Source organism: Blautia marasmi (assembly GCF_900258535.1).
Lineage (GTDB): Bacteria > Bacillota > Clostridia > Lachnospirales > Lachnospiraceae > Blautia > Blautia hominis.
In genome coordinates, this window is the sequence record NZ_OIWX01000001.1 from 4757173 (window position 1) to 5679918 (window position 922746).

The window sequence follows — 922746 nt, forward strand, 5'->3', positions numbered from 1 at the left end:
AGGAGATGGTGGCGAAAGCCATCATCTGGTCCGGGGAGAAATTGTTTCAGAAAATTATGGATGTTCTCAGAAAAACAGAGAGCCTGAAAGAGCAGATCAAGGCAGTGCTTGATTTCATCGAGACAGAGATGAGCAGCAGCAGATGCAGCACACAGCTTATGCGCCTGCAGGGACAGGAATGTCAGATGAAAGAACACTTATACAGGGAATATGCAAAATTCGGCGGCCCTCAGAGTCAGGTGGAGAGTGTGCTCCGCATTCTGACGGAACAGGGGAAACGCGAGGGAACCATTCCGGCGGATATGCCGGAAACATTTGTGACTATGGTATTGATGGCAGGATTTATGAGCTATTTTGTATATCTGCTTCAGGGAATGGAGACAGAGGACGCCCCAAGAGATCAGACAAAAGAATTTCTACAGAGAAATATACTTCTGTCTTTTGGCAGCAGCCGGGAACAGAAGTAAAAAGGAGGGAATACCGCGTCAACGAGCGGTATTCCCTCCCTTTCTGAATAAAATGCCTTATTGTAACGATTCAGTACCCTCACAGTTACAGGCAAAAATCCATTCAGAATCGCGCCTTTGGCGATGGGATTTTTGCTTGGCCGTGGTACACTTTCTTACGGTCAGCGCAGTGAATGCGCAGACCTAAGGAATCGTTACGATTTATTTTCTATAGACAAACGCAGGCAGTCCGTCTGTACCCATGGGGATTTCAACGGTTCCCTGGATAAGCGGAAGCGCATAGATGACGAAATCATCACTGATATCCGAGCCGTCCCCGGTGATCCATTCCAAGGGAACGGTCTTTTCTTTGTTACAGATCTCGTTTACATCCTCCAGGCCAAGCGTGATCGCGTAGGGAAGGTTACAGGTCCTTTTGTAGGCTACCATTTTCCCTGTATATCCTCTGAGTGCTGCACGGACGCCGAATTCACCGGCCATGACAGCCTCTTTCTGGTCTGCAGCGGACATCATGGAGGCAGAACAGCGCTGGCTTACATTCAGCTCCACGGAGCGGGCCTTTACGCCCAGACGGTTTCTCACCAGGTTTTCCAGATATTTGCCGCATCCGGCCAGCATTTTGTGTCCAAAGGTATCTGTGCCTACATGGTTGTCGTATTCACAGATAAAAGTTCCCTTGTCATCGTGGATCCCCTCGGAAACGCACACTATGACATTGGGGTTTTTATCAAAGCATGCTTCCACTTTTTTGAGGAATGCCTCCTGGTCAAAGGCTGTCTCAGGCAGATAGATGAGCAGAGGGTTGTCCCCTTTATATTTTCTTGCCAGGGCGGAAGCGGCTGTGAGCCAGCCTGCATGCCGTCCCATGATTTCTATGATAGTAACTGATCTTTTCTCATATACATTGGCATCAATGACGATCTCACGCACAGTGGATGCCACATATCTGGCTGCGCTGCCAAAACCGGGGGTATGGTCAGTGAGGACCAGATCATTGTCCACGGTCTTGGGTTCTCCGATAAAGCGGATATCACTATTCACAGAGGCAGCATAGCGGGAGAGCTTGCTCACCGTGTCCATGGAGTCATTGCCTCCGATATAGAACACGTATCCGATCTGCAGTTCCTCAAACTTGGCAAACAGCTCCGGGTAGACCGGATCAGATAAATCCTCCGGCAGTTTATAGCGGCAGGAACCCAGGTAAGCACCCGGAGTCGTTTTCAGGCCTTCCAGTGTATTGCCCGGAAGCGCGTCTTCAAAGTCCAGAATCCTTCCTTCCAGAAATCCCTCAATCCCATTTACCATTCCGTAGACACGTCCGATAAATTCTTTTTGGCGTAAGCCCTCCGCTGCGACGCCGTACAGGCTGCTGTTGATGGCAGCGGTTGGGCCGCCGGATTGGCCGACGATCATATTTTTCATTTCCATAATCCTGTATTCACTGTATAATTGCAATCTTTGTTACGATTCAGCAGGTCTGCGCATTTAGCAGGCAAAACTCCCATTGCCGAAGGCAATCCTTCATGGGTTTTTGCAGGAATTTGTGAAGACACTGAACCGTTACCAATATTCCGGCAATTATACCCTCCTTTCCATATGAATCAGAAATTTTGCTACAAATATATCATACCATAGATATCCGGGAGTGAAAACAGAAATTTACAGGACAGAGATAAGTTTTTCTTGCTATTTTAGTAAAGCTGTGATAAAGTATGGCATGTATGGAAGACAGATAAAGGCGAAGATTTCCATGCAAATATTTCCGGCAATTTTATTGCCTTATTGATTGAGTTAGAAGCTCAAATTTTATAAGTTGGTTACTTTATAACTAGTGCGTATACAAAACGTCAAACTTGTGAAACGGTCAATAAGAGTATTAAAAGTATAAATATTTGCTATATAGACTCTAAACCATATCTGTTTTTGTGAAAAAGAATAAAAGCCATGTTTTACCCGGTGTGGGTCTTATTTGAGGGCCGGCGGAGACGGGGAACGGTGGATTTCTATAAGGATGAACAGAAGCAAGCAAAGGACTATGTATACGGTCCTGCTTGCTTTTTTTGTGTTGAGACAGAGCGCACCCGTATGCAGGCAGGAATCGGATAAGGAGGTCGAACATGTCAGAATTAAATCAGGAACGGGCGCCCATCTACGAGGCGCTGGAACGTTTCAGGAAAATGCGGGTCGTGCCCTTTGATGTTCCGGGACATAAGCACGGAAAAGGGAATCCGGAGCTGGTGGAGCTTCTGGGGGAGAAGTGTGTGGGGATTGATGTGAATTCCATGAAACCCCTGGATAATCTCTGCCATCCTGTTTCCGTCATCAAGGAGGCGGAGGAACTGGCGGCTGAGGCCTTCGGCGCAGCCCATGCGTTTCTCATGGTGGGAGGCACCACGTCCTCTGTACAGAGTATGGTCCTGTCCTGCTGCAAGCGGGGGGATAAGATCATCATGCCCAGGAATGTGCACAGAAGTGCCATCAATGCCCTGGTTCTCTGCGGGGCGCAGCCGGTATATGTGAATCCGGATGTGGACTGCAGGCTCGGAATTTCCCTGGGGATGCGGCTGGAACAGGTGGAGGCAGCCATTCGGAACAATCCCGACGCGGTGGCTGTGTTTGTCAATAACCCTACCTATTACGGAGTCTGTTCCGACTTGCGTTCCATAGTAAAACTGGCCCATGAACATGGGATGCTGGTGCTGGCCGACGAAGCACATGGGACACATTTTTATTTTGGAGACGGACTTCCCGTGTCCGCTATGGCAGCCGGAGCCGATATTGCGGCGGTGAGTATGCACAAGTCAGGGGGAAGCCTGACACAGAGTTCTTTTCTTCTGACAGGACCGGGGGTGAGTGAGGGGCACGTGCGGCAGATCATCAATCTGACCCAGACCACAAGCGGCTCCTATCTGCTTCTCTCCAGCCTTGATATTTCCAGAAGAAATCTGGCGCTGAGGGGAAAGCGGGAATTTGAGAAAGTGATTGGCCTTGCAGAATACGCCAGGGAGGAGATCAACAATATTGGGGGCTATTATGCTTTCTCCAAGGATTTGGTAAACGGGAACAGTATCTTTGCTTTTGACCGCACAAAGCTCTCTGTGCACACGCTGGAAATCGGACTGGCGGGGATTGAAGTCTATGATATTCTGCGGGATGAGTATGACATTCAGATTGAGTTCGGTGACATCGGCAATATTCTGGCCTATCTGTCCATCGGGGACCGCAGGCAGGAGGTGGAGCGGCTGGTGAGCGCCCTGGCGGAGGTGAAGCGGCGGTATAAAAAAGACCGGGCGGGAATGCTCTCCCAGGAATATATTGATCCCAAAGTGGTGGCAACGCCTCAGGAGGCTTTCTATGCGCCCAAGGAATCCCTGCCCCTGGAACAGACGGCGGGAAGAATCTGCAGTGAGTTTGTCATGTGTTATCCTCCGGGTATTCCGATCCTGGCGCCGGGGGAAGAGATCACAGAGGATATTTTGGATTACATAGTCTATGCAAAAGAAAAGGGATGTTCCATGACCGGACCTGAGGATGCGGGGATCAGACGGCTCAATGTACTGAAGGGAGGGACGGTATGATGGAAATGTGGTTTTCCGATGTGCACACACCAAATGTAAAATTATCCATCCGTGTGGATGAGCAGCTTTTTTCTGCCAACAGTGAACTGCAGCGTCTGGATGTGCTGAGTTCCAGGGAATTCGGGAAGATACTGGTTGTGGACGGGGATTTGGCCCTGACTGAGAAGGATGAATTTATTTATCACGAGATGATAAGCCATGTGCCCATGGCTGTCCATCCGAATGTGAAGCAGATCCTTGTTATCGGCGGCGGTGACGGCGGCGTTGTCCGGGAACTGGTAAAATACGAAGATGTGGAGCAGATTGATGTGGTGGAGGCAGACCCGCTTCTGGTGGAGGTGTGCCGGAAATATTTTCCCCAGATGGCCTGCAGCCTCAATGACAGAAGAGTCAGCATATACCATGAAGACGGACTGAAGTTTATCCGCAGCCGTTCCGATGCCTATGATCTGATCATCATTGACTCCCCCAATCCTTTCGGGGCAGCGGAAGGGCTGTTCACAAAAGAATTTTATGGGAACTGCTTCAACGCGCTTCATGAGGATGGGATCATGATCAATCAGCATGAGAGCCCTTTTTACGATGAGGAGGCCTTCTGGTGTCTGCGGATGCACAAGCGGATCGTGGAGTCTTTTCCCGTGAGCCGGATCTATCAGGCCCATATTCCTTCCTACCCTTCCGGGCACTGGCTCTTTGGCTTTGCATCAAAAAAATATCACCCGGTGGATGACCTGGACGGGGTCAGATGGAAGCTGCTTGGGATCCATACCAGATATTATCTGCCCAGGCTTCATGCTGGTGTCTTTGCGCTGCCGGCTTATGTGGAGGAGATGCTGAAAGATGTTGAGTAAAAATATTGTGAATTTTATTGGATGTGACGGGGAATATGAGGCGTCGCAGGTGGTTCTTTTCGGAGCACCTTTCGATTCCACCACCTCCTATCGTCCGGGGACCCGCTTTGGAAGCCAGGCCATCAGAAATGAATCCTACGGACTTGAGACTTACAGTCCTTACCAGAAAAAGGACCTGACGGACTATCCTATATTTGACAGCGGGGATTTAGAACTTCCCATTGGGGATACCGTGCGGGTGCTGGAGGAGATTGAAGGCCGGGCCGCAGTGATCTTAGAGGATGGGAAACTGCCTTTTATGATCGGAGGCGAACATCTGGTGACCCTGGGAAGCGTGCGGGCCGCGGTGAAGAAATATCCCGACCTCTGCCTGGTACATTTTGATGCCCATGCGGATCTGCGCAGGGATTATCTGGGGGTGAAGCTGTCCCATGCCTGTGTGTTGAGAAGATGCTGGGAGCTGGTGGGGGATGACCGTATCTTCCAGTTCGGTATCCGCTCCGGGGACCGGGAAGAATTTTTATGGGCAGAGGAGGGGCATGTGAATATGCACCCCTTTGATCTGGAGGGTGTTTCGGAAGTTGCTGCCGCACTTTCGGGTCGGCCGGTGTATTTTACACTGGACCTTGATGTGCTGGACCCGTCCGTGTTTCCCGGAACCGGGACCCCGGAGGCAGGAGGCGTATTTTTCCGGGAGCTGCTGCAGGCTGTTTTGTCGGTGTGCAGGGGGTGCAGGGTGATAGGCTGTGATGTGAATGAACTATGCCCGCCATTTGACCAGAGCGGCGTTTCCACTGCTGTGGCAGGGAAAATAGTGAGGGAAATGCTGCTTGCACTGCAGTATTAGAACATAAGAGGTAAGGATCAGCAGGTCTGCCCATTTACCGGGCGACCGCAAAAAAAGATACAGGAGGAAAATAATATGGGAAAAGTAATGGTGATCGGCTGCGGCGGCGTGGCAGGTGTGGCGATCCGTAAATGCTGTGCAAACAGCCAGGTATTTGAGGAGTTGTGTATAGCCAGCAGGACACTGTCAAAATGTGATGCCCTGAAGTCAGAGCTGGAGGGTACTACCGGGACAAAGATCACCACCGCACAGGTGGACGCAGGTAATGTGGAGGAACTGACTGCGCTGATCAAGAGGGAAAAACCTCAGGTGGTTTTAAATCTGGCCCTTCCATATCAGGATCTTGCAATTATGGAAGCCTGCCTGGCAGCGAAAACCCACTATGTGGACACTGCCAACTACGAGCCGGAGGATACCGCGAAATTTGAATACAAATGGCAGTGGGCCTACAGGGAAAAATTTGAAAAGGCAGGCATCACAGCACTGCTTGGCAGCGGATTTGATCCGGGTGTCACAGGTGTATATTCGGCGTATGCGCTGAAACACTATTTTGATGAGATCAATTACATTGATATTTTAGACTGCAACGGGGGAGACCATGGGTATCCCTTTGCTACGAATTTTAATCCGGAGATCAATATCCGGGAGGTTTCCGCAAAAGGCTCCTATTGGGAGGACGGACAATGGGTGGAGACAGAACCTATGGAGATCAAACGTGTATACAATTTCCCGGAAGTAGGGGAAAAGGATATGTATCTGCTCCACCACGAAGAGCTGGAATCCCTTGCCCTTAACATACCGGGGATCAAAAGGATCCGCTTTTTTATGACTTTCGGACAGAGCTATCTCACACATCTGAAATGTCTGGAGAATGTGGGGATGACATCCATTGAGCCTATCCTGTATGAGGGAAAGGAGATCGTGCCTGTGCAGTTTCTGAAGGCAGTGCTTCCCGACCCGGCATCTCTGGGGCCGAGAACGAAAGGCAAGACCAATATCGGCTGTATTTTTATTGGCAAAAAGGATGGGAAAGAGCAAAAATTGTATATTTATAATGTGTGTGACCATCAGGAGTGCTATAAGGAGACCGGTTCCCAAGCAGTATCTTATACAACCGGAGTGCCGGCCATGGTTGGCGCCATGATGCTTATGAACGGTACATGGAATAAGCCCGGTGTACATAATATCGAGGAGTTTGACCCGGATCCGTTTATGGATGCGCTGAACCAATGGGGACTTCCGTACCAAATTTCCCACGATCCATGTCTGGTGGAGTAGGCCTATGAGACGGAATGAACTGCCGACACCGTGCTATCTAATTTCCATACCGGCTTTGGAGAAAAACCTGCGCATCCTCAAAGGGGTTATGGACCGGACCGGATGCAGGATATTGCTGGCCCAGAAAGCGTTTTCCATGTATGCACTCTATCCGCTGCTGGGCAGATACTTAAGCGGAACTGCGGCCAGCGGGCTGTTTGAGGCGAAACTTGGGTGGCAGGAGATGGGGAAGGAAAACCATATCTATTCTCCTGCCTATAGGGAGGAAGAGTTTGATGAGATCCTCTCCTACTGCGGGCATATTGTTTTTAATTCTTTTGAACAGATAGAAAAGTACAGAGAGCGGGTGCTGGATGCGGGAAAAAGCATAGGGATACGGATCAATCCCCAGTGTTCCACCCAGGAGGGCCATGCGATCTATGATCCATGTGCTCCCGGCTCCCGTCTGGGCGTGACGAGAGAGCGGTTTGTGCCGGAACTTTTGGAGGGGGTGGAGGGGATACATTTCCATACTCTCTGTGAGCAGGATGCGGAGGATCTAAAAACAACGCTGGATGCAGTGGAGGACAAGTTCGGTGAGTTTTTGTACCGGATGAAATGGGTAAATTTCGGGGGCGGGCATCACATTACCAGGCCTGGATACAATATCCGGCTTTTGGAGGAGTGTATCTGTAAGATCCGGGAGAAATATCAGGTTACGGTTTATCTGGAACCGGGGGAAGCCGTGGCTTTAAATGCCGGTATACTTCTTACCAGGGTATTGGATACCTTTTCACAGGACGGCAATATTGCCATTCTCGATACTTCCGCTGCCTGTCACATGCCCGATGTACTGGAAATGCCCTACAGACCGCCTCTGGCCGGCAGCAAGGAGGAGGGGGAGTACCCGTACACATACCGCCTGGCAGGACCAACCTGTCTGGCAGGGGATGTGATCGGGACCTATTCCTTTGACCATCCCCTGGCTGCGGGAGAATACCTGGAGTTTGAAGATATGGCAATTTACACTATGGTAAAGAATAATACTTTCAACGGGATGTGTCTGCCTGCCATAGCAGTGGAGCGGGAAGATGGGTCTTGTGAAGTGATAAAAACCTTTGGGTATGAAGATTTCAGAATGCGTCTGTAGATGTAAAGCGGCGCTTCTGCCGCCTGCATTGGTAAATTTGCGTAAGAAAAGCTTGCCAGAAGGGGGAAATGTGTTATAATAATAACAAATCGTTCTTTCCTTATGAACAGGCCGTTGGTCTGTACAAGGATGGGAAAAGCGAGAATTTTCAATTAGTGGAGGTTAGATTTATGTTAGTATCAGCAGCAGAAATGCTTAAAAAAGCAAAAGCAGGACACTATGCAGTAGGACAGTTCAACATCAATAACCTGGAGTGGACAAAGGCAGCTCTGTTAACAGCAGAAGAGTGCAAATCCCCGATCATCCTGGGTGTATCTGAGGGCGCCGGAAAATATATGACCGGATTCAAAACCGTTGCAGACATGACAAAAGCTATGATAGAAGAGCTGAACATTACTGTTCCGGTAGCTCTGCATCTGGACCATGGTACTTATGACGGATGCTACAAATGCATCAAAGCAGGATTCTCATCTATCATGTTTGATGGTTCTCACTACCCGATCGAAGAGAACGTTGAGAAGACAAAAGAGTTAGCAGGTGTCTGCAAAGGCCTCGGCTTATCTCTGGAAGCTGAAGTCGGCTCCATCGGCGGCGAGGAAGACGGCGTTGTAGGAATGGGCGAATGCGCAGACCCGCAGGAATGCAAGATGATCGCTGACCTGGGTGTGGACATGCTGGCAGCAGGTATCGGAAATATCCATGGAAAATACCCGGAAAACTGGGCGGGCCTCCGCTTTGACGTTCTGGATGACATCCAGAAACTGACAGGTGAGATGCCCTTAGTTCTGCACGGCGGAACAGGTATCCCGGCTGATATGATTAAAAAAGCTATCGACCTGGGCGTATCCAAGATCAACGTAAACACAGAGTGCCAGCTGACTTTCGCTGCTGCTACACGTGAGTACATCGAAGCAGGAAAAGACAATCAGGGCAAAGGCTATGACCCGCGTAAATTATTAAAACCGGGCTTTGATGCTATCTGCGCTACCATCAAAGAGAAAATGGAACTGTTCGGTTCTGTTGGAAAAGCTTTCGAGTAATTCGTTACTGTACACTCTGTGTCCAGTAACACGCTTCGCGATGCACAGATATGGAGCATTCTGCCCCATATCGCGCTGGCTGCCTCGGGATTTTCATGCTTTCGGCATGAAAACGCCTCCCGGTACAGTGGCCTGTGTACAGTAACAGTAATTCCACTGTAAAACATATGCGATTCAAAAACTGCTCCGGGTGACCGGGGCAGTTTTTTTGCGGAATATCATTTGTGCAGAAATCATGCTGACAGGGCTTTCTTTTATCTCCGCAGATCTCAGGCTGTTCATAGTTTGGACAGCATCCACATATACTGCTATGAATATCTTTTTGGGCAGGTCTTTTTGTATGTCAGATCTATTGCATACGCTCCATGAGTTTGTCTGGAGCCCCGGAATGCTGTTTTTTTTCCTGGCTACCGGCATTCGTTTCACCATAAAATCACGGTTTTTTCAAATTACCCATGCAGGGGAATGGTTCCGCACCACACTGGGTTCCCTGCTGAAAAAAGAAGAAGTCAGAAAGACCAAGGAGGAGCATTCCATCTCCCAGTTTCAGTCCTTTTGTACTGCACTGGCAGCCACGCTGGGCACCGGAAATATAACAGGGGTGGCAACAGCGCTGATGGCCGGCGGGCCCGGGGCTATTTTCTGGATGTGGGTATCCGCCTTTTTTGGTATGATGACCAATTACGCGGAGAATTATCTGGGCATCCGTTACCGCTACAGAGATGAGAACGGAGCCTGGGTAGGCGGTGCCATGGTGTATATGGACAGGGGGCTTCACTGTAAATGGATGGCTGTAATATTTTCCATATGCTGTCTGGGGGCATCCTTTGGCATGGGAAATATGGTGCAGGGTAATTCCATGGCAAAAGGGCTGGAGGAGGCCTTTCATATACCGGCCTTTTTGACAGGCGTAGTGACTATGCTGGCAACGGCCTATGTGCTGAACGGAGGCCTGAAGCGGGTGGCTGCCTTCACGGAGAAACTGGTCCCTGTCATGGCAGCCGCCTATCTCCTTGGAGCCTTAGTAGTATTGTGGGTACATAGGGAAATGATACCGGATGCATTCGGTATTATATTCCGGGAAGCATTCCGGGTAAAAGCGGCGGTGGGCGGAGCGGCCGGATACGGAATCAGCAGGGCGCTGCAGATGGGGGTTGCCCGCGGCATATTTTCCAATGAGGCGGGCCTTGGCTCCTCTGTGATCGCACACGCTCAATCCGACGTCAAAGACCCAAAAACACAGGGGATGTGGGGAATTGCAGAGATCTTTATCGATACCATTCTGGTATGTACCGTCACAGCCCTTGTGATCTTAGTGAGCGGCGTCTACCAGCCGGAGATCTGTCTTCAGAATCTGGCAGCAGGAATTGAAAATATTGACGGCACCACCCTCACCGGAATGGCTTTTTCCACAGCCATACCCTATGGCAAACAATTTTTGGCAGCCGCCACGGTCCTCTTTGCCTTTGCAACCATTGTGGGATGGTCCTGCTTTGGTGAGCGCACAGCCGCTTATCTCTGTAAAGAGAAGGGGGCAGCCGCATACCGGTTCTGCTATATCCTGCTCACACTGCCGGGGTGTATGCTTTCTCCGGGCGTCATATGGGAGCTGTCCGATACCCTGAACGGTATGATGGCAATACCTAATCTTTTGGCGCTGTTCTTTTTGGGACGGGAAGTGAAATATATTACGGATAAAAGAAGAAATTAAACATTCTTGCTGGTGTGGAGAGAAGGTGATATACTAAAACAAAATCGTAACTGTTCAGTACCCTCACAGTTACAGGCAAAAATCCATGCAGAATCGCCTTTGGCGATGGGATTTTTGTTTGGCTGTGGTACACTTTCTTACGGTCAGCGCAGTGAATGCGCAGACCTACTGAATAGTTACACAAAATCTATTAAAACAGGGTATTTGACTGCAGGAGAAAAGAAACGGTGGTGTATTATGGCAAAAATAAGAGACCTGGATATGGAGAATGCGGATGCGCTCTGTGATGTGGGAAAGGCGTTGTCCTCACCTGTGCGCGTGGAGATATTGAAGCTTCTCTATTCTGACAATATGATCATAGGAGAGATCGCGAAGGCGCTGGACATTCCCCAGTCCAGTGCGGCTTTTCATCTGAAACTTCTGGAAAAAGCAGATTTGATCCGCATGGAGGAACAGCCCGGCAGCAGGGGGACCATGAAGGTTTGCAGCAGAAAATTTGATTTTGTAAATATGTGCCTGCTCAGGCGGAATCTGGATGTCAATGAGATCGTCAGTGTGGAAATGCCTATCGGCAGCTACACCGGCTGCAAAGTCCATCCCACCTGCGGCCTGTATTCCCCGGAGGGCGTTATCGGTATGGAGGATACGGAATACAGTTTTTATGATCCTGAGAAAATAAGGGCAGGGCTTTTCTGGACATCTGCCGGCTATGTGGAATACAAATTTGCAAATGCGGTTCCCAGGAACCGTCATGCCAAGAGTCTGAGCCTGTCCATGGAAATCTGTTCCGAGGCGCCGGGATACAGGGAAGACTGGAAATCAGATATTACGGTGTGGATAAACGGTGTGGACTGCGGGACCTGGACATGCCCCGGGGATTTTGGAAGCAGAAGAGGGAGACTGAACCCTTCCGTATGGCCGGACGGCTCCACCCAGTATGGAATGCTCATGACCTGGGAGGTGTTGGAAAACGGCTGCTTTATCAACGGAAGTGAGGCTGCCAAAGTAAGTTTGGAGGACCTTTGTTTAATGGAAAAACCCTATATTGATGTGCGCATAGGGAATAAGGAGGATGCCAGATACATTGGGGGATTTAATCTATTTGGAAAATCCTTTGGCAACTATGAGCAGGATATTGTAATGAGCGTTGAGTATTGAATACTTGTAAGCGGCCGGGAAGATCAAAACTGCCGTATGCCAAAAGCTGTCAGATTATTTACAGCTTTCCGCATACGGCAGTATTTTTATGAGAATAGAAAATCTGTGGGGCGCGGCTTCTGTTATGGCATGGCCCTTTGTGAAAGAGTTATAACAGAAATACTGAAAACAGTAGGTCAAATAGCAGTAAATACAACAGAGAAACTGTTATTAATAAATAAAAATACTGCTATAAATGGTCAAAACCACAAATTATAGCAAATTTATACTTGACATGCAGACAAAATGACGGTATTATGGATGCATAAAGAACAATAAAACTGTTCTAAAGAACAAGAGTACATAGCAATAACCAACAGTAATATTGTTTTTATGACCGGTCAAAAAGATAGGAAACCAATTTCAAGGAGGAAAAGAAAGTATGAAACGTAAAGCAATCGCATCAATCTTGGCACTTACATTAACTGCAACAGCAGCTCTTGCCGGCTGTGGAAGCGAAAGTTCAGAAAAAAGTGAGGGGGGGGGTAAAATCCTCTCAGGAAGAAGGAACCGCAGAACAGGGGGAGGAAGCCTCTGCAGATGTCAATGAAGACGGAACGGTAAACAACCCGGAGGCAGTAGCCATAGATAAGGACAAGCTGGTATTCTGGTCCCTGTTCAGCGGCGGTGACGGGGAATTCATGGACAAGATGATCAGTGAGTACAATGAAGGAGGCCCGGAGAAACAGGTACAGTCCATTATGCTGGTGTGGGCAGATTACTATACAAAGCTGCAGACAGCGGTGGCAGCAGGTAAAGGGCCTGACATTGGAGTCTCTCATGCATCTTCCCTGCCGGAGCTGGTGGAACAGGGTGTGGTGGCGCCCATTGATGATTATCTGGATGAGCTGGGAGTGGATCTGAGTACCATGTATTCCGAGACATCCCTGGAATCCGTAACCTTTGACGGTTCCGTCTATGCAGTCCCGCTTGACACCCATGCAGAGATCATGTATTTCAATAAGGATATCCTGGAACAGGCAGGTGTTGCTCTGAATGATAAAGGCCAGCTTGAGATTGCCAGCGCAGACGATTTCTACGGGATCTGCGATAAGATCAAAGCGGTTATCCCCGAGGGCGGCTCTGTCATTTCCCTGACAAATAACGGCGACGACCCGTACCGCGTGTGGTGGGCTACATACTTCCAGATGGGAGGAACACCTCTTGTCAATGAGGACGGCAGCGAAGTTACCATGGATAAGGATACGGCGGTGAAGGCAGCGGAATTTGTAAAGAGCCTCTACGAAAAAGGTTATGTAGCGGAAGGGATTGATGATCATCAGCAGTTCTTCCAGAGCGGAAAAGCCGGTATCTATATTGGCGGCACATGGGGGACCGGCGCCTTGGAGAAAACAGAGAATCTGAATTTCGGCGCTATGCCTTACCCGCAGATGTTTGATAAAAACGCATGCTGGGCAGATTCCCATACACTGATCCTTCCTACCAAAAAAGACAGAAGCGAAGAGGACAGCAAGGCAGCAGTAGAGTTCATGGTAAGTGCTTCCGAAAAAGGCGGTCTTACTTGGGCCGGTTCCGGTCAGATACCTGCCAGCAATGCTGTCCGGGAAAGCCAGGAATATCTGGATATGCCGTACAGGAGCAGCTACATGGAAGCTCTGGACACAGCAGTCCTTCCTTCCAAGGTTTCTACATTTAATGCTATGAAGACAGGCATGATCGACAGTCTGAACACTCTGTGGTCAGGAGATACAGACGCGGCAGAGGCCGTTGATATGCTTTACGATGAACTTGATACGAATCTTCCATAAAGGAGCAGGGCAGAGAAGGGGGAGCATACAAGCTCTCCTTTCCTTTGCAGACAGCAAAACTATTGTGAGCGTTAAGCTGTAAGGAGGAGATCAAGTGAGCAAAAAAAGAAAGCGCAAAAACCTGCTGGCAGGACTGGGATTTATACTTCCCTTTTTCATCCTGTATACAACATTTACGATCTGGCCGGTGATCCAGGGTGTCTATGTCAGCCTCCACAAATGGTCCCTTATGGGAAAAGTAAAATTCGTGGGACTTGACAATTACGTTAAATTCCTGGGAGATAAAAAGTTTCTGGATGCCCTTTGGCACACCACCTATTTCGTGCTGATCACCACACCCCTTCTGGTGGTCATGGCACTGATCCTGGCACTGTTTGCCAACAGGCCGAACAAATTAAAGAAGGGTCTGCGTATCTGTTATTACCTTCCCAGTGTACTGTCTGTATCGGTTGCGGCATTTGTTGCAAAATATATGTTTACACCGTACAGGGGATTCATCAACGGATTTCTGCATTTTATCAAAGTTCTGCCCCCGGACAGGGAGCTGCAGTGGCTGAATGAGAGCGGGCTTGCCTGGGCGGCCATTACATCCATGACCATCTGGTGGACTGTGGGCTTCTCCATGCTTCTGTATCTGTCAGCCCTGCAGGATATTTCGCCTCAGATATATGAGGCGGCATCCATAGACGGTGCCACCAAGAGACAACAGCTTTTTTCCATCGTGCTGCCTCTTCTGAAGCCAACCACATACCTGGTGATCCTTTTACAGGTCATTGCCTGCTTTAAGGTGTTCGGACAGATCTATATGATCACGGGAGGCGGGCCTGCAGGCTCCACAAGGCCGCTGATCCAGTACATATACGAGACGGCATTCAAGAAAAACAACATGGGCTATGCAGCGGCTATGTCGTATGTACTGTTTTTGATCCTTGTGGTGCTGACAATTGTGCAGAAGACGATTGAGAGAAAGGGGGCAGAGGCTGATGAATACTAAGGCAAAGAAAAAGCCGGGCAGTGTGGTGTTGTCTGTCATATCCGTGATCCTGGCGGTTATATTTATGACGCCCATTCTGTGGTCTCTTGCAGTTTCCTTCCAGAGAGAAGGTAAGCAGATCAACAGTATACTGGATTGGTTCACGCCGCCGTATACCTTCCAAAACTACCCGGACCTTATCCTGGGTTCGGATGTGACAAAATGGCTGTTCAACAGCGTATTCATTGCTGTGCTGACCACGGTCCTGACGGTCATCCTGTCCGCCATGGCAGCATACGCGCTGGCAAAAATTAAGTTTAAGGGAAGCAATGCGCTTTATTTTTACTTTCTTCTGGGCCTGATGGTACCGGGGGAAGCCACCATTGTGCCCCTTTTTATCACCGCAAACGGCCTGAATCTGATTGATTCCTATGCGGGCCTTATATTACCCACCATTGCAGGTTCCATGAATCTGATCATTATGGTAACATTCTTTAAAGGGCTTCCCAATGAGCTTTTGGAGGCAGTGCAGATTGACGGAGGAGGAGAATTGACCGCATTTTTCAAGGTGGTCCTGCCCCTGTCAAAAGCAGTTATCTCAACGGTCTGCATTTTCGCCTTTATAGGAAGCTGGAACAATTATTTATGGCCTCTGCTTTGTTCCATGAGCAGCAGCAAGTTCACCCTTCCCATTGGTATCCCCACCTTTGCGGGAACCTACACTGTGGACTATGTAAAACCAATGACAGCAAATATGATAGCAGCCGTGCCTGTGATTCTTATTTACATCCTGTTCGAGCGTCAGATCGTGGAAGGGATCACCATGTCAGGCGTCAAGGGATGACAAGAAAAGCAATTGACATTCACCTATAAGGAGGACAAACAGAAATGAAGTGCTACAAAAAAGACTATCCAAGACCCCAGTTTGTGAGGGACAACTGGATGAATCTGAACGGAACATGGGATTTTGGATTTGATGACGGCAACCGCGGGGAAAAAGAGGCGTGGTACAAGAATTTCGGTGGAAAGAAAGAGATTCAGGTTCCCTTTACTTATGAGACCAGCCTCAGCGGTATCGGTCAGGAGGAGATCCATGAAAATGTCTGGTACAGACGCAGCTTCACAGCGGAGGACGAGAAACTCAGCAATAAGAGACTCCTCCTGCATTTTGAGGGCAGCGATTTCCTGACAAAAGTGTGGGTCAACGGCAGTTTTGCAGGGAGTCACAGAGGCGGATATTCCCGTTTTTCCTTTGACGTGACAGACCTTGTGCAGGACGGGGAAAACCAGCTGGTGGTGAAAGTGGAGGATTCCACAGACATCCGCCAGCCCAGAGGAAAACAGCGCTGGATCAAAGAAAATTTTGCCTGCTGGTATGTGCAGACAACGGGGATCTGGAAAACAGTCTGGATGGAATATGTTCCGGAGATCAGGCTGGACAATGTGAAGATAACCCCGGTCCTAACAGACAACGCGGTGGAGCTGGAATATGAGATCACTGGGGATCTTGCCTGCCTGGGGGATGAACTTATGGTGGAGGCAGTGGTCAGCTTTGACGGCATGTTTGTGGCGAAAGGTGTGACTGCCATGGCTTCCTCCCATGCAAGGACAGTGCTGGATGTTTCAGGTACCGGGGAGAATGCCTTTGTCTGGGGCGTGAGGACCTGGTCTCCGGAAGAACCGGATCTGTATGATATTTCCTTCCGTGTACTGTATAAGGGGGAGGTATGCGATGAGGTTGGTTCTTATTTTGGCATGAGAGAGATTAGGATCGACGGGCCAAACATCCTGCTGAACGGCAGGCCTCTGTACCAGAGGCTGATCCTGGATCAGGGATACTGGAAAGATTCCCATCTGACTCCGCCCAGTGAGGAGGCGCTGATCGAGGATATTGACAAAATCCATGCCCTTGGCTACAATGGCCTGCGCAAGCACCAGAAGATTGAGGACGAGCGTTTCCTGTACTGGTGTGATGTGAAAGGTATGCTGGTCTGGAGTGAGGCTGCCGCTGCCTACGGATATTCTGACTATGCGGTGGAACTGTTCACAAAAGAGTGGATTGACATTGTGCGTCAGAATTATAACCATCCGTCCATCATCACCTGGACCCCGTTCAACGAATCCTGGGGCATCCAGAGGGTGGAAGTGGAGAGAAAACAGCAGCACTTCACAGAGGCAGTCTATCATCTCACAAAGAGCATGGACGGATACCGCCCTGTAGTGGTCAATGACGGATGGGAGCATACAGTTTCCGATATCATCACGCTTCATGACTATGAGGAGTGCGGCGATATTTTCTACAACCGGTATGCAGGGCATAAGGAAGAGATCCTGAGTACAGACATGTATCACAGCAGCAGCAAATCCGCTATGGCAAACGGATATGAATACAAAGGCCAGCCTATCCTGATCAGCGAGTATGGCGGAATTGCTTTCAACAATGATGACAGCGGCTGGGGATACGGGAATAAAGTAAACAGTAAGGAAGAATTTATCCGCCGTTTCGATGAGATCACGACGGCTGTGAAAAAGGTGCCTTATATCTGCGGCTTCTGCTACACACAGGTGTCGGATGTGCAGCAGGAGATCAACGGTCTCATGGATATAGAGAGAAACTTCAAGGTGGAACCGGAGATCATCAAAGAGATCAATGAAAGGCATGTGGGATACTGGAGATCTTATATGTAAGACAGACAGCTCTGCGGAGGAGAAAACCGCAGAGCTGTTTTTATCCTGCCGGCAATTCTTTTACAGGCAGATTTTTTCTGTATTCGGGAACAGAGTAGATTACAAGCAGGTCATTTTCCATGATGATGGTATCACCTTTTGGGACAACGGTTTCATCGCCCCGCAGTATCATTATGACCAGCTCACCCGGATAGGGGGAAAAGTCGGAAATCTTAATGCCGATCCAGGGGCTTTTGGCAGTTATTTTCATCTCTGTCAGTTCCAGATCCTCCTGTTCCTGATATCCCCGGGCGCTTAATACAGCCGTATCTCCTGGCCGGAAGATGGTCTCACCGCTGGGTATCACCGTCTCCTCCCCCCGCAGCAGCATGAGAAATAAAGTGTCAGGCGGAAGTGAGATGTCTTTGACAGCCTTGTGGCTCCAGGTGTGTTCCTCCGTGATGCGTATGCGGATAAACTGCAGATCTGCCTCCTCGGAATAGTCACTGAAGGTCTTCATGACGTCTGTTTCCGTATCGCTCATATTAAGCTTTTTGGCTGCCTGGGACAAAAAACTACCCTGGAACAAGATGGATAAAAGTACAATACAGAATACAATATGGTAGACATCAAAGCCGGTATAAGCTTCATCTACGGTTGCCATAATGGCAAAAACAATAGATGCGGCGCCTCTGAGACCTGCAAAGGAGACCAGTACCTGCTGGTTCAAGCGGCATTTAAAGGGTGCCAGTATGGCAGAAACAGCCAGAGGTCTTGCAGCCAGTGTCAAAAACAGGGCGATGGCCAGGGCGGGCAGGAAGATGCGGGGGAGCTGCGACGGTGTTGCCAGAAGGCCCAGGAGAAAGAAAATAAGCATCTGCATAAGTCCGGTGATCCCGTCAAAAAAGTTTACCAGCGATTTTTTATTCTTGATCTTGGTATTCCCAAGAATGATCCCCACCATGTATGCGCTCAGATATCCGTTTCCGCCGGCAATGGAGGGCAGTGTGTAGGAAAGAAGCGCCACCGCGATGACAAAAGCCATGTCAAATCCGGCGATATCAAAATTTATATGCCGCAGGATAAACCGGGCGGCAAAGGCTATGAGGCATCCGAAAAGAATGCCGAAGAACAACTGGGCAAATATCATATAGAAGATGGAGCCTGCGCTGGCAGTGCCGCTCATGGCGGATAAGACCACTGCAGTGAGCATATAGGAGCAGGGGTCATTGCTTCCGCTTTCCAGCTCCAGCATGGAGGCAGTCCCATATTTAAGTCCCATATTTTTGGAACGGAGTATGGAGAAGACGGAGGCCGCGTCCGTGGAGCTGACCACAGAACCGATGAGCATACTGTCCAGAAAACTGAATTTCAGGATAAAATAACAGAAGAAACCTGTGAGGGCGGCTGTTATCACAACGCCCAGAGTGGAGAGGAGCACAGATTTGACGGCAACGGGCCTGGCCTCATTCCAGCTGGTGCCAAAACCGCCGTAGAACATAATAAAGATCAGGGCAGTGGAGCAGACATTTTCTGCCAGTTCATAATTTTCAAAAGGGATCTTTACAATTCCGTCTGTGCCGAAAGCCATGCCGAGGACAATAAAGGCCAGCAGCATAGGCACACCGATTTTATCGGAAACCCGGTGCAGCAGAATACAGAGCAGAATCACAGATGAAATTAAAAGTAAGTTCCATGTCATTGTTTAAACCTCCTGGTGGTGTCCGCAGAGAAAGCAGAATGTTAAGAAGCCGGGCAGGCGTCAGGGATAGTAAAACCTAACTGCATTGTAACACAAAAACAGGTTTTTGTAAAAAAGAGACTCATGACCTTTTCTATTCTCTGTGTTTTGTTATAATAAACCTATGAGGCACGTAAATTACAGGAAAGGGATGAATGTATGATCAACTATTCGGAAGTAGAGGGAAAACAATACCACACACAGGTGGGAAGAGGGGATGTGGGGCGCTATGTCATCATGCCGGGCGACCCAAAGCGATGTGAAAAGATCGCAAAGTATTTTGATGATCCCAGGCTGATTGCGGACAGCAGAGAGTATGTGACCTATACGGGTACATTGGAGGGAGAGATGGTAAGCGTAACCTCCACGGGCATTGGCGGCCCCTCTGCATCTATTGCTATGGAAGAACTGGCTGTGTCAGGTGCGGATACTTTTATCCGGATCGGCACCTGCGGGGGGATGGACCTGGATGTGAAGAGCGGTGACATTGTCATTGCCAACGGAGCCATCCGTATGGAAGGGACCAGTAAGGAGTATGCCCCCATTGAGTTCCCGGCTGTGCCTGATTTCGGTGTGACAAATGCCCTTGTAAGTGCAGCGGAAACATTGAAAAAACCTTATCATGTGGGAGTGGTGCAGTGTAAAGATTCTTTTTTCGGCCAGCACTCTCCGGAGACAAAACCGGTGGGATATGAGCTTTTAAACAAGTGGGATGCATGGCTGAAGCTGGGCTGCAAAGCGTCAGAGATGGAATCCGCGGCCCTTTTCATTGTGGCCAGCTATCTGAGGGTCCGTGCGGGCAGTGTTTTTCTGGTGGTTGCCAACCAGGAACGGGCCAAAAAAGATCTGCCCAATCCGGTGGTACACGACACGGAAGGTGCGATACAGGTGGCAGTGGAGGCTGTCCGGGAATTGATACGAAAAGAAAAAGCAGGGAAGGGGGACAACAGGGCATGATTCCGGTGACAGAACTGATCCGGCAGGCTGTGAAAGCCATGGGCAAGGCTTATACCCCCTATTCCGGTTTTCAGGTAGGAGCAGCGCTTTGTACAAAAGAAGGGAAAATTTATCAGGGCTGCAATATTGAAAATGCCGCATATACACCCACCAACTGTGCGGAACGGACTGCATTTTTTAAGGCTGTAAGTCAGGGGGAACGGGAATTTTCGGCTATCTGTATTGTGGGCGGAAAGGACGGCGTGCTCACAGATTTTACAGCACCCTGCGGCGTTTGCAGACAGGTGATGATGGAATTCTGCGATCCTGAGACTTTTCAGATCATCCTGGCAAAGAATGAGGAAGACTACTGTATATATACCCTGAGAGAGATGCTGCCTATGGGGTTTGGGCCGGATAATCTGGCTTAGAATGTGTTTGGAAAGAGGTTATAAATGGAAAATAGAGAAAGATTCAGAAGAGTATTTGTGATCGTGATAGATTCCCTGGGTGTGGGCGGCGCTGCGGATGCGGCCCAGTTTGGGGATGCGGGGGCAGACACGCTGGGACATATTGCCTCACATGTAAAAGGATTTTCCCTGCCGAATCTGCAGAAGCTGGGAATCGCAAACCTTCACCCGCTGGAGGGGATCAAGCCTGCAAAACATCCCATGGGGTATTACACAAAGCTGAATGAGATCAGCAGGGGAAAGGACACCATGACAGGCCACTGGGAGATGATGGGGCTGAAGACAGAAAAGCCTTTTATCACCTTCACGGAAACCGGATTTCCGCCGGAATTGATCTCTGAGCTTGAAAAGCGGACCGGGCATAAGGTCATTGGAAATAAAAGTGCCAGCGGAACAGAGATTCTGGATGAGCTGGGGGAGGAAGAAATGGCAACCGGGCATATGATCGTGTATACCTCTGCCGACTCTGTGCTCCAGATCTGCGGCAATGAGGAAACTTTCGGACTTGAAGAACTGTACCGTTGCTGTGAGATCGCAAGGGAACTTACCATGAAAGATGAGTGGAAGGTGGGAAGAGTCATTGCAAGGCCCTATGTGGGCAGGAAAAAGGGCGAATTTAAGCGGACCAGCAACCGCCACGACTACGCGGTAAAGCCCTTTGGAAAAACAGTGCTGAATGCCCTGAAGGATGCAGGGCTGGATGTGATCTCCATTGGCAAGATCAATGATATTTTTGCCGGGGAGGGGATCACAAAAGCACTGAAGTCAAAAAGCTCTGTCCATGGCATGGAACAGACCATCCGGGAAGCAGAAGAGAATGATTTTCATGGGCTTTGTTTTGTGAATCTGGTGGATTTTGATGCCCTTTGGGGGCATAGGAGAGATCCGGAAGGCTATGCCCAAGAGCTCATGCGATTTGATGAGAAGCTGGGGATCCTGCTTCATACCATGAGGGAGGATGACATGCTCATCATCACGGCTGACCATGGAAATGACCCCACCTATACGGGGACAGACCACACAAGAGAACAGGTGCCGTTTCTTGCCTGGTCCCCCTCTTTTAAAGAGGGTAAAGAGCTTCCCGAAGCGGATTCCTTTGCTGCGGTGGGAGCCTGTGTGGCTGAGAATTTCGGCATACCTATGCCAAAAGGGACCATTTTTGTATCCCGTAACTATCTGGAGGAATGCAAATGAATACCATTGAGGAACTGAAAAAATATGACCTGCACTGCCATCTGGACGGGTCTCTTTCTGAGGCGGTCATCCGGAAGCTGGCGGCAGGAGCCGGGGTGGAGATCCCGGCAGGAGAAAAGCTTATGGACCTGCTTCAGGTGCAGCCGGACTGCAAAAGCCTGAAAGAGTATCTGGAGAAATTTGATCTGCCGTTGTCCTGTCTGGCGGACAGGGACAGTTTCCGTATTGCTGTGTCTGAGCTGCTGGGTGACGGGGCTAAGGAAAATGTGGTATATATGGAAATCCGGTTTGCGCCTCTTTTATCTGTGCGTGAGGGCCTTACCTGCAGGCAGATCATTGAGGGGGCGCTGGATGGCCTGCAGGAGGGAAAAGAGAAATATGGTGTGGAGGGGAACTTGATCCTCTGCGGTATGCGGCATATGCCGGTGGAACAAAATGTGGAGCTTGCAAAAACTGCCAGGGAATACCTGGGGCAGGGAGTAGCTGCTCTTGACCTGGCAGGAGATGAAGCGGCTTTTCCGGTAAAGCTTCACACCGAAATGTTTGAAACTGCCAGACAACTGGGGATTCCTTTTACCATCCACGCCGGGGAATGCGGCAGTCCGGGGAGTGTGTGGGATGCCATAGCGCTGGGGGCTGACAGGATCGGTCATGGAATCGCGGTCAGAAGGGATAAAGAACTGAAAGCCCTGTGTGCTGCAAAGCAGATTCCTTTTGAAATGTGCCCTGTCAGCAACCTGCAGACCAGGGCGGTAAACAGCATGGAAGAATATCCGTTCCTGGAATTTCTGGAGGCCGGTATTCCCGTAACCGTGAATACGGATAACCGGACGGTCAGCAAAACCACCATAACCGGGGAACTGGAACTGCTTCAGGCATATTATCACATCACTTACAGCGATATGGAACTTCTTATGAAAAATGCAGCTCAGGCGGCATTTATCCATAATTGACAAAACTAACACCGTTCGTATATAATATAGATTATACGAACGGTGTTAGTTTTTGGCTTTACCTCATAAATCTGCTTCGCGTGTGTGCATGTTACCGGGGGATACGGGGTGCATCCGCTATGCGCATGAGAAACATAGTATTGAAGCGTGCGTATTTTGGCAGGAAAAAAGGGTGAAGCTGCTATGCGCATGAAAAATATGGCCGGAAAGGACAGCGATCCGGCGTGAGGGACTTGCAGCAGAATTATGTGTTAGAGAATCAAGGAGGCATAATGGGAAGAAAAGGACTGAATACAGAGGTGATCGCGGAGGCGGCCATTGAACTGGTGGAGGAGAAGGGATACCGGAATTTCTCCATGCGTGAGCTGGCAGCCCGTCTGGGAGTCCAGCCGGCTTCTCTCTATAATCATGTGAATGGTATAGAGGCAGTTCATAAAGCAGTGGGGCTTCATGGTATCTCCATTCTGGAGAAGGCACTGGAGCAGGCATATGGGTATCAGGATTTTGTAGAAGCGCTTTTTATTATGGCGGATGCATATCGGAAGTTTGCCAAGGACAGCCCGGAACTGTACCAGGCTGTCATAGAGATGCGCACCTCGGAAAATGAGGAACTGCGGCAGAGTATACAGCGTATCATACATCCGTTTCTGGTTCTGATCGGCAGGGAAGTGAAGGACCCGGAGAAGGTGGTGCATTTCCAGCGGATGATGCGGAGCGCGCTTCACGGATTTGTTTCCCTGGAACGGGAAGGGTACCTTACTTATGAACTGACAGACAGCAGCGCCAGCTTTCGGTTTATGGTGGAAAATTTGGCAGGACTTATATTGAGAGAGGGGGAAAAAGAAAAATTATGACAGCAGCAGAAATCACAGCAGAGGAGCGGGAGCGGAGACAGTACGAGAAAATGACAGAGACACCGGTATCCAATCTGATCGTGCGTTTGGGGATTCCTACTATTATAAGTATGCTGATCACCAATATCTACAATACGGCAGATACCTATTTTGTCAGCCGTCTGGGAACCAGCGCCAGCGGTGCGGTGGGAGTGGTTTTCAGCCTGATGGCAATTTTGCAGGCTTTTGGATTTATGTTCGGACACGGGGCGGGAAGCATTATCTCCAGAAAGCTTGGGAAAAGGGACAGGGAGAGTGCCAGCAGGTTTGCATCCACCAGTTTTTTTCTTTCTATTTTGACAGGGATCGCGATAGGCGCAGTGGGAATTTCATTTTTAACCCCGTTTATGAAAGTGCTGGGAAGTACGGATACAATCCTTCCTTTCGCGAAGCAATACGGTTTTTTTATATTGCTGGCAGGCCCTTTTATGACCGGAAGCTGTGTTCTGAATAATATTCTCCGCTACGAGGGGATGGCGGCCTACGCCATGATCGGACTGACCACTGGAGGTATCCTGAATATGATAGGGGACCCGATTTTTATGTTTGGCTTGGATCTTGGGGTGGCAGGAGCCGGCTTGGCGACGGCTCTTTCTCAGATGATCAGTTTTTTTATCCTGCTCTATATGTTTGTGGCAAAGAAAACCCAGAGCAGGCTGTCTATCCGGCTTATGACACGGGACATCCATGAAGTGGGGCTGATCATTGCCACAGGATTTCCAAGTCTGATCCGGCAGGGGTTGGGAAGTGTGTCCACCATGCTCCTGAACCATCAGGCCGCAGTATACGGGGATGCGGCGGTGGCGGCTATGAGTATCGTAAATAGGATCTGTATGCTGGTGTTCTCTGTAGGCCTTGGGCTGGGACAGGGATTTCAGCCGGTGGCTGCCTTTAACTACGGCGCAGGGAAATATTCCCGTGTGAAGAAAGGGTTCTGGTTTACAGCAGGGGCCGGTGAGGTGATGCTTGGCAGCTTTGCCATTATCTGTCTTCTGGTTTCCTCAGGTATCATCGGCGTATTTCGGAATGACCCGGAGGTGATCGCCATCGGTGTCTTTGCGCTCCGCTGTCAGTGCATTGCCTTCTTCTTTCAACCCCTCTCTGTCTGTACCAACATGATGCTCCAGAGTGTGGGGGAGAGCAAAAAGGCATCCCTCCTCTCTGCGCTCAGAAGCGGGATCTGTTTTATTCCTTTGATTCTTATATTACCCATGGTGATGGGGCTTAGAGGAGTGCAGATCGCACAGACAGTGGCAGATGTTCTGACCTTTGCCATATCGCTTCCCCTGGTGGCGGCATTTTTAAAGAAACTGCCAAAGGATGAGGGAATGCCTGTTCTTCAGTTGGAAGAAGCGGATATGGATGTATGATGGTGGATATGAGTACGGCAGCCTATGCTGCCATGCGTTATAATTTTCATGCAAGACAGGCGCAGCGTATGGAGGATTATATTTATGACAATTATATGTAGAAAAGGAGTTTTATGATTCCCACGTATATTAAATCTTATTTTGGGGTAATTTTGGCTTTATTAGTTTTTGAGTACATTTTTCATAAAATATATATTATGATCCATCCAACGTATGCTTCCGGTAAAAAAATAGAGAGACCGCCTGCATATTGGGGGCCTTTTTCCAAAGGGGAGTTTGCAGCCTGGCTTGTCCGGAGTATAGGAGCTCCTACATGGATCTTCCTTGACGGTATTATTTTTCCGAATGCAGTCTCAAAGCTGCATAATAATATAGTGATTGGGGGATTTGTTGTATTTTTTATTATCATACCCATGATCCTAACCATAAAAATCGATAGGTAAAAAAATCGCAAGAAAGCCCCGTATTTCAGACGGAAAATCTGAAGTACGGGGCTTTCAGAACCTCTATTATTCCTGGATACCAGGTATTTTAGGCAGCCGTGCAAAGCTCTTTTCCAGCTCTGCATCTGTTGGGATATAATCTTTCATAGTTCCGTCCATATAGGACTGGTAAGCATACATATCAAAATAGCCGGTTCCCGTCAGGCCGAAGAGGATGGTCTTAGCCTCTCCGGATTCTTTGCATTTCAGCGCCTCCTGAACAGCGCCGTAGATGGCATGTGCAGATTCAGGTGCCGGAAGGATGGTCTCCTGTTTTGCGAACATGGTGGCTGTCTCGAACACTTTACTCTGTTCCACAGAGATTGCCTCCATAAAGCCATCATGATACAGCTTGGAGAGGATAGGAGACATGCCGTGATAACGCAGGCCGCCTGCATGGTTTGCGGACGGGATAAAGTCACAGCCCAGAGTGTACATTCTGGCCAGAGGCGTCACTTTTCCGGTATCGCAGAAATCATAAGCGTATTTACCTCGGGTCAGAGACGGACAGGAGGCAGGTTCCACTGCCACAATGCGGGGACTTGCTTTTCCTGTGAGTTTATCCTGCATAAACGGTGCGATTAGACCGCCCAGGTTGGAGCCGCCGCCTGCACATCCTACCACAACATCCGGGTATTCATCCAGCAGTTCCATGGCTGCTTTGGACTCCAGACCGATGATGGACTGGTGAAGCAGTACCTGGTTCAGCACGGAACCCAGCACGTATTTGTACCCGTCCGTGGAAACTGCTTTTTCCACAGCCTCGGAGATGGCACAGCCAAGGCTTCCTGAAGTACCTGGATTTTCAGCCAGGATCTTACGGCCGATCTCTGTGGTCTCACTGGGACTTGGAACGATCTCCGCATCAAATGTGTGGATCACGGATTTGCGGAAAGGCTTCTGCTCGTAGGAACATTTTACCATATAGACGATCAGGGGCAGATGGTAGAAAGAGCAAGCTTCTGCCAGGGCAGTTCCCCACTGGCCCGCACCGGTCTCTGTTGTCAGTCCTTTTAAGCCCTGTTCTTTTGCGTAATAGGCCTGAGCTACTGCGGAGTTTAATTTGTGGCTTCCTGAAGTGTTGTTGCCCTCAAATTTATAGTAAATTTTAGCCGGGGTGTCCAGGTATTTTTCCAGGTTATAGGCACGGATGAGAGGGGAGGGACGGTACATTTTATAAAATTCCTGTATCTCTTCCGGAATATCAATGTAACGGGTTGTATTATCCAGTTCCTGGTGTGCTAGCTTTTCACAGAATACGGGATAAAGTTCCTCCTCGGTGATGGGTCTGCCTGTGCCCGGATTTAAAAGGGGGTCGGGAAGATCTTTCATATCTGCCCTCAGGTTATACCACTGTTTTGGCATCTGCTCCTCGGTTAAATAGACTCTGTGCGGAATTTTTTTCATAATTATGTTCTCCTTTCTTATGGCGCGAATCCCGGAGATGGAGTTTAAGTATGTCTGAAAATGCATTCTGACACACTCAGGGGAGGACAGCAGCAATAAAAAAAGCCTCTGCCTCTGCAATTTCTGCAGGGACAAAAGCTTGTTATACAATCTTTTGCGGTACCACCCGGCTTGATGATTTGATCATCCACTCTGTTCATGTACTTCCATACATGGTTCCTTGATAACGGGTGAACATCCCGTCGGGCATTACTTGGAAAAAATCCTTTCTTCCCGACCTCATAAGTCCATTCAATATCCGTTCTATTATCTTAATCCCACCATTTTAAGACTCTCTGCCGGCAGTTTTACGTTGCCGTTATCAATAAAACCTGGATATTTACTACTCTTATTCTACGGTTTCGCTGTTACGATTATTTATTTTATGTTTATCACTATAGTAGGTGAAAGTGGATTTGTCAAGAGAAAAAGTGAAAAATTTCTCTTTTCGTCGAATGGGATGTCTGATAGAATAGACAAAAACGAAGGCATATTATGAGAAGAGGGATATAAAATGAATTACAGACTGGATATACAGTATGACGGAACACGCTATGAGGGCTGGCAGAGGCAGAAAACCACGGGCAATACCATTCAGGGGAAAATTGAGGAGGTCCTGTCCAGAATGCTGGAGACACCAATCCGGATAGATGGCGCAGGCAGAACAGACGCAGGCGTGCACGCCAAAGGACAGGTGGCGAATGTACACATGGAAACAGATAAAAGCCCTGAGGAGATATGCGCATACCTGAACCGCTATCTGCCGGAGGATATAGGGATTGAGAGAGTAAGCCGGGTTAACGAGCGTTTTCACAGCCGTCTTCTGGCTAAGAAAAAGATATATCAGTACAGGATCGCAGCAGGGCATCACAAGAATGTCTTTGAAAGAAAGTATCAGTGCCCTCTTCATGAGGAGCTTGATGTGGATGCCATGAAAAGGGCAGCTCAACGGCTGACGGGCACTCATGACTTTAAGAGCTTCTGCTCCAACAAAAAAATGAAAAAATCCACAGTGCGGACCATTTATGGCATTGATGTGGAATCACTGCCCGGGGAACTGAGGATTACATACACCGGGGATGGATTTCTCTACAATATGGTGCGGATTCTTACGGGAACCCTGGTGGAAGTGGGAAGAGGGGACAGAAAACCGGAAGAAATGACGGATATCCTGCTGGCCTGTGACAGAGGAATAGCGGGATTCACAGCGCCTGCCCAGGGATTGACACTGCTCCAAGTGGAATATTAGAGCACATCAAAACATTTGGGCGGGCCGAAAGCCCCTTTCAGGCTGCTGTACTGGTATATTTTGGAAGGAGAATAAAGGGTGAAACCTGCCGATTTTAGATTGCAAAAGAGACTCCGGGCATGTAAAATATAATATGCGAGATCATCATTTAACCCCGGGTTTATTTTGGGGTGGCAGAGGGGGCCGTTTATGTATGGAAAAGTATTGAGGACGATCTACAGAATAGAAAATAACAGTGTCATCTCCTCCATCCGAAAAGGATTTACACTATTGATCCCCGCTCTGCTGGTGGGGGCTTTTGCACTGCTCTTCAGGAGCTTTCCGGTGCCTGTGTTTCAGACATTTATAGAAAAGTGGGCAGGGGGTGTGCTGTATCAGATATTAAGTTTTCTCTTTGATTCCACTGTGGGATTTATGTCGGTCTACCTGGTAATGAGCATCAGTTATTACTATGCCGCAACCATGAAAAACAAAGACCAGTTTCTACAGGTCATGGCCATGGTGGTATCCGCCATCTGTTTTGCGGTGTCCTTCGGCGCGGCGAGCGGTTCCATGGAATTAAGTGATCTGGGTCCGGTGGGAGTATTTACAGCCATGTTTGCCGCGGTTGCCGGTACCAGGATCTTTTACTTTTTCTGTGAAAAGGTGTCTCCTGCGTTTAAGTTTCGCTCCGCCGGTTCGGATGTGGATTACCGGAATTCCCTTTCCACTATTTTCCCGCTTTTGTTTTGTGCACTTATTTTTGTGGCTATGAATCTGCTGATCCAGACAATTTTTAAAGCAGATAATCTGAATGACCTGATCACTGATTTTATTGTGGGTCTGTTTCACAACATCAATGACGGTCTGGGGGCAGGGGTCCTGTATGTACTTGTGCTGGATATGCTGTGGGCCTTTGGGATACACGGTGGAAATGCTTTAGAACAGGTGTCCCAGACATATCTGGTGCCAAACGATGCGGTTACAGGGACCGTCATATCGAAATCTTTTTTGGATAATTATGCTTTGATCGGCGGATGCGGTACGTCCATCTGTCTCGTGCTGGCACTGCTGCTGTTTACGGAAAGCAGGGATAACCGGCAGCTTGCACGTTCGGCAGCACCGGCAGTCTTTTTTAATATCAACGAGATCCTTGTATACGGACTTCCCATTGTATTGAATCCAATCATGATCATCCCTTTTATCCTGACGCCCCTATGTTCCCTGCTGCTTGCCTACGGTGCGGCGGTAAGCGGATTTCTTCCCGTTGTGAAGGAGACTGTCACGTGGACTACGCCTGTTTTTTTCAGCGGCTATCTGGCATCCGGCTCCTGGAGAGGGGTGGCAGTACAGGCGGTGATCGTGCTGGTGGGGACAGCCATCTATACACCTTTTGTGAAGCTCTCTGAGCGGGTGAGAAAACTACAGGCGGAGATGCTGCGGAAGGAGCTGACAGAATATCTGAAAGAACAGCAAAAGAACGGCACGGCGGTAAGTCTTCTTGACAGGCGGGACAGCATGGGAATACTGGCAAGAAATATGGCGGCCCAGCTTCGGATCGACGTGGAGGAGAAAAACCTGCCCATGGGTTATCAGCCCCAGTTTAACTGCGAAAGTAAAATGGCAGGTGCAGAGGCACTTTTGCGGTGGCGGTACATGGGGGAGGCAGTTTACCCGCCGCTGGCCGTGGCACTTGCCCAGGAGGATGGCTTTTTTGACAGGCTCACGGAATGTGTTATAGAGATTTCCATGAAAGCGTGCAGCAGGCTTTTGACCCTTGGAAGCCCGGTCACCATATCCGCCAATATATCGGGAGAGCAGCTGAATTCTCCACGGTTTGTGGAAAAAGTCATACGGATGGCAGAGTCGTACGGTGTGGCCGGATATTACTGTCTGGAGATCACAGAGGAATCGGCAGTGGACAGAATGGAGGAGATCCCTCAGCATATCAGCAGGCTGAAAGCAGCGGGGATTTTGGCGGCTGTAGATGATTTCAGTATGGGGAGGACCAGCCTGAAGTATCTGCAGCACAACAGTTTTTATGCTGTCAAGCTGGACGGCAGCCTTGTCAGGGGGATTGTGGGCAATAAAAGAAATCAGGAGATCGTATCCTCCATCATCGCTCTTGGCAGGAACCTAGATTTTGAGGTGATGGCCGAATACGTGGAGACAGAGGAAATCCGCAGCCTTCTGGAAAGCATGGGATGCTGCCAGTATCAGGGATACCTGTACAGCCCTGCAGTGCCTCTGCAGGATCTGGAAGAAATGCTGCTGGAACAGAAAGGAAATATATGACTATAGATGAAAAACAGATAAAAATGGAAACAGAGATTCAGCGTGATATAGAAAAAATGTACCCTGTGGACCCGGAACACCTCTACTGTAAAATGGGACTGGAATTTCATTCCTGCAGTGCCGCAGATCATTCCCTGACCCTGCGCTATCCCATACGGGAATGGGAGCTGAACCACATGTCAACTATGCACGGAGGGCTTATAGCGGCAGCAATAGATACCACCAGCGGAGCGCTTACACGCAGCCTGACCGGATGCGCAGTGACCCCCACCATTAACCTGAACATCAATTACCTGCTTCCCGGAACCAGGGAGGATGCACTGCTGGTGACAGCAAAAGCGGACAGAATAGGAAAACATCTTGCGAATATACATACAGAATGCCGTTCTGAGAATAGCGGAAAACTCCTGGCAACAGCCATGGTAAATTTTATGTTGAAAAGAGACTGAGAAAGAGGCCGTCACGGATATCCCACAGCGGAAATCCATGATGGCTTTTTCTTGTGCGGACAGTAATATTTTACCTGAGAGATCGTTGTGTCAGCGTATATTTTTACAGGAAAAACAGACTTTCCGACAGAAATACAAAAAAATTTGTGATGCCTAAAAAATTTTTAGAAAAACACTTGCTATTACTGCAATGTAATGATAAACTAGAGTTAATAAATATGGGAAATGCAAAATACTATCAAGTATGGAATGCGCAAGGAGGTATAAGCTATGTTAATGATTGGGAACGGAAGGCTTGTGACAAGAGATGACCAGGCGCCTTTTTTTGAACACGGCGCAGTAGTTCTGGATGGCAGCGTGGTGAAAAAGGCTGGGGAGGAAGCGGAACTTAGAAAAGAATTTCCGGATGCAGAGTATGTGGATGCAAAAGGAGGGGTGATCATGCCGGCATTTATCAATGCCCATGAGCATATTTACAGTGCCTTTGCAAGGGGCCTGTCCATAGACGGCTACGATCCCCACGGTTTTCTGGATATCCTGGACGGCATGTGGTGGACCATTGACAGACATCTGACACTGGAAGGCACAAAATACAGCGCCTACGCCACGTATCTGGACAGCATTAAAAACGGTGTGACCACCGTATTTGACCACCATGCCAGCTTCTGTCAGATACCGGACAGTCTGTTTACCATCAGTGAGGCAGCAAAAGACCTGGGGATCCGTACCTGTCTCTGCTATGAGATCTCCGACAGGGACGGGATGGAGAAGGCCCGTGAGTCTGTGCTGGAAAATGAAAGATTCGCACGCCATGCGCTGGCGGATGACAGCGATATGATAGCCGGTATGATGGGAATGCACGCATCCTTTACGATATCCGATGAGACAATGGAAATGGCGGCAGCGCACAAACCTGAGGGAGTCGGTTATCACATCCATGTGGCGGAGGGGATTGAAGATCTGCACCACTGCCTGAAGCACTATGGAAAACGGATCGTGGACCGTTTGATGGACTGCGGGATTTTGGGAGAGAAGACACTCCTGGGGCACTGCATTTACATCAATGAGCATGAGATGGATCTGCTGAAAGAGACAGATACTATGGTAGTACATAACCCGGAATCCAATATGGGAAATGCCTGCGGATGTCCTCCGACCATGAAAATCGTGGAGAAGGGGATCCTGACCGGACTTGGCACAGACGGATATACCCATGATATGCTGGAATCCTACAAGGTGGCAAATGTCCTTCACAAACACCATCTCTGTGACCCCAATGCGGCATGGGGAGAGGTTCCCAAGATGCTCTTTGAGGGCAATGCAGGGATCGCAGGCCGCTACTTTAAAAAGGAGCTGGGTGTGTTAAAAGAGGGTGCGGCAGCAGACGTGATCGTCATGGATTATAATCCGCTTACCCCTATGCACGCAGGAAATATCAACAGCCATGTACTGTTCGGCATGAGCGGAAGGCAGGTAAACACCACCATCTGTAACGGTAAGATCCTTATGAAAGACAGGGAAGTCCTGGTTGCGGATGAAGCGGAAGTTATGGCAAAATGCAGGGAAGAAGCAAAGAGATTAGCAGATTCTATTAATGGAAGATAAGGTATTTATGGGAGGTTTTTATTATGGGCGATAAGATGACATGTATGCCGTTTTCCCAGATCATGGACTGGATCCTGGAGGAAAACAAGGCCAGTAAAACGGTGTTCGGAACACATAAAAAGTACGTGGCAAAAGAGGCAAAAGCGGAGATCTTCGGAAGGGATCTGGAGACTCCCATAGGCCCCGCAGCCGGTCCGCATACACAGCTTGCTCAGAACATTATTGCAGCATATTATACAGGCAGTCGTTTCTTTGAGCTGAAGACCGTGCAGATCATGGACGGCGCGGAGTTGTCCGCCTGCGTGAACAAACCCTGTATCCTGGCTGAGGATGAGGGGTATAACTGTGAATGGTCCACAGAGCTTACGGTGCCGGATGCCATGAGCGAGTATATCAAAGCATGGTTTGCCCTGCATGTGATGGCAAAAGAGCTGGGTCTGGGGGCCCAGGACGGATTCCAGTTTAATATCAGCGTGGGTTATGACCTGGCAGGGATCAAATCAGAAAAAATAAATCATTTCATTGACACTATGATGCATGCAGGTCAGGATGCCACATTTGCAGAATGCAGAAAATGGCTGCTTGAAAATATCGGCAGATTTGAGAAATATACAAAAGAAGATGTGGAAGCAATCCCGGAGGATATCTGTAATTCCGCCACCATTTCCACCCTTCACGGATGCCCGCCTCATGAGATCGAGAGCATAGCTAACTACCTGCTCACAGAAAAGCATATCCATACCTTTGTGAAATGTAATCCCACACTTCTGGGATATGAATTTGCCAGAAAGACCATGGATGACATGGGATATGATTATATGATGTTCGGTGATTTCCACTTTAAGGATGATCTGCAGTATGCGGATGCGATTCCCATGTTCACAAGGCTTATGAAGCTTTCAGATGAACTGGGGCTGTCTTTCGGGGTGAAGATAACCAATACCTTCCCGGTGGATGTGACCAGAGAGGAACTGCCCAGTGAGGAGATGTATATGTCCGGCAAGGCATTGTTCCCGCTGTCTATCTCCCTGGCGGCAAAGCTTTCAAAAGAGTTTGACGGACGCCTGCGGATCGCCTATTCCGGCGGTGCGGATTATTTCAATATATCCAGGATCGTGGGAGCCGGTATCTGGCCGGTGACCGTGGCGACCACCCTTTTAAAACCGGGCGGATATAACCGCAGTGCGCAGATGGCTGAACTGCTGGCGCAGGATGGCCTGAAACCTTTTGCCGGTGTGGACGTGGATGCGGTCACAAAGCTTGCCGAGGATGCAAAACGTGATGTGCACCATGTAAAACCCATAAAACCCCTTCCAAACCGCAAGGTTCAGGACAATGTTCCGCTTATGGACTGTTTTATGGCTCCATGTGAGGCTGGATGCCCCATTCATCAGGATGTGAGCAATTATATGGAACTTGCCTCTGCAGGTAAATACGAGGAGGCATTGGAAGTGATCCTTGACAAGAATCCACTTCCGTTCATCACCGGAACGATCTGTGCCCATAATTGTATGAACAAATGTACCAGGAACTTCTATGAAGATCCTGTGCACATCCGGAATGTAAAGCTTGAAGCAGCCGAAAAAGCCTATGATGCGGTCATGGAAAAACTGGCGGTTCCTGAAAGGACAGCAGGCAAAAAAGCAGCAGTTATCGGCGGCGGCCCCACCGGAATGGCAGCAGCTTATTTCCTGGCAAGAGGCGGTGCAGATGTTACTGTTTTTGAAAAAGAAAATGCTCTGGGCGGAGTTGTGGCACACGTGATCCCTGACTTCAGGATCTCAAAGGAAGCCATAGAAAAAGACGCTGCCATCATCCGCAAAATGGGTGTAAAAGTGGAGCTTGGAAAAGAAGTATCTTCTGCCAAAGAGCTGAAAGACCAAGGTTTTGACGCTGTATTTTTCGCCGCAGGAGCCGGAAAACCGGGTGTATTAAAACTGGAAAAAGGGGAACCTGTGGACGCTGCAGAATTCCTGAAAGAGTTCAAGGCAAAAGACGGGGATGTGGATCTTGGAAAACATGTGGTTGTCATCGGCGGAGGCAACACAGCCATGGATACAGCCAGAGCAGCCAAACGCACAAAAGGTGTGGAGCATGTCTATCTGGTATACAGAAGAACCAGACGTTATATGCCTGCTGACGCGGAAGAACTGATACTGGTACAGGAGGAAGGCATTGAGTTTAAAGAGCTGTTGTCCCCGGTATCTATGGAAGATGGAAAACTGCTGTGCAGGAAGATGAAACTGGGAGAGATGGATGCTTCCGGAAGAGCTTCTGTGGAAGAGACCGGCGAGGAGGAAACCGTGCCTGCAGATACCGTGATCGCGGCTGTAGGAGAGCGTGTGGATACTGCGCTTTATCAAGCCAACGGACTTCCCCTTGACAACAGAGGAAAGGTTGTGGCAGACAGTGCCACACTGGAAGCCTGCACCGGCATCTATGTGATCGGTGACGGTCTGGGCGGTCCGGCCATCGTGGTGGAAGGAATCCGGGATGCGCAGAAAGCGGCGGCAGCATTCCTTCAGAAAGCAGTCGTTTCTGAACTGGAAAAAGAGGGCTGTGAGGAATCCTGTTACAGCAAAAAAGGCTTACTGGACAGTGAAAAGGAACCGGCCAAAGAAAGCGGCAGATGTCTGAACTGTGCATATGTCTGTGAGAACTGTACCGATGTATGTCCAAACAGAGCCAACATTGCCGTCAAAGTGCCCGGTATGGCTATGCGCCAGATCGTCCATGTGGATTATATGTGTAACGAGTGCGGTAACTGTAAGACCTTCTGCCCGTACTCCAGTGCTCCTTATAAAGACAAATTTACCTTGTTCGCGGATGAGGCTGACATGGAAGACAGTGAGAACAACGGTTTTGTGGTCCTTGACCGAAAAGAGAAACGGGTAAAGGTGCGCCTCTTCGGCGGGCCGGTGGAAATCCTTTTGGAGGATGAAGATCCCGCGGTTCCGGCAGGACTTCGGAAGATCATGGATGCAGTCATATCTGATTACGGGTACATGATTCCGTAATTGCGCTTATCCATGAAAGAACAGGGGCCGGCAGATTGGGCTTCCCCGGAAAAATAAGGCCGTTGTCAGGTTTTGGGCAGAAATTGCCTGAGAAAAAGCCTGACAACGGCCCTTTTAAATTTTTTCCTATAAAGCCTTTGAAAATTACCATTTTTATGGTAGTATATTTCTTAGACAAAAAATTACCATAAATATAGATGATGGAGGAACTGTAAGTGGAAAAGGAAACAGCAAAAGAAACCGTTTCTAAAAACTTTATTGAACAGATTATCGACAAGGATTTAGAGGAAGGAAAGTACGAGGAGATCTGTACCCGTTTTCCGCCGGAACCCAACGGATATCTGCATATCGGACATGCAAAATCCATCCTGCTCAACTACGGTCTGGCACAGAAGTATCACGGCAAATTCAACATGCGTTTTGATGATACCAACCCCACAAAAGAAAAAGTGGAGTTTGTGGAATCCATTAAAGCGGATATCAAATGGCTGGGAGCAGACTGGGAGGACCGTCTGTATTTTGCGTCCGATTATTTTGAACAGATGTATGAGGCAGCCGTTAAGCTGATCAAAAAAGGCAAGGCTTTTGTCTGTGACTTATCTGCAGAGGAGATCCGTGAATACAGGGGAACCCTCACGGAACCCGGCAAGGAAAGCCCATACAGGAACAGAAGCATGGAGGAGAACCTGGACCTGTTTGAGCGCATGAAAAACGGAGAGTTCGAGGACGGAAGCAAAGTGCTCCGCGCCAAGATTGATATGGCCTCCCCTAATATTAATATGAGAGATCCGGTCATCTACCGTGTGGCTCATATGACACATCACAATACCGGGGACAAATGGTGTATTTACCCCATGTACGATTTTGCCCATCCCATTGAGGATGCCATTGAGGGTGTGACCCACTCAATCTGTACTCTGGAATTTGAGGACCACCGTCCTCTTTACGACTGGGTTGTGAAGGAACTGGAATACCCGCATCCGCCCAAGCAGATCGAGTTCGCAAAACTGTACCTGACCAATGTGGTCACCGGAAAGCGTTATATCAAGAAACTGGTTGAGGACGGCATTGTGGACGGATGGGATGATCCCCGTCTGGTGTCTATTGCCGCTCTGCGAAGACGTGGATTTACACCGGAGTCCATCAAAATGTTTGTGGATCTCTGCGGCGTGTCAAAGGCCAACAGTTCCGTGGATTACGCTATGTTAGAATACTGCATCCGCGAGGACCTGAAGATGAAGAAACCTCGTATGATGGCAGTTTTGGACCCGCTGAAGCTGGTGATCGACAACTATCCGGAGGACCAGATCGAATATCTGGAAGTTGCCAACAACATGGAAAACCCGGAACTCGGCAGCAGAAAAGTACCTTTTGGAAGAGAACTGTATATTGAGCGTGAGGACTTCATGGAAGTACCGCCGAAAAAATACAAACGCCTCTATCCGGATAATGAAGTGCGCCTCATGAATGCTTACTTTGTAAAATGCACCGGATTTGAAAAGGACGAAAACGGCAATATAACTGTCGTTCACTGTACCTATGATCCGGAGTCAAAGGGAGGAAATTCCCCTGACGGCAGAAAAGTAAAAGGAACCATTCACTGGGTAGCCGGGAAAACCGCAGCAAAAGCGGAATGCCGCCTGTATGAAAATATTGTGGATGAGGAAAAGGGTGTCTATAACAAAGAGGACGGAAGCCTGAACTTAAATCCCAACTCCCTGGTGGTATTGAAAGACTGTTATGTGGAGCCGGCACTGGCCGAGGCCCAGGCGTATGACAGCTTCCAGTTTGTGAGAAACGGCTTTTTCTGTGCTGACTGTCATGATTCCAAACCGGGAGAGCCGGTCTTTAACAGGATTGTTTCTTTGAAAAGTTCCTTTAAATTATAGAAAATATGTGTGCATATTTTCTATCGCTCAATCATGGATCAGAGAAAAAAGAATGAACGATTTGATTATTTCATTGGATACCAAGGCGGGAGCGCCTTTGTACGAACAGATATGTGAATATTTTAAGCAGGAAATCCAGGAAGGACGGCTTGCCGCAGGAATGCGGCTGCCGTCCTCCCGCGCACTTGCGGGAAATCTGTCTGTGAGCAGGAGCACCGTGGATTTGGCCTACGACCAGCTGGTCTCAGAGGGATATATTGAGGCGGTCCCGTGCAAGGGATATTTTGTATGCGATATTGAAGGGCTTTATTACGGCACGGGCAGAAGAGAGAAAACGTGTGAGACAGGAAGAAAAGCATGGTCTGACAACCCTCAAAAAGGCGGCAGCGCGGGCATGGGGGAGGAACGAAAGGCAGAGACGGACAGGGCTAAATATGCGTACGATTTTGCCCTGAACGGAATTGCCCCCGGCAGTTTTCCCCACAATGCATGGCGGAAATTGTCGCGGCAGGTCTTGACAGATGCACAGGATGCGCTCTTCGCACTGGGGGATCCCTGCGGGGAATTGTCCCTTAGACAGGCTGTCTCTGCGTATCTCTATCAGGCCAGGGGTGTCCACTGCGAACCGGAGCAGATCCTTGTGGGGGCGGGGAATGATTATCTTTTGATGCTGCTCTGCACCATTCTCGGGAAAGACAGAAAAATTGCCATGGAGAACCCTACATACAGAAGTGCCTGGCATGACTTTGGGCATATGGGATTTGAGAGGTGCATCGTAAACCGGGACACACAGGGAATTGATGTACATGATCTGGAGCAGACCGGAGCGGATATGGTCTATGTCATGCCCTCCCACCAGTTTCCCATGGGGACGGTCATGCCCCTGAAACGCCGCCTGTCGCTTCTGAAATGGGCCGGGAGGGGAGACCGCTACATCATCGAAGATGACTATGACAGTGAATTCCGTTACAAAGGAAAGCCCATACCTGCCTTACAGGGATTTGATAAGGAAGAGCGGGTCATCTATCTTGGTACTTTCTCAAAGTCTATTGCACCCTCCATCCGGATCAGTTATATGGTACTGCCAAAGAAACTGATGCAGCGGTATCTGAGCGGGGAGAATCCCTTCTCCGTCACGGTTTCCAGGGCGGATCAGAGGATCCTTGAGCTTTTTTTGAGGGAAGGCTATTACGAGCGGCATTTAAACAGAATGCGCAGTCTCTATAAAGGAAAACATGATCTGCTCCTGCACTGGCTGAAAGAGGGCTTGGGAAACGTATGCACCTGTTCCGGTGAAAATGCGGGGGTCCATCTGTTGGTACATTTTAAAAACGGATCATCCGAACAGGAAGCAGTGGAAAGGGCAGCAAAAGCCGGTGTCAGAGTTTACGGATTGTCCGAATTCCTGGTCTGCGGTAAGGCACCTCAAATGCCGGCAACGGTTCTTCTGGGATATGCCACCATGTCGGAGGAAGACTTGGAGGAAGGCATGAAAAGGCTTGTGAAAGCCTGGAATGGAAGAGAAAAGAGTTACTGAGAACGGAGTGGTTACTGTACACGGAGTGAACAGTAACATTAAAAAGCCGGAGGATTGGCTTGACAATTATTTTACAATGAAGTACACTTGAGAAGACAACAGGGGAGCTGGAGAGAAGTCCGGCTGAGAGTAAAACCGTAATCGTTTTTCACCCTTAACCTGATCCGGGTAATGCCGGCGTAGGGAGCATAAGAGAGGCACTGCAGGCCAGTGCGCATTCGTTCTGATAACCAGCTCCTGTTCAGGTAAAACCTGCCGGGAGCTTTTATATTGTAAAAAACCCTGCAGACAAAAAGTGAAACTTATAAGGATTCTAAGGAGGAAAAGAAAAATGAATGCAAGTGTAGCAATCCAGACATTGCCGGAGGCAAAGAATGACGAGGAATTGATCCGTATTGTGGACGAGGTGATTGATTATATTAAGAGTACAGGGCTGAACTACTATGTAGGGCCTTTTGAGACAGCCATTGAGGGTGACTATGATGAACTGATGGATATTGTAAAAGAGTGCCAGCATATTGCAGTCCGTGCAGGTGCGCCTTCCGTTGCGGCCTATATCAAAGTGTCTTATAAGCCAGAAGGAGATGTGCTGACCATTGAGAAAAAAGTTACAAAGCATCACCAGTAAGCTGTGGGCAGCAACCGCCCTTTTTGCGATCCTGCTCATCTGGCAGATCGTCTCCATGGCAGGTCTGGTTCCCAACTTTATGCTTCCCTCGCCGCTGCAGGTACTGAAAGCTTTTGGCAGTGAGTTTCCATTGCTTATGGAAAATTCCGGGGTTACGCTTCTTGAGGCGGCAGCGGGACTGCTCTGCGGTGTGGCTTTTGGGTTTATCATGGCGGTCCTCATGGATCGTTTTGAAAAACTTTACAAAGCCTTTTATCCGCTGATCGTCATCACCCAGACTGTGCCCACAGTAGCCATAGCACCGCTTCTTGTGCTGTGGTTTGGGTATGAGATGCTGCCAAAGGTTATCCTGATCGTAATTGTGACCTTCTTCCCTATCACCATAGGGCTTCTGGAAGGCTTCCGTTCTGCGGATAAGGACATGATGAATCTTTTAAAAAGCATGGGGGCAGGCAATTTTCAAATATTCAGATATATTAAAATGCCCGGTGCCATGGGACGTTTTTTTGCCAGTCTCCGTATTTCCGCTTCCTATTCTGTTGTGGGTGCGGTTATCTCAGAGTGGCTGGGTGGGTTTTCCGGGCTTGGTGTGTATATGATCCGTGTGAAAAAGGCGTTTGCTTTTGATAAGATGTTTGCGGTTATTTTTCTGATATCCATTATCAGCCTTCTTCTTATGAAGCTGGTGGATATCCTGCAGAAAAAATGCATGCCCTGGGAAAAGGCAAAATAAGACAGAAAAGAGAGGACAATAGAGGATGAAAAAGAAGATCTTGGCGGCTTTCCTTGCCGTCTGCATGCTCACATCCATGACTGCCTGCGGCAGCAGTGAGGACAAAGGAAACAAGGATTCTGCCGCAGAAAATACAGGGGATAAAGACAGCGGTTCAGAGGAGCTGGAAAAGCTTACTTTCGTGCTGGACTGGACGCCTAATACGAACCATACCGGACTTTATGTGGCAAAAGAGAAAGGCTATTTTGAAAAAGAAGGTCTCGATGTGGAGATCGTACAGCCCCCGGAGGACGGCGCGGACGCTCTGGTGGCATCAGGAAAGGCACAGTTTGGTGTCTCTTTCCAGGACAGTATGGCTCCGGGTGTGGCAGGTGAAAATGCGCTGCCAAGCACAGCGGTAGCTGCACTGATCCAGCATAATACATCCGGTATCATATCCAGAAAAGGAGAGGGGCTGGATACCCCCAAAGGCCTGGAAGGAAAGAAATACGCAACCTGGGATGGACCGATCGAGAAAGCTATGGTGCAGAATGTGGTGGAAAAAGACGGCGGGGATTTCTCCAAGGTGGAGATGATCCCAAGCACGGTCACAGACGAAGTATCTGCCCTGAAATCAAAATCCGTGGATGCTATCTGGATCTTCTACGCATGGGCAGGTATTGCCACAGAGGTTGCAGACCTGGAGACGGATTATTTTGCATTTAAGGATATCAATCCGGTATTTGATTACTATACACCGGTTGTGATCGCCAACAATGATTTCCTGGAAAAAGAGCCGGATACGGCAAAGGCATTTTTAAGAGCATTGAAGCAGGGCTATGAGGAGGCCATTGAAGACCCGGACGGGGCAGCGGATATTCTTCTGGAAGCTTCCCCGGAACTGGATGAAAAACTGGTGAAGGCCAGCCAGGAATACTTAAAAGACCAGTATAAAGCGGAAGTCGGTCAGTGGGGTTATATAGACCCGGCCAGATGGAATGCCTTCTATAGCTGGCTGAATGAAAGCGGGTTGTCAGAGGCAGAGATTCCGGAAAACGCGGGATTTTCCAATGACTATCTGCCGGAATAAAACAAAGCTCCGGAGGTAAATATGGCAGAATTAAAGGTTTCAAATGTAAGTAAATCCTTTGACGGAGTAAAAATTCTGGAGGATATTACCATTGCCCTTCATGACCAGGAACTGGTATGCCTTTTAGGGGTCAGCGGCGGCGGAAAGACTACCCTTTTTAATGTGATCTCCGGGCTGGAAAAACCGGAAGAGGGGCATATATATCTGGATGGAAAGGAGATTACGGGCTGTCCCGGAAATGTAAGCTATATGCTGCAGAAGGACATGCTCCTCCCGTACCGCACCATTGAGGATAATGTGGCCCTTTCTCTTCTCATAAAAGGGGAGAAGAAAAAGGCCGCAAGGGAAAAAGTGCAGCCTTATTTTAAGGAATTCGGCCTGGAGGGAACACAGAAGAAATATCCGGGGCAGCTCTCAGGCGGTATGCGCCAGAGGGCAGCCCTTCTAAGGACCTACCTGTTTTCCCGAAAACTGGCCCTTCTGGATGAGCCGTTTTCGGCCCTTGATACCTTGACAAAGAGTGCCATGCATAAATGGTACCTTCAGGTGATGGAACAGATTCATCTGTCCACGATCTTTATCACTCATGATATTGATGAGGCCATATTATTGTCAGACAGGATCTATCTGCTCACCGGTAAACCGGGACGGATCACGCAGGAAATTCGTATCCGGGAACCACGTCCAAGGCCGGGTGATTTTAATCTGTCAGAGGAATTTCTGCACTACAAACGGCAGATATTGGAAAATCTTGATGCCGGTCAGGAGTAAAATAAAAGAAAGAGCCCCCGGGATTTGGCTTGTGCAAGTCACCGGGGGTTCTGTGTTATTCTGTTTTCTCTGTATTCTCAGAACTGCTGTTTTCCATGGCTTTTTTTGCGTTTTCCATTCTTGCTTTCAGGTCCTCAGATACCTGTTCCACGCTTTTTTCCACAGCGTCTTTTACGTCCTTGGCGGTTTCAGCAGCGCCGTCTTTGGCAGTTTCGGCAGCGTCTTTTAAGTCCTCTTTTACATCCTCTGCAACGTCTTTTACATCTTCTGCCAGATCATCCAGATCCATGTCATCATCCTCGAAGATGTCCTCATCGTCCAGGTCATCCAGGATGTCATCTGTATGTTCTTTTACTTTATTCACTGTCTCTTCTACGGTTTTTTCTACTTTTTCTTTCAGCTTGCTTGCTACATTTTTAGCAGATGCAGCGGTTTCCTTTACATTGTCCTGGAAATCGGCGAAATCTTCTTCCAGATCAGGATCTTCTTCTTTCTGTTTCTTTAAATAATAAAATGCCGCACCTGCAGCCGCACCGATTACACTAAATCCCAATAATTTTTTTCCAAAGCTACCCATATTAATCCCTTTCCTTTCAAATGACTATTTTTAGTATTACCATTATAATACTTTTTAACAGAATATTGGAAGACCTATTTTATAAATTTTACATGAACTTTTCGATGATTTCAGCCACTCCGCCCTGGTTATTGTCCAGTATGGTGATATGATCCGCATGGTCTTTGGCCTCCTGGGTGCCGTTTTTCATGCAGACCGCAAAGCCTGCAGCATCCAGCATGGACAGGTCATTTTCAGCGTCTCCTATACCGATGGTCTGTTCTATGGGCACATGCAGATACTGACAGAGCCAGCGGATGGCAGCGCCTTTCGATACACCCTCCATAACGTGTTCCAGGTAATACTCACTGGAGAAGAAAATGGAGACCTTTCCCTTTGCCCAGGGAAGCATAAAATCCCGGTATGCCTCGTGTTTTTTTCTGTCATCCAGACACGAAGTCAGCACTTTGACAGGCTCCTCTTTGAGGTGTTCCAGAAGGTTCGGATCAACCCGTACTTCCATCTGGGAGGACCAGTGATACTGGGCGGCCTCCGGCCTGTCTTTGGGGGTGACAACGTAATCTCCCTCGTAGGTCTGGCAGTAAAGGTCAAAACGTGCAGCCTGCTCAAAAATGTATTTCACGTAGGACATGGGCATGGTGTTTTGACAGAGGATATCACCGCTGCAGCAATCGTAGATCATGCCTCCGTTGTAGAGAATGGCATAGCACCCCTTCTGATTCAGCCCCAGTCTGTCCACAAATTTTTTTGCGGAAAAATAGGAGCGCCCGGTGCAGATCACCACAGCATTTCCTTTTGAAAGGGTTTGTTTTACGGCTGCGGAGTTGACTTCGGGAATCTGTTTTTCATCGTTGAGCAGTGTGCCGTCCAGGTCAGTAAAAAGTATTTTCATAAATAGCTCCTCTAATTCTGTGTTAAGCAATGGCAAGTGGCTTTCCTGGTGTCTATTATATCCTATATCTCCGGGTTTTTAAAGGGGAAATAAGTTTTGACAGGCACAGGGGAGTTTTTGCCTGTACCTTTTAAATAGTTTCTGGTAAAATAATATCAGATTTTGCAGAACCAAGGAGAAAAATTTGGCAAAAAATTATATTGCGTGGAAGAGGGAGAGACGCTATACTTAAAAAAGTATTGAGAGGAAGGAAGCAGGGAATAAATATGAAAAAAATAATATTAGCCAGTGCTTCTCCAAGACGCAGGGAACTGTTGGAGCAGATTGGGGCATCCTTTGATGTATGCCCTAGCAATGCGGAGGAGATCATAACATCCAGTCTGCCCCAGGAGGTGGTACAGGATTTATCCCGCTGTAAGGGCAGAGAGGTTTTTGAAAAGACATGCGGGGATGTGCTGGTGATCGGAGCAGATACCGTGGTGGCTTTTCAGGATTCCATTCTGGGAAAACCTGCGGATGAATGTATGGCCAGGGACATGCTCGGGCGACTACAGGGCAATACCCACCAGGTATACACGGGCGTGACCCTTCTTTTGCGGCAGAATGGTGCTGAGACAGAAAAGAGCTTTTTTGAAAAGACAGAGGTTGTTTTTTATCCCATGTCTGAGCAGGAAATTGACGCCTATGTGAGGACCGGGGAGCCAATGGACAAGGCAGGTGCCTATGGAATCCAGGGCAGATCCGCAGTCTTTGTGGAGAAGATAGACGGTGACTACAGCAATGTGGTGGGCCTTCCTCTGGCCAGGCTCTATCAGGAGTTAAAGCATATGGGAATAGACATAAAGGAGTGGCATTCATGATTCGGGCATGTATATTTGATTTGGACGGAACCATAGCGGACACGGTGGAATCCATCGGTGTAGTAGGAAACAGGCTTCTTTGTCATTATGGACTCCCCAAGCGGCAGATCCGGGAGTATAATTATTTTGCAGGGGATGGGGCCGATGAACTGGTGAAGCGGATCCTAAAAGCTTCCGGCGGTACGGAAACGGTGGATTATGAGGAGGCAAAAGCACTCTACAGGAAATGGTTTGAAGAGGACCCTTTTTACCATGTAAAACCATTTGACGGTATTGTGGAGCTGCTTGAAGCGCTGAAAGCGGAGGGGATATCTATTGCCGTATTTTCCAACAAGCCTCATCACGCAGCCGTGGATGTTGTGAAGCGGATCTTTGGTGAAGGGCTGTTCGATGAAGTACAGGGACAGACAAAAGAAGTTCCAAGAAAACCGTCCCCGGTTGGCGCGCTGGCTATTGCGGGCAGGCTTGGGGTCACACCCAAGGAATGTCTGTATCTGGGGGATACCAATACGGATATGGATACGGGGAAGGCCGCGGGAATGTTTACAATAGGCGTTACATGGGGATTCCGTCCCAGAAAAGAGCTGGAAGAGCATCAGGCTAAGAAAATAGTGGACAGACCGGAAGAGGTGCTGGCATTTGTGAAGGAGAGAAACCATGCTGAAACTCATTGCCAGTGATCTGGACGGAACGCTTCTGCAGGGCACAAGGGAAATTTCCCGGGAAGCGGTAGAGATGATCAAAAAACTATCCGGAATGGGTATCTTATTTGCCGCAGCCAGCGGAAGGCAGTATCCGAATCTGCGCAGGTTATTTGCGCCCGTGAAGGATGAGATCGCATATATTTGTGAAAATGGGGCACTTGTGGTCTATCAGGGCAGAGTCCTACATAAAGATGTGTTTGACAGGACATTAGGAGATGAGATACTGGAGAGCATTCTTAAGAAGGAAAGCGCGGAGGCTCTGGTCTCCGGTGAGAGCACATGTTATATCCAGCCAAAGCAAGCCTCTTTTTATGACCATATCGCTAATTTTGTAAAAAATGATGTGACTCTTATGGATGATATTTTCCGTATAGAGGAACCATACCTGAAGATATCGGTGTATGAGGAGGCCGGGGTGGAGGAGATCTATCCTTACTGGAAAGAAAAATTCGGGGAGAGAGCCACTGTTGTGACTTCCGGATTTGCCTGGCTGGATATGATGCCAAAAGGCGCGGATAAGGGAAACGCCATGCAGATACTGCAGCAGAGCCTGAATATCAGACCGGAGGAGTGCGCAGCCTTCGGTGACAATTATAATGATCTGGAGATGCTTTCCAGGGTAAAGTACAGCTATGCCGCAGGTGATGCAAAAGAGGCAGTGAAAAAGGCGTGCAGAGCAGAAACAAAACGGGTGGAAACCGTTTTAAATAAAATAATCATTAAAGGAGGATATGTAGAATGAACGAATTCAGTGATGAATGCTTACTCACATTTTTACAGAATCAGGGGCAGTTGTTTGCCGAGCCGGTGGCGGAGACTGTGGAGGAGGCTGAGGCCTTTCTGGAAGACTGCATGGCTGTTGTGGTTGATTCTATTGAGGAAGTCAGGGAGTATTTTGAGGAAAACGGGATGGATGTGGATGGAATGTCCCTGGACGAGATCGAGGAGGCAAGTGAGGTGTTTTCACTGCCTAACGGGCAGTATTTGATCGTGGAGGGATAAAGATGGAGTATTGCGAAACGGCAGTGGGAAGCTGCGGGATCGTGATGCTGGTGAGAATGGAATTCATGTAATGCAGAAAGCCGGAAAAGGGAGAAAAGTGTGCCTTTTTCGGCTTTTTTATTTTATTAGGATGAAGGCGGACGGAAGAGAGGGACGGTGAGCCGGGGAATGGACAGGAATGGACAGGGGTGCCTTGTTCTTTTTGGGGAAATGTATTACAATAGGGAAAAGCGCGGAAAAGAGGAATGTGTATGGAAATAGATGAACTGGTGCGGGGGCAGAGGAGGTTTTTTGAGAAGGGATGTACGAAATCTTTGGCGTTTCGGATGCAGGCTTTGGAACGTTTGGAGAGGACTGTGAAGAGGTATGAAGGGGAGATACGGCAGGCATTGTATCAGGATCTGCATAAATCTTCTTTTGAATCTTATATGACGGAGACAGGGTTGGTCTTGAGTGAGCTGGCTTTTGTGAAGAAGCATTTGAAGGGGTGGATGAGGGAGAAAACAGTGCATACACCTTTGGCGCAGTTTCCGGCCAGGAGCTTTGTAACGCATGAACCTTTCGGGGTGGTGCTGGTGATGGCGCCGTGGAATTATCCTTTTATGCTTTGTATGGACCCGCTGATCGGGGCGATCGCTGCCGGGAATTGCTGTATTCTGAAGCCGTCCGGATATGCGAAGCATGTGTCGGCAGTGATCGCTAAGATGATTCGTGAGACATTTCCGCCGGAATTTGCTGCAGTGGTGGAAGGGGGACGGGAGGAGAATCAGGAGCTTTTGGAACAGCGGTTTGATTATATATTTTTTACAGGCGGTGTGACAGTTGGCAGGCTGGTGATGGAAAAGGCGGCCAGGTATCTGACGCCGGTTACACTGGAACTTGGAGGGAAGAGTCCTTGTATTGTGGACCATACGGCTAATCTGAAAATGGCGGCAAAAAGACTGGTGTTCGGCAAATATCTAAACAGCGGGCAGACGTGTGTGGCGCCGGATTACCTGCTTGTGCAGGAGGATGTAAAAGAGGAATTTTTGGTTTATGTGAAGCATTTTATCAGACAGATGTTTGGGGAAGAGCCATTAAAAAATCCGGATTATCCGCGGATGATCAATGAAAAGCATTACCACAGGGTGATGGGACTGCTTAAGGATGAGAAAGCTGAGACGGGCGGTTATGGGGATGAGGAGCACAGGCAGATCGCGCCTACGGTATTGACCGGTATTGCGGAAGATTCTCCTGTGATGCAGGAGGAGATCTTTGGCCCAGTGCTTCCGGTACTCACCTTCGGAGAGATAGAAGAAGCGATAAAGTTTGTAAAAGAGAGGGAGAAGCCACTGGCTTTGTATCTTTTTACAAGGGATGCGAAGACGGAAAAAAGGGTTCTCAGGAATCTTTCTTTTGGCGGGGGCTGTATCAACGATACGATCATTCATCTGGCTACTCCTCATATGGGTTTCGGGGGAGTGGGCGGAAGTGGTATGGGAAGTTATCACGGGAAAGAAAGTTTTGACACCTTCAGCCACAAAAAGAGTGTGGTGAAGAAGTCGGATAGGATAGATTTGCCTATTCGTTATCAGCCTTATACAAAGGGGAAAGAATGGCTGCTCCGCAGATTTTTATAATGGTTTAAACAGCGGATGCAGTCCGCGGCAATGAAGGAAAGGGGAAACATGAGATGTCAAAAAAACCATCAGACAATGAATATTTCTGGAACAGGAGATCCAGAGTTTACGACGACCAGGTGTGGAAGGTATATAAAAAAGCCTATAAAAAGACAGTGAAGCGTACACTGCCGTACCTGAATGAGGAGGCAAAGGTCCTGGATTTCGGATGCGGGACAGGCAATACCACCATTCCAATCTCACAGAAGGTGAGGGAGATCGTGGCGATCGATACATCAGAGGAGATGATGGAGCAAGCCGTGCAGAAGGCAGCAAGGGAAGCGTGTCACAATATCACGTTCTGTCACACGGATATGATGAATTTCAGCGGGGAACCGGGCAGTTTTGACGTGGTAACCGCTTTTAATGTGCTTTTATATCTGCAGGACAGGGATGAAGTGCTGGAAAAGATATGGTCTCTTTTGAAGCCCGGCGGGGTGTTTATATCCGCTACAGACTGTCTGGGCAGGAACTTTTCAAAAGATTCCATTAAAAAGTTTGTGAAAAGCAAACTACACCTGATGCCCTATGTTGCTTTTGACACGCCCATTGGCCTAATGCGTAAAATTCAGAAAAAGGGATTTCTGGTGCTGGAGATCGTTAATCTTCACAAAAATCCGCCAAATATCTTTATCGTGGCGCAGAAAATTGAAAACGAGGATTAAGTGTGGCAGAGACAGCCGGTTCGTTTAAGGATGGACCGGCTGCAGCTGCCTCGTTTTTATATTTGCAGGAAATCATGTATCCTCCGGTACATATTATCCAACTCTCGTACCGTTTGGTACAGGCTTTTCGGGCATTGCAAGTACAGGGATAATTCCGTCCTCGTAACCGATATCCCATAACATACCGTGAGATTCTATGCCGAACATCTCCCGTGGTGCTAAATTGACCACAAACAATGCCTGCTTACCTTCTACTTCCTTGGGATTTTCCCGTTCCTTTTTCATACCAACAAGTATGGTTCTTTTAAATGCACCAAAATCGACAGTCATTTTAATGAGTCTGTCTGATGCAGGTACATCTTCAACCGTTTCTATGGTTCCTACTCTGATATCTATTTTATCTAAATCCTTTATCTTGATTTCTGCTTTGATTTCTTTCATGCGGATGACCTCCCATTTTCTCCTTAGATTTCTTAAAAGTATAACAGAGCAAATACGAAAAGGAAAGAGGTGTTTTCCCTGAGGGTATACTGCGTGATGCAGGATCTTGCATCTTCAACTTTGTTGAAGAGGATTGATTGAAAGCATGAAAAGGGGGAAGTCTATAGACCCAGAGAGGTAAAATAAGGTTGACAAATTCCTTAATATAACTTATAATTCCATAAAAAAGAATAATAAGGAATAAAAAGGAATGGAAAAGTATTATACAGTCGAACAAATAGCAGAGCTGCTTGCCCTGCACCCTAAAACAATTCAAAGATATATCCGTGAAGGAAGACTGAAGGCTCATAAGGTTGGAAAAAGTTGGCGTGTGACAGGCCATGACTTAAGTGTATTTACTGAAAATGTTGGTTTGACAGGCGCAGAAGCGGCTGATATCAGCAAAAACAGAGTTTCCATTTCCTGTGTTGCGGATATTACGGTCAGTGACAACGGGGAAGGGATGCAGCTTGTCAATCTACTTACAGCATCTTTGAACTGCAAACCGAAAGAGTATGGAAAATCCACAATGTATGCTCAATTTTTAGAACATGAAAATAAAGTTAGAGTTACACTATGGGGAAATCTTCGCTTTATACAGGAAATGTTAGAATTTATCTCTGTTGTAACAGGACAGACTGTGGAATGATCCCAGCGATCAGAGATAGTGAAATCCTGTTTTGACCGGGTCCCCTCCAATGATCAATGCCCCTTATGCGGGCATTATAATGATTTTCAGACACATAAAGGAGTTTATAATGAATATTACACGAAAAGGAACACACAAAAACATTGCAGTGGTCCAAAATGACAGTTTAATCATTACGGATTTACAATCCGCTTTAGATTTCGCAATGACAATCCGCTACGATACGGGGGCGTCTAATCTGGTGATCCCCAAAGAATGCGTAACCGAAGATTTTTTTGCTTTGTCAACAAAACTTGCAGGGGAAATTCTTCAGAAATATGTAAATTATGGTATAAAGCTTGCCATTATCGGTGATTTTTCCGGTTACACCAGTAAAGCTCTCCATGATTTTATTTATGAAAGCAATAAAGGGAAGGATTTCTTTTTTGTTCCCGATGTGGAAGAAGCGATTAAAAAAATGGAAAGCGGCATGGAATAGTACGAAGATAACCAGGTTTCTGTTCTATTATAGCTTAGTTTTTCTTGCTAATAGCAGTTAGTCTGTATGATGATACGCCATCTGTCAGGTGGTCAAGGGCGTATCAGCATTCAGACTAACTGTTTTCATTTTATGGAAAGACATAGCAAAAGTTCAAGTTTTTAAATTGTTGGTAAAGTATGACCGAACAGCTTCTACGGTCGCTTCCATTCATAAACAGATTTTGGAGACTATATCCGTTCTTGCATCAATTGCCATGGACTTATGTTATTGCCAGAGTGGGTTATGGAGAATGATCTTCATAAGGCATATATCATGGCCCATCTTTATACTTTTTAGTAATTCCACATCCGCAGTGCAGGCAAACGCTTTTTCAAAAAGGACTTTACTGTAACCGGTAGTGCACTGGCACCATGTATTTGTCTCTAATCTATCCACTTCTGCAAGCATAGGGCAGGGGCAGAAATCAAACCGCAGATAGAGTTCCCCGTCTTTGCAAAAAAGCCCGGCAGCCTCAGCTTTCTTTGAATTTGCAAATTCTTCTATGCTTGATGCACCGGACATCAGCTCTCTTACAAGCGCAAGCTTTTCCTCCATCCCGTAACCACATTGGCAGTTCATGCGTATTTTTTTTATCGTTTGACGGTCAAAACGGTTTTCCAATCGGTTCATTGCAGATTTTACCCAATCAGCATTACTTTCTCCATTTGCGGACCGCTCTTTGCCGTACACGACTTCATTGGCTGCATCTGCATTGCTTTCTGCCAGGACAGAATTGTAAATTACATTCTCTTGAATTTTCCTTATATCAAACATAGTTTTCTCCTTTTTCTTTCATTTGATGGATGAGACAGACTTCTATTATTTCTGATTATGAATATCATTTTCATCTGACGGCATAAAAAATGACTCTCTTTCTTTATAGAAGTATTTCTTGGTACTTCTGATTATAGAAAGAAAGTCACTTGTTGACTTCTGAATTCTTGCTTTTATGAAACGGGTATGCATAAATCCATGACAACCTGATGGCAGCCTCGGTCAATATGGCGATAAATATTTAAACCATACCGTTTTGCCATTTTATAACCGCTCCCCGGCAGCCAAACGTTGAAAACTCCTTGCAATGTCTCGAAAATGTCCTTGATCTCTCCTTGGAAATGATACACGATCCATTTGCCGCCATTTATCCACATGACATTATCAAGCGTGCAGTCCTGCCCAACTGTCATACAAATATCGCAGATACATTGAGAAGCGTTTGTAATAGCAGGATCATTAAAAAAACGTTCTGCCAGAATGGTCCTCTCATTCATAAACGCTTTATACTTATCTAAAAAGAGATACCAGTTTTTTTCAATGTCCACATAATTTCCGATAAAACGTTCATAGATCACAAAAAGGTCAGGGGACTCTTGGATTTCGATTTGGGCAGCATATTCCTCCGCAGTTTTAAAGTGAGCCGTTCGTGCAGGGGAAAAAGGAACAGGCATACTATGAGTTGGGATTGACTGCCGAAACATAGAAGGAGAAGTATCATGGTGTTTTCTGAATACAGAACTATAATTGGAAGAACTATATCCGTAATCTAATCCGATGTCAGTTACTGTTTTCATTGGATTTAGTTTCATATCAATTGCGCTTTGGTCAATTTTACAGCGTTTAATAAATGCATAGATGCTTTCACCGGTTTCTTCCTTAAATATCCGGCTAAAATGATATTTTGAGATATAAAACTGAGCAGATATGGAATCAAGTGATAAATCATCATCTAAATGCTGTATTATATGATCAATAATCTGATCAACAAGTTTTTTTCTGTCCATATATATTTTTACCTGTGTGTATTTCATACTTTACATTAGGCGGCTTATTACATTTTGATTGTAGGGTTTCTCCGGTATGGTGTCAACACAAAACGGTGTGGTATTGTTTCCCATAGAAATTTGCATTGCGCCCTTAAGGGGCGTATAATAAAAACTGAATCTGTTCTGTTCACCGGTCGAAAGCAAAGAACTTTTGTGCAGCGATATGGAAAATGCCAGGTCTGCTAAAAAGTGACGGTGGATAGAGATCAGGAAACGGAGAGATATGAATGGGAACAGGGATTATGATATGCGGCTTAAATGGTGCCGGAAAGAGTACACTGGGAAAAGCGTTGGCAGAGAAACTGGGTTTTCATTTTATTGATAATGAAGATTTGTTTTTTCCAAAAACAGACGCTCATTATATTTATGCATCGCCACGATCCCGTGAAGAAGTGGAAAAACTTCTGCTGCATGAGATCAGTACACACGAAAACTTTGTCTTTGTCGCTGTGAAAGGGGATTACGGGAAAGATATCCTACCGTTTTATCAATATGCAGTGGTCATTGACGTACCAAAAAATATTCGGCTGCAAAGGGTGAAAAATCGTTCTTTTCAAAAATTCGGCAGCAGAATGCTGTCCGGTGGAACTTTATATGAACAGGAACGTGCATTTTTTGATATGGTCAGATCCAGAACAGAGGATGAGGTTGAAGAATGGGTACAAGCCTTGCGCTGTCCTGTCATACATGTGGATGGGACCTTGCCCGTTGAAGAAAATATAAATAGCATCATAGAGCGGCTGCATAGCTGAATATACTTTTTAAAGCCGGAAAATAAGAGGTTAAGGAGTGCCTGAAATGAAAACGATCGGACTAATTGGCGGAATGAGCTGGGAGAGCACAGTTCCGTATTATCGAATCATAAACGAAGAAGTGAAAAATAGACTTGGAGGACTTCATTCTGCGAAAATCATTCTTTATAGCGTAGAATTTGATGAAATTGAAAAATGTCAGTCAAGCGGTGACTGGAAAAAGAGCGGAGATATACTTGGCAAAGCGGCGCAGGGGTTGGAAGCAGCCGGTGCTGACTTTATTTTGATCTGTACAAATACCATGCACAAAGTAGTTCCTCAGATATCATCAATGATACATATTCCTATCATACATATAGCCGATGCCACAGCAGAAGAACTTGAAAAATGTCATATTCAGAGAGTGGGTTTATTAGGAACCAAATACACTATGACACAAGAGTTTTATAAGCAAAAGCTGATAGACAGAGGCATAGATGTAATAATACCGGAGGAAGAGGATATTGATACGGTCAATGCGATCATCTTCCGTGAACTTTGCATAGGGGAGATCAGGAAGGAATCCCGCAAAAAATTCCAAAAGATCATTGATAGGCTGAAGGACAAGGGAGCGGACGGTGTCATCCTCGGATGTACTGAAATTGGACTCCTCATTCATCCGTCTGACTCTTCACTGCCTGTTTTTGATACAACTCTGATCCATGCAAAACGAGCAGTTGAGACAGCGTTAGAAAGTTAAAATTTAAATGGAGGATTCGGCAGTGAATATAACGATCGTACATGGACAGAGTCATAAAGGTTCAACTTATCATATTGCAAAAATACTTTCCGAAAAGTTGAAAGGTGAGGTTACGGAATTTTTTCTGCCGAGGGATTTTCGCTCTTTTTGCGTGGGGTGCACCAATTGTTTTGAGAAATCTGAAACGTTATGTCCTCATTACGAAAGTCTGAAGCCCATTACAGAAGCCCTGGATAACGCCGATGTGATCATTTTGGCCAGCCCTGTATATGTTTTTCACGCTACAGGCGCCATGAAGGTCTTTTTAGACCATTATGGCTATAGATGGCTGGTACATCGTCCAGAAGAAAAAATGTTTCACAAGCAGGCAGTCTGTATTTCAACAGCAGCAGGCGGAGGCATGAGGAGTACGAATAAGGATATGGCAGACAGTACATTCTTTTGGGGAATTGGAAAGACCTATAAATATGGGGAAGCGGTTAAGGAAGTCTCATGGAATCGGGTTGACGACAAGATAAAACACCGTATTGAAAAGAAAACTTCATCTCTGGCTCGAAAGATCAGAAAAAATTATGGCAATGTCAGACCCTCTTTAAAAACAAAGGCATTCTTTGGTGTTATGAGACATGTACAAAAAAACGGCTGGAATGAGGCAGACGCAGATTACTGGCGTGAAAAAGGATGGACGGGTAAAAAACGTCCGTGGAAAAAGTAAAAGAGAGGCAGCTCCCGCCGGAGTGTAAAATGTTTAAGGAAGAGGTGATATGAGATTACCAGAAGATTATGGCTTTTATGCGGATCGTTATTTTTTGCAATGGCTGTCCTTATGGGCTGTAATGATCATAAACAGCCAGACGCTGACAATACATGGATCCTGTTTCAAGACAGATGGGTCGAACGGGCGGCTCTTTCCGATGAAACCATAGAATGGCTTACGTGGTATAATGGACTTTCAGAAGAAGAGCAATTATCAATCAGTTATCTTCCGGCTGACCTTTTGGAAGAATGTGGACTTACTCAGACAGAAGACAGTGAGGCAGATACCTGCAGTGATTAAAATTGAGAGGGCGCGGGCAACAGCCTGCCAACCGGACAACCTTAAAAATTGAGTCTGTGTCGGATCAATCTATGTATGCAAAAAGAAAGGGAAGAACACAATGTTAGCACTCGCTTGAAACGAGTGCTAATTTTCTCTTGACTTTTTCACGAATGGGTATTAATATTGTTTTTAGCAGCAGAAACCGGAGTATGGTTTTCTGTAATAAATAACAAGAATACAGAGAAAAGGCAAAGGAGATGCATATCATGGCTAACAAGCGTGGTAATTTATCAATCAATAGCGACAATATTTTTCCGATCATTAAGAAATGGTTGTATTCCGACCATGACATTTTCTTCCGTGAGATGATTTCCAACGGATGTGATGCCATCACCAAACTGAAAAAATTAGAGGTTATGGGTGAGTACACATTCCCGGAAGGACATAAGAACAGAATTGAAGTGATCGTGAATCCGGAAGAAAAGACTCTGAAATTTATCGACACCGGACTTGGCATGACTGCTGATGAGGTGGAAGAATATATCACTCAGATCGCATTTTCAGGCGCAACAGAGTTTCTGGAGAAATACAAAGACAAGACAAACGAGGACCAGATCATCGGCCATTTCGGTCTGGGATTCTACTCCGCTTTTATGGTAGCTGACGAAGTGCACATTGATACACTTTCCTACAAAGAGGATTCCGTACCGGTACACTGGGAATGTGACGGCGGCACAGAGTATGAGATTGGTGAGGGCAGCCGTACAGAGGTTGGTACGGAGATCACCCTTTTCCTCAATGAAGATGCTCTGGAGTTTGCCAATGAATACCGTGCAAGAGAAATTATTGAGAAATACTGTTCCTTCATGCCGGTTGAGATCTTCCTGTCCAAAGCTAACGCAGAGCAGGAATATGAGACCATTGACGAGGCGGACCTGAAAGAGGATGATGTAATTGTAGAGCATATCCACGAGGAGGCCAAGACAGAGGAGAAGGAAAACGAGAACGGTGAAAAAGAAATCGTTGAGGTGTCACCGGCTCAGGACAAAGTAAAGATCAATAAACGCCCGGTATCTTTAAGCGATACCCATCCGCTGTGGACAAAACATCCCAATGACTGCACAGACGAGGAGTACAAAGAGTTCTACAGAAAAGTATTTATGGATTACAAGGAGCCTCTGTTCTGGATCCATCTGAACATGGATTATCCGTTCAACCTGAAAGGTATCCTGTATTTCCCGAAAATCAACATGGAATATGAATCCATTGAGGGAACCATCAAGCTGTACAACAACCAGGTGTTCATTGCGGACAATATTAAGGAAGTGATCCCTGAATTCTTAATGCTGTTAAAGGGTGTGATCGACTGCCCGGACCTGCCTCTGAACGTATCCAGAAGTGCGCTGCAGAACGACGGATTTGTAAAGAAAATCTCTGAGTATATCAGCAAAAAGGTAGCTGACAAGCTGTCCGGCATGTGCAAGACAGACAGGGAAAATTATGAAAAATACTGGGATGATATCAGCCCATTTATCAAATTTGGCTGCTTAAAGGATACAAAATTCTCAGAGAGAATGATGGATTATATCCTGTATAAGAATATCGACGGCAAGTATCTGACTCTGGAGGACTGCATCAAAGCCAATGAAAAACCGGAAGAGGTCAAAGAGGCTGAGGAAACTGTAGTTGAGGAAACAAAAGAGGAGACTGCAGAGGACGGCAAGAAAGACGAAGAAGAGAAAGAACCGGAGAAGACAAATATTTACTATGTGACAGATGAAGTACAGCAGAGCCAGTACATTAATATGTTCAGGGAAGAGGGCCAGGATGCTGTCATCATGAAGCACAATATTGACTCCCCGTTTATCTCCCATGTAGAGCAGATCAAAGAAAATGTGAGATTCCTTCGCATTGATGCGGATATCAATGACTCTGTAAAAGAAGATGACGCAGCAGCGCTTGAGGAGGAGACAAAGACACTTTCAGAACTGTTCAAGAAGGTGCTGAATAAAGAGAACCTGACCGTCAAAGTGGAAAAACTGAAAAATGAAAATGTTTCTTCCATGATGACAGTTTCAGAGGAAAGCCGCCGTATGCAGGAAATGATGAAAATGTATAATATGTACGGCATGGACCCGTCCATGTTCGGCGGACAGGAGACTCTGATACTGAATGCCAATAATAAGCTGGTACAGTATGTTCTGGACAACGGAGATACAGATAATACAAAAGTAATCTGTGAACAGCTCTATGATCTGGCTGTACTGAGCCACAGACAGCTTACACCTGAAGAAATGACAAAATTTGTGGCACGCAGCAATGACATTATGATGATGCTGGCAAAATAAGAAACAGAGTGTAGAACTAAGAGGAACGAGCATAGTGCAGTTGTAAAAATGATTTTTTACAGCTGCACTTTTTTGCGTTCACAGCAGCAGCTGTTTGCCAGTTACTGTACACAGGCCACTATACGGGAGGCGTTTTCATGCCGGAAGCATGAAAATCCCGAGGCAGCCAGCGCGATATGGAGCAGAATGCTCCATATTTGTGCATCGCGAAGCGTGTTACTGGACACGGAGTGTACAGTAACGTTTGCCAGTTACTGTACACAGGCCACTGTACCGGGAGGCGTTTTCATGCCGGAAGCATGAAAATCCCGAGGCAGCCAGCGCGATATGGAGCAGAATGCTCCATATTTGTGCATCACGAAGCGTGTTACTGGGCATGGGGTGTACAGTAACGTTTGCCAGATGTCTGCAAAGAAAACTTGGCAAAAAGTGTTGACAAGAAAACTTGGCATGTTATAATATAGATGACAAGAAAACTTGGCAAAGAGAGGATGGTGCTGTAATGGAGAAAAAGGAAGTTTTAGAGCGGGCCAGGAACAAAAAGAAAGGCTCCATGGATGAATGGGAAATGCAGGTCACGCAGAAAGGATTCAGCTTTGTGCTGATGGGGATCCTTTTGGTGACTTTGGCGCTGATGATCGTAAAAATTGTGGCGGGACAGCCCTGGAGTGATGTGTACTGCATATTTTTTGTGAGTATGGGGATTCATTATCTGTATAACGGTGTGAAGCTTCACAAGAGATTTGAGACAGGACTGGGAATTGTGTCAGCGCTGGCTGCCGTGCTGCTGTTTGTGGGTTATATCAGTGAGATCTTTTAGGTGGGCTGAAGATGGACGATGAATTGATTTTAAAAAACCGCCTGAAGGAAGCCAGAAGTGAGAAAAAACTGTCCCAGAACCAGTTGGCGGAGATGGTGGGAGTGTCCAGAAACACCATCAGCTCCATTGAGACGGGACAGTTTAATCCAACAGCAAAACTGGCACTGATCTTATGCATTGCACTGGACAAGAAATTCGAGGACTTATTTTATTTTTGAGGGAGATATATTATGCCGCATATTTTACTGCTGGAGGATGATGAGACAATTGCTTTTGGAATAGAGCGCGCAATGAAAAAAGAGGGCAGCACCACTGTCTGGTGCCGGACCTTAAAGGAGGCACAATCCTGCCTGGATGAAAAGACGGATCTTGTGCTCCTGGATTTGAATCTGCCGGATGGGAACGGCTTTTCCTTCTGCCGGCAGGTAAAGGCTTTTGATGAAACACTTCCTGTTATATTTCTCACTGTGCGGGATGATGAGAAGGATATTGTAAGAGGACTGGATATGGGAGCGGATGATTATATTGTGAAGCCGTTCCTCCTGTCTGTTCTTTCCTCCAGAATCCGTGCTGTTTTAAGAAGGAGCAGCAGGACGGCGGAAAAGGGAAGGCTCATCTGCGGTGATATTTCCATGGATACAGAGAAGCTGAAAGCATATATAGGAACCGCGGAGGTGGTTTTGACAGCCGGAGAACTGCGCCTGCTTAGGGTGCTTTTGGAAAATAAGAACCAGGCCATAACCAGGAACCGTCTTCTTGAGCTTCTGTGGGATGCGGATGGAAATTTTGTCAATGACAATACCTTGACAGTCACTATGAAACGTCTCAGGGAAAAGCTGGGGAACCCGAAGCAGATCCAGACACTCCGGGGGATCGGTTACCGTATGGAGGAGAACACTGAGAATGGATAAGAGAGCAAGGAGGATCACCATACTGGCAGCACTTGCGGCGGCACTTTTCCTGGGAACAGCTCTGGGTTTTTGCTTTTCCGTGATTTCCTCTCACACGCAGAGAAAGAATGCGGAGCATATGATCTCCTACACTATGGTGGAGGAACCGGAACTTACGGAAAAGGTGACGGAGATTCTGAGAGAAAGCCGGAGTGCATCTGTATCCCGGGAGGGAAAAGAGTGGCTGGACAGATATGGATATACGGCTGGATTTTACCGGGGCGGCCTCCTTCCTGTATATCTGGGGATTTCCTGTGTGGGATTTGCAGGGATATTCCTTATCTGGCTGTTTTGGTATACCAAGGGAGAGCGCATGAAAGCCCGCCGCGTTGGGGAACTGACCGCCTACCTGGAGGATGTGAATCAGGGCCGTGAGACTATGCTGGCCCGCAAGGAGGACTCTTTCTCCATACTGGAGGATGAAATATATAAGACAGTCCGGGAGCTTCGCAGGACAAAGGAGGATGCGTGCAGGGAACGGCAGAATCTGGCGGATAATCTGGCAGATATTGCACACCAGCTAAAGACGCCCATTACCTCTATGTCCCTGATGGTACAACTGATTCAGGAGGAGGGAGAGATCCGGGAAACAAAGGTTTATCTGGAACGTCTGGAAAGCCAGATCTCCCGGATGGAATATCTGGTCGCCGGACTTTTGACTCTGTCCAGACTGGACGCGGGAACACTGGAACTGGAACAGGAAAGTCTGGATGCTGCCTCTGTGATCATCCAGGCCTGTGAACCTCTGGAACCGCAGATAAAAAAGAGAGAGCAGGTCCTGGATGTACAGATGCAGCCGGAGGCTGTTTTCTGCGGTGACAGACACTGGACGGCTGAGGCCTTATCCAATCTGATAAAAAACTGCAGTGAACATGCAGGGGAGGGCGGAAGGATCGCAATAAAATACCACCAGAATCCCCTTTATACGGAGATCCTGGTGGCGGACAACGGCCCCGGGTTTGATCAGGATGACCTGCCGCATCTTTTTCAGCGGTTTTACCGGGGAAAAAATGCCTGTAAGGACAGTATCGGCATTGGTCTGGCCTTGTCAAAATCACTGATTGAGCGGCAGAACGGTACTCTGCGGGCAGAGAATAGAGAAAATGGGGGAGCATGTTTTACTGTAAGGTTTTATGAGGGAAAAAGATGATCCCCACGCCCCACTCTAAACCGTATCGTCTTTCAGTGCATCAATAATATTTTCTTTTCGTATTTTTCTGCTGCCGGAGGCATAGGTTGCCAGCATGACAGCCAGCAGCAGAGCCGTGTATGCAAGAATCTTCAAAAACGGCGCGTGTACTAGATAAGCGCCAAAGGGCAGTCCTGATGCGTTCAGGAAGAATGCTACGAACAACACCTGTACGGGAAGACTGATAAGGAATGGTGTCAGCCCGAACAGCAGGGCTTCCAGGGATAATATACGTGACAGTGCTCTTGGAGAGAGGCCTACGGAGCGCAGTGTGGAGAGTTCCCGTCTGCGGCTTTTCAGGGTCCCGGATATGGTTGCCCATACATTGGAGAGACCGATGACGGCCATCAGCCCGGAGATAAAGAAAATGATCGCACTGTACATTTTGCTGGTGTCTTTGTCCAGTTTTTCTTTTTCCAGGATATCGGAAATAATATAATCACCGGAGCCATAATATTTGTCACTGAATGTTTCCAGTTCATCTCTGATTTGGGGGATGTATTTTCTGTCGTCGGCTTTGAATAGGCCAATGGCATGGTAAGCGCCCAGACGTCGTTTTTCCCTGAAGGTTTCGGAAATAGAATCCAGGGTGCTCATAGGTACAAACTGAAGCAGTGTATACCCGGGAAATTCCACACCGGGGAGAGGAGATTGGTCTGTAATGTGTCCGGCCTTCACCTGAATGTTCGATTCCCCTTCCTCCTCATCCAGGATCTTATCGGTAAAGGTCAGGATGTCACCCTCCTGTATCTTGAGAAAGTCTATGATATCCGTCTCGGTGGACGTGGCATTCACTTTATCGGCAATGCTGTTGCAGACAACAGACTGAATATCTGCAGTATCAAAATAAGGCGCAGGGTCAATGCCCAGAGTGCTGCAGTATGCAGTGAAGGATTCGTCATCCAGTCCAATGAAATAGTTCTGCACCCGGTATTGCCCGTCTCTTTTAATGGGATAATATTTCCCTGTGTCGACCACAGCATCCATGCCCCCGGCATTTTCCAGCTCATCTGACACCATATCCGGTGTGACCCAGAGCGCAGACTTTAAATTAGAATAAAAGACCGCTTCCTTTACATGGGGAAAACGTTTCAGGTCCTTAAGGATTTCCGGTTCCGGTGCCTGGCCGTTATCCAGGTAATACTCAATATCCGCCTGGTTTTGCTCCTCCTTTGCGGAGAACTCTGCCTGGACCGCCCTGAAAGCGTTTAAGTGCCAGAAACAGGCCAGGACCAGAAAGGAAAGGGTCAGAGAGATGGTAGCTGTCCGATAGGATCGTTTTCTGGAAGAAAGTGCGCTGGAAGCTATTTCTCCCTCAATCCCGAAGAAGCGGGAGAGTATGTGCCGGGAGCGGGTCTTCTTTATATTTCCACTTCCACCCTGGCGGATCGCCTCAATGGGAGTCAGACGGGCTATTTTTCTGGCAGGGATCCTGGCTGAGAACCACACGGTAAAAAAGGTGAGCAGTATGGCAGGCAGGATACTGGGCAGTCCGTATGAAAAAGTGACCTTCGGTATATTGCCGCTTCTGGCTGCGTCATTGATGGAGTTCACATATTGTATCAGCAGATTATCCAGAAACCATCCAGTGGCAAGTCCTGCAGGCAGGGGAAGAAGCATAAGGAACAGGCCTTCCCAGATGACGGACTGCCGGATCTGGCTGGGAGAGGCGCCGATGCTTGCCAGAATGCCCAACTGCGTAATGCGTGAATTGGCGGACAGAGAGAAAGCATTGTGGATGATCAGGACAAAAAGCCCCACCACCAATACCCCCAGGAACAGAAACATAATAGGAAATGCAAGTGCTTCCAGTACATTGTCAATTTGGAACTGTCCTTTAGGAAAGACAAAATGCTGGGAGAGATAATCTGTATTGTATTTTAGATTATAATCACCGTATTCATCCTTTTCCCAGCCGATCAGAGCTGCTATTTGCGGTAAGTCCTTATAGGTGTCACGGATGGACCGGAACCGCAGATATACGGTTATGGATTCCTCCGGCCGGATTTCCTCATCCTCCATGTAGCCCATTGCATAATAGGAGGGGACAGAGGAGGGGGTGGCAGCGTCCAGGATCCCTACTATAGTAAAGGTGCGCTCCTCCTTTTTGGTAAATGTCTCCCCGCTGCGAAGCGGTTCCGTGGCCTGCAGGACAGTGCCGTCTTTTACCCGTTCCCCCATGGGAAGGGTTATGGTATCGCCGATTTTAAATTCCGGATGGTTTTCAAAATATTGTTTTGATATGACGATCTCATTGGGAGCTGCGGGAACGCGTCCGTCCGCCAGCTCATTTTTTTCCGGCATATGTTTCCAGTATGCGGCATTGGCACGGCGCAGGGATAGATATTCTCTTCTGGGGTCCTCAATATCAGCTGTGATAAAATCGCCTTTTATCAAGACGCTGTCCACAGTGGAATACCCTTTGATGAGGGGCAGATCCCTGCCAAAGGACTCACCGAACAATTCCCCGTGCCAGTCCCCGGATTTAAATACCGTGAGTGTGGTGGTATCCTTCCACATGGTATTGATAAACCCGCAGAGGGCGGAGAGGAAGGTGCTGGCCAGATAGAGGGCTATCATGATGGCACAGCTTGTGCGTTTGTTCCGCCGGATAAAATCCAGGGTGTATTCTCTCAGGATCTTCATGACCGGTTCACCTGGTCTTTGATGACCCTGCCGTCCTCCATGGTCAGGATACGGTCAGCCTCCAATGCCAGCTTTTCGTCATGGGTGATCAGAAGGACCGTCTGCCCGAACCGGCGGTGTGATAATTTCAGCAGATCCAGTGTCTCCTGGGAATTTTTCCGGTCCAAATTGCCGGTGGGTTCATCTGCCAGTAAGATGGCAGGGCGGCAGATCAGGCTTCTGGCAATGGCGGCCCGCTGCTGCTGGCCTCCTGACAGTTCTCCGGGGAGATGGTCCAGTCTGTCGGTCAGGCCCAAGGTTGTGACGATCTGGTCAAACCTTTTCTGGTCAGGTTTGCGTCCGTCCAGAAGAACAGGCAGCAAAATATTTTTCTTGATGGTGAGTGTGGGGATCAGATTGTAAAACTGATAGATAAGACCAACTTTCCGCCTTCGGAAGGCGGCAAGTGCCTCCTCGTCCAGGGTGGAAATATCGGTGTCTTCAATACGGATTTCACCTTCGCTGGGCCGGTCCACGCCTCCCAAAAGATGCAGAAGCGTGGATTTTCCGGAACCGGAAGCGCCCACAATGGCTACGAATTCTCCGCTTTCCACGGAGAGTGTGACATGGTCCAGGGCAGTGACCGCATTAGGGCCGGTGCCGTAAATTTTTGTTAGATCATTACATGAGAGTATTTCCATAATTGTGTATCCTCCTTATGGAAACACAGTATAGCAGGGCAAAATGACATTTCAGTGACATTTATAACGGTAATGGTAACTGTTCAGTACCCTCACAGTTACAGGCAAAGATCCATGCAGAATTGCCTTTGGCGATGGGATTTTTGCTTGGCTGCGGAATGCTTTCTTACGGTCAGCGCAGTGAATGCGCAGACCTGCTGAATAGTTACCGGTAATGCCATTTTATAGTTAGATTTTGTCATCAAGTCCGTTTTTGAAAAGTGTCATCATTTCTCGGGTAAGGCTGATTTCATATTCGTCCACAGGAATCTGGGAACGCTCCTTCCATACAGCCAGAGCCAGCTCTTCCTCATCCAGGCAGATGGTGTCATCCCCGTCCAGGTCACAGAAAAAGCCAAAGAGCAGGGTGTCTGTGAAAGACCAGGGCTGGCTTTTGTAAAAGCGGAGATTCTTTACCTTGAGTCCAACCTCCTCCATGACTTCGCGCCTAACAGTATCCTCAATGGGTTCTCCGATTTCCGCAAACCCTGCGATCAGGGCATAGTTTGTAAACTCACGGCCTGCATATTTTGACAGAAGCAGTTTTTCCCCGTTTCTCACAGCTACAATAACGGCTGGGGAGAGCTTTGGGTATTCCATAGTGTGGCAGTTGGGACAGTACATCATACGTTCTTTTTTGTCCGGTTTCATCTTTCTGCCGCAGCAGCCGCAGAATCTGCGGCCTTTATACCATTTATAGAGCTGATGTCCCGTGATCCCCGCAAAGATAAGATGACGGGGGCTTAATGTGCGCAAACTGTCCGTTTTTTCAAAAGCATAGTTTGGCATCTCCTCATAAGGAAGCTGGGATACCAGATAATAGGCAGTTTCATCTATGGTAAAAAGGTAAGTCCAGAGGTCTTTTACAGCCGGAAATACAGCTTCCGCTTCGGAATAGGTGGGAAAGGAGATTTCCCCGTCCGCAGCCTTCATAAAGATCTGGTCTTTTTTATAGCAGAGCAGCACACTGTTCTTTTGGGGTTCATGGGGCAGATATTCGTTGTGGTAAATATGTGGTGCAATATCCTGAATCATAATTTTTCTCCTGTCAGTTTTGTTTATATAACAGTTCAGACAGGTCTGCGCATTCACTGCGCTGACCGTATGAAAAAGCAGTGCCGGCAGGCATCCGGCCCATCGCGAAGCGATTTTTAATGGTTGGATGCGTAACAGTTCAGCTTGTCTGAACTGTTACTTGTTTATAAATAAAAATGCCGAAACCGAGGCCTGCCTGATGGCCTTCCATCAGCCAGGAGCGGTAAGCTCTCTGGAGTCCGGTATCTCCCGGCAGTTCTGCTGCCGGTTTTTCATAATCCTCATAAAAGATTCTCCACAGATCTCCGTTGTTATACTCCTCTTTATAGATATCATAATCCTGCATAAATCCCAGGATATTGGATGTTTTCGGAAGAAAAAGCTTGTGTTCGGGAAACAGCATCCAGGATTCGCACAGAAAGACGATAGGCCGGTCTGTAAAAGCATCCCGGAAAAAGTCTGCTGCCATGGCGTAGGATCTCATGTATTCCTCTCTCACAAGCCGTCCGCAGGAGGGGATGTGCACATTGATGACAAGGTCCCCCGGATGCAGAGTTACACCGTTTTTTTCATAAGTTTCCTCAAAGGGCACCAGTTCATACTGGAAGCGCCCCAGAGCAAAACGTTTGACCTCAAACCACCATATCTGCCAGTCAGCCACACTGGTGCCCCAAATACCGAACATTTTGCGGCATTCCAGCAGCTTCCAGTGCAGGTCCATCATGGATGCACGGAAGATTTCCGGTGCAATGCCCCGCTCCTCGTAAATTTTCCTGGTTTTTCGTGACAGGATAATGAAAAAGAGCATGTGCAGGGTATAAGTGTGGACACCGCAGCGGGGGGAGATATCCTTCAGCTCTTCCAGGACTTTTTTATAGTCCATATGGATGTTTTCGCTGTATGCGCGGTCAGCAGATATAAGTATATGGAGCACTTCCGGGCATTGGAATACCTGTTCCAGGGACTGCGTAAGAGATTCGGCAGCCTCCTGCGGATACTCCATCTCACCGGTGAACAGATGCAGGTTATCCATCCATTCCTGTTTTAAAACATTTGTTTCATGATTTTGCATATTTTTCCTTCTTTCACATAAACTATTTATAACGATTCCATGTAAATCAGACAGGCAGTACAGGAATCTGCTGCTGCCTGAAGAATTTTGTTACCATTTCATCCCACACCCGGTCCAGGGACTTGTCCATGGAGAAGGTTTTGAGGGACGTGCCTGTGGTGCAGGTCACATGACTGCCGTCGTACTGCAGGTTCAGATACAGGCCGAAGACATCTGCCGGTGTCCAGGAAAGTCCGCTTCCTGTCAGCAGTTTTTCTACATTCTGCCTGGAGAGCTGGAACACGATTTTAAAGTGCAGCGGGGTATGTTTTCCTTTCATGATGGAGAAGCAGAAGGGTTTGATCTCCTTCCACGTAGAGAAGGTGCGCTCAGTCTCATGGAGCATTTCCGCCTGTTCTGAATCAAAGAACTCCTTGTGGAGGGAACCGTCAATCTTGTAGGAGACAAATGTGGTCACATTGGCCTCACAAAGCCAGAAAGCATCAAAATCGGTTCCTATAAGCAGACGGGACATAAATTCTTTTACATCCTGTACCTGTAAAGCTATCATGATATTATTTCCTCTTCCTGTCATAGTCTAATGAATAGTATATACGAAAAACGGGAAAAATCAAAGTATTTTCATGAAAAAAGCCCTTTTCAACAGCATGGTTTTGTGTTATCATAAAACATAGTATTAAAAACTACATATAAGAGGTTGCAAGATGAGATATAAAATAGTAATAGACAGCTGCGGAGAATTAATAGAACGTTGGAAAGAAGACCCGGCCATTGAGCGGGCATCCCTGACTCTTACTGTCGATGAAGAAGATATAGTGGATGATGAGAGCTTTGATCAGGCATATTTCTTAAAAAGAGTGGCAGAATCCCCCAACTGTCCAAAATCCTCATGTCCCTCCCCGGAGAGATATATGGAAGCCTATGACTGTGAGGCTGACCATGTGTATGCAGTGACACTCTCCTCAGAACTGAGCGGCTCTTACAACAGCGCCGTTCTCGGCAGGAACCTTCTTCTGGAGAGCCAGCCTGAGAAAAAGATCCATATCTTCAATTCACGCTCCGCGTCTGTGGGCGAGACGTTGATCGCTCTGAAGATCGAAGAGTGCGAGAACAAGGATATGGAGTTCGAGGATATTGTCCGGGAGGTGGAGGCTTATATTGAAAGCCAGAACACTTATTTCGTACTGGAAAGCCTTGAGACCCTGCGCAAGAACGGACGCCTGAGCAATCTGAAGGCGTTTGTGGCAACAGCCCTGAAGATAAAGCCGGTCATGGGAGCTACCCCGGAAGGCACGATCATACAGCTTGACCAGGCAAGAGGCATTAACAAAGCGCTGATGAAGATGGTGGACTATATTGTGGAGCGTTCAGCAGACAGTGCGGACAGGATTCTGGGTATTTCACACTGTAACTGCCGGGAACGGGCAGAGATTGTGAGAGATGCCATATTGAAACGGATTCCGGTAAAAGATGTGGTCCTTTTAGATACAGCGGGTGTCAGCAGTATGTATGCTAACGACGGCGGGATCATTGTGGTGATTTAAAGATCAAGAGGTGGGAGCGGAACAGAGAAATCCGTTTTCACCTCTTTTTTTCTGCTTTTCTATACGCGCTTGAAAAAAACAACCTTCCCCGTAAAATACATTTTGACCGGACAGTCATTTTATAGTAGGATATATGTATATCATATTTAGCGGAGCTAAATAAGCGTATCATATTTAGCGGAGCTAAATAAGCGTATCATATTTAGCAGAGCTAAATAAGCATGAGAAAAATGTGACAGAAGAAGGTAAACGTATTATGGGAGGACAACTAAAGAAATTATTCGGCCCTGTGGACATGACAGAGGGCAAACCGTGGGAGAAGATCGTGGCTTTTACTGTGCCGCTGGTTATCGGCAATATCGCACAGCAGCTCTACAACACGGTGGACAGTATCATTGTAGGACGGTATGTGGGGGACAATGCCCTGGCAGCGGTGGGCAGCGCCGGCCCGATCCTCAATTTGCTGCTTGTTTTATTTATCGGTATTTCCGTGGGGAGCAGTGTAATGGTTTCCCAGTATTTTGGGGCAAAGGAGAGAGAAGAGCTTTCAGGTACCATAGGAAGCTGTGTTACCCTGACAGCCATTGCCTCCATCATTATCATGGCATTGGCACCCTTTGTCATTATGCCTATGCTGGAGCTTCTGCATACGCCGGACACTATCATTGACTGGTGTAATTCCTATCTGAGGATTTTATTTATCGGCATTGCAGGTGTGGCTTACTATAATATTCTGAGTGGTATTTTGAGAGGTCTCGGGGATTCCATATCAGCCCTTTTATATCTGCTTGTAGCAACCGTATTGAATATCATTCTGGACTTGTGGTTTGTAGCAGGTCTGGGACTGGGCGTGCCGGGTGTCGCCCTTGCCACAGCCATTGCGCAGGCAGTATCTGCAATTCTCTGTATGTGGAAGCTGACCCGTATGAAGGAAATCTTTGATTTCAAACCCCATTATCTGAAGATGAAAAAGAACCATGCGGTCAATATTATCCGTCTGGGACTTCCCTCAGGCCTTACTCAGGCTATTTTCTCCTTGGCTATGGTCATTGTACAGTCACTGACAAACAGCTTTGGGGAAATGTTCATAGCGGCCAATGTGATCGTCATGCGTGTGGACGGTTTTGCCATGATGCCCAACTTCTCTTTCGGGACCACCATGACCACCTACGCAGGCCAGAATGTAGGTGCAAACAGCTATGACCGGGTGGAAAAAGGAGCCAGGCAGGGAACTCTTATAGCAGCGGGAACCTCCGCGGTCATCACGGCCATGATCCTGCTGTTCGGCAAAAATCTTATGGGGATCTTTACCAGTACCTCTGAGCTTGTGGAGTTGAGTATGCGCCTGATGTGTATCCTGGCTGTGGGATATATTGCCATGGCAGTGACCCAGAGCCTTTCCGGTGTTATGAGAGGGGCGGGTGATACCATGACACCTATGTGGATATCCATTATTACCACTGTGCTGATCCGTGTGCCCCTTGCCTACGGAATATCCTGGGCTACCAGAACGCCTGAGCTTCCAAACGGCCGCAGTGAATGTATCTTCATCTCCCTGCTGGTCTCCTGGGTATTGGGAGCCATTGTCACCGGATTTTTCTACAGAAAAGGAAAGTGGAAAACAAAAGCCCTTGCATCATAAAAACAGAATCATAAAAGCCGGTTATGCCGGCTTTTATAATAAATAAAAAGGAAGAGGAGAATGATTATGGAATTTACGAAGGAAAAAGCAAGAATTGCCTACTACAATGAAGAAGGAAAAATGCTGGCAGAGATCACATTTCCGGCTGTGAACAAAAACACGGTGAACATAAACCATACCTTTGTAGATGAATCCCTGCGCGGGCAGGGGATTGCGGGAAAACTTATGCAGGCAGCGGCACAGTATTTGGATGAGAGCGGGAAAAAGGTACTTCCCACATGTTCTTATGCGGTTGGCTGGTTTGCAAAACATCCGGAATATAGTCATCTTCTGATTGACGGCAGTGAAGATCAATAGTAACTATTCAGCAGGTCTGCGCATTCACTGCGCTGACCGTAAGAAAGCATTCCGCAGCCAGGCAAAAATCCCATCGCCAAAGGCGATTCTGCATGGATTTTTGCCTGTAACTGTGAGGGTGCTGAACAGTTACGATCAATAGGTAAGAAGAGGAGAAGGCAGCTAAATGATAAAACAGAATCTGGATAAAAATTGGGAAATGCACACAGCAGGGTGGGATGACTGGCAGCAGGCAGAGGTGCCCGGAACGGTATACACGGATCTTTTGAGAAACGGCAACATGGAGGACCCTTTCTGGAAAGACAATGAAAATAAAGCCCTGGCGCTGATGGAAAATGATTTTGAATATGAGACCATATTTGCCTGTGAACCGGACCTTCTGGCCTGCGACAGCGTTCTGCTGCGCTTTGAAGGGCTGGATACCATTGCGGATATCTATGTGAATCATGAATATATAGGCAGGACCGAGAATATGCACCGTACCTGGGAATTTCCGGTGCGGCATCTGCTCCATGAAAAGGGAAACTCTCTGCGGGTTCTTTTTCATTCGCCGCTGGCTTATATCAGGGAGAAATTCGCGGAGGCACCCACCAGGGGATCTGAGGATGCTATGGATGGCTTTGTGCACATCAGAAAGGCACACTGTATGTTCGGCTGGGACTGGGGTGCGCATCTGCCGGATGCAGGAATCTTTCGGCCGGTATCTCTGCTTGGGATACAAAAGGCCTGTCTTGACAGTGTGTATCTGCTCCAGGAACACCGGGCCGGATGTGTCCGTCTGACTCCACAGGTGTATGTAAGGACAGCTAAGGACGGGGCGGCAAAAGAGCCTGTGAAGTTCAGCAGGGAGGTTTCCGGCTGTTCTTACCGGATAACCATAGAGGACCCTGCCAGGGAGAAACGTGTCTATGAAGGCTCTCCGGAGGAGATCCTGGTGGAAGATCCAAGACTCTGGTGGCCCAACGGTATCGGGGAACAGCCGCTCTACACAGTCAGGACAGAGCTTATTTGCTCCGGGACGGTGGTGGACGAGCATACGCAGCGTATGGGACTTTGCACCATGACCATGCATGTGGAGAAAGATGAATTCGGGGAGAGCTTTGCCCATGAAGTAAACGGGATACAGGTATTTGCCATGGGGGCCGACTATATTCCGGAGGATCATCTGCTGGGCAGGACAACTCCGGAAAAGACAAGAAAACTTCTGGAAGACTGTAAGGCTGCCAATTTTAATGCTGTGCGCGTGTGGGGCGGCGGCTATTACCCTGAGGACTGGTTCTATGATATCTGCGATGAGCTGGGACTTATGGTATGGCAGGACTTTATGTTTGCCTGTGCCGTCTATGATCTGACGCCGGCCTTTGAGGCGAATATCAGAGAGGAACTGGCGGACAATATAAAACGTATCCGTCATCACGCCTCCTTGGGACTCTGGTGCGGAAACAATGAGATGGAAATGTTTGTGAAGGAAGGCAACTGGGTATCCAAACCCTCGGAAGTAAAGGATTATCTGCTCATGTACGAGAGGGTGATACCGGAGGTGCTGAAAGAATATGACCCGCAGACCTTTTACTGGCCTGCAAGTCCTTCCTCAGGCGGTTCCTTTGACGAACCCAACGCCCCGGACAGAGGTGATGTACATTACTGGGATGTATGGCATGGCAGCAAGCCTTTTTCAGATTACAGAAATTATTTCTTCCGCTATGCGTCTGAATTCGGTTTTCAATCCTTCCCATGCCTGAATACCATCAAGACTTTTACAGATGATCCGGATGACTGGAATATCTTTTCCTATGTGATGGAAAAGCACCAGAGAAATGCAGGTGCAAACGGTAAGATTATGAATTACATGCAGCAGACGTTCCGCTACCCCTCATCTTTTGAAACCGTGCTCTATGCATCGCAGCTTCTTCAGGCAGAGGCGATCCGCTACGGGGTGGAGCATTTCAGGAGGAACAGGGGAAGGTGTATGGGTGCTATTTACTGGCAGCTGAACGACTGCTGGCCTGTGGCCTCCTGGTCTTCCATTGACTATACCGGCCGCTGGAAGGCACTGCACTACTATGCGAAGCGTTTCTTTTCCCCTCTTATGGTGTCCTGTGAGGAGGAGGGATGGCTGACCCAGAAGCCGGATATGAACCGGGAACACTTTGAATTTGAAAAGTCCATCCGTCTGAATGTGGCCAATGAGACCAGAATAGAACAGCAGGTTCTGGTCAGATGGGCAGTACGGAACAGGAGCGGGGAAATTTTTTCATCCCATGAAGAGCTGGTCTTTGTACCGGCTATGTCAAGCGTCTGGCTTGATAAGATGGAGTTCCCCCATATTCAGGTTTTTGACAGGTATGTGAGTTATGAACTGCTAAAAGACGAGGAAGTCATCTCAGAGGGAACGGTGATCTTTTCCCTTCCGAAATACTTTTCCTATGCAGACCCGAAGCTTACCTGCCGGGTGGAGGGAGATGAAATTATAGTTCAGGCGCAGGCTTACGCCAAGAGTGTTGAGATACGCAATGATACGGAAACGCTTCTTTTGTCCGATAATTATTTCGATATGAATGCCGGAGAGAAACGTGTCAGGATTTTGGGCGGAAAACCGGAGAACTTACAGCTTAGAAGTGTTTATGACATTCGGTAAATGGGAGGAAAAAAGATGGAACTCTGGGATATATGTGACAGCAAAGGGATTCCTACGGGGAGAACCATTGAAAAGGGCAGAGACTTTGGGGAAGGGGAGTATCATATTGCGGTGGAGGCTTGGATCATCAACCGGAAGGGAGAATTCCTGATCCAGAAGAGAAGCAGCAGATGCCAGCACTATCCAAATGTCTGGTCTTTGACTGCGGGAAGGATCCAGGCAGGCGAGGATGCCTGGGACGGCTGTATTCGAGAGGTCAAAGAAGAGATAGGCCTTGCACTTGAGAGGGAAGAACTGATACATCTGGCCCATGTGAACCGGGAAGACAACAGCCATATGATATGGGAGGTATTTCTTGCCCAGCGGGATATCTCTGCTTCCGGTCTTACCCTTGATCCGGATGAGGTGGCAGAGGTCAGATGGGTGACAAAAGAGAAGCTGGAGGATATGATACGGACGGAAGAAATATTTACCTATCCGGAGATGATGGATTTTTTCTGTTTGATCACAGAAAAATATCTGGATAAAACAACAGAGGGGAAAGGGTAATGTTTAACAAAAGGTTTTTAAACCAGATGACAGAGTTCATATTTGTGGAACAGGAGCCAAAGCCGGCGGACATTATTTTTGTCCCCGGCAGTGGATTTCCGCAGATCGCAGAAAAGGCAGCCCGGCTGTACAGAGAGGGCTTTTCCCCCTGTGTTCTGCCCTCCGGAAAGTACAGCATCCTGCAGGGGAAATTTGCAGGAGTCCAGGCAAAGGCGGAAGTGTATGAAGGAGAGTACCGGACAGAGTGGGAATTTTTAAAGACAGTCCTTGTAAAAAACGGTGTGAAAGAGTGTGATGTATGGCGGGAAGAAAAGGCGACCTACACATATGAAAATGCCATCCGCTCCAGAGAGGTGACAGACGCTGCAGGTCTCCATGTGGACCGTGGGATCATCTGCTGCAAACCGGCACATGCCAGACGGGCGCTTCTATATTACCAGCTTTTATATCCGGATACGGAACTTCTGGTCTGCCCTGCGGATGACTGTGATATCACCCGTTGGAACTGGTTTTTGAGTGAAAAGGGATGTGAGACCGTCCTGGGTGAGATCGCCCGCTGCGGGGAGCAGTTCCATGAGATCATGAAAAATATGAGAGATAAAGAAAAGAAGCCTTCCGCATAGTGCGGAACGGCTTCTTTTTAAGAGGATTTTATTTCTTTTCTTCGATCTGTTCAAGGGGTTCCTGTTTGTCCAAAAGTTCATCTTCTGGTACCGTGTAATCATCCGGATTGCCCTGTTCTTCTGTCTCTTCCTGAGGTTCGTATTTGGCAAATACCTTGCGGAAGATGTAGGAGTTACAGAAGGCAATAAAGGAAAGCCCGATCAGGAACCAGAATAAGCTTCCGTAAACCAGAGTAGTGGAGTTGAACATAGTGATAAACACCAGTCCCACCGGAATACACACAACCAAAATGGTCTGTGGCAGGTTCAGAATGCTGATAAGCAGTGCATTCTTGACCGTGTTTTTTACATTGTTCTCAAATCTTGCCACATAGGGGAAGACATAGGTCATCAGCAGGAGGTAGAAGGTTATCACAACACCCACAAGGATGCGGAAGATATTCTTCATATTATCAGGCAGGAACTGGGTTGCTTTATAATCCGCAAAGATCAGCAGACCCAGCAGTGCCAGGATCAGCCAGATTATGGTGGAGATTTTGAAGTTCTCCTTGAAAGCCTTGAAGAATCCTTTAAAGATATAAGATTCCTCTCCCCTTACCATTTTCAGGGTAACAGAGTAAAGCGCAGTGACCGATGCTCCTATGGTCACAATAGGAATGCAGCAGATCAGGCACATAAAATTTAAGATCATCAGGTCACATACGCGGGACAGAAACCGCATAACAGGGCTGTCCATGTTAAAAAAACCGCTCATAATTCGTTGTTGTCCTTTCCATTTGTGTTGTCAGCGGCAGGATTCCGGGATTTTCCGGCTGCCGGTCATTCTTCTTCTTCAGGCTGTTCCTGTATCTTAGGCAGGTATATATGTACAGCCTCAATTCTGTTCTTCTCTATCTTGTCCACAACCAGGCGGACATGATCCGGGGTGGTGATGCTTTCTCCAGGTTCCGGGAAACGGTCAAGCTGTTCGATGATGTATCCGCCGATCGAATCGTAGTCCTCAGATTCGATCTCTACAGGCAGCACCTCATTCAGATCATCCAGCCTTGCGGATCCAAGTGCCACATATTCCCGTCCGGGAATGATTTCCGTCAGGTCATCTTCCTCGGTATCGTCATATTCATCATGGATATCCCCCACGATTTCCTCCAGCAGATCCTCCAGGGTTATGATCCCTGCGGTAGCCCCGTATTCATCAAGTACAACAGCAAAGGATACGCTTTCTTCTTTCATTTCAACCAGAAGTTCAGAAGTCTTTTTGTACTCAAAGGTAAAATAAGGTTCCCGCATAATATCCCTGAGAGCGAAGCTTTCCCTGGACCCCATAAGCAGCAGGTCCTTTACATTTACAATACCTACCACATTGTCTGTGGTATCCTCGTAGACAGGAAACCGGGTGTGTTTCTCCTCCCTGAACATGGATACCAGGTCATCATAGGAGCTTCCGATATCTGCGAAAGCTACATCAATACGGGGCACCATAACATCTTTGGCCTGGGAATCCCCGAAATCAAACACATTGTATATCATCTGGCGTTCTTCACTTTCAATGACACCCTCCTCATGGCTGACATTGACGATGGTACGCAGTTCGTGCTCTGTGATCTTGCTGCCGTTTCCATTCTGATCCACGCGCAGAAGGGACAGCACGCCTGCGGAAAGCTTATTCACAATATAAATGACCGGCGTGAGGAGCACCATCAGTCCGTGAATAGGTCCTGCGTAAGACAGCGCAAGCCTTTCGGCGTTTAAGGTTGCCATGGTCTTGGGTGTGATCTCTCCAAAGATCAGAATGAGCAGTGTCAGAACACCGGTACAGATGCCCACTGCTGCATTGCCGAACATGCGGATCGCCATGGATGTAGCCAGGGAAGAGGCCCCGATATTCACTAGGTTGTTGCCTATCAAAATGGTGCTGAGCATCTTTCCGGAATTGCCTGTTACTTTCAGAAGGGTTTTGGCCTTCTTGTTCCCCTGTTCGGCCAGGGTCTGGATGCGTATTTTGTTTGCGGTTGTCATAGAAGTTTCTGCGGATGAAAAGAATGCCGACAGGCATATGAGAATAATCAAGACGAGAAACTGTATGGCGTCACTGGAATCCAATTAAATTTCAACTCCTTTGTAATATAAAATTATATTAAGAAATGATACATGATTTTGGGAAGGATTGCAAGTATAGCAGAAAAAATAAAAAAATTGAATTTTAGGGGTGTCGAAACAAACAGAAATATGCTATAATATCTCCGATAGAGGTATGATGATTATGCCTAAAGAAAGCGTATTAAAATTGTCTAATATGCACAATGTGCAAAATGGCAGTTTTTACATATATAAGATACTAGTACAGCATTGCGTAAGTTTCGGTGATAGAGTGCCTGATATTTTCGTCAGTGCAAGGCGCCGAAGCGACGGCGTAGCGGTTCCTACGACTAGCTTCGGCAACGCGGCACTGGCGTAAAGAGCGGGTACTATATCATTGGAACTTATGCAACGCTGTACTAGGGGTGTGTCTTGACATTTATAGCCGACACGCTCTGACAGACCACGGCGAGATAGATTTAAAAAAGGGGCAGATTATGAAGAAAAATTACAGCGGAAATAACAGTAGATCATATAAAAACAGAATCTGGAAAACAACACTGGGTATCACTCTGGCAGCAGTGCTGGTGGTACAGGGAACCGGCACCGGTATGCACATGGGATTATCCCAGGTGGCAGCAGCGGAGCAGCAGGCAGACAATACCGCCAAATTAAAGACTGTTTATTTAAGCGGCAGCGGTAAAAAGAGCGGAGACGGCACTTCCAAGGATACGGCAGTCTCCAGCTTTGAGAAGGCGAAGTCCCTGGCCGCTGACAACGCAACCATTCTGGTGTGCGGGACCATAACCGTTTCCGGTGAGACAAAGCTCACCATGCCTTCCGGCATTACTGTGAAGCGGGCGGACGGTTTCAGCGGCCCTATCATCAAAGTGGAGGGCAGCGGCAGACTTACACTGACTTACGGATGGCTGAGCGCTTCTGATGTGGATACAAAAAGTGCGAATCTGGGAGCGGATGCTTTTGTCATAGGAGAAAAGCCGAAAGAGGAGAACAAAGAGAATGCTTCCGGGGAGAGCAGCGGGAATAAAGAAGAAGTAAAAGAGGAACCAAAGGAAGAGGCAAAAGAGGAGCCAAAGGAAGAACCTAAGGAAGAGCCAAAAGAGGAACCAAAAGAGGAACCAAAAGAAGAGACACCGGTCAAAAAGCAGGAAGCTCCTGCAGTGACAGTTCCGGATACCATGACTATGAAAGAGCCTGCCACCCTGGAGTCCCTGTTTATGGGCGACGGTTTTAACGGTGACGGTACCTTCCGTTTCGCGGAACCGGAGAAAGTGCCCGATACATACGAGAGTACCCAACAGATAATTTTTACACCAAACGACACAGAGACATATGACTATTCCAATATCCCCGGCTGGAGCCAGGAGGGACAGCAGGTGACCCGCAGTGTGACCGTGTACGTGGAATCTTTAAAAGCACCGGAACCACCTAAGGAAGAAGAGAAAGAGGAGCCTAAGAAGGAAGAGGCAGGCACAGACGACCAGAAACAGGATGCAGGCAGCAGCGACACCGGCAAGGGTGAAGAAGCGGAAAAACCGGCAGACGATAAAAACACAGACCAAGATAAGACAGAAAAGCCTTCAGATGATAAAAAGGGAACAGAGGATAACATGGAGGATTCCCAAAAGGATGACTCCAAAAAGGATGACTCTGAGAAGGAGGGATCCGATAAGGAGGATTCTAAGAAAGACGACCAAAAGCAGGAGGAGTCTACCAAGAAAGATGATACCAAGTCAGAAGAGTCCAAGAAAGAGGAGTCTACCAAGAAGGCGGAGTCTGACAAAAAAGATCCGGTGGGAAGTCTCTGGGACAAAGCCACAGATGTTAAAATATCCGGTGATTTTATTCCGTCCTATGTGGAAATCAGGGTGTCACTGAACACAGATGTGGACCGTATGCCGGCGGCTAATATAGAGCAGATCCTGCAGGCGTACGAGATTGAACTGTGGGATTTAAAGGCAGATAAAAAGTACGAGATTCCCGAAGGCAAAAAAGTTACAGTGTCCATACCGGTGCCCAAGGACGCAAACCTCTATGAGAAGCTTGTGATAGGGCATTACATGGAAGAGACAGGCAATTATGAATACTTCACACTGGGAAGTAATATGAATGTTGTTGACGGATATCTGGTATTCGAGACCGGTTCTCTGAGTCCGTTTAATGTGGGCGGCAGTCAGCTGGTAGGGATTGGCACAACAAGTCCGAATCATAAACCTGCGGTGCCGTCGACCGGTACATCAGGCAGCAACAGCGGTTCCTCCATTAACCAGAATAACAACAGCGGCGGTTCCTCCACTGTGAAGAAGCCCACCAACACATCCGTAAAGAAAAACAACGGGACAGTGATCGTGAACCCCAGAACAGGTGACGAGACACCAATACTCACTTATGTACTGGTAGCTGCAGCGGCGGTTATCGTGGTAGTGGTTCTCTTAGTTCTGAGTAAAAAGAAAAAGAAATAATCGGGAATTACATAGTAATACATTAGAAAGCCCTTCCATATATATACATATGGGAGGGTTTCTTTATGGAGCAGACAGTTGCGAAACAATCAAAACCTTTACTGATGATGAAAGCGCTGCTGGCGGCTTATCTGGCAACAGGGATCATGCTGCTTCTTCTGGCGCTTCTTCTGTACAAGACGGGACTGGGAGAGAACCAGGTGAATCTGGGCATCCTGATTATTTACATAGTGTCCTGTTTTCTGGGAGGCTTCTATCTTGGAAAAAAGGTAGGAAACCAGAGATATCTTTGGGGAATGGCCCTGGGGATTGGATATGCAGTGCTGCTGACAGCCGTCACTTTTCTGACGGAACATCAGATTTCCGCTGATTTCAAGGAAATGGCAGTTACCTATTTCCTCTGTTTTCTGGGCGGTGCGCTGGGCGGTATGCTGTCGTAGCGGTGAAGGTGCGGGCCGGTTACTGTTCACAGGCCACTGTACCGGGAGGCGTTTTCTGCCGGAAGCATGAAAATCCCGAGGCAGCCAGCGCGATATGGGGCAGAATGCTCCATATCTGTGCATCGCGAAGCGTGTTGCTGGACACGGAGTGAACAGTAACGCGGGCCGGGATGGGGTCCTAAAAGACGAAAGAAATACTTGCCTTGCTGGTTATAGATATGCTATAATAGCCACAAGCGTGCAGACGCATAGAATTACATTTAAGCACAGGGAGGAATATGTTATGGAACATATCAAAACATTAAATACAAAAAACTTACAGAATACAGTTAAAAAAGGCGGATGTGGTGAATGCCAGACATCTTGTCAGTCAGCCTGTAAAACATCCTGTACAGTAGGGAATCAGAGCTGCGAGAATAAATAATGGAGATCACGCCCCGCGAGTTTTCTATTATCATGAATAATATGCTGTCATAGGAAGACATCAGAAGCAGCGGTATAAAAGCCGCTGCTTATTCATTGTCATACGGGAATGCTCCTGAGGCAGGATTCTTTTTTGTATTCAGCATAAGAAGAAAGGAAAAATACTGTGATTCATCGTTATAAAAATAATGGCTACAATATTGTACTGGATGTGAACAGCGGTTCCGTACATGTGGTGGATGAGATTGTCTACGATATGGTTGGACTGCTCGATGAAGGGAACAGTGAGGAGGAGATCCTGGCTGCCCTGAAAGACAAGTACCAGGAGGGGGATATCAGGACCGCTCTTGAGGAATGTGCAGAACTGAAAAAAGAACAGATGTTGTTCACAGAGGATGTGTACGAGAAAGCGATCGACAGCTTTAAGGACAGGCCCACTGTGGTGAAGGCCCTCTGCCTGCACATTGCCCACGACTGTAACCTGGCCTGCCGCTACTGTTTCGCGGAGGAAGGGGAGTATCATGGACGCAGAGCCATGATGACTTATGAAGTGGGGAAACAGGCGTTGGATTTCCTGATTGCCAATTCCGGCAACAGAAAGAATCTGGAAGTGGATTTCTTCGGCGGGGAACCGCTTATGAACTGGAAGGTAGTCAAAGACCTTGTGGCCTATGGACGTTCCCAGGAAAAAATACATAACAAGCGTTTCCGCTTTACATTGACCACAAACGGCGTCCTGCTCAATGATGAGATGATGGAATTTGCCAACAAAGAAATGGACAATGTGGTACTCAGCATTGACGGCCGCAGGGAAGTCCATGATTTTATGCGTCCTTTTAGGAAAGGGGCAGGCAGTTATGACCTGGTCGTGCCCAAATTTCAGAAATTTGCGGACAGCAGAGGCCAGAAAAAGTATTATGCCAGAGGAACCTTCACACGTCATAATCTGGATTTTTCCAAGGATGTGCTCCATTTGGCGGACCTGGGATTTGAGCAGATTTCCGTGGAGCCTGTAGTGGCGGACGAAAAGGAAGAGTACGCCCTGAAGTGGGAGGATGTTCCGAAGATCTGTGAGGAGTATGACAAGCTGGCAAAAGAGATCATCAAGAGGGAAAAAGAGGGAAGAGGCTTTCACTTTTTCCACTTTATGATAGACCTGACGGGGGGCCCCTGTGTATACAAAAGGCTTTCCGGCTGCGGTTCCGGAACGGAGTATCTGGCCGTGACACCCTGGGGAGATCTCTATCCCTGCCACCAGTTTGTAGGTGAGGATAAATTCCTTATGGGCAATGTTTGGGATGGTGTACAGAAACCGGAAATCCGTGATGAGTTCAAAGAGTGTAATGTATATGCAAAGGAAAAATGCCTGAAGTGTTTCGCCAGATTTTACTGCAGCGGCGGATGCGCGGCAAACGCCTATAATTTCCACGGCTCCATCAATGATGTCTACGACCTTGGCTGTGAACTGCAGCGTAAGAGAGTGGAATGTGCCATTATGATAAAGGCCGCTTTGGCAGACCAGTGAGTATAAACATCACACACATTAAGACTAAAAGTAAAGAAGGGAAAGAACAATGAAGAAAAGCAGAGGTATCCTCGTACTTGTGCTGACGGTTCTGATTACCGGTTTTCTGGTATTCACCTCCGCAGTGGGACTTGGTCCCACCGGAACAGGTGCCGCCAAACACATTAAGACCGGACTGGATCTGGCAGGCGGTGTCAGCATTACATACGAGGCATCAAAAGAGAATCCGACAGACGATGAGATGGCAGATACCATCTACAAATTACAGAAACGTGTGGAGCAGTACAGCTCTGAAGCCCAGGTATACAAAGAGGGCACAAACAGGATCAATGTGGAAATCCCGGGAGTGACAGATGCCAACAAGGTTCTGGAAGAGCTGGGAAAACCCGGTTCCCTGTATTTTATTGCCCATAAAGGTTCTGACGGTTCCGAGAACTACACGTTCAACGGCTCTGAGTATGTTCTGAATAAAACCATAGAAGAACTGCAGGAGGATGGTTCCATTGTCCTGACAGGTACCGAGGTAAAGACGGCGAAAGCCTCCATGATCGAAAATGATCTGAAGAACAAAGAGAATGTGGTGGATTTGACTCTGACAGAGGAAGGTACTACAAAATTCGCAGAGGCAACAAAAGCTGCATATGAGGACAACCATGACAGCATTGGTATTTACTATGACGGCAAGTTCGTCAGTGTCCCGAATGTAAACGCTGAGATCAAGGACGGCAACGCCCAGATTTCCGGTATGAAGGACTCCGCTGAGGCGGAAAACCTGGCTTCCACCATCCGTATCGGTGGTCTGAAGCTGGAACTGAGCGAACTGCGTTCCAACGTAGTTGCTGCCCAGTTAGGTGAGGAAGCCATCGCAAGCAGCTTAAAAGCAGCAGGGATCGGCCTTGCCCTGGTTATCCTTTTCATGATCTTTGTATACAGGATTCCGGGACTTGTATCCGGTATTGCGCTGATCATTTATACATGTCTGGATCTGATATTCCTGAATGCTTTTGACCTGACCCTGACATTGCCGGGTATTGCAGGTATTATCTTGTCTATCGGTATGGCTGTGGACGCAAACGTCATCATCTATGCCCGTATGCAGGAGGAGATCGCACTTGGCAGAAATGTTCGGACTGCTATCCAGAATGGTTTCCAGAAAGCATTCTCTGCCATCTTTGACGGCAATATTACAACATTGATCGCAGCGTTTGTACTGAACTGGCTGGGTTCCGGTACGGTAAAAGGCTTTGCCCAGACGCTGGCACTTGGTATTGTTCTGTCCATGTTCACCGCGTTAGTGGTTTCCCGTTTTATTGCCTACGCTATGTATGCAGTGGGAATCCGCGATGAAAAGTTTTATGGCAGAAAGAAAGAGAGACAGCCGATCCGTTTTCTGCAGAAGAAAAGGATCTTCTTCGCAGTTTCCATCATCCTGGTTCTCTGCGCCCCGATTGCTATGGGCGTGTTCAAAGCCAGCACAGGGGATGCACTGAAATACAGCCTGGAGTTTAAAGGCGGTACATCCACCAATGTGACCTTTAATGACAATATGGACATTAAGGAGATTGATGCCAAAGTGGTTCCCATCGTGGAAGAGGTTACAGGGGACAACAATGTACAGGCCACTAAAGTGGTGGGTACCAATCAGGTTATCATTAAGACCATTACTCTGGATGTACAGACAAGAGAGGAACTCAACCAGGCTCTGGTGGATGCGTTTGATGTGGATAAAGATCTGATCGCAACTGAGAGTATTTCCTCCACAGTCAGCAGCGAGATGCGCGCCGACGCGGTGAAGGCAGTGGTGATCGCTACAGTCCTCATGCTGCTTTACATCTGGTTCCGTTTCAAAGATATCCGGTTTGCCAGCAGCGCAGTTGTGGCTCTGCTGCACGATGTGCTGGTAGTTCTGGCTTTCTATGCAGTAGCCAGAGTATCTGTGGGTAACACATTTATTGCTTGTATGCTTACGATCGTGGGTTATTCCATCAATGCGACCATCGTTATCTTTGACCGTATCCGTGAGAACCTGGCAGTGGCCAAAAAGAAATCAGATTTGGAGGAGCTGGTCAACAACAGTATCACCCAGACTCTGACAAGAAGTATCTATACTTCACTGACCACCTTTATCATGGTATTCCTGCTGTTCGTGCTGGGAGTTTCCTCTGTAAGGGAATTTGCCCTGCCTCTGATGGTTGGTATTGTGTGCGGCGGATATTCCTCCGTGTGCATCACAGGTGCTCTGTGGTATGTTATGAAGACAAAAATCAAAAAGAAGATCGCGTAAAAACAGATGGGGGTGCTGCACAGCAGTACCCCTTTCTTTTTCAACATGAATAGGAGAGGACAAAAGATGGAAAAATGGGTGATCTCCGCTAAGAAAGCGGATTTTTATGAGATCAGCCGGAAATTCGGTGTGGATCCGGTTATTGCAAGGCTTATCAGAAACAGAGACCAGATCACGGACGAGGAGATTGACCGGTATCTCCACGGAAAGATGTCGGGCCTTCATTCCTGGAAGCTTTTAAAAGGAATGGATGCTGCCCTTGATATTCTTGAACAGAAAATCGGGGAAGGGAAAAAAATCAGGATCATCGGTGATTATGACATTGACGGTGTCTGCTCCACCTATATTCTGCTGGCAGGACTTCGCCATGCAGGTGCCTGCGTGGATGTTGATATACCGGACAGGATGAAAGACGGGTACGGGGTCAGCAAAGAGCTTATTGATCTGGCTTATGAAGCCGGAACAGATACCATTGTTACCTGTGACAACGGTATCAGCGCTATAGAACAGATCGCTTATGCCAAAACTCTTGGCATGACTGTAGTGGTCACAGACCATCACGAAATCCCATACGAGGAGCTGGAAGACGGAAGCCTGCGTACGTTTGTGCCTGATGCGGACGCCATTGTGAATCCGAAACAGCAGGATTGTCCCTACCCTTATAAAGGGATCTGCGGGGCTATGGTGGCCTATAAAGTCATCTGCGGCCTTTACGAGCGCATGGGCTTTCCTGCTTCTGATATGGAGGAGCTTATAGAATTTGCCGCCATCGCCACCGTGGGAGATGTGATGGATCTGCAGGATGAGAACAGGATCATAGTAAAAGAAGGGCTGAAAAGGATCATGCGCACACAGAATCCCGGATTAAAAGCCCTGATCCATGTAAACCACCTGGAGGACAAGCCTCTCACGGCATACCACATCGGATTTGTCATTGGTCCCTGCATGAATGCCAGCGGGCGTCTGAGCACTGCCAAGAGGGCGCTGAATCTGCTTTTATGCCGGGACCGGGAGGAAGCGGCAGCACTTGCGGAGGATTTGAAAGCACTGAATGACAGCAGAAAAGATATGACGGCAAAAGGTGTGGAGGAAGCGGTACAGATGGTGGAAAACACATCCCTTAAGGAGGACAGGGTACTGGTCGTCTATCTTGCGGACTGCCATGAAAGCCTGGCCGGGATCATTGCAGGCCGTATCCGGGAACGCTACAGCAAGCCGGTGTTTGTGCTCACAAGAGCGGAGGAGGGAGTCAAAGGCTCCGGCCGTTCCATTGAGAGTTACCATATGTTCCGGGAACTGACCAGGTGCAGGGAACTGCTGACCAAGTTCGGCGGTCATCCTATGGCTGCCGGGCTATCCCTGCCGGAGGAAAATGTGGATCCTTTCAGGCGGATGCTCAATGAGAACTGCACACTTACAGAGGAGGATATGGCTGAAAAGGTGCTGATTGATGTGCCTATGCCCATCTCCTATGTGAACATGCCCCTCATACGCCAGCTTTCCCTTTTAGAACCATTTGGAAAGGGAAATACCAAGCCTTTGTTTGCCCAGAAAAATGTCCGTGTTGAAAACTGCCGGGTCTTTGGAAAGAACCGCAACGTGGTGAAAATGAATCTCTTTGATGAAAACGGATGCCAAGCCCAGGGTGTCTGGTTTGGGGACGGGGATGCCTTCGCTGAAAAGATAAAGGAGAAGCAAAGGTGGTCCGTTGCGTATTATCCCTCCATAAACGCCTACAACGGCAGGGAGAGCATAGAAATCATCATACAGAATTTTATTTGACTGCCTCAGGCCGAAATGCGTTATTTTTGCTGTCTGTAATGATTGTATTACGCAGGATTATCATGTATGATGTATCTATGATCTGATACCTGTGCAGGGGGTGCAAACATGAAAGAGGGAGACGTAAAAAAACAAATTACCATATCCGTAATTCTGGTTTCTGTAGTAAGTCTTATTTTAGTGCTGATCTGTGGCGTCGTTTATTTGAGCATGAAAGATACACAGGAAAATGAAGCGCAAAAGTATATGAAAGAAATTGTGTCACAGTATAAAAACATTATTACAGCCCAGATTGACGGAGATTTCCGGACTCTGGATGCCATGTCTGCTTTTATCGGGCAGGGGGATACCATAGATTTGGAGGAAGCGCTCTCCTGTCTGGAAGAGGAAAGTAGCCGCAATGATTTTATCCGCATGGGTTTTGTCTCCGCAGATAAGACCGGATATTTTGTTGATACAAACGGTGAGAAATATTATGATGTTGATATCAGTGACGAGACGTTTATAGACAAGGCTTTCTTAGGAGAGGCTGTTGTTTCGGAAATTATGGATGACAGATTTTCAGAGGGCACGGTAGTCTGTTATGGAGTTCCGATCATCAATAACGGGAAGGTCACCGGAGCTGTCACAGCAACCCGTACAACTGCCGATTTTTCAGAGATCATAAGCCAGGATATATTTGACGGTGCTGCTTATATCCATATCATTGACCATGAGGGGAATTTTATTATCCGTTCTGACCATGCGGTCATCAGAAAACATCTGGACAATGTCTTTGACGGCGGGGATATCCCGGATGATATCCGGGCATCCATTCTTGCCGATATGGAGCATGGAGGGGACTCTTTCGCCACCTTCCGTTACGGGGGCAAGGCTTATTGGGTGACATTTATTCCTGTGGGGATCAATGACTGGCAGATATTCTGCCTGGTGCCGCAGACATTTCTGAACCATAATTTCAATACCATGTTTCTTGTCTTCTTATGTGTGATGGTCTGTGTCTTTTTCATGTTCGGCATTTTGTTTTTCTATATATATAATCTGCTGAAGAGAGAACATGAGGCCCTCAATATCTTTGCATATCAAGATATTTTGACAGGCGCTGACAACCGGAACCGCTTTGTCACGGATCTCCCGGCTTTGCTCAGGGAGCCTGCGGATTATGCCATGGTATTGATGAACATGAGCGGATTTAAGTTTGTGAACGAATTCTTTGGTTTTGAAAAAGGAAACCTTCTCCTGCAGCACATTGCCAGGGTCCTGGAGGAAAACCTTGCGCAAGGTGAACGGTATTACAGAGATAACGCAGATCATTTCGGAATGCTGCTTTACTATAAGAGCAGGGAAGAGATCATTTCCAGAATGAAAAAGATACATCAGGATATCAATGATCATGTCATAAGCCCGAATCAGGATTATCGTATTAACTGCAATTTCGGAATCAATATCATACAGGGAAATGAACCGAGAATGAAAAATATCCTCTCCCCTGATGCAGCGATCAATGGAGCTTTGCTGGCGCTTAACAGTGTGAACGGCAATACCTCCAACCCCATTGCTTTCTACGATGAAGAGATCCATGAAAAAGCACGTAAAAAGATTGAGATTGAAAGCCAGATGCATGCAGCACTTGCCAACGGGGAATTCCACATGTATCTTCAGCCGAAATATTATCTGGGAGACCAGACCCTGCACAGCGCCGAGGCTCTTGTCCGCTGGTGTTCGGAGGACGGTGTGATGCATTACCCGGATGAATTTATACCGGTATTTGAGGAGAACGGATTTATCACAGAACTTGATATGTATATGCTGGAGGAGGCGTGTAAAAAGGTTTCCTGCTGGATGAAGCAGGGGTACCAGGTAAGGCCCATTTCGGTAAACCAGTCCCGGGTGTTTTTTTATGATGATGAGTATCTTGACAAATTCCATGATATTGTGGACCGGTATCAGATAGAGCCGTCCCTGATCATTCTGGAGGTTACAGAGAGCGTGGCCATGAGTAATCTGGATCAAGTCAAGATGGTGATCAAAAAGCTCCATAAAATGGGCTTCACTATATCTATGGACGATTTCGGAAGCGGATATTCATCCCTTAATACCCTGAAGGACCTGGATATTGCGGAATTAAAGCTGGACAGGGAATTTTTGTCTGAGCAGTCCACATCCCCGAAGGGAAAAGTGGTGGTGGAAAGTATAATCCGCCTTGCCAGGGAACTTTCCATCACTACAGTTGCGGAAGGGATAGAGAATGAAAGACAGCTTGAATTCTTAAGATCCATTTCCTGCGATATTGGGCAGGGGTTCTATTTTGCAAGGCCCATGCCGGTGGATGCCTTTGAAAACAAAGTGCTTCACGGACCGCTGGCAGAACCAAAACCAGACGGGAATTGAATGAAATGGAAAAAGTTGGGGATATTGTATATATATATCCCTGTGTTTCCCGGCAATATACCAAGTATTACCTTTGCCGCGTGGGAGAAAATGTAGAAAAATGTATAAAATTGCAATTGGTATATAAAAACCATTAGGCAAATGTGTATGAATATAGATAGATAAAGTCTAATAGATAGCAATTGCATTTGATTCCGACAAAAAAAGATGATATACTAAAGACTACACCCAAAATTTGAGTATAATTGACATATCGTGAGATAACAAAAAGAAACTAAAGGCAGGAGAGAGTTATGAAGAAGATTGAGGAATATGTGCGCAGTATCCCGGATTTTCCTGAACCGGGAATCATTTTCAGAGATGTGACAAGCATATTACAGGATGCAGATGGATTTGCATTGGCTGTGGATTCCATGCAGGCCCTTTTGGACGGCGTGGAGGTAGATGTGATCGCCGGAGCAGAGTCCAGGGGCTTTATATTCGGGGCGCCTATTGCCTACAACTTACATAAGCCCTTTGTACTGATACGAAAGAAAGGGAAACTGCCCTGCGAGACCATAGAGAGCAGCTATGATTTGGAATACGGCAGTGCTACTATCGAGATGCACAAGGACGCTGTCACACCGGGCCAGAAGGTGGTACTGGTGGATGACCTGATCGCCACAGGCGGAACCATTGAAGCGACAGCCAGGATGGTGGAGGAGCTTGGAGGCAAAGTGGTGAAAATCATCACCCTTATGGAGCTGGCAGGTTTGAACGGCAGAAAACGTCTCAAAGATTATGATGTGGCTTCCGTTATATGTTATGAAGGTAAATAGAAATCAGGTGATGGCAGATGGAGAAAAGTAAAGAGGCAGCGCTTCAGGATGATGAAATAGCGAAAATTAAAAAGGCTGATGCAAGTGTGAAGACCATGGAAGATTTTACAAGCCCTTCTGTTCTGTATGAAGAGCTTATTTCCAGTGTGCGAAAGTACCATCCCTCCACCGATATATCTATGATTGAGAAGGCTTACCGGATTGCCAGAGATGCCCACGAAGGGCAGGTGCGCAAGTCCGGCGAGCCTTATATCATTCATCCCCTTTGTGTGGGCATTATCCTGGCGGATCTGGAGCTGGACAAGGAGACTATTGTGGCAGGCCTGCTGCACGATGTGGTGGAAGACACAGTCATGACTACAGAGGAGATCACCCGGGAATTCGGCGCGGAGGTGGCCCTGTTAGTGGACGGTGTCACAAAGCTGGGACAGTTGAATTATTCCGCAGATAAAGTGGAAGTACAGGCAGAGAATCTGAGAAAGATGTTCCTTGCCATGGCAAAGGATATCCGGGTGATCCTGATAAAACTGGCTGACCGGCTTCACAATATGAGAACGCTGAAATATATGCCGCCCCACAAACAGAAGGAAAAGGCCAGGGAGACCATGGATATCTATGCTCCCATTGCCCAGCGGCTTGGTATTTCCAAAGTAAAGATAGAACTGGACGATCTGTCCTTAAAATACCTGGAACCTGAAGTGTATTACGATCTGGTGGAAAAAATCAACCTGCGGAAAAGTGAGCGGGAGGCTTTTGTCAGCGGAATCGTGAACGGTGTCAGGGAACAGATTGAAAATGCGGGTATTCACGCACAGATTGACGGGCGTGTCAAACACTTTTTCAGTATTTACAAGAAGATGGTCAATCAGGAGAAGACCCTGGATCAGATCTACGACTTGTTTGCCGTCCGCATTATTGTGGATACAGTGAAGGACTGCTATGCGTCCCTGGGAATCATCCATGAGATGTATAAGCCCATACCGGGACGGTTCAAAGACTATATCGCCATGCCAAAACCCAATATGTACCAGTCTCTGCACACTACTTTGATCGGACCGAACGGACAGCCTTTTGAAATACAGATCCGTACGTTTGAGATGCACCGCACAGCGGAATACGGTATTGCTGCCCACTGGAAATACAAAGAGGCATCAGGCAGCAGCAAGGCCAGTGTGACCCAGCAGGAAGAGGAAAAAATGAGCTGGCTGCGCCAGATCCTGGAGTGGCAGCGGGATATGTCCGACAACAAGGAGTTCTTAAGTCTTTTAAAAAGCGATCTGGATCTGTTTTCCGAAAGTGTTTACTGCTTTACCCCGGCGGGTGATGTGAAGACACTTCCCAACGGCTCCACCCCCATTGATTTTGCCTATAATGTACATAGTGCGGTAGGCAACAAAATGGTGGGCGCCAGAGTGAACGGAAAGCTGGTTCCCATTGACTATGTGATTAAGAACGGGGACCGGATTGAGATCATTACCTCACAGAACTCCAAGGGACCAAGCCGTGACTGGCTGAAGGTGGTTAAGAGCACCCAGGCCAAGAACAAGATAAACCAGTGGTTTAAGCAGGAGTTAAAAGAAGACAACATTTTAAAGGGCAAAGATATGCTCGCCCAGTATGCAAAACTAAAAGGCATAGGACTGGGAAATCTGACAAAACCGAAATATCTGGAATCTGTTATGAAAAAATACGGTTTCCGGGACTGGGATTCTGTATTGGCAGCCGTGGGACACGGCGGTCTGAAAGAAGGCCAGGTCATCAATAAGCTCCTGGAGATCTATACCAAGGAGCACAAGGGCGAACTGACAGACGAGAAGGTGCTGGAGGCTGCGGAGGAGACAAAGGATAAGCTCCATATCCGCAAGAGCAAGAGCGGTATTGTGGTGAAGGGTATCCATGATGTATCCGTGCGGTTTTCCAGGTGCTGCAACCCCATCCCCGGAGACGAGATCGTGGGATATGTGACAAGGGGACGGGGGGTGACCATCCACCGTACCGACTGTATCAATATTATCAATATGTCCCTGGAAGACAGGGAGCGCCTGATCGATGCGGAGTGGCAGTCAGAAAGCGTGGGAGACGGGGAGCAGTACACAGCGGAGATCAATGTGTACGCCAATAACCGCACCGGGCTTCTGGTTGACATTTCCAAGATTTTCACGGAGAGGAAGATTGATATCACCTCCATGAATACAAGGACCAGCAAACAGGGGCGTGCCACCATAAATATTGCCTTTGACATTAAGAGCAAGGAAGAGCTGAGCAGCCTGGTGGAAAAAATCAGACAGGTAGAGAGCGTTCTGGATATCGGACGTACTACCGGCTAAGGAGTCGAGATATGAAGAATCTGAATCTGAGAGGAATTGTGGTTGGCCCGGTCATGACCAACTGCTATTTCCTGAAAAATACACAGAGCGGGGAAATTCTGGTGGTTGACCCCGCCGCTGAGGCGGACCGTATCTGCCGTACCATAGACAGGATAGAGGGAAAACCGGCAGGGATACTTCTGACACACGGGCATTATGATCATATTATGGCAGCAGGCGAGCTGCAGAAGAAGTGGCAGGTGCCCGTCTATGCGGCCAGAGCGGAGGAAGAGATGCTCACAGACCCGCAGTTGAACCTGTCAGCCTCCTGGGAGGGAGTCGGTTATACGGTGAAAGCCGACCGTTTCCTGGAAGACGGCGAGACCTTTTTACTTGCAGGCTTTCAGATCAAAATGTATCTGACTCCGGGGCATACGGAAGGTTCCTGCTGCTATTATCTGGAGGACGAGGGTGTGCTCATGAGCGGGGACACCATTTTCTGTGAGAACTGCGGCAGATGTGACCTGCCCGGAGGCAATTTTGCAAAAATGCAGGAGAGTCTGAAGAAGATCATCAACCATTTACCCGAGGATGTGAAGATTTATCCCGGACACGGGGAAGAGACCAGCATCCATCATGAGCGATCATATAATCCCTATCTATAAAAAATCAAAGAAAGAGGAACCTATATGATTGGCATTTCATTTAATAAAAGAGAGTTTGAATATGATGCCTACACTCTGGTCAAGGCCTTTTATCCCCAGGAAGAAGTGGAGAACTTCTATGCGGAAGAGACGCAGGAAGAGAAAGCTTATGACCTGCTGGTGAGAATCGCCTACGGGGAGGAAGAGACGCACCTCTCCCTGGAGAGGGATGGAGAAATTATATTCGGAGAAGCGGCCCGCTTTGAAAAAGGGCAGGACAGAAAAGAAAGAAAGAACATACTGAAACAGATTTTGTACAGAGGACTCACACAGGAGACAGGGATCACCCTTCCCTGGGGGAACCTGACCGGAATCCGGCCTACCAAGATCGCCATGGGGCTTATTGAGTCGGGAATGAGCAATGCGGAGGCTGCAGACTATATGCGCCGTACTTATTTTACCGGCAACACAAAGACGGCACTGGCAATAACCATTGCCAACCGGGAGCGGGATCTGTTAAAAGATATTGATTATCAGAACGGATACAGCCTGTACGTGGGAATCCCCTTCTGCCCAAGTATCTGTCTTTACTGTTCTTTCAGTTCATCCCCCATAGAGAGATGGCGGGATAAAGTGGATGAATACCTGGATGCGCTCTGCAGGGAGCTGACTTATATCGGAGAGACCATGAAAGTGCGCACCCTTGACACCATATATATTGGCGGTGGGACTCCCACCACTTTGGAACCGGAGCAGATGGAACGGCTGCTGTCACATATTGATGCCTGTTTTCCGGTGGAACAGGTGAAGGAATATACAGTGGAAGCAGGAAGGCCGGACAGCATCACCAGGGAGAAACTCATGGTGATCAAAAAACATCCGGTGACAAGAATTTCCGTAAATCCCCAGACTATGAACCAGAAGACACTGGATTTGATCGGACGCAGGCATACGGTGGAGGACACAAAGCACGCCTTTGTCCTTGCCAGAGAGTGCGGATTTGATAATATCAATATGGATCTGATCGTAGGCCTGCCCGGGGAGTGTGCGGAGGATGTAAGGCACACTCTGGAGGAAGTAAAGGCTCTGAACCCGGACAGTCTGACGGTACATTCCCTGGCTGTCAAGAGGGCCACCAGGCTTCATCTGTTCCGGGAACAGTATGAAGAGATGACCTTTGAAAACAATCAGGAGATCATGGATATGTGCATGGACTACGCACGGCAGTGCGGCATGGGCCCATATTATCTGTACAGGCAGAAGAATATGTCGGGCAATCTGGAGAATGTGGGATATGCCAAACCGGGCAAAGCGGGTATCTATAATATTCTGATCATGGAAGAGAAGCAGTCCATTCTGGCGGCGGGAGCGGGAGCTTCCACCAAGTTTGTTTTCCAAAACGGGGAGCGGATAGAACGGGCCGAAAACGTAAAAGATGTGACAAATTATATTACCAGGATCGAAGAGATGACAGACCGAAAACGGATTGGGCTGGAAACGTATCTGAATATAAAGAGCGGGGATGGCGGGAATGGCAAATACGCAGAAGCATCTGATTAGTTTCAATCTGGAGAAGGAAATTGAACATGGCATTCAGGTGAGCAACCTGGCTTTCCGTGTGGGAAAACAGATGGGACTTTCTGAGGAGGCCTGCCATGAGCTGGCAGTGGCCGGAGTGCTTCATGATATCGGAAAACTGAGACTTTATAACTACATTGCCGGGGAGGAAAATCCTATGGTGGTGGAGGAGATGAAGTATGTAAGGCGTCATCCGGAATTGGGATATGAGAGCCTGAAGGACAGGGGATATTCCCGGTTTGTGCTGGACAGCATTTACTACCATCATGAAAACTATGACGGCAGCGGATACCCGGAAAATCTGGCAGGGGAAAAGATTCCCATGGGTGCCAGGATCATTAGGATCTGTGATGTCTATGCAGCCCTCACATCCAAAAGGACATACCGTGACGCGTTTTCCAGCGAGACTGCCATGAAGATGGTGATCGACGAAGTTAAAAATTTTGATATGCAGGTTTTTCTTGCATTTCAGAGAGCAATACATGAAAATGATTAGAGATAGGAGAGAAGATTATGCAGTTAAAGAAAAAACCAGTTACAGGAATGAAAGATATTCTGCCAAGAGAGATGGAGATCCGTGATTATGTGATCGGACTGATCAAGGAAACGTATAAGGAGTTCGGATTTACCTCCATGGAGACTCCCTGCGTGGAACACATTGAAAACCTGACCAGCAAACAGGGCGGAGATAATGAAAAACTGATCTTCCGTATTCTGAAAAGAGGGGAAAAACTGAAGATCAATGAGGCGAAAGAGGAGAATGACCTGGTTGACAGCGGTCTGCGTTATGACCTGACTGTTCCGCTCTGCCGTTTCTATTCCAACAATGCCAATGATCTGCCCTCCCCTTTCAAGGCTCTGCAGATGGGAAACGTATTCCGTGCGGACAGACCGCAGAGAGGCCGTTTCCGCCAGTTTATGCAGTGTGATATTGATATCCTGGGAGATCCTACCAATCTGGCAGAGATTGATGTTATTCTGGCAACCTCCACACTGGTTGGCAAGCTGGATTTTGAGAGCTTTGCCATCCGCATCAATGACCGTCGTTTCTTAAAAGCCATGGCAGCTTACAGCGGATTCCCGGAAGAGTCTTATGACCAGGTATTCATCATCCTGGATAAAATGGATAAGATCGGCCTGGAAGGCGTGGCAGCAGAGCTGGAGGAAGCCGGATTTGCGAAAGAGGGTATTGAAAGATACATTGCACTGTTCGACGCCATCGGAGAAGGTCTTGACGGAGTAAAATACTGTAAGGACAAGCTGGAAGGATTCCTGGAGCCGGATGTGGCAGACAATATGTCCACCATTATCGAGAGTGTGACAGAGGCGAAAACAGCTAACTTCAGGATCATCTTTGATCCTACATTAGTGCGCGGTATGTCTTATTATACGGGACCGATCTTTGAAATCTGTATTGACGGTTTTTCCGGCAGTGTAGGCGGCGGCGGACGTTACGATGAGATGATCGGCAAATTCACAGGAACCCCCACACCGGCAACCGGATTTTCCATTGGTTTTGAGCGTATCGTTATGCTGCTCATGGAGAGAGGATTCCAGGTACCGGGCAGTGCGGACAAGAAAGCATATCTGCTGGATAAGAAGCTCAGCTCTGAAAAACTGGTGGAGGTTGTGAAAAAAGCCGGGGAAGAGAGAAAAGCAGGCAAGAGCGTTAATATTGTATATATGAAAAAGAATAAAAAATTCCAGAAGGAACAGCTTCAGTCTGAAGGCTATGAGACGATTGAAGAGATATATAACGACTGATATTTAAGGAGAACTGACACAATGGCAGAATCAATGTACGGGTTAAAGAGAACCCACAGATGTACGGAAGTGACGAAAGAAGAGATCGGCAGCACAGTAACCCTCATGGGATGGGTACAGAAAAGCCGCAACAAAGGCGGTATTGTTTTCGTGGATCTGCGTGACCGTTCCGGAATCATGCAGATAATCTTTGAAAACGGTGATATTGACGAGGAAGGCTTTGAGAAGGCCGGCAGATTAAGAAGTGAGTTTGTTATCGCTGTGACGGGACGCGTGGAGGCGCGTTCCGGCGCAGTGAATGAGAATCTGAAGACAGGTGAGATTGAAGTCCGGGCAAATGCCCTGCGCATCCTGTCCGAGTCAGAGACCCCTCCTTTCCCTGTTGAGGAGAACAGCAAGACCAGAGAGGAAGTGCGTTTAAAATACCGTTATCTGGATCTGAGAAGACCGGATCTGCAGAGAAATCTGATCATGCGTTCCCAGGTTGCTGTGCTGGTTCGCCAGTTCCTGGCAAATGAAGGATTTTTGGAGATCGAGACACCGATTCTGAATAAAAGTACACCGGAGGGAGCAAGGGATTACCTGGTTCCAAGCCGTGTGCATCCGGGCAGTTTTTATGCGCTGCCTCAGTCACCCCAGATCTTTAAGCAGCTTCTTATGTGCTCCGGATACGACAGGTATTTCCAGATCGCCAAATGTTTCCGCGATGAGGACCTGCGCGCTGACCGTCAGCCGGAATTCACACAGATCGACATGGAGCTTTCTTTTGTGGATGTGGATGATGTCATAGATGTAAATGAGCGTATGCTGGCGTTTCTGTTTCGTGAGGTGCTGGGTGTGGAAGTGCAGCTTCCCATTCAGAGAATGACCTGGATAGAAGCTATGAACCGTTTTGGCTCGGACAAACCGGACCTGCGTTTCGGCATGGAGCTTACGGATGTGTCAGAAGTGGTAAAAGGCTGTGAGTTTGCTGTATTTAAAAACGCTCTGGAGGCAGGCGGCAGTGTCCGCGGTATCAATGCCAAAGGACAGGGGGCTATGCCCAGAAAGAAGATCGACAAGTTAGTGGAATTCGCCAAAGGATACGGTGCCAAAGGTCTGGCGTATATTGCCATCCAGGAGGACGGCAGTGTGAAATCTTCCTTCGCAAAATTCATGCAGGAGGAGGAGATGAAGGCCCTTATTGAAGCTATGCAGGGTGAAGCAGGTGATCTGCTCCTCTTTGCTGCGGACAAGACCAAGCTTGTATGGGATGTTCTGGGGGCACTTCGTCTTGAACTGGCGCGCCAGATGGAGCTGTTCGATAAAGACGAGTACCGTTTTGTATGGATCACAGAGTTCCCGCTTCTGGAGTGGTCAGAGGAGGAGCAGCGTTTTACAGCCATGCATCATCCGTTTACCATGCCTTTTGAGGAGGATATCCCGCTTCTGGATACAGATCCGGGTGCAGTGCGGGCTAAAGCCTATGATATTGTGCTCAACGGCAATGAGATTGGCGGCGGCAGTGTGCGAATCCACCAGAACGATGTGCAGGAAAAAATGTTTGAGGCTCTTGGGTTTGAAAAGGCACAGGCATACAAGCAGTTCGGCTTCCTTCTGGATGCCTTCAAATACGGAGTTCCGCCTCACGCCGGGCTGGCTTACGGCCTGGACCGTATGGTCATGCTCATGGCAAAGGAGGAATCTATCCGTGAGGTGATCGCGTTCCCGAAGGTGAAGGATGCCTCCTGTTTGATGTCGGAGGCACCGAATACCGTGGATGTAAAACAGCTGGATGAACTGGGGATTGCACTGAAAGCACAGGAGAGTGAGCAGTAATGGAGCCAGGTATTGTCTCCTATCTGATCGTCTGTCCGCTGGTGTTTTTGGCCAGTTTTGTAGATGCCATAGCAGGCGGGGGTGGATTGATCTCCCTGCCTGCTTATCTTTTAGCCGGAGTTCCCATACACAATGCCATTGCCACCAACAAATTGTCCTCAGCTGCCGGCACGGTCATCTCCACAGCCCGTTACTGCAAAAACAGGTATGCGGATGTGCCGCTTGCGGTTCCCTCTTTTCTCGTGGCGCTTTTGGGGTCCTTCATGGGAGCAAATCTGGCTCTTATTACAAGTGATAAAGTGCTGAAGCTTATGCTCATTGCAGTGCTGCCGGTGGTGGCGTTCTATGTGCTGAAGAATAAAAGTATGGAGTCAAAGTTAAAAAGGCAGCTTACAAAAAGGCAGAAGTATGCCATTGTGATCACGGCTTCTTTTGTCATCGGTACATATGACGGCTTTTACGGGCCGGGAACAGGAACTTTTCTGCTGCTTGTCTACACAGGGCTTGCAGGGATGGATATCCGAACCGCTTCCGGAAACACAAAGATCGTGAATCTGGCTTCCAACCTGGCGGCTCTTGGGGCTTTCTTTTTCAGCGGCAAGATCGTAGTTACATTGGGCCTGGCGGCAGCCGTGTTCAGCATTGCGGGGCATTACATCGGCTCCGGCATGGTAATAAAGAACGGGACCAGGATAGTCCGTCCTATTGTGGTCACGGTTCTTGTTTTATTGTTTATTAAAATAGTATCAGGATTTTTTGTATAGAAAAATGCCCGGCTTTTGTCAGACCCAAGCCGGGCATTCATTTTGTCTGTCCATAACAGTTCCGTCATCGGAACGGCCATATCTATTCCACATCTTCCGACACATCTGCCAGGGCGCTGTCCACGCCTCCCAGTATGGCTTGTGCCACATTTTCATCCATCTGCATTTTCCAGCTTGTCCCGTCATTGATAAGAGAAATATCCACGTCGCGGGTGGTGGAATCCTGGTTCTTTTCTATGCTTTCCAGAAGGAGCTGCCGTTCTTTCTCGCGGCGTCCTTCAGCACCGCCTGCCATGGCCTGAGAAGTCTGAAGCCACTGGGAGAGCTGCTCCTGGTAGGAGGCCACAATGCTTTTGAAATCACTGCTGGTTATCCGGACTTTTACCAGAGCATTGCGCTCGTCGTTTTGAGTATCCAGGATTTTAAAATCAAAACAGGTCTGGATCTGTTCTGCCATAGCGTGGGCAATAGAACTGCTGTATGTGTCATCCGTGTCCAAAAGGCTGTCCAGAGACAGATAGATGTTGAGCTGTTCCGTATCGAATTCTTTTATCGTATTAAAATGGATCTTGACCACTTCCGGGGGCGGCAGCAGATCAGAATCTGCCATATAAGTGAGAAATCCGCCGGTGATCTGATTGTCCAGGTCCTCGCTGTGGACAATAGTCCAGGTTTCCCCGTCCTTTTTCAGTTTCAGGTCAAAGGTGGTATCCACCTGTTTATAATCATTCTTTTTCAGCGTCTCTCCAAGCAGCAGGTAAGAATCTTTCAGGGAAAATTCCACCTGACTGGGGTTGGCGTCGCAGGTGATCCGTTTTTTCAGCGCAGCGGCTGTGTAATCTTCGGCAAGCGCATGGGCATCCAGATTGGTTATGGTGACTGTGGCGCTGGCTTTTTTTTCTTCGGCTTTGACAGTATCCACGGTGTAAGAGAAGTTTTTAAAGTAGCGTGAGAAGATCTTAATGATCTCAGGGTCTGCGCTTTCTTTTTCGCTGTCGTTTTCGGCTGTGTCCTCTTCGGGGAACAGTTGATGGGCGGAAAGGTATGTTTCAATGGTCTTTTTATCCGGGCTTTTCAACTGGTCAAGTTCTGCTGAAACTGCCTGCTTTACCGCGCGCTCCTCCTTGCTGTCACATCCTGTAAGCAGCAGGGCAGATGTCAGGAAAACTGCGGCGTATAGCCATTTCTTATGTCGAATCTTCATGTGTCATCTCCTGTTTGCGGAAGTTACCGTATTTGTTTAGTTTAACAGAAATGACGGAAAAGTCAACTTTTTAATCGTTAAGGGGCGGACGGAAGAGACTGCGGAAAGGCCGGGGGCCCTTCCCGCAGCCCCTTCCTGGGGGGCGCTGGGCCGCAGGGATTTGAAAGTGGGGAGGGGAAAAGAAAAAAGCGGATTGAGGGGGCAGCGGTTGTGGGTTTGGGAATGGACGATTATTTTAGCAGGGTTGGTTCAAGTTTTTTAATATGGGTTTCCAGGGTGTTGTGGTCTATCAGGGCGGGGACCACGCCTTGTCTGGAGACGCAGAAGCCGGCTGCATAGGTGGCTATGCGGATGGATTTTTCCAGGGAGTAACCTTCGATCAGGAAGGAGGCCAGGGCGGAGATGAATGCATCTGCACCGCCGGTGGTGTCTATGGAAATAAAGTCGGCGGCAGGAAAGTATTTTGCGGTTTCCGCGGTTTTCAGGTAGCAGCCTTCGTGTCCAAGGGTTATGATGACAGTCTCGATCCCTTTTTGAAAAAAGTATTCGGCTTGTTTTTCTACAGTAGTGTGCTGGGGGCACAGGGCGGCAGCTTCTTTTCGGTTGGGGATGAAGATATCCGTATTCTGAAGAAGCTGCTCGGGGATGGATTTTAAGGCAGCCGGTTTGACGATATTTTTGGCACCGTATTTTCTGGCGATTTTGGCTGCTTCCAGGACCGTGTGGATGGGAATCTCCGTGGAGAGCAGGCAGAAACCGGCATTTTCAAAAAGATGTTGTCTTTTTTGGATATCTTCGGGGCTAAGATTGCCGTTGGCCCCGGACATGATGGTGATGGTCCCTTCACCGTCACGCTCGATGTAAATGTATGCTTTTCCGGTTTGGGCTTTCATGTCTCTGTGGACACCCTGGGTGGTCACCTGTTCTTTTTCCAGTATATCGAAGATGAACGTGGAATCCGTGTCGTTTCCGATTTCCCCAATGAGGGAAACCTCGCGTCCCAGTTTGGCGGCACCTACGGACTGGTTGGCCCCTTTTCCTCCGAGGGTGGTGGTGGAGCTTAGGATCGTGGTGGTCTTTCCTGCCTGGGGAAGCCAGTCTACATTGAAGGTTATGTCTGTGTTGATACTTCCTACGACCACGATTTTTTTTGCGCGGAAGAAGGAAGGGATGTCCAGGCTGTCCTCGTTGTCAAAGATACACTGGGATACAAAGGTATATTCCGGTTCTCCCTCGTCTTTTTTTTCGCATTTTTGAATCAGGTTTCTGCACACATAGTAGCCGAATTCCCGGTAAGGGATTTTGATGCTGGATATATGTGGGAAGGAGATGGCTTCCCGTACGTCATCTTTTAAGCTTACCAAAGATAAGTCGGAGGGTACATAGTAGTGCAGTTTATTCATCTGTTCATACAGAATCAGGGAGGAGGCAAAATGAGAACTGACAATGCCTGAAAAACCATGGCTCAGCACTTTGGAACAGCAGGCAGGGTCAGAGATAAAAAGCCTCATTTTGTCATGATAGGGAATCTGATTGTCAAATAAACATTTCTTGAATCCCTCAAATACCATTTTGGAGCGCCTGCTTTTTTCTTTCATCAGACAGGCAATTTTGCTGTGCTTGTACTCCAGAAGCTTCTGGGTCAGGACATAGCCCATTTTTTCAAAGTCGATGTTGTAGGCAGGCAGGGTGTCAGGGCCATTTATATAGCAGACAGAAATGTTCTGTTCTGCAAAGTAATGCTCATATTGGGAACTGTTCTCGTCCACTGGCTCCCAGATCACACCGTCCACATTGTTCTTGCACAGGGAGGTGATATGCTTTAGCTCGGTGTCTGTACTGTTCAGACTATCCAGAAGCAGCACATTATAACCCTGCTCCTGAGCTGCCTGCAGGATGCCGTTCAGCATCAGATTGGTCTGTGAGGCGGTGCGGAGCAGGACCCCCAGCAAAAAGGTCTTTGCACTGGATATATTTTTTACCATGCCGTAAGGTGTATAGTTGTATTCTTTTACAATTTTCAGTACCCGGCTGCGGGTCTCAGGATTGATATTCTGGTCTTTGTTATTTACGATTTTGGAAACCGTTGAGATAGAGACACCGGCCAGGCTGGCGATTTCTTTGATTGTCATATGAGGACCCTCGTCATAATTTTTTCTTTTATTATGAAGGATAAGGAAAGATTTGTCAACGGAAAAATAGCAATGCTATGTGAAATATGCACAAGAAAATGTTATCGTAAATAGTTTTAATTAACAAAAAATAAAAAAATAGTTGACAGGGAAGAGCAGAATAAGTACAATACATGCATAGAAAAATGCTTTACGAAAATGATTTCATAACGATTTGTTACTAATACGCCGTTCGGACAGAGATCATAGCCAATGCTGGTTATTTTGTCAGCCTGCAAGGCGGAGGAGGAAAGAAGAAAGGAAGGGATAGAGTTATGGAACGGATCATTATTGATACGGACCCGGGGATAGATGATGCGATGGCCATTCTGCTGGCGGTCAGTGCTCCGGACAAAATAAAGATTGAAGCTTTGACTACAGTTGATGGGAATACAGATATTGATCATGCCACGCAAAATGCATCCGCTATATTAAAGCTCTGTGGGAGGGAGGACATACCTGTTTATAGAGGAAGAGGGGAACCTCTCAGGGGAAAAGCGGAAATATGTGAAAGTTCTCATGGAGATAATGGACTGGGGGATGTGAAGATTGACAACGGCAGGATTCCTCTGCAGAGAGAATCCGCAGAAGAATATCTGGTACGCGCAGCACAGGAAAACAAAAATGTACTTACCCTAATGCCTATCGGTCCGCTGACAAATATAGCCGGAGCTGTGCAGAGAGATGAGAATTTCGTGAAAAATATTAAAAGAATTGTTTTGATGGGGGGAGCAGAACACTGCGGAAATATGTCACCAACGGCAGAATTTAATTTCTGGCATGACCCGGAAGCTGCAAAAGTTGTCTTTGAGGCCGGTTTTAAAGAAATTGTAATGGTAGGGCTTGATGTGACGAGAAAAGCATTCTTGACACCGGCAATGAGAGAACTGCTTTACCAGATAAATACGCCACTTTCCGGATTTATTCATCAAATCACCAGAGTTTACGTTGACAGTTATTGGGAAAAACTTAAAAATTTGGGATGTGAACTGTGCGATGTTTTGGCAGCGGCTTATCTCATTGATGATTCCGTTTTAAAATTAAAGGATGCATATGTAGAGATAGAGACGGCAGGTCTATGCAGGGGTACATCCGTGGTTTATCCTGTTGAAATATGGAAAGATAAGAAAAAAAACTGTAAAGTTGCATCTGATTTGGATGTAAAAAGGTTTTTCAGGCTCTTTTTTGAGAAGCAATTTCCGGATCATAAAGAAAGTGCAGCTGCATTGATTGAGCATGAATACAGAGATCAATAAAGAAGAAAAGCACTGCTAGTGTACAATATGCACAAGAAAAGCCTTTCGTAAATAGTTTTATTTAACAAAAAAACAAAAGAATGTTGACAGTAGAAAAAAAGCGATGTACAATACATGCATAGGAAAACACTTTAAGAAAAACTTTTCTTAAAGCATGATAACAGAGGAAAGTGGTATGAGAAAGGAGTAATATGGTAAAGAAAGAAGCACAGAAGGACTGGGATGAATTTACCAGCTCAAGAGTAGTGGAGAAAAGTAACATTGATAATGCAAAACTTGTTATGAGGCTGCAGAAGCCCAAAGGTAAAGTGGATGTGGTGATTGATACGGATACTTATAATGAGATTGATGACCAGTTTGCAGTTGCTTATTTGATTAAATCAGATGAAAAGCTTAATTTAAAAGCAATCTATGCAGCTCCGTTCCACAATGAAAAATCCACTGGTCCTGCAGATGGTATGGAAAAAAGCTATCAGGAAATTATGAATATCCTTACATTGCTGGAGAGAGACGATTTAAAGCCAAATGTTTACAGAGGCTCAACAGCATACATGCCTTCCGAGACAGAACCGGTAATCTCAGACGCAGCAAAGGATTTAGCTGAAAGAGCTATGGATTATTCAGAAGAGAATCCATTGTATGTGATCGCGATTGGTGCTATTACCAATGTATCCTCTGCTCTTTTAATGAATCCTGAGATCAAAAACAGGATTGTACTTATCTGGCTGGGAGGAAATGCCCTCCACTGGCCTCACAACAGGGAATTCAATCTGTTTCAGGATGTTGCCGGAGCAAGAATTGTATTTGGATGCGGTGTTCCTCTGGTTCAGCTTCCGTGTATGGGGGTTGTATCTGCCTTTACGACAAGCGGACCAGAACTGGAATATCATCTTCGCGGTAAGAATAAGCTCTGCGACTACCTTGTGGATGTGACAACAAAAGAAGCGCTGGAATGCTACGGGGGTTCTACCTGGACAAGACCTATCTGGGATGTTACTGCTGTTGCATGGCTTCTTGATGGTGACTTTGAGGAGGACTGCCTGATGCACAGTCCTATTCCGGAATATGATGACAGATATGCATTTGACAACAACCGGCACTTTATAAAATATGTGTATCACATTAAGAGAGATAATCTTTTTGCAGACTTGTTTGCAAAACTTGCAAAATAGAAGAGAGAAAAAAATAAGATGGACAAGATACAACTGATTATTGATTGTGATCCGGGTGTGGATGATGCACTTGCGATTATTCTTGCATTGAAGCATCCGGCAATTGAGGTGCTGGCCATATGTTCTGTTGCAGGAAACGGACATATTGAAACTACAACTCAAAATGGTTTGAAGATTTTATCGCTATGCGATAGAGAAGATATTCCCTTGTATCAGGGAGCAGATACAGCAGTGAGCGGCCAACGGCCGGATACGGTGGAGGCATTTGGTGACGATGGACTTGGTGGGTATGCCGGTTCTGTCAAGACGGATAAGAGGCCAGAGAAGGAACATGCGGTTGATTTTCTTGTGAGGATAGTAAAAGAAAATCCGAAAAAACTTACTATTGCAGCCATTGGGCCATGCACAAATATCGCATCTGCCATCAGAAAGGATCCTACTTTCGCCGGTAATGTGAAGGAGATCGTTTTGATGGGGGGAGCTAAGTATACCGGCAATGTAAGTCCGGTGGCTGAGTATAACTTCTGGGCAGACCCCATTGCAGCAAAAGAAGTTTTTAAAGCTGATTTCAGTAAGTGTGTAATGATCGGTCTTGATGTTACAAATAAAATAGCCCTTGACGCACAATGCAGAGAATTACTTCGCATTTTCGACACCAGATTATCACGGTTTATATACCATATAACGAAATCAGGTATGGATGAAAATTGGGAGATCAGGTATAAAATGTTATCTCCCATGCATGACATATTAACTATCGCATACCTGATCGATGAGAAGGTAGTTTCTTTAAAAGAGTCTAATATTGATATCGTAGAAGATGGAATTGCCAGAGGGCAGTCAGTTGTAGATATTGATGGGCACTGGCACGGAGAGAAGTGTAATGCGCTCTATGCAGTGGATGTGGACGTATTGAAATTTTACCGGTTGTTTTTAACTACAGTTTTTAAAGAACATAAAAAAGAGATAACTGCGTATCTGGAACAGATACCTGGAGAAAAGGAGAGATAAGAATATGAAAACAAGAAAAGTACTGGCATTGACAGTTAGTGCAGCGATGATAGCGTCTTTGGGTCTCGCAGGATGCGGGAAATCAGGGGATTCAGGAAAAAGTGACAGCAAGACGGAAGCTAAGGGCGATTCAGACAGCGTGACATTAAAATGGGTCTCTCAGGGACCCGGTGAGGACTCTTGGGAGGGTCTTACAAAACCCATACTGGAAGAATATGAAAAAGAAACGGGTGTACATATTGATGCTGAATTTTATTCTTTCAACGATTTATTTGAGGTTATCGAGACAAAAGCAGCAGCAGGAAATGCAGATTTTGATGTTATGAGCGTCGATGTTACCTATATCGCAAAATATGGTACCAGCGGCTATCTGGAACCACTGGATCAATACTTCACTGATGAAGATAAAGCAAAATGGGATGATGCTTCCTACCAGGCAGGAGTCTGGGAGGATACTATGTACGCAGCACCGGAAAACACATCCACACAGGAATTATATTACAATAAAACATTACTGGATAAGGCAGGCATCACGATCCCCGAAAATGATGAGAATAACCGTCTTACATATGAGCAGGTAGCGGACTTGGCGAAACAGGCCCTGGAAAAATTGGACCCGGATGGCACACAGGGATTGATAGGATTTGATTTCCAGCAGGTAAGCCGTGTCTATCAGATGAATATGCTTGCAAATGCCATGGGCGGTAAAAACATCAGCGATGACGGCTATTCCTTAGACGGTGTTGTGAATACAGAGCCTTGGATCAATGCAATGACATGGTATCAGGGCTTAGTAAATGATGGGATCGCATCCAAGGGATATGATGCCGACCAGTTGGGTGACCAGTTCTATGCAGGCAAAATGCTGTTTATGGTAGGCGGAACATGGACACCGTCAAGCATGAAGGCAGATGATGAGATCGGTTATACTTATGCACCATGTTTTGAGGGATACGAAGATAAAGCAGCTACATCTACAGGAAGCTGGTATTTTGGTATTAATTCCAATTCCAAAAATAAAGATGCGGCAGCAGATTTTATTAAATGGTTTACTTTGGAAAAAGGCAGTGACATGTGGCTGGAAACAAATGGAGATGTACCGAGCCGTCTGGACAAACAGGATGAGATCAAAAATGACCCGGAAGCTTCTATGGATATGAAGATTGCGGCATATGAAGCTGCAAATACTGCAGTTCCTCGTGCGGTAACACCTGTATTCGGTGAGTATTCCACAGTTTTAGACCAGGCTTGGGAAGATGTGCGCAACGGAGCGGACGTAAAAGAGACTTTAGACAATGCAATAGAACAGTTTGAATCTGCAGTAGCAGCTTATAAAAAGTAATTGACAGTTGATAAATGGCGGTATGCCTTACCCGGCATTCCGCCATCTATGCGAAAAGATCAGGAAAATGAATAGATAGTCATGACTTAGAAAGATAGGAGGATACTATGGGTGGTATCTATATTAAAAATAAATGGCTTCCGTACCTTTTAATATTGCCGACAATTGTTTTGATATGCGTTTTTAAGATTTATCCTATTATAGACAGTGTTATTCAGGGAGTTCTTTCCACGGAGGGCAGTTTTACACTGGATAATTACAAATTACTGTTCGCTGATAAAACATTTTGGAGTTCTTTGTGGGTCACTCTGAAATTTAATGTCATCATAATTCCACTTCAGATAATCATTGCATTTATCATGGCAATGATGGTTAATGTCAAAGTACGTGGAATTGAAATATTCAGGACTGTTTTTTATCTGCCGTTCTGTATCTCTTTGACCATAGCAACGGTTATTTGGCAGATGATGCTGAATGTCAACAATGGTGTGGTAAACAGTGTTCTCGGAATCTTGGGAATCAGTCCGATTGGTTTTCTTATTGATAAGAAGTGGGCACTTCTATCCATTGTTCTGATCGCATCCTGGAGAGGCTGTGCTTATTGGATGATGTTTATCCTTGCAGGGCTGAAAGGAATTGACACTGCTGTTTATGAGTCGGCCAAGATTGACGGTTCGGGATTTTTCAGTACATTATTCAGGATTACAATTCCACTGTTAAAGAATACTCTGCTATTTGTGTTCGTAGCCAATACCACAGCTAATTTCCTGCTTTTTGCACCTATTCAGATCGCTACAGAAGGCGGTCCTCAGGGAAGCACCAATGTCTTGATGTATGAGGCTTACAAATCTGCGTTTAAATATTCAAACCGTCCGAGACAGGCTTGTATTGTTACCATCCTTCTCGTGATCGTAATGCTGGTATGTTTTATTCAGAATAAATGTCTGACAGAAAAGGAGGCGTAAAGTTATGACACTGAGACAAAAAAGAATTACGAAAAAAGTTGTTATATACATAGTGTTAGTGATTATGACAATTGCGTCCTTATTTCCGATCTTCTTCTGTCTGTCAGCATCTCTGAGGACACAGGAAGACTTATTCCAGAACATGTTTCCATTTACGATCAGGTCCCTGATCCCAACAAATATTACCGGTGAGAATTACAGCATTATTTTTACCAAATATGAGTTCTGGCGTCCGATCATGAACACAATGATCGTTACAGTGGTTTCAATTATTTTTGGATGTCTGATCAACTCCATGGCAGGGTTTGCGTTTACCTGCTTTGAGTTTAAGGGCAAGAAGATTTTCTATCCGCTTGTTTTGATCTCCTTTATGGTTCCGTTTGAAGCAATTGCAATTCCGTTATATAATGTTGCCAACGGACTGGGTATGGTTGATACATATGCAGGTATGATCATACCTGCAATAGCAGATGGATTGGTAACATTTCTGTTTATCCAGTTCTTTAAAGATATTCCGCCAAGTCTGGTGGAGGCAGCGCGTGTGGACGGTGCGAAATGGCCAACGATATTTGTAAAAGTTATTATGCCGATCTCCATTCCGGTATTTGTAACAGCAGGTCTTATGATTTTTATGAATCAATGGAATTCTTATATGTGGCCTCTTTTAGTGGCACGTTCCAAGGAGATCAGAACGATTCAGATTGCCATCAGCCAGTTTAGCGGAGAGCGTTCCATTCAGTGGACTTATATTTATGCCGGCTCACTGATTTCAGCTATAATTCCAATTTGCCTGTTCCTTCCATTCCAGAAATACTTTGTTGAAGGTATCACAGCGGGAAGTGTAAAAGGATGATAGGAGAAAACAGTATGAAGAAAATTTTAGTCATTGGAAGTTTGAATTTGGATATGACAGTACAGGTCGACCACACGCCCGTTGTGGGGGAGACTATCCTCAGTAATAAGATGGAGATGAATGCAGGAGGAAAAGGGGCTAATCAGGCCTGCGCATTAGGGAAGCTGGGAGCTGATGTTATCATGCTGGGGGCCGTTGGCCGGGATATGTATGCAGATATCCAGATGGACAGCCTGAATAAAGCGGGAGTGGATACTGCCAGGGTGATCGTCAAGGATGATGTAAGCACCGGTATTGCGCTGATCACAGTCAACAGAGACGGGGATAATAGTATTATTGTAGTCTCAGGCGCAAATGCAACCTTGTCAAAACAGGATATAGATGACAATCTGGATGTGATCAAAGAAAGTGATATCGTCATTTTCCAATTGGAAGTGCCTTTGGAAACAGTATGTTATGCCGCTGAGATTGCAAAAAAAATGGGGAAGATGGTGATCTTGGACCCGGCTCCTGTGCCAAAAAATTTTCCGGATGAATTATACCGCCATGTAGATATCATTAAACCCAACGAAACAGAATTAGGAATGCTGACAGGGATTGATAACCCGGAAGAACATTTGGAAAAGGCAGCTGAGTGTCTGAGAAAAAAAGGAGTCAAAGATGTAATCGTGACTTTGGGAGAAAAAGGTGTATATCTGGATGATAAGATATCCGGAGCAGAAAGGATACCTGCCATGAAAGTACAGGCCGTGGATACAACGGCAGCAGGGGATTCCTTTACCGCAGCACTGGCGATCATGCTTGCTGAAGGAAAAAGTCTGAGGGAAGCGGCAATATTTGCAAATTATGTTTCCGCTATTGTGGTAACCAGAAAAGGTGCACAGTCCTCCATCCCTACTTTGGAGGAAGTGAAGCGTTATATTGAACAGAAAGAAATGGCTGTGTAAAATCATTGCATAGAAGAAGGGAGCACCGTACAGGTCTGCTCCCTTCTTCTGCTTATTTTTCCTAATCCTCTTCTTTATGATTTCTCACATAATATGCAAGCATGGATATAAATTCTCCGGTAGTTGGCTTGCGCTGCAGTTCATATCCGGCGATGTGGTTCAGCAGCCCGCGGTTTCCTTCATTCCAGCAGGTGGTGATGACCGTACGAAGCGACCGCTCGATTCTGGTGCTGGTGGAATGGAAATGTTTCGCCACATCCGGATATAATTCTTTGGTTATGTAGAGCAGATATTCTTCATTTTTGACTGCCAGTTCAACTGCGTAGATAAGGAAAGAATAGCCCCGATATATGGAGCAGATACCAAGACGGTGAACAAGACTTTCCACGTTCATAAAATACCCCCTTCATTTGTATTATTTTATTAATAATAAGAATAACTTAAAAAGTCATAAAAATATCTGATTAGATAAAAACAGATATTATTCGATATATAAAGCTATAATTCGACAGAATATGACAAAAATACGGTTGATATATTATATACGAAATTAGAACAGAAAAGATTACATAAAGATTTCAAAAGGTTATAAAAAGTTAAAAGACAGAATCTTTAAAATCTGTTATAATTTGTGTAAAGTTGCTTTCACGGGTCTTCTTAACAGACAATAGTTGTATTAAATCATAAACAGGGGGAAATGTATGAATAAAAAAAATAAGATATTGATCGGAGCAGGCGTTGTACTGCTGGCAGGTGTTATTGGTACGGGTCTTTACATGCAGAGGGGAAAGGGCGAGGAGAAGAGTACAGAACTGGCTTATGTGACCAGTGTCTCATCCATGGACCCGTCTTCCCAGGTCCAGAGGCTGGCCGGAGTCGTGGAGCCGCAGAAAACATGGGAAATACAAAAGAATGCAGAGCGGGAAGTAAAAGAAATCTTGGTTGAAGTGGGGAGCGAAGTGGATGTAGGAACGGCTCTTTTTGTCTATGATACAGAGACTCTGGAAGCGGATCTGCAGCAGGCTCAACTGGATCTGGAGCGTGCGGATACAGACATGGAAAACCTTCGCAGCCAGATCGCACAATTGGAAAAAGAAAAGAAATCCGCTTCTGAGGATGACCAGTTTTCCTATACAACCCAGATCCAGACAGCCCAGATGGATTTGAAGAAAAGTGAATATGAACGTAAGAGTAAAGAGGTGGAAATTTCTCAGATACACGAAAAAATTGCGAACTCCTCAGTCACAAGTGATCTGCAGGGCGTTGTGAAGAGCATTAATGAGGGCAACGAAATAGATCCTTACAGCGGCAATTCCCAGGCATTTATGACAATTCTCGCAACCGGTGTCTATAGAGTAAAAGGCAAAGTAAATGAGCAGAACATAGGGGCTGTGCAGGAAGGAGCAAGAGCGATCATCCGTTCCAGAGTCGATGAAACTAAGACATGGACAGGGACTTTTACCGCTGTTGACACGGAAAACAGAGAGGGAAATAATACCAATATGATGTACGGAGGCAGCAGCGACAGCGGTGAAATGATGTCCTCCTCCTATCCTTTTTATATAAATCTGGATACTTCCGACGGCCTTATGCTGGGCCAGCATGTGTATATAGAAAACGACACCGGAATGGAAGAAAAAGAAGGCATTTGGCTGGATGAAGGCTTTATCATGGAGGTGGACAAGCAGCCCTGTGTCTGGGTGGAAAACAAAGACGGGAAACTGGAAAAACGCGACGTGACACTTGGTGAGCATGATGAAAATCTGTTCCAGTATCAGATAAAAAGCGGCCTGAAAGTGAATGACTATATTGCTTTTCCGCAGGAATTCTTAAAAGAAGGAATGAAGACAACACACGAAGAAATTCCGGTGGGCAATGCAGAAACAATGCCCGCGGATGGTGAGATGCCTGAAGGAAGCCAGGATCTTCCGGAAGCAGTGGACGGAGCCGATGAAGGAAATTCAGTGCCATTAGACGGGGAGAACCAAGGCGGGGAGCTTGAAGGAAACTTCACAGAAGGCGAAGCGGGAACAGAAGGTTCAGACGGGGCAGCAACAGCCAGCCCGGAAGGTGAGGCACAGTAGAGGGGAGGATTCTATGAAGGCGAGAAATAAAAAAATCTTAATTGCCGTCATCTGTGTGGGTGCCGCAGCGCTGGCCGGCACAGGAATCTGGTATGGTGTAAAAAAGATGGACCAGACAAAAGTGGATGTCTACCCCGTGGCTGATCTAAAGCAGCAGATATGGGGAATGAGTACCAGTATTGACGGAACCATATCCTCCAGCGTAACACAGGAGGTCCATCTGCTGGATAAACAGATGGTGGATCAGATATATGTACAGGAAGGACAAGAAGTAGTGGAAGGTACTCCTCTTCTGTCATATGATATGACGCTGGTCAATATTGATTTGGAGATGGAGAAAATCAACAAAGAGCAGCTATTGGTAAAGAAGAAAGGTCTGGAAAAGGAACTGGAAAAACTTAAAAATGCCAACATCATTCCCGACAGCCAGAAATCAGAGAACGACGAGGATGAGGCCGGTTCCGACGGAAACATTGTGGGAGCGGGCAGTAAATCAGGAATCCTTCCGCTGGGACAAGAGGAGATAAATGACGGCCCAGACGGACGATGGGCGGAAGCGTTCAGCAGGATGGCAGCTGCTCAAAATGCGAGAGCGTCGGCGGATTCTGGAAATTCCGATCGAACAGATCCAAATAGCAGGAACCCGGATAATACAGATCAAAATAATTCCAATCCGGACAATTTGGACCAGGGTAATCCGGACAACCCGAATCCGGACAACCCGAATCCGGATGACCCAAATCCGGATGACCCAAATCCGGATAACCCGAATCCGGACAACCCAAATCCGGATGACCCAAATCCGGACAACCCGGACCCGGACAACCCGAATCCGGATGACCCAGACAAACCGCAAAAGCCGTCACCGACCATGGTCTACGACAAACTATACGGAGACATTACGCTGGAAACACTACCCGGCCAGAAAATAGAAAATGCGGTTCCATACAAGGGGACCGGCACCAAAGAAGATCCTTATTACTATCTCTGTAAAAAAGATGTTAAAATCCAGGGCGCTTTTCTCAACATGACAGCAGGCTATGGAACTTCCGATGCTAAAGAAAAAGAACCGGTATACTGTATCCTGGAAGTCAGGGACAAAGATGAAGAGGCAGGTTTTCTCATTGCCGCCCTCTGCATTGACGGCAGTAAAATAACCCAGAAGGTGGAACCTCAGACATGGTATCTCACCCATCTGGGAACCTACACAGAGGAAGAACCCCCGATCCCCGATGAAGAAAATCCGGACGGTGATATGGACGGAGAGGAATTTCCCGACGAGTGGGATTTCATGGAAGAAATACCCCAGGATGATATCATAGACGGCTATACAAAAGATGAGCTGGAGAAAGCGATCACGGGTAAGAAAAAAGAAATTAAAACAGCAGAACTGGATATCCGCGGCAGCGACTTGAAAATCAAAAATGTGGAGAAAAAACTGGAGGACCAGACGGTAGAGTCCATCCTGAATGGGGTGGTCAAGAAAGTGGGAGACCCAAGCAAAGGGGAAGTGGACGGGGAAGCATTCCTTGTTGTGGAGAGCTCAGAGGGCAGTTACGTGAAAGGACTGGCAGATGAGTATCAGCTCCAGCAGCTCCAGCCAGGCTCTGTTCTGACAGGATTCACATACGAATCAGGACTTCCCATAGAAGCGGAGATAAAAGAAATTTCCAATTTTCCATCCTCCGGCAACATGTACGGATACGGCAGAGAAGTATCGTATTATCCGTTTACCGCCTATATCAAAAACAGTGACGGCCTTAAAAATATGGAGGGTGTCAACCTGGAACTTCCCGCAGAGACGGAGAATCCCGCAGGTCTTTACATCAGCAAAGAATTTGTGCGGAATAAAGACGGCAAGGACTTTGTGTATGTGGAAAACAAGGCCCATCAATTGGAAAAACGGACGGTCCAGGTAGGCAAGAACTTTTACGGCAGTATGCTGGAGATTAAAAGCGGTCTCACAGAGGAGGACAACATTGCTTTTCCGTACGGCAAGAAAGTAAAAGAAGGCGTTAAAGTCAGACGCGCAGCCATAGAAGACCTTTACAACATGTACTAGAGGAGGGAGGATAAAACATGGTAGAAAATATTAGATTGTCCTTCCAGGGACTCTGGGCTCACAAGATGCGTTCTTTTCTCACAATGCTGGGTATAATCATTGGAATCGCATCGCTGATCTCCATTGTGTCCACGATCAAGGGAACCAGTGAGCAGATCAAAAAGAACCTGATCGGCGAAGGTGACAATGTGGTGGATATCACCCTGAACGAAGGCAGCAATATTTATCAGATGGAGTATCAGGGAATACCCCAGGGTGTACCGGTTGTCACAGAGGAGCAGAAACAGCAGATTTTGGATTTGGACAATGTGGAGAATGCGTCTCTTTACAGACTGCGTCAATATGCGGACAGTATTTATTATCAGAACCAAAGCATGGACGGCGGTAAAGTCCTGGGAGTGGATAAGGATTATCTGGACACCTGCGGATATCAGATCGTACGGGGCCGGGGATTTTCCGGAAAGGATTTTGATAATTTCCGAAAAGTGGTCCTGCTGGACGAGACGGCTTCCAACAATTTCTTTGAAAAAGGCAAGGAAATCGGCAAAACCATAGAGATAAAAGGGGAGCCGTTTACCGTTGTAGGCATTATCAAAAAGTCAGACGAGTATGAACCGGTCATTAACAGTATGGAGGATTATTACACATACTACAGCGATGACAGCGGAATGGTTCTGATGCCTGACGCCACATGGCCCATTGTCTATCAATATGACGAACCGCAGCAGGCAGTCATCCGTGCAGCCAGTCCGGAGGCTATGAGCAAAGCAGGCAAAAAGACCGCCGAAATATTGAATGCGTCCATAACATCCACATCAGACTCTATCAAATATAAGGCAGAGGATATTATGGAGAAGGCAAAGGGTCTTCAGCAGATCAGTGAGAATACCAACCGGCAGCTTATCTGGATTGCCAGTATCTCTCTTTTAGTTGGCGGTATTGGTGTTATGAATATTATGCTGGTGTCGGTTACAGAACGTACTGGTGAGATTGGCCTGAAAAAAGCGATCGGTGCCAACAAACGGCGGATCCTGGGCCAGTTTTTGACTGAGGCGGCAGTGCTTACCAGTGTGGGCGGTGTCCTGGGTGTGGCTGCAGGCTTTATATTGTCGAAAGTGATATCAAAGATATCGCAGACGCCAATGGTCATCAGTATCCCGGCCGCCGCCGCGGCCGTGATATTTTCCATGATCATCGGTCTGGTATTTGGATTGCTCCCATCTATAAAGGCAGCGAATTTAAGCCCAATAGAAGCACTCCGGAGAATGTAAAAAAGAATCCAGCAGCTTTCCTGTAAGCAGGGAGCTGTTGGATTCTTTTTGGTTTCAGAACCCGTAAGATTCGCCGATCAAAATAACGGTTATCCTGTCTTTTACACGTGAACGTCTTGTGATCACTGTCTGGCAGCAGATACAGTCAGGGCTTTGACAGTCTGCGCAGACACCGGTTTTGGAGCAGGGTGTGTGCGCACCTACCCGGATACTGTTTGGCGGTGCCGCCATATTGCGGGCCCGGCGGATTCCGTCTTCCTCTGTGACGGCGATCTTGTTCATGCCGGCAACCACAAGAACATGCTGAGGGCCTGTGATCAGACAGGCAACCCGGTTTCCCACGCCGTCCACATTGATCAGTTCCCCGTCCAGGGTGATGGCATTGGTGCCGGTGAGGAAATAGTCCGCAGTGACTATCTGTCCATAGAGTTTCCTGGATTCTTCAGGCGTTTTTGCTGCCTTCCGGTCAAGCAGTATGTAACCGCTCTCCTTCAAAGTCTCCATAATGCCTGTCTCCACAAGGGTTTCCGAACCGCCCCAGGTCACTGTGGCGTTGACAGGGATAAGGTTGTGGATGAGTTCTTGGGCCTCCCGGGCATTTTCACAGTAATACCCCAGCATGTTTCGTTTTTCCAGATTAGCAATGATCGTTTTTGCTGTGTGTGCGTAAGATTCTGTCTGAAATGACATGATATCCCTCCTTGTCAGTATTTTATCTGAAATCTATTATAGCATGCAGTGATTTTTTCGTCAAAATTTTCCCAGGGGAGACATTGTATTTAACTCCGGTCTATGATATTATTAAAAATAGTAACCCAAAATGGGGAAAAGGAGTCAAGGAATCAATGGAAAAAAAGAAGATTGCAATTGTGACGGACAGTAACAGCGGCATTACCCAGCAGCTTGCCGGGGAGCTGGGGATTACGGTTCTTCCAATGCCTTTTTATATTAATGAGCAGCTTTTCCTGGAGGGGATCACCCTTACCCAGGAGGATTTCTACCAGCGGCTGGCTCAGGATGCGGACATTTCCACATCTCAGCCTTCTCCTGCGGATGTACTGGAGACTTGGGAGCGGCTGCTGGAAGACCACGATGAAATTGTGCACATTCCCATGTCCAGCGGTCTGAGCAACTCCTGCCAGACGGCATTTGTGCTGGCCAGAGAATATAAGGGGCGTGTACAGGTTGTGGACAACCAGAGAATTTCTGTTACGCAGAGACAGTCTGTACTGGATGCGATTCACCTGGCAAGCTCCGGCAAAAATGCAGTGGAGATCAAAGAAATTCTGGAAGCCGAAAAAGGGGAGTCCAGTATCTATATCACTCTGGAAACTTTGAAATATCTGAAAAAGGGAGGCAGGATCACACCTGCTGCCGCTGCACTGGGCACGGTGCTGAATTTAAAGCCGGTTCTGCAGATCCAGGGGGAAAAGCTGGATGCCTTCTCGAAAGCCAGAGGCAAAAAGCAGGCAAAGCGTACTATGGTCAAAGCCATGGAAGATGACTTAAAAAACCGTTTCAAAGAATATAAGAAAAAAGGCCTTATGTGCCTGGAAGCAGCTTACACCGGCAATGAGGAGGAGGCCCTGGAATGGAAGGCAGAGCTTGAGAAGCATTTCGATATGGAAGTGCATATGGACCCTCTTTCCCTGAGCGTTGCCTGTCACATTGGACAGGGGGCCCTTGCGGTGGCGGTGGCTAAAAAAGTAGAAGTGGAGTAGTGAACAGTTATGAAGAAAATCATCGAATGCATGGAAGCAGTCATCAAAGACGCATTCACAGCTTCCGGATATGACGAAAAATTTGCCAGAGTGAATGTATCCAATCGCCCGGATCTGTGCGAATATCAGTGCAACGGGGCGATGGCAGCAGCCAAGACATACAAAAAAGCACCTATTATGATTGCAAACGATGTGGTCGGAAAAATAAAAGAAAGTAACATCTTTATCCAGGCAGAGGCTGTGAATCCCGGATTCATCAATCTGAAGCTGAATCCCGAATTTCTTACCTCTTATCTGAATGATATGCAGGCGGATGAGAACCTTTCCGTTGAAAAGGCGGAGTCTCCCAAGACGATCATTATTGATTACGGCGGACCCAATGTGGCAAAACCCCTTCATGTAGGCCATCTCCGTTCAGCCATCATTGGTGAGAGCCTAAAACGCATGGGGCGTTTTCTGGGACACCGGGTGATCGGTGATGTGCATCTGGGTGACTGGGGACTGCAGATGGGTCTGATCATCACAGAACTGAAAAAACGTTCCCCTGAACTGGTGTATTTTGATCAGACGTACGAAGGGGAATACCCCGCAGAAGCACCCTTTACAGTCAGCGAACTGGAGGAGATCTACCCCACAGCCAGCGGCAGATCAAAAGAAGATGAAGCATACAAAAACGAAGCTTTGGAGGCAACACTGGAGCTTCAGCAGGGCAGAAGAGGATACCGTGCCCTCTGGAAACACATCATGGAAGTTTCTGTTGCAGACCTGAAAAAGAATTATGAGAAACTGCATGTGGACTTTGACCTTTGGAAAGGCGAAGCGGATGCTGACCCATATATACCTGATATGGTGGCGTACCTGAAAGATAAAGGATATGCATATCTGGACCAGGGAGCACTTGTCGTGGATGTAAAAGAAGAGAGTGATGCAAAAGAAATTCCTCCTTGTATGATCCTCAAATCCGACGGTGCGTCTCTTTACAACACCACGGATTTAGCTACGATCGTACAGCGTATGGAGGATTATCATCCGGATGAGATGATTTACGTGGTGGACAAGCGCCAAGAACTGCATTTTATCCAGGTGTTCCGTTGTGCGAAAAAAGCCAAGCTCACGGAGGATGATACCCAGCTTGCGTTTGTTGGTTTTGGAACCATGAACGGCAAGGACGGCAAGCCGTTCAAGACCAGAGAAGGCGGCGTTATGCGTCTGGAACGCCTCATCAGCGAGATCAATGAGGAAATGTATAAGAAAATCGTTGAGAACCGCAGTGTAAAAGGAGATGACGCCAAAAAGACAGCCGAGATGGTGGGACTCTCTGCCATCAAATACGGAGATTTATCAAATCAGGCTTCCAAGGATTATGTGTTTGACGTTGAGCGTTTCACTTCCTTTGAAGGCAATACAGGGCCGTACATCCTGTACACCATTGTGCGGATCAAATCCATTCTGGAACGCTACCGTGAGGAAGGCAAAGATCCGGAGGCAGGCAAGATGCTCCCGGCCGCCAATGCCAGCGAGAAAGCTCTGATGCTGGAGCTGTCCAGATTTAATTCTGTGATCGCACCTGCTTTTGAAGAAAAAGCACCGCATAAGATATGTTCTTATATCTATGATCTTGCAAATGCTTTCAACAGCTTTTACCATGAAACAAAGATTCTCAGTTCAGAGGACGAAGTGCAGAAGACATCCTGGATCCGTCTGCTGGTCCTGGCAAGAGATGTATTGGAGACATGCATTGACTTATTGGGATTTGAAGCACCTGAGAGAATGTAATCTGACACAAAGGGAACCGGGCCGCTGCATGCGGCGGCCCATCCCAATTTATAAAACCTTCTGGCATATCTGCCAAATATTCCAATTAAAATTCAAATAATATTCAAATAATATTTAAGAGGTGATGCTGTTCGTGTATGAGAAAAAGCGTCTTCTCCAAGAGCGCTACCGCCTGGATAGAATGCTGGGAAAAGGCGGACAGGGACAGGTATTTCTGGCTTTTGATATGAAACTGAAAAAATACTGGGCCATCAAAAAGATTCCCGCAGACAGCAGCCGGGAAGCGGAGATCATGCGGCATCTGGAGCACCCGGCACTTCCCAGGATCGTTGATATTCTGGAGGAGGACGGATGCCGTTATCTGGTCATGGATTATCTGGAAGGGTTCACCCTTGAAGAGATTAAGAAAAGCGGTAAAAAGATACCCTGGGATAAGCGGATAAAATGGGCGCTACAGCTCTGCAGCCTTCTGGAATATCTACATGGCCCTGCAAAGGGGATCATCTATCAGGACATGAAACCTTCCAATCTGATGGTACATATCTCAGGTGATATACGGATTTTTGATTTTGGCATTGCGTCCTTGTCTGAACAGAACAGCAGTGCAGGGAAACACAGCAGCAAAAGCAGGTTCGGAACTCCCGGATTTGCGGCACCGGAGCAGTATTTGGGAAATGCGGAGGAACGGTCTGATATCTACGGATTTGGTGCCATACTTCGTTATATGGAACAAAAAGAGGAACGGGAGACGAGACTCTGTAAAAAGTGGAGACATATTGCGGACAAATGTATGGAACCTTCCCTGGGGAAAAGATACCGGAAAATCAGTACGGTCAAAAGGGAGCTTCAGAATCTGGAAGAGTGGATACAGGCCAGGAAACGTGCCTATGCCGGTTTTATTTTCCTGGCAGCCGGTTTTTTAATGCTTTTAGGCGCGCAGATAAAGAAACAGGAGCTGCTGATGGATGCAGGAAGGATTCTGGGGGGCCGGGAGGGCACAAGCCTGGCAGATACAGCAGATTATGAGGAAGCGCGCAGATATTTTCTGAGGGAGCAGGAGGGAACAAAAAAAGGAGAGCTGTACCGCAGAATTTTGGATGCCATAGAAGAAAAACATTCCAAGGCCGCCTGGGAGACTGCACAAAAAGCCATAAGAGACTTGGAGGACAGTGAGGGCACATCCTGGGAAAAGACTGGTGAATCCATATTTCTGGCAAATGTAATACAGGCGTACAAAACGGAACTGGGATATTCCGGCAGTGAGGGGGACGAGAAAGCCCGCAAGCTTCTCCAGCAGGCAGAAAAAAATCTGGAAGAAAACAAAAGAGAGACGTATGCGCCTATATACCGGATCGAAATATGGTATCAGCTGGCAAAGGTGTACGGAAAACAAAATAATCCGGTACAGAGCATAAAGTATTACAACCTACTTTTAGAAGAAAAGATACCTGTGAAGCTGGAACAGGAAGCCCGGCTCTCCGCAGCGGCCCTCTGTCGTCAGATGCAAAATTATGAGGAGGCGGAAAAACGCTATGAAAGTTATATCAAAGATTTCCCTGAGGACGCAGAAGCTTACTGCGCCTATGCTCTTATGGAGGCAATGGAGCGGCAGAATCCGGAGAAAGCAGAGCGTCTGCTTAACCTTATGGAAAAAAGAGGGGCAGAAAAATCGGGTTTTAACAGTGATAAAGTAAAAAGAAAGATTAATGGACTCACAGAGGAGGAAATACAATGAAAAGAAGATATATGTTTATGGCTGTAGCCGGCGTCTTTTTATATTTGGGTGCTGCAGTCTCAGTATCAGCTTCTGCAGCGGATAAGGAGGCGGATGAAACATTACCGGAGATCACACAGATTGTGGAATTACAGAAGGGAGAAGCGCTGTTTCTGCCCGATAACGGCATTGTGCAGATAGAAGATGAGCGCGTTGCGTGTGCAGGAAGGAATGGAAATATTGAGGCCTTAGAGGAGGGGGAAACAGAGGTGGTGGTCCGCTATAAAATAAGAGTGAAAAAGACTGCCGAAAAAGCAGATGTGGATACTAAGGATCCGGATGACACCGGGAGAGAAGATGGTGCTGCGGAAAAGCCGAAAGAAACGGAAAACAATCCGGATAAAGATACAGAGGGAGGCACAATAGACCCCGAAAAGGATATAGTGAACGATATGGGCCAGGCCGATGATATAAAAAACGGGCATAATACGGAAGAAGCAATAGATGCAGAACAAAAGTCCCAGACAAATATAAATGCAGATAACCGTATAGATGCAGATAACCGTATAGATGCAGATGCCAAAGTATCACCGGAGGAAAAAGCGAAAGTTCCGTCGCCTATGACGGAAATAAAAATTCCCGACTGCAGTTACCCTGTCATCACGCTTGCCAATTTAAAGAACCTTTCCTCAAACAACAGCCAGGTGTCTCCGTGTATCACCGTGCAGGATGAAAATCTGGACAAGAGCAGTGTAAAAATTCGGCTTACGGGGAAACGTACCGGTGAGAGAACGATTTCCATCCAAAGAGAAGATAAGGGAGGAAAGCTGTCCTTTACTCTGGACCCTGTGGCAGAAGATGATGAATATGTACTCCTGTGCGAGGCCTCCGACCAATACGGCAACCGGACAGTACAGCGCTTCCATTTTTCAGTCAACCAGTCAGGGACAAGCTTTGTATTTAACGGGGAAGAGATGGACCACAGTGCGGGATTTGCCCCGGAAATCACGCTTGAGAATGCGGATGCGGTCCGGATCGTCTCCTGTGCGGTGAACGGTGAGCCGGTGCTTTATGAATGGAAGGACGGAAAGCTAAAGATTCCAAGCGAATGCCTGAAAAGCGGAAATAACAGAATTACCCTTTCCGTTCAGGACGAGGCAGGCAATATAAATGATATGGAACCCTGGGATTTTACCATGCCGTTGAAGGAAGAATTGGAGGCAGACAGCGAACCCGGACCGGGAACAGTAAAAATGCAGAAGGAAAATCCGGCCGGAATTATTTTTTTACTGATTGGCAGTGTTCTTGTTTTCTGGGAGAGGAAAATGTGTTACAATGGCAACATGAATTAATCTATCAATATTGGGGGAGAACAAATGGAAAAATTGGAACAAAAGTATCTGGAACGCCTTTCCGAATTATATCCGACCATCGCCAAGGCGTCCACAGAGATCATTAACCTGCAGTCGATTCTCAACCTGCCCAAGGGAACCGAGCATTTTCTGACGGATATCCACGGAGAATATGAGGCTTTTTCCCATGTTTTGAAAAATGGTTCCGGTTCTGTGAGACGGAAGATCAATGAGGTATTCGGCCATACGCTCAATGAGCAGGACAAGCGTTTTCTTGCCACGCTGATTTATTATCCGAAAGAGAAAATGGAGCTGACGAAAAAGACAGAGGAAAATATGGAAGACTGGTATAAAATCACCTTATACCGTCTGATCGAGGTGTGTAAACGTGTTGCGTCCAAATACACCCGTTCCAAAGTCCGCAAAGCCCTGCCGCCTGATTTTGCCTATGTCATTGAAGAACTTATCACAGAGAAACCGGAGCTTAATGACAAGGAAGCCTACTATGAGCAGATTATTGAAACGATCATAGCCATTGGCAGGGCAGAGGTATTTATCATAGCCCTCTCAGAGCTGATTCAGCGTCTGGTTGTGGACCATCTGCATATTCTGGGGGATATTTACGACAGAGGGCCGGGACCGCACCATATTATGGACAAACTGGAGGAGTATCACTCCCTGGATATCCAGTGGGGCAATCACGATATTGTCTGGATGGGAGCTGCGGCAGGACAGCGTTCCTGTATCGCCAATGTTATCCGTATCTGCGCCCGCTATGCCAATCTGGACCTCCTGGAAGATGGCTATGGCATCAATCTGCTTCCTCTGGCTACCTTTGCCCTGACGTATTATCAGGATGACCCGTGTGAATGTTTTAAAATAAAAGGGGGCAATACTCTCAACCCTGCAGAGACTGTGCTTAATATGAAGATGCACAAAGCGATTTCTATTATCCAGTTCAAGCTGGAAGGCCAGCTTCTCATCCGGAGAAAAGAGTTTCATATGGCTGACAGAGCACTGCTGGATGATATCAATTATGAGGAGGGAACCATACGTTTATACGGAAAAGAATACAATCTCCTTGATCATTCGTTCCCTACTGTGGACCCGGAGAATCCCTACGAGCTGTCAAAGGAGGAGGAGGAGGTCATGGAGCGCCTTGTCTCTGCCTTTGCCAACTGTGAGAAGCTCCAGCGGCATATGCAGCTTTTGCTGAAAAAGGGAAGCCTGTATAAGGTATACAATAACAACCTGCTTTATCACGGCTGTGTTCCCCTTAATGAGGACGGCAGCTTTAAGGAAGTGGAAGTATACGGCAGGACCTATAAAGGGAGAGAGCTTTATGACGTGCTGGAAGCATATGTGAGGAAAGCTTTCTTTGCCCTGGATCAGGATGAAAAGCAGCGGGGAAGGGATATTTTGTGGTTTATCTGGAGCAGCCCGGCGTCTCCTTTATTCGGAAAAGATAAGATGGCTACTTTTGAGCGTTATTTTCTGGCGGAGAAAGAAACCCATGTGGAGAATAAGAACCCATACTACAGACTGCTGGAAGACGATACTGTGGTAAATAATATTTTTCGGGAATTCGGAATTGAGGGTGACTGCTGCCATATTATAAACGGCCATGTCCCGGTACATCACACCTCAGGGGAAAGCCCCATCAAGTGCGGCGGCAAAGTGCTGGTCATTGACGGCGGATTTTCAAAGGCATACCAGAAAGAGACGGGGATTGCCGGATATACCTTGATCTATAATTCATGGGGAATGATCCTGGCGGCCCACGAACCGTTTACTTCGGCAGAAGATGCCATTACAAGAGAGAGTGATATTCTTTCTGACAGTATTTTAGTAAAACGGACCTCTCTCAGAAAAACAGTGGGAGATACGGATAATGGGCACCACCTTCAAGAGAGCATTGATGAGCTGAAACAACTGCTGAAAGCTTACCGAAACGGCCAGATCATTGAAAAGGAATAAAAGGAGAGCAAGAGCATGATACATGAGAAGATTCCCATTCAAATGTCCGGGTCTTCAAAAGAGACACATTTGACAACTTATATTTTAGATGCTTATGAGGAGCTGCCAAAGGATTTGGTACGCCCTTTGATTTTGATCTGCCCAGGCGGCGCGTATCGTTTTACTGCTGACAGGGAAGCGGAGATGATCGCCCTGCAGTTTAACAGTATGGGATATCACGCAGCCGTTCTGCGTTACTCCTGTGCGCCCGCTGTTTTTCCTACAGCATTGTCCGAGGTGGCCTGCTCAGTGCAGGTGATACAGGAAAAGGCCGATATGTGGCATGTGGATACAGATAATCTCTTTGTTATGGGATTTTCAGCGGGAGGACATCTGGCAGCCAGTTTCGGTGTTTTCTGGAACAGAGATTTTCTGTCAGAGGCTGTGGGATGCAGCAAAGAGCGTTTAAAAGTGAAAGGATTGATCCTCAGTTATCCGGTTATCACATCCCGGGAGGATTACGGACATCTGGAAAGCATCCATAACCTGCTTGGCAGTGATTATGAGAAGAAGAAAGAGGAAATGGCACTGGAGACACAGGTAGGTGCCCATGTGCCTCCAGCCTTTATCTGGCATACCTTTGAGGACCAGAGTGTGCCTTTTCAGAATTCCCTTCTATTTGTAGAAGCTATGGGAAAGGCTGGTGTTCCGGTTGAATTTCACCTTTACCCCAAGGGCAGTCATGGACTTTCCTTAGCCAACGAGACACTGATGCGGGTGGACGGCACCGGAGTGCAGAAAGAGTGTCAGAGCTGGATGCCGCTTCTGCGTACCTGGCTTCAAAACGTTACTGCACAATCCGCCTCGGGGGACCGCAATGTGTGAACAGTACCTTAAGAATGTCCGTTACAGTAAAGAATTTGGACAAAAGTGGTATAAACCTTGTAAAAACAGGAAAAAATCTTAAAAACAGCTTGCAACCTATGTGTCAGCTATGCTATAATACCAACGTTGCAAAATAACCACGTCTATGAATACCAAAGGACGGTGCCTGCGGACAAGCATCCGACAGTGTCCCTGCGGAGAGGAAATAGACGGAAGAAAACAACCAAAAAGGAGAAAAAACATGAGCGTTATTTCAATGAAACAGTTACTGGAAGCAGGTGTTCATTTCGGACATCAGACCAGAAGATGGAACCCTAAAATGGCTCCCTACATCTACACAGAGAGAAATGGTATCTACATCATTGACCTGCAGAAATCTGTAGGAATGGTTGACGATGCTTACAAAGCAGTTGCAGACATGGCAGCTGACGGCGGCACAATCCTGTTCGTAGGAACTAAGAAACAGGCTCAGGACGCTATCAAAGTAGAAGCAGAGCGTTGCGGAATGTTCTATGTAAACGAGAGATGGTTAGGCGGAATGCTGACAAACTTCAAGACCATCCAGAGCAGAATCGCAAGACTGAAAGAAATCGAAGCTATGGAAGCTGACGGAACTTTCGACGTACTGCCGAAAAAAGAAGTTATCGAGCTGAAAAAAGAGCAGGCCAAATTAGAGAAGAACCTGGGCGGTATCAAAGAAATGAAGAAACTCCCAGATGCCATCTTCATCGTAGACCCGAAAAAAGAAAGAATCTGCGTTCAGGAAGCACATACATTAGGTATTCCGTTAATCGGTATCTGTGATACAAACTGTGATCCGGAAGAACTGGACTATGTAATCCCGGGCAATGACGATGCGATCAGAGCCGTAAAATTAATCGTTTCCAAAATGGCAGATGCCGTGATCGAAGCTAACCAGGGTGCTGCTGAAGACAGCGAAATCTTTGAGGAAGCAGCTGAAGAGGAAACAACAGAGGAATAATAAGAATTCAGGAGGAATATCACGATGGCTATTACAGCAGGAATGGTAAAAGAATTAAGAGAAATGACCGGCGCCGGCATGATGGACTGCAAGAAAGCTCTTACAGCTACAGAAGGCGATATGGATAAAGCAGTTGAATTCCTGAGAGAAAAGGGACTTGCAACTGCACAGAAAAAAGCAAGCCGTGTTGCAGCAGAAGGTCTGTGCAAAACTCTGGTATCTGCTGACGAGAAGAACGCAGTTGCCGTAGAGGTTAATGCAGAGACAGACTTCGTTGCAAAGAACGAAAAATTCCAGGAATATGTTGCTCAGGTTGCTGAGCAGGCTATGGAGACAGAAGCTGCGGATATCGAAGCTTTCTTAGCAGAGCCATGGAAATTCGATACAACAAAAACGGTTCAGGAAGCACTGGCAGGCCAGATTTCTGTTATCGGCGAGAACATGAACATCAGAAGATTCACAAAAGTGAATGAGCCTAACGGTTTCGTATCTTCTTATACACACATGGGTGGAAAGATCGGTGTTCTGGTTGACGTTGAGACAGATGTTGTCAATGATGCAGTAAAAGAGATGGCTAAAAACATCGCTATGCAGATTGCAGCCCTGAACCCAAAATACACAAACAGAAGCGAAGTAAGTGAGGAATTCATTGCACACGAAAAAGAAATCCTGCTTGCTCAGATTAAAAATGACCCGAAAGAATCTTCCAAACCGGAAAAAGTTATCGAGGGCATGGTAAATGGCCGTATCAACAAAGAAATGAAAGAAATCTGCCTCTTAGACCAGGTTTATGTAAAGGCAGAAGACGGCAAACAGGCTGTTGCAAAATACGTTGAAGAAGTTGCAAAAGCAAACAACGCAAAAATTGCAATCAAAGGCTTCGTTCGTTTCGAGACCGGTGAGGGTATTGAAAAGAAGGAAGAGAATTTTGCTGAGGAAGTTGCTAAACAGATCGGATAATAATTCGCAAAGCAGATAGGCAACTAGGATTTTACAAAAATCCCCGATAAAATGGTTAAAGCCAGCATATATGCGGGATGATACGCTTTTTGAAGCAAAGTAGAAAATGTACCACTATTTTTAGTGGTACATTTTTTTGTCTTATAATAGGATATTGCGGACTATCGGGGAATCCTTTATATAATACATATTCCTAATAACAATAGCCAGACAGCACTTAATGATGAAAAAATTCTATTAACAATAAATAATCTTTTAATTCCCAAAAAACCCCAAATTACCGATAAAAAGACCGCTTGCCGTGATTATTCCTAATATTCCAATCCGATTTGCTATATGATCTATAGCCAATAAACTAATTGAATTACAGAAAATCATTTCATCTGTTCAGACAACAATGAAAGGTCTTTGTATATCTTAATATTCCCATGAATAGAAGAACTCTGTAAATGATCCCATTGATATATGCAAAGTTTGACCGGATGAGTTCTCCTTTACTTTGTTCAAAAAGGCGTAATGCAATTGATGTCTGGACAACCATAAAACCACCAATTCCAAATAGATAAAACAGCAAAGAAATCATGGTAGAGCAAGACTATAACCGTATAATACCTGTTTATCTTTTAGAAACAGGTGTTTTCTGTTGCAAATTAAGGAGAAGTATTTTATAATAATTTGGATAAGGAACCAAGAAATGGTGGCGTTTTTATTCGTTTATTATAGCATGGAGTTCGAGAGAACGGTGAGCATTGCTATGCTGCCGTTTTTTTCGCCGGCTTGCTCCAAGATGGAATCAGAAGAAAGGTGACTATTATGTTGAAATACGATTGTTTAATGTATGAGAGAGTTTTCCATATACTCAAAAATAAGATTGAAATTGGATTGTTACCGGCAGGTTCAAGTCTTCCATCACGGATCAATCTGCAAAGAGAATTTAACACATCAGAGAAAACAATCCGGCATGCATTGGCAATGCTGGAGGAAGAGGGGCTGATTCAAACACACCAGAGAAAGCGGCCGGTGGTAAGTCCAAATCAAGATTGGAGACATCAAGTTACAAGGCTTGCAGTGAAGAAAATAAATGCAGAGATCACCAGTGACTTATTGAAAACAGGCGTGCTTTTGTCTTATCCGCTTATTAAGAGTGGGCTTAATCTGTGCAGGCAGGAGGATTTTTCAATACCGCGCAAAATTTTGGACAATATTAATGTGGAAGACGCAGATGAGTTTTGGAGACAAACCAAACGGTTTGTAAGATTTTTCATTGCACGGAATGAAAACCAATTATGTTTATGTGCAGTGGATAGCCTGGGGCTTGAGGAATTGAGGCCAGCGGTAGATACCATGGACATTAGGTCGGTGCTTTATGAACAGCTGGACGATTTTATGCGTATTCTTGAGTCCGGGCAGCCTCCCGAAAATGCTTATTTTGACGACCTCTCTGGTTTATACGGGTTTTCATATGGAAAAGAGTTTTTATTTGATGTTCCTTCTGACTCCACGCTGGTTCTTGGAAAAAAACAACTGGAAAAACTGTTAGAAGGAGCTGAAATGAGATATTCGGCTGTATATATGGATCTTCTTGGGCTTATTGCGATAGGCCGTTTCCGGCCGGGTGACAAACTCCCCTCACACAAAGAACTTCAGAAAATATACAATGTCAGTGTGGACACCACAAGCAAGGCCATAAAGATCATGCAGGAATGGGGCGTTGTTAAAGCAATCCGCGGGAATGGTATTTTCGTAGAGATGGATCTGTCTGAAATGAAGAAGATTCAGATTCCGCCCCACTTGATTGCGTATCATGTCCGCCGTTACCTTGATAGCATGGAATTACTTGCATTGACCATAGAAGGGGCGTCCGTCTGCGCGGCTTCACATATTATACCGGAAGAAATAGAGGCAGCAAAAGCCGAAACAGATTACCTATGGAATGTAAATTACCTGTATGGCCGTAGTCCTTCTATACTTTTAGGGATTATAACAGAGCATATAAAAATAGAAGGATTGAATACCATCTACTCACTTCTCCAAAGGAATCTTCGGATTGGACGTAGTATCCCTGCTATGGTTGATACGGTTAAAACCGCAGAGAGTATCCGAATCCACGGGCAATGTGTGGAAGCGCTAGACATTCTTTCCAAAGGAAACCATGAGGCATTTTCCAGGAAGGCTTCCGAGATTTTTCAATATATCTACCGCCTCGTTATTCAGGAATGTAAAAAACTGGGCTACTATGAACCGGCAATGAAGGTTTATGATGGCAGCACATTATGGAGATAAGCAGTGTTCCATAACCTGAAAAAATTAAAATAGATAAATATGGGGGAAAGATATATGACCGAGGAAGACAGAATCAAAGAGGTACTCTATAGATTTGAAGACGGGGGCCTCATCTCAAAAGATCAGGATAAAATTTTGTCCTGTCTTTCAGATACTATAATAGGGATTGGGATAGGTGAACAGGGATTCGTAACTTCCCAAAATGATATTATAGAAATATTTACAGCAGGCATTAAGGAGGAAAATGAAGTCTCCCATTTCCTTGATTTTGGGCGCACAGAGATTAGGCTGTTGAGAGAAGATATGGCTGTACTTTGTGCAGATGTGATCGTGACTGCAAAATGTCAGGAAACAGTGACTAAAAGCCGGTTTTCACAATCACTGACGCTTATGAAAGAGAAAAAACAATGGAAGATCTGCTGTCTGCATGCCTCAACCCCTATAGTCACAGAGGAGAATATCGAAGCGTACCCCTTGAAATTTGCAGAGAAAACACTTCAAAGCCTGAGAGAAAAAATCGGTGAAGAAGTATATGCTGTGGAGGAGCAGTACCGTATGGCGGTTCTATCAGATACCATAGCGTTCTATATCGTTAATTTCTCTAAAGACATTTATGAAAAATGCCAGCTTAACAGTAAAATGTGTGCCTACGTTGAAGATGAAACCCCTTATGAGCAGTATGTAAGGGAGCACATATCCGAATATGTAGCAGTAGAAGACAGAGAAGCATACCTCCAATGCTTTTCGTTAAAAAATATCAATAGAGCCTTTCAGAATAATGAGCAGGAAGTCAAATACGAATACCGGATGCTTGGCGGTAAAGAAGGCTCATTTATTTGGGTGATGACAGTTATCCGGCTGATCACTGACATTGTGACTGGTGAGAGAAAAGGAATCATGTATGTCAAAAATATTGACGATTCAAAGCGCCAGCAGATCGTTATGCAAAAGCGTGCGGAGTATGACACGATCCTAAGTATTTACAACAAAAATACATTCAATCTACGTGTGGAGAGTCTTTCAAAACAGGGCAGCGGTATTTTCATGATACTGGATATTGATGATTTCAAAACTATAAATGATACCTTCGGCCATCCCTTTGGTGATAAAGTATTGATCATAATAGCGGATATATTGAAGGCCACCTTTCCGGAAAATGCTGTGATCGGGAGATTGGGAGGAGATGAGTTTGGTATCTTCCTTCCGGAGGATTGCGGCCGGAAACAGATAGAGGTATATATAAAACTGTTATATGACAGTATATCAGGCTACTTATTCAAAGAAGATACAGGTGGTAAAGTCTCCTTCAGTGTCGGAATCGCATTATCAAAGGGGAAAAACTTTGCTGACTTTTATAAAGATGCAGATGCAGCACTATATATTTCAAAACATGGTGGAAAAAATGGTTTTTCTTTTTATGAAGATTAGTGCGTGAATGGAGGGATACCAAATGTATAAAAAGCTGGGGAAATTAAGAGAAGATGTCCTCGACATATTATGGAAAGCATCTGATTTTGAAGAGGCAGTCTATGAGGCGCTTGCCATGATTGGAAAACAGTTTGCTGCGAACAGCGTTTACTTAACGGAAATTTCCAACAATAAGGTGATGAATGTTTATTTTTGGAAACCAGAGGGAATAACTGGGGAGCAGACAGAACATACAAAACGTGTCACCCAGGATTTCTTTGACAAGACAAAGCAACTGATTGAGGACAAAGAAATCCTGTATTGGTGCCTGGATGACACACAGGGAAGTATCACGGAAGTGTTTAGGGAATGTGGTACCCGCACAGTCCTGCTGTGTCCTATCAGGCAGGGCAACAGCTGCGCGTATTTAGGTGTCTCGGATTCCGCCTCATGCAGGTTAGATTGGGAAAAAGACGAGGTCATACAGAACGGGCTTCTCACCCTTTCCAAAGTTATTGGTACTTTCCTATTGAAAACGCGTTACACAAAACGGAGTGAGCTGACCCAGCATAACCTTGAGGAATCCCTCCATGTTTCAAAACAGAGGACGGATACCGCCAATGCACTGCTGGACGGTATCTCTGCCGGTGTCATTATCGTAAACCTCTATCCCGATGGCCACGCAAATCCACAATACGGTAATCTGGGTTTGTACCGTATGCTGCGCATACCCCGCACCGCAAAAGATGCGGTTGTTCCGGATCCCAATGCTGCGCCCTTGGAAGGAGAGTATTTCGAGGATTTCTTTGCAAATATCCCGGAGCCGGATTACAGCAGGGTACGGAGAGAATATAAGGAAGGTTTTTCCAAAGATCACTTTACGGTAAAAAAATACTGCCTTCTCCGGGGAGATGGAACCTATGTCTGGGTGAACGCGGATTTAAACCTATGTGACACCACACCGGAGTATAGGACATATTACGCCACCTATACCGATATGTCTGAGGAGCAGAGCCTGCAGTCAGGTCTAAAGGAAATGCTGGCTAAGGAGAAAGAGATCACCGAGAAGCTGGAAAAAGCCAATCAAGCCAAAGCAGAGTTCCTTTCCCATATGAGCCATGATATCCGTACGCCCATGAATGCTATCATGGGAATGACAACACTTGCCAAATCATACATAGATAATCCGGCCAGAGTTTTAGACTATCTGGATAAAATAGCATCCTCCTCAAAATTACTGCTCAGCATTATCAATGAGGTGCTGGATATGTCAAAGATGGAGAGCGGACACATCATACTGGCAGAAGAAAATGTGGATTTAGCGGATCTGGTGCAGGGCGTTGTGACCATGATACAGCCGCTGGTCGCAGCAAAACATTTGATATTTAAGGCGCGGAACAATGATGTTGCCCATGAAAAGATCGTCAGTGACATGCAGCGTTTACAGCAGCTGCTCATCAATCTACTTTCCAATGCAGTCAAGTACACGCCCCAAGGGGGTGAGGTGCTGCTGGAGATCAATGAAACACCGTCGGACCGTGCGGGTTATGCCCGATATCATTTTATTGTAGCGGACACTGGAATTGGAATATCACCCGAGTTTTTCAGCCGGATATTTGAACCGTTTGAGCGGGTAGAGGACGGGCGCCTCATACCTGTCCAGGGCACTGGACTGGGTCTGGCCATCTGTAAAACGGTTACGGAGATGATGGGCGGACAGATTGAGGTAGCGTCAGAATGGGGAAAAGGGAGCCGGTTCACAGCCACACTTTATCTACGGATTGAGGAAGAGCCTATTGACGACTCTGAATTGACAGGGCTGTCGGTCCTGGTCGTGGATGATGACGAAATCGTCTGCAGCAATACCTGTAAGCGGCTGACTGGTCTGGGCATGAGGGCAGAGTGGGTCATGGATGGAAACACAGCTGTAGATAAGGTTTTACAAGCCCATCAGTCAGGCCAGGATTATTTTGCAGTTATTATGGATCTTAGGATGCCAGGGATGGACGGGATGCAGGCAACACGTCTGATACGTGAAAAGATGGGCTATGAACTGCCCGTTATCATCATCTCCGCCTACGATCTGTCTGCGCAGATGGACCACGCACAGGAGGTGGGGATCAATGGCTTTATCACCAAGCCGCTGTTCCGTTCACATCTTGTATATAAACTGAAGCAGTTTCTGCGGGGAGAAAAGCCCGGTTCGCCAACGATCAAAGTACAGCAGGAATGTCTCTATTGTGGACGGCGCCTATTACTGGCGGAGGATAATGAACTCAACCGAGAGATTGCGGTGGAGCTGCTGGCCGCAACCGGAGTGAAAGTAGAGACGGCTGAAAATGGAAAGATCGCTGTCGAAAAGGTACAATCTTCATCTCCGGGCTATTACCAGTTGATTTTTATGGATGTTCAGATGCCAGTTATGGATGGTTGTACGGCAGCAACAGCAATTCGGAATTTAGAACGCAATGATACAAAAACGTTACCCATTGTTGCTATGACAGCCAATGCTTTCGCGGATGACCGGCAGAGGACTAAAGAAGCCGGTATGAACGATCATCTTGAGAAACCTATTGACATAGAGCGTCTGCACCAGGTCCTGCATCGTTATCTCATCTAAAAATGAATTCTGTTTCTTCAGGAACTTTATTGATATACAAAAACTGTCTGCTGATGAACCACAACGATTCGGCAGGCTACAATTTCTGCTACCTGGATGATGAGGTATTTGGTAAGATGAACCGGGAGGCCGTCAGGCTGACAGCAACAGATAAGGATGCAGCGGAAGAACTGTATATTCAGATGTAGGAAAAAATCCTAGAGGAATGTTATATGATTTTTGCTTATAATACAATGCAGCATTATGTTATAAACAATACGATCAGCGGTGTTTATGAGAACCCGGCTTATCAAACCTGCATTTATTACTATGATATCATGACAAAGTGATAATAACTGTCAGAGATAGAAAAAACCGTCTTGGGGGAACGTAAATGAAATTGAAAATCAAAGAGAAAAAGAAGTCAGGTACAATACTGGCCGCATCTGCAGGAATCTTTGTAATTGCCCTGTCCATATCCAGTTTTTTTCTTATACAAATTATCAGCAGGATGAACCAAAGCGCAAATCAGACTCTTCTGAGCTCCAGCAGGATTATCAGTGAAGGACTGAACAGCAAGATAACACTTGACAGAGAGCTTGTGTTTACCTTGGCAGATCTTCTTGCATCTGAACAGGAGAATACCGTTGAGAATACCTTACAGAAGTATGCCGACTCAACTGATTTTTTCCGCTTCTCCTATGTAAGCATGGATGGAAAAGGAATTGACAGTCAGGGTGATACGGTTGATGTATCGGATATGCCGTTTGAGGAGACAGCTCTTTTCAAGGGAACAGACGGTCTGTCAGCGCCCTATCATGGGACCAGCGGACATCTTCAAATTACCTACCAGTCTCCTGTGATAGAAAATGATAAACAGATTGGCGCCATATATGCCGATCGGATTATCAATGACTACAATCTGCCAACTCTGTTTACTTTTCACAATGGAGAAGGGTCTGCCTATGTGGTGGACAGCACTGGCAATTTTATTATAAAGTCCCGTGGGACAGCAACAGAGACAAATATTTACAACTATCTGGCAAAGCAGGAAAATGAAAAGGAAGTGCAGGATACACTCCGCCAAGTCATCCATGATAAGAAAAGCGGGACACTTGCTATTATAAATGAAAAACAAAAATCTCTGCTTGGTTTTCTTCCGATAGATGCACCGGAGGGCTGTTATTTGATTACGGTCATTCCCCGTGCAGTCCTTCAGCAGGAGGCTACGCCGATTATTGTTATGATCTGTTGTATGTTCATCCTTCTACTCATTGGCGGACTCTCTACATCCGTATTGCTGGCAGGAAGACAGTCCATGAAAGCAGATGTAAGACAAAAGGAATACCGTGAGAAGCTGTTTCAAAATCTTTCTGCGAATATAGATTTTGCATTTCTTCTCTATACGCCATCCGGGCGGAAAGTAGAACTTGTTTCGGATAACCTGCCGGTTCTTCTTGGAATTACTACACAGCAGGTGATTGAAAATCCGGCACTGGTATTTGATGCCGGCAAAATGAAACTCGATGATTCTGTAAGAGAGAGTTTTCTGAATGGAACGATGAAAGAACAGATCACCGGAGAATCTATGATTGGAACTGGTCCAAATGAAGTGAAACGCTGGATCGCAGTTCATCTGATACCTGCAGATTACGGTCAATATCTGGCCGTGTTTCACGAAACAACGGATGATCATAACATGCGCGAACATCTGGCAGATGCTCTAACTCAGGCTGAGAACAGCAATCAGGCCAGAACAGCATTTTTTTCCTCTATGTCTCACGATATAAGAACGCCTATGAACGGCATATTAGGTATGACAAATATAGCATTAAAAAATTTGGATAACCGGACCAAGGTTGAATCATGTCTTCATAAGATCACAGCAGCTTCGGGGCATCTCTTGGAGCTGATCAATGAAGTGTTGGATATGTCGCGTATTGAAAGCGGAAGAATCAGTCTTAAAGAAGAAAATGTACATCTTCCCAGCCTGCTTGCCAATCTTATTTCCGTCATTCAACCCGATATGGATAAAAAAGGCCAGACGCTGCAAATGAAATCTCTGCTTCTGGAACATGATACGGTGATCAGCGATGCACTGCACCTGCAGAAAATCTTACTTAATCTTCTGTCAAACGCAGTAAAATATACGCAGGAAGGCGGCGAAATCATACTGCAGATTACAGAAACTTTGATGGATAATAATACTATCAGGCTGGGATTTATGGTAAAAGACAACGGTATTGGAATGAGTGCCGATTTCCTGAAACGGATATTTCAACCATTTGAGCGGGCTGAGGACAACCGTATGAGTCAAATTACAGGTACAGGACTGGGACTTGCAATTACAAAGAATATTGTGGATCTGATGGGCGGAAATATCCGTGTTGACAGCAGAGAGAATGAGGGATCTCGTTTCACGGTGGAAATCCCTCTTAATCTTCCGGCACAGCAGGTACCGGAAGGTTCATCTCTGTCAGGATACTCGACTCTTATCGTGGATGATGACCAGGATGCATGTGAGAGTATCAGTCTGATGCTTCAGGAGAACGGTATCCATGCGCAGTGGGTTTTAAATGGATCTGATGCGGTAGAACTGGCATGGAAAGCACATGTAATGAAAGCGGATTATCAGATCGTTATAATAGACTGGAGAATGCCTGGGATGGATGGAATAGAAACAGCAAGACAGATCAGGACTCGGCTGGGCAGCAAAGTTCCAATCCTTCTATTATCTGCTTACGATTGGGAAAATGTAAGGGATGAGGCTGTTGAGGCAGGCATTAATGGATTTCTGACAAAACCAATCTTCAAGTCCGAACTTTTGGAACAACTGAAGTATTATACCTTGGGTGAAAAAACGAAACCGGCAGAGGCAATGACTTTAGAGTCTGGAAATCTAAAGGGTGTCAGAATCCTGGCGGCGGAGGATAACGAATTAAACATGGAAATTATCGTAGAACTTCTCGAATGCTGCGGTGCTGTTGTAGACAGCGCCCGGAACGGAAAGGAAGCGTTGGACTGCTTCTTGAACAGCAGCCCCGGCTATTATCGCCTAATACTCATGGATGTCCATATGCCAGAAATGAATGGACTGGAAGCAACCAAAGCAATCAGAAATTCAGAGCGGACGGATGCCGCTTCCGTTCCGGTCATTGCCATGACGGCCGATGTATTCAAAGAAGATATTCGCAGATGTATGGATGCCGGAATGGATGCACATATCGGAAAACCTGTGGAACCAGAGAAATTATATGGTACGCTCCAACATTTATTAAATATCATACAAAGACCGGAGGAGAAATGATGAAAAAAGTATTGGTAAAAAAATGCCTGCTATGCTTTCTTATTACACTCATTCTGCTGCAATCCGGCTGCGGAAATAAAAAAAATGCTCCGGAGCTGTATCTGGATGAGAGTATTCCTGAAACGCCAATCACAATTTTTACACAAAATGAGGATGTTTCAAATGCAATAGAAGACTCTTGCAGACAAATACTGAACCAGGACAAAAATACCAACATAGTGGTTTATAGCGATTCTGCAAGTTTTTACGCAGAAGAGGGCCTGTCATACCGGGAATTGCTCTTGAAACGTCTATCCTCAGGAACGGCCGATGATTTATACCTGATTCCGGCCGAAGATGTATTGGAGTTTGACGAAAAAGGATATATTTATGATATGTCTAATCTGAAATGTACGGAGAATCTGTCACAGGACGCATTGATCCAGAGTACATACGGGGAAAAGATATTTTCCATTCCATTGTCTTACACTTGCTTTGGTTTCGTATGGAATGTAGATATGTTAAAAGAATATAACTTGAAAGTACCGAAAAATCTGGAGGAGTTTCTGAATGTCTGCGAAACACTGAAGGAAAACGGTATACTTCCTTATGGGGCGAATAAAGATTTTGCCTTGACAGTTCCTGTTATGTGTGCCGGACTATATGATGTTTATCAGAGCGACGATGCCAGCCAGAAACTGGCATCATTGTCAGACGGAACAACGAAGATCAGCAGCTATATCGAAAAAGGATTTTCTTTTCTCCAGATGATGATTGACAAGGGGTATTTAGATCCGGAAACTGCTCTTAACACACTGCCTTCCAGAGAAGAAGAAAAGAATTTTTTTGCAGAAGGGAATTGTGCTTTTATTTGTGCGCTTTATCGGGGGAAAGCTTTTGAGGGGTATCCATTTGAAATTGAGATGACACCTTTGCCGGTATTGGAAAATGGTTCAATCTGTGTTGTAGGAGCGGACCAGAGACTGGCAATCAATCCAAAGTCCGAACATCTCGATTCCGCTATCGCCATTGTAGAAACACTTGGAAAGACAAAGACACTGGATTCCTTTGCCAAAAACCTGGGGAAGATATCTTCTTCTAAAAATGCTACAGCTCCGGATATACCTCAGTCGGATTCAATTATCGAATGTGTAGCCGGAGGAGACCAGATCCCAAATCAGGATTTCCGCCTGCATTTTAATGTATGGGATACAGTGCGGGAATTAAGCCAGCAACTCTGCGAGGGACGCAGTGTTGAGGCGGTGACAAAAGACTACGATTCCAGACAAGCGGAAGAAATTGCTTTATATGGCAAATAAGTCAATCACATATTGAAGGAATCCGATTTTTAGCGTTACTTTATCAGAAGCGTTATATTTTCCGAAACGCTCTCTGCAAAAGAAGTGATAGGAATTATGATCGTCGTGATAGGAGTTTATCTGGTGAAGGCCCAGTATTCTAATCAATCACTAAAGCAATCTGCAGAACCTGCTTGATCCTCATTTTTTACTGAAATACTATTTTGGTAAAACGTAATTTTGTTGTCGAGATTACTTAAATGCTCAGCCTATTTACGCTGCTGAAAAAGGACATATTCCCTGTGTTTTTGAAGCATGGATAATCGTTCGGGCATGGTTTCGGCACCCTCATATCGGAGACGTGAATACGTTTCGATGTCTTTTAAGATCATTCCGGTATCTTTTAACTTTTTGATGAACTTGATCCATTCAACATCGCTCTCAGAATAGCAGCGCCTTCCGCTATTGTCACGGTTTACCCGTATTAACCCTTTTTTTTCATAGTAGCGCAAGGTGTATTCTAAGGAAATAAGTACTTAGAGTATTAAAAATACGGCATCTTGGTGCGGTGTATTGCCATCCCGCATGAAGATGCCGCATAGAAATATCAAAGTTTAAATTTTTCCGGAGGCGCCGGTTTTCCCACAAAATAACCCTGGATATAGTCACAACCGATTTCTTTTATAAAGTTGTACTGTTCTTCTGTCTCCACGCCCTCCGCACAACATTTAATTCCAATATCATGGCTCATTTGAACGATATGTTTCATTAAAGCTTTGCCCTTAACAGAAGTTTCATACCTTTGTACGACGCTTTTGTCTATCTTCAAAAGGTCAAAGTCAGCCATCATTAAAAACTCATATGAGGAATATGCAACACCAAAGTCATCAAGGACAATACGGAAACCACGGTTTTTAAGCTGTTCCAGCAGCAGAGCCATCTGCTTTTTATTGAGTGTCTCCTGCGCTTCGGTGATTTCTATTTCTATTTGTTCCGGCTTTAAATCATAACGCTTAAAAATCTCCCAAAACCGAGTAAAAAAATGGTCATCAAATAAAGTGATCCTTGAAAGATTCAGAGCAAGCCTAATTTCCGAGAACGGGGTATTTTTCCAGCTTGTCAGTAGTCTGCATACTTCTTCCAGAACAAAGAAATCAATGTTAGAGATAAGTCCTTCACTTTCCAGCATGGGAATAAACTTAAAGGGAGGAGAGATGGAGCCATCTTTTTCCCTGTAGCGCACAAGGGCTTCCGCACTGTCTATGCTGTCTGATCCCAAGTTTATTTTGGGCTGCAGATAAACCAGGTATTCCTTATTGAGGATCGCATTCGTCAAATCCTTCAGCAAAGGTATTTTTTCAGGTGCAATGTTTTGGGATGTCCGGTAATATTCCTGCTTTTTCAGATACATTAACCGGTCAGCTTTATTCAGAGATTCATTTAGGTCAGTGTAGATATCATTCCATGTCGTTCCTATAGATATGATACATAAATTGTTTTCAGATAAAGATTCTTCCAGACTGCTGACCTGCGTCATAAACGCCTCATATGTTAGGGCTTCGGATACGACAAGAAATTCATCTCCGCTGAGGCGGAATTTTCTGGCATCGGGGAAGAATTTCTTTATCATGTCGGAAACATGAGTGACGATCATATCTCCATATACATGGCCTTTGGCATCATTAAACCGTTTCAGGCCATTGATATCCATAAATATGATCCCTATGGGAGAGGGCATCCGTATGGAAAAGTCTTCACAGTAATTCAGAAAGCTGTTTCGGTTTTCAAGTCCTGTCATGAGATCCTGATAGCTCATCAGCTCCAGCTTTTTCTTTAAAGTATTTTTGGCAATTTCACTTTCAAGAAAATAGGAAAGCCCTTTCAGATAATGGAAATTCTTTTTGTTCTGCTTGGGATCGTCTACACCCAGAAAACCTTTTATCTCTCCTTTGTCAGAGAGGGGAATTGCCATGAGGCTTTTAATGCCCTGTTTTTTAAGAATGTCGTATTCCAGCCGGCGGTCTTCACCAAGTTCTTCGATATTATTTATCTTTATGTAGTCTCTGATTTCAAACTGTTCCATCCAGAAAGATATGGTTTCAAGAGGTACATTCTGCAGATGGTCAATCTGAGGGGATACCCCTTCGGCACAGATTTCGTAAGTATTGTTGGCAATATTGTTTTTTACATCCGCTTCAATAATATAAACCCTGTCGGACTGATAGTAGTTCTGTACGATTCGCAGGACATATTCAATGGCATCATCCAAATATTCCGAGGAAGTCAGCCACTGGAGGCAGTCGACCAGACTTTTTTCCGCCATGAAAGCAGAGCAGCTCTCATCATGGGGAACGATTCCCCCGGAATCTGTGCGAAAAGATAAAAGGTATGCGTCATTTCCAAGCCACTTCATGGAAGACGCCTGTAATTTAATGTGTATATTTTTTTCCGGAACATAGAGTTCTCCGGTTCCTCCGTTCAAAAGAGGGCAAAAATCACATATGCTGTCTTTTCCATAGAATGCTTTATAGCAGAACTCTCCTAATTGGACTTTGGGTTTTAATTCCTTGGTATTTTGGCTTAAGTAAAGCAGCTCAAAGGAGTCCTGCTGGATCACGTAGATACAGGAATCATTGGAATCCAATATAGTATGCAGCTGCAGTTTCATTTCACTGTTCCAGTCCATCACTCTGCGTTTCTGCAGGAAAATGGACATCATTTGGGAGATAAGGGAAAGGGTATCTACTTCCTCTTTCGTCCAGAGACGTAAGCCTGTACATTCATCGAAACCAATAAAACCGGCAAGATTTTCCCCTTTCCAGAAAGCACACTGAAGTGTGGAGCAAATGCCCTGTTCCTCCAATATTTCCCTTTGTTTTGGATGCAGTGTGTTGATATCTCTGCAGTAGAATATGGAGTTGTCCTGAAATAGGGTATGATAGTCTCCAAACTGATTGTAATTGAGATTCTGCAGCATAAGAATCTGGGGAGGGATGCCCTCATTACACCATTCGTAAGTATTGGAAGTATATTTACCGTCTTCTGTGGATTCAAATATGTAGGCCCTGCTCACATCAAACTTCTTGCCCACAGTTTCCAGTATAAGGTTAATGGCCTGGTCAGGATTCTCCATGCGATATAGGATCTTAAAAACATCAGCCAGCAAATCTCCCTGACTTTGGACGGTCCGGGATTCGGAGTCAATGTGTGCACCGATGGAAGAGTATCCAGTATCCTCAGCACAATATGCGCGTTTGTTATTATACATCACATATTTATTTTTACCATGGGTTTTTGCCTGATACAGAGCCTGATCGGCATGTTTGTATAAGGTTTTAAAATCAGCTCCGTCATCCGGGTAAGCGGCCACACCGATACTGCAGGTTATCTGGAGGGAAAATTTTTCGTTTTCAAAAAGATGACGGAAGACATCGGCCAGACGTTCTGCCTTTTTTCGGGCAGCATCTTTGGAGGGGATATCCTTCATGAAAATAGTAAATTCATCGCCGCCTATTCGTCCCACAATATCTGTTGTGCGCATGAGGGACTTCATGGCAGAGGCCATTTCGGTCAGGACCACATCCCCCATCATATGCCCTTTGGTATCATTTACCTGTTTAAAATTATCCGTATCTATCATAAACAAAGCACAGCATTTCTCCGGCTTTCTGTCCAGATATTCTTTAATCCGCAGTTCTGTTTCTTTGCGGTTATATAATCCGGTCAGAGAATCCTGCTCTGCCTGGGAGCGCAGCTTGTTCATAAACTGCATTTCACCATCAATATCAAAAAGGATTCCTATAACACTGTATGGTTTCTTAAACTCATCAAATTGTGTAAGAGCAAGTAACCGGTACCAGCGTGATACATTACTTTTGCCAGGAATACGGAATTCTGCGGCCGCACATATTTTACCCCGGGAAATATCCGTCTGAAGTGTGGTAAGTACAGAGATATCTTCCGGATGGACACACTCCATGAGATGATTCTGAAAACGCTTTTCCATATCCTCAGCAGAATATCCGGACAACTGAACAAAACCGCTGTTCATCTCCTCTATGGAAAGATACTTGTCAATTCTGCATTTAAGTATCCCAACCTGAAGGCTGTCTGTTGCCATTTGGAATTTAAAATTAGTCTGCTTTGTCACTTTGATCATGTTTATCCTTTCCAGCGCGGCGGCTAGCCTAAAATAGTATATAAAATACAGTATGAAACAGTTGTGGTGGAAAGTCAAGCGAACCTGAAATGAAGGGATAAATCCTTGTGTGTTGTGCTCCATGGGACTAGGGGCCTGCCACACTAAGTTGATATGTGTGACGGACCCTTTATGATTTCTTTCCAAGCCTCACACGGGCCTTTATATAAAATAGTGAATTGACTTTTTAAGATATCTATTGTATTATGAGAGAAATGAATGATTCATTCACTAGGGAGGTGCTGTTTTGAACGAGAGAATAAAGGCAATAGCTGACGCAGCTGCTAAGCTGTTCCTGCAGCAGGGATATTCTAAAACGCAGATCAGTCATATTGCAAAGGCGGTAGGCGTGTCTGTGGGCACGATATACCTGGATTTTGTGGGAAAAAAAGAGATTTTACATTTTGTTTTAAAGTGCACGATTGACCCAGACTTTATAAATCATGAGCTGCAAAGGCCAATAACAGATGATTTATTTACAGGGATTGAGCAGGATGTGGTAAAGCTGCTTGAAGAATCTGCAAATGAATTTGAGAAACATTTAAAGGATATAGAGGATTATAGTTTTGAAGAACTCATATCAGACACTTTTGACCTTATGGCCCGATATGCTGTTGGCTGTCTGTTTATTGAAAGGAATCAGTTTGATTTTAAATATTTAGGAGAACACTACACAGCTTATCGTAAAAGATTTTTTAAGGCTATGAGCAGATATATAAGTGAATTTCAAAAGCAGAAAATGATCCGGAATCTGGAGTATCCCGAACTTATCACAACGCTTATTATAGAAATTCTATCGTGGTGGGCAATGGATGTGCGATATACTTCTTTTGAGACGAAAGAAATTCCGATGGAATTGGCAAAAGCTGTCTGTATGGATAATATTATATCTGCTTACAAACTATAAATTAGCAGGGCATTGCAGCCCTCTAATTTTTTAACCATAGATGAATGAATGATTCATTTATGACATAGGGAGGTATTTAGATGAAAATAAAAAACAAGTATTGGTGTTTAGCTGTAAGTGTGTTCTTTATCATGGGTTTGACAGGATGTTCCCATTCTGCGCAGCCGGAAATGGCTAATGAATTGCGTTATTCCGTTGGTGATATTTCGGATTTGACAATTTCTTACGATGAAGAGAATATTACCTTTTACATGTCAGATAGTGACGAAATTGTGATTCGGGAATATATGACCGAAAAGAATAAGGCCTATTATGCCAAAGTCTCGGAAGATGGGGACAGTGTACATATCAGCGAGGGCAGGAAACCATTCTTCAAGGATGGATTTTTAAGGTACGTGGAGGTAGAGCTGCCGTCGTCTTACCAGAAGGGATTGACTGTGACCACAACGGATGGCAATATTGACTTTTCTGAGACCAAACTCATTTTGACGTCACTGCGAATTGACAGTACCGCTGGAAATGTCAATTTGAAGGATATGTCTGCCAAGAATATGTACTTGTCATCGACAAGCGGGATGCTGGATCTATATAGACTGCAGGCAGAGGATATTCGTTTCATGACGACCAGCGGCAAAGTATCCTGTGATGCATTAAACGGCTCTGTTATCTGCACTACAACAAGTGGAGACGTCAGCATAAAAAATGCTGTCGGTTCGGGGGAATATAAAAATAACAATTCCGGGCTTTTGCAAATTGATTACTCAGAGGTGGCAGGAGATTTACTGTTGTTTAATAAAAATGGTGATATCCGTCTAACGATTCCGGATGACTTGGAATTTGACTTTACGGCAGAAACAAAAAACGGGACCATAAGGACATCTTTTCAGGATGAGATTAAAACAAACGGGGAAAAAGCTGAGGGAAAGATTGGGAAAAATCCAGTGATAACGATTGAAACGGAAACACGGAATGGAAAGATTGAGGTGAATAAATGAAAAAAACAAATGTTTTCTTAAAAGTTTTCATATGCCTGCTTATTTGCATTGTCCTGTATATAGGCGGCAGCTATCCGGCCTATCTTTTGGCTTACATTTTTTGTTTTCTTATTCTTTTTTTAAAAACTGTTTTTTCAGATGCAGCTGTGAAGCAGAAGATAGGAGGGATCATGATTCTGACAGTCATCTTAGCGGCACAGATCATGATCGTTGTGCTGGTGATCCGCCAATTAATTGAAAATGCGCAAACCTCACAAATGGGGCGGTTAACAGGCGTGGGTTTGATCTTCATTCCATTTCTGTTTAGCAATACTTTACTTTGTAAGCAGCATACGGACAACCAACAATAACAGGGTGACAAGATGGGAATGAAGGAAGAAGCAGCGATAACAAAAAGTGAAAGTCTGGATTTTATAGAAGCCATACATAAAGAGCGCGTATATCCTCTGATGTATTGTCATATAGAAATTGAGGGAAAATTAGACATTTGCAGGCTGCGGAAAGCGGTTGCGCTGTCCTGCCAATATGTTCCGGAAGTTTTATATGTATTTGACTTTGAAAAATATTGTTTTGTAAAGAAGGATTATGCAGCAGAAGATACCATTATTTTGGAAGAACAGGAATCATATCAACCAATGATGTGGGACTTAGGAACAAACACACAGCTTAAAATATTTATCAGACAGAGAGAAAGGGGGTGGGTGCTGATTATTGGAATGAGCCATCTTCTGGCAGACGGAATTGGATTCTTACAATATCTTTATTTGTTATGCCATTTGTATAACGGAAGGAAATTACCGCACACGCTGAAAAACAGGCGGGATATAGCATATTTATTGAAGGAAGTTCATATTTCCGGACCAACAGAACAGACAAGAAACGGAAAAAAAGTCTCTCTGCGCCCTATACGTTCTTACAGTACGGAAAAGAATTATTATTGCTTAAAGGAAATCATCACTTCCGATGAGCTGAACATCATCCGAAAGATGGCTAAGCAATATGGAGCTACATTGAATGATGTTTTTATAAGTGCATATGCCCGCATACTCGCAAAACAGCAGAGGATAAATAAAGTGATAATTCCCTGCCCGGCAGATTTGCGGGGATTTAAGCCGTATTCTGATAAGCTTACAGTCGCTAATATGACAGGGATATATCATCGTATAACAATAGAAGTTTTGCCCGGTCATAGATTTACAGATACATTACAGCAAGTACACCTCGAAACCGAAATGCAAAAGGTACGCCGCCGCTGCTTTTGCGGGATATCACTGTTGGAAAATGTCTATGGTATCATTCCTGATTTCCTGCTAAGAGGGATAGTGAAAGCAGTCTATAGGCTCCCGCCTGTCTCTTATACGAATATAGGAGTGATCAATGACAGTCTGCTTACACTGCATGATTGCACAATCACAGACTGCTATTTGACGGGAACCTACAGAAGATTTCCGGATTTTCAGCTTACATGCAGTACCTTTAAAAATATATGTACGCTAAACTGTATGTTGATTGGAGACGTAAAGGATAAAGAGAGTTGCTTGAATATCATAAGGCTTGTAAAGCAAGAACTTACCACCTGGGGTATCGCACGGTAGAGGTTATGATTTACTATGACTTCGTAAGATAAGCATCCAATGATCCGGGAAACCCAAAAACGGATGGCCTACAAAATTCCCGGAAAGTCAGCATACGGGAATAGAATAGGTGCAGGATTGCCACGGATGGAGGTTTTTGATGTATTTCACTTTCCATTCTTTTTATAAAAAGAAGGAGAAGCAAAGGTCTTTCTCATATGCAAGAATGCTATTATATGGTAAAATCTCATGTAAAGAGCGAAAAGGGAAAGTCCGGAGTTGTGGATTGTTCGGGCGTTCACTTTGTTCTATCAGGATAATAATTGAGAGGAAATCAAAAAATGATTGTTTTAATAACAGGCGCATCTCATACCGGTAAGACAGCACTTGCACAAAAATTACTGGAAAAGTATAAATACCCGTACCTTTCCGTGGACCACTTAAAGATGGGACTTATCCGCAGCGGATATACAAAGCTTACACCTATGAGCGATGACAGTGCATTAACAGATTATCTATGGCCAATTGTATGTGGAATCATGAAAACAGCTATTGAGAATGAGCAGAATCTTATTGTAGAAGGGTGTTATATTCCTTTTGACTGGTCTAAGGACTTTGCAGCGGAGTATTTGACAAAAATTAAATTTTATTGCTTGGTCATGAGTGAAAAATATATTAACAATCATTTTCATGAGATTATGAAATATGCAGATGTTATTGAAAAACGTATAGAAGATGAAGGACTTACGATAGATACGGTACTTAGGGATAATGCGGAAATTTTGGAACTATGCCGCAGCCATAAATTGGAATATATACTTATTGACAATGAGTATCAAGTGGATCTTGAACTGTAATTGTTTTCATTAGTAGAAGAGTGATTGCTGACAAAATTACCGGATGAAAGTACATGCAGTAGATAGCTGATTGAAGGGCAGAGCACATATTATAAAATAGGACACCAGATTATCAGTTATTTGGTGTCCTATAGGTTTTAGAGCAAACGGGAATTTATCGGCCTTAACATTTCTGTCATTATGAAGCTAATTTACGCACAGCAGCCTCTGAACAGACAAGCCCTGTTCTATAAATTTGATATACACCAGACTGAATGCTGACAATTACGCAAACTCAGCTAGCACAATCTCGTTTCCGTCTAAATCATTTAATCGAACCTCGTAAGTTCCCCAATCATATCTAATGGCTTCAGACAGAGAAATCCCTTTTTCCTTTAAACATTCCATTGTTAAGTCAAGGTTATTTGTTTGAAATACAAAGGATTGATGTCCGGTGGGCGGTACGTTACATTTTTTACAATCCCATATACAAAGAGTGGGTGCGTTTTCAATAAAGCCAAGATAAACCCCATTTGAATTGTCATCGTCTGTTTTAATAAAGGGTATATCTAATATTTCCCTATAAAATGCAATCAGTTCTTTGGCTTGCTCAGAGAAAATATTTGTGCAGTAGTATCCTGTTATCATCTTTTTACCTCGTCAAATTGTAAGTTGAAGGCTGCTTTATGCTAAGACTGTGCAATAACAGTATGCTTATTACATGCGCTGGGCATATAAGTCAAAATTAATCTGCCATTCACCGTCATCCTTTACTATAATATCCTGCCAGTGAAAATTATCATCCTCAATTTTGGCAAAGACCCATTTTCTTCTTTCATCTTCTATGTTCGTAAGGACTATTCTATCGCCTTGTTTTCGCGCTTCAAACCGCATGATCTTTCCGGTATAACAATAGGCGATATCCCAAGCACATGTACCAGGATTATAGACGCGAAGCGTCGTTCCATATTCATAATCGGGCAGCATAATAACATCCTGAATTGCCATCCCATCAAGAATCCATGAAAAATGCCATTCGCCTTTCCTCGAGTAAAAATTGCTGTTATCAATATAGTCGATTTTCCAACTGCCGATAAGCTTTCCGAAATAATTAAATTCTTCGGGCAGCTCCTCATTTTTACAGTCGCTTGTCAACATTTTGAGAAAGTTTTGCATCGTTAATTCCTCCGTTATTATAAACAATATCTTCTGCAAGTTTAATGTTGCTTTATTATACAACATTTTAGAGAATAAGTATAGCAATGCGTATTTATTCTGATATATGTATTTCTATATTATCAAATAAACTTTGTCTTTAGTCTGATGTTGCCATTGAGAGAATGGCGGCGTTTTGTAGTACATGGGATAAAATACAGCGGATTCTAAATGGTCAAGACGGATTTCAAGCCTGCCAATGGCACAGAACTGTGCACCTCTTGCCGCTAATGTATCCCCCGGAAATGCGCTGAAAAAGACAGCTTATGCTATTCGTGTACTATTCGTGTTTTCTATGATATATGTACGGTGTTTAACGGAAAGGCCAAAATTGAGTGAATCTAATGTGAAGCAAAATATTTCATTATATTAAGATAACATGTTGACAATATACTTCCAATAAGGTAATATACTAATATAGTAATAAAAACGGAGGTGCAGCCATGCATAAAAAAAACAAAAAATTCAATTCAGCAATTCAAATGATTGCAAAACCCAAAGTTATTGTATCGTTACTTTTAGCTTTGGTATTCGTAATGGTATTGGTTAATATTGTGCTTAAGAAAGATTTTGTCTTTTTAACCCAAACTTTTAACTATACGCCGGAATACGCATATCAATTATTAGGTGATATTGGTGCGACAGGAAGAGATATCCATCAGTTGGTTTTCTTGCCTGATATTTTAATGGTCTTATTGTATACTGTTTTATTGATTGGTGCTAACTACGCAGTTTTCAGGAAGCTAATTAAAAACTGTTTCGTTATTTCAATCATAACTTTCTCTCCGCTCATATTGTCGATAACACAATTGGCAGAAATTATTATTCTAGCTATTGTGTTATTACAATACCCAAATCAGTTGTTTTCTTTGGTACAGGTTTCTAATATAATTACAATGACAAAAACAATATTAACAGTTATAATCTTCTTAATGCCATTAGCTGGCTTATGTGCTTTGGGCATAAATAAGATTGTAAAGAAGGTATACCATGGAGAGAGAAAAGCAAATTGAAAAGTTCCGTATTTTGTGGGAACAAATTATGGTTGGTAATAAACTGGAAGTGTGCACAGAAGAATTGAAAGGTGCCGGAATATTAGATGTCAATATTTTAAGATTGCTTTTTAATAATTCTGAAATCATACCGAAAGAAATTGCCGGTAAATTAAATATTCCAAATAGCACCTTAACAAATGCTCTCAATAGATTAGAAAAAAAGGGACTGGTGGAGAGAAGGCTTAATACAAATGATTTGAGAAGCCTGCAGCTTCTATTAACGGATAAGGGCAAACAGGCGATTTGCAGACATCATGACGCGGAACGGATTTTGATTGAGAATATCTTCGGTATTTTAAGTGAAACGGAGACTGATTCATTGATAAGTATATTTGAAAAAATAGTTGAGAAGTTATAGGATATTTGTGTTTAACGACAGAATATTAGCACTTTGGGAGAAATTCATGGTGTCCCCAAATGGAACGGATCATTTTTTGACGTGATCGGCAAATACGCCAGAGTCGGCGGGGTTAGCCTTTCCCTGTATTATGGTAACACCGTACTTCTGGTGTAAGGGATTAGGAATAAACGATATTTCATATTCTGTGTTATACTAGCTATAGCAGGGGACCCCCTTTGTTATGTTGTGTTGTGGTGACTAAAATAAAACACAAAGAGAGAAGCCTGCATTTTAATTAGTCGGCTGTAATACATGTATTGCAATCCTACAGCAATTCATTCAAAAAGTTTCATTTTAGACTAGACTTTTAATAGCTAGTCTCCCAATATGCACGGCATGTAATATTACTTATTTCATGACATACACATTATTGTCTTAAACCAAGAATAGGAACGGCTTCTGGTTATCCCTCGCATTGTAAACAACAATAAACTTTTGGCAGCAAGAAAAGTCTAACTGCCGAAGGCCTGTTTTTATGTGTTTTTGCAGGTGACAGAGAATATAAGAGATAGTTTTGCACTTTTATTTTAATGGGCAGAACGGTAGTAAAAAAATAATTGAATTTTCAAGATTAAAGATGTTAGATTGATATTAAAACGGTAGCATGAAAAAAGCATAAAGGGTTCAAGTGGGATATAGGAGGTTTTTATTTGGTGAAAAATGGTATATAATGTAATAAAATAAACAAAAAAGGCCAAGGAGGCTGTATGTTCGAGTTCATAAATATTTTAACATTACGAGCAACATATGAATGTCAGGAAGAAGGCAGACTTCCTTCTTATTTGGGTTCTACAATAAGAGGTATATTAGGACACTGCATCAGGGATTTTTGCTGTGACTATCCCGATAAGAGATGTTTTAAGTGTGTAAGAAAAGACACATGTCTCTATGTCAAGTGTTTCAGCAATACGGGTGGTGAAGCAGGCGCGGTGAATCCATATGTGTTATATGTACACGGGGAAGGCAGAGAGAGATGGAAAAAAGGGGATTTATGTGTTTTTGATCTTACATTGTTTGGGACAGGGGCAGAAAGAGCTGGAGTGTATTTGGATGCACTGCAGGCAGCAGAACAAAAAGGATGGGGTGCTGCAAGACTCACATTTCGCCTGAGACAGATAGTAGATGCAAATTCAGGCAAGGTGATTTTTGCCGGGGGGAAAAGCTGGATTCGTAATCTCTCACCTGGTCCACTGCAGATTAAAGAAAGAAATGTTTCTTATGCCAGCTTGTTTTTTGATACGCCTCTAAGGATTATTTCTGGAGAGAGATTATTTGACAGACTGCCCTTTGAAATGTTTATACAGTTTCTGATACGCAGAATATCACTGTTGACGAAAGCCCATATGGATTTTGAATTGGAGTGGAACAAGGAGGAGTTGCTGGAACAGGCCAGGGGAATTCAAACTTTAGATGAATATTGGAGGGAAATCCCTTTTTCCAGGTATTCCATGAATCAGAAAGATGGTAAACTGGAACTTACGTCCAAGACAGGATGGGTTCTATATGAAGGTGATTTATCGCAATTCGTGCCGATTCTGGAAGTGGGAAAATATCTGCGGGTTGGAAAAGGGGCAACAATTGGATTTGGACACTATGAAGTATTTTATGACAAATAGAGAAGAACATATATATGGCAAAGACAGTTGAGTCAGAAGCGATTAATATTAAGAGATAATAAAAAGGCTCACTGCTATTTCGTGGAAGTTGAGAGATTTATTGTTAATATAGTGTTAAAGGCTTCTGGTCCTTATCCGATGGGTACTATAGAGAAATCTTGTCAGGGTTGGGTGAACCGTGCTTGAGTGCGGTTGAGTTTTATACAGAGTTTCCGTATGATTAGAAGAAAATATATAGATAATTGTCAGGTGCGAATGTAGAGTGAACATGGATTATCAGGGGGATTCGCACCTGAAAAAAGGATGGAAATATAAAGATTGTATTATTTTAATGGAAATAACGTAAATCAGGATTGCAATTTGTGGAAAGAAGGGGTAGAATTTAGAAGAATGATACAATATATTTGGTTAAAATTGTATGATTTTGCTGTCACTTCCTACACGGAAGTGTGGATTGAAATAAACTATAAAAAACTTTTAAAGGACCACCAACTAAGTCACTTCCTACACGGAAGTGTGGATTGAAATCATCTGAGGATGAAATGGACGAATTGTTACGGCGGTCACTTCCTACACGGAAGTGTGGATTGAAATCATAAATCGTAAACTTCTCTAAATGTTATGTTATGTCACTTCCTACACGGAAGTGTGGATTGAAATATTACGTTCTGGCAGGTTCAGACGCTTTGTAAAAGTCACTTCCTACACGGAAGTGTGGATTGAAATCACTTTCTTGATGCTTATGGCCAGGAAACAATTAGTCACTTCCTACACGGAAGTGTGGATTGAAATATCATTGAGCGTGTAAAATAAAGGAGGAAATGAGTCACTTCCTACACGGAAGTGTGGATTGAAATTGCGAAAAACTGTATATCCATAGGCAGTAAACAAGTCACTTCCTACACGGAAGTGTGGATTGAAATCCTGAGGGCCTTGCTCCCCTTGTCTGCCCTGTTTAGTCACTTCCTACACGGAAGTGTGGATTGAAATCTGTTGGTTCGCAACTCCGGGTACACCACGAGAGTCACTTCCTACACGGAAGTGTGGATTGAAATTTATACGGTGTAACAGTACCCTGTATCTCGACTTGTCACTTCCTACACGGAAGTGTGGATTGAAATCGGAGGGGTGATAAAAGGACGCTTATCCTACTGGGTCACTTCCTACACGGAAGTGTGGATTGAAATACAGCGGACCTGTTTGGGGCAATGTGGAAGGCCAGTCACTTCCTACACGGAAGTGTGGATTGAAATTTATGTGAATCAGTCAGGCAGGTGTTATCCACTTGTCACTTCCTACACGGAAGTGTGGATTGAAATCACGAAATTCATCTACTGCCAACGGCGGGAACTGGTCACTTCCTACACGGAAGTGTGGATTGAAATTGTATTTTTATGTAATACTACCGGTCCCAGCCCCCGTCACTTCCTACACGGAAGTGTGGATTGAAATTGCTGATATCTTACTGCTGGAAGATATATTTGTGTCACTTCCTACACGGAAGTGTGGATTGAAATAAGCGTTTGCAACTTTGTTAAAATCTCAGACTTAGTCACTTCCTACACGGAAGTGTGGATTGAAATTTTCATGCCCACCTCTTTCTCCGGCGCTTAGCAAGTCACTTCCTACACGGAAGTGTGGATTGAAATTGCGATATAATGTGGATGAATCCTTACCGATAAGTCACTTCCTACACGGAAGTGTGGATTGAAATACTTTATCCAGTATGTTTGTGCACATGCTGGATACGTCACTTCCTACACGGAAGTGTGGATTGAAATCCTGGGCCGATACGCCTCCTCCTGCAGTCATGGGTCACTTCCTACACGGAAGTGTGGATTGAAATATCAACTGCCAGGGCGCGATTAAGATGATCGTTAATGTCACTTCCTACACGGAAGTGTGGATTGAAATGCTCCCTCATGCATCTGCATAAGATACGCTGTCAGGTCACTTCCTACACGGAAGTGTGGATTGAAATCCCGGTATCAAAATTAATATCATTCCATGTAAGGGCTATAGTCACTTCCTACACGGAAGTGTGGATTGAAATATTACAGTGAATTTCATTCAGAACTTCGATTATGGTCACTTCCTACACGGAAGTGTGGATTGAAATACCTCCTCCATCTCTGATTCTATCTGCCGTTTCCGTCACTTCCTACACGGAAGTGTGGATTGAAATCGGGATGATTTTGAGAAACGTATTTCAATGACAACAGCCAGGAATACTATACGAATATCACCGATTTTGGAGTAATTACTGTTGTTGCATTCAATAAGAATAGGTAACACCTATCCATAAAATATCTTGTCTATGTACATAACTTTCCCCTGTTTTAAGTGAAAACTGTAAGTGGATTTTAAAGTAAGACACTATAAAAGCTGTTTGAACCTCCAGATATGAGACAAACAAGCAAATCTTATATACCGGCATATATTAATTGTGTAATTATCTTCTTATTACAATCAAAAAGTAAGGAGGAATATTTCATGATTGATATAGAAGCATTAAGGGCGCTACGCCCTTTTATTATCTATACTGATAAAGATATCAGCGGTACCGCTGGTGGTAATCCAGGGGTGGAGAGTTATTGTGCGTTGGACTATACTTCCGCTTCACGATACCGTCTAAAAAGAGAGGATCACAACCAAATATTCCAATTCTTTGGAAATATTTTGGGTAGTACTAATAAACCGGTTTATTGTCTGGATAAATTCGCCGATGGACCTTATAATGATGTGCCTTATGAAAGTCGGCCGTTTGAAACATTGTTTCCGGCAGCTACAGAACGGCAGAAAGAGATGCTTGGTTGGATTTTGGCAAATACCTACCCTGCCATAAGTGCTGATGCCACATTTGAGTTGGCAGGGGTAGATGCTGCGGCCAGCCCGGTTCTTGACAAGAATGATGCTTATGCGGCAGTTCAGATTGCACTTTGGGTACTGCTTGGACAAATAGATCTTGATGAAGTGTATTTTTTGGATTGCACAAGCGGAGAGACGCATCCGAAATCTGACAGAATGCGTACTGCAGTTCTGGAAATTCTAAGACTTGCAGGAGAATATGTGGATTCAGAACCTGAACTACCGGTTTTATCACCTTTATCCAAACCTGGATGCTGCGGAGATAGGTCTGTGATGAACTGCTGCAATAGAAGCACGTTATCTGCAGAACGGGGAGCGCCCTACTTTGTATTTCAGGGATGTCCCGATGAAGTACGGACTGTATGCGGAAGACTTCTTATAGGTCCATTTCGTGTTTTGTCCAGTTTTTCAGGTCAGCCTAAGGTTACAGTTACACCATTCTGTAGTTGTGGAGAAGACTATTCTGTGACCTTTATGGATTTCTGCGGCAATCCAATTTCCAATCCTGTTATTGGACAGGAATTCTATCTTGCACTCCGCACATGCAGTAAATTTGTTTGTTTTACTGTGACAGCATCATTTTCAGGAACCATAACGCGTGTGGTTACAATGGAGGCACAAAGTACAGCACTAAATTATCAGCCTATAGGTACCTCATTTGATGATGTTCAGGTTAATTTGCAGGCTGAAGTCTGTGTATGTGTGGAATATCCAGTCCCGGACTGCTATACTTCGCAGGAAGAGCGGGGACTACAGGGACAGTTGGGAATCAATATCAATAACAACAATAACAACAATAACAACAACAATAATAACAACAACAATAATTTATCGAATATTTACAGTGGGGGAACAAATGGATATCCACTGTCATTTTCATGTATAATACCATGTTATCCGGGCTGGGGTCCTGGATTATATCCACCATATCCGCCGTGCCCATCGAAACCGTATCCACCATACCCACCATACCCGCCGTGTCAACCTGAATCATACCCCCCGGAGTTCCCATACCCACCATACCCGCCGAATCCATGCTCACCGAAGCCATGCCCGCCAGAGCCACCGTATCCGCCGTACCCGTGCTCATCGAAGCCATGCCCGCCAGAACCACCGTGTCCACCGGACCCATACCCACCATACCCATCATATCCGCCGTGTCCACCGGACCTATACCCACCGAAACCATACCCACCATACCCATACCCACCGAAACCATGCCCGCCAGAGCCGTCATGTCCGCCGAATCCGTGCCCACCGAAGCCATACCCACCATACCCGCCGTGTCCGCCGAATCCGTGCCCACCGAAACCATGCCCGCCAGAGCCGCCGTGTCCGCCGAACCCGTGCCCGCCAGAGCCGCCATGTCCACCGGAACCACCGTGCCCACCGAAACCATGCCCGCCAGAGCCGCCGTGTTCACCGGAACCACCGTGCTCGCCGAAGCCATGCCCACCAGAGCCACCGTGCCCGCCGAAGCCGTGTCCCCCATGCTCGTTATGTCCATCGAAGCCGTGTCTCCCATGCCCGCCGAAGTTATGTTCCACATGTCCTCCAAAACAGTCATGCCAGTCGGAACATTTCGGAAAACAAGAACACTACCGCCAGCCGTGCTCACCGAAAAATACACCTATGTGATAGAGGAATAGTGGAACAGCAGAAAATCACGTCCGGTAGTGCAGAATGAAATTTGTAATAGTAAATACAGAACGGTGGGATATAATTATGAAAAACCGAACAATCAAGAAGTGCATTTTTACAATCCCGTTCTGCGCCATCAGTAATATATCCTGGCATAAACGCGCTGGAGAAATTAGAATGAACCCCAGGGGATATTCCAAATAGTATTCAGTTAAGCCCCCACATCACTATAATGGTGGTGTAGGGGCTTTTAATAAAAGTAATAATTACAAATCGAAAGGAGTACAGAAAAGAAGCTGCCACAAAACCGTGATAGCTTCTTCCAAACCTCTTAACAAAATGCCATTCATTGGGAACATCCTTCTGGATTTTTTATAAACTGTAAAATAAGATAAATTGAGATTTTATTTATAAGGATTTTTATATTCAGGACATAGAAACCGTTCGCTCCATGTCATCATGGTCTGGAGTACAGGGATAAAACTTTCACCGAGTGCTGTCAATGCATACTCCACTTTTGGAGGAATTTCCTTATAGACTTCCCGGTGCAGAAAACCATCCTCTTCAAGTTCCCGGAGCTGTTTTGTGAGTGTAGACTGTGTGATGCCGTCAAGCCGGCGGCGCAGTTCACCAAAACGCTGTACTTTATAGAAGTATATATACCATAGAATCAGTATTTTCCATTTCCCTCCAATTACAGATTGCAGCTTACCCATAGGGATGCAGCGTGCAATGTTTTCTTCACTGCTGAATTTATTTTCAGACATCTGATCACCTCTTTTCTGAGAGTATATCCCAATTATCAGAGGAAATCAAGTAAGACTCTTTTTCATACATAGTATTAAAAAATGTACTATATACAAAAAAAGCCCGTACTTGTTTTTCTTAAGCGGTTTCAGTAAGTTAATAAAGAAAGATGCATTAAAACACAGAGAGGAGTCATTTATTATGCATTATACAGGAACCATCTGGAGGCCGCCTTATGAGGCACCTTCCCTTTTACTTGAAGTTACGGCAGGATGTACTCATCACAGGTGTAAGTTCTGTACACTATATGAAGAGCTTCCCTTCAAATTCCGCATGTCCTCTTTGGCAGATATAGAAGAGGATTTAATAGAATTGAAAGGGCAGTCAGAGTTATGGCCGGATTGCCATGGGAGGCGGGTCTTTTTGACTGGAGCCAATCCATTTGTTTTGAAATATGGCAGGCTGATGGAGATCGCTTCCCTGATTCACAGGTATCATCCCGCCATCGAAACGATAGGCTGTTTTGCCAGAGTTACAGATGTTACTGCAAAAACAGATAAAGAACTGTCAAATCTTCGGCTGGCAGGTTATGACGGGATTACCATTGGAATTGAAACCGGAGACGATGAGGCGCTTACTTTTATGGATAAAGGTTATTTAGCTTCTGATATTATTCGGCAGTGCAGCCGTCTGGATGAGGCAGGAATATCTTACAACTCCTTTTATCTTACCGGTATATCGGGAGCCGGGCGGGGGAACATTGGGGCAAAGGCGACTGCAGAGGTGTGCAATCAACTTCATCCGGTACGGATTGGAGCTAATATGCTGACCGTTTATTCCGAGTCCGGACTTTATCAGGAGATTCAGAAGGGTAATTGGAAAGAGGAGGGAGAGCTGGAAAAATACATGGAACTGCAGACGCTTGTAAAAAAACTCAAAATACCGGTCTATTTTGGTGCATTGGGGGCATCTAATGCATTTCAGTTACAGGGTATTTTGCCACGGGACAAAGAGAAACTGCTTTATAAATTGGATCGGATAACAGAGACGGTAAGTGAAGAAGAACTGCAGAGATACCGCAGAGATTTGCCGCATCTGTAAAGGGGGAAGAAAAGCATGCACTTTAGCGGAAGAACATGGCGGCCGCCGTATGAGCCGGACTACTGCATTATTGAACTGACGGCAGGATGTACTTATGGTAAATGCAGTTTTTGCAGCTTGTATCAGGATGAAGCGTTCCATTTGGCGAAGATGGATACATTTGAACAGGATCTGGAGGAATTAAAGTTATATCATCCGAATGCCAGAACTTTATTTCCGTAGACTCTTTCACAATATTTCCAGACGTAAGTCTGTATCATATGGCCGAATGCAGCCTTCTGTTTCTGCGGCAAGCCAGATAAAGTAAAAGAGAATCCACACAGAGCCCGTGGATCCTCTTTTTCAGATACAGTGAAAATGATATCAGATCTCGCATGTGAATAGGAAAAGTCCGGTCAAATGCCGATGACTCCATCCATAAATGCAATTATGCCGGCCTCGACTTCGTCCTTGATTTCACTATAATTATGTATCTCGTGGCGGTAGCCGGAGTAGACTTTGGTGGTCACATCATGCCCGGTTTCGCACAGCCAGTTTGAGACTTCATAGATGCCCTTTCCGTATTCCCCCACAGGGTCCTGATCACCGCCTATATTGTAAAATGGCAGGGCTACGGGAACCTTTTCAGCCCACTGTACGCCTTCAATTGCCATCATCATCTGAGTGAAATCATATAAAGAACGATTACTGGTAGGTCTGGTAAATGCGTCGAAAGGATCTTCCGCATGGTCACGCTGTACATATGGGTCGGAACAGATCCATTCATTTCCGATGGTAACATCATCACAGCGCTCACACATCCATCCCATCAGGGAACCTGTGAATTCCGGATCAGAATCATTTCCCATCCCATCGTCGATGGCTTTCTTTAAGAGCGCAGCAGCGTTGTCTGCTCCCCGAAAGATTCCTGTGGTACCGCAGATCGTAACACCTGCCAGGTCGTTTCCATAATTCGCCGCATAATCTCTGGCAATGAAAGAACCCATACTGTGACCGAAGATAAAATAGGGAAGGCCCGGATATTTACCGCAGACCAGTTCTCTGAGGGTGTGTTCATCTTCCATCATAGTGTGGAATCCTGTATCCCCCCAATCTCCCCATACATCGCTGACCATGGCTGTTTTTCCGTGCCCCACATGGTCATCAGCAGCTACAATGTAACCGGCATCCATGAATTTGACGATCATATGCAGATATCGTCTGGAATGCTCACCGAAACCATGGATAATCTGTACGATCCCTTTCGGTTTTGCGGCGGGGACATAAATCCACCCCTGTACCTGGTCGCGTTTGTTGTAAGATAAAAAACTTACTTCATGCAGCATAAATAACACCTCCGTTTTTGAAAAATATAGGACTCCATTTGGGGGGCGATTCCCCCGTTTTCCTGAATCTATAAGTTAATATTATAATTAAGTCAGACAATTTGCAAGCGAAAATAATTTGGCTATCCGCTGACACGTCCACAGAGGAGAGATATTGCGGAGCAGAAAAAGAATGCGGTTCCGGTTACCGCGTAAACAATCTTATTACCTATTTGTGCTAATTAATGATATACTGGATATGACAAAGATTGAGTGAAGAAAAATAGGACGGTACCAGGCTGCTTTTATACCACGGTGTAATTCCCGGATCAGATGTTTTAGTGGAAGGGGGACTGTTATGAGAGAAAAAAGTGACTTTCTAAAAGATATAGAGATCGCAGTACAAGGGCTGGAGAGACAAAAAAGAGAAAACCCTCAGGAGGAGGGGGAAAAGGTATACCGGAAATTCAAAGAGTCAGACAAGGAAGCCGTGCGCCTTGCTGCTGCGCTGCGTGGATTTTTCCTGAGGGAAGGTGTTTCGGAGACACAGAGAGAGGCTTTTGGCAATTATATCAAAGAGCAGATCCTGGCTGCATCGGAAGAACTGATCGAGGAGGAGGACGTAGAAAAGATCGCATACCTGGAAGGGTTGGGGTGGTTTGACAGAGAGCATCTCGATGCATTTATCCAGATAGCCAGAGCGCGTCAAAAGACAGCAGCCTTGGTTTGGCTTATGCATCTAAAAGATAAGAAATACGGGTATTCAGAAAAGAGTTTTCCTATATAAACTACGGAAAACGGATTGGTAAAGAAGAATGGAAGAGAATACAGAGGAATATAAAAAGGGCGAAGAGAACCGAAAAGCAAAACTGGGAGTTGAAATTTTGAAAAACTGCAGAAATGAACTCTACAGTTATTTTCCATATCTGGACGGCGCATTTGCCAGTGTTTCATATGAAAGCTGCAGGCACATCCGGGGAATCGGAACAGAAGGAAATATATTTTATTTTGAACCTGAATATCTGCTGCACAGCTATGGGCACAGCCCGGCAGCCATCCGCAGGGGGTATCTTCATATGATGCTTCACTGCCTTTATCTGCATTTGTTCCCAAAAGAAGAATACAGTAAGCATATCTGGGATCTTGCGTGTGATATGGCCGTGGAGCAGGTCATAGAGCGGGAAAATCTGCCGGGGCTGTGCCTGCCTGCCCAGCCGGTCAGAACACGATGTTTAAAAAAACTGGGAGACAGGAATCTGTCTGCAGAGAGGATCAGCCAAATGTTGATGCAGGGCATTTTTTCAGACAGCCTGGAAGAGATTCAGTCAGCCTTCTGCTTTGATGATCACAACCTGTGGGACAGGCGGAAGGAACCAGAGCGGATTGCCAGGACAAAGAGTAAGTGGGAAAAGATTCTGGCTTACACAGGACAGAAAAAACACGATAAAAAACAAAGAGCAGGAGAACAGGAAGGTGACGGCAGGGAGGAGACAGCGGAGGTGCACAGGAGTCGTTATGACTACAGAAGATTTCTGAAAAAATTCGCGGTCCCAAGGGAGGAAGTGGAACTGGATACAGAAAGTTTTGACTATATCATGTACCATTATGGGATGGAACATTATGGAGATATGCCTCTTATAGAACCGCTGGAATATAAAGAAGTAAATCGCCTGGAAGAACTGGTCATTGCCCTGGACACCTCAGGTTCCTGTTCCAGAGAAACCGTACAGCAGTTCCTTGCAGAGACATACAGCATTCTCAGTGAACGTGAAAATTTCTTTAAAAAGATGAAGGTTCATCTTGTCCAGTGTGACTGCAGCATACGGGAGAGTATTGTTATCCATTCAGAAGAGGAATGGAAAGCATACAGTAAAAATATTAAAATCCAGGGACGGGGCGGAACAGATTTTCGGCCTGTGTTTGCTTATGTGGCAGAACAGAAAGAAAAGAAAGAGATCAGAAATCTGAAAGCACTGATTTATTTTACAGACGGAGATGGAATTTATCCGAAATGCAGGCCGGATTACGAGACGGCATTTGTTTTTTTGAAAGGCGGAAACGGCATGGACAGGGTGCCGTGCTGGGCTATGAAGCTGGTAGTTTCCCATTGACAAAATATTCCCGGACATGATTCCATACCCTGCAAGGAGGAAAAAATGAACATCAAAGAGGCAAAGCTGGAAATCAGCAACACATTAAAATCCTACCATCAGAAAGACGACCGGGGCAATTACCTGTTTCCGCTGGTGAGACAGAGGCCCATACTGCTCATGGGGCCGCCGGGTATCGGTAAGACAGCCATTATGGAGCAGGTGGCAGAGGAGTGCAATGTGGGGCTGGTATCTTACACCATTACCCATCATACAAGGCAAAGCGCTGTGGGACTGCCGAATATAAAAAGTAAAACATATCAGGGACAGACCGTGAGCGTTACAGAATATACCCTCAGTGAGATTATAGCCTCAGTCTATGAGTGCATGGAGCGCACAGGGAAAAAGGAAGGGATTCTTTTCATTGATGAGATTAACTGTGTATCTGAAACCCTGGCACCCACTATGCTGCAGTTTCTGCAGAATAAAACTTTCGGAAGCCATAAAGTGCCGGAAGGGTGGCTGATCGCTGCTGCGGGCAATCCGCCGGAGTATAATAAATCTGTCCGGGAATTTGATATTGTCACACTGGACAGGGTGAGAAAAATAGATATTGATGTGGACTGCAGTGTCTGGATGGAATATGCCTGGTCACAGCAGATACACGCCGCTGTGCTCTCCTACCTGAATGTTAAAAAAGAGAATTTCTATCTCGTGGAAAATACTGTGGACGGCAAGTTTTTCGTGACGGCAAGAGGCTGGGAGGATTTGTCCGAGATCCTGAAAAGTTATGAACGGTTTCAGTTCCCGGTTACAGAGAAGCTGGTGGTCCAATATCTTCAAAAAGAGGAAATAGCCAGGGATTTTGCGGCTTACTATCAGCTTTACTGCAAATACGGAACAGATTATGCGGTTACGGAGATTGCAGCAGGCACATTGTCAAAAGCGGAATATGAGCGGCGGAGGGAAATGGCGCAGGTGGCTGGCTTTGAGGAAAGATTTACGGTAGTTGGTCTCCTTCTGGCTTATCTCAACCAGTCGTTCAGAACATATACGCATATTGACGGGAGGATCAGTACACTCTATGAAATATTAAAGTTATTCAAATGTTTTTTGGAAAATCAGGAAGATATTCAGTCGCTCACTGCCTTTACAGAGATAGAAAGAAGAGAACTGGAAACAGAAAAGACGGCAGAAAAGATAACCGTAGATCAGGCATCTGAACAGGAATGGGCTCTGGAACGCCTGGAATCTTACAGTCTTTCCCTGAAGGAGAACCATATTTTTGAGAAAACGGAAGGTATGGCCTGTGTCAGCGAATGGTTTCACCAGGATTTGGAGGAGAGACAAGATATCATAACAAAGATAAGTGCGGAGCTGGAACATACATTTCGGTTTGTAAAAGATTCTTTTGGTGAGGAACAGGAGATGGTGCTTTTTGTGACGGGATTGTCGAAAAACGAAAAGGCTATGGAATTTATCAGCAGTCATGGATGTGATACCTATTTTAAATACAGCGAGATCCTTCTCTACCGTGAAAAAGAGGATGAACTGAGAAGCGCCTGCCTTGAAATGACGGGGGAATCGGATCCACACCATGGCTCATGAATCCCAGCGCTGGCTGCCTCGGGATTTTCATGCTTTCAGCATGAAAATGCCTCCCGGTACAGTGGCCTGTGAACAGTAAACTTTTATTTCGCATTTTCTGTTTACACATGGGAAAGTCTGGTATATAATCAATTGTAACAGATGATGTTTACTGCATTTCTGATTTCAAAAAAAGAATATTGAAGTCTTTGTGGCAGGGTGTAAGTCCCTACCGATGGTATAGTCCATGACCCGCTTTGGCGGCTGAGCCGGTGACTCCTTTAGTATGATAAGGGGAATTCCGGCACCGACGGTATAGTCCGGATGAGAAAAGACATTTTCTGTGAAACTACGCCCGGAGCATATATATTGTTCCGGGCTCATTTTTTTTGAAGGAGGATACAAACTATGAACCAGACTCAAGAAACAACCAATGCAGCTTTTGGCAATGGAATGAAGGCCCAGGCAGGTGCGAAAATGCGGGTAAAGAAAATAGCCTTTGCAGGCCTGATGGGGGCAGTCAGTGCTGTTCTTATGCTTTTCAGGTTTCCGCTGCCTTTCATGCCGCCCTTTATGTCCTTTGACTTATCCGGTCTGATGGAGATGCTGGGAGGATTTATGTTCGGTCCCGGTGCGGCGCTTATGATCATTGTGGTCAAAATACTGCTACAGCTTGTCATGCAGGGCAGCTTCTCTCTGGGAACGGGGGAGATACAGAATTTTATTTTGAGCTGCTGTTATGTTATGCCTGCACTGCTGATCTACCACAGACACAAGACGAAGAAGACGGCGTTGGCAGGTATGGGGGTCAGCACGGTACTGGTTGGCATTGTGGCTGTTTTTACGAACCTGTATCTGATCATTCCCTTTTATGTGCGGTTGTTTGGCATGACTATGGATGAAATCATTTCAATGTGCAGCGCAGTAAACCCAGCTATGAAAAATGCCTTTTCTATGGCGGTCTTAGGAATCCTGCCGTTTAATCTGATCAAATACGGAGTGACGTCAGTCCTGACATTTCTGTTATATAAAAGACTGAGCAAAGTAATTAAAAGTATTGTAGAAAAATAAAGGAGGAAAACAAAAATGAAATTTTCACTGGACAAATCCATCAGCTATGAGGACGCTGTGGGACGTATGTTTGAGATGCTGGGGAACAGCAAGATCATGGCACTGGCATCCAGCCTCAATGACTATGTAATGGTCAGGAACGTAAGCTGTCTTTTTTATGATGACAAGATTTACTTTAAAACGGACAAAAACTTCAGAAAAACAAAACAGCTTTTGGAAAATCCCAAGGTAGCTATGTGCTGGAGCGGCGTGCAGGTAGAAGGAACTGCCCACAATAAAGGACTTGTTGTGGAGGAGCCGGGACACAGATTTGAGGAGGGATACAAAAAGTATCTGTGGGAGAGCTATAACAAATACAGCCATGAGGATACGGAAATCCTTATTGAGGTTTCACCAAAATATGTGGAGATCTGGGATACCAGTGAGGATGGGTATGCATACCAGCTGTTTATTGATTTTGACAAAAAATCAGTGGAAGTGATACCTTACGATAAAAAATGATAGAAGGCCCGCTCCGCCAAGGCTCTGCGGTTATGAAAAAATGTGGGTATCACAAAGTGTGAAGCTTTGTGATACCCACTTTTTTATCCCTTGAGATCAAAGGAAGGAGGACGGCAGATCTTTTGATATTCTGTAAAAGATTCTTTAGTCCAGGTATTTACTGATTTCACGTGACATAACCTCATGATCCAGAGGTTTTGCCATATGACCGTTCATGCCGGCAGATTTGGCATTTTGGATATCGCTTACGAAGGCGTCTGCTGTCATGGCAATAATGGGTACCTTTTGCGCATCTGAGCGGTTTAGGGAACGAATGGCACGGGCAGCATCGTAGCCGTTCATCAGAGGCATCTGGATATCCATTAAAATAAGGTCGTAGAAATAGAGCGGGCTTTGCCGGAACTGCAAAAGTGCTTCTTCACCATTGACGGCAATTTCCAATTTGGCTCCCATACTGCCGAGTAATTCCACGGCAATCTCCCGGTTAAGTTCATTATCCTCTGCAAGCAGGAAGGTTTTTCCGCTGAAATCATGGGATTCCACCTGGGGTTCTATGCGCCTGCCGCCGCCCAGATACTCCGAAAGGCAGTTTCTGAATGTGGAACGGAAAAAGGGTTTTTCTATAAAGCCGGTGTCCGGCCCTTTCCGGATGCCGTTTCTTTCAAAGGAGGAGAGAATCAGATGCAGATTGTCCCCACTGTTTTTCAGAAGTTGGATATCTTGTTCCAGGTCTTGAGCGTGGGACATTTCCTGGTCCAGTATAAGGATACGGTATCCACAGCCTTCCCGGTGCCGTTTTTGAACCATGGCCCTTGCTTTTTCAATATTTTCGGCACATTCAGCATGAATCCCCAGTGCACAAAGTTCCTGAGTGCCATACTGTAAAACGAACGGATCATGGTCTGCCAGCAGAACCGGAACATCAGGCAGAGGCGGACCGTCATTTTCCGGCACCGGGGTCATCGGCAGGGTAACCTGAAATACGGTACCTTTCCCGGGTTCGCTCTCCACCGTGATAGTTCCATCCAGCATATCCACCAGCCGTTTTGTTATGCACATACCAAGGCCGCTGCCTTCGATCCGGTCAGTCCGGCTGTCCTGTTCACGGGTAAAAGCCTCGAATAGATGTTCCATGAACGCCCGGCTCATTCCGGCGCCTGTGTCGGAAACTGTAAAACGTATCCTGGATCTTTCGTCCTGTGCCGCGGGCAATTGCTCTGTATCAAAAATAATATGCCCCCCATAAGGCGTAAATTTGCAGGCATTTGACAAAAGGTTCAGCAGGATTTGACGCAGGCGGAGGTCATCACTGCAAAATTTCTCGTTTTCCAAATGCATTATGTGAACATCAAAAACCTGGCCGTGTTCATGGATCCCGGCTAATGTGATCATGATCACCTCCCGCAGTACCTCAGGGAGGGAGATGGGTTCCATATTAATGTGAAAATTCCCGTTTTCAATTTGTGACATATCCAGGACATCATTGATCAAGCCCAAGAGATGATGGCTGGAAAGGCGGATTTTACGAAGACAGTCTTTCACACGTTCTTTGTCGTGCAGATGGCTGTCTGCAATATCTGTCATCCCTGCGATAACATTCATCGGGGTGCGGATATCATGGCTCATACGGGACAAGAAATCTGATTTTGCCATGTTTGCCTGTTTGGCGGTTTCCAAGGCATCGTTGAGCATTTCCGTGCGCTCTTCCAGTTTACTTTGCAGCTCCCTGAGCTCCGTGATGTCAGTGACGTCGATAAAAATTGTCATATATACCGGATCATCTGCCACAGAGTCAATGCAGGTACAGTGAATCTGAAACCAACGGTCACGGTCATGCTTATCCTTGACACGTATTGTCCCCTCAAAAGGTTTACCTTTTCTAAAATTAGGATGATTAGCTTTCATCTGCGCCCGGCTTTCCGGCTGCAGGATAGAATATGGATCTATGGTATGCAGATGCTCAAGGTCCAGATCAAAAATATCTTTGATCCGTTCACTTGCATCCAGTATCATGATGGAATCCGGCATGATACGGTGCTTGACAATAAAACCGGGAATATTATCATAAGCGATGGTCCTTTCCTGCTGTATCTGCATCATATCTGTGACGCTGACCATGGTGGTATAGGCAATCTGCTTTCCATCCAGGTATGTATCTGTAAAAAATCCCACCATTTTAACCCAGTTTGTGGAGCCGTCCGGGAGCCTCAGGGGTATGAAAATTTCATAGCTCTTTTGGGGGTCTGCAAACATCTGGTTGATTTTATTATGGATGGTATTCCAGCTTTCCGGATTATTGCGGAAATATTCATCGCAGTGGTTATGAAATAGTGCTTCGTACTCACTTTTGGAATAACCGATCAGCTGATAGTAAAAATCATTGGCCCAAACCACAGTAAAATGTTCGTCTACCAGATGCCGGCTGACGCTGACTTTCATGGCGCGCATAAGCATTTCCTGCTCATTTTTCATCTGCACCAGTTCCGTTACATCTGTCATAACCGTGTAGGAGGTACGGATACCGTTTATGTATTCATCCGTAAAATAGCTGAACAGTTTGACCCAATAACTGGAGCCGTCCTCATATTTCATCGGGACGATCATTTCATATTGGTCCTGCCCTTTTTCCAGAACGGATGCAACCTTTGCAGCCAGCAGTTCCCAGCCTTCCGGATTATTGCTGTAATATTCATCGGCATGGTTATGGAAAAGCGCTTCATACTTTTCTTTGGTATAACCGATCAGTCTATAGTAATATTTGTTCGCCCACACACAGGTAAAATGTTCATCGATCATATGTTTGCTGACACTTACATTCAGTGCACCCATGAGCATTTCCTGTTCCCGGGTCATTTTTTGATAGACGCGCTGTGTATATTCCCTGTCCCTGCGGGCCTGCATCATCTCCGTTACATCAGTCATAGCAGTGTAGGCTACACGGTATCCGTGAATATACTCATCTGTAAAGGCTGACTGCAGTTTGACCCAGAAAGTTTCTCCATCAGGATAAATCATTGGCAGATAGACGGTATATTGTGTCTCATTTTTTTCCAAGGTGGAATTTACTTTGTCCATGAGCAGTTTCCAGCCTTCCGGATTGTTGTAGAAATATTCGTCACAATGGTTGTGGAATCTGGCCTCATATTCCGGCTTTGGGTAGCGGATCAACTCATAATAGTAATCGTTTGCCCATACACAGGTAAAATGTTCGTCCAAAAGATGCCGGCTGACACTGGCACCCAGAACACTCATCAGCATACTGTATTCATGATTTAACTCTTCATAACTCAGATTAATTCCCATATGTTTTATCCTTATTCCCTGTTTCTTTTTTAATGCGCGCCCATCAATACTGATCTTGGCTGCGTGTCTCTATGCGGAACAGCACCTTGTTCATATTATTATGTTTTAATAATTATAAAACAAATGGCTGCAAAACTCAATATACATATTGAATTCCTAAACGCCAAATGACATTTTTGACATTTTTGCGCTGCAGAAAGAGTTCATAAAACAATCCGGGGTACAGGACATATAGCCCGGTGTATGGTAAATACTGGAAATTGCTCCATGGTGATTGCGTTATTTCTTTTAAAAGCTATAATAATGGAATAACACTATGTCTACAGGAGGTCTGCCTATGCAGAAAGAAAATACATTTACCATGAAGACAGAACTGATCGAGGGATTTTCTTATCATTTATACAGCCAGGAAAAGACAGGGGCAACCATCAGAAAATATTCCACGGACTTAAAGACCTTTTTAAAATATCTGGGGCCTGACAGACAAGTCAGCAGAATACGTCTTCTGGAGTACAAAGAATGGTTGAGGCAGAAGTATGCAGTGAGCAGTACCAATTCCATGCTGGCTGCAGTCAACTGCTTTTTAGATTACCTGGGATTTCCGGAGTTAAAAGTGAAGAGCTATAAAGTGCAGAAACGGATGTTTCTGGATTCAGAAAAGGAAATGACAAAGAAAGAGTACAGGAAACTGGTAGAGACGGCAAGAAAGAAGGAGAAGGACCAGCTTGCCCTCATACTGGAGGCCATCTGCGCCACGGGAGTCAGGGTCAGTGAACTGAAATATCTGACCGTAAAAAATCTTCAATACGGCCATCTGGAAGTCTGTAATAAGGGAAAAACACGAATTGTCCTGATCCCGGAGGGTCTGCGGAAAAAATTATTGTGCTATGCGGGAAAACAGGGGATCAAAACAGGTCCTGTCTTTGTCACCAGAAACGGAAGACCAAAGGACAGAAGTAACATATGGACAGAAATGAAAGTATTGGCAGAGCAGGCAGGAATTAAACCGAAAAAAGTTTTTCCGCACAATCTGCGTCATCTCTTTGCCCGCTCTTTTTATAAGGCAACAAACAATCTTGCCGCACTGGCAGACGTTCTGGGACACAGCAGTCTTGAAGTGACACGGATTTACACAGCAGATACGCTGAAGAAATTTCAGGGAATGATAGAACAACTGGATTTGATCGTTCCATAGAAAGAAGGACATTAATACCACATAATAAGAATTATGTAGTTGTTATAGGTGTCCATGCATCTGGTTTATAGAAATTTTAATACATATGGTAAAAAATGTCAATATAATATACCGGGTTTGTCTCTTTTGGGCAGCGAAGGAAGGAAATAGTCTGTTATTATCAATTCTTATGCATATCAAAAAGAAGCCTGCGGACAGATAAATGCAGGCTCGAAAGAAAAGACAGCATATTCCGCTGTGCCTCTCATAAGATTCCTTAAGAAGATAATCATTCTTTACCACATAATTCTTATTATGTAGTAAGAAAACAGCCGCAGGAAGGACAGTGAGCCGGAGGGAGCAGGATATGATTGAGACAGGTCGAAAAAGGTTCCTCAAAAAGAGTAAAGAAGTCAAAAAGAGAATGCCGAACCACGTGGAGGAGATGGGGCTTGGCAGAAAGCTGACAGATAAACTTATAAACCACAGGATCGAGTATGTCACGGACATCCTGTCATGCACAGAAACGGAGCTGCGGGAAACTGCAGTGCTGAGCGACAGGGAAATGACTCTTCTGAGGGAAAAGATGAGAGAATTCCAGCTTGATTTCTGGGATGAATTGTTTTAGAAGAAACAGTCAGCATCACTTATTTTTTCCAGATATATGGTTCCCCAGTCGCACAAAGATTCCAATACAGGAAGCAGGGTCTGTCCGAATTCGGTAAGGGCGTACTCTGTTTTGGGTGGGACAACCGGATATACCGTGCGGCTGATCAGACCGTCGCTCTCCAATTCCCTTAACTGCTGTGTCAGCATCTTGGTTGTAGCTTTGGGGACAAGCCGATGGAGTTCACTGAATCTAAGCACCTGATCTCTCAGATGCCAGAGGATGACCGCCTTATATTTTCCTCCGATCAGATGAATGGTAGCTTCCACAGGACAGGTATAAGAGCTGCTGCATGTCTTCATTTTTGTTTTTCCTTTCTTTTTCAATTTGAAGATTTTTCAAAGAGATCTACGGAACAGTTACTTTTTGGGTACTATATACCAAAAAAGTGCGTTCTTGCCAAAAGTAAAATCAGTGGTAAGATTATAGCATAGACCAAGAAAAATAGAAAGAGAAAGGAATGGATCATATGGAATTTTCAGAACTGGCAAAAAAGAGGTACTCTGTCCGCTCTTATAACGGAAAGAAGGTGGAGAAAGAAAAATTAGAAAAAATATTGGAAGCCGCCCACGTGGCTCCCACAGCTGCAAATCTTCAGCCTGTCCGCCTGTTGGTGATACAGCAGGAGGAAGGACTTGAAAAATTGTCAAAGGCAGCAAATATCTACCATGCGCCCCTTGCCATAGTAGTATGTGCGGATCATGATAAAGCATGGGTTCGGCCTTTTGATAAAAAGCAGACTTGTGATATTGATGCGTCCATCCTTACAGACCACATGATGCTTCAGGCGTCTGAGCTGGGACTTGGAAGTGTTTGGATCTGTTATTTTAAACCCGATATCTTACGGGAAGAATTCTGTATTCCAAAGAATCTGGAACCGGTTAATATACTTGCAGTGGGTTATAGTGAGGAAACGCCCCAGTCACCGGACCGGCATGAGGAAACACGCATAGCGGTTAAAAGCCTGGCCTCATTTGAACATTTTTAACCATAGGGGAGAATTATAATATGACAGAAAACTGTGTTTTTAATGAAAAGGTACATGCGTTTTTAATTGGGCTGTTTTATCAGGAGTTAAAAGCCGCAGAAGGTCCGGCAGGAGAGGAATGCTTTATAAAAGCTGTCCAGAGAACAGCGGAACAGCGGGGACATCGCATGGCTTTAAGGGCAATGCGCGACAAAAGGCCTTTAGACTATAATACATATATGGCATACGGGGAGATATATGCCACCATTCCAGGCAAAATGGAAATGGCCGGGGAATATCCCGATGCAGAGACACGGGTTTATACCTGCGCCTGGCATGACACTTTTAAAGAGATGGGACTTGAGGCGTGCGGTCTGGTATACTGCAGGGAGATAGACAAGGGGATTGTCAGAGGATTTAATCCGGACCTTCTGTTTGAACAGAAAAGTGTGCTTCACAATGCGCCATGCTGCCGGCTTGTATTCCGAAACGCTGCGCTTGACAACAGCGTGCCGGTCTCCAAAGAGGCGAAAAAGGACTGGGATTACCACTGCGGTCATTATTACAAAACCTTTGGGGAATACATACGGACCGTTTTTTTAGATGGGGAAAATATCATAAAGAGAGTAGACGAAAAATTTGCAGACAGATACGGGGCAGATTGTCTGGACACCCTGCACAGATATCTGGAAACAGATTTTAACCTTATCAAGGAGACTTGCAGCCGCTAGTCCACAGAGAATGAAACGATAGGAAATGCAGATCTTTGACACGGGATGCGGCAGAGAATGAAACGATAGGAAATGCAGACCTTTGACATGGGCTGCGGCAGAGAATGAAACGATGGAAAATGCAGACCTTTGACATGAGCTGCGGCAGAGAATGAAACGATAGGAAATGCAGACCTTTGACACGGGCTGCGGCAATGAAAATGCGGGTACATGGATATAAACACTTCCATGTACCCGTATACTTTTACATTAGGAAAAACTAAGCCTATGCGTCGTAAACGGCCCAGTTCTGTTCCCCGTCCTCCCGGATATGTATTTCCGGAAAACTCTGTATATACTGCTTGAACTGTGAGAAACCGTAATCCCGCACCTTAAAGTCTCCGAAACGGTTCCGGATTTTGTTGCTGAGAGTTCCCAGTGGTACACCTTGCCGGCCTGCGTTTCTGACAAGCTGGATCACATATTCTTCCAGCATCTCTTTTTTACTCTTGTCCTCGTATAGCGTGACAGACACCTGGGTCCCCTCCTGCCGCAGCTTTAATTTGGGGAAGGCTTCTAAAAATTTCGACAGAAGACTGTATCCGTAACGCCTAACATCAAAATCAGGATATAGCTTGACCAGACGGCTGCCAACTTCTCCCAGGCCTGTGATCTTATCATTATTCTGATTCTCGGTGATGATCTTCACCACAGCTTCCTCAATCTCCGTCTTGGAAACCACCTCGGCATTGTTTTGCTTCGTACATTTTTCCATTGCATGGATGGCAGGCTTTTCCTCTTTTTCTATGGCGTTATCCTCAAGCAGCAGTTCCAGTACCGTAAATATATCACAGGCCTTCCTGAAGGAGGAAGGTGTCTTGTCCTCCCCCATGCCGATGACATTTTTGCCGCTTTCCCGCAGTCGGCTGGCCAGTTTTGTAAAATCGCTGTCACTGGAAACAAGACAGAAACCCTCCAGCTCGCTTGTATACAGCATGTCCATGGCATCTATGATCATGGCAGAGTCCGTGGCATTTTTTCCGTGTGTATAGCTGAACTGCTGAATGGGTGTGATGGAATTTTCCAGCAGGACTTCCTTCCAACTGGAATTATAAGTGCTGGTCCAGTCACCGTATATTCTCTTGTATGTTACGTTTCCGTATTTGGAGAGTTCATCCAGAATAGGCTTGATGTATTTGGCTGAGACATTATCTGCGTCGATCAGCAGTGCGTATTTATCTTCCATATTTCCCTAACCTCTTATTCCGATGTTTTTTCACACATCATATAAAAAGTATAACATACAAAATTGCTTTTTGGTATAGGAAAAAAGAGCATATAATGTCGGAGGATTGCCCATACTAAAAGGAAAAAGAAAGAAGGGCATGGAACGTGGAGACACATACCAAGAAGCTTTTAGAGGAATGCAACTCCGGATGTAAAATGGGAATCAACAGCATGAAGCAGGTCAGCGATTACATCAAAGATGAGAAGCTGAAGGATCTGGTCAATGAATACATCCGCAAACATCAGGATTTGGAGAAGGAAACTTCCCGGCTGCTTCAGCAGTCCGGTGAGGAGGAAAAAGACCCGGGCCCTGTGGCTGCTGCCTTTTCCAAGGTTACGACAGAGGTGAAGCTCATGATAAAGGATGACAGCAGCCAGATCGCAAAGCTTCTGACAGACGGCAGTAATATGGGCATCCAGAGTATCAGCAAGGCTGTAAATCAATATTGCCATGCGTCCACAGACAGTATCGCATTGGCAAAACGCCTTGTGAAAGCAGAAGAAAGATTCATGAAAGATTTACAACCGTTTCTATAAAAGGATCAGGGCTGCTGCACAGGAGATTCTGTGTGGGAGCCTTTTTTGTGAGGGTTTGATATGCTGAAAATGAAAGCCGGAAAATATGTGGCAATTGCTCTGAAAACAGCCATAGGAAGCTGTGTTGCCATACTTGCAGCGGAGCAGTTTCACCTGGAATTTGCCAGCTCAGCGGGGATCATCGCGCTGCTGACATTGATCAATACAAGATGGGATACCCTCAGGCTGTCTGCTGTGAGGCTTCTCTCTTTTTTTGCTGCCGTGCTTCTGGCCTGGATGATCTTCAGCCATATGAGCAGGGAATGGATCACATACGGCGTGTTCGTATTTTTGCTGGTGGGCATCAGCCTGTTTGTGGGATGGCAGAATACCATGTCTGTCAATGCAGTCATAGGGACACATTTCTGGACAACCCAGGACTTTGGTGCTGCTGCTATCTGGAATGAGTTTTGTCTTGTCTTTATCGGTATAACAGTGGCGGTGGTGCTGAACTTGTTTCAGCGCAACCAGAGCAGGAAAAAACAGATCTTGCAGGATATGCGGTATGTGGAAGCCAGGCTGCAGGACATTCTGGAAATGCTGGCAGACTACCTGATGCAGAGAGAAAACCAGGCGGACGTATGGGAGGAGATCGCTCATCTGGAGGAGCACCTGTCCCATTCTATGGAGCGGGCCTATGAGTACGACAGAAATACATTTCTTCCCCACACGGAGTATTACAACCACTATATCGAAATGCGGACCAGGCAGTGCAGTATGCTGCAGAGCCTTCACTGGGAGATACAGAAGATCCGCACCATGCCCAGCCAGGCCCTGACCATTGCAGAGTACATGACTTATATGAAACGATTCGTGGAGGAAAAAAATGTGCCGAAGAAACAGATAGAACGACTCCGCCAGGTGGAGGATGAATTTCACAGGGCACCGCTTCCGGTGACCAGGGAGGAATTCGAGGGAAGAGCGGTTTTATATCATATTATGATGGATTTGGAGGAATTTCTGCTCTATAAGAAGCGGTTTGTGGAATCCCTGAGTGAAAAGCAGAAGAAAATTTACTGGGAAACTGAAAAAAAGGAATGAATTAGGGTCTTGCGCTGGAGTTAGGTCCATCACTTATGATAGAATAAAGATATGCATAAATATACGCAGAAAGGATGGACCGAATATGAAAAAAATAATATCTGTGGCCTTTTGTTTATTGATAGCATCACTGTCCCTATCCTCCTGCGGCAAAAAAGAATCGGAAGATGCTGCCGGGATGCAGGCAGAAAAGGAGAGTGTAAAAGTTCTGGTGGCCTTTTTCTCTTACGGCGGAAATACGCGGAAACTGGCGGAAACGGCTGCCCAGTATACAGGCGGGGGTCTGTTTCGGATAGAGACTGAAAAATCTTATTCGGAAGATTATGACAAGTGTCTGGAAGAGACAGCCCGTGAAATGGAGGAGAATGCCCGTCCGGTGCTTTCCTCCCATGTGGAAAATATGGAAGCGTATGATGTGGTGCTGCTGGGGTATCCCATCTGGTGGGGAAGTATGCCCATGGCTGTAAATACATTTTTGGAAGAATATGATTTTGAAGGTAAGATCATTGCGCCATTCTGTACTCATGGAGGAAGCGGACTGGGCAGCAGTGAGCAGGATTTGAAAAAGCTGTGCCCGGATGCAGAAACTTTTGAGGGGCTGGCAGTTTATGGCTCCCGCGCAGACCAGGCGGGGGAGGAGATGGCAGACTGGCTGGAAGGATTGGGTCTGTATGGGGAGGATCAGGACAGGGAAGAGGAAATACAGGATTAGGGGGATAAAATAATATGAAATCAAACAGAGAGGCTGTGTGGGAGGTACTTGCACAGATTAATCAAGTGATATTGGGAAAGGAGACTCTGACGGCGGAGGTACTGGCAGCGCTTCTGGCGGGAGGCCACGTGCTGCTGGAAGATCTGCCCGGTTCGGGGAAGACCACCCTGGCGCTGGCGTTATCTAAACTTTTGGGACTGGACTGGAAAAGGGTGCAGTTTACGCCGGATGTGCTGCCGTCTGACCTGACCGGGTTTTCCATATACAGAAAGGATCTGCAGAGGTTTGTCTATCAGCCGGGTGCTGTATTCTGTAATCTGCTTCTTGCGGATGAGATTAACCGTACTTCACCCAAAACACAGTCTGCGCTCCTGGAAGTAATGGAGGAGGAGCAGGTCACCGTGGAGGGAGTGACCAGAAAGGTGCCGGCTCCTTTTTTTGTCATTGCAACACAGAATCCTTCAGGTACGGCAGGCACACAGATGCTGCCGCCTGCCCAGATGGACCGTTTTATGATCTGCACTACCATGGGATATCCTGACTTTGCCAGTGAGGTGGAGATGGCTAAGGGGACAGGGATAGAGCGAAGGACTGACCATCTGACCTCCATGCTGAATGCCCAGGTGCTTCAGAATATTAGACAGGAGGTAGAACAGGTATTTGTCCACGACGCTGTCTATCATTATATCGTCAAACTCATTACCGCAACCAGGAGAAATCCCCATTTGGAAGCCGGTGCCAGCCCCAGGGGAACCATATCCCTGGTCCGTATGGCTAAGGTCACGGCCTGGATAGCAGGGAATGACTTTGTATCCCCTGCGGATGTGTCCGCCCAGTTCATTCCTGTGGTCAATCACAGAGTGAGGCTTGGAACCAGGGCGCGTATGGACGGTGTGGAAAAAGAGAATGTGCTGGCTGAGATACTGGAGCGTGAGGAGCGGCCGTTTTTTAAGGGGAGATGACAGATGAGAAAATTGCTGATAACATTGGTACTTCTTTTGTTTTTTTATCTGGCAGGCCTTTACCGCTCTTCTTCGGTTATGGTATTTATCCTGGCATTTCTGGTGTTTTTAGGGTGTATGGGCTTTTTAGCTAAATATCTGGCCCGCAGACTGGAGATCAGTCTGGAGCCGGAGCGGGGCACCGTGTCCAAGGAGAGTACGCTTACCGTGGTTTTGACTGCTGTGAACCCTTCCCTGGTACCTGTCATGAAATTTGAAACACGTATGAAAATATGGAATCAGGGAACATCCAAAGGAGCGGTAAAAAAAGTACAGGGCTATGTTCCGGCAAGGGGCACTGCAAGGATACCGGTTGAAGTTTCTCCAAGGCACTGTGGTGCCCTGGAGATCAGCGGAGTGAAGTCAAAAATCTGGGACCCGCTGTGTCTTTTTTGCGGGCAGAAAAAGGAGAAGGCCTCCTGTAATGCAGTGGTGTACCCCAAGGGATATGAGATGCAGTTTTCCATAGAAAGCCTTCCTTTTGGCATGGAAGTGGAGGTGGGGAACAGCAGGCTCGGCGTACAGCCTCCTGAAATATACCAGATACAGCCTTATCGTCCGGGGGACGGGATGAGGGATATACATTGGAAGCTGACTGCCAGAAGCGGGGAGCTCCTCAGCAAACAGTATTGTACAGAAGTGCAGGCACCGGTGTTCGTATTCTGGGATATCCGGGAAGAAAAGCCTTTAAGTCCGGGACAGATGGATGCCTTTTGGGAGCTTTGCTATGCGGTAAGTGCAGGGCTTTTGAAGGAAAAAGTCAGTCATCAGGTGGGATGTTATGACGGGCAGACCGGGCAGATTCAGGTGTATCCTGTGGCCTGCCATGAAGATATTATGAATGATCTATGTGAAATGATTCGCAGGGATGTGCTTTTTGTGGGAAGCAGTTACCCGGATGAATTGTATTTAGGGGAGATGTACCGGCGGCAGGAGGAGGGGGAGATAGTCCTCTCCATGGACACGTCCCTCAGGCTGCATTTGTACCACAAAATGCTGGTTCAGTTTTCAGAGGATAATTATGCGGAAGAGATCAAAAAAGAGACATTTTTACTCAGCTAATAAAAGAAGGAAAGCAGGGAGAGCCGGCGGACCGGTCAGCGGCCTGTTCTTTTTCGGCTGCTATTTTTGCGGGATTTTGGGTTATCTGTTGCTGTGTTCACTGATCTTCAGGCTGAACTATAGCTGGAGAGCCGTGGTCTTTGTACTTTCTCTGGCTTGTTTGTTATGCTGGGTCTTGCAGGATGTTTTGAAATGGAAGCCCTTCTTTATCATACTGACCGGAATTGCAGGGGCGGGAGGGATGTTTTTAATAAGGCAAAGCGCATAACTTACCAATATGAAAATGCTGTATGCTGCCGGAATGTGGAATATGAGGGCAATTCCCGTGATTGAAGTGACGGGGCTTTTGTGTATCTGTGTGATTTTGGGGCTGCTCCTAATGTATTTGACGGTAAGTCTGGCTAAGCAGGGGGGGATCTTTTATTTTATTACTTTTTCTCTTGTATTTGCCGCCATGATGCAGAAAGCAGAGATCAAGACTGGGACGCTCTGTCTTCTGGCTGTTTTTCATCTGGGAAACCGCATGGCAGGTGTTGCGGCTAAGACGAACCAGAAGCCGGGGCAGACCAGACGCAGCATTTATAAAAATGCGGGCAGGGTGATTCCTGTCCTTGCTGTGCTTCTTCTGCTGGCTATGGGAATCACCCAAAAAGGAGCGGCAGGACATATGGAAACGCTGTATGAGACTCCTTTAAAGACCGGTGACAGAGTTTGGCGCATGGCCGCAGGTATGTGGCTTCCCGAATCCCTCAAAGGCCAGATAAACAGGGGAGGTCTTTACCCAAGCGGAAGAGAACAGATGGAAGTGATCGTCTCCGGGAAGCCTGAGGAAGCTCTATATCTGAAAAACTTTGTGGGAGATGTGTATGAGAACGGTTCCTGGAAAGTGTCAGACAGAGAGGAATTTTATGAGAGTCTGGATGGACAGTATGCGGCCCAGGAGGGGGCAGACGCCAGGAAGTATTTTGAGAACAGACAGTTTTATATGATTCGTTATATTCTTGCCAATATGGGAGGCGTATACGGTGGGGAAAATATGCCGGGGGAAAAGAATGTGGAGCTTAAATCCCTGGCAGCAGAAAACAGGACCGCATCAATCCCTTATATTTACGGGGAGGAGTATGGGGATGATAAGGTGCATAGAGGAACCATGTACACAGAGCAGGATTTTAAAGAGGTGCTCGCCATGGCGGATGCAGATACCATAGCCCGGTTTGAGCAGGAGGAGAGCGCTTACAAAACGTTTGTGGAGCAGTCCTGTCTCACGGTTCCCGAGGAGGAGGTACCGCAGCTGGTCCGTCTTTGCGGTGAAAATGAAAAGTCAGGGGCAGAGGAGGTGAGCGGATTCATCCGTTCCTGGCTGCAGTCCAAGGCAGCCTATTCTCTGAACCCCGGCGTGGTGCCTATTGGAAAGGACCCTGCGGAATACTTTATATTTGAACAGGGGAAAGGATACTGCCAGCATTTTGCCACGGCAGCTGCCCTTATGTTTCGGTCTTACGGGATTCCGTCGCGTTATGCTGTGGGCTTTAGGGTAACGCCGGATTTATTTGAGCAGCAGGATGACGGCAGGTATAGAGCGGTTGTCACAGATGAGCAGGCTCATGCGTGGGCGGAGATTTATTCCGGAGGAGAGGGATGGATTCCGGTGGAAACAACTCCGGCAGCGGGAGAACTGCCCGCCGGAGCTGGCGCTGAGAGTGAAGAAAATATACCGAATGCAGAGACAGCAGCAGGAACCGCCGGGGAGGAAGAGGAAACCGGTCAGGAACCGGAGACGGAGCAGGAGGACCCGAATGTTCCAAATGAGATGACCGGTCAGGAACAGGCAGGAAATATGGAAGATGCAGATGAGACAGAAGCCGATCAGAAGGATGGGAGCAGCGGGAAGAGCGGCCAGAGCGGCCAGGGAAGCGTGCGTTCCTTTTTCCTGCGGATGGCGCCTGTGTTTGCTGTGATAGGTTTGATAGTATTTGTATGGGGGAGTATTTTGCTTCGCCGCTATCTGATCCTATGCAGACAGGAAAAGTATGGGACTGGTCAGATCATGGTCAGAATGCTGGAGGTTCTGGGATTGGCTGGAGAGATGAAAGAATGTGATGCCATGGGGGCAGATTTTCCCGAAAGTCTGTCAAATGCAGTACCGTCTGTCACTAAAAAAGAAGCCGGACAGATACAGAGGGCTGCCCTTCAGGAGAGTTTCGGTAAGGAGGAATTGTCCGGAATGCAGGGGAGAGATGCACGGCGTGTGTATAAAAAAGTCTGCGCTGCTGTTTATGAGAGACTGCCTTGGTATAAGAAGATTTACTTCCGGTATGGGAAAGTGTACAGATGAGGGAAAAGATGGATAAAAAAAGAGGCCGTGCATTTGGCTGCACGGCCTCTATTCATGCAATCAGGAATTATGCTGCACAAACATTAACTGCTTTCAGTTTTCTGCTGTCTTTCGGATCCTGCTCTGTATCAAATGTTACTCTCTGTCCTTCGTCAAGGCTTTTGAAACCATTGGAAACAATAGCGGAAAAATGTACGAATACATCCTCTCCTGTATTGGAATCAGTAATAAATCCGTATCCCTTCTGAGCGTTAAACCATTTCACTGTACCGTTATTCATAATCAGTACCTCCATATATAATATTTGGTCGTAATAAAATAGAAAAAAGCCAACACAGCAATGAATTAAATGGAATCATTGTCTGGTCGGCTCTAAATTCAAATTAATCACTTTTTGTATCATAGCATGAGGGGAGGGAAAAGTCAATAGGGGAAAAAAATATTTTTTTGGGGAGGGGACGGGAGAAGCGGAGGTGCCGGGAGGGGCGGCGGGTGTGTATCTGTGGCCGCTCGACGTTGCGGAACCTGTGAGCTAACCAATAACTGCGACTAAGACGCTCGCCAATGGGCTCTCGCCTAAGTCTCCGTAATTGGTGGATCTCACAGAACCCTCCACTTAACCTCGCTGCCACAGATACACACCCGCCGCCCCTCCCGGCACCTCCGCTTCTCCCTGGTTTTCTCAGGCGGGAATTGTTGGAAAAATATTGCGTGAGTTTGTGGGCGGAGTGTTAGGGGATGACCCGGATATGTTCCTTCGGAAGTGTTTTTAGGCGTAAGGGAAAATGACGATTTTGTGGTCGGAATGATTGATTTTCGTCATCCATTGTCGGATTTTCTTAAATATTTTGGAGGTAATATTGGATATAGTATTCGTTAATCAGAAAGACGTAAAGGGTATGCCTCAGAAATGCTAAGATTGATTTTGCCTATTTGTCGTGACTTTTGGGAAAGCCGGGTTTTATTAACTTGCGATAAAGAAAATATTGCTTCACAAAGAATGATTATTAAAAATGGCGGGGTGTTGGAGAATGAAATTTCTGATACAGCGGGTTTAAGTGAAAGTGGTATCATTCAAAGGTATTGGATTTCCATATAGCGTCTTTGGTTTATTATTAGCAGTCCGTTCCGGTTTGCCTTTCGCCCTTTGACAACTTTGGGATGAGTGATCTGAGGATTTTTTTGTGGGGCAACAAAGTCTGTTGTGAAGGACACTTATTTAAAAGGGGATTAAGGGGGGCAGAGAGAGGATGTTGTTAAGTTGCTTTAGTCAGGGAATAAAGTTATAATATTAGTAGTTGTGGAGCCGGAAGATGTCTGGCAGTGGTGAGAACTGTAAAATAAGTGATAAAATGAGAAGTGAAAAAACAAGAGAAGTGAAAAAACAAGAGAAGTGAAAAAACAAGAGATGGAGGAATGGATATGTTGGAAGTTGGAAGGAAGGCACCGGAATTTACTTTGCCAAATCAGGATGGGGAGGCGGTTTCGCTGGCTGACTACAGGGGAAAGAAAGTAGTTTTGTACTTTTATAGTAAGGATAATACGGCAGGATGTACGAAGCAGGCATGTGGTTTTGGGGAGCTTTATCCGCAGTTTACGGAGAAGGGGGCTGTGGTGCTGGGGATCAGCAAGGATACGGCTGCTTCCCATAAAAAGTTTGCGGAGAAATATCATCTGCCGTTTACACTGCTTTCTGATACGGAGCTGCAGGTGGTTCAGGAGTATGATGTGTGGAAAGAAAAAAATATGTATGGGAAGAAGGTTATGGGGGTGGTGCGGACCACATATCTGATTGATGAGAACGGGATAATAGAAAAGGCATTCGGAAAGGTTAAGGCAGCGGATAACCCGGCTCAGATGCTGGGAGAAATCTGAGAAAGCCTATGAGAAGGGGACAGGCTGTTTTAGGTGTGTTTTCATGTATGCATTTTCTTGTAGATGCTGCCTGCGCGTTTGCCATGTATGGGGTATTTCGGGAAAAGGATGCCTGGTACTGGTATCTGTTGTTGTATAATTTCTGCGCGTTTGCTTTGCAGATGCCGTTGGGGGTGGTACTTGACGGGCTATGCAGAGGGAAAGGTGCAGAGGAAAAGTATAGGTGTTCCGTAGGTTTTGCAGTTTTTGGGGGAGTGCTTACTTTTTTGGGCGGATTTACGCATGTGACGGTTTTGGGGCTGGGGAATGCGCTGTTTCATGTGGGAGGAGGCGTGGGGACTATCTGGACCAGTGAAAGGGAAGACAGAGTCTGCACACGGCTGGGAGTTTTTGTGGCGCCCGGAGCTTTGGGGCTGTTTTTGGGGAAAATGTGGAGTCAGTCTGTATCTGAGGTGGGGATCGTTTTGGCAGGGGCGCTTGTTCTGCTGAGTTTAGGGGGAGTGCTTTTGTGGCTGGGCAGGGGAAAGTATTTGGAAGAGCATGGCAGTAGAATATCCGGGAAAGGCAGGCCTGTTTATGGTAGAAGTATGATGGCAGTCTGCTGTTTTTTGGTGGTGCTGCTGAGGTCTTATGTTGGGATGTCGGCTGCTTTTCCGTGGAATAAGACCGTTCTTACGGGGGCGGTGTGTGCTGCGGCTGTGGCTGGAGGAAAAGTGGCGGGAGGTTTTTTGGCTGACCGGATTGGAATTTCCAGGACAGCGGTGATCTCCTTGATTCTGGCGGCGGGGATGTATGGGTTTGGTGGATTTTGGGGAACCGGGCTGCTGGCACTGCTGTTTTTTAATATGACCATGCCTTTGACACTGTATCTGATGTGGAAGGAGATGCGGGAACAGCCGGGGCTGGCTTTTGGTACATTGACGTTTGCTCTGTTTTTGGGATTTCTGCCGGTCTATTTTCAGACGGTGCCGCCTATGGATCACCGGCTGACAGGCAGTCTGGGAAGTTTGCTTTCGCTGTTGCTGTTTGCCGGGGTGATGAGGCGGAAAGGAGAGTCGGATGGTTCTGTATCTGGTTAAAATGTTTGGGGTTTCTCTGGGGCTTACGCTTGTGATCGAGGAAGCTGCTGCTCTTGTGTGGGGGATAAGAAAGAGAAAGGATTTGCTGCTGATCTGTCTGGTCAATATTATGACAAACCCTGCAGCAGTGTTTCTTGCGTGGATATGGAGGATGTATATGCCGCCCGGTGCGGGGAAAATTGTTTTTTATCTTTTGGTGGAGGCAGCAGTAGTCATAACAGAGGGACGAATTTACAGGGCTTATCTGCAGGGAAGCAGGCATCCTATGAAATATTCACTGGCGGCAAATGGATGTTCTTTCTTTTTGGGGTTGTTAATTGGATAGGGGGATACAGATGAAAAAAGGGATCGTTCTGTTTTTACTGATATGGATTTGTCTCGGAATACAGGCTTTGGACGTATCCGCAGATGTTATTTTTGAGCCGGAAAATATTTTTTACAAACGTCATGCAAAAGAATGTGAATATGCCAACCGTACCTTTACGGTTAATGGCTATGGAGGAGAAACGGAGCTTTACAAAAGTCCTTTGTCGGATAAAGTGCTGGCTGTGATGAAAAATAATGAGGAACATTATATTTCTTATATCTATACAGACGAAAAGGGGAACATGTGGGGACTGGTCGAGGATGTGGAAGGGGGAGAAGGCTGGGTACCCATGGCATATATGTACTCTTCTTATGGGGGAAGTTCCTTTCTGAAGGAATACCAATCTCAGATTAAAATAGAGATAGGAATCATAGATGTTGACAGCAGTGAAACAATATACAGTTGGGCATATCCCGGCTCAGGTGACCCTTCACCAGTGAGAATGGAGGGAAATCCATTAAGTTATGACCGGGTTTTTACAGATGAGCAGGGGCTTAAATGGGCACATGTGAATTATTATTATTATGGCTCTTATACCTATTGGGTATGTATGGATGACCCGTCAAATTTAAACCTGCCAATCCGGGAAGTGGACAATAGCATTCCCGACCCACCCAAAGCAATTGACCGTGTCAATGGTGGTTTTACGGTTTCGGTCTGGGTTGTGGCCGGGCTTACTGCGGTGCTTGTCATTGTAACAGGATGCCTTATTTGGGGAATATACGGGAAAGGAGGAGACCATGAATAGGAGGATACAAATAACGCTGCTGGTACTTCTGTGCATGATCATTCAAGCTTCCGTGGTGCGTGCGGACTTGATTTTTGAACCGCAGGACAGTTTTTACGAAAAGCATAAGGATGCATGTGAATATGTAAACCGCGTTTATGTTGTCAATGGCTATGGCGGGGAAACGGATGTCTATGATAGTCCCGGATCCGCCGAAAAAGTCATGACCATTCAGAATAGGGAAACCTATTATATTTCATTTGTCTATACAGATAAGAAGAATGTAAAATGGGGATTTGTAGAGGATTCTCAGGAGAATGGCGGCTGGGTACCCATGGATTATATGTATCCGGTCTATGACAGTCAGTCTTTTTATGAAGAATATAAGGAAAAGATTACATCAAAAGGCGGTGTTGTTCCAAATGTGACAAAGGGAGATGTCATATATGGGTGGAAATATCCGGGGTCTGAGACTAAATTTAAAATAAAGATTATGGAGGATTCCTTTGACTATGGTTCGGAGTTTACAGATGAAGAGGGGATGCATTGGGGAAATGTAGGATATTATATGGGAAACAAAGACTTCTGGGTTTGTATTGATGAACCGGAAAATCCTGATCTGCCGGTCAGGGAGATTAACAGGGATATAGCAGAAGCCCCGGAAACAATCCCGGGTGTGGCCGAAACATCTTCGGAAGCCCCGGAAAAAATCCCGGGTGTGCATGAAACATCCTCGGTTAGGTCAAAAGCAGGAAATATCCGGCTTGTGGCAGTGCTGGTTGGCCTGACAGCAGCGGTCACGGGATTTGCTGTATGGAAGTTTTACGGAAAGCCCCGGTAGGTTTGGGCAGTTCCAGCATAAGTTTATACAGAATCGTCTTTTGCCATGGGCGTTTTACCCGGAGGTATACCATTTAGGAAGTGATGTTTACCGTTTGGGAATTTACACACAGCAGACGTACAGAATGTGTTATTGTAAGCATATGGAAGAAATAAAACATACAGTATGATCGTAAAAACGTGATTTGATACGGTTTGACTGCCAAATAGGAGGTAACACATGTATAGAAAATCAATTGCACAGGAGTATTATGCTTTAGCGGTAAATGAAAAAGGAACCATGCCGGTCATGCACATGGACGAATCAAATGCCGGAATCGTGGTATCCAGTATCATGGATTTCATATTAAATGATGTGATCACAGTGGAAAAGAAAAAAATAACGGTGATCAAAGAGTTACCAAATGAACTTAGACACCTTGCCTCCCTGTATACATATCTAAAGGATAAACCACGGTCCACGGAAAAATTGATGAGTGATTACGCGGTATCAACAGGCAGCAGGATCAAACAACTACTGACAGAGATCGGTGAATCTTTGCTTGAAGATGGCGCGGCAGTGAAAAAAGCAGGCGGTCTGTTCGGTAATAAAGCCGTATATATTCCTGATAGAAGCTATAAGGATGCATTGGCCGGAAACATGAAGACGGAGGTGGCGAAAGACGAAATTTCCCCTCACGATATAGCACTTGTTTATATTTTAAACAAAACAAAGAATTTGAACCAATATTTATCGAAACATGAATTTGATGATTTGAAAGCTAAGCTGAAAGAAATGAAGAAGAACCCTCAAAATAAACAGCTGGGGGATATGTTAAACTATGTGGTTGACCTGACTACTATGTTGATGGCTTGTATTATTATTGTAACAAGTTTCAATTAAACGAACGAAAACAGGACAGCAAGCCAGTTTGGGACTGGGCACGGAAAACGGACTCCTATGAGCCCGTTTTTTCGTTCATGATAATAGAAATCATGCGGTGGGCGATTATTTACCAGTCCTTCATGACCTGAAGGATTTCCTCTTCATAATCACCGGTAATATCCTCATTGTATCCCCCGTGCTTCACATTCGTCTCCACGCCCCAGCCGTTTTCCTGGTATTCCCAGATATGATAAGGGACACCTCTGTAATCAAAGTCCAGGCTGCCGCAGCCGTCCACTTCATTATATTGAAACTCCAGGGATTTTTCTTTCAGAAGATTTTGTATTTTTTCCAGACGCATATGCATATCCTTCCTTTGTGATTATTTACATGTACTATTGTAACAAACAGAAAGAAAAATAGCCAGCGGCCACTCTGAAAATAAGAGAGAAAATTCATGCTGGATGGGGATATGGCGTAAAAAGAGACCATTTACCCCCTTAATTCATATAATATAAAAAACTAAATGGATATATAGATGAAAGATTATGCAGTAATATCATTGGAACTTCACTTGTTTTTTATTAGAATCATGAAGGAACATTCACTTTTTCTTGAGGCCGGATTTCAATTAAAGGATGCAGCCTGCATAAAAAAAGCAGGATGGTTCAGAGAACAGTTTGAGAAGATTTTAGGGGAAGTTGTGCAGTTAAGCGACGGCCTGGTGGGGTGCGGGGTGCTGGAATCACAGGAAGTGGTGACAGATTTTACAAGGCAGTCAGAGAAAAAGACATCACAGCTTACAGGGATACCGATTGATACATGTATTACGGTCAGGGAAGAAAAGCTCACAGCAGGAAACGGATGCAGCAGCAGGGAGACAAGGAACGAGGTAAGGATGCTCAACCAGAAAGTTCTGCATCTGCTAAACGGACTGATCGAGTTTAAAGAAGGGATCCTGGCAGATACGGAAGGATGCAGGTTGTTTACAGCCAATTATCCGCTGCTGATAAAACACATTATAAGGGAGGCAAAATTATATCGTTCATTTTTATTGGAACTGGAAAGACGTGGTACGATCAGTGCAAAAAGCATGCGTGAGACCGAAATGTTCTGGAATCAGATCATGATGGAACATGCCTTATTTATCCGTGGATTACTGGACCCGTCGGAGGAAGAGCTGATCGCAGCTGCTGATGAGTTTGCAGGAGACTATAAAAAACTTTTATGCGAAGCCAGGAATAAAAATAACAGAACTATGGGTGATCTGACGAAAAAAACATTACAGGAAACAGAAAAATATAGAGATTTCAAGACGGCAGGTACAAAAGGAATTAACGACTGTGAGATCTCGTCCATTATCCTGCCCCTGCTTGCAGACCATGTGCTGCGGGAAGCAAACCATTATCTTAGAATCTTAGAGAATACATGTGATAAAAATATATAAAGGTATTTGACACTGGTATAATGCCAAGTGACAATGGTTTCGTTCTTCCAATGTCGCCGTGTGTTCGCTTGTTTGCCGCATGAAGCGGAGTCGGTCCCTCCGATTCATGCGGCAGATGGCAAAACAGGCAGTGCCGGCGGTGTTGTTGGCGTAGATAGCGAGTGCTGTATCACAGGAATTTACGCAACACTGTACTAGCTGCGATTTGCCAATTTCGGTGCAATTTCCTCTAACAATATGCGGTCAAATTCTGCCTTGTTGCTAAGAAAGGGCATATGATCTGCATCCGGAATTGAAAAAATCTGTTTATCCGGTGCCGCTATTTCATCAAAAAAAGATTTTGCCAGAAGATAGGGGCTGTTATAATCATTTGCTCCCATTATGTAGTATACCGGAACTTGATAATCAGCTCCGTAGTTTCTTATGTCGGCTTTTTCCATTAAAAACGGCATCACGTCCCCTTGATCATGAAATACATGAAGCTGGTTGAATAGGAACGAATTTTTTAGTTCGTTAAATGAATAATACGGAGTTGCCAGTATGCGGATCACATCACCTAAACCCATATTTACGGAAAGTCCGTATTTGCTTTGATACGTTCTTACGGTCATCAGATCTGCCATATAGTTTGGACCGTAATCCGATGGCGGATATGGTGCAACAGCTTCCAGCGCCTTGATATCTTTTTGGTTTCCTGCCGCTTTCGCCACTTCCAGCGTCTTTTCATAGCCCACACGCTCATTGTCCGCCATCTTAACCACCTGCGAAATCCCGATATACGCGCTGTAATCCTCCGGATAGGTCTGCACAGCCATGGTTCCCAGCACCGTCCCCCAGCTATGGCCTGCGAGGATGATCTTTTTCTTGTTGAACTGCTGCTGTAGATACGCCGTCACTTCATGGACATCTTCCAGAACACGCTCCGCACGCATGGTCTGCAAAACTGCCGCCGGATCGTTCGCAAAGTATGTTTTGCCTACATTGCGCTGATCCCAGTTGACCACAGTAAAATCATTTTCCCACGCATACTGGTACAGATGTAAAAGTGGCATCATTGAATTACCGGGGCCTCCATGCACCCACAGGATGATGGGGTTGTCTGCGTTTTGTCCCCGGATATATAATGCCTGCTTTATGCCGCCGATCTCCACCATTTCCATGCGGTCTATGCCGGGAGCTTTGATTTTATGTCTTGTTCGTATGATCGCAGGGGCTATCAGCCGCAAACATGCAAACGCTAGAATAAAAACAGCGATCAGTGAGCAAAAAGTGATTAACAACATATTTGATACCTCCTTATGAGTATTCTTTTTTCAGTCACAATGGCAGCTCCTCCAACCGTTATTTGTATAATAAGAGCATCGGCTTCATCTGTCACACAGAGCTATTTTCGTAAAAATCACTAATAGAATTTATGATTTCATCTTCAAGTATATCAACACCTAATTGTCTCATAAGATGCTGCAAAAATCGAAATCGTTTTTGAAGTGTGGAAAAATCACCCTGAAAGATATCCGTATCACACCAAAAGTTTAAGAGCAGCAGAAGAACCTCCGCACATTCATTGGGAAACGCTGTAGAGATGCTTCTATCTTCTATGCCTTCTCGTATAACATCTGCTATGATTGGTGCAAGTTTTTTTACGTTATCCTGTGTAAAGGCCAGTATGATCTGTGGACTTTCTGCCGCACTTGAGATCATATTACCGGACTCTTTGATAATCTTTTCATCCATTAAATTCCGCCTAATCAAACCTCTCAGCTTTTCCTTTGCTGTAAGTCCGTGCATTTCATCAAGCCATTTTTTTACCGTTTCTGTTATCTGCTCAAACTGCCTTTCCATAACCGCATTAAAAATATCTTCTTTAGAACTGAAGTGATGAAAGATCCCACCCTTTGACATTCCCACAGCATCTGCGATATCCTGCATACTTGTTTTATCATATCCTTTTTCAGCAAATAACTTTGCAGAAATGGTAATGATATTTTCAATTGCTTGTTTTGGATTGTTCTTTCTGGTCATCCTATAACCCCTTTCCACTAAAAACCGACCGTTGGTTTTTATTATACAAGCTATTTCTGCTCCTGTCAAGCAGCACTGCGTTTATAGCAAAGCAATAAGGATTGGTGGTTAACGTATCTTTCTTTGCAAGAAAAACGCCGTCCATTGTCTCCAATGGCGGCGTTTTGATGCAGGTTGACACCTGTGTTTTCGTTTATTTCCGGTAATCATCTGATAGATTCAGCTGAAATACAAAATTTCCATATGCGGAAGTTTTCTGGCTAGCTCAGTCCGGAAAAAAAGTTCTCCTTCCTGTCTGGAAGGCTGATCATAACCGTATTTACCCCGGCCCCGGACCTGCATTTTTTCTTTGTCATAAAGATCCGGGGCATCCGGGAAGGCCTCCTCATTGATCTTTCGGTGGACAAAGCTATAGCTCATAAAAATGATTTCTATAAATGCGGTTTTCTTTACTTTTTCGGAAAGTTTTTCAGAAAGAACCGTGATCAATTGACTGTACATATCCTGCCATCCGGGGAGAAATATGACAGGTGCAATGAGGATTCCGCAGGGATATCCTGCCTCACACATTTGGTTGAGAGCTTCTATACGTTTGTTCAGAGGTGAAGTGCCCAGTTCAATCTGTCGGATGATCTTATCGGGATTTACGCTCATGCGGAAAATGACTTTTCCGCCGTGGTGCAGGGGAAGAAGGGGGGCCACACTGGCAAATTTAGTTGGGAAAGTCAGACGGCCTTTTCCACTTTCAGCAAAACGTTCTATGGTCCATTCCAGGTTGTGGGTGATGGTGTTTTCCAGGACCAAGTCACTGTTGCTGCCGATTTCAAAGGTCAGATTTTCGGATGAACGGTCTGCAGTTTTCATGATCTTGTCAAGCATCTCTTCCCGGTTTACAAAAAGACGGAGATAAGAGCATTTATTATAATTGCAGACCAGATAACAGTACAGACAGGCTGCAATACAGCCGGATGAGGTATAAGGTACAAGAAAATCCGAGACTTTGGCGTTGGGTACATGCCGGTGGGTTTTGCGGATGCCGATAATGAGATACTGCTTCATTTCTCTGAAATCAGAGTTGGGCCTTGTGCGCAGTTCGTCTATTTTATTATGGCTGTCAATGGGAATCCAGGTTCTGTCCTGGTATTTTTGTTTCAGGTATTTTCCTAGTTCATAGCCCATGGCTGCTTCTTCATAGTAGATTTTGTCTGGAAACATATATGCGGACCTCCATGATAGTATAAACTTAGGATGGCAGTTCCGGTGAAAAATATTCCCTGATCCCGCTTCGTATTCTCTGGGGTGTATCACCGTACAGCTTCTTAAAGGTGCGCATAAAAACTTTATAATTGCTGATTCCGTTTCTTTCCATCAGTACAGTGATACTTTCATCTGTATTTTTCAGATCATCATATAAATGCATGGTGCGGACAGAATTCAGATACTCCAGAAAGGTCTGTCCTGTGTACCTTTTAAACAGACGGCAGAAATATTCGCGGCTTACGGCAAGGCTTGCGGCGGCGTCATCTAGTGTCAGCGGTTTTTGAAAATGGACCCGGACCCAGTCCATAACCTGGGTAACCCGCTCTAAATCTCTGTTAGTTCTTACTTCCGGCGCAGCGGGGGAGAGGGAACAGTAATTCTTATACAAGTGGTACAAAAATTCATAGAGATTGGCAGCAAAAAAGAACTGATAGCCATTTTCCTGGTAAGTATAGGCATCCAGCATCTGCTCCAGGCACACACGGAGGTTTGAGAAGTCTTCTGTATGATCTCTCGGTGAGATCATTGTCTGAAAGTGCAGGTTTGTGCCGGAGGGCAGGAAACTTTGGAGCTGTTCAGCGGAAATCTGCAGCAGGATATAAGAAACTGAGCCATTGGCCCGGGTCATGTGGAGTTCTTTACTGTTGATTATCATCAGATCGCCGGGGGTGAGCAGATAGGAACCCGCCTGCACGACCGCGGTCAGTTCCCCCTCCATCATATATAAAACCTCCAGATAATCATGCCAATGGGCAGGAATGGTCAGGTCCGTACATTGGGACAGCATAAATTTTGCAGGCAGACCATTTGTCTCCCGGACTTTCTCATATTGGTACGGCATGTTTGCCTCCTTTTGATAACGTTGTTTTATCATCAATGCCAGTGCTCCATCCGGTCAGACACAAGACCGGGCGGAGCACTGGCGTGTGTTTGTCAATACTGACAGAGAACCTTCTGGTAATATTCTAGCAAACCGGGGGAAAAATATCAATATCAGCCTATAAATAGTTAAAAAGAACCGTAGAAATTTGGGAGGTTATTGGTCATAATAGTACATAAAGAAAGACAAGTTATCTGGGAGGAATACCATGCAGTTAAAAAAGAAAACATTTACGGGAACAACTTCAAATGAAGTGACAGTAAGAGAGACCGAAAACAGAAAAACGGCCCGCCAGGCAGCCGCAGAAGGATTTGTTCTTCTGAAAAACCAGGAGCATATCCTGCCTTTAAAAAAGGGAATAAAGCTTGGCCTGTACGGGGCAGGTGCTGTGAAGACCATAAAGGGCGGTACAGGCTCCGGTGACGTAAACGAGAGGGAATGCATCAACATCTGCCAGGGCTTAAAAAATGCCGGGTATGAGATCACCAGCGATGCCTGGCTGGATGCCTATGCATCGCTCTATGAGGAGACACGGCTTAAATGGCGGGATGAAATTTTAGGAAAACTGAAAGCATACCATGACAATTTCTTTGAAGCATACTCCACGACTCCCTTTTTCATGCCCTGCGGAGATCCGGTTGATATGGAGAAGGCTTCTGCAGATGGTGCGGATACGGCGATCTATGTGCTGAGCCGTATTGCAGGTGAAAATGCGGACCGCCATGATACGGAGGGGGATTATTTCATTTCCGCTGAGGAAAAAGCATTGATCGCCCAGTTATCAAAAGCATATCACTCCCTGGTGCTGGTCATCAACACAGGAGGCCTTGTGGATCTGGCCTTTGTGGAGGAATTTGACAATATCAAAGCTGTTCTCCAGTTTGTACAGGCAGGACAGGAGGGTGGAAACGCTTTCGCGGATGTGATATCCGGCAAAGTAACACCAAGCGGCAAACTGGCGGATACATGGGCTCTTACTTATAAAGATTATCCCAACAGTGACACGTTCAGCTTTAAAAACGGGGACGTGAATACAGAAAAATACCAGGAAGGCATTTATGTGGGATATCGTTACTTTGATACTTTTGACGTGCCCGTGCGCTATCCTTTCGGTTATGGACTGTCTTATACAGACTTTTCGATCAGCACAAGGGATATCAAAGTAATAAATACAGAAAACGGCAAACCGGAGATCGCGGTAACTGTGGAGGTGACCAACGCGGGAGATACATATTGTGGAAAGGAAGTTGTGCAGATTTACGTTTCCTGCCCCCAGGGGAAGCTGGAAAAAGAGTACCGCCGCCTTGCCGGATTTGCCAAGACAGAGGAATTAAAACCGGGAGAAACCTGCCGCATGACCATTACCTTCCCGGTTTATCAGCTGGCTTCCTTTTGTGAGGAAAATGCAGCTTGGATCCTGGAACACGGAACATATGGTATCTGGGTCGGAAATTCCATTCAGGACGCGGAGCTGGCCTGCAGTCTATGCCTGAACGAGGATGCTCTTTTGGTACAGTGTGAACATATCTGCCCTCTGAAAGAGGAATTGACGGAACTGGTACCGGACAGGGAGAAGATGAAAGCGAAGGAGGCTGCCTGGCTTGAGCTGGCAGCAGGACTTCCCTCTGTACAGATCTATGCCGAAAAAATCGTGAAAGAAACGGTGGTATATGCGGAACTGCCCAAACACTTTAATGGCAGGGCAGGCGAGATCGTGGAATCTCTTTCCGAGGAACAGCTTGTACAGATGGCTTGCGGAGACCCGGGGAAAGGACAGGACGCTGTTATTGGTTCTGCGGGATTCACAGTACCGGGAGCAGCGGCTGAGACTTCCTTGGCTGCATCCAAGGACCCCTGGAATCTGCCGTCCATGGCTCTGGCAGACGGCCCTGCGGGGCTGCGCCTGAACCAGAAATACCAGGTGGTAGACGGGGAGATTGTGCCCGAGAATTTCATGAAATCCATAGAGAAGGGCTTTTTTGCAGAGCCGTCCGAGGAGAAGGGAACGGCTTACTATCAGTATTGTACAGCAATTCCGGTGGGGACACTGCTTGCCCAGACCTGGAATGCGGAACTGGTAAAAGAAGTGGGCGAAATGATAGGAAAAGAGATGGAGCTTTTCCGGGTGACGTTATGGCTTGCTCCGGGTATGAATATCCACAGGAATCCGCTTTGCGGCAGGAATTTTGAATACTATTCCGAAGATCCGCTGTTGTCAGGTATGATGGCTTCTGCCATGACTCTTGGCGTGCAGAAGGTACCGGGATGCGGGACTACGATCAAACATTTTGCCTGCAACAATCAGGAGGATAACCGTATGGGGTCTGACTCCGTACTGTCCGAACGGGCTTTGCGGGAGATCTATCTGAAGGGATTTGAGATTGCAGTGAAAAATTCCCAGCCCATGTCCATTATGACATCTTATAATATGATCAACGGTGTACACGCTGCCAACTGCTATGATATCTGTACCAGAGCAGCCAGGGACGAATGGGGTTTTGCGGGGGCTGTCATGACAGACTGGACAACTACCTTTGCGTCTCCCAGAGGGGAGTGTACAGCCGCCGGCTGTATGCGCGCAGGCAATGATATGGTAATGCCGGGGATTCCAAAAGACCATGAGAATATCCGCCAGGAACTGCAGGCAGGGACACTGGATATCCGGGAATTGAAACGCTGTATCTGCAATACAGTGAAACTGATCCTTAAGTCTAACCAGTATGAGGACGCGGTCAGCTACCTGGAGCAGTTTGAAGGGCTGGATACTTACCTGAAAGTCCATGTGGAGTGCCGGAAATAAGGTGGATATACATAGGAAAACATGGTATAATAAAGCATCAGTATAGACAGGCCGTTTTATGTAATAGGACAAAAATCGAAAAGAATGGAGATTACTTATGGCTGAAATTAAACGTGTATACCGCCAAACAATGCCGGCAGTGAAGCTGGTGGGCAGATGCTACAGGGAAGAGGATAAAGAAAACGGTGTATTTGCAAACAAGTGGGGTGAGTGGTTTCAAAATGACCTGTTTGCACCGCTTCAACTGTCCGATGCGGGGGAGGAGCCATTTGAGGATTGCGATGCCTACATAGGCTTATGCCGCTGCAAAGAAGGGGAGCCGTTTCAGTATTGGATCGGTGTGTTCATGCCGCTGGATGCCCCAGTACCGGTTGGATATGACAGTGTTGTATTAGATGCGGGTGATATTGCTGTATGCTGGGTATACGGCAAGGAGCCGGATATCTATACCCATTGCTGCATGAGTCGGCTTGAAGAGGAAGGGTTTGCGTGGAAAGCAGATAAGGATGGAGTGATGTGGTGCTTTGAGCGATATAGCTGCCCACGTTTTACTACGCCTGACGAAGAGGGCAATGTAATACTTGATATGTGCTTTTATGTGAAATAAATAGGAGACAGAGCAGGGAGCAAGGGCAGAGGTGCCCCCGCTCCCTATTCTTTATTTCGTACGGGTCTGATGTACTTGAAATATTGTGCCGGATCATAATAAAAGTACATGATCCTGCCGGGTGAGGTATCCATGCAGTGATCCGTCTGAGAAAAATCAAAAGATGCCATTGCATGTTCAATTTTATCCTCTACACTGCGGTTTTCCTGCTCATAATCGAATGGTCCATGTTCAAAAACAATATATTCGGCTTCGGGAATATCAGCCACGTACATTTGCGGCGGTACTTCCCCTTCAAAATCAAAAGGAAGCCGTACCCCCCAACATTCGGAACGCAGAAAACCCCAGTCGCAGAGCCTGCCGTCCGGGTCGTTTATGTACGCCATGATCTGACCGCTTTTACAGTTGGGTTCGCTACCGCCATCATCATCCGGTTTACCCTTGATACTATCCAGCAATCCGCAGATTGTGTCATGATCCTGCCCAGGAATAAGACTTTGCTTTTGCCAGAAATCCCAATATCCGTTACTTTCACGGTTTCTAATGTACAAAAATTTGTGCCTGGGAATGGTTATGAAATAAATTTTAACGCCGTCTGTTGATCTTACCATACCAATCTCTCCTAAACCGAAAAAGTAGCGGTCAAACGCATTGATCTTTGTACGGAGAACAAGAGGTTTCGGATTTTTCCTATAGTCACTGGGCGCGATGCCGTATGTTCCTTTGAAAGCCCTGGTAAAGGCCTCATGAGAGGAAAAGCCATGATCAAAAGCAATATCCAAAAGACTTTTTGTACTGTCCCGCACCTCTTTCAGAGCAAAGGCTAATCTTCTGAGCCGCAGATAATCTCTAAACGGCATTCCCGATATTTCTTTAAATTTCCTGGTTGTGTAAAATTCGGAATATCCCAGCATATGGGAGAGATGATGAAGTGTCAAGGCTTCATTATCATAATTTTTGATACAGTTGTCAATTTCATCAACGATTCTTTGAATTTGTTTTTGCCATTGGTACATATGTTTGCCACCTCATGTGTGTCACTCTGCCTGCGCCTTTATCTTATAATGCTACATTATATCATATAGCAAGGAATGTGGCATGAAAAATAATGACAAGTCAGCGGTGAGGAATAAATTTTATTTATTTCTCAGACTTTACTGCATACTTTTCTTTTTACAAATTATCCACCTTTTTTCTAACATTGTTCTTTGTTATACACATCCTATTTCTATACGGATACCGTTTCCAAAATTTGTGGATAACTATTCTATTATTTCAGCTTTCTTTTAACCACCACCTGTGTTAAAATAATCTTGTTATTCCAGATACACCGTTGTGTATCTAAAAATATAGGATACATCTTCGTCCGTTACTGGCTGTCTTCTAAAACTTTCCAGTAACCCCGAAGATGTATTTTTTAGTGTCTGGTTCAGCTCTTTTATATATGGATTCCATGCTACATAGAGCTGCATCAGGATATCTGCTATCTGCGTCAACAGATAGTGGTTTTTCATCGCATTGCTGTTTTTACTGTTGAGGTGTTCTATACGGTACAGTCCCTTCTTCTGGTTGTTAAAACCTTCATTTTCTATTTTCCAGCGCCCTCTTCCGGCAAGTATCATTTCTTCCAGGTTCCGTTTCGTTACTTCCAGACTGGTCACCCATTCAAAACATAGGCTCTCTTTCTTTCCTTCCTTGTCTTTTCTTTCATATTCATACTCAAATACATTCATAACCTCTGTTTTTCCGGCAACTTCTTCCACATGGTTTGCATAGAATCCCCTTCCCTTCTCTTGGCATAATCCTGGCTGACGTTCGGCATCTTCACCAGATTTTATCCATTCAAAACCTTCATCCAGTTTTTTCTGCCTTGTCTCTTTTTGGGTAAAAAGATATTCCCAATGGCAGGTTTTCTTACATAGCTTCATGAATGGTTCTGTTGCGTATAATGCATCACCCTGGATACAGATGGGAAGCCTTGGATAAGCTTTTTTTATTTTTTGCAAAAGACGTTTTGCGGCAGTCAGCTCACAGTCCTGTTTGCTTACATCTTCTTTTTCGTTTTCTATGAATTCCGTTCCCAGACTGATAACGATCTTATCACTCAGTACTATCTTTGCTTCCAGAACTTTATGATGATACAGCTTTACCGTCTTTCCATCATCGGTCTTTCTTTTCGTGCACAGACAGTTGTCACAATGCCTTTCCTTAAAATAAAACAAACCTGTCCCATCCAGGATGATCCGCCAATATTTCCCCAACAGCCGGTTTCTATGAAACTGCCTGCCACGGATCAAACTTGTGACCATCTTTTTTCGTAGATCTGAAAGGCACTCCGGCGACAGCCTCTCCAGATAATAATTCAGAGTATCATAATGAGGCATTTCCTCCAGATGCCGGTTTCCTGACAGAAGACGAAGTGTATCAATACAGGTTTCTTTATTGAAGTTTTCCTCCATCTCTCTCATGGAAAACTGACCACATACATTTTTTAGGATTGCCATATATCCCAGATCTGCCTGTGTGTATGTGATATAACTCTGGTTTCTTGGGTCATCCATCTCCATGATCCATTCCTTTAAAGAATGGAAAAAATGATTTGTGACCATCATAAGATCAACGATCTCCCTATCCTGTTTCTTTCGTTCCCGCTTTTCCCGTTTTCTCATTTTTAAAACCTCCAGTGCGAAAAATTTATTACTTATATTTTACCGCACAGAAGGCTATCCTGCATAAAATCTGGTTATTTTATTGTGAAAAATATTTATTCCTCAAAGCTGATGACAAGTGAAATCAAGCGGTAAGTTACTTGTTCCTTTATAATAGGGATTGTCCCGATACTGTCATATTAAAATGTTTGGGAAATAAAAAGTTGGAGGTTAAGCATGAAAAAATGGTATAATGAGGAGTATGAATGGGAAATTGAGGTAATAGGGTTCCTTCGCGGTGACCATACAGAACGATATTGCCGAAACGGTGAGGAGATTGGGGATAAGTATACCTGTACTTACGGCTGTCCTGTAAATGCGGATGGACAGGGGATTTGTTCTAAGGTCATGATGATGATGTTTCCGGTCATGGAGGCTGTCAGGAGCGGCGGGGATTTAGAAAATATTGGCGGCAGCAGCAAATACTGCAAGGATATTGTATGTCCGGATGGCTGTGTTATGTTTCGGATGACGGCTGAGAAATTTGAGAATGAAAATTTTTTTAAGGGAAAGTTTTTTGATCAGTATAATTAGGATCCATCTATGATATTAAAATTTTTCATCTATTTTTGAAAGGATTTCTCCGTTTCAATCGTTTTATTAATATAACGAGGATTTTTCAGCCGGCCGATTTTTCGTCTGGCGTGGCGGAAAAAGTAATCGCAGAGAATAAAAGGTATGATAAAGAATCGGAGGAATGAATATGAAATTTAATAAGAGAAAAGTTCTGGGGGTAACTGCAGCAGGTGTGATCTTGGTGGGGACTATGAGTACAATTGTTATGGCTGGCGGGAAGGATGACTACAGCCGTCTGTGGTGCAGGGAAACTGTGTGCAGCCAGCATGGGACGGATTGTCAGAACCGGGAAGACTGTGTGTTCGGTTCCAACTGTCGGAATCAGGAAAATTGTGTAAACAGTTTCACCGGACAAAGACAGGGAAATGGAATAGGTAATACGGAAGACCTTTCAATAGTGGATGCTGTAAAGGGAGCTGCCAGCCAAAGTGATGCAGGAAGTGCAAGCAGCGCCGTCGGTCAAAGCAATGCAGGAAGTGCAAGCAACGCTGCCAGCCAAAGTGATGCAGGAAGTGCAAGCAGCGCTGCCAGCCAAAGTGATGCAGGAAGTGCAAGCAGCGCCGCCGGTCAAAGCAATGCAGGAAGTGTAAGCAACGCTGCCAGCCAAAGCAATGCAGGAAGTGCAAGCAGCGCCGCCAGCCAAAGTGATGCAGGAAGTGCAAGCAGCGCCGTCGGTCAAAGCAATGCAGGAAGTGCAAGCAACACTGCCGGTCAAAGCAATGCAGGAAGTGCAAGCAGCGCTGCCGGTCAGAATCAAACACAAGTTGTATACGGAACTGATTGCCCGAATCAGGAAAATTGCGTGAATGGGACCAACTGCGAAAACCGGGAGACCTGTATGGATACAGAAGGCTGTCAGAACCGGGAGGGATGTGCGAATTCTCAGTACAGCGGCTCAGCTTCCGGTACAGCAGGAGGCCATGGTGCGCGTCATGGCGGAAACCATGGAGGCCACCACGGAAAATAATGTGGATTGCTTCATCATATAAAGCTGAAAGGATTTTATTTACATGATGACAAAATGGGATATCAATCTAATAGTGGAAGAATACGCAGATACCATAACCCGTATCTGCTATTCTTATGGAAAAAATTATGATGATACCCAGGACATTATGCAGAATGTATTTTTAAAACTAATGCGTGCCAACCCGAAATTTGATTCAAAAGAGCATGAAAAGGCCTGGATCATCCGGGTTACCATTAATGAATGTAAAGATTTTTTGAAAAACATTTTCCGTAGGCATGCTTCTTTGGAGGAAATACAGGAAATACCCATAGAGGAGGAAGAGGATTTATCTTATATCCGAGAAGCAGTCCTAAAACTGCCGGACAAATACAAATCGGTCATCTATCTTTTTTATTATGAGGGCTACACGGCAGTGGAAATAGCGGGCATCCTCCATAAAAAAGAGAACACAATTTATACCTGGATGAACCGCGCCAGACAGATGCTGAAAGAAATGGTGGGAGGTGACGTGGAATGAGCAGAAAGATCAGAGATGCATTCGATTCTGTAAAAGCGGATGAACAGATGAAGGAAAAAACCAAAGAAAACCTGATGGCCCAACTGGAGCACTGTTCTAAACGCCGCTTTTATCAAAGACCTGTGTTTTATAGAACGCTGGTCGGAGCGTTGCTGCTGGTCCTGGTGTTTTCGGGGAGTATGAAGGCTTATGAGATAAAAGCTGAGGCAGCTTATATCACTATGGAAGGTCCGGTTGAGATTGGGCTTTCCGTAAACGGGAAGGATACCGTGATCTCAGCAGAAGGGCTGAATGCCGACGGAGAAAATATTGTCTCTCAGGTGGATGTCACAGGAATGCATTACCGGGAAGCCCTGCAGGCTATCATGGAAACAGATTCCTATCAGGAGTGCCAGGGAGGAAGGGCAAAGGTAAAAGTTTCCTGTCATGATGACAAGCAGGAAGCGGATATGCAGCAGAGTGCGGATGAGACGTGTCATTCCTATGGCCGGCAATACCGGGAACATCACGGTCAGGAACATGAGGAAGAGACAGAAGGCCACCGGGAAAAACACAGTGGGCAATATGGCAGAAAACATGGGGCTGCCGTTTGGGAGAATCAACCGGAAGGTCAGCAGGAGAATCAGCCTGAAGGTCAGCAGAAGAATCGGCCAGAAGGTCAGCAGGAGAATCAGCCGGAAGGTCAGCAGAAGAGTCAGCCGGAAGGTCAGCAGAAGGATCAACCAGGGGGGCAGCAGGAGAATCAACAAAGAATCCGGTCATCCGATGCTTCCGGAAATGATAATGGGGAGCATGGGCACAGAAACGGACATCATGAGTAATAAAGGCAGGGAGTTCAGGCATATAGCCTGGGCTCCTTTACCTTTTAGATTTATATTCTGCGGATACTGTATTTAATAAGGGCCAGGAGCACCCCTAATAAAATAATAACCGTAAGAAATAGAGTGACCAGTTTTTGAATTTCAAGGGTTCCGTTTACAATAGGGAACATATAGGCAATACTGCTCTCTTTTATAATTTCAAGCTGGCAGAAAGACCAATACGCTAAAGCTGATAAATACCCGATAATGACATTACTTCCAGCTTGTGAAAACACAAGTCCTAAAAGCCCTAAAAAAACGGCATAAAGTATGGTTACCGTGATATACCCCCAAAATGGAAATATACAGTTGTTACATAGCATGATCATGGCAAATGCAGTGATCACAACAGCAATCAACAGAAAACCGCATAAAAACCGGAAGCCAACACTTTTCATGTACGACCATGCTCTTGTATAAATGATTTCCTTTATTCCTGTTTCTAATTCCTGTTTCGTTATTGGTATAAGGATAATTGCCCCAATCAAAGCAGCCGATTGCCCTAACACTCCGGCAGAATGTATATTATCTAAATTTGAAATACCTCTTATCACAGGAATGAGCAATAAGTGAGCAATACTTAGCAGCAGACTATTTTTGAATGTAAGAACGAAATCTATTTTTAAAAAATCCAAAATGTTTTTGCAGGAAGTAAGCATAATTGAATCTTCCACCTCTTTTCTGGTCGTATACAATGATAGATAATACCATCAGCACCAGTGCTAAACACACAAACAATCCTCTGTTCAAGCAGATTAAAGTGAAATTTCGGTGTATAATTTCGGATCCATTTAACGTATTATGTCGTATCATCAGTGTAAAAAGGGTTGTATCGCCAGATAATCCGGTAACAGAGGTGTCAACAAACCACCATATAAACTGTACCAAGACCGCTAATGGAGTTGAGGTTAAAATTGTCAAAAACATTCCCAATGACGTCACGATCATAGCTGTAGGCAATAGCCACCACATAATATATTTGATAAAAGCAAACATATCTATTGCAATACCCGTATCTGCAGAATAGCTTATTAACGGTATGAAAGACTCCATACTCAAAAGTACAACGGGCAGCATGACAGCAGTGAGCATGGCAAAAAAGCGGATGACAATAAGCTTTGCCGTTCCCGTCTGCTTACTATCTATCAGTTCATGCATACGGTTTCGTCTGTCCTTTAACCAGAAAATAACTACTGCAAAAACAGGATACAGACCGATTGCTCTGCCGGTATAATCACAGAACAGCCTTGCAAAGGCGTTACTGACTTTATCGTCATAGATTGTCTTGTTATATTCTTCAATAGCTTCATCATAGGTCACTTCAGACAGACCATAATACTGCAATAGATTTTCCATAGAATAATTAGAACCTTTTCCGATTATACTTTCTGCCTCTGCCATTAGTTCCTTAAATCTTTTATAGGATACCTGAGGGATAAAAGTATGATTATCATGATCACCCATTTCAAAAGAAAAACTTCCGTTTTCATTCTGTTCTATGTCAGCTCCGAAATGTATGATGTTGCCATTTATATCTGGGAAATAATTGTCTGGAAGATTACGAATTTGCTTTTCATCCAGACCGGTTATCTCACTGATGATTTCCAATATTGCTTGCTGCTCTTTATCGCTTAAAACAATTTCTTTATAGTATGAGTAAGGATAAGTGGAATAGGAATTTTTTGAAAATTCGATTATAAGCATATCTGTACCGCCAGACATGATTTTCTCTGATACTTCTTTATTTTTCATTCCGTAACTATCTGCATTCTTTTCCGGCTTTTTTAAAAGGGAACCTCCTGTGAACTCTGAATAAACAGAACTCAAATTATCTTGAGAAGCAGAAATTTCCTGCTTTGTTACTCCATAGAAATTTTCATACCAGCTAAACAAAAGCAAGCCAATGAATAACACATACACAAAACTAAAACAGACTTTTTTTAATTCTTTTATGAACAGCATTTATTCCACCTCCATCTTATGATCTGACAGTAAATACATATAACTATCCTCAATGGTGGGATTACAGGAAACCCACTCTTTTCGGGGAGCTTCATTGGATAAAAAACGGCAGGATATATTAGCACCGTTTTGATAAATGCTGATTATATGGTAGTTCTGTTTAAATTCCTCCAGTTCCTTCTGCAGAAGAATAGTGGTATAGACTTTACCGTTCCCCAATTTTAATAGGCTGTCAATGTTTCCTTCAAAAATAACCATACCGGCACATAGGATTGCTGCTTTGGTGCAGGCTGCTTCAATATCGCCGGCTATATGCGTAGATAATAGAATGACCCTATCCATAGCTAACTCTGAAAGAAGATTATAGAAACGCAGTCTTTCTTCCGGGTCCAGCCCTGCGGTGGGTTCATCAATGATCAAGATCTTAGGGTGATTTAACAAGGCCTGTGCAATGCCAAACCGTCGTTTCATGCCACCGGATAAATTCTTAAATCGTTTATTTTTTTCAGGTTCAAGATTAACCTGCTTTAATAATTCGTTAATGCGTTCTTTCCGGATACTCTTTGGCAGTTCAGCTAAAATCCCCAGATAATCTAAAGCGGAAGATACACTCATATTTGGATATACCGAAAACTCCTGGGGAAGATATCCGATAATTTTACGGATTTCTTTTTTGTTTTTTATATCAATCCCATTAATTCTTATTGTTCCTGCCGATGGCTCTGACATGGCTGCCAATATACGCATTAAAGTTGTTTTACCGGCACCGTTTTCCCCCAGTAATCCATACATACCAACAGGTATATGTAGGGAAATATCTTGTAACACCTTTTGTTTTCCATAATTTTTATGCAGATGTTCAATTATAATTTCCATAAAAAACCTCCTTACGTTTGTCTGTAAGGAGATTATTTCATAGAAAAGTCAATTTTTAGAAAAGTTTCCGGTTATTTATGGATTTTTATTGTAACGGATGCTCCGTGCTCCGGTCTGTTTCTTAAATATAAAACGCCCCCCAGCTTCTCGCAAAGTATCTTACTGATAGAAAGTCCTATGCCAAAATTACCACCGTTTGTAGGAGATCCGTAAAAGAATGAGGCTGCAGAACTTAATTCTTCCGGCGTAAACCCTATACCGTCATCCTGGATAACGAAAGAAACACAATGTTTGGTTTCTTGTATGGTTAACCAGATCTTATCATTGGAAAACCGGAGTGCATTATCAAAAACATTCTCCAGCACTTTACAAAGGATATCCCTATCCGTTTGAACTTGCAGTGTTTTAGAAAGATCTTGTACTTCTAACTGTTTTTTATGTTGTTCTGCTAATAATGAAAATCCTTGTGTTATCTCTGATATAAATATCTTCAAATCATAAAAATCTTTTTTGATCTCAATGTCTTCAATTTTCTGAATATCATTGACACAATCCACATACCTATGCAGTCTGCCTGTCGCACCTGCCATATTTTGAAGCGTTGTCCGCAGAACATCATTTGTAAGGATACCTTTCTCCATTGATTTTTCTAAATAGTCAAGATAACCATTGATCACAGTGATCGGCGTTCTTAAATCATGCGAGATAGAAGCAGTCAATGCCTTTCGCTCCTGCAGCATATCCCACATTTTACGATTGCTCTTATAAACTTCATTTCTCATATGTTCAAAGGTATCACATAATTTTCCTAATTCATCCTCCGAACGGTATTTTATTTGAAAATCCAAGTTTTGCTCCGAAATATAATGCATTCCGTTTTTTAGATCCTCAAGCGGCGTCTGCAATTTCAACTTATAGTAGAATTTAGCAACGACTACAGAAGCAATTATAATATAGAAAACAGGAAAGACTACCATTAAAGCTGTTACCATCCAATAATAGATTTGCTTTTCATCCGACAGTTCGCCGTGTACATATTCTTTTGGAACAACCGTTAAACCATTTTCTGTATCAGTATTGTTTTCACTTGTATAGCCGGTAACAATAATGGGCCTTGTATCCAGTATACTTTGCTGTATATTAGAAAGTCTAAATATTGTAAGGAGTGAAAGTATGCTGACGATCCCTAAACAAAAAAACGCCAGTAACACCAGTGATTTTTTTAATGACATATTTTGAAGCAGCTTTTTTATTTTATCCATTTGTACCCCACTCCCCAAACAGTAGAAATATAGGCTTTCTCTGTATATTCAGAAAACTTTGAGCGGATTTTCCGTATATGCTCCTTGATGACTGCGCTGTCTCCGTTACTATCGAACCCCCAAATGATCTCATATATTTTTTCTCTGTCAAAGACCTGTCCTGCATTTGCAGATAATAGCTGAATGATTTCAAACTCCTTATTTGATAATTCAATCCGATTGTTTTTGATATAAAGGCTCCTGTCCGAATAATCAATGATAAGTTCTTCTGAAAATTTATTTTTCGTTTTCTTATGGCTTCTGTTTTCACGGCGTAAATGTGCAGAGAGCCTTGCCAGCAGTTCGCTCATGGAAAAAGGCTTTGTTATATAATCATCGCCACCTGCCATAAGCCCATTTATTTTATCCTGTTCGGATACTCTGGCTGTGAGAAAAAGAATAGGGCAGGATACAAAATCTCGAATAGACACACATAAATCAAGTCCGTTCATACCGGACATATTAATATCTAATAAAATAATATCGGGACAGTTTGATAATTTATCCAAAGCCTCTTTGGCATTGATTGCTGTATAGACAACATATCCTTCTGATTCCAGTTGCAGCTTCAGCATATCCAAAATGGATGGCTCATCATCCACGATTAAAATTTTATATGTTTCCTTCATAAATTTTCACTCCTTGTTTTAATAAATAAGGCTTATATGAAACTTATAACACCAAAATGTCAAAATTTAGTCAAATTAATGGTTGACTCTCACGCTCCGTGATAGTGTATGATAAAATCATCATAAAAAAGAAATATGATACAGAGCAGCAAAACATACAAACAGAAGGGAGTGGGATCATATAAAGACAGTAAAACAGGTTTCTGAGCTTACGGGAATCAGTGTCAGGACATTACAGTATTACGATGAGATAGGGCTTCTGGCGCCAACAAAGCTGACGGATTCCGGCTATCGGTTATATGATGAGGATGCGCTGGAGACATTACAGCAGATACTCTTTTTCAAAGAGCTGGATTTTTCCTTAAAAGAGATCAAAGGCATAATAGAAAATCCCTGCTATGACAAGATAGCAGCGTACAAGCAGCAGAAACGCCTATTGGAAACGAAACGAAAACGGCTGGACAAAATGATCTGTCTGCTGGGAAAATTAGAACAGGGGGAAACGTGTATGAGTTTTAAAGAATTTGATACAGAAGAATATTTTAAAATGTTGTCCGAATTCAGAAAAGAGCATGAAGATTCCGTCATAAAAAGTTTTGGCAGCGTAGAGGCCTTTGATGAGTGGGTAAGTAAATGGAAAGGAAAAGAATCCATACTTGCTGACTCGGCAAAGAAAAACTATGGAAGTATGGAAGAGTTTATAGATGCCATGAAAAAAAACCTGGAAAAAATGCCTGATCTGATGGAAAAAGGAAAGAAACTCGGGGAAGGCGGGGGACTGGAGCGTAACAAAGAACTGACCCAGGCTTTGATGTCTGATCTGACGAGAGACCCCGGTTGCGAGGAAGTACAGGAGATTATAAGGGAATGTGTGGAAATCACAGAAAAACTGTACGAAGGAATGGAGATGGGAAATAATTTCTGGGAAAACATGGTAGACAGTTATCTGCATGAAAAAGTCCTGATAGAAAGTCTGGATAAGATGTACGGTAAGGGAGCCTCCGAATTCACAGGCAAAGCCTACCAGTATTATTTTCAGAACAGAAAAGCATAAGATCAATACAACATAAAGAAAAATATTTTGGGGAAGTCTGTTTTATCAGACTTCCCCAAAATAGCATTCATGCTCATATAAATTTGCGGAGCAAGGTTTTTTTCTTTATTCCACTTCAGGCGTCTTTTGCACCGACATAATATTCCTCTTGAACTCAATATAAGTAGCAATAAAGTAAATCAGATACACGCCTCCAAACAGCAGCAGTGCAAGCCCGAAATAAGACCAGGAGGGCGCCTGAATGCCGGAGTATTTTACAAAGTTATGACTGATAAAGCCAACAATGCCTCCGCTTAGCAGAACGGCTCCTGCAAAGGGACAGATATAGTAGATGACAAGCTGCCGAAATATTACCTGGTTTAATTCTTTTGCGCGCATACCCAGTTTGCCCAGAAGCTGATAGCGGTACTTGTATTTTCCGGAATCGGAGAGCTGTTGTACAGCCAGCACGGTGAGTGCAACGCAGAGGAATACAAGCCCCACATAAAACAGCGGGAAGATCAAGGTGGAGAGCAGAAATTTCATTTCCTTTGTGTCATTGTCTTTTAGAAAGACTAACTTATCGGATATATAGATGGCATCGGATCCGGTTCCCCGGTCCAGGTTGTCTATATAGTTGTCAATTTCCTCGTAAGAATCATTATTCGTTTCAATCCCCCGCTGTGCTAGCACCTGATCATAGAGCGTATCAGGAAGACTGCCCTTTATCTCCGCAGCCATAAGAGAGTAATAGGGGGTCATAAAGACAGTTGAATCATCCGGAACAACCAGAAGATAATCGGCACCGTTGTGACCACTCTGTTCAAATGGCTCCGTATAGATCCCTGCACAGGTGTAATCCGCATTTTGAATCTTCAGAGGTTTTTCGGTAAAAGGAATCCATGTTTTTTTCAGCCGTTTTTTTGTCTGGATCAGATATTGGTTCCCGGTCAGGGATACCGGTTTCAGGCCCAGCATCTGCCGCAGGGAATTATAATCGCTCAAACGGATATAGGTGTCATATTGAAAATAGTAGGAGCTGTCTGTCTCCGGGAGCTGTTCCACCAGATATTGCCAGCACGTGCCGGTATTGTCCTGATAAATGTTATAGACCAGAGAGTTTGTGATCTGAGCGTATTTTTCAATCAGCTCTTTTTCATCCTTGAATTCATGATTGGTCTGTTCACTGTAAATACATACGTCAAAAGGATACTTTTCCTGTGCCTGGGTGTTTTGAAACTGATTCAGCATCAGGGCATCCGAAACCCCTACCAGAGCAACCATAAAAAGGATCGTGAGTGTACCCAGTGTAAACTGCATGGTTTTTACCTTGGAGGCAAGCTGCCTGAGCAGAAAAATATTGGCACCCGTGTACACACCTGCCTTTCCCTTTCGGATATAGCTGATAAGAAAAGCAGAAAGTCCCATATAGAGAAAATAAACAGAGGCCATAAGTGCCGCTATCATGGGATATACATTCCATTCGTTGAAATGTCCGAAATACAGCATCCATCCAAACAGCAGGATTATAAATAAAGAGACAAAAAACATCCACTGTTTCCCTGATCGGTTCCCGTTTTTCAGCTCCTCATTCTGGCGGTCCAGGTACATCATTTCCCGGATATTCATCTTTTTAAAACGCCGGCTGCTCCGAAACATTGCCAGGATATAAGAACCAAAGAAAATACCGGCTGTCATGAAAAAGGTACCCATATTCCATTGGATATGAATGGTATACTCAGCCTGTACGATGGCATAGATCAGTGTGGTGATCAACTGCTGCAGAAAGAGACCGGGGAGCAGGCCAATGATGAAGGCAGCCAGTCCGAGAAGCAGCATTTCCTTTAAAAATAACCTTGCGATCTGCTTTTTGTGAAAGCCCAGCAACAGGTAAGTGGCAAATTCCCTGCTTCGTTTCTCTGCCATGAATTTCATCATATAATGCACCAGCCATATGATGATCAATACAATAAAAAAGGTGGCAAGCCCCAGCATGGCGCCCATCATCCCAGCTTCGGAGCAGAGCTTATTTATATCATCTGAGAAGATCATGGAGTCAAAAGAGAACATCAGAGCAGCGGTAAATATCATAGTCATAAGATAGATGAGATAATCCCGAAAGGAGCGTTTGGCATTGCGAAGAGCCAGCTTATTCAGCATCTCCATCACCTCCTGTCAGGGAGAGCACATCCAGGATCTCATTCAGGAATTCCTTTCTGCTTTTGGATCCTTTCTGCAGTTCGTGAAAAATTTTTCCGTCCTTCAGAAAAAGGATACGCTTACAGTAACTTGCGGAAAAAGCGTCATGTGTGACCATCAGTATAGTTGCGTGCATCTGCTCATTCATGTGGGTAAAAGTTTCCAGAAGCATCCGGGCAGATTTGGAATCCAGAGCGCCTGTGGGTTCATCGGCAAAAACAATTTTCGGATGATTGATCAGTGCCCTTGCACAGGCGCAGCGCTGCTTTTGCCCGCCGGACACCTGATAGGGGAACTTATCACACAGGGGCAGAATGTCCAGGCGTTCCATGATCTTTTTAGTCCGTTCCTGGATTTCCTTTTTGCTTTTTTTCGTCAGGGACATGGCAAGGGAGATATTTTCCTGTATTGTCAAAGTATCCAGCAGATTGAAATCCTGAAACACAAATCCCAGGTTGTTCTTCCTGAAATCCGCCATTTTGTCCTCGCTAAATCCAGTAATATCTTCCTGGCCATAATAAATGTGTCCTGATGTCACCATATCCACGGTTGCAAGCAGGTTTAAGAGTGTCGTCTTGCCGCTTCCGCTGGCACCCATGATACCGGTGAACTCGCCTCTGTTTACAGCAAAAGAGATGCGGTCCACAGCTTTTGTGAGATTGTTTTTGCTTCCGTAGTATTTTTCAACATCCTCCACTCGGATTAATTCTTCCATCTTGTTATCCTTCCTTTCCGGTTTCAGTACAGGGGCTTTCCCTGTTCTGATTCTATGATACCGGAAAGCATGTGTGTTTCATATAAAACTAGTTTGCAGTAACCTTACAATTTTGAAAGATTGACTTACTATTCTTCATTTTGTCCGTGTCTGGAAAAATGGCTGCTGCCGTCAGGAAAAAGCAGCAGGATCCTTGTATATTCCCCTTCTATAGACTGGGCTTCTATGGAGATTCCCAGCTTCCGGCATAGTTTTCTGCACAGATACAGGCCGATGCCTGTGGACTGCCGATTGTGCCTGCCGTTGGTTCCGGTAAATCCTTTATCAAAAATGCGTCCGATCTCACTGTCCTGTATGCCAATACCGTTGTCTTCCAGGAACAGCGTAGTCCGGTTGTTTTCCCTGACGGTATGGATGGAGATGCGGCAGTCCTCCCCCTTTTTATATTTGACGGCATTGAGGAAGATCTGGTTCAGGATAAATTCCAGCCATTTATCATCGCAGTATACCGTTTCTTCGCATCCCTGCAGATCCACTTGCACATTATTTTTTATCAGGTAAGGGCGGATGCGCTGGATGGCAGTCATTACCGTATCTTTCAGTGTGATCTTGTGTATAAGATAATCCTGGTACACCGTATCAGATCTGGCATAGAAAAGTGCTTTCTCCACATCGTTCTCCAGTTCCGTGAGCTGGGCCTTGATTTTTCTTGTCTCTGCGGTCTTGTTGTTGTCACAGATCAGATTCATAGATGTGATGGGGAGTTTTACCTCGTGGATCCAGTTTTCGATAAAGTCTTTATACTCTGTGCGCTCAGATTCCAGATGGTGGACCGCGTCAATGACAGCTTTGTTGGAGCTTCTGAGGATCCTCTTATAGAGCCGGTCCTCCAGGCGGAAAGAATCCGGCATGATTTCCGAGATGAGATAAGGCTTATCCAGGGAGTCTAAAATGTGAAACAGCTCCCGGAAATATCTGTTTTTCCTGTACCAGTCAGCGATAAAATAAGCAGCCAAAAGAAAGAGCCAAAAGAGATAGAAAAGCAGAAGCTGATTCTTTCTGAGGCCGCAGGTGTATAAGTAGATAAAACTGCCGATCATGCACAGGATATGCAGCAGTATGGTCAGTGTCTTGTCCTTTAAATAATCCGCAAAATTCATATTCGGTAGCCCTGTCCTCTCTTTGTCTCAATCAGATCATCCACACCGATTTCACGCAGTTTGCTGCGGATGCGGGTGATATTGACACTCAGTGTATTGTCGTCAATGAAAATCTGATTATCCCACAAATCATCAATAATGTCCTCTCTGGGTACGATTTCACCGCACCGGGAAAACAAATTCCAGCAGATGCGCAGCTCATTTTTGGTAAGCTCCGCTGTTTTGCCGCTGCAGGTCAGTGTGCTGTTCAAAAGATTTAGCCTGCATCCCCTGCAGGTCAGGATACAGGAATCAGATGCCGCATTTTCCCGGCCCGAGCGCTTCAGGACCGCCGCGATCCTTGCCAGAAGTATGGGGGTTACATATGGTTTGGTGATATAATCGTCCCCGCCCATCATTATGCCGTTCAGTTCATCCATGGAGGAACTGCGGCTTGTCACAAAGATGACAGGCGTGTCCTTTGTTTTACGGATCTCCCTGCACAGGGACAGGCCGTCAAGCCCCGGCAGCTGGATATCCAGAAGAATCAGGTCAGGGGAAAGTGCCTGCACCTGGGCGGGAACATCGGTGAAATTTTCTATACTGTCTGCATGATACAGAGCGTTTTCCAGCATCAGTTTCAGTTCACTGCGGATGTCGGTATCGTCTTCAATGATCAATATATGGTACAAGTTCTGGCCTCCTGCCGTTTTATGTTTTTCTTTTGTAACTATTCAGTAGGTCTGCGCATTCACTGCGCTGACCGTAAGAAAGTGTACCACAACCAAGCAAAAATCCCATCGCCAAAGGCGATTTTGCATGGATTTTTGCCTGTAACTGTGAGGGTACTGAACAGTTACTTTCTTTTATTATAGTATTCCTTGCAAAGCTTTGCAATGAAAAGGAAAATTCATTGCGTGGATTGGGAAAAACAGGTATAATGCTTAGAAAAGAAAAACTATGGAAAGCGGGAGCATCGGGGCTCAGAAGTTCATGGATAAAAGAGGGATGGAGACAGTGAAATGACAGGAGTACAAAGGACAGAAAGCAGAAACTTACATATCAAGGTAAACAAAACATTTTATTACAGCTTTTTTTCTATTTACGCCGCATTGGTGCTGCAGAATGTTATCACGCTCAGCGTAAATCTGGCGGATAATATGATGCTGGGGGCTTACAGTGAGACTTCGCTGGCAGGTGTGGCAGCGGTGAATCAGATTCAGTTTGTATTTCAGCAGATCCTCATGGCACTCGGAGACGGACTGGTGATCTTCTGCAGCCAGTATTGGGGAAAAAAGCAGACCGGACCGATGAAAAAAATAGCTGCCACAGCCATGCATGCCGGACTTATGGTGGCAGTCCTGTTGTTTGTGGGAGTCAGCCTTTTTCCGTACCAGGCTGTGGGGATCTTTACCACAGACAGGCTTATTATTGAGGAAGGGGTACAATATCTGAATATCATCCGGTTTACTTATTTATTCTTTGCAGTCACCCAGCTTTTGCTGGCAGCCCTTAGAAGCGTGGAGGTGGTAAAGATTGCGTTCTGCCTCTCCATTATGACATTTTTTATCAACTGCGGAATCAATTATGTGCTGATATATGGAAATTTCGGTGCACCGGAAATGGGGACAGCAGGTGCCGCGGTGGGGACGCTGACTGCCAGGATCGTGGAGTGTGCGGTACTGATCGTATACATAATAAAGAAGGAAAAAAACCTGAATCTCAGGCTGAAGGATTATCTCCAGTTTGACAAGGTTTTCTGTAAGGATTATTTTAGGATCACAGCCCCTATGGTGGTGGTGCAGAGTCTTTGGGGAGTCAATACTGCACTGCAGACTGTAATTCTGGGCCATATGACATCAGCGGCGATCGCTGCCAACAGTGCTGCCTCCACTTTGTTTTTGATGGTGAAATCCACAGCCGTGGGGGCGGCCTCCACGGCGTCCATTATCATAGGTAAAACCATTGGAACAGGGGATATAGCGCTGACGAAAGTCTATGCAAAAGTAATGCAGAGAATGTTTCTGGTGATTGGGATCTTGTCGGGTATCATCCTGTTCTTTATCCGAATTCCCATTCTGAATCTTTATGATCTATCATCCGCCACCAAAGATATGGCAAATACATTTTTGATCATTCTCAGCGTAGTCTGCGTTGGAATGTCTTATCAGATGCCCACTAACAATGGAATCATAAGAGGCGGGGGCAATGCCATGTTTGTGGTGAAGATGGATTTGATCAGTATATGGCTCATCGTCATACCGTTATCTTTCTTTATGGCGTTTGTTATGAAGGCATCTCCGGCAGTGGTGGTATGCTGCCTGAATGCGGACCAGATATTTAAGTGCATTCCTGCATTTTTAGAATCGCACTATGGGAACTGGATACGAAAACTGACCAGGGATGAAAGTCCTGCTTCGTAAAATGGCATATGAAAACTGAATAAGTAGTATTTAGCGGATGCGCCGGAATATATGCCGGGGTATCCGTTTTTATGTATTCGGGATTGAAGAGAAAAGCCAAAGTATCTTTACTTTTTCTGGATTTGTATGGGAATTGTATGTATAATGATTGGTATATAGTAACGGTTCCGCAGTAATGTAGAATTCCTGCCGGCAAAGGTGGTTCCCCGTGGATCCTGCCTGGGGCTGTGGGGAGACGGAACCAAAATCTTGAAATGAGGGAGGAAAGAGAATGAAATTTCAACCAAACAGTGCATTTTTGTTTACCCTGGCAGGGCTGGTGATATTGTTTGTCATTGCACAGTCCATATTTTTTCTGGTACGTGCTTACAGACGGGGGAAAAGCCTGGGGATCGAGACGGCACAGATGAAGAAAACGATTGTGTCAACAGCCGTTTTTACTCTTGCGCCGGCGGTATCGATACTGCTGGGGGTTATCACTTTGTCAAAGTTTCTGGGACTGCCGCTGCCATGGCTGAGGCTTAGTGTGATTGGGGCTATTACTTATGAACTTCCTGCGGCTACTTCCACAGCAAATGCGCTGCATATTTCCCTGTCGGAAACCATAACAGACCCAAAGGTTTATACAGCCATCTGCTGGGTTATGACTCTTGGTATTTTTCCGGGGCTTATATGGGTACCGCTTTTCATTAAGAAAATTCAGGGCGGTCTTTTGAAGATAAAAAACAAGGACAGCAAATGGGGAGATATCTTTATGACTGCCATGTTCTTAGGCATGATATCCGCGTTTCTGGGAATGGTGTTCTCCGATATCCGTATTGGGCTGAAAGGGTGGATCCCTATTTTTGTCCTGCTGTTTTCCGCGCTTCTTATGGGGATCTGTGGAATTCTCATTAAGAAATGCGGCTGGAAATGGCTGGAGAATTATGCACTTCCCATCAGTATGCTGGGAGCTATGATATTCGCGGCGGTCATAACGCCCATGATAGGAGGCTGACAGAATGAAGAAAAACGGTAGAACGTATGAAGATATGACACATATTTACGGGCGCATCTGGATCCTCTGTGCTCTGGGCATGATCTTTGCCTATCCTATTGTCACCTGTATCTATTATCAGGCGTGGCCGGGCTGGAAGCCGGTGCTCAAAGGACTACTGGGTGTGGCCCCTATTTTCTGGACCGTGGGTTTGATCGAGGTGGTGACTTTTGTTCCCATGCTGGGGACCGCAGGGTCTTATCTGGCTTTTGTCACAGGGAATCTGACAAACCTGAAGGTCCCGGCAGCACTCACTGCCATGGAGAATGCCAGGGTAAAACCGGGAACAGAGAAGGGTGAGGTGATATCTACCATTGCGGTGGCCACTTCCTCTATTGTCACAACCATTGTGATCGCTCTCGGCGTGGCACTTCTCGTGCCGCTGACGCCCATCTTGAACAACCCTGCAGTGAAACCGGCATTTGACAATATACTTCCGTCCCTGTTCGGCGGCCTGGCGGTGGTGTATGTAAGCAAAAACTGGAAGATTTCCGTTGCGCCGCTGTTATTTATGGTCATTCTGTTTCTTCTGGTGCCGTCCCTTTCAGGGTCTGTGGGGGTGCTGGTTCCGGTCGGGGCAGTGATTGCCATTGGCTCTGCAAGATTTTTATATAAGAATGGGAAATTATAGTAACAGTTCAGACAGGTCTGCGCATTTACTGCGCTGACCGTATGAAAAAGTAGTGTCAGCTTTATCCGGCCCATCGCGAAGCGATTCTTAATGGCTGGATGCGTAACCGTTCAGCTTCTCTGAACTGTTACAAATTATAGGAGGGAATGGAAATGTTGGAGATCATATTATGGATTTTGCTGGCAGCCGTGGTGGCATTTTTGGCCGTTATATTTGTGCGGGCTGCTATGTTCAAACCAAAACCGGAGAGAAAGCCTTCCGGAAAACAGGTAATGGTAAATGAAGAAAAAATAGTACAGGATATGGCGGAAATGATACGTTGCAAAACCGTATCTTATAATGACGAAAGCCTGATTGACAAGGCGGAATTTAAGAAGTTCCGGGAACTGCTCCCTAAAATCTATCCGGAGATCCACAGCCGCTTGAGCCGCCAGTTTGTTGGGGTGAACGGTATGCTGTATCACTGGAAAGGAAAAAAGGAGGGGCGCCCGGTTGTGCTTATGTCCCATTATGACGTGGTGCCTGTGGAGGAATCGCAGTGGGAAAAACCTGCTTTTGAGGGGATCGTGGAAGATGGCGTTCTCTGGGGCAGAGGGACTTTGGACACGAAAGGGACCCTCTGCGGAATTATGGAGGCAGCGGAACAGCTTCTGAAAGAGGGGTATGTGCCGGAGCATGATATTTATTTTGCTTTTTCCGGTCAGGAGGAGATTAACGGACCAAGCTGCCCGTCTATTGTGGACTGGTTTGAGAAAAAAGGGATTTCACCGGCAATGGTAGTGGACGAGGGCGGTGCTGTGGTGGAGAACGTGTTTCCGGGTGTGGCACGGGAATGTGCGCTGATCGGCATAGCAGAGAAAGGACTTACTAACATTGAATTCCATGCAAAAAGCAATGGAGGTCATGCTTCTATGCCCCCGGTCCACACCATTGTGGGGGAATTGGCCCAGGCAGTGACAGAGGTGGAGAACCATCCGTTCCCGCGTCAGCTCACAAAACCTGTGAGGGAAATGCTGGACATCTTGGGCCGTCATTCCACCTTATTATACAAAGTGATCTTTGCAAATCTCTGGTGTTTTGAGGGCGTATTTGATAAAGTCTGCAAAAAGTCCGGCGGTGAGCTGAATGCCATGATGCGGACCACTTGTGCCATGACAAAAATGGAAGGGGGAAAGGCCTACAATGTGATTCCGCCGAAAGCTTCCGTGGGCATGAACCTCAGACTGATCGGAAGAGATACTGTGGAATCTGCAAGGGAATATCTGGCGCGCACCATACAGAACCCTAATATTGAAGTGTCTGTAGTGGAGGGAAGAAACCCCTCAGCGGAATCTGACACGTCCTGCAAAGAGTGGGAACTGTTATCCCAGGCAGTATGCGATACCTGGCCGGAAGCATTGGTTTCTCCCTATCTCATGATGGCCTGCAGTGATTCCTGGCACTACTGCAGAATTACCGACCGGGTGTACAAATTTTCTGCTATGAAGCTGTCCAAAGAGGAGAGAGGAATGATTCATGGAAATAATGAGAGAGTTCCCGTAAAAACCCTTGTAAAGACAGTAGAATTTTATATCAGGCTTATGAAAAGCTGCTGATAAGCAATTGTTCTGTTAAAGAATCACAGAGATTTTGCAGATGATTCCGAACAGGCGGTATAAATGCCATTGCCATTTTCCGAGGCAATGGCATTTTAAAGTTAAAAATATATGCCCAGCCTTGTCAGAAAACTTTGTTTCCGCCTCTCATCACTGAATCGGAAAATAGATATCAATTTCCGAATTCTCATTATCCGGGCCTGTAAATCGTTCCGTATAGCATTCAAAATCATCCCGCCGTGCAAGTTCAAATCCGCTTTTTGGAAACCAGACACCCCAAATGTAATGATATGTCTGAAGCAGGGTGTCCACAGTCCCTTTATGGATAAATCTAGCATATGTTCCCCCGGATAACTTTTTAACTTCAATATCTTTTATAACAGGATATCCTTCCGGGATCTCAACACCCACAAATGCAGTAGATGCGCTGTCAATATGAAAGATATGGGAGGCGCAGGTATCTCCGGATTCATAGACGCCGTACCGCTTATTTAAACGCAGTGCCGGGGGGATCTGCTTATTGAACTGCTGCCATACAGCAAAAGATTCACTGCCGCTGATCGTTGTGTAAAAGCGGATCCCCATAATATATATGGCAGGTATGGTGACAATGTTTGGACTTAAACCGGCATAAGTGACGATAGTATTATCAGGCATCTGTGCGGACTGCCTGTTTCCGATCAAAACGTCGATCCCGTGTTTTCTGTACTCTGTGGGTGTCATGGAATATCTGTCTTTAAAAGCCCTGGTGAAACTTTCAGCGGACTCAAAATACAGAGAAAGTCCAATATCAATAATCTTTTTTTCACTGTGGGTCAAATCCCATGCGGCCTGTGTTAATCGTCTGCTTCGGATATAACTTCCGATGGTTTCCCCCATGACTGCGCTGAAATAGCGGTGAAAGTGGTAATAAGAATAGGAAACCGCCTCTGCAACATCCCGCGCAGTGATCGTTTCATATAAATGATTCTCAATGAAGACAATAGCCTGCCCAATGATATGCCGGTCATTCAAAGACGGCTTCCTCCTTTCTGTTGATCAGTCGATCACAATATATTATAGAAATCCGGGTCTGCTTTTTCCTGGGGCAAAAGAGCCTGTATTTCCCCGGAGTTCAGCATACCAACTGAAAATGTCTGCCATTCATTGGCCTGTGGGGAACCGAATGTCATCTCAATGGTTTTGTCTGTCACATCAAATACCATAGAGCGCAGTGTGCCGAAAAATTCTTTGTAATAGTGACAGCAAAGCCCGTCCGGATAAGAGGCTGACAGTAGTTCCTTTATTTCCTTTTTTGAAATACGTTTGTCCTGTTCAAACAGTTCCACTATAGTATCATTGCGGATAACAGAATTTTCAATCACCGTTTTTTCGTATGGTCTGATATCCTCAAACAAGGTATGGTTTGTGGATGTGAGATATGCTTTGCCGTCTTTGCCATCCAGGATCTCATAAGCCTTATGTCCGTCGATGCATTGTAATAATGCTATTTTATCATAGCTGTCAGCTAACATCAAATTAATATTAAAACCGATAGGCGCATCCATGGCCCATTTCACTGCTTCATCCACTGTCCGGCAGTTTTCCAGTATGCTGCGGATAACGATCCAGAGCTGAAATCCTGTTACGCCTGCTTTTTGTGCACCCTCAAAATTGCCTACAGGAAGTCCGTTTCCGGCCTGGCACACAGCAAGGCCGTGTTCATTCATGCCGTCGCCTCTTCCGAACAGATGCAGAGTAGAGCCTATATAACGGTATTTTCCCTTGATAGCAGTATAGGCGAAGCACATTTCCTCCATTTCATCGTGGAAGTCATAGTTTCTGGCCATCATTGTATGATGATTGTCAGTCTTTGACGGCAGTGCCGCCATGAGACTGCATCCCCGCTCCAGGTAGGTCATTGCATAGAAAATGATCTGCTCTGCATTTACACCCACAGTGTCCGAAAACCCTCTGATCTCTTGGTTGATTCCTGGGCAATAGCTGTCCAGCAGGGCTGTGATCTGTTCAAATTTGTCATGTGGATAAGTATCCGGCGGAAGTAAAGCCCGCTGCAGCAAATCAGGAGCGGATAAGATCCAGTTTCCAATCTGCGTACCCACCTCATAACTTGTACCGGTAAAATTTTTTAGATATACATTTGTTTTTTCCATATTGATATCATTCCTTTCTTGGGTAAAATGATTGTAACTATTCAGTAGATCTGCGCATTCACTGCGCTGACCGTAAGAAAGTGTACCACGGTCAAGCAAAAATCCCATCGCCAAAGGCAATTTTGCATGGATCTTTGCCTGTAACTGTGAGGGTATTGAACAGTTACAAATGATTATAATAGGAACCAGGAATATAAACTTGATATTTTTTGCTGTTTACCGGACTTGGTTTTGGAAGACTGTCTGCGGGTGTACTTTGCGAAGACGGTGCTGTATCCTGGTAACTTAGCTGCCATATCCGGCAACTAAGCTTTCATGCTATTGCGTATCCCCACAGAGTCTGGTAAGGTTTAGGCAGATGGGAAAGGAGCTGGCAGTTTGAAGATAACAGTGCACACGGGCACAGAAGAGAAAGAGATAAAAATCAGCATAACCTGCCAAAGTATGACACCTGAAGTTGAACGGATCCTCTCCATGCTGCACATGCTGAACAAGCAACTGACCGGATATAAGGCAGGCGAGATGCATCTGATCGAAGCGGCTGATGTATTGTATATTGATACGGCAGATAAAAGGACATTTCTGTATACGAAAAATGAAATATATGAGACCACACTTAAACTTTATGAACTGGAGGAACAGTTGGAGGACGCTGATTTTTTCAGGGCAAACAAGTCCTGTATCATTAATTTCCGGCACATTGCCTCCCTGAAGTCTGAGCTGAACCGGCGGCTGTTAGTGACTATGACAAACGGAGAAAAACTGATTGTGTCCAGACAATATGCAGAGTATGTGAAAGAAAAACTGGAGGTTCGGTAGAGTATGGAAAAAGATAAAACGATATTTGATTTCTTGGGAAATGTTTTCTGCATGTATGGGATTACCACAGCATTGCTGATCTTGTTTGCTTTGCTGTTTGGGGAATCTGCAAAAGAAATTTCGGGAATGTTCTGGCTTGGAAATGAGGGGATCCCTTTGGAGGTTCTGGCAGAGTTCTTGCTGACTTCATTTTTGATCACAGGTATCCAGTATCTGTTTTTTTCGGAAAAAGTGTTCAGACATATGTCTGTAAATTGGCGTACAATCTGCATGCTGGGATCTATTTTGATCATAACCAGCTTGGCGATCTGGAGATTTGCGTGGTTTCCCATAAATATGTGGCAGCCATGGGTATATTTTTTGCTGAGTTTCCTCATCAGTGTAGCAATAAGTATAGGCGTCATGTACCTGAAAACAAAGGCTGAGGACCGCAGGCTGAAGGAAGGCCTGGAGCGGATGCAGAAAAAGTGGAAAGAGGAAGAGACAGGGGAGGAAGAATAAAGTGAATTATGACAGCAGTATTAAAATGATGGGTATCAGTCAAACTTTTGGCGATAAGACCGTGCTGAAGAATATTGATCTGACGTTGGGAAAAGGGGAAATCTTTGGTCTTCTGGGCCCTTCCGGGGCGGGAAAAACTACGCTGATCAAAATCCTAACAGGCCAGCTTGTGCAGACAGGAGGAAGCGCGGAAGTGCTGGGGACAGACACCAGAAAACTCACCAGCAGCATCTACACAAAAATGGGTATGGTACTGGACAACACCGGCCTTTATGAGCGTTTGAGCTGCCGAGACAATCTGGCATTGTTTGCTCAGATTTATAGGCTGCCAAAGGGGAAAATCCGAGAAATCTTAAAGGATGTGGGGCTTTTGGAAGCAGAAAAACGTCCGGTCAACAAGCTTTCAAAAGGAATGCGGCAGCGTCTTGTCATGGCAAGAGCCCTGATGCACGATCCGGAAATCTTATTTCTGGATGAGCCTGGCAGTGCCCTGGACCCTTCCACAGTAAATGAGATCCATGATCTGATCCGCAGGGAGCAGGCAAGAGGTGCTACCGTTTTTCTGACCACCCATAATATGGAGGAAGCTGCAAAATTGTGTGACCATGTGGCACTTCTTCACGAAGGGAAGATCGTGGAATACGGACATCCGGAAGAAATCTGCAGGAAATACAATCATCAGAACAGAATCAGGATCCTTCTGAAAAACGGCAGGGAAGTGACCCTCCAAAATGAGAGTGATGCTGCGGATAAAATACGGGAATTTTTTGCGTCAGAGCAGGTGGAGAGTATCCATTCCACAGAGCCAAATCTGGAAACGGTATTCCTGGAACTGACCGGAAGGAGGTTTGAATAGATATGGACAGCAGAAAGATTTATGCCATATGGAAAAAGCAGATAAAAGACACGTTGAAGAATAAAGAGATACTGATCCAGTTTATTTTGTTTCCGTTGCTGACTGCAGTGATGCAGCGCAGTATGAACATAGAGGGAATGCCTGAGAACTATTTTATTTCCCTTTTTGCTACCATGTACATCGGTATGGCGCCGCTCACAGCCATGGCTGCCATACTCTCAGAGGAGAAAGAGCGGGGTACACTGCGTGTACTGCTCATGTCCAATGTAAAAGCAGGGGAATACCTGATCGGAACCGGTGGTTATGTGCTTATGATATGCACATTGGGAGCTTTGTTTTTCGGTATCCTGGGCCATTACCGGGGAGCGGATCTGGCTGGTTTTGTGCTTGCTATGTGTGTTGGCATTTTGATCTCTCTGCTTCTGGGGGCGGCAATTGGAGTTAGGAGCAAAGGGCAGATGGCAGCCACGTCCATTGCGGTTCCGGTTATGATGGTACTTTCTTTCCTTCCTATGCTGGCATCCTTTAATGAAAAAATAGCAAAAGTATCAAAATTTCTTTTTTCCCAACAGTGCAGCAAGATTATGGAAGGGATTGGATCACATGCGGCTAAGGCGGAGAGTATGGTGATCATAGGCGTTAATTTCCTGGTGGTGATTCTGCTTTTTACATTCTGCTACAGAAGGTACGGGCTGGAATAGGAAGCAGGTATGCAGGTATCCGGGAAGGTTCATTTTGAGGAGGAAAAGGTATGAAGCTGAATATGACAATGATTTCCGATTATCTGGACAGTCCGAAGATAACAGAGGGGCAGATAAACCGCCCCTTTGATTTTTATCTGGAACGGGTGGAGGTCTGCACTGGGAAAGTATGGCAGGAATCCTGCCTTTATATAGCGGATGCAGAAAATCTTACAAGCGTACCGGTCATAGAAAACAGGATTTCCCTTATCTGTATCGGACAACTGCCGGATCGTTACAGACAGGTACTCTGTGAGTATCTGTGCGTGGAAGAGAAGACGGATATCGTCCTACTGTTTCAGAAGGCAGCTGAAATTTTCCGGCGTTTTCAGGACATAGAGGTAAGGATCTTAACGTGTCTCGTGGAGCACGCACCTATGAATGAAATAGGCAGAATCCTATTTGAGGTGCTGGAGAACCCGGTCTCCTTCGCAACGCCTGTATTCCGGATCATGATGTATGTGCCGGGGAAGAAAAAACATGATAAGAATTTTTCACTGGCTGAAAATACCTATCTGCCGGATGATGAATATATGGTTGTTGTCTCTGACCCGGAGTATAAAGAGACACTAAAGACAAAAGTCCCCGGCATTTTTTCAGAGAAAATGTACGGGTTTCGGAAGATATACTGTAATATTTTTCATCGGCAGGAATACTTGGGCAGACTGGTGGCAGATGAGGTCTACCGTCCCTGCAAAAACAGCGATCTATCATTTCTCATGCTCATATCTGAATACGTGAAAATGGCGTATCTTGACATCTGTCCTGTCAATTTGGGAGAGACGAAGGAGTTTGACCACATGGTGAAAGAACTCACACTCTTTGAACGGCCTTATCTGGATGCGTATGACTCCATACTCCAATCCTATGGATGGAAAAAGTCAGATACCTATCTCTATGTATATCTGTCCAGCTTTTCTGAAAATAACCGGCATTCCAGGCTGGCGGAGCATATGTTGTATCTCCACCGGATCTTGGACAGTAATTATGCCTTTGTTCATGAAAACCATATTCATCTCATTCTGCATTATCCAAAAGGAGAAAATAAAAAGATATATGAGATCCTGGAAAGCTTTGCCGGACGTCACGATTTTTATATTGGCTGCAGCAATTGGTTTCACGATTTTGAAAAAGCAGGCATGTATTTTCACCAGGCAGTGATCGCTTTTGAGACAGGCCATCAAACAGACCATACAAAAAGAGTTTACCTGTATGAAAAATATATCCTGGATTACATAGTAAAGACAGCCTGCCTGAAACATAACAAAGAGTTCTATCTCTCCCCTCCTCTGGCTTCTCTGACCGCGTATGATCAAAAACACGGAACAGAGCTGGTTTACACACTGAAAATATGCCTGGAAAACAGCGGCAGTGCAGCCGCTGCCCAGGAAATCCTGCATGTGCACCGGACCACATATCTTTACAGGATCAAGAGGATCGAGGAGATAACCGGCTGGCAGTTAAAGGAATACAGGACAAGATTATATCTCATGATCATGTTTGAGATGGCGGATATATAGGCATAAAATCTTTCCTACAAAATATAGCAAACAGCATCCCAAACTTTCGGTGTTATAAGCATATGATTTCGCACTTGCCAATGTTAAGATGTAAATATAAAAGAAGATCTTCTTTCAACCGAAACGAACAGAGAAAATGGAGAAAGGAAGGATTCATATGGTAAGTGTTTTAGGGATAGCGGCAGCCATTGCTTTGCTGGTGTTCCTGGCTTTTAAACAATGGAATATGCTTCTTGTCAGCCTGCTGTGTGCGGTTATTGTAGGGCTTACAAGTGGTATTGGCTTGTGGGCGGTTTTCAGTGATTACTATATGCCGGGTCTTGTGGGTTTTTTTGGTTCCTGGTTCTTGATCTTTACCATCGGCGCGGTATATTCGGAGTTCATGTCACGTTCCGGCTCGGTTTCAGCCATTGCTTATAAGCTGGTGGATGTCTTTGGAAAAGATAAGATACTGCTGGTCATGTTTATTGTGTGCTGTCTGCTGAATCTGGGCGGTGTAAATCCTTATGTGCAGATATTTATTGTATGGCCCATGGCAGTCGTATTGTCAAAAGAATTTAACATACACAGGGGAATCTGGCTTTCCGTTTTTTATCTGGGATTGTTTACTGCACAGCTTTTTCCGGGAAATCCCAGTATGGTAAATACCGTTGTATCACAAATACTGCAGGTGTCTGCAGGAACCGTTCCGCTGGTTTGTCTGGTGATGTTTCTTCTCTATGCAGCAGCGGGATATCTCATTATCAGAAGAACGGAAAAGCGGTGGGAGGCAAAGGGACGCAGATACGTGGAGACAGAATCTGACAGGCAGATGGTCAGACCTGAAAGAGACAATCTGCCGGGGCTGGTAGTGGCGTTGATCCCCATGATACTGGTAATCTTTTTGTATACCGGCCTGACATCGGGATGGTTTGCGTTTGTGGGAATAAAAAGGCTTGAGGCATCCAACAGCATACTGGCTTCCATGGGCATTGCTTGTATTGCGTGTTATCTTCTCAACCTGAAAACACTCAGAGGCAGTGAAAAGGATATTATTTTTAAAGGAATGGCCGGAGGTCTGAACCCGACGTTTGCGGCTGCTGTGATCGCTGGTTTTTTGGGAGTCATTACAGGCTCACAGGGATACCAGTTATTTACGGAGGCAGTGCAGAAGGTGGGAGGTAATCCGTATATGCAGTGTCTTATAGCTGGAAGTGTAACGGGATTTATAACCGGAGGCGGTGCGGTGACTGCACAGACTGTTTTGGGGACATTCGGACAGGGATGGTTGGCCAACCCCTCTGTAAACCCGGGGCTGCTGCGGCAGATAACCGTGGCAAATACGGCGGGAGGAATCACGTTATCCCCTCATTCGGGCGGCCTTCACGGGGTGATGGGTTTTGCGGGAACGGATTTGAAAGAGTCCTATCCTGTTTGTATAACCAGTGTGATACTTCCATCCGTTGTCATTAATATTATTTTTTCTGCGATTGCAGTATTTATGTAGAAGGAGGAGTGGAATATGGCAGAGAACATGGTGCTGGACTGGATGAAATTCAGCAGCTCGGTTGGCGGTGAGGCAGCGGAGAAAGAAAATTATCTAAAGGTGATCCGGGGAGAAGAGCCGGATTGGGTGCCCTTATATTTTGATGCCTGTGACTGGGTATTTACAGGGTTCATGCTTGACTATGTAAATAAAGAAAGGAAATTCGATATCTTTAATGTGGAGTGGGAAATCCATGAGTCAGGTAAGATGCCTAAGCCAAACAGAAAACTGTTGGAGGATGTGACAAAATGGCATGATTTTGTGAATTTTCCGGATACTTCAGAAATTAACTGGGAGCAGATGGCAGCGGAGGCTTTGAAACTCCATAATCCCAATAAAGCCATGGGATACCGGACAGATGGCTGCGGTGGAAACTTTTTTATTCCGCTGATGAATATGATGGGGTTTGAGGAGGGTCTATGCGCACTCCTTGAGGAACCGGAAGCAGTGGATGAACTGTTTGAAGCGGTCACGGTGCTGACAGAGGAGTCCATGAGGCATTTGATCCCTATTTATAAACCGGATGTGGTGATCATTGATGATGATATGGCTTCTGCAACCAACCTTTTTATCTCTCTTGACACGTTCAGGGCCAGGTTCCGTCCTTTTTATCAGAGGCTTATCAATGTGGCAAAGGAATTCGGACTGCCTGTTGAGCTTCACATGTGCGGATGCTGCGAAAAAGTGATACCTGATTTTGTGGAAATGGGAGTCAGTATCTGGCAGCCGGCACAGATTATGAATGATCTGAAAGGGATCAAGGCCAGGTATGGGAACCGCCTGGTTCTGAACGGGGGCTGGGATTCCCAGGGAAAAGCCGGAATGCCCGGGGCCTCCGAAGAAGTTGTGCGGCAGTCTGCGAGAACAGCTATTGACCAGTTCGCGGAAGGCGGAGGTTATGTGTTCTGGGATCTGAGCCCTGTGGGTCAGTCAGAGGATATGCAGAAAAAGATTGCGTGGGTGGAGGATGAGGCCAGAAAGTACGGAAGACAGTATTATAATAAAAAATAGCGTACTTTATGGCTGTACCGAAAAAGCGGAGTCTGCGATCTTTAAGAATTCCTCCATAGCTCTCGTCACATACCGGGAACGTTTGTGGTAAAAATAGATGTTTCTCTGGGAAATTGCCGGCTCCAGTTTATAAAAAACAATATTGGAATCAACAGGCACATGCCGGATCAAGGTATCCGTGACAAAGGCGATTCCCATACCGTAACAGGCCAGGTGGTATGCAGTGACCTGCTGGTCCAGCTTCAGGGGCACACTGGGCGTAAGACCTGCATTTTTCAGGAGCAGGTCAGAGCGCTCACGTGTGTCATTGCCTGCCCGCAGCAGCAGAAAAGGGGCAGATGCAAAATACTGTATGATAGAAGGGCAGACGGCACTGTCCTCATAAGAGCCGTCTTTTATGGAAGAAGCATCCAGGCAGAAGGCCTCCGGCTGCTTTCCATGGACGAGTGCAGCAGGAACTGCTAAGAGAAGCTGTTCCCTGCAGAAAAAATGGCGTTCATATATGCTGTCGGAAAAAGGATAGTTGTCAATGACCAAATCCAGGCTGCCGGAAAACAATTGTGTTTCCAAGTCATTGGTTGTGGATTCGGTCATTTTCACATCAACAGAAGGATACCTCCCCATAAATTCGGAGAGCAGAGGCGGCAGGACATAGGAGGCGAAAAGATTGCTCCCTCCCACGGACAGATGCCCTGTGCGCAGCGCTTCAAAGTCATTTAAGTAATTCTCAAATTCATTTTCCATATCCATAAGATGTTCTGCGTAATGTATGTATTTTTCTCCACATTCAGTAAGTTGTATGGGGCTGGTACTCCTGTCAAAAATAGGTGTCCCCAGCCGGGTCTCAATTTTCTTAATGGTAGCACTCAGGGAAGGCTGGGAGATATACAGATTCGATGCGGCTTTTGAAAAACTTCTTGTTTTGTAAACCTCATAAACATATTTTTTTCCTTCAAACATAGGTACACCTGCATTTCTATTTCTTATTTTCATTTATCTTATCATAAATTTTCCTGTATATAAATAGTTGTTTATAATAAATATATACATATATGTATTAGCTTCTAATGAAGGGCCATCTTATAATGTAGATAACAAAAAATGGCAGGTAAATGAAGATGCCGGAAATATACACGGACTAAGTAAAACAGAGAAGGTCCCGGGAAAAAGAGATAAAGAGGTAAGGAACGTATGGAAACGAAAATAAAGAATCCTAAGACAAGACAGGAACACGATTCGATCGGAACGAAAGAAGTGCCGGCAGAGGCTTATTACGGAGTTCAGACACTTCGTGCCGCAGAGAATTTTTACATAACAGGCATGAATATGCATCCGGAATTGATCAACAGTGTAGCGCAGATAAAAAAGGCTGCGGCTATCACTAATTTTGAAGTGGGGCGGCTGGATAAAAAGAGAACAGATGCGATCGTTCGGGCCTGTGATGAAATTATTTCCGGCAGGCTCCATGATCAGTTTATCGTAGACCCGATCCAGGGAGGAGCAGGGACATCCCTGAATATGAATGCCAATGAGGTGATCGCGAACAGGGCCATTGAAATTCTGGGGGGCCGGAAAGGGGATTATTCCATTGTCAACCCCAATGACCATGTGAATTATGGGCAGTCTACCAACGATGTTTTCCCCTCCTGTGGAAGGATCACAGCGCTGAAGCTTCTGTATCGGGCAAAAGAACAACTGGAACGGCTGTACAGAGCCCTTATGGAAAAAGCGGAGGAGTTTGACGATGTGATCAAAATGGGAAGGACACAGCTTCAAGATGCAGTGCCCATCCGTCTTGGGCAGGAGTTTCGGGCGTATGCAACGGCGGTCCGACGGGATATTACCAGATTTGAACATGCAAAGGAGGAGATGAGTTCCCTGAATCTGGGCGGAACGGCCATAGGTACGGGATTAAATGCAGATGTGCAGTATCTTCAGAAAGTGGTGAAGAATATAGCCCTGGTGTCCGGCCTGGACCTGGTTCAGTCCTATGATCTGATCGATGCCACACAGAATCTGGATGGATATACATCCGTATCCGGTGCAGTGAAGACCTGCGCAGTGAATCTCTCCAAAATGTCCAATGACCTTCGCCTGATATCATCCGGTCCGAGAGCCGGTCTGGGAGAAATCAATCTTCCCGCAAAACAGAATGGGTCTTCCATTATGCCGGGTAAAGTGAACCCTGTCATTCCGGAGGTGGTCAACCAGGTGGCTTTTAATATCATTGGAAACGATATGACCATTGCCATGGCTACAGAGGCGGGACAACTGGAACTGAATGCGTTTGAACCGATCATCTTCTATAATCTGTTCCAGTCCATTGAGACACTGACCTTTGCTGTGCACACATTGGTTGACAACTGCATCACAGGGATAACAGCAAACAGGGAACACTGCAGGGATATGGTGGAAAACAGTGTGGGTATCATCACCGCTATCTGTCCCCATGTGGGATATGAAAAAGCCGCTGTGATCGCAAAAGAAGCAATTTTGACAGGTGCTTCTGTGCGCAGTCTGATCATAAGAGACGGCCTTCTGGGGGAAGAGGAACTGAATGTGATATTAAATCCTTATTCCATGACTGAACCTGGAATTTCCGGGGAACAATTATTGGATAACGTTTGACAAATCTGATAAAAAGTGATATGTTTTTGTTATGGATTTAGTAAATATTACTATATTCCGGGTATTGCAGACAACATGACAATACTGGCAGCAGCAGTCTGGCTGTCAGAACCGTAAGACCGCGCAGCCAGCCGGTTTGCCTGCGTATGAGGAGAACAGATTTCACCGTATGCGGACATAGCATGGGTACTGACAAACGGCGAAAGGAGGAAGCATGAACACAGAACAGGTAAATCGAATGAGTACAGGCAGAGGATTTATTGCAGCATTGGATCAGAGCGGCGGCAGCACACCCAAAGCGCTGAAGCTTTATGGCATTTCCGAGGACAGCTATCACGGGGATGATGAGATGTTTGACTTGGTACATGCTATGCGGACAAGGATCATGATCAGTCCGGCATTTACTTCAGAGCACATCCTGGCAGCGATTTTGTTTGAGAAAACTATGGAGCGGGAAGTGGAAGGAAAGCTGACTGCAGATTATCTGTGGGAAGAGAAGCATATCCTGCCGATTTTGAAGGTAGATAAAGGACTTGCGCCGGCAGAGAGCGGTGTGCAGCTTATGAAACCAATTCCCGGACTGGATGAACTGCTGGAACGGGCAAAGGAACGTCATATATTCGGAACCAAGATGCGTTCTGTGATCAAGGAAGCCAATGACGCGGGAATCCGTGCTGTTGTAAAGCAACAGTTTGAACTGGGGGTTCAGATTGCAAAAGCCGGGCTGGTTCCTATCCTGGAACCGGAGATTGATATTTTCAGTGTAGATAAAGCGGAGTCAGAAAGGATCATGAAAGGATATCTGAAAGAGTATCTGGCAAAACTGGATGACAGTATCCGGATTATGTTCAAGCTTTCTATTCCGGATGTGGATGGGTTTTATTCCGATATTATGGAGGACGCCCATGTGGTGCGTGTGGTTGCTCTCTCCGGGGGATACAGCAGAGATGAGGCAAATGAGAGATTGGCCCGAAATCCCGGCCTGATCGCAAGCTTCTCCAGGGCACTTACCCAGGGGCTGAATGTGGACCAGACAGAGGAAGCGTTTAATAAAATGCTGAAGGAGTCCATTGATTCCATTTATAAGGCTTCCATTGCCTGAGGATAATTATGTGACAGTATTTCCTGCAATTGCAGGGTATATTCTATGATGGGGTGCTGCGTAGTTTGCAGCACCTTTTATATTGTGACGTATAGTAGGCTGGGGGCTGCTGCCTTTTGTCGGATTGCTGTGGGATACAATTCTGATTTGTCTATTATAAAACCATCAATTCTAATGGTAATAATTACCATTCAGTAAATACCGTATAATCTCTGTTATTATCTGCAATTTTTCATTATAATACTTCCAAAAGATATTAGGTTTCATAAGATGCAGGTTTTAAATTGTTATGAAACCTTTTGTTTGTGTTGCGATTATAGGAAAGGAGAAGCCGGAATTCGGAGAAAATGATTTCCGAATAGCATATTTAGTCGTCTGAAATATAACAAAAGTTACGAAAAGTTTCGAGTGCTGCGGAAATTGAAAGCGCAAAACAGGAAAACGAAACTGAAAATTGTAAGATATATCATAAAAAGAAAGATAAGAATAAACAATATGCCGATTATGTGTGAATTGTTCATGAATAGATTGACAATTTGGCACAGCTTTTGTAGAATTAACTTATGAAAGTTACGAGGAACTAAAGATTTGAATTTCAGATGAATCAGCCGGCATCCGGAAAAGATGGAAGGAACAACTGGAAAAAGAGAGGAAGCAATGTTACAGGAAGAGAGGAAGCAGTACATATTAAATTTACTCAATGCAAAATCATCGGTAACAGTTGCGGAACTTAGTAAGGCTTTTCAACTGTCCGAGGTTAGTGTCAGAAAGATGCTTATGAGGATGGAAGAACAAGGAGAAATAAAGAGGACGTGGGGCGGAGCAGTCAGCGTGGAAGGTTCTCTGCAGGAATACTCCCATTCCGAAAAGGTCCCTAAGTATCTGAAAGAAAAGCTTTCAATTGCAAAAGCCGCATATGAATGCATCAATGACGGGGATGCCATCATGCTGGACTCGGGAACTACCACATTACAGATCGCCAGGCTGATAAAAAAAGGCCCTAAAAGGAAAATAATGGTGACTACCAATGCGATCAATATTGCCATGGAACTTGCAGAGGCGGAGGATATTCCGGTTGTTTTGATCGGAGGTGAAGTCAGACACAGAATCCTCTGCTGTACAGGTAATTTTGCGGATGAGATGGTGCGGAGACTGTTTTTTGATAAAGGCTTTGTCAGCGGAAACCATATTTCTCTGGAGCACGGTTTTACTACGCCGAATATAGGGGAAGCGAACTTTAAAAGAGCGGTCATGAACTCATCCAAAGAGTCTTTTATAGTCCTGGACCATTCAAAATTTGGTGATGATTCTTTGTCTTTAATCTGTCCGATCAAAGAGATAGATACTGTACTTACAGACTGGGGCGCCCCGATCCAGTTTGTAGAACAGCTCAGGCTGAAGGGGGTACGGGTTATCTGCGGGAATGAACCTGTAAATTATTGGAAGGATACAGTGTTATGAATTGTATGGCTGATGAGGGCAGACTCCAAGTGCGCACGGTTTGTCTGAACAGTTTATATAAGAGAGGTAAAAGCAAAAGAACGGGAGGAGGATAAAACCGTATGAGAAACAAAAAGGTATGGAAGTTTTTAGGGATAATAATGTCTGTGAGTATGATATTTACACTAAACGGCTGCGGTTCGGAGAAGAAAGAGGAATCACAGGGGGAAAGCAGCAGCGAAAATGCGGAGTTTTCCTGGGATATGTGCTCAGGGGACACAATAACGGTACTGTTCAATGAACATCAGTATGTAACACCGATCATAGAAAAAATGGAGGATTTTGAGAAACTCACCGGTATAAAGGTGGAACATTCAACCATACCGGAATCCAATTATTTTGACAAGATAGGAACTCTTTTAAATGCAAAATCAGATAAGCTGGATATTTTTATGACAGGACCTTACCAGATCTGGGAATACGGAAGTGCCGGCTATATGGAAGATCTGCAGCCTTACATTGACAATGATAAGAAAACAAACCCAGAGTTTGATCCGGATGACTTTTTCCAGTCTATTCTGGACTCTGCACGCTGGGACGGCGTGGAAGGTCATGAAATGGGAGATGGTCCCCTTTTGGGACTGCCCATGGGTTTTGAATCCAATGTAATGATCTATAACAAGAAAATCCTGGAGGAGAACGGACTGCAGGTTCCCAAAACAACTTCTGAGCTTTTAGAGACTGCCAAAGCACTGCAGAAACATAATGGGGAGAATTCTTATGGCGTCGCACTCCGTGGGGAGTTAGGCTGGGGAACCATCATCACTGCCTATCAAAGTCTGTATAAGATGTGGGGTGCCACTGACTTTGAAGTGGAGGGGGATAAACTGGTTTCTAAAGTAAACAGCCCGGAAGCTGTGGAGATGACAGATTGGTATGTAAAGCTGATTCAAGAAGGGGGAAGTCCAACCTGGGCCAGTGCGACCTGGTCATCCTGCGGCGGTGAACTGGGAGCCGGAACAGCAGCCATAATGTTGGATGCCACCAACAATGCTTTTTCCCAGACCATCCCTGAAAATGCGGCAGAGGCAAAGAACCTGGTGATCGCTCCAATACCGCTTCCTGATGGAAAGACAGCCGCAGATACAAAATCTCAGCTCTGGACCTGGTCTCTGGCAATGAACAGTGCGTCTGCCCATAAGGATGCTGCATGGCTGTTTTTACAGTATTTCTCAGGTAAAGAATACCAGAATGAATCTTCTGTAAGCGCAAAGATCGTGAATACCCCCAGGCAGTCCAGCTATGACCAGGCAGAATACCAGGAACTGCTTAAAAATTCAGAGGGATTTGTAGAAACCTTTGATGCCACAGTAGATGATACTAAGATGTACTACACCCCAGAAACATATTTCTTTGAGGTGTCACAGACCTGGTGTCAGACACTGCAGGAACTGGTGGAAGGAAAATATTCATCCACGCAGGAGGGAATGGATAAACTGAAAGAGAAGCTGGATGAAATCGTATCACACATAGAGATTACGGAGTAAAAACCGGGCCCGCCTTGATTTGGTGTCTGGGCGGGCTTTTTTTGACCGTTTTTACGAAAATGAGGAGGTTGGGTCATGAATAAAAAACCCTTGAATCTGCGCCTGCGGCCGTGGCTGATCATACTGCCTACTTTGGTGGTGACACTTGGTATTTTATATCCGTTTTATCAGGCTGTTTTTTATTCTTTAACGGATTATTCACTGAAAAAACCAGTCTGGCATTTTGTGGGGATAAAAAACTGGCTGGAAATGTTCAAAGGAGTGAATTTTTGGCATTCTTTGTGGGTTACAGCAAAATATACCATAGCGGCTCTGGTGGTAGAGATGGGGCTGGGACTGGTGATTGCATTATCCCTGAATCGGAAAGATAATATTTTCACCAGAATACTGAAGGTGGTCCTGATTTTTCCGCTTATGGTATCCCCGGTCATTGCTACACTGCTTTTCAAATTGATGACCAACTCATCTGTTGGAGTTGTGGAGCGGTTTTTGAACCTACTGGGCGTATATGGATTTCCATGGACAGCTGATTCTTCCACCGCGTTGTTTTCTGTTATTTTGATTGATACCTGGGTATATACACCCTTTGTGCTGTTGTTGATCTTAGCAGGACTCCAGGGATTGCCAAAGTCCCCCTATGAGTCAGCTATGATAGACGGGGGGAGTGCCTGGTTTACTTTTAAGACCCTGACGCTGCCTCTTTTAAAGCCGGTTATTCTGATCACACTCATATTCAGGCTCTGTGCCGCAATACAGGAATTCTCTATTATTTATTCAACAACAAAGGGGGGACCGGGTGATACTTTAATGAATCTGTCACTCAGCGCCTACCGGGATGCATTCACTTACTCCAGCATCGGAAAAGCAGTTCCGCAGATATTGGTTTTGTGGGTGATCATAAACTTTATCAGCAGTAAATTAGTCAAAGCTTGGCTAAAAGCAAAGTCGACGAATAACGGGTAGAGGGGGGAGGACAAGCCATGTATCAGAACAAATCGAAATTTACTAAGCTGCTGGGGATTGGCAGTACAGTTTTTCTTGTGATATACACAATTTTTTCAGTTTTCCCGCTCATATGGATGGTTATCATATCTTTCAAAAGTGATGTGGATATGTTTAAGACACTTTTTATTTTCAAACCCACACTGGATAATTTCAGAAATGTCCTGACCACGGGAAACTATGTAAAGGCGTTTGGAGATAACTTTATTATCTGTGCCGGGGCAGTACTGGTGTCTGTGATCGTAGGCGTTCCGGCAGCATATGCTTTGGCAAGGTATAATTTTAAACGGAAAGAGACCGTAGCATTTACCATACTTTCCTTCAAATTTGCCCCCGAGATTTTGATCATAATCCCGCTATTTGCAATATTCCAAAAACTGCATTTATATGATACTTATTTCGGAATGATCTGGATTTATCAGTTTATAGGCCTTCCGCTGTTAATATGGGTGCTGCGCGGTTATTTTGAAGATATACCTGTAGAAATGGAGAGGGCGGCAGAGCTTGACGGATACAGCTGGTTTGAGGTGTTTTTTAAAATGTTGATTCCACTGATCCGGCCGGGGCTTGTGGCAGCAGCCCTGCTGACATTTATTTTCTGCTGGAATAATTTTACTTTTGGGCTGATGCTCTGTGGATTTAACATCCAGACAATTACAGTTTCCGCACTGACTTATATTGCTACGGATACCATACATTACGGACAGATGGCTGTAGCTTCTCTGATCGCCATTGCTCCTGAGATAATTTTGTGTCTGTGTATTCAGAAACATCTGGTCCGTGGACTTAGCTTCGGTGCTGTGAAAGGATAGGTGAGTGGTATGGCGAGAATCAGGCTGGAACACGTAACAAAAAAATATGGAAAAATCACAGCGCTGGAGGATGTATCTATCGATGTACAAGATAACGAATTCTATGTTATTTTCGGTCCGGCAGGTGCAGGCAAAACGTCTGTTTTGAATCTGATAGCAGGGATCGCAGACCCGGAGGAGGGGAACATCCGCTTTGATGATACGAATATGAATTACGTGGAGCCCAGAGAGAGGGATGTGGCAATGGTTTTTGAAAATTATGCCCTGTATCCCCACAAAACAGTGTACGAAAATATTGCGTCCAGTATGAGGACAAAAAAATACAGGCAGCCGGAAACGGTTGTTGACCGTGAAGTCAAAAGAGTGGCAAAGCTTATGAATATTTCTGAGCTTTTGGAACGAAGGCCTGCCCAGGCCAGTAACGGACAGAGGCAGAGGATTGCCCTGGGCCGTGCCCTGGTTAGAAATCCAAATGTATTTCTTATGGATGAACCGCTGGCCCATCTGGATGCAAAGCTTAGAAATTCCATGCGCAAAGAGTTGAAATCTATGCAGGAAGCATTTCACACAACCACAATTTATGTGACACATGATTACACAGAGGCTATGAGCCTTGGCGATAGAATTGCTGTTATAGATCAGGGGAAAATCTGTCAGGTGGGTACAGGCAACGAAGTTTATTATCTGCCGAAGTCAGAATTTGTGGCAAAACTTTTCGGGGATTGCGAGATTAATATCCTAAAGGGCCAGGTTGTGGAGGAGGAAGGAAAAATCAGTATTCGTCTTCCTTACGGGCAGGAAAGCTATCCGGTACCGGAAGACATCGGAGATAAGCTGAAAAGCGCGGACGTGAAGCAGGTGGATATCGGTTTTAGAGGATGGGCTATTGACTATAGCAGGAACCCGCAGGAAGGGTTTATCAAGGGCAGTATTTATACCCATGAACCACTTGGGAACAAAGTAGAGCTTACGGTAAGCCTTGGTGATGACATGATTCGTTTTATTGTACATGTGGACGAGAAATTTGAAATTGATGAGACAGTTTATCTTCGTTTTAACATGGATAAAGGTATTTTTTTTCACAGTGAGACAAAAGAATATCTGGTACGCCATAATGAGGAAATCATGAGAGGCGGTGGAAAAAATGGCTAATTTAAAGCTGCGGAATCTATATAAAATGTATGAACAGGGCAATGGGAAAAATAAGAAAAAAAGTATACAGCAAAATGATGAATACGCGGTAAACAATTTGAATTTGGAGATTGAAGACGGAACATTTCTCGGTATTCTCGGCCCTTCCGGATGTGGAAAATCCACGACTTTGCGTATGATTGCCGGATTGGAAGAGATTACAAAAGGTGAGATCGCTATCGGGGATACTGTTATCAACAATACCCATCCGAAAGAGAGAAAAATCGGCCTGGCGTTTGAAGATTATGCTTTATATCCGCCTCTGTCCGTGTACAATAATATTGCTTTTTGCCTGAAAGCAAACAAAGTGGATAAAAAAGAAATAGACCAAAGAGTAAGAAAAATCGCAAAAATCATGAAGGTGGATGACCTGCTGGATGAGAAAGTAGAGGGACTGAGCGGAGGACAGAAACAGAGAGTCAATATAGCCAGAGCCCTTGTAAGGAATCCGAAGATATTATTGCTGGATGAACCTTTGTCTCATTTGGACGGAAAGATGCGGCAGATATTAAGAGGTGAAATCAAAAGACTGCATAAGGAGATGAAATGTACCACTATTCTTGTGACACATGACCAGATGGAGGCACTGTCTTTGGCTGACCACATCGCGATCATGAAATTGGGAGTTCTGCAGCAGTATGGTACACCGGATGAGATTTACAATGACCCGGTCAATGTTTTTGTGGCGGATTTTATCGGTGAACCGCCTATGAATCTATTGCCTGTGGTGGTAAAAAAACTGAACGGCGGCTTCTGTTTTGTCCTGCAGGACGGGACGAAGATAAAAGCCCCTGCTAAATTCAATTCCGTTTTAGATGAGGGCCAGCAGTATACTATGGGGATCCGTCCTACCAGTATTACCATTGCAGATGAGATTGACTTTGACGCAGAATTTACTGTAGATGTATTTGAAAACCTGGGTGATGAGAGAATTGTCAGCATCCGTATCCTGGAGGATTTTCTGACAATAGTCATAGAAGATATGCTGGTTTTCCAGAAGGGAAATAAGATAAATGTAAAAATGAAGGAGGACTTGCTGTATCTTTTTGACAGAGAGACAGGAGAGCGGATAAGAGAATAAAAAGGAGGATGAATATGGGTAAAGTATATTCCAGAAGAGAACGTGTTGAGACTGCACTGAACCACCGGGAGCCGGACCGGGTTCCCTGTGATATGACAATTGCGCCCCCGGCGTATATGGAACTGTGTGAATATCTGCATGTGCCTTTTGAACCATATTGGTGGGATGACTGCAATCATGCTTTTGCATCCGTGGAAGTGTTGGAAAAACTGGATATTGATATCATGCATTTTTCTGCAAATGCCTTTGTACCAAAGGATTTTTCTATCGAACAGGATGAATTCCGGGACCAGTGGGGGGTACTCAGAAAAAAGATTTGGGATACAGATACAGACTTTATGTATATCAATGGAGATGCACCTTTGGCCGGAATCGAAGATGTAGCGGATGTTTACGCTTATCACTGGCCGAAACCGGAGGAGCTCTATGACCCGGATTTAGCGGTGCCGTTGGTGAGAAGCTTGTATAAGGAGACGGATTTTGCGCTTACCTGTCAGGTAGGAGGACATCTGTTTGAAATGGGGCAGTTTCTTTTGGGATTTGAAGATTATCTGGCATATCTATATACAGAACCGGAGATTGTGGAAGCTATCATGGATAAGACCAGGGAAATCCAGATGAAAGTGGAAACCATGGTGATGGAAACCATAGGGGAATACCTTACCTATGTCAGACTGAACGGGGAAGATGTGGGAACACAGAATGGCCCGTTGATCAATCCAATATATTACGAACAGGTAGTAAAACCACGTCACCAGATAGAATGGAACCATGTAAAAAAAGAGTTTAGAAAATACAATCCTCAGGGAAAACTTTCCATCCATACCTGCGGCGGCGTCTATCCTTTTATATCGCATTTTATAGAAGCCGGTGCAGACATTCTAAATCCGATCCAGCCGTCCGCGGCGGGGATGGACACAGCGCTTATCGGGCATGAGTTCGGCAGCCGTCTTTGTTTTCATGGCGGCATAGACAGCGTAAATGTACTGGCTCTTGGAAACGAGGAGGATGTAAGAAGAGAAGTGAAAAAGAGGATTCATGATCTGGGGCAGGGCGGAGGTTATCTGTGTGCTCCTTCTCATAATATACAGGGCGGTGTACCTATGGAAAATGTGATCGCCATGTATGAAGCTATCCATGAGTTTGGAAGATATCCGCTTACATAAGTGACAAAAGAGGTGATATATATGGATGATAAAATTCTGATGGGGTTTGATTTTGGCACCAATGGAGTGAAGGCTGTGGCATATAGTGTGAAACAGGAAAAAGTAGTGATGTCCGCCTATAAAAGTTATCCTGTGGTGACCCCTTATAAGAATCAGGCGGAGCATATACCGAAAGAATGGTGGAATGCATTTGTTTGGTGTATAGGCAAACTTTTGGCAGAGAACACTTTTCAAAAGGACCAGGTATCAGCCCTGTGTGTCAGCAGCCACACGCCGACACTTACACCCATAGGAGAGGACGGAGAACCTCTGATGAACGGTATGATATGGGCAGACGGTAGGGCCGTGTCCGAGAGCCTGGAACTGCGAAGAGATTATGGGGAGGAGATTGCTTTGGTGAATCCTGCCTTCATCAGACCATACCATATTATCTCGAAACTTTTCTGGCTGAAAAAGCATAAGAAGGATATTTATGACAGGGCAGTCATGTTTCTGGATTGCAGCAATTACATTACATACAGACTTACCTCACGTTTTACCATTGATCGTTCCATGGCGACAAACTATCATTTCTATAATATCTTTGAAAAAAAGTGGGACAGCGGATTGGCTGAAAAACTACAGATAGATTTGGAATGTTTTCCGGAGGTCTGCGACTGCAATGAGGTAATAGGGTGTATAACGGAAGAAGCAGCTCAGGAGCTGGGCCTGCCTAAACATATCCTGGTGGCGGCAGGTGCTTCAGATACTGCTATGGCTGCGTTGAGTGCGGGTATTTTCAATACAAATCAAATGGCCTATTCCTGCGGGACAGGAAGCAGTGTGGTCATGCTCCGGGAATGCACGGAGAGGGAGACGTATAAGACGGATGACCGGCTGATCACCATTGGGTATGCGGATAAAGATTATATGATGAATATTGGGGTCATGTCCAACACAGGTGGAGCCTTCAAGTGGATGAAGGAGGCGGTCTGTGATATGGAAACCCTGTGTGCAGTGACTTTGCATAAGGATGTGTTTACTGTTATGAGTGACTATGTGACGGAGGCGCCTATCGGAGCAAACGGAATTGTATTTCTTCCGTATCTTGCAGGGGAACTGTCTCCTATCTATAATCCCAACGCCAGGGGTGTATTCTTTGGATTGTCAGGGACATCAACGAAAAAAGAGATGCTCAGAGCGGTAATGGAAGGAACTTGTTATGCAGTCAGGCAGAATGTGGATATTGTGTTGGATGCCCAGGAGATGAAGCCGGATGCCGTCGAGGGAATAGTTGCCACAGGAGGCCCGTGTAAAAGCAGTGCCTGGATGCAGATGCTCAGTGATATCCTGGGCATTCCGGTGACCATACAGGAAAATACAGAGGGTGCAGCTATAGGGGATGTGGTGGTTGCAGGCTGCGCGGCCGGTATATTTTCCAACCTGAAAGAAGGGGCAGAAAAGATGAAGACCATTGGCCGGACATACCTGCCCGATCCTGAAAATCAAAGGCAGTATGAAATAAATTATAAAACGTATTGTGAACTGCAGAAATGTCTGCTTCCCTGCTTTGACTCGCATATGCTGAGACAGAAAAGCAGAGGGACATATCAATTGGAGGAGGAAACGTATGAAGATTGTGTGCATCGGTGACCTGCTCCTTCCACCGGAAATGATGGAAAGGGCTACGGAGAACTTTCAGCGTTATGATGAGAAAAGATATTTTTATTTTGGGCCGAAATCCCATGAGGAGATGCGGATTTACATAAAAAATATGGAGACTGCAGGTTCGCGCTGTGTTCCTGTGCCGGACGATATCATGAGAGAGATAGTGGATGCAGATGTGATTCAGACGCATCAGTGTCCTATTCCTTCGGAGGTGTTTGAAAAGGCAGGACATCTGAAACTGCTGCTGACAAACAGGGGAGGAATTGAAAATATTGATTTGGGAGCCGCCACAAGGGCGGAGGTTCCTGTGCTCGCCAATCCGGCACACAATGCCAATGCTGTAGCTGAGATGACAATAGGGCTGATGATCGCAGAGACAAGAAATATCGGCCGCTGTCATGCATCCATGCGGGTAAACCACCAATGGCTGGAACACTTTCCAAACTTTGGCAGAATCCATGAAATGAAAGGCAGGACAGTGGGACTGATCGGATTTGGAACGATTGGGCGGGCCGTCGCAGAGCTTTTAGCCGCGTTCAAGGTAAAGCTGCTGGTCTATGATCCCTATGTGAAGGAGCATGAGATACGGGAAGCAGGAGGGGAGGCAGTCGGCCTGGAGGAACTGTTAAGATGCAGCGATATTGTCTCCATGCATGCAAGGGTGTCTGAGACATCTAAGGGTATGATGGGCCGGGAACAGTTCCGGATGATGAAGAAAACAGCGGTCTTTATTAATACAGCCCGCTCCCCTCTGGTTGATATGGATGCTCTTTATGAGGCGCTTAAAGAACAGTGGATCACCGGGGCGGCCATTGATAACTATGAGGTGGAGCCAGTGCCAAAGGACAGTCCGCTTCTCAATCTGGATAATCTGACATTCAGCTGTCATAAAAGCGGGGATACGGTGGAAGCTTTTGCAGATAGTCCGGCCATGGTCCTGACGCAGGCAGAGCGGTATTTTGCTGGAGAGACACCCAGGTTTCTCATGAACCCGGAAGTGCTGAAAGGGTCAAGGTGATGGAATGCTTTTTTTGGGAATTGACCTGGGAACCCAGGGGGCCAGAGGGATTGTGTGTGATGAACGGGGGAAGGTATTTGCACAGGGGACGTGTAATTTTGGAAGTCTGAACACAAGCTGTAAGGAAGGACAATATGAGCAGGCGCCGATCATGTGGTGGAACGCGGTTAAACAGGTTATAACAGAGTGTATGGATAGCCTCCTGCAGACAGGCAGAAAACCTTCACAGATCCGGGCCATCACTGTAGACGGGACATCCGGTACAATTGTACTTTTAGACAAAGAGAAACGTCCTCTCAGGGATGCACTCCTTTATAACGATATGCGCGCAGCAGCCCAGGCGGAGAAGATACACAGGTATGCTGGTGAGCTGGAAAAAAAGATGGGATATCTCTTTAACGCTTCCTTTGCCCTGCCGAAAGTTCTTTGGATAAAAGAGGAGGAACCATATGTGTATGAAAAAGCAAGACATATGGTGCATCAATCAGATTACATAGTGGGAATGCTCACAGGCGAATATGGGGTGACAGACTATTCCAATGCGCTGAAAAGCGGGTTTGATCTGAAGGAAGAGGAGTGGCCAAAACTGCTGGATGTACTGGGGCTTGACCGGACAATCTTCCCGTCTGTGATCCCGCCGGGACAGGGCATAGGAACTATTACTAAAAGGGCTGCAGTGGAATTCGGATTGTCGACAGATACAGTGGTTGCTGCAGGGGCAACAGATGGTTATGTATCTGCCATTTCAACAGGGGCAGTCAGAAGAGGTGACTGGGCATCTGTCATAGGTACAACCATGGTTCTGAAAGGGGTAACAGAAAAGTTGCTCTGTGATGCAGGGGGAAGCAGCTATTCTCATAAACTGCCTTCCGGTGACTGGATGTTCGGGGGCGCTTCCAATATAGGAGGAAGGTGCCTGAACGATTCTTTTGACAAAGAACAGTTTGAGATGTGGAACCGTGGAGTGATGGATGTGATACCCACCAAGGTCATCAGTTATCCGCTCCATGGCCGGGGGGAACGTTTTCCTTTTCTGGACCCGGAAGCAAAAGCATTTGTTCTGGGAGATATCTCGGACCCTCAAATCCACTATGCCGCGTTGATGGAGGGAGTAGCTTATGCAGAGCGGTTTGCATTAGAACATATGCAGCACTGCGGTGCTGCTGTGGGGAATGAGATTTACACAACAGGGGGTGCCTGCAGTTCATCGGAGTGGCTGCAGATTCGGGCAAGTGTGCTGGACAGGGTGCTGAAAGTGCCGGAGCATACAGGGGCCGCCATTGGATGTGCGATTTTGGCGGCATCTGCTTCCTGTTATGGCAGCCTGACAGAGGCGGCCGGACACATGGTATCTTACAGAAAGATCATAGAGCCGGTGCATAGGCTTATTGCAGCATATGATCAGCTTTATCAAAGGGCGTTTCAGGCATATAAAGAAAGGTATCGTGTAACTGTTCGGTAGTGCTGCGCCTTTACTGCGCTGGCCGAAGAACGTATTCAGCCAGGCAATGATCCAACCATTTATATACAGAATAGTTACCAGCTGAAACAGGAATGAACGGCAAAGGAGTGTCACATGAGTATTTATAAAGACTGTGATATACGGGGGATCTACGGAGAAGAATTTGACAAGGAGGATGCGTATCTCATCGGAAAAGCAGTGGGAACTCTGCACAGAGGAAAAACCTTGGTGGTGGGCGGGGATGTTCGCCTTTCCACCCCTGTTTTGAAAAAATATCTTATTCAGGGACTGATGGAAACAGGGATACATGTGTTGGATATAGGATGCGTGACAACACCCATGTTTTACTTTGCTTTAGACGCAGAGTTTTTTCATGCGGCAGCGCCCCAGGGAGGGATCATGGTCACAGCGTCCCATAACCCGGCCAGGTATAACGGGTTTAAAATGATGTTCGGAAACGCCCCGGTGACAGCGGAAGAGATTAAAAAGGTGGAAGAGCTGGTGCATCTGAAAAACTTCTGCACAGGAATCGGGTCCTATGGAACAAGACGCATAGATGGGGAGTATGCGGTCTTTATAGAAAAACACTGCAGAAAAGGCAGACTAAAGATAGTCCTTGACTGCTGTGATGGTGCCGCCAGCAAAATAGTGCCGGACATCATGGAAAAAATGGGCTATGAAGTAATTCCGCTTTACTGCGGAAGTGATGGGAATTTTCCGAACAGGAATCCAAATCCCGCAGAATATGAATGCCTTGCAGACGTTTGTAAAAAAGTTTTGGAAACAGGCGCAGATTTAGGAGCAGCCTATGATGGAGATGGAGACCGAGTGGTTTTTATTGACAACCGGGGACGTTATCTGACCAGTGAGAAAAGTTTTGCTATTTTTATCCGGCATTATCTGAAGGCAGAGACAGGTTCTTTCGTGTATGATCAGAAAAGTGCTTCCCTGGTGAAAAACACAATACTGGCCTACGGCGGAACACCTATTGTGGAGCGGAGCGGATATGGTTTTATTAAACAACGCTTTTTAGAAGCTGAGTCTCTGGCGGCGGGGGAGATCAGCGGACATTTTTTCTTTCATGAAATCGGTAGAGATGACGGGCTCTACGCAACTCTGAAAATGTGCGAAATTATAGAATCGGATGGGAGGAGTCTGGCAGAGATGGCAGAAGAATTTCCGGATTCAGTCATTACGGCCGATTTGAGAGTTTTCTGTCCCTATGAGGATCAGGAGAGATGGCTGGAAAAGGCGGCAGAGATGGGAAAGTTTTATCCCATGAGCAGAATGGACGGTGTGCGTATCGAGTTTAGGGATGGCTGGTTCCTGCTCAGAAAATCTGTGACAGAACAGGCCATGACATTTCGGATAGAGGCGTCAGACAAAGAGGCGTTGGGGAGGATAAAAGAGGTCGTGGAGAAGGCAGTACCGGAAATAAAAGAGGCCCTGCCAGAATAGATTTCCGTAAGTTTTGCTGTTGATGGAATTCGTTTTCCGTGCTACAATATTCTAAAACATGTCAGAAAGCTGAAAATGACTGTATGAGGAGAGAGCATGACAAAAAAGAAAGCAGGAATTGTTGATATAGCAAAAGCCAGTGGCGTATCGGTTTCCACTGTTTCAAGAGTATTAGGCGGCAGTACCCATCCGGTCAGTGAAGATTTGAAGGAAAAAGTAATTGCCACAGCAAAGAAGATGGATTATGTTCCGAATTTGATGGGCAGACAGCTAAAAAAGCAGGGAAGCAGTGATATTGCAGTTATTGTACAGAATTTGGCGAATCCTTTTTATCCTGATGTATTAAGAGGGATAGAGGATTATCTGTGGGATGACAATAAGTATAGTGTGATGATTTACAATACCTATGGAAACACCCAGAGGGAAAAAAAATACCTGGAGGATTTAAGACAGAGGCAGATTAAAGGGCTGATCATCTCCACGTCAGCATATATAGATCAGGATGATACGATTATTGATTCCCTGAAACACATGATGGATATGGGAGTGAGCGTGGTGGTCTATGACCAGGAGATCAGTGGTTTGGAGACCAGCGGCGTGTTTTTTGATTCCAGACATGCGGCGAGGCTGGCGCTGAACCATCTCAGTGAACTTGGACACGAAAAAATCGCAATTGTCAATTCACCTTTGATAAGACCCAGCAGAATAAATCTGTATCATGATTTTAAAAGTGAACTGGCGGTAAGGGGATTAGACCTGCCGAAAGAATATGACATGGAGCCTTTGTCCGTGAAAGACAGGGAACCTCAGAGATATGAGTTTGAAAACGGAAGATATCAGGCCCAAAAACTGATGGAGCTTCCCTGTCCTCCTACGGCTGTTTTTGCAACCAATGATCTGACGGCCTATGGGGTTTTGCAGTATTTGTCTGAAACCGGCATAAAAGTGGGAGAGGAAGTTTCACTGATAGGATATAATAATTTGTTTTTTTCATCCATTACCTGGCCTGGCCTTACCACGATCGAGCAGCCGCTTGCCCAGATGGGAGAGGAGGCCGTGAAAATATTGTTGGAGGATATGGAAAATAAAACTCCGGTTATAAAGAATCTGTACCTGAGGCCAAGTCTGGTGATCAGACAGTCTACAGGTCCGAGAAAATAAGTTTTGTACTGCAGGAGAGACTCTTGCATTTTACAGTGAAAAATGTTATAGTATTAATGGAATACGTTTTCCCTACCAAAGTAAGCATCCACAGAAATATAACGTAATATTATCGGTGGTGATTCAGATGGAAAGAGGATATTATGGCAGCAACTGTAATAAAAAATGTCAGGGTCATACTGGAAGACCGTGTTATAAATGGCGGGGCAGCCGTGGAAAATGGGATTATTTCCAGAATCTTTGAAGGGAATCCTGATTTTTCGGCGGAGATTGTGATTGACGGGGGAGGATTATATCTTTCTCCCGGATTTATTGATACGCACTGTCATGGGGCGGGCGGATGTGATTATATGGACGGAACGGTTATGGCTATGGAAACAGCTGCCAGGACACAGCTTGCATTCGGAGCCACCTCCGTTGTACCGACAGCGCTTTCAGGTACAACAGAACAGATATTGAAATTTATAAAGAATTTTCAGGTACTGAAGTCTAATATGCGAAACGGTCCCCGTATGCCTGGTGTACATTTGGAAGGTCCTTATTTCAGTGCGGCCCAGTGCGGTGCTCAGGATCCTGAACTGATCAGAGCTCCAAGACCGGAGGAATACAAAAAAATCATAGATGAGGCCCATGGTGAGATTTGCCTGTGGTCCGCAGCGCCTGAACTGGAAGGGGCAATGGAGTTCGGCAGATATTGTGCCAGAAACCATATCATCTGTTCGGTCGGCCATAGTGATGCGCAGTGGAGCCATATGGAAACTGCCTGGATGAATGGGTTTAGCCGGGTTACACATTTGTATTCAGCATGTTCCACTGTCAGGCGGATAGGTGGATATCGATATTTGGGAGTGGTGGAAAGCGCTTTTCTCCTAAAAAATATGATTGTTGAAATCATTGCGGATGGCTGTCATATACCGCCCGAATTGATTCGTATGGTTTATGAAAATAAAGGGGCAGATCGTATTGTATTGGTAACTGATTCCATGAGAGCGGCAGGTACAGACGCCAAAACATCCGTTTTAGGAAGTTTGTCCGAAGGACAGGAAGTCATCATTGAAGACGGGGTGGCAAAAATGGCGGATAGAAAGGCGTTTGCAGGCAGTGTTGCTACTTGTGACAGGTTGGTGCGTACAGCCAGGAAATGTGGGATACCTCTTTGCGAGGCGGTAAAGATGGCAAGCCTTACACCTGCATATTCTATTGGGATCTCTTCGGCAACCGGCTCCATTGCTGTGGGAAAATATGCAGACCTGATTTTGTTTGATGATGAGATCCATGTGAAATGGTGCATGGTTGGCGGAAAGACGATCAGGCACTAGAGAATAAAAAAACGGGGATGCGGCCTTTTGGCTGTATCCCCATTTTATATAGATGGTCTGTTAATTGCCGGAACCCCAAAAGGCTTCTTTTTTGATCAGGTTTCCGCTGGGGTCAAAGGACATTTCTTCAGGTTCTCCAAGAATTTCAATACAGGGATTGGAAACTGCATCTTTCATCATACTTTCCGAGATATAGATTTCCCCGATGGCTAGCGTGTTGGGAATCCGCACCATCCGTATCCTGTCAAGATCCACTTCATTACAAGTCTTGATACAGGCGGCAATGGCATAGTAGTCATTTTTTAATATCATAGGCAGGTGAATGCCTGTGAATACTGTGCTGGTAATTGCGTTAATATAACTTTCTTCCAGTCTGGCCTGCTGAAAGACACGACTGGTACATACGTCTACACATCCGATGCCGACCATGATGCCGTGGGTTTCCGCTGAAAGGTCAAGGACACAGATTTTTTGTATCTGCACATCATTGGCCGCATAGGGAGTGATAAACCTGCCGGTAACATTGGGATCCTGCCCGTCGCCGCTGTAGTTCTTTCCGATTTCATCAATGGCCATGACAGCAATGTCATCAAAGAGGATTTTCCCCATTTTGCTGCGGGCGATCTCCAGCAGCTTAGGCTCTTCCTCCGGTATTTCCCGGCTGGTCAGGGCTTTCACCATAAAGGTACGGGCATATGCATTTTCAATGACAGACAGTCCAAAAAGTATATTGCACTGTTTCAGGATCACATTGCCAAATAAAGGCACCAGGCGGGCCATATTTTTAAAGCCTGCCTGATGGCAAATGCCGGCACCGTACTGTTTGCCAAGGCCGATAGTCATCATTTTCATCATGCCGCTTTCATATTTTCCCCGAAAGGCTGTGTGTGGTTTGATCTTTCCAATGAGGATAATACCGTCTGCCTCATAGGCATTTTTATCAATATGTACACTGTGCCCTTCGCTGGTTTCCCCTACTTTTACGGTCTTCATACAGGAAACAATAGGACATCCCACGAAGCTTTCCGTAATCTGTGCACTGGCCAGTATTTCGGCCTGTCCCTCTGCTGTGGCGCCTCCGTGGCTGCCCATGGCGGGAACGATAAAAGGGCAGGCTCCTTTTTCTCTCAGGACAGATACGACGGTTCTGATAATATCTTTATGGTGGCAGATGCCACGGCTGCCTGCTGCAATTGCAATGCGCATACCTGGCTTAAGTGTGCTGCAGATTTCTTTACGCATCAGTTCAGAGCGTACGGCCTTCTCGATATCTGTGATTTCTGCATCGTCGAATTTTTGCCGGACCCGTATCATACGGGGAATTGTAACATTTCCAATCACATCATATAGATTTTCAGTCATAAAATAGATCCTTTCTTTTTGATTATTCCGTAGGTCAGTGCAGGAGATGCACAGATCCATTGAATGGTTATATTTTTTGGGTTAAGAAAACGTTATCCATAAAAAGAGTATAAAACATAGGTGTGAAAAAGGCAAGAGCTAATCGTATCGTTTCTTGCTACATATGACTCTATTGGTATATTTTGCCAATAATGATATAAATTCCAAATAAAGACATTATTCGACGTAAAAGTTAGAAAATATAATTGACATACAGGAATCATTGTGATACGATGAACTCATATTACGGAAAACGTATTCCATGAACGAAATGAAAAATCTGACAGGAGGATGAAAGTGTATGAAAGTAGGTTTTATCGGACTTGGTATGATGGGCAGCGGAGCGTGTATGAATATTGTGGAGAGTGGGTTTGAAACCACGGTTTATGACATGAGTGAAAAAGCCATGGCTCCGTTTCAAGGAAAAGCCAGGCTGGCACAAAATGTTGAGGAAGTATTTGAGAGTTCTGACCTCACATTGATGTCACTTCCCAGTTCCACACAGGTGGAAACAGTGACAGATACCTTTTTATCCATGGGGGTTAAGGGAAAGACCGTGTTGGATATCAGCACCAGTTTCCCCCTTTCCAGCCGGGCTATATATGAGAAGTTCAAAAAAGCCGGCGGCGAATTCGCAGATGCTTCTCTCACAGGTACTCCGGCTCAGTCTGCTGCAGGGGAGCTTATTGTTACTTTTGGAGGAGATGAGACGACTTTTGAGAAGGTGGCTCCAGTGGTACGAACTTTTTCAAAGGCATTCCGGTATATTGGCAAAAGCGGCGCGGGAAACATTGCTAAGCTGATCAATAATTATTTGGCCATCATGTATGTGAATCTGTATGGTGAGATATTTCCGCTGGTAGAAAAGCTGGATATTGATGTGGAAAAATTGTTTGAGCTTATCGGTGAAAGCGGTGTGGGCTGCCCTATGTATCAAGGGGCCGGAAAAAAGATCGTATCAAAGAATTATGAACATGGTTTTGCATTGGAACTGGCTCTGAAGGATGCAGGATATGTAAAACAGCTTTTTGACAGCTATGGAAGTCCCTCCTTTATATTGGACGGCGGATTATCTGCAATGAAAATTGCAAAACAGCGGGGGCTGGGGAAAAAGGACATCAGTGAAGTGGCAAAAGTGCAGCGTGATTTACTGAATCTGGAAGACTGAGAAGGTGGATAAATGGACATAGCAGAGATTCAAGATGCAGAAAGATTTTATAGAAAGCATTTAAAGGAAGTGATCCTTCCATTTTGGATTCCGGACTGTATTGACCAGGATTTTGGAGGATATCTGAATTGCTATACAAATGCCGGAAAAGAATTGCTGTCCTATCATAAATTCACTTGGTCACAGGGACGCTTCCTTTGGCTTTTTTCAGAATTATCCATGTGTGAGGATTCTGTTTTCTCTGATGAGAAGAAGTCAAAATTTTTGGGCTTTGCAGAGAGTGGTGCAGACTTTCTGAGAAAACATGTATTCCTCAATGAGGACAAGGAATGCACCTACATGATGGACCGGGCAGGGAATCCCATGCCAGTGGAGCCGGACAGTGTATTATCTTCCAGTATATATGCGGATTTCTTTGTGGCAGCAGGGTTTGCGAAATATGCAGTTGCGGCAAAAGATCATAAAATGTTTGAACTTGCAGAGGAAATGTACAGAAATATTAAAAAGAGGATAGAACAGGGTAAATATTTAACCTTGCCGTATCCTATACCCAAAGGGCTGCGTATGCATGGAATACCCATGATATTTTTGAATTTATCTACAGAAATGTATGTCTCGGCAGCCGGACTGGGATTGGAAAACGAGACCTATGGCCAGGATATGCGATTGTTTTATACAGATATACTAACTAACTTTGTAGATGGGGACCATGTACTGCGGGAAATGATAACCACGGATAATAGTCTGGTGGATCATTACTTGGGAGAATACTGTAATCCCGGACACACCATGGAGGATATCTGGTTTATTTTAAAAGCGGCCGGCTGTTTGGGAGATCAATCGGTCCTTCCCCTATGTTCGGAGATACTGAAGAATGCTTACAGAATCGGATGGGATAAGGATTACGGCGGTTTCCGGCTGTTTGTGCACCATGAGGGGGGGATCCCAAGGGGGACGACAGCGGGGTTAGAGAAAGAACCCATGTTCAGACAGATAGAGGAGAACCATGATAATAAGCTTTGGTGGCCCCATTCTGAAGGACTTTACAGTTTTTTATACGCGTATTTTTTATCAGGAGATGAAGAACTGCTTACTATTTACAAGAAAATATTTGATTACACGTTTGCGGTATTTCCAAACCGGGATTCCCGCGTTGGAGAATGGATTCAGATTCGGCAGCGGGATGGCAGGCCGGATGATAAAATAGTTGCGCTGCCTGTGAAAGATCCTTACCATATCATCCGAAATCTGATTTTGCTGATCCAATTGTTAAGGGAACAGCAGGACAAAGCTGGTTTAAAAAGAGAGGAGGAGATTCCTTGCAGATAAGGTCATATGACAAAATAGAAGTGAAGATATACGAAACCAGGGAGGAGATGGGCTTCCATGCGGCAGCCGACGCGGCTTCCTGTATCAAAAGACTTTTGGAAGACAGGAAAGAAATCACCTGTATGTTTGCGGCGGCGCCGTCTCAGAACGAATTTCTGGAAGCCTTGGCAGAATATCCAGATATAGACTGGAGCCGCATCAATGCCTGCCATATGGACGAATACATAGGTTTTGAAATTGGAGATCCGCGTTCCTTCAATGGTTATCTGTCTGGTAAGATTTTTGGAAAAGTTCCTTTTAAAAGTGTAAATCTCATAAACGGCAAAAATGATCCGCAAAAAGAATGTATACGTTATGAGAAACTGCTGCGTGAGCACCAATTAGATATTATTTTTTTGGGAATTGGTGAAAACGGGCACATTGCGTTTAACGACCCGGACAATGCAGGGTTTCAGGATACCTGCTGGATGAAAGTGGTAGAACTGGATGCTGCATGCCGCAGACAGCAGGTAAACGATGGCTGTTTTCCGAGTTTTGATGAAGTGCCACAATACGCATTGACTGCCACCATTCCGTGCCTGATGGGAGGTTCTCACTTGTTTTGTATGGTTCCGGGCGAACGAAAAGCAGCCGCTGTCAGCCGCACGCTGACAGGACCGATTGACGAAAAATGTCCCGCAAGTATTATGAGAGGACACGAAAATGTTGTGCTGTATCTGGATGATAAGTCTGCGGAAGATTTATAGGAGGAAATTCGTATGAAAAAGAAAAAAATTAGTTTTTTACTGGCAGTTTCCATGATTGTTTCCTGTATTTTTACTGGCTGCGGAGAGAAAGAAAAGGTTGAGCAGACAGATGATGTGCAAAATACAAACGAAGATCAGACGAAAGCGGCAGATTCTGATAAACCATACAGCGGCACCACTATACGGGTCCTGACTGCCAATCAGACCTGTGTGGAAAAAGTCCTTTATCAAAGTCTTGATGAATTTGAGGAACTGACAGGGATAAAGGTAGAGATGGAAATTATGGGTACTGACGATTATTCCAATAAAGCAACTGTGGAACTGGCTGCAAAAAGCGATAATCTGGATGTCATTTTCCTCAGGCCCCTCAATGAATTGAAACAGTATACACAAAACGGTTGGCTCACAGACTTATCTTATCTGAAAGAGGATGCTGAATTCGGAATAGATGATTTCTTTGAGTCATCACTTCAGAGCTGTACCTATAATGATGTTTTGTATGGGGTTCCCATCTTGGCGGAAAGCCAGATCATGTATTACAGAAAAGACCTTCTGGAGGAAAAAGGGATCAAAGTACCGGAGACTCTGGAGGAGCTGGAATCTGCTGCCAGCACTCTGCATGATCCGGAAAATGACTTCTATGGCATTGCGCTCAGGGGAAAAGCAAATGCATGTATTACACAGTTCTCAACATTTTTATATGCTTTTGGAGGTAGATTCAATGATGAGACAAAGAGCCTGATGGGAACAGAGGAAGCTCTTCAGGCAGTACGCTATTACGGAGGCCTGTTAAATAAATACGGTCCCGCAGGTGCGGTCAATATGACGTGGACGGAATGCGCAGCCCTGTTTGCTCAGGGAAAAGTGGGATTCTTTATTGACTCTGATGCCATATACGGAAATATTACAGGGGACAGCAGTCTGGCAATTACGGAAGACCAGGTGGGATTTGCGAAAGTCCCGGCAGGTCCGGCAGGGAACACACCTTTTTATGCTACTATCGGAGCATGGGCAATCCCCTCCTTTTCCAAGAAGCAGGAGGCTGCTGCAGAATTTATCAAATGGTCCTTATCCAAAGAGATGGATCTGAGAATGGCAAAAGAGGTACAGAATGCAAGCTGCAGGGCAAGTACATGGGAGGTACCTGAGGTGGCTGATTCCTTTCAGCCGGAAATGCTCAAGGCAATGACGGAATCCAGGGAGGTTGCGGTTGCAGGCGACAGGCCAACCGTGATCGGTGTCTCCCAGGCACGTGATATCCTGAGTGTTCCTATTCAGGAAGCGATCATGGGAAATGATCCTGCAGATGCCTTGAAAGAGGCAGACAAGGAGTTTCAGGAGCTGATTGACAGTGAGCAGTCAGATTAATATACCGTCAGACAGATCAGATACCAGGGGTTTGAAGTCAGTTCAAACCCCTGAGTGATATAGCGAGGAATGATTTTATGAAAAGTAATCGAATGGAAAGACGGGCACATTATTTTATGGTAATGCCATTGATCATTTTTCTTGTTTCTATGGTAGCATTTCCTTTGATATATACCGTCTACTTGAGCTTTACGGACTGGACTATGGGAACCGCAGCACCGAAAATGGTTGGATTTGCGAATTATAAAGATATTTTAACAGATCGCAGATTTTGGGCTGCGACTAAAAATACATTGGTGATCGCTTTCGGGTCAGTCATGGTGGAGACTATTCTGGGAATTGCCCTGGCCCTGCTTCTCAACCGGAAATTCAAAGGAGAAAATCTGGTAAAGACACTCTTTCTTCTACCCATGGTTGCCACACCTATAGCCATCGGAATGGTATGGCAGCTAATATATGAACCCACTATTGGAATCGCAAATTATATGTTGAAATCCCTGGGATTATCTCCGGTAATGTGGTTGGTACAGAAGAACAGTGTAATCCCTTCTTTGATTCTGATCGAGGTCTGGGAATGGACGCCCATGATCATGCTCATCGTCCTGGCAGGCTTATCGGGCATATCGGATGATCTATTTGAAGCGGCAAAGATGGACGGTGCAAACCGTTTCCAGATTGTACAAAAAATCACGCTGCCGCTTATCAAACCTACAGTTGTAGTTGCCGCGCTGCTGCGTATCATTGATGCTCTCAAAACCTTTGATATTATTTATGCCACAACAAAAGGCGGACCGGTAAAGGCATCTGAGACGGTGAATCTGATGGCCTATGATTCTATCTTCAGTTATTTCAGGATGGGTTACGGAGCGTCTACTATCGTGATTTTTTTACTTGAGATTGGTGTCTGTATCGCTTTTATATTTTATCTTCGGATGAAAGCGAGGGTTGATGAATGATGAAAGAGACAGTGGATAAAACAACAAGGGCAAAAAGCAGGAAAAGATTGAAAACAGCAGGCGAAAGATTGGTTTTCTATGTAGCAGTCATGATCATAACCGCTATTGTTATCTTTCCATTTTTGTGGATGGTGCTTGCCTCCATCAAAACGAACGCCCAGGTGCTGGATCCCCAACAGTTTCTGATTTTTAAACCATACTGGGGGAACTATAAAGATGTTTTTGGAAGATATGATTTTGTCAAGCCGATTATAAACAGCGCGGTAGTGGGAGTGGGTTCAACCTTGATCGGTCTTTTGCTGGGACTTCCAGCATCCTATTCTATTGCAAGGACGAAAATGAATAAGTTAAGCACAATGGTTCTTATTGTACGTTTTTTTCCGGGAATTGCGTTTTTACTGCCATGGTATATGATCTTTGAAAAAATCGGAATTTCTGATACCCATTTGGCTTTGATCTTAAGCCATCTGCTGATTAATCTGCCATTTATTGTATGGGTCATGATTCCTACATTTGAAAGCCTTCCGGCTGATTTGGAAGAGGCGGCAAAGATAGACGGATGTTATACTTTTCAGGCGTTTCTACGCATTATGCTGCCTCTTGCAAAACCGGGTATTGTCACCGCCTCTCTGTTGTCTGTGATCTTTTCCTGGAACAATTTTATGTTCTCTCTTGTTTTGGCAGGAGGTAAGACAAAAACATTGCCGTTGGCGCTTTTAAGCTTTATCTCTTATGCCTCCATTGACTGGGGGGCATTGATGGCAGCCGCGGTGACGATCACACTTCCGATATTGATCGCATCGGTGGTTTTGCAAAAACATATTATCGCGGGATTAACAGCCGGTGCGGTGAAAGGTTAGGAACTACGGCCCGGAGCAGGGATTATGATTTAACTGCTCCGGGCTTTTGGCATCCTCACATTTTCGCAAGAACCCCAGCCCCCATCACAATTTCAGGGCGCCCATCCACCTCATTTTCAGGCATACATAAAAAGATACTTTTCCGTCCCAGAAAGGGCTGCAGATTTTCCCGGATCCTTTTCTCATCCAACATAACGGCGTCCTTACCCAGCAGGCAGATAACCAGTTTGGATCTGGCATGAAACCGTTTCAGGGTATCAGTCAGGGCATCTAAAGATTTTGTTTCGGGCAGGGTTTCATAACCTTCCAGTCCTCTGCCGAGCTGCAGCATAGAGAGGGGGATTGGTTGGTTTGTGAGTACGCTGTCTGTCTTCCAGTGCAGCAGGTTCAGCCGGACATTCTGGAAGACCTGGCTGTGGGAGCGGAGTAAAGCGGCTGTCTCTTTTGTCACAGATACGGCAGTTTCTTTTGGAAGCGCATAATCCACCACAAATGTCATCTCCAGAATACCACCCGTATAATTATGCGGAACATGAAGGACACGTTCCACGGCATTTTTTGTATTTTTTCGGAATATCAGATCCATTTTCAAGGAACCTCCCATGCAGTTTTCTGTTCTTTGGTCCGGCAGTTGGGAAATTATCCGGATACTCATCATTATACTACATTTTTCGCGGTCTTCAAGTGGCCTTTGACAGACATATGCTGGCAAGAATAAAAGGATTGCGGTTTTGCATCCCTTCCTTTATAATTAAAATGATCGTTACACAGAAAGGTATGATGGCTGTCATGAAGAGCTGGAGAGAAGAAGGGTACGAAATCTTCCTTTGGGGAGAGGAGACAAAAGAACCGGTTCCTGTGATCTGGTGTCATATTTTTTCCCGGGAGGAAGGAGAAAAGATATGGAGCCGGATCACAGAACCCTGCGTTTTTGCCTGTGTATCAGGAAGAGACTGGAACCGGGATTTTTCTCCCTGGAAGGCGGATAAGATCTATGGGAAGGACACGGATTTTTCAGGCGGTGCGGGGGAGTATCTGCAGTATTTTGAACATGTGATTCTTCCGGAAGCAGAACATGCCATTTCTTTTGAAGTAAAAGACAGAGGCATCGTGGGGTATTCCATGGCCGGCTTATTTGCCGTATATGCCATGTATCATTCGGAAAAGTTTGGAAGAATCGGAAGTATTTCCGGATCCCTCTGGTTTGACGGCTGGGCGGATCACGCATTGAGCCACACCATGAAAGCGGAAAAGCCGGTCATCTATGTATCTCTTGGAAGCCGGGAGCATAAGGTGCGTAATGCGCGTATGGCTTCTGTGAAAAAGAATACAGAACTTCTGGCTGCTCACTGGGAAAGATCATGTCCGGTCATCCTAGAGAGCAATCCGGGTGGGCATTTTGATGACCCGGAGGGGCGTGTGGCAAGAGGGGTCTCCCGGCTATTGACAGCTGATAAAGCCCCATACTAGGTAAAGCACCATACTAGTACAGCATTGCGCAAATACCAGTGAATTCAGCACCCGCTATCTACGCCAGGAGCACGCCTGCAAAGCTAGTCGTAGCGCCCACCACGCCGTCGCTTTGCAGACGCACACCTGACGCAGATATCAGGCACTGACTTCACTGGTATTTACGCAATGCTGTACTAGTCCCATAAGAGCACCTGGCAATGGAGGGCCCTAATACAGAAATACATAAGGTAGAAATGCATAAGACAGAAATACATAAGACAGAGAGGTTTTACACATGGAGAGAGAAGTTCTTGCAGAGGACTTAAAAAAATTATATAAGGCAGGAGATCTGGTAAAAGCTGACTGCGGAGGCTGTCAGGGCTGTTCCGCATGCTGTCAGGGCATGGGGGATTCCATTAAGCTGGACCCGCTTGATGTATACAGGCTGGAAACGAACCTGGGCCTTACCTTTGAGGAACTGATGAACAGCCATATGGAGCTGCATATAACAGAGGGAAGTATTCTGCCCAATCTGAGGATGCAGGGAACAAAAGAGCGCTGTACCTTTTTGAATGAGGAGGGGAGATGCGTTGTCCATGGGTTCCGCCCGGGGCTTTGCCGCCTTTTTCCTCTGGGAAGGTATTATGAGGAGGGCGGGTTTTCCTATTACCTGCAGAGTCAGGAATGTCCAAAGAAAAATAAGACCAAGATCAAGGTGGGCAAATGGCTGGATATGCCGGACTTGAAAAAATATGAGGAGTTTGCCGCAGCATGGCATTTTCTGCTGAAAGATATCCGGAATCTTCTGGAAGAAAACCAGGATGAGCAGCTTACAAAAGAGTTGAATATGTATGTCCTGAATCTTTTTTATACAAAACCGTATGAAAGCGGAGCGGATTTTTATGTACAGTTTGAGGAGCGTCTGGAGCAGATGAGAAAATTGTTGTCAGTGCTGCAGCAGAATGCATGAGACTTCCGGAGCCTGGCTGCTGCCGGGCTTTTTCCTTTCCGTGCAGGAATGGTCTAAGACAAGGAATGGTTTAAGACAAGGAATGGTTTAAGACAGGAGAAACCGCGCTGACTGATGTCGTAAGAATATCCGGGGAGGGATGGCAATATGAATGATGAACTGCAAAAGTGGATACCTACAGATGAGGTGGAAGGATTTCAGGTCTGTCCGGGCCTGTATGGCAACTATGGTGCCACGGTCTTCCAGACAGCCGTTAATTTTACAGTGCATTCCAAAGGGGCTGAATTCTGTGAGCTGCTTCTGTTTCACAGGACCCAGGAGGAGCCTTATGCGGTCCTCAGATTTCCGGAACACTTTAAAATCGGGGATGTTTACTCCATGATGGTATTTGGCCTGGATATCGGGGAGTTCGAGTATGCTTACCGGCTGGGGGGAGTCTGGGACAGGGGAAAAGGTCTGTTGTTTGATGAAAACCATATTCTTCTTGATCCCTATGCGAAGGCGGTGACCGGTCAGAGTGTATGGGGCAAAAAGGTCAATGAAAAGGGGTATCGCGCCAGAGTGGTGAGAAATGATTTTTTCTGGGGCAGAGAAAGACGTCCCCATGTGCCTATGGATGAACTGATCATCTATGAAATGCATGTCCGGGGTTTTACAAAAATGGCAGAAGATGTGGAACATCCCGGAACTTTTGCAGGGATCAAAGAGAAAATCCCCTATCTGAAAGATCTGGGCGTCAATGCGGTGGAGCTTATGCCCATCTTTGAGTTCGACGAACTGCGGGAGCGGAGAATGGTGGATGACAAGCAGGTTATCAATTACTGGGGGTATAATACAGTGGCATTCTTTGCGCCGAATACCAGTTATGCAGCCACGAAAGAATATAACAGGGAAGGGCTGGAGCTGAAGGAGCTGGTGCATGCGCTGCATGAAAACGGAATAGAAGTCATTTTAGATGTGGTGTTTAACCATACCGCAGAGGGAAATGAGAACGGTCCGTTTATTTCATTTAAAGGGTTTGACAATAACATTTACTATCTTCTGACCCCGGACGGCCACTATTACAATTTCAGCGGATGTGGCAACACCCTGAACTGCAACCATCCTGTTGTGAGAAGAATGATCCAGGAATGTCTCAGGTACTGGGTGGCGGAATACCATATTGATGGTTTCCGGTTTGATCTGGCATCTATTCTGGGCAGGAATGAGGATGGTTCTCCCATGGAAAAACCGCCTCTTGTGGAGGCGCTGGCTTATGATTCCCTTTTAAGCAGCACAAGGCTTATTGCGGAGGCGTGGGATGCCGGAGGATTGTACCAGGTGGGACAGTTCCCTGCCTTCTGCCGCTGGTCAGAGTGGAACGGAAAGTACAGGGATGACCTGAGGGAGTATTTAAAGGGAGGTCTGTGGGCAGCCCAGGCGGCAGCCATGCGTATAGCAGGCTCCACGGATATTTATAAGCCCCAGATACGCGGCAAAAATGCCTCCGTCAACTTTCTGACCTGTCATGACGGTTTTACCCTTTATGACCTGTACGCCTATAACTGGAAGCACAATGAGGCGAACGGATGGGAGAACCGGGACGGTTCAGATGACAACAGAAGCTGGAACTGCGGCGCAGAGGGGGAGACGGAGGACCCACAGGTCATTGCTCTGAGAATGCGCTTGATAAAAAATGCCTGCGCGGTACTCATGTGCAGCAGGGGTACCCCCATGTTTTATGCAGGGGATGAATTCTGTAATACCCAGTATGGAAACAATAATGCCTACTGCCAGGACAATGAGATATCCTGGATAGACTGGAGCAGGCTGGAAACACACAGGGATGTATATGAATTTTTCCGGTTTATGATCCGTTTTAGAAAAGAGCATAAGAGCATCAGCGGTAATCTGGGCAGTAACCGGTTCGGCCTTCCGGAGATCAGTTTCCACGGGGAACATCCGTGGGTGGAGGGCTTTGGAACGGAATCCAGGGTTACGGCTGTTATGTTTGCAGGTTATGATGAGAAAAAGGGGAAGGATGATATTGTCTATCTCCTGATCAATGCTTATTGGGAGTCGGTTTCGGTCAGCCTGCCTGAGCTTCCAAAGCCACTGTTCTGGCATGTATCCGTGAATACAGGGGAGGCAGGCGCAGAATGGAAAAAACAGCCGGTCCGTGTGGATGGCGGCAGTGTGCTTGCAGGCTCCAGGAGTGTACTGGTGCTGACTGGATGTGAGTTTTGTACCTTGTAAAGAGAAGGAGACACAAGATGAAATATATAAAACCCCACTACTATGATGCGTTTGTCTGTTTGGCAGGCAGTTGTCCGGCTACCTGCTGCGCGGGATGGCAGATCGTCATTGATGAGGAGTCCTTAGACAGATATGGGAATGTAAAGGGGGATTTTGGCAGCAGGCTGCGAAACTCCATTGACTGGATGGAGGGTACTTTCTGCCAGTATGACGGAAGATGTGCCTTTTTAAATGAGGAGGACCTCTGTGACCTGTACACAGAACTTGGGCCGGAGGGGCTGTGCAGCACCTGCCGGATGTACCCTAGGCATGTGGAGGAGTTTGAGGATTTGAGAGAGCTTTCTCTGACATTATCCTGCCCGGAGGCAGCCGGGATCATTCTGGGGTGCAGGGAGAAGGTGGAGTTCATCTCCTGGGAGACAGAGGAGGAGGATGACTTTGAAGACTTTGATTTCCTTCTTTTTACTAAACTGGAAGATGCCAGGGATGTGGCATTTGGGATTCTTACAGACAGGGAAAAAGATTTGCGGGTCAGGATGAGGACCGTACTTTTTCTTGCGGAGGAACTTCAGGCTTGTATTGACCGGGAAGAGTTTTTTGAGATGGATGCGGTGATTGAGAAGTACCGTCATTTTCCCAGTACAAAAACAGATCAGACGGGCCGGTATACCCGAAGAAAACAAGGATTTTCCGTGTTTGGAAAACTGGAACAGCTCAGGGCAGAGTGGGGGGAACTGCTGGCGGACGCCTGGGAAAGCTTCTACGGAACAGACGAGGATAAGTATTTGGAGCTGTGCAGGGAGTTTGACTGTGCCTATGGATATGAGAGCAGCAGACGCGGGGAGTGGGAGCGCATGGGAGAACAGTTGATGGTCTTCTTTGTATACACTTATTTCTGTGGAGCCGTATATGATGATGCGGTCTATTCCAAAATGGCGCTGGCTGTATTTTCCACGGAATGGATACAGGAGTTTGTCATGCTGAGATGGCTGAAAAAGGGGAAAAGGCTGGAATTTCAGGACGTGACGGAGATTGCTTATCGTTATGCCAGGGAAGTGGAGCATTCGGATTTGAATCTGGAAGTGCTGGAGAGATGGCTGGAGAAAAATAAAACTTGAATCTCCCCTGGGTTTACTTTATGATGAAGTAAGACCAAGAGGGAGACAGAACAAATTATGAAATTTTACCTTGCACCAATGGAGGGGATCACAGGGTACATTTACCGAAATGCCCTGTATGCCTGTTATGATAATATAGACAGATATTTTACACCGTTTATCATGCCAAACCAGAACCGCTGTTTTAATTCCAGGGAGTTAAATGATGTGCTTCCCGCCCATAACCGGGGAATGGATACGATACCCCAGATCCTCACCAACAATGCGGAAGATTTTGTGAAAACAGCGCTTGAACTTCAGAAAATGGGGTATAAAGAGGTCAACCTGAATCTGGGATGTCCGTCCCGGACGGTTGTGACGAAAATGAGGGGCGCGGGATTTTTGGCGGAACAGCAGCTCCTTAAAAAATTTCTCGATGAGATTTTTGACAGGCTGGATATGAAAATTTCCGTAAAGACCAGGATCGGTATGGAGGATGCGGAGGAGTTTTACGAACTGATAGAGATTTACAACAAATATCCTATGGAAGAACTGATCATCCATCCGAGACTGCAGACGGATTATTATAAAAACAAACCGAATCTGGATGTTTTTGCAGATGCCTTGTCCCTGAGCAGGAATAAGATCTGTTACAACGGAGACCTTTTTACCCGGAAGGACTATGAGGCTTTTACTGCCGGGTTTCCCCAGGTGGAGGCTGTGATGCTGGGCAGAGGGGTCCTGACAGACCCGGATCTTGTGGGACATATTACCGGGGGGACACTGCCGGATCAAGAGCGGTTTAAAGGATTTCATGATTTACTCTGTTCAGAGTATGAGAAAGTCATGTCAGGGGACAGAAATGTACTGTTCAAAATGAAAGAACTCTGGTTTTACATGATACATCTGTTTCCGGACAGTGAAAAATACGCAAAGAAAATAAAAAAAGCCCAGCATTTGAGGGATTACAGAGCAGCGGTTGATGCCCTGCTTCGTGACAGGACCATGCAGATGCCCGGCGGAAGTGAGGGATGACCATGAAACTGAGATTGCAGGAAGCGGTACAGGAAAACGAGTATTATTTCAGAGGGTTTGTCAGTATGGCGGATTTGGCGGTGCTGTTTGCGGAGTATCCTTTTGAGGAGGATACATTGGAAAAGGCAGCCATACACCGGCGCAGTATGGAGCGGGGCGTAACCCCGTTTTCCGTGACACTCCGGGCTATGCCGGATACCGGCTGGACGGCAGAGGGAGAAGACCTGGTCTTTAATGATACCCGTTGGGAGATCAGGGATGGAAAAAGCCGGGTGGCTGCTGTCAGCAAAATGGCAGAAGAAAACCTGGCTGATCATGAGGCAGAGGTCAAGATATTCCTGCTTACAAAGGAAAAAATGGAAAACATGGAGCAGAACCGCATCTGACAGAGGAAAAGACAAAAGAAAAATATGGAATACGCATAGTTATACAAGGAAATATGAGCGGAGGAAAGAGTATGGTACATGTATGACGAAGAAAAGAAAACATACACGGGCAGAGTTGACGCTGTGGGTGTTTGTGGTATTGACAGTTTTTCTTGCAGCGGCAGTCATTAATTATAATCAAAAGACAAACCGCCGGATCAGTGAAGAGATTCACGGGACGCTGGAAAGTTATGCACAGCAGCAGGCAGAGCATGTGGGAACCGTGCTTGCCGGCCAGTTCAATTCCCTGAATGCCTTTGCAAGCTATCTGGGACAGGCGGGAATGGAGAATACGGAAACTTTTCTGAGCGCAGCCAATGCCATCAGGAGGACCCAGGAATTTGACCGCATCACAATGGCTGATGTGAATGGAAATGGGATGACAAATGATGGGATACAAAGAAATATTCAAGACCTGACAGAGTTTCAGGAGGCTGTAAAAGGTGAGCAGACGATCTCAGAGCCATTTCTCTCCAGCGTGGAGGACGGGTATCTCTGTGTCCTTCTGGCGGTTCCCATAAACGATCCCCAGGGAGAGATCATAGGTGTACTCTGCGGGTCTTACACAGCAGAACAGTTCGGAACCTTGTTTCTGCATGATAATTTTAAACGCAATGATGCCTGTGTGCTTATCAATGGCCAGGGCGATGTCATAGTGGCGTCACAAGAGGAACGGATCGTTGTAGGGGATAAGAACCTGGAGAACATATTTGAGAAAACACAGGGAGAATCCTTTCTGGACGGCCACTCTGTGGAGGATATGCAGCAGGCGATTCAAAATGGAGAGAAACTGGTATCCCTCATACAGGATGGATCACAGGAATATTATGTGACGCAGACACCGTTTGGGTATAATGGATGGACACTTTTATCCGCCATAAGGCGGAGTGAGGTGGATTCCGCCTATGCTTTTGTCAGAAGCTATGCCGTAAAGCTTAATATTGCTTTTGCCGTATATTTTCTGTTTTGCTTTCTTCTGATGTTTTATCTTTTCCGGTCAGAGAGAAGTTCTTTGAGGGCGCAGACCCAAAAGCTTGTGGAAGAAAAGGAGAAGCTGGAGGTTTCGGAGGAGAGATTCCGGCTTTTGGCAAGGGACTCGGATGTGCTGGTATTTGAACTTAATTACATGGAACATACATTGGAATTCAATGAAAACTTTGAAAAGATACTGGGGATAAAACCGGACTTCCAGTCCTTTTTAGACGGAAAATGGGTGTATCCTGAGGATGTCAGTGCATTTTCCAGGATACTGCCCCAGTCCAGCAGCAGGAAAGGGGTCATGACCCGGAATATCCGTTTCTGCAACCGGGACGGTGTTTATATCTGGTTTTCCGTTCTCACCAGTATCTTTGCGGATGACAGGGGAAGAGTTGTCCGCATTCTGGGAAAAATGATGGATATTGACGAGAGTATGAGGGAAAAAGAGGCGCTCAGGCTGCGTGCCCAGACAGATTCCATGACAGGGCTCTATAATAAAATGGCCACTGAGGAACTTGTCACCCATGCACTCAGAAAATATAAGGGCAGTGTCTGCGCACTTCTCATTGTGGATATGGATAACTTAAAACGGATCAATGACACGCTGGGACATACCCAGGGGGACAGGGCAATCGTGGGATTTGCGGAGGCCCTGCACCGGACCTTCCGGTCTTCCGACATTGTGGGCAGGATTGGCGGGGATGAATTTATGGTGTTTCTTATCAATGTGCAGAGCAGTCAGCAGCTTACGCTTATTTTAGATGCCATTGTAAAGAAATGGGATCTCCTTTACACCGGGGAGAAAGATGACTACCCGGTACACGGCAGCATAGGTGCGGCCTTGACCAACAGCAGTGAGAATTTTCAGGAGCTGTACCGTAAGGCGGATATGGCCCTTTATAAGGCAAAGCGGGGAGGAAAGGGCGGGTATGCCGTCTATTCTCCTGAAATGGAAGACAGAGATTGAAATCTTATAAAGACCAGTGATTGATTTTATTGATGAGTATAGAGGTGTAAAAATTGGCAGATATGCCGAGATGGATAAGATAGTAAAAGACGGATTGACAGGTTTCTGCCTAGATCCGTCTTTTGTTATGTATGTCATCAGGAACGTGTTTCGATTAAATTATTTCCAGATAGTCCTTGTCAGGTAAGCGCGGGAATTTTACCTGTGGTAAAGTTTGGTACCAGTAAGCCACAGATGCGATATCGTCCTGCAGAGGGAGATATCTTCCACCTTCTCTCCAGCCAAGTGCCTGAATGGTAACCTTGAGTTTTTCGGTAAAACGGATTGGGTCTGTAAGATGCCAGCGGTACATTCCAAAACGGAATTGGCTTGCATAAAGCTTATCAGGTGTGATCACCTGATGTAGGCCGCTGTAAGGTGTGGTAAAAGGGCAATAGTGGTCATGCGTGAAAGGATCTTCAAAATTATAAGAGCCGCAGAAATAATCTTCTGTGCCGGTCCCGCAGATCGTGGGATATTCCTTGTCATCGTCAATGTAAAATTTGATTTCTCCTTCGCCCCACCATCCCCGGTTATTCACGCCCCAAGCCATATAGGTTCCCACATAATGCCCGGTGCCTTCCACGCCGTCTAAAATGGTGTAGACTTCCTTGTAGGGCAGTGGATTCACACGTCGGAACTGAGCATGGAAATAAGCACAATTTTCGGGTATTTCTTTCAGCTCGTAATCAATCTGGTAGTAGTAAGTGACTGGTTCTTCCGCCAGGTTTTCAATGGTGATACGGCATTCTTTTCTGAAAGGCATCTGCCAATAGCAGTTAAAAGCACTTCCGGGATTCACACAAACAGCTAATGAGGAGAGCTGGGCATATTCATTCCAGCCCGATGCAAAAAAATCACCTACGGGGCATTCCACGGATGGGTTTTCCTGACCATCCCAATAAAAACGGATAATAGCGTTCCTCCATTTTCCTGTGGGAGTCATCCAGATATGGTTGATCATTCCGGAATCTGTGATATGAGCTATTTCAAACGTTTCTTTTGGTTGGATAATAATATAAGGATTTACCTTCCAGCCGATTCCAAGGTCTCTGGCCGCTGCCTTAGCGGTACCTTCATTAAGCGGACACATGCCTCCCTTACCTGGCTCTCCTGAAAAATGTTCCGGACAAATAGAGCGTGTACGGGAATTGGAAAGCTGTGTCAAATCTGTAAGATTCATAACATTACCTCCTATGTACGCAAAACACAATTTAAGATATTAGTATGACATCGATATCACAAATTTAGCATGAGTGTTTCTATATGTCAAGTTGTTTTCGACAAAATAATGAAAAATAGCTTGAAAAAAATGAAAAATTTGTTAAAATCCATTATAGAGGTTTGTATTAATGACGAAATGAGATACAATCTGATTCTTTAAAATATGACACAAGAAAAGGAGATCACACATGAGTACGATTTATGATATTGGAAAAGAGACCGGACTGTCCCCTTCAACAGTGGCCAGGGCTTTGAGCGGCAGGGGCTATTGCAGTGAGGAGGCTAAAATCAAGGTGGAGAGGGCAGCAAAAAGACTGAATTATGTTCCAGTACAGGCAGCAAAAAGTCTGAAGAATAAGATAACCAAAAAAGTGATGTTCTGTATCCCTGATATTTATAATCCTTATTATTTCGATATGATGAGGGAAGTGAACAATGTGTTGGAAAAACAGGGGTATTACATGATCTTGGCTCATACAGGCCATAATGCGGAAAAAGAGATGGAGATTGTGGATTCCCTGAAGGAACGGTTCGTGGATGGAATGATAATCTTATCATTTAATTTTGATGATCGTCTTATGGAAAAAATACGGACTTCAGGGATGCCTGTGGTACTTACAAACCATTATGACAGCTTTAGCGATGAGGAGAATTTCGACTGTGCCTATGTGGATTATAGGAAAGCCGCCTACATAGCAACAGAATATTTGCTGAGGAAAGGCCATAAGAAAGTGGGATTGCTGGTGGGTGATATTGAAGAACAGATGGGGTATGAACGTTTAGAGGGATATCAGAAAGCGCTGGAGGATTCTCATATTTCTTACAATGAAAAACTGGTTGTACATTCTGATTTCACAAAAGAGGGAGGATATGAGAAATATTCCGAATATTTAGGACAGAAAGGCCTGACGATGACCGGACTTGTAGCTTGTAATGATCTGATGGGAATTGGATGTCTCCAGGCCTGCAGGGAGAAAAAAATCGTAGTTCCCGATCAGTTATCAATTGTGACTTTGGATAATACAGATTACTGCTCCTGTGCTTATCCGGAACTCACTTCTGTGGATATGAGACAGAAACAGGTGGGGCAGAATGCAGCCGAACTGCTGATGGAGAGAATACAGCAGGGACGGCGTTACACGAAGATGATTTCTTTAATGCCGAGACTGGTAGAACGAAATTCAGTGGTTGATATGTAAGGAGGGGATTGTGCCTTTACTGACATCGATGTCACTAAAGTATGGCAATAATAAATAAAAAGACTAGAGTCATATTGTGTAAAAAGACGAAAAAAGATGTAATTCGACAAATTATATTGACGTTTTACACCATGTATGTATATAATCAGGGCATAAGAACAAGATACGTTTAAGCTTTGTGTGACATCGATGTTACAAAGCAAAACTATGTATGGAGGGAAAATGTATGAAAGTAAAAAAACTGGTGTCATTATTTCTGGCAGCCACTATGGTTGCAGGGCTGACCGCATGCGGTGGCAGCGGCAAAGATGGGGAAAAGACAAAAGGAGCTGAGACAACAACAGACGGAAAGGCAAAATTAACTGCATTAGTTGTTACGTCTTCTCTGACAGAGGATGTGGCCACTCATCAATATCTTTCAGATATTGCAGATCAGGCAGGAGTCGAGATGACCTGGGAACAGGTGGCGGAGGTGTCGTGGACGGATAAGAAAAGTACACTGCTTGCAGGTGGGGAAATACCGGATTTAATTATCGGCACAGGGACTGTAGGGGATGCGGATTTTGCCACCTATCCGGGAATGTTTGAGGATATGACTTCTTTGATTGAGGAAAATGCTCCGAATATTAAAAAGATGTTTGAAGAGAAACCGGAAACAAAACAGATGGCTACTTCTTTGGATGGGGCAATCTATGGAATTCCCAAATATCAGAGATTTTGGCCGCTTACCGCGGACCATCAGATGATCAACAAACAATGGCTGGATAATTTAGGATTATCTATGCCTACAAATCTGGATGAACTGTATGATGTTCTGGTAGCTTTTAAAGAAAATGATCCTAACGGGAACGGAATTGCAGATGAAATTCCTATGGATTGGGCCCCAAGTCCCAATAACGGAAGTTTTACCGCGTTGGCAATGCTGGGCGGATACGGTATAACGGCCAATTATCTGAGCGGCGACGGTTATTACATAAAAGACGGTAAGGTCAATAACTATTATATGAATGAATCCTTTAAAGATTTATGTAATTTTCTGAATAAGTGCTGGAAAGCCGGTCTGATCAATCAGGAAGTCTTTACTCAGGATTATTCCAAATTCCAGTCTCTCTCCAGGGGAAGCGGAGATGATAAGGCAATTGTTGGTTTTACATTCGGCTTTGATGCCCTTGATCGTTTTGGTGCAGCATTGGCCGAGCAGTATGAGGGATGCCCTCCTTTGAAACCAACGGCTGATTATACCGGTGAAGTGTCATGGGATTATGAGTACAATGATGTTAATTATGTGCAGAACGCGATCATGATGTCTGCCAATTGTGCAGACAAAGAGGCTGCTATGAAGTATATTGATGCTTTCTATGCTCCTGAAAACAGCATCCAGGTGTTATTTGGTTCTCTGGGTAAATGTATTGAGAAAAATGATGATGGAAGTTACACCGTACTTCCTCCGGAAGACACCAGTAAAGACCCGGGAACATGGAAATGGATGAATGCCTTGGCGGACAGAGGTCCAATGTATATCTCTGATGATATGAATGTGACGCTTCCCACGGATCTACAGGCAGTTACAGAACTGGACGCTGTATTCACACCTGTGACATCTGAGATTGACACAGAAAATGATGTATATCCCAGAGCCTTTATGAAATTCAGTCAGGAAGATAATAGCAATATGTCCCTGATCAATACAGACGTAACCAGTGTAACCAGTACGAATTTTTCCAAATGGGTAACAGAAGGGGGAGCTGACAGTGATTGGGACAGTCACGTGGAGGCGCTTAAGAATGCCGGTATGGAACAGGTGATGGAAATTATCCAGAAGCAGTATGATGCATATAAAGATGCGAAATAGTATGACCGCTGCCCGAAATGCGTAATGCATTCCGGGCAGTATAAAAATAGAAAGGACGGCCCTATATGAAAGCGTTCTCTAAGAGCAAAAAGAATGAAATGGCAAAGCAGGAGCCATTTTTCAAAAATATGAAGAGAAGATATCAGCTCTGGCTGATGCTGATTCCGGCAATTCTCTCCATTGTTATTTTCAATTACGGCCCTATGTATGGAATTCAGCTTGCATTCCGTGAGTTTGATTTTACAAAAGGACTCACGGGCGGAGAATTTGTGGGGCTGACTTATTTTATTAAGTTCTTCAAATCCTTCCAGTTTACAGATATCCTGCGCAATACATTTGTCATCAGTTTTACCACATTGATACTGGGGTTTCCAATCCCCATTATATTGGCTTTGCTGATGAACCAGATAAAGAAAAAAAGAACAAAGAAGATACTTCAGACAACTTTTTATGCGCCGCATTTTATATCCATGGTAGTTATGGTAGGGCTTCTTAATGTTCTTCTGGCTCCGAATACAGGTATCATAAGTTCTCTGTTTGGAATGTTCGGTGCTGATATTAATCTGCTGGGGGACAAGATGGCATTTGTCCCGGTCTATGTATTGTCAGATATTTGGCAGCATGCAGGATGGAACAGCATTATCTTTCTGGCAGCCTTGTCCTCTGTGGATTCTCAGCTTTACGATGCCTGTAAGGTGGACGGTGCTAATAAGTGGCAGGTGATCCGGCATGTGGATATTCCGTGTCTGGTTCCAACCATGATCATTATGCTGATTCTGAATATGGGAAATATTTTAAATGTGGGATTTGAGAAAGTATTCCTGATGCAGAACAGCTCTAATATATCTGTAGCGGAAGTGATCTCTACTTACGTGTATAAAATAGGTATCCGCTCGAACCAGTACAGCTATTCCGCTGCGATTGGGCTGTTTAATACCCTTATTAATTTTATCATGCTGGTAGTGGTAAACAGGATATCGAAAAAGGTATCTGATACCAGTTTGTTCTAGGAGGTGCACACAGTGAATAAAAAAATAGCAAATTGGAGACAGAAATGTGTCAGTGACAGGGTATTTGACATAGTAGTGGCGGCGTTATTGGTTATCTTATTTATTGTTGTGGCATATCCTCTGTATTTTGTGATCCTGGCTTCTGTCAGTGACCCTCTGCTGGTATCCAAAGGAAAGGTGCTGCTGTGGCCTAAGGGGATGAGCTTGTTTGGCTTTCAGAAAGTATTTGAAGATACCCGTATCTGGACAGGGCTGAAAAACACACTTATTTATACTGTGTTTGGAACCGCGGTCAATATGTTCGCTACGCTTCCGGCAGCTTATGCGCTCTCCAGAAAAGATTTGCGGGGAAGAAAAACCATAATGATGATTTTTGTGTTCACTATGTTTTTTAATGGAGGACTTGTTCCTACATACCTGCTTATGCAGAATCTGCACCTTACAAACACCATCTGGGTGTTTATTATCCCTTTTGCAGTGAACGTATACAACCTGATCATTGCAAGAACATTTTTTGAAAATTCCATTCCGCAGGAACTCCATGAGGCGGCGTCCCTTGACGGATGCAGTGATTTTAAATTCTTTACATCAGTGGCCATACCGCTTTCCAAGGCAATCGTTTCCGTCATTATGCTTTACTACATGGTAGCCCATTGGAATGATTTCTTTACCGGTTTGATTTATATCAGAGATCAGTCACTGAATCCTCTGCAGCTTGTACTGCGTGAAATTCTTATTGTGAACAATGTATTTGGAACCGGCGGAACTGGCGGCGGTGGCCTTGGTTCTTATGACCAGGTTTATGCGGATACGGTAAAATATGCCATTATCATTATATCGTCGCTTCCTATGCTGATCGTATACCCGTTTATACAGAAACATTTTGAAAAGGGTGTTATGATTGGCGCCATCAAAGGCTGAAGATTGGAGAAAAAATTATGCTGCAGTCATTATATGAAAATGTAAAAGTGAAAGGTATCCTGGAGTGGAGGAGGGAGGAAGACAGAAAATATATGATGAGTCTGACCACAGAAAATCTGCTTCTCCCATACTACCATGAGGCCGGGATCATCAGGATCACCTATCTTCCCAAAACCATGCATGGAGGGTGGGATTCTCCTCTTTCCATGATTCGCGGTACCGTATGCGGCCATTGGCTGAGTACAGCAGCCCTGCTTTATTCCGAAACCGGTGATGAAGTGATCAAAGCACGTGCGGATAAAATAGTCAGGGAGATTGGAAGATGTCAGAGGGAAAATGGCGGGGAATGGTGTTTTTCAATTCCTGAAAAATATCTTCTGTGGCTGAAAGAAGGAAAACGGACATGGGCACCTCAGTATGTATGCCACAAAACGATGGCGGGGCTTCTGGACATGTACCGTCTGGCAGGAAACGAACAAGCGTTGGAAATCGTGAAAAGAGCCGCTGACTGGTTTCTACGTTATACGGAAAATATCAGGGATGAGCAGATGGCGCAGATGATGTGGGAGGAAACGGGAGGACTTATGGAACTGTTTGCAGATTTGTACGCAGTGACCAAGGAGCCGGATCATTTGGAGCTTATGCGAAGATATGAGAGAAAAGATTTATTTAGATTGTTGGAAACCGAAGAAAATCCCCTGGTCAATATGCACGCCAATTCTACGGTTCCTGAAATTATGGGGGCTGCCAGAGCATACGAAGTTACGGGAGAAGAACGTTACCGTAGGCTCGTGGAACGCTATTGGAAAATTGCAGTGGATAAGTCTGGTATGTATGTGACCGGAGGGCAGACGAGTGGTGAGGCCTGGACGCCGGAGCAGTCTCATGGATCCAGACTCAGCGATACGAATCAGGAACACTGCCTTGTTTATAATATGATGCGTCTGGCAGATTATCTGTTCCGATGGACAGGCAGAGCAGAATATGCAGACTATTGGGAAAGGAATCTTTATAACGGGATCTTTGCCCAGGGATTTTATAAAGAAGATAAGTTTGAACAGTTTGGTGGTGATACACTGGAACCTAAATATGGATACGTGGCTTACTATCTGCCCCTCCATGCAGGTGCGAAAAAGGTGTGGGGCTCCCGCATAAAAGATTTCTGGTGTTGTCACAACACGTTGATGCAGGCTAATGCTTCTTTTCATCAGGCATTATTTTTCCGGGAAGGGAATCAGATTTTTTCGCCCCAGTATCAGGAGGGAGATGCCGTATTTACAGTGGATGGGAGACAGGTGAAGCTTGAACAGAGGATTGACAGCTGTACAGGTGAAATTATCCGTATTGAGAAAGTGAACCGGGAGATTACAAACCGGCCAAATTTTATCAGGGTTAAGATTCATGTAAAATGTACAGAGGATGCGGTTTTTTCACTTTCTCTGCGGACACCCTGGTGGCTAAGCGGACCTATGAGTATTACCATAGATGGGGAGGAAGTTGTCTGCAGTAAAGATGAGAAGGGTTTTGTGACACTTAAGAGAACATGGAAAGAAAATGAGATTGTGGTTACATTGCCGAAAGCAGTCATGGTCTGGCCTTTGCCGGAACGACCCGATACGGTGGCATTTCTGGATGGGCCTGTGGCGCTTGCAGGTCTTATAGAGGAGGAGAGAACACTCTACTATAAGGAAAAACCCGAAGAAATACTGGTACCTTATGATGAGCGAAGATGGGCAGATTGGCTGACCGGATGGAAAACAATAAATCAGCCTGTAAACTTTGTATTCAAGCCGATTTATAAAATCGGATATGAGACATATACTACTTATTTTCCGGTAAGGAGGATAAACAATGACTGAGATGAATATGTGCAGGACGGTTTCCCTTTTTGAATATGTTGCAGAGGAAATGATCTCCCAGGAAAAATATTTCTGTGAATTAGATTCGGGACTGGGGGATGGGGATCATGGAGTGACGATCAGCCGGGGTTTTAGGGCAGCACAACAAATATTACAGCAGCCCCAGGAAACACTGGAAAAATTATTTCAGAATGTGGGCAGTGCCATGATGTCAAGTATGGGCGGAGCGATTGGACCGATTTATGCTTTGTTGTTTCAGGGATTTGCACAGGCTGTGGCAGGAAAAGAGAAAATTGACTTGTCTGCAGCGGCCGACATGTTTGAAAAAGGGGCATCTGAAGTGAGCATTGGGGCGGATGTACAGGAGGGACAGAAAACTATGTTTGATGCCCTTGCTCCGGCAGTTCGTGTTTTGAAGCAGTCAGCCAAAGAGGGAAAGAGCCTATCGGAAGGATTTCTGGCAGCACGCAAAGCAGCAGAGAGAGGGGCAGAAGACACCGTGGATATGATGGCGAAAAAAGGAAGGGCACGTTTTCTTAGAGAGAAATCGATAGGACATAAGGATGCCGGTGCAGCCTCAATGGCAGCGTTGTTTGTATCTGTCAGTGATTTCCTTGTCAGAGAAGAAGAGAGGTCAGAAAACAGAAATGAAGAAAATTAAGAATCAGACAGACCGATTGGTAGAAGAAACCCTGGAAGGATATACCATGATGCATTCCGATGTCATTAAACTGAATCCGGGGACTCACCAGGTGGTGAGAAAAGAGAGAAAAAATTCTGATAAAGTAAAATTTGTACTGGGAAACGGAGCCGGACATGAACCTGCTGTGATTGGCTGGGTAGGGCCGGGTATGTTTGATATGAATATTGTGGGAGATGTATTTACAGCCCCATCTGCAGATAAGATCGTGGAAGGATTGGAAGTTTTAAACGATGGGAGTCCTATTTTACTGGCCGTGCAGAATCATTCCGGGGATGTGTTGAATGCGAATATGGCGTTTTTGAAAGCAAGGGAAAAAGGAATCGATGTGAGGAAGGTGTTATTTTACGATGATGTGGCGTCTGCACCGAAAGGTTTTGAAGAGGAGCGGCGCGGCATGGGCGGCATGCTGTTTTATACAAAAATCGTGGGGGCTTTTTTGGAACAGGGCGGCGATATAGAAAATGCCATAGCACTATTTGAAAAAGTCAGAGATAACACCAGGACATTCAGTGTTGCGTTTACCCAGTGTACCCATCCGGTTACTGGTATGAAAATGGTGGATTTGCCGGAGGATGAGATTGAGATGGGAATGGGAGTTCATGGAGAGGGAGGCGGAGCGAACAGAATCCCCATGCCCTCTTCCGAAGAATTGGCCAAAAAAGTGGGAACTATTCTTCTGGAAGATGGCCCTTATGAGTCAGGAGATGATATTCTGGTGTTTATTAACGGACTTGGTTCTACCACTATGATGGAACAATCCATTCTTTATCGGGATTTGGTTCGTTTCCTGGAGGGAAAAGGTATGAATGTGGCAGGTAGTTATTGCGGAAACTGCTTGACTACACAGGAACTGGGTGGGGTGTCTGTTTCATTTTGTAAAGTGGATGATCAGACGCTGGAACTGTGGGATGCACCATGCAGCTGTGGTATTTTCCGGAAGTAACAGAATAGACAGGAGTAGAAACTATGAATAAACCGAAAATAGGGATTCGTCCCATTATAGATGGAAGACGCGCAGAGCGGGCCAACCTGGAAGAAAAAGTTATGAGTATGGCTATGGCAGCCAAAATATTAATAGAGGAAAACTTAAAGGACACAGACGGAGAATATGTACAATGTGTTATTGCTGACTCCACGATCAGCGGCAGCGCACAGGCCAGGGACTGTGCAGAAAAGTTTGCCAGAGAAAATGTGGTTGGCACATTAAGTGTGACATCCTGCTGGTGTTATGGCAGTGAAACAATGGATACGGATCCCATGACAGTGAAGGCGGTATGGGGGTTTAACGGAACGGAAAACCCTGGTGCAGTTTATCTGGCAGCGGTACTTTCCGCTCATGCACAGAAAGGATATCCGGCATTCAGTATTTACGGTAAGGATGTCCAGGATAAATCAGATACTTCCATTCCGGAAGATGTGCAGGAGAAGATCCTCCGGTTTGCCAGGTGTGCCATAGCAGTGGGAACGATCCGGGGAAAAAGTTATGTAAATATTGGGGCAGTTTCTATGGGAATCCAGGGATCTTACTGTGATGATAACTTCTTCCAGAAATATTTGGGAATCCGCCCGGAATTTGTAGATATGATTGAGATTAACCGGAGGATCAAAGAAGAGATATACGATAAAGAAGAATATGAGAGAGCATATAAGTGGACATTGGAACACTGTCAGGAGGGGATGGATAATAATCCGGATAAAATGCAGCATACTCGGAGCCAGAAAGATGAGGAATGGAAATTCATCGTTAAGATGACAATGATTATCCGTGATATTATGCTTGGCAATCCGAAACTGAGGGATCAGGGTTATTATGAGGAGAGTCTTGGAAGAAATGCGATCGCAGGTGGGTTTCAGGGACAGCGTATGTGGTCGGACTGGCAGCCGGTTGGAGATTTTTCCGAAGCATTTCTGAATTCGGGATTTGACTGGAATGGACCCAGGAAGCCTATTATTCTTGCTACCGAAAATGATACTTTAAATGCTGTTTCTATGTTATTTGGCCATCTGATGAGCAATGGTTCCAGTGTGTTTGCTGATGTACGCTGTTATTGGAGCCCTGAGGCGGTAAAACGGGTGACAGGATGGGAACCTGAGGGGAAAGCCGCCGGAGGATTTATCCATTTGATCAATTCCGGTGCGGCTGCGTTAGACGGAACAGGGCAGTCCAGGGATAAGGCCGGAAACCAAGTGATGAAACCCTGGTATGATATGACGGATGCAGATGTGGATGCGTGTTTAAGAGCTACAAAATGGTGCCCTGCAAGTGCCGGATATTTTAAAGGAGGGGGATTTTCATCCCAGTTTAGGACAGCAGCTGAGATGCCTGTCACCTTGGTCCGAGTGAATCTGATCGCAGGAGCAGGCCCAACACTGCAGATCGCAGAAGGATATACCATTACGCTGCCTGAGGAAGTTCATCAGATTATCGATAAAAGAACAGATCCTACCTGGCCGACTACCTGGTTCGCACCGAATCTCACGGGCAGAGGGGCATTTGGAAGTGTGTATTCTGTTATGGCAAAATGGGGTTCCAATCACGGGGCTTTTGTCTATGGACATATTGGAAAAGACTTGATCACACTGGCCTCTATGCTGAGAATTCCGGTATCCATGCATAATGTAGGATATGAAGATGTATTTCGTCCCCACTGTTGGGATGGGTTTGGCACTGACGGGCAGGAGAGTGCAGATTACCGTGCCTGCCATGCATACGGAGCAATGTATCGGTAATATAGAGCCGGCATTGAAAGAGAAGACCGCTTTTGTGGGCATGTTAATATACGAGCCCGAAAAGCGGTCTTATTTATCATATTTTTCTGCTGTCAAAGTAAATAAAATGGTCCACCGCATCCAGGATATCCCGGAAATCCGCCCTGGGAGCCAGATCAATATAGCGTTTCAGCAATTCCTGTTCCTCCGCTTTATAAGGCCCATAGAAAATGTCGAACAGATTGTGGCCCCGCATGTGTATTTTAAATTCTTCCATGTGGCTTTTAAGATCTTCCTCTGTCTGAATTTCAAATCCGAGTATCTCCGTGAGGTGACGCCCGCTCTTGATCTTATAGAGATAGGCCTTCCACTTTTCCAAAAGGATCCTGTAAAAATCCTCTTCTTTTTTAAGGACCCCGATCTGAACCATGACGGCGGGATTGAGAAAATAGTTTTCGAAAGAATAGTATTTTAGGATCAGCACATTTTTCGGCATGACTCTGGGAAGACGGTCCACGTCCTCTGAACTTCTGGCCTCATAATAACGGCAGAGCTGGGAGGCCAGTTCGGCCCTGTCTTTACCGTCCCCGTCCCGGATCATCAAAAACTGGTCGCGGAGGTAAATTTGGTTCATATATTTCAGATTGGCATAGGTCTTGATATTGGTGCAGCTGTTGGTGGTGATGATGGCAATTCTGGAAAGGCTGCCGTCCGAAGCAGTGATCTCTGAATAGTATTTCCGAAGAAGCAGGGGAAGACGGCTCTTATCCTGCTTGCCTTCCACAATGAAGACAAAGCTCACGTTCATAAGATCACTGGCGTTGAAGCCCAGATCATCTAAGATCCGGTTCATATCTGTCCGTTCCCGCAGTATGGTGTAGTATTGTTCATCCAGAACCACCTGCCGTATCTGGTGGCTGCTGAAGTTAAAGATCATATCCGGAGAATGGGTGGAGAACAGGATCTGATTCTTTTTGGACAGGCGGTACAGGATTTCCCCGGCCTTTTTCTGCAGCTCGGGATGGAGGAAGGTCTCAGGGTCTTTGACCAGGATCACACTGGGGATCCGGTTGCTGTCCTGGGTGTAGGCTTCCAGCAGGGAGAGCATGTAAATGCTGCGCATACCTTCCCCCATATGCTCCACCAAAGTGGCAGTGCTGCGTTTCGTGTTGTAGGCCTCAGCCGTGACGGAACACATTTCGTCAATGTTGCAGCGCATGGTATAGCGGATCTCGTCGAAGCCCCCGTTCCGGTGAAAGCAGGTGTTCACCCGCCTGGCAAAATCCGTCAGGTTCATCTGGCAGAGCTTATATTCCAAAAGCTTTGCGGTCTCAAAGGCAGTCAGATCCTCCGGGCGTTTCTGGTTGATCAGGCCGATGCACTGGAAACAACGGCTGCAGTGTTTGCCGCTCTCGAACAGACACACATCCAGACGCATCCTTTTTAACTGCTCATCCTCCTCAAAGGCCAGTAAATCCTTTTGGAGCGCTTCCAGGCGCCTGTCAGTTCCGATGTAATAAATCTGGGGAAGTACCTGCCGGATATATTTGTTATGCTTTTCATGACCGTCACTCAAACGCTCCTGCCCAAGTACATTGGTGGTGTAAGTGAAAGTCAGATTTCCGTTCTGGTAGGAGGGGAGCTTTCTGCAGAAATCCTCGTACCAGGCAGTATACCTGCGGTAAATACTCACATGCCCATGATGGTGGAGCATCTGCAGGTCTTCCCTGGAGATGGACAGAGACATGGAGATCTCCACTCTTTGTTTTTTCTCGTTGAAATCCCTTTCCCGGACTTGGTAAGAACCGTTCACTGCCCGTATGGCGTCCAGAACAGAGGTTTTTCCGGTATTGTTTTTCCCCACCAGGATCAGGGCATTTTCAATGTCCCGGATTTCCATATCCCGTATGTATTTAAAATTTTTGATATGAAGGCTGTTAATGTGCATAAAAAATCCCCTTTTTCAGGACGGCTTTCAGGTCCTGTATTGATATATTTTCATTCTATCACGGTAAGGAACGTTCTGAAAGTGGTTTTGAACAGTTACTTCAGAATTAGGGGGAAAACTGCGGGTATTTGTCTTTACGCGGTCCGGGCACTCTGCTAGAATGAAAAGAAGACAGCCGTAATAGGACGGTAAAAATGATACAGGGATGAGAAATATGGAAAAGATATGGAAAAAAAGAGCGGAAAGGGATGGGATACTATCGGACTTTCTGCTTCATGATATGGGACTTACCAGGCGGCAGGTAAAGCAGGCTAAATTCAGAGACGGCGGAATCTGCGTGAACGGTGCCAGGGTCAGGGTCACCCACAGGCTGGGCGCCGGAGACAGAGTGGAGGTAAAACTGGAGGAGGAACGGACAGCCTCCCTGCATCTTGTACCGAGGAAGGGCGAACTGGATATTTTGTATGAGGATGAGGACCTGCTTTTGGTGAATAAACCGGCAGGTCTTGTAGTGCATCCTTCCCACGGGCATTACACGGATTCCCTGTCCAATATGCTGGCTTTTTACTTTCAGGAGGCAGGAGCCCATGTGAAGATCAGAAGCGTGGGGCGGCTGGACAAGGACACCTCAGGTATTGTGGTATTTGCGAAGAACGGGACAGCAGCGGGAAGGCTGGCCAGACAGAAACAAGAGGGAAAGTTTAAAAAAGAATATCTGGCCCTTGTGGAGGGCATTCCTGAAAAAGAGGAGGGGATCATCACAGAAAAGATAGGAAAAAGGGAGGGTGAACTCATGCGGATGTGTGTGACCTCCCATGGAAAGGCGGCTTTTACCCAATATCAGGTCCGGGAGAAAATGCAGGACTATGCCTTGGTCAGCCTCGCACTTGCCACAGGGCGGACACATCAGATCCGGGTGCACATGGCATGGATGGGCCATCCCCTTTTGGGTGACAGTCTGTACGGAGGCCATTCAGAACACATAGAGAGGGCTGCCCTGCACGCTTCCTGCGTATCTCTTATCCAGCCGTTTACAGGAAAAGAGATACAGGTGCGGGCAGAACTTCCGGAGGATATGCAGAAGTGCCTTGGAGCAGGGAGGAGGGAGACAAGATGAGTGTTACGGTTGAGGATTTGCTGAAGCTGCCTTCTCTTTTGGGCGCCGGTGTGGCGGCGGGAAGATCGGGGCTGAAAAAGGTGGTCACCTCCATATCGGTCCTGGAATACGCCAATCCCGAGATGATGAATGATGCGTTGTTCCCCGGTGATTTTTATGGCGGAGAGATTGCTATTACAGGATTTATCAATGCGAGGGAGGATGTACCACTGCAGCTTGCCACGATACGGAGACTTTACGAAGGCGGGGAAGTGGGGCTGATTCTATATTATGTGGGAATCTTTTTGAAGGAAATTGCCCCTGAGGTCACAGCGCTTGCAGACGAGCTGGGGTTTGTCCTTATCTGTATGCCGAAAAACCGCATGGACCTGCGCTACAGTGAAGTGATCACAGAGGTTATGCATGCCATTATCAGCGAGCAGAAGCGCGATACCTACCTGGTGGGAGAGATGCTGGAACGGTTTGGTTATCTACCTGAAAGCCAGAGGACTGTGGAATCCGTGGTCAGGATGCTGCGCGACCGGCTGCGCTGTTCCCTCTTCCTGGTTGACGGGCGATTCCGCCCTGTGAATGTGGCGGTATGGCCCCAGGCAGGCGTTTCCTCTCTGGCGGAACTGGAGCAGTTTTATCATGGAGAGGCGCCGGGGCTGTCAAAGGAGATGGAGAGGCTTCCTTCCGGGCGCTGGGTGTTCTGCGCTCCGGTGAGGGATGCCGACAATGCCGGACTGTGTCTGTTTCTTGTCCGTGAGGACCAAAAACTACATGCCCAGCTCTGTCTGCAGGCTGCCGAGGCGGTGAGACTGTTCATCGGAGTTTGGAGCAGAGGGTATGGCAATGTGGGGATTGAGGAGCTGCTAAAAGCCATCTTAAATGATGAACCTGTGAAAATGCGCAGGCTTGCGGAGATATTCCGCGTTGATGTGAAATCCATTCACCATATGTTTCTTCTCATGCCGGAGAAAGGGAGCGGGAAAAAGGACAGAGATCTGGAAAGAGAGGTTAGGGATGCCAGCACATTTCTGGGGCAGTATTTTGAAATCTGTATATCCGGTACCCATCAGGGAATAGGCGTTGTTTTTACCGGACAGGAGTGCACCACAACAGAACCGGAACAGATCCTGGAAACTTTTTATGAGGAGGCAGACAAAGAGATACGTCTTGTGAGCTGTCCCGGCCTTCAGGATACAGCACAGGTGCGCAGCGCTTATCTCCTGTGTACAGAATATGCGGAGGATGCCGGATGCATATATCCCTGCCGCCATATCCTGACAGGAAGTGAGCTGGAGTTTGCAGGTGCCTGCAGGCAGACTCTGGATCAGGGGGAGAAGGCGATCCTAGAGAAGACAGCCTGTCTCAAAGGGCTGGAGGAACAGGATGCAGAGCTTTACAGAACACTGGAAACCTTTCTTCTGGATGCTGACAGCAATATTGCACGCACGGCAGAGCTTTTATACCTGCATAAAAATACGGTCAAATACCGGGTGGGAAAACTCCATGCGTTTTTTTGCTGCAGGATCCAGAAAATGCCGGAAGCCGGGCGTCTCTATGAAGCGGCTGCTGTTCTGCGCCTGCTAAGAGATTCGGCTTTGTCCAAAAGGACAAAGGAGGATGGGAAAGTTTAACCCATTCCATAATTACAGCGGCACAAAATGCGTTTATAATATAAAAAACGAATAGTGCAGCCCGGAATTTTTTGTGCTGCCGGATTGGAGATGGAATTTTGAGAAAAATAGGATCAAAAGAAATCGAGGATATTGCTCTGGGAGCAGCCCTTCTTGGTGCAGGCGGCGGCGGAGACCCCTATATAGGCAAGCTGGTGGCTATGGGGGCTGTCAGGGAATGCGGCCCGGTCACACTTTTAGACCCCGGGGAAGTGCCGGATGATGCGCTGATAGTGCCCATCGCCATGATGGGGGCCCCCACGATTCTGGGGGAAAAGGGAATCGGCGGAAAAGAGTATCAGGTGCTCTATGATATGGTCTCCAAGTTCTTTGGAAAAGAAGTCTATGCTTTTATGCCCATTGAGGCAGGCGGTGTGAACAGTATGCTCCCTATTGCCGCTTCCGCGAGAATGGGGCTTCCCATGGTGGACGCGGATGGCATGGGGCGGGCATTTCCCGAACTGCAGATGGTGACCTTTACCATGGGCGGTATGAGTGCCAGCCCTATGGCCCTCACGGATGAAAAAGGAAATTCTGCTATTTTCAACACAATAACCAACAAATGGACAGAGGAGCTGGCCCGGTCAGTGACCATGAGCTGCGGCGGTTCGGTTTCCGTTGCGCTGTACTGCATGAGCGGTGCAGAGATGAAAAAATATGCTGTGAAAAATATAGTCACCAGAAGCCAGAAACTGGGGGAGGCGATCCGCGGCGTAAAAGATATGGAGCAGGGAACACCGGAAGAAAATTTTCTGAACTGTTCAGAGGGATACAGGCTTTTTAAAGGGAAGATCGGGGATGTGCTCCGGGAGACAAGAGGGGCGTTCAATTTTGGAAAAGTATGTCTGGAAGGTATTGGGGAATACAGGGGGAAACAGGCCTATGTGGAATTCCAGAATGAGAACCTGACAGCCGTGGTGGACGGAGAGATCCTGGCTACTGTGCCGGACCTTATCTGCCTTGTAGATACGGAAACATTTGTCCCTGTCACTACGGATGCCCTTAAATACGGCAAGAGAGTTATGCTGGTTGGCCTCAAATGTTTTGAGATGTGGAGAAGCCAGGCCGGACTGGAGCTGGTGGGACCGCGGTACTTTGGCTGCGATACGGATTACATACCACTGGAAGAACGCTGCAAAGGAGGACGCACAGATGTATAAGCTGGGAATTGACGTAGGCGGGACCAATACGGATGCGGTTCTGATGGATGAGCATTTACAGATAAAAGCAGAGATAAAACACCCCACTTCAGAGGATATTTATGACGGCATCGTATGTGCGGTGCGTGAGGTCTTACAAGCTTCGGGTGTGAATAAGGAGGAGATTTCCATGGCTATGCTGGGGACTACCCAGTGTACCAATGCGATTGTGGAGCGCAGACAACTGGCTGACATCGGCGTTCTGCGTATCGGCGCACCAGCCACGCTGGGAATTCCGCCCATGGTGGACTGGGCGGAGGATATCCGGAGCATTGCAAAGGCGGTGGCTGTCATCGGCGGCGGATTTGAATATGACGGAAAAGAACTGGCTCCTCTTGATGAGGAGGCTGCAGCAGGATTTTTCCGGGAAATAAAAGGAAAGGTGGAGTCTGTAGCCATTTCCTGTGTGTTCTCCACGGTGCGGGGTGATCATGAACTGCGCGCCGCAGAGATCTGCAGGGAGATTATGGGGCCGGATGTCCGTATTTCCATATCTAGTGAGATTGGTTCTATGGGGCTTATTGAGAGGGAAAATGCCACTATTTTAAACGCGGCACTCTGCCGGGTTGCGGAGCGGTTTACAGATGGGTTTTCCAGAAGTCTGAAAGAGGAGGGCGTGACCAATGCGGCGCTTTATCTGTCCCAGAACGACGGTACGCTGATGACAATGGAATATGCGAAAAAGTATCCGATCCTCACAGTGGCCTGCGGGCCAACCAACTCTATCCGGGGTGCCAGCTATCTGAGCAAGATCCAGAATGCAGTGGTGATCGATGTGGGCGGCACCACAACAGACCTGGGTGTCATCCAGAACGGATTCCCGCGGGAATCCAGCGTTGCTGTGACCATTGGCGGTGTGCGCACCAATTTCCGTATGCCGGATGTGTTTTCCATCGGACTTGGAGGCGGTTCTGTGGTACATGAGAGAGAGGACGGTACAGTGACGGTGGGGCCTGACAGTGTGGGATACCGCATTACGGAGAAAGCCCTTGTGTTCGGCGGCGATGTGGTGACTGCCACGGACATTGCTGTCCGCCTGGGAATGGTGCAGATCGGAGACAGGGAGAAGGTGTCCCATATAGACCTGGATTTTGCAGAAAAAGCCATGGGCGTAATAAAAGCAATGGTGGAGGAAGGGATTGACGCCATGAAGGTTTCCAGCCAGGATGTGGAAGTTATCATGGTGGGCGGCGGTTCCATCATTCTTCCAAAAGAGCTGGAGGGTACCAGCCGCAGTGTGAACCCGGAACATGCCCGGACAGCCAATGCCATTGGCTCTGCGATCTCCAAAGTAAGCGGAACTTATGAAAAACTCATGGATTTTGATGTGGTTCCAAGGGAGGAGGCCCTGGCCGGGGCCAGAAAAGAGGCCATAGCTATGGCAGTGGAGGCTGGCGCCATAGAGGAGACGGTGGAGATCATTGATATGGAGGATGTTCCTCTTGCCTACTATCCGGGAAACACCAACCGGGTAAAAATAAAGGCAGCAGGTGATCTGGGCTGAATCGTTCTGTCATTTCAGTTGTTGTGAATAATCTTTTATGATTCGTATAAAGCTGCGCAGCACCGGATTGTTCTGGAGGGTTTTGTAATAAAGCCCAAAGGAGGCCGGTGCTGTGTTTTTTACGGGAATATAACACAGCTCATCACTGCGCATAAGGGGCATATCCGGTAAAATAGTAAAGCCAAGGCCGGCCTTTACAAAGGTCAGTGCGCATTCTATATTCTCACTAAAGAACATCCGGGAGGGAGGGCGGGTGCTGATGAGCCTTCCCTGCATTTCTGTGATCACGGGGGAGGATTTGTGGGGATCGCACAGAATCAGGCGGCCCTGGTGCAGTTCCTCCAAAGTGACAGCGCTTTTTTCTGCCAGAGCATGGCCGCGGGCAGCCACACAGACAACCGGTGCTCTGGCCAGCTCCACATAAGTACCTGTTTTTTTCTTTTCTTTTTCCTCACCGAATCCCAGCATCACATCCAGGGTTTCCTCCTGCAGAAGGTTTCTCAGGGCCTGGAAAGGGACCATCTTGATCTCAGGGTGCACCTGAGGATAGTCTTTTGCAAGCTGCCGCAGTACCTCCGGGAGCAGGGTCAGCTCAAAGGGGCTGTGGCATCCGATGACAAAAGGCTGTATCTGATCTTCAAAGTGCCCGGCAAGTCTGTTTTTTGCCTGGGCTGTCTTTGCCAGGATGTCCTTAGCATATCCCCAAAAGACCCAGCCTGGGGCGGTCAGTTCCACTGTTCGGGTGGTCCGTCTGAACAGTTTTACATCCAGCTCTGCTTCCAGGGAATTGATTTGATGGGTAACGGCAGGCTGTGTAATGTGAAGCTGTTCGGCAGCTCTGGCAAAATTCAAATTCTCGGCCACCGCCATATAACATTCCAATTGAACGGTATTCATAAATGCTCCTTTCCACACACGTTTTCTATATATAATAAAAATAGAATAAGGATATTGATTAATATTCTTTATTAATGATAACATTTTTCTAATTCACATTCAAGGAAAATGGGTGTAAAACTAGTTTGTAAGGAAACAGTCTGTAATCGAACTTGTGTAACGGTTCAGTACCCTCAGTTACAGGCAGAAACCATGCGGATCGCCTTGGACGATGGGCTTTCTGCCCGGCTTTGGAATACTTTCCATGGTAAGCCCGACGGATGTGCAGACCTGCTGAATAGTTACAAACTTGTTTCAGATAAGGAGAAAAAATATGCAGAAGGAAAAGGATGAAAATGTGATGCGTCTGCTGAAAAAGCTGAATCTGGCTATGGAGTCCATCGGCAATGCCATGATGGTAAAGCACGGGATGTCTGCTTCCCAGTGTAATGTTCTGGGATATCTGACAGACCATGAGGAACAGGATATCTGTGCCAGAGACCTTCATATATCCCTGGGCTTGTCAAAGGCAAATGTGTCATCTCTCCTGAAAAAACTGAAGAACGGAGGATACATAAGCTTTGCCTCTGATTCATTGGATGAGAGGCTGAAGCATATCCATCTGACAAAGAAGGCGGATGAGTTAAAGGGTGAGATAGAACAGGGATTCAGAGACCTGGAAGGCTGTATGTATCAGGGATTTACCGAGGGGGAAAAGCTTCTTCTCACAGAATTGCTGGGAAGGATGTTAAAAAATTTAAAGCAACAAGGAACAGGAGGCTTACAACATGATTAAGACATTACTCTCGCAGGTGAAGCAATATAAGAAGGCTTCCCTGCTGACACCGCTTTATGCCGCCCTGGAGGTGGTGATGGAGGTTTTGATCCCATTTATCACAGCGGCCATTATTGATGAGGGGATTGAGGCTGGCAATATAGGAAAGGTGTATCAGTACGGTACCGTTATGCTGGTATTTGCCATGCTCAGTCTGCTTTTCGGAGTTCTGGCAGGCCGTTATGCGGCAAGCGCATCCTCAGGTCTGGCCTGTAATCTGAGGGAAGCTATGTACGACAATATACAGACCTTTTCTTTTTCTAATATTGACAAATACAGTACCGCAGGTCTGGTAACCCGTATGACAACAGATGTTACCAATGTACAGAATGCGTATCAGATGATTTTAAGGATTGCGGTCCGCGCACCGTTTACCTTGATCTGCAGTATGTTCATGTGCTTTTTCATTAACGCCAGGCTGAGCCTGATCTTTGTGGCTGCCATTGTGGTCCTGGCCGTAGTTTTGATCTTTGTCATGAGCAGGACTACGAAGATCTTTGATGTTGTGTTCAAAAAATATGATGAGCTGAATGCCAGTGTCCAGGAAAATGTATCAGCCATCCGGGTAGTCAAAGCCTATGTGCGGGAAGATTACGAGAATGAGAAATTTACAAAAGCGGCAGGAAATCTGTACCGCCTCTTTGTAAAAGCGGAGAAGCTGCTCTCCCTGAATGGTCCTGTGATGATGTTTGTTATCTATTTCTGTGTCATTGCACTTTCCTGGTTCGGAGCAAAGTTTATTGTTGTGGGGGATTTGACAACAGGTGAGCTGACTTCCATGTTCAGCTATATTATGGGAATCCTCATGTCTCTGATGATGCTCTCCATGATATTTGTCATGGTTACCATGAGCGCGGCAAGCGGAAGACGTATAGCCGAGGTTCTGAATGAAGAGGCTGATCTGGTCAATCCCAAGAATCCGGATAAGATCATACCGGATGGCCGGATTGATTTTAACCATGTGGATTTTTCTTACAAACACGGCAGCGGGAAGGCGACCCTGACAGATATTGACCTGCATATCAGGGCAGGAGAGACAATAGGGATCATTGGGGGGACCGGGTGCGGAAAGTCAAGTCTTGTGAGCCTCATAAGCCGTCTGTATGATGTGACGGAAGGTTCTGTGGCCGTAGGCGGCAAAGATGTGAGAAGTTATGATATGGAGGAACTGAGAAATCAGGTTGCTGTGGTGCTGCAGAAAAATGTCCTCTTTTCAGGAACTATACTGGAGAACCTGAGATGGGGAAATGAGCAGGCTGCCAAAGAGGAGTGTGTGGAGGCATGCCGCCAGGCCTGCGCGGATGAATTTATCGAACAGTTCCCTGACAAATATGAGACCTATATTGAACAGGGAGGAACCAATGTGTCCGGAGGGCAGAAGCAGAGGCTGTGTATTGCAAGGGCGCTGCTGAAGAAACCTAAGGTGCTGATCTTGGATGATTCCACCAGTGCCGTGGATACTGCAACGGACGCGAAGATCAGAAGCGCCTTCACAAAGGCCATCCCGGGAACCACCAAGCTTATCATTGCGCAGAGGATTTCCAGTGTGCAGGATGCAGACAGGATCCTGGTCCTGGATGAGGGCAGGGTGAACGGTTTTGACACGCACGAAAACCTGCTTGCCACCAATAAGATCTACAAAGAAATTTATGACACCCAGATTAAGGGCGGCGGTGATTTTGACCAGACCGGAAATAAGACAGGAGGTGCAGCATAATGGCAGAAAATGTAAAAGCGGTAAAAGGCCCGGGCATGAATGCCCATGGACCCAGACCAAAAGTAGACAATGCGGGAAAGGTCCTGAAACGGACGCTGGGATACATGATGAAAAATTACAAAGGGCTTTTCGCTGTGGTGGTGGTCTGTATTGTGGCTACAGCGCTGGCTACCTTGTGCGGAACCCTGTTTATGCAGAAATTGATCGACGATTATATTATTCCTATGACGAAAATGTCGGATCCTGATTTCGGGCCTCTTAAAAAGGCACTGCTTACACTTGTTGGGATTTATGCAGTAGGTGTATTGTGCGCGTTTGCCTACAACAGGATCATGGTATACATCAGCCAGGGGACTCTCAGGTACCTGCGCGTGGATCTGTTTACACATATGGAATCCCTGCCGATCAAGTTTTTTGATACACACGCACACGGGGATATTATGTCTGTTTACACCAATGACGTGGATACACTCCGCCAGCTGATCAGCCAGAGTATTCCGCAGGTGGTAAATTCGGCAGTGACCATTGTGATCACATTTGTCAGCATGATCGTCCTGGATGTTCCGCTGACACTTATGACACTGGTGATGATAGGCATCATGATGGTGGTCACTAAGAAATTAAGTGCTAGGTCCGGCAGATATTTTGGAGAACAGCAGAAAAACCTGGGCCAGGTAAACGGTTATATAGAGGAGATGATGGAAGGACAGAAGGTAGTAAAAGTGTTCTGTCATGAAGAGAAGAGTGTGGAGGACTTCAGGAAACTGAATGAGAAGCTTCGCGACAGTGCCGATAAGGCCAACACTTTTGCCAATATCATGATGCCTGTGAACAGCAACCTGGGCAATATCAGCTACGTGCTCTGTGCTGTGCTGGGAGCGGTTCTGGCTTTGAAGGGATTGGGAGGTTTGACGCTCGGGACCCTGGTGTCTTTCCTGACACTGAATAAGAACTTTACCCAGCCTGTTACCCAGATCAGCCAGCAGATGAACAGTATTGTCATGGCTATGGCAGGTGCGAACCGTGTCTTCAAGCTTCTGGACGCGGAGCCTGAAGTGGACAATGGCTATGTAGAGCTGGTCAATGCAAAAGAACAGCCGGACGGAAGCCTTGGGGAAAGTAAAGACAGGACAGGAATGTGGGCTTGGAGACATCCCCATAAAGCGGATGGAACCGTCACGTATCAGAGGCTGGAGGGGGATGTTACCTTCCATGATGTGGACTTTGGATATAATGACGACAAGATCGTGCTCCATAATATAAAACTGTTTGCCACACCTGGACAGAAAATAGCGTTTGTGGGAAGTACCGGTGCGGGCAAGACCACGATCACAAACCTGATCAACCGTTTCTATGATATTCAGGACGGAAAGATCAGATATGACAATATCAATATCAATAAGATCAGAAAATCAGACCTGCGCCGTTCTCTGGGCATGGTGCTCCAGGATACGCATCTGTTCACCGGAACCGTTATGGAAAATATCCGTTACGGCCGGCTGAACGCTGACGATGAAGAGTGCAGGGCAGCCGCAAAGCTGGCAAATGCAGACGGATTCATCCGCCGTCTCCCGGACGGGTATGACACTATGCTTACCGGGGATGGTTCCAACTTAAGCCAGGGACAGAGGCAGCTTCTGGCTATTGCAAGAGCCGCGGTGGCTGATCCGCCGGTGCTGATCCTGGATGAGGCGACATCCTCCATTGATACCAGGACAGAAACCCTGGTGCAGCAGGGCATGGACAGACTGATGAAGGGAAGGACCACTTTTGTTATCGCCCACCGGCTTTCAACGGTGCGGAATTCTGACTGCATTATGGTTCTGGAGCAGGGAAGGATCATCGAAAGAGGAACCCATGACCAGCTCATGGAGGAGAAAGGTAAGTATTACCAGTTGTATACAGGAAACTTTGCCGAGGAAACGGCATAGCTTATGGACAGAAACGCCCTGTCTGTTGATATCCGCAGTGAGAGAGCACCGTGTGCATTCTCATTGCCGGATACCATCAGGCGGGGCGTAATTGCTTGTTGGCAGATGTGCGTTACTTAGTTTGCGGATCAGACGGGGATGATAGGTTAATTGAAGGTAAAGGTATTCGGAATGATCTGTGCTCTTTCCCAGGAAAAATCAAGTCTGCTGTATGCATCGTTCATCTCCTGTGTTTCTTCATGCGTAACACCCTGTGCGATATAAAAGTAGTAATACATTCCGTCAGGACCCTGCCCCAGATATTGAAAATCAGGATTATCATCAGGCTGTTCGCGTTTAAAGATTGTAAATATATTACCAAATCTTTCAGACTGTCCGCTCTGACGCAGTTCGTATTGTTCTTTTAAAACACCTGCGACTCCAACCTCGGTGGGTTCAAAGACAAGTTTATCCTGCCATTCTGCCGGATATTGGAACGAGTATCCGTCCCCCTGATAAACGGCCGGACCATCTTGGGCATTTTCCTGTGACAGCAGAAATTGTATGTTTTGTACTTCCGTGGTATTAAAAAGTGAGTCAGAAAACTGGTCTTGGGTGTACTGTGGTTTATACCAGGATTTGCTTTCAAAATAGCCTTTGATAGCAGGGTCAGTAAAAATATATCCGTGGCGGGCATAGATTTCATTTCTGGCATACATCAGTTCTTCCTCGGACAGGTTTGCTGTGTCCTGCTGGGTAAGCACTTTGGTGTTGCTGTCAAATATCACGAATTCGTCGGGGGTTGGTTCTGTTTTGATCTCTGCATTTTCGGGTTCTGTTTTTTTAGGTTCCTGATCTTGAGGGACTTCTGTCTTTAATGGTATCTTCACCGGCTCACTTTTTGTTTCGGAAAGGTTTTCCTTTTTTTCTGCGGGTTCGTCCCGGGATACCGTGCTGTCTTTTTTTGTACTGCCGTAGGAAGAATCAAAAGCATCCTCCTGCCGGGTCTGCTCCGTGGCAGATGAGGTTTGGGAAGACGTATCATCGGGTTTCAGGGAACAGCCAATAAAAAGCACGGAGCTTAAAAAAACCAGAATAAGAAACAGAGCGGGAATACGGCCTTTTTTTCGTCTGCCGGCTTCCATTACATTATGTACCCTTTCTTTGAAACCGGAAACACTGTCATTGAGCCCGGCGGTCAGACGGGAAAGGTTTTTGTCAGAGTGAGCAGCGGTCCTCAGAAGAAGTTCATTGTACCGAAGGCGGGAGGTCTGGGGGAATTCCCGGATCACATGCTCATCACAGGTGAATTCCAAATCTTTCTCTGCCTCTCTCTGCATAAAAGAGAGGGCGGGATTGAACCAGTACAGACTGCGCACCAGAAACAGCAGGCCTTTAAACCACAGGTCTCTGCGCCGGTAATGGCACAGTTCATGGCGGAAGATAAAGTCGAGTTCCTGCGGAGAATAATCCTCTTTGGGCAGGTACAGACAAGTGTCCGTAAAACCTGCCAGCAAAGGTGTGGACAAGCTGCTGTTTTCTAATAGGCGCGGCTTTTTGCTGATATCCAGCAGTCTGCACCTAGAACGGTAAAGGTCCAGTGTGATCTCATCCCGCATAGGTGAACTCCAGCGTTTCAGCTTTTTGAGAGCTGCAAAATAAGTGAACATGCGGAAGAGAAAGAGAAGCAGTGCTGTGGACAGCCATATAACAGTGATGATCTGAAAAATATCAGGAGTCCATGCGCTGCCGGAAACCGGTGACGCCAATTGCCCCGAACCTGTTGGTGACGTCAATTGCTGCGAACCTTCCGATGGGGTTAATTGCTGCGAACCTTCCGATGGCGTTAATTGCTGTGAACCTTCCGATGATGTCAATTGCTGTGAACCTTCCGATGACGTCAATTGCCCCGAATCTTCCGATGGCGTCAATTGCTGCGAACCCTCCGATGACGCCAGCTGCTGCGAATTTGCCGCTGCTCCCAGCTGCTGGGAATCTGCAGGAGGGTACAAGGACGGCTGGTCTGAAGATTGGACAGCCGCATTGTCTGCTGCGGAGGTCTTGTTCCCCCGGTCAAAAAGACCTGTGTTTTGTGGCTTGGGAAGGGGAACTTCCATCTGCACAAGTGCAGTCCTCCCTGTCAGATTTACAGGAAAGAGGAGGACAACAGACAGCAGGAGCCATATGGCGCATTTCCACCGGGCGGAATATCTTCGCCCTAAAAATCTGGCGATGACCACAGTGATAAAAATACATACCGCTGCAAAAATATTAATTCTAAGTATATTGATGATAAAATTCTGCATATACAAAACCCCCTTAAAAAAGCAGACAGGACCATAGTTCTCTGTAGTATAAATTCTTTCCGGCAATCGGTACAGACTGCCGAATGCGAGTGGCAAACACGCCCGGAAACAGGCGGATATGTATGGGTAGATATCTAAAATTCTACAAATGTAGTTGTTAATTGTATTCTACAATTATAGTAGATGAATGTCAAGGGGATTCTGAGATATTTTACCGATATTTTCAGAGTGGTTTCCAAGACCTGTTTTCGGTAATGACAGAGAACACACTTCGCGAACGTTTGATTGTCTTGAATAAAAAACAGACAACCATCAGGGGAGATGATTGTCTGTATCCTTCTCGTTAAAGGAGATGACTGCGCACCTTTTCAAGCTGGGCTGTCATGCGGCTGATATCCTCATCCTGCAGATGAAGTTCCAGCGCTCTGGCATTATCCAGAATCTGTTCCGGCCTCCTGGCGCCGCACAGGATGTTCAGATCGCTGATGGTGGAGGCAGTATAACAGATGACCAGACTGGCAAGGGAGCAGTGGTATTTTTCCGTGAGAGGTGTCCATTCTCTCAGCATATCCACAAGCTGTCTGCGGTTTTCCGTTTTCCAGAATCGGTTTTTGTTCCGCACATCCGTAGGGGAGAGCACAGTCTCCATGGTTACTTTTCCGGTCAGCAGTCCCTGCTCCAGCGGAGAATAGGCCTGAATGGATACCTGGTATTCTTCGCATACGGGAACCAGCTCTTGAGCAATCCGGGTGTCCGCAATGCTGTACTTTTCCTGGATGACATCAAGCTGTCCCAGGCGGCAGTATTGGCGGATGATGTCCGCATTTACATTGGAGGCTCCCACCGCACGGATCTTGCCTTCTTTTTTCAGATCCATCAGCACCCCCACGGTCTCTTCCAGAGGGTAGAGGGAAAAATCAGGTGACTGCCAATGTGTGTAGTAGATATCAATATAATCTGTCTGCAGACGGCGCAGGCTGTCCTCCAGATTCTTACGGATGCCTTTGGGGGATAAATCCCGGTACACATTGCGGCCTTCCATGACTTTGTGGAAGCAGGGCGTTTCGTAATCCCATTCCAGACCGCATTTGGTGGAGAGCAGAACTTTACTCCGCTTTCCTTTCAGGGCCTTGCCCACAATCTCTTCGCTGTGGCCTATGCCGTAGACAGGAGCTGTATCGAACCAGCAAATGCCATGGTCCATGGCCTCCTCGATCGTACGGACAGAGAGGGCGTCATCGTTCTCGCCCCACCAGGTACCGCCGCCGATGGCCCAGGTTCCCATGGCAATATACGGAGAATGCAAATCGGATTTACCTATGGAGAGTGTCTTCATTTTTCCTTCTTTCCCGCCGCGTTGTGCAGCGCTTTGTCATTACAAGTATTATAAAAATTTGCGGAGGGCCTGTCAATGGGTATGGTATTTCTTGTGAATGGATAGTATAATATGGGTTATTGTACACAGGCCACTGTACCGGGAGGCGTTTTCATGCTGAAAGCATGAAAATCCCGAGGCAGCCAGCGCGATATGGGGCAGAATGCTCCATATCTGTGCATCGCGAAGCGTGTTACTGGACACGGAGTGTACAGTAACTAATATGGCTGAAATGCCAGAGGAGACCGCGTTATGTGAGTGAAAAGGAGACGGTGTGTATGAATAATGATAAGGTATATCAGATGAGCTTTCCAAAGATTTACCAGCTTCTTGTGAACAAAGCATTAAAAAAAGGAAGAGAAAAAGCCGAAGTGGATGAAATCATCCGCTGGCTTACAGGTTACAGTCAAAGCGAGATTGAGACCATGGCTGAAAAGACTGTAACCTACGCCGGTTTTTTTGAAAACGCACCTCAAATGAATCCAAAGAGAAAGCTGATCAAAGGCACAATATGCGGTGTCAGAGTGGAGGACATCGAAGAACCGCTGATGCAGGATATCAGATATCTGGATAAACTGATAGACGAGCTTGCCAAAGGAAAGGCAATGGATAAAATACTGAGGAGCTGAGGAACCTTACGGAATCAGACTTGTTTATTCCATAAGTCCCGGCGGGACAGTCCATTATTTTTCACTGCCTGCCGCCAGCCCATCTCGCCTGCCAGCTTATATAAAATCCTGGGGAAATTAGGGGAAAAGCATATATTTTCTCCGGTTTCCTTATGGGAAATCCAATCCGACAGTGTATACAGTGCACTGGAAAGGTTCTTTTTAGGTCCCTGTCCGGCAGTTATACCGCTTATCATGGGAAGCATTCCTCCTGCACCGATCCCAAGGCCGCCGCCCCAGATAACACCGGCTCTGGCACACCAGGCTTTCACGATATCCAGGGCAAGTGTATTTTGATGTCCTTCGTAAAATCCACAGTTTGCCATGGCATAGACCGTACAGGTTTGAGAAAAGGCGGCGTTTTTCAGATATTCCTCCAACGAAATCAGGCATGATAACAGGTGTGAAGGAAGAGAATCTACATAGAGAGGAAATGCAAAGACCATCACATCGCAGTCCTGCAGAAGTTCCAAATCATTTTTGCATGGCTGTTTCTTTGTGAAATGCAGATTTACTATTTCATGCTCAGGGGAAAGCAGGGTCTGCAGCTCTTTTAATATCAGGCCGGATGCGCTGTCCTTCACCTTGGGACTTCCGTTGATCAGGGATATTTTCATAGTTTTAATGCCTCCATTTCTTGAATGGAATCCAGGAACGTGACGGACTCCACCGTAGAGTAAAAGTTGACTGCATTTGCCTTCACTAATTTTTCCGCGGTTTCTTTTTCTTTGGGCGTGATATCATTTCCGTAGAAAATGACCTTCAAGTCAAAGTCTCTTTTATACCGCTGCCGGTGATGCATTTCTCCGTTTTTGACAGTAAAATATGGATGAATATAGGGGATACTCCTGTCCAGAACATTTTTGACAAAGGGGCTGTAACTGCCGTAAACGCATTGGCTGATGATCAGCATCTCACTGCACATTGCAATGTTTTTTCCCATCTGCCCATAGGTGTCCTTGATGATACAGACGCCGGGTGTCTTCAGCCAGCATCCGAAACATCCGATACAGGGGTGTATGCTTTCGTTATCCGTTATCACCATATCCTCAGCAGGAATTTGCGGAAGGACCCTCCTAAGGGTATCTTCGGCCAAATCATGGATGATCAATTTCATTTCAGTTTTTCCTCCTTTATCTGATCAAGAAATGCATAGAATGCGGAGTTGACCAGTTCATGGATTTCCTCATCCGGAATATCCGCAGCCCCGGTAGCTATCATGGAAGCGATGCCGTGTGTGTACAGCATCATATGCAGATAAAGCCGCTTGGCGGCCGCTTCACTGACCGATAAGGTTTTCATGATATCCTTGGTGACATCCTGCCTTGCACATTGCCTGTAAATACCTTCCACGCTGCTGACATACATATATTTCGATAAGAACAGGAAGCAGAACAGATGTTTTTCATCTCTGGCCAATCTAATATGGCATCGTCCGATAGACGCAAAATAATAGCTTTTGTCCGCATTTTTTTCTATATATGCAGTCAAATATTGCTGTGTATACAGAAATAAATCCTGCATAAGCTCCGACATATTGGCATAGCAGCTATAGATAGGCTGTACGGAACAGCCGGCCTGGGTGGCAATGCTCCTGGCATTCACAGCTTCATGTCCCTGTGTGCGCAGAAGGGTAAAGGCAGCATCCAGGATCATTTTTTTTGTGATCTTTTGTTTTGGCATCTTTTTTCCTCTAATATTACGATTGTTATATAACTTATGTTATACAGTGCTATGGAAAATTTGTCAAGTGGTTAGGAAACAAAAAGATTGCCAACCAAACTGATGTTTGGTAAAATGATAAATAGAGTCATATAGGTTCGTGTACAGGTGGGAGGTACGGATATGGAACAGATGACATTGTTTGATGACAGGGGACAGAGCGCTCCTCTTGCCAGCCGGCTGCGGCCGGAGTGCCTGGAAGATTTTGCAGGGCAGGAACATCTCCTGGGGAAGGGGAAGATGCTGCGCCAGCTTATTGAGCGGGACCAGATCTCATCCATGATCTTCTGGGGACCTCCGGGCGTGGGAAAGACCACTTTGGCAAGTATCATTGCAGGCAGAACAAAAGCTGATTTTATTAATTTCAGTGCCGTGACCAGCGGGATCAAGGAGATCAAAGACGTCATGAGCCATGCGGAGACCGGCAGGCGGATGGGGATACGCACGGTTTTATTTGTGGACGAGATTCACCGTTTCAACAAAGCCCAGCAGGATGCGTTTCTTCCCTATGTGGAAAAGGGCAGTATCACACTCATTGGAGCTACCACGGAGAACCCTTCTTTTGAGATCAATGCGGCTCTGCTGTCAAGGTGCAAGGTTTTTGTGCTGAAGGCCTTGGAGGAAAAGGATTTGGTGAAGCTTTTAAAACATGCCCTGGAGAATCCGGCAGGGTTCGGCGGTCAGAACGTGGATATCTCAGAGGAACAGCTCACAGCGATTGCAGCTTTTGCCAACGGTGATGCCAGAACCGCTCTCAATACCCTGGAAATGGCAGTTTTGAACGGAGAGATCACCACAGAGGGCATTACAGTGACCAGGGAAGGGATGGAGCAGTGTATAAGCAGAAAGTCCCTGTTATACGATAAAACGGGGGAGGAGCATTACAACCTCATATCTGCCCTGCACAAATCCATGCGGAACAGTGACCCGGATGCAGCTATTTACTGGATGTGCCGGATGCTGGAGGGTGGGGAAAACCCCCTTTACATTGCCAGAAGGTTGATACGTTTTGCCAGTGAAGATATCGGAATGGCGGACAGCCATGCCCTGCAGGTGGCAGTGGCGGCTTATCAGGCATGTCATTTTCTGGGAATGCCGGAATGTGATGTGCATTTGACGCATGTGGTCACATATCTTGCCATGGCGCCCAAATCCAATGCCTTATATGCAGCTTGTGAGCAATGCAAGGAAGACGTGAAGAATAAGAGAGCGGAACCGGTACCCTTACAGCTTCGCAATGCGCCCACAAAGCTTATGAAGGAACTGGATTATGGGCAGGGCTATGTTTATGCCCATGATACGCAGGAAAAATTAAGTACCATGCAGTGTATGCCGGATTCGCTGAAGGACAGGCGTTATTATCATCCCACAGAACAGGGGGAGGAGAAGAACGTCAAGGAGCGTTTGGAGTCTGTGCTCCGGTGGAAGAAAGAACATTCGTAAGTGTTCAGCTCCTTTACCGTTACAAAGACTTATAAAAATAACGGAAAAACTAAAAAAACTGAAAAATAAAAAAGAAGCTTTGTAAAAATCAGGAAATTCGTTTATAATAAAGATATAAAAACCGGTGAATACAAGGAGGTATTGTGTATGAAACATTATGAACTGATTCATGAGATCTATAACCTGTGTGACGGACATCCGGATTCCCAGATCAAAGAAGTGGATGCCGATGACCTGGATGTTTACATGGAAGGTATGACCAGCAAAGTTTCTACCTGTGAAAAGACAGAGCGTGAGGATGGTTCCGTTGTGTATGAAGTTGTGACCAACGGCGTAAAGGAGAGATATACCTTTACAGAGGTGTGAGAACGGGGGAGATGCGAGTGATCGCATCTCCTTTTCGCACGGGAGATCAAGAGGAATGGAAATGGACAGGAGGGCCTTATGTGCGGCAGATACTATATTGATGAGGATACGATCAGAGAAATGGAAAAACTGGTGCGCCAGATTGATAAAAAACTGCTGGAAGATCATAGCCGGGATGTATTTCCCTCCCAGAGCGCACCGGTGGTTACAGGAAGGGCCGGGGAACTGTGCGGCGAGGAACTTGCCTGGGGATTCCCCGGGTTTGAGAAGAGCCGTGTGATCTTTAATGCAAGGCAGGAGACGGCACTGGAGAAGAGAACCTTTCGCGACAGTCTTCTTCTCCGCAGATGTGTGATCCCGGCCAAAAACTTCTATGAGTGGAATAAGAAGAAAGAAAAATATACCTTTACAAGACCTGACGGCAGAATATTATATTTGGCCGGCATTTACGATCAGTATGGGGAGGAGGAGCGGTTTGTGATCCTGACCACTGAGGCAAATGACTCTATGAGCCGGATTCACGACCGAATGCCTTTGATCCTGGAGGAACGGCAGATCCGGGACTGGATTTTCAGCAGACAGAAAGCAGAGGCTATCCTTGGACAGACGCCGGTTATGCTGGATAAAAGTACAGAATATGAACAACAGACACTGGACCTGCAGTAGCAGGTCCTTTTTCCATGAATCACCTATTTAAAAAAGAACATATGTTCTGATATAATTTATACAGGAATAGAATGTAATGAGGTGATAAAAATGGAGAAGATCATATTTCATGTGGATGTGAATTCTGCTTATCTGTCCTGGGAGGCAGTATACAGGAGAAAATACAGAGGTGAGACTCTGGATCTGCGGGATATCCCTTCCGCAGTGGGAGGGGATGTGAACCAGAGACAAGGGATTATCCTGGCAAAATCCATGCCCGCAAAAGCATATGGTATCCGTACCGGGGATTCTGTCTGGGAGGCTCGGCAAAAATACGGGCCTCTCACGATCGTGCCTCCGGACTACAGCCTGTATGACAGAAGTTCCCGGGCCCTTTTAAAGCTTTTAAGAGAATATTCTCCGGATGTGGAACAGTATTCCATTGATGAGGCTTATATGGATATGAGCGGAACAGAGAAACTTTTTGGCCCTCCGATACAGGCGGCAGATACCATCCGCCAGAGGATTGGGGAGGAACTGGGGTTTACAGTCAATATCGGCATATCAGAAAACAAGCTGCTGGCAAAGATGGCTTCGGATTTCAAAAAGCCGGACAGGACCCATACACTCTTTGTAAATGAAATTCCGCAAAAGCTGTGGCCCCTTCCGGTCAAGGAGCTGTTTTTTGTGGGGAGGGCTTCGGCGAAAAAACTTTATGATCTGGGTATTTACACAATCGGGGATTTGGCACAGACAGATGTGGAGATCCTGAGAAGGCATATGAAGAAACAAGGGGAGCTTATCTGGAATTTTGCCAATGGGAGAGATTTTTCCCTGGTGGAGGCTGTGCCGCCGCCGAACAAAGGATATGGAAATTCCACCACCATTCCCGTAGATGTGACCACATCCTCCCAGGCCTCTCTGGTGCTGCTGGCCCTGGCGGAAACAGTGGGAGCCAGGCTCAGAAAGGATGGGAAGAAGGCGGAAGTGCTTTCTGTGAGTGTCAAGGACTACCTTTTCAGGACGTCCTCCCATCAGTGCAGGCTTCCGGCTCCCACGAATATTACGGAGGAACTGCACCGCCATGCCTGCAGGCTTTTTCTGGAACTATGGGATGGATGTCCTGTCCGGCATCTGGGTATACACACAGGCAGGATCCGGGACTGGGATGCCATGCGGCAGATGGAACTTTTTGACACAAGGGATTACGGAAAACTGGAGCGGCTGGACCGGGCTGTGGACACCATACGCAGGCGGTATGGCATGGATGCGGTAAAGCGGGCCGCGTTCCTTGATTCGCCTATTGACCATATGAGCGGCGGGATATCCAGGGAGAAGCGTTACCGCTGCGACCACTGAAAGGAGAGGAGTTTATGGCATTTGGCACAGACATTCATATGGAGAAAGCCGATGCGGGAAGTATCCGGGGAGAACAGGAGAATATTGCTGTGGGCTGCTGGTTCACCAGCAGAGGGGATACCAGTCTGCAGCTTTTAAAATACCAGGATGAGGAGGGGCAGATCCACACCATCCGCCATATCCATGTCATGAGCAGAGAAGAAAAGCATTATAATGGCATCCCCACACTGGAGTATATTTGTAGGATAGAAGAAGGGGGATATGAGGCGGAAATAAAACTCCTCTTTTTTTTGGAGGAGCATCGCTGGGCTATGGTTAAGCAGACAGGGAAAGGGGCGGCCGGGGGGTGACGGCCAAAACAGAAGAATCCTCCGGCGGCCTTATAAAATCCGGCAGCCGGGGAATCTTTGACGTAGTCAGGAGATGCAGAGATGAAAATACTGTTCCAATATAGGCAGGAATTCTTCCTCTGTGATCTGTCGGACGGTTTTATTCCCATTTTCCGAGAGGGTGAAGGTATCCCCAATCAGAGAGACGCTTCCCTGAAGTGTCCGCAGATTCACCATGCGAAGACGTGGAAAGACGGAGTGTTCGTGGGTGGAGGCAAAGGCATTTAAAGCCACAAAATCAACAGGCTCACAGGGAACCGGGGAAAAACGCATAACAGTGGAAAAAGTATCTTTGGAGCGGTAGAGAAGATTCCACCAAAAAGCATCCACCTGCTCAAGCCGGAAGGTCTGTCCCTGTATACGCTCCTCCCAGCCGTCAAGGAGAGGCAGAGCGCCGGCCGGCATGGGGCCGCCGTATCCCACGTCGCAGAAATACTGCTGTCCGTCCATTTTGACAAGGTTGATGCGGTGGGAGATGGGAGGAACAAACTCGTCATCACATTCTCTCAAGATCCTGGACATACACGGTGTGACTTCATAACCGCAGGCAGTGAGCAGTGAGGCGAACAGGGCATTCAATTCATAGCAGTATCCGCCCCTTTTTCTCAGTATGACTTTTTCGTACAGGGAGGAGATGCTTAAGGAGGCGGTCCTTTTAAATTCACATACATCCAAATCCTCAAAGGGAATATGGAGCTGGTGCGAATAAATGAGAAGATCCAGATTTTTTTTGTCAGCCGCAGGCACCGCGGCAAGTCCCAGACGCTTTAGATAGGGCTCTTTCTGGGGAAGAGGTTCATACAATTCTTCGTACATAGCGATACGATCCTTTTCTCTTATTGTATTTGCATACCGCGGGCCTGAAGCTGCAGAGCCATCCGGTGACAACCGGGCCGGACTGCGGTTTATGCAGTCTGTACCCTGAAGGGCAGAACTGTGCATGCTTTTGCTGCTATGAAGCCGGAAGGCTGAATAGTAACTTTCCCGCGGAAGATCCATAAATCAAGTATAGCATATACGCAGGATATATGGTACTATTTTGATGACTGTAAACAGGAGAAAAAGGAGCTGGATCGGCAATGAGAGACAATGAAATTCTGATGATACATGGAAAAGATCACAAAGACATGACAAAGCGCCTCCTTACAGAGGCGGAGCTTGCTGCACGGATACCGGACAGGAGATGCCGTATTGGAATTAAGCCTAATCTGGTATCTCCCACGGAGGCTTCTTACGGAGCTACCACACATCCGGAGGTGGTGGCAGGGATCGTGGAATACCTGCAGGAGAGAAAATATGAAAATCTGGTGATCCTGGAGGGTTCCTGGGTGGGGGACCGGACCGCTGAGGCATTCCGGGTGTGCGGATATGATGTGCTGGCAGAGAGATACGGCGTGGAGCTTCTGGATACCCAGAAGGACAGTACCACCTCCTGTAACTGTGCAGGAATGGATCTGCAGATCTGTGACAGTGCCCTGGCTCTTGATTTTCTTATCAATGTGCCTGTGCTGAAAGGCCATTGTCAGACAAAGATCACCTGTGCGTTGAAGAATATGAAAGGCCTGATCCCCAATAAAGAGAAACGGCATTTTCATGCTATGGGACTGCACAAGCCTATCGCCCACCTGAACACCGTGCTGCACCAGGATTTTATTGTGGTGGACAACATATGCGGGGACCTGGATTTTGAGGACGGCGGCAACCCGGTGGTGATGGACAGGATCCTGGCAGCCGCTGACCCGGTGCTCTGTGATTCTTATGTATGCCATCTGCTCAATTATGAGACGGAGGAGGTTCCGTATATAAAAATGGCGGAAGGACTTGGTGTGGGGAGCGCGGACTTCCGAAAGGCGGTGTTCAGGACCTGCAACGAACAGGAGCATTCTGTCCATGTGCCTGCTAAGAGAAAAATCGTGGAGCTTCAGGATGCTGTGGAGGAGGTGGAATCCTGCAGTGCCTGTTATGGCTATCTGATTCCCGCGCTGGATCAACTGAAGGAGGAAGGGCTTTTCGGAAAACTGAAGACAAAAATCTGTATCGGGCAGGGGTTCCGGAAGAAATCAGGTGAATTGGGGATAGGCAGCTGTACCGGATGCTTCCGCCACTCCCTGAAGGGATGTCCGCCTACAGAGGACCAGATCTATGAGTTTATAAAAGCGTATATAGAGCAACAGGAATAAAAGGAGGGGCGCCCTTGCAGACAAAACTGCAGGGCGCCCGTTTTATGGGTATTGATCAAAAACTATCTTACTGTATTTATTGATCTCTTCGGTTACTGTCTCATAGACACCCGAGAAGGTGCTCATGGGGAGTCCCTGTGAAGTGTTGGGGATGAAATACAGCCTGCCGTTTTCATCACAGGCACGGCGTACCTCTCTTGCGATCACTTCTCTGGTCCAGCCTTCATAATCCACTTTGGCACTGTCTATGCCGCCCATAAAAGAGATTTTTCCTCCGTATTCTGCGATCAGATCCGGAATATGGTTGGAACACATGACTCCCTGCCATACGTCAACTCCCATCTCGATCATATAAGGCACCAGAGTGGCTGCATAGGAATCGGAATGGTGCACGATCACATCCACACCCATAGATCTGTACAGCCCATAAATCTTTTTATAGGATGGAAGATAGAACTCTTCAAACATTTCCGGTGATAGAAAAGTGGAAGTCTGGCTGCCCCAGTCGTCGTGATGGAACAGGGCATCCGGTTTTAAATGCGTACAGATCTCCTCCGCTAGGGACAGCTCAAATTCGGTCAGATAATCAATCAGCTCATGCATATATTCCGGTTCCTCATAAAAATTGATGAGGGTATTCTGAATCTCGCCCAGATGATGGCACTGTTCAAAAAGTCCGGGAGCAGCAAAGGGCGTGGCAAAGTATTCCTTACGGTCTACTTCCTCGGCCTGTTTGACAAAAGGCTCCCATTCCGCATCGGAATATTTCGTATTGGGAGCATGTACATCATCTCTCCAGTGCTTGATATCCTTGATGACGATCGTTTCCGGTTTATGGACCGGGAAAGGCCCCGGTGTTCCGGCAGGCCAGGAGTTTACCACACCCCAGTCGTTTACCACGTCCAAATCTCCGGGATTGGGCATTGGATTGTGCATCATAACAGGATTGTAAAGTATCCGGAAAGCTTCATACTGGTTGACAAAACGGTCAGGTCTGCCCCCGTGGATGGTTTCCAGGAAATTTTCTCTTTTGGTCAGCATACAAGTTCCTCCTGTGAAGGGGTGTCTTACTGTTCGGTCTGTTTCGGGAAGGGGTTGTAGATCAGGAATACAACGCCAAGAACCGCAATGATCACAGTTTCCACCAGCAGAGGAGAGTAAATATTTTCACCGCAGATGGTTTTCAGCAATGAAAGCCAGAAGCTGCTCAGGAAACCGCCCAGGTTCATCAATGCCATGATAATAGAGGTTCCGATAGCCACTGTGGAAGGCGGAGTGCGCATGCCAACCAGTGTGAAAGCAGCAGGCATAATGACTGAAAATGCAAATCCGATCAAAATAGTACCTGCGGACATAACTGCCATAGTTTTTCCTATGTAGATACAGTAAGCGCCGATGGCCCAAAGGAAGAAGGCAATAGGAAGGCAGAAACGTTTCATCATCTTAAATATAGTACCGAACAGGAAACCGGCCACACATCCGGCAACTGTATAGAGAGACAGGGCAGTTGCAGCCATGGTTGCACCGCCGGCACCCTTCATTTCAAACATCAGAGACATATTCAGCATTACAGGATAGTTCAGTACATTGAACAGCAGGAACAAAATGGCAATGGCATAAACAAATGGTGATATTTTGTCTTTTGCCGCCGGTTTTCCGTTGGTTTCAGGCTGAACTGGCGCTTTTGCCGGTTCAGGCAGGAAAATCAGACATACGATGGAGATAATTCCCAGAAGGTGTCCGAAAAAAGTGGTTTTCCAGCCCACATCAGCCAGTGCGCCGCCAAGCATCTGCAGCACAATTCCGCCGCCGTTCATGAGCAGTGTGCCGTATCCCAGGTAAGCCGCCTGTTTCTGGCCCTCATACAGGCCGATGATCAGAGCGTTTCCAAGAGGAGCCATAAGGCCGAGGCCGATGCCTACCAGTGCCCGTGTCACTAAGATAAAGGCAAAGGAGCCGCCCACGATGGCGGGAAGTGTACCGGAAACAGTGAAGATGATACAGCCGGTCAATGCCAGGGTGCGGTATTTTACCTTTTTTCCTGCCACAGTACCTGCCCATAAGGTGGCAAATACCACGAAGAGGGTAGGCAGGGTGGAAATCAGGGAGAAGTTATTGTCAGGAAACGCGGCTGCCAGTTTCGCCATGGCAGGCGTTACCACAGTGAATCCCATGGATATAAAATAAAGAGATAATATGGCTATGGTCTCTTTGAGGCCAACCTGGTTTTTAGAAGTGCTCATATGCAGATCCTCCTTTTTCTTTTCGCTCTCTTATTTTTGTGTTGTGGACAGTTGGTTTCGCATTTTTCCGGAAAGTACAGCAAAATCGTTTTTCTGCAGCTACTGTTTGAAAGTTGTGCAGAATTGCCGTGCAACTACTATACATAGATTATAAGAAAGTGGGAAAAGAAAAACTACGGTTGGAAAATACGAATTTTTATCAAAAAGAGGTAGATTATTCGTACTGTAAAAGAAAAATAGCAGATATGTATAAAAAACTTAAAAAATTGCAGGAGCCTGTATAGAAAAAGATACAGACTCCTGCAAAAATGCCGGCAGATATGCGGTGTGAAAATTTACCCAAAGAGTTTTAAGATACGGATGGAGAGCTTCATATAATCCCGGGTATAGCCTTCCTCCAGATTGCAGCTGAGTTCCTCCGTCATCTTTTTGATCCGGTATACCAGTGTATTCCTGTGGACAAACAATTCCTCTGAGGTGTGCAGAAGAGAACGCTCATTGTTCAGGTAAGCTTCCATGGTGCGCACCCGGTCCGTGGGCTGCTTCAGATCCAGACGGTGGAACCGGAGGATGTCCGGATGGCAGGCTGCCAGGAGAACATCAGGGGTACTGTTTTTGATAATATAATCAATGGCCCTGGGATAAAAATCATAATAATGTTTGTCAGGCTGCCTTTCTTCCAGGGCAAAGAGCGCCTGTTTGTAGTGAAACCGGAGATCTTTTAAAAAACAGGCCGGAAGACTGATGCCTGCGGCCATGTGGTTGTGGCGGACAAGCCGGCTCAGACGGTGCTTCAAGGTATCGCTAGTCTCTTTCTTTTCATTATAGAGAAGCACCACGCCGCCGTCCAGACAGAAGATCTCACAGTGGGGAAGCTGTTGGGATATCATATGGGCAGCCAGAAGAAGTACCTGTTCTTCCAGAACCCCGTTCTCCCCGTGAAAGACCCAGAGACCGTAGGTATCCTCTGTGGACCAGTCATTGACTTCCAATTGTCGGTCAAGTTCTCTGTTACCGACCGGTATTCCCTTGATCAAATCACGGAAAACACTGTAGTGGTCACTGTCCGGAGGGGCCGCGGGACCCGTTTTCCCCATGGAAACAGCCAGAAGCCGTGTGATGCGGTCCAGAAGCTGGCAGTCCCCGTGGTTCAGTCTCCGGTTCCGCTCCACCAAAGTGATGCGTCCGCACTGTGCATGGTCATAATAGATAAAGGAGGAGAGGCAGTCAGAGAGGGCCTTCCGGTCAAAATGGTATTTGGTGGCACCCTGGTTAAAGAAATTCTGGTCTGTGCAGTCACGCCGCATGAAACGGATGCTGTCAATGGAACTGCAGCCATATTCCATAAGATGCGCCCACTCCTCATCCACATAGACCTCCTTATACTGTCTGCTGTATGCCAGAACATTGCAGTTGGCATCAAGAAGGACCATAGGATTGTGAAAGCAGTGCCAGCTCTCATCCAGGATCTTCTGATAATCACACTGTTCGGCAGCGGCAGTTATAGAAGCATCCCAATCCTCATAGAAATCAAAAATACCCTGGATAATTTCAAATGCTTCGTCAAATTGTATGTCTTTTAGTTTGATGATGTCATTTTCCCATTGGCAGATCACATCATTTCCGCTTGGAAACACATAAACACAGTTGGTAGCATAGGCACGTCGGGCGCTTTTTAAAACAGCAGGCGTGTTGTCACTGATCTGAGATTCCGGATTCAGCGGCTTGAGCCTGTTGGCGATCATCCACATACTTAGTTTCATAATAAAAATCCCCCTGTTCTGCATAGGCCAGTCACACTCACCGCTTATATTAAGCGGGAGTTTTCCTGATGAGGTGAAAATGCAGCTTTGTATCAAAGTATAATACAATCTTAAAAGAATGTCGAGAGCTGTCGAAAGAGAAAAGAATAAAAAAGGCTGCTGTTCACTCCGTGTCCGGTAACACGCTTCGGGATGCACAGATATGGACATTCTGCCCCATATCGCGCTGCCTGCCTCGGGATTTTCATGCTTCCGGCATGAAAACGCCTCCCGGTACAGTGGTCTGTGAACCGTAACTAAAAAGGCCTGCCGGATTTTAATTTCTCCGGCAGGCGCAGCGTCAGGTGTAATGAGAGAGGAACCTTGTATGGGTTACATTTTCTATTCCGTCCAGAATGATCTCGTAAGCTGTCCGGGCCTCTTCTTTTGTGAGCTGTCTCGTGTCACACAAAGGATATTGAAGTCCCAGGTTATCGTATTTGACTTTTCCCATGGAATGATAGGGGAGCACTTCCACGGCTTTTAGATTTTTTAGGGAACCGAGAAAAATACCCAGGGAAAATAGAGAGTCCCGGTCAAAGGTAATACCCGGTACAGCTACATGGCGGACCCAGAGAGGAACCTGGTGGGTGTCCAGATACCTGGCAAAATCCAGAATGTTTTTGTTGGAATGTCCAGTCAGGCTTTTGTGCTCATCTTCCCGGATATGCTTAAGGTCCAGCATCACCAGATCGGTAGCTTTTAAAAGCCGCTCTGCCTTTTTTAGATAATCCGGACTGTCTGCCCGGAATGTGACGCCGGAGGTATCCAGACAGGTGTGGATACCCTGGGCTTTGGCCTTTTCAAACAGTTCTGTCAGGAAGGGAAGCTGTAAAAGAGGCTCCCCTCCGGTGGCGGTCAGTCCGCCTGTGGCATAAAAGGCACGGTTCCGGTCCATAGATGCGATGATCTCCTCCGTATCCATGAGGGTGCCTTCCCCCGGCTTCCAGGTATCGGGATTGTGGCAGTACAGGCAGCGCATGGGACAGCCCTGGAAAAATACAACATAGCGGACACCCGGTCCGTCCACGGTCCCGAAACTCTCCAGGGAGTGGATATATCCTTTCATGTGGACACCTGCCTTTTCCTATATATTCTGGTGGAAGGTTCTGGAGATCACTTCATCCTGCTGTTCTTTTGTCAGTTTGATAAAGTTTACGGCATAACCGGATACGCGGATCGTGAGCTGGGGATATTTTTCAGGATGTTTCTGTGCATCCAGAAGGGTATCCCTGTTAAACACATTTACATTCAGGTGATGTCCGCCCTTTGCTGCGTAGCCGTCCAGCAGTGCCACCAGGTTTTTTGCTGCATTTCCGTTTTTGCCAAGAGCATCCGGTACGATGGAGAAGGTGTTGGAGATGCCGTCCTGGGCATCCATAAAGGGCATCTTAGCCACAGTGGCCATGGAGGCAACCGCACCGTTGGTATCCCGCCCGTGCATGGGATTGGCTCCCGGTGCGAAGGCTTCTCCGGCTTTTCTTCCGTCCGGGGTGGACCCTGTGTTCTTACCGTAGGACACATTGGAAGTGATGGTCAGGATGGATGTGGTGGGAACACCTCCCCGGTAGGTGTGGTTTCCTTTGATGTACTGCATAAAGGTGTGGAGCACATCCTGGGCAATCCGGTCTGCGCGGTCATCGTCGTTTCCGTATTTCGGAAAATCCCCTTCAATCTCAAAATCAACAGCGATCCCCTGTTCATTGCGCACGGGTTTTACTTTGGCGTAACGGATGGCTGAGAGGGAGTCTGCCACAACGGAAAATCCGGCGATCCCGGTGGCGAACCAGAGGCGGACCTCCTTATCATGAAGGGCCATCTGCAGGCGTTCATAGCTGTATTTGTCGTGCATGTAATGGATGATGTTCAGGGCATTTACATAGACACCTGCCAGCCATTTCATCATATCCCTGTATTTTTCCATCACTTCATCATAATTAAGATATTCGGACGTAATGGGACGGAATTTCGGCCCCACCTGCTGGCCGGAAATCTCGTCCACGCCGCCGTTGATGGCATAGAGCAGACATTTGGCCAGGTTGGCACGAGCGCCGAAGAACTGCATCTCTTTGCCAATGCGCATGGAGGATACACAGCAGGCAATACCGTAGTCGTCTCCGTGTACCGGGCGCATCACGTCATCATTTTCATACTGGATAGCAGAGTGGCGGATGGAAATCTCGGCACAGTATTCCTTAAAGCTCTCAGGAAGTCTGGAGGACCATAAAACAGTCAGGTTCGGCTCCGGAGCAGCACCCAGATTGTCCAGGGTGTGAAGGTATCGAAAAGACATTTTTGTCACCAGGGGACGGCCGTCCAGCCCCATTCCGCCGATGGATTCCGTTACCCAGGTAGGGTCTCCCGCGAAGATCTGGTTGTAGTCAGGTGTGCGGGCAAAGCAGACAAGGCGGAGTTTCATAATAAACTGATCAATGATCTCCTGTATCTGGGACTCCGTATAGGTTCCTTCCTTTAAATCCCTCTCTGCATAGATATCCAGGAAGGTGGAAGTACGGCCAAGGCTCATGGCGGCTCCGTTCTGTTCCTTCACGGCTGCCAGGTAAGCAAAATACAGTGCCTGTGTGGCCTCAAGTATGTTCTCGGCAGGCCCGGAGATGTCACAGCCGTAAATGCGGGCCAGTTCCTTCAGCATTTTCAGTGCACGGATCTGCTCTGAAAGTTCCTCCCGTTCACGGATCACATCAGAATACATGATACTGCGGGTGGTGGCTTTTTCTTCCTCTTTCTCCTCGATCAGGCGGTCTACCCCGTAGAGGGCAGCCCTTCTGTAATCGCCGATGATGCGCCCTCTGCCATAGGCGTCCGGAAGTCCGGTTATAATGTGGTTGGAACGGCAGGCCCGCATTTCAGGGGTGTAGGCATCAAACACACCGGCATTGTGGGTCTTTCTGTGTGCGGTGAAATATTCCACTACTTCAGGATCCACATGGTAGCCGTTGTCCTCACAGGCTTTGACCGCCATTCGGATACCGCCGTATGGCTGCATGGAGCGCTTCAGCGGTTTGTCTGTCTGCAGTCCCACGATCTTTTCCTTGTCTTTATTCAGATAACCGGGGCCGTGGGATGTGATCGTGGATACGATCTTAGTGTCCATATCCAGAACTCCGCCCTTTTCCCGTTCTTCTTTTGTAAGGGCAAGAACCTGCTGCCACAGATCTTTTGTGTCCTCAGTGGCTGATTTGAGAAAGGTTCCGTCCCCCTCGTATGGTGTATAATTCTGCTGGATAAAATCCCGTACATTAATTTCTTTTTCCCAGGCACCGCCTGTAAAGGTTCTCCATTCTGTTCTCATAAAGTAATTACCTCCTGCTGTAATCATGAATCAAAGCTGGCAAAATTATGTGCAGCAGCCTTAAAGAAAAACAAGTTACCAAATATTTCCAAATTGTATATTGTATACAAAGCGTAACCTGTGCTATATAAATATCACAGTCGGAAGCCTCTTGTCAATCTGGATTAAAAAAGTATTGAATAAAATACAAAAGGAGGGGGCAAAGAAGGCTTTTTGTAGTTGAAAGCGGCAAAGTATAATGATAAACTAGAACCATGAAAAAGGGTAACCGTTCCGTGCCTTCACAGTTGCAAGGTGAATGGTTACAAAAAAGGAGGCATTACACATATGTTATTTATAGAGTATCCAAAATGCAGCACCTGCCAGAAAGCAAAGAAATGGCTTACAGAGAAGGGAATAGAGTTTGAGGACCGCCATATGATAGAGGAAAACCCTACGAAGGAGGAACTGGAGACATGGTACCGTGCAAGCGGTCTGCCGCTGAAACGTTTTTTTAACACCAGCGGCATGAAGTATAAAGAGCTGAACCTGAAAGAGAAGCTGCCGGACATGAGTGAGGAAGAGCAGCTTGCGCTGCTTGCCACGGACGGTATGCTGGTAAAACGTCCGGTACTGGTGGGAGAATCCTTTGTTGTCACAGGATTTAAGGAAAAGGAGTGGATGGAGAAACTCGGTCTGTAAAAATGAGGTGCAAAGATGGCGATTGAAAAAGTAAAGGAGTATTTTAGCGGTTTCGGCATGGAGGGACGTATACTGGAATTTTCTCAGTCTTCAGCCACCGTAGAGCTGGCAGCCCAGGCTGCAGGATGCGAACCGGCCCGCATTGCCAAAACCCTGTCTTTTCTGGTGGACGGCGGGACTGTGCTTGTGGTGATGGCAGGAGATGCCAGGGTGGACAATAAAAAATTCAAAGAGTATTTTCACACGAAAGCTAAAATGCTTTCTCCCGATGAAGTGGAAGCCAGGACAGGACATGCAGTGGGCGGAGTATGCCCATTCGGAATTCCGGAGGATGTCCGGGTGTTCCTGGATCTCTCCATGAAAAGATTTAAGACCGTATTTCCGGCCTGCGGAAGCGCCAACAGTGCCATAGAATTGTCACTGGAGGAGATGGAGCGATACGCAAAAAGCCAGGGATTTATAGATGTATGCCGGGGATGGCAGCCGGAACCCTCGTCTGTTTCGGAACCCTCGTCTGTTTCGGAGCCCTCGTCTGTTTCAGAGTCCTTGTCTGTTTCGGAGCCGCTGCCTGTTTCGGGATCCGCGCACGTTTCCCCGTTCCCGCCTGTTCCGGAGCAGCCGCAAAAGTATCTTGCCCGTATGCCGGGCGGCTTTTTTATCTATGAGGCTGAGGAAGGTGAGAAGATCACTTATGTCAATGACAACATATTAAAGCTTTACCGATGCGAAGATATGGAGGCTTTTGTAAAGCTCACCAACGGTTCTTTTAGAGGCATGGTGCATCCCAAGGACTTGGAGCGTGTGGAAAGCGAGATCAAAAGGCAGATCGCATCCGGTACATACGACTACGTGGAATATAGGATCTGCTGCCAGGATGGTACTGTATTGTGGGTTGAGGATTACGGGCGGCTGGTGGAGGATGAGAACGGCAGACATTATTTTTATGTTTTTCTTGTGGATGCCACGGAAAAGATCAGGCTGAGAAAGCTGGTGAACCGCAGGGATCACCTGCAGAGAATTCTCACCACACTGGCGAATGACGTAGATTTTGACATCCGCTGCAAAAACTGTACCGTTCATGTCTACGGCTGTTTTGAACAACGGTTCGGAAGACCGCCCCGGAAGAAAGACTTCGTACCTTTCATGTGTGAGAATTGTGAGAAAAAGGGAGAACTCAAGCTGATGGTCCACAATCATCCCATGGAGGAACCGCGTTTTGATAAGGAAGAGCAGGATGTGGTCGTGGTGGACGGGGAGGGCAATAATCTGTGGACCAGATGCCAGATCGCCCATTTCAAAGGGCAGGATGACGGTTTTGACAGAAAGATAGGCAGGATGCTGGACACCCATGAACAGACCATGAGGGAAATCTATTACCGCCAGGGAGCGGAAAAGGACTGCCTCACGGGTATCTACAACCGCAGATCAGGAGAGCGTCTTATCAAACGGCGTCTGAAAAATATGGAGCGTACTTCCTCCTGCATGATGATCATGCTGGATGTGGATGGGTTTAAAATGCTCAATGACACCTACGGGCATCCGTTTGGGGACAACATTCTTCTCCAAGTGGCATGTGCCCTCCAGTCTACCTTCCGGAAAAACGATATCTGTGCCCGTATCGGCGGAGATGAATTTATGGTGTTTTTGGAGGGGGTGAGGGACAAAGGCGTTTGTCTAAAAAGGCTGCAGCAGCTTGTTACCTATACGCTGCAGGATGAGAGTGTGGAACAGTATAACGTGACACTTTCCGCAGGGGTATCTTATCAGACAGGAAATAAGCTTTCCTATGAGGAGATGTACCGGCGTGCGGATGAGGCCCTGTATCAGGCAAAGCGTGCGGGAAAACGTTCCTTCAGGGTATATAGTGAAAATGATGCTTGACAGAAAGTATTGTGTCGTTTAGAATGATATCTGCAGAGTGTTCTGCAAGAGAATGTAAAGAAAAGAGGGATAGGATGATTCAGTAGTTTATGATTCGGAGCATAGAAGACAGAGAGTAACCTGCGCGTCAGGTCTGTTTTCGTTGCCGGAGAGTAGACTGACTGAAGAGTGGTATCATATCCTTTTGATGATATCTTTGCGGGTCCTGATATAGGTGCGCATATTTAAGAGTCTGTTTTTCCGGTGGAGAAACAGGCTCTTTTTATATCAGGAAAGAAGGGATGCATTATGATGCAGATCAAAAATCTGACGATTACACATAAAAAAGATATGAGGACCCTGGTGGAGAATTTTTCCTTTGTGCTGAATCCCGGTGACAGAGCTGTCATGATCGGGGAAGAGGGAAACGGCAAATCCACACTTTTGAAGCTGATCTGTGACCCGGCCCTTGTGGAATCCTATGCGGAGTTCACGGGAGAGATCATCAAAAACCGGCAAAAGACAGGGTATCTGCCCCAGGAGCTGGAGGAACAGAACCGGGAGAAAAGCGTCTGGGAATATTTTACCGGAAACACAGGTTTTTACAATATGACACCAAAAGAACTGTCAAATATAAGCCGGGAACTGGGAATATCGGCGGATATTTATTATTCCCAGCAAAAGATGGGAGCGCTTTCCGGTGGGGAGAAGATCAAGCTGCAGATGGCCGGGATCCTAATGGAAAATCCGGATATCCTTCTGTTGGACGAACCGTCCAATGACATTGATATCCGGACATTGGAGTGGATGGAGGATTTTATGAATCAATGCCAAATACCCATTCTCTACATTTCCCATGATGAGACCCTGATTGAGCGGACCGCCAATGTCATCATCCATCTGGAGCAGATTAACAGAAAGACAAAACCCAGGTACTCTGTTGCGAAGATGGATTACAGAACCTATATGGAAAACAGGGCAAGAGGACTTACCAATCAGGAGCGCATTGCGAGAAAAGAACGGGAGGATGCCAGAAAGCAGGAAGAGCGGTTCCGCAGAATCCAGCAGAAAGTGGAGCGTGACCAGAACAATATCACCCGGCAGAACCCCCACGGCGGGCAGTTGCTGAAAAAGAAGATGCACGCCGTAAAGGCCATGGAGCGCCGCTATTTAAGGGAAGCGGAGGACAGGACAGAGATACCGGAGACAGAGGATGCCATATTTATCCGGTTTCCAAAAGACACTTCCATTCCAAATGGCAAGACAGTGCTTGCATATTCTCTTGATAAGCTCTGTATCGGGGAACGGGTGCTCTCTCAGCAGATCGCCCTGTCTGTAAAGGGACCAAAAAAAGTCTGTATCACAGGAGCAAACGGCATTGGAAAAACCACACTTCTGCGGAAAATAGCGGAATCCATGCAGGAGAGAACAGACCTGCATGTGGCTTATATGCCTCAGAATTACGAAGAAAAAATGGATGGCAGCAAGACTCCGGCAGAATTTCTGCAAAAAAAGGGAGACAAAGAGGAAATCAGCAGGATCCGCACGTATCTGGGCAGTATGAAATACACGGCAGATGAGATGGACCACAGTATCTCCCAGCTTTCCGGCGGTCAGAAAGCAAAACTGTTTTTCCTGAAAATGAGCCTGGACGGCAGCAATGTGCTTCTTTTGGATGAACCCACCAGAAATTTTTCACCCCTGTCCGGGCCTGTGATCCGAAGACTTCTGGCAGATTTCAAAGGGGCAGTCATCAGTGTATCCCATGACAGAAAGTATATGGATGAGGTGTGTGATACCATCTATGAACTGATGGAAAATGGTCTGGAAAAGAGAAAAGGATAGATAAGACTTTGCGGAACCGTGATATCTTTCAGGGAACTGTTCACTTCGCGTCCAGTAACACGCTTCGCGATGCACAGATATGGAACATTCTGCCCCATATCGCGCTGGCTGCCTCGGGATCTTCATGCTTCCGGCATGAAAACGCCTTCCGGTACAGTGGCCTGTGAACAGCAACCTTTCAGGGGCCGCCACATAGAACAAAGCTGACAGAATTTGACAGGAACAGGTAAGTGTGGTATCCTGATAACCAGTTAAAGTAAAACATGGGCAACTATTCAGTAGGTCTGCGCATTCACTGCGCTGACCGTAAGAAAGTGTACCACGGCCAAGCAAAAATCCCATCGCCAAAGGCGATTTTGCATGGATTTTTGCCTGTAACTGTGAGGGTACTGAACAGTTACAAATATGGATAAGTTTCATCGGGGGAGCCTGTAGCGGCAGGCTGAGAGGAAGTCACCAACTTCGACCCTTTAACCTGATATGGGTAATGCCAGCGTAGGGAGAGATCAAGATTCCGGGAGACGTGTTGGCGTCTCCCTTTTTATGTTTCAGGATACAGAAAGGAGAAAAAATGCTGGGAGAAATACTGGAAAACGTTAGGAGTAAATCGCCTCTGATTCAGAACATCACCAATTATGTAACTGCAAATGACTGTGCCAATATTACGTTGGCCTGCGGTGCTTCCCCAACCATGTCGGACGGGGAGGAGGAAGCAGAGGAGATGGGACGCCTCTGCGACGGTCTGAACATCAATATGGGGACCCTGCATCCCCGTTCCGTGAAAGCCATGCTTTTGGCAGGAAAAAGTGCGGGAAGCTGCGGGCATCCCATTGTACTTGACCCTGTGGGGGCCGGGGCATCCACATACCGCAGGAAGACAGCGGAACAATTACTCAGGGAAATTGCTTTTACCGCCATCCGGGGAAATATTTCGGAAATTAAGACCATTGCCGGGGGCGGAAACAGTTCCAAGGGAGTGGATGCTGATGCGGCGGATGCTGTTACAGACGAAAATCTGGAAAAGACCATAACATTCGCAAAGGATCTTTCAAAAAAGACCGGGGCAGTGATCGCTATCAGCGGTGCAATCGATATTGTGACAGACAAAAACCATACCTACATAATCAGAAACGGGAACCCTGTCATGGCAAAGATCACAGGCTGCGGCTGTATGCTCAGCTCCCTTGCAGCAGCCTATCTGGCGGCCAATCCGGACAGAAGGCTGGAAGCTGTGGCTGCTGCTGTGATCTCCATGGGCCTGTGCGGGGAAAAGGCATTTGAGAAGATGGAAAGCGAGCGCAGGGGCAGCGCATCCTGCAGAAACTATCTGATAGATGAGGTGTATCATTTGACCGGCAGCGAGCTGGAGAGAGGAGCAAAATATGAACTGCGCTGAGAAAAGAGAAATGGTGAGACGTGCCCTGCTTCTGTATGCCGTTACGGACCGATCCTGGGTGGGAGAAAAGACACTTTATGAGCAGGTAAAAGCATCTCTGGATGGAGGCATTACGCTTTTGCAGCTCAGGGAAAAAGAGATGCCGTATGAGGATTTTCTGCGTGAGGCAAAGGATATGAAGGCTCTTGCCGCCAGTTACCGTGTCCCCCTGATGATCAACGATAATGTGGACCTTGCCCTGGCTGTGGATGCGGACGGCGTACATGTGGGGCAGAGCGATATGGAGGCGGGAAGCGTCAGGGAAAAACTGGGCCAGGATAAGGTCATCGGCGTCTCCGCCCGGACTGTTTTAGAGGCTCTGCGGGCAGAAAAGGCAGGGGCGGATTATCTGGGCGTGGGGGCAGTGTTTTCCACCTCCACCAAAGAAGATGCAGACGTAATCGCATGGGATACCCTGAAAGAGATCTGTCAGGCGGTATCCATCCCTGTTGTGGCGATCGGCGGAATTAAGAAAGATAACGTGATGCAGCTTGCCGGAAGCGGTGCGGCAGGAATTTCCGTTATTTCCGGCATTTATGGACAGACGGATATCAGAGCCGCCTGTGAGGAACTGCTGGCACTGGCTAAGGAGATGATAAAAAAATGAGAGGGATAAAGGGCGCCATATTCGACGCGGACGGCACGCTATTCGATTCTATGGGGCTGTGGGACCAGGCAGGAGAACGCTATCTGAAACGAAAGGGGATCAGGCCCCGGAAGGATATCCGCCAAAAACTGGAGACCATGACAATGGGAGAGTCTGCAGAATATTTCCGCACCAGCTATGGGATCTTGCTCCGGAACGACCAAATCATTGACGAGATTAACACCATGATATATGACTGTTACAAAGAGGAGATCCGGATCAAACCGGGACTGCTTTCCGTGTTGGATGATTTAAAGAGCCGCAGTATCAGAATGTGTATCGCCACATCCACAGACAGGCCTCTTATAGAAGCTGCGCTTAAAAATAACGGGATTGATTCTTATTTTACCGGTATTCTTACTTGTACGGAGGCAGGAGCCGGTAAAAGAAATCCACGGATATATGAGCAGGCGATGGGGATCATCGGTACAAAAAAAGAAGAGACATTAGTGCTGGAAGATGCATATTTTGCAGCAGAAACAGCGAAAAAAGCCGGATTTTTACTGGCAGTCATACGTGATCTTTATTCTGAAAAAGACAGAGAAAAATTGCTTAGACTGGCAGATATCTATCTTGAAAAATGGGAAGATTGGGGGCGGAAAATGTGAAAAAAGTATTGACGATTGCCGGATCAGACTGCAGCGGAGGAGCCGGAATCCAGGCGGATATTAAGACCATAACAGTCCATAAGATGTACGCCATGAGTGTGATCACGGCACTCACGGCGCAGAATACAACAGGTGTATATGGGATACAGGAGTGTGACGCGGAATTTGTGGGTAAACAGATGGACTGCATTTTCACAGATATCCGTCCGGATGCAGTGAAAATCGGTATGGTCTCCAACGAAAAGATCATACGGGAAATTGCCGGAAGGCTGAAAAAATACCGGGCACAGGATGTGGTATTAGACCCGGTCATGATATCCACAAGCGGCAGCAGACTCATATCGAAGGATGCCTCTGAAGCGCTGAAAGAGGAACTTTTCCCTCTGGCAGCAGTGGTGACACCAAATCTTATGGAAGCGGAAGCGCTCTGTGGTTTTTCTGTGGGCAGCCCCAAGGATATGGAACGGGCTGCAGAAAAAATAGCACAGTATGGCCCCGGTGCGGTTCTAATAAAAGGCGGCCATTTGAAAGATGGAGCGGATGATCTTTTATATGAGAAGGGCAGATGTACTTGGTTTTCGTCAAAGCGGATAGAAAATCCCAATACACACGGAACGGGATGCACCTTGTCTTCCGCCATTGCCTGTAGTCTTGCTGCAGGATACCCTCTGGAAAGAAGCGTAAAGAATGCCAAGAATTACCTAACCGGTGCGCTTGAGGACGGGCTTGATCTGGGAAAGGGCAGCGGACCATTGAACCATATGTACAGATTACCTCCTTTTGCAAATGGCTATCCGTTTCGGTAATCTGTAATATTTTTTATAATATGTTTACTAAAAAGAACATAAAAGATTCGTTCCTTTTATTGACAATTCTTAAAAAAATGCTTTATACTACAGATGTTATATGACTGGCGGAAGTGGAATGAACCACAGGGAGTATAACGTTGATTTAGCCGACCGTCTGGGCAGAAGTTGTCTGGATAGGACCGGCTTTTTTTAATATATCCGGTCCGGTCTAAAGGCAGCTTCTACGCAATTATTGTCTTAGAAGGAGGACTTGCAAAGATGAATAACTTCAAACAATGGGATGGATTTAAAGGTAGAATCTGGAAGGAAGAGGTCAATACACGTGACTTTATCCAGCACAACTACGAACCGTATGAAGGAAATCAGGAGTTCCTGGAAGGCCCCACCGAAGCAACGGAAAAACTCTGGTCTGCACTGTCAAAACTGCAGAAAGAGGAACGTGCAAAAGGCGGCGTTCTGGATATGGATACGGAGATCGTATCCTCACTGACTTCCCATGGGCCGGGCTACATCAGTGAAGAATTAAAAGACCTGGAAAAGGTAGTAGGGCTTCAGACCGACAAACCACTGAAACGGGCATTTATGCCTTATGGCGGTATTAAAATGGCAGAGGATTCTTGTACATCCAATGGCTATACACCGGCCCCGGAGCTTCATAAAATCTTTACAGAATATCATAAAACGCATAATCAGGGTGTCTTTGATGCGTACACACCGGAGATGAAAAAAGCCCGTCATAACAAGATCATCACAGGACTTCCGGACACGTATGGCCGTGGCCGTATTGTGGGTGACTACAGAAGAGTGGCGCTTTACGGTGTTGATTTCCTGATGGAAAAGAAAAAAGAAGATTACGATAACTGCGGCTGCGGTATCATGACAGATGAGATCATACGTCAGAGAGAAGAGATTTCCATGCAGTACCGTGCCCTTGCCGATATGAAAAAAATGGCTATGAGCTATGGATATGACATCTCAGAACCGGCACAGAACGCTAAAGAAGCAGTTCAGTGGCTGTATTTCGGGTATTTGGCTGCCATCAAGACACAGAACGGTGCAGCCATGAGTGTGGGCCGTGTGGGGACTTTCCTGGATATTTACATGCAGAGAGATCTGGAAAACGGTACACTGACAGAAAAAGAAGCACAGGAGCTGGTAGACCATTTTATCATGAAGCTGCGAATGGTCAAGTTTGCCCGTGTTCCTTCTTACAACCAGCTTTTCTCCGGAGACCCGGTATGGGCTACCGTGGAGGTGGCAGGCATGGGTCAGGACGGCCGTTCCATGGTCACAAAGACAGATTACAGAATCCTCCACACATTGGAGAACATGGGGCCTGCACCGGAACCGAATCTGACGGTTCTCTACTCATCAAGACTGCCTGTAAACTTTAAGAAATATGCTGCATTTATCTCTGTGGAGACCAGTTCTATCCAGTACGAAAATGACGATGTGATGCGGCCGGTATGGGGAGATGACTATTCCATCTGCTGCTGTGTATCAGCCACCCAGACAGGAAAAGAAATGCAGTTCTTCGGTGCCCGTGCAAACCTGGCAAAATGCCTCTTATATGCCATCAACGGCGGCATGGATGAGAAGTCAAGGGTTCAGGTGGGACCTGAATACAAACCGATCACATCTGATTACCTGGAATATGATGAGCTTGTCCGCAAATATGAAATTATGATGGACTGGCTGGCAGGGCTGTATGTAAATACCCTGAACCTGATCCAGTATATGCACGACAAATATTACTATGAAGCAGCAGAGATGGCACTGATCGATACAGATGTGCGCAGAACTTTTGCAACAGGGATCGCAGGTTTTTCCCATGTGGTGGATTCCCTGTCCGCTGTGAAATACGCCAAGGTAAAAGTTGTGCGGGATGAGGAAGGCGTGGCAGTGGACTTCCAGACAGAGGGTGATTTTCCCCGCTACGGTAATGACGATGACAGAGCAGATGATATTGCGGTATGGCTGCTGCACACGTTCCTGGAAAAGTTGAAAAAATATCCGACCTACCGGAATTCCGAGCCGACCACCTCCATCCTGACTATCACATCCAATGTGGTTTACGGAAAAGCAACAGGCGCGCTGCCGGATGGCAGAAAAGCGGGAGAACCGCTTTCACCCGGTGCAAACCCAAGCTACGGTGCAGAGAAAAACGGCCTTCTGGCTTCCCTGAACTCTGTTGCAAAGCTTCCATATGAGTGGGCACTGGACGGAATCTCCAACACACAGACCATCAATCCGGGTGCCATCGGACATTCGGAGGAGGAGAGGATCAACAATCTGATGCACATTCTGGACGGATACTTTGACCAGGGAGCACATCACTTAAATGTGAATGTGTTTGGTATCGAGAAACTGGTGGATGCCATGGAACATCCGGAAAAAGAGGAGTATGCCAACTTTACGATCCGTGTATCCGGTTATGCGGTTAAATTCATTGATCTGACACGCGAGCAGCAGCTTGACGTGATCGCCCGCTCCGCACATGAGCGCATTTAGTTCGAGAAAAGGCTCCATCCATTCGATCGAAAGCTTTGGTTCCGTGGACGGGCCGGGGGTCCGGTTTGTGATTTTTCTGCAGGGCTGCAGGATGCGCTGCCAGTTCTGCCACAATCCGGATACCTGGAGCACCAGCTCCATGGATATGATGTCAGCAGATGAGCTGCTAGGGCAGGCTCTGCGCTATAAAGCCTACTGGGGAGAGAAAGGCGGAATAACCGTCAGCGGCGGGGAACCGCTGCTCCAGATGGATTTTTTGCTGGAGCTTTTTACAAAGGCTAAGGAAGAAGGGGTGCATACGGTCCTGGATACTTCCGGAAATCCGTTTTCCAGGCACGACCCGTTTTTCCATAAATTCAGCCGCCTTATGGAAGTTACGGATTTACTTCTCCTTGACATCAAACAGATTGACAGCGCAAAGCATAAAATCCTGACAGGATGCAGCAACGAAAACATTCTTGATATGGCCGGATATCTGGCCGAGATCAACAAGCCGGTATGGATTCGCCATGTTCTCGTGCCGGAACGGAACGATTATGACGAAGATCTGATACGGCTGGACGCATTTGTAAAAGGCCTGGGCAATGTTCAGCGCTTTGAAGTGCTGCCATACCACACGCTGGGGGTCTTTAAATGGCAGGATATGCGTATCCCTTATCCCCTGCAGGGGATTGACCCTCCCACGAAAGAGCGGGTGGAGAATGCCAACCGGCTGCTTCATACAAGTGAATATACAGGCTATCTGAACGCATAGGAAGAGCGGCAGCGGAAATTGATATGATAGATTTCCGCTGTCGCTCTGCATTTTGGGAGTATCTGCTAAAAATAACAATCCGGCGTTGAGTTTGTCCTGCATTTATGCTATTATTAGAAACTGGAATGCGAATAAATATTCTGCTGCGGAAGGGAGCTGTGATATGATACTTGACGTGATTTTAGATGCTTTGCTGGATACAGCCAAGCTGATTCCTTTCCTGTTCCTGACTTATCTGGTCATGGAATATCTGGAACATAAAACAAAGAATAAGTCCAAGCAGATCATGCAGAAGTCAGGGCATTTTGGTCCTCTCATTGGCGGTGTGGCAGGTGCGTTTCCCCAGTGTGGGTTCTCAGCGGCCGCAGCCAGCCTTTACTCCGGAGGCGTCATATCAGCGGGAACTCTGCTGGCTATTTTTCTTTCCACTTCAGATGAAATGCTTCCTATCTTTATCTCCGAATCTGTGGCAGCAGGTACAATCCTGCGGATCCTGGGTCTGAAAATTGTTCTTGGAGCTGTATCCGGGTTTGCCATTGATGTATTATGGCGTTTTGGCGGCAAGAAGAGGAGAGAGCGGGAAGAACATAATCATATACACAGAGAACATCATGAGAAAGATATCCATGATCTGTGCGAATCCGAACACTGCCATTGTGAGAACGGCAGCATTATGAGATCGGCTTTTTTACACACGCTTCAGATTACGGTCTTCATCTTTCTCATATCCCTGGTGATCGGATTTTGCGTGGAATTGGTGGGAAGTGACAAGATTGGATACTTTATCAGCACAAAACCGGTTGTCGGTGTATTTTTGGCCGCACTGGTAGGATTGATTCCTAACTGTGCCTCCTCTGTGGTGATCACCCAACTCTACCTGACCGGCATTCTGGGCGCCGGACAGATGATGGCGGGACTACTGGTAGGTGCGGGCGTAGGTATTCTGGTGCTCTGCAGGACCAATAAGGGTGTGAAAGAAAACCTGGGTCTCATTGGGATCTTATACGGAACAGGCGTGTTCTGGGGAATCCTGATAGAGATGCTGGGGATTGTACTGTGATACCATAGCATTCTCTTTGCTGGATGTAATGGTGAAAAAAGCTGGCATTTTTGTATGAGATGCCAGCTTTTTTTCTTATATTACCTGTATCCGGAAGGCAGTGGTCTGTGGTGGGATACTGGCTGTCTGGAAGTTTGCGTGGGTGATCCTGACCATCTGTCCGGGACGGAGAAAGCGGAGATTTACCGGAATACCGGAACGATTTAAAATGACCGTGTCATCAGTTATGACAAATCTGGTCTGACTGTTTATATCGTTTGGATTACCTGTATAGAGGAATCGGTTTCTCAGATCAATAGAAGCGATCCTTCCCGTTGTGGTACTGGTCTGTGGGCGGGGCTGTCTCTTGACAAGGATCAGATAAGCATTTGCCTGTGGCGGAATACTTCTGGTCATACGTGAAGAGAACACAACATTTACCCACATGCCTTTTTGAATCTGGCATGAGTCAATACGCCTGCCGAATGTATCCAGGATGACCGTGTTCCTTCCCACGTTTAAACGCAGATTTTGTATCGAGACGGTCTGGTTTGCTTCGGGGACCGCGTAAGATACAAGGATATGTCCTATCTTGTTATCGTAACAAAACACATCCTCAACAAGAGCATTATCTATGCGCATAACATTACCTTGCTGGATGATCGTGCCTCGGGGATCATTGTTCATAATATGTGTACCTGAGCATTATTTGTTGCTTTTATTATATGCAGGTCTTGAAAAAATGTCAGTAGGATATATGAGATTGGGAAATAATGAGGGTGGGATTTTTTATAGAAATATATGTAAATTGAATGAGATTTTAGGTTGAGCCAGCAAGGAATAATGTATAAACCCCGCCGACTTAGCTGTAATATTAACCATAGCTCTGACTAGTTAACATACAGGGCATCAATGCCTGTCACTGCAGATCGTGTGCAGGCATTGATACGATAGTGAAATGATATTCCGGCTTAAGCGGCACAAACATTAACAGCCTGCATACCGCGGTTTCCCTGAGTTAAATCATAAGTTACGGCCTGGCCGTCTTCAAGAGATTTGTAACCATCGCAATTGATCCCTGAGAAATGTACGAATACATCAGATCCGTCTTCCCCTGTGATAAATCCGAAACCTTTTTCTGAGTTAAACCATTTTACTGTACCTTTATTCATGAAAGATACCTCCTAATTTTTATATGCATTTTACAAAACAAAAAACGCATACAGCAGTAAATCATTAATAAAAGAATGACTTACGGATATATGCGAAATCAAGGCTTTATCAAAACACTTTCTATAGATTACCATAGAAAATGCGCTATGTCAAGAAAAAAATAAAAATATTTTGTGCCGGCAAAGCACAAATGAGCTTGTAAAAGAATAAAAAAATAGGTATACTACATACTTGCAGGGAACCTGCAGTTTGAAGTGATACTGTAAGGCAGCACGTGTATCAGCAGTTATCACATGGTATGTGTGAGGATCTAATATAACAAAAGGAGTACGCAATTATGCCAGTATTTGATTTCAGCAATTCGGACAATAAAAAGAAGAGTGAGTTTCAATGTACATACACCGTGTTTCGTTCCAATGAGAATACAGCCTCCCCGGACAGGCCCATCCTGCTTCTGGACAACCATGAGCGGAAATGGAAGCACCATTCCTGCGGTGTCTTTGCCAATCAGAATCAGCAGACGGCATTTGAATTCAAGGAGGAAGACAAAACGGTCAGCGCAGATATTCTGCAGATAGATGCCCGCTTTGTCAGCCTGATCCACTGGCTGGGTGATAACCACATCAATGTGCGCCTGTCCGGCAAGAACAGGGAGGACGGCTATGCGGTTTACAAGATTCGGGAGATCGCTTTCGGTGGGGGAACCAAGCTTTCCGCTGAGGATGGTTTTCTGCAGTTTATGATAGAAAGACTATTGGCAGGCAGTGCGCCTGTGGAGGAGAATGAGGACGAAGACCAGGAGGAGACCGGTGACAGTATGAAACTCACCAGTCTGCAGAGCATTACGGACTTCATGACCTGTGCAGGCAAGACGATGCCGGATAATATCCGCCTTTGGGCAAGGAGAAATCTGGCTGTTGCCCGTTCCCATGAGGTATCCCCGGAGGAGAGGCGCCATGCCCAGCGCGCACTTTCCATCATGATGAATATCCAGTGGAAGAACAATTATTTTGAGGCTATTGATCCTCAGGAGGCACGCAGAATTCTGGATGAAGAGCTTTACGGTATGGAGCGGGTGAAACAGCGGATCATGGAGACAATCATACAGATCAACCGTACCCATACCCTGCCGGCATACGGTATTTTACTGGTGGGACCTGCCGGAACGGGAAAATCCCAGATCGCTTATGCGGTTGCACGTATATTAAAACTGCCTTGGACAACGCTGGATATGAGTTCTATCAACGACCCGGAACAGCTGACCGGAAGCTCCCGTATCTATGCAAATGCAAAGCCGGGAATTATTATGGAGGCTTTTTCTATGGCAGGTGAATCCAACCTTGTCTTTATAATCAACGAACTGGATAAGGCCTCTTCGGGAAAAGGCAATGGAAATCCGGCAGATGTCCTTCTGACCCTTCTTGATAACCTGGGCTTTACAGACAATTATATTGAATGTATGGTTCCCACTGTTGGCGTATATCCCATAGCCACAGCCAATGATAAGGAGCAGATCAGTGCACCGCTCATGTCGCGTTTTGCTGTCATTGATATTCCGGATTATACGGCGGAAGAAAAGAAGATCATTTTCTCCCGGTATGCCCTGCCGAAAGTCCTGGGACGTATGGGTCTGCAGGAAGATGAATGCGTTGTGACGGAAGAGGCTTATGACGCAGTTGTGGAAAAATATGCGGACACTACCGGTATCCGTGATCTGGAGCAGGCAGCAGAGCATATGGCAGCCAATGCGTTGTATCAGATTGAAGTGAATCATTTGTCAAAAGTGGTTTTTGATGCGGAGATGGTGCGGAGTCTGCTGGAATAAAGCGGAAGAGCCTTGCTCTATATGAGAGTTTTTACCGTTTCTGCAAACCTGCAGACATCATCAGGCGCATCAAAACTGTACAGCAAACCATAAGGGATACTATAATCCCAATTTACCGGAATAGATACAAGTCCCGGATGGACTTCCTGCCAGCATTCAATGGTGAGGAGAATGTTTCCTGTTTCTGCGCAGCGGTTAAACACCGATAAATCATAAAACGGAGGGGTGTCCTCTATTCTGATCTGAGGATGGTGTTTTTCTAAATCGCTGCGCAGAAAGTCATTGACGCCGGAATCTCCCCGCTCAACCATCATCAATGTTTCACCATATAAATCTTCTATATGGATCTGTTCTTTACCTGCCAATGGGTGTTCCCTGGATACGGCGATCATTTTTCGGTATCGCCCCAGAGGGAGGAAGTTGCAGCGGGAAAGCCATTCTTTGGAATCACACACACCGATCAGAAAATCGAATTTTTCTCCCAATTGTTCAATTTCAGTCAAAATCCCTTCATGATCATCTTCAAAAGGAACCAGATGCAGCTTATACGCAGGAAACTCCTTGTTCACCCGATACCATAGATCCATAAATGGCTTTGCCGGATTTAAAAGAGAGGTGCCGATGCAGAAAGTAGTATCATTTGCATGGAGGGCAGCTTTGGCGTTTGCAAGGGACTTTTGGGAATAGTCGATCATGAATTTGGCGTCCCGGTAAATAACAGTTCCTGCAGCCGTCAGACGGACGCCGGATGGGGTGCGCTCTACCAATTTTACATCCAAATGATTTTCCAGGGCGTTCATCTGCTTCATAACAGCGGTGGGAGAGATATACAAGTGGGCAGCCGCCTTGGTAAAACTGCCGCAGTCAGCAACCGCTAGAAAGGTATCCAGCATATGGTTATACATATTGAACCTCCTTTTGGCATTAACTTAAAGTTTATACAAGGATAACATATTGGAGAGTTAAAATCAAGGATGGGGGAAGCAAGGGCTAAGGTGTTGTGGATCCGCTGACTTTTTTGAGATGGACCGGTACTTTTCTTATAATAAAGGAGCTCGTGTCGAAAAGTTGGAGGGAAAACACTTGTAAAAATTGACTTTGCCAAGCTGACCGTCTATAATATGGTTAATCTCAGAAGATGATAACCGGATATGGTTTATGAGAGGATTTCTTAACAAACTGGTAGGATAGTATGTCAGACGGGACATGCGCATTCACTATATCGTATTATATTCTCAGATGATCTTACCGGCTGTTTTATATATTCCGTGACAACTGAGAAAAAACTAATGGCCTTCAGAGAGCGTTTCACAAGTCTGCTAGTACAGCATTGCGTAAGTTTCGGTGATAGAGTGCCTGATATTTTCGTCAGCGCAAGGCGCCGAAGCGACGGCGTAGCGGTTCCTACGACTAGCTTCGGCAACCCGGCACTGGCGTAAATAGCGGGTGCTATATCACTGGAACTTATGCAACGCTGTACTAATTATCATTATTTAAGGAGATTTGGTATAATAGCAAGTTTTGAAAAGCAGAGAGTAGATTTTCTGTTTTTTGTTTTGCCTAGGAGAAAACATTTTATTATCATGAATAAATTTACATATCAAGTTATTATTTTAGCAGCAGCCCTTTTTATGCTGGCAGGTACAGGACTGGCTGTTTTTTCTAATGTCCAGGTGGAAGGAAACCGTTATGGTTCCCATGTGGCTGATCATGAAGATAAACAAATGATTCAGCCAGATGGATCTGACATAGATGAGCAGACAGTACATAATTTTGTACCGTCTTTCAGAGTGCTCTTTCAACAGGTTTTAAAACAATTCAGGGGAAGACAGACGCCCTTTCATTGGCTTTCCAATCTTAATATGTCTCTGCACATTTTTTCCATTGTGCTCGGCGGAGGCATTTTTTTGTTGTTCCTGTTTTACGCTTCGCTGCCCAATCAGTTTTGTGTCAAACTGAATATCACCCATAAGTCGGACGGAAAAAAACGTCCTCTGTAAACTCACGTATCTTTCCGATACGCACAAGTTACAGAATAAGTAAAATGACAGAAATGGGAGAATAAAAATGGAAATAACTGATATTTTAAAATTACTTGGTGGTCTTGCGTTGTTTTTGTATGGCATGCAGATGATGAGCAATGGGTTAGAGACGGCTGCAGGAAACAAAATGAAACAGATTCTTGAAAAGCTGACTTCCAACCGGATCAAAGGAGTCTTTGCCGGAGCTGCCATAACGGCAGTAATTCAATCTTCCTCCGCTACCACTGTTATGGTGGTTGGTTTTGTAAATTCCGGCCTCATGACCCTGAACCAGGCGGTATGGGTCATCATGGGCGCCAATATCGGTACAACGATCACCGGGCAGCTCATCGCACTGGATATCGGTGCCATTGCTCCGTTGATCGCCTTTCTGGGGGTTGCGGCTATTCTATTCGTCAAAAATGAAAAAGTTAAGCATATCAGTGAGATCTTTGCGGGTCTGGGTGTGCTCTTTATTGGCATGGATATGATGGGTGCTGCCATGGTGCCGCTTCAGAATTCAGAAACTTTTATCCACTTTATGACTACATTCAGTAACCCGCTGGTAGGTATTTTGATCGGCGCTGCTTTTACCGCTGTCATACAGTCTTCATCAGCATCTGTGGGCATTTTACAGGCCCTGGCAGGCACAGGTATGATCCCTCTTTCCAGTGCGGTTTACATTTTGTTTGGACAAAATATCGGAACCTGTATTACAGCTGTTTTAGCGTCTATTGGTACAAAAGTGAATGCAAAGCGGACAACCGTGATCCATCTGATGTTCAATATAATCGGTACAATCATATTTACGGTAATCTGTCTCTTAACACCGTTTACTGTTCTCATGGAACATCTTACCCCGGGAAATCCGGTAGCCCAGATCGCCAATGTCCATACCGTATTTAATATTGTCACCACGCTGCTTTTGCTGCCGTTTGGTACCTATATGGCACGTCTTGCAGAACAGATTCTTCCGGATAAACAAAGTGAGCAGGAAGAAGTATTCCACTTGGAATATATACAGCCGTTTGAAAGGCATTACCCCATGGGGCAGGGAGCCGTGGTCCTGACACAGATCAATCTGGAAATAGAGCGGATGCGGAAAATTGTCTGTGAAACGGTTGCGGGAAGTTTTGATGCGGTTTTTCACGATACAGTACAAAGTAAAGAGGTGCTGGAACAGAAAGAGGAGTATATTGATTATCTGAATGCAGAAGTATCCCGCTATATCGTGTCAGTGATGCACCACGAGATGGCAGCGGAAGATTCTGTTAAGATCAGTGGATACTATAAGATTCTGGGAAACCTGGAACGGATCGGTGACCATGCTATGAATATTCTGGGATATGCAGCAAGCATGAAAAAAATGGGGGTTGTTTTTTCAGATAAGGCAAAACAGGAAATCGTGATCATGAAAGGTATGAGTCTTCAGATCCTGGAAGATGTTGCAGGAGATCAGATCTCAGATATAAAAACCATGCTGGAGAAAACTTCACGTGACGAGCAGAAAATAGATGATATCCGAAATGAAAATCTGAGGCAGCAGATGGAGCGAATTGGGAAAAACGAATGTGTGGCAGATGCCAGTATTTTCTTTTCTGAATTGCTGACAGACTTTGAACGCATTGGTGACCATGCATTGAACATTGCTGAGCAATATCATGAAATGCTGACAAGAATAGTTTGATCCATTGGGAGATGCATGTCTTGGAACGTATGGCTGAAAGGCCATGACAGGGTAAAGATAAGAGAGAAGAGTGGGCTTTAGAAAGCAGTGGCGTGTGTTTTGTAAGGCAGGCGATGGATTTTTGGTTGGCAGTGAGGGAGGAATAATGGAATATAGAGAAGACAAAAAAGGAAACAAAATCTCTGCCCTGGGTTTTGGATGTATGCGATTTACCAGAAAGGGCAGCAGTATTGATCTGGATAAGGCGGAAAAGGAAGTGATGGAGGCAATTGCCTCAGGAGTGAACTATCTGGACACAGCCTATATCTACCCTGGAAGTGAAGCAGCTTTGGGGGAAATACTGTACCGGAATCACTGCCGTTCCAAAGTAAATATTGCCACAAAACTGCCTCATTATATGATAAAATCCATAAACGGTGTGGAGAAGACGTTTCAGGAGGAGCTAAAGAGGCTTAAAACAGACTATGTGGATTATTATCTAATGCATATGCTGACAGATATTTCTACCTGGGATAAGCTGGTCAAGATGGGAATCCCGGACTGGATCAAAGAAAAATTGGCAGACGGTACCATTCGGAATATTGGTTTTTCTTATCACGGAAATACAGAGATGTTTAAACAACTGATCGATGTCTACAACTGGGATTTTTGTCAGATCCAGTATAATTATCTGGATGAAAATTCTCAGGCAGGCAGGGAGGGGTTACAGTATGCCCATGCCAAGGGAATGCCTGTTATTATAATGGAGCCCCTGCGGGGAGGACGTCTGGTAAATCTTTTGCCTGATTCTGCAAAGCAGCTTATCAGGCAGCAGGGGAAGGGAATCACCCCGGCCGGTCTGGCCTTCAAGTGGCTGTTTGATCAGCCGGAAGTGACCTGTGTTCTTTCGGGAATGAATTCCATTGAGATGGTGAAAGAAAATGTTCGGACAGCATCAGAAAGTCCTGCAGGCAGTTTGACATCAGAAGAAGAGGAATTGATAGAACAGGTAAAAGAAGAGATTAACAAAAGTGTAAAGGTGGGCTGCACAGGCTGCGGTTATTGTATGCCCTGTCCCAAAGGCGTGGATATTCCCGGAACATTTCTTTGCTATAATGCTGTTTACACAGAGGGGAAAAGCGCTGCCAGGATGGATTATTTGAGATGTACGGCATTTCGTAAGAATTTTTCCAGCGCTTCCCAGTGTGTTGCGTGTGGAAAATGCGAAAAACACTGTCCGCAGCAGATAGAGATAAGAAAAGAATTAAAAAATGCAGCAAGAGAGCTGGAAAATTTCACATATAAAGCTGCCAAAAGTGCGGTTAGGTTACTGCATTTGTATTAAGAAGGATGTAAATGGGGGGGGGGTAAAAACAAAATCAGGTATGGCTATCTAGCGGTCATGGTATTGGGGGTGAGCCTGATATTATGATCGCTTTTATATTTGCATAGGAGTGGTAGGGGATGGGAAAATTATTGCAGATGTTCTGTAGCAATCATTTGTCACTTGTGGTAAAATTTTGTCATTGGAATATGACAATTCCGTAGTACATCATGCCTGGGAGGAAACTCCTTATGATACATCCAGCTAATAAATGATTCCTATAAGACGGCAGCAGTATATTTCTTAATGCAATTGGACCGCATAGTTTTATCGAAAGTTTACAGCAGATGGATGGATCATATCACAAAATCAAGGGGAAGGAAAAGAAGAAAAATGCCGGAAATAGATTTGTCAAAGTTGTATGAGAACATGCAAAAAGAAATGATCCAGAAATTAAACACAGGTGCAGAAGCATTTGTACATCCTGGGACAAAAGGAGACGATACAGAATTAAACTGGATTGAGTGGTTTAGAGAATATCTTCCGCAGAGATATCAAGTTGATAAGGCTATTATCATAGATTCCACAGGAAAACAAAGTGATCAAATAGATTTGGTTATTTACGATGCACAGTATTCCTATCTGGTTTTTAAACATGGTGATGGAAAATTAATTCCAGCTGAAAGTGTTTACGCAGTGTTTGAAGTGAAACAGAATTTGAATAAAGACAGGATTGAATACGCGGGTAAAAAAGCCAAAAGTGTTCGAGCTTTGTCACGAACTTCTGCACCAATAAAGCATGCAGGAGGACAGTACCCGCCCAAGATCTTACATGAGATCCTTGCCGGAATTTTAACAACGAAAAGCGATTGGAGAGCACCAATTGAAGATAATGTTGTGAAGTACATTAATGAGAGAGAAAAAGAGGAACGGTTAGATTTTGTTTGTTCAATTTCCAATAATACTTTTGTAATTGACAACAACACTTTTGTTACTGAATACAAGGAATCTATCAAACCGAAGATTCATTACTGCGAAGCAGAGAAATCATTGGTCTATTTGCTTTTAAATCTATTGAAAAAATTGCAGGATATAGCAACTGTACCGGCCATTGATTTTTTAAAATATGCTGAAAAAATCGATAGTCTTCAGTTAGATACTGACGTTTATGATGGGAAACGGGAACCCTAAAGAGGTAAAATCTTTGCCGGAAGTAAAGCAGCAGCAGTAAAATGCAGGGAGCTTTTTTGATTCCGAAAGGACTTAGTGGGTTACGCCAAGAATGGTACCGGTAAGTTTTGCGTAGATTCTGGATTTACTGTGAAGGTGAACATAAGGGGATAATAGATTTTATTTAAAGCATAGGAATGCTAATCGTTATAGTGAAAATGTTTTTGAAAAACCGTTATATGGAAAGGCATGGTGCTTTTGTATCAGAGCCAGTATGATATATGGTAATACTGATAGCGCTGCAAAAGGTATTCCGGGAATCAGAAATGCAAAATAAGATTTTTAGGGGCATAATGATTAAGGGAAAGGGCTGCCAATGAAGATTGCAATTTAGAATTATTCGATTGTGTACAAGTGAACAAGATGTTAAAATACAAATAATGACTTGCTGGTCATACAAAAAATAGGGGGGACCAATCCCTGTAGATTACAATAAATTATGGAAAATACATGAAGAACGTAAAAAGTTGGTAATGGAGTTGATCATAACTGCAAAAATTCATACCAATGTGCTAGTGAATCATGGGAAGATGAAGATGTTCGCGTGGGAGTGTTGGGTAGGGTATGTGAGATTCCGGAATGTAAATCAGACGAGATCGCGGACATTGTTTGACTGTATAGAAAATTATTAAATATAGTGGTGGAATAGACGAGAAACCGGATAATTTAACCTTAGAAAAACGCAAATTAACATAATGGTTTACGAAAGACGTGTCGGACGGTATAAAGGTTGACCGTAAATCAAGAGACGATCAGAAAATGGATCATTATATGAAGGAAGATCAACATGTTTAAAATTACAGAAGGCGACTTTAAAAATCAGATATACGGAGAGGAAGTTTATCTGTCAAATTGGCCGATGCTCTATATACTGGACAATGGAAAGCAAGCCTATATTGGAGAGTCTAATCATGTAAAAAATCGTATGTCTCAGCACCATAATTCTTTAGATAAGAGAATTTTTGACAAGGTGCATTTTATTTATTCCTCAAAATTTAATCAGTCAGTTACATTTGATTATGAGTCAAAACTTATTCAGTATATCACAGCAGATGAACTTTATGAGGTTCGCAACAAAAATGCCGGAATGGCTGAAAAAGAATATTATGGAAAAAAAGAGTATGATGAAAAGTTTCAGGTCCTTTGGAGAAGATTACAGCGTGAAAAAATAGTAAAGCATTCTCTGGAAGAACTGGAGAATTCTGATCTGTTTAAATATTCACCATATAAGGAACTAAACGGTGATCAAAGAACCGCTGTAGAAGAGATAATCGGTTCCTTAAAGCAAGATGGGAAGCAGACTATTGTAGTAAACGGCTGGCCGGGAAGCGGAAAGACGATCGTTGCTATCTTTTTACTTAAATATTTACGGGACAGTGAAGAGTTTAAGGATAAAAAGATTGGCTTTGTTGTTCCGCAGACATCTCTCAGAAAGACACTGAAAGGGATTTTCAAGAGCATTTACGGTCTTAGATCATCAGATGTATTATCGCCATCGGATGTGACTAAACAGTTTTATGATATTTTGCTTGTAGATGAAGCGCACCGACTGCATCAGTATAAAAATATTTCATATATGGGCGCTTTCAAGAAAAACTGTGAAAAAATCGGATTGACAATTGAAAGTGATGAATTAGATTGGATCTTACATCAATGCAAATGCCCGGTACTTTTCTATGATGAAATGCAGGTAGTCGGCCCATCCGGAATCGATGTGAGAAGATTTCATAAGAAGATGGAAATCGAACAGGCGAAGCGTATGATATCCTACTATAATTTATTGACACAGATGCGGGTAAATGGCGGCAATGATTATATTGCATATGTAAAAAATATTTTATCAGGCAATGTCAGAGAAAAGAAAACATTTGATAAGTATGAATTTAAACTGATGACGGATTTTAAGGCATTTAATCAACTGATGTACCAAAAGGAGGAAGAAGTACAGCTTGTAAGAATGGCAGCAGGATATGCCTGGGAATGGATCAGCAAGAATGACAAAACAGTTTATGATATTGAAATTCAGGGTATAAAGAAACAATGGAACCATTGTACAGAGGGATGGGTTCATTCAAGCGAAGCGATTAACGAGGTGGGGTGTATTCACTCAACACAAGGTTATGATCTGAATTATGCCTTTATCATTTTTGGCGAAGAAATCGGCTATGATCCGGTTAGTAAAAGTATCATAATCCGGCCACAAAACTATTATGATCAAAATGGTAAAAAGACTGTAGAATATGAGGAGCTTAAGGAATACATACAGCACATATATTATGTTCTTATGACCAGAGGAATCCGAGGCTCTTATTTATATGTATGTGACCAGGAATTACGAAAATATATTTCACAGTATGTAGATACAGTATAATTTGAAAAGGGGTATGGCAAAATGACGCAGGATACGATAAACGAAGTGTTAAAATTCCGGGATGACAGAGATTGGAAGCAATTCCATAATCCTAAGGATCTGGCGATTTCGATCAGTCTGGAAGCTGCTGAATTATTGGAGGTGTTCCAGTGGAGTGCAGAAGATGTGGTGTGCGAAAATAAGCTTAATAAGATAAGAGAAGAACTTGCTGATGTAGTAAATTACTGTATTCTCATGGCAGATGCCTGCGGGCTGGATTTGGATGAGATTGTTCGTGAAAAAGTGAAATTGAATAATGAGAAATATCCAGTGGAAAAGGCGTTTGGAAGTAAGGAAAAGTATACGGAATTAAAAGTTAAATAATTTTGTGGAAGAAATTGGGTGTTTGGAGAAAGGTAGTTTCTCTTATGACAATATTCTGATGAATTTCATGTAAAATATAATCTGGATTCGATGAAGAATAGAATCCCCAAATATGCAAATGACAGATTGGATAGTTATTTCGCATTGTTGGGATAGAAAAATATAATAATGTATGGGATAAAAGCTTATAGGGTAAGTGAAATTTAAGCATAAGGATGGGTTAGATGGAACAAGAAAAATTATTAGAGTTACGTTCTGGTTTTGAAACAGCATTTGTAGATGGATTGTCTGCATCAAATCTGGTATATCGTCCAGAGTTTGTGTCAAATGACTCTAGACAAGGCAAACGAGTTATTTCATCTATTGAACAGGAACTTTTGAACTGTGAAGAGTTTTGTATCTGTGTTGCTTTTATTACTTTGGGTGGAATTACTCCTTTATTGCAGACGTTTCAAGCATTAGAGAGAAAAGGCATTAGAGGGAAAATTCTTACGACAGACTATTTGGTATTTAATGATCCAGCAGCGTTGGATAAACTAAACTCTCTGACAAATATAGAGCTGAAAATGTATTGTACCAATGAAGATAAAGATGGATTTCATACGAAGGGCTATATCTTCAAAAATGAAGAAATATATCGAATAATTGTTGGAAGTGCTAATATGACTGCTGGCGCTTTGAAGGTAAATCGTGAGTGGAATACAAAACTTGTCGGGTATAAATCTGGAGAGGTTGTCAGTGATATTTTAAGAGAATTTCAAGCCTTGTGGGATGATAAACATAGTTTGGTTTATGAGGATTTCATTGAAAATTATCGTGTAAGATATGAATTGATAAAGAAACAGAAAAAAATAGCAGGAGAAAGAGATCCGGTATCTTTTGAACAAAATAAACTGCAGCCAAATACTATGCAGGTTGCATTTGTAAAAAATGTAAAGGAATTAATTAAGAAGCAGGAGCAAAAGGCACTTTTGATTTCGGCTACGGGAACTGGTAAGACTTTTGCTTCGGCCTTTGCATTGCGTGAAATGAACCCGGAAAAGATTTTGTTTCTAGTACATAGAGAGCAGATTGCAAAACAGGCTTTAGTTAGTTATAAGAGGGTTTTTGGCAGTAAACGTGCAGATGGATCAATCTATAAATATGCACTTCTTTCTGGGAATACTTCCAAAGATATAGAGAATATAAAGGGAGCTGAACTAATATTTGCAACTATGCAAATGATGAGCAAAGATAATATTTTAAGAACGTTTGCTCCGGATACATTTTCTGTAATCTGTCTGGACGAGGCACATCACTCCGGTGCAGACAGTTATCAAAAGATTATGAATTATTTTCAACCGAATTTTTGGTTAGGAATGACAGCGAGTCCGGAAACGAATCGTTTTGATGTTTATGAAATATTTGATCATAATATAGCATATGAAATACGATTGCAGCAGGCATTGGAAGAAGACCTGCTTTGTCCATTTCATTATTTTGGCATCACTGATTTGAGCGTAGATGGAGAAATTATCGGAGATGATGATCAGGCAGAGGGACTTCGTAATTTTAATCGTCTGACAAGTGATGATAGAGTAAATTATGTAATTGAACAAGCAAAATATTATGGTTATAGTGGGGACCGTGTAAAAGGTCTGATTTTTTGCAGTAGAAAAGAAGAGGCAAGGAAGTTATCTCAAAAATTTAATGAGCGAGGATATCGGACAGTAGCGTTGACCGGAGAGGACAATGACACCAGAAGAGAAGAGGTTATTGAGCGCTTGGTAATGGATGTTCCAAAAGATAAAATGATGGAAATAGATTATCTGGACTACATTTTTACAGTTGATATTTTTTCTGAGGGTGTTGATATTCCGGAAGTGAATCAGGTTATTATGCTGCGGCCTACACAATCAGCCATTGTTTTTGTACAGCAATTAGGACGAGGGCTCAGAAAAGACGAAAATAAAAAATTTGTTGTTATCCTGGACTTTATCGGAAATTACAAAAAGAATTTCCTGATTCCTATTGCACTTTCGGGTGATCGAAGTTATAACAAAGATAATATTCGACGATATGTTATGGAAGGTGATCGTGTGATTCCGGGTATATCGACAATACATTTTGATGAGATTAGTCGTAATCGTATTTTCACGGCTATCGACGCTGCGAACTTCAGCGATATAAAGCTGATTAAAGAAAATTACACTAATTTAAAATTTAAACTGGGGAGAATCCCCAAACTAAAGGATTTTGATGAATATGGAGAGATGGATGTATGTCGTATTTTCGATAATAGCAGTCTTGGATCATATTACAAATTTCTTGTAAAATATGAAAAAGAATATACAGTCCGTTTGTCTGAGAAAGAAGAAAAGGTTGTTGAGTTTATTTCTAAGAAATTGGCTTCCGGTAAGCGAATCCATGAACTTGAAATGCTGAATCGTTTATTGACATATCAGCATGGAATTTTAAGTGTACTGAAAAAAAGTCTTCAAGAAAATTACGATATTGTGTTGAATGAAAATGCTCAAACAAATATCGTGAATGTTATGACCAATGAATTTCCATCTGGTTCTGGAAAGAAGACGTACGATTCTTGTATTTTAATTGAGCAAGAGGGAAATGAGTATGGGATTTCCAAAGGTTTTGATGAAATGCTGAAAAATCAGGAATTTTATGCAATTATAAAAGAACTGGTAGAATTTGGTATATCTAGATATAATGCAAATTTCAGCAAGAGATATCAGGATACGGATTTTGTTTTATATCAAAAATATACTTACGAGGATGCGTGTCGTCTTCTCAATTGGGAAACTAGTGAGGTGCCTTTGAATATCGGAGGATACAAATACGATAAAAAAACAAAAACTTTCCCGGTGTTTATTAATTATGACAAATCTGATAATATTAGTGATACGACAAAGTATGAGGATCATTTTGTGAATGCAAATACTTTAATTGCCATTTCAAAATCAGGAAGGTCACTAGAGTCAGAAGATGTTCAAAATTTTCTACATGCCAGGGAAAGAGGAATAGATGTTCAGTTATTTGTACGAAAGAACAAGGATGATAAAATTTCCAAGGAGTTTTATTATCTTGGACGAATGACTGCATCTGGAAAGGTAGAAGAATTTTGTATGCCTAATACGACAAAAACAGCCGTTGAAATTGAATGGGTGTTGGATACCCCTGTGCGGGAAGATATTTATCAATATATAATTTGCTAAAAGGTATATACCGAAAGGAAGAAAGCATGAAAACAGTAAAAGTAGTTGCGGCAATCATACGAAATAATAACAAAATATTTGCAACCCAGCGAGGCTACGGTGAATTTAAAGATGGCTGGGAGTTTCCAGGAGGCAAGGTAGAGGCTGGAGAAACTTCAGAGTGTGCGTTGATTAGAGAAATTCAGGAAGAACTTGATACAATGATTTCCGTTGGAGAGAAATTGGATTGTGTTGAATATGATTATCCAACTTTTCATCTATCAATGGAATGTTTTTGGGCTGAAATTATTTCCGGCGATTTGGTTTTAAAAGAGCATGAAGCTGCAAAATGGCTTTCAAAAGATGAATTGGATAGTGTGGAATGGTTGCCTGCAGATTTGGAGTTGATTGAAAAAATAAAAGTAGTAATGTAGCATATTGGCAAGTGAATAATTAAATATATGCAGAGTATGAAGCTGTGTATAAAATGTTGATTTCTGAATAAAGAAAAATTCTACAAAGCTGGAATTTGTTGTTTTTGCTCTTTGGTTTGGCAGTATCTTGCTCATGAGAACGAATAGACACGAGCAAGATTGGAGATGCTTGTTAAACAAATGCAAGAAGCAGAGTGTGTGACGGAGGAATTGAAAGCGAAAGATCAATGGAAATGGATAAGATAAATGAATGTTATCCATAATCGTGCGGAAGAAATTGTGCTAAAGGAAACCGTATGCAGATAAAATAAGAACCGGATTTCACTTGATTGTGGGGTTCGGTTTTTTGCTAAGGTTAATATAAAATTTCCGAAACCGGCAATAATAAATAAAAGTAAATTTAAAATGTAATAGATTTATTGCCGGTAACGTGATATAATAAATAATAGGTTAAGTGAAATTAGTGTTTGCAAATAGACGGAGGAAATTAGATGCGATATCTTTCAGTTACTGAGATAGCGAAGAAGTGGAATATCTCGGAGCGAAGTGTAAGAAATTATTGTGCTCAGGGACGTGTGAACGGAGCATTTCTTACCGGCAAGACTTGGAATATTCCTGAAAATGCAGGAAAACCAGAACGTTCTAATAAGAGAAAAGAACAGCCAACTCTGTTGGATATTTTGCAGGATCAGAAGGAAAGCAAATACTCCGGCGGCATTTACCATAAGACTCAGATTGATTTAACATATAACTCAAATCATATGGAAGGCAGCCGTCTGACTCATGACCAGACCAGATATATTTTTGAAACCAATACCATTGGTGTGGAAGGTGAAGTTCTCAATGTGGACGATGTGATTGAAACAGCAAATCATTTCCGTTGTATTGATATGATCATTGATCATGCAAAATCCGTGTTGACTGAAAAGTTTATTAAGGAACTGCATTTGATTCTGAAAAGTGGAACCAGCGATTCCAGAAAAGATTGGTTTGCAGTGGGAAATTATAAGAAACTGCCAAATGAAGTGGGCGGTATGGAAACTACACTTCCGGAAAAAGTTGCCGATAAAATGAAAATTTTGTTGACAGAGTACAATGCGAAAGAAGAAAAGACCTTTGAGGAGCTTCTAGATTTCCATGTAAAGTTTGAGAGAATTCATCCGTTTCAGGATGGTAACGGTCGTGTTGGGAGACTAATTATGTTTAAAGAATGTCTGAAATATAATATCGTTCCGTTCATTATCGAGGATAATCTGAAACTGTTTTATTATCGAGGACTGAAAGAATGGGGTAACGAGAAGGGATATCTGATAGATACCTGCCTGACAGCACAGGATAAATATAAGGCGTATCTGGATTATTTTAGGATTGAGTATTAAAATGATTATCAAAGTGCGAAAGATTCATTCTAAAGTGTTAATTTGACACTTTGGAACGAAAATTAGGGTGAAAACAGATGACGAATAAACAGTTAAAGAACTTAAAAGATAGATTTTGGACGACTGCTGACCAGCATCGTGCTAATCCAGTTTGAAGTTTACCGAATATGCCGAGCATCCCTTGATAATTATTGAAATTTATTTAAACCACAATATTTAGTGACAAGAATATGATGTTTGGGAGGAGCGTGTAATGGGAAGGAGTGGCTTGCGTGATAAAGAATATTTCAGATGAGTATGTTTACAAGAAAGAAGTAGACTGGTCACTCTTTAATTATGGTTTTGCAATTCCGATCGAATATCAGGTAATGTTTCGACAGGTCGCCGATCGTTTTATTCAGCGAGGTGAATCAAAAGATATTACGCTCTATCTTAATGGCAAGTCATATAAAGCTAAGTTAAATAACAATCGTATTGATAAGAAGTTTGGTCCGCATGCAGATATTGTGCAGATTCGGTATTCACAGAATAGTGAGCTGGCGCAGGCGCTTCGTGGCTATTTTCAGAGAAGTTATGCTTATATCAGCAAGATGAAGCAGCTGCAGGAGAAGGGATCCAAAAAGCATATTTCACTTCCGGAAGATTTTAAAGAGTATTTGGCTGTCTATACTACAGAGTATGATGATACCTATGTATTGGAGACGATTGGTTCTCAAGATATAGAAATATTGCGTAATATTATTGCAGGTCAATCGGAGCGAACGATGGAAGCTCAGTTTAATTTTGATATGAAAGATGATACCGCTGGTTGCAAGGAAAAAGAGCAGATTGTTAAGATACGGAAGTTAAACAAAAAAATTGGAGATAATCTAAAACGCTTGTATGGGTATCGTTGCCAGATTTGTGGAAGGCTTATCGGAGAAGAATATGGTTCTCATGTAGCTGAGGCACATCACATTGATTACTTTGTAAGAAGTTTAAATAATGATGCCAGCAATCAGATTATTTTGTGCCCGAATCATCATAGTATCATTCACGATGTAGATCCGGTGTTTGACAGAACGCGGCTTTTATATACATATGCCAATGGAGTGGAAGAGAAACTCGTATTAAATCGACATTTGTAGGAGGAAAATAAGTAGGTAATAACCGTAACATGACAAAACAAAGAAAAGATGGACGATATATATTTAAGTATAAAGATTTTAGTGGAAAGCAACGATATCTGTATATAATTCGCCTGGAAAAACCGGACAGAGTGCCACCTGGTACACAAGAGAATTATGGGACATTTGGATATAGGTGTAATCTTGAAGACTTACTTTGAGGATAATCCAAAAGAGATGAAAGCGGTGTGCAATCAGTAAGTTGTAAAATAAATTGTAAAACAGGTACAGCTTTACAACTTATTTTACAACTTTTGACTGTCAAAACATGAGAAGTCATAAAAAGATACATAAACAACTAGAAAACGAGAAGTTGTAGAAATGCCTTAAATACAAGGAAAAACGAAGATATAAGGAGATATAGCAACATGATAAAAATATTATTCATCTGCCACGGCAACATCTGCCGTTCCCCCATGGCCGAATTTGTCCTAAAAGACATCGTCCAAAAAGAAAACCCAAAAGACAATTTCCACATCGCATCCGCTGCCACCAGCACAGAAGAAATCGGCAACCCGGTACACCACGGAACCCGAAACAAACTGCGTGAAGTGGGTATTTCCACAGCTGGCAAATACGCGGTGCAGATGAAAAGATCAGATTACGCAAAATATGATTATCTCATAGGTATGGATGAATGGAATATCCGCAATATGAATCGAATTACAGGCGGAGATCCGGAACACAAAATCTGCCGTCTTCTGGACTTTTCTACGAATCCAAGAGACATTGCAGACCCATGGTACACAGGAAATTTCGAGGCAACTTATTCTGATATTGTAGAAGGCTGCCACGCATTCCTGGAGACATTGCGGCGGCAGAAAAAAATCAGATGAAATACCAAACGCGATCAAAATAATCTATTAAAAACACCCAGGAAGGCCTGAGACTATGCAGAAAAGCCAAGCGGAATACTCCACCTACTTACTGACACACTTGTCAGAACTCCAAAACATAGGGATATTCGCTATAAAGGATACTGAAATCGTTTCATATCAAAAGAATTCTGCCCATAACCCCTTACATCACTGTGCAGAATTGCAAGCATATTTAATAGAAAACGCAAAAAACCAGACAGTTCCGTACATCTGTAAAGATGATCACCAGGCCTACTTTGCCTGCATCCGTACATCGCAGAAATACTATCTGGCAGGCCCTATGTGCACAACTTTCTTCAATAAAACCCAGAGACATAAATTCTACCGAACATATGGAATACCGGAAGCTGTTGAAAAGAACCTCCGTCTGTTTACCGTCACAGAAATACTCCATCTGGTCTGTATCCTTGCAAAAATAGTAACTGACACAGAATATACCGACCGGCAGTTATTAAATGCCAATCATCTGATTTCAGTCACAAAAGAGCAGGAAGCCGAAGAGCAGATCCTCTTCAATTTAAAATCTGATGAAGAAGATTTTTACCGCCACTCCTACCAGGAAGAGAGGAAACTTCTGGATATGGTGCGAGAGGGAAATGTTGCGGAGGCAGTCCGCCTGTCCAAGGAAATGGATCCGGAAGTTGGAAAGTTGGGAGCCAGTGAATTAACCCACTGGCGGAATATGCTGGTTATCGGAGTGACCCTGTGCGCCCGCGCGGCTATAGAGGGTGGGCTGATGCCATATGCCGCTTATCGTCTCAGCGGATACTACATAAACAAAGGTTCAGAGTGCAAAGATATCATGCAGATTCTTGCCTACCGTAATCATGCCATAGAAGAACTTACAAAACGTGTCCAAGAGCTGAAAACCAGGCGCCATACTTCCAGTTATACGGAACAGTGCAAAGATTACGTCAAAAAGCATTTCAGGGAGAAAATCTATCTGGATGATATTGCAGGCAAGCTGGGAATCAGCAGCAGTTATTTGTCGCGTCTCTTTAAAAAAGAAGCAGGAATATGTATTCAAGACTATGTGAATGATGTGAGGATTGAACGTGCTGCCAATCTCTTGATCTATTCCGAAGAATCCATACCCAGAATCGCTGAGTATGTCAACTTCCCGTCGCAGAGCTATTTTGGTAAAATATTCAAAGCCAAAAAAAATATGACACCAAGACAGTATCGAGAATCCTATAAGCCCACAGAATTTCTGGAGGAAAAATAGAATCTCGCTCATTTATTGATTTCGTAGAGCAGCGGAATAATACCACCGGAATGCATATGTAACTTGGATCATACTCCCCCAAAGGATGTATGTTATCATTGGATTGACAAACAAAATGAGAGTAACAACCTATATGATTCGCCCCCCAAAAAAGATGAAGGGGGGGAGTAATTCAATACCTTTACAACTTAATATCACCGGCAAAATTCACAAGCCCTCTTTTGGATGCAGACCACAATGAAAACACTGTAGTCTTGATCCGAAAGGGGGCTTGCTGCCCGCTGCTACATTTCTACAATTTTATATCAGTGCAAAATAATTATAAAAACAACAAAATAACAGTATATAAACTTCTCGCCCCCTGCTATCATAAGTACATCAAAGCAAAACACAAAACCGACACATCATGATTAGGAGGAAGTGCATGAGATCAGAATATTTTTACGGAATCGGAGAACCGCTGATTCAGCGTGAGCAGGATACCTATGTATCTGCCGCAGAATATCTGGATCTAGTGAAAGCCTTAGGCTGTACAGCATACCGTTCCTGGATGCACCTGACGGAAATCCTTATGGACCCGGTAACGCCAAATGAGGGTGCTGTTTTGGCACATACAAAACTTTTAAACCGTGCAGAGGAATTACATCTGGAAGTTACTGGAATGAGCCACGAATGGTTTCTGCCAAAGGGATGTAGACAGCGCACCGGGCATGCTGTACCTAACAGAGATTTGACAGAAGGAAGTCTTTACCGCCAGACTTTGGATATGCTGGAGCAGTCCTGGTTTACCATGGTCTCCCTGTTTCCGCAGGTATCTCAGTGGGAGGTGGGAAATGAATGGAACATCAATGCATTTTTACAGCCTGACGGATTCCTTGACAGCGATATGTCACGGCCCTACAGCCCGGATGAAAAACTGGACATAGCTGTTGATCTTATGTACTTTGCCGCAAAAGGCATTAGAAGAGCAAACCCGGATGCCAAGGTGGTTTCCTTTTCGCCGGCTCTGAGTACACCTTGGCTTGGCGGGGATTTGCCGGATTACCTTCCGCCTATGTATGGGATCGCATGGACGCTTGATAAGATATACAGCCGTATTAAATCGGGGAAATTCTGGTCTGAAGACCCGGATGATTATTTTGACCTTGTAGCATGGCATCCGTATCAGATGAGCACCGACCAGATGGAGAGGGATGCAGATCTTTTTTTACATATTGAGGAGCCGGACTGTCTGTGGAAGGATTACAACGATGCTGCATACCGGGTCATGTGCAAATACGGCGATGCCAAGAAACAGGTCATTCTGACAGAGACAGGTTTTACAGACTGCGGGGACCCGGAATTGGAAATCAAGCAGGCAGAATACACAAGAAAATTGCTGCGGCTTGCAGCGGAACTTCCCTATGTGCGGACAATCTATAATTTTCGACTGCTGACGGAGACAGGAATGCTGAAAAAACAGGGGATTGAAAAAAATCAGATTGGCGGTCAGGCAGAAGTATACTTTGGATTTTTTAAGGAACCGGATGAAAACTGCAGGCCGAGATTGAAGGCACATGTTTTGCAGGAGGCAGCAGGCGGTCTGGAAGACCTGACTGCAGCAGGAAAAAAAGTGGCACTGTCTAAGCGGAAACTATGAGGAAAGCATAATGGAAAAATACGTGGTAAACACAACAAACGGAAAGATAAGAGGCCATCTGAGAAACAATCTGGTAGAATATCTTGGCATCCCTTTTGCAAAACCTCCGGTTGGAGATCTGCGTTTTAAAAGAGCACAGCCGGCAGCTCCCTGGGAAGGGATTTTTGATGCCGGAAAGTACGGAAAAGAAGCAGTCCAGTTAGAGGATGGAAGATTAAAAGGCAGCGAAGACTGCCTCACTCTGAATATCCGGCGCCCCATGGAGGGCGAAAATCTGCCGGTTTTTGTGTGGATACACGGCGGCGGATATAATACCGGCTCGGCATCAGTACCTCTTTACAATGGCGGTTCTTTCGCGGAGAAAGGCATCCTCTTTGTTTCTTTTCAGTACCGTTTGAATGTACTGGGATTTTATGATTTTACAACTTATCCCGGCTGTGAAGATTTTGAGAGCAACTGCGGCATCTCGGATCAGATCCTTGCTATGACCTGGATCCATGAAAACATAAAAGCATTCGGAGGAGACCCTGACCGCGTTACGATCGCAGGAGAATCCGCAGGCGGCACTTCTGTGATAAACATGCTGGCGATCCCGGCCGTAATAGGGATGTTCACGCAGGCAATCGCCCAGAGTCCACTGCCAAACTGCATAGCAACACATAAGACGGCCAGAGAGAACATTGATTTATTTTTAGAAGGCATGGGATGGCGTGTTGAGGATTTACAGAAGCTGCGCACAGCAGACCCATATGAATTACAAAAGGGCAATACCTATGTGGCGGAAAAACATCAATACAAAAACCCCGGTATTTTTCTGCCGGGACCCATTCAGGACGATTTGATTCCCGTACGGCCCATAGATGCTGTGAGAAATGGAAGCGCAGAGGGTATCAAGCTGATCATCGGCACCAATAAACATGAGGGAACCTTGTTCGTGCATTCGGAAAAGACCAGTTTTCCAAACAATTGGTCCATGATCGCTGAAATGTTTGAAAAAAACGGACATACCCAGGCGGTACCGGAAATCATGCACCATTACCAGCCGTCTGTGAAAGATCAGGAGTTAAAAGCCGTCTTAAACAGTGCGGAAGAGATTCCGGCAAACGAATTAGAACCATTTATAAATTTTGCCACAGACTATGCATTTCGTGTGCCGTCCCTGAAGGTGGCACAGGCTCAAAAAAAATACGGGGATGTATGGGTGTACCATTATGAGTTTGTGTCAAGATCTGGAAAGGCCACCGGAATGAAAGCTTCTCACGCTTACGAACTTCCCTGTATGTTTGCCGACAAAGATTTTGCGTTCAGCAGATTTATCTTTGAGCGGGAATCTGAGGAAATAATAGATGCACTCATAGAGGCCATGCACACTTCCTGGGTGCAGTTTATAAAAACAGGGGAACCGGATCAGAAGAACTGGCCAAAATATACAGGATATGATTCCAAAATCCGCATTTTTGACAGAGTGACCAGAACCGAAGCACGGGACTGCGGCACACTTATGAAAGTATGGAAGGACATGAGATTTTACGAAAACTGAGAGAAGGCGGACCTGGCACCACCTTGAAAAGGAGAGAGAAATGTTTAGTTATGCATCAAAACATAATGACCCAAAGGCAAAATTAAGCTGGAGTGAACGCATTGGATACGGCATAGGCAATTACGGTATGGCATGGGTAAACGGCATCATGTCAGCCTTCTTTATGATCTATCTGACGAATGTATCCTTTGTGGATGCAGGCGTAGCAGGTACTATCATAGCCCTGTCAAAGGTTTTTGACGGTATCAGTGACCTGATCATGGGAGGGATTGTAGACCGCACAAGATCCAGGCACGGCAAGGCCAGGATCTGGCTGGTGCGTATGTGTATCCCGCTGGCTGTTTCCACGCTTTTGCTGTTCTGTATTCCGGCATCTATGACCGGGTTGATAAAATATGTCTACATTTTTATTATGTATAATCTGGTAAATGCAGTATTTTATACCGCCATGTATGTGCCCTATACGTCCATGAATTACCTTATGACACAGAATGATTTCGACCGCGGCCTTCTGGGAAATATGAATATGATTTTTCAGACATTGGCCAATATCACCATGAACACCTTCTTCCTTACCTGGCTGAACAGATTTGGGCGAGGGGACATGTACAAACAGGGAGCATGGACAAAGGCCTTTGTCATAGTGGGGCTGATCGTGATCGCTGCAAGTATCTTATGCTTTTTCGGGACAAAAGAACGTGTGAAAAATATGGAAAAACAGGCAGAAGGGGATAGATCGGTGTCTGTAATGACAGCTGTAAAATCTCTGTTTAAAAACAAATATTGGGTTTTGATGACCGTCTGTATGTTTTTGATCTTCTTCGTTATTGTCATGTATGCAGTGGCTGCCGCCTACTATGCTCAGTATGTGCTTGGAGATATAGGGTACTATACACCCATCAACAATGCGTTATCCATTGCACAGCTTGCCATTATGTTCCTTACACCGGCGTTCATGAAGAAGTTTGGAAAACACAGAACATATCAGGTTGGGCTTATTGCCATGATCGCAGGCTTTGCAGGCACAGGCCTGTGCGGTACAAACCTTCCGCTGCTCATATTCTTTAACGCAGTGAAAGGTGTGGGCCTGGGGGCGGCAGGAGGTATGGCTTTTGGGATGGTGTCGGATACCATTGAATATGGTCAGTGGAAAACAGGTGTTGTTGCTGTGGGAATGGGCAATGCAGGCGTCAGCACAGCCCAGAAACTGGGACTCGGTCTTGGACAGGCGGTTATGGGATGGATCCTTGCAGCCGGCGGGTTTGACGCAGCCAAAGCTGTGCAGTCAGCGGGTGCTCAGAGTGCCATCAGTTTTTGCTATAACTGGATTCCGGTCATCTGTGTGGCTCTTTGTTTTGTGCTCATGCTTTTTTACCGCCTGGATAAAGAGATGCCAAAAATCCGCGAAGAAATGATAAAATGCAGACAGAACAGATAAAATGATTTCCGTACTGGAATAACTTCCCCGTATATGGTATATTGAAGAAAAAAGGGGAAGAGCTTAATACCCCAATTCCTTCAGTTTCTCATAAACGGTCCGGGCAATGGTCTCGGCACCTAATTCATTGGGATGGATCCCGTCCTGAAGGAAGAATTCCGGGTGTTCGGCTGTCACCTCATGAATATCAATAAAAGGCAGTCCCAGCTCCGCCCCGAGCTCACGGACTGCTTTTGCCGCTTCGCAGGCCACATGAGCCTGGATCTTATAGGGCTTTGCGGGACTGAAATTCTCCGGAAATACGTCTGCAGGTGACAGGAGGATGACCTTTGGCCGGGAGGGCAGTTCCTGATAGGAATAGATGAGCTGCATATAATCATCCTTGAAAGCTTCAGCGCTGATCCAGTTATAAGGCTTTGTATCATTGGTCCCCAGCATGATCAGCACAACGTCAGGTTTAAAGTCCAGGCTTTTCTGATAGCGTTTATGGCTCGTATAGGGTCTGTCACAGCTCTCCTGAAGTGTGTATCCGCTGGCACCGAAATTTTTGACGGTATAATTCTGTCCCAGCATTTTTCCAAGCCGGGCCGGATAACTGTCATGGCTTTTGTCTTTGATCGTAGCACCATAGGTGATACTGTCCCCCACACATGCTATCCGCAGCCGGGAGGAATGATCCAGCCAGAGGACAGAGAGTATCAATGCCAAAAGAACCGTAAAACGAAGCAGGTAAAAAGACAGTTTCTTTTGTCTCATAAAGGAATTTTCTCCTTTTTTCATATTTCACACGCATATCTTATTGTAAGGGCAAAAAAATGGAATTGCAAGGGAAGGATATAAAAATGGAAGATAGAATAAAAGAAGTTCTGGAACAGACCCCCTTCTGGGAGCATTTGACGAAAGAGCAGCAGGAGAACGTGTGCCGGGATTCCAGGGAAGTGCACTATCCGGCAGGAAGCCTGATCTATTCCCCCACCAGGGAATGTCTGGGCACCGTGTTTATCTTAAAGGGGGTTATCCGCGCTTACCTTTTGTCGGATGAGGGTAAAGAAGTGACCATATACCGGATTCGGGAAGGGGATACCTGTGTGCTGACAGCCTCCTGTGCCCTCTCTGCCATCACTTTTGATGTGGAGATCGAGGCGGAGACAGACTGCGAAGTTCTGTTGATACCGGCTCCCGTATTTTCTGTCCTTGCGGCGGACAATATCTATGTGGAGAACTATGCCTACAAAATCGCTACAGAGCGTTTTTCCAGTGTTGTGGAGGCCCTTCAGCAGATCATGTTCATGAGCCTGACCCAGAGGATCGCAGCGTTTCTTATTGATGAATCTGCCCAGAGGAAGAATGACAGCATCCACATGACCCACGAAGAGATTGCAAAAGCCATCGGCAGTGCCAGGGAGGCGGTCAGCAGAACCCTGAAGCAAATGGTAAAAAAAGGCGATATCTCTCTGTTCCGCGGGGGGATCAAGATAGAAAATAAGAGCAGCCTGTATGAATTGCTCCCTTAATGCCTGTCAAAAAACGCTTCTTGGATACAATACCACACTGGCTGCAAAGTGACGCTGCCCATTTACTGACAGATATAAAAGGGTGTGGCATCTGCCCTATACCGGGTCAGCTGCCTGTACTCCGGTTATACGGCAAAAAAGCAACACCCTTTTATAATTCCCGGCTGTTCCTGATTGTAACTATTCAGTAGGTCTGCGCATTCACTGCGCTGACCGTAAGAAAGTGTACCGCGGCCAAGCAAAAATCCCATCGCCAAAGGCGATTTTGCATGGATTTTTGCCTGTAACTGTGAGGTTACTGAACAGTTACTCCTGATTAAAATATCTGGCGGCACTGCTTTTATTTCAGCAGATTCACAAGCTGTCCTTTCGGAACAACACCCACAGATTTCTCCGCAACCTTTCCATTCTTGAATACCAGAACGGTAGGAATATTCATAACTCCGTAGGAGGAAGCCAGCCCCGGGTTTTCATCCACATTTACTTTGCCCACTTTATACGCGCCCTTAGACTCTCCCGCAATCTCCTCAATGACCGGTCCCAGCATACGGCAGGGCATACACCAGGTTGCCCAGAAATCTACCATTACGGGAACATCAGATTCCAGCACTTCGCTTTTAAAGTTTTTCTCATCAAATACCATTGCCATAATTATACTCTCCTTATTTTTTATCATGAATTATTGGTTTCTCATCTTTATGTGCCTATTCTATCAGACACAGGCCCGTTTTTCTGTGACCATGTCACACTGCGCCGGGTATCTTTTTTAAGTAGTTCACAGCTCTTGTTCCTGCAAGGGCACCTTCATAAACAGCCTTGGATACCTGGAGCAGACCCCCTGTGCAGTCCCCGGCTGCAAAAAGTCCGGGCAGCGCTGTGCTGGTGTCAGTCTCTACCATGATATGATTGTTTTCTATCATTAATCCCAGTTTTCTGGCAATATCTGTACTCCCGGCGGTTCCGAGGGCTACAAAGAGTCCGTCCAGCGGGAATTTTTCATGATCTTCCAGCTCCAGCCATTTTAAAGTGGGGTCTCCTCCGGCGGAAATGATTTTTCTAGTCTCAACCCGGATGGTACCCAGGGCATCCTTTTCAAAAGTGGGTTCCATGCCGTTGGTAAGGATCGTGACGTTGGCTGCCATAGGCTCCAGAACTTTTGCCTCATGGAGGGCATATTCCCCATTGCCGATCACTGCCACATCCTTCTGGCGGTAGAAAAAACCGTCGCAGATGGCACAATAGCTGATGCCGCTGCCTTCATATCTGCGGGCTTCCTTCAGGGCAAGGGTGTTCCGTTTGGTACCGGTTGCCAAGATCAAAGCTTTTGTCTGGTAGGTGGAGGAGATGGTATGGATCGTGTAATCACCGTCGTATTCCACGGACAGCATTTCATCCTCCACAACTGGAACCCCCAGGGATCTCATTTGCTTCAAGCCGTTTTCGTACAGCTCCTGTCCGGAGACCGGTTCAGGCAGTCCGTAATAATTTTCTATCTTAACGGCTTTTTCCAGGGCTCCAATCCCCTTGTGTATGATAAGCGGTGTGATACCGGAGCGGACCGCATACAGCGCGGCAGAGATTCCGGCAGGTCCTGCACCGGCGATGATAAGTTTTTCCATATATTCAGGCACTTCCTTTCTATCTGCTATTATCTTATCACAAATTTTACCAAAAGACACAGAATTTGTTGGTGACCTGGTTACATAAAGAAAAAAGCTTTATAAAAACAGAGAAAAATGGTAAAATATAAACATAAGAAACACCGGGAGGAGGAAAGATTTATGGATGAGGAAAAAAAGATTGAAAGGCTGAGAAAGATCATTGATGACAGCTCCTATACCGTCATTTTAAGTGGTTCCGGAATGATGGCAGAGTGCGGATACATGGGAATGAAGACGCCGGAAAAGGCATATGAGATTGAGAATAGGTATGGAGTGTCCCCGGAGGATATTTTTACCAGTGTCTATTATAATAACAGGCCTGCTGAGTTTTTTAAGTTTTACCGCAGCGAGGTGCTTCAGGGGGATGTGGATACCAGTGATACCTTCCGGGTGGCAGCCAGGATGGAAAAGATCGGAAAACTCAAGTGCATCATTACGGGTAATATATATGGATATCCGCAGAAGGCGGGGTGCAAAAATGTGATAGACCTGCACGGAAATATTCACAAGAATATCTGCCCCCACTGTGGAAGGAAATATCCGCTGGAGTATATAAAGACGGCAAAGAAGGTGCCCCTCTGTCAGGACTGCAGCCGGGTGATACGCCCTCAGGTGGCTCTCTTTGGAGAGATGATGGACAGCCAGCTCATGACAAGGGCAACCTGGGAGATTGAGAATGCGGATACCCTGATCCTTCTGGGGACAACTCTGGATTCGGAAGTCTTTTCCAAGTATATCAAATACTTTGAGGGGACGAATCTGGTGATCATTCATAAAGAGCATCACCACTCAGACAGCAGGGCAGACCTTGTAATCTGGGATGAACCGAGGAATGTTTTTACTAAACTAGGTTATTAATGTGTAAACCTAACAAAAAAATGCCCCATTTTTCGTGAATGGGGCATTTTTTATGTGTGGGTTCTGTGGAAACACTCACATATTTCACAAAAATTAATCATAAAAACGACTTGTATTTATGAAAAAAAGCAGTTGTATTTTTCTGTATACCGATTGGTACACGAAAACCTTCCAAAAACGGAGAGAAAACCATAAAAGAAATTGAAAAAATGTCTGAAAAATTGTATTGAAAATCACAAGAAAGCCACATCTAAAAAAATATAAAGAAAGATTGACAAATGAAAAAATTAGCTGTAATGTTTTCTGGAATCATAAATAAATAAGAAAGGAGAAGTTAAAAAATCATAAAATAGAAAGGGAGGATGTCCTACGGGAACTATAGCGGATAGGATTACGGAAGAGCTGAACTGCGAGACCGTATTTACCATCCCAATTTTTGGCGGGATACCAGTCACGGAGTCCGTGGTGGTGACCTGGATCATTATGGCAGCATTGACAATATTGTCGATCGTTCTTGTCAGAAATCTGAAGGTGGAAAATCCCGGTAAGAAACAGTTGGCTCTGGAATCAGCTATTGGATTTCTGAATGACTTTTTCGCAGATATTCTGGGCGAGAGAGGAAAACAGTATATTCCTTACTTGATTACCGCTGCCATCTACATTGGCGTGGCTAACTTAATTGGTCTTTTGGGCTTTAAACCGCCCACAAAGGACTTAAACGTGACAGCAGGGCTGGCGATCATAAGCATCTTCCTGATTGAATATTCAGGATGGAAGCAGAAAGGGTTCAAGCGGTTCATACATAGTTTTGCAGAACCCATGGCCATTGTTACACCGATCAACATTATGGAGATATTTATCCGCCCGGTATCGCTTTGTATGCGGTTGTTCGGCAATGTGATCGGATCATTTGTTGTAATGGAACTGATCAAAATGATCTTACCGGTCGTTTTACCCATTCCATTCAGCTTTTATTTTGACATTTTCGATGGTCTGATTCAGGCCTACGTATTTGTTTTTTTAACTTCGCTCTTTATCAAGGAACAGATAGAAGAGTAAGTCATCATTCAAAATATATTTGGAAAAGGAGAACAGAGATATGTTAACAGCAATTGGTGCAGGTATGGCAGTTTTAACAGGTTTAGGAGCAGGTTTAGGTATCGGTCTTGCAACATCAAAGGCAACAGAAGCGATCGCAAGGCAGCCGGAGGCAGAAGGTAAGATCAGTAAAGCACTGTTACTTGGATGTGCACTTGCAGAGGCAACTGCTATTTACGGTTTCGTTATCGCTTTATTACTCTTATTCGTAAAATAAGGAAGGCAGGTGAAGACAGGTGCTGAGTTTAGGCTGGGGCCTTATCTGGACCATAATTAACCTGATAGTTCTTTATCTCTTACTGAAAAAATTCCTGATCGGACCGATACTGGGAATCATGGAAAAAAGAAAGACACTCATCGCACAGCAGCTTGAAAATGCCAGAACTACAGAAGGAAAGGCGAATGAGCTGAAGGGCCAGTATGAAATGGCAATAAGCGGCGCAAAATCCGAGTCCGCACAGATCATCGAGGAAGCAAAAGCGGATGCGAGGACCCTGACAGAGCGTACCGTACGGGAAGCCAATGAGCAGGCTGCCAGAATCCTGGAAAATGCCAGAAAAACGGCAGAACAGGAAAAGGAAAATGCCCTGGCAGGAGCAAAAACCGAGATCGCAGGTCTTGCAGTGGAAGCAGCGAAGAAAATGCTTGCAGGCGGAAGCGAAGCGGGAAGCAGAATGCTCTACGACACATTTTTAGCAGAAGCAGGTGATGCAGATGACAGAGAGTCTGAATAATTACGGGAAAGTGCTGTATGAGTTGAATATTTCACCGGAATCTGCAGCCGGCGCAAGAGAACTTTTAGAGAAAGTTCCACAGGTGTCAGAAGTGCTTTCAAGCCCTGTTGTATCCCTGGCGGCGAAGCAGAGGGTTGTAGACCGGATTTTTCCGAAAGAGATACATAATTTTATGAAAATACTGTGCAGATACCACAAAGCGGGCGAGGCACAGGAGATTTTTAAGGCATATCAGGAGTATAACAACGAGCAAAATAATATTTTAAATGCAACTCTGTCTTATGTGGTACTTCCTACAGAGGAGCAGCTTGAAGGAATCAGGAGATTTCTCTGCAGGCAATACCATGTAAAGGATGTAGCATTTCAGTTACAGGAAGAAAAAGACCTGGTAGGCGGATTTACCCTCCGCGTAGGTGACCAGGAGATTGATTACAGCCTGAAAGGCAAGATCAATGCACTACAACAAAAATTGACCTGGAGGTGAACGCTTTGAGTTCAATCAATTCAGAGGAGATTATCTCCATTCTGAAAGAAGAAATAGAAAATTTCGATATGACAACGGGTGTCCGTGAAGTGGGAAACGTGATCTGGGTCGGTGACGGTATTGCGACTGTTTATGGAATTGACCATGCGATGTACGGAGAGATCGTGACATTTGAGAACGGTGTCAAGGGTATGGTGCAGGATATCAAGAGAAATGAGATCGGTGTCATCATATTCGGCAAGGACATGGGGATCAAAGAGGGCACAAAAGTTGTCCGTACGAAGAAAAGGGCAGGTATTCCGGTTGGCGAAGGCTATATCGGAAGGATCGTGGATGCCCTGGGCGCACCCATTGACGGAAAAGGGGAGATTGATGCTAAGGACTATCGACCCATCGAACAGGAAGCCCCCGGCATCATTGACCGTAAATCGGTTTCCGTTCCCATGGAAACCGGTATTCTGGCCATTGACTCCATGTTCCCCATTGGCCGCGGACAGCGTGAGCTGATCATCGGTGACCGTCAGACAGGTAAGACATCCATTGCTATTGACGCTATCTTAAATCAGAAGGGCAAGGATGTTATGTGTATCTATGTGGCAATCGGCCAGAAGGCCTCCACAGTTGCAAAACTCACCGGAACCCTGGAAAAATACGGCGCTATGGATTACACCACGGTCTTTGCGGCAACAGCCAGTGATTGTGCGCCCCTTCAGTATATTGTTCCTTATTCAGGAACTGCTCTGGCAGAGTATTTTATGTACCAGGGCAAGGATGTACTGATCGTCTATGATGACCTGTCGAAACATGCGGTGGCTTACCGTGCCCTTTCTCTGCTCCTGGAACGTTCTCCGGGACGTGAGGCTTATCCGGGTGACGTGTTCTATCTGCATTCCAGACTGCTGGAGCGTTCCAGCCGTTTGAGTCCGGAGGCAGGCGGCGGTTCTATCACAGCGCTGCCCATTATCGAGACTCAGGCAGGTGATGTTTCCGCCTATATTCCCACCAATGTGATTTCCATCACAGACGGACAGATCTTCCTGGAAAGTGACTTGTTCTTTGCCGGCAACCGTCCGGCTGTCAATGTAGGTCTTTCCGTATCCCGTGTAGGCGGTGCGGCACAGACAAAGGCCATGAAAAAGGCATCGGGAAGTATGCGTATTGACCTGGCGCAGTACAGGGAAATGGAAGTATTTACACAGTTTGCATCTGATCTGGATGATGCTACAAAAGAGCAGCTTTCCTATGGAAAGACGCTGATGGAGCTTTTAAAACAGCCGCTGTGCCATCCGTTGTCCAATCATGAGCAGGTTATTACCCTCTGGACTGCCACACATAAGGTGTTTTCCGATGTGGACATCAGGAATGTAAAAGCATTCCAGGCGGATATGCTGGCTTATTTTGAGAAGAACCACCCTGAGATTGGTCAGGAGATAGAGGAGAAAAAGGTCCTCTCTGACGAGCTGGGTGAGAAGATTTTAAAAGCGGCAGAGGAATTTAAGAATAAGAGCAGGTGATGAGATGGCAAGTGCAAAAGAGATACAAAGCCGTATAAACAGTATCCAGGACACAATGAAGATCACCAACGCCATGTACATGATTTCCTCCTCCAAGTTAAAGAGAGCCAGGAAAGTGCTGGCAGATACGGAGCCGTATTTTTACGCCCTGCAGTCTGCGATCGGCCGTGTTCTCCGCCATATGCCTCCCGATACAGAAGGGAACCGCTACTTTGATGAGCGGGCTTCTGTGCCGAAAGAGGAGCGCAGAACCGGATATATTGTAGTTTCCGCTGACAAGGGCCTTGCCGGTGCTTACAACCACAATGTGTTTAAGATAGCAGAGGAATGTATGGAAAAAGACGCCCATCCCCAGCTCTTTGTGCTGGGTGAAGTGGGAAGGCAGTATTTCTATAAAAAGAACGTGGATGTGGATACAAATTTCAGGTTCACAGTCCAGAAGCCGACCATGCACAGGGCCAGGGTGATCTCGGAAAAAATGATCGCCAGCTATGTGACAGGGGAATTGGATGAGGTGTATATCATCTACACCAGAATGGCGAATGCCGCCAATATGGTGGCAGAGATGCAGCAGCTCCTTCCCCTTAAAAAGGCAAGTTTCCATACACCGGCACAGGTGATGGTGGATATTCATCAGGAGGAGATCGAGATGGTTCCCTCCGCGGAAGAAGTCCTGAACAGCATTGTTCCCAATTACCTGCACGGTATCATTTACGGCTGTCTGGTGGAATCCTATGCCAGTGAGCATAATTCCAGAATGATGGCCATGGATGCAGCTACCAGCAGTGCGAAAGACATGCTGAAAGATTTATCAATTAAGTATAACCGTGTGCGTCAGGCTGCGATCACCCAGGAGATCACTGAGGTCATCAGCGGTGCCAAGGCACAGAAGAATAAAAACTAGCAAGCAGGAAGGAGGTTTCCTCACGACTGTGAGATGCAATCGTTATGGAAAAAGGAAAAATCGTACAGGTTATGGGACCTGTTGTAGACGTAGAATTTGAAGACCAGAACCTTCCGTATATCAAAGATGCCCTTACCGTAGAGAATAATGGAAAGAAGCTTGTAATGGAAGTGGCACAGCACATTGGAAATAATACGGTGCGCTGTATCATGCTGGCTTCCAGCGACGGCCTTAGTAAGGATATGGAGGTTGAAGCTACAGGAGCAGGTATTTCCGTGCCGGTAGGAAAAGAGACGCTGGGACGTCTGTTCAACGTGTTGGGCGAAACCATTGACAACGGAGAACAGCTTGAGAATGCGGAGCACTGGGTCATCCACAGAGATCCCCCGAGCTTCGAGGAGCAAAGCCCGGTAGTGGAGATCCTGGAGACGGGTATCAAGGTGATCGACCTTCTGGCACCTTATGCAAAAGGTGGTAAGATCGGTCTGTTCGGCGGCGCCGGTGTAGGAAAAACCGTTCTGATCCAGGAGCTGATCAGCAATATTGCCACAGAGCACGGCGGATATTCCATTTTCACCGGTGTTGGGGAACGTTCCCGTGAGGGAAATGACCTTTGGACAGAGATGAAGGAATCCGGTGTTCTGGAGAAAACAGCTCTGGTATTCGGACAGATGAATGAGCCGCCGGGCGCCCGTATGCGTGTGGCTGAGACCGGGCTTACCATGGCTGAATATTTCCGTGACCAGGAGCACCAGAACGTGCTGCTGTTCATTGATAATATCTTCCGCTTTACCCAGGCCGGTTCCGAGGTGTCAGCACTTCTTGGACGTATGCCCTCAGCCGTAGGCTACCAGCCTACGCTGGCTACGGAGATGGGTGAGCTTCAGGAGCGGATCGCTTCCACTAAGAACGGTTCTGTTACAAGTGTGCAGGCCGTCTATGTGCCTGCCGATGACCTGACAGACCCGGCTCCGGCTACCACATTTGCCCATCTGGACGCCACCACGGTCCTGTCCAGGAAGATTGTGGAGCAGGGTATCTACCCGGCTGTTGATCCGCTGGAATCCACTTCCCGTATTCTGGAAGCTGATGTGGTTGGAGAAGAACACTACGAAGTGGCCAGAAGGGTGCAGGAGTATCTGCAGAAGTACAAAGAGCTGCAGGATATCATTGCGATTCTAGGTATGGAAGAGCTTTCTGAGGACGACAAGAAAGTGGTTGCCCGTGCCAGAAAGATCCAGAAATTCCTGTCCCAGCCGTTCCATGTGGCTGAGGTATTTACCGGTATTGCCGGAAAATATGTACCTCTGAAAGAGACCATCCGCGGTTTCAAGATGATCGTGGACGGGGAGATGGACGAATATCCGGAAAATGCATTCTTTAATGTGGGCAGTATTGACGAGGTGGTGGAGAAGGCAAAAGCCGAGCAGTAATGCCGGGATGAAAAGGAGTGCATGTATATGAATACATTCGGACTGAATATCGTTTCCAGTGATAAAGATTTTTATCACGGCAGAGGAACCAGTATCATGCTTCCTGCAAAGGACGGACAGATTTCCATTCTGTCCCACCATGCGGATATGATGGTTGCCATTGTACCCGGTGAGATGCGTTTCAAACCCGCTGACAGTGAAGAGTGGAAGACAGCCATAGTGGGAAACGGGTTTGCGCAGATCATCAATAACCGTGTGACTGTTTTGGTTGACAGCTGTGAATATCCTGAGAATATTGACCTGAAGCGTGCGCAGGATGCCCTGGACCGCGCCGAAGAACAGCTCAGGCAGCAGCAGAGTCTGCAGGAATACTATGTATCCAAGGCATCCCTGGCAAGAGCCATGGCCCGTATGAAAGCAGCAAAGAAGCATGACGTATAAGACGTTTTATCAGGAGATGAGGAGAGATTCCTCGTCTCTTTTTTTTGTCACAGGGAAAGTGATAAAAACTGCCGTTTTGTAACAGAAAAGTAAAATTGTATGAAATCTTCAAAGAATTATCCCTTGCCAATTTTTTGGCCAAAATATATGATTAGTACAAGTTCAATAACTACCATATTTGGGAAAAACGGAGGATTCTTAATGAGACAAGTCATAAATTTTGATCATAACTGGTATTTTCAGAAAGAGAACACAGGCATGCCGGAAACACTGCCTGAGGATTGGGAAGTTGTGGACCTGCCCCACACCTGGAATGGGGTGGACGGGCAGGATGGAAGAGGGGATTATCACAGAGGAATATGCTGGTACGCGAAACGTTTTAGGGCGCCAAAACGCATGGAAGGCAGCCGCGTCTATGTGGAGATCCTTGCAGCTGCCCTGTCGGGCCGGGTCTATGTGAATGGGACAGAGGCGGTATACCATGAGGGCGGTTTCTCCTCCTTCCGTGCGGATATTACGGATCTGCTGAAAGAGAACGGGGAAAATCTCATGGCAATAGAGGTGGATAACAGCCAGAAGAGCAATATATATCCCCAGATGGCTGACTTTACCTTTTACGGCGGTCTGTACAGGGGAGTGAATCTGATCGTAGTGTCCGAGACTCATTTTGATCTGGATTTTTTTGGTGCACCGGGACTGAAGATCACCCCTAAAGTGACAGGGCAGGGAGCTATGCTTAGTCTGGAAGCCTGGGTCAGAAATGCGGATGAAGATTATACCGTCCGTTATGAAATAAAGAATGCACTTGGAGTGACAGAGGCAGAAGCATGGCGTCCGGCAGATGCGCCCAATGTACAGCAGTTTCTCCCGGAGGCTCATCTGTGGCAGGGGGTGGATGACCCATATCTGTACACTTGCACAGCTTCCCTGGTGAGGAGAAATGAAGTGGTGGATGAAGTGACACAGCGTTTTGGCATCCGTGAGTTTTCCGTTGACCCGGAGAAAGGATTTTTCCTAAACGGCAGGCCCATGAAGCTGCGCGGTGTATCCAGACACCAGGATATCCTTTACAGAGGAAATGCGCTTTCCAGGGAAGATCATTACCGGGATGCAGAGCTGATCCGGGAAGTAGGTGCCAATACTGTGCGCCTTGCGCATTATCAGCACAGCCAGGATTTTTATGATGCCTGTGATGAGTATGGCTTTATCGTGTGGGCGGAAATTCCGTACATCAGCACCCAGAGCGATGACCCTGCAGCCCATGAAAACTGCAGAAGCCAGATGCAAGATTTGATCTGCCAGAGTTATAATCACCCCTCCATCTGTTTCTGGGGAATCTCCAACGAAATTACCATCTGCGGTGAAAAGCCGGGAATGGCGGAGAACCACAGGGACTTAAATGCCCTTGTAAAAGAATTGGATGATACCCGATTGACCACCATAGCCCATGTAAGCGTCACACCGGAGGACAGCCCTCTGCATGATATAACAGATATTGAGAGCTATAACCACTATTTCGGCTGGTACGGCGGGGAATATACAAAAAATGAGGAATGGCTGGATCATTACCACAGCAAGTATCCAAAACGCTGTATCGGCCTCTCGGAATACGGTGCGGAGGGAATCATTACCTATCAGCCGGATGAACCGAAATGCCGTGACTATTCCGAGGCCTATCAGGCAGAATACCACGAGCATATGGCCAAGATCCTTATGGAACGGGAGTATATCTGGAGCAGCCATGTGTGGAATATGTTTGATTTCGGATGCGCTGCCAGAAATGAGGGCGGTGTGGCAGGCCGCAACAACAAAGGCCTTGTCACCCTTGACAGAAAGATCAAAAAAGAGGCATTCTATCTCTATAAGGCATACTGGAGCACGGAGCCGTTTGTCTACGTCTGCGGAAAACGTTATGCCAGGAGAGCGGACAACACCACTACCGTGAAAGTATATTCCAACCGGCCGTCAGTGAGTCTGTATGTGGGTGGCAGGCTTTTTGATACGAAAGAGGCGGATAAGATTTTTATATTTGAACATGTGCCCCTGGAAGAAGGGTTCACTGCAGTGACGGCAAAGGCTGATTCTTGTATGGACAGCCTTACGCTGGAGAAGGTGGCGGAAAAACCGAGGATCTATACGCTTCCCCAGGAAGAGGAGGAGGACGATAATGCCGGTGCGGCCAACTGGTTTGACCAGGCTGCTGCGGAGATGGCTAATGTGACCTCTCTGGAATTTCCGGAAGGGTACTATTCTATCAACGATACCGTGGATGATATTCTGAAGAACAAAGATGCGTCCAACATACTGTCCAATTCCATCAGTGCCATGACGGGCATGAAGATCAAAGGCAGTATGCTTAAAATGGTAGGCCAGAAGACACTCAAAGATATGGCAGATATGATGGGGGGAATGGGCCGGGATTTACCGGAAAATGCCATGCTGATCCTCAATGCCCAGTTAAATAAGATTAAAAAATAGCAGAGGAAATATGGGGATTCCAATGGTATATGGCCCTTGAGAGATAAACCGCATATACTCCGAAACAGCACAGATGTCTTGTTATCCAAAGACATCCGTGCTGTTTTTTTACGCATTCCTTATTTTCAGCCCGTATGATATTTAAAAATACATATTGACTTAGAGTTAACTTCAAGTTGTATATTTAATATTAGAAACATGATAGGAAATAAGATCAGCAACTTCAATTTATTATCAAGGAGGATTTTTATGAGTAAAACATTGGTTGCATTCTTTAGTGCGAGTGGGGTAACAAAAGGGCTGGCAGAAAAACTGGCAAATGAGATCGGAGCAGATTTATTTGAAATTCAGCCGGAGACAGCCTACACAAATGCGGACCTTGACTGGCAAAATAGTAAGAGCAGGAGTTCTATGGAAATGAATGACCCTAACTGCCGTCCGGCGATCCGCAGCCGGGTAACTGATATGGCACAATATGATGTGGTATTTGTTGGGTTCCCTAAACTATATCCCGCTATTTAGCCGTATATAGCGTGTATGATGTTGAAAAGAATGGCATATAAGTACGGTATACACAGATGATTTAGAGATTTGTGTATATCGTAGAAGATATAATTAAGTATCTGGCAGGGAGAAGAAAGGTCTCAATGCCAGTTTTTTATTGTCAGAAATGCACAGATAAATACCGGTTACATTGCTGGTAATGTATAGTGAGTTGGATGTGGAAGAAACTGATAAAGTAGATTATGTGGAGTATGCAGAAGTCAAACAAGCGTAGGAGATATGGGTGAGGGGCTTCAGCAGTAATCATCAGTTATTGTCATTAACCTCACATTATTATCCGATTGCGATGTATGGTAGGTAAGTCAAAGGGCCATCGAAAACGACGGCTCTTAAAAAACTCTTTATTATGTGTCATATTTAGTTAATTTTTGCGAATTGACCAAATTATATGCAAAATCATTAATTTAAAATGTGAATCCAAAATCATGATATTCGATTGCATTTTTTAATCGAAATATTGACACCCATATTTAAAAATGATATAATGATATCACCAAGACAAGTTCGGCCAAATTTTAAATAGGGGGTGGTTCTATTATGAGAAAAAAACAGAATATCCCGAAAATGTTTCTGGTCCGCCGGAACCTTTACAAGAGTCGAAAAAACAGTATATTACCCTAAAAGGAAAGTCTTCGCTTCCCTTAATGGGAGGGGGAATTGGACTAGTTTTTTCGGGATGCGTGTTGGAATCTGGGGCATTAGCGCTAGCTTTAGTAGTTTTAGCGCTTGTTGAATTCTTATACTATGGATCACCATTAGTTAAGATTTTGACGGATTATTTTTTAGAACGTAACCGGCAGAAAGATGAGTACAAAATAAAAATGAAACAACTGGAGTATGATCAGAGTATACCTAAAGAAAAGGCGAACCAACATGAGATGGATATGGAGCAGATGCGATTAAAACATGAATACGAGATGGGAAAGTTGGCTCAAGGTGTAATTGAACAATCAGATTCAACGATACCTCCTAATCCATCAGCAAGCGGAATTATCCCACCAACAAATACTCAAAATGAAGAGACTAAGTATCTAAACTGACAACATGCAAATAAGCTTCCTCTGTATTGCATGGCAAGAAGTAATAAATATAAGAAGCGAGGAGAGAATATGCTGAAAAGAATAACTAGATTAAAGTAGTAACAAATTATCGGTTGATTTGTTACTACTTTTTTTATAATATTAAAATATAAATAATTAAAGAAAGCTTCGAAAAGGTGATATAAATGGCAGAACGGATATTTGATATTAATAACGATAATAAGGACATTCTTAATATTATTAGATGTAAACCCGGGATTGAGAAGACAGTATTAGCTAAAGAGGCAAATATAGCATTTAAAACGTTAGCTAATAAATTAGATTTTCTTTTTGAAAATAATCTTGTTGATTTAGAGCCAAAGCTAAAAATAAATAGAAGTGGTTTCTACTCATTTGGTATTAGTATCGGTGGCTCTCATTGCAAAATTGCAATAATTGATGCAGAATATAGGGTACTTCCTAAGGAAGAGTTTAATGAGATATGTGACAGATATAATGTATTTAATAATGATTTTTTTTCAAATAGGGAAAATAATAGCAATTATGGATATAAGTATTTTGAAACACCAGATAATCGTACCACCTTGGAAATATATTTAAATGAAATTCTTAAAGATATCATTAAATTGTATGATATAGCAATAAATCAGAATAGTCTACCTCCCATTATCAGCATAGGAGTTGCATTAACAGGCTCGATAGATTCTAGTCGACAAGTAATTGTCAGATCTCATAATATAGGATATTTAAAAAATATATCAAAGGAGATGTTACTCAAGCCTGAAAACTTAAATGGTTTGAAGGAAAGAAGGATTGAGTTTGTTATAGATCATAATGCAAAGGCAATGGCTACCTGTGAAAAATTTTCATTATATCACGAAGACAATCTTAATTATGAGTACAATAAGAAAAAAAATGTTGTATGTTTCTATTTGGGGTCGGGTATAGGGTGCGGTATTATATTAAATAATAGATTAATACGAGGGTGCAGAAATTTTAGTGGGGAATTAGGACATATTCAAGTTCCTAGATATCCCGAGTTATTGGAAGACAGTCTTCCACAGGAACCGTGTACATGTGGAGCCAAGGGGTGTATCGAACATTTAATTATTCACGACGTTTTTGATATGGATAGGGAAAGTTTTCAGAAAGCTACTTCTGACGAATTAAGTAAAAGGATAGAGGAATGGAAAAATGCAGATGGTGCAGCTTATGAAAGAAAAATGAAAATTTTAGGATATTATATTGGATGGGCAGTAGATGCAATAACAAAATTATTAAATCCAGGATTAATAATTTTTTCGGGAAAAATGACGTGTTTTATAACCAAAGCTTGGTCTTATATTAAACCAACTGTTGGGGAGATGGACTATGCAATGCTTGATTGTCAGATGATTCTATCTAAATATGCGGCTTTAGCTCCATCAATAGGAGCAGCTATATTATCAACATTTCCAGCGGATGAATTAATTGAATGGATAATATAATAAAGGAACAGCAAAGAACTATAATATGAGGCTGATAGTTCTCTGCTGTTTTTTATTAGTAATTATAAGTTCTGATTTCAATCATGAGGATATTTCCCGATGAAGTGGCGGCATAATAGCGTTGATATATGACAAGGCAAAATCCTCCGACATAATCCAATCCTCTACCATAGTGTTTGTTAAGATAACAGGCATACGATTATGGACATCTGCAATGGAGTTATTGGCACCAGTTGTTAAAATGACAAATCTGTTTTCACTTTTAAACTCATTGAATATGCCAGCCATATAAAGGGTAGGGGTGTTTGGGAGGTTAAAACGATATTTTGTTTTTGGACCGTTTTGAGACCATTCAAAGAAACCGGTGCTGGGAACCACACACCTGCGGGTATGAAGGCTTTTGTGGAACATAGGACGGCTGTCAGCGGATTCAGAGCGGGCATTGATGATAACGCCTTTTGCCCCGAAGCGTGGAAATCCCCACATACTGAGTTTAGGGCTTATTTGATCCTGCTCCAGAGACAAAATAGGCGCTGTGTTGGTGGGGGAAATTTCACCCCGTTTCATATTATTTTGTGGATATTTATTGTCAAGGGATTTAACAATACGCAAGATTTCCTGATTTTCTTCTTCGGTAAATAAACTATATCTTCCACACATATGCATATCCTCCTAAATTGAATACCGCAAGGCAAAAATCAGCGATGACACGTTTGAATTCCTGATGTTTTATCTCTCAGAATATAGGGAAATCCTGCAGCATCAGAAATACTTATTTATAGTCATCGAAGGGACAACAAAGGGGTAGCCCTTGAATGTAGGAAGCGTATATTCCATGTTGAAACGCATGGAGAACAAGACAAAGTTAAAAATCACGCCCCATATGCTACGGAGATACTTTGCCAACATGAGGAAAGAAGCGGGCTGGCGGTTGGAAATGATCAGTCAGGCACTGGGACATAAGCATTTGGATACAACAGTCCGGTATCTGAACCTGATTGACGATGACTTAATAGAGGCAAGCAATGAATTTTATGAAAGGCGTTCTTCTATATACCGAGTGCAGGAGTTATTGTAGGGGAGGTGATAAGGTATGCCTACATACTTGTTACAGCGGGCAGTATCGGAAAGAGAACCACAATGGGATAGAAAACAGCAAAAAGAGATTCTTGGACAGATGAAAGCCGCACCAAAAGAGGCTCAGGCAGGAAAAAATAAGCTGATTGATTTTCTGATACAAGAGAAAATCGATAATATCACAGAGCTGGACTACTCCCTTCGTGAAAAGTATGAAGAATTCCTAAGGAGAAAGGTTACACCAAATGTCGTGCGGAAATATCTGCGGGCATATGACGGGCTAAAGCTCTACAGCATCAAGGAGCAGATGCAGACACTAGAGGGAAAACAGAAATACTGGTGGCAATACCGAAATGAGGTTGTTTATCTGTCTTATCATCCTGATGAAGATATAGCAGCGCAGTTTTGGGACTCACGGAATAGGCAAACTATGGTATGGGACTTTAAATGTGCTTATCCGGTGAATCTAAAGAGGCAGATATTTGATGTGTTGTCAGAATATATCCGGCGTTATCCGGAAGGACCAATGAGGAGGAGGAAATTTCTGGCACTACAGGCTTTTTACCAGTTTTGCGGCAGAGAGCAGATTGAGGACATCGAGGAACTGGAGCTGGAGGACATCCAAAAATTTCGGGAACAGATGGACAGGCAGCATGCACAGGCTATTATGGGCGAAAGCTATTTATATATCGTGGGAGACTGCCGAAAGCTACTTTTTAATACTGCCCTTGAGATACACTGGCATGCAGGAATCTGGTATATCGAGCGGTTCCATCTGCCGCCGGAGCGGCTCAACCAGAGTGCCTCGTTGGAAAGCATTTCCTTTTTGGAGATTGCAGACAAAGAGAATCGACAGCTTGCTAAAGAATACATGAAATATGAATTGGGCATTAATGGACAGGCGCTCAGTACCATCACCAGAAGATACCTCGTAATCCGCAATTTTTTATCTATGCTGGATGAAGAGAGGGTACCAGCAATATCATGCGGGAAAGAACAGATTGGAAAGTTTATAAGCCAGCTTGAAGAGCGGAAGTTGGATGCAAAAGGTTATAATGAGAGGATATCGGCTATTGTACATTTCTTTAAGTTCTTAGAAGTGCGGGGACGGGTAACTGGAATTCCCTTTCACCCGGAGTATTATTTTAAGAAGGTAATTCCGGTTCACCACGACAGGAGCGTAGATGAAAGGGTTTACATGGAAATTCTAAGTAAACTGCATCTATTTCCAGAACATCTGCGCTGTATGTTCCTACACCTGTGGGGGATAGGACTTAGAGCCAGCGAAGTATGTACTTTAAAGGGAAACGCATATTATATGAAAAACAATGATTACTGGATGCAGGTTTATCAAGTGAAGATGAAAAACTATAAGAGAATCCCAATCCCAGAAGGAATTTATAATGTTATGCAGGTTTACATCAGGAAATATGAGATTAAACCAGATGATTATATTTTTAAGAATACAAAAGGCGGAGCATTCATATATGGAACTTTCCGGGGACAGATGAAGCAATGGTGTGCAAAGCTGGATATCCTGAACGGGGAGTATGTTTTCAAATCTCATGATTACCGCCATACAATAGCAACCCTATTCTATGATAACAGTATGTCCTTGCAGGGGATAAGGGATTATCTGGGGCACAGTTATGATGAGATGACACAGCAGTATATCGACTACATGCCGAGAAAGATTGCAAAGGCAAATGAAGAATTTTTTGGACAGTCAGGACACAGTCTGGCATCCTGTTTGAAGAAGGGAGATACTTATGCAAAGCCGGGTAGAGTACAGGGAGCTGAAGTGCTACCACAACCGGAGTGAAAAGGAGAAAAATACACAGCATAAAAAACCATATTTTGATTTGGGACAGTTTCCAACAGAGCAGATACAGCAGGAATTCCGAAAATTTTTGCTGAAAGAAGGCGATACAAAACTGTTTAGGACTATGTATCATTATCATCCATATCTGGAACAGCTTGCAAAGTATTTGAGTATTAAAAGAAACGAAAGTGTGCAGAGCCTGTTAGAGCAGCCGATAGAAAAATGGATACTGTCATTGAAAAGATGGATGCTGGAAAATGGAATTCCAAGGACAAGGGTGCGGATAAGCTCCTATGGAAATGAGTTGATTGTTGATACAGAGTTAATAAAGTTTTTTAGAAGGATATTGAAATGGCTGCAGCCAGAGGATACCAGAGAAGAGACAGAAAAGGACATCTGGGAGCTGGAAAAGCTAGGGATTGAGTTGAGGGAAAATCCAATTTATCATGTAAAAACCATTAATTTTGAAAAGATTCTCCAGCCGGATTTGAGGGAAGAAGTGAAAAAAGCTATTTATTTTAACCTTACCAGAGAAGCCGTAGGGACTATCCAGAGAGAGCTATCCTCTCTTCGAGATTTCTCAGGATTTTTACAAAAAGAATTTACAGAGGTAAAATCCTGCCGGGACATTGACCGAAAGATATGGGAAGAATATCTGATACATAAGATGACGGAAGAAAAAGAGGGAAAAGGGAACAGTGACCTTGTACTGAAAATTCGGAATGTATTGGAAACGGTTGGAAAAATTTATGGCTATCATCATTTGGAAATGCTATTCCTTAATACAGATATTCCACCGGAACGGACACCAGAGTTTAAAGTTTACACTGACAAGGAGATGGAGACGTTAAATGCCCATATTATCCAGATGGACGAGCAGACAGTGAGATGCCTGATTATCCACCAAATGCTGGGAACAAGGATATCCGATACGCTGACATTGCGGATGGACTGCTTGTACCAGACTGGTGACCAATACATGATACAAATACATCAGGTAAAGACAAGAACCTACGAAAAACCAATCAGTTATGAACTTGCCATGCTTATAGAAAAGGCAGTGGAATATACCAAAGAAAAATATGGGAACACAAAATACATTTTTACCGATGAAAAGAAAACCAGTCGGCCATTGCGGTATATCACTTTAAAAGGCAAAGTTCTGGGAATGATACGGAGAGAGGACCTGCGGGATGATGATGGTAAACTATTCGGATTTGACACCCATATGTTCCGCCATTACTATGGAGTCCAGCTAACAGAGCTGCATCTGGATGACTGGACCATCGCCAGATTACTGGGGCATAAACGGTTAGGCAGTGTGCAGAGGTATCGGAAGATGAGCAACCAGCTTATTGCAGACGAGTCGAGAAAAATCAGGGCGATGCTGACAGACATCATATATGATAATTTAGACGGGTGGGGAGAAGAATATGAGCAAATACGACAAAATGCTGGAAGAAAATCAGAAGAGAAGTAAGGAAAAAGTGACAAGGGCGAAGCAGGCCATCCAGCAGTTGCTGATGGATCAGGAACGGGTCACTGTCCCCAAACTTATGAAAATGACTGGTTTATCCAGAGGATTCTTCTACAAGAATCCAACTATACGGGAAACTATGGACCGGGCAATCGAAAGACAGGGTGGGCTGGTCGATCCCCGAAAAGACATTCTGAATCAGGCTATGGACAGACAGCTGGAAATTTTGCGGCAGCAAATGGCAGTTCTGAAGAAAGAGAATGAGGAACTGAAACAGGAAAACAAGAGATTGGAGAAAATCCTGCGGCAGCGTGATATGCAGGATCTCAGGAATTTGTAAAGAAGAATATAATCTGACCAGACAGGACATGCGGTAGGCATGTCTGGTGGTCGTTGAGATAGATGGCAAATCAGAAAAATTATAGGTATTATTTCTATTGTGCTTTTCTTTAAAATTGAATATAATTAAAATGTGTTTAGAGGTGAATGTCAGGTATATTTAGAGAACGGAGGAAATTACATGAAAGAACATATTTTATTAGACAAAGCATATATCTATGAAAATATTGATAGAGATCTAAGTCCAAAAGATTGTTTTTATGATAGGATGTGCGGACTATGGAGAGTGAGCAGTACAGGAGAAGTTATGATGGTTAGTAGTTCAGTTCAAAGGGCAGAGACAAAAAAGAGTGATATTGAAACTGGCGAGGATCAAAAAGGTGAATAACATAGATTATCTAGTGGTTTCTTCAACAATTGACTTCTCAACAGATTTAGTCTGCTATAGATTACTAAAAGGTAACAAAAAATTTTATCGAATTAACAGAGATGAGTTTACTAAATACAAGATAATAGTTGATTTTCAATCTAAGCAATTGAAGATATCAATAGGAAGTGAAAGCTACATTGCGGATTTTGAAAAATTGAAAGGTATATATTATCGGGCACCAGTTTTTTTACGGACACAGTCAAAGAATACATTATCTGTTGAAGAGCAGCTTGAAAGAAGTCAATGGAGTTCCTTTCTTAGGAATCTAATTCTTTTTGAAAATGCGGTATGGATAAACAATCCGGTGGATACATATCGTGCAGAGAATAAAATGTATCAGCTTTTGATGGCTAAAAAATGCGGAATGAATATACCTGATACACATGTTACAAATTCATTGGATGTAATAAAAGAAGAGAATTTGTATATTGTAAAATCATTAGATACGGCTTTGTTTTATGATGTTGAGAAGCGAATAGAGTTATTCACTTATTCAAATGTAGTAAGTGGTAGAGAATTAAAGGATTATGATTTACATGCAGCACCAGTCTTTATTCAAGAATTCTTGAATCCGAAAGTTGATTGTAGAATTACATATATTATGGGAAAGATGTTTCCCTTCCAGATTCTGAAAAGGGGAGAAGGAGTTTATGGAGATTGGAGATTTGATAAAGAAAAATTAGAATATATTCCATTTATTTTGCCGGAGACAGAAAAGCAAAAAATTTTGAGTATGATGAGTGCACTCAATCTGAACTTCGGTGGAATTGATCTTGCGCTTGTAGATGGAAAATATTATTTTATTGAAGTAAATCCGACAGGGGAATGGGGATGGTTAGAAAATAGTACAGGTTGTGAAATTAGTAAAAGCATAGCAGACGCTTTGTGCTTGGAGGGCCAATAATGTTTGGAGAGATAATCCCAGTTCTTGATTCACAAAAAGCAAACAAAGTGATTAAGAAAAAAATCGAAGAAAAAGATTTTCCCATTCCAAAAAACTTATCCGCTATTGAACTAAACGATTTGAATAACGAGTATAAGAACATTATGGAAATGAAAAATCGTTTAGAAGATAAAGCTAAAACAATAGTGGCATCCTTAACTATTGCAATTACACTTATATTAAATTTATCTAAGATTATAGAAGGAATACTAGAAAAATACCCATTTAAATATATGGATGTTCTTATTTTTGCTCTAGCACTACTATCAATAATTTATATGTTAATGGCAGGTGTAATGTGTATTCAAGTGTTGATAAAGGAAAATATATTGCACCAAGTTCCACTGGATTTAAGAAACGATAAGAAATCTATTTATGAAAACACCCAACTAAATATTAAACAGAATCTAATAAGAAATAATATAATCTATACATCATATAAATCAATAAGAAACTCTGCGATATGCTTGGTTATTATTTTCGTTTTAGCAATATTACCGTACCATATTACTGAAAAGAATAATGGTATTGACATAAGCTATGCTGCAAACAAGACAATTGCTTATGAAACGTCTGCGATGAAATGGTTGCTAGAAAATAAGCAGAAAGATTTTTCAATTGGCGGGTTTATAGAAGCATATCATCTGAACGGAGAAAATGGAGTTAAAAATATTTATAGTAACGATGAAAAACTACTTGTCACTATAGAGCAGAAAGATGGGCGTTATATCATTTTAGACATTAAAGGAAATGTAGAAGAAATAACAAAATAGTATATCAAAAAGAGCAGTCTGATGAGGCTGCTCTTTTTGATAGGCATTGAAAATCAACTATTATGCTTTGAAGGCATAATGATTCATTTAATACAGGCATTAGACTTCAGTGACAGGAGCAATTATAATGAAAGCGTAAAGTTGGCGCATTACACAGAAGTATATAGCGATAAAGCCAGTAAAATCAGGGGATAGGGGAGACTGGGTACAGTTTACTACCCGATTTGGTGGTACAGAGAGCCGTCCATTATTGACAGCTTCCTGGAAGCCTATGATCTTAACGGAAAGACCCTGATCCCTTTTGCAACGTCCGGCGGCAGCGGTTTAGGAGATTCCGGCAGAAATATGGCGGCCCTTACACCGGGAGCTAAAGTGGCAGAAGGCAGACGCTTTACAGCAAGTGTAAATGGCAAAGAACTTTCAGAATGGGCTGCACAAAAAATGCCGGTTTGATCAACAGAGATTGATCTGATCAAAAATAAACAGGACATCAGATGATTTAAGGTCTGATGTCCTGTATTATTTTATACTCCATGAAGAAATATGGTTTGTTTACAGTTTGTAAGTAGTTTTTGTGATACTAAATAGATTTTTTATTAAATATCAGTACGGACAGCAGTATGTTCACCACAGAGAGGATAGCAGCGGCCAGCACCGCATAAGTGAAATCAGACACCTCAGCAGCCTGAGGCAGCAGACTGTATGAGGACATTAACTTTGTGGGAATATACTTTGTCAGATCAGGTATCATTGCCAGCAGGTAAAGAAGGAAAAAAACACCGCCCGTTCCTGCCAGCACCATGTAATTACTGCTGCACAGAGAGGACATCAGCATGATAAGTGTGATCAGCCATATGCCGGTCAGATAGAGACAAAATGCCCCGAAAAACACATGGGAAGCTTGGCTGTTATCCCAGAAATACATATTGTAAGCATATGTGATCCCAAAAGAAATCCAGTAACAGACCGTCCAGAGCAGGAAAACGGAGATGGATTTTGAAAGGATCAGTTTCCATCTGTGCATTCCTTTTGTAAGAATATTTACCAGAGTGCCTTTCTGATATTCTGTGGTCAGAATACCGCTTATGATCACAATAAATATAAGGAGCAGCATGGGGGTGTTCTTATAAAACTGCGTCCAGGATGTAAAGACATCCACCCGGATCCCGGTCAAGACCATACCGCTTTCTTCCAGGGAACCGGCGAAGGCTTCCATCATCCAGGGCATCAGCTTGGCAACAAGAGGGTTCATAATTCCAAATAAAACAGAGAGGATCACAAGAAGCGGCATTCTGCCGGTGCGTGTGGATTCCATAAATTCTTTTTTAGTAAAAGCTGTAAGCTGCCTCATATTCCCACCACCTCCATAAACAGGTTTTCCAGTGTGGCTTCCCGCATTTCTAACTTCTGGACACAGATTTCATTGTCTGCCAGGATCCTCATGGCATTTGTCATGTCCTTTTCACTTTTTTCCGGGAAGAACAGGCGGACAGCACCGGTCCTCTCGCTGCCGGACATGGAGGCTGCGAAGGCATCGGCATCCTGCGGATGATAAAATTCAATATCGAATCCGTTTCCCTTCCGTTTGCTTTTTATTTCTTCCAAAGAACCCTTAAGCGCGGTCCTGCCGTTGTGAAGAAGGGCGATCTCATCGCAGATTCGCTCCACATCTGAGAGGATATGCGTGGAAAAGATCACGGTTGTGTGGTTTTTTACAGCGAGGAGGATATCCAGGATCTCTTTTCTGCCCAGAGGATCCAGTGCGGATGTAGGTTCATCACAGATCAGCAGCCTGGGTTCGTTTAAAAGTGCCTGGGCGATTCCGAGCCTCTGCTTCATGCCTCGGGAAAAACCGTGAATCCGCTTGTTTTCTTTATCCAGTCCCACAAGCTGCAGCAGTTCATGGGATTTTCGTCGGATTTTCTTTGCAGGCATTCCTGTGATCTCACCGCACAGCTTGAGGTATTCAGACGGCGTCATATATCCGTAAAATTCAGGGACATCCGGCAGGTAGCCTATAAAACGGTTGGTTCGGTTCTGGCCATAGCGGACCGTTTCCCCGTTTACTGTGATCTTTCCGCCGTCCACAGGCAGAAGCCCCAGGATCATTTTCATGGTGGTGGTTTTTCCGGCTCCGTTTTGCCCGATAAATCCATAAATGGAGTGCTCCGGTACCGTGAAACTTAAGTCATCTATGATCTTTTTGCTCCCAAACGATTTTGATACATGGGAGAGGGTCAGCATATTCATTCAACTGTCCTCCCTTCCCAGGAGAAGGTACAGTACCGGACCGATAAATTCCATTCCGATAATGACAACCACCAGCCATAAGGCCCGTGAGCCCCTCTTATAATTTTTATGGGTGAGAACATGCCGCAGGGTGATAAAAAGCAGAAGAAATTGTACAATGACTAATGGAATGAGAAACGGTAAAAGGTCTGAAAATGTCATAAGGATTCTCCTTTCGCTTGAAACATCTTTTTCATTTTCTGTAAGTCTTCCTTGTCTTTCAGTATTTCAAATACAGGATTTTCTAAGGCCTGAACTACGCTGCCAAAGATGACTTTTTTATCACGGACTAAGTTCCCGCCCAAATCCATGTTCTCAAAATAATCATCAATGGAATTGAAATAACTGTCCCCTCCTAAATAGATCCTATCATGGCTCAGAAGGGAGTCTGTGATGGCTGCAAACTTTTTTAAACGTTCCATAGCCACCTCCGGTTTCTGATGTATGCAGTAAATGGCAGCAACCTGATAATGGTACTGAGCGGCTGTGTTCTCGTGCAGATGCTCCAGGTCATAAATTTCCATCACACGGTCAATACGGTTAATGGTTTCCCTGCAGGCATCCAAATCATCCGCATGAAGGGAAAGGTACTGTACAGCGCCGAATACAAGCGCAAGCAGATGGATGTACATACCGTACTGGCTGTACTTATTGGCCTTTTCCTTCTGACCGGACATGGCATAGGCCTGAACCAAAATGGATTCCCCCTGAAAAGAATAGTGGTATGGGTTCAGAAGTTCCTCCAGCGTGTCGATCACTGCCGGGACCTTATTGCACAGAAGGTCAATACTGGCTTTTAAGAGAATGGCATCATTACATAAACCGATATCTCTGCTGTCAGAGATGATGCGGGAACATAGGGCGGATGCTTCTTCCAGAATTTCCGTCTGTCTCTGGGGGTCAGGGGCAAGGGATACGTGGTTCAGCCAAAGTACGCAGATCTGGAAAAGGAAAGAATGGCAGGAGTAGTATTTTTTAACCATCCGCCGGCTCTTTTCCATCACTTCCCCGAAGGGCTGTTCCGCAAATTCTGTCATAAAGTCAAAATATATTTTTTGAATCTGCTCTTTACTCAGATTCGGTTCATATCCCAGAAGGTCATCCACGGTCACTTCAAAATAAGCGGCAAGCTGAGGCAGGAGCATAATGTCCGGCAAACTCTGCTTGGTTTCCCATTTCGATACAGAGGCTTTGGTGACACCGACGAAATCAGCCAGTTCCTCCTGGGTGATTCCTTTTTTATGGCGTAAATTTACAATGTTTTCGGAAAAATTTAGTATATTCATCCTGTAACCCTCCTTATATGGTTGATTATAAGCAGGTAACTGAAAATTATCAATAGATTGCGGCGATACTTTGAGATACAAAGTCAACTGCAAGGAAACTACCTGGTACGTTCTGTCCTTCAGGTTTAAAAAAGTGTATTCTGTGCAAATGGATTTCAATCTTTTTGCAATCTGTTATAATATTTTTAACGGATAAGAACAAAGCCGTCAGAAAGTTAGTTATTGGCAGGAAAATAGGATCTGTTTTTAGAAAAGGGGGATTTGTATGTTGATCATTTGGGGGATTGCAGTTTTAATGGGTGTGCTGAGTGTGGTTCTGCTGCTGGGGAAAGGGAGTTTTTTGATCGCCGGATATAATACTTCCGGCAAAGAAGAGAAAAAAGAATATAATGAAAAAAGGCTGTGCCGGGTCATGGGGGGAGGCATGGGTGTTATCACACTTATGCTGATCGGCTGGGGTGTTATGGGTGAAAAATTTCCTGTGTCTGTCTTTGTTATCGTCACCATAGTTACCGTGATCCTTATACAAGTATTGAGCAGTACCATCTGCCGGGCGCAGGTAAATGACGGAGGGGAGCAAAAGAAAGAAACATCAAGAGACCGGATATACAGGCGGGCTTCCTTTATATTCTCGGCAGTCATTCTGGCAGGAGTTACTTTTGTGCTCTTCACAGGTCATGTCACTCCGGTCCTGCATGAGGACTCTCTGGAGATCCAAGTGTCCTATTGGTCGGATAATGAAGTGGCCTACCGTTCCATCAGATCCGTTGCGTACATGGAGGATCTGCAGCGAGGCAGCCGAAAAGGAGGTATCGGAGGTCCAACCCTGCAGGCCGGTCATTTCAAGAATGCAGAGTTTGGGGATTATATGCTCTATTCCTATACCTCATGTGACAGTTTTGTGGTTTTGGACACAGAGCAGGGAACGGTGGTGCTGAATGGAAAAGATAAGGCGGCAACAAAAGAATTATATGAGGAACTGCTTGAAAAAGTGGGGGAGAGCTGATGCAGACAACAGTTGACAGAGTATTTTCTCTGCCTATACAATAGGAGTATCACGAGAGAAAAGGCAGGCATTTATATGAACACAAAAGATTTAAAATGTTTCGAGGCTGTGTATCAGGAGCAGAGTATCAGTAAAGCCGCCAGCCGTCTGTACATCACCCCGCAGGGACTGGGAAAAAACATCAGAACCCTGGAGGCGGAGCTGGAAACCATACTTTTTGAACGGACAAAGCAGGGCATGCGCCCCACAGAGAGCGCGGACTTTCTTTATGGAAGGACAAAGAAGATCATACAGGAGCTGGAGGAACTGGAGAACGGCGTCAGACAGCTGGAAAACAGGAAAATAGTCCTTCGCATCGGATACGCCTGTGGTGTCTTCAATGTCCTTCCTTTTCAGTTGATCTTAAACTTCATGAGAGATAACCCTAATATCCGGGTGGAGTGGAACGAATACTCCAACGAGGAGGTAAAAGCCCTGCTGGAGGATTCCATGCTGGAATATGGTTTTATCGTGGGGAGGCATGAGGGGGAAGAAATGATACAGCGCAAGCTGGATGGAAGAGAGGTTCTGCTGCTGGTCTATGAGGGCCATCCCCTCTATAAAAAAGAGCGGATAAATGCAGATATGCTGAGAGAAGAAAATATGATACTCATGAATGAACATTTCCACATGTTCCATGATTTTACAGCTATCTGCCGTGCAAAAGGATTCTCCCCCAATATCATCGCAAAAACATCAGACGGTGCGGTCCTGTATAAACTTTGCCGCCAGAAGATCGGACTTGCCGTCATACCGGAGTTTATGCTGGAGGATTTCCGCATGGATCATATGCGTGCCATCCCATTTGAAGAGAATCTGACTTGGGATGTGTTCGGCGTCTATAAGGAAGATACGAAAAACTATGAAACCATACAGCAGTTTGACTGCTTTCTAAACTGAAACAAAAAGTTTCCACCTGACAAAGAAAGGTTGCTGGCAGAAATGCGTTATCCTTTTGTATACTGTTTTTAAAGAGAAACAAAGGAGGACGCAATGAAATATAAAAATCTATTTACCCCTGTGCAGATAGGAAACGTTACCTTAAAAAACCGCTTTGCACTGGCGCCAATGGGGCCTCTGGGGCTGGCAGATGCCCAGGGCGGGTTTAACCAGAGAGGGATTGACTACTATACTGAGCGTGCAAAAGGCGGTACCGGCCTGATCATCACAGGCGTTACTTTCTCAGACTGCCAGGTGGAGACACAGAGTATGCCAAACTGTCCGAATTCCACCTATAATCCTGTGCATTTTATCCGTACAAGCAGAGAGATGACAGAGCGGGTCCATGCATACGGAAGTAAGATCTTTCTTATGATGTCCGGTGGTTTCGGACGTGTTACCATTCCAACCAACTTGGGAGAATTTCCGCCGGTAGCGCCTTCGGCCATTCCGCACAGGTGGCTTGATAAGACCTGCCGTCCCCTGACAAAAGAGGAGATCCGCAGCATCGTAAAATCTTTCGGTGACGGCGCTTACAATGCCAAACGCGGCGGATTTGACGGTATTGAGGTACATGCAGTCCATGAGGGATACCTGTTGGATCAGTTTGCCATCTCCATGTTCAATCAGAGAACCGATGAGTACGGCGGTTCCGTGGAGAACCGTCTCCGTTTTGCCAGAGAAGTGGTGGAAGAGATCAAATCCCGCTGCGGAGAAGATTTTCCGGTCGTCCTGCGCTACAGCGTAAAAAGCATGATAAAAGACTGGAGAGAGGGTGCCCTTCCCGGAGAGGATTTTGAGGAAAAAGGCCGTGATACCCAGGAAGGACTGGAAGCGGCAAAACTCCTTGTCAGCTATGGCTATGATGCCCTTGATACAGATGTGGGAACCTATGATGCCTGGTGGTGGAACCATCCCCCGATGTACCAGGAAAAGGGCTTGTTCCGCCCTTACTGCAAAATGGTGAAAGAAGTAGTGGATGTACCGGTACTCTGTGCAGGACGTATGGATAACCCGGATATGGCATCCGAGGCAGTGGAAGACGGGACCTGCGATATCGTAAGCCTTGGCCGCCCCCTTCTGGCTGACCCGGACTATGTGAACAAGCTCCGGGCAGGACGAAGGGAGGAAATCCGTCCCTGCATCTCCTGTCAGGAGGGCTGTATGGGACGCGTACAGGAATATTCCATGATCAACTGCGCGGTGAATCCCCAGGCTGCCCGGGAGAGGGTAACGGCCTATGAACCTGTTCGGAAAAGCAAAAAAGTATTGGTAGTGGGCGGCGGTGTGGCCGGATGTGAAGCGGCAAGAGTGCTTGCAGTCCGCGGCCACATGCCGGTGCTGTTTGAAAAGACAGGAAGCCTTGGCGGCAATCTGATCCCGGGTGGTGCCCCTGCTTTCAAGGAAGATGACCTGGAGCTGGCAAAATGGTATGAAACTGCACTGAAAAAACTGGATGTCCCGGTGCATCTCCATACGGAAGTCCGAAAAGAGGATGTGCTGAAAGCAGAGTATGATGCTGTGATAGTTGCCACAGGATCCAGCCCAAAAGTATTCCCTCTGGGTGATGATTCCCATGTTTATACTGCGGCACAGGTGCTCACAAAAGAGAAGGACTGCGGCAGCAGCACAGTTGTGGTGGGCGGCGGCCTGGTAGGCTGTGAGACCGCTCTTTGGCTGGCGCAGAATGGGAAACAAGTGACGATCGTGGAAGCACTGGACAGTCTGATGGCAGTCAACGGCCCGCTCTGTCATGCCAACAAAGATATGCTGGAGCGCCTGATCCCCTACAACGGCATTGATGTGGTGACGGGCGCCAAAGTGACAGGTTTTAAGAACGGTACATTATCATATCTGATCCGGGATGAGGAGGAGCAGATCTCCTGTGACAGTGTCATTTTATCTGTTGGCTACAGAGAGGAAAATATGCTCTATCAGGATCTGCAGTTTGATGTGCCGGAAATCTATCTTCTGGGTGATGCAAAGAAGGTTTCCAATATTATGTATGCAATCTGGGATGCTTTTGAAGTGGCAAACCATATTTAAGTTATGTATAACAAAAAACACAAATTTATATCCCCCCACGTGGCTTGTGGGGGGATTTTTTCTTTGTTATACTATGGTTAGTCAAAAAAATAACACACGTAACTGCAGCGGAACGGAACAGTTACGAAACTCATCAGATAAGAGGAAACTGCATTGAATACACCACAGAAGATTGAATTTTTACTGAAAAAGCTGGCACAGATCCTGCTGTCCATGCTGGTGCTGTCTATATTAGTGTTTTTTATTGCCCGTCTTTCCCCCGGGGACCCTTTAAAATCCTACTACGGGGAGAGTGTGGAGCGGATGAGTGAGAGCCAGAAGGATAAAGCCAGGGAGCGTCTTGGCCTCAATGAACCTATGACGGTACAATACATACGCTGGGTGGAAAATGCCCTGCACGGGGACTTCGGGATCTCCTATAAGTATAAACAGGATGTGGGGGCAGTCATAGAGAAAGTTTATGCCAATACCCTTATACTGGGAGGCTTATCCTATGTACTCACCTTCCTTTTTGCTGTACTTTTGGGTATCTTCTGTGCGATGCGGGAAAATACCCTGATCGACAGGTGCATCTGTAAAATCGGGACCGTGACGAACTGTATCCCATCCTTTTTTGTTGCACTTGTACTGATCCTCATCTTCGGTGTGAACCTGGCTGTGCTGCCCACCAGCGGTGCCTATGCCCTGGGAGGGGAACATTCCCTGGGAGACAGGCTCGTGCATCTGATCCTGCCGGTGACCGTTATGGTGTTATCCCATCTATGGTATTACACTTATATGGTAAGAAATAAACTTTTGGAGGAGATCCGTGAAGATTATGTACTTCTGTGCAAGGTAAAAGGCATGGGGAAATGCCGCATCATGTTCACCCACTGCCTGAGGAAGATCCTGCCTTCCCTGATCAGCATCATGGCAATTTCCGTTCCCCACATAATCGGGGGGACCTATATCGCGGAGAGTGTCTTTTCTTATCCGGGACTTGGGACTTTGAGTATGGAAAGTGCTCAATACCATGACTATAACATGCTGATGGTTTTAAGCCTTATAACAGGTTTTGCGGTCATTGCAGCCAATGTGGCAGGCCAGATCATCAGCGAATGGATCGATCCCAGAATGAAACAGGAAAGAGGGGAAAAGACAGCATGAAAAAGAAAAAATTCCCTATTTTCTCCTTAGTGATCTTGGGTCTTATCATCCTGGGATGCCTGTTTGGCAAAGTCCTGGCAACAGGAGATCCCTTCTATATGAACCTGACGGAAGTCAGTCTGCCACCCGGCAGTGCCCATTATTTCGGCACAGATACCATGGGGAGGGATATTTATTCCATGATATGGGAGGGCGGAAGAGTTTCCCTTTATATCGGACTCCTGGCAACTGTGATATCCTCTGTGACAGCCATTGTGTACGGCTGCATCAGCGGTCTTGTGCCGGACTGGCTGGACGATCTGCTCATGCGTTTCACAGAGATCATTTTAAGTATCCCTTCCATACTGCTTGTGATCTTTCTGCAGGCGCTTCTGGGGGAAGCTACAGCTACCAGCATAGCTGTAGTGATTGGACTGACAAGCTGGATGAACATTTCCAAGGTGGTCAGAAGTGAGGTACGGCAGATACGGAGCAGTGATTTCGTACTGGCATCCAGGCTGGCAGGAGGAAAGTTTTTTTACATACTGCGCAGGCATTTGTTTCCCAATTTTATCTCCTCCACCATGTTTATGATCGTCACCAATGTAAGTGCGGCGATCGGAACAGAGGCTACCCTCAGTTTTCTGGGGATCGGCCTTCCCATGGAGATCATTTCCTGGGGAAGTATGATGTCTCTTTCACAGAAAGCGCTGTTGTCCAATTCCTGGTGGATCATCCTGATCCCGGGAATCTTCCTGGTGACAACCCTTGTATGCATCACCAATGTGGGCGAGTACATCCGCCTTAGAAATAACAGAGAACACAGCAATCTATAAAACAGCCGCTGCCGGTCATCCGGCGGCTTGGCAATAAAAGCAAAGGAGAACAGACATGAAGAAAAAAATACTGACATTACTTTTGGCGGCGTCCATGACCGCCGCACTGCTGGCAGGCTGCGGAAGCGGAGACGGTAAGGAAAAAGGGGACACCAAGACAGAGGCATCAGATAAGGAACAGGATGGAAAGACTCTTGTTTACGGAAGCGGTGATTATACAAACATCAATCCTGCGCTCTATGAACATGGAGAGATCAACTCTCTGATCTTTGCAGGACTGACCGCTCATGATGCGGAGGACAAAGTAGTGCCTGCCCTTGCAGAGAGCTGGGAGTGGGATGAAGCTTCCAAGACCTATACCTTTTTTCTGAGAAAAGATGTAAAATTCCATGACGGCGAGACCTTTACATCTGCGGATGTGAAGTTTACGCTGGATACCATCATGGATCCTGACAATGCCTCTGAGATCGCATCCAATTATGAGGATATCACCAGCATTGAGACACCGGACGACAGCACGGTGAAAATCACCCTGACAGCACCTAATGTAGCCATGCTGGATTACCTTACCATCGGTATCCTGCCCAAACATCTTCTGGAGGGAAAAGACATTGTGACAGATGATTTCAACCGGAATCCGGTGGGCTGCGGTCCCTACAAACTGGTTTCCTGGGATGAAGGGCAGAGTATCACCCTTGAGAAATTCGACGACTTTTATCTGGGAGCGCCTAAGATTGACAAGGTAGTCTTCAAAATTGTGGAGGATACCCAGGCAAGAGCCCTTCAGTTAAAATCCGGAGAGCTGGATTTGGCACAGATAACCCCAAAAGACGCAGAGCAGTTTGAAAATGCGGACGGATTTGTTGTGGATATTATGAAAACGGCAGATTACAGAGGGATCCTTTATAATTTCGGAAGCGAATTCTTTGGAAAACACAGAGAGCTGCCCAATATCTTAAGCTATGCCATTGACCGTCAGTCTATTGTGGACAGCGTGCTTTTGGGTCATGGCGAGACGGCATACTCTCCGCTGCAGATGGGACCGTACAACAATCCTGACATTGAAAAATATGAGTACAACCCGGAAAAGGCAAAACAGCTTTTGGAAGAGAATGGCTGGACCATGGGCAGTGACGGCTATTATGAAAAAGACGGGGAGCAGCTTGCGTTTACCATCTCCAACGGGCAGGGAGACCAGGTTCGTATTGATATGTCAAATATCTGTGCCCAGAATTTCCAGGACATTGGTGTAAACTGCAAAGTGGAAGTGGTGGCAGAGACAGACTGGGCAAACCAGGATGCATACCTGATTGGATGGGGAAGCCCCTTTGACCCGGATGACCACACCTATAAAGTGTTCGGCACGGATAAAGGCGCCAACTACAGCAGTTATTCCAATGCGAAAGTGGATGAACTTCTGCAGCAGGCCAGAGAACTGGAGACACAGGAAGAGAGACTTCCGCTGTACAAGGAATTTCAGACGGAACTATCCAAAGATCTTCCTTATACCTTTATCGCATATATTGATGCCATGTATGTTTCCAAGGACAACATTACCGGACTGACAAAGGATACCGTTCTCGGACATCACGGCGTGGGCATCTTCTGGAACATTTACGACTGGGACATCACGGAATAAATATAAGAGAGAGATTATTATGGAGACATTATTGGAAATCCGCGGCCTGTCCGTTACCTTTCAGGACAAGGAGGGGACCCGGGCTGCAAGGCAGGTAAACCTCCGTCTTGATAAGGGCGAGATGGCAGCCCTTGTAGGGGAATCCGGTTCGGGAAAAACCGTACTGTGCAAAACCATATTACAACTGCTCGGGGAGAAGACCCGCGTGGAAAACGGTGAGATTTTGTACCGGGGCAGCAATATTTTAGAATATACGGAAAAGCAGATGCAGAAATTCCGCGGCAAGGAAATTTCCATGGTGTTCCAGGACCCTTACCTGTCCCTTAACCCCACGATTTCCATCGGAAAACAGATCATGGAGACCATTCTCCTTCATGAAAAGCTATCCAAAAAAGAGGCAAAAGCCAGAACGCTGGAACTTTTAGAACTCACCGGGTTTGACCATTGTGAAAAGCGCTTCTCCCAGTATCCCCACCAGTTTTCCGGCGGTATGCGGCAGAGGGCGGCCATTGCCATAGCCCTTGCCTGCAGACCGGGTCTTTTGCTGGCAGATGAGCCTACCACTGCATTGGATGTGGATACCCAGCAGCAGATCATGGAGCTTTTAGCAAAGATAAGAAAAGAGACAGGGGTTGCCATCCTGTTTATCACCCACGACCTGGGGCTGGTGGAAAATGTGGCGGACAGGGTTTATGTGATGTATCAGGGTGAGATCGTGGAGAGCGGCAGTGTCAGCGATATTTTTCAGCATGCACAGAATCCTTATACCATAAAACTGCTGGGATACCGGAATTACGGGAAAGGCATTGGGCATACCCATGGAAAGATACATTTCCACAACGGGACACCTCATACCCACGGGGGTACCCATGACCATATGCATCCCCGTCTGGAGGGGGATATTTCCCATCCGGTCACAAAAGTAGAGGAGAAGTCGGTCCGGGATGATCAGGTGGTGTTGGTTCAGGAGCCGGAACCGGAAAAACTTATGGAGATCCAGCACTTATCCAAGAATTTCCGGTTGGACAGACATACGGTATCCCGTGTTCTTGATGATTTTTCCCTGGATATATACAGAGGCGAGATCGTGGGGGTGGCAGGTCCTTCCGGCTGTGGAAAATCCACCCTTGCAAGATGTATTGTGGGCCTTTATGAGCCGGACGGGGGACAAATTCTCTATCATGGGGATACTGCCCGTATTTACCGAAGACAGATGATCTTCCAGGATAGTTCCTCTGCCTTTAATCCACATATGACGCTGGAGGAGATCATCGGGGAACCGCTTCGGATACAAAAACTGTGCAAAGGCAGACAGGAAATGCGCAGCCGGGTATACTCCTTAATGGAGCAAGTGGAGCTGGACCCTGCCCTTGCCGGGCGTCACCCTTACGACGTGTCAGGAGGACAGCGGCAGAGGGCAGCCATTGCCAGGGCATTGTCTGTGGAACCGGAGTTTATTGTGGCGGATGAGCCTATTTCATCCCTGGATATTTCCATTCAGGCACAGATCATGCATCTGTTCAAAAAGCTGCAGGAGAAACATCATCTGACCATTATGCTGATCGCCCATGACCTTCCTATGGTCATGCACGTCAGCGACAGGATCATTATGATGGAACAGGGAACATAACATATTGGGAAGCTGTTACAAAAATCAGGCGATTTTGTGACAGCTTTTTTAAATATAAAAAAGATGGGATATTCACCTTGAACTTTCAGTTTTTAACGTCTATAATTTATTAAACGACAGGAATCGGGGAATCTGTCGAATAGGGGAAAAAGGACATAGGAATTGAAGGGAAAAATGAAAAAAATCAAAGCGTACATATCTGAAACCCGTTTATGGGTTTTCTTGGCAGTGGTGCTGATGATCATCATTGCTGTTGTTGTTATCTTCAAAAAGGCGGAAAATGCCGAAGAAATTCCTTATGAAAAAAACAGAAAGACCGTAGCTGCGCTGGAAAAAGCAGATATCTCGGAGACGGAAAATGCTCTAAAAGATCTGGAAGGCCAGGATGAACAAAGCGGCAGCCGGAAAGAAGTGCGGGATACGGTAGAGTTAAAAAGAGCGTTTCAAAATGCGGTAATACTGGGGGATTCCTTTTCCGAATCCATAGTGGAATACGGGTTTCTGGATACCGATGTGGTTCTCTACAAAAGGGGGCTCAGTGTAGGCCAGGCAGATGACCTGGTGGATACTGCGGTCTTACTGCGCCCAACTGCAGTGTTCTTTGTTTTCGGAACCAATGATATGGAAATCTGTGAGGGGGACAGCCAAAAGTTCATTGAAGCATACAGGCGGCAGATCGCACGGCTGAAAGCAGGGCTTCCGGATGCGGCTGTCTACATCAACAGTATTCTACCGGCAACGAAAGAGGCAGTAAAAGAGACCCCCAGTTATGCGTACTGCGGGCAGTTTAATGAGGCGCTCCAGGCCATGTGCCAGGAGGACGGGTACACCTACGTGGACTGTTCGTTTCTGATAGAAGGCAAAGACGGAATATATGAGCCAGACGGCATCCATGTGATCAAGAGTTATTATCCGGCATGGCTGTCCTATCTGGCGGATACGGCAGGATTATAAAATGAAGATAAAATTGGTGAAAGCGGGAACCCTTGTGTTTTTGGCGCTTTACCTTGGCTTTTTATGCACAAGGGGCTGGGCAAAGGACATTCCCATAGATGAAATAGCAGCTAAGATGGAGCAGGACGAGACCATTACCACCATGGAGAAATGCGGAGCAAGGGAGCTTCGCAGGTTCTATGGACTGGAGGTAAAAAATCTGGAGGGATATTTCTTTTATAAGGCGGAATCTCCCATGTCTGTGGATGAGTTTCTGGTTGTAAAAGCAGACAGCCCTCAAGGAGCGGAAGAGGTACTGGACAGGGCAGAAGTACATCTGGAGGAGCAGAAGAAGAGTTTTGAGGGATATGGGGTGTCCCAGACGGCCCTTCTGTCAGAGGCTGCAGTGGAGACAAGGGGCAGTTATGTGCTGTATGCATCGGGGAAGTATGCGCAGCAGTGGAAAAAGGAATTTTTAGATTTGATCAGATAGTGGACAGGTCAAGACGGAGACTTTGGGCCGCGTGAAGAAATTTCCGGGCGGTGTCCGGATAGGGGAGAGTATATATGTTGCTGAACAGTTTGTTTTTTATATTTGCATTTTTGCCGGTAGTACTGCTGATATACTACCTGCTGCCTGCTGCAGGGAGAAACCTTTTCCTTGTGGCGGCCAGCCTGGTTTTTTATGCCTGGGGAGACCCGGTTTATCTTGTTCTGCTGATATTTTCAGCAGTTTTCCACTATATCATGGGACTGCAGATCCAAAACGCGGTACAGGACAAACGGCACCGGAAAATGGACCTTATATTTGCCGCAGCAGTGGATGTGTTTCTGCTCTGCTTTTTTAAATATTTCGGACCGGCAGCAGGGATGGTAAACAGCCTTCTGCATACACAGATCGCTGTCAGAGAGCTGGCGCTTCCCATTGGGCTGTCATTTTATACGTTTAAAAATATGTCTTACCTTTTTGATATCTATTACGGCAGATTGGAAGCGGAGAAAAAATTTACGGATTTTGCTGCCTATGCAGTGTTTTTCCCTGTCATGACCGCTGGTCCTATTGTGCGTTATAAGGATATGAAGGAACAGATGAAAAAAAGAAGGGTGAACGCCCTGCAGCTTGGTTATGGTGCCAGGAGATTTATTCTGGGGCTGGCAAAAAAAGTGCTGCTGGCTGACACACTGGCTTCTTTATATGGAGATATCAGTGCCCGGGCGGGAGATATCACTGTGCTCACTGCGTGGATTGGCATGTTTGCCTTTACTATGGAAATTTATTTTGATTTTTCCGGTTACTCTGATATGGCCATCGGAATCAGCAGGATGCTGGGATTTACCGTTAAGGAGAACTTTGACTATCCGTATACCTCAAAGAGTATCACAGAATTCTGGAGGAGGTGGCATGTTTCTCTGGGAAGCTGGTTCCGGGATTACATCTATATCCCTCTGGGCGGCAATCGGGTGGGAATGGGTAAGCATATCCGTAACATCCTCATTGTGTGGTGTCTCACAGGGATGTGGCATGGGGCGTCCATGAATTTCCCGGTATGGGGGCTTTACTATGGGGTTTTGCTGATTGCAGAAAAATATTTGCTGGGCAGCAGACTGGAAAAACTGCCCGCATGGATGTCCAGGATCTATACCATGCTCTTTGTTATGGTGGGCTGGATGCTGTTCTCGCACAACTCACTGGGGGAAGCAGGAATTTATCTGAAACGGCTGGTGGGAATGGGAGCTTCGGGATTTGCCGATGGGACTACATGGTATTATCTGAAGACGAATCTGCTGATCTTTCTTTTGTGTATACCGGCCTGCGGACCCGGACTATACCGCTTTGTGGAGAGCCGGTTTCAAAATTCGACAGTGGGTTCTGCGGTGCTTTATGGAGTATTATTCCTTTTGGGTACAGCCTGTCTTGTCTACAGCTCTTACCATCCGTTTTTATATCTGCGTTTTTAATGTAACGGTCTGCTTTGTGAGAACCGTGATCTTTCAGTGACAATTTGAGAAATTCCGCGTGTGTGATGCAGCGGAAGAACGGAGTAATACATGAATGAAAAAAATAAAACTTTACACAGGAGGGCTGCAATTATAACCGGCTGGGTTTTTACAGCAGTCATTGCCTTTTTCTTTCTGGGAAGCCTGATCGCAAAAGACAGGACTTTTTCTGAGAAAGAAAACCGAATGTTGGAAAAAGCACCCGTGATAAATGCAGGACAGATCGTATCCGGCAGATATGAGGAGAAATTTGAGACTTATTTCAGTGACCAGTTTCTGCTGCGGGATATGTGGATCGAGATAAAAGCCGGGGTTGACCGTCTGACCGGAAAAGTGGAGTCCAACGGAGTATTTCTGGGAAAGGACGGATATCTGATCGAAGGTTTCACAGAGCCGGATGAAAAAAATCTGAAGGAAACCTGTAAAGCTATGGGAGATTTCGCCGCTGAACATAAAGATATAAAACAGTATGCCATGGTAGTGCCAAATGCGGTGGAAATTCTCTCTGACAAGCTGCCTGCATTAGCCCCGGCTGCAGATCAGGGAAAGTATCTGGATGCCCTTGGAAAAAATTTGGAGGGGCAGGGAATCACATTTTTGGACATGCGCGGTGTCCTGGAAAAGAACAGAGAGAAAAAATTGTATTACAGAACAGACCACCACTGGACCACGGAAGCTGCGTACCTGGCGTTTTTGGAGGCCGGGGAGACGATGGACTATAAAGGGACAGAGGTAAAGTTTGAGGCACTGCCTGTTACGGGAGAGTTTCAGGGTACATTGTCCGCAAAGAGCGGCTTTCGTTCAGGGGAGAAGGAGGAACTGGAAGTATATCTTCCAAAAGACGGTACGGTTTCCTCTGTTGTCAATTATGTGGAGGAGCAGAAAAAGACAGCCAGTTTTTATGATACGGAAAAACTGGATACAAGAGACGGATATGCCTGCTTTCTGGGCGGCAACCATCCGCTCATCCGCATAGAGACACCGACACAGTCAGAAAAGAAGCTTTTAGTTCTGAAGGATTCCTATGCCAACTGTTATCTGCCCTTTCTGGCGTCCCAGTACAGGAAGATCGTAGTGGTGGACCCAAGGTATTATTACGGGGATCTGGAGGAGCTGATGCAGGTGGAGGAAATACAGGAAGTCTTATATCTGTACAATGCGAATACGTTCTTTTCCGACACTTCTTTACAGATGGTTCTCAAAGGCGGCTGAGAATCTTTTTCGTCTCTGTTTTCAGGCCACTGTACCGGGAAGCGTTTTCATGCCGGAAGCATGAAAATCCCGAGGCAGCCAGCGCGATATGGGGCAGAATGCTCCATATCTGTGCATCGCGAAGCGTGTTGCCGGAATGGAGTGAACAGTAACCTTTCTTCCCTTTCATGGACAGGAGATACGTTCAAATATAGGGTTTTAGCAGATATAGCTTTCAGTTATGATTTACATACTATTTAGTTATAACGCTTTAAATGCATTGACAAAAATTTGAATAGTTGATAGAATTACAAGAAAAGTTAAGCTGTTCCGTGAAAACGGGAGAGCATGGGAGAAGGTGCTGTATGAACAAAAGAATTTTATCTATTCTGGTTGAAAATACGGCCGGTGTTCTGAGCCGGGTCTCCGGCCTGTTCAGCCGACGCGGTTATAATATCGACAGTCTTTCCGTAGGCATTACAACGGATCCGAATTATTCCCGTATGACCGTCGTCTGCAGCGGGGATGAACTGATTCTGGAACAGATCACCAAGCAGGTGGAAAAGCTTGAAGATGTACTCACAGTAAAGGTATTGAAGGATGGACAGAGTGTCAACAGAGAACTGATTCTGGTGAAGGTCCGTGTGGAGCCGGAGCAGAGACCGGGTATTTCTTCTATAGTGGATATTTTCCGTGCCAATATTATTGATGTGGGCAAGGAATCCATGATTATCGAGCTTACCGGTACCAAGTCAAAACTGGAAGCGTTTATTGACCTGCTGGAAGGCTATGAGATTCTGGAGCTGGCAAGAACGGGTATCACCGGACTTTCCAGAGGTATTGATGATGTCTTCTACTTGGAGGAAGACGAAGAGTAATTTTACATACGTTAGCTAGAGAATGATTTTTTATTCCCTAAGATAAAACAATATGCTAGGAGGAAATTAAAATGGCAGTAAAGATTTATTATCAGGAAGATTGCAACATGGCACTTTTGGAAGGCAAGAAAGTTGCGATCATCGGTTACGGCAGCCAGGGACATGCACATGCTCTGAACTTAAAAGAATCAGGTGTGGATGTTATTGTCGGACTTTATGAAGGCAGCAAATCCTGGGCAAAAGCAGAGGCACAGGGATTAAAAGTTTATACAGCAGCAGAAGCTGCAAAACAGGCTGATGTCATCATGATTCTGATCAACGATGAGAAACAGGCAGCTATGTACAAAAATGACGTTGAGCCGAACTTGGAAGAGGGCAATATGCTCATGTTCGCACACGGCTTTGCTATCCATTTCGGACAGATCAAACCGCCGGCAAACATCGACGTTACCATGATCGCTCCGAAAGGACCGGGTCATACCGTAAGAAGTGAATATCAGGTAGGAAAAGGTGTTCCGTGTCTGGTAGCTGTACAGCAGGATTACACAGGAAAAGCAAAAGACAGAGCATTGGCTTACGCTGCAGCACTGGGCGGAGCAAGAGCAGGTGTTCTGGAGACTACTTTCAAAGTTGAGACTGAGACAGACCTGTTCGGTGAGCAGGCAGTTCTCTGCGGCGGTGTATGTGCACTGATGAAAGCCGGATTCGAGACATTAGTGGAAGCAGGCTATGCACCGGAGAATGCTTACTTTGAATGTATCCATGAGATGAAATTGATCGTTGACCTGATTTACGAAAGCGGATTCCAGGGCATGCGTTATTCTATCTCCAATACTGCTGAGTATGGCGACTACATCACCGGACCTAAGATCATCACAGATGAAACAAAGAAAGCCATGAAGAAAGTCCTGTCCGATATCCAGGATGGTACTTTTGCAAAAGACTGGATTTCCGAGAACCAGACAGGCTGCATGCACTTCGGCGCTATGAGAAGAAGAGAAACAGAGCATCAGTTAGAGGAAGTCGGAGCAGAGCTGCGTAAATTATACAGCTGGAACGATACAGGCAAACTGATCGAGAACTAAAAAAGGTCCGCCGGGAACAGGAGAATTCCTTTTCCCGGCGGTTTTGTATGAACAGGCTTTGACAGCCGTTTACGGCCGCTTACTGTTGTAAAAATCAATAAAATCTTTTACTGCTGTGGTCTGCTGCAGGTTATCCAGGAAAGCAAAGCCGATATTCCGCTTGTGGATGGGGAAAGGAAGAGGGATCTCAACCAGGGTTTTGGCGTTCAGCTCTTTTTCCACGAACTGGCGGATAACGCAGGCCACGCCCAACCCAATCTTGGCAAATTCGATCAACAGATCCATGGTGGATACTTCCAGCAGATTGTTTGTCTCAATGTGATGCATGGAGAGGTAGTCATCTATATACTGCCGGGTCATATTTTCCTTGTCCAGCAGCATTAAGGTGGCTGTGTGGAAGATATCGTCCTTGTGGTTGGTGCGCAGGGAGAGATTATCCAGATAGGAACTGGTGCTGACGAAAATATCCTCTATCTCTCCAAGGGAATCAAAATGGATATGGTGAAGCCGCTCCGGCTCCCCGATAAGACCCAGGTCGATCTTATTTTCCTTCAAAAGCTGCAGAGTGTGGTTGGTGGACTGACATTCAATGGTGATCTTTACGTGAGGGTGCAGTTTGATAAACTCCTGCAGATAAGGCAGCAGCATGTATTTGCAGAGTGTGGTGCTGACACCGATATGTAAATGTCCGATTCCTAGGTCATTTATTTTTTTAATGCGGGATTCCCCCATCTGCAGGGAATAGAACGCTTTCTGCACATAGTCGTAGAGGATCTCACCTTCTTCCGTGAGCTGGACACCTCTGGAGTTTCTGGAAAATAAAGTGACATCCAGGCTCTGCTCCAGCTTGCGGATAGATTTACTGATGGCCGGCTGGCTGATGTAGAGCTGCTCGGCGGCTTTGGAAATATTACCTGCGTTGGCTACTGTATAGAAAACGCGGTACAGGGATAAGTTTTGCTCCATTGTAAAACCTCATTTCTGTTTTGGCATTTGGCTCCAAATATTGTTTCGGTCTTCTCTGTGACCGGTAACTATATAAATTGGAGTTATGGTAGATATATTTAATATGTATTTCTATTATAACAAAAGATATGCTATGATAGCAATAGATGAAATCAAGGTAACTGTGAAACTACGGAACAGTTACAAATTAAGAGATCAAGGAGGAATACCCATGGGAATGACAATGACACAGAAAATTCTGGCTGCAGCAGCCGGTCTTGACAAAGTGGAAGCCGGACAGTTGATAGAGGCTGATCTTGATTTGGTACTGGGTAATGATATTACATCTCCTGTAGCAATTCACGAGATGGATAAAATGACTGTTAAGAACGTATTTGATAAAGATAAAATTGCGCTGGTTATGGACCACTTTATTCCGAATAAGGATATCAAATCAGCAGAACACTGCAAATGCGTGCGTGAATTTGCATGTAAGAATGAGATCACCAATTATTTTGATGTTGGTGAGATGGGCATAGAACATGCACTGCTTCCTGAAAAAGGTCTGACAGTGGCAGGGGATGTAGTGATCGGAGCAGACTCCCATACATGTACTTATGGCGCGCTGGGCGCTTTCTCCACAGGTGTGGGAAGTACAGATATGGCGGCAGGCATGGCTACAGGAAAAGCATGGTTTAAAGTGCCGTCAGCCATCCGTTTCCATATAGTGGGCAAACCTGCCAAATGGGTCAGCGGAAAAGATGTAATCTTACATATCATCGGCATGATCGGCGTGGATGGCGCTCTCTACAAATCCATGGAATTTGTGGGAGAAGGCATCAAAAACCTGAGCATGGATGACCGCTTCACCATCGCTAACATGGCGATTGAAGCAGGCGGAAAGAACGGAATCTTCCCGGTTGATGAGCTGACTGAGGAATATATGAAAGAACATTCCAAACGTCCGTATAAAGTTTATGAGGCAGATGTGGATGCGGTTTACGATGAAGAATATACCATTGATCTGAGCCAGCTGAAACCGACCATCGCGTTCCCGCATTTGCCGGAAAATACAAAGACAATGGATGAGATCGCAGAGGATGTTGTGATTGACCAGTCTGTGATCGGTTCCTGTACCAACGGCAGAATTGAAGACCTTCGCTGTGCAGCAGAGATTTTAAAAGGCCGAAAGGTGAAAAAAGGCGTGCGCTGCATCATCATTCCGGCAACGCAGAATATCTATCTGCAGGCAATGGAGGAAGGGCTTTTGAAGATCTTTATTGAAGCAGGTGCTGTTGTCAGCACGCCTACCTGCGGACCATGCCTGGGCGGATACATGGGCATTCTGGCAGAGGGAGAACGTTGCATCTCCACTACAAACAGAAACTTTGTGGGACGTATGGGACACGTGGATTCTGAAGTGTATCTGGCAAGCCCGGCTGTAGCTGCGGCAAGTGCGGTAACCGGTAAAATTTCCGTACCGGAAGAACTTGGATTATAGGAGGGAAGGAAGACATGAAAGCAAACGGAACAGTTTTTAAATACGGCGACAATGTAGATACGGATGTCATCATTCCGGCAAGATATCTGAATTCTTCTGATCCGGCAGAATTGGCACAGCATTGTATGGAAGACATTGACAAGGAATTTGTGAATAAAGTAAATAAAGGCGATATCATTGTGGCAAACAAGAACTTCGGCTGCGGTTCTTCCCGTGAACACGCACCCATCGCTATCAAGGCAGCAGGTGTAAGCTGTGTCATTGCTGAGACATTTGCCCGAATTTTCTACCGCAACTCCATCAATATCGGTCTGCCTATCATTGAATGTCCGGAAGCGGCACAGAACATCGAGGCAGGTGACGAAGTGGAAGTGGATTTCGACAGCGGGATCATCACCAATAAGACCAAGGGAACCAGCTTCCAAGGCCAGGCATTCCCTGAATTCATGCAGAAGATCATTAAGGCTGAAGGTCTGATCAACTATATTAACAGCCAGCAGTAAGAGGCTGGTTAAAGAACGGTTCATTTTGCGGAAAAAGAGCAGAATGGGCCGTTTTTTGCCCGCTGACATCCTGGCTTTTTGAATGACAGACGACAGACAAGGTTCGCGCTCAGGATACTGCGGGTTTTAGTTTGACGGAAATCAGGTGTCAGGTTGTTATATTAGTGGTAATTTGGTATTATTTTATATAGATTTATAGATTTATAGATTTATAGATTTATAGATTTATAGATTTATAGATTTATAGATTTATAGATTTATAGATTTATAGATTTATAGATTTATAGATTTATAGATTTATAGATTTATAGATTCATGGATTTATGGATTTCTAGCTTTCTAGCTTTTTAGATTTCTAGTTTTCTAGCTTTCTGCTGTTTGATTTCGGCAGTTCTGCATGTATCAGGTATGGGATCTTATGATTGAGACAAATCTCAGGAGTGCGTTTACGGGCAGCTGACAGACACATCCAAACGCTGCAGGGGAAAGGGATCACGAATATGAAAAAACAGACAAAATTTTATAATTCTCCGGATGCTCCAAAACCTAATCGGCCCATACATATGGGGGCAGTAGGTATTATAAGAAATAGCGAAAAGGTGCTTCTGGAACGCCGGGCAGATTCTGAAAGATGGGCTTTCATCGGCGGCGGATTGAAGATGGAAGAATCACTGGAAGAGTGTGTACAAAGAGAAGTCAGAGAAGAGACGGGCCTGATTGCGGAAGATTTAAAACTACTAGATATATTTTCTTATCCCTACAGAATAGCAGCTTACCCTGACGGAAATATTGTGCGTATTATCACAGCGGTATATGAGGTTTTCGTAAAGGATTTAAAGGAGTTGAAGTGCAGTGAAGAGTCCAGAGAACTTCGCTTTTTTGGAAAAAATGAGTTGTCTGATCTGACTATTGCAGAGACGCATCAGGATATTTTATTGTTTTATATCAAGCATTTTAATGACTGATTTGGTCTCGGAATGGAATTAGTTTAGCTTTTAAAGATAGGTATTTAATTTTATCCGGTATGTGGGATTGGTAATATCAATATATTGACTGTATATGAAAAAATATGTTTCATCCGTATAATAGATATTGACAAGACGATATAGAATGTGACATAATACCTCAAATACCAATCCCTCATAACCTTATATAAAAGTATCACAATATAATATCTCATATTATAAAACCTCACCTTAACTTAGAACTATAATTTAATAATATAGATGATTTTTGGCGCCCAAAAACTGAGCGCTTTTTTGTGATGTCATAAATTATAGAACAATAAAGCGAATACAACCGAATAAAATGATAATTTGTAGTATTTTGTAGAAATCATTACAAATCCTCATAAATGTTTTATGATAATGAATTATAACACGAAAGAGGAGGAGCTTTATGAACACAGAAATTGAGCTCATTAGAAAATTTAATATTACATCCCGATACAAGGGATATTATCTTTTGCCAGAGGCAATCCAGATTGCCAAAGAGAATTACGGATGTTGTCTTAAAATAACGAAAGACATCTATCCGGTACTTGCCCAGCGGCATGGTATCCCGTATAAGAGGGTGGAGAGAAACATACGGACTGTAATTGAAAAGTGCTGGGAAAATAACCGGGCGTTTATGGAAGAGATTGCCGGAAAAGAATTGGAGATTTGCCCGAGTAATGGTCAGTTTTTTGATTTTGTAGCTTATTGGATACTCAAGAACGATGCCACTGGGAAAGATAAATTTGTATAAACTGATTGCTCAGGTGTCAGTATAATGTGTTATTCCCCCGCTTCCATCAGTCAGAAATATAGACATTGGGCGGGGGATGCTTGTATCAGGAGATGAACTGCACCCGGATAAGGAATGGCCGTAATTATGAGGTTCTAGACAAACAGAGTATAGGGGCATGAGTATATATTTGTATAGAAGCAAAATAATAATATGCATAGTATTGCTGTTATATCGCTTGTTGTTGCGTAATGATTACCATAATTGCTATCTGTTATAAAGAAATTATAGCAATCGGATTAAGATGCAGGGGGCCTGATGTGGAAACAATTGAAATTCTAAGATAAAAAATCAGAATGAAGATAAAATGGAAATAGTCATGATGAATATGCATTTTACAATGTTTAATGAGCAGATAAGAAATTGCAAAAAATGTAAAATATTAACAAAAATACTTGAATAATATGGAATATAGTGTTAATATTATTACATAAAAAGTGAGCTATTACAAAAACGAAATAATTGTAATCTGTTATAATACGATCATTTTAAAAAATTGCGTTCAGATAACATACATGCTCAGCGAAAGGCAGGGGATAAAGGCACTAGCTACAGAATAGGGATCAGAGGTAAAAAGATAAGAGTATTATTTTATATAGTTTAAAATGGTTTTATTTAACATTAAGAGGGATAAAAAGACAGTGAAAGGAGAGTGATAGAAAGTAAGGAACGTATATTTTTCAATAATAATAGAGAGAGAGGGTGATTTGATGGGAAACAGTGACAACTTTAGAAAAGGTGTAATGGAGTTATTGCTTCTTAAAATCATATCTGAAGGAGATTGCTATGGTTACCAGATTTCCCAGACTATGAAGAAGTTATCTGATGGAGTGATAGTAGTGGCTGAAGGGTCTATGTATACTGCGCTTAATAAATTAGAAAAGAAAGGATGTGTATCCGACTATAGACGCAGGGTGGGAGACCGTCCGGAACGCATATATTATCATTTAGAGGATGCGGGTAAGGAAGAATTGAATAGATTGTTGATGGATTATGCTGAATTTGCAGAGGCAGTAAAAATAATTCTCAATTATACAGGAAATGAGAAAGCGCTGCAAAAGGATATTGTCTAATATGGGTTCAATACAGATGAAAAATAAATGTGTTAAAGAATACTATAAAAAGCTGAAAGAGCTATTCTTGAATATGAATTATACGGATGGGAAATATCTAAGAGATTTTAGACTTCATTTGATGGAATATGCTATAGTTCATCCGGACTGTACATACGATGAATTAGTCGAAGAATTTGGCACGCCTAAAGAAATATTCTGTGAATATGTAGGAGCGCAGGATCCAGATTATCTCATTTCTTGTATAAACAAAAAACATTTCAGAAAGTGGATGGGAACTGGAATAATAGCAGTTGGGATCTGCTGTGTTTTTATCTGGGCGTTGTTTTATTATAGTATTTATAAAGGAAGCAGGCATGATTCAATTAACAGAGAGGTAGTTATTATTAAAGACTTTGATTTGGAGGATAATGAAAATGAGAAAGAATAAGAAAATATTAGGGGTTTTATTAAGTGTATGTATGTTATGGTCACAAGTGCTATTAGTTTCAGCAACACCTGCGGATGTAACTGAACAAGTCGTAAATGTAGAAAGACAATATTTTGAAAATGGGGATTATATGGAGACTGTCGTTTCTGAATCTCCAATTTCTGTATACAGTAGTTCAAAATCCGGCTCAAAATCATCAACATATTATAATTCTGATAATGAAGCTCTATGGTATGTAGAAGTGGTCGGTCATTTTACTTATACTGGTAGCAGTGCAAAATGTACAGGTGCATCTGTGTCGGCAGATTCCTATAGTAGTTATTGGGGTGTTTCTAACCGTTCATCTAGCTATAGTGGAAATACAGCTACAGGTAAGGCAACAGGGAAGCACTACTTTGGCAATGCTGTAGTTGAAACAATAAATAAAACAGTTAATTTGTCATGCAGTGCTAATGGCACATTGTCATAAAATAGAAGAATAGGGTGGCTGAGAATTCTCTCAACCACTCTATTTTTATAGGCAGTTATTGGTGGGTTTTGAAAGCGCTTGTAATAGTTGATCCGAAGGAGTATGCAAACCGGAAAAGTTAGTAAGCCATTTGTCAGTAGTTAAAAGTTGACTGGAATATAAAATTCAGGTAATCCTGTAGAATAAGGCGCAATATCATACTGCTGATAATAAATGATCACCATTCCAGGCTGTATATAAAAACTGTTTGCATTGAAAGTATCTTGCAGAAGTGATCTATAATCTTCAAAATATATACCTGGGTTTGCTTTTAATCTTTCTTTGACTTGTTCTTCCATGGATTTTTGAAGCTGATATAAGGAGGCAGGGGTAAGTGGATAGATGTCTGAGAGACGTATTCTTTTCCCCGTGTTAAAATCCCAGGTATCGGAGGTGCGTATTGTTTGGCCGTGAGCACCGCCTGCATAGGTATAGGTATCTGTATATAAACTGGTGATGCATCCTGTATTATAGGTGATCTGATAAAGAACATCGAGCGTGTAAGTGGGAAATGGGCGGGGGCTTTTTGGGTATTTTGCGTCTGCTGCAGCCTGTGCATAAAGCACTTTCCTGCCGTATCCTTCGGTTTTTTGTGCCAGTTGAACATAATGATTGTTTATGGATTCACTGGCATCACCATTGCATGTGGTGGTAAAGGAAGGATAAGTGATTTTATATGTAAATACCGGTATCTCTTTATAGTACATGGTATCTTCTAAAGTATTTGTAGTGATTGTTTGCATCATGATTACCCCACTGATTTATTCATAATATATATCATAAAATTAAGATACGCCGCAAATAAGCACCAGATAAAATAAGGTATTTGTAAATAGGCTGCAGCAGGGCTGATTTTATAAAACTGATAAATCATAACAGCAATAAGAATGATTAACGCCAGCAACCATAAAAAGGCAAAGAAGTATTGCGATAAACCAAAGAAAATAATGCTCCAAAAGAAATTAAAAAGCAATTGTACTGCATACGTCCTAAGAGCATTGGATTTACGGGGGGACTCTGATTCATAAATAATATAGGAAGATATGCCCATTAAAATATAAAGTATTGTCCATACAATCGGAAAGATAAATGCTGGCGGACTAAGCGCGGGCTTATTTATGGAAAAATACATAGACCTGTTTCCACTGACCAGAGTGGACAAGGACCCAATAGCGAGTGGAATAAGAATGGAGATCACCAAAGCGCTTCTGTTATTTTTATTCATGTCCGTAATAGACTCCATACACCGGCAATTACTAAATACTATGCGGTTTTATTAATACTTATGAGAAGTGTTTGAACATTAATCGGTTTTCTTTATTTTATCATCACAACAGATTTCGTTGTGGACAAGGATAGTGTCCAAGGTATCGCCAAGTTGTGAAAAAACGGCAGCCATAACAGCTAGTTCGTCCTCCGTGCAGTTTTTGGAAAGGGTACAGGCTACGGAAGATACAAAAGCAACAAGTTCACATGAATTCATATATATCACCTCTGGTTTATTATTATGCAGTTACAAGGTAAGGTGTTATATTACAATATCTATTAGGCAGTCTTTCGAGCTGTATCATGCCTTATTTAAGCAGGTAGGAGAGCATCGGGTGAAGACGGATTTCCTCATTGTACAGGTCAATACCTGTCAATGCTTCGTAAGGTTTCGGCCTGTATAGAAGGGAGTTCCTGTGGATATACGGACGGGTCTCTTATCATCATAGGCAGTAGATAGTCTCAACTGTCTTGAAATATTCCTGCAGGCTTAATATATCTGCGAATTCTGGACTTGTGCCGCAGTAAGTTTTTGTCCGTATCAAAAAAATCTTTCAGTACAAGCAGATTATTCTAGTAAAATGAGGGATTCCCTGGCACCGGGTGGGTGCTATGTGATTTATCCCATTGGCGAGATATTTGAGATTTACGAAGAAATCAGGGGGCGGACGGCGGCTGCTCTTTCAAGAAAGGCATCTAAAGGCAATTTTAAAGAAACGGTTAAGAGAAACATAAAAAATGCCGGAGAACCGCATAACTGCGACCTCCAGCATTCACATTTTAATCGGGGCAACAGGATTTGAACCTGCGACCTCACGGCCCCCAGCCGTGCGCGCTACCAAGCTACGCCATACCCCGTAACGATTATTAATTATAACAGAATTTTTGGAAAATGCAAGAAAAAATAGAAAAAAAGTTTAATTTTTTTTATTCACATAGTATTTAAGGGAAAAACCGCACATTTTGCCCGGGCTTTCTGAGCCGTTACAGAACAGTTACCCCTGCAGTTTCCTGGACAAAGGACCGCAGATTCCCCATCTGCAGTCCTCCAATCTGGATAATACAAAAATACGGATAACCATCTTAGAAATGGATCACCCTTGGCTCATCCGTAAACGAGGCAAACGTAGCCACAGCGTCTTTCAGATAGAACACCTGCGTATTTCCGTCGCCTGGCTTATACATGGCTTGTAAGTCAGGGTAACCGTCCAGCATATGTTTTTGTGCTTCCACTCTGTCATCCGGTACCGCAGTAGCTGTGATGCGCAGCCAGTGTCCGCCGTCAAATGCGCAGATTTCAATTTGGGGATTTGCAAGCATTTGTTTGGAGACATCTTTTACTTTACCAGTCTGGATGTAAAGTCTGCCTTCAAATATGTCCACAGTTCCAAAAGGACGAACCCTTGGCTGGCCGCCCTCTGTGGTTGCCAGATAATACGTCCCGCATTTCTTTAGAAAATCATAAATTTCCTGCATAAAACAGACCTCCTTTGTAAGATTGACATTACTTTGCGCCTATACTAGTATTATAGCAAATGCATTTGAAAAAGAAAGCATTATTCATTATTTAAAGGATACAGCAGGAGGAGAAATTATTGAAGATAGAAGATTTGGACAGCAATTTTAAACAGGTGCAGTCAGAAGCATCATTAACCTACCTGAAGATAACAGATACCGAGGCAGAGATTGAGGGAGTGCTGCCGAATACCTGGCAGCGTCTTCCCGATTATGTGCTGGAAGAAATAAACAGGCCGGAGCTCACAGCACTTGCCTATCACACCAGCGGAGCGGTCCTGCGTTTTCAGACAGATACAAATATCTTGGGTTTGTGTATGGAATTACTGGAACCGGATTTTATGATGTCTCATATGCCCCTCACCGGAAGTGCGGGGATGGATGTGTTTGTAAACGGCAGCTACGCCGCCACCTTCAGGGTAGAACCGGGAGAGCATGCCGTAAAGGGAGAAATACCCCTTTCAGACGGAAAAGCGGAAATAGACGTATATCTGCCCCTCTATAACGGTGTGCGGGATTTTACTGTTGGAATCAAAGAGAACGCCTGTATTTGGAAACCATTGAAGCATGAAATAGACGAACCGGTTATCTTTTATGGTTCTTCTATTACACAGGGCGGCTGTGCCTCCAGAACTTCCAATGCCTATCCTGCTCTTGTGACCAGATGGATGGACGCTGAGATGTACTGCCTGGGATTTTCGGGCAATGCAAAAGGGGATTTGCCCATTGCCCGGTACATATCCGGACTGCCGGCAAAGTGTCTGATCTATGATTATGACTACAATGCCCCGGATGCTGCGTTTCTAAAAGCGACGCATGGACCGTTTCTGGAATGTATTCTTTCCCGCAATCCCAAACTTCCGGTGCTGGTTATCTCAAGGCCAAATCCGGAGTTCAGGTCTGATGAGAACCGGAGCAGAGAGCGCAGGCAGATCATACAGGAGACTGTTTTAAAGTGCAGAAAGAAAGGATATATAGTAAACTTCCTGGATGGCGCAGAGCTGTTTGGGGAGGAGTCAAGGGAATGCTGTACTGTGGATGGGATTCATCCCAATGACCTGGGATTTTACAGGATAGCAAGGAAAGTCATTGAAAAAATACATGTGTTTATCTCTTGACATTTTCTGCAAGGAATGGTATCGTAACTTTAACACAACAGCAACGAGCTGTTGCAATAAGAGAAATGCATAGATAAGGATTAGTACAGATTCATATCGGATTTCAGAGAGCCGCTGGCTGGTGTGAAGCGGCAGACGCAGAATCTGGAACTGCCCTTGGAGCAGCTGCCCGAACTTTCGTAATGAAACAGTAGACGCAGACGGAACCCCGCCGTTATCAGAAGGGAAAGATATAAGGTGTACATATCTGTATCTTATTAAGCGTATGAAGTATATTCATAAAGTAGAGTGGTACCGCGCAGGACAGTAGTCTTTCGTCTCTATTACAAGCATATTGTAATAAAGATGAGGGGCTTTTTTTATACCGTTTGGGCAGTTTTAGAAATCCCTGGAGGTCCGGGCATACCGCCTGTCATAAAAGCTTAGATATAGGTATCCATAACAAAGTCAGGAGGAAAAAAGAATGAAAAATTGCAGTAAGTACAAGAGACAGTATTTCATGCCGCCGGTAACATGCATGAAGTGGGCGGAAAAGGAGTATGTGGACAAAGCTCCCGTATGGTGCAGCGTTGACCTGCGTGACGGCAACCAGGCACTTGTTATCCCCATGAATCTGGAACAGAAAGTGGAGTTTTTCAAGCTTCTGGTAGATATTGGATTTAAAGAGATAGAAGTAGGATTTCCGGCAGCTTCTGAGACAGAGTATACGTTCCTCAGAAAGCTGATCGAGGAGGATCTGATCCCGGATGATGTGACGGTTCAAGTCCTGACACAGGCCAGAGAACATATCATCAAGAAAACATTCGATGCAGTAAAAGGTGCGAAGAATGTAATTGTCCATGTATATAATTCCACCTCCGTTGCACAGCGTGAGCAGGTGTTCAAGAAATCAAAGGAAGAAATCCTGCAGATTGCAGTGGAAGGTGCGAAACTTTTAAAACAGCTTACAGAGGAAGCAGGGGAAAACTACCGGTTTGAGTACAGCCCGGAAAGTTTTACAGGAACGGAACCGGAATATGCACTTGAAGTGTGCAACGCAGTGCTGGATATCTGGCAGCCCACCGCAGACAGGAAACCTATCATTAACCTTCCTGTGACAGTGGAACATTCCATGCCTCATGTATATGCAAGCCAGGTGGAATATATCTGTGAGAACCTGAAGTACAGAGAAAACGTTATTGTTTCCCTTCATCCCCATAATGACAGAGGATGCGGCGTGGCTGATTCGGAAATGGGACTTCTGGCCGGTGCAGACCGTATAGAGGGCACACTTTTTGGAAATGGTGAGAGGACCGGTAATGTGGATATCATTACTTTAGCGCTCAATATGTATTCCCAGGGTGTTGAGCCGAACCTGGACTTCACCGATATGAGCGCAATCTGTGAGAAATACGAGGAATTCACAGGTATGAAGATCAGTGAAAGAAGCCCATACTGCGGTGCGCTGGTGTTTGCAGCCTTCTCCGGTTCCCATCAGGATGCCATTGCAAAAGGCATGCACTGGCTGGATGAAAAGAAACCGGAACACTGGACCGTTCCGTATCTCCCCATTGATCCCAAAGATGTGGGAAGGAACTATGACGCAGATGTTATCCGCATAAACAGTCAGTCCGGAAAAGGCGGTGTAGGTTATATTCTGGAAACAAAATACGGACTGAATCTTCCGGCAAAGATGCGGGAAGCTATGGGATATACAGCAAAGGCTGTCTCAGACCATACGCAGAAAGAATTACTGCCTGATCAGATATTCGAGCTGTTCAAAAAGACATTTGAGAATGTTACATCTCCGCTGGAAATCTGCAGTGTTCACTTCCAGCAGAAGGACGGGGGGATTACCTCACAGGTGACATCCAGCTTTAACGGGCGTGAAGTGACAACAGAGGCAGCAGGAAACGGACGTCTCAATGCAGTCAGCAACGCACTGAAGAAGGAATACGGCTTCCAGTATGATCTGATAACTTATCAGGAACATGCTTTGGAGCAGAGTTCCAGTTCCAAGGCCATTGCCTATGTGGGTATCCGCAAACCGGACGGCAGCCTGGCCTGGGGAGCAGGTGTGGATTCTGACATAATCAGGGCATCCATTGACGCATTGGTGACAGCTATTAATAACCGATAATGTAACTAAAGAGTATTAACATATTATAAAAGTTATAAAAGAAAATACGCGGATTGAAAAACCGGGCGCCTGTCAGTTGATATGCGCCCGGTTTTGTTTTGCCCTCCCGTCCATATCTTTTTTCATCTAACTGGAGGATATAAAATAATAATTCCATAAAGAATACAAAGGAAAAGCATAGTGGAAGGCTTCTAAGGTATGTGATATTATTATATTGTAAATACATACAAAGGAGTTATTATATTGAAAAGCGGAAAAACAGTAATAAAATCGATTCTGGCTCTTACTATCGGGAGTACGATCGCAGGCAGTTCTGTAAATCCTGTATCCCCTAGGAAACAAATGCCTGAAGAAGAGATTAAGAAGGAAAGTACGCAGAAGCCGGATATAGAATTAACAAGCCGGCCATTGACATTTAAAACAGATATGGAAGAGCTGGCAGAAAAGAGCATACCGGATTATACATTAAGAAAAATTGATAAGTCTTACGAAGGAAATGAGGAGCTTGGAGGCCGGATCCAGAAAAGTGGGACGACAACCAGTATAATATACGGTGAGATTGGAGATAAAGCAGTCAGTATTGACGAAAAACAGGCTGCTGCAAAGGCAAATGAGTGGATTAGAACAGCATTTAAAGGGTTTGATGTAAGACAACTGGATGATAAGGAGCTTCTGGTGTCGTATATGTGTAAAACAATGTTGGGGGATGAACCGGAAGAATCCGTTATAGGGTATAGGTTTGAATATATAAACGAATACGATGGTGTAAGAATACAGTATGAAGGTATCAGTGTAATGCTGGATGATTCCGGCATACAGTATGGTACGATTGAATGGAATGAATTTGAAAAAACGGATGGAGCAGAACATAACCGATTGGTTCAAAAAGTGGATTTTGAACAATCAAAAATACTACTGGCAAACGCAATAACAAAAGAAAATGAGAAATTGGGATTTGATGAAACGGAAGAAGCAAGGATGGCCAATCATGTTGAATTAGTATTTGTAGGAATTGGAGAGGAAGAATACATACCTGCCTGGTACTACGAGATGGAAGATGGGAGAACATACTATGTGAATTGTATAGATGGTCAGGTCAGCATTCCCTAACTTTTTGGGATTGTGTCATTGATCTTTTATCTTTAGGGGGGAAGGAACTTGATGAAAATAAGAAAGGGCGCAATACTGATGCTTTGTTCCTTATGTCTTACAGGATGCAGCGGTGTAAGAAAATTAAAAATAAATACAGAGGAGATCACAAAAGATACGATCGTATCCTGTAATGATCAAGTGATTTACGAATATGATGCTTCTTACCCCGATATCGCGTCACTGGTCAAAGATAGTGATGTGATCGTCTACGGCAAAGCTGAAGGCATCCGTTATTACATTGACTGGTACGGCATGTGCCATACAAAAGCAGATATTACAGTTCTGCGGTCTTTCAAAGGAAACTATAAAGAAGGAAAACAAATTAAAATAGTAAAAGACCAGGGATATGTATCCGTAAAGGATTATATGGACCCACTCTGGTCCAAGGAGGAAAAGAAAAGCTATCGCCGGATATATGAACAGTACAGCGATGAAGAGTTAGAACATATCTATCTGCAGCAGACAGAGAAAGATGATATTATGCTGGAAACAAACCAGAGAAGTGTCTATTTTCTTCAAAAATCCGCAGATTACAATACGGACAGAACCTATACCAGAATAAACGGACCGGAAGGGGAGTATATGGAAATAGAAGACGATTGTTTTGTCAGGGTGAATACACTCTGGGATCACCACAACCGTGCAGAGGTGCAGGAAAACACGGATTTAGAAGAAGATGTGGATGACATGTTTACTTTGGAGGAGATTGCATCTCAGATACATGCAGCAGAATAAACGTCCTTCTAAACGAACCGATCAGATGTTAAGCCATTATTTTTGATATATGCAACAAAAGCAGAAGCCGCAAACACTTAATAGGGAAGGGTAACGATTGCTGTATATCAGAAAATGAGGTGAAACTTTATGAAAAAGACAAAGGGAAAAAAGAGCGGCCGTATTTTTATTTTGGTATCAGCATTATGTCTGGCATTGCTGATAGGTTGTGTACCCATAACAAGTGACGGGAATAAACGATCCGGAGCGGAAAGTAATGGGGCTTCAGAAGAGGAAAAGATACCTCAGGAGGAAGAGGGAACTTCACAGCAGGAAATTGAAATTACCGGAAAGGTGATCAGGGTAGACGAAAATTCGATTCTGTTTTTGCAGGATGGGGAAGAGAGTGGGGGACTGGCTGACTTTGACACAAGTGCCCCTCTTTTTTATGATAAGCACGGAAAGAAAATAGAGCGGGAGGCTCTGCGCCCCGGAATGCGGATCCGTCTCTCAGCTGCCGCAAATGGAACTTATATGGAACGTTATCCTCTGGGAATCACAGGCGTTCAGAAAGTCTGTGTTTTGGAACAGCAGAATGACATGATCGGCCTGTATCTGGACATCCTGAAGGAAATCTACGATACAGATGCGGCCTTGAACGATGATATCAGCACAGTGGCTCTTGATCTGACAGAGGCGGAGAATCTGACGGAACAGGAGAAGGAGAGCATTCGCTTCCTTTTGTGGTCACAGCTAACAAAGGAACAGACACATTTAGCGGACAGCGCCACAAAACCCTTAAATGTGATTTTATCTACCTGGGAGGAACTGACACAAGAGGGACTGATCGATGTGGAGAACCTGTATTTTCCGGAAGGGGTTTTGATAACCATGAAAGCGGGAGAGTCGAAAAATAACAGCTTCCGGTTTGATGTGGAAAAATGGCGTTCCGGTCTTGGGGCTATTGGGTATGAATCCTGCAAAGGAACATTTAAGGACGGAGCAGGAACTTACCGCCTGGGGGACGCATGGATATCCTGAGCAGATAGAATAAAAGTAAATACAGATAGTCACTGATTTTAGTGAAATAGAGGAAAAAAGCACGAAAAAGTGTATAAAATACTCGTTAGTAAATTAGATAATATTGTGAAGATTAGCTAAAAGACGCCCCGGCTTATTGACTTCCATTGCCTAAATATTTTATAATCCATATAATTCATGACATCAGTATCGGAACAAAGAGTTATGACTGGTGTCTATTCGACTAAGAAAAACAGGCAAAGGAAAAAGGTATGGACATTATTCGTACGATTGCGGCCGGGTTTTTATTTTTGATCCGGAAGATATCTAAAAAGAGCCGGAGAACCTGTGCATTGGTTGTGACCGGGGCGGTGGTTATCGCTGCCGTGGCATTTACCTTTCACGGGCTTCATGCAGGCGGAAAAAATAATGTATATGCATCTGTGAGTGATGACAAAGATCCGCCCAAAGACAAGGACGAACCGGAGGAAGAACAGCTGTACGGTCTGGACGCAATTATTTCAGGCGTACTGATAAGTCAGGATACCCAGAGCGAAGTACACCGGCTTGGCACCTCCTGTGAAGCTGTGCTGGTAGGGCAGAGAACAGGCAAAAAGGTGCAGGAATCACATTTTGATTTCAGCGAGGAGACAGCCACCAGCGTGGCTGAACTGGAGAATCACTCCATCGGTGCTTCTGAGGGGCTGCTCAGGATGACAGATCAGGATTACGAGACGCTTCTGAAGATAGTGGAGGCGGAGGCCGGAGGAGAGGATATCAAAGGCCGTATTATGGTGGCAAATGTGATTTTTAACCGGGTGAAAAGCCCGGATTTCCCAAACAGTATCCATGATGTGGTATGGGAGAATTCGGACGGAAGTCCCCAGTTTTCTCCTACAGTTGACGGCAGGATCAATACGGTTACCGTTTCAGAGGGAACCAGAGAGGCGGTCAACCGGGCGATTGATGGGGAGGATTACTCCCAAGGTGCGCTGTTCTTTATGGAAGAGGCTTACGCGGAGCAGCACAATATTAAATGGTTTAAAGAGGATTTAAAATTTTTATTCCAATATGGGGTACATGACTTTTTCACGTATCCGTAAAGAAGAAAGGACTTAAAGAGATGGAGATTTTGTACAAAAGCACTAGAGGAACAGGGGAATGCGTAAAGGCATCCGAAGCAATTTTAAAAGGACTTTCAAAGGACGGCGGTTTATTCGTGCCTACAGAGATTCCTAAGCTGGATGTTCCCATGGACAGACTGGCAGAGATGACATACCAGGAAATTGCTTATGAAGTTATGAGCCGTTTTCTTACGGATTTCACAGAGGAAGAGTTAAAGTCATGTATTGCCAGGGCTTATGATTCCAAATTCGATACAGAAGAGATAGCACCTTTAGTAAAAGCGGGAGGTGCATACTATCTGGAACTGTTCCACGGAGCGACCATTGCGTTCAAAGATATGGCACTTTCCATTCTGCCCCATCTTCTGACCACTTCTGCCAAGAAAAATCATGTGAAAAATGAGATTGTGATCCTCACTGCCACTTCAGGCGATACAGGAAAGGCAGCCATGGCCGGTTTTGCGGATGTGCCGGGTACAAGGATCATTGTTTTTTATCCCAAGAACGGTGTCAGCCCTATTCAGGAAAAACAGATGGTGACACAGAAGGGAAATAATACATATGTGGTGGGAATCACAGGCAATTTCGATGATGCCCAGACTGCAGTGAAAAAAATGTTCAATGACAAGGCAATGGAGGAGGAGCTTGACAAGGCCGGCTTCCAGTTTTCCTCTGCCAACTCCATCAATATCGGCCGCCTGGTCCCTCAGGTCGTGTACTACGTTTACGCATACGTGAACCTTTATAAGAACGGTGAGATAAAAGATGGTGAAAAAATTAACGTAACGGTGCCCACAGGTAACTTCGGAAATATCCTGGCCGCCTATTATGCGAAAAATATGGGGCTGCCTATAGACAAATTGATCTGTGCTTCCAATGAGAATAAAGTCCTTTTTGACTTCTTCTCCACCGGAAGTTATGACAGGAACCGTGATTTCATTCTGACTTCATCTCCGTCCATGGATATACTCATATCCAGCAACTTAGAAAGGCTTATTTACCGCATTGCAGGGGAAAACGCGGACAAAAACCGTGAGATGATGGAGCAGCTTTCCAAGGGCGGGACTTACCGGATCACAGAAAAGATGCGCAGCCAGCTTGCGGATTTCTATGGCAATTTTGCCACAGAGGAGGAAACGGCAGGAGCAATAAAGGCTCTTTACGGGGAAACAGGCTATGTGATCGACACCCATACAGCTGTGGCGTCCTGTGTTTACGGTAAATACGCGGCTGAGACCGGGGATAGTACCAAGACGGTCATTGCCTCCACAGCCAGCCCCTTTAAATTCACAAGGAGTGTCATGAATGCCATTGACAGCAAATATGATTCCATGGGTGATTTTGAGCTGGTGGATGAATTGTCCAAAATTGCAAATGTGAAGGTGCCCAATGCCATTGAGGAGATTCGTACAGCCCCTGTTCTCCATGATACGGTTGTGGATGTTCCGGAGATGCCGGCAGCAGTAAAAAATGTCCTTGGGATTTAAAATATAAAAATTCTATAAAATGTAAAAAAATCGTCAAGAAAATACATTGTTAAAGTATTGACTTTTAAAAACTTACATGAGATAATAAATTGACTTTGAGATAAGATTAAGGAGGAAACCATATGTCAACAAAAGCATATTACCCAATCAACGAGATTGGAGCAGGCAAAACTGGCTTCAGCAAAACTCGTTCCATTATTGAAGCAGCGTTCTATGGCAACAATGTTGTTAAGGTTAACACATTAAAAGAGGCATATGAATTAGCGAAGAACTCACCTGGAACAGTCGTTACAGACATGCCTGTTTATAGAGGCGAAGAGTTTGGTCTTGAGAGAGACGCTAAAGTTTTATTATTCAACGATGGTGCTATCACAGGACGTTATGCAGCCGCACGCCGCATCGCCGGAGAACCAGGTGTTGACTGCGCAGCTCTTGACAAAGTGGCTATGGATGCTATTTATGAAGCCCGCTGGAAAACCATGTACCATGCAGAGGTATATGTAGGTCTGGATCCTGAATTCATGGTAAAAGCTCACCTGCTGATTCCGGAAGGCGAAGAGAACATCATGTACTCCTGGATGCTGAACTTCCAGTATATGTCTGATGACTATGTTAAAATGTATAAAAATTCTCAGCCTGTAGGCGAAGGAAAAGAAGCAGATGTTTACATCTTCTCAGATCCTCAGTGGGCACCGGCAAGCACTCCGGGTGTTGACTACAGCTGCTTAAGCGATCCGCAGACTCTGTGCTACTTTAACACAGACCAGAACTGTGCTTGTATCCTTGGTATGAGATACTTTGGTGAGCACAAAAAAGGTACTCTGACTATGGCTTGGGCAATTGCCAACAGAAATGGTTATGCAGCATGCCACGGCGGACAGAAAGAGTACACACTTGCTGACGGTTCCAAATATGTTGCATCTGTATACGGTCTGTCAGGATCAGGTAAATCCACGATCACACATGCAAAACACAATGGCAAATACGAAATCAAAGTTCTGCACGATGATGCATTCATCATCAACACAGATACTTGTGCTTCCGTAGCATTAGAGCCTACATACTTCGATAAAACACAGGATTATCCGGCAGGATGTGATGACAACAAATTCCTTCTGACATCCATGAATAACTCTGCTACATTAGACGAGGATGGAAACATCCAGCTTGTAACAGAAGATATCAGAAATGGTAACGGACGTGCGATCAAATCCAAACTGTGGGCACCGAACCGCGTTGACAAGATCGACGAGCCGGTTAATGCAATCTTCTGGATCATGAAAGACCCGACCATTCCGCCAGTAGTTAAATTAAAAGGTGCTTCCCTGGCATCTGTAATGGGTGCTACTCTGGCTACAAAACGTTCTACAGCAGAGCGTCTGGCACCAGGTGTTGACCCGAATAAGCTGGTTGTTGTTCCTTACGCTAACCCGTTCAGAACATACCCGTTAGCTGATGACTACGAGAAATTCAAAAAACTGGTTGAAGAGAAAAATGTAGACTGCTACATCATCAACACAGGCGATTTCATGGGCAAGAAAGTTCAGCCGAAAGATACTTTAGGTATTCTGGAAGCAATCGTAGAGAAAAAAGCAGAGTTCAAACCTTGGGGACCATTCACCGATATCGAAATCTTCGATTGGGAAGGATTCGTTCCGGATATGAATGACACTAACTACGTTGAGCAGCTCAAAGCACGTATGAATGACCGTGTTAATGAGATCAAAGCATTCGAGACCAAAAAAGATGGATATGACAAACTTCCTGCTGATGCTTTAGAGGCTATCCAGAAAGTTGTTGATGAACTGAAATAATTCAGGTGATCAAAATAGAAAGAACGCTTTGCGGACTTACTATTGCTATGAATGCGGCGGACCGTCAGTGATGGCGGTCCGTTTTGTTGTTTCATACCCGGGGATACGTCCGCCGGGCAGCGGAGATGAAAATATGATTGATTTGGAATATGCAAAAGAAAGTTTCCGACAGTATCTCAGTCATTATGACAGAAACGATGATAAGATCATGCTGAAGGAGGTTCATACCTTCTGCGTTTTGGATGCAGCAGATTATATCTGCAGGGAAGAAAAGGTTTCCGGTGAAGACCATGAACTGGCGCTTCTCATTGCACTGCTCCATGACATCGGAAGGTTTGAACAGCTTAAAACCTTTAACAGTTACGATGACAATCTCTTTGACCATGCTGAGTTTGGCGTAAAAGTTCTCTTTGATGAAAATAGGATCAGAAATTTCATTGAGGATGACAGGTTTGACAGCATTATCAAAACAGCAATTGCCTGTCATTCTCTCTATGAGATTCCGGAGGAGATACAAGGAAGAGAACTCCTGCACTGCAGGATCATCAGGGACGCGGATAAGCTGGATAATTTCAGGGTCAAAGATACAGAGAATGCAGAAGCTATCTTTGGAATTTCAGCGGAGGAAGTGGGCCTGGAACCAATCTCCGGGAATATCCTTCAGGCTGTGGAAGCGCACAGATGCATCCGGCGGGGAGAGAGGACCACACATATGGATATGTGGATCTCTTATCTGGCGTTTATCTTTGACCTGAACTTCCGTTCCAGTTTCCTGTATATTAAAAACCAGGATTACATGAACCGGAACATTGACCGCATACCGTACGGGAACGGGAAGACAAAAGCGGATATGGAAAAAGTGCGTTCTATCTGTAATTTTTATATTGAAGAAAAAATTTATTAAGTGTGTGCATTTTTGTTGAAAAAGTTCATATACTAGAGTATAATAAAGATACGAAGTAATCCTGGGGTGTGCGATGCTCCTACAGTTTTTGAACCTACATTTCTTTAAACGGGATTCCTATATTTCTGTTTAGATGTCAGGCCGTCATTGCGCAGCGGAAGGCAGAAGAACAGTTGCGGTTGCCCACCTGGCTTAGGCTAGGAGTCAGAAAGTAGGAAACGGCATCCTGGGATTATAAATATAACGTAACTGTTCGGTACCCTCACAGTTATAGGCAAAAATCCATGCAGAATCGCCTTTGGTGATGGGATTTATGTTTAGCCGTGGTACATTTTCTTTCGGTCAGCGCAGTGAATGCGCAGACCTACTGAATAGTTACAATATAACAGCAAATTGGCTGGGTATATTATGAATAGTGGTAACTGTTTTGTGTTTTTACAGTTACGAATAACGAACATTTGCAGCAGGAACGCCGCATTTGATGCGAGAGTCTGAAGAATCAGACTCTTTTTGTTTATAACAACAGAAATGCAGATCAAATCATGAAAAACAGGAGATTAAGACATGGGAGTGACAAAAAGAAGCTTTGGAAAGAGTCCGGAAGGAAAAGAGGTATTCCTCTATGAACTGAAAAATGGAAACGGCATGACAGCAGCTGTAACAGATTTCGGTGCCATACTGGTCAGTGTGATGGTTCCGGATAAAGATAAGAATTTGACAGATGTGGTTCTTGGCTATGACACTGTGGAAGGATACTATGAGAATAAACCTCATTTCGGTTCCCCCATCGGCAGAAACGGAAACCGCATTGGCGGAGCAAAGTTTACTGTGAATGGCAAAGAGTATGTATTGGCTCAGAATGACAACAAGAATAATTTACATAGCGGCCCTGACTTTTACCGCACCCGTGTTTGGGATGTGGAAGAAGTGAAAGAGGAGGAGAACAGTATCACCTTCCGTATCTTCAGCCCGGACGGCGACCAGGGCTTCCCCGGAAACTTTACCGGATCTGTAACATATAAGCTCACGGATGAAAATGAGCTTGTTATGCATTACACAGGAAGCGCAGATGCCGATACCGTTGTGAATATGACCAACCATTCTTACTTTAACTTGGCAGGACACAATGCGGGAGCAGAGAGTATGCTGAATCATATGGTTCAGATCCATGCACCGGAATTCACGCCGGTTTCCGATTCCGAAGCCATTCCCACAGGTGAGATCCTGAAAGTAGAGGGCACACCCATGGACTTTACTTCCCCTAAAAGGATTGGACAGGATGTGGAAGCTGACTATGAGCAGCTCATCTTCGGCGGCGGCTATGACCATAACTATGCACTGTGCAGGGAAAAAGGCGGGATAAAAGAGGCCGCGGCGGCTCACAGCGATGAGACAGGCATCACCATGAAAGTATTCACGGACCTTCCGGGTATGCAGTTCTACATCGGCAATTTTATCAACAACGAAAATGGGAAGGGCGGCAGTGTCTATACAAAACGTGCCGGTTTCTGTATGGAGACACAGTACTATCCCAATGCCTGCAATGAGGCTGCTTTCCAGTCTTCCGTTCTGAAAGCCGGGGAGAAATACGATACTACCACAATATATCAGTTTGTTACAGAAGCGTGAGATAATACTGAACAATTTCGCAAAAAAAGAAGACGGGCTGCCGTAAGCAGGCACGCCGGCACCGGATAGAGGTGCGGACGGCTTGGGGCAGCCCGTTTTTGCGGCTGCAGTTATGGCAGGGTAATAATTGAGAGAGACAACAGGAGGCAAAACATGGAGTCCAGATTATTGAGAAACAAATATTTTTTGTATGTAACAGAGTTTTTTTCCGGTATGTCTGTTATGGCTGTAGAATTGGGGGCGAGCAGGCTGATGGCGCCTTATTTCAGTTCCTCCCAGATTGTATGGACCGTGATCATCGGAGTGATCATGATCGCCATGGCGATCGGAAATGTATGGGGCGGGCGTTCCGCGGACAAGCGCCATGATCCGGACAGGCTGTACCGTAGGCTTTTGATCGCTGCAATATGGATCGCGCTCATACCGTTTTTGGGCAGATATCTGATCGCAGGTATCTCTTTGCTGCTGGCGGTTTTTATAAAATCCAATTTTCTTGTCTGGGCAGCACTTTTTACCTGCCTGGCAATCTTTGCGTTCCCCTGTGTTCTGCTGGGAACCGTGACACCGTCTCTGGTAAAGTTTTCTGTGAGCAATCTGGATGACAATGGAAAGACCGTGGGAGAGCTGGGTGCCTTAAATACCATCGGCAGTATTATCGGTACCTTCCTCCCTACCTTTGTAACGATTCCGGCAGTGGGGACTGCAGCTACTTTCCTCATATTTTCAGCGGTTTTGGCCGCCATCGCTGTGCTCTACTTTGTGACGGTTAAGAGAAAAAGAGGACTATGTGTGGGAGCAGCGGCGGTTCTGCTTATTCTGGCACTGCTGACGCCTAAATTCAGCTTTGCTTTCTGGGAAAAAGATGTGACGCTGGAGGATGAGTCCATCTATAATTATCTGCAGGTAAAGGACGATGAGGAGCAGACCATCCTGTCCACCAATGTGCTTTTTGGCGTGCAGTCCATCAAGACGAAAAACCAGGAGCTGACAGGGATGTATTATGACTATGCCCTGGCCGCCCCTGTTATGGCGGGAGTCAATACAAAAAAGGACAATCATGTGATGATACTTGGGCTGGGCAGCGGCACATATGCAGATTACTGTGACCGCTATTTTCCGGGAACCAAAATCCAGGGCGCTGAGATTGACGAGAAGATCGCGGAGATCGCCACAGACTATTTCGGACTGCCGGACAGTGTGGAGGTAGCAGTGGAGGATGGAAGAGCCTATCTTACATCTTCTGAGGACTCCTATGATGTGATTATGGTGGATGCCTACCAGGATATCACCATTCCGTTTCAGATGTCCTCGGTTGAGTTTTTCAGCCAGGTTGAAACGCATCTGAAGGACAACGGGGTGATGGTGGTCAACATGAACATGAAATCCAGTTCGGAGGATTCTATCAATGATTATCTCTGTGATACCATAGCTTCGGTATTCAAGTATGTATACACCGTACCGGTGGAAGGCGGGACCAATATGGAAGTCTTTGCATCTAATCACATGATGCTTCCGCAAATGCTTGAAAAAAATGCTGAGAAGCTTCCAAAAGGAGAATTGCAGAACATGATGGCAGCCGTTTCAAAAGGGCTTGTCCGTTATGAAGGAAAGGACAGGATCCTCACAGATGACAAGGCTCCGGTGGAACTTTTGGGAATGAAGGTTTTAGATGAGATCATCGGGGAAGAGCTGGACTATTACAGGGAATTATATCTGGGATAGAGGCAGACATGCTGTGAATAAAGACCTTGGGGTATGAAATCTTTTCTTCTTTCATATATTAATATATGGACTGGAAGCAGAAATTAAAATGGAAGATGCTGATCATACTGCTTGCCGTGATCGGAATCCTGATTGTATGGCAGGCAAACAGAGCGGGAGTAAGAAGACAGGAAGATTACCGGATGCAGAGCCTGCAGGAGAATATGATCAAAGAAAATGAGCGGGCCAGTGCCGGTCTGACCCTGCCGGCTTCCTCCCGGAACAATGCGGATGCAGAGGAAAAGGGGCAGGAGAGTGCCGCAGATTCTGCGGACACAGATGCCCAGGCTGATCATACAGAACAGAACAGCGGCCAGGCTGCCCAGGAGCCAGAGAGTGAAGCGGCAGCAGCCGCAGTACAGGAACCCCGGATATCCGTATTGCTTATGACAGACGGATACAAAGGATATACGCACCAGAGTGTGAACTTACGGTTTCAGGGCAGTTATCATCTGAAAGGGAGCCAGGAGATGGACTATGCAGACGGTGAGACATTGGAGCTGACTGCAGACAGTCCTCTTTTCCAGGATGGAAAGCTGGAACTTCAGGCCGGTGGAGAGGAAAACAGGGCAACCCTGCTGTCAGTGGAAAGGCAGCAGGGAAATCCTGCCTACAGGGGGGATTTTACCGTTTACCAGGAACAGGGAGGCCTGCGCATTGTAAATACGCTGCCCCTGGAAGAGTATCTGTATGGTGTGGTACCCAGTGAAATGCCGGCCTCATATGACAAAGAAGCATTGAAGGCGCAGGCGGTCTGTGCCAGAACATATGCCTGTGTACAGATGCAGAAAAGTGCTTTAGCTGACCTGGGCGCCCAGGTGGATGACAGTGTGGCTTATCAGGTCTATCAAAACGGCGGTGAGGATGCCGGGGCGAGTGCAGCCGTGGATGAGACAAAGGGAGAAATTCTGGAGAGCGGCGGGCAGCCCATTACAGCCTATTACTTTTCCACCTCCAGCGGTAAAACCAGCACGGATGAGGTGTGGGAAGTATCTGCGCCCGCTTCCTATCTGAAAAGTGTGGACTGCAGCTACGATGCAGAGGAGCCGTGGCATCAGTGGAGTATCACATTTTCCGCCAAACGCCTGTTGTCTGCTGTACAGGCAAAATACGCGGGAGTAAAAGAAATCCGGGGGATAGATGTGGAGAAGACAGGTGAGGGCGGTGCTGTCATGAATCTGGCGGTCAATACGGACCAGGGTGTCTACAAGATCAGCAACGAGTACGACATACGTGCCCTGCTGTCACCGGACGGATTGTCTATTACAAGGCAGGACGGCTCTGTAGTGAAAGGCTCTAATCTGCTCCCAAGTGCATATTTTACACTGGAAGAACAGCGGGATGAAAATAATGTCCTTAAAGGATATGTGATAAACGGCGGCGGTTACGGCCATGGCGTAGGTCTGAGCCAGAACGGGGCAAAAGGGATGGCAGAGGCAGGGATGAGTTATCAGGACATTCTTGCATATTTTTACCAAAATGTGGAGCTGGCTGATATCAGCAGCGTTCTGTGAAACTTGTCATCCGAAGGGGCACATGCTATAATGGGAAAATAATGCGGAAATTACATGCGGGTGCAGATAAAATGAAGATAATAAAAAGTGTGGTGCGCACAGTCACCGGATTTATGGAGAATATGAATAAGAATCACGTGTCAGCCTACTCTGCACAGGCTGCCTATTTTATCATACTTTCCTTTATCCCGTTTATGCTCCTTCTCATGACCTCTGTCCGGTATACGCCTCTTGACAGGCAGGAGGTGATCAATGCGGTTATGCAGATCTGCCCCGAGAGTTTTGAGACCTTCATTCAGGGGATCGTCAATGAGGTGTATGAAAAGTCACTGACCGTGGTTCCCCTTTCCGGTGTCATCGCCCTGTGGTCTGCAGGGAAGGGGATCCAGTCTCTGACCAATGGATTTAACTGTATCTATCAGGTGAAGGAGACCAGGAATTATATTGTGACAAGAGTTCGCTCTGTATTTTACACACTTGTATTTGTCATTGCCATTATACTGACCCTGATCCTCCAGGTTTTTGGCAACAGCCTGCAGAGGGAACTGAGCAAACATCTGCCGTTCCTTGACAAACTGGTATCCATGATAATCAGTATGCGAGTGACCATCACGCTCCTGGCCCTGTGTGTGGTGTTCCTGTTTTTGTATAAGTTTGTACCAAACAGGAAGGCAACCTTCAGAAGTCAGATGCCGGGGGCTGTGTTCACAGCAGTGAGCTGGTCTGCATTTTCCTTTGGATTCTCTCTGTATTTTGATTATTATGAGGGAACATCGAATATGTATGGAAGCATGACCACCATCATATTGATTCTTTTATGGATGTACTTTTGTATGAATATCATGATGATAGGTGCCCAGATCAACTGCTATTTTGAAGAAAAATTCAAATGGGTGCATCAGGTGGCCACCGAGACCCTCAAGAGAGAATATCAGCAGCTTATCGGCAGGGATGATGAGGATGAGGAGGAGGAAACAGAGGATTTGGCAGAAAAAAAGGAAGAAAAAGAAACAAAAGCTGACAAACCTTCTTGACAGATTGCAAATTAGTGGCTAAAATGGGTTACAGACAATACATGAAAAAGGCTGTGAAGGTGTCAGTAGATGTTTATCTTCTGTCAGAGATGAGGAGTCACCGGCTGAAAGCTCCTCTCAGTTCAGATAACCGTTGAGATTCCCACCGGAGCCGCATTTCTGAAATAGCAGTAAGAAATGACGTCGCTGTGCGTTAAGCAGAAACGAGTGCCCGCTGTCTTTTTAGCAGATGGGAACAAGGGTGGTACCACGGACTTTACAGGCTTCGTCCCTTTTGGGGGTGGGGTCTTTTTTTATTGTCAGAAATAAGTAACTAAGGCACTGGTAACTGTTCAGTACCCTCACAGTTACAGGAATAAAACGTATAAGGAGATTGCTATGAAAGAAAAATTACAGCGTATTCAGGAAGAAGCTGCAAAGCGCATCCAGGAGTCGGATTCCCTGGAAAAATTAAATGATGTACGTGTTGCTTTTCTTGGAAAAAAAGGAGAGCTGACAGCAGTTTTAAAAGGTATGAAAGAGGTAGCTGCGGAGGACAGGCCAAAGGTTGGGCAGTGGGTAAATGAAACTCGTGCGCAGATTGAAAAACATCTGGAGGATACCAGAGTTAAACTGGAAGCAGCCGTTATGGAGGAAAGGCTGAAAGCGGAAGTCATCGACGTAACCCTCCCGGCCAAGAAAATGGAGATTGGCCATAGGCATCCAAACACCATAGCACTGGAGGAAGTGGAGCGTATCTTCATCGGTATGGGCTATGAAGTTGTGGAAGGTCCGGAAGTGGAGTACATGGATTACAACTTTACAAAACTGAATATCCCGGAGGGCCATCCTGCCAGAGATGAACAGGATACCTTTTTCATTGACGATAAAATCTGTCTGCGTTCCCAGACTTCCCCGGTACAGGCCCGTACCATGGAGAAGGGAGAACTGCCAATCCGTATGATCGCACCGGGACGTGTGTTCCGTTCTGATGAAGTGGATGCAACACATTCCCCTTCCTTCCATCAGATTGAAGGTCTTGTCATTGACAAGCACATTACATTTGCGGACTTAAAGGGTACTCTGGAGGAGTTTGCCAAAGAACTGTTCGGACCGGAGACTAAGACGAAATTCCGTCCCCACCACTTCCCGTTCACAGAGCCAAGCGCAGAGGTGGATGTTTCCTGCTTCAAGTGCGGAGGCAAAGGATGCCGTTTCTGTAAAGGATCCGGCTGGATCGAGATCCTGGGCTGCGGTATGGTACACCCCCATGTCCTTGAAATGTGCGGTATTGACCCGGAAGAATACACTGGTTTCGCATTTGGTGTGGGCTTGGAGCGTATTGCACTGCTGAAATATGAGATTGATGATATGAGACTTCTGTACGAAAACGACACCAGATTCCTGAAGCAGTTCTAATCGCAGAGAAGAGATATGTGGGAAATCCTGAGACAGAATAATAATTATAGAGGAGAACAACAATGAATACATCTTTATCATGGATTAAAATGTATGTGCCGGATCTTGACGTTACGGCACAGGAATATACAGATGCAATGACCTTATCCGGAACTAAAGTGGAAGGGTTTGAAGAACTGGATGCAGATTTGGAAAATATCGTTATCGGACAGATTGAGAAGATCGAACCGCATCCGGATGCAGACAAACTGATTATCTGTCAGGTCAATGTGGGAACCGAGACCGTTCAGATCGTGACCGGTGCGCCCAATGTAAAAGAAGGAGACAAGATCCCGGTAGTCCTGGACGGGGGCCGTGTGGCAGGCGGTCATGACGGCAAGAAGACACCGGGCGGTGTAAAGATTAAAAAAGGAAAACTGCGTGGGATAGAATCCTGCGGTATGATGTGCTCTATTGAAGAGCTGGGTTCCACAAGAGAATTTTATCCGGAAGCTCCCGAATACGGTATTTACATCTTCCCGGAGGATGCAGTGGTTGGCGAGAGTGCTATCCATGCGCTGGGACTGGATGACGTGGTATTTGAATATGAGATCACTTCAAACCGTGTGGACTGCTACAGTGTGATCGGTATCGCAAGAGAAGCTGCAGCTACATTTAATAAAAAATTCGTTCCTCCCACAGTGGAAGTGAAGGGAAATCAAGAGGATGCCCATGACTACATCAAAGTGAGTGTTGAGGACCCGGATCTGTGTCCCCGCTACTGTGCAAGGGTAGTAAAAAACGTAAAGATCGGACCCTCACCGAAATGGATGCAGCGCTGTCTGGCTGCAAATGGTATCCGTCCGATCAATAACCTGGTAGATATCACCAATTACGTGATGGAAGAATTCGGACAGCCTATGCATGCCTATGATATGGACACCATTGAAGGACAGGAAATCATCGTGCGCCGTGCCTCAAAAGATGAGAAATTCGTCACACTGGACGGCCAGGAGCGTGTTCTGGACGATTCCGTACTGATGATCTGCGACGGCAAAAAACCGGTTGGAATTGCCGGTATCATGGGCGGGGAAAATTCCATGATCACGGATACAGTAAGCACTGTATTATTTGAGGCAGCCTGCTTTGACGGGGTTAATATCCGTCTTTCCAGCAAAAAAGTGGGACTCAGGACAGATGCATCCGGCAAATTCGAGAAGGGTCTGGATCCAAACAACGCGGAGGCTGCCATCGACAGAGCCTGCCAGCTTATTGAAGAATTTGGCTGTGGTGAAGTGGTAGGCCAAATGGTTGATGTGTATTCTAAAGTGAAAGAACCGGTACGCGTTGCATTTGAGCCGGAGAAGATAAATGATTTACTGGGGACTCAGCTTTCCAAGGAGGAAATGCTTTCCTATCTCTCAAAAGTTGAGCTGGCATATGATGAGAATACAAATGAAATCGTAGCACCTACCTTCCGCGCTGACATTTTCCGCACTGCGGATATTGCGGAGGAAGTGGCACGTTTCTACGGCTATGACAATATCCCCACAACCCTTCCAAAAGGAGAGGCTACCACAGGAAAGCTGCCGTTTAAGCTGCGCATTGAGCAGGCTGCAAGAGATATGGCAGAATGCAATGGATTTTCACAGGGATACTGCTATTCCTTTGAAAGCCCTAAGGTATTTGACAAACTGCTGATCCCCGCTGATGATGAGCTACGCAAAGTGATCACCATTTCCAATCCTCTGGGTGAAGATTTCAGTATCATGAGGACAACACCGCTGAATGGTATGCTGCAGTCTCTCGGAACAAACTATAAGAGAAGAAATAAGGATGTGCGTCTCTATGAGCTGGGCAATATCTATCTGCCGAAGGAACTGCCTCTAAAGGGCCTGCCTGAAGAGAGGATGATGTTTACGCTGGGTATGTATGGCGCTGGTGATTTCTTTGCAATGAAAGGCGTTGTGGAAGAATTCCTGGATAAGATCGGCATGCACGAGAAAGAAGAATATGATCCCAGATCAGGCAAGCCGTTCCTCCATCCGGGACGTCAGGCAGACATTATCTACAGCGGAACTATGATCGGTTATATGGGAGAGGTACACCCGGCTGTAGCGGACACTTACGGCATCGGGGAGAGAGCTTATGTGGCTGTGCTGGATATCCCGGCTATTCTGGAGTTTGCAACTTTTGACAGAAAGTATGAAGGGATTGCAAAGTTCCCGGCAGTGAGTCGTGATATCAGTATGGTAGTGCCGAAACATGTGCTGGCAGGAGAGATTGAACATGTTCTTGTACAGCGCGGCGGCAAGATCCTGGAGAGTTATCATCTCTTTGATATCTACGAGGGAAGCCAGATCAAAGACGGATATAAATCCTTGGCGTACTCTGTTACCTTCCGTGCAAAAGATAAAACACTGGAGGAGGCTGAGATCACAGCAGCCATGAAGAAAATCTTAAACGGGCTGGAAGGCCTTGGAATAGAGCTGCGTAAATAAGAGAAAAGACGCGGCTTGCAGAAATTTTGGGAGAGCAGGCAATATGAAGCTTTATATTATCCGTCACGGGGAAACCTCCTGGAATGTCCAGAGAAGACTTCAGGGAGCCTCGGATACGGATTTAAATGAGAATGGCATTACTCTGGCAAAGCGGACGGGGGAAGCGTTAAAAGAGATTCCCTTTGACCTCTGCTTTACCAGCCCGTTAAAACGGGCTAAAATGACTGCAGAACTGATACTGGCTGGAAGAGATATTCCCATATACGACGATGAACGTCTCCGGGAGATCTCTTTCGGCGAATGGGAAGGGCGGGATTCCGCCCTTTTGCCCGTCCATATGCTGGACAATTTTTTCCATCATACAGAGGTTTATGAACCGCCAAAAGGCGGGGAGAGTATCAGGGAAATCTGCACAAGGACCAAAGATTTTTTCCAGGAGCTTATATATAGGGAAAAACTGCAGGATAAAACACTGCTGATCGCATCCCACGGATGTGCTGTGCGGGCACTTCTACAGAATGTTTATGCCGATGCGGAAATCAGGAATTTTTGGCATGGCTGTGTTCCGCCGAACTGTGGTGTCAATATTGTGGAGGTGGCAGACGGCAGGGCAGAACTCCTGGAAGAGGATATAGTGTTTGGCTGATCAGTGATGCGGCAGGCAGTGTCAGGAAAACGGATGTATCTGCCCGGCCTGCTGTTCACGGAAATAAAGGAGAAAACATGAAGACATCAGATTTTTATTATGATTTGCCGGAGGAACTGATCGCGCAGGACCCCCTTGCTGACCGTTCCGCTTCCAGGCTGCTGCATCTGGACCGGGAAACAGGTGAGATTGAGCATACAGATTTCAAACATATTACCAGATACTTAAAACCGGGTGACTGCCTTGTCATCAATGACACAAAGGTGATTCCTGCCCGCCTGTACGGAAACAAAGTGGGAACAGATGCAGGAATTGAGATACTGCTGCTGAAAAGAAAAGGCGACAATGTGTGGGAGACACTGGTAAAGCCGGGGAAAAAGGCAAGACCGGGAACGGTCATCAGCTTCGGGGACGGGCTTCTCACAGGGGAAGTCATAGATGTGGTGGAGGAAGGAAACCGTCTGATTCAATTCAGTTATGAGGGCATTTTTGAGGAAATCCTGGATAAACTGGGAGAGATGCCACTTCCGCCTTATATTACCCACAAGCTGGAGGATAAGAACAGGTATCAGACCGTCTATGCTAAAAATGAGGGAAGCGCCGCCGCCCCTACAGCAGGACTTCATTTTACAGAGGAACTGCTGGAGGAGATACGGGGGATGGGAATTGCCATTGCCCACGTTACGCTGCATGTTGGTCTTGGTACCTTCCGTCCGGTGAAAGTAGATGATGTGGAGAAGCATCATATGCATTCGGAGTTCTATGTGGTGGAGGAAGACCAGGCAAAATTGATCAACGATACCAGGAAAAACGGCGGCAGAATCATCTCTGTGGGTACGACAAGCTGCCGCACACTGGAATCTGCTGCGGATGAATTTGGAAATCTTCAGGCAAAAAGCGGATGGACAGAGATCTTTATCTATCCGGGGTATGAATTTAAGATCATTGACGGGTTGATCACCAACTTCCACCTTCCGGAATCTACGCTGCTCATGCTGGTGTCGGCTTTGGCTGGGAAAGAACATATTATGAAGGCGTATGAAGAGGCGGTGAGGGAAAGATATCGGTTCTTTTCGTTTGGGGATGCTATGTTTATTGGGTGAGTAAGAAATTTGAGATTAAGAGAACCCACAAAGGCGCAGTAATACTGGACTTTTGTGGGTTTTTGATGTTCAATTTCAAAAACAGCTTTTGGGTGTTTTTGTGGTATTACGACCATGCAGCAAATGACAGCATCATTTAACTATGGGAAGTGTATTCAGAACATTTCTGCTTTTGTTGATAATAAAATTGAGAACTGCTGCACATTGTAACATTGAATGATTGTCTCCACCACAAAAGAAACATTGGAACGCTATAAAGAACTCACAATTATCGAGGGAGACTGCTAAAACCATATTAGTTTCCTTTCTTAAAAGCAAGGTCTATAAAAAAGAAATCGCTGTCCTCATACGGATAATCATAATCTACGGGTAATTCTTCTTTTGTGATTTTCTTTAAACCTGCCTTTTCATAGAATTTATGAGCTCTGTCCGTATTCCTCGGGGTATCTAAAATCATTCTTTTTACCCCTCTTTCTTTTGCAAAATTCAAAAGCGTTTCATATAGATGCCGTCCTAACTGGCGTGGGTTACCCCGGTAGGATTCATACACAAAAAACTTTTTCAAAATAGCAAGTCCGTCGCCGCACATCATAAGTCCAATAGAACCGGCAACTTTTCCGTTCTCTTTTGCAACCCAAAAGTTTCCGCCATTGTCCAGATATTTCTCTTTGATATGCAACAACTCCGGTTGATCGTCTACTGAAACGATAGGGCGTGTACCGTCATTCTGGCAGTGTAAAACGAGTGTGATTATTTCTTCACGGTCTTCTTCGTTATATGGTTCAATTTTCATAATGATCCACCTTAAAGAAAATATTGATTTTCCTTTCTCTCACAGAGTTTTTTTGTAAACATATCTGCAAAATCCTGATATTCTTCGGTATCCATATTTTTTGCATGTGTCGGACAGTTCCGAATACAACGAAAACAGGCCAGACACATATCCGAAACCGTACTGCAATCTGCCTCGATTGCGTGAACCGGACAGTCCTTTACGCATATGCCGCATTTCGTACAATCGGAAGATGTAATCGGACGAAACTTTCCGCCCAGCCCTCCTTTTTTATACAGGGAAGTTCCCGGAATGGTAAACTCAGGTGCGCCCTTGGGTTTTGCAACAGCGGAGGCTGCAAATTCTCTGTCTTGTTTAAAATCCGCTTTGTCCGGTCGCATTACCTGTATTTCTCCGTAAGTATGCCGTCCGATCACTGCAGCGGCTCCCTTCACGATAAATCCGTGTGCCTTTGCAAAATCGGATAACTCAAGCAATGCGTCGTCATAATCACGGTTTCCATAGGTGACAACGACCAAACAAGGTGTATTTTTCCCCTTGATATTTTCAATGCGTTGTTTTGCGACAGCCGGTATTCTTCCTCCATAGACAGGCATACCCAAGATAACAAAATCATCTTTGTCGAACTGCCATTGTTGAACTATATCCAAACAGGTTAAATCAATCGAACTGATATTATCGCTGATTGCTTCGGCCATAGCCTCTAATGTTTTTCGTGTATTCCCTGTTGGGGAAAAATAAATAAGATTTATATTTTTAGTCATATAGACCCCTCCTTCCGGTTAAATCACCTTTTATTTGTTCCAAAATCCATTTTGCCATTTCTCTTACAGATTCCTCCTTATCATTACAAGCTTCCTCAATCACAGTACGATATTCTAAAGAATAGTTATTCAGCATAGCGTTAAGTGCGTTAATCTTAAATTTCCAACACTTTTCAACCGGTATATACCAGAGGGTGGGTTGTATGACTTTTTGTAAATATTCATAGTCCGCTTTTACAATTTGCACCAATGACAAGTGCTCGCTCAAATCGGATAACCCGGGAAAGTTCTGCACGTCTTTCCAAGAATTATGATTGTATGGGCAGCAATCTTGACAAGTATCGCAGCCATATACCCAGTGACCGAACTTATTTTGTAAAGGCTCTTCCCTTAAATCCCATCCACTTGAAGTGGTAAGACAAGAAACACAGGTGTTTCGACACATCATATAAGGCTCAGATAAGGAGTTGGTAGGGCAACCCTTTACACAGCGATTACATTTTTCAGGGCAAGGAGGAATCTGGCACTCATTGATATATTCTAAAGGTTGATCGATTAAGAACGCCTCTAAATATTGCCAAGAACCTTTTTCTGTATATAGAAAGTTATTTTTCCGCACAATGCCGATTCCGGCTTTCATTGCTGCCCAGCGCAGCGAAGTAATGCCGAACTTGCGATAAAAGGCAATTTGAAATCCTCGCTCCTTTAAATAATTTTCAAATGCAATACTTGTTTTATAACCGTCCGAATTTTCATTTACCCGTCCGTCTGTAAGATAATATTTTGCAAAGCGTCCTTGCAAGTTTAGGGGGATACGATATTTACCATACCAGTAAGAACAAACAATTACCGCTTTTGCCCAAGTGAACTTGTCCTGTGGTCTAGAAAAAGAACGAAACTTGCTTAAATTTTTCTCGGTTTCAGGGAATCTTTGAATTCGTTGCTCTAATTTATCGGCATATCCTGACATTTGGTTTACCGGAATAATACCACATTTATCATATCCAAGCTCTTTTGCTTTCTCTACGATTTGTAATGCTCTATCCACAAAACACTCTCCCTCCTAATCCCCATGTCTTTCTGATCCGCAGTGAACGAAAAATTGTGGGTTTTGTTTAATATGTAACTAAGTTGGCTAGCCATTTTTCCGCAAAACCTTATACCAAAGGGGCCACGCACTAAAATCAATGAAACAAACCCTAACAGTAAAATCCTGATTTTAATTCCCTGCATAATCTGAATTGATATCAATTCTCTTGACATTTCTCTGTTATTCATCTATAATAGCGCAAAACATTACTTCATTCAAATAGAAATATTAGAATTTTCAATTCGGTTTTTCTGAATTGTATTTTCAGAGGAGTGTATATGGAATTAAAATATCTAAAGACCTTTAAAGCCATATTGAAAACGGGGAGTTTTCAAAAGGCAGCAGAACACCTAAATTACGCACAATCTACGATTACCCTGCAAATGCAGCAATTAGAGCAGGATCTTTCTGTAAAGTTGTTTGAAAAGATAGGTCGTAAAATGGAACTCACACAAGCCGGTAAAGAACTGATTCCTTATATTGATAACATATTAAATGCCATTCAACAGATGGAAAACTACGGGAAATCAAATAAAGAATTGACCGGGACATTACGAGTTGCAATGCCGGAGACATTACTCTCGTATCAAATGGTACAGACATTAATGCAATTTCGACAAAACGCTCCAAATGTTAGGCTGTCCTTACAATCTTCAAATTGTTATGAAATCAGAACGCAGGTACTCAATGGAAGCGTCGATCTTGGCATACATTATGACATTGGGGGCTATGGTGATTCTGTTGTGACAGAACGATTGCGGCAATATGAATTTATATTGGTGGGCAGTCTACGGCTTGATGAAGATGAAGCCGACTTTATTACTCCAAATCAGCGAAAGACTCTGTGCCTTCTTGCAGACCAAAGCAGTTATTACTATAAAAAATTCAATGAATATCTTGAGGAATATGATATTGTCCTAGATAATGAAGTTGATCTTATCAGTACCGAAGCAATAAAACAGCTCGTGAAAGGAAATTTAGGCATTGCATATCTACCTCGTTTCACTATTGAGGAGGAATTAAATGCCGGAATTGTCCGAGAAATTCCTACAGTTATACGAAACAAGCAGATTGGGACGGTTTGTAATTACCATAAAAACAAATGGATAACACCGGCTATGGAGTTGTTTCTCCAGCTTCTTTGTACAGATAAAAGTAACTGAAGTAGAAGTGCTTGCCGTATTAGCTACCTTGGCCAAGAAAAGAAAGCAAGAATTGTGAAAACTCTTTCTGGCAATAAGGTAGAATAGGTATGGGAGGTTCAGAAACATGAGTACGAATATAGATATCATTCAGGAGGTCGTTTCATATATTGATGACCATTTAGAGGAACGGCTGGATTTGGACAGCCTTTGCAGGGTATCCGGTTACTCCAAATATCATCTAAGCAGGATTTTTTCAGATGTTGTGGGGCTGTCTATACACAGTTATATCAAAAGGCGGAGACTGACTGAGGCGGCCCGGTTATTGATATTTACGGATAAGAAGATCCTGGAGATTGCCCTGATTGCCGGTTATGAAACACAGCAATCCTTTACGGTTGGCTTCAAAACATTATTTCAATGCAGCCCACAGGCATTCAGGAAAAAAAGAGAATTCCATCCATTCCAGTTAAAATTTACAGTCGATGGTAAAAGAGTATTAAAGGGGGATAAGATCATGGAAATCAGGACGGTTGAAAGTGGTATGATCAGATTGGTGGGTTACAGAAAGAACACTCGTTTTGGCTTTTCTGTCATCGGCCAATGCTGGCATAAACTCCATGCAAAGAAGGATAAGATCTCAGGCAGAAAGAACACGGATTTCCTGATAGGATTAAACGATTATACGAAATGGGATTTTCATGCAGAGACACAGCCGGCCTTTGACTATTTTGCCGCATCGGAGGTTGAACAGGCTGAAGTAGTCCCTAGAGGGATGCAGGCAATGGAACTTCCGGCTGCAAAATATATTGTATTCAGCTTTAGGGCAAAAAATGAGGACAGTCTTCAGCCGGTGGCAGATTATATCTATAAAGAATGGCTTCCGCAGTCTACCTGCCGGTTAAACGAAAACGCCAGATATGATTTCGCCCGATATGGAGAAGAGATAGATGGGGAAGGGAAAAGTCTCATCGAGTACTGGGTGCCTATTTTGTAAAAGCACAGCATGGCAGGGGGCTCGTTGCAGGATGGAATAAAGCAGTCGGAAGGGGGAAAAGGAATCTAATGGGATAATTTAATAGTTTCCATTTAGATTTACCGGGCTAATCTAGGAATATTTTATTGGAAAGGCGACGTAGCTGGATAAGAAAAGAAGATGGTAGGTGAATAGGATGTTAGAACTAAGACTGTTAATCGATGATGATATATCGTTAGTTGAAAATTGGCTGAATAGGGAACATGTGAAAAGGTGGTATGAAATACCGCATCTGGGTGTTACAATTAGTGATTGGATATATGAACTGAAAGAGCGCAATGGAGAATTTCAATGGTTAACACATCTCATCGCACTGTCTCAAGGGTGCCCGATTGGGTTATGCCAATACTATAAATGTGAAGATAGCAAAGATGAGGATTTTGGGACAATGCCCATCTCGGGTTCATATGGAATTGACTATTTGATAGGAGAAGAGTCGTATCTTGGAAATGGTTTGGGTAAGGAAATGGTGACACTACTTGTACATAAAGTGTTTTCGTTTCCAAATGCAAGGAGAATTACTGCCGATATTGACAAAGAGAATAGGGCGTCATAAAAAACGCTATTATCATGCGGCTTTGCGTTATTAGACGCTGAAAGTAGCCGTTATATTCTGTATAACAAATAGGTTGATTAAAAAACTTAAAAAAGTGTATGCCATATTGGGTATAAGGAGTACATACAAACTGGATGTAATAGAAAGAGAACGAATAATATTCGGTAACAGCTGCTATGATCAGAAGAAAAAGCTATGATGACAGCCTGCACCGCCCGTTTTTTCCAGATGCATGCTGATTGTCTGACCCCTTATGTTATTCAAATTCAATTGTATAGTCTCAGTATGATAAAGACGGCTGCTCTTTCATTTGGAAGAGACAGCCGTTTTTTAGTTCAGTTCAGAAAAATCGTCCATGTTATTTTCCTTTTTTCTGCATGTCAGTCTTATTATTTTGTATTTCAGTTATTTCCCAATTGCCTTTTCCACAGCCAATGTATATACTCCTTATAAGCCGCGTGCTGTCCCCCGGATGTCCAAAAACAACGGATAATTAGGACGCAATATTCACAGGGCAGCACTCCGTGCTATGGAATCTAATACCCATAAATAATAGGAGGTACCACATTGTTACTCAAGCTGGAAGAAGTTACAGCTCAAAAAGAAATTGAGGTATCCATTAAATTTCCGGAAATGAACCGGGAAGTAATGAGGCTTATAGCGTTAGTCCGGTCAACGGATACACAGATTCGATGTGTCGCTGAAGGGAAGGAGATGTTACTGAATGCCTCAGATATCTACTATGTTGAGAGCGTGGATAAACGTACCTTTATCTACTGCGAAAACAAAGTTTACCGTACAGATCTGCGTCTTTATCAATTATTAGAAACGCTGTCCCCGGTTGGATTTGTTCAGATCAGTAAATCATGTATCCTCAATATCCATGTGCTGGATTTTGTGCGCCCTCTGTTAAACAGCCGTATGGAAGCAACATTAAAAAACGGGGAGCGGCTGAATGTCTCCAGAAAATATCTGGTGAATATTAAATGCAAATTGCAGGAGGGGATGGACAGATGAAAAAAGTTGTTATAAATATTATGGCATCCACGGGCATTATCCTGCTTGTGCTTTCAATCGTTGCAATGATGTATGGCGGGAAAGCCATCTGTATCAATACAATCTTTGAAGTTACAATGTTAAGTACCTTCATGCATTTAGGATTTCTTGTGCTCCATAGATTTGATATCCAAAATCCGGTTTTGGAAATTTTGATAGACATCAGTTATACCATGGCTATCACCCTTATGGCAGGTGCTTTTTTTCACTGGTTTCAAAGTACCCCCATATGGGTATTGATCCTTATGGTTTTTGCTATCTACTTAGTAGGCTATCTCATAGACCTCTATCGGACAAAAGAGGAGGTCAGGATCATCAATGAATTACTGCAAAACAGAAAGAAGGACATGAGCAATGAGTAGAGAGGAAGATATGCATATGGAAATTATTATGAAAACGGAGAATCTGACAAAAGACTTTGGAAAAGAACAGGTTTTAAAAGGAATTACACTTACGATCCATGAAAATACGTTTACTGCCATCCTCGGTCCCAGCGGTTCGGGAAAGAGCACTCTTCTAAATATACTTTCCGGGCTGATAAAGCCTGCCACCGGAAGAGTCTGGTGTGAAAATACCATCATAAGTGATTTGAGCGAAAAGCAGCTTGCAAGCTGGAAACGCATGGACGTAGGAAATGTATTTCAGAACTATTTATTATTGGATAATCTGACGGTACAGGAGAATATAAAGATTGGTATCTGCCCCCATAAACCCTCCCTGTCATTTGACCGTCTGGTGCGGATCCTTCAGTTGGAAGAACTGCTCAACAAGTTCCCGGCTGAATTGTCCGGGGGACAGCAGCAGAGGACCTCCATTGCACGTGCTGTGATCAAAAGTCCCCGGCTTCTGTTCTGCGATGAGGCAACCGGCTCTCTGGATGAGGAGAACAGTAAAAATGTGGTGGAACTTTTGCACAGTCTGCAGTCTGCGTTTGGCATGACCATTCTTTTCACAACACATAACCCGCAGATTGCTAAGACGGCTGACCGGATCATTACAATGAAAAATGGTATGATACAAAGTGATATTCAGAACGAACATCCGATCACAGCCGGAAATATGGTATGGGGGTAAGATATGGCTCTATTATATAAGCAATTAGCGAAACAGATCGGGCGGAATAAAGTATTTGTTCTCCTTCTATTTATCCTGACCTGCCTTACGTCTCTTTCTTTTTTCTTTGTAAAATTCTCCATTGACGGAAATATGGCGATGCTGGATTCCCTGTCTTCTTTAAATGAAAATCAGCAAAAGTACAAGGAGGCCCTGCTTTCCAACACTAGATTAGCTTTTGTTTTTCTTTTGGCTATGACGATGCTTACTGCGTTTGTTTTTATCATGTTTTTCTACCGCTTTTTCCGCTCATCTAAAAAGCAGATGGGCTGTCTGAAATCATTGGGTTTTACAGACCGTGTCTTATGTACATTTTTTGTCTTCTTTACTGCTTGTATAGCTTTGATAGGTGCCGGGGCCGGTATGTTTTGCGGATATTTTCTCTCTGATATCCTGATCCGGGCTAATGAGAAGACATGTTCCGTAAGCGGATTGATAAGAGCAGTCACTCCTATGACTACAACCATTGGCCTGGGAGGTACGATCATCTTTTGTCTTACAGCTTTTCTCAGTTATTTCTTTGTCCGCGGAAAAGAGCCCGGATCACTCATTGCCGGAAAAACAGCGAAGCAGAAGATATCAGGCGGATTGTCTGCCGCAGAACGGATTGTGAAAATAATTCCCGTGAGGGATAAGTTTCCGCTGCGTATTGCCCTCCGGAAACCTCTGGCAGTAATTCTGATCTTTGCCGCTGTAATGGTATGCAATGTCTGTTTTATTCTGGGACGGTCACTGAATATCAGCAGCCGGATGATTCTGGATTCGCAGACAAAAGGACATCACTATGAGTACAACACCGGTTATACGAAATACAAAGAGGAGAGGCTTCCGGCTGATGCACTGCCGTATCTGTTTTGTCATTCCGTGATAGAGACTGGAGAACGGGAGATAGAGCAAAGTGTTTATGGAGTGTACAGTCTGGGGAATATATTTGAATTAATGGATAAAACAGGCAAGACATTACCGGTACCGGAACCCGAGGAAATCTATATCAACCCTGCGCTTGCCGAGCTCTATGATGTCCATATGGGCGATGACCTTACCGTTACCATAGACAGTATCACAACAAGCTATACCGTCCGCGGGATCGCTGAAAACGCACAGCGGAATACAGTGTATGTAAATGCATCTGCGTTATCAAAAGATATCAAAGCTCCAATAGGAAGCTACAATGGTGTGTGGAGTATGAGTCCGGTGTCAGAGGACGGGACCACAGTCAGCAAAACCCAGATTAAACAAGGGCTGGAGCGGGATGCTACATCTAATAAAACAAGTGCCGTCATAAATCAGGTGATTGGCGCGGTCATTGGGTGCATATTGCTTTTTCTTGCCTTGTATCTCAATTTTCAGGATAACCAAAGGGATATATCCATACTGGATCTTTTAGGGTACAGTCAGAAGGAAATCCGCAAAATGCTGATCCACATTTACCGTCCTATGATGTGGACTGCGTTTATTCTTACACTTTTCCCCAGCATTTTGACTGCCAAAGCCATCCAGAAAACATTGTCTCTTGCGATTCATGACTATATGCCTTTTGGAATGGATCGTATGGTACTTCTCTTGCTATTTATTTTCCTGAATGTTCTCTATCAATTGGTAGAATGTGTATTCTCGATCGGCATATTACAGGTTTGTAAAAAGGGAAATCTGAACGAAATTTCTGCCCTATGATGACAAGACGGAAAATTCATAGCACTTTAGGTGATGATGCTTTTGTTGGTATAAAACCTAGCAAAATTATCCGGAGCAGCAGTTAATAGGGAAGGAAGTCTTGTATTCTTCCGGCAAAAGAAATATAATAAGTGCTATAAAATTTATGACCCTGTAGGCTAAAAAGGACTATAGCAGTCAAAGCAAAGGAAGGAACAAAGCATGAAGAAAGTTTTGATCATAGACGATGACAGAGAGCTATGCGCCCTAATGAAAAAATGCGCCGAGCAGGAAAATTTATCTGCTGTCACGGCTCCCGGCGGTGTGGCCGGGCTGCGGCTGGCTGATGAAAACCGGGACAGTCTTTCCCTTGTCATTCTGGATGTTATGATGCCTGACCTGGACGGTTTTCAGGTCCTTCAAAAGATCAGAGAGACAAGTAATGTCCCTGTACTGATGCTTACTGCCAGAAACGAAGAGGAGGATAAAGTTTCCGGGCTGCGGCTTGGTGCGGATGATTATTTGACGAAGCCTTTCAGTATCAATGAACTGATGGCACGTGTCAATTCTCTTATCCGCCGCTATACCACCTTGAACCCGACCATGGAGACAGACACGGAGTGTATGACGCTGAAAGGTATGGTCATTGACAAAACAAACCGTCTTGTCACTGTGCATGACAATATGGCGGAACTTACGGGAAAAGAATTTGACCTCCTTTTCTTTCTGGCGGCAAATAAAGGGCGGGTCTTTACCAAAAAACAGATTTATACCCAGGTTTGGGAGGAGGACTACGCTTTTGATGACAGTAATATCATGTCTTTTATCAGCAAACTCCGAAAGAAGATTGAACCGGACCAAGAGCATCCGTATTATATCCAGACCGTGCGGGGTGTGGGGTATCGTTTTAACAGGGAGGCATGAATATGGATATGAATGGTTATCTTCTTTTGGGATTTGGCCTAGCCCTGCTTTTGATCTTGTATCTTCTTTTGAAGCTGCGCCGCATCAGGGAACAACTCTCTTTGATCAAAGAGGCTTTGGAGGATTTGAAAAAAGGCAATCTCAACCGTCGTGTTCTGGCTTGGGAGAACGATATGACAAAACAGATCTGTTATGATATCAACGAGATTGCCGTCAGCAGCCAATCCAGGCTGATTCAGCAAAAACAGGCAGAGCAGGCATATAAGCGTTTAATGACAAGCCTTTCTCATGACGTGAAGACCCCGCTGGCCTCACTTGTAGGTTATCTGGAAGCTGTCGAAAACGGACTGGTGACCGGGCAGGAAAAAGAGGAGTATATCCATGTTGCCTGTGGTAATGCGTATCGGCTAAAAGATTTTGTCACAACCCTGTTTGAATGGGTAAAGCTGGATGCAGGGGAACAGATATTTCATTTTGAACGTATGGATATCAATGAATTGACCAGGAATATTATTGCTGAGTGGATTCCTGTTATGGAAAGTGCCGGTTTAAATTATGACATTGAGATACCTGAAACAGAGTATGAGATTTCGGCTGATCAAAACGCATTTACCCGTATCCTCAACAACCTGCTGCAAAACGTGATGATCCACAGCGAGGCGGATCATGTGATGCTGCGGATGACAGAGGATACCCGGCAGGCAGAGATTACGGTAACAGATAATGGAAAAGGGATCCCGGAGGATGACCTCCCTCATATCTTTGAACGGATGTATCAGTGCGACGGCTCCCGGTCCGCCAAAGGAAACGGCCTTGGGCTTTCTATTGCAAAAGAGCTTGTAAGTGCCCACAAAGGAACCATTACAGCAGCCAGCACAACTGGCGCAGGAACTACATTTACTATTTTACTGCCCAAAGCCCTGTGATACTACAGGGCTTTCCTGGTGGTCAAAACAAGGTTAAAACAAGATTCCGGCAAGGTTTTGGCAAGGTTCATGTTTTATACTTTTCCTTGTAATTGTTTCTGCTATTATAACGGGTATCACATTAGAAAAACAATTTTATGGAAAGTGAGGTATATCATATGAACGATTTTGTGATTGAAACAAAGCAGCTGACAAAAATTTATGGAAAGCAGACAGTAGTCAGCAATGTCAGTCTCCATGTAAAAAGAGGCCGCATTTACGGTCTTTTAGGGCGTAACGGAGCGGGGAAGACCACGATCATGAAAATGATCTTGGGTTTAACACCCATCACTTCCGGGCAGGTGGATGTATTCGGCAAAAATATCAAAGGGCAGGAAAAACGAGTGTTTCCCCGTATTGGTGCAATGATTGAAACACCGGGATTTTATCCCAATCTGACGGGAACGGAAAATCTGGAGATCTTTTCCAAACTGCGGGGGACAGCCGCTCCACATGCAGTTGAGAACGCACTGAAAGTAGTGGGATTGCCTTATAAAGACAAAAAACTGTTTGGCAAGTATTCTCTCGGAATGAAGCAGCGTCTTGGTATTGCCAACGCTATTCTGCATGAACCGGAGCTGTTGATCTTGGATGAACCAACCAACGGTCTTGACCCTATCGGAATTGCGGAAGTGAGAGAATTTATTAAGAATTTAAGCACGATGTGTGAAAAGACAATACTTATTTCCAGCCATATCCTTTCGGAAATCTCCTTATTGGCTGATGATATCGGCATCATTGACAAGGGCATTCTTTTGGAAGAAAGCAGTATGAGGGAACTGGAAAAGAAAAATCGCAGATATGTCCTGCTGCAGGTATCAGATATTCCGAAAGCGTCACTGATCTTAGAGCGTCAGTTCGGCTTAAAAGACTATTCTGTTCAGGATGACCATACGATACGGCTTTATGATACCTCTCTGGATATAGCGGCCATCAACAAGGCCCTTGTCGTACAGGACGTGGCAGTTATCGGCTCCGGTCTCTACAACGATTCTTTGGAGGACTATTTCAAAAAGATCACGGGAGGGGAAGGCATTGCTTAATCTGATCCAAACAGAATTTATGAAACTACGCCGCAGAAAACTCGTATGGCTGATGCTGCCTGCTGCTCTTATCATGCCTTTTTTCGCGCTGTTATATTTTAAATACCTGGGGAAAACCAATGTAGATCCCTTTCAGTTTTACAGATGGTCCGCCCTTAATTATACCCTTTTGGTCATTCTGCCTGTTATTTTGGGAATACTGTGCACCATGCTTATGTACGATGAAAATCAATATGATATGCTAAAACAACTGTGGATCGTACCAGTGGGTAAAATGCAATACTTTTTCAGTAAATTTTTTGTGGTATTGATTTATTCTGTATGTTTTATGCTGATCACAACCGCTGCCTCCGTCATCTCCAGCGCACTTTCCGGCTGTGTTGCATTTGAATGGGGGAGTGCTTTGCTTTTGCTGAAAATGTGTTTAGAGAATAGTGTGCTCACCGCTTTGGCAATGCTGCCGGTCCTGGCAGTTGCTGCGTCCCAGAAAGGATATATCCTTCCGGTTTGTGTAACCTTGGTTTACGTTTTTATCGGCTTTATTATAGTTCCGGTAAATATGTATGTGCACCCGTTATCCAGCATGACGGTTATCATCATGCGGAACGGCATTGTTCCGGGCATTTTATTTACACAGGCGATCAACATCCCGCTGGCGTTTCTATGCATCTTTGTATGGGATATCGGGGCTGTATTACTAGCAAATATATCGCTTCAAAGAAGGATGTGAGGGGTGGATCATGATAAAATTACTCTGGGCGGAACGTCAGAAGCTTCGCCGTTCCAATATTGTTTGGATCACAATTTTCGCAGCAGTCATGGCAGCAGTGATTGTCTTTGCAGGAGGGCTGGATGTGTATGAGGGGCCGGATGTGCAATATGGTTTAAAAGCTGTGCATGATGGAGTCCGGTTGATCGACAACCCGGCCTGGTATATGGATGAAGTTCAGCCATGGGCAACCTTTTTTGTTCTGCCGGCGGTCATTGCTCTTTTGGGCAGTTATATGATCTGCCGTGAAGAGCAGGAGGACACTATGAAATCCCTGCGGCTGATCCCCGTGGACGAAGCAAAATTAACCATAGCCAAAATGATGATCACATTTCTGTTCAGCATCCTTCTTTATTTACTGCTTTTTGCTATCACATTTTTGACAGAGGCGGTTCTGCATTTTTCTGATCTGTCGGCTGCTTTGGTTATGGGTTCTTTGAAAGAATATTTTCTGGACGGTGTAGGTGTATTCCTTGCGGTCTCCCCCATTATTGCGTTGGTGTCGCGCATGAAAAAAGGGTATTGGCTTGCATTAGTGTACACTGAAATTTATTCTTTTGCCGGATTATTGGCAGGTATGTCCAACATCCTGAAAAATTATTATCCCATAATGGCTGTCTTTAACCTGTCCGGCTACCATATAACCACTGTAGGAAACATATTGAAAAGTACAGTAGTCCTGCTGCTGTGCGGCTTTTTTTCTGTTTTTATACTGAGAGGGCTTCCGCATAGAGAGCATTGACATGCATTCCGGTAAACTGCCGCAATTCCATAAAATGTTGCGGATTTTATCTCTGTGAATTATAATAAAAAATAGTAGAATAATCTGCTCACCACACCGCAAAAAATGGATACCAGGAACTGGAAAAACCGCATAAACACTATGTTTTTGCGGCTTTGCCAGTTCCTGTGGCAGCGGTAAAAAAATCTGTTCTGCCGCCCGTTTGACGCACTAACTCGACGGGGAGAGATAAACCGCCATAGTCTGCATTTCGGACAATAAAGAGGAAAATTTTTCAGTTCTGTATCTGTCTGTATTTATAACCTTGTTTTATTTCCACAAACAGGGCAACGTATCCATTTTGTTTTCTGCATTAGAATATTACCTTTCTGCAATCAAATTTGATGTACATATTTTCATATGGTTATTTACCGTTAGAACGCCCCATGTTTTTTTATTAGCAGGTGAAGCAGGAGGTATAAAAACAGCTTCTGCAATTATATTGCTTTGAATTTTTCCTAAATTGGTAATACTATAACTGTTTTGTGAACCATATCCAAACATATTTCTTCCTACAAATGTTCCCGCTTTACTTGCAAAGTCTCCTAATGTAGATATTGCAACAGCGTCAATCAGTTCTGGCAGCATATGTATATAACAGGCAAGCACAAGCATTTCTTTCTGTGGGTGTTGGCACATATTTATAACTTGTGACGCTGCGCGCTTTGCAAGGGTAATAACATCTTCCCCGTTCTTTTTGACGGAAACGCTAAAAGCAGTAGAATAATTTCCCATTGCCCCTTGTTTGTAGCATTTTGTCTGATTACGAATATCGGCAGCAATCAGCACCTTATCTGTATTTTCTTCCAACATCATCTTTGCAATCAGCCAGTCATTTACAGTAATATTCTGTTGTTTGCATAAAACCAGTATTTCTTCTAACTCCCGATTGCAGACGGTGAGAATTTCCCGCTTTATTTTGTGTTTTTGAATATAGGCTCTTTCAAATGCGCTATATTCCTCATACATAACTTGCTGCCCCTCTTTTTTCCACCTCCTGTTTGCGTCGCCTATAATCAATTTGCTGATAAAAGGTAAATCGCTATTGGGGGGAAGGTCGTTTAAGCCTTGAATTACGTGTTCTGGGGCAAATTGCGGCATTACTCCGTTAGCATAATGTGCTGTAAATTCCTCCACCAGTTGTAAAAGCCCTCTGCCGTCACACAAAAGATGGTGGGCAATAAAAAGTATTTGAAATTCACTTCCTTTTGGATAAACCGCTACTTTTAGCAGACATTCTTTCTTGACATTCCACCCACGGACGGATATTTCTTCATAATCCGGTTGCCACAAAGCAACTTCTTCTTTTACCATTACAGGGATATTCAAGTAATCTTGTATCTGATAATAAATTCTACCAGTATCTGTTTCCTCTGCGATTAAACTTTGCAGAAAGGGGTGCGCTTTCTGCAAAGTGTCTATGCTTTGTATTAGCCGTTCTTCATCATAATTGCTTTCTATTTTTGCCATAATCCCAAAGTGCATATTAGGACACATAAAGTGTGCGCGTTCTGTAAATACATAATTTCTATCTGGTTTCATATTTTTTCTCCAATTCATTATTTTCTCGCATGGCAATATCATTCAACACATTATCTTGATGTGCTTCAATGGCTACTAAGATTAACAAAACGGCAAACATAATTCCTGATAAAAACCAAAAAATGATAGATAACCAGTGCCACTTTGCCACCCAAAATATAATGCCAAATACAAACAATGCGCCAATGATTTTCATCATAATAAGCCCCGGTTCAAGCATATTTAGTTTATATTTATAGCGGTTATCATAGCATATATTCTTATGCTTCATTTCCCTAACCTCCATTATTTTCGTTATGATATAACTTGAAACTTGCACATGCTTCTGTAAGTAGCTGCCTTATTTCTTCGGGTGCAATGTTCGTTGTGTTCGTAGAAACAATCGTTGCGATACCATGCGTAAATATCCATGTTTTTACAAACACTTCTGGTTCAATCGGAATAGGAACGTGCTTAGCCAAATCGTAAAGGCTTTCAAGTCTTGTCCCGCTATTTGACATACATAGAAGCTGAAACAGATTTTTTTCATTTTGAGCCAGTTCCACATACTTTAGTCCCATACTTAAAAAATAGGGAGTTTCTGTATCAGAGGGGTGTTGTAACATGGTTTCTTCAAATAGTTTTTGCGTTTTTTTGTAAACTTCTTCCTTTAGTTCTTCCATATTGCGAAAAGCATGAAACACTGGTTGAGTAGAGCATTTTAATTCACTGGCAAGCAAGCGCGCGGTTACTTTTTCAAAACCATATGCTTTTGTCAGTTCAAATGCTTTTTCAATAATAGCTTCTCTGGGTATCTTAACTTTTGGTGGCATAATTGTCCTCCCGTTAATAACTAAGTTATATATCAATGTTATCATACGCTTCGCAAGGATTTTTGTCAATTCCTACGGCTAAATATTCACCCAATATTCACCATTACGAAAGACGGTATAACGGTAATATAAATTATTTTGACTAACCATTTCTGCGAATGGCTGCGTGATTGCCCCGGCTACAAGGTTTATCTTATCCTTGCCGATTTCGCCGGACGGGAGTATAATACCCTTGTCTAAAAGCTCGTTTTTCATGTCGTCCTCCTGTTCATGCGCCTGAATTTTTGACGCTATTTTGCCGCCCTTGCTCCAAAAGCGGGCTTGTAAAGAGATACGGCGTGGTATAAACAGAGGCGGCAAAAGCCTTGAAGATCAAGGGTTTCTGCCGCTTCCTATAAAGACTTGTGAGAAGTAATAAGACGATTTCCGTCTATAAAATCAATAAAAAATAAATGCACCGCCTGGGCGGTGAAGTAAGGCGGGGAATAGAGACTAAATGGATACGCATTCTAAAAAAAATATATTGATTGTGGAAGATGACCGGAAACTGAATAATGGAATCCGTCTTGCCCTCAAAGGGCAGGAGTATCACTGTCTGCAGTGTGAATCTGTCACTGACGGAAAGGCAGCACTTGAGCAGGAAAAGGTAGATCTGATCTTGCTGGATATTAATCTGCCGGACGGAAATGGGATGGACTGGCTGGTGGAGATTCGGCAGCGCAGTGCCTTGCCGGTGATCCTCATCTCAGCGAATAATATGGAGATGGATATTGTGACAGGTCTGCAGCTGGGGGCAAACGACTATATCACAAAACCTTTCAGCCTGATGGTCCTTCGGGCAAGGATTGAAGTCCAGTTCAGGGAAACGGAGGCTGAAAGTCCGGAGATCTTCCAGACAGATAATTATTATTTTGATTTTCGGAAAATGGTTTTCCGGGTGGATGACAGCCCCGTGGAACTGAGCCGGACCGAACAGAGACTCCTGCGGAAATTGGTGGAAAACCCCGGCGCGGTTTTAACAAGAGAAATCCTGACGGATGAAATATGGTCCGGTGATTCGGATTTTGTGGAGGAACATGCACTTACTGTGGTGATAAAAAGGCTGCGGGGAAAGCTGCGGGAATCGGAGCATCCGGCGTCTTATATTAAAACGGTTTATGGCATTGGCTACGCATGGGAGCGGCAGGAAAAGGGTAAAAGGACATGAATACAACGGTTATCATAGGAATCTGCGTGTGTATTATCATCTGCCTTCTGGCAATGCTGGCCGCTGTCATAGCGGCCTGCAGACTGCGCGAGAAAAAACTGCTCAGGCGCCTGCAGGAAATGCTGGAGGATGCGGTTGCAGGTACTTTTTCAGAGGGAAAGCTTATGGATACGGGGATTTCGGAACTGGAGAGTGCCATGTGGCGGTTCTTGAATGACAGCCAGTTGTCCTCTGTTCAGCTGGCTGAACAAAAACAGCGGATCCAGTCTCTGATCTCTGATATTTCACATCAGACAGTCACGCCCATTGCAAATATTAAAATATATGCGGAACTGCTGGGAGAACAGCAGGAAAAATGGAAAGCAGGGGACAGCTCTGTAAAAGAGGATATCGCGGAGGAGATTGAAGCTGTCATTGACCAGGTGGACAAACTGGATTTTCTCATAGGATCACTGGTAAAGCTGTCACGGCTGGAAAACGGCATTCTGGAACTGGAACCAAAAAGATGCTGTATCCGGGAAGTCTTGTCTGCCATTAACAGACAGTTTCAACCCAAGGCGCAGCAAAAGGGGATCACCCTTGTAATAGATGACTCCGGGGAAGAGGCAGAGTTTGACCTAAGGTGGACCATAGAAGCCGTGGGAAATATTGTGGACAATGCGATAAAGTATACACCAGAAGGAGGAACCGTATCGCTGCATGTAGTCTTATATTCCATGTTTCTGCGTCTGGATGTGGCAGACACAGGAATCGGAATCGCAGAGCAGGAGCAGGCCTCTGTCTTTACACGTTTTTACCGTTCCAGGAAAGCTGCGGAGCAGCCGGGAGTGGGGATTGGCCTGTACTTTGCAAGAGAAGTGCTGCGCAGGGAGAGGGGATATATCAAGGTCTCATCAGAGCCGGATAAAGGCTCCGTCTTTTCCGTTTTTTTATACAGAGGATAATGTGTCAGTTCTGATATATTCCTGACACGGGTTGGAAATATTTTTATGGTATAGTCTGTATTGTAATAATACAGGCTATTTTGCGTGAAGGAGATAATCATGGTGATTTTACAGGCAAAAGATCTAAGGAAAGTATTCGGCAGCGGGGAATCGGAGGTGACGGCCCTTGACGGTGTGAACCTGACTGTTTTAAAAGGGGAGTTTGTGGCAATTGTTGGGACCTCGGGCAGCGGTAAATCCACCCTTCTTAATCTGCTGGGCGGCCTGGATGTTCCCACAAGCGGAAGCGTGATCATGGATATGAAACAGCTGGAACAGCTCAGTGACGATGAATTGACTATTTTCCGCAGAAGAAAGATAGGGTTTATTTTCCAGCAGTTTAATCTGATCCCCATGCTGAATGCGTGGGAAAATATCATTCTGCCGCTGAAGCTGGATAATAAAAGGGTGGATAAAAAGTATATCCAGGATATTATTGGGATACTGGGACTGGAAAAGAAATGCGACAGCCTGCCGGGGCAGCTTTCAGGCGGACAGCAGCAGAGGGTGGCGATTGCCAGGGCAATGGCAATTAAGCCATCCGTGATCCTGGCTGATGAGCCTACCGGAAATCTTGACTCTAAAACCAGCCAGGATGTACTCGGAATCCTGAAAGTGACCAGTGAGCAGTACCATCAGACAATCGTTATGATCACCCACAATGAAGAGATTGCGCAGATGGCTGACAGGATCGTCCGAATCGAGGATGGAAAAATAGTTTGATGATGGGGAGGAGACCAATGGAAAGACAGGAAGAGGCAGACAGCAGGTTATGTCTGCGGCATCGTTTTATGAGGAGCTATAAAAAGAATACCCTTGCCTTATTATCCTGCTTTGTACTCAGTGTAACGCTGATCACATCCTTATTGATCCTGGTCCACACGAATCATAAGATGGAAAATATTCAGGGTAAGATGCTTTTTACGGATTCTGACTGCAGCATAAATGAAATTGATGGCAGCAAGGTGGAAAAGCTGGCTTCTGACCCGGATTTGGAGTGGTATGCAGTGAAGCAGCTGGAGTATCCGGAATATCAGAAGGATTTTCAGGACAATCGCCTGGAGCGGGGGGACAGCCGCTTTATAACGCTGACCGCCATCGTAGAAAAGGGAAGACTGCCAAAGACGGAGCATGAAGTGGCAGCAGAGCGCTGGGCACTTTTAAATATGGGGATAGAACCCGTATGCGGGCAGGAAGTGGAGATATACAGCGAAAAGGAAAACCGTACAGAGACGTATAAAGTAGTCGGGATCCTGTCGGATGTGCCGAGCAATAAAAAATACGGGGTCAAAACGCTCTATGCACCTATAAAGTCCGGGGGAGAGGACAGCTTTTCTGTGTATGTCCGTTTCCGGGATGGAACGGATTACGATAAAGAAGTAAGCAAAGTCTGCAGGGATTTGGGCATAGAGAAAAAGCAGGTGAAGAAATGTCCCGGCAGGGAAGATATTCAGGGGTTATGGCTGACTGACTTTAAGTTTATCAGTGTACTGCTTCTGATCACTATGATCGTCTTTTATGGGATATTTCAGATCACTATGATGTCGCGGAGAAATCCATATGGGATCCTGAGGGCGGTGGGTATGCAGGCAGGCCAGCTTAGGAGGCTTATTTTGTCGGAAATGTATGAGATATATCTTCTCAGCATTCCGGTAGGAGGAATCCTGGGTATTGGCATTGCATTGCTTATTTCCGAATTATCAGGAGACAGCAGTCAGGAAATTTATCTGAATAATAAAAAAATTTCATTTGCACCTGTTATCCCCATTTGGCAGATCGCGGTCTGCATCGCAGTCATTGCACTTCTGATCGGACTTGTGGGATATTTTACAGGGAAAAAGATCGTACGTGAGCCGGTGCCGGATCTGATCGCCAACCATGGGAATAAAGTGAACCTGAGTGTCCTGTTCATGCGTCATTTTCACTGGAAAAGAAACGAGGACAGACACGGAAGGGCATATACATTGTTCTCACTTGGCAGCAAATATATTTTAAAGGAGAAAAAGACTTCAATTTTTGTTATACTTACCATATGTGCCGGGGTTACCTTGTTTACAGGTCTGGCCTATCAGACAAAGATAGCAGAACACTACCGGGAAGATACGGCAGAGATGTATTATTTAAACGGGCAGTACGAGATGGGGACACTGCATATAAACAGTACGGCAGATGGGGTATCCAGGGAGTGCGCAGAAGAGATATCCTCTTTGGAGGGGTTCCGCAGTATAAAGACCCAGGCCGGAATCCCGGTTCGTGTGATCGATGATAAAAAGATCAAGAGAAATGATGCCTATTATAAGGAGAGGAATGAAGCGTTCCTGAAATATCAGGGGTATCCCCTCGCCGGAAATGACGGGAAGGATCAGATTTTTAAATCGCTTATCTATGGGTACAATAAAAATGCATTGTCGGAATTAAAGAAATATGTGATAGACGGGAATTTTGATGAAAACGGATTAAAAGATGATGAGATCATTCTTTCCATCCTGCACATGGATGACACGAAGAATAATCCGTATCCCGGAAATTATAAGGAAGGTACCCCGCTGATGCAGTACCGGGCAGGGGACGAGATCCAGGTCAAGTACCGCAAAGATTTTGACACCGGGCAATTGCCGTATGAACAGTTGACCGATACAGAGGCCCAGTATTGTTACAAAACTTATAAAGTGGCAGCGGTCGTTTCCTTTGCCTACATGTATGACTGCAACATTACCGTGTACCCGCTTTTGATCACCAGCGATGATCAGGTACAGAAGCTGTGCCCGGACAGTCGTTTCCAGCGCATATACATGGACGGAGAGGAGGACCTGACAGAGAAAGACCGGGATAAATTGGAACGGAAGCTGATTCAGCTTGGCAATCAGTTTCAGGGGATATCCACCCGGAGTATGATTTCTGATATCCAAAAAAATGAGGTGCTTTTCCGGAAACAGATGGTATATGTGGCAGGGATCGCAGTGATTTCTTTTATCCTTGTATTGATAAACATAATCAATAACCTGAGTTACCGGATGCAGATAAGAACACAGGAGATCTGCATGTTCCGTGCCATAGGCATGAGTGTAAAAATGATCCGCCGCATGATGATATTTGAAAATACCATGCTTGGGCTTTGTGGCGCGGTACTGGCATATTTCTGCTCCATTCCTGTACTCCGGTATCTGTATAGGCAGTCCGATATGAGGGCCTTTGGCCACAAATACCAGTTTGACTATCCGGCCTTTTTCATGATTTCCGCTGTGGCGGTTTTACTGTGTATCCTGCTGGCCGGCCGCCTGTCAAAAGACTGGAAAACGAAAAAAATCATGGAGCAGATGAATAAGGTAGTTTAATAAAAATTAAGTTTCTGCAGAAGAATGCAGCCATGAAATTTATGATCGGGCATACGCTTTACAGCGGATGCCCGATCATTATCTTTGGTCTATTCTGCATCTGCCTGAAGGGAGGCAAGAATACTTTCTTTCAGCTCATTGAGCTTGTCCATAGAATCCCCTTTCAAAGCGGATCTGATGGTGACTGCAGGTTCCAGTATCTGCATCTGCTTCATTTCTTCCAGTAATGTTCTTATCTGTTTGGTACTGGTCGGTGCCCAGGTGCCGTTTTCTATGAGACCAATGGTCCGGTTCTGGAGATTCAGGGCCTTCATATCATGGAGCAGATTCAAAGTGGCCGGATAGATCCCGCCGTTGTAAGTAGGTGACGCGATCACAAGATGGCTGCAGCGGAATGCCTCTGCGATCAAAGTGGAGATATGGGTGTTTGAGATATCGTAGACAGCCAGATTTCTCACGCCTGCTTCTGCCAGTCCGGCGGCCAGTATGTTGGCAGCGTTTTCCGTATCTCCGTACATGGAAGCATAAAACAGTGCCACAGCCTGTTCTTCCGGCTGATAACTGCTCCAGTGGGCATATTTGTCCAGGAGGTACTCCAGGTTTTCTCTCCAGACAGGGCCGTGGAGAGGGCAGATCATACGGATATCCAGTCCGGACAGTTTTTTCAGCGCGGATGTGACCTGAACGCCGTATTTTCCCACAATATTGCTGTAATAGCGCCGTGCATCAGGCAGCCAGTCTTTGTCAAAATCCACCTCATCGCTGAACAAATGTCCGTTCAGTGCACCGAAGCTTCCGAAAGCATCTGCGGAGAAAAGGATTTTTTCGCTTTCCTCATAAGTAACCATGACTTCCGGCCAGTGTACCATAGGTGCGAAATAAAAACGCAGCGTATGCGCACCAAGGGAAATCGAATCATTTTCCTTTACGGTGATGGTCTTGCCATCCAGATCTGTGTCATAAAACTGTTTGGCAAATGCCAGAGTTTTGGCATTCCCCACAACTTTCAGATCAGGGAACCGCAGCAAAAGTTCTTCGATATTGGCACAGTGGTCCGGCTCCATGTGATTGATGATCAGATAGTCCAGAGGACGTCCGTCCAGGACATAGTAAATATTTTCCAGGAACTGATGGGTAATAGAGGCATCCACTGTGTCGATCAATGCTGTTTTTTCATCTGTGATCAGGTAGGAGTTGTAAGAAACACCCCGCGGTATGGGAAACAGGTTTTCAAAAAGTGCCAGTCTGCGGTCATTGCCGCCTACCCAGCTTATTGTGTCATTCAATTTTCGCGTGCAGTGCATAAATGATTGCTCCTTTCGTAGAGAAACTTTCATAAAAATATGTATTTTATTTATGTACGTTAGAATTTGCTAACTTATAAAAGGATATAACATTTTTCAGCAAAAATCAATAGAACCAAAGGAACATCTTATGGTTTTCTTAAAAAACAAAATTGTGGTATAATAAAACAAAAGATACCGGACGGGCAGGACAGCGCGCGGAGCCGGAAAACGATGAAAATAAAGGAACATCAAAAAACATAAGATGCATTCTGCTTTTAAACAGTGCAGAGAGAGAGGGAATAAGCATGGGACTGATCCGTTACGAAACATATCCGAAACAGATACTTATTGGAAATGTGCTGCTTATAGTCTGCTGTGTTTTTTACCTGGCGTGGTGGCTGCTGGCGTTTCGGCCTGAGAATCCTGTCAAAGGAATGAGATCAGGCTGGCTGCTCCTGCCTGCGGCGGTGTCGGGGCTTTTGTCGGTTATTGTGTTACTGAGAGGTATGGAGGCGGTACCCCGTTACAGAGAATTGTATTCCGGCGGCATTATATTGTGGGGCGGAATCGCAGTGTATTTTATTTTGCTGGCAGTTACCCTGTTTTGCTTTAAAAGGCCGGTGACCACAGAACTGTTATTGATCGTGGGGTGGGCGATGCTGGCTCTGGCTGAAATCAATGCTCTGTATTCCTGCCAATGTTTTTCCTGGGGCGCGGCTGTTGTATTTATAATTGTGATCGGTATAGCGGCGGTCATCAGTCTGGTCTGTTATGTGCGTTATTATCATCTGGACAGCGGTGCGCGCTATTATGACGGCATGGTACCCTTATGGATGGCTGCACTGGTGATGTTGGGGATCACGATTGTCATGGTGACCCGCAGAAAATGAAAAAATTTCCTAATATATCCACTTGCTTTTGAAAAGCAAGTGTGTTATATTAACAAATAGTTAGTAATAACTAACTGCTAACCACTAACCACTAGCTGTCAACCATACACAATCAAATCGCATACATGATTTCCGTCTTATTGGAGTCAGAAGTATTTCATAGACTGGCTGCACCCCGGAGGATGTGGAAGAAATGCCGGGAATGATTTGACACCATACAGACAATAATAAGACTAGTGCTCCATCCGGTCAGAAACATGACAGATGGAGCACTGGAAAACAGTACATCACTAACAATACATCACTAGGAGGTAATATATGTCATTAATAAACAAAGAAATCGGAGACTTTACTGTCCAGGCTTATGCGGACGGGGATTTTAAAACAATAACAAAGGCAGATGTGATTGGAAAATGGAGTGTATTCTTTTTCTATCCTGCTGACTTCACCTTTGTTTGCCCCACAGAGCTGGAAGACCTGGCAAATAAATATGAAGAGTTCAAAGGCATTGGATGTGAGATTTACAGTGTCTCCTGCGATTCCCATTTTGTGCATAAAGCATGGCATGACGCATCCAAAACCATTCAAAAGATCAAGTATCCTATGCTGGCAGACCCCACCGGTGCTCTGACAAGAGACTTTGAGGTGATGATCGAGAAGGATGGTATGGCAGAGCGGGGAAGCTTCATTGTGAACCCGGAAGGAAAGATCGTTGCATATGAAGTGATCGCCGGCAATGTCGGAAGGAATGCGGATGAACTGTTCCGCCGCGTGCAGGCATCTCAGTTCGTAGCTGAACACGGAGACCAGGTTTGCCCTGCAAAATGGCAGCCAGGTGCAGAAACTCTGAAACCGAGCCTCGACTTAGTTGGATTGATCTGAGCATTCTCAGAAAAACAGAACCCTCCCATCTCGTCCTGAGGTGCGGAGGGTTTTCAATAAGAAAGGAGATGCCATGCAGACAGAAAATGATCTATATGACCTGGCAATCGTCGGAGGCGGTCCGGCAGGTCTCTCTGCCGCTCTTTATATGGCCCGTGCCAAATACAGAGTTATCGTTCTGGAAAAAGCGGAGATTGGCGGACAGATCACCATAACCTCTGAGATCGTGAATTATCCGGGAGTGGAAAAAATAAGCGGAAAAGAGCTGACAGGGAACATGCGCCGTCAGGCAGAGAAGTTCGGCGCAGAATTTGCGGCTGCCCAGGTACTTGACATGGAGCTTGCAAAAGATATCAAGGTCCTGCACACCACCAAAGGGGAATATAAGGCTCTGGGCGTGATCCTGGCGACCGGTGCGAATCCCCGGAAGCTGGGATTTAAAGGAGAGCGGGAGTTTCAGGGCAGAGGTGTTGCCTACTGTGCCACTTGTGATGGTGAATTTTTCTCCGGCCTGGATGTTTTTGTCATCGGAGGCGGATTTGCTGCTGTGGAGGAAGGGATTTTCCTTACAAAATATGCGAAAAAGGTGACCTTAGTTGTGCGGAAGAAAGAATTTTCCTGTGCCGGGACGGTTTCTGACCAGCTGAAAAATTTTGGGAATATAGAGGTCCTTTTTGAGACAGAGCTATTGGAAGTGGGGGGCCGGGATATGGTCACTTATGCCAGATTCAGAAATAACCGAACACAAAAAGAGTGGGTCCACGAGGCAGGGGAGGATCCCGGATTCGGTGTTTTTGTATTTGCCGGATATGTACCCAATACAGACTGGATCGGTGCGGAGGTGGAAAAGGATCCCCATGGATATCTGCTTACAGACCACAGCCAGAAGACCAATCTGGACGGTGTTTACGCAGCGGGGGATGTATGTGTGAAAGCTCTGCGCCAGGTTGTGACTGCGGTATCGGACGGGGCCGCTGCTGCTACATCCCTGGAAAAAGAAGTATCCGAACTGCACAAGAAATTAGGGATTCCCGAGCTGGTTACAGAGAGAAACACACCGCAGCCTCAAAAAGCAGAGTCTGCTGCGGCCCATGAGGGGAGCGGGGAAGGATTTCTCAATGATGCCATAAGAGGACAGCTCCAAGAGGTATTTGGAAAGTTCAGGCAGCCTGTGGTGCTAAAAGCCTGGCTCAATGAGGAACCCTTGTCAGGTGAGATCCTTGGCTTTCTGCGGGAACTGGAAGGTGTCAGTGATAAACTGACCTGGAAAAAGGCAGGAAATGAGGAATCGGCAAAAGGCCGCATCCTGCCCTCCATAGAGGTGTGTTACCCAGACGGCAGAAGCAGCGGGATCTGGTTCCACGGAGTCCCGGGAGGCCATGAATTTAATTCCTTTATTATTGCCCTTTACAATGTGGCAGGACCGGGGCAGGCGATTGGACAGGAAATCAGAGAAAAACTGGAAAAGCTGGACAGTCCGGTCAATATAAAGGTCCTGGTATCCCTGTCCTGTACCATGTGCCCGGAGACGGTCATGTCCGCGCAGAAGGCCGCCGCTGTATCCGAATACGTGGAGGCCGAAATGTTTGACCTGGCACATTTTCCAAAACTGAAGGAAAAGTATAAAGTGATGAGTGTCCCCTGTATGATCCTCAACGATGAAAAAGTATACTTTGGAAAAAAGGGAATTGGTGACATTGCTGATATTTTGAATAAAAAATAATTTATCAAAAATATGATGCGGAGCAGAAAAAGGCTGAGGCTGTTTTCTGCTCTTTTCTTTACGCAAATAGGCATAATATTACAGAAAACCACCTGGTAAAGACAAATAAATTAAGTTATAATGTATTTATTAAGGTGCACAGGAGGTTGCCATGCCTAATTTAATTAAACAAACGGAATTTTCAGCCGGTGTATTTTTGGATCTGCTTTCCGAGACGACAGATGATTATCTTTATATGTGGGATATCCAGAACGGGACTTTTTACATATCGGAAAATGCATACGAAGATTTTAATGTAGACCGGGGCATAGAGGAGGATGTGGTTGCTGTCTGGGGAAGCGTGATGGTAGCGGAAGATTTGCGGCTATGGCTTGAGGACCTGCAGCTTATCCAGGATGGTGTCAAGGACTATCATGATATGGAATACAGGGTTTATCGAAAAACTGGACAGATCATATGGGTATCGTGCAGGGGAAAAGTGAAGACCGATGAACAGCACCGGCCCCTTTTTATGCTTGGCAGGATTTCCAACATTGGTAAGCAGAACAAATTCGACAATGTTACAGGACTGATGAACAGAAACCAGTTTGAACACGATATCTGCCAGGTCTTAAAATGCGGGAAACGTATGCAGGGAGTCATGGTGGTCCTGGATATAGACAATTTTAAAAATATCAATGAAAAATATAGTTATGCTTTTGGTGACAGGGCACTCAACATGATCTCCACACGCATATCAGAACTGCTTCCCCCGGGATGCCAGATGTACCGTTTGGACGGCGATGAGTTTGCCTTCTGGATGGAGGGTGGTACCAGGGAGAGCATCCAGGAGATCTATGATAATATTCAGTTGTTCGTTGCCAATCAATTTACTGTGGATGACCAGACACTGCTCATATCTGTTTCTGCCGGGGCCTGTGTGATACCTGGAGATGGACGGACCTATCAGAAATTATTCAGGCACGCGGAAAATGCAGTGGAGATCGCGAAGATGAACGGAAAGAACCAGCTTGTGTTCTTTTCCAGGGAAATGTACAACAGAAAGCGGAAGATCATGGAACTGCAGGAAAGTCTGCACACCTGTGTAAACAACGGATGCAGTGAATTTGAGCTGTTTTATCAGCCCCAGATCGATGCGGAAGATAAGAGAGTAGTGGGAGCGGAAGCCCTGCTGCGCTGGCATTCCCCTGACCACGGCGAGGTCTCGCCTATTGAATTCATTCCTCTTCTGGAAGAGAATCATCTGATCATCCAGGTGGGAAATGGGTATTGGAGGAGGGCGCAAAGCAGTGCCGGGAGTGGCAGAAATATAATCCTGATTTTACTATGAGCATCAATGTGTCTTACATCCAGTTGAAAGAAAATGCCCTGCTGGAATATCTGAAAAACGAACATGTGCCCAAGGTATCCGCAAAAAATCTGATCCTGGAGCTGACAGAGAGCTGCTGGGTGCCTAATCTGCATTTCCTGAACCAGGAATTTAAAGATATGCATGAGATGGGATACGGAATCGCCATTGATGATTTTGGGACAGGTTATTCTTCTCTGAGCCACCTCAAGGAACTGCCGGCCAATGTCATTAAGATAGACCGCAGCTTTATCAAGGGTCTCTGCAAAGACAGTTATGAGTATATTTTTCTGGAGTATATTGTCAAGCTGGCACATATCATTCATTTAAAGGTCTGTGTGGAGGGTGTGGAGACAAAAGAAGAGTTTGAGACAGTTATGCAGGCTTCACCGGATTATATACAGGGATTTTTATTCGGAAGGCCTGTGAGTGCCGGCGAATTTGAGAAACTTTATTTTTCGGAGGAGGGCGGCACTGTTTTATCACTGCCTCATAAGACAGCAGAATAGGGGTTACAGATTGATTGCACATTTTGCACTCTTATGTTAGAATGAAACATATATGAGCAGAGTCTGCGATGTTCGGGTGACTGTCATACATATACAGAACATAGAGGGACAAAGGAGTGCGGACTGGATGAGAAGAAGAGAGTGTGTACTGCTTTCGCTGGTGATATGGAGCAGCATTTTTACACTTGGCGGATGCGGTGAAAGAAATACCGTGACAAATTATCAGGAGTTGCCGGAGAATGTTACATCCATAACTTTTTTTGGGAATAAATATGAGCCTGAAAATGTAACGGTCATTGAGGAGATCATATCCGGATTCATGGATGAGAATCCGGATATTCGTGTGTCGTATGAAAGTCTGAAGGGGAATGAATATTTTGAGGCTTTGAATAAGAGAATGGATGCCCAAAAAGGTGATGATGTTTTTATGGTGAATCACGATGTGGTGCTGGAGCTGGAGCACGAGGGAAAACTTGCGGAGCTGTCAGGGCTGGATTCCATATCAAACTACACGGAGGCCATGAGGGGGCAGATGGAGGATGACGGAGGTATTTACTGGGTTCCCACTACAGTGTCTGCGTTTGGTCTGTACTGTAATCTGTCCCTCCTGAAAGAACATGAACAGGAGGTTCCGGAGAATCTTGAGGAGTGGGAACAGGTATGCAGTTATTTCGTAAAAGAGGGAATTACACCTGTGATCGCCAACAATGATATTTCTTTAAAAACACTGGCCATTGGAAAGGGATTCTATTCCGTATATCAGGACAACAGCCAGGCAGAGGTGTTTGAACAGCTCAATCAGGGCAAGGGAAAGCTCAGTGATTATCTGGCCCCCGGTTTTTCTCTGGCGGAGGATATGATCACCAAAGGATATATCAAAGCAGCAGCAGCTTTGGAGACGAATAAGACTTCCGATGATCTGGCGGAGTTTGTCAGGGGGAAATCCCCGTTTATGCTGACCGGAGCCTGGGCTGCCGGTCGGGTGAAGAGTATGGATCCGGAATTTGAGTTTGAGGTGGCGCCCTATCCGGTATTGGAGGATGGTTCCCTTCTGGTCATCAATGCGGATACCAGGCTGGGTGTGAATGCGGACAGTGAACACCTGGATGCTGCACTTCAGTTCGTTGAATATTTTACCAGGCCGGAAAATATACAGAAGTTTGCAGACCAGCAGTCTTCCTTCAGTCCCTTAAAGGGTGGTAGCCCCTCCTCTGTCCAGGAGATCCAGCCTCTGATCTCCTGTTATCAGTCTGGAAAAACGGTGATAGGAACTGACGGGCTTTTAGAACTTCCCATATGGGAATGGACAAAAGAGGTTTCTGTCAAACTGCTCTCCGGGGAGACTCTGGATGAGACGATGGAATGGATGGATGAACAAAATGCCGCAGAAAGGGGATCACAGTGATTCAAAACAAAGAAGCTTCAGGCATAAAGAAAAAGACGGCACTGGCTGCAGTGCTGGTGGGTAGTGTACTTTTCCTTCTTACTTTTCTTTTTGTGCAGGGGGTTAAAAAACAGCTCTGGGAACAGTCGATCAATACGATCATGGAGAGCACCCGGCAGGGATGCAGCACACTGAAGGTTCAGCTTGGGAAAAATTATGAGTCTATGGATACCATAGCCGGTTATGTGGAGCAATATACAAAGGAACAGGAACAAGAGCTGGCTGATGTGATGGAAGATTACAGTAATTTAGAAAGCGGTGTGCAGCTCTATCTCTCAGACGGCACCTGTATTCCTAAACAGTCCGAAAAGGATGAAGCGGTAGAGAAGGCCCTGCAGGATAAGAAGCAGGATTCCGGAATCCTGGACCCCCATATCAGCAGTGTTACGGGCGTCAATGTTTTTGAACTGTTTGTCCGGGTAAAACTGCAGGATGATACCACCGGATACCTGATAAAACAGTATGAGGTGGAGAGTATTGTGGACAGTTTCAGCCTGTCCTTTTACAATGATGCCGGATTTTCTTATGTTGTCAATACCCAGGGGGATGTGCTGATACGTTCGCCTCATCCGAACAGTAATAAAACGGTCCAGAATCTGTTCGATATGCTGCCGGCCGCCCAAAATGAGGAGGCTGGTATTACGGAATTCCGGCAGTCTCTGGAAGACCTCCGTACCGGGTGGGCTGTTTTTTACTATCAGGAGGAGGATACGGTTTTTTGCTATACGCCTCTGAAGCTGGATACGGACTGGTATCTCATATCTATCATACCTAAGCAGGTGGTGGATGCACAGACCAATGTTATCCTGCTGCGCTCTCTGGCACTTATTGCCAGTATACTGGTGGGGATTTTCTTGCTTTTTGCATTCTACCTGCACTATGTAAATAAAACCAATAAAAGGCTGAGAAGCCAGGCGAATTATATCGGACATTTATATAATGCCATTCCGGAGGGCGTTGCTCTCCTAACCGTGGATCAGCCCTATCATCTGCTTCAGCTGAACAGAGAGGGACTGCGCCTTTTGTCTTATCCGGACAGCGCCTCCAATGATGCGCCCAAAGGGGTCAGCCTTCAGGAAATCATCCATCCGGATGAATATCAACAGGTAATAAGACTTTCTAAAGTAAAAGCGGACAGGGATAATAAGCATATATTTGAAAACAGGGTCATGAAAAAAGACGGCACGTACTTCTGGGCTGCCGGGATCGTTGAGAAAACTCTGGACGAAAATGAAAATCCGGTTTTGATCGCGACCTTCCATGATGTGACGGAGGAAAAGTTAAGAGCAGAGGAAGCAGAGAGACAAAAGCTTCAGGAGCGTCTGACTTTGGTAGGGGCGATCTCCAATGCCTATCCGGTTATCATCAGTGTGAACCTTACAAGAGATTCGCTTGGATTTATCTATATCGACCCGGCACTGAAGCTGAATATAGGAAAACAGGAAACATACAGTGAACTTTTTGAAGACATGCTGCATACCATACATGAGGACAGCCTCAGTGATTATATCAGCCGGTTTGCCCTTAAAAATCTAAGAGAGGTGCTGGGGACAAAAAAAGAAGTGTTTATGGAAGCCAGGCAAATGTTCACAGACGATGTCTACCACTGGACCTCCACACAGATCATCCATGTGGATAACCCGTATTCTGAGGACAGGCTGGCAATCCTTATATCACGCCGTATAGATGAGCAGCGTTATGAGGAGGAACAGCAGCGTCAAGCGCTTCAGAGTGCCCTGGACAATGCCATGGCGGCCAGCAGGGCAAAGAGTCAGTTCTTGTCTAATATGAGCCATGATATCCGGACCCCCATGAATGCCATTGTGGGAATGGCAGCTATCGCGGCAGCCCATCTCAACGACAGGGACCGTGTGGCAGAGTGCTTGAAAAAAATCGGGCTTTCCAGCAAACATCTGCTCAGTCTGATCAATGATGTACTGGATATGTCAAAGATCGAGAGCGGAAAACTCTCCCTAAGATATGAACCGTTTAATTTCGGGGAGCTTATATCTGAACTCACGGAGCTTTTAAAACCCCAGGCAGACGCAAACAGGCTGAACCTGGAAGTGGAGCTTACCAAACTGCGGAATGAAAAGGTCATCGGAGATCCTCTGCGTGTCCGGCAGGTATGCATCAACATTCTGAGCAATGCTATTAAATATACGCCTGCAGGGGGAAACATCCATGTGACCGTGACGCAGAAAGCAGGGAACCGCAAGGGTTATCTGAATTATGTATTTTGCTGTGAAGATACCGGAATCGGCATGAGCGGAGAATTTATAGAACGGATCTTTCAGCCGTTTGAGCGCGCTCAGGATTCCACAAGCAGCAAAGTTACCGGTACCGGGCTTGGCATGGCTATCACAAAAAATGTAGTTGATCTGATGAACGGTGATATCCAGGTGGAGAGTACACCGGGGGCAGGCTCTGCATTTACGGTGACACTTCCTTTGAAGCTGCAGGAGAACGGGGAGGAGGAAGTGCCCCAGGAGTGGATCGGTGTGCGCTGTCTCATGGTGGATGACGACAGACTTATCTGTGAAAATGCGGCGGAACTGTTGGATGATATGGGACTCAGAGCTGAATTTGTCACAGACGGCAGCACTGCTGTCCATAAAGTCCTGCAGGCAGAGAAGAAGGCAGACCCCTATGGCCTGGTGATCGTGGACTGGAAGATGCCGGATATGGACGGAGTGGAAGTGACCCGCCGTATCCGAAAAGTTATAGGAGCCGGGATTCCCGTGATCGTACTGACTGCTTACGACTGGTCAGAGATAGAGCGGGAGGCTGTGGAAGCCGGGGTCACAGCATTTTTGGCAAAGCCGTTTTACCATGCAAAGTTGTGCGGCCTGCTGGAGGAGCTCAGCGGCGAAAAGTCACCAAAGGAAATGATGCGGCCTTCTGTCAGAAAAGATTACTCAGACAAAAGGATCCTGCTGGTGGAGGATAACGAGATCAACAGAGAGATTGCCCGGGAACTGATTGGGGAAACGGGAGCAAGGATAGAGGAAGCGTGTGACGGGGAGGAAGCCGTGAAGATGGTATCAGATTCCGGGGAAGGGTATTATGATATGATACTCATGGACATCCAGATGCCGCAGATGGACGGATATGAGGCTACCAAAATAATCCGCGGGATGGACCGGGAGGACGTGAAAAAAATGTCTATTATAGCCATGACTGCCAACGCATTTGCTGAAGATGCACATGCAGCTATCCGGGCAGGCATGAATGCCCATTTTCCAAAACCCATAGACATGGATGCCCTGGATAAACTTCTGTATCAATACCTGGCAGCGGAATAAGGAACGCCGGGGTACATTCTCTGAAGTTTAGCATATTGTGATAAGCACCCAAGAAAAAAAGGAGAGCCTGTTGTCCGTGAAACGGAAGGGGCTTCTCCTTTTTTTTGCGTTTTAGAAAATTAAGGTCTTTCCGGCATTTTAAAGCCATCCAATGCAGTATTCAGAAAACGGTTAAACGGCTGCATCTGCGTAAACACATCTGCTGCCAAGGCAAGGAAATCTTCAGGGGAACACAGAAGCTCATCACTTATGGGATATTCCAGATACCAGCTTTTATATTTCAGGTATTGGGCCTGAGGATGTGTCTTGTCGTATCCGGCAGGTACATTTTTCAGGGATGTGCCGCTGACAGTAAAATTTTTTGTGAATCCGGGGGCAGTGATGACCGTTTCCCACCGGTCCGGATGTTTTGCTATGTGATCCCTTATCATGGAGGTGGCATCCTTAAACATATCTGCAAATAATCCACCGCCTAAAAAGGACCTGCCGCCGGGTTTTATCATGAGGTAATATCCCACAGGCACGGGCAGCTTGCCCATGGGCGCAATATGGGCCCGGAAAGCGGGATTGTATGGGGATTTATCATGGCTGAAACGGGTATCTCTTGTAAGCCGGAACGTGAGATCCTTCGGTTCGTTGTGCAGAATACTGCTGTCGGTGACGCCGATGCGGAGTATCAATTCCTGTATCAGTGCCTCAAACTCTGCATTGGCTGCTTTGTATTCCTCCTTGTGCCCATGGTACCAGTCACGGCAGTTGTTCTGCTCCAGGTCGGTGAGATAATTTAGTATAAGTTCTGTGTTCATTTACGCGCCCTCCGTTTCGTTGTTTTTGACAATAGATATCTGGGTGGACTTTAGAAAATCCAGAATAAAGCGTTTGGCATGATCCGGTGATTTGTAAGCCTTGCAGAATTGAAAGCTGCCGGCAAGCCCGTCAATATCCTCCATGGCATTTTTGACATCCATAAGTGTCTCAGCCGGAATTTCCGTTGAGGAGGTATATTCTGTTTTGGATGGATGGAGCCGGTGATTTTGGATGGCATAGCTGACCCGGTCTTTACACCGGCACCTTCCGTGTCCGTACTCCCCGCAGTATTCTTCCAGGAAATCGGCCATTTTTTTTCGTACTCGTCTGAGACGCTGGCGGTATGCCTCCGGGCTGATGCCCAGAATATCGCCTGCGATACGGCTGTCCGCTTTGAACATGGTGCCAAGGATGAAAATGCAGCGGCTTTCTGTGTCAAGGCACTGCAGCATCACATTGGTGCATGACATCTTTAGTTCCTCCGCCAGCACCGCTTTTTCTATGTCCTGGGACAAATCGGGAATATCTTTGGCACTGCCGTTTTCAATGTCATTGCCGTAAAACTCAAAACTGAGAGGATGGCGGGCAAACATACTTTTCTTGTAGTTTTTCAGATGATTGGATGCTATGCTGAAGACCCATGTAGTAAAAGAACTCTCTTTTCTGAAAGAGGATAGATGGGTGATGACTTTCAGCAGTATTTCCTGGGTGGCGTCCTCCGCGTCGGGAAAACTTCCCAGCATCCTGAGTGACAGGTTAAACACCAGATCCTGTATACTCAGGATAACGGTTTCCAGGGATTTTTCGTCTCCGGCGGTTGCTTTTTCCAGCAATGTGGTCAGTTCCTCGTTATTTTTTATATTCATAATGATTACCTCCTATTGATTTAGACAGGAAAATGTATGGCTTGTGACAGAAAAAATAATTTTTTATTATAGGACCAGATACATGATAGAGGATGGGGCAGAAAAAAGCAATAATGGAATAGCAGGAAGAAAAAAACGCCGGGTCGTGACATATGCGCCTGCGCGCATGAAATGCACATGACAAGCGTACAGCCGTTTGATGACTGGCATCGTGACATATGTGCCTGCGCACATGAAATGCACAGTTTACAACAATTTCGATAAGTGTTAAGATAAAATGTAAAGGCAAAAGAGACAAGCAGCAGGAAAAATGCTGTAATGAGAGGAATGGATGAATGGGAAAGAAAAGAGATGCCAGGCTGGCTGTAGAAGAATTCTGTAATACCTGGTTTGCGCTGCGGGAGCCTGAGAAGGCGGCAGAATTTTTGGACAGTGATATTCGCTTTGAGGAAGCCGGAAAAAGGGAACATGCTCATGGAAAACAAGAGGTACTGGATTATATCCGCAGAGATATAGAAAATATAAAAGCTGTTTTTTATCCGGAAGTCTCTGTCATATATGAACAGTCTCTGGGCCATGGGATCTGCAGTCTTTCCTGCAGGCTGGATTTAAGAAATGAGACATATACCTGGCAGATGGAGGGACATTTCACACTGGCCCTGGATCAGGAAAAATGGCTGATAAAGAATATCTGTCTATGGGATACAGGGGGAATCCATGAAGATCTGCTGCGTATCTATAATAATATACCCGGTGCAGTATTCCGCTGCAGATTTGACGAGTTCTTTTCCGTCATTGAAGCCAATGACGGTCTTTTTGAATTTCTTGGCTATACCAGACAGGAGTTTGCCGGCATGGGCAGCCGCATGTCTTCTGTTATTTATCCCGAAGACCTGGCGGTCATGACAGACAAGCTGAAGACCCAGTTAAAGCACGGCAACACCATACATAATGAAAACCGCCTGATCTGCAAAGACGGTACTGTCAAATGGATCTCCATAAAGGCCCAGCTTTTTACCGAAAAAACAGGGGAACAGTATTTTTACTGTGTTTTTGTGGATATTACAGAGGAAAAACAGATTCAGGAGAAGTCCAGGGAATTGTTTGAAAAAGAGATGGCTTATTTTGCGGAGCTGTCCTCCTCAGAGAAAAATTTCCGGGGCCGGATCAATGTGACGAAAAACTGTGTGGAGAGCTATGTGTCCGCCTTTGATGATGCCATTACCCATGTGGGGGCCACATATGAGGAGACCGTGCAGAATATGGCACAGTCTGCTGTGGATTGGCAGTACGGGGAAAAGATCAGCAGCGCCCTTGACCGGGAGAAAGTGCTGGCGGACTATCATGCGGGAAAAGTGGATTACAGGTTTGAATTTTTAAGAAGGAGAAAGGACGGAAGCGTATTCTGGAGCAATACCAACTTCCGTTCCCACTTAAATCCCCAGAGCGGTGATATCATTACCTTTTTTTACACCTTTGATGTGACGGAACAAAAAATGCAGGAACAGCTCTTGAAAAAAATCACGGATCTTGGCTTTGAGCTGATCGCAGATATTGATATCCGCCGTGATACCTATCATCTCATTTCTTTTGATGAACGGGCATACGGAATTCTGCCAAGGAGCGGGCGTTTCCAAAGTGAGATCAAAAAAGTGGCAGAAGGCACCATGGAGGAACCAATCTGTACCTCCTATCTGAAGCACCTGGAATACAGCTATATGGAAGAACACCTGGAGGAATGTGAATCCTATTCCTTTATTGTGGAGATGAAGAATGAGACCGGGGATCTGCGGGTTAAGCGCTGTGAGGTTTTCTACATAGACAGGGAACTGGGACGGGCCTGTCTTGCGAGAACGGATGTGACTGACGTGGTGCGCCAGGAGCAGCGTCAGAAGGAAGAGATGGCGGCAGCCCTGGTTGCAGCGGAACAGGCCAACGCGGCAAAATCAGACTTTTTGTCACGCATGAGCCACGAAATCCGTACACCTATGAATGCCATCATCGGCATGAGCACCATAGCGGCCCAGTCGATCGGGGATGATGAGCAGGTGGCAGACTGTATTGCCAAGATAGGCATTTCCTCCCGTTTCCTGCTGTCCTTGATCAACGATATCCTGGATATGAGCCGGATCGAGAGCGGCAAGATGCTGCTGAAAAATGAGAAGATCCCCACAGAGGAATTCCTAAATGGGATCAACTCCATCTGCCATGCGCAGGCATCTGCAAAAGGTGTGGATTATGAGTGTATTGTGGATCCTGTGTTGGATGATTATTACATGGGAGACGCCATGAAACTGCAGCAGGTGCTCATCAATATCCTGTCAAATGCCATAAAATTTACCGGTGAGGGCGGTAAAGTGACCTTCTCGGCTGCCCAGATGCGCAGAACAAAGAATGATGCTGTCCTGCGGTTTGTCATCAACGATACAGGCGTAGGGATGAACGAGGAGTTTCTCCCCCATATATTTGAGCCCTTTTCCCAGGAAAGTACAGGGACTACCGCGCTTTACGGGGGAACAGGCCTTGGCCTTGCCATTTCTAAAAATATTGTGGATATGATGGACGGGCGTATCATTGTCCGCTCCATCAAGGGGATCGGTTCGGAATTCACTGTGGATGTAAAGCTGGGCATCACAGAGGAGGAGAAACTGCATCATAACCAGAAGAAACAAACCTATAATTTTGCCAATCTTAAAACACTGGTGGTGGATGATGACGTGGCAGTGTGCGAGAGTGCCATGGTTACCCTGAAAGAGATGGGAATATCCGCGGAGTGGGCGGACAGCGGGCTTAAAGCGGTGAACCGGGTCCGGGATTTGTGGAATGACGGAAAATATTTTGATATGATATTGATTGACTGGAAAATGCCGGAGATGGATGGTATCGAGACAGCCCGGCGTATCCGCGGCATTGTGGGACCTGAGGTGACGATCATCATAATGACGGCATATGACTGGAGTTCCATTGAGCATGAGGCGAAATTGGCAGGTGTTAATCTGCTGATCAGCAAACCTATGTTCAAATCCTCCCTTATATCTGCATTTTCCAAGGCACTGGGCAAAAAGGATGAGGAGAAGGCAGAGAAAAAAGAGGCAGAGATGGACTATGATTTTACAGGAAAACGTGTGCTTCTGGCTGAGGACCATCCCCTGAACACGGAGATTGCGGTCATGCTCCTGGAAGGGAAAGGATTTATTGTGGATACTGCGGAAAACGGTCTGCGTGCCCTGGAGCTGTTCAGCAAATCAGAGGAGAAATACTATGATGCAATTTTGATGGATATCCGGATGCCTCTCATGGATGGCCTGACAACAGCCACCAATATCCGTCATCTGAGTAATACCGATGCCAAGACCATTCCGATCATTGCCATGACGGCCAACGCCTTTGACGACGATATTGAGAAGAGCAAAGCTGCAGGAATGAATGCGCATCTGGCTAAGCCCATAGACCCGGCAAGACTATTCCAGACATTATATGATTTCATCTTCAGAAAAGAAGACTAAAGATATCAGCGAATCCATTGAGGTGAAGAATTATGCTGCTTGAAAGCGGAATTTACAGACTAGTTTATGAATATTATGAGACCAGGATCCTTTTTGGATATTATAGATACGGGGAGCATCTGCCCTCCATCAACAGAATCTGTGATATCTTCCAGATGGCTCCCGCAACGGTTAGAAACGCACTTTCTGTCCTTGAGAAAAAGGGACTGATCCGGGTGGATGCGAGAAAAACTGCAAAAGTCATTTATAAAAGCAGCCCCGCAGGCTTCAGGAGAAATGCGGTGAAATACTTTGCTCCCAGAGAAGCAGGCGTCCGGGAGCTGTGTGAATCGGGGAGACTTCTCCTGGAACCTCTCTGGGAGGAAGGAGTCCGCAGATGGGATGAAAAAAACTGGCAGTGGTTTACGAAAAAACTCATGGCTCCATCGGGCAATGCCGTATCCCTTCCGGTGGAATTTTACTATCTGGCGCTTCTGAGCCTGAATAATGGTCTGGCCCTGAATTTTTATTGGGAGGTCATCGGCTATATCCGGCTCCCGTATCTGGTGAACAAGGATGAAAACGAGATCACACCCTACACCGGCACAGACAGGTGCCGGGAAGACGTAGTCACATGGCTGCATGAGCAGTTCGCAGATTTTTACTGCGAAGCAGTGCAGGAGATCAAGACTTTTCTCCGAAAAAATGAGGAAGCAGTATTCCCCAAGGGTACGGAACAGTTACCTTTCCACTGGAATATCTACAGACAGAGACCTCAGCTTTGCTATACGATGGTATCCCTGATCATCAGGGAAATCAACCGGGGTATATATGCAGCAGGGAGCTATCTGCCGTCACTGCCCAAGATGGCAGAGATATATGGTGTGTCTGTCAGCACAGTGCGCCGTACCCTCAGTATTCTGAAAAGTCTGGGGCTGATAGAATCTTTTCATGGAAAGGGGACACAGATCTGTACAACGGTGCGTCCCATGGATTTCTCCAAAACAGAGATAAGGGAAGGGATGCGTCTGTATCTGGAAAGTATGGAGGTCCTGGCTCTGACCATACGCCGGATTTCTTTTTATACGCTGGAGCATATTTGCGAGGATGAGAGAAGACAGCTGGAGGAAGAATTTTTAAAGATGCTGAGAGAAGGAAAAAGCTATCGTTCTTTTGAAATCTGTCTCTTTTTTATAGAGGAAAAATGTCCGCTTTCCATTGTGCGGGAATGCTATGGACAATTAAGAGAGATGCTGGCCTGGGGATACTCGTTTACTCTGCACCGGCTCAAGGCACGTTCACTTCATGATGAATATAAAGAACGAATCCAAAAGGCTGCAGAGGATCTGCATCAAAGGGATTATAAGGCATTTGCAGAAAAGTGGGAATCCCTGTTAAAGCATGAAGAAAAAATGATGAGAAACGGATTGACAGGATTGTTGGAAACAGGAGAAAAAAAGTAAGGGGCAGGTGAGGGCGTTCACCTGCCCTTACTCTTTATAAAGAATGGAAATTTGCAGATTATCCTTCCGGCGGGCAAATCAGGATTTTCAGCAGCGTGCGGATATTTTGAAAGGAATCTTTTTTTACCTTTACGGAAATGGTAGATTCTTTGATCAACTTGCTTTTGGAAAGAAGCTCTTTTACTGCTGTCTCCGCTATTTGATCCAGGTCCGTGTCCTTTCCGGCAAAGATGAAGTCTGCGGTGTCATGCAGTTCCACGGGATTGTCAGCCACAGCTCCAACCAGGAGCCGTGCATCTCTGGTCTCGGGACAATAAGCGCCTGCAAAATTGACGGTGGGGAAATCAACAGAGCCACGGATACTTATTTTTTCAAAGGCGCTCCGGTATCCCTGTTGCGGGAAGGGAAGCAGAAACCCTTCAAGAAGGATATCTGATCTTTCTATGGTTCCGTTCTGTGTGATATGGTTTTGAATGAAAGTTTCTACGGGCAGCCTGCATTTTTCTCCATGTTTGTAGAACAGAGCCTGCGCGTGATAAAGCATCAGGGCGGGAGCCAGGTCAGAATAATACAGAGCGCGGCACACAGGAGAGTTGGGAATCTGGTGGCAGAGGTTTCCGCCTGTTTTAAAACATTTCGGTATACTGCTCCTCCAGTAAGAGGACTGGTTGAAATAAATGCAGCGCCTGTCCTGGAGGATATTTCCGCCGATCGTCCCCATATTTCTTATCTGCGGGGAAGCCGTAACACGCAGAGCCATCTCAAGAGCAGGATATGAGGTACAGAGGGCAGAATTGCAGGAAAGTCCGCTTAAAGTAACGGCAGCCCCCAAAAACCAGCCCTCTGTTGTCTTCTTGACTGCGCGGAGGTTTGGAATATGGGTGATATCCAGATAATTTCCCGAGGGCTTTAAATCGTTTTTTATTAAAGGCATAAGATCTGTCCCGCCGGCAAGGATGACGGGGGATTCGGAGGACAGGCAGGAAAGCGCGTCCTCCAGATTCTGCGGTTTATAATACATGGTCATCTCTCCTATTTTTTGTTTGGTTTTATGAAAAAGGACTCAGACAGCGGTATCCGGTTGATCTCTCTGCCCGATGCCTGTGATACGGCGTCTGCAATGGCAGGCGCTACGGGTACGGTAGTCAATTCCCCTACACTTTTTGCGCCCAGGGGACCGGTAGGCTCGAAACTTTCAATGTATTCTCCATGGATATCCGGCATATCCGAGATCAGCGGTACACGGTATGTCAGAAGGTCCGAGGAGATCACCTTGCCGGCGCGGCGGTTGTGCTCCAAAGTCTCTGTCAGAGCGTAGCCCACACCTTGCCCGATCCCGCCCTCAATCTGCCCTATGACGGTGAGGGGATTGATGGGGGTGCCCACGTCCACGACCTCGATCACGTGCCGCAGGATGATGCTGTTGGTCTTCTTTTCGTATTCTGCCTTCACCATGCAGACGGCAAAGGGGTTGGGACTTTCCTGGGCTTTATAGCTGGAATTTCCCATAATGACTGCTCCTTTCATACCGAAAAACACCTGCCCCGCAGCTTCCTGAAAAGTAAGATGCTGATTTTTTGACGGGATATGAAATTTTTTGTCTTCCCCAAATGTTATATCTGTACTGCCGTAACAGTCTGACAGGGCATGGACAAGCTTTTGTATGATATCCTGACAGGCAAGCACAACCGCGTTTCCGCTTACATAAGTCTGGGAACTGCCAAAGGTTCCGGTATCGTAAGGGGAGATTCCGGTATCGGCCGCAGTGATCTTAACAAGAGAGAAGGGAATTCCAAGGTATTCCGCCGCTATTTGGGAAAGCATGGTTTCACTGCCCTGTCCGATATCCGCGGAACCGGTCAGAAGGTGAATGCTGCCGTCATCGTTTGCCAGTATGACGGCAGAACTCATTCCTTCTTTGGAGGAAGGGCCTGATCCATGGCAGGCAAAAGAGACACCCCACGCCTGCCGGATCTCCTCATTATCAGCCAGCCCTTCCTTTTCGTCGATCTCCCGACGGATCTTTTGACAACGGCGGGCACATTTTTCAATGCCGCAGCTCGTAACCGCTGCTGTGGCGGCAGGGAACTTTTTCCCTGTCTGTACATGATTGCGCAGACGGAATTCCACGGGGTCAAGGTGGAGTTTTCTGGCAATCCGGCTCATCATAAGTTCCCGGCCGAAGGTGAGCTGTGCGTTGCCGTATCCCCGGAATGCGCCTGCGGTGGGACCGTTGGTTGCTATGCTGTATCCGTTAAAAAGATAATTGGGGACCTTGTACTGGAATTTTCTGCTGGCAGCAGCCACGATCGTGGGGGTGTGGGTAGTATAAGGACCTGCATTCAGATAGTATTCTGTCCGGAAAGCAGTTAAAATGCCCTCTTTTGTTACACCGAATTTTAAATGTGTCTGCATTTCATGGCGTACTACGGAAGCATACATCTCTTCTTCCCGAGTGTTGATAAGTTTAACGGGTCTTCTTATTTTTTTTGACAAAAGGGCAGCGGCAGGCTGGTTATGGAGCTGCTGCCTGGCACCGAAACCTCCGCCCATGACAGGCTTCACAACACGGATATCATTTTCGTTCATCCCAAACAGTTCCGCCATGATCCTTCGTTCCTGATAAGGTGTCTGGGAATTGCTCCAGATATTCAGTTTCCTGCCGTCAGAAAAATCGCAGATACAGGATGTGGGTTCCATAGCCACATGCTGCATGGCTGAAGTGTGGAAATCATCCTCAAAAATATAGTCTGCTTCTTCAAAGCCTTTTTCCGTATCACCGGCAGAGGCTTCCCTAGAGGCAAGAATATTGTTTTGGGACAGATGCGGTTGGATCGGAGCGGCATCAGCCTTTAATGCGTCCTTTATGGTATGTACGGAAGGCAGAAGCCTGTAGCTGACCTTTACGGCTTTGGCTGCCTTTAAAAGCGCCTGTGGGGTCCTGGCGGCAATGGCCAGGATGCGGTCTCCAACACAGAGAGGGTGGGCGGTGAGTATCTTCTCATCTTTCATGAGCAGCGGGGATGGTGGATTGCCGGAACAGTTGTAAAAGGTGTCGGGAACCTCCCAGGGAAGAAGTGCGCCTATGTAGCCTTCGGTCTTCTTTGCTTGGGAAAGGTCAATGTCTGTGACTTCTGCATGTGCATGAGGGCTTCGGATCATCATACCGTACACCATTTGAGGAAGGGAAAGATCCCCTGTGTAGAGAGCCTTTCCGGTGACTTTTGCGGCGGACTCATGTCTTGGGATTCCGTGTGCGGCAGTTTTATATGGATTCATGGGACACCTCCTCCAGTTTTTGGGCGGCAGTTTTAACGGCTGCCTCAATTTTTGTATAACCGGTACATCTGCAGATATTTCCGGAGAGCGCTTCCCGGATCTGGGAACTGTCAGGCTTGGGAATCCGGTCCAAAAGGGCTTTTGTAGACATAATCATACCCGGTGTGCAAAAACCGCACTGTACGGCACCCTCGTCTATATAAGCCTGTTGAATGGGATGCAGCTCATTTGGAGATTCCAGCCCCTCAATGGTTTCAATTTCCCCATTGTCCGCCTGCAGTGCCAGTACACAGCAGGAATTAACAGCTTTTCCGTTCAAAAGCACAGTGCAGGCTCCGCACTGCTCACAGCCGCATCCCTGTTTGGTGCCTGTAAGTCCTGCTTTTTCCCGGATCACGTCGAGAAGGGTATCTTCTTCCGTGACGGAAAAAATGAAGATTTCCCGGTTTATGGTAAGGGTAATGTTGTAATGGTTCATAGAACAGATTCCTCCTGTTTTCCCTTAGAGTTGTTTAAAAATTCATTCCTGGGAACTTTTGCCTCTATTATAAAACATAGCTGTTGAAGTTTTGTTGAAAAAGTGTTATTGACTAATTTCCCTGTGGTGCCTATGATAAATAGATAGAGTGTGCGGAACAGAAAAGGGAGAGGACAGCATGGATAAAATAGAAGTTTTTCTTTTAGGGACCCCCAGAGTTTATGTGAATAAAAAAAGATATCTGTTTCCCTATGGACGGGTAGAGGGAATGTTCTATTACCTCATTACCAAAGGGTATGAAAATAAGCAGGTACTGGAAGATATCTTCTGGGGAGATAAATATGATGAAGAAAAGGCAAACAGAAATTACAGAAATGCGCTCTATCATATCAGAAAGGCTTTCGGAAAGGATTTTTTGATCACAGACGGCAGGCAGCAGCTCAGGATCAACCCGGAAGCGGACTTGTGGATGGATCTGATTGAGATGAAAAGTGATCTTGAGATCCTTTCCGGTAAGGAGAATTTCTGGTATTTAGACCATTTTGAAGTAAAAGAAAGCAGTCAGTTTGAAAATTTTATACGTCAGAAAAGGATTGAGACCGCAGAGAAGATTTATTTCCTTACAGAGGATGAACTGTTCAAAGACAAGTGCAGACTGGATCTGTGTGAGGAGATATGTAAAAACCTCATCGCCATGGACGAGTTTTGTGAAAAATATTATCAGCTTCTTATGAAATTATATGAAAAAGCAGGGCAGAGGAACCGGGCAGATATGGTCTATCGGGAGCTGCAGTACATATTGGAACAGGAACTGGATGAGGTGCCCGGTGAGGAGATCACAAAGCTCTGGCAAAAGATCATCAGCCAAAAAGAGCGGGAGCGTGTGCAGGAGGAGAAAGCGCCTTTCTCCAATACGGGTGAAAGCCAGTCGGATATCTGCAAAAGCCTGCTGGAATGGATCTCTATGTTCTGCGACAGGGCGGAATACAGAAAATTAAAGTATTTTTCCGGCTTGGAGGATTCCCTGTTTGTGGAGGGGATCGAATCCCTTGTCCGAGGGGGGATGATACGAGAGGAAGAGGATGCCGGCAGGATCTATTATTCATTTCCGAATGAGGAGGAAAGGATAAGGGCTTATGAAAGCCTCAGCCTGACGAAAAGGAAAAGTCTTCACAGCCTCATGGCAAAACGATTTGAGAAGCAGTTTTTTATGGGAAAGAACGAGGATATCCTGCCTAAGATCAGCTATCATTACTTTAAGAGCCAGGACAGAAAAAAATCGGATTTTTACCTGAAAGAATATCTGCGCAGATATCTGGCCATCGCCCACGAATTTTTCCCGGTACTGCATGATTACGATGTGATGTATAACACGGAAACATATCTGAACAACAGAAAACAGATAGAATTTATTTATAAGCAGATGGAAGCCTATGTGGAGGCGTATAAAGAATCAGTCAATCCCGGGGGCTTTGAAAAAGAGCGGCTGGAGCTTTATCTTACTATGCTGGTCCAGTCCTATGTAAAGATCCCGGACTATGAAAGGTCCTGGGAATATATCGGTCTTTTGGAGGAGCTGCAGGGCACGGCAAAGGAAACTCTGAAGCAGAAAGCGTATCTTGCCATGGACATCTGTCAGGCGGATGCACTCATCCGTTACAGCCGGGAAGGGCTTTCGCAGGCTGCTGACACATCTGCAGAACAGGGCTTCTGGAAAAGGTTTCAGGGTATTGGCTATGTGCTCAAAGGGGAGATGGAAAAAGGCAGCCGGGAACTGCTTGAGGCAGCGGATATATTCCTGGATAAGGAGTGGAAAGAGGAATGGGGCGCCAATGCTGCTGTAGCTTACAGCTGGCTGGGGGAAATCGGCCGTCTGACAAAAGATTATGACCGTGCCATGGAATATTACAGAAAATCACTGGATATCCATGCAAATATCCATAATATCAGCGGCAAGACCCTGCTGTATCTCCATATGGGAAAAGGATTGTTTGATACAGGTAATGACTGTATGGCAGAGCGTTATATAAAAGCCGCGATCCAAAGCTTTGAACATCTCCATGTGGTGTATAAGAGAAGTACGGCCTATGCCTACGAAGCGGTCCTGTTATTCAGAAAAGGAGATTTTGAGGGAGGTGCCATGTATCTGAAAAAGGCCGGACAATACGCGCAGTACAGCAGGGACCCTGTGGAACGTTGTCTGTACAGCAGGATTTTCGGCCTGATCACCCAATCTGCAGCGTGTCCTTGTGAAAGCAGGGTCAAGATCGGGGAAGACAGGCAGATCTTTGATATAGGAGAGGAACGATCAAAAATCCCATCCATATGGGAAAAAAAATATCTCGACCAATTCTGCATTTTTTAAACAAAATTTTGATGGAAATATATTATATTTTCTGAAAAACAGTGCAGCGGTACTGAACAGAATGGGAGAGAACAGTTATGGAGAAAATTGTTTTAGACGGAAAGAATCTCACCTTGGATCAGATTTATGAAGTGGTATATCACGGAGCCATTGTGGAACTCTCGGAGGAAGCTATGAAAAGGGCCGAAAAGGCTAAGCAGGTATTATACAGGATGGTAGATTCGGAAATACCTGTTTATGGGACAAACAGGGGGGTTGGATGGAACAAAGACCGAAAGGTTTATACAGAATATTTTGACCAGTATAATAAAAACCTTCTGCGTTCCCATTCTCTTTGTGTACCTCCGTATTGTACAGAGGAGGAAGTCAGAGCCATTATGCTGATTCGTCTGAATACGGCTTTGTATGGCTGTGCAGGCCTTTCCCGGGATGTGCTGGAACGCTACAGGGATTTCTTAAATAAAAGGATCCATCCCCTGGTTCCGAGAAGAAGCTCTGTGGGGGAAGCGGATCTGGCGGTAAATGCCATGATCGGCATGTCCATGATCGGGGAGAATGATGTACTCTATCAGGGACAGCCCACAGACAGCTTGAAAGCCATGGAAGATGAGGGAATGAAGCCTCTGGTCCTGGGTCCGAAAGACGGCCTTGGCATTGTATCCTCCAACTCTCAGGCAGCTGCCATGGCGGCTCTGCTTCTGAGAGAAGTAAAAGAGCTGACCGCTAACTCCAATCTTATATACTGCATTGGCCTGGAGGGATTAAACGGACAGATCCAGCAGCTTGATAGGAGTGTAACAGAGGCAAAAGGATTTCCGGAACAGACAGAATGTGCGCAGGAATGCCTGCATATGTTAGAGAGCAGTTATCTCTTCGACGGTACAGAGGGCAAAGCGCTTCAGGACCCTTTAAGCTTCAGGGATTCCGCTTTTATAAACGGGGCTGTACTGGAATGCGTCAAGCTGCTTGAAATGAGTCTGAACCAGCATCTGAACCATTCGGATGACAATCCCTGTGTTCTTCCTGATGAGGAGAGGGTGTCTGTGAGCTGTAATTTTGAGCCTCTTAATCTGGCGTTAAAGGCGGAAATGCTGAATATTGCACTGAACCATATATCAAAAGGTGCATGTCACAGGATTCTCAAGCTGGCAGATCCATCCTTTACCGGGCTGCCCCGGTTTTTATCCCCGGACGGCGGCAAGACCGTGATCGGATATTCCACCATCCAGAAGACGTTTACATCTTTGGATACCGAGAACAGAGCTTTGGCGAATCCCTCTTCTATGGATTTCTTTGCATTGTCCGGGTATATTGAGGATCATGCCTCCAACGCTGTGCTCATATTGGAAAAATCCTTTAAAATTGTGGATAATCTCAGGTACATCCTGGGAATGGAATTGATGCACGCAGCCCAGGCCGTGGATCTGCGCGGAAACTATAAACTTGGGAAATGTACGGGAAAGGCATTTGAGGAATACAGAAAGATAGTTCCGTTTTTGGATAAGGACAGGAAGCTGTCTGTGGATATCCAAGCTTCCTATGAAGTGGTAAAAAGTAATAAGCTGTTAAAAGCAAGCGGGTGCTGTAACGAATGGCAATGATGAAGGGAGGCAGGTGACGGATCTCACCTGCCTCCCCCTTATCTTATATCACATTGTATTCTTTCAGCAGTTCTTCGATCACCGTGCCGGAAATCTTTCGCAGCGCTTTCTTCTCCACGAGCTTCATGATCCACGGCACCTTCATCTCGATGGCTTTCTTGCCGTCCAGCATTTTGGATGTGGCATCCAGAAGGGCGCGGATATCATAACAGGAACCATAGACTTCGGGTACGCCCCGGTCCACATCCAGGAGCGTGTAGACTGCCTCCATGGCTGTCCGCACGGAATACTCCGTGGTGAATACCGTGTCGCGGACGGTATCTGAAAATTGTCCGATAAATGCAAAATTCACACACCCGTCCGGCACGACCTTAGGTCTGTCGCCTGCTGTCCGCGGCATAAAGAACGCTGTGATATACGGCATCATGCAGGGGATGCAGCGGGCTGAATTGGCTGCCATATCCGGGATTTCTTCTACAGGGACGCCCAGATGGTACAGCCATTCCTCCGTGATCTCTCTTCCGGTACATTCACGCATAGGCTTTTTTACATAGTCCCCGGGAACATCTGTGAACAGACCGTAGACCCAGACCACGAGCTGATCTTTGGGTTGTTCCTTAAAGTGGGGCTGCCGGTTTAGGGTATAGCTCATAAGCCAGGAGGAATCCTTGCAGGTCACAATGCCTCCGGTTACCACTTTGCCGCTGAAGGGATCCCTTTTGCAGACTTTCTGGATATAGGGGGGGATCCTGTCATCCAGGGTGGTGACGGTTGCGGACTCCCAAGTGGTCTTATCTGTTTCACTGCAGAACTTGTCAGGATTTCCGAAGGAGAGGTCCTGAGCTGCAATGTTTTTCCACAGCTCCCAGCATCCGCCGGGGGTGTCATTGAATACCGGGGCGTGGTTATCATCCCCAAGGCTGGAATTCTCCGTACAGCTTCCGTTGGTGACAAAAACCAGGTCGTCATCCAGCAGATCAATGCACTCTTCCCGGCCGTTGTGGATCATCATGATCTTTCTGGCAGCCTTCTTTTCCGGTGTGATGTCGAAGACCACGTTGGTCACTCTGGTGTCATACTGGAACTGCACCCCGTGAGCCTCCAGGTATTTCACCATGGGCAGGATCAGGGATTCATACTGGTTATATTTTGTGAACTTCAGGGCAGACAAGTCCGGAAGTCCGCCGATATGGTGGATGAAACGCTGGATATACAGCTTCATCTCCAAAGCGCTGTGCCAGTCTTCAAATGCAAACATGGTCCTCCAGTAGAGCCAGAAATTGGATTTGAAGAATTCCTCCGTAAAAACATCATTTATTTTTTTGTCGTACAAATCCTCATCTTTTGTGAAGAAGAGCTGCATGATCTCCATGGCTGCCTTGTCGCTCAATGCGAATTTATTGTCTGTGTGGGCATCCTGCCCCCTGTTCTCGGTCACACGCATGAGAGAGTAGTTGGGGTCTTTTTTGTTCAGCCAGTAAAATTCATCCAGCACAGAGGCGTCCTCCACCTCAAGTGATGGAATGGAGCGGAAAAGATCCCAGAGACATTCAAAATGATCTTCCATCTCACGGCCGCCCCGGATGATAAAACCCTTCTGTGCGTCTTTGATGCCGTCACAGGCGCCTCCGGGCAGGGATAATTCCTCCAGAATATGGATATGCTCCCCTTTCATCTGTCCGTCTCTCACCAAAAAGCAGGCGGCTGCCAGGGAGGCCAGTCCGGAACCTACCAGATATGCGGATTTTTTGTCAACGCCTTGGGGCTTTACCGGGCGCGCGAATGCTTCGTAATTGCCATTGCTGTAATACATAGGAATACCTCCTTGTTCTTGGGGACTATGTTTTTTGTTTATCTGTCTTTACTATAAACGCTGAGAGAGAAGACTGCCATACACAGAAAATGCGCAGTGTCAAAAGTTTTGACACTGCGCATAAAGTGTATAAAAAATCAATGCCTCTTATCTGTCCGAAACCGTTCCAGTGCTCCGGTGATGGTACCGTGGACCAGAAGACTCAGGCGGTCGGTCATAGCCTGGGGATTTTCTTTCATGCCATCTTCGATCCACTCACAGATCAAACCCACAAAGGCATATTTATAAAAGTTGGCGATAAACTGTTTATCCGTGTCGCGGACAGCCATGCCTTCCGCTTTTTCTTCTATGACTCCCAGCAGGAGCCGGTACATCTGCCGGAAGAGGAAATGCTCCAGATATTCCCTGCTGACAGAGTGGTAGGTGTTTTTTACAAAAGTCCGGTTGCTCAAAATGTAGGAGAGGATTTGGAGAAAGCCCTCCTGCCAGGTATCGTATGTGGTCTTTTCCCCCAACCGCTTTTCTGCCTCATTGATATAGATCCATTCGATCAGATCATAGATATCCTGGAAATGGTAGTAAAAGGTCTGACGGTTCACGCCGCAGTCTTCTGAAATGTCCACCACAGTTATCTTCTCCAGGGGTTTTTGTTCCATGAGATGTTTCAGGGACTGGGCAAGGGCCCGCTTTGTAGTCTGCGACATATTGGCTCCTTTCAGCAGCAGGGTTTATTGGTTTAATAGATCCCTGTAGAATCCGGGGTAGGAAATATCTACACAGTCAGCCTGCAGGATCTCTGTCTCCCCCTCTGCGGCAATCCCCGCCACGGCAAAGGACATGGCGATCCGGTGGTCTAAATGGCTTTCCAGTACAGCACCGTGGAGAGGTCTGCCGCCTTGGATCATCATACCATCCTCTGTTCCCGTGATATCAGCACCCATTGCGCTTAAATGGTGCACCAGAATATCCAGTCTATTGGATTCCTTGACTTTAAGCTCCTGCGCGTCACGGATCATGGTACAGCCTTCCGCGAAGGCAGCCATCACTGCAAGTATGGGAAGTTCATCAATGAGTGTGGGGATCACCGCCCCTTCAATGACTGTTCCTTTGAGTGCACTGTGCTTTACCAGCAGATCCGCCACCGGCTCTTGGCCATGTTCCCTTTGGTTCAGGATCGTGATGTCAGCGCCCATCTGACGGCATACGCGCAGGATACCATCCCTGGTGGGATTGATGCCCACATTTTTGATCAGCAGTTCAGAGCCCGGCACTAAAAGGGCAGCAGCGATAAAATAAGCAGCGGAAGAGATATCTCCCGGCACGGCTACCTCCTGTCCGACCAGTTCCGGTTCCGGTTGAATGCTTACGGTGCAGCCCTCTGTCTGAAGGCAGGCTCCAAAGCCTGACAGCATACGCTCCGAATGGTCTCTGGAGACATAAGGTTCTGTGACGCTTGTTACGCTGTCCCCATACAGCCCGGCCAGAAGGATACAGGATTTTACCTGGGCTGAGGCCACGGGGGAATCGTAATGGATCCCTTTTATATGACTGCCCCGGATGCGCAGAGGAGCACAATCATTTCCTTGGAGGCTCTCAATATCTGCCCCCATCATAGACAGGGGGGTGATGATCCGTTTCATGGGGCGCTTCCGGATGGATGCGTCTCCTGTCAGTGTACTTTCAAAGGACTGACCGGCCAGAATGCCGGATATGAGCCTTGCGGTGGTTCCGCTGTTGCCCACGTCCAGGGTATCCGCCGGGGCTTTCAGTCCATGGAGGCCTTTTCCGTGCACCAGGATCTGATCCGGGGACTCCTTAATGTCAATCCCCATTTTTCGGAAACAGGCTATGGTGGAGAGGCAGTCCGCGCCCCTTAAAAAATTGGTGATACGGGTGGTGCCCTGTGAGATGGCTCCCAGCATGACCGCCCGGTGAGAGATGGATTTGTCTCCGGGTATGGTAACTTCGCCCTTCAGGGCATTTATTTTTGTGAATTTCATGTGCTGCTCCTAACGCTCATATATGATATAGTTCCGTTTTCCAAGCTGTTCTGCTGCCTCTTTCTGGGCGGCCTGGTCATAGAAGTCGATTTTCAGCACGCCCTCGTCAAATTCCCGGTTATGGATGATGCCGATATTTTTAATGCTGATATGGTTCATGGACAATATGGTGGCAATGGTGGCAATGGCACCCGTCTCGTCAATAATATCACAGTAGAGGGCATATTCCTTCTTGATAGGTCCGCTGGAGGTGTCACTGATGGAATCCCTGTACTCCCTGGAGTTCGAGAACATCTGAAAAAGTCCATCCCCGTCATGCTGGTCCACCAGATATTTTGCCTGTACGATCAGGCGGATAAACTCATCCAGGACCTGGGAGATGTTCTCCGGGTTTTCCATGCAGATCTGCTGCCACATATAAGGGGAAGAGGAGGCAATCCTGGTAATATCCTTAAAACCTCCGGCCGCAATGGCTTTCATATGTTCCGAGGGAGAATCCAGCTTTTGGACCAGATTCACAAGGGCGGCTGCCACCACATGGGGGAGATGGCTGACCGCTGCGGTAATATAGTCGTGTTCCTCAAAGGTCAATATCATGGGCAGGGCACCGATGGAGGTCACAAGCTCTGTGTAGACCCCTATCTTATCAAGGCCTACCTCCTCGGAAGGGGTCAGGATATAGTACGCATTTTCAATCAGATGGTCAGTGGAATGTTCATATCCGGTCTTTTCGCTTCCCGCCATGGGATGCCCGCCAATGAAATTCGGGGCCATGGAGAGGGCTGTGATCTCTTTATGTATCTCGCCCTTTACACTTCCCACATCTGTCAGAATGCAGCCGGGCCGTATGATCTGCTTCAGCCAGGGGAGACATTCTATATTATAGTCCACGGTGGCGCACAGGAAAATAATGTCACAGAGGGCAAACTTGGAATCCTGTTCATCACAGGCAATATCCACAATACCGTCGAAGACGGCGTCCTCTAAAGTGTCCCTGGTCCGGTTGTATGCAAGAATCTGGTATTCCGGATGAAATTTCCGGATGGCTTTGGCTATAGAGCCGCCGATCAAGCCGAGACCGATAAAGCCAATCGTAGTTGTTTCCATAAGATATATGCTCCTTTTTCGTAACTGTTCCATCAAATCTGCGCGTTGCCTGCGCTGACCGTGTATAAGCGTAGTTACCCTTCTTCTTTTTGTGACAGCAGAAAGCCTGTAACAGATGCATTTCTGCCGTAATAAACAGCGGATCTTATGTCCGCCAAACATTATTATTTTATGACAAGGAGCGTCAATTGTCAACGATTTTGCGCTTTAAAGTGATACACTGCAATTTTGACCAAACAGAAAGAAAAATTTCTTGTCTAATTTGAATAAAATACTTGAATTGTTGCTATCTTTTTAGTAAAATATATACATATCAAAAATTGGGAGGTATTACATATGGACGTTTTCAGAAGCGACAGAATTAGAAATGTGGTCCTGCTCGGTCATGGCGGTGCCGGAAAGACAAGTCTGGTGGAGGCAATGGCTTACTTGTCAGGTATTACGAACCGCTTGGGAAAGGTAACAGATGGTAACACGGTAAGTGATTATGATAAAGAGGAGATCAAAAGAAAATTCTCAATTTCGACATCTGTGGTTCCGATTCAATGGGGAAAAGTAAAGATCAATGTACTGGACACCCCGGGCTATTTCGACTTTGTAGGGGAAGTGGAGGAAGCAGTTGCGGCAGCCGATGCAGCGATCATTGTGGTTTCAGGAAAAGCAGGCGTACAGGTGGGAACCCAGAAAGCCTGGGAGATGTGTGAGAAATACAATCTGCCCCGCATGTTCTTTGTCACAGAAATGGATGTGGACAATGTAAGCTACAGAAAAGTAGTGGAAAGCCTGACTGAACTGTACGGAAAGAAAATTGCACCCATCCATATGCCGATCCGTGAAAATGAAGAATTCGTGGGCTATGTAAATATTGTAAAACAGGCCGGAAGAAGATACATTGACAGAGGCCAGAAAAAAGAATGCCCGGTTCCTGACTATCTGCAGGAATATCTGGAGCAGTATCATGACATCCTGATGGAATCCGTTGCTGAGATCAGTGAAGAGTTCATGGACCGTTATTTTGCAGGGGAAGAGTTCTCCGTGGCAGAGGTTTCCGCAGCTCTGAAGATGAATATCTCAGACGGCAGCATTATCCCCGTATGTATGGGCTCCACCGTGAACGTACAGGGCGTTGCCAACCTGCTGGATGATATATGCGGCTATTTCCCAAGCCCGGACCAGAAGACATGCGCAGGCATGAATGCAAAGACAAATGAAATTTACCAGGCGAACTATGATTTCGCCAAAGCAAAATCCGCATACGTGTTCAAGACCATCGTGGACCCGTTCCTGGGCAAATACTCACTGGTTAAGGTTTGCTCCGGTGTTATCAAAGGTGACGACACCTTATACAATGCGACCAAGGATTCGGAAGAAAAATTAAATAAACTGTATGTGCTGGAAGGTTCCAAACCCATCGAGGTACCGGAGCTCCATGCAGGCGATATCGGTGCCATTGCCAAATTAAACACCGTGGCTACCGGAGATACCCTTTCAACAAAGAGCACTCCTCTTGTGTTCGGCAAGACGGAGATTTCCGTTCCGTATACATACAAGAGATACAAAACTGTGAACAAGGGCGATGACGACAAAGTTTCCCAGGCGCTGTCCAAAATGATGCAGGAAGATTTGACGCTGCGTGTGGAGAATGATTCCGCCAACCGCCAGACCTTGATCTATGGTATCGGTGAACAGCATCTTGACATTGTGATGAGTAAAATGAAAGAACGCTATAAAGTGGATATTGAACTTTCCAAACCTAAAGTTCCGTTCCGCGAGACGATCCGTAAGAAAGCTGACGTGGAGGCGAAATATAAGAAACAGTCCGGCGGCCACGGCCAGTATGGCCACGTAAAGATGACCTTTGAGCCTTCCGGTGATCTGGAGAAGCCTTACGTGTTTGAACAGATCGTAGTCGGCGGCGCAGTTCCTAAGAACTACTTCCCGGCAGTGGAAAAGGGTGTTCAGGATTCCGTGGTGAAAGGACCGCTGGCATCTTATCCGGTAGTTGGTGTGAAGGCAGTGCTCTACGATGGTTCTTACCACCCGGTAGACTCCTCTGAGATGGCGTTCAAGACAGCTGCTGTCCAGGCATTTAAGAAGGGCTTTATGGAAGCGTCTCCGGTACTATTGGAGCCGATCGTATCCATGAAAGTTATGGTTCCGGACAGATACACCGGTGATGTTATGGGCGATTTGAATAAACGCCGCGGCCGTGTGCTGGGCATGAATCCGGATCCTGACCATAAGGGATGCACCGTGGTGGAAGCGGATGTACCGATGTTATCCATCTACGGATACTCCACAGACCTGCGTTCCATGACAGGCGGAAGCGGAAACTTCTCCTTTGAATTCTCACGTTATGAGCAGGCACCTTCTGATATCCAGGAGAAAGAAATTGCAGCCCGCGCAAGTGCAGAAGAGAACGAATAATCAGATTTTTTTACCCCGGAAACCGAAAGATTCGGTTTTCCGGGGTCTTTATATGAAAAAAACTTGTATCCGGCGTTCTCTCATGGTAAACTGTATGCTAAACAAATCGGGTAAGCACCCGGAAAGGATTTGGTAAAAGTATGAAGAAAAAAATTGCGGCGGGTCTTGCTGTGGTAATCCTGGCATTCCTCTATTACTATTTTACGCTGCCTGCCATCAACATTCATGAAAGCGGCTTCTGGTTCTTCCTGGCAGCCATCGTAGTGGTGATCCTGGTAGTGTACGGAATCAGGAAGCGCTTCCACAGTGTGGGGGACATAAAAAAGAATAAGGTGATGAAGGGCGGACTGCTGGTGATCGCAGCGATCATTGTAGTATATGCCATTGGAACCCTGTTGTCCTCCCCGATCATAAACGCCAACAAGTATCAGCAGCTTGCAACACCGGAAGAGAGGGATTTTACAGAAGATATTGAGGAGATCAGTTATAATCAGATCCCACTCCTTGACAAAGATTCCGCAGAACTTCTGGGCAACAGAAAAATGGGAAGTATGGTGGATATGGTCTCCCAGTTTGAGGTGAGCAATATTTATTCACAGATCAACTACCAGGGACAGCCATACAGAGTGACTCCTCTTGTGTACGCCAGCCCCATCAAATGGCTGACAAACCAGAAAGAGGGAATTCCTGCCTATATCCGCATCGATATGGCCACACAGAACACAGAGCTTGTGAAGCTGGAGGATGGGATCAAATATTCCGAATCCGAGTATTTCAACAGGAACATTTACAGGCATCTGCGGTTCAGCTATCCGACTTACATGTTTGACCAGTTGAGCTTTGAGATCAACGATGACGGAGTTCCTTACTGGATTTGTCCTGTTAAGAAATTCAACATAGGCCTTTTCGGCGGACAGACCATCGGCAAGGTGGTCCTCTGCAACGCCATCACAGGAGAGACCACAGAATATAAGATAGAGGACTGTCCCCAGTGGGTAGACCGTGCCTATCCGGCAGACCTTTTGATCCAGCTCTACAATTATCACGGAATGCTGAAAAACGGATTTTTCAACAGCATTCTTGGACAGAAGGGATGTCTCAAGACAACAGACGGGTATAATTACCTGGCGCTGGAGGATGATGTGTGGGTATACACCGGCATTACTTCAGTCAGCGGCGACCGTTCCAATGTGGGATTTGTGCTGATGAACCAGCGTACCATGGAGACCCGGTATTATTCCTGTGCCGGTGCGGAGGAGTATTCCGCCATGGAATCCGCGGAAGGGCAGGTACAGAACTTAAAATACACGGCAGCATTCCCCCTGCTTCTGAATATCTCCGGAGAGCCAACCTATTTTATGGCCTTAAAAGACGGCGCGGGCCTGGTAAAAAAATATGCTATGGTCAATATCCAGAAGTACCAGAATGTGGCCATCGGGGATACAGTGGCTGAATGTGAGAAGGCTTATGTGAAGCTATTGTCAGCCAACGGCCTCGCCTCCGACGGCGGAGAGCTTACGGCACAGAAAGTATCCGGCAAGATCAAGCGTGTGGCCCAGGCAGTCATTGACGGAAACTCCCATTTCTATGTGGTGCTGGAGAGCAAAGATCTGGTATTTGATCTGCCGGTGACCGAGTACCCGGAGATTGTGAAGTATGATGTGGGAGATTCCCTTACCATTGAGTATACGGAAGGGGAGCCTGTGTGTACGGTGCTTTCTTTGGAAGAATAAAAGTAACTGTTCCGCACCCTCACAGTTACAGGCAAAAATCCATGCAGAATCGCCTTTGGCGATGGGATTTTTGCTTGGCCATGGTACACGTTCTTACGGTCAGCGCAGTGAATGCGCAGACCTGCTATAGTTACGAATAAAAACTGTATTTCACAGTCATAAACAGGATTTTTTGGAAAGATACGCCATAGAGTCTTGACAAAATCTGACGATATCGGTAGAATAACAGATAGTTTATTGAATAGCCAATATGGAAGAGACTGTGATGAGGAGTAGTAGAGAGTATTCTTTATTCCAGAGAGCTGCCGGACGGTGCAAGGCAGTATAGAGAAGCTTTTGAACTGGCCTCGGAGTTCCCGTACTGATAGCCGACGAGCAGGTAAGTGCGGGCGGGAGTTCCCGTTACAGAACCGGAATGAGTGCATCCGGCATTACGGATGAATTAGAGTGGTACCACGGAAAAATAAGCCCTTTCGTCTCTAAGTATAGTGACTAAAGGGCTTTTTCTATGCTTCGGCATAAATGATAGCTGCCCGAACAGGCATGAAAAATGAAAATCAGGAGGAATAAAAATTATGGCAGTACCTTATAATCATAAGGCGATTGAACAGAAATGGAAAAAAAACTGGGAAGAGAAGCCGGTGAACACAGATGACGGCCAGAAGCCAAAATACTACTGTCTGGATATGTTCCCGTATCCGTCAGGAAACGGACTTCACGTAGGACACTGGAGAGGTTATGTTATCTCTGATGTGTGGAGCCGTTATAAAATGATGCAGGGTTATTATCTGATCCACCCAATGGGATGGGATGCGTTCGGCCTTCCGGCTGAGAATTACGCCATCAAGATGGGCGTTCATCCTGCAAAATCCACAGCGCAGAATGTGGCAAACATTAAAAAGCAGATCAATGATATTGCTGCTATTTATGACTGGGACAGGGAAGTCAACACCACAGACCCGGGCTTCTATAAATGGACCCAGTGGATTTTTGTAAAAATGTTCAAAGAAGGCCTTGCGTATGAGAAGGAATTCCCCATCAACTGGTGCCCTTCCTGTAAGACAGGCCTTGCCAATGAGGAGGTCGTTAACGGATGCTGTGAGCGCTGCGGTTCCACGGTGACGAAAAAGAACCTTCGCCAGTGGATGCTGCGTATCACAAAATACGCAGACCGTCTTTTAAGCGACCTGGACAAACTGGACTGGCCGGAAAAGGTGAAAAAGATGCAGTCCGACTGGATCGGAAAATCCTACGGTGCAGAGGTGGACTTCCCTGTAGAAGGAAGCGATGAGAAGATCACAGTATATACCACAAGACCGGATACGCTCCACGGCGCTACATTCATGGTATTAGCACCGGAGCACAAACTGGCTGCCTCTCTTGCAACACCGGAAACCAAGGAGGCTGTGGAAAAATACATCTATGATGCTTCTATGAAGTCCAATGTGGACCGTCTCCAGGATAAGGAGAAAACAGGTGTGTTCACAGGAACCTATGCAATCAATCCGTTAAACGGAGCAAAAGTTCCCATCTGGCTGTCAGATTATGTACTGGCGGACTATGGCACAGGCGCTATCATGTGTGTACCTGCCCATGATGACCGTGACTTTGAGTTTGCTACTAAATTTAATATTCCGATCATCCAGGTGATCGCCAAGGATGGCAAAGAGATTGAAAACATGACGGAAGCCTATACAGAGGCCAGCGGTACTATGATCAATTCCGGTGAGTGGAATGGCATGGAATCCTCAGTGCTGAAAAAAGAGGCGCCTGTCATGATAGAAAAAATGGGAATCGGCAAGAAGACCGTAAATTACAAACTGCGTGACTGGGTATTCTCCCGCCAGCGTTACTGGGGCGAGCCTATTCCCATTATCCACTGCCCGCACTGCGGAAATGTTCCGGTTCCGGAAGACCAGCTTCCGCTGACACTGCCGGAGGTGGAATCCTACGAGCCTACAGGCACTGGCGAGTCACCGCTGGCCGCTATTGATGAGTGGGTCAACACCACCTGTCCGGTCTGCGGTGCTGCTGCGAAACGTGAGACCAACACCATGCCTCAGTGGGCAGGGTCCTCCTGGTACTTCCTGCGTTATGTGGACAATAAAAATGATGAAGAACTGGTTTCCAAAGAAAAAGCAGATAAATATCTGCCGGTTGATATGTATATCGGCGGTGTGGAACATGCGGTCCTCCACCTTCTGTACTCCCGTTTTTATACCAAGTTCCTTTATGATATCGGAGCGATTGATTTTGATGAGCCTTTCCAGAAGCTGTTCAACCAGGGTATGATCACCGGCAAGAACGGCATTAAGATGAGCAAGTCAAAAGGAAATGTGGTTTCCCCGGACGACCTGGTAAGGGACTACGGATGCGATTCCCTGCGTCTCTATGAACTGTTTGTAGGACCGCCGGAACTGGACGCAGAGTGGGATGACAGAGGGATTGACGGTGTATACCGTTTCCTGAACCGTTTCTGGAAGCTGTCCATGGACAGTTTGGAAGCAGGCATTGCTGAGACAAAAGAGATGGTGAAGTTGCGCCATAAACTTGTCTTTGAGATCACACAGCGTTTGGAGAGCTTCAGCCTGAATACCGTTATCTCCGGATTTATGGAATACAACAACAAGCTGATCGAGCTTGCCAAGAAGACAGGCGGTATTGATAAGGAGACCATTGAGACCTTTATCAAGCTTCTGGCTCCTTTTGCACCACACCTGACAGAGGAGCTCTGGGAGGCATACGGACATGAAGATTCCGTATTCCACACAGAGTGGCCAAAGGCTGATGAGGAGGCTATGAAGGACGACGAGATCGAAGTGCCGGTACAGATCAACGGCAAGACAAGGGCTGTCATCAGTATAAGCGCAGAGGCATCCAAAGAGGAGGCCATTGCCGCAGGAAAAGAAGCCATTGCAGATAAGCTTACCGGGACCATAGTAAAAGAGATTTATGTTCCGAAAAAGATAATCAACATTGTGCAGAAATAATCTATGACCTTATTTGGCGCAGGCAATGAAAGCAAACCATTGCCTGCGCTGTTTTTATATTTATATTGTCTTTTCCGCGGCAATCAAGTATTATAGAAGTAGTAGAAATTCATTAGGAAAGGCGGCGTTGTAATGGGAGACCAGCAGCTGGAATATCTGGAATTTCTGGCAGATGAAGTGCATTATCTTCTTCCCCTGTCCTGGGTGGACAGGATCAGCGAGAGGACGAAGAAAAAAGGGAAAACTAACCTGATAGATCTTGCCGGACTTACCAGCCCCGGATATAAAGGAAAACCACAGGAATACCTGATCCTGGCGGATGAGGAGAATGCAGGGTTTCTGGCGGAAAAGGTATTGGGGATCCGGGTCCTTGACAAAAGAGCTTTCCTCTCTCTGACAGAACCGGCATGGAATGAGACGAACCGGTATCTGGAGGCAGCTGTACTGCTTCAGACAGGGCAGGAGGATGAAGTGCTGGCCTATGTGCTGAAGCCGGAGATATTGAAGGAGAGACAATGGAAGTTATAAAGGTGAGGACCGGGGAAAGGATTTTGTATATAGAGAAAGAGAAAACGGAAACCCTTTACCTGAATCCTAAAATATGGAAAGTTCCGGGAGCCGGGGACGAGATACTGGGAATCTCTGTCTATAAAGGCCGCCTTGCCGTATATTACTGCCTGGGCAGCGGAAGAGATGCAAAATGCGGTATCCTTATGAAGCCGCAAGGTGATCTGATCGTGGGGGTTGCTGCAGAGGAACTGACCGGGGAAGAGGAGATTGACCGGGAAGAATTGACAGAAGTGAAACCGGGAATATGGGAGAGAAAAAGTGATCAGGCTTAAAGAAGAAGAATTTGCTGAGATAGTGGAATATATGCGTCAGAATTACGGCATTAATCTGGAGAAAAAAAAGACGTTGATCGAATGCCGCATGTCCAAAGAACTGGAATCCCAGGGCATGACAACCTTTGGCAGATATATGGAGCTTTTAAAGAAAGATAAATCAGGATTGACGGCTTCCAATATGGTTAGCCGTCTGACTACCAATTATACATATTTTATGAGGGAACCGGCTCATTTTACAATCCTGCGTGACCATATCCTTCCGGAATTTTCCAAAAGCAGCAGCAGAGGGTTTCTGAATGTTTGGTGCGCAGGATGTTCCACCGGAGAAGAGTGCTATACCATTGCCATGATCCTGCAGGATTACAGGGACCGGACAGGAAACCTGTTAAATTACAGGATCCTGGCAACAGATATTTCCGGCCAGGTGCTGGAAAAGGCCGGGAAGGGGATCTACACGGCAAAAGAAATGGAAGGGCTTCAGGCGGAGTGGAAGAATAAATACTTCCGGTCAGCGGATGCAAAAACATTCTGTGTGGAAGAGCGGCTGAAGCAGAATATCCGGTTTCAGAATCAGAATCTGCTGTCACCTTATATGGGGACGGAGCAGTTTGATCTGATCTTCTGCAGAAATGTTATGATATATTTTGATAAAAAAGCCAAGGAGACCCTGGTGAGGAAACTGGAGGCCAGCCTGAAGCCGGGGGGCTATCTGGTGATCGGGCACGCTGAACTTTTAAACCGCGGTGAGATCAAACTGGAACCGGTATTTCCTGCTGTGTATAAAAAAAATAGAGAGAAGCAAAGGTGAGTATATGGAAAAGAAAATCTTGATTGTGGATGACGCCATGTTTATGAGAAAATCCATCCGGAAAATTTTGTCCGAAGGAGGATATGCCAATGTGGAGGAGGCCAGGGACGGCGATGAGGCAATTGCCATGTTCGGGGAATACAGCCCGGATCTGGTCCTTCTGGATATCACCATGCCGGGCAGATCCGGACTGGAAGTGCTGGAAGAGATTTTAAGGCAGGATGAGGACGCCGCAGTCGTAATGTGTTCAGCTATGGGTCAGGAAACTGTAATTCAGAAAGCCATTGTTATGGGGGCCAGAGATTTTATTGTAAAGCCGTTTAAGAAGGATGAGTTTTTAAGGATCGTGGACAGTTGTTTCCCCATAGATGAGTGAAAGGACAAAGTGTGATGAAAAACTACTTTTTGAATCTGAAAATAGGAACAAAACTGATCGCAGCTTTTGCGTCAATTATTGTTTTATACATATTTACTGTTTTCATCTCTCTGCATACCATCCAGAATATGTCCGGGAAAATGAATGATTTTTATAACCAGCCTTTCGCCAATGTGGAAGCGTCCATGAGTATGTTGTCCAACCTTCATCTGGTTGGAAAGAATCTGACCATTATGGCGGCAACGGATAATGTCATGGATGAAGATGAACTGATGATGGAGACCAAGTCAGCCAGCCAGGAAGTGGAAAAAAAGCTGGAGATCCTGCAGACCGGATACGGAAGTGATACAGAACTGGTGAAGAGTCTGGGCGAAGAATTCGCAGCTATGAAAATACCCAGGGACAGGATCATATCCCTGCTGGAGAGCGGTGATGCAGAACAGGCACTGGATATCTATGTAAATGAATACGCATCGAAAATGAAACGTGTAAGCGATACCCTCTCCCAGGTGACCGATGAATGTGTCATGGATGCGGAGAATACGCTGAATACTTCCCTGGCATCCAACGCGGAGGCCAGGCTCATGATCCTTATCCTGGCTTTTGTCAGTATCCTGATCACCTGCATCCTGTGGCTGACCATTACCAGAAGTATCCTAAGACCTGTAAATGAGATAAAAAAAGCAGCGCAGTCCGTGGCGGAGGGGAAATTACAGGCCAATCTGTCTTTTACCTCCCGAAATGAGCTGGGACAGCTTGCGGAAAGCATCCGTCAGACCACAATGGCCCTGAATGCCTATGTGTCGGAAATTAAGACAGGGATGACAGCCCTTGGCAAAGGAAAGCTGAACTACCGTACCAAAGTAAAATTCAAAGGAGACTTTGTAGCCCTGGGAGATGCCCTGGATGAAATCGGGGAGCTGCTGCGCAATGCGATCCAGCAGATCAACGGCAGTGCGGAGCAGGTGGCAGGCGGCGCGGAACAGGTATCTAACGCGGCACAGGCCCTGGCACAGGGAACATCCCAGCAGGCCAGCTCCATTGAGGAACTGGCTGTCAGCATCAGCGAGATCACAGAGAGCATCAACGGCAATGCGGAGAAAGCCGTAAGATCCAGCAAATTGGCAGATAACGTAGGACGCAGCCTGGAAAGCAATGACCAGCAGATGCACAGACTGCTGACGGCCATAAAAGAGATCAAGAACAATTCTCAGGAGATCACCGGGATCGTAAAAGAAATAGAGGATATTGCCTTCCAGACCAATATACTGGCACTGAACGCATCTGTGGAGGCAGCAAGGGCCGGGGAGGCCGGAAGAGGCTTCTCTGTGGTGGCCGGAGAGGTCCGCCGCCTGGCATCAAAGACAGCGGAAGCATCCAAACTGACGGCAGGACTGGTAGATAAGAATTCAGAGGCAGTCAATGCGGGGATGGATACTGTCCACACCACGGCTGATTCTTTAAAGGCCTCTGTGGAGAGAGCACAGGAAGTGAATCAGATGATGGATGAAATCTCAGAAGTATCGGTCCAGCAGGCGGAAGCGATCATGCAGGTGCGCAAAAGCATGGATTTGATCTCTGATATTGTACAGGGCAATTCGGCATCCTCGGAGGAGAGCGCGGCTGCCAGTGAGGAGCTGTCCGCACAGGCACAGATGTTAAAGGAACTGGTGGAACAATTTGAGATTTGACGGATAAAGGGGAAGAGAATGAATTGTGAAGTGGAATTGGAGGAACTTTCTAAGGATTTTATAAAGGAGCTGGGCAACATCGGGACCGGAAATGCGGTCAATGCCCTGTCTCAGCTTCTGAACTGTCCGCTGGAGATTGATACGCCCAATCTGAGAGTATTGCCTTTTCAGCGGATAACAGAGATCATTGCCGAAGCGGAAACACCGCTCACGGGAATTATGGTGGAAGTTTTCGGGGAGATAAACGGTATGTTTCTCTTCCTTCTGGATGAGACGTTTACCGGCCAGGTGGTGCACCTGGTACTGGGTGAGGAGATAACAGATTTCACCAGCCTGACAGAGATGGAGGAATCCCTGCTGCTGGAACTGGGGAACATTATGTGCGGCTCTTATATCCGGGCCTTGTCCCAGCTTCTGGATATGGAGATGGATGTTTCGGTTCCCCAGATCAGCGTTGATATGGGCGGCGCCATACTCACTGCCGCCATGTCACGTTTTCTAAGAACAAGTGAGGAACTTTTGATGATAGACAATGTGTTCTGTATGGATACAGGAACCTTTTCAGGCCGTATCCTGTTCCTTCCGGAAATGGAGACACTGCATGATCTGCTCCGGAAACTTGAGGAGTTGCAAAATGGATAAAATTACAGTAGGTATTGCGGAAGGGCGGATTGCCTTTGGGGGACAGATGCTGGTCACTTACGCACTGGGGTCCTGTGTGGGCATCTGCCTGTACGACAGCAAAATAAAAATAGCCGGACTGGCTCATATCGTGCTGCCGGATGAGAACAGCGCTACCGTAAAAAGTAATCCCTATAAGTTTGCAAAAAGCGGGATTCCCGCACTGGTCACGGAAATGCAGAAACACGGGGCTGACAAAAAAAGGATGACGGCTAAGATTGCCGGGGGAGCCAAAATGTTCCGTACAGGCAGCGCGGCATGGGATATCGGTGAAAAGAACACGGCGGCTGTCAGGCAGACATTGCGTATGGCAGGTATCCGCATCATTGCCGAGGATACAGGGGCCGATTATGGCAGGACCCTGGAATTTTGTGCAGATGACGGCACAGTCCAGGTAAAAACAGTAAGAAGAAAAACAGTAAATTTATAATAGAGTATGGGAGGCAGATATGGATTTTAATGGTAAGAATATCGTTTTGGCTGTTGATGACAGCCTGATGGTATGTAAACAGATTCAGACAGCACTGAAAGAAGAGCCTGTTTTTCTCTGTGAGGCACATAATGGGCAGGAGGCTGTGGATATGGCTATGCAGTATCAGCCGGATCTGATCCTTCTGGATGTGGTGCTGCCGGATATTGAGGGATATGAGCTGATCGGAAAACTGAAGGAAGTAGGCCAGAACGAAGCAGCAGTTCTGTTCCTCACCTCTAAAGACAGGGACGAGGATGTGGTAAAAGGATTTTCCATGGGGGCGTGTGATTACATTAAGAAGCCCTTCGCCACCGCGGAACTGCGGTCCAGGGTCCATGCGCATCTGGAAATGAAAAAGCAGAAGGATATCCTGAACCGGCAGAATAAAGAACTGCTCACCAATATGGAAAAGCTGAATTTTATGGCTTTCAGGGACGGCCTTACCGGCCTGTACAACAGGAGATATGTGGTTGGAAATCTGATGGAGGATATGAGAGACCACAATGCGGAGAAAGCCACGGAAGTTCTGATCATGGCAGATATTGATGACTTTAAGAAGATCAATGATACATACGGTCACGACGCCGGGGATGCAGCCCTTGTGTGCATTGCCAATATACTGGAAGAACAGTGCAGGGACCACAGGGTCATCCGCTGGGGCGGGGAAGAGTTCCTGATCGTCCTCTTCGCCGTGACGGAGGAGGAGGCTTTTGAGATCAGTGAGCGCATCCGCAGGGAAGTGGAGGCATTTCGGATCTATCATCCGGACGGAGAATTCTCCTGCACACTGACTATGGGACTACATACTTATAAGGAACCGGACAGGATAGAGGACAGCGTCAACTGTGCGGATAAGGCACTTTACTACGGGAAACGAAACGGAAAGAACTGCAGTGTCTGGTACAAGGACATACGGTGAGCGGTGAGCAGATATGGGATATTTCGATGCAGATGCAGAAGAAATGCTGGAGGTCTACCTTCTGGAGACACGACAGCTTATGGAACAGCTAAACGGAGTTTTGCTGGAAGCGGATAAAAATAAGACGTTTTCGGAGGATGATATCAATACGGTTTTCAGGATCATGCACACCATCAAAAGCTCTTCTGCCATGATGGGGCTTCACGCCCTGTCCGGCATGGCGCATAAACTGGAAGACCTTTTTTCCTATTACAGGGAGCAGAAGGGGGAGATCAGCCGGATAAAGCCGGAACTGTTTGACCTGCTGTTTAAAGTGTCTGATTTTGTGGAGAATGAACTGAAACAGATGCCGGAGGATCATTATTCTCCAAGGGATACAAACGAGATAGAGAAGAAAATAGAAGACTATCTGAAAAGTCTGGAGGAACCAAATGGCGTAAAAGATGGTCAGGATATGCAGAAGCCATCCGAAGTAGATCCGGTTACCGCCCAGACAGAAAATACAGAGAAAAAAGCGGGATTCATACCCGTGGGAATCCCGGAAATCTTTCAGAAAAAGCCAGGTGTTGTCATACGGATCCGGTTTGAAGAAGGCTGCCGTATGGAGAACATCCGTGCCTATATGATCATCAGAAAGATCGGAAGTCTCTGCAGCAGTGTGGAGAGCTATCCCCAGGATTTGGAAAAATCTCAGCAGGGAGCAGAGTATATCAACAAAAACGGGGTTTTCATCCGCTTTGAAAGTGATAAAAAGGAAGAAGTCCTGGATGCAGTCAGACGCGGACTTTTTGTAAAGGATCATGAAGTCCTAAGAGATGAAGAGAAGAAACCGGAAGCGCCGCCGGAAAAGAAAGCACAGAAAGCGGACAGTCCTTTGGAGACAAAAGAGGTGGAGTTTCTCAATGTACGGACAGACCGTTTGGACAGACTTCAAAACCTGTCGGGAGAACTGCTGATACTGATGCTGACCCTGGATGAGGAGCTGAAAAGCCGTGGTATGGATGATATAAGAGAAGGGACGGCCTATCAGGTCAACCGTCTGATCGAGGAGATGGAGCGCACCGTCATGGAGATCCGTATGGTCCCCGTGTCAAAGGTCATACCAAAGCTGAAGCGGATTCTGCGGGATATCTGCAGGGACCAGGGAAAAGAAGCGGAACTGATCGTAAACTGCGGCGATATTGAAGCGGATAAAAGTGTGGTGGACTATGTCTCAGAATCGCTGCTCCATATTATCAGAAACGCGGTGGACCATGGACTGGAGCTTCCGAAAGAGCGTGAGGCAGCAGGTAAGAATCCTAAAGGCAGCATTACTTTCAGTGCGGAAAATACCATAGGTGAGCTGATGATCTCCGTTACCGATGACGGAAGAGGCATAAACTTAGCAAAGATCCTGGAAAAAGCCAAGGAAAAACATCTCCTTACAAAACCGGAAGAAGAGTACGATGCCCAGGAGACGCTGGAACTGATCCTCTCCCCCGGGTTTACCACCAATCAGGAGGTGACAGAGTATTCGGGCCGGGGCGTTGGTCTGGATGTGGTGAAGAGTATTCTGGAGGAGGCAGGAGGCCATCTGTATATTCAGAGTGAGGAGGGGAAGGGAAGCACCTTCACGATCACGCTCCCCCTGTCCCTGGCCACGATTGAGTGTACCAGGTTCCGGGTGGGAGAATACCGTTTTTCTGTTCCATCCAGATATGTACAGCGCTTCTTCAGCTATGAGGAGAACAGGGATTTTATACACTGGAGAAATGACAAAAAGTATATCCTGTATGACAGCCGGATGCTTCCCCTGCTGGATTTGAGGGAAGCTTACCGGATAGAGGGGGCATATCCCGACACCTCCCTTTTGGTATATGTAAAAAGCGCCAAACGGGAGGGGGTTCTTATCATTGACTCTATGTATGAGCAGAAGAGGATCGTGGTAAAGCAGCTTCCGGCTCTGTTTGGCCCTGGCTTTAGGCGGCATACGGGCATCAGCGGATGCAGTATTATGGGGAACGGCAAAATATGTGCGGCCCTTGATATTGAAACCCTGATCGAAAAGTTTACGAAGGAGGCAGTCCATGAGCGAGAGTGAGATAACGGAAATCCTGTGTTTTCCCGGCAGCAGAAAAAATTATGCAGTGGACTTTTCCTGCGTGGTGGAGATCAGCTATGACTTTAAGATTTCAAAGATCCCGTGTATGCCACCGGATTTTGAGGGGGTGTGCAGCTACAAGGGAGCTATGATTCCTGTCATAAGGATAGAGGAGGCACAGGAAGCGGATGAGGGGAATCAGAGCCGGGTGATCGTGGTGATCGTAAAGCACCGGAAGTATTTTCTGGGAATCCGGCTTTCCAGAGAGCCGTACATCATCTCCTATACCGATGCGGAAAAGATAACAAATCCACTGGGTGTCGCTGCTTCAGAGAGATGGAAAGAGAAGGGCCTTTACCGGTTCAGGGACAAATTGTTTTCCGTCATTGATGTGGAAAAGACACTGGAAGGCATGGTCTTTTATCCCTGACCGTATCCCCCAGTTTAGGAAGTGTTGATGGTTACTGTTCACTCCGTGTCCAGTAACACGCTTCGCGATGCACAGATATGGAGCATTCTGCCCCATATCGCGCTGGCTGCCTCGGGATTTTCATGCTTCCGGCATGAAAACGCCTCCCGGTACAGTGGCTTGTGAACAGTAACCGTTGATGCACCAACAGAGAAAAAACAGGCTCTGTTGGTGTTTTTTTATGCTTTTTCTTATGCTATAATTAATAAAACAAAGCCGGGAAGGCATGAAGAGATAAACGGTTAGGACGGCAGCGGAGGGAGCAGCCTATGAGGAATCGGCAGAACGGAAAAATACCGGCAGCAGAGTTGAAGGAGAAGAGCAAAGAGAGATTGAGGGTGTTTGCGCTTTATCTCATACTGGCAATGGTCATAGTGCTCCTTATCTGGATGAATGGAGAGACTGCTGCAATTAATATTGGGTTTGACAATGAAAATGTATATACGCTCCGTGACGGATGGACAATGGAACGCAGTCAGGAGAAGTCATTGGTAACACTTCCGATGGACAGCACTGCGTCAAAAAAAGAGACGGTTTCCTACACAAAAACTTTGGAAGCACAGGATTCCTACTGCAATATGATCATGTTTCATTCCTCCCATCAGAGGATTAAAATTTATCTGGACGGAGAACTGCTCTATACCTTTGGGTATGGGCAGAGTATGCCTGTGCATTTTTCTGTGGGCAGCGCATGGCAGTTTACCAGGCTTCCTGCGGATTGGGAAGGAAAGGAACTGCGCATTGAGACAAAAGGGGTGTATGATTCCTATTCCGGCAAGCAGGAGCTTGTGTATATGGGCACGAAAACGTCGCTTGTATTTATGGTGGCAAAGCAGAAGATGGTCTCTCTTCTGGTGGATTTATTTTTGTTTATTATGGGAGTGCTTCTGATCATGAGTAGCTTCTTCTTCAGAGAAGCCCGGACCGTGAGCCGAATCCGGTATCTTGGCATCTTTGCTATTGTTACCTGTACCTGGATCCTGCTTAAATCAGGGGTGGGACAGATATTCAGCGGAAATATCTTGATGAGTATGAACGTACTTTATCTGCTGTTCGGCCTGATGCCTGTTCTTACCATCAGTTTTCTGCTGACTTTTGACAGCTTTTCAAAGAGCACTTATATAAAAGGGCTTTACTGGTTTTCCATTGTCTGCTATTTTGTCATGCAGTTTCTGCAGCTTGCAAACGTGATGGATTATACACAGACAGTATCCATGAACCACATAAACTTCCTGCTGATCGTGATAGGAATGGCAGGTATCTGTATCCGGAAAAAAATAAGGGGGGAAAAGATTGAGGACATTTCTGTCTTTGTGGCCTGCTTTGCTTTCGCGGGATTGGGAGCTGTGGACATTTACCGGTTTTATTTTGAGAAGACCATGCAGAGTCATGTGGGATTTACACAGGCGGGACTTATATGCTTTATCTGTTCCCTGGGCTATTCCGTGGTGAAACAGTCTTCAGAGGAACAGACCCGTATGATCGAAAATGAGGCGTTGAAAAAGATAGCCTATCTTGACATCCTTACCAATCTGCCAAACAGAACGGCATTTGAAAAGCAGATGGAGCAGTACAGGACAGAACATTCGGAGAAGAGGCCTGTGGTTATGATCGTGGATCTGAACGGCCTGAAAGAAATTAATGATACATACGGGCACAAAGCGGGGGATGCGGCGATCATCCGCATTGCGCAGCTTTTAGACAGGCATTTCGGACAGCCGCTGCATACATACCGGATCGGAGGAGATGAGTTCTGCGTTTTAGGGGAAGGGGAGACAGATGAGATATTTGATCAGCGGATCCGGGGATTCCTGGATGAGGTGGAGAAAGCGGACAGAGAATATGCGTTTTCTTTCTCCGCTGCCTACGGTTATGTGAAAAGCGGTGAGGAAGGCATAGATAAGGCATTTATTCACGCAGACAGAAAAATGTACAACTGTAAGATGCAGATGAAGCAGTTACAGGCGGCTGAGAAAAGACGGGAGACACCGGGAGGGACATATGGAGGTTAAACAGGCTTTTCAAATATTAGGAACAGAGCCTGTCAAGGATGAGTCATGCATCCGGCAGGCTTACAGAGCGCTTCTTTCGGATAATAACCCGGAGGATAACCCGGAGGGATTTAAGCGGCTGCGCCAGGCTTATGAGACTGCGCTGCAGTATGCCCGCACAGCGGAGGATGGACAGCGGCAGGAAGAGAAGACAGAGACCGATATTTGGATGGAGCAGGTGGAGGCGGTTTACCGCTCATTTTCCAGACGGATGAACCCTGTGTGCTGGCAGGACCTTCTCAGGGCAGATGTATGCCAAAGTCTGGCAGACGAGGAGGAGGTAAGGGCAAAGCTTTTTGGGTTCCTGGCTGGGCATTTCCGGCTTTTGCCGGATATCTGGAGGATACTGGATGAGCATTTTCTGATAGAGGAGGAAAAGGAAACGTTTGAGGAACATCTTCCGGCGGAATTTGTGCGGTATATGCTGAGCCAGATACATGGGGAGGTACATTTTCCTTATGAATATTTTGAAGGTCGGGATGACGCGGACTATGATGCCTGGACTGCCTCTTATTTTCAACTCTATGAGGCTGTGGAGGAAAAGAACATAGCCCGGGCGGAAGAATTGATCAAAAATATGGAGGGGATGGAAATCCGCCATCCTCTTGCTGAGATGGAAAGAGCCAGGATCATGATGCTGAAGGGGGAGAAGGAGGATGCATTTCAGACCGCATCCCTTCTCCTGGAAAAATATCCGGACGAGATAAGGATCCTGATCCTTGGCAGCGGTATCCTGTGGGAATGCGGGGAGACGGACCGCGCTGCGGCTAACTATGAAAAGATACACAGCCGTTATCCGGACCATTATGTGACGAACCTGCGGCTGGGGAACTATTACGCGGGGAGAGAAGAGTACAAAAAGGCAAAAGAGTTTATCAGCAGTGCCAGCCGCGTCAACTCCCGGGACCCGGATATGCTTCACTGTCTGAAAGAAATTAACAGACACCTGATAGAAGCATATCAGGAGAAGTTCAGACGTCAGACTGCAGATATGGAGGATTATATTGAATTCGGCTGGTGCTGCCTTCAGAATGAGGAAAATCAGGCAGGAATAGACTGCCTTTCCGGTGTGACGCCGGATGAGGCCAATGAGACCGGATATCACAGCGTGCTGGAGCGGCTTTATTTTGCTGCCGGGATACCTGAAAAAGCTGAGGAGGAAGGAAATGCCTGGATTCAAAGTATCCGCAGAGAGGAACCTTCTCTTCCGGAGGAGGAAAAACTGCGTGTGCCGGAGCGGATCGCGGCGGCTTACTATATTATGGGCAGGGCTTGGATGCAGGTGATGCAGCAGGAGGAACATGCGTTAAAGCTGCTGGAAACATCCATTGCCTTTTATGATAAGAATGCGGATGCCTATCTGCAGAAGGCGCTTCTGTTAAACAGGATGAAGCGGTTCCGGGAAGCAGGTGATGCCTGTGACCGGCTTCTGGAATTGGAGCCGGAGAACTTTTGGGGATATGTGAACCGGATGGAGGCATTTTTAGCTTTAAAAGAAGGGCAGGGCGTCATTGATGATTTTTACCGGGCAAAGAAAATCTTCGCGGCTTATCCGCCTCTGTATGAGATGACAGCAGAAGTCTTTGACGGCAGCGGGCAGTTTGAGGATGTACTGGATATTATAAAACAGGCGGAGCATGAAAATATCTCCACACCAAAGCTTTCCCTGTTCCGTCTGCGCGCACGCAGCAGGCAGGCAAAGACCAGAGGCGAAGCAGAAAAAATCCTGGATGACGCGGCTGCCCTCCTTGCCGGTATGGAGGAGTCCCGGGAAAATGCCAAGATCCGCGGAGAAATCTACGCTGAGGCTGCCAGAGTGCAGAACAATCTGGGGGACGGCAAAGCAGCCCTGGCCTATATCAACAGAGCCTTGGCACAGGATGACCGCCCTTTCTTCAAATGGATGAAAGGCAGCTTCTTGTTTGATCTGGAAAAATACCAGGAGGCACTTAAGATCCTGCAATCCTGTGAAAAGGATTTTCCGGAGGGGGATATGGTCATGTTCCGTATCGGAGAATGTTTCCACAGACTGGGCAAAATGGAACAGGCTGCCGCCTATTTGAATAAAACCCTGGAGATCGATCCGGAAAATGGGCGGGCCAACAGTAAATTGGCAGAAATCTACCGGGATCTGCTGGAGGAGAAAGAGGATTTGGCTTATTATGAAAAAGCCCTTGTCTTTGCGGACAGACAGTTAGAACTTCGGCCTGAGGCCTATTACTATGTGGAGCGGGGGCTGCTCCATATGGCCGCTGCACATTACTGTAGGGCAGTTAAGGATTTTGAGGAAGCACTGCGTCTGGAACCTGAAAATGTGTATGCACACAACAATATCTGCGTCTGCTGCAGAATGCTGGAAGAGTATGAGAAGGCCATTGAGGCAGGAAAAAAAGCGGAGCATGTGCTTGGAGAACAGGACAAAGTCCGTGTGTACGGCAATCTGGGGGATTGCTATATGGAGACTGGCTGCTTTCATCAGGCCGAGGAATACTACCTGAAGCATCAGAAGCAGTTTCCGGGCGGGCGTTCTCCAAAAGAATCCCTTATTGAAGTTTATATAAGGCTTGGGAATCTGAACGCAGCATTTTACTGGATCGGAAAGGCTTATGAAGAGGAACAGGAAGTTCTCTACAGGAAAGCCCAGGTATATTACAGGCTGGGGGAGGGAGAGAAAGCCGGTCTCTGTCTCCATGATATCCTGAAAAGCAGGGAAAATCCCGGCAGAACAAAGCTTTTGGCCTCCTATAATGCCTACTATCTGCTCCGTAAAGAGAGGGAAGCCCTGAAAATGGCTAAAAGTGTTCAGAAAGAGACGAAAGCAGGTACCGAAGCGTATTTCCACGCCGGTTTTCTAATGGCGGAAATTTATATGAGAAACGGGAAACAGGCAAAAGCCCAAAAGACAGCGCAGCGTCTCATGTCTGTGTGGCAGGCACAGTATGGGGAAGCGGAGCTGAAAAAATGGAAGTATCGCAGAAGACGCTTGTATGAGCTGGGAATCCTGTATCTTTTTACCGGACAAAGAGAGAAAGCATTAGAACAGGTACATCTTATATCGGACGCTGTGAAATGTGAAGATGTCTGCTGCGGCACGCATGGGGAAACCTGTGCAGAAGCCCTTCATCTCATGGCGCTTATCTGCGAATTTACAGGAAAGAGACAGGAGGCCCTTACATATTACACAAGACTGGAGCAGAGCGGTTTTTTGAATATCCAGGCAAATTACGGGCGCAGAAGAATGCAGTGACGGAAAGGAACGGAAAAATTGATCATTGGAATAGATTTAGGGACAACAAACAGTCTGGCAGCTTATTTTACAGAGGAGGGACCGAAGATCATCCCAAACCGCCTCGGCAGACATCTGACGCCGTCGGTGGTGAGCGTGGATGAAGAGAACCAGGTATATGTGGGGGAGACAGCCAGAGAGCGGGGATTTCTGTATCCCCACATGACTGCCTCTGTGTTTAAACGTGATATGGGGAGTGACAAGAAGTACCGGTTAGGCGGGAAAGAATTTACAGCACAGGATCTGTCCTCTTTTGTCCTTCGTACCCTGAAGGAGGATGCGGAGGTATATCTGGGGGAAACAGTGGAGGAAGCGGTCATCAGCGTACCTGCGTACTTTGACGACAAACGCCGGAAGGCCACAAAAAGAGCCGGGGAACTGGCCGGTCTGAAAGTGGAGAGGATCATCAGTGAACCTACAGCCGCTGCCATTGCATACGGTCTGTATGAGAAACAGAAAAATACAAAATTTCTGGTCTTTGATCTGGGAGGCGGAACCTTTGACGTCTCAATCCTGGAACTGTTTGAGAATATTTTGGAGGTCCGGGCAGTGGCCGGGGACAACTATCTGGGAGGCGAGGATTTTACAGGGCTGTTGGTACAGCATTATATGGAGCAGATGGATTTAAAACTCACGGAACTGACCCAGAAGACACTGGGACAGATATACAGCCAGGCGGAGGCCTGCAAACTGTCGTACAGCGGGACAGCCACAGGGGTTATGAGCTGCAGGATCGGCGGGGAGGAAAAATCTCTTAAGATCCCCCTGAGATCGTATGAAAAGATGTGTGAACCCCTGTTGGCAAAAATCAGAAAACCTGTGCAGAGAAGCCTGTCGGATGCCCATGTGAAATTGGCAGATATTGATGAGATCGTGCTGGTGGGAGGCGCCACCAGACTTCCTGTTGTAAGGGATTTTATTATCCGCATGTTCAAAAAGTTTCCCGATACCGCCATGAACCCCGACGAGGCGGTTGCGCTGGGTGCTGCCATCCAGGGCGCTATGAAAGAGCGGCAGGAGGCAGTAAGAGAGGTGATCCTAACCGATGTTTGCGCCTTTACCCTGGGAACAGAGACTGCCGTCAGGCTTAAGGACGGCAAAACAGATGAGGGACATTTCTGTCCGATCATAGAGAGGAACACCGTGATCCCGGCCAGCCGCACAGAGCGTTTTTACACACTGTATGATGATCAGGAGCGTGTCCGTATCTGTGTGCTCCAGGGCGAGAGCCGGTACGCCAAAAATAACCTGCTTCTGGGCGAACTGGATATTGAGATCCCAAAAAACAAAGCAGGTGAGGAGAGTGTTGACGTGACCTACACTTATGATATCAACTCGATCCTGGAAGTGGAAGTCTGTGTGACATCCAGCGGGCTTAGACAGCGCCGCATTATAAAAGGCCGTGAAAATGACATGACAGACCGGGAGATCGAGGAGCGTATGAGAGAGCTGTCCTATCTGAAAATCCATCCCAGGGAGCAGGAGGAAAACAAGCTGCTTCTTCTGAAAGGGGAGCGGCTATATGAAGAGACTGTAGGTGATAACAGACGGCGGATGGAATATGAGATACAGAAATTTGAAATGGTGTTAAATACAAGGGACCGGGGTAAAATAGAAGAAGCGGCAAAACATTTTGCACAGGTTATGGAAGAAGTAGAAGAAGATGATCTATAGACCCGGAGGTATGAATATGGGACAGAAACTATATGAAAATGGAACGATCCTGACGATGGAAAAGCAGATGTATGCGGAAGCGGTACTTGTCAGGGACAATAAAATCGCGGCGGTGGGAAGGAAAGAGGCTGTGGAGGCTTTTGCCTCCCCGGATGCAGAGCGGATAAACCTGGAAGGAAGGACTATGATGCCGGCCTTTTTGGATGCCCACAGTCATTTTATGGCCTGCGCCAACGGGGAACTGCAGATTTCACTGGATGGTGCGGGCAGTTTCAAGAGGATTGCGGACCGAATAAAGAATTATGTCAGCAGCAGGCAGATAGAAAAAGGGACATGGCTGGTGGGAAAAGGATATGACCACAATTTTCTGGAGGAGAGATCCCATCCTGACAGGCATCTTCTGGATGAGGCGGCACCTGACAATCCTCTGGTCATCCAGCACCAGTCCGGCCATATGGGGGTCTTTAACACAGAGGCCCTCAGGCAGTTAGGCATTCCCATGGACGGGACCGGAGACCTTTTGGAGATACCGGGGGGAAAGATTGCAGTGCAGGACCAAATCCCCACAGGGTACATGGAGGAAAATGCATTCCTTACCTTTCAGAAAAAGATCCCGCTTCCCTCATCCAAAGAATTTATGGAGGCTGTAAAAAAGGCACAGGAAAGATATGCCTCCCACGGGATCACCCTGGTTCAGGAGGGGCTTATGGTGGACGAGATGCTCCCTCTTTATCAGGGGATCATAAGTGCCGGAATTTTGAAGCTGGATATTGTGGGATATCTGGATATGAAAGGCACAGGGAAATTTCTGGATGCCATGAAACAACACAGAGAAGGATTTTTCCGCCACTTTAAGATCGGGGGATACAAAATCTTCCTGGACGGTTCGCCCCAGGGCAGGACAGCCTGGATGAGGACTCCTTATACACAGGGAGAGGAAGGCGCGGGATACCGGGGATATCCGGTACACACAGAGGAAGAGATTCTCGCTTTTGTGTGCCGGGCCATGGAAGAACACATGCAGATACTGGCCCACTGCAACGGAGATGCAGCCTGCGAACAGTATATCCGTGCTTTTGAAAAGGCTGTTTCCATGGATGGCAGTGTACTTCCCGCTGATATCCGCCCGGTTATGATACATGCGCAGCTTCTTGGAATTGATCAGATACCGAGTGTAAAGGCCATGGGTATGATCCCCTCCTTCTTTGCCGCACATGTGTACCACTGGGGAGATATCCATACAGCCAATTTCGGCATGGAGCGCGCTTCCCATATAAGTCCGGCAGCTTCCGCCCAAAAAGAGGGGGTTGTCTACACCTTCCACCAGGATTCTCCGGTCATTGAACCGGATATGCTGGAAACCGTGTGGTGCGCTGTGAACCGCTGCACAAAGGACGGAAAAGTGCTTGGAAGTAAGGAGCGCATCTCTGTGGAGGAGGCGCTGAAGGCTGTTACCCTGCATACGGCATACCAGTATTTTGAGGAGCGGGAGAGAGGCAGCATTGCGCCGGGAAAGAGGGCTGATTTTGTGATCCTGTCAGAAAACCCTCTGGAGAAAGAAAAGATGAAGATAAGAGAGATCAGGGTCCTGTCCACCATAAAAGACGGGGAGGTCATTTACCGCAGGGACCCTGTCTGCTTTTAGTCGTCCGCCTGCTTGATCCCGGTGATATCGGGTTCAATGAGCAGGGAATAATTGGTGTAATACACTACAAAGCCGGGTTTGGAGCCGTTTGGTTTTTTTACATGCTTTTTCTGGATATAGTCGATCTCTACCTTGGGCGCAGTGCGTCCGCTGGAGTAATACCCTGCAAGGCGGCCGGCCTCCTCGAAGGTGCGGTCAGGCAGGTCATCACTGCCGGATTTTACGATCACATGGGAACCGGCCATTTTTTTGGCATGGAACCACCAGTCATTGCCTGTGGCAAATTTGAAGGTTAGTTCCTCATTCTGGTAATTGTTTTTTCCCACATACATGTGATAACCGTCACTGGATATATAATGCAGAGGCTTTGATCTGACCTGCATTTTCTTTTTGCCGCCGGTATAGTGCTTTTTGATATACCCGTATTCTGTCAGCTCTTCTTTGATCTGAGACAGGTCATTTTCCTGCTGGGCAATATCAAGGGCAGCCTGTATGGATTCCAGGTGGCGGATCTCGCTTTCTGTATCCTCAAGCTGTTCTTTCAGAGCCTGGGCCGTACGTTTCAGCTTGTTGTACCTGTCAAAGTATTTCTTGGAATTTTCCTGGGGAGTCATGGTGGGGTCAAGAGGGATGGAAATCTCCTCATTGGTGTAATAGTTCAGGGCTTTGAAGGATCTGCATCCCTCCTCTAGGTTGTAGCCGTATGTGTTGATCAGTTCCCCGTAGACTTTATATTTATCCATTTTTTTTGTATCCTGCATCTGTTTTGTCTGCAGGTCAAATTTTTTCCAATTGCGGTCCAGGGCGGTCTGCACGATCTTGCGCAGGTCCGCTGATTTCTGGCGCATACGGGTAATGATATTTTTCTGGGCATAATACTGTTCCAGAACCTGGGAGATGGAATCATACTGCTTAACCGTATAATCGGTATACTGGGTTAAGGCGACCGCTCCGAATTCCACAGGCTCCCCGGAGGCACTGTATACGATATTGGGCGTAAAGCGCCCGGTCCGGACATCCTCCATAAAGCGTATGAATGCCAGGAAGAGTTGTTCTTTTTCCTTTGTTCCAAGCCCGTCTGCCGGGTCACTTCCGTGTACCTGTGCCCGGGTGCAGATTTCCTCCGCAGCCACGGGACTCAGCCCTGTGAGGGAGGTATAGATGGCCTTTGCAAGGTTGGAGGGTTTCCGGTATACGGTCTGATAAAATTCTTCCTCTGTGATGGTAAGGGGGTCCTTCTTGTCCTGAGTCTGCGGAATAAAATAATCTCTTCCCGGAAGAACTTCCCTGACAGAACTCATATTCAGGGATACATGCTTGATGCTGTCCAGGATCATCCGCTCCTCATTGAGGAAAATGATATTGCTGTGCTTGCCCATGATCTCCACCACCAGGGTCTTAAAACACAAGTCTCCAAGTTCATTTAAATGTTCTATTTTTATTTCTATGACACGTTCCAGTCCGGGCTGGGTCACAGCTGTGATCTTGCCGCTTCCCACATGTTTGCGCAGCAGCATACAGAAATTCGGGGCGGTGAGAGGACTCACTTTATTTTTTTCCGTAAAATAGATCAGGGGCAGGGATGCGCTGGCTGATATGAGCAGCCTGTACTGTGTCCTGTTATTTTTAATGGTCAGGATCAGTTCGTCCGCCTCAGGCTGGGCAATCTTGTTTATTTTGCCTCCCACGATGGTGTCATTTAATTCTTTCACTATATTTGCAATGGTAATTCCGTCAAATGCCATATAAATTCTCCTTCCGATTCCGCTATCACGATTATATACGAAATGGAAACACAAAGCAAATGAAAAAAAGATTTGACGGGCAATTGTGATTGCTTTATAATAACCATGTATGTTTATGTTACCATTCACAAAGCCGTCACAGACAGCTTTGCGAACAGTAACACGCTTCGCGATGCACACAGAATGCAATAAATTGTATTCCGGTGCTTGACTGACTCGGGATCTTGCTTTGCAAGACACCTCGCGGAACTGTCACTGTGAATAGTAACAGGTATATGCCATGTGCAAATAAAACAGCAGAAAAGAGAAAGACATGATAAAGAGCATGACAGGCTTTGGAAGAGCCGAGGTGATTGACGAAGAAAAAAAAGTTACGGTTGAAATGAAATCCGTAAATCACCGTTATCTGGATATCAATATGCGCATGCCCAAAAAGCTGAGCAGTTTTGAGGCTTCCATACGTGCCGTATTGAAGGAATATCTCCAGCGCGGCAAAGTAGACCTCTTCATCGCCTATGAGGACTACACCCAGTCCCGTGTTTCCGTAAAGTACAACAGGGAGATCGCAGGACAATATTTAGAATACTTACAACAGATGAGTGAAGAATTTCATCTGGAAAATGACATAAGAGCGTCCAGGCTTCTTAGCTGCCCGGAGGTGTTCACCATGGAAGAGCAGACTGTGGATGAGAAAGAACTGTGGACTTCCTTAGAGGAAGCTTTAAGGGAAGCTGCCCGGCAGTTTGTGGACACCAGGATCAAAGAGGGCGGACATTTAAAGAATGATATTCTTGAGAAGCTTGACGGCATGTACAGCAAAGTAGAGCAGGTGGAGGCCCGTTCCCCTGAGATCCTGCGGGAATACAGGGAAAAGCTGGAGACAAAAGTGGGAGAACTTCTGCAGGATACCCAGATAGAGGAGAGCCGCATTGCAGCGGAAGTGATCCTCTTTGCAGATAAAATCTGCACGGACGAGGAGACGGTTCGCCTGAAGAGCCATATTTCCCATATGAGGGATGTACTGGAAACCCAGGACGGCATCGGCAGAAAACTTGACTTCATTGCCCAGGAGATGAACCGGGAGGCTAACACCATTTTGTCAAAAGCCAATGATCTGGAAACCTCAAACCTTGCCATTGACTTGAAGACAGAGATAGAGAAGATCCGGGAACAGATTCAGAACATTGAATAAAGGCAGGAAAAATATGTCTAAATTGATCAATATCGGTTTCGGTAATGTGGTGAACACGGACAAAGTAGTGGCAGTTGTGAGTCCGGATGCGGCGCCCATCAAGCGTATGGTGCAGTCAGCAAAAGAAGCCGGCAGATCCATAGATGCCACACAGGGCCGCAAGACAAAAGCAGTGATCATCACAAACAGTGATATGCTGATCCTATCGGCACTGCAGCCGGAAACCATCGCAAAACGTTTCGGTACGTTTTATGAAAATGATGCAAAAGGGGAACAGGATGGATAACAGAGGAATTTTAACCGTGGTATCCGGTTTTTCCGGTGCGGGGAAAGGGACGCTCATGAAGCGTCTTTTGGAGAAATATGACAATTACTCCCTTTCTATTTCCGCCACCACCAGGGCACCACGGAATGGCGAGGAGCATGGAAGGGAATATTTTTTTCACACAAAAAAGGAGTTTGAGGAGCTGATTTCCCAGGATGCGCTGATTGAATATGCCCAGTATGTGGAAAACTATTACGGTACACCTAAGGCATATGTAGAAAAGCAGCTGGAAGCAGGCAGGGATGTGATCCTGGAAATTGAGATCCAGGGTGCACTGAAGGTAAAAGAAAAAATGCCGGATACCCTGCTGATGTTTGTCACTCCCCCCACAGCCCAGGAGCTGAAACGCCGCCTGACTGACAGAGGAACGGAAACACCGGAAGTGATAGGATCCAGACTTCGCAGAGCATCTGAGGAAGCAAAGGGAATGCCGCTCTATGACTATGTATTGATCAATGATGATCTGGAAGAATGCGTTGACAGGATGCACGGCATTATTCAAAGCCAGCACAACACTGTAAAAAACAGTGAGCCTTTTATAGAAAAAATAACAAGTGAAGTAGCAGTATTTGCGAAAGGAGAATGAGATATGATACATCCGTCTTACACAGAATTAATGGACGCAATCAATGAGGAGGGCAATATTGAGGACGAACCTTTAGTCACCAGCCGTTACTCTGTCGTACTGGCTACCAGCAAAAGAGCCAGACAGCTTATTGCGGGCCGTGAGGCTATGGTACACTCTTCAGGCAAGAAGCCGCTTTCCACAGCCGTGGAAGAGATCTATCAGGGCAAGGTGAGGATCATGCCGGAAGATCCGGAGGAAGAAGAAGGTAACGAAGAAAACTAAGATATGATAGAAAGTACGCTTGGCGGACTTTTTATGATTATGAGTGATACGGGGACTGCCGCCAGATGCGGGCAGTCCTTTCTACCATTACTGACAAGGAGTATGCATGAGGAAAGTTTTATTTATATCTCTTGGATGTGACAAGAACCTGGCGGATTCTGAGGAAATGCTGGGCATGCTTGTGGCGCATGGCTATACCATCGTAAATGATGAGACAGAGGCTGATGTGGCGGTTGTCAACACCTGCGCCTTCATCCATGATGCCAAAGAGGAGAGCATTTCCAACATTCTGGAAATGGCAAAGTATAAGGAGACAGGTTCTCTGAAAGTTCTGCTGGTGACAGGCTGTCTGGCGCAGCGGTACAAGGAGGAGATCATAAAGGAGATCCCTGAGGTGGATGCCGTTCTGGGGACCACAAGCTTTGATGATATCATTGAGGCACTTGATAAAGCTTTTGAGGGAGAAAAATACCTGGAATTCAAGGATATCTCCTATCTGCCGGATGTGGACACAAAGAGGATGATCACCACAGGGGGCTGCTACGAATACCTGAAGATCGCGGAGGGGTGTGACAAGCATTGTACCTACTGCATTATCCCGAAACTCAGGGGCAGATACCGCAGCGTGCCCATGGAAAAACTGGTAAAACAGGCTGAATATATGGCAGAGCAGGGCGTCAAGGAACTGGTCATAGTGGCGCAGGAGACAACCATATACGGCTGCGATCTGTACGGGGAGAAATCACTGCACAAGCTTTTAAAAGAGCTGTGCCGTATCCCGGGGATTGCCTGGATCCGTGTGCTCTACTGTTATCCCGAAGAAATCTATCCCGAACTGATCCAAGTGATGAAGGAGGAGCCGAAAATCTGCCATTATCTGGACCTGCCCATACAGCACTGCAATGACAGGATCTTAAAACGTATGGGAAGGCGCACCACCAGACAGGAGCTTGTGGATATGATCTCACTTCTCAGACGGGAGATTCCAGATATTATACTGCGCACCACACTGATCACCGGATTTCCGGGGGAGACGCAGCAGGAGCATGAGGAGCTGATGAACTTTATTGATGAGATAGAGTTTGACAGGCTCGGCGTCTTTACCTATTCGCCGGAGGAGGATACCCCTGCGGCTGTTATGCCGGATCAGATTGACGAGGAAGTGAAAAAGGACCGCCAGGCAGAGCTTATGGAGCTTCAGCAGGAGATTTCTCTGGATAAGGGCCAGGATAAGATCCACACGGAAGTTAAGGTCATGATTGAAGGCAAGGTGGCGGAGGAAAATGCTTATGTGGGCCGCACATACGGTGATGCACCGGGTGTGGACGGATATATTTTTGTCAATACGGATAAGGAGCTTATCTCAGGAGATTTGTGCATGGTGCATATAACCGGCGCTCTGGAATATGATTTGATAGGAGAGTTAAAAGATGAATACACCGAATAAACTGACGATCGCAAGAGTCGTTATGATTCCGTTCTTTGTGGCTTTTTTAATGTATGATATTGCAGGCAGTGCCGGAAAGTGGATCGCTCTGGCTATCTTTATTGTTGCCAGTCTCACAGATACCCTGGACGGATATCTGGCAAGGAGAGATAATCTGGTGACAAACTTCGGCAAGTTCATGGACCCGCTGGCAGACAAGCTGTTAGTCTGCTCCGCTCTGATCTGCTTTACCGGCCTGGGTGAACTGCCGGCTTGGATCACCATTGTTATCATAGCCCGTGAGTTCATCATCAGCGGTTTCCGTCTGGTGGCTGCGGACAACGGCATTGTGATCGCTGCCAGTTACTGGGGCAAATTTAAAACCGTTTCACAGATGATCATGATCATTCTCATGATCATGGATATCCAGAATCAGGCATTCCAGATCCTGATTCAGATTTTTGTGGTAATCGCAGTTGCGCTCACCCTGATTTCTCTTGTGGATTATATTATGAAGAACAAAAGTGTGTTAAGCATGCAGGACTAAAGAAAGAGAAACTTCGGCTATGCTGCCTGGGAAGGAGAGAGACTTATGACAGCGGAATTAATATGTGTGGGAACAGAGTTGCTGTTGGGCAATATTGTGAATACGAATGGGGCCTACCTGGCGAAAAAATGCGCCGCCCTTGGGCTTTCTATGTATCATCAGAGTATTGTGGGTGACAATGACAAACGTCTGGAGGAGACGATCCAGACCGCGGTAAAGCGTTCGGATGTGGTGATTCTCTGCGGCGGCCTCGGGCCAACCAAAGATGACATGACAAAAGAGGTGGCTGCAAAGGTTATGGGGAAAAAGCTGGCAGAGGATAAACACTCCAGAGAGCGCATCCAGGCCTATATGGAAAACTATGTGAGAAGCCATCCGGGCACCAAGATCACAGAAAACAACTGGAAGCAGGCACTTCTCCCGGAGGGGGCCATTGCAGTGGACAATGAAAACGGAACTGCACCGGGGATCATCATGGAGGAAAACAAAACCATTCTGATCCTGCTTCCCGGTCCGCCAAACGAACTGATCCCCATGTTTGAGGATAAGATCTATCCTTATCTCAGGAAAAAGCAGCCGGAAGTGATCGCCTCCGAGATGGTCAAGGTCTGCGGCATTGGTGAGAGCCAGGTGGAGACAGATATTGCAGATCTGATCGAGAAGCAGTCCAACCCGACGATAGCCACATACGCCAAGACAGGGGAGGTACACCTGCGTGTGACAGCCAAGGCGGAAAATGATAAAGCGGCAAGAAAGCTGATCAAACCGGTTGTGCGTGAACTGAAGGTGCGATTTGGTGCCAATATCTACACCACCGACGAGGATAAGTCCCTGGAGTGTGCTGTGGTGGACCTGCTCCGAAACCAGGATATTTCCCTGACCACCGTAGAATCCTGCACAGGCGGTGCCCTGTCAGCCAGGATCGTGGATGTACCGGGCGCTTCTGATGTACTGAAACAAGGATTCGTCACATACACCAACCGGGCTAAGAGAAAATACGTCATGGTAAAGAAAAGTACCCTGAAGGAATATGGGGCAGTCAGCGAAAAATGCGCAAAGGAAATGGCAAAAGGCGGATGCTTCATCACTGGCTCCGATGCCGCAGTCTCCATTACCGGATTTGCCGGGCCGGACGGCGGTACCGAGCAGGCTCCTGTGGGCACAGTATTTATCGGATGTTGTTTAAAAGGAAAGACTGTGGTGCGGGAATTCCACTTTGGCGGAGACCGCAGCAAGATCAGGGAGCAGGCAGCAACGTATGCACTGATCCTTTTAAGAGAGTGTATTTTGGAAAACTTTGAGCGCCGCAATGAAGAGAAAGCGTAACGGTTCGGCAGGTCTGCGCCGTTAAGACGCTGAACGTAAAAGAATAGCTGTTACAGACAGCCGTCCGGTATTGTATGCCGGACGGCTGTTTTTAACCAATGTGCAGATCTGCTGCACGGTTATATCAATGCATCATTTTAACAATCTGCATCATACGGTTGATGCGGGACACCTCTTCCGGTGATTTTCCCATTTTTAATACTTCTATTATGGTGTCCATCTCCTGACGCGAAAAATCAAGTCCCCCGGGTTGACTTTTGTTCTGTGAAACTGCTGACATGAGAAAGGGCATCAATTCATTCATTCCCTTCTGACTGCCCTGATTTGCTATATTGTTGAGCATTTTCAGCTTTTCCGGGTCCATGCCTTTCAGATTAGGATTGTTCATCCAGTTATCCTGTGAATTGCTCTGCTGCTGCGTATTTCCCTGCTGCTGCGCATTCTGCTGGTACTGCCCGTATGCCTGGGACCCGGATTGGTATGGGGGAATTCCCTGCTGCGGGCCGTTTTGATAAGGTGGTGTTCCCTGCTGCGGGCCGTTTTGATAAGGTGGTGTTCCCTGCTGCGGGCCGTTTTGATAAGGTGGTGTTCCCTGCTGTGGGCCGTTTTGATAAGGCGGTGTTCCCTGCTGCGGGCCGTTTGGATAAGGTGGTGTTCCCTGCTGTGGGCCGTTTTGATAAGGCGGTGTTCCCTGCTGCGAGCCGTTTGGGTAAGGTGGTGTTCCTTGCTGCGGGCCGTTTTGGTAAGGCGGTGTTCCCTGCTGCGAGCCGTTTGGATAAGGTGAGGCTCCCTGCTGAGGCCCATTTGGGTAGGGGGTATTTCCTTGTTGGGAGCCATTAGCATAGGAGGCATTTCCCTGCTGCGGACTATTTTGATTCGAGGCATTTCGCTGCTGCGGACCATTTTGATTCGATGTATTTCCCTGGTGGGAACTATTTGGGCGGGACGTCTTGCCCTGCTGAGGACTGTTCTGAAATGGCCGGGAACCAGACGGGGAATTGTTAGGATAAGCCGTGGATTCTGTCTGGGAACCGGGCTGCGGGCCGGCGTGATAGGGCTGCTGGTTTCCCTGGGGATAACCGGGACCATTTTGCCGGAAGCTGGTCTTGTTTAAACCGCCCTGGTGGTGATTGGCCTGCTTTGGCTCGTCTGCCCCGGGCTTTCCGGCAGGATTTTTGAAATTCTGCCTGTTATTCTGATTATTCATATTTACCTCCGTTTACTGTTTTGGCATATCCTGTGCCAGCTCGAAGAGCTGCAGCATAGCCATGGTATTGATGAGATTCTCTATTTTTTCTTTTGCCGGCCCGCTGCATACTTTACTGCAGGCTGAAAGCATTTCCAGTGGATCTGCATTGACCTGTTCCTGGGCATGCATCTGCATATCTACCTGCGGCCGTGAGAAAAGACGTATGGTATTGGATAACTCCAGAAATTTAGCATAGACGGATATAAGCCTCTGGCCCTGCGCCGGAAGATAAGGCATGGCCGCTTTTAGAATTTCTACCTGATCCTCCGATATCATTTCGTCCAGAATATTATGTTCTTCCATTCTCGCTCCTTCCAAAACTTCCGCTTTTTAAACCTTATGTTTCCACTATACAGGATATGACGAAAAACCAGTTCTGCCATAGTATAATAGGGAAAGGGGTGTTTAAACATGGAACAGCATGAAATCAGACTGGTGGAGGAAGACAACACCATTTATGAAATAGATATGGACTGTGTAAAAAGAAAGCAGCTGGCAGCCAAAAGAGCCATGGAGGCGGAAGAAAAAAGAAAATTGGATCTGGAAAACAGTAAAGCAAAAGAAATGTAAGCAAATTAAAAGCCGGGGCTCATCACCCCGGCTTTTCTAAGATGAGGCTGCTTGACAGCAGCCCCACACTGGTATTTTATACTCTGTTTGGATTAGCAGAATCCATTTCCGCCGCATCCGCACAGGAGCAGCAGGATGATGATGATACAGCTGCAGTCGCCGCCGAAGCCGCCGCCGCATCCACAGCCACAATCATTTCCACAGCCACCGCCGCAGCCGCCGTTTCCATTTCCACAGCAGCAAAGCAGAAGAAGAATCCAGATAATACAGCTGCAGTCGCCGCCGAATCCACGGGAAACTCCACATCCTCCTCCACAGTTATCTTCGCATCCGCAACCACAGTTTGTAGCAGCTAAATCACTCATTTTGTTTCCTCCAAAAATTTTTGATTACACTTACATGATATGTGTCGGGGAGGAATTGGTGCATCTTTGTGTGAAAAAAGTTTAAATATTCGTGAAGACCGAAAAAATCCGGTACACATCCAGAGCACCAAAACCCCATTCCCGGTTGGGATAAAGCTGTACCTGGCTTCTCCGGGCTCCCCGGATGAAAAGGGCTTTGAGTTCTGCGTTGTTAAAAATCTTAGGCGGATTTCTCTTTGCGCCCCATTCGATCACCAGGGCACAGGCACCTGCAGTGATGGCCGCCGCCGCGGAGGAGCCTGTCATGGTGGTAAAACGTCCGTTCGGAGCCGGACCGGGGACATTTACACCGGGAGCCGCTATATCGGGTTTGATGATCCCTGTGCGGGTGTATCCTCTGCTGGAATTGACGAACAGGCTGTTATTGTATCCATTATAAGTAGCGGTTGTGAGAGCCACCTGAGCGGCGGAGGGGGCTGTGATGGTGGTGTTGGGGTCCGGTCTTAAAAAAGTTACGTCCGGCTGCATAAAACCGGAGACCGGAAGCCAGATATGGAAGTTCCCCGCATTGTTGCTGCTGGAATAAACATTGATCTTCCAGGCGCCGGGCGTTGGATTTGAGAACCGGAAAAATATCAGCTGATCCCCGGATACCGTTTGGATCAGCTCTGAGGCAATGAAAATCTCTGTATCTTCCAATACAAATTGTATGGTATCTGTGTAATTGATCCTGGTAGGCAGCCTTTGGATGACTTCGCCCAGAGGAGATTCAAACCCCACGGAATAGATTTCGGGAGGCGCACCCCATAACTCTGCAGTAAATCCCCTGGTATTTTCCGGAACCAGTATCTCCACTGTCACGCTGGTATCGGGTGCAGGTGCGTCCGAGAAGAAATGATGTGCCTTCCCCGCTTCATTCCCTGCGGCTGCAACAGAGTAGACCCCCCAGTAATTGGCGGATAAGGTCAGGGAAATTGCCAGGGCAGATTGTCCTGAATGAGCGCCCTGGTTTGAACCCAGGCCAATGCAGATGACCAGCGGTGCCTGCAGTTCATTGGAGAGGAGCAGAAGATAACGGATTCCCATCATAATGTCTGATTCCTGGTAAACAGGGTTGTCGCTTGTATGGTAGAAGAGTTCTTTCAGATAATTTTTGGCTTCTTTTAGTTTTACCACTGCCAGCATACTGGACGGAGCCGCTCCGATAAAATCATTTTCAGGTATGCTGCTTCCTGCTGCAACGCCGGCCAGAAAGGTTCCGTGTCCAATGGTATCCTGGGAGGGGACAAGTTCCAGCGGATCTTCCGAAGCCAGCGCGTTATTCAGATCTTCATTTGTATACCCGCTTCCATACAGCATTTCATATGGCGGCGTGCCGCTCTGGATGGTCTGGTCCCACAGTCCGTATATACGGCTGCTTCCGTCCGAACGCCGGAAGGCCGGATGGGTGTAATCAATTCCCGTGTCAATAAAGCCGATGAGAATCCCCCGTCCTTTCAGATTGAGGGCCGGCTGGTTCTGGACCGTGGTGATCCCTGAGACCTCCAGATTGACGGTATCCAAAAGTGAATAGAGATTCGGGACTGTATTGTAAAAAAGCCCGTTTGCATAGTAGTCTCTGATATCAGAGGAGGGAAGAAGCCCATGGATCATCCCGTAATAGTTATTGAAGAGCTGGGCACCGTACTGCCGGTAATCATCCAGAAACTGCGGATATATGGGGAGGATATAATCTGCATAGTCCTCGGATAAAATCATTTCCTTTATTGTAGCCATAAAATTTCCATACTGTCTATTTTTAATAAGTCTATGAGGAAAGCCGGAAAAATATTGGCAGTAAAGCCGTTTTCTGAATACCATAAAGAAGAACTAATATACGGAGCTTTGAGAAATGATGCAGAAATGGCTTACTGGAAAAAATATAGGTGTCGCCATCCTGGACACCGGGATTTATCCTCATATAGATTTCGACTGCCGGATCCGTGCTTTTCTGGATATGGTACACGGGAGAACCTTCCCTTATGATGACAATGGGCATGGCACACACGTGGCCGGTATTCTGGCCGGAAACGGGGCTGCGCTGAACGGAAAATACAAAGGTGTGGCGCCCGGCTGCGATATCATTGCTGTGAAGGTGCTGGATGAAAGCGGCAATGGAAATAAAGAGCAGGTCATCGAAGCACTGAACTGGATCAAGGAAAACAGGATAAAGTACAATATCCGGATCATCAATATTTCCGTGGGCACCACACAAAAAGAATCTCACCGGGATTTGATCCATGCAGTGGAAGCAGCCTGGGACGATGGCTTCATTGTTGTGGCAGCAGCAGGCAATATGGGACCGGGGCAGGGGAGCATCACAGCTCCGGGAAGCAGCCGGAAGGTCATTACCGTAGGTTCTGCGGATATGCTGGTGCGCCATCAGGGCATATCCGGGAGAGGGCCTACATCTGACTGTATTATCAAGCCGGATATTGTGGCACCGGGCAATGCCATCGTCTCCTGTGCCAACAGAAGCGGCAGTATGCCCTATGCAGTGAAAAGCGGCACCTCCATGTCCACGCCCATGGTGTCGGGAGGGATTGCCCTGCTTCTTGAAAAAGATCCCGCCCTGACAAATCTGCAAGTCAAAAAAAGACTCATGCAGACAGCAAAGGATTTAGGTTATCCCCACAACCTGCAGGGTTGGGGGCTTTTTCAGTTAGAGCATTTTTTATATGACGAAAAGAATTGAAAATTTATATTGACAAATAATGTATCATTGTATACAATGATACAAGAAATTCATTAGGATAAAGTGATAGCATATTGAAAATGTGATGCCGGGATATCCCGGAAGTTAGGATGAGGAGTGACGAAAATGATAAACAGAGCTGTCAGAATGAATTACCATACAAATTTACTGGAACTGGAAGAGCATATGTATCCCCTGGTGGATGTACAGACGCCGAATGTATTTCACAATCTGTTTCCTTACACAGAGGTACCAAAGATTGCGTTTAACGACAGGATCGTGCCCCACCATATGCCGGATGACATTTGGATCACTGACACCACGTTCCGTGACGGGCAGCAGTCAAGAGCTCCTTACAGCACTGAGCAGATTGTGACCATCTTTGATTACCTGCACAAACTAGGCGGTCCAAACGGAAGGATCCGTCAGAGCGAGTTTTTCCTCTACAGCAAAAAGGACAGAGACGCCGTATATAAATGCCTGGAGCGGGGATACAAATTCCCGGAAGTCACAAGCTGGATACGCGCCAGCAAAAAAGATTTTGAACTGGTAAAGGACATCGGACTTAAGGAGACAGGTATCCTGGTAAGCTGTTCGGATTACCATATTTTCTATAAAATGAAAATGACCAGAAAAGAGGCCATGGAGCACTATTTGAGTGTGATCCGTGAATGCCTGGAGACAGGGATCAGCCCCAGATGTCATCTGGAGGATATTACAAGGGCCGATATCTACGGCTATGTGATCCCCTTCTGTTTGGAGCTGAACAAACTGATGGAGGAGTATTCCATACCGATCAAAGTGCGCTGCTGCGACACTATGGGATATGGCGTCAATTATCCCGGAGCTGTGATCCCCCGCTCCATACCGGGTATTATCTACGGTATTTTGACACATGCGGGAATCCCCTCTGAGCTGATAGAGTTCCACGGCCATAATGACTTTTACAAAGCGGTGAGCAACTCCACAACCGCATGGCTATACGGCGCAAGCGGTGTGAACTGTTCCCTGTTCGGTATTGGTGAGAGAACCGGCAATACTCCCCTGGAGGCCATGGTATTTGAGTATGCCCAGATCAAAGGCTCCCTGGATGGCATGGATACAAGGGTCATCACAGAGCTTGCAGAATATTATGAAAAAGAGATCGGATACAAGGTTCCTTCCACCACACCGTTTGTGGGAAGCGCATTCAATGTGACAAGGGCCGGTATCCATGCAGACGGTCTGCTGAAAAACGAGGAAATCTACAATATCTTTGATACGGATAAATTCCTGGGCCGTCCGCCTCAGGTGGCTGTTTCCAACACTTCAGGCCTGGCAGGTATTGCCCATTGGATCAACAATCACTACCGGCTTTCGGGTGAGAGCCAGGTACAGAAGAACAGCGAACTGGTGCAGATGATAAAGGCCTGGGTAGATGCCCAGTATGAGGAGGGGCGTGTCACAGTCCTGACAGACGAGGAGCTCATATCCGTCATTGAGGAGAGCTGCAGGAGACTGCATATAACCTTATAAGGCATAAGTGAGGAAGGAAGTAAAATGGCAGTTAGAGAGAAGTCCCTGCGGGGCCAGGTATTTGACAAGATTCGTTCTAATATTCTGAAAGGCCATTACCAGCAGGGAGATGAACTGGTGGAATGTACCATTGGAAAAGAACTGGGAGTCAGCAGAACTCCGGTGCGGGAGGCCATTCGGCAGCTTGAACTGGAGGGGCTGGTGCGCCTGGTACCAAACAAAGGAGCCTTTGTCAACGGAATATCCGCAAGGGATGTAACGGATATTTATTTGATCCGTTCCCGGCTGGAAGGGCTCTGTGCCCGGATGGCTGTGGAAAATATAACACCGGAACAGCTGGAAGCTATGGAGGAAGCCATCGTATTGTCAGACCACCACGCGAAAAAAGAACATTATAAGCAGGTCTGTGAGATGGACGGCAAATTCCACAAGCTTCTATATGAAGCCTCCGGCAGCCGGATGCTCTCCCACACACTGTCTGATTTCCATCAGTATGTACAGCGTGTGCGGCAGGTATCCATCATGAACCGTATGCGTCTGAACAAATCAGGCAACGAGCACATGGAAATATTGGAAGCCATAAAAAGCAAGGATGCAGATTTGGCGGAACAAGTGGCGGCGAGGCATATTTATAATACGGTTGAGAATCTGAAACATTATAATCTGGAAGAAATTCTGCGGGAAGAGTACGGAAAGGAGAATGACAACAATGGAAAGAATTAAGATGACAACACCTTTAGTGGAGATGGATGGAGACGAGATGACACGAATCCTCTGGAAAATGATCAAAGAGGATCTGCTGGAGCCATATGTGGAACTCAATACAGAATATTATGACTTGGGACTGGAATACAGAAATGAGACAAATGACCAGGTTACAGTGGATGCGGCCAATGCCACAAAGAAGTACAAAGTAGCCGTTAAATGCGCAACCATCACACCCAATGCGGCGCGTATGGATGAATACCACTTAAAAGAAATGTATAAAAGCCCCAATGGCACCATCCGTTCCATGCTGGACGGTACCGTCTTCCGTGCTCCTATTGTAGTAAAGGGGATTGAACCCTGTGTAAAAAACTGGAAGAAACCCATCACCCTGGCAAGACATGCCTATGGAGATGTCTATAAAAATACGGAGATGGTCATTCCGGGACCGGGAAAAGTGGAGCTGGTTTATACCTCTGCTGACGGCACGGAAACAAGAGAACTGGTGCACAATTTCACAGGTGCCGGTGTGGCACAGGGAATGCACAACTTAAATGGCTCGATTGAGAGCTTTGCGAGAAGCTGTTTTGAGTATGCGCTCTCTACAAAACAGGATGTATGGTTTTCCACCAAGGATACCATTTCCAAAAAGTATGACCATACCTTTAAGGATATTTTCCAGGACATTTACGATAAAGAATACAAAGAGGCTTTTGAGAAGGCCGGTATTACATATTTCTATACACTGATCGACGATGCTGTGGCACGTGTCATGAAAGCAGAGGGGGGCTTTATCTGGGCCTGCAAGAACTATGACGGGGATGTTATGAGTGATATGGTATCCTCTGCCTTCGGTTCTCTGGCCATGATGACTTCTGTTCTGGTATCCCCTCACGGATATTTTGAATATGAAGCAGCACACGGAACCGTGCAGCGCCACTATTACAAGCATCTGAAAGGTGAAGAAACTTCCACAAACTCCGTGGCAACTATTTTTGCCTGGACAGGCGCGCTTAGAAAACGGGGAGAATTAGACGCAAGCAGCAGCCTCTGCCAGTTTGCTGACCGTCTGGAAAAGGCCACACTTGCTACGATCGAAAAAGGTGAAATGACAAAAGACCTTGCGCTGATCACATCACTGGAGGATCCGACTGTGCTGAACAGCCGTGAATTTATCCTGGCTGTCAGAAAAAATCTGGATGCTTTATACGCATAAAAATTATGTTTTATTGATTTCATAAGTCCATGTAAGAGAGTATAAGTCCCTGCTTACATGGACTTGTTCTTTTTAGTTAAAAGTTTTCAGACAGGGGGTTGAAAATCTGAGTCAATTTCTTATAATGGGTATTAACCGAATCGGTAAAGTACAAAAAGGGGGCTCAATATGGAGGACAAACTTAGCAGTCTTTCGGAGGAAAAAAAGAAAGCGATCGTCAATGCGGCACTGGAGGTTTTCGGTACCTGTGAATATAAACGTGCATCTACAGATCTGATCGCCGCCAAAGCCGGAATCTCAAAGGGACTGCTGTTTTATTATTTTAAGAACAAAAAAGAGCTGTATATGTATCTGTTTGAGTATGTCTTTGAAAAGGTGGGTTCACGCCTTTTGGATTCGCATTTTTTTGAAATCACGGACTTCTTCGAGTTGTTGGCTTACACAACCGAAAAGAAAGCCCGTATTCTCTCTGAATTTCCCTATCTTATGGAATACAGCGTCCGGGCATTTTTTACGTCCAGAGAGGATGTATCGGAGGAAATGAATTCCTTTATGAAAAACCAGATTGCAACTATGTTTGAGGATTATTGCAAAAATGTAGATATGACAAAGTTCAGGGAGGATGCAGAACCCAGAGAGATACTGCATATGCTTATCTGGCTTACAGACGGATATATGCATCAGAGAATGTTCTATACCGATACGGTGGATGCGGATTTATTGATGCAGCAATTCAGAAAATGGTCAGAAATGCTGAAGCGGATCGCATACAAAGAGGAGTATCTGACAGAAATGGTTGGAAGGAGGCAGGAAATATGAACGTAATAGAAATCAGCCATATAACAAAAGACTATGGACAGAACCGCGGTGTTTTTGACGTGAGTTTTTCGGTGAAACAAGGAGAGGTGCTTGGATTTTTAGGCCCAAACGGAGCAGGGAAGACCACAACGATCCGTCAGATCATGGGCTTTATCAAGCCTGACAGCGGCAGCCTGTCTATCCTGGATATGGATTGTTTTAAGGAGGCGGATAAAATCCAGTCATCCCTTGGATATCTTCCCGGGGAGATTGCTTTTATTGACTCCATGACAGGAATGGAATTTATCCGTTTTGTGGCAAAGATGAAGAAAATGAGAGATTTGGGCCGGGCTCAGGAACTAATGAAAATGTTTGAACTGAATCCCTCCGGCAAGCTGAAGAAAATGTCAAAAGGCATGAAGCAGAAGATAGGAATCGTCTGTGCATTCATGAATCCGCTGGCAAGCATCCTGATCCTGGATGAACCCACCAGCGGACTGGACCCTTTGATGCAGAATCGGTTTGTAGAGCTGATCCTTTCGGAGAAGAAAAAAGGAAAAACCATACTTATGTCTTCCCATATGTTTGAGGAGATTGAACGAACCTGTGACCGTGCCGCGATCATCCGTGACGGGCGCCTGGTTGCAGTGGAGGAGATTGAAAGATTAAAAGAGGGAAGACAGAAAGTGATAGTGATCACTTTCCGGGAGCCAGCTATGGCGGAAGCGTTCGCTGCCGCATTTCCTGAGGCCTCTTATCAGGCCGGGGAAAAAGCAGTGACTGCCAAAGTGGGAAAAAATATTGATCTTTTCCTGAAAAAGGCCAGCGCGTATACGATCACAGATTTAGATGTGCGCACACAGAGTCTGGAAGAGTTTTTCATGCATTTTTACGGAGAGGAGGCAGCACGATCATGAATGCTACGTTATTTAAAAAAGAGATCAAATCAAACTGGCTGCTGCTCGTCATTTTTCTTGCGGTCCTCAGTGTCTATGGCAGTATGATCACTATGATGTTCAATCCTGAAATGGGAGACAGCCTGAAAATGATGGCTGACAGCATGCCGGATCTGTTCGCGGCATTTGGCATGGCTGATGTGGGCCAGACATTGCTGGAATTTGTATCGGGATACTTATATGGAATGCTGTATGTGGCTTTCCCGGCGGTATTCATCATAATTCTCTCAAACAGACTGGCAGCCAAATACGTGGACAACGGCTCCATGGCTTACCTTTTGGCGGTACCTGCCAAACGCTGGAAGATCATGATGACACAGTGCGTTTTCATGCTGGTGTCCCTGCTTGTCATTGTCATTTATGTGACTTGCCTGATCCTTGTTGTCAGTGAGGTACTTTTCCCCGGGGAAATGGAAACAGCAGCGTTTATCCGGATCAATGTGGGTCTGCTGGGAATGCTTGTATTCTTTGGCGGCGCATGTTTCTGTGCTTCTTGTTTCAGTAATGAATCAAAAACTTCCTCTGCAGTCAGTACAGCCATCGTAGTATATTCAGTCCTTGTGCAGATGATATCGCAGGTTGGAGATAAATTTGAGAAAGTAAAATATGCCACACCTGTGACCTTGTTTGACATAGACGGTCTGAGTGCAGGGGACGGAAAAGCTTGGATGATGTGCGGCATTTTGTATCTGGCGGGTTTTTTACTTATGGGGATTGGAATCATACGGTTCAGCAAGCGGGACCTGCCCTTATAACAGAAAAACGGGAAGAACAGGCATTATGCCAGTTCTTCCCATTTTTCATAGAGTTCTTCCAGTTTTTGCGCGATCTCAGCTTTTTCGTTGGCCAGCTTTACGCATTCGGCCACATTGACCGCCACATCCGGCTTCTCCATCTCGGCGTCAATTTCCTTGTCTCTGGCTTCCAGGCGTTCAATCTCTGCTTCGGTCTTTTTCAGATCATTTTCGCGTTTCCTCTGGCGTGCCTGTTCTTCTTTCTGTTGTTTCCAGTCCAGTTTTGTGGCAGACACAGATTCTGCAGTTTCTTCCTCCTCCTGGCCAGGTGCGTAGATACGGGTGAGTTCTTCTCTTTTTTCCATATAGTAATCATAATTGCCGATGTAATTCACCATACTTTTGTTGGTCAGCTCCAGGATCCTGGTGGCTGTCCTGTTGATAAAATACCGGTCATGAGACACATACAGCACAGTTCCAGTGTAATTGCACAGGGCATCCTCCAGAATCTCTTTTGACATGATATCCAGGTGGTTGGTAGGCTCATCCAGGATCAGAAAGTTGGCTTCTGACAGCATGAGTTTAGCCAGGGATACACGTCCCCGTTCTCCGCCGCTTAAGGAGGAGATCTTCTTAAATACATCATCTCCGGTGAAAAGGAAAGCAGCCAGCAGATTGCGGATCTCTGTGTTGGTGAGTTTTGGAAAATCATCAGAGATCTCCTCAAAGATGGTCTTTTCCATATGGAGTACATGGTGCTCCTGGTCATAGTATCCGATGTGCACTTTGCTTCCCAGATGGAAGACCCCGGCGTCGGCGGGAACCAGCTCGTTTAAGATTTTCAGTATGGTGGTCTTGCCAGTTCCGTTGTTACCGATGATCGCTACCCGTTCCCCCCGTTTGACAGAAAAATTTAGGTCCGAAAAGAGGGGGAGAGAGGGGAAGGATTTTGTGAGATGTTCCACGGTCAGTACATCCGATCCGCTTTCCATGCGGGGCTTTAAGTAAATACGCATGGAAGCGTTTACCTCTGTGGGCTTTTCTATGACTTCAATCTTATCCAGCAGTTTTTCACGGCTTTCTGCCCGCTTTATGGATTTCTCCCTGTTAAACTGCTTTAACTTGGCGATTACTTCCTCCTGATGTTTGATCTCCTGCTGCTGATTCAGATACGCCTGATAGGCATCCCTGCGAAGCTGGGTCTTTTTCTCACTGTAAGCAGAATAATTTCCGGTAAATGAACTTACCTTTCCGTTATCAATATCAATAACTTTGGTTACGATCCGGTCCAGAAAATACCGGTCATGGGATACGATCAGGACAGCTCCCGGATAGTTCAGCAGATAGGTCTCCAGCCAGGAGATGGAATCCATATCCAGATGGTTGGTAGGCTCATCCAGAAGGATGATGTCCGGTTTGGACAATAGGAGGCGTCCAAGGGCAACTCGCGTTTTCTGCCCTCCCGACAGGGTGGAGATCTCTTTTTCAAAGTCACTTTCAGGAAAGCCAAGTCCTTTCAGCACCCCCACAAGTTCGCTTTTGTATGCGTAGCCGTTTTCCATTTCAAATTCATGGGTCAGCCGAGAATACGTTTCCATCAGGTGTTCCAGTTCTTTCCCGGAAGCGTGCTTCATCTGCTTTTCCGTTTCCCGCATATGAAGCTCCATATCCAGAATATGCTGTTTGACTTGCAGCAGGGAATCGTAGATGGTGAGGGCGCTGTCCAGCTCCTGGTGCTGGGCCAGGTAGCCGATGGTCCTGCCTCTGGATAAGATGACCTCCCCGCTGTCCGCTGGGATCTCCTGCATGATAATACGCAGCAGTGTGGATTTGCCTGCTCCGTTGATGCCCACTAAGGCAGCTTTTTCGCGTTCCTCTATATGGAAGGAGGCGTCATGGATCAAATTCATGCCTCCAAATGATTTTTCAATATTCTGACATGCCAGTATCATTTTTTAGAATCTCCTTTATCTTTAGGTGTAACTGTTTTGTCTCTTCACAGTCATAGACAAAAATCCGCCGGGAATGGACTTTAGCCGCGGGATTTTTGTGTTACTGTACACAGGCCACTGTACTGGGAGGCGTTTTCATGCTGAAAGCATGAAAATCCCCAGGCAGCCAGCGCGATATGGGGCAGAATGCTCCATATCTGTGCATCGCGAAGCGTGTTGCTGGACACGGAGTGAACAGTAACATTTTTGCTTCACCCTTCCTATTATATCTGAAATTCAGAATTTGACAACAGATAAAAACAACAATAACTGGAATTGTATTTGACTTTATTTTAACAATTATATATAATATTCCTATATGAAACAGAAAACTAAGACATAAGGAGGGTAAAGTCGTGGACGAAAAATGCATATCAAAAGCAGTCATCAGAAGACTTCCCCGATATTACAGATATTTAGGAGAACTTTTGGAAGATGGTGTGGAGCGTATCTCCTCAAATGAGCTGAGTACCAAGATGCGCGTGACGGCATCCCAGATCCGCCAGGACCTGAATAATTTTGGAGGGTTCGGGCAGCAGGGATACGGATATAATGTGCAGTACCTGTACACGGAGATCGCTAAGATCCTGGGACTTGACCGGACCCATAACATGATCATTATAGGAGCGGGCAATCTGGGACAGGCACTGGCAAATTATGTGCAGTTTGAAAAGCGCGGGTTTAAGGTAGTCGGTATCTTTGATGTGAACCCGGTTCTGAAGGGCATTTCCATCCGTGGGAACGAAATCCTTATGATGGATGAACTTCCCCAGTATCTGAAGGATAATGATGTTCAGATAGCGGCGCTCACTCTGCCTAAGAACAATGCAGAAGAGACAGCTGATCTGCTGGTGGAAAACGGAATCAAGGCTATCTGGAATTTCGCACATCTGGATCTGGAGGTCCCGGAGGATGTCATTGTGGAAAATGTACACCTGTCCGAGAGTCTCATGAGATTGTCTTATAATCTGAATTGTTATGTGACGGAACATAAAAAGTAAGAAAAGGCTGCTGCGGAACTTTTGCGGCGGCCTTTTTTGGCTGATACCAGCAAAAGAGAGGAGTGTTGACATGAAACAAATCGTAACCGGCGGACAGATGAAACTTTTGGATGATTATACCATCCGCAAGATCGGGATCCCCTCCCTGGTCCTCATGGAGCGGGCAGCCCTGAGTGTGTACCGGGCCCTTGTGGAGGAAGATTTCCCTCTGGAAAAAGTCCTGGTCCTCTGCGGCACGGGAAATAACGGCGCGGACGGCGTGGCTGTGGCGCGTATGCTTCATGTGGCAGGGGTTTCGGTAGATATCTGTATACTTGGAAAAAAGGATCATTATACAGAAGAAATGAGAAAGCAAGTGAATATTGCAGAAAATTATCACATATCCTTTGTCAAGAATGCCGTACCTGCTGAATATACTACTATAGTAGATGCTGTCTTTGGTGTAGGCCTGTCCAGAGAAGTGGGCGGAATCTACAGAGACACCATCGAAGCCTCTAACCGGTCGGAAGCAAAGATCATGGCAGTGGATATCCCCTCCGGTATCAGTGCAGATACGGGAAAGGTGCTGGGCTGTGCAGTGAAAGCTGACGTGACTGTGACCTTTGCCTATGAGAAGGCAGGGCTGTTATTCTATCCAGGTGCTTCCTGCGCGGGAAAAGTCAGGACTGCGGATATCGGGATCTATAAAATGTCCCAGAATGATTTTGAGCTGTCTGTACTGCGTTGTGAGGAGAAGGATCTGTACCGGATCCCCAAGCGGAAGCCGGATGGAAACAAGGGGACTTATGGAAAAATATTTCTGGCAGCCGGAAGCCGTGATTTAAGCGGCGCAGCGTATCTCTCTGCCTGTGCGGCACTCAGGACAGGTGCAGGTATGATCAAGGTACATACCAGGGAGGAGAACAGGCAGGCATTGACCACAATGCTGCCGGAGGCTATGTACAGCTTCTATGACGATGAGGAGATCAAAAAAGAACAGATCCGGGAAGGACTGGCCTGGGCAGATGTGATAGGAGTAGGGCCTGGACTTGGCACAGGGCAGCAGGCAGAAGATATCCTCTATACCATACTGGCAGAGGGCAGTAAACCTTTGCTGATCGATGCGGACGGCCTGAATCTTCTGGCAGGCAGAATGGAAGTGCTCACGCAGTATCCGGCACCTATTCTGGTAACACCCCACTTGGGTGAGTTCTCCAGGATCGCAGGGGTATCCGTGGAGGAGTGGAAAGTAGCGCCCCTTTACCTGACAAAACGTTTTGCCCAGAAATATCATCTGACCGTAGTATGCAAAGATTCCCGTACCGTCATTTCTGACGGTGGTGAGGAGATATTTATCAACACTTCCGGCAACAGCGGAATGGCAACAGCCGGAAGCGGGGATGTACTCTCCGGTATCCTTATGGGCCTTTTAGCCCAGGGGCTTTCAGTAAAGGAAGCCGCGGCTTTGGGCGCTTATTTTCATGGGATGGCAGGTGATATGGCAGCTGCCCAAAAGGGGGAGTACAGTATGATCGCCGGAGATATGATCACACAGACAACGGAAATCTTGAAGAAAAGAGGAGCAGTTTTATGAAGACACCGAACAGGATTTACGTTTCCATAGATTTGGATGCGGTTTCCTATAATCTGGAAAGTATGAAGAACAATATCCGCGAGGACACAAAGATCATTGCCGTACTGAAGGCGGATGGCTATGGACATGGAGCACTTCCCATTGCCAGGCATATCGAACCCCTGCCTTATATTTGGGGCTTTGCTGTAGCCTGTGTGGAAGAGGGACTTGCACTCAGAGAGGGCGGCATTGAAAAGCCTGTTTTGATTCTTGGATATACCTTCCTGGAAGATTATGAGACCATCATAGAAAATGACTTCCGCCCCACCGTTTTTACCTGTAAGATGGCTGAAGATTTATCAGACACGGCAAAACGGCTGAACAAAGCAGTGAAGATACATATTAAGCTGGATACCGGTATGACACGTATCGGCTACCGCGATCTGCAGCACGATGTACCGGAGATCCTGAAAATTGCTGAAATGCCGGGGCTTGAAGTGGAAGGACTGTTCACCCATTTTGCCAGGGCAGATGAGACGGGCAGGGAACCGGCCTATGCACAGCTTGAGAGATACCTGGAATTTGTCCGGGCCTTGGAGGAGAAGGGGCTGCATGTGCCTTTGAAGCACTGTTCCAACAGTGCAGGTATTATCCGGATCCCGGAGGCGAATATGGATGCCGTGCGGGCCGGTATCATTCTGTACGGCCTCTATCCGTCCGGTCAGGTGGAAAAGGAGCCGGTGCCTTTAAAACCGGTAATGGCTCTCAAAAGCAGAGTTGTATACATAAAGACAGTGGAACCCGGCGTGGAGATCAGCTACGGCGGAACATTTGTCACAAAACGTCCTACCAGAGTTGCCACCATTCCTGTGGGATATGCGGACGGGTATGCCAGAAGTCTGTCAAACAAAGGCAGTGTACTGATCCGCGGCAGACGTGCGCCGATCATAGGACGAGTCTGTATGGATCAGTTCATGGTGGATGTGACAGATATCCCGGAAGCGGAAGAGTTGGACGAAGTGACATTAGTTGGACGGGACGGGGAAGAGAGCATCACGCTGGAGGAACTGGGAGAGATTTCAGGCCGCTTTAATTACGAGTTTGCCTGCTGTATCAATAAACGTGTCCCCCACCTTTTTATTCCCGCAGAACCGTAAGAACACATCCCGCAGCAAGCAAAGATCCCATCGCCCTAGGCGATTTGGCTTCAGAAAAGTAAAAAACAAGAAAAACCATGGAATACACACGAGAGAACTTGGGAAGAATTATATCTGAACAGAAAAAAATCGGAGTGTGAAATGTGTGGTTATCAAACGAGGTGATATTTTTTACGCGGATTTAAGGCCGGTAGTCGGCAGCGAACAGGGCGGAATCCGTCCGGTGCTGATCATTCAGAATGACATCGGTAATAAACACAGCCCCACAGTGATCTGTGCGGCCATAACATCAAAGATGAATAAGGCGAAGCTGCCCACCCATATAGAGATTGACGCATCCTCCTACGCGATCGTGAAGGATTCCGTAATCCTGCTGGAGCAGCTTCGCACCATTGATAAACGAAGATTAAAAGACAAGGTATGCCATCTGGATGCAGAAATACTGAAGAAAGTCAATCATGCCCTGTGCGTGAGCCTGGAACTTCCCACTACATAGTGAAAATTTCCTTTTCGCAGGCTTTCGCCTCCTGCATGGCGATGGGGAACCACCAGGTCTTTACCGGGACGAAGGCAGTTGTATAGATTCCGTTCTTTGCGCAGGATAAAACTTCTTCCCGGATACGGCTTCTGACTTCCTCCTCAGTCAGGCTGCCTGCCGCTGCTGCGGCTTCCAGATCCTGATATTTGGGTGTAATGTTATAGGACAGGCTATGGCCTGTCTTTTTCATTGCGCCAACAATGTCGTTGATCCCCTGTCCTTGGAAAGAATCAATGCCTATCTCCGGGAACTCGGCAATGATCTGATCCATTTTGCCGCAGGAGTGCATATCGAAAAACATACCCAGCGAGTGGCAATGCTCTGCAATCTTTTTGATCCGTGGCTTTATCAGGCTGCGCCAGATATCAGGGGAGAAGAACATATTCTTCTGGGTACCCCAGTCATCGTGAAAGCATACCGCTTCTGTGTGGTAATATTTCTGCAGGATATCCAGCTCTTTACATTTCAGTTCTGCCAGCCGGTCGAAAAATGCGCCCACCTCATCCGGGTCTGTGAGCATGGCACAGAGGGCGTTCTCAAACCCCATAAGTGTGTGAAGCCGCTCAAAGGGACCTTCCAGGAGCATGGTGTAATTAAATTTGTCCGGATCGTACTGATCTACCTTGTCTGCCTTGGCGCTTGCCTCCCAATCCACAGAATCCAGATCAGGAAATACCACTTTTTCCCTCCAGTCACAGATATCCTCCAGAATCGGCGGAATACTGGTGTCAGGAACGGCTGCGTTACCTACGGGGTCAAACACCCAAGTGCATCCGAAAAAGTCTTTTCCGGACTGATTGCGGGGTGCACGTTCATCCATTCCTGTTATGAACACGCCCAGGTTGGCATCTGTGAAAAAGCTGGGGAACCATTCGCCGCGTTCATGCTGAAAAAATTTTCTGAAATTTTCTTTTGGTGTCATATAAAAACCTCCCATCCAATCGTAGTTACTTTTATTATACACCAGAATTTTATAAAAACAATGATTTATTCAAAATTTGACGTTCCAAATTCGTATGTCCGGAATGTACGGGTTACTGTACACAGGCCACTGTACCGGGAGGCGTTTTCATGCTGAAAGCATGAAAATCCCGAGTCAGCCAGCGCGATATGGGGCAGAATGCCCCATATCTGTGCATCGCGAAGCGTGTTACTGGACACGGAGTGAACAGTAACATGTACGGTTTTGCAGCCCGGACGGGCATTCTTTTTTCTTGACTGCTGTGCATGAAAATGGTATCTTATTATAGGACAGCCCTGTAAAAAGGGCAAATATGAGGGAAGAAAGAAGGAATTTTTTAATCATATGGATGACGGGAGTAGTCCTTTATGGGCGGTAATGGTTTTTCTATTATTCATCATCATTAACGGGATTTTATATGGATTTGGCTCTGCCATACAGAAAGTAAGTGAAAGTGAAGTGGAGAAGCGGCAGCAGGAGGGTGATAAGAGGTCCCGTTGGCTGCTGGATGTGGTGAACAATCCGGTTATGGTTGTCAATACTATTCTCACTGTGGGCACACTTTTAAGCATACTGGCCGGGTATGTGGGGATCCGTGAGCTTGTTCCCTATATGTATACGGCACTGCATGGGATTTCCGCATTTTCCTACATACCGGACGCTGTTCTGCGCGGCATCTGCGTTGTGGTCGCGGTGCTTCTGGTATTGATTTTACTGGTGGCTGTAGGCGTAATTTCCGCCAAGAAGCTGTTTACCTGTAATCCGCACCAATGGGTTTACCGGACAGCAGGGCTGGTACGGCTGATCGTAAAGCTGTTTTATCCGATTACGTTTCTGATCATGAAACTGTCCAATGGGATGGTGCGCCTGCTGGGTGTGGATCCCCATCATAACGAAGAAGATGTGACGGAAGAAGAGATTATTTCAATGGTGGATGATGCCCATGAACAGGGTGTGATCGAAGAGAATGAAGCGGAAATGATTCAGAATATCATGGAGTTTTCCGACAAGGAAGCGCAGGATATCATGACTCACCGGAAAAATGTCAGCGCCATAGAGGTAAATACCCCTCTTGCTGAGGCCCTTTCCTATATGCTGAACGGAAGTAATTCCAGGTATCCGGTATACAGGGAAGATATGGATGATATTATCGGCATCCTGCATCTGAAAGATGCTATGAAACAGATGACCTTTGAGAATAAAGGAGATGTTCCTGTGGGCCAGATACCGGATCTGATCCGTGAAGCTTCCTATATTCCTGAGACCAGGAGCATCAACGATTTGTTCAAACGGATGCAGGCCAAGAAAATCCACATGGCTGTGGTAGTGGATGAATATGGACAGACTTCAGGCATTGTTACCATGGAGGACATACTGGAAGAGATTGTGGGCAATATTCTGGACGAATATGATGAAGATGACCATTTTATTGTGGAACAGCTTGATGACTCCTATCTGATGAAAGGTCTCACACCTCTGGAAGAGGTGGGGGAAGTGCTGGATATTGATTTTGAGGATGAGGATTATGAGACATTAAATGGATATCTGACCTCTTTGCTGGGCCATATCCCCAATATCCAGGAGGACAAGGAAGTCAGGACAAACGGATATTTATTTACCATCCTTGGGGTGGAAAATAATACAATACAAAAAGTAAGGGTAGAAAAACTGCTCAAAAAAGAAGGAGAAGAGAGATGTCAGGACATTCAAAATTCGCAAACATAAAACATAAAAAAGAGAAAAACGATGCTAAAAAAGGCAAAATCTTTACTGTGATCGGAAGAGAGATCGTGGTAGCCGTAAAAGAGGGCGGCCCGGACCCGGCCAACAACAGTAAACTGCGTGATGTGATCGCGAAGGCAAAAGCCAACAACATGCCAAACGACACCATTGACCGCGGGATCAAAAAAGCAGCGGGTGATGCCAATGCTGACAACTACGAATATATCACCTACGAAGGCTACGGCCCAAGCGGTGTGGCTGTCATTGTGGAGACCCTGACAGATAACAAGAACCGTACAGCCAGCAATGTGAGAAGTGCATTCACAAAAGGAAACGGCAATATTGGAACACCTGGCTGTGTATCTTTTATGTTCGATAAAAAAGGACAGATCATCATTGACAAGGAAGAGTGTGAGATGGACGCAGATGACCTGATGATGATCGCCCTGGATGCAGGCGCAGAAGATTTTTCTGAGGAGGAGGACAGCTTTGAGGTCCTCACCGCTCCGGATGATTTCAGCGCTGTGCGCGAAGCCCTGGAAAAGGAAGGAATCCCTATGGCAGAGGCTGATGTTGCCATGATCCCACAGACTTATGTGGAGCTTTCCGATGAGCAGGATGTGAAGAACCTGCAAAGAACACTGGATTTACTGGAAGATGACGACGACGTACAGTATGTATGGCATAACTGGGACGAGTAAATAAAATCCCCCCTTTGCGTTTTAACAGGCGCAGAGGGGGCTTTTTTCCAGCCAATGAGCCGCATCTGCACCGGAATGTGCATAATAATCACCAAACTACGCATCCTACCTCCAGGAATAAATTCTTGGAGGTAGTTTTATGTCTGAAGAAAAGAAAAAAGAACTGGAAAAAACAGAAAAACAAAATGAGCAGATAGAAGATATGGGGCAGTTAGATTTATCCGACAATGAAAAACAATATCATATCCACCTTTTGTCCATTATTGGCGAGGTGGAAGGCCATGAATCCCTGCCAAACAACAGCAAGACCACCAAATACGAGCATGTTCTTCCAAAGCTTGCTGTGATCGAGGACAGCAAAGATGTGGACGGCCTTCTCATCCTCCTCAACACTGTGGGCGGAGATGTGGAGGCAGGACTTGCAATCGCGGAGATGATCGCATCTCTTAGCAAGCCAACCGTTTCCCTGGTACTTGGCGGCGGCCATTCCATCGGTGTACCTATGGCAGTCTCCGCTGATTATTCTTTTATTGTGCCCTCTGCAACCATGGTGATACATCCGGTTCGGAGCAACGGTATGTTTATCGGCGTGATGCAGTCCTATAAAAATATAGAAAAAATACAGGACCGCATCACAGGTTTTGTCTCCTCCCATTCTAGGATGTCGCAGGAGCGTATCGAGGAACTGATGCTGGATCCCACACAGCTTGTAAAGGATGTGGGCACAATGCTGGAGGGGGAAGAAGCAGTGAAGGAAGGACTGATCGATGAGGTTGGCGGCATTTCCCAGTCTCTGGAAAAACTGTATGAACTCATTGAAAAAAACAGAAAAAATGAGGGATGATCGAAATTTCTTAAATTTTGTAAAGACTTTTAAGTTGTGTGAAATGCAATTTTATGATAGAATAAACATTTGATAAAGTTTATCACTCCATCTGTGCGATCTACACAAAAAACAGATGGAGAAAATACATATGAAGAGGTTGACCACATGTCATTACTACAGGCACTTCTGCTTGGGCTGGTGCAGGGAATCACAGAGTTCCTTCCGGTGAGCAGTTCCGGGCATCTGGCTATTATGCAGAATCTTTTAAACATCAACACGGACACAGGCGTGTTGTTCGATGTGATTTTACATTTGGGAACGCTGACAGCTATTTTTATTGCGTTCTGGAAGGACATTAAGAAACTGGTTCTGGATGGATGTGGGATGATTTATGACATTGTTCAGAATTTTAAAATATGGTCACACAACCGAAGAGAACACGATGCGAAGCGTTATAAAAAAATCGTGTCCACCAATTACCGAAAATTCATCCTGCTTATTATTGTTTCTACCATTCCTACCGCAGTTGTGGGACTGCTTCTAAAGAATGTGGTGGTGACAGCCGGCAATAATCTGCTGGCACCCGGGGTTGGACTCTTTATCACCGGAATCTTGCTTCTGGTGGTGGATTTCTTCCCGGCAGGAAATAAAATACCAAGAGATGTATCTTTCGGGATCGCACTGGCGATCGGCTTTTTTCAGGGAATTGCAGTATTTCCCGGAATCTCACGATCCGGTATGACCATAGCAGCCTGTCTGCTCTGCGGTCTCAACAGGAAATTTGCAGTAAAATATTCATTTATCATGTCCATTCCGGCTGTATTGGGGGCAGCTATCTTGGAATTAAAGGACATACCCGGCTCGGGAGCCACACTTCCCATGTTCGGGGAATATCTGGCAGCAGCAGTTTTAGCAGGAGCGGCGGGGTACTTCTGCATCAAGACAATGCTGCGGTTTGTACAGCGCAAAAAATTCCGGTATTTCAGTATTTATTGTTTTATCATCGGAATAGCCGCTGTAACGTGTAATTTTGTCCTGTAGGCACAGGCCGCAGGAACTTTAAGGGGAGTCAAGAAAAAATGGCAGCGACGAAAAAAAACAACACAAGAAAAAAGACGGGCACCCGCTCTGGAAGCAGAAATAAGAAAAAACAGGACGAGGGGATCGGCCTGTATACGGAGATTATTTTATGGATCACATTGGCAGGTTCTATCCTGCTTTTGCTTAGTAATTTTGGCATGGGAGGCCTGGTAGGAAAGACGGTCAGCGGCGTGTTTTTCGGGCTGTTTGGCCTGGTGGCTTACATATTTCCTATCTTTTTATTTTTGGCTGTATCCTTTGTCATATCGAATAACCAAAATCCGAAAGCTTACCGAAAAATGGCAGGCTTTCTTTTGCTGTTCATTTCTGCCTGCGCATTGATGCAGCTTTTAACGGACGGTTACTTCAGCGGAACTTCCATTATGGACTATTACAAAACTTCCTCCACATACCAGACCGGCGGAGGTATGTTGGGTGGCCTTCTCTGCAATATCTGCGGAAAAGCCTTCGGTACTGTGGGAACGTATGTGATCGATATCATTGCAATGATCATTGCTTTGATCCTGATCACCCAGAAATCTATGTTTGCACTTCTCAAAAAAGGCAGCACCCGTGTATATGGAAGTGCAAAAGCAGGCCATGCACGAAGAAAACAGTATGTATCAGAGAAAAAAGACAAGCCGGTCACAGGAAGAAGAGCAAAACACGGGGAAAAAACACAAGAATCAGAACCTTTAAAATTGAAAACAAGAAGAAACAAGAACGAAGACAATACTGGAGCCAATACGGCTGCTGAAAATATAGATAATATCCGGAAAGAGGCCGCTGCTGCAGAGGTGTTTGCGGCGGAATCTGTGGAGGAGATCCCGGAAGAGGATATCCTGTTAAAACCTGAGAATGCTTTCCCGATCCATCGTTCCGACGCAGCGCCGGCGGAGGTGGAAGAAATTGTGGAGGAGCTTCCTGCAGAACCGGTGCGGGAGGAAAAACCACAGAAAGCAGCATCTGCGAAAAAAACGCGTTCCTCCAAAGATGAGATTGCGGACGGAATTGAAAATATTAAGGATGAGATTGCAGACAAAGAGCAGGAGATAAAAAAGGAATATGAGATACCGCCTGTCTCACTGCTGAAAAAGGGAAGCGGGGTAAAAGGCGATTCTGATTCCCATCTGCGCAGTACAGCTAAAAAGCTGCAGGAAACGTTACACAACTTCGGCGTCAATGTGACGGTGACCAATGTAAGCTGCGGTCCGTCGGTCACGCGGTATGAACTGCAGCCGGAGCAGGGGGTTAAGGTCAGCAAGATTGTCAGCCTGACAGATGATATCAAATTGAATCTGGCGGCAACGGATATTCGTATAGAGGCACCCATTCCCGGTAAGGCAGCTGTTGGAATAGAGGTCCCCAATGCCACAAACAGTGCAGTTATGCTTCGTGAACTGATACAGTCCGAGGCTTTTTCCACATGCAGATCAAAACTGGCTTTCGCGGCAGGAAAAGATATCGCCGGACAGCCGGTCATAGCGGATATTGCCAGGATGCCCCATCTGCTCATAGCAGGTGCCACGGGTTCCGGTAAATCCGTATGTATCAACACCTTAATTATGAGTATCCTTTACAAAGCCTCCCCGGAAGAGGTACGGCTTATCATGATAGACCCCAAAGTTGTGGAGCTGAGTGTTTATAACGGCATCCCCCATCTGCTGATCCCCGTGGTCACAGACCCGAAGAAAGCAGCCGGCGCCCTGAATTGGGCGGTTGCGGAGATGACAGACCGTTATAACAAATTTGCAGAGTACAATGTCAGGGACTTAAAAGGATACAATGCAAAGGTTGACAAGATCAAAGATATTGAAGAGGAAGGAAAGCCGGAAAAGATGCCGCAGATCGTTATTATCGTGGACGAGCTGGCAGACCTTATGATGGTAGCTCCCGGTGAGGTGGAAGACGCGATCTGCCGCCTGGCACAGCTTGCCAGGGCAGCGGGGATCCATCTGATCATCGCAACGCAGCGGCCTTCCGTCAATGTCATTACCGGCCTGATCAAGGCAAACATGCCTTCCAGGATTGCCTTCTCCGTATCTTCCGGTGTGGATTCCCGGACGATCATTGATATGAATGGTGCGGAAAAGCTTCTGGGCAAAGGCGACATGTTGTTTTATCCCCAGGGTTACCAAAAGCCGGCCCGTGTACAGGGGGCTTTTGTCAGTGACCAGGAAGTGGGGGCTGTGGTTAAATTTTTATCAGAGCAGAACCCTGCCCATGTCTACAGCCAGGAGATCCAGGACAAGATAGAGGCGGCCAAAGATGCTTCCGGTAATCAGGCGGGAGCAGCATCCGGCGGCAATGACCGGGATGCCTATTTTACAGATGCAGGCAAGTTCATCATTGAGAAAGAAAAGGCCTCTATCGGTATGCTGCAGCGTGTCTTTAAGATTGGCTTTAACCGGGCGGCCAGAATCATGGACCAGCTCTGTGAGGCCGGCGTTGTGGGTGAGGAGGAAGGTACCAAACCCAGAAAAGTTCTTATGTCCATGGAAGAATTTGAACAGTATATAGAAGAATGTCTGTAACTTGTGAAGGGACAGAACAGGTAAAAGAATATTTGTAAAATGTTGATATAGATGAGAAATGAGGTATTTACATGAAATGTGCGAACTGCGGTACAGAATTTGAGGATGGCATATTGTTCTGCCCCGTATGCGGCAAAGAAGTTCAATGGGTGCCGGAATATAATACGCTGGAGACGATCATCCAGCAGCGTGAGATACAGGAAAAAGAAAAGAAGAAAAGGGAAGAGCATGCGCTTCGGGAAAAAAAGCGGCAGGAACAGGAGATGAAACGGCGAAAGAAAAAACGTATGGCTGTGGGCTTTACAGCCGTCGGTGTTTGCGTGCTGGCAGTGGGCGCAGGTGTCCTCTTTTACCAGAAACAATACAATTCTTTTGATTTCCAGATGGCCCAGGCAGAGTCCGAGTTCAGCAACAAAGATTATGACACTGCCCTGAAATACCTGGAGCGTGCGCTGAACCTGCAGCCGGACAGTACAGAAGCCAATATTCTGCAGGCTAAGATATATCTGAAAAACCAGGAGGAGGAGAAGGCTCTGGCAATCCTCATCTCTACGGTCGCCAATGCGCCCGACAGTGTCAGCGCCTATGGGGAGCTTCTGCGCCTGTATGAAAAACAGGGCGAAGTCAAAAAGATAAAAGAGCTTATGGACGACTGTGAGAGCACGGAGGTTAAGGAGCGCTATTCCGCCTATATCAGCACACTTCCCGTCATATCACTGGACGGCGGCACTTATGACAGCAAAGAGGAAGTGGATTTCAGTGCCATTGAGGATGGGACCAAGGTGTATTACACGCTGGACGGAAAGGACCCGGATACTACAAGTACATTATATGATTCTGCCAGCGGAATCCTGTTGGAGGAGGAAGGGGAGTATACCTTGAAATATGTGGCATATAATGCCAAGGGGATTCCAAGTGACATTGGACTTATGACCTATACCATAGAGTTCAAGGCACCGGATGCGCCAAGGATAACACCTGCCTCCGGACAGTATGAGGATTCCATGACGATCAAGGTATATGTGCCAAAGGGCTGTACTGCATATTATGAATTTAACGGAACGCCAACTACGGACAGCACGGAATATACAGGACCGGTTTCCATGCCGGTTGGAGAAAATATCTTCTCCGCTATCTTAGTGGATGAAAATGGAAAGATAAGTAGTCCGGCCAGTGCAACTTATGTCATTTATCAATGATTTATAAAGTAAATTGGAAATTTTTCTAAAATTCGGATTGAATTTTTGTTCATTTTGCTCTATACTAAAAAGAGCGACTATAGCAATAGAATTACCATATTTGGAGTTGTGAGGAGGACATTATGTACAAGATTCTGAAAGCAGAAAAGCTTAATGAGATAGTTTATCTCATGGTTGTTGACGCACCAAGGGTTGCAAAACACTGTGAGCCCGGACAGTTCGTCATCGTGAAAAAGGACGATGCAGGGGAGAGAATTCCGCTTACTATCTGTGATTATGACAGAGAGGCAGGAACTGTTACGATCGTATTCCAGCCGATAGGTGCTTCCACGGAAAAATTCGCTAAAATGCAGACAGGAGATTTCTTTGAAGATTTCGTAGGTCCGTTAGGATGTCCATCTGAATTTGTAAATGAAGATCTGGAAGAGTTAAAGAAAGAAAGACTTTTATTTGTAGCCGGCGGCGTAGGAACCGCACCGGTATATCCGCAGGTAAAATGGCTGCACGAGCACGGCATTGAGGCTGATGTCATTGTGGGTGCTAAGACAAAAGACCTGATCATCCTGGAAAAAGAAATGGAAGAAGTAGCAGGTAATTTATACATCACCACAGATGATGGTACATATGGACGTCACGGAATGGTAACAAAAGTGATCGAGGATCTGACTGCTGAAGGCAAGTCTTATACAAAATGTATTGCCATCGGACCAATGATCATGATGAAGTTCTGCTGCCTGACAACTAAAAAACTGAACCTGCCCACTATTGTTTCCATGAACCCGATCATGGTTGACGGAACCGGTATGTGCGGAGCCTGCCGTGTTATCGTCGGCGGCGAAGTGAAATTCGCCTGCGTGGACGGTCCTGAATTTGACGGTCATCTGATTGACTGGGATCTGGCAATGAAGAGACAGCAGATGTACAAGACAGAAGAAGGAAGAGCATTATTAAAACTTCGTGAGGGGGACACCCATCACGGCGGATGCGGAAACTGCGGAGGTGACGAATAATGGGTGATGTATTAAAGAAAGTTCCTGTAAGAGAGCAGGACCCAAAAGTGAGAGCAACAAACTTTGAAGAAGTTTGCTATGGATATAACAAAGAAGAGGCAATGGAAGAAGCAGCCCGCTGCCTGACCTGTAAAAATGCCAAATGTATCAAAGGATGTCCCGTAAATATTGATATTCCGGGATTCATCAAAGAAGTGAAAGAAGGTAACTTTGAAGAAGCGTTCAAAGTGATCGGACAGTCCAGTGCCCTTCCGGCAGTCTGCGGACGTGTCTGCCCTCAGGAAACACAGTGTGAAGGCCTGTGTATCCGCGGTATCAAAGGCGAGCCGGTTTCCATTGGTAAACTGGAACGTTTTGTTGCTGACTGGGCAAAAGAAAACGGAATCAAACCGGAACCTCCCAAGGAGAAAAACGGACATAAAGTGGCAGTGATCGGTGCCGGACCTGCAGGCCTTACCTGTGCAGGCGATCTGGCAAAGATGGGTTATGATGTGACTATCTTTGAAGCCCTTCATCAGCCGGGCGGTGTTTTGGTATACGGTATTCCCGAGTTCCGTCTTCCGAAAGACAAAGTCGTAAAAATGGAAGTTGAAAATGTAAAAGCCTTAGGCGTTAAGGTTGAGACAAACGTTATCATCGGAAAATCCACCACGATTGATGAACTTATGGAAAATGAAGGCTTTGAAGCGGTATTCATCGGTTCCGGCGCAGGACTTCCTATGTTCATGGGAATTCCAGGTGAGATCAGCAACGGTGTGTTCTCTGCCAATGAATATCTGACAAGAAGCAACCTGATGAAAGCGTTCCGCGATGACCATGATACCCCCATTAAAATGGGCAAAAAAGTGGCTGTTGTAGGCGGTGGAAATGTTGCAATGGATGCAGCAAGAACAGCACTTCGTCTGGGCGCTGAAGTACATATTGTATACAGAAGAAGTGAAGCAGAGCTTCCTGCAAGAGCAGAAGAAGTACATCATGCAAAAGAAGAAGGCATCATTTTTGACCTTCTGTGTAATCCGACAGAGATCCTGGCAGATGAAAACGGCTGGGTAAAAGGTATGAAGTGCGTCCGCATGGAACTGGGTGAGCCTGATGCATCCGGAAGAAGACGCCCGGTAGAGATTCCGGATTCCGAGTTCGAGATGGAACTGGATACTGTTATCATGTCTCTGGGAACTTCCCCGAACCCGCTGATCTCCTCCACCACCATCGGTCTTGATACAAACAAGAGAAAATGTATCATCGCTGATGAAGAAAACGGCAAGACGACCAAAGACGGTGTTTACGCCGGCGGTGACGCTGTAACAGGCGCTGCTACGGTTATCCTGGCTATGGGTGCAGGTAAAGCAGCAGCACAGGGAATTGATGAATTTATCAAAGGAAAAAATAATTAATTAAGCATATAGGGAGCCGTCACCGGACGTGGCGGCTCTTTTTGCAACTATATGGAAGCGATTTTGTAAAACACGAGGGAGATCATGATCGAGGCAATAAGAGAAGAACTGCGGCAGTCTGCTGATGCGAAATACAAAAATTTTCAAGAGTCCCTGGTTCCGGGCCTGACTACAATGATGGGGGTCCGAATGCCAAAGCTCCGGGAAATGGCAAAGAAGATTGCAAAAGAAGATATTACGGAATTTTTGGAAAAAGCGGATGATACCTGTTATGAGGAGCTGATGCTGAAAGGTATTGTAATTGGATATGCGAAAATGGATCGGGAAAAACAGACCCAGGCATTGAAGGATTTTGTTCCTAAAATCAATAACTGGGCAATTTGTGACTGCAGCTGTGTCACTTACAAGTTTATGAGAAAGGATACTTCCTACTGGTTTGCATTTCTGGAACGGTTTCTGGACTCGAAACATGAATATGAAATCCGTTTTGCCCTGGTGTCCATGCTGAACCATTTTGTGACAGAAGAGTACATAGACCGTCTCCTGGATAGATTGAACCATATAAACAGCGATGCCTATTATGTGCAGATGGCAGCTGCCTGGGCCGTGTCTGTGTGTTATATCAAGTTCCCGGAAAAAACGACACTGTTTCTGCAGACGGATACTATGGATACTTTTACACACAATAAATCCATCCAGAAGATCAGAGAGTCCTACCGGGTCTCTAAAGAGGAGAAAGACAAACTTTTGAAATGGAAGCGGGAGGAATCCGGCAAATGAAAATCACTGTGCTGACGGTTGGAAAAATCAAAGAGAAATTTTATCGAGACGCTATTGCGGAATACACAAAACGTCTGAGCAAATATTGTAAGCTTGAAATCCTGGAAGTGGCAGATGAGAAGACCCCGGATGCCGCCAGTGAAACACTGGAGGAGAATATCCGCCAAAAAGAGGGGGAGCGCATCCTGAAATGCATCCGGGAGGATTCCTATGTGATCACACTGGAGATCAATGGAAAGATGCTGGATTCTGTTGAACTCTCCCAAAAAATAGAGAGTCTGGGTATCCAGGGAAAAAGCCACATCACGTTCGTCATCGGCGGCTCCATTGGACTTTGCAAAGAGGTGCAGAAACGTTCTGATTTTGCCCTCAGTTTTTCCAAAATGACTTTTCCGCACCAGCTTATGCGTGTGGTACTGCTGGAACAGATTTACAGGAGTTACCGGATCATCAATGGGCATTCTTATCACAAATGACAGACCTAATTCTGCTGGATGCAGCGGTACATTTAGTATTTTTTACAAAGACTTTCAAAGATTTCAATATGCAGTTCTTCATCTAAAATAATGCGTTTCAAGCATTTTACTATATGGACATCTTTAATATGTTCACATTGCATGGTGTATTTTTGTACGGCTTTCTTTTCGCCTTCCAGTGCATTTATAAGCAGCGGCTTTAACTCCGTGGGATAGCGATTGCAGCAGGGTGACCAATACTGCATTTTGTTCCCTCTGTGCGTCCAAAGCCTTGGATTTTCTCCGTTTAGTCTGGCAAGCTGTCCGAATATTTCCAAATGATGCATTTCCACAATACTGATCTTATGGAAAACATAAGACAGATATTTGTCAAGATCCAACAGAAGATTGTTGTAAAGATAGAGGCTTACCGCAGACATTTCCGAATTGGCGCCCCCTATATTATCCAGCATCATACGTCCATATGTACAATTTCTCTCAGTTATACATACCGGTGGGTATGGCTTTTGAGAGGCAAAGATCTCTTCGCTTTCGGCTGTGTCTTTTTCTTTATTGTTACATTCATTTTTACTGCTGCCGCAATTATTCATATATGGCTGCTCCTTTAAAAGGAAGTTTGATAGAACAATCTATGAAAGGAGATGGCAGAATATGATAGAAATCCGAGGGCCTGTTGGGTATGACTCACAGAACAGTAAACGTAATTGTCCGGGCGATCGAGAGATTTAAAAATAGAATTGGGTGGAACACATAAGAAAGGATGAGCGAAAGAGCATGGAATTATTGATTGAACGTGGTACTTACAGTGATTTAGATGAAATGGAGCACTTATATAATGAGGTTAATGAAGCTTTGGAAATGGGCATTAATTATCCCGGATGGAAAAAGGGCGTGTACCCAATACGGGAAGATGCCATAGTGGGAATTGATAATAACGCTCTATTTATTGCCAAAATAGACAATAAAATTGTAGGTTCTATAATATTAAGCCATACGCCGGAGAAAGGCTATGACAGCGCTCAATGGCAATTTGATGGAGATTATAGCCTTGTATATGTGATACATACGTTTGTAGTGCATCCGAATTATACAAAGTCAGGAATCGGCACCCGATTGATGGATTTTGCCGAATGCCTTGGGATGCAGAATCATATGAAAGCGATCCGCTTAGATGTCTATGAAAACAATATACCTGCAATTAAATTATACGAACAATGCGGGTATCAATATATAGCAACGGTTGATCTAGGTCTTGGCAAGTACGGACTGGATTGGTTCAGATTATATGAGAAGGTTTTGTAGCGTGGACAGCCGGTAGGGATAGCCAGAATACGCCATCATTCAAGTGCATTTTTAGAAAAACAAGGTGTCGGAAATTTTGGGTATGGGATAGCAAAACAACACCGCGGGAAAGGGTATGGCAATATTTTGTTTGGCAAAATCATTGAGATATGTAAATCCCTTGGCTACACGGAGGTGAAGTCTTTTGTGCATGTGGATAACATGGCCTCCAATAAAATATTTAAAAATAATGGAGCTGTGTTAGCAGGGGTATTGAATAATACTAAAAATATCTATGTAACTAGAACAGATTTATAAGGAGAATGGTTGAAATGAAAAGTTTAAAAGTAGCATTACTACAGTTATTGCCGGAGAACACTCTGGAAGGAAACATGAAAAAGGGCATGGATTCCTGCAGGAAAGCTAAAGCTATGGGAGCGGATATTGCTTTGTTCCCGGAAATGTGGAGCAGCGGCTACCATATTCCGGAAGATACAGAGGAGTTAAGGGCGGCGGCCGTGTCTTCTGACAGTGAATTTGTCCGTACCTTCGGTGAACTTGCCAAAGAGCTGCACATGGCTGTGGGTATCACATTTCTTGAAACGTTTGAGCCACTGCCCCGCAACACGATCTGCCTGTTTGACCGTTTTGGCAGCTGCGTCTTAAAGTATGCCAAGGTACATACCTGCGATTTTGGGGATGAGTGCAGGCTGACGGCAGGAGATGGTTTTTATACTGCGGATTTGGATACGGAGCAGGGCAGGGTTAAGGTTGGAGCCATGATCTGTTATGACAGGGAGTTCCCGGAAAGCGCCAGGATCCTCATGCTGAAAGGAGCTGAAATTATTCTGGTTCCCAATGCTTGTCCCATGGAAATCAACCGCATTTCCCAGCTTCGGGCAAGAGCTTACGAAAATATGACGGGAATAGCCACCGTCAATTATCCTTATGGAAAACCTGACTGCAACGGGCATTCAACGGCTTTCGACGGCATTGCGTACAGGGAGGGGCAGCCCGGTTCAAGAGATACACTGATTTTGGAAGCAGGGGAACGGGAAGGGATTTATCTGGCTGATTTCCCGATAGAGGAAATCCGTGCCTACAGGAAACATGAAGTCCACGGCAATGCATTCCGCCATCCCCGAAAATATGGTCTGCTTATTTCTGAACTCATAGAGGAACCCTTCATCAGGGAATGTTACAGGAAATAGCCTTACAATACAAAAAACGGAGAATGATAATGTTTAAAGTGATCTTATGGGATGTAGACGGAACACTGCTTGATTTTGACAGATCAGAGAAATATGCATTGCGGAAGTGTTTTGCGAAATTTAATCTGAGTGACTGCACAGATGCCATGATCTCCAGATATGCGGAAATAAACAAAAGTTATTGGAAACGTCTGGAGACCGGAGAAATTACAAAAGAACAGGTATTACTCGACCGGTTCACAGAGTTTTTTCAAAAAGAACAGATTTGTTTTGAGGATGTCATAGGGTTTAATGCGGAGTATCAGATGCGTTTGGGTGACCAGGTGTTTTTTAACGATAACAGCAAGTGTCTGCTAGAGAGACTGAAAGGAAGCGTTAAGCAATATGCGGTTACAAATGGTACCTATGTGGCTCAGAAACGAAAACTTGAAAAGTCGGGTTTAGATGTTATTTTTGACGATGTTTTTATTTCCGACCAAATAGGCTTTGAAAAGCCGGATATCAGATTTTTTGATCATGTATGGAAACAGATAGGTCCTCATGAGAAGAAGGACGTCCTTATCGTGGGAGATTCCCTGACCAGTGATATGCAGGGGGGAAACAATGCGCAGATCCGCTGCTGCTGGTATAATCCCAAGGACAAAGAAAACAATACAAATTTGAAGATTGATTATCTGATACATGATTTGAATGAAATTGAATTTCTGTGAAATGTTTGGCCAAAAGGCTGTCATACAGGTAAAAGCGTCGTCACTTAACGGCGGCACTCATAAAACAGCATAGGAATGTTTTTCGGAAACGGCGTAGCTTTCGGGCTATGCCGTTTCTCCGTTTGACAGGTGGTAGAGAGCAAGGATGCGGGGAGTATTCCCACAAGGTCATAGGAAATGTCAATCTGTTGTTCCCTATGCCCGCTTGATTTGTCCGGTGCGTGAACATATACCGCCTTTACCATATCATTCAGAATGGCAGGCGTCAGCTCGTCCAAATCGAGATACTTTCGCACCTTGCCGATAAACCTGTCAATATTTTCTGTCTGTTCTACCCCTCTAAGCAGAGAGCAAATATCCGCTTGACTACCACGGCGGCTTCTTCGTCCACAATCCAATGCACTTTGTCCGTCATAACTGCCCGTAAAACGGTAGAGCGTCCTGCCCGACTTTATCACAACTTCACGCTTTGGCAATTCATAGGCAAGTGGATTTTTTACCACGATATGCCCGTTTTTTATAATTCGTTTCCGTTCCATTCCTTTCCGTCCTTTCCTTTGAAATCGGTGTTTACAGTTTCGTAGCAAGCATAGGGAACGGATAGCCGTTCCCGTAAAATGCCCGTCTGTCGCCGCTGCATTTTGCTTGTTGGGAAGTTTCCCAAACCCTCATTTTGTAAGCCCCTTGAATTGCAGGAGCAGCCGCCTTTCCAATGGCCAAACTTCTTCCATGAGCCGCTTTATCTCGTTCATGTCGTTGGTATAAATGCGCTCTGTTTCATTGATACGCTTTGCAATCTGATTGACATTTACGCCGATTTTCTGAAGCTGCGCCGTATGCGCTTTGACTTCCTGTAAATCAAGCAGAATGATGTACCCGTCAATGAGCATTTTACAGGAATAGGCGGATAGGTTTATCGTCGGTATTTACTTCATTTTTTCCCCAATCAACGCCCGTTCTTCCTCTGTTACCCGTACAATGATTTGTACGCTTTGTCTTCTGTTTTCCATTCGCATTTCTCCTTTCACTACATACAACACCGCAGGGGGCGATTTTGCCAAAGTTTCAGGGAAAATTTTTCAAAAAGTTTTCTCACTCCTTAATACGGGGAAAATCGAAAAATGCCAAATGAAAAGCAGATTTCGGGCAAAAAAATATTGCAGCACATAGCGGCTGCAATACATAAAGATTTTAATTTTTTATTTGCTTTTATATTTTATAGTGTAAAAGTATATTCTATCCTTATAACTCTTCTGCAAACAGGTGAGTAATCATAGCTGTTATTTGACAGCGCAACACATCTAAATCTATATTCCCATGATAACTAAAAGCGTGTTCTTGTCCTAATATATCTGACAAAGCATATAGAAGATACATCTTCTCGGTCAAGTTCTTTTTGGTGACATTTGGGTTATCAAAGGCTTTTACAAGTGCGGACAAAATCATATCCTCATACGCCGCAAAGTGCTGCATAATCTCCGGTTCTGACTCTTGCATAAGCCCCAACTCGTTTACGGTCTGCTTTGAATTGACATAAAGATTGATAAATAGATTAAGACAGTTATCAATAAGTACTTGCGTATCAACGGGTTTGGGGAGAGTTTCTAATTCCTCTAATAATGGTCTAAGGTAACTATCAAGGAAATATTCAAAAGAAGCAATGTAAATATCTGTTTTGTTTTTAAAATAGCTGTAAACTGTTCCCGTAGAAACTCCTGCCGCCTTTGCTATTTCAACCGTATTTGTTTTATAAAAGCCTTTTTCGCAGAATAAATCCAAACCAGCTTTTACTATTTTTGTTTTCTTTTCAATAGAGCGTTTTTGTATCGGTTCTCGAACAGGTAAATCGTTCAATCTAAACACCACCTTTCATAAGAACAAGTATATCGCATAATGCTCATTTGGTCAATGAACATGAAGTATTGTTCATATTGACTTTGCAAGACCCATCTGCTATAATAAGAATGTGAAATAATATTCATATTAGAGAGGAGGAAAAGATTTGGGAAAATTGTTGCTTCGTCAGCTTCGTAATGAGGATGTTGCACTGTTTGAAAAATGGCTATACACGCCCCATGTGGCTAAATGGTATCATGACCCGTTGGATTGGATTGATGAAGTCAAAAAGAGGAATGACGAATTTTCATTCTTACATCACTTCATGGTGGAGTTGGAGGGCAAGCCTATCGGTTTCTGCCAATATTACGAATACCGTCACAGCGGAGAAGATTGGCATGGCAATACGGATATAAACGGTACTTACAGTATTGACTATCTGATTGGTGATACTGAATATATCGGAAAGGGATTTGGGAAAAATATCATTCAACTACTGATTAAGGAAATTAAGCTACATAAATACGCAAAGCGTATCATTGTGCAGCCGGAACAGGAAAATAAGGCTTCTTGCAATACCTTGTTATCATGTGGCTTTTCCTTTGACACAGTTAATGAAATTTATATTATGGAGTTTTAATTTATTATCCCATAAGGGGGTGTACTATGGGCGCGGTAATGTGGTTGTTATGTCCTGTGTGCAATAATAAAACTCGGACAATGGTAAGGGAAGAAACCGTACTTGTAAACTTTCCCCTCTTTTGTCCAAAATGTAAGCAAGAAACACTAATCAACGTTCAACAAATGAATATGTCAGTTATCAAAGAGCCAGACGCAAAGACGCAGAGCCGATAACACGCAGATTATGAAATGCGGTTATCGGTTCTTTCTTTTTGACAACAACACTCTGCCTATGCGATTGCTTCGGTTCAAAACGACAAAATAGTGATTATAGTGACTTTTACAACGCTAATTGTTTCAATAGCAAGTGTCGCCATCACATTATTTTTAACTTAGTTTAACAATGCTATTTGCTCTGGTAGATAATTTATTATCGCTATTTATAAGGCAAATAAGACTTGTGACATGCATCTTTGCCGACGTGGAAATAGGATAGTAAAGATTTTATATTCCCCCCTTATAAAATAGCATTCTACTGCGTAACAAAACGGACGTACCACTATTTAAGCGATACGCCCGTTTTGCCTTGCACCCTATATGGCAGCTGCCCTATTTCAGTTTGTTGTTGATACTGTTTTATGAGTAACTACCTTATGCGGCCATGCTTTTTATGTGCAGCTTTGTTTATCCATATCATATCAGAAGGTCCGTACATTTACGGTATGGACTATAAGAACTCCCATTTAAATCTTCTGCAGCAAAGCAAATCCCAGCATAAGGGGTAATCCTGTATGGGTTTTGCCCTGTAACTGTAAAAGGACTGAATATATTTCTACCATACGGCGTTTACAAGATCAGATCATAATTTCAACCCCCAATAATCTTATCTGGCGGAAGGCTGCATATGCTTCCGCAAGAGCATAAAGATACGGTCTGTCAGGAATGGATTTCCACAGAGTTATGGTGAAATCCATGCCGTTCTTTTCCTTTTTGGCGTTCCAGATCCCGATGATCTCTCCGCGGTACAAAACAACACCGGGATTGGTTACCAACTTCCAGATTTGTTTATGCAGTGTTTTGTCAGGCTGAAGGACCTCCCTGTCGCGCTGGTCAAGAAAAGGATCGTGTCCGCCGAGAAGAAGCAGTTCTCTTTCCGTGGAATCCGGTTGAAGTAAACGTTCCCTGTCGGATGAAAGAATATAGGCCTTTTTACCAAGAGCGGAAACAGGTTCCATCTCCTCGGAAACCGTATTCCACATACGGCGCCCCTGTTTTCCGGAGCACCCAAGCCAGTTCACAAAATGATTGACGTTTGCCGGTCCATAACAGTGAAGGTATTTCCGTACCAACTCTTTACAGGCGTCTTTTTCCGGTATGAGAGACCTGCCTGTCCAATTTTTATAGGATGTAAACATCGGGCTGGTTCCCTGGCGCTCTCCGAAAACGACCAATCCTTTCCATGCACACGGCCGAAGCAAAAAGGAAACAACAGCGCCTCCCACAGTCTGCTTATCCGGACTCCCATACATGGAAGGATGTGACCATAAAACACGCTTATTTTCAGGAATGAGCGGCAGCATCCAATCTGCCAATGTCTGATCTAAAGAGGTTTTGCTCATGATCGTACAGTCATCAAGCTGTGGAATCACCTGCTGTAATATACGGAACAGATCATTAAAATCCATCTGCAGAAAGTCAAGCGCCAGTGAAATTCCGGAAGTATAAATCCAGGGTTCTTCCTCCTCCGCTATAAGGGCGGACAGAAAGATATGGCTCTGTGAAATAGGAAATACAACAGGGATACCCCGTAGACTCCAGGCCTGCAGAAGCGATTTCTCTGTATACAGCAAATCGTCCATTTCTGATAAACTGCAGCCGGGCACGCGATTGTAAAGGGCCGTTTCCCAGGCACCGGGCGGTGTATTCTGCATTCCACATGCGCCCACCAGCTTTTCTATATCCGTTTTAGCGAATATCCTGTCCAGATGATGGGTATACAGCCTGAAATTCCGTATTTGTTCTAAGCTTAATTCTATCATGTAGTAGATCCCTTCTGAAATGCTTCATATAATCAAAAAATGTTTCTTTCCGTTTCAAATTTATTATACTAAAAAAGAAGAGGTTTTGATAGATACTATATTTTTTTAACGTAATAGTAAGCGTAATACATCATAAACCAGTGCACAGGTTTGTTACATTTGGAGGTCGAAAATAAAGGTAACATTGGGAAAACGATTGCTGATACCCCCTTTCAGGTATCATAACATTCATTTTAGAGCCGGTATGGATCAGCCCCTTGTCTACTTGACAAGGGGCAATCATATCAAGCCGGCTCTAAAATATTTCGGAAGAGATACAAGTGCTTTTTCTGCAGACAATAAATGATCCAGTAAGCACTGCCTGAGTCCTCCTTTTCCTCCTTGATATCCACAGTATACACTTCTCCCTCAATCCTCACCAGCAAAGGATCCCCTGTGATCGGGCCGGAATAATATAGATCATGTTTGCGGCAAAATTCTTTGATCAGGGAATAAATCTCTTCTTTATTCTGCGGGTACTCATTTCTAAATAAGATATATGCGTCCTTCATATGAAATCCCTTCTTGTATTTCCTAAAGTGTCCAATGGTTCTAAGCCTGCACGGTTACAAGATCACACATTATATTTGAGAACCGAATCGGTGTTACCCGGCATCGGAGTGTGAGTGTTTGGATACTTTCGTCAGACTGTATTTTTCCAGCACAGTATACAACTTTTCTGCCATGGTATTGTCCATATTGCAGAGGGGCAGTCTGCAGGGACCCACATCATAACCCATGGCGCGCATTGCCAGTTTTACAGGAATAGGATTTACATCTAAAAACAGTGCTTCGATAAGCTCCAGATATTTTAGCTGTAAATGCGCACTCTCCTCATGGTTCCCCTCAAAATAAGAGGCACAGATAGCGTGGGTTTCATTTGGTATAAGATTGGAGAGAACAGAGATCACACCTTTTCCGCCAAGAGCCAGGGATGAGGTGATCTGGTCATCATTCCCGGAATAGATCGTTAAATCCTCTTTACATAGGCTTGCAGTCCTTGCTATCTGGGAAAAATTGCCGCTTGCCTCTTTCACAGCCACGATATTTTCTGTTTCGCTAAGGCGTTTATACGTGGCCGGACAGATATTGACTCCTGTACGTGACGGTACATTATATAAAATAATGGGCAGATTGGTTGACTTGGCACATTCCGTAAAATGCAGAAACAACCCCTGCTGGGACGTTTTATTGTAATAGGGGGTCACATGGAGAAGGGCATCCGCCCCTGCTTTTTCACATTCCTTTGACAGATAGACTGCATGGGCGGTATTGTTGCTTCCGGCTCCGGCAATGACCGGAATACGTCCTTTGACATGTCTGACTGCGTGCCGAATAAGTTCTATATGCTCTTCATCTGTGAGCGTGGCACTTTCTCCTGTTGTGCCCGCAACTACAATTGCATCCGCGCCGCCTGCGATCTGCATATCCAGTAAATCCTCAAACACAGAATAATGAATAGAAAAATCCTCTTTCATGGGTGTAACGATCGCTGTGCCCACGCCTTTAAATATTTGTTTTTTCAATTTCATATCCTCCTGAACCTTTGTATTTAGATTATGGAAATTATAGCAGTTTGGTCATTAAATAGGAGTGAAGTTCCGGACAGGGGTATTAAGTTTCGATTAAAGAAGAAAAGAACAACTAAAAGATAACGATTGTCATAATATTTAATATATTATATAATTAATTTGGAACTTTTTTATGTGCAGCGTGGTAAAGGTACAGACCTGCCGCGTATAACAGGAGGATATCATATGGCAAAATACGAAAAAGTAGTCCACGGAGATTTTGATGATATTATAAATAAACTGCACGATGCTGTAATGAAGGGAAGTATGTCCGCATCATACGAGGACGGCAGTAATTTCAGCAATGGGGATTTTCAGTGTGCCGTGAGGATCTATGAGCGTTACAGCGCGATGGGCAGTAACAGAGTCAGTTTGTCCATCACTTTAGTTGGAGGCAGAGGTGAATATTACTTGTCCGCGATCACATCCGGCGGGAGTCAGGGGATAGTCTTTAAGCTGAACACATATGGGGAAGAATCTTTTCTGGAGACCATTCGGGATGTGATGGACAGTTTGTAGATCAATACAGAATTTGCGCGGCGTTTCAAAGTCAAGCTGCTTTGCTGGCCGCTGCAAATAAGAAAGACAGGAGCATACAGCATGGATTTAAAAAAGAATATTTTTGACAATATCAAAGAGTGTGAAATAAAGATCGGTTACCGGGAAGAGGACATGAATCTGTATTATCCAAAGGAATCTTTGCAGGAACTGCTCTTGACAGCAGAGGAAAACCTTTCACAGGCCATCGCGGCATTTTGTGAATCTGCAGGACAAGAGCTGGGCGGGCTGACCATAAAGGAAACAGAGGAAAAGGGCCGTTATTGTGTCCATGTTCCTTCTGAAGGAGTAAGATATGTTCATGAAAATGTAAATGACAGCCCATTTTTAAAGGCCTTTTTAGAGGAAATATTTAACCCCGGGAATACTGTGGACGATATTGTAAATATTTTCAAAAGATTCTCTCAGGATGTAGCAGTTGAAAAAATTCATGAACATGAATGGGGCATTTCCTTTCGGAACCCGGAAATTGATCCTTATGTTTATTACCTGGAACAAGATGAGTTTGGCCTGCAGTATCACCGTTTTACAAAAAAGGCCTATGATGCTCTGAAAGACAGTCAAGGAACGGAATAAGAATAGATACGATCCCCCTGCTTTTCTATCGAAGCAGGGGGATTTCCCGTGTGAACCAAAATCCCTCCAGGCAGAATATACATTGCCGGCAAGGAGGTGATGATGAAATCAGCTCCTACTGATAAGGAAGATGAAATTTTTGTTTTGCTCTAATTTTAATGATATTTAAATATATTTTAATGATAATCATTAAATATATTGACGGTCAGTGCGGCGTATGGTATAAATGGATTATAAGAGGAACCAATAAGATCTCATGATGGAGGAGGGAACGATGCATGGGAGAAAATGATTTTTCAACAAACGTCAATAGGGGCAAAAAGAAGTTTTCAAAAAAGCTAAAATTTCTTTTGATGCTTGCTATTTTTTTAACAGGCATACTTGTTATGGTTGGATTCGCTGGTTTGTATGAAATGTTAGAGAAAGAGTTATGGAAAAGTGAGGACATAACCGGCACAGCGTATGAACTTATTACATATCTGATAAATTTCACGATTTTCATTTCCCTGATACGCATTTATGCCAGCAAACAATTTTTCATTCATTCACTGAGCAATTATTTTTTGATGATCGGATGGATCATTATTGGGACATCCTTTACCATCACACATTTTCCAACATACAGCTCAAACGGTTTTGTCATCATGCAGTTTGGAAGCTTTGTGTTGATTGACGGAAAGATGTTTGTCTTTGGTATCCTGTTCCTTGTCTTGGGCAGTCTGATCAAAGAAGGGACAGAAATGCAGAAAGAAATGGACGAAATCCTTTAGGAGCAAATAATATGGCGATTATATTAAGATTAGACCGGGTCATGGCTGACCGCAAAATTTCCCTGAATGAATTATCGGAAAAAGTCGGAATTTCAAATGTAAATCTGTCCAACCTGAAGACAGGCAAAGTGAAAGCTATTCGATTTTCCACTCTGGAAGCCATCTGTGATGTACTGGACTGTCAGCCGGGTGATATTATGGAATACCAAAGACCTCCCAAAACAGACAGTCCGGCAGACTGTGCTACAGATAATCACGCTGACATTCCAGACATTGGGCATCCTGGCTGCAGTGGAAGTTCAGAATAATGTCATCCACACGGGTGCACGTGGCTTTTTTATATGTTACAGTATGTATCGCATCACGGTGGTTCTTTGGACATTTTATGCTGCTGGCAGCCGTATAGGTATTTTCATTGTCATTCCCTTGTTTTTCCATAATATAATACACTCCTTACCGTTTGCAGAGAAGCTATCATAGACTCTTTTAAACTATTATATATAAAACAAGGCAGAAATGAAAGGATTGATTATTTTACGCTGCAAAAAACAGAAAAAAGAGAGGTAGAGAAATGAAATTTGTCATGTCATACAGCTGCGGCAAGGACAGTACCCTTGCGCTGCACAAGCTAATAAAAGGGGGACATGAGCCGGTGGGCCTGCTGGTCATGGTCAATCAGGACATGGACCGGTCCTGGTTTCACGGGGCAGACTATGAATTATTGGATAAATTTTCAGATGCATTGGAAATCCCCCTGATTCTCTGCCCGTCAAGCGGGGAGGCATATCATCTGGAATTTGAAAAAGGCCTCAAAAGAGCCATAGAACTGGGGGCAGAGATGGCGGGGTTTGGTGATATTGACATAGAAAACAACCGCAGATGGAGTGAAGACCGTTGTCACGCAGCAGGGATCAGGGCAGAATTTCCCCTGTGGCAGCAGGGACGTGAAAAGATAGTGCAGGAAATCCTTTCCAAAGACTATTGCTGTATCATTAAATCCATAAACAACCGGCTTCTGCCAAAAGAGATCCTGGGAAAACCCTTAGATGCAAAGATTGCGGAAAGAATGGCCTCCAGCGGTATTGACCTCTGCGGGGAAAACGGTGAATACCATACTATAGCAGTGGACGGACCGATTTTCAAACACAAACTGGATATACAGACCGGTGAAGTTCTGGATTTTGGGGACAGGTCTGTGATCGCTATAAGATAACGGAGACACCGCTCATCCTGAAAATTGCTAAATGTGTGCATTTATTGTTGACTAATTTACTCAGATATATTATACTGATATTGTTAAATGATTAACAATAGTACATAAAAGGAGATGCATACTATGAGCAGATTTACATTACCGAGAGACATTTATCATGGAAAAGGCTGCCTGGAAGAACTGAAAAATTTGAAGGGCAAAAAAGCATTTCTTGTAGTAGGCGGCGGAGCTATGAAACGCCAGGGCTTTTTGGAAAAAGCGGCTGGCTATCTGAGAGAAGCAGGTATGGAGGTACAGCCTTTTGAAGGCGTTGAGCCTGACCCGTCTGTAGAAACCGTTAGGAAAGGCGCCAGGGCCATGCAGGAATTTGAACCTGACTGGATCGTAGCCATGGGTGGAGGTTCCCCTATTGACGCGGCAAAGGCAATGTGGGCCTTTTACGAATATCCCGACACAACATTTGAAGCACTATGTATCCCGTTTAATTTTCCGGAACTCCGTCAGAAAGCAAAATTTGCAGCAATTCCGTCAACATCCGGCACTGCCACCGAAGTGACTGCATTTTCTGTGATCACGGACTATGAAAGCGGTGTAAAATATCCGCTGGCGGATTTCAATATCACCCCGGATGTGGCAATTGTAGACCCGGATCTGGTTGAAGCACTTCCCGTAAAGCAGGTGGCCTACACAGGAATGGACGCCTTGACCCACGCAATAGAAGCATATGTGTCCACTCTGCACAGTCCGTTTACAGACCCCCTTGCGCTTCAGGCTATTGAGATGGTACTGGATCATCTGCCCGCATCCTATAACTGTAACATGGAAGCAAGAGAGCAGATGCATTATGCCCAGTGTCTGGCAGGAATGGCCTTTTCCAATGCGCTGTTGGGAATTGTCCACTCCATGGCTCATAAGACAGGAGCTGCGTTTTCCACAGGACATATCACACATGGCTGTGCCAACGCAATGTATCTTCCATATGTGATCAAATACAATGCCAAAGATGCAGCCGCGGCAAAACGTTACGCGGAGATTGCCCGCAGAATGGGCCTGGCAGGTGCTTCCGAGAGATCACTGATCAACAGCCTCTGCAACAGAATTGATGAACTGAACAAACAGTTCTGTATTCCGAGGACATTAAAAGAATTCGGCATCATCGAGGCGGAATTTAAAGAGAAGATCAAGAAAATCGCAGAATTGGCAGTAGGTGATGCCTGCACCGGCTCCAATCCCCGTGGGATTGACCCGGAAACTATGGAAAGATTATTCAACTGTATTTACTACGGAACAGAAGTGGACTTCTGATCTATATCCATACAAACCGGAGGCGGGGATATGTATTCCCCGCCTCTCTGTATGTCCACATTCGCGCAGATCGTGACCGGATAACAGCAAAGTATTTTTACAAAAACCGTTGACATTTATCTACTACTAATGTAAAATGACAATAGGTACTACAATTGTAGAAAAATACTCTGTAACCTAACCTGAAAATACGGTATCTGCAGACAGTACAGGAGGTGATAACATGAAAAAGCGTATTCAAAAACTACCTGATTCAGAGCTGGATGTGATGCTGGCTTTATGGAACGGTCATCCGGACATGACACGTCTGGAGGTGGAGGCCTTTGTGAATCAAAAGAAAGAGCTGGCACCCACCACAATCCTCTCCATGCTCACCCGGCTTGAAAACAAGAATTTCGTCTCGGTAAAAAGAGAAGGAAAAACCAATCTCTACAGCCCTGTTGTGACGCAGAGTGAATACCAGCAGCAGGAAGGGAAAAGCGTGCTGGAGAAACTATATGGGAATTCATTGAAGAATTTTGTAGCGTCCCTTTACCAGGGAAAACAGATTGGCGGGGAAGAGATACAGGAACTGGAGGAGTTCCTGAAGGAGCTTGAGCGAGAGGGGGAATAGTATATGGCAGAGTTTATGCTGCACATAATTAAGGTGAATGTTTTATCGGCTGTCATCATTTTCATTGTGCTGGCAGTATCAAGACTGCTGGATAAAAAATATTCCTCCCGATGGAAATATCTCATATGGCTGTTCGTTTCTGTGTTTCTCCTCATTCCGGTGAGGCTGCCGTCAAATGCCAGAGGCCTGACCATTGAGGTACCAAAACAAATCACCAGAACGGAATACGCCGGTAGTACAAATGCGCTTGCTGCGGAAACGGCAAAGATTCCGACAGACAGCACAAAAAACAGCAGTAATGAACAAACAATGACCAATGATCAGGCAGACATGCAGGACAGCGCAGGAGAAAATGCAAAAGACAGTGTTTCTCCCAGGGAGAATATAAAAATAGATACCATCGCATGGTTTATGGCATATATCTGGGGAGCGGGTATTTGCGTAGCTGTGGTATACAAACTGTTTATGCTGAGAGCGGGAAGGCGTGAACTGCGCCGTTGGCGTATTCCTTTTACGAACAGTGAGAGGATTGCCGAATACAATAAACTGTGTAAAAAAATGCATATCAAAAAAGCGCCTAAGCTTGTGGCAAGCAGCAAGTTATCCGGTCCGCTTTTGGCAGGGATCAGAAACACATATCTCTATCTTCCCGAACGGGACTATTCCGGGGATGAATGTGAATTGATCTTCAGACATGAATTATGTCATTACCGCAACAGGGATTTGTGGTATAAGCTGCTGATGATATGGATCACAACTGTTTATTGGTTCAATCCTGCAGTTTACTTTATGAAAAAAGAGGCGGAGCGTGATATAGAGTTCATATGTGATGAGTCAGTCATGAAAGGCAGAAACCATGAGGATAAGCTCAGATATAACCAGCTGCTTTTGAAAACAGCGGCCTTGGGAAGACATCCTTACGAACTGTCCACCAGTCTGAATGACGGCCTCCTCACATTCAAGAGAAGGATGGTGAATATTATGAAAGCAGGAAAGATGAAAAAGGGCATTCTTCCCGTTATCTGTTTTACTATCCTGTTGGTTATGTCCAATGTATTTACAGGCTGCTCTTTAAAAGATTCCGGTGAAAAGCAGAAAAAAGCGGATACGGAAGCAGCAGCAGACAATGTTGATTCCAAGGAGGATGAAAAGCCATCCGGTAAAGAGGAAGAGGACAGCAAAGAGAAGGTCATCAACGGAAAAGCCGTTATTGATCCTGATACAAAAGCAAAAACGGAAACCCCCATCCAAGCGGAGCCGGAGGAAAAACCCACTGACCCGCCAAAAACAGAACCGACTCCGGCAAAGACAGAGCCCACAGAACTGAGTGGATTTATGAACAGAGATGCTCTGCCTTCCATGGTTCAGAACCTGGGGCTTCAGCAGGCGTCAGGCGTTGCCTTCGGTGACATGGGAATGAGATATGAAGGAAACGGGATTGATGTGGAATGGGATCCGGATACCAATGGGATTGCAGGACGTGCCCTGATCAGTATAAGCTGTGAGAACAACAGCAGTGTCAGCATGGAGGGAATCCGCTGCGGGGAGCAGTACAAAGAGGCGGAAACAAACCTTCTGCAGAGCGGATACCGGAATCTGGGTGACAGCGATCCGAGCCATAAAGAATTTATATCAGATTCGGAAAGCAAAATTATAAGCATTGACGTATCTGATGCGTCCATCAGCGCATGGTCATGGATGAACTGGCCACAGGGTGATTTTGCACCTATCACTACCCAATACATGCCTGTCGACGGTGATTACAAAAATGCTTCTGACGGCGAATATGCCACCATCCGAATCACAGGGATCAATGACAACAGCTTTTATTTTACTATTTATAAATATATAGAAGGCCAAGGGGAACAGCAGATCTTTATGGATAATATTGCGGTTTTTGAAGAGAGGGAATCCTCCACTGCAGTGTTCCGCGGCCAGCAGTACACACTGACCTTTGATTGTTCCGAATATGGCACAATAAAATTATCCGGATTTGATGACGCCATCACTCTTGGCGACACCTTCTGGAACTCACAGGCCTTGCATACAAGCTAAATAATTTTGAGATCGGAGAGTAAAAATGCAGCATAAAAAAAGGCCCTGGCCTCTATGGAAGAAACTATCATTAAGCCTGTTAACCGCAGTCCTGCTTCTGGTCCTTGGCTTTGCCTTGTATGTTTCAAATTATTACCATGCACAGGCATATGAACCAAAGGACACCGTCACAACCGAATCGGACGATTACTATACATATGGGGATAAAAACAGCGGCACAGGCTTTATCTTTTATCCGGGAGGCTTGGTTGAGGCCAAAAGCTATGCGCCGCTGCTTGAAAGGATTGCAGGGAAAAATGTTTTTTGCGTCCTGGTAAAAATGCCGTTTCATCTGGCTGTTTTTAACTCCAATGGGGCAGATACGGTGATCCGGGATTTTCCGGATGTAAAAAACTGGTATCTTGGCGGACATTCACTCGGTGGTGCTATGGCTTCCTCTTATGCGCAGAAACATGAAGACTCACTGGAAGGACTGGTTTTGCTTGCGGCGTATCCCACAGATACGCTCAGATCACTGCCGGTTCTGTCCATCTACGGCAGCAGGGACGGAGTTCTGAACCGGGAGAAATACAAAGAATCCATTAAAAACGCAAAAATCTGTAATGAAATAGTCATACAGGGAGCCAATCATGCAGGCTTTGGAAATTACGGGGAACAGAAAAAAGATAAAACAGCCGGTATTTTGGGCGAAGAGCAGTGGGACAGCACGGCTGAATATATACTGGAATTTATGGATGCATTGGCTGATTAACTACATTTAAGAGGAGAACTGTCAATGAAAACAAAAAAGACTATGTTTGCCTGCTGGATCATCCTTGGGCTTATATACAATCTGCTGCCGGCATTTATCAGGGATACCGGTTCCGGAATGTTTCTTCTCCTTCTGGTTCTCCCGGCAGCCACCCTGAGCATTTCCGTTTTTTACGGTTTAAGGCAGGACAGCATCCTTTTATTTCCATGTATATCAGGGTTTCTGTTTGTGCCTGCCGTGTTCCTGTATATGAATACATCCGCATTATTCTATGTCCTTTTGTATGGAGCGGTAAGCTTTGCCGGATATGGCATAGGAAAGTGCATGACCATACTGGCAGGAAAAAACAATAACTAAATCCGGTAACGGAAAAGAAAGATCAAGAAAAGCAGCGGCGTTTGAACCACAGATGCCCTGCTTTCTTTTTGTCCCAATATCTGCAAAATACGCCGCTGTTTACATGCTGCGATCTTGGAAGATGATCCGTTACCGTTCACAGGCCAATGTTTCGGGAGGTGTTTTCCCAAAGGGATGCTGCGCGATGCGCAGCAAAATCCCGAGTTAGCCAGCGCTAAAATGCAATTTATTGCATTTTGTACCCTAAAGGGCAGAACTGTGCATCGCAAAGCGCGTTGCTGTGCAAAGAGCTACGTTTTTAGTATACTGTGAACAGTAACGATGATCCATAAGAGCAGACAGGCCGGATGGTTTTTACTATTGGAAATCAACACACAATAGGGTATAATGAAACCGTAAATAGATAAAAGACCAGTTAAGGATCCTGGGACATTCTATAAATTGAAACGGAGATACCATGAAAATATCCACAAATGTAAAATTAAGCGCCCAGTGTATGAGCTGTCTGATCACCCGTCAGATGGAGAATCTGAAGGACATCACTTCCGAGGAATTAAAGTCAGCATATATGCGGGAAGTATTTCAGATCATCGGTGCAGCGCAGCCGGAAGACACAGCACCCGTGCTCATCGCCAAAATAAATGTGATCCATCAGAAGTATTTCGGGCGCGCATACAGTTTTGAACAGTTGAAAAAAGATTACAATCATAGGATGCTGGAGGCAGAGGATGCGGTACGCAGCCGGATCGTCCAGTCAGATGACCCTGTATACCGGGGGATCCTATACGCCCGGGCAGGCAATTATATTGATTTTGGAGCCATGGGCAGTGTGAGCGATGAAAAGCTCTGGGAGCTGATTGACACAGCTTCCGAGGAAACCCTGGATGCCTCCGAATACAGTAATTTCACGAAACAGATGGAGACAGCCGGGAACCTGGTCTACCTGACCGATAACTGCGGTGAGATCGTTCTTGATAAGCTTTTGATCGAACAGCTTATGAAAAGATATCCGCAGATTCATGTTACCGTTATTGTGCGCGGTGAACCGGTGATCAATGATGCCACAATTGAGGATGCCAATATGACAGGGCTTTCTGATCTGGTGCCTGTCATCGGCAATGGCACGAAAATTGCAGGCACAAGCCTGAAGCATATCTCCAAAGAGGCCAGGGACCTGATCGCTGCTGCGGACCTGATTCTCTCAAAAGGCCAGGGAAATTTTGAGACGCTGAACAACAGCGGGCTGAATGTCTACTACATGTTTCTCTGTAAATGTTCCTGGTTCGTGACCAGATTTGGGCTGGAGCAGTATAAAGGTGTGTTTGTAAATGACAGAAGTCTTGGGAGGGATGTATCATGAGAGAAGAACTGAGAAAACGCTGTGATCTGTTTATTGAAAACAGAGATATCATCAAATCCACCTTTGGGTGGGAGAGCCCCTATGTCTATCCAATGTGCGCGGGAATCCTGACGTCAAGAGGTTCTCTTGCAGAAGCGGACCGTCTGCTTAACTGCCGGGATATTTTAAAGGCCAATACCGGACCTTTTTCTAATTTCAGAGGTGTTTCAAAACTGGCTGTCATTACCATGCTCTCATTGACAGCAAACCCTGAAATGGTGATGGAGCAGATGCTGACGATTTACGGACGGCTAAAGGAATATTTCTGGGGTTCCGAATATCTGACAGTGGCGGCTGCCACTGTAGCGGAGATGGCAGACCCGTCCCGGTATGAGGAGATCATACGCAAAACAGGCAGCATTTACAGCCGTATGAAAAGTACCCATCCATTTCTCACATCCGGTGAGGACAGTGCATTTGCCGCGCTCCTTGCTATGTCTGAACTTAATGATTCCTGTATCGAACGGGAGATGGAGCAGTGCTATCATATTTTAAAGCCCTACTTCTTCTCCGGGAATTCGGTGCAGTCCCTCAGCCACATTCTGGCTCTCGGTGAGGATTTTGCGGAGCCGAAGTGCAGAAGAGCACTGGAATTATTCGATACCCTGAAATCCCGGGGACTGAAATACGGAACAGGCTATGAGCTTGCAACATTAGGTGTTCTGGCACTTCTGGATGTGGAAAAAGATATACTGGTACAGGACATCACAGAGGCAGATGCTTTTCTGAAATCCCAGAAAGGATTCGGGGCTTTTGGTGTGGGTGCCAGACAGAGGCTGATGTATGCCGGCATGATGGCTTCCTGTGATTATGTGCCTGACCTGCATTCCATGCAGACTGCGGCATTAAACGGCGTTGTGGCTCTGGTCATCGCCCAGCAGGCCGCAATCTGCGCCTCCGCAGCCGCCGCCAGTGCAGCCGCCGCTTCCTCCTCCTCCAATTCCTGATCATGCTGTACGATAAGGATATCCGGGAGCCCCTCTTTGATTTTTTAGAGGAGAGGTACGGTAAGATCAGGATCCTGGAGGAAAAGCAAATGGGTAAGTCACGTGCGGATATTGTGATGGTCCTGCCTAACACCATTGCCGGTATTGAAATAAAGAGCGATGCGGACACCTATGTGCGTCTGAAAAGACAGGTGAGGGATTACAACCGCTATTATGACAGCAACCTTGTTGTGGCAGGATCCACCCACGCTCTGCACATCAAAGAGTATGTTCCTAAATGGTGGGGAATCATCACGGCGGAAAAGATGGGAAATACCGTGGACTTTTATACCCTGCGGGAGCCAAAGCCCAATCCGAAAGTGGATATGAAGAGAAAGCTCAGTATCCTATGGCGCCCGGAACTGGCACATATCCAGGAATTGAATAAGATGCCAAAATACAGGGAAAAAAGCAAGGCCTTTGTGATTGAAAAGATACTGCTGAAGGTTCCACAGGAGACACTTGCTCTGCAGATCAGTGAAGAATTGTTTGAGCGGGATTACACCACAATTGAGGAAAGGATAATGGAGTATAAGAGGAAGAAAAAGCATGGTTTATAATTATGCTTGTCGATTCGGCGTTTTGCGTTTATAATTTGTAAGATATGAAGGGGAGAGATATCTTTACAAACCGAAAGGAGTAAGGGGTATATGACAAGATACGAGAAAATGAGCCAGCTTTTTAATGAGGATTACCGGGTGATTGATTTTCTTCCCGGAAGGGTTCCCGATGAAGCTGATACAATATTTGAAGAAGTAGAGCAGTATTTTATGCAGGACAAACAGCTTCAGGTTTTCTGCGATAAGGTGATCGCTATTGTGTTGAAGCTTTTATGCTATTATCCTTTTGAAATGTATGTGCAGGAGCATATTCCGCTCATCCGTCAGAGGGAAGGATGGCTGAAAGATAAACGCTGTGATACCATAGTCAAGATCATGAAAAAGACCATTCTGAAAAGGAAAGGACAGATTGACATTCTCCTGACCAGGGAAAACTCTATGCTGAGCATCAGCGGAGGGACACTGAGTATTGCTGTCTATAATGAAAGTGACTCCCTGCGGGAAATGCTGCAGTCCATGGTGCACACAGAAGGCCTCTATGACTGGAGGTTCAGAGCCTGAAAGCCGTTGCCGGATACTGACGGAAACTATAAGGCAGGCAGCAGGGCAGACTAGAGTGTGACGTGCAGATTGTCGGAATGAATTTTCAGACACACTCTGGGGACGTCCGTTCAAACAGAAGAGAAAGTGAGGAAGACGCAGCGCGATATGTTAAAATCATACATAGCTTTTGACATAGAAACTACCGGTCTAAGTCCAGAAGAAAATGAGATCATAGAGATAGGTGCATTAAAGGTACGGGACGGAAAAGTACAGGAACGTTTTATGGAATTTATCAAGCCAAAACTTTCTATTCCGGCCAATATCACAGGTATTACCGGAATTACCAATGAAATGGTGGAAAATGCCAGGTGCCGGGAAGAGGTGATTCCTGATTTCCTGCATTTTTGTGAGCAGGATATTTTGATCGGGCACAATGTGCTGTTTGACTACAGCTTTGTCAGGATCAGTGCCGAATCTCTGGGTCATACCTTTGAAAAAGACGGCATTGACACATTGAAAATTGCCAGAACCGTGCACAGGGACCTTCCGTCCAGAAGTCTGGGCGAGCTGTGTGAGCACTACCGGATCAACAATTCAGCTGCACACAGGGCCTATCATGACGCACTGGCAACAGCTAAACTGTACCAGACCATGGCACACTATTTTGAGGAGAAAGAGCCTCATCTGTTTGAGCCGTCTCCTCTGGTCTGCACAGTCAAAAAATCTCCGCCCGCTACAAAAAAGCAGATGGATTTTCTTATGCGTCTGATAAAGCAGAAGGGCTTGAAACAGACTTTTAACCCGGACACACTGACCAGAAACGAAGCCTCCCGGCTGATAGACAGTATTCTGTCCGGCCAGGCAGTATAGTCCGGCCGCAGAGAGGTGAGTATGACGAAAAGAGAAGAACTTATGAAGTTAAGACCCGACAACCATGATATGCGCCTGAAATACTATGAGCTGGTCCTAAAGAGCAGCAGCCTTGAAAACCTCCCCGGCTTCTCTCTGCCAAAGGGATACCGCTATGTCTATTACAGGGAGGGAGATAAGAAGGACTGGATCGCTATAGAAACATCTGCAAGAGAATTTGTTCTTCCGATGGAGGGGGAGGCTGCCTGGGAGAAATACTATGCCGGGAAAGAAAAAGAGCTGGAAGAGAGAATGTTTTTTGTGGAGACTTTGGACGGCGAAAAAGTTGCCACGGCCACAGCATTTTATGAACCGCGGGATTTATCCGGCGCGGGATGGCTGCACTGGGTGGCTGTAAAGAGAGAATACCAGGGACAGGGCATTGCAAAGGCGCTGATCTCCCATACCCTGCAGCGTTTAAAAGAGCTGGGCTATCCCTCCATTAAGATACCGACGCAGACAAATACCTGGGTGGCTGCCCGAATGTATCTGGATTTCGGGTTTCAGCCAATACCAGAAAATGCTGTAAACAGCAGGGAAGGGTACGGGATCCTCAGGACACTGACGGATCATCCGGCACTTGAAGCCTTTGACCCCGTACCTTATGAGGAGATTTGGGATTCCCGTATGGTTGAGATAGAGAAAAAACTGAGGGAACAATATGCAGATTTGGTCCATTTCAGGGTTTTGGAGGAGGACGGGCAGGAGAGAATCCTGTTCTGTACACAGACCGGGACCGGGGAATGGAAAGAAACATTTTAGAGACAGAGCAAAAGGACCGGAGACTTGTACTGCATATAAGCAGACAGCCGCCGGTCCTTTTACAGTCAGCTTGTTGTATAAGCAAGAAAAATCTGGTGGATGGCTTTATGAAGATATGGCAGGTATTTGTCCATGGTCACCGGCTGTTCAAATAAAATACAGTTGTAACAGGTGGACCCCACCAATTCAATAAAAGTAAATAGCATAAGCTCAGGTTCCTCACAGGTCACTGCGCTTTTTTTCATCATTTCAAGATAGTATTCATAAAATTTCTGTGATTCTTCCGGTACGGTGCGTTCAAAGGCATTTTTGAATATACCCCAGGAGAGATTCTTTGCAATGAACTGAAGAAGGGCATGTTCTTTCTGGAAACGTTCAATGATATAGTCCATCATCCACATCATCTGGTTCTCAAAACCTGTGATCTCCTTGGCTGCCAAGGCCTTATGGGCATCCGCAAATAATTGTCCGGCTTTGTAAGCGATCAATTTATCCCTCAAATCATATTTATCTTTGAAATAAAGGTAAAAAGTTCCTTTTGCAAGCCCGGCCTGATTGACGATGTCAGAGATCGTGGTTTTGGCAAAGCCTTTATTTGTAAACAGATCAAATGCGGTCTGGAAGAGAGCACTCTTTTTCTGCCGCTTGTTTATCTCCAGTTTTCCCATGGCTGTCTCACCTTTCATATGTGTTTTTATCACACCTGAATTTTGATTTTAATTTTATTATCTTACAGAAATGACTAAAAGTCAATACCTTAAAAATGACCAAAATTCATTTTGCTATTTCGTGGATTTCTGTGAGTTTTAAATATTGACTATTGGTCATTTTTGTTTATAATGGAGGTTGATATGAAATACGAGAGGTAACACTTCAGCAGGCCCGCACATTTTCTGCGTTGACCGTGAAAAAGCGTTCAGCATCAGGCAAAACCTCATCGCCAAAGGCGGTTTAGCATGGATTTTGCCTGTCACTTGTGAAGGCACTGAACCGTTACAAAGAAAGACAGAATAGGGGATGATTTCTATGGTCAAAGCGGGCAAATGGATCGCCAGGCACCGGGTTCTCATATTACTTATGGGAATCCTGATGCTGGTTCCATCCGTAATAGGTATGGCGAAAACAAAAATTAACTACGATCTGCTCAGTTATCTGCCGGAACACCTGGAAACCGTAAAGGGTCAGGATATCCTGGTGGATGAGTATGGGATGGGTGCATTTTCCATGGTTGTTGTGGAAAATATGGACCTAAAGGACGCACAGAAACTGGAAGATAAGTTCAGCGAAATACCTCATGTAAAGGATGTACTCTGGTATGACGATGTGGCAGATTTAAGCCTTCCGGTGGAGATGATCCCAAAGGATCTGCGGGAAGTCTTTTTCCGCGGCGATGCAACCATGATGCTGGCATTGTTTGACAATACCACTTCCTCCGATGAGGCAATGGAAGCAGTGACACAGATGAGAAAAGTAGCGGATAAGCAATGTTTTATCAGCGGCATGACGGGGATCGTCACGGATATCAAGAACATATCCCTGCAGGAACTGCCCATCTACGTGGTCATTGCCACATGCCTTGCTTTTCTGGTTCTGGAGCTTGCCACAGAGTCCTTCCTTGTACCAGTATTTTTCCTGCTCAGTATCGGATGTGCCATTTTATATAACATGGGGACCAACCTGTTTTTGGGGAAGATTTCTTACATTACGCAGGCTCTGACCGCTGTACTGCAGCTTGGTGTCACCATGGATTACTCTATATTCCTCCTGAACAGTTACGAGGAAAATAAACTTCGTTTCCCAGGCGACAAGAACAGGGCCATGGGGCATGCCATTTCCAACACGTTTAAATCCATTGTGGGCAGCTCCGTGACTACGATCGCCGGATTCGCCGCGCTTTGCTGTATGACGTTTTCTCTGGGCAGGGACTTGGGTGTTGTCATGGCAAAGGGAGTGGTGATCGGTGTTATATGCTGTGTCACCCTGCTTCCGTCCATGGTACTTATATTTGATAAGGCGATTGAAAAAACAAAGCACAGGCCCCTGATAAGGAATGTGGAGGGGCCGTCTAGGTTCATAACAAAGCACTATAAATTATGGCTGGCAGTTTTTCTGCTCCTGCTCCTGCCGGCAATATACGGAAATAATCATACGAAAGTGTACTATAATATTGCGCAGTCACTGCCCTCATCCCTTCCGGGTAATGTGGCCAATGAAAAGCTGCAGGATGATTTTGACATGAGCACCATGCATATGATACTTATGAAAAAAGATATGGACAGCAAAGAAAAGCGTGACATGATGGAGGCAGTTGACCAGGTAGACGGCATTAAATGGACCATTGGCATGAACTCCCTGTTCGGTCCGTCCATTCCTGATTCCATGATACCGAAGGATATCAAAAAGATGCTGCAAAGTGATAAGTACGAACTGGCCTTTGTGTGCTCGGAATATGAATCGGCCACGCCGACTGTGAACAAACAGATTGCAGCCATTGATAAGATCGTAAAATCATATGATAATTCTGCCATGGTAATCGGTGAAGCGCCTCTGATGAAAGACCTTCAGGATGTTACAGACGTGGACCTGCGCAATGTCAACATAATCTCCATTGCCGCCATTTTTATAATTATCATGCTGGTGTTTAAATCCTTGTCTCTCCCGGTCATCCTGGTGGCAGTCATAGAATTTGCCATTGCTGTGAATATGGCAGTACCTTTTTATCAGGGGACCAGCCTTCCCTTTGTGGCAAGCATAGTCATCGGTACCATTCAGCTGGGGGCAACGGTTGATTATGCCATTTTGATGACCAGCCGTTACCAGAAGGAAAGACAGAGAGGGCACAGCAAAAAAGAGGCCATATCCATTGCACATAAAGCAAGCATGCTGTCCATTATCACCAGCGGATGCAGCTTTTTCGCCGCAACCTTTGGAGTTGCCTGTTATTCTGAAGTGGATATGATAGGCTCTATCTGTACCCTGCTTTCAAGAGGAGCCCTAATCAGTATGGCCGTAGTTATCATGGTACTTCCGGCCATGTTTATGATATTTGATAAAGTGATCTGCAAGACATCCATAGGATTTCTGGGTAAGAAGACAAAAAGACAGTGCTCATCAGGAAAGGAAGGAATAGAATGAACAGAAACAGAAAGCTGAAAAATAAGATGATGACAGGACTTGCCGTGAGCATGGCCACTGTTGTGGGTGCCATGCCGGTTTATGCAGCAGGGGAAACGGAGAAAGAAGTATCCAAGGAAGAAACCGTCTATGTGAATGCCGACGCAGCCGGCAAAGAAAAGGATGTGACAGTGTCCAGCTGGCTTAAAAACGCTGGAGTGGAGAAGAAGCTGAAGGACCGGACTGATCTAAAAGATATAAAAAACGTTAAAGGCGAGGAGACATATACGGAAAAAGGGGATTCCGTTATCTGGAATACCGAGGGGCAGGACATTTATTATCAGGGAAAAACCGGCAAAGACCTGCCGGTCTCCGTAAACCTGGCCTACTATTTAGACGGAAAGAAAATGAGTCCCGAAGATCTGGCGGGAAAGAGCGGGCATCTGCAGATCAAGATCCATTATGAAAACCATGTCAAACAGACTGTAAAGGTGGACGGAAAAGAAGAAACCCTCTATAGTCCTTTTGTCATGATGACAGGACTGATCCTTCCGGAAGATATCTTTTCAAATGTTATGATCGATAACGGAAAGGTTATTTCAGACGGCAGCAGAAATATTGTGCTTGGTATTGCCATGCCCGGCCTGAAAGAAAGCCTGGGACTTGACAAAAATCTAAATAAAGATAATGACAGTGACGGTATCACGCTTCCGGAGAGCCTGGAGGTGTCCGCGGATGTGAAAAACTTTTCTATGGACCCTACTTTTACCATAGCGCTGACAGATATCATGAAGGAACTAAATACAGAAGACATCACGGATATGGATAAACTGAAGGATTCTCTGAATGATCTGGAGGACGCTGCCCTTAAACTGGTAGACGGCTCCGCGGAGCTGTCTAAAGGGGCTGATACCCTGGACAGCAAATATAAAGAATTCGACGATGGTGTGAACACATTAAAGAGCGGAATTGATGCGCTGAACAGCGGCGGAGCGCAGCTTGCAGACGGAATCGGCAGTTATACAGAGGGTGTGGATCAGTTGGATAACGGGATCCAGACTTATTTAGGAAGCAGCGGCGTTCTCACTGGAAAGGTTACAGAGTATGTGGACGGGGTCAATACCGTAGTGAATGGGGTAAAACAGTATACCGACGGTGCTTCTTTGCTGGCAGACGGCACAACGGCCTATATTGCCGGGGAGAAACAACTGGCTGCCGGAGCAGAAGGACTCAGGCCCCTTATAGCGGGTCTGACAGAAATAAAAGATGCTGTCGGACAGTTGAACAGTGCACTGGACGGAAAAGGCAGCACAACCGATGACATCCGCCTTGCTGCAGATACGCTGGCTGCCGGCACCCAGCAGTTAAAAGATACGCTGGACAGTACAGATATCCATGCAATGATGGCGCTGGTGGACCAGATGACAGGCACAGGCCGGGAACTGCTTAGGGAGACAGAGGACCTGTCCTCCATGATGCAGGAAAAGATTGCCGTTCCTGTCAGTGAAATGATCGCTGCAGGTGAGAGCCTGAAGGACAATCTTAGCTCGCTGCAGTCGTATCTCACCACTGTTCAGACAGAATCAGAAAACGCTATTGCCCAGGCAGAGCAGGCAATGACCAACGAGGTAAATAGTGAAATTGATATAAAAAACGCCCAGATCCAGAGCATGGCAAATACAGCGGCAGATACTGCAAAGAATGCCGCCAATGCAGAACTCCGGGCAGCAAGAGAGGCTTTGGATGCACAGATTAATGCTTCCGATGATGAGGCAGTGAAAAGTGCTCTGACAGCCGTCAAAGGTCAGCTCGGCGATGTGACAGTGGACGTGGAAAACATGGAAAAACTGGAACATATACAGGCTCCGGCAGTCCATGTAAATATCCCTGCTTTCGATGCTTCCGGGATCGTTAATGCTATAGAAAAAATGGCTGGCTCCTATCAGACGGTTGAAGCAGCCGTCAGTGAACTTGGCAGCAATGAACTTCCGTTGATCAAAAAGCAGCTGGAAGGGATCACCGCCATGAAAGATCAGCTCCCAACAGCACCTATGGAGGCTTTAAAAGAGAGTGTATCTGCCATCAACACAGGCATGCAGCAGCTAAAAGGCGGTATCGGCCAGCTTTCCGGCAGTGTCAGCCTGCTGGACCAGAGCACATCCACACTTCCAAAAGCCAGCAAAGGGATCCAGTCTCTTCTGGATGGATTTAAGAACCTGGGAAATGCTAATCAGAAGCTCTTAGACGGTGCAGGGGAATTAAAACAGAATGCGCCTATACTGGTACAGGGGGTAGGAACACTCCAGGGAGGCACTTCACAGTTAAGCCAGGGTTTGGATGAGTTGAGTACAGAGCTTTCTTCCGGTGCTGCCATGCTTTCCGCAAACAGCGGTACACTGCGGGAAGGGGCTGCCACACTGACCTCTGGCACCGGGGAACTGTTATCAGGCAGCAACACTCTGCAGGACGCAAGCGGCCAGGTACAGGATGGCATAACCCAGCTTAAGGACGGGGCAAAGACTTTGAAAGACGGCATGAAGGAATTCGATGAAAAGGGCACTAAAAAATTGAAGGACACCATTGAGGATGAAGTGGGCAATATACTGGACAGAGTGAATGCACTGAATTCCGAAAACTGCACGTATGACACCTTCAGCGGGAAAGCAGACAACATGAACGGCAATGTGAAATTTATTATTGAAACAGACGCTATAGAGGCAGAAGAGTAATACAGAAAAGAAAAAAGAGTTTATCAGGCGGTACAGCATACGGTTGCTGTACCGTTTTTTACGCTTTGCAAAAGACTTACTTTGTTATATTTTTTATATGAGCATACATCTATATTGACAGTATACAACTAATGCGATATAATACAGGAAAATCAAGTAGGAGGTAAGTTTATGCGCAGTGACAGAATCAAAAAAGGAGTGGATGCCGCTCCGCAAAGAGCGTTGCTCTATGCACTTGGCCTGACAGACTATGAGCTGGAGAAACCGCTGATTGGAATTGTAAGCTCACAAAATGAGATCGTCCCGGGACATATGAATCTTGACAAGGTGGTGGCGGCTGTCAAACAGGGCGTTTCCGAGGCAGGCGGCGTCCCGGTTGTATTTCCTGCCATTGCGGTGTGTGATGGGATCGCAATGGGCCATGAAGGGATGAGATACTCCCTGGTAACCAGAGAACTAATCGCAGATTCCACCGAAGCTATGGCCATGGCACACCCTTTTGACGGCCTTGTCATGGTGCCAAACTGTGACAAAAATGTCCCCGGCCTTCTCATGGCAGCGGCTCGTCTGAATATCCCTGCTGTTTTTGTGAGCGGAGGTCCCATGCTTGCCGGTATTTACGGGAAAGAGAGGATCAGCTATTCCACTGTATCGGAGGCTGTCAGTTCCTTCAAAACAGGCAGAACAGATACGGATACTCTCTGTGCTTACGAAAAAAAGGCCTGTCCCACCTGTGGTTCCTGTTCCGGTATGTTCACCGCCAACAGTATGAACTGTCTGACCGAAGTCCTGGGAATGGCTCTTCCGGGAAACGGCACCATTCCCGCTGTCTACAGTGCAAGGCTGCGTCTTGCGAAAGAGACCGGACGAAAGATCATGGAACTTGTAAGGAACGATGTAAAGCCCAGAGACATTATGGTGAGAGAGGCATTCGAGAATGCCCTGACCATTGATATGGCGCTGGGATGCAGTACAAACAGTATGCTTCATCTTCCGGCCATTGCCCATGAATGCGAGATCGAGATCGACCTTGATATGGCCAATGACATTTCTAAGAAGACACCCAATCTGTGCCACCTGGCCCCCGCCGGTAATCATTTTATAGAAGAGCTGGAGGAGGCAGGAGGGATTCCCGCTGTGATGAACGAGATCAGTAAGAAAAATCTCCTTCACACGGAGCTGCTCACATGTACGGGGAAAACCATAAAAGAAAATATCAGTGGATGTGAAATAAAGAATACGGACATTATCCGCACAGCCGGACATCCCTACAGTTTCCAGGGCGGTATTGCTGTCTTAAAAGGAAACCTGGCTCCTGAGGGATGTGTGGTAAAAAGATCTGCCGTTGACGAGAAAATGATGCAGCACACGGGAAAAGCCCGTGTTTTTGACGGGGAGGAGGCCGCCCTTTCTGCGATCAATACCGGAAAAATCCATGCAGGCGATGTCGTTATCATCCGCTATGAAGGTCCCAAAGGCGGCCCGGGAATGCGGGAAATGCTCAATCCCACCTCCGCCATAATGGGAAGCGGCCTTGGCGACAAAGTAGCACTGATCACGGACGGAAGGTTCTCCGGTGCCACCAGAGGCGCCGCCATCGGCCATGTATCCCCGGAAGCTGCAGACGGAGGAACTATCGGTCTGATCCAAGAGGGAGATATGATTGAAATTGACATCCCAAACTGTAAGATCAATGTCCTGCTTTCGGATGAGGAACTGGCTCTTAGAAAGGCCGGTTGGAAACCAAAAGAAAAGACATTAAAGGGATATCTGAAAAGATACGCGAAAAGTGTCTCCTCAGGCAGCAGAGGAGCAGTCCTAAACTAATCAACATACAAATTCTTTCCAAATTCAAAGGCTTCCTTTAAATATTTCGTGTTTTGTATCTGCGGTTTGCCGTTTGTGTCTCCGCAGCCGCCTGCCAGTAATGTGCCTTTGTCATGAAAACCGATATAATTTATCATGGTAAGATTATAATAGGAAACAGCCTGCCGGAAAGTCCAGAAATAGTCATCCGCTGAGGTCATAAGCAGTGCGCAGTCACGGACGGGATATTTTTCATAACGTCCCAATGGCGGGTCATCCTCCTGTTCGGCAATACAGTAAAACCTTTCAATAAATGCCTTTATTTTAGAAGAAATAGTCCAAAAGTACAGGGGCGAAGCAAATGTCCAGCTAAAAGAAATGGAGGCAGACGGTCTCATAATCCGCAAAGAGTATCCTCAAATACCGCCCAAAGTGGAATACAGTCTTTCGGATAAAGGGCGTTCCCTGCTTCCGATCATGGAAGCAATGTGCCAATGGGGAACTGAGAACAGCAGTACCTGAATCTTACTTGTCATGCAGCAGGGCTATGACGGCTGTCTCATTTTCCAGGCCGTCATAATCCCCGGTAAGCTTTCCATAATGATGATACTGCATCTTTGTCTGCATAACAGGCCAGCAGCCCGGCCGCATCCTCCTTCCTTACCAGCCTAAGCTTAAAAGACCTCGTCTCATAGACTGGACACGTTACAAATGGTGATTCTCTGTGCATGAGCCATCCCTTCTTTCTTTTATTCCTTTGTTTTCAGGCACAATATCTCCTGCATTTCATTATACCAGAAAATCAAAAGCCGCGTTGCCATTATACGACATTTCCTGTATAATAAAACACAAATGAATGAGGAAATAAGAGAGAAAGAAGAGGATTTACCAATGATATCACATGAAAGATTGGAAGCGTTCATCTGCCAGTATCCGGTTTATCAATATGCCTTTTTCAGCCCGGAAGAGATTGAGTTTTCCTACCGTGTCAGATGGATCTGTGAAAAAGAGTGTGAACGCTTCAACACGACCTGGGCCTGCCCGCCTGCTGTCGGGAGCGTAGAAGAGTGCAAACACCGCTGTCTAGCCTACAAAGAATGTTTCCTGTTCTCCACTATAGCGGAAGTTACTGATGTCATTAACTTTGACGAGACCCTGTCCACCCGCAAAGAACACGAAAATATTACAGCCGCCATCGAGCAGTTCATCAACTCCCAGGGTTGTGAATGCATGGCCCTTTCTACCGAATCCTGTGACATCTGTGAAGCCTGCACCTACCCATCCGCCCCCTGCCGTTTTCCGGGAAAGATGCATCCCTGCGTGGAAAGCCACGGCATCATCGTCAGTGAACTGGCTGAAAAATACCAACTTGACTTCACCTTGTCCCCTACCCAAATCCTCTGGTTCGGCATCATATTCATAAAATGACCCATATCCCCCACGCACCTGCGCCAGTCACTTGGTGAAGATCCCACTGTCGATATACTTAGAATGGCAGCAGGTTAGCTTCGGGACAGGCGAACGCTTCGCTCACCCAGTATCCGCGCCCCTGGACCTTCCGGCTTATTCCCCGTCCCCTTTGCTTTCCGGGTCATTCCCCGTCCTCGTTACCTTCATCATTCCCCCTCCCCCTTTGTCATCATTTCCCCCCTCTTCGCATACTCATAATAGTAAGACATCACCCCGGAGACCCCCATGCGCAAAAAATCCACCCCCATCACCGGCCGCATCGCCGACTCCCTCCAAATTCCCAAAGACCTGGCATACCGGGAAGCCATCTTCACCATGACCGGCTCCAGGGAGCTTTTTATAGAGAATTACAAATGCATCCGCCAATACGAGGACACCTGCATTGTCCTTCTCACCAAACACGATGCTATAAAAATAGAGGGAACCCACCTCACCATTGACTACTACACCAACGAGGAAATGAAGATCACGGGAAGCATCTGTTGTGTTTCCTTTCTATAAGAAAATGGGAGGTAACAAAGTTGAAGGCTTGGAATTATTACTGTAAAGGCTATGTCCGCATCCGGCTGCAGAGCGGCGGCCCGGAACGTTTCCTGAATATGTGTGCCCACCATAACATCCCCATCTGGGATTTGCAGAACCGCGGCGGTTTTTATGAGATGAATGTAAGCATTTCCGGATTCTACCAGATGAAGCCCATATGCCGAAAGACCGGTTCCCGTGTGAAGATCATAAAAAAATACGGACTGCCCTTCTTTTTTTACCGCAACAAAAAAAGAAAGGCATTTTTTATCGGCATTTTAGCGGGTTTTTGCCTGCTGATGGTATTATCCCAGCATATCTGGAATATTCATGTGGAGGGCAACCGCCACAACAGCACCCAGACCATACTCAATTATCTGGATGAGATCCAAATCCATCACGGCATATTAAAAAAGAATGTGGACTGCTCTTACATAGCGGAACAGATGCGTAAGGAATTTCCTGATATCACCTGGGTTTCCGCAAAAATATCCGGTACACGGCTCATTTTGGAAGTCAAAGAAAATGCCACGGCAAACAAGATGATCAAACAGACAGAAGAGAATCCCAGCAGTATAATTGCCGGAAAATCAGGCACCATTGTTTCCATGATCACCAGAAAGGGCACACCGTGCAAAAAGGTGGGGGAAACCTGCGAAAAGGGTGAGACACTGGTATCCGGAAGAGTGGATATCATGAATGACAGTAAAGAAGTGGTGGGGTATGAATATACGGAATCTGACGCAGATATTTACATTCAGTCACAGATGCAGTATTACCATGAATTTAATATGCACTTCCAAAAAAATGTCTATACCGGAGAAGCCAAAAAAGGCCCGGTTCTGCAGTTTGGAGATTACGTGATCAACCTAAAAGGAAAAAACCGCTTTGACCAGTTTGATACAGTGACAAAACTACATCAGGTGCGAGTGACCGAAAATTTCCGCCTTCCCATTTTTTATGGGAGCTGTATAGATTACGAGAGTGTCACAAAGCCCTACAAATATACAAAGGAAGGCGCGGAAAAGAAAGCGCAGGAACAGCTTGACCTCCTGCTGGAAACACTGCGTGAAAAAGAAGTCCGGATAGAAGCAAACAATGTAAAGATCCAGGTCCTGGACGATGTCTGTGTGGCAAAAGGACAATTGACCATCATAGAAAGATCCACAGAAAAACAACCTGTGGAGATACTGGAACAGCCCGCACAAACTACAGAGGAAACCGAAGAATGAATCTGCCCCCGACAGCCTGCCTCAGCTGCCGGGGACACTTCCGGGGTGTTTTTGCGTTTTCGGCTTTTCTGAAATAGGTTGACAGAACGGTGAGACAGAACATATACTTGTGTTAGATTTTTGTAACTGTGGCGGTACCAAACAGTTACGATTTTACTAACATAAGTTAATTTTCAGGAGGGGAATCTATGCTTAAGCAAATATCTATATTCGCAGAAAACAAAAAAGGAATGCTGCAGTCAGTCACCGGTATCCTTGCAAGAGAAAACATTAATATTATGGGGTCTGTCACCAACGACAGTGCCGAATACGGCATTATCCGCATGGTGGTCTCTGACCCGCAAAGGGCACTTGATGCACTTTCAAAAGAGGGCTTTATCTGCCGTGACACAGATGTTCTGGGTGTGGAGCTGGATGATAACCCCGGTGCTTTGGACAGGCTTTTGATATCATTACTGGACAGCAACATCAATGTGGACTATCTCTATCTTTCTTTCAACCGCAGTTCAGGAATGCCTATTATGATCCTTCATGTAGACTGCATCAGCGAAGTAAAAAACTGCCTGCAGGCCAAGGGACACTGTGTCCTGTAATTCTTTTTCTGCTCTGCTGCGTCCCCTTCTTACACAATACGAGGGGGCTGCCCCGCAGAGCGTCAGCGCATTTCTAGATCACACACAGGTATAAAACCATCGTCCGGTGCCTGATACTGTACACAGGCCACTGCACCAGGCGTTTTCATGCCGGAAGCATGAAGATCCCGAGGCAGCCAGCGCGGTATGGGGCAGAATGTTCCATATCTGTGCATCGCGAAGCATGTTACCGGACACGGGGCGGACAGTAACCGATGCCATAATCTCAAATGTATCCCTTATAATAATATAGATCAGATCAGAATGTCCGGGGCTTGAAAAAGCCTGTAAGTTGCAGTATAATTTAGTCTGGGTTTTTGTATGATACAGGAAAGTGAGGAGAATTTATTTGCAGGAGCAGGAACTAGAATTTACACTAGATCAGCAGATGGATGTTTTCGGTGTTCAAGACAGCAATGCCAAGCTCATTGAAAACGCCCTGTCTGTTTCAATAAACGCCAGAAACTCTCACGTTGAGATTCTCGGAGAAACGGAGTCTGCGGTACAGAGTGCAGTGCGCACACTCAAATCCCTTCGTGACATTCATGACAGGAAAGAAAAGATTGACGGGGATGTGGTTTACCGTGTGCTGGAATCCATTCAGGCAGGGGAGATTGAGGAGACCATGAAGGCCATGTCTGATGTCATTGTCCTTGCGCACAGAAACCGGCCCATCAAATGCAAGACCATCGGACAGAAGAACTATGCCAGGGCCTTGAAGGAAAACACAGTGAACATCTGTATCGGTCCTGCCGGTACCGGCAAGACATACCTGGCAGTTGCCCAGGCTGTTGCAGATTTAAAAAACGGAAATATTGAGCGCATAATCATGAGCCGTCCGGCAATTGAAGCCGGTGAGGAACGTCTGGGCTTTCTTCCCGGAGATTTATCCCAGAAGGTGGACCCCTATCTTCGTCCTCTCTATGATGCCCTCAACGACATCCTGGGAAATGAGCAGGTTCAGAAATATCTGGAGCGGGGAACCATAGAAATTGCACCTCTGGCCTACATGCGGGGAAGAACCCTCAACAGGGCCAGCATAATAATAGATGAAAGTCAAAATGCTTCCCTCTCAACGCTTAAAATGGCCCTGACCAGACTGGGCGAGGGTTCCAAAATGGTGCTGACCGGGGATGTGACACAGATCGATCTTCCAAAGATCACAGAATCGGGCCTGGAAAAATGTGCCGCAATTCTGGGTTCCATTGATGGAATCGGTATTGTGCGCCTGAACAACCGGGATGTGGTCAGAAACCGGCTTGTAAAGGATATTGTCAAGGCATTTGAAAAAGCAGAGGCTGATAAAAAACCGGGACAATCCGGCAGACCGCAGCATAGCCGCAGAAATAAATAAAGCAGAAATAATTACAAAAGCGAATAATGGGGAGGAAAATGTATGACACTGAATATTGACAAGGAGTATCCCGGGGATATGGAGTTTGATTATGAAACCATTGCCCGGCAGGTTGTGGAAGCTGCTCTGGATTCTGAGAACTGCCCTTATGAGGCGGAGGTGAGCCTGGTCCTCACTACAGATGAGGATATCCATAGAACGAACCGGGAATTCCGGGAGATAGACAGGGTAACGGATGTGTTGTCCTTCCCCATGCTGGATTATGATACACCGGGGGATTTCTCCTTTGCGGAGGAGTCCGGGGATGCGTTCCATCCTGAGACAGGGGAGCTGATTTTAGGGGATATTATGATCGCAGTGCCAAGGATGCTGGAACAGGCTGACCGGTACGGACATGGAGCTGTACGGGAGTTTGCGTTTCTGGTCGCCCATAGTATGCTGCATCTGATGGGCTATGACCATATGTCAGAACAAGAGGCTGCTGTCATGGAAGCAAAACAGGAATCCATCCTTGATGAACTGGGCATCCGCAGATAAGAATTTGGAGGAAGATTATGAGAACAAAAAAATATCTCACATGGCTGCTGGTTGGAGCCGTCTGTGCATCCACGCTGCTTGCAGGCTGTGGGAAAAAGAAAGAGGTTGAGAAAAAAGAGGTTCCGCAGGAGACAGTTGAGGAGCCGGAAGAAAAAGAAGAAGCCAAGGAAATTGTCCTGCAGCCAAAAGAGCCGGAGACAGAACAGATTCCGGAAGGTATGATGAAGAGCTACCTGACAGGGGAGTATGTAAGCCCTGCCATAGGCCAGAGAAGGCCTGTGGCTGTTATGCTGAACAACATCCAGGCAGCCGTTCCCCAGGCGGGGATCGCCAACGCCGGTGTGGTATATGAGGCACCTGTGGAGGGCGGCATCACCAGGCTTATGGGTATTTTTGAAGATTATGACAATCTGGAAAAAATTGGTTCCGTGAGAAGCTGCAGAGATTATTATATCTTCTACGCAATGGAGTTTGAAGCTCTCTATGCCCATTATGGACAGGCAGCTTACGCGCTTCCTTACCTGGAGATTCCGGAAGTCAATAATTTAAGCGGCCTTTCCGGTTATGGGGCAGAGGTTTATTACCGCACCACAGACCGGGTGGCACCCCACAATGCTTACACTAGTTTTGCGGGACTGCAGAAGGGAATAGAGATCAATGGCTACAGCCAGGAGTATTCTGCGGATTACAAAGGGCATTTCCAGTTCGCATGGGTGGGCAAAGAGGCTGCTCCGGCAGGAGGGACCCCGGCAACCACCATAAAACCCGGCTATTCTGTAAATGCCCCCTGGTTTGACTATAATGCGGAGGAAAAACTCTATTACCGTTTTCAGTATGGAGAACCGCAGATTGATGAGCTGACAAGCGGACAACTTGCCTACAAAAATGTGATCCTGCAGTATTGTCCCTGGGAAAATTATGAGGACAGCGCTTATCTGCACATTAATGTCATGTCCGGCGGCAGCGGTAAATATATCTCAGAAGGCCAGGCCATTGATATTACCTGGAAAAAGGATTCCGAATGGGCGCCAACCCACTACTACGACGCAAACGGCAATGAAATTACGCTGAACCCGGGAAAAACCTGGATCTGCATTATTCAGGATACCAATGCGGATCAGGTGGAGATCACAGGCCCGGAGCCGGCAGCACCGGAAGCGGCAGAAAATCCCGACCTGGCAGCAGACCAGGACGCGGTGCAGGGAGCAGAAAACTTGGCGGAGACACCGGAAGATACCGGTGCAGAGGCGGCTCCTGCCCAATAAGCGGGAAATCTTTTGAGAGCTTTTGAAAATGCAGGGAATAACTGAATAAAGTGGAAAAAAAGGCCGATACTAATATTCATAGAGAGTTTATATGAATAAAGGAGTGATTCTTTCATGAAAAGAATTTTTTATAGTATCGGCCTTGTCTTTGCCATTTTTTTCCTGAGCTGTGGGTTTTTCCTGAGTTATCAGCTCTCCTCTTTAAGAGACCGGATGAACCGCCTGGAGCAGGAGAGTGCCTTGATGGGAAAACAGGTTTCCGCCAACCCGTTTTCCAGAGACAGTGATTATGTTTTTGAATCTTTTAATTCCGAGACAGGCAAACTGGTGAAGGAACGCTATCGGGTATCCTCCTACGCAGACGATCAGGTGGTACTGAGACAGGAGCTGGGGGACGTATCCGCGTCCGATGAAGAGACCCGCTACTGTATCCGTATGGAAAACGGCAGCCTGGTGGTTTACCTGGAGGATGGAAAGGAAGTCTTTGAATACACAGATATTCCCCTTGAGGCCCTGCCAAGCCAAGAGCAGGCTGAAGTCCTGGGCGGCAAGGAGATTGTGGGGACAGATGAGCTTTACAGTTTTCTTGAGAATTATTCCAGCTAAAGAAAAAGCCCCTCTGGACGAACCCCAAAAAATGGTGTAATATAAGAGGACATGAAAACTATGGAGTGATCAACAATGAACTTAAGAGAAAAATTAAAAGATAAAAAAAGAGTAGTGGTAAAAATTGGCTCCTCCTCCCTGACACATGAGGAGACAGGCCGTTTGAACCTGACAAAAATGGAAATTCTGGTCAGGGAACTGGCAGATCTTCATAACCAGGGCAAGGATGTGATCGTAGTGTCTTCCGGTGCCATCGCTGTGGGAAGAAGTGCCATGGGCATTCGCAGACGTCCTGAGGAGCTGGCCGAAAAGCAGGCTTGTGCTGCTGTGGGGCAGGCCAGGCTTATGATGATCTATCAGAAGCTTTTTGCAGAATACAATCAGACAGCTGCCCAGGTGCTCATGACAAAATACACCATGATCAATGGAGCCACCAGAGACAATGCCATAAATACCTTCAATAAGCTGTTTGATATGGGGGCAATCCCTATTGTAAATGAGAACGACACCATCTCCACGGATGAAATTGAATTTGGTGACAATGATACCCTTTCCGCACTGGTAGCCGCTTTGGTGGACGCCGATATGCTGATCCTGCTGTCTGATATTGACGGGCTCTTTACCGATGACCCCAATCAGAACCCAGACGCCAAATTTATTGACGTGGTGGAGAAGATAGACAGCCATCTGGAGAAAATGGCAAAGGGCAGCACAGGAAGTTCTGTAGGTACCGGAGGCATGGCGACAAAACTGACAGCCGCCCACATAGCAACCAGCGCAGGCGCTGATATGGTGATCGCCAACGGAGAGGATTTCCATGTGATACATAAGATCATGCAGGGAAGAAACCATGGCACTTTATTTTTATCAGACAAAAAAGAAGAGTTCTATCTGGATGATATCATCCAAAAGCTCTGATGCCGCCCCTTGAAGAACAAGATAGGAGGAGATATTTACATGAACCAGGAACAAATAGACAGAATCAACGAACTTGCCAGAAAGTCTAAAGTTACAGAGCTGACACCGGAGGAGAAAGAGGAGCAGAAAAGGCTCCGTACAGAGTACATTGCCACTATCCGCATGAATATGCGTTCCCAGCTGGACAACATTGATATCCAGGAAAAAGACGGCACAGTCACGAACCTCGGTCAAAAATACGGACTCAAAACAAAACATTAATTTTATAAGAAAAGAACACAGGAAAAGGTTGGGTGTATGACAAGATTTGATACATTCCGACCTTTTTTCTATTCTGTTACGATATTATGTAAATTTTAATGATTGAAAATTAAAATCCGTTATAGTAAAATAGGTCTGAATGTTTTGATGATAAAATCGAGGTGACTATTCAGCAGCCAAGCAAGAATCCCATGGCCAAAGGCGATTCTGCATGGATTTTGCCTGTAACGTTGAGGGTGCTGAACAGTTGCAAATTGGAAAGGATATGGAATGAATCAGGAAAATTTGGAAGAAATTCTGGGAAATATAGATATAAGCGGTGAAGCGCCGGTCCTTGAACCGGACCGCCAATATTATTTCATGAAAAAAGCACGGACTCTTGTGAAGGAAAAAAGCGAAGCTCTGGGGAGGCCCCTGACTTTCTGTGTAAATACTTTCGGCTGTCAGATGAACGCCAGGGATTCCGAAAAACTGGTTGGCGTGCTGGAAAATATCGGATATGTGGAAAAACAGGATGAGGATGCAGACTTTGTCATTTTCAATACCTGTACAGTCCGGGAAAATGCCAACCACCGTGTATACGGCCGCCTTGGCCAGCTTCACGCAAAGAAAAAGAAAAATCCCCATATGATGATCGCCCTCTGCGGCTGCATGATGCAGGAGGCTCACGTGGTGGAGAAGCTGAAAAAAAGCTATTCTTTTGTCAATCTGATATTTGGCACACACAATATTTATAAGTTCTCAGAGCTGATCGTAAGTGCCCTCACTTCTGACCGTATGGTCATTGACATTTGGAAAGATACCGATAAGATTGTGGAGGATCTGCCTGCGGAGCGGAAGTATTCCTTCAAATCCGGTGTCAATATTATGTTCGGATGCAATAATTTCTGCAGCTACTGCATTGTACCCTATGTGCGCGGCCGGGAGAGAAGCCGAAGTCCAAAAGATATTGTAAGAGAGATTGAACAGCTTGTAGCTGACGGTGTGGTGGAGGTTATGCTTTTGGGCCAGAATGTAAATTCTTACGGCAAAAATCTGGAAGAACCTATGACGTTCGCCGGTCTTTTGCAGGAAATCGAAAAGATAGAAGGGCTTCGCCGCATCCGCTTCATGACATCCCATCCAAAAGATCTGTCGGATGAGCTGATCGAAGTCATGAAGAACAGCAAAAAAATCTGCAAGCATCTCCATCTGCCTCTTCAGTCAGGCAGCAGCCGAATCTTAAAACGAATGAACCGAAGATATGACAAGGAGCAGTATCTGGCCCTTGTGGAAAAGATCCGCGCCGCTGTGCCGGATATTTCCCTTACCACGGACATTATCGTAGGATTTCCCGGTGAGACGGAGGAGGATTTTCTGGAGACCATGGATGTGGTGGAAAAGGTCCGCTATGACAGCGCCTTTACCTTCATCTATTCCAAGAGGACCGGAACGCCTGCCGCTGTCATGGAAGACCAGATTTCCGAGGAAGACGTAAAAGACCGCTTTGACCGGCTGCTTAAAAGGGTACAGGTCATAGGCAGGGAGATGTCGTCCAGAGATACGGGGACCGTACAGGAGGTTCTTGTGGAAGAACAGAATGAACACGATAAATCTCTTATGACAGGAAGACTTTCCAACAACACACTGGTGCATTTTCCGGGCGATGCCTCTTTGGTCGGAAGCCTGGTTCAGGTGCATCTTGATGAATGCAGAGGATTTTATTACATGGGTACGAAAGTAGGATGACAATATATGGGACTTACATTTAAAGACGTGGATGTGACATCACTCTCACCAATGATGCAGCACTACGTGAAGACAAAAGAAGAAAATAAAGACTGTATCATATTTTACCGCCTGGGCGACTTTTACGAGATGTTTTTTGACGATGCTGTCACCACATCCCGTGAACTGGAACTGACCCTGACCGGTAAGGACTGCGGACTTACGGAGCGTGCGCCTATGTGCGGCGTTCCCTATCACGCGGCGGAAGTCTACATAAACCGTTTGGTCGCAAAGGGCTACAAAGTGGCTATCTGTGAACAGATGGAGGACCCCAAAGAAGCCAAGGGCATGGTCAGAAGAGAGGTTATCCGTGTGGTCACACCGGGAACCAACTTAAATACCCAGGCTCTTGACGAGACAAAAAACAACTATATTATGGCAGTGGTCTATCTGTCTAACCGTTTCGGCATTGCCATCGCTGATGTGACCACCGGTGATTTTATGGTGACAGAGGTGGATAAGATAAGAACGCTCCTGGACGAGGTATACAAATTCTCCCCGGCGGAAATCATCTGTAATGAGGCTTTCTGCATGAGTGGTGTGGATCTTGATGAGATCAAGAACCGTTTGAACATCTCTCTGTATCCGCTGGAGAGCTGGTACTTTGATGATGACCTATGCACAAGAACGCTGAAAGAACATTTTCATGTGGGTACCCTGGAGGGGCTGGGTCTGAAAGATTACGAGTGTGCCACTATCGGGGCAGGTGCTCTTTTAACCTACCTGCTGGAGACGCAGAAGAATTCCCTGGAGCATATGCGCGCCATCACGCCATACATTACGGACCGTTTTATGGTGATCGACAGTTCCTCCAGACGGAATCTGGAACTGACGGAAGCCCTTCGGGAGAAAGTAAAACGCGGCTCTCTTTTATGGGTGCTGGATAAGACAAAGACCGCCATGGGAGCCAGAATGCTGCGTTCCTTTATTGAGCAGCCTCTCATTGACGAAGATGCCATCAACCGGCGCCTGGACGCTCTGGAAGAGATCAATTCCAGGGAAATGGACCGGGAGGAGATCAGGGAATACTTAAATCCCATTTACGATATGGAGCGTCTCATTGGACGTGTCAGCTATCAGTCAGCCAATCCAAGGGATATGATCTCCTTCAAATCCTCCATCTCCATGATCCCCTATATCAAACAGCTTGTCAAAAGCTTTTCCACGGAAGAGATGCAGTGTATTTATGATGATATGGATGATCTGAGGGATCTGTATACGCTTCTGGAGTCTGCCATTGTGGAGGAACCGCCGCTTGCCATGAAAGAGGGCGGGATCATCAAAGACGGTTATAATGAAAATGTGGACCATTTCCGGGAGGCTAAGACAAAGGGGAAATCCTGGCTGGCCGAGCTGGAAGCCCAGGAGAGGGAAAAAACCGGTATCCGCAATCTGAAAATTAAATACAACAAGGTTTTCGGCTACTATCTTGAGGTCACAAATTCCTTCAAAGATATGGTGCCGGATTACTATACAAGAAAACAGACGCTTACCAATGCGGAGCGCTATATTACGCCCAGGCTGAAAGAACTGGAAGATATGATCCTGGGTGCAGAGGATAAACTCTACGCTTTGGAATACGAGCTTTTTGTAAACGTAAGAAATACTATTTCCAGAGAGGTGGAGCGTATCCAGCGGACCGCCAAGGCTGTAGCCAAGCTGGATACCTATATTTCCCTGGCTTTGGTGGCTTCCAGGAATAATTTTGTCCGTCCGAAGATCAACACCAAAGGAATCATCGACATCAAAAACGGACGCCATCCGGTGGTGGAAAAAATGATCCCCAATGATATGTTTATCCCAAACGACACGTATCTGGACAACAATAAGAACCGGGTATCCGTCATCACAGGACCAAACATGGCAGGTAAATCGACTTATATGCGGCAGACAGCCCTGATCGTCCTGATGGCACAGATTGGTTCTTTTGTTCCGGCGGAGAAAGCAAACATCGGCATTGCAGACCGGATCTTCACCCGCGTGGGAGCCTCCGACGATCTGGCAAGCGGCCAGAGTACCTTTATGGTGGAGATGACGGAGGTAGCTAATATCCTGCGCAATGCCACAGCCAGAAGCCTTTTGATCCTGGATGAGATTGGACGCGGTACCAGTACCTTTGACGGTCTCTCCATTGCATGGGCAGTCATTGAGTATATCAGTAACACAAAGATATTGGGTGCAAAGACACTTTTTGCCACCCATTATCATGAGCTGACTGAGCTGGAGGGAAAACTGGCCGGTGTGAACAATTACTGTATTGCCGTGAAAGAGCGGGGAGATGACATTGTCTTTCTGCGCAAAATCGTAAAAGGCGGAGCGGATAAGAGCTACGGCATTCAGGTGGCAAAACTGGCCGGTGTGCCGGATATTGTCATAGAGCGGGCAAAAGAACTGGTTGAGGAACTGGTCAGTGCTGACATCACGGCAGCAGTGAAGGATATTGCATCGGAAAACAAAAAGACCAAGACAAAACCTCAGGTACATTTGGACGAATTGGATTTGGAGCAGATTTCCCTGTTTGATACGGTAAAAGATGACGATGTGCTGGAGGAACTGAAAAATATTGATGTTTCTAATTTGACGCCAATTGACGCATTGAACACAATTTATAAACTTCAGAACAAGCTGAAGAACAGATGGTGACAGAATTGAGAAAAATTGCTGTTTTAGATCAGAATACCATAGATAAGATAGCGGCAGGTGAGGTGGTGGAACGCCCCGCCTCTGTGGTAAAGGAGCTGGTGGAAAATGCCATTGACGCCGGTTCCACAGCCATTACCGTGGAGATCAAAGAGGGCGGCATCTCCTTCATACGTGTGACCGACAACGGCGGCGGCATGATGAAGGAACAGGTGCCCTTGGCTTTTCTGCGCCATGCCACCAGTAAGATTGAGAAGGTGGAGGACCTGATGATGATCTCCTCTTTGGGATTTCGCGGGGAGGCGTTATCGAGCATTGCCGCCGTTGGGCAGGTAGAGCTAATAACAAAGACCCCGGAAGCCCTTACCGGGATACGTTATCTCATAGAAGGCGGAAAAGAAAAATCTCTGGAAGAAATCGGAGCACCCTGCGGTACTACCATTATTGTAAGAAATTTATTTTTCAACACACCGGTCCGGGCAAAATTTTTAAAGACAGCCATGACGGAGGCGGGATATGTGAGTACCTACATGGAACAGCTTGCCTTGTCCCACCAGGATATATCTTTTAAATACATGGTAAACGGACAGACAAAGCTCCACAGTTCCGGCAATGCCAGCCTGAAGGATGTCATCTATGGCATTTACGGAAGAGATATTGCCAGGGAACTGGCTGGGGTAACATATGAGAAAAACGGCATTTCCATAGAGGGATTCGCAGGAAAGCCTGTCATTGCCCGCGGAAACAGGACCTTTGAGAATTATTATATTAACGGCAGATATGTAAAAAGCAAGGTGATCATGAAAGCCATAGAGGACGCTTACAAACCTTATATGATGCAGCATAAATATCCGTTCGTCTGCCTGCAGTACAATATCCAGGGAGATGAAATAGATGTTAATGTGCACCCCACCAAAATGGAAGTGCGGTTTCAGAACCAGCAGGCTGTCTATCAGGCCACCTATGAAGCGCTTACCTCTGTACTGGCCCACAGGGAACTGATCCCTGATATTGAACTGGTCCGGGAGAAGGAGAAAGAAACTTCAGAAAAAAACGGCAGAAAAACTGCCGGCCCGGAACCCTTTGAGCAGAGACGCAGAGCAGGCCTGTTTCATACAAATCAGCAGAGTGCCGGGAACCTTCTCCCACAGCAGGCGCGCCCTCTCCATACTTCCCAGATACAGCGGGCAGAGCAGTTTGACGTACAGCAAGCACAACGGCCGGAGCAGATTAATGCACAGCAGAAGCAGCAGACAGAGCTTTATAACGCACAGCAAGCACAGCGGTCAGAACAGTATAACGCACAGCAAGTACAGCGGCCAGAACAGTATAACGCACAACAGGAGCAGCAGACAGAACAGTATAACGCACAGCAGACGCAGCAGATAGAGCAGTATAACGTACAGCAATCACAGCGGCCAGAGCAAATTAGCGCACAGCAGAAGCAACAGACAGAGCAGTATAACGTACAGCAACCACAGCGGTCAGAGCAGATTAACGCACCGCAGACGCAGCAGCCCGGGCATATTGCAGAGGAGAGCACCCCATATAAATATGACAGCGCTTCCGAAACATCCGCGTCAAAGTCTGGGATAGGGCCGAACTCTGAGATTCCGGAAAACGGAAATCCGATTGGTGTACACCCGGCAGTCATAAGACCTGTTTCCGGCGAAAAGATACAGCCGTCCAAGGACAATGCCGTGGCAGATACCAGCTCTTTTTCTGCTCCTAGCGTTCAGGCTGTCAAAAGCAGTCCTTTTCCCGCTCCGGACATTCAGCCTGCCAAATACAGTAATTCAGACGCCCCGGCCAATCCCGGTGAAGATACATCCCAGGATACCGTTATACTGAAGAACACCCAGCAGATGGAGCTTTTTGACGACAAGCTACTGTCAAAAAAAGCCAGACAGCACCACCGCATCATCGGACAGCTCTTTGACACATACTGGCTGGTGGAATACGATGAAAAGTTTTACATCATTGACCAGCACGCTGCCCATGAAAAAGTGCTCTATGAGCGCTTCATGAAAGAGTTTGAACAGCGGGAAATCATTTCCCAGATGGTAAGCCCGCCGGAGATCATTGCTCTTAGCCTTCAGGAGGCAGCTCTTTTGAAAGAACAGATGGAGATATTTGAACAGTTCGGTTTTGAAATATCCTCCTTCGGCGGAAAGGAATACAGTATCAGCGCGGTTCCGGCTAACCTGTACGGCGTCACGGTCCAGGAACTGTTCATTGAAATCCTGGACAGCCTGGAATCCGAGGGCAGAAATAAGACGCCTGAACTGATCACCCACAGAATTGCCACAGCTGCCTGTAAAGCCGCTGTAAAAGGCAATCAGATGCTCTCCGTTTTGGAAGCTGACAAACTGATCGACGAACTTCTGGGCCTTGAAAATCCCTATCACTGCCCACATGGGAGACCCACCATTGTCTCCATGACAAAATACGAACTGGAAAAGAAATTTAAACGGATTGTGTAGGTGAAAGACTTGAAACAACCTTTGATCATATTGACCGGGCCTACTGCGGTGGGCAAGACCCGCCTGTCCATATCACTGGCTCACGCAGTAGACGGGGAGATCATCTCGGCGGATTCCATGCAGGTATACCGCCATATGGACATCGGCTCTGCCAAGATCACGAAAGAGGAGATGGACGGTGTTCCGCATTATCTCATTGATGTGTTGGACCCTGAAGAAGAATTCCATGTGGTCAGATTCCAGCAGATGGCAAAAGAAGCTATGGCACAAATTTACGCAAAAGGAAAAATCCCCATCCTGACAGGCGGCACGGGTTTTTACATCCAGGCTGTGGCAAAAGACATTGATTTTTCCGAGGATACGGAAAAAAGCCCGGTAAGACAACGGCTGGAGCAGGAGGCACAGGAATATGGCCCCGCCCGGATGCACCGGCGCCTCCGGGAAACAGACCCGGTCTCAGCGGAAAAGATACACGAGAACAACATAAAACGAGTCATACGCGCTCTTGAATATTATGAACTGACAGGGGAGCCTATTTCCAAGCACAATGAGCGGGAGGCAGAAAAAGTTTCCCCCTACAACACCGCTTACTTTGTCTTGAACGATGACAGGGAAAAACTATATGCCCGCATTGACCGACGGGTGGATGAAATGCTGGACGCAGGCCTTATACCGGAAGTCCGGAGACTGAAAGACATGGGTTACAACAAAAATATGGTTTCCATGCAGGGCCTTGGCTACAAGGAAATCCTATCCTGGCTGGATGGAGAAATTTCCCTGGAGGAGGCAGTTTATATCCTAAAAAGAGACACACGCCATTTTGCCAAGCGGCAGCTCACCTGGTTCCGCAGGGAAAAGGACGTTATCTGGGTAAATAAACCGGAATTCTCCTATGACGAGGATGCCATTTTAAAATACATGCTGAAAATATGTAAGGAAAGAGGAATTTTGTGATGCAGGAAATGAATGCAATGTACCGCCAGCTTGGGATCAGCAGTGAGGTACTGGCATATGGAAATAAAATAGAAAAAGAACTGAAGGAGCGTTTTGCCGCCATCGACGAAAATGCAGAATACAACCAGATGAAAGTGATTCTGGCTATGCAGAAAAACAAAGTCAGTGAGGCGTGTCTCTATGCATCCAGCGGATACGGATACAATGATCTGGGAAGAGATACCCTGGAAGATGTATATGCTGACGCTTTTCACGCGGAAGCCGCACTGGTCCGGCCCCAGATAGCCTGCGGTACCCATGCACTAGCGGTAGCCCTGTCCGGCAATCTGCGGCCCGGCGATGAATTGTTTTCCCCCGTGGGCAAACCATATGACACTTTGGAGGAGGTGATCGGCATCCGTCCGTCCAGAGGTTCCCTGGCAGAATACGGGGTTACCTACAGACAGACCGATTTGCTTCCCGACGGCAGCTTTGACTATGATAACATAAAAAAAGCCATAAACGAAAAGACAAAACTGGTTACCATTCAGCGCTCCAAAGGCTATCAGACACGTCCCACACTGTCCGTAAAACGAATCGGAGAACTGATCGCTTTCGTGAAACATATCAAACCGGATGTCATCTGCATGGTTGACAACTGTTACGGAGAATTCGTTGAGACCGTGGAACCCACGGACGTGGGAGCGGATCTGATCGTAGGCTCCCTCATTAAAAATCCCGGCGGCGGCCTGGCTCCCATCGGCGGCTATATTGTGGGGAAAAAGGAATATGTGGAAAATGCCGCTTACCGCCTTACCTCCCCCGGCCTTGGAAAGGAAGTAGGTGCCACTTTGGGGGTGAACCAGTCCTTTTTCCAGGGGTTCTTTCTGGCCCCTACCGTAGTAGCAGGTGCGCTGAAAGGCGCCGTATTTGCAGCTAATATTTATGAGCGTCTTGGCTTCGGGGTGGTTCCAAACGGAACGGAAAGCCGTCATGATATCATCCAGGCAGTCACTTTCGGCGTGCCGGAAGGTGTCATTGAATTCTGTAAAGGCATTCAGGCCGCCGCACCGGTGGACAGCTATGTGGAGCCGGAACCGTGGGCCATGCCCGGTTATGACAGTGATGTGATCATGGCAGCAGGCGCCTTTGTGCAGGGTTCTTCCATTGAACTTTCTGCGGACGGTCCCATCAAGCCCCCCTACGCTGTATATTTCCAGGGCGGACTTACCTGGTATCACGCTAAACTGGGAATACTCATGTCCCTGCAAAAACTCATTGATAAAAAAATCGCAGTATTGCCAAAACAGGAGGCATAGATCCATGAACAAAAAAACTGTCTGTATCATTGGCGGAGGCGCTGCCGGACTGGTATCCGCTATCTTTGCCGCAAGAAACCATGCGTCCGTTATCCTGCTGGAACAAAATGAGAAACCCGGAAGAAAACTTCTGGCGACCGGAAACGGCAGATGTAATCTGACCAATACCTTCCAGCAGCCATCCTGCTACCATGGCCGGCACCCGGAATTTGCATGGAAAGTCATACAGCAGTTTCCTATGCAGAAGACAGTGGCATTTTTCTCAAAACTGGGGATCTATACAAAGAACCGGGAGGGGTATCTTTACCCTGCAAGCTTACAGGCCTCCAGTGTCCTGGAAGTTCTGGAAGCGGAAGCGCGCTATCTGAAAGTAAAGATCAAGTGCCGGGAGCAGGTGACGGACATCTGTGCGTGTCCGGACCGGAAACAGGGCAGATGGCAGGTCAAAACCGCAGCCTGGCAGTACAATGCAGACAGTGTGATCATTGCCTGCGGTTCTCCGGCTTCGGAGATTGCAGGTTCCTGCACATCCGGCTATGCCTTTGCCCGGAAACTGGGGCACACTCTGATAAAACCCCTTCCTGCCCTGGTCCCCCTGAACTGTAAAGGCAGTTTTTTCTCCAAATGGTCAGGTGTCCGTGCAGAGGCCTGTGTTTCTCTTGCGGTTGGATATGAGATCTTCCGGGAGGAGAGAGGGGAAGTGCAGCTCACGGAATACGGCGTTTCAGGGATTCCTGTCTTTCAGTTAAGCGGTCATGCGGTACGGCTTCTGGATGAGGGTGTGCCAGTAAGGCTGCTGCTGGATTTTATGCCGGATTTTACAGAGGAATCCCTGGAATCATTTTTAAGGACAAGGCTTGAAAACTGTCCTTATAAAACTTTAAAAGAAAGCCTGGTGGGGCTGTTTCCTAAAAAACTCATAGATGTATTGACCCAGGATAACCGGGATGATATCACGTCCCTGATACAAAAGATCAAATGCCTGGAACTGGATGTCAAAGGTCCCCGCTCATTCAAACAGGCACAGGTATGTTCAGGAGGCGTATCCACAGAGGAGTTATCTCCTGAGACAATGGAATCCTCCCTTCATCCAGGTATCTTCTTTGCCGGGGAAGTGGTGGACACAGACGGTATCTGCGGGGGATATAACCTGCAGTGGGCCTGGTCAAGCGCAGCAGCAGCAGGCACACACGCTGCCTGCTGACAGCACAAAGAAAGGTAGATTTATGCTTACCATACAACAATTAAAACTTCCCGTGTCGCACACAGAGGGCGAACTGGAAAAAAAGATCCTAAAAACATTGAAAATTAAAAAAGAAGAGCTTCTCTCCTGGACGATCCGCAAACAATCTCTGGATGCCAGGAAAAAGCCGGAACTTTTTTTTGTATATACGATTGATGCAGAAGTTAAAAAGGAAAACACGATCTTAAAAAGAGTTGACAATAAAATAGTTATGTCAACAAAGAGGACCTCTTACACGTATCTGCAGCCCGGGAACCTATCCGGGGTTCAGCGGCCCGTGGTGGTGGGCAGCGGTCCGGCAGGTCTTTTCTGCGCCTATTACCTGGCACGGGCAGGTTTATCCCCCCTTGTGATCGAGCGGGGCGATGATGTGGACAACCGAATGGAAAAAGTGCAGTCCTTCTGGGACGGCGGTGTGCTGGACACGGAATCCAATGTACAGTTCGGGGAGGGCGGTGCCGGTACTTTCTCAGACGGAAAACTGAACACCTTGGTCAAAGACCCTGCCGGAAGAAATCTGGAGGTACTCCGCCTATTCGTGGAATGTGGTGCCCCACAGGAAATCCTCTATGTGCAGAAACCTCACCTTGGCACAGATTTGCTGGTAACGATCGTAAAAAATCTCCGGGGCAGGATAGAGGCATTAGGCGGTGAGATCCGCTTCCGAAGTGCCCTGACCGGCATTCATACGGAAAAGGGACAAGTGACAGGCATCGAGATCGATCACAAAGAGCAGCTTTCTGTTTCCTGCCTTGTTCTTGCCATCGGACATAGCGCCAGAGACACTTTTTCTCTTTTAGAAAAAAGCGGATTTTCCATGCAGGCCAAATCCTTTGCAGTAGGTCTGCGCATAGAACATCCCCAGACCCTCATTAACCAGTACCAGTACGGTTTGAAAGAACATGATAAGCTTGGAGCTGCCGCCTATAAGCTGACACACAAGGCAGCGGGCGGACGGGGCGTATACAGCTTTTGTATGTGCCCGGGCGGTTATGTGGTCAATGCATCCTCAGAAAAAAACATGCTGGCAGTCAATGGTATGAGCTATCAGGACCGTGCCTCCCAAAATGCCAACAGTGCCATGATCGTCACCGTAACACCGGAGGATTATGGCAATACCGGCCCGCTCTCCGGCGTGGAATTCCAAAGAGGCCTGGAAAGGACCGCATACCGTCTCGGCGACGGAAATATCCCCCTTCAGCTTTTCGGGGATTTTAAAGAGGACCGCCCAAGTACCGGTCTGGGACTTGTATCGCCCTGCCTGAAAGGTGGATGGGCATTTGCAAATCTTAGAGAGCTTTTTCCTGCATTTATCAGCCATGCCCTGCAGGAGGGGATCACATATTTTGACCGTATAATCCCCGGATTTTCCAGGGACGACGTGCTGCTTACCGGCGTAGAAAGCCGGACCTCCTCCCCGGTGCGTATTGAGAGGAATCCAGAGATGGAGAGCAATATCCGTGGTGTTTATCCCTGCGGGGAAGGCGCCGGATATGCGGGTGGAATCACTTCCGCAGCCATGGATGGATTAAAGATTGGTGAGGCAATTGTGAAAAAAGTGATAAATTTTTGTTAAGCCATATACATCGTTTTTAATCTGTGCTACAATAAAGTCTGCTAAATTTTTTTTATGATGCCCATACCATGCTGAAGAGAGTATGTGGAAGATCATATGAATGACAATAGAAAAATCAAAGAAATACCAAATGAAAACCGGCCATACGAAAAGTGTCTGAAGCTTGGTGCCCAGGCACTTACCGATGAAGAACTGCTGGCAGTGCTTTTGCGCTCCGGCTCAAGCGGAAGCTCCTCACTGGAGCTTGCCGGGGAGGTACTGCACCTTTCCCGGGATAAAGAGGGCCTTCCCGGCCTCAACCAATTGAGTCTCCAGCAGTTAAAAAGTATACGGGGGATTGGAACAGTGAAAGCCGTACAGCTCAAATGCATCGGCGAACTTTCCAAGAGGATTGCGGTCTCTGTGGCAGAAAAGGGTGTTTCTTTTGATCATCCGGCATCCATTGCCAATTTCTACATGGAGCAGCTCCGCCATCAGGAACAGGAGCTGCTGCTTTGTATGATGCTGGACTGCAAAAATCATCGCCTGGGGGAAGAGATCGTTTTTAAGGGGACTGTCAATATGTCCCTGGTAAACCCGCGGGAGATTTTTCTTGCCGCTCTTTCCTATCATGCGGTGGGAATCCTACTGGTTCACAATCATCCAAGCGGAGATCCGTCCCCAAGTCAGGCGGATATTAAAATCACGAAAAGAGTTCAGAGTGCCGGCGCAATGCTCGGCATCCCGCTTCTGGATCACATCATTATCGGAGACTGCCGTTACATAAGCTTCCGGGAGCAGGGGTTATTAGAATAAAGAATAGAAAGAACGCACACACAGTGATTCTTTCCTGGTCATAAATAAAAGGGGAGCACAATATGCCATTTCATAAAACGTTTGGTGTAGATCTAGGCACCAGTATGGTGAAGATCTATTCCTGCCAGCAGGACACCATCTTAACGGAAAAGAACATGATTGCCATCCGGAACGGAAAACAGATTCTGGCTGCCGGCAATGATGCTTATGAGATTTTTGAAAAAAATCCCTCAAATGTCTCGGTCATCACTCCCATGACATTCGGCAAGATTGCAGATATCAACCACACAGAGATGGTTCTGCATTCGCTTTTGGAGAAAGCAGGGGCCGGTACGGTTTTGGGAAACACACTGTATCTTGCAGTTCCTGCAGATTTATCCGAGATAGAAAAGAGGGCCTACTATACGATAGGTAATTCCAGCAGAAAAAATAAAATATATATGGTAGACAAGACCATTGCCGACGCGGTAGCTCTCGGCATACCTATTAACAAAACAAAAGGCTCCATGGTCGTGAACATCGGGGCACAGAGCTGTGAGATCTCTGTCATTGAAAAGGGCCGGGTGGTTCTGAGTAAGATCGTGGAGATCGGCGGCAAGCAGCTCAATGAATCCATACAGAACATGGTGCGCCGCCGGTGTAATCTGAACATAGGCAGCCGTACGGCCAGGCGCCTGAAATTTTCCCTGGCTTATCTGAAGGAAGATAAAAAAGAGGCCCGGAAAGTGGTGGGTGTGGACAGTCTGACCGGACTGCCCCAGGAGGGAGTCGTGTCCTCCAGAATGGTCTATGAGGCCATATTGGAGCCCCTTGGCACCATCTGTGAGGAAATACGCTTTTTTCTGGAGCGTACACCGCCCCAGATCCGGCAGAATATTTCCAGGGAAGGCATCAATCTCACCGGAGGCACTACAAAGATCCCTGATATCGAATGGTTCATAAGCAGCCAAACAGGGCAGAAGGTCTGTCTGTCACGTTTCTATGACCTGTGTACCATATACGGACTCAAAGAGATCATAGGAAGCAAGTCTCTCAGAAAATGGGTAAAACAATAGAGAGCGGAAGGAAGCCAATGGACTTTCTGTTGTTATGAATAAAAAGCTGAGGTTTTATAGAATGAAAAAAAAGCATGATTGGAACATAAAAAGTAAACATATCCTGGTTATCATGATTCTGGTGTGCATCAGCCTGATGCTTCTCACCTTTGCAGAGAAATTTCCGGCAGCACCGGTCAGAAAAGCAGCCAGTTACGCAGTCGTACCTTTCCAGAACGGCATCAATAAAGTGGGGACCGCATTAAGTGAAATGACATCCGGTTTCCGCAATAAGAAAAAGCTGGTGGAGGAAAATGAAAAGCTTCAGAGCAAAGTGGACGAGCTTACAGCTGAAAACAGCCGTCTGACCCAGTCCATCAGCGAACTGGACCGTCTGAAAAAGCTCTATGATCTCGACAAGGAATACAGTGAATATGACAAGGTTGGCGCGGAAGTGATCAGCAAGAACTCCGGCAACTGGTTTTCCACCTTTACCATCAACAAAGGCAGTGATGACGGCATTCAGAAGGACTGCAATGTCATAGCAGGAAGCGGGCTGGTGGGCATCGTCACAGAGGTGGGAAAAAACTGGGCAACGGTCCGTTCCATCATAGATGACACCAGCAATGTAAGTGCCATGACCATGACCACCTCTGACACCTGCATTGTGTCAGGCGATCTGCGTCTGATCGATGAGGGTAAACTGCAGTTTATCCATCTCAAAGATGAGGATGACAAAATACAGGAAGGTGAAAAGATTGTCACATCCGCAACCAGCGACAGATTCCTGAAGGGGATCCTGATTGGATATGTCAGTGAGATAGAAGAAAATCCCAATAACCTTACAAAGACGGGAACGCTCACACCAGCAGTGGATTTTGAACATCTGCAGGAGGTACTTGTGATCAAAGAACTGAAACAGCAGAAGGGAGATTCATAAATGAGAATTCAAAGGAAAGTGGTAACCCTCCTTCTGATTCTGATCTCCGCTATCCTTCAGGGAACTCTTTTCAAAGCGCTTTCCATCGGCTCCATCACGCCAAACCTGCTGTTGATCCTGACAGTTTCCTTTGGTTTTATGCGGGGCAAGAAGAACGGCATCTGGATCGGATTTTTTTGCGGTATCTTAAAAGATCTGCTCTCAGACGGACTGCTTGGTTTTTACGCTTTGGTCTATCTGTGCATCGGCTATGCGGCAGGCTGCTGCTGTAAGCTGTTCTACGATGAGGAACTCCGTGTTCCCATCATACTTATGGCTGCAGGGGATTTGGTCTACGGCGGCCTGGTATATGGAATGCAGTATCTGATGCGGGGACGCATACAGTTTTACTACTATTTTGGAAGGATCATCATCCCGGAAATGATATATACGGTTCTTATGACTGTTCTTCTCTACAGGTTACTCTTTAACATTAACAAGCGGCTGACAGAACTGGAAATGAAGGAGAGAGATTCTATTTGGCTAAGAAAATAAAAAACTTTTTAAAAAAATTATGTATCAAACGAACTACCGTGCTGTTTCTGGTATTTATCCTTATGTTTTTTATCCTGATACAGCATCTTTTCAAACTTCAGATCATAGAAGGCGACGAGTACGCCGACAATTTTAATCTGAGCACCACAAAAACACGTACCATAAAAAGCACCCGCGGAAATATCCGGGACCGCAACGGCCAGCTTCTGGCCCACAACCAGTTGTCCTATTCCATTATACTGGAAGACAACGGAAGCTATGACTCCAACAGGGAGAAAAATCTGACCCTCAACTATGTGGCCTATTCCCTGATGAAGATCTTGGAAGCCAACGGCGAGACCCTGGACACCTCCTTTCATATTGTGGTGGATGAGAACGGGGAGTATGCTTTTGACGCAACAGATTTTACCCTGAACCGTTTCAAAGCCGATGTATACGGACAGGCGAAAATAGATTCCCTTAAAAAGGATCAGCTCAACGCTTCTCCTAAAAAGATCATGGATTATCTGTGCAGTGCCGAGCGTTTCGGACTGGTAAACAAAGATGACCCGTATACAGCGGAGGAGCTGAAGAAACATAACCTGCCGGAATCCTTTACTCCGGAGGAAACCCTGGCGATCGTCCGTATCCGTTATGCACTGTCTGCCAACAGCTTTAAAAAGTATGTGCCGGCAACCATTGCCACTAACGTCAGCGACAATACGGTTGCCATGGTCATGGAGAGCAAAGACAAACTTCAGGGTGTTGATATTATGGAAGATTCCATCCGTGTGTATGACGACGGCGTATATTTTGCACCCATTATCGGCTACACAGGAAAAGCTTCCGCAGAGGAGCTGGAGGAACTGCAGAAAGACAATCCGGATTATTCCACAGATGCTGTGATCGGTAAGACCGGAATTGAACAATATATGGAAACCACTCTTCAGGGAAAAGACGGGGAGGAGCAGGTGACTGTGGACAACTTAGGAAAGGTACTGCAGATCAACGAAGACTCCCGGATCAACCCGGTATCAGGGGATGATGTCTACCTGACTATTGACAAAGACCTCCAGGAAGTGGCGTACGAGGTTCTGGAACAGAAGATTGCAGGTATCCTTTCCGATAATATCATTATGGCAAAGGAATTCGACCAGGATTCCACCAACAACGATACCAGTAATATCCGTACACCGATCTATGATGTATATAATGCGCTCATAGGCAACAGCGTGATCGATACCAGCCATTTTAAAGCGGAGGACGCCTCTGAGACAGAGCAGACGATCTACGGACTTTTTACCCAGAAGCAGGCGGAAGTCTTTGAAGCCATCCGGCAGGAGCTTACCGCTGCTGCACCGGAAGCTTACAAAGATCTTCCAAAAGAAATGCAGGAGTACCAGAGTTATATTGTCAATGACTTCCTTATGAATAAAAAGGGAATCCTGTCCATGGATGCCATTGATGCCAGTGATCCCACTTATATTGCCTGGACAAAGGACAGCTCCATAAGCTTAAAAGAATTTTTAACATATGCGGCAAGCCAGAACTGGATCGACATTTCCCAGTTTTACGCAGAGGGGGATTATCTGGATTCCACGGAAGTTTATAATGCTCTTTCTGAGTATCTGACAGAGTCCCTGACAAACGATTCCGAGTTCTCCAAGATCATATATAAATATATGATACTGTCAGACACCATATCCGGAAACCAGCTCTGCCTGGTGCTCTTTGATCAGGGAGTCCTGGAGGCAGATGAGGAATCCTATAATGCGCTTGCATCCGGTCAGAAAAAGTCCTATGATTTCCTGAAGGATAAGATCAGTAACCTGGAGATCACCCCGGCCCAGCTGGCCCTTGATCCCTGTTCCGGATCTTTGGTCATGACGGATACAAACTCCGGAGAAGTTCTGGCCTGTGTCACCTATCCGGGGTATGACAATAACCGTCTGGCAAACCAGATGGATGTGGATTATTACGCTAAACTTTCCCTTGACCTTTCAAGACCCTTCTTTAATAAAGCTACACAGCAGAAGACCGCGCCCGGTTCCACTTTTAAGATCGTGACAGCCGTTGCGGGAATGGAAGAAGGAATTGTTGACGATAATTATGGTGTGACCTGTACCGGTGAATTTACCAAAGTCACGCCACCTATTAAGTGCTGGCTGCATACCGGACATGGATATCTGGGAATACAGGGTGCCATTAAAAACTCCTGTAATACTTTCTTTAACCAGGTTGTCTATGATATGGGAACCGACAATGACGGAAACTTTTCAGATTCACTGGGACTTGAAAAACTTCGGAAATATGCAGAGCTGTTCCAGTTAGACCAGAAATCAGGCATAGAGATCACAGAGGCCGAACCACAGATCACGGACGAAGCTGCCGTGGCATCTGCCATCGGACAGGGTACCAACAACTACACCACCTCACAACTGGCACGCTATGCCACCACAATCGCAAGCCGGGGAAACATTTATTCGTTGTCCCTTCTTGATAAAGTTACAGACTCCAAAGGAAACCTCATCGAAGACTACACACCGGAGTTAAAGGCTACTATGGACATTCCGAACAATGAGTGGGATATCATTCATGCCGGAATGCGGGAAGTGGTAGAGAACAATGAAGCCTTCCAGGACTTTGATTACCCGGTATCCGGTAAGACCGGTACCGCCCAGGAAGTAACAACCCGGCCCAGCCACGGACTTTTCATCGGATTTGCCCCATCGGACAATCCGGAGATCGCCATGGCAGTCCGCATTGCCAATGGATACAGTTCCACCAATGCGGCAGCAGTAGCAAAAGATGTAATCAGCTATAAGTACGATCTTGTGGAGAAAGATGCGATAGTTACCGGAACGGCATCCGCAGGCGGAAGTACACAGCAGACAGACTAAACCTTTTTTGAGTCTTGAAAATACGCACGAAAAGTAAAGGCGGTTAATGCCGCAGTTTCGTAACAGTTCAGCTTATCTGAGCTGTTGCGCAGCTTCAAAAAGGATTTAGGAGGATAGGATATGAGTGAAATTATTGTAGTGACTTCCGGAAAAGGCGGGGTCGGAAAAACCACCGTTACGGCAAATCTGGGGCTTGGACTTGCAAAGCTCAACAAAAAGGTTGTCGTAGTGGACACGGATATCGGGCTTAGGAACCTGGACGTGGTCCTTGGGCTTGAGAACAGGATTGTCTATAATCTCATTGATGTCATTGAGGGGAGCTGCCGCATGAAGCAGGCGCTCATCCGGGACAAGCAGTGTGACAATCTCTGCCTGCTTCCCTCTGCCCAGACCAGAGACAAGACAGCTATCACACCTGAACAGATGATTAAACTGACAGATGATCTGTCGGAAGAGTTTGACTATATTCTGCTGGACTGCCCGGCAGGCATTGAACAGGGCTTTAAAAATGCCATTGCGGGGGCTAACCGGGCCATTGTGGTCACTACGCCTGAGGTATCCGCCATCCGCGACGCAGACCGTATTATCGGGCTTTTACAGGCAAATGAAATGCCGAGAGTGCAGCTTATCATCAACCGTCTGCGTATGGATATGATAAGGCGCGGGGAAATGATGTCTGTGGAGGACGTGACGGAGATCCTGGCTGTGGAACTTTTAGGCGCGATCCCGGATGATGAGGCTGTGGTCATTGCCACCAATCAGGGAGAGCCTCTCTGCGGGCAGGACTCCATGTCAGGACAGGCATTTTTAAACATCTGCCGCAGGATAGCGGGGGAGGATGTACCTTTCCTGAATTTCCAGACAAAGCAGGGTGTGTTTAAAAGGCTGTCCGGTATCTTTAAAAAATAATAAGGTAAGGGAGGGCCTGCGTGTTGATTCATTTTCGGAATAAACGTTCCGGTCATGTAGCAAAGGACCGGCTGAAGCTTCTCCTCGTATCCGAGAGGCTGGATTGTTCTCCACAAATGATGACCATGCTTCAAAACGATATGGTCCGTGCCGTGAGTAAATATTTCACTGTACAGGAACAAAAAGTGGAGATCCGTTATTTGAAGGATACCACTACCGTTTTGGCAAAGATTCCTCTGAAAGCGGATATACAGGAATCCTATCCCGGTTTTTAGGAACAGGTAAAAAAGGACTTTAAGGATAAAACTAGGTGTTTTCATGATTAAACAATATAAACTACGTGACTATAATTTCAGACTGGTGCTGTTTCTGGTTGTACTCACCTTCATGGGGGTGCTGCTGGTTGGAAGTGCGGAACCGGATTTGCAGAGGAAGCAGTTCTTTGGTATGATGCTGGGGCTTATTGTCATGGCGGTCATATCCCTGATGGATTTCAGCTGGATCCTGAACTTCTACTGGATCATGTATGTGGGCAATATCCTCATGCTTCTTCTGGTACGGCTGATTGGTACAGAGTCCAAAGGCGCTGCCAGATGGCTGCGGATCGGAAGCTTCCAGTTCCAGCCTACAGAGCTGGCGAAGATCATTCTCATTCTGTTTCTCGCACGCTATCTGATGGAACACGAGGAAGATTTGAATACATTAAAGACAATATTGAAAACAGTCGTGCTGATGGCTATCCCTCTGCTTTTGATTTATAACCAGCCGGACTTGAAAAATACCATTACAGTTGCTATACTTTTCTGTATACTGCTGTATCTTGCAGGGCTGAGCTATAAAATTATAGGCGGGGCGCTGCTGATTGCCATACCCCTGGTGGTTGTATTTCTGTTTATTGTCATACAGCCGGACCAGAAGCTCATAAAAGAATATCAGAGAGACCGGATCATGACCTTTCTCTATCCGGAGGAAGAGGAATACTCAGACGATGTACTCCAGCAGCAAAATTCCATCATGGCGATCGGCTCAGGAAAATTGACAGGAAAAGGTTTGAACAACAATGAAGTGGCATCGGCAAACAAAGGCAACTTTGTATCAGAGAGCCAGACAGACTTTATCTTTTCCGTTGCAGGGGAGGAACTGGGATTTTTGGGCTGTACAGCCCTGCTCCTTCTTATTTTTCTGATCATATATGAGTGTATGAGGACGGGCAGGAGGGCAAAGGATTTATCCGGCAGCCTGATATGCTACGGTATGGCATCCGTTATAGCAGTACAGAGCTTTATCAACATCTGCGTGGCAACGGGACTTGGCCCCAACACAGGTACGCCGCTTCCCTTTGTCAGCTACGGGCTTTCTTCCATGGTAAGCCTTTATATCGGTATGGGGCTGGTATTAAATGTCAGTCTTCAGAAAAACAGAACCTACAGGGAGGTAGAAAAATCGTGAACATCGGATTAATTGCACACAACTCTAAGAAAAAATTAATGCAGAACTTCTGTGTTGCCTACAGGAGTATCCTTTCAAAAAATCAGCTATACGCCACAGGTACCACAGGCAGGCTCATTGAGGAGGCTTCCAATTTGAATGTACACAAGTTCCTGGCCGGCCATCTGGGCGGAGAACAGCAGATGGGAGCGCTGATCGAACAGAACCAGATGGATCTCATCATCTATCTGCGGGAACCACTGGCGCCTCAGAAACATGATCCGGATGTAAAGCGGATCTTTCATCTGTGTGACACACATAATATACCACTGGCAACCAATCTTGCCACAGCAGAAATGATGATCAGATCACTTGACAGAGGAGAGTTAGACTGGCGTGAAATGTACAAATAAACCAAAAAAAAGGCTTTCCAAAAAGGCACAGAGAAAGCGTAAGATCAAGCGTACCCTGTTTCTTGGCATGTTTTTCGTTATCCTGCTGTTAGCAGGTGTGCTGGGGATCTTCATGCTGAAAGGAAAACAGGCCGTGGATGCGCCTATGGCGTTCAGGCTGACTACGGAAGTGTTTGGTCAGACCATAGGCGAGGATTCCCTGGTAGCAAAAGGTGTGGCAGCAGATCTGTGCGTGGGTGCAGGTGATACACCTCTGGAAGGGATTGAGACCCAGGGAGAAGAAAGAGCAGCACTGTTTGATATTCAGGACAAAAAACTGCTTTTTTCAAAATCGCTGTATGAAAAGTCTTATCCGGCCAGTATCACTAAGATCATGACCGCACTGGTAGCACTCGGCAAAGCCAACATGGATGAGATTGTGACCATTCAGGCACAGGATGTCCAGCTGGAGGCGGATTCCCAGGTCTGCGGACTTGCGGAGGGAGACCAGATATCCATGGACCAGCTCTTCCATGCACTTCTTGTCTATTCAGCCAATGATGCGGCGATGGCTATTGCCAGGACCGTGGGCGGCAGCGTGGAAGGCTTTGTGGATATGATGAATGAGGAAGCCCAGCGCCTGGGCATGACAGGGACACATTTTGTGAATCCGCACGGACTTCACGATGAGGAGCACTATACAACAGTATATGACATCTATCTGATGCTCAATGAAGCCATGAAACATCAGGAGTTCACGGATATTACCCAGCTAAGCAACTATACCATCAACTATAAGTCTGCAGACGGTACCCAGATGCAGAAGTGGCTGGACGCCACAGACCAGTATCTGACAGGGGAGTCCAGCGCACCTAAAGGAGTTACTATTCTGGGCGGTAAGACCGGAACCACCGCCAAAGCAGGAAACTGTTTGGCTCTTATGGTTCAGAATAACTATGGCGAACCTTATGTTTCCATTGTTCTGAATGCGGAAAACAAACCCGTTTTGTATGAACGCATGAACCAGCTTCTTGAGAAAGTGAACCGTTCCTAAAGAAATAATGAAATTTCAAAAAATAGCAGAAATTTTTTATTTTACCATTGTATTTTTGAACGAAATGCACTATAATTAATTCCAAGATAACCACGTTTTTAGTAAATATACATATTACGTGCGGCTAAGGAGGAAAATGCGATGGTTCAGTTAATTGTAGGTGAAAAAGGTAAAGGAAAGACAAAAATTCTTCTAGACAAGGCTAATGCTGAGGTCAGGAACGCGAACGGCTCAGTTGTTTACTTAGATAAGAGTACAAAGCATATGTATGAGCTGAATAATAAAATCCGTCTGATAGATGTGATGGAATACGGTATTGAAAACAGTGATGAATTTGTTGGTTTTATCCGCGGTATTGTTTCCCAGGATCATGATCTTGAACAGATGTATCTGGATGGTTTCCTGAAGATCTCCAGACTGGAAAATTCCCCGGAGAACATTTCTAAGGTTATGGCCAGCCTTGAGAAGATTGCAGAGCGTTATAATGTTTCCTTTATTATCAGCCTTTCAAAAGACGAAAAGGATCTTCCTGAAGATGTGAGACATATGATCGTCACATCTTTATAAATAAACAAAAACGAATGAGTAAAAAAGCCGCTGCACACCCTGAAAAGACAGGCGTGCGGCGGCTTTTTTCTGCGCGTGCTCAGCGGTCACCCATAGATGTGATCCTTCCGAAGAGGCTCAGCAGATAGAGTCCGCAGATTCCTACAATGACATATACAACTCTTGAAAGCCATGTCATGTCTCCGAACAGGAATGTAACCAGATTGAAACGGAACAGTCCGATCAACCCCCAATTGAGGGCGCCGATAACGGTAATAACTAATGCGGTATAATCTAATCCATTTGATTTCATGATAATTCCTCCTTTATCTTTTTCTATTTTCTGCATTATTTATAATTTTTATACAATAAAATTGGCTATTGTACTTAAATGCCGAAAATGTTAAAATGGAAAACGATAATGAAAGGAGATTTTCATTCCAATTGAGAGAAAAAATATTGACATTTATAAAAAACTTGCTGAATATCATCAAAAAATTATTTACTTTTAATATTGCCACACTGCTTTTTGGCGCACTGTTTATTTACATGCTGATCACCGTTCTGCTTTACATCACCTCCACCCACGTCACCTCCTATCAGGTAACGGCAGGTCCTCTCTCCAGGAACCCTGTCTGTACAGCACTGGCGGTACGCGACGAGGAGGTTGTCTCTGCCGACAGCCCGGGCTATATACGTTACTATGCCAGGGAAGGCATGAAAGTACGAAAGGGCGGCAATGTCTATGCCCTGAGCGATACCAAAAACGTCAAGGCTGATATCACCCTGTCCAAAGACCAGCTGGAGCAAGTCCGCACCAGGATCGCTGATTTTTCCAATAACTTCAGCGGAACGGATTTTTACGATGCCTACAGTTTCAAATATGAAATGCAGGGCCTGATCTTTCAGCAGGCATCCTCCCAGGGGACGGCGCCGGCTGACGCAGTGGAGGACCAGGACGAGGTGGACAGTGATGTGACCGTCATCCGGGGTTCCATGACGTTCGGAAACCAAGTGGTACATACATCCCCCAGCGCAGGTCTTGTCATATACTCCACAGACGGATATGAAGGAAAAACCGTAGAGGACCTGACAGAGGAAGATTTTAATCAAAAAGCCTATGAAAAGAAGGACCTGCTCACAGACGGGCAGGCCAAAGCCGGAGATGCTGTGTACAAACTGGTCAAAGATGACAACTGGACGCTCATGGTGCCGCTATCCGACAAACTGGCTGCTAAACTTGCAGACCGCAAGAGTATCAAAGTGAAGTTTCTAAAAGACGGAGAGACACAGACCGGACAGCTCTCCATTATGAACGTGGGAAACCAGAAGGTGGCAAAGATCACACTGAAAAATGGTATGGTGCGCTATGCCTCTGACCGATTCCTCAAAATAGAATTGGTCATCAATACCCAGAGCGGGCTGAAGATCCCCATGAGTTCTATTGTGACCAAAGAATTTTATATCATTCCCTCCTCTTTCCTGACCAAAGGAGGAAATGAAAATTCTGCCGGATTCCTGCGTGAGACAGCCACGAAAGGCGGAGATAAGACAACAGAGTTTGTATCTGCCACTATTTATAAGAACACAGCAGAGGAGAACCTGGATGCCGAAGTATCCGAGGATACAGAGAATACGGCAGCCCAGGATGGGTACTGTTATGTGGATAAACAGACCTTCCAGGACGGGGATGTCCTGTATAAGCCGGAAACACAGGAAACCTTTGTGGTAGGTGAGATTGACTATCTGGAGGGTGTTTACAGTATGAACAAAGGATATGCGGTATTCAGACAAATTGATATCATTGATCAGAATGAAGAATACTGTATTGTAAGACCCAACACATCTTACGGTCTGGAAGCCTTTGACAGAATTGTGGAGGACGGAGAGAGCGTAAAAGAAGAAGATATACTGACTGGAAAGTAAGGAGAGATGAAACATGAGTGTATGTGAAAATTATCTTGCAGTGGAAGAAAAAGTAAAGGAAGCCTGCCGCCGGGCAGGAAGAAACCGGGATGAGGTTACCCTCATCGCTGTGAGCAAGACAAAACCCATGTCTATGATCGAGGAACTGCTGCCTCTGGGCGTAGTGGATTTCGGTGAGAACAAGGTACAAGAGCTGACAGCCAAGGAGGAGGCACTTCCCTCAGGGATTCACTGGCATATGATTGGACATTTACAGAGAAACAAAGTAAAATACATCGTGGACAAAGCCTGTCTGATCCATTCGGTGGATTCCCTCCGTCTGGCAGAGACGGTCAGCCAGGAAGCGAAAAAAAAAGGGGTAACTGCCAATATTCTCATCGAAGTCAATGTGGCCGGTGAGGACAGCAAATTTGGTGTAAGCCCGGATGAAACGGCGGCACTTGCGGAAGCCATATCAAAACTTCCAAATATTGCGGTGAAAGGGCTGATGACCATTGCCCCGTTTGTTGAAAATGCTGAAGAAAACAGGGAAGTTTTTAGAAATTTAAGAAAATTAAGTGTTGACATTGAAGAGAAAAAATTTAATAATGTTACTATGGCTGTGCTCAGCATGGGCATGACTGGTGATTATGAGGTTGCCATTGAAGAGGGTGCCACGATGGTCCGTGTAGGGACAGGCATTTTCGGAGAAAGAGATTATAGCAAATAAGATTGGAGATTTTATCATGGGTGTTTTAGATAAGTTTTTAGATGCGATCAAAGTGAACGACGATTACGACGACGACGAATTTCTGGATGATGAGTTCGATGACGAGTTCGATGATGAAAAACCCAAGAGACGTTTCTTCAAAAAATTAGAGGAAGATGATGATGACTTAGACGACTATGAACCGCGCAGCTACAAAAAGGCGGAAAAGCAGTCTGCTCCCAAGGCGTCCAAGCCTGTTAAGTCACAAAAGACTGCCAAGTCTGCATCTTCAGCTGCAGCTTCCTCCTCCAAGGTTACCCCGATGCGTCAGGTAAAAAGAACAGGCAGCGCAATGGAAGTTTGCGTGATCAAGCCCACCAATATGGAAGATACAAGAGAGATTGCAGATACACTGATTGCCAACTGCACCGTTATCCTGAACCTGGAAGGTCTGGATATGGAAGTTGCGCAGAGAATCATTGATTTTACTTCAGGTTCCTGCTATTCCATAGGCGGAAGCCTGCAGAAAGTGTCCAGTTACATATTTATTCTGACACCGGCCAGCGTGGACATTACCGGAGACTATCAGCAGATCTTAAACGGTGCTTTTGATATCCCGTCCATACGGACCGAATACTAATGAATTGCGGACAAACCATGGAAAAAGAAACTTTATTTGAAAAACGTATGAAAGAGTTAAGTAAGAATGCCTATTATCGCGGCGTTCTTACTTTCTCTGATTTTTTGGACTTAAATGAATTGCATATGTTGCAGAGCCTGCCAAAGAACGGATCAGGGGTCAAAGTGGAAACTTTCGGAGGCTATGCATTGGCAGAGCGTCAGATGGCAGCATTCATCCCTGATGCTCTTTTCTTTCAGCAGGATTATCCTATTTCCTGTATCCGTATCCGCCCTGCATCGGAAAAGTTTGCAGAAAGCCTGACCCACAGAGATTATCTGGGGGCCATATTAAACCTGGGTATAGAGAGAAACAAGATTGGTGATATTTTGGTGGAAGGGAAGACCGCCCATGTTTTCTGTCATGAGAATATGGCGCCGTTTCTTTTACAGGAGTTGTGCCGTGTCCGCCACACCAATGTAGTGCCGGAGCTTTTGAATGCCCTGGAGGAGCTGCCTTCCCTGAAGACAGAGAAGGTTTCGGGAACGGTGTCTTCCGTAAGACTGGACAGTGTCATCGCCCTGGCATTTTCCTCATCAAGGAGCAGTATGATTTCCCTCATAGAAGGGGGAAAAGTTTTTGTCAATGGAAAGAATATCCTCTCCAACGGATATAATCTGAAAGTGGGAGATATTGTCTCTGTGCGGGGCAAAGGAAAATTCCGTTTTGAGGAAGTAGGAGGCATCACCAAAAAGAACAGGTATCATATAAGCCTGGCCAGATATTGTTAAGACAGGAGTGAAAAGAATGACAGCAGACATATTACAGGTAAGAAGAGACGGGGATTTTTCCTATCCCATTATATTCCGTAAGGATTTTTCGGATTTATCAGCACAGCTAAAGCGGCTGGAACTGGCCAAGAGGAAATTCTGCATTGTTACAGACAGCACCGTTGCTCCGCTCTTTTTAAATACAGTAAAAAAAGAGCTGGAGAGATGCGCTTATTTTGTGACCACCTATGTGCTGCCTGCAGGGGAGGAGAACAAGACCCTGGAACAGATTCAGGGGATTTACCAGCATTTAATTGAAATGCATTTTGACCGGAAAGATTTTCTGGCAGCCCTTGGCGGCGGTGTGGTGGGCGATATGACCGGATTCGCGGCTGCTACTTATCTGAGGGGGATTGATTTTATCCAGATCCCCACCACGCTTCTGGCCCAGGTGGACAGCAGCATCGGCGGAAAGACGGGGGTTGATTTCTTAAAATATAAGAATATGGTAGGCGCCTTCCACCAGCCCCGTATGGTGTATATGAATGTGAGCACTCTGTGCACGCTGCCTCTGGAGCAGTTTTCCTGTGGTATGGGTGAGGTGGTAAAGCATGGCTTTATCCGTGACGCCTCTTACTCCCAATGGCTGTATGAGAACCGTGCCGGGATCTTGGCGCTTGATACAGACATTTTGTCGGAAATGATCTACAAAAGCTGTGTCATCAAAAAGACGGTGGTTGAACATGATCCTACAGAACAGGGGGAGCGTGCTGTGCTGAATATGGGGCACACCGTTGGACATGCTGTTGAAAAATTAAAGGATTTCCGTCTGCTTCACGGCCAGTGCGTGGCCGTAGGCACTGTGGCCTCAGCATATTTATCCATGAGACGCGGCATGATCACAGTGGAAGAGTATGAAGAGGTCAAGAAGCTTCTGGAGGCCTTTGGCCTGCCTGTCTCCACAGATGGTCTGCGTGCGGAGGAAGTGTTAAGCGTGACGAAATCAGACAAAAAGATGGAGCAGGGAAGGATCAAGTTTATTCTCATGAAAGAACCCGGATACGCGGTGGTGGATAAAACTGTGACAGATGAAGAACTGCTCACAGCCATCCGGGAAATACTGGAATAGCTGCAGGGAGACGAACATGAAGCAAAAAACAAAAAAAATCACTGTGCTGGTGCAGTTTCTCATCAGTGTGGCACTTTTAACAGGTCTTGACCAGTGGACAAAATACCTGGCTGTCCGCCATCTGAAGAATCAGCCGGATATCCCCCTGATTGACAATGTACTCTACCTGCATTATCTGGAAAACAGGGGAGCTGCTTTTGGCCTCTTTCAGAACCAGTTTCTTTTCTTTGGTATTATGACCGTCATCATTTTGTGTGCTGTGATCTATGTACTCTGGCATATGCCCTCAGATAAAAAATACCTGTTTCTCCGGATCATCTGTTTTGTCATCTGTGCAGGGGCGATTGGCAACTTTATTGACCGGGTCCGGCTGAATTATGTTGTGGATTTTATTTATTTCTCTCCCATAAATTTTCCTGTCTTTAATGTGGCGGATATCTATGTGGTAGTCTCCATGGCGTTGTTCCTGATCTCCTTTTTATTTATCTACAAAGAAGAGGATTTTGCATTTTTATCAGGGAAAGGAAAGAAGAAATGAAAAAGATCTGCCTGTTCGTTGACCCCTCCTTGGCAGGGGAACGTATCGACAAATATCTGGCATTGGAACTTGCGGACTATTCACGCTCTTTTCTTCAAAAGCAGCTTAAGGAGGGAAACGTCACTGTGGGAGACCGGCCGGTAAAATCCAGTTACCAGCTTTCAGAAGACGAGGAGATCTGTGTCTTTATACCTGACAGCCGGGAACCGGATATCCTGCCCGAGGACATCCCTTTGTCAGTCCTTTATGAAGATGAGCATCTTCTTGTGGTGGATAAACCAAAAGGAATGGTGGTGCATCCAAGCGCAGGCCATTACAGCGGCACATTGGTAAATGCTCTTTTATACCACTGCCGTGGAAATCTCTCCGGCATTAACGGAGTCCTTCGTCCCGGTATTGTACACCGTATTGATAAGGATACCACCGGTGCTCTTCTGGTATGCAAGACGGATCTGGCACACAGGAATCTGGCGCAGCAGCTCAAGGATCACAGCATAACCAGGCGCTACCGTGCCATTGTACATGGAAATCTGACAGAGGACGAGGGCGTTGTGGAAGGTCCCATCGGACGTCACCCCACAGAGCGGAAGAAAATGGCTGTCAATCAAAAGAACGGAAAACCTGCTGTCACCCATTATAAGGTTCTGGAACGTTTTGGAAACTACACCTATGTGGAATGCCGCCTGGAAACAGGCCGTACCCATCAGATACGTGTGCACATGAGCAGCATTGGGCATCCGCTTCTTGGGGATATGGTATATGGACCGAAAAAATGTCCCGTACCGGGTCTGGAAGGCCAGACACTTCACGCTATGATTTTAGGTTTTATCCATCCGGCCACAAAAGAGTATCTGGAGTTTTCTGCACCTCTTCCGGAATATTTTGAAAAACTTCTCATAAAATTCCGATAAAATAATATAAATTTTATATACAGATTGGATAAAATAGATTATAATAGTTATAGTAAGATAATAATTCCATATTTCTCTGTTGAATTGCTACAACAATCTCAGAGAGGGATTATCGAATAGAGAGGAGTGTTTGATTATGGCAGCAAATACGGTAATTACAATCGGAAGACAGTACGGAAGCGGCGGAAAAGAAGTTGGTCTGCGTCTGGCAGAGGAACTGGGTATTAAATGTTATGACAAGGAGCTTCTTGACAGGGCAGCCAAGGACAGCGGATTATGCCAGGAATTATTCGAGAATAATGACGAAAAGCCAACCAACAGTTTTTTGTATTCTCTGGTCATGGATACATATTCCTTTGGCTATTCCTCAGCGGCATTTACCGATATGCCCATCAACCACAAGGTGTTTCTGGCACAGTTTGACACAATTAAAAAACTGGCTTCTGAAGCTCCCTGCGTTATCGTTGGACGCTGTGCGGATTATGCGCTTTCTGATTACGAGGGTGCGATCAGTGTATTTATACATGCTGATCTGGATAAAAGGATCAAGAGAATCGCCAGGAAGCATGAACTGACCGACTCGGCAGCAAAAGACAGGATCCAGAAGACAGACAAGAGAAGGGCCAGTTACTATAATTACTACACCAGCAAAAAATGGGGCGATGCCACCAGCTATGACTTATGTCTGAACAGCGGCATACTGGGTATTGACGGCTGTGTGGAAATGATCAAAAAGGCCATTGAGATCAGAGATAATAAGAGAAATAAAAAAGGCTGACAGAAATACCAGTTTACGGGGATCGTAATGATCGTAATGAAGAAGCACCGCAGGATCTGCATTCTGCGGTGCTTCTTGTTACGGCATTTATTTCGGTGTTCTTTTATCCCATCCGTTTATACTGCTGTTTAAGATCGCAGTAAACATGCGTTCCTTGGTACCGGGATGTTCTTTTGTCAAATCCCGGAGCAGTTCCTTGGCATACTGTCTTTTGGTATATCCGTCTACCGGGCAGGGGCTTTTCTCCACAGGCAGGTCATATTTATTTTTAAACCCAATGACATCAGCCTCCTCCACATAGAGCAGAGGACGGATCACGGTCAAGTCCATACGGTCCAGATAGGTCTTGGGTGAAAAAGTATGAAATCTTCCTTCAAAAATAAGGGAGAGCAGCATAGTCTCCACCACATCATCCTTATGGTGGGCGTATGCCACCTTATTGCAGCCCAGTCTCTTTGCCTCCTCGTTGAGGGCTCCTTTGCGCATCTTGGCGCAGAGGGAACAGGGGTTGCTCTCTTTCCGCTCATCAAAGATGATCTGTGCGATATCTGTCTTCACCACTGTGAACGGCAGGGAGAGGGAATCACACAGCTCTTTTATTTTCTCCACATGGAACCCGGGATGACCAAGGTCCACGGTGATCACTTCTATGGAAAAAGGATGAGGGTAAAAACGCATCAGTCCGTGGAGGGCATAAAGCATAGACAGGCTGTCCTTTCCTCCCGAAACACCCACCGCGATCTTATCTCCGTCCTCTATAAGAGAGAACTCATCCACCGCTTTTCTGGTAAGACTCAATAACTTCTGTAATTTCATTTCAATATCCTCCGCAGCATAATTCTTTTCTTCTTTGTCCGCTACTGCTGTTACTTTTATTTTGGGTGATCTATCTCTCCGCCTGTAGAGGTGGGAGAATCCTCACTTATCTCGTTGAATATATCATATAAAATTAAAAAAATAAATAACTTTTTTACAGAATTATGACACAAATAATAAATTTCATGTTATAATGATTCCAGTTTATGCATAATCGGAGGCTTAATCATGAAGTTTCGTTGGGATAAAAAATATTTGTATTGGGGCGTTACAGCATTGACCGTCATTTGTGCCAGTATGCTCTTTTATTTTGGAATTTTTCATATGGATGTGCTCATACGGGGATTCCGGATTCTGAGCAGTGTTATGATGCCGGTAATATTCGGAGTGGTCATAGCCTATCTGCTGACCCCTGTGGTCAACTTTCTGGAGCAGAAATTTTTCTTTCCTCTGATGAAGAGAAGGAAAATAGAAATTAATAAAAAGAAGAAAAAAGCAGTCCGTTATATCTGCGTTTTTTTTGCGCTGATGTTCGCGCTGCTGATCATTTATTCCCTGATGGCTATGATCGTGCCGTCTATTGTGGAAAGTATCATCAGTATTATCAATGATATGCCCAGATATGTGCAGAATGTGGGCAACTGGCTGAATTCCATCCTGAAGGATAATCCGGAGCTTCGCTCCACTGCCATTGATTTCTTCAACAGCTATTCATCCAAAATGGAGACCTGGATGAATGTACAGCTCCTGCCCCAGTTAAAAGAGGTACTGCAGCAGTTTACCACAGGTGTGTTCGGCGCTCTGGTCTTCATCAAGAACTTCCTGATCGGTGCCATTATCTCTGTCTATCTGATGGCTGACAAAGAAGGATTTCTGACACAGGGTAAAATGTTCATCTACGCTGCCTTTGATGCGGAGAGGGCCAATGACATCATCAGAGGATGCCGTTTTGTGAATAAGACCTTCGGCGGTTTTGTAAACGGCAAGATCGTAGACTCCGCTATTATCGGTGTTTTGTGTTATATCCTGACCTCAGTCATAGGAACCCCCTATGCGATCCTGGTCAGTGTGATCGTTGGTGTGACCAATGTTATCCCATTTTTTGGTCCCTACCTCGGTGCTATACCCAGCGCCTTTATCATCCTGCTGGTCAATCCCATGCAGTGCCTGTATTTCCTGATCACCATTCTTCTGCTTCAGCAGTTCGACGGTAATATTCTTGGACCGAAGATCTTGGGCGGCTCCACGGGCCTGTCCAGTTTCATGGTCATTGTGGCTATCTTACTGTTCGGCGGCCTTTTAGGCATTCCGGGCATGATCATCGGTGTACCGGTATGGGCAGTGATCGTGGCAGGTCTCAAATACCTGCGCAATTCCTGGCTGAAAAAGAAAGACCTGCCCACTGAGGATAATCTGTATCAGGATGTGGATTATATTAATCCGGAAACCCTGGAACCGGTAAAACTGGTAACCGAGGAAAAAAAGGAAGAGAACGAAAAGAAAAAAAGGAGTTTTTTGCGTAAATGAAATTAGTCATTCAAAAAGTCACTGAGGCTTCTGTCCATGTGGAAGGGGAGTGCATAGGCAGTATCAACCGCGGGTTTCTGGTTTTCGTGGGAATCGGCAGAGAGGACACAAAAGAGATGGCTGACCAGTATATCAAGAAAATGGTCAACCTGCGGATCTTTGCAGATGCAGAGGGTAAGACAAACCTGTCTCTGGCAGATGTGGGCGGAGAGGTCCTTTTGATCTCCCAGTTCACACTGTACGCCAACTGCAAAAAAGGCAACCGTCCCAGCTTCTTCCATGCGGGAGAACCCCAGATGGCGGAATCACTTTATGAATATATGATAGAGAAAACAAGAGAACAAGTACCTGTAGTCAAAACCGGCAGATTCGGTGCGCTGATGCAGGTATCGCTTGTAAACGAGGGACCTTTTACCATTATATTGGATGAAAGTACATTTGCGTAAGGGGGAGAAGATGAGGAATAAAAAATTAATCAAGACAGCAGTCTGCGGTGCCATCCTGAGTGCATCCCTGATGGTAAGCCAGCAGAATATAAATGCGGCCCAGGAGGACAGTACCACAAATACCAAGGCCCAGCAAAGCGGTACATCCCAGAATATTTCCGGTTCAGATGAAGAACAGGATTCTGCATTGAATGAAGAACCGCTGCCAGATTCTGATCAGAATACAGATAATACAGAGAATCCGGATGAAAACAAGAACGATGCGGATGCTGACCCCAATGAACCTGAAGGTGATCCCGGTGATGAACCGGCCTCCGAACAGCCCGCGGGTGAGAATGATCAGGCGCTCCCTGTAAAAACAGGCTGGGTGGAGGAGGAAAACGGTACCCATTATTACAAGGAAGACGGTACCCTGGCTACCGGATGGCTTACCTTGGAGGAAGGCACTTATTACCTGGACGAGCAGGGGTTGAAAACCGTGGGATGGGGAACTGTTGACGGAAAGAAATATTATTTCCAGGATGACGGCCTTATGTATCAGAAAACCATCCTGAAAGTATCCGATAAGCTATACTATATCAATAAAGACGGCAGCTTATATACCAAAGCCGGATGGCTAAAAAGCGGAAAGACCTATTACTATGTGAATAAAGATCAAACTCTCTACAATAAAGGCTGGCTGAATTTAAACGGTGTCTGGTATTATCTGGCATCTGACGGAAAAATGAAAACAGGTCTTTTAAGTACAGATGGAAAAAAATATCTTTTAAATTCCAATGGCGCTATGCTCACCGGCAATGGCTGGGTAAGTTATAACAAGCATTGGTACTACATATATCCCAATGGATCTCTGCACACAAACAACTGGCTGAATTTAAACGGCTCCTGGTACTATCTGAATAAAGATGGAATCATGCTCACAGGCTGGCAGAAAATAGGCGGCAGCCGGTATTATCTGAATGGCAGCGGAGTTATGGAGGCAGGGGGATGGCGGCTGATCAACAACCGCTGGTATTATTTACAGGGAAACGGTGCTGCCGCCACCGGATGGCTGAATCTGGGCGGTACCTGGTATTATCTCAATCCTTCCGACGGAGTCATGAAAACAGGATGGTACATGGTGGGAAAAACCTGGTATTACTCTAATGGCAGCGGTGCCATGCAGACCGGATGGCTGAACTTAAACGGCACCTGGTATTATCTGAATGGCAGCGGCGCTATGGCAGCCGGGTGGCTGAACCTGGGCGGTACCTGGTATTACTTGAATCCGTCCAGCGGGGCCATGCAGACCGGATGGTACAAAGTGGGCAAGACCTGGTATTACTCCAACGGCAGCGGGGCCATGCAGACCGGGTGGATTATCATTGGAAATACCTGGTATTATCTGAATGGAAATGGTTCTATGGCCACCGGATGGCTGAACCTGGGTGGTACCTGGTATTATCTCAATCCCACAAGCGGGGCCATGCAGACCGGGTGGTATAAAGTAGGCAAGACCTGGTATTATTCCAATGGCAGCGGCGCCATGCAGACCGGGTGGCTCAGGGTTGGAAGTACCTGGTATTATCTCAATGGGAATGGTTCCATGGCCACCGGATGGCTGAATCTGGGTGGTACCTGGTACTATCTCAATCCTTCAGGCGGCGCTATGTGCACCGGCTGGTATCAGGTAGGAAAAACCTGGTATTATTCTAATGGCAGTGGTGTGATGCAGACCGGTTGGCTGAAACTTGGCAATACTTGGTATTATCTCAACGGCAGTGGTGCCATGCTTACCGGATGGCAGAAGATCGGCGGCTGTTCTTATTACTTTAATCCGTCAAATGGAGCTATGTCTTCCGGCTGGCTGACTATAAAAGATAAAAAATATTACCTTAACAGCAGCGGGATCACACTCACCGGATGGCAGCAGATCAGCGGAAAATGGTACTATTTCAATGGCAGCGGTGTGATGCAGACCGGTATGGTCACACTGGGAGGAAGCAAATATTATCTGGATAAAAACGGCGTCATGCTTACCGGATGGCAGAAAATAGAAGAGGATTATTACTATTTCAAATCAAACGGTGCTATGGCTGTCAATACCTACATGGACGGCTACTATCTGGACTCCAACGGAATCCGGACAGAGGTGGAAAATACCAACGGTCCGTGGTGCTTCCCCTGTCCAAGTATCACTTATGTATCCAGTGAATTCGGAAACCGTGACAGCCCGGGCGGGATCGGTTCTACCAATCATAAGGGTGTGGATTTGGCTGCACCGGCTAATTCCAGAGTTCTTGCCGCTGCAGGGGGCACTGTAGTCAATGCAGGATATGGCTGGGGAGGAGAGGGCAATTACGTGGAGATCGACCACGGGAACGGCCTTCATACCATCTATATGCACATGATCTCAAACCCTGCTGTCAAAAAAGGACAAACCGTCAAAGCCAGCCAGGTAATTGGCTATGTGGGTATGACAGGTGCCGCAACGGGATATCATCTGCACTTTGGCGTCAGCGTAAACGGCGTGTATAAAAATCCATGGGATTATATCCGCAGACCTGACGGCATGTAAGGGTTATTCTTCACCCATGTCAATACATAGCAATTCGGACTATGACTAAAAAGATAATTGCACAGCTTTGTGGACTATGACTGAAAAAAATAATTATGCAGCTCTGGACTATGACTGAAAATAATAATTGGCAGCTCTGTGGACTGTGACTGAATAAAACCCAAAAACACACATCGGTGTATCAAATTTCCGATGTGTGTTTTTTTATAGAAAAAATTTTCTATAATAGTATTGTTTTTCATTGAAAAGACAGTTTCACATAATATATAGTTTACATAATATTATTACAGTAAACTTTACTTCCCATTGAATTGCCTCAGCCGCCCGGGATCGTAAAATAAAAGACACACCCGCCGCCTTCCCTATCCTCTACCCAAATCTTTCCTTTATGAAGCCGTACGATCTCTCCCGCGATACTGAGTCCGAGTCCAAAGTGCTTTTTCTCTTTTCTGGAAATATCACCTCTGAAAAAGCGGTCAAATATCCGTTCTTTCCATTCATCCGGGATTCCCGGACCGTTGTCAGCTACCCAGAGTTTCCAACGTGCACCGTCCTTTTCATATCCCAGATAAATGATACCGCCCTTTGGTGTGTAGCTCACCGCATTGTCAAGTAAGATCCCCAGGACCTGTTCCAGGCGCTGCCCGTCGCAGAAGACCTCCGGCTCCTCCCCACTGTCGGGAAGTGTGATCTGCAGCTTCAGCCCCTTTCTTTTTGCCAGCATATGATACCTCTCATATACTTCAGGGATCATAGTATCCAGGGAAATCTTTTCAAAATGCATAGACCATGTCTGATTATCCGCACTGGCAAGTGACAGCATGTCATGGATCAGCCGCGACATTCTCAGACCCTCCGCCTTTATGATTTCATGAAATCCGGTCCTGTCCTCCTCATCGGCCACTGCCAGCGCATCCGCACTGGACAACATGACTGCCAGAGGAGAACGGAGTTCATGGGAGGCAGATGCCACAAACTGTATTTGTTTTGTCCGGTTTTTTTCAATAGGAGCCAGCATACGGCCTGTGTAAAACCAGGAAAATAAAAGCAAAAGCAGCAGCGCAGTCAGATCAATGACCGTAAAAACCACATATAAATACAGAATCTGCCGTTCCAATGTTTCTCTTGCGTAGGAAATCACAACACAAAAAGTTCCATAGGGATAGGGAACAGATGCGAAAGTTACCAGATGTTCTGTTTTCTTATGATCAAAGGAAAATTCCAATGGTTTAGTAATACCTTTTCCCAAGGGTGGATGATTGACATCAAATCCATAGTGCTCCATTGCCCTATGGATTATTTTATCCATCATTTCCTGCTTTTCCTCTTCAGGATCATAGGAGTATAGTACTCCGTTTTCATACAGATCTATGGTATAAAAACGCGGATTTGCCATTGTGGCAATCTGTCCATAATCTATGACCCTGCTTTTTTCCAGATAAGCCAGCACAGAATCAACCTCTTTGTCATGCACCGCCGCGTCATTGGCATCTAAAAGATTTTGAAAAGCCAGAAGCCCGGCAAGTGTCATTGCCAAAAGAATGACCCCGGTAACTGCTGTGCAGAAAAGCGTCATTTTCATTCGGAGTTTTTTGTACATTTATTCCTCCAGACTGTAGCCCACGCCGCGTATGGTCCGGATAGACAGACAGCTTCCAACGGATTTCAGCCTTCTTCTGAGGAAGTGAATGAAATTATCCAGGTTCCCATCCTCAATCTCCGTATCAATGCCCCACACCTTATTAACAAGGATCTTTCTTGCCAGTACCTGTCCCGGATTTTTCAAAAAAACCTCCATCAGGTTTCCCTCTGTCCGTGACAGCCTGCAGGACGTTTCCCCGCAGGAGAGTACCTTTGCGTTCACATCAAAAGATAAATCCCGGTAATGAAGTTTCTCCCCCCGGTCTATGAACCTGGGCCTTCGGCCAATACTCCGTATTCTTGCCATCAGTTCCTCAAAGGCAATGGGCTTGACCAGATAGTCATCTGCGCCGCAGTCCAGCCCCTGCACACGTTCCTTCACTTCTCCCAGTGCAGTGACCAGTATCACCGGTGTGCTGTTTCCTTCACTTCTAAGGCGCTTCAGCACCTCGGTCCCGGAAAGAGACGGAAGCATCCGGTCCAGCAGGATCAGCTCATGGACATTTTCCCTTGCAAGATTCAGTCCTTCCCTGCCATCATGGCAGTGATCCGCATGAATTCCTTCTTTTTTCAGCCGATAGGCAAGTGTCTGGCATAGCTGTATATCGTCCTCAATGATCAGAATCCTCATAAATATGTTTCCCCTTTCCTGTCAGGCAGCCCATCCATCCGGACTGCCGGTCCCTTATAAGACTATGGTTAGTATAGCATTTTCCCCTGTGATTAGACACTGTTTTTCAGGAATTAGATTGAAATTAGAGATTGAATAGATGATGTGTAGAGGTTTGCTGTGTTATACTGGCTTTTGTAAGAAGACCGGTCTTACAGGGAGTATTTAGGAAAGGATAGATTGATACATGAATAAAAAGTGGACAAAAATGATCTCAGCCGCACTTATCATAACACTGGCCGCATCCTTGGCTGCATGTGGTGAAAAAGAACAGCAGGCTGAAAAAAAAGGAGATACCAAAAGCAGCAGTGTACCAAAGGGCAGGTATGTGGAACAGGAGATAAAGTTTGACAACACGGACATTTTCCGAACTACAGGCAGCAGCAGCGAAGAGTGGATCGCACCGGATGATGTTATCCTGGAGATGAAGGGACTGGATAACGGAAACCTGAGGATTGCCGCAAGGACAGGCATCTTTGATTCCGCTGACAAAGGCGAAACCTGGACGCCCTGGCAGGAGATGCCCCAGGAGATGAAAGATGACCTGTCCGTAGAATACGGATTAGAGTTTCTTTCCATAGCCGGGGACGGAAGGATATTCTATGGAACAAGAGGAGAGCAGACCGTATACAAGCTGGTACAGACGGACGGAACGATCCAAACGGTAGATACGGAACTTCCCGCCGAAAATGCGGATGAATCCGGGCAGTCAGCCATGAGGCAGTCCATGGGGTTTGCTTACTTTACCGATTTTGGGGATTTTTTATGTGCAGACTTTGAAAATCTCTACCAGTTGGATGGGGAAACCTTTCAGCTTAAGCATACCTTTGAAAAAGAAGTGGTACAGGGAGAGGAGATCATGGGAGATACCTCATATGTCTGTGCAGGTGACAGCCTGTACACCATTTCAAGGGATATGGATATTACGGATGACGGCAATATTGAATATGATAACACAAAAGTCACAGTATATGACCTGGAAACGCAGGAGGAAAAAGGAGAGCAGGAAGCTCTGGGTGATTTTCTGCAGAATGAATTATCCGATATTGGCGTTTCCATGCCGGGTGCTGACGGGAAATCTCTGTATTTTATTAACCAATCCGGTATTTACCGTTTTATGACAGACGGGACTGCTGCGGAGAAAATTTTCACCGGTTCCATGGGACAGATGAACAGTCCTGTATCCTCTGTTGTAAACACTACTGTACTGACGGACGGAACTGTTGTCATCCATTATTATATAGACGGTCAGGAGCGGATGTTCCGTTACGTCTATGATGCCAACGCATCTGTGAAACCGGAGCACACCCTTACCGTATATTCTCTGTATGACACACCTTATGTCCGTCAGCTTATCACATCCTTTCAAAGCGGACATCCGGATGTGATGCTGGAATACGAAACCGGCATGACAGGAGACGATGCGGTGACAAGGACAGATGCGCTGAAGACTCTGAACACAAATATTATGGCCGGAGAAGGACCTGATATCCTGATGCTGGACGGTCTTCCCATCTCCTCCTATACGGAAAAGGGACTGCTAATGGATATTCAGGATATTTTGAAAGAAACAGACAAAGAAGAAGGCCTTTTTACCAATATCACGGATGCCTATAAATCAGACGGTGCTGTCTGTGCGGTGCCTACCAGTTTTGCGGTACCTCTTTTGATTGGAAAGCAGTCTTTACTGTCCAATATTAAAAATCTGGATGATCTTGCCCTGGCGGCAGAGCAGGAGAGGGCTGACCGCCCGGAGGTTTCCCACGTCCTGGGAACTATGACAAATACCACGCTTTTACTGGCGCTGCTCCCCTCCTCCTCCCCCTCCTGGATCGCAGAGGACGGCACCATGGACCAAGAGAAACTAACGGACTTCTTTGAAAATGCAAAAAAAATCGCGGACGCACAGAATGCACCCGATGAGTATGAGTCCCCGCTTATTTCCGATACACAGCTCCTGGATATAACGCCCTTTATGACTAGCGCCTCGCTTAATGCATTGGAAATGGGCCACACGGACTCCCATATTACCCTGGGAAACCTCATGAATGTGGAAGGCCTGGCTAACGTCCTGAACATGGCAAAATACCTTGGTGACGGCAGCTACAAAAGCGCACCGGGCCAGTCCGCAGATGTATTTATCCCGATTGCCCCTGTGGGCATCAGCTCCAAAACCGGCAGCGGAGAAATTGCCAAAGATTTCATCCGATATCTTTTAAAAGAAGGACAGCAAAGTTCCGCCTTATCCTCCTGGCCAGTAAACAAAACAGCTTTTGCCGACAAGCTGAAAATGCCTTCCAATTATCCGCTTGGAATGCGCCACGTAGAAAATGATGTGGATGGAAGCTCGTTTGATATGGAATTTATTTCACCCACAGAGGAGGAAATAAACGCCATGAAAGATGTGATGGACACGCTTACAACCCCCACCGTCACAGATGAAATGATAAACAGGACCGTTATCACAGAGGGCATCAAATGTCTTTCCGGTGAAGCGTCCGTTACCGATACGGTTGACGCGATCCTGAAAAAACTCAATCTCTATCTGGCGGAGTGATCCCTATGAAGAGAAAAAAATATGCCCTGACGGGAATCCTGTTCATCCTGCCCAGTTTTGCAGGTGTCTGCTTCTTTGTCCTTGTCCCCTTTCTGGACGTGACACTGCGCTCTTTCCAGAGCGCGGTCACAAGGGGATGGACGGGTTTGGAAAATTATAAAACGCTTTTCCAAACCCCGGCCTTTTGGCTGGCAGCAAAAAACACCCTGCGTTTCACCGGAATCTGTATCCCCCTCCTTGTGTGCTTATCCCTTTTTATCAGTGTATTTCTGCACAGGCAGGGAATACTGGGCAGTTTTCTGAAATCCGCTTTCCTGCTTCCCATGGCGGTTCCTGTGGCCTCTGTGGTCCTTTTATGGAGGGTGGCGTTCCACGCGGAAGGATATCTCAGCATCATGATAGAAAAAATGGGGCAGACTCCCGTGGACTGGATGAATTCCGAATACGCCTTCTGGATACTGGTATTCAGCTATATCTGGAAAAACCTGGGATACGACATTGTGCTATGGATGGCCGGATTGTCCGGCGTTCCCTACAGCCTGTACGAGGCAGCCAGGACAGACGGGGCAGGGGCGTGGATTTGTTTCTGGAAGATCACTCTTCCCAATTTGAAACCGGTCCTTTACACCATCACGGTTCTGTCTTTTTTAAACTCTTTTAAAGTATTCCGGGAGGGATATCTGGCCGCCGGGGATTATCCCGATGAAAGCATGTACCTTTTACAGCATCTGTTTAACAACTGGTTCCGGGAAATGGATTTTGACAAGCTGGCAGCAGCGGCGGTTCTGATGGTCCTTGTGATCATTGTCTTTGTCTTTTTGCTGCAGCGTGCCTGGAACTGTGAGGAGTAATGAAAATGAGTAAAAAAATAACCGGATTCCTGCTGCTTCTTCTGGGCATGGCTGTCTGTTACCCTATATTTTTTCTCTTCACCGGCTCGCTTATGGGGAGCGGTGAATTAAAATCTCATCTTGGTGCAGCCCTGGGGCTTGGTACGAAGCCAATGACCTGGAGCTTTCTGCCCCTTATGCCTACACTCAGGCATTATGTGCAGCTCCTTCTGGATTCCCCTGAATATTTCCATATGTTTTGGAATTCTGTGCTCCTTTCCGGGGGAATCCTGGCAGGGCAGTTATTGTGCGGGATCCCTGCTGCATGGGGATTTGCAAAATATGATTTTCCCTTAAAAAAACTGTTATTCTCCTTATACATATTGCTTATGATGATGCCATTCCAGGTGACCATGCTGTCCGGCTATCTGGTTCTCTCCAAGATAAAGCTCACGGACACACTCTGGGCAGTCATCCTTCCGGGGGCCTTCTCCACCTTTCCCGTCTTTATCATGTACCGTTTTTTCTGTGGTGTACCCCAGGCGCTCATGGATGCGGCGAGAATAGACGGAGCGGGAGAGAGGGCCATATTCTTTCATATAGGGCTGCCCCTTGGCTCATCCGGTATTGTCTCGGCTGTTGTTCTGAGTTTTCTGGAATCCTGGAATCTGATAGAACAGCCCATGACATTTCTGAAAAGTAAAAAGCTTTGGCCTCTTTCCCTGTATCTTCCTTTGATCACTCCGGAAAAAGCCGGAATTTCCTTTGCCGCTTCTGTAGTGACTTTACTTCCTGCCCTGTTGGTGTTCCTGTGCGGCCAGGATTATCTGGAACAGGGGATCGTGGCCGCCGCAGTAAAAGAGTAGAGAGGAATATAATCATGATCCAAAACGAAAAGCATCTGGCAAATATACAAAAAAAGGCCGGCCAGGCTCTTGTAGTATTTCTGACAGCCATGATCTTACTTACCGTATTGTCCCGGGCAGCCACCAATCTCATTACGCCTGTGGTCACATGTACAGCTCCTGAAAAGACCGCCCTGGAATATAAGGTGACTGCAGCAGGAACAGTAAAAGAGAAGCAGCAGCAGGCAGTCCATACGGTTCCCGGCATCCGTGTAAAAAAAGTTCTTGTCAGCGAGGGGGACCATGTTTCCCCACAGGACATACTGTTTGAGCTGGACACAGAGGATCTGGCAGAAAAAATACTGTTAAAAGACCGGGAGATTGAAAAATTAAAGCTTGCGCTAAAGGACAGCCGGGAAAAAAACAGTCTGGAACAGCAGGAAAAAAGTAGGGAGCAAAACAGAGCTGAGGAAGACTACAGCCAAACTGCAGATGCAGCGGACGCCCAGGTACAGCGGGCATGGGAGGCTTTGACAGAGGCGGAAGACCGACTGGATGCCTTTGACAGCCAGAGCACGGAAGGTTCGGAAGCCAGTCCCGACTCTGTGGAGGAAGAACTGCAAAGAGCCTGCGAAGAAAAAAGCCAGCTTCTGGAGCAGGCCCAGACAGATGCAGAGCAGAAAAAAGAACTTCTGGAACAGGCAAAAGCAGACCGGAAACCACAGGAATTCTTAAGTGAGCTGGAAAATGACGTGAAGGAGAGCGAAAACGCTTTCCAGTCCGCCCGGGAAGCCTGCACTGCCGCAGAACAAGCCCTGGAGGACTATCAGGCGTCCAGATCGGCCCTTGAAGGGCAGTCGAGAGAGGAAGAGCGGCAAATGCTTGAAGATGCTTATACGCAGGCGCAGAATGCCTATGAGGATGCCCTGCGGCAGCAGGAGGAGGGGCTTACCGTCGCACAGCGTAAAATAGAAGATACCCGGAAACCCACTGCCCCCGACAGTACGCCAAAAACCACGGAAATGGATCTGAAGACACTGCAGATGGAACAGGAGAAGTATACCGCAATTTTGGAGGCGGAAGGGCAGGTATGTTCCCCCGCGGAAGGGATTGTGAGAAAACTCGGCGTGGAAGCGGGAAGCACAACCGTGGAGGGAAGCTGCGTCACACTGGCAGACATCTCCTCCGGATGCAGATTTACGGCATCCTTGTCAAAAGAGGAGGCAGAGATCATTTCAAACGGTGACGGGATCACTTTAAGATCACCGGACGGAAAAAAAACAGCGGAAGGACTTACCATTCATTCGTTGAGTGAAAATAAAGAAAATCCTGAACTGACAGACATCACCGCAGACATTTCCAATGGAGAATTTGATGCGGATGAGAACGCAGTGCTTTATGCAGAAAAGAAGTCCGCTGTCTACTCCTGCGTGGTCCCTCTCGAAGCACTCCGAACAGAAGATAATAAATATTTTGTGCTCCTTGCAGAGGAGAGGGAAAATATACTGGGAACCGAACTTACGGCAGTCCGGGCCGAGGTGGAGGTTTTGGAAAAAAACAAGGACAAGGCAGCTTTAAAAAACGATGACTTAAGCGGAAACAGTAAAATCATCCTCTCCTCCCAAAAGAACATAAAAGCAGGCGACCGCATACGCCTGGAGGACGAATGAGGAGAATCGCAGGGTATATGACAACACTCCTGCTGGGAGCCGGATGTTTCATATGCCTTGCGCAGACTCTGCTGTACGGACAAACGGATACGGGGAAAGACACTTGTATCCTGCAGACAGAAGCGCTGCCGGATGAAACAGGAGAATCCGAATTTCTTTTCACCCTTTGGGGTGAGTCAAAAAATGTCCCTATTACCGTGCCGAACCTAAACAGAGCCGCGGACGCCAGTCTGATCACCGTTTCCGGCAATTCAGACCTGGTCATGTCCGGAAGCCGTATCCTTGATTCCGGTGATACCAAAAGCTGCTTGATCGACGAAAAAGTTTCCATGAAACTGTACGGAAGTACAGCGATATGTGGGGAGAAGCTTATGATCGGCAGCAGAGAATATGAGGTGGCGGGAATCCTGTACGGAGACAGCGGCACGGTACTGGTACAGGCAGATCAGGATACAAAAGCTGTTCTCGACCGTGCTTCTCTTAGAATCTCCGATGAAGAAAATGTGCAGGAGACCATCCGCCGTTTTTCAAGCAGTACAGGCCTACAGGGAATACGGATCCCACTGCATTTATACGGGATCCTGACAAGGGGTCTGCTTCGTATCCTGATCTCCCTTACACTGTTTCTGCTCCTTTTTAGGATATTTGTGAAAATCAGAGCTTATGGCAGCATAAAGTCCATATTTTTACTGCTTATCCTAGTTCTTTTGAGCGCCGTGGCCTGTATCTGGATCTTAGATCTAGACATCCGCATACCAAGAGAGATGCTGCCCTCCAAATGGTCTGATTTTGAATTCTGGTCTGATCTGCTGAAACAAAAAACGGAAGAGATATCTCTGCTTTGGACAACAGAAAAAAGCACCCCAGAGCTGCACTATTTTATGGATTTTCTGAAATCCGTATTATCCGGCCTGGGAGCCGCTCTGCTGGGAACTCTTTTTCTTATCAGGGTCAAGATAAAAAATCTGTGTGGTCTTGCAGCTATGACTGTATTTTTTCTCCTGCTTTCTTTTTCTTTTGCTGTTTTTTATGTACCTGATGGCAGCGCACTTGTACAGGAACGGGTTTTCTGGCTGTTTTTCCCGCTTTGTTTCTGGCTGAAATATTTGGATGCTACTGTTCACAGTATACTATAAAGGTAATTCTTTGCACAGTAACGCGTTTCGCGATGCACAGTTCTGCCCTTTAGGGTACAAAATGCAAGGAATTGCATCTTGGCGCTGGCCAACTCGGGATTTTGCTGCGCATCGCCCGGCATCCCTTTTGGAAAATACCTTCCGGGACATTGGTCTGTAAACAGTAACATCTGGATACGCTGCTGCCGTAAAGAGGGAATGCCGATTGACAAATTTACGGGAATTACACTATAATCAGACTATCAAAAGAAAAGAGGAGAATACTGTTGAAAAAGACCATATTGCTTCTGGAGGACGATGAAAATCTGAACCGGGGAATATCCATGCGCCTGGAAAAGGAGGGGTATCATGTACTTTCTGCCTTCGGTGCCTCCAAAGCGGAAGAACTTTTTGAGAATAATGAAATCCACCTGATCATCAGTGATATCAACTTAAAGGAGGGCAGCGGCCTGGATTTCTGCCGCAAAGTAAGAGAGAGGAGCAAGGTCTATATCCTTTTCCTGACTGCCCTGGACCAGGAGATTGATATTGTCACCGGCTATGATATAGGTGCTGACGATTACATTACAAAACCGTTTAGTCTGATGGTCCTGGTTTCCAAGGTCCATGCGTTTATGAAAAGAGTTGAGACTGCCAAAACCTCTGCCTTTATCTGTGGTAATATCCGTGTATCCCTGCAGGAAATGAAAGTCTGGAAAAGCGGGGAACTTTTGTCCCTCAGTAAAAAAGAACTGCAGCTGCTGATCTTTTTCCTGGAAAATCCCCAGCAGATTTTTTCTAAAGAACAGATTGCGGAAGCTGTGTGGGATATAGACGGCCAGTTTGTGGACGACAACACCATACCCGTCAATATCAGCCGTCTCAAGTCCAGGCTGGAATGTGACGCTATACAAAATGTGAGAGGAATGGGATACATATGGACAAAGGACGTAACAAAAGAATGATCATCTTTCTGGGATTACTGGCAGTTATCCTTTTGGGAACTCTACACACTGCATTTCGCTGGATAGATACCGTATATACAGAAAAACAGGAGCTTTTAGGCAGACTTATCCTTGCGGCCCCTGACACAACAGGCGAATATACCAGCATCGTAGAAGGTAAAACAGAGATTGACCCCCAAAAGGCCCTTGCCGCAGGCAGAGAAGCGGAAGCCAGACACGGTTACAGCGGCAGATTTACAGCCTTTCCCTCTTCCATCATTTCATTTTTGCCGGTACCGCTGCTGACTGCCGTCTTTTTTGCCCTTCTGCTTGCTTTTCTGATCTTATACCAGAATAAGCTCCAGAGCCGGGCAGAACTCAAAATCTTTGAGCTGAAAGATAAGACCACCCAATTGAAAGAGGAGAACAATCTGCTGCGGTCCCAGATAGAACGTGAGGCTGCAGAGACAAAAACACTGGTCACAGATATTTCCCATCAGTTAAAGACGCCCCTTGCCTCTCTGAAAATGTGCTATGAGATCGCGGACACCAGCAGCTTTACAAAAGAAGAACAGCAATCCTTTCTCATGCAAGGGAAAAATGAAGTGACGAAATTAGAAAATCTCACAAAATCCCTGGTTCAGCTCTCCCGCCTGGAGACCAATATGATCCGTCTGGAGCCTGTAAAAGCCAGCTTAAAAAAGACGATCCAGGGTGCTGTCAGCAGTGTATATATGAAAGCTTACCAGAAGCATATAACCTTATCTGTCAATGAATTCCGGGATGAGGAAATCATTCAGGACCCCCGCTGGACCCAGGAGGCACTAGTAAATGTTCTTGACAACGCTGTAAAATATTCGGCACCGGACAGTGCCATAGATATCCGTGTGGACCCCATGGTCAGCTATTTCCTCATCGAAATAGAAGATGAAGGGATTGGGATTCCGAGAGAGGAGAGAGGGCAGATATTCAAACGATTCTACCGCGGCAGGACGTCTTTTGTCCAGGAAGTTGACGGCTCAGGCGTAGGGCTTTATCTCACTCGGAAAATACTGGAAGAACAAGGCGGAAGTATCTGCGTAAAGAAAGGAAAAAAGGGGAGTATATTCCAGATTACCTTCCCGAAACCCCAGTACAAGACCTGCTGAATTTCACCGCAAACTGCCTATCATGCAGAAATACAAAAAGGCTGCTCATACAGGCAGCTTTTTTATATTTCTGCATAGATTTTTCTCGGCTGTGGAGTGCATTCTTACAAATCTGTTATCCTGTCTGAAATGCTTTTGTAAGAATGCCCGTGTAAAATAAAGATAAAATAAAGGTAACTGTTCAGTACCTTCACAGTTACAGGCAAAAATCCATGTAGTTACAAATAAAGCACAAAACAAGGAGAACCCCTATGAAATCAATGCTATTGGAAACAAAAGACTTATGCAAATATTACGGCAGCGGGGATAATCTGGTGAAAGCCATAGACCACACCACCATGACCATACAACGAGGGGAATTTACCGCCATTGTAGGCCGTTCCGGTTCCGGAAAAAGTACACTGCTGCATATGCTGGGTGCGCTGGACCGCCCGGACAGCGGCAAAGTCCTGATAGAAGGAAAGAGCGTATTTGATTTAAAAGACGAGGAGCTGGCTGTATTCCGGAGAAGAAAAATCGGATTTATTTTCCAGAACTATAATCTGATCCCCTCTCTCAATGTCTGGGAAAATATAGTGCTCCCCATGGGCTTAGACAAAAAGAAAGTGGACCATACATTTGTTAAAGACCTTACCGAGCGTATCGGCATCGCGGACAAACTGAAATCCCTGCCCAATACCCTCTCGGGAGGGCAGCAGCAGAGAGCTGCCATTGCCCGTGCCCTTGCTGCCAAACCAGCCATCATTCTGGCAGATGAGCCAACCGGAAACCTGGATTCCAGGACGGAACTGGAAGTCATCTCTCTTTTAAAGTCCTGTGTAAACGAATACGGGCAGACATTGGTGATGATCACCCATGACGAGACCATCGCGCAGATGGCTGACAGGGTCCTTGTCATTGAGGACGGTAAGGTGGTGAGCCAATGAACACAATAAACCAAACGGCACTCTCCAACTTCAAACAGAACAAAGGAAAGAATATCATGGCAGGCATTGCCATCTTCCTGACCACGATCCTTATCTTTGTGGTTCCAGCACTTGGGCTTGGCACTGTAGATTTGGAGATGGCAGCTGCCAACAAAATTTACCCCACATTTCATGTCATGTACCGAAATGTGGATATCAATACCGCGGAGGAACTTTCCCACAGAGCAGAAGTGGAAACCATGGGCCTCCGCCAGGACCCGGCGCAGATACCGGTACCGGATGGCACCGCTGTCATGGTCTACATGGATGAGACAGCCCGGAAGTTAGGCAAAATAAAGCTGGAGAAAGGTTCCTTTCCCGAAAACCGAAATGAGATCGTCGTATCCGACGCGCTTTTAAAGATATTAGGGATCACAGCAGATATCGGGGACACTATAGAACTGCCCTATCAGCCAGTGGAAGGGGATGGCATCGGATTTGAGAAGAAACAAAGTTTTGTTATCACCGGACTGCTCCCCTCACCAAAAGAGAACGATGATTCCAATATGTATTCCGCCATGGTCTCCAAAGATTTTATGGAGCAGGAACAGCCTGGGGATGTGCGCAAATACAGGGTGATGCTTCGGATCGCAGCCGAAGATTCCATGAACACCACGGATATCGAAGAAATATACGGTGATTTAGCAAAAGAGCTGGGTATTTCCGAAGCAGATGTAGTTGATAATTCCCTCTACCTTGCTGCCAACTATAAAGACCCTTCCCTGTATACAGGAATCGCAGGAATCCTTCTTATTGTCATCTTGGCAGGCATCATGACCATTTACAGCCTTTACTATATTTCCATGATATATAAAGTGCAGGAATTTGGCAAAATAAAGGCATTGGGTGCCACCAAAAAACAGATACGGCAGATCGTCTTTCGGGAAGGAATGCTGACGGCCTGTATCGCGGTACCGGCCGGATTAATTGCAGGAAGCATTTTTTCCACCGTGGGATACCGGTATCTGACTACTGTGTTCAGTCCCGATGACGCCATGGCTGCGGTAATTAAAGAACTGGTCAACAATCATGAGATTGTCCTGTTAAAACCATGGATGTATGTTATGGCTGTAGTTGTCACGTTACTCACCGTAGCGCTTGCCCTGCTTCGCCCCATGCAGATCGCGTCCAAGATCTCCCCAGTGGAAGCCATGCGGTATGACGGAAGTATAAAAACAAAGAAAAAAGTTCGTAAAGGCCACCTGGAAATGAACCTGATCCATCTGACAGGAGCCAATCTTTCAAGAAACAAAAAGCGCACGATCATGACCATCGTGACCCTGAGTCTGATAGGAATCCTTTTTATGGTAATTTCCACTATCCTGTCCTGTTTAGAACCAAAAGAGATTGCAAGAGATTCCATTTTTGATGACTTTATTTTATCGGTAGACAGCACTTCTGGAGATAAGATGCATCCGGAATTGGAATGGTCCGCCATCTGCCAGAATAATCCTCTGAACCCGGATTTTGAAAAGCAGGTGCTTGCCATACCAGGTGTAGAGAAGATCACAAAATCCAGTCGTTTAGATGTGGAGCTCCCGGATCATATGGATGGAGATGACATATGGAAGACAGGCATAATCGGAATACCGGAGGAATATGCAGACAGAATGGAAAAATCCATCGTGGAGGGTTCCTGTACTTATGAGGAGCTGCAGCAGGGGGATAAAATCCTCATAGACAAAAATATGCAGAGTTATATGCCCGGCACCGAAATAGGAGATACGGTCCGCATTTCCATCACTTCCGGAAATGATCCGGTTGAAAAAACATTTGAGATCGCGGCTATTGCTGATATGCCGTATGGACTGAACCATTTTGCTTTTCTTGCCCTGCCTGATTCCGTGATCAAAGAACTGGCCGGATTTGATATGGATTATTACTGGTCCATAGCTGCAAGCGGCAGGGAACTGAAAAATGCTGAAACACAGCTCCAGGCACTCATAAAAGAATCAGGGCTGCTTAACCTGAAAAGCTATGAGGATGAAGTAGCGTACAATGAGAAAAATACCCGTTTTACCTCCCAGCTCTGCTATGTATTCATGATCGTTCTGAGTGGTGTGGGTATTATGAACCTGATCAACACCATGGTCAACAGTATCTATGTGAGAAGAAGAGAACTGGGCATCATGCAGGCCATCGGCCTCTCTGAAAAACAGATGGTGCGCATGCTCCAGATGGAGGGTATCTTCTACACGGCGGGAACCCTTTTGTTCTCCCTGGGGATTGGAAATATCCTCGGCTATCTTACCTTTTTATATGCAAAAGAACACAGGATGTTCGGTATCGTCGCATACCATTATCCGGTCATGCAGACGGTGATTCTGGTGGCCGTTATCCTTGTCATCCAGATTCTTCTGACCTATCTGATCATGAAGAATTTCAGAAAGCAGAGTATGATTGAGCGTATCCGGTTCTCAGAATAAATTTTCTTCTCTCCCTTTGACAAACGAGAAAATTTCTGCTAAAATAACGGCTGACAACAAGAAAATGGCTGTGATCTTCATGTTCCCAACCGGTGCATGGTTTGCGGTATCAATAGAAATAAGTCTCCAAGGCGTAGTCTATGAGGTAACCTCTGTGATTACGCCTTTTTCTCATCAAAAAGAGGAGGACTTATTATTATGCCCAAAACAAAGTTTCAGGGAATTATTTTCGGGATCATCATGTCCATGACCATGGCCTACGGGATGGAAGTCTATAACATTGCCGTTAAAATGGGGTATAACACCATGGCGGGAGGCTTCAGTAACATGACAAACCAGGTGTTCCTGGACGCCTTGGCAGAAGCGTCTTATATGTGGATATTTGTATTCCTGTTTTCTAATTTATGGGGGAACAGAATCGGGCACAAACTGGCAGCGCGGATCATCCGTTCAGAGAAGGATAATCCGTTTTTCATCACTGTGGTAATATCCAGCTGTACTGTTTTCATTATGTGCCCCACTATGAGCCTGACTGCTGCCATACTTTTCAATCTGATACTGGCTCATGCACCGGTAAGCCAGCTTCCGGCCATATGGGCAGGTACTCTGATCAAAAACTTTCCCATGGCCCTGCTTTGGAATCTGTTTGCAGCAGGTCCCCTTACCAGACTGCTGTTTAGGGCAGTCTTTAAAAACCGGCCACAATCCCCAACAGAACTGTCAGAGGTCTGAGACCGCACTGCAGTCATATGTACCCGCCGCTGTTTTTTCTTTCCGTATATCCTCCGGTCTTTTTCCGGTATATAAGCGGACGCAGAACGCAAGTGCGATCAGCTCTGTTACCGGAAAGGTCAGCCATACATAAGAGAGCCCTTTAAAATGAAAGATCCATGCCAAGGGCACCAGAAGTATGATCTGCCGCAGTATAGTAATACGGATGCTTGCCTTTCCCATATTTACCCCCTGGAAATAGACAGTCAGCATGATCACAAAAGCTGCCGGAATAAAACTCAGGGAAATTATGCGGAGCGCGGTACAGCCAATCTCCAGGATTTCTTTTTTTCCGGAAAAGATGGAAAGCAGTTGGCCCGGCACTGCCATGAAAATTCCGCAGCCAAGTACCATCACGATGACAGAGGCTGCGACGGAATATTTGAGTGTATCTTTCACACGCCGATGTTCTCCGGCTCCATAGTTAAAGCTCATGACAGGCAGGATGACCTGCTGAAGCCCCATTAGGGGGATAAAGAAGAAAGTCTGTAGTTTATAGTAGAGGCCAAGCACAGTGACGGCATCCTCTGTAAACTGCTTCAGGATCAGGTTCAGGCCGACCATATACAGGGTATAGAGGGACTGCATGATAATGGCAGGCATCCCGGTCTTATAGATCAGGACACAGCTTTTTGCTCTTATCCTGCCCTTTAAGGGACCATGCCGCAGCACTGAGATCAGGACCACCGCCATGGCACTCCATTGACCGATCACAGTGGCAATGGCAGCTCCCCGGATCCCCATAACAGGAAAGCCAAACTTTCCGAAGATCAGAAGCGGATCCAGCACAATATTGAGCATTGCGCCCAAGATCTGTGCGCACATGGGAAGGACCATATTTCCCCTTGCCTGCAGTATTTTTGTACAATTGGCCTCCACAAACATGCCCAGGGAAAACAGAAAGATAATGGCACCGTACTGCATTCCCCCTGCCTGGACCATAGGCTGGTCAGAGGAAAAGCGGCAGTAGACATGCAATACCGGCAGTCCAATTGCGGCAAACACCGCAAAATTCACGATCCCCAGAAAGAATCCGCTTTTTATAATATCATTCTGGGAACCTTCTGCGTCAGCTCCATCCATGCGTGAAACCAGAATGTTGATGCCGGTTCCGGTCCCGGTTGCCACGGCAGTCATCAGAAGCTGAACGGGGAAAATAATTGACAGGGCAGTCAGGCCCTCCGCCGAGTATTTTGCCACAAAATAACTGTCCACTATGTTATACACAGACTGGATCAGCAGGGCAAGCATAACCGGAGGCGATAATTTGAGCAGTAATTTCCATATAGGTGTCTGTTTCATATTTAACCATCCTTTCTCAACGAAAAAAGAATAAAGGATGGAGTAACTACACAGTCAAGTGCTATTTTATTTTTTTATCAAATGAGCTTTTATTTCACAGTAATAATCATCTATGTAGTCAAAAAGCTGCAGTCCCAGTTCATCTGCATACACGGCATCTGTTGTATATCCGTGTTCTTCCATCCAGGTAAAAAGCGGTTCAAAATCCGCAGATTCCCGGATGATCCGGACAATACAGACTGCATACTCCCCTGTTGGTGTGACGTGCAGATTTTCGGGGCTGACGTGTGAATAGCTGCTGTCCGCGATTTTCAGATATTCCCTGCATTTATAGATGTTTCCCTTTTTCATTTCCTCCAGATCCAGTATATATCCGTACTTTCTCTGTATGGTGTCCGCAAACCGAAGTTCATCCTTGGCGGCAGCCTGCAGATTGGCGTGATAGGAGGTACCGTCCCCAGCCATTATGCCGGCGATCACAGTCTCCCCCTTCAGCCATTTCTTTTTTACCACATCGGAGTGGATCGCTTTTGAGACCCTTTTATTTTCCTCGTCATACCACAGGATATCCTCCGCCACCTGCTGATAATATCTGCTCAGCCGGAGGGCTTCATTTCTGTAATCCAGCAGAAGCTGTGTGATCTTGCTGTTGTCATGAAAATCCAGTATCTGTTTTACCTTGTCCAAAGGCACACTCAGCTTGCGGCATGTGGTTATAATATCCAATTGCCACAGATTCCAGCGGGAGTAGTAGCGGTATTGGTTCTTTTCCTCTATGTAATCCGGTACCAGAAGTCCGATCTTATTATAGAAATGCAGGGTATCTTTTGATATTCCCGTTATTTTACTGACTTCACCGATCAAATAATATCCTTCTTTCAAATCTGTTCTCCTTGCCATTTTCTCTTTACACAGGTAATTATATGTTATTGTTCACTCCGTGTCCAGTAACACGCTTCGCGATGCACAGATATGGAGCATTCTGCTTCATATCGCGCTGGCTGCCTCGGGATTTTCATGCTTTCAGCATGAAAACGCCTCCCGGTACAGTGGCCTGTGTACAGTAACGTAATTATAACAAAATAGGTGGAAAAAGCCAATGAAACCCTACACGAGACCATCTTTTTGGTGTACAATCGTAACAGAACATTTATCCGGCTTCTGCCGGCTGAAATACAGGTATGGAAAGGATGAATACATGAAAGAGATGACACAAGACAGCCTGGACCTATTTACACAGCCCACCGCCTCCTGGTTCCGGCAGGCTTTCGGACAGCCCACAAAAGTCCAGCAGGAAGCATGGCCTGCCATAAAAGCCGGCGGCCCTGTCCTCATCAGCGCGCCCACCGGAACCGGAAAAACATTATCCGCCTTTCTGGTATTTATAGACCGTCTGCAGGCACTGGCAAAAGAGGGGGGACTGAAGGAGGAGCTCTATCTGATCTATGTTTCCCCCCTGAAATCCCTGGCCGGAGATATCAGAGAAAATTTAAACAGGCCTCTGGATGGAATCGGAGCCATGGAGGGCGGAGAAGGTGCCGGGAAGATCCGTGTAGGCATACGGACTGGGGATACCCCACAGAAAGAGCGGCAGAGGATGGTAAAACATCCCCCTCACATACTTATCATCACACCGGAATCCCTGTATCTGATGCTGACCAGCCGGACCGGACGGACGGTCCTAAAAACAGCCGGGGCACTGGTGATCGACGAACTGCACGCGCTGATCGATACCAAGCGTGGTGCCCACCTGATGCTGTCCGCTGCCAGATTAGACAGCCTATGCGGGCATCCTCTCCAGAGGATTGGATTATCTGCCACCATAGAGCCTCTTCAGACCGCAGCCGGCTATCTTTCACCTGAGCCGGCACATATCGTTGCCCCCAAAATGCAGAAAGAGGTACAAATTGAGGTAAACGGCATAGCACAGGCGCCCGGAAGAAGAAAAGACCCGGTCTGGGAGGAGCTGGCGGAGAAAGTATACAGCAGGTGTCTGCAGTGCAGGAGCGTGATCGCATTTTCCGAAGGACGGCGATATGCGGAAAAACTTGCCTACTATGTCAATCAGCTTGGGGGCGAGGATTTCGCCCGTGTGCACCATGGCAGTCTGTCAAAGGAACAGCGGGCAGAAGTGGAGGACTCCCTGCGGAAAGGAAACCTGCGCCTGCTGTGTGCCACCTCCTCCATGGAGCTGGGAATTGACGTGGGTGACATTGACCAGGTGCTGCAGATTGGCTGTCCGCGCACCATTTCCAGCACCATGCAGCGTCTTGGCCGGGCAGGACATAATCCCGGCCGGGTCAGCGTTATGTATATGTACCCCCGGACTGCCTCCGAGACCTTATACTGCGGCATGACAGCCCAGGTGGCCAGACAGGGAGGGATAGAACAGGCCTGCCCGCCCGGTATGTGTCTGGATGTACTGGCACAGCATCTGGTGTCTATGGCTGCCACAGCCAAAAACCTGGAGACAGATAAAGGTTCCGGAGGTATTCCATGTACTGCCTACACGGTGGATGACGTAATGGAAATCCTTTCCCGCACGTACACCTTCCGTTCTGTCACCCGGCAGGATGTGAAAGATGTCCTGGCCATGCTGGCAGGCGATCATGAGCATAAACGGGAAATTCCCGTGCGCCCCCGCATTCTGTATGACAGACTGCACGAACAGGTCTTTGCCAACACTTACAGCCGGATGCTGGCTGTAGCAGCAGGAGGGACCATACCCGACAAAGGCATGTATACAGCCAAGACAGAAGAAGGTGTAAAAGTCGGGGAACTGGACGAGGAGTTTGTCTATGAATCACAGCTTGGGGACCGATTCCTGTTAGGCTCCTTTGCCTGGAAGATCGTGGGGCAGGATAAAGATACCGTGGTGGTTACACAGACCGGTGCGGAGGGTGCCAGGCTGCCTTTCTGGAAAGGCGAGATCAAGGGCCGGAGCCTTGGAACCAGTCTGGCATTCGGCAGGATCATGAGAACCTTATCTGAAGCTGAGCGAAGGGGCAGGCTTACGGAGGAGCTGGAGAATCTTGGACTTGACCAGGCTGCCCGGGAAAATACATCGGGATTTTTAGAGCGCCAGTTAAAGGCCACCGGCATTCTGCCTGATGACAGGACTATCGTGGCAGAACATTTCAAGGACTCCACAGGGAGCAGCCAGATCATGCTGCACGCGCTCTTTGGAAAAAGGATCAATACGCCCCTGTCCCTTCTTCTTCAGGATGCAGCACAGAAATTAACAGGAAATCCGGTGGGCTGCGTGGAGGAAGAGGACGGAATTCTTCTGTATCCCTATGGGGAAGAGGTTCTGCCTGAGGGCATTTTATTTTCCATAGATACGGAAAAGGCAAGGAAGATCCTGGAAGCTATGCTTCCGGCAGCCCCTGTCTTTAACATGACATTCCGTTACAATGCGGCCAGGGCTTTAATGATGGGTATGAAGCAAAACGGAAGGCAGCCCCTATGGATGCAGCGTCTTCGCAGCACGGAAATGCTGGAGTCCCTTGTTCAGGAAAAGAATCATCCCCTGATACGTGAGACGCAGAGGGAATGTCTGGAAGACCAGTGGGACATAGAGGGTATGCTTGGCATACTCCATGCAGTGCAGAGCGGTCAGATAGCTGTCAGGGAAGTTTATCTGGATACGCCCTCCCCCATGTCACTGCCCATGCAGTGGCGCGTGGAGGCAGCAGAGATGTACGAATATTCCCCGACTACACCGGGAATCCGACAGGCCGTATATGACGAACTGCGCTATATGGAAAAGCTGAAACCATCGGCAGAGTCACTCAAAAAGGTGCAGGAGCGCAGAAAACTTCCCGAGGATGCCGCAGGTCTGCACACGCTTCTGATGATGGAAGGCGATGTAACCGTAACGGAGCTGCAGGATATGTACGCGGGGACTTCCAAACTTTGCTGTATACCGGACTGGCTGGAGGAACTGGCCGCACAGGAACTGGCAGACTATATGGAGCCGGGACTTTGGATCGCCGCGGAACAGCGTGAAGAATATAAAAATGCACTCACTGATCTGGATAAGCAGGATGGTATGCACATCATACGGCGGATGCTGTATTACCGGGGTCCCCGGACTGCCAAGCAGATTCAGGAGCGCTATCTGCCGGGCATGGACTGCATAGTCCAATGGCTGGAAACCTTGTGCGCTCAAAAGGAACTGGTGGAGGACAGCGGCTTTTATTACCATGCCAAACTCTACGACAGGGCAAGAAACGCCACCATCCGGGGATTGCGCACGGAGGCTGTCACACAGCCGCCGGAACACTATGCCTCCCTGATGGCAGGCCGGGTCCTGGTCAACGCCTCACCGGAGGAGCAGTTAAAGCAGACCATCGAATCATTCTGCGGACAGGGATTCCCCGTAATATTCTGGGAAAATATCATCTTTGCCAGAAGAATCCGCAGATACAGTGAAGGTCTGCTTGACCGGATCCTGACAGAAGGGGATTATTTCTGGAAAATGCTGCCCGGAGACATGCTATGTTTTCTCCGGTATGAAGAGATTGACTGGGACGCGCCCCTTTCCGAAGATATGCAGGCCGAGGAATCAAAAGCAGCAGAGGAACAAATTCTCTACCGGGAACTTTGCAGGCGTGGGGCCAGTTTTCTGAAAGCCCTGACGCATCTTCCCCTAACCAAAGATGTGCGCAGTCTGCTCATGGAGCTGGCGGAAAAAGGAATGGTCAGTGCAGACAGCTTTGTTCCTGTAAGGCAGTGGCTGAACAGGGAAAAGATCAGAAGATCAGCGGCAAGACAGCGAGTCAATGCAAGGATCGCCGCCATGACTAAGGGACGGTGGGATGTAGTCCACCCTCAAAAAAAGCCGTCCATGGAGGAGCTTCTGGAAATCTTTTTCCGGGAAAATATCATCCTGTGCCGGGAAACCTTCCGGCGTTCCCTCTCTCTTCATACGGACCGTGAGCAGGGATCTTATCCTGACTGGAAGCAGGCCCTGGAAGTTCTTCGTATCTGGGAGTTCACAGGCCGCGTAAGGAGAGGTTATTTTGTACGCGGACTCTCCGGTGCGCAGTTTATACGAAAACAGGACTACAAGGGCATCGTACAGGCCCTGGCACATCCGGATCCTCAGATCATCTGGCTGAACGCAGCAGACCCCATGCAGCTTTGGGGAAAGGTGCTGGAACACTTAGAGGGCCGTTCTTTTCTGAATGTCCCCGGCACTGCCGTGGCGCTGCAGGGCGGCATTCCAGTCATGGTACTGGAGCGGCAGGGAAAAGTTCTGAGGGTGCTGGAAGACACGGATCCAAAGGCTGTTCTGAAAGAATTTGTTCTCGCATTCCGGGAAAAAGCACTTTTTCCGGATAAGAAGAGGCTCACCGTCAAAGAGTATCCTGCAGAGATGGGGGATGCCCTGAAGGAAGCCGGTTTTACCAGGGAAATGATGGATCATGTACTATACCGTTAAGTTTGAGGTGCCGGGCCGTGTGATTTCCTCTTGTGGACAAAGAAAAATTGTGATATGAATATATAGGAAACGTATAATCTTCACAAGGAGACTGAAATGATAAACAGAGAGGATATGCTGGAACTGACCAGACGCATGACACCGGCAAGGACTTCCATGACTAGAGTTGCAGGCAGTTATATGGATGCAGACGGTGAGATTGACGGCACTTTCAATACTAATTTTCTAAAGCTTTCATCGGGAGATAAAACAAAGAACCTTGCGATCGCAAAGGCGGTCCCCTTCTCCGCTACAAATGAAAATTTAAAAAGATACAAATTTTCCGGGGATTCCATAAAAGTGGGCAGTATGCGGCAGCTTCTGATGGGGATGAAATCCTGCGGCCTGAAAAATGATGTGATGATGGAGACATTCTATGATCTGATCGCCGAAACCTATCAATCCTATCATGACTACGCGGTCCTCGTCTTCCATGACCGCTACGATGTGCCTGTAAAGGCAGCAGACCATGAACGGTTATGGGAGTCGGAAGAGATGTTTGAATATCTTATTTGTGCCATCTGTCCGCTGGAGGGCGATTATGAACCGGGTAAACCGGAGTGCGGCTTTCTTTTTCCGGCTTTTTCGGACAGAAGCGCAGACATAAACCATGTGGATGTATTTCAGTCGGATACGGAACATCCCCACTTGGAAATATTGAAGATACTGGGATTATGATCTATACTTCCTAAGACAAAAGCAGCGCGGCATTAAAAAACTGCCGGGCTGCTTTTGTCTTAGTTAAACTTCGTCTGTTATCACAAGGCGTATGGATGGAGTCAGCCTCAGTTCTTCCGGCCGGATTCCGCATTGATGCAGATATTGCTGGGCAATAGGAAACTGCCGGGCTGCCATTTCCCTGAGTGTCTCGGCACAGGCATCAATGGCATTCTCTTTCAGTCTGCTTATCATTGTGACCGTAAAATCATACATTGCCCGGTCGGAATCCACATTTCTCCCATAGGACGTCTTCAGAGGATATCCCCAGAGAAACAGGCTGTAAATACGTCCGTAAATCTCACGTATTCCCTGCAGTGGACTGTATCTGGCGATAAGCAGCAGACAGTACCACAGAGAAAGCTCACAGCGCCCTGTGTCCAGATTCTCCTCCAGCTCTTTGATCAGCTCATTTCTTTCTTCCTGTGAAACGGCTGTCAAAAACTCCCGCATCACTGTCTCACAGGAAAATACAAACAGTTCAAAGGACTGGATAAAGTAAGCCAGATTCCGGCGGATCGCAAGTACTTCAAAATCCGTTGCATCACAAGGCTCCCCGATCCGAAAGATCCTGGTCCCTTTTCCGTTGATCGTACGGGCTGCCCCTAATTGGTTCAGCACCTTTATTGTCCGGCGTACCGTACTGACCGATACCCGGTATTCCTCCGCCATCCTCTCATAGGATGGAAGAAAATCCGTGTCACGATATCTGCCCATATATATATGATGCATGATATGGGAGGCCAGACTGTAGCATACCTGAGGACGCTCACGGTATATCCGCCATTCAAACGGGATCTGCTTTTCCCCCTTTGCCGGAGGGATCATCTGTGACAGGCTTTCCACTGCGTTCCCCACGGAATCCTTGCGGAAGACATGTAATTTTTTATGCAGGGAAGCCCAGTCCTTCCTGCCTGCCAGAAAGACACAGTCCCCCATTTCCTCATGCATGATCTTCAAATCACTCAGGTCCTTTTTTCCGCCCTGTTTCACAAAAAGCAGACCCCAGAAAAAGGACGTCTCCCAATATAAATTCATAGCCAGAGGATTCTCCATCTTCTGCAGAACAAAGCAGAAAAAATGGAGTATATCATCAGCGCTGCTTCCTTTTGCTAGACGGTCAAGAAACGCCAAGTCCTGCTCGTCCATCCTGCGAAAACTTTCCAGCAGCAGCGGCATGATGATCATTTCCGTAGTTTGATAGAGGTCTTTAAAACTTTCAATCCTCCGGGAAAAATATTGATTTGCGCACTGATAGGCTTCTGCCTGCGTCTGCTTGAAAATCACTTTTGTTGACCTTCCGTTGTGCATATCAATATATCCCTCCGCCCGCAGACGCTGCAGGCCTATTTTCACTGTCAGGGCCGAGACACTGAATTCACGGCAGAGTGTATCAATTGAGGGCAGAAGGTCTCCGCATTTGTAATATCGGAATTGAATTCTTTTCAGAAAATATTCATAGATAAGATTAGAAAATTGTTGTTCACTTCGCAACTGTCCTTTGCCTCCCTGTAATTATGATGTATTTGTAACTATTCAGTAGGTCTGCACATTCACTGCACTGACCGTAAGAAAGCAATCCGCAGCCAAGCAAAAATCCTATCGCCAAAGGCGATTTTGCATGGATTTTTGCCTGTAACTGTGAGGGTACTGAACAGTTACAGGTATTTTATTATTCTATCATCTTCGACACGGATTTACCAGAAGGGATGTTCCGGTTTAAGATCCTTGCGGCATTGATGCCATATGGGACAATCCGTATTTTGTCATCACCAAGGTATGCATCATTTTGGAAAACGGATGGAAAATACAGCACCGCCCTTGGGATGATTTTTTGCAGTGACCGTTCCGCCCTGCCGGGTAATGATCGTCTTGCAGAGTGCCAGGCCGATCCCGTAACCCGCAGTGTCTGTATTTTTTCCTCGGTAGAATCTGTCAAACAGGCAGGGCAGATCTTCTTTTTTGAAACCTGTCCCGCTGTCATGAAGGGTGATCTCAACAAACAGCGGGGTATCTTCACAGACAATTTCAATCTTTCCGTTATCACCGGCACTTTCGATACAATTTTTAATCACATTCTGGACTGCCTCCGAAAGCCAGCCTGCGTCCCCCCGGATCCTGGCTCCTTCTGCGATGTCTGTTTGCAGAACGATGTTGTGTAGTTCCATTGGGATCAGAAATGGGCGCAGTGCAGCGTTTATCACACTTTTTACTTCTATATTTCCCTCCTGAAAAACCACGATCCCTGCGTCTAGCCGGGATAATTTCAACAGGGAAGTAACCAGCCAGTCCATCTGTACAAATAATTCCTCTGTTTCCCGCAGCAGAGTCTTTCGTTCCTTAACATCTGAAGCATTCTCCAGCAAAGACAATATCAGGTTGGCAGAGGTGAGAGGAGTGCGGAGCTGATGGGCAATGTCAGCGAGAGAATCGGCAAGATGCTGCTTCTCCTTTTTTAAGGCTTCATTTTGCTCCCGAATACGCAGTGTCATTTTTGTGATCTCGCTTTGCAGGATAGAAAGTTCGCCCTCCTCAGATTCACTGATAAACAAATGATCCGCATTATGAAGGACAAGGTCAATCTGTTCGGAAATCTGTGACAGGTTCTTATAACGGGCTTTCGTAAATACAAAAAAAGCAGTGCCAAAAGCAGCAGCAGTAACCAGGGACAGTATCCCTGCTGCGGGTTGGATGACAAATCCGGCTGCCGCTGCAGCGAAGGCCAGGATAACAAATAAGACCAAAAACTGCCGGATCTCTCTATTCCGAAACATAACTGCCTCCCAGCCGATATCCCGTTCCGCGGACAGTAAGGATTATCTGCGGGTTTGCAGGATCATTCTCGATCTTCTCACGAAGCCGTTTGATGTAGACGGTCAGGGTATTGTTATTGACAAACTCACCTGCCGCGTCCCACAATTCATCCAGCAGTCTGTCCCTTGTCAGGATGATCTTGGGATTGTTGATAAACACCAGCAGCAGGCGGTACTCTAAAGCGGAGAGAAAAACCTCTTTGCCGTCCTTCTTCACCACGCTGCTGGAGGTATCCACATAAAGACCGCACATTTCAAAGGCAGACGGCGAACACCCGAATTTCCGCAGGGCAGTACCGATCCGGGCGATCAATTCGCGCGGGCGGAATGGTTTTGTTATATAGTCATCTGCCCCCATATTCAGACCGGTTACAACACTGGCTTCATCACCGGATGCTGTAAGGAAGATAACGGGTATCTTCTGTGTCTGTTTGATTTCCGTGCAGACTGTAAAGCCGTTGCCGTCCGGCAGGGATATGTCCACCAATGCCAAGTCGAATTTATTTTCCGCCAGCATGGAAACCGCATCTTGCTGGGTGGGTGCATGGGTAACCTGAAAACCCTCCGAACGAAGCAGAAGCGTAAGATTCTTGGCAATTTCCTTATCATCTTCAACCAGAAATATTTTTTTCACTTGTTATCACCATCCTTAACCGGTATCCTATTATCCTTTAACTACGTGTGGTCAGCATTCAGATGTTCCTTTAAGACTGCAATATATTTTTCTGCAGGTTTGGAGAATATCTGATATTTTTTCCATATAATACTCATTTCCGCCTCAAGCCCTGGGTCCAGCGGTCTGAAGCAAAGGCTGCTGTTTCCTGTTGTATTTATGATCTTGTCCAAACAAACGGCATAGCCCAGGCCTTCATCTACCATCAAAGAAGCATTAAAGATCAAATTGTACGTGGCCGCTATATTCAGATCCGATATTTGACATTTCAGCCATTGTGCTAAGGCACCGCCTTTCTCTTCCTGCTGGGATATGATCAAAGGCCGGTCCCATAAATCATCCGGCGATATTGTTTCTTTTAATGCAAGGGGTGAATCCTTTCTCATCAAAACACCCCAGACATCTCTGGCAGGTATTTTGAGCGCATTGTATTTCGTCAAGTCCACCGGACCAAATACAATGCCAAAATCCAGCAGGCCTTTATCCAGCCGTTCCATAACAAAAGTGGAATTCCCGCTGCAAATATGGTAATGAATGCCGGGGGCTGTGTTCTGCAGGCTTTTTGCGGCCTGCGCTAAAATACGGACCGCATCTGTCTCCCCGGTCCCGATATAAATATCCCCCATAACAATGTCATTGGTGAGCGTAACTTCCTTTTCTGTTTTTTTGACCAATTCAAGGATTTCTTCTGCCCGCTTTCGCAAAATCATTCCTTCATCGGTGAGAGTCACTTTTCGTGAACCTTTTGTACCGCGAATCAAGAGCTGCTTTCCCAGTTCTTCCTCCAGGTTTTTTATCTGGGTGGATAATGTCGGTTGAGAAAGATGCAGGGATTCCGCAGCGCGGATAATGCTCTGTTCCCTGGCAATGGCAAGAAAATACTGAAGAACCCGTAATTCCATCTGATGACCTCCTAAATGGGTATATGTACTAAACTTAGGCCTTCCTGTTATAGGGTAGTTTACACTGATTATAGCAATGTTCAAATATTCTGTCAATTTTGAAAGCCGAGCGCCATGTTTTCCGGCCCAAAGAGGAGAAGGCTGCAATGGAATGATCGTGGAGCAGGGCATTCATACTGGACGGATGGAAGAAAATGGTTTTTCTACCTCGAAATAATAAGTTATTGCATTTTGTAATGGTAATTGCTACAATAACGGAGAAGATCACTTGTAGAAAAAATAGCTTTTTGCATTTGGCAAAAGAGCGAAAGGATGTGATATAGTGGCAAAACTAACTTCTATGCGTAATATTGGAAATGAAATTGAAAAGAAACTAAAATCAGTTGGTATTTGTTCCGCAGAAGAATTGATACAGATTGGCAGTAAAGAAGCATTCATTCGCTTAAAAATGCACTTTCCCAATGTCTGCTTAGTTCATTTATACACGCTTCAAGGTGCAATTGATGATATTGAATACAATCAGTTGTCTGATAAAGTTAAGTGCGAACTGAAATGTTTTAGTGATACCTTTAAATGAATCGCTTTACAGAACATAACGCATACGGTAAATTTATTATAGATACGTTTCCCGGGCAGACATAATAAGTAAGTTTAAGTGGAATTCCCATGATTCTATGGTATACTGAGAACATATTAAGAACGGAGGTTGCAAACTATGGGAATTTGGATTACAAAACACTAACAGCAAGGTGTTGGTGTTTACAAGCCTTGCTAATCAGATCAGAAAACCAAAAACAGAGAAACGATTAGGAGGCAGACTATGTCATATTTCTATTATCAGTCAAAAAAAATTTATTACACAGAAACGGGAAAAGGAAAACCCGTGTTATTCCTGCACGGCAATACAGCATCTTCCAGAATGTTCGAGCCTTTGCTCCCTCTATATGAGGATACATACCATATCATTCTCATAGACTTTCTGGGCCACGGAAATTCAGACCGCCTGGAGGAATTCCCCCCGGAACTCTGGATGGAGGAAGCCGAACAGACCATTGCATTACTGGAACATCTAAAGCTTGGCCGGGTAAATCTTGTGGGAACCAGCGGTGGTGCGTGGGTCGCTATCAATGCTGCATTAAAACGCCCGGACCTGATCGGCAGGGTAGTAGCCGACAGTTTTGATGGCCGGACATTAGCAGACGATTTTTCTGCAAACCTGATAAAAGAGCGGACAAACGCTAAGAAGGATGCCATGGCAGTAGAATTTTACCGATGGTGTCAGGGCGAAGACTGGGAGCGTATCGTGGATATGGATACCAGGGCATTGACGCAGTGTGCCGAAAAGAAACTTCCATTATTCTCCAAATCCCTGACCAGCCTGCAGGTTCCGCTTCTGCTTATGGGCAGTGAAGGGGATGAAATGGCCAGAGAGGACTTACAGGCGGAATACCGTACAATAGCCAGTGAAACAGGAGCAGAGATCTGTGTTTTCCCAGAGGGCGGCCATCCGGCCATTCATTCCAATGCGGAACAGGCAGCCATAACCATCCGCAGGTTTCTGGGATAAGTAAAAACAAACATGACATACAGTTGGCGTATTTATTTTGGTAAAATAGTATTGCAGTAAGCTGCAAAGAAAAGAAGGCATGGACAAATATCAGAAATATATGTTCATGTCTTTTTAAATAAGGAGCGAATAAAAATGAAGATGCCGGAAAAAATAGAGCCTGCCATGTTTGCGCCCTGCGGAATGAATTGCATGGTTTGCTATAAACACTGTTATCACAAAAAACCCTGTGAAGGATGTATAAAAGGTGACCGGGGAAAACCCGAGCATTGCAGGAAATGCAGGATCAAAGATTGTATCAAAGAAAAAGGTCTGTCTTATTGCTTTGAATGTGCCTTATATCCATGTAAGCAGGTAAAAGCGCTGGAAAAAAGCTACAATACCCGTTATCACAGCAGTCTTATGGCAAACAGCATGGCAGTACAGGGACTGGGCCTTAACGTATTCCTGGAGCAGCAAAAAGCGGCATACACCTGTCCAAAATGCGGAGGTATCATTTCTATCCATGACGCGGAGTGCAGCGAGTGCCGGTACAAGATCAAGGAGGTATTGAGTATGGATAATCCACTTTACTTTAAAACACGTGATGAATTCAGAATATGGTTGTCCAAAAACAGCCGATCCAGTGAAGGTGTCTGGCTGCTTTTCGGAAAAACCAAGGAGATTAAAACCTTAAAAGCGCAAGAAGCCCTTGAAGAGGCTTTATGTTATGGTTGGATTGACGGAGTTATGAAACGTGTTGATGATAAATCATATGTGAAATATTTTTCTTTACGCCGTAAAAACAGCAAATGGTCCGAAAAAAATAAGGCACTGGTCAATAGTTTAGAGGAACGCGGCCTGATGACTGAATTCGGAAGAGAAAAAATAGAGGAGGCCATGAAAAACGGCCAGTGGGACAATGCCGGAAAACCTTCCGCAATAACAGAGGAGCAGATAGAAATGGTGGGAGAGTTATTAAAACAAAATGAAGCAGCTTATGCCAATTTTCAAGCAATGTCCCCTTCTGTAAAAAAGACTTATACACGGGCATATTTAGATGCTAAGACAGAAGATGGTAAACTTAAGCGATTGACATGGATGACTGCCCGATTAGAAAAAAACCTGAAGCCAATGTAATGAAAAATAACCGGGGCTGTCGGAAAATGAATCATCCATATTATATATCCCCAACCGACTTCATAGCCTGACGCGATATATAGTATGTGAATTTCATTTCCCGACAGCCCCATTCTGATTCTTTTTATCTGTTCCCGCTGTTATACGTTGTTGGCATCATTCAATTCAAACAGATTTCCCTCAGGGTCTCTAAAATAGGTACAGCGCATCCCCCACGCTTCAATGTATTGAGGTTCGCCCAGAAACATAACACCCGCCTCTTTAAGACGTAAATAGTCCGCGTCTAGATCAAGCGTGGGAATGACCGCCACGACCGTATCCGGCTGTGTGCTGCCATTTGGCTGTTCATACCCTTGGAACATAGGCATAGCATCTCCCGAAAAGATAGCAAAGCAAGGTTTTTCCTGGATACTTGTGGCAAAAGAAGTGTAAGGTCCGTTTCTGTCACCCCAAACTGCAGTCAAGCCGATCTTCTCTGTGTAAAAGTCAAAGCACGCTCCATAATCTTTTCGTACCAGAACACGGATTGTTGTTTCATTAAATTTCATTTCAAAATCCTCTCTTTCTGTTTTATCATTACAGAAATATTATAGACTTAGAATTTTGCTATTTCATTGTAAAAATCGGACATATTGGTTCTGTATTGCTGAGGTGTAATATTACATACCAACTTAAAATCTTTAACAAAGTGGGAGACATCATAATATCCCAGTTTCTCACATATAGAAGCCAATGAATTTGACTTTTCATTCAGAAGCTGAAAAGATTTATTTATCCTCACCAATCGGGAAAAAGATTTCATACTGATACCGAGATGTACATTGAATAATCGGTTTAAATGTCTTGGGCAGTAAAAAATCTTTTCTGAAATGTCAGCAGAAGCCATTGTCCCTTCCGTTTGGATGATGACTTTGATGGCATGCGCAAGCTCTTTCGGGTATTGAAAAAGAATACTTTGCAAAATTATTTTTTCAAATTTATAAAGCAACTCATCTACAGATAAAGAAGTTCTAAAAATCTTTTTCATTGCCGTATCCAGAGAAGTATCCATCATGGAAAAGGGTATGATCTTATCGGTCAGTTCATTTTGATTTATCTTTTTTAAAGGGTAAAATCCTGCCGGCTGAAATTCAACAATGAAGATACTGTCACATTTATTGGCAATATTACCTACCTTGACTGACTTTGTAGCCGGCCCAAACAAAAGGCTGTAAAGTTCAGTCTGATAATAGAAGAGTACAAGTGTAACGCTGCCATGAGGCATAATCGTATAATCATCTGAAATGATCGTTCTATTGGGAAAAGTAATTGTAAAATTCGATATGATATTTTTTAATTTATCACAGGGAAGCAGGTATGCAAAATTCTCTTCCCGGATCAGTATTTCCCTGTCTTTGGATATATGCAGCAAACTGCCTTTATTAATCATTACTCTGACACTCATTGTTCTTTTTCCCTTAACCTTACCGCACTTGCCGCAGCCCGCCTTCTGGAGTCTTTCAGTTTAGCGTAATGTTTCTGTGTTGTGGACACACTTTTATGTCCCAGAACGTCCGCCACGAGGTAGATATCCCCCGTCTCTTCGTAAAGGGCAGTACCGTAAGTAGAGCGTAGCTTATGGGGTGTGATTTTTTTATTTGTGATAATGGGCTGCGTGTATTTTTTTACCATCTTCTCCGTAGCCCTGACACTGAGACGGGTTCCCTGGAGGGAGAGGAAGAGTGCATTTTCATGACCCGGCTTTGTCTCCAGATTTTCTCTTTCCTCCAGATAATTCAGAAGGGCGATCTCTACTTCCTCACCAAAATAAACAATTTTCTCATTTCCGCCTTTTCGTATGACACGGAGACCGCTGTTTTTAAAATTGACATCCGAAATATCCAGCCCCACACACTCAGACACGCGCAGGCCGGTACCGAGAAAGAGGGTAATGATCGCAATATCACGCGTTTTTGTCTTTAAATAATAGCCCTTTTGGTGAGGCGTCAAATTGTCACTGAATTCCTCCATAGAATCTAAGATCATAGCAATTTCGTCAGGATCCAGTTGGATTATAGCTTTTTCGTGAACTTTTGGGACGTCCACAATGCGGGTTGGATTATTTTTAACCATTTCATGTTTATAGAGATAGTCAAACAAGCTCCTTAACGCAGAAATCTTTCTTGATATACCAATTTCACCGTTTGTCATTGCCTCGCCTGTATTTTGGCTTTCGTAAACTTTCAGATAATTCTGAAATTCTTCAATATCGGTGGGACGAAGATTTTCCAGTACAGCAAGGGATATACTGCGAAGATCCGAATTTTTCAAAACGGGATTTGCAGTTGTAAGGAATTGAAAAAATATCTTTAGATCATAACAATATGCAATTTGGGTCTGCATACTAAGCGTTGTCTGGCGGCCTCTGCAGAAATCCTGTACATACGGAGGAAGCTCCGCCAGAATATTTCTGAGACGGATATTGTTATCAATATATTTTTTCTCGTGATAGCTGATGTTTTTTTTCTCCATGAATTTACACCTCATTATGATTAAGTTCTTAGCAGCGAATTTACCTAATTATAGCCCATCCGGACAAAAAAGTCCACAACTATTCGTAAAATGGACATTTCGCGAATAGTTATGGAGCGCTCATTTTCTTTTCCAGGCAGCCTTTACAGACTGCCCGAAGCCTAAATGCCAATTTGCTGCATCCGTTTCATGATGATATCTTCCCGTTTGTCATAGTTTTCTGTTTTTTCGTTCTCAAATCTCAATTCACTGACGATCTTTCCGTCCTGCATAAAAAGTACACGCCTGGTTTTTGCCGCCACCTTTGCGTCATGGGTGACCACAAGGACCGCGGTGCCTTCCGCATTGATTTCTTTTAAAAGTGCCATTATTTCCTGTGCAGACTTGGAATTTAACGCACCTGTAGGCTCATCTCCGAAAATGATATCCGGTTCACTCATAAGTGCCCTGCATATACCAGCCCTCTGAAGCTGGCCCCCGGATACCTGGGTGATGTCTCTTTCTTCCAGTTCTTCTATACCCACCTTTTTCATGAGGTTCTTAGCTTTTAACGTCACGGCTCTGACATTTCTGCGATTATCCCGCATGGCAGGCAGGATAATATTATCTAAAAGGTTCAGATTCTTCAAAAAGGCCGGCTGCTGAAAGACAAATCCCATCTTGTTCCTGCGCAGATCAGATAAAGCATCCTCCTTCAGACCTGACAACCGGCAGCCGTCAAACACTACGGATCCACTGTAAGTGGGATCCATACCGCTCAGCGTGTAGAGAAGGGTGGATTTTCCCGACCCGGATGGACCCATGACCGAAACAAATTCACCTTTTTCGATTTCCAGAGACACACCATCCAGCACAATATGCTCTTCCCTGCCTTCCCCATAAGATTTTACGATTTCTTTTCCATATAATAAATGCTCCATTCACTACTCCTTTATTGATTGGGAAATACATACATTTCCCGCCTTAGCTGTACCTGTTATGGTTGCTGTTAACGCTGCAAAGATCAAAATTGCCGGTGATAATACAAATGCAGACAGAGGATTGACTGTAAATTGAAAGGCTGCTGCTCCCAGGGAGGAAATTGCGGCACCTGCCATTCTTTCCCCCAGTGTCCCGGCAAGTATGGTTCCCAGCAGGATCCCCAAAAGCATCACTGCCGCTGACCTCCAGACATATTGCATGGAGATATCCGAGTCCGTATATCCCATTGATTTTAATACTGCTATGGAATATCTGTCTTTGGATATCAAAAGCTTTATAAACAACAGGATAACCAAAAGGGTAACAGCCACAGCCACAAAAGCAGCTCCCACAGATGCTGTTTTTACCGAACGAAGCGTCTGCCCAAAGGTCTGTGATACATATGTTTCAATACCGGAAACTTTTGCATATGGGAACGTATCCCCATATTCCGAAATCTTTTCCGAAAGCAGATCCGGCTCTCTTAAATTCACACAGACGGTACTCCGGGCAGTTTCCTGGGTCCCCGGTGTAAAAGCCGCCTTTGCTGTTTTCCCTCCATTGGTAATGTCTGAATAAATGCCACAGACAGTCAGATGTTTTTCCCCTTCGTCTGTGAGAAGCGTTATCTCATCACCAACTTCTTTTCCCAGCTCCTTTGCATAGAGCACAGATAAGGCAAGCTCATCAGAAGAGGAAGGCATCTTACCCTGGGCGTATTGCAGAGGAAACACTCCATGGTTTCCAAGTTCTACCTTTATATGTTCTGTTGTTCCGTCTTTCTGTTCTAAACTGAAGATCTCGGTCACAAAGACCGCATAGGTCTCAACTGCCGTGTCCTGTTCCAGATACTCTCCTACATTCACGGCCTTTTCTTCTATCTTATCCGTCTGCTGTATATCCATACGAAGATTGCAGCGCCCCACCCCAAGATAAGTAATGAAACTGCTGTCTGAAATGGTATGATACAGATTCTGCGGTACCACCATAATAAAACATGACAGTATGATCACAAGCAGTATCGTGATATACAGCCGCTTTCTGGCTAATATATCTTTTACTCCCAAAAACAGGTTGGTGCTGAGCCATCTGTTTTTGGACAGTTTGCATTTCTTTGTGCCATACACCTTTTCCTGTTCCGCACCCTGGCGGATCGCCTGGACTGCTGATATTCTGTGGAATTTTTTCAGTATTCTGTTAATGCAGAAAAGGATGAAAAAGAATAGGAGCAAAATTCCAACTATTCCCGCCAACAAGGAAAATGTGTCTTTTCCGCTCTCTCCCAGATTTACGCGGATACTCTCCTGCAATGGCCCACTAAATACCAGAGACAAAAGGAACCCTGCCCCGCATCCCACTGCAGCAAGAACAGCATAGACAGACAGATAAATACTGCGGATATCCGACACACGGATACCGATCGCTTTCATTACTCCGATTTCCCGATAATCATCCTCAATTTTTGCCAGCAGTGTAAAACGTATACAGAGCAGAGATATGAAAATGACAAGCACACTGACCAGCAGAATGACCGCGATCATGATTCCGTCGGAAACTGCGCTGATCATCCGAAAAAGCGGCCAGGTGAGAGTCGGCCCGTTAGCCGGCAGTTCCGAAGCACTGTAGGCAGCCTCAAAATGGCTCAGATTAGACAAATCCTTCAGACGGAATTCAATCAGATATTCCACGCTGCCGGATGCCCTCATCCGTTCATAATCTCCTGCGCTCACAAGAAACCTTTTAGAGGAGGCAAGTGTAGAATTCATCTGGGAGTCCCGGACAAAACCGGCTACCACAAAGGTCTTTCCGTCCACTACCGCCTTGTCACCTACTTTTGCAGTTCCATCTCTGTTATAACTGACCGGAACAAACAGTTCCCCGTCTTTTGGCTGCACCGGCTTGTTTGTTTCATCCAGCAGAAAATCAAACCGGCTGCTCTGTACACTGAAACCGTTATCCTGCACACTGGCTGTCAGGGAATTCTCACCCAGCTTGATTTTTTCGTTGTTCACATTTAGAAATTCCAGGACTTGAAAATCCTCTACATCCCCATTGGCCTGTGCAAATCTCTCTAACTCCTCAAAAGCAATATCCCCTGCATGCATCTGCATAAAATGCGGGGTTTTCGCATCTTTCATAAGCGAATCAATAGACCCGAAAAGATGAATGACAAGAATCCCTGCCAGTGACAAAAGCATAGCCGCAGCGGCAATAAATAACACTGTGATGAAGGATATTATTTTATTTCCTGTAATATCTCTCCGGATAATTTTATGATTCATATACACCTCTGTTTTCCAGCAAATGATCGGACTTCATCCGCTTACTCTTATTCCCCGTCTGCAAACATTTTCATAATGTAAGCAAGCCGTCCTTTCTCTATACCGAGAAGCCGCTCCAAATGGAAAACAAACGCTGTTATGCGGTCCATGCGCTGTTCCTCAGTCAATTCTACCACGCCGTCATCCAGCATAGTATTCAGATATGCGACCACCATTTCCATACATTCCAATGGATAAGGGGTATCAAATAGCCCCTGTTCGATTCCGTCCGTCAGAACGATGGCCAGGATAGGGGGAACCTGGCCCATAATGACCTTTTTTGACTTCTGATGCATCAGTGCATTCTGAGGCCGGTGCAGATGTTCGATCATGCCTTTTCCTCCCGCCCCTTCCGTCTCTTCCAGACGCAGAGCCATGACAACCCGCAGCATACGCTCCTCAACAGGAATCCCCTTGTCTTCTGCGATCCTGCGGGCCTGTGACAGCATCCTTTCACTTTGTCTTTCTATAATAGCATCCATAATATCTTCTTTTGACTTAAAATGATGGTAAAGTGTCCCCCTGGCAATCCCTACTGCCTCCAGGATCTCGTTCGTACTGGTATTGTCAAACCCTTTCAGAGCGAACAGCGCTGCTGCTGCATCTAATATCTCATTTTTTCTTTCGCCGGCTTCTTTGACTACACGCATAATACTCTCCCTCTTTACAGACCGACTGTCTGTCTATTTGTTCTCATACTATCATCAACGACTGCTGCTGTCAAGAAATATTTGAAGCAATTGCCTTCACAATCTATATAGATAATGTTATCATGGAAATCAATGCAGAAACCTGCAGCGCCGACAATATCAGTCAGCGCTTATAGATTTTAAGAAATGGAACCTATGACACGGCTGCTGCACGCAGTGCAGTCCGTTAATAAGACCGGTATGTTACAATACCTTTAAAGCTATTTCAAGAACAAACGCAGTGATACAGATCATTAAGATAATAACCATGATCGTAACTGGCTGCAGCAGCATAAAATATTGAGCCGCCATAACAATTCCTACAAACAAGGCAGCTCCGCCTTCTATGCGGGAATGAAGGGGTATCTTTTCGACTCCATGATACCGGCTGATAAACGGTAGTTTCCCGCTTATAACAGCAGCTATCCCCCAGACTGCAATCATAACACCAATAATAACAATTCCAATCATCCCGGCACCTCCGTTTTTTCTCTGTCCTGTCACCTATAAGAGCCGCAAAACATCCGTGTTCTATATCTTTTATTATATCAGATAAGTGTAAGAAATTCAGCTTTTATCTCCATAAAATTTCGACAACTTCTGCCCTGACTAAAAAACCGCAAGAACGATTAAACATGCCACCTCAAAGCAAGATATAATATCTCTCTGAAAGGAGGTTCGCTATGCCGAATCAAACGATAGAAAATATTGTGACTGCCATCCATTATCTTGAAGCACACTTAACGGAGAAAAATGATTTGGATACTGTTGCAGATGCCCTTCATTATTCCAAATACCATCTGCACCGTATGTTCACAAATACCGTGGGAATGACCATACATGAATATGTTCTTCGCAGACGGCTGACCGAGGCAGCCAAGCTTCTGGTCTTCTCTGACAAGCCGGTTCTTGATATTGCACTGACTGCCGGATACGAAAGCCAGCAGGCCTTTACAAAAATATTTACTGCCATGTACAAGCAGCCTCCCAGCAAATACCGGGAGAATGAGAAATTCTATCCCCTGCAGTTAAAATTTGAATTAGAAGGGAGTTATCATATGCTGAACAGTTACGGAGACCCGGCATGGAACATCACATACGCGAAAGACGGTGACATCCCATGCTGGATGGAGCTGGTGCGGCTGGTCATAGATGGTTTTCCATATTTGGATGAAAAGGACTATATGCAGGTGCTGAGACGAAGCATTGCCGAAAGACAGGCCCTCATTCTAAAAGACGGAAGAACAGCCATCGGTATTCTGCTGTTTTCCCGGGAGAACGGAAGTATAGATTTTATGGGCACCCACCCGCTTTACAAGAAAAAAGGCATTCCAAAGGCTTTTCTGGACAAAGTGATGCACGAACTTTTAGATGGAAAAGAGATCAGCATCACCACTTACAGGGAGGGGGACCGGGCAGATACCGGACACCGCATGGAAATTAAGGATCTGGGCTTTGCCGAAGCAGAACTGCTGGTGGAATACGGTTATCCCACCCAGCGCTTTGTCCTGCCAAAGGAGGAACCACATGCATAAATTTCCGGATGAAACTGCCCATCTTGCCGCAGTTCTTCAAAAACTGGATACAGCGCTTCAGGAAGCCAGCTTAGATGTGGAAAAGATTGACATGGAATATAAAAACGCCAAACGTTATATGGCACAGTACCGGGGCGAACTGGATCCCCATGAAATGTTCCAAAATGAGCTTCTTCTAAAGCAGACAGACCACAAAGGCACCATTGCCGCTGCATCCAGAGATAAGCTTGTCAGACTGAAGGATTCCCCTTACTTTGCCCGCATTGACTTTAAACATGAAAATGGGGAATCTATGAACGTATATATTGGCCGCTTTACGTTCCGTTTTGGAGATGAGATGCTTATCTATGACTGGCGTGCCCCTGTCTCCGGTATGTTTTATGACTATGAAACAGGTCCTGCTGGCTATGAGGCCCCCACCGGAAGGATAGACGGGTATCTGACCAGAAAAAGACAATTTAAGATTAAAAACTGCATCATGGAATATGCCCTGGAGAGTTCTTCCAACATTCAGGATGACGTCCTTCAAAGAGAACTTTCCCACACCTCTGACGAGAAGATGAAATCCATCATCTCAACCATTCAGAAAGAGCAGAATAAGATCATTCGGAATGAGAATGCAGGTACACTCATCCTTCAGGGTGTAGCCGGTTCCGGAAAAACTTCCATTGCCCTCCACCGGATCGCTTTTTTACTCTACCGATTCAGAAACCGACTGACTGCCAAAAATGTAACTATCCTCTCACCCAACAAAGTGTTTGGGGACTACATTTCCAATGTCATTCCCGAGCTGGGGGAGGAGCCTATTTATGCGCTCAGTTTTTCCGATATCGCAGAAATCCAGCTGGAGGGTCTTATCTATTTTGATGAGGAACAGAATCCTTTGGAGAATCGGGAGGAAAAACGGTCACAGAGAGTTCGGTTTAAATCAACATTGGATTTCGTAAAGAGGATAGATACCTATACGGCTGATCTGGAAAACACGGTCTTTGCCCCGTCTGATTACACCTTCGGCCCTTTTACTGCCCATAAGGACTGGATCCGAAAGCGGTTTGCGGCTTATAAAAAATATCCGGTAAAACAGAGACTTCCTATGATTGCAGAGGATATATGCCACAAGTTTGAGGATGAAAATATTATGGAAAACGAGCTGCCCAGACCCCGCGCAGTTCTAAAATCTCTCACTTCCATGCTTACCTTCCGCAGCACCCTGGCCTTATATAAAGATTTTTACCGCAAAATGGGCATGTCCCAAATGTTTGTCCTGCCGTCAAAAAAGACTTTGGAATGGTCCGATGTATATCCGTTTCTTTACCTTCACGCTTCCTTTGAAGGTCTGAAGGTAAGCAGACTCACCAAGCATCTGGTTATAGACGAAATGCAGGACTACACGCCAATCCAGTACGCTGTGATCAATCTGCTTTTTCCATGTCCAAAGACTATCTTGGGTGATTTTGGGCAGATCCTAAATCCTGATCATACCCATACCCTGGCTGATCTGCGGACAATATATAAGAATGCGGAGTTTGCGGAGCTGAATACCAGCTACCGTTCTACCTGGGAAATCATGCATTTTGCCAAATCTATTCTGCATCACACAAAGATTCAGCCTGTGGAACGCCACGGAGAAGCTCCCGCTGTGATCTCCTGTAAAACCGATGAGGAGGAACTACAGCACATACTAGCAGCGATCCACCGTTTTCAGAAAAGCGGCTTTGCTACTTTGGGTATAATCCTAAAAACAGACCGGGCGGCAGAAACGCTTAATCAACTCCTGTGCTCCCAATATAAAACAGCGCTTATTTCCCCTAAGAGTACAAGCTTTCACAACGGCATATCCGTTACCTCTGTGCGGATGTCAAAGGGACTGGAATTTGATGAAGTTATCCTTCCTCATGCGGGATGCGAAACTTATGCTTCCGAATATGACAGAAGTCTTCTTTACATTGCCTGCACCAGAGCCATGCACAAGCTTACCCTTCTGTATACCAAAGATCCATGTCCTTTCCTACCATTACAGTGATCCCCTTCTACTGCTGTACAAAAAACGGGCGATTCCGCATAAAAGCGGTATCGCCCGTTTTCTTCCTATCTCAACAGCGGCAGACTGCCTGTGAGTTTATTGACCAGCTTTTTGGCTCCGCAGATTCCGATACCGAAGTAAGTCATTTCTTTTTCCTCCACCCCCGCTGCTTTTTTAATATACTCCTCATAGACATTACAGCTCTGTGCCACATCCGAAAAATCAACCACGATCAGATCAGCGAATTCCGGCTGGTAGAGCTGCTCCCGGATCGTCCTGATCTTTTCCCGGTCTGCTTTCAGGATGGGAACCGGCAATTCAATGATTCCCAGGTGTTCTTTTCCGCTCTTATCAAGGACATCCGGTCCCACCGTCTCAGGGATGTGTTTTCCCAAGGTGATTCCCATGATTCCCGCTGTGTTTGCCAGAATGCCCAGAGGCAGGTCCTGGTCCAGTACCATGACGCATTTATCATTTTGTGCCTGCATATACTTTATACTCCTTTGCTTTTGCTGTATGTTTCTCTGTTTTTCTGTCCTCGGATAAAAAGAGGCCGATCAAAGTCAGAACGATACCCAGAATAATTGTCATCGTCAATTTTTCATGCAAAATAAGCGCTGATGTGACCGCTGTTATGACAGGGACCATGTAGATATAAACACTAGTTTTCACAGAGCCCAAGATCTTCACGGCAAGGTTCCATGTCACAAAGCACAATGCAGAAGCCCCAAATCCCAAAAACAGAAGATTCAGAACGTTTTTAAGACTGGCAAACTGCATAAGTTCAATATGGAAATCCATCAGGAACAAAGCCGGAACCATAAAGATCAGCCCATAAAAAAACGTCCGCCTTGTAGTCTGAATGGTATTATATCCAAACCCACTGATCTTTTTTGTGATCGTTGAAAATGCGGCCCAGATCATTGCCGCTATTACAGCCAGCAAATCCCCCATAGGATTTAACTGCAGATCCTTATCCCCTCCGAAGCTGATCAGGAAGATACCTGTAAGTGCTATTAAAAAGCCCACAAAGAACCTTGTTTTTGGCCGTTTGTCATGCAGAAACAAGCAGGAGAATATAACCGTAAAAAATGGCGCGATAGAGATGATAACGCCCACATTGGAAGCCAGTGTATAAGTCAGCGCTATATTTTCAAACAGATAATACAGGGTCACGCCACAAAGCCCTGCGGCTGCAAAGTACCACTCTTGTTTCCTCTCACGGATGTTCAGCCTGCGCGGGCAGACACACCAAAGAGCCATGTATCCAATCATAAAACGGATAAATAAAATCTCCACCGGCTCAAAGCTTCTAAGAAGCACCTTGGTGGAAATAAAGGTGGTGCCCCAGATCAATATGGTAAGAAAGGCAGCAATATGCCCATGTATTGTCTTATTCATTTGTCCACTCCTTTGCCGGAGTGACAGGCAGCGGTTTATCCGTAAAGATTTTCTGATACTGTTTTGGTGTCAGTCCGATAAATTCTTTGAAAAAGTTGGTAAAATGGCTCTGGTCCGCAAACCCCGCCATATCTGCCGCATCAATAGGCGCCACGCCCTGTTCCAGGAACTTTTTTGCTTTTTCCAGGCGCACGGTCTGCAGATAACGGTAAGGTGAAACACCTACCTGCTTTGTAAAAGAACGCAGCAGATACGATTTGCCGAAACTTGTCATGGAAAGCAGGTCATCCAGCGTAATATTCTCGGAAAAATGTTTCTCCATATAATGACAGAGTGTCTTGATCTGCTGATTTGGCTCTGATATATCAATTTCATCAAAAGGAGCTGCATGTTCCTGCAGGATCTGCTCCAGAAGGAAGAAAAATGCCTCTTCTTTTTTCAGTTTAGGTGCATGGGTAAGGATGGCATCGTACAGATCACCGATGGATTGTGTAATGTCACTTTGATACACCACGTTGCTGGTAAAATGCAGGACAAAATCCCTCCCCGTAATTTCTTTGACTGCTCTCTCCATCACGTCCACATTAATATTCACAGCACGGTAATCTAATATTTCACCATTGATAGGTGCACAGTAGTGGTTATCTCTGGGATTAAACAGGATCAAATCCCCTGCAGTCAAATCGTACTCTTTGCCTTTGCACCAGAGATGCCTTTTACCTCCCTCCACAAACCCGATCACATAATAATCATGAAAATGGTTTGGAAACTTTTGGACAATACCGCTCAAATTATAAGCCTCTATCTCCAGGTCATGGTCATAATACACATGCCTTTGTTCTTGTTCTGCGTGCATCTTTTGTCCTCCTCCTTTCATTTTCACTATTGTAGCATCTTGGAAAAAAGAATTCTTGAATGATATGACACCTGAGGTCCCATATCCGCGTCAAACAGAACTCCGTATACATTTTGGTCCATTATAACATATACAAACTCTCCATTGACAAGGAACTTTTTTACATGCTATATTAATGGATAAGATACAAAGATGATCCGAATGAGGTGGCTATTATGAATTTCATTTTAACCGATAAATTGAGAAGACGAATCAGCTCCGTACAGATAACGTTTCCGGTGAGACATTGTACGGAGTTCAGATAGCGGCAGAACTGCTGCATTCACCGGGAAACAGCTGCACTTCGTATCAGATTTTCTGATGCGTTTATTTGTGTACCTGTTTTCCGTGGATACCACAGTTCTGGATCTGGCTGCGGCGATGTGTTCGCCACAGCCTTTTGTCTGTATATTGACTGGCAGAGGCTTATAATGTCCTCTGCCTTTTTGCTGCCCGGCAGAGACATTTCAATACCGTGTGAAGCATGAAAATCCCGAGGCAGCCAGCGCGATATGGTGAAGAATGCACCATATCTGTGTATCGCGAAGCGTGTTACTGGACACGGAGTGTACAGTAACTTTATTATTTCTTAGAAAGAGGTATTATTTTATGGATTTAAATACATGGAAAGGGAAAACCTTTCGCTTTTTAACAGCCCAGACGATCTCCCTGTTCGGTTCTTCCCTGGTGCAGTACGCCATTGTCTGGTATATTACACTGACAACATCTTCAGGAAAGATGCTGACCATCTCCACCCTCTGCGGATTCCTTCCCCAGATCATCATTTCACTTTTCGCCGGGGTATGGATTGACCGTTATGACAGGAAGTTCTTGATCATGCTCTCAGATGGTGCCATTGCGTGTTCCACGCTTTTGCTGGCCCTTGCCTTCCTGTCGGGACATAAAAACATCTGGTTTCTGTTTGCTGTACTGATCATCCGATCAGCTGGGACCGGGATCCAGACCCCTGCGGTGAACGCCATCTTTCCGCAGCTTGTTCCCAAAGAACATCTCATGAGGATGAACGGACTCAACAGTACCTTCTCCTCCTTCATGATGTTCTTATCACCTGCTGCCGGAGGTGCCATCCTCTCCGCAGCGCCTTTGGAAGCAGCGCTCTTTATTGATGTCATAACAGCTGTTATCGGCATCGGCCTTACTTCCACCATTAAAATACCGCCCTACACAAAATCATCCCCAGATAAGGAATCCGGTCTGCATAAAATAGCCGGTGGTCTTTCTTATCTCAGAGACCATGCTTTTATCAGAAAACTGCTGGTGTTTCAGATCATCATCCTGTTTCTCATAAGCCCCTCCGCCTTTCTGACGCCCCTTATGGTGAGCAGGACCTTTGGACCAGAAGTCTGGCGGCTCACTGTAAGTGAAATGACTTACAGCCTTGGCATGGTGCTGGGGGGAATCCTGATCGCTTCTTGGGGTGGGTTTAAAAATCATCTGCACACTACGCTCTTGGCCGGAGGTGTCTATGGGGCAATTATGATTGGCCTGGGAACAGCACCTGTATTTATTGTCTATCTGATCATGAATACCATGATAGGCGTTACCTCACCCTGTTACAACATGCCCATCAATGTGACCATCCAGGAAAAAGTGGAGCCGGATATGCACGGCAGGATCTTCAGTTTCATGCAGATCTCCACCTCCTGCGCGCTGCCTCTGGGTATGGCATTTTTCGGCCCTCTGGCTGATCATATTCCTGTACAGCACCTTCTCATAGGTGCAGGTGCTCTGGTCCTTACTATCTCTGTCTGCTTTAAACTCTTGAAATGTTTTAAAGAGTGATGATAACAAAGGGAGGCGGCTAAAAGCCGTCTCCCGATTGATTCTATCTGCTATTGCCGGACAGGCACGATTGTCCATCTTCCGTTTTGTTTCATCAAAAAACAGGGATGTCCCAGTTTATACCGGTAATATTTTTCCACAAGCTGCTGAGGGGCAGGAAAATCAAAACGGTCGAGAAAATAAGAAACTTTATAATTTACGGACATGGGCAGTGCCTCCTTCTTTCTGGATACTATATTCTATGCCCTGTCCCCGTCACTTATGACTCCTGTCAGTTGGGATCCGCAGCTTCTGTCCCGCTGTAGAGATATTTTCCCAACAGATACTGGTATTCCTTGCGCAGGCCATAATAGGTATCTAATATGGGCCTGCAGTTATCCTCCACTTCCTCCAAAACCGTATCAAAATTCTCTTTCAGAACCGCTACCACATCACTGTCTATTTTTCTTCCCCTAGCCTGCTCCTCTAAAATAGACAATGTCTTCTCTTTAGAAAAAGCCTCCTTATAGCTCCGTGTGCCAAGCAGTGCACTGACAATATCCGAAACAGCCACGATCCGTTCTTCTATGGTAAGCGCATCCCCGGTGAGTCCTCTGGGATATCCGCTTCCATCCAGCTTTTCATGATGCCTCAGCGCAATTCTTGTTATCTCCTCATCTATGGTGCCGCCCAAAATCTTTTCCGTCAAATCCACATGGGTACGCATGATCGCCATAGCCTGGCTGCTTAATTTTCCCGGATACTCCAATATCTCCACCGGAATTCCGATTTTCCCCAAATCGTGCAGGAGCGCACCGTAAAAAATATTATGTATCTGTGCATCGGACAATCCCATGTGGCTGGCAGCGCAGCAGCTGATGCGGGTCGTTGTGATGGTGTGGGTCACGGTGTGCTGGCTCCTGAAATCAATGGCAAAAATCATCATTCGCAGATACTCTTCACATTCCTTCCCTGACAACTGTACATTCGGAAGGATTTTATGAAAGTCCTTCTCCTCCTCCAGACAGGCCAGCAGGGTAAACTGTCTTTCCGCCTCATAAAACAGATCAAGGATATGGCTGTCGAATTTTGTATCTCTCACTTTTTCCAGGGATACAAACAAATTTTGTGGGTCTGTATTTTCCTGCAGGTATATGTCAATCCGGTCGGCAAGACTGATCATCTGGGCTGCTTCCCGTATCCGCTCTTCCAAGGTGTCCGGCAGATGGACGGCTGCCACGTGATGGAACATAACTGCCCTTGCCCATTCTTTCAGCGGGGAGAGATTCGCCAGAAACAGATACCCGTAGATGGAATGCTCCCAGATATCCTCTGATTCAAACTGGGTCATCCGGTTGATCTCCTCTGTCTTATAAGCGCCGATATCATGCAGCATAGCAAGGATACAGATATCCTGCATGTCTTTTGCAGAATACTTTTTCTGTGCTTCCAACATTCCATAGACAAGAGACGCCACTCTCTTTCCGTGGTCCACCAGCCTTGGGTCCACATAGTTCAGCGTCCGTTCGATCAGGCCGCTTATGTTATTACTGTTGACAACTGCTTTCGCCTCCATATCCATCCTCCGAAATAGTAATTCTCACCTCTTGCATTACAAAAAATCCTGGTATTATTATAATATACCAGGATTGTAATTACAATGTATATCTATTCTATTATTCCTTTGGAAACCATCCGAAATCCGCACATCTTCCAAAATCCCAACTGTCCCATCCGATCCAACCGGCCTCGTTTACCGTATCCACCAGAAGCTTATAGCTCCAGTAAAAATATCCGGAACCTTTTTTCCAGGCTTTCAGCTGCTCTTTGGCAAGTGCGCTGTAAATGCGTTGTTTCTCCTCAGGGCTGACTGTCTCTGCCGCAGGACCTTCCACTCCGTTTAAAACACTTTGGCCGCCTTTTGTGTCACATCCGCAGGCAAGAGAGTTAAACAGACACCATTCTCCACAGATAACGGGAAAATACTGCTGCATCTCTTCAATATCCTTTGCCAAAGTCTCCCGAATATAGGCGGTGTAAGACTCCACGGTCTGCTCACAGCCAAGAGCTTCCGCCACCATCAGATACTGGTGTGTATCCAGCACAACATTCTCATACTTTTCCCCGCGCATAAAGTCCTTCCAGGCCTTCAGCTCAAAGGCATCATGGAATACCACATATTTCTCAGCAGGCATATATGTTCTGATCCTGTCGTAAGCCTCCAGGTAAAAGGCCCGGATAAATTCCATGGTGTTCGGCCCGGACCCCTCTGCTTTTTTTTGATCTGCAGGTCTGTAGCGGTTTTCCACATCCATGGTCTTCCACATATTTTCCAGGATAGGCTCATTTAATATCTCGATTCCCCACAGTCCCCGTCTGGTACCGTATCGTTTTGCCAGGCGCTCCAGAACCCCAAGCTCGAACTTAACCTCATCCGGTTCCTGAGACCATTTGCACACGCCGGAGATGCCGCCGTTGTCAAATCCATTCTGGCTGCCCGGTGCTGTATGCAGGTCTATCAAAATCTGCAGCCCATATTTTTCGGCCCAGTTAAATGCCTTGTCCAATTCCTCCACACATCCGATAAAAGGCTCCCTGTCACCAAAGATAAAGTAAGGCACCGGGATTCTCACAGCATCCATGCCCATGGATCTGATCCTTGTAAAATCCCTCTCGCTTATGTACTCTGCACGGTGGATTTTAATCCTGGCTTCATATACCTCTTTGGAAAGCTGTGTGGGAAGATAATATTCATCCTCCGCTGTGGTTCCCTCAAAAAGTGCCGGACTCATCCATTTTTCCAGTACCAGCCAGTTACCCAGATTCACACCTTTTACATACATGATCCATTCTCCTTTTGGACTTTTCTTTTATTCGTCTTGATCTTATGATAAAAGCAGCGGTTTATATATCACTTTTTCCTGTTTTTTATCACTTTTTTCATATAATCTGTTATACTATTAGGAAGAAAATGATCAGGAGGTTCTTATGTATGAATATCTCTTATAGGAAGAAAATGATCAGGAGGTTCTTATGTATGAATATCTCTTATCTGATGCAGCATATTTCGTACAGCCTGCATACCATCGTACGGAATTATGGGGAAGACCAAAAGCTGCAGGAGAGCTTCTGCGGACGCCCCGATTTTACGGACAGCCGTTTTTTTGAAGCTTATCTGGAGCAAAGGCTGCTCTTTCGGCCTTCTGAGACACTGCCGCTTCTTCTGTCCGTCAGTGATAAACTGGTATATGCCGGGATCACGGTTCCCGGTCATCAGTTTATCATTGGCCCGGTGAAGTTCAAGACTCCCGTGCGTTTGATCCACTGTGCAGAACAGCCGGATATTGACCATGCTTTTTTAGATACGGTCCCCTTCTGTGATCTTAAAGATTTAGCGGGAAATGTCCTTCTGATCCATAACCTTTTCTGGGAACAGACGCTGCTTGAGCGGGACTTGATCTTGTTTAACTGCATTGAGACATCATTGGATACGGAAATCCAGAGACATTTTTCAGATCTGCTGTTTGAGAACCGGGAGGCATCCCGTGGGCACAATCCCTATGACCAGGAACTGCGGGAATTCTCCAGTATTGAAAACGGAGATATCGAACAGTTAGAACAAAGCTGGGCGGAAGACTACACCGGCAATATCGGCGTACTGGCAAAGGACAGGGTGAGAAGCTGGAAAAATATCGGGATCGTGGTGATCACACTGGCAAGCCGGGCCGCCATACGCGGAGGCATCCTTCCTGAAATCTCTTTTTCCCTCAGCGATATCTATATCAACCAAGTGGAGGAGGCGTCTGATCCGGCCTCCATCACACATCTGCTGCGGCAGGCAGAGTACCAGTATACGAATATGGTGAGGGAACAAAAAGAGCAGCAAAGCGGTATGGGGAACAAAGAAAAGAATCCCCATATCCGCCGCTGTAAAGATTATATCTTTGCCCATCTACACGACAGGCTCTCTGTACAGGAAATAGCAGACTATTTGGGAATGAATCCCGGCTATCTCTCTGAACTTTTCCATAAATGCGAGGGAATATCCATCAAAGATTTTATTCTCAGGGAGAAGATCAACCTGGCGAAAAATATGCTGATTTATTCCGGATATTCTCATATTGAAATTGCCGCATACCTTGGCTTTTCCTCCCAGAGCCATCTCGGAAAACAGTTTAAAAAGCTGACAGGTTTTACCCCCGGTGAATACCGCAATACTTACGGTGTAAGATCCACAAACTGAGGCCTATCCCCTCTTATTTTTCCTGCCGGATGAAATCATGCAGACGAAACTGTTTTGTGCCTTTCAGCACATTTCTCTGGTACTGCAGACAGGTAATGACCAGATAACATCCGTACACCGCCAGAAAGATCCCGGCAGCTCCGGCAAAGGAGGCGATCAGCATACTGCGCTGCACAGGAAATGCAAAACCGATCCCCGCCATATAAAGAAGCAGGAAAAACAGGGGAAGGATCATAGGCAGGAAGAAATACACGGCTGACTGTTTTACGGTAAGCTTTCGTATTTCACTGTCCATAGTTCCCATTCGTCTGAGTTGGTCATATTGGTATCTGTACTTTTTGCTGCTGCTGATAAGCTGAACCGCCAATATTGTGGCACAGATAAAGATGCAGATGAATGCGGCATAACAACAGATAAATGCGGTCATCATATAAATGGACTGCATTTCCTCCTTCTGCCCCTGATAAGTGTATGCAGAGATAAAGCTGGGGCCATCAAAACCTACCGTTTTTTCTATGGTTTTCTGAAGCGTGTCCTGATAATCCGTCTTTTCTCTGTCATCCACCATTGCTACATAACATCCTCTTGCCTGTTTCAGCGTTTCACAGGCCTGATCCGGCAAAACAAGAATTGTTTTTGAACCGTATCCGCTCTCGTTTATGTCATCCTGGGCAAAAGGACCTTCCAGGACCTGTTCCAGGCGGTATTCTCTGCCGCCTGTCTTCAGGGAAGTGGCCGCCTTCTCAATCTTATCCCTGTAATATCCTTCCTGTGTCTGAATGGCATATTCGTCCTCCTGCAGGCTGACAGGATCTTCTCCCAGGAAACTCCTAAGCTTATTATAATCCGATAGTCTGATGCAGCGGTCCATATTGGCCTCAGCAGCCCACTCCTCAAACCCCTCAACAGGATCCTGTTTCCGGTCAAGCATATCTGCGATCAGAGTGCTGTCCTCCAGATAATAGATGTCGTATGACAGATCCGCCGTAATTTTACTGTGCTCCTTTATAAAATCACGGCATGCTCCTGCATCCAGTTTTCCGTAATGCTGGGACACCTCCACGTCAAACGGGACTTTTTTTTGCAATGCATCTTCGTAGGCGTTTGCCATAAAGGAGGCGCCCCCCAGTCCCATAAAGGTAAGCAGCAGCAAAATAGAAATAACGCCCATTTGTCTTCCATTGGTGTTCAGGCGGGCGGTTAACTGCCGATAAAAGAATATGTTCAGATGATGCAGTCTTTTTCCGCTCCTTTTATACCGCTGCAAGATCACCTGGGCAAGCTGCCGGTAAAAGAGCATAAGACTTGCCCCCTGAAGTAAAACACCTGCTGCCATAAGGAACATATTCCCGAAACCTGCGAAGAGTTCTATCCTTACAGAAAATGCCACATACAGACAGAGCAGTCCAAGCACTCCCAAAAGCACTGCAGCGGTCATTTTTAACCTGATGTTTTTTCTGCCTGCTGCCGCCACATGCTCATTCTGCCTGCTGTAACTCATCAATTCTTTTATCCTTACCTTTTTCAGTATGCGTCTCTGCTTCAAAAGGCAGAATGCGAACATTACAAAAAAGCAGAGGATAGTCAGACCGATGGCCGGCAGCTGAAACGATAGATCCATGTAATAGGTCTTGTCAAACATTTTAAAGATTACCTGGCTGAGCGCCAGATAAAAAACATTTCCCAGAAGAATGCCTCCCACAAGCGTCACACTGCCAATGACAAGCTGCTCGATGAGGAAAAGACGGCTCATGGCCGGCCGCTCCATTCCCATGGTCATATAACAGGCAAATTCCCGGCTTCTCTGTTCAAAGATAAAATGTGTGATATAGGAGATCAGCCATCCGAGGATCAACACCACCATGACTGTGACACATATGAGAATAGACATCATAGGCCGCATCAGTTTACTGAAGGAATTGATAGCATCAGAAAACAGCAGGGAGTTGTAGGCAAATATCATGGTAATGCTCAGCACAAGAGTCAGCACATAGACCGTGTAATCGCCTATACTCCGTTTTACATTCCGTATAGCCAGTTTAGCGTACATGGGCAACATCACCGCCTAACATAGACATTACATCCAGTATTTCCTGGAAGAATGTTTTCCTGTCCTTGTTCCCCTTGCGCATCTCTGTAAAGATATGCCCATCCCGAAGGAAAAGTATCCTGCTGCAGTGGCTGGCAGTAAATGCGTCGTGGGTAACCATAAGAATCGTGATTCCCATATCGTGGTTCAGGTCATCCATAGTGTCCAAAAGCCTGGCGCTGGATGCGGAATCCAAGGCTCCGGTCGGTTCATCCGCCAGCAGCAGACGCGGCTCATTGACTAGGGCTCTGGCACAGGCACAGCGCTGCTTCTGGCCTCCTGACACTTCATAGGGAAATTTTTCAAGCTCTGAAAGAATTCCCAGTTTTCCCGCAATGGCCTCCACTTTCTTTCCAATCTCCTCCTTTGGCGCCCGGCGTATGGTCAGTGCCAGCTCAATATTTTCCCCTAAAGTCAGAGTATCCAGAAGATTATATTCCTGGAACACAAATCCCAGGTTTTTGCTCCTGAAACGTGCGATCTCCTTTTCCGTTAATTTTGTAATGTCCTTTTGGTCCAGCAGGATCCGTCCGCCGGTAGGCTCATCCAGAGTGGAAATACACTGCAGCATAGTAGTTTTCCCGGAGCCGCTGGCCCCCATTATGCCAACAAATTCGCCCGGTTCCACAGAAAAGCTCACATCATCCAATGCCTTTGTCACATTTGTGCTCTCTCCATAATATTTGGAGACATGTTCAATATTCAGTAATGGTTCCATATTTATCACCTCAGGTACAGGGTACCATATCTGTCTTCCTCAATGTATCATGCTTTCTTGCAGAAATCTTACTTTTCCGAAAGGATTGGAAGGCAGATGTTGATCTGGGTGTAAATACCCTTTTCGGAACTGGCAGATAAACCGATGCCAAGCCTGCCGCATATTTTTTTACAGAGATACAGCCCCATGCCTGTGGAACGGCGGTTTTCTCTGCCGTTTCTCCCTGTAAATCCCTTCTCAAAGATCCTTGGCAGATCTTCCGGCGAGATGCCGCATCCATTGTCACGGACCTGGAGCAGCAGTTTATCCCCCGGTGTTTCCCTGCCGTCCCATATACCGGATTCTTTTCCGTTCAAGACCAGCCAGGAGATGGTTATCCGGAGAACTTCACCCGGCTTTTGATAGGTGACCGCATTATAGATGATCTGATTTAAGACAAACAGAAGCGCCTTTTCGTCCGCATAGACTCCGGGTATTGTATCCGGAATATCCAGGGAGACCCTGTTTTGTATCAAAAGCTGCTTGTTTAAGGATAAGCATTCCCGGATAACGTCCCCGGTATTTACTTTCTGTATCATAAAATCCGAGTGGGCGCTTTCACTCCTGCCGAAATACAGGATCTGCTCCAGCAGATGATTCATCTTTTCAAGTTCCAAAAGTACAGCTCTGTTTTCCCGGTTTTTCTCTCTCCCGGCAATCAGGGAGACTACGGATATGGGCTGTTTCATATCATGTACATAAGTTTCCAGCCTCTCCCGGTATTCCATCTGTACCCTTCTGGCCTCCTCCGTCTCCTCCAGCATGGATTTTGTACATTCTTTTAAAAGGCAGTAATAACCTGCTTCCTCCCAAGAACCTGCACCCTTCCATACCTGGGGAAAAAGATACTTTTCATCCAGGCTTTCCATTAGGACTGCCATTTTATGAAAATAGTTTCTCTTTCTGTAAAAATGCAGCAGGTTCCAGAGGAGCAGACTGCCCATATAGGCCAGAACCAGGGGCAGAAGCTGTACCCAGGTAATGCCAAGAGCCCGCAGATATAAAGAGGCCGCACACAGGCAGATCACCTGCACAAGTACAGGAACTGCCTGCTGCCGCCAATACATCCGCCCGTTCATATGAGATACCCCTGTCCGTACCGGGTCTGAATAAGATCACCGGCATCCAATTCCTTTAATTTCCCCCTGAGGCGGGTCATATGGACACTCAGCGTATTGTCATCAATAAAAACCTGATCATCCCATAATTCTTCTATAAAATCCACCCTCTTGATCACTTCACCCGGACGGGCAAACAGACAGGCCAAGAGCAGGGTCTCCTGCCTGGTCAGCATGACTTCCCTGCCGCCCCGGCACAGTTTTCCCTTGGCCGGCAGAAGGCGGAAGTCCTGCCACAGGACTTCTCTCTCCGGTCCCGCATCGGGATAACTGCGTCTTAAAAGTGCTTCAATCCGGGCCAGCAGTATGGGCATTTTGTAAGGTTTTCGGACAAAGTCGTCCCCACCCATGGTCATGCCGTACAGCTCATCCATATCTGTATCCCTGCTGGTAAGGAATATAACAGGGATGTCGGAAAAGCGCCGGATGCTCCTGCAGATCTCATACCCGTCCCTGCCCGGAAGTGTGACATCTAAAAGCACAAGATGTACCTCCCCCTTTTGCACGATCTCCTCTGCAGTATCAAAGTTTTCGGGCATAACAACCTCATATCCATGGCTTTCCAAATCCCTGGAGAGTTCCCTGCCAAGTACCGCATCATCCTCAACTACCAGAAGTTTCATCCGCTGTATCTCCTTCCTGCTGCTCCCGGAACGTTTTCAGTATGGCCCGCGCCACACAGAGGCCGTTTGCGGACGCCTGCATCAGCCCTCTGGTGATGGATGCGCCGTCCCCCATGGAGCGCAGCCCTTTGATATTTGTCTCAAATTCCGTATCTACCAAAACCCTATTGGAATAAAATTTGACCTCCACACCATAGAGCAGGGTCTCATCACTTGCAATTCCCGGTGTCACCTTGTCCAGCGCTTCTATCATCTCCACCACTGCCACCATGATCCTGTGGGGGAATACCAGGGACAGATCCCCGGGAACCGCATCTTTCAGCGTGGGGATTATATTGTTCCGGGTAAGCCTCTCTGCCGTGGTCCTTCTGCCTCTCTTGAAATCGCCGTATCTCTGCAGCAGAATCTTCCCGTCACTCAGCATATTTCCAAGCTGCGCAATATGTTTGCCGTACTCAATGGGTGAGCGGAAAGGCTCTGTGAAATTTTTGGAGACAAGCAGGGCAAAATTGGTGTTGTGTGTCTTTTTGTCTTTGGACTTATAGGCATGGCCATTTACCACGGCAAGACCGTTCTCATAGTATTCCGCGGAAACTTCGCCGGATGGGTTTGTGCAGAACACCCGCACCTTGTCATCAAACGTAGGCGTGTAGTAAACCAGTTTTGCCTCATACAGTTTTTCATTGAGCGCTTTCATGATCTCATCCCGGACTTCAACACGGACCCCCACGTCCACGGTTCCGTTTCTTGTCTCAATATGATGCCCGCTGCAAACGCCTGCAAACCACTCCGATCCTTCCCGCCCTACGCCTGCGGCAATCTGGGGTGCGTAGAAGGTCTCCTGTTTATCTGTCACAACGCCTTTCACCCTGCCCTCTTCAATAAGGATATCCTTCACCATAGTCATGAACAGGATTTCCACCCCTTCAGCCAGCAGATGCTCCTGCAGGCGTGTATAGATCTTATACCCTTCCTCTGTGCCTAAATGGCGTATGGGGCACTCAATCAGCTTTAGATTGGCGCGGATCGCTTTTGTGCGGAGCTCAGAGATAGCTGCCCGGTCATCGGTTCCGTATACCTTCCGGTCGGCTCCAAACTTCAGATAGATGTCATCTGCCTCGTGAATCAGTTCCTCCGCCTTTTCATATCCCAGGATATCCGGAAGCGTGCCTCCCACATCCGGTGAAAGGGAGAGCTTTCCGTCTGAAAATGCTCCGGCCCCTGCAAATCCCGTAGTGATGGAACAGGGGACACAGCCTGCGCAGACATTGGTGGTACGCTTTGGACAGCGGCGTTTTTCTATGCATCTGCCTTTTTCTATCATCAGCACTTTTAGCTGCGGATCTTGGCGTTTCAGCTCATAGGCACAGAAGATTCCCGAAGGACCTGCGCCGATAATGATCACATCATATTTTTTATCCATATTCTGCCTTCCTTCTATTCAGCTGCCACAGTCGCCAGATGGGAACAGGCTCCCATTTGGCCCGTTTCTGTCATTATATCATACTAATGCAAAGTCCTACAATCCCTGTGCCGATCATTACTGCGATAGGATTTATCTTCCATTTTCTCAATACGAACAGAGAACACAAAAAAATTGCCGCTGCTGTCCAGTCTGCGGTTCTGATCTCGGATATCACAGAGGTACCTGTAAAAGACAAAAGAAGGATCGTCACGGCAGCAGATATGATCAGGCCAAGAGAGGCTGCCTTCAGGCCGCTCAGTAGTTCCATGATATACTCTGACTTCTGAAAGCGTTGAAACAGCTTGTACAAAAAAGCAGAAATACTGATGCCGGATATGACGCATCCGAATGTTGCCAGTACCGCTCCCGGTATCCCTGCAATCTGTATGCCGATAAAAGTGGAAGTATTCACAGCCAGAGGCCCGGGTGTCATCTGCGATATGGTGATAATATCCGTAAAGGTCTTCTGGGAAACCCATGAAAACCGCTCCACCACCTGTTCCTGGATCATAGGGATGATGGCATACCCTCCCCCGATACTGAACAGCCCTATCTGGAAAAAGGTCACTGCAAGCCGGATAAGCTTACCCATATATCTCACCTCTCTTTCTAAACCACACACGTCCGGCACAAAGGCCGCAGCACACCAAAAGAATCATGGCAATGTTGGTATCCGTCAGAAAACTTATGGAAAACACTGCAGCCGTCATGGTACTCAGAAAAAGGGAGCGCTCCCCCAGTACGGCACGGGTCATATCCACCACAAAATCCACGATCAGAGCCGCAACACCTGCCTGCATCCCTTTGAGCACAGCAGCTATCACGGTATTGGCGGCCACCGCGGCATACCAATTTGAAACAATTGCCAGAATGACCAGAGGCGGGATGACGGAACAGATGCCGCTGATAACAAGCCCGGCCATTCCCGCTGCCCGGTATCCTGCCAGGGATGCCATATTGACAGCAATGGCCCCTGGGGTAGACTGGGCAATGGCTGCCATGCGGATCAGTTCTTCCTCATCAAAGAGCTTTCTTTTCTGTACAAAATATTTCCGTATCATAGGTACCACCACATAGCCGCCGCCAAATGTAAAGGCACTGATAAACAGATTGATGTACGCCAGCCACAGGCAAAGCTTTATTTTTTCTCTCATTTCTATATCCTCCCTGAAAGAATAGTATAACGCTTGTATATCAATCTGTAAAACGATATAATATTGTAATAATCATTAATTTTATTCATGATAGATCAGGAGGAAACTACTATGATGACCCTGCGCCATCTCTATATATTCAAGGCGGTAACAGAGACTAAAAATTTCACAAAGGCTGCCCAGAGGTTATACATCACCCAGTCCGCGGTCTCCCATGCGGTAAGGGAACTGGAGGAATATGCCGGGACTCCGCTGTTTGACAGACTCTCCAAACGGGTCCAGCTCACCAGAAGCGGGGAACTTCTCCTGGATGAGATCCTGCCCGTGCTGGCTGCCTGTGAATCCCTTGACGGCCGCATAAAAAATCTGGAAGAACAGGCCCCTATCCATCTGGTATCCAGTATCACCATAGCGATCCACTGGCTTCCCAAAATACTGGCGGATTTCAAAAGGCAGTGGCCCAAAGTGACTGTTCAGGTGGAGGTCGTAAGCGCCGCCAATGCACTGGAGACGCTGCGAAAGGGAAAAGCCGATTTCGCCCTGTTGGAGGGTTCCGTTCCTCAGGGTCCCTTTTCCCATGCCTCCTTTGACAGATATTCTCTGCAGATGGTGTGCTCCCCCCAATATCCCTGCGCTTGTACATCTATGGATATGGAATCTTTCTGTTCGGAAAATCTGCTGCTGCGTGAAACGGGAAGTGCCATCCGCGATGTACTGGACAGCACGCTTCTTTTGTCAGGCCACAGCATACGCCCGCTGTGGGTCAGTGTCAATTCCCCTGCCCTGATCGAAGCGGCAAAAGCAGGACTGGGAATAGCCGTTCTTCCCCACATTCTGGTCAAAAATGATCTGGAGAAGGGTTCCCTTATCTCCCTGGATGTGAAAGGCCTTTCCCTGGAAAATGAACTTTTTGCTGTGTGGCATAAGGATAAATATCTGCCTGCGCCGCAAAAAGCCCTGCTGTCCTGTATCATACCCACTGATACGCACGAAGCTCTGGGGGAAGTTTCCCTTGACAGTTTGTAACCACGTGTCTATAATGTACTTATACAGTAAGTACACCATAAAACAGAAAGGACAGGATACATGGAAATCATTATCAGCAGCAACACAAGCAAACCCATCTATGAACAGATCACATCACAGATAAAGGCCCTGATAATGAGCGGTGAATTAAAGACCGGTGATCCGATTCCATCCATGCGGGCCCTGGCAAAATCTCTGCATGTGAGTGTCATTACGGTTCAGAAAGCTTATGAGGATTTACAGAGGGACGGTTTTATAGAGACAACCATAGGCCGCGGAAGTTTTGTGGCAGCGCAGAACAAAGATTTTTATCAGGAAGAGCAGCAGCGCCAGGCTGAGGAACACCTGCAGGCAGCTGCTGATATCGGACGCACAAGCGGGATCCCGCTCAGTAAGCTGATTGAGCTTTTATCTATTTTTTATCAGGAGGAAGAATAATATGGAACCTATTTTACAGGTGGAGAATCTCACGAAGCAGTATCCCGGGTTTACTCTGGATCATATTTCTTTCTCGGTTCCCAGGGGTACCATTGTGGGGTTGATCGGGGAAAATGGCGCAGGCAAAAGCACTACACTGAAAGCAATACTGGATTTGATCCGCAAAGATGACGGGACAGTCTGTCTTTTCGGCCAGGAACTGACAGAAGACAGAAAAGACATAAAAGAGGATATTGGGGTGGTATTTGACGGGATTCATTTTCACGAAACCCTTACACCCAAAAAAGTGGAAAAGATCTCCGAGGCAGCCTATAAGCAGTGGGATCCCCAGGTGTACCAATCCTATCTGAGGCAGTTTGCACTTCCTGCAGATAAAGAGATCAAAACCTTTTCAAAGGGTATGAAAATGAAGCTCAGCATTGCCGTGGCACTCTCACATGACCCCAAACTGCTCATACTGGATGAAGCCACAAGCGGACTTGACCCGGTTATGCGTGATGACATTTTAGATGTATTTATGGATTTTGTCCAGGACGAAAGCCATTCCATACTGATGTCTTCCCATATCACCACAGACCTGGAAAAAATAGCGGATTATATTACGTTTATACATAAGGGAAAGATCATTTTTGACAAAAGCAAAGACGAACTGATTTACGATTACGGTATTATCCGCTGCAATTCTTCCCAGTTTGAAAAGCTGGACAAAGAAGATATCCTTGCCTGCCGAAAGAGAGATTACCAGTGGGATGTCCTGGTAGCCAACAAGGAGAAAGCAGCGCGCAAATACAAAGATTATGTTATAGACCATGCAGCCATTGACGATATACTACTGTTATATGTGAAGGGGGATGTCTTATCATGAAAAGTTTGATCATTAAAGATGTATACAATATTTTACATAATATGAAATCCCTGTTTTTGATGCTTTTTGTTTTTCTCTTTCTCATACTCCCCAAAGGCGGTGCGGCGGCTTACGCCATCACCTGCTGTATCCTATGCGCCATGATGATCGTCACCACCTTCAGCTTTGATGAGAATGCAAAATGGGAAAAATATGCCATGGTCATGCCGGTTTCCAGAAAAGACCTTGTCTTGAGCAAGTTTGTCGTTCTTCTTTTTTTCTGCATCTTCGGCATGGTATTCGGCGGGATCCTGGGAATCGCAGGCAGCACGATCATGGGAAAATTCCATATCTTCTCCCTGACAGAATGGCTGGAGCTTTTATGCGTCTGCCTTGCAGGAATGGTTATCTCCTTCTTTTTAGGCAGTATGGTCATTCCTCTGCTTTTTCGATTCGGAGCCGAAAAAGCACGCGCTCTTATGCTGGCCGCCTTTTTGCTTCCTGTACTCCTGTGTTCCGGTCTGTATTTTTTGCTGAGAAGTCTGGGTGTGATACTGACAGATACCGTTATTCTTACCCTCATCTGTGCTTCCCCCCTTGTGCTGATCCTATGGACCGCAGTTATGTACCGGATAAGCCTACGCATTTTCAAAAACACTGAATTCTGATTCCTCTATCCCCCTGAAACAGCAGCGGCCTGCCGGTTTCAGGGGGATATTTTTACAGGTATTCCGCAGTAATGCCGGTGCCGGATGCTTTCAGCTTTTCCGGTGTCCCCTCAAATATGACAACGCCCCCCTTATCCCCTCCCTCGGGGCCAAGGTCGATGACCCAGTCACTGTTTCTGATCACCTGCTGGTTATGTTCAACCACAACCACGGTATTTCCCGCATCAGCCAGCCGGTCAAGCAGTGCCAGAAAATGCTCAATATCCTTTGGATGCAGGCCTGTGGTGGGTTCATCCATGAGATACAGACACTTTTTTTGACCGCGGTTCCCGATCAATTCCTTTGCAAGCTTCAGCCGTTGTCCTTCACCGCCGGATAAGGTGGTCAGAGGCTGGCCAAGCTGCAGATAGCCAAGTCCCACATCCTGTAACAGAGCCAAAATCCCCGTGATCTTTTTATGGCCTTCAAAGACTTCACAGGCCTCCTCCACGGACAGATCCAGAATATCTTTGATAGAATACTCCCTGTACGTCACAGCCAGCACTTCTCTGTTAAAACGGTTTCCGTTGCAGACCGGGCATATGACTTCTGTATCAGCAAAAAACAGCATATTATTCTCCACATACCCAAGCCCTTCACAGTTTTCACATCTGCCGCCGGATGTGTTGAAAGAAAAATATTTTGCCGAAAAGCCGGCGCTTTTTGCCTGCTCCGTCCTGGCAAATACTGTCCGGATCTCCGTATAGACTTCTGAAAATGTAGCCACGTTGGACCGTTTCATCCTGGCAGATGCTGACTGGTCTATCTCTGCAATCTGCTCAAATCTGTCAAGTCCCGAAACCCGGTTATGCGTCCCATCCGGCTTCCCCTTTGCCAGCACCTCAAAAATAAGCGTCGATTTTCCGGAACCTGAAGGTCCTGTGACCGAGACAATACAGCCTGTGGGGATATCCACGGATATATGCTTTAAATTATAGGTATCTGCATTTTCAATGTGTATTGCCCCGTCAGGAACTCTGTATTTCGACCTGCCCGGCTGAGGCGCCAGAAAGTATCTTCCTGTCACAGAGGCGCTCTGCCGCATAAGGTCAGCCATGGTTCCTGCTGCGATCACCTCACCGCCATATTTTCCCGCACCCGGACCCATATCAATGACGTAGTCCGCGCCTGACATGACATCCACATCGTGTTCAATGACAAGGACTGTATTTCCCATGTCACGGAGTCTTTCCAGAATATCCATCAGCCCTTTTGTATCTTTTGGGTGAAGTCCTGCTGTGGGCTCATCCAGGATATATATGATCCCGGAGAGTTCAGAATCCAGGGCCGCTGCCAGACGCAGCCGCTGCATCTCCCCTCCGGACAGAGTGATGATCTGGCGGTCCAGGGAGAGATATCCAAGTCCCGTCTTTATAAAACGGCTAAGTTTTGTCTCTATGTCCGTCAGATAATCCTCCACCAATTCTTTTTCCTGATTTGTAAGGGAATCCCCCAGCTCCTGTATCCATGTGTATAATTTTTCAAGGGAAAACCGGGATATCTCCGGGAGACGGATTCCATGCACGGTTACCTTCCGGCTCAATTCCCCCAGCCGCTCCCCTTTACAATCGGGACATTCCACCACATCAAAATAATCTCCAAGCTGCTTTGTATCCCCGTTTTTCTCTGCAAGACGCCTCCGCAATATGGGGTATACGCCTTCAAATTTGCCCAGAGAAACACTTTTGGGCGGCTCACGATCAGGGAAAAACGCTTGTACCGCACTGCTGTCTGCCCCTTCATAGAAAATCGCTTTCTGTTCTCTGCTAAACTGCTGTACCGGCAAAGTGATGTCCTGTTTTAGTCCATAGTGGGCAAATGCTTTTTGTAGTACGGATGACTGGTATTTTCCATATTGTTTTTCAAAGTAACGAACAGCCCCTTCCTCCGGGGACAACGTTTCATCCACTACCTGCTCTTTTTTTATGGTATGTACTCTGCCAAGCCCTTCACAGGCGGGACATGCGCCTTCCCTGGTATTAAAAGAAAAATAGGTGCGTGTGATCTTATCCATTCTCCTGCCGCACCGGCTGCAGTACATATAGACATAAAAATCGTTTCCTATTTTCTCTGTTTCCTCCTTACAGTCAGCGGAGGAGATCACCTGGCCGCAGTGGGGGCAGGTTCTCACACCCAGCTTTTCATATATCATCCGCAGGTCTGTGTAAACATCCGTCATGGTTCCCACTGTGGAGCGGGGATTGCGGTTCATGGCGGTTTGAAGGATCACTATGGCGGGGGATGCCCCCTGTATCCGCCCCACCTTCGGTTTACGGATCCCTTGTAAAGCCATGGCTTCCAGGTACTGCCTTTGGCACTCATGAAACAGAACGTCAATCAACAGTGTGGACTTCCCGGAACCCGATAGCCCTGTGAAGACTACCAGTTTATTTTTCGGTATTTCCAGTGAAATATTTTTCAGACATCCCTCATGAGCGTCTGTGATCTTAATGCAGTTCATATATGCTCCTTTCATAACTGTCCAGTACCCTCACAGTTACAGGCAAAAATCCATGCAGAATCGCCTTTGGCGATGGGATTTTTGCTTGGCCGTGGTACACTTTCTTACGGTCAGCGCAGTGCATGCGCAGACCTACTGAACAGTTACCTCCTTTCAAACAATAGAAAGCGCGCTGGGCAAACTTCTACTGTCATGAATAAAAATATAGATATTTTAAATGTTTTTCTGTATACTGATACCATAAGGAAACGATTCAAAGGCGGTGATAACATTGACAGAAAACCGTTTGGGAAAACAGCCTCTGAAGAGTCTGCTGCTCACCATGTGTACCCAGACCACATTTTCACTGATATTATACAGTATGTACGGCCTGACCGACGCCTTCTATGTATCCCGGGGTGTAGGGGGATACGCCAGCGCAGCCGTTGGGGTCTTCTCCCCTGTCACTGTCCTGATCGGGGGGATCACCACCACGGTCGGCACAGGGACCGGTTCTGTCCTTTCAAGAAAACTGGGAGCAAAAGAACAGGAAAAAGCTGCGGATGCCGTTGGCTGCATGTTCTTTCTCTGGATCGTCTGCGCCGGACTGATCACCTTTGTGGGTTTAAGCCTGTTTGAGCCGCTTATAAGACTTTTGGGGGCTGCCGGGCAGATACTCCCCTACATACGGGATTACGGCAAGATTTTGCTGGCGGGAACTCTGATCAGCACCGGATTCTCCGGCGTCATGCGGGCAAATGGAGATATCTCCTACTCCACCCTGCAGTGGTCCCTTCCCGTCTTGCTGAATATGGTGCTGGACCCTATCTTTATCTATGTTTTCCACATGGGGATTTCCGGAGCTGCTCTGGCAACCCTGGTTTCCCAGATGGTTTCCATGCTTACCAGCCTGTATTACTTTTTCATCAGGAAGAAGACACCGTGCCGTATTTCCATACGCCACATCCGTTTTCACAGAGCCCTTGCAGGGGAGATCATCTCAGTGGGCCTGCCTTCCTTTTTAAATAATCTGGGCAGCAGCCTGATCATCACGGTATTTAACCACATGCTGAGTGCAGCAGGCGGCGCTATGGCACTTGGAGCCTACGCTATTTTAAGCCGTATCACTTCTGTCCTCTTTACTCCGTTTACTGGCATCATGCAGGGGATACAGCCTATCATCGGCTACAATTACGGGGACAGAAACTATAAAAGAGTACGGGACACCGTCCGCTGTGCTTTTCTGGCAGACTTTGTCTATGGCCTTGCCATCACACTTTTTTCCCTTGCCGGGGCAGGCCTGGTCTTCCGTCTTTTTACCAGCCGGGAAGAAATCCGTATGATCGGAATGCAGGCCCTACGGATCCTAAGTCTTTCCTTCTGCGTAAAAGGCTTTGTCCAGACTGCTGCAGCATATTTCCAGTCCACCGGAAATGCACGGACGGCATTTCTGCTCTCCGTTGGAAGCATTTGTTTTATCCAGCTTCCCCTCCTGCTGGCTGCAGGCCTTCTGGGAAATATAACCTTTCTCTTTACTGCCTGTGTCGTAAGTGACCTTGTGGCCGCTGCCTGGGCAGTTAGGATATACAAAAAAATAAATTGTGAGGTAATAATATGATAAGTATGACGAAAAACACACAGTCCCGGGAAACCCTGCTGCAAATGGCACAGAAAGCCTTTCCCGGTGAGACCTGCACCAAGATCCGGGAACTGACCGAAGGCTATTTCAATGTGGCATCCCTTCTGCTTTTTGACAGCGGCCGGGAAAGTGTCCTAAAAATTCCCCCTCCAAAAGATGCCCGCATTATGTCTTATAAAAAAAACATTATGTATAGCGAGGTAACCGCCATGAGGCTTGCTGCCCAAAAGACGGATGTGCCTGTGGCAGAGATCCTCTTTTTTGATGACAGTCTTACCCTGTGCAGTTCCCCCTACTTCTTCATGGAAAAGCTGGAGGGAAGCAGCCTGTCCTCATTGGGAGACTCAGTACCGGACGCTGTTAAAAAGAAGATCCGTAGAGATACCGGAATGCTGAACCGGAAAATAAACAACATCACCGGAGAATCCTTTGGCTATATCGGCCAGCCTCTTATGCAGGACAAGAACTGGTATACCGTATTTGGCCGCATGATGGACATGGCATTCTCAGATGCAGAAGCCATGTCCGTAGATTTAAAGATCTCTGTGCCTCTGTTAAAGCGCTATCTTGAAAACAGCAGGACCGTGTTTGAACAGGTTACGGTTCCCTGCCTGGTGCACTGGGACTTATGGGACGGCAATATATTCGTAAAAAACAGCAGTATCACCGGCCTGATCGACTGGGAACGCAGCCTGTGGGCAGACCCTTTGATGGAAGTGGGGTTCCGCACCTACGGACAGGACCCTGATTTCTTCTCCGGTTACGGCAGGGAAACTTTATCTTCCCAGGAATATCTTCGGGCGCTCTGGTATGATATCTATCTAATGGTACTGGTTGCCCAGGAGTACACCTACAGACAATATGAAACCACTCAAATGTATGACTGGTCCACCGGAATACTTACTGATAAATTTGCAGAATTAAGTCAGTATTATACCCGGAACGCTAAATCGTAATGACCCGGGTGGCACAGCGGCTCCCAAAGTCCTTATCATGCTCCACCAGCAGCATGGTGGGCGCGTACTCCAGGATCAGATTCTCGATCTGCATTCTGGAGAATATATCAATATAGTTCATTGGCTCGTCCCAGATGTAGAGGTGGGCGGGTTTCAGAAGGCTGGATGCTATGAGAACTTTCTTTTTCTGGCCTTCTGAATACTCTTCCATATTCTTTTCAAACTGTGTCCTTTCAAGATCCAGCTTACGAAGCACAGCCCGGAACAGGCTGCCGTCTATGCATTCCCGCTCCATATACGCATTAAGGCTCCCCCTTAAGAAAGAGGTATCCTGGTTAATATAGGAGATTTCCAGTCCTGATGCCAGTTCATGCTGTCCCCGGATGCACAGGTTCTCCACACCCGGAACGCTGATTCCGGCATCCTGCAGAATCATTTTCAGGACACTGGATTTTCCGCATCCGTTTTTTCCCTGCAGCAAGATCCGCTCTCCGCGTTTCAGTTCCATGCTGAAATGATCCATTACCCGGTTGCTGCCATAAGAGACAGTTACCTCCTTTGCCCTGACATAGGTCTCCTTATGGTGGGTAAGGGGCGTAAGTCTGAGCTGTGCCGGCTGTTCCAGATTTTTTAAAAGCTGTTCCTTATCCCGGATCGCTGTCTGCTGCCTTCGTTCCAGGTTTTTTCTCCTCTGCTGCATACGTCTGGCTTTTTCTCCGATATAAGCCCTTGTGTCAAGAAACCTGTCATGCTCCACCAAAGGATTGAAGCCGATTTTCGAGCGCTCCGCCTTCTCTGCCCAGGCAGAGGCTTTTCTGGCAGATTCCTCCATCTTCTTGATCTCCTGTTTCAGTTTCTCATTTTCAGAGATCTCATACCGGTCCCGTTTCTGCTTATTCTCCCACCAGGAACTGAAATTTCCTTTTTCCACCTCAATCTGGTTCCTCTCCAGTGCCAGCACATGGTCAATACAGGAATCCAACAGCCACCTGTCATGGGATACCAGGATAAATCCCTTTTTCTTTTTCAGATAATCACACAAAAGCTCCCTTGTCTCCAGATCCAGGTGATTGGTGGGTTCATCAATGAGCAGGAAATAACTCTCCCTGGAAAAGAGCACAGCCAGCATGACCTTCGTGCGCTCCCCGTGGCTCAGGGTTTCATACGGGCGGTAGAGGATATCAGCCTCCACACGCAGCAGGTCCAGTTCCCGGCAGATTTTCCACAGCTCATAATCTGGCTGTATGCCTTCTATCACCTCTATGGTGTCATGTCCCATCTCCTCCTCCCTGATCTGAAAAGGAAAATAATCAAATAAGACCGAACTGCTGATACTGCCCCTGTAGGCATACTGTCCCATCAGCAGTCTGAGCAGTGTGGTCTTTCCTTTGCCGTTCCGTCCCATAAGCCCTAATTTCCAATTGGTATCCAAGATAAAGGAAGCCTCACAAAATATGTCATCATAACTTCCGTCATAGCTGAAGGTCAATCCTGATACGCTTATTTTTGCCATAATAAAATCACTCTCCCAGCGGGCGCAGAGACAATGTCTAAGTCTCTGCCGCCATTAAAAAATCGCCTGTTACCAGACGATTTTTATATCCGCGCAAAAATAAAGCCGCTCAGCACAGAAAAAAAGAGGGCTCCTGCGAATATAACCTATCTTCTGATAACATGACAAACATTCGATACGAAATCGTACCGTTCTTCCAGTTTCCACATGTTTTCAAAAAATAGATTATTTTCTCATCGGAGCACCTCTCTTTAAATTCTGAAAACAGCATATCACAGCTGGATACAAATTTCAAGCCTTTTGTAACTTTCATGCTGAATCGCCTTTTTGTATAAAAGCGTTCAGCTTTTACCGATCTGCTCATATACCTTCACTGCATCCTGCACATGATACTGCTTTGTCTCGTGGTTTCCATTGGCATGGGCAGTCACGAGAATATACTCTTTCCCGTCTATCACCGCCAGACTGGCGAGACAGAGTCCAGCATCCTTGGTATACCCTGTTTTTCCTCCCAGTATCTCGCCGCCGTTCACCTGGGCGCTGCTCATCTCCTGGAACATGGTGCTGACAAATATAAATCCCTCGGGATGACAGGCTGATGGACTTGTACTATGTCTGCTGCTGGTAAACACCTGACGGAACGTCTCATTTTCCAGCCCATACCGCAGCAATGTGGAGATATCCCTCACGGTAGAATAATGGTTCTCATCCTGAAGTCCTGTGGAATTGGTAAAATGGGTACCATCCATGCCAAGTTCACCCGCTTTTTCATTCATCATGCCCACAAAAGCCTCCTCCGAACCGGCAATGCGGCCCGCAAGTGTGAGACAGCATTCCGCGCCGGAGGGAAGCAGAACCCCATAAAGCAGATCCATACCTACAGCTTCCTCACCCGGACAAAAGCCGGCCAAAGAGGCCCCTTCCGCGTAAAGCCCCGGAAAAATCCCATCTGGAACCGTTATACTTTCCTGCAGATCCGGAATGTTCTCAACAGCCAAAACTGCTGTCATGATCTTTGTAAGAGATGCAGGATACACCTTTTCATCCGCACCTTTGTCCGCTAGGATCTCCCCTGCCTCCAGGTCCATAAGGACAGCATTTCGGCTGTTCAGTCCGTTCAGGTTTTCCACATCTTTTTGTTCTGTCCGGGAAACAGTCTCCCCTTTGCCCTGACCTAAAACAAAAAACGCGGTAAAACTTATTAAGATCACAGACAGCATAGCTGCCGCTAACATTCTCCTCCTTCTTCTCTGCCTTCTTCTCTGCCTTCCGGTCATCTTCCTGACTGTTGTCCTTCTCTTATCCATCTGTCCGCACATCCTCTCTGAATATATAAAGAACTCCCCTGTTCTTAAAGACATTATATCTTTTCGGGGAGTTCTTTCCTTTAATATTCAGTTGATATTTTCCTAAGATAATCCTAAGATATTATGTGTTTCCGCGTTTTGGAAGTGATACATAGAATACAGTCAGCTCCTCTTTACTCTCTGCCCTGAGTGTTCCCCCGTGCTGCTCTACAATCTCTTTTGCAATTGCCAGGCCCAGTCCAGCGCCTCCTGTATTACTGCCCCGGGCCTCATCCAGCCTGAAAAATTTCTCGAAAATAGATTTCAGCTTCTGGGCCGGAATGGTTTTTCCTTTGTTCCCTATGGAAATCTCTACACTTTCATCGGTCTCTTTGGCGCTGATCTCAATTACGGTATCCGGATAACTGTATGCCACTGCATTTTTCAGGATATTATTAAATACTCTTGCCAGTTTTTCCGGATCCCCATACAGTTTAAGATCCTCATCCGCGTGCAGGCTTGCCGTGTTCCCATGAGCCGAGAGGATCGGGTAGAATTCATCCATCATCTGTAACAGCATATAATACAAGTCAATGGTTTCCTTCTCAAGCGGTATCTCCTGGAGATTATAGCGGGTGATCTCAAAAAACTCATTTAAAAGACTTTCCAGCCGGCACGCCTTGTCAAAGGCAATCCCTACATACTTTTCCTTCTGTTCTTCCGGCATATCCGGCGCCTCATTCAAAAGGCTCAGATACCCCATCACAGAGGTAAGCGGTGTCTTCAGGTCATGGGCCAGATAGGTCAAAAGGTCACTTTTACGCCTGGACTCTTCTTTTAAAATCTGTTCATGACGCTCCATAACGGTTTTTACCCGCTCCATCTCTGTTCCAATCTCTCGGTACGGCTGTGAAAATATCACTTCTGCTTTTGCATTTTCTGTATCCATATACGTGTGGATCAGCTTCCCCGCTTCATTCGCTGCAGCCTTCACTTTTTTTCTTGTATAAAAATGAACGACAGAATAAATGACCGCGGCCATAAACAAAACTATGGCACAGAAACACTTCAGCAGAAAGTCTTTCAGCACAGACCAGGATATATCCTGGTTGAAATATGACATGCCGGAATCTGTATTCTCCAGAGTTGTGGTAACTAAAAATTTTCTGGCAAACCAATCCAGAAACAATCCGTTTCCCAGCGTATCCACCAGATAAAAGATGACGTAACATACTATAAGAATAACATAAAAACTAATGATCACTTTTAAGAGAAATAGCAGTCTATCCTTCAATTTTATAACCATACCCCCAGACTGTTTTAATATACCTTGGACTTTCAAAAGAATCATTCATCTTTTCCCTCAGGTGGCGGATGTGCACGGTTATGGTATTATTACTTTTGCTGAAATACTCATCTTTCCAAATCTCGTGAAACAGTTCCTCTGCACTCACCACTTTTCCCTTTTCCCTGCACAGTATCTGCAAAATGGAAAATTCTGTCGGTGTCAGGGAAAGAGGTTTTTCATCCAGCGTACATTCATGTGTCCTGATATTCAGCACAAGGCCGGAATGTTCCAGAATATCTTCATTGGCTTCATAACCCGAATTATATCTCTTATATCTGCGGAGCTGGGCTTTCACTCTTGCCACCAGCTCCAGGGGCCGAAAGGGTTTTGTGATATAATCGTCCGCCCCCAGGCTCAGCCCCGTGATCTTGTCCAGTTCCTCCCCTTTTGCCGTCAGCATGATCACGGGAAACGTGTACTTTTCTCTGATCCTTCTGCATATCTCCAGGCCGCTCATACCGGGAAGCATAATATCCAGTACAGCCAAATCTATCTTTTCCCTGTCAAAACAGGCCAGAGCCTCCTCGGCTGTATAATATTTAAAAACCTGATACGTTTCATTTTCCAGGTACAATGCAACCAGGTCGGCAATCTCCTTCTCGTCGTCTACTACCAGTATCTTTTCTGCCATGACATATTCCTCCTTCTGCATCTATCATACCAGGAAATCACTAAGAATTTGTTAACATTATCCTAAGTTTTTGCATTTCAGTGCATAAGTATCCGTCCATCCCTGAAATACGCGGCAATGGAAGTGATAAACTGCCCGTTGCTTGGACGTTTTTGTATGTAATAATTCGCAATTTCACGATACAGTTCCTGATTGCCCCGCTCCCACATCACTTCTATGGCATGGCGGATATTCCGTTCCACACTGGCGGGAGCTGTATTGCACTGAGAGGCCACCTGGGGGTAAAGACACTTCATCATGCCATTCAGGCTGCTGTTCCCCTCTACCTCCAGTGCAATTGCTTTTCTCAGATACAGATGCCCTTTCAGATTGGGAGTGATGCCCAGCCTGTTCAACAGGATACCTGTGCGCGCTCCCACATCCATTTCTATGAGTTCCTGACAATAACCGGTCATATCACCTGTATGTCTGTCCCTCTTTTCCAATATTTCTGCCTGCAGCAGATATTGCAGCGCCATCTCCAGTATCTTCCCCTCTGCCAGCAGTTCTTGAAAATTTTCACGATTCATGGTATATTTCCTCCCAAATAGAATATTTCTCAGTGGTTCTGTAAAACACGAATGTTTCTATTATAAGAAACCGGCCTGTACTTGTCAACGCAGCTCACTGCCATAATATTCCATATTTGGAAGGAATGGAACATGGATAATAAAAAATTAAAGGAAATCATGAAGGCGCAGGGCTATACGATCGAAATGCTGTCTCTTATCAGTAATATCCCTGTCGGAACACTTTCTAAAATCATAAGCGGAATCACATCGAATCCCGGATATGAAACTATGTCTGCCATAGCCAAAGCGCTTAATTGTTCTTTGGATGAATTTTCAGGGCGTCCTGTCTTGATTCCCTATTGCTATGAGGAATACCTCCGCCGCTTCAAGCTGCTGCCCACCTGCCAGAAAGAATATATCAAGTATGTGATCGACCTGGAATATGACCGCATGATCCATCTGCAGAACGATAAGAAAATAACCTTGAGGTGTTATGAATTCACCAACATTGTGGACGGCTGGGCCGAGCTTGACAGCGCCAAAACACACAATGTAACGGTAGATAAAAACTTTCTGACAGACTCCTGCACCTTTCTCGTCTGGCTCCGCACAGATTTACTGGAGCCAAAATTTTTCAAAAATTCCGTCCTGGGCTTTCAACGCAATGAGGGACAGCGGCCAAAAAACGGTGAAATATGGTTGGTACTCCATAATGGTCTGCTGTTTATCGGAAGGTTTTATAAAAGCCATGAGAGATTCATCCTGAAATCCTTAAACGGGACCATTGACGACATTCCGGCCACCGACTATTCTCAGTACCGCCGTTTAGGACTTTATGTCGGGTGTGTGGATGTTCCTGAACTTACAAAAGAAAAGACCGCTTTGGGGCAGGATTAACCTGCCATAAGCGGCCTCTTTTCCTATTTCTTTCTGTTTCTTATCCATAGGCCTGCTGCAGTCAGCACAATACCTGCTGTACCAAGCCATATCTTATTCTCCATCTTTCCCTCCATGAGAGAAAATAAATAAAATTTTCCCATGTACTTTTCCCCTGAACCATAACAGCAGATATAATAAAATATGGGTATCATATAAGCGATTGCCAGATTATCCGTTATACCGTAAGCCAGGATCCCAAGTCCTCCAAGGAAAACGCAGCTTGCCATGGCGCAAAAAAAGTAAGTTCCAAAGGGAAAGGTGCACTCCCCAAGCCTCATCCGAAATAAGACCAGCAGATTCAGTAGTGACAGTATGAGATATGCCTGCAGCAAACGTAAAAGCTGCACATTTCTTACCGGATATTCTTTGCTTGCCAGCAAATCCCTGATATCTTTGTTCTGCTCCGGCATAAAAAGCGGCGTCAGCAGCACGATGCCCAGCAGTGAAAAATACATATCCAATACCTGTCCGGCCTGAGACCGGTTCAGCGCTTCCATGCCCACGATCACCGGAGCGAAAAGGCAGAACAGCACACCTGCTGTGAAATGCCCGGCATAATGATTTTTAAAGTGTTCTTTTTCTATGGATAAAATTCTTTCCACGGCCTCCCAGCACTCCTTTCCGCTTCATGTGATAGATCACCATAGTACCTGCCATAAGCGCTAAGGCAAGCCCGGCATACAGCAGCCTGTTTTTGACCATCTGACCGTACACGGACAGCCATACGTCTGTGGACTGGTCATTATTAAACCGGGGGATCAGGTTCCAGCCCACTGAGCCAACCAGCTTTGTTCCTCCGGCGCTGATGCTTACGATCCAGATCACCACCTGTACTAAAATAGCAGCCGGCCCTCCCACGGATTCAGACAGGAAGAATCCCAACGCCAGAACAAACGCCGCCTCCGGTAAAATCCATCCCAGAATGTACTTTCCATAGGCCAGCAGATCCACTGACACGCCCAACTGGTGCCCGTAATACATACACTGAAGCGTAGGCATAACTGACAGCAATAGCAGTGGAACTATGATCAGGAATACAGCGGCAAAATAACGCGCTGCTATAATGGTCACAGAGGAAGCTTTTCTGGCATAAATCACTTCCCGGGCCATAGAGCGTTTGTCCCTGAGCGTTCTGGTGACCGCCAGAAATACAGGAAGGAGGCCCAGGATAATGCCTATATAGTCACAGAATATCCTGGCTTTTCCTCTGGATATGCGGTCCGTATACAGACTGGCATCATAGATCTTTTTTGCATCCTCGTAAGTGGCATAGGTCATGGCATTATTTTTAATCTTGTCAACAGCATAGCTGGTCCCTCCGCCGATGATCTTATCCGCTTTTTTCATGTACCGTAAAAACTTATCGTAGGACAGATCCTCTGCCGGGGCAAGGATTGGCGGATTGACACCTGTCATCTGGATGACTGCCCCATTTTCTATGGGTGTTTTCCCATCTGACTCCCGGATTGCTTCTGTATATCCATCCTCCATACCTGTACAGGCCGTTAAGATCTGATGGATCTCTTCCTGCTTCTCTTCTGTCAGGACCACATTTTTATAAAATCCCACCGGATATGCAGTATAGCTGTTCCCCTCATATCCTCTGGCAAGCATTGCCAGGGTTGCTCCCATGATCTCCTGCTTATCAGAGCTGGCTTTCAGCCCATAGCTCTGTTCCTGCCCCTTTAAAGGCTCCGAATATGGGGTAAAGCTCCCCACCTGACTTACATAGAAGAAAATAAGCGCAGCCAGAAACAAATAATAGATCAGGCTTTTCAGCATCTGCCCGCATTCCTTGGCAAACAGTTTAAAAAACATTATTTTCCCCTCCTCTCCTCCTGCATCAGATACATGTAAGCATCCTCCACATTTGCCTCACATACCTGCGCATCGGCGAAAGGTTTTTCATCTGCGATCAGACGGACACAGGCATGATTCCCCTGCATCATCATACTGGTGACCGTATAACTATCCCTGATGCTTTCCAGTTCCATCCTCGATACCTGGGCACTGTAGATCCTGCCGCTGGCCTCCTCCAAAAGTTCTGTCACAGTCCCCTGAAAAAGCACACAGCCCTTGTTCAGAACAGCAATGTCTTCGCAGGTCGCCTCAACATCCCCCACGATATGTGTGGACAGTATGACAACCCTGTCCTTTGCCGTCTCACTGAGCAGGTTACGAAAACGCACCCTCTCTTCCGGGTCAAGGCCCGCGGTCGGTTCATCCACGATCAGCACTTTGGGTTCGTGCAGCAATGCCTGTGCAATGCCAAGCCTTCTGCGCATTCCGCCTGACATGGCACGCACCTTGGTTTTTGCATCATCTGAGAGATTTACCTGTTCAAGCAGTGAGGGGATCCTCTCTTTTCTCTCCTGCCTGGAAAGGTCTGACAATACGCCCAGGTAATCCATGGCCTCATATACAGACATATTTCCGTACATGGAAAAGTCCTGCGGAAGATAACCGATGATCTTTCGGATTTCCCTGTCCTTGGCAATATCAATACCGCATACGCGTATGTCCCCTTCTGTTTTCTGCAGCAAAGTGGCAATGATTTTCATAAGCGTTGTCTTGCCGGCACCGTTTGGACCCAAAAGACCGAACATTCCCTGACGGATGGTGAGATCCACATTTTTCAGAGCCTGCTTTTTCCCGTAGCTTTTACTTAGATTTTTGATTTCTATCTTCGTATCCATTTTTGTCTTACTTCCTTTCTCCTTATCTGATTCTTATCTTAACAGGGAAATCTCTATACTTTCCCTACAGACAGGAAAATACTGCACAGACAATTGCACCTCCGCAAATACTGTTGGCAAGTTCCAGCTCTCCCCCGTGTTTTTTACAGAGCAGGGCACTGATGGACAATCCTATACCAAAATGGCTGTTGTCCCCCTTCTTTTCCCTGTAATATGGAGAGACTGCTTTCACCAGCTCCTCTTTTGAAAACCCTCTCCCGTCATCTTTTACATACAGACGGATAGGCCCCTCCTCACGCCCGGCTTCCAGAAGTACTTCAATCCTCTTATCTGCATAACGAAGGGCATTTGACAGAAGGTTTTCAGCCACTTCCAGAACAAAAAAATCATCTGCCAGCAGTTCCGTCTCCGGATTTCCCTTCATCCTCACTACAATTTCAGTACCGCTTGTCTCCTTAAGAGGTGCTGCTGTCTCACATATTTTTTCACAGAGGCAGGAAAGTCGGATACGTTTCCTCTTTGGCGTCCGTTCTTCCATACTGTGGATCTCTTTCATGGTCCCTCCAAAGTTTTCCAGCCTTCCCAGTTGTTCCTGCATGGTATGGAGGATCTCTATAACCTTTTCTTTTTGCAGCCGGTCATCCGGATAAAAGCGAAGCAGCAAGTCCACATACCCCTGCATCACGGTAAGCGGCGTGCGCAGATCATGGGCAAACGCCGCGTTCAGTGTCCTCTGGTCTTCTGCCTGTTTCCAGAGGTTCTCCTGATACGAAATGAGCTGCAGACGCATGTCATCCAGGCATCTGCAGAGCTGGCCCATTTCATCCGGACTATCATATCTGCAGGAATACCCCATGTCATTTTTAGAAATATGCTGTGCTGCATCTGTCATAATATCAATGGGCTTTTTCAGCTTATTCCTGTAATACAGCCTGGACACAAAGGCAATTGCCAGCACAGAATACAGCAGTACGCACCCATACTGCAGAAGATTAATGCCTTCCAGCAACAGGATATCCAGCTTGGTCAGCTCTTTTTCCGGTATTGAATACTCAAAGGTAAAGGCAGTATTCTTCTCCTTATCCAGTACCATCTGCGATGTCTTGTGCCCATACGGCTTCTCAATGATCCGTTTCCATCCATTGCAGGTCTGTATCGTCATGGCAGAGGCCAGACAGATTGCCAGTACCGCCACGAAAATATAAAGGCGCAGAGATTTCCTGAGATTCAGATTTCTGATCTTCTTTCCCAGATCCTCCAGGTATTCTTCTATCCAATCCATTGATATCCCACTCCCCAAACAGTTTCTATATAGTCATGGTTTGTATATTTTTTCAGTTTCAACCGGATCCTTCTGATATGCTCCATAATAATACTGCTGTCCCCATCCCCGTCATACCCGCGGACAGCTTCATAAATGCGTTCTTTGCTGAACACCTGTTTTTTATGCATGGATAAAAACTCTATAAGGTCAAATTCCATTTTGGTGAACGGTATCTGTTCCTTTTCATAAAACACTTTCCGCTGTGAGTAATTGATGACCAGCTTTCCCTGAAACCTAAGCTGTTCTCTGGATGCCATTCGTCTCTCCCGCCGCAGATGTGCCATAATTCTGGCATCCAGCTCATCCATACTGAACGGTTTCATAATATAATCATCACCTCCAACCATCAGTCCATTCACTCTGTCCCGCTCTTCCACCCTTGCAGTGAGAAAGAGGATGGGACAGCTCACATAATCCCTGATCCTTCTGCAGACCTCATATCCGTCCATATCAGGCATATTGATGTCGAGAAGGATCATATCAGGCTGTATCTTCATTTTTTCCAACGCTTCCTCCCCGTCAGCCGCTGTATAAATTTCATATCCCTGCAGCTCAAAATAATCTTTCAGCATACAGCGTATATCCTTCTCGTCATCCACGATCAAAATTTTTTCCGCCATTCTTCCTCCCATCCGGCTCTGCGCGAATACTACTTTTCCTGCCAAGAGCATTCCTATCCATTTTACAATGATGTAACTGTTCAGTCCCCTCACAGTTACAGGTAAAAATCCATACAAAATCGCCTTTGGCGATGGAATTTTTGCTTGGCCGTGGTACACTTTCTTACGGTCAGTGCAGGGAATGCGCAGACCTACTGAATCCTTACATCAGGATAACAAATAATTCTCTACAAAATCTCTACAAAAAAGCTGCCGAACATTTCTGCCCTGCAGCTTTTTAATCTTCTTTTTATAAGTTCCAAAGTCCCGTCCGCTTATCTGTGAAAAGTAAGGCAATAGCCCTTATGAAAAGTATCTCCTTTTTTCAGAGAAATAATATCCGGTTTTTCAGAAATATCTCCTGTGAAACCATAGTCATCACAGCGCCCCATCCATGGTTCCAGACAGATATAAGGTCCTCCCGGCATTGTCCAGATGCCGAAATTGGTAAACCCTTCGCACTCCATGGTCACATAAGGTCTTCCGTCGGGGTATCCGATTCCCACCCATTCAACCTGCGTATCATCAAAGATCAGGGCATCCCTGTCAAACATATGATCTGTAATGGGGCATCTGTAATATCCGTCCGCCTCTTCCAGATGCAGCGTGTATTCTTTGGAAGCATCTGCCGTACCGCTGTCCCCATACACCAGTTTGTATTTGAGCGCCGGCCCCTCTTTAAACAAAAGGTAATAATCGGTCTGTTTACTGCCCTGCAGAATGGGAACGTTGAAACCGGGATGTCCACCGATGGTGAAATACATGGTATCTCCACTGTTGTTCACCACATTCCATTCCACGGTAAGCTTCCTATCCTCCAGACGGTGTGTGATATGAAATTCAAAATCAAAGGGAAAATAGCTTCTGGTGTCCTCATCCGAAACCAGTTTATGGGTAAGGGCCGAATCTGTCCTGCTGATACAGGCAAACTCCCTGTCTCTGGCAAATCCATGCTGGCTGGTATGGAATTCCCGTCCCTGCAGACGGTATGTATCGTTGTGATGCTTTCCTACATTTGGAAAGAGAACAGGCGCGTGGCGGTTCCAATAAGGTGGTTTTGCCTGCCATAACTCTTCTCTCTCATTTTCCTTATCATACACACTGACTAATTCAGCACCGTGGTCCTCTATGGATACTCTCAGAAATTCGTTCTCCAAAATCTGTCTCATGACTCTAAGCTCCTTTTTTTATCATTGCTTCCAGTTTATCACAAACAGGAGGGGCAGTGCAATGTGATTTATGCCTTATATATTTCTTTGATCAGGTCATTACTGAATCCTTCCTGAAGCTCCAGGTCAAATAAAAGCTGCAGAAGCCCAAAACGGTTTCTCAAATCTTTCGCATAATATATGCTCCGTTTGAAAACATCTTTTGTCACCTTGATCTGCTCCGGATAATATGGCGCGTCCATTGACTTCAGAATGTCAATGATGGTCTCCGCCTTTGGCAGCTCATCGATCAGCGCCTGAATCTTATCCAAGTGCTGCAGATAAGCCGCTCTTCTTCTTGTTACTTCCTCATTTTTATTTTTTCCGATGGACTGCTCCAATTTCAGGACACCAGGCGCTGCCGGTCCGTAGGCTGTCTCAATCTCTTCGCTCCAGGTATTGTAGTCAAAATGCGGTGCGCTGCCTGGCACTGCATCTTTGCCAAGCTCCCGCAGTTTTTCATACATCTTGATAGCAGCCACAGTTCCGATTCCCACCTTTGTGCCGTGAAGGGGATCCGGCTGCCGGTCAAGCAGAAACATCATTTCCCAGTAATGAGACATGTGATGCTCACTTCCTGATGCAGGCCTGGAATTGCCGATATAGCTCATGACAATACCGCTGAGCACAAGACCTTCCATAATGGCTGCCACTGCCTCTTTCTCCCTTTTTGCTGCCCTCTCTGCATGATCTACTACCTTCTGGATAGATTCCCTCACCATTGCAGCCATCTCCGGACAGTAATATTCCCCATTAATAATATGAGCAAGCTGCCAGTCTGTCAGGCAGACATATTTCCCCAGAATATCCCCTGCGCCAGCAGCGATCATGGACAGCGGTGCCTGAGCCAGAATATCCAGATCTCCGATTATCACTTTTGCTGTATGGGCTTCATATGTAGTTTTCAGATGCTTGATTATAAGCGGTGAAACATTGGAGGCATAGCCGTCCATTGACGGTGCTGTACCCACAATATAATAATCCAGATTCATCTTAAAACTGATAAAACGGCATAAATCGTTGATAGTACCAGATCCCACGCCGATGATCAGATCACAGTCCCTGTCAATCTCTGTAAGAAAATATGTGACTGCCTCCTCATCCGGCACAAGCTCCTTATCCTGAAAAACAATTGTCTGATATGGAATTGCGGTCTTATCCAGCACTGCACATACTTTTTCCCCGGCCACCTCTTGTGTATTGATATCACTGACCACACAGAATTTTTTATAGTCATGCTTTCCCAAAATTTCAGGAAGACGCTCAATGGCATTCTCCTCAATGATAATATCCTCAATGCTGCACACATGCGTCTTTCCACAGGAACAGTGATATGGTTTCTCCAAATATTTTTTCCAGTTTGTCTTTTCCATTGTTTTGCTCCGGAGTGCGGCGAAACATTACTTTCATCTAGTACAGCATTGCGCCACACTCTAATCCTTTCTGTCAGATTCTATTTTGGGTATTGGTACTAAATTATCACCCTATGTTTTTACTATAGCAGAATCTTAAAGAATGTCAAACTACCATTCAAATTATTAACTGATAGTATTATTAATAATTTGAATTATAAATTCTTTTACCAAACTGCAGCCCTCATTGCAGTCATTGCAGTTTTAGGCCGGATATTATATTTCGCAGTTCTTCTGTCACATGCCGCAAATCCACTTTTGAAAAGTCTGTTGTGTCAATCTCCATAACTGGTCCCGGAAGCTGAAACTCTACCATCCCTCGCTCTGTAATTCCCCGGATAAACTCTTCCTGAGTGAGAACTGGCTGTATGTTTATTTCCGGGTTTGTTTTTGGGTTTGTTACTGGGTTGGCTTTTGTTTTTGTTTCTGGGTTGGCTTCTGGTTTTGTTTTTTGGTTTATTTCCGGGTTTGCTTTGGAGTTTGTTTCTGGGCTGGCTTCTGGTTTTGTTTTTAGGTTTGTTACTGGGTTGGCTTTTGCTTTTAGGTTTGTTTCTAGTTTTATTTCCGGCTTTTGATAATAATCATTAACAATATGGCCTTTGTGTCTGTCTGGTGAATTATTTCTTTCTATCATCCTATTGAATAGAACGTTATAGTCCCCGGTAAGACGAACCGTTACAGCCTGATAACCATATTTTTCAAGCAATGACTGAATTCCCGGTCTTGAGACGTTTTCAAAATTATTTTCCAGCAGGAACGGCTGTCCTGCCCTCATCATCTGGCCAGCAAAATAATACATAGCCTCCATTGCTCCTGTTCCAAGCGCAACTTTTTCTGTTCTGGAGCGAAAACCAATAGTATCAAATAAAATTTCTTTGATCTTGTCCTTTGAAACCACCGGAATATGCAGGGATGCTGACAAATACTCTGCCAGGACAGTCTTACCGGACGCGGGTATCCCGCTCACTAATATACAATACATTTTTCCTCCTAGCGCAGCAGACATTCGGACGAATCCTTTATACAACCGCAATGTCAACCTTTACTTTTAATCTTTCTGCCTGCATGACAAAGTCTTCAGACACCTGGTCATCGGTAATCAGAAGATCATATGCGGTGATTGGGCAAACTGAGTGAATTGAATTTTTCCCCAATTTTTCGGAAGGATACACGCCTATGTTCATAGAGCTGTTTTTCATGATCAGCCTTCCAAATTCCACTCCGGCACTGTTATGTATAGATGCTCCATTTTCAATTGACAAGGCTGTATGTGACAAAAAAGCTTTATCCAGACTTATATTTTTCATCATCTGCATTGTATAGAAATCATGGCAGTGCCCTCGGTGGGACATCTCCCCGCCAAGTAGTATGACAGACACATTCAAATGTTTCCGCAGTTCGTCTGCCACTGTCACGGAGTTGGTGACTACCGTAAAGGAAAAATCTGCTGGCAGATATTTTGCCATATAATAACCAACCACAGAGGTAGTCAGATATACTACGTCATTTTCCACAATGTATTCTACCGCTTTTTTTGCCGCTGCAAGGCAGAGTTCATTCATATCAGAAATTTCTTTGGGATTATACAGTTCCTCCGGATATTTCCCTTTTGGGCCAGTGCTGATCGCACCTCCATGTGTTCTTTTTATTAATCCTCTGCTTTCCAGAGAACGCAGGTCTCTTCTGACACAATCGGAGGATACATGAAATCGCTCCTGTATTTCATTAACTGAGATGTGACCGGATTTGTTTACCATCTCGACAATCATCTTTTGACGTTCTTCCATGAACATGGCTTCTGTCTCCTTTCCAGGCCCTGCCAGCGAGTAAAAAACAAACAATGTCTTTATTTCTATGTTGGACCGATACTGTTTGTTGCATCGTGCTTTTATAAATGTGGGAATAATTTAAATTGATTTTCAATTCTTATTTCTTATTTGTGCCCGCCTCTCACTTATTTCTTCTTATTTTGTCTTATATTGTTCTTACTTTGTGCTTATTTATTCTTATTTTTGCTGTTTCCCATCAATCAGTGGTGTTATATAGTATATAATACACTTTTTTACAATTGTTTTCAAGAATAAATAAGAATCTATAAATCTATTAATATTTATATTACTACTGCTCTGTTCATGAAGGGGTCGGAACCCCACCACATCTGTTACCTTTTTTCATCCGCACCTATAACGTCTATAAAAAAATAGATTGCTGCCATTTTTAACAAGTAAAACTAAAAAAGCAAAAGACATCTCTCAAACCGAATACATCTTTTTCTCATGCACAATTGCAGAATATGATGTATTCAATCTTCCAAATGCCTTTTGCCTATTTTTGATACAAGCTATTTTATGTATTTTTTGATCTCACATTTTAGATTTTGAATCTGAATGCTGATATTAGTGGTCCCCTAAGTTCGACTTGTAACCATCCAAGTATTTCAATCGCTCCTACTTTTTCGGACCATCTATTTTAATTTCGGATAAGAACTGCTGCCTCTTACTACAAGTCGTGGTTCATATTCAATATGATGAACCATATTTTCTCCACTGCTGTTATTTTTAGCCTTCTGTTCTCCCATCTCCTGTATAAGGATCTCACAGGCGTCCTCGCCTTTTTTTGAAACATAATGTTCCACGGTTGTAAGGTCAATTCCTCTGAGACCTGAAAAAAGAAGATTATCACATCCAATTACTGAAATATCTTCCGGTATCCTGTATTTCTCCTTCAACAATGCATCCCTGATACCCAGGGCAACCATATCGTTCGTTCCTGCGATCGCGGTAATCTGGGGCACCTGCTGGATCAGTTCCAATGTCAGTTCATATCCTGTCCTGTATTCCATGTCAATTTCCTGAAACATAATGTCCATTTCTTTCGGAAGGCTTCTTACATATACCCCATCGGAACAGCCAGCTTCCGCAAAAGTCTCGCAAAAGCCTTTGATTCTTGCTCTGCGGGCTGACTGCCGTTCTGTCAAGGGGGTTGAAATGAATCCAACTTTACGGTGCCCCAGTCCCAGTAAATACTCTGCAAGCATACGCCCCATTTTTTCACTGTTCAATTCCACGGTATCAATCCCTGACACCACATCCTTCTCACCGATCAGAACCACAGGGATTTTCTTCGACACATTCTGCAGGGATTCCGGAAAAGTAGGTGCAAAAGTATAGATAACCCCAGAAGGATTCAGTTTTTCTATCTTTTTTAAATACTTCTCTTCTGTCTGATAATCCCTTCTGGTATTGCATAGAAAAACATCAAATTTATTTTTCTGCGCTGTCTTTTCTATCCCTTGTATCAGCGAAAAATAATAGGGATTTGTAAAATTAGGACAGACAACAAATATGGTACCACGCATGCGTATTCTGGAGGCACGCGGTTTCTTCTCATTGGTATATCCTAACTCCTTTGCTGCCTGTTCAACTTTTTTGATGGTCTCTCTGGAAAAGGAGACATTGTACTTCTGATTCAGAACCATTGATACTGTGGCCTGGGATACCCCTGCCCTCTTGGCCACATCTGTTGATGTCACTTTCTTTCGATTCATAAATTTCCCTCTGCACGTATCCGCCCGTCTCTATTGTGATTTATCATCTGTGCTATATTGCCGTATAGTAACCGGATGCCACTGCTCACATACTGTAAAATCCCATCCCTTTGAACAGCATCCTTCCTATACTTGATTTTTATCTTATCACAAAAAAGCGGACATGACCATATGCATACAAACAATGTTTCATATGTCACTGTTCACAGTTTGATCAAATTACATTTTTTTCAGCAACACGCTTCGCAATGCACCGGTACGCCCATTATGGCCGTTCTGTCTTGCCGGGCAAGGAATACTACTAACTGCATTCCGGAGCCAGCCAACCTAGGATTTGGGGATTTTGCGTACATCGTGCAGCACCTGGGAAATACACCTGTTTAGCGCTGAGGTGCGTAAAGCCGGTCTTGAAGCATATCGTATGGCATCCCTATAGAAAACAGCACCCAAAACCGCGGTCTGCAGACAGAAGATTTATATTCCACGCACAGCTCCCCCTCACTTTTGTTCGGAAGAATAATAAGGAACACAAAGATAAGCACCCTCATAGATAATATCACTTTCCAAATGATTCATCTGCATTACTTCCTCTATATATTCCTGCTCAGAATTGTATTCTTCCGTCATATAATCACCAGCTATCTCCCACAGACTGGTACCTTTCTCTATCTGGATACTGGCATAATATTTGGTCCGGCTGCTGTCAGCAGTTCCCGCATTGGCTGTAGCGGCTGCCCGGATGGAAAAAATCAATGTTATCACCAAAGCCAAAAAACCGATCCCCAAAAGTTTTGCTCTGTTTGTTCTCCGTCTTCTTGCTCTTTTTCTGCTTTCCCTCATAGCTTTTCTCCTTCGTACATGCAAATATATGTTCGCGAACATGCGTTCTATTTTCTATAACCAATCATAATACAAGAACACACGTTTGTCAATAGTAATCGAACAAATATTCCGAATATCTGTTTGCATTTCATATCAAAATATGTTATTATATTTTTAAGTAATTGCATGGGCAGCAAACCATATCGCTCCAAAAACACACCCCAATCAGATCAGAACCGGAGGTATTACATATGTCATATGGAAAAATCAGCAAAAAACAATCCGAAATTTTAGAATATATGAAGAACGAAATCCTTAACCGCGGTTTTCCGCCGTCTGTACGTGAAATCTGTGAGGCAGTCAATTTAAAGTCCACCTCTTCTGTACACTCCCATCTGGAAACGCTGGAGAAAAATGGATATATAAGAAGAGACCCCACCAAGCCGCGGGCAATTGAAATTGTAGATGATAACTTCAATCTCGTCAGAAGAGAGACCATAAATGTACCGATCATCGGCAAGGTCGCAGCCGGAGAACCGCTGCTTGCCGTACAGAACGTAGAAGGCTATTTCCCAATCCCGTCTGAATATATGCCCAACAAACAGACATTTATGCTGGTCGTACAGGGGGACAGTATGGTCAATGCAGGTATATTCAGCGGAGACTATGTAGTCGTCGAGAAACAGGAGAATGCCGAGAACGGTGATAAGATTGTTGCTTTGGTTGATGACTCAGCAACGATCAAAACATTTTATAAAGAAAAAGACCATATCCGTCTCCAGCCGGAGAACGACTATATGGATCCTATTGTGATATATCCGGAGCAGCAGTTCCAGGTACTGGGAAAGGTAATTGGGGTTTTCCGATTCATGAAGTAATGTAAACCGCAAAATTCCCGTCATCAGAAACAAGGTACATACAACACAGTATAATATAAAAGCCGCCGTGCAGAAGTCTCCTTCTACACGGCAGCTCTTATAATTAACCATGATAATAGATAACCGGCAAGGCGTGGTTTCTATTTATCTATTTATCCAGTTCTTCTTTTTCAATCAGGGAACCATCTCTCCAGATTCTTTCCAAATCGTAGAAAAGGCGGTTTTCTTCATCAAAGATATGGATAACCACATCCCTGTAATCCATCAGAATCCAGTTTGCATTTTGATAGCCTTCAATCTGTTTTGGCTCAATCTGTGCTTTTCCAAGAATTTCTTCCACATTATCTGCCATAGCCTGTACCTGATTCCGGTTGCTTCCGCTGGCAATAATAAAATAATCTGCCAGAGTAGATACCTTTTCAATATTGATAATCTTTACTTCCAGCGCTTTTTTGTCTTCCAGTGCCTCACATGCCATCCGCGCAATTTCTTTGCTGTTCATATATTCGCCTCCTTCTGTATTTTACTGTTATGAATTTTCTCGTAATAAATAAATGCTTCTTTTGTAGCAGGATCCAGAGTCTTTGGATTGCTGCCAAGATAGTCCAGTGTATCCTTTAACACCTCATACATACACTCATCCAGATCCTCGAAAGCTAGTCTGCGTACTTTAAGCAGATTTGGTGCCTTATCTCTGCCAGGCTCTATATAGTCTGCCAGATATATGATTTGTTCAAGCTGTGACATCTCAGGCTTGCCTGTAGTGTGCCAGCGGACAGCAGACAGAATCTCTTTATCCTCTACATCATATTTTTTCCTGGCTATATAAACTCCAAGTTTTGCATGCAGAAGAAATGGTGCTTGTTTTTCTATCTCCGAAACTGGAATATTCTTTTTTTCACACAGCTTCAGCTTCTTATCGTTAGGTATACATTTTGCACAGTCATGAAGCAGCCCTGCTGTCTGGGCCTTTTCCAAATCACCGCCGTGGGCCATAGCCAAAGCCGCCGCTGTATACATAACCCCAAGAGTGTGTATATAACGCTCTTCATCGAGATGTTTCTTCAGCTTTTTTGAAAAGGCTTTCAAATCATAATTCATCTGTATTACATTCCTCGTAAATATGGTTCTCCCTGATATATGCGATCACATTGTCAGGCACATAATACTTTATTGTCCTCTGTCCCGCGATCCAGGAGCGGAGCATGGCTGACGATATATCAATATTCAGGGAATTCAGTTTGCGGAAAGTTCCGCTGTATTTCTCCTCCAGGAAACGGATCGCTTCATCCAGACGTTCCTGGCTGGTATGATTTCGCGTTGCCGCCACTACGGTACACGCCCTGCATATTCTTCCAGGCTCCCTCCATTTGTCAAAGTCAAAAAGAGAATCCGCGCCCAGTATAAAAAAATAATCTGTATCCGGGTGCTCTGCCTTCAAACGCTCCAGAGTTCTGTACGTGTATGTGAATCCATCTTCATTCATCTCCTCCAAAGAGAGGGAGAAGTGCGGATTTGAAGCAATTGCTCTTCTCACCATTTCGCTGCGCTGTTCATCCGTTGCCCTGTGAAGGCGCCTTCTCTTATGGGGAGGATTTCCTGCAGGCATAAAAAGTACCTGGTCTAAGTCAAACTGCTCATAGGCTGTCTCGCCCAAAATCAGATGTCCAATATGGATGGGATCAAATGTCCCTCCCATGATGCCCACTCGTTTTCTTTTCTCGCACATGACTGTTCCTCTTATCAGGATATCCTATTATGGAAGAAATATTTTCTTCTTTTCTTTTTTTCCTTCTTTATATAAAACTATTTTCTTGCCAATCACCTGTACCACCTGGGATTTTGTCCTCTCAGCCAGCACCTCTGCAATTTGCTTCGGATCGTCCATACAGTTCTGAAGTACATTTATCTTAATCAGTTCTCTGGCTTCCAGCGCTTCCGCTACAGACGCCGTATTCTCCGGTGTCAGGCTGGATTTTCCAATCTGCAGGATGGGATCCATGGTCATAGCAAGACTTTTTAAATAAGCCCTCTGTTTACTTGTCATGTTATCTCCTATTTGTAATAATCAAAATCAAAGCCATACATCCGTACAGTGTCGCCCTCTTCAATTCCGGCTGCTTCCAGGTCTGCCAGAATACCACTATCCTTTAAGAATCTCTGGAAGAAAGAAAATCCCTTTTCTGAATCCAGATTGGTATAACCCAGCATCTTCTCAATCTTTGGCCCTTCAATATAAAACAAGTGCTCGTCCTCTTCATCCTGTTTTACGGTGTATGGAAGATTTTCAGCGATCAGCATATCTTCCGGGAAAAATTCCTGTTCAAAAATAACCGGTTCCTTATCAATCTTATCCAGAAGGCTCTTCACGTGATAAAGAAGCTCCTTCAGGCCTTTTCCTGTTGCCGCAGAAATGGAGAACACTTTGATTCCCTGAGGCTCAAACTCCTGTCTGATGCGCTCAACCGGGTCTTCATCCTCACTGTAGATCATGTCCGTCTTGTTGGCTGCGATCACCTGGGGACGTTCCATGAGTTTAGGATCATAGGCTTCCAGTTCCTTGTTAATTTTATAAATATCATCAATGGGGTCTCTTCCCTCTGTGGATGCCGCATCCACCAGATGGATCAACACACGGGTTCTCTCAATATGGCGCAGAAACTGATGACCAAGTCCCACACCCTCTGAGGCCCCTTCGATCAAACCTGGAATATCTGCGATGACAAATCCGTCACAGCCTTCCAAATCCACCACTCCCAGATGAGGATTAATCGTTGTAAAGTGATAATTGGCAATCTGCGGTCTGGCATTGCTCACTCTTGTAAGCAGCGTTGATTTTCCCACATTGGGAAATCCAATCAGTCCCACATCCGCTATCACTTTCAGCTCCAGCATAACAGCCAGCTCCTGCGCCGGCTGTCCCGGCTGGGCATATTTGGGCACCTGCATGGTAGCTGTGGCATAGTTCATATTCCCTTTGCCGCCTCTTCCGCCTTTTAATACGATTTGTCTTTTGTTTTCTCCTGACATGTCAGCAATGACTTTGCCGGAATCTGCGTCCTTGATCACGGTTCCTTCCGGAACTTTCAGGATAATGTCCTTGCCGTCGGCGCCATGACATCTTTTCTTGCCGCCTTCCTGTCCGTTCTCTGCCGCATATTTGCGTTTATGCCGATAATCGGTCAGGGCATTCAGACCTTTATCCACTTCAAAGATAACATCTCCGCCTCTGCCGCCGTCTCCACCATCAGGACCGCCATTGGCAACATACAGTTCTCTTCGGAAACTCACATGGCCGTCTCCGCCTTTTCCGGAACGGATTGTGATTTTTGCTCTGTCTGCAAACATAAAAACCTCTGACTTTCTAAATCTGCCTTGGCAGATATATTGCTAAAAAAAGCGGCTTCAAACCAGAACGATTTGAAGCCTCCCTTAATTCACCACAACAGAAAATCCGCCAAGCGTAAATTCTATTGTTACTCTGCTGTTACCGGTACTACAGAAACCTGTTTTTTGTCTCTGCCTTTTCTTTCAAAACGAACAACACCATCTACTAATGCAAATAAAGTGTCGTCGCCACCGCGTCCTACATTCACACCCGGATGAATTTTTGTTCCGCGCTGTCTGTAAAGGATGTTTCCGGCTTTTACAAACTGTCCGTCTGCTCTTTTTGCACCCAGTCTTTTGGATTCGGAATCTCTACCGTTCTTGGTAGAACCTACACCTTTTTTATGAGCGAAAAATTGAAGGTCCATTCTTAACATGTCCTTACACCTCCTCGAATATGACATCAATATATTGTCTGTTTTCTTCTTCGTCTTCCATTCTCTGCAATCCGAGAATGAGGGAATTCAGCAACAACGCTGCTTCTTTGGAAGGTTTTGCCTCCAGCCTGAATACGATGCCGCCATTTTCTCTGTCCACATCCACTTTAAAAGCATCCTCTGTAAACTGTTCAATGGAATTCACCGCATTGATGACAAGAGCGGAAATTGCCGCACAGATGATATCCTCACCCTGCCTGGCATATCCGGCATGTCCACTGGTGTCAAAGCCTGTCACAACACCGTCACTGTCCTGATAAAACGTAATGTACGTCATAATTAAGCGTTGATTTTTTCAATCTTAACTTTGGTGTACTGCTGTCTGTGACCGTTTTTCTTGTGGTATCCGGTTTTCGGTTTATATTTGTAAACGATAACCTTTTTAGCTTTACCGTTTTCAACTACAGACGCGGTTACAGTAGCGCTTGCTACGTCTTCACCAACTTTTAACCCATCATTGTTTACGGCAAGGACCTGGTCAAATGTAACAGTTTCTCCAGCTTCTGCTCCAAGTTTTTCTACTCTGATAACATCGCCTTCGGCTACTTTGTACTGTTTACCACCTGTTGCAATAATTGCGTACATATGGCACCTCCTATTATCATTACTCGCCAAAATATGGTGGCTGACTCTTTCACAGCGCTTCTAACCTCTTTGTGCGGCATACTCGCTTATAATAGCACAAGAATACCTGTTCGTCAAGATGAACTTGAAAATTTTACAAGAAATTTGTTAGAAAAACAGAGAAATTTTCTATGGGACTCTGTCTTATCATCTGCCACAGGGAATCGTCAAAGAAAACCCCGTACAAAAACAATATTCCGCCTATCATAGCCGGTACTACAGAACATACCGTCAGAAATACGATCAAAAAAGTCTGATGTTCTTTAGGAAAATAAGGCACCTTTCTGCCTTTTTCCCTTCGTATCAGATAACCGGCAGTATAAAGAGCAAATGGCGCCGCGCAGCCTACAGCCACATAGATACCCAGGGCAGCCACCGAAATTCCCGCTTCCATCAAGTATTCTGCACTGGCTGCAGTATCGCTATTGGTCTGTCCAAAAGAGAGAAGTGTGGGCAGGAAATTATTTGCAAAATGGAACAGTGCCGGGTAGACCATATTTTCTGTTCTGAGCATCAGCCAGGATAAAGCACCGCCCAAAAGCGCAGTCGGAACAAGACGCCATACACTCCCGTGAAAAAGCCCAAAAAGGATTCCCATGATCAGCACGATCACCCACTCCCGTTTCAGACTTTTGAGACTGTGAAGAATCACCCCTCTGTGCATGGCTTCCTCACAGACGGCAGGCATGACAGCCGTAATAAAGACTGAAACCAGCAGCGGTACGCTTGCAATTATATCATTTAAGGCGCTGCTTGTGCCAAACATCTGCTCCGGAAACAGCCATGCGATCACCATGGTTGCCGGAAGGACCAAAGCATAGGCCCCGGCCCAAAGCAGAAGTGTCCCAAATATTTTACTCCATGACGGTTTTTTAACCGGAAAGACTTCCGCAAAATCCCCGCCGGCAAGAACTGTGATCCCCACAGACAGTAAGAGCAGATATAGCTCTGTCATGGCCAGTCCGTACATTCCGAATCTCATCTGCATCCAGGCAATAATTGTATAGTAGGAAACCATAACCAGAACAAAAAGAAGAATCCCATGTACCGGCTTCAGTTTTTTCTTATGAGGGTTCATAAAATCATTGTATCCGTTTTCCATCTAACACCGCCTCGCGTAATGTATCTCCCTGGTACATTAATTTCAGGGAAAAGAAAGGATGTTCCTCCTCTAAAAGCTTGAAGAATATCTTGTCCCCCTCCCAAAGGTTCAGATTCAGCACTTCTTTTTTCTGCACCCATTCCAGAATGCCTTCATTGCAGGCACAAAGAGTGCCTTCATATCCATCTGCTGTGTACAGACACATATATTCCGTGTCCGGTTCCCCTGTAAGGGGTTTGAAAATAAATGTGACAATACCTCTGAATTTGTATGAGGTGAGTGTCAGTCCGGTCTCCTCTTTCACTTCCCGCAAAAGACAGTCCTCCGGACTTTCGTCCTCCTCAAAATGTCCGCCTACACCTATCCATTTGTCCTTATTTACATCAGACTCCTTTTTAATGCGGTGCAGCATCAGATAGCTGTCTCCTTTTTCAATATAACACAGCGTTGTAAGCATGGATTTTACTTTCATAACTATGATTACCTTACACTTTCCTGATATTCTTCCCGAAGCTCTTCTGCCAGGGATTTCCTTATTTTTTTGCGGGTGACTTCCACAATATTTAGTTTTGTAATATCCACCACATTCCCCTTTACCGGATCCTGATTCAGGTATCTCTGTAAAGTGTACAGCAGTTCCTCTTTATCTTTCTGCTCTTTCAAATTGATAAAATCTATTAAGATCATACCGGACAGATTACGGAGACGCAGTTGTCTCGCGATCTCCTTTGCAGCCTCCAGATTGATCTTCCGAAATGTCTCCTGATAATCTTTTTTTCCGGTATATTTTCCGGTGTTCACATCAATGGACACAAACGCCTCTGTCTGCTGGATGACCAGAAATGCGCCGGACTTCAGCCAAACCTTTTCGGATAAAGCTTCTTTAAGAACCGTTTCCAGAGAATATAAGCGGGACAACGGCAAAAGTTTATCCTCATAAAGACGCAGCCTATTGTCCGTCATTCCATAATACTCCAGATAATGGGAGATCTGCGCGTAAAGCTCTTTGTTGTCAGTGACAATCTCCTCTAAATCCTGTTCATAAACATTTTGCAGAACCTGCAGATATTCCGGCAGATTTTCATGAATGAGAGAAAAGCAGGTTCTGGTTGCAGCCTTTTCCTTTACCTGCCTGAGGCATTCTAAAAGACGTTCCAATTCAGACTGTAAATCTTCTTCGGATGCATTTCTGCTGTTGGTGCGTACAATAACCCCGGCATCATCCGGCAAAATAGGCTGCAGAATCTCTTTGAGTCTTCTTTTCTCCTCTGCACTTAATTTCCCTGAAAACCCCAGCTTTGCCCAAACAGCCGTCACGACCAGATATCTTCCGGAAAAATTCAGATCACAGGTCACACAGGGAAGTTTTCCCCTGATCGGCTCCCTGCACACCTGTACCAAAAGTTCATCGCCCGGTTTCAGCTTTCCGCTTTTCTTTTTATTCATGTAAAGCGGAACTGCTTTCTCATCCATGGAATAATAACACATGATGCCATCTGCAATCTCTATGAAAGCAGCACGGATGTTTTCTGTGATATTTTTCACTTTACCCACATAAATATTACCCAGAATACTCTTATGTTCAAACCGGCATAAATTAAGCTGGCAGATTCGTCCATCCTTTACCAGGGCTGCTGTCAACCGTTTCCTGCCGGAAATATCCATAGGGGTTAGGATCAGTTTACTCAATTTCCTCACCCAAATCTTCCAGCGGTACAAGATTCCGCTCCTCTTCCGTGCCGGTATCGGCGTATAATTCACTTCTATGCACCATAAAATCCCATTGATCGTAAGGTACGCCTAAAAAACCACAGAAAGCTTCCATCACAAGCTCCGGTTTTGTGTTGTTGGAGCTTCCTGCCGCCAAAGTCAGACAAATGCTCCCATCTTTTTCTTCCATATCATATATAAACGGACGAATATCTACTTCCTTTTCACTTTTCTTTGTTTTTTTCACAATAAAAATGCATGGCTGGTCCATAAACCCGGTAATTCTTTGCTTCCAGTCCTCTGACGGTTCCTTTCCCTCCCGGAAAGTAATTACATAATCCGCAGCAGCCACAAGAGACATTGCCTTTCCGGCTTTTCCTTCCTCTACCTGGCGAACGCTTAAAATGCGCATACCCTCCACCATGGCATCGTTCAGCTTATTTACCATTTCTTTTGAAGAATACACACTTTTCAGCTCCAGATCAAAGTATTCACCTGTACTGGTTATCCCTACGCCCAGGGGGGAAGCGAATGACATGATCATATGAGGACTGTATCCCTCAGAAAAAGCAGCATCCAGCCCTGCGCGTTTTACCGCTTTCTGAAAATACCGCATAATATCCAGGTGGCCGATGAATTTCATAGCCCCTTCTTTTGCAAATTTTACTCTAACCTTCAATGCAGACACCTCCTTTATAAGAAGCTGCCCCGCAGCCGGAACATTTCACACGGCAGTTAGGTGTTACAACTCCCTCTTTTGCTCTCTCCCATTCCTTGCGCAGGAATTTCTTTGATACACCCGCATGGATAAAATCCCAGGGGAACAGTTCATCGGACGGACGCTCCCTGAGCGTATAGAATTCCGGGTCGATCCCCAGCTCTTCAAAAGCTTTCATCCAAATATCATAGCGGAAATATTCAGACCATGCATCAAAAATCGCGCCATTTTTATAAGCCTTTTCCAACACATCACAGATACGCCTGTCTCCTCTTGCCAAAATACCTTCCAGCACAGTGACGTCTGCCTCATGATAATTGTATTTAATACTCTTTTGATTTAACTGTGCACGAATTTCATCTTTTACTACTTTTGCTTTCGCCAGATACTCTTCTTTACGGCACATAGGAGCCCACTGGAAAGGTGTAAACGGTTTCGGTACGAAAAAGGATGTGCTGGCTACTATCTGACATCGGCCGCGGCGCTGTTCTTTCGGAATTTCATAGTATTTCTTTGCAACCTCCTCAGCCAGATGGGCAATGCCTTTCATGTCTTCCTCTGTCTCTGTTGGAAGTCCAAGCATAAAGTACAATTTCACTCTGGTCCAGCCCCCTGCAAACGCTTCTGCCGCACCATTCAAGATAACCTCCTCCGTAAGCCCTTTATTGATGACATCACGCATACGCTGTGTTCCCGCCTCCGGTGCAAAAGTAAGACTGCTCTTCTTAATGTCCTGCACTTTGCTCATAACGTCCAGGGAAAATGCATCAATACGCAGGGAGGGAAGTGAAATATTTACATTTCTCGCGGAACACTCCTCGATCAGGTAATCTATCAATTCCGGCAGTTTGGAATAATCACTGGAGCTTAAGGAACTTAAGGAAATTTCCTCATGTCCGGTACTTTCCAGCATGGACCTGGCGGTTTTTTTCAAAAACTCCGCATCACGCTCCCTGGTAGGCCGGTAGATCATTCCTGCCTGACAGAAACGACAGCCACGGATACATCCCCGCTGGATTTCCAGAGTGACACGATCCTGTGTGGCCTTAATAAATGGTACAATAGGCTTTTCCGGGTAGCAGACATCGGAAAGGTTCATCACAACCTGTTTTTCTATTTCCTGTTTTGCATGAGCGTTATTCGGTGCAAAGGATGCAAGTGTTCCATCTTCATGATAGGATGCATCGTAAAAGGCAGGAACGTAAATTCCCGGAATTTCTGCGGCGCGTTCTAAAAACTCTTTTTTACTTTTTCCTGCTTTTTTGTATTTCTTATAGGCATCCAGGAATTCATCAAAAACAGTTTCTCCTTCACCGATATAGAAGACATCAAAAAATTCCGCCAGCGGTTCCGGATTATAGGTACAGGGTCCTCCGCCAATGACAATAGGATATTCCTCTCCCCTGTCTTTGGCGCGAAGAGGCATCTGGCTTAAATCCAGGATCTGCAGTATGTTTGTGTAACACATTTCATACTGGATGGTTATGCCTAAAAAATCAAAATCTTTGATCGGGTCCTGGGACTCCAGCGCAAATAACGGAATCTGCTCTTTACGCATAACCGCATCCAAATCAGGCCAAGGAGAATAGACACGCTCACACCATACATCCTCTCTTTTATTGAACATATCATATAAAATCTGAATTCCAAGATGGGACATTCCGATTTCATAGACATCGGGGAAGCACATGGCAAACCGCACGTCCACCTTGCTTATGTCTTTATTTACCGAATTAACTTCATTGCCGATGTAGCGTGCCGGCTTCTCGATTTTTAATAATATTTCATCACTTAAAGCTAGTTTTCTCATATTTTTCCTTTCATTTTTGTTGCTAATCCACAAATTTGAAGTCGCCTTGCGAATGCCAAATTTCTCTCTTTTCACATGTATTTTATATCCTTATTTGCACTGTATAATTATAGATTTTGATGTATAACGGGTCAAAAACAGAGGTTGGGTCACAAATAGCACTTTTTTTCAAATCTGCACTACAATGCATAATTATACCACATTATGCGACACTGCCCGATACAGAAGGATGATTTTCTGCAAATCCTGCATTGGTGCAATCTTAGATATTATATACATTTTGAGGAAGAACTTCAAGTAGATATGTACGATCAACGTTAATATCCCGTACTGTTTTCTGTCCCGGCAGGACATCCATCGCAAAATCTGTAATCTCTACGGCAATAGCATATACTATTTTTCCAGCGTCTACATAAGTATCATTGGTAAATACCGGAGGATAATGTCACAGACAGACAGCTATGGCTTTGATGCTAATCTCATATTCAGCCAGGACTGTCGCATATGTGTTCCTTATAAAACGCCACTGCATATCCTCAAATCCGCTTAATTTAAGTAGCCGCTTAAAAGCCGGTTCTGCAAAGAACCTATGGTACGGAACCCCGTTTTCCCGGCAGCACAATATCCCAAATCATGAGGTTATAGGGGTTACACCAATAATTCCATGCACCTGTATGCACAGAATTGCACACAAAGACACCCCTATCCCATAACTTGTTTATAAGGGGAAAGATTCATTTTATCACATTTACCACATAATTTACCCCTCGAAATACTCCCAATATACGGCGGTTATGTGCATACTAAGAACATTATTAGGAAACTTGCCTGCAATACTTCTGCAGTTGTGTCCACACAGAAAAAAGGCAGCCATGTGTGCATATCCCGTAAAATAGTTATAGAACACTCTGGGATATAGCAGGCTGCACTTAAAAGAAGAGCCAGAAATAAATTTCCCCCTCGCATAAGTGAACATAAAGTTTCAAATTGCGTATTGAGTAAATCAAAAATTAACGGCCTTACATTTCCATTGAAACAAAGGGCGGAAAGGCATCAGAGCTGCCGCTGCGCTTCATCGTTTTTGTATCCACATCAAAACTCTTGCCATCATATTCATAACACAGCTTTCCGTCTTTATTATAAAAACGATGTTCTGATTGAAATGCCACCGGCTTGAAGCGCTCACCTTGAATGGGCTGGTCTCGGTACAATACCTGGTCTTCCGATAATTTAAGAACATCATTTTCGAGGCGCACATCATAAATACCGCTTACAATTGCCTCTGCCGCAACATTTTTTCCCGAAGCAGATATAAATCGAAAACATCCCGTAATACCATTTGTGCTTTTACGTTCTGCCAATTCAAAACGGAACAGGGAAACGCCGCTGAAGTCTTTCCGTAATTCTTCTCGCTGTTTATCCTTTCCCATAAGCCATATTTTCTCATTGGATACAATAAACATATCCAATTGGAATCCACTCCGGGAATATTTCAGATTAGAAAAAGATATTTGATCAGAATATACGCCCTGTAATGCCCCATTTTCCAACTCATAAACCAATTCCTTTGTAAACAGCGTTTTGCCATTCACATTTGACTCAATAAAGTCAATAATTTCTTTCATCACCGTACCCATCCTCTCAAATTGAAGTTCACTTATTTCGTTCAAGACGTAATGAAGTCCTCTTTCATACCCAGCCGATCCGTAACCCTATATAAGTTCCAGATCAAACAACGCCCTTATATATCTTATCCGGTAAGATATGCTCTCCCCAACAAGTTCTGATAACCAGTTTTATCGGAATGTTTCGATAGAAGCCGGCCAGTTAACAGCGCTGATGGGGTTCCGCATCGCTTGCGAATGTGCGGAAGCGTATGCACTGAATAAGGCATACTCAACATTATAGCCACCACCATATGGAATCTTCCCGCCCTTTTTCAACACAACCACAGCATTTACACAAAAGGTTCATTTTATAGCCGTAAGGTCTGCTCTTTCATAACGATTATGCCCTGGTAACTGCTTTTTGTATTTCCAGCATTGAATTGCCTGTTCCAACGATTTTCCTTGATTATCTGCAAAGAAATCACGGATATATGTATTGTACTCAAACTGTTTGTCAATTTTCGTTTTACCCTTTTTCTTATTTTCAAGAATCTGATCATAAGCTGCAATTGCTTCTTTGTATGTTTTCCCGCTATTGTTCTTTAGCCAATTCTGAAAAGCCACATTGAAAGAAAAGCCTCTTCCTATATGCTTCTTAAAAAAGGCTCTGTGCTTCTCTGAACAGATAATATCCGGTTCAATTTCTGTACTTTCCTCAATATCCGAAATTACAGTTACTTTTTTCTTTGTTTTTGGAACAGACAATATTTTACCCGTGTCAAGAAAATGGGCGATCCTGTCTGTAATCTCTATCTTTCCTCCTGAAACAGGCAGCGCATTCTTCCTGCAAAAGTCTATCAATTCCTCTTTTAAATAATAATGATCACGAAATGTTTTACTGTCTAAATTTCTATTCAATATCGGTCTTTCCGTCATGCTATCCCCCAAACAATCTTTTTAAATTTGTCGAAATACACTAAATAAGTTTCTTTTGATATTTACCCATCAGCACCGCCTTTTACAGAATAACTGGCGCATGTCTCTACGCCTGAATCATTCGTAACCGGTTCATGCAGCAGCTTTACCACTTCTCATAATGAATCTTCCCTACCTTCCAACAGGGACACATAGCTTTTATTTCATCCGGCCAACAACAGCCACTATGTCAGATATACCCGTACTGTTCCCATGCCGCCTTACAGATTTCCAATTCCCCTTTACATAATGAAAGAATAAAATCCCAAAATGAGCTTAGTTTTTTCTTCATAATACTCCTTGTTACACTATATCATCCCATTCAAATACTCCTCTGCAGAATATTAATTGGAAAGTTTCAATCATACCTGAAACAATAACGCCGGCAAGCAGCCCCTTCCACCAGCTTAGCCTGCGGTTAAATGTTACCGAAAGCAATGCTGTGCACCGACTTGGTTTAACTGGAAGTTGTGCAAGGAATTTTTGAAAATGCACAGAAAACTAACAACAAAGCTAGACTTTGTTGTCCCCAATCAAACATACCATTGATTATGGCATTGGCAGGTAAAATAGTTGCAGCCATAATTGAAAGCCCCATAAACAAAAGGGGATTTATTAGCACCCATCTTTTCTTTCCCCATGTTCCTTTTATTGCAGCATAAAACATAATAATTGATAAGATCATAAAACTTATTGCAGCCAAAAGCGCAACACAGATAAATGTTGCAAAAAAGCGTTCACTAATCTGTTTAGCTAATGTTATATTCTCTATTGCCAGTTGATTGTATAGCCATGCGGATATTGCAAATACGCAATGGTATAATGTTCCTACCGCAACAAATACAGCAGACGCTATTAAAAATGTTTTATCATATTTACTGGCTTTTTCTTTAAGCAAAACAAATATAGCATAAAACCCGCAAAACATTAAAAGAAGTGCAATCACACCCAATATCCCGCCTATAACAAATCTGCTAGGTGCAGCGTTTGACCATTCCTCTGAAAAAGCAGGAAAAAGATGAAACATCCCTACCTTTTTCACAGGGTAAAAGCAACCCAATAATAAATCTCCGCAAAAGCAAAGTACGCTCCCTGCGATAGCAATATAGAACAGCTTTTTTATTGTCATGTTTTACTATCTCCCCATATAAAATTCTAATTGATGGTAATATTAAATCAATTCCAAAGCTCTTTTATACAATGGGTAAACTTCTCCATATTAGATTTTAATCCTTCCTTCTTGTAACTCCTTTCAAATAAGAAAATTCCCGTTTGTTGAGTGCGCCTTTTACCAATAAGGCCCACTAATAGCTTTCACTCTTTGTTCTATACATTTTGAACAGTATACAGACACCATATATCCCAGCAATCAATAAAATAATATCTTCATAGGCGTTGAAAATCACTGATTTTATCCCAGTCAATCCCCAAATAGTCAATAAAGTTAGAAGAACCTTATTTTTTCTTTTATATCCTGCGTAGACAGCTATACTTAGACTGATTACAGGACAAGGCATAATGTATGTCACCATTTGCGGAAAAGAGTTACCCAAAAGTATGGAAACGGCAGGGTAAAGCAAATAAAGGAGCAACAATGTAATCTGAATTAAGTTTGGTCTTTTAATCATATCCTCTTTGTTGCGCCAACTTTCGTAAAAAAACAATCCCCCACAAAGCAGATATAATGGCAAAGCAAAAAACTTTTGAATAGGTTCTGTCCCATACCATGCAAAAAATGCAATGCCAATAAACAGATTTACAATTCCTAATGAAAATTTTGCCGCCCACTTTACCTTTTGCATATAAGATAACATAATCGCTAGCAACATAAATGTGAACAGTATAATTTGAATTATCCACGTCTGCTTATTATAATTACCAATAACATTCCAAAATGCTTGTGCATCCATTTTTTATCTCCACAACTTCTCATTTATCTACCTGCTTTGCAATTATCAGTTATTCCTGGCAGGATCCCAAATGGCTTTTAATCGTCATCTTAAACAGCGGATTCTGCATCAGCTGTGGCATATTCACTTTTTCACACACCTGCTGTACAATCTGTTCCAGATTTCCTCCCAGGATTTCTTTCCTTACGGTTGCTGTGGCAGTCTGCAACATACCGATTAAGTTTCTGGCCTCACTGATTTTTACCTGCATTTCTTCCCTGGTATATGCTTTATCCAAGGCCGGGTAAAACGTATGTACTGCTGATAATTCTTCTAATCTCCGTAAACTATCCAAAGTGTCGTCTTTATTTACATAGATGGGGATATCCCCGGTTACCGGAACTGAATCGCCAATAAATGCAGACCCGTCAATGATATAAGTAACCTCATCTGCCGAGTGCCCAGGCGTGCCGAGCACCTGTACTGTAAAATCTTCCTCTAATTCAATACGGTCCCCATCCGCCGCCACACAGTCTACCACAGAAGACTTTCCGGCAAGCTGATAAAAATTCGGTATCGGTCGTTCCCGGAACTGCAGATCTACATCTTCAATCCAGCGCCTTTCTCCTACGCTGGCATAAATCTTGCATTTTGCTTTATACTGAAAATATGCCGCTGTCCCAATATGATCCGGATGCGCATGTGTAAGAAAAATTGCTCTGATATCAGAGACACTTCTCCCTATGGAATGTAAGTAATCTTTAATGATTTCTTCGCTCCCATAAGTCCCTGAATCAATCAGATAGCAGCATTTCCTCCCCAATTCCCGGCACGATGATCGCCCTGCTGTCAACACTGTTCACCCGTTTCATCATAATTGCCTTGTATTCAGCAGAAGAAAAGCAACGTTCCAGTGCCGCCTTATCCGGAAACTCTATAACAATGCTTCTTTGCGGACATCTTCCATCGTTCAGGCTAACCACAGTATTGGTACGGACAAGATATTTCCCCCCGTACTGCTCTACAATAGGCCTAACCTGGACAATATAATCATCGTACTCTCCTCCGGAACCGTCTTCCGGTATATAAGTATCCACCATAAAATAATAAGACATCTTACCTTCCCCTCTTTCTTTTTTGCTATCGCCTGCAAAATAACAGATTATTCACTTGTTCGGTGATCCCTTACGGTTTTATTTTCCTCAACAACAACTTTCAATATCTGAAATCCAGGATTTAATAATATCGCCGTTTTCCAGCAGCTTCTCTTTATTTTTTTCAATGCCTTGCAGCAACTTATATGATGCTGCCAATATCCGGACAGAGCCTTTAATAAAGCATAATCGCCCGTGGACAAAACCCCTTTACCAGCCTCCATTGCTTTTATCCGGGTATAGGCTTCATCCGCTGAGCTGCCAACCGTTTTCCGGAAATCCCTTAATACCCACTGCCTTTCAAATATATTTCTATCCTTCCAGCCAAAATATTGCTCCTCATAGGTTTTCATGACCCTTTTCAGGGTTTCAAAATCGCAGTTCTCATAAGCATGTCTTTCCTGTTCTGTCCCATTGATTACCTGTATGGAACCAATCTCCTGTCCATTATACTGCTCTGCATACAGCACGGATAAATCAAAACCAAACGCAGCATCTTCCACTCCTATGATGTGCGCCTGGTTCATCTCATAAAATTCATCCAATTAAACTCTGTGCTGTACTCACCGCGAAAGGAATCCGGTTGTTTTATTTTATCACATAAACCTTTTACTGTCTTGTAAGAAATGACACAGCAAGGAGAATTAATGCAAGCCGTGCAGCGATAAATGGTTTATAAATGGCATGGATACCGCTGTTCTGGCCCCAACAGGTCTTAACAAACAGATTTTTTTTATCGAAGCTAATGGGGATTCCGTATCTATTCGCACAAAAGGCAAGAGTCCTATGTCCAAAATAGATACTGGCATTGTAAAATATCATTTTGAGATTGGTGCCGGAAAGGAAAATTTCAATTGGAAATGATTTGAAACATATATTTATGGGCTGTCACAAGGATTACCTATGTACAGGATCTTCTGTCTCCTACACCTCCTCCGATATAAGTAAGGCGGAGAAGCTTTTAAATACCTGCTATACCGGTATATATTTTTATGTGTCAATTTCTATATGTAACACGCTGATCTGCTCTTTCATTATAAAAATCTATGGAGTGCTCTGGTCTGGCCTCTGCCTGCACCGGCCAGTATCATAACCCACAGCAGTATGATCTTTACTCCTTGGAACCCGGTTGCGATACTTTCCCATATTTTTTCTGAAAGGTCATGATAAGCAGGATCACTAAAATCTGTATGGCATAGACGATAAGCGTTTTTGTATTTGGGAAATTATTAAGAGATGCCAATGTATACATTCCACCCAAAACCGTATTTCCCCATGCATGAATTAGTATTCCCGCCCAAATGCTGTCTGTCAATCGATATATAGCCGCTAGAGTAATACCTAATGTTACAGTATACAGGCTAAAAGCCAAAAAATTCATGCTTCCTTGGGATGCATTTGGCACAAACCATAACGGCAAATGCCATAAACTCCAAATGACTCCCTCAATAAGGGCTGCCATTATGAAAGAAAATCGCTTTTCAAGCAAAGGCTGAAAAACGCCGCGCCATCCAATTTCCTCCAGTCCCCCGCCAAAGATCATCAATGGGATATAGAGAATAAACAGATACCACGGATTCCCCAAATAGCTTTCTTGTACCACACATGCCACAAATTTAGAGCAGTTTCTTTTGCCGTTAAGTAATCCATTTCGCATCCCTCCTCTGCTTATTATATTTCGCATATCTGAAATATACAAGACATTCAAGCAGTTATTCTCTACTCGATCAATCCATTGATCTTGATGAAATTGTTCCTGTTCCCACACTGCTTATAAAAAAGTACAAAAAAAGACACCGCTAAGCGCCTTCACAAAAAACTTATAAACTGAATTTATTCACAAATATTCTGTACCCTTCCAACTGTTCCATCCTCCAGCATCACCTTGATTCCTCTTGAATGATTTGCCGAATTGGTCAAAAGTCTTTTTACAATACCATCTGTTAATTTCCCGCTTCTCTGATCCTGTTTCTGTACTATCTGTACTCTCATACCTGGTTTAATGTTGCTTCTTACTGTTCCGTCCATATATATTCCTCCTCAATTCTATATTATCAACACGATGCAGCACTGGAATTTCTCTATCTTTAATCTATACAGGAAATATTATATCACATCAGTCATCAATGTCTATTCTTTCGATTTTGAAAACAACTGGTCTGGTACCATCACTGCAACAGGCAATCATGATTTTATCATCATTCATCCATCCATGCATAATTGCTCCACCTTGAAGCCCGGAATAAATATATCTACTAATTGCGTCCCATGCTTCTGAGCAGAAGGGAACACCATCTGTCCCACAATGCATTGTTCCAGGAGAAAGTAATACACCTTCATCTGGTTTCCCACTTTTTATCAGTGTTCCTGCTCCCATATGCCAATAATCATCTCGTTCTTCATTTCGATAAAACATAAATTCATCGCCCACATTGTAGCAAGTGCATTTACCGCTGTTTGGTACAGCGCAATACTGCGCTTGTAATTCAGGAAATAACTTTTTTTCTAAAATTGTAACCTTTACTCTATGTTCCATAACATATCTCTCCTTATAAATTCAAAATTTTCTAATAAACTGGAGTTAAACACAACTAATTTTTATTTTTCTTTAATGGTTTGGTCCGTTCTTTTACTAATGTATTGTCAGAAGTAATGACTATTTTTGTATACTTAATTTGGGTACCGGTAAATCTTATAACATACTCTTTTTCTTTTTCAAGATTATCAAGTGATATAGAAAATACGGTATTATCAGTATCTCCGATCCAGACTTCGCTCCAAAAAACCTTATCTGTTTCATTATCTGCTATTTCTAAAATACCCTCCTGCCCCTCCATCTGAAATGAAATATTTAATTTTAGAATATCAATATCATCCGATACATAAACTGATTTTTCATTGACAAATGGGTCTGAGGTTTCATAGCTATCTGTTAATTCCATCTCAATTAATGACCTTGCTGTATTTTTGCTGCAGCCTGACAGTAAAAGCATAGCACAAAGGAATAACGTCAATATCTTATTCATTATATCTTCCTCCATGAATCTGATTTTCGCCCAATTCCCTGATAAGCCGGAATTTAAGCTTAATAATAATATAAGGCTGGAATTTTGATTTTCAAGTCAGTCTGAAAGATAATTTGACTATAAGCCATTCGATATACTGGGGTTCTATCTATTTATCCTTTGTGCTGCCGATTTCAAGCAGATTCCCCTCTGGGTCAGCTACATAAAAGTTGCGGATACCAAAAGGATAAGTGATGGGTTCTCCTGTTGGAAACTTCACACCTAAGCTTGAAAGACGCTCATATTCAGAATCCACATCAGCGAAGCTCTGCAGCCAAAGAGCGATTTCAAAAGTCTGGTTGATACCTTTTGGTGGTACATACTCCCCTGCAATTGCCTTAACGAATTCTTCTCTACTATACATAAACAGAGACAATTCACCGCCTGCTGTTTCAAAGTCTGCAAAAGGTCCACCATTCCATTGAGTTTGAAAACCCAATACATCTCGGTAAAAACGAACCATTTTTTCCATATTACCCACTAACAGGCTTACACCTATATGAACATCTTTTCCAATCATGTTTTATCTCCTCTATTTGCAAATTTAAATTTATAGCTTCAGTATACCATCCAAATTAGCGGGTTACAACATAAAAGAAGGCGCCGGAGCGCCTTCCATAATCAATTTTTCAGACAGATCTCGTGGCTGACTACGTTAAAAACCAGATGAGATATGGGACAAACTGGAAGAACTTTATAAACAAATGCCTTACTGGAACGGCTATATCGATGGATGCCCGCAGTGGTACGGTACAGATGACAGAGTTATTGAAGCATCTGCTGAGCCGAGCGGCCTGCAGCTGTATGCCAAACTATCCGATGAAGAATGGAACAGATGGTTTGAACTGTTCAAACAGAAAGCAACTGCCGCTCTCGGTTATCCTGTTGGGGAACCCGAAGATGGCTTTGAATTTCCTCTGGTACCCTAATCTATACATTTAAAAAGATGTCCGTCTTGGGCATCTTTTTTATCGGATCCTCTCCGAACTGATTCTTAATATTGCTGTAAAAACTAAACTGCTATTGAACGCTCAATGCCATGGCAGAATACTCCATGATGGAAGTTCAGTCGTGGCCTTCTTTATTATTCTTCATTTGTTGGATAGGCGCAAAAGGTGCCTACCCCTGCAACTTTTTCCTGCTATGCGGGCACTTTTGTTCTTTCAGATTTCAATGCCGGGTTATTTTTTCTTTTTGACGATTACTGCTACTGCTCCGACAATAACTGCAATAATTGCTGCAACAAAAACTTTTAATGTCATATGCTTGTTCCCCTTTCGTGTTCTGATGAATTGATTATCCCATTCAAGTGTTTATAGATTGTCAGTATATTGTTAAAGTAATATTAATCTGTATCTTTTGCTTAGTTTAACAGTTCATTTGCTTTTTGGCATATCTGGTAAATTTCATCGTACTTCTGCTCAATGAGCGGTGTTACCTGAATTGTTTTGTTCTTACGGATTGCACGGTAACTGAAATATGGGAGTATCCATCCGATAAAACCGGGGATTGCCAGGATAATACATAATGCTACCATGGGCGGCTGATGGGTAACTGCAAATACGGATCCTGCCATAAATGCGCTTCCGATAATGCCAAGGGAATAAGCTACAACAGATGCTTTGACTGATTTTGATGCTTCCAGACTGTTGATTTGCTCCACATTACTGTCAAACTGGCGCTCCATGCGTGTCAATTCTGCCTTATTGCCTATTTTTCGGTCCCGTTTAAACTTCATGCTGACAGTTCCGATTCCTGTTGCTGGGGAAGATGTGCCCTCCAGGCTCCACCCAAAATTTTCATACCCGTCTGCATAAACCGATTCCATTTCCTGTTTCACTGAGATATCCTTGTACTCATAACCAATAAAATTTTTTTCGCTCATTCTCTTTCTCCTCTTTTTCGTTGTTTGTCTTTGACAATACCAGAATAATGCTTCACTGTTTTCAAATTGCTTCAGAATTGTTTGAATTATATTAATTCTGTGTTTCTTATATAAAACCATACCCCTGTTCATTTAGCTGGTTGATCGCATCATAATGCTGCTCAATCATTGGATTCACCTTTCTGGTTTTTCTATTCCTTGCACCCTTGTAAATAAGCGCAGGCAAGACCCATTCAAGGATTCCGGGTACTGCAAAGATTACACAAGCTGGTACATTGCCTGCCAGATATGCAAAGGTGGCAAATTCCATCCAGACCGTGCCCGCCAGTCCAACCGTATATGCGATTGCCGTATAGCAGGCAGAATCTCATCCTACATAAATAAGTATCAGGGAAGCCTTCTTTTTATAGAATGCTTCCCTGATACTTCATGTATTTATATAAATTTTTCAACCAATTTCATGTTGTAGACTATGGTCAATCCGCTGACGAAAATCTTTCCGTACTTCTTTGGCTTACGAACTGATACGAAACATGTAGCATCACTACAGCAGGTCATTTCCTTTTTTACAGATTTCATAAATCTCATCATACTTGTCTTCCAGTAAAGGAGTCATTTTTTCTTTCTGCTTCTTTGCCAATGATTTATAGATAAAATATGGCAGAATCCAGCCTGTGAATCCGGGAATAGCAAACAGGATACATAAGCCTATTAATGACGGACTGGCAGTCACCGCGAACGTGGAGCATGCCATGCAAGCGGTTCCTGCCATCCCGATTCCCAGCGAAACCATAGTAGGAACCGAGGTTTGTGATCTCTTCAATGACTTGAGTTCATTCATGCTGGATTCAAAATGACGTTCCAGACGTGTGAGTTCCACTTTGTTTAAGATCACCCGGTCCCGTTTCAAACGAAGCGTTACATTGTGCCCTTTTTTGTTTATCTGGCGGTCCCCGTCTGCAATCCATCCAAAATTCATATATCCATCCAGATACATAGAAACCTCTGCTTCTTCTATCTCTACTTCTTTATAATCATAGCCGGTAAATTTTTTTCGCTCTCCTGTGGTATCTTTCATATGTTATACCGCCTCTTCCTGAATTGGGATCCGTACCGTGAAAGTACTCCCTTTCCCCACAACACTTTCAGCAGATATAGTAAATCCTGACAGCTGCAGCACCCGTAAAGCAATGGAAAGTCCCAATCCGTTTCCTTCTGTTGCATGGGAAGTATCCCCCTGGTAAAATTTATCAAAAATGTGATCCAGTGTTTTCTTACTCATGCCGCAGCCGCTGTCTTTTATCCGGACAAGGATTTCTTTTTCATCAGAAGTCTGATACAGTGTCACTGTTCCGCCCGGCTCCGTAAATTTCACTGCATTGCTTAACAAGTTATTCCAGACAAGCGCCATGAGTTCCTCGTCTGCTGCTATCATGACCCGCTCCTCAATATCCGCAATAAATTCAATTTCTTTCTTCTCCCATACATCTTCAAACTGCAGAGCACATTCGCAGAGCTGTCTGCAGACATCATAAGGCTCAGCCATCAGCGTGATGGCCTGCTTTTCCAGTTTGCTTAATTTCAGCATGTTGGTGATCAAACTAGAAAGCCGGTGGGTTGCGTAAAGAATTGTTTCCGTATATTCCTTACGCTTTTCCTCCGAAAGCTCGTCTGTGTACAACAGTTCTGCGTGACTCTGTATAATAGAAAGCGGGGTTTTGATTTCATGGGACACATTGGAAAAAAAATCTGTCTTCAATGTCTCAATACTCCCAAGCTCTTCCACCATCTTGTTGAAATCCATGATCATAAAATCCAGATAATCCTTCTTTTCTATGGTGTGAATAGGGGGGACATAAACAGAAAAATCTCCGTGTGCTACTTTATCTGTTGCTTCTGCAAGCTGCTTCATTGGAACATCATAGGTCTTTCTCACCTTCCGTCTGGTGAATAGTGTTAATCCGATGGCAACCGCAGACCAGTATAAAACGGGAACTACAGTCTGAATCAAATCATTCCATCCCAGTGTGTCCATCAGCACCAGAAGTCCGATATGCATTCCTGACATTAATAAAAGAACCCCCAGATATATGACGAAAAGGGATGGGGGAAATCTAGACTCTCTGATCGTATTTTTCATATTGCCTTTTGTCTGCTTCATGACAGCACCGCCTTATATCCAAGCCCCCGGACTGTTTTAATCTCAAATCCGTCGCAGGCAGATAATTTGTCACGGAGTTTCGTTATATATACATCCACTGCCCGCAAGCTGGTTTCGCTTTCCACACCCCAAAACTCATCCATGAGCTGTACCCTGGAAAAGGTTTTTTTGGGGTAGGACAGCAGCTTATAAATAATATTAAATTCCCTTGTAGTAAGATTGATCTCCTCTCCATCAATTTCTGCGCTCATGCCATCTGCATCCAGCTCCAGATTACCAATGACAATCTTTCTCTCCATTTCAATATTAGCGCGGCGCAAAAGGGCCCGTACCCGGAGGAGAAGTTCATCCAATTCGATTGGTTTTACCATATAATCATCAATACCAAGCTGAAATCCCTTCTGCTTTGAGGGCAGATCATCCTTTGCCGACATAAAAAGTATGGGGATATTTTTATTTACAGCCCGGACCGTCTCTGCAAATTCAAATCCGTCAATTTCCGGCATCATAATATCAGAAATAATCATTTCATAAAGGTGGTTGTACATTTCTTCATAAGCACTGTTCGCACCCAGACAACCTTTTGCATAAAAGCCACAGTCATTCAGATATTGGCACACAATTTTATTCAGGTTTGCATCATCTTCTATCACAAGTATGTTAATCATTGCTCATTCCTCCATCTCCCATTTCTTTTTTCTGCTTTAGTGCCCAATATATTCCGTAAATCCCCATGCCCAGAACCATCAGGCACATGAACGCCCCTGTACCTGCATTCATCAGCTCCACGACTCTATCCTCCAGATTCCCCTGTCCGAAAGAAGAAAGCATAGCAGTCTGTAAGGACAAGATGGCAACACAGGCATCTGCATATCCAATACTCTGGATAGTCATCAGAAGCGGGGACTTCATTTTACCAGCCTTTATCCTGCCTGCGATCGCAAGCGGAACTTTGATAAACGCATAGAGTGCAAAAGCATAAATGGTATATCCCGGATAATGCCTCCCCCCTTGGGAACGCAGGGTAAGGATCACCATTCCTCCAAGTGCGGCTGTCATAACAAGAAACAGAATACTGCAGTTTCTGTAAACTGCAAGCTCCAGAAGAATCAACTTCTTGTTCTGTTCTGCTTTGGATATACGCCTCTCATAATTCACCGCCCAATAACGCATGATACTTAGCAGGGTATAATAAACAGATAATGTGATATACCAGGCCGATTGACTCTTGATGCCAACCACACTGTTAAATACAGCAAATGCCAGATTCATCAGCAGCCCTGTTGTTGCAAATGTAACAGTACGATATCTTTAATTCGTTGCAAGTCGCTCCGTAAAATGGTTTTTAACGATTACAGGCATGGCGATTTCCTGTACTTTGCATTTGAACAGTTTGATGTCTGACACGATATAAAAGCAGGTAAACGTCAGACTGCAGGCAGCTATTACATAAATCAAGATTCCAATCGAAAATGGAAATACATTATTTCTGGTATTCAGCAGAGATAGTGCTGCAGTAAAAAGCAGGGTAATGTATAGGAAACCTCTGTATTTCCATTTTAATACAGGTATTTTCTTTTTTCCATCTCTCCTGATACAGCCCATATCTAGCTGCCTCCTCAAAGTATATTTTAACATAGATGACTATAATTTAACTCACTAATATATTTCAAAAAATATGCTGATAATTTTCTAAATTACCATTTGGCAGCGATTAATTTGTATTTTAGCTGATAGTGAAAATATAGAATATTTTTGTTTGCTTTATGTTAGACTTTTGTTTCAGAAATATTAAAATAATGGTGGTCTTCCCCTTCAAGCGTTCCCCTAAAGCCAGCTATATCTTATGTTCAATATCTCCATCGGTAAAACTTGTCGCTTCGACAAAAATAACGATCGGGGCATTTTTAAGGATTGCCCTCACAATGCAAATCCGCTGGCGTTCTCCGCCGGACATTTTAATACCGGTCTTTTCATTTAAATAGAACCTGTCTTTTCATTTGCAACAAAAGATGGTATAATAAATTCAAACTATAAATCCCAACTTAACAGTAAGAAAAAATGAAAATTTGGTGGTGTGAAAATGATTCGATTAAGACCTTATAAAGAGACAGATGCTCATACAATCCTCTCCTGGTGCAAAAATGAAGTTGATTTTTACAAATGGACGGCAGGGGTTTTGGGTAACTATCCTATTACGGAAAAGGAATTTAATACAGTTAAATCATTGATTGCATTTACAGCATTTGATGAATCCGGTATTGTAGGCTTTTTCACTTTAAGAAATCCCGGTGATTCTTTAGATGAACTGCGTTTTGGATTTGTGATCCTAGACCCAGGGAAACGTGGCAAAGGTTACGGAAAAGCAATGATACAGCAAGGATTGAAGTTTGTATTTCAAATATATGGAGCCAGAAAAGCATCGCTGGGAGTATTTGAGAACAATATTTCAGCCTATCATTGCTATAAAGCAGCAGGCTTTCAAGATAAAATCTCCGATCATGCAGAAACGTACCACGTGATGGATGAAGACTGGAAGTGCTTAGAGTTAACAATGGAAACCTCTTGGAACTAAGATGATTTATAGAACAGGAGTTTTTTAATGGAAGTATTATACCGAACGTTAGAATTGGATGAATGTGACAGAATAAGAGAAGTTGATGCTTCCCAATATATTGGACGGGCTTGGCGTAATGTTGATGGTTACAGACAGCTTGTTGAAATAAACTATCAAGATACAGATTTTCCAAATGGTTTTGAAGATCATCTTTCAAACCTAAAGAATACCATTCGTTCCGGTGGAATTGTGTTGGGGGCATTTTTCAAAGAACGTCTTTTAGGTTTTTGTAGTGTGAATAATACTGTTTTTGGAGATTATTACAAATACGTTCTTTTGGACCAACTTTTTATTTCAAATGAATTGCGTAATAAAGGTATCGGTAAAAAACTATTTTTCATGGCCGCAAAAATGGCGAAAAATAAAAGAGCTGTGAAATTTTATATTTGTGCCGGCTCATCGGAAGAAACCATAGCTTTTTATTTTGCAATCGGTTGTGAAGAAACAAAAGTAATAGATCAAGATCTATATCAAACGGATACTCGTGACTATCAGCTAGAATTTGATTTTATGAAACTATAGATTACGGAGTATGGATTATATTTGCAGATCCTTTCCGGACAATAGGAGGCTCTGCTGATCCTGATTCGGCAAAACAAAAATACCCACCGGAAATCTCTATACTGCGAAAGCATTGATTCCGGTGGGTATTTTTTTATTTGGGATTAAGATAATTTAAAATGGGTATTGATCCATAACCCTTACAGCATTAAAGTCCGGCCTGTTTCAGGAGATCCGGTACTTTGGATTCCCATCCCAATGCCATAATATGTATACCCTGGCAGTATGGCTTACATTCTTTGATAATGCGCGCAGCAATCTCAACACCTGTAATACCTGCTTTTGTTTTTTCTTTATCCGCCTTCAATTCGTCGATCATGGATTCCGGAACATGGATTCCGGCAACATTTGCATTCATGAATCTTGCCATTCCTACGGATTTCGGAATTATAATACCGAGCTGAACCGGTTTTCCGAACTGTTTGGCTTTTTCCATAAACGATATGAATTTTTCAGGCTCAAAAACTGCCTGTGTCTGGAAATAATCAGCACCGGCCATAACCTTCCGTTCCATTTTTGCAAGCTGTGCATCTACAGAATCACTACACGGTGATACTACTGCACCTTTTGCAAATTTTGGAGGTTCGCCTACCAGTTCGTTTCCGCCAAGGTCGCAGCCTGATTCCAGCTGCTTCACTGCATGGATCAAGGAAACGGAATCCAGGTCGAAAACAGGTTTTGCCTGAGGATGATCTCCCATTTTTGTATGGTCACCGGTTAAAAGCAGCAGGTTTTCAATTCCTAACATCGCTGCGCTCAAAAGGTCAGACTGCAGTGCAATACGGTTTCTGTCACGGCAGGTTAACTGATAAATCGGTGTCAGCCCTTCATCTTTCAGAACTTTACATGTGGCCAGAGAGCCAAGACGCATAACGGAAGACTGGTTATCTGTTACGTTAACTGCTGTAACGCCGCTCAGATAAGTCTTTGCCTCTTCTACAAGATGGTCAATATTGGTTCCTTTCGGCGGTCCTACTTCTGCAGAAACTACAAATTCACCACGTTGAAATAATTCGCTAATATTCATTCACCCTACTCCTAATCATTATGTATTTGTAACTATTCAGTCCCTTCCTAGTTACATGAATGTTAACAGTTCTCTGTTTGTTTAGACACTTCATCATCAGTTGCGTAATTGCGTATCTTAACCGGGCATTTCAGTTCATCCAGACGTCCAAGCTGTGCCAGCCGTCTGTAAATACGCTCCCAGCCACATTCCATTTCACTGTCCACTTCGCATTTTCCGTTTTTCGTACCACCGCAGGGGCCGTTGACCAGGCTCTTGGAGCATGCAGTGATCGGACAGATTCCTCCGGTGATGTTCAGGTAGCATTCACCGCACTGATCACAATCATATTCTAAGGGTGTCACACCCTGGAATCCCGGTAATGGGTATGTATCACATGCTGCACATACTTTTTTATCCTCCAGGTACTCGGCAATTGTCTGTACACCGACGCCGCAGGAGAATACCAGTACCACATCTGCCGCATCAATAGCACTTTTGTGTTTCTGAAGGCGCAGCTTCATATTTTCCGGATTACAAATATAATCCGTTGTAATGATTCCGGTCACATTTCCAACCTCAGCCAGTTCCTTCTGGAATCCTTCGGCTTCTTTTTCAGGGAAATGAACTTCTTTGCATCCCTGGCAGTTAATGACAAAGACTTTCTTTCCGTCCACCAGTGATACGATAGTTTCCTTTGATTTTAATTGGGTAATTAACATATCACTTCATCCCCCTTATGGCATTTTTTCCGGCTTTGATCTTGCTGACAATCGGAATCTTGGAAGAACATATGTAGTCACAGCATCTGCACTCAACACAATCCATGACGTTCCTGTCACGCATCCCTACCCAGTCCTGCTCATCTGCAAGCTTGGCAAAATACAGCGGAGAAAGCTCCATAGGACATACATCCATACAGCGTCCGCATTTGATACATGCCACTTCCTGTGTCTGATCCGTATCTATGGCAATGATTCCATTGGAACCTTTCATCATCGGCACATTCAAATCCGGAAGGGCAAATCCCATCATAGGTCCACCCATCTTGATCAAAACATCATCATCTGTCACGCCGCCGCAGTAGTCGATCAGCTCTTTTACATTGGTACCGATCTTCACGATATAATTGCCCGGATTTTTGATTTTTTCACCGGTTACGGACGCAACACGTTCAATCAGCGGCATACCCTTCTGAATTGCATCAGAAACAGCCTTTACGGTACTGATATTGCTCACTACAACACCTACATCTGCAGGCAGACCGCCTCGCGGAACCTGTCTTCCCATAACGCGCTTGATCAGCATTTTTTCAGCGCCCTGCGGATACTTTGTCTTAGCCACTACCACCTGAATGTTGTCGCAGTCAGCAGTTTTTTCTTCCATAAGCGCAACAGCATCCGGCTTATTATCCTCAATGACAATAATACCCTTCTGGGCATCTACCGTTTTCATCATTGCTTTCAGACCATAAAGAATATCATCTGTAAACTCCAGAAGCACTCTGTGGTCTGCTGTCAAAAACGGTTCACATTCACAGCCGTTCAGCAGGATAGCTTCAATTGGCTTATTGGGTTTTAATTTGACAGATGTGGGGAAACCTGCTCCTCCCATACCTACAATTCCAGCCTCGCGGACAATCTCAATAATCTCATCCGGGGTGAGGCTTTCAAAATCTTTATTTGGTTTTACTGATTCGTGCAGAGTATTTTTTCCATCTGATTCAATGACTACAGCCATCACCTCGCTGCCTCTTGTGGCATGCAGACGCGGTTCAACTGCAACAACAGTTCCGCTGACACTGGAGTGAACAGGAGCGCTGATAAAACCTGCCGCTTCCCCAATCTTCTGTCCCACTTTCACTGCATCCCCCACTTCTACAATGGGATTTGCCGGAGCTCCTAAATGCTGTGACATGGAAATGACAACAGTCTTCGGCTCCGGGAACCTTTTAAGCGTAATATGTTCACTGAATTCTTTACGCTCTGACGGATGAACACCGCCATAGTAGCCTGCGAATCTTTCCTCACGGATGGATTTCACATAGTCATTAATAACTTTAAAATTGGTTTTTGAATAATCGCGAACCTGAACCGGCTGATTCAAAAATTCTTCAAGACGTCCCTGCTTTTCCAGCTTCTTATTGATCTTTTCCCAGGCACAGTCTTTGTCGGGATCCACTTCGCATTTTCCATTCTTTGCGCCGCCGCACTGTCCGTTTACCAGACTCTTTGAGCAGTCAACGATTGGACAGACTCCCCCGGTGACATTCAGGTAACACTGGGCACATGCATCACAGCGCTTTTTGGTCAATGCCATGCCGTGATGTCCTGTATAGTTCAATGAATTGCTGGCCGCATATACAGGTACCTCTGCCATATCTGCAACTGTCTGAATACCCAGACCGCAGGATATTACAAAAACATGCTCCGTGCCTTCAGGAATCATATCCTGTAATTTGTTCCCAGTCTGGGTTTTGTTGCACAAAAAATCAACCTTTGCACTGCCAGTGACTGTTTTTCCATGTTCGGCAGCGATTTTTTCAAATTCACCGCAATCCGGTTCGTCAATGGTCTCAAATTCCTTGAAGCACTTGTTGCAGGCAATGACGAACAGCTTATCCTTGTCGGCCAGTAATGAAGCCAGTTCTTCATTCCCCTTCAGCTTATACTTGGTATAATTCTCCAATTGTTCACCTTCCTTATAAAATTGATTTACAGACAAAAATCTTATCTACTTTTGTTAATTTTTTCACTCTCTGCACTTTAATGAAAAAATTACAAGGGGCAAATAAGGCATGTCTGTAATTAATATCTATTGTACCACATATTGGTTCTATTTGCTATTCTAAACGTATTTTTTGTAGGTTTTTTTCACGAATGTTCCAAAGTTTTCTCTGTTTTCCTTTTCTAAAGGTATCAAAGGTTTTTTCCCCATCCCGGGGACGCGTTTCATGGTATCTGACCATCTATGTGTTTTATGACCGCCGTTCTGCTAAACCGATGGGAACACCATCTTCATAAATCCATTCAGACGCATTCTCGATCAATAGCTCAAAAAATACTTCATCTGATTTTATAAATTCATCTTCCTCACTGAAAGAATCCGGATATCGCAATATATAAGCTGATTTTATTTCCGTATTTCTGTCATCAAATACAGACCCCAGCGCCTTTGCTTTTCCTGTAAAATAAAAGTTCCCCACGCAGACTGCAATGTTGGGATTACTTAACATTTCTTTCGCTTTTCTGCTTGCTGCTGATGTTCTTACATATAAGCGCAGCCCTATATTTAAAGGACTTACAGGTCTTGAGGAAACCATGTCATTTTTGCTTGTTGATAAATAGATCACTTCTGCTTTACTCAATACACGTTCTAATTTTTTAAAATTTACTTCCATATACAACCTCCATTGGTGTCAATTGAATTTGTTACTGCGTCCAAAACGCTTTTTGCTATTTGGGTCATGCTTTTATCATTGTACCATCCTCGGTCACTTTTTTCTTGCATAATATGACACCGGGATCAAATGAATCAGCCTTATCCGTTCCCATCCTGTAGATTTTATCATTACTCTATGATAATATGAAGCCATAATACAGATTTATTTAAAAATAATGTAACTGTTCAGTCCCCTCACAGTTACAGGCAAAAATCCATGCAGGATCGCCTTTGGCGATGGAATTTTTGCTTGGCTGCGGAATGCTTTCTTACGGTCAGCGCAGTGAATGCGCCATAAAAGGTAGTTTCCGGATTTAGACAAATACATTTCTAAGACGAAAGGACGGTTTTAAGATGAAAATGCGCAGTGATTACACTTGTCCGCTGGAATTGACCCATGACATAATCAGGGGGAAATGGAAACCTCTTATTTTATGGCTGCTCAGCAAGAGCGGATATTCCCCCTCAGCATTAAAAAAATCCATCCCGGGAATCAGCCAAAAAATGCTGCTGCAGCATCTCAATGAACTTTTAGAGTGCGGGGTCATCCAAAAGACGACTTCTGAAGGATATCCATTAAAAACAGAATATTCCCTTACCCAACGGGGACAAAAGATTTTTGAAGCCGTCTCCATCATGCAGAGCGTAGGCATAGAGATGATGCTTGAGGATAACCGGGAAGATTTTTTAAGGGATAAGGGACTTTTATAGTTACAAAAAAGTGTGTAATTTACCATATTCCCCATTTCGGCTATAATAAGGTTAAAGACAGGAGGTGCAAAAGTGAAAGATGCAGTAAAGACAATTGGAAACTTAATTGACAAGCAGGGTGTTTCCTTTATAAGTTCCGTGGATGAAAATGGGTATCCCAACACAAAAGCCATGCTGCCCCCGCGGAAAAGGGAAGGGATTAAAGTGTTTTATTTTACTACGAATACATCTTCTATGCGCGTAAAACAGTACCGAAGTGATCCAAAGGCCTGTATTTATTTTTGCGACAGAAGATTTTTCCGGGGTGCTATGCTGACCGGCACTATGGAAGTTCTGGAGGACAGTTATCACAAAGAGATGATATGGCAGGAGGGAGACACCATGTATTACCCGGAAGGTGTTACTGACCCGGATTACTGTGTACTGCGGTTTACCGCCAAAGAAGGCAGATTTTATAGAAATTTCAGCTCTGAAAATTTTGAGGTCGAATAAAATATCTATCTGCAGCCGACCATGAAAAGACTTCGGAGGGACCCTTCCAAAGTCTTTTCATGGTCAGTTGCAGACAGATACAAAATCGCAGACCTGTGCAGTCTACCTCTTTTGCTGCTTATCTAATATCCGAACCTTTTTGTCCTCAACGAGTATTGCCTGGGTATCACGAATGATTTTCAAATCCAGACTATTGGAATATGTATGGATGATCTCCTCAGCAGCCTTCCCCATTTCCCAGTTTTTGTAATGTGGGACCACATAAAAATCAATCAAATTTAATCCCGAATACTCTCTTAAATCAGGGGCTTTTTCTGCACGATCCATTTTGGCAGAATAACCGATATCAGGAGCAGCAATAATGGCTCCTGCGGATTCCCCTATGTAGAGCTTCCCTTTTTCTATTTCCCGGATCAAGATCTTATCCGCCCCGGTCCGCCTTAACTCCTGCAGTAAATAAAAGGTATTGCCTCCTGTAACATAAATGATGTCGTTCTTTTCCAATTTACTGACAATCATTTCATAGGAGGCTTCGGAGACTTCTAACTCATCAACAGCCAGGCCTAATCTCTTTAACTTCCATTTGCTTATTTTTACAAAAAAGCCCAATGTTTCTACTTTGCTTGCCGTAGGAATGTACGTTACAGTCTTATTTTTCAAGTCCGGCTCAATGGTTTTCAATAGATTGGAAACCGTTTGAAACATGGAAACCAAAAACATTCTCTTCATCTTTTCACCCCCGATATCATGACTTTGACACTGCGTCTCCGGTATTTGTGAAACGACGCAAGCATCAGACTCTTTTTCTTTTATCTGTCAAACCCAATCCTGTCGTCATCTGTTATTTCTCTGATAACACGGCAGGGTGCGCCTACCGCAACGGTGTTAGGAGGAATATCTTTTGTCACAACGCTCCCTGCTCCGATCACGCAGTTATCTCCAATGGTGACACCACCCATTACAACCACATTTGAGGCAATCCATACATTGCTGCCTATTACAATTGGCTTCGCATACTCATACAAATGCCGCCTGCCATCCCCGTCTGTCCGGATATTGCGTTCCTCCGCCACCAATGGGTGCATGGGCGGAGCAATTGTAACGTTTGGTCCGATCAAAACGTGGCGGCCAATATGGACCGGCGCACAGTCAAGGACTGTGAAATTAAAATTGGCACTGAACTCATCGCCAATGTAAGTATTAAACCCATAATCAAACTGGGCATTGATAATAAAGACGTTTTCTCCGCAGCTGCCAAGCAGTACGGATAAGATTTCGGCACGCTCTTTATGATCTGCAATATCCAGTCCGTTCAGCCGGGCTGTCATCTGCCTGCAATGATTCCTTAAAGAATTCAGTTCTTCATCGTAGGCATCATAAATCTCGCCTGCAATCATTTTTTCTTTTTCTGTCATCTGTTATCTTCTCCTTTCAAAGGTATTTCTGTTTTCGTCAGCAATCTGCCATTTTTGCCGGGCTGCTATTGGACAGATCTTTCAATGTATCACCGGCAATCCGGTAAACCGTCCAGTCTTTCATTGGCTCTGCGCCCAGGGATAAGTAGAAATCAATACTTGGCCGGTTCCAGTCAAGACACCACCACTCCAAACGCCCACAGCCTCTCTCAACCGCAATCTGAGCAAGTTTCTGCAGTGTGGCTTTTCCATAACCTTTCCCGCGATATTCCGGCATAATATATAAATCCTCAAGATAAATTCCCGCACGCCCTAAAAAGGTAGAAAAGTTGTGGAAGAATAATGCAAAACCGATTTCTTTTTCATCCACCACTGCGAAAATGACCTCCGCTCTTTTCTTATCAAAAATCCACTCCTTCAAATCTGATTCTTGTGCCACAACTTCATGTTCCATTTTTTCATATTTTGCAAGTTCTTTTATAAATTTCAAAATAAGAGGGACATCTTCCCTTTCTGCAAAACGATATGTGATCTGTTCCTTTGGCATACTGCTGCTTCCTCCTTATTGTTTCTGCTGCTCGGTCATATAGGGTGTATTCCCGGCCCATTTTATCAGTTCACGCAGAGCCGGGATCAATTCTCTCCCTGCTTCTGACAGACAATATTCCACATGGGGCGGATTCTCTTCGTATTGGATCCGCTCCACTAATCCATGGGCCTCCAACTCCTGTAGAGAACGGGTCAGCATAATATTGGTGATCCCGCGGACCTGCCGCTTGAGTTCATTGTACCGGATACCGCCCTTGGACAGCTTCCACAAAATCGGCAGCTTCCAGCGTCCGCTGAGAAGGTTTAATGCGGTAACCACCTGGCAGGAGCCATCATATAAATTTCCTTCTAACATTTCTTCACCTCTTGCAGGGCACAAAAATGTGCGTACTTGTATTCTTCTGTTTAAAAGATATACTGATTATATCATCTTATTTTTAAATGTAAAGAAAGGGGATCATTGATGGAAATACTCGTGATAAACGGTAGTCCGAGAAAGGACCGAAATACAGCAGCACTTTTAAAATACGCCATGGATGGCGCAGCCGCGGCTGGGGCCGTGTCAAATCTAATCCATCTTTATGAGTTGGATTTCAAAGGATACTGCAGTTGTTTCTCCACTTTCTTGTTCGGACGAAAGCTAACTGCTCAACCTTGGTATGGGTAACGACGGGCGGCGACATGGAAATCATAAACAGCTTGACGGACGTACTCGTAACCGTGAACACCCCCGCCGACCGGGAAAAGCTGTTCAAAATAATCAAGCTGTCCCATTTTGCCAAAGCAGGGCAGCATTGACAGTAATAGCGCATATATGCTTAACGATTTGTAGACTATTCTGCACAGGCTTGACAATCTGGTTTCTTCAATGTAAACTTTTAGATATATTACTATTAGTAATACAAATGGAGGTTAACATGGACATTATCATTTTAGGACTTCTCATGATTCAGAATTGCACAATCTACGAGATGAAGAAGGTTGTCGAAAAAAACTTTGGCAATATCAGCAGCAGCAGTATAGGAAGTATGCAGGCGGCGGTAAAAAAACTACTGAGTAAAAATATGATTTGCTTTAATGAGTATGTTGAAAACAGCGTAAATAAAAAAGTGTATGAAATTACGCACGAGGGGAAGGAACACTTCCTCTCCACTATTTCAGAGCCTATGCTTTACAAGGAAAGAAATATGGAGTTGAGTAAATTTTTCTTTATGGGTTTTACCTCAAAGAGTGAACGATTGGCACTTATTGCAGCATATGTCTTTGAGTTGAAGAAAGAACTTATTCGCCTTGAACAGATAAAGTCGGCTGCCGAAATCCAACCCGATTTTGATGAGGATTATCTATCAATGCTCAAAGAGAAAGGTGCTGTCGAAATACAAAGCGTTGCAGATGTACAAGATATTGCTTTTTTCCAATTAGCAATGCTCAATTTTTCAATTGATAAAATCAAATTTGAAATTCAATGGTTTGAAAATTTCAAAGAGGATTTATTGTAAGAAAGGACAAAGCTTATGCAAAATAAAACAGAATATGAAATCAAAAAGCTCTCAGAATTGAATCACGCGCAAGTCGAACAGGCTGTTGCAGTTTTTATAGACGGGTTCTATTACATCTACGCTAAAGCCGTTTCAAAGGATAAAACTTTACTGAAAAAATTGTTTATTGACGCCTTTGATTATGATATGGTTTATGTCTGCCTTTATGAAGGACGAGTGGTTGGCTTTCTCGGCTTAGGCAATAGCCATAAACGCTGTATAGCTTTGAGCAGAGAAACCTGTAAGCGTTTACTCGGCAGCTTCAAAGGTGCAATGATATATATGCAAATGGGTGGAATTCTTCATGAAATAACCGTTCATGGGATAAACGAAGGATATATTGATTACATAACCACAGATGATAACTACCGAGGCCAAGGTATTGCAACACGACTCATAAAATATGCTTGCGACACACTTTCGTATGAAAGTTATACCCTTGATGTGCTGTCAAAAAACACAACAGCAAAAAAGCTGTATGAGCATCTAGGGTTTGTACAGACGAACATCAAGAAAAATCTATTAGTAAAGCTTGGAGGTTTTGGCAATCAAATTGTGATGAAACTTGAAGTTGACAAAGCAAAAAAGGAAAATTGAGTATGGATAAAAGGACGGGAAACCTTACTATGACAACGACCTTGTTGCAGCGAAGCCGGACGGTGCGCCGATTGCCGCGTCGTGGGTATCATTTGGAATTGCCGCATATCCGTGTAGGCGAAGTGTTGGGACACACGCTTGTGGGTATCGGCGTATCGCTTGGGCCGTCTATGAACTTTGAAGCCGTTACCGCCCGTTATGTGGACGTGCGGCTTGAATGAAAAAAAGGAAGTCCTGTATGCTTATCATAGGGCTGTCAAACAGGCTGACCCGGTAAAGGCAAAGGAAGCACCACCAGCACAGGCGATAAAAGAAACGTCGAGAACCCGAAAAGACATAGTATTTATACGGGTTTCCGACGTTTTCTAATCCCTCAACCGACCTAAAATCATCTTGTGCGAGGGAGAAAAATCCTACTTATTTTTTAAGATCCCATGCAGGACCCGATACAAATGCCGGACATCTACCGGTTTCGGGATAAACCCATTCATACCAGCGTTTTTTGCCGCCTCCATATCTTCCTTGAAAGAATTGGCTGTCATAGCCACTATCGGAATGGTCCCCGCGTCCGGATGTGCACCGGACCGTATTTCCATGGCAGCTTCCAGACCATTTTTAACGGGCATCTGAATATCCATTAAGATCAACTGATAATATCCGGCCATGCTCTCTTTAAAACAGTTTATAGCCTCCTGTCCGTTTTCCGCCGTTTCAACCACTGCTCCCTGTTCCGTTAAAAGCTCTGTGGCAATTTCTGCATTCAGCAGATTATCCTCTGCCAGCAGGATCCGGACACCTTTCAAATAGTAATCCTCTCCGCTGTTTTCCCTCCATGGGGACAGCGGCTCCTTCTCCCCGCACAAATCCATGTCCAGCTCAAAGGAAAATTCACACCCTTCTCCGGGCTTGCTTTTCAAATGGATGGCAGACCCCATCTGTTCTATGATGCTTTTGCTGATTGGCAGTCCAAGCCCGGTGCCTGCACTTTTTGCTGTAGATGTCCCTGCCTGTTCAAACACCTGGAAAATTCTCGCCTGTGCCTCCGGCGCGATCCCGATCCCATTGTCCTTTACACAGAAACGGAAGTGAGCCGATATTCCATCACTGGACATTTCATGCACGATCAGTTCCACCTGTCCGCCGCTGGATGTGAATTTCACTGCGTTTCCTGCAAGGTTTACCAAAACCTGTTTTAAACGGACTGCATCAGCGATAAGATTGTCATGGCGTACCTGCTTGTCAAGAATGCAGGTTATCTTCTTTACATCCGCCAGCGACTGTATCATGCTGTAAATATCATCCAGCAAACAATCCATATTGAATTTCTCAGGTGTTAGAATCATCTTTCCATTCTCAATCCTTGACATATCCAGGATATCATTCACCAGGGACAGCATGTAATCAGATGAAGCCTGTATCTTTGTAAGATAGTCCTTTATCTTTGGCGGAGTCTCCTCATGGCCGGCCGCCAGTTCAGACAGACCTACGATGGCATTCATAGGCGTACGGATCTCGTGGGACATTTTAGAAAGGAATATGGTTTTGGCTTCGTTTGCCGCCTCCGCTTTCTGCAGTTCTCCCGTGATCACCGCATTTCTTATTTTGTATCTCGCTATAAAGATGACGGAAATAATGATCAACCCCAAAATGACTGCCAAAATCATGATCACCTGCTCCGGTTTGGAGTACAAAAGCGATTCAAAGTTGATTTCACCGTTTGCCACGGATATCAGATTTTGATTTATGATCTCCTCCCGCTGTTGGGAGGATAAACTTCCAATGGCCTTATTTAAAACAGCCAGAAGGTCCGGGGATACCGGCCGCGAAAGGGCAAAGGAAACTTTGCTGTTCAGACCATTAAGGGTTAATACGGAAATATCTGCAAAATGCTGGCTTTGAATAGCCTGCTCCAGATACGTGGATAGACCGTACATGTAATCTGCTTTCCTCTTTCCCACCATCTGTATGCCTTCCTCCGGAGTGCTGCAGTAGATCACCTTTTCAGCACCAAGAGAATCCGGTAATTTTCTCCCCTTTAACGCAACCGCTGTAAGCCCCTTGGCAGGATAGGTCACAAACTTATTCTTTACTATAATGTTGGTAAATGTTGAATATGGTACGCTGAGCGCCAGTCCCTGCTCCAGCGCCTCTTCCTCTGTATCATAGAAACATCCGGCAAAATCAGCTTTTCCCTCCTTTACCAGCTCCAGCATCTCATCGTAGGTATCCGCATAGACGTAAGTAAAAGAAAGCCCGGTGGTCTTTCCCACCTCGTCCAGTATATTAGGGATGATCCCATCGTGAGAGTCCTCGTCATCAATGCAGAAAAAGGGATGGGAACCGGGGATGACTGCAACTTTAATGGGTTTGGATTCCCGGATATACTTCTGTTCCTCCTGTGTCAGCCATATTTGCGTGTTCTGCTGTCCATCCTCTGATGTATCGTAATGCTCTTCATAAAAGGTTGGAATATTGTCCGTTATCCTGGCAAGGGCATGATTCAGGCCGTCGAGTACCTCTTTATTTCCTTTTGTTGTAGCAAAATAGTATGGCTGAGCCTGGAATTTTGCTACAATTCTGTATGTACCGTCTGCCTCCAGTTCATTCCCCAGCAGAAGATCCACCTCTCCGCTTTCCAAAAAGGGATACAGCCCATCATCCAAAACTTCACTGGGTTCATAATACCGATACTTGCATTTGACATTATTAAAGTCCAGATACCGCTGCAGGCGTTCAATCTTATCCGTTGCATTGGCATATACACCGATGGTCTTTCCGTTCAGTGAGTCCAGATCCCATTCCCGCACACTTTTATTATCTTTTAATGCAAAGAGAACACCGTAATTGTATCCCATGTTGTATTCCGGATAGTCGTAAATACCTTCCAGACTTACTGAATAAAACATGCCTCCCATAAGATCTGCCTGGCCATTCTTCAGCATTTGAAGCAGTTCTCCACTGTCCCCTTCTATATACTCATACTTCCAATTCGTGTATTTTGAAACCTCATTCAGGTAGTCGACAACCAGGCCTGAACGCTTTCCATTCTGGTCTGTCTCACTAAAACCCTTCACTTCCGGAAATGCAACCCGTATGATCTTCTCTTCTGTCTCCTTGCTGTTCACCCAAGCTGTTTCTTCTGCATAAAGATCCAATGTCCCACATTGGAATACGAATAAGAACAGAAGACAGCCTGTTATTAATTTCATACCTGTTTTATACCATTGCATATTCCACATGATTCACACTCCAATAGCTATCGTATTCTTTTAAAGTAACCCTATTTTTTTAAACAGGCTGCCCTATCCATTTTTGAAGAACTTCCAGCAGCCGCTCAATCTCAACAGGTTTTGCAAGATGGTCATTCATTCCCGCGCTGCGGGCCTTCACTGCATCTGTAGTAAAAGCATTGGCAGTCAGCGCGATGATCGGAATAGTCCGGGCGTCCTCCCGGGGCAGTTTGCGGATCGCGGCAGCAGCGTCATACCCATTCATGACCGGCATTTGGATATCCATCAGGATAGCACAGTAATCCCCCGGTGCAGATGCCTCGAAAGCTTCCTTGACCATTTTGCCGTTCTCTGTGGAATCTACGATCATGTGATGCATTTGAAGCAGTTCTTCCACTATCTCCCTGTTAATATCATTGTCCTCTGCCAGCAGAACCTTCCTGCCAAAAAGCCCGTCTTTCTTTTTCTCCACTGCAGTCTCTGTTTCGGTCACTTTTGACAACCTGCTGCTCCGGGATTCCTCTTCTTCGCAAATATCCATGGGTATGGAGACAGTAAAGGTACTCCCCACGCCTTCCTCACTCTTGACATCAATGGTGCCGTTCATCATACGCACGATATTTTCTGTAATTGCCATTCCGAGACCTGTGCCTTGAATCCTGCTGATTCTGGAATCATCTGCCCGCGCAAAAGCGTCGAATATATATGGCAGAAATTCTTTTGATATACCGATCCCGTTGTCCGAACAGATAAATTCATACTGGCATTTATTGGGGACTAAGGAATTCCGCTCATTGATCTTAAGTGTGATCTCACCGCCTTTGTGGGTGTACTTTATGGCGTTGGAAAGCAGATTCATCAGTACTTGGCGCAGGCGGTCCCCATCTGTGATCACATTCTCATGGCACATTCTTCCAATTTTCATCTGAAATATCTGGTGTTTCTCATTTATCAGGGGGCGGCATACATCCATGACTTCCCGTATCAAATTTGAAAGGTTGACCTGGGCCGGCGCCAAAGAGACTTTCCCGCTCTCTATTTTTGACATATCCAGCACATCACTGATCAGACTGAGCAAATGCCTGCCTGAGGTGTTTATCTTATCCAGACAGTCCTCTATTTTTTCCGGTGAATCCAGATTGGCCTGCGCAATTGCAGCCATACCCATGATTGCATTCATGGGTGTCCGGATATCATGGGACATGGAGGAGAGAAAATTGGTCTTTGCCGCATTTGCCACTCTAGCCACCTGATAGGCCTCCTCCAGCGCGTTACGCTGCTGCTCCTGTACTTCCCGCTCTTTTGTAATGTCAATACCAACGCTGTAGAAAGATTCAATGCCGTCCCAACTGTTTTCAGCACTCACATAGCAAAATGTCATGGTCAGTACCTTCTGGGTGCCGTCACGGGTCAGGATACGCCCTTCTGCAGTAGTGGGCATTTGAGTCTCTTTTGAATGGTTCATCATTTCAGTGGCCCGGGGCAGGTCATCCGGATGAATATAGGTACACTGAAAATGCAGTTCCTTTTCAAACTGCTCTTTTGTGTAGCCGATCATATGGAGAAAATCTCCGCCGTACCAGATAACGGTCTTCCCATCCCGGGCATCTACCCTGGCAAAGCCTCCCGGAATAGTCCGCATTATGGCATCCCTCTCCCTGTCCATCTTCTCCAGCTTGTACTGGGGACTGAAATTGTCAAGTGAAAGCTCCAGACGGCATTCCCTGCCTTCCCACTCAATGATACGGTCCTTCAGCATATAAGAACGTTTCAAAAACGGGTTGTAATATTCCCATTCATAAAATCCATCCTTGTTCAGGCAGTGATTGGTACAGAACGGACAAGGTGCGTTCAGGTTCTGAATGACTTCATAGCACTTACGGCCTACCACCTTCTCAACCGGAAGCTGCAGCGTTTCGCTGGCGGCCCTGTTAATGTAACGCAGCTCATAGTTTTCCATATCTGCAATATACGCATTACCGGAATATTCATCCAGAACCCATTTAAAATACCCTGCAGCCTCCTTCAGATGATAGTTTTCCTTCAGTATATTCTGAAATTCACTGTCAATTGCTTTATAAAATGCACGGCACTCCATCCGCCCATCAGATCGCATGCCTGAAAATGTGGCAGTCATACGTCCCCATACTACCCGGTCCTCTTTCACAGGGATGGGTACCGTCAGTTCCACATCTGACAGCCTGCCTGCAGCAGCCTCCTCAAGATGACATTTTATGTATCGAAACTCCTTGGGATAGGCCATATAATACTGCCGCAGGCTTGAAAACTGCCTGCAAAACTCGTTCTCCGTATATCCTGTTTTCTGATAAAACCAATTGCTTGCCCATAAAATAGTGAGGTCATCATCAAGCCAAAAGCCCAATGCTTCTATTTTCATGGCGTCACATACCCCACGGTATCCCTCCAAAGGTACGGCCGCACCGGTCTTCCCTGCCAATGCATCCAATTGCCTCTTATCCATAGTTTTTCTCCTTATCACTCAAAATATCATGCAGGCTCTGAAACAGGCGCCCGGCATGAACCGGCCATGTTTTCCGCAAAATGATGGGCAGCGCCTCACTGCTTTCCATACAGGGCGATTTCCTCCTTCTGCCTGGAATCATATTCTGCTGTCACTTCATCCACACTCTGCCCCTGGCAAAGCTGCTGACTCAACTCTCTTACCGTATCCCAGACATTAAAATGCAGGCGGAAATCCTGGTTTGGTATTTGATCCCCCTCGGCTACACATGCTATTATGGAATCCGACTGAGGGATATCAGGTGCGGTGGCATTTTTGGATGTTGAAATCTTTCCAAGGCTTTTGGCAAAGGAATCAAGCTGCTCTGTCTGTCCTAATGTCTCCATGATGGTTATGGCCCCTTCCAGGTTTTTAGAACAGGGGTTAACTGCCACTCTCTGATCTGCTCCCACCACACAGATAGACCCATTCTCCAGTACCGGCAGCGGCGTCATCTCAATCTCAAACGGAAAATCCTCAAAGGTTCTGCCCGGTAGATCGCACAGATAAAGGCGCAGTTTCCTTCCGCGAAAAACTCGGATTCCTCCTCCCTGAAAGGCAGTGTGTCAAGTGCTTTTTCCGAATCCATATATCCCCTGTCAATCATCATCTGAAGGAATTCAAACCCTTTTCCTATATACTCACTGACTGGGGCAGTCCCATCCGACAACGCCTCCAGTTTTTCCTCCGAGCCTTCCCCCTGGTAAACATCATAAAGTCCCGCACACATAACCGGAACCGTCAATCCGAAATCTTTATTTGCTCCATAAGGGAGAATTCCGTTATCTTTTAGTTTTTCACATACATTTAAAAATTCATCCAGATTTTCCGGTACTTCCAGAGCATATTTCTTCAGCATTTCCACATTCCAAACAAAGCCAAAGCAGGTATAGGATAATGGCAGTGAAAATACCTTTCCGTCATACGTGCTCTGAATCAAAGCATCCTGTGACAGATTACGGATACAGTCTAAATCAGACAGATCATAAAGAAACCCTTTTTCATCAAACTCCAGCACATCCTCCGCGGGGATCAGATACAGATCATCTGCGGTTCCCGATGACAGGCGTTTCAAAAGAAGCTCCCGGTATGACAGTCCTTCATCCGCATAATATTCTGCAGAATCACTATAGACAACAATATTACTGCTCCCGTCCCGGTTCACTACCTTCTCACAGCACTCCTGGATCATATCTGATACCAGGTCATTCTGTGTAAAAACCGCCACGGGTGTTTCCGGAATGCTCTCATCCAGATATACTTCCGGCACATCCTGTTTCTTTTGACAGCCGGCCGCTGACAGGGCCAGGACAAGAAGTACCCCTGCCAATCCTACTGTTTTCTTCATTGTTTTTCCTCCGAATCCTGCGGGATATTTATAAATTCTTGAAGTGTACGGAAAAATACAGCATTCTCCAACGGTTTTCCAATATGCGCATTCATTCCCGCATTCCTGCATCTGCGAATATCCTCTTTAAATACGTCCGCTGTCATGGCGATCACCGGAATGGAAGCCGCATCGGGCCTTGCGGAAGCCCGGATAGCCCTTGCTGCTTCCAGCCCGTTCATTTCAGGCATATGGATATCCATAAGTATCATCCGGTAATATCCCGGACTGCTGCTCAAATAATATTCCAATGCTTCTCTTCCGTCCCGTGCACTGTCCACAACAGCACCGCAGCTTTCCAGAAGCTCTATGATGATCTCCCGGTTCAGTTCATTATCCTCAGCTGCCAGGATACGGACACCTTCCAGGTTGATCGTGTCTTCCGAAACTTCCTCAACCGTTTTACTTTTTCTTCCCCGGACGAAATACATGAACTGTTCCAAAAGATTCTTTTTAAAAATCGGTTTTGTCAGGAAACCGTTGATCCCTGCTGAGACAGCCTCATCCTTCACACTTTCCCAGTCACAAGCAGACAACAGAAGAATGGGCACACTGCTGCCTAACCGGTCTCTGATCTGCCTGGCCGTCTCTAATCCGTCCATCCCGGGCATTCTGAGATCAAGGATGACCATACCATAATCATTCCTCATCTTATGTGCTTTCCAGGCCTCTTCCACAGCGTCTGCCCCGTTCAATACCCAATGGGCACGGACACCGGCTTCTTCTAGTATCAGACAGATACTCTCACAGGCATCTTGGTCATCATCCACAAGCAAGACGGAATATCCCGTCAAATCCGGTTTGTCCTGTATCTGCTGTGCAGGCAGTTTCAGAGGGAGTTCCACTGTAAAGCGTGAGCCCTCGTGCTCCGTACTTTCAACACGGATCTCTCCGCCCATCATATCCACAATATTCTTTGTGATCGCAAGCCCCAGTCCTGTACCGGTGACCTGACTCATCCGGCTGTCCTCTGCCCGCTCAAAAGGCATAAATATACGCTCCAGAAATGCCGGACTCATACCAATCCCATTGTCTTCAACCACAAAACTCATCCGTATGGCCTCCGCCTCCACAGGGGATTCCGTGATCTGCAGACTGATCTCGCCGCCCTCCTGGGTATATTTCACTGCATTTGACAAGAGATTCAGCAGGATTTTCTGCAGATGCAGGGTGTCACTGATAACCGTGTCATGTTCCAGGATTGGCGCTCTCATATACAGTTTCTGTTTCTTTTTATCCATCTCCGGCCTGATAAAAGACACAAGGTTTGCGATCAAGTCAGGCAGATACAGGCTTTCTTCCTTAAGGCTGAGCCTTCCGCTCTCTATACGGGACATATCCAGCACCTCATTGATCAGCTCCAGCAGATGACCGGAAGCCGCCGTGATCTTATTGAGACATGATTCTACCTTTTCCCTGTCATCCAGGTTCTTTAATGCAATGTTTGTCATGCCTATGATGCCGTTCATAGGGGTCCTGATATCATGGGACATGGAAGAAAAGAACGCGGTCCTGGCCCGGTTGCTGTTTTGGGCCTGTGTCAGGGCATCTGCCAGTTGTTCCCGTATGTTGTGTTCCTCCGTGGTTTCATGGAACACCGCCAGATACTGACCGTAGTCCGCCGGAATCAGATGGACTGCGATCCACCGCCTGACATCGCTGGGTCCCATGCCAACCATGTTCTCCCTGGTAACCTGTTCTTCCAGTGTCCCATCCAGGAAACTGCTTCTGACACCATCCTCCTGCGTCACGCCAATGGCATCAAATACCTGCTCGGGCCTTTCCAATACCTGCTGTGCCGTAATGCCGAGAAGCCCGGGCAGATTATCTGACGCCAGCTCCACTTTCTGTCCGGAGGGCGTGTAAAGAAGGAATGCAAAATCTATATTTGCAGAGAGATTTTTAAACAACCTCTCCCGGTATTCCTTCTGTTGTACATTTGCCTTCATGGACTGCCTTCCCGCAAGCAGCACAGCTATGGCTAAACCGCCCAGCAGCAGCAGGCAGAACATACAGCAGAGCATAACGATGATGGGGGTCGCTTCCCTCTGGAGAACCGTACGGGGAATCACTGTGATCAGATAGCATCCCTCCGGTTCTCCTATGGGAAGAAAACCCAGAAGAGATTTCTGATCCTCATTCATCACCACAAGGGCTCCGCTTTTTTCTTCCCGGATCACCTGACGGAGCGTTTCCTGTACAGACTCACTGTTTCCCTGCTTTTCCAGATAACTGTACACATCCTCTTCCGCTGCTGTTCCTTTTGACTTGATAATGAAGTTCCCGCTGCTGTCCACCACATAGGCAGAGCCCTCCCCATTATGAAAAGAAAACAAGGTGGGAAGGTTATAATCATTTACAATACGGTCCGCGTAAATAACACCGGTCTGTTTTCCGTCCTTTCTGACAGGACACCGGTATGTAATCTGGATCCGCCCGCTGGAGCCATAATAGGGCGCTGACAATCCGCCCCTTCCCTCTGAAATCCCAGGTTCGTCAAACGGAAAATCCGATGCCTGGACAAAATTGCCCTGGCTGTCAATTCCTTCCCCTTCCGCATTTACATAAGAAAAGCGAAAAAAGTCAGTGGAACCTGCATACTCCCGCAGCGTCTCCTCCATTACATTTTCCGGTTCCATGGCAAGCAGATCTGTCAGGGTGACCACCAGCTCCCTGTCAACGGCAATCTTGTTATTCAGCCCTTCGCTGATCACCCGGCTGGAAGTCAGGAGATTCTGATCTGCACTGCGGTTCATCCTTCCGATGATCTGCACAAGAAAAAAACCGGACAGGGACTGCGCGATCAAAAAAATCACTGCGGACACTGCCAGTATTACAACTGATCTCTTTTTCCTCTTTACTCCTGCTTTCAATCTATGTACCTCCAGTTGATTTCTATCTTATGGTTCCATTTTCTTCTGCCGCGTCTTTGTTCACATACATAATAATAGTATCAGTATAACAAATCCCGCTAAGAATATCAATGATTAGCCATTTTGTCTGCCGAAATCAAGCTGCGAGCTGATCATAAAAAAGACCCACGCATGGCAGATATACCACGCGCAGGTCAGTAATACGAGACTATGTTTATAAAAAATCGCCATGGGGAAGGATTCGGCAAATTACACGCCGTATCATGGCCGCTTCACTTGTCAGAAGCACCGGAAAAAGCTATACTTATAGTAAGGAAACTATTGTTCAGCTTTGAAAAAAGGAGGAAACACGATGAAAGAAAAACAGTCCTGCGGTATTTGGAAACTCTTCGACAAAGTAGGTCAATTTGGCACTTTCCTCATCTGGTTTGCAGCGATTCTGGCGGTGTCCATGCTCGCCTCTTATTTTCCGTTATGGGTGAACCTTCCCGTCAACGTGATCCTGCCCATCATTGTATTGTGCAAGCTGAAAATGGTAATGTTTGAAAAATTGAAACTCAGCACGCTGGTAGTTATGCGCGTACTGATCCTCCTGCCCCTGTTCGGATTGATGAGAGGCAGGCTTTACGTCAACATTGTTCTGGTATTTCTCATCATCAATTGTATGGAGGCTACGATCACAGACCTGCTCAAGAACCACCAGCCCTTTAACTTTGTAACCGGCCTCTTTCTCAGCGCCTCCGTCTTCACACTGGCTGGTGAGTGGTTCCCGAACATCGCGGGACCATTCACCGCCATCTACACAGCCAACGCCGGTCCGCACACAGATACACTGTTTACCACCAGCCAGGTAATGGCCATCGGTACGGTGTGCTGGCTTGCTGCCTACACCATCTGGAACTGGCTTTTCGTTGTGGGAGAATTCAGCCCCGCTATCGGCTATCTGCATATCGGCATCCTGCTCAGTCCCATACTAAGCGTGCTGCTGACAGGAAATCCCGGCCTGTGGCTGGTATTTCGCGCCAACAGCCTGACTTGCGGCGGTGTATTTCAAATCGCTTGTAAAGAGCAGGTAGAACAGCGGCTGGAAAACGAAAAAATAACTGCTTTTGTTAAAAAAGTAAGATCAAGGCCCGTACAGATTGTGTGTATGATCATCAATTTAGTGCTCATCGCGGTGCCTGTGATCCTTTATTTCCGGTAAGCAGCAGCTTAAAACTGGTCCGAACTGCAGCTCAAAAGGCTTCGCGCTTAACAGGCATACGCGTCATCTGATAAAGCCAGCCGGGCATATCAAAGAAAGCTTGATATGCCCGGCTGGCTTTCCTTTTCCGGGGAGTCCGCCCTGCTTGGTTTTATCATCAGGAACTTATGCCGCAAATCTTTAGGAGGCCCCTCGTACAGAAAAGCCGGTTCCAGAACTTATACGGCATTTATTTTTCTTTCAGCAGATCCACATTATCAAAATAAATAGAAACCTCCCCACATCTGGGGCAGACGGCAACTTTAGGCTTTCCAAGCCTATTGGCAAATATCTTTTCACTGTCGGCCAAAATAATACCATACCCGGCTCCCTGAACCTTCAGATCACAGCCCTCAACCATTTCTGTGTGGCAGCGAATACATTCTCTCATTTGATCGCCTCCTTATGTGCATTTCATTTATAGCTTCTTTTCTATAGTATCAATAATTTGGCATTCCTATTTGTGGTTATGAACATTTGACACATAATAATTTTTGAATATCCTCAAATTGTTCCCTGCATGTGACACGGTATTGGATCCAGCCGCCGTCCCCGCAGGAATATCTGTTATCAATAAAGTCCTGGGTATATTTCCGCACCTGGCTATATACAGAATCAAACTGTTTATCAGATAATCTCATCATCACGGTAAATGCGTTATCTTCTGCAAAAATATTACACAGCAGTTTCTGCTTTTTTCTATGGGCGATTCCCCAGCCATAGTGATTGCCGTAGGGAAACGTGATCTTCTGTGCAGAACCATATGTTTGGGATAACCACTCATTCAGTAACGTAAACAGTTCTGCGTTTTCACCGCAGAACGCAGTCATTTGGGTTATGGTTGGCTCTTCCTGTTTATTCAGCATTCTTTCATACATACGCAATCCTCCAGGTCTCATGTCTATGCATCCCTTAACTCCTCTTCTATTTTGGGCCTTTTACAGGGCAGTCCCCTTTTGGGGCACAAAGAATTTATCCATGGAAACACCCTCATGTGTGAGCAGTGCTATCTTTTTATCAATGCCGCCTGCATACCCCGTCAAGCTGCCATTGGAACCGACCACCCGGTGGCAGGGGATGATGATGGAAATGGGGTTATGCCCCACCGCCCCGCCTACTGCCTGCGCTGACATTCTGTCAATGCCCTGCCTTGCGGCCACTTTTTCCGCTATCTCACCATATGTAGTGACCTCACCATATGGAATCTCCATGAGGATTTCCCATATCCTTTTCCGAAATTCACTGCCTTCAGGCGCAAGGGGTAATTCTTTGGTCTCCGGTTTTTCCCCGCCAAAATAGCGGTCCAGCCAGGTTTTTGCCCGGACAAGCACTGTCAGTTCATGACATGTTTTTGTTTCCTCTTTGATGGAGCCGAGAAAATATTTTTGATTTTCTATCCAGAGACCGATCAATGCTTCGTGTTTCGCAGCGATCAAAATCCTTCCGACCGGTGAGGCATAATCTGTTGTATATATCATAAGCATTAACTCCTCTCGTCTTTCATCCGCTCTCTCTGCAGATCCTTGTATATGTTCAGCCGCTTCTGTTCCTTGCTGTGGTAAAAATACCTGTTTTTTTCATATTATCAACCGTTCCTTTTTGCCTGCACCGGACTGATTTTCCTATGTTTTTATTATATAGCATAGACAGTTTTTGTCAACAAAACACATTTCCATTCCATAGAAGAATCCGAAAAACGGAGCGGATGAAAACCGCCCCGTTACGCTTACGCATGAAGTTTCAGTGTTTATTCCCATTTAAAAAAACGAAATGCTGTCACGGTACAAAATATGGCAATCACGGCCATAAGAATAATGGAAATCAGCACATGATCTACACTTTCTCCAAGAGAAGCTGCCTTCAGCAGTTTTATCCCCTGCGTCAAGGGCAGCACATTCGCCGCTTTCTGCATGGTATCAGGCATAACCTCATAGGGAAGCGTTGCACCGGAAAATATCAGCATAGGGAAATATAATATACTTGCGATCACACCTGCTATTTTTGTATTAGGCGCAATACCTCCCACCATCATGCCAATGCTGAACATGGATACCAGCACTAAAAGATAGCCCCCCAGAAACTGAAACACAGACCCGCGAAATTCATATCCGAAGAAAACTGCCGCCGTAAGATACAGTAATAAAAAGGAGATCACCGCATATAGGGTATAGATGACTACCTGCACAAATAAGATCATAGAAGGACTGACAGGTGTGACTTTATAACGCTTCAGTATATGTCTGCTGCGGTAATCAGATACAACCAATGGCAGTCCCATGACACCGCCGGCACAGATAGAGATCGTGGCGATGGCTCCAAAAGATTGTTCCAGAAAAGTAAATTCCGCACCCGGATAGGCAGGCTTATCCCCGTATAGAATCCCCAGAATAACCAATACCACGATTGGAACACAGATTGCAAAAATGAACATATCCATTCCCCGCAGCGACAAACTCAGTTCTGTTTTTAACATAGTTTTAAATGTTTTCATTGTTCTGTTCCTCCTCGTCTGTGTACCAAAGATAAGCATCCTCAAATTTCTCATATGGACTTTTTTCTATAGCCTCAGAAACCGTGCCGTAAAAAACGATTTTCCCTTCCCGCAGAATGCAGATGCAGTCACATAAAGCTTCCACCTCATCCATGAAATGTGAGGTCAAAAAAATAGTCAACCCTTTTTCCTTAAGGTCTGAAAGGATCTTCCAGACCTCCCGGCGCGCCTTTGCATCCAGTCCGGTAGTCAGTTCGTCCAAAAATACCACTTCCGGATTGGGTATCAGTGCCAGAACAATGAACAGACGCTGTTTCTGCCCGCCGGATAAATCCTTGACAAGACTTTTCCTTTTATCCGCGATCCCGAACCTTGCAAGCAGTTCAAAGGGATCCGCAGATTTTTTGTATAAAGAGGCCGTCACCTGACAAAGCTCCGCCACTGTGATCTGCTCCTGATAGCTGCTCTCCTGAAACTGAACTCCCACCTTCTCAAAAAGTTTTTTCCGGTCTTTTAATGGGTCTGTTCCTAAAATACGGACAATCCCCCGGTCGGCCTTTTTCGTACCCAGAATGCATTCAATTGTGGTGGATTTTCCCGCGCCATTGGCCCCGAGCAGTCCAAAAACCATCCCCCTGTCAACCGATAAACTTATGTTTTCCACTGCGGTCAGTTCACCGTAAGATTTTGTAAGCTGCCCGACTTTGATCACTTCCTGCATTTGATCTTCCTCCTAATTGTTTTATCAAGGTCAAGGATATCACGGAAAAAAACATTGGTGTTAAAGTGGAGGGTTGAAACTCAATCATCATAATTTAGGTACCGTTCGCAAAGGGGAATGTGATATCTAAAATTAAGGCGCAGTACGCCTTAGTCAAACGAAGCGTACTGCGCCTAATGCTTATTAGCCAAAATAACATTGGTGGTAAAAAAGAGTGGTTAAGAAAATCTGCTTTTCATATCTTTTAGTTTAAGGATCATTTTCTCCGCATTGCACATTGCAGCCATGAGGGACGTCACCAGTTTATCACATACCGCAATGATTTCAGTATCTTCTCTTGGTGTGTCCAGTGCTTTTTTTATATCTATCTCAGGATCTTGGGATAACTGAACAAGCATTGTCAAAATGGCCTCCAGTGAATAATTGGCACATCTCAGGGAACGGATGATCTTTAGCCGTTTTATATCTTCATCGGTATAAACACGATACCCGTTGCGCTTGCGCCGAACAGTCAGCAGGCCATTCATTTCCCAATTTCTCAAGGTATCCATAGAAATTTTCAGGTATTCGGATACTTCTTTCCTTTTCATTGCGTGGATGTTTTCTTCCGTCCGGCCGTCTAAAATCTGTTTTACAATCACAATAGCCTCCTCCGAATTGGCTATTTCCTCTCTGACCTGCATCAGATATTCCTGTGTGAGCTTCAATGCCGTATCATAGTCGCCTGCTGCGGATGTTTTTACCATATGCACGATTTTTCTTCGCAGTCCGTTTTGCAGCACCTCAATCTGAAACGCAAGGCGTGCAAGCCGGAATTGTTCTACATGAATATCTGTAAAAACTCTGTAACCATTTGGCTGCCTCTCCGGTTTTGGAATCAGCTCCAAATCTTCATACATACGGACCGTGTTGGGATGAATGCCGATGAGTTGTGCAATTTCTAAAGTTTTATATGTTTTCATTGATCAACACCTCCTTACAAAATTACAGTACCACCAACAAAAAGTCTGGTGTTATAATGGAGGGTTTTTTTCAGGACTTGTGAGAAATGATCACGGTATTTGGGCATTTACTTTTCTATATATGGATAGATCATCGTAACATACGATATCAGATTATAACCGCAGTGTGCAACGATGCAGCATAATATAGATTCTTTATACAGATAAAGACTCCCTAAGAAAATGGCACATATAAACGCTGAGAAAGTCTGCACCATATTGAAATGAAGGAGGGCAAAAAGAGCAGACGAAACCAGCAATGCCGCCGCACCTCCATAAGTTTTTTTCAGACCACCAAGAACAAACCCCCGCATGAATATTTCCTCAATGACAGGTGCAATGATACATACCTGCAGCAGACTTGTAACCGGTGCTGCGCGTAAACTCTGTATTGTCTCCTGATAATTTTGTTCACTTACAGGAAAGAGACTTTCAAATATAGGGTCCAGGAAATTATCCAGAAGCAGATAAAACAAAACAGAACATCCAACCGCAAGCAAAAGACCGGTTGGTGTTATATTTGCCAGCATATTGACCCGATATCCCTTTTTTCTCAATAACTCTATGAATCCGCATACACAAATGATCGTTGTTATCGTATTAAGCCAGCCAGCTGTCTCAGGAAATACATTCCGCCATACTGTTACATCTAAAAATGTATAAAACAGCATAACTCCCAAATATACAACAGTCCACCCAAAAGCTTTTCCGATTTTTAAATAGGATTCCCCCATAATTCTCCATCCTCAATTCATGCATTTCCTGTTTCATTTTTGGGCCGTAACAGGAATCTCCATAACCCTTTTTCTATCAGCCCTCCGGCCAGAACCCCCACGGTGTAGCACACAAGATCACTCCACAGAAAGCCAAACCCCAATACCAAGCCTCCCAAGGTTGTATGGCGCAGCACATTGATCCATTCTGCCTGATATAACTGTGAAAACTCAATCGTATAGGAAAATAACAGGGCAGCGATCGCCGCCTTCCCTGTGGATATTTTTGAAAACAAAAACCCGATTCCCCAGAATACCATGAGCGCCCAAAGCGTATCTCCGGCATAGTCCCGGAGCAATACCGGAAGATATGATCCAAACTTTCTGGATGAGATTCCAAGGATCATGGTTGTTATGATCAGGATCAAATATAGGATTCTATTTCGCTCCCACTTTTTTTCGCCGTTTCCCTGCATTTCTTCTCCCATGTACTATAAAATCCGTTCCTTTCGGTCCCCGTATGGGAGATGGAACGGCTATCTCTTTTCGCTGATCAAAAGATAAGACAGCGGAAATCCCTTGTCATCATAGGCCTCTGTCAATCCAACATCGTAATCAAACTCTTTCAATTTCACAACACGCATCTGTGCAGAACTGACTGCATTGATCAGGTCAGCCATTGTGTGGGAGAAGCTGGTAAATGTCTTTGAATCATAGGTCTCCGACATATATCCCATACCTTCGTTCTCTATCCATGGTTCTTTTCTGAAATAGGAATATTCTATTTTATTTAAATGCTGCTCGTCAAATGCCGGTTCACCGGGCAGTGGCAGCATATTCATGACCGGATGAAAGTCATGGATAAACAGCATTCCTCCCGGTTTTAAACAATCGGAAACTTTTCCCATAAGCAGCTTCAGGTCCTCAAACCATGTGAGGGCCCCGACAGTAAACAGGATAAAATCAAATTGACTTCTGTAAGTATCCGGAATCTCAAGTATATTACAGGAGACGAACTGACAGTTATCAATACCGGCTTTCGCTGCCGTTTCTTCTGCCTGTTTTATGATATTTTCCGCAATATCAAAACCAACCGCATTTTTAGCGCCCAACTGCATCAAAGACAGAAGTTCGCGCCCATTGTTGCAGCAAAACTGGGAAATGGTTTTCTCTTTGAACTCTATTGCTTCCAGTTCTTTTATGACATCCGGGCAGAAAAACGGAAGTCTCTCATGTATTAATTCTATATGATTTTCTTCTCCCCAGCCAGGATGCCTGTGTTCAAACGCTTCCTCCCATGCTGCTTTGTTCTCTTTTATATAATTCATTTCTTGCGCCCTCCGCGCTTTTCCCTGTGTGCTGTTATGATCGTCCAGCTATTGGCATTTACAGTTATCACACAGCCATCTATATCTACATACCAATTTTTTCCTTTTCTTGTGATACCGGCACGTGGTGATCGTATTTCTGTTTTGCACCATTCCACCACCAGATCCGTGTCCAGTGAAAGATTTCTCTTGATCCGTACAACACCTAATTCTGTTGTATGTAATTTGTCCAGATTTTCAAGCAGGGCATTCTTTATCTCTTTCTCCATTGTCACTTCCCTATGATAAATTTATTTTTTGTCTTTTGCGCTCAGATAAAAATTCAGAGCGACACAGATGACCATTACAATGGCTGCAAGGATCAATGGCATCTCTTCTTTTGAATACAGACTGATCAGCATAAGCACCAGGGACACCAATTGCAAAATGCGGGGAACCATATCTATTTTCATATCACTTCACATCCTTTCGTATTTGAAGACCGGACAATATCCTGCACACATATCAGTCAGGGGCCCCGAAAGGCCCCCTTCTTACTGCCGCTGTAATTACTGGTTGCTTTCACGAAGCTGTTCCACACAGCCGGATTGAATCGCTTCTATCTTCTGCGCGATCTTCTCTTTTGGCCAGTCCCACCACTTGAGTGCAAGCAGTGCCGAAATGGTTTCCTCTGAAAAGCGTTTTCTTATGGGCTTCGCAGGTATCCCTCCCACAATTGTATAGGGTAAAACATCCTTAGTCACAACCGCACGGGCTCCTATGACTGCCCCGTCGCCAATGGTGACACCTGCCATGACCACAGCCTCGTAACCGATCCACACATCATTGCCGATCACAATATCTCCTTTGTTGTCCCAGGAATCCGTCACATTCTTTTTATCCAGCCCCCACTCTTCAAAGAAAAGCGGAAACGGATATGTTGACAAAGAGCGGAACGTATGGTTGGCACTGTTAAACAAAAATTTCGCACCACAGGCAATCGAACAGAATTTCCCGATGATCAGTTTATCCTTGTTTATCGGATAATGATACAATACGTTATTCTTTTCAAACAGCACCGGGTCATGGACAAAATCGTTATACATTGTATATTCGCCCACGGTTATGCCAGGGTCTGTGATCACACTTTTTAAATAAATAGTCTGTTTATCTCCTGTGCGGGGATAAATCTCTTTCTCCGGAATAGTCATATAAAATCCTCCTAGAATCAATATTTGGTCTCTAAGCTATTCCGGCCACTGCAATACAACGTTTCACCTCATACCACCTCTACTTACAGAAATTCCGGTTCCCGGTCTGTATCCATTCTTATACATTGATTTCTTACAGTATAACATAGAGCGGTGTACAGAACAAGCGTTCTTTTCCAAAAAGGAGCTAATGCCCCATCATCTGGTGCATCAGCTCCTTTTTTGCCGTTACTGCTGTTCTACTCCTTTATACGAATGATCTTCACATCATATTTTGAAAGTGTATCTCCGCTCCGCACAGGCTCTCCCGTCAGAACATCCGTATTTCCCGCAAGACAGGACGGGATTTCCAAATCTTCCTCCTTAAAGTTGATGACAAAATAATACCTGTATCCGTCTTTCCTTCTGCAGGTGATCTCAAGCCCGGTCTCTTCCTCCACAACCGGTTTCACACATCCATCTTCTGCTGCCATGTCAAGAACCTTTGCAATTCCCGGGCAGTCCATTCCGGTGCCTATGTAATATACATGCCCGTCTCCAAACCGGTTTCTGGTAACTGCCGGACTTTCCGCATAAAAATCTTTTCCATATCTGCCAATACATTCCGCACCTTTAAGATGAATGATGTCACATACCAGCCTGCCCGGTACACTTTCCCCGTCATGAAAGATCACTGTGTTTTCCTGTTCCGGTGCCAGGGCATCTATTTCTTCCACCCACACGCCGGCCATATCGCTTAATACTCCCGGATATCCGCCCAGATACACATTATCCGACTGGTCAACAATTCCGCTCATATACGTGGTGACCAGGACTCCGCCTTTTCGTACAAAGTTCTCCAAGGCTTCCCGCATCCCTTCTTTTACCATGTAGAGCACAGGGGCCACAATGATTTTATACCTGTCAAGATCTCCTTCAAAAGGTATCATATTTACCGGAATATTGCGGTCGTAAAAATATTTGTAATACTGATGGATCTGATCCACATATGTCAAATCCACCGTAGGTCCGCTGGTATATTCCAGTGCCCAGTAATTATCCCAGTCAAATACGATTCCCACTTCTGCTTCATTCACGGAACCGAGTGTCATATCTCCCAGTTGTTCCAACTCCTGCCCCAGTTGACTTACTTCCCGGAAAACTCTCGTATCTTCGGTTCCCACATGTGCGATCACCGCCCCGTGGAATTTTTCACAGCCCCCCACGCTTCGGCGAAGCTGGAAGAACTGGATGGTATCCGCCCCATGGGCAATGGTCTGATAGCTCTGTGCCCGCATCTGTCCCGGCCTTTTCAGGGAGTTATACGGCTGCCAGTTCTGCTGGCTGGGTGTCTGCTCCATGAGCATGAACGGCTCATCCTTCAGTCCCCGCATCAGATCATGACACATAGCGGTCTGGCTCCAGGGAGTATTGTAACTGGGATAGTTATCCCAGGACACCACATCCATTTCTTTCGCCCATTTAAAATAGTCCAGGCCCTTGTATGTTCCCATCAGATTTGTGGTAACCGGGGTTTCCTTATCATAACAGCGTACCGCGTCTCTCTCCATAACAAAATTGCTGAGAAGGCTGTCTGAAATAAATCTGCGGTAATCTATGGAAATCCCCGCAAATGCAGTCTTATCATTATCCAGTCCTTCGCTCAGCGCATTCGGCAGCACAACCTCATCCCAGTCATAAATGGTATGTCCCCAAAACTCCAGATTCCATGCTTTATTCAGCGCTTCCAATGTTTTATATTTTTTCCTCAGCCAGACCCGGAATGCTTTTTCGCAATTCTCACAATAGCAGTCCCCGCCGTATTCATTGTTAATATGCCAGCAAGTGACATGCTTATTGCTCCCGTATCTTTTTGCCAATTCTCCTGCAAGTGCCCCGGCATACTTCTGATAAACCGGAGAATTTGGACAGGCATTATGCCGCTGTCCGAACTTGTGGTGTCTTCCCTCATAATCAGTCCTTGCCACCTCCGGGTACCGCTTTACCATCCAGGCCGGAAGCGCTGCTGTGGACGTTGCAAGCACAATGTCATACTTCTCCCTGCTAAGCATCTCTATGATCTCATCCAGCTCACTGAAATCATAGACTTCCTCTGAAGGCTGGATCTTTGCCCATGAAAAAACATTAACGGTCGCGCTGTTGATATGTGCGTCCTTAAAGATCCTCATATCTTCCTGCCAGATATCCTTTGGCCACTGGTTCGGATTATAGTCCCCGCCGTATAAAATTCTTTTAAAATTACCTTTCATGTCACTGTCTCCTTATTCTGCTTATAATCACCCAAAAGCTCCATGCCAATCTCTTTGTCATCGGCTAACTTGATTATATTATAGATGGACAGATTATTGTGTAATATGTTAAGCTAAATAATATAATATTTTGAAACAGGTGATACTTATGCCAATCCATTTTAGGAGCACACCGGTCAGCGAGCCTTTTACCTTTGATTCCATAGGAAACCACTGGGTACAGGAAAGTACCTCCCGCCCCAAAGGCTATCCGCTCTGTCATTACCTTCAGTCCGAAAAAGGCACCGGAAGAATAACCATTCAGGGAAAAAAGTACCTTCTGCCGGAAGGGGAAGGTGTATTCATCGCGCCGTTCATCCAACATTCTTATGGTAGAAAGACAGATGAATGGCTTACCATGTTTGCCACCTTTACGGGAACCATCGAGAGCAGCATCCCCAGGCTTCTGGGAAACAGGCCGTTCCTCTTTATAGATAAGGAGCAGGGAATACAGATCGCATCACTGATCTCCCATATAGTAAAAAAATATGAGAACCCTCCCATGGATGTAAAAGCCCTGTCCACGGACTGTTACCGGCTGCTGCTTTTTTTTGCGGACGGCATCTATACCCGTAACTTGATGGAAGATTCCCTGTATCAGAGATATGTTGCCCCTGCAATACAGGAAATCGAAACAAATTATAACACGGAGCTCACCGTGCAGGAATTAAGCCGGCAGGTCTTTATCTCGCCTCAGTATCTGTCACGGCTGTTCAACCGTTTTCTCGGATGCTCCGCTTATGAATATCTGACGATCTACAGAATCAACAAGGCAAAAGAATACCTGCTCATAAATCCCCGCATGGAGGTCCAGGATATTGCCCACAAGGTGGGATTTACGGATTCCAGTCATTTTATATCAGTTTTCAGAAAAATGACAGGCATAACGCCTCTGGGTTTCCGGAACCTCAATTAGGTTACCGAATCCCAAACTTGACTCTATTCTTTTGTTCTTGTATACTTTCAGCTTACAAAATATAAGGCTGCTTATCCGTAAAGCAGTCTATCTCGGAAGGAACAGGTGAAAATCATGGATGAAAAAATCCTATTGGTAGATGATGAAAGAGATATCGCTGATCTGATGGAAGAAGTATTGACACAAGACGGCTTTTGCCACATCCGGAAAGCTTATACCGGAGCGGAGGCACTGGCTGTCTGCCGGGAATTTGAGCCTCATGTAATCATTCTGGACATTATGCTCCCTGACTTGGATGGACTTGAAGTATGCAGAAAAATCCGTGAATTCTCCTACTGCTCCATTTTGTTTCTCTCCTCCAGAAATGACGATATTGATAAAATCCTGGGGCTTTCCTGCGGCGGGGATGATTACATTACCAAGCCTTTCAGTCCCCGTGAAGTGGTTTACCGTGTCAAGGCACAGCTCCGCAGACAGAAGTACTCGCTGGCAGCCTCCCCGGGAAACGTTCCTGTTTTAAAAGCAGGGCCTCTCTCCCTTGACAAAGAGAGCGGCCGGGCATATAGATCCGGACAAGAGATCCCGTTGACCGGACGGGAATTCCTTCTTCTAGCCTACCTCATGGAAAATACAGATAAGATCATCAGCAAGGAGCGGCTTTATGAACAGGTATGGGGAGAGTACAGCAGTATCTGTGACAATACTATCATGGTCCATATCCGCCATCTCCGGGAAAAGATTGAAGATACACCGTCTAAACCCAAACAGCTTATCACTGTGAAAGGCCTGGGATACAAACTCAGGAAAAGGACTGATTAGATGAAAAAATCCGGCTGCCGCACCATGCTCCATGTTTATCTCATTTTTTTCCTCTCTCTTCTGGGCACCCTCCTTGCTGCCGCAATACTCACCTTCTGGCTCATAACAGTCCAAAAACCTGACGGCACATACGCGCGGAGTGACTGGCCCGGTAAGATCTCAGAGAATTTTAAAGAACAGATCATTTTCATAGATGACAGCCCCAGAGTCAAGCAGACCGGCCTGGAGCTGCTTAAAAAGAACGAGATCGGGATACAGATTTTGGACGCCTCCGGTCTTGAGCTGTTTCATTATCAAAAACCGGTTCAGGCTGAAACATCCTACTCCGTTGCTGCTCTACTTACGCTTCACCGGACAGGCACCACAGAGAAAAGTGATACCTCTGCGTTCCTTGGGACACTTTCCCACGAGGGAAAAGAATACAGTTATATCCTTTACTTCCCTGTAAAGCTTTCCAAAATCACCATGTATTTAAACGGCGACCATTTTACCGGCGGAAAGTCCGTCATACTCCCCATAACTGCCGTGCTGTTCCTCATCATCTCCATATCAGGCATACTCTATGGTTTCCGGACTGCCAAAGCCGTAAAACAGCTTACCATCTCCATCCGGGAGATTGCTTCGCGCAGATACCTCCCCGTCCGTGGGAAGGGCATTTTTCCGGACCTTTATGAGAGCCTGGACACACTGTATGAGGAGATCAGGGAAAGCGACCGGCTGCAGGCGGAAACCGACAAAACCAGGGAAGAATGGATCGCCAACATCACCCATGATCTGAAGACACCCCTCTCTCCTGTCAAGGGTTACGCTGAAATACTGCTGGAATCTCAACATATAAATGAAGAACAATGCAGAAAATACGCTGGTATCATGCTGAAAAATGCGGCGTATATGGAAACACTGATCGACGATCTGAAGCTTACTTATCAATTGACAAATGGCATGGTCCCTATGAAACCAAAGGAACAAAATGTAGTACGCTTTCTAAAAGAGCTGGTGATCGATATTCTCAATACCCCGGAGTTTGCGCATCGCACCATCCACTTTGAAGCCTCTTTTGAAACAATCCCCTATACGTTTGACCAGACACTTTTTACAAGAGCCTTCCGGAACCTGATCCTCAATGCCTTTGCCCATGGGGAGCCTGACACAGAAGTCACCCTCTCGGCATGTGTTTCTGATCCTGTACTCCGGATCCTCATAAGTGACAACGGAAAGGGCATTTCTGCCCAAGAAGCAGAGCAGATTTTTAACCGGTATTACCGGGGAACGTCCACAGAACAGAAACCGGAGGGAACAGGCCTTGGCCTTGCCATTGCAAAAGACATTGTAGAACTTCACAGCGGAAAGATTTCCGTATCCGGTTCTCCCGGTGCAGGAACCACCTTTTATATTGATCTCCCTCTGCGTTAAGGTTAATTAAGGTTTACTGAAACTCATATTAAGGTTGACAGTTTATCATGTACTTGTGATAAATGTCAGCCTTTTTCTTTTCTGAGGAGGTGAACGAATGAAACGGAAAAAGGCAGATAAAAAACGCGCCGGAGAAGCCGGATGCTTCTTCAGGCAGAAAGCAGGTGAATCATGAAAATCATAACAAAATATGTTCTGACAAATGTGAAAGAGAAAAAAATGAGGACAGCCGTGATGCTGCTGTCCATACTTCTTTCCTCCTCACTGCTGTTTGTCTCCTTCTCCATTGGGGCTTCCTATGAAAGCGCCCAGCGAAAAATGGCACGGGGAATGGCTGGTAATGCCGCCGTTTCCGTGTCTGCAAAAGACGGTGCCGTCTATACAGATGACATTCCCGATCTGACTTCCATTGATGCGAAAGCCGGCATTCTGAAAGGAACTGCACTTTACCATGAGGACGGATATTACGAGACCGTCGACCTGGCCGCCGCTGACCTGACAGAACTTGAGCAGATCAATCCGCCGCGGCTTGCGGACGGCAGTGAGATCAAAGATTTCTTTGGCAGTCAGGTGATACTGCCGGACCGATTTACTTCAAAGTATAACATCAAGAAAGGGGATACCATATCCCTGCAGATAAACGGAAAGACCACAAAACTGCGCGTGGCGGAAATTGCAGCCTATGATACGGTTTTCCTGCGGCACACAAGAGGTGTTACTGCTCTTCTGCCATATTCCACTCTGGCCGATATCCTGGGATATACAGGCGGATACCGTGAGATCCTTATAAAACCGGCAGATGGGATTTCTGCGGCTGTATTGAAAAACGAACTGGAACAGGCAATACCGGATGAAACATACCGGATAACCGAAACCGTCAATGAAGCGCAGATAACAGCCGATGCAAGGCAGAAAACCATGCCCTTCTTCCTCATCAGTTTCTTCTCACTCACTATGAGTATCTTCATCATTTACAGCAGTTACAAGGTCATTACCCTGGACCGGCTTCCGGTTATCGGAACATTCCGAAGTATCGGAGCAGCACAGAAGACGGTCACCGGCATCCTCATGATAGAAAGCGGCCTCTACGGATGCATAGGCGGACTGCTGGGCATCCCGGTGGGGATCCTGGTTCTCAAATTCATACTGCAGGGTATGGGGGAATCCCTCTCTCAGGGAATTGAGATCCCGGTTGTCATCACACCGTTTTGCATCTTTTTCTCATTCGCCACAGCTGTTCTTGTCTCTCTTTTATCTGCATGGCTGCCCATTCACCGGGCGAGCCGCCTGCCTGTAAAAGAGGTTGTTCTGGGCATTGTGGAAGAAAAACAGGTTCCCGGATATTTGACGGCAGCAGCCGGTATGGTGCTGTTCCTTGCCTCTGCCCTCCTGCCGAGAGCGGCAGCAGGAAATATGCTCTATATTCTGGGCGGATTTTCCCTTTTGGGTATGATCGCAGCCACCATTCTTCTTGTGCCGCAGCTCACCCATGTGCTTTCTTTTATTCTGGAACACGTTTATGGAACCTTCCTAGGAAACGAAGGAAAGCTGGCCGCCCGCAATATGCGCGGCAATAAAAACATTACGCAAAATATCACCCTGCTCTTTATCAGCATATCCGCTGTTATCGCTATCACGGTTGTCGGAGATTTTGTTACCACTTATGTCAGTGACGTGTTCAACGGCGCTGAACTTCAGGGATTCGCCGATGGGCATATGGAACCGGAATTCGTAGAGCAGGTAAAAGAACTGGATGGCGTTGAAAAAGTGCTCCCTGTCCATGTCTTTGATAACCAGATCCAGGCAGGCGGCACCACGTTCAGCCGCCTGGAAGCAACCGATAACCTGGATCGGTACAACTCTATGTTCGCGCTCCATTACACGGACACAGAAGAAAGATCCCAGGCACTCTCCTCCTTCCGCAATGAAGAGCATGTTATCCTTCTCAGTGAAAACTATATGGAAGAAAACGGGATTTCCCCGGGAGATACACTTACTCTGTCAAACGGTACCGACCAGTCCCCATACCGGGTGGCCGGCAGTTTCAAATCCCGGGCCACAGACAACCAGGCAGTCATTCCCTCCGCCTGCGCGGTCTCTGATTTCGGTGCCCGGGCATATGGCTTTCTGGCCTATACCGCTTTAGACCCGGATGCTGTCATGGTGCAGATCCGCAGCATGTTCGGCGAAACTCCAAACTGGAGCCGCACGGTAGACGAATTCAACAAAGATGCCCTGTCCACTGTGGGCACTTTTTTACAGCCTATGCACAGCATGACGTATTTTATTTTACTGTTGGCAGCTGTGGGGATCATCAATAATCTGCTGATCAACTATATTCAAAAACGGCGCACCACCGCCATGTATAAATCCGTTGGGCTGAGTAACCGCCAAAATATAAAAATGACACTTGCGGAGGGGTTTACTTCCGGCCTGATCGGTTCTGTGACCGCTGTCCTTGTCTCATATATGGAAATACAGACCATCTTTTTAGTAGCCGGGCCCAAAATTTCCATGGCGCCGGAACTAACTGCAGAAACGTTCCTGCTCTCCGGGGCAATGGGCATTGTCATTACCCTGATCGGCTCAGTTGTTCCCATTTTCAAGAGCAGACGAATGAAACTGGTGGAAGAGATCAAATGCGAATAATACTTTAACAGGAGGATATGAAATGAAACAGATAACCAGCCACGCTGCCATTGAGGGCAGACACCTTATGAAAGATTTCTCCATGGGAGATACGGTCACAAGGGTACTGAACGATATCTCCCTGCGTGTAAACCGAGGGGAATTTGTATCCATTATGGGGCCGTCCGGCTCTGGAAAAAGCACACTGCTTTACATCCTTGGGGGACTGGACGCGCCTACCAGCGGCCATGTTTTTCTAAACGGAACGGACATCTCCGGTTTTGACGATGAAAAAATGAGCCGGATACGAAGACAAAAAATAGGGTTTGTCTTTCAGTTCTACAATCTCATCCCCAATCTGAACGTGGAAGAAAATATTATGCTGCCGCTGCTTCTGGACGGCAAAAAAACAAAAGATCACCGGGAACAGCTCAGCCGGATTCTGGAGGTCACCGGACTGTCAGACCGGCGCAGACATACCCCCAGGGAATTATCCGGCGGCCAGCAGCAGCGGGTAGCCATCGCCCGCGCACTGATCGGCAGTCCTGAAATCCTTTTTGCAGATGAACCTACGGGAAATCTGGACAGCAAAACAGGGACAGAGATCATGAACCTGCTCTGTGACATCAACCGCAGGAGCGGACAGACAATCATCATGGTGACCCATTCACCGGAGGCTGCCAAATGCAGTAGCCGCATGATCACCGTGCAGGATGGCGCCCTAATCTGACTGGACCGCTCTTGGCATAAAAGAGCAAAAAAAGTCAGGACATTTATTTTATATACTGTTATAATGGATGATATTTCGTAACCGTGAGGGCACGGAACAGTTACGATACTTCAAAAAGAAAGTGAGGAACATCATGTCTCATAAAGAAAAAATCATCATCCAGGGGCTGAAGCAGAATAACTTAAAAAATGTATCTTTAGAGATACCCAAAGAAAAAATCGTTGTCTTTACAGGTGTTTCGGGTTCCGGCAAGTCCAGTATTGTATTTGATACCATAGCAGCCGAAAGCCAGAGGCAGATGAATGAGACCTACACGGCATTTATCCGCGGCAGACTGCCCAAATACAAAAAACCGAGGGTGGATTTTATAGATAATCTCACCGCATCTGTCATTATAGACCAGTCGAGACTGGGCGGAAACGCCCGGTCCACAGTTGGGACTATCAGTGACATGTATTCGGCCCTGCGTCTGCTCTTTTCCCGGATCGGAGAACCTTACGTGGGGACAGCGTCCTACTTCTCCTTTAATGATCCCAACGGTATGTGTCCGGAATGCTCCGGTATCGGCAGAATCCTGGATTTGGATATGGATCAGGTTCTGGCTCCGGATAAAAGCTGGAATGAAAGTATGGTAGAACTTCCCGCATTCCATGCAGGGAATTGGTACTGGAAACAATATACCCAGAGCGGGCTGTTTGATCTGGATAAAAAATGGAAGGACTACTCTGAAAAAGAGAGAAATCTTCTGCTTTATGGCGCATATGAACGAGGCCAGGAACAGGTGAATAAAAAGATAGAGGGGATTTACAATCACCTGAACCGGCTTCTTATCAAACGGGATCTGTCAAACTCCAGTGACCGCTCCCTTCTCCGTCTGAAGAAACTGGTAAAAGAGCGGGAATGCCCTGTCTGCCGTGGAAAGCGGCTGAATAAAGCTGCACTCTCCTGCCGGGTGAACGGATACCGCATTGACGAAATGTGTGATATGGAATTCACAAAACTCTGCACTATCCTGCAGGAGATCACCAATCCCAGAGGGCAGACTATCGTCAACACCCTGACGTCTTCCCTAACCCGCATGATCGATATCGGACTGCCCTATCTCAGCATGAACCGGGAATCCACTACCCTGTCAGGAGGGGAGGCACAGCGTCTGAAACTGGTCCGCTATATGGGCAGCTCCCTCACAGGCATGACTTACATTTTTGATGAGCCGAGTACCGGAATGCATCCACGGGATGTCCACCGTATGACTAAACTGCTGCAGAGCCTGCGAAATAAAGGAAACACCGTCCTTGTGGTGGAGCATGACAAGGATGTTATCTCCATTGCGGATGAGGTGATCGATGTAGGTCCTCTGGCAGGCAGAAACGGCGGACAGATTTTGTATCAGGGCAGCTATGAAGGGCTGCTCCACTCTAAAACACTGACGGGGAACGCCATGCTGGAATATATCCCCATCAAGCCAAACCCCAGAAAAGCCAGCCAGTTCCTGCCGGTAAGAAACGCAGACATTCACAATCTGAAACAAGTCTCTGTTGATATCCCCACCAATGTGCTGACTGTTGTCACCGGTGTGGCCGGCTCCGGCAAGTCCAGCCTGATCCGCGATGTGTTTGCACAGCAGTATGCGGACCGGGTGGTCCTGGTGGACCAGTCTCCTATCACAGCCACCGGTCGTTCCACACCGGCAACGTTTTTGGGATTCTTTGACGATATCCGCAAACTGCTGGCAGCAGAAAACGCAGTGGACGCCTCCCTCTTTTCCTTTAACAGCAAAGGCGCCTGCCCTGCCTGCAAAGGAAAGGGGATTGTGGTAACAGAACTGGTCTTTATGGACCCTGTCACCACGGTGTGCGAAGTCTGTGAGGGCAGTCGGTACAGCGGAGAAGCATTGTCTTACCGGTTTAAAGGTAAAAATATTTTAGACATCCTGAACATGACTGCTGAGGAAGCTGCGGAATTCTTCCGGGAAAACAAAAAGATCCACAAACAACTTAGGGCCATGATTGAGGTGGGACTTTCCTATCTGACTCTCGGACAGCCTCTCTCCACACTCTCCGGAGGTGAACGCCAGAGGGTGAAACTGGCAAAATACCTGGACAAAAAAGGGAATATCTACCTTCTGGACGAGCCCACAACAGGACTGCACGCCTCAGATGTAAAAAATATCATGAGGCTTTTGGACGGATTTGTGAAGCGGGGCAGCACGGTCATTGTGATCGAACATAATCTGGATGTTATGAAACAGGCGGATCATATCATAGATGTGGGACCTGACGGCGGAACTGCCGGAGGCCGGGTGGTCTTTACCGGTACCCCTCAGGAAATGGCAGACAGCGCGGACACCATTACAGCCAGATACCTCCGAAAATCTTTGGAACATTGATCCTTTCATCTTTTCCTGAAAATGGTGATTGACCTTTCCCTTAGGGCAAGGTGTAAGATAAAGCAAGAAACACGAAAGGGAGGGCTGCCATTGTTAACTATCGGTGAATTTTCAAATATATGCAAGGTATCTGCTAAGACGCTCCGCTATTATGCGGAGATCGGGCTGATCCACCCTGAGCAGATCGATCCGGAAAACGGTTATCGCTATTATTCTATAGAGCAGCTGGAAACCATGCTGTTTATCAATCGTCTGAAATCCTATGATTTTTCTCTGGAGGAAATTAAAACCATACGAAACACAGAAGGATTACGGGACGAGGCACTTTGTCTGGCACTTATGAAAAAAGAAAAAGAAATCGAAAAACAGGTGCGGGAATACCAAAAGACACTGGAGCAGCTCAATCAGGATATCTCCAACTTAAAACAAGGAAACTCCATTATGTCTTATATGGAAAACATTAATATCCGGCTTACGGAAGTACCTGAAATGTATCTTTTATCTATTCGCAAAATGGTACACGAGTATGAATTTCCCGAAGAATATGGAAAGTGCTACGGACAATTATTTAAAAAGATAAAGGATAAAAGGCTGACGCCGACAGCTCCTCCCATGGTCCTCTTCCACAATAAAGAATTCAGCCCCTTTGGTCTGGATACGGAATTTGCTGTCCCGGTGAAGGAATACGCCACGGGAACCAGAGATTTCTGCCCCGGTCTGTGTATAAAGACCGTCCTGCACGGCTCCTACACAGAACTGCCCTCTGTATATGCCAAGCAGAGGGAATGGGCAGAAAAAGAGGGGTATGAAGGAAGCAGCCTTCTTTATGAAGTGTATATCACAGATCCCTCCCGGGCCGCATCGGAAAATGACCTGATCACCGAAATATATTATCCTGTCAAAAAGAAGACTTTATAAGTCCGGGGCAGAAAAACAAACCATTAAGGAGAACACCGAATGAATCAGGAAAAGATAACAGAACTGGAAAATGTCATAGACAAAGATTACAGCAATATTGCGGGCATGGTTGTCCTAAAAAACGGAGAAACTTTATATGAGAAGTATTTTAACGGATGCACGGCCGACTGCCGTATACATGTGTACTCCGTCACAAAAAGTATCCTTTCGGTCTTGATCGGAATTGCCATAGACCGGGGATATATCAAAAGTGTCAGTCAAAAAGTGCTGGATTTCTTCCCGGACTACACTGTGAAAAAAGGAGAAAAAACCATACAGGATATTACACTGGAACATCTGCTGACCATGACTGCGCCTTACAAATATAAGTCTGCGCCTTATATAAAATATTTTACCAGTGACAATTTCGTCAAATTCACGCTCGATCTGTTGGGAGGCCGGGGGCAGATCGGAGACTTTCGTTATACTCCCCTTATCGGACCCGATATCTTATCCGGCATCCTTGCCAATTCCACAGGCGGGTCTGTATTGGATCTCGCGTCAGAGAATTTATTTTCTCCCCTGGGAATTACCGTTGCGCGCAGTTTAACGTTTCAAAGTAAAGAGGAGCAGATGGCATTCAACACATCCACAGATTTAAGCGGCTGGGCCTCCGACCCGGCCGGGAACCATACAGGAGGCTGGGGACTTTCGCTCTCACCTGTGGATATGGCGAAAATAGGACAGTTATACTTAAATGGCGGAGTGTGGAACGGAAAACAGATCGTCTCAAAAAGCTGGATAGAGGAGAGCACAAAAGAACACAGCCGATGGGAAAAGTGCAATCTTCCCTATGGATATTTATGGTGGTTATCCGGGGATACGGAGCAGGGATTTTCTGCCATGGGAGATGGGGGAAATGTTATTTATGTGAATACGCACAGGGAGATGGTGGTTTCCATTGCTTCTCTTTTTGCGAAGAATGTTAAAGACCGGATCGCTTTTATCAAAGATTATGTGGAGCCTGCCTTTGACAAGGATCTCACTTGATCTTTATATGGATCATAAAAGGCTTTCTATGATGGATGTTATATCATAGAAAGCCTTATTTCGTGATCGGATTTTAGGTTCTGAGTAACACCCGCAGAGACCATTCCACATGGTCTGCCAGCGCTTTCTCCAATGCGTCTTCTTCCTTTTTCTCAAGGAGACGTAAAATCCTGAGATGCTGCGCCGTGCTTTCCTGCATATCATTCAGCGCGTAGAAAGATGATATCTGGAGCCTTTTAATATTTGCATTGATATTTGCCATAATATTTTTTACATACTGATTATCACATTTTTCAATGATCAGATCATGCAGCGCCCAGTCCATGTCTGTGAACATCTTTTTATCCACCCGCGCCCCTAATTCATCCAACACCCGGAGCTTTTGGAATATTTCTTCCATCTGCCCGAATTCCTCTTTTGTTATGTTATGTATAGCTGACTTGGATGCCAATATCTCAAGAGGTTTCCGGACGGCAAATAAATCCTTCGTCCCTTTCTCTGAAATCTCTGTCACATAGGCACCAATGCCGTTTTTTATCACTACCAAATCTTCGCTGGCAAGTATCCGAAGCGCTTCCCGGACAGGGGTCCGGCTCATATCCAGTTCTGCCGCGATTTGGGACTCACTGAGAATTTCTCCCGGCTTGATCGCACCACTGCATATGGAATCCTTTATCTTATCATAAGCTATCTCCGTACGATTTCTGGTACTTCCCTTCTTTACAAAATTACTGACTTCCATATTCCTCCACCTGCTTTTAGACTAGGATAAGTTTAGCATCATTTATGCTGCTCCGTCAAGCCGCATTCTTGACACACCATTTAATTTCCTCGTCATTATATGTGGAAATATGTCTGACTCCACTTTGCAATTTCATCCTGAACGATCTTATCCACTGCCGGATAAATGCTGCCGTCATCCCCACCGTAAGTGAGGCAGGGTATGAATCCTCCTTGGGGCACATATTCCTCACAGGCCCTTCTTACTTCCCGTCTTACAATATCCTCATTAAAGTCCGGCACATCGATCACCGCTGCATCCAGTCCGCCCATGAAAGCCATTTTCCCTTTGAGGTGCTCTTGCATCTTTGGGATATTATTCTCGGGAGTTACCCCCTGCCACACATCAATGCCAATCTCCGCCATATCTTCCGCTATGGTTTCACAGTAACAGTCTGCATGATGTACGACCAGTACCCCATTCTCTTTCAGATATCCGTAAATTTTTCTGTATCTCTCCTTAAAAAATTCTATCCATGTATCTCTGCTGACAAAAAGACTCTTCTTGGACCCCCAGTCATCATGAAAGAGGACTGCGTCCGGCTTACAGTTTTCCACCAGCATATGGCACCAGGTCAGTTTAAAGTCCATAATACAGTCAAGCAGTTCATGCATTGCCTCCGGTTCCTCCATCATGGCAATAAAAACATCCTCAAATCCCATTAAGGCATGGCACTGTTCAAACAGACCGGAAGCCATCATCGCCATTGTCAGCTTTCCCTCTTCCCGGATTCTCCGAGTATCTTCCCTGGCGCTGTTCCAGTCCATGGGAACCTTTCTAATGTCCGGTACTTTCACATATTCCTTCCATCTGCAGATGTCTTTGCATACTTTTGTTTCTTCATTGATCAAAGGCATAGAACCGGGTTCGTCCTCTCCCCAGTAAACTGTCACTCCCCATGGGTTTTTCTTTGTTTTTCCCCTTTCAGCCACAGACATGTATGCTGTAACAGGGTCCGATATAAAAGAAAACGCTTCCCATTCATTTATCAGCGCATCCGGCTTTCCATATCGGATCGTTTCCCAAAAATTTTCTCTGACCTTCATCTCGGCCTCCTCATATCATGATTTATTTTCCAGAATCAGGCAGGGGTTTTCTTCCACCTGCCCGAGCAGCGCGCGGGAAACCATTATCTCCTCCAGCTCGATCGTATTCTTGATCCTCACTATTTTGAGGTTATCTTTATTGGCATTTCTGAGAATTTTAACTGCTATCTTAACTGCTTCCTCCTCGTCTTTTGCTATAAGCGGAATTTTACAGTCATCCACACATTTTACTGCAATGGCATTCGCATACATGGCCTCATGATCCAACTGCGCAAAGACTTTTTTAGTGATAACATCAAATATCCCCAGCCCAATACCGTTCCCGTGGGAGGCAGGGGAAATATCCAGCAGGACCATTTTGTCTATCTTGGGGACCGGCAGGACAAACTCCTTGAGAATATAACTTTTCCCCAGAATATTAGGGTCAAAACCAGCTCCGGATATATCTTTGCCAATCTCCTCCACTATGAGGATATCAATCTCCGGGATCATCAAAACCGGCATCTTGTCCCTGGCCATTTTCACCAGTTCTTTTTCCCGTTCCACCAAAGTTTCCGCGGGAACAGCTTCGATCAGACAGGTTTCATCGTAAGCATTTTCTAAAACAGCGATTCCAAAAGCAACCGGTGCCTTTTCTAAAATCCATGCAGCAGCTTCCTTTATCACCTCTCCGAAAACGGAAAAATCAGCTTCATGGATCGCTGTGCACCCTCTGTGGTTCCCCAAACCGATGACAAGCATTTTACAGAGGCCGCTTTGTATATCAGACACGAAATCCGTATGTAATTTCACTCTGTTGACAGGTATGATCACATCCGCTTCCATAGCAGACTTATCAAAATACACCTTTCTCCCGCCTGATATCTCACCCAGGCACACAACATCCGTGGTGGTGATGATCGGAACATGCATGGCATCCTCTGTGATCCCATAGCCATACAAAACTTCCCTCTGTCCCTCTTCGGTTCCTCCCCCATGGCTGCCCATTGCCGAAACAATAAAGGGTATGGCTCCAAGTTTTTCCAGCTCTTCCAAAATCGTTTTTACGATCAGCGGAAGATTACGGATACCACGGCTCCCCACTGCCACAGCTGCCCGCATTCCTGGCTTTATTTTACCACTTATCTCTTCTCTTTGAAACTCTTTTCGTATTGCCGCCGCAATGTCCGGCAGAGTTTCTCTGCCGAACACCTGGCGGACTTTATAGAGAGGAGGGATCACTGTATTATAATCTTCAGGTAATAATAAAGGCATTTCCAACCTCGCTTTCTCTTGGGCTTCCTTAGCTCAGGAAGCCCAATGTAAACCATGGCACATAAGTGATCAGCATCAGCACCACCAGAAGCGATACCAAAAGACCACCTATCCGCTTCATCATGGCATCCATAGGCACCCCTGAGACGGCGGTTGCCATAAAGAGATTAATACCGTACGGCGGGGTGATAAATCCAATGGCCAGATTCATGGTCAGCATCACACCAAAGGTGATCGGGCTCATCCCAATCGCTTTTACTACCGGCAGCAAAATAGGTGCAAGGATAATGGTGGCCGGAATATTATCAATGACGCATCCCACGATCAAAAGCAGGATATTGATCATAAGCAGGATCACAAATTTATTGTGGCTGATCCCCAAAAATAATTCGGTCAGTCTGTTTGGGATTTGTTCTATGGTAAGAAAATAAGAAAATGCATTGGCAAATCCCATCATAAACAGTGTAATGCCGCAAAGATTCACAATCCCCAGAAATCCTTTATACAGGCCTTTCAGGTCCATCTCTTTGTATACAAACATACTGACAACGATACAGTAAACGACCGACACCACCGACGCTTCTGTCGGCGTAAAAATCCCTTTGTAAATTCCGCCCAATATGATGACCGGCATCAGCAGTGCCCAAAAGCCTTCTTTAAATGCCTTCCACACTTTTTTAAGTTCCGGACGCTTTGCATCACCTTTCCATCCATGTTTTCTGGAGGTGATGACGCACACGATGATCATGGCAATGCCCATCATGATCCCCGGCAATATGCCTGCTGTAAACAAGTCTTTTACGGACGCATTGACAGCCACACCGTAAATAACAAGAGGTACGGACGGCGGAATGATTACACCCACAGAGCCTGCGGCTGCCGCCAATGCCGCTGAAAAGTCTTTGTCATACCCCTTTTTCTCCATCTCCGGTATCATAAAAGACCCAATGGCAGAAGTTGTTGCCACAGCAGACCCTGAGACAGCTCCGAAAAACATACAGGCAATTGTTGTCACAATAGATAAGCCGCCTGTCAGCCATCCGAGAAGACTGTCCGCAAAATTCACAATCCTCTTTGCGATTCCCCCTGTAGCCATGAGATTTCCGGCGAGCATAAAAAACGGAACGGCCAAAAGAGTAAAGGAATCTGTCCCCGATAAGGAACTTTTAATAAATACCATGGGCGAATAATCCGTACAGATAAGAAAACTCAGTAAACCCGAAATTCCGATCGCATGTCCCACCGGAACACTTAAAAGCAGCAGGATAAAGAAACTGCCGAATAAAACTGCTATTTCCATCCTCTACTCCACCCCCTTTGCCTGTGATGTCTCCTGCACGGGAAGATGCCCGAAATGCATGATCTCATACACCACTCTGCAGGCAAGGCGGACAGCCACAGCCGCTGATCCGACCGGCAGAGAGATATATACGATCCACAAAGGGATCTGCAGACCGGTGGAAGTCATGCTTGTAGAGATCACGGTCTTCAGATACATGATCCCCTGCCAGATAAGAAATATGTAAAATACAAAGATCATGCCATTGATAAGTATTTCCAAAGCTTCTCTTGGTTTTTGCTTTAATTTGTTACTGAATATCTCAATCCTGATATGGTCATTATTTTTCGCCCCCACGCTGGCCCCCAGCCAAATCTGCCATATAAAAATATAGCGGACCAGCTCCTCGCTCCAGCTCAGGGAATTATTAAATATGTACCTCATAATAACCTGGATAAAAACCAGGATCACCATCAGGATCAGGGAATAAACAAGAAAATACTCCTCCATTTTATTCCATATCGTAACAAGAAATTTAGCCTTCTTCAAAAAACTTCCCCCTTTACTTCTGCCTGGGCTACTTGTTAAACTCCTGCGCCATATCAAAGATTTCAGTCCCCAGCTTTTCCTTGTATTCATCATACATGGGTTCTACCGCCTCTTTGAACTTCAAACGGTTCTCATCCGTAATTTTTGTAACCTCCATGCCTGCATCTTCAAGCTGTTTTAAATAAGATTCATACATTTCCAAACTCTTTTTTGTGACAAGTTCAGACTGCTGCTTGATCCCCTCGTCAATGATATTTTTGTATGCATCCGGCAGGCTGTTGTACCATTCCTCACTCATGGCAAGGCATCCGATGGATATGGTATGTTCCAGGTTGCTGTAATATTTCTGTACCTCATAATACTGAGAGGTATAGGTCAGGGACGGATCATTATCCTGTCCGTCTACTGTCTTGTTTTGGAGTGCTGTAAATAATTCTGAGAAGCTCATAGGTGTGGGATTTGCCCCCATAAGAGTAAATGCGGTAATATATACCGGACTTTCCATTACACGAATCTTCAGTCCCTTCATGTCATCCGGGGATTCTACCGAGCGCACACTGTTGCTGAGCCCTCTGTATCCGCCAAAATAATAGGTGCTGCCAATACGGATCCCTGTTCCCTCCAGCATTTTGTCGAACTCGTCGCCCAGTTTGCCTTCATTTACTGCCTTTAATTCCGATTCGTAATCATCAAACAAAAACGGCATATCCAGAATACCGAATTTTTCATCGTATGTAGTCAGCACAGAAATGGCCGGATTACAGACCTGGATCGTATTCATGGCACAGCCTTCCAGCATCTCGGTATCCCCTCCCAGCGCTCCGTTGGGATAATGGTCCACTTTGATCTTGCCTCCGGATGCCTCCTCCACATATTCAATAAATTTTGCCTCTCCGTCTGCCTGGGTAGTACCGCTCTCGGGTCCTATGCTGGCAAATTTTATAGTGATGGGATCCAGACCGTCAAGCTCTGCGTTTGCCTCCTGGCCTTCCTTTTGTGTACTGTCCTCTTTTTGTTCCTGTTTTGTATCCGATGTTCCTTCTTTTTTACCATCACTGCCGGAGCTTCCGCATCCATAGAGAGACGTGACACAAAGTGCACAAGCCAATAAAACCGCTAATTTTTTCATCTCTTATCCTCCTTGCGCATTCCGCGCAGAAACTTTAATCTAAGATTTCTATGATACCTGCATCGGCATTGATCCGAATGTGGTCCCCTGACTTTACTGTCTCATAGAACGCTTCCTCCACTTTATCCACCATTGGGATATCCATGATAATGGCACTGGAGACAAGAACCGTCTCCGGATAACGGATGATCATTCCTTTTGGCGCATTATCCTTTTTATTAAGCTGAAACAGTCCGTCCGCCTGCACCACGGAACTGCCTTTTCCGCTTGGGAAGATCAAAATCTTCTTCGCTATACTCTGTCCTTCCAGTGCATGGGCCGGCTCAATGACTTTTCCTGTATCCGGCTCAATCAGATAAAACATAATATTATCGCCTGATACTAATGCTTCCCCTTCCACAATCCCCTCTGAGATCTTATGACATCTGAATTTCTTTTCCATCAGACCACCTCCCCGTTCAGTGCTGCATCAATGCATGTGTCCAGATCACGTATGACAAAATTAATCCCTCTGCGCTTGGGATAATATGCACACTTGGGTGATTCCGTCACACCTGTTTTTCCCTGTAAATGTTTCCAGCAGGGCTGATCCGGACAGGAATCCGGCACAATATAGCCCCCTGCGGCCTCAATCACCTCCGTAATGCCCATTCTGTCAGCCAGTTCTTTTACATGATAAGAAGTGAGGATCCACATTTCTTTTTTCAATTTCCTGCCCTTTAATCTCCCGGCAATGTGCTGAGTCTGTTCCAAAGTAAAATGCGGACATCCAAACATTGCAAAATCAATTTCTCTGCTGCCTTTTGCCGAAATCTCCTCCAATATCTCCTCCAAATCTTCATTGGTGATAGTCACCTTACGCTCCGGTTCCTTTCCCCCAAAGGCCTGTTCCAAGGTCTGCGCTTCCGGTGTACAACCCACAATATGATACATCCCATACGCACCGGATGTATTGAGCTGTGCGCCCAGATTTGTCAGTGCTTCCTTCCCTATGTGCTTTGGAAGCCCGGTAAATACCGGAATCCCGCTTCCGATCTTCCGCCCGCAGTATCCGAGAAGATGATACTCAAAATCGGACTTCATATCCGCTTTTACTTCCACCAGAATATTTCCCTTTCTGTTCTCATCAAGAAGTAATCCGTACTCCGGTACATAGCCTGTGATCGCGGCACATAGTGCACTGTTTGCCCCCTCCCTGTTGCTTCTGGCCCCCCAGACAGAATTTACATACGGTGTTGCGCTGGATTCTGAAAAAGCCACAACTTCACCGAAATTAGGAACATTGGTGGCAACATAAGGCGTGCAGTTATAGGAAAGCGTCGCACCTAACCCCTTGTAGGCATTGTGTGTCCTCTGCATAAAGTCAGCATCCTCCTCTGACACCATATTCCGTTCCTTAAAGAATGAAATACAAAAACCGGGGTTTACCGTCGGCGAGACCCTGCAGTATGCTCCTGCATTCAGCAGCTTCTCCGCAAACCACAAATCTGCGTCCTGATTGGACAAAGCTACATGTGCCCTCGTTATGGGCACCATCCGAGGGGCATCAAAGGATTCCCCGATTGCCACCTGGATCTTCATTGCATATGCTGTACCCTCCCCATACTTTCCGTCCAGCATATTCTGTTGTTCCTGCGTTAACTCCATAATATTCCTCCTTCCGCATATCACCTGTATACAGTTATTATATTTCTTGTATTCAGTATTGTCAATGACATTTCTCATATTTTTCGACATTTTTTCGACGGCAGTATTATTGGCAGTAACTCTCAGAGATATAAATTTATGTTACTATTCACAGCCCTGCAAAAAAACGCAGTTCTGTAAACAGTAACACGCTTCGCGATGCACAGATATGGAGCATTCTGCCCCATATCGCGCTGGCTGCCTCGGGATTTTCATGCGCAAGCGCATAAAAACACCTCGCGGGATAACAGCCGTGAATAGTAACAAATTTATACAGGTACCTTAAAAAAAGTTCTTGACATTTTTCACAGGTACCTGTATAATACGATTATCAGGTACCTGTGAAATTCAAGAAAGGAGAACCCACTATGTCTGATATGATAAACAACAAAGAATTATTTAAAAAACTGGAACGCCTCCAATGGCTCCTCCATCGCCAGCACCAGCAGCTCCATGCAGCCCGCGGCCCTTTTGCAGACCCTACCAGGGGACAGGGGCGGGTACTGGCTATCCTGAAGATGCAGCCGGAAATCAGCACAAAAGATTTATCCTACCTGCTGGATATCCGCCAGCAGTCTCTGAGCGAACTGCTGAACAAACTGGAAAAAGCCGGCTATATTACCAGAACCCCAAAGGAAACAGACCGACGTGTTATGATCGTGAAGCTCACGGAAAAGGGAAGGGATGCCCGGCAGGAACCGCCGGATTCGCCGGATTTATTTGACTGTCTCTCAGAGGAGGAACAGGATGCATTCAGCAGCTATTTAAGCCGGATCATTGCCAGTTTGGAGACCATGCTTGGAACAGATGACAGAGAGGATATGGAGCAATGGATGGAACAGGCACGCTCCCGAATGGGCGAGGATGCATTTGAACATCTTATGGCCATGCGGAGCAGAAGTTTTTCAAGATCCCGAAGTGACCGGACCCGCAGTGAACGGGAAGAACGTCCTGGGCGCGGGCGCCGCCCCGGCAGATCGGATGAAACACGCAGATAGCTGTATTTGCTGCAGCAGCCCTCATTGCAAAGGAAGGAGGAAAACCAATGAAAGAAAAATCTTGTACAGTAAGCCGCGATGTTGTGGGAAAACGATCCGGAATCGCCGGATTGCTGGGAAATTTAATATTAGTCATAATAAAAGGGATCGCCGGACTCTTAAGCGGCAGCGTTGCGATCACTGCTGATGCCCTGAATAACCTTACAGACTGTGCGTCCTCTCTTCTAACGCTTCTGGGTTTCTCACTGGCAGCAAGGGATAAAGACACGAAACACCCCTATGGACATGGACGGATGGAATATATCTGCGGTTTCGTTATTTCTATTTTGATTCTGTTTACCGGTATTTCCGTAGGAATTGACGCCTGTAAGCAGCTGTTAAACCCCAGGCATGTGACCGTAACCGGCCTCACGCTGGCAGTTTTATGCATCAGTATCCTGGGCAAGATCTGTATGGCATGGTATGTGAGGCACCTGAATCAAAAGGTTTCCTCCCCCACCCTGAAGGCTGTTTGGGAAGATAATCTTTCTGATGCACTTGTCACTGCAGTTACCTTTATCGGAATCCTTGCGGTTCCTTATGTACAGATTTCTGCGGATGGTATTTTAGGTATCCTTGTATGTATTGTGATCCTAAAATCAGGATTTACTTCTTTTAGCGAAAATATGGTCCTGCTTTTGGGGGAAGGCGCTGACCCGGCTACCAAAGACGAGATCATGAGGATTGTGACCGCATACTTTCCTGCCAAATCAGTAAAAGAAATCTCGCTCCACGATTACGGCCCCGAAAATAAACTGGTCTTCATTCAGCTTGCTTCTCCCCCGGAGGACGAAACAGACCATTTATCCCGGAACTTCTCCTGTATCAAAACGGAAATCAAACAAAAACTGCAGATTGACGCCACGATCTACTGGGCACTCCCGGAAACTGTGAATTGAGGTAAGAATATGTGTAAAACAGTCTCTATTGACCATTATCTGAAAACAATTTATATCATCCAGCACGAAAAAGGGTTTGTGAGAAATATTGATATTGCCGCTGCACTTGGCTATACCAAACCAAGCGTAACAAGAGCGGTCACTGTTTTGAAGGAGATGGAATATATTACCGTAACCGGTCATGAAATCCGGCTGACCGCAAACGGTCAAAAAGAGGCTTTAAAACTCCTGGAAAAATACAAAACCATCTGCGATTTTCTGAAATCCCTCGGTGTATCAGATGCGTCAGCCTCCCATGATGCCTGTGAAATGGAGCACCACATCAGCGATGAAACTTACCGGCACCTAAAACAAATTTTTGCTGCAGACACCCTCTCTTCCACTTCTCTCACCAAATCTCCTATACAGCATTAAAAACTTCCAACTTGTAAGCAGAAAAATTGGCTGTATAAAATTAACTGCAATTGGTTGTTGATATACAGCCGATTTCCATCTATACTATTCATTGGACCGAACCAAATGGAGGAGCCAATGAGAATTCAAATAGACAAATCAATAAAGACACCCCTTTACAAACAGATTGCGGAACAGATACAGTCTCAGATCATATCCGGTGAGATTCCCGATGGTTTTCAATTCCCATCGGAACGCCAGTTAGCCGATACACTGGGTGTAAACCGCACAACTGTGCTGAACGCATATAAAGAATTAAAGGCCGACGGGCTGCTCACCTCCCACGTGGGAAGGGGAACCATTGCTGTCAAAGAGGCAGCACCTGCAGTCCGCAAAACAGATTCCCGTAAAGAACCCATGTGGGAGTATCTGTTCAGTGATTATCTGAAGAACCGTGATACCTTTGATGTGAATAAATATCTGGAAATGGCAAACCAAAAGGATGTCATATCCTTTGCGGCCGGAATCGCCTCCTTTGAAAATCCTCCGATCCAGGCATTCAAAGGAATGGAGCAGGACTTACTGTCCAATCCCAAAGGACTGCTTGTCTCTCCTGTGGCAGGTTTTTCCTCCCTGCGAAAGGTCATGGCGTCCTATATGCAAAAGCGCTCCTGCTTCTGCCACCCTTCCGAGATCATGATCGTTTCCGGTGCACAGGAGGGCATTGACCTGGCAGCCCGGGCTTTTGTCAATCCGGGGGATATTGTGCTGATCGAAGAGCCGTCCTTTTTCCCTGCAATACAGAGCTTCCGGGCTATGGGTGCCAGACTTATGGCAGTACCCATGGAAAATGATGGGATGGACATGAAAATACTGGAACAGCTTTTGATCCGGTATCACCCCAAATTAATCTACACCATGCCCACATACCATAATCCCTGCGGTGTATGCATGAGCACTGCCAAGAGGATCCGGCTTCTGGAATTGGCCGGCAAATATGCCATACCAATTCTGGAGGATGACCCATACAGTGAACTGAGTTTTGAGGGACAGACCACTGCTCCTTTGAAAACAATGGATAAGAACGGGAATGTCATCTATCTCAGTTCTTTTTCCAAAACCATCTATCCCGGTCTGCGCCTGGGCTGGATCTGCGCGGATAAAAAACTGATCCATCACTTTTCCAGTATCCGGCAGCTTGTAGATCTGCATTCCTGCTGTATATCACAGCAGATTGTGGAACGGTTTATTGTAAATGGCGAGATGGAAAAATATGTGGAGTTCATACGCAGGGAGTACCGGGAAAGAAGAGATATGATGGTGGATGCCCTGAAACAGTATGCTCCTTTTGGCTTGTCCTTTGCTATACCGGACGGCGGGTATTACCTGTGGTGCAGGCTCCCGGACGGCCTGTCAGCAGATCTGCTGGCTTCGCAGGCTGCCAAAAACGGAGTCGCCATTCTACCCGGAATGCCCGCATATCTGACAAAACAAAAAGGGGAGAGCTATATCCGCTTAAACTTTACCTTTCCTCCAAAGGATAAAATTGTTTATGGCATCAAAATTTTATGTGACGTGATAAAAAAACTGCTCATGGCTCATCAGGAGGACGAACCATGGAATGACAATGAAATAAACCCTATATTATAAATATGTAAAGGAGTTTTCTCATGGAATACAAATATGCGAAAAGAATGTCATCTGTTACCGCTTCCGAGATCAGGGAGCTTTTGAAACTCACAGAGCAGCCGGAAGTCATTTCCTTTGCTGGAGGGCTGCCGGCCCCTGAACTTTTCCCCATAGAGGAGATCAAGGCTGTCAATACTTATGTTCTGGACCATAACGGGGAACACGCGTTGCAATACGCCACAACGGAAGGTCATCAGCCTCTCAGGGAATGGATCGCCATGCGGATGAATGCGCGGCTCGGCACATCTTTCTGCGATGAAAATATTTTGATCACCCACGGCTCCCAGCAGGCCCTTGACCTATCCGGAAAAGTTTTCTTGGACGAAGGGGATGTGGTGTTGTGTGAAAGCCCCACTTATCTGGCTGCCCTCAGCGCTTTTAAAGCATATAGCTGTAAATTCGCAGAAATTCCTACAGATGAAAATGGCATGATCATGTCCGAACTGGAAAAAGCTTTGGAAAAATATCCGACAGCAAAGCTGATCTATGTGATCCCTGATTTCCAGAATCCCACAGGAAGAACCTGGAGCCTGGAACGCAGACAACAGCTTGCAGAGATTTCCGCTAGATATCATGTGGCGGTTTTAGAAGACAATCCCTATGGGGAGCTTAGATATGAGGGCGATTTCCTGCCGTCCGTAAAGTCCCTTGACCGGGCAGGCAATGTTCTCTGTACAGGGACCTTTTCAAAGATCTTCTGCCCCGGCTACCGGATTGGATGGATTGCCGGAGAAAAAGAAGTCATCCATAAATATGTTCTTGTAAAACAGGGTGTAGACCTGCAGTGTAATACCATAGCTCAGATGGTAATTTCCGCTTATCTGGAAAAATACGATATTGATGTCCATATTGATAAAATACGTGAGGTATACCGGAAACGGCGTGACACAGCTATTGAAGCCATCCGCAGCGCTTTTCCTTCGGACATTAAGTTTACAAAGCCTGAAGGAGGACTTTTTCTCTGGATTGAGCTGGATGAAAAAATTGACACTACCAGGCTGCTCGAAAAGTGTCTGGAACACAACGTTGCATTTGTTCCCGGAACATCCTTTTTTCCAAACACAAAGAAATGCAACACTCTCAGGATAAACTTTTCTAATATGCCGGAAGATAAAATATCGGAAGGTATTATGCGCATAGGCAGAGCCTTGAATGAATTCACAGAATAGATGAAAATCTGATTCCTGCTAAAAAGGAAAGCAGTCATAAACAGCCGCTTTCCTTCTTTTTCAATATGTAATCTCTCTTCTTATTCCCGATCAATAAGTGAGGCCGTCTTCCCTTCTTCTGTAAGCATGACCGCGCCTCTTTCCACAATTGGCCGGGTATCCGGGATTTCTTTGTATTTTGAAAGAAACGTCCGAAAAATATCACCCTGCTCCAGAGAACGATACATGTACAACCGCTTTTTTGACGAGAAGTCCGCTTTTAGCAATCCAAGCTGATACAGATAGTTTAAGTTCTCTTCCGACTCCTTTACTTCCTTCTCTGTCTCCGTTCCACTGCATACATAAAACATATTTTTATATACCTGTACATGGATATGACTTGTCTCATACAATACAATAAGACGATATACGGGCAGCCATCTTATTTTCTGAAGATAGGTCAGCAGCAATGCCTGCTCCTTTGAAAGAACGGCCTCTTTGTAGATGTAATTGCAATTCCAATAAGCAAAGTCATCAGATTTATAGCGGCAAATAAAATCATTATTTTTCAACATATTATTTTCATATTCTGCCATATTCAATTACACCCCTTTTCCTGAATACACGATGTATTTTAATTCATTTTTTCATCTCAATTATAACATTATATAATTTTTTATGTCCACTAAATTATTGCATAAACCATATTTTTTCTCACAAAGGCAGTATTTTTGTTTATTTTAATAAATATTCAATTTTAACTATACATCCTTTAGAAATACTTTAGCTTTATATCCTATTATTCTTTAGAAGATCAGCGTACATTTAATAAATGGGAGGTGTAAAGATTGAGAAGGTATTTTAAACTGTTTTGTTTTATATTTTGTTCTATATTATGTACAATACTTCTGACTTCCTGCACAGGAACACTTTTTGACGGCAGCAGGACCGGAAACGAAAATCAGCTCATTATGAGCTACCGAATCTTCAATACAACGGATTCACAACTGCTGGAACTGGAAAAAGGAGATGTGATAGATGCGGAGATCATATGCGATTCCGGCAGACTGTGGATCAAGATCCAAAAAGATCATGAGACACCTGTATATGCAGCGGAAAAAATCCTGACATCCAATTCCTTTCAGGTCCCTATTGAAGAAAGCGGTACATATAAAATCACTGTGACGGGGGAAAAGGCAAAAGGAAGTGTTAGCTTTAAGCGGATCGAGGGCTGATAAAACAGCCACACCATTTGATAACAAATAGGTGTGGCTATTCCGTTTTAGTGTACGCCTATTGCAGTATCATTGCACAAAAAATTCCGCGAAATAATACTGAAATCTCAATCATATGCGCAAATGCTTTTTCTGTTCTCTGTGACGCATATAAATAATTCCGGTAATATCTGCCAAGAACCAGCCAATCGGTATGGCCCACCAGATTCCGGCAACCCCTATGGCCTCTACCGGGGCTAAAATATAAGCAAGAATCACCCTGGTGCCCAGGGATATGATAGTTAAGACCAACGACATTTCAGGCAGATTGATTCCTCTATAATATCCATAAAGCAAAAACAAAATCCCAATTCCTATGTAAAATGTGCCCTCGATCCGCAGGTAACCCATTCCGATACTTATGATCTCCGTATCAGACGGTGAGACAAATAACAGCATAAGCTCCTTTGCAAGAAGAAACACAAGTACGGAGATCACTGCGCAGAACACTGCGGAAACTGCAAAAGCCTGCCTGGTACCTTTCCGGATCCTGTCTTCTTTCCCGGCGCCGTGATTCTGGGATATGAACAGGGAAAACGCATTCCCAAATTCCTGTGCAGGCATATAGGCAAAAGAATCTATCTTGACTGCCGCTGTAAAGGCAGCCATAACTGCAACGCCGAAACTGTTTACCAGCCCCTGTATCATCAGTATACCCAGATTCATTACCGACTGCTGGATAGATGCCGCGAATGAAAATCTTGTAATCTCCTTCATGGACTCCCTTGTCAGAGAGACACGATGTTTTCCAAACAGCCGAATCCTGAACGCCGGTTCCTTCACCCACACATATATGGAAATACCAATCCCGGATATGGCCTGTGATATTACAGTCGCCTGTGCTGCACCTCCGATCCCCCATTGAAAGGTCACCACAAATATGATATCAAGGACAACATTCAAAACCGAGGTTGTTCCCAAAAAAACAAGCGGAATGACAGAATTACCGATAGACCTCAGAAGATAAGCATAATAATTATAGAGAAACACGAAAAATATACCGGCAAAAATTATTATCACATACTCGTGAGACATGGCTAATATTTCTGTTGGTATCTGCAGTATCCGCAAAATTTGATCAATGAATACAAACACCAGCACATTGATAACTACTGTGACAACGCCTATCAGCAGAAATGACCCCTGTACACATACCTCCATCTTTACCTTGTCCTGTTTTCCGAAATAAAAGGATACCAGAGAGCCGCTGCCCATACATAATCCAATTAGTATGGAAGTCAAAAAAGTCATCAGCGTATAAGCCGCTCCCACAGAAGCCATGGCATCAGCCCCTACAAATCTGCCTACGATCAGTGTATCCGCTATGTTATAAAATTGCTGCAGAAGATTTCCGATGATCATAGGGCCTGCAAATATCAGCATAGTCTTAATAATATTTCCTGTTGTCAAATCCCTCTTCATTATTACTTCATATTCCTTTTCTCATTTATTCTTCGTCTTTATATCATAACGCATGAAGGAATATTTGTATACTTTATGTTTTTCTAATCCGGCAGCTCTTCATGATCCAGCCCATATTCTTTATACAGGACCTCTCTATATCCTGCATCCAGAGAAGCCTTCTGTAAATCTTCAATCCTGTTGTCATGGAACAAGAACTGCATAAGACTGGACAGTTTTTCTTCTCCCATTCTTTTGCCTTCCACTTCACCTTCCCTGCGCATTTGCTGAAATGCTGTGCACATATTCATCCCTCCCTCCTCTGTCCTAATGGCATCCGCGTTATCTTTTATCAGCGGAACATCCAAAAAATCTCCGATCAACTCACCTTTCTTCCAGTCCAGATTTCTGTAACGCTCCTGGTTTTCCCTGAGAAATTCCTCCATAGAATCTTTGTCCTTTGCTACCCGCAGCAGCTCGAACACTTCCCGCAGACCTGTCCGAAAGTTTTCAGGACAGACATTACCGCTGTATACCAAATTCAGCGGATAATTGGGTATATATGTTTTCCACGGTTCCAGTGCCTTTGGCAATTCCAACATATCATGGAGACACATAGGGCCATCCCATAACTGGTCTTCCCCATAGAACAATGCCAGGGTGATGATCGGGCGGAGCCTGTCTTCCCTTCGCATCCCGGAAAGGAATTCTGCACCGGAAGACAAATCCCTGCCTCTTCTGTGCTTTTTCTCCAGGTCCAGCATTTGTTTTGTGTAATCAACCGCATCATAAAGCATATGTCTCACCGGCATTCCATAATGGACTGTTCGCTGGCCCTCTGCTGCAAGCATGATGCCCAGAAGGCTCCCATCCAATCCACATGCTTTTTGCACGTCACGCAGTTTTTTGATCACCACAGGCTGACCGTCTCTCCCGGGAATCTTTAGTTGTTTTTTCTCGTTCATCTCTTCCAAATACTCAGGTTTTATTATCTCTTCCCCTTGAAAGACAACGCCATTAAACAAGTCTGCAAACACTTCATTATCAGACAGGCGCTCATATATTTCCCCATCCTTTGCATTCCATGATACTTCAGGTATTCTTTGTTTTTTCATCTGTCCTCCTCGGGAAAACAGACAGACTCCATGCAGGTACCATATAATATAGACAAAGATACGCACTGTTTTTCTTGTATTATACAATATATCAATTTGCATTTCAATTGTACTTTTTATCTGTTTTCCACATGCTTTTAAGCTGAAATTTCGGCTGACACGCCGTTGAAAATTAAATTTGCCATTTCAGAAATGTAGGTTCATTATATTCTTTCTATCCCGTAAATGCAATGACTTTATAAAAGTTTTATGTTTACAGGTAAATAATGATTACTGTTCACAGTCCAATGTCCCGGAGCAGGCCGGACAAAGGGTAAATCTTTGCCCGGCCTTTGGGAACCGGAAAAAATCAGCCAAATGACTGTTCTGTTCTGTCAATGATCTCGTCCTGCAGTGCTTTGCTCAGATTCCGGAAATGGTCACTGTATCCTGCTACACGCACGATCAGATCCTTATATTCATCCGGATGAGCCTGCGCCTCCAGAAGGGTTCTGCGGTCGATCACATTAAACTGTATGTGATGTCCATCCAGATTAAAATAAGTCCGTACCAGATTTGCCATCTGCATCAGTCCGTTATCACCGGACACCACCTGAGGCGTGAATTTCTGGTTCAGCAAAGTGCCCCCTGTGTTTAAGTGATCCATCTTGGAACAGGATTTCACTACTGCGGTAGGACCTTGCACATCCGCGCCCTTTTCCGGGGAAATTCCTTCGGATACGGGTTTATGCGCCATGCGGCCATTGGGACTTGCCATCATGACTTCCCCGAAATAAACATGACAGGTGGTCGGCAGCATATTGATGCGGTATTTTCCGCCTTTCATATTGGGCCGCCCTGTCACATTTTCATAGTAGAACTGAAACACGTCTTTCATAATATCGTCCGCATAATCATCATCATTGCCGTACTTAGGTGTTTTATTGCTGACAAGATTCCGGATTCGGCCATGTCCCTCATAATTGTCTTTCAGTGCCTGCATCAATTCCGACATGGTGAACTTTTTCTTGTCAAATACATTATATTTTATGGCTGCAAGGCTGTCGGTGATGGTCCCGATCCCTACTCCCTGCAGATAATTGGTGTTGTATCTGGCCCCTCCGGCATTATAATCTTTCCCCGCTGCAATGCAGTCATTCGTGATCACAGAGAGGAACGGCACAGGCATATAGCGGGCATAAATCCCTTCAATCACATGATTGCCCCGCATCTTAATATCCAGGAAATACAGAATCTGCTTTTTATAAGCCTCGAAAAGTTCCTCATAGGATTGAAATTCCTCCGCTTTGCCAAGGGGCAGGCCAAGCATTTCCCCTGCAACAGGATCATATCCATTGCAAAGGGTAATTTCCAGTATTTTAGGCAGATTGAAATAACCGGTCAGGATATATGCTTCATTTCCAAAAGCACCTGTCTCCACACACCCGCTGGTACCGCCTTTTCTGGCATCTGCAATGGATTTTCCCGCGTTTAGGAGCTCCTGGATGATACTCTCTGTATTATAAAAGGCCGGCTGTCCCCATCCCTTTCTGGAAATCTCACATGCTTTTAATAAAAACTCCTGAGGCGTCTTTTTACTGATCTGCACATTTGAACTGGGCTGCAGTAATTTCATTTCATCCATACACTCCAGGATCAGATAGCTCACTTCATTGACACCGTCTTGTCCCTCTGGTGTCACCCCGCCGGTATTGATATTGGCAAAGTCTGTGTAAGTACCGCTTTCTTTCAATGTAATCCCCACTTTTGGCGGCGCAGGCTGATTGTTGAATTTCACCCACAGGCATTCCAACAGCTCTTTTGCACGTTCCCGGTTCAGAACCCCCTCTTTAACATCCTTTCTGTAGAAGGGGATCAAGTGCTGGTCAAGCCGGCCGGGGCTGTATGCATCCCAGGGGTTCAGCTCACTTGTCACAGCCAGATGAACAAACCAATACATCTGAAGGGCCTGCCAGTATGTCTCCGGTCTGTGCGCCGGAACAACGCTGCAGTTTTGGGCAATCTGCAAAAGCTCCTCTCTGCGGACACTATCCTCCTCTTTTTCCGCCAGCTCCAGCGCATAGTCATGATACCGCCTGCCCAGAAGTATTACCGCGTCACAGGCAATTTCCATAGCATGAAGCTCATTTTCTTTGTCCAGGGCTTCCGGGTCCTGGCTGTAATCCAGATTCTTCCTTGCCTCTTGGATTTTTTCTTTATAATCCAGAAGCCCTCTCTTGTATATATTCTCAGAGCCCACAGTATGACCCGGGCCTCTCTGTTCCATAAATTCCGTGAAGATTCCGCATTTATATGCTTTCTTCCATTCCGGTGTCATTTTTTCCAGGATCCGGTGCCGGATGGAACGTCTTTCCCAAAAAGGGATCATCTCCTTTTCCTGAAACGTATAATCCTCCTCCCGCACCTTGAAGCTGATCAGCTCCCTGTCATTCATCACATGAAGGTCCTGCACGGTATGGCAGCAAAGCTCGGGAAACGTAGGGGCTGCCTGCGGCCCGTTTCCCTTCTCTCCCACCAACAATTCACCTTCTCCTATGTACAGTGTCTTTTCGGCAAAATAGTGTTTTAAAACCAATGCCCGAAGTTCCGGCACGGATACGGTGCCCTCGTATCTGCGGTACACCTCTGTCTCTATTTTTGCACGTTCCATATCAATATGTGCTTCTGTCTCCAGGCTCTCCCGGCGAAGCCTTCGGATCCTTTCGTTCATTCCCTGTTCCATCTATATTAACCTCCTATTCCTGCCTGATATCCCCGCGCCAGACACATATCCAGCAGCTCCTGCATACGTGATCCCTTGGGGGTGGTAAGATCCCTGCCCTGGTATTTTTGCCCCAGTCTTGGATACTTTCCGCTCCCTGTATTATGGTAAGGCAGCAGGTGAATCCATTTTGGTGAAATGGCGTGGGAACTGAGGAACTCCAGTGTTTCCTCCATATTCCTATCCGTATCATTTACACCGCCCACAACGGGAATACGGATCCAAATGGCTGCTTTACTTTTGGAAAGCCTTATGAGGTTTTCCAGGATCTCTTCATTCCCTACTCCGGTCATTTCCTGATGCAGCCGTGAATCCATGAGCTTTATATCATATAAAAAGGTATCCGTATAAGGAATTATCCGCTCTATATTCTTCCATGGTATGTATCCGCAGGTATCTACGTTTACCCGAATCCCCCGCTTAGTCAGCTCAAGCATCAGCCGCTCCACAAAATCCATGTCCCTGGCCAGTACCTCTCCGCCTGAGAGAGTAACTCCGCCGTGAGACTGTTCATAAAAGGGCTGGTCTTTTACTGCTTCCGCAGCCAGTTCCTCCACTGTATATTCTCTGCCTGCGAATTCTCTGGCATTTTGCAGACAGTATTCTTCACATGTATGGCAGATTCCACACTTATTTTCATCTGTCACCGGCCTGTGTCCATCCATGGAAACAGCTCCGCTGGGACAAGCTGCAGCACATTCCCCGCACCCCGCACATTTTTCCTGATTCCACATGAACTGCTGCCCATACTCCTGTGTCTCCGGATTATGGCACCAGATACAGGAAAGCGGACATCCCTTAAAAAATATAGTGGTGCGTATTCCTTCCCCATCGTGTATGGAATACTTCTGTATGTCCGTCACAAATTGCACTTCCATCTAAGCTGTACCTCTCTTTGTATGCTTTAGTCTGAAAATCAGTCTATAAACAGCATTATATTACCCCAAAACCTGAAAGTCAACGGATGCACGTTTGGTTTCCAAAGACATATATACCGATAAAAACGGATTCCATGCAGTTTCTCCTTTACAAATCCATTATATAGCGTTATTATATATCTATAAGATATATAAGGAGGAAAATAATGCTGGAATCCATTGCACTTGGTATGCTGCTGGAGCGTGATCTAACCGGTTACGATATTAAAAAATTGATAGAAAACGGTATTGGCGTTTTTTATAAGGCTAGTTTTGGGAGCCTGTATCCTGCCTTAAAAAGGTTAACCCAAAAGGGATATTTGACAACTTCTGAAAAGCCGCAGGGCGGCAGACAGAAAATATTTTATCACATGACTGAGAAAGGCAGAGAAGAATTTTTCGACTGGCTATCTTCACCTATGGATATATTTGAAGGTACAAATACCCACCTGGCTAAAGTCTATTTCTTTGACAATCTGGAACCGGAAATTCGAGAACAAAAGTTATTGGAATATGAGATCAACAACAAGAACTATCTGAACAAATTAAAAGATTTGGAAAAAAAGTTTGACGGAATGGAACATAAAGAGTGTTTTTATTATAAGCTGTCCACTCTTTATTACGGAATCTGCATTACGCAGAAAACCATTCAGTGGTGCCGGCATATCCGTATGCAGAAAACACTGCCGGATTTAATAGAAAGGGAAAGGTAAAAGGATGATAACAAAATCTCCCAGCGGGGCCTTAAGTCCCTATTACTATAAAGGCGGTTATTTTCACGGTATACATTATGGAAGCTATTTTGAAGATTCACAGGCTCTGCTTTCCATGATAAAGGATGAGGAACATTTTATTTTAAATTCTCCCCAAAAACGCCGCGTCTTGATCGACCTTTACGAAACCCGCCTGACAAAGGAATTGACCCTGCAGATTGTGGAACATATCGAAAGGATGAAACATAAAATCGTAAAGCTCGCCATAACCACGGATAAAAGAAGTCTGCACAGACTGCAGAAGGCCTTTCGTAAAAAACAATATTAGGAAATGGCCAGCTTTACTTCTGTACGGATATGGAGGAGGCAAAAACCTGGCTTGTATGTGATCACTGCTTCTGCAGTTTTTCTGCCTGTTCCAAAATATAATAAGAGACCATAATATAAACTTTCTCTTCACAGGAGTCTGGACGGATACCGGTGATCTGTTTTATCTTTTCCATTCTCTTTAAAACCGATGACCGCTGGATATATAGAATTTTTGCTGTGTGAGTTGCACTGCAGTTTTGTTCCAGATAAACTTTCAATGTGCTATAAAGGCTGGTCCTATGGGTATGGTCATAGTTTCTCAACATGATAAGTGCAGGAGATATCAATTCTTTTGCGGGATATCTCCCCGTGCATTCTCTCAGCATGATCGCAAAGGCATAATCCCGAAAATAATAATACCAAAAATGTGTATCTGTCTCCCTTCCAATCTCCATGGCATCATATGCCTGTTTTTCATATACCTCCCAATTATGAAATCCGGTAAACGTATTGCTGATCCCTGCCTTTGCAATATTTTCCCGCAAAAATAATGCCAGCTCCCCGTGCAGGTCTGTCTCTTTGCTCAGTGATAAATTACGGACGCAGATATAGTCTGTATCCTGAATGATGACACAACTGTCTTGAAGCAAGGTCTCTATTTTTTGTCTCAGATATTCTTTGCCTGTACTCACCGGATATTTTTCCGCAAACTGAAACAAGATCACCTGATATGTATGTGACTCATTCCATTTATACTGCCCAATCACATACCTGTGCGCAGGGGGATGCCCTTTCAGTAAATCCTGTATCTGTTCACAAAAATCCCAGCTCTTCACACCTGTACGGCTGGCAATCCCCTGTTCATTAAAATGAATCTGAAGCGCCTCTGCCGTCACCGTAAAATATTTCATGAAAACATCAAAATATTCCGTCTCTGATCGCGTGGCTATAAATCTGGCATAGTATTTCTTTTCATAAAGAATGTTATAACAGAGCATCCGCATTCCATCCGTCTTCATTTGGTACTCATATACATCCGTTCTGTTCTGACAAAGATAAAATGCTTCGTCCCACACCAGATTATCAATATCCTCGTCCGTAAACGAATCCTGCTGCATCACAGCCCGATACATTTCATTACGTGCAAGGTAATTATAACTATTGTTTATGACCGTCATTGCAGTGTGAAGTATGGGGCTCGTCACATCCAGTATGGTATCCGGCAGCAAAAGTTCCGCGTTACTCACCGCAAACTTCCACTTTTCGTATGACAGGAAGATTTCAGCTAAAAGATTACATACCCTGTTCTTGTGTGCATCCTCCAAAATAAGGGCACTGCAGGCATACTCTTCCGTCCATCTGCAGCCACCTGTAACTAAAACCACGCATCCTTTTAAATTCCCTGCATACTGCTTCAGTTCCTCCGCATCGATCACATACAGTATCCGGTTGTCTGCTAAGGTGCCATTCTCATATAAGCCAAACTTGTCAAATTCCTGTTTTTTCCGGTACTGCAGCTTACTTTTTTTCATTCCATAATACGATAATTGATACTGCAAATATTTTAAATCCATCTGCTCCTCCTTTGGGATACAAATCGCAGCCTTACTGTACTTTGTATTTCAACAATCCAAGTCTGTTTTTCCTGATATTATAAATGTTATTATAGTTCAAAAGACACGGATTGACTACAAAATGTAGTTTTGAAAGGAGGATTTTTATGTTTACAAAAGAAGATTATATGGCGGCTGTGGTGGAACATGAAAAACCGCAGCATCTGCCAAGTGCTATGAGCGGTTTGGTCGTAATGACCGGAGGAGCTTTGGAAACCTTTGAAAACGGGCCTTTCGGAGGCGGCCCTGATGGTTTCGGCGTTATTTGGGAGGCATCCCAGTCTGCCGGCGGACAAGCTGTACCTGCACCGGGACATGTTGTCCTGGAGGACATCACTGCCTGGGAGGATGTGGTGAAGTTTCCGGATCTGGATGCCTATGATTGGGACGGTCAGGCCAAATTGCAGTTAGCAGGTGCGGACCGGAACCGGCAGGTTATAGAATATGGTGCCTGGAACGCCCAATTTTTAAGGGTGACACATTTGATGGGATTTATGGATGGCCTTTGCGCCTTTGCGGAGGAGCCGGAAGCCTGCCGCGGCCTGATCGAGGCTATTACGGATTACAAGATACGGCTGGCAGAACGGGTGGCTCATTATTTTAAGCCTGACTTTTTTACCAGCTATGATGACGTGGCTACTCAGCAGAGTCTGTTTTTAAGCCCGCAGACTTACCGTGACCTCATAAAACCTTCTCACAAAAGGCTTAATGACGCGGTAAAGGCTTACGGTATGCTGCCTATCATGCATACCTGCGGCCACTGTGAACCCTTGATCCCCGATTTCATAGACGAGGGCGCTGTAGCCTGGTCCTCAGCGCAGCCCGTAAATGATATTGCCGGTATTTTACAGAAATACGGAAAACAGATCGCGGTAATTGGAGGATATGATTCCAACGGCCCAGCCGGAAGAGAAGATGCACCGGATACCGTGATCGAAGCGGAAGTGAAACGCTGCATTGAAGCCTACTCACCTTACGGAAGTTATGTATTCATGGGATTCCGTGTCATGAGCGGGACAGAACCGGATTTGTTTTTTAAAGGGCTGCTGCCCATTAACCAGGCATTTGATAAACTTACACAGGATACGTGAGAACTAAAATGGCGGCCGGTGTTATTTGGTTTTACCGTATCTCATTGGGCATACCGCCCTGCATGTATTACAGTCCACCGTCTCAAATCCCCTGGCCGTTTTACCGTATGTATTTGTGCGGCACAGCTTTTGATCCACGCTTCCGTTTTCAATCGCTTGAACAGGGCAGGCGCTGACACATTTTGTACAGCCGTCTATACAGATATTCTCACAAAGAGTATCTGACGGCAGATCCAGATCAGTAAGAAGTGCGCCGATCGTCAGTAAATTTCCAAAACGGGGATTTAAAAGCATGGAGTTTTTACCCAATGCGCCAATTCCCGACAATACAGCCGCATGCTTCATGGAAATCAACCCCCGGCCGCAGGACGCATCACTGTCCCAGTATTCGTATGGGCTGTCACTGGGCAGCGGTACAACGAAACAGCCGAATTCTTTTTCCATCCTCTTTGCGGTCTGAAAGGAGATCCGGTCAGCCTCTGTACAGCTGAATCCGTTATAATGTCCGTATACCAGCCGGGGTTCCACAAAGGTAAGTCCTTTTGGCAGTGCGATTCCAAAGGTGATCACTGCCTTGCACTGAGGGTAAATGTCAAGGGGTGAAAAACCCTCCGGGGCCTGGTCAAACCGGTCTATATTGGCAATGCCGCATACATCGGCACCGTTTTTAAGTATCAACTGTTTTATTTTTTCTTTCAATCTATCTGTTCCTTTCCTATACTGTATTTGTCTGTCAGAATTAATATAATGACAGCAGACGGTGAAAGCAGCCCGGATCGCAGGGTGAAGTATTCCCCCGCGATCTGCACATGCATCCCGTCTGCCGTTAGAGTGCGTTATTCTGTCTCAGCAGGGATAACCCAGATTTCCATATAATGGATACCATCCATATTTTTATAATATTTTTCAGCAGAGAAAGGCTTTGTTGCCAGTTTATGGTGGGGCAGCCAAGTGCCGAAAAGGTATTTTCCTGCTTGATCCAGCGCTGTTGTCACAAGCACTTCAAAACTTTCCGCCTCAATACTGCAGACAAGGTATTCCCCTGCGGGCAGTTCTTGTTTCGCCAGCGCTTCCGGCATGCCCGCCCCGCCTGCAAGACCTCCTGCAAAATAGGTGAATTCCCCTTTCTGTGGGTCCTGCATGTATGACATTCCCAATTCAACTTCCGGGTTCAGATGATCCGCAAACGCTTCCTTTTCTTTGTGGTATCTCTTCCATAACTGGCCGGGTATATCCACTCCTGTGCTTTCACCTGCCGGAATCTGTCCCTCTATTTTCACTTTTGCCTCAAATCCGAGATACACCTCCGGATAGTCCAGTGTTCTTCTATTGATCTCCAAAACCATATTACCCGCAAGCAGCGGAACCCCTTCATCAATCATGGTATAGACCATAGATATCTCAGGCTTTGTGAAGGTATTCAAAAGCGGACGTGTATCTCTGTATTCTTCCGGTGTTAACCCATAGGCAGTTTTAAATGCTCTGGTGAAATTTGCATGGCTGGAAAATCCGTATTCCAAGGCAATATCCAGAATTCTCATATCATCCTTATCCAATTCCTCTGTCACTAATGCCAGACGACGTAGTTTGATATATTCCTGGACCGTTTTATTTACCAGACGTTTAAAGAGCCTCTGAAAATAGAAGGGGGACAGTCCTGCTATGTCAGACAGGGTCTCCGCGTTGATATCCTCCTTGATATGTGCTTCCATGTGATCTAAAGTCTTTTGTATAGCTTCCCATGCGTGCATTGTGCGCACCTCCTTATTTGATATGACGTAACTGTTCATGCGCTGACCTGCCAAATAGTTACGATATGGTTATACTATCAGATAAAATCGGTGCCCGCTTTTCACCCAATGCTCATTTTTTCCGGTATTCCTCTTTATACACAAGTTTTTGAAACAGTTCCATCCACTCCTCAAACTGCCTCAGCATTTCATCCAGGCAAAATTCTGCACCTGACATCTGAATATCATGTATATAGCCGTCCCCCATCCAGCGCAGCATTTTATAAACCTTAAATGGTTCAATATCCTCTTTAAATTTATAAGTATCTATATGACCAAAACATATCTGAAACAATACGTCCTCTTGCATTGTATTTACATTTTTAAGTTCATCTGATACATCTTCCTTTTCAGAATAGAAGGCGCGCAGAGCAAAATCCAGTATAAAAGGATACTTATCCAACATTTTCACTTTATAAGTGCTTGCATACCGTAAGAGTTCAAAGAAATCTGTTATGGATCTAAATCTTTCATCAACGATCTGTTCCTGCATGGTTTCTATCAGGCAATTGTATATGTACAGATATAATTCTTTCTTGTTGCGAAAATAGTAAAATAATAACCCTTTTGAGATTCCCGCCTTTGCCGCGATCAGATCTGTGGAAGCCTTTTTATATTCATTTTTCCCAAATACCTCCATTGCGGCATTTATGACGGCCTGCTGTTTCTCTTGGGGAAGAGAAGAAAACTTTTCATTCATCTAAGCTATCCTCTCCGTTATCTTTATTATGAAGTGATAACCCGATCATAATAGTCGTAGACTGGCTGTTGTTCCAGACGGAGTGGGGAATGGTTCCTTTTACAAGAAAAGATTCATTTTCTCTAATGATCTTCTCCTCTTTGTCCAGAAATACCTTTGCCTCCCCCTGTACTACAATAAAGAGGTGGTCATGCATGTGCACATGGTTCTTAGTGGGGCCTCCGCCTCCGTTTTCCAGGTAGGCGATAGAACCGTCCTGTATTTCGCCCATTTTCCCGAATAATTTTTTCGCATTAAAATTTACATGTTTCGGAGGTGTCATAAATCCTTCCATATTTTTTCCTTTCCGGCTTGTCATAAGTCTCTTCCAGAATCATTTGCCTGTTCCCTGTCCTGAAACTGCTTGTATGCAGCAGCAGTTCATAACTTCCAAAGAAGACGAAAATCACAGATTTGGTTCATAAAAGCTGTCCGGCAGATGTAAAATGTCACTGCCTGCCAGTTTATTATACTGATTATAAAGGAGGACTGATACCATTGTCAATCTCGCCAAAAACAAAGGTATGATCAGACAGCAAAAATAAATTCATACGGTCTACCGCTAAAGTATATGGATCTGAATAAAATGTAAAGGAAGTTTCATATGTTAGAATGAAAGACCGCCCCGTGGGAAAATATGTCAGGAGGATGCATGATGAACAAAATTGCAGAAAAACTATTACGGATCATCTCGGATTATGCCGATGGTTTTAAGGGTGCTTTTAACATCCGGGAAGACGGCCAGTGTGTCGGCAGGCAGTCTACACCTAATATCCGCATTGACACTAAGAAGGATGCCCCCGGCCTGGTCGTCCATATAAGCCCCCATGCGCAGAAGGAAGTGGTTTACATCCCTGCCTGCGTAACTCACGGTGCTATCGACGACCTTGTGTATAATGATTTTTATGTGGGAGCAGGAGCCGATGTGACAATCATTGCCGGATGTGGTGTCCATACGGACAGCGGCGATATGGCAAGACATAACGGTATCCACCGTTTTTTTCTGGAAAAGGGTGCACATGTTTTGTACAAGGAAAAGCATATCGGCACAGGATCAGGAACCGGAGAAAAACGAATCGATCCCGTTACGAATGCGTTTCTGTCGGAAGGCTCCGTATTGGAGATGGACACCGTGCAGCTTAAAGGTGTGGACAATACGGTGAGAAAAACAACAGCCAGACTGGCGGCAAGGGCAAAACTGATCATTCATGAAAGTATCTTAACAGAAAAAGCTGAGACTGCAGAGACGGACTTTACTGTCTCCATGGACGGAGAAGACTCCGCCGTTGATCTGATCTCCCGCTCTGTGGCAAAAGGCAGCTCCCGGCAGACGTATCATTCCCGCATAATGGGAAACTGCCGCTGCAGCGGGCATTCTGAGTGTGACGCTATCCTGGCTGACCAGGGCACGGTAAATGCCTCCCCGGAGTTATACGCCGGCAGTATTGACGCTGTTTTGATCCATGAGGCTGCCATTGGAAAAATCGCCGGGGAACAGATTATCAAACTCCGTACCCTGGGTCTTACAGAGGAACAGGCAGAAGAAAAAATCATAGAAGGCTTTTTACGGGCATAATGCCTCCCCACACATTGCCCTAAATGCCTCTGCGGTCTGCGAAAAACAGGAAGCAGATGGGAGAGGACCAATGGCATCCCATGGCCTCTCCCATCCGCTTCCGTTCCCTATCTACTTATTCCAATCCGCAGGATACGTCACATAAATAAACCGCGCTCTCTCAGGAACCGAAAACTGTATCCGGGACCCTTTCGGGATCAAAATAATCTCTCCCGGCCCAGCCGTCACCCTCATCCTGTCCTTAACGATGGTAAGCTCCCCATCAATCACATAATCAATCTCATCATAATCCAAAGTCCAGTCAAATGTAGTTCTCTCCATCTCCATAATACCGCAACCAAGCCTGGGACTCTCAGCAAGAGAAAACAGATCATGGGTATATACCTTATCATTCCTATTTCCGGTATCCAGCCTGTCTGTTTCCGTCACATGGATCTTTGGTACTTCCATCTTAATGACACCGGCTATCTCCTGCCGATGCACATCATTTTTCGGACTGCCCAAACTCCCAATCTTCTCCTCCAGCACCTGTGCTATCATCTGTTCGATCACTTCTCTGCTAATCTCCATTACCTACACCCTACCTTCACACTTCTCTATGCATACCACATCGACACCTACACTTCTTTTGCCGCCCCTTTGCTCCGTACCAAAACCAAAGCAGCGATTACCGCTGTAATCCCACCCACCAGTTTTCCCACGATCATAGGAAAGATCATATCCTGATTAAATCCTGCAGTAAAACCAAGATGGTCTCCAAACACAAAAGCCGCTGAAACCGCAAAGGCCACATTCAGCACCTTTCCCCTGTCATCCATGTCTTTCATCATACCAAACATAGGAATGCTGTTCGCAAGGCTGGCGACCAGTCCTGCTGCAGCCATCTCATTCATACCCAGCACTTTTCCCAGACCCATGAGCGGCTTTTTAAACACTTTCGTGATCACATACACCAGAGGAAATGCGCCTGCCAGTACAATGGCAATATCCGCCACCACCTCAAATCCCTCACTGATAGGATTCATACCGGGGATCAGCACAATTCCTGTGAGCTGTTCTATGATACCCACCCCGAGACCCAAAGTGATCACTGCCACTACAAACTTACCGAAATACGTGAAGCCCTTTACCATGGCATTTTCAAACTTCCACAGCCCAAGAGCGATCAAAACGGCAAAAATAATGATAGGGATCAGATTCTTAAGCACCATAACAATGGAATATCCTGCCACCAGACCGCCAACAAACGAACCGATCGGAATGGTAATGACACCTGCAAGTACACCTGTTGCCAGGTATTTCCGGTCCTCCTCCCTGATGATCCCAAGGGCTACCGGAATGGTAAACACAATGGTAGGCCCCAACATAGCGCCAACGATCAGACCGCCGAAATTACCTGCATCTTCATTCAGAGCCAACGCCTGTGCCAGAGGTGCGCCGCCCATGTCATTTGCCAGAATAGAACCGGCAAACATAGCCGGGTCAGCGCCCAAAAGGCCGAATACCGGCACGATCACAGGCTTCAAAAGATTGGCGATGACAGGTGCCAAAGCGATGATCCCCACCATGGAGACAGACAGTGCACCAATTGCCATGATTCCTTCCTCAAACTTCTCTCCCAGTCCAAAACGGCTGCCGAATATCCTGTCCAATGCTCCCAGAGCCGCAAATATTACCATAATGTATATAATTATCTCATTGATGCTCAACGTCATACCTCCTCATGTATATCCAGAGTATCTATAATTCCCACAATGGCTGCATCCACCGGTGTTTTTCCGTTTCCCACAACCATCCTTGCGGAATTTCCCCGGCAGATCAGGACCATATCTCCCACACCGGCGCCGATCACGTCTGCGGCAACCAGCAGGGACTCTTTTTCCTGCCTGTACCGTTTCATCACATCAATCACCAGCAGCTTCTGTCCGCTGATCGCCTCGTCTTTTTTGGTGGCCCATACACTTCCGATTACTGTTCCGATTTCCATTCGTGTACCTCACTGCTGTCTTCTGACTGTCAGATTATGATTGGAAATATAGTCTTTGGCCAGGGGTGTTATAATAGTCTTTCTTCCGATCAAAACCGTCCGGTATCCGGTCCCGCGCAGTCTCCCAAGGTCTGCTTCTCCCAGCAGTTTAAGCCTTGTCAGATCAAAGGGCGCACTGTCATTTTCTGCTATTATGCAGGCATTTTTTTGTACCCGCATTTCAAGTTCTGCCGCCTCCTGTATACCGGTTACGATCTCACCGCCAAAACGTCTGATCTCTTCCTCATATTCCTGGTATTTCTGATATAAAGCCTTGTAGGAAGTCTCCCTGTATTTCCGGTATTCCAGACCTTTTTCCAGAAAATAGACTTTCTTCCCGCCAAGCAGGGCTTCAAGGATCCATTTTGCTTCCGGCTGCCCGGGTATTCCCAGTGCAGTAAAGGCCAGCAGGCCGGCGGAGACCTGTGCAGCCACAATAAAATCCCATTCTCCTGTTTCCGGGGAAGTACAGATATTGGCAAAGGACCGCAGCATATTTTCTTCTGCCTGATCCAGTTTCCCAAGTACCAGGACTTTTCCGGTGTGGGAAGCCCCACAGGACTCCTCCTGTATCTTACCAAGGCGGGCCTTTACTTCCTCTATGACATCCTCGATCAAACGGTCCGTTCCTTTTGTCTTCCATGTATCCATAAGCACATCCTCCTTTACACCCCTGAAAGACGCGGCAATTACCGGATGATACGGCAAAAGGTGCCTTTTTCAAACCCACAGGCATTTGCCTCGTCATAGTCAATATGAACATAGGTCTGAAACTCACTGCTGACCCTGGCAATGGTATCCTCAAAAATAACCGGACGGCTTCCGTAAACTTTGATCTTCAGGGCTTCTTTGTCTTTTACATGCAGTCTCCGGGCATCCTCAGGTGTGATATGCATATGACGCTTAGCTATGATCACTCCTTTATCCGTGACAATCTGCCTGTCCCCGTTTGAGATGGTAATTCCCGGTGTTCCCGCTATATCTCCGCTCAGTCTTACAGGCGGGCGGATGCCCAGGGCAAGGGTATCTGTCATGGACACCTCCGCCTGGGTCTCCCCTCTCTCAGGCCCCAGGATAACCACACCGTGAATCGTTCCTTTCGGTCCTGTAAGGGATACCCTCTCCTTGCAGACATACTGACCTGGCTGGGATAGATCCCTGACTTTTGTAAGCCTGTATCCTTTGCCGAATAACCGCTCCACATCTTCCCGTGACAAGTGCACATGTCTGCCGGAGGCCTCCACCTCCACCATCATCTTATCTTTCAGCTCCCTGACAACTGCCTCAACTACTGCCTCTACCTCAACGTTCATACGTTCCTCCATATTTTCCAGTCAAATACTTGAACATCATGATCCAGAACAAAGAGGACAGCCGGTTTAAAACGCGTATGATATCTTCCCGCTCCACATCGCCGGTATCTGTTTTAAAGGCTCGGTATGCAATGAGCTCCGTCTCTCTGGCCTTTGTTCTCAGCTTGTTTAAATATGCCACAATTTCATTATGACAGTAAGTGGGAAGGAAATGCTTCATACCATAATACTGGCTTGGATGATGGGAGTGGGCCCGCATGGCGTCTGTGTCCAGCCCCTGCATGGTGATCTCACCCACAGGCTCCCCGGATACCTCGCACCGCAGAAGCCAGCGGATAGTTTTGATAATCTCCTCCAGATCCTCCGTGAGCGTGTGCAGATCCTGCTTTTCCGTGATAGTCTGTAAAATGATGATCTCTGCCTCCAGGGAGTCAATAGCTCCCCGGAAGGCAATTCTTGGATGGTCCTTATATACCAGATGGTCTCCTCTTAAATGGGTCATGTGTTCGGGTTTTTCCGGTTTTTTATCCAGGGTTTCCCTGACCGCCTCCGCCACAATCCGGCGGATCTTTTCCTGTTCTTCCATTTTTCTGCTCCTAATAGCCGGACGTTTTTTTCTCAGACCGTATCAGTTCATCAAGCTGAACCGTTACTTCAGGCCTCTTCTGTAAAGGAAGTTCCTGTGCTCTTTTCAAGCTGATGAGGCAGGATCACATCCACTTCTGTGTGAGGACGGGGAATCACGTGTACGGACACCAGTTCTCCCACACGCTCTGCTGCTGACGCCCCTGCATCGGTGGCTGCCTTGACCGCGCCCACATCTCCGCGCACCATAACGGTGACTAATCCGGCACCAATGCTTTCCTTTCCCACTAACGCCACATTGGCAGCTTTAACCATGGCATCTGCTGCCTCAATGGCTCCCACAAGTCCTTTTGTTTCAATCATACCTAATGCGTTTGTATTTGCCATAATGATTTACCTCCAAATATTCTCCAATTTTCAACACTTTAACTATTTTGTACCCCTAGGAAAACGCCTGGCAGGATACGATACTTTCTCTGTTAGTATTCTACATTTATCTGAATTCATTCAGACGAATTCTTTTACAATTTTGTCCACAATGGCATTGATCAGTTCCTGGCTTACCTGGCTGCCGCCGGATATCCGTGAAGTATCCTGCGTGCTCTCGCTTTCCCTGCGGATCTCTTCCAGTTCTTTTGTACCAAATGCCACACGTTTGATGTTGATCAGATCAAGAGGCCCGATGTTGTTGGAGGAGGAACTTCCTCCCACTGCGCCGCAGCCCAGTGTCAGGGCCGGGAATAGACCTGTGGTTGCTCCGATACCGCCCAGCGCTCCCGGTGTATTGACCAGGAAACGGGATGCGGGGATCTGCAGTGCAAATTTTCTCACCAGCGCTTCATCCTCTGCGTGCATGGAAAAGGTGTGTCCCGCACCTTCCATATGAAGGATCTCAATGCTTCTCTCCAGCACCCTGTCAGTATTTTCTTCCACAAAAAGTCCCAGGATGGGAGCCAGTTTCTCCCTGGAATAGGGTGCATCTGCTCCCACTTTCGTCTCTCTTCCCACCAGTACTCTGGCTGAGGACGGAACGCCGCAGAGGCCCGCGTACTCTGCGATCTGAGCACATGTTTTTCCCACGATCATAGGATTCATGGTGCCGCCGGCCCGCAGAATGAACTTTCCAAGCTGCCTGGACTGTTCCTGGGTCAGCACAAAGGCGCCCTGGGATTTCAGCTCCTCCACTACTTTTTCCTCCATGCAGCGCTCCACAATAATGGACTGCTCAGAGGCACAGATGGTACCGTTATCAAAGGTCTTGGAGTCCAGGATCTGTTTTACTGCTCTTCTTACATCTGCGCTCTTGTCAATAAATGCCGGGCCGTTGCCTGCGCCCACGCCGATGGCAGGTGTTCCTGATGAATAGGCGGATTTAACCATGGCTCCGCCGCCGGTTGCCAGGATCAGAGCTGTGCGGTCATTCTTCATCAGTGCCTGTGTGGCCTCCATAGTAGGCACACTGATGGCTGATATTGCCCCTTTTGGGCAGCCAGCCTCACATGCGGCCCGGGAGATGATCCGCACGGTTTCCAGGATACATTTTTTAGCTCCCGGATGGGGAGAAAATACAATGGCATTGCCGCCCTTTAAGGCTATCATTGCTTTGTAAATAACCGTTGAGGTAGGGTTTGTGGAGGGAACGATCCCGGCTATCACCCCCACCGGCGTGCCGATATCCCACACCTTTCGCTCCTTGTCCTCATGGAGGATCCCCACTGTCTTTTCCTTCTTTACGGCATCGTAGACCACTCTGGCGGCAAACATATTCTTGATCACCTTATCCTGCCATTTTCCAAAACCGGTTTCCTGCTGGGCAGCTTTTGCAAGTTCTTCTGCATGGGCAGCTCCGGCGTCGCTGATCGCTTTTACAATACGGTCAATCTGGTCCTGGTCCATACGTGCCAATTCCCGCTGTGCTTTTTCCGCTTCCAGAAGCAGATTTCTTGTCTCCTGGACGGAAACTAAGTCTTTATCCTTTAATTCCATTGGTTCACTCTCCTTTTCCCTTAATCAAAATCTTTTGGCCCGTCTGCCACTGTCTGCACTGCCTGGGCGAACGCAGAGCAAGCCGCCTTGCACGCGGACTGGCTTCCGGTGAGAAGGCCGCCGCCAAAATTGGTCTCAGACGGAGGGCCGTAAAAAGCTACCATGGTCACATCCGCTGCCTTCATCGCAGCATCCAATCCGTAAACCGCCTCCAAAGGCGGTGCGATCAGATAGGCCAGTGCCTCCCCCTCGGGGATACCTGCTGTCTTTGACAGATAAGAACCCGTACGTGATACCGTGTGTGCGTAATAAACAATAGAGTCATCCTCATTAGCGCTGACAAAACAGGGACCATATTCCATAAAATTCCTGATGGAATTCAGTCCGCTGCGGATTTCCGCAGGGCTTGGCCCTCCAATGATGCCGATGACCTCACCTGCCAGCTTCGTGGACGCATTGGCAGCGCCTGCATACATGGATCTTGCATAGACCACCTCCACGTCTGCGTCTTTCGTAGCTTCATCAAGGGCCGTGTAGAGCACATCGTCTGTATCTGCTGTCACGATCCCCAGGCTTTTATGTCTGGGGCCCAGCTCCAGTGCTTTTGCCAGATCCTCGCTGACATTGGAAATCATACGGATTCCCAGAATCGCGGGACGCAGTTCATCATGTTTCATAATTTCCTCCAATATTTCCAGCTTATTTCAGATCTATTCCCGATGCCTTTTTCTCCAGCATCTTCACGATCAGTTCAGCCGCATGGGCGCCTGCCTCAACGGCCGTGGTGCCGCCCTTGTGGATATTGCTGATCACGGTACGTTTTGCCTCCGCAAGGCCATGCTTAGGTTTATATGCAATATAGGCAGACATGGATTCCGCGGTCACAAGGCCCGGCCGTTCTCCCACCAGCATACAGATCACATCCGCATCCGTCACTTCTCCCACCGCATCCATGGCCCCCACTCTGGCATATTTGATAAAAAGGACAGGGGGAAGGGTGATCTGATGCATCTGAAGGCCCTGGCGGATAGCAGGGATCATATCCTCCACATTGGCCTCAATGGCGGAGGAGGAAAGGCCGTCCCCCACGATCACAAGGACTTTTGGATGGCTGCCGCAGGTCTTTCGGATCACCTCAAGTTCATCTGCGGGAAAGCGTCTCCCAAGATCAGGCCGTGTCAAATATTCATCTTTGTCCTTGCAAAGGGTTTTTACAAAGACAAAACCGCATTTTTTAATAAACTCTTCAGATACATCGCTGAACACCGCATCCTGGGCCGCCGCATGGTCTGCGCGCACCCGCAGCATGGTGGCTGTCCGGTATCTGGCCCCTGCCTTCCCGATCCCCAGCCTGGCAGGTGTCCTTGCTTTCATATCCAGATACCCCTCTGCATCAACAGGGTCTTTTACAAGAAGCTGGCGGCGCAGGTCTGTTTTTGTAATATCCTCCAGACATTCCCCGGAATCAGCCGGTATCTCTTTCTTTTTCAGTGCTTCCGCAGTGGTCTGTATCACCTCAGAACGCTTAGGCTCAGGGGCTGCGGAAGTATTTAACATCTGATCCAGGATTTTTTCCACCATGGATCTAATTTCATCATCTCTCACTTGATAAGTCCTCCTTCTGGTAAGATAGTTACGATTAAACAAACAATGTGGATGCATCTCCTGCTCTGGCGGTCAGATGTCCCTTTTCGTCCACATATCCCATCTTCATCAGCCACTTGTGGAATGGTTTAATAGCGGTCAGGCCGAATATCTCACGAAGTGCCGCGGTCTCATGAAAACCGGTTGTCTGATAGTTGAGCATCACATCATCCCCGTGTGGGATTCCCATAAAATAATTACAGCCGGCAGCGGTCAGAAGTACTGACAGATCCTCTATGGTGTTCTGGTCTGCCTTCATGTGGTTGGTATAGCAGGCATCGCATCCCATGGGAATACCGGAGAGTTTCCCCATGAAATGGTCCTCCAGCCCGGCACGGTTCACCTGCCGTCCGTCATACAAATATTCCGGTCCGATGAACCCCACAACCGTATTGACCAGAAACGGTGAGAAATGGCGGGCAAATCCATAACATCTGGCCTCCATGGTCACCTGGTCTGTATCGTGGTGGGCTTCGGAGGACAGCTCTGAGCCCTGCCCGGTCTCAAAGTACATCACATTCGGCCCCTGGGCAGTTCCCTTTGTCAGCGCAAGATGGCGTGCCTCCTCAATGGTAGCTGCATTAAAGCCAAACGCTGTGTTTCCCATCTCTGAACCGGCAATAGACTGGAAGATCAAATCCGCAGGTGCCCCTTTCCTGATGGCCTCCATCTGAGTAGTCACATGCGCCAGCACACAGGTCTGGGTGGGAATCTGATGTTTTTGTTTTACTTCCTCAAAACGGTGCAGTACCCTGGCAACACTCTCGGCAGAGTCATCCACCGGATTCAGCCCCAAAAGGGCGTCCCCTGCGCCATAGGTAAGTCCCTCCAAAAGAGACGCCATAATACCGTCCGGGTCATCGGTAGGGTGATTCGGCTGAAGACGTGAGGACAAGGTCCCCTCCTCACCGATGGTGGTATTACAGTGTGCTGTGACACGGATCTTTCTAGCTCCGTATACCAAGTCCAGATTGGACATGATTTTCGCAACAGCAGCCACCATTTCCGATGTCAGCCCCCGGGATACCCGGCGGATCATTTCCCCTGTGGTCTCCTCATCCAGAATCCACTCACGGAGTTCTGAGACAGTCATTCTTTTGATCTCATTGTAAATAGGTTCGCTGATGTCATCTTGGATGATCCTGGTCACCTCATCTGTCTCATAAGGCACAGCCGGATTGTTCCGCAGATCTTCCAGTGTGATCTGGGATAACACGATTTTGGCTGCTACCCGTTCCTCCGCCGACTCCGCCGCAAGGCCTGCCAGCTTGTCTCCGGATTTTTCCTCGTTGGCTTTTGCCATTACTTCTTTTAATGACTGAAAAGCATAAACGTGTCCAAATAATTTCGTTTTTAAAATCATGGCTTCTTCCTTTCTTCTGTTTGCTACGGTTCACATGATTCCTGTTATTTTTTATTCATGACGATTGAAAGTGCGCGGAGCATACTTTCTATCATTTATGAAATACCAATGTCTTGACCACCACAGGGAGTACGCTTCCCTCCGCAATGGGTCTGCCAATGTCAATATACTCTCCCTCCGCCAGATGGATGCCGTCCAGACAAATGACTTCCTTCTTCCATTCCAGAAGGTGATACATGGTCTGCCCCAGGACCTTTGCCATATCATTTTCCACAACTACGATCAGAGGCAGATTGGCATGTAAAAGAGGTTCCATGCCTTCCAGAAGAGCCTTTGCATATTCCTGTATCCGGGAAAAACTGGGATTGTTTTCACCCGTAAATGCAATGGCTGCCTGTTGTATTCTGCCCTCCACCATAAACCACTCCAGCTTTTTTCTGATGGCATTTCCCATGGCTTTTGGACTGCTCTCCTCCTCGCTCAGTTTCAAAACGGGAAGGTTCTTCACCGGAAACAGCTCCTTTGTGTAAGTGATCGTACTGCCGCTTATGTCAGTTGTATGGCTTCCGGCCCCTACCACAGTGGCACGGATGGTCTCCGCGCTCTCAATGACCTGCAGATCCTGAAATAATTTTGACTCCCGGATAGCCCGCCCCAAAAGCACACCTATATCGCCGAACATAAAAGGTTCCCTGAATTTTTCCGGATGATAGACCGCATCCGCTACCCCGCCGGAAAAACTGATACACACAGTCTCTCCCGACAGATCAATCCCCTGGTTCGTGATCATCATTTCATAGTAAGGATTGTCTCTGCGCAGCCCCACACTCTGTTCCAGTATCTCTGTCATCTGTATTAAAAGCGGTTTCAGAAGATTTTCGCTGGCAATGGTCCCGATTCTCAATTCCCATCCTTCTGCATCAATGATCTTCTGTATTTTAGGTGCGATATATGTGATCCGTCCGGTATCTTTGTCAATCTTAACCAGCCTGCCTCCAATATCCAGACAGCCGGTATCTACTGTATCTCCCCGTTTAAATACCGCCAGGTTGCTGGTTCCGCCGCCGATATCTATATTTACTGCTGTCAGGTGGTGCTCCTTTGAATAGAGATCAGTACCCGCGCCTTTTCCGGAAATAACACTCTCCAAATCCGGTCCTGCCGTGGCAACCACAAAATCACCGGCAAATCCACTGAGCGCGTGGATCACCTCACTGGCATTTTCTTTTCGGGCTGTCTCTCCTGTGATGATCACAGCCCCGGTGTCAATCTCCTCTTTTCTTACGCCTGCTTTCTCATATTCTCTCTCTACGATCTCCCGGACTTTGCCAAAATCTATTCTGGTTTGGTCAAGCAGCGGTGTAAAATAAATATCACTTTTGTACTGAATCTCTTTCTTTGTTATCACCATCCGGGGAACCGTATAACTGGTTGCCATATTCTCCACTGTCAGCCTGGAAAAAATAAGCTGCGTGGTGCTGGTGCCCAAGTCAATACCCACACTTAATAGTTCTTCTTTCATTTTGCTCCCCTTTCCCGGTTCAGAAATTCTGACAGTTCTCCAATCCCTGTGCCGTCCGGTGTGTCCACCAAAAAGATCCGGCTTACCCCTGCCTCCTTTAACTGTCTTTCCGCTTTCTTGATCTGTTCCCCACCCGCCTGCTTTATTTTTGTGACAACTCCAATCACTTTTTTCCCAAAAATACCCGCAAATCCGGGAGGGATCGCCCGGTATTCTGATGTGGGGTCAGCTACCAAGGCGATGATACCCGCATCTACCGCAGTCATGATTAGAGCATTGTAAAAGTGACGGTTCTCCAGATATTCTCCCGGGGTATCTATGGATTCTCCATACTGTTCCACAGCCTGTGTCTTTTTATATCGGATCTCTTCCTCGTTCAGCTTCTGACACAGCGTCGTCTTGCCACAGCCGCTCTGCCCCATAAAAATGACTTTTTTCACTGCCTTGCTCCTCTTCTCACGTTCTGGTCACTGGGGCCTTTGCAAATCCAAGCTGTTCTTCCATGGTTTCCAGAATTTCCTTCACTGCTGCCTCCACAGAACTGATATCTCCGGTGAACACCAGTGCCCCGCTGAACCGGTCAATAAAGCCCAGTGTGATATCTGAGGCTTTTGTGGCTATATCCGCAGCAATGATCGCCCCCTCACTGGGTGTGATGGTCAGGATTCCGATGGCGTCCATCTGTTCCGGTTCCAGCCCCAGCTTCACATAGATGGCCGGGTCAGGACCGGCTATGACGTGGGCCAGGGTTATCTGTTTTCCCGGAACAAATTCCTGTATGATCCTCTGTTTTTCTTTCACTTCCATATCCGCAGCACTCCTTACTCCGGCTGTATCAGCGCATTCCCTGATATGCCCGTTTTAAAATCTCCAAGATATCTTCCCGGGAAACCTTTCTGGGATTTGTCCGGATACAGGCATCTGACAAAGCCCCCTGTGCTACAGCATCTTTCTGCTTCTGGTACTCCTCAGGTAAAACACCGCAGTCTTTCAGTCCTGCAGGCATTTTCAACTGTTCCTGCATTTTCCTGATCTCACGAATGAGATTCTTTACCCCGGCCCGCACATTGCCGCCTCCGAAACCTGCCAGTTGGGCGATCGCCGCATACTTTTCGGCTGCCGGAGTGTATTCCCTGGGATTGAACTCTGTCATATCCGCATTGAATTCCACCACATAGGGAAGTAGGACGGCATTTGTCCTGCCGTGAGGCACCTTAAATTTGCCTCCGATGTTATGGGCAATGGCATGGTTCACTCCCAAAGATGTTTTGTCAAAAGCCAGCCCTGCCATACAGGAGGCATTATGCATCTCCTCCCTTGCCCTTGCGTCCTCCGGATTCGTATAAGAGCGAACCAGATACCGCAGAACCGTCACCGCCGCCTTCTCCGCCAGCGCATCGGTAAACGCGTTGGCCTTTGTGGAGACGTAAGCCTCCAGCGCATGGGTCAGCACATCCATACCGGTGTCCGCCACCACGGATTTCGGAACACTTTTCACAAGACTGGCATCCAGAATGGCTGTGTCCGGCAATAGTGATGAATCTACCAAAGGATATTTGATCCCCTTCTCCCGGTCTGTGATCACGGCAAAGGATGTGACCTCCGAACCGGTTCCGCTGGTGGTTGGAACTGCAATAAACTCCATATCCGGCAGATTCCCGATCTGCCTGGAAAAATGCATGATAGCCTTTGCCTCATCAATGGCAGACCCTCCGCCCAGGGCGATCAAGGTGTCAGGCTTTTGCTTTATCACTTCTTTGACACCTTCGATCACCAGTTCAAGGGGCGGGTCGGGAACCACATTGCTGAAGATGGTATAACTGCCTGCTTTCAGGTACCTGGTGATATTCTCCACAAGCCCTGACTCCACCATAAAAGGGTCAGTGACAATGAATATCCCGGCACCCTGCAGTTTCTTTAAATATTCCAATGCATTTTTGCCAAAATGTATGGATGTTTTTATCCCGAACTCTTCCATAATCTTTCGTCCTTTCAATTTCATTCCTTATTTAGCTATCTTTTGTGAAATCTGCTCGGATTATGCAAAAAGCACATGAGATTCAAAAACATTTTTTGAAAATTTCGCCTATCTGGTCCGGTTTGACACCGGAAAACATCTTCCCGTCAATGAGAAGATTAGGGGATTTTCCACAGTTTCTCAGGCAGCCGCGTACATTCAGATATACATTCCCGTCCGCGGATATCCCTTCTTTTTTAATTCCCAGCTCGTTCCTCACAGCCTGTAAAACGGCTGCCCCGCCCTTGTCTCTGCATCTTTTCCCTGTACAGACCGTGACGGTGTGCTCATAGGGTGTTTCTTTTAAGCCAGAGTACATCCGCACCAGATACTGCACCACCGATCTCTTCACACCTGCCGCAGATGCTGCCCTCTCCTGGAGTGCCGGGCTGATCCCGCCACAGATTTCCTGCAGTTCCCTTAGCATTGCCACTATCATTTCCTGCTCTTTTTTGTCTTTTCTGCTGCTGTAATAAGCTAAAATTTCATTTATATTTTCTTCTCTGTCCATGAAACTCTCCGTTCCTTTTTTTGATCACTGCCACTGTTTGATACGGTTCTGTTAACATTTTTTGCAGATTTCCCGCTGCTATACACAACTGCTGCCCAAAAGGTGTTTTCTGTCCGGAACATGAAGCTAGTACAGCGTTGCGTAAATTCCTGTGAAGTCAGTGCCTGATATCTGCGTCAGGTGTGCGTCTGCAAAGCGACGGCGTAGTGGGCGCTACGACTAGCTTTGCAGGCGTGCTCCTGGCGTAGATAGCGGGTGCTGAATTCACTGGTATTTGCACAACACTGTACTAGTACAACGTTGCGTAAATTCCTGTGATATAGCACTCGCTATCTACGCAATGCTGTATTAGAGTGTGTTTGAAAATTCATTCCAATACACTCTTGACCTCTGTACGTTCCATACAAAAAAACCGTCCGGAAAAAGTCAAGACTTGTGTATCCCGGCTGTAGAAGCCTGCCAAGTACAATGGTATACTCTTCATATAAATAATAATGTCTGCTCCTCATGGGAAAGGAGGAAATACGAATGACAGATCATGAAAAACTTTATGAAGAAAGAAAAAAACGTGTAGAAACAGCCGTCTCAAACCGGGAACCGGATAAGGTGCCAAACACGCTTTTAGTGGGCACCTACCCTCTTCACAAGGCGGGGATCACAATGGCCGAGAGTATGGTTGACCATGAAAAGGCCTGCCGTGCCATGCTGGCCTTCTATGAAAAATACGCTTACACAGATACCGGGAGCATCAGCAATTTCACCCCTGCCGCAAAGGTCCTGGAAAATCTGGGTATGAAAAATGCCCGCTGGCCCGGCGACCCCAAAGGCCTGGACGAAAACAACACCTATCAATTTATAGAATTCCCCACCTTAAAGGACGGGGAATACGATGAATTTTTCAGGGACCCGGCAGGATTCTGGCTGACAAAGCACCTGCCCCGTACCATGGAGATCTTTGAACCGCTGGCTGACCTGGATTATTATGATCTGATCGTGGGAGGCGCCCAGCAGATGCTCACATCTCCCCAGGCTGTCCATGTTTATAAGCGTCTTTTAGCCGCCGCTGAAGAGGCGCAGAAAATGAATGCGGTTATTGGAACGTATGACAAAAAGCTCAGGGGACTTGGCTACTATTCCATCATGGGCGGAGGTTCTGCCACGGCTTTTGATATGCTTGGCGATACCTTGAGGGGAACTTTTGGCATGATGCCGGATTTGATCGAAGAACGGGACAATGTAAAACATGCACTTGATATTTTTGCAGATCTGCATATAAAGCAAAGCCTTGGATTCTGTCAGGCAACCGGCAGCAGATACGCATGGGTCATGCTACACAAAGGATTTGACAATTTTATCAGTGAGACGGATTACAAAGAACTGTACTGGCCTTACCTGCAGAAATGGATCCTTGCGCTGATCGACCACAATATCACACCTGTAGTCTATACAGAAGGCGCTTATAATACAAGGCTGACATACCTGAAAGAGGTGCCGAAGGACAAGGTGGTATACCATTTTGAGAACGTAGATTTAAGATTGGCAAAAAAAGAACTGGGGGATACAGCCTGTCTTATGGGCGGCTTCCCGGTATATACGGTAAGGTACGGCACACCGGAACGTATCAGAGAAGAAGTGAAAAAGCATCTGGAGATCATGGCCCCCGGCGGCGGCTACTTATTCACAACCGGCTACTCCCTGGAGGACTGTCCTGAAGAGAATATGGAAGCCCTCTTAGAAGCGGTTGACCGGTATGGAAAATACTAAAACATCTTCCTGTTTTTGGCTCTTCATGCCAAAATGCGGCACCCCATTTTTAACTAATGGGGCGCCGCATCTTTTTCTTCCTGTTTTTAATCCAACACTTTTTTCCTGAATGCATGGACGGATATAAAATAAATGATACTGAATATAAGCAAGATAGCGGCTGCGCTGTATACATTGATCCTAAACAGATCCTCTTTCATTACAGTACCCACCGCATGGATGGCAAAATAAGAAGTCAATACCATAAGGACAAAGGGACAGTAGTAAGTGAAACGAATCTCATTTTTCATGGATTTATAAAGGGTTCCCCGCTGGATCCCTATTTTCTGCAGCACTTTGTAGCGCTCCGCATCTTCCGCCGCCTCATTGTTCAGTTTGATAAAGATAATACTTCCGCAGGCCAGGATAAACGTCGCGAACATGAATACACAGAGGGAGTACATAACACGCACCCAGGCCCCTTCCTTGTCTTCTGTGCGGATCAGATTGACACCTACAAATCTCTCTTTGTCCGTCTTTGCCAGAGATTTAAGATAGGGCACCGAAGCTTCCAGATTGTCAGGATCCTGGAATTTAAAGCTGTATATATACATGACTTCTCCCAGGTGCTTCAGATTTTCATATTGGGCATCGCTCACCACATAGACACTCAGACCATTCTGCAGATCTCCCAGATATGGAACATCACTCTCCGCGATTTGTCTGAACTCCCGGTCACCGATGGTTACCGTTTCATTTTCTTCCGGCATGAAGCTCATGAGCATAATATGGGTCAGGTGAATACATTCATCGTCTTTCAGCTTTGCATATTCATAGGAAAGGCCGGATTCCTCGGCAGCTTTTTTTAAGGCAGATTCTGAAGTGATGCCGTAATTGGCACTCACATATTTTGAATGGAGTTTTTCCGGGTCAAGAGCCAGAATGGGGATACTGCTTCTGTACTTTACCTGATTCTCCTCCTCTATCCCTTTCTGTATCTCATCCACGTCCGCCTCTTTTGCAGCTACGATCTGGCAGGTGTACGTGGTCCTGAAATGTTCCGACCTTTCATACCTCTGTTTCAGAGCCATAGAACTTCCCAGGACTGTCACAGAACAGATCATAAGCACTGTCACGATGGCATAGGTTCTGTAATTTCGCTTCAGACGGAAAGCCAGGTTGTTCATCCACAGATTTCTCTGCTTTTGATAGAGATACTGCTTGTTTTTTGTAAGTCTTCTGACCAGCCAGGGGATCAGGCCTCCGTACAAGAAATAGGTGCCGGCAATGACCAGGATAACCGCAGCCAGGGCATAGCCGAGACTGTCAATATCACCAGTCTTAACCGCGCAGTAATACCCTGCCCCCAAAACACCCACACCCAGAATGATCTTAAAAGCTGTCAGAACAACCGGTTCCGGCTTCATCTCCTTTTGTTTCGCACCCGAAAGCATATCCAATACACTGCTTCTTACAAGGGATACATATCCTTTCAAGACCATAAGACCATAAATTGCCATGAAGACGCCGGACGTCACAAGCACAGGCTTCAGAGAAAAAGAGAATTTAATATCCACGCTGATATCTGAAATGCGCAGCAGCATCATCTGGAAGAACTTTGAAAATACAACACCGGCTCCCAGTCCCGCTGCCAGGGAAAACAGTCCGGAGAATAAAGCCTCCAGAGCATACATTTTTCCGATCCTCTTGTTGTCCAGCCCCATGAATATATAAATGCCGATCTCTTTTTTCCGCTGATTCAAAAATACATTGGTAGCATACCAGATAAAGAAAAATAAAAACACACCGAATATCACGGATAATGCTCTCACGATCAAGTCTATATACTCTTTATTATAGGTGTTCAGTACCGTCATGGAATCTGAATATAGGACACACTGGAAGTTAAAAAACACAAACACAGAGAATGCCAGCGCCAGGACCAGAGAAAGGTAATTTCTGAGATTCCGTTTAAAATTTGACACAGTCAGCCGAATCAGACTCATTCCCTCTCACCTCCCATAGACGCCAGAAGTTTCAGAATCTCATCATAGAAAAGCTTTCTGTCCTCCTTGTTGTTCAGCCTGCACTGAATCTGCCCGTCACTTAGAAAATATACCTGTTTTGCGTAGCTGGCTGTGTAGGCATCATGTGTTACCATAAGAATCGTGGCTTTCCCTGAGTCATTGGCAGCTTTCAGGCTGGAGAGCAGATCCCGGCTGGAATGGGAATCCAGCGCTCCTGTAGGCTCATCGGCAAAGAGTATCCGCGGCTCTGTGATCAATGCCCTGGCACTGGCACCGCGCTGTTTCTGGCCCCCGGAGAGCTGGTATGGGTATTTGTTCAGATGGGCGGACAGGCCGAACATATCTGCCATTCTGTCCACTTTCTCCAGAATATCTTTGCTCTTTTTCCCATTCAGAGACAGCGGAAGTGCGATGTTGTCCTGCAGTGTCATGTTGTCCAGAAGATTATACTCCTGAAAAATAAATCCAATCTTATCCCTGCGGATCTCAGAGAGCTGCCGGTTTCCAACCCTTGTCACATCGGCCCCGTCCAGGATGATCTGTCCTCTGGAAGGTTTGTCCAGAGTTGACAGCAGATTCAATAGGGTGGATTTTCCGGCACCACTTGGTCCCATGATCGCAATAAAATCATGTTCGTAGATATCCATGGTCACATCTTTCAGCACGATTGATTCATACCCTTTGCGGCCATAAGTCTTTGTTAAATTTTTTATTTCTACTATTTTTTTCATTTCCTCAGCTCCTTTGCTTTTCTGTAACGGTTCAGTACCCTCACAGTTGCAGGCAAAAATCCATGTAAAACCGCCTTTGGCGATGGGATTTTTACTTGGCCGTGGTACACTTTCTTACGGTCAGCGCAGGGAATGCGCAGACCTACTGAATCGTTACGTTTTTCTTTACATTCTGATTGTAGCAAAACAGGAGCGGGAAATCCTTGCATCTGTCTAACACCTTTCCTCTGTTTCTAACATTTCTGCAAGGTTTGCTCTGCTTCTTCCAGGAAAAAATGCTCCGCATCATTCTGAAAGGTAAAAGTGAACCTGGTATTGTTTTCCCATGAAGATGCCCTGATCCCTATCCCCAGCCTGTCTGCTGTCTGTTTTACAAAGTACAGTCCCATCCCTGTGGAGCGGTAGCTGCCATTCCTCTGGCTGCTTCCAATAAAGCCTTTGTCAAAAATATAGGGAAGTTCCTCACCGGATATGCCGCAGCCATTATCCTGGATCCAGAAATCCGTACATCCCGGCGAAGCAGTCTCAGCGCCGAAGGTGAGCGCAGGCGTTTCTCCCCGGTATTTGACCGCGTTGCCGATCATCTGGTCCAGCATATACACCAGCCATCTGCGGTCGGTGTAGACAGCAATATCCTTTAGATGCATCTCTATGGCAAAATTATGGCGTATCAGAAAGTAAGAATGATTTTTTACAGCCTCCGCAGCGGCTTCTTTGAGACTGACTTTTTCAAGCTTTATGTCATTCTCCGGCTTTTTCAGCTTACTGCTCATCAGCATGGTGTTGAGATACTGCTGTATCCGCTCCAGGGAATCCCGCATTTCCTCCTGCAAAACCCTGTCCTGATTTCTCTCATTCATCAGCCGCAGGGCAGAGAGGGGCAGCTTTACTTCATGTGCCCAAAGGGTAATGTAATCACTCAGTTCCAGTATTTCATTATAGAGACTTTGTATCTTTTCCTCATCTGCTTCCTTTCTCCGGCACCATATCTCATAAGGCTGGTGCCCCAACAGCTTTTTTATCTCTTCTTTCGGTATATCCTGCTCACAGGCAAGCGTTCTGCATAACCTTCTGTATTTTCTGTAGTCAGCCAGAAAAACGGTCACAGCAAGCACTGTCCCTATAACATCCAGATAAAGCAGATCACTTATGTTTACCCTGGTGGCACAGATAACACCGAAATACAGATTGACAAACAAAAACGCCACGAAAAAAAGCAGTATGGCAGGGATTCTGTCCTCCAGATACGTTTTCATAATATATAATATCCCCTTCCTTTTTTGGTACCAATGATCTCCTTTCCGCCTGATATATCCCGAAGCTTACTTCTAAGCCGTGAGACCAGAACGGTCAGAGACGCATCTGTGACAAACTCATCCGTGTTCCAGAGATGCTGCATCAGTTTTTCACGTTCCACTACTTTTCCCCTGCACTCCATCAGGGCACACATGATCTTATTTTCAGACTTTGTCAGCTCCACGGATCGATCTTCATAGGTAAAGACCCCTTCCCCGCTGTCATAGTACCCTCCGTCAGCCAGATACTCCCTGTCATTTTTCCGGTATTCATAGGCACGTCTTATCATGGAACGGATCTTGACAAGCAGCAGTTCCGGATCAAAGGGTTTTTCCATATAATCATCTCCGCCGGATGCCATGGCCATGATTTTATCGGCATTCATCTCCCGGCTGGAGAGAAACAGGACCGGCACATTGGAAATAGTTCTGATCTTTTCACACCAGTAAAATCCGTCGTGATAAGGCAGATTGATATCAAGGAGGATAAAATCCGGCTTGATGCGCATAAACTCTTCCTCCACATGTTCAAAAGCTCTGATATATTCTGTATCAAACTCCCACTTTCTGCAGAGAAGGCAAATTTCTCTGGCCAGGGATAAGTCATCTTCCACTATCATGATCTTCATATTGCTCTGCTCCTTCTCACTGTTTTCTGTCATAATTATAACTTATTTTTTCTCTTCCTCCCAGTGTTTCCAGGTATCTTGCAAAAATGTTAGATTCAACTTTTAATGCACCGTACAACTCCAGCCGGCCCGTCATTTTTGTTACCCCGAAATGTTCACAAGACTTTCCTGTATAACAAAAAAACGGATCACAGGACAAATCCCTGTAACCCGTTAATAATCTTTACAGCCCTAATTTTTCCACAATTTCTTTCAGCGCTGCCCGCACCGGTGAGTCCCCGGGAAGCTGTACCGTAGGCTTGCCGTCACAGTCAAATTGGTAAACCATATCATCATGGGGAACTACACCCAGAAGGTTTAAGTTCTGCTTTTCAATCTCTTCCATGGTTCCTGCGTCCAGTGTGCCTTCCGGCGCCCGATTTACGATCAGCCCCATTTTCTGAGGTTTTAAATTCAGTTCCTCGATCAGACGTGCGATCCTTCCCGCTGCCTGTACCCCTCGTCTGGAACAGTCGCTTACCAGAACTGCAGTCTGCATGGTGGGAAGGATGCCGCGGCTGATATGCTCCATCCCTGCCTCATTGTCCACAACAATATAGGGATAATGACTCTGGAGTCTCTGAAGCTGTGTCTGGACCAGTCCGTTTACAAAACAGTAACACCCCTGTCCCTGGCTGCGTCCCATTACCATTAGATCATAATCATCTTCCTCTGTGATCGCATCGGCCAGTCTCATTTCCAGATAGTCCTGTTTGGTCACACCTGCTGGGATCTGATACCGGCTGTCAACTCCCGCGCGCTCTATTTCCTCCCGCAGTTCCCCTAAAGTGATCTCTGTCTCAACTCCGAGAACTTCATTTAAATTTGAATTTGCGTCTGCATCCACTGCCAAAACCGGTTTCTTGCCGCTCTCACACAAATACTGTATCAGCAGACCACACAAAGTTGTCTTACCTACGCCGCCTTTTCCGGCTACTGCTATTACATGTCCCATATATTTTCCTCCAAATTTCTGAACAACCTGTTGATTTCTTTCTATAATTGATTATAATTGTAATTATGAAAATTACAATCATCAATAATAGGAATCTGTTCATATTATCAACAGATCTGGAAAATTGTTGATATCTGATAACAACGGAGGCACTCATGGAAACCAAAGAACGAAAAGAAGACCGGCGCACAAAATACACCCGGCAGGTCATCAAGGATACCTTTCTGAAACTGCTGGAGAAAAAAGCTTATCCTAAGATCACGGTCACGGAAATCTGCAAACTGGCAGAGATTAACAGAGGTACTTTTTACCTGCACTATTATGATATGGATGATGTGCTGGACGACATTCTGACGGAAATGCTGGAGGATACCAAGAGCGTGGAGGAACATCTCATGTGCCCCGGGCGTGCTGCTTCCAACTGCACATTTCCTTTTTGCCATAAGGTCCACAACACCCCCAGATACCAGGTGCTTTTTCTGGATGATATCATTTCCTCCAAAATCATTGAGAAGATAGCTAATGTTTATAAAGAAGGCTATGTGACCTGGCTGATGTCACACAGCCTGCTTACTTTTGAACAGGCGGAAGCTGTCTTTTATTTTCAGATGAACGGTTGTCTCACCATCAATAAACTGACCATCCGCAACCGGTGCGGCGATTGGCGAAAGATACAAAATACCATAGATTCCTTTATCAAAGCCGGATTGGAAAGTTTTCTTATTCATGATGGAAGGGATGAAACGCAGTGACTCACATGCAAAGTACATCAGGATGATTTCTGTGCTGCGTCTGCCGGTGCCATACGGTCCCCGTCATATTGTTTCATCCGCTCCTCCTTCAGCACTGCATACAGTTCCGCATTGACAGCCCCTATATAAGGGCCTGTGTAAAAAATCCCCAGCAATCCCAAGGATAGTATGGTCAGCACCCTCCATCCCAGAAAGGAGACATCCAGAAGAAACGCCTTCCACTTCTGTCCGCGCATCATATCCTCGCTGATCTGCAGCAGCTCCTCGAATTTGATATCCGGATCTTCTGCCAGAATATAGGGTGTCATACGAAACGCATACGTTTTTATAATGCCCGGAATAAAAAGCATCAGAAACCAGAAAAACAGTTCCAGCTGAACCATGAACATGCCTTTCCTGTATTTTTTATACCTGCCCTCAAAGAATCCGGAAAATACCAGGCCCGCTTTAGCCTGTTCCTCTCTGTTCCTGATGAAAAATACGGCTCCCCCCACTTCGATCACGGCAAAGATCAAGATATACAGGATGCCCCGGATCAAAAATCTTTCGATTCCTGTCCGCATCTCCCATGGAACCAATAAATCCGTCCACAGGATTGACACCCAGTTATATTTGTTACCGCGGATCAGGTAGGGGCCTCTGATATCCGTCAGCATGACTGCCAAAACCAGTGAAACCGCAACAGCCGGCCAGTAATTCTTCCGAAGTTTCTCTCTTCCCCGCCTTTTCAGTTCTGCTCTCTTCCACATATCATATACCCTCCCTTTTTGGGGTCAGATATCTCTGCTTCCAATATCTCTGCCTATATTTCCATAATAACAGGCAGGATCACAGGACTTCTCTTGATCTTCTTCCACAAATAATCATCAAGGCTGTCTCTTATTTCTGACTTTATCTGTCCCCACTCTCTGTGATTCTGCTTATCACATTTTTCAATAGCTTTTGATGCCACCTTCTTTAATTCCCGCATAAGCTCCTCGGACTCCCTCACATACACAAAACCTCTGGAAATAATATCCGGACCTGATAAAAGTTTGCCTGTTTTCCGCTCCAGGGTCAGTGATACAATGATAACTCCGTTTTCTGAAAGGCTCTGTCTGTCTCTGAGTACAATGTTTCCCACGTCCCCCACGCCAAGGCCATCCACATAGACACCTCTTGCGGTAACTTTTGATACCACTTTCCCCGTTTCTTCGGAAAGCTCCAGCACATCTCCTGCTTCCAGGATAAATACGTGGTCCTCCTCTGTTCCCAAGTCTTTTGCCAGATTGCCGCCGGCGATCAGATGGCGGTACTCTCCATGCACCGGAATGGCATACTTTGGCTTCAGCAGAGAATAGATCAGTTTGATTTCCTCCTGGCAGGCATGGCCTGACACATGGGTATCCTGGAAGATAACATCAGCCCCTTTCCTTGCCAGTTCATTGACAATTCTTGAGACGGCTTTCTCATTTCCCGGAATAGGGGTGGAGCTGAAAATGATCGCGTCATTAGGCTTAATCACAACTTTTTTATGGGTGGAATCCGCCATTCTTGACAGCGCAGCCATAGCCTCCCCCTGGCTTCCCGTGGTAATGAACACCAGTTTTTCATCCGGGTAGCGGTTCATTTCATTTACGGAAATAAGAGTCTTTTCCGGGATGGTCACATACCCCAGTTCCTCCGCTATTTTAATAACGGTTTCCATACTCCTTCCCTGCAGGATCACTTTTCTTCCATATTTATAAGCCGTATTCATGATCTGCTGGACACGGTCTACATTGGATGCGAAGGTAGCCACAATGATCCGGTTTGTCCTGTTTTCCGCAAAGAGCGTGTCAAACGTCTTTGCAACCTTTGTCTCAGAAGGCGTAAATCCCGGTCTGATGGCATTGGTGCTGTCACACATCACGGCCAGAACCCCTTTCTTTCCTAAAACACCCATCCGCTGCAAGTCAATGGCTTCCCCGAACAGGGGTGTATAATCCACTTTAAAGTCCCCTGTATGGAAAATGATACCCGCAGGTGTATAGATTGCCAGAGCGGAGGCGCCCGCTATACTGTGGTTCGTCTTTATAAATTCCACACGCATCTCTCCAAGATTAATCTGGCCGCCCTGTTTCACCACTCTGCGCTTTGTCTTTTTCATCAGTTTCGCTTCCTCCAGCTTATGTTCAATAAGCCCCATGGTAAGCCTTGTGGCATAGACCGGTACATTGATCTGCGGCAGGATATAAGGCAGTGCGCCGATGTGGTCTTCATGGCCGTGGGTGATCACAAACCCTTTCACCTTCTCTTTGTTTTCAATCAGATATGTCACATCAGGGATCACCTTGTCGATTCCCAGCATTTCATCGTCAGGAAAGGATATCCCGCAGTCGATCACAAGGATCGTGTCATTATACTCAATGGCTGTGATATTCATTCCGATTTTGTCGAGTCCTCCCAGGGGAATGATTTTCACCCGTCCGTTTTGTTTCTTAGCTGTTTTTTTCAATTTATACCTCTTTCTTCATGCTGTCCCTAAATCATTCAACCATAGAACACACACTGCCGTTCTATGGTCATGAATTAGAAAAACAGCCCAATCTGCCATTAAAGACGGATACGGCTGTTTTACCTGTATACTTCAATTTCTTTCTTCACGGACACATACTTTTAGTATAGTATACACTATTAAGTGAAAAAGCACAACTCTTTTATGTTTCTCTGCTGTCCAGGTCCCAGGCAACCCCTTCCAAAAAGGGCACCAGGAAATTTTTGTTTCTCTTTAAAAAGCAGTCGGGATTCAGTTCCTCGTACTTAAAATGTTTCCTTCCGCCCTCCTGCCCTCTCACCCAGAAGCGGTGCATTTCCCGATATGGCATATAGTAAAGCTCATCCCTGTGTGTAAAAAATAATATCAAAAACGCAATGCCCTGCTGCCGCTCAAAGTCACCCATAAATTCCACCTGATGGGCATGGATATTCTGCAGGGGAAAATTATCCGTATTACACTCTTTTGCATCAAAGCAGACGGGAATTCCCTGTACCACTCCGATGTAGTCCACTGTACTTTTTTTTTCAAAATACGCCAGGGTGATATGTCTGCTCTCCTTGTCTATACGGACAGGTGTAATGGGGGTGGGGACTTTCTGTATCAGGGCAAGATTCTTTTCCCTGTAGCGCTCGCATGTCTCATTGATGAAGTCCTCCAGCGCGGAACCGCGCAGGCCTCTGGAATTCCAGGTCGCCATCTCCCTTCCTCCTCACTTGGTATTTTGCTGCTTAAGTTTTTTCAGCCTTACCTTTATTTTATCAGCTTTGGTGACGGGAAGTAACGAAGAACAGCCTTACCCAGAATCTTTTCTTTCTTTACAAAGGTGTTGGTCCAAAAACGGGAATCCTTGGAACGGTTTCTGTTGTCACCCAGCATAAAATAACTGCCTTCCGGCACAACTTCCGGTCCCCAGTTGCCCTGGGGCGGCTCCGGTGTGAAACTGTCATCCAAAGGTGTTTCCGAACCGTCAATATACACCTTTCCATCCCTGATCTCCACAGTCTCCCCCGGCAGTCCGATGACACGCTTAATAAAAAGCTGGGTCTCATCATCCGGGTATTTGAAGATAACAATGTCAAAGCGCTGCGGGTCTTTATTTATGTATGCCAGACGGTTACCGAAGATACGGTCCCCAGTCATGATCGTGTCCTCCATGGATTCTGAAGGTATCTTAGCATTGATCAAAAGCACATTGTTGACTATGAAAACTACAACAACTACAAAAATTATCATTTTTATATATTCCCAGAGTTCTTCCAGAATGGAAGGCCCTATATACTGTTTGCTCATTTCAGTTTCTCCCCTTTGATGACTTTTTTAAATAATGCAGGCAGTTCCGCCGTCAGCTTAAGTCCGGACAGGTAATTAAGCTCTCCCTCAACAGACGGCATCTCAATCCTCCATGCGTGCAGAAGCTGGGAGGATACCTGATATTTTTTCCTGTATACTTCGTTGATCGCTCTGCTGCCGTATTTCATGTCCCCAATAACGGGATGCCCAATACTGGCCAGATGGCTTCTGATCTGATGAGTGCGCCCCGTTAAAAGTTCCACCTCCAAAAGGGTAGCCTTTCCCTCCGGCGAACAGGAGAGAGGACGCAGACGGGTCTCTATGGGAAGTGCGTCCTTTTTTGGTTCTCTTGTCACAGTCACCTTGTTGGTCCGCTCATTCTTCCACAGATACCCTTTTATATAGGATGGATGCTCCACTTTCCCTGATACCAGCGCAAGATAAAATTTATGCAGGCTTCTGTCTTGAAATGCCCGTGAAAGCGTCTGCAGGCCGGCTATGGTTTTACCTGCTGCCACAATGCCGCTTGTATTGCGGTCCAGACGGTTGCAGACAGCGGGATGAAAAGTCTGTAGATCTTCTCTGGTCAGGGCACCCTTTTCCAGAAGGTAGCCTGTCAGATACTCCACCAAAGAGATATCCTTCTTATCCGCCTTCTGGGAGAGCATTCCCACCGGCTTGTTGATGAACAGCACATGGGAATCCTCATAGATAACCTCCAGGCGGCAGGTGTGAATTTCCTCCTGGGTACCCATAAATTTTTCCAGTGTCTCCTCCGCCAAAAAAAGACGGATACGGTCCTCTGCCTGAAGCTTCTCACTGCCGTCAGCCTTCCTGCCGTTCAGTGTGATATTCTTCTTTCTGAGCATTTTATATAGGAAGCTTTTCGGTGCCTCCTTCAGATATTTTGCAAGATATTTATCCAGACGTTGTCCGCTCTCCCCTGCTTTAACTGTCAATTCTCTCATGTATTCCTCCTAGTACAGCATTGCGTAAGTTTCGGTGATAGAGTGCCTGATATTTTCGTCAGTGCAAGGCGCCGAAGCGACGGCGTAGCGGTTCCTACGACTAGCTTCGGCAACGCGGCACTGGCGTAAATAGCGGGTGCTATATCATTGGAACTTATGCAACGCTGTACTAGTGCTCTATCCAGCCAGAAACAAGACCGTCAGCACTGCCTATTTTGCCATCTGCCGCGTTATCGTCAGTCAGTGGAGGACCCACTCCGTTTCCCTCCTCCGCCTTACAGACTGACAAAAGATCCAGCACTGACAGTCCTGTTTCCGGCCGGATGAAGCACTAGAGGGAAATTGCATAAATGGTATGCAGGATCAGTTCATTTCTGGTCAAGTCCGGATATTTTTCATCCGGTGTAAAACGGATATCCTTTTCCAAGGATTCGTGGTGCTCCCACATGGATTCCAGCCGGTTCAGATAATCCGGCAGTTTCCGGAAAATCTTCACATTCACATAGTATCCATTTTGTCTAAGGATGGACTGGATATGCTTCTCCGTAAAAGGTATGTCGGACTTCTCACGGCTGGTATATCCAACCACAGTATTGCCGCATACTGCCATAGAATCCACAAAGGTCTGTTTTTCATATGCGGAAATGACCAGTTCATAACCCAGGGTCAGGCCATTTTTATGCTTTTCGATCTGCTGATAATCCTTCTCGGACATGGGTTTCTGTATATACATCATAATCATGCCCACCGCGAATTTGCAGGCCGGCAGACACGCCACAACAGCAACCACCGTAAAAACCGTATTACGGTTTCCCTTGATAATAAGGCCGGTAAAAAAAACTGAAAGCGGAGCGATAAAGGCCAGTATGGTGTACAGGGTTCTTTTTTTCTTCTGGGAAGTAATATAGCCGAAATCACCTTTTCTGATTTTCTTCTTTTTTTCCATTGAAAATCCGTCTCCTCATAAGTGTCATTTAGAAACAAGGTAATTATTCAGTCCCCGCATGATAACCGCTTCCTTGCGGGATCGTGGGCACCAAACAGTTACAAAACAAGTTCTACAATTTTTAATAATACCCTATGTGGAACAATTTTGCAAAGGATAAAAAAACATTTCATAGAAAATCCATAAATAGAGATTTCTTTTTTTCTGGCAGCATCTATAATAGCCTGGCTTACCACAGCTTCAGGACGGGCAATAAACCTGCGTTTGTAGGAGGGTATACGGCTTTTCCCCCCCATATTCTCCAGAAATTCCGTATCTACCGGCCCCGGGCAGACGATGGTCACTGCAATATACCCCCGCAGTTCCCTGGCAAGTGCCCGTGAAAAACTGAGTACATAAGCCTTTGTAGCAGCATAGACAGCGAATTCCGGCTGGGGAATAAAAGCAGCCGCGGATGCCGTCATGACGATATGGCTTTTCTGCCTCATATACGGCAGAATGATCCTGGTGATCTCCGTCAACGCCCTGCAGTTTAGATCCACCATTCTGGCACAGTCCTCTGTGGGTGTGACCTCCACACTTCTGTGCACCCCGCAGCCCGCGGCGTTTACCAGATATTTTACATAAGGTTTGTATTCCCTCAGCATTTCTTTTAACTTCTTGATACTTTTCTTATCCGTAATATCCATAGGTATGACACGGACTTTTATACAGATTTCCTTCTTCAGCTCCTCCAGAACTTCACCCCGTCTGGCAATGGCCCAGATTTCATCCAGCCAGCCGTAGTTGTATGCAAGCTGGCGCACAAACTCCTTCCCCATACCCGAGGAAGCACCGGTTATGACTGCTATTTTCAAACGATCACCTACTCTTCTTTTTGTGGATGTTTCTTATTGTTTTTTTCTTCTGGGTATTTCTGCGGTCTTTTGTTCCGGCCCCGCGCTCCGCTTCGTTTCTCTTTGTATCGGTTCCCCTTCCTGTACGGATCAGACATTTTCTGTCTGTTCCGATCAGGTCAGTCCTTCCCGCTTTTATGAGGGCCTCTTTTACAAGTTCCCGGTTGGCGGGGTTTTTATACTGGATCAGTGCACGCTGCATGGCTTTTTCGTGGGGATCTTTCGGTATATATACCGGCTCCATGGTCCTTGGGTCAAGTCCGGTGTAATACATACAGGTGGACATGGTGGACGGCGTCGGATAAAAATCCTGCACCTGCTCCGGCGTGAATCCCATATCCCGCACATATTCCGCCAGTTTCACTGCCTCTTTCATGGTGCATCCCGGATGGGAGGACATGAAGTAGGGCACTGCATACTGCTTTTTCCCTGTGCGTGCGTTTGCCTTTTCAAAATCCTTCAAAAATGTTTCATATACAGCATGTTCCGGTTTTCCCATATAGAAAAGCACCTTGTCGGACACGTGTTCCGGTGCCACCCGGAGCTGCCCGCTCACATGGTGTTGTGCCAGCACTTCCAAAAATTCCTTGTCCCGGTCTGCCTCCACATAATCAAAGCGGATTCCGGAGCGGATAAATACTTTTTTAATCCCCGAAATCTCACGCAGCTTTGCCAAAAGCTCCAGATAATCCCTGTGGTCCGCCTCCAGATTTTTGCAGGGTTTCGGAAACAGGCATTGCCGGTTTTTGCAGACCCCCTTAGTCATCTGCTTTTTACAGGCAGGATGACGGAAATCTGCGGTAGGGCCTCCCACATCGTGGATGTATCCCTTGAACGCCTTCTCCTCTGTGCACATGACAGCCTCGTCCAGAATGGATTCATGGCTTCTTGCCTGCACGATCCGCCCCTGATGAAAGGCAAGGGCGCAAAAATTGCAGCCTCCGAAGCATCCCCGGTTGCTGGTGAGACTGAATTTAATTTCTTCAATTGCCGGTATTTTCCCCATTTTTTCATACATGGGGTGGTACGTGCGGGTATAAGGCAGATGATAGACCTCATCCATCTCCTGTGTCGTGAGGGGCTTAGACGGCGGGTTCTGTACCAGATATCCCTGCTTCTCATAAGGTTCTGCCAAAACTTTCCCCGTAAAAGGGTCCATATTTTCATACTGGATACGAAAACTCTCGGCATAGGCCTTCTTGTCTTTGCACAGCTCCTCATAGGATGGCAGGAGCACACCGCCCGGCATTTCCTTTGTACGGTATACCGTACCCGGTATATGGTGTATATCACTGACCGGCGTCCCCTCATTGAGCGCTCTTGCTATGGCAAGGATACTTTTTTCTCCCATTCCGTAGGAGATCATATCCGCCCCGGAGTCCAGAAGCACAGAACGTTTCAGGGAATCAGACCAGTAATCATAATGGGCGAATCTTCTGAGGGAAGCCTCGATCCCGCCGATGATCACAGGGGTATGTTTATAGGTTCTGCGTATCAGATTGCCGTACACGATAACTGCCCGGTCAGGGCGAAGCCCCATTTTTCCGCCGGGGGAATAAGCATCCGTGCTGCGGTGCTTTTTTGAAACGGTATAATGGTTCACCATGGAATCCATATTGCCTGCTGACACCAGAAAGGCAAGGCGCGGTTCTCCAAACACGGAGATGCTGTTCTCATCCTTCCAGTCGGGCTGGGCAATGATCCCCACACTATAGCCGTAGGATTCCAGAAGCCTGGTAATGATAGCCGTGCCGAAAGAGGGATGGTCCACATAGGCATCACCGCTCACATAGACAAAATCCGGCCGGGTGATTCCTCTTTGTTCCATCTCTTTTCCGGTCACCGGCAAAAACTCTGTCATCATATGAGCACCTCATAGGTATGGTCCATCACCTGGAAATAATCCGCAATATAGTAATCTGCCAAATCTCTCTTCTTATCTGCCTGCTGTGCACTGAAGGCATCCTCCACGGCACAGACCTTCATGCCCGCATTCTTTCCTGCCAGTATCCCCATGGGGACATCCTCAAACACCAGGCATTCCTCTGGATTTTTATGTAATCCCGCTGCTGTTTTCAGGTACACATCCGGTGCCGGTTTACCGGCCGGCACATCACAGCAGGTAGTGATGCCGGAAAAATAACCTTCTATGGAATGGGCCTTCAGCACCATCAAGATCAGCTCCTTACTGTTGCTGGAACAGATGGCAGCGGGAATCTCCTTCTCTTTTAAATAATCTAAAAACTCCCGCACCCCTTTTTTCAGAGGAATCTCATGGCAGTATTTGTGTTCCGCCATGGTGACCCAGGTGCTTTTAATGGCTTCCAGAGAATCCGGAAGGGCAAAGCGTTCTTTAAAATATGCCGCAGTCTCTGTAAATCCCATTCCCTCCAGCTCCTGCTGGAACTCTTCCAGATCCTCCGGCATCTCCAGCCCTTTCATGGCCAGAAACTCCTCGTCCACTGCCTTCCACATCCACATGGAATCCACCAGGGTTCCATCCAAATCAAATAATACTGCATTGATATTTTCAAGCATTGTTCTTTAACCTTTCTATCTCTTCCGCCGAAAGTTTCCGGTACTGTCCGGGTTTCAGCCCTTCATCCAAAATAAGCGGGCCCATGGAGAGCCTTTTTAAGTATACCACTTCATTACCCACAGATGCAAACATACGCTTTACCTGGTGGAATTTTCCTTCCCTGATGGTAATGCAGCACTGCCTGTCTCCGGGCACAAACCCGGTGATATCTGCAGGCATGGTCAGATTTTCTTCGCCGATATCCACACCTTCACACAGCTTCCTGCTGTCCTCCTGTGACAGATTTTCTCTCAGGCGTACAAAATATGTCTTGTCCACATGTTTTTTCGGCGAGAGCAGCCTGTGGGCCAAAGCCCCGTCATTGGTGATGAGGAGCAGGCCTTCCGTGTCCTTATCCAAACGTCCTACGGGAAACAGGTCTTTCCTCTTTTTTAAAGCTATGCAGTCCAGAACCGTTTTCTCCCTGTTGTCCTCTGTGGCGGAGACTACGCCCTGGGGTTTATTCAGCATATAATATTCAAAATCTTCATATGTCACTTTCTCCCCGGAAGCCAAGATCTCATCGGTATCAGGGTCAACCTTAAACTCCGGTTTTGTGACGGTACCGCCGTTTACTGCCACCTGCCCGCCTTTCAAAAGCTTTTTCACTTCGCTTCTGGTGCCCAGCCCCATATCAGCCAGGTATTTGTCCAATCGCATCTTTCCCATTACTGCCATCTCCATCCGGCATAATATTTATTCTTCAGAACGCCTCCCGCCAGCTTGCCAAAGCCTAAAGGATAATCGTTCACACAGATGAGCTGCCACCCCTTCTCCTTTGTGACCGGCAGATCCGATACATCCAGGGTCTCCCCTTTCAGGTATTTGACCGCCCGCACATCCTCCGGTTCCAGCCGGATGCAGGAGACAAATGTCTCCGGCTTTAAGGCCATAGCCAGTGCCTGGGAAGGCTCAAATCTGTTCTTCTTCACGTCACCCAGATAGAGCCCTGTGCGGAGATAGCGGAGTTTCGGCATCTCCTCCCTAACGGGAAGCAGGTAAAGTCTGTCACGATCCAGTTTCAGCCTCTCTCTGTCTATGGGGCAGGATAAAAGTGACAGAAACTCCTCCACACAATCCGGCATCTTCTGCGGCTTTCTTTTTCCCGGACGCTGCCTGTCTCTGCTGCTGTCTTCCCCAGTCTTTTGGCTCTTTTCCAGCAAAGCCAGAAAATGCCCTTCACCGGGCATTCTGTGCGGGAAAATCCTGACACATTTTTCAAGTCCGGCGCCTTCTGCAAATCCTTCGTAGGGAAGGATCTCCTTCAGACGCATATCCGGCATATTCTGCAGCAGATATTCAATCACTTCCTCGTCCTCTTTCCTTGAAAATGTGCAGGTGGAATATAAAAGCATCCCTCCCCCGCGCAGCATACCGGCACCCTGAAGAATGAGTTTTTTCTGTATGGGGACATAAGCCTCAGGCCCTCTCTCCTTCCAGTATTCCATCATCCTGGGTTCCCGGTGGAACATTCCCTCTCCGGAACAAGGTGCATCAATAAGCACTTTATCAAAAAAACCCGAAAAATTTCTCTCAAGCACCTCCGGGTCCTCACTGGTCACGCAGATATTGGGAATACCGGCCATCTCCAGATTTTTCAATAAAGCCTTAGCCCTGCTGCTGCTGATGTCGTTTGCAAACAGCATCCCCTCTCCTCCGAGCCGGCTGCCCAGTTCCGTTGCCTTCCCGCCCGGAGCTGCACATAGATCCAGCACGTAATCCCCCGGTTCCACAGGAAGCCTGCTTGCCGGCGTCATAGCACTTGGCTCCTGAATGTAGTATAGTCCCGCGTAATAATAGGGATGCCTGGATGCACGCTCCTCATCCTTCAGAAAATACCCATTGGGTATCCAGGGCACTTTCTCCATGGAGAAAGGTGTGACAGCTTCAAATTCTTCACATGTGATCTTTGCTGTATTGACACGGAGTCCCTGCATGACCGGCAGGTCAAGGCTCTTTTTATAGGCCTCCAGCTCCGTGCCCAGCAGTTCTTTCATCTCTTGTTCATAAGCACTCGGCAGATTCATTTTTCTTTCTGTGTAACTGACTGTACCTTTCCAGTTACCTCTTCCTTTACATAATCTCTTCTGTAGCCACTGCCTGGGCCCGATAGCCCTCAGCGATAATATCCAGTTCCCGGTGGAACCTCTCCAGTCTGGACAGGTCCTTTGTCTCATAGATCCGGTAAAATTCGTCCTGTATTTTTGCCACTTCCCGCTTGTTGGAATAGTGGTATAGATTCTCGATATTATTCAGGATTCCGGACACCAGATTCGACTGGTGCAGCATGGAATTCTGTGCGTCCATAACCTCACTGCGTACCGATGACATTTCCTCATCCAAAAGCAGAATGGACTGGGCCGCATGGTTCAGCCGCGCCTTTAAATGAGGCGGCATATTTCCCTTGTACTTGTACTGCAGGGAATGTTCAATGGTTGCCCAGAAATTCATGGCAAGGGTCCGGATCTGGATCTCAGCCCTGATATCTTTTGGGCCGTCTAAAGTCTCCACATGATACAGAACGATCATATGGTAGCTTCTGTACCCGCTCTCTTTCATGTGTGTGAGATAATCCTTCTCCTCCACCACCTGCATATCCCGGCGCTTTCTGATTATCTCTGCTACTTTTTCAATATCTTCATAAAACTGGCAGATGACCCGGATGCCGGCGATATCTTCCACCTTCTCCTCCAGGTCTGCCCAGGATATATTTTTTCTCTGCATTTTCTCCAGAATACTGTTAATTGTTTTTACTCTTCCGCTTACTTGTTCGATGGGGGAGTACAGGTCCTTTTCTTTGTGCTCCTTCTTCAGATGGTTAAATTTGATAACCAGCTCTTTGACAGCAAGTTCATACGGAATCAGCAGTTCACGCCATAAATGTATCTCCATAAGACATTACTCCTTACCAGTGCGCCTGTTTTTCTGTCCCTGATCGCAGCCGCATCTTTTGCGGCACAATTTACGGGGTGCCCGAATGGGTATCCAGAGCCGCGCGCTTTGTTTTCCCTATAACGGCCTGGTTTTCGCGTAAGGTATATTAAGTATAGCATATTTCCATAGCTCTCACCATAGAAATTCAGTAACTTATCTCCTTTGTATGATTCTTCAGGTATACAAGCACAGGATACGGATTTAAGGCATATTCCTCCTCACTACCGTATCTCACGTATAATCCCATATGTAAATGGGGTGCAAACTTCCCGCGTGTCCCCTCTTCGCCATATCCGCTGTCACCCAGAAATCCCAGAAGCTCTCCTGCTTTCACAGCTTCCCCCTCCTGAAATTCTCTGCCGTAACCGCTCAGATGGGCATAATAAAAATAGCCTCCTCCCGGACTTCGGATTCCAATCCTCCAGCCTCCCAAGGGGAGCCATCCCACCTTCTCCACAGTTCCGTCTGTGACACTGATGACAGGGTAATACCCGGAAAGCATTGCTTTACCGAAAATATCGCAGCCTTCATGTTTCCGTTTTCCCCCATAATTCCGCTCCTCCATCCAGGTATCCGCAAAAGAAAACGGATCTTCCTTTTCCACAGGGCAAACGGCAAGAGGAAAATACTCCATATCCTGCCAAAAAGGCAGAAAAAGCCGCATCTCCTCAGGAGACATACCTGCTTTCTCCATCTCGTGAACAGGAATCCCGGCTTCCCGCAGGGTTTCCAGGGAAACATGTTCTTTCAGGGAACTGATGGCAAAAACATCCGCAAACACCAAAATCAGAAAAAACAGTATCCATTTCCGCACAAAAATTCCCCCATCTGACATAAAATTCGGCTGTGCCTGTACCAGAGCATAAAAAAGCCAGCTCTTACCCGTACATATCATTTTATGAACAGACAGGGGAAAATATTCCAATTATTTCAATTATTTATGACAATAAAAAGTTCGCGGAGCGTGCTTTCTATCATTTCAATCTTTTTAATACTTCCAGCAGATATTCATAGACTCTGGCTGTGGAGGAGATGGAAAGAGTCTCCTCAGAAGTATGGATATCCTTCATATCCGGTCCTATGGAAATACAGTCAAGTCCCGGAATCTTCTCGTAGAACAATCCGCATTCCAAACCCGCATGGATCACCTGGACAGCAGGCTCCTCCTTAAACATTTCTTTGTAAACCTGGACCATCAGCGGACGCAGAACGGAATCCTGACGATACTCCCAGGAAGGATAATCCCCTTCCACATGATACTCACCGCCTAAAAATTCCGTCAGATACTGTATTTTCTGACCCAGTGCTTTTTTCGCCGAACCTGCGGAGCTTCTCACACTGGCAGAGCAGGTCAAACACTCCTCCGTCAGTCTTGTAACACCCACATTACAGGATGTCTCCACAAGTCCCTCAATAAATCCGCACATCTTCTGAATGCCGTTTGGATAATTTACAAGGAAGAAGATCACTTTTTCCTGGCTTACAGGGTGAAGCACCTGCGCGCTCTTCTCGCCCTTACACACAGCCGTCACCGTGATTCCTTCATCTGTACCTGTATATTCTTTTCTGAGCATCTGCGTAAATTCTTCGGCATAGCTTACCAGCCTTTCCCCATCTTCTGCTTCCACCAGTACAGAAGCCTGTGCCTGACGGGGAATCGCATTATCCTTTTGTCCGCCATTTAGGGAAATAAGTCCAAACTCCCCATACTCTCTGAACTCATGGAGAAACCTTGCCATAAGCAGTGTGGCGTTTGCCCTTATTTTATCAATCTCTGCCCCGGAGTGGCCGCCCAGAAGTCCATCCACCTTAATATCATAGCAGATCCCTGTTCTCTCCTGATACTTTACAGGCAGCTCACTAATACTTGTCATACCGCCCGCACAGCCTGCCCAGAGAATCCCCTCCTCCTCAGAGTCCAGATTGATCAGATACTTCCCTTTCATGGAAGTCGTATCCAGAGCAGATGCTCCCAAAAGTCCGATCTCCTCATCCACAGTAAACACAGCCTCAATGGCCGGATGCTGCAGTTTATCATCCTCCAGAATGGCCAGCTCATAGGCTACAGCGATCCCGTTATCACCGCCCAGCGTAGTGCCGTCCGCATGTATCATATCCCCCTCAACAAAAAGTGTGAGCGGGTCTTTTGTAAAATCATGGGTACTGTTTGGAAGCTTCTCACAGACCATATCCACATGCCCCTGCAGGATCACCACCGGAGCATTCTCATATCCGCCGGCAGCCTCCTTAAATATAATCACATTCCCACTTTCATCCTGAATATAACGAAGTCCATGCTCCTTGGCAAAATCCGCAAGATAATCACTGATCCCCTGCGTATTCCCAGAACCATGGGGGATTTTTGTAATCTCCTCAAAATAATGAAAAACTCTTTCCGGTTTCAGATTCTCTAATACTGACATATCAATTCCTCCTGTAATTTTATTCCTCTGCTGTCTTCTATTTTGTCACATTCTCCCCTGATTGGCAAGGGATAGGATGGTGGTTTTTTTTACTTGTTTTTTTGGGGGTGTGGCTCACGGACGGAGAGGTGGGGGGAAGGGGGCTGTGTCCGCTCGACGTTCCGGAACCAGTGAGCTAACCGATAACTGCGACTAAGACGCTCACCAGCGGGTTCGCGCCAAGTCTCCGTAATCGGTGGATCTCACAGGCTCCTCCACTTAACCTCGCTGACACAGCCCCCTTCCCCCCACCTCTCCTGCTCTTCTCTCCGGAACTAGAAAACATGTAAAAATTTTTATTAGTAGTAAAAAACAATCTACGTTTTTATAAAAACAAAAACCCTAAGTACCTATTTATTACCGGCAATTACCTGGGCACATCCCTGACAGTAATATAAACTTCTACTTAAACGTAGTTAATCTTTCAATTCACTTCTTTAAACGCAGTCCACCTTTCAATACACTTCCTTAAACGCAGTCCACTTTCCAATACACTTCCTTAAACACAGTCCACCTTTCAATACACTTCCTTAAACGCAGTCCACCTTTCAATACACTTCCTTAAACGCAGTCCAACTTTCAATACACTTCCTCAAACGCAGTCCACCTTTCAATACACTTCCTTAAACGCAGTCCAACTTTCAATACACACCCCTGAGCCAGTGAAAACCAGGAAGCGTATGGGAGAAGGGCGGGGGAGAGGCGGTATGCGTGTGAGTGATGTTTAGTGGAGCGCCGCGGAGATCCACCTGCCCCAGTTCCTTAATGAAGAGGCCATTGCCGATGAATTTAGGAACTGGGAGCAGGTTAGCTCCGTGGCAGCGGAACGCTTCACTCACACGCATACCGCCTCTCCCCCGCCCTTCTCCCATACGCTTCCGTCCGCATTCACCCGCATCCACCCGCATTCATCCGCATTCCCTCGCATATACTTAAAAAAACCCAAAAGAGGCCCCTCATGAAACGCTCCCTCTCCCTGCTCCCCTTCCTTATTATGCTTGCATTCCTCCTCCTCTTCCCGGACACCTCATTCACCTGCGCAGCCTCCGGCCTGATGCTTTGGTTTGAAACCCTGCTGCCTTCCCTGCTGCCCTTTATGATCATCTCAAACCTGCTGATCAAGACTGACCTGCTGAAAAACTGGATCCGTATCCCCACCGGACTGTGGCACCGCTTTTTCGCCCTCTCCTGTGACGGTGCCTACGCTCTGATCCTTGGGCTCGTCTGCGGCTATCCCATGGGCGCCAAAGTGACTGCTGACCTCTACCTGGAAAAACGTATTTCCAAAAAAGAGGCAGAATACCTGCTCACCTTTGCCAACCACCCCGGTCCTTCGTTCCTATCTTCCTATGTCTGTCTGCAGGCCCTCGGCCAGAAGACACTGATCCTGCCCACCTACGGCATCATCTATCTTGCCAACTATCTGTGCTGCCTCCTTTTCCGAAGGAGAGCCGACCGCCAGGCCATTGCCGCTGATTCTGACGATCATGCAGAAAACAAAAGAAACGAAAAAGAGATATCCATCCAATCCCCTGTGGGAGAAATTCTGGATACCTCTATTATGAACGGATTTGAGTCCATCACAAAACTGGGAGGATATATCATCCTCTTTTCTGTCTTCCAGGGTGTCATTAAAAAGGTATTTGCACCTTTAGGGCCCGTTATGTATCTCATGTGCGGCATCACGGAAATGACCACCGGCATCACTGCCCTGGCAGGTACCGGCTGGAATCTTACGATCCTGTACCCCATGCTGCTGGGTATCACTGCCTTCGGCGGCATCTGTGTTGCAGCTCAGACAAAATCCATGCTTGCGGGAACAGACCTCTCCTTCGGACCTTACATATGGGCAAAACTCGTTAACTTTCTGCTCACAGGCCTTCTGTCATTTTTATTCATCGAAATCGTCTAGATCATCATCGTCCAAAGATACGCTCTCTGTCGGTGCAGTTTCCTGTACCGGCGCTGCTCCTCCAAGCTGGGGCTGCAGTTCGCTTCTGTTTCTGTTGATCACATCCAGAGAAGCCTGCAGGGAACGAACAAACTCGTTGTATTTTGCACCTGCATCCTCAAGAGTGTTAGCCATGATCTGGCCCATATTAGCCATCATTTCATCTGTATAGGAAATTGCGCTGAGACGCAGGTTATTGGCATCATTGGTTGCTGCGTCAATGATCTCCTGAGCCTGACGGTTAGCGGTATTCACTGTCTCATTGGCCTGTGCGTATGCCTGCTGCATCACCTCAGACTCCTTTACCATCTCCTGTACCTGAACTTTTGTCTCAGCAATAATGGTGTCTGCCTTAGCCTGGGCATCTGCCAGGATAGCATCCTTGTTACTGATGATCTTCTGGTATCTCTTGATCTCATCCGGAGTTTTCATACGCAGCTCACGAAGAAGTTCTTCTAATTCTTCCTTGTTCACTACGATTTTGGTGGTGGACAATGGCTGATATTTGCAGCTCTCTACATATTCTTCAATTTCTTCGATAATCTGTTCAATTCTGCTACTCATAATCATTCTCCTTATTGTATTCTTACTTTTTTTCCTTCTGTGCGAATTTTTCTCTCACTTTTTCAACGACGTACTCCGGAACGAACTTTGATATATCCGCGCCGAAATAGGCGGCTTCTTTTACAGTGGTGGAACTTAAGTAGGCATATTCCAGGCTGGTAGTCAGAAACATGGTATCCACATCCCTGGCAAGCACCCGGTTGGTCTGTGCCATCTGCAGTTCATATTCAAAATCAGTAATTGCCCGCAGACCGCGGATAATCACCTTGGCATCACAGCTTCTTGCGAAATTCACCGACAGCCCTGAAAATGATGTCACTTTCAGGTTCGGGATATCCGCCGTCACTTTCTTTAATATATTAACACGTTCTTCGACAGAAAACAACGGACTTTTTTCAGAATTCATCAAAACTCCAACAATTACCTCATCAAAAAGCTCCGCCGCCCTCTTTATCACGTCCAGATGTCCAAAAGTTGCCGGGTCAAAGCTGCCCGGATAAATTGCTCTCACCATCGCTCGTATCTCATGCCTTTCTCAGGAAAATGTGCCGGTTCGTTTTGTATCTCTTGTCTTTTACCATAGTGAAGCCGTACTCTTCCAGATAATCAAAGGGTGTCTCTAAGGAGGCCTCCACCACGATCAGGGTATCCTCATCCACATAGGATGCTTTGGAAAGCACCGAAAGCACCTGTTTTTCCAGTTCCCTGTTATAGGGAGGATCCATGAAAATACAGCCGAAGGGCTCACTGCCCTCCAGAACGCCCAGGGCAGAAAAAACGTCCTGGCAGTAAAGTTCTGCTTTGTCAGCAAGCCGGGTAAACTTCAGATTTTCCCGAATGCACTCTGCCGCTTTTTTATTTTTTTCTATAAAGACACACGAATATGCCCCTCTGCTCAATGCTTCAATTCCGATAGCACCACTGCCTGAAAAAGTATCCAGGAACCGGCATTCACATAGGTAAGGCTGCAGCATATTAAACAGCGTCTCCTTGATCCTGTCAGTGGTCGGCCGGGTGTCCGTACCGGGGATTGTCTTGAGGGGCATACTCTTTGCACTTCCTGCAATCACTCTCATCTTGTTGTAATTCCTTTTCTCTACTTACTCAGCCGCCAATCCAGATCACCATGGTCAAGTCCCAAAATCAGGGATTCTGCTGTAGCGATATTCGTAGCGATAGGGATATTGTACTGGTCACAGCACCGGGAAATCTGGTAGACATCCGGTTCTTTCTGATCGATCATAGCCGGGTTATAGAAAAAGATCACCATATCTATATCTCCCCGCTCTATCATTTCCGTAAACTGCTTATCTCCGCCCATGCTTCCCGGAAGGAACTTGTGGACATGCAGATTGGTCACTTCCTCAATCCTTCTGCCCGTTGTCCCGGTGGCATAGACCTGGTGTTTTGCCAGAATATTCTTATAAGCAATACAAAAATCTTCAATCAGAGGTTTTTTACTGTTGTGCGCTATAATACCAACATTCATATTCTATCATCCTCATTTTCTTTTATCAGAACAATTATAGCAAATATAACAACTAACTGCAATTATTATTTTAAATTTTATACATATTTTACAGATTTATACAAATCGCCCTGCGCAAATTAAATGTTTTATTCACTGAAACCTTATTGTAATACAATTCACAAAATTTGTCAAAACTTGAAAGAACTTCTATGTGTAAAAATATAAATAAATCACATACTACCATTGTAACAAAAAAACAAAACATTTAAGGAGGAAGAAAAAAATGTCTAACACAAATTCTTCTAACAGCGCAGCAGTACCCGAAGCAAAGAGTGCATTAAACCGTTTTAAATATGAGGTAGCCAATGAGTTAGGTGTACCGCTTACAGACGGTTACAACGGAAACCTGACTTCCAAACAGAACGGTTCCGTTGGTGGTTATATGGTTAAGAAAATGATCGAAGCACAGGAAAGACAGATGTCAAGCGGAGGATCTACTCCGATGTCTAACGGTTCTACTCAGCTTTAATCAGTAGCTTGATAGGTAAGCTCTGAACAGTAATCTGTTCAACAAAAACTGAATGAGCCTTCATTCAAAAAAGAGGGCGCTTCTTCCCAATGAAGGAGCTCCCTCTTTTCCTTTTACATAAAACCTTATGAAAGCACGTTCTTATAAATCCACTTTATTTCCGCCTTCTTTGTATTCCTTGTTGATCACATAGTAAGCGGCGTTCTCTTCCGGTTTGATGTAAATCTGCATTTCTTTGATGTCGCTCTCTTTTTTTCCGGTCTCGTCCATCCATGCTTTTTTTACACTGTTCTCAATATCTTCAACCTTGTATTCGCTGCCCATGCACTGAACATAAACACATTTCTTTGCTTCTGCAGCCTTTGCAGCAGGTTTTGCAGCAGCTTTTTTCTCAGCTACGGCTTTCTTTGCAGCGGCACGTTTTACAGGCTGTTTTTTCTCTGTGGTTTTGGCAGTTTTCACCGATTCTGCAGCGGTAACTGCTTCTGTCTTCTTCTCTTCGGTCGTTGTCTTCACAGCCTCTGTCGCAGCTGCTTTTGTCGTTGATTTCTTAATAGGCATAATAAATCTCCTCCTTTTACATACCCTTTGAAATTTCGATTTTCCCGTTAATCATATACCTTTTTCAAAAAAATTTCAAGTTTTTTACTCCACACTTTTCATGGACTCCACCATATCCACCTTTTTTAGGCGGAAATGCATGAAGAAATTTACCACTGCCGAAAAGAATAAAGTAATCAGGATACTGTAAACAAAACTGATAATCTCAATGTCTCTGCCGAACATCATAATATCCGTTTCCGCTGTGAGGATCACAAACCTATGCAGGATCTTTCCAAAGAAAATTCCCAGAAAACACCCAATAAGCGTCAGGCAGACATTCTCTCTGAGTACATATCTGGACACCTCCATATCATAAAACCCAAGGACCTTTAAAGTAGCCAGCTCCCGGATCCGCTCACTGATATTAATGTTATTCAGATTATATAATACAACAAACGCCAGCAGGCCTGCAGCGATGACCAGTACATAGATGACCGTATCAAGGCTTTTCAGCATATTGGCGATCCTGTCCGCTGTTTTGGTGATAAAAGACACTTCGGACACCTGGTCATATGCCATGTATTTTTCCTGCATACTATCTTCAAAAGAACTTTCCGTGGAGCTATTGATCGTGAGATAATCCACAAATTCCGGCGTTTCACCAAACACCTGACTGTACAGTTTTGGTGAAATGTAAATGTAATGAAGGAAATAATTCTCTGTAATGTGGGAAACCTTCACTTCAAAACGGTCCGTCTCTTCCTCTTTCAGGACCACTGTATCGCCTTCCTTCACATCCAGCAGCTTTGCAAGCTTTTCCGATATGATGATCCCGTCGTCTGACAGCTCATAATGTTCTTTTGTTGTGCGGCTGCGCAGGTCAGCATATTTTTTAAATTCTTTTGCGTCTTCCGGCACCATCACATAGGCGCTTTTCGTCACATCCTCTTTCTCATTTTCAATATCCATGGATGTCTTGTAAACTGCCATGAATGATTTGATGTCCTTATCCTTCTCCATGGCTTTCACCACTTCGTCCTTTTCCTCCTGCGTCACCTTATCCTCCAAAACCACCTCTGCATGATAGGACAGCAGGTCATTATACTGGATCGTGCCAATGGAACGGACAGAATCCTTGACACCGAATCCCACCAGCAGAAGCCCCATGCATCCGCCGATGCCCAGCACAGTCATGAAAAATCGCTTCTTATAACGGAACAGGTTGCGGACTGTGGATTTATTGGTAAAGCTTAAATGATTCCAGATGATCCCCACCCGTTCCAGCAGCACTCTTTTTCCTGACTTTGGAGCTGCAGGCCGCATCAGTGTTGCAGGTGTGGACATAAGCTCTTTATAACAGGCGATCCCGGCTGCGGCTGTAGTGCATGCGATAGCCAGAAGCGTGGATGACACGGAATACCCCACATGAAGAGGTGCCACTGCCTCAGGAAGGTTATTATAAAGAATGCCATAAGCGTTGATAATGACAGGCGGCAGTATCTTCTGCCCTGCCACCAGCCCCACAAGGCTGCCTATAAGAGACGCCAGGAGGGCGTAACACAAATATTTTGCCGCTATGGATAACTTACTATATCCCAGCGCTTTCAGGGTGCCGATCTGGGTTCTCTCTTCCTCCACCATGCGGGTCATGGTGGTCAGGCAAATGAGGGCTGCAACCAGGAAGAAGATTGCCGGAAATACATCCCCGATAGCCTTGATCCTGTCAGCATCCTGTTCGTACTCCACATAAGTCTGTATGTAATCACGGTTGAGAACATGCCATTTCGGCACTTCCAGTTCGTCCAGTTCCTTCTGCCCATCCGCAACTTTTTGCCGGGCATCCGCTATCTTCTCGTCAGCATCCGCTTTTTTATCTTCGTATTCTCTGCGCCCATCCGCAAGCTTCTGCCTGTTCTCCTCAATCTCAGACTCCCCGTCCGCGATCTCTTTTTCTCCGTCCGTAAGCTGGGCTTTTCCGTCATCCAGTTCTTTCTTAGACTGGATAAGCTGGTTTTTGGCGCTTGCTAGCTCAGTTTCTTTGGATTCCAGAAGTGCCCTGGCCTCATTCAGCTGATCTTCACCGTCCGCGAGCTGGGCTGCACCTTCCTCCACCTGAGATTTTCCGGTTTCCAGCTCCTGTTCCTTCTCCTTGAGGAGGTCCTCCGCCTGGGCCAGCTGGCTCTCCCCCGCCCCAAGCTCTGCCTCCTTGGATGCCAAGGTCTTTTCCTGCTCCTCCACCTGGGCTAACTGCTTTTGAAGGTCCTCCAGTGTGGCCGGCAGGGTCTTCTGCTGCTCTTTGAGTACCAGAAGGCCCTGATCCATCTGCTCCTTCTGTTCCTGAAGCTGCTGCAGCGTTGACTGAAGGCCCGTATGCTTCTCCTCGGCGGCTGTGATTCCTGCTGCAAGTTCTGCCTCCTGCTCTCTCGCCTGACCAAGCTGCTCTTCTAACTGCTGCCGGATATCCTCTGCCTCAGGGGGCAAACCGGCAAGCTGCTCTTCCAACTTGATAATCCCATCCTGGACAGCCTCCTGTTTTTGCTGCAGATCCGACAGTGCTGCTTCCACCTGGCTGATGCCATCCGTAACCTCTGCAATACCGTTTTGGACAGCAGGCAGACCTGCCTCTATCTCCTGGATTTTCTGCTCTACCTGGGCAATACCGTCTTTTGTCTGTGCGATCCCGTCATTCAGCTTTTGTTTGCCCTGGGCTATCTGGGCTTTCCCCTCCTCAAGCTGGCTTCGTCCATCCGCAAGCGCTGCCTTTTGTGTGGCAATCTCCTGCCAGCCCTCCGCGATCTGCTGCTCACCGTCCGCAGTCTGCGCCCGGGCATCTTCCAGCTCCTGCGTCTTTTCTTTCAGAGTGGACGCATTTTCATAATAGGAGTTCCATCCCTCTGCGATCTGGCTCTCACCGTCCGCCACCTGTGCCTGGCCGTCTGCAAGCTGGGCTTCCCCGTCAGTCAGTTTGTCCCTGGCGGTTTTTAATTTCTCCTTTGCATCCGCAAGTTTTTGTTCGGCTTCCGTGAGTTCTTTTTCTCCGTCATCCAGTTCTTTTTTTGCATCCGCAAGCTTCTGCCGGTTCTCCTCTATCTCCGCGGACGCATCATCCAGTTTTTCCTGTCCTTCCCGGTGGACCGACTCATAGCGGATCTCACAGCGGCCGTCTGCAATGGCTTCCAGCCGGTCTTCCACTTCTTTTACCGTATCCTCGTACTTCTCAGAACCTGACAGGAGTTCTCCGGCTCCTGCCACACGTATCACGGCCTCTGTATATACTTCCAGGGAAAAGCTTTCCGGAGGGATGACCAGGAAGCTGCTCAGCTCCCCGTTTCCTATCTTGCTGGTTCCCCTGTCCAGACTGAGATAATAGGCAGTGGTCCCGCTTCCCACAATTTTATACTCTGTGACCGCAAGTGTATCCCCGATATCGTCATCCGTACCGGATCTTACAGTGATCGTATCCCCAACCTTGTAGCCTGAAAGGCTTAAAAACCGTTCGTCCGCAAGGCATTCGTTTGGTTTTTTAGGCATACGGCCCTGCTTTACTGTTATCTTGTTGATATCCTCATAGACTGACATCATGCGGACTACTAGCTGTGCTTCCTCTGTACTGCAGAGCACGTCGGCACTGTAGCCGCCCCGCACATCCTCCACGCCCTTTATCTCCCGGATCGCCTCTATGTCTTTCTCTGTAAGCCCCAGATCACCCAGTACGCGGATATCCATGAAATTGCTCTTGTCATACAGAAGGTCCGCCGACTTATTCATATCCGGAGCCGCTGCCCTCACACCGGCAAAAAAAGCAACGCCCAGTGCTGCGATGAGCATAATGGACAGAAACCGGTTCCTGGTCTTTTTTATCTCCATAAAAAAATCTTTTGCTAATGCATTTTTCTTCATGCTGTCACACCTTTGTAACTGTTCAGTATCTTCACCGTTACGCACCTTTTCTCTATAGTCCCGGCAGCTCCAGCCGTTCCTTCGCATAATCCAGAAGACGTGCCTTAAGCCTTCTGTGTTGTTCCAGTGATAAATCCGGGTCCAGCTTCAGGATTGCTCCCCCCGCTTCGCTGGCCTCTTTCAGTACCTGGGCATCCTGGTATATATCAGCCAGAGCAAATTCCATGTCTCCGCTCTGACGGATTCCAAACAGATCCCCCGGACCCCGAAGCCGCAGATCCTCCCCTGCGATCTCAAAGCCGTCGTTGGATTTTACCAGGATCTCCAAACGCTCCTTTGTCTCCCGGGCGTCCTGCCCCTGCATGAATATGCAGTAAGACTGATGTTCCCCGCGCCCTACGCGTCCTCTGAGCTGGTGAAGCTGCGCCAGGCCGAATCGCTCCGCGTTCTCCACCATCATGACCGTGGCATTGGGAACATTCACACCTACCTCCACCACTGTTGTGGATACCAGAATCTGTATCTCACCGGAAGCGAAGGCACTCATGATCTTATTTTTGTCAGCGGGTTTCATTCTGCCGTGAAGAGACTCTATCTTTATATCCGGAGGCATGATGTTTCGCAGGCGCTCTGTGTAATCCAGTACATTTTCCGCTTCCAGACCTTCACTCTCCTCCACCATGGGACAGATGACGTAGACCTGTCTTCCGGCCTGAATCTCCCGCTCCATAAAAGCATATGCTTTTGGCCGGTAAGAAATATCCACCACACAGTTTTTTATGGGCAGTCTTCTTGCCGGAAGCTCGTCAATGACAGAAATATCTAAATCCCCGTACAGGATTATGGCCAGCGTCCTGGGTATGGGGGTTGCACTCATAACAAGGACATGGGGCTTCTCCCCCTTTTTAGACAAGTCATCCCTCTGGTTCACACCAAAGCGGTGCTGTTCATCCGTCACAACCAGAGCCAGGTTCTCATACTGTACCTTCTCCTGGATCAGAGCGTGGGTGCCCACCACCATTTTCGCCTGCCCGCAAGATATCTGCTCATAAATCAGCCGCTTTTCCTTTGCTGTACAGGAACCTGTCAGCAGCACCGGCTCAAAGGCCAGTCCCTGCTCCTTTAACAGTTTTTTCAGAGCTTCAAAGTGCTGGGCAGCCAAAACCTCTGTGGGAACCATCAGCGCAGACTGGTATCCATTGACAGCTGCCAGGATCATAGAAAGAAATGCGATAATGGTCTTTCCGCTTCCCACATCACCCTGTACCAGCCTGGACATAAGGGTATGCCCTGTCATATCCCTCTCGATCTCCCCCCAAACACGTCTCTGGGCATTGGTCAGAGGGTAGGGCAGGTTCTCTATGACATTCTCTGTCTCCCAAACGGGTTTCATGGTAAAAGGGCTGGCGGCATCCTGGGTCTTTTCTTTCATCATGCGTACAGCCAGTATAAAAAATAGAAATTCATCAAATACCAGCCTTCTTCTGCCCAGAAGCATATTCTTTTTATCTCTTGGAAAATGGATTTCAGAAACCGCAAAGTTATATTCCGCCAAGTGATAATGGAGGCGGAAATCCTCCGGCAGATATTCCTGCACGATCTCCTTCTCCTCCAGAGCCTGCTGTACCGTCTTGACCACCAGCTTATTCGTTAGTCCTTTGGTCAGGCCGTAAACCGGATGCAGCGTGTGCAGCATCTCCCCGTACTTTTCAGGCGTGAATACCTCCGGGTGCTCCATTGTCAGGCGCCCTTTCTTTTCCATGACCATTCCACGGAATATGTAGCAGCTTCCCGAGGAAATGGTATTTCTCAAAAAGGGCATGTTATACCAGGTAAGGGCCAGGCTTTTTCCCTCCTCTTTCAGAGCAGCCGTCACCACCGTGAGCCTTCCTGTACTGCGCACACCAACTTTTCCGGCTATCCTGCCGGCCACAGCAGCCTTTTTCCCGGGCTTCAGCATTGCAATGCTCTCCGGCTGCGCATATTCTTCGTAATCCCTGGGGTAGTATCTAAGCAGATCACCCACACTTCGTATCCCCAGTTTCGCAAATAATTTTTCCGTCTTCTCACCAATTCCCTTGATGGAACGGATTGCATCTGCTTCTCTCATATCTGTTACTCCATCCCTGTCTGACACTGCTGTCTCTCGTAACTCTTTGGCAGGTCCGGGTATTTACCGGACTGACCGTGTGAAACCTTCTTCTTGTGTAAAGAAGAGGTGTTTCCGCAGCAGGCTAAAGCCGCGTCCACACCTCTTATTCTGTAACTGTTCAGTACCTTCACGCAGGTTATTCCACGGATACCACATAATAATAAATCGGCTGACCGCCGTTATTTACTTCCACATCAAAATCCGGATAGCGCTCCTCCAGCTTCTCACCCAGACGCTGGGCGTCCTCCGTGCTCACATCGGAACCGTAATATACGCTGATGATCTCTGTATCTTCATCCACCATAGCGTCAATGGTCTCCATGGTAATCCCTTCCACGCCCTCGCCTACAGCTAAAATACCGTGGTCGCCGATTCCCATAATATCACCCTGCCGGATTTCCTTATCATCAATCCTGGTATCTCTCACCGCATAAGTGACCTGTCCGGTCTTTACATTGCCGATACACTGCAGCATCTCCTCCGTGTTCTGCTCCACTGTCTTCTCCGGCACATAATTAATCAGAGCCGTGATACCCTGAGGTATGGTCTTGGTTGGAATGACAATGATATTCTTATCCTCTGTCAGATCCCTTGCCTGGTTTGCTGCCAGAATAATATTTTTATTGTTTGGAAATACGAATATATTCTTTGCATGTACCTGTTCAATGGCTTTCAGCACATCCTCTGTGCTCGGATTCATGGTCTGACCGCCTTCAATAAGATGATCAGCGCCTAGATCACGGAAGATGTCTCCCATGCCGTCCCCTACTGATACAGAGATAAATCCTACTTCTTTCTCCGGCACAGATTCTCTCTGCTGTGCTGCCAGCTTTTCTGCCTCTTTGATCACCTTTTCATGGTGCTCCAGACGCATGTTGTCAATTTTCATATTGGAGAGCTGGCCGTAAGTCAGGGCTTTCTGGATTGCCATACCAGGGTCATTGGTATGTACATGCACCTTCACGATTTCATCATCTGCCACAACTACCAGGGAATCTCCTATAGACATAAGGTACTCTTTGAAAGCCTGTTCCTCTTTTTCCGGAAATGTCTTATCCAGCATAATGATGAATTCCGTACAGTAACCGAATTTGATATTGCTCTCCTCCCCGGATACCGGTTTGCTCATGCCTGAGGATTTGGGCTTCTCAAAATTCATGTCAATTTCTTTGCCCAGATAGCCGTCAAAAGCACCTTTGAGAACCTCTACAAGTCCCTGACCGCCGGAATCCACAACACCTGCCTCCTTGAGGACCGGAAGCATGTCCGGTGTTCTGGAAAGCACATGTTCTGCATGGGCAATGACATCCGTGAAGAAGCTTCCAAGATCACTGCAGTCCTCCGCGATCTCCAGGGCCTTGTCAGCCGCGCCTCTGGCAACTGTCAGGATGGTTCCTTCCTTTGGCTTCATAACAGCTTTATAGGCGGTTTCCACACCTTTTTCAAACGCTTTCGCAAATGCAGGAGCATCCACGGTATCGTAATGTTCAATGGTTTTTGTAAAACCTCTCAGAAGCTGAGAAAGGATAACGCCTGAGTTTCCTCTTGCCCCGCGCAGAGAACCGGAAGAGATGGCTTTTGCCAGTGTCTTCATGGTCGGATCCTCAAGTGCACTTACTTCGGAAGCGGCAGACAGAATTGTCAGCGTCATATTCGTTCCCGTATCACCATCCGGTACAGGGAACACATTCAGTTCATTAATCCATTCTTTCTTAGCTTCCAGATTTTTGGCACCAGCCAGAAACATCCTGCCAAGCATCTTAGCGTCAACGGTATTGGTATTCAAAACAAGTTTCCTCCTTAATCAATCGATTACTCTTACGCCCTCTACAAGGATATTGATCTTCTCTATAGTCAAACCGGTAAATTCCTCCACCCGGTATTTCACATTGCTGATGAGATTGTCGGACACGGCAGAGATACTCACGCCGTATGCTACGATCACGTGAAATTCCAGAGTGATCTTATTATCGGTGATGATGACATTGATTCCATGCTTCAGGCTGTCTTTCTTCAGGAGCTTAACAAGCCCGTCTTTCATACTGACCGCCGCCATGCCTACGATTCCAAAACATTCGACTGCCACGCTTCCCGCATAAGTAGCGATGACATCCGTATCAATCATTATTTTACCTAATCCTGTATCAACAAGTCCATCCATGCACGGACACCTCCATAGCTTTTTTCTTGGCCGCTGCTTCGCATATTCCCCGGGCAGCCGCTTTTTCATAGAACCATTCTAACATATCTTTCCCAAAAACGAAATATTAATTTAAAATTTTTATATTTTCGCTTGCAAATCCTCTTATCTTCTGTTAAAATAACTATTGTTGTGAGTTTGTATACACGGACTTATTCTATGTTAAGGAGGTGCTACCATGGCAAAGTGTGCAATTTGTGAAAAAGGTGCTCATTTCGGGAACAACGTGAGCCATTCCCATAGAAGATCAAACAAGATGTGGAAATCCAACATCAAATCTGTTAAAGTAAAAACAGCAAACGGTGCTGCAAAGAAAATGTATGTTTGTACTTCCTGCTTAAGAAGCGGCAAAGTGGAGAGAGCGTAAAGAATGAGGAAAGGCCTTGTCCGATGAGACAAGGTCTTTTTTTCTCCTCTTCTATCTTCTATTTCATTCAGCAGCAGAAAAGATTATACCCTACCAGCATACAGAGTGCCGCAAGTAATACCATAAGGAAGCTCTTTGGAAAGATCAAGGCAAGAAACAGCCCTACTCCAATCCAAAAAAGTAAAAATCCGATGAGTCTCTGCACAGTTCTCTGTTTCTCCTTTTGCCTGTTTACTTTAATATATGCACAAAGCCGCCATGAATGACTTCCCGGCGGCTTTTTTATGTGCGGTATCCTCTTTACTCTTCTGTTTTGTCTTCTTCTTTGGCTTCCTCTGCCTCTTTCTTCTCAGATCCTGCTTTCTTCACAGTCTCTTTTGCAGCAGCCACTTCCTCTTTTTTACCATCCGTGAATTTATTCACAAAATCAGGGACCATATCCAAAATCTTGGTAATGCCGTCCTGATTCTTTACATTGACCAGCTTTGTGCTGCCATTGGAGATCACCAGCACCGCACTTGGGGAAACCTTGCCGCCCATACCGCCGCCGCCGTTGTTCTTCTTGTCATCCGCAAATGCACCTGCAGCCACACCAAAAGATACATCGATCAGTGGAAGGATAATGGTATCTCCCACCGTGATCGCCTCCCCTACCACTGTTTTGGTGGTGATAAAGCTGTCCATCCCCTTGAAGAGGGAATCCACCGTTGTCTTGAAACTATTATCTGAAGCCATAGTTGTTTCCTCCTTATTGTTTATTTTCTTGTAACTGTTAAGAACCCTCACAGTTACAGGCAAAAATCCATGCAAAATCGCCTTTGGCGATGGGATTTTTGCTTGGCCGTGGTACACTTTCTTACGGTCAGCGCAGTGAATGCGCAGACCTACTGAAAGTTACATTTTCTTTCACATTCCGGGCATTTGGGCCCGGAAGGCGTTACTTGTCTTTCTTGAATTTTTTTCTCAATTCCTTTACATTGGAATCCCTAAACAGTCTCCAGACTGTACGGACAAATACCACGCCGTACATTCTTCCGTAGAGCTGTACCCTGCCCTCCAGAATAACTCTGTCAAAATACGGATGGAGGGAAAATCCCCTTCCGTAAAACGGATAGAAGATACTGGCCGCTGCAAGCACCTGCCCTGTAAGGGCGGGATCATCAAATCCAAAATAAAGATCACCTTTTATTTTTCTGGGCCGTACATGTCCCATAATGGTACCCAGTTCTCCAAATACCAGTGTCTTTACTCCTAAAAAAGATTCGGAAGCCAGTAATTCCTTTACCTCTTTTATTTTACCATAAATTTCTTTGGCTGTCCGCCTAAAATCTGCAAAAGCTGCCTTGATCTTTCCCGGCAGAGCAAGGATCTTTTTCAGAATCTCTGCAATTTTCACGAAAATCCTGCGAATCTTGTCTAGGGGATTCCGCTTTTGCTTTGGCCCTTTCTTTGGCTTTGGCTCTTCCTTTAGATTTACCGCTGCCGCTTTGGCATTTTGGCCGGCCTGCTCTTTTGTTTCCAACAGCGCCTGCTTAACGCTGCGCGGCTGTTCCGAAACTGCTTCCGCCTGCTCTGCAGTTTCCTTTTCCTTGTCCACAAGTGCTTTTTGTTCTTCTGTTCCTTCCTTCTCCGGTACAGCGGATCTTTTCTCCTCCGCTGCGGTAAGCTCAGGCTTTTTCTTTGGCTTTTTCTTCTGCCTCTTCTGTCTCCAGGCAGCAATTTTTTTCAATACCACATCCACGGGTATTCCCAGAAAACGAATGGAAAGCTGCATTCCCTCCGTCTCGGAACCGTATCTGCCTGTGACAAAGATCAAATGGAACAGCCAGGAGATCCTCACTTTTGCCTCATATTTTCCGTCCTCCCGGTAAGCACTTCCATAGTACCGCACAGGCACAAAGGCCAATGACAGCAGAAGGAGAAGAAGCAGACACAATATTACCAGCAGCAGAATTCCGATTATTTTTAGTATACCCAAAATTATATGTATCAGCATCATCTTCCCACCTGTCAGTCTCTTTTTTTCTCCCGGGCTGTCTTTTCAAGGAGCCAGCCGCGGATATCCATAGCGCCTGTATCCTCATAGACTTCTTTTGCAATCTGTTCCACCAGGTCCACAGCCTCATAATATCCCGAGCAGAGTCCCACGATCATGGGACAGTTTCTCCTGACTGGTTTCTGCAGCAAATAATTGGCAGAAATTATTTCCAGTGAATTAGCCGGGTTGACAGCAAGGGTCACAAGATAAACATCAATGACCCCCGCACCCTGATTGATCTTCCGTATCAGCTTTTTTTGTTTCTTTTTTGCATTATCGCCAACATACAGATTCTTATACCAGTTTAACATAAATTTCCATCCTTATTTGGATTCCTTCAGCCTTCTCTCAATTGCATTTACAACAGATTCCAGCACCTTGATGCGGGCATAATACTTGTCATTGCCCTCCACGATGATCCATGGCGCGTAGGAGGTTGAGGTCCGGATGACCATCTCATTGACTGCCTCCTCGTACTGGTCCCACTTTTCCCGGTTTCTCCAGTCTTCATCCGTAATCTTCCACTGTTTTTCCGGATTTTCCATGCGCTCTTTAAATCTGCGCTCCTGCTCGTCCTTATCAATGTGCATCCAGAACTTCAGTACAATAGCTCCTGAATGGGCCAGATGAGCTTCCATGTCATTGATCTCTTTATAGGCCCGCTGCCACTCTTCCTTTGTACAGAATCCCTCAATCCGTTCCACCATCACTCTTCCGTACCAGGTACGGTCAAATATGGCAACATGGCCCGCCTTTGGCATGTCCTTCCAGAACCGCCACAGGTAATGATGGTTTTTCTCCACCGCAGAGGGTGCTGCCGTAGGGTTCACCACATACCCCCTGGGGTCCATGGCCTCTGTAAGGCGTTTGATGGCACCGCCTTTGCCTCCCGCATCCCAGCCCTCAAATCCCAGTACCACAGGGATTCTGCGGCTGTACAGCTCGCTGTGGAGGATTGCCATGCGGTCCTGTAAGTCCTTTAATTTCTTCTTGTACTCTTCCTTTGTATAGGCCAGCGTCAGGTCCGCTTTGCTTAAAGTGGAGGATTCCAAAACCTTTTTGGGGAGAGGTTCATACTCTTTTGTCTCTGTATCAGTCCCAGCTTCCGCTTTCTTTGTCTCTTCTTTTGCCAGTTTTTCTGCCTTGACTTCCTCTATCTTCTCCGTCAGGCTGTCTATCACGGAGGAGAGGATCTTCACAGTGGCAAAACGGCGGTCCATGGCCTCAATGATGGTCCACGGGGCACACTCGGTCTCAGTCTTCTCCAGCATTTCCTCCAGCATGGCTTTGTAAGTGCCATATTCCTCGTTGCGGTTTAAATCTGCCTTGCTGACTCTCCAGGCTGTCTCCTTATTATCCAGAAGCTTGTCAAAACGCCTCTTCTGCTCCTTTCTGCTGATATGCATAAAGAATTTTATCAGTACCGCACCATCATCTGTCAGAGTTTTCTCAAATGTATTGATTTCCTGGTAGGCATACATAAGCTCTTCCGGTGAAAGCTTCTCCTCAAACCGGTCCACAGACACTCTTCTGTACCAGCTTGTATCAAAAATAGCGATTCTTCCCTTCTCCGGTGTCTTAGTCCAGAAGCGCCACAAAAACGGATACATGCGCTCCTCCTTGGACTCCTGCTTGATGGCAAAAACCTTAAATCCCCTTGGGTCCAGCGGATGGATCAGTTTATTGATCTGCACTCCTTTTCCGGCTGCTCCGAACCCTTCAAAAAGGATCATAACCGGAATCCCCAAATCTCTGCATTCTCTCTGCAGGCGGGAAAGGGTCCCTTCCAGGATCTCCATCTTTTCTTTGTACTCTTCTTTCCCCATCTCTTTTGTTAAATCAATCTGCTCTAACATATGGCTACCTCCTCCATTTTTTATGAAAGCTGTCATAGCGGGTTACCTGGTGCCAAAACCTGTAACGTAAAAGTACAAAAAGGGGCTGGAAAAACCAGTCCCTTTCGTCAGCTGAATAACTAAAAATACTTTTTGTTTCCCCAAAGATTTGATTTTTTCAAATCCAGGTATTCATTATAAGCCTTTTCCAGAATCTGCTTTTCGTTGGAAAACCGTAATAGATGGTAAGCTTCATGGAACTTGTAAAAACCGGAATCTACAAAATATTCATCTCTCTGTGGCCGGCTGTAATAGCTGCCTGCCGCCATGAGATACCAGTAAACGTCCTTTTCCACAGTATCTTCCGGCACACAAAAACTATACTGGCTTTTACCTACATATTTGATGATATTCGCAGCTACGCCTGCCTCCTCCTTCACTTCACGCAGCGCTGTATCCTTATAGTCTTCGCCTTCCTCAACTGTCCCTTTCGGCAAAACCCAGCCCTCATATTTGTGCTTATAGGATTTGTACAAGGTCAGTATCTTTCCCCGATATATTACCACCCCGCCACAGCTCGTTGCTTCAATCATAGTGCAAGTCCTCCTGTAAAACCCTTTTCCGGGTCAGCGTTGTGTTTCGTTGGTATTAGTATAACTCTTTTTGGATACCTGTGCAAGGGATAAAATGGAAACTGCACAGGGGGATGGGAGGTGGAATGCGGACGGAAGAGGAAGGGAGCGGGCGGGAGGCGGGATTGCCTGTGAGCGAAGCGTTCCGCTGCCACGGAGCTAACCTGCTCCCAGTCACTAAATTCATCGGCAGTGGCCTCTTCATTAAGTGTCTGGGGCAGGTGGATCTCCGCGGCGCTCCACTAAGACATCGCTCACAGGCAATCCCGCCTCCCGCCCGCTCCCTTCCTCTTCCTGGTTTTGACTGCCCCGCGTAGTTTCATAGGTGGGAAAAAGAGTTTCATGCGGTAGGTTTTGGAATGTGTGGTGCTGCATTTCTGGTCATGAAAATGCAGGGCAGCTAACATATAAAAGTAAAGGCCATTTATTGGGCTAGGTTATTTTTAATAATAGAATTCGTTGAAGACTTCGTGGGCTATGGGGACGGCTACGGAGCTGCCGGTTCCGGCGCCTTCGGCTATGACGGCTATGGCGATCTGGGAGTCTCCCATTGTGGAATATCCTACAAACCAGGAATGGGTCCTGATATCTCCGTCGGAGCCGTAGTATTCGGCTGAACCGGTTTTGCCGGCGGCGCTGTAGTTTTCTCCGCTTAAAGAGGATGCGGTCCCACGGTTTACTACCTCCTCCATGAGGCTTTGCATGGTGCGGGCCTCGCTGGTCTCTAAGAGCTGTTTGTATTCTGCAGGCTTGGTGGTTTTTACTATGTCTCCGTTTACATTTTCCACGTGGTCTACATAGTATGGCTTCATCAGTACGCCGTCATTGGCAATGGCACTGACGATCATAGCCATGTGCATGGGGGAAACCAAGGTGTTGCCCTGTCCGATGGAAGTCTGCATCAGGAGCGGATTGCCGGGGTGGTCACCTAAGTCAAATCTGCTTTTATTGTATTCGATGGGAATGGGTAGTTTGCTGTTAAACAAAAGGCTTTCCGCTGTCTGTGTCAGTTTTGATCTGCCCAGGTCCACACCGATGCTTGCGAACGCACTGTTGCAGGATTCGGCAAAGGCTGTGGTGAAATCCTCCTCCCCGTGTACTTCTCCGTCATAGCAGGTGATGGTGTGGTCATCCATGGTAATGCTGCCGCTGCAGTTGTAGGAAAATCCGTCTATGCTGCCGTGGGCTTTTAAGTATGCCAGGGCTGTCACGATCTTAAATGTGGAACCCGGCGGATACGCCCCCTGTGTGGCCCGGTTCAAGAGACTGCTGTTGGAGCTGTCACTGACCAGATAATCCCAGTCCTGCGCCACGGTGTTCGGGTTGAAGTCCGGCTTGCTTACTGATGCCAGAACGGCCCCGGTCTTTGGGTCCAGGACCACCACGGCGCCACGGTTGTCACCCAGGGCATTGTAGGCTGTCTGCTGCAGAGACGTGTCCAGTGTACTGACTACATTGTCACCCTGGTTTTTTTCGCTTTTCAGCTCGTTGGCTGCCTGGGAGAGATAGCCGTCATGGGAGGACATGAGCTGGAAATTCGCCAGGGATTCCAGACCGTTTTTGCCGTTGGCATCATATCCCACCACGTGGGCAAACACGTTGTTGTAAGGATATACCCTGGTTTCGGAACCGTCATCATTTACCTGGGTATAGGCCAGAGTCTGTCCGTCGGCTGACAGAATGCTGCCGCGGACCACCCGGTCCTCGAACTGGTCCTGCCTGGTATTGTAAGGGCTGCTGATCACACCCTCACGCTTCACCACCTGGAAATAAACCATATAGCCAATCAAAGAAATAAAGATGCAAACGAAAAAATAACTGACTATGGCATATTCCCGGTTTCGGGCTCTCTTAGCCTTTAATTCTTTTTTCTCTAACGCCTTCTCTTCCTTTAAGAGACGCTTCTCTTCTTTTTTCTTTTTGCTTTTCAAGTTCTTCATCCTCGTCTTCTCTCAAAATATATAACCCCTGGATAATCGCCAGCATAATAATGGTGCTTAATACAGAGCTTCCGCCGTAGCTGACAAGGGGAAGGGTAATTCCCGTCATGGGGATAAATTTTGTCACGCCGCCGATGGTGAGAAATACCTGAAACGCATACTCCGTTCCCAGTCCCAGCGCGATCAGCTTATAAAATGGTTTCTTTATCTGTAGGGAAATGTTGACTACCAGCAGGAACATGCTCATACAGATCAGGATCAGGCACATGGCAAAAAGCCCGCCCAGCTCCTCGCAGATCGCCGCAAACATATAATCCTGTTTTACAAAAGGGATCATATTGGGGGAACCCTGGCAAAGACCCATCCCAAAAAGCCCGCCTGTTCCAATGGCAAAAAGTCCCTGTACGATCTGGTAACCGGCCCCCTCATAAACAGAAAAGGGGTTCTTCCAGGCCACCACCCTCTGGCGCACATGGCCAAAGAGAAAGTAAGCACCCACAGCAGCCACACAGCCGGAGCCCAGTCCCGCCAATAGGTAAAGCGGCTTCTTGGTGGCCACATACAGCATGACCACATATGTGATAAAAAACACCAGGGCGCTTCCAAGGTCCCTAGATACCACCAGCACCAGCACATAAGCTGCGGCGATCGCGGTTGTGATCACGTGGTCTTGAAAGGTGGCTTTTTTCCTGTAAAGTCTGCAGGCTACAAAGAACACAAAAATTATCTTAACAAACTCTGAAGGCTGGAATGCAAATCCGCCCAGGGAAATATTGATCTTGGCTCCATTGACATTCTTGCCCAGAACCAGCACCACAAGGAGCAGCAGCATACCTGCTCCGGCATAAAACCAGGTCCATTTGTTCAAAAATGTCAGCTTTCTTATCATGACCGGAATTACCATGGCAATGACTGTGGCGATCACTACGATCCGGAACTGTCTTACCGCAGAATCCGTATCCAGCCTTGCCAGCATGATAAACCCCACAGAGAGCAGCATACACATATGGTTCAGCAAAAGCAATGACGCCTTTTTGTAAAAAATCCTGTAAAGTACCTGAACCGCTATAAAATACAGAAGCTGGGCTCCAAAGAAATAAATGACTTCCATCTTCTCTGTTTTCAGGAAGATAACAAGAAAAGCCACAAAGTCCATGAAGAAGATCACAATAAGCTGTTTTCTCAATATATACCGCTTATCATCCTCCGCTTTGTATTTGAATACACTGAAACTCTCCAGCGTATAGAGGGCTGCCAGTATCAGCAGCAGATATTTGGAAAGTTCTACAATTAAATTTATCAATTCTTCACCTACTCCACGCCCCGTTTAAAATGTCCCTTTGTAAAGTCAGGCACCTGGCCGGGCACGTCTTTATTTTTCTTGTAAACATCCAGAAACAAATCGAGCAGTCTTCCAGTTTCAGCTTTCCCTTCTATGGTAAAGTTCATACGGACTGCTGAGACAGATGCGGCTTTTACCTGGTCTGCCTCCCTTAAAAGTCCTGTGGGAACACTGTTGTAGATCACATTATAGCAGAAGCCGCATACACACTGGGTATGAAAATAATTCCCGTACCTGTCCTTCAGGCGGGTAAATCCGCTTTTTTTATCACAGGTGCTGCAGGTCTTTTTCAGACACTGGGCAGATATCATCATGGGGTAATACCCATAGATGATCCATTCACTGTTCTCATTGTCTCTGCGGCGTATCTCACCGCCGTTCAGCTCCAGAGGAACCGTGGTGCGAAGCGCTCCCTGATCCTCCAGAAAAGCCTTCGCTTCATCATTAAACGCATATAAGGCGTAATCGCAGACTGCTTTTTTTGCAAGCCCCAGACGGTTTAGGTATCCCAGCTCTTCCAGATTCCGGACCAGGAAACCATCCAGACACCCTGCCAGATTTTCAAGCTCCGCCTCTTTGCCCTCCAGGATCTTTTCTCTCTGGATATAGGGAAATGCCAGATAACACTCTTTGCCGAATTCTTTTATATATTCCATGGCATACCTGGTCTTTTCTTCAAAGCTGTCTCCCCAGAACATGGATATGCTGCAGTAAATGCCGTCCACTTCCCCACGTCTTAAAGCTTCCTCCATCTGCTCCCAGGTCTCCACAGATACATAGAAACGTTTGGAGTCGGCTGCTGCCTTCTCTATACGTTCCGGCTTTGCAGTCCGCACAGGCAAAGTTCTTCTGTACGGGGAAAGACACTCTTTTGTCAGTGCCTCCAGGCCTTTTCTGCGCAGTTCATTCAGACTCTGCATAGGCAGAAAACCCTGTTCGTCGGTCTGCACATCCAGACCTTCAAAGACAAATGGGGTATTTCCTGTCTTTTCCATCTGCTTTTTCACCCGCTCCGCGCTGAGGGGCTGCTTCTGTGCGGCCTGTACCATTTCCCCTTCCACCTGTATATGGTGGGTTCCATATTCCAAATCCAGTATAGCAGGGCTTCCGCAAAAGAGGATTACATTTCCATAAATTTTTTCTTGCAATTTCTTATCAACATATTGAACTTTCAATTGCGAAAATAATTCCTCATCCCGTTTCCCTGCCCCCTTTTCTCTGTTGTCCTGGGCTTTCAGATTCTGCACAGCGATCATATTCCTGCCGTTGTGCTGTTTATAATATCCCTCATGGAATCCGTCTCTTTGGTATAATTTTAAAAGCTCCTGCCTGTCACTTTCCAGAACACGGTACCCCTTTGGGTTCTTTTCATATAGATCAAGATACTTTCTGTAAATTCTCGTAACACCGGCCGCATATTCCGGCTTTTTCATCCGCCCTTCGATTTTCAGGGAATAGACCCCTGCTTTTAAAATCTCCGGAAGGATGTCAATGGTACACATATCCTTTGGGCTCAAAGGGTATTCCTCCCCTTTATTGCCCAGTTTTTTCTCCCCGTCATACACTTCATAGGGAAGTCTGCAGGGCTGGGCACATCTTCCTCTGTTGCCGCTCCTGCCTCCCAGCATACTGGAAAACAGGCACATACCGGAATAACAGTAGCACAGCGCTCCATGGATAAAACTCTCGATCTCCACACCTGTTTCCCGGTAGATCCTGTGGATCTCCTCCAGGGACAACTCACGGGCTGTCACGATCCTGGACGCCCCTGCCTCTTTTAAAAGTTTCGCGCCCCAGGGTCCGGTCACAGCCATCTGGGTGCTCACATGGATGGGAAGGCCGGGAAATTCCCTTTTAATAAAAGACAGGACACCATAGTCCTGTACGATCACACCGTCCACGCCCTGCTGGTAATAAGGAGCCAGATAGGTGTATAGCTGTTCCGTAAGCTCCCTGTTTTTAAGCAGGGTATTCACTGTCATATAAATTTTCCTGCCGTGCAGATGAGTATAATCTATAGCCTCAAGTAATTGGTCCGTGTCCGGGTTTTTGGCATATGCCCTGGCTCCGAACATCTGGCCGCCAATATAGACCGCATCCGCCCCCGCAGTGACAGCAGCCCGAAGCCCTTCATAAGAGCCGGCAGGTGCCAGCAGTTCTGCTCTCATAATCTGTCTCCTCCAAAATTCACGTTATCATAATTTTCTATATAAAATAATAAAAGGACGTGTTCCTTCTGTCCGGAGCGCGCCCTATCATTCTATGTTCCGGAAGTTTTACACGCAGCCATTATTCTTCACAATAAAAAATACGTCAGGCATACTTTCTATTATTTTAAAAGTTCTTCCAGTTCTTTTTCCAGTTCCTCTATTCTGTTCTGCAGCTTATCTATCTGTTCATTTTTTAGGGCAACATCTTTTCTGGCATTCTCAAGCTGCACCTGGCTGGTGATCAGATCATGTTTTAAATCATACATTTCCCTGTCCTTTGCCTCCAGATCCTCCTCGAAAATTTCCGCCTGCCGCTTTGCCTTAAAATAGTCATCAGCCACATTCAGGCTCAGAAGCGTGTGTTTTGTCTCCACGGACTGACGGCTGTAACCTGGGAGCTGTCCCAGTTCCGTCATTTTATTATTCATATAAGATGCAACCTTCTGCAGGTATTCTTCACTTTCATATCCGCTCAGGGTAATAATCTTGCCTCCGATTAAAACCTGTGTAGTATTCTTAACTGCCATTAAAGGGCTCCTCCCGATTTTCATTCATGATAACAGAAAGTACCAAAAGAGGCAACAGTTCAGCTGTCTGAACTGTTATCAAAAGAGCGCTTTCCATCATCTGCATTTTATTTCCGCGAACAACGAACCAAAGTCAAGCTCGCTTGACTGCCGCGAGGGTCAAATACTCTGTTGCTTGCAGCGGGGTATTTGACTTCCACTGTCTATTATAATCGAAATATGCAGAAAAACAACCTTTTTCTCATTCCCCTGTCTGATTCAGCCCCAAATGGTGGTATGCCAGCTCACTTGCCACCCTGCCTCTGGGAGTGCGCAGAAGAAATCCATTCTTAATAAGATAAGGTTCATAGACATCTTCAATGGTACCGGAATCCTCACCGATCGCTGCGGCAAGGGTATCCAGCCCCACCGGTCCCCCGGAAAAACGCTGAATGACTGTGGTGAGTAAAAGCCGGTCGGTCTGATCCAGTCCATATCGGTCCACTTCCAAAAGGTCCATAGCAAAATCCGCAACCTCTTTGGTGATCTTCCCGTCATACCGTACCTGGGCAAAGTCCCTGACTCTCTTTAAGAGCCTGTTCGCCAGCCTTGGCGTTCCCCGGGAACGCTTTGACATCTCCCAGGCTCCCTCCTCGTCAATCTCCACGCCCAAGACCTTTGCAGAATGCAGAATGATGGTTTTCAGTTCCTCCTCCGTATAAAATTCCAGGTGGTGCACCACCCCAAACCTGTCACGAAGAGGTGCTGTCAAAAGACCTGCCCTTGTTGTAGCACCCACCAGTGTGAATTTCGGAAGGTCCAGCCGGATAGAGCGGGCCGCAGTACCTTTTCCTATCATAATATCTATGGCATAGTCCTCCATGGCCGGGTAGAGCACCTCCTCCACCTGCCGGTTCAGCCTGTGAATCTCATCCACAAAGAGCACATCATGCTCCTGCAGATTGTTGAGGATAGCTGCCATCTCCCCCGGCTTTTCAATGGCCGGACCGCTGGTCACTTTCATATGTACCCCCAGCTCATTGGCTATGATGCCCGCAAGGGTGGTCTTCCCCAGTCCCGGAGGGCCGTAGAACAATACATGGTCCAATGCATCATTCCTCTGTTTTGCAGCCTCTATGTAAACTTTCAGGTTATTCTTTGCCTTTTCCTGGCCAATATAGTCATCCAGATACTGCGGGCGCAGATTTCCTTCTATTTTCAGGTCTTCTTCTATTACGTCTGTGGTAATCACTCTCTTTTTATCCATGCTCTCATCCCGCTAAAAATTCATTTTTTTAAGTGCCTGCTTCAATATCTCTTCCACATTCATGTCAGGAGACATATCCACCTGCTTCACAGCCCGCAAAGCCTCGCTGCCGGAATATCCAAGGGCAGTGAGCGCCTGCACAGCTTCCTTTCTGGCATCCGCAAGGTCCCCTGTCTCCGCCTGGGAAGCATCCTGCACATGCATGGTCTTGGTATCAAAGGCCTCCTGCAGATCCAGCTTGTCCTTCAGCTCCAGGATCATCTTCTGGGCTGTCTTTTTCCCCACACCGGGGGCTCTGGAGATGGTCTTCACATCATCAGACAGCACTGCAAACCGAAGTTCATCCGCAGACAGTCCGGAGAGGATTCCCAGTGCTGCCTTGGGCCCGATCCCACTGACCCCCAAAAGCATCCGGAACATCTTCAAATCATCCCGTGTGAGAAAACCATATAACTGCATGGCATCCTCCCTCACATGGAGATGTGTATGTATCTTTACTTCCTGTCCCGGACGGAGGGTGCCGTCCAGAGCCGATGCAGGCATAGAGATATTATACCCTATAGTTCCGCACTCCAGAATCAATTTATCCTCTTCTATTTCAACCACTTCGCCTTTTAAGTATGCAATCATGTCAAGTCCTTTCCAGGTATTCGTTTCATAATCTCACCGGATAATATGCCAATGAGCAGTCCGGTCAGAAGCCCGGCTATCAGAAGCACGGGAAGATAGTAAAAAAGGTTCACATTCTCCACCACACAGACTGCTATGAGGATTTGTCCAATATTATGTGTCACGCCGCCGGCAATGCTCACGCCTGCCACGGAAAACCCGCCGTTTTTTTTCAGCAGCACCATCACCAGAAGGCTCAAAGCCGCTCCGGCCAGACTGAATAATATGGAAAACAAATTTCCAAACATAAATCCAATCACCAGTATCCTTATAAAAGAGACTACTGCTGCCTCTCTCCATCCAAACAGGTAGAGCAAGATCACAGTGACCAGATTTGCCAATCCCAGCTTAATTCCAGGGATTCCCGCAAAAACCGGGAGCAGAGTTTCCACATATCCGAATATAATGGCAACCGCTGCAAACAGCCCCATGTATGCTGTCTTCTTCATATCCTTATCTCCCGTATCAATTATGACGCCACCACATCCGGGGTATCCAAAGACTCATCTCCTGTGATTTCCAGCACAACCCGGTTGGGCAGGCAGACAATAGTACCGCCTTCTTTTGAGATCCTCTTCTGCTTCATACAGAGATGATCCGGGCAGTCCGCCTCTGTCATGGTTACATAACCGTCTTTGATCACACACACATTCGTATCCCCTATGTGGATAACCTGGTCCTCCTCCAAGGAATAAACCCCATATTCTTCTCCGTCCACCGTGATGCGAAGCTGTGCTTCTTTGTATGTAAACTGACCGCGTATGTAGGGGATAAACCAGCATAAAAAAGCGATCAGCAAAACTATGCCAATCAGTCCTATATCTCTTTTTTTCATTTTCATTTTAACATTCTAACATAAGAGGAGAGAAAATGCAAATGTACGTTCGCAGTGGGGGATTTTGTGATGGAAAAAGGGACGGGAAAAGAGGGGGAGGGTGGGGATGTTTGTGGCCGCTCGACGTTGCAGAGCCAGTGAACTAACCACTAACTACGACTAAGACGCTCGCCAAAGGGCTCTCGCCTAAGTCTCCGTAAGTGGTGGATTTCACAGGCTCTTCCACTTAACCTCGCTGCCACAAACATCCCCACCCTCCCCCTCTTTTCCCTGGTTTTCTCACCGTAAAATCTTTAAAAAAATTTCTGCGGCAGGTGTTGGCTGAAATGCAATATAGTTTCTAAGCGCACTTTAATAAAAATCTGGTGCATAAAGTTTAACTGCTTTTTTCCTTTGACAAAAAAACGCCAATGCCCTGCGGATTGCCGAGAAACAGGAAAGGGCTGGCGGCGGGTTTGGGGGTGAGGGGGTATGTATCCTTTGGCTCGACGTTCCAGAACCTCCGAGCTAACTGCTAACTGCGACTAAGACGCTCACCAGCGGGTTCGCGCCAAGTCTTAGTAACCAGTGGATCTCGTAGAACCTTCCACTTAACCTCCCCAAAGGATACATACCCCCTCACCCCCAAACCCGCCGCCAGCCCTTTCCGTCCCCCATCCTTATTTCTTCAATTCCACCCCACCCGTAGTCTCCACCGTTCCATCCTTTTTCACAAACACAGCCTCCACCCCAGAAGTATCTTCGATCAGCTGCCTCCCTTTTTCATACCCTAGGATCAAACAACTGGTACTAAGCGCATCGCCTTCCAAAGATCCTTCCGAAAGAATGGTCACCTGTGCCAGGTCTGTCTCCACAGGATACCCTGTCTCAGGATCCAGCACATGGTAATACAGCTTTCCGTCCACTTCAAAATATCTTTCATAGATCCCTGAAGAGACAACTGAGCTCCCCACAGAGTCCACATACGCCACAATCTCATTTCTCTCGGCAAAGGGCTTCTGGATCCCAATCTCCCAGGGACTCCCGTCTTCTTTTTTCCCGATGGTCAGCACATTGCCTCCAAGATTAATGTAGCCCCCCTCTATCCCTTCGGATACCAGATACGCCTTCAGCTTGTCCGCGATATACCCTTTGGCAAGCGCTCCCAGATCCAGCATAGTATCCGGATCATCAAAGACTACTTTATGCTCCGGTTCCAGGTGTACCTGGGAATAATTTGTTTTTTCCAGTGTTTTTTTGATTTGCGCATCATCCGGGACTTTGGGGGTTTCACTTTTAAAATCCCACAGATCTGACAGCGGCGCCACAGAGATATCAAACCTTCCGTCTGTCTTCTCATAATACTCTTTTGCGCAGGAAAGCAGGGCATATAGATCCTCTGACACCGTAACCTCATTCCCTGATCTGTGATTCAAACGGTAAAGCTCGCTTTCTTCTTTTGTTCTGCTGAATATGTTTTCAAACTTGCTGCACATGGCAAATACTTCATCCAGCAGAGTCTCTCCCTGCTCCTGGCTGTCACAAAGGACAGAAACAGAAATCATGGTGTCAAAAAAGAATCCCTTTTTTGACACCATGTCTTTTTTCTTCTGACCGCAGCCGCCCGCAAGGAGGCAGACGGCTGTCAGACATATTAAAATATATATTTGTTTCTTATTCATCAGCAGATAATCTTTCTTGGGCAGGTTTCCTGACACTTGCCGCAGTTGGTGCATTTTTCTGGATCAATATGTGCCAGATTGTCCTCAATGGTGATGGCCTGTGCCGGGCACTCGCGCTCACATTTTTTACAGGCGATACAGCCTACCTTACAGGCATTCATAACCGCTTTTCCTTTTTCTCTGGAGCTGCAGGCCACTGCGTGCTGCTGATCATAAGGGATCAGCTCAATGAGGTGCCTTGGACAGGCTGCCACACATTTTCCGCAGGCTTTGCATTTTTCCTTATCAACAAGGGCAATGCCGTTTACAATATGGACTGCATCAAAAGGACAAACTTTTACACAAGTACCGGAACCCAGACATCCAAAGCTGCAGGATTTTGCTCCGCCGTTCTGCATCTGGGAAATCATTTTACAATCTGCTACACCGGTATAATCATACAACTCTGTGGTTTTTTCACAGTCACCGGCACATTTTACGAACGCGGTCATGCGGACCGTGTCTCCCACTTCCTCGCCCATAACAGCCCCAATCTTGGCTGCCACGGGTGCTCCGCCCACAGGACAGGCATTTACGGGAGCCTCTCCTTTTGCGATGGCAGCCGCAAGGCCGTCACAACCCGGATATCCACAGCCGCCGCAGTTGTTGCCCGGAAGCTCTTCCCTGACTAAAATTTCTTTTTCATCTACTTCTACGGCAAATTTCTTTCCTGCTACTCCCAGGAAGACTCCGATAAAGAGGCCTACGCCGCCTACCAAAACCGCCGCAATTACAATTCCTGTAACCATATTTCGCGCCTCCTTAGATTATGCCGGAAAAGCCAAAGAAAGCAATGGCCATCAGACCGGCTGTCAACAGTACCATGGGGAATCCCTGGAAATATTTTGGGATATCATTGTATTCCATTTTCTCACGCAGACCTGCCATAAGTACAATGGAGATGGTAAAGCCGACTGCTGTGGCAAAACCATTTACGGTACTCTGAAGCACGTTGTACTCTTTCTGCACATTGATGACAGCAACACCCAGAACGGCACAGTTTGTTGTGATCAAAGGCAGATATACACCCAGACTCTGATACAGAGCTGGCATGGATTTTTTCAGGAACATCTCCACGAACTGTACCAGAGCTGCAATGACCAGTATGAATACAATGGTCTGTAGAAACTGCATGTTCACGTGGGGATTTGCCAGCAGATACTTATAGATCAGGCTGGTGACCAGGGAGGACAGCGTGATAACAAAGACAACTGCCCCGCCCATACCGGCTGCCGTCTCAATTTTCTTGGAAACGCCGAAGAACGGACACAATCCCAGGAACTGGCTCAGCACAACGTTGTTTACTACCGCCGCGCCGACCGCAATAATCAATAATTCTTTCATGCTCCTATCCTCCTATTTCTTCTCCGTGTTGTCGTAAAATTTGCCGCTGCAGGATTTGTTGCCGCAGGTTGCACAGCCGCCTTCCATACAGTGCACCGGATGCTGCTCTTCCTTTGGTTTCTTATCCTGGATCCTGGCACGCAGAGCCGCCAGAAATGCCAGTACAAAAAAGGCTCCCGGTGCCAGGATGAAGATGGTTGCCGGCTCATAAGCGCCCGGCATGATCTGTACTCCAAACACGGTCCCTGCACCGATCAGCTCACGGAATGCCGCCAGAATGGTAATGGAGAGGGTAAATCCAAGCCCCATACCGATACCATCGAAAATAGAAGCAACAGGAGTATTCTTGGAAGCAAAGGATTCGGCTCTTCCCAGAATGATACAGTTAACTACAATAAGAGGAATATAGATTCCCAGTGAATCATAGAGCGAAGGGATAAATCCTTCCAGTAAAAGCTCTACCACGGTAACAAAGGATGCCACGATAACAATATACGCAGGCATACGCACCTTATCCGGTATGATATTCCGAAGAAGGGAAATAAACAGATTGGACATCATAAGTACCGCTGTTGTGGTAAGTCCCATGCCAATGCCGTTGATGGCTGCTGTTGTAACTGCCAGAGTCGGACACATACCCAGTACCAGAACAAAGGTAGGATTTTCCTTGATGATACCGTTATACAGACGCTCCGCAGGTGAATTTTCTCTCATCCTATTCAGCCTCCTCTACACAATACTGGAATGCACACAGACCGGCATTGACACCGCCTGTCATGGCCTTGGATGTGATAGTCGCACCGCTCAAGGCATCAATCTGGCTGTCTGTCTGTGACCCGGTCTTGGTCACTTCAAATTTGTCAACTTTTTTATCTTTAAACTGATCCTTGAATTCATCCTTCTGGGCATTCATGCCGAGGCCGGCGGTCTCGCTGATATCCAGAATTTCAATTCCGTTCAAGGTACCATCACTCTTTATTCCCATTGAAAATGTAATATCTCCGCCGTATCCCTCGGACGTGGTCATGTTGATGGCATATCCCAGCACTTCGCCCTGTGCGTCCACAGCTTTCATCACTTCATTGACGGTCTGCGCTGTGTAGCCATTCTCGGTAAGGTATGCAGACAAATCGGCATCCTCCGCCGGAATATAGGGTTCAAAAGAATCCGCATCTGAGAAAACAGCCATATAAGCTTCCTGTTTTTTCATCTCTTTCTGCTCAGCGATAGGATCCTTTGTGATCTGATATACCAGACCCAAAAGCAGGCCGGAGATCAAAGTGATCGCGGTAAGAATTAGCGTATCTTTTAAAATTGTGCTCTTTTTCATGCTTTCTTACCTCCTTTTCCGAATGCAACCGGCATGGTGACACGCTCAATGAGAGGTACCAGCAGATTACAGAAAATGATGGCATAGGAAACACCTTCCGCTGAACCGCCGAAAATACGGAAAAGCCCGGTAAACACACCGAGACAGACGCCGTAAACCAACTGTCCTTTTTTCGTGATCGGAGTGGTCACATAATCGGTTGCCATGAACCAGGCACCCAGCATCAGACCGCCGCCGAAGAGATGTGCTGCAAGATAGCTCATATCAAAACCATGTCCGCCGAACAGCAGCACAAATACAGCAAAGGTACCGATATAGGTAAGGGGGATTCTGCAGTCGATCACTTTTGTTCCAAGCAGAATGGCTGCACCGATCAAGATAGCCAGTGCAGAGGTCTCACCGATGGTTCCCTGTACATTGCCCAGAAACAGGCTCATAACATCAACGCTCTCCCCTGCTTTTAAGGCTGCCAGAGGGGTAGCACCTGATACCGTATCCACCACTTTGCCCCAGGCATTTTCAGGAACAGCAAAATTTGTCATCCTGCCGGTAAAAGAGATCATAAGAAAACATCTGGCTGCAAGGGCCGGGTTCATAAAGTTCTGTCCCAGTCCGCCAAAAAGCTGTTTTACCACCAGAACCGCAAACACACCACCGATGACCGGTATCCACCAGGGTGCGGACGGCGGCAGGTTCAGGGCCAGAAGAAGGCCGGTGACAGCTGCACTGTAGTCCTTGATCGTCAGCTTTTTGTGCATAAAATGTTCATAGACTGCCTCTGTTGCCACACATGTCGCCATAGAGATCAAGATCAGCAAAAGCGCGTGAGGCCCAAAATTATAGATACCAAATAAAGCTGCCGGCAGCAGTGCGAGCAGTACCGTGCCCATAATGCCGCTGGTACTCACCTTCGACCGCACATGAGGCGAAGATGAAATATGTAATAAGTCACTCATGTTATTCTCCTCCTACTTTGGCTTTTTCCTGTTGGCAAGAACCATTTTTCTCATGGAACGGACAGACTGGGTCAGAGGCCTTTTAGCCGGACAGACAAAGCTGCAGCAGCCGCACTCCACACACTCCATACCATTGAATTTCACAAACAGTTCTTCCTGTCCCTCTTCCGCATATGTTGCAAGACGGGAAGGAACCAGCCTTGCGGGACATCCGCTGACACAGCGTCCGCAGTTGATACAGGCCGACTTTTCATTTGCTGTCACCACGTCTTTTGTCAGACACAGGATGGCCGATGAAGTTTTAACAATGGGCACATGATAATCAAACATGGCAAAGCCCATCATAGGGCCGCCGGAGATCACTTTCTCCACAGAGCCTTTAAAGCCCCCGGCTGCCTCGATCAGTTCCGCGAAACTGGTGCCGGTCTTTACCCGGAAGTTCTGGGGATTGGCTATGCCGTCCCCTGTCACGGTGACTATTTTTTCAATTACAGGACGTCCCTCCAAGACAGCCCTGCAGATAGCGCATACCGTATCAACATTGTCCACAACACATCCCACATCCGCGGGAAGCATGGAGGAATTCAGTTCTCTGTCTGTAACGGCATTGATCAGACAGCGCTCTGCGCCCTGTGGGTATTTTGTCTTGAGGGTCTTCACCTCTATACGCGGCTCATCCTTCACAAACTCTGTCATCTTTGCAACACAGTCAGGTTTGTTGTCCTCAATACAGATACAACCCTTTGCATTATCAAAGAGTTTCAGCATGCATTTCAGCCCGCCTACTACCAGCTCAGGCTGCTCCATCATCCGTCGGTAATCAGATGTCAGATAAGGCTCACACTCGGCTCCGTTCACCAGGACATACTCAATTTTGTCCGGTTCCTTCGGAGACAGCTTCACATGGGTGGGGAAACCGGCTCCGCCCATACCGACAACACCGCCGTCCTGAATCTTTTTGATGATTTCCTCTTTGGAAAGAGAATCCAGAGAGTCCACCTTTTGCATTTCAATGCTCTCGTATTTCCCATCATTCTCCACGGTAATGGCATCCACCATATTTCCCATGTTATTCCGTACCTTGCCTACCGCAGTTACGGTACCGGAAACGGATGCGTGGATGGGTGAGGAAACAAAACCTCCCGTCTCAGCAATTTTCTGCCCGGCCAGTACATGGTCACCTTTCGCCACAATGGACTTTGCAGGTGCGCCTATGTGCTGTGATAACGGATAGACCAGCTCTTGTTTCGGCAGGTAATCCGTTATAGGCTTGTCTTTTGACAGTTCTTTTCCATCATAAGGGTGTACGCCGCCCTTAAAGGTTAAAAACGCCATGTGTAGTCCCTCCTTTAATTGAATATTATAAGAAGCCAGTTAATGCTTTTTGGCTTTTCTTTCTTTATGACGCCTGAATTCCGCGCGCAGTCCGGGATAAGCGTGGATCATACGCTTTCCGACAATGTTGGATTTTTTCCTTGCGGACAGATATTTATCTGAAAACTCATCCATACGTCTCTCCAGCTCCGCCTTCTTTTCCATATAATTCTCAGAAAGGGAAAAGCGCTCCTCAAGCAGTTGGGAGAACTCTGATTTCTTGGTGCCGATCTTTTCCGCAGCATCGGCCAGATTGAACGCTCTGATCTCCTCCAGTTTATCCCTGATCTCCTCTTTTGTCTCATATAGTTTTGTAGTCTGCAGGTATGCGGTCAAGTCTTCCAGCATATCCTCCACTCTGGCAAATCTCTTGCTGATGCCAAACGCAGCGACTGCGGAGGTAACAAAATCCGCACCGTACAAAACCGCAACAATACTTACGGCAATGGTTCCGATGGTAACAGGGTAAAGATTGGTCAGCCATTCCACAAAAGGCTGGAACACCTTAAACAGCAGAACGGTGAAGATACCCCAGGCAAGGGAAGAACCGAGACAGATGTACCCGTGAAGGTTGAACTTTTTTTGGCTGTAATCCCACCATCTGGTGTGGAAGATCGTCTCCATCAGCCATCCGGTTATAAATTCCAGCACAGTGGCAACCACCACGCCTCCTATGTAGAGCACCAGAAGATTCTGATCAAAATCCTTCAGGATCAGATAGACGCTGACAGCGCCAAACCCGTAAATGGTGCAGAACGGACCATTGATAAATCCTCTGTTCACAGGTTTTTTCGATTTGACGGAAACGTAACAGGATTCCCACACCCAGCCTAAAAAACTGTAGATAAAAAACCAGTTTATGATATAATACAGAGAGATTCCTGCAACTTTTAAATCCATAGATGCCTCCTTCTTATGTCTCTTCAGGGGCATATTTACTATGCGTGAATCAAAGGATGCCCCATTTGGTATTTATTACGTCTTTATATAATATAACATTATTTTCAAAAAACTGCTACAATGATTTGTCTATTTTTCGTATTATTTTTGATACAATTAGAAAGGTTATTGTTAAAATGCTAACAAACAAGATATTTAATTATCAATTTATGCCAGAATATGCTAAACACTTTCTTCCTGCAGACATCCGGGAAGATGACTTATTATTTTTTGATATTGAAACAACGGGGCTGAGTCATCATAACAGCCGGGTGTATCTGATCGGAGCCGCACTGTGTACAGATGGCAAATGGGAAATGATACAATTTCTCGCACAAAAGGAGAATGAGGAAGAAGAACTTGCCGTGCTGAAAGCCTTTCAGTCGCTGTGCGCCGGGAAAAGCTGTTTTCTGCACTTTAACGGCAGTACCTTTGATCTTCCTTACCTGCAGCACAAATATAGGGGCTATGGGCTCACAGCGCCCTTCACAGATGCCGTATCCGTGGACCTCTACCGCGCGCTTCAGCCTTTCCGCCCGCTTCTTCGGACCGAGAATTTCCGCCAGAGATCCCTGGAACCCCTGTCCGGATACAAAAGAAAGGATACCATGAGCGGAAAGGAACTGATAAAAGTCTACCGCACCTATGCCAAAACAGGCCAGGAACCACTTTTAGACCTTCTGTTTCTTCACAATCATGACGATGTGGAGGGCATGGGCCATCTTCTGGCTTTCGGTTCCCTCCTGGCTCTTTTCCGGGGAGATTTTCAGGTTCCTTCCGTTTGGGAAGTGACAGACAGGACCATGGACGGAAGCCTCCAAAAGGAGATCCTTTTCACATTGAAACTCCCCCTCTCCTTCCCTGTCCCGCTTTCTTTTTCTCTGCCCTGTGCTTACGTCACCGTGGAGAAGGACTGCGGCAAAATGAAAATGCCTCTTTTGGAAGGCACTTTAAAATACTATTATCCTGACTATAAGAATTATTACTATCTTCCTCTGGAGGATGAGGCCGTCCATAAAAGTGTGGGGGTGTATGTGGACCCTGCCTGCCGGGAAAAAGCAAAAGCTTCCAACTGCTGCAAAAAAGTAAGCGGTTATTTTCTCCGAGCCTTTGGCACACCCGGTCTTCCTATTTTTAAATCCTCCTATGGATCTGATGATTCCTATATCCAGTGGACGGACAGCTTTCTCCGAAACCGGGAGATGCAGAAGTCTTTTCTTTACGAATATCTGAAAAGCCAGGCACGTGTCTGACAAAAGGGAAAGAAGACCGGCAGCGAATCTGCTCCGCTGCCGGTCTTTTTATGTTTCAGGACAGAACTTGCACACAGCACTTCCGCCACTCTGAATCCATATCTCTTATTCTTCTGTATCATATGCAGCTTCTTCTCTGTCATCAGAAGCCGGCTCCAGAGCTTTCATGCTCAGGCTGATCTTTTTCTCTTCTCCGTTGAAGTCCACAACTTTAGCTGTAACTATCTGTCCTACGGACAATACGTCAGACGGTTTGTCCACGTGTGCTCTGGAAATCTGGGATACGTGCAGTAATGCATCTACGCCTGGCTCCAGCTCGATAAACGCACCGAAATCTGTCATACGTGCGATTCTGCCCTCTACCACATTGCCTGCCGCATATTTCTCTGCTGCATCCAACCATGGATTCTGATCCTCGAATTTCAGGCTCAGAGCAATCTTGTCGCCATTGATATCTTTGATCAGCACTCTGATCGGCTCACCGGCTTTGAATACCTTTTTCGGGTTTTCCACTCTGCCCCAGGACATCTCAGAGATGTGAAGCAGACCGTCAGCTCCGCCCAGATCAATGAACGCACCGAAATCTGTTACATTTTTGATCGTTCCTTCAACCACATCACCCGGATGGATTCTCTCGAACAGCTCTTTCTGCATTTCGGCTTTTTTAGCCATCAGAAGCTGTTTGCGGTCACCGATGATACGGCGTCTTCTCGGGTTGAACTCTGTGATCACAAATTCAATTTCCTGATCCTGATATTTTGTCAGGTCTTTTTCATAGGAATCGGATACCAGACTTGCTGGGATGAACACTCTTGCCTCATCTAAGACAACACTTAAACCGCCATCCAGAACCTGTGTTACTTTTGCTGTCAGGACTTCTTTATTTTCAAAAGCTTCCTCCAGTCTCTTGTTGCCTTTCTCAGCTGCCAGTCTCTTGTATGTCAAGAGAACCTGTCCTTCGCCGTCGTTGACTTTCAGAACTTTTGCCTCCATGGTGTCTCCTACGGAAACTACAGTAGTCAGGTCAAGATTAGAATCGTTGGAATATTCGTTTCTTGTGATGATACCATCTGCTTTATAGCCAATGTTCAGGATAATTTCATCTTCTTTAACACCGATGATAGTACCTTCGACTACCTCCCCATTTCTGATTGTCTTAAATGATTCGTCTAACATCTGTTCAAAACTTAATTCTGACATGTTTTGAAACCTCCTCAATTATTTTATTTGGGGTTGAAGCCCCTGCTGTAATACCTACACATTGAATGGATTGAAAACTATCAGAATCCAAGTCAGCAAGTGTCTGTATATAGTATGTGTTTTTACATACGCCTTTACATATCTCAAACAGCTTTTGGGTGTTTGAGCTATGTTTGCCTCCTATGACAATCATGGCGTCTACTGTCTTTGCAATCTCTGCCGCTTCTGCCTGTCGCTCATTGGTTGCATTGCAAATCGTATTTAAAACAAGTCTATCATACCTCTTTTTGGCTAAAATTTCAACTAGTTCTTGAAAATTCTTGTAATTAAATGTCGTCTGCGAGACAATACATACATTTTCGTGGCCTTCCCGCAGGAAATTTTCAGCCTCTTCCCTGGTTTTGATGACTGTCGAGGGACCTTCACACCAGCCCCGGATTCCCTCTACTTCCGGATGGTCTTTATTTCCTATAATGACAATATGGCGTCCCGCACGGCTTTCCCGTTCCACGATCCTGTGGATCTTCAGCACAAAGGGACAGGTTACATCCACATAGTCCAGCCCTTTTTCCTGAAGCAGCTCGTAAATCTTCCTCGGCACCCCGTGGGAACGGATGATGACAGTTCCTTCAGCAAGAGCCTTAAGCTCCTCCTCACTGTTCAGGACCGATACACCTTTCTTTTCCAAATCTCCCACCACTTCCTCATTGTGAATGATAGGCCCGTAGGTATATACACCGGCTTGTTTCTCTCCTGCAACCTCATATACTTTTTCCACTGCCCGCTTCACGCCGAAGCAGAAGCCGGCGCTTTTGGCTGTCTTTACTTCCATAGCAGCTCCTTCAGCTTTTTTTATTCTTACAGATCTCCATCATGGCATCCAGGACTTCCTCAATGGTCAGATCAGAGGAATCCAAAAGGACAGCGTCCGCCGCCCTCTTCAAAGGCGAAATTTCCCGGTTCATGTCCTGATGATCCCGCTTCTCAATATCCTCCTCTATCCTGGCCAAATCTGCCTCCATACCCTTTTCCAGATACTCCTTATAGCGTCTGACCGCCCTTGTGTGGACACTGGCTGTGAGATATATTTTAACATCTGCCTTCGGCAGCACGCAGGTACCAATATCCCTGCCGTCCATAACCACATCGGTCCTGGCTGCAAGCTGTCTCTGAAGCTCCACCAGCTTCTCCCTGACTTTGCCGTTCTGTGCGCTTGCGGAGGCCATATTGCCCACCTCCTCGCTCCGTATCAGGCTGCTTACATCCTCACCGTTTAAAAGTACCTTCTGGACACCGCCCTCATGTACAAGGGAGATATCCGCACGCTCACAGGCTTTTTCAATCCCGCTCACATCCTCCGCGGATATGCCCTCCCTCAGCAGATAAAGCGCCATCGCGCGGTACATGGCTCCCGTATCCACATAGATGTAGGAAAGCCTCTTTGCAAACGCTTTGGCTATGGTGCTTTTTCCGGCACCTGCCGGACCGTCAATCGCAATATTAAATGCCATCTTGTTTCTGTCTCCTTTGTACCATTATTCTTTGCTCTCATTTATGGACGAAGCCGCCGCGAAAGCCGTAGACCAGGCGATCTGCAGATTAAATCCACCGGTGACCGCATCCAAATCCAGAACTTCTCCGATAAAATAGAGGCCCCGGACTTTTTTAGACTCCATGGTACCGGGCTGGATCTCCCCGGTCTTCACACCGCCCTGGGTAATAATTGCCTCCTTAAAATCCCGGGTACCGGTGATCGTAAGGGGAAATTCCTTGATCAGGGAAACGAAATGCTGCCTCTCCTCCCTGGTTATCTCATTGACCTTCTTCTCCAAAGGAATTCCGGAGAGCTCCAGCATGACCGGCTCCATCTTCGCAGGGAACAGACCTCCCACAGAGTTCTTAAACTGCCGGTTCCTGTTCTCCTCAAAATCCCGCAGGATCCTGCCATCCAGCTGTTCCCCGGAAAGGGCTGCCTTCACATCAATATATCCCTGCAGTTCCTTTTTCTTTAACCTTTTTGCTATCTTTGAGCTGGCAGTCAGCACCAAAGGCCCTGATATACCAAAGTGTGTAAAAAGAAGCTCTCCGAACTCATCATAGAGCACCTTCTTCCCATCCTTCACAGTAAAGCGCACATTTTTAAGGGCCAGTCCCTGCATCCGGCTTACATACGCCTCCCTGACCTCCAGAGGCACCAGGGCCGGAAGAATCTCCGTCACCGTATGTCCCGCCTCTTTTGCCAAGCGGTAGCCGTCCCCGGTGGAACCTGTGGCCTGATAAGAAAATCCTCCGCAGGCCACGATCACCTTATCTCCGGATATCTCCACTCCATCTGCCAGCCGGATCCCCGCCGCACAGCCATCCTCCAGAAGCAGCTCCTTTACCTCCGTATGCAGATGTACCTTCACACCCGCTGTACGCATCCTTTGCTCCAATGCCCTGATCACATCAGAGGAGTGGTCAGATACCGGGAACACACGGTTTCCTCTCTCTGTTTTGAGCTTAACACCCATGGAGGAAAAAAACGCCATCACATCCTGGCTGGTACATCCGTAATAAGCGCTGTACAAAAATTTCGGATTGGAAACCACCGATTCAAAAAACGTCTCCGGATCACAGTCATTCGTCACATTACAGCGACCTTTTCCCGTGATAAAAAGCTTCTTGCCCAATTTTTCATTTTTTTCAAACACATGCACCTGATGTCCCTTCTCAGCCAGAAACACAGATGCGAACATGCCGGCAGCCCCGCCGCCGATAATGATTATTTTTGCCATTGCAGGCTCCTTTATTCGCGTAATCTAATCGCTGCTGTCCACTCCGTGTACAGCAGCACGCTTCGCCCGGGACAGTGGCGTGCGAACCGTAACCTCTAATCCTCCATGCCGACCGGATTTTTCAGTTCAATATCCTGTCCGTCCGCCATATTGATCTCGTCATTATTATAAACCTGATATTCATCCCAGATTTTCTCCAAATCCTCCAAAGTTGCTACCACTTCTTTCTGCTTGCGCATACACAGTGCCACCACCAGCGCATTGATCACGCTCAAAGGTGCCACCAGGGAATCCACAATAGAAGCCATGTCACTTCTGGCTATCAGATTACAGGAAGAATACAGATTCATAGGAGAATGTATACTGTCAGTCAGGGTGATCACCTTAGCACTTCTGTTATTGGCAAATTCCAGCGCCTTCAAAGTCCGCATGGAATATCTGGGAAAACTGATCCCGATAATAACATCATCCCCACTGATATGGATCATCTGCTCAAACAGCTCGCTGGAGCTGTTCGTATGCATCAGATGTACATGATCAAACAAAAGATTAAAATAAAAACCCAGAAAACTTGCCAGAGGAGCACAGCTTCGTATCCCAACAATATAGATACTCTTCGCCTTCAAAATAGTCTCCACAGCCAGTTCAAAGGCACCGTGGTCAATATGCTCCATGGTCAGTTTAATCTTATCAATATCTGAATGCAGCACCGTATCCAAAATCTCCGACTGAGGAACCCTGCCATAAGTCACTTCCATTCTCTGGATCGAATTCAGTTTATTCCTCACCAGTTCCTCCAAAGCCTTCTGAAACTCCGGATACCCTTTATACCCCAGATGGATAGCAAAACGCACCACCGTAGACTCACTGACCCCAACCGTCTCCCCCAGCTTAGCAGCCGTCAGAAAAGCGGCCTTATCATAATTATCATTAATATAAGTAGCCAGTTTCTTCTGCCCCTTGCTGAAACTCTGGTACTGCTTATTCATCTTACTGAGTAAATTCTCCGCATTACCCATGTCTGTCCTCTCTTCAAAACATACCCCAAGGTATTTGATCACCGTCATTCACAAGCCCCTAAACAAGCCCTCAAAAACAACAGCCTTCCGTAACATATAGACAAATTCTGCCCACACATGGGTTATAATACCACAAATCCAAAAATTTTTCACTAAAAAATTTCAACCGGCCCTTTCACCACAAGAGCACAAGTCACTGTACACTCCGTATCCAGTAACACGCTTCGCGATGCACATATATGGAGCATTCTGCCCCATATCGCGCTGGCCGCCTCGGGATTTTCATGCTTTCAGCATGAAAACGCCTCCCTGATTACCTGCCATAAAACACCAAAAGAACATATAGAAAACATACAATTCCATATATTATCTCTATCACTACCGCAGAACAGCCAAAAACAGGAAGCAAAGGAGGGCGAGCCGGGGGAGGCCATATGCCTGTGAACGATGTCTCAGAGGAGCGTCAGGGAGATCCACCTGCCCCAGTCACTTAATGAAGAGGCCTCTGCCGATGAATTTAGTGAATGGGAGCAGGTTAGCTCCCTGGCAGCGGAACGTTTCGTTCACAGGCATATGGCCTCCCCCGACTCGCCCTCCTTTGCTTCCGTCCCACTTGCCAAAAAAAGAAAAAGGCAAAGGCCCCGCTCATCACGACACCTTCGCCCTTCCATTTTCAAAACATCAAACAGGATAAGCCCCATTCTCCGTATCCGCAACCTTCGGGTCCACCTTCGTCTTCTGTGCTTCTCTATACTTGAAGAACTCGGTAGCCACCTGCGGGAATAATGCATAAGACAATACGTCCTCTTCCTGTTCGGACCACTGTGCCATTTCACTTCTTAAAGTATCCAGTTCGTCCGGGATCAAATCAGCCGGACGGCAGGTGATCGGCTCTGTATCACCGATACACTTCTTCTGTACTTCAGGATCGAACGGTTTAACCGTAGCACCGTATTTTCCGCTGAGAACGTCCTTTGTCTCTTTTGTGACCATTTTATAGCGCTCGCCCATGATCACGTTGAACACAGCCTGTGTACCAACGATCTGAGAGGACGGAGTAACCAGAGGCGGCTCGCCCAGGTCTTTACGCACTCTCGGCACCTCTTCCAGAACATCGTAGAATTTATCTTCTGCGTGCTGTTCCTTCAACTGGCTGGTCAGGTTGGAGAGCATGCCGCCCGGTACCTGATACAGCAGAGTTTTAATATTAACGCCCAGGTTCTTAGGATTCAGCAGGCCGCTTTCCAGTGCCTCGTCACGGATTGGACGGAAATAGTCAGCGATCTCTGCCAGAAGATTCTGGTCAAAGCCTGTGTCGTAAGGTGTTCCTTTAAAGGTTTCAACCATAACCTCGGTAGCCGGCTGGGATGTTCCCAGGGCAAAGGGAGACATAGCTGTATCAAGTACATCCACGCCTGCCTCTACAGCTTTTAAATAGGTCATGGAAGCCACGCCTGATGTGTAGTGTGTATGAAGCTGGATTGGAATATCAACAGCCTCTTTCAGCGCTGTCACCAGCTCTGTTGCTTTATAAGGCACAAGCAGACCAGCCATATCCTTGATACAGATAGAATTTGCACCCATATCCTCGACTTTTTTAGCCATGTCAACCCAATAATCCATTGTATAGGCATCTCCTAAGGTATAAGATAATGCAACCTGTGCATGTCCCTTTTCTTTGTTGGATGCTTTTACGGCTGTCTGCAGGTTTCTCAGGTCATTCAGACAGTCAAAGATACGGATGATGTCAATACCGTTTGCAATCGATTTCTGCACGAAATACTCTACCACATCATCTGCGTAAGGACGGTATCCCAGGATATTCTGTCCACGGAATAACATCTGCAGTTTTGTATTTTTAAAGCCGTCACGGAATTTACGCAGTCTGTCCCAGGGATCTTCTTTTAAGAAACGCAGGGATGCATCAAAGGTGGCACCACCCCAGCACTCTACGGAATGGTAACCGACTTTATCCAGTTTATCTACGATCGGCAGCATCTGCTCTGTGGTCATTCTGGTTGCAATCAGAGACTGATGCGCATCACGTAAGATCGTTTCAGTAATCTTAATAGGTTTTTTTACTACCTCTGCCATCTTGTTTTCCTCCTAAAATGTTATTTCAACCCATATAACTCATGACAATAGAAAGTCTGCTTTCTATATATTAAACACCGAAGATTGCCATGAAGGTACCAGCAGCTACCGCAGTACCGATAACACCTGCAACGTTCGGGCCCATTGCATGCATCAGCAGGAAGTTAGTCGGGTCTGCCTCAGCACCAACTTTCTGGGATACACGGGCTGCCATAGGAACAGCAGATACACCGGCAGAACCGATCAACGGGTTGATCTTGCCGCCGGACAGTTTGCACATTAACTTACCGAGAAGCACGCCGCCTGCAGTACCGACTGCGAATGCAACCAGACCTAAAACAACGATTTTCAGAGTATCCAGTTTCAGGAATGCCTCAGCGCTTGTGGAAGCACCTACGGAAGTTCCCAGTAAGATAACTACAATATACATAAGGGCATTGGAAGCTGTCTCGCTCAACTGTTTTACAACACCTGATTCACGGAACAGGTTACCAAGCATTAACATACCAACCAGCGGAGCTGTTGTAGGAAGGATCAGACAAACAACAACGGTGATGATAATCGGGAACAGGATCTTTTCCAGTTTGGAAACCGGACGGAGCTGTTCCATTTTGATCTTTCTTTCCTTCTCAGTTGTGAGAAGTTTCATGATCGGCGGCTGGATGATCGGAACCAGGGACATATAGGAATATGCCGCCACCGCAATGGGTCCCATCAGGACTGTCTGTCCAAGCTTACCTGCCAGGAAGATGGAAGTCGGGCCGTCAGCACCACCGATAATGGAGATAGCAGCTGCTGCCTTTCCGTTGAATCCCATAAAGATTGCCAGGAAGTATGCCATATAGATACCAAGCTGTGCTGCTGCACCCATAAGAAAGCTCTTGGGGTTTGCGATCAGCGGACCAAAGTCTGTCATGGCACCAACGCCCATGAAAATCAGGGACGGAAGAATACTCCATTCATCCATCAGATAAAAATAGTGAAGAAGTCCACCTGCATGCTCGATTCCTGCTGCATCCGTGTATGGCTGCGCCATAATATCAGGATAGATATTAACCAACAGCATACCGAAGGCAATCGGCACCAGAAGAAGCGGTTCAAATCCTTTTTTAATTGCCAGGAAAAGAAAAACAAAGGCAACTAAAATCATAAGGTAATTTCCCCATGTCAGATTGAAAAACGCTGTCTGGTGGAGCAGGTTAGACAGTGTATCTGTAACGTTAGACATTATATTACCTCCCATTGTTCGTATTCGTGACAATAGAAAGTTTTCGATTTGTGCTTTCTATTGTATCAGCAAGATTTATCTCTTAGCTGTCGGGAATTTACAAATGTTTGTAAATTCTAGTTCATGGATGCCAGTGTATCGCCGTTTTCTACGGAGTCACCAACTGCCACGTCAATACTTGCAATGGTACCGTCCTGCGGAGCAACAACCGGAATTTCCATTTTCATGGCTTCCAGGATGATGATGTTGTCACCGGCTTTTACTGCCTGTCCAACATTTGCTTCCACTTTGAATACTTTACCCGGAACAGATGCGGTAACTGCCACTGCGCCTGCTGCAGATGCTGCAGGTTTTGCTGCCGGAGCGGCTTTTGGTGCTGCCTTAGGAGCAGCCTTCGGAGCTGCCACAGGTGCTGCTGCGTTTCCTGCGCCCTCTTCTACTGTTACATCATATGCAACGCCATTAACTGTAATTGTATAAGATTTCATAACCATTTCCTCCTGTGATTAGGCTCTCTGCCAATTTCTTTTTGTTGATTTTCTGATGGAACGAACTACAAAACTGTCTGTAGATGTATTTTCAGATGCCGCGATGGCCGCTGCAATGACTGCGATCAGCTCACCGTCATCCACAACCTCTTCCTCCACTGCTTCCGGAATAACAGGAGCAGCCGGGGCAGCCGGAACGCGAACCTCTTCCGGAGCAGCTTTCTTCTTGCCAAAGGACTCCACAAAGCCCGGAATGTATTTCATTAAGGAAATAACAAAGCAAAGGAAAACCAGCATTACAAAAACAGTACCAACGCCCAGAAGCGTATTCTGTCCTGCCTGTGTCATCTTTTCACCCATTGAATATTGTGGGTCAATGGTCACACTGAGCGGATTGCCGTTTTTATCCAGAGTAAAGATACATACTGCGTCGCGGTTCTCAAATTTACATGACAGTGTCAGCATATAGCTGCCGTCTTTGATCTCCACCTCGCCTTTGTTCGTCTCAACATATGCTCCCAGATCTTCGCCGGCTCCCTCCCATGCACTGGCTGCAGAGGCGCTGAATGCATCATCGCCTTCCATCAGTCCTGCAATGGATTCCTCATCCAGATCCGCAATGTTGCCGACAACGCTGCCAAAGCTCTCCACCAGGGAGTCAACGGTTGCATCGTCCAGCTCTTTTAAACCGCCTGTGGAGTCTTTACTGCTTCCGCAGGCTGTCATAGCCAGCGCGCAGACTCCGATCAGGATCAAACCAATTAATTTTTTCCATTTCTGCTTCATATGCTTCACCTCGCCTAAACCGTGCCGTGTTTCTTACTGGGACGATCTTCTCTCTTTGTGAATAACATTTCAAAAGCACCAATCACATATTTTCTGGTATCTTCTGCCTCGATGATGGCATCCACATAACCTCTCTTGGCAGCAGCCATTGCGCTTGACTGTAAGTCGGCATACTCAGCAGCTTTTTCATTGATGGTGGCAGCATCGCTGTCCGCATACATGATCTTAGCGGCAAGACGCGCGTCCATCATACCGATCTGAGCGCCGGGCCATGCGTATACCATGTCAGCTCCCGTGGATTTGCTGTTCATTGCCAGATATGCACTTCCGAAGGCCTCACCGATCACGATGTTCACTTTCGGTACGGTTGCATTTGTAAATGCGTAAGTAAGCTGTGCGGCAGCTTTAGCGATATTTGCCTCTGCGCACTTTGTTGCTTTGTAGCCTTTTACATTTGTCAGGGACAGTACCGGAATTTCAAAAGCGTCGCAGAATTTAACGAAGTCTGCCGCTTTCTTACATCCTCTTACAGAGAGTACATTGTCAAAGGACTCTGTCTTCTCGCCTTCATCGTTGTAAACTTCGCTTCTGTTGGCAACGCAGCCCACCGAAGCACCGTTCAGACGGATAAAGCCTGTCACCATATCTTTTGCATAAGCGGCTTTCACTTCAAAGAACTCATTATTGTCCGCGATCTGGGAAAGTGCGATCGCAGTATCGCCTACACAATTTTCCAGTTCCGGGCATACACGGTTTAAGTCATCCGCGCAGTCTTCGTAAGAAGAGTTGTCTTCGTAGTTGGAAGGCAGCATGGATACCAGCAGTCTCATCTGTGCAAGGATTTCATCCTCACTTCCCAGTACATCCACCAGGCCAGCCTCTTCGCTCTGGTATTTTGCACTGGATGTATCACATTTGGAAATTTCATTTCCCTCTAAAGCGTTGGGGGAGTTTACAAACAGCTTACCGGACTTCTCTTCCATGAAGGTGAAATCGGTAAGAGCCGGAACGATTGCAAGACCGCCGCCGCAGGTTCCGAAGATACCTGTGATCTGGGGGATCACACCGGATGCCATAACCTGCTTGGTGTAAATTTCACCAAAAGCATGCAGAGCATCTGTAGCTTCCTGCAGTCTCAAACCTGCACAGTCCACAAGTCCGATAACCGGAGCGCCTGTCTTCATTGCCAGATCGTAAAGTCTGACAATCTTTTTGGCATGCATTTCACCGATGGTTCCGTTCAGAACGGAAGCGTCCTGGCTGTACACATACACCAGGCTGCCGTCGATGACACCATAACCGGTGATGACACCGTCTGCCGGTGTTTCCTTTTCAGATAAGTTGAAATCTGTGTTTCTTGCTGTGACACAGCCGCCGATCTCAACAAAACTGTTCTCATCAAGTAAAGAAGCAATTCTCTTACTTGCCAAGCTTTGTGCTGTATTACTCATTTATCAGCCCTCCATTTTTTATTATTTACCTGGATTCTGCACGAAAAATCTGCGTGATAATCCGGTTTTCATGCAGAAATCGCCTCCTGGTTTTACTTTGTTGAGTTAAAAGACAAAACCAATTTCTGCCGATTTTAATTGTACCTTGTTTCCGGGGATTTTTCAACAAAAATTTGTGAAATATTTAATTATTATGAATGTTTTTTATAACCGTTCAGACAGGTCTGCGCATTTACTGCGCTGACCGTATGAAAAAGCAGTGCCAGCTTTATCCGGCCCATGGTGAAGCGATTTTTTATAGCTGGATGTGTAACGGTTCAGCATGTCTGAACTGTTACTGTTTTTTGTCATACTTGCATAGTGCCCGGCAGCAATACTCTGCCATCCGAAATTTTCTGCACAAAAATGGAGGATGGAATTGCCCATCCTCCGCTGTATTCAGCCATTGGCCCGGTCCACGGCAGCCTTCATCTCTTTTACATACTCCGCTACATGCGGCACACAATCTTTTCCATATTTTGCCACAATTTTAACAATTGCAGACCCCACAATAGCTCCGTCCGAAACTTTTGCCATATCATATGCCTGCTGAGGAGTGGATATACCAAAACCCACAGCGCAGGGCACATCTGTTGCCTGCCGCACCAATTCCACCATGGAGCCGATATCTGTCTTGATCTCGCTCCTCACACCGGTAACGCCCAGGGAGGAGACGCAGTAGATATAGCCCTTTGCCTCCTTTGCGATCATGGTGATACGCGCATTTGATGTGGGTGCTATCAGAGGGATAATATCAATCCCAAATGCGTCACAGGCTGGTGCCAGCTCCTGTTTTTCCTCATAAGGCATATCCGGAACAATAATGCCGTCAACACCACACTCCACACATTTTTTCATAAAGCGTTCCTTGCCATAAGTAAAAATAGGATTCACATAAGTGAGAAATACAATGGGTACTGTGACTTTATTTCTTGCTCTTTTTATCATATCAAATAATTTATCTGTGGTACAGCCCGCTTTCAGTGCCCTCTCATTTGCCTCCTGGATTACGGGGCCTTCTGCTGTAGGGTCGGAAAAAGGTATGCCTATTTCGATCAGATCTGCCCCTGCCTCCTCCATAGCGTACAGAAGCTGTTCTGTCACCTCAAGTGTTGGGTCTCCGCCTGTGATAAATGGAATAAATGCCTTTTTGTTTTCAAACGCCTGATATATTTTACTCATAAATCTCCACTCCTCTGTACCGTGCAATGGCAGCCACGTCCTTATCGCCTCTGCCTGAAATATTTACCACAATGATCTTGTCCTTATCCATAGCCGGAGCCAGCTTTCTGGCATATGCCACTGCATGGGCACTTTCGATGGCCGGGATGATCCCCTCAGTTCTTGAAAGATATTCAAATGCCTCCACTGCCTCCATATCTGTAATGGGCACATAGTTTGCCCTGCCGGTTTCATTTAAGTTGGCATGTTCCGGTCCGATCCCCGGATAGTCAAGACCTGCCGAGATGGAGTACACCGGGGCGATCTGCCCGTACTCATCCTGGCAGAACAGGGATTTCATGCCATGGAAGACACCCTCTGTCCCTTTGGCTATGGTAGCTGCATGTTTCTCTGTATCCACACCGAGGCCTGCCGCTTCACATCCGATAAGCTGTACCTGCTCATCCGGGATAAATTCATAAAACGCGCCCATGGCATTGCTGCCGCCGCCCACACAGGCGATCACGGCATCCGGGAGTCTGCCCTCTTTTTCCTGCAGCTGCTCTTTGATCTCCTTACCGATGATCTTCTGGAAATCACGCACGATCATAGGGAAGGGATGGGGTCCCATAACAGAGCCGAGTACATACAGGGTGTCATCCATCCTTCTGGTCCACTCCCGCATGGTTTCATTGACGGCATCCTTAAGCGTGGCTGTTCCGCTGTCCACAGGATGTACTTTTGCCCCCAAAAGCTCCATGCGGTATACATTCAGCGCCTGGCGGTCCGTGTCCTCCCGTCCCATGAAGACCTCACATTCAAGTCCCATAAGCGCGGCTGCCGTGGCAGTGGCCACACCGTGCTGACCGGCGCCTGTCTCGGCAATGACTCTTGTTTTGCCCATTTTTTTTGCCAGAAGCACCTGGCCCAGAACATTGTTGATCTTGTGAGAGCCGGTATGGTTCAGATCCTCACGTTTCAGATATATTTTGGCTCCGCCCAGATCATTTGTCATTTTCTCCGCGTAATACAGCAGGGACGGACGGCCTGCGTAACTTTTCAGCAGATCGTCCAGCTCTCTGTTAAACTCCGGGTCCTTGCTGTATTTCTTATATGCTTCTTCCAGCTCCTGCACGGCACTCATCAGTGTCTCCGGAATATACTGTCCTCCATAATTTCCAAATCTTCCTTTACTCATGCTTTTCATCCTCTTCCTTAAAAATCCATTGGTTTTACCGCTTCTCTTCCCGCACTGCCTGAATAAAAGCCTTTACTTTATCTGTGTCTTTATATCCATCTGTCTCCACCGCACTGCTCACATCCGCAGCAAATGCACCGCTGATTTCCAGTGCTTGCCGTACATTTTCAGCATTCAGACCGCCGGCCAGAAAAAATGGCTTGGAAAGCCCGGGGATCAAAGACAGGTCAAAACGCTTTCCGCTTCCTCCGTACTGTCCTTTTGTATATGTATCAAGGAGCAGATGATCACAGGGTAGTTTTTCCGCCTGAAGGATCTGTTCCCGGCTCTGTACACGGACGGCTTTTATCACCGGTCTGCCAGTGAGTTTTTTCAGGCTGCAGATATATGCCTCATCCTCATCACCGTGGAGCTGGATCATATCAATGATCCCCTTCTCGGCAATGCGGGCTGCCTGTACAACGGGCGCATTTACAAAGACACCAACTGCTAAAATCCCATCTGCAAGCTCCGCTTTGAGGGCCTCTGCCTCTTCTTCCGTGACCTGACGGCTGCTTTCCGCAAAGACAAATCCCACATAATCCGGCTCATACAAATTGGCCATTTCTATATCCCGGGGCCGTCTGAGGCCGCAGATTTTCACTTTACTGCTCATAGGATGTTTCTTCTCCTTTTAAGTAAGCGAGCATTTTTTTCTTGTCCTTGCTCTTCATAAGTGTCTCGCCGATCAGCACGGCATTCACTTTATTTTCCTTTAAACGTGCAATGTCCTCAGGTCCTTTTATACCGCTCTCCGCCACGAACAAGACTTCTTTCGGTGCCAGAGCGCGAAGCCTTGTGCTGTTTCCCACATCAACACTGAAATCTCTCAGATTCCGATTATTGACTCCGATGACCCTGGCCCCTGCCCACACGGCATGGGAGATTTCTTTCTCATCATGGGTTTCCACCAGAGCGGAGATCCCCAGGGTGTCACACACCTGAATATAACGTTTCAGGAGTACCGGTTCGATGAGAGAACAGATAAGGAGCACAGCGCCGGCACCCAAAGTCTTTGCCTCATATATCTGGTATTCCTCCACAACAAAATCTTTTCTGAGGACTGGGATCTTAACATTTTTTGCGATCTCCTCCAGATAGCTGTCACAGCCCAGAAAGTATTTCGGTTCCGTCAGACAGGAGATGGCATCTGCTCCTGCTGCTTCGTATTCCTTCGCAATGTCCAGATACGGAAACTCCTGCGCAATGATCCCTTTTGAGGGGGATGCTTTTTTGACTTCACAGATAAAGGAAAGCCCGTCTTTCGCCAACGCTTTTTCAAATGGAAACCCTGTTTCCGTTTCCATCTTATACGCCGTTTTTTTCACTGTTTGGAGAGGGACTTTTTTCTTCTGCTGGGTTACACGAATCTCTGTATCTCTTGCTATCTGTTCCAGAATCATTTTGAATCTCCTCTCTTACTGTTCTCTTGTAGCCTTCACAAATTCATCAAATTTTGCCTGGGCTTTACCACTCTCTATCAATTCCCGCGCCATATCAATGCCCTCCTGAAGAGTAATGCCGTCAATCCCGAGATACAGGCTCATACCTGCATTTAGAAGGACCACATCACGTTTTGGCCCTGTCTCGCGTCCTGAAAGGATGTCTCTGGTTATCTGCGCATTATCAGCAGGGGAACCGCCCACCAGCTCGGCAAGTTCACACCGTTCCATTCCAAACTGTTCCGGCGAGATGGTGTAGCAGGTGGTCTCTCCGAAACGTATTTCGCAGACAGTGGTTTCTCCGGTCAGGGTGATCTCATCCAGACCGTCTTCACCGCACACAGCCACACCTCTGGTCACACCCAGGTTGCCCAGCACCTTCGCCAAAGGCTCCACCAGGTTTTTGTCGTATACGCCCAGAAGCTGCATGGTAGCTGCTGCCGGATTGGACAGGGGGCCTAAAATATTAAACACAGTGCGGACACCCATCTCTTTTCTGACCGGGGCAGCGTACTTCATGGAAGAATGATAAACAGGGGCAAACATAAAGCACATGCCTGTCTTGTTTAGAATGGTTTCATTTTGCTTTGCGTCCAGAGCCACATTGGCTCCCAGGTTTTCCAACACGTCAGCAGCACCACTCTTGCTGGATACGCTGCGGTTTCCGTGTTTCGCCACCGGCACGCCGCCTGCCGCAACCACAAAGGCGGCTGTGGTGGAAATATTAAAGGTTCCTGCCTCGTCTCCGCCTGTTCCCACAATATCTATGACTTCTCTCTCCGGTTTTATCTTAATTCCTTTTTCCCGCATCACCTCAGCAAATGCTGTGATCTCATCTATGCTCTCGCCCTGCATACGCAGTGCTGCTAAAAATGCTCCCATCTGAGCCTGTGTGGCAATGCCGTCCATCATTTCATGCATGACTGCCTTTGCCACTTCATAGCTTAAATCCTTACCGTCCATCAGTGTGTGAATTGCTTCTTTGATCATGATCTTGTCTCCTCTTTTAGCTTTTATATTCAAAAAATTTTCCAATATGCTTTTTCCCTGTGGTGTAAGAATGGATTCCGGATGAAACTGCAGTCCATACACCGGATATTCCCTGTGGCCCACGGCCATGATTTCACCGTTTTCCACGTCTGTTGACAATATCTGCAGACATTCGGGAATGGTGCCATCCTCCGCAATGAGGGAGTGGTATCTGGCTGCGTCTATTTCCTCCTCCATCCCCGCAAAGATGGGGCTTTCTGTCTGAATGTGCACCCTGCTTTTTTTGCCGTGCATCAGATGCCTGGCGTGGCTGATTTTTGCGCCGTACACCTCACAGACTGCCTGATGCCCCAGGCAGACACCCAGAATGGGGACTTTCCCCTGCAGTTTTTGAATCACTGCCTCGCACACGCCTGCATCTTTGGGATATCCCGGACCTGGTGAGAGGATGATGTGGGAAGGATGTAATCCTTCAATCTCCTCCGGTGTCATCTCATCATTTCGGATAACACGGATATCCGGATTGATGGTACCTATCATCTGCACTAAGTTGTATGTAAAACTGTCGTAATTATCAATCAGTAATATCATAACTCATCCACCTCCCCTGCATTTTTAATGGCCTGCATAACCGCAGCTGCTTTGTTTGCTGATTCTTCATACTCCAAATCCGGTACGCTGTCCGCAACGATCCCGCCGCCTGCCTGCACATAGACCTTTCCATCTTTTTTCACTGCCATGCGGATGGCAATGCAGGTATCCAGGTTACCGGCAAAATCCAGGTAACCGATAGCGCCGCCGTAGACGCCCCGCTCTGTACTCTCCAGCTCCTCAATGATTTCGCAGGCTCTGATCTTCGGTGCGCCGGAAAGGGTTCCCGCCGGGAGCACCGCCTCAACGGCATCAAGTGCGTCCTTATCCTGCCCGATGGAACCTTCCACCTGGGAGCAAATGTGCATGATTTTGGAATAACGGTGGATCATCATATATTTTGTCACTTCCACAGAACCAAACCTGCTGATACGGCCCAGGTCGTTTCTTCCCAGATCCACCAGCATATTATGTTCTGACAATTCCTTTTCATCCTGCAGAAGGTCATGTTCCAGAGCTTCATCTTCCTCCGCGTCTTTTCCTCTCGGTCTGGAACCGGCTACCGGAAACGTAGTCAGTCTGCCGTCCTGCAGGCGGACCAGTGTCTCCGGAGAGGTACTCATCAGTTCCTCCTCATCAAAATGGAGGTACACCATATACGGGGACGGGTTGGTTGTGCGCAGAACTCTGTAGGCATTTAAGAGGCTTCCTTTCATAGGGCTGGTAAACTGTCTGGAGATAACTGCCTGAAAAATATCCCCGTCTCTTATATATTCCTTTGTCTTCTCCACAATGCTGCAATATTCTTCTCTGCTCACGTTACAGGTGAAATGGATCTGTTCCGGCTCAGCATCGGCAGCAGGTACCGGTGCACTTTTGATCAGTCCAGCTATCCTGGCTATCTCCGCTGTGGCCTCCCCGTAATTCTCCATCACTTTATCAGTCCGCATATTCACAATGATGCATATTTTTTGTTTCAAATGGTCATAGGCAATAACTTTATCAAAAAGCATCACGTCATAATCCGGGAATGTTCCCTTTTTAATATTGAGTACCGGTTCTGCGTAGCCGATCATGGAATATGCAAAATATCCGACAAACCCGCCTGTAAACGGGGGCATACCGGAAAGTCTCGGCGATTTATAGTCCTTCATGATTTCCCTCAGCACGTTTAAAGGCTTTGCTGTTTCCACGGTCTCTGTATTTCCCTGCTTTTCTATATATACTTTGCCGGCCCTGCAGGTCACCCGCATGACCGGATCATATCCCAGGAAGGAATATCTTCCCCAGGTTTCTCCGCCCTCTATACTCTCCAGAAGATAATATCTTTTGGATAACCCTGTAAGCTTGCGAAGCAGGGTGATCGGTGTTGTAACATCCGCATAGATTTCCCTGCATACAGGTACAATGGAATATTTCTCTGCAAGTTTCAGGATTGTGTTGCAGTCTGGTGTGATCGTCATGTTTTTCCTCCTTTTCCAAAGAGCGGCTGCAATAGGAAACGCGCTTTGCGAACATTCTATTGCCATAAATAAAAAAGCTCTTGCCCCATCAGATTTCTCCAATGGGACAAGAGCTGTATCATTTCAACTCCTGCGGTACCACCCACATTGCCCATATACGCATTGTAATATGAGCCGCTCTTTCATGTACTATCATACACTGCTCCTTGATAACGGATAAGCTCCCCGTCAGCGTCTACTCCCTTCCCGGAAGGTTTCAAGCTGCCCTCACAAGTCCATTCAGCGAAAACTCTTACTGCCGTATTTCCACCAACAACGGCTCTCTGGGAATAAATATTTTCACTTACTCTTCTTGTTCATCGGTTTAAAGTGTTAATCAATTCAACTTTTTCTCAATTATAATGCTATGAATTTTATTTGTCAAGAGGGATTTAAAATTTTCTCTGAAGAGCAGAGACAACGGGCAGCATCTCATAGACAAATGACATACTGCCCGCTAAGACGTGTGAATTTATATTATGCCAAATGCTTGCTCCCGTCCGCCGCATGGCGGTCCAGGATTTCATGTACTCGTTCAACCTCACCTAAAATAGCGTCGTCCATATTCTTTAGTTCTTTGTATATGTAAGAAATACGGCGGTCTGCGCGTTTCTGAGCTGCTTTGATACTGGTAATATCTTCTTTTAAACCATTGACATCTTCTTTTAATCCAATGACATCTTCTTTTAAACCACTGACATCTTTCTTTAAACCACTGACATCTTCCTTTAAACCACTGACATCTTCCTTTAAACCACTGACATCTTTCTTTAAACCACTGACATCTTTCTTTAAACCACTGACATCTTCCTTTAAACCACTGACATCTTCCTTTAAACCAATAACATCTTCTTTTAAACCACTGACATCTTCTTTTAATATGGCGATTTCCTCTTTCATGAAATCAGTATTATTTTTTATTAAGGTTAATTCTTGAAATATTAGTTCTAATAGTTGATTTTCTCTCATATTTTTTCTGACCTTTCTTGTATTCAAAGTATATCATATTACGCTGATAAAATCCATTTATATTACAAAAAATAGTGCATATTTTTACATGTTATATTTTGTTAATTCTGCTAAAAATATTGCTTTCGCAATTTACAGTATTGCTTTTCAACGAATCATTTCGTAAAAGTCATTACCCGGCTTTTCCTGTGTTGTATTGACTTTCTCTGAGCTTTATCAATTCCTGTTTCTCGGACTGGTGCTGTTTTACTGTACGCAGTAACTGGTTCTCTTTACGCCGTACTGTTCGTTCTGCACATTCCAGTTTTTCTTCCAGCTCACTGGTTCTATGTTTTATAATACGGCAATGCTCATCCAGCTCTTTCAGCTGTTTTTCCATAGCCTCTTTTTCCTTTATCTGCTGGTCCATCCTCTGCTGCCATCTGGCCGGGTCCTCCTCCCGGATCTTATCCAGACATTTTTTTACATACCCGGACAGCAGAACAATATAGAGAGAGTAGACATACTTTTCTATACCGGAATTTTTCTCGAATTCCCCCAATTCCAGAAGAATCTGCCTTGACCTTTCATCCAAGATTTCCCCGCTGAGCACATTCCGGTCTATCCCGCCCAAATGAAAAAGATTTTGAAGATAGCAGTCAAATTCTTCATAACCTTCTACCTGAAAACCAAGTGCTGCCTGAAAAGGGTTCCGCACAGTCTCCGTCAGCATCCGGCAGAAACTGCTGTCTGCATATCCCGCACGCCCCCATACTTCGTATTCCAGAATCTCCTCTTTCTTACAATCCCAGATTGTATTTCTGTCAATCATGCATTCCAAGATCAGATAATAATTCACATTTTTCTTTATCTCCACACAGAATATCTCAGCCAGCAGATAAATAATGCATAACTGGCTCATTCCCATGGCCGGCTGTTCCGTATAGGGGCTGGCCCACTCCTGTATCCGCTCAAATTCCAGGGTTTCTTCCGTAAAGAGTTCGCGCCTGGCACTGCGCCAGCCTTTACGAATCAGCCCTATGAACTGCTGGTAGGCATTCTCCGGGTTATCACCGCATCCCTCCCGTATCTCCTCGAGCATACCAAAAAGCACCTGTGCAAAATAATGCGCCTCATAACCTAAACAGGACAAAAAATAATCACCGTGATAGCCATGGTCCAAAAATTTCTGCTGATAGCCCAGAATTTGGTCCGGTGCCAGCTTCTTGAGTTCCTCCTGGCAAACAGGATTTTGTGAAGCTGCAAAGACAAGAAAATAGGTCACATCCAGACAGATTTCTTCCCCATCCTCCTCCATAAGTTTTCCCAGAACACGCGACAGTTCCTTTTCACAACCAACTGTACTTTTGCCGGCAGGACCGGCTTCTCCTGCCTGGAGGTATCCGTTCTCCTCCCGGATACAATCCGCCAGACCATGCTCCTGATGCATTGCTTTTTTGATTTCATTGCGCACCTTCAGCCCTTCAAAAATCATTCCTTTTTTGTTCATATTTATAACCTCTCTGTTCCGGCAGGCGCTTCACAATCAGAAAAACAATAGGGAGATTCCTTTGATTCTAATTCATTGTAAATGGAAAAAATTTGGGAGTTCCATAGAATTTGGAAATGTTTCATTCAGTCTTATTTTAGAATTGTTTTCTGCGCGTTTTCGATTGTTCAGCGCTGACCTTTTAGTAAACTCAGATTAACACATCCCACGGCAAAATGCAATGGCATTAACAAAGAAAAACAATTTTGATGATTTTGCACAAAACGTAACGGATGCCGGGACTCTTAACAGAGTTTCCCGGCATCCAGAAAGATGAATTTTTATTGTTTTATTGTCACTTTCCGGAAATTTTTCTTGCCGCGTTTCAGGACGATCCCTTCACCGTCAAGCTTCTCTCCCGGAACCAGATATTTCACATCCGTGATCTTCTCACCGTCAATGGCAACACCGCCCTGTTCGATAGCTCTTCTTCCCTCGGAACGGCTTCCTGCCAGGCCGCTTTTATGCAGAAGGGTGATCAGATCGATATTCCCATCCTGCAGATCAGACTGCTCAATGACCGCTGAAGGCATATCTGCCGCATTTCCGCTGGTAAATAAAGCCCTTGCTGCCTCCTGTGATTTCCTGGCCTCTTCCTCTCCATGTACCAGGCTGGTCAATTCATAAGCTAAAATTTCTTTTGCTGTGTTGAGCTGGCTGCCTTCCCATTTGTCCATTTCGTCAATCTGCTCTAATGGCAGGAACGTAAGCATACGCAGGCATTTCAGCACATCCGCATCGCTGACATTTCTCCAATACTGGTAGAAATCAAAGGGGGATGTCTTGTTTGGATCCAGCCAGACAGCACCTGACTGGGTCTTGCCCATCTTCTTGCCTTCTGAGTTCAAAAGCAGGGTGATAGTCATGGCATAGGCATCCTCGCCGAGCTTGCGGCGGATCAGCTCTGTTCCGCCCAGCATGTTACTCCACTGGTCATCCCCGCCAAACTGCATGTTGCAGCCATAATTTTTGTACAGCATGTAAAAATCATAGCTCTGCATGATCATGTAGTTAAATTCAAAGAAACTCAGGCCCTTTTCCATACGCTGTTTGTAACACTCTGCACGCAGCATATTATTTACAGAGAAATGTGCTCCCACCTCTCTTAACATTTCCACATAGTTAAGATTTAAAAGCCAGTCCGCATTATTTACCATAAGGGCTTTTCCCTCTGAGAAATCAATAAAACGGCTCATCTGCTTTTTAAAACAATCGCAGTTATGCTGAATGGTATCTACTGTCATCATCTGGCGCATATCACTTCTCCCGGAAGGGTCGCCGATCATACCTGTACCGCCGCCCAGCAAGGCGATGGGCTTATTGCCAGCCATCTGGAGACGTTTCATCAGACACAGGGCCATAAAATGTCCCACATGCAGGCTGTCCGCTGTAGGGTCAAAACCAATGTAAAATGTAGCCTTTCCGTTGTTTACCAGCTCACGGATCTCTTCTTCATCCGTCACCTGCGCGATCAGGCCTCTGGCCGTCAGTTCTTCATAGATCTTCATACTGTTTTCTCCTTTACTTATCTGTAAATTTTAACCGGGCGAAAGCTAAACTTCCACGCCGAAGCGCGTCTGGCAGCGGTTATTTTCCGCTTGTACAGCACAAAAAAGCCCCCGCCCTCTTTGCAAAGGACGGGAGCTGTATCTGCTTCCGTGTTACCACCTTTTTTCACAGACGATTCACACCGTCTGCCTCAGTAAGTACGGCCTTTTATAAGGCGATACTCATCAGCACGATAACGTGCGCCACTCCGTCACAGCCTACTTAGCCTTCATGCCGCTGTCCGCCGCATATCCGCTGTTTGGTGTGATGCTCAGGGAGGTATTCATCGTCCGCTACTTTCTGCGCCTCTCATCAACCGGCAGCTTTCTGTAGAAGCCCGCGGGGATTACTTGTTCCCATCACAGCATTTCTGTATATGTCACCAAGTATACCCATAAGAACTTCTATTTGTCAAGCCCTTTTTATAAAAATCATCCGGCCTGGCCTGCAGTACGCCAGATATACTCTCCATTCTCCTTGATCCCGTAAAAATCTCCGAAATTCAAGTCAAAAATATCCTTTTCAATTCCCGAAATGGAAATTTCATTTTTTATGAGATACTGCCAGATACCTGCATGGGAAATGTCCCCCTGAAGAAGCACACCCACCACTTTTCCGCCGCGGATGATCACCCGTTTATAATTGGCGGCATCCTCCCTGGCGATCACCACGTCTGTTTCCTCCGGCACGATCACGCCTACGCAGAGTGATACCAGGCCAAAGAAATTTATGGTATTTTTTATTGCGTAACGGTCTGTATACTCCACTTCTCCGCCCATCATATTGAGAGCAGCCGTCTCCCCCTGCTTCTGGGCATTGGGCCATATACCGGAAAGTCCTGTCACATCCCCGGCTGCATACACATCTGCTGCGCCAGTCTGCAGGTGATCATTGACCTTCATTCCTCTGTCAACCACAATACCTTCACCTTCCAGACCTGCTGTGGCACTCCTCACACCTGCCGCTACGATCACCATCTGACAAGGCAGAGCTTCCCCATTATCAAGTATAACCTCTGTAATCCGGCCGGCCTCATTCATTTTTGTCTGCGCAGCCTTTCTTCCAAGATAGAAGGACGCTCCTGCTGCTTCAAAACGTTTCTGGTATTCCAAGGCTCCCGTTTTATCCAGCTGTATGGGCAGAATCTGCTCTGCCATCTCCACAATGGAAACCTTCTTTCCGGTCTCCATCAGGCCATAAGCCGCATCCAGCCCCACAAGGCCGGAACCGATGATGACAATCTGTTCTGCATTTTTCGCCATTTCATCAATGGCAACTGCATCCCGCAGATGACGCAGCCCGAATACATTGTCCGCTTCCCGCAGATTGCCTACAGGCGGAATAAAGCTTTCCGCCCCTGTGGCGATCAGCAGCTTTTCATAGGGAACTTCAGTACTGTCTTTCAGCTTGACCTTCTTCGCTGCAGTATCGAGACCCGTCACAGTTTTTCCTTTTATCCAGTCAATATGATTGTCCCTAAAAAATTCTTCCGGTACAAAACTAAGCTTTTCGGCTGTCCGCTCGTGGCTCAGATATTTGTGCAGCATACAGCGGGAATGTACCTGTTCATCTGTGGAAATCATGGTAATTTCCGTCTCTTTATCAGCTTTCCGGATGGTCTTGGCCGCTGTGATGCCGGCAGCACCCACACCTAAAATCACATATCCCATGCTACACCTCCTCTACCCAGATTGCCTCTTTTGGACAGGCTTTTACACAACTGGGTTCCTCGCCTTTGTCAATACAGAAATCACATTTAATAACCTTCAAATGAGTCTTATCATCCGGCTTTAAGACACCGTATGGACAGTTCATAACACACATAAAACAAGAACCGCATTTTTCCTCATTGTACAGCACATGGCCTGTCTTCTCATCCTTTGTGAGAGCCCCGCTCATGCAGGACATCACACATTCCGGCTGGTCGCAGTGACGGCAGAAAACAGGTGTATAGCCGCCCTGCGGATTTTTATAGATATAGTTTCTGGTTTCGTTGGAAATATCCGTCACGTCCAGGTCGTAAATTGTCCCCGGTGTTTCCCGGTGCGCCTGCATACAGGCCAGGGAGCAGCTTTTACAGCCATCACATTTGCTGGCATCCACCATAATTCTCTTCATAACCGCATCCCCCTGTATCAGATATTTAAGCCTGCACGTTTTTCCTCGATAATCTTATCCAGAATTTCAGCGCTCTCTTTTGCATCACCATTGATAATAACCTGTCCGCCGGTGAGGGATTTCATATCCTCCGTCAGAACTTTTGTCACCAGCTTACTTCCTGTCACAAACGGCGGAAGCCCCAGATGCAGAGGCAGTCCCAGAGCCAAACCGAAGCACCCGTCAGCTAAAGCCTGCTCCTCCAGCCATTGTGCCGCAGATAATACCAGCGGCAGCTGCGGTATATCCACACCGATTGTTTCCGCAAGCTCTGTCGCCACGATCTCCAGACGTCCGATCGCCAGACAGGGACCAAAATTCAGCACTGGCGGGATATTCAGTTTTTCACAGACAGCCCGCAGCTTGGGTCCTGCATATTTGGCAGCCTCCGGTGTCATCAGTCCGCAGTTCTCAATCCCTCCTGAAGAACATCCTGCGGTCAGCACCAGGATATCCTTGGCGATCAGTTCTTTTGTCATCTCCACCGTCAGCACATCATGTCCTCCTGCAGTCAGGTTAGAACATCCCACAACACCTGCAATACCTTTGATATCTCCTGATACGATCAGGTCCACAAGCGGCTGCCAGTTACCACCCAGAAATTCTTTTAAAGAATCTTCACTTACACCTGTAAGTGTATTATCATTACCATGTTCCGGCAGAAGGTTCATAGGTACATTTCCTCTTCTCTCCTTGTAAGCCGCAACAATTTCATCTATGATCTCTTCGCTCTGTTTTTCTCTGTCTTCAAATACATAGGGTTTCAGCTCTGCATTTGCCTTCTTTGCCACATCATCCAGACAAATCTGTTTAATCTTCAGTTCCTCGCAGATAGGCTCAATGCCGGGAAGCGTACAGTTAAACTCAGAAAGCACCGCATCAATACCACCGGTAGCCAGAACCGCCTCACTGCTGTAGTTGTTTCCCGCATGACCGTCAAACACTTCTGTATAATGTGCCCCGCGAAGCTGCAGATCCTGTCCCACACAGGTACATCCAACCAATTTAAATCCTTTTGCCCCTGCTGCTTTTGCTTTCTCCACAGCCTCCTTGGACGTGAGTCTTTCCTGCAGATCCACAAAAATGGTATGCTGATGTCCTGTGATCATAATATTTATGTAATCGGGATCGATAACCCTGAGTCCCACCGGCGCCAGACGAAGCTCAGGCTCACCCAGCAGCACATCATTCAGAAGGTTAGTCAGTGTCAGTCCGTAAATACCTGTGGAAATTCCCAGCTTCAAACAGTCCGTCAGCATATCCACCGGATCAGAATTCAGGTTTGTAGAACATTTCACAACACCATGGAAAACTTCACCCTTAGCACCGCCCGGCAAAATATCCAGCTCCTGCCACTTTTTAAACCTGGGAGCATAAGCCATCTTCTCAACCAGCTCCATCTTCTCATATTCCGGTTTATACAGATCATCCAGCACTTTCTGAGCAACCATCCGGGCAGTCTCCCATTTATCCTTCCCTTCCACACCGAAGATCTCAGCCAGTCTCTTCAGGGATTTCTCCCCTTTGATCTCACCTTTTGCCATAGCTGTCTTCTTCACATTCAGCGCCGTATTCTCCACAATATGAATATAACATCCGGAACCGCTGGCCACAGCCCTCAAGAAGTTACGAGCCACGATCACATCCGCCGTAGCCCCGCAAATCCCTCTGGGTGCCTTAGGTGTGATCCTACACGGCCCATTGGCACAAAGCCTGCAACAGACTCCCTGCAGTCCAAACCCACACTTTGTACTCTGCCCTTCCACCCTATGATGCGAAGTCTCCATCGGCAATTCCCGAATATACCCCTCCAGCTTCTTATCCGCACTCGCACATGTGTTACAACCAAAACACTGATTCATCTCAAACATCCTCCTAAAAATAAATTAATTTCCTAATCTTTTACCAAATTATTTCTTTGACTGTTAATATTATAACAATCTGGATTAAATTAGTCAAGTATAACATTAAAAAATTTTCCATTTTTTTCACCCCAATATCACACCCACAATCCCCCTCACCACATCATCACCATAATCCTTCCCAAATCTCTGCCTCCACTTATCCTTCCACCTTCACTTATCCTTCCGCCTTCACTTATCCTTCCGCCTTCACTTATCCTTCCGCCTTCACTCATCCTTCCGCCTTCACTTACCCTTCCGCCTTCACTTATCCTTCCGCCTTCACTCATCCTTCCGCCTTCACTTACCCTTCCGCCTTCACTTATCCTTCCGCCTTCACTTATCCTTCCGCCTTCACTTATCCTTCCGCCTTCACTTATCCTTCCGCCTTCACTCATCCTTCCGCCTTCACTTACCCTTCCGCCTTCACTTATCCTTCCGCCTTCACTCATCCTTCCGCCTTCACTTACCCTTCCGCCTTCACTTATCCTTCCGCCTTCACTTATCCTTCCGCCTTCACTTATCCTTCCGCCTTCACTTATCCTTCCGCCTTCACTCATCCTTCCGCCTTCACTTACCCTTCCGCCTTCACTTATCCTTCCGCCTTCACTCATCCTTCCGCCTTCACTTACCCTTCCGCCTTCACTTATCCTTCCGCCTCCACTTATCCTTCCGCCTCCACTTATCCTTCCGCCTCCACTTATCCTTCCGCCTCCACTTATCCTTCCGCCTCCACTTATCCTTCCGCCTCCACTGCCAGTTAAAACAGAACGGCGCCGGGCAGGGGCATCCCTCTGGAAATATATCCCGCAGGAGGCCTAGTCTTACTTAGTAAAAAACAGCGCCCCGGGCAAGGAGAAATTTCGGTTACCATCCGAAATTTCAGGGCAGTTGAGCTGTTCAGCCATAAAGGCTGGACAGCGGTTCTGCCCGGTGCCTTGTCCGGGGCGCTGTTTTTTACTTAGTAAGACTTGCCGACGAAGGTATATTTCCAGAGGGATGCCCCTGCCCGGCGCCGTTCTGTTTTAACGTCCGTGAGCCACCCCCTCACCAACACTCCGTATCCTCAATTCCCAATTCCTCAGCCCGAAACACCGGCTCCACCCCCCTCTTCTTCTGCTCCTCATAATCCCGAAGCACCTTAACCGCCGTCCCTCCAAGCACCAGGATCACAACAATATTAAGCACAGCCATCCCCCCCATAGTGATATCCGCCACATTCCAGATCACAGAGAAATCGGCCTGCGCCCCCAAGAACACTGCCAAGAGACAGCTCACCCGAAACACAAACAAAAGCCTCTTATCATCTTTAATAAACTTAATATTAGATTCCGCATAATAATAATTCCCCACCAGACTGGAAAACGCAAAAGTAAAAATAGAAAACGTGATAAAATGGATTCCCCAGGTGCCCACATTGGCAGAGATCGCCTGCTGCACATACGGAATCCCATCCAGAACCCCGGACTTTCCTTCCACACCGGAAAGCAGCAGCATCATGGCAGTCGCTGAACAGATCAGCAGCGTATCAATAAACACCGAGAGCACCTGCACCAGCCCCTGCTTTGCGGGATGGCTGACCGCCGCACTGGCAGAAGCATTGGGCGCGCTTCCCATACCGGCTTCATTGGAAAAAAGCCCCCTCTTTATCCCAATCACCACAGCACTCCCCGCAAATCCTCCGAAAATGGCCTGTCCGTCAAATGCCTCCCTAAAGATCAGGGCGAACACCTCCGGGATCCTGTTTGCGTTCATCACCATAGTGGCAAGCCCCATAAGCAGGTATCCCCCAGCCATCACCGGTACGATCACGGAGGTGATAAACCCAATCCTGTGTACCCCGCCGAAAATAACGAAAGCTGTGGCGATCGCAAGCACAGCGCCTATGACAGCAGGATAAATACTGTCCGCATACCCGGGAATATAATACTCCAGAGAGGATGACATATTAAATGACTGCAGTCCGTTAAACCCATAGGCAAAACAGACAATCAGCAGTACCGAAAAAATGATCCCCAGATATCTCTTCCCAAGGGCTTTCTCCATATAATAAGAAGGCCCGCCTCTGAAATCCTTCCCGTCTTTCACCTTATATACCTGCGCCAGAGTACTCTCAATAAAGGCGGATGCACTGCCAATCACGGCCATGACCCACATCCAGAACACAGCTCCGGGACCACCGGCAGCAATGGCAGTGGCAATTCCGGCAATATTACCGGTCCCCACTCTGGATGCTGTTGATATCATCAATGCCTGAAAAGAGGACACCTGCTTTTTACCGTCCTTCACCTCTGCCTTCTCAAGCAGCACGCGGAAAGCCTCCCCAAGCAGACGCCCCTGTACAAAGCGGGTTCTCACGGTAAAATATACGCCGGCCCCCACAAGCAGTATCAATAACGGGTAGGTGTACATAAAATCATTCACACTAGTCAAAATATTATTAAGCATATTGTTTCGTCCTTTCCAGTTCTTTGCCCGTCCGTCTTTACGGTTTCCTATCGTAACCTTTCAGAACCCTGAACTTTCACAAGCATCCGGTCAATAATCATCTCATTAAGATTGGCCGGATGCCTGTCATACAGCCAGTGCAGTGACTGCACAGACCTGTCTGAATTGTTACTTAGTATCTTCTTTTTTTGGTTATTTATGAAAATTTTTCTCCTGTCTGAAGGCAATCCGCCAACTGCCGGATCTCCTCCCTAAGCTCACGCTCCCTTTTTTCTGTCTGCAGGATCTCTCCTGCCTTTTGATATGCCCTGCAGCCGTTATCCATGATAAATTTCATCACGGTATCATCCCCGGAAATCTCCTCCGTAAATACAGCCATCTCCTGTCCGCCCGCAAACGCCTCCCCGGCAAATGCGAACGCCCGTTCCAGAAGGCGCTGCATATCCTCTCTGGACTTATCCAGATTTTCTTTTTCCCTTCCAAACGTTTCTTTCAGGAATGAGGATGCCGTACATTCCTCCCGGTTTTTCACCTTTTTCCACTCATAAAGGAATCTTCTCACCCAATCTGTCACATACCCTGCAAGAAAAGCTTCGTCCTCCCGATATAGTCCGGCCTCCTTTTTCACTTCCAAAGCATGCTGGCGTTTTTCAATTTCACGGCACAGCATTTCATCCGCTTCCTCCGGCCTCAAAATATCCAGACTGTTTTTCAGTCTGCGTACTTCCTCAAAAAGACTCCTTATCTCTCTTTCTTTAGCGGAATACTGTGCCAGCGCCGCATGTACAGCTCCCAGCAGAAGACTGACCACTGCAAGGCGCTCATCATAACCCGCTCTTTTCAGCCGTTCCTCTTTTGCTTTTACTGCCGCCTCCTCCATGGTTCCGTCCAGAAGCTCAAGAAATGCGTAATCTTCCTGATACTTTCTGCAGAGACTGTAAAATCCGGCAAAATCTTTTGCCACCTCCGGCTGCTGGATATACTGGAATACAAATTCGTCTGTGACAGAAAGTCCAAGCTCCTCATATACATACATCATCCGCGATAGATCCTCCCAGCCTCTGGCTGTGACAAAATAATGTCCCTCCGCATTGGCCTCCGTACGATAAAAATTCTCCCTCCGCACATCCAGATATGCAGGAATGGAAGGATGTATCTCGTGCTCCCTGGCATAGGATTTCCAAACAGCGTAATCCTCTGTCACTTCAATCCGCTTGATCCTGTCCAGGGTGACCATGTCAAATTCCCTCACGGATTTGTTATACTCCGGCGGATTTCCGGCAGCCACGATCACCCAGCCTTCCGGTATCTTATGACTTCCGAATGTCTTACACTGAAGGAACTGCAGCATGGTGGGCGCAAGCGTCTCTGAGACACAGTTGATCTCATCAATAAAAAGGATCCCCTCCCTGCACCCGGTTTGCTCCATGCACCGGTAAACCGATGCCACGATCTCACTCATGGTATATTCTGTCACAGTATATTCTTTTCCGTCAAACAGCCGCTTTTCAATGACCGGCAGTCCGATGGCGCTCTGCCTTGTATGGTGGGTAATAGTATAGGCCACAAGACCGATCTGCAGACTTCCTGCAATCTGTTCCATGATAGCCGTCTTACCGATTCCCGGCGGACCGATCAAAAGCACCGGTCTTTGATGGACCGCCGGTATGGCATAACTTCCGTCAGCCTTCTTTTTTGTGTATGCCCGCACTGTATTTTCAATTTCCTGTTTTGCCTGACCAATATTCATACTTATGACCCTGCCTTTCTCTCATCCAGATACAGCCGGATGGCCCACGAAGGAATTTTCACGTTTTCGGGAGGCTCCTTTATAAAGATAAATGCTGTCTCATAGTCCGGCTTCTTTGGGGGATAGATACCGTCCCCATCTGTAAAATACAGAAGCCCTTTTAAATTCCTGATTTTTTTCTTCTCGATCAGCCTGTCCACATAAGTAAAAACAGGACGGAAGTCCGTGCCGCCCCTTCCCTGGATACGGATCTGTTTCATGTATGCCCGCCAGTCTTCCTCACAGCTGAGGGTCACATCCTCCTGGATATAGCAGTCACACTGTATGATATGGACATTCATCTTTTTGAAAAAATTCTCCCTCTCACTTAACATGGAGTACGTTTCCTCCAAGAAACGCTGCACCGTCTGCCGGGAACAGGAGCTGGAGGTATCAATGGCTATGACGATCTCCTCCAGTTTGAACGCCTCCGTATACTCCAGAGGCTCCACCAGTGGCATGTTACCATACATGGACAGCCCAAGGCAATAGGAAATATAATCAAAACTTTCCATATCGAGCTGCACCTCTTCTCTCTGCACAGCAAAACGCCGCAGAAATTTCCGGTAATCATACCTTCTCTTTTGCTGCAGCTCATACCATTCCTGCATATTCCCTTTTTCACTTCCCGCTCTTTTGCCGGCACTGCCTGCATCCCGGCTTGTATAGGCTGCAGCCTTTTCCCATATTTCCCGTATGCCTGCAAGTTCCCCTCCGGAAATGTCTCTCCAGAGGCTGTGGCCATCCATAAAAAACAGACGGCTCCAGGCATCAGTACAGCCCTTCTCAAATTTTCCATCCAGCAGCATTCCATAAATCTCTGCTGCAGTCCTGGATTCTTTTTCATTCCAGAACATACGGTAAACCTCCTCTTTTTCCCTTCCCGGCTCTCCGAGAAGAAACGGAACACCAAGGCAGTCCACCGTATACTCTGCCACCATGTCACAGGCCAGATTCCACAATGTTTCCTCTCTCTTTTCCCGGTCAGCCGGGTGCAGATAGAGACAGTGGAACAGGCTGTGCAGATACATCCTGTTTATGTATTTCCTGCCCTTTTCCTGAAAATCAGACAGAACAGCCGCCGGGGAATAATGGATCACCCTGCCGTCTGTACAGGGACAGATGCATTTCTCATCCGCACCGGTTTTCAGATAACTGCTTGCCAACACAAAAAAAGGACAGGCGCAGGAAATTTCCTGAATGGCCAATGCCCAGATTTCCTGCGCAATTTCCTCTGCCTGTCTCATAATTCCATATCCTTTCCGCCAAATCCGAACTGATCCTCTTTCTTTGACAGAAGCCATAAAACACATTCCGTATTTCCATACTTCTGAGCCAATGCCAAAAGTTCATCCATCTGCACAGGCGTCACCTCCGCCAGGCCGAACAGAACCTTTACTTTCTCTGTTTCTCTGGTCAAGATCAGCTTTTCCATGGCAGGACGGAAGCGTTTTTTCAGATATTCCCTGTACCGGGCATATAAAACAGTGTCCTGGGGGCACAGTTCAAAAAAACGCTCCAGCGCAATCGCAAGGCGGATACTTTCCTGTCCGCTTGACAGAAATTTATCATCCGGCTCCCTGCTACTGTTCTTCATAATACTTTATCAGGGCCTGAGTACCCAGATCGCCCATTCCCTCTTCATCCAGTTTCTTATACATATCAAGCACTTCCATAAGGATGGGGAGTGTCAGCTTTCTGGCATCTGATTCCTCCAGCGCAATCTTCATATCTTTGATATAGTGTTTAATGAAAAATCCGGGGTCGTAATCCCCTTTTAACATGCGGGGCGCCATGTTATCCATCTGCCAGCTTCCCGCTGCACCCTGGCTGATGCTGTCCAGCATGGTCTGCACGTCAAGACCTGCCGCGCGGGCATAGGTGATGGCCTCGCACACGCCGGCGATCACTCCGCCCAGCGCGATCTGGTTGGCTGCCTTTGTATGCTGTCCGTTGCCGGCTTTTCCCTCGTAGATGATGGTCTTGCCCATGGATTTAAACAGCTCCAGACAGGCTTCAAAAGCCTCCTCATCGCCGCCGGCCATAATGGACAATGTACCGTGTCTTGCGCCCACATCTCCGCCGGATACCGGGGCATCCACTGCGTATATTCCGGCTTCCCTGGCTCTCTCGTAGATCTCCACAGAAAGCTTTGGACTGGTGGTGGTCATGTCAATGACATAGGTACCCGGCCTGGCATTTGCTATGATCCCGGCCCCGCCAAAATAGACCTCCCACACATCTTCAGGATAACCCACCATGGTGATGACAGCTTCCCTGTCTTTGACACAGTCTGCAATGGTGTCACACCATAAAGCACCCTCCTCAATAATATCCGCCACCTTCTCTTTTGTTCTGGTATAGACAGACAGTTCATACCCTGCTTTCATCAGATTGCGGACCATGGACTTTCCCATAACTCCCACACCGATAAAACCTATTTTTTTCATTTCTTTACACCTCTTCTCGGTTTTCACTTTTAACAGTTTACCATAATTCCGAAGATTTTACACCTGTTTTTTACAGACTGTACGGCAGCGCCTTTTTCTGCATGTATTCTATCACATCCCGCACCTGGGACAGTTTCCACACATCCCGCACGGGAATCTCCACCTGAAATCTGTCCTCAAAGGCACATACAAGATTTGCCACATCCAAAGAATTCAGTGCCAGATCCCTGATAAAATCTGTATCGGGGGTCAGTTCGCTGATTCCGGTCACCTGATAAACCAGTTCTTCAATCACAGACAGGAAATCTTCCCCGCGCATTAAAAACGCCCCCTTCTTATTTTTTGGATAGATGTCTTTTTAAATTCCGCTTCCGTCATGCGGATAAGCTGGATCCTTTTATGGAACGGCAGCTTTTTATTCAGCTCATAAATCTCCTCCTGAATCCGCTCCAGCACTTCATAAGAAGTCATCCCTTTTGTCTTTTGCGGATCCGCGTAAATGACAGCGGAGAGTTTCACATCATCCGCCGTCTGCCCGTTGCTGGCACCATATACCATCACTTCTCTGACAAGGGGAATCTGTGCGATAAGTTCCTCCAGTTCCTCCGGCACCACTTTCTTCCCGCTGCTGAATACCACCAGATTTTTCTTTCTCCCTGTGAGATAGAGAAACCCTTTCCTGTCCCTGTATCCCAAATCCCCGGTGCAGAACCAGCCCTCCGAAAAAGCTTTTTCTGTCTCCTCCTGGGCTTTATAATATCCCTTAAAAACAGAGGGGCCCTTTACCAGGATCTCCCCGTCCTGAATCTTAACACGTGTTCCCGGCAGCAAGTTCCCCACGGAATTTTCCCGGTACCTGCGGTTTCGGTTCACGCAGATCAGTGGTCCGCACTCCGTGACACCGTAACCCTGGAGCACATTGATCCCATAACACCTAAACTCCCGGGCCAGCCGCTCATTTAGCTGGGCGCCTCCGCAGATAATAAGAAAAAGAGAGTCTCCGAGAACCCGGGTCATAGCACGGTGTGTGAAAGGACTGCAGGACAAATGGTACCGTTTCCGGCTCTCGTATCTCTTCAGCGCCTTTTTTGCTTCCTCCCGCATACCGTCCCGGGTCTGCTCCAGCCGGATGCTCCGGATCAGGGATTCCATCATCATAGGTACCAAAAGTATCATCTCAGGAGAAAACAGGCGCAGATCCCGCATCCAGTTTTTCACTCTTCCATTCAGCCCCAGATGCTGTCCCTGTGTCAGTACATTCAGGGCGCCGCACACCAGGGAATAGGCATGGTAGAGGGGCAGGCAGGTATATGCCTTTGTTCCTGTCTCCACCAGCGCCTGGGCATGACAGGCATTATACATGATATTGCCATGGCTCAACATAACTGGTTTTGGGGCGCTTATAGTCCCGGATGTGTAAATAATGGCAGCCGTCTGCTCTTTTTGCACTTGATCCATCACCAGATCCAGCTCTTTTTCCCTGTCCTTAAGCGCTCTGTATCCATCCGAAAGCAGAGCCGGAAGGCTGCGCGCATCGTGGTTATCCCACAGATAGAGTACCGGGCAGCACCGGGTATTTTGGAACAGAAATTCATATTCCCTGGAAACAGCCGCCATGCAGGAGTCTCCAAAACGGATACACTGCCAAATCTTCTCATCCTGCTGCTCCACATCCACAGGTATGGCTGCCGCCCCGATGGCACTGCAGGCCAAAAACATCAAAAGCCACTCATAACTGTTTTCGCCCACAATAGCCAGATGTTTTCCTGCCATCCCCATATCCAGAAGGACAAGGGCAAGCGCCTTGGCATCCCTTACAAGCATCCGGTATGTATGGCAGTGCTCCTTTCCCTCCCCGTCATAGACGGAAACTGCCGGCCTGTCTCCAAACCGTGCCTCAGCCTCCTGCAGAAATTCCCCAACTGTGTCATATGTATATATGTTATTCAAAGGATAATCCAGTCTCATGTCTCCTCCAGTTCTCCCAGCTCCCCACGCTCTATCAGTCCCAGAAAAACATCTACCAGTCTTTCGTCAAACTGCGTGCCTCTCCCGGCCGCAAGCTCTTCCATTGCTTTTGAAAGAGAGAGACGTTTTCTGTAATGGCGGTCAGACATCATGGCATCAAACGCATCGGCAATGGAAATCATTCTTGCCTCCAGAGGGATCTGTTCCCCCAAGAGCCCGTCAGGATATCCCCCGCCATCCACCCGTTCATGATGTGCCCGCACAATCCCCCCAAGATTGTGGAACATATCAATACAGGAGAGGATCTTCTCCCCGATTTCAGGATGTCTCCGGATCACCGCAAATTCTTCCTCCGTCAGCTTGTCATCTTTGCAAAGAATGGCATCAGATACCCCCACCTTTCCAATATCATGCAGCAGTCCGGCACACCTGACACATTCTTTCTGTGATTCTTCCATTCCGGTCCTTTCTGCTATCTTTTCCGCATACATGGAAACCCGGTCCGAGTGTCCCCGTGTATAGTCGTCCTTGGCATCCACCAGCAGACGGAGGGCCTCCACAGTCTGCATATAACTTTCCTTCAGCCTGTCATATGTAAGACTCAGCTTTCTGTTGTTAATATGCAGCAGCATGTGGAGAATCGTATTGTGGAGCGCTGTGGTGACCTGTTCCCCATAGACCGCCAGCAGCCGCTGCTGCACATCGGGATAAGAGGAATCCCTGCCAATCCCCAGAATTCCGAGAAAAATATCCCGGTTCGCCTTGAGCGGCACCAGAAAAAGGCCGTCAAACTCCAGGATCTCGCCGTCACTGCCTGCCTTTTCCACCGTATTTTTCAAAAGAGGATAATCCTCACAGAGAAACTGCTCCAGCTCCTTATGGTACTTTCCGTTTCCCTGAAAGATATCATCCGGCAGTTTTTCCACGGGCATGGATGAGATCAGCGCTTTTGGCTTGATCCAGGCAAATCCGTGCTCATTGTCCCCCAGATTCAGCGCCTGTTCCAGGATCCTGCCAAGCACCACATCCAGGGACAAGAGCTGGTGTATACTGGGAATGGAACCTAAGATAGAACCCAGCCCATCCTGGTAACGGTAAACCGTGCGCATCTGCCTGATAGATTTGACACAGCTTTCCACCAATAGTTCCAACTGGTCAAAACGGTCGCTTTTCTCAAAATACCCCTGAATATCCAGTTCCCTGATCGTGTTCAGGGGCGGCGCCACTTCTCTGTGTCCGGTGAGCATGATCACAAAGATCCTGGTATCAAACGCTCTTAAACGGGCCACCACCTCATCTCCACAGATGGGGTACATAATAAAATCCAGTAAAAGAATATCATAAGATTTGTTTTTCATCTTCTCCAATGCGGCCAGCGGATCATTTTCCGTTTCCACAGTATAGCCGGAAGATTCAAAATAGGAATACAGCGCGTCCGTAATATTCTTGTCGTCATCCAGAACCAGCATGGTGAAGCCGTTTTTCTGCTGTCCTGCCTTGTTTTTTCGCATACCTTCACCTCAAATAATCTTTTTCTTTTAACTTTGCAGGGGGAGTTCCACGTAGAAGGCGGCTCCGCCCTCTGGCCGATTCTCAGCCCACATCCTGCCACTGAACTTACCCCGGATCAGGCCTGCGGAACTATATAGTCCCAGGCCGGTTCCCATTGCCCCTTTTGTGGTTACCATGGAGTGAAACAGCCGGTCCATAACCTCCGGCGCGATCCCCGGTCCGCTGTCCTTCACTGCAATCAGAATATTTCCGTTTTGTTTTTTGGCACAGAGGGTGATCTCCCCGCCCTCTCCCTTCACGGCATCCATGGCATTCTCCACCAGGTTATTGACCACCTGGACCAGATTGTTGATATCCCCCTTCAACACTGCATCCCCGGGCAGTTTGTTCTCCATAGACAGCACACACCGGTTCTTCGCCAGACTGTGTTTCATCAGCAGAAACACTCTTCGGAACACCTCATCCACTGAAAACTCCACAATGTTGTTGGTATTCATATTCGTAGCCAGTCCTTTCACTGTGGTGATAATATCAGACATATAGGCACAGCTCTCCCTGATCTTCCCCAGCCACTCTCTCATATCTTCTGCAATTTCTCTATGGTCTTCTACGGTCACTTCCTCATCCCCCAGACTGGCCGTATACTCATCCACCAGCCGCTCTAAAGATTCCGCACTGCCTGAGACAGACATGATGGGAGTTTTCAGATTGTGGGAGATCCCTCCGATCATCTGTCCCAGAGACGCCAGACGCTCCCGCTCCATCTCCTGGCTCAGTTTCTGCTGCTGCTGCTTTATCTCCTCCTTCACCCGCGTCACATCCTTGAAAAGAGCCACAACTCCCATCATTCTCCGCTTCCCGAACACAGGTGTCAGCTCCACGGAGTAATAGATCTTCCTTTCCTCTTTGATCACAGCCTGTTCATATGTGATCACACTCACGGTCTGCCTGCAGATATCAAAAAAGCTTAAAAGATTGTAGATTACATCTCTTTTCTGCTCATCCAGGATTTCCACCTGACTGTCCAGATACGCATTGTTTTTCATTCCGTAACTCTCACCAAAGGCCTCCCGAAAGGCGTCATTCATATTGATGATCTGACTTTCCGAAGATATGATCACATAACCGTCTGAAATATTGTCAATGATATTCTGAAGGGCGATCGGTTTAATATTAAGAAAATTAAGGTAGTAAATAGCGATCCCATGGCAGATAATGGTAAACATAAATGCAATAGGCGTAGCCGCAATAGACAGATCCACAATTTTCAAGGTTGCCAGAAGGTTGACTCCCACCGGCACGATCAACCCCCAGGCAAATAAAACAGACTGCCACACAGCACCTTTATTTCTCATTCTAATGCCATTCCTGAGAGCCAGCACAATAGACAGGATACAGTAAATATAATATTGGCTGCCTGACAGAATAAATAGAGGCCCGAATTTTACCTCCGAAGCGTAAATTGAAAACTGCCGGTAGAACAGATGATGCCATGGATTGGTAAACACAATGACAGATGTGGCCACCGGCAGAATATAAAGAAAATAAAACATCCTCGGGAGGCTCTCATAATTATAGATAAACGCCACCGTCAGAAGCAGTACTGTAACCACCATCAGCGCACAGGCTGAACAAGTGACGGCATCCAGTACAGTAAGTGCCCCGATACTGCCGTCAGCACCTCCCAGGATCCCGGCTATCGCCAGAAGCCAGATAAGCAGAAAAGCTGACGCCGCTACATAGAGGCGCTGCAGAAGCGGCAGCCGACCCTTTCTCAGACAACTGTAAAGAAAGAAAATCAGGATCGTGACTGCCACGTCCACCATATGTGTCATGATACGTTCCATAAAATCTCCCTGCTTTCCTCTCAGCTTTTAAAACAACGTACTGCCTGGTATAAATCTGTTTTCTCCCAATCAAACTGCATACGTTTTAATTCACATACAGTCCTTCTTGCATCCACATATATGGTGGTTCTCTGCAGCCTGCCGGAAAAATAAGCCTCTGCTGCCGCCTGGATATATGGGGAGCCGCCCAAAGCCGCCTGCGTCCTCAGACGGTCTTCAAAAACTTGTTCGGAGACGCATTCCACCCCTCCACATTCCTCAAAAAGAGCAGCCAATGACACCTGGTCCGGGTTTGCCATATGCCAGGAGCCTCCCGGCTGTCCCATGAGCCTTAGGATTGCCTGGGCACACTGGTCAACCGGTGTGATCTCCAGAAGTATCTGATGAAACGTTTCCGGCATCAGCTTCAGTTCCAGGACGCCTTTCACAAGGCGGTAAAATGCGTTCGTCTCCGGATTGATCTGGAACACACCGTCGCTTTTTCTGCCAACGAGACGTCCCACTCGGAAAATACCGGCTCTCAGTCCCCTGTCCATGGCCCGGCAGACACAAGCCTCCGCCAGGATCTTACTCCTAACATACGGATTTTCTTCCCAATTCTGCCCCATATCCAAATCCCGCTCAGAAAATACCGCGGAGAGTTCCGGCGCTTTCTTTAAAAATTCTCCCGCCACACTGACGGTTGAGATATGGATAAACAGCGCATCCGCCTTCTCTGCCAGAGAAAGCATATGCTCCGTCCCTTCCAGGTTCGTCAAAAGCAGTTCCTCCATGGGCGCATAATGACGGACATCCGCTGCCGCGTGAATCACCGTGTCTATGGTATCCTTCAGATCCTCATAGACTGCTCCTTTAAGGCCCAGATCCGGAAGGGTGATATCTCCCTCCAGTATCCTGGTCTGTCTTCTTATTCTGTCCGCGCAGTTCTTTCCAAAATAGAAAGCAAGTGCCTGATCCAGCCTGGCATCTCCGCCCTTTCTTAACAGACAATATATGGTTTTCTGCCCGTCCGCTGCCAGTTCCCGCAGAAGATGCGCACCAAGATAGCCGGTGGCCCCTGTCAGCAGCAGATTGCTGCCTGTCTCCGCCTTTATTGAAAGACTGCAGACATACCTCGGGAGACGATCTTCTGCTTCCCGCTGACATGCTCCCTCATTGCCGGCAGATATATAAGTTTCTTTTTTTCCGATCATCTGTATCTGTTCCCAAAGCGCAGGGTGCCGGTAAAAATCATTAAGTGAAAAATCCCAGTGCTGGCTGTAATAGTGACTCAGCACTACAATGGCAGTCAGCGAGGTTCCGCCCTGCACAAAAAAGCTCTTCTCCATATCCGGCTCTTTTCCCAGGACTTCACGCCAGATATCCTTAGGCGTAAGGTCTGCCCCGGACGGCTCTTGCCTTGATGGCCTTTCCTGCTCCTCCTTACCCGTTACAGGCGTCACGGCCGTCTGAAGCGCCTGCCGCTCCAACACTTTCCTGTCCACTTTTCCGCTGGATGTGCGGGGCATCTGCGCTATGGTCTTTACTTGAGCCGGTACCATATACTCAGGAAGTTTCTGCGCCAGGTATTTTCTCACATTCTCTTCCGAAAAATCCCCTTTCGGCACAGCAAAAGCACAGAGGGAGAGTACCGTATCCTCCCGTTTAACAGGTACTACCACCGCCTCTTTTGCAAGACCCGACTGCAGGATCTGGGCCTCTATCTCCTCCGGTTCCATTCTGTGCCCATTAAGTTTTAACTGGGCATCCACTCTCCCAAGGCACTGCCAGGTTCCGTCGGCCCGAAGCCGTCCCAAATCTCCTGTTTTGTACATCCGCTCTCCCGGAAAGAAAGGGTCCGGTAAAAATGCCTGTTCTGTAAGATCATCTCTGTTGATGTACCCCTTCGCAAGACATTCGCCCGCTATGTAGATCTCACCTATCCCTGTTGGCATTACCTGCCGCATCTCCTTATCCAGCAGATAATAACGGCAGTTGCCGATGGGTTTTCCTATATGGATGGCATTATCGTCTGTAATGTCTCCCTGGCAATTATAAACGGATGTCTCTGTAGGGCCGTATATATTAAAAATCCTGGCATTTGTCAGCGCCCTGATTCTCTCTTTTTGCGCCAAAGTCCACGGTTCCCCCATGAGGATCAGCACTTCCACCTGTCCGAGAACCTCTGCAAAGGAAGCATCATGCAGACACATCTGTATCCTGGAAGGTGTGAGCTGAAGCACTGACGCGCCGTCCCGCCTTATTCGCTCCGCCATTTTCCAGGGGAGCAGCATTTCCTCCTCGTCTGCAACACTGACACGCCTGCCCCGCGCAAGAGCCAGAAGAGTTTCAATTGTGAATACATCAAAAACACAGTTGGAAGCACAGAGCACACAGCTGTTCTCCTTTCCCAGGATCACATCTGCATGCGCAGCCAGGTTGGAGACTGCCTTGTGCACCATCATTACCCCTTTGGGCTGCCCGGTCGTCCCGGAAGTATAGATAACATTCAGTACATCCCCATTGTCTCGTCCCTTTACAGGAAGTTTTTCCTTATCCCCGTCAAAGACAGGGGACAATGCCGGACAGGGTATCTCCTCCGGCAGCCGGATCCCTTCACTGCACAGAAGCAGCTTTACCCCGGCATTCTCCAGCATATAGCAGATGCGTTGTGAAGGGAGTTCCGGGTCCAAAGGAAGATAAACCGCACCGGCTTTTAAGATTCCCAGCATAACTGCCGGCATATCTCCATCCCGCCGCAAAAGAAACGCCACCCGGTCTTTCGGCCGGATATCTCTGCTTATGAGAAAAGCCGCCAGTCCATCTGATCTCTCTTTTAATTCTCCGAATGTATAGGTCTTTCCCTCCCCCCAGCACACAGCCGTGCGGGATGGATAAAGGCGTGCCTGCCTGTCGATCATCTGGTCAATAAAGGTACCGTCATAAGGCATTCTCACATAATTCGGCTCCTCTAAAAGGCGGATCCTGTCCCCCGGCTCCAGCAGACTTAAATTTCCGATCTCCCGGTGGGGCAGTTCAAGAATCTGCCTTAAAATTTCCAAATAGCAGCGGCTGTAAAATTCAATGGTCTCACGGTCAAAAAGGGCCTTTGCATATTCAAAACAGAAACGGCTTTCCTCTTCACTTTGTACCACTTCAAGATGGAGGTCCATCTTCACGGATACCTCTTCCATCTGCACCATAGACAGCTTTGCATTTCCCAAAGGCAGATTTTTCGTCTGTGCCGCAGTCAGGGAAAAGAGTACCTGGTACAAGGGATTTTTGTCCCTGTTGTGCTCGGCATCCGACATGGCCACGATATCTTCAAGGGGTGTATCCTGATTGTCTAACATCTCCAGGACCCGCTCCCGCACCCGTTGCAGGTACTCCAGATAATTTTTCTTCCTCTCCGGCTCCAAAAAGACGGGAAGCGTATTCACAAACACACCTGTCACCCTGCTCAAGTCTCCGTGCCGCCTGCCGGAAACGGGTGTTCCCACCACAATTTTTTCCTGCCCGCACACACCAAAAAGCAGTATGCCGAATGCAGACAAAAGCAGCATGTAAGGTGTCACCTGCTGCTGGGCGCAGAATTTGCGTCCTGCTTCCTCCATCTCTTTTGGCATATGGAAATAATATCTGGCCCCCCGCCCGTCAAACACACCGGGGCGTGTCCTGTCTGTCGGAAGACAAAGTTCCTCCCTGTTCCCGGAAAGTTTTGTTCTCCAGTAATCTTCCTGCCGCTTCTGCAGTTTGGCCGGTCTATTCTCCACCCACCAGGCATAATCCCTGTATGTAGTATCCGGCATCTCTGTTTCCTCCTGCAGGCATGCTCTGTGCAGCCTCTCAAAAACAAGCTGACTGCTCATGCCATCGGATATAATATGGTGAATGTCCAAAAGCAGGTATTTGTTCTCCCCATCCGTAAAAAGTCCCGCCCGCATAAGCGGGGGCCTTTCTAACTGAAAAGGCCGGATAAATCTGCCTGCCGCTTCCTCTATATCACTGCCGGACACTTCCTCCAGTTCAAAATCCACCCGGCTGTGAACACGGGCCTGTACGCCGGAACCAATAATTTCAAATCCTGTGCGGAAAGTTTCATCTTCACGGATGATCTTGTGAAACGCGCGGATAAGTGTGTCTCTCTCCAAATTCCCCTTGACAAGAAAGATTCCGGGCATATGGTATCCTGTTTTTGTCTCATCCGTCTGTTCCAGCACGTAGAAGCTTCTCTGGGCGGCTGTCAGCGGATAAGTATCTCCATCAGGGGCCTTCGGTATCTCTGTGTGGAAAGCGGACGCATCCGCCTCTCTGCCCCGCAGCAGATTCGCAAATCGCCGCACCGTACGGCAGGCATACAGGCTGGTCAGCTCAGGAAGAACAGAAAATTCTCTCTCCACTTCTGTAAGCATAGCCACCGCATTCAGAGAATCTCCGCCATTTAAAAAATAGTCAGAGTGGATACTCAAATCCGGCTGCTGCAGAGACCTTCTCCATATACTCAGCAGCTTACGCTCCAGCTCATCAGCAGGCGCCTCCCTGACATCCGGTACAGACGGTTTGGGGAGCATTTTATGATCCACTTTTCCGTTGGCAGTGATCGGTATCTCCTCCAGCCGGACTGCCATGGCGGGCACCTGGTATCTTGGAAGGTAGATTGCCGCATAAGAAAGAAGTTCCTCACCGTCAAGCCCCTCTTTTGACGTATAATATGCCACCAGAAGATTATCAAAGGCTTTCACAGCAGCCATATCCACTTTTGGATGTGAAACCAGTTTTTCTTCTATCTCCGCAGGTTCCATTCTATGTCCCAGGATCTTCAACTGGCCGTCTTTTCTGCCTGTAAATATAATCTCTCCGTCCTGTGTCCAGTATCCCATATCCCCGGTCCGATACAGGCGCTCCCCCGGAATATAGGGATCTCCCACAAATTTCTTCCGCGTCAGCTCCTCATCCCCGTGATATCCCCGAGCCAGGCAGTCTCCCCCAATATAAAGTTCACCTGCTGCACCCACGGGAAGGGGGCGCATGGATTCATCCAGTATATATATCCGGCAGTTGCCGAGAGGCTTTCCAATGGAGATCATTTCATTTCCCGTGACCGCACTGTGGCTCACCGCCACAGCTGCTTCAGAGGGACCATACTGATTGTATAACTGCACGGAGGAACAGAACCGCAGAGCATGATAAAGCTCCGGCGGCATATTCTCCCCACCGCACACAATGCACTCTATATGGGACAAAGCCTTTCCAAACCCCGGATCCTTCAGATATTCCAGCAGCCTGGAGGGGGTCAGGGCCATAAATCCGGCATCATACCCATGGATCAGCTCCGCCAGCCTTGCCGGCACATTACATGCCGCCTCCTCAGCCATCACAACGGTCCTGCCATTCAGCAGTGCACTGATACTCTCCAGCAAAAAAGCGTCAAAGCCAACATTACAGATGGACAGCACTGCCCCCTTTGGATAGAGCGGCGCCATAATAGCTGCCAGATTCAGTACACTGTGCTGTTCCACCTCCACAGCTTTTGGATTTCCCGTACTTCCGGATGTATAGACGAGATAAGCCAGGTCATCCGGTCCCGCACAAACGCAAGCAGCACTCGGCCCCTTTAACAGCTCTTCCTCCGTGAAAACCGGTATAGCGGAACCGGCGTTCTCTGCTGTCCTGTCTGAGATCACAAGAGCTGCGTGGCTGCCCTCCAGCAGTTCACGGATGCGCGCTGCCGGCTGGCTGCAGTCTATGAGCAGCCAGGCATTTCCTGAAAATGCCACAGCAGCCATAACAACCAGAAGCCTGTCGCTGCGTTCCATCAGGACGGCTATATTTTTTCCGCCTTCAGAACAATAATGCGCTATGTTTCCTGCCAGTGCGTCTGCTTCTTTTACGAGTCTCTCATAAGTAAGCCTCTTATTTCGGAATATGACCGCTGCCCTCTTCGGGTTCATAACAGCCTGTTCCCGCAGGAGTTCTGCTATATTCTGCTTCTTTGGGTACCAGGTGTCTGTCTGGTTGAAATCAAAAATAAGACGTTCTTCTTCCTCCTCACTGATGACAGAGAGCTCTTTTATGGGGGTATCCGGATGCAGCAGCGCACTGTGCAGAATGTCCACCAGGTGCTGATGCAGAGTCATGATCTCACGTTCGGAAAAAAGCTGTGTCTGGTAATCGTAATCCACCTGAAACCGGTTATCCTCATCCCTGCTGCTCAGATGAATGCACAGAGGCTCCGCCTGGTAGCCGCTGTAGAGCCAGCGCCCTTCCAGAGTTACCTGTGCCCCCTGCAGATGATGGATCTGTCCATTCTGATAAGACAGCACAATCCCAAAGAGCTGGTCCGGTGCTGCCCCTTCATGATTTCCCGCTGCCAGTTTCTTTATCTCCTGGAACGGCATTCTCTGGTGATAGAGAAGCTGATACCAGTCTGTCTGCAGCTTTTCATTAAATTCCCGGAAGGATATGGACGCATCCAGCTCATTTACAAAAGGCAGGGTATTTACAAACATGCCGGCCATCTGTTTCTCCTTGAAATTCAGGCGGTTGATGGTGGGCACGCCGATACAGAATCTCTCCTGCCCTTTGATCCTGCGCAGATAAATAGCCAAAGCCATATAAAATACCGCAAAGGGAGACACTTTCTTTTCCCTGCAGAAACCTGCGATCATACGGTTCATACGATTGGAGACTGCAAAAGACCTTCGGATCCCCACAGGACTCACCTGTGCATAGGGGTGCTCTTTTGCTTCTGCCGGATGGATATCCTTTAACATAGCCTTCCAATATTCCTTGTCACGGGCAAAGCTTTTTGAGGCTAGATATCTGTTCTCCTGTTCAATATGCAGTGCATAGTCCGGCATAGGCTCTTTAAGCGGCGCCTCACCCCTTAACATGCGGAAATAGTTGTGGATGATCCTGTTGGTCACAACGGTCTGGGACCAGGCGTCCGCAATGATATGATGCACTTTCGTGAGGATTCCGCCGGTATTTTCCGCTCTCTTGAAAAGTATCATCTGACAAAGGGGGGAATCCAAAAGTGTAATGTGCTCCCGGGCTACGGACACATCCCAGATATCCGCACCTTTTTTATTCGTCCTGGAAAAATCCAGAAACGGAGCGTTCCCGGGAATATGCGGATCAATGTACTGGCAGGCCTTCCCCTCCCTCCGTGTGATCCTGGTACGCAGAACCGGATAGTCCTCATAGCAAAGCCGGATACATTCCTGCAGATACTCCACATGAAAATTACCGTCAATGCGCAGTACGGTACATATGGTATTGATTGGCGTACCCGGGTGGGCCATCTCCAGATTCCAGATATTTTGCTGGCTGTTTGACAATGGCAGAAATTCCCTGATGTCTTTTTTCTCTTGTGCTCTCTCTTCCATTCTTTCCCTTTTCCTCCGTATACATAATAAAACACCGGACCCGGACAGCCGGAATCCTTCTCCCCTTGGATACCCTTCCAATTTCTACAATTTTCGACATTTGCAATTTGGTTTTTATTATACAGTCATCCAATTCCCCATGTCAATCATTCTGATAAGAATTACTATTATTAGTAAAATTTACCAACACTTTAGCCATTACCTGTTGTAATCTTTTATTTGTCTGACTGTTTATGTGTAATTCCCTATTTTCACAGAAACCGCCTTCCGGTGGATTTTCACCGCAGATGTCTGCTCCGATACATTTCCTTGCGGCCGCGGCCTCCTCGATCCAGTCCGTGAGACAGTCCAGTTTCACCTCCCCCTGGTCCCAGTTCGTGGCTGCATCCTCACGGCAGAGAATGTCCTTGTCCACAGAAATGTATAAAGGCCAGGTTTCCTTCTCTAAAAACTCATAAAATTTCTCCATGCTTCCTTCCCCCAGCTCCTCCCCTGATATCCATGTTACCCGGTCTGCAGGGATATCCCTTTTAAGGTCCGCCTCTTTCGGACCTGCAATACACACACTTTTCAGCATAGGATTGGACAGCAGGGCCTCCCTCACCCAGCTCCCGCAGGACAAAAGCCCGAAAAACGCAGACTCCTGCATATCTGTATGATTATCAAAAAGAAGAAGGGAAAAGGGTGTGTCTATCATCTCCATCCAGAGTTTGCTCACATAGTGATAATTGCCGGAATCCAGAAAATGGATGCCATAAGGGCCGTACGTTTCCATTTTCCCCTTAATCTCCTGCTCTGCCTCACCGGTACAGTAGCAGTTCACACCTTCCGCCCTGGTAAGATCCATCATCTCATAAGATTCCTGTTTATAAAAATCCTCCTCCGGATACACGCCGGAAAAATTCATGATAACTGTTTTCATGTCTGGACATCTCCTGTTTTTTCTTTTACCATAGCACAGACGGGCAGAATTTGTAAACCGTACATGACTGTGAAGGCTCCCGGCTGTTACAACCGTGTTACTGTACACTCTGTGTCCAGTAACACGCTTCGCGATGCACAGATATGGAGCATTCTGCCCCATATCGCGCTGGCTGCCTCGGGATTTTCATGCTTCCGGCATGAAAACGCCTCCCGGTACAGTGGCCTGTGTACAGTAACACAACCGTACACCCAAAAGGACCGCCGCTTCCAAATGAAGCGGCGGCCCTTAAAGGAGGAGTAACAAAAAGCTTATCCTTCGATGGAGATATACTTGTTCTCTTCAACCTGTTTTCTGTCTTTCTTCGGTACGGTCAGGCGAAGGATCCCATCCTCAAATTTGGCGTTGATCTCATTCTGGGTGATACCCTCGCCCACATAGAAGCTCCTGGAACAGCTTCCCGCATAACGCTCTCTGCGGATATATTTTCCTTCCTTGTCCTCTTTGTCTTTGTCAAGAGATTTTGCTGCCTGTATGATAAGATATCCGTTCTCCAGTCTGGCAGATACGTTCTCTTTCTTGAAGCCCGGCAGGTCGATATCAACTTCGTAGGAATCTTCCGTCTCTTTTACATCGGTCTTCATAAGATTCTTCTCGTTCTTTCCATACAGAGGATTTTTTCTTCCGAAAAACTCTCTCTCAAAAGGAAAGTCCATCCATTCGTCAAACAAATCTTCTCCAAAAATACTGGGCATCATTCTCATAAGTCATTCTCCTTTCCATGTATATCAAGCAACGATTTGTTACATCTAACAGGGGATTCTTTCTTTTCCCTTGTTCTAATTGTAATATAGCACGTATTATTAGCAGTGTCAAGTATCGAGTGCTAATTTCACACTTTTTTCACATTTTCCTTTTGTTGTGCGACTTATCAAAAAAAGAACCCTCCGTTTCCATTTTCTGCACCTTATGCAGATCATGGAAACGAAAAGTTCCTTTTTCATTTCTAAGACCAGTCTTTTATTTTTTCTTCCTGCTCTTATTCACAGCACTGGACAGCAGTTTATCCAGATACACGGATTTGAACTGCTTGCTGGCCAAGGCCTGCTTCAACGGAGGAAGATTCAAAATGACACCAAACACGGCAGCCATAGCTCTGTGATTGGCAAAGGCCTGATTGTCAAAAATAAGATTCTGCAGGGTCCCTTTTTCAATGGCCTGCAGCACAAACCTGTGCGTACTGTTCACCGGGGTTATGACCTGTACCGGGCGCCGCTTTAGTTTCAGGGAACCGTTGGGGCATCTGGACGCGCACACCCCGCAGCCAAGGCAGATATCCGTATCCACCACAGGGCGTTTTTTCTTTTTCCCGCCCTCCCGGACTTCCTCCATGGAAATGGCAAAAATAGGACATGCTTTTTCGCATTTTCCGCATCCGATACAGGTCGTATCTTCCACCGACGGGATATAATTGGTCGTTGCAACAGGCTGCATGGGGGAAAATTTTCTGGCAGCCTGGAGGGCCTCGCAGCAGCATCCGCAGCAGTTGCAGATAAATGCCGGGTCCTCCCTGACATTCTCCCCGATCTGCACAAGTCCCGCGTCATAAGAACGCTCCAGAGCATCCATGGCTTCCTCCTTGGAGATGAGCCTGGCATGTCCGCCGTGCTCTGCCAGAGAGCGGGCCACATTGCCGAAAGTCAGGCATACATCCCAGGGAGCGTCAATCTCACAGGGATGTCCCGCGTGGAATGCCTTATGCCTGCAGTAGCAGGTGCCAAGGCCGATATACGCCGCCTCCTCCACAATGTGGCTGGCCCGCTCATGGTCCAGGATATGCAGCGTATTCTCCGTGGTGAGCACCGGTTCCTGAACGTAAACACGCCCAAGCTTCGTCTCTGTGGCATAGAAAAGGTCTTTGACAAAATCCTCCTCCACATTCATATACTGATAATATAGTTCACTTAAATATTTCTGGTCAATGTCACCCCTGGTCCGCATGAGCGCAAATTCAATGAATCCGGCCATGGGCGGCGGCATGACAAAACGGCGTACACCCCTGTATGTGGAGTCCACCAGCAGAGCCTTCTCACACAGATGGTCCAGCACTTTTTCCGCCTTTGCCTCCGTGGTCCCCCAGATACGTGCCGCTTTTTTCAGCGTAAAGGGACGTACCGGCAGGAGCGCCACCCACTTTGCCTCTTTCTCTGTGTAGAGTACCTGCAGGATCTTATAAAAAGTATCCGACGGCGGCGCTCCCTGGGTAAACCAATTGATTCTGTCTTCCAGATTTTTATATGCGTCTTTTGATGTGATATGTCCCATTCTTAATGTCCTATTCTACAAAATGTACCTCTCCTGTTTTTTTCACTTCCTTGTTCTCAGATGCCCCGGCATATCCAAGAGCAGCCATGCCGAATACCCTATGTGAACTTGGAATATCCCAGCTGCTTAATATCTCCCGCACTTCAGGCTCCTCGCAGAGATCGCGCATCTGGTTGATCCACACAGAACCAATGCCAAAGGAATGGGCTGCCAGAAATATATTTTCCAGGGCACAGGCATTATCCTCCATGGAATGCTGATTCTCCTTTTCATTGGACGGAATCACCAGAACCTGGGGGCTGTACATGTCATAGCCGTCTCTGCCAAGTTTCCTTCCGATCACCTCTGCCAGTTTCCGGATCTTATCTCTGTCCGTCACCACCGTAAATTTCCATGTCTGACGGTTCTGGCCGCTGGGTGCATAAAGACCTGCCTGCACAATCTGTTCCAGCTCTTCCTGAGGGATTTCCTTATTCTGAAATGCCCGGATACTTCTTCTCGTCAAAATATTTTCCATTACTGCATTCATGTTCTGATTCCTCCTTGTGTTTTTCTTTATTTTATCACAATATCAAAGATTGTAAAGTGTCCGCCTCTCAGCCTGCCGCACCGAAAGCCCATTTGTCCATGGTTTTTTCCAGACACCATGGAAAATCAATCTTTTTCACGGACTGCTTCACCTTCACAGGACAGGTGAGAAATGTCTGTCCTCCAACCCGGTAAGTGATGGTTCCCACCTGGGTTCCCGCTTTTACGGGCGCTTTCAGAGATTCTTTTCCCTCATACCCCACTTCTATTTCCTCATCCTGACGCATCAGCATCCCGAAATCCTTTGCCTTCTCCACCTCCAGATTGGTAAATGCCGTATTTCCCAGTGAAGCACTCTGCCCGTTTTTAACCGGTATGGCTGCCGGTATATGGGGCAGCTCTGCATCGGAAAAAGAGCGGTAGCTGTAATTCTCCAGACCGTAATTCATAAGTTTGGTAGTATCCTTCCACTTATAAGTTTTGTTATTAGGCCACCCACATGCAAGAAGGGCCACAATAAAGGTCTTGCCGTCCCTGGTAAGGGCTCCCACATAGCAGTATCCCGCATTTGCTGTAAACCCGGTCTTTCCGGTGAGCGCACCCTCCATCATATTCAGAAAAGCATTGTGGTTATTACAGGAAAAACTCCGCTTTCCGTCAACATCTGAAAAGCTGTAGGAGGCAGTTCTGGTCACATTGAGAAACTCTTCCCGACAGGGTGATTCCTTAATACAATACCGCATAATGCGTGCCAGGTCTGCCGCTGTGGTGGAGTGTACTTTCTGCTCCTCCCCCACAGTCACGGACGCGTCCAGCCCGTTGGGCGTAATGAAATAAGTGTCCTCACATCCAAGCTCCCCGGCCTTGGCGTTCATCATGTCTGCGAATCCCTCCACACTTCCTCCCAAATGCTCCGCGATCATCACCGCCGCATCGTTGTGGCTCTCCAGCATCAGGGAATAGAGAAGGTCCCCAAAGCGGAATGTCTCCCCTTCCGTCACCCCCAGATGCACCTTAGGCCTGGATGCCGCATAGGCGGATGCAGTCACAATATCCTCCGCATTCCCCTTCTCCAAAGCCAGAATACAGGTCATGATCTTGGTTGTACTGGCCATGGGCCTTTTCTCAAACCCGTTTTTTTCATACAGTATCCTGCCTGAGTCCGCATCCATAAGTACCGCTGAGGTGGCATACAGACTTCCAACATCCTGTCCATTTTCCCCTGCCCAGACGATATCTCTATGTCCCACGAAGCATCCTGTTATCACTGCGCATACCAAAATCCAGCTTATAATTTTTTTCATGCTTCCATCCCTGCACACAAAATTTCTTATACATTATATGCCTGTCCTCAGACAATTATAACAAAAAGTCCGGTTTAACGGGCTTCTGCATCAAAATAACAAGAAGCTGTAACAAAACAGTTTTTACCTGCTTTGTTACAGCTTCCTATCTTTTGTATCGCACACTGCACTCTATAGTCCGCCATGTGCTGATTGTCGGAATAGACTTTCAGGCCCGCCCCAACTTCTCTGTTTTTCCAAACAGGAAAAATCCGATGATAAACATCACTGCCAGCATTCCCACGCCTGTCCTTGAACTACCGCTTAACTGCGTGGAAATTCCCATCAGCATGGTTCCCATAAATGCCGCACCTTTGCCGAAGATATCATAGAATCCGAAATACTCGCTGGAATTTTCCTTTGGGATGATCCTGGCAAAGTAAGACCGGGACAGCGCCTGGATAGCCCCCTGGAATACAGCCACACAGACAGCCAGAAACCAGAATTCCCACGCCCGGTCAAGCTGAAGGGCAAACAGGGCGATGCCCAGATATCCCAAAATACAGACTTTGATCAGCTTCTCACTCTTAAACTTTGCCGAAAACTTTCCAAACAGCAAAGAGCAGGGGAACGCCACGATCTGGGTCAGCAAAAGTGCCAGAAGCAGATGGGTATCGTCAATCCCCACATCTTTTCCGTAGGAAGTCGCCAAATCAATGATCGTATAGACACCGTCAATATAGAAGAAAAAAGCAGCCAGAAAATAAAGAACCTTTTTGTCCTTGTTGATCTTAAAAAGAACATTTTTCAGTCTCACAAAGCTTTCCCTCACCGGGTTTTTCTTCACTTCCACCCAATGCTTCTGCTCATAGTTTTTCAGAAGCGGAATGGTTACTGCAAACCACCAGATGCCCGTGATCCCAAAAGAGATCATGGTGGCCGTGACAGCCGATATACCAAGCTTCTCAGCGAAAAGGATAAGAAGCAGGCAGGCGGTGAAAGGAATACAGCTTCCGATATATCCCCACGCATACCCGTGTGAGGATACCATGTCCATCCTCTCATCCGTTGTCACATCCGCAAGCATGGAGTCGTAAAAGATCAGGCTCATACTGTATGTGGTCTTGGCGATCACCAGGACTACCAGAAAAGCCAGCCACTCCTTTGGTATGGCAAGGGAAAGACATCCCAACACGCCGATCACAAAAAAGGAGGCAAACATAGGCTTCTTATACCCTTTTGTATCCGCCAGAGTTCCAAACACCGGCCCCATCAGTGCCACGAGAATCGTACAGACGGACAGGGCATAACTCAAATATGCGGTAGAATCCGCCAGGGAAATCCCTTCCGCTGTGGCAATATTTTTAAAATAGATCGGGATAATCGTGGTACACAGCATAACAAATGCTGAATTTCCCACATCATACAGCACCCACTGTTTTTCCAGTTTGCTTAATCCTCTCATATACCCCCCGTTTTCTCAGCCGAAATTCCTGCCGAAACGCTGTGACAGCCGCTCTTCCTTTACCATGCAGCTGTACAGATTGGTAAGTGCCTCCACAGCCTCATCTAATGCCTCGTCGTAGAGATGACGCAGCACATCTGTTGCCATGTCACATCTTCTGTCCGGTTTGGCCGGTATGATATGGCCGCCAAGTGTATCCCGGCATCCAAACAGCTTCATCATTCCCCAAAGCCCTTCTCTCTTCAGGCTGCAGTCACAGACAAGGGCGCCTGTATAGAATTTCATGCCCCTTAACGCTTTTGCCGCCTGTTTCACTGTAATCTTCCCAAAGGCCCTGCTTATGGTCCTGCAGCCTTCCAAAGTGGGACAGATATTTACTGCCGGCTTGTAGGTGAACGGGTCTTTTCCCTCACGCAGCATATAATAACGGTCAAGCTCAGATTCGATCTCTGCGTGTGAGGCACCTGTCTCCTTTTCAAACCGCCGCACATAGGGGTGGCAGGTACTGTCCAGAATGTAATGGCACCCAAACCCCAGCAGATAGGAAAGCATCTGCGCCGTGGGCTCCTCCTGGTACTTGACAACCGCCTGACAGAAAAACTCCGCCGCCTCTCTTTTGTGCACCTGATGTCCCAGTCCGCTCACCCGGTTCTTCACCAGGGGCTGATAATAAAACAAAATATCCGGACCGTGCAGGCCGGTTAAATACATACTTTTTGATTCCCTGATCGCCTCTTTTATCTCAGAAGGCAGCCTTTTATAAACTTCCTTGCCGAAAATGTCATGTGTGTAAGTTGTTGGCATGTCTCTTTCCCCCGTTTATACATCCAGCTTCAGCTGAATTTCTTCTTCTGCCTCTGCTTTGAAATCTTCGATCTGTACCGGATCCAGTTCCGGCAGTTCATCCAGCCCCTGCACCCCGAAGTTCCTTAAAAATTCCTCCGTAGTTCCAAAAAGAAGGGGCCTTCCCGGCGCGTCCAGACGTCCAACCTCCTGGACCAGATTATATTCCATCAGCTTGTTCACTGCATGGTCGGACTTGACACCGCGGATTTTCTCTATCTCAAGCTTCGTGACCGGCTGCTTATAGGCAATGATGGAGAGTGTTTCCAGCATAACATCTGTAAGCACCGCCTTTTTCGGCTGCAGTGCAAGCTTGACCAGATAGTCATAATACTCTTCCTTTGTACACATCTGATAAGCGTTCTCCAGCTCAATTATCTTGATCCCACGGTCTTTGGCATTATATTTCAGCATCATATTCCGAATGATCTTTCTGGTGGTTTCCGTATCATGTCCTATAGCCTTGGCAATGGCAGAAACTTCCACAGATTCTCCCATAGCAAACAAAAGCGCCTCAACAGCGCCCTCCAGATGTTCAATTTCCATACGGGTCCCCTTTCTTATCCTCCCTGCTCTCAATCTGAATATCATCGAAGATATGCTCCTGCCGGATAAAGATCTTTCCTGTCTTCATAAGCTCCAGAATAGCCAGAAATGTAACCACCACTTGGAATTTACTGGCCTGTTTTCCCAGAAGATCCCGGAAACTGAAACGACGGTGCCGTCTGGCATACTCCTCCACATCCGTCATTTTTTCCGGCAGGCTGACCTCCTCCTGCTCAATCTTGCCGAAAGTGCTTCGGATGGGGTCCTTCTTATCTTCCTGCCGCTTCAGCACATCCTGGAAAATTTTATGAAGACGGCCCAGTGTCAGTCCGCCAAGCAGCTCACTGGTATCCACCGGCTCCCTGTAATCCTCCACTTCCTTTGGAAGAGAGGGGAGCTTATAAATACTCTTTGCCGCTTCTGACATCCTGTCCCTGAGCTCATATGACATATACTTATACATCTTATACTCCAGAAGCTGGCGCACCAGTTCATCTCTGGGGTCCTCCTCCTCGCCGTCCTCATTGACTTCTTTCGGGAGGAGCATCCTGCACTTGATGGAGATAAGCGTTGCAGCCATAACCATAAATTCACTCATAATATTCAGGTCTTCCCGTTCCATCTGGTGAATGTATTCCATATACTGGTCTGTTATCTTCACAATGGGAATATCGTAAATATTCACTTTATTTTTCTCGATCAGGTGCAGAAGCAGATCCAAAGGTCCCTCAAACACCGGAAGCTTTACCGGAATTCCCATTTACTATCATCCTTTTCCTGCAGTTATTACACGGTCATACCGCTTACAGCATTTTACACTATTTTCAGGGAAAAGTCCAGAATATTCCTTGCCTGCCTTTACAGCCCCTTTCCCAGTTCCTTCATCCTCCCCCATTCTTCCTGCCTGCAGTCCTCTTTCCCGTACCTTGCCTTCTCATATATCCTATGAAACTCCTCAACCCCCTCCGCATTCGTAAGCCCTGCAGCTGCTTCTATCTGCTCCGGCGTAAACGCCTCCCTGATCTTCTGTTCCATGGAACTCTCTATCTTCCTTTTATAACACCTGCGGATCTTTTCCCCCAGTGAACGTGCAGAGAACAGCCCGCTTCTTCTCTTTTCCCTTTTCAGGGATTCTTTCTTATCACCTTTTACGGGAGAGAGGAACTCCACGCGGTCCCCGTCCGCAAAGGCAGTTTCGTGATATTTTTTATATAATCCGTAGAGGATCCGGCAGACCAAATATACAGCTGCTGCCAGAAACAGAAAAATGAACACCTTCTCCAGTATCTGAAAAAATGTCTGCCAGAAAGGGGAAGCCTCACGGAATTCCCCCGGAAAAAACGGCATCTGTTCCGCCATCTGCGGTTCGTCGGGTATCATTTCCTCTGCACCGCCGAGACCCGCCAGAAGCTTTCGGATCATGTTCAAAAACAGGTGTCCCAGCTTTTTCAGGACATTGTCAAAACCAGACATCGGCAGAAACACCATACCTGCAATGATAAGGGCACAGAACCCTCCAAGCGCGATCCTGTTTCCCTCCGCAATCCTGTTTCTGGGAAATCTGTGAAGTTTTTCATTCTGTTCGTAGAGTTTCAAAAGGGAACGGCGGTTCTCAGACAGGATGGTGAGCAGCCAGTAAACGCCTGTATTGATGCATAGGATCGTTCCCAGAGTACTTCTGTGATAGGCCAGTGTGTAGATATAGATTCCGGCAAAAACCAGAAGCCCCGCATAGGAAGGGCGCACGAGGATACTCTCCCCGCTGCCTGCCCGCTCGAAAAAGTACAGAAGTACCAGAAAGACTCCGCATACTGTAAATGCACCCCGCTCCCATATGGTTGAAGCTGAAAAATACAGCACTGCCAAACTTGCGGCGCCTGACACTGCAAATAGAAACAGGCTTTTGAAACGGCGCACGATCCAGTATAAAAGCAGTATCGGGACAAACAATAGGAGACTCTTTGTAAACTGAAGGGGCGTGATGTCCCCGCCGAAAGACAAAATCATCAAAGCCAGACTGTCCATCAGAAGAAATGTATGAAAAAAACGGTATATCACCAGCAAATCCGGTTTCATCTCGGCACCTCCCAGCGTATTATCTCCATATAGGGTGAGGACGGAAGTTTCCATTCCATATCCTTGTACAGGGTGGAAATCCACATGGCACTGCCTCCGGCTTTTGCAAGGCTTTCCATCCCGGCAAACAGGGACCTGCCCTGGTTTTTGGAGATGAGAAGGGGGATTCCCCGGCCTTCTGCTAAAAGACGGCTCTGTGCACTTAAAAGTTCAGGGAATTTTCCGGCAGGAAGGTCCAGATCCAGTCTGGCCAGGTTCTGGTACAGCTTTACAAGCTGCCCTCTTCCCGTGCCCGGCATCACTGCGATCGGCAGCTTTGTGAGGTGGTCTCTGCCGTTGGTGATAAGGCCTGTGGCAATGCCTCTTTTCAAAAGTTGTTCTGCCAGAGACACCGCCAGGGATATGCCTGCCTCATGAATTTCCTCGTATTTCCATATGGTTTCATCCTCCACATCCAGAAATATAAGGACCTGGGCGCTGGAGGTGGAATCTAACAGGTTCACCATCATATCCCCTTCTTTTGCGGAGGCTTTCCAGTTGATCTTGTTCATAGGGTCCCCGGGCCGGTATTCACGCAGGCCCCGGAATGAAAAGGGGTCCTCGTACATCCGCTGCCGCACCAAAACCTGTCCCATCAGCTTTTTAAAGGGGATCTCCATATTGGACACAGGGATGGTCCTGGGATACACATACAAATGGGTGGAAAGAGGCACGGTCAGATACAGTTCACGGTTCATGAGCAGTCCTCTTGTAAGTATTTCAGCCTGCCCAATCTCGTAATATCCCCTTTTCCTGGCCAGAAATGGGATTTCCCTTTGGATCTTTTGATAAAAAAGCACGGAAAATATATCTCTTTTATAGGTATAGTCAGAGATACTGGTATTTTCCTCCTCCTCAAAAAACAGATTTCTATGTACCCTAAACGCTGCCTGCAGCATGGGGAGAAGAAGCCACTTTCTGTTTTCAATGGTCTCTGTCAGATACGCACGCTCGCCCTCATGGACGGGATGATCCTGGAATTTAACATCCACTTCCAGATGCCTGTCCCAATGGTTCCGGTAGAACCATTCCGCCAAAAACTGCAGCAGGACAGCTCCCAGTAAAAGTAAAAAAATCGTCATGGTTTTCTCTTCCACTCCTCCGTGGGTACAGGGACCTGTTCCAGTATCCGTTTGATGGCCTGGCTGCCGCTCTCCTCCTGCCCGTATCCGGAGGTCATGACCATCCGGTGCGCGAGTATGGGAACTGCCACAGTTTTTATATCCTCAGGCACCACGTAATCCCTGTTCTGTACATAGGCATAGGCTTTTGCCCCATTAAATAATGCTAGGGTTCCTCTGGGACTGACACCTGCTATCACATCCCCGGCCGCTCTGGTAGCCTGCACCACCTCCACCAGATAGGATTTCAAATCCGGGTGTACATATACTTTCTTATACGCCTCCCTGGCATTTAACAGCTCCTCCCGTGTGCACACACAGGGAAGCTCCGAAAGTGGCTGCCTGTCCTCAAATCGCTCCAGAATTGCCAGCTCCTCCGCTTTGTCAGGAAGGCCCATGGAAAGGCGCATAAAAAAACGGTCCATCTGAGCTTCCGGAAGCGGAAATGTACCTGTGGTCTCCACCGGATTCTGGGTGGCGATCACGAAAAACGGTTCCTCCAATGTTCTGGTTTCCCCGTCAATGGTAATCTGATGCTCCTCCATACACTCCAGAAGGCTTGACTGGGTTCTGGGTGTAGCCCGGTTGATCTCATCCGCCAGAAGGATGTTGCAGAAGGCCGGACCTTCCTTGAAAAGGAATTCCCCTGCTTTCTGGTTATAATAATTCAGCCCCGTCACGTCTGAAGGCAGCAGATCCGGAGTGAACTGGATCCTGGAGAATTTTCCGTCCATGGAACGTGCCAGGGATTTTGCCATCATGGTCTTGCCTGTTCCCGGCACATCCTCCAACAGGACATGGCCTCCTGCTGTCAGAGCCGTCAGCAAAAGCTCCAGTACCTTATCTTTTCCCACAATGACCTGACTGATGTTCCCGCGTATTTTTGCCATACAGTTTTTCTCTTCCATCTCACACCTCTTTCGGCAGACATTCCAGCACGATCAGCTCTCTTGGATTGTTGATCCGAAGAGGCAGCGTATGCTCTCCAAGTCCTGCTCCTGTAATCATAATCTGTTCACTGCCTGTTATCGGCTGTCTTCTGCCCGCTTTTTTGGGCGGAGCACCGTCTCTTTTCCTGTATTCCCCATATCCGTAGCGGGGAAACAGCCGCAGATCAGGGCTGATAATACTTCCCAAAAAGGGCAGACGCACAATACCCCCGTGGTAGTGGCCTGACAGGATCAAATCCGCACCCCAGGCAAAATATACATCCCCATACCTGGGCGTATGCGCCAGCAGAATCTCATATACCTGTTTATCCGGCCTGCCTATCAGCCCTTCAAGCTCTGTTCTGTCCGGTCCCTTGACGGGACCCCTTTCATAATATTCATAAGGCAGATCCAGTCCGGTGACTGCCACGGTTTCACCGTTTATCTTCAGAACCATACGCTCATTTTCCAGATAGGTGACTCCCATCTGTTTTATTTTCTTCTCAAACGCGGAGAACCTGCCACCATAATCCTCTGTAAATAATTTCATCCGCTGCTCGTGATTACCCGGCCCGTACAATACGGGAGCCAGCTTCACAGCCTCATTCAAAAATGCAGCAGCCGGTTTCAGGGAAGCGTCGGATTTCCCAAGCACCAAATCCCCGGCTATCAATATGGCATCCGGGGCAAGAGACTTTATCCTGTCAAAGACAGGTTCATTCTTCTTTCCGAACACCACGTTGTGGAGGTCGCTTATCATCACGAATCTCAGCGGATGTCTTTTTATCTTATCTGTTGTAATCCTGTAAGTTGTGGTCACAAATTTCTTCACAAATACTCCCTGCTTTTCTCTCTGTTTTTTCTCTATTTTAACTCATAAAGAGAAAAAAGAAAAGGTAAGACTATCTGGTTTTTCCGAAAACTTTTTCTTGCTGCTTCATAACTACGCGGTACATGAAGAGCAGCAGTACACCTGCAAATACCCAGGCCACCGGGCTTGCCAGGCAGGCCAGAAGGTAACTCCTGTTTAATCCTGCGGCCAGAGCCACGATACCGCGGCCTAAAAGCTCCGCCACACCTGCCATCATAGGCAGGACGCCGTATCCCATCCCCTGTATGCCGTTCCGGTAGACATTTACAATATTCAGGGCAATGAAAAACAAGGATGCACATTTCAGGTAAATATCCACCTGCCCCATCAGTGTCTGCACATCGCTGGACACAAACAGATAAGTCAGGTATTTTCCAAAAAAGGCGGTCAGAAGGCCAAAGACCAAGGAATAAGCCACTCCGATCCAGGTCGTTGCCCGAAAGCCCCTGCGTATCCGGTCAAGCTTTCCTGCCCCCATATTCTGGGCACAGAAGGTTGCCATAGTAGTCCCGAGTGCCACATAGGCCTGGGTAGCGATCTGTTCCACCTTGCTGGCTGCGGTAAAGGCTGCCACCGCCATAGATCCCAGCATGTTCAGCGCAGACTGTACCATCATGGTTCCAATGGCTGTGATGGAATACTGAAGCGCCATAGGGATGCCGATTCCCACCTGCATTTTCACAATATGGGCGGACAGACGGAAATCCTCTTTCTCAAGGCGCAGTTCCGGCATTTTCTTTGCTATATACACCAGACAGAGAATCCCGGAAACGCCCTGGGATATGACCGTGGCGTAGGCTGCTCCGGCGGCTCCCCAGTGAAATACAATAATAAACAACAGATCCAGCACCACATTTAACAGTGCCGACAAAATCAGAAAATACAGCGGCACCTGGCTGTTACCCAGTGCTCTCAGCACACTGGCAAGCAGGTTATACAACACGGTGGCAAAAATGCCGCCGCAGATGATCATAATATATTGATATGCGTCGGCAAAAATGTCCTCGGGAGTGTGCATGAACTGTAAAAGCCCACGCATTCCCAGCATACTCACCAGTGTCATGACAAGGGTGACGATCAGGGACAGCACTGCCGCTGACCCCACAGTCCGCCTCATATTCTTCATGTCCCCTGCTCCGTACCTCTGGGCTGTCAGCACGGTGAATCCCGCTGTCAGGCCCAGCATAAAACCAATAATCAAAAAGTTAATAGTACCCACGCTCCCCACGGCTGCCAGTGCTTTGGTACCTACGAATTTTCCTACAATGATGGTGTCCACCATACTGTAAAACTGCTGAAAAATATTTCCGATGAATACCGGAATTGTAAATCCTACAATCGCTTTTGCCGGGCTGCCGGCTGTCATATCTTTCTGCATGCCTCTCCTCATTCTCTCTGTAAACAATGTGTCCGCCGGCAGACAAAAAAGCGTGGGCGCGGCTTTCCTCTGCCATCAAGTCATTTTTTCACGAAAAAGGAAGGTGCCAGCGGGCACCCTCCGTCTTTTTGTTACCGGGCTATTATAATGCAAACATTTCTATCCTGCAATACCCAAATTTTATTTTTTAGAAAAAAGTTTTGAATACCTTTTTCACATAATCCATGTAGCCGGCCTTCTCCACCGTCTCGTTAAATAGCAGGCTGACACTGCCTATTTTTTTTCCATTCAGATAATAATCCGCAGTCCCTGCCTTGCTGCCTTTCTTTACAGGGGCGTCTGTGCTTTTCTTCAGATTGATCTTCTTCTGTATATGGTCAAGAGCCTCCCCCTTTGTATCCAGATAGCGGAAATCTCCCTCGTAAGATACAGACGTCTTTTCCTGGATAGAACCCTTTACCGGAACCTTTGGCAGGCTGTCTTTATTTTCGTCCACATAAAGGCTGCAGGCACCAAAGCCCAGGTTCAGCATTGCCGCTGCGTCCTTAAACCGCACCTTATAGTCAGGCGCTGTCATGACCACGCTTATGAGTGTGATCCCGTTTCTCTGGGCCACCTCGGAGACACAGTATTTTGCCAGACTGGTACTCCCTGTTTTAAGACCTACACAGCCGTCATAACTGCGCAGAAGCTTATTTGTATTGGTAAGGCCGAACTCACTGCTTCCCTTTGCTGTGTTGTGGGTGATATTCTCCATCCAGATGGAGGAGTAATCCAGGATCTTGGGGTATTTTGTCACCAGCTCCCTGGACATGAGGGCCACATCATATGCCGTGGTATAGTGGTTGGTGGACTCCGTCAGACCGCAGCAGTCCTCGAAATGCGTGCCTGTCATGTTAAGCCCTGCGGCCCTCTCATTCATACGTTTGACAAACTCCGCTTCACTTCCCGCTATGTGTTCCGCCATGGCCACACTGGCATCGTTACCGGAGGCAATGACAATACATTTTATCATAGTCTCCACAGTCTGCTTCTCGCCCTCCTCCAGATAGACCTGGGAACCGCCCATGGATTTGGCGTAGGCACTTGTAGTCACTTCATCCTCCATATGTAGGGTGCCCTTGGCGATCTCATCAAATATCAGCACCAGAGTCATGATTTTTGTTATACTGGCCGGGTAGACCTTGGTGTCTTTGTCCTTCTCGTAGATTATGGTTCCTGTGGATGCCTCCATCAGAACCCCGTGAGGTGCTGCGATCAAATCTTCCCCCTCCGCGTGCACCGTGACCGGCAGGGCTATATTGACTATAAGGGAAAATAAGACCAGAAAAACAGATGCTTTCCGAAACATACCGCTCTCCCGTAGAAATGCTCTTATAGCATTGTATTACATCGGTATGAAAATTATTCGGTTGTTTCCCGTGGAAGAAGAAAACCAGAGTAACAGTTCAGCCTTCCACTGTCCCGCCAGGTGTTGCCTTGCAATTGTAAGACAATCCCGAGACAGCCACACGCCAGACTGCGGTTTATTCAGTCTGTGTGCATGCTTTTGTTGCTATGAAGCCGGAAGGCTGAATAGTGTTACTGTTCACTCCGTTCTCAGCAACACGCTTCGCGGTGCACAGATATGAAGCATCCTGCTTCATATCGCGCTGGCAGACCTCGGGATTTTCATGCATTCTGCCCCATATCGCACCGGCTGCCTCGGGATTTTCATTCGCAAGCGCATAAAAACACCTCGCGGGATAGCAGCCGTGAATAGTAACGAATAGTAACAAACCAGAAAAATGCCTTGATAATTTAATAGACTTCACACTTACACCTGTGATATACTTGTACATATTATAACCGCTGTGATGAGTACGCAAGGAGGTAACATATGTTAGATAACAATGACTTGCAGGCTATTGCCAAGCTAATACAAAGCGCGGCAGCTGATCTTAAGTTTGAACTCCATAATAACAATGAAAATATCTACAGTGAGATGGAACGCTTACATGATATCCAGTCCCGCAAAATGGACAGCATATCTCAAAAGATTGATTCTATCAGAGATAACAAAGAGATGACAGATTACTTATTACAGCAAGTCTCAGAACTTAAAAAGAGAGTTGACGAACTGGAAAATAAGATAGCATAACCCACTATATTGGCAAGAGGGACGCCCGCAGGCGCCCCTCTTTTTTTAAAATCTGCCGTAGATCAGGGAACGTATTCCCTCCCGCACCTCTCCGAAAGAGGATGGCAGACTGTCCTTTTTCTTTTCGTATAAAGTATGTAAAAAATCTGCTGTGAACAAGAACAGAATCAGGGACCCTGCCCGGTATCCAACGGAAAACGGATAGCTGTCCACAAAACGTTCGACCCCTTCATGCAGGAACAGAAACAGGCCTAAGGTATAAAATCCCCATGCTATGGTGCTTTCCAGACAAAGAATTCCTTTGTAATTAAAAGGCTTCTCCGAATAATCCCACCACACCTCTCCGAACATGGAAAGCATAAGCCTGGCTGTCAGATACTCAAGCAATGTGGGAAACACACAGCCCAGTATATATAACAGCAGAAGGTTATCGCAGAACGGTCTCAGCAGAAAAAACACAGATAACGCTCCCACTCCGTAAATGGGGCAGAACGGCCCTCTTACAAACCCCCTGTTGGTAATCCGCCTGTTGCAGATCGACATGTAGATAGATTCCACGATCCATCCCAGAATGCTGTAAACTAAAAACCACTGGGTGACATGGTAGAGATCTATCCCAAACATACTCTTTGTCCAAATCATAACTAATCTCCCCTTATATCATTGGCGCATCTCTTAACATGTGTCTTCATTGTAGGTTTTATGTAACAGTTCAGACAGGTCTGCGCATTCACTGCGCTGACCGTACATACCTGTGGCAGCAGTAAGCATCCAGACCCAGACCATCGCAAAGCGATATTTAACGGCCGGATGCCTGTAGCAGTTCAGCTGTCTGAACTGTTACGGTTTTATGTGCCCATTCTATCATGGGAGCCCCTGGCTTGTAAAGAAAAAAACTAAAGCATGGGGGCAAAAAGCCTGAGAATACTCTGTGTCATACGCACAACAATATTCCGGCTGCGGCAGAACTTCATGCAGATTTCCCTGCATTTTGGAAAAGTATCCTCCATATCATCTTTTACCTGCATAACAGCCCGGCTTTTGTACATCCAGACCGCACATTCAAAATGCAGATACAGGCTTCTGTAGTCCAGATTAATAGTTCCCACAGATGCAATCTCATCATCACAGACAAAAGACTTAGAATGGATAAATCCCGGCGTGTACTGAAAGATTCTCACACCTGCCTCCAGAAGCTGTTCATAGTAGGACTGGGTCAGGAGGAACACCATTTTCTTGTCAGGGATCCCCGGTGTCACGATCCGCACATCCACGCCCTTTTTGGAAGCCAGGCACAAAGCTGTCATCATCTCATTGTCAATGATCAGATACGGCGTACAGATATACACATACCGTTTTGCCTGGTTGATGATATTCAGGTAAACATTCTCCCCAACGATCTCGTTATCCAGAGGGCTGTCTCCGTAGGGCTGTACAAAACCGTCATTTTCAAATTCTTTCGGATGGTAAATATAAGGTCCGTAAGCCGGCAGATGACTTCTGGTATGGGTGATTACTGCCCACATCTGCAGAAACATCACGGTCAGGTTCCAGACACCTTCCCCATGCAGCATAACACCTGTATCTTTCCAGTGCCCAAACCGCACATCCTCATTGATATATTCATCCGCCAGATTGATGCCGCCTGTGAACCCTGTATGTCCGTCGATCACCAGGATCTTTCTGTGGTCCCGGTTGTTGAGGATAATATTCAGCACAGGCCGGACCGGATTAAACGCGGCACATTTAATCCCCTTTTTCTGCAGTTCTTTATAATATCTGTGGGGCAGGGTAGTCACACACCCCATATCGTCATAGATCAGGCGCACATCCACGCCTTCCCTGACCTTCTCCTCCAGTACCTGAAGGATTTCCCGCCACATTCTTCCGTCATGTATAATAAAATATTCCAGGAAAATAAAATGCTCTGCCTTTTTGATCTCCTCCAGCATGTCCACAAACATGGTATCCCCCACCGGGTAATACTTGGTGGTGGTATTCTTATGGAGGGGAAAACCGGCGTAGTCTCTGATATAGGCGGACTGAATAGATACGCCCCGGTCCATATCCTGAAGCTCTGACCTGGTTCTGGGATCTTCCTTGAAATAATTGCCGATTTCCGTGAGAACTGCCTCGGATTCCCTTGTCATTTTTTTAGCCACACGGGATTCACCGAACAGCAGGTACACAATTGCACCGAAGACAGGAATGACAAGGATCAAAATGGTCCAGGCAAGCTTGTAAGAAGGGTTGATTTTCTTATTGACCAGCCACAGCACCAGAAACAGGCTCAGGATGTTCATAACCCATCCCACCGTGGTGGAAATACTCCTCATTCCCCATGCCAGCGCCACCAGCCATACAAGCTGCAGCAACACAGCCAGGGCAAATACAAAGATCCGGCTGGAAACCAGGTCAATAATCTTTTTCATCTTCTCACCATCCTCTCTTTGCGTTTCTTTGTCCGCAGAGTCGTAAAAAAGCCTCTGGTATTGTCCAGAGGCTTTTACTGCACATTAATTATATTTACGTTTTCTAGCTGCTTCAGATTTTTTCTTACGACGAACACTTGGTTTCTCGTAATGCTCTCTTTTACGGATTTCCTGCTGAATGCCTGCTTTTGCACAGCTACGCTTGAAACGACGTAAAGCGCTATCCAAAGTTTCGTTTTCTTTTACGATTACATTTGACATAGTCTCACACCTAACCTCCCTCCAGTTGTAGATTGTGCATAATACAACTGTCTGGGTATTTTTACTGCACATCAAATATTATATCAGATTTTTGCCGTACGTCAACTATTTTGACTTATTTTCTTTAAAAAATTTTATACAAATTTTATTTCAACTGGCCTTCCAGCAATTCTGCCGCTTTTTCCAAGGCTTCCGGCACTTTTTCCGGATTTTTTCCACCGGCCTGAGCCATGTTCGGACGTCCGCCGCCGCCGCCGCCCACCACGGCTGCCATGCCCTTCACCAGATTTCCTGCATGTGCCCCGGCCTTCATAGCGCTGTCTGTCACCATAGCCAGCAGATTTACTTTGCCGCTGTTCACGCTGGCAAGAACTACCACACCTTCACCCAGTTTCTCTTTTAACTGGTCGCCTAAGTCACGAAGCCCGTTCATATCCACATCTGCCACGGATACAGCCAGAAGTTTTGTGCCTTTTACCTCTTTTACCTGGTTCATCACATCGCCCACTGCTTCCTGTGCCAGTTTGGCTTTCAGGGATTCATTCTCACTGTGAAGTTCTTTCACCTCTGCCTGCAGATGAGTGATCTTGTCTGCAGCCTCCGCCGGAGTGGTTTTCAAAAGGGATGAGATCTGAGCCAGCTTCTGTTCCATTTCTTTATAGTAACCAAATACGCCGTCACCGGTCAGTGCCTCAATACGGCGCACACCGGCTGCGATGCCTGCCTCAGATACGATCTTAAAGGTAGTGATCACACCTGTATTGGATACATGGGTACCGCCGCACAATTCTTTGGAGAATTCTCCCATGGAAACCACGCGCACGCTGTCCCCGTACTTTTCTCCAAAGAGCGCCATAGCTCCTGTCTTCTTGGCATCCTCAATGCTCATAACCTCTGTCACAACAGGAAGTGCTGCCTGGATCTCCTCATTGACCATTGCCTCCACACGGGTCAGTTCCTCCTGGGTCATAGCCTGGAAATGTGCAAAGTCAAAACGCAGCCTGTCCGGTGTTACCAGAGAGCCTTTCTGTTCCACGTGGGATCCCAGGACTGTCTTCAGGGCTTTCTGCAGCAGATGTGTGGCACTGTGGTTCTTACAGGTATCTGCACGGTCTTTTGCGCTGACTTTCAGTGTCACCACATCACCTGTCTTTAACATACCTTTTGTCAGTCTTCCCACATGGCCCACCTTGCCGCCGCGCAGCTTGATGGTGTCTTCTACAACAAACTGGGCATCCCCCAGAACAATAAGACCTTTGTCACCTTCCTGTCCGCCCATGGTGGCATAAAAAGGAGTCTCCTCCACGAATACGGTCCCCTTCTCATCCTCAGTCAGAGCCTCCACAATCTCTGTCTCGGTTGTGAGAACTGTGATTTTAGACTGATGGGACAGATTGTCATACCCCACAAATTCTGTGGTGACTTTAGGGTCTATTTCATCGTATACCGTAGCATCAGCCCCCATATAGTTGGTTACTTCGCGGGCTTTTCTGGCCTTCTCCCTCTGCTCTTCCATAGCAGACTTAAAACCGGCCTCATCAATAGAGATACCTTTTTCTTCCAGGATCTCTTTTGTCAGATCCAGAGGGAAGCCATAGGTATCGTATAATTTAAACGCATTCTCACCGGAAAGCTGTGTGCTTCCCGCCGCTTTCATCTCCGCTTCCATCTCTTCCAGAATATGAAGGCCCTGGTCAATGGTCTTGCTGAACTGTTCCTCTTCCTTTGTCAGTACATTGAAGATGAAATCTCTTTTCTCATCCAGCTCCGGATAGCCATCCTTGGAGCCTTCGATCACTGTGCTGCTGAGTTCTGCAAGGAAATTCCCTTTGACACCCAGCAGACGGCCATGACGGGCAGCACGGCGGATCAGGCGGCGCAGCACATATCCTCTTCCTTCGTTAGTAGGCATAATACCATCAGAGATCATAAACGTAGCGGAACGGATATGGTCCGTGATCAGACGGATAGATATATCCACGTTTTCGTCTTTTTTATACTCTGTGTGTGTCAGCTCACAGACTTTATTCCGCAGGGCACAGATCGTATCAATATCAAAGATGGAATCCACATCCTGCACGGCAACAGCCAGACGCTCCAGCCCCATGCCTGTGTCAATGTTCTTCTGCTGCAGTTCTTCGTAGTGTCCTTCCCCGTCATTTTCAAACTGGGTGAATACATTGTTCCACACTTCCATATAACGGTCGCACTCGCAGCCTACTGTACAGCCCGGTTCCTTGCATCCGTAGCTCTCGCCTCTGTCATAATATACCTCAGAACATGGTCCGCAGGGGCCTGCGCCGTGCTCCCAGAAGTTGTCCTCTTTTCCAAAACGGAAAATACGGTCAGCCGGAATACCGATTTCCTTATTCCAGATATCAAACGCCTCGTCATCGTCAAGATAGACGGAAGGATACAGACGGTCCGCGTCAAGTCCCACAACCTCGGTCAAAAATTCCCATGACCAGCGGATAGCCTCCTTCTTAAAATAATCTCCAAAAGAGAAGTTTCCCAGCATCTCAAAAAAGGTGCCGTGACGGGCAGTCTTGCCTACATTTTCAATATCACCGGTACGGATACACTTCTGACAGGTGGTCACCCTTTTTCTGGGCGGCACCTCAGCGCCTGTAAAATATGGCTTCAGCGGCGCCATACCGGAATTGATCAACAATAAACTCTTATCATTATGGGGAACAAGAGAAAAACTCTTCATAGCCAGATGGCCTTTTCCTTCAAAGAACTCCAAAAACATTTTCCGAAGTTCGTTCACTCCGTATTTTTGCACGGTTAATACCTCCTGATGGTTACTATCATAAATTACTGTTTTTAATAATAGCACAGGAATTGTCAGGTTTCAAGAAAGAAAAGCGGGAATTTTGCGGCCTTCCAGGAATGGTTCTGCCAAATTGGTGCGGAAATACTGGATTAGCGGACCCACTGTAAGGGCAATGATAACGGTTGCGATCCCGATTTCCCCACCTGTCAGGATTCCTGCGATCAGGCAGGTAAGGTCAATGGCGATCCTGCAGTATTTAAACTTTCCAATCTTTCTGTCAGCCATGATAAGAGCAATGGCATCATAGGTGGAAACCCCTAAGTCTGCGGTATAATACATAGCACCCGAAAATGCCAGAAGGAAAAGGGCGCCTGCCAGACATATGATCCTGACACCGAGAGCAGGAGTCTCGGAAACACTTTTCAGCGCTGCAAATACCCCATCTGCCACCACGCCGTATATGAGCAGATTTAAAAGTGTGGACACACCCACCAGACTTTTTTTCATCCTCCAGGCAAATACCAAAAGCAGGGCACACATCACATTGGCTGTGACGGTAAAGCTGGTATGGAACATCCGGGCCAGTCCTGTCAGCAGAACACAGTAAGGGTCAACCCCAAAATCCGCATAACGAAAAATCCCCACACTGACTGCAGTCATAATAATACCGATAAAAGCCATTATGATCTTTTTGTTTTTTCTTGCCATTTTCTGATCCTCCGTTTTATTTATTGGAATGTTGTCATTACTGTTCACAGACCAATGTCCCGGGTGGTATTTTCCCAAAGGGATGCTGTGCGATGCGAAGCAAGATCCCCAGTTGGCCAGGGCTAAACTGTGCGCCGCGAAGCGTGTTACTGTGAACAGTGATATGTACCGTTTGCCGGGACTTTTTTAATTTGGAATCCTATTGTACTTCTTTCCGGTCTCTAGTATAATGACAAAAAGTAGTATTTTCTATCAGGATTACGGCGGATTTTATAACAATATCGTAACTTTTCAGTACCCTCACAGTTACAGGCAAAAATCCATGCAAGATTGCCTTTGGCGATGGGATTTTTGCTTGGCTGCGGAATGATTTCTTACGGTCGGCGCAGTGAATGCGCAGACCTACTGAATAGTTACACAATATCATTATTTTCAATTCGGAGGCAGGATTCTATGAAATCATCGGTGGTGGCAGTGGATAAAAATTTAAAGGAGCAGATATCCCATGGGAATTATGCATTTCCTGTGGATGTGCACAGTGAGCTTTTCCAGGCAGAGGGAATCGGTGCCCCCTCTTACTTTGTCTGCCACTGGCATCCCGAAGCGGAGCTGATGATACTTCTGGACGGTTCCATGCGGTATCAGGTCAACGAGACCATCTATGATATGATGGAGGGAGAAGGTCTTTTTATCAATTCCAACTGTCTGCATATGGGCACAGCCGTAAGCGGCCAGGCCTCCACCTTATCTGTTATTTTCCATCCCCGCTTTCTGTACGGATATGAGGACAGCCTGATCCGTGAAAAATATATCTCCCCCTTACTGGAGTCCGCAGCTTTTTCCGCCTATCCCCTGAGAGCCGGCAATACGGACGAGAGCCGTGTCATACCTGAACTTCTGCTTCAATGCCTGCATCTTTACGAAGAAAAACCCCTTGCCTGGGAACTTCATATCAAAGCCTGTCTTTTGTCCTGCTGGGGCGCACTTTTTTCTGTATTCAAAGAAAAAGGTACCGTGCGGAAAATCTCTGCCCGGAGCAGAGAGGCTGAAGGGAAGGCAAAATCCATTCTGGAATTTATCCAAAATCACTATACCCGCAAAATTTCCCTGGCAGATATTGCAGATGCAGCAGCTTTGAGCACAGGTGAATGCGGGAGGATCTGTAAACGGCTCCTGCACCAGACACCCTTTGAGTATCTGAACGCTTACCGTGTGGAACAGAGTATCCCGGACCTGCTGAAAAAAGACTTGTCCATCACTGAGATTGCATTAAAGCATGGTTTTTCCGGTTCCAGCTACTATGCAGAAACATTTAAACGCGTAAAAGGCATCACACCTTCCGCTTTCCGCCGCAGTCTCATAAGCGGCAGTTAAACACAACCACAGAAAACATGATTCGTGGTTTACACTTGTACGAAGCTGCGCATAGACAATATTAAGCTCAATTCCCCGGATGAGCTGAAAACCATCATGGCTCATAGGGGAATGAAATTCCCCTGGCGGCCTGTTACCAGGATATTGGAAACGCTTCTGCTTTTCATCACAATCTCATTAGTAATGGATAAAACCGAAAAAGGGAACGTCCGTGCACTGAAATCCATTGCCCGGACGTTCCCATATTAATAAATATAATAACCATATATTTGTTTACCGCAGCCAGTTTCATATTTCCGTACCAGCTTACAAATCAAGTGGTAAATACATGGGAATACATTCAATATCCGAATCCTTTGCTGAAAATCCCATATCTTCTTCCAAATCCTCAAACCCATTTCTGCAATACAAACTATACCCCTCTTTTGTTGAACTTAATGTTACAAAAGAAAAGCCCACATATTCCTTGCGGATATACTCTATTTTAGCCAGACACTCATCCAACAAAACATCTGATAGATTTATTTTCATCCCATCATCTGTATACATCTGCAGGAGACCATGAAAATGTTCATCCAATGCAAAACAATTTATATGGATAGCCCCGCCTATTTTCTTTGTAATACTATTATCGTATTGCTCTATATAACCTAATCCTAGATTATAATAGCCTATAATACTTTGTTCTCCTTCTGACAAAAACACATATGTTTTGCCAAAACCATCATCCAATGAAACAAACTCCTTCAAAAATTTATCCAGATAATTATTTCCTGAATGGAAAGATGATGCCAGCTTTTGTAAACCGGCATCATACTTAACAACATTTAATGCTTTCCCCATATTATCTTTTGGTAACCTTTATCTCCGCTTTTTTTGTAGAAGGATCAACATTGACTTCAAAATCATGAGAACGAATAAAATCTCTCCGCGACTTTACTTCTGCTGACAAAGTCTTTTTCTCAGACAGATCTTTTTTTGTAGTAAATCGTTGCTTTGAAAAACAGGCATAGTTCATGGTAATCCTCCTTTCTTTAACTGCATTATAACATTTGTCAAAGATACTGTAAAGCCAAAAATGTTGTTATACTTATCTTTTGCAATACTAGAGTTAATATTCACAGTTTGCCATCCCGCAAGACATATTCTTAAAGGGACGCTTGCAATGTGTAAAAAAAATCATAACATATTACAGTTTTACACTCCCGGATCCACCAGCAGATCATTCCCATCCGCTGCGCTGGTTGCCAGATAGTCACACCGTTCATTCATCTCGTGTCCGTCATGCCCTTTCACCCAGATAAAAGTAACATGGTGAGGCTCTTTTGCCTTTAACATCCGCTTCCATAAGTCCACATTCTTTACCGGCTCATTCTTTCCCCGTTTCCAGCCCTTTTTCAGCCAGCCGTCAATCCAGTGCTGGTTAAAGGCATCCACCAGATATTTGGAATCTGAGTACAGTTCCACCTCACAGGGTTTTGTCAGTGCCTCCATGCCCACGATAGCTGCCATCAGCTCCATGCGGTTGTTGGTGGTGCGCACATATCCCTGGGAAAATTCACGCTCATGCAGCGTTCCTTTGGCATCGGTATAGTGGAGGACACAGCCATATCCTCCCGGTCCGTCCGGGTTGCCCCTGGCAGAACCGTCTGTATATATTTTTACAAGCATATTAATTTCCTACCTTTTTCCAGATTCCGGTGGCCTCAAAATCCGCCACCGCAGCTTCCGATTCTTTTACGATATCCCGGTCATATCCCACCATAGAGAGTAGGCGGATGGCATTTCTGGTGGTAACCCTGCCCTTTTTCAGCAGATAGTTAAATTCCACATCATCCTCCTTGACTTCCTCCTCAAAATGATAGTTGGTGTACGCCCCCTCCAGCATATAAGAAAGTTCAATATCATGTGTTGCCGCAAAAGGAAGCACATGAGGCTTTTTCAGGTGCGCCAAAATATTGGAAGAAGCCGCAATCCGCTCTATGGTGTTGGTCCCCCGCAGCACCTCGTCAATGATACACAGAAGGGGTGCCTCATCCCCGGATTCCTCCAGGATCCGCTTCAGAGACTTGATCTCCACAATGTAATAGCTCTCTTTGCTCTCCAGGTCATCCCGCAGTGCCATGGAGGTCTGTATCTTAAAAAACGGCGCAGCATATTCCGTGGCCGTACAAGTATATACGGTCTGGGCAAGAATTGCATTCAGTGCCACATTCTTCAAAAATGTGGATTTACCCGAGGCATTGGAACCGGTCACCAGAATGCCGCCGAACGCGTCAATACTGTTTGCCACAGGTTCATGGATCAGCGGATGATAAAGATTCTCCACCTTCATCCGCACATCGCTCCCCTTTTTATATGCCGTAAACTCCGGTACACAGTAATAAGGCATGGCCTCCCTGAACGATGCAATGGAAATGCAGGCATCCAGGAGTCCGAATATTTCCAGCATCTCCTCCGCTTCCGCCTTATGCTCCTTCATGGCCTTCATCATGGAGTTAAATTTGATCAGATCAATATGCGTCATCATCCTGATATAATCCAGGATGAAGGACTCCGGACCGCTGGCAAATCCGTCCCGGTCCAGAACCAGATTTGCTCCGTTTTTAAAGCTGGAAAACCCTTTTTCACAGGTATTCAGACGTTCTGTATAACCATGAAGTGCCTCTATCTTCAGCTTGTTCAGGTCACCTGCACTGTTTATGAGCTGCATCATACATTTAAACCCGGTCAGATAAACATGGATGACCTCTTTATCTTTCAGATACGTGCCCATATTGATACAGGTCACAAGCAGAAATACAAAGATGCCATACCTGGGAACCGCTATAAAAGCACCAATGGACAGCAGAAAAGCCAGACACATAAGAATCTGCTTCCACGGCTTCCCGGCATCATACTCTTTTGTCACGTGGATGGCCTGATAGACGGACGCTGTGGGCGGCTTTTTGATATGTGTGAGTATTTCCTGGACCTTCTGCCGTTCCTCTTCATGGTCCTGGAAGAATGTATACAGCCGCTCTCTCTCCACCAGCTTATCCTCACCAAATTCGGGAGTACGCAGAAGATAATACAGATAATCCTCACCCGGGGAGGATACGGTCTGGTTCATGA

At 46.0% G+C, this 922746-nt stretch carries 832 protein-coding genes, 1 tRNA gene, 1 other RNA gene, 16 pseudogenes, 1 CRISPR repeat array, 4 riboswitches and 4 other annotated features (2 of these 859 cut by a window edge); of the genes and pseudogenes, 487 read left to right on the forward strand and 363 right to left on the reverse strand.

Annotated elements, in window-relative coordinates:
- On the forward strand, positions 1–467 hold the 3' portion of the coding sequence (locus tag C6P39_RS20780; protein ID WP_095175249.1) for a TetR/AcrR family transcriptional regulator. It extends 157 nt beyond the left edge of the window; the window shows 467 of its 624 coding nt (coding positions 158–624); its start codon lies off the left edge, out of view; it ends in the stop codon at positions 465–467.
- 201 nt (positions 468–668) lie between these two features.
- Here C6P39_RS20780 and C6P39_RS20785 read toward each other — a convergent pair whose 3' ends face one another.
- Positions 669–1895: a 6-phosphofructokinase gene (locus C6P39_RS20785; protein WP_207657144.1), complete on the reverse strand. Its 1227-nt coding sequence runs from the start codon at positions 1893–1895 to the stop codon at positions 669–671.
- A gap of 689 nt (positions 1896–2584) precedes the next feature.
- On the opposite strand from C6P39_RS20785, the gene C6P39_RS20790 reads away from it, so the two are divergent.
- The 12 genes from C6P39_RS20790 to C6P39_RS20845 all read left to right on the forward strand — a co-directional run bounded on the left by C6P39_RS20790 (position 2585) and on the right by C6P39_RS20845 (position 17528).
- Positions 2585–4045: an aminotransferase class I/II-fold pyridoxal phosphate-dependent enzyme gene (locus tag C6P39_RS20790; RefSeq protein ID WP_104805053.1), complete on the forward strand. Its 1461-nt coding sequence runs from the start codon at positions 2585–2587 to the stop codon at positions 4043–4045.
- Positions 4045–4896 (forward strand): polyamine aminopropyltransferase, encoded by an 852-nt coding sequence (gene speE / locus C6P39_RS20795; protein WP_095175387.1) that lies wholly within the window; start codon positions 4045–4047, stop codon positions 4894–4896. Before C6P39_RS20790 ends, speE begins: the two co-directional genes overlap by 1 nt.
- Complete coding sequence (gene speB, locus C6P39_RS20800; RefSeq protein WP_104805054.1) at positions 4886–5743, forward strand: agmatinase; 858 nt, start codon at positions 4886–4888, stop codon at positions 5741–5743. The genes speE and speB overlap by 11 nt, the downstream gene beginning before the upstream one ends.
- Positions 5744–5818: 75 nt before the next feature.
- Complete coding sequence (locus C6P39_RS20805) at positions 5819–7021, forward strand: saccharopine dehydrogenase family protein (RefSeq protein ID WP_104805055.1); 1203 nt, start codon at positions 5819–5821, stop codon at positions 7019–7021.
- A gap of 4 nt (positions 7022–7025) precedes the next feature.
- Complete coding sequence (gene nspC / locus C6P39_RS20810; protein WP_095175254.1) at positions 7026–8150, forward strand: carboxynorspermidine decarboxylase; 1125 nt, start codon at positions 7026–7028, stop codon at positions 8148–8150.
- A 170-nt stretch (positions 8151–8320) separates the two neighbouring features.
- Entirely contained in the window at positions 8321–9190 is an 870-nt protein-coding gene (gene fba / locus C6P39_RS20815; RefSeq protein ID WP_095175255.1) for a class II fructose-1,6-bisphosphate aldolase, read from the forward strand.
- Positions 9191–9530: 340 nt separating this feature from the next.
- Positions 9531–10901 carry an alanine/glycine:cation symporter family protein gene (locus tag C6P39_RS20820; RefSeq protein WP_104806006.1) on the forward strand — a complete coding sequence of 457 codons (1371 nt, stop codon included), beginning with the start codon at positions 9531–9533 and terminating at the stop codon, positions 10899–10901.
- A gap of 237 nt (positions 10902–11138) precedes the next feature.
- Positions 11139–12059, forward strand: coding sequence for an ArsR/SmtB family transcription factor (locus C6P39_RS20825; RefSeq protein ID WP_095175256.1), 921 nt, complete (start codon positions 11139–11141; stop codon positions 12057–12059).
- Positions 12060–12547: 488 nt separating this feature from the next.
- Positions 12548–13867: an ABC transporter substrate-binding protein gene (locus C6P39_RS20830; RefSeq protein ID WP_242987095.1), complete on the forward strand. Its 1320-nt coding sequence runs from the start codon at positions 12548–12550 to the stop codon at positions 13865–13867.
- A 94-nt stretch (positions 13868–13961) separates the two neighbouring features.
- The gene (locus C6P39_RS20835) at positions 13962–14861 is read left to right on the forward strand and encodes a carbohydrate ABC transporter permease (RefSeq protein WP_095175258.1); all 900 of its coding nucleotides are present in this window, start codon (positions 13962–13964) and stop codon (positions 14859–14861) included.
- Positions 14851–15684, forward strand: coding sequence for a carbohydrate ABC transporter permease (locus C6P39_RS20840; protein WP_104805057.1), 834 nt, complete (start codon positions 14851–14853; stop codon positions 15682–15684). Before C6P39_RS20835 ends, C6P39_RS20840 begins: the two co-directional genes overlap by 11 nt.
- A 44-nt stretch (positions 15685–15728) precedes the next feature.
- Positions 15729–17528: a glycoside hydrolase family 2 protein gene (locus tag C6P39_RS20845; protein ID WP_104805058.1), complete on the forward strand. Its 1800-nt coding sequence runs from the start codon at positions 15729–15731 to the stop codon at positions 17526–17528.
- 40 nt (positions 17529–17568) lie between these two features.
- On the opposite strand, the gene C6P39_RS20850 is transcribed toward C6P39_RS20845, so the two are convergent.
- Positions 17569–19209, reverse strand: a complete 1641-nt coding sequence (locus C6P39_RS20850) for a potassium/proton antiporter (RefSeq protein WP_104805059.1) — start codon at positions 19207–19209, stop codon at positions 17569–17571.
- Positions 19210–19407: 198 nt separating this feature from the next.
- Between C6P39_RS20850 and udp the strand changes: the two genes are divergently transcribed.
- The 6 genes from udp (at position 19408) to C6P39_RS20880 (ending at position 25064) form a co-directional block, all read left to right on the forward strand.
- Positions 19408–20205 carry a uridine phosphorylase gene (gene udp, locus C6P39_RS20855; RefSeq protein ID WP_095175262.1) on the forward strand — a complete coding sequence of 266 codons (798 nt, stop codon included), beginning with the start codon at positions 19408–19410 and terminating at the stop codon, positions 20203–20205.
- The gene (locus C6P39_RS20860) at positions 20202–20615 is read left to right on the forward strand and encodes a cytidine deaminase (protein WP_104805060.1); all 414 of its coding nucleotides are present in this window, start codon (positions 20202–20204) and stop codon (positions 20613–20615) included. Before udp ends, C6P39_RS20860 begins: the two co-directional genes overlap by 4 nt.
- 24 nt (positions 20616–20639) lie before the next feature.
- A complete protein-coding gene (locus tag C6P39_RS20865; RefSeq protein ID WP_104805061.1) occupies positions 20640–21848 on the forward strand; it encodes a phosphopentomutase in 1209 nt (402 codons plus the stop codon).
- Entirely contained in the window at positions 21845–22801 is a 957-nt protein-coding gene (gene add, locus C6P39_RS20870) for an adenosine deaminase (RefSeq protein ID WP_104805062.1), read from the forward strand. Before C6P39_RS20865 ends, add begins: the two co-directional genes overlap by 4 nt.
- 272 nt (positions 22802–23073) lie before the next feature.
- Entirely contained in the window at positions 23074–23655 is a 582-nt protein-coding gene (locus tag C6P39_RS20875; RefSeq protein WP_095175266.1) for a TetR/AcrR family transcriptional regulator, read from the forward strand.
- Positions 23652–25064 (forward strand): MATE family efflux transporter, encoded by a 1413-nt coding sequence (locus C6P39_RS20880; RefSeq protein ID WP_104805063.1) that lies wholly within the window; start codon positions 23652–23654, stop codon positions 25062–25064. The genes C6P39_RS20875 and C6P39_RS20880 overlap by 4 nt, the downstream gene beginning before the upstream one ends.
- A 181-nt stretch (positions 25065–25245) precedes the next feature.
- Here C6P39_RS20880 and C6P39_RS27580 read toward each other — a convergent pair whose 3' ends face one another.
- Positions 25246–25473, reverse strand: coding sequence for a hypothetical protein (locus C6P39_RS27580; RefSeq protein WP_158661648.1), 228 nt, complete (start codon positions 25471–25473; stop codon positions 25246–25248).
- Between the two features lie 100 nt (positions 25474–25573).
- Positions 25574–26953, reverse strand: coding sequence for a TrpB-like pyridoxal phosphate-dependent enzyme (locus tag C6P39_RS20890; protein WP_095175389.1), 1380 nt, complete (start codon positions 26951–26953; stop codon positions 25574–25576).
- Positions 26954–27506: 553 nt separating this feature from the next.
- Between C6P39_RS20890 and truA the strand changes: the two genes are divergently transcribed.
- The 11 genes from truA (at position 27507) to C6P39_RS20945 (ending at position 42213) form a co-directional block, all read left to right on the forward strand.
- Complete coding sequence (gene truA / locus C6P39_RS20895; protein ID WP_104805065.1) at positions 27507–28241, forward strand: tRNA pseudouridine(38-40) synthase TruA; 735 nt, start codon at positions 27507–27509, stop codon at positions 28239–28241.
- A gap of 189 nt (positions 28242–28430) precedes the next feature.
- Positions 28431–30515, forward strand: coding sequence for a PTS sugar transporter subunit IIC/EAL domain-containing protein (locus C6P39_RS20900; protein WP_104805066.1), 2085 nt, complete (start codon positions 28431–28433; stop codon positions 30513–30515).
- Positions 30512–30964 (forward strand): PaaI family thioesterase, encoded by a 453-nt coding sequence (locus C6P39_RS20905; RefSeq protein ID WP_095175271.1) that lies wholly within the window; start codon positions 30512–30514, stop codon positions 30962–30964. Before C6P39_RS20900 ends, C6P39_RS20905 begins: the two co-directional genes overlap by 4 nt.
- Positions 30965–31234: 270 nt before the next feature.
- Positions 31235–32569 carry a putative aminohydrolase SsnA gene (gene ssnA, locus C6P39_RS20910; RefSeq protein ID WP_104805067.1) on the forward strand — a complete coding sequence of 445 codons (1335 nt, stop codon included), beginning with the start codon at positions 31235–31237 and terminating at the stop codon, positions 32567–32569.
- 23 nt (positions 32570–32592) lie between these two features.
- A complete protein-coding gene (gene ygfK / locus C6P39_RS20915; RefSeq protein ID WP_104805068.1) occupies positions 32593–35586 on the forward strand; it encodes a putative selenate reductase subunit YgfK in 2994 nt (997 codons plus the stop codon).
- A 215-nt stretch (positions 35587–35801) separates the two neighbouring features.
- Positions 35802–37475 carry a glutamine--tRNA ligase/YqeY domain fusion protein gene (locus C6P39_RS20920; RefSeq protein WP_095175274.1) on the forward strand — a complete coding sequence of 558 codons (1674 nt, stop codon included), beginning with the start codon at positions 35802–35804 and terminating at the stop codon, positions 37473–37475.
- A gap of 52 nt (positions 37476–37527) precedes the next feature.
- Positions 37528–39012 carry a MocR-like pyridoxine biosynthesis transcription factor PdxR gene (gene pdxR / locus C6P39_RS20925; RefSeq protein WP_104805069.1) on the forward strand — a complete coding sequence of 495 codons (1485 nt, stop codon included), beginning with the start codon at positions 37528–37530 and terminating at the stop codon, positions 39010–39012.
- Between the two features lie 90 nt (positions 39013–39102).
- Positions 39103–39215, forward strand: a riboswitch (TPP riboswitch).
- Between the two features lie 128 nt (positions 39216–39343).
- Entirely contained in the window at positions 39344–39640 is a 297-nt protein-coding gene (locus tag C6P39_RS20930) for a thiamine-binding protein (RefSeq protein ID WP_095175276.1), read from the forward strand.
- Positions 39609–40373 carry an ABC transporter permease gene (locus tag C6P39_RS20935; RefSeq protein WP_095175277.1) on the forward strand — a complete coding sequence of 255 codons (765 nt, stop codon included), beginning with the start codon at positions 39609–39611 and terminating at the stop codon, positions 40371–40373. The genes C6P39_RS20930 and C6P39_RS20935 overlap by 32 nt, the downstream gene beginning before the upstream one ends.
- Positions 40374–40398: 25 nt before the next feature.
- Positions 40399–41442 carry an ABC transporter substrate-binding protein gene (locus C6P39_RS20940; protein ID WP_095175278.1) on the forward strand — a complete coding sequence of 348 codons (1044 nt, stop codon included), beginning with the start codon at positions 40399–40401 and terminating at the stop codon, positions 41440–41442.
- A 21-nt stretch (positions 41443–41463) separates the two neighbouring features.
- Positions 41464–42213, forward strand: coding sequence for an ABC transporter ATP-binding protein (locus tag C6P39_RS20945; protein ID WP_104805070.1), 750 nt, complete (start codon positions 41464–41466; stop codon positions 42211–42213).
- 55 nt (positions 42214–42268) lie between these two features.
- On the opposite strand, the gene C6P39_RS20950 is transcribed toward C6P39_RS20945, so the two are convergent.
- Positions 42269–42790: a hypothetical protein gene (locus tag C6P39_RS20950; protein ID WP_095175280.1), complete on the reverse strand. Its 522-nt coding sequence runs from the start codon at positions 42788–42790 to the stop codon at positions 42269–42271.
- Positions 42791–42878: 88 nt separating this feature from the next.
- The gene (locus C6P39_RS20955) at positions 42879–43682 is read right to left on the reverse strand and encodes a Cof-type HAD-IIB family hydrolase (RefSeq protein ID WP_104805071.1); all 804 of its coding nucleotides are present in this window, start codon (positions 43680–43682) and stop codon (positions 42879–42881) included.
- A 266-nt stretch (positions 43683–43948) separates the two neighbouring features.
- Between C6P39_RS20955 and C6P39_RS20960 the strand changes: the two genes are divergently transcribed.
- From C6P39_RS20960 to C6P39_RS20985, 6 genes are all read left to right on the forward strand, one after another.
- Positions 43949–44542, forward strand: coding sequence for a Maf family protein (locus C6P39_RS20960; RefSeq protein WP_104805072.1), 594 nt, complete (start codon positions 43949–43951; stop codon positions 44540–44542).
- Entirely contained in the window at positions 44539–45222 is a 684-nt protein-coding gene (locus C6P39_RS20965; protein ID WP_095175283.1) for an HAD family hydrolase, read from the forward strand. The genes C6P39_RS20960 and C6P39_RS20965 overlap by 4 nt, the downstream gene beginning before the upstream one ends.
- Positions 45200–45988, forward strand: coding sequence for an HAD family hydrolase (locus C6P39_RS20970; protein WP_095175284.1), 789 nt, complete (start codon positions 45200–45202; stop codon positions 45986–45988). The genes C6P39_RS20965 and C6P39_RS20970 overlap by 23 nt, the downstream gene beginning before the upstream one ends.
- On the forward strand, positions 45985–46248 hold the full coding sequence (locus C6P39_RS20975) for a glyoxalase (protein WP_095175285.1): 264 nt from the start codon (positions 45985–45987) through the stop codon (positions 46246–46248). The genes C6P39_RS20970 and C6P39_RS20975 overlap by 4 nt, the downstream gene beginning before the upstream one ends.
- Positions 46249–46499: 251 nt before the next feature.
- Positions 46500–47867, forward strand: a complete 1368-nt coding sequence (locus C6P39_RS20980) for an aldehyde dehydrogenase (protein WP_104805073.1) — start codon at positions 46500–46502, stop codon at positions 47865–47867.
- 53 nt (positions 47868–47920) lie between these two features.
- The gene (locus C6P39_RS20985) at positions 47921–48571 is read left to right on the forward strand and encodes a class I SAM-dependent methyltransferase (RefSeq protein ID WP_095175287.1); all 651 of its coding nucleotides are present in this window, start codon (positions 47921–47923) and stop codon (positions 48569–48571) included.
- Positions 48572–48664: 93 nt separating this feature from the next.
- Here the strand turns inward: C6P39_RS20985 and C6P39_RS20990 are convergent, their stop codons facing one another.
- Positions 48665–49012: a tRNA-binding protein gene (locus C6P39_RS20990; RefSeq protein WP_095175288.1), complete on the reverse strand. Its 348-nt coding sequence runs from the start codon at positions 49010–49012 to the stop codon at positions 48665–48667.
- Between the two features lie 250 nt (positions 49013–49262).
- Between C6P39_RS20990 and C6P39_RS28340 the strand changes: the two genes are divergently transcribed.
- Both C6P39_RS28340 and C6P39_RS21000 read left to right on the forward strand, forming a co-directional pair.
- On the forward strand, positions 49263–49700 hold the full coding sequence (locus C6P39_RS28340; RefSeq protein ID WP_104805074.1) for a helix-turn-helix domain-containing protein: 438 nt from the start codon (positions 49263–49265) through the stop codon (positions 49698–49700).
- 109 nt (positions 49701–49809) lie between these two features.
- Positions 49810–50178 carry a DUF4180 domain-containing protein gene (locus C6P39_RS21000; protein ID WP_104805075.1) on the forward strand — a complete coding sequence of 123 codons (369 nt, stop codon included), beginning with the start codon at positions 49810–49812 and terminating at the stop codon, positions 50176–50178.
- 267 nt (positions 50179–50445) lie between these two features.
- On the opposite strand, the gene C6P39_RS21005 is transcribed toward C6P39_RS21000, so the two are convergent.
- The gene (locus C6P39_RS21005; protein WP_104805076.1) at positions 50446–50994 is read right to left on the reverse strand and encodes a DUF6144 family protein; all 549 of its coding nucleotides are present in this window, start codon (positions 50992–50994) and stop codon (positions 50446–50448) included.
- A gap of 173 nt (positions 50995–51167) precedes the next feature.
- The gene (locus C6P39_RS21010) at positions 51168–52001 is read right to left on the reverse strand and encodes an AraC family transcriptional regulator (RefSeq protein WP_095175298.1); all 834 of its coding nucleotides are present in this window, start codon (positions 51999–52001) and stop codon (positions 51168–51170) included.
- A 284-nt stretch (positions 52002–52285) separates the two neighbouring features.
- Between C6P39_RS21010 and C6P39_RS21015 the strand changes: the two genes are divergently transcribed.
- The 9 genes from C6P39_RS21015 (at position 52286) to C6P39_RS21060 (ending at position 59841) form a co-directional block, all read left to right on the forward strand.
- Positions 52286–52795 (forward strand): AAA family ATPase, encoded by a 510-nt coding sequence (locus C6P39_RS21015; RefSeq protein ID WP_278278006.1) that lies wholly within the window; start codon positions 52286–52288, stop codon positions 52793–52795.
- A gap of 46 nt (positions 52796–52841) precedes the next feature.
- Positions 52842–53534 (forward strand): aspartate/glutamate racemase family protein, encoded by a 693-nt coding sequence (locus C6P39_RS21020; protein WP_095175300.1) that lies wholly within the window; start codon positions 52842–52844, stop codon positions 53532–53534.
- A gap of 22 nt (positions 53535–53556) precedes the next feature.
- Entirely contained in the window at positions 53557–54249 is a 693-nt protein-coding gene (locus tag C6P39_RS21025) for a flavodoxin family protein (protein ID WP_167388475.1), read from the forward strand.
- A gap of 111 nt (positions 54250–54360) precedes the next feature.
- On the forward strand, positions 54361–54591 hold the full coding sequence (locus C6P39_RS21030; protein WP_158661649.1) for a hypothetical protein: 231 nt from the start codon (positions 54361–54363) through the stop codon (positions 54589–54591).
- Positions 54592–54839: 248 nt separating this feature from the next.
- Positions 54840–56921, forward strand: coding sequence for a molecular chaperone HtpG (gene htpG, locus C6P39_RS21035; RefSeq protein WP_104805079.1), 2082 nt, complete (start codon positions 54840–54842; stop codon positions 56919–56921).
- Between the two features lie 502 nt (positions 56922–57423).
- On the forward strand, positions 57424–57741 hold the full coding sequence (locus C6P39_RS21045; RefSeq protein ID WP_095175310.1) for a DUF6442 family protein: 318 nt from the start codon (positions 57424–57426) through the stop codon (positions 57739–57741).
- Positions 57742–57752: 11 nt separating this feature from the next.
- A complete protein-coding gene (locus C6P39_RS21050; protein ID WP_095175311.1) occupies positions 57753–57959 on the forward strand; it encodes a helix-turn-helix transcriptional regulator in 207 nt (68 codons plus the stop codon).
- A 12-nt stretch (positions 57960–57971) separates the two neighbouring features.
- Positions 57972–58652, forward strand: coding sequence for a response regulator transcription factor (locus C6P39_RS21055; protein ID WP_104805081.1), 681 nt, complete (start codon positions 57972–57974; stop codon positions 58650–58652).
- Complete coding sequence (locus tag C6P39_RS21060) at positions 58645–59841, forward strand: sensor histidine kinase (protein ID WP_104805082.1); 1197 nt, start codon at positions 58645–58647, stop codon at positions 59839–59841. The genes C6P39_RS21055 and C6P39_RS21060 overlap by 8 nt, the downstream gene beginning before the upstream one ends.
- A gap of 15 nt (positions 59842–59856) precedes the next feature.
- Here C6P39_RS21060 and C6P39_RS21065 read toward each other — a convergent pair whose 3' ends face one another.
- The 5 genes from C6P39_RS21065 to C6P39_RS21085 form a co-directional block, all read right to left on the reverse strand.
- Complete coding sequence (locus C6P39_RS21065; RefSeq protein WP_104805083.1) at positions 59857–62526, reverse strand: ABC transporter permease; 2670 nt, start codon at positions 62524–62526, stop codon at positions 59857–59859.
- Positions 62523–63206 carry an ABC transporter ATP-binding protein gene (locus C6P39_RS21070; protein WP_095175315.1) on the reverse strand — a complete coding sequence of 228 codons (684 nt, stop codon included), beginning with the start codon at positions 63204–63206 and terminating at the stop codon, positions 62523–62525. Before C6P39_RS21070 ends, C6P39_RS21065 begins: the two co-directional genes overlap by 4 nt.
- A 228-nt stretch (positions 63207–63434) precedes the next feature.
- Positions 63435–64280, reverse strand: coding sequence for an NAD(+) diphosphatase (gene nudC / locus C6P39_RS21075; RefSeq protein ID WP_104805084.1), 846 nt, complete (start codon positions 64278–64280; stop codon positions 63435–63437).
- A gap of 139 nt (positions 64281–64419) precedes the next feature.
- Entirely contained in the window at positions 64420–65352 is a 933-nt protein-coding gene (locus C6P39_RS21080; protein ID WP_104805085.1) for an acyltransferase domain-containing protein, read from the reverse strand.
- A 46-nt stretch (positions 65353–65398) separates the two neighbouring features.
- Positions 65399–65902 carry a DUF5721 family protein gene (locus C6P39_RS21085; protein ID WP_104805086.1) on the reverse strand — a complete coding sequence of 168 codons (504 nt, stop codon included), beginning with the start codon at positions 65900–65902 and terminating at the stop codon, positions 65399–65401.
- A gap of 154 nt (positions 65903–66056) precedes the next feature.
- On the opposite strand from C6P39_RS21085, the gene C6P39_RS21090 reads away from it, so the two are divergent.
- The 6 genes from C6P39_RS21090 (at position 66057) to C6P39_RS21115 (ending at position 72705) form a co-directional block, all read left to right on the forward strand.
- Positions 66057–66896, forward strand: a complete 840-nt coding sequence (locus C6P39_RS21090; RefSeq protein WP_095175319.1) for a DegV family protein — start codon at positions 66057–66059, stop codon at positions 66894–66896.
- A gap of 256 nt (positions 66897–67152) precedes the next feature.
- Positions 67153–68538 carry an MATE family efflux transporter gene (locus tag C6P39_RS21095; protein WP_095175320.1) on the forward strand — a complete coding sequence of 462 codons (1386 nt, stop codon included), beginning with the start codon at positions 67153–67155 and terminating at the stop codon, positions 68536–68538.
- A gap of 66 nt (positions 68539–68604) precedes the next feature.
- Entirely contained in the window at positions 68605–68895 is a 291-nt protein-coding gene (locus C6P39_RS21100) for a GNAT family N-acetyltransferase (protein ID WP_104805087.1), read from the forward strand.
- 166 nt (positions 68896–69061) lie between these two features.
- The gene (locus C6P39_RS21105; protein WP_104805088.1) at positions 69062–71533 is read left to right on the forward strand and encodes a beta-mannosidase; all 2472 of its coding nucleotides are present in this window, start codon (positions 69062–69064) and stop codon (positions 71531–71533) included.
- Between the two features lie 15 nt (positions 71534–71548).
- Entirely contained in the window at positions 71549–72082 is a 534-nt protein-coding gene (locus C6P39_RS21110) for an NUDIX hydrolase (protein ID WP_104805089.1), read from the forward strand.
- Positions 72082–72705: a YdcF family protein gene (locus tag C6P39_RS21115; RefSeq protein ID WP_104805090.1), complete on the forward strand. Its 624-nt coding sequence runs from the start codon at positions 72082–72084 to the stop codon at positions 72703–72705. The genes C6P39_RS21110 and C6P39_RS21115 overlap by 1 nt, the downstream gene beginning before the upstream one ends.
- A 28-nt stretch (positions 72706–72733) precedes the next feature.
- Here C6P39_RS21115 and C6P39_RS21120 read toward each other — a convergent pair whose 3' ends face one another.
- Both C6P39_RS21120 and C6P39_RS21125 read right to left on the reverse strand, forming a co-directional pair.
- Positions 72734–73459 (reverse strand): YesL family protein, encoded by a 726-nt coding sequence (locus tag C6P39_RS21120; RefSeq protein WP_095175325.1) that lies wholly within the window; start codon positions 73457–73459, stop codon positions 72734–72736.
- A gap of 65 nt (positions 73460–73524) precedes the next feature.
- On the reverse strand, positions 73525–74808 hold the full coding sequence (locus C6P39_RS21125) for an HlyC/CorC family transporter (protein WP_104805091.1): 1284 nt from the start codon (positions 74806–74808) through the stop codon (positions 73525–73527).
- A gap of 473 nt (positions 74809–75281) precedes the next feature.
- Here C6P39_RS21125 and C6P39_RS21135 point away from each other — a divergent pair, with 473 nt between their 5' ends.
- From C6P39_RS21135 to C6P39_RS21205, 15 genes are all read left to right on the forward strand, one after another.
- Positions 75282–77267 carry a hypothetical protein gene (locus C6P39_RS21135; RefSeq protein ID WP_158661650.1) on the forward strand — a complete coding sequence of 662 codons (1986 nt, stop codon included), beginning with the start codon at positions 75282–75284 and terminating at the stop codon, positions 77265–77267.
- Positions 77268–77332: 65 nt separating this feature from the next.
- A complete protein-coding gene (locus C6P39_RS21140) occupies positions 77333–77707 on the forward strand; it encodes a TIGR04086 family membrane protein (RefSeq protein ID WP_065542219.1) in 375 nt (124 codons plus the stop codon).
- A gap of 283 nt (positions 77708–77990) precedes the next feature.
- Entirely contained in the window at positions 77991–78131 is a 141-nt protein-coding gene (scfA, locus tag C6P39_RS21145; RefSeq protein ID WP_015541285.1) for a six-cysteine ranthipeptide SCIFF, read from the forward strand.
- Between the two features lie 165 nt (positions 78132–78296).
- Positions 78297–79655, forward strand: coding sequence for a thioether cross-link-forming SCIFF peptide maturase (gene scfB, locus C6P39_RS21150; RefSeq protein WP_104805093.1), 1359 nt, complete (start codon positions 78297–78299; stop codon positions 79653–79655).
- Between the two features lie 49 nt (positions 79656–79704).
- Positions 79705–81939, forward strand: coding sequence for a protein translocase subunit SecD (gene secD, locus C6P39_RS21155; RefSeq protein ID WP_104805094.1), 2235 nt, complete (start codon positions 79705–79707; stop codon positions 81937–81939).
- A gap of 66 nt (positions 81940–82005) precedes the next feature.
- Positions 82006–83721: a single-stranded-DNA-specific exonuclease RecJ gene (recJ, locus tag C6P39_RS21160; RefSeq protein ID WP_104805095.1), complete on the forward strand. Its 1716-nt coding sequence runs from the start codon at positions 82006–82008 to the stop codon at positions 83719–83721.
- A gap of 108 nt (positions 83722–83829) precedes the next feature.
- On the forward strand, positions 83830–86112 hold the full coding sequence (locus tag C6P39_RS21165) for a bifunctional diguanylate cyclase/phosphodiesterase (RefSeq protein ID WP_104805096.1): 2283 nt from the start codon (positions 83830–83832) through the stop codon (positions 86110–86112).
- Positions 86113–86405: 293 nt separating this feature from the next.
- Positions 86406–86930 (forward strand): adenine phosphoribosyltransferase, encoded by a 525-nt coding sequence (locus C6P39_RS21170; protein WP_095175332.1) that lies wholly within the window; start codon positions 86406–86408, stop codon positions 86928–86930.
- 17 nt (positions 86931–86947) lie between these two features.
- Entirely contained in the window at positions 86948–89257 is a 2310-nt protein-coding gene (locus tag C6P39_RS21175; RefSeq protein ID WP_104805097.1) for a RelA/SpoT family protein, read from the forward strand.
- A gap of 11 nt (positions 89258–89268) precedes the next feature.
- Entirely contained in the window at positions 89269–89901 is a 633-nt protein-coding gene (locus tag C6P39_RS21180; RefSeq protein ID WP_065542212.1) for an MBL fold metallo-hydrolase, read from the forward strand.
- A gap of 24 nt (positions 89902–89925) precedes the next feature.
- The gene (gene hemZ, locus C6P39_RS21185) at positions 89926–91440 is read left to right on the forward strand and encodes a coproporphyrinogen dehydrogenase HemZ (RefSeq protein ID WP_104805098.1); all 1515 of its coding nucleotides are present in this window, start codon (positions 89926–89928) and stop codon (positions 91438–91440) included.
- The gene (locus C6P39_RS21190; RefSeq protein ID WP_095175336.1) at positions 91412–91954 is read left to right on the forward strand and encodes an HD-GYP domain-containing protein; all 543 of its coding nucleotides are present in this window, start codon (positions 91412–91414) and stop codon (positions 91952–91954) included. Before hemZ ends, C6P39_RS21190 begins: the two co-directional genes overlap by 29 nt.
- 17 nt (positions 91955–91971) lie before the next feature.
- Positions 91972–93222: a histidine--tRNA ligase gene (gene hisS, locus C6P39_RS21195; RefSeq protein WP_095175337.1), complete on the forward strand. Its 1251-nt coding sequence runs from the start codon at positions 91972–91974 to the stop codon at positions 93220–93222.
- 21 nt (positions 93223–93243) lie between these two features.
- A complete protein-coding gene (gene aspS / locus C6P39_RS21200) occupies positions 93244–95040 on the forward strand; it encodes an aspartate--tRNA ligase (protein ID WP_095175338.1) in 1797 nt (598 codons plus the stop codon).
- Complete coding sequence (locus C6P39_RS21205) at positions 95040–95804, forward strand: sulfite exporter TauE/SafE family protein (protein WP_187144046.1); 765 nt, start codon at positions 95040–95042, stop codon at positions 95802–95804. Before aspS ends, C6P39_RS21205 begins: the two co-directional genes overlap by 1 nt.
- 82 nt (positions 95805–95886) lie before the next feature.
- Here C6P39_RS21205 and C6P39_RS21210 read toward each other — a convergent pair whose 3' ends face one another.
- Both C6P39_RS21210 and C6P39_RS21215 read right to left on the reverse strand, forming a co-directional pair.
- Complete coding sequence (locus tag C6P39_RS21210) at positions 95887–97008, reverse strand: hypothetical protein (RefSeq protein WP_104805099.1); 1122 nt, start codon at positions 97006–97008, stop codon at positions 95887–95889.
- A gap of 230 nt (positions 97009–97238) precedes the next feature.
- Positions 97239–99140, reverse strand: coding sequence for a PfkB family carbohydrate kinase (locus C6P39_RS21215; RefSeq protein ID WP_104805100.1), 1902 nt, complete (start codon positions 99138–99140; stop codon positions 97239–97241).
- Positions 99141–99454: 314 nt separating this feature from the next.
- Here C6P39_RS21215 and C6P39_RS21220 point away from each other — a divergent pair, with 314 nt between their 5' ends.
- From C6P39_RS21220 to rbsK, 7 genes are all read left to right on the forward strand, one after another.
- Positions 99455–100435 (forward strand): nucleoside hydrolase, encoded by a 981-nt coding sequence (locus C6P39_RS21220; protein WP_104805101.1) that lies wholly within the window; start codon positions 99455–99457, stop codon positions 100433–100435.
- A gap of 191 nt (positions 100436–100626) precedes the next feature.
- On the forward strand, positions 100627–101607 hold the full coding sequence (locus C6P39_RS21225; RefSeq protein WP_095175342.1) for a nucleoside hydrolase: 981 nt from the start codon (positions 100627–100629) through the stop codon (positions 101605–101607).
- Between the two features lie 18 nt (positions 101608–101625).
- On the forward strand, positions 101626–102618 hold the full coding sequence (locus C6P39_RS21230) for a nucleoside hydrolase (protein ID WP_095175343.1): 993 nt from the start codon (positions 101626–101628) through the stop codon (positions 102616–102618).
- Between the two features lie 4 nt (positions 102619–102622).
- Positions 102623–103960: a sugar ABC transporter substrate-binding protein gene (locus tag C6P39_RS21235; RefSeq protein WP_095175344.1), complete on the forward strand. Its 1338-nt coding sequence runs from the start codon at positions 102623–102625 to the stop codon at positions 103958–103960.
- A gap of 107 nt (positions 103961–104067) precedes the next feature.
- Positions 104068–104925: a carbohydrate ABC transporter permease gene (locus tag C6P39_RS21240; protein ID WP_095175345.1), complete on the forward strand. Its 858-nt coding sequence runs from the start codon at positions 104068–104070 to the stop codon at positions 104923–104925.
- 4 nt (positions 104926–104929) lie between these two features.
- Positions 104930–105778, forward strand: a complete 849-nt coding sequence (locus C6P39_RS21245) for a carbohydrate ABC transporter permease (RefSeq protein ID WP_065542201.1) — start codon at positions 104930–104932, stop codon at positions 105776–105778.
- Between the two features lie 14 nt (positions 105779–105792).
- Positions 105793–106725: a ribokinase gene (gene rbsK, locus C6P39_RS21250; RefSeq protein ID WP_095175346.1), complete on the forward strand. Its 933-nt coding sequence runs from the start codon at positions 105793–105795 to the stop codon at positions 106723–106725.
- 61 nt (positions 106726–106786) lie between these two features.
- On the opposite strand, the gene C6P39_RS21255 is transcribed toward rbsK, so the two are convergent.
- Entirely contained in the window at positions 106787–107119 is a 333-nt protein-coding gene (locus C6P39_RS21255) for a sporulation initiation factor Spo0A C-terminal domain-containing protein (protein WP_065542199.1), read from the reverse strand.
- A 307-nt stretch (positions 107120–107426) separates the two neighbouring features.
- On the opposite strand from C6P39_RS21255, the gene C6P39_RS21260 reads away from it, so the two are divergent.
- From C6P39_RS21260 to C6P39_RS21270, 3 genes are read left to right on the forward strand one after another with little or no spacing between them, the layout of a single operon-like run.
- Entirely contained in the window at positions 107427–108809 is a 1383-nt protein-coding gene (locus tag C6P39_RS21260) for an efflux RND transporter periplasmic adaptor subunit (protein WP_104805102.1), read from the forward strand.
- Positions 108810–108822: 13 nt separating this feature from the next.
- Positions 108823–110871, forward strand: a complete 2049-nt coding sequence (locus tag C6P39_RS21265; protein WP_104805103.1) for an efflux RND transporter periplasmic adaptor subunit — start codon at positions 108823–108825, stop codon at positions 110869–110871.
- Between the two features lie 17 nt (positions 110872–110888).
- Positions 110889–112142, forward strand: coding sequence for an ABC transporter permease (locus C6P39_RS21270; RefSeq protein ID WP_095175349.1), 1254 nt, complete (start codon positions 110889–110891; stop codon positions 112140–112142).
- Between the two features lie 54 nt (positions 112143–112196).
- Here the strand turns inward: C6P39_RS21270 and C6P39_RS21275 are convergent, their stop codons facing one another.
- Positions 112197–112832, reverse strand: a complete 636-nt coding sequence (locus C6P39_RS21275) for a lactate utilization protein (RefSeq protein ID WP_104805104.1) — start codon at positions 112830–112832, stop codon at positions 112197–112199.
- Positions 112833–112987: 155 nt separating this feature from the next.
- On the opposite strand from C6P39_RS21275, the gene C6P39_RS21280 reads away from it, so the two are divergent.
- The 14 genes from C6P39_RS21280 (at position 112988) to C6P39_RS21350 (ending at position 134382) form a co-directional block, all read left to right on the forward strand.
- Positions 112988–113863, forward strand: coding sequence for a DegV family protein (locus tag C6P39_RS21280; protein ID WP_095175351.1), 876 nt, complete (start codon positions 112988–112990; stop codon positions 113861–113863).
- Positions 113864–113872: 9 nt separating this feature from the next.
- Complete coding sequence (gene argS / locus C6P39_RS21285) at positions 113873–115639, forward strand: arginine--tRNA ligase (RefSeq protein ID WP_104805105.1); 1767 nt, start codon at positions 113873–113875, stop codon at positions 115637–115639.
- 133 nt (positions 115640–115772) lie between these two features.
- The gene (locus tag C6P39_RS21290) at positions 115773–117374 is read left to right on the forward strand and encodes a serine/threonine-protein kinase (RefSeq protein WP_158661651.1); all 1602 of its coding nucleotides are present in this window, start codon (positions 115773–115775) and stop codon (positions 117372–117374) included.
- Complete coding sequence (locus C6P39_RS21295; RefSeq protein ID WP_104805107.1) at positions 117371–118705, forward strand: hypothetical protein; 1335 nt, start codon at positions 117371–117373, stop codon at positions 118703–118705. The genes C6P39_RS21290 and C6P39_RS21295 overlap by 4 nt, the downstream gene beginning before the upstream one ends.
- Before the next feature lie 24 nt (positions 118706–118729).
- A complete protein-coding gene (locus tag C6P39_RS21300; RefSeq protein ID WP_095175355.1) occupies positions 118730–120682 on the forward strand; it encodes a fructose-1,6-bisphosphatase in 1953 nt (650 codons plus the stop codon).
- Positions 120683–120697: 15 nt separating this feature from the next.
- Positions 120698–121546, forward strand: coding sequence for an alpha/beta hydrolase (locus C6P39_RS21305; RefSeq protein WP_104805108.1), 849 nt, complete (start codon positions 120698–120700; stop codon positions 121544–121546).
- Positions 121547–121787: 241 nt separating this feature from the next.
- On the forward strand, positions 121788–122528 hold the full coding sequence (gene rpsB, locus C6P39_RS21310; protein WP_095175357.1) for a 30S ribosomal protein S2: 741 nt from the start codon (positions 121788–121790) through the stop codon (positions 122526–122528).
- Between the two features lie 24 nt (positions 122529–122552).
- Complete coding sequence (gene tsf / locus C6P39_RS21315; RefSeq protein WP_104805109.1) at positions 122553–123488, forward strand: translation elongation factor Ts; 936 nt, start codon at positions 122553–122555, stop codon at positions 123486–123488.
- An 813-nt stretch (positions 123489–124301) separates the two neighbouring features.
- Positions 124302–125771, forward strand: a complete 1470-nt coding sequence (locus C6P39_RS21325; protein WP_330407105.1) for a GntR family transcriptional regulator — start codon at positions 124302–124304, stop codon at positions 125769–125771.
- A gap of 54 nt (positions 125772–125825) precedes the next feature.
- Positions 125826–127199 carry a GGDEF domain-containing protein gene (locus C6P39_RS21330; RefSeq protein ID WP_158661652.1) on the forward strand — a complete coding sequence of 458 codons (1374 nt, stop codon included), beginning with the start codon at positions 125826–125828 and terminating at the stop codon, positions 127197–127199.
- 22 nt (positions 127200–127221) lie between these two features.
- Complete coding sequence (locus C6P39_RS21335) at positions 127222–129798, forward strand: hybrid sensor histidine kinase/response regulator (RefSeq protein WP_158661653.1); 2577 nt, start codon at positions 127222–127224, stop codon at positions 129796–129798.
- Positions 129799–129827: 29 nt separating this feature from the next.
- Positions 129828–129986 (forward strand): hypothetical protein, encoded by a 159-nt coding sequence (locus tag C6P39_RS27780; protein WP_207657145.1) that lies wholly within the window; start codon positions 129828–129830, stop codon positions 129984–129986.
- Positions 129987–130171: 185 nt separating this feature from the next.
- Complete coding sequence (locus C6P39_RS21345; RefSeq protein WP_242987097.1) at positions 130172–133084, forward strand: hybrid sensor histidine kinase/response regulator; 2913 nt, start codon at positions 130172–130174, stop codon at positions 133082–133084.
- Positions 133081–134382, forward strand: coding sequence for an ABC transporter substrate-binding protein (locus tag C6P39_RS21350; RefSeq protein WP_242987098.1), 1302 nt, complete (start codon positions 133081–133083; stop codon positions 134380–134382). Before C6P39_RS21345 ends, C6P39_RS21350 begins: the two co-directional genes overlap by 4 nt.
- Positions 134383–134630: 248 nt before the next feature.
- Here C6P39_RS21350 and C6P39_RS28545 read toward each other — a convergent pair whose 3' ends face one another.
- Together C6P39_RS28545 and C6P39_RS21365 are read right to left on the reverse strand one after the other, a co-directional pair.
- Positions 134631–134873 (reverse strand): MerR family transcriptional regulator, encoded by a 243-nt coding sequence (locus tag C6P39_RS28545; RefSeq protein ID WP_334293905.1) that lies wholly within the window; start codon positions 134871–134873, stop codon positions 134631–134633.
- 95 nt (positions 134874–134968) lie between these two features.
- Positions 134969–138520: a diguanylate cyclase domain-containing protein gene (locus C6P39_RS21365; RefSeq protein ID WP_104805114.1), complete on the reverse strand. Its 3552-nt coding sequence runs from the start codon at positions 138518–138520 to the stop codon at positions 134969–134971.
- A 286-nt stretch (positions 138521–138806) separates the two neighbouring features.
- Between C6P39_RS21365 and C6P39_RS21370 the strand changes: the two genes are divergently transcribed.
- The 5 genes from C6P39_RS21370 (at position 138807) to C6P39_RS21390 (ending at position 142892) form a co-directional block, all read left to right on the forward strand.
- Positions 138807–139466, forward strand: coding sequence for a helix-turn-helix domain-containing protein (locus C6P39_RS21370; protein ID WP_104805115.1), 660 nt, complete (start codon positions 138807–138809; stop codon positions 139464–139466).
- An 80-nt stretch (positions 139467–139546) separates the two neighbouring features.
- On the forward strand, positions 139547–140461 hold the full coding sequence (locus tag C6P39_RS21375) for a DUF4097 family beta strand repeat-containing protein (RefSeq protein ID WP_104805116.1): 915 nt from the start codon (positions 139547–139549) through the stop codon (positions 140459–140461).
- The gene (locus C6P39_RS21380; RefSeq protein ID WP_095175700.1) at positions 140458–140811 is read left to right on the forward strand and encodes a hypothetical protein; all 354 of its coding nucleotides are present in this window, start codon (positions 140458–140460) and stop codon (positions 140809–140811) included. The genes C6P39_RS21375 and C6P39_RS21380 overlap by 4 nt, the downstream gene beginning before the upstream one ends.
- A gap of 258 nt (positions 140812–141069) precedes the next feature.
- Positions 141070–142056, forward strand: coding sequence for a hypothetical protein (locus C6P39_RS21385; RefSeq protein ID WP_158661654.1), 987 nt, complete (start codon positions 141070–141072; stop codon positions 142054–142056).
- A 320-nt stretch (positions 142057–142376) separates the two neighbouring features.
- On the forward strand, positions 142377–142892 hold the full coding sequence (locus tag C6P39_RS21390; RefSeq protein WP_095175702.1) for an adenylate kinase family protein: 516 nt from the start codon (positions 142377–142379) through the stop codon (positions 142890–142892).
- A gap of 264 nt (positions 142893–143156) precedes the next feature.
- Here the strand turns inward: C6P39_RS21390 and C6P39_RS21395 are convergent, their stop codons facing one another.
- Together C6P39_RS21395 and C6P39_RS21400 are read right to left on the reverse strand one after the other, a co-directional pair.
- Positions 143157–143519, reverse strand: coding sequence for a VOC family protein (locus C6P39_RS21395; protein WP_095175703.1), 363 nt, complete (start codon positions 143517–143519; stop codon positions 143157–143159).
- Between the two features lie 69 nt (positions 143520–143588).
- Entirely contained in the window at positions 143589–144047 is a 459-nt protein-coding gene (locus C6P39_RS21400; protein WP_104805118.1) for a hypothetical protein, read from the reverse strand.
- A gap of 482 nt (positions 144048–144529) precedes the next feature.
- On the opposite strand from C6P39_RS21400, the gene C6P39_RS21405 reads away from it, so the two are divergent.
- The 4 genes and pseudogenes from C6P39_RS21405 to C6P39_RS28550 all read left to right on the forward strand — a co-directional run.
- Positions 144530–145099: a hypothetical protein gene (locus tag C6P39_RS21405; protein ID WP_104805119.1), complete on the forward strand. Its 570-nt coding sequence runs from the start codon at positions 144530–144532 to the stop codon at positions 145097–145099.
- Positions 145077–145499, forward strand: coding sequence for a MarR family winged helix-turn-helix transcriptional regulator (locus C6P39_RS21410; RefSeq protein ID WP_104805120.1), 423 nt, complete (start codon positions 145077–145079; stop codon positions 145497–145499). Before C6P39_RS21405 ends, C6P39_RS21410 begins: the two co-directional genes overlap by 23 nt.
- Positions 145500–146470: 971 nt before the next feature.
- A complete protein-coding gene (gene cas6 / locus C6P39_RS21415) occupies positions 146471–147157 on the forward strand; it encodes a CRISPR system precrRNA processing endoribonuclease RAMP protein Cas6 (protein ID WP_242987099.1) in 687 nt (228 codons plus the stop codon).
- Positions 147158–147586: 429 nt separating this feature from the next.
- Positions 147587–149342: direct repeats of the CRISPR family, unit length 32 nt; unit sequence GTCACTTCCTACACGGAAGTGTGGATTGAAAT.
- Positions 149343–149650: 308 nt separating this feature from the next.
- Positions 149651–150193, forward strand: a pseudogene (locus C6P39_RS28550) (thioester domain-containing protein); the annotation flags it as partial.
- 607 nt (positions 150194–150800) lie between these two features.
- On the opposite strand, the gene C6P39_RS28015 reads toward C6P39_RS28550, so the two are convergent.
- Both C6P39_RS28015 and C6P39_RS21425 read right to left on the reverse strand, forming a co-directional pair.
- Entirely contained in the window at positions 150801–151475 is a 675-nt protein-coding gene (locus C6P39_RS28015; RefSeq protein ID WP_242987230.1) for a hypothetical protein, read from the reverse strand.
- A gap of 595 nt (positions 151476–152070) precedes the next feature.
- Positions 152071–152433, reverse strand: a complete 363-nt coding sequence (locus C6P39_RS21425; RefSeq protein WP_095175706.1) for a winged helix-turn-helix transcriptional regulator — start codon at positions 152431–152433, stop codon at positions 152071–152073.
- A gap of 181 nt (positions 152434–152614) precedes the next feature.
- Here C6P39_RS21425 and C6P39_RS21430 point away from each other — a divergent pair, with 181 nt between their 5' ends.
- Both C6P39_RS21430 and C6P39_RS21435 read left to right on the forward strand, forming a co-directional pair.
- Positions 152615–153514, forward strand: a complete 900-nt coding sequence (locus tag C6P39_RS21430) for a radical SAM protein (RefSeq protein ID WP_104805122.1) — start codon at positions 152615–152617, stop codon at positions 153512–153514.
- 15 nt (positions 153515–153529) lie between these two features.
- Positions 153530–153736: a hypothetical protein gene (locus C6P39_RS21435; protein WP_104805123.1), complete on the forward strand. Its 207-nt coding sequence runs from the start codon at positions 153530–153532 to the stop codon at positions 153734–153736.
- A 173-nt stretch (positions 153737–153909) separates the two neighbouring features.
- Here the strand turns inward: C6P39_RS21435 and C6P39_RS21440 are convergent, their stop codons facing one another.
- Entirely contained in the window at positions 153910–154839 is a 930-nt protein-coding gene (locus C6P39_RS21440; protein WP_104805124.1) for an alpha/beta fold hydrolase, read from the reverse strand.
- A gap of 337 nt (positions 154840–155176) precedes the next feature.
- Here C6P39_RS21440 and C6P39_RS21445 point away from each other — a divergent pair, with 337 nt between their 5' ends.
- From C6P39_RS21445 to C6P39_RS21465, 5 genes are all read left to right on the forward strand, one after another.
- A complete protein-coding gene (locus tag C6P39_RS21445; protein ID WP_104805125.1) occupies positions 155177–155605 on the forward strand; it encodes a hypothetical protein in 429 nt (142 codons plus the stop codon).
- 28 nt (positions 155606–155633) lie between these two features.
- Positions 155634–156929: a vWA domain-containing protein gene (locus tag C6P39_RS21450; RefSeq protein WP_104805126.1), complete on the forward strand. Its 1296-nt coding sequence runs from the start codon at positions 155634–155636 to the stop codon at positions 156927–156929.
- A 45-nt stretch (positions 156930–156974) separates the two neighbouring features.
- Complete coding sequence (locus C6P39_RS21455; protein WP_104805127.1) at positions 156975–158516, forward strand: AAA family ATPase; 1542 nt, start codon at positions 156975–156977, stop codon at positions 158514–158516.
- 180 nt (positions 158517–158696) lie between these two features.
- Positions 158697–158835: riboswitch (FMN riboswitch) on the forward strand.
- A 68-nt stretch (positions 158836–158903) separates the two neighbouring features.
- Positions 158904–159566, forward strand: coding sequence for an ECF transporter S component (locus tag C6P39_RS21460; protein WP_104805128.1), 663 nt, complete (start codon positions 158904–158906; stop codon positions 159564–159566).
- Between the two features lie 15 nt (positions 159567–159581).
- Complete coding sequence (locus C6P39_RS21465; protein WP_095175714.1) at positions 159582–160067, forward strand: pyridoxamine 5'-phosphate oxidase family protein; 486 nt, start codon at positions 159582–159584, stop codon at positions 160065–160067.
- Between the two features lie 144 nt (positions 160068–160211).
- Here the strand turns inward: C6P39_RS21465 and C6P39_RS21470 are convergent, their stop codons facing one another.
- Positions 160212–163370, reverse strand: coding sequence for a PAS domain-containing hybrid sensor histidine kinase/response regulator (locus tag C6P39_RS21470; protein ID WP_104805129.1), 3159 nt, complete (start codon positions 163368–163370; stop codon positions 160212–160214).
- 337 nt (positions 163371–163707) lie between these two features.
- Here C6P39_RS21470 and C6P39_RS21475 point away from each other — a divergent pair, with 337 nt between their 5' ends.
- Both C6P39_RS21475 and C6P39_RS21480 read left to right on the forward strand, forming a co-directional pair.
- Positions 163708–164565, forward strand: coding sequence for a tyrosine-type recombinase/integrase (locus tag C6P39_RS21475; RefSeq protein ID WP_104805130.1), 858 nt, complete (start codon positions 163708–163710; stop codon positions 164563–164565).
- 346 nt (positions 164566–164911) lie between these two features.
- Positions 164912–165172, forward strand: a complete 261-nt coding sequence (locus tag C6P39_RS21480) for a hypothetical protein (protein WP_104805131.1) — start codon at positions 164912–164914, stop codon at positions 165170–165172.
- Here C6P39_RS21480 and C6P39_RS21485 read toward each other — a convergent pair.
- Positions 165169–165513, reverse strand: a complete 345-nt coding sequence (locus C6P39_RS21485) for a winged helix-turn-helix transcriptional regulator (protein WP_104805132.1) — start codon at positions 165511–165513, stop codon at positions 165169–165171. The genes C6P39_RS21480 and C6P39_RS21485 overlap by 4 nt on opposite strands.
- Before the next feature lie 167 nt (positions 165514–165680).
- Between C6P39_RS21485 and C6P39_RS21490 the strand changes: the two genes are divergently transcribed.
- Together C6P39_RS21490 and C6P39_RS21495 are read left to right on the forward strand one after the other, a co-directional pair.
- Positions 165681–166199: a nitroreductase family protein gene (locus C6P39_RS21490; protein ID WP_104806009.1), complete on the forward strand. Its 519-nt coding sequence runs from the start codon at positions 165681–165683 to the stop codon at positions 166197–166199.
- A gap of 20 nt (positions 166200–166219) precedes the next feature.
- Entirely contained in the window at positions 166220–166909 is a 690-nt protein-coding gene (locus tag C6P39_RS21495; RefSeq protein WP_104805133.1) for an L-2-amino-thiazoline-4-carboxylic acid hydrolase, read from the forward strand.
- A gap of 265 nt (positions 166910–167174) precedes the next feature.
- Here C6P39_RS21495 and C6P39_RS21500 read toward each other — a convergent pair whose 3' ends face one another.
- Entirely contained in the window at positions 167175–168134 is a 960-nt protein-coding gene (locus C6P39_RS21500) for an NYN domain-containing protein (RefSeq protein ID WP_095175720.1), read from the reverse strand.
- 146 nt (positions 168135–168280) lie between these two features.
- On the opposite strand from C6P39_RS21500, the gene C6P39_RS21505 reads away from it, so the two are divergent.
- The 6 genes from C6P39_RS21505 to C6P39_RS21535 all read left to right on the forward strand — a co-directional run bounded on the left by C6P39_RS21505 (position 168281) and on the right by C6P39_RS21535 (position 174902).
- The gene (locus C6P39_RS21505; protein ID WP_095175721.1) at positions 168281–168712 is read left to right on the forward strand and encodes a DUF2383 domain-containing protein; all 432 of its coding nucleotides are present in this window, start codon (positions 168281–168283) and stop codon (positions 168710–168712) included.
- 60 nt (positions 168713–168772) lie between these two features.
- Positions 168773–169792, forward strand: coding sequence for an aromatic acid exporter family protein (locus C6P39_RS21510; RefSeq protein WP_095175722.1), 1020 nt, complete (start codon positions 168773–168775; stop codon positions 169790–169792).
- An 85-nt stretch (positions 169793–169877) separates the two neighbouring features.
- The gene (locus tag C6P39_RS21515; RefSeq protein WP_242987100.1) at positions 169878–170504 is read left to right on the forward strand and encodes a flavodoxin; all 627 of its coding nucleotides are present in this window, start codon (positions 169878–169880) and stop codon (positions 170502–170504) included.
- 14 nt (positions 170505–170518) lie between these two features.
- Positions 170519–171466 (forward strand): AAA family ATPase, encoded by a 948-nt coding sequence (locus C6P39_RS21520; RefSeq protein WP_104805134.1) that lies wholly within the window; start codon positions 170519–170521, stop codon positions 171464–171466.
- Positions 171467–171469: 3 nt separating this feature from the next.
- A complete protein-coding gene (locus C6P39_RS21525; RefSeq protein WP_095175724.1) occupies positions 171470–172567 on the forward strand; it encodes a DUF58 domain-containing protein in 1098 nt (365 codons plus the stop codon).
- A 325-nt stretch (positions 172568–172892) separates the two neighbouring features.
- Positions 172893–174902, forward strand: a complete 2010-nt coding sequence (locus tag C6P39_RS21535; RefSeq protein ID WP_158661656.1) for a transglutaminase-like domain-containing protein — start codon at positions 172893–172895, stop codon at positions 174900–174902.
- Positions 174903–174969: 67 nt separating this feature from the next.
- Here the strand turns inward: C6P39_RS21535 and C6P39_RS21540 are convergent, their stop codons facing one another.
- Positions 174970–175182, reverse strand: coding sequence for a cold-shock protein (locus C6P39_RS21540; RefSeq protein WP_018594431.1), 213 nt, complete (start codon positions 175180–175182; stop codon positions 174970–174972).
- Between the two features lie 618 nt (positions 175183–175800).
- On the opposite strand from C6P39_RS21540, the pseudogene C6P39_RS28555 reads away from it, so the two are divergent.
- The 7 genes and pseudogenes from C6P39_RS28555 to C6P39_RS21575 form a co-directional block, all read left to right on the forward strand.
- Positions 175801–176001 (forward strand): annotated as a pseudogene (locus tag C6P39_RS28555) (GNAT family N-acetyltransferase); the annotation flags it as partial.
- A 323-nt stretch (positions 176002–176324) separates the two neighbouring features.
- On the forward strand, positions 176325–176777 hold the full coding sequence (gene bcp, locus C6P39_RS21550; protein ID WP_095175726.1) for a thioredoxin-dependent thiol peroxidase: 453 nt from the start codon (positions 176325–176327) through the stop codon (positions 176775–176777).
- A gap of 8 nt (positions 176778–176785) precedes the next feature.
- Positions 176786–177856 carry a hypothetical protein gene (locus C6P39_RS21555; protein ID WP_104805137.1) on the forward strand — a complete coding sequence of 357 codons (1071 nt, stop codon included), beginning with the start codon at positions 176786–176788 and terminating at the stop codon, positions 177854–177856.
- Positions 177837–178181, forward strand: coding sequence for a hypothetical protein (locus tag C6P39_RS21560; RefSeq protein ID WP_095175728.1), 345 nt, complete (start codon positions 177837–177839; stop codon positions 178179–178181). Before C6P39_RS21555 ends, C6P39_RS21560 begins: the two co-directional genes overlap by 20 nt.
- A gap of 10 nt (positions 178182–178191) precedes the next feature.
- A complete protein-coding gene (locus tag C6P39_RS21565) occupies positions 178192–178971 on the forward strand; it encodes a hypothetical protein (protein WP_104805138.1) in 780 nt (259 codons plus the stop codon).
- Complete coding sequence (locus tag C6P39_RS21570; RefSeq protein WP_104805139.1) at positions 178964–179791, forward strand: hypothetical protein; 828 nt, start codon at positions 178964–178966, stop codon at positions 179789–179791. The genes C6P39_RS21565 and C6P39_RS21570 overlap by 8 nt, the downstream gene beginning before the upstream one ends.
- A gap of 219 nt (positions 179792–180010) precedes the next feature.
- Positions 180011–180673, forward strand: a complete 663-nt coding sequence (locus tag C6P39_RS21575; protein ID WP_104805140.1) for a GPP34 family phosphoprotein — start codon at positions 180011–180013, stop codon at positions 180671–180673.
- 109 nt (positions 180674–180782) lie between these two features.
- On the opposite strand, the gene C6P39_RS21580 is transcribed toward C6P39_RS21575, so the two are convergent.
- Positions 180783–181016: a kinase gene (locus C6P39_RS21580; protein WP_095175733.1), complete on the reverse strand. Its 234-nt coding sequence runs from the start codon at positions 181014–181016 to the stop codon at positions 180783–180785.
- Between the two features lie 177 nt (positions 181017–181193).
- On the opposite strand from C6P39_RS21580, the gene C6P39_RS21585 reads away from it, so the two are divergent.
- Positions 181194–182102 carry a DUF2935 domain-containing protein gene (locus C6P39_RS21585; protein WP_095175734.1) on the forward strand — a complete coding sequence of 303 codons (909 nt, stop codon included), beginning with the start codon at positions 181194–181196 and terminating at the stop codon, positions 182100–182102.
- Between the two features lie 194 nt (positions 182103–182296).
- Here C6P39_RS21585 and C6P39_RS21590 read toward each other — a convergent pair whose 3' ends face one another.
- The 4 genes from C6P39_RS21590 to C6P39_RS21605 all read right to left on the reverse strand — a co-directional run bounded on the left by C6P39_RS21590 (position 182297) and on the right by C6P39_RS21605 (position 186225).
- On the reverse strand, positions 182297–183385 hold the full coding sequence (locus C6P39_RS21590; protein ID WP_167398049.1) for an alpha/beta fold hydrolase: 1089 nt from the start codon (positions 183383–183385) through the stop codon (positions 182297–182299).
- 91 nt (positions 183386–183476) lie between these two features.
- Positions 183477–184124, reverse strand: coding sequence for a TetR/AcrR family transcriptional regulator (locus tag C6P39_RS21595; protein WP_104805141.1), 648 nt, complete (start codon positions 184122–184124; stop codon positions 183477–183479).
- A 219-nt stretch (positions 184125–184343) separates the two neighbouring features.
- Positions 184344–185339 (reverse strand): SPL family radical SAM protein, encoded by a 996-nt coding sequence (locus C6P39_RS21600; RefSeq protein ID WP_104805142.1) that lies wholly within the window; start codon positions 185337–185339, stop codon positions 184344–184346.
- A 28-nt stretch (positions 185340–185367) separates the two neighbouring features.
- Positions 185368–186225 carry an AraC family transcriptional regulator gene (locus C6P39_RS21605; protein ID WP_095175737.1) on the reverse strand — a complete coding sequence of 286 codons (858 nt, stop codon included), beginning with the start codon at positions 186223–186225 and terminating at the stop codon, positions 185368–185370.
- 247 nt (positions 186226–186472) lie between these two features.
- Here C6P39_RS21605 and C6P39_RS21610 point away from each other — a divergent pair, with 247 nt between their 5' ends.
- Both C6P39_RS21610 and C6P39_RS21615 read left to right on the forward strand, forming a co-directional pair.
- Complete coding sequence (locus tag C6P39_RS21610) at positions 186473–189064, forward strand: beta-glucosidase (protein ID WP_104805143.1); 2592 nt, start codon at positions 186473–186475, stop codon at positions 189062–189064.
- A 97-nt stretch (positions 189065–189161) separates the two neighbouring features.
- Positions 189162–189671 (forward strand): GyrI-like domain-containing protein, encoded by a 510-nt coding sequence (locus C6P39_RS21615; RefSeq protein ID WP_104805144.1) that lies wholly within the window; start codon positions 189162–189164, stop codon positions 189669–189671.
- Positions 189672–189715: 44 nt separating this feature from the next.
- Here C6P39_RS21615 and C6P39_RS21620 read toward each other — a convergent pair whose 3' ends face one another.
- Positions 189716–190687, reverse strand: coding sequence for a helix-turn-helix transcriptional regulator (locus C6P39_RS21620; RefSeq protein WP_095175740.1), 972 nt, complete (start codon positions 190685–190687; stop codon positions 189716–189718).
- A 300-nt stretch (positions 190688–190987) separates the two neighbouring features.
- Positions 190988–192340, reverse strand: a complete 1353-nt coding sequence (locus C6P39_RS27590) for a transposase family protein (protein WP_158661622.1) — start codon at positions 192338–192340, stop codon at positions 190988–190990.
- A 216-nt stretch (positions 192341–192556) separates the two neighbouring features.
- Here C6P39_RS27590 and C6P39_RS21630 point away from each other — a divergent pair, with 216 nt between their 5' ends.
- From C6P39_RS21630 to C6P39_RS21645, 4 genes are all read left to right on the forward strand, one after another.
- On the forward strand, positions 192557–192913 hold the full coding sequence (locus C6P39_RS21630) for a TIGR04076 family protein (protein WP_095175741.1): 357 nt from the start codon (positions 192557–192559) through the stop codon (positions 192911–192913).
- Between the two features lie 169 nt (positions 192914–193082).
- Positions 193083–193922: a hypothetical protein gene (locus C6P39_RS21635; protein WP_104805145.1), complete on the forward strand. Its 840-nt coding sequence runs from the start codon at positions 193083–193085 to the stop codon at positions 193920–193922.
- Between the two features lie 43 nt (positions 193923–193965).
- A complete protein-coding gene (locus C6P39_RS21640; protein ID WP_104805146.1) occupies positions 193966–194442 on the forward strand; it encodes an RNA polymerase sigma factor in 477 nt (158 codons plus the stop codon).
- Positions 194439–195263 carry an anti-sigma-I factor RsgI family protein gene (locus C6P39_RS21645; protein ID WP_104805147.1) on the forward strand — a complete coding sequence of 275 codons (825 nt, stop codon included), beginning with the start codon at positions 194439–194441 and terminating at the stop codon, positions 195261–195263. Before C6P39_RS21640 ends, C6P39_RS21645 begins: the two co-directional genes overlap by 4 nt.
- Before the next feature lie 50 nt (positions 195264–195313).
- Here C6P39_RS21645 and C6P39_RS21650 read toward each other — a convergent pair whose 3' ends face one another.
- The 5 genes from C6P39_RS21650 to C6P39_RS21670 all read right to left on the reverse strand — a co-directional run bounded on the left by C6P39_RS21650 (position 195314) and on the right by C6P39_RS21670 (position 200070).
- A complete protein-coding gene (locus C6P39_RS21650; protein ID WP_242987101.1) occupies positions 195314–195937 on the reverse strand; it encodes a hypothetical protein in 624 nt (207 codons plus the stop codon).
- Positions 195894–197264, reverse strand: a complete 1371-nt coding sequence (locus tag C6P39_RS21655; RefSeq protein ID WP_104805149.1) for an ABC transporter permease — start codon at positions 197262–197264, stop codon at positions 195894–195896. The genes C6P39_RS21650 and C6P39_RS21655 overlap by 44 nt, the downstream gene beginning before the upstream one ends.
- Positions 197265–198140 carry an ABC transporter ATP-binding protein gene (locus C6P39_RS21660; RefSeq protein ID WP_104805150.1) on the reverse strand — a complete coding sequence of 292 codons (876 nt, stop codon included), beginning with the start codon at positions 198138–198140 and terminating at the stop codon, positions 197265–197267. It abuts the gene before it with no gap.
- 71 nt (positions 198141–198211) lie between these two features.
- Positions 198212–199402, reverse strand: a complete 1191-nt coding sequence (locus tag C6P39_RS21665; RefSeq protein WP_104805151.1) for a sensor histidine kinase — start codon at positions 199400–199402, stop codon at positions 198212–198214.
- Entirely contained in the window at positions 199390–200070 is a 681-nt protein-coding gene (locus C6P39_RS21670; protein ID WP_104805152.1) for a response regulator transcription factor, read from the reverse strand. The genes C6P39_RS21665 and C6P39_RS21670 overlap by 13 nt, the downstream gene beginning before the upstream one ends.
- Before the next feature lie 181 nt (positions 200071–200251).
- On the opposite strand from C6P39_RS21670, the pseudogene C6P39_RS28345 reads away from it, so the two are divergent.
- A pseudogene (locus C6P39_RS28345) lies at positions 200252–200446 on the forward strand (MerR family transcriptional regulator); the annotation flags it as partial.
- 60 nt (positions 200447–200506) lie between these two features.
- Positions 200507–201124, forward strand: coding sequence for a TipAS antibiotic-recognition domain-containing protein (locus tag C6P39_RS21675; RefSeq protein WP_330407108.1), 618 nt, complete (start codon positions 200507–200509; stop codon positions 201122–201124).
- 105 nt (positions 201125–201229) lie between these two features.
- On the opposite strand, the gene C6P39_RS21680 is transcribed toward C6P39_RS21675, so the two are convergent.
- From C6P39_RS21680 to C6P39_RS21695, 4 genes are all read right to left on the reverse strand, one after another.
- Positions 201230–203263 carry an ABC transporter permease gene (locus C6P39_RS21680; RefSeq protein ID WP_104805154.1) on the reverse strand — a complete coding sequence of 678 codons (2034 nt, stop codon included), beginning with the start codon at positions 203261–203263 and terminating at the stop codon, positions 201230–201232.
- Complete coding sequence (locus tag C6P39_RS21685) at positions 203253–204017, reverse strand: ABC transporter ATP-binding protein (RefSeq protein ID WP_095175752.1); 765 nt, start codon at positions 204015–204017, stop codon at positions 203253–203255. The genes C6P39_RS21680 and C6P39_RS21685 overlap by 11 nt, the downstream gene beginning before the upstream one ends.
- A gap of 128 nt (positions 204018–204145) precedes the next feature.
- Positions 204146–205177 (reverse strand): sensor histidine kinase, encoded by a 1032-nt coding sequence (locus C6P39_RS21690; protein WP_104805155.1) that lies wholly within the window; start codon positions 205175–205177, stop codon positions 204146–204148.
- Positions 205174–205848, reverse strand: coding sequence for a response regulator transcription factor (locus C6P39_RS21695; protein WP_104805156.1), 675 nt, complete (start codon positions 205846–205848; stop codon positions 205174–205176). The genes C6P39_RS21690 and C6P39_RS21695 overlap by 4 nt, the downstream gene beginning before the upstream one ends.
- Positions 205849–206178: 330 nt before the next feature.
- Here C6P39_RS21695 and C6P39_RS21700 point away from each other — a divergent pair, with 330 nt between their 5' ends.
- From C6P39_RS21700 to C6P39_RS21715, 4 genes are all read left to right on the forward strand, one after another.
- Positions 206179–207579: an MATE family efflux transporter gene (locus C6P39_RS21700; RefSeq protein ID WP_104805157.1), complete on the forward strand. Its 1401-nt coding sequence runs from the start codon at positions 206179–206181 to the stop codon at positions 207577–207579.
- A gap of 271 nt (positions 207580–207850) precedes the next feature.
- On the forward strand, positions 207851–208576 hold the full coding sequence (locus C6P39_RS21705; RefSeq protein ID WP_095175756.1) for a DUF5058 family protein: 726 nt from the start codon (positions 207851–207853) through the stop codon (positions 208574–208576).
- A 4-nt stretch (positions 208577–208580) separates the two neighbouring features.
- Positions 208581–209246, forward strand: coding sequence for a hypothetical protein (locus tag C6P39_RS21710; RefSeq protein ID WP_095175757.1), 666 nt, complete (start codon positions 208581–208583; stop codon positions 209244–209246).
- Positions 209247–209398: 152 nt separating this feature from the next.
- Positions 209399–210841, forward strand: a complete 1443-nt coding sequence (locus tag C6P39_RS21715) for a M20/M25/M40 family metallo-hydrolase (RefSeq protein ID WP_104805158.1) — start codon at positions 209399–209401, stop codon at positions 210839–210841.
- Positions 210842–210991: 150 nt separating this feature from the next.
- On the opposite strand, the gene C6P39_RS21720 is transcribed toward C6P39_RS21715, so the two are convergent.
- Together C6P39_RS21720 and C6P39_RS21725 are read right to left on the reverse strand one after the other, a co-directional pair.
- Positions 210992–211855 (reverse strand): GyrI-like domain-containing protein, encoded by an 864-nt coding sequence (locus C6P39_RS21720; protein ID WP_104805159.1) that lies wholly within the window; start codon positions 211853–211855, stop codon positions 210992–210994.
- A 32-nt stretch (positions 211856–211887) separates the two neighbouring features.
- The gene (locus tag C6P39_RS21725) at positions 211888–212994 is read right to left on the reverse strand and encodes a C45 family autoproteolytic acyltransferase/hydolase (RefSeq protein ID WP_104805160.1); all 1107 of its coding nucleotides are present in this window, start codon (positions 212992–212994) and stop codon (positions 211888–211890) included.
- Positions 212995–213372: 378 nt separating this feature from the next.
- Between C6P39_RS21725 and C6P39_RS21730 the strand changes: the two genes are divergently transcribed.
- The 7 genes from C6P39_RS21730 to C6P39_RS21760 all read left to right on the forward strand — a co-directional run bounded on the left by C6P39_RS21730 (position 213373) and on the right by C6P39_RS21760 (position 219966).
- Entirely contained in the window at positions 213373–213813 is a 441-nt protein-coding gene (locus tag C6P39_RS21730; RefSeq protein WP_095175761.1) for a LytTR family DNA-binding domain-containing protein, read from the forward strand.
- A gap of 3 nt (positions 213814–213816) precedes the next feature.
- Entirely contained in the window at positions 213817–214314 is a 498-nt protein-coding gene (locus C6P39_RS21735) for a hypothetical protein (protein ID WP_104805161.1), read from the forward strand.
- A gap of 1 nt (position 214315) precedes the next feature.
- A complete protein-coding gene (locus C6P39_RS21740; RefSeq protein ID WP_242987102.1) occupies positions 214316–215170 on the forward strand; it encodes an ABC transporter ATP-binding protein in 855 nt (284 codons plus the stop codon).
- A 2-nt stretch (positions 215171–215172) separates the two neighbouring features.
- Positions 215173–215871: an ABC transporter permease gene (locus C6P39_RS21745; RefSeq protein ID WP_104805162.1), complete on the forward strand. Its 699-nt coding sequence runs from the start codon at positions 215173–215175 to the stop codon at positions 215869–215871.
- Between the two features lie 50 nt (positions 215872–215921).
- Positions 215922–217430 carry a helix-turn-helix domain-containing protein gene (locus C6P39_RS21750; RefSeq protein ID WP_104805163.1) on the forward strand — a complete coding sequence of 503 codons (1509 nt, stop codon included), beginning with the start codon at positions 215922–215924 and terminating at the stop codon, positions 217428–217430.
- Between the two features lie 157 nt (positions 217431–217587).
- Positions 217588–218916, forward strand: a complete 1329-nt coding sequence (locus tag C6P39_RS21755; RefSeq protein ID WP_158661657.1) for a GntP family permease — start codon at positions 217588–217590, stop codon at positions 218914–218916.
- Between the two features lie 15 nt (positions 218917–218931).
- A complete protein-coding gene (locus C6P39_RS21760) occupies positions 218932–219966 on the forward strand; it encodes a uroporphyrinogen decarboxylase family protein (protein ID WP_104805165.1) in 1035 nt (344 codons plus the stop codon).
- Between the two features lie 6 nt (positions 219967–219972).
- On the opposite strand, the gene C6P39_RS21765 is transcribed toward C6P39_RS21760, so the two are convergent.
- On the reverse strand, positions 219973–220926 hold the full coding sequence (locus C6P39_RS21765; protein WP_104805166.1) for a LysR family transcriptional regulator: 954 nt from the start codon (positions 220924–220926) through the stop codon (positions 219973–219975).
- Positions 220927–221157: 231 nt separating this feature from the next.
- On the opposite strand from C6P39_RS21765, the gene aspA reads away from it, so the two are divergent.
- The 15 genes from aspA (at position 221158) to nagA (ending at position 240000) form a co-directional block, all read left to right on the forward strand.
- A complete protein-coding gene (gene aspA / locus C6P39_RS21770) occupies positions 221158–222594 on the forward strand; it encodes an aspartate ammonia-lyase (RefSeq protein ID WP_104805167.1) in 1437 nt (478 codons plus the stop codon).
- A gap of 214 nt (positions 222595–222808) precedes the next feature.
- Positions 222809–223696 carry a fructose bisphosphate aldolase gene (locus C6P39_RS21775; RefSeq protein WP_104805168.1) on the forward strand — a complete coding sequence of 296 codons (888 nt, stop codon included), beginning with the start codon at positions 222809–222811 and terminating at the stop codon, positions 223694–223696.
- 657 nt (positions 223697–224353) lie between these two features.
- Complete coding sequence (locus tag C6P39_RS21780; protein ID WP_242987103.1) at positions 224354–225157, forward strand: DeoR/GlpR family DNA-binding transcription regulator; 804 nt, start codon at positions 224354–224356, stop codon at positions 225155–225157.
- Between the two features lie 101 nt (positions 225158–225258).
- Positions 225259–226683: an ABC transporter substrate-binding protein gene (locus tag C6P39_RS21785; protein ID WP_104805169.1), complete on the forward strand. Its 1425-nt coding sequence runs from the start codon at positions 225259–225261 to the stop codon at positions 226681–226683.
- A gap of 75 nt (positions 226684–226758) precedes the next feature.
- Positions 226759–227646, forward strand: coding sequence for a carbohydrate ABC transporter permease (locus C6P39_RS21790; protein WP_104805170.1), 888 nt, complete (start codon positions 226759–226761; stop codon positions 227644–227646).
- 17 nt (positions 227647–227663) lie between these two features.
- Positions 227664–228497 (forward strand): carbohydrate ABC transporter permease, encoded by an 834-nt coding sequence (locus C6P39_RS21795; RefSeq protein WP_095175773.1) that lies wholly within the window; start codon positions 227664–227666, stop codon positions 228495–228497.
- A gap of 9 nt (positions 228498–228506) precedes the next feature.
- Complete coding sequence (locus tag C6P39_RS21800; RefSeq protein WP_104805171.1) at positions 228507–229649, forward strand: ABC transporter ATP-binding protein; 1143 nt, start codon at positions 228507–228509, stop codon at positions 229647–229649.
- Positions 229642–230769: an ABC transporter ATP-binding protein gene (locus C6P39_RS21805; protein WP_104805172.1), complete on the forward strand. Its 1128-nt coding sequence runs from the start codon at positions 229642–229644 to the stop codon at positions 230767–230769. Before C6P39_RS21800 ends, C6P39_RS21805 begins: the two co-directional genes overlap by 8 nt.
- Before the next feature lie 14 nt (positions 230770–230783).
- Complete coding sequence (locus tag C6P39_RS21810; protein WP_158661658.1) at positions 230784–231935, forward strand: uroporphyrinogen decarboxylase family protein; 1152 nt, start codon at positions 230784–230786, stop codon at positions 231933–231935.
- A gap of 21 nt (positions 231936–231956) precedes the next feature.
- Positions 231957–233567: a xylulokinase gene (locus C6P39_RS21815; RefSeq protein ID WP_104805173.1), complete on the forward strand. Its 1611-nt coding sequence runs from the start codon at positions 231957–231959 to the stop codon at positions 233565–233567.
- On the forward strand, positions 233545–234600 hold the full coding sequence (locus tag C6P39_RS21820; protein ID WP_104805174.1) for a 2-hydroxyacid dehydrogenase: 1056 nt from the start codon (positions 233545–233547) through the stop codon (positions 234598–234600). Before C6P39_RS21815 ends, C6P39_RS21820 begins: the two co-directional genes overlap by 23 nt.
- 4 nt (positions 234601–234604) lie before the next feature.
- Positions 234605–236062: an FGGY-family carbohydrate kinase gene (locus tag C6P39_RS21825; protein WP_104805175.1), complete on the forward strand. Its 1458-nt coding sequence runs from the start codon at positions 234605–234607 to the stop codon at positions 236060–236062.
- Positions 236063–236176: 114 nt separating this feature from the next.
- Entirely contained in the window at positions 236177–237520 is a 1344-nt protein-coding gene (locus C6P39_RS21830) for a phosphomannomutase/phosphoglucomutase (protein WP_104805176.1), read from the forward strand.
- A 96-nt stretch (positions 237521–237616) separates the two neighbouring features.
- Positions 237617–238681, forward strand: a complete 1065-nt coding sequence (locus C6P39_RS21835; protein WP_104805177.1) for a LacI family DNA-binding transcriptional regulator — start codon at positions 237617–237619, stop codon at positions 238679–238681.
- Between the two features lie 143 nt (positions 238682–238824).
- Complete coding sequence (gene nagA / locus C6P39_RS21840; protein ID WP_104805178.1) at positions 238825–240000, forward strand: N-acetylglucosamine-6-phosphate deacetylase; 1176 nt, start codon at positions 238825–238827, stop codon at positions 239998–240000.
- 60 nt (positions 240001–240060) lie between these two features.
- Here nagA and C6P39_RS21845 read toward each other — a convergent pair whose 3' ends face one another.
- Positions 240061–241362 (reverse strand): nickel pincer cofactor-dependent isomerase, group 22, encoded by a 1302-nt coding sequence (locus C6P39_RS21845; RefSeq protein WP_104806013.1) that lies wholly within the window; start codon positions 241360–241362, stop codon positions 240061–240063.
- A gap of 340 nt (positions 241363–241702) precedes the next feature.
- Between C6P39_RS21845 and C6P39_RS21850 the strand changes: the two genes are divergently transcribed.
- From C6P39_RS21850 to C6P39_RS21875, 6 genes are all read left to right on the forward strand, one after another.
- Entirely contained in the window at positions 241703–242569 is an 867-nt protein-coding gene (locus C6P39_RS21850; RefSeq protein ID WP_104805179.1) for an NAD(P)-dependent oxidoreductase, read from the forward strand.
- Positions 242570–242581: 12 nt separating this feature from the next.
- Positions 242582–243898 (forward strand): AGE family epimerase/isomerase, encoded by a 1317-nt coding sequence (locus tag C6P39_RS21855; RefSeq protein WP_104805180.1) that lies wholly within the window; start codon positions 242582–242584, stop codon positions 243896–243898.
- Positions 243889–244644, forward strand: coding sequence for a glucosamine-6-phosphate deaminase (locus tag C6P39_RS21860; protein ID WP_242987104.1), 756 nt, complete (start codon positions 243889–243891; stop codon positions 244642–244644). The genes C6P39_RS21855 and C6P39_RS21860 overlap by 10 nt, the downstream gene beginning before the upstream one ends.
- 12 nt (positions 244645–244656) lie before the next feature.
- Positions 244657–246012: an ABC transporter substrate-binding protein gene (locus C6P39_RS21865; RefSeq protein WP_104805181.1), complete on the forward strand. Its 1356-nt coding sequence runs from the start codon at positions 244657–244659 to the stop codon at positions 246010–246012.
- A 77-nt stretch (positions 246013–246089) separates the two neighbouring features.
- Positions 246090–246968 carry a carbohydrate ABC transporter permease gene (locus tag C6P39_RS21870; protein ID WP_104805182.1) on the forward strand — a complete coding sequence of 293 codons (879 nt, stop codon included), beginning with the start codon at positions 246090–246092 and terminating at the stop codon, positions 246966–246968.
- The gene (locus C6P39_RS21875; protein ID WP_242987105.1) at positions 246965–247828 is read left to right on the forward strand and encodes a carbohydrate ABC transporter permease; all 864 of its coding nucleotides are present in this window, start codon (positions 246965–246967) and stop codon (positions 247826–247828) included. Before C6P39_RS21870 ends, C6P39_RS21875 begins: the two co-directional genes overlap by 4 nt.
- A gap of 55 nt (positions 247829–247883) precedes the next feature.
- Here the strand turns inward: C6P39_RS21875 and C6P39_RS21880 are convergent, their stop codons facing one another.
- Positions 247884–248414 (reverse strand): hypothetical protein, encoded by a 531-nt coding sequence (locus C6P39_RS21880; RefSeq protein ID WP_158661659.1) that lies wholly within the window; start codon positions 248412–248414, stop codon positions 247884–247886.
- A 203-nt stretch (positions 248415–248617) separates the two neighbouring features.
- Here C6P39_RS21880 and C6P39_RS21885 point away from each other — a divergent pair, with 203 nt between their 5' ends.
- From C6P39_RS21885 to C6P39_RS21915, 7 genes are all read left to right on the forward strand, one after another.
- Positions 248618–249298 (forward strand): alpha/beta hydrolase-fold protein, encoded by a 681-nt coding sequence (locus C6P39_RS21885; protein WP_158661660.1) that lies wholly within the window; start codon positions 248618–248620, stop codon positions 249296–249298.
- 277 nt (positions 249299–249575) lie between these two features.
- Complete coding sequence (locus C6P39_RS21895; RefSeq protein WP_104805185.1) at positions 249576–250250, forward strand: YkgJ family cysteine cluster protein; 675 nt, start codon at positions 249576–249578, stop codon at positions 250248–250250.
- Between the two features lie 147 nt (positions 250251–250397).
- A complete protein-coding gene (gene glgX / locus C6P39_RS21900; RefSeq protein ID WP_104805186.1) occupies positions 250398–252485 on the forward strand; it encodes a glycogen debranching protein GlgX in 2088 nt (695 codons plus the stop codon).
- A 17-nt stretch (positions 252486–252502) separates the two neighbouring features.
- A complete protein-coding gene (gene fliB, locus C6P39_RS21905) occupies positions 252503–253603 on the forward strand; it encodes a flagellin lysine-N-methylase (protein ID WP_104805187.1) in 1101 nt (366 codons plus the stop codon).
- Between the two features lie 57 nt (positions 253604–253660).
- A complete protein-coding gene (locus tag C6P39_RS21910) occupies positions 253661–254617 on the forward strand; it encodes a tRNA dihydrouridine synthase (protein ID WP_104805188.1) in 957 nt (318 codons plus the stop codon).
- A gap of 2 nt (positions 254618–254619) precedes the next feature.
- Positions 254620–255003 (forward strand): hypothetical protein, encoded by a 384-nt coding sequence (locus C6P39_RS27595; RefSeq protein WP_158661661.1) that lies wholly within the window; start codon positions 254620–254622, stop codon positions 255001–255003.
- Positions 255004–255085: 82 nt separating this feature from the next.
- Entirely contained in the window at positions 255086–256987 is a 1902-nt protein-coding gene (locus tag C6P39_RS21915; protein ID WP_158661662.1) for a sensor domain-containing diguanylate cyclase, read from the forward strand.
- 154 nt (positions 256988–257141) lie between these two features.
- Here C6P39_RS21915 and C6P39_RS21920 read toward each other — a convergent pair whose 3' ends face one another.
- Complete coding sequence (locus C6P39_RS21920) at positions 257142–258209, reverse strand: glycoside hydrolase family 172 protein (RefSeq protein ID WP_104805190.1); 1068 nt, start codon at positions 258207–258209, stop codon at positions 257142–257144.
- 229 nt (positions 258210–258438) lie between these two features.
- On the opposite strand from C6P39_RS21920, the gene C6P39_RS21925 reads away from it, so the two are divergent.
- From C6P39_RS21925 to C6P39_RS21960, 8 genes are all read left to right on the forward strand, one after another.
- Positions 258439–259449: a LacI family DNA-binding transcriptional regulator gene (locus C6P39_RS21925; protein ID WP_104805191.1), complete on the forward strand. Its 1011-nt coding sequence runs from the start codon at positions 258439–258441 to the stop codon at positions 259447–259449.
- A 226-nt stretch (positions 259450–259675) separates the two neighbouring features.
- The gene (locus C6P39_RS21930) at positions 259676–261301 is read left to right on the forward strand and encodes a type 2 periplasmic-binding domain-containing protein (protein ID WP_104805192.1); all 1626 of its coding nucleotides are present in this window, start codon (positions 259676–259678) and stop codon (positions 261299–261301) included.
- Positions 261302–261366: 65 nt separating this feature from the next.
- Positions 261367–262311, forward strand: coding sequence for an ABC transporter permease (locus C6P39_RS21935; RefSeq protein ID WP_242987106.1), 945 nt, complete (start codon positions 261367–261369; stop codon positions 262309–262311).
- A 12-nt stretch (positions 262312–262323) separates the two neighbouring features.
- On the forward strand, positions 262324–263232 hold the full coding sequence (locus C6P39_RS21940; RefSeq protein ID WP_242987107.1) for a carbohydrate ABC transporter permease: 909 nt from the start codon (positions 262324–262326) through the stop codon (positions 263230–263232).
- Positions 263233–263249: 17 nt separating this feature from the next.
- Positions 263250–265091: a beta-L-arabinofuranosidase domain-containing protein gene (locus tag C6P39_RS21945; RefSeq protein WP_104805193.1), complete on the forward strand. Its 1842-nt coding sequence runs from the start codon at positions 263250–263252 to the stop codon at positions 265089–265091.
- Positions 265084–265752: a dihydroxyacetone kinase subunit DhaL gene (gene dhaL / locus C6P39_RS21950; protein WP_104805194.1), complete on the forward strand. Its 669-nt coding sequence runs from the start codon at positions 265084–265086 to the stop codon at positions 265750–265752. The genes C6P39_RS21945 and dhaL overlap by 8 nt, the downstream gene beginning before the upstream one ends.
- On the forward strand, positions 265739–266737 hold the full coding sequence (locus tag C6P39_RS21955; protein ID WP_158661663.1) for a dihydroxyacetone kinase subunit DhaK: 999 nt from the start codon (positions 265739–265741) through the stop codon (positions 266735–266737). The genes dhaL and C6P39_RS21955 overlap by 14 nt, the downstream gene beginning before the upstream one ends.
- 23 nt (positions 266738–266760) lie before the next feature.
- Positions 266761–268524, forward strand: coding sequence for an L-fucose isomerase (locus C6P39_RS21960; protein ID WP_104805196.1), 1764 nt, complete (start codon positions 266761–266763; stop codon positions 268522–268524).
- A 76-nt stretch (positions 268525–268600) separates the two neighbouring features.
- Here C6P39_RS21960 and C6P39_RS21965 read toward each other — a convergent pair whose 3' ends face one another.
- Complete coding sequence (locus C6P39_RS21965; protein ID WP_104805197.1) at positions 268601–270451, reverse strand: ATP-dependent nuclease; 1851 nt, start codon at positions 270449–270451, stop codon at positions 268601–268603.
- A gap of 214 nt (positions 270452–270665) precedes the next feature.
- Between C6P39_RS21965 and C6P39_RS21970 the strand changes: the two genes are divergently transcribed.
- The 4 genes from C6P39_RS21970 to C6P39_RS21985 all read left to right on the forward strand — a co-directional run bounded on the left by C6P39_RS21970 (position 270666) and on the right by C6P39_RS21985 (position 275932).
- Positions 270666–271568 (forward strand): RluA family pseudouridine synthase, encoded by a 903-nt coding sequence (locus C6P39_RS21970; RefSeq protein WP_158661664.1) that lies wholly within the window; start codon positions 270666–270668, stop codon positions 271566–271568.
- On the forward strand, positions 271565–273190 hold the full coding sequence (locus tag C6P39_RS21975; protein WP_104805199.1) for a PucR family transcriptional regulator: 1626 nt from the start codon (positions 271565–271567) through the stop codon (positions 273188–273190). Before C6P39_RS21970 ends, C6P39_RS21975 begins: the two co-directional genes overlap by 4 nt.
- Before the next feature lie 98 nt (positions 273191–273288).
- On the forward strand, positions 273289–274389 hold the full coding sequence (locus C6P39_RS21980; RefSeq protein ID WP_104805200.1) for a DUF917 domain-containing protein: 1101 nt from the start codon (positions 273289–273291) through the stop codon (positions 274387–274389).
- Entirely contained in the window at positions 274382–275932 is a 1551-nt protein-coding gene (locus tag C6P39_RS21985) for a hydantoinase/oxoprolinase N-terminal domain-containing protein (RefSeq protein ID WP_104805201.1), read from the forward strand. The genes C6P39_RS21980 and C6P39_RS21985 overlap by 8 nt, the downstream gene beginning before the upstream one ends.
- A gap of 9 nt (positions 275933–275941) precedes the next feature.
- Here the strand turns inward: C6P39_RS21985 and C6P39_RS21990 are convergent, their stop codons facing one another.
- A complete protein-coding gene (locus tag C6P39_RS21990) occupies positions 275942–276829 on the reverse strand; it encodes a LysR family transcriptional regulator (RefSeq protein ID WP_158661665.1) in 888 nt (295 codons plus the stop codon).
- A gap of 313 nt (positions 276830–277142) precedes the next feature.
- On the opposite strand from C6P39_RS21990, the gene C6P39_RS21995 reads away from it, so the two are divergent.
- From C6P39_RS21995 to C6P39_RS22005, 3 genes are read left to right on the forward strand one after another with little or no spacing between them, the layout of a single operon-like run.
- Complete coding sequence (locus tag C6P39_RS21995) at positions 277143–277604, forward strand: MarR family winged helix-turn-helix transcriptional regulator (protein ID WP_104805203.1); 462 nt, start codon at positions 277143–277145, stop codon at positions 277602–277604.
- A complete protein-coding gene (locus C6P39_RS22000) occupies positions 277597–279360 on the forward strand; it encodes an ABC transporter ATP-binding protein (RefSeq protein ID WP_104805204.1) in 1764 nt (587 codons plus the stop codon). Before C6P39_RS21995 ends, C6P39_RS22000 begins: the two co-directional genes overlap by 8 nt.
- Positions 279360–281291: an ABC transporter ATP-binding protein gene (locus C6P39_RS22005; RefSeq protein WP_104805205.1), complete on the forward strand. Its 1932-nt coding sequence runs from the start codon at positions 279360–279362 to the stop codon at positions 281289–281291. The genes C6P39_RS22000 and C6P39_RS22005 overlap by 1 nt, the downstream gene beginning before the upstream one ends.
- Before the next feature lie 146 nt (positions 281292–281437).
- Here C6P39_RS22005 and C6P39_RS22010 read toward each other — a convergent pair whose 3' ends face one another.
- Together C6P39_RS22010 and C6P39_RS22015 are read right to left on the reverse strand one after the other, a co-directional pair.
- Positions 281438–283576, reverse strand: coding sequence for a M56 family metallopeptidase (locus C6P39_RS22010; RefSeq protein WP_104805206.1), 2139 nt, complete (start codon positions 283574–283576; stop codon positions 281438–281440).
- A 343-nt stretch (positions 283577–283919) separates the two neighbouring features.
- On the reverse strand, positions 283920–284912 hold the full coding sequence (locus C6P39_RS22015; protein WP_104805207.1) for an aldo/keto reductase: 993 nt from the start codon (positions 284910–284912) through the stop codon (positions 283920–283922).
- A gap of 317 nt (positions 284913–285229) precedes the next feature.
- Here C6P39_RS22015 and C6P39_RS22020 point away from each other — a divergent pair, with 317 nt between their 5' ends.
- Entirely contained in the window at positions 285230–285580 is a 351-nt protein-coding gene (locus C6P39_RS22020) for a DUF2200 domain-containing protein (RefSeq protein ID WP_095175799.1), read from the forward strand.
- Positions 285581–285594: 14 nt separating this feature from the next.
- Here the strand turns inward: C6P39_RS22020 and C6P39_RS22025 are convergent, their stop codons facing one another.
- The 3 genes from C6P39_RS22025 to C6P39_RS22035 are packed head-to-tail and all read right to left on the reverse strand — an operon-like array spanning position 285595 to position 287302.
- Positions 285595–286236: a hypothetical protein gene (locus C6P39_RS22025; protein ID WP_095175800.1), complete on the reverse strand. Its 642-nt coding sequence runs from the start codon at positions 286234–286236 to the stop codon at positions 285595–285597.
- Positions 286233–286736, reverse strand: coding sequence for a flavodoxin family protein (locus C6P39_RS22030; protein ID WP_104805208.1), 504 nt, complete (start codon positions 286734–286736; stop codon positions 286233–286235). Before C6P39_RS22030 ends, C6P39_RS22025 begins: the two co-directional genes overlap by 4 nt.
- Complete coding sequence (locus tag C6P39_RS22035; protein WP_095175802.1) at positions 286733–287302, reverse strand: TetR/AcrR family transcriptional regulator; 570 nt, start codon at positions 287300–287302, stop codon at positions 286733–286735. Before C6P39_RS22035 ends, C6P39_RS22030 begins: the two co-directional genes overlap by 4 nt.
- Positions 287303–287464: 162 nt before the next feature.
- Between C6P39_RS22035 and C6P39_RS22040 the strand changes: the two genes are divergently transcribed.
- The 5 genes from C6P39_RS22040 (at position 287465) to C6P39_RS22060 (ending at position 291504) form a co-directional block, all read left to right on the forward strand.
- Positions 287465–288784, forward strand: a complete 1320-nt coding sequence (locus C6P39_RS22040; protein ID WP_095175803.1) for a replication-associated recombination protein A — start codon at positions 287465–287467, stop codon at positions 288782–288784.
- A gap of 147 nt (positions 288785–288931) precedes the next feature.
- Entirely contained in the window at positions 288932–289150 is a 219-nt protein-coding gene (locus C6P39_RS22045) for an acyl-ACP--UDP-N- acetylglucosamine O-acyltransferase (protein ID WP_095175804.1), read from the forward strand.
- A 78-nt stretch (positions 289151–289228) separates the two neighbouring features.
- On the forward strand, positions 289229–289816 hold the full coding sequence (locus C6P39_RS22050) for an SOS response-associated peptidase (RefSeq protein ID WP_095175805.1): 588 nt from the start codon (positions 289229–289231) through the stop codon (positions 289814–289816).
- Positions 289817–289906: 90 nt separating this feature from the next.
- Positions 289907–291154 (forward strand): DNA polymerase Y family protein, encoded by a 1248-nt coding sequence (locus tag C6P39_RS22055; protein ID WP_207657147.1) that lies wholly within the window; start codon positions 289907–289909, stop codon positions 291152–291154.
- Positions 291155–291168: 14 nt separating this feature from the next.
- Entirely contained in the window at positions 291169–291504 is a 336-nt protein-coding gene (locus tag C6P39_RS22060; protein WP_095175806.1) for a hypothetical protein, read from the forward strand.
- A gap of 66 nt (positions 291505–291570) precedes the next feature.
- On the opposite strand, the gene C6P39_RS22065 is transcribed toward C6P39_RS22060, so the two are convergent.
- The gene (locus C6P39_RS22065; protein WP_158661666.1) at positions 291571–292359 is read right to left on the reverse strand and encodes an arylamine N-acetyltransferase family protein; all 789 of its coding nucleotides are present in this window, start codon (positions 292357–292359) and stop codon (positions 291571–291573) included.
- 263 nt (positions 292360–292622) lie between these two features.
- Between C6P39_RS22065 and C6P39_RS22070 the strand changes: the two genes are divergently transcribed.
- On the forward strand, positions 292623–293723 hold the full coding sequence (locus C6P39_RS22070) for a DUF362 domain-containing protein (protein ID WP_104805210.1): 1101 nt from the start codon (positions 292623–292625) through the stop codon (positions 293721–293723).
- Between the two features lie 42 nt (positions 293724–293765).
- On the opposite strand, the gene C6P39_RS22075 is transcribed toward C6P39_RS22070, so the two are convergent.
- From C6P39_RS22075 to pflB (C6P39_RS22095), 5 genes are all read right to left on the reverse strand, one after another.
- Entirely contained in the window at positions 293766–294764 is a 999-nt protein-coding gene (locus tag C6P39_RS22075; RefSeq protein WP_095175809.1) for a uroporphyrinogen decarboxylase family protein, read from the reverse strand.
- Between the two features lie 26 nt (positions 294765–294790).
- Positions 294791–295966: an MFS transporter gene (locus tag C6P39_RS22080; protein ID WP_104805211.1), complete on the reverse strand. Its 1176-nt coding sequence runs from the start codon at positions 295964–295966 to the stop codon at positions 294791–294793.
- Positions 295967–296301: 335 nt separating this feature from the next.
- The gene (locus C6P39_RS22085) at positions 296302–297729 is read right to left on the reverse strand and encodes a PucR family transcriptional regulator (protein ID WP_158661667.1); all 1428 of its coding nucleotides are present in this window, start codon (positions 297727–297729) and stop codon (positions 296302–296304) included.
- Between the two features lie 340 nt (positions 297730–298069).
- Positions 298070–298837, reverse strand: a complete 768-nt coding sequence (gene pflA, locus C6P39_RS22090; RefSeq protein ID WP_095175812.1) for a pyruvate formate-lyase-activating protein — start codon at positions 298835–298837, stop codon at positions 298070–298072.
- An 18-nt stretch (positions 298838–298855) separates the two neighbouring features.
- Positions 298856–301081 carry a formate C-acetyltransferase gene (gene pflB / locus C6P39_RS22095; protein WP_104805213.1) on the reverse strand — a complete coding sequence of 742 codons (2226 nt, stop codon included), beginning with the start codon at positions 301079–301081 and terminating at the stop codon, positions 298856–298858.
- 327 nt (positions 301082–301408) lie between these two features.
- Here pflB (C6P39_RS22095) and C6P39_RS22100 point away from each other — a divergent pair, with 327 nt between their 5' ends.
- The 11 genes and pseudogenes from C6P39_RS22100 (at position 301409) to C6P39_RS22145 (ending at position 313290) form a co-directional block, all read left to right on the forward strand.
- Positions 301409–301762 carry an arsenate reductase family protein gene (locus C6P39_RS22100; RefSeq protein ID WP_095175814.1) on the forward strand — a complete coding sequence of 118 codons (354 nt, stop codon included), beginning with the start codon at positions 301409–301411 and terminating at the stop codon, positions 301760–301762.
- Between the two features lie 15 nt (positions 301763–301777).
- Positions 301778–302245, forward strand: a pseudogene (locus tag C6P39_RS28560) (YbaK/EbsC family protein); the annotation flags it as partial.
- Positions 302246–302401: 156 nt separating this feature from the next.
- Positions 302402–303643: a sensor domain-containing diguanylate cyclase gene (locus C6P39_RS28025; RefSeq protein ID WP_278278007.1), complete on the forward strand. Its 1242-nt coding sequence runs from the start codon at positions 302402–302404 to the stop codon at positions 303641–303643.
- 288 nt (positions 303644–303931) lie between these two features.
- Positions 303932–305467 (forward strand): ATP-binding cassette domain-containing protein, encoded by a 1536-nt coding sequence (locus C6P39_RS22110; protein ID WP_104806019.1) that lies wholly within the window; start codon positions 303932–303934, stop codon positions 305465–305467.
- A gap of 411 nt (positions 305468–305878) precedes the next feature.
- Positions 305879–305988: riboswitch (TPP riboswitch) on the forward strand.
- Positions 305989–306038: 50 nt separating this feature from the next.
- Positions 306039–306863, forward strand: coding sequence for a hydroxyethylthiazole kinase (thiM, locus tag C6P39_RS22115; RefSeq protein ID WP_104805215.1), 825 nt, complete (start codon positions 306039–306041; stop codon positions 306861–306863).
- Complete coding sequence (gene thiE / locus C6P39_RS22120) at positions 306850–307509, forward strand: thiamine phosphate synthase (RefSeq protein WP_104805216.1); 660 nt, start codon at positions 306850–306852, stop codon at positions 307507–307509. The genes thiM and thiE overlap by 14 nt, the downstream gene beginning before the upstream one ends.
- A complete protein-coding gene (locus C6P39_RS22125) occupies positions 307506–308156 on the forward strand; it encodes an HAD family hydrolase (protein ID WP_104805217.1) in 651 nt (216 codons plus the stop codon). The genes thiE and C6P39_RS22125 overlap by 4 nt, the downstream gene beginning before the upstream one ends.
- Positions 308153–308962, forward strand: coding sequence for a bifunctional hydroxymethylpyrimidine kinase/phosphomethylpyrimidine kinase (gene thiD, locus C6P39_RS22130; RefSeq protein WP_104805218.1), 810 nt, complete (start codon positions 308153–308155; stop codon positions 308960–308962). The genes C6P39_RS22125 and thiD overlap by 4 nt, the downstream gene beginning before the upstream one ends.
- Positions 308963–309052: 90 nt before the next feature.
- A riboswitch (ZMP/ZTP riboswitch) is annotated at positions 309053–309132 on the forward strand.
- 91 nt (positions 309133–309223) lie between these two features.
- Entirely contained in the window at positions 309224–311476 is a 2253-nt protein-coding gene (gene pflB, locus C6P39_RS22135; protein WP_104805219.1) for a formate C-acetyltransferase, read from the forward strand.
- Entirely contained in the window at positions 311463–312230 is a 768-nt protein-coding gene (gene pflA / locus C6P39_RS22140; protein WP_095175819.1) for a pyruvate formate-lyase-activating protein, read from the forward strand. Before pflB (C6P39_RS22135) ends, pflA (C6P39_RS22140) begins: the two co-directional genes overlap by 14 nt.
- A 163-nt stretch (positions 312231–312393) precedes the next feature.
- Entirely contained in the window at positions 312394–313290 is an 897-nt protein-coding gene (locus C6P39_RS22145; protein ID WP_095175820.1) for a putative manganese transporter, read from the forward strand.
- Between the two features lie 75 nt (positions 313291–313365).
- Here the strand turns inward: C6P39_RS22145 and C6P39_RS22150 are convergent, their stop codons facing one another.
- Both C6P39_RS22150 and C6P39_RS22155 read right to left on the reverse strand, forming a co-directional pair.
- On the reverse strand, positions 313366–313956 hold the full coding sequence (locus C6P39_RS22150; RefSeq protein WP_095175821.1) for a hypothetical protein: 591 nt from the start codon (positions 313954–313956) through the stop codon (positions 313366–313368).
- Positions 313957–314240: 284 nt separating this feature from the next.
- Positions 314241–314441, reverse strand: coding sequence for a cold-shock protein (locus C6P39_RS22155; protein WP_095175822.1), 201 nt, complete (start codon positions 314439–314441; stop codon positions 314241–314243).
- 338 nt (positions 314442–314779) lie between these two features.
- Here C6P39_RS22155 and C6P39_RS22160 point away from each other — a divergent pair, with 338 nt between their 5' ends.
- Entirely contained in the window at positions 314780–316267 is a 1488-nt protein-coding gene (locus C6P39_RS22160; RefSeq protein WP_095175823.1) for an AAA family ATPase, read from the forward strand.
- Positions 316268–316284: 17 nt separating this feature from the next.
- On the opposite strand, the gene C6P39_RS22165 is transcribed toward C6P39_RS22160, so the two are convergent.
- The gene (locus C6P39_RS22165) at positions 316285–317172 is read right to left on the reverse strand and encodes a LysR family transcriptional regulator (RefSeq protein WP_104805220.1); all 888 of its coding nucleotides are present in this window, start codon (positions 317170–317172) and stop codon (positions 316285–316287) included.
- Between the two features lie 678 nt (positions 317173–317850).
- On the opposite strand from C6P39_RS22165, the gene C6P39_RS22170 reads away from it, so the two are divergent.
- The 17 genes from C6P39_RS22170 (at position 317851) to C6P39_RS22245 (ending at position 338132) form a co-directional block, all read left to right on the forward strand.
- A complete protein-coding gene (locus C6P39_RS22170; protein WP_104805221.1) occupies positions 317851–318267 on the forward strand; it encodes a hypothetical protein in 417 nt (138 codons plus the stop codon).
- A gap of 67 nt (positions 318268–318334) precedes the next feature.
- Positions 318335–319975, forward strand: coding sequence for a Na/Pi cotransporter family protein (locus C6P39_RS22175; RefSeq protein ID WP_104805222.1), 1641 nt, complete (start codon positions 318335–318337; stop codon positions 319973–319975).
- Between the two features lie 145 nt (positions 319976–320120).
- Positions 320121–321299 carry an aldo/keto reductase gene (locus tag C6P39_RS22180; protein ID WP_104805223.1) on the forward strand — a complete coding sequence of 393 codons (1179 nt, stop codon included), beginning with the start codon at positions 320121–320123 and terminating at the stop codon, positions 321297–321299.
- Between the two features lie 330 nt (positions 321300–321629).
- Positions 321630–322469: a DUF6602 domain-containing protein gene (locus tag C6P39_RS22185; RefSeq protein ID WP_158661668.1), complete on the forward strand. Its 840-nt coding sequence runs from the start codon at positions 321630–321632 to the stop codon at positions 322467–322469.
- 826 nt (positions 322470–323295) lie between these two features.
- Positions 323296–324879: a DNA/RNA helicase domain-containing protein gene (locus C6P39_RS22190; protein WP_104805225.1), complete on the forward strand. Its 1584-nt coding sequence runs from the start codon at positions 323296–323298 to the stop codon at positions 324877–324879.
- Between the two features lie 21 nt (positions 324880–324900).
- Positions 324901–325242 carry a nucleotide pyrophosphohydrolase gene (locus tag C6P39_RS22195; RefSeq protein ID WP_104805226.1) on the forward strand — a complete coding sequence of 114 codons (342 nt, stop codon included), beginning with the start codon at positions 324901–324903 and terminating at the stop codon, positions 325240–325242.
- A gap of 224 nt (positions 325243–325466) precedes the next feature.
- Positions 325467–328454, forward strand: coding sequence for a DEAD/DEAH box helicase (locus C6P39_RS22200; RefSeq protein WP_104805227.1), 2988 nt, complete (start codon positions 325467–325469; stop codon positions 328452–328454).
- Between the two features lie 26 nt (positions 328455–328480).
- Positions 328481–328867, forward strand: a complete 387-nt coding sequence (locus C6P39_RS22205; RefSeq protein WP_104805228.1) for a (deoxy)nucleoside triphosphate pyrophosphohydrolase — start codon at positions 328481–328483, stop codon at positions 328865–328867.
- A gap of 165 nt (positions 328868–329032) precedes the next feature.
- Positions 329033–329113, forward strand: a complete 81-nt coding sequence (locus tag C6P39_RS28780) for a hypothetical protein (protein ID WP_158661713.1) — start codon at positions 329033–329035, stop codon at positions 329111–329113.
- 245 nt (positions 329114–329358) lie between these two features.
- Entirely contained in the window at positions 329359–330246 is an 888-nt protein-coding gene (locus C6P39_RS22210; RefSeq protein WP_104805229.1) for a Fic family protein, read from the forward strand.
- A gap of 272 nt (positions 330247–330518) precedes the next feature.
- Entirely contained in the window at positions 330519–331373 is an 855-nt protein-coding gene (locus C6P39_RS22215; RefSeq protein ID WP_242987108.1) for an HNH endonuclease signature motif containing protein, read from the forward strand.
- Between the two features lie 29 nt (positions 331374–331402).
- Complete coding sequence (locus tag C6P39_RS28785; RefSeq protein WP_104805230.1) at positions 331403–331573, forward strand: integrase DNA-binding domain-containing protein; 171 nt, start codon at positions 331403–331405, stop codon at positions 331571–331573.
- 207 nt (positions 331574–331780) lie between these two features.
- Positions 331781–332248 carry a low molecular weight protein-tyrosine-phosphatase gene (locus C6P39_RS22225; protein WP_104805231.1) on the forward strand — a complete coding sequence of 156 codons (468 nt, stop codon included), beginning with the start codon at positions 331781–331783 and terminating at the stop codon, positions 332246–332248.
- Between the two features lie 55 nt (positions 332249–332303).
- The gene (locus C6P39_RS22230; RefSeq protein ID WP_104805232.1) at positions 332304–333515 is read left to right on the forward strand and encodes a helix-turn-helix transcriptional regulator; all 1212 of its coding nucleotides are present in this window, start codon (positions 332304–332306) and stop codon (positions 333513–333515) included.
- A gap of 424 nt (positions 333516–333939) precedes the next feature.
- The gene (locus C6P39_RS22235) at positions 333940–335154 is read left to right on the forward strand and encodes a hypothetical protein (RefSeq protein ID WP_104805233.1); all 1215 of its coding nucleotides are present in this window, start codon (positions 333940–333942) and stop codon (positions 335152–335154) included.
- A gap of 10 nt (positions 335155–335164) precedes the next feature.
- Positions 335165–336694, forward strand: a complete 1530-nt coding sequence (locus C6P39_RS22240; protein ID WP_104805234.1) for a carboxylesterase/lipase family protein — start codon at positions 335165–335167, stop codon at positions 336692–336694.
- A gap of 40 nt (positions 336695–336734) precedes the next feature.
- Positions 336735–338132, forward strand: coding sequence for an MFS transporter (locus C6P39_RS22245; protein WP_104805235.1), 1398 nt, complete (start codon positions 336735–336737; stop codon positions 338130–338132).
- A 63-nt stretch (positions 338133–338195) separates the two neighbouring features.
- On the opposite strand, the gene C6P39_RS22250 is transcribed toward C6P39_RS22245, so the two are convergent.
- Positions 338196–338888, reverse strand: a complete 693-nt coding sequence (locus C6P39_RS22250; protein WP_158661669.1) for a GDSL-type esterase/lipase family protein — start codon at positions 338886–338888, stop codon at positions 338196–338198.
- An 86-nt stretch (positions 338889–338974) separates the two neighbouring features.
- On the opposite strand from C6P39_RS22250, the gene C6P39_RS22255 reads away from it, so the two are divergent.
- Complete coding sequence (locus tag C6P39_RS22255; protein WP_104805237.1) at positions 338975–339646, forward strand: Crp/Fnr family transcriptional regulator; 672 nt, start codon at positions 338975–338977, stop codon at positions 339644–339646.
- Between the two features lie 340 nt (positions 339647–339986).
- Here C6P39_RS22255 and trxA read toward each other — a convergent pair whose 3' ends face one another.
- Both trxA and C6P39_RS22270 read right to left on the reverse strand, forming a co-directional pair.
- Positions 339987–340295, reverse strand: a complete 309-nt coding sequence (gene trxA, locus C6P39_RS22265) for a thioredoxin (protein WP_095175851.1) — start codon at positions 340293–340295, stop codon at positions 339987–339989.
- A gap of 94 nt (positions 340296–340389) precedes the next feature.
- Complete coding sequence (locus C6P39_RS22270; protein WP_095175852.1) at positions 340390–341265, reverse strand: NAD(P)/FAD-dependent oxidoreductase; 876 nt, start codon at positions 341263–341265, stop codon at positions 340390–340392.
- A gap of 162 nt (positions 341266–341427) precedes the next feature.
- Here C6P39_RS22270 and C6P39_RS22275 point away from each other — a divergent pair, with 162 nt between their 5' ends.
- The 13 genes and pseudogenes from C6P39_RS22275 (at position 341428) to C6P39_RS22335 (ending at position 354342) form a co-directional block, all read left to right on the forward strand.
- Positions 341428–342165, forward strand: coding sequence for an SIR2 family NAD-dependent protein deacylase (locus C6P39_RS22275; protein WP_104806021.1), 738 nt, complete (start codon positions 341428–341430; stop codon positions 342163–342165).
- A 390-nt stretch (positions 342166–342555) separates the two neighbouring features.
- Entirely contained in the window at positions 342556–343224 is a 669-nt protein-coding gene (locus C6P39_RS22280) for a F0F1 ATP synthase subunit A (RefSeq protein ID WP_330407149.1), read from the forward strand.
- 40 nt (positions 343225–343264) lie between these two features.
- Positions 343265–343480, forward strand: coding sequence for an ATP synthase F0 subunit C (atpE, locus tag C6P39_RS22285; protein WP_018594308.1), 216 nt, complete (start codon positions 343265–343267; stop codon positions 343478–343480).
- A 19-nt stretch (positions 343481–343499) separates the two neighbouring features.
- On the forward strand, positions 343500–343997 hold the full coding sequence (atpF, locus tag C6P39_RS22290; protein WP_095175855.1) for a F0F1 ATP synthase subunit B: 498 nt from the start codon (positions 343500–343502) through the stop codon (positions 343995–343997).
- Positions 343978–344481 carry an ATP synthase F1 subunit delta gene (atpH, locus tag C6P39_RS22295; protein ID WP_104805240.1) on the forward strand — a complete coding sequence of 168 codons (504 nt, stop codon included), beginning with the start codon at positions 343978–343980 and terminating at the stop codon, positions 344479–344481. The genes atpF and atpH overlap by 20 nt, the downstream gene beginning before the upstream one ends.
- Positions 344482–344486: 5 nt before the next feature.
- Positions 344487–345995: a F0F1 ATP synthase subunit alpha gene (gene atpA / locus C6P39_RS22300; protein WP_104805241.1), complete on the forward strand. Its 1509-nt coding sequence runs from the start codon at positions 344487–344489 to the stop codon at positions 345993–345995.
- A gap of 4 nt (positions 345996–345999) precedes the next feature.
- Entirely contained in the window at positions 346000–346899 is a 900-nt protein-coding gene (gene atpG / locus C6P39_RS22305) for an ATP synthase F1 subunit gamma (protein WP_095175858.1), read from the forward strand.
- Positions 346900–346943: 44 nt separating this feature from the next.
- Positions 346944–348332, forward strand: coding sequence for a F0F1 ATP synthase subunit beta (gene atpD / locus C6P39_RS22310; protein WP_095175859.1), 1389 nt, complete (start codon positions 346944–346946; stop codon positions 348330–348332).
- Between the two features lie 27 nt (positions 348333–348359).
- The gene (atpC, locus tag C6P39_RS22315) at positions 348360–348773 is read left to right on the forward strand and encodes an ATP synthase F1 subunit epsilon (protein WP_065542036.1); all 414 of its coding nucleotides are present in this window, start codon (positions 348360–348362) and stop codon (positions 348771–348773) included.
- A 201-nt stretch (positions 348774–348974) separates the two neighbouring features.
- Positions 348975–351251, forward strand: coding sequence for a glycoside hydrolase family 2 protein (locus C6P39_RS22320; RefSeq protein ID WP_104805242.1), 2277 nt, complete (start codon positions 348975–348977; stop codon positions 351249–351251).
- Positions 351252–351500: 249 nt separating this feature from the next.
- A pseudogene (locus C6P39_RS22325) lies at positions 351501–351752 on the forward strand (flavodoxin); the annotation flags it as partial.
- Between the two features lie 746 nt (positions 351753–352498).
- On the forward strand, positions 352499–352855 hold the full coding sequence (locus C6P39_RS22330) for a hypothetical protein (protein WP_158661670.1): 357 nt from the start codon (positions 352499–352501) through the stop codon (positions 352853–352855).
- 185 nt (positions 352856–353040) lie between these two features.
- Positions 353041–354342, forward strand: a complete 1302-nt coding sequence (locus C6P39_RS22335) for an ROK family protein (RefSeq protein WP_104805245.1) — start codon at positions 353041–353043, stop codon at positions 354340–354342.
- A gap of 81 nt (positions 354343–354423) precedes the next feature.
- Here the strand turns inward: C6P39_RS22335 and C6P39_RS22340 are convergent, their stop codons facing one another.
- Positions 354424–355002 (reverse strand): SOS response-associated peptidase, encoded by a 579-nt coding sequence (locus tag C6P39_RS22340; protein WP_104805246.1) that lies wholly within the window; start codon positions 355000–355002, stop codon positions 354424–354426.
- A gap of 151 nt (positions 355003–355153) precedes the next feature.
- Between C6P39_RS22340 and C6P39_RS22345 the strand changes: the two genes are divergently transcribed.
- From C6P39_RS22345 to C6P39_RS28565, 8 genes are all read left to right on the forward strand, one after another.
- The gene (locus C6P39_RS22345) at positions 355154–355420 is read left to right on the forward strand and encodes a site-specific integrase (protein ID WP_330407112.1); all 267 of its coding nucleotides are present in this window, start codon (positions 355154–355156) and stop codon (positions 355418–355420) included.
- 15 nt (positions 355421–355435) lie between these two features.
- Entirely contained in the window at positions 355436–357241 is a 1806-nt protein-coding gene (locus C6P39_RS22350) for a tyrosine-type recombinase/integrase (RefSeq protein WP_104805247.1), read from the forward strand.
- A complete protein-coding gene (locus C6P39_RS22355; protein WP_104805248.1) occupies positions 357189–358721 on the forward strand; it encodes a site-specific integrase in 1533 nt (510 codons plus the stop codon). The genes C6P39_RS22350 and C6P39_RS22355 overlap by 53 nt, the downstream gene beginning before the upstream one ends.
- On the forward strand, positions 358675–359058 hold the full coding sequence (locus C6P39_RS22360) for a DUF6262 family protein (protein WP_167398050.1): 384 nt from the start codon (positions 358675–358677) through the stop codon (positions 359056–359058). The genes C6P39_RS22355 and C6P39_RS22360 overlap by 47 nt, the downstream gene beginning before the upstream one ends.
- A gap of 180 nt (positions 359059–359238) precedes the next feature.
- Positions 359239–359445: a hypothetical protein gene (locus tag C6P39_RS22365; protein ID WP_104805249.1), complete on the forward strand. Its 207-nt coding sequence runs from the start codon at positions 359239–359241 to the stop codon at positions 359443–359445.
- Positions 359438–360391: a RimK-like protein gene (locus C6P39_RS22370; RefSeq protein ID WP_104805250.1), complete on the forward strand. Its 954-nt coding sequence runs from the start codon at positions 359438–359440 to the stop codon at positions 360389–360391. The genes C6P39_RS22365 and C6P39_RS22370 overlap by 8 nt, the downstream gene beginning before the upstream one ends.
- Positions 360391–361203: a hypothetical protein gene (locus C6P39_RS22375; RefSeq protein WP_104805251.1), complete on the forward strand. Its 813-nt coding sequence runs from the start codon at positions 360391–360393 to the stop codon at positions 361201–361203. The genes C6P39_RS22370 and C6P39_RS22375 overlap by 1 nt, the downstream gene beginning before the upstream one ends.
- Before the next feature lie 261 nt (positions 361204–361464).
- Positions 361465–361656: a flavodoxin gene (locus C6P39_RS28565; protein ID WP_242987210.1), complete on the forward strand. Its 192-nt coding sequence runs from the start codon at positions 361465–361467 to the stop codon at positions 361654–361656.
- 127 nt (positions 361657–361783) lie between these two features.
- Here C6P39_RS28565 and C6P39_RS22385 read toward each other — a convergent pair whose 3' ends face one another.
- The 4 genes from C6P39_RS22385 to C6P39_RS22400 are packed head-to-tail and all read right to left on the reverse strand — an operon-like array spanning position 361784 to position 364778.
- A complete protein-coding gene (locus C6P39_RS22385) occupies positions 361784–362554 on the reverse strand; it encodes an ABC transporter permease (protein ID WP_104805253.1) in 771 nt (256 codons plus the stop codon).
- Positions 362551–363453, reverse strand: a complete 903-nt coding sequence (locus tag C6P39_RS22390) for an ABC transporter ATP-binding protein (RefSeq protein ID WP_104805254.1) — start codon at positions 363451–363453, stop codon at positions 362551–362553. Before C6P39_RS22390 ends, C6P39_RS22385 begins: the two co-directional genes overlap by 4 nt.
- On the reverse strand, positions 363454–363654 hold the full coding sequence (locus tag C6P39_RS22395) for a PLDc N-terminal domain-containing protein (RefSeq protein WP_095175864.1): 201 nt from the start codon (positions 363652–363654) through the stop codon (positions 363454–363456). It lies immediately after the preceding gene.
- Positions 363651–364778 (reverse strand): helix-turn-helix domain-containing protein, encoded by a 1128-nt coding sequence (locus C6P39_RS22400; RefSeq protein ID WP_095175865.1) that lies wholly within the window; start codon positions 364776–364778, stop codon positions 363651–363653. Before C6P39_RS22400 ends, C6P39_RS22395 begins: the two co-directional genes overlap by 4 nt.
- A gap of 265 nt (positions 364779–365043) precedes the next feature.
- Between C6P39_RS22400 and C6P39_RS22405 the strand changes: the two genes are divergently transcribed.
- The 13 genes from C6P39_RS22405 to ilvC all read left to right on the forward strand — a co-directional run bounded on the left by C6P39_RS22405 (position 365044) and on the right by ilvC (position 380123).
- On the forward strand, positions 365044–365784 hold the full coding sequence (locus C6P39_RS22405; protein WP_104805255.1) for a DUF3784 domain-containing protein: 741 nt from the start codon (positions 365044–365046) through the stop codon (positions 365782–365784).
- A gap of 75 nt (positions 365785–365859) precedes the next feature.
- On the forward strand, positions 365860–366723 hold the full coding sequence (locus C6P39_RS22410) for a LysR family transcriptional regulator (RefSeq protein ID WP_104805256.1): 864 nt from the start codon (positions 365860–365862) through the stop codon (positions 366721–366723).
- 93 nt (positions 366724–366816) lie between these two features.
- Complete coding sequence (locus C6P39_RS22415) at positions 366817–368808, forward strand: oxidoreductase (protein ID WP_104805257.1); 1992 nt, start codon at positions 366817–366819, stop codon at positions 368806–368808.
- Between the two features lie 153 nt (positions 368809–368961).
- A complete protein-coding gene (locus C6P39_RS22420; protein ID WP_095175869.1) occupies positions 368962–369954 on the forward strand; it encodes an ABC transporter permease in 993 nt (330 codons plus the stop codon).
- A complete protein-coding gene (locus tag C6P39_RS22425) occupies positions 369951–370769 on the forward strand; it encodes an ABC transporter permease (protein WP_095175870.1) in 819 nt (272 codons plus the stop codon). Before C6P39_RS22420 ends, C6P39_RS22425 begins: the two co-directional genes overlap by 4 nt.
- Positions 370770–370824: 55 nt before the next feature.
- Positions 370825–372408, forward strand: coding sequence for an ABC transporter substrate-binding protein (locus C6P39_RS22430; protein ID WP_104805258.1), 1584 nt, complete (start codon positions 370825–370827; stop codon positions 372406–372408).
- A 19-nt stretch (positions 372409–372427) separates the two neighbouring features.
- Complete coding sequence (gene nikE, locus C6P39_RS22435) at positions 372428–374038, forward strand: nickel ABC transporter ATP-binding protein NikE (protein ID WP_104805259.1); 1611 nt, start codon at positions 372428–372430, stop codon at positions 374036–374038.
- Positions 374039–374212: 174 nt separating this feature from the next.
- Positions 374213–374992, forward strand: a complete 780-nt coding sequence (locus tag C6P39_RS22440) for a GDSL-type esterase/lipase family protein (RefSeq protein ID WP_104805260.1) — start codon at positions 374213–374215, stop codon at positions 374990–374992.
- A 1-nt stretch (position 374993) separates the two neighbouring features.
- Complete coding sequence (locus tag C6P39_RS22445; RefSeq protein ID WP_104805261.1) at positions 374994–375464, forward strand: DUF4358 domain-containing protein; 471 nt, start codon at positions 374994–374996, stop codon at positions 375462–375464.
- Between the two features lie 74 nt (positions 375465–375538).
- Complete coding sequence (locus C6P39_RS22450; protein ID WP_104805262.1) at positions 375539–376930, forward strand: MBOAT family O-acyltransferase; 1392 nt, start codon at positions 375539–375541, stop codon at positions 376928–376930.
- Between the two features lie 90 nt (positions 376931–377020).
- Positions 377021–378181 carry a DHHW family protein gene (locus tag C6P39_RS22455; protein WP_104805263.1) on the forward strand — a complete coding sequence of 387 codons (1161 nt, stop codon included), beginning with the start codon at positions 377021–377023 and terminating at the stop codon, positions 378179–378181.
- A gap of 344 nt (positions 378182–378525) precedes the next feature.
- Positions 378526–379038: an acetolactate synthase small subunit gene (gene ilvN, locus C6P39_RS22460; protein WP_095175877.1), complete on the forward strand. Its 513-nt coding sequence runs from the start codon at positions 378526–378528 to the stop codon at positions 379036–379038.
- Positions 379039–379109: 71 nt separating this feature from the next.
- Positions 379110–380123: a ketol-acid reductoisomerase gene (gene ilvC, locus C6P39_RS22465; protein WP_095175878.1), complete on the forward strand. Its 1014-nt coding sequence runs from the start codon at positions 379110–379112 to the stop codon at positions 380121–380123.
- Positions 380124–380192: 69 nt separating this feature from the next.
- Here the strand turns inward: ilvC and C6P39_RS22470 are convergent, their stop codons facing one another.
- Positions 380193–381089 (reverse strand): LysR family transcriptional regulator, encoded by an 897-nt coding sequence (locus C6P39_RS22470; RefSeq protein WP_104805264.1) that lies wholly within the window; start codon positions 381087–381089, stop codon positions 380193–380195.
- Between the two features lie 211 nt (positions 381090–381300).
- Between C6P39_RS22470 and leuC the strand changes: the two genes are divergently transcribed.
- The 7 genes from leuC (at position 381301) to C6P39_RS22505 (ending at position 386829) form a co-directional block, all read left to right on the forward strand.
- Entirely contained in the window at positions 381301–382569 is a 1269-nt protein-coding gene (leuC, locus tag C6P39_RS22475; RefSeq protein WP_104805265.1) for a 3-isopropylmalate dehydratase large subunit, read from the forward strand.
- A gap of 14 nt (positions 382570–382583) precedes the next feature.
- Positions 382584–383072: a 3-isopropylmalate dehydratase small subunit gene (leuD, locus tag C6P39_RS22480; RefSeq protein WP_095175881.1), complete on the forward strand. Its 489-nt coding sequence runs from the start codon at positions 382584–382586 to the stop codon at positions 383070–383072.
- A 500-nt stretch (positions 383073–383572) separates the two neighbouring features.
- On the forward strand, positions 383573–384037 hold the full coding sequence (locus C6P39_RS22485) for an NUDIX domain-containing protein (RefSeq protein ID WP_104805266.1): 465 nt from the start codon (positions 383573–383575) through the stop codon (positions 384035–384037).
- Positions 384038–384470: 433 nt separating this feature from the next.
- A complete protein-coding gene (locus C6P39_RS22490; RefSeq protein WP_095175883.1) occupies positions 384471–384818 on the forward strand; it encodes a sporulation initiation factor Spo0A C-terminal domain-containing protein in 348 nt (115 codons plus the stop codon).
- 749 nt (positions 384819–385567) lie between these two features.
- Positions 385568–385930 (forward strand): PadR family transcriptional regulator, encoded by a 363-nt coding sequence (locus C6P39_RS22495; protein WP_104805267.1) that lies wholly within the window; start codon positions 385568–385570, stop codon positions 385928–385930.
- A gap of 1 nt (position 385931) precedes the next feature.
- Positions 385932–386360 (forward strand): DUF6120 family protein, encoded by a 429-nt coding sequence (locus tag C6P39_RS22500; RefSeq protein ID WP_104805268.1) that lies wholly within the window; start codon positions 385932–385934, stop codon positions 386358–386360.
- Positions 386347–386829: a hypothetical protein gene (locus tag C6P39_RS22505; protein ID WP_104805269.1), complete on the forward strand. Its 483-nt coding sequence runs from the start codon at positions 386347–386349 to the stop codon at positions 386827–386829. The genes C6P39_RS22500 and C6P39_RS22505 overlap by 14 nt, the downstream gene beginning before the upstream one ends.
- 140 nt (positions 386830–386969) lie before the next feature.
- On the opposite strand, the gene C6P39_RS22510 is transcribed toward C6P39_RS22505, so the two are convergent.
- The 5 genes from C6P39_RS22510 to C6P39_RS22535 form a co-directional block, all read right to left on the reverse strand.
- A complete protein-coding gene (locus C6P39_RS22510; RefSeq protein WP_104806023.1) occupies positions 386970–387611 on the reverse strand; it encodes a DUF3298 and DUF4163 domain-containing protein in 642 nt (213 codons plus the stop codon).
- A gap of 5 nt (positions 387612–387616) precedes the next feature.
- A complete protein-coding gene (locus C6P39_RS22515) occupies positions 387617–388093 on the reverse strand; it encodes a TspO/MBR family protein (RefSeq protein WP_104805270.1) in 477 nt (158 codons plus the stop codon).
- 78 nt (positions 388094–388171) lie between these two features.
- On the reverse strand, positions 388172–388351 hold the full coding sequence (locus C6P39_RS22520) for a DUF6774 domain-containing protein (protein ID WP_167398051.1): 180 nt from the start codon (positions 388349–388351) through the stop codon (positions 388172–388174).
- Between the two features lie 567 nt (positions 388352–388918).
- Positions 388919–388992, reverse strand: a tRNA-Pro gene (locus C6P39_RS22530).
- Between the two features lie 225 nt (positions 388993–389217).
- Positions 389218–389610, reverse strand: a complete 393-nt coding sequence (locus tag C6P39_RS22535) for a pyridoxamine 5'-phosphate oxidase family protein (RefSeq protein WP_095175892.1) — start codon at positions 389608–389610, stop codon at positions 389218–389220.
- Positions 389611–389729: 119 nt separating this feature from the next.
- On the opposite strand from C6P39_RS22535, the gene C6P39_RS22540 reads away from it, so the two are divergent.
- The 18 genes from C6P39_RS22540 (at position 389730) to queA (ending at position 412666) form a co-directional block, all read left to right on the forward strand.
- Positions 389730–390767, forward strand: coding sequence for an SGNH/GDSL hydrolase family protein (locus tag C6P39_RS22540; protein WP_104805273.1), 1038 nt, complete (start codon positions 389730–389732; stop codon positions 390765–390767).
- A gap of 61 nt (positions 390768–390828) precedes the next feature.
- Positions 390829–391092 (forward strand) — a binding site (T-box leader).
- A 138-nt stretch (positions 391093–391230) separates the two neighbouring features.
- Positions 391231–392886 carry a 2-isopropylmalate synthase gene (locus tag C6P39_RS22545; protein ID WP_095175894.1) on the forward strand — a complete coding sequence of 552 codons (1656 nt, stop codon included), beginning with the start codon at positions 391231–391233 and terminating at the stop codon, positions 392884–392886.
- 243 nt (positions 392887–393129) lie between these two features.
- Complete coding sequence (locus tag C6P39_RS22550) at positions 393130–393996, forward strand: hypothetical protein (protein ID WP_104805274.1); 867 nt, start codon at positions 393130–393132, stop codon at positions 393994–393996.
- A gap of 51 nt (positions 393997–394047) precedes the next feature.
- The gene (locus C6P39_RS22555) at positions 394048–394773 is read left to right on the forward strand and encodes a hypothetical protein (RefSeq protein ID WP_104805275.1); all 726 of its coding nucleotides are present in this window, start codon (positions 394048–394050) and stop codon (positions 394771–394773) included.
- Between the two features lie 129 nt (positions 394774–394902).
- Positions 394903–395793, forward strand: a complete 891-nt coding sequence (locus C6P39_RS22560; RefSeq protein WP_104805276.1) for a hypothetical protein — start codon at positions 394903–394905, stop codon at positions 395791–395793.
- Positions 395794–396044: 251 nt separating this feature from the next.
- Complete coding sequence (locus tag C6P39_RS22565; protein WP_065541971.1) at positions 396045–396875, forward strand: cell wall hydrolase; 831 nt, start codon at positions 396045–396047, stop codon at positions 396873–396875.
- 20 nt (positions 396876–396895) lie between these two features.
- On the forward strand, positions 396896–398383 hold the full coding sequence (thrC, locus tag C6P39_RS22570; protein ID WP_104805277.1) for a threonine synthase: 1488 nt from the start codon (positions 396896–396898) through the stop codon (positions 398381–398383).
- Between the two features lie 122 nt (positions 398384–398505).
- The gene (locus C6P39_RS22575) at positions 398506–400197 is read left to right on the forward strand and encodes a phosphoenolpyruvate carboxykinase (ATP) (protein ID WP_104805278.1); all 1692 of its coding nucleotides are present in this window, start codon (positions 398506–398508) and stop codon (positions 400195–400197) included.
- Between the two features lie 133 nt (positions 400198–400330).
- A complete protein-coding gene (locus C6P39_RS22580) occupies positions 400331–401101 on the forward strand; it encodes an HD domain-containing protein (protein ID WP_104806024.1) in 771 nt (256 codons plus the stop codon).
- Positions 401102–401156: 55 nt separating this feature from the next.
- A non-coding RNA gene (gene ssrS, locus C6P39_RS22585) (6S RNA) lies at positions 401157–401338 on the forward strand.
- A gap of 327 nt (positions 401339–401665) precedes the next feature.
- Entirely contained in the window at positions 401666–402730 is a 1065-nt protein-coding gene (locus C6P39_RS22590) for an aldose epimerase family protein (RefSeq protein ID WP_104805279.1), read from the forward strand.
- Between the two features lie 153 nt (positions 402731–402883).
- Positions 402884–404452 (forward strand): spermidine synthase, encoded by a 1569-nt coding sequence (locus C6P39_RS22595; RefSeq protein ID WP_095175902.1) that lies wholly within the window; start codon positions 402884–402886, stop codon positions 404450–404452.
- A gap of 95 nt (positions 404453–404547) precedes the next feature.
- Positions 404548–406005 (forward strand): SpoIID/LytB domain-containing protein, encoded by a 1458-nt coding sequence (locus C6P39_RS22600; RefSeq protein ID WP_095175926.1) that lies wholly within the window; start codon positions 404548–404550, stop codon positions 406003–406005.
- Between the two features lie 71 nt (positions 406006–406076).
- Positions 406077–407039 carry a YihY/virulence factor BrkB family protein gene (locus C6P39_RS22605; protein ID WP_095175927.1) on the forward strand — a complete coding sequence of 321 codons (963 nt, stop codon included), beginning with the start codon at positions 406077–406079 and terminating at the stop codon, positions 407037–407039.
- 44 nt (positions 407040–407083) lie between these two features.
- Positions 407084–407315, forward strand: a binding site (T-box leader).
- 102 nt (positions 407316–407417) lie between these two features.
- Positions 407418–408437 carry a phenylalanine--tRNA ligase subunit alpha gene (gene pheS, locus C6P39_RS22610; RefSeq protein ID WP_065541966.1) on the forward strand — a complete coding sequence of 340 codons (1020 nt, stop codon included), beginning with the start codon at positions 407418–407420 and terminating at the stop codon, positions 408435–408437.
- A gap of 62 nt (positions 408438–408499) precedes the next feature.
- The gene (pheT, locus tag C6P39_RS22615) at positions 408500–410917 is read left to right on the forward strand and encodes a phenylalanine--tRNA ligase subunit beta (protein WP_095175904.1); all 2418 of its coding nucleotides are present in this window, start codon (positions 408500–408502) and stop codon (positions 410915–410917) included.
- A 43-nt stretch (positions 410918–410960) separates the two neighbouring features.
- On the forward strand, positions 410961–411563 hold the full coding sequence (locus tag C6P39_RS22620; protein ID WP_095175905.1) for a histidine phosphatase family protein: 603 nt from the start codon (positions 410961–410963) through the stop codon (positions 411561–411563).
- Between the two features lie 77 nt (positions 411564–411640).
- Positions 411641–412666: a tRNA preQ1(34) S-adenosylmethionine ribosyltransferase-isomerase QueA gene (gene queA / locus C6P39_RS22625; protein ID WP_104805280.1), complete on the forward strand. Its 1026-nt coding sequence runs from the start codon at positions 411641–411643 to the stop codon at positions 412664–412666.
- A gap of 295 nt (positions 412667–412961) precedes the next feature.
- On the opposite strand, the gene C6P39_RS22630 is transcribed toward queA, so the two are convergent.
- From C6P39_RS22630 to C6P39_RS22640, 3 genes are read right to left on the reverse strand one after another with little or no spacing between them, the layout of a single operon-like run.
- Positions 412962–413459: a GNAT family N-acetyltransferase gene (locus C6P39_RS22630; protein WP_242987109.1), complete on the reverse strand. Its 498-nt coding sequence runs from the start codon at positions 413457–413459 to the stop codon at positions 412962–412964.
- Positions 413460–413470: 11 nt separating this feature from the next.
- Positions 413471–414223: a 4Fe-4S binding protein gene (locus C6P39_RS22635; protein WP_104805282.1), complete on the reverse strand. Its 753-nt coding sequence runs from the start codon at positions 414221–414223 to the stop codon at positions 413471–413473.
- The gene (locus tag C6P39_RS22640) at positions 414216–415271 is read right to left on the reverse strand and encodes an epoxyqueuosine reductase (protein ID WP_242987110.1); all 1056 of its coding nucleotides are present in this window, start codon (positions 415269–415271) and stop codon (positions 414216–414218) included. Before C6P39_RS22640 ends, C6P39_RS22635 begins: the two co-directional genes overlap by 8 nt.
- A 320-nt stretch (positions 415272–415591) precedes the next feature.
- Between C6P39_RS22640 and C6P39_RS22645 the strand changes: the two genes are divergently transcribed.
- From C6P39_RS22645 to C6P39_RS22700, 12 genes are all read left to right on the forward strand, one after another.
- Positions 415592–416476 (forward strand): LysR family transcriptional regulator, encoded by an 885-nt coding sequence (locus tag C6P39_RS22645; protein ID WP_104805283.1) that lies wholly within the window; start codon positions 415592–415594, stop codon positions 416474–416476.
- A gap of 106 nt (positions 416477–416582) precedes the next feature.
- Positions 416583–417452, forward strand: a complete 870-nt coding sequence (locus C6P39_RS22650) for an AraC family transcriptional regulator (RefSeq protein ID WP_104805284.1) — start codon at positions 416583–416585, stop codon at positions 417450–417452.
- 175 nt (positions 417453–417627) lie between these two features.
- Positions 417628–418047 (forward strand): GNAT family N-acetyltransferase, encoded by a 420-nt coding sequence (locus C6P39_RS22655; protein WP_242987111.1) that lies wholly within the window; start codon positions 417628–417630, stop codon positions 418045–418047.
- Positions 418048–418614: 567 nt separating this feature from the next.
- Entirely contained in the window at positions 418615–419064 is a 450-nt protein-coding gene (locus tag C6P39_RS22660; RefSeq protein ID WP_167398052.1) for a LytTR family DNA-binding domain-containing protein, read from the forward strand.
- Positions 419061–419465 (forward strand): DUF3021 family protein, encoded by a 405-nt coding sequence (locus C6P39_RS22665; RefSeq protein WP_158661671.1) that lies wholly within the window; start codon positions 419061–419063, stop codon positions 419463–419465. The genes C6P39_RS22660 and C6P39_RS22665 overlap by 4 nt, the downstream gene beginning before the upstream one ends.
- The gene (locus C6P39_RS22670; RefSeq protein ID WP_242987112.1) at positions 419458–420177 is read left to right on the forward strand and encodes an ABC transporter ATP-binding protein; all 720 of its coding nucleotides are present in this window, start codon (positions 419458–419460) and stop codon (positions 420175–420177) included. Before C6P39_RS22665 ends, C6P39_RS22670 begins: the two co-directional genes overlap by 8 nt.
- Positions 420178–420180: 3 nt before the next feature.
- The gene (locus C6P39_RS22675; RefSeq protein ID WP_104805286.1) at positions 420181–421890 is read left to right on the forward strand and encodes an FtsX-like permease family protein; all 1710 of its coding nucleotides are present in this window, start codon (positions 420181–420183) and stop codon (positions 421888–421890) included.
- 201 nt (positions 421891–422091) lie between these two features.
- Positions 422092–422793 (forward strand): response regulator transcription factor, encoded by a 702-nt coding sequence (locus C6P39_RS22680; protein ID WP_104805287.1) that lies wholly within the window; start codon positions 422092–422094, stop codon positions 422791–422793.
- Between the two features lie 2 nt (positions 422794–422795).
- Positions 422796–423719, forward strand: coding sequence for a sensor histidine kinase (locus C6P39_RS22685; protein WP_104805288.1), 924 nt, complete (start codon positions 422796–422798; stop codon positions 423717–423719).
- A 158-nt stretch (positions 423720–423877) separates the two neighbouring features.
- Positions 423878–424801: an ABC transporter ATP-binding protein gene (locus C6P39_RS22690; protein WP_104806028.1), complete on the forward strand. Its 924-nt coding sequence runs from the start codon at positions 423878–423880 to the stop codon at positions 424799–424801.
- Positions 424794–425531, forward strand: coding sequence for an ABC transporter permease (locus C6P39_RS22695; RefSeq protein ID WP_104805289.1), 738 nt, complete (start codon positions 424794–424796; stop codon positions 425529–425531). The genes C6P39_RS22690 and C6P39_RS22695 overlap by 8 nt, the downstream gene beginning before the upstream one ends.
- Positions 425532–425541: 10 nt before the next feature.
- Positions 425542–426312 (forward strand): ABC transporter permease, encoded by a 771-nt coding sequence (locus C6P39_RS22700; RefSeq protein WP_104805290.1) that lies wholly within the window; start codon positions 425542–425544, stop codon positions 426310–426312.
- A gap of 212 nt (positions 426313–426524) precedes the next feature.
- Here C6P39_RS22700 and C6P39_RS28220 read toward each other — a convergent pair.
- The 5 genes and pseudogenes from C6P39_RS28220 to C6P39_RS27605 all read right to left on the reverse strand — a co-directional run.
- A pseudogene (locus C6P39_RS28220) lies at positions 426525–426665 on the reverse strand (cysteine-rich KTR domain-containing protein); the annotation flags it as partial.
- A 7-nt stretch (positions 426666–426672) separates the two neighbouring features.
- Positions 426673–427893 (reverse strand): hypothetical protein, encoded by a 1221-nt coding sequence (locus C6P39_RS22710; RefSeq protein WP_104805291.1) that lies wholly within the window; start codon positions 427891–427893, stop codon positions 426673–426675.
- Positions 427880–428164, reverse strand: a complete 285-nt coding sequence (locus C6P39_RS22715; protein ID WP_104805292.1) for a hypothetical protein — start codon at positions 428162–428164, stop codon at positions 427880–427882. Before C6P39_RS22715 ends, C6P39_RS22710 begins: the two co-directional genes overlap by 14 nt.
- Before the next feature lie 4 nt (positions 428165–428168).
- Complete coding sequence (locus C6P39_RS22720) at positions 428169–428705, reverse strand: TetR/AcrR family transcriptional regulator (RefSeq protein WP_095176400.1); 537 nt, start codon at positions 428703–428705, stop codon at positions 428169–428171.
- A 78-nt stretch (positions 428706–428783) separates the two neighbouring features.
- Positions 428784–428960: a hypothetical protein gene (locus C6P39_RS27605; protein WP_158661672.1), complete on the reverse strand. Its 177-nt coding sequence runs from the start codon at positions 428958–428960 to the stop codon at positions 428784–428786.
- 241 nt (positions 428961–429201) lie between these two features.
- On the opposite strand from C6P39_RS27605, the gene C6P39_RS22725 reads away from it, so the two are divergent.
- From C6P39_RS22725 to C6P39_RS22740, 4 genes are all read left to right on the forward strand, one after another.
- Positions 429202–429912: a response regulator transcription factor gene (locus tag C6P39_RS22725; protein WP_104805293.1), complete on the forward strand. Its 711-nt coding sequence runs from the start codon at positions 429202–429204 to the stop codon at positions 429910–429912.
- Complete coding sequence (locus C6P39_RS22730; protein ID WP_104805294.1) at positions 429909–430856, forward strand: sensor histidine kinase; 948 nt, start codon at positions 429909–429911, stop codon at positions 430854–430856. Before C6P39_RS22725 ends, C6P39_RS22730 begins: the two co-directional genes overlap by 4 nt.
- Before the next feature lie 99 nt (positions 430857–430955).
- On the forward strand, positions 430956–431618 hold the full coding sequence (locus tag C6P39_RS22735; protein WP_095176407.1) for an ABC transporter ATP-binding protein: 663 nt from the start codon (positions 430956–430958) through the stop codon (positions 431616–431618).
- Positions 431619–431635: 17 nt separating this feature from the next.
- The gene (locus C6P39_RS22740) at positions 431636–434230 is read left to right on the forward strand and encodes an ABC transporter permease (protein ID WP_158661673.1); all 2595 of its coding nucleotides are present in this window, start codon (positions 431636–431638) and stop codon (positions 434228–434230) included.
- 89 nt (positions 434231–434319) lie between these two features.
- On the opposite strand, the gene C6P39_RS22745 is transcribed toward C6P39_RS22740, so the two are convergent.
- Positions 434320–435534, reverse strand: coding sequence for an FprA family A-type flavoprotein (locus tag C6P39_RS22745; RefSeq protein WP_104805296.1), 1215 nt, complete (start codon positions 435532–435534; stop codon positions 434320–434322).
- A gap of 287 nt (positions 435535–435821) precedes the next feature.
- Here C6P39_RS22745 and C6P39_RS22750 point away from each other — a divergent pair, with 287 nt between their 5' ends.
- From C6P39_RS22750 to C6P39_RS22775, 6 genes and pseudogenes are all read left to right on the forward strand, one after another.
- Positions 435822–436406, forward strand: a complete 585-nt coding sequence (locus C6P39_RS22750) for a hypothetical protein (RefSeq protein WP_104806029.1) — start codon at positions 435822–435824, stop codon at positions 436404–436406.
- Positions 436407–436724: 318 nt separating this feature from the next.
- Positions 436725–437288 carry an alkyl hydroperoxide reductase subunit C gene (ahpC, locus tag C6P39_RS22755; RefSeq protein ID WP_095176413.1) on the forward strand — a complete coding sequence of 188 codons (564 nt, stop codon included), beginning with the start codon at positions 436725–436727 and terminating at the stop codon, positions 437286–437288.
- Between the two features lie 73 nt (positions 437289–437361).
- Positions 437362–439011, forward strand: a complete 1650-nt coding sequence (locus C6P39_RS22760) for an FAD-dependent oxidoreductase (protein WP_104805297.1) — start codon at positions 437362–437364, stop codon at positions 439009–439011.
- Positions 439012–439246: 235 nt separating this feature from the next.
- Positions 439247–440868: pseudogene (locus C6P39_RS22765) on the forward strand (bifunctional diguanylate cyclase/phosphodiesterase).
- Positions 440869–440995: 127 nt separating this feature from the next.
- Positions 440996–442273, forward strand: a complete 1278-nt coding sequence (locus C6P39_RS22770; RefSeq protein ID WP_095173219.1) for an ABC transporter substrate-binding protein — start codon at positions 440996–440998, stop codon at positions 442271–442273.
- On the forward strand, positions 442270–445617 hold the full coding sequence (locus C6P39_RS22775; protein WP_104805298.1) for a response regulator: 3348 nt from the start codon (positions 442270–442272) through the stop codon (positions 445615–445617). Before C6P39_RS22770 ends, C6P39_RS22775 begins: the two co-directional genes overlap by 4 nt.
- A 119-nt stretch (positions 445618–445736) precedes the next feature.
- Here C6P39_RS22775 and C6P39_RS22780 read toward each other — a convergent pair whose 3' ends face one another.
- Together C6P39_RS22780 and C6P39_RS22785 are read right to left on the reverse strand one after the other, a co-directional pair.
- Complete coding sequence (locus tag C6P39_RS22780) at positions 445737–446423, reverse strand: DUF2461 domain-containing protein (RefSeq protein WP_104805299.1); 687 nt, start codon at positions 446421–446423, stop codon at positions 445737–445739.
- Positions 446424–447290, reverse strand: a complete 867-nt coding sequence (locus tag C6P39_RS22785) for an RNA polymerase sigma factor (protein ID WP_104805300.1) — start codon at positions 447288–447290, stop codon at positions 446424–446426. It abuts the gene before it with no gap.
- Positions 447291–447625: 335 nt separating this feature from the next.
- Here C6P39_RS22785 and C6P39_RS22790 point away from each other — a divergent pair, with 335 nt between their 5' ends.
- Complete coding sequence (locus tag C6P39_RS22790; protein ID WP_104805301.1) at positions 447626–450796, forward strand: response regulator; 3171 nt, start codon at positions 447626–447628, stop codon at positions 450794–450796.
- A gap of 32 nt (positions 450797–450828) precedes the next feature.
- Positions 450829–452238, forward strand: a complete 1410-nt coding sequence (locus C6P39_RS22795) for a GntR family transcriptional regulator (protein WP_104805302.1) — start codon at positions 450829–450831, stop codon at positions 452236–452238.
- A 58-nt stretch (positions 452239–452296) separates the two neighbouring features.
- Here the strand turns inward: C6P39_RS22795 and C6P39_RS22800 are convergent, their stop codons facing one another.
- From C6P39_RS22800 to C6P39_RS22810, 3 genes are read right to left on the reverse strand one after another with little or no spacing between them, the layout of a single operon-like run.
- Positions 452297–453259: an FAD binding domain-containing protein gene (locus C6P39_RS22800; RefSeq protein WP_158661674.1), complete on the reverse strand. Its 963-nt coding sequence runs from the start codon at positions 453257–453259 to the stop codon at positions 452297–452299.
- Between the two features lie 11 nt (positions 453260–453270).
- Positions 453271–455517 (reverse strand): xanthine dehydrogenase family protein molybdopterin-binding subunit, encoded by a 2247-nt coding sequence (locus tag C6P39_RS22805; RefSeq protein ID WP_104805304.1) that lies wholly within the window; start codon positions 455515–455517, stop codon positions 453271–453273.
- Positions 455504–455995 carry a (2Fe-2S)-binding protein gene (locus C6P39_RS22810; RefSeq protein WP_104805305.1) on the reverse strand — a complete coding sequence of 164 codons (492 nt, stop codon included), beginning with the start codon at positions 455993–455995 and terminating at the stop codon, positions 455504–455506. Before C6P39_RS22810 ends, C6P39_RS22805 begins: the two co-directional genes overlap by 14 nt.
- Before the next feature lie 178 nt (positions 455996–456173).
- Here C6P39_RS22810 and C6P39_RS22815 point away from each other — a divergent pair, with 178 nt between their 5' ends.
- Both C6P39_RS22815 and C6P39_RS22820 read left to right on the forward strand, forming a co-directional pair.
- Positions 456174–458360, forward strand: coding sequence for a BTAD domain-containing putative transcriptional regulator (locus C6P39_RS22815; protein ID WP_104805306.1), 2187 nt, complete (start codon positions 456174–456176; stop codon positions 458358–458360).
- A 77-nt stretch (positions 458361–458437) separates the two neighbouring features.
- Entirely contained in the window at positions 458438–459961 is a 1524-nt protein-coding gene (locus tag C6P39_RS22820) for an HAL/PAL/TAL family ammonia-lyase (RefSeq protein WP_104805307.1), read from the forward strand.
- A 43-nt stretch (positions 459962–460004) separates the two neighbouring features.
- Here the strand turns inward: C6P39_RS22820 and C6P39_RS22825 are convergent, their stop codons facing one another.
- The 4 genes from C6P39_RS22825 to C6P39_RS22840 all read right to left on the reverse strand — a co-directional run bounded on the left by C6P39_RS22825 (position 460005) and on the right by C6P39_RS22840 (position 464881).
- Complete coding sequence (locus C6P39_RS22825; RefSeq protein WP_104805308.1) at positions 460005–461774, reverse strand: oleate hydratase; 1770 nt, start codon at positions 461772–461774, stop codon at positions 460005–460007.
- Positions 461775–461911: 137 nt separating this feature from the next.
- On the reverse strand, positions 461912–462478 hold the full coding sequence (locus C6P39_RS22830; RefSeq protein ID WP_095173211.1) for a TetR/AcrR family transcriptional regulator: 567 nt from the start codon (positions 462476–462478) through the stop codon (positions 461912–461914).
- 24 nt (positions 462479–462502) lie between these two features.
- Entirely contained in the window at positions 462503–463774 is a 1272-nt protein-coding gene (gene aroA / locus C6P39_RS22835) for a 3-phosphoshikimate 1-carboxyvinyltransferase (RefSeq protein ID WP_104805309.1), read from the reverse strand.
- A gap of 9 nt (positions 463775–463783) precedes the next feature.
- Positions 463784–464881 carry a prephenate dehydrogenase gene (locus C6P39_RS22840; protein ID WP_095173209.1) on the reverse strand — a complete coding sequence of 366 codons (1098 nt, stop codon included), beginning with the start codon at positions 464879–464881 and terminating at the stop codon, positions 463784–463786.
- A 336-nt stretch (positions 464882–465217) separates the two neighbouring features.
- Between C6P39_RS22840 and C6P39_RS22845 the strand changes: the two genes are divergently transcribed.
- The 17 genes from C6P39_RS22845 (at position 465218) to C6P39_RS22925 (ending at position 489028) form a co-directional block, all read left to right on the forward strand.
- Entirely contained in the window at positions 465218–467308 is a 2091-nt protein-coding gene (locus C6P39_RS22845; protein ID WP_095173208.1) for an elongation factor G, read from the forward strand.
- 140 nt (positions 467309–467448) lie between these two features.
- Positions 467449–469041 carry a hypothetical protein gene (locus C6P39_RS22850; RefSeq protein WP_095173207.1) on the forward strand — a complete coding sequence of 531 codons (1593 nt, stop codon included), beginning with the start codon at positions 467449–467451 and terminating at the stop codon, positions 469039–469041.
- A 253-nt stretch (positions 469042–469294) separates the two neighbouring features.
- Positions 469295–469525: a binding site (T-box leader), on the forward strand.
- A gap of 91 nt (positions 469526–469616) precedes the next feature.
- On the forward strand, positions 469617–472031 hold the full coding sequence (leuS, locus tag C6P39_RS22855) for a leucine--tRNA ligase (protein WP_104805310.1): 2415 nt from the start codon (positions 469617–469619) through the stop codon (positions 472029–472031).
- Between the two features lie 132 nt (positions 472032–472163).
- Positions 472164–472559 carry a hypothetical protein gene (locus C6P39_RS22860; protein WP_095173205.1) on the forward strand — a complete coding sequence of 132 codons (396 nt, stop codon included), beginning with the start codon at positions 472164–472166 and terminating at the stop codon, positions 472557–472559.
- On the forward strand, positions 472547–472873 hold the full coding sequence (locus C6P39_RS22865) for a hypothetical protein (RefSeq protein ID WP_104805311.1): 327 nt from the start codon (positions 472547–472549) through the stop codon (positions 472871–472873). The genes C6P39_RS22860 and C6P39_RS22865 overlap by 13 nt, the downstream gene beginning before the upstream one ends.
- On the forward strand, positions 472860–473684 hold the full coding sequence (locus tag C6P39_RS22870) for a CheR family methyltransferase (protein ID WP_104805312.1): 825 nt from the start codon (positions 472860–472862) through the stop codon (positions 473682–473684). The genes C6P39_RS22865 and C6P39_RS22870 overlap by 14 nt, the downstream gene beginning before the upstream one ends.
- Positions 473685–473688: 4 nt before the next feature.
- Complete coding sequence (locus C6P39_RS22875; RefSeq protein WP_095173202.1) at positions 473689–474060, forward strand: response regulator; 372 nt, start codon at positions 473689–473691, stop codon at positions 474058–474060.
- Between the two features lie 14 nt (positions 474061–474074).
- Positions 474075–475751 carry a methyl-accepting chemotaxis protein gene (locus tag C6P39_RS22880; RefSeq protein WP_104805313.1) on the forward strand — a complete coding sequence of 559 codons (1677 nt, stop codon included), beginning with the start codon at positions 474075–474077 and terminating at the stop codon, positions 475749–475751.
- 18 nt (positions 475752–475769) lie between these two features.
- On the forward strand, positions 475770–476393 hold the full coding sequence (locus C6P39_RS22885; RefSeq protein ID WP_095173200.1) for a chemotaxis protein CheC: 624 nt from the start codon (positions 475770–475772) through the stop codon (positions 476391–476393).
- Positions 476386–476862 (forward strand): chemotaxis protein CheD, encoded by a 477-nt coding sequence (locus tag C6P39_RS22890; protein ID WP_095173199.1) that lies wholly within the window; start codon positions 476386–476388, stop codon positions 476860–476862. The genes C6P39_RS22885 and C6P39_RS22890 overlap by 8 nt, the downstream gene beginning before the upstream one ends.
- A gap of 19 nt (positions 476863–476881) precedes the next feature.
- A complete protein-coding gene (locus C6P39_RS22895; protein WP_095173198.1) occupies positions 476882–477823 on the forward strand; it encodes a GGDEF domain-containing response regulator in 942 nt (313 codons plus the stop codon).
- Between the two features lie 13 nt (positions 477824–477836).
- Complete coding sequence (locus C6P39_RS22900) at positions 477837–479903, forward strand: chemotaxis protein CheA (protein ID WP_095173197.1); 2067 nt, start codon at positions 477837–477839, stop codon at positions 479901–479903.
- Positions 479890–480333, forward strand: a complete 444-nt coding sequence (locus C6P39_RS22905) for a chemotaxis protein CheW (RefSeq protein ID WP_104805314.1) — start codon at positions 479890–479892, stop codon at positions 480331–480333. The genes C6P39_RS22900 and C6P39_RS22905 overlap by 14 nt, the downstream gene beginning before the upstream one ends.
- A 308-nt stretch (positions 480334–480641) precedes the next feature.
- Complete coding sequence (locus C6P39_RS22910) at positions 480642–482384, forward strand: GGDEF domain-containing protein (RefSeq protein ID WP_104805315.1); 1743 nt, start codon at positions 480642–480644, stop codon at positions 482382–482384.
- Positions 482374–485670: a J domain-containing protein gene (locus C6P39_RS22915; RefSeq protein WP_104805316.1), complete on the forward strand. Its 3297-nt coding sequence runs from the start codon at positions 482374–482376 to the stop codon at positions 485668–485670. The genes C6P39_RS22910 and C6P39_RS22915 overlap by 11 nt, the downstream gene beginning before the upstream one ends.
- 18 nt (positions 485671–485688) lie before the next feature.
- On the forward strand, positions 485689–487383 hold the full coding sequence (locus C6P39_RS22920) for a molecular chaperone HscC (protein ID WP_104805317.1): 1695 nt from the start codon (positions 485689–485691) through the stop codon (positions 487381–487383).
- Between the two features lie 16 nt (positions 487384–487399).
- Complete coding sequence (locus tag C6P39_RS22925) at positions 487400–489028, forward strand: amidohydrolase (protein ID WP_104805318.1); 1629 nt, start codon at positions 487400–487402, stop codon at positions 489026–489028.
- Here the strand turns inward: C6P39_RS22925 and C6P39_RS22930 are convergent.
- Positions 489025–490773 (reverse strand): Rqc2 family fibronectin-binding protein, encoded by a 1749-nt coding sequence (locus tag C6P39_RS22930; protein WP_104805319.1) that lies wholly within the window; start codon positions 490771–490773, stop codon positions 489025–489027. The genes C6P39_RS22925 and C6P39_RS22930 overlap by 4 nt on opposite strands.
- A 313-nt stretch (positions 490774–491086) precedes the next feature.
- Here C6P39_RS22930 and C6P39_RS22935 point away from each other — a divergent pair, with 313 nt between their 5' ends.
- The 7 genes from C6P39_RS22935 (at position 491087) to C6P39_RS22965 (ending at position 496439) form a co-directional block, all read left to right on the forward strand.
- A complete protein-coding gene (locus C6P39_RS22935) occupies positions 491087–491965 on the forward strand; it encodes a YicC/YloC family endoribonuclease (protein WP_104805320.1) in 879 nt (292 codons plus the stop codon).
- 13 nt (positions 491966–491978) lie between these two features.
- Entirely contained in the window at positions 491979–492251 is a 273-nt protein-coding gene (locus tag C6P39_RS22940) for a DUF370 domain-containing protein (RefSeq protein WP_095173189.1), read from the forward strand.
- A complete protein-coding gene (gene gmk / locus C6P39_RS22945; protein WP_095173188.1) occupies positions 492244–492876 on the forward strand; it encodes a guanylate kinase in 633 nt (210 codons plus the stop codon). Before C6P39_RS22940 ends, gmk begins: the two co-directional genes overlap by 8 nt.
- A 3-nt stretch (positions 492877–492879) precedes the next feature.
- The gene (gene rpoZ, locus C6P39_RS22950) at positions 492880–493140 is read left to right on the forward strand and encodes a DNA-directed RNA polymerase subunit omega (RefSeq protein ID WP_095173187.1); all 261 of its coding nucleotides are present in this window, start codon (positions 492880–492882) and stop codon (positions 493138–493140) included.
- 106 nt (positions 493141–493246) lie between these two features.
- Positions 493247–494587 (forward strand): 30S ribosomal protein S12 methylthiotransferase RimO, encoded by a 1341-nt coding sequence (gene rimO, locus C6P39_RS22955; protein ID WP_104805321.1) that lies wholly within the window; start codon positions 493247–493249, stop codon positions 494585–494587.
- Positions 494571–495113: a CDP-diacylglycerol--glycerol-3-phosphate 3-phosphatidyltransferase gene (gene pgsA, locus C6P39_RS22960; RefSeq protein ID WP_095173185.1), complete on the forward strand. Its 543-nt coding sequence runs from the start codon at positions 494571–494573 to the stop codon at positions 495111–495113. Before rimO ends, pgsA begins: the two co-directional genes overlap by 17 nt.
- Positions 495114–495158: 45 nt before the next feature.
- Positions 495159–496439, forward strand: coding sequence for a competence/damage-inducible protein A (locus C6P39_RS22965; RefSeq protein ID WP_104805322.1), 1281 nt, complete (start codon positions 495159–495161; stop codon positions 496437–496439).
- A gap of 124 nt (positions 496440–496563) precedes the next feature.
- Here the strand turns inward: C6P39_RS22965 and C6P39_RS28035 are convergent, their stop codons facing one another.
- Both C6P39_RS28035 and C6P39_RS22975 read right to left on the reverse strand, forming a co-directional pair.
- Positions 496564–497646: a hypothetical protein gene (locus tag C6P39_RS28035; protein WP_242987113.1), complete on the reverse strand. Its 1083-nt coding sequence runs from the start codon at positions 497644–497646 to the stop codon at positions 496564–496566.
- Positions 497647–497658: 12 nt separating this feature from the next.
- Entirely contained in the window at positions 497659–497991 is a 333-nt protein-coding gene (locus C6P39_RS22975; protein ID WP_104805323.1) for a hypothetical protein, read from the reverse strand.
- Positions 497992–498099: 108 nt separating this feature from the next.
- Between C6P39_RS22975 and C6P39_RS27610 the strand changes: the two genes are divergently transcribed.
- Positions 498100–498258, forward strand: a complete 159-nt coding sequence (locus tag C6P39_RS27610) for a hypothetical protein (protein ID WP_158661675.1) — start codon at positions 498100–498102, stop codon at positions 498256–498258.
- A 92-nt stretch (positions 498259–498350) separates the two neighbouring features.
- On the opposite strand, the gene C6P39_RS22980 is transcribed toward C6P39_RS27610, so the two are convergent.
- Together C6P39_RS22980 and C6P39_RS22985 are read right to left on the reverse strand one after the other, a co-directional pair.
- Positions 498351–498623, reverse strand: coding sequence for a hypothetical protein (locus C6P39_RS22980; protein ID WP_104805324.1), 273 nt, complete (start codon positions 498621–498623; stop codon positions 498351–498353).
- A gap of 81 nt (positions 498624–498704) precedes the next feature.
- On the reverse strand, positions 498705–500399 hold the full coding sequence (locus C6P39_RS22985; protein WP_095173181.1) for a S8 family peptidase: 1695 nt from the start codon (positions 500397–500399) through the stop codon (positions 498705–498707).
- Between the two features lie 115 nt (positions 500400–500514).
- Between C6P39_RS22985 and C6P39_RS22990 the strand changes: the two genes are divergently transcribed.
- From C6P39_RS22990 to C6P39_RS23020, 7 genes are all read left to right on the forward strand, one after another.
- Positions 500515–501357 (forward strand): S8 family peptidase, encoded by an 843-nt coding sequence (locus C6P39_RS22990; protein ID WP_104805325.1) that lies wholly within the window; start codon positions 500515–500517, stop codon positions 501355–501357.
- A gap of 126 nt (positions 501358–501483) precedes the next feature.
- Positions 501484–502872, forward strand: coding sequence for a beta/alpha barrel domain-containing protein (locus tag C6P39_RS22995; RefSeq protein ID WP_104805326.1), 1389 nt, complete (start codon positions 501484–501486; stop codon positions 502870–502872).
- Positions 502873–502896: 24 nt separating this feature from the next.
- Positions 502897–503595, forward strand: coding sequence for a GntR family transcriptional regulator (locus tag C6P39_RS23000; protein ID WP_104805327.1), 699 nt, complete (start codon positions 502897–502899; stop codon positions 503593–503595).
- Entirely contained in the window at positions 503582–504793 is a 1212-nt protein-coding gene (locus C6P39_RS23005; protein WP_104805328.1) for an NADP-dependent isocitrate dehydrogenase, read from the forward strand. The genes C6P39_RS23000 and C6P39_RS23005 overlap by 14 nt, the downstream gene beginning before the upstream one ends.
- A 168-nt stretch (positions 504794–504961) precedes the next feature.
- Positions 504962–505612 (forward strand): TetR/AcrR family transcriptional regulator, encoded by a 651-nt coding sequence (locus tag C6P39_RS23010; protein WP_104805329.1) that lies wholly within the window; start codon positions 504962–504964, stop codon positions 505610–505612.
- Positions 505609–506508: an ABC transporter ATP-binding protein gene (locus C6P39_RS23015; RefSeq protein WP_104805330.1), complete on the forward strand. Its 900-nt coding sequence runs from the start codon at positions 505609–505611 to the stop codon at positions 506506–506508. The genes C6P39_RS23010 and C6P39_RS23015 overlap by 4 nt, the downstream gene beginning before the upstream one ends.
- The gene (locus C6P39_RS23020; RefSeq protein WP_187144012.1) at positions 506505–507302 is read left to right on the forward strand and encodes an ABC transporter permease subunit; all 798 of its coding nucleotides are present in this window, start codon (positions 506505–506507) and stop codon (positions 507300–507302) included. Before C6P39_RS23015 ends, C6P39_RS23020 begins: the two co-directional genes overlap by 4 nt.
- A 23-nt stretch (positions 507303–507325) precedes the next feature.
- On the opposite strand, the gene C6P39_RS23025 is transcribed toward C6P39_RS23020, so the two are convergent.
- Positions 507326–509233: an ABC-F family ATP-binding cassette domain-containing protein gene (locus C6P39_RS23025; RefSeq protein ID WP_104805331.1), complete on the reverse strand. Its 1908-nt coding sequence runs from the start codon at positions 509231–509233 to the stop codon at positions 507326–507328.
- A 395-nt stretch (positions 509234–509628) separates the two neighbouring features.
- On the opposite strand from C6P39_RS23025, the gene C6P39_RS23030 reads away from it, so the two are divergent.
- The 4 genes from C6P39_RS23030 (at position 509629) to C6P39_RS23045 (ending at position 513478) form a co-directional block, all read left to right on the forward strand.
- A complete protein-coding gene (locus C6P39_RS23030; protein ID WP_095173172.1) occupies positions 509629–510273 on the forward strand; it encodes a redox-sensing transcriptional repressor Rex in 645 nt (214 codons plus the stop codon).
- A 70-nt stretch (positions 510274–510343) separates the two neighbouring features.
- Positions 510344–511846 carry an NAD(P)H-hydrate dehydratase gene (locus C6P39_RS23035; protein WP_104805332.1) on the forward strand — a complete coding sequence of 501 codons (1503 nt, stop codon included), beginning with the start codon at positions 510344–510346 and terminating at the stop codon, positions 511844–511846.
- Positions 511843–512982, forward strand: coding sequence for an alanine racemase (alr, locus tag C6P39_RS23040; RefSeq protein WP_104805333.1), 1140 nt, complete (start codon positions 511843–511845; stop codon positions 512980–512982). Before C6P39_RS23035 ends, alr begins: the two co-directional genes overlap by 4 nt.
- A 145-nt stretch (positions 512983–513127) precedes the next feature.
- A complete protein-coding gene (locus C6P39_RS23045; RefSeq protein ID WP_018594007.1) occupies positions 513128–513478 on the forward strand; it encodes a type II toxin-antitoxin system PemK/MazF family toxin in 351 nt (116 codons plus the stop codon).
- Here C6P39_RS23045 and C6P39_RS23050 read toward each other — a convergent pair.
- Positions 513471–514442: a uroporphyrinogen decarboxylase family protein gene (locus tag C6P39_RS23050; RefSeq protein ID WP_158661676.1), complete on the reverse strand. Its 972-nt coding sequence runs from the start codon at positions 514440–514442 to the stop codon at positions 513471–513473. The two genes, C6P39_RS23045 and C6P39_RS23050, sit on opposite strands and share 8 nt — an antisense overlap.
- A gap of 384 nt (positions 514443–514826) precedes the next feature.
- Between C6P39_RS23050 and C6P39_RS23055 the strand changes: the two genes are divergently transcribed.
- The 10 genes from C6P39_RS23055 to rlmH all read left to right on the forward strand — a co-directional run bounded on the left by C6P39_RS23055 (position 514827) and on the right by rlmH (position 526203).
- Complete coding sequence (locus C6P39_RS23055; RefSeq protein ID WP_095173168.1) at positions 514827–516206, forward strand: hemolysin family protein; 1380 nt, start codon at positions 514827–514829, stop codon at positions 516204–516206.
- On the forward strand, positions 516176–516904 hold the full coding sequence (locus C6P39_RS23060) for a YebC/PmpR family DNA-binding transcriptional regulator (protein ID WP_033140304.1): 729 nt from the start codon (positions 516176–516178) through the stop codon (positions 516902–516904). The genes C6P39_RS23055 and C6P39_RS23060 overlap by 31 nt, the downstream gene beginning before the upstream one ends.
- A gap of 139 nt (positions 516905–517043) precedes the next feature.
- Complete coding sequence (locus C6P39_RS23065) at positions 517044–517748, forward strand: ClpP family protease (RefSeq protein ID WP_104805335.1); 705 nt, start codon at positions 517044–517046, stop codon at positions 517746–517748.
- Between the two features lie 147 nt (positions 517749–517895).
- Complete coding sequence (locus C6P39_RS23070) at positions 517896–518771, forward strand: undecaprenyl-diphosphate phosphatase (protein WP_095173165.1); 876 nt, start codon at positions 517896–517898, stop codon at positions 518769–518771.
- A 38-nt stretch (positions 518772–518809) separates the two neighbouring features.
- Entirely contained in the window at positions 518810–521344 is a 2535-nt protein-coding gene (locus C6P39_RS23075) for an FtsK/SpoIIIE family DNA translocase (RefSeq protein ID WP_104805336.1), read from the forward strand.
- 71 nt (positions 521345–521415) lie between these two features.
- Positions 521416–522543: a chitobiase/beta-hexosaminidase C-terminal domain-containing protein gene (locus tag C6P39_RS23080; RefSeq protein WP_104805337.1), complete on the forward strand. Its 1128-nt coding sequence runs from the start codon at positions 521416–521418 to the stop codon at positions 522541–522543.
- A 122-nt stretch (positions 522544–522665) separates the two neighbouring features.
- A complete protein-coding gene (locus tag C6P39_RS23085; protein WP_065541852.1) occupies positions 522666–523553 on the forward strand; it encodes a sulfide/dihydroorotate dehydrogenase-like FAD/NAD-binding protein in 888 nt (295 codons plus the stop codon).
- Positions 523553–524947 (forward strand): NADPH-dependent glutamate synthase, encoded by a 1395-nt coding sequence (gltA, locus tag C6P39_RS23090; RefSeq protein WP_104805338.1) that lies wholly within the window; start codon positions 523553–523555, stop codon positions 524945–524947. The genes C6P39_RS23085 and gltA overlap by 1 nt, the downstream gene beginning before the upstream one ends.
- Positions 524948–525031: 84 nt before the next feature.
- Positions 525032–525727, forward strand: a complete 696-nt coding sequence (locus C6P39_RS23095; protein ID WP_095173161.1) for a DNA alkylation repair protein — start codon at positions 525032–525034, stop codon at positions 525725–525727.
- Positions 525724–526203 (forward strand): 23S rRNA (pseudouridine(1915)-N(3))-methyltransferase RlmH, encoded by a 480-nt coding sequence (rlmH, locus tag C6P39_RS23100; protein WP_104805339.1) that lies wholly within the window; start codon positions 525724–525726, stop codon positions 526201–526203. Before C6P39_RS23095 ends, rlmH begins: the two co-directional genes overlap by 4 nt.
- 32 nt (positions 526204–526235) lie before the next feature.
- Here the strand turns inward: rlmH and C6P39_RS23105 are convergent, their stop codons facing one another.
- Positions 526236–526793, reverse strand: a complete 558-nt coding sequence (locus C6P39_RS23105) for a ferritin-like domain-containing protein (RefSeq protein ID WP_330407115.1) — start codon at positions 526791–526793, stop codon at positions 526236–526238.
- Positions 526794–526977: 184 nt separating this feature from the next.
- Here C6P39_RS23105 and C6P39_RS23110 point away from each other — a divergent pair, with 184 nt between their 5' ends.
- The 4 genes and pseudogenes from C6P39_RS23110 (at position 526978) to C6P39_RS23125 (ending at position 529405) form a co-directional block, all read left to right on the forward strand.
- Positions 526978–527505 (forward strand): GNAT family N-acetyltransferase, encoded by a 528-nt coding sequence (locus C6P39_RS23110; RefSeq protein ID WP_104805340.1) that lies wholly within the window; start codon positions 526978–526980, stop codon positions 527503–527505.
- 15 nt (positions 527506–527520) lie between these two features.
- A pseudogene (locus C6P39_RS28790) lies at positions 527521–527802 on the forward strand (GNAT family N-acetyltransferase); the annotation flags it as partial.
- 14 nt (positions 527803–527816) lie between these two features.
- Positions 527817–528695, forward strand: a complete 879-nt coding sequence (locus C6P39_RS23120) for a carbon-nitrogen hydrolase family protein (RefSeq protein ID WP_104805342.1) — start codon at positions 527817–527819, stop codon at positions 528693–528695.
- Positions 528696–528724: 29 nt separating this feature from the next.
- Positions 528725–529405 carry a YjjG family noncanonical pyrimidine nucleotidase gene (locus C6P39_RS23125; protein WP_104805343.1) on the forward strand — a complete coding sequence of 227 codons (681 nt, stop codon included), beginning with the start codon at positions 528725–528727 and terminating at the stop codon, positions 529403–529405.
- A gap of 44 nt (positions 529406–529449) precedes the next feature.
- On the opposite strand, the gene C6P39_RS28040 is transcribed toward C6P39_RS23125, so the two are convergent.
- The 3 genes and pseudogenes from C6P39_RS28040 to C6P39_RS23140 form a co-directional block, all read right to left on the reverse strand.
- The gene (locus C6P39_RS28040; protein ID WP_242987114.1) at positions 529450–529944 is read right to left on the reverse strand and encodes a DUF4368 domain-containing protein; all 495 of its coding nucleotides are present in this window, start codon (positions 529942–529944) and stop codon (positions 529450–529452) included.
- A gap of 129 nt (positions 529945–530073) precedes the next feature.
- Positions 530074–530415: pseudogene (locus C6P39_RS23135) on the reverse strand (plasmid mobilization protein).
- Between the two features lie 232 nt (positions 530416–530647).
- On the reverse strand, positions 530648–531259 hold the full coding sequence (locus C6P39_RS23140) for a TetR/AcrR family transcriptional regulator (RefSeq protein ID WP_158661677.1): 612 nt from the start codon (positions 531257–531259) through the stop codon (positions 530648–530650).
- Between the two features lie 148 nt (positions 531260–531407).
- Between C6P39_RS23140 and C6P39_RS23145 the strand changes: the two genes are divergently transcribed.
- Positions 531408–531881, forward strand: a complete 474-nt coding sequence (locus C6P39_RS23145) for a GNAT family N-acetyltransferase (protein WP_104805345.1) — start codon at positions 531408–531410, stop codon at positions 531879–531881.
- Between the two features lie 26 nt (positions 531882–531907).
- Positions 531908–532096, forward strand: a complete 189-nt coding sequence (locus C6P39_RS23150; RefSeq protein WP_104805346.1) for a cysteine-rich KTR domain-containing protein — start codon at positions 531908–531910, stop codon at positions 532094–532096.
- Between the two features lie 620 nt (positions 532097–532716).
- Here C6P39_RS23150 and C6P39_RS23155 read toward each other — a convergent pair.
- The 3 genes from C6P39_RS23155 to dapA all read right to left on the reverse strand — a co-directional run bounded on the left by C6P39_RS23155 (position 532717) and on the right by dapA (position 535472).
- Entirely contained in the window at positions 532717–533901 is a 1185-nt protein-coding gene (locus C6P39_RS23155) for a winged helix DNA-binding domain-containing protein (RefSeq protein WP_104805347.1), read from the reverse strand.
- A 284-nt stretch (positions 533902–534185) separates the two neighbouring features.
- Entirely contained in the window at positions 534186–534452 is a 267-nt protein-coding gene (locus tag C6P39_RS23160; RefSeq protein ID WP_095173154.1) for a DUF4318 domain-containing protein, read from the reverse strand.
- A gap of 93 nt (positions 534453–534545) precedes the next feature.
- On the reverse strand, positions 534546–535472 hold the full coding sequence (gene dapA / locus C6P39_RS23165; RefSeq protein WP_334293906.1) for a 4-hydroxy-tetrahydrodipicolinate synthase: 927 nt from the start codon (positions 535470–535472) through the stop codon (positions 534546–534548).
- 225 nt (positions 535473–535697) lie between these two features.
- On the opposite strand from dapA, the gene C6P39_RS23170 reads away from it, so the two are divergent.
- The 17 genes and pseudogenes from C6P39_RS23170 (at position 535698) to C6P39_RS23245 (ending at position 548868) form a co-directional block, all read left to right on the forward strand.
- On the forward strand, positions 535698–536030 hold the full coding sequence (locus C6P39_RS23170; protein ID WP_095173152.1) for a DUF6054 family protein: 333 nt from the start codon (positions 535698–535700) through the stop codon (positions 536028–536030).
- Between the two features lie 81 nt (positions 536031–536111).
- Complete coding sequence (locus C6P39_RS23175) at positions 536112–536645, forward strand: DUF3877 family protein (protein WP_104805349.1); 534 nt, start codon at positions 536112–536114, stop codon at positions 536643–536645.
- Positions 536646–536923: 278 nt separating this feature from the next.
- Entirely contained in the window at positions 536924–537415 is a 492-nt protein-coding gene (locus C6P39_RS23180; protein ID WP_095173150.1) for a DUF2975 domain-containing protein, read from the forward strand.
- Positions 537416–537426: 11 nt separating this feature from the next.
- Positions 537427–537627, forward strand: a pseudogene (locus C6P39_RS23185) (helix-turn-helix domain-containing protein); the annotation flags it as partial.
- Positions 537628–537986: 359 nt separating this feature from the next.
- Positions 537987–538628 carry a Dph6-related ATP pyrophosphatase gene (locus tag C6P39_RS23190; protein ID WP_095173149.1) on the forward strand — a complete coding sequence of 214 codons (642 nt, stop codon included), beginning with the start codon at positions 537987–537989 and terminating at the stop codon, positions 538626–538628.
- Positions 538629–538751: 123 nt separating this feature from the next.
- The gene (locus C6P39_RS23195) at positions 538752–539933 is read left to right on the forward strand and encodes an iron-containing alcohol dehydrogenase (protein ID WP_104805350.1); all 1182 of its coding nucleotides are present in this window, start codon (positions 538752–538754) and stop codon (positions 539931–539933) included.
- Positions 539934–540156: 223 nt separating this feature from the next.
- Positions 540157–540546, forward strand: coding sequence for a BlaI/MecI/CopY family transcriptional regulator (locus C6P39_RS23200; RefSeq protein ID WP_104805351.1), 390 nt, complete (start codon positions 540157–540159; stop codon positions 540544–540546).
- 3 nt (positions 540547–540549) lie between these two features.
- On the forward strand, positions 540550–542601 hold the full coding sequence (locus C6P39_RS23205; RefSeq protein WP_104805352.1) for a M56 family metallopeptidase: 2052 nt from the start codon (positions 540550–540552) through the stop codon (positions 542599–542601).
- A gap of 25 nt (positions 542602–542626) precedes the next feature.
- Complete coding sequence (locus tag C6P39_RS23210) at positions 542627–543352, forward strand: alpha/beta fold hydrolase (RefSeq protein ID WP_104805353.1); 726 nt, start codon at positions 542627–542629, stop codon at positions 543350–543352.
- Between the two features lie 24 nt (positions 543353–543376).
- Positions 543377–543709: a hypothetical protein gene (locus C6P39_RS23215; RefSeq protein ID WP_104805354.1), complete on the forward strand. Its 333-nt coding sequence runs from the start codon at positions 543377–543379 to the stop codon at positions 543707–543709.
- 457 nt (positions 543710–544166) lie between these two features.
- On the forward strand, positions 544167–545069 hold the full coding sequence (locus C6P39_RS23220) for a damage-control phosphatase ARMT1 family protein (protein WP_242987115.1): 903 nt from the start codon (positions 544167–544169) through the stop codon (positions 545067–545069).
- Complete coding sequence (locus C6P39_RS23225; protein ID WP_104805355.1) at positions 545066–546055, forward strand: DUF4003 family protein; 990 nt, start codon at positions 545066–545068, stop codon at positions 546053–546055. Before C6P39_RS23220 ends, C6P39_RS23225 begins: the two co-directional genes overlap by 4 nt.
- 2 nt (positions 546056–546057) lie before the next feature.
- Positions 546058–546654, forward strand: coding sequence for a sce7726 family protein (locus C6P39_RS23230; RefSeq protein WP_104805356.1), 597 nt, complete (start codon positions 546058–546060; stop codon positions 546652–546654).
- 90 nt (positions 546655–546744) lie between these two features.
- Positions 546745–547215: a hypothetical protein gene (locus C6P39_RS23235; RefSeq protein ID WP_104805357.1), complete on the forward strand. Its 471-nt coding sequence runs from the start codon at positions 546745–546747 to the stop codon at positions 547213–547215.
- Positions 547216–547274: 59 nt separating this feature from the next.
- Positions 547275–547388: pseudogene (locus C6P39_RS28795) on the forward strand (DUF6783 domain-containing protein); the annotation flags it as partial.
- On the forward strand, positions 547363–548067 hold the full coding sequence (locus C6P39_RS23240) for a 3'-5' exonuclease (protein ID WP_095173140.1): 705 nt from the start codon (positions 547363–547365) through the stop codon (positions 548065–548067). The pseudogene C6P39_RS28795 and the gene C6P39_RS23240, both read left to right, overlap by 26 nt.
- 21 nt (positions 548068–548088) lie before the next feature.
- A complete protein-coding gene (locus C6P39_RS23245; protein WP_104805358.1) occupies positions 548089–548868 on the forward strand; it encodes a GNAT family N-acetyltransferase in 780 nt (259 codons plus the stop codon).
- Positions 548869–548933: 65 nt separating this feature from the next.
- On the opposite strand, the gene C6P39_RS23250 is transcribed toward C6P39_RS23245, so the two are convergent.
- Complete coding sequence (locus tag C6P39_RS23250) at positions 548934–549536, reverse strand: TetR/AcrR family transcriptional regulator (RefSeq protein ID WP_104805359.1); 603 nt, start codon at positions 549534–549536, stop codon at positions 548934–548936.
- Between the two features lie 358 nt (positions 549537–549894).
- Here C6P39_RS23250 and C6P39_RS23255 point away from each other — a divergent pair, with 358 nt between their 5' ends.
- From C6P39_RS23255 to ilvD, 3 genes are all read left to right on the forward strand, one after another.
- A complete protein-coding gene (locus C6P39_RS23255) occupies positions 549895–552003 on the forward strand; it encodes an efflux RND transporter permease subunit (protein WP_104805360.1) in 2109 nt (702 codons plus the stop codon).
- Positions 552000–554711, forward strand: a complete 2712-nt coding sequence (locus C6P39_RS23260) for a YhgE/Pip domain-containing protein (protein ID WP_207657149.1) — start codon at positions 552000–552002, stop codon at positions 554709–554711. Before C6P39_RS23255 ends, C6P39_RS23260 begins: the two co-directional genes overlap by 4 nt.
- Before the next feature lie 171 nt (positions 554712–554882).
- Positions 554883–556538: a dihydroxy-acid dehydratase gene (ilvD, locus tag C6P39_RS23265; RefSeq protein WP_104805361.1), complete on the forward strand. Its 1656-nt coding sequence runs from the start codon at positions 554883–554885 to the stop codon at positions 556536–556538.
- On the opposite strand, the gene C6P39_RS23270 is transcribed toward ilvD, so the two are convergent.
- Positions 556535–556783 carry a hypothetical protein gene (locus tag C6P39_RS23270; protein WP_330407117.1) on the reverse strand — a complete coding sequence of 83 codons (249 nt, stop codon included), beginning with the start codon at positions 556781–556783 and terminating at the stop codon, positions 556535–556537. The genes ilvD and C6P39_RS23270 overlap by 4 nt on opposite strands.
- Before the next feature lie 100 nt (positions 556784–556883).
- Here C6P39_RS23270 and C6P39_RS28570 point away from each other — a divergent pair.
- The 30 genes and pseudogenes from C6P39_RS28570 to C6P39_RS23415 all read left to right on the forward strand — a co-directional run.
- Positions 556884–557039 (forward strand): annotated as a pseudogene (locus C6P39_RS28570) (winged helix-turn-helix transcriptional regulator); the annotation flags it as partial.
- A 369-nt stretch (positions 557040–557408) separates the two neighbouring features.
- Entirely contained in the window at positions 557409–557945 is a 537-nt protein-coding gene (locus C6P39_RS23280) for a DUF2284 domain-containing protein (protein WP_095173133.1), read from the forward strand.
- 267 nt (positions 557946–558212) lie between these two features.
- Positions 558213–558488, forward strand: coding sequence for a YabP/YqfC family sporulation protein (locus C6P39_RS23285; RefSeq protein ID WP_104805363.1), 276 nt, complete (start codon positions 558213–558215; stop codon positions 558486–558488).
- Between the two features lie 20 nt (positions 558489–558508).
- On the forward strand, positions 558509–559741 hold the full coding sequence (locus C6P39_RS23290; protein ID WP_104805364.1) for a sporulation protein YqfD: 1233 nt from the start codon (positions 558509–558511) through the stop codon (positions 559739–559741).
- A 188-nt stretch (positions 559742–559929) separates the two neighbouring features.
- The gene (locus C6P39_RS23295) at positions 559930–560334 is read left to right on the forward strand and encodes an ACT domain-containing protein (protein ID WP_095173131.1); all 405 of its coding nucleotides are present in this window, start codon (positions 559930–559932) and stop codon (positions 560332–560334) included.
- 388 nt (positions 560335–560722) lie between these two features.
- Positions 560723–561727, forward strand: coding sequence for a PhoH family protein (locus C6P39_RS23300; RefSeq protein WP_330397266.1), 1005 nt, complete (start codon positions 560723–560725; stop codon positions 561725–561727).
- Between the two features lie 42 nt (positions 561728–561769).
- The gene (gene ybeY / locus C6P39_RS23305; RefSeq protein ID WP_104805365.1) at positions 561770–562264 is read left to right on the forward strand and encodes an rRNA maturation RNase YbeY; all 495 of its coding nucleotides are present in this window, start codon (positions 561770–561772) and stop codon (positions 562262–562264) included.
- A 221-nt stretch (positions 562265–562485) separates the two neighbouring features.
- Positions 562486–562920 (forward strand): annotated as a pseudogene (locus C6P39_RS28800) (DUF3048 N-terminal domain-containing protein); the annotation flags it as partial.
- A 57-nt stretch (positions 562921–562977) separates the two neighbouring features.
- Positions 562978–563529 carry a DUF3048 C-terminal domain-containing protein gene (locus C6P39_RS28805; protein ID WP_408608524.1) on the forward strand — a complete coding sequence of 184 codons (552 nt, stop codon included), beginning with the start codon at positions 562978–562980 and terminating at the stop codon, positions 563527–563529.
- A 114-nt stretch (positions 563530–563643) separates the two neighbouring features.
- The gene (locus tag C6P39_RS23315; protein ID WP_104805367.1) at positions 563644–564135 is read left to right on the forward strand and encodes a hypothetical protein; all 492 of its coding nucleotides are present in this window, start codon (positions 563644–563646) and stop codon (positions 564133–564135) included.
- Positions 564136–564210: 75 nt separating this feature from the next.
- Entirely contained in the window at positions 564211–565053 is an 843-nt protein-coding gene (proB, locus tag C6P39_RS23320) for a glutamate 5-kinase (RefSeq protein ID WP_104805368.1), read from the forward strand.
- Between the two features lie 39 nt (positions 565054–565092).
- The gene (locus C6P39_RS23325) at positions 565093–565314 is read left to right on the forward strand and encodes a DUF896 domain-containing protein (RefSeq protein ID WP_065541721.1); all 222 of its coding nucleotides are present in this window, start codon (positions 565093–565095) and stop codon (positions 565312–565314) included.
- Between the two features lie 270 nt (positions 565315–565584).
- Positions 565585–567042, forward strand: coding sequence for a tRNA (N6-isopentenyl adenosine(37)-C2)-methylthiotransferase MiaB (gene miaB, locus C6P39_RS23330; protein WP_104805369.1), 1458 nt, complete (start codon positions 565585–565587; stop codon positions 567040–567042).
- Positions 567043–567048: 6 nt separating this feature from the next.
- Positions 567049–569724, forward strand: a complete 2676-nt coding sequence (gene mutS / locus C6P39_RS23335) for a DNA mismatch repair protein MutS (protein ID WP_095173115.1) — start codon at positions 567049–567051, stop codon at positions 569722–569724.
- Positions 569718–572204: a DNA mismatch repair endonuclease MutL gene (gene mutL / locus C6P39_RS23340; RefSeq protein WP_242987116.1), complete on the forward strand. Its 2487-nt coding sequence runs from the start codon at positions 569718–569720 to the stop codon at positions 572202–572204. Before mutS ends, mutL begins: the two co-directional genes overlap by 7 nt.
- 9 nt (positions 572205–572213) lie before the next feature.
- A complete protein-coding gene (gene miaA / locus C6P39_RS23345; RefSeq protein ID WP_104805370.1) occupies positions 572214–573158 on the forward strand; it encodes a tRNA (adenosine(37)-N6)-dimethylallyltransferase MiaA in 945 nt (314 codons plus the stop codon).
- Positions 573158–574456, forward strand: a complete 1299-nt coding sequence (locus C6P39_RS23350) for a methionine gamma-lyase family protein (protein ID WP_095173113.1) — start codon at positions 573158–573160, stop codon at positions 574454–574456. The genes miaA and C6P39_RS23350 overlap by 1 nt, the downstream gene beginning before the upstream one ends.
- Before the next feature lie 4 nt (positions 574457–574460).
- The gene (locus tag C6P39_RS23355) at positions 574461–575660 is read left to right on the forward strand and encodes a BaiN/RdsA family NAD(P)/FAD-dependent oxidoreductase (protein WP_104805371.1); all 1200 of its coding nucleotides are present in this window, start codon (positions 574461–574463) and stop codon (positions 575658–575660) included.
- Between the two features lie 22 nt (positions 575661–575682).
- Positions 575683–577275, forward strand: coding sequence for an NAD(P)/FAD-dependent oxidoreductase (locus C6P39_RS23360; protein ID WP_104805372.1), 1593 nt, complete (start codon positions 575683–575685; stop codon positions 577273–577275).
- Positions 577276–577371: 96 nt separating this feature from the next.
- Positions 577372–578070: a RadC family protein gene (gene radC, locus C6P39_RS23365; protein ID WP_095173110.1), complete on the forward strand. Its 699-nt coding sequence runs from the start codon at positions 577372–577374 to the stop codon at positions 578068–578070.
- A gap of 62 nt (positions 578071–578132) precedes the next feature.
- On the forward strand, positions 578133–579125 hold the full coding sequence (locus tag C6P39_RS23370; protein ID WP_095173109.1) for a rod shape-determining protein: 993 nt from the start codon (positions 578133–578135) through the stop codon (positions 579123–579125).
- A gap of 61 nt (positions 579126–579186) precedes the next feature.
- Positions 579187–580044, forward strand: coding sequence for a rod shape-determining protein MreC (gene mreC, locus C6P39_RS23375; RefSeq protein ID WP_095173108.1), 858 nt, complete (start codon positions 579187–579189; stop codon positions 580042–580044).
- A complete protein-coding gene (mreD, locus tag C6P39_RS23380; protein ID WP_095173107.1) occupies positions 580045–580578 on the forward strand; it encodes a rod shape-determining protein MreD in 534 nt (177 codons plus the stop codon). It begins immediately after the preceding gene.
- The gene (locus C6P39_RS23385) at positions 580563–583457 is read left to right on the forward strand and encodes a penicillin-binding transpeptidase domain-containing protein (RefSeq protein WP_104805373.1); all 2895 of its coding nucleotides are present in this window, start codon (positions 580563–580565) and stop codon (positions 583455–583457) included. The genes mreD and C6P39_RS23385 overlap by 16 nt, the downstream gene beginning before the upstream one ends.
- A gap of 120 nt (positions 583458–583577) precedes the next feature.
- The gene (gene minD / locus C6P39_RS23390) at positions 583578–584366 is read left to right on the forward strand and encodes a septum site-determining protein MinD (protein WP_095173105.1); all 789 of its coding nucleotides are present in this window, start codon (positions 583578–583580) and stop codon (positions 584364–584366) included.
- Positions 584367–584386: 20 nt separating this feature from the next.
- Entirely contained in the window at positions 584387–584641 is a 255-nt protein-coding gene (gene minE, locus C6P39_RS23395) for a cell division topological specificity factor MinE (protein WP_242964008.1), read from the forward strand.
- 43 nt (positions 584642–584684) lie between these two features.
- Entirely contained in the window at positions 584685–585815 is a 1131-nt protein-coding gene (locus tag C6P39_RS23400) for an FtsW/RodA/SpoVE family cell cycle protein (RefSeq protein WP_095173104.1), read from the forward strand.
- A complete protein-coding gene (locus C6P39_RS23405) occupies positions 585812–586207 on the forward strand; it encodes a methylglyoxal synthase (RefSeq protein WP_095173103.1) in 396 nt (131 codons plus the stop codon). Before C6P39_RS23400 ends, C6P39_RS23405 begins: the two co-directional genes overlap by 4 nt.
- Complete coding sequence (locus C6P39_RS23410; protein ID WP_095173102.1) at positions 586191–587240, forward strand: D-alanyl-D-alanine carboxypeptidase family protein; 1050 nt, start codon at positions 586191–586193, stop codon at positions 587238–587240. The genes C6P39_RS23405 and C6P39_RS23410 overlap by 17 nt, the downstream gene beginning before the upstream one ends.
- Positions 587241–587381: 141 nt before the next feature.
- Entirely contained in the window at positions 587382–587807 is a 426-nt protein-coding gene (locus tag C6P39_RS23415) for a twitching motility protein PilT (RefSeq protein ID WP_095173101.1), read from the forward strand.
- Positions 587808–587886: 79 nt separating this feature from the next.
- On the opposite strand, the gene C6P39_RS23420 is transcribed toward C6P39_RS23415, so the two are convergent.
- Entirely contained in the window at positions 587887–588099 is a 213-nt protein-coding gene (locus C6P39_RS23420; protein ID WP_065541707.1) for a DUF378 domain-containing protein, read from the reverse strand.
- 131 nt (positions 588100–588230) lie between these two features.
- On the opposite strand from C6P39_RS23420, the gene C6P39_RS23425 reads away from it, so the two are divergent.
- From C6P39_RS23425 to C6P39_RS23460, 8 genes are all read left to right on the forward strand, one after another.
- Positions 588231–589712 carry an HlyD family efflux transporter periplasmic adaptor subunit gene (locus tag C6P39_RS23425; RefSeq protein ID WP_095173100.1) on the forward strand — a complete coding sequence of 494 codons (1482 nt, stop codon included), beginning with the start codon at positions 588231–588233 and terminating at the stop codon, positions 589710–589712.
- Positions 589713–589725: 13 nt separating this feature from the next.
- Entirely contained in the window at positions 589726–590421 is a 696-nt protein-coding gene (locus C6P39_RS23430; RefSeq protein ID WP_104805374.1) for a YggS family pyridoxal phosphate-dependent enzyme, read from the forward strand.
- 16 nt (positions 590422–590437) lie between these two features.
- Positions 590438–591040 carry a cell division protein SepF gene (locus C6P39_RS23435; protein WP_095173098.1) on the forward strand — a complete coding sequence of 201 codons (603 nt, stop codon included), beginning with the start codon at positions 590438–590440 and terminating at the stop codon, positions 591038–591040.
- 17 nt (positions 591041–591057) lie between these two features.
- On the forward strand, positions 591058–591810 hold the full coding sequence (locus C6P39_RS23440; RefSeq protein ID WP_104805375.1) for a YlmH family RNA-binding protein: 753 nt from the start codon (positions 591058–591060) through the stop codon (positions 591808–591810).
- Between the two features lie 16 nt (positions 591811–591826).
- Positions 591827–592918: a 3-dehydroquinate synthase gene (gene aroB / locus C6P39_RS23445; RefSeq protein ID WP_104805376.1), complete on the forward strand. Its 1092-nt coding sequence runs from the start codon at positions 591827–591829 to the stop codon at positions 592916–592918.
- 16 nt (positions 592919–592934) lie between these two features.
- Positions 592935–593456 carry a signal peptidase II gene (gene lspA, locus C6P39_RS23450; protein ID WP_095173095.1) on the forward strand — a complete coding sequence of 174 codons (522 nt, stop codon included), beginning with the start codon at positions 592935–592937 and terminating at the stop codon, positions 593454–593456.
- On the forward strand, positions 593453–594367 hold the full coding sequence (locus tag C6P39_RS23455; protein WP_095173094.1) for an RluA family pseudouridine synthase: 915 nt from the start codon (positions 593453–593455) through the stop codon (positions 594365–594367). The genes lspA and C6P39_RS23455 overlap by 4 nt, the downstream gene beginning before the upstream one ends.
- Before the next feature lie 136 nt (positions 594368–594503).
- A complete protein-coding gene (locus C6P39_RS23460) occupies positions 594504–595145 on the forward strand; it encodes a cytidylate kinase-like family protein (protein WP_065541699.1) in 642 nt (213 codons plus the stop codon).
- Between the two features lie 87 nt (positions 595146–595232).
- Here C6P39_RS23460 and C6P39_RS23465 read toward each other — a convergent pair whose 3' ends face one another.
- On the reverse strand, positions 595233–595961 hold the full coding sequence (locus C6P39_RS23465) for a tRNA 2-thiocytidine biosynthesis TtcA family protein (RefSeq protein WP_095173093.1): 729 nt from the start codon (positions 595959–595961) through the stop codon (positions 595233–595235).
- A gap of 228 nt (positions 595962–596189) precedes the next feature.
- Here C6P39_RS23465 and C6P39_RS23470 point away from each other — a divergent pair, with 228 nt between their 5' ends.
- The 3 genes from C6P39_RS23470 to C6P39_RS23480 are packed head-to-tail and all read left to right on the forward strand — an operon-like array spanning position 596190 to position 600491.
- Complete coding sequence (locus C6P39_RS23470; RefSeq protein ID WP_095173092.1) at positions 596190–597488, forward strand: AI-2E family transporter; 1299 nt, start codon at positions 596190–596192, stop codon at positions 597486–597488.
- Positions 597485–597934, forward strand: coding sequence for a D-aminoacyl-tRNA deacylase (dtd, locus tag C6P39_RS23475; protein ID WP_095173091.1), 450 nt, complete (start codon positions 597485–597487; stop codon positions 597932–597934). The genes C6P39_RS23470 and dtd overlap by 4 nt, the downstream gene beginning before the upstream one ends.
- A gap of 10 nt (positions 597935–597944) precedes the next feature.
- Complete coding sequence (locus C6P39_RS23480) at positions 597945–600491, forward strand: peptidoglycan DD-metalloendopeptidase family protein (protein ID WP_158661678.1); 2547 nt, start codon at positions 597945–597947, stop codon at positions 600489–600491.
- A gap of 316 nt (positions 600492–600807) precedes the next feature.
- Here the strand turns inward: C6P39_RS23480 and C6P39_RS23485 are convergent, their stop codons facing one another.
- Both C6P39_RS23485 and C6P39_RS23490 read right to left on the reverse strand, forming a co-directional pair.
- Entirely contained in the window at positions 600808–602091 is a 1284-nt protein-coding gene (locus tag C6P39_RS23485; protein ID WP_104805378.1) for a sensor histidine kinase, read from the reverse strand.
- Complete coding sequence (locus C6P39_RS23490; RefSeq protein WP_095173088.1) at positions 602092–602763, reverse strand: response regulator transcription factor; 672 nt, start codon at positions 602761–602763, stop codon at positions 602092–602094.
- 226 nt (positions 602764–602989) lie between these two features.
- Here C6P39_RS23490 and C6P39_RS23495 point away from each other — a divergent pair, with 226 nt between their 5' ends.
- From C6P39_RS23495 to C6P39_RS23540, 10 genes are all read left to right on the forward strand, one after another.
- The gene (locus tag C6P39_RS23495) at positions 602990–605359 is read left to right on the forward strand and encodes an ABC transporter substrate-binding protein (RefSeq protein ID WP_104805379.1); all 2370 of its coding nucleotides are present in this window, start codon (positions 602990–602992) and stop codon (positions 605357–605359) included.
- Positions 605360–605364: 5 nt separating this feature from the next.
- Positions 605365–606210, forward strand: coding sequence for a carbohydrate ABC transporter permease (locus C6P39_RS23500; RefSeq protein WP_104805380.1), 846 nt, complete (start codon positions 605365–605367; stop codon positions 606208–606210).
- A 5-nt stretch (positions 606211–606215) separates the two neighbouring features.
- Positions 606216–607055 carry a carbohydrate ABC transporter permease gene (locus C6P39_RS23505; protein ID WP_095173085.1) on the forward strand — a complete coding sequence of 280 codons (840 nt, stop codon included), beginning with the start codon at positions 606216–606218 and terminating at the stop codon, positions 607053–607055.
- A gap of 14 nt (positions 607056–607069) precedes the next feature.
- The gene (locus C6P39_RS23510) at positions 607070–608704 is read left to right on the forward strand and encodes a biotin/lipoyl-binding protein (protein WP_104805381.1); all 1635 of its coding nucleotides are present in this window, start codon (positions 607070–607072) and stop codon (positions 608702–608704) included.
- Positions 608701–609840 (forward strand): ABC transporter permease, encoded by a 1140-nt coding sequence (locus C6P39_RS23515; protein WP_104805382.1) that lies wholly within the window; start codon positions 608701–608703, stop codon positions 609838–609840. Before C6P39_RS23510 ends, C6P39_RS23515 begins: the two co-directional genes overlap by 4 nt.
- Positions 609841–610106: 266 nt before the next feature.
- Positions 610107–610784, forward strand: a complete 678-nt coding sequence (locus C6P39_RS23520) for a response regulator transcription factor (RefSeq protein ID WP_095173082.1) — start codon at positions 610107–610109, stop codon at positions 610782–610784.
- Positions 610757–611911 carry a sensor histidine kinase gene (locus C6P39_RS23525; RefSeq protein WP_104805383.1) on the forward strand — a complete coding sequence of 385 codons (1155 nt, stop codon included), beginning with the start codon at positions 610757–610759 and terminating at the stop codon, positions 611909–611911. Before C6P39_RS23520 ends, C6P39_RS23525 begins: the two co-directional genes overlap by 28 nt.
- 251 nt (positions 611912–612162) lie before the next feature.
- Positions 612163–612837, forward strand: coding sequence for an ABC transporter ATP-binding protein (locus tag C6P39_RS23530; RefSeq protein ID WP_095173080.1), 675 nt, complete (start codon positions 612163–612165; stop codon positions 612835–612837).
- Positions 612834–615302: an ABC transporter permease gene (locus C6P39_RS23535; protein WP_104805384.1), complete on the forward strand. Its 2469-nt coding sequence runs from the start codon at positions 612834–612836 to the stop codon at positions 615300–615302. Before C6P39_RS23530 ends, C6P39_RS23535 begins: the two co-directional genes overlap by 4 nt.
- A 198-nt stretch (positions 615303–615500) precedes the next feature.
- Positions 615501–616034, forward strand: coding sequence for a DUF2798 domain-containing protein (locus C6P39_RS23540; RefSeq protein WP_104805385.1), 534 nt, complete (start codon positions 615501–615503; stop codon positions 616032–616034).
- On the opposite strand, the gene C6P39_RS23545 is transcribed toward C6P39_RS23540, so the two are convergent.
- Together C6P39_RS23545 and C6P39_RS23550 are read right to left on the reverse strand one after the other, a co-directional pair.
- Complete coding sequence (locus C6P39_RS23545; RefSeq protein WP_104805386.1) at positions 616023–617375, reverse strand: MATE family efflux transporter; 1353 nt, start codon at positions 617373–617375, stop codon at positions 616023–616025. The two genes, C6P39_RS23540 and C6P39_RS23545, sit on opposite strands and share 12 nt — an antisense overlap.
- Before the next feature lie 66 nt (positions 617376–617441).
- Entirely contained in the window at positions 617442–618257 is an 816-nt protein-coding gene (locus C6P39_RS23550; protein ID WP_095173076.1) for a MerR family transcriptional regulator, read from the reverse strand.
- A 325-nt stretch (positions 618258–618582) separates the two neighbouring features.
- Here C6P39_RS23550 and C6P39_RS23555 point away from each other — a divergent pair, with 325 nt between their 5' ends.
- Both C6P39_RS23555 and C6P39_RS23560 read left to right on the forward strand, forming a co-directional pair.
- Positions 618583–622821 carry a DEAD/DEAH box helicase gene (locus C6P39_RS23555; RefSeq protein WP_104806034.1) on the forward strand — a complete coding sequence of 1413 codons (4239 nt, stop codon included), beginning with the start codon at positions 618583–618585 and terminating at the stop codon, positions 622819–622821.
- Between the two features lie 96 nt (positions 622822–622917).
- Positions 622918–623538, forward strand: coding sequence for a DUF4317 family protein (locus tag C6P39_RS23560; protein ID WP_104805387.1), 621 nt, complete (start codon positions 622918–622920; stop codon positions 623536–623538).
- A gap of 63 nt (positions 623539–623601) precedes the next feature.
- Here C6P39_RS23560 and C6P39_RS23565 read toward each other — a convergent pair whose 3' ends face one another.
- The 4 genes from C6P39_RS23565 to C6P39_RS23580 all read right to left on the reverse strand — a co-directional run bounded on the left by C6P39_RS23565 (position 623602) and on the right by C6P39_RS23580 (position 627965).
- Entirely contained in the window at positions 623602–625071 is a 1470-nt protein-coding gene (locus C6P39_RS23565) for a GntR family transcriptional regulator (RefSeq protein ID WP_104805388.1), read from the reverse strand.
- A 290-nt stretch (positions 625072–625361) separates the two neighbouring features.
- On the reverse strand, positions 625362–626351 hold the full coding sequence (locus C6P39_RS23570) for a sensor histidine kinase (protein WP_104805389.1): 990 nt from the start codon (positions 626349–626351) through the stop codon (positions 625362–625364).
- On the reverse strand, positions 626338–627024 hold the full coding sequence (locus C6P39_RS23575) for a response regulator transcription factor (RefSeq protein ID WP_104805390.1): 687 nt from the start codon (positions 627022–627024) through the stop codon (positions 626338–626340). The genes C6P39_RS23570 and C6P39_RS23575 overlap by 14 nt, the downstream gene beginning before the upstream one ends.
- Positions 627025–627065: 41 nt before the next feature.
- Positions 627066–627965: a LysR family transcriptional regulator gene (locus tag C6P39_RS23580; protein WP_095173070.1), complete on the reverse strand. Its 900-nt coding sequence runs from the start codon at positions 627963–627965 to the stop codon at positions 627066–627068.
- Between the two features lie 322 nt (positions 627966–628287).
- On the opposite strand from C6P39_RS23580, the gene C6P39_RS23585 reads away from it, so the two are divergent.
- The 4 genes and pseudogenes from C6P39_RS23585 (at position 628288) to C6P39_RS23600 (ending at position 630651) form a co-directional block, all read left to right on the forward strand.
- A complete protein-coding gene (locus tag C6P39_RS23585) occupies positions 628288–628542 on the forward strand; it encodes a TfoX/Sxy family DNA transformation protein (protein ID WP_104805391.1) in 255 nt (84 codons plus the stop codon).
- 243 nt (positions 628543–628785) lie between these two features.
- Complete coding sequence (locus C6P39_RS23590) at positions 628786–629532, forward strand: alpha/beta fold hydrolase (RefSeq protein WP_104805392.1); 747 nt, start codon at positions 628786–628788, stop codon at positions 629530–629532.
- Between the two features lie 135 nt (positions 629533–629667).
- Positions 629668–630075, forward strand: a pseudogene (locus tag C6P39_RS28575) (DUF3795 domain-containing protein); the annotation flags it as partial.
- 12 nt (positions 630076–630087) lie between these two features.
- Positions 630088–630651 (forward strand): YdeI/OmpD-associated family protein, encoded by a 564-nt coding sequence (locus C6P39_RS23600; protein WP_104806035.1) that lies wholly within the window; start codon positions 630088–630090, stop codon positions 630649–630651.
- Positions 630652–630791: 140 nt separating this feature from the next.
- Here the strand turns inward: C6P39_RS23600 and C6P39_RS23605 are convergent, their stop codons facing one another.
- The 7 genes from C6P39_RS23605 to C6P39_RS23635 all read right to left on the reverse strand — a co-directional run bounded on the left by C6P39_RS23605 (position 630792) and on the right by C6P39_RS23635 (position 637603).
- Positions 630792–631199, reverse strand: a complete 408-nt coding sequence (locus C6P39_RS23605) for a VOC family protein (protein ID WP_104805393.1) — start codon at positions 631197–631199, stop codon at positions 630792–630794.
- 47 nt (positions 631200–631246) lie between these two features.
- Positions 631247–632095 carry a helix-turn-helix transcriptional regulator gene (locus C6P39_RS23610; RefSeq protein WP_242987117.1) on the reverse strand — a complete coding sequence of 283 codons (849 nt, stop codon included), beginning with the start codon at positions 632093–632095 and terminating at the stop codon, positions 631247–631249.
- The gene (locus C6P39_RS23615) at positions 632092–633162 is read right to left on the reverse strand and encodes a tyrosine-type recombinase/integrase (protein ID WP_095173066.1); all 1071 of its coding nucleotides are present in this window, start codon (positions 633160–633162) and stop codon (positions 632092–632094) included. Before C6P39_RS23615 ends, C6P39_RS23610 begins: the two co-directional genes overlap by 4 nt.
- A 161-nt stretch (positions 633163–633323) precedes the next feature.
- Positions 633324–634082: an ABC transporter ATP-binding protein gene (locus C6P39_RS23620; protein ID WP_104805394.1), complete on the reverse strand. Its 759-nt coding sequence runs from the start codon at positions 634080–634082 to the stop codon at positions 633324–633326.
- A gap of 3 nt (positions 634083–634085) precedes the next feature.
- Complete coding sequence (locus C6P39_RS23625) at positions 634086–636404, reverse strand: ABC transporter permease (protein WP_104805395.1); 2319 nt, start codon at positions 636402–636404, stop codon at positions 634086–634088.
- A gap of 47 nt (positions 636405–636451) precedes the next feature.
- The gene (locus C6P39_RS23630; protein ID WP_104805396.1) at positions 636452–637093 is read right to left on the reverse strand and encodes a TetR/AcrR family transcriptional regulator; all 642 of its coding nucleotides are present in this window, start codon (positions 637091–637093) and stop codon (positions 636452–636454) included.
- Positions 637094–637336: 243 nt separating this feature from the next.
- Positions 637337–637603: a hypothetical protein gene (locus tag C6P39_RS23635; RefSeq protein ID WP_104805397.1), complete on the reverse strand. Its 267-nt coding sequence runs from the start codon at positions 637601–637603 to the stop codon at positions 637337–637339.
- A gap of 212 nt (positions 637604–637815) precedes the next feature.
- Here C6P39_RS23635 and C6P39_RS23640 point away from each other — a divergent pair, with 212 nt between their 5' ends.
- Positions 637816–638667 (forward strand): helix-turn-helix transcriptional regulator, encoded by an 852-nt coding sequence (locus C6P39_RS23640; RefSeq protein ID WP_104805398.1) that lies wholly within the window; start codon positions 637816–637818, stop codon positions 638665–638667.
- Positions 638660–640690 (forward strand): HelD family protein, encoded by a 2031-nt coding sequence (locus C6P39_RS23645; RefSeq protein WP_104805399.1) that lies wholly within the window; start codon positions 638660–638662, stop codon positions 640688–640690. Before C6P39_RS23640 ends, C6P39_RS23645 begins: the two co-directional genes overlap by 8 nt.
- Before the next feature lie 65 nt (positions 640691–640755).
- Here the strand turns inward: C6P39_RS23645 and C6P39_RS23650 are convergent, their stop codons facing one another.
- The 3 genes from C6P39_RS23650 to C6P39_RS23660 are packed head-to-tail and all read right to left on the reverse strand — an operon-like array spanning position 640756 to position 642947.
- Positions 640756–641178: a DUF2000 domain-containing protein gene (locus C6P39_RS23650; RefSeq protein ID WP_095173059.1), complete on the reverse strand. Its 423-nt coding sequence runs from the start codon at positions 641176–641178 to the stop codon at positions 640756–640758.
- Complete coding sequence (locus C6P39_RS23655; RefSeq protein ID WP_104805400.1) at positions 641162–642091, reverse strand: DMT family transporter; 930 nt, start codon at positions 642089–642091, stop codon at positions 641162–641164. The genes C6P39_RS23650 and C6P39_RS23655 overlap by 17 nt, the downstream gene beginning before the upstream one ends.
- Complete coding sequence (locus C6P39_RS23660; protein WP_065541676.1) at positions 642084–642947, reverse strand: AraC family ligand binding domain-containing protein; 864 nt, start codon at positions 642945–642947, stop codon at positions 642084–642086. Before C6P39_RS23660 ends, C6P39_RS23655 begins: the two co-directional genes overlap by 8 nt.
- 648 nt (positions 642948–643595) lie before the next feature.
- Here C6P39_RS23660 and C6P39_RS23665 point away from each other — a divergent pair.
- The gene (locus C6P39_RS23665; RefSeq protein ID WP_104805401.1) at positions 643596–644789 is read left to right on the forward strand and encodes an MFS transporter; all 1194 of its coding nucleotides are present in this window, start codon (positions 643596–643598) and stop codon (positions 644787–644789) included.
- A gap of 50 nt (positions 644790–644839) precedes the next feature.
- On the opposite strand, the gene C6P39_RS27615 is transcribed toward C6P39_RS23665, so the two are convergent.
- From C6P39_RS27615 to C6P39_RS23675, 3 genes are all read right to left on the reverse strand, one after another.
- Positions 644840–644995: a hypothetical protein gene (locus tag C6P39_RS27615; RefSeq protein WP_157123465.1), complete on the reverse strand. Its 156-nt coding sequence runs from the start codon at positions 644993–644995 to the stop codon at positions 644840–644842.
- A gap of 65 nt (positions 644996–645060) precedes the next feature.
- Complete coding sequence (locus C6P39_RS23670; RefSeq protein ID WP_158661679.1) at positions 645061–646344, reverse strand: HD domain-containing phosphohydrolase; 1284 nt, start codon at positions 646342–646344, stop codon at positions 645061–645063.
- A gap of 100 nt (positions 646345–646444) precedes the next feature.
- Positions 646445–647611, reverse strand: coding sequence for a glycoside hydrolase family 5 protein (locus C6P39_RS23675; protein ID WP_104805403.1), 1167 nt, complete (start codon positions 647609–647611; stop codon positions 646445–646447).
- 194 nt (positions 647612–647805) lie between these two features.
- Here C6P39_RS23675 and C6P39_RS23680 point away from each other — a divergent pair, with 194 nt between their 5' ends.
- Positions 647806–649011 carry an AraC family transcriptional regulator gene (locus tag C6P39_RS23680; RefSeq protein WP_158661680.1) on the forward strand — a complete coding sequence of 402 codons (1206 nt, stop codon included), beginning with the start codon at positions 647806–647808 and terminating at the stop codon, positions 649009–649011.
- Between the two features lie 13 nt (positions 649012–649024).
- Here the strand turns inward: C6P39_RS23680 and C6P39_RS23685 are convergent, their stop codons facing one another.
- The 7 genes from C6P39_RS23685 to C6P39_RS23715 all read right to left on the reverse strand — a co-directional run bounded on the left by C6P39_RS23685 (position 649025) and on the right by C6P39_RS23715 (position 656217).
- Positions 649025–651061 carry an ABC transporter permease gene (locus tag C6P39_RS23685; protein WP_158661681.1) on the reverse strand — a complete coding sequence of 679 codons (2037 nt, stop codon included), beginning with the start codon at positions 651059–651061 and terminating at the stop codon, positions 649025–649027.
- Positions 651051–651818 (reverse strand): ABC transporter ATP-binding protein, encoded by a 768-nt coding sequence (locus C6P39_RS23690; protein ID WP_104805406.1) that lies wholly within the window; start codon positions 651816–651818, stop codon positions 651051–651053. Before C6P39_RS23690 ends, C6P39_RS23685 begins: the two co-directional genes overlap by 11 nt.
- Before the next feature lie 68 nt (positions 651819–651886).
- Positions 651887–652936 (reverse strand): sensor histidine kinase, encoded by a 1050-nt coding sequence (locus C6P39_RS23695; protein WP_104805407.1) that lies wholly within the window; start codon positions 652934–652936, stop codon positions 651887–651889.
- Positions 652933–653598 (reverse strand): response regulator transcription factor, encoded by a 666-nt coding sequence (locus tag C6P39_RS23700; protein ID WP_104805408.1) that lies wholly within the window; start codon positions 653596–653598, stop codon positions 652933–652935. The genes C6P39_RS23695 and C6P39_RS23700 overlap by 4 nt, the downstream gene beginning before the upstream one ends.
- Positions 653579–655021: an NAD(P)/FAD-dependent oxidoreductase gene (locus tag C6P39_RS23705; RefSeq protein ID WP_104805409.1), complete on the reverse strand. Its 1443-nt coding sequence runs from the start codon at positions 655019–655021 to the stop codon at positions 653579–653581. The genes C6P39_RS23700 and C6P39_RS23705 overlap by 20 nt, the downstream gene beginning before the upstream one ends.
- Before the next feature lie 73 nt (positions 655022–655094).
- Positions 655095–655655 (reverse strand): chromate transporter, encoded by a 561-nt coding sequence (locus tag C6P39_RS23710; RefSeq protein ID WP_104805410.1) that lies wholly within the window; start codon positions 655653–655655, stop codon positions 655095–655097.
- Positions 655648–656217, reverse strand: coding sequence for a chromate transporter (locus tag C6P39_RS23715; RefSeq protein ID WP_104805411.1), 570 nt, complete (start codon positions 656215–656217; stop codon positions 655648–655650). The genes C6P39_RS23710 and C6P39_RS23715 overlap by 8 nt, the downstream gene beginning before the upstream one ends.
- A 111-nt stretch (positions 656218–656328) precedes the next feature.
- Here C6P39_RS23715 and C6P39_RS23720 point away from each other — a divergent pair, with 111 nt between their 5' ends.
- Genes C6P39_RS23720 through C6P39_RS23735 form a run of 4 tightly spaced genes read left to right on the forward strand, consistent with a single transcriptional unit; the run spans position 656329 to position 659193 of the window.
- Entirely contained in the window at positions 656329–657243 is a 915-nt protein-coding gene (locus C6P39_RS23720) for a LysR family transcriptional regulator (RefSeq protein ID WP_242987118.1), read from the forward strand.
- Between the two features lie 60 nt (positions 657244–657303).
- Complete coding sequence (locus tag C6P39_RS23725; protein ID WP_095173045.1) at positions 657304–657681, forward strand: GntR family transcriptional regulator; 378 nt, start codon at positions 657304–657306, stop codon at positions 657679–657681.
- Between the two features lies 1 nt (position 657682).
- The gene (locus tag C6P39_RS23730; RefSeq protein ID WP_104805412.1) at positions 657683–658546 is read left to right on the forward strand and encodes an ABC transporter ATP-binding protein; all 864 of its coding nucleotides are present in this window, start codon (positions 657683–657685) and stop codon (positions 658544–658546) included.
- On the forward strand, positions 658543–659193 hold the full coding sequence (locus tag C6P39_RS23735) for an ABC-2 transporter permease (RefSeq protein ID WP_104805413.1): 651 nt from the start codon (positions 658543–658545) through the stop codon (positions 659191–659193). Before C6P39_RS23730 ends, C6P39_RS23735 begins: the two co-directional genes overlap by 4 nt.
- Positions 659194–659245: 52 nt before the next feature.
- On the opposite strand, the gene C6P39_RS23740 is transcribed toward C6P39_RS23735, so the two are convergent.
- Positions 659246–661693 carry an ATP-binding cassette domain-containing protein gene (locus C6P39_RS23740; RefSeq protein WP_104805414.1) on the reverse strand — a complete coding sequence of 816 codons (2448 nt, stop codon included), beginning with the start codon at positions 661691–661693 and terminating at the stop codon, positions 659246–659248.
- Between the two features lie 271 nt (positions 661694–661964).
- On the opposite strand from C6P39_RS23740, the gene C6P39_RS23745 reads away from it, so the two are divergent.
- On the forward strand, positions 661965–663290 hold the full coding sequence (locus tag C6P39_RS23745; RefSeq protein WP_104805415.1) for an MATE family efflux transporter: 1326 nt from the start codon (positions 661965–661967) through the stop codon (positions 663288–663290).
- Positions 663287–664267 carry a phosphotransferase family protein gene (locus C6P39_RS23750; protein ID WP_104805416.1) on the forward strand — a complete coding sequence of 327 codons (981 nt, stop codon included), beginning with the start codon at positions 663287–663289 and terminating at the stop codon, positions 664265–664267. Before C6P39_RS23745 ends, C6P39_RS23750 begins: the two co-directional genes overlap by 4 nt.
- Here the strand turns inward: C6P39_RS23750 and abc-f are convergent.
- The 5 genes from abc-f to C6P39_RS23780 all read right to left on the reverse strand — a co-directional run bounded on the left by abc-f (position 664257) and on the right by C6P39_RS23780 (position 669614).
- Positions 664257–665780 (reverse strand): ribosomal protection-like ABC-F family protein, encoded by a 1524-nt coding sequence (abc-f, locus tag C6P39_RS23755; RefSeq protein WP_104805417.1) that lies wholly within the window; start codon positions 665778–665780, stop codon positions 664257–664259. The genes C6P39_RS23750 and abc-f overlap by 11 nt on opposite strands.
- A 341-nt stretch (positions 665781–666121) precedes the next feature.
- The gene (locus C6P39_RS23765) at positions 666122–667087 is read right to left on the reverse strand and encodes a D-alanyl-D-alanine carboxypeptidase family protein (protein ID WP_242987119.1); all 966 of its coding nucleotides are present in this window, start codon (positions 667085–667087) and stop codon (positions 666122–666124) included.
- Positions 667088–667208: 121 nt separating this feature from the next.
- Entirely contained in the window at positions 667209–668372 is a 1164-nt protein-coding gene (locus tag C6P39_RS23770; RefSeq protein ID WP_104805419.1) for a sensor histidine kinase, read from the reverse strand.
- A complete protein-coding gene (gene vanR, locus C6P39_RS23775) occupies positions 668350–669045 on the reverse strand; it encodes a VanR-ABDEGLN family response regulator transcription factor (RefSeq protein ID WP_095173036.1) in 696 nt (231 codons plus the stop codon). Before vanR ends, C6P39_RS23770 begins: the two co-directional genes overlap by 23 nt.
- 77 nt (positions 669046–669122) lie before the next feature.
- Positions 669123–669614, reverse strand: a complete 492-nt coding sequence (locus C6P39_RS23780; RefSeq protein WP_095173035.1) for a sporulation initiation factor Spo0A C-terminal domain-containing protein — start codon at positions 669612–669614, stop codon at positions 669123–669125.
- 132 nt (positions 669615–669746) lie between these two features.
- Between C6P39_RS23780 and C6P39_RS23785 the strand changes: the two genes are divergently transcribed.
- Positions 669747–670493: a helix-turn-helix domain-containing protein gene (locus C6P39_RS23785; RefSeq protein ID WP_095173034.1), complete on the forward strand. Its 747-nt coding sequence runs from the start codon at positions 669747–669749 to the stop codon at positions 670491–670493.
- Between the two features lie 23 nt (positions 670494–670516).
- Here C6P39_RS23785 and C6P39_RS23790 read toward each other — a convergent pair whose 3' ends face one another.
- From C6P39_RS23790 to C6P39_RS23840, 11 genes are all read right to left on the reverse strand, one after another.
- The gene (locus tag C6P39_RS23790) at positions 670517–671137 is read right to left on the reverse strand and encodes a hypothetical protein (protein ID WP_104805420.1); all 621 of its coding nucleotides are present in this window, start codon (positions 671135–671137) and stop codon (positions 670517–670519) included.
- On the reverse strand, positions 671100–672353 hold the full coding sequence (locus C6P39_RS23795) for an ABC transporter permease (RefSeq protein ID WP_095173032.1): 1254 nt from the start codon (positions 672351–672353) through the stop codon (positions 671100–671102). The genes C6P39_RS23790 and C6P39_RS23795 overlap by 38 nt, the downstream gene beginning before the upstream one ends.
- Positions 672353–673231: an ABC transporter ATP-binding protein gene (locus C6P39_RS23800; protein ID WP_095173031.1), complete on the reverse strand. Its 879-nt coding sequence runs from the start codon at positions 673229–673231 to the stop codon at positions 672353–672355. The genes C6P39_RS23795 and C6P39_RS23800 overlap by 1 nt, the downstream gene beginning before the upstream one ends.
- Positions 673232–673295: 64 nt before the next feature.
- Entirely contained in the window at positions 673296–674513 is a 1218-nt protein-coding gene (locus C6P39_RS23805) for a HAMP domain-containing sensor histidine kinase (RefSeq protein ID WP_095173030.1), read from the reverse strand.
- Positions 674501–675175: a response regulator transcription factor gene (locus C6P39_RS23810; RefSeq protein WP_095173029.1), complete on the reverse strand. Its 675-nt coding sequence runs from the start codon at positions 675173–675175 to the stop codon at positions 674501–674503. The genes C6P39_RS23805 and C6P39_RS23810 overlap by 13 nt, the downstream gene beginning before the upstream one ends.
- A gap of 314 nt (positions 675176–675489) precedes the next feature.
- Positions 675490–676383, reverse strand: coding sequence for an aldose 1-epimerase family protein (locus C6P39_RS23815; RefSeq protein WP_095173028.1), 894 nt, complete (start codon positions 676381–676383; stop codon positions 675490–675492).
- A gap of 68 nt (positions 676384–676451) precedes the next feature.
- The gene (locus tag C6P39_RS23820) at positions 676452–677795 is read right to left on the reverse strand and encodes a sn-glycerol-1-phosphate dehydrogenase (protein WP_095173027.1); all 1344 of its coding nucleotides are present in this window, start codon (positions 677793–677795) and stop codon (positions 676452–676454) included.
- 232 nt (positions 677796–678027) lie between these two features.
- Positions 678028–678816: an AAA family ATPase gene (locus C6P39_RS23825; protein WP_104805421.1), complete on the reverse strand. Its 789-nt coding sequence runs from the start codon at positions 678814–678816 to the stop codon at positions 678028–678030.
- A 37-nt stretch (positions 678817–678853) separates the two neighbouring features.
- The gene (locus C6P39_RS23830) at positions 678854–679627 is read right to left on the reverse strand and encodes a DeoR/GlpR family DNA-binding transcription regulator (RefSeq protein WP_104805422.1); all 774 of its coding nucleotides are present in this window, start codon (positions 679625–679627) and stop codon (positions 678854–678856) included.
- Between the two features lie 671 nt (positions 679628–680298).
- Positions 680299–681381 (reverse strand): LacI family DNA-binding transcriptional regulator, encoded by a 1083-nt coding sequence (locus tag C6P39_RS23835; protein ID WP_095173024.1) that lies wholly within the window; start codon positions 681379–681381, stop codon positions 680299–680301.
- 498 nt (positions 681382–681879) lie between these two features.
- Positions 681880–682221 (reverse strand): LysM peptidoglycan-binding domain-containing protein, encoded by a 342-nt coding sequence (locus C6P39_RS23840; RefSeq protein ID WP_104805423.1) that lies wholly within the window; start codon positions 682219–682221, stop codon positions 681880–681882.
- A 233-nt stretch (positions 682222–682454) separates the two neighbouring features.
- Here C6P39_RS23840 and lexA point away from each other — a divergent pair, with 233 nt between their 5' ends.
- Positions 682455–683081, forward strand: a complete 627-nt coding sequence (lexA, locus tag C6P39_RS23845; RefSeq protein WP_095173022.1) for a transcriptional repressor LexA — start codon at positions 682455–682457, stop codon at positions 683079–683081.
- Positions 683082–683229: 148 nt separating this feature from the next.
- Here lexA and rsfS read toward each other — a convergent pair whose 3' ends face one another.
- The 21 genes from rsfS to C6P39_RS23950 all read right to left on the reverse strand — a co-directional run bounded on the left by rsfS (position 683230) and on the right by C6P39_RS23950 (position 699021).
- Positions 683230–683583, reverse strand: a complete 354-nt coding sequence (gene rsfS, locus C6P39_RS23850; RefSeq protein ID WP_018598167.1) for a ribosome silencing factor — start codon at positions 683581–683583, stop codon at positions 683230–683232.
- Positions 683580–684182 (reverse strand): bis(5'-nucleosyl)-tetraphosphatase (symmetrical) YqeK, encoded by a 603-nt coding sequence (gene yqeK, locus C6P39_RS23855; protein ID WP_104805424.1) that lies wholly within the window; start codon positions 684180–684182, stop codon positions 683580–683582. Before yqeK ends, rsfS begins: the two co-directional genes overlap by 4 nt.
- A complete protein-coding gene (gene nadD / locus C6P39_RS23860) occupies positions 684172–684810 on the reverse strand; it encodes a nicotinate-nucleotide adenylyltransferase (protein ID WP_104805425.1) in 639 nt (212 codons plus the stop codon). Before nadD ends, yqeK begins: the two co-directional genes overlap by 11 nt.
- Before the next feature lie 27 nt (positions 684811–684837).
- Positions 684838–685128 (reverse strand): ribosome assembly RNA-binding protein YhbY, encoded by a 291-nt coding sequence (gene yhbY / locus C6P39_RS23865; RefSeq protein ID WP_065541642.1) that lies wholly within the window; start codon positions 685126–685128, stop codon positions 684838–684840.
- Between the two features lie 8 nt (positions 685129–685136).
- Positions 685137–686429, reverse strand: a complete 1293-nt coding sequence (obgE, locus tag C6P39_RS23870; RefSeq protein ID WP_104805426.1) for a GTPase ObgE — start codon at positions 686427–686429, stop codon at positions 685137–685139.
- A gap of 128 nt (positions 686430–686557) precedes the next feature.
- On the reverse strand, positions 686558–686845 hold the full coding sequence (rpmA, locus tag C6P39_RS23875) for a 50S ribosomal protein L27 (protein ID WP_018598162.1): 288 nt from the start codon (positions 686843–686845) through the stop codon (positions 686558–686560).
- 4 nt (positions 686846–686849) lie between these two features.
- The gene (locus tag C6P39_RS23880) at positions 686850–687182 is read right to left on the reverse strand and encodes a ribosomal-processing cysteine protease Prp (protein ID WP_095173018.1); all 333 of its coding nucleotides are present in this window, start codon (positions 687180–687182) and stop codon (positions 686850–686852) included.
- 2 nt (positions 687183–687184) lie between these two features.
- A complete protein-coding gene (gene rplU / locus C6P39_RS23885; RefSeq protein ID WP_033139570.1) occupies positions 687185–687490 on the reverse strand; it encodes a 50S ribosomal protein L21 in 306 nt (101 codons plus the stop codon).
- Positions 687491–687623: 133 nt separating this feature from the next.
- Entirely contained in the window at positions 687624–688631 is a 1008-nt protein-coding gene (locus tag C6P39_RS23890) for a CPBP family intramembrane glutamic endopeptidase (RefSeq protein WP_104805427.1), read from the reverse strand.
- A complete protein-coding gene (locus tag C6P39_RS23895; RefSeq protein WP_095173016.1) occupies positions 688612–689103 on the reverse strand; it encodes an NUDIX hydrolase in 492 nt (163 codons plus the stop codon). The genes C6P39_RS23890 and C6P39_RS23895 overlap by 20 nt, the downstream gene beginning before the upstream one ends.
- Before the next feature lie 8 nt (positions 689104–689111).
- Positions 689112–690329: a ribonuclease E/G gene (locus C6P39_RS23900; protein WP_095173261.1), complete on the reverse strand. Its 1218-nt coding sequence runs from the start codon at positions 690327–690329 to the stop codon at positions 689112–689114.
- Positions 690313–691020: a TIGR03936 family radical SAM-associated protein gene (locus C6P39_RS23905; RefSeq protein ID WP_104805428.1), complete on the reverse strand. Its 708-nt coding sequence runs from the start codon at positions 691018–691020 to the stop codon at positions 690313–690315. Before C6P39_RS23905 ends, C6P39_RS23900 begins: the two co-directional genes overlap by 17 nt.
- Entirely contained in the window at positions 691010–692869 is a 1860-nt protein-coding gene (locus C6P39_RS23910) for a TIGR03960 family B12-binding radical SAM protein (RefSeq protein WP_104805429.1), read from the reverse strand. The genes C6P39_RS23905 and C6P39_RS23910 overlap by 11 nt, the downstream gene beginning before the upstream one ends.
- Positions 692870–693888: 1019 nt before the next feature.
- Positions 693889–694494 carry a hypothetical protein gene (locus C6P39_RS23915; RefSeq protein WP_104805430.1) on the reverse strand — a complete coding sequence of 202 codons (606 nt, stop codon included), beginning with the start codon at positions 694492–694494 and terminating at the stop codon, positions 693889–693891.
- 345 nt (positions 694495–694839) lie between these two features.
- Complete coding sequence (locus C6P39_RS23920; RefSeq protein WP_104805431.1) at positions 694840–695412, reverse strand: DUF6434 domain-containing protein; 573 nt, start codon at positions 695410–695412, stop codon at positions 694840–694842.
- 342 nt (positions 695413–695754) lie between these two features.
- Positions 695755–695946, reverse strand: a complete 192-nt coding sequence (locus C6P39_RS28580) for a VanZ family protein (RefSeq protein ID WP_242987121.1) — start codon at positions 695944–695946, stop codon at positions 695755–695757.
- Positions 695909–696580, reverse strand: a complete 672-nt coding sequence (locus tag C6P39_RS23930) for a DUF6796 family protein (protein WP_104805432.1) — start codon at positions 696578–696580, stop codon at positions 695909–695911. The genes C6P39_RS28580 and C6P39_RS23930 overlap by 38 nt, the downstream gene beginning before the upstream one ends.
- Before the next feature lie 175 nt (positions 696581–696755).
- Complete coding sequence (locus tag C6P39_RS23935) at positions 696756–697361, reverse strand: DUF6064 family protein (protein ID WP_104805433.1); 606 nt, start codon at positions 697359–697361, stop codon at positions 696756–696758.
- Positions 697362–697410: 49 nt separating this feature from the next.
- Positions 697411–698193 (reverse strand): MBL fold metallo-hydrolase, encoded by a 783-nt coding sequence (locus tag C6P39_RS23940; RefSeq protein ID WP_158661682.1) that lies wholly within the window; start codon positions 698191–698193, stop codon positions 697411–697413.
- Entirely contained in the window at positions 698135–698455 is a 321-nt protein-coding gene (locus C6P39_RS23945; protein ID WP_095172985.1) for a DUF1330 domain-containing protein, read from the reverse strand. Before C6P39_RS23945 ends, C6P39_RS23940 begins: the two co-directional genes overlap by 59 nt.
- 47 nt (positions 698456–698502) lie before the next feature.
- On the reverse strand, positions 698503–699021 hold the full coding sequence (locus tag C6P39_RS23950; RefSeq protein WP_104805435.1) for a hypothetical protein: 519 nt from the start codon (positions 699019–699021) through the stop codon (positions 698503–698505).
- A gap of 145 nt (positions 699022–699166) precedes the next feature.
- On the opposite strand from C6P39_RS23950, the pseudogene C6P39_RS28585 reads away from it, so the two are divergent.
- Positions 699167–699358 (forward strand): annotated as a pseudogene (locus tag C6P39_RS28585) (nitroreductase family protein); the annotation flags it as partial.
- Between the two features lie 247 nt (positions 699359–699605).
- Here C6P39_RS28585 and C6P39_RS23960 read toward each other — a convergent pair.
- The 5 genes from C6P39_RS23960 to C6P39_RS23980 form a co-directional block, all read right to left on the reverse strand.
- Positions 699606–700151: a CPBP family intramembrane glutamic endopeptidase gene (locus C6P39_RS23960; protein ID WP_242987122.1), complete on the reverse strand. Its 546-nt coding sequence runs from the start codon at positions 700149–700151 to the stop codon at positions 699606–699608.
- 176 nt (positions 700152–700327) lie between these two features.
- Positions 700328–700522 (reverse strand): YwbE family protein, encoded by a 195-nt coding sequence (locus tag C6P39_RS23965; protein WP_104805437.1) that lies wholly within the window; start codon positions 700520–700522, stop codon positions 700328–700330.
- Between the two features lie 88 nt (positions 700523–700610).
- Complete coding sequence (locus C6P39_RS23970) at positions 700611–701030, reverse strand: TIGR04076 family protein (RefSeq protein ID WP_104805438.1); 420 nt, start codon at positions 701028–701030, stop codon at positions 700611–700613.
- A gap of 55 nt (positions 701031–701085) precedes the next feature.
- Positions 701086–701520 (reverse strand): DUF4624 family lipoprotein, encoded by a 435-nt coding sequence (locus C6P39_RS23975; protein ID WP_158661683.1) that lies wholly within the window; start codon positions 701518–701520, stop codon positions 701086–701088.
- Positions 701521–701668: 148 nt separating this feature from the next.
- Positions 701669–702079, reverse strand: a complete 411-nt coding sequence (locus tag C6P39_RS23980; RefSeq protein WP_104805440.1) for a VOC family protein — start codon at positions 702077–702079, stop codon at positions 701669–701671.
- A 184-nt stretch (positions 702080–702263) separates the two neighbouring features.
- Between C6P39_RS23980 and C6P39_RS23985 the strand changes: the two genes are divergently transcribed.
- Positions 702264–702488, forward strand: coding sequence for a hypothetical protein (locus C6P39_RS23985; RefSeq protein WP_242987123.1), 225 nt, complete (start codon positions 702264–702266; stop codon positions 702486–702488).
- Between the two features lie 434 nt (positions 702489–702922).
- Here C6P39_RS23985 and C6P39_RS23990 read toward each other — a convergent pair whose 3' ends face one another.
- The 7 genes from C6P39_RS23990 to C6P39_RS24025 all read right to left on the reverse strand — a co-directional run bounded on the left by C6P39_RS23990 (position 702923) and on the right by C6P39_RS24025 (position 707562).
- Positions 702923–703444 carry a hypothetical protein gene (locus C6P39_RS23990; protein WP_095172977.1) on the reverse strand — a complete coding sequence of 174 codons (522 nt, stop codon included), beginning with the start codon at positions 703442–703444 and terminating at the stop codon, positions 702923–702925.
- Between the two features lie 544 nt (positions 703445–703988).
- Entirely contained in the window at positions 703989–704522 is a 534-nt protein-coding gene (locus C6P39_RS24000; RefSeq protein ID WP_104805443.1) for a hypothetical protein, read from the reverse strand.
- 3 nt (positions 704523–704525) lie between these two features.
- Positions 704526–705605 carry a HAMP domain-containing sensor histidine kinase gene (locus C6P39_RS24005; RefSeq protein ID WP_104805444.1) on the reverse strand — a complete coding sequence of 360 codons (1080 nt, stop codon included), beginning with the start codon at positions 705603–705605 and terminating at the stop codon, positions 704526–704528.
- Positions 705602–706273: a response regulator transcription factor gene (locus C6P39_RS24010; protein WP_095172973.1), complete on the reverse strand. Its 672-nt coding sequence runs from the start codon at positions 706271–706273 to the stop codon at positions 705602–705604. The genes C6P39_RS24005 and C6P39_RS24010 overlap by 4 nt, the downstream gene beginning before the upstream one ends.
- On the reverse strand, positions 706266–706877 hold the full coding sequence (locus C6P39_RS24015) for a hypothetical protein (RefSeq protein WP_104805445.1): 612 nt from the start codon (positions 706875–706877) through the stop codon (positions 706266–706268). Before C6P39_RS24015 ends, C6P39_RS24010 begins: the two co-directional genes overlap by 8 nt.
- A gap of 39 nt (positions 706878–706916) precedes the next feature.
- Positions 706917–707210, reverse strand: a complete 294-nt coding sequence (locus tag C6P39_RS24020; protein ID WP_104805446.1) for a hypothetical protein — start codon at positions 707208–707210, stop codon at positions 706917–706919.
- 232 nt (positions 707211–707442) lie between these two features.
- Positions 707443–707562 (reverse strand): ATP-binding cassette domain-containing protein, encoded by a 120-nt coding sequence (locus tag C6P39_RS24025; protein WP_104805447.1) that lies wholly within the window; start codon positions 707560–707562, stop codon positions 707443–707445.
- Between the two features lie 126 nt (positions 707563–707688).
- Between C6P39_RS24025 and C6P39_RS24030 the strand changes: the two genes are divergently transcribed.
- Positions 707689–708180, forward strand: coding sequence for a GNAT family N-acetyltransferase (locus C6P39_RS24030; RefSeq protein WP_104805448.1), 492 nt, complete (start codon positions 707689–707691; stop codon positions 708178–708180).
- 27 nt (positions 708181–708207) lie between these two features.
- A complete protein-coding gene (locus C6P39_RS24035) occupies positions 708208–708744 on the forward strand; it encodes a GNAT family N-acetyltransferase (RefSeq protein ID WP_104805449.1) in 537 nt (178 codons plus the stop codon).
- Positions 708745–708931: 187 nt separating this feature from the next.
- Here C6P39_RS24035 and C6P39_RS24040 read toward each other — a convergent pair whose 3' ends face one another.
- The 4 genes from C6P39_RS24040 to C6P39_RS24055 all read right to left on the reverse strand — a co-directional run bounded on the left by C6P39_RS24040 (position 708932) and on the right by C6P39_RS24055 (position 713189).
- Entirely contained in the window at positions 708932–709810 is an 879-nt protein-coding gene (locus C6P39_RS24040; RefSeq protein WP_104805450.1) for a methylenetetrahydrofolate reductase, read from the reverse strand.
- Positions 709811–709872: 62 nt separating this feature from the next.
- Positions 709873–710511: a methylenetetrahydrofolate reductase C-terminal domain-containing protein gene (locus C6P39_RS24045; protein WP_095172968.1), complete on the reverse strand. Its 639-nt coding sequence runs from the start codon at positions 710509–710511 to the stop codon at positions 709873–709875.
- 1 nt (position 710512) lies between these two features.
- Positions 710513–712477: an electron transport complex subunit RsxC gene (gene rsxC, locus C6P39_RS24050; protein WP_104805451.1), complete on the reverse strand. Its 1965-nt coding sequence runs from the start codon at positions 712475–712477 to the stop codon at positions 710513–710515.
- A gap of 289 nt (positions 712478–712766) precedes the next feature.
- Positions 712767–713189: a pyridoxamine 5'-phosphate oxidase family protein gene (locus tag C6P39_RS24055; protein ID WP_104805452.1), complete on the reverse strand. Its 423-nt coding sequence runs from the start codon at positions 713187–713189 to the stop codon at positions 712767–712769.
- Positions 713190–713584: 395 nt separating this feature from the next.
- Between C6P39_RS24055 and C6P39_RS24060 the strand changes: the two genes are divergently transcribed.
- A complete protein-coding gene (locus tag C6P39_RS24060) occupies positions 713585–713941 on the forward strand; it encodes a winged helix-turn-helix transcriptional regulator (protein WP_104805453.1) in 357 nt (118 codons plus the stop codon).
- A 72-nt stretch (positions 713942–714013) separates the two neighbouring features.
- On the forward strand, positions 714014–714433 hold the full coding sequence (locus C6P39_RS24065) for a pyridoxamine 5'-phosphate oxidase family protein (protein WP_095172964.1): 420 nt from the start codon (positions 714014–714016) through the stop codon (positions 714431–714433).
- Positions 714434–714535: 102 nt separating this feature from the next.
- Here the strand turns inward: C6P39_RS24065 and C6P39_RS24070 are convergent, their stop codons facing one another.
- The 4 genes from C6P39_RS24070 to C6P39_RS24085 form a co-directional block, all read right to left on the reverse strand.
- Entirely contained in the window at positions 714536–715162 is a 627-nt protein-coding gene (locus C6P39_RS24070) for a Type 1 glutamine amidotransferase-like domain-containing protein (protein ID WP_104805454.1), read from the reverse strand.
- An 80-nt stretch (positions 715163–715242) separates the two neighbouring features.
- Positions 715243–715848 carry a sugar O-acetyltransferase gene (locus C6P39_RS24075; RefSeq protein ID WP_104805455.1) on the reverse strand — a complete coding sequence of 202 codons (606 nt, stop codon included), beginning with the start codon at positions 715846–715848 and terminating at the stop codon, positions 715243–715245.
- Between the two features lie 37 nt (positions 715849–715885).
- Positions 715886–716395 (reverse strand): GNAT family N-acetyltransferase, encoded by a 510-nt coding sequence (locus C6P39_RS24080; protein WP_104805456.1) that lies wholly within the window; start codon positions 716393–716395, stop codon positions 715886–715888.
- A gap of 15 nt (positions 716396–716410) precedes the next feature.
- Complete coding sequence (locus C6P39_RS24085; RefSeq protein WP_104805457.1) at positions 716411–716752, reverse strand: winged helix-turn-helix transcriptional regulator; 342 nt, start codon at positions 716750–716752, stop codon at positions 716411–716413.
- A gap of 108 nt (positions 716753–716860) precedes the next feature.
- On the opposite strand from C6P39_RS24085, the gene C6P39_RS28590 reads away from it, so the two are divergent.
- The 3 genes from C6P39_RS28590 (at position 716861) to C6P39_RS24105 (ending at position 718532) form a co-directional block, all read left to right on the forward strand.
- On the forward strand, positions 716861–717064 hold the full coding sequence (locus C6P39_RS28590) for an NAD(P)H-dependent oxidoreductase (protein WP_104805458.1): 204 nt from the start codon (positions 716861–716863) through the stop codon (positions 717062–717064).
- Between the two features lie 250 nt (positions 717065–717314).
- A complete protein-coding gene (locus C6P39_RS24100) occupies positions 717315–717896 on the forward strand; it encodes a PadR family transcriptional regulator (RefSeq protein WP_104805460.1) in 582 nt (193 codons plus the stop codon).
- Between the two features lie 15 nt (positions 717897–717911).
- Positions 717912–718532 (forward strand): GNAT family N-acetyltransferase, encoded by a 621-nt coding sequence (locus C6P39_RS24105; RefSeq protein WP_104805461.1) that lies wholly within the window; start codon positions 717912–717914, stop codon positions 718530–718532.
- Between the two features lie 413 nt (positions 718533–718945).
- Here C6P39_RS24105 and C6P39_RS24115 read toward each other — a convergent pair whose 3' ends face one another.
- The 5 genes from C6P39_RS24115 to C6P39_RS24130 all read right to left on the reverse strand — a co-directional run bounded on the left by C6P39_RS24115 (position 718946) and on the right by C6P39_RS24130 (position 728543).
- On the reverse strand, positions 718946–721771 hold the full coding sequence (locus tag C6P39_RS24115) for an ATP-binding protein (RefSeq protein WP_104805462.1): 2826 nt from the start codon (positions 721769–721771) through the stop codon (positions 718946–718948).
- 49 nt (positions 721772–721820) lie between these two features.
- On the reverse strand, positions 721821–724244 hold the full coding sequence (locus C6P39_RS24120; protein ID WP_242987124.1) for a hybrid sensor histidine kinase/response regulator: 2424 nt from the start codon (positions 724242–724244) through the stop codon (positions 721821–721823).
- A gap of 95 nt (positions 724245–724339) precedes the next feature.
- Complete coding sequence (locus C6P39_RS28050; RefSeq protein WP_242987125.1) at positions 724340–724738, reverse strand: type 2 periplasmic-binding domain-containing protein; 399 nt, start codon at positions 724736–724738, stop codon at positions 724340–724342.
- Complete coding sequence (locus C6P39_RS24125) at positions 724735–725631, reverse strand: ABC transporter substrate-binding protein (RefSeq protein WP_242987126.1); 897 nt, start codon at positions 725629–725631, stop codon at positions 724735–724737. Before C6P39_RS24125 ends, C6P39_RS28050 begins: the two co-directional genes overlap by 4 nt.
- Positions 725628–728543: a hybrid sensor histidine kinase/response regulator gene (locus C6P39_RS24130; protein WP_104805463.1), complete on the reverse strand. Its 2916-nt coding sequence runs from the start codon at positions 728541–728543 to the stop codon at positions 725628–725630. Before C6P39_RS24130 ends, C6P39_RS24125 begins: the two co-directional genes overlap by 4 nt.
- Positions 728544–728895: 352 nt before the next feature.
- Between C6P39_RS24130 and C6P39_RS24135 the strand changes: the two genes are divergently transcribed.
- Positions 728896–729747, forward strand: a complete 852-nt coding sequence (locus tag C6P39_RS24135) for a hypothetical protein (RefSeq protein ID WP_104805464.1) — start codon at positions 728896–728898, stop codon at positions 729745–729747.
- Positions 729748–729976: 229 nt separating this feature from the next.
- Here the strand turns inward: C6P39_RS24135 and C6P39_RS24140 are convergent, their stop codons facing one another.
- From C6P39_RS24140 to C6P39_RS24195, 13 genes are all read right to left on the reverse strand, one after another.
- Positions 729977–730177, reverse strand: coding sequence for a nucleic acid-binding protein (locus tag C6P39_RS24140; RefSeq protein ID WP_104805465.1), 201 nt, complete (start codon positions 730175–730177; stop codon positions 729977–729979).
- A 76-nt stretch (positions 730178–730253) separates the two neighbouring features.
- Positions 730254–730664: a DUF3788 domain-containing protein gene (locus C6P39_RS24145; protein ID WP_104805466.1), complete on the reverse strand. Its 411-nt coding sequence runs from the start codon at positions 730662–730664 to the stop codon at positions 730254–730256.
- Positions 730665–730724: 60 nt separating this feature from the next.
- Positions 730725–731264, reverse strand: a complete 540-nt coding sequence (locus tag C6P39_RS24150) for a methylated-DNA--[protein]-cysteine S-methyltransferase (protein WP_104805467.1) — start codon at positions 731262–731264, stop codon at positions 730725–730727.
- Between the two features lie 269 nt (positions 731265–731533).
- Entirely contained in the window at positions 731534–732277 is a 744-nt protein-coding gene (locus C6P39_RS24155; RefSeq protein WP_095172947.1) for an ABC transporter permease, read from the reverse strand.
- Positions 732264–732998, reverse strand: a complete 735-nt coding sequence (locus tag C6P39_RS24160; RefSeq protein ID WP_104805468.1) for an ABC transporter ATP-binding protein — start codon at positions 732996–732998, stop codon at positions 732264–732266. Before C6P39_RS24160 ends, C6P39_RS24155 begins: the two co-directional genes overlap by 14 nt.
- A gap of 218 nt (positions 732999–733216) precedes the next feature.
- On the reverse strand, positions 733217–733960 hold the full coding sequence (locus C6P39_RS24165; protein WP_104805469.1) for a MerR family transcriptional regulator: 744 nt from the start codon (positions 733958–733960) through the stop codon (positions 733217–733219).
- A 107-nt stretch (positions 733961–734067) separates the two neighbouring features.
- Positions 734068–734733, reverse strand: a complete 666-nt coding sequence (locus C6P39_RS24170; RefSeq protein ID WP_104805470.1) for a CPBP family intramembrane glutamic endopeptidase — start codon at positions 734731–734733, stop codon at positions 734068–734070.
- 17 nt (positions 734734–734750) lie between these two features.
- Positions 734751–735200, reverse strand: a complete 450-nt coding sequence (locus C6P39_RS24175) for a ribosomal maturation YjgA family protein (protein WP_242987127.1) — start codon at positions 735198–735200, stop codon at positions 734751–734753.
- 48 nt (positions 735201–735248) lie between these two features.
- The gene (locus tag C6P39_RS24180) at positions 735249–736040 is read right to left on the reverse strand and encodes a class I SAM-dependent methyltransferase (RefSeq protein WP_104805472.1); all 792 of its coding nucleotides are present in this window, start codon (positions 736038–736040) and stop codon (positions 735249–735251) included.
- Positions 736037–736309, reverse strand: a complete 273-nt coding sequence (locus tag C6P39_RS24185; RefSeq protein WP_187144011.1) for a DUF3781 domain-containing protein — start codon at positions 736307–736309, stop codon at positions 736037–736039. The genes C6P39_RS24180 and C6P39_RS24185 overlap by 4 nt, the downstream gene beginning before the upstream one ends.
- 21 nt (positions 736310–736330) lie before the next feature.
- Positions 736331–736492 carry a hypothetical protein gene (locus tag C6P39_RS27620; protein ID WP_156087459.1) on the reverse strand — a complete coding sequence of 54 codons (162 nt, stop codon included), beginning with the start codon at positions 736490–736492 and terminating at the stop codon, positions 736331–736333.
- A gap of 96 nt (positions 736493–736588) precedes the next feature.
- Entirely contained in the window at positions 736589–737230 is a 642-nt protein-coding gene (locus C6P39_RS24190) for a CatB-related O-acetyltransferase (protein ID WP_095172941.1), read from the reverse strand.
- 239 nt (positions 737231–737469) lie between these two features.
- Positions 737470–739479 (reverse strand): beta-galactosidase, encoded by a 2010-nt coding sequence (locus C6P39_RS24195; RefSeq protein ID WP_104805473.1) that lies wholly within the window; start codon positions 739477–739479, stop codon positions 737470–737472.
- Between the two features lie 148 nt (positions 739480–739627).
- Here C6P39_RS24195 and C6P39_RS24200 point away from each other — a divergent pair, with 148 nt between their 5' ends.
- The 8 genes from C6P39_RS24200 (at position 739628) to C6P39_RS24235 (ending at position 750360) form a co-directional block, all read left to right on the forward strand.
- Entirely contained in the window at positions 739628–740434 is an 807-nt protein-coding gene (locus tag C6P39_RS24200) for an AraC family transcriptional regulator (protein ID WP_095172939.1), read from the forward strand.
- Between the two features lie 114 nt (positions 740435–740548).
- On the forward strand, positions 740549–741253 hold the full coding sequence (locus C6P39_RS24205) for a response regulator transcription factor (protein WP_104805474.1): 705 nt from the start codon (positions 740549–740551) through the stop codon (positions 741251–741253).
- The gene (locus C6P39_RS24210) at positions 741254–742666 is read left to right on the forward strand and encodes a sensor histidine kinase (protein WP_104805475.1); all 1413 of its coding nucleotides are present in this window, start codon (positions 741254–741256) and stop codon (positions 742664–742666) included.
- A 171-nt stretch (positions 742667–742837) separates the two neighbouring features.
- Positions 742838–745315: an ABC transporter permease gene (locus C6P39_RS24215; protein ID WP_104805476.1), complete on the forward strand. Its 2478-nt coding sequence runs from the start codon at positions 742838–742840 to the stop codon at positions 745313–745315.
- 22 nt (positions 745316–745337) lie between these two features.
- Positions 745338–746024, forward strand: coding sequence for an ABC transporter ATP-binding protein (locus C6P39_RS24220; RefSeq protein ID WP_104805477.1), 687 nt, complete (start codon positions 745338–745340; stop codon positions 746022–746024).
- A gap of 133 nt (positions 746025–746157) precedes the next feature.
- A complete protein-coding gene (locus tag C6P39_RS24225) occupies positions 746158–748413 on the forward strand; it encodes an ATP-binding cassette domain-containing protein (protein ID WP_104805478.1) in 2256 nt (751 codons plus the stop codon).
- A gap of 90 nt (positions 748414–748503) precedes the next feature.
- Complete coding sequence (locus C6P39_RS24230) at positions 748504–749331, forward strand: MerR family transcriptional regulator (protein ID WP_104805479.1); 828 nt, start codon at positions 748504–748506, stop codon at positions 749329–749331.
- A 39-nt stretch (positions 749332–749370) separates the two neighbouring features.
- On the forward strand, positions 749371–750360 hold the full coding sequence (locus tag C6P39_RS24235) for a serine hydrolase domain-containing protein (RefSeq protein WP_104805480.1): 990 nt from the start codon (positions 749371–749373) through the stop codon (positions 750358–750360).
- Between the two features lie 73 nt (positions 750361–750433).
- Here the strand turns inward: C6P39_RS24235 and C6P39_RS24240 are convergent, their stop codons facing one another.
- The 8 genes from C6P39_RS24240 to C6P39_RS24275 form a co-directional block, all read right to left on the reverse strand.
- Complete coding sequence (locus C6P39_RS24240) at positions 750434–751102, reverse strand: GntR family transcriptional regulator (protein ID WP_104805481.1); 669 nt, start codon at positions 751100–751102, stop codon at positions 750434–750436.
- A gap of 95 nt (positions 751103–751197) precedes the next feature.
- On the reverse strand, positions 751198–752187 hold the full coding sequence (locus C6P39_RS24245) for a uroporphyrinogen decarboxylase family protein (protein ID WP_242987128.1): 990 nt from the start codon (positions 752185–752187) through the stop codon (positions 751198–751200).
- A gap of 15 nt (positions 752188–752202) precedes the next feature.
- Positions 752203–753441 carry a nickel pincer cofactor-dependent isomerase, group 22 gene (locus C6P39_RS24250; RefSeq protein WP_104806040.1) on the reverse strand — a complete coding sequence of 413 codons (1239 nt, stop codon included), beginning with the start codon at positions 753439–753441 and terminating at the stop codon, positions 752203–752205.
- 28 nt (positions 753442–753469) lie between these two features.
- Positions 753470–754741, reverse strand: a complete 1272-nt coding sequence (locus C6P39_RS24255; protein WP_095172930.1) for a TRAP transporter large permease — start codon at positions 754739–754741, stop codon at positions 753470–753472.
- A 3-nt stretch (positions 754742–754744) separates the two neighbouring features.
- A complete protein-coding gene (locus tag C6P39_RS24260) occupies positions 754745–755269 on the reverse strand; it encodes a TRAP transporter small permease (RefSeq protein WP_158661684.1) in 525 nt (174 codons plus the stop codon).
- Positions 755270–755297: 28 nt separating this feature from the next.
- On the reverse strand, positions 755298–756398 hold the full coding sequence (locus C6P39_RS24265; RefSeq protein ID WP_104805482.1) for a TRAP transporter substrate-binding protein: 1101 nt from the start codon (positions 756396–756398) through the stop codon (positions 755298–755300).
- Between the two features lie 34 nt (positions 756399–756432).
- Complete coding sequence (locus C6P39_RS24270) at positions 756433–756840, reverse strand: aconitase X swivel domain-containing protein (RefSeq protein ID WP_095172927.1); 408 nt, start codon at positions 756838–756840, stop codon at positions 756433–756435.
- Positions 756840–758045 (reverse strand): aconitase X catalytic domain-containing protein, encoded by a 1206-nt coding sequence (locus C6P39_RS24275; RefSeq protein WP_104805483.1) that lies wholly within the window; start codon positions 758043–758045, stop codon positions 756840–756842. Before C6P39_RS24275 ends, C6P39_RS24270 begins: the two co-directional genes overlap by 1 nt.
- Positions 758046–758452: 407 nt before the next feature.
- On the opposite strand from C6P39_RS24275, the gene C6P39_RS24280 reads away from it, so the two are divergent.
- From C6P39_RS24280 to C6P39_RS24300, 5 genes are all read left to right on the forward strand, one after another.
- Positions 758453–759082, forward strand: a complete 630-nt coding sequence (locus C6P39_RS24280; RefSeq protein ID WP_242987129.1) for a MarR family winged helix-turn-helix transcriptional regulator — start codon at positions 758453–758455, stop codon at positions 759080–759082.
- A 47-nt stretch (positions 759083–759129) separates the two neighbouring features.
- The gene (locus tag C6P39_RS24285; protein ID WP_104805484.1) at positions 759130–760020 is read left to right on the forward strand and encodes a cation diffusion facilitator family transporter; all 891 of its coding nucleotides are present in this window, start codon (positions 759130–759132) and stop codon (positions 760018–760020) included.
- A gap of 9 nt (positions 760021–760029) precedes the next feature.
- Positions 760030–760434, forward strand: a complete 405-nt coding sequence (locus C6P39_RS24290) for a metal-dependent transcriptional regulator (protein ID WP_095172924.1) — start codon at positions 760030–760032, stop codon at positions 760432–760434.
- 117 nt (positions 760435–760551) lie between these two features.
- Positions 760552–762063, forward strand: coding sequence for a MocR-like pyridoxine biosynthesis transcription factor PdxR (gene pdxR, locus C6P39_RS24295; protein ID WP_104805485.1), 1512 nt, complete (start codon positions 760552–760554; stop codon positions 762061–762063).
- A gap of 20 nt (positions 762064–762083) precedes the next feature.
- A complete protein-coding gene (locus C6P39_RS24300; RefSeq protein ID WP_104805486.1) occupies positions 762084–763271 on the forward strand; it encodes an aminotransferase-like domain-containing protein in 1188 nt (395 codons plus the stop codon).
- Positions 763272–763351: 80 nt separating this feature from the next.
- Here C6P39_RS24300 and C6P39_RS24305 read toward each other — a convergent pair whose 3' ends face one another.
- Entirely contained in the window at positions 763352–763846 is a 495-nt protein-coding gene (locus tag C6P39_RS24305) for a hypothetical protein (RefSeq protein ID WP_104805487.1), read from the reverse strand.
- A gap of 252 nt (positions 763847–764098) precedes the next feature.
- Between C6P39_RS24305 and C6P39_RS24310 the strand changes: the two genes are divergently transcribed.
- Positions 764099–764485 (forward strand): hypothetical protein, encoded by a 387-nt coding sequence (locus C6P39_RS24310; protein WP_242987131.1) that lies wholly within the window; start codon positions 764099–764101, stop codon positions 764483–764485.
- 111 nt (positions 764486–764596) lie between these two features.
- Here C6P39_RS24310 and C6P39_RS24315 read toward each other — a convergent pair whose 3' ends face one another.
- From C6P39_RS24315 to C6P39_RS24330, 4 genes are all read right to left on the reverse strand, one after another.
- Complete coding sequence (locus tag C6P39_RS24315) at positions 764597–765946, reverse strand: MATE family efflux transporter (RefSeq protein WP_104805488.1); 1350 nt, start codon at positions 765944–765946, stop codon at positions 764597–764599.
- 83 nt (positions 765947–766029) lie between these two features.
- Positions 766030–767040, reverse strand: a complete 1011-nt coding sequence (locus tag C6P39_RS24320; protein WP_104805489.1) for a hypothetical protein — start codon at positions 767038–767040, stop codon at positions 766030–766032.
- Positions 767041–767389: 349 nt separating this feature from the next.
- Positions 767390–769762, reverse strand: coding sequence for a trans-4-hydroxy-L-proline dehydratase (gene hypD, locus C6P39_RS24325; protein WP_104805490.1), 2373 nt, complete (start codon positions 769760–769762; stop codon positions 767390–767392).
- Positions 769763–769767: 5 nt separating this feature from the next.
- On the reverse strand, positions 769768–770679 hold the full coding sequence (locus tag C6P39_RS24330) for a glycyl-radical enzyme activating protein (protein WP_104805491.1): 912 nt from the start codon (positions 770677–770679) through the stop codon (positions 769768–769770).
- A 206-nt stretch (positions 770680–770885) separates the two neighbouring features.
- Between C6P39_RS24330 and C6P39_RS24335 the strand changes: the two genes are divergently transcribed.
- Together C6P39_RS24335 and C6P39_RS24340 are read left to right on the forward strand one after the other, a co-directional pair.
- Entirely contained in the window at positions 770886–771431 is a 546-nt protein-coding gene (locus C6P39_RS24335) for a PadR family transcriptional regulator (RefSeq protein WP_104805492.1), read from the forward strand.
- Between the two features lie 4 nt (positions 771432–771435).
- Entirely contained in the window at positions 771436–771759 is a 324-nt protein-coding gene (locus C6P39_RS24340; protein ID WP_242987133.1) for a hypothetical protein, read from the forward strand.
- A 61-nt stretch (positions 771760–771820) separates the two neighbouring features.
- On the opposite strand, the gene C6P39_RS24345 is transcribed toward C6P39_RS24340, so the two are convergent.
- Positions 771821–773314, reverse strand: coding sequence for a PucR family transcriptional regulator (locus tag C6P39_RS24345; protein WP_104805493.1), 1494 nt, complete (start codon positions 773312–773314; stop codon positions 771821–771823).
- Between the two features lie 146 nt (positions 773315–773460).
- On the opposite strand from C6P39_RS24345, the gene C6P39_RS24350 reads away from it, so the two are divergent.
- The gene (locus C6P39_RS24350) at positions 773461–774444 is read left to right on the forward strand and encodes a uroporphyrinogen decarboxylase family protein (RefSeq protein WP_095172913.1); all 984 of its coding nucleotides are present in this window, start codon (positions 773461–773463) and stop codon (positions 774442–774444) included.
- A gap of 21 nt (positions 774445–774465) precedes the next feature.
- Here the strand turns inward: C6P39_RS24350 and C6P39_RS24355 are convergent, their stop codons facing one another.
- The 4 genes from C6P39_RS24355 to C6P39_RS24370 form a co-directional block, all read right to left on the reverse strand.
- Entirely contained in the window at positions 774466–775143 is a 678-nt protein-coding gene (locus tag C6P39_RS24355; RefSeq protein WP_104805494.1) for an epoxyqueuosine reductase, read from the reverse strand.
- Between the two features lie 137 nt (positions 775144–775280).
- Positions 775281–776195 carry an AraC family transcriptional regulator gene (locus C6P39_RS24360; RefSeq protein WP_104805495.1) on the reverse strand — a complete coding sequence of 305 codons (915 nt, stop codon included), beginning with the start codon at positions 776193–776195 and terminating at the stop codon, positions 775281–775283.
- Positions 776196–776307: 112 nt separating this feature from the next.
- Entirely contained in the window at positions 776308–776934 is a 627-nt protein-coding gene (locus C6P39_RS24365) for a TetR/AcrR family transcriptional regulator (protein WP_095172910.1), read from the reverse strand.
- Positions 776927–777292, reverse strand: a complete 366-nt coding sequence (locus tag C6P39_RS24370) for a cupin domain-containing protein (protein ID WP_242987135.1) — start codon at positions 777290–777292, stop codon at positions 776927–776929. Before C6P39_RS24370 ends, C6P39_RS24365 begins: the two co-directional genes overlap by 8 nt.
- A gap of 333 nt (positions 777293–777625) precedes the next feature.
- Here C6P39_RS24370 and C6P39_RS24375 point away from each other — a divergent pair, with 333 nt between their 5' ends.
- A complete protein-coding gene (locus tag C6P39_RS24375) occupies positions 777626–778549 on the forward strand; it encodes a SufB/SufD family protein (protein WP_330407121.1) in 924 nt (307 codons plus the stop codon).
- A 111-nt stretch (positions 778550–778660) separates the two neighbouring features.
- Here the strand turns inward: C6P39_RS24375 and C6P39_RS24380 are convergent, their stop codons facing one another.
- The 16 genes from C6P39_RS24380 to C6P39_RS24455 form a co-directional block, all read right to left on the reverse strand.
- Positions 778661–779119, reverse strand: a complete 459-nt coding sequence (locus C6P39_RS24380) for a cupin domain-containing protein (protein ID WP_104805497.1) — start codon at positions 779117–779119, stop codon at positions 778661–778663.
- A gap of 47 nt (positions 779120–779166) precedes the next feature.
- The gene (eutH, locus tag C6P39_RS24385) at positions 779167–780258 is read right to left on the reverse strand and encodes an ethanolamine utilization protein EutH (RefSeq protein WP_095172907.1); all 1092 of its coding nucleotides are present in this window, start codon (positions 780256–780258) and stop codon (positions 779167–779169) included.
- A 2-nt stretch (positions 780259–780260) separates the two neighbouring features.
- A complete protein-coding gene (locus C6P39_RS24390) occupies positions 780261–780536 on the reverse strand; it encodes a EutN/CcmL family microcompartment protein (protein WP_065541609.1) in 276 nt (91 codons plus the stop codon).
- Between the two features lie 9 nt (positions 780537–780545).
- Positions 780546–781226, reverse strand: coding sequence for a hypothetical protein (locus tag C6P39_RS24395; protein ID WP_104805498.1), 681 nt, complete (start codon positions 781224–781226; stop codon positions 780546–780548).
- 38 nt (positions 781227–781264) lie between these two features.
- Positions 781265–781888, reverse strand: a complete 624-nt coding sequence (eutD, locus tag C6P39_RS24400) for an ethanolamine utilization phosphate acetyltransferase EutD (RefSeq protein WP_065541607.1) — start codon at positions 781886–781888, stop codon at positions 781265–781267.
- A complete protein-coding gene (locus C6P39_RS24405; protein WP_104805499.1) occupies positions 781878–782474 on the reverse strand; it encodes a cobalamin adenosyltransferase in 597 nt (198 codons plus the stop codon). The genes eutD and C6P39_RS24405 overlap by 11 nt, the downstream gene beginning before the upstream one ends.
- 68 nt (positions 782475–782542) lie before the next feature.
- Positions 782543–782860 carry a BMC domain-containing protein gene (locus C6P39_RS24410; RefSeq protein WP_095172904.1) on the reverse strand — a complete coding sequence of 106 codons (318 nt, stop codon included), beginning with the start codon at positions 782858–782860 and terminating at the stop codon, positions 782543–782545.
- Between the two features lie 120 nt (positions 782861–782980).
- Positions 782981–784459: an acetaldehyde dehydrogenase (acetylating) gene (locus C6P39_RS24415; protein WP_095172903.1), complete on the reverse strand. Its 1479-nt coding sequence runs from the start codon at positions 784457–784459 to the stop codon at positions 782981–782983.
- A gap of 20 nt (positions 784460–784479) precedes the next feature.
- Positions 784480–785136: an ethanolamine utilization microcompartment protein EutL gene (gene eutL / locus C6P39_RS24420; RefSeq protein WP_104805500.1), complete on the reverse strand. Its 657-nt coding sequence runs from the start codon at positions 785134–785136 to the stop codon at positions 784480–784482.
- 22 nt (positions 785137–785158) lie between these two features.
- Positions 785159–786064 carry an ethanolamine ammonia-lyase subunit EutC gene (eutC, locus tag C6P39_RS24425; protein ID WP_095172901.1) on the reverse strand — a complete coding sequence of 302 codons (906 nt, stop codon included), beginning with the start codon at positions 786062–786064 and terminating at the stop codon, positions 785159–785161.
- A 34-nt stretch (positions 786065–786098) separates the two neighbouring features.
- Positions 786099–787466 (reverse strand): ethanolamine ammonia-lyase subunit EutB, encoded by a 1368-nt coding sequence (locus tag C6P39_RS24430; protein WP_065541601.1) that lies wholly within the window; start codon positions 787464–787466, stop codon positions 786099–786101.
- 91 nt (positions 787467–787557) lie between these two features.
- Entirely contained in the window at positions 787558–788988 is a 1431-nt protein-coding gene (gene eutA, locus C6P39_RS24435) for an ethanolamine ammonia-lyase reactivating factor EutA (RefSeq protein ID WP_104805501.1), read from the reverse strand.
- A complete protein-coding gene (locus C6P39_RS24440) occupies positions 788985–789428 on the reverse strand; it encodes a EutP/PduV family microcompartment system protein (RefSeq protein ID WP_104805502.1) in 444 nt (147 codons plus the stop codon). The genes eutA and C6P39_RS24440 overlap by 4 nt, the downstream gene beginning before the upstream one ends.
- 16 nt (positions 789429–789444) lie before the next feature.
- Positions 789445–789795 (reverse strand): BMC domain-containing protein, encoded by a 351-nt coding sequence (locus C6P39_RS24445; RefSeq protein WP_171285709.1) that lies wholly within the window; start codon positions 789793–789795, stop codon positions 789445–789447.
- Between the two features lie 28 nt (positions 789796–789823).
- Positions 789824–790966 carry a 1-propanol dehydrogenase PduQ gene (locus C6P39_RS24450; protein ID WP_095172898.1) on the reverse strand — a complete coding sequence of 381 codons (1143 nt, stop codon included), beginning with the start codon at positions 790964–790966 and terminating at the stop codon, positions 789824–789826.
- Between the two features lie 82 nt (positions 790967–791048).
- Complete coding sequence (locus tag C6P39_RS24455) at positions 791049–791516, reverse strand: NADH-quinone oxidoreductase subunit NuoE family protein (RefSeq protein ID WP_104805503.1); 468 nt, start codon at positions 791514–791516, stop codon at positions 791049–791051.
- 528 nt (positions 791517–792044) lie between these two features.
- On the opposite strand from C6P39_RS24455, the gene C6P39_RS24465 reads away from it, so the two are divergent.
- On the forward strand, positions 792045–793280 hold the full coding sequence (locus C6P39_RS24465) for a uroporphyrinogen decarboxylase family protein (protein ID WP_158661685.1): 1236 nt from the start codon (positions 792045–792047) through the stop codon (positions 793278–793280).
- Positions 793281–793366: 86 nt separating this feature from the next.
- On the opposite strand, the gene C6P39_RS24470 is transcribed toward C6P39_RS24465, so the two are convergent.
- The 5 genes from C6P39_RS24470 to C6P39_RS24495 all read right to left on the reverse strand — a co-directional run bounded on the left by C6P39_RS24470 (position 793367) and on the right by C6P39_RS24495 (position 798935).
- Complete coding sequence (locus tag C6P39_RS24470) at positions 793367–795265, reverse strand: ABC transporter permease (protein ID WP_095172895.1); 1899 nt, start codon at positions 795263–795265, stop codon at positions 793367–793369.
- Complete coding sequence (locus tag C6P39_RS24475) at positions 795262–796017, reverse strand: ABC transporter ATP-binding protein (RefSeq protein ID WP_095172894.1); 756 nt, start codon at positions 796015–796017, stop codon at positions 795262–795264. The genes C6P39_RS24470 and C6P39_RS24475 overlap by 4 nt, the downstream gene beginning before the upstream one ends.
- A gap of 233 nt (positions 796018–796250) precedes the next feature.
- The gene (locus C6P39_RS24485) at positions 796251–797273 is read right to left on the reverse strand and encodes a sensor histidine kinase (RefSeq protein ID WP_104805505.1); all 1023 of its coding nucleotides are present in this window, start codon (positions 797271–797273) and stop codon (positions 796251–796253) included.
- On the reverse strand, positions 797270–797941 hold the full coding sequence (locus tag C6P39_RS24490; protein WP_095173251.1) for a response regulator transcription factor: 672 nt from the start codon (positions 797939–797941) through the stop codon (positions 797270–797272). Before C6P39_RS24490 ends, C6P39_RS24485 begins: the two co-directional genes overlap by 4 nt.
- Before the next feature lie 223 nt (positions 797942–798164).
- Entirely contained in the window at positions 798165–798935 is a 771-nt protein-coding gene (locus C6P39_RS24495) for an ATP-binding protein (protein ID WP_095172891.1), read from the reverse strand.
- A gap of 155 nt (positions 798936–799090) precedes the next feature.
- Between C6P39_RS24495 and C6P39_RS24500 the strand changes: the two genes are divergently transcribed.
- A complete protein-coding gene (locus tag C6P39_RS24500; RefSeq protein ID WP_104805506.1) occupies positions 799091–799687 on the forward strand; it encodes a TetR/AcrR family transcriptional regulator in 597 nt (198 codons plus the stop codon).
- Positions 799688–799704: 17 nt separating this feature from the next.
- Here the strand turns inward: C6P39_RS24500 and C6P39_RS24505 are convergent, their stop codons facing one another.
- From C6P39_RS24505 to C6P39_RS24570, 14 genes are all read right to left on the reverse strand, one after another.
- The gene (locus C6P39_RS24505; protein WP_095172889.1) at positions 799705–800436 is read right to left on the reverse strand and encodes a DUF975 family protein; all 732 of its coding nucleotides are present in this window, start codon (positions 800434–800436) and stop codon (positions 799705–799707) included.
- A 53-nt stretch (positions 800437–800489) separates the two neighbouring features.
- The gene (locus C6P39_RS24510) at positions 800490–802163 is read right to left on the reverse strand and encodes a ribonuclease J (RefSeq protein ID WP_095172888.1); all 1674 of its coding nucleotides are present in this window, start codon (positions 802161–802163) and stop codon (positions 800490–800492) included.
- Positions 802164–802365: 202 nt separating this feature from the next.
- Positions 802366–802902, reverse strand: coding sequence for a Holliday junction resolvase RecU (locus C6P39_RS24515; RefSeq protein WP_095172887.1), 537 nt, complete (start codon positions 802900–802902; stop codon positions 802366–802368).
- Positions 802903–802955: 53 nt separating this feature from the next.
- Positions 802956–803495: a signal peptidase I gene (gene lepB, locus C6P39_RS24520; RefSeq protein WP_095172886.1), complete on the reverse strand. Its 540-nt coding sequence runs from the start codon at positions 803493–803495 to the stop codon at positions 802956–802958.
- Positions 803492–804463: an RluA family pseudouridine synthase gene (locus C6P39_RS24525; RefSeq protein ID WP_104805507.1), complete on the reverse strand. Its 972-nt coding sequence runs from the start codon at positions 804461–804463 to the stop codon at positions 803492–803494. Before C6P39_RS24525 ends, lepB begins: the two co-directional genes overlap by 4 nt.
- Positions 804464–804794: 331 nt before the next feature.
- The gene (locus C6P39_RS24530) at positions 804795–805409 is read right to left on the reverse strand and encodes a hypothetical protein (RefSeq protein ID WP_095172884.1); all 615 of its coding nucleotides are present in this window, start codon (positions 805407–805409) and stop codon (positions 804795–804797) included.
- A 98-nt stretch (positions 805410–805507) separates the two neighbouring features.
- Positions 805508–806266, reverse strand: coding sequence for an SDR family NAD(P)-dependent oxidoreductase (locus C6P39_RS24535; RefSeq protein WP_095172883.1), 759 nt, complete (start codon positions 806264–806266; stop codon positions 805508–805510).
- A gap of 4 nt (positions 806267–806270) precedes the next feature.
- On the reverse strand, positions 806271–808169 hold the full coding sequence (locus C6P39_RS24540; RefSeq protein ID WP_104805508.1) for a YgiQ family radical SAM protein: 1899 nt from the start codon (positions 808167–808169) through the stop codon (positions 806271–806273).
- Positions 808166–808843 carry an HAD family hydrolase gene (locus C6P39_RS24545; RefSeq protein WP_104805509.1) on the reverse strand — a complete coding sequence of 226 codons (678 nt, stop codon included), beginning with the start codon at positions 808841–808843 and terminating at the stop codon, positions 808166–808168. The genes C6P39_RS24540 and C6P39_RS24545 overlap by 4 nt, the downstream gene beginning before the upstream one ends.
- Positions 808836–809552, reverse strand: coding sequence for a pseudouridine synthase (locus tag C6P39_RS24550; RefSeq protein WP_104805510.1), 717 nt, complete (start codon positions 809550–809552; stop codon positions 808836–808838). The genes C6P39_RS24545 and C6P39_RS24550 overlap by 8 nt, the downstream gene beginning before the upstream one ends.
- Positions 809552–810910, reverse strand: a complete 1359-nt coding sequence (locus C6P39_RS24555; protein WP_104805511.1) for an RsmF rRNA methyltransferase first C-terminal domain-containing protein — start codon at positions 810908–810910, stop codon at positions 809552–809554. The genes C6P39_RS24550 and C6P39_RS24555 overlap by 1 nt, the downstream gene beginning before the upstream one ends.
- A 46-nt stretch (positions 810911–810956) precedes the next feature.
- Complete coding sequence (locus tag C6P39_RS24560; protein WP_095172878.1) at positions 810957–811775, reverse strand: GTP pyrophosphokinase; 819 nt, start codon at positions 811773–811775, stop codon at positions 810957–810959.
- 187 nt (positions 811776–811962) lie between these two features.
- A complete protein-coding gene (locus C6P39_RS24565) occupies positions 811963–812631 on the reverse strand; it encodes a M23 family metallopeptidase (protein ID WP_242987137.1) in 669 nt (222 codons plus the stop codon).
- A 160-nt stretch (positions 812632–812791) separates the two neighbouring features.
- Positions 812792–814240: an aminoacyl-histidine dipeptidase gene (locus tag C6P39_RS24570; RefSeq protein ID WP_104805512.1), complete on the reverse strand. Its 1449-nt coding sequence runs from the start codon at positions 814238–814240 to the stop codon at positions 812792–812794.
- Between the two features lie 997 nt (positions 814241–815237).
- On the opposite strand from C6P39_RS24570, the gene C6P39_RS24580 reads away from it, so the two are divergent.
- Positions 815238–816191, forward strand: a complete 954-nt coding sequence (locus C6P39_RS24580; RefSeq protein ID WP_104805514.1) for a sporulation protein — start codon at positions 815238–815240, stop codon at positions 816189–816191.
- Here the strand turns inward: C6P39_RS24580 and C6P39_RS24585 are convergent.
- The 4 genes and pseudogenes from C6P39_RS24585 to C6P39_RS24600 all read right to left on the reverse strand — a co-directional run bounded on the left by C6P39_RS24585 (position 816171) and on the right by C6P39_RS24600 (position 818283).
- Positions 816171–816794 (reverse strand): ATPase, encoded by a 624-nt coding sequence (locus C6P39_RS24585; RefSeq protein ID WP_065541576.1) that lies wholly within the window; start codon positions 816792–816794, stop codon positions 816171–816173. The genes C6P39_RS24580 and C6P39_RS24585 overlap by 21 nt on opposite strands.
- 22 nt (positions 816795–816816) lie before the next feature.
- On the reverse strand, positions 816817–817308 hold the full coding sequence (gene coaD, locus C6P39_RS24590; protein WP_065541575.1) for a pantetheine-phosphate adenylyltransferase: 492 nt from the start codon (positions 817306–817308) through the stop codon (positions 816817–816819).
- A gap of 10 nt (positions 817309–817318) precedes the next feature.
- Positions 817319–817876, reverse strand: a pseudogene (rsmD, locus tag C6P39_RS24595) (16S rRNA (guanine(966)-N(2))-methyltransferase RsmD); the annotation flags it as partial.
- Between the two features lie 14 nt (positions 817877–817890).
- Positions 817891–818283 carry a methylglyoxal synthase gene (locus C6P39_RS24600; RefSeq protein WP_065541573.1) on the reverse strand — a complete coding sequence of 131 codons (393 nt, stop codon included), beginning with the start codon at positions 818281–818283 and terminating at the stop codon, positions 817891–817893.
- Positions 818284–818548: 265 nt separating this feature from the next.
- On the opposite strand from C6P39_RS24600, the gene C6P39_RS24605 reads away from it, so the two are divergent.
- Positions 818549–818794 carry an alpha/beta-type small acid-soluble spore protein gene (locus tag C6P39_RS24605; RefSeq protein WP_018598013.1) on the forward strand — a complete coding sequence of 82 codons (246 nt, stop codon included), beginning with the start codon at positions 818549–818551 and terminating at the stop codon, positions 818792–818794.
- Positions 818795–818935: 141 nt separating this feature from the next.
- Here C6P39_RS24605 and C6P39_RS24610 read toward each other — a convergent pair whose 3' ends face one another.
- The 5 genes from C6P39_RS24610 to C6P39_RS24630 all read right to left on the reverse strand — a co-directional run bounded on the left by C6P39_RS24610 (position 818936) and on the right by C6P39_RS24630 (position 827550).
- Positions 818936–819355 carry a DUF6465 family protein gene (locus C6P39_RS24610; protein ID WP_104805516.1) on the reverse strand — a complete coding sequence of 140 codons (420 nt, stop codon included), beginning with the start codon at positions 819353–819355 and terminating at the stop codon, positions 818936–818938.
- Positions 819356–819439: 84 nt separating this feature from the next.
- Positions 819440–823237 carry an ABC transporter permease gene (locus C6P39_RS24615; protein WP_104805517.1) on the reverse strand — a complete coding sequence of 1266 codons (3798 nt, stop codon included), beginning with the start codon at positions 823235–823237 and terminating at the stop codon, positions 819440–819442.
- Between the two features lie 52 nt (positions 823238–823289).
- Complete coding sequence (recG, locus tag C6P39_RS24620; RefSeq protein WP_104805518.1) at positions 823290–825347, reverse strand: ATP-dependent DNA helicase RecG; 2058 nt, start codon at positions 825345–825347, stop codon at positions 823290–823292.
- Between the two features lie 178 nt (positions 825348–825525).
- Positions 825526–827175: a DAK2 domain-containing protein gene (locus C6P39_RS24625; RefSeq protein ID WP_104805519.1), complete on the reverse strand. Its 1650-nt coding sequence runs from the start codon at positions 827173–827175 to the stop codon at positions 825526–825528.
- Between the two features lie 18 nt (positions 827176–827193).
- Complete coding sequence (locus C6P39_RS24630; RefSeq protein WP_033141735.1) at positions 827194–827550, reverse strand: Asp23/Gls24 family envelope stress response protein; 357 nt, start codon at positions 827548–827550, stop codon at positions 827194–827196.
- A gap of 217 nt (positions 827551–827767) precedes the next feature.
- On the opposite strand from C6P39_RS24630, the gene rpmB reads away from it, so the two are divergent.
- Positions 827768–827956, forward strand: coding sequence for a 50S ribosomal protein L28 (rpmB, locus tag C6P39_RS24635; protein WP_018598007.1), 189 nt, complete (start codon positions 827768–827770; stop codon positions 827954–827956).
- A gap of 300 nt (positions 827957–828256) precedes the next feature.
- Here the strand turns inward: rpmB and C6P39_RS24640 are convergent, their stop codons facing one another.
- The 21 genes from C6P39_RS24640 to C6P39_RS24740 all read right to left on the reverse strand — a co-directional run bounded on the left by C6P39_RS24640 (position 828257) and on the right by C6P39_RS24740 (position 848834).
- On the reverse strand, positions 828257–828691 hold the full coding sequence (locus C6P39_RS24640) for a GerW family sporulation protein (protein ID WP_095172869.1): 435 nt from the start codon (positions 828689–828691) through the stop codon (positions 828257–828259).
- Between the two features lie 202 nt (positions 828692–828893).
- On the reverse strand, positions 828894–829955 hold the full coding sequence (locus tag C6P39_RS24645) for a hypothetical protein (protein ID WP_158661686.1): 1062 nt from the start codon (positions 829953–829955) through the stop codon (positions 828894–828896).
- Between the two features lie 11 nt (positions 829956–829966).
- Complete coding sequence (locus C6P39_RS24650; RefSeq protein ID WP_104805521.1) at positions 829967–830305, reverse strand: hypothetical protein; 339 nt, start codon at positions 830303–830305, stop codon at positions 829967–829969.
- Between the two features lie 12 nt (positions 830306–830317).
- Positions 830318–831850 carry a polyphosphate:AMP phosphotransferase gene (gene pap / locus C6P39_RS24655; RefSeq protein WP_095172867.1) on the reverse strand — a complete coding sequence of 511 codons (1533 nt, stop codon included), beginning with the start codon at positions 831848–831850 and terminating at the stop codon, positions 830318–830320.
- Between the two features lie 119 nt (positions 831851–831969).
- Entirely contained in the window at positions 831970–832422 is a 453-nt protein-coding gene (locus tag C6P39_RS24660) for an NUDIX hydrolase (protein ID WP_065541565.1), read from the reverse strand.
- 482 nt (positions 832423–832904) lie between these two features.
- Positions 832905–834401 (reverse strand): peptidoglycan D,D-transpeptidase FtsI family protein, encoded by a 1497-nt coding sequence (locus tag C6P39_RS24665; RefSeq protein WP_095172866.1) that lies wholly within the window; start codon positions 834399–834401, stop codon positions 832905–832907.
- Positions 834313–835704: an FtsW/RodA/SpoVE family cell cycle protein gene (locus C6P39_RS24670; RefSeq protein WP_095172865.1), complete on the reverse strand. Its 1392-nt coding sequence runs from the start codon at positions 835702–835704 to the stop codon at positions 834313–834315. Before C6P39_RS24670 ends, C6P39_RS24665 begins: the two co-directional genes overlap by 89 nt.
- 8 nt (positions 835705–835712) lie before the next feature.
- A complete protein-coding gene (locus C6P39_RS24675) occupies positions 835713–837911 on the reverse strand; it encodes a U32 family peptidase (protein WP_104805522.1) in 2199 nt (732 codons plus the stop codon).
- A gap of 161 nt (positions 837912–838072) precedes the next feature.
- Positions 838073–838480, reverse strand: coding sequence for a cell division protein ZapA (locus tag C6P39_RS24680; protein ID WP_065541561.1), 408 nt, complete (start codon positions 838478–838480; stop codon positions 838073–838075).
- 241 nt (positions 838481–838721) lie between these two features.
- Positions 838722–839726, reverse strand: a complete 1005-nt coding sequence (ruvB, locus tag C6P39_RS24685; RefSeq protein ID WP_065541560.1) for a Holliday junction branch migration DNA helicase RuvB — start codon at positions 839724–839726, stop codon at positions 838722–838724.
- 12 nt (positions 839727–839738) lie between these two features.
- Positions 839739–840356 (reverse strand): Holliday junction branch migration protein RuvA, encoded by a 618-nt coding sequence (ruvA, locus tag C6P39_RS24690; protein ID WP_095172863.1) that lies wholly within the window; start codon positions 840354–840356, stop codon positions 839739–839741.
- Positions 840353–840844, reverse strand: coding sequence for a Gx transporter family protein (locus tag C6P39_RS24695; RefSeq protein WP_095172862.1), 492 nt, complete (start codon positions 840842–840844; stop codon positions 840353–840355). Before C6P39_RS24695 ends, ruvA begins: the two co-directional genes overlap by 4 nt.
- A gap of 20 nt (positions 840845–840864) precedes the next feature.
- Positions 840865–841236, reverse strand: coding sequence for a NusG domain II-containing protein (locus C6P39_RS24700; protein WP_207657151.1), 372 nt, complete (start codon positions 841234–841236; stop codon positions 840865–840867).
- 653 nt (positions 841237–841889) lie between these two features.
- The gene (locus C6P39_RS24705; protein WP_104805523.1) at positions 841890–842891 is read right to left on the reverse strand and encodes an FAD:protein FMN transferase; all 1002 of its coding nucleotides are present in this window, start codon (positions 842889–842891) and stop codon (positions 841890–841892) included.
- A complete protein-coding gene (locus tag C6P39_RS24710) occupies positions 842891–843679 on the reverse strand; it encodes an RnfABCDGE type electron transport complex subunit B (protein WP_104805524.1) in 789 nt (262 codons plus the stop codon). Before C6P39_RS24710 ends, C6P39_RS24705 begins: the two co-directional genes overlap by 1 nt.
- 13 nt (positions 843680–843692) lie before the next feature.
- Positions 843693–844274 (reverse strand): electron transport complex protein RnfA, encoded by a 582-nt coding sequence (locus C6P39_RS24715; RefSeq protein WP_018597988.1) that lies wholly within the window; start codon positions 844272–844274, stop codon positions 843693–843695.
- Positions 844275–844286: 12 nt separating this feature from the next.
- Complete coding sequence (rsxE, locus tag C6P39_RS24720; protein WP_095172859.1) at positions 844287–844988, reverse strand: electron transport complex subunit RsxE; 702 nt, start codon at positions 844986–844988, stop codon at positions 844287–844289.
- Between the two features lies 1 nt (position 844989).
- Positions 844990–845604 (reverse strand): RnfABCDGE type electron transport complex subunit G, encoded by a 615-nt coding sequence (locus tag C6P39_RS24725; RefSeq protein WP_095172858.1) that lies wholly within the window; start codon positions 845602–845604, stop codon positions 844990–844992.
- Entirely contained in the window at positions 845601–846560 is a 960-nt protein-coding gene (locus tag C6P39_RS24730; protein WP_104805525.1) for an RnfABCDGE type electron transport complex subunit D, read from the reverse strand. The genes C6P39_RS24725 and C6P39_RS24730 overlap by 4 nt, the downstream gene beginning before the upstream one ends.
- A gap of 12 nt (positions 846561–846572) precedes the next feature.
- Positions 846573–847895 carry an electron transport complex subunit RsxC gene (rsxC, locus tag C6P39_RS24735; RefSeq protein ID WP_104805526.1) on the reverse strand — a complete coding sequence of 441 codons (1323 nt, stop codon included), beginning with the start codon at positions 847893–847895 and terminating at the stop codon, positions 846573–846575.
- Between the two features lie 39 nt (positions 847896–847934).
- Positions 847935–848834 (reverse strand): putative ABC transporter permease, encoded by a 900-nt coding sequence (locus C6P39_RS24740; RefSeq protein ID WP_095172855.1) that lies wholly within the window; start codon positions 848832–848834, stop codon positions 847935–847937.
- 176 nt (positions 848835–849010) lie between these two features.
- Here C6P39_RS24740 and C6P39_RS24745 point away from each other — a divergent pair, with 176 nt between their 5' ends.
- The gene (locus tag C6P39_RS24745) at positions 849011–850126 is read left to right on the forward strand and encodes a ribonuclease H-like domain-containing protein (RefSeq protein WP_158661687.1); all 1116 of its coding nucleotides are present in this window, start codon (positions 849011–849013) and stop codon (positions 850124–850126) included.
- A 105-nt stretch (positions 850127–850231) separates the two neighbouring features.
- Here the strand turns inward: C6P39_RS24745 and rpsA are convergent, their stop codons facing one another.
- From rpsA to C6P39_RS24995, 48 genes are all read right to left on the reverse strand, one after another.
- Positions 850232–851326 carry a 30S ribosomal protein S1 gene (gene rpsA, locus C6P39_RS24750; protein ID WP_104805528.1) on the reverse strand — a complete coding sequence of 365 codons (1095 nt, stop codon included), beginning with the start codon at positions 851324–851326 and terminating at the stop codon, positions 850232–850234.
- Positions 851307–852158 carry a 4-hydroxy-3-methylbut-2-enyl diphosphate reductase gene (gene ispH / locus C6P39_RS24755; protein WP_095172852.1) on the reverse strand — a complete coding sequence of 284 codons (852 nt, stop codon included), beginning with the start codon at positions 852156–852158 and terminating at the stop codon, positions 851307–851309. The genes rpsA and ispH overlap by 20 nt, the downstream gene beginning before the upstream one ends.
- Before the next feature lie 10 nt (positions 852159–852168).
- Positions 852169–852837 carry a (d)CMP kinase gene (cmk, locus tag C6P39_RS24760; RefSeq protein WP_104805529.1) on the reverse strand — a complete coding sequence of 223 codons (669 nt, stop codon included), beginning with the start codon at positions 852835–852837 and terminating at the stop codon, positions 852169–852171.
- Positions 852838–852861: 24 nt separating this feature from the next.
- Complete coding sequence (locus C6P39_RS24765) at positions 852862–854103, reverse strand: BaiN/RdsA family NAD(P)/FAD-dependent oxidoreductase (protein ID WP_095172850.1); 1242 nt, start codon at positions 854101–854103, stop codon at positions 852862–852864.
- A 95-nt stretch (positions 854104–854198) separates the two neighbouring features.
- Positions 854199–855122: a MurR/RpiR family transcriptional regulator gene (locus C6P39_RS24770; RefSeq protein ID WP_095173248.1), complete on the reverse strand. Its 924-nt coding sequence runs from the start codon at positions 855120–855122 to the stop codon at positions 854199–854201.
- Positions 855123–855803: 681 nt separating this feature from the next.
- Positions 855804–857216, reverse strand: coding sequence for an oxaloacetate decarboxylase subunit alpha (locus C6P39_RS24780; RefSeq protein WP_095172848.1), 1413 nt, complete (start codon positions 857214–857216; stop codon positions 855804–855806).
- Between the two features lie 70 nt (positions 857217–857286).
- Positions 857287–858444 carry a sodium ion-translocating decarboxylase subunit beta gene (locus tag C6P39_RS24785; protein WP_095172847.1) on the reverse strand — a complete coding sequence of 386 codons (1158 nt, stop codon included), beginning with the start codon at positions 858442–858444 and terminating at the stop codon, positions 857287–857289.
- A 116-nt stretch (positions 858445–858560) separates the two neighbouring features.
- Positions 858561–858932, reverse strand: a complete 372-nt coding sequence (locus C6P39_RS24790; protein WP_095172846.1) for a biotin/lipoyl-binding carrier protein — start codon at positions 858930–858932, stop codon at positions 858561–858563.
- A gap of 18 nt (positions 858933–858950) precedes the next feature.
- Positions 858951–859718 (reverse strand): OadG family transporter subunit, encoded by a 768-nt coding sequence (locus C6P39_RS24795; protein ID WP_095172845.1) that lies wholly within the window; start codon positions 859716–859718, stop codon positions 858951–858953.
- Positions 859719–859732: 14 nt separating this feature from the next.
- Entirely contained in the window at positions 859733–861169 is a 1437-nt protein-coding gene (locus C6P39_RS24800; RefSeq protein ID WP_095172844.1) for an acyl-CoA carboxylase subunit beta, read from the reverse strand.
- A 438-nt stretch (positions 861170–861607) separates the two neighbouring features.
- Positions 861608–862390 carry a tryptophan synthase subunit alpha gene (trpA, locus tag C6P39_RS24810; protein WP_104805532.1) on the reverse strand — a complete coding sequence of 261 codons (783 nt, stop codon included), beginning with the start codon at positions 862388–862390 and terminating at the stop codon, positions 861608–861610.
- On the reverse strand, positions 862383–863567 hold the full coding sequence (gene trpB, locus C6P39_RS24815; protein ID WP_095172841.1) for a tryptophan synthase subunit beta: 1185 nt from the start codon (positions 863565–863567) through the stop codon (positions 862383–862385). The genes trpA and trpB overlap by 8 nt, the downstream gene beginning before the upstream one ends.
- A gap of 34 nt (positions 863568–863601) precedes the next feature.
- Positions 863602–864222, reverse strand: a complete 621-nt coding sequence (locus tag C6P39_RS24820) for a phosphoribosylanthranilate isomerase (protein WP_104805533.1) — start codon at positions 864220–864222, stop codon at positions 863602–863604.
- Positions 864212–865009, reverse strand: a complete 798-nt coding sequence (trpC, locus tag C6P39_RS24825; protein WP_104805534.1) for an indole-3-glycerol phosphate synthase TrpC — start codon at positions 865007–865009, stop codon at positions 864212–864214. Before trpC ends, C6P39_RS24820 begins: the two co-directional genes overlap by 11 nt.
- 15 nt (positions 865010–865024) lie before the next feature.
- Positions 865025–866629: a bifunctional anthranilate synthase component II/anthranilate phosphoribosyltransferase gene (locus C6P39_RS24830; protein WP_104805535.1), complete on the reverse strand. Its 1605-nt coding sequence runs from the start codon at positions 866627–866629 to the stop codon at positions 865025–865027.
- The gene (gene trpE, locus C6P39_RS24835; protein ID WP_104805536.1) at positions 866626–868092 is read right to left on the reverse strand and encodes an anthranilate synthase component I; all 1467 of its coding nucleotides are present in this window, start codon (positions 868090–868092) and stop codon (positions 866626–866628) included. Before trpE ends, C6P39_RS24830 begins: the two co-directional genes overlap by 4 nt.
- Positions 868093–868191: 99 nt before the next feature.
- Positions 868192–868461, reverse strand: a binding site (T-box leader).
- Positions 868462–868608: 147 nt separating this feature from the next.
- Positions 868609–869100, reverse strand: a complete 492-nt coding sequence (locus tag C6P39_RS24840; RefSeq protein ID WP_158661688.1) for a hypothetical protein — start codon at positions 869098–869100, stop codon at positions 868609–868611.
- Between the two features lie 172 nt (positions 869101–869272).
- Positions 869273–870589 carry a hypothetical protein gene (locus C6P39_RS24845; RefSeq protein WP_104805538.1) on the reverse strand — a complete coding sequence of 439 codons (1317 nt, stop codon included), beginning with the start codon at positions 870587–870589 and terminating at the stop codon, positions 869273–869275.
- Between the two features lie 320 nt (positions 870590–870909).
- Entirely contained in the window at positions 870910–872136 is a 1227-nt protein-coding gene (gene tyrS / locus C6P39_RS24850) for a tyrosine--tRNA ligase (RefSeq protein WP_104805539.1), read from the reverse strand.
- 471 nt (positions 872137–872607) lie between these two features.
- Positions 872608–873846: an NAD(P)/FAD-dependent oxidoreductase gene (locus C6P39_RS24855; RefSeq protein ID WP_104805540.1), complete on the reverse strand. Its 1239-nt coding sequence runs from the start codon at positions 873844–873846 to the stop codon at positions 872608–872610.
- A gap of 1 nt (position 873847) precedes the next feature.
- Positions 873848–874294, reverse strand: coding sequence for a 4Fe-4S dicluster domain-containing protein (locus tag C6P39_RS24860; RefSeq protein WP_095172832.1), 447 nt, complete (start codon positions 874292–874294; stop codon positions 873848–873850).
- A gap of 17 nt (positions 874295–874311) precedes the next feature.
- Positions 874312–876195, reverse strand: a complete 1884-nt coding sequence (cooS, locus tag C6P39_RS24865) for an anaerobic carbon-monoxide dehydrogenase catalytic subunit (protein ID WP_104805541.1) — start codon at positions 876193–876195, stop codon at positions 874312–874314.
- A gap of 155 nt (positions 876196–876350) precedes the next feature.
- Positions 876351–876848 (reverse strand): hypothetical protein, encoded by a 498-nt coding sequence (locus C6P39_RS24870; RefSeq protein WP_104805542.1) that lies wholly within the window; start codon positions 876846–876848, stop codon positions 876351–876353.
- Between the two features lie 433 nt (positions 876849–877281).
- Positions 877282–878682 carry an alanine/glycine:cation symporter family protein gene (locus C6P39_RS24875; RefSeq protein ID WP_104805543.1) on the reverse strand — a complete coding sequence of 467 codons (1401 nt, stop codon included), beginning with the start codon at positions 878680–878682 and terminating at the stop codon, positions 877282–877284.
- 196 nt (positions 878683–878878) lie between these two features.
- Positions 878879–880432: an ATP-binding protein gene (locus C6P39_RS24880; RefSeq protein ID WP_104805544.1), complete on the reverse strand. Its 1554-nt coding sequence runs from the start codon at positions 880430–880432 to the stop codon at positions 878879–878881.
- 2 nt (positions 880433–880434) lie between these two features.
- Positions 880435–881718 carry a vWA domain-containing protein gene (locus tag C6P39_RS24885; RefSeq protein WP_104805545.1) on the reverse strand — a complete coding sequence of 428 codons (1284 nt, stop codon included), beginning with the start codon at positions 881716–881718 and terminating at the stop codon, positions 880435–880437.
- Entirely contained in the window at positions 881715–882068 is a 354-nt protein-coding gene (locus tag C6P39_RS24890) for a hypothetical protein (protein ID WP_104805546.1), read from the reverse strand. Before C6P39_RS24890 ends, C6P39_RS24885 begins: the two co-directional genes overlap by 4 nt.
- Positions 882055–882921 carry an NAD(P)-dependent oxidoreductase gene (locus tag C6P39_RS24895; RefSeq protein ID WP_104805547.1) on the reverse strand — a complete coding sequence of 289 codons (867 nt, stop codon included), beginning with the start codon at positions 882919–882921 and terminating at the stop codon, positions 882055–882057. Before C6P39_RS24895 ends, C6P39_RS24890 begins: the two co-directional genes overlap by 14 nt.
- Positions 882922–882991: 70 nt before the next feature.
- Positions 882992–883240, reverse strand: a complete 249-nt coding sequence (locus C6P39_RS24900; RefSeq protein WP_065541522.1) for an acyl carrier protein — start codon at positions 883238–883240, stop codon at positions 882992–882994.
- Positions 883240–884889 carry an AMP-binding protein gene (locus C6P39_RS24905; RefSeq protein WP_104805548.1) on the reverse strand — a complete coding sequence of 550 codons (1650 nt, stop codon included), beginning with the start codon at positions 884887–884889 and terminating at the stop codon, positions 883240–883242. The genes C6P39_RS24900 and C6P39_RS24905 overlap by 1 nt, the downstream gene beginning before the upstream one ends.
- Positions 884886–886400 carry an HD domain-containing response regulator gene (locus tag C6P39_RS24910; RefSeq protein ID WP_095172824.1) on the reverse strand — a complete coding sequence of 505 codons (1515 nt, stop codon included), beginning with the start codon at positions 886398–886400 and terminating at the stop codon, positions 884886–884888. The genes C6P39_RS24905 and C6P39_RS24910 overlap by 4 nt, the downstream gene beginning before the upstream one ends.
- 27 nt (positions 886401–886427) lie before the next feature.
- Positions 886428–888248, reverse strand: coding sequence for a histidine kinase N-terminal 7TM domain-containing protein (locus C6P39_RS24915; protein ID WP_104805549.1), 1821 nt, complete (start codon positions 888246–888248; stop codon positions 886428–886430).
- A gap of 20 nt (positions 888249–888268) precedes the next feature.
- Positions 888269–895615, reverse strand: coding sequence for a non-ribosomal peptide synthetase (locus C6P39_RS24920; RefSeq protein ID WP_104805550.1), 7347 nt, complete (start codon positions 895613–895615; stop codon positions 888269–888271).
- 142 nt (positions 895616–895757) lie between these two features.
- Positions 895758–896537, reverse strand: a complete 780-nt coding sequence (locus C6P39_RS24925) for an arginase family protein (RefSeq protein WP_095172821.1) — start codon at positions 896535–896537, stop codon at positions 895758–895760.
- 311 nt (positions 896538–896848) lie between these two features.
- On the reverse strand, positions 896849–897301 hold the full coding sequence (locus tag C6P39_RS24930; protein WP_095172820.1) for an Hsp20/alpha crystallin family protein: 453 nt from the start codon (positions 897299–897301) through the stop codon (positions 896849–896851).
- Between the two features lie 256 nt (positions 897302–897557).
- Positions 897558–898862, reverse strand: a complete 1305-nt coding sequence (locus tag C6P39_RS24935; RefSeq protein ID WP_104805551.1) for a 4Fe-4S dicluster domain-containing protein — start codon at positions 898860–898862, stop codon at positions 897558–897560.
- A gap of 10 nt (positions 898863–898872) precedes the next feature.
- Positions 898873–899391 carry a nitroreductase family protein gene (locus tag C6P39_RS24940; protein WP_095172818.1) on the reverse strand — a complete coding sequence of 173 codons (519 nt, stop codon included), beginning with the start codon at positions 899389–899391 and terminating at the stop codon, positions 898873–898875.
- Positions 899392–899458: 67 nt separating this feature from the next.
- Positions 899459–900694 carry a D-alanyl-D-alanine carboxypeptidase family protein gene (locus tag C6P39_RS24945; RefSeq protein ID WP_095172817.1) on the reverse strand — a complete coding sequence of 412 codons (1236 nt, stop codon included), beginning with the start codon at positions 900692–900694 and terminating at the stop codon, positions 899459–899461.
- A gap of 208 nt (positions 900695–900902) precedes the next feature.
- Positions 900903–902138 carry an MFS transporter gene (locus C6P39_RS24950; protein ID WP_104805552.1) on the reverse strand — a complete coding sequence of 412 codons (1236 nt, stop codon included), beginning with the start codon at positions 902136–902138 and terminating at the stop codon, positions 900903–900905.
- A gap of 15 nt (positions 902139–902153) precedes the next feature.
- Positions 902154–902942 carry a zinc dependent phospholipase C family protein gene (locus C6P39_RS24955; protein WP_104805553.1) on the reverse strand — a complete coding sequence of 263 codons (789 nt, stop codon included), beginning with the start codon at positions 902940–902942 and terminating at the stop codon, positions 902154–902156.
- 15 nt (positions 902943–902957) lie between these two features.
- Positions 902958–903527, reverse strand: coding sequence for an SMC-Scp complex subunit ScpB (gene scpB, locus C6P39_RS24960; RefSeq protein ID WP_018597613.1), 570 nt, complete (start codon positions 903525–903527; stop codon positions 902958–902960).
- Positions 903517–904287 carry a segregation and condensation protein A gene (locus C6P39_RS24965; RefSeq protein ID WP_095172814.1) on the reverse strand — a complete coding sequence of 257 codons (771 nt, stop codon included), beginning with the start codon at positions 904285–904287 and terminating at the stop codon, positions 903517–903519. The genes scpB and C6P39_RS24965 overlap by 11 nt, the downstream gene beginning before the upstream one ends.
- 98 nt (positions 904288–904385) lie before the next feature.
- Positions 904386–905603: a hypothetical protein gene (locus tag C6P39_RS24970; RefSeq protein ID WP_095172813.1), complete on the reverse strand. Its 1218-nt coding sequence runs from the start codon at positions 905601–905603 to the stop codon at positions 904386–904388.
- Positions 905600–906724, reverse strand: a complete 1125-nt coding sequence (locus tag C6P39_RS24975; RefSeq protein ID WP_104805554.1) for a DUF58 domain-containing protein — start codon at positions 906722–906724, stop codon at positions 905600–905602. Before C6P39_RS24975 ends, C6P39_RS24970 begins: the two co-directional genes overlap by 4 nt.
- Positions 906721–907671: an AAA family ATPase gene (locus C6P39_RS24980; protein WP_104805555.1), complete on the reverse strand. Its 951-nt coding sequence runs from the start codon at positions 907669–907671 to the stop codon at positions 906721–906723. Before C6P39_RS24980 ends, C6P39_RS24975 begins: the two co-directional genes overlap by 4 nt.
- A gap of 1 nt (position 907672) precedes the next feature.
- The gene (locus C6P39_RS24985) at positions 907673–908524 is read right to left on the reverse strand and encodes a metallophosphoesterase (RefSeq protein WP_104805556.1); all 852 of its coding nucleotides are present in this window, start codon (positions 908522–908524) and stop codon (positions 907673–907675) included.
- A gap of 70 nt (positions 908525–908594) precedes the next feature.
- Positions 908595–909941: an MATE family efflux transporter gene (locus tag C6P39_RS24990; protein ID WP_104805557.1), complete on the reverse strand. Its 1347-nt coding sequence runs from the start codon at positions 909939–909941 to the stop codon at positions 908595–908597.
- Positions 909942–910128: 187 nt separating this feature from the next.
- Positions 910129–911292 carry a D-alanyl-D-alanine carboxypeptidase family protein gene (locus C6P39_RS24995; protein WP_104805558.1) on the reverse strand — a complete coding sequence of 388 codons (1164 nt, stop codon included), beginning with the start codon at positions 911290–911292 and terminating at the stop codon, positions 910129–910131.
- Positions 911293–911820: 528 nt separating this feature from the next.
- Between C6P39_RS24995 and C6P39_RS25000 the strand changes: the two genes are divergently transcribed.
- Positions 911821–912081, forward strand: coding sequence for a hypothetical protein (locus tag C6P39_RS25000; protein ID WP_104805559.1), 261 nt, complete (start codon positions 911821–911823; stop codon positions 912079–912081).
- 45 nt (positions 912082–912126) lie between these two features.
- Here C6P39_RS25000 and C6P39_RS25005 read toward each other — a convergent pair whose 3' ends face one another.
- The 5 genes from C6P39_RS25005 to C6P39_RS25025 form a co-directional block, all read right to left on the reverse strand.
- A complete protein-coding gene (locus C6P39_RS25005) occupies positions 912127–912723 on the reverse strand; it encodes a putative ABC transporter permease (RefSeq protein WP_289071379.1) in 597 nt (198 codons plus the stop codon).
- A gap of 254 nt (positions 912724–912977) precedes the next feature.
- On the reverse strand, positions 912978–914513 hold the full coding sequence (cls, locus tag C6P39_RS25010; RefSeq protein WP_104805560.1) for a cardiolipin synthase: 1536 nt from the start codon (positions 914511–914513) through the stop codon (positions 912978–912980).
- Positions 914514–914597: 84 nt separating this feature from the next.
- Positions 914598–914774, reverse strand: a complete 177-nt coding sequence (gene rpsU / locus C6P39_RS25015) for a 30S ribosomal protein S21 (RefSeq protein ID WP_004222305.1) — start codon at positions 914772–914774, stop codon at positions 914598–914600.
- Positions 914775–914919: 145 nt separating this feature from the next.
- A complete protein-coding gene (alaS, locus tag C6P39_RS25020; protein ID WP_095172805.1) occupies positions 914920–917559 on the reverse strand; it encodes an alanine--tRNA ligase in 2640 nt (879 codons plus the stop codon).
- A 69-nt stretch (positions 917560–917628) separates the two neighbouring features.
- Complete coding sequence (locus tag C6P39_RS25025) at positions 917629–918258, reverse strand: YczE/YyaS/YitT family protein (protein ID WP_095172804.1); 630 nt, start codon at positions 918256–918258, stop codon at positions 917629–917631.
- Between the two features lie 453 nt (positions 918259–918711).
- On the opposite strand from C6P39_RS25025, the gene C6P39_RS25030 reads away from it, so the two are divergent.
- Positions 918712–919632, forward strand: a complete 921-nt coding sequence (locus tag C6P39_RS25030) for a helix-turn-helix domain-containing protein (RefSeq protein ID WP_158661689.1) — start codon at positions 918712–918714, stop codon at positions 919630–919632.
- Positions 919633–919938: 306 nt separating this feature from the next.
- On the opposite strand, the gene C6P39_RS25035 is transcribed toward C6P39_RS25030, so the two are convergent.
- The 4 genes from C6P39_RS25035 to C6P39_RS25045 form a co-directional block, all read right to left on the reverse strand.
- Positions 919939–920475: an N-acetyltransferase gene (locus C6P39_RS25035; RefSeq protein ID WP_104805562.1), complete on the reverse strand. Its 537-nt coding sequence runs from the start codon at positions 920473–920475 to the stop codon at positions 919939–919941.
- 1 nt (position 920476) lies between these two features.
- Positions 920477–920650 carry a hypothetical protein gene (locus C6P39_RS27625; RefSeq protein WP_158661690.1) on the reverse strand — a complete coding sequence of 58 codons (174 nt, stop codon included), beginning with the start codon at positions 920648–920650 and terminating at the stop codon, positions 920477–920479.
- A 179-nt stretch (positions 920651–920829) separates the two neighbouring features.
- Complete coding sequence (rnhA, locus tag C6P39_RS25040) at positions 920830–921303, reverse strand: ribonuclease HI (protein WP_104805563.1); 474 nt, start codon at positions 921301–921303, stop codon at positions 920830–920832.
- 1 nt (position 921304) lies between these two features.
- Positions 921305–922746, reverse strand: partial view of a MutS-related protein gene (locus tag C6P39_RS25045; RefSeq protein WP_104805564.1) — the 3' portion only. The gene runs 259 nt beyond the window's last position; the window shows 1442 of its 1701 coding nt (coding positions 260–1701); the start codon falls outside the window, past its right edge; the stop codon is at positions 921305–921307.

What these genes read in the sequence shown, in the direction of transcription:
- C6P39_RS20785 (WP_207657144.1), bottom strand. Translation starts at nt 1,895, where the DNA reads ATGGAAATGAAAAATATGATCGTCGGCCAATCCGGCGGCCCAACCGCT.
- C6P39_RS20790 (WP_104805053.1), top strand. Translation starts at nt 2,585, where the DNA reads ATGTCAGAATTAAATCAGGAACGGGCGCCCATCTACGAGGCGCTGGAA.
- speE (WP_095175387.1), top strand. Translation starts at nt 4,045, where the DNA reads ATGGAAATGTGGTTTTCCGATGTGCACACACCAAATGTAAAATTATCC.
- speB (WP_104805054.1), top strand. Translation starts at nt 4,886, where the DNA reads ATGTTGAGTAAAAATATTGTGAATTTTATTGGATGTGACGGGGAATAT.
- C6P39_RS20805 (WP_104805055.1), top strand. Translation starts at nt 5,819, where the DNA reads ATGGGAAAAGTAATGGTGATCGGCTGCGGCGGCGTGGCAGGTGTGGCG.
- nspC (WP_095175254.1), top strand. Translation starts at nt 7,026, where the DNA reads ATGAGACGGAATGAACTGCCGACACCGTGCTATCTAATTTCCATACCG.
- fba (WP_095175255.1), top strand. Translation starts at nt 8,321, where the DNA reads ATGTTAGTATCAGCAGCAGAAATGCTTAAAAAAGCAAAAGCAGGACAC.
- C6P39_RS20820 (WP_104806006.1), top strand. Translation starts at nt 9,531, where the DNA reads ATGTCAGATCTATTGCATACGCTCCATGAGTTTGTCTGGAGCCCCGGA.
- C6P39_RS20825 (WP_095175256.1), top strand. Translation starts at nt 11,139, where the DNA reads ATGGCAAAAATAAGAGACCTGGATATGGAGAATGCGGATGCGCTCTGT.
- C6P39_RS20840 (WP_104805057.1), top strand. Translation starts at nt 14,851, where the DNA reads ATGAATACTAAGGCAAAGAAAAAGCCGGGCAGTGTGGTGTTGTCTGTC.
- C6P39_RS20845 (WP_104805058.1), top strand. Translation starts at nt 15,729, where the DNA reads ATGAAGTGCTACAAAAAAGACTATCCAAGACCCCAGTTTGTGAGGGAC.
- C6P39_RS20850 (WP_104805059.1), bottom strand. Translation starts at nt 19,209, where the DNA reads ATGACATGGAACTTACTTTTAATTTCATCTGTGATTCTGCTCTGTATT.
- udp (WP_095175262.1), top strand. Translation starts at nt 19,408, where the DNA reads ATGATCAACTATTCGGAAGTAGAGGGAAAACAATACCACACACAGGTG.
- C6P39_RS20860 (WP_104805060.1), top strand. Translation starts at nt 20,202, where the DNA reads ATGATTCCGGTGACAGAACTGATCCGGCAGGCTGTGAAAGCCATGGGC.
- C6P39_RS20865 (WP_104805061.1), top strand. Translation starts at nt 20,640, where the DNA reads ATGGAAAATAGAGAAAGATTCAGAAGAGTATTTGTGATCGTGATAGAT.
- add (WP_104805062.1), top strand. Translation starts at nt 21,845, where the DNA reads ATGAATACCATTGAGGAACTGAAAAAATATGACCTGCACTGCCATCTG.
- C6P39_RS20875 (WP_095175266.1), top strand. Translation starts at nt 23,074, where the DNA reads ATGGGAAGAAAAGGACTGAATACAGAGGTGATCGCGGAGGCGGCCATT.
- C6P39_RS20880 (WP_104805063.1), top strand. Translation starts at nt 23,652, where the DNA reads ATGACAGCAGCAGAAATCACAGCAGAGGAGCGGGAGCGGAGACAGTAC.
- C6P39_RS27580 (WP_158661648.1), bottom strand. Translation starts at nt 25,473, where the DNA reads ATGATAATAAAAAATACAACAAATCCCCCAATCACTATATTATTATGC.
- C6P39_RS20890 (WP_095175389.1), bottom strand. Translation starts at nt 26,953, where the DNA reads ATGAAAAAAATTCCGCACAGAGTCTATTTAACCGAGGAGCAGATGCCA.
- truA (WP_104805065.1), top strand. Translation starts at nt 27,507, where the DNA reads ATGAATTACAGACTGGATATACAGTATGACGGAACACGCTATGAGGGC.
- C6P39_RS20900 (WP_104805066.1), top strand. Translation starts at nt 28,431, where the DNA reads ATGTATGGAAAAGTATTGAGGACGATCTACAGAATAGAAAATAACAGT.
- C6P39_RS20905 (WP_095175271.1), top strand. Translation starts at nt 30,512, where the DNA reads ATGACTATAGATGAAAAACAGATAAAAATGGAAACAGAGATTCAGCGT.
- ssnA (WP_104805067.1), top strand. Translation starts at nt 31,235, where the DNA reads ATGTTAATGATTGGGAACGGAAGGCTTGTGACAAGAGATGACCAGGCG.
- ygfK (WP_104805068.1), top strand. Translation starts at nt 32,593, where the DNA reads ATGGGCGATAAGATGACATGTATGCCGTTTTCCCAGATCATGGACTGG.
- pdxR (WP_104805069.1), top strand. Translation starts at nt 37,528, where the DNA reads ATGAACGATTTGATTATTTCATTGGATACCAAGGCGGGAGCGCCTTTG.
- C6P39_RS20930 (WP_095175276.1), top strand. Translation starts at nt 39,344, where the DNA reads ATGAATGCAAGTGTAGCAATCCAGACATTGCCGGAGGCAAAGAATGAC.
- C6P39_RS20940 (WP_095175278.1), top strand. Translation starts at nt 40,399, where the DNA reads ATGAAAAAGAAGATCTTGGCGGCTTTCCTTGCCGTCTGCATGCTCACA.
- C6P39_RS20945 (WP_104805070.1), top strand. Translation starts at nt 41,464, where the DNA reads ATGGCAGAATTAAAGGTTTCAAATGTAAGTAAATCCTTTGACGGAGTA.
- C6P39_RS20950 (WP_095175280.1), bottom strand. Translation starts at nt 42,790, where the DNA reads ATGGGTAGCTTTGGAAAAAAATTATTGGGATTTAGTGTAATCGGTGCG.
- C6P39_RS20955 (WP_104805071.1), bottom strand. Translation starts at nt 43,682, where the DNA reads ATGAAAATACTTTTTACTGACCTGGACGGCACACTGCTCAACGATGAA.
- C6P39_RS20960 (WP_104805072.1), top strand. Translation starts at nt 43,949, where the DNA reads ATGAAAAAAATAATATTAGCCAGTGCTTCTCCAAGACGCAGGGAACTG.
- C6P39_RS20965 (WP_095175283.1), top strand. Translation starts at nt 44,539, where the DNA reads ATGATTCGGGCATGTATATTTGATTTGGACGGAACCATAGCGGACACG.
- C6P39_RS20970 (WP_095175284.1), top strand. Translation starts at nt 45,200, where the DNA reads ATGCTGAAACTCATTGCCAGTGATCTGGACGGAACGCTTCTGCAGGGC.
- C6P39_RS20975 (WP_095175285.1), top strand. Translation starts at nt 45,985, where the DNA reads ATGAACGAATTCAGTGATGAATGCTTACTCACATTTTTACAGAATCAG.
- C6P39_RS20980 (WP_104805073.1), top strand. Translation starts at nt 46,500, where the DNA reads ATGGAAATAGATGAACTGGTGCGGGGGCAGAGGAGGTTTTTTGAGAAG.
- C6P39_RS20985 (WP_095175287.1), top strand. Translation starts at nt 47,921, where the DNA reads ATGTCAAAAAAACCATCAGACAATGAATATTTCTGGAACAGGAGATCC.
- C6P39_RS20990 (WP_095175288.1), bottom strand. Translation starts at nt 49,012, where the DNA reads ATGAAAGAAATCAAAGCAGAAATCAAGATAAAGGATTTAGATAAAATA.
- C6P39_RS28340 (WP_104805074.1), top strand. Translation starts at nt 49,263, where the DNA reads ATGGAAAAGTATTATACAGTCGAACAAATAGCAGAGCTGCTTGCCCTG.
- C6P39_RS21000 (WP_104805075.1), top strand. Translation starts at nt 49,810, where the DNA reads ATGAATATTACACGAAAAGGAACACACAAAAACATTGCAGTGGTCCAA.
- C6P39_RS21005 (WP_104805076.1), bottom strand. Translation starts at nt 50,994, where the DNA reads ATGTTTGATATAAGGAAAATTCAAGAGAATGTAATTTACAATTCTGTC.
- C6P39_RS21010 (WP_095175298.1), bottom strand. Translation starts at nt 52,001, where the DNA reads ATGGACAGAAAAAAACTTGTTGATCAGATTATTGATCATATAATACAG.
- C6P39_RS21015 (WP_278278006.1), top strand. Translation starts at nt 52,286, where the DNA reads ATGATATGCGGCTTAAATGGTGCCGGAAAGAGTACACTGGGAAAAGCG.
- C6P39_RS21020 (WP_095175300.1), top strand. Translation starts at nt 52,842, where the DNA reads ATGAAAACGATCGGACTAATTGGCGGAATGAGCTGGGAGAGCACAGTT.
- C6P39_RS21030 (WP_158661649.1), top strand. Translation starts at nt 54,361, where the DNA reads ATGGGCTGTAATGATCATAAACAGCCAGACGCTGACAATACATGGATC.
- htpG (WP_104805079.1), top strand. Translation starts at nt 54,840, where the DNA reads ATGGCTAACAAGCGTGGTAATTTATCAATCAATAGCGACAATATTTTT.
- C6P39_RS21045 (WP_095175310.1), top strand. Translation starts at nt 57,424, where the DNA reads ATGGAGAAAAAGGAAGTTTTAGAGCGGGCCAGGAACAAAAAGAAAGGC.
- C6P39_RS21050 (WP_095175311.1), top strand. Translation starts at nt 57,753, where the DNA reads ATGGACGATGAATTGATTTTAAAAAACCGCCTGAAGGAAGCCAGAAGT.
- C6P39_RS21055 (WP_104805081.1), top strand. Translation starts at nt 57,972, where the DNA reads ATGCCGCATATTTTACTGCTGGAGGATGATGAGACAATTGCTTTTGGA.
- C6P39_RS21060 (WP_104805082.1), top strand. Translation starts at nt 58,645, where the DNA reads ATGGATAAGAGAGCAAGGAGGATCACCATACTGGCAGCACTTGCGGCG.
- C6P39_RS21065 (WP_104805083.1), bottom strand. Translation starts at nt 62,526, where the DNA reads ATGAAGATCCTGAGAGAATACACCCTGGATTTTATCCGGCGGAACAAA.
- C6P39_RS21070 (WP_095175315.1), bottom strand. Translation starts at nt 63,206, where the DNA reads ATGGAAATACTCTCATGTAATGATCTAACAAAAATTTACGGCACCGGC.
- nudC (WP_104805084.1), bottom strand. Translation starts at nt 64,280, where the DNA reads ATGATTCAGGATATTGCACCACATATTTACCACAACGAATATCTGCCC.
- C6P39_RS21080 (WP_104805085.1), bottom strand. Translation starts at nt 65,352, where the DNA reads ATGCAAAATCATGAAACAAATGTTTTAAAACAGGAATGGATGGATAAC.
- C6P39_RS21085 (WP_104805086.1), bottom strand. Translation starts at nt 65,902, where the DNA reads ATGATAGCTTTACAGGTACAGGATGTAAAAGAATTTATGTCCCGTCTG.
- C6P39_RS21090 (WP_095175319.1), top strand. Translation starts at nt 66,057, where the DNA reads ATGAGATATAAAATAGTAATAGACAGCTGCGGAGAATTAATAGAACGT.
- C6P39_RS21095 (WP_095175320.1), top strand. Translation starts at nt 67,153, where the DNA reads ATGGGAGGACAACTAAAGAAATTATTCGGCCCTGTGGACATGACAGAG.
- C6P39_RS21100 (WP_104805087.1), top strand. Translation starts at nt 68,605, where the DNA reads ATGGAATTTACGAAGGAAAAAGCAAGAATTGCCTACTACAATGAAGAA.
- C6P39_RS21105 (WP_104805088.1), top strand. Translation starts at nt 69,062, where the DNA reads ATGATAAAACAGAATCTGGATAAAAATTGGGAAATGCACACAGCAGGG.
- C6P39_RS21110 (WP_104805089.1), top strand. Translation starts at nt 71,549, where the DNA reads ATGGAACTCTGGGATATATGTGACAGCAAAGGGATTCCTACGGGGAGA.
- C6P39_RS21115 (WP_104805090.1), top strand. Translation starts at nt 72,082, where the DNA reads ATGTTTAACAAAAGGTTTTTAAACCAGATGACAGAGTTCATATTTGTG.
- C6P39_RS21120 (WP_095175325.1), bottom strand. Translation starts at nt 73,459, where the DNA reads ATGAGCGGTTTTTTTAACATGGACAGCCCTGTTATGCGGTTTCTGTCC.
- C6P39_RS21135 (WP_158661650.1), top strand. Translation starts at nt 75,282, where the DNA reads ATGAAGAAAAATTACAGCGGAAATAACAGTAGATCATATAAAAACAGA.
- C6P39_RS21140 (WP_065542219.1), top strand. Translation starts at nt 77,333, where the DNA reads ATGGAGCAGACAGTTGCGAAACAATCAAAACCTTTACTGATGATGAAA.
- scfA (WP_015541285.1), top strand. Translation starts at nt 77,991, where the DNA reads ATGGAACATATCAAAACATTAAATACAAAAAACTTACAGAATACAGTT.
- secD (WP_104805094.1), top strand. Translation starts at nt 79,705, where the DNA reads ATGAAGAAAAGCAGAGGTATCCTCGTACTTGTGCTGACGGTTCTGATT.
- recJ (WP_104805095.1), top strand. Translation starts at nt 82,006, where the DNA reads ATGGAAAAATGGGTGATCTCCGCTAAGAAAGCGGATTTTTATGAGATC.
- C6P39_RS21165 (WP_104805096.1), top strand. Translation starts at nt 83,830, where the DNA reads ATGAAAGAGGGAGACGTAAAAAAACAAATTACCATATCCGTAATTCTG.
- C6P39_RS21170 (WP_095175332.1), top strand. Translation starts at nt 86,406, where the DNA reads ATGAAGAAGATTGAGGAATATGTGCGCAGTATCCCGGATTTTCCTGAA.
- C6P39_RS21175 (WP_104805097.1), top strand. Translation starts at nt 86,948, where the DNA reads ATGGAGAAAAGTAAAGAGGCAGCGCTTCAGGATGATGAAATAGCGAAA.
- C6P39_RS21180 (WP_065542212.1), top strand. Translation starts at nt 89,269, where the DNA reads ATGAAGAATCTGAATCTGAGAGGAATTGTGGTTGGCCCGGTCATGACC.
- hemZ (WP_104805098.1), top strand. Translation starts at nt 89,926, where the DNA reads ATGATTGGCATTTCATTTAATAAAAGAGAGTTTGAATATGATGCCTAC.
- C6P39_RS21190 (WP_095175336.1), top strand. Translation starts at nt 91,412, where the DNA reads ATGGCAAATACGCAGAAGCATCTGATTAGTTTCAATCTGGAGAAGGAA.
- hisS (WP_095175337.1), top strand. Translation starts at nt 91,972, where the DNA reads ATGCAGTTAAAGAAAAAACCAGTTACAGGAATGAAAGATATTCTGCCA.
- aspS (WP_095175338.1), top strand. Translation starts at nt 93,244, where the DNA reads ATGGCAGAATCAATGTACGGGTTAAAGAGAACCCACAGATGTACGGAA.
- C6P39_RS21205 (WP_187144046.1), top strand. Translation starts at nt 95,040, where the DNA reads ATGGAGCCAGGTATTGTCTCCTATCTGATCGTCTGTCCGCTGGTGTTT.
- C6P39_RS21210 (WP_104805099.1), bottom strand. Translation starts at nt 97,008, where the DNA reads ATGAAGATTCGACATAAGAAATGGCTATACGCCGCAGTTTTCCTGACA.
- C6P39_RS21215 (WP_104805100.1), bottom strand. Translation starts at nt 99,140, where the DNA reads ATGACAATCAAAGAAATCGCCAGCCTGGCCGGTGTCTCTATCTCAACG.
- C6P39_RS21220 (WP_104805101.1), top strand. Translation starts at nt 99,455, where the DNA reads ATGGAACGGATCATTATTGATACGGACCCGGGGATAGATGATGCGATG.
- C6P39_RS21225 (WP_095175342.1), top strand. Translation starts at nt 100,627, where the DNA reads ATGGTAAAGAAAGAAGCACAGAAGGACTGGGATGAATTTACCAGCTCA.
- C6P39_RS21230 (WP_095175343.1), top strand. Translation starts at nt 101,626, where the DNA reads ATGGACAAGATACAACTGATTATTGATTGTGATCCGGGTGTGGATGAT.
- C6P39_RS21235 (WP_095175344.1), top strand. Translation starts at nt 102,623, where the DNA reads ATGAAAACAAGAAAAGTACTGGCATTGACAGTTAGTGCAGCGATGATA.
- C6P39_RS21240 (WP_095175345.1), top strand. Translation starts at nt 104,068, where the DNA reads ATGGGTGGTATCTATATTAAAAATAAATGGCTTCCGTACCTTTTAATA.
- C6P39_RS21245 (WP_065542201.1), top strand. Translation starts at nt 104,930, where the DNA reads ATGACACTGAGACAAAAAAGAATTACGAAAAAAGTTGTTATATACATA.
- rbsK (WP_095175346.1), top strand. Translation starts at nt 105,793, where the DNA reads ATGAAGAAAATTTTAGTCATTGGAAGTTTGAATTTGGATATGACAGTA.
- C6P39_RS21255 (WP_065542199.1), bottom strand. Translation starts at nt 107,119, where the DNA reads ATGAACGTGGAAAGTCTTGTTCACCGTCTTGGTATCTGCTCCATATAT.
- C6P39_RS21260 (WP_104805102.1), top strand. Translation starts at nt 107,427, where the DNA reads ATGAATAAAAAAAATAAGATATTGATCGGAGCAGGCGTTGTACTGCTG.
- C6P39_RS21265 (WP_104805103.1), top strand. Translation starts at nt 108,823, where the DNA reads ATGAAGGCGAGAAATAAAAAAATCTTAATTGCCGTCATCTGTGTGGGT.
- C6P39_RS21270 (WP_095175349.1), top strand. Translation starts at nt 110,889, where the DNA reads ATGGTAGAAAATATTAGATTGTCCTTCCAGGGACTCTGGGCTCACAAG.
- C6P39_RS21275 (WP_104805104.1), bottom strand. Translation starts at nt 112,832, where the DNA reads ATGTCATTTCAGACAGAATCTTACGCACACACAGCAAAAACGATCATT.
- C6P39_RS21280 (WP_095175351.1), top strand. Translation starts at nt 112,988, where the DNA reads ATGGAAAAAAAGAAGATTGCAATTGTGACGGACAGTAACAGCGGCATT.
- argS (WP_104805105.1), top strand. Translation starts at nt 113,873, where the DNA reads ATGAAGAAAATCATCGAATGCATGGAAGCAGTCATCAAAGACGCATTC.
- C6P39_RS21295 (WP_104805107.1), top strand. Translation starts at nt 117,371, where the DNA reads ATGAAAAGAAGATATATGTTTATGGCTGTAGCCGGCGTCTTTTTATAT.
- C6P39_RS21300 (WP_095175355.1), top strand. Translation starts at nt 118,730, where the DNA reads ATGGAAAAATTGGAACAAAAGTATCTGGAACGCCTTTCCGAATTATAT.
- C6P39_RS21305 (WP_104805108.1), top strand. Translation starts at nt 120,698, where the DNA reads ATGATACATGAGAAGATTCCCATTCAAATGTCCGGGTCTTCAAAAGAG.
- rpsB (WP_095175357.1), top strand. Translation starts at nt 121,788, where the DNA reads ATGAGCGTTATTTCAATGAAACAGTTACTGGAAGCAGGTGTTCATTTC.
- tsf (WP_104805109.1), top strand. Translation starts at nt 122,553, where the DNA reads ATGGCTATTACAGCAGGAATGGTAAAAGAATTAAGAGAAATGACCGGC.
- C6P39_RS21325 (WP_330407105.1), top strand. Translation starts at nt 124,302, where the DNA reads ATGTTGAAATACGATTGTTTAATGTATGAGAGAGTTTTCCATATACTC.
- C6P39_RS21330 (WP_158661652.1), top strand. Translation starts at nt 125,826, where the DNA reads ATGACCGAGGAAGACAGAATCAAAGAGGTACTCTATAGATTTGAAGAC.
- C6P39_RS21335 (WP_158661653.1), top strand. Translation starts at nt 127,222, where the DNA reads ATGTATAAAAAGCTGGGGAAATTAAGAGAAGATGTCCTCGACATATTA.
- C6P39_RS21345 (WP_242987097.1), top strand. Translation starts at nt 130,172, where the DNA reads ATGAAATTGAAAATCAAAGAGAAAAAGAAGTCAGGTACAATACTGGCC.
- C6P39_RS21350 (WP_242987098.1), top strand. Translation starts at nt 133,081, where the DNA reads ATGATGAAAAAAGTATTGGTAAAAAAATGCCTGCTATGCTTTCTTATT.
- C6P39_RS21365 (WP_104805114.1), bottom strand. Translation starts at nt 138,520, where the DNA reads ATGATCAAAGTGACAAAGCAGACTAATTTTAAATTCCAAATGGCAACA.
- C6P39_RS21375 (WP_104805116.1), top strand. Translation starts at nt 139,547, where the DNA reads ATGAAAATAAAAAACAAGTATTGGTGTTTAGCTGTAAGTGTGTTCTTT.
- C6P39_RS21380 (WP_095175700.1), top strand. Translation starts at nt 140,458, where the DNA reads ATGAAAAAAACAAATGTTTTCTTAAAAGTTTTCATATGCCTGCTTATT.
- C6P39_RS21390 (WP_095175702.1), top strand. Translation starts at nt 142,377, where the DNA reads ATGATTGTTTTAATAACAGGCGCATCTCATACCGGTAAGACAGCACTT.
- C6P39_RS21395 (WP_095175703.1), bottom strand. Translation starts at nt 143,519, where the DNA reads ATGATAACAGGATACTACTGCACAAATATTTTCTCTGAGCAAGCCAAA.
- C6P39_RS21400 (WP_104805118.1), bottom strand. Translation starts at nt 144,047, where the DNA reads ATGCAAAACTTTCTCAAAATGTTGACAAGCGACTGTAAAAATGAGGAG.
- C6P39_RS21405 (WP_104805119.1), top strand. Translation starts at nt 144,530, where the DNA reads ATGCATAAAAAAAACAAAAAATTCAATTCAGCAATTCAAATGATTGCA.
- C6P39_RS21410 (WP_104805120.1), top strand. Translation starts at nt 145,077, where the DNA reads ATGGAGAGAGAAAAGCAAATTGAAAAGTTCCGTATTTTGTGGGAACAA.
- C6P39_RS28015 (WP_242987230.1), bottom strand. Translation starts at nt 151,475, where the DNA reads ATGGCTTCGGCGAGCACGGTGGTTCCGGTGAACACGGCGGCTCTGGCG.
- C6P39_RS21425 (WP_095175706.1), bottom strand. Translation starts at nt 152,433, where the DNA reads ATGTCTGAAAATAAATTCAGCAGTGAAGAAAACATTGCACGCTGCATC.
- C6P39_RS21430 (WP_104805122.1), top strand. Translation starts at nt 152,615, where the DNA reads ATGCATTATACAGGAACCATCTGGAGGCCGCCTTATGAGGCACCTTCC.
- C6P39_RS21435 (WP_104805123.1), top strand. Translation starts at nt 153,530, where the DNA reads ATGCACTTTAGCGGAAGAACATGGCGGCCGCCGTATGAGCCGGACTAC.
- C6P39_RS21440 (WP_104805124.1), bottom strand. Translation starts at nt 154,839, where the DNA reads ATGCTGCATGAAGTAAGTTTTTTATCTTACAACAAACGCGACCAGGTA.
- C6P39_RS21445 (WP_104805125.1), top strand. Translation starts at nt 155,177, where the DNA reads ATGAGAGAAAAAAGTGACTTTCTAAAAGATATAGAGATCGCAGTACAA.
- C6P39_RS21450 (WP_104805126.1), top strand. Translation starts at nt 155,634, where the DNA reads ATGGAAGAGAATACAGAGGAATATAAAAAGGGCGAAGAGAACCGAAAA.
- C6P39_RS21455 (WP_104805127.1), top strand. Translation starts at nt 156,975, where the DNA reads ATGAACATCAAAGAGGCAAAGCTGGAAATCAGCAACACATTAAAATCC.
- C6P39_RS21460 (WP_104805128.1), top strand. Translation starts at nt 158,904, where the DNA reads ATGAACCAGACTCAAGAAACAACCAATGCAGCTTTTGGCAATGGAATG.
- C6P39_RS21465 (WP_095175714.1), top strand. Translation starts at nt 159,582, where the DNA reads ATGAAATTTTCACTGGACAAATCCATCAGCTATGAGGACGCTGTGGGA.
- C6P39_RS21470 (WP_104805129.1), bottom strand. Translation starts at nt 163,370, where the DNA reads ATGGGAATTAATCTGAGTTATGAAGAGTTAAATCATGAATACAGTATG.
- C6P39_RS21475 (WP_104805130.1), top strand. Translation starts at nt 163,708, where the DNA reads ATGCAGAAAGAAAATACATTTACCATGAAGACAGAACTGATCGAGGGA.
- C6P39_RS21480 (WP_104805131.1), top strand. Translation starts at nt 164,912, where the DNA reads ATGATTGAGACAGGTCGAAAAAGGTTCCTCAAAAAGAGTAAAGAAGTC.
- C6P39_RS21485 (WP_104805132.1), bottom strand. Translation starts at nt 165,513, where the DNA reads ATGAAGACATGCAGCAGCTCTTATACCTGTCCTGTGGAAGCTACCATT.
- C6P39_RS21490 (WP_104806009.1), top strand. Translation starts at nt 165,681, where the DNA reads ATGGAATTTTCAGAACTGGCAAAAAAGAGGTACTCTGTCCGCTCTTAT.
- C6P39_RS21495 (WP_104805133.1), top strand. Translation starts at nt 166,220, where the DNA reads ATGACAGAAAACTGTGTTTTTAATGAAAAGGTACATGCGTTTTTAATT.
- C6P39_RS21500 (WP_095175720.1), bottom strand. Translation starts at nt 168,134, where the DNA reads ATGGAAGATAAATACGCACTGCTGATCGACGCAGATAATGTCTCAGCC.
- C6P39_RS21510 (WP_095175722.1), top strand. Translation starts at nt 168,773, where the DNA reads ATGCTGAAAATGAAAGCCGGAAAATATGTGGCAATTGCTCTGAAAACA.
- C6P39_RS21515 (WP_242987100.1), top strand. Translation starts at nt 169,878, where the DNA reads ATGAAAAAAATAATATCTGTGGCCTTTTGTTTATTGATAGCATCACTG.
- C6P39_RS21520 (WP_104805134.1), top strand. Translation starts at nt 170,519, where the DNA reads ATGAAATCAAACAGAGAGGCTGTGTGGGAGGTACTTGCACAGATTAAT.
- C6P39_RS21525 (WP_095175724.1), top strand. Translation starts at nt 171,470, where the DNA reads ATGAGAAAATTGCTGATAACATTGGTACTTCTTTTGTTTTTTTATCTG.
- C6P39_RS21540 (WP_018594431.1), bottom strand. Translation starts at nt 175,182, where the DNA reads ATGAATAACGGTACAGTGAAATGGTTTAACGCTCAGAAGGGATACGGA.
- bcp (WP_095175726.1), top strand. Translation starts at nt 176,325, where the DNA reads ATGTTGGAAGTTGGAAGGAAGGCACCGGAATTTACTTTGCCAAATCAG.
- C6P39_RS21555 (WP_104805137.1), top strand. Translation starts at nt 176,786, where the DNA reads ATGAGAAGGGGACAGGCTGTTTTAGGTGTGTTTTCATGTATGCATTTT.
- C6P39_RS21560 (WP_095175728.1), top strand. Translation starts at nt 177,837, where the DNA reads ATGGTTCTGTATCTGGTTAAAATGTTTGGGGTTTCTCTGGGGCTTACG.
- C6P39_RS21565 (WP_104805138.1), top strand. Translation starts at nt 178,192, where the DNA reads ATGAAAAAAGGGATCGTTCTGTTTTTACTGATATGGATTTGTCTCGGA.
- C6P39_RS21570 (WP_104805139.1), top strand. Translation starts at nt 178,964, where the DNA reads ATGAATAGGAGGATACAAATAACGCTGCTGGTACTTCTGTGCATGATC.
- C6P39_RS21575 (WP_104805140.1), top strand. Translation starts at nt 180,011, where the DNA reads ATGTATAGAAAATCAATTGCACAGGAGTATTATGCTTTAGCGGTAAAT.
- C6P39_RS21580 (WP_095175733.1), bottom strand. Translation starts at nt 181,016, where the DNA reads ATGCGTCTGGAAAAAATACAAAATCTTCTGAAAGAAAAATCCCTGGAG.
- C6P39_RS21585 (WP_095175734.1), top strand. Translation starts at nt 181,194, where the DNA reads ATGAAAGATTATGCAGTAATATCATTGGAACTTCACTTGTTTTTTATT.
- C6P39_RS21590 (WP_167398049.1), bottom strand. Translation starts at nt 183,385, where the DNA reads ATGTTGTTAATCACTTTTTGCTCACTGATCGCTGTTTTTATTCTAGCG.
- C6P39_RS21595 (WP_104805141.1), bottom strand. Translation starts at nt 184,124, where the DNA reads ATGACCAGAAAGAACAATCCAAAACAAGCAATTGAAAATATCATTACC.
- C6P39_RS21600 (WP_104805142.1), bottom strand. Translation starts at nt 185,339, where the DNA reads ATGTTTCCAGACAAAATCTACTATGAAGAAGCAGCCATGGGCTATGAA.
- C6P39_RS21605 (WP_095175737.1), bottom strand. Translation starts at nt 186,225, where the DNA reads ATGCCGTACCAATATGAGAAAGTCCGGGAGACAAATGGTCTGCCTGCA.
- C6P39_RS21610 (WP_104805143.1), top strand. Translation starts at nt 186,473, where the DNA reads ATGCAGTTAAAAAAGAAAACATTTACGGGAACAACTTCAAATGAAGTG.
- C6P39_RS21615 (WP_104805144.1), top strand. Translation starts at nt 189,162, where the DNA reads ATGGCTGAAATTAAACGTGTATACCGCCAAACAATGCCGGCAGTGAAG.
- C6P39_RS21620 (WP_095175740.1), bottom strand. Translation starts at nt 190,687, where the DNA reads ATGTACCAATGGCAAAAACAAATTCAAAGAATCGTTGATGAAATTGAC.
- C6P39_RS27590 (WP_158661622.1), bottom strand. Translation starts at nt 192,340, where the DNA reads ATGAGAAAACGGGAAAAGCGGGAACGAAAGAAACAGGATAGGGAGATC.
- C6P39_RS21630 (WP_095175741.1), top strand. Translation starts at nt 192,557, where the DNA reads ATGAAAAAATGGTATAATGAGGAGTATGAATGGGAAATTGAGGTAATA.
- C6P39_RS21635 (WP_104805145.1), top strand. Translation starts at nt 193,083, where the DNA reads ATGAAATTTAATAAGAGAAAAGTTCTGGGGGTAACTGCAGCAGGTGTG.
- C6P39_RS21640 (WP_104805146.1), top strand. Translation starts at nt 193,966, where the DNA reads ATGATGACAAAATGGGATATCAATCTAATAGTGGAAGAATACGCAGAT.
- C6P39_RS21645 (WP_104805147.1), top strand. Translation starts at nt 194,439, where the DNA reads ATGAGCAGAAAGATCAGAGATGCATTCGATTCTGTAAAAGCGGATGAA.
- C6P39_RS21655 (WP_104805149.1), bottom strand. Translation starts at nt 197,264, where the DNA reads ATGCTGTTCATAAAAGAATTAAAAAAAGTCTGTTTTAGTTTTGTGTAT.
- C6P39_RS21660 (WP_104805150.1), bottom strand. Translation starts at nt 198,140, where the DNA reads ATGGAAATTATAATTGAACATCTGCATAAAAATTATGGAAAACAAAAG.
- C6P39_RS21665 (WP_104805151.1), bottom strand. Translation starts at nt 199,402, where the DNA reads ATGGATAAAATAAAAAAGCTGCTTCAAAATATGTCATTAAAAAAATCA.
- C6P39_RS21670 (WP_104805152.1), bottom strand. Translation starts at nt 200,070, where the DNA reads ATGAAGGAAACATATAAAATTTTAATCGTGGATGATGAGCCATCCATT.
- C6P39_RS21680 (WP_104805154.1), bottom strand. Translation starts at nt 203,263, where the DNA reads ATGCTGAATAAGCTGGCTCTTCGCAATGCCAAACGCTCCTTTCGGGAT.
- C6P39_RS21685 (WP_095175752.1), bottom strand. Translation starts at nt 204,017, where the DNA reads ATGGAAGAATTAATCCGAGTGGAGGATGTTGAAAAATACTACGGAAGC.
- C6P39_RS21690 (WP_104805155.1), bottom strand. Translation starts at nt 205,177, where the DNA reads ATGAATTTTGCGGATTATTTAAAGGACAAGACACTGACCATACTGCTG.
- C6P39_RS21700 (WP_104805157.1), top strand. Translation starts at nt 206,179, where the DNA reads ATGACAGGAGTACAAAGGACAGAAAGCAGAAACTTACATATCAAGGTA.
- C6P39_RS21705 (WP_095175756.1), top strand. Translation starts at nt 207,851, where the DNA reads ATGAAATTTCAACCAAACAGTGCATTTTTGTTTACCCTGGCAGGGCTG.
- C6P39_RS21710 (WP_095175757.1), top strand. Translation starts at nt 208,581, where the DNA reads ATGAAGAAAAACGGTAGAACGTATGAAGATATGACACATATTTACGGG.
- C6P39_RS21715 (WP_104805158.1), top strand. Translation starts at nt 209,399, where the DNA reads ATGTTGGAGATCATATTATGGATTTTGCTGGCAGCCGTGGTGGCATTT.
- C6P39_RS21725 (WP_104805160.1), bottom strand. Translation starts at nt 212,994, where the DNA reads ATGGAAAAAACAAATGTATATCTAAAAAATTTTACCGGTACAAGTTAT.
- C6P39_RS21735 (WP_104805161.1), top strand. Translation starts at nt 213,817, where the DNA reads ATGGAAAAAGATAAAACGATATTTGATTTCTTGGGAAATGTTTTCTGC.
- C6P39_RS21745 (WP_104805162.1), top strand. Translation starts at nt 215,173, where the DNA reads ATGGACAGCAGAAAGATTTATGCCATATGGAAAAAGCAGATAAAAGAC.
- C6P39_RS21750 (WP_104805163.1), top strand. Translation starts at nt 215,922, where the DNA reads ATGAAGCTGAATATGACAATGATTTCCGATTATCTGGACAGTCCGAAG.
- C6P39_RS21755 (WP_158661657.1), top strand. Translation starts at nt 217,588, where the DNA reads ATGGTAAGTGTTTTAGGGATAGCGGCAGCCATTGCTTTGCTGGTGTTC.
- C6P39_RS21760 (WP_104805165.1), top strand. Translation starts at nt 218,932, where the DNA reads ATGGCAGAGAACATGGTGCTGGACTGGATGAAATTCAGCAGCTCGGTT.
- C6P39_RS21765 (WP_104805166.1), bottom strand. Translation starts at nt 220,926, where the DNA reads ATGTTTGAAGGAAAAAAATATGTTTATGAGGTTTACAAAACAAGAAGT.
- aspA (WP_104805167.1), top strand. Translation starts at nt 221,158, where the DNA reads ATGGAAACGAAAATAAAGAATCCTAAGACAAGACAGGAACACGATTCG.
- C6P39_RS21775 (WP_104805168.1), top strand. Translation starts at nt 222,809, where the DNA reads ATGAACACAGAACAGGTAAATCGAATGAGTACAGGCAGAGGATTTATT.
- C6P39_RS21780 (WP_242987103.1), top strand. Translation starts at nt 224,354, where the DNA reads ATGTTACAGGAAGAGAGGAAGCAGTACATATTAAATTTACTCAATGCA.
- C6P39_RS21785 (WP_104805169.1), top strand. Translation starts at nt 225,259, where the DNA reads ATGAGAAACAAAAAGGTATGGAAGTTTTTAGGGATAATAATGTCTGTG.
- C6P39_RS21790 (WP_104805170.1), top strand. Translation starts at nt 226,759, where the DNA reads ATGAATAAAAAACCCTTGAATCTGCGCCTGCGGCCGTGGCTGATCATA.
- C6P39_RS21795 (WP_095175773.1), top strand. Translation starts at nt 227,664, where the DNA reads ATGTATCAGAACAAATCGAAATTTACTAAGCTGCTGGGGATTGGCAGT.
- C6P39_RS21800 (WP_104805171.1), top strand. Translation starts at nt 228,507, where the DNA reads ATGGCGAGAATCAGGCTGGAACACGTAACAAAAAAATATGGAAAAATC.
- C6P39_RS21805 (WP_104805172.1), top strand. Translation starts at nt 229,642, where the DNA reads ATGGCTAATTTAAAGCTGCGGAATCTATATAAAATGTATGAACAGGGC.
- C6P39_RS21810 (WP_158661658.1), top strand. Translation starts at nt 230,784, where the DNA reads ATGGGTAAAGTATATTCCAGAAGAGAACGTGTTGAGACTGCACTGAAC.
- C6P39_RS21815 (WP_104805173.1), top strand. Translation starts at nt 231,957, where the DNA reads ATGGATGATAAAATTCTGATGGGGTTTGATTTTGGCACCAATGGAGTG.
- C6P39_RS21820 (WP_104805174.1), top strand. Translation starts at nt 233,545, where the DNA reads ATGAAGATTGTGTGCATCGGTGACCTGCTCCTTCCACCGGAAATGATG.
- C6P39_RS21825 (WP_104805175.1), top strand. Translation starts at nt 234,605, where the DNA reads ATGCTTTTTTTGGGAATTGACCTGGGAACCCAGGGGGCCAGAGGGATT.
- C6P39_RS21830 (WP_104805176.1), top strand. Translation starts at nt 236,177, where the DNA reads ATGAGTATTTATAAAGACTGTGATATACGGGGGATCTACGGAGAAGAA.
- C6P39_RS21835 (WP_104805177.1), top strand. Translation starts at nt 237,617, where the DNA reads ATGACAAAAAAGAAAGCAGGAATTGTTGATATAGCAAAAGCCAGTGGC.
- nagA (WP_104805178.1), top strand. Translation starts at nt 238,825, where the DNA reads ATGGCAGCAACTGTAATAAAAAATGTCAGGGTCATACTGGAAGACCGT.
- C6P39_RS21845 (WP_104806013.1), bottom strand. Translation starts at nt 241,362, where the DNA reads ATGACTGAAAATCTATATGATGTGATTGGAAATGTTACAATTCCCCGT.
- C6P39_RS21850 (WP_104805179.1), top strand. Translation starts at nt 241,703, where the DNA reads ATGAAAGTAGGTTTTATCGGACTTGGTATGATGGGCAGCGGAGCGTGT.
- C6P39_RS21855 (WP_104805180.1), top strand. Translation starts at nt 242,582, where the DNA reads ATGGACATAGCAGAGATTCAAGATGCAGAAAGATTTTATAGAAAGCAT.
- C6P39_RS21865 (WP_104805181.1), top strand. Translation starts at nt 244,657, where the DNA reads ATGAAAAAGAAAAAAATTAGTTTTTTACTGGCAGTTTCCATGATTGTT.
- C6P39_RS21870 (WP_104805182.1), top strand. Translation starts at nt 246,090, where the DNA reads ATGAAAAGTAATCGAATGGAAAGACGGGCACATTATTTTATGGTAATG.
- C6P39_RS21875 (WP_242987105.1), top strand. Translation starts at nt 246,965, where the DNA reads ATGATGAAAGAGACAGTGGATAAAACAACAAGGGCAAAAAGCAGGAAA.
- C6P39_RS21880 (WP_158661659.1), bottom strand. Translation starts at nt 248,414, where the DNA reads ATGGATCTGATATTCCGAAAAAATACAAAAAATGCCGTGGAACGTGTC.
- C6P39_RS21885 (WP_158661660.1), top strand. Translation starts at nt 248,618, where the DNA reads ATGAAGAGCTGGAGAGAAGAAGGGTACGAAATCTTCCTTTGGGGAGAG.
- C6P39_RS21895 (WP_104805185.1), top strand. Translation starts at nt 249,576, where the DNA reads ATGGAGAGAGAAGTTCTTGCAGAGGACTTAAAAAAATTATATAAGGCA.
- glgX (WP_104805186.1), top strand. Translation starts at nt 250,398, where the DNA reads ATGAATGATGAACTGCAAAAGTGGATACCTACAGATGAGGTGGAAGGA.
- fliB (WP_104805187.1), top strand. Translation starts at nt 252,503, where the DNA reads ATGAAATATATAAAACCCCACTACTATGATGCGTTTGTCTGTTTGGCA.
- C6P39_RS21910 (WP_104805188.1), top strand. Translation starts at nt 253,661, where the DNA reads ATGAAATTTTACCTTGCACCAATGGAGGGGATCACAGGGTACATTTAC.
- C6P39_RS27595 (WP_158661661.1), top strand. Translation starts at nt 254,620, where the DNA reads ATGAAACTGAGATTGCAGGAAGCGGTACAGGAAAACGAGTATTATTTC.
- C6P39_RS21915 (WP_158661662.1), top strand. Translation starts at nt 255,086, where the DNA reads ATGACGAAGAAAAGAAAACATACACGGGCAGAGTTGACGCTGTGGGTG.
- C6P39_RS21920 (WP_104805190.1), bottom strand. Translation starts at nt 258,209, where the DNA reads ATGAATCTTACAGATTTGACACAGCTTTCCAATTCCCGTACACGCTCT.
- C6P39_RS21925 (WP_104805191.1), top strand. Translation starts at nt 258,439, where the DNA reads ATGAGTACGATTTATGATATTGGAAAAGAGACCGGACTGTCCCCTTCA.
- C6P39_RS21930 (WP_104805192.1), top strand. Translation starts at nt 259,676, where the DNA reads ATGAAAGTAAAAAAACTGGTGTCATTATTTCTGGCAGCCACTATGGTT.
- C6P39_RS21935 (WP_242987106.1), top strand. Translation starts at nt 261,367, where the DNA reads ATGAAAGCGTTCTCTAAGAGCAAAAAGAATGAAATGGCAAAGCAGGAG.
- C6P39_RS21945 (WP_104805193.1), top strand. Translation starts at nt 263,250, where the DNA reads ATGCTGCAGTCATTATATGAAAATGTAAAAGTGAAAGGTATCCTGGAG.
- dhaL (WP_104805194.1), top strand. Translation starts at nt 265,084, where the DNA reads ATGACTGAGATGAATATGTGCAGGACGGTTTCCCTTTTTGAATATGTT.
- C6P39_RS21955 (WP_158661663.1), top strand. Translation starts at nt 265,739, where the DNA reads ATGAAGAAAATTAAGAATCAGACAGACCGATTGGTAGAAGAAACCCTG.
- C6P39_RS21960 (WP_104805196.1), top strand. Translation starts at nt 266,761, where the DNA reads ATGAATAAACCGAAAATAGGGATTCGTCCCATTATAGATGGAAGACGC.
- C6P39_RS21965 (WP_104805197.1), bottom strand. Translation starts at nt 270,451, where the DNA reads ATGCACATTAACAGCCTTCATATCAAAAATTTTAAATACATACGGGAT.
- C6P39_RS21970 (WP_158661664.1), top strand. Translation starts at nt 270,666, where the DNA reads ATGGAAAAGATATGGAAAAAAAGAGCGGAAAGGGATGGGATACTATCG.
- C6P39_RS21975 (WP_104805199.1), top strand. Translation starts at nt 271,565, where the DNA reads ATGAGTGTTACGGTTGAGGATTTGCTGAAGCTGCCTTCTCTTTTGGGC.
- C6P39_RS21985 (WP_104805201.1), top strand. Translation starts at nt 274,382, where the DNA reads ATGTATAAGCTGGGAATTGACGTAGGCGGGACCAATACGGATGCGGTT.
- C6P39_RS21990 (WP_158661665.1), bottom strand. Translation starts at nt 276,829, where the DNA reads ATGAATACCGTTCAATTGGAATGTTATATGGCGGTGGCCGAGAATTTG.
- C6P39_RS21995 (WP_104805203.1), top strand. Translation starts at nt 277,143, where the DNA reads ATGCAGAAGGAAAAGGATGAAAATGTGATGCGTCTGCTGAAAAAGCTG.
- C6P39_RS22000 (WP_104805204.1), top strand. Translation starts at nt 277,597, where the DNA reads ATGATTAAGACATTACTCTCGCAGGTGAAGCAATATAAGAAGGCTTCC.
- C6P39_RS22005 (WP_104805205.1), top strand. Translation starts at nt 279,360, where the DNA reads ATGGCAGAAAATGTAAAAGCGGTAAAAGGCCCGGGCATGAATGCCCAT.
- C6P39_RS22010 (WP_104805206.1), bottom strand. Translation starts at nt 283,576, where the DNA reads ATGCAGAATTTTATCATCAATATACTTAGAATTAATATTTTTGCAGCG.
- C6P39_RS22015 (WP_104805207.1), bottom strand. Translation starts at nt 284,912, where the DNA reads ATGAAGACACTCTCCATAGGTAAATCCGATTTGCATTCTCCGTATATT.
- C6P39_RS22020 (WP_095175799.1), top strand. Translation starts at nt 285,230, where the DNA reads ATGAATAATGATAAGGTATATCAGATGAGCTTTCCAAAGATTTACCAG.
- C6P39_RS22025 (WP_095175800.1), bottom strand. Translation starts at nt 286,236, where the DNA reads ATGAAAATATCCCTGATCAACGGAAGTCCCAAGGTGAAGGACAGCGCA.
- C6P39_RS22030 (WP_104805208.1), bottom strand. Translation starts at nt 286,736, where the DNA reads ATGAAATTGATCATCCATGATTTGGCCGAAGATACCCTTAGGAGGGTC.
- C6P39_RS22035 (WP_095175802.1), bottom strand. Translation starts at nt 287,302, where the DNA reads ATGCCAAAACAAAAGATCACAAAAAAAATGATCCTGGATGCTGCCTTT.
- C6P39_RS22040 (WP_095175803.1), top strand. Translation starts at nt 287,465, where the DNA reads ATGGAACAGATGACATTGTTTGATGACAGGGGACAGAGCGCTCCTCTT.
- C6P39_RS22045 (WP_095175804.1), top strand. Translation starts at nt 288,932, where the DNA reads ATGAAACATTATGAACTGATTCATGAGATCTATAACCTGTGTGACGGA.
- C6P39_RS22050 (WP_095175805.1), top strand. Translation starts at nt 289,229, where the DNA reads ATGTGCGGCAGATACTATATTGATGAGGATACGATCAGAGAAATGGAA.
- C6P39_RS22055 (WP_207657147.1), top strand. Translation starts at nt 289,907, where the DNA reads ATGGAGAAGATCATATTTCATGTGGATGTGAATTCTGCTTATCTGTCC.
- C6P39_RS22060 (WP_095175806.1), top strand. Translation starts at nt 291,169, where the DNA reads ATGGCATTTGGCACAGACATTCATATGGAGAAAGCCGATGCGGGAAGT.
- C6P39_RS22065 (WP_158661666.1), bottom strand. Translation starts at nt 292,359, where the DNA reads ATGTACGAAGAATTGTATGAACCTCTTCCCCAGAAAGAGCCCTATCTA.
- C6P39_RS22070 (WP_104805210.1), top strand. Translation starts at nt 292,623, where the DNA reads ATGAGAGACAATGAAATTCTGATGATACATGGAAAAGATCACAAAGAC.
- C6P39_RS22075 (WP_095175809.1), bottom strand. Translation starts at nt 294,764, where the DNA reads ATGCTGACCAAAAGAGAAAATTTCCTGGAAACCATCCACGGGGGCAGA.
- C6P39_RS22080 (WP_104805211.1), bottom strand. Translation starts at nt 295,966, where the DNA reads ATGAGCACTTCTAAAAACCAGGTTGGCCTCAAAGAGACCATAGCCATA.
- C6P39_RS22085 (WP_158661667.1), bottom strand. Translation starts at nt 297,729, where the DNA reads ATGAAACTAAGTATGTGGATGATCGCCAACAGGCTCAAGCCGCTGAAT.
- pflA (WP_095175812.1), bottom strand. Translation starts at nt 298,837, where the DNA reads ATGAAAGGATATATCCACTCCCTGGAGAGTTTCGGGACCGTGGACGGA.
- pflB (WP_104805213.1), bottom strand. Translation starts at nt 301,081, where the DNA reads ATGAGAACAGAATGGAGAACCTTTACAGGCGGTGCCTGGGAAAAAGAA.
- C6P39_RS22100 (WP_095175814.1), top strand. Translation starts at nt 301,409, where the DNA reads ATGTTATTTATAGAGTATCCAAAATGCAGCACCTGCCAGAAAGCAAAG.
- C6P39_RS28025 (WP_278278007.1), top strand. Translation starts at nt 302,402, where the DNA reads ATGCCGGGCGGCTTTTTTATCTATGAGGCTGAGGAAGGTGAGAAGATC.
- C6P39_RS22110 (WP_104806019.1), top strand. Translation starts at nt 303,932, where the DNA reads ATGATGCAGATCAAAAATCTGACGATTACACATAAAAAAGATATGAGG.
- thiM (WP_104805215.1), top strand. Translation starts at nt 306,039, where the DNA reads ATGCTGGGAGAAATACTGGAAAACGTTAGGAGTAAATCGCCTCTGATT.
- thiE (WP_104805216.1), top strand. Translation starts at nt 306,850, where the DNA reads ATGAACTGCGCTGAGAAAAGAGAAATGGTGAGACGTGCCCTGCTTCTG.
- C6P39_RS22125 (WP_104805217.1), top strand. Translation starts at nt 307,506, where the DNA reads ATGAGAGGGATAAAGGGCGCCATATTCGACGCGGACGGCACGCTATTC.
- pflB (WP_104805219.1), top strand. Translation starts at nt 309,224, where the DNA reads ATGAATAACTTCAAACAATGGGATGGATTTAAAGGTAGAATCTGGAAG.
- pflA (WP_095175819.1), top strand. Translation starts at nt 311,463, where the DNA reads ATGAGCGCATTTAGTTCGAGAAAAGGCTCCATCCATTCGATCGAAAGC.
- C6P39_RS22145 (WP_095175820.1), top strand. Translation starts at nt 312,394, where the DNA reads ATGATACTTGACGTGATTTTAGATGCTTTGCTGGATACAGCCAAGCTG.
- C6P39_RS22150 (WP_095175821.1), bottom strand. Translation starts at nt 313,956, where the DNA reads ATGAACAATGATCCCCGAGGCACGATCATCCAGCAAGGTAATGTTATG.
- C6P39_RS22155 (WP_095175822.1), bottom strand. Translation starts at nt 314,441, where the DNA reads ATGAATAAAGGTACAGTAAAATGGTTTAACTCAGAAAAAGGTTTCGGA.
- C6P39_RS22160 (WP_095175823.1), top strand. Translation starts at nt 314,780, where the DNA reads ATGCCAGTATTTGATTTCAGCAATTCGGACAATAAAAAGAAGAGTGAG.
- C6P39_RS22165 (WP_104805220.1), bottom strand. Translation starts at nt 317,172, where the DNA reads ATGTATAACCATATGCTGGATACCTTTCTAGCGGTTGCTGACTGCGGC.
- C6P39_RS22170 (WP_104805221.1), top strand. Translation starts at nt 317,851, where the DNA reads ATGAATAAATTTACATATCAAGTTATTATTTTAGCAGCAGCCCTTTTT.
- C6P39_RS22175 (WP_104805222.1), top strand. Translation starts at nt 318,335, where the DNA reads ATGGAAATAACTGATATTTTAAAATTACTTGGTGGTCTTGCGTTGTTT.
- C6P39_RS22180 (WP_104805223.1), top strand. Translation starts at nt 320,121, where the DNA reads ATGGAATATAGAGAAGACAAAAAAGGAAACAAAATCTCTGCCCTGGGT.
- C6P39_RS22185 (WP_158661668.1), top strand. Translation starts at nt 321,630, where the DNA reads ATGGATCATATCACAAAATCAAGGGGAAGGAAAAGAAGAAAAATGCCG.
- C6P39_RS22190 (WP_104805225.1), top strand. Translation starts at nt 323,296, where the DNA reads ATGTTTAAAATTACAGAAGGCGACTTTAAAAATCAGATATACGGAGAG.
- C6P39_RS22195 (WP_104805226.1), top strand. Translation starts at nt 324,901, where the DNA reads ATGACGCAGGATACGATAAACGAAGTGTTAAAATTCCGGGATGACAGA.
- C6P39_RS22200 (WP_104805227.1), top strand. Translation starts at nt 325,467, where the DNA reads ATGGAACAAGAAAAATTATTAGAGTTACGTTCTGGTTTTGAAACAGCA.
- C6P39_RS22205 (WP_104805228.1), top strand. Translation starts at nt 328,481, where the DNA reads ATGAAAACAGTAAAAGTAGTTGCGGCAATCATACGAAATAATAACAAA.
- C6P39_RS28780 (WP_158661713.1), top strand. Translation starts at nt 329,033, where the DNA reads ATGCTTGTTAAACAAATGCAAGAAGCAGAGTGTGTGACGGAGGAATTG.
- C6P39_RS22210 (WP_104805229.1), top strand. Translation starts at nt 329,359, where the DNA reads ATGCGATATCTTTCAGTTACTGAGATAGCGAAGAAGTGGAATATCTCG.
- C6P39_RS28785 (WP_104805230.1), top strand. Translation starts at nt 331,403, where the DNA reads ATGACAAAACAAAGAAAAGATGGACGATATATATTTAAGTATAAAGAT.
- C6P39_RS22225 (WP_104805231.1), top strand. Translation starts at nt 331,781, where the DNA reads ATGATAAAAATATTATTCATCTGCCACGGCAACATCTGCCGTTCCCCC.
- C6P39_RS22230 (WP_104805232.1), top strand. Translation starts at nt 332,304, where the DNA reads ATGCAGAAAAGCCAAGCGGAATACTCCACCTACTTACTGACACACTTG.
- C6P39_RS22235 (WP_104805233.1), top strand. Translation starts at nt 333,940, where the DNA reads ATGAGATCAGAATATTTTTACGGAATCGGAGAACCGCTGATTCAGCGT.
- C6P39_RS22240 (WP_104805234.1), top strand. Translation starts at nt 335,165, where the DNA reads ATGGAAAAATACGTGGTAAACACAACAAACGGAAAGATAAGAGGCCAT.
- C6P39_RS22245 (WP_104805235.1), top strand. Translation starts at nt 336,735, where the DNA reads ATGTTTAGTTATGCATCAAAACATAATGACCCAAAGGCAAAATTAAGC.
- C6P39_RS22250 (WP_158661669.1), bottom strand. Translation starts at nt 338,888, where the DNA reads ATGAGACAAAAGAAACTGTCTTTTTACCTGCTTCGTTTTACGGTTCTT.
- C6P39_RS22255 (WP_104805237.1), top strand. Translation starts at nt 338,975, where the DNA reads ATGGAAGATAGAATAAAAGAAGTTCTGGAACAGACCCCCTTCTGGGAG.
- trxA (WP_095175851.1), bottom strand. Translation starts at nt 340,295, where the DNA reads ATGGCAATGGTATTTGATGAGAAAAACTTTAAAAGCGAAGTGCTGGAA.
- C6P39_RS22270 (WP_095175852.1), bottom strand. Translation starts at nt 341,265, where the DNA reads ATGGAAAAACTTATCATCGCCGGTGCAGGACCTGCCGGAATCTCTGCC.
- C6P39_RS22275 (WP_104806021.1), top strand. Translation starts at nt 341,428, where the DNA reads ATGGATGAGGAAAAAAAGATTGAAAGGCTGAGAAAGATCATTGATGAC.
- atpE (WP_018594308.1), top strand. Translation starts at nt 343,265, where the DNA reads ATGTTAACAGCAATTGGTGCAGGTATGGCAGTTTTAACAGGTTTAGGA.
- atpH (WP_104805240.1), top strand. Translation starts at nt 343,978, where the DNA reads ATGACAGAGAGTCTGAATAATTACGGGAAAGTGCTGTATGAGTTGAAT.
- atpG (WP_095175858.1), top strand. Translation starts at nt 346,000, where the DNA reads ATGGCAAGTGCAAAAGAGATACAAAGCCGTATAAACAGTATCCAGGAC.
- atpD (WP_095175859.1), top strand. Translation starts at nt 346,944, where the DNA reads ATGGAAAAAGGAAAAATCGTACAGGTTATGGGACCTGTTGTAGACGTA.
- atpC (WP_065542036.1), top strand. Translation starts at nt 348,360, where the DNA reads ATGAATACATTCGGACTGAATATCGTTTCCAGTGATAAAGATTTTTAT.
- C6P39_RS22320 (WP_104805242.1), top strand. Translation starts at nt 348,975, where the DNA reads ATGAGACAAGTCATAAATTTTGATCATAACTGGTATTTTCAGAAAGAG.
- C6P39_RS22335 (WP_104805245.1), top strand. Translation starts at nt 353,041, where the DNA reads ATGGCAGAACGGATATTTGATATTAATAACGATAATAAGGACATTCTT.
- C6P39_RS22340 (WP_104805246.1), bottom strand. Translation starts at nt 355,002, where the DNA reads ATGTGTGGAAGATATAGTTTATTTACCGAAGAAGAAAATCAGGAAATC.
- C6P39_RS22350 (WP_104805247.1), top strand. Translation starts at nt 355,436, where the DNA reads ATGCCTACATACTTGTTACAGCGGGCAGTATCGGAAAGAGAACCACAA.
- C6P39_RS22355 (WP_104805248.1), top strand. Translation starts at nt 357,189, where the DNA reads ATGCAAAGCCGGGTAGAGTACAGGGAGCTGAAGTGCTACCACAACCGG.
- C6P39_RS22360 (WP_167398050.1), top strand. Translation starts at nt 358,675, where the DNA reads ATGAGCAAATACGACAAAATGCTGGAAGAAAATCAGAAGAGAAGTAAG.
- C6P39_RS22365 (WP_104805249.1), top strand. Translation starts at nt 359,239, where the DNA reads ATGAAAGAACATATTTTATTAGACAAAGCATATATCTATGAAAATATT.
- C6P39_RS22375 (WP_104805251.1), top strand. Translation starts at nt 360,391, where the DNA reads ATGTTTGGAGAGATAATCCCAGTTCTTGATTCACAAAAAGCAAACAAA.
- C6P39_RS22385 (WP_104805253.1), bottom strand. Translation starts at nt 362,554, where the DNA reads ATGAGGCAGCTTACAGCTTTTACTAAAAAAGAATTTATGGAATCCACA.
- C6P39_RS22390 (WP_104805254.1), bottom strand. Translation starts at nt 363,453, where the DNA reads ATGAATATGCTGACCCTCTCCCATGTATCAAAATCGTTTGGGAGCAAA.
- C6P39_RS22395 (WP_095175864.1), bottom strand. Translation starts at nt 363,654, where the DNA reads ATGACATTTTCAGACCTTTTACCGTTTCTCATTCCATTAGTCATTGTA.
- C6P39_RS22400 (WP_095175865.1), bottom strand. Translation starts at nt 364,778, where the DNA reads ATGAATATACTAAATTTTTCCGAAAACATTGTAAATTTACGCCATAAA.
- C6P39_RS22405 (WP_104805255.1), top strand. Translation starts at nt 365,044, where the DNA reads ATGTTGATCATTTGGGGGATTGCAGTTTTAATGGGTGTGCTGAGTGTG.
- C6P39_RS22410 (WP_104805256.1), top strand. Translation starts at nt 365,860, where the DNA reads ATGAACACAAAAGATTTAAAATGTTTCGAGGCTGTGTATCAGGAGCAG.
- C6P39_RS22415 (WP_104805257.1), top strand. Translation starts at nt 366,817, where the DNA reads ATGAAATATAAAAATCTATTTACCCCTGTGCAGATAGGAAACGTTACC.
- C6P39_RS22425 (WP_095175870.1), top strand. Translation starts at nt 369,951, where the DNA reads ATGAAAAAGAAAAAATTCCCTATTTTCTCCTTAGTGATCTTGGGTCTT.
- C6P39_RS22430 (WP_104805258.1), top strand. Translation starts at nt 370,825, where the DNA reads ATGAAGAAAAAAATACTGACATTACTTTTGGCGGCGTCCATGACCGCC.
- nikE (WP_104805259.1), top strand. Translation starts at nt 372,428, where the DNA reads ATGGAGACATTATTGGAAATCCGCGGCCTGTCCGTTACCTTTCAGGAC.
- C6P39_RS22440 (WP_104805260.1), top strand. Translation starts at nt 374,213, where the DNA reads ATGAAAAAAATCAAAGCGTACATATCTGAAACCCGTTTATGGGTTTTC.
- C6P39_RS22445 (WP_104805261.1), top strand. Translation starts at nt 374,994, where the DNA reads ATGAAGATAAAATTGGTGAAAGCGGGAACCCTTGTGTTTTTGGCGCTT.
- C6P39_RS22450 (WP_104805262.1), top strand. Translation starts at nt 375,539, where the DNA reads ATGTTGCTGAACAGTTTGTTTTTTATATTTGCATTTTTGCCGGTAGTA.
- C6P39_RS22455 (WP_104805263.1), top strand. Translation starts at nt 377,021, where the DNA reads ATGAATGAAAAAAATAAAACTTTACACAGGAGGGCTGCAATTATAACC.
- ilvN (WP_095175877.1), top strand. Translation starts at nt 378,526, where the DNA reads ATGAACAAAAGAATTTTATCTATTCTGGTTGAAAATACGGCCGGTGTT.
- ilvC (WP_095175878.1), top strand. Translation starts at nt 379,110, where the DNA reads ATGGCAGTAAAGATTTATTATCAGGAAGATTGCAACATGGCACTTTTG.
- C6P39_RS22470 (WP_104805264.1), bottom strand. Translation starts at nt 381,089, where the DNA reads ATGGAGCAAAACTTATCCCTGTACCGCGTTTTCTATACAGTAGCCAAC.
- leuC (WP_104805265.1), top strand. Translation starts at nt 381,301, where the DNA reads ATGGGAATGACAATGACACAGAAAATTCTGGCTGCAGCAGCCGGTCTT.
- leuD (WP_095175881.1), top strand. Translation starts at nt 382,584, where the DNA reads ATGAAAGCAAACGGAACAGTTTTTAAATACGGCGACAATGTAGATACG.
- C6P39_RS22485 (WP_104805266.1), top strand. Translation starts at nt 383,573, where the DNA reads ATGAAAAAACAGACAAAATTTTATAATTCTCCGGATGCTCCAAAACCT.
- C6P39_RS22490 (WP_095175883.1), top strand. Translation starts at nt 384,471, where the DNA reads ATGAACACAGAAATTGAGCTCATTAGAAAATTTAATATTACATCCCGA.
- C6P39_RS22495 (WP_104805267.1), top strand. Translation starts at nt 385,568, where the DNA reads ATGGGAAACAGTGACAACTTTAGAAAAGGTGTAATGGAGTTATTGCTT.
- C6P39_RS22500 (WP_104805268.1), top strand. Translation starts at nt 385,932, where the DNA reads ATGGGTTCAATACAGATGAAAAATAAATGTGTTAAAGAATACTATAAA.
- C6P39_RS22505 (WP_104805269.1), top strand. Translation starts at nt 386,347, where the DNA reads ATGAGAAAGAATAAGAAAATATTAGGGGTTTTATTAAGTGTATGTATG.
- C6P39_RS22510 (WP_104806023.1), bottom strand. Translation starts at nt 387,611, where the DNA reads ATGCAAACAATCACTACAAATACTTTAGAAGATACCATGTACTATAAA.
- C6P39_RS22515 (WP_104805270.1), bottom strand. Translation starts at nt 388,093, where the DNA reads ATGAATAAAAATAACAGAAGCGCTTTGGTGATCTCCATTCTTATTCCA.
- C6P39_RS22520 (WP_167398051.1), bottom strand. Translation starts at nt 388,351, where the DNA reads ATGAATTCATGTGAACTTGTTGCTTTTGTATCTTCCGTAGCCTGTACC.
- C6P39_RS22535 (WP_095175892.1), bottom strand. Translation starts at nt 389,610, where the DNA reads ATGCAGGAAATTTATGATTTTCTAAAGAAATGCGGGACGTATTATCTG.
- C6P39_RS22545 (WP_095175894.1), top strand. Translation starts at nt 391,231, where the DNA reads ATGAAAAATTGCAGTAAGTACAAGAGACAGTATTTCATGCCGCCGGTA.
- C6P39_RS22555 (WP_104805275.1), top strand. Translation starts at nt 394,048, where the DNA reads ATGAAAATAAGAAAGGGCGCAATACTGATGCTTTGTTCCTTATGTCTT.
- C6P39_RS22560 (WP_104805276.1), top strand. Translation starts at nt 394,903, where the DNA reads ATGAAAAAGACAAAGGGAAAAAAGAGCGGCCGTATTTTTATTTTGGTA.
- C6P39_RS22565 (WP_065541971.1), top strand. Translation starts at nt 396,045, where the DNA reads ATGGACATTATTCGTACGATTGCGGCCGGGTTTTTATTTTTGATCCGG.
- thrC (WP_104805277.1), top strand. Translation starts at nt 396,896, where the DNA reads ATGGAGATTTTGTACAAAAGCACTAGAGGAACAGGGGAATGCGTAAAG.
- C6P39_RS22575 (WP_104805278.1), top strand. Translation starts at nt 398,506, where the DNA reads ATGTCAACAAAAGCATATTACCCAATCAACGAGATTGGAGCAGGCAAA.
- C6P39_RS22580 (WP_104806024.1), top strand. Translation starts at nt 400,331, where the DNA reads ATGATTGATTTGGAATATGCAAAAGAAAGTTTCCGACAGTATCTCAGT.
- C6P39_RS22590 (WP_104805279.1), top strand. Translation starts at nt 401,666, where the DNA reads ATGGGAGTGACAAAAAGAAGCTTTGGAAAGAGTCCGGAAGGAAAAGAG.
- C6P39_RS22595 (WP_095175902.1), top strand. Translation starts at nt 402,884, where the DNA reads ATGGAGTCCAGATTATTGAGAAACAAATATTTTTTGTATGTAACAGAG.
- C6P39_RS22600 (WP_095175926.1), top strand. Translation starts at nt 404,548, where the DNA reads ATGCTGATCATACTGCTTGCCGTGATCGGAATCCTGATTGTATGGCAG.
- C6P39_RS22605 (WP_095175927.1), top strand. Translation starts at nt 406,077, where the DNA reads ATGAAGATAATAAAAAGTGTGGTGCGCACAGTCACCGGATTTATGGAG.
- pheS (WP_065541966.1), top strand. Translation starts at nt 407,418, where the DNA reads ATGAAAGAAAAATTACAGCGTATTCAGGAAGAAGCTGCAAAGCGCATC.
- pheT (WP_095175904.1), top strand. Translation starts at nt 408,500, where the DNA reads ATGAATACATCTTTATCATGGATTAAAATGTATGTGCCGGATCTTGAC.
- C6P39_RS22620 (WP_095175905.1), top strand. Translation starts at nt 410,961, where the DNA reads ATGAAGCTTTATATTATCCGTCACGGGGAAACCTCCTGGAATGTCCAG.
- queA (WP_104805280.1), top strand. Translation starts at nt 411,641, where the DNA reads ATGAAGACATCAGATTTTTATTATGATTTGCCGGAGGAACTGATCGCG.
- C6P39_RS22630 (WP_242987109.1), bottom strand. Translation starts at nt 413,459, where the DNA reads ATGAAAATTGAACCATATAACGAAGAAGACCGTGAAGAAATAATCACA.
- C6P39_RS22635 (WP_104805282.1), bottom strand. Translation starts at nt 414,223, where the DNA reads ATGACTAAAAATATAAATCTTATTTATTTTTCCCCAACAGGGAATACA.
- C6P39_RS22645 (WP_104805283.1), top strand. Translation starts at nt 415,592, where the DNA reads ATGGAATTAAAATATCTAAAGACCTTTAAAGCCATATTGAAAACGGGG.
- C6P39_RS22650 (WP_104805284.1), top strand. Translation starts at nt 416,583, where the DNA reads ATGAGTACGAATATAGATATCATTCAGGAGGTCGTTTCATATATTGAT.
- C6P39_RS22655 (WP_242987111.1), top strand. Translation starts at nt 417,628, where the DNA reads ATGTTAGAACTAAGACTGTTAATCGATGATGATATATCGTTAGTTGAA.
- C6P39_RS22665 (WP_158661671.1), top strand. Translation starts at nt 419,061, where the DNA reads ATGAAAAAAGTTGTTATAAATATTATGGCATCCACGGGCATTATCCTG.
- C6P39_RS22670 (WP_242987112.1), top strand. Translation starts at nt 419,458, where the DNA reads ATGAGTAGAGAGGAAGATATGCATATGGAAATTATTATGAAAACGGAG.
- C6P39_RS22675 (WP_104805286.1), top strand. Translation starts at nt 420,181, where the DNA reads ATGGCTCTATTATATAAGCAATTAGCGAAACAGATCGGGCGGAATAAA.
- C6P39_RS22680 (WP_104805287.1), top strand. Translation starts at nt 422,092, where the DNA reads ATGAAGAAAGTTTTGATCATAGACGATGACAGAGAGCTATGCGCCCTA.
- C6P39_RS22685 (WP_104805288.1), top strand. Translation starts at nt 422,796, where the DNA reads ATGGATATGAATGGTTATCTTCTTTTGGGATTTGGCCTAGCCCTGCTT.
- C6P39_RS22690 (WP_104806028.1), top strand. Translation starts at nt 423,878, where the DNA reads ATGAACGATTTTGTGATTGAAACAAAGCAGCTGACAAAAATTTATGGA.
- C6P39_RS22700 (WP_104805290.1), top strand. Translation starts at nt 425,542, where the DNA reads ATGATAAAATTACTCTGGGCGGAACGTCAGAAGCTTCGCCGTTCCAAT.
- C6P39_RS22710 (WP_104805291.1), bottom strand. Translation starts at nt 427,893, where the DNA reads ATGAAACCAGATAGAAATTATGTATTTACAGAACGCGCACACTTTATG.
- C6P39_RS22715 (WP_104805292.1), bottom strand. Translation starts at nt 428,164, where the DNA reads ATGAAGCATAAGAATATATGCTATGATAACCGCTATAAATATAAACTA.
- C6P39_RS22720 (WP_095176400.1), bottom strand. Translation starts at nt 428,705, where the DNA reads ATGCCACCAAAAGTTAAGATACCCAGAGAAGCTATTATTGAAAAAGCA.
- C6P39_RS27605 (WP_158661672.1), bottom strand. Translation starts at nt 428,960, where the DNA reads ATGAAAAACGAGCTTTTAGACAAGGGTATTATACTCCCGTCCGGCGAA.
- C6P39_RS22725 (WP_104805293.1), top strand. Translation starts at nt 429,202, where the DNA reads ATGGATACGCATTCTAAAAAAAATATATTGATTGTGGAAGATGACCGG.
- C6P39_RS22730 (WP_104805294.1), top strand. Translation starts at nt 429,909, where the DNA reads ATGAATACAACGGTTATCATAGGAATCTGCGTGTGTATTATCATCTGC.
- C6P39_RS22735 (WP_095176407.1), top strand. Translation starts at nt 430,956, where the DNA reads ATGGTGATTTTACAGGCAAAAGATCTAAGGAAAGTATTCGGCAGCGGG.
- C6P39_RS22740 (WP_158661673.1), top strand. Translation starts at nt 431,636, where the DNA reads ATGGAAAGACAGGAAGAGGCAGACAGCAGGTTATGTCTGCGGCATCGT.
- C6P39_RS22745 (WP_104805296.1), bottom strand. Translation starts at nt 435,534, where the DNA reads ATGCACTGCACGCGAAAATTGAATGACACAATAAGCTGGGTAGGCGGC.
- C6P39_RS22750 (WP_104806029.1), top strand. Translation starts at nt 435,822, where the DNA reads ATGGGACTGATCCGTTACGAAACATATCCGAAACAGATACTTATTGGA.
- ahpC (WP_095176413.1), top strand. Translation starts at nt 436,725, where the DNA reads ATGTCATTAATAAACAAAGAAATCGGAGACTTTACTGTCCAGGCTTAT.
- C6P39_RS22760 (WP_104805297.1), top strand. Translation starts at nt 437,362, where the DNA reads ATGCAGACAGAAAATGATCTATATGACCTGGCAATCGTCGGAGGCGGT.
- C6P39_RS22770 (WP_095173219.1), top strand. Translation starts at nt 440,996, where the DNA reads ATGAGAAGAAGAGAGTGTGTACTGCTTTCGCTGGTGATATGGAGCAGC.
- C6P39_RS22780 (WP_104805299.1), bottom strand. Translation starts at nt 446,423, where the DNA reads ATGAACACAGAACTTATACTAAATTATCTCACCGACCTGGAGCAGAAC.
- C6P39_RS22785 (WP_104805300.1), bottom strand. Translation starts at nt 447,290, where the DNA reads ATGAATATAAAAAATAACGAGGAACTGACCACATTGCTGGAAAAAGCA.
- C6P39_RS22790 (WP_104805301.1), top strand. Translation starts at nt 447,626, where the DNA reads ATGGGAAAGAAAAGAGATGCCAGGCTGGCTGTAGAAGAATTCTGTAAT.
- C6P39_RS22795 (WP_104805302.1), top strand. Translation starts at nt 450,829, where the DNA reads ATGCTGCTTGAAAGCGGAATTTACAGACTAGTTTATGAATATTATGAG.
- C6P39_RS22800 (WP_158661674.1), bottom strand. Translation starts at nt 453,259, where the DNA reads ATGTATTATAAACCGCAGAATCTGGAGGACGCGCTTTCCTGCCTGTCC.
- C6P39_RS22805 (WP_104805304.1), bottom strand. Translation starts at nt 455,517, where the DNA reads ATGAATCCATATAAAACTGCCGCACACGGAATCCCAAGACATGAGTCC.
- C6P39_RS22810 (WP_104805305.1), bottom strand. Translation starts at nt 455,995, where the DNA reads ATGAACCATTACAACATTACCCTTACCATAAACCGGGAAATCTTCATT.
- C6P39_RS22815 (WP_104805306.1), top strand. Translation starts at nt 456,174, where the DNA reads ATGGATAAAATAGAAGTTTTTCTTTTAGGGACCCCCAGAGTTTATGTG.
- C6P39_RS22820 (WP_104805307.1), top strand. Translation starts at nt 458,438, where the DNA reads ATGGAGAAAATTGTTTTAGACGGAAAGAATCTCACCTTGGATCAGATT.
- C6P39_RS22825 (WP_104805308.1), bottom strand. Translation starts at nt 461,774, where the DNA reads ATGTATTACAGCAATGGCAATTACGAAGCATTCGCGCGCCCGGTAAAG.
- C6P39_RS22830 (WP_095173211.1), bottom strand. Translation starts at nt 462,478, where the DNA reads ATGTCGCAGACTACAAAGCGGGCCCTTGCCCAGTCCCTGAAACATCTC.
- aroA (WP_104805309.1), bottom strand. Translation starts at nt 463,774, where the DNA reads ATGAAATTCACAAAAATAAATGCCCTGAAGGGCGAAGTTACCATACCC.
- C6P39_RS22840 (WP_095173209.1), bottom strand. Translation starts at nt 464,881, where the DNA reads ATGGAAACAACTACGATTGGCTTTATCGGTCTCGGCTTGATCGGCGGC.
- C6P39_RS22845 (WP_095173208.1), top strand. Translation starts at nt 465,218, where the DNA reads ATGGACGTTTTCAGAAGCGACAGAATTAGAAATGTGGTCCTGCTCGGT.
- C6P39_RS22850 (WP_095173207.1), top strand. Translation starts at nt 467,449, where the DNA reads ATGAAGAAAAAAATTGCGGCGGGTCTTGCTGTGGTAATCCTGGCATTC.
- leuS (WP_104805310.1), top strand. Translation starts at nt 469,617, where the DNA reads ATGGCAGTACCTTATAATCATAAGGCGATTGAACAGAAATGGAAAAAA.
- C6P39_RS22860 (WP_095173205.1), top strand. Translation starts at nt 472,164, where the DNA reads ATGGGAGACCAGCAGCTGGAATATCTGGAATTTCTGGCAGATGAAGTG.
- C6P39_RS22865 (WP_104805311.1), top strand. Translation starts at nt 472,547, where the DNA reads ATGGAAGTTATAAAGGTGAGGACCGGGGAAAGGATTTTGTATATAGAG.
- C6P39_RS22875 (WP_095173202.1), top strand. Translation starts at nt 473,689, where the DNA reads ATGGAAAAGAAAATCTTGATTGTGGATGACGCCATGTTTATGAGAAAA.
- C6P39_RS22880 (WP_104805313.1), top strand. Translation starts at nt 474,075, where the DNA reads ATGAAAAACTACTTTTTGAATCTGAAAATAGGAACAAAACTGATCGCA.
- C6P39_RS22885 (WP_095173200.1), top strand. Translation starts at nt 475,770, where the DNA reads ATGAATTGTGAAGTGGAATTGGAGGAACTTTCTAAGGATTTTATAAAG.
- C6P39_RS22890 (WP_095173199.1), top strand. Translation starts at nt 476,386, where the DNA reads ATGGATAAAATTACAGTAGGTATTGCGGAAGGGCGGATTGCCTTTGGG.
- C6P39_RS22895 (WP_095173198.1), top strand. Translation starts at nt 476,882, where the DNA reads ATGGATTTTAATGGTAAGAATATCGTTTTGGCTGTTGATGACAGCCTG.
- C6P39_RS22900 (WP_095173197.1), top strand. Translation starts at nt 477,837, where the DNA reads ATGGGATATTTCGATGCAGATGCAGAAGAAATGCTGGAGGTCTACCTT.
- C6P39_RS22905 (WP_104805314.1), top strand. Translation starts at nt 479,890, where the DNA reads ATGAGCGAGAGTGAGATAACGGAAATCCTGTGTTTTCCCGGCAGCAGA.
- C6P39_RS22910 (WP_104805315.1), top strand. Translation starts at nt 480,642, where the DNA reads ATGAGGAATCGGCAGAACGGAAAAATACCGGCAGCAGAGTTGAAGGAG.
- C6P39_RS22915 (WP_104805316.1), top strand. Translation starts at nt 482,374, where the DNA reads ATGGAGGTTAAACAGGCTTTTCAAATATTAGGAACAGAGCCTGTCAAG.
- C6P39_RS22925 (WP_104805318.1), top strand. Translation starts at nt 487,400, where the DNA reads ATGGGACAGAAACTATATGAAAATGGAACGATCCTGACGATGGAAAAG.
- C6P39_RS22930 (WP_104805319.1), bottom strand. Translation starts at nt 490,773, where the DNA reads ATGGCATTTGACGGAATTACCATTGCAAATATAGTGAAAGAATTAAAT.
- C6P39_RS22935 (WP_104805320.1), top strand. Translation starts at nt 491,087, where the DNA reads ATGATAAAGAGCATGACAGGCTTTGGAAGAGCCGAGGTGATTGACGAA.
- C6P39_RS22940 (WP_095173189.1), top strand. Translation starts at nt 491,979, where the DNA reads ATGTCTAAATTGATCAATATCGGTTTCGGTAATGTGGTGAACACGGAC.
- gmk (WP_095173188.1), top strand. Translation starts at nt 492,244, where the DNA reads ATGGATAACAGAGGAATTTTAACCGTGGTATCCGGTTTTTCCGGTGCG.
- rpoZ (WP_095173187.1), top strand. Translation starts at nt 492,880, where the DNA reads ATGATACATCCGTCTTACACAGAATTAATGGACGCAATCAATGAGGAG.
- rimO (WP_104805321.1), top strand. Translation starts at nt 493,247, where the DNA reads ATGAGGAAAGTTTTATTTATATCTCTTGGATGTGACAAGAACCTGGCG.
- pgsA (WP_095173185.1), top strand. Translation starts at nt 494,571, where the DNA reads ATGAATACACCGAATAAACTGACGATCGCAAGAGTCGTTATGATTCCG.
- C6P39_RS22965 (WP_104805322.1), top strand. Translation starts at nt 495,159, where the DNA reads ATGACAGCGGAATTAATATGTGTGGGAACAGAGTTGCTGTTGGGCAAT.
- C6P39_RS28035 (WP_242987113.1), bottom strand. Translation starts at nt 497,646, where the DNA reads ATGAATAATCAGAATAACAGGCAGAATTTCAAAAATCCTGCCGGAAAG.
- C6P39_RS22975 (WP_104805323.1), bottom strand. Translation starts at nt 497,991, where the DNA reads ATGGAAGAACATAATATTCTGGACGAAATGATATCGGAGGATCAGGTA.
- C6P39_RS27610 (WP_158661675.1), top strand. Translation starts at nt 498,100, where the DNA reads ATGGAACAGCATGAAATCAGACTGGTGGAGGAAGACAACACCATTTAT.
- C6P39_RS22980 (WP_104805324.1), bottom strand. Translation starts at nt 498,623, where the DNA reads ATGAGTGATTTAGCTGCTACAAACTGTGGTTGCGGATGCGAAGATAAC.
- C6P39_RS22985 (WP_095173181.1), bottom strand. Translation starts at nt 500,399, where the DNA reads ATGGCTACAATAAAGGAAATGATTTTATCCGAGGACTATGCAGATTAT.
- C6P39_RS22990 (WP_104805325.1), top strand. Translation starts at nt 500,515, where the DNA reads ATGATGCAGAAATGGCTTACTGGAAAAAATATAGGTGTCGCCATCCTG.
- C6P39_RS22995 (WP_104805326.1), top strand. Translation starts at nt 501,484, where the DNA reads ATGATAAACAGAGCTGTCAGAATGAATTACCATACAAATTTACTGGAA.
- C6P39_RS23000 (WP_104805327.1), top strand. Translation starts at nt 502,897, where the DNA reads ATGGCAGTTAGAGAGAAGTCCCTGCGGGGCCAGGTATTTGACAAGATT.
- C6P39_RS23005 (WP_104805328.1), top strand. Translation starts at nt 503,582, where the DNA reads ATGGAAAGAATTAAGATGACAACACCTTTAGTGGAGATGGATGGAGAC.
- C6P39_RS23010 (WP_104805329.1), top strand. Translation starts at nt 504,962, where the DNA reads ATGGAGGACAAACTTAGCAGTCTTTCGGAGGAAAAAAAGAAAGCGATC.
- C6P39_RS23015 (WP_104805330.1), top strand. Translation starts at nt 505,609, where the DNA reads ATGAACGTAATAGAAATCAGCCATATAACAAAAGACTATGGACAGAAC.
- C6P39_RS23020 (WP_187144012.1), top strand. Translation starts at nt 506,505, where the DNA reads ATGAATGCTACGTTATTTAAAAAAGAGATCAAATCAAACTGGCTGCTG.
- C6P39_RS23025 (WP_104805331.1), bottom strand. Translation starts at nt 509,233, where the DNA reads ATGATACTGGCATGTCAGAATATTGAAAAATCATTTGGAGGCATGAAT.
- C6P39_RS23035 (WP_104805332.1), top strand. Translation starts at nt 510,344, where the DNA reads ATGAAACAAATCGTAACCGGCGGACAGATGAAACTTTTGGATGATTAT.
- alr (WP_104805333.1), top strand. Translation starts at nt 511,843, where the DNA reads ATGAAGACACCGAACAGGATTTACGTTTCCATAGATTTGGATGCGGTT.
- C6P39_RS23050 (WP_158661676.1), bottom strand. Translation starts at nt 514,442, where the DNA reads ATGACACCAAAAGAAAATTTCAGAAAATTTTTTCAGCATGAACGCGGC.
- C6P39_RS23055 (WP_095173168.1), top strand. Translation starts at nt 514,827, where the DNA reads ATGGATGACGGGAGTAGTCCTTTATGGGCGGTAATGGTTTTTCTATTA.
- C6P39_RS23060 (WP_033140304.1), top strand. Translation starts at nt 516,176, where the DNA reads ATGTCAGGACATTCAAAATTCGCAAACATAAAACATAAAAAAGAGAAA.
- C6P39_RS23065 (WP_104805335.1), top strand. Translation starts at nt 517,044, where the DNA reads ATGTCTGAAGAAAAGAAAAAAGAACTGGAAAAAACAGAAAAACAAAAT.
- C6P39_RS23070 (WP_095173165.1), top strand. Translation starts at nt 517,896, where the DNA reads ATGTCATTACTACAGGCACTTCTGCTTGGGCTGGTGCAGGGAATCACA.
- C6P39_RS23075 (WP_104805336.1), top strand. Translation starts at nt 518,810, where the DNA reads ATGGCAGCGACGAAAAAAAACAACACAAGAAAAAAGACGGGCACCCGC.
- C6P39_RS23080 (WP_104805337.1), top strand. Translation starts at nt 521,416, where the DNA reads ATGAAATGTGCGAACTGCGGTACAGAATTTGAGGATGGCATATTGTTC.
- C6P39_RS23085 (WP_065541852.1), top strand. Translation starts at nt 522,666, where the DNA reads ATGTACAAGATTCTGAAAGCAGAAAAGCTTAATGAGATAGTTTATCTC.
- gltA (WP_104805338.1), top strand. Translation starts at nt 523,553, where the DNA reads ATGGGTGATGTATTAAAGAAAGTTCCTGTAAGAGAGCAGGACCCAAAA.
- C6P39_RS23095 (WP_095173161.1), top strand. Translation starts at nt 525,032, where the DNA reads ATGATCGAGGCAATAAGAGAAGAACTGCGGCAGTCTGCTGATGCGAAA.
- rlmH (WP_104805339.1), top strand. Translation starts at nt 525,724, where the DNA reads ATGAAAATCACTGTGCTGACGGTTGGAAAAATCAAAGAGAAATTTTAT.
- C6P39_RS23105 (WP_330407115.1), bottom strand. Translation starts at nt 526,793, where the DNA reads ATGAATAATTGCGGCAGCAGTAAAAATGAATGTAACAATAAAGAAAAA.
- C6P39_RS23110 (WP_104805340.1), top strand. Translation starts at nt 526,978, where the DNA reads ATGGAATTATTGATTGAACGTGGTACTTACAGTGATTTAGATGAAATG.
- C6P39_RS23120 (WP_104805342.1), top strand. Translation starts at nt 527,817, where the DNA reads ATGAAAAGTTTAAAAGTAGCATTACTACAGTTATTGCCGGAGAACACT.
- C6P39_RS23125 (WP_104805343.1), top strand. Translation starts at nt 528,725, where the DNA reads ATGTTTAAAGTGATCTTATGGGATGTAGACGGAACACTGCTTGATTTT.
- C6P39_RS28040 (WP_242987114.1), bottom strand. Translation starts at nt 529,944, where the DNA reads ATGGAACGGAAACGAATTATAAAAAACGGGCATATCGTGGTAAAAAAT.
- C6P39_RS23150 (WP_104805346.1), top strand. Translation starts at nt 531,908, where the DNA reads ATGGGCGCGGTAATGTGGTTGTTATGTCCTGTGTGCAATAATAAAACT.
- C6P39_RS23155 (WP_104805347.1), bottom strand. Translation starts at nt 533,901, where the DNA reads ATGATAGAATTAAGCTTAGAACAAATACGGAATTTCAGGCTGTATACC.
- C6P39_RS23160 (WP_095173154.1), bottom strand. Translation starts at nt 534,452, where the DNA reads ATGAAGGACGCATATATCTTATTTAGAAATGAGTACCCGCAGAATAAA.
- dapA (WP_334293906.1), bottom strand. Translation starts at nt 535,472, where the DNA reads ATGAAATTGAAAAAACAAATATTTAAAGGCGTGGGCACAGCGATCGTT.
- C6P39_RS23170 (WP_095173152.1), top strand. Translation starts at nt 535,698, where the DNA reads ATGGCAAAATACGAAAAAGTAGTCCACGGAGATTTTGATGATATTATA.
- C6P39_RS23175 (WP_104805349.1), top strand. Translation starts at nt 536,112, where the DNA reads ATGGATTTAAAAAAGAATATTTTTGACAATATCAAAGAGTGTGAAATA.
- C6P39_RS23180 (WP_095173150.1), top strand. Translation starts at nt 536,924, where the DNA reads ATGGGAGAAAATGATTTTTCAACAAACGTCAATAGGGGCAAAAAGAAG.
- C6P39_RS23190 (WP_095173149.1), top strand. Translation starts at nt 537,987, where the DNA reads ATGAAATTTGTCATGTCATACAGCTGCGGCAAGGACAGTACCCTTGCG.
- C6P39_RS23195 (WP_104805350.1), top strand. Translation starts at nt 538,752, where the DNA reads ATGAGCAGATTTACATTACCGAGAGACATTTATCATGGAAAAGGCTGC.
- C6P39_RS23200 (WP_104805351.1), top strand. Translation starts at nt 540,157, where the DNA reads ATGAAAAAGCGTATTCAAAAACTACCTGATTCAGAGCTGGATGTGATG.
- C6P39_RS23205 (WP_104805352.1), top strand. Translation starts at nt 540,550, where the DNA reads ATGGCAGAGTTTATGCTGCACATAATTAAGGTGAATGTTTTATCGGCT.
- C6P39_RS23210 (WP_104805353.1), top strand. Translation starts at nt 542,627, where the DNA reads ATGCAGCATAAAAAAAGGCCCTGGCCTCTATGGAAGAAACTATCATTA.
- C6P39_RS23215 (WP_104805354.1), top strand. Translation starts at nt 543,377, where the DNA reads ATGAAAACAAAAAAGACTATGTTTGCCTGCTGGATCATCCTTGGGCTT.
- C6P39_RS23220 (WP_242987115.1), top strand. Translation starts at nt 544,167, where the DNA reads ATGAAAATATCCACAAATGTAAAATTAAGCGCCCAGTGTATGAGCTGT.
- C6P39_RS23225 (WP_104805355.1), top strand. Translation starts at nt 545,066, where the DNA reads ATGAGAGAAGAACTGAGAAAACGCTGTGATCTGTTTATTGAAAACAGA.
- C6P39_RS23230 (WP_104805356.1), top strand. Translation starts at nt 546,058, where the DNA reads ATGCTGTACGATAAGGATATCCGGGAGCCCCTCTTTGATTTTTTAGAG.
- C6P39_RS23235 (WP_104805357.1), top strand. Translation starts at nt 546,745, where the DNA reads ATGACAAGATACGAGAAAATGAGCCAGCTTTTTAATGAGGATTACCGG.
- C6P39_RS23240 (WP_095173140.1), top strand. Translation starts at nt 547,363, where the DNA reads ATGTTAAAATCATACATAGCTTTTGACATAGAAACTACCGGTCTAAGT.
- C6P39_RS23245 (WP_104805358.1), top strand. Translation starts at nt 548,089, where the DNA reads ATGACGAAAAGAGAAGAACTTATGAAGTTAAGACCCGACAACCATGAT.
- C6P39_RS23250 (WP_104805359.1), bottom strand. Translation starts at nt 549,536, where the DNA reads ATGGGAAAACTGGAGATAAACAAGCGGCAGAAAAAGAGTGCTCTCTTC.
- C6P39_RS23255 (WP_104805360.1), top strand. Translation starts at nt 549,895, where the DNA reads ATGGTCAAAGCGGGCAAATGGATCGCCAGGCACCGGGTTCTCATATTA.
- C6P39_RS23260 (WP_207657149.1), top strand. Translation starts at nt 552,000, where the DNA reads ATGAACAGAAACAGAAAGCTGAAAAATAAGATGATGACAGGACTTGCC.
- ilvD (WP_104805361.1), top strand. Translation starts at nt 554,883, where the DNA reads ATGCGCAGTGACAGAATCAAAAAAGGAGTGGATGCCGCTCCGCAAAGA.
- C6P39_RS23280 (WP_095173133.1), top strand. Translation starts at nt 557,409, where the DNA reads ATGATATCACATGAAAGATTGGAAGCGTTCATCTGCCAGTATCCGGTT.
- C6P39_RS23285 (WP_104805363.1), top strand. Translation starts at nt 558,213, where the DNA reads ATGCGCAAAAAATCCACCCCCATCACCGGCCGCATCGCCGACTCCCTC.
- C6P39_RS23295 (WP_095173131.1), top strand. Translation starts at nt 559,930, where the DNA reads ATGCTTAAGCAAATATCTATATTCGCAGAAAACAAAAAAGGAATGCTG.
- ybeY (WP_104805365.1), top strand. Translation starts at nt 561,770, where the DNA reads ATGACACTGAATATTGACAAGGAGTATCCCGGGGATATGGAGTTTGAT.
- C6P39_RS23315 (WP_104805367.1), top strand. Translation starts at nt 563,644, where the DNA reads ATGAAAAGAATTTTTTATAGTATCGGCCTTGTCTTTGCCATTTTTTTC.
- proB (WP_104805368.1), top strand. Translation starts at nt 564,211, where the DNA reads ATGAACTTAAGAGAAAAATTAAAAGATAAAAAAAGAGTAGTGGTAAAA.
- C6P39_RS23325 (WP_065541721.1), top strand. Translation starts at nt 565,093, where the DNA reads ATGAACCAGGAACAAATAGACAGAATCAACGAACTTGCCAGAAAGTCT.
- miaB (WP_104805369.1), top strand. Translation starts at nt 565,585, where the DNA reads ATGAATCAGGAAAATTTGGAAGAAATTCTGGGAAATATAGATATAAGC.
- mutS (WP_095173115.1), top strand. Translation starts at nt 567,049, where the DNA reads ATGGGACTTACATTTAAAGACGTGGATGTGACATCACTCTCACCAATG.
- mutL (WP_242987116.1), top strand. Translation starts at nt 569,718, where the DNA reads ATGGTGACAGAATTGAGAAAAATTGCTGTTTTAGATCAGAATACCATA.
- C6P39_RS23350 (WP_095173113.1), top strand. Translation starts at nt 573,158, where the DNA reads ATGCAGGAAATGAATGCAATGTACCGCCAGCTTGGGATCAGCAGTGAG.
- C6P39_RS23355 (WP_104805371.1), top strand. Translation starts at nt 574,461, where the DNA reads ATGAACAAAAAAACTGTCTGTATCATTGGCGGAGGCGCTGCCGGACTG.
- C6P39_RS23360 (WP_104805372.1), top strand. Translation starts at nt 575,683, where the DNA reads ATGCTTACCATACAACAATTAAAACTTCCCGTGTCGCACACAGAGGGC.
- radC (WP_095173110.1), top strand. Translation starts at nt 577,372, where the DNA reads ATGAATGACAATAGAAAAATCAAAGAAATACCAAATGAAAACCGGCCA.
- C6P39_RS23370 (WP_095173109.1), top strand. Translation starts at nt 578,133, where the DNA reads ATGCCATTTCATAAAACGTTTGGTGTAGATCTAGGCACCAGTATGGTG.
- mreC (WP_095173108.1), top strand. Translation starts at nt 579,187, where the DNA reads ATGAAAAAAAAGCATGATTGGAACATAAAAAGTAAACATATCCTGGTT.
- mreD (WP_095173107.1), top strand. Translation starts at nt 580,045, where the DNA reads ATGAGAATTCAAAGGAAAGTGGTAACCCTCCTTCTGATTCTGATCTCC.
- minD (WP_095173105.1), top strand. Translation starts at nt 583,578, where the DNA reads ATGAGTGAAATTATTGTAGTGACTTCCGGAAAAGGCGGGGTCGGAAAA.
- C6P39_RS23400 (WP_095173104.1), top strand. Translation starts at nt 584,685, where the DNA reads ATGATTAAACAATATAAACTACGTGACTATAATTTCAGACTGGTGCTG.
- C6P39_RS23415 (WP_095173101.1), top strand. Translation starts at nt 587,382, where the DNA reads ATGGTTCAGTTAATTGTAGGTGAAAAAGGTAAAGGAAAGACAAAAATT.
- C6P39_RS23420 (WP_065541707.1), bottom strand. Translation starts at nt 588,099, where the DNA reads ATGAAATCAAATGGATTAGATTATACCGCATTAGTTATTACCGTTATC.
- C6P39_RS23430 (WP_104805374.1), top strand. Translation starts at nt 589,726, where the DNA reads ATGAGTGTATGTGAAAATTATCTTGCAGTGGAAGAAAAAGTAAAGGAA.
- C6P39_RS23435 (WP_095173098.1), top strand. Translation starts at nt 590,438, where the DNA reads ATGGGTGTTTTAGATAAGTTTTTAGATGCGATCAAAGTGAACGACGAT.
- C6P39_RS23440 (WP_104805375.1), top strand. Translation starts at nt 591,058, where the DNA reads ATGGAAAAAGAAACTTTATTTGAAAAACGTATGAAAGAGTTAAGTAAG.
- aroB (WP_104805376.1), top strand. Translation starts at nt 591,827, where the DNA reads ATGACAGCAGACATATTACAGGTAAGAAGAGACGGGGATTTTTCCTAT.
- lspA (WP_095173095.1), top strand. Translation starts at nt 592,935, where the DNA reads ATGAAGCAAAAAACAAAAAAAATCACTGTGCTGGTGCAGTTTCTCATC.
- C6P39_RS23455 (WP_095173094.1), top strand. Translation starts at nt 593,453, where the DNA reads ATGAAAAAGATCTGCCTGTTCGTTGACCCCTCCTTGGCAGGGGAACGT.
- C6P39_RS23460 (WP_065541699.1), top strand. Translation starts at nt 594,504, where the DNA reads ATGGCAGCAAATACGGTAATTACAATCGGAAGACAGTACGGAAGCGGC.
- C6P39_RS23465 (WP_095173093.1), bottom strand. Translation starts at nt 595,961, where the DNA reads ATGAAATTACAGAAGTTATTGAGTCTTACCAGAAAAGCGGTGGATGAG.
- C6P39_RS23470 (WP_095173092.1), top strand. Translation starts at nt 596,190, where the DNA reads ATGAAGTTTCGTTGGGATAAAAAATATTTGTATTGGGGCGTTACAGCA.
- dtd (WP_095173091.1), top strand. Translation starts at nt 597,485, where the DNA reads ATGAAATTAGTCATTCAAAAAGTCACTGAGGCTTCTGTCCATGTGGAA.
- C6P39_RS23480 (WP_158661678.1), top strand. Translation starts at nt 597,945, where the DNA reads ATGAGGAATAAAAAATTAATCAAGACAGCAGTCTGCGGTGCCATCCTG.
- C6P39_RS23485 (WP_104805378.1), bottom strand. Translation starts at nt 602,091, where the DNA reads ATGTACAAAAAACTCCGAATGAAAATGACGCTTTTCTGCACAGCAGTT.
- C6P39_RS23490 (WP_095173088.1), bottom strand. Translation starts at nt 602,763, where the DNA reads ATGAGGATTCTGATCATTGAGGACGATATACAGCTATGCCAGACACTT.
- C6P39_RS23495 (WP_104805379.1), top strand. Translation starts at nt 602,990, where the DNA reads ATGAATAAAAAGTGGACAAAAATGATCTCAGCCGCACTTATCATAACA.
- C6P39_RS23500 (WP_104805380.1), top strand. Translation starts at nt 605,365, where the DNA reads ATGAAGAGAAAAAAATATGCCCTGACGGGAATCCTGTTCATCCTGCCC.
- C6P39_RS23505 (WP_095173085.1), top strand. Translation starts at nt 606,216, where the DNA reads ATGAGTAAAAAAATAACCGGATTCCTGCTGCTTCTTCTGGGCATGGCT.
- C6P39_RS23510 (WP_104805381.1), top strand. Translation starts at nt 607,070, where the DNA reads ATGATCCAAAACGAAAAGCATCTGGCAAATATACAAAAAAAGGCCGGC.
- C6P39_RS23515 (WP_104805382.1), top strand. Translation starts at nt 608,701, where the DNA reads ATGAGGAGAATCGCAGGGTATATGACAACACTCCTGCTGGGAGCCGGA.
- C6P39_RS23525 (WP_104805383.1), top strand. Translation starts at nt 610,757, where the DNA reads ATGGACAAAGGACGTAACAAAAGAATGATCATCTTTCTGGGATTACTG.
- C6P39_RS23530 (WP_095173080.1), top strand. Translation starts at nt 612,163, where the DNA reads ATGAAATCAATGCTATTGGAAACAAAAGACTTATGCAAATATTACGGC.
- C6P39_RS23535 (WP_104805384.1), top strand. Translation starts at nt 612,834, where the DNA reads ATGAACACAATAAACCAAACGGCACTCTCCAACTTCAAACAGAACAAA.
- C6P39_RS23540 (WP_104805385.1), top strand. Translation starts at nt 615,501, where the DNA reads ATGCCCAAAACAAAGTTTCAGGGAATTATTTTCGGGATCATCATGTCC.
- C6P39_RS23545 (WP_104805386.1), bottom strand. Translation starts at nt 617,375, where the DNA reads ATGAAACAGACACCTATATGGAAATTACTGCTCAAATTATCGCCTCCG.
- C6P39_RS23555 (WP_104806034.1), top strand. Translation starts at nt 618,583, where the DNA reads ATGACACAAGACAGCCTGGACCTATTTACACAGCCCACCGCCTCCTGG.
- C6P39_RS23560 (WP_104805387.1), top strand. Translation starts at nt 622,918, where the DNA reads ATGATAAACAGAGAGGATATGCTGGAACTGACCAGACGCATGACACCG.
- C6P39_RS23570 (WP_104805389.1), bottom strand. Translation starts at nt 626,351, where the DNA reads ATGTTTCGGAATAGAGAGATCCGGCAGTTTTTGGTCTTATTTGTTATC.
- C6P39_RS23580 (WP_095173070.1), bottom strand. Translation starts at nt 627,965, where the DNA reads ATGGAATTACGGGTTCTTCAGTATTTTCTTGCCATTGCCAGGGAACAG.
- C6P39_RS23590 (WP_104805392.1), top strand. Translation starts at nt 628,786, where the DNA reads ATGTCATATTTCTATTATCAGTCAAAAAAAATTTATTACACAGAAACG.
- C6P39_RS23600 (WP_104806035.1), top strand. Translation starts at nt 630,088, where the DNA reads ATGGATAATCCACTTTACTTTAAAACACGTGATGAATTCAGAATATGG.
- C6P39_RS23605 (WP_104805393.1), bottom strand. Translation starts at nt 631,199, where the DNA reads ATGAAATTTAATGAAACAACAATCCGTGTTCTGGTACGAAAAGATTAT.
- C6P39_RS23610 (WP_242987117.1), bottom strand. Translation starts at nt 632,095, where the DNA reads ATGAGTGTCAGAGTAATGATTAATAAAGGCAGTTTGCTGCATATATCC.
- C6P39_RS23615 (WP_095173066.1), bottom strand. Translation starts at nt 633,162, where the DNA reads ATGGAGAAAAAAAACATCAGCTATCACGAGAAAAAATATATTGATAAC.
- C6P39_RS23620 (WP_104805394.1), bottom strand. Translation starts at nt 634,082, where the DNA reads ATGGAGCATTTATTATATGGAAAAGAAATCGTAAAATCTTATGGGGAA.
- C6P39_RS23625 (WP_104805395.1), bottom strand. Translation starts at nt 636,404, where the DNA reads ATGAATCATAAAATTATCCGGAGAGATATTACAGGAAATAAAATAATA.
- C6P39_RS23630 (WP_104805396.1), bottom strand. Translation starts at nt 637,093, where the DNA reads ATGCGTGTAGTCAAAGAAGCCGGCGAAAGAAAAAATGAGATATTAGAT.
- C6P39_RS23635 (WP_104805397.1), bottom strand. Translation starts at nt 637,603, where the DNA reads ATGATTGGAATTGTTATTATTGGTGTTATGATTGCAGTCTGGGGGATA.
- C6P39_RS23640 (WP_104805398.1), top strand. Translation starts at nt 637,816, where the DNA reads ATGCCGAATCAAACGATAGAAAATATTGTGACTGCCATCCATTATCTT.
- C6P39_RS23645 (WP_104805399.1), top strand. Translation starts at nt 638,660, where the DNA reads ATGCATAAATTTCCGGATGAAACTGCCCATCTTGCCGCAGTTCTTCAA.
- C6P39_RS23650 (WP_095173059.1), bottom strand. Translation starts at nt 641,178, where the DNA reads ATGCAGGCACAAAATGATAAATGCGTCATGGTACTGGACCAGGACCTG.
- C6P39_RS23655 (WP_104805400.1), bottom strand. Translation starts at nt 642,091, where the DNA reads ATGAATAAGACAATACATGGGCATATTGCTGCCTTTCTTACCATATTG.
- C6P39_RS23660 (WP_065541676.1), bottom strand. Translation starts at nt 642,947, where the DNA reads ATGCACGCAGAACAAGAACAAAGGCATGTGTATTATGACCATGACCTG.
- C6P39_RS23665 (WP_104805401.1), top strand. Translation starts at nt 643,596, where the DNA reads ATGGATTTAAATACATGGAAAGGGAAAACCTTTCGCTTTTTAACAGCC.
- C6P39_RS27615 (WP_157123465.1), bottom strand. Translation starts at nt 644,995, where the DNA reads ATGTCCGTAAATTATAAAGTTTCTTATTTTCTCGACCGTTTTGATTTT.
- C6P39_RS23670 (WP_158661679.1), bottom strand. Translation starts at nt 646,344, where the DNA reads ATGGAGGCGAAAGCAGTTGTCAACAGTAATAACATAAGCGGCCTGATC.
- C6P39_RS23675 (WP_104805403.1), bottom strand. Translation starts at nt 647,611, where the DNA reads ATGTATGTAAAAGGTGTGAATCTGGGTAACTGGCTGGTACTGGAAAAA.
- C6P39_RS23680 (WP_158661680.1), top strand. Translation starts at nt 647,806, where the DNA reads ATGAATATCTCTTATCTGATGCAGCATATTTCGTACAGCCTGCATACC.
- C6P39_RS23685 (WP_158661681.1), bottom strand. Translation starts at nt 651,061, where the DNA reads ATGTACGCTAAACTGGCTATACGGAATGTAAAACGGAGTATAGGCGAT.
- C6P39_RS23690 (WP_104805406.1), bottom strand. Translation starts at nt 651,818, where the DNA reads ATGGAACCATTACTGAATATTGAACATGTCTCCAAATATTATGGAGAG.
- C6P39_RS23695 (WP_104805407.1), bottom strand. Translation starts at nt 652,936, where the DNA reads ATGAACGGGCGGATGTATTGGCGGCAGCAGGCAGTTCCTGTACTTGTG.
- C6P39_RS23700 (WP_104805408.1), bottom strand. Translation starts at nt 653,598, where the DNA reads ATGAAACTTCTGGTAGTTGAGGATGATGCGGTACTTGGCAGGGAACTC.
- C6P39_RS23705 (WP_104805409.1), bottom strand. Translation starts at nt 655,021, where the DNA reads ATGGATAAAAAATATGATGTGATCATTATCGGCGCAGGTCCTTCGGGA.
- C6P39_RS23710 (WP_104805410.1), bottom strand. Translation starts at nt 655,655, where the DNA reads ATGGGTAAGCTTATCCGGCTTGCAGTGACCTTTTTCCAGATAGGGCTG.
- C6P39_RS23715 (WP_104805411.1), bottom strand. Translation starts at nt 656,217, where the DNA reads ATGAGAGAAAAAATAAAGCTTTGCCTGTGGCTGGCGTACATCAATCTG.
- C6P39_RS23720 (WP_242987118.1), top strand. Translation starts at nt 656,329, where the DNA reads ATGATGACCCTGCGCCATCTCTATATATTCAAGGCGGTAACAGAGACT.
- C6P39_RS23725 (WP_095173045.1), top strand. Translation starts at nt 657,304, where the DNA reads ATGGAAATCATTATCAGCAGCAACACAAGCAAACCCATCTATGAACAG.
- C6P39_RS23730 (WP_104805412.1), top strand. Translation starts at nt 657,683, where the DNA reads ATGGAACCTATTTTACAGGTGGAGAATCTCACGAAGCAGTATCCCGGG.
- C6P39_RS23735 (WP_104805413.1), top strand. Translation starts at nt 658,543, where the DNA reads ATGAAAAGTTTGATCATTAAAGATGTATACAATATTTTACATAATATG.
- C6P39_RS23740 (WP_104805414.1), bottom strand. Translation starts at nt 661,693, where the DNA reads ATGAACTGCATTAAGATCACAGACGCTCATGAGGGATGTCTGAAAAAT.
- C6P39_RS23750 (WP_104805416.1), top strand. Translation starts at nt 663,287, where the DNA reads ATGATAAGTATGACGAAAAACACACAGTCCCGGGAAACCCTGCTGCAA.
- abc-f (WP_104805417.1), bottom strand. Translation starts at nt 665,780, where the DNA reads ATGGCAAAAATAAGCGTATCAGGATTGACCTTCAGCTATGACGGAAGT.
- C6P39_RS23765 (WP_242987119.1), bottom strand. Translation starts at nt 667,087, where the DNA reads ATGGATAAGAGAAGGACAACAGTCAGGAAGATGACCGGAAGGCAGAGA.
- C6P39_RS23770 (WP_104805419.1), bottom strand. Translation starts at nt 668,372, where the DNA reads ATGGTTATAAAATTGAAGGATAGACTGCTATTTCTCTTAAAAGTGATC.
- vanR (WP_095173036.1), bottom strand. Translation starts at nt 669,045, where the DNA reads ATGGCAGAAAAGATACTGGTAGTAGACGACGAGAAGGAGATTGCCGAC.
- C6P39_RS23780 (WP_095173035.1), bottom strand. Translation starts at nt 669,614, where the DNA reads ATGAATCGTGAAAATTTTCAAGAACTGCTGGCAGAGGGGAAGATACTG.
- C6P39_RS23785 (WP_095173034.1), top strand. Translation starts at nt 669,747, where the DNA reads ATGGATAATAAAAAATTAAAGGAAATCATGAAGGCGCAGGGCTATACG.
- C6P39_RS23795 (WP_095173032.1), bottom strand. Translation starts at nt 672,353, where the DNA reads ATGTTTTTTAAACTGTTTGCCAAGGAATGCGGGCAGATGCTGAAAAGC.
- C6P39_RS23800 (WP_095173031.1), bottom strand. Translation starts at nt 673,231, where the DNA reads ATGGATACGAAGATAGAAATCAAAAATCTAAGTAAAAGCTACGGGAAA.
- C6P39_RS23805 (WP_095173030.1), bottom strand. Translation starts at nt 674,513, where the DNA reads ATGGATTGGATAGAAGAATACCTGGAGGATCTGGGAAAGAAGATCAGA.
- C6P39_RS23810 (WP_095173029.1), bottom strand. Translation starts at nt 675,175, where the DNA reads ATGGCGGAAAAAATTTTGATCGTGGATGACGAGAAGGATATACGCTGT.
- C6P39_RS23815 (WP_095173028.1), bottom strand. Translation starts at nt 676,383, where the DNA reads ATGAGACAGATTTTGGAGAACGAATTTCTGAGAGTATCCATAGAGGAC.
- C6P39_RS23820 (WP_095173027.1), bottom strand. Translation starts at nt 677,795, where the DNA reads ATGGAAAAGACAAACTGGAAAAAATATTTGGAGAAACCATATCACTGT.
- C6P39_RS23825 (WP_104805421.1), bottom strand. Translation starts at nt 678,816, where the DNA reads ATGTATTGTATATTAGTGAGCGGGATACCCGCGTCCGGTAAGACTGTC.
- C6P39_RS23830 (WP_104805422.1), bottom strand. Translation starts at nt 679,627, where the DNA reads ATGTTCATGGAAGAACGTCAAAAGATGATTGTCGAGATGGTAAACAAA.
- C6P39_RS23835 (WP_095173024.1), bottom strand. Translation starts at nt 681,381, where the DNA reads ATGAATCGAAAGAAAGTGACATCAACAGATGTGGCCAAGAGGGCAGGG.
- C6P39_RS23840 (WP_104805423.1), bottom strand. Translation starts at nt 682,221, where the DNA reads ATGAGGGAAAGCAGAAAAAGAGCAAGAAGACGGAGAACAAACAGAGCA.
- lexA (WP_095173022.1), top strand. Translation starts at nt 682,455, where the DNA reads ATGTCATATGGAAAAATCAGCAAAAAACAATCCGAAATTTTAGAATAT.
- rsfS (WP_018598167.1), bottom strand. Translation starts at nt 683,583, where the DNA reads ATGAACAGCAAAGAAATTGCGCGGATGGCATGTGAGGCACTGGAAGAC.
- yqeK (WP_104805424.1), bottom strand. Translation starts at nt 684,182, where the DNA reads ATGAATTATGATTTGAAAGCCTTTTCAAAAAAGCTGAAGAAACATCTC.
- nadD (WP_104805425.1), bottom strand. Translation starts at nt 684,810, where the DNA reads ATGTGCGAGAAAAGAAAACGAGTGGGCATCATGGGAGGGACATTTGAT.
- yhbY (WP_065541642.1), bottom strand. Translation starts at nt 685,128, where the DNA reads ATGACAAGTAAACAGAGGGCTTATTTAAAAAGTCTTGCTATGACCATG.
- obgE (WP_104805426.1), bottom strand. Translation starts at nt 686,429, where the DNA reads ATGTTTGCAGACAGAGCAAAAATCACAATCCGTTCCGGAAAAGGCGGA.
- rpmA (WP_018598162.1), bottom strand. Translation starts at nt 686,845, where the DNA reads ATGTTAAGAATGGACCTTCAATTTTTCGCTCATAAAAAAGGTGTAGGT.
- C6P39_RS23880 (WP_095173018.1), bottom strand. Translation starts at nt 687,182, where the DNA reads ATGACGTACATTACGTTTTATCAGGACAGTGACGGTGTTGTGACAGGC.
- rplU (WP_033139570.1), bottom strand. Translation starts at nt 687,490, where the DNA reads ATGTACGCAATTATTGCAACAGGTGGTAAACAGTACAAAGTAGCCGAA.
- C6P39_RS23890 (WP_104805427.1), bottom strand. Translation starts at nt 688,631, where the DNA reads ATGGAAAACGGATACAATGATTTTATGAACCCTCATAAGAAAAAACTG.
- C6P39_RS23895 (WP_095173016.1), bottom strand. Translation starts at nt 689,103, where the DNA reads ATGAAAGTAAAATCCATGCTTACAACGCTGTGTTATATTGAAAAAGGA.
- C6P39_RS23910 (WP_104805429.1), bottom strand. Translation starts at nt 692,869, where the DNA reads ATGAGAAAACTAGCTTTAAGTGATGAAATATTATTAAAAATCGAGAAG.
- C6P39_RS23915 (WP_104805430.1), bottom strand. Translation starts at nt 694,494, where the DNA reads ATGAAAGAAATTATTGACTTTATTGAGTCAAATGTGAATGGCAAAACG.
- C6P39_RS23920 (WP_104805431.1), bottom strand. Translation starts at nt 695,412, where the DNA reads ATGACGGAAAGACCGATATTGAATAGAAATTTAGACAGTAAAACATTT.
- C6P39_RS23930 (WP_104805432.1), bottom strand. Translation starts at nt 696,580, where the DNA reads ATGACAATAAAAAAGCTGTTCTATATTGCTATCGCAGGGAGCGTACTT.
- C6P39_RS23935 (WP_104805433.1), bottom strand. Translation starts at nt 697,361, where the DNA reads ATGGATGCACAAGCATTTTGGAATGTTATTGGTAATTATAATAAGCAG.
- C6P39_RS23945 (WP_095172985.1), bottom strand. Translation starts at nt 698,455, where the DNA reads ATGTCTTATTATTTTATGGTGGATACTTATATACCGGAAGACGGTTCC.
- C6P39_RS23950 (WP_104805435.1), bottom strand. Translation starts at nt 699,021, where the DNA reads ATGAACCAGGCGCACATCATAGGAGTGGAAGATGCTGCGTTTGGTTTT.
- C6P39_RS23960 (WP_242987122.1), bottom strand. Translation starts at nt 700,151, where the DNA reads ATGCGAAATGGATTACTTAACGGCAAAAGAAACTGCTCTAAATTTGTG.
- C6P39_RS23965 (WP_104805437.1), bottom strand. Translation starts at nt 700,522, where the DNA reads ATGGACGGAACAGTAAGAAGCAACATTAAACCAGGTATGAGAGTACAG.
- C6P39_RS23970 (WP_104805438.1), bottom strand. Translation starts at nt 701,030, where the DNA reads ATGGAACATAGAGTAAAGGTTACAATTTTAGAAAAAAAGTTATTTCCT.
- C6P39_RS23975 (WP_158661683.1), bottom strand. Translation starts at nt 701,520, where the DNA reads ATGAATAAGATATTGACGTTATTCCTTTGTGCTATGCTTTTACTGTCA.
- C6P39_RS23980 (WP_104805440.1), bottom strand. Translation starts at nt 702,079, where the DNA reads ATGATTGGAAAAGATGTTCATATAGGTGTAAGCCTGTTAGTGGGTAAT.
- C6P39_RS23985 (WP_242987123.1), top strand. Translation starts at nt 702,264, where the DNA reads ATGCCTTACTGGAACGGCTATATCGATGGATGCCCGCAGTGGTACGGT.
- C6P39_RS23990 (WP_095172977.1), bottom strand. Translation starts at nt 703,444, where the DNA reads ATGAGCGAAAAAAATTTTATTGGTTATGAGTACAAGGATATCTCAGTG.
- C6P39_RS24000 (WP_104805443.1), bottom strand. Translation starts at nt 704,522, where the DNA reads ATGAAAGATACCACAGGAGAGCGAAAAAAATTTACCGGCTATGATTAT.
- C6P39_RS24005 (WP_104805444.1), bottom strand. Translation starts at nt 705,605, where the DNA reads ATGAAGCAGACAAAAGGCAATATGAAAAATACGATCAGAGAGTCTAGA.
- C6P39_RS24010 (WP_095172973.1), bottom strand. Translation starts at nt 706,273, where the DNA reads ATGATTAACATACTTGTGATAGAAGATGATGCAAACCTGAATAAAATT.
- C6P39_RS24015 (WP_104805445.1), bottom strand. Translation starts at nt 706,877, where the DNA reads ATGAATCTGGCATTTGCTGTATTTAACAGTGTGGTTGGCATCAAGAGT.
- C6P39_RS24020 (WP_104805446.1), bottom strand. Translation starts at nt 707,210, where the DNA reads ATGGGCTGTATCAGGAGAGATGGAAAAAAGAAAATACCTGTATTAAAA.
- C6P39_RS24025 (WP_104805447.1), bottom strand. Translation starts at nt 707,562, where the DNA reads ATGTCCGGCGGAGAACGCCAGCGGATTTGCATTGTGAGGGCAATCCTT.
- C6P39_RS24030 (WP_104805448.1), top strand. Translation starts at nt 707,689, where the DNA reads ATGATTCGATTAAGACCTTATAAAGAGACAGATGCTCATACAATCCTC.
- C6P39_RS24035 (WP_104805449.1), top strand. Translation starts at nt 708,208, where the DNA reads ATGGAAGTATTATACCGAACGTTAGAATTGGATGAATGTGACAGAATA.
- C6P39_RS24040 (WP_104805450.1), bottom strand. Translation starts at nt 709,810, where the DNA reads ATGAATATTAGCGAATTATTTCAACGTGGTGAATTTGTAGTTTCTGCA.
- C6P39_RS24045 (WP_095172968.1), bottom strand. Translation starts at nt 710,511, where the DNA reads ATGTTAATTACCCAATTAAAATCAAAGGAAACTATCGTATCACTGGTG.
- C6P39_RS24055 (WP_104805452.1), bottom strand. Translation starts at nt 713,189, where the DNA reads ATGGAAGTAAATTTTAAAAAATTAGAACGTGTATTGAGTAAAGCAGAA.
- C6P39_RS24060 (WP_104805453.1), top strand. Translation starts at nt 713,585, where the DNA reads ATGAAAATGCGCAGTGATTACACTTGTCCGCTGGAATTGACCCATGAC.
- C6P39_RS24070 (WP_104805454.1), bottom strand. Translation starts at nt 715,162, where the DNA reads ATGAAGAGAATGTTTTTGGTTTCCATGTTTCAAACGGTTTCCAATCTA.
- C6P39_RS24075 (WP_104805455.1), bottom strand. Translation starts at nt 715,848, where the DNA reads ATGACAGAAAAAGAAAAAATGATTGCAGGCGAGATTTATGATGCCTAC.
- C6P39_RS24080 (WP_104805456.1), bottom strand. Translation starts at nt 716,395, where the DNA reads ATGCCAAAGGAACAGATCACATATCGTTTTGCAGAAAGGGAAGATGTC.
- C6P39_RS24085 (WP_104805457.1), bottom strand. Translation starts at nt 716,752, where the DNA reads ATGTTAGAAGGAAATTTATATGATGGCTCCTGCCAGGTGGTTACCGCA.
- C6P39_RS28590 (WP_104805458.1), top strand. Translation starts at nt 716,861, where the DNA reads ATGGAAATACTCGTGATAAACGGTAGTCCGAGAAAGGACCGAAATACA.
- C6P39_RS24100 (WP_104805460.1), top strand. Translation starts at nt 717,315, where the DNA reads ATGGACATTATCATTTTAGGACTTCTCATGATTCAGAATTGCACAATC.
- C6P39_RS24105 (WP_104805461.1), top strand. Translation starts at nt 717,912, where the DNA reads ATGCAAAATAAAACAGAATATGAAATCAAAAAGCTCTCAGAATTGAAT.
- C6P39_RS24115 (WP_104805462.1), bottom strand. Translation starts at nt 721,771, where the DNA reads ATGTGGAATATGCAATGGTATAAAACAGGTATGAAATTAATAACAGGC.
- C6P39_RS24120 (WP_242987124.1), bottom strand. Translation starts at nt 724,244, where the DNA reads ATGGATAAGAGGCAATTGGATGCATTGGCAGGGAAGACCGGTGCGGCC.
- C6P39_RS28050 (WP_242987125.1), bottom strand. Translation starts at nt 724,738, where the DNA reads ATGACGCCGCTGCCGGTACTGGAGAATGGGTCTATCTGTGTGGTGGGA.
- C6P39_RS24125 (WP_242987126.1), bottom strand. Translation starts at nt 725,631, where the DNA reads ATGAAGAAAACAGTAGGATTGGCAGGGGTACTTCTTGTCCTGGCCCTG.
- C6P39_RS24135 (WP_104805464.1), top strand. Translation starts at nt 728,896, where the DNA reads ATGAAAGAAAAACAGTCCTGCGGTATTTGGAAACTCTTCGACAAAGTA.
- C6P39_RS24140 (WP_104805465.1), bottom strand. Translation starts at nt 730,177, where the DNA reads ATGAGAGAATGTATTCGCTGCCACACAGAAATGGTTGAGGGCTGTGAT.
- C6P39_RS24145 (WP_104805466.1), bottom strand. Translation starts at nt 730,664, where the DNA reads ATGTATGAAAGAATGCTGAATAAACAGGAAGAGCCAACCATAACCCAA.
- C6P39_RS24150 (WP_104805467.1), bottom strand. Translation starts at nt 731,264, where the DNA reads ATGATATATACAACAGATTATGCCTCACCGGTCGGAAGGATTTTGATC.
- C6P39_RS24155 (WP_095172947.1), bottom strand. Translation starts at nt 732,277, where the DNA reads ATGAAAACATTTAAAACTATGTTAAAAACAGAACTGAGTTTGTCGCTG.
- C6P39_RS24160 (WP_104805468.1), bottom strand. Translation starts at nt 732,998, where the DNA reads ATGCAGGAAGTGATCAAAGTCGGGCAGCTTACAAAATCTTACGGTGAA.
- C6P39_RS24165 (WP_104805469.1), bottom strand. Translation starts at nt 733,960, where the DNA reads ATGAAAACATATAAAACTTTAGAAATTGCACAACTCATCGGCATTCAT.
- C6P39_RS24170 (WP_104805470.1), bottom strand. Translation starts at nt 734,733, where the DNA reads ATGGGGGAATCCTATTTAAAAATCGGAAAAGCTTTTGGGTGGACTGTT.
- C6P39_RS24175 (WP_242987127.1), bottom strand. Translation starts at nt 735,200, where the DNA reads ATGGGAGAAGAAATGCAGGGAAACGGCGAAAAAAAGTGGGAGCGAAAT.
- C6P39_RS24180 (WP_104805472.1), bottom strand. Translation starts at nt 736,040, where the DNA reads ATGAATTATATAAAAGAGAACAAAGCAGCATGGGAGGAAGCGTTTGAA.
- C6P39_RS24185 (WP_187144011.1), bottom strand. Translation starts at nt 736,309, where the DNA reads ATGGAGAAAGAGATAAAGAATGCCCTGCTTGAAAATCTGGACAAATTA.
- C6P39_RS27620 (WP_156087459.1), bottom strand. Translation starts at nt 736,492, where the DNA reads ATGAAAATAGATATGGTTCCCCGCATTTTGCAATTGGTGTCCCTGGTG.
- C6P39_RS24190 (WP_095172941.1), bottom strand. Translation starts at nt 737,230, where the DNA reads ATGACTATTCCGGAGAAAGAGATTTATCCCCGCACAGGAGATAAACAG.
- C6P39_RS24195 (WP_104805473.1), bottom strand. Translation starts at nt 739,479, where the DNA reads ATGAAAGGTAATTTTAAAAGAATTTTATACGGCGGGGACTATAATCCG.
- C6P39_RS24200 (WP_095172939.1), top strand. Translation starts at nt 739,628, where the DNA reads ATGCCAATCCATTTTAGGAGCACACCGGTCAGCGAGCCTTTTACCTTT.
- C6P39_RS24205 (WP_104805474.1), top strand. Translation starts at nt 740,549, where the DNA reads ATGGATGAAAAAATCCTATTGGTAGATGATGAAAGAGATATCGCTGAT.
- C6P39_RS24210 (WP_104805475.1), top strand. Translation starts at nt 741,254, where the DNA reads ATGAAAAAATCCGGCTGCCGCACCATGCTCCATGTTTATCTCATTTTT.
- C6P39_RS24215 (WP_104805476.1), top strand. Translation starts at nt 742,838, where the DNA reads ATGAAAATCATAACAAAATATGTTCTGACAAATGTGAAAGAGAAAAAA.
- C6P39_RS24220 (WP_104805477.1), top strand. Translation starts at nt 745,338, where the DNA reads ATGAAACAGATAACCAGCCACGCTGCCATTGAGGGCAGACACCTTATG.
- C6P39_RS24225 (WP_104805478.1), top strand. Translation starts at nt 746,158, where the DNA reads ATGTCTCATAAAGAAAAAATCATCATCCAGGGGCTGAAGCAGAATAAC.
- C6P39_RS24235 (WP_104805480.1), top strand. Translation starts at nt 749,371, where the DNA reads ATGAATCAGGAAAAGATAACAGAACTGGAAAATGTCATAGACAAAGAT.
- C6P39_RS24240 (WP_104805481.1), bottom strand. Translation starts at nt 751,102, where the DNA reads ATGGAAGTCAGTAATTTTGTAAAGAAGGGAAGTACCAGAAATCGTACG.
- C6P39_RS24245 (WP_242987128.1), bottom strand. Translation starts at nt 752,187, where the DNA reads ATGAAGGTCAGAGAAAATTTTTGGGAAACGATCCGATATGGAAAGCCG.
- C6P39_RS24250 (WP_104806040.1), bottom strand. Translation starts at nt 753,441, where the DNA reads ATGCCTTTATTATTACCTGAAGATTATAATACAGTGATCCCTCCTCTC.
- C6P39_RS24255 (WP_095172930.1), bottom strand. Translation starts at nt 754,741, where the DNA reads ATGGAAATAGCAGTTTTATTCGGCAGTTTCTTTATCCTGCTGCTTTTA.
- C6P39_RS24265 (WP_104805482.1), bottom strand. Translation starts at nt 756,398, where the DNA reads ATGAAAAAATTAGCGGTTTTATTGGCTTGTGCACTTTGTGTCACGTCT.
- C6P39_RS24270 (WP_095172927.1), bottom strand. Translation starts at nt 756,840, where the DNA reads ATGGAAAAGAAATTCAGATGTCATAAGATCTCAGAGGGGATTGTGGAA.
- C6P39_RS24275 (WP_104805483.1), bottom strand. Translation starts at nt 758,045, where the DNA reads ATGGAGTTAACGCAGGAACAACAGAATATGCTGGACGGAAAGTATGGG.
- C6P39_RS24280 (WP_242987129.1), top strand. Translation starts at nt 758,453, where the DNA reads ATGTCTGATATGATAAACAACAAAGAATTATTTAAAAAACTGGAACGC.
- C6P39_RS24285 (WP_104805484.1), top strand. Translation starts at nt 759,130, where the DNA reads ATGAAAGAAAAATCTTGTACAGTAAGCCGCGATGTTGTGGGAAAACGA.
- C6P39_RS24290 (WP_095172924.1), top strand. Translation starts at nt 760,030, where the DNA reads ATGTGTAAAACAGTCTCTATTGACCATTATCTGAAAACAATTTATATC.
- pdxR (WP_104805485.1), top strand. Translation starts at nt 760,552, where the DNA reads ATGAGAATTCAAATAGACAAATCAATAAAGACACCCCTTTACAAACAG.
- C6P39_RS24300 (WP_104805486.1), top strand. Translation starts at nt 762,084, where the DNA reads ATGGAATACAAATATGCGAAAAGAATGTCATCTGTTACCGCTTCCGAG.
- C6P39_RS24305 (WP_104805487.1), bottom strand. Translation starts at nt 763,846, where the DNA reads ATGGCAGAATATGAAAATAATATGTTGAAAAATAATGATTTTATTTGC.
- C6P39_RS24315 (WP_104805488.1), bottom strand. Translation starts at nt 765,946, where the DNA reads ATGAAGAGGGATTTGACAACAGGAAATATTATTAAGACTATGCTGATA.
- C6P39_RS24320 (WP_104805489.1), bottom strand. Translation starts at nt 767,040, where the DNA reads ATGAAAAAACAAAGAATACCTGAAGTATCATGGAATGCAAAGGATGGG.
- hypD (WP_104805490.1), bottom strand. Translation starts at nt 769,762, where the DNA reads ATGGAACAGGGAATGAACGAAAGGATCCGAAGGCTTCGCCGGGAGAGC.
- C6P39_RS24330 (WP_104805491.1), bottom strand. Translation starts at nt 770,679, where the DNA reads ATGGAAGTGCAATTTGTGACGGACATACAGAAGTATTCCATACACGAT.
- C6P39_RS24335 (WP_104805492.1), top strand. Translation starts at nt 770,886, where the DNA reads ATGCTGGAATCCATTGCACTTGGTATGCTGCTGGAGCGTGATCTAACC.
- C6P39_RS24340 (WP_242987133.1), top strand. Translation starts at nt 771,436, where the DNA reads ATGATAACAAAATCTCCCAGCGGGGCCTTAAGTCCCTATTACTATAAA.
- C6P39_RS24345 (WP_104805493.1), bottom strand. Translation starts at nt 773,314, where the DNA reads ATGGATTTAAAATATTTGCAGTATCAATTATCGTATTATGGAATGAAA.
- C6P39_RS24350 (WP_095172913.1), top strand. Translation starts at nt 773,461, where the DNA reads ATGTTTACAAAAGAAGATTATATGGCGGCTGTGGTGGAACATGAAAAA.
- C6P39_RS24360 (WP_104805495.1), bottom strand. Translation starts at nt 776,195, where the DNA reads ATGCACGCATGGGAAGCTATACAAAAGACTTTAGATCACATGGAAGCA.
- C6P39_RS24365 (WP_095172910.1), bottom strand. Translation starts at nt 776,934, where the DNA reads ATGAATGAAAAGTTTTCTTCTCTTCCCCAAGAGAAACAGCAGGCCGTC.
- C6P39_RS24370 (WP_242987135.1), bottom strand. Translation starts at nt 777,292, where the DNA reads ATGACAAGCCGGAAAGGAAAAAATATGGAAGGATTTATGACACCTCCG.
- C6P39_RS24375 (WP_330407121.1), top strand. Translation starts at nt 777,626, where the DNA reads ATGATGAACAAAATTGCAGAAAAACTATTACGGATCATCTCGGATTAT.
- C6P39_RS24380 (WP_104805497.1), bottom strand. Translation starts at nt 779,119, where the DNA reads ATGGAGATTAGCAGAGAAGTGATCGAACAGATGATAGCACAGGTGCTG.
- C6P39_RS24390 (WP_065541609.1), bottom strand. Translation starts at nt 780,536, where the DNA reads ATGGAAATCGGAACAGTAATCGGAAGTGTATGGGCCACCAAAAAAGAC.
- C6P39_RS24395 (WP_104805498.1), bottom strand. Translation starts at nt 781,226, where the DNA reads ATGGATACATGGAAGACAAAAGGAACGGACCGTTTGATCGAGGATGTC.
- eutD (WP_065541607.1), bottom strand. Translation starts at nt 781,888, where the DNA reads ATGAACGTTGAGGTAGAGGCAGTAGTTGAGGCAGTTGTCAGGGAGCTG.
- C6P39_RS24405 (WP_104805499.1), bottom strand. Translation starts at nt 782,474, where the DNA reads ATGGAAGAACAGGAAAAGATCCGCCGGATTGTGGCGGAGGCGGTCAGG.
- C6P39_RS24410 (WP_095172904.1), bottom strand. Translation starts at nt 782,860, where the DNA reads ATGGCAAATACAAACGCATTAGGTATGATTGAAACAAAAGGACTTGTG.
- C6P39_RS24415 (WP_095172903.1), bottom strand. Translation starts at nt 784,459, where the DNA reads ATGGAATTAAAGGATAAAGACTTAGTTTCCGTCCAGGAGACAAGAAAT.
- eutL (WP_104805500.1), bottom strand. Translation starts at nt 785,136, where the DNA reads ATGAAACATGATGAACTGCGTCCCGCGATTCTGGGAATCCGTATGATT.
- C6P39_RS24430 (WP_065541601.1), bottom strand. Translation starts at nt 787,466, where the DNA reads ATGATTTTAAAAACGAAATTATTTGGACACGTTTATGCTTTTCAGTCA.
- eutA (WP_104805501.1), bottom strand. Translation starts at nt 788,988, where the DNA reads ATGAAAGAAGAACTATTAAGTGTGGGTATTGACTTGGGCACCAGCACC.
- C6P39_RS24445 (WP_171285709.1), bottom strand. Translation starts at nt 789,795, where the DNA reads ATGGAAGTGAAAGAAAAACAGAGGATCATACAGGAATTTGTTCCGGGA.
- C6P39_RS24450 (WP_095172898.1), bottom strand. Translation starts at nt 790,966, where the DNA reads ATGGAAGAGTTCGGGATAAAAACATCCATACATTTTGGCAAAAATGCA.
- C6P39_RS24455 (WP_104805503.1), bottom strand. Translation starts at nt 791,516, where the DNA reads ATGGACAGAGAAGAAAATATAAATGAAATTTTAGCTTATTACAGCAGC.
- C6P39_RS24465 (WP_158661685.1), top strand. Translation starts at nt 792,045, where the DNA reads ATGACAGATCATGAAAAACTTTATGAAGAAAGAAAAAAACGTGTAGAA.
- C6P39_RS24470 (WP_095172895.1), bottom strand. Translation starts at nt 795,265, where the DNA reads ATGAGTCTGATTCGGCTGACTGTGTCAAATTTTAAACGGAATCTCAGA.
- C6P39_RS24475 (WP_095172894.1), bottom strand. Translation starts at nt 796,017, where the DNA reads ATGAAAAAAATAGTAGAAATAAAAAATTTAACAAAGACTTATGGCCGC.
- C6P39_RS24485 (WP_104805505.1), bottom strand. Translation starts at nt 797,273, where the DNA reads ATGAAAACGTATCTGGAGGACAGAATCCCTGCCATACTGCTTTTTTTC.
- C6P39_RS24490 (WP_095173251.1), bottom strand. Translation starts at nt 797,941, where the DNA reads ATGAAGATCATGATAGTGGAAGATGACTTATCCCTGGCCAGAGAAATT.
- C6P39_RS24495 (WP_095172891.1), bottom strand. Translation starts at nt 798,935, where the DNA reads ATGGGACATGTAATAGCAGTAGCCGGAAAAGGCGGCGTAGGTAAGACA.
- C6P39_RS24500 (WP_104805506.1), top strand. Translation starts at nt 799,091, where the DNA reads ATGGAAACCAAAGAACGAAAAGAAGACCGGCGCACAAAATACACCCGG.
- C6P39_RS24505 (WP_095172889.1), bottom strand. Translation starts at nt 800,436, where the DNA reads ATGTGGAAGAGAGCAGAACTGAAAAGGCGGGGAAGAGAGAAACTTCGG.
- C6P39_RS24515 (WP_095172887.1), bottom strand. Translation starts at nt 802,902, where the DNA reads ATGGCGACCTGGAATTCCAGAGGCCTGCGCGGTTCCGCGCTGGAGGAC.
- lepB (WP_095172886.1), bottom strand. Translation starts at nt 803,495, where the DNA reads ATGAGCAAACAGTATATAGGGCCTTCCATTCTGGAAGAACTCTGGGAA.
- C6P39_RS24525 (WP_104805507.1), bottom strand. Translation starts at nt 804,463, where the DNA reads ATGAGAGAATTGACAGTTAAAGCAGGGGAGAGCGGACAACGTCTGGAT.
- C6P39_RS24530 (WP_095172884.1), bottom strand. Translation starts at nt 805,409, where the DNA reads ATGGAAAAAAAGAAGAAAATCAGAAAAGGTGATTTCGGCTATATTACT.
- C6P39_RS24540 (WP_104805508.1), bottom strand. Translation starts at nt 808,169, where the DNA reads ATGATGACAGAGTTTTTGCCGGTGACCGGAAAAGAGATGGAACAAAGA.
- C6P39_RS24545 (WP_104805509.1), bottom strand. Translation starts at nt 808,843, where the DNA reads ATGCTTGAAAATATCAATGCAGTATTATTTGATTTGGATGGAACCCTG.
- C6P39_RS24550 (WP_104805510.1), bottom strand. Translation starts at nt 809,552, where the DNA reads ATGGGAAAGATGCGATTGGACAAATACCTGGCTGATATGGGGCTGGGC.
- C6P39_RS24555 (WP_104805511.1), bottom strand. Translation starts at nt 810,910, where the DNA reads ATGAATCTGCCGAGTGCTTATGAACAAGAGATGAAAGAACTGCTGGGC.
- C6P39_RS24560 (WP_095172878.1), bottom strand. Translation starts at nt 811,775, where the DNA reads ATGGAGATACATTTATGGCGTGAACTGCTGATTCCGTATGAACTTGCT.
- C6P39_RS24570 (WP_104805512.1), bottom strand. Translation starts at nt 814,240, where the DNA reads ATGTCAGTATTAGAGAATCTGAAACCGGAAAGAGTTTTTCATTATTTT.
- C6P39_RS24580 (WP_104805514.1), top strand. Translation starts at nt 815,238, where the DNA reads ATGAAACGCTCCCTCTCCCTGCTCCCCTTCCTTATTATGCTTGCATTC.
- C6P39_RS24585 (WP_065541576.1), bottom strand. Translation starts at nt 816,794, where the DNA reads ATGAGTAGCAGAATTGAACAGATTATCGAAGAAATTGAAGAATATGTA.
- coaD (WP_065541575.1), bottom strand. Translation starts at nt 817,308, where the DNA reads ATGGTGAGAGCAATTTATCCGGGCAGCTTTGACCCGGCAACTTTTGGA.
- C6P39_RS24600 (WP_065541573.1), bottom strand. Translation starts at nt 818,283, where the DNA reads ATGAATGTTGGTATTATAGCGCACAACAGTAAAAAACCTCTGATTGAA.
- C6P39_RS24605 (WP_018598013.1), top strand. Translation starts at nt 818,549, where the DNA reads ATGTCTAACACAAATTCTTCTAACAGCGCAGCAGTACCCGAAGCAAAG.
- C6P39_RS24610 (WP_104805516.1), bottom strand. Translation starts at nt 819,355, where the DNA reads ATGCCTATTAAGAAATCAACGACAAAAGCAGCTGCGACAGAGGCTGTG.
- C6P39_RS24615 (WP_104805517.1), bottom strand. Translation starts at nt 823,237, where the DNA reads ATGAAGAAAAATGCATTAGCAAAAGATTTTTTTATGGAGATAAAAAAG.
- recG (WP_104805518.1), bottom strand. Translation starts at nt 825,347, where the DNA reads ATGAGAGAAGCAGATGCAATCCGTTCCATCAAGGGAATTGGTGAGAAG.
- C6P39_RS24630 (WP_033141735.1), bottom strand. Translation starts at nt 827,550, where the DNA reads ATGGATGGACTTGTTGATACAGGATTAGGTAAAATAATGATTGATACG.
- rpmB (WP_018598007.1), top strand. Translation starts at nt 827,768, where the DNA reads ATGGCAAAGTGTGCAATTTGTGAAAAAGGTGCTCATTTCGGGAACAAC.
- C6P39_RS24640 (WP_095172869.1), bottom strand. Translation starts at nt 828,691, where the DNA reads ATGGCTTCAGATAATAGTTTCAAGACAACGGTGGATTCCCTCTTCAAG.
- C6P39_RS24645 (WP_158661686.1), bottom strand. Translation starts at nt 829,955, where the DNA reads ATGATGCTGATACATATAATTTTGGGTATACTAAAAATAATCGGAATT.
- C6P39_RS24650 (WP_104805521.1), bottom strand. Translation starts at nt 830,305, where the DNA reads ATGTTAAACTGGTATAAGAATCTGTATGTTGGCGATAATGCAAAAAAG.
- pap (WP_095172867.1), bottom strand. Translation starts at nt 831,850, where the DNA reads ATGTTAGAGCAGATTGATTTAACAAAAGAGATGGGGAAAGAAGAGTAC.
- C6P39_RS24660 (WP_065541565.1), bottom strand. Translation starts at nt 832,422, where the DNA reads ATGATTGAAGCAACGAGCTGTGGCGGGGTGGTAATATATCGGGGAAAG.
- C6P39_RS24665 (WP_095172866.1), bottom strand. Translation starts at nt 834,401, where the DNA reads ATGAAGAACTTGAAAAGCAAAAAGAAAAAAGAAGAGAAGCGTCTCTTA.
- C6P39_RS24675 (WP_104805522.1), bottom strand. Translation starts at nt 837,911, where the DNA reads ATGAGAGCAGAACTGCTGGCACCTGCCGGCTCTTATGAAGGGCTTCGG.
- C6P39_RS24680 (WP_065541561.1), bottom strand. Translation starts at nt 838,480, where the DNA reads ATGGCAGTTAAGAATACTACACAGGTTTTAATCGGAGGCAAGATTATT.
- ruvB (WP_065541560.1), bottom strand. Translation starts at nt 839,726, where the DNA reads ATGGATAAAAAGAGAGTGATTACCACAGACGTAATAGAAGAAGACCTG.
- ruvA (WP_095172863.1), bottom strand. Translation starts at nt 840,356, where the DNA reads ATGATTGCATACTTAAAAGGCGAAGTGGTTGAAATAGAAGAGGATAAA.
- C6P39_RS24695 (WP_095172862.1), bottom strand. Translation starts at nt 840,844, where the DNA reads ATGAAGAAGACAGCATACATGGGGCTGTTTGCAGCGGTTGCCATTATA.
- C6P39_RS24700 (WP_207657151.1), bottom strand. Translation starts at nt 841,236, where the DNA reads ATGAAAATGAAAAAAAGAGATATAGGACTGATTGGCATAGTTTTGCTG.
- C6P39_RS24705 (WP_104805523.1), bottom strand. Translation starts at nt 842,891, where the DNA reads ATGAATAAGAAACAAATATATATTTTAATATGTCTGACAGCCGTCTGC.
- C6P39_RS24710 (WP_104805524.1), bottom strand. Translation starts at nt 843,679, where the DNA reads ATGGTTACAGGAATTGTAATTGCGGCGGTTTTGGTAGGCGGCGTAGGC.
- C6P39_RS24715 (WP_018597988.1), bottom strand. Translation starts at nt 844,274, where the DNA reads ATGAAAGAATTATTGATTATTGCGGTCGGCGCGGCGGTAGTAAACAAC.
- rsxE (WP_095172859.1), bottom strand. Translation starts at nt 844,988, where the DNA reads ATGAGAGAAAATTCACCTGCGGAGCGTCTGTATAACGGTATCATCAAG.
- C6P39_RS24725 (WP_095172858.1), bottom strand. Translation starts at nt 845,604, where the DNA reads ATGAAAAAGAGCACAATTTTAAAAGATACGCTAATTCTTACCGCGATC.
- C6P39_RS24730 (WP_104805525.1), bottom strand. Translation starts at nt 846,560, where the DNA reads ATGAGTGACTTATTACATATTTCATCTTCGCCTCATGTGCGGTCGAAG.
- rsxC (WP_104805526.1), bottom strand. Translation starts at nt 847,895, where the DNA reads ATGGCGTTTTTAACCTTTAAGGGCGGCGTACACCCTTATGATGGAAAA.
- C6P39_RS24740 (WP_095172855.1), bottom strand. Translation starts at nt 848,834, where the DNA reads ATGGATTTAAAAGTTGCAGGAATCTCTCTGTATTATATCATAAACTGG.
- C6P39_RS24745 (WP_158661687.1), top strand. Translation starts at nt 849,011, where the DNA reads ATGCTAACAAACAAGATATTTAATTATCAATTTATGCCAGAATATGCT.
- rpsA (WP_104805528.1), bottom strand. Translation starts at nt 851,326, where the DNA reads ATGTCAGAATTAAGTTTTGAACAGATGTTAGACGAATCATTTAAGACA.
- ispH (WP_095172852.1), bottom strand. Translation starts at nt 852,158, where the DNA reads ATGGAAGTAAAGACAGCCAAAAGCGCCGGCTTCTGCTTCGGCGTGAAG.
- cmk (WP_104805529.1), bottom strand. Translation starts at nt 852,837, where the DNA reads ATGGCATTTAATATTGCGATTGACGGTCCGGCAGGTGCCGGAAAAAGC.
- C6P39_RS24765 (WP_095172850.1), bottom strand. Translation starts at nt 854,103, where the DNA reads ATGGCAAAAATAATCATTATCGGCGGCGGGGCTGCCGGCATGTTCGCA.
- C6P39_RS24770 (WP_095173248.1), bottom strand. Translation starts at nt 855,122, where the DNA reads ATGGGTAATGCGGAGAATTTACTCAGTAAGATGAATAAGCAGTACCAG.
- C6P39_RS24780 (WP_095172848.1), bottom strand. Translation starts at nt 857,216, where the DNA reads ATGGCAGAGGTAGTAAAAAAACCTATTAAGATTACTGAAACGATCTTA.
- C6P39_RS24785 (WP_095172847.1), bottom strand. Translation starts at nt 858,444, where the DNA reads ATGTCTAACGTTACAGATACACTGTCTAACCTGCTCCACCAGACAGCG.
- C6P39_RS24790 (WP_095172846.1), bottom strand. Translation starts at nt 858,932, where the DNA reads ATGAAATCTTATACAATTACAGTTAATGGCGTTGCATATGATGTAACA.
- C6P39_RS24795 (WP_095172845.1), bottom strand. Translation starts at nt 859,718, where the DNA reads ATGAAGCAGAAATGGAAAAAATTAATTGGTTTGATCCTGATCGGAGTC.
- C6P39_RS24800 (WP_095172844.1), bottom strand. Translation starts at nt 861,169, where the DNA reads ATGAGTAATACAGCACAAAGCTTGGCAAGTAAGAGAATTGCTTCTTTA.
- trpA (WP_104805532.1), bottom strand. Translation starts at nt 862,390, where the DNA reads ATGAGTAAAATATATCAGGCGTTTGAAAACAAAAAGGCATTTATTCCA.
- trpB (WP_095172841.1), bottom strand. Translation starts at nt 863,567, where the DNA reads ATGAGTAAAGGAAGATTTGGAAATTATGGAGGACAGTATATTCCGGAG.
- C6P39_RS24820 (WP_104805533.1), bottom strand. Translation starts at nt 864,222, where the DNA reads ATGAGCAGTAAAGTGAAAATCTGCGGCCTCAGACGGCCCCGGGATATA.
- trpC (WP_104805534.1), bottom strand. Translation starts at nt 865,009, where the DNA reads ATGATTCTGGAACAGATAGCAAGAGATACAGAGATTCGTGTAACCCAG.
- C6P39_RS24830 (WP_104805535.1), bottom strand. Translation starts at nt 866,629, where the DNA reads ATGATATTACTGATTGATAATTACGACAGTTTTACATACAACTTAGTG.
- trpE (WP_104805536.1), bottom strand. Translation starts at nt 868,092, where the DNA reads ATGACGATCACACCAGACTGCAACACAATCCTGAAACTTGCAGAGAAA.
- C6P39_RS24840 (WP_158661688.1), bottom strand. Translation starts at nt 869,100, where the DNA reads ATGAGAGAAAATCAACTATTAGAACTAATATTTCAAGAATTAACCTTA.
- C6P39_RS24845 (WP_104805538.1), bottom strand. Translation starts at nt 870,589, where the DNA reads ATGAACAAAAAAGGAATGATTTTTGAAGGGCTGAAGGTGCGCAATGAA.
- tyrS (WP_104805539.1), bottom strand. Translation starts at nt 872,136, where the DNA reads ATGAAGATCTATGAAGAACTGACGGCCAGAGGCCTGATCGCGCAGGTG.
- C6P39_RS24855 (WP_104805540.1), bottom strand. Translation starts at nt 873,846, where the DNA reads ATGGGATATGTGATTTTAGGTGTGGGTGCTGCCGGCATCACAGCGGCC.
- C6P39_RS24860 (WP_095172832.1), bottom strand. Translation starts at nt 874,294, where the DNA reads ATGAAGAGAATTATGGTGGATGCCAGCAAATGTGATGGCTGTAAAAGC.
- cooS (WP_104805541.1), bottom strand. Translation starts at nt 876,195, where the DNA reads ATGAATCAGTGTTTTGGTTGTAACACATGTGCGAGTGCGGATAAGAAG.
- C6P39_RS24870 (WP_104805542.1), bottom strand. Translation starts at nt 876,848, where the DNA reads ATGAGTGAAGGCGGAAGGATAAGTGAAGGCGGAAGGGTAAGTGAAGGC.
- C6P39_RS24875 (WP_104805543.1), bottom strand. Translation starts at nt 878,682, where the DNA reads ATGCTTAATAATATTTTGACTAGTGTGAATGATTTTATGTACACCTAC.
- C6P39_RS24880 (WP_104805544.1), bottom strand. Translation starts at nt 880,432, where the DNA reads ATGAATATTGGTCAGGCAAAACAGGAAATTGAAAATACAGTGCGGGCA.
- C6P39_RS24885 (WP_104805545.1), bottom strand. Translation starts at nt 881,718, where the DNA reads ATGAGACAGGCAGAGGAAATTGCGCAGGAAATCTGGGCATTGGCCATT.
- C6P39_RS24890 (WP_104805546.1), bottom strand. Translation starts at nt 882,068, where the DNA reads ATGAAGAACAGTAGCAGGGAGCCGGATGATAAATTTCTGTCAAGCGGA.
- C6P39_RS24895 (WP_104805547.1), bottom strand. Translation starts at nt 882,921, where the DNA reads ATGAAAAAAATAGGTTTTATCGGTGTGGGAGTTATGGGAAAGTCCATG.
- C6P39_RS24900 (WP_065541522.1), bottom strand. Translation starts at nt 883,240, where the DNA reads ATGCGCGGGGAAGATTTCCTGTCTGTGATTGAAGAACTGGTTTATCAG.
- C6P39_RS24905 (WP_104805548.1), bottom strand. Translation starts at nt 884,889, where the DNA reads ATGAGACTGGATTATCCTTTGAATAACATATATACATATGACACAGTT.
- C6P39_RS24910 (WP_095172824.1), bottom strand. Translation starts at nt 886,400, where the DNA reads ATGCGAAAAAACAAGGCAGGACAGCAGAAAAACGGCTTCACCATGCTG.
- C6P39_RS24915 (WP_104805549.1), bottom strand. Translation starts at nt 888,248, where the DNA reads ATGGAACGTATCATGACACATATGGTGGACGTGGCAGTCACGATCCTG.
- C6P39_RS24920 (WP_104805550.1), bottom strand. Translation starts at nt 895,615, where the DNA reads ATGGAAGAGAGAGCACAAGAGAAAAAAGACATCAGGGAATTTCTGCCA.
- C6P39_RS24925 (WP_095172821.1), bottom strand. Translation starts at nt 896,537, where the DNA reads ATGAAAACAGTTATCATGAATTTTTCCGGCGTGTATCCGGAGGAGGAT.
- C6P39_RS24930 (WP_095172820.1), bottom strand. Translation starts at nt 897,301, where the DNA reads ATGAGAATGATGCCCAGTATTTTTGGAGAAGATTTGTTTGACGAATGG.
- C6P39_RS24935 (WP_104805551.1), bottom strand. Translation starts at nt 898,862, where the DNA reads ATGGGACATATCACATCAAAAGACGCATATAAAAATCTGGAAGACAGA.
- C6P39_RS24940 (WP_095172818.1), bottom strand. Translation starts at nt 899,391, where the DNA reads ATGAATGCAGTAATGGAAAATATTTTGACGAGAAGAAGTATCCGGGCA.
- C6P39_RS24945 (WP_095172817.1), bottom strand. Translation starts at nt 900,694, where the DNA reads ATGAAAAAAATTATAAGCTGGATTTTGGTATGCGCAGTGATAACAGGA.
- C6P39_RS24950 (WP_104805552.1), bottom strand. Translation starts at nt 902,138, where the DNA reads ATGAGAGGATTAAGCAAACTGGAAAAACAGTGGGTGCTGTATGATGTG.
- C6P39_RS24955 (WP_104805553.1), bottom strand. Translation starts at nt 902,942, where the DNA reads ATGCCAACAACTTACACACATGACATTTTCGGCAAGGAAGTTTATAAA.
- scpB (WP_018597613.1), bottom strand. Translation starts at nt 903,527, where the DNA reads ATGGAAATTGAACATCTGGAGGGCGCTGTTGAGGCGCTTTTGTTTGCT.
- C6P39_RS24965 (WP_095172814.1), bottom strand. Translation starts at nt 904,287, where the DNA reads ATGGGAATTCCGGTAAAGCTTCCGGTGTTTGAGGGACCTTTGGATCTG.
- C6P39_RS24970 (WP_095172813.1), bottom strand. Translation starts at nt 905,603, where the DNA reads ATGAAACCGGATTTGCTGGTGATATACCGTTTTTTTCATACATTTCTT.
- C6P39_RS24975 (WP_104805554.1), bottom strand. Translation starts at nt 906,724, where the DNA reads ATGACGATTTTTTTACTTTTACTGGGAGCTGTCCTGCTGCAGTTTTTG.
- C6P39_RS24980 (WP_104805555.1), bottom strand. Translation starts at nt 907,671, where the DNA reads ATGGAAGAGAAAAACTGTATGGCAAAAATACGCGGGAACATCAGTCAG.
- C6P39_RS24990 (WP_104805557.1), bottom strand. Translation starts at nt 909,941, where the DNA reads ATGCAGAAAGATATGACAGCCGGCAGCCCGGCAAAAGCGATTGTAGGA.
- C6P39_RS24995 (WP_104805558.1), bottom strand. Translation starts at nt 911,292, where the DNA reads ATGTTTCGGAAAGCATCTGTTTTTCTGGTCTTATTTTCCCTTATAGTC.
- C6P39_RS25000 (WP_104805559.1), top strand. Translation starts at nt 911,821, where the DNA reads ATGTTAGATAACAATGACTTGCAGGCTATTGCCAAGCTAATACAAAGC.
- C6P39_RS25005 (WP_289071379.1), bottom strand. Translation starts at nt 912,723, where the DNA reads ATGATTTGGACAAAGAGTATGTTTGGGATAGATCTCTACCATGTCACC.
- cls (WP_104805560.1), bottom strand. Translation starts at nt 914,513, where the DNA reads ATGAAAAAGATTATTGACCTGGTTTCCAGCCGGATCTTTGTATTTGCC.
- rpsU (WP_004222305.1), bottom strand. Translation starts at nt 914,774, where the DNA reads ATGTCAAATGTAATCGTAAAAGAAAACGAAACTTTGGATAGCGCTTTA.
- C6P39_RS25025 (WP_095172804.1), bottom strand. Translation starts at nt 918,258, where the DNA reads ATGGCAAGAAAAAACAAAAAGATCATAATGGCTTTTATCGGTATTATT.
- C6P39_RS25030 (WP_158661689.1), top strand. Translation starts at nt 918,712, where the DNA reads ATGAAATCATCGGTGGTGGCAGTGGATAAAAATTTAAAGGAGCAGATA.
- C6P39_RS25035 (WP_104805562.1), bottom strand. Translation starts at nt 920,475, where the DNA reads ATGGGGAAAGCATTAAATGTTGTTAAGTATGATGCCGGTTTACAAAAG.
- C6P39_RS27625 (WP_158661690.1), bottom strand. Translation starts at nt 920,650, where the DNA reads ATGAACTATGCCTGTTTTTCAAAGCAACGATTTACTACAAAAAAAGAT.
- rnhA (WP_104805563.1), bottom strand. Translation starts at nt 921,303, where the DNA reads ATGCTTGTAAAAATATATACAGACGGTTCTGCCAGGGGCAACCCGGAC.